Source organism: Pseudomonas sp. ZT5P21 (genome assembly GCF_054897785.1).
Window position 1 is genome coordinate 457,722 of sequence record NZ_CM142705.1, and the last position, 922,746, is coordinate 1,380,467.

Sequence of the window (922,746 nt, forward strand, 5' to 3'; positions counted from 1 at the left end):
ACAAGGAGCAGGTTGCGCTGCCGTCCGATCCGCGCACTCTGTATGCCGATGCTACCTATGAGCGTATTGCCGGTGACTTTGTCAATGGCATGTCCTCAGCCATGTGGACGACAGATGAGGGTGGCCGCATTTTCGGCGGGTACAGCATGAAGTCCGACACCGTTCCTGCGACTGTCGGCGGTCTGGTCAAACTGTTCGACAGTGGCCGGGTCGAGCGTGATCGGGTAGGTGAGTTTGGCAATGGCATTGCCTACGACCGCCGCTTCGGCATTCACATGTTGGCTCAGGAAGTCACGGTACGGTCGGCGCTCAACGATCCGTTGTTGCAAGGGCAAGGTTTCCTTCCACGTTTCCTGATGGCCGCTGCACCTTCACTGGCGGGTACTCGTTTGTTGACCATCGAAAAAATGAAGGCCAGCGCCTACCGCGAACCGGCAGTGAAAATCTATTGGAGTCGCTGCAAGGAAATCGCGCGGATGAAGTCGTTCACCGACCCAGATGGTGCAGTGAAACCACCTGTCATCGAGTTGACGCAAGAGGCTGAACTGGCTTGGATGGTGTTCTACAACCGTGTCGAGGCCGAGCAAGGGAGCATCGGTGAGTATGGTGGGCCACTTAAGCCGTTTGCCAGTCGCAGCGGTGAGCTGGCCCGTCGACTCGCCGCTGTCTTTGCGCTTTTCAAGGGGGAGCTGGAGATCAGCGAGCAGACCATGATCGCCGCTTGCGAGATTGTTGAGCATTCGCTGCAGGAGTGGTCGCGCTATCTCGGCCAAAACGCGGCAGAGTCCAACGGTAACCGCGAAGCATTGGAACTGCTCGAATGGCTGAAGATGCAGCCTACTGTGCGCACTGTGACGGGTATTACTAAGGTAGGGCCGCGCAAGTTTCGCCCTGTGGCCAAGGCTCGTGGTGCCCTGCTTACCTTGATCACAGCCGGGTGGGTGGTTTTCCCAAAAGGCGATAACCAAGCATTCGAGATCAATCCGCACCAGCACGCCGATGGAGTGGCGAATTTGGCGAATCCGGCGAAAACCAGCGTCAACGCAGACGTAGTGGTCGGCGAATTCATGGCGAACGATGGCGAATCTACGGCTGAGCAAGATCACAGCGTGAACGTGCCTGGTGAAATTCGCCACCATTCGCCGCTCTTTCGCCATGACAGCGCCCAGCAAGTTCAAGCACATTCGCCAGATTCGCCAGATTCGCCGCCTACGCTTGCAGAAGGCACCAGCGAATGGAGTATGACGCTTTGATCGCTGCCGACTTGATTCGTCGCGCCGCCGATGCTGGTGTGTCAATGACCCACTGCAATGGCGGACTGCAACTTCGTGCGGTGGGCCAGCCGCCCACCGAACTGCTGGCTGAACTGAGTGCGCATAAAATCGAGATCATCGCCGCACTCAGCGCCGCCAATGATCCGATGCTGTCGAGTGCCTGGCTTTCCCGTCTCGCACGCCTGCTTGACACCCGTCCAGCCGTACTGCTGGAAGAGGGGCATTTGGAGTCGCACGACCTTGTCGAGCTGGCTCATGCGGACGTCGTGCTGGTGGCCGACATCATCCGCGCTAGCCCGGCGTGGATCGACCGGCCGCAGCGGGTCGAGCAATCGGTCGAGGTCCACGCCGTGGAGGAAGTTAAGCCGCAGCGCATCATCCACACCGCCGCTACGGCGTCAAAGGCATGGCGAGAGGCCGCTGCGGCGTACAACAACCACTGGATGAGTTGCCCTGACTGTTATGCGGCAACCGGTCGTTACTGCGTGGCTGGCCTTGATCTGCGCCAGCGTTATAACAACACCCCGATGGAGGCGAGCAAATGAACGATGCCCCAGCAGTGGAGTTTGTCATTGAGGAGAATGAGGAAAAGGCCAATGCCCGCAATTACCTGACTCCGGAGTGCGTGAACGCCGCATTGCTTGTTAGCAGTAACCTGCTCGGCAAGACGCCGTTCCCCGAGGCTGTCCTCGAACTGGGTCGGCAGACGACTGCAATCAACCGCGGCGACATGACCCGAGCAGAAGACATGTTGGTATCGCAAGCGCACTCTCTGGATGCTCTATTCGTGCATCTTGCGAGTCGGGCACTGTCGTCTAAAAACATGGACGGGCTGGAGTCCTACATGCGTCTCGCACTCAAGGCCCAGAACCAGGCCCGGGCCACCTTGCAGACCCTGGGCGAACTCAAAACCCCCAAGCAGGTTGCTTTCGTGAAGCAGGCGAATATCGGCAATCAGGTCCAGGTCAACAACGGTATTCAAGAGAAGCCCGCGCGCACGCGGAAAACCAAAAAAGCGCAGAACGAACTATTGGAGGTTGAGCATGGCGAACGGCTGGACACCCGAGCGACGGGCACGGCAGGCGGAGCTGATCCGGCAATGGCGACCTTGGGAGCAAAGCACCGGGCCGCGAAGCGCTGAGGGTAAGGCCGCTTCATCGCGCAATGCCTGGACAGGTGGGATGAGGACGCTGTTGCGAGAGCTGGCCGAAGAGCTGCGAGAGCAGGACAAGATCCGTCGCGAGATCCTAGACTGAGCGAAACGCCACGGATGGCGATTACCAAGTGCTTACACGCCCCGAATTTGTTGACACGTATCACTTTGAGTTGTCCCGACAAAGTGCAACGAAAAATACCTTTCCTAAGCCCTGAAGTTAAGACTCGTCCGTTCCGTTTTGTCCGTTTATGTGTTGCACATGAGGTGCACATAAACTGATACGTAAGCACACCATGTTCATCCGTGCATACACACGCACCACTGGCGTGGCTCCACTTGGTGGTTCTGGAGTCCGGAGCGGTCGTGCAGCATTTCCTCGAGCAGACTACGGCAGAGGTCGAGCAGGATGCTATGCGGCGCCATGGTGCTCTCCTGCTATCCGTAGTGCCCGTGCCAGATATCGAACGAGCGCTGACCGACAAGGAAATCGCCAAGGCCCTTGCCGGCAAGTTGGCGAAGCAGCCGACGCCCGTCATGGATGGTGAGGACTGGTTAGGGCGCCTCGCTCGCGTACTTGCTGAAGCAAGGTTTTCTCGACAGGCATGACCTGGTGGAACAGCAACACCAATTGCTCAAGGCCGGCATGTCTGATCCGCAGCAATCCGGCCTGACATGCTCCTCCTGTGGCTGACTGATCGCCAAAACACTGCTGAGACCCCATGAAACCGCAGCACCCATCAGGCCAAAAATCATGAGCAAAAACAGGATATTCAAGGAAACACCCAAGACCCGGCTGATTGTGTCAGTTGAAACTGAAACCGTGGCCGCGATTGATCGGCTGATCCGTTATCCCAGCGCCAACCGCTCAGAGTTCGTGCGTCTGGCTATCGAAGAGAAGCTGGAGCGTGACGTGGTTCTGTTTCTGAACCGTGTTTCAGTAGCTCCCTAAGCGTTCTGAAACAGTTGGATTTTCGTCGGCCCTAAAGCGTGCGGATTTTGATGATTTTCAGACCAATACGTTCATGCGCGCGTGCGCGCGTTTATAAAGCAGAACACTCAAAAAAATCGTGGCTTTATGTACGTTGGATGGCGGTTTCTTGTCGATTTCCGCCGACTGAGATAGTCAGCAATCGACCAGGCTGTGTGAAAACGTATGCCCCGTTTTGAAGTCTGCGTTGCTACGTAAAATCTGCCAGCGTTTGGTTAATCAGCAGGCCGTAAATTTGCGTAGGAACGCGATTTTCGTTGCAGTCCTGACTGTCAAACCTGCTCCAAAACGTTTTCACACAGCCTGGGCCAAAAGCTGCCATTGGACGTGTTGAAAATATCCGGCGAACGAAAATGTCTCCAGGTACTCCAATGAGCGCAGGATCCGGCAGGAGCAGTTACTGCGCTTCACCGTCCTGAGACGTTGCCATCATTCTTGCCACTAAACGAGTGTGGAAGTGAGATAGCGCTTCGAAGCGCTGATGTGGGCTATCCTTCGAGGAGCCATGATCGCAGCGAGCATCCAAAGGCCTTTGAGTGATAAATGACAATGAGCACTCAAGCTGAACTAGCGGCGAACGAATCTCTTCGGATGGACATCGTTCGCAGATACGCCATCCTTGATACCCCTCCGGATGGCGCGTTTGATCGTGTGACCGCAATAGCAGCACGCCTCCTAGGAACGCCGATAGCAATCGTGAGTATCGTCGATACAGATCGGATCTGGTTCAAATCCCATCATGGGCTCGACGCACAACAAATTCCCCGCAACTCTGGGCTCTGCGCCTCTGCGATCTTACAGAGCGGGCCTTGGTTGGTGACGGACGCTAGGCATGATCCTCGAACGCTCGCCAATCCCCTCGTCGCAGGCGAATTTGGGCTTCAATTTTACCTTGGTGTGCCGCTGCATACGCACGACGGCTTCAATCTGGGTACCTTATGTGTGTTGGACACGCAGCCGCGCACGGTTACTCAAGAACAGATCGACACATTGGCGGATCTTGCAAGCATTGTGATGGATCAGCTTGAGCTGCGCCTTTCCGCCATGCGATCCATAGCTGAAAAGGAAGCTGCACTGAATCATTCCCATTTGATGGCCGAGGAAATTGACCATCGAGTCATGAACAGCCTCCACTTGATTGTGTCGATGTTGAGCATTCAAAGCGCTCAGTTGGGCGGCTCTGAAGCCGCTAAAGAGATTTCTAGAGCGGCCGCCAAAATATTTGCCGTAGCAAATGTGCATCAACATATTAACGTCGGCAAGGCTGCCACTAGTCTCGATAGCGCTGACTATCTGGTTCAACTGTGTGCTGGCTTATCTACAATGTTGGGTTGTGGGAGTCAGGTGGAGATTTCGGTCCACGCCGTCCCTCTCTCCTTGGCCAGCGAACAACTCAGCCGACTCGGCCTTATCGTAAACGAGTTGGTGACCAATGCTTTGAAATACGGAGCTTCCAAGGTCAATGTACAATTAGCACCTTATCGGCACCAATATTGCTTAACCGTAAGTGACAACGGCAGGGGACTTCCAGCAGACTTTGATGTCGATAAAATGTCGGGGCTGGGAATGAAAGTAATTACCTCGCTTGTAAAAAACCTAGGCGGTTCGCTAAGTCATGAGCGCAATGCAAACGTAAGCGGCACCGTGTTTAAGATAAATTTTTCTCCTATGATGAGTTCTCGCCCTCCTCATTGAGGCCGTGCTAAAGAAGCTGGATCACAAGCTGGAGGCCATCATCTTTGATCCGGCCGTATTCGCTAGTTTCGAGGCAGTAAGCAGGCAAACACCAAAGGTGATTGATACGCTCTTGGTTGGTTTGGCGGGCAACCGGGTACTCCACCCGCTTGCGGCCCCAAGCAGACACAACCCCCCGGAACTTGCCGCAGCAGCACGCCGTGCAGCGCGCGCACGCGATACCCCAATTTGAGAGAAGGGTTCTTTTACCCGCCTTCAAGCGTTTTGTTGACAGAAACTATCACCCAAGTCTGGATATAGACGCTTCTAAACTTTTGGCATGGAGAATGCTGAGCGTTTACTAGACCACTAATGAGAGTTGAAGTGGCTAAAAGTGGATTAGTAGCGCTATTCAGCCAGTTCCTAAGCACGCAACCGCTACATAAATAAAAACCTGAAGGCGAATTAGCCGCTCATGGTATTAGCCCAACTTGAGGAGCACCTTTATGCGGTATGAGCCTGTAATTCTTACGTTAGCGCTCATTCTGTTTATTGCCGTGATTGGAGTCGCCTGGAGTCTGATCAGTCTGTTCAGCGGCTAAGGTGAACAGACAATTTAAAATTTGTCTCTCTTGATGTCCGCCATGGGTCAATGCAGCCCTTCGCGTCAGGCAGCAAACGGCCAAAAGCAGTCAATCACAAAATGGGCTCTCTCATCAGACTGCTTCACCGTGATTCGCATTGCGGCGGCGATCCGGCTTACTTTCGAACTCAGAATAAACCGGACATATCTATTTAGCGCCGTAAGCGAATCTGAAAATTGGCAAGTGAACGGGCTAGCTCGTACAGAAAAGGACAATGGTTTTGACTAATGCCAGAAATAGATCGCAGCGCCGAGAGAACCCGGTGGAGTGTTACTTATCAGGACTTGACGGCGGACGATGAAATGTTAGCTTCTGCCTTGGACGTGGCCAAGTATTGGCTGCACCGTATGCAGCAAGTGAATTGGTTGAGATTAGAACGGTTTCCGGCAACTGCGTCCGCGCTACACCAGGCCATCGTTTCTGCGTGTCCCCAATGGGCTGGGGCTGAGCTGCTGACCTTGTTCCGTGCTAAGAGCTATAATATTTATGATATCCCTCTTACTGAAGATCGATACGTTCGAGCAGTTTTAGTAGTTGACTATCTAGCATTTCAAAATCACTCCGTTGACTATCGAACTGGTAGAGCACTTCGATTCTGTCCCCAAACAGACGATCACTTTGATAGGTCATCAATACGCGACTTACATAAACAGGTCGCCTATCTGTCCCCTCAAACTCGTAAACAGTACGATCTCGCAATTTATACTCGCTCCGACCAGCCGTTACAGACGTAGGATTCATTCCTTTCAAAACAGCTTGGTACCGGGGAGTCGGGTTTGCAACAGGTCTAATCCGTACAATCATATGCGAATACTTAATTATTTCAGGCTTCACAATTTTCATATCTGTTAACCGAACACTGAACGTTACAATTTCAGACCCGTGGGATTGTAATAATTTGCACTCTGACGGAGTCACAGAAAACGTAAAACCAGTGACTTCACATCGCTCACTTTGAAGATCCAATGCGACGGCCAAAGAAGTTACGCCTGACGAAAGCAGCAAAAAACCTATTGCTAACGCTATAGAGACCCCCTTACCGATTCGTTGTATAGCGACCATTACATTCAGTAGGACTGGCGAAAGATTTTCAGTTTCTGCATGCCGCCCCAGCAAATTTTGAGGGCAAGGCCATGTGCCAGAACCAAATTGAAGCTCTTTGAAGCGTAACTGTATCGATTTTCGCCCAACTGGAATCGTCGCGCCCGTATTCAAGAAATTGCTCCTATCAGATTATTTGGCTGAAGGTAACGAATATTCGTCAGAGTGTCACCGAAGGCCCCTGATTTGAGTAGTCCACCCTGCTATCGCCAAAGGATTTAGAACCGACCAGCCTTCATCCGACTACCTATCGACTACAGGATGATATAGGGATTCGAACTCACTCACTTGAAGACGGGTATATACCTGAAAAAAACAGCGCTTTCATGCTCTGTATAAGGCATTGCCAAAAGTAGCAGGCGAGTACCGGGAGGAATCGATGAAATATGCGCTAGAAAAGATGGCCCATCCACGTGGTCTCGACGTCATCAAAACTAATCCGAGTGGTGCTCATCGTATGCTATACCCCCTTCTGCGCGGGCTTTTGATTCTCTTGGTCGAATGGCTGAGCAGCCTGGGCCCCGTGGCGCAGAGAGTGGCAATAGGCGTGGGCGCAATCCAACTATCGGTTTGTTCGTATTGCTAGGTCGCCGGAACAAAGCTTGGACGCTCATATTTTACAGACTCCCAGGCCATTGTAGTTACCTTCAAGAACGCTTACCAATCAGTCAATCCTTCCTGGGCTTGACCGGCGGCTATGGGTCGATGACCGCCCTTCACGACCCTCAAAAACCGGCCAATAGCAGACGGTGGGTAAAGTACGACTACGGCCATATAAATAGGAACGAGTCTGAAACGCGCGGTGGGTAAAATACGGTTTTGAGTGTGCAAATAGGAAGTAATCTTATTTGCACGCCGCAAATCACTCTAGAATCAGCAAAACCGACCTTATATGAGAGATCCTCTCATTCAACCCGTACTTTACCCACCCGATTCCGTACTTTACCCACCACCATAAATTGCCCAACCGACAACCGGACAAGCTTGCCGAACAGCGTCTGTGAACAGGCGTTTGCTGACGACCGTGACAGCTGCAATCGGCCAATTGAAGTCACTCCGGAGTCATCATCACTGCGAGCGTTATCTTGATGAACTCTTCATTTTTATCGATGGCTTCTAGTGCGCCGCGTACGTTCTCAGCGACCTCAGCAGAGCCTCGCTGTTCGACCCAGTTCGAAAGCTCCATGATGGCGGCTTCAAGGGCAAGTTGGTTTTCATTGAGTTTGAACAGCAGGGAAGGGAGTAGATCCGAGTTTGGCATGAGGGTTCCTCCATGATGAGGAAAGGGTAGCAGCATGTTGGTCGGGAGAGTCAGAAGCGGGAGTCGGCATTACTTCGCGACATGGAGATTTTTTCGGCGTGAAACAAACGCTGGAGATTGCCCCACAGCGTGGTGAGGTGACGGTCAATAAGAGTGCCATCAGCTTCAATCAAATGAGAAGCTGTGACCAAAGCTGTGACCAAATTTGAAATAAAGCCCCAGAAACAAAGAAGGCCCACCTTTCGGTGAGCCTAAGTTGTTGATCTATATGGTGCCGGCACCAGGAGTCGAACCCGGGACCTACTGATTACAAGTCAGTTGCTCTACCAACTGAGCTATACCGGCGTGTTAGGGCGACGATTATAGCGATTGGGTTGGTTCTGTAAACCCCTGAATTCAGACTATTTTTACGCAGCCATCAGACCAGCCTCGCAGACGCTTCTGCGGGGCTGGCCGGTGAAGCGTTATACGCCGTTTTTCACCGCGTTGATCAGGTCCTGACTCAGCACCTGAGCAGGCGCCACTTGCACGCTTTGCGTGTAGAACGGCGGCAGGTTCTGGGCCAGTGTCGACAACGCTTGCGCGGTGGTGTTGCCCGGCAGCAGCACGTATTGCAGGTTCGACGGATAGCTCTGCGGTACGGGGCCTTCCATGGTTGAACCGTAGGCGCCGAAGGTCATGACGGCCTGCGGTGTTGTCGGGTCGGGGGCGTAGAGGAAGACGAAGGTGCCGTACTTCGGATGTGTCAGGTATTGCTCGGCCTCGGCGCGAACCGCCGGGTCGGGGTCGTTCATCAGAGTCCAGCGCATGACGGCGTAGTTGCGCGTCGTTTCCATGAACGCTGTACGAATTGGCGACTGGTTCTCGACGCCTCCCTGGCACACCAGCAGGTTGCCGAATGGGTCGATCAGCGCTACCGAATTGAACACAGTGCTTTGCTGCGCAGTTTTCAGCAGCGGTGGAGCGAGTTCAGCGCCGGGGTCACGTGGGTTCGTCGATTGCACGGTCAACGCAAACGGGCTGAGCGCGGTCAGCGCCTGGCGCACTTTGCTGTTGGCCGGCAGGGTGGCCGGGTTTTGCAGTTGATCCGGCGGCAGGCCGCTGTTATTGCTGGCATCGCGCACGGTGTTGACGCTGGCGGAGAAGATCGAGCTGCACAGGAAGTACGCCGCCGAGTCGATGGTCTGGCCGCCGAACACCGGATTGGTCGAGCCCTGCCAGGCGCGGCTGACCGGCGCTGCAATCGCGTAATAGCCCCACGTGTTTTGCGCCTGCTGGCGGATTTGCGGCGGCAGCGACGGAAAGGTGAACTGGCTGTTGTAGTTGATGCCCGCGTAGTCATCGATTGCACTGACGGCGACGTTGAATCCTGCAGTCAGTAGCGAGCCGGCGCACATGGCGCACGGGTCGAGCGTGGTGACGACGGTCAGTTGGTTGGGCGGTGGCAGGTTGAGCGGCGCGACGTTTTCGTAATACCAGTCCACCAGTTGTCGTTCACCGTGGGCGGTCGGGTCATGGGGTAGAAAGTAAGTCGTGCCGCTGCCAGGAAAAGGCATCAGCACATTGTTGTGCAATGCGGCGATGATCTCGCCCGTTGCGTTGTTGATGATGGCGCCGCCCACCGCGAAGGTTTGCTGCAGCGCGGCGTAGATGGCTTCGTTGGCGACGGTATCGACGGCTTCCTGCGCACTGTTCAATGTGCTCATGTTTTCCCAGCTCCTTGCTGTCCTTGACGTCAGAGAATTCTGACGCTTGAACAAGATAGTTGAGGATTCCCAGGTCGATTATGTTCTTTTGGCTTAACGCTTATGCACAACGGGGCGATCGACGCACGCGGTTAAGATCGAAAATGTGGATCCATTCTCATTTTCTTGCAAATGCCTGTTTTTCCGGTTTTTTATCCGAGTGTACGAAAATTGAACAGTTTAGTTTCAGCCCTGAAACAGGCATGGATATTGGATCCACGATATTTCATCAACAGAGTTATCCACAGGCTGCGGGTGTTTAGGCGCGTTCCGCCAGCAACAGGAAATTACGCGGCGTGAGTTGGGGTTCGCAGAAAGTGCCGAGGCGAACGGTATAACCCTGTTCGGCGAGGAATAGTGCTCGATCAAGTACCAACCAGAGCTCCAGCGGACGTCGGAAAAGTCCGCGCAGGAGCTCCAGGTTGCGCACTTCAGCCAGTCGCTGCCAGCCGGCGACTTCGCTGGCTGACCAGTCCAGCGGACCGATTGTGGATAACTCTTTAAGTGCGGCCAAATGATGGCAGTAATCGGCGAAGGATCTGTCCAGCCAGGCGCTGGGCAGGGAAGGCGTGGGCAAGTATTCATCAACACCGCGCAGTCGCCGTTGCAGCAGGTCGAACGCCAGGCGTCGGGCCATGGAGGTGTCGCGCTGGCGCCGGACGCGGGCGCCGGCGGTGACAGTTTCACTCGCCGGCAGCGAAAGATCGTCGAGGGACAACTGTAGGTCGGAGCGACGTGCAACCGAGGAAACCGGCACATATTCACTGAGATTGATCCGGTTGTAGCAACACGGCGCAACGGCCAGTTGTTTGCACCCTGCAGCGCTGGCGAGCTGGATCAACCGCACATGCAGATCGCCACAGGCATGCAGTGCGACAGGTGTGTGATCGGCGGTCAGCAAAGAGGCTGCGCCAGGCGTGAGCACATCCTGCTCGACATGCAGCGCATGCAGTTGATGACGCTGGCTGAGTGCCTGGCCGCTGAGGACCAGTGCTGGATCATGCTCAAGGCACGTGAGCTGCTGACCGATTTGCAGCAACCGTCGCCCCAAGTGGCCCTTGCCAGAACACCAATCCAGCCAATGCTTCGACGGCGCAGCAAACGACAACCGACTGGCAAACGCCTCGATTTGCTGCCACTTGCGCCCCGGAACGTCGACATTCAAGCGATGCCCAGCTGGCTCCAGCGCATGAGCCGGCAACTGATCCACAGTGCTCAGCTCAAGCGACAACGCCGCCAGCGAAGCAAACGGCTCGGGCGCATCCAGTAAACAAGGTTGGTTATGAGCCCTTTCTGCGTCTTCCAGCGATCGCCCACGTAGCCACGAAGCCATCTCAGGGTAGGACGCTTCCCAAGGAAGGGTCAGATGAGTAAACGGTCGAGGCTTCCACAGCGCCTGATGCTCGATCAGAAACGCATCCAGCGCCGTGAAGCGGGCGAGTAAGTCCTCGCCCGTCAGCACGTGGGAAGAATCAACGCCCTTGGCAGGCATCGACGCGCAACCAGCGCTCCAGCAGCTTGAAGCCGCGAACCAGCACGTAAGCCATCAGCAAGTAGAACATGCCCGCCGCGAAGAAGATCTCCACGGGCAGATACGTCCGGGCAATGATGGTGCGGGCCATGCCGGTCAGTTCCAGCAAGGTCACCGTACTGGCCAGCGCGCTGGCCTTGAGCATCAGAATCACTTCGTTGCTGTACGCCGGCAGGCCGATACGCGCAGCGCGGGGGAGGATGATGTAGAACAGCGCTTTCGCCCGAGACATGCCCAGCGCCCGTGCTGCTTCGATCTCGCCCGGTGGAATGGCCTGAATCGCGCCGCGCAGGATCTCGGCGATGTAGGCCGCCGTGTGCAAGGTCATGGTCGCAGTTGCGCACCAGAAAGGATCGCGCAGGTACGGCCACATCGAGCTATTACGCACCGCATCGAATTGCGCGAGCCCGTAGTAGACCAGGAACAGTTGAACCAGCAACGGTGTGCCACGGAAAAAGAAGATGTAGCCGTAGGGGAATGCGCGCACCCACCACAGGCGCGACGAGCGCGCGATGCCCAGCGGAATCGCCAGCAACAGGCCGGCAATCACGGCGATGGCCACCAGTTCCAGGGTCAGCGTCGCGCCCTGAGCCAGTTTCGGCAGCCACTTGATGATGACTTCCCAGTTCATTGGGTGCTCCTCGCGAAGCCGCGAGCGGCGCGTTTTTCCATGAAGTGCATGCCTGTCATGGCCAGAATCGTCAGGCCCAGGTACATGAACGCGGCCACCATATAAAAGGTGAACGGTTGCTTGGACACGGTCACGCCGATTTGCGCGTGGCGCATGATTTCTTCCAGGCCGATGACCGACACCAACGCGGTGTCTTTCATCAGGATCATGAACAGGTTGCCCAGGCCGGGCAGGGCGATGCGCCACATCTGCGGCATGATCAGCCTGGTGAATATGCGGAATTTCGACAGGCCCAATGCAACGCCCGCTTCACGGTGACCTTTGGGAATGGCGAGGATCGCACCGCGAAACACTTCCGTGGCGTAGGCGCCGAAGCACAGCCCCAACGCAATCACGCCGGCGGCAAAGGCATTGAGTTCGAGGTCGGGATTGCCGAAAAACTCGCCCAAGGCACGCATCAGATTGACGGTGCCGAAGTAGATCAACAGGACCCAGAGCAATTCCGGGATGCCACGAACCAGTGTCGAGTAAGTGCCGCCAAGCCATTGCAGCGGCTTGTACGGGGAAGTCTTGGCCAAGGCGCCGAGCAAACCGAGCACCAGTCCGAGACACAGGGCCGAGAGTGCCAGTTTCACAGTCATCAGCGCGCCAGCGGCGAGCGCCGGGCCGAATCCGTAGAGATCGATAGTCATGGATTTCTTTTCAAATCGCGGCAGGCAATGCCGGGGACTGGCGCCGTCAGAAAACGGCGCCGGTCCGGCAGGTCAGAATCAATAGATGCTGAACGGGAAGTACTTGTCGTTGATCTTTTTGTAGGTGCCGTCAGCAACGATCTCTTTCAGTGCGACGTTCAGCTTCTCGCGGATCGCGTCGCCTTTACGCACGGCGATACCGATTTTGTCGCTTTCTTCCACCGGGTCGCCTTTGAATTCGTAAGACTTGCCGGCGTCGCTTTTCAGCCATTCGTAGTTGACGTATTTGTCGGCCAGGATGCCGTCCAGGCGACCCGAGGTCAGGTCGAGGTAGGCGTTTTCCTGGGTGTCGTAGAGTTTGATTTCAACGCCTTCCATGTTGTCTTCAAGCCAGGTGCCGGCGAGGGTCGCACGTTGTGCGCCGATCACTTTGCCTTGCAGGGACGCCTTGTCGGTTTTGAAGTCGATGTCTTTCTTGGCGATGAATTGCAGCTTGTTCGAGTAGTACGGGTCGGTGAAGTCGACCGCTTGCTTGCGCTCGTCGGTGATCGACATAGAGGAAATCAGGAAGTCGAACTTCTTGGCGGTCAGAGCCGGGATGATGCCGTCCCAGTCGGACGTGACCACGGTGCATTCGACTTTCATCTTGGCGCACAGGGCGTCGCCGATTTCCTTGTCGAAGCCGACAACATTGCCACTGGCATCTTTGTTGTTGAACGGCGGGTAGGCCGCTTCGATGCCCATCTTCAAGGTCTCGGCGGCGGCACCGGCGCTGAACGCCAGAGTGACGGCGGCAGCCAGGAAGATTTTTTTGTAGTTCTGCATGCGGGTAGCTCCGTTAGCGGTTGCTGGACATGAATTGTTTGCAGCGCGCCGAAAGCGGGTTTTCGAACACCTGCTGTGGCGATCCTTGCTCCTCTACCAGACCCTGGTGGAGGAACACCACTTCGCTGGACACCTGACGGGCGAATCCCATTTCGTGGGTGACCAGCAGCATGGTGCGGCCTTCTTCGGCCAATGCGCGGATGACATTAAGTACTTCCTGGACCATTTCCGGGTCAAGGGCAGAGGTAGGTTCGTCGAACAGAATCACCTTGGGCTGCATCGCCAGCGTGCGGGCGATGGCTGCGCGTTGTTGTTGACCTCCGGACAGTTGCGCCGGGTAGGCGTGACGCTTGTCAGCGATGCCAACCTTGGCCAGTAAGGCTTCGGCGACTTCGGTGGCCTCGGCCTTGCTCTGACCGAGCACGCGGCGTGGGGCTTCTATGATGTTGTCGAGCACGCTCATGTGCGGCCACAGATTAAAGTTTTGAAACACAAAACCAATCTCGCTGCGCAGGCGGTTGATCTGCTTGCCGTCGGCTGCGACCAGTTCACCGTTCTTGGCGGCTTTGAGCTTGAGTTCTTCGCCAGCCACCAGGATCTGACCCTGGTGCGGGTTTTCCAACAAATTGATGCAACGCAGAAACGTGGACTTGCCGGAACCGGAGGAACCCAGGATCGAGATCACATCGCCGTCGCGGGCGGTCAGCGAGATGCCTTTGAGCACCTCAAGCTGTCCGTAGCGTTTGTGCAAGTTGCGGATTTCAAGCGCGGGCGTGGCCTCAGCCATGTGCGTTCCTCATATGTGTTGCGCTCCTGCTGTTGGCGGGCCTTCCTGGCGAGGCGGCCAACCTAGCATAGCGTCTGAATGGCAGCCAACAGCGCTACAGGCGGTAAACGGGTGGCATGTGGCAGGTTGTCGCATCGGTACAGCAGACTGTCGCCCTGCTATCAACCGAACAGCCGTTTGAACCAGATCTGGTCGGCTGTCCCTTAAAAAAGGGCGCGATGTTGCCAGCTTTGGCGGGGTGTTGGAAGCGCTGAGCGGCCAAACGTTCCTCATCCGCACTTTTATTGTGCGCTGAGCCTTTTTTGTGTGTGTTTCCGGTGCGCGCATTCGTTCCTGAAGTGAGTCGCAGGGTAACGTTCTGGCTAACTGCCATTATTTTCAATGACTTGCGATGACTGTCCGGTCAGGGCGAGATCGCCGTATTAGTGTGGTTGAAACATTTTGGCGCATTTATTGCGTGCAGATTCCGGAACGCCCCGTTGGTTTCTTTTTACAGAAGAGAATTCACAGCGGGATGCACGCATTCGCTATTCCTTACAAAGGTAGTTTCAATGAGCAGTATCCAAAGCTCTAATGGCCTCGAACAGGGGCTCAAACCGCGTCATGTGACCATGCTGTCGATCGCCGGGGTTATCGGTGCCGGCCTGTTCGTTGGCTCGGGCCACGCTATCGCTGCAGCAGGCCCGGCCGTGCTGTTGGCCTACGCCGCCGCCGGTATGCTGGTGGTGTTGGTGATGCGCATGCTGGGTGAAATGGCGGTTGCTTCGCCGGACACGGGCTCCTTCTCGACATACGCCGATCGGGCGATCGGTCACTGGGCCGGTTTTACCATCGGCTGGTTGTACTGGTGGTTCTGGGTGCTGGTCATCCCGCTGGAGGCCAACGCCGCCGCAACCATCCTGCACGCCTGGTTCCCTGGCGTGGACATCTGGGCTTTCGCCCTGGTCATCACGATGCTGCTGACAGTCACTAACCTGTTCAGCGTGAAGAACTACGGCGAGTTCGAGTTCTGGTTCGCCCTGCTCAAGGTCGTGGCGATCATTGGTTTCATTGTTCTCGGCGTTCTGGCGATTTTCGGCTTCCTGCCGAACAGCCAGGTCAGCGGTGTTTCGCACCTGTTCGACACTCAGGGCTTCCTGCCAAACGGCATGGGTGCCGTGTTGGGTGCCATCCTGACGACCATGTTTTCGTTCATGGGCACCGAGATTGTGACCATCGCGGCCGCGGAATCGAAAAACCCTGGCAAGCAAATCTCCAAGGCCACCAACTCGGTGATTTGGCGGATTGGTTTGTTCTACCTGGTATCGATCTTTATCGTCGTGGCCCTGGTGCCATGGAACGACCCGGTACTGGCCAGCGTCGGTTCCTACCAGACAGTGCTTGAACGCATGGGCATCCCGAATGCGAAAATGATCGTCGACATCGTGGTGCTGGTTGCGGTGACCAGTTGCCTTAACTCGGCGCTCTACACGTCGTCGCGCATGATGTTTTCCCTGGGCAAACGCGGTGATGCGCCGGCCGTGTCCACGCGCACCAACAAGAGCGGCACGCCGTACTGGGCGGTGATGCTGTCCACTGGTGCAGCGTTCCTGGCAACATTCGCCAACTATGTGGCTCCGACTGCGGTGTTCGAATTCCTGCTGGCCAGCTCCGGCGCCATTGCGTTGCTGGTGTATCTGGTGATTGCGATCTCGCAACTGCGTATGCGCAAACAGCGAATGGCTCGTGGTGAAAAAATCGCCTTTAGCATGTGGCTGTTCCCGGGCCTGACCTACGCGGTGATCATATTCATCGTCGCGGCCCTGACCATCATGTTGTTCCAGGACGCCCACCGCGTGGAAATCCTCGCGACCGGTTTGTTGAGCCTGTGTGTGGTGGTTACCGGGTTGTTTGTGGCTCGCCGTCGCAAGCTGCAAAAAATTGGAGCGGTTGTGCTGAGTTGATTTGCACCGTGTGATGAAAAACGGCCGCTGTCAGTGATGACAGGCGGCCGTTTTTGTTTCTGGGGTCGGTGCTTACTCGCCCTTTTCTTCCTGGGCGTCCAGCGACTGACGATAGCTGTCCAGCGCATCGCCGAAATCGGTGATGAACTGCGGATCGGTCAGCCAGGCCTGGGCGGCATCGCGGTCCATGCCGTCGGCCCACATGCGGTAGTCGATCAGCATGTCGGCGGCCAGGTGGGTGGCGGCCATGGCTTCGTTGTCGGCGTTTTCCATGTCCAGCAGTTCTGGATGGTCGCTGATGATTTCGGCTAGGTTCGTCAGCAGCATCAGCAGCATGCTGTTGCGGCTGATGGATTCCGCGTCGCGCATTTTGCTGAACATCGCCAGGGTGTATTCCGGGATCGGTTCGCCGATTTCGCCAAGGTCGTCATCCAGCGTGGCGGGCTTTCGGCCGTGGATATTGATTTGTCTGGCTTTGATCTTGGCGCGTTTGGCGCGTTTCTGTTGCTTGTTCAGGGATGCCATGGGAACTCAGTTCGGTTTCTGTTGGTTTTGGGCCGCGATGGCTTCGGAAGCCGCCACGTAATCAACCTGGAAGGCTGGGGATTCGATCCAGGCCAGGGCGCCGGCTTCGTCGACTTCGGTGGACCATTGGCTGTACTCGATTAGCGCCCCGATGATGAAGTCTGTGGCTGTTTCTTCGCCTTCCTGCTGCAGCACCAGCGCGAGCAGTGGGTGTTCAAGAAAGGCCGCGCACATGGCTTGTTGGCTGATCTTTTCCGCGTCGATCATTTCTTTGAACAGGTCGGTGAGGTCCACCGATTCAAAGTCGATTCGATCGTCGTTCGGATCCAGCTCGACCGGCGCGGCAGCCCTTTGGGTGCGGTTCTGCTTGGCCTTGGCTTTGGCGCGGGTGGCGCGTTTTTGCTGCTTGTTGGCGGAGGCCATGGGTTTTGATCCGTCGTGCGTTAAAAGGACTCGCTGCGTGGCACTGTCCGCCCGGGGGTATCGGGAGCCAATTCGCCGTTTTGCAGCCAGGACAATGCAATGGGCCATAGTGTGGCTTGGTATGCGCTACGAAAAAAGGCGAAATGTCCGACTTCTGCTTCGCCGATGTCTTCGGGGGCAATTCGCAAGTGGGTGTTCGTACCGCCGCTGAAGTAGCCCAGCAGACGTTCTATGGCCGGGATCGTGCCGTAAGGATCGTCGGTGATGCTGATGGCCAGGGTTTTGGCTGTCATCGTCGCGAAGGGTAGCGAGCCGGTTTTCGCGGAGATAATGCGACCGCTGGGGCGCGTTTCGTACCGGGCGGTGGGCGTGCTCCAGTCGCGGACCACACCGGCGGGTGTGTCTTCCAGCCAGCCAAGGCGCTTTCCGGGGAAATATCCGCAGATCATCGTGATCAGCGGCATCATCACATGCCATTTGCCGAACATCCGCCAGCGATGAGCAGGCGCATAGTCGCGCCAGTAAGCGAATTGCGCGCCGACGGTCACTAGGCGCCGGATCAGATGCCCTGAAGCTCCCAGGCCCGCCGCACAGCCTCCAAAGCTGTGGCCGACGACGTCGATGGGCTGATCGGGAAATTCACGTTGAGCGCGCTTGAGTATCGCCTCGAAATCCAGTGCACCCCAGTCGGACCATGAAGCGTCGAAATCTTTTAATGACGCGGGGCGCGATTCGCCGATGCCGCGGTAGTCATAGCTGATGACGTCGAAGCCGTTGGCAAACAGGTAGTCGGCGAAAAGCGAGTAATGCCGGCAGCGGACTGAGGTGGCAGCGTTGATGATGATGACCGGGCGCGCGATGTCTCGAGCGGCGTGCCGCCAAGTGAAACCGCCGAGGATGACGCCGTCTGCGGCGGGTTCCTTGAAGGGTTCGCCAGAAGCGAAGGCTGGCAGCGGCAACTCGATTTGAGTGGGTGCCAGTGGCGTGTCCTGCAAATTCATCGACTTCGGACCTTTGCGGGTAGCTGCCAACGATAGTCTTCACGCAGCGTGCTAACAATCCATCCGTGGTTATAGAGGGATCTGATCGAGCAGTCGCTCCTCGATTGCTGCGCGTTCCCGATCCAGTTCTGCACGCAGTTCCTCTTCGCTAGGAAGTATTAGCTTGTACTTGCTGGCGAATAGTTGTTCGTTACCCTGTAAAACCGAGTAGCGCACCACTGACTCGTTTTTTTGCGCGCAAAGAATGATGCCGACGGTCGGCCCGTCTTCATCGTTGCGCTTGAGGTCATCATACATTCGGACATACATGTCCATTTGCCCGACATCCTGATGGGTCAATTCGCCTCGCTTGAGATCAAAGATGACAAAGCACTTGAGCAGGTAGTTGTAGAACACCAGATCGACGTAGAAGTCTCTGCCTTCGGTGCTTATGCGTTGCTGGCGCGCTATGAAAGCGAAACCTTTGCCGAGCTCAAGCAGAAAGCCCTGAAGCTGCTCTATGAGTGCTTGTTCAAGTTCGGTTTCCAGAACAACTCCAGTACTGGGTAGGCCGAGAAATTCCAGCATCACGGGATCTCGAATGAATTCGCGCGGGCTGTCGTTCATTGAATGGATGTTCGTAGCGGCTTCCTCCATGACGGTAGTCTTGTCCCGACTCAGCAACAGGCGCTCGTAGTAGAGGGTACTGATCTGGCGCTCCAAGGCCCGGCTCGACCAGTTTTGGTTGGCAGCTTCGTCCATGTACCATTGACGTGCCGTGTCACTATCGACTCGCAGGAGTCTGCGGTAGTGGGTCCAGCTCAATTCGAGACGCAGTGCGTCTCGAATTGGAAACGCTTGATAAAACAGTCGCATTTTTCGCAAGTTGGTTTCGTCAAAGCCCTTCCCGAACTCCACTGTCAGTACCTTCGCCAGTGTTGCCAGCAACTGCTTCCCATAACCTGCACGACGCGCGCCCTCCTGCTCGAATTCCACAATATGCCTTCCGATCTGCCAGCACGTTTGCACCTGGACTGTATCGACTACCCGTAGCACCTTCTGCCGTGCCTCACGAATCAGTTCTCCAAGATTGCCAAGTAGCGAGGCGAGTTGTGGATCTTGAGTTTTATCGGGTCTGAGTGCGCTCATGGAAGTCTTCCGCCAATGGATGAACAGGCAGAAGAGGATTGCAGGGGAGGTGGGGGCTGCGATGCCGGGCGCGGCTGGTAAACCGGAAGGAAAGCCCGATTGGTTTTGCGGGATCGCTCCGACGGCAATCCATGCTGGGGGAATACAACGCGTAGTCCATTTCGCAGTGAGCCCAAGGCCGAATCAATCTAAAACCCGCCGCACACAGGGAAATCAAAAATAAGGTAACGAATGGATTCTGCGGAGCCCGGGAGTGCCCATCATGAAACACGTCCATGCGTTCATTCTGCCGCTCGCTGCCGTGGGGCTGTTGATGTTTCCCGTGATGTTACAGGCGGCCAGTCTGGAGCCAATCGACAGTTCAGGCGTGCACGTTCAGCGGCAAGAGCAAAACGGGATTATCTATCTTTCCGGTGGTGTCGGCGAGGATGAGGCGAAGGCTATCCAGCAGACCACGGGCTACAACTTGCACATGACCTTCGCCATAGGGCCGGAAAATAAATACATCCCCGATGTAGAGGTGGCCATTCAGAAAGCCCAAGGGCAAACCGTGCTCACCCTGAGTGAGGCTGGCCCGCTGGTGTACGTTCAATTGCCTCCCGGCAAGTACACCGTTGTCGCAACGCGCAATGGCGAGGAACGACGTGACACGGCTGATGTGGGAAGCGGTGCGGCCCGCAATCTGGTCTTTCATTGGAACAGCGCCGAATAGAGGCAAATGAAAGAGGCAAAAGCATCGCGCGGCTGGTGATGAAAACCGAGTCCATCAAATCCCAAGCATAAAAAGACCCTGAATCTTCCGATTCAGGGTCTTCGGTATTGGGTGCCAGAGACGGAATAAAACCACCGACACTGGGAGTTCGACGGCGCGCGACGTCAACGTTGATAGCCCTCGAAAGTCTATAAAAAGTAATGCGCAGGGAGGGTGGGCTGCGATCAAAGTTGAAGGCAAGAACTGGTCAGCGCCGCACCGGTAATCATAGCGAAGCCAACGATTCGAGGACCGCAACGCGCAAAGGATTGGTTTCTACGCTCAGCAGCTTGATGGCCAAGGCGCAGCAGACCACGATCAACATGGGTTTGATCAACCGTGGACCGACGCGAACAGCGGCTCGTGCACCCAATTGAGCGCCGATGAAGGCCGCCAAAGCCATGGCTATGGCAACCGGCCAAATAATCACACCTTTGGTAATGAAGACCGACAAGGAACCCAGGTTGCATGAGGCGTTGGCAAGTTTGGTAAAACTCATGGCCCGCATCATGCCCAAGCCGCAGAGGAGTACAAAACCGACAATAAAGAAAGAGCCCACACCGGGGCCAAATATACCGTCGTAAAAGCCCAGGATCGGCGCCACGGTAAATGAAAAAAGCAGAACGCCGATTCTCTTGCGTCGATCTTCATTGGCCAGCTTGGGAGAGAAAGCAAAATAGATGGCCACCAGAATCAGCATGACAGGCACGCAAACTTCCAGATATCGCTTATCAACATAGCTGACCAGCAAGGCGCCACTGGCGCCGCCAATAAATCCGCAGATCACGAGGAAACGGCCTTCGCGCCACTCGATCATTCCTTTGCGCGCAAAGGTTACAGTTGCCGAAATAGTTGCCGAAGCGGCCTGGAACTTGTTAGTTGCAATCGCACTGATGGGGTCTACCCCGGCCAAAAACAGTGCAGGCAACGTAATCAGTCCACCACCACCTGCAATAGCATCAAAAAAACCGGCGCAAAATGCGACGAGCGCCAACACACCAAGTACATCCCAAGACATTACATTCCCTCTTTTATAATTATTGGCCGATTATCCACAAAACCAGCAGTCTGGACGTGTGACAAAATCATCCCTGCAGCCGCAACGGATCCTCTGAAATAACAAGAGGGGTCGAAAATTTCGATAGACCGAAAATGCGGACCAGAACACGTCTGTTGTCTCTGATGACATCGCGGCAGTGCAGGGCTCGGACGTTATTGATGACCATGGCTGACTCTTGCGTCAACGTGTACTCGACTGGAGTTGCTTCGCTTACCCCCTGGCAAAGGGCGGCGTAGGCCGTTTTGACAAAATTCGAGACGTTGTCATTGACCGAAAAGCGATACGAGTTGAAGCGGGCTGCGAACCCGACCTTGTCGTCAAACTCCAGAATCGAAACGTTGCGACCATCTTCCCCTTTGCCACTGACAAAGGAGTCGCTACGAGTGAATTGGAAGTTACCCGTGGTCAATGCGAGGCAGTTGGTGACGCCGATTTTATCGAGTATGGGAGGCAGTGGAATGACCCGCGTAGGTTCCAGGCTCGGGTTCCAGAGGGCGGAAAGTATGAGCGACGACGGAGAGGGCGAGTGCCCGTCTTTAGCGTTCACGGCGCACCAGTAAGGCGCCTCGGTATGCGGGCCAAGCGCGAGGCCGGAATGGGAGCTCAGTTCTTTGATTTCCGGCTCGGCATTGATTTTGATGAGTCCTCCACCTTTGAAGTTGGCAACCAATCGAACCAGTTTCCCTTCGTTGTCCATGTCATAGGCAAAGGCACGGTTATCCACCAGGTTCAACAAGATCTGATTACGGGCGGCCAGGCAAAGGACGTCGCAACGATTTTCCAGGGATGTCAGGTCTGGTAGTTCATCTGGGGGGCTGACATCGGTGATTTTTTGCAGCCCTTCAAAGATCAATACGGAAATGAGGCCGTCGGAGTAGGCAGCCAGCGGTTCGCATTGGTCTGTCGAAAACGAAAGCTTTAGTTCGGTGGCTGCCCGAGAGGCTTTTGACTTGGCTCCTGTTGCCTGCGGCCCGCCGATGGCGGCCAGTTCTTCGGCGAACTTGTGAAGCAATGTTGACTGCCGAATATCAAAGTTGAAAGTTCTGATTTCTTGCTCAGTCAAAAACTCAGCGGTTTCGACGTCTTGTTTAATGGCGCCAGTCATTGTCTACGTCCCTGTTGTGTATCTGCTCCCGGCTATGCGGCAGCTCCTCCTCTGATTCTGCTCAATCCGATCATCAGCGTATGTCGTCCTTTTCCGTTAAAGCATACGGAGCGTTCCGACTTACCTGAGAGACTGCCAAAATGGTGCTTCATCAAATCCCAGGCATAAAAAAACCCTGAATCTTGCGATTCAGGGTTTTCGGTATTTGGTGCCCAGAGACGGAATCGAACCGCCGACACGGGGATTTTCAATCCCCTGCTCTACCGACTGAGCTATCTGGGCAACGGGGCGCATTAAACGGGTTTTTCAGGGGGTCGTCAAGCAAGTTTTCAAAAAAAATTTAACTATTACCGTCGCTTACGTTCCGCCCCCCGATAAAACGGGATTATTCAGCCGGTGGAACGTAGCCGTCAGCCTTGGCGTATTCCTCGCCGGAGAAGTACTTGTCCATCTCGCCCTGAAGGTATTTGCGGTCTTCGGCGTTCATCATGTTCAGGCGTTTTTCGTTGATCAGCAGGGTTTGGTGTTTCTGCCAATCGGCCCAGGCCTTGGCCGAGACGTGGTCAAAAATGTCCTGGCCTTTGGCGCCCGGAAACGGAGCGCGCTCCAGGGCGGGTAATTCTTCTTTGTACTTGCGGCACATGATGGTACGGGTCATGAAGACTCTCCTGCGTTCAATACGGCGGCCGCGCGTTCGAGCAAGGTTTTGACCGGGGCGGCAAGGCCCAGGCGCGGCGGGGTGGCGAGGTTATACCAGAGCCAGTCGGCCTCGGCCACGTGATTGCCGGCCTTCTGGACCTGAACAAGCCAGGGTTCTATGGACAGCTGAAAGTGGCTGAAGGTGTGCACCAGGCTCGGCAGCGCTTGTTGGCTACCCAGTTCCAGCGAGTGCTGTGAGGCCAAGTGTTGCAGATCGTCGAGGTCGTCGAGTTCCGGCAGGCTCCACAGACCGCCCCACAAGCCCGTGGAAGGGCGGCGGTAAAGCAGAATCGCGCCCTCGCCATTGGCGAACATCGGCATCAGCGTGCGTTTTTGTGGCACGGTTTTGCGCGGTTTGGGGATCGGGTAGCGGGTTTCCAGGCCGAGCATGTGTGCTTCACAGCCTTTTTCCAGCGGGCAGAGCAGGCAGCTCGGTTTGCTGCGGGTGCAGAGCGTGGCGCCCAGATCCATCATCGCCTGGGTGTAAGCGTTGACCCGATCATGGGGCGTGAAGCGTTCGGCGTTGGCCCACAGCTGTTTGGCGACCTTCGGTTCGCCCGGATAACCCTCCTGCGCGGTAAAGCGCGCCAGGACGCGTTTGACGTTGCCATCAAGGATCGGCGCCCGTAGGCCCATGCTCAGGCTGGCGATGGCACCCGCCGTGGACAGGCCAATGCCCGGCAGCTCAACCAGCTGTTCCACATCACGCGGAAATTCGCCGCCGTACTCGGCGACGACGATCTTCGCGGTCTTCTGCAAATTGCGCGCGCGGGTGTAGTAACCGAGGCCGGTCCACAGGTGCAGCACTTCGTCTTCCGGCGCGGCGGCCAGCGCTTCGACTGTTGGCAGCGAGGCCATGAAGCGGTCGAAGTAATTCAGTACGGTGCTGACCTGGGTCTGCTGCAACATGATTTCCGAAACCCACACCCGATACGGTGTGATGCCCTGCTGCCAGGGCAGATCGTGGCGGCCATGGCGGTCGTACCAATCCAGCACCGCCGATGAAAACTGCTCGGCTCTCATCGCTTGAACAGTCCCTTCAGCGCGTTTTTCAGTTCAGGGCTGACCTTGTCACCAAGCTTCTCGTCGATCTTTTCGCTGAGCTTGTCGCCGGCCAGTTTGCTGGCGACCTGGCCCATGCGTTCGTTGTCGAGGCGGCAAGCCTTGGCGCCGAGTTCCAGCGGGCCGCGGCAACGCAGCGGCCATTCAATGCCGACGAATTTGTCACCGACCTGACAGGCCGGATCCGGCATGGCGCTCGTATCGCCTTCGACGACGATGCCAACGCGGTAATCCATGCCCAACACCCGCAGGTCGACGTCGCCGTCACCTTTGACGGTCATGCCCGGAATACGGACTTTCAGGTCCGGGTTGCTGGCTACGCCGTTGCGGAACGTCAGGTTGCCTTTGAGCTCCTGGAACGGTGTGTCCTTGCCTCTTGGCTCGCCGCTGAGGGTTTTGCGGTTGAGCGTGGCGATGCCTTTGCACAGTTGCTGTTCGAGGTTGGCATTGAGCAGCACGCCGTCGCCGATGACGAAACTGGCGTTACCGTTGAGGGTTTCAATCAGCGCTTTCTGGCTGTTGCCATTACCGGTCAGGTTGCTGTCGAGCGTGACCAGACCTTTGACCGGCGGATTTTTACCCTGGCTTTCGATGATTTTTTCCACAGGCACTTTGCTGATGCGCGTCTGCATATTCAGCGCCGGTACCTGTTGACGCACGTCGAGGGTGCCCTTGGATTCGAAGGTGCCGTCGTACAGGTCGCCGCGCAGATTCTCAAGCGTCAGCAGGCCTTCCTTGCCGTTGGCCTTGAGCGCCGCGTTCTGGATTGGCAGTTTGTCGAGGGTCAATAAGCCAAAAGTCAGGTCGGCGTCCACATCGAGTTTGCTCAGGCGCTCCACCGGCAAAAGGCGCTCATTGCTCCACGCGTCTTTGGTGGGTTTGTCGGGTAGCGGTGTGCTGCCTGCACTGGCCATGGCATCGGCTTCGGTGCTGGCCACTTCGGCCTGACGCACTTGTGTCGCGCTGTTGGCTTCGGCGGATTTTGGCGGCAGGTAACGGTCGACGTTGAAGGTGTCAGCCTTGAGAACTGCTCGCAGCGATTGCCTGGCGAAATCCTCGATGGCGATGCGGCCGCTAAAGGTGCTGTCGTCGACTTTCAGGTTAATGTCGTCGAACGACACGCTGGTCGGCGTACCGGCAACGCGGCTGGCCAGTTCGACTTTGCTCAGGCTGCCCTCAGCCATGGTCGGGAGTTTCTGGCCGATGCTGTCGATGAATTTCGCCAGGTCGAACTGGGCAATCGAAATGGCGCCATTGATTTGCGGCGTCTTGTCCAGGTCGTTGACCTTAAGCTCACCCAGTGCGCGCAACTGGTTTGCAGAGATCTTGATGCCGGTCCATTCGGCGACGTTCGCAGCTTTATCCAGCAACAACTGGCCTTGGGCGGCGAAGGTCATGGTCTTGCCTTGCAGCGGGTCGCCGGCGACTTCACCGGACAGTTTCAGGTCTTCGAATTTGTAGCGTTGCAAGGCGCGCTCAAAACGCAGCTCGCCATTGAGCTCTGTACGCACCCGTAGAACGGGCTGATTGGTGGCGAGGAACGCGGTGAGTTTGACCGGAATGTTGGTGGAATCGTGGACCGGCCCGGTGCTCAGCTGGATGCTTTCGGCGCTGAACTGCTTGCCGGTTTTCTCGTCACTGTACTCAACACGGGCGTTGTTGACGGTCAGGCTGTCGATGTCCAGGCGAATCGGCTGTGCCGGTTTTTCAACCTGGACGGTGGTTTGGGGTGCAGGTTCGCCAGGAGTGACCGCAGGTGCCGTCGGATTGGCAGTCGCCGGCACCTTGCCGATGTCTTCCCAGTTGCCGTGGCCGTCCTTGTCGCGATTAAGACGCAGGTTCAGGCCTTCGACACGCACGTCGCTCATCTGCACTTCGCGGCGCAGCAGCGGCAGCACACGCACCGACAGACCAAGCATCTGCAAGTCAGCGAACGGCTCGGTGGGCTTGGCTAGGGTCGCGACGCTGGCTTCGTGCAACTCCAGGCCTAGCCAGGGGAACAGGCTCCAGCCGATGTCGCCATTGAGCGTCAGCTCGATGTGGGCCTTGTCGCGGGCGATCTGGCGGATCTCGTCTTTATAATCGTTGGGATCGAAGAGGTGGGTCAGGGCAAAGCCCAGCGCCACAATGATCAGCAACAGCCCGAGAAGTACCAGGCCCAGGATTTTGCCGAACGCTTTCATGGGCGAGTCCTTGTAGTTAGTCGAATTCGAATTTAGCCAGGGAGTATAGCGCTCCAAAGTGGACGACCGGTCAGCGATCAGCCCGGCAATACATCCAGCGGCACTTTCAGTTTGGCCGATAGCGCTTGTGCTTCAAGGTGCCCGGCAGGCGCCAGCAGGCGCAATGTCGCACCAGATCGCGACGCCATTTCCTGGGCTTCGTTCACCAGCCGTTCAGCAACCCCGCGACGTCGGGTGATTTTTCGCACACATAATTGGGACAGATGCCAGACGCTCTGGTGCCTTTGCAGGCGCGCGGCGCCCAACAGGCGATCATTGAATCGCCCGCCAATCAGCGAACCGTCCCGCAGACAACCTTCGATCAACTGCACATCACCGGCAAACGGGGCGAACAACCAGTCCGGCGCGTCGCGGTAGATCTTCTGCAGGTCCTGCTGATCCTGATAGGTGGTTTCGTTCAGCAGCTCGACGATGACAGGCATGGCGGTTCCTTAAGTGGTACGAGATCAGACGACTTGCATAAGGTGATATCAGTTTGGTTTTTCTGTCACGTGCAAATGGTAACCTCTGCCAGTTCGTCCGTCCTTCTGCGACTTGATGTCGCACCAAAATGGAGCTTCACCTAAAGAACAGTCATGCGTGCGCATAAAGGCTGGGGGTGAAGAATGGCTGGCGAACCCTACTAATAATTGGGGGATACACAATGACCACGAGCATCACGGCGGACGGCCTCATCGCCGACCAGCCCGCGTTCCTTTCCAAGGAGCGCATCATCGCCAAGCCCGGTTTCAACCGTTGGCTGGTACCTCCGGCCGCGTTGGCCATCCACCTCTGCATCGGCATGGCCTATGGTTTCTCGGTGTTCTGGCTACCGCTGTCCAAAGCGCTGGGCGTGACCAAGGCAGTGGCCTGCGCGCCGGACATGAGCTTCATCTCGCAAGTCTTCTCGTCCCAATGTGACTGGCCGATCTCGATGCTCGGCTGGATCTACACCCTGTTCTTCATATTCCTCGGCTGCTCGGCCGCGATCTGGGGTGGCTGGCTGGAACACGCAGGTCCGCGCAAGGCTGGCGTGGTATCGGCGCTGTGCTGGTGTGGCGGTCTGCTGATTTCTGCGCTGGGTGTGTATACGCACCAGATCTGGTTGATGTGGATCGGCTCCGGGGTTATTGGCGGTATCGGTCTGGGCCTGGGTTACATCTCGCCGGTTTCGACCCTGATCAAGTGGTTCCCGGACAAGCGCGGCATGGCGACCGGCATGGCGATCATGGGTTTCGGCGGTGGCGCGATGGTCGGTGCTCCGCTGGCCGCAGCCTTGATGGGGCACTTCGCTTCAGCAGACAGCGTGGGCGTGTGGCAGAGCTTCCTGGTGATGGCTGCGATCTACTTTGTGTTCATGATCGGTGGCGCACTGTCCTACCGCGTTCCGCCAACTGGCTGGAAGCCTGAAGGCTGGACCGCTCCGGCGAAAAAAGCCTCGAACGCGATGATCACCCATCGTCACGTGCACGTGAATGTGGCGTGGAAAACCCCGCAATTTCGTCTGGTGTGGCTGGTACTGTGCCTGAATGTGTCCGCCGGTATCGGCATCCTCGGCATGGCTTCGCCGCTGTTGCAGGAAGTGTTTGGCGGCAAACTGATCGGTGTTGACCTGCCATTCGGTCAGCTGGACGCCGGGCAACTGGCTTCGATCGCCGCAATTGCTGCCGGTTTCACCGGCTTGCTGAGTCTGTTCAACATCGGCGGCCGATTCTTCTGGGCGTCGTTCTCTGATTACCTGGGCCGTAAAAACACCTATTTCGTGTTTTTCGCGCTGGGTTTTGCACTGTACGCGCTGATCCCGAACCTCGGTCACTTGGGCAACGTTGCGCTATTCGTGGCGGCGTTCTGCATCATTCTGTCGATGTACGGTGGTGGTTTTGCGACTGTCCCGGCTTACCTTGCCGACCTGTTCGGTACGCAAATGGTCGGTGCGATCCACGGTCGCCTGCTGACCGCCTGGGCTGCAGCGGGCGTGCTGGGTCCGGTGTTGGTGAACTACCTGCGTGAGTATCAGTTAAGCATCGGCGTTGAGCGTGCCGCCGCTTACGACATCACGCTGTACATCCTCGCGGGCCTGCTGGTGCTGGGTTTCATCTGCAATCTGCTGGTGCGTCCGGTGGCCGACAAATATTTCATGACCGACGCCGAACTGGCTGCCGAACAGGCGCTGGGCCACGACAAGGGCGCTGACAGCAGCACCGTGCTGGAGTGGAAAGCGGCGCCGGGCACCAAGCCTTTGGCGATTGCTGCTTGGGCTGTGGTGGGGATTCCGTTGGCGTGGGGTATTTGGGTGACGCTGCAGAAAACGGCGGTTCTGTTCCACTAAGTCGATACCCGGACTGGCACAAGCCTGAGAGGCTTCAGGTCAGTCCGGCATGGCATCGAACCCTTGTGGGATCGAGCTTGCTCGCGATAGCGGTCTTGCAGTCAACATAGATGTTGAATGTCATGGCCACATCGCGAGCAAGCTCGCTCTCACATTTGTTTTTGTGTTCTGTCCAAATGGCTTGTATGGACATGTCTATCGCCGGCGGCACAGATTCACTCCGTCAGTCATATCACCTCTCGTGTTTCTGTTTCACGTCCGCGCCCCTATAATGGCTGCCTTTTTCGCCCAATGATTTTGCGGAGCTGGTGATGGCCGAACGTAAGGCGTCAGTCGAGCGCGACACTCTGGAAACCCAGATCAAAGCCTCGATCAACCTGGATGGCACCGGAAAGGCCCGATTTGATATCGGTGTTCCTTTTCTTGAGCACATGCTGGACCAGATCGCCCGTCACGGGCTGATCGACCTGGATATTGTCAGCAAAGGTGACTTGCATATCGACGACCACCACACCGTGGAAGACGTCGGAATCACCTTGGGTCAAGCCTTCGCCAAAGCCATCGGCGACAAAAAAGGCATCCGTCGCTACGGTCACGCCTACGTGCCGCTCGATGAAGCGCTGTCGCGCGTGGTGATCGACTTCTCCGGCCGTCCTGGCCTGCAGATGCATGTTCCCTACACCCGTGCCACCGTTGGCGGCTTCGACGTTGACCTGTTCCAGGAATTCTTCCAGGGCTTCGTCAACCATGCGCTGGTCAGCCTGCACATCGACAACCTGCGTGGCACCAACACTCACCACCAGATCGAAACCGTATTCAAGGCTTTCGGCCGCGCACTGCGCATGGCCGTAGAGCTGGATGACCGCATGGCCGGTCAGATGCCATCGACCAAGGGCGTACTGTAATGCAGACGGTCGCGGTTATCGATTACGGCATGGGCAACCTGCACTCGGTGGCCAAGGCCCTCGAGCACGTCGGTGCCGGCAAGGTCCTGATCACCAGCGATGCCGACGTGATTCGCGAAGCTGACCGGGTGGTTTTCCCCGGCGTTGGCGCGATTCGCGATTGCATGGCGGAGATTCGTCGCCTTGGCTTCGACTCGCTGGTGCGTGAAGTCAGTCAGGACCGTCCGTTTCTCGGCATCTGCGTTGGCATGCAAGCCTTGCTCGACAGCAGTGAAGAGAACGACGGCGTCGACTGCATCGGCCTGTTCCCGGGCGCGGTGAAGTTCTTCGGCAAAGACCTGCATGAAGACGGCGAACACCTGAAAGTCCCGCACATGGGCTGGAACGAAGTGAAGCAGACGGTCAAACACCCGCTCTGGCACGACATTCCGGACCTGGCTCGGTTTTATTTCGTGCACAGCTACTACATCGCCGCCGCCAATGCGCGCCAGGTGGTGGGTGGCGGTCACTACGGTGTCGATTTCGCTGCGGCGCTGGCCGATGGCTCACGCTTCGCCGTGCAGTTCCACCCGGAGAAGAGCCATACCCATGGCCTGCAATTGCTGCAGAACTTCGCCGCGTGGGATGGCCGCTGGTAAATGGCCGCCAAGAAGAAGCCGCCGATCCTGACCCTCACTCCCGAGCAAGAGAGTGAGGCCAGTCAAAAGATCAAACGCTTCATGGAAGATCGCTTCGAACTGGACCTGGGTTCGTTCGAAGCGGCCGAAATCCTTGAGCTGTTTACCCGTGAAATTGCGCCGCACTATTACAACAGGGCGATTTTCGATGTGCAGACGCACCTCAAAGAGAGGTTCGAAAGCATCGAAAGCGACTTGTGGGCGCTCGAGAAAAACTGATTTCCGAGCGAAGCTGAACACTCGAATTTGAAGGTTTGCCAGATGCTGATTATTCCCGCTATCGATCTCAAAGACGGTGCCTGTGTTCGTCTGCGCCAAGGCCGCATGGAAGATTCCACGGTGTTCTCTGATGACCCGGTGAGCATGGCTGCCAAGTGGGTGGAGGGCGGCTGCCGTCGTCTGCATCTGGTCGACCTGAACGGCGCCTTCGAAGGCCAACCGGTCAACGGCGAAGTCGTAACCGCCATCGCCAAGCGTTACCCGAACCTGCCGATCCAGATCGGCGGCGGTATCCGTTCCTTGGAAACCATTGAGCATTACGTGAAAGCGGGCGTGAGCTACGTGATCATCGGCACCAAAGCCGTGAAGGATCCAGCCTTTGTCGCTGAAGCCTGCCGCGCATTCCCGGGCAAGGTGATCGTCGGTCTGGATGCCAAGGACGGTTTCGTCGCCACCGACGGCTGGGCCGAAATCAGCACAGTTCAGGTCATCGACCTGGCCAGGCAGTTCGAAGCCGACGGCGTGTCCGCGATCGTTTATACCGACATCGCCAAAGACGGCATGATGCAGGGCTGCAACGTACCGTTCACCGCCGCGCTGGCTGCCGCGACGAAGATCCCGGTGATCGCTTCCGGCGGTATCCACAATCTGGGTGACATCAAGTCGCTGCTCGACGCCAAGGCGCCCGGCATCATCGGCGCTATCACCGGCCGGGCGATCTACGAAGGCACCCTCGACGTCGCTGAAGCGCAAGCTTTCTGCGATTCGTACAAAGGCTGAGGACAAACCATGGCGCTGGCCAAACGCATCATCCCTTGCCTGGACGTGGATAACGGCCGGGTGGTCAAGGGCGTCAAGTTCGAGAACATTCGTGATGCCGGTGACCCGGTGGAAATCGCCCGTCGTTACGACGAGCAGGGTGCTGACGAGATTACCTTTCTCGACATCACTGCCAGCGTCGATGGTCGCGACACCACGCTGCACACCGTCGAACGCATGGCCAGCCAGGTGTTTATCCCGCTGACCGTAGGCGGCGGCGTGCGCACCGTGCAGGACATTCGCAACCTGCTGAATGCCGGCGCGGACAAGGTCTCGATCAACACCGCCGCGGTGTTCAACCCGGAATTCGTCGGCGAGGCGGCGCAGCACTTCGGTTCGCAGTGCATCGTCGTCGCCATTGACGCGAAGAAGGTCTCCGGTCCGGGCGAAGCTCCGCGTTGGGAAATCTTCACTCACGGCGGGCGCAAGCCGACCGGTCTCGACGCCGTCGAATGGGCGAAGAAAATGGAAGGCCTCGGTGCCGGCGAAATCCTGCTGACCAGCATGGACCAGGACGGCATGAAAAACGGTTTCGACCTGGGCGTCACCCGCGCCATCAGCGATGCGCTGGGCATTCCGGTCATCGCTTCCGGCGGTGTTGGCAACCTGCAGCATCTGGCCGACGGCATCATCGAAGGCCACGCCAGCGCGGTATTGGCGGCGAGCATTTTCCACTTCGGCGAATACACCGTGCAAGAAGCCAAGGCCTATATGGCTCATCGCGGGATCGTGATGCGCTAAACAATCCAATGCAGGCCAGTGGACATCATGGCGGGCTCAGGGCACTCTTGGGTACGCCATGGATTTCGGTAGCCAGACATGATTAAAAGAGTTCTTCTCATCCTTGCCAGCGCTTCTCTGTTGTTGATCAACGGGGTGCATGCGCAAGACAGTCCCGATACCGACGTGGTGTTGCTGACGGAAAACTTTCCTCCGTACAACATGGCGAGGAACGGCAAGAATTTCGCACAGGACGAGAATATCAGTGGCATCGCCACCGACATCGTCCGTGAGATCTTCAAGCGCGCCGAAATTACCTACAGCCTGACGCTGCGTTTCCCGTGGGAGCGAATTTACAAACTCACCCTGGAAAAACCCGGATACGGTGTGTTCGTCATGGCACGGCTACCGGACCGCGAAAAGCTTTTCAAATGGGTCGGCCCGATTGGCCCGGATGACTGGATCATGCTGGCCAAGGCTGACAGCAAGATCACTCTCGAAACGTTGAATGACGCGCGCAAGTACAAGATCGGCGCCTACAAGGGCGATGCGATAGCCGAGACACTGGCCAAGCAGGGGCTCAATCCGATCGTCGTGCTGCGCGATCAGGACAACGCGAAAAAGCTGGTCAATGGTCAGATAGATCTGTGGGCCACAGGCGACCCGGCCGGCCGTTACCTGGCTCGACAGGACGGCGTGACCGGGCTCAAGACGGTTCTGCGCTTCAACAGCGCCGAGTTGTATCTGGCGTTGAACAAGGATGTGCCGGACGAGACCGTTGCCAAGCTGCAAGCGGCGCTTGATCAGTTACGCAAGGAAGGCGTGGTGGACGAGATCATGGCGCGGTATCTCTAAATCCAAACACCGAACCTGTGCCATGCACATACCGATGTGGGAGCGGGCTTGCTCGCGAATGCGGTTTAACAGTCAACGATGATGTTGAATGTTATGACCCCTTCGCGAGCAAGCCCGCTCCCACAGTGGTTTTGTGGTGGAGCAAAAATTAGCGGTACTTGCCATCCTTGCCGTGCGCAGCCGTTGCGCGGTTGCTGCGTACGCTGATCATCTGTTTGATATCGATCCAGTCGATGCCCTGAGCTTTCAGCTTTGGCAACTCGCGCTCCAACACCGCCAGCGTCTGCGGGTAGGGATGGCCGATCATTACCGCCGAACCCTGTTTGCGGGCCAGGCTAATCGCTGTCTGTAGTTGCGTGAAGATCGCCGCTTCAGTGCGCTCATCATCCAGAAACACATCCCGCGAGACGCTCGCCAATCCGATTTTCTGCGCTGCGGCCGCCGCGACGGTCTGCGCGCTGGTGCGGCTGTCGACGAAGAACTTTTGCCGACGCTGCAAATCCGCCATCAACCAGGCCATGGCGGCCGGCTGAGCGGTCATGCGACTGCCCATATGGTTGTTGATGCCAGCGGTGTGGGGCACGACCTTGAACGCCGCATTCAGGCGTTTCTCCAGTTCGTCGATGGGTAATTCGGGATGCCAGGCAAATGGTCCCGTGGCCGGGTCCATGGGCATGTGCAGGATGACGATTTTGCCGGCGCGATGGGCTTCGTGGGCGAATTCGGTGGCGTGGGGTGTGTCGGGCATGATCGCCGTGGTCACCGGGCCGGGCAGCGCGAGCACGCGGCGATCCCGAGGCAGGTTTTGCCCCAGGTCATCGATGATCAGCGTGATGTAGGCCTTTTGAGAGGCAGGCGCCGCGTGAGCCACACCCGCCAGACAGCACAACAGACCGAGGAGTAACCGCAGGCGCATCTCAGCGACCGGAGGTAATGCTCAACCCTTTGAGCAGGCTCAAGGCCTGGGCCAACTGGTAATCATCATCCTGCGGCATTGCCTTGGCTTTGCCGCTGGAGCCGGTCGGTTTGTCGGCGCCGCCGTTGCCATTGCCCAGGTGACCTTGCAGATCGGCTTCCTTGAAGTACTCGCTGTCCTGCTCGTTGGTGATCTTGGCCTTGCGCACTTCGATGTCCGGAACGATGCCCTGTGCCTGAATCGAGCGACCGTTCGGCGTGTAATACAGCGCCGTGGTGATCTTCAGTGCGCGCTCGTTATTCAGCGGCAGCACGGTTTGCACCGAGCCTTTGCCGAAACTTGTAGTGCCCATGACCACTGCGCGTTTCTGATCCTGCAGGGCGCCGGCGACAATTTCCGATGCCGAGGCGCTGCCGCCGTTGATCAGCGCAACCATTGGCACGGCTTCGCTTTCGTCTTTGCCGGTGGCGGAGAAGCGCAACTCGGAGTTGGCGATGCGGCCCTTGGTGTAAACGATCAGGCCTTTGGTGATGAAGTGGTCGACCACTTCCACCGCCGCCTGCAGCACGCCGCCAGGGTTGTTGCGCAGGTCGAGGATGATGCCGTTGAGCTTCTTGCCGTTGTCCTTGCGCAACTTGGCCAAGGCTTTGGAGACTTCTTCGCCGGTCTTGACCTGGAACTGGGTGATGCGGATGTAGCCGTAGCCGGACTCCAGCAACTGGCTCTTCACGCTCTTCACCTGAATGATGGCGCGGGCGAGGGTCACGTCGAACGGCGTTCCGCCGTCGCGGACCAGGGTCAGGGTGATTTTCTGGCCGATCTTGCCGCGCATCTTGTCCACGGCTTCGGTCATGCTCTGGCCGCGAGTCGGCTGGCCGTTGATCTTGACGATGAAGTCGCCCGCCTGAATGCCCGCCTTGGAAGCCGGGGTGTCATCGATGGGCGAAACCACTTTGATGAAACCGTCTTCGGCGCCGACTTCGATGCCCAGGCCGCCGAATTCGCCGCTGGTGCTTTCCTGCAACTCAGCGAAGTCTTCCGGGCCCAGGTAGGCAGAGTGCGGATCGAGGTTGCTGAGCATGCCTTTGATAGCGTTTTCCAGCAGGGTCTTGTCGTCCACCGGTTCGACATAGGCGGCCTTGATCCGATCCATGACCTCGGCAAAGGTGCGCAACTCTTCCAGCGGCAACGGCGCCTTGGTAGTTGCAGCAGTGCCGGCAGGCGCGATCGCTGGAGCCGGTTGAGCGGCGAACGCCAGAGGCGCGCCGATCACCAGGGCGATCGTCAGGGCCAGCGAGGTAAGACGGGACAAATGCAGCATGTCGAACGAACTCCTAATGTAGGTGACTCAACGCCTATCCTTGCGCGCGGCACCATTGCGCCGGATCACTCGGGTGACCCTGCTGACGAATAGCAAAATACAGTGCTGGCGTGTCCTGCCCGCCACTGTTACCGACAGTGGAGATGGACTCGCCGGCTTTTACCACGTCACCCGCAGACTTGAGCAGTGTCTGGTTGTGACCGTAAAGACTCAAAAAACCGTTGCCGTGGTCAAGGATCACCAGCAAACCCGCGCCGCGCAACCAGTCGGCAAACACCACGCGACCGCCATGCACGGCATGCACCTGGCTGCCGGCGGAGGCGCTGATCATCACGCCATCCCACTTGGTCCGGGGGTCATCGCCACGGGTTTCGCCAAAGCGTGCCAGCAGTCGACCATCAACCGGCCATGGAAGTTTGCCGCGAGTTGAACCAAAAGGGCCGCCGAAGGTTTCGCCTGAACTTGAAACCAGCGCGCCGGCTGTCGATTTAACGGGTTTGCGTGGGGCGTCGGTGGCATTTGCTTGAGCCTCGGCCTCACGTAAACGCTTTTTTTCGGCTTCCTGCTGGGCGATCAGCGCGTTTTGTCGCGCTTCTTCTGCCTCACGAGCCTGGCGGGCCAGGGTTTCTTCGATGGTTTTAAGGACTTTAGACAGGTCCGCCTGGTCCTGCTCGCGGGCTGCCAGTTTTTGATCGCGAGCCTTTACGTCGTCGCTAAGCTTGGCCAGGACTTGCTGGCGTTCCTGACGGACTTTGTCGAGTTCTTCGCGCTGGCTGTCGAGGCTGCTCTTCTGCACAAGCAATTGCGCTTGTTGCAAGGCGATGTCTTTTTCGACGTTGGCCAGTTGGCGCAGGGTTTCGTTGAAATTCTTCAGCTGCTCCAGGCGCGCCTGGCTCAGGTAGTCGTAATAGGTGAGGGTGCGGGCGAATTTTTCCGGATTTTGCTGGTTGAGCAACAGCTTCAAGTACTCCTGACGACCATTCTGATAGGCCGCGCGGGCCTGGATGGCGATCAGTCGTTGCTGTTCAGTGCGCGCGCTTTGGAGTTTTTTTTTCTCGGCATCGAGTCGCTGTAGCTCGGATTCGCTTTTCTTCAGCTCTTTTTGCAGGGCTTCGACCTGTTTCTCGAGCTTGCCCATCTCGGTCTCGGTGCCCTTGAGGTCTTTCTGCACACCGGATTTTTCTTCCTGGAGCTTACCCAGCAGTTTTTTTAGCTCGGCAATGTCCTGACGCGTGGCGTCCAACTGTTGTTGGGTTTGCGCGCGCTCGTCAGCGAAGGCCGGTTGGAGCAGGCAAGTCAGGGCAAGGGCTATCAGGACGCGAAGCATAGAGGCGGGCGACACCAGGGAAAGGGACGGCCTAGTATGCCCGCCATGCGCCGCAAAAAAAACGCCCAATTGGGGCTGTGTGATAACCGGAGCAAGTGACAGGGCGAATTCCATTTCGAAAACCCCACAAACCACTGTGGGAGCGAGCTTGCTCGTGATGGCGTCCTGACATTCAACATGGATGTTGGCTGTCAGATTGCTATCGCGAGCAAGCTCGCTCCCACAGGGTTTGGCTGTGTTTGTGCGACCCGGTTACACCAGGATCGAAGTCCCGGTCATTTCGGCTGGTTTTTCCAGGCCCAACAGCTTCAGCATGGTCGGCGCCACATCCGCCAGAACGCCACCCTCGCGAACCTTGAGGTCACGCTTGCCGACATAAATGAACGGCACCGGCTCGGTGGTGTGAGCGGTGTGAGCCTGGCCGGTGGATTCATCAGACATTTGCTCGACGTTGCCGTGGTCGGCGGTAATCAGCGCTTCGCCGCCGACTTTTTCCAGCGCATCGACGATGCGGCCAACGCACAGGTCCAGGCATTCAACGGCTTTGACCGCCGCTTCGAACACGCCGCTGTGACCAACCATGTCGCCGTTGGCGTAGTTGACCACGATCACGTCGTAACGCTGGTTTTCGATGGCATCGACGATGCGGTCAGTGACTTCCGGTGCGCTCATTTCCGGCTGCAAGTCATAGGTAGCGACTTTTGGCGACGGGATCAGGATGCGTTCTTCGCCCGGGAACGGTTCTTCGCGACCGCCGGAGAAGAAGAAAGTCACGTGGGCATACTTCTCGGTTTCGGCGATACGCAGCTGGGTCTTGCCGTTTTTCGCCAGGTAGTCGCCGAGCACGTTGTCCAGGCTGCCGGCGGCGAAGGCCGAGGGTGCAGGAATGCTGGCGGCGTATTGAGTCAGCATAACGAAGCCGGCCAGTTTTGGCTGGCGCGCACGTTCGAATTCCTTGAAACCGTCTTCGACGAACACGCGGGTCAGTTCACGAGCGCGGTCGGCGCGGAAGTTCATGAACACCACGGCGTCGCCGTCTTCGACTTTCACCGGCTCACCGATGGACGTGGCTTTGACGAATTCGTCGCTCTCGCCACGCTCGTACGCGGCTTGCAGGCCTTCCTGCGCGGTGGCGGCGTTGAATTCGCCGTTGCCATCGACGATCAGGTTGTAGGCCTGGGACACGCGGTCCCAACGGTTGTCGCGGTCCATGGCGAAGTAACGGCCGATAATGCTGGCGATCCGGCCTTTGCCCAGGGCCTGGAAAGATGCGTCGAGCAATTCGATGGACGACTGAGCACTTTTCGGCGGCGTGTCACGGCCATCGAGGAAGGCGTGCAGGTAGATTTTTTCGGCGCCGCGTTTGGCAGCCAGTTCCGCCATGGCAACCAGGTGATCCTGGTGGCTGTGTACCCCGCCATCGGACAGCAGGCCCATGAAGTGCACGGCTTTGCCGGCGGCAACGGCTTTATCCACCGCGGCGCAGATGGTCGGGTTCTCGAAGAACTCGTCGTCGCGGATCGATTTGGTCACGCGCGTAAAATCCTGATACACAACGCGGCCGGCACCAAGGTTCATGTGGCCGACTTCGGAATTGCCCATCTGGCCATCCGGCAGACCGACGTCCATGCCGCTGCCCGAGATCAGACCATTCGGCACGGTGGCCCACAGGCGGTCCAGGACGGGCTTCTTCGCCGCATAGATGGCGTTGGATTCAGGGCTCTCACTGTGACCGAAGCCGTCGAGAATAATCAGGACCAAAGGTTTAGTCGTGGTAGTCATGGATTCCGCTCGTGGCTGAATGAAAAGAGGGGCAATGAAAAAGGGAGTGGCAGTTTAATGCGAAGTTCCGACGGCGTCACCGCCGGACGGGGTTTGGCCCACCATAGTGGCTGTGTATACTGGCCGACATTTTAACGCCCTGGAACCTCCTTCGATGGTTGCTAACCTGATTCAATTCGCCACTAACCACTATCTGCTCGTCGGTATCTTCGTCGTACTGCTGGCGTTGCTGATCGCTTATCAGATGCAAGGCGGCGGCCGCAGCCTGAGCACCGGTGAACTGACCGGGCTGGTCAACAAGGACGCGGGCGTTGTGATCGACATCCGTTCGAACAAGGATTTCGCCGCCGGTCACATTGTTGGTGCGTTGAACATTCCTCACGACAAACTGGCTGCGCGCGTCGCCGAGCTGGAAAAGCACAAGGCCAAGACCATCATCCTGGTTGACGCCATGGGTCAAACCGCCGGCACGCATGCCCGCGAGCTGATGAAGTCCGGTTTCACCGCCGCCAAGCTGTCCGGCGGTATCTCCAGCTGGAAAGGCGACAACCTGCCGCTGGTGAAGTGATATGAGCAACGTCGTCGTCTACTCCAGCGATTACTGCGGTTATTGTTCCCGGGCCAAGCACCTGCTCGAAAACAAAGGCGTGGCCTTCGAAGAGATCAAGGTCGATGGCAAGCCGCAGGTGCGCGCCGCCATGGCTCAGAAGGCTGGGCGGACGTCCGTGCCGCAGATCTGGATCGGTGAGCGCCACATCGGTGGCTGTGATGATTTGTTTGCCCTTGAGCGCGCCGGCAAGCTCGACGCCATGCTCAAGGCCTGAATGCTTTCCCTCTAAGACCCCAAGATCAGAAAGGATCTGAGATGACTGACCAACAGAACACTGCAGCCAGCGAAGAAGAAACCGCACCGCAATTCTCCTTGCAGCGCATCTACGTACGTGACTTGTCCTTCGAAGCCCCGAAAAGCCCGGCAATTTTCCGCCAGCAGTGGGAGCCGAGCGTCGGTCTGGATCTGAACACTCGTCAAAAGGCGCTGGAAAGCGACTTCCACGAAGTCGTGCTGACCTTGTCCGTGACCGTGAAAAACGGTGACGAAGTGGCGTTCATCGCTGAAGTGCAACAGGCCGGGATCTTCCTGATCAAGAACCTGGATGACGCTTCGATGAGCCACACCCTCGGCGCGTTCTGCCCGAACATCCTGTTCCCGTACGCTCGCGAAACCCTGGACAGCCTGGTAACTCGCGGTTCGTTCCCGGCCCTGATGCTGGCTCCGGTGAACTTCGACGCGCTGTACGCCCAGGAGCTGCAACGCATGCAGGCGGCGGGCGAGACTCCAACCGTTCAATAAGCGGTCCAATGTGGGAGCGAGCTTGCTCGCGATGGGGTCGTCAGCTTCAACATTAATGTTGACTGACACACCGCCATCGCGAGTAAGCTCGCTCCCACATTTTTTTGCGTCTTATTTGAAGCCGTTCTGGCGCCACGCTTCGTAAACGGCAACCGCCACGGTGTTCGACAGGTTCAGACTGCGACAGCCTTCACGCATCGGTAGACGCAAGCGTTGTTCACCGGGCAGGGCGTCCAGCACTTCGGCCGGCAAACCACGGCTTTCCGGACCGAACAGGAAGGCATCGCCCTCGGCGAAGCTCGCATCGTGGAACGGCCGCGAGCCTTTGGTCGTGAAAGCGAACAACCGCGGATGGCCAAGGCTCTCCAGGCAGCTGGCGAGGTCTGCGTGGCGTTGCAGGGTGGCATACTCGTGGTAATCGAGGCCGGCCCGGCGCAGGCGCTTGTCGTCCATCTCGAAGCCCAGCGGTTCGATCAAATGCAGGTGGCAGCCACTGTTGGCGCACAGCCTGATAACGTTGCCGGTATTCGGCGGAATTTCTGGTTGGAAAAGGATGACGTGAAACATGCACGGCTCCGAAGGTAAAGATGACGGGCATTCTACGCCGCAAGCGGACTCGCGTTCGAAACTATTCCCGCGCGTGATGGGTTCGCTGGCGATTGTCGGGGTGATGGTGGGGCTGATGATCGGTCGCCTGACCACGCCCGACCCCAGTGAACTGCAGCAAGTCGACGTGACGGACGATGGGCTGGTGGTGTGGTTCAACAACGAACCGAAAACCCACGGCGAGTTCGTCGACGGCAGCCTGGCGTTGCTGTTCGAGGCTGAAGGCAAGGCGCAGAAAGGTCAGCTCAAGCTCAACGACAAGAGCGTGAACTGGCGGGTGCGTTTAAGTGATGGGGGGTTGTTGCTGTCGGTCGTGGCGGCCCGGCCACTGCAAGGCGAGTGGGCCGGTAGCGAGGTCGATGACCGCTGGCGGCTGGAGATCCATCTCCGAGAGCAATAAAAGAGGGAATCCCCGGCCTGCCTGTACCAAGGTTCCCAAAAGGGCAGGGCTCGCGCATTGCGTCGTGAGCCCGGTGTAAAGAAGGAACCCCTGACCTGCCTGTATCAAGGGCCCCAAAACGGTGTGGGCTCGTCGCTTGTGCGGTGTGAGCCCGATGTAAAGAGGGGAATCCCCGGCCTGCCTGTACCAAGGTCCCCGAAACCGGGTAGTGGACTGAACCACTGAATGGACTATTGCAGGGGGCGTGCCAGGTTTTGACAAGTTGAAACAGAAACCCTCTTTGAATCGCTGAAAGCCCCGTGCCCCGGGGCTTTCGTGTTTTTTTGACAGGGGTTCGATTGCGAACGCAGGCGGGATTTCGGATCGGTTGGTGTGCGCGATTGCGGTTCACGGTGCATTGCGGCGGTGCACTCGGGTCCCTAAAAGCATCGCGGGCAACCCCGCTCCCACAGGGTTCAGTGGTGTTCACTCGATAGTGAACACACTGAAAATCCACTGTGGGAGCGGGCTTGCCCGCGATTGGATCTAGCAGTCAGCGAGTATTCAGAGGTTGATTAACCCTCTTCCCCCTCATCATCATCCCCACCATCAACCTTCATCCCCAATTCCTTGATTTTGCGCGTCAGGGTATTACGCCCCCAACCCAGCAAAACCGCGGCATCGCGGCGACGGCCTGCGGTGTGTTTGAGGGCGGTTTCGATCATGATCCGCTCAAACGCCGGCACTGCGCTATCGAGCAGGCTCGACTGGCCGCGAGCCAACGCCTGATCAGCCCACTGGCGCAGCGCTTGCTCCCAGTTGGTGACCGGTGCCGAATCCTGCGGCAGGCTCAGCAACTCCGGCGGCAGGTCGCTGATGTGCACTTCGCGACCCGAAGCCATCACCGTGATCCAGCGGCAGGTGTTTTCCAGCTGACGCACGTTGCCGCCCCACGGCAGGTTCTTCAGGTATTCCTCTGTTTCACTTTTCAGCAGCTTCGGCTCCACTGCCAGCTCTTGCGCGGCGCGGCTGAGGAAGTGCTTGGCGAGCGTCGGGATGTCTTCGCGACGGTCGGACAATCGTGGAATATGGATACGGATCACATTGAGGCGATGGAACAAGTCCTCACGGAATTTCCCGGCGTGCACCAGGGTTTCCAGATTCTGGTGCGTCGCGGCGATGATTCGTACGTCGACCTTGACCGGCACATGACCGCCGACGCGGTAGAACTCGCCGTCGGCCAGCACGCGCAGCAAACGGGTTTGCGTGTCCGCCGGCATGTCGCCGATTTCATCCAGGAACAGCGTACCGCCGTCAGCCTGCTCGAAGCGTCCGCGACGCAGGTTGGCCGCGCCGGTGAACGCACCTTTTTCATGGCCGAACAGTTCGGACTCCATCAAATCCTTCGGGATCGCCGCCATGTTCAGCGCAATGAACGGCGACGTCGCCCGTGGGCTGTGACGGTGCAGGGCGTGAGCCACCAGCTCTTTGCCGGTCCCGGATTCCCCGTTGATCAACACGGTGATGTTGGAGTGGCTCAAGCGCCCGATGGCACGAAACACTTCCTGCATCGCCGGCGCTTCACCGATGATTTCCGGGGTGCGGGTCAGGGTTGGAACGACTTCCAGGCCTTGCTGTTCCTGAGCGTGCTGGTTCGCGCGCTTGACCAGCGACACCGCTTCGTCAACATCGAACGGCTTGGGCAGGTATTCAAACGCACCGCCCTGATAGGACGCGACAGCGCTGTCCAGATCGGAGTGCGCGGTCATGATGATCACTGGCAGCCGTGGGTGTTGCTCGCGAATCCGCGCCAGAAGGTCCAGACCGCTGGCGCCCGGCATGCGGATGTCGGAGATGATCACGTCCGGCTGCTGGCGCGCCAGACGGCTCATCACGCCATCGGCGCTGTCGAAGCTTTGCGTGGTCATGCCTTCTTGCTGCAAGGCTTTTTCAAGGACCCAACGGATAGAACGGTCGTCATCGACGATCCACACGGTTTCACTACGGCTCATGTCGATGTGGCTCCTTGTTCCAGTGGCAGAAAGATCGAGAAGGTGGTGTGGCCTGGATGGCTTTCACATTCGATCAGGCCCTGGTGCTGGCTGATGATGTTCTGGGTAATGGCCAGGCCGAGTCCGGTACCGTCCGGACGACCGCTGACCATGGGAAAGAAAATGGTTTCCTGCAGCTCCGCAGGAATGCCGGGACCGTTGTCGATGATTTCGATCTTGGTTACCAGGCGATGGCGCACGTGGCCAATGGTGAACTGGCGCATGGCGCGGGTGCGCAGGCTGATGCGGCCCAGGCGCAGTTCGTTCTGGCTGCTGATGGCTTGCATCGCGTTGCGCACAATGTTCAGGACGGCTTGAATCATTTGTTCGCGGTCGATCAATACGTCGGGAATACTCGGGTCGTAATCGCGCACCAAGGTGATGCAGCCCTGGCTTTCGGCTTCCACCAGATGAGAGACGCGCTCCAGCACTTCGTGGATGTTGCACATGGCCAGCGACGGCAGCTTGTTGGAGCCGAGCATGCGGTCCACCAGATTTCGCAGGCGGTCGGCTTCTTCAATGATGACGTTGGTGTAGTCGCGCAGGCTCTCTTCCGGCAGTTCGCGGGCGAGTAACTGGGCCGCGCCGCGAATCCCGCCCAGCGGATTCTTGATTTCGTGAGCGAGGCCGCGCACCAGCATCTTGCTGGTTTCCTGCTTCGACAGCTGCGCTTCTTCCTTGGTGATTCGCAGCAAGCGATCACGCGGGTGGACTTCCAGCAGCAGCAGGGTGGCGCCGTTGGACAGGATCGGTGTCACCGCGTAGTCGACGGTCAGCGTCTGGCCAGTGAGGGCGGTGAGTATCGCTTCGCGTTTGGTAAATGGATGCGCCTGCTCGACCGCCTGACGCAAGGAATTCAGCGCTTCGGTGGATTCGGTGAATAACTCACTGATGAACTGCCCATGGCTACGCTGACCACTGATGGCCAGAAGCATCTCCGCCGCCGGGTTCATGTACTCGAGGCGCAGTTCGGCGTCGAGCAGGATGGTGGCGGTGGTGAGGTTGTCGAGAAGCAAGCGGTGTAGCACGTCGCTAATGGTCATCAGGACCTCTTTTGGAGCAGGGCGCGCGCATGAATAAAGCGCTGATGCGAGGAAAATGCAAAAACCAAACCAAGGCTCTTAAAAGAAGCGTTTAAGGCTTGGAACGGGCGTTTGAAGCCCGTTTGCGTGGCGTTCCCCCAGTGTTCAAGGGTATTTTCGAACCAAAATGGGATGGCATGTGGGTATGGTGCAACTTGTTGCACCAATATAGTGCGCAAAGCGGAACGACGTTAGAAGAAACGCAGGAAGGGATTTTTTTCGTCTTCAGGTTTGTCTTTGAGCGGACATTCCGGTCGTTGGCCGTAGTCGGTCAGCGTGCAGGGTTTGACCTGGCGTTTCTGTGCGAGGGAGATACGCAGCATCTGGAAGGGTTGATTGGCCGTGCGCTCGACGGTGCGGCCATGCTTATCGAGAATCTCGACGGACAGATTATGGCTGCCGCGGACAATGTTGCTCAAAGCGAACACCGGACTTTGACCGGGTTCGGCGGTGGGTTGCCCGTCCAGCAACAAACGGTAGCGATGACCCCGCTGCAGGCCGGGTTCACTGGTGATGCTGACGATCAGCTCGCCAGCGCTGCTGCGGACCGTGGCGTCGGGTTCGGGCACCAGCACTCTGAGCATGTCATAGCGGAACAGGGTTTCGGTGTCGGTTTTTTTCTCGGCGACCACTGGCGCTGCGCCGGTCGGGTTGGCGGACATGCGGTTGCTCGTCGCCAGCGGCACGCGCTTTGCGTTGCCGGAGCCGGGATGGTCCGTGAAGACCCGATTGCCCTGGGCGTCGATGTAAGTGAAGACTTCGGCCGACACGGGCAGAACGATCAGGCAGGCGATCAGCAGCCACAACCTCACGGCTTATGCACCCGTTGGACCGTTAAGGTCACGGTCGGGCTCTGCTGGACGATGTCCTCCCCTTCGATCACCTGGACCGCGAGGCTGTGGGTGCCGCGATCAATGTTGACCAGTTGCAGGATCGGCACGTTGCTCGGCTGGCCGTAAGGCTGGTCGTCCAGCAACAGTCTGAACAAATGCGGACCTTGCAGGCGGGGTTTGATCAGCACGTTCACGGTGAAGGTGCCGTTGTTGGCACGCAGCGCCTCGGTGGTGGGCAAGTTGGTCAGCTCCAGCACCTCGTAGGCGCTGCGCGACTGTTCGCGGCTGTTAGCTTCGGCGGGTGGGGCAGGAGGTGACTGTCGCTCGACGCTATTGAGCGGCGGTAACTCGACCGGCTTTGCCCTCACGCCGTCGGGTGGCTGATTGCTGTAGGCGGTGTTGCCGGCGGCGTCGGTGTACTTATAGATCTGCGCTGCGGCGGGCAGGGTGATCAACAGCAGCATCAATAGAAAACCACGACCCATAATATCGACCAGAAACGAAAGCGTTGGGTTGCAGCATAGGCCAGTGGCGGCGGTTGGCCCAAGTGGTAAACATTTCGCCATGATTTACCGAAATCTCCCAAACACCAAAAAACCCCTTGTGGGAGCGAGCTTGCTCGCGATGGCGGCGGATCAGCCAACATCAATGTTGAATGAGCAAATGCCATCGCGAGCAAGCTCGCTCCCACAGGATTTTTTTTCGGCCGTTGAATTGCGCCCACAAAAAAGGCCTCCCGAAGGAGGCCTCTTTTTGTCACGCCGCTTTCGCAGGCGCTACCGGATCAGCAGCTGTAGTACAGCTCGTATTCCAGTGGGTGTACGAAGGTGCGAACCTTGATTTCTTCTTCGCTTTTCAGAGCGATGTAAGCGTCGATGAAGTCATCGGAGAACACGCCGCCTTTGGTCAGGAACGCACGACCTTTGTCCAGCTCTTCCAGAGCTTCTTTCAGGCTGCCGCAAACTTGTGGGATCTCTTTCGCCTCTTCAGGCGGCAGGTCGTACAGGTTTTTGTCAGCAGCGTCGCCTGGGTGGATCTTGTTCTGGATGCCGTCCAGGCCAGCCATCAACAGTGCGGCGAAGCCCAGGTACGGGTTGGCTGCCGGATCCGGGAAGCGGGCTTCGATACGGCGAGCGCGAGGGCTGGACACGTAAGGAATGCGGATCGAAGCGGAACGGTTGCGAGCCGAGTAGGCCAGCATTACTGGAGCTTCGAAGCCCGGGACCAGACGCTTGTAGGAGTTGGTCGACGGGTTGGTGAAGCCGTTCAGCGCCTTACCGTGCTTGATGATGCCGCCGATGAAGTACAAAGCGGTGTCGGACAGGCCGGCATAGCCTTCGCCAGCAAAGGTGTTCTTGCCATCTTTGGCGATGGACAGGTGGACGTGCATACCCGAACCGTTGTCGCCGTACAGAGGTTTAGGCATGAAGGTCGCGGTGCGGCCGTATGCGTCAGCAACGTTGTGTACGCAGTACTTCAGGGTCTGAACTTCGTCAGCCTTGGCGACCAGGGTGTTGAACTTGACGCCGATTTCGTTCTGGCCGGCAGTCGCCACTTCGTGGTGGTGAACTTCGATGACCAGGCCCATTTCTTCCATGGCGTTGCACATGGAGGTACGGATTTCGTGGTCGTGGTCGAACGGCGGAACAGGGAAGTAACCGCCTTTGACGCCTGGACGGTGGCCTTTGTTGCCGCCTTCCACGTCCTGGTCGGACATCCACGAACCTTGTTCGGAGAAGATTTTGAACATCGAGCCTGAGATGTCGGACTTGAACTTCACTTCGTCGAAGATGAAGAACTCTGGTTCCGGACCCACAAATACGGTGTCACCGATACCGGTCGACTTCAGGTATTCCTCGGCACGCTTGGCGATCGCACGTGGGTCGCGGTCGTAGCCTTGCATGGTCGAAGGCTCGATCACGTCGCAAACCAGGATCAGGGTCGGCTCTTCGGTGAACGGGTCGAGCACGGCAGTGCTGTCGTCCGGCATCAGGATCATGTCGGAGGCTTCGATGCCTTTCCAGCCGGCGATGGAGGAGCCGTCGAACATCTTGCCTTCTTCAAAGAAAGCTTCATCCAGCCCGTCGCGAGCCGGCATGGTCACGTGGTGCTGAGTGCCTTTGGTGTCCGTGAAGCGCAGATCAATCCACTTGACGTCATGATCTTTGATGAGTTGAACCGACTTCGACATAGTGTCCTCCGGGTGGATTAGGGCGAGTAGTGGATGCCCTTAAATGTTTGTGATGCCGGCGCGAATACTCTGCCAAGGCAACCTGCCTCACAAGGGAGCAAATTGCATGCCAGTGCCCCAGCATGGGTTTATTGCCCCAATATCACGCTTATAAAGGCACGCATTGCCGTTGTGCGCAAAATATCGCCCTACAATGTAGCGTCAAAATCCGCAAATGACCCGTTTTGGTGCACAGAAAACCTTCTGTACATTAACTGGTTAAACCTTGAGCAATTTCCGCTATAATCCGCGCCCCCCTTTTTCGGCTGGCCCAGCGCGCGCTGTTTTCATGAAACTAATCGTAAAAGTCTTCCCCGAGATCACCATCAAGAGCCGCCCGGTACGGATGCGTTTCATCCGCCAGTTGGCCAAAAACATCCGCACCGTGCTCCGCGATCTGGACCCGGCTGTGGTGGTGAACGGTGTGTGGGACAATCTCGAGCTGGAAACCCGCGTCCGCGAGCCCAAGGCCCTGAAGGAGATGACCGAGCGCCTGAGCTGCATGCCGGGCATCGCGCATTTCCTGCAGGTTGACGAGTACCCGTTGGGCGACTTCGATGACATCGTCGCCAAGTGCAAGCTGCACTTCGGTGATGCGCTGGCCGGGAAGATTTTTTCGGTGCGTTGCAAACGCGCCGGCAAGCATGAATTCAGTTCGATGGATGTCGAGAAATACGTCGGCAGCCAACTGCGTCGTCAGTGTGGTGCCGCCGGAATCTCGCTGAAAGAGCCGGAAATCGAAGTCCGCATCGAAATTCGCGACAAACGGTTGTTCGTGATCCACAACCAGCACAACAGCATCGGCGGGTACCCGCTGGGTGCCCTGGAACAGACGCTTGTGCTGATGTCCGGCGGCTTCGATTCCACTGTTGCTGCTTACCAGATCATGCGCCGCGGCCTGATGAGCCATTTCTGCTTCTTCAATCTGGGCGGGCGGGCCCACGAACTGGGCGTCATGGAAGTGGCGCACTTCATCTGGAAGAAGTACGGCAGCTCCCAGCGCGTGTTATTTGTCAGTGTGCCGTTCGAGGAAGTACTGGGAGAAATTCTCGGGAAAGTCGATAACAGTCATATGGGTGTAGTTTTGAAGCGTATGATGTTGCGCGCTGCTTCCCGTATTGCCGATCGGCTGGACATCGAAGCGCTGGTCACCGGCGAAGCGATTTCCCAGGTGTCGAGCCAGACGTTGCCGAACCTGTCTGTGATCGACTGCGTGACCGACAAGCTGGTCTTGCGTCCGCTGATCGCCAGTCACAAGCAGGACATCATCGACCTGGCCAACGAAATCGGCACGGCCGATTTCGCCAAGCATATGCCGGAGTACTGCGGGGTCATCTCGGTGAACCCCAAGACCCACGCCAAGCGTCCGCGCGTGGAGCATGAAGAGAAAGAATTCGACATGGCGGTCCTTGAGCGTGCGCTCGAGAACGCCAAGCTGGTGCCGATCGATCGCGTGATCGACGAATTGGGCCAGGACTTGCAAATCGAAGAAGTCAGCGAAGCACTGGCGGGCCAGATCATCATCGACATCCGACACCCGGACGCCGCTGAAGACGAGCCGCTGGAACTCGCTGGCATTGAGGTACAGACGATGCCGTTTTATGCATTGAACGCTCGTTTCAAGGAACTGGACCCTACTCGCCAGTACCTGCTGTATTGCGACAAAGGCGTGATGAGTCGCCTGCATGCCCACCATTTGCTCAGTGAGGGGCATGCCAATGTGCGCGTTTATCGACCGAGCTAAGAGCCCGGGGCTGTTTGCCTGTGGCCTGCGTCACCGGCCCCCCGACTCTGCCGTCAAGCTGTAACGGCAAGGCCTGACTCTACTGTAATCGCTGCCAAGACTTGTCAGCACACCGAATCCTCTGATCGAGATACACAAGTGATCGAAAATCTACGCAACATCGCCATCATTGCTCACGTTGACCATGGTAAAACCACCCTGGTAGACAAACTCTTGCGTCAATCCGGCACTCTGGAGCGCAACGAGCTCAACGACGAGCGCGTGATGGACTCCAACGACCAGGAGAAAGAGCGCGGTATTACCATTCTGGCGAAAAACACCGCCATCAACTGGAACGGCTTCCACATCAACATCGTGGACACCCCGGGCCACGCCGACTTCGGCGGCGAAGTTGAACGCGTAATGTCGATGGTTGACTCCGTTCTGCTGCTGGTTGACGCTCAAGACGGCCCTATGCCGCAAACCCGTTTCGTGACCAAGAAGGCTTTCGAAGCCGGCCTGCGTCCGATCGTGGTCATCAACAAGGTTGACCGTCCAGGCGCGCGTCCGGACTGGGTTCTGGACCAGATCTTCGACCTGTTCGACAACCTCGGTGCCACCGAAGAACAGTTGGACTTCAAAGTCGTCTACGCCTCGGCCCTGAACGGTATTGCCGGTCTGGAACACACCGCCATGGCTGAAGACATGACCCCGCTGTACCAGTCGATCGTCGACAACGTACCTGCGCCGAAAGTCGACCGTGACGGTCCGTTCCAGATGCAAATCTCCGCTCTTGACTACAACAGCTTCCTGGGTGTTATCGGCGTTGGCCGTATCGCTCGTGGTCGTATCAAGCCGAACACTCCGGTTGTCGCTATCGACGCCGACGGCAAGAAGCGTAACGGTCGTATCCTGAAGCTGATGGGTCACCACGGTCTGCACCGTATCGACGTTGAAGAAGCAGCTGCCGGCGACATCGTCTGCATCAGCGGCTTCGACCAGCTGTTCATCTCCGACACTCTGTGCGACCCACTGAACGTCGAAGCGATGAAGCCGCTGACCGTTGACGAACCAACCGTTTCCATGACCTTCCAGGTAAACGACTCGCCATTCTGCGGTAAAGAAGGCAAGTTCGTGACCAGCCGTAACATCAAGGAGCGTCTGGACAAAGAGCTGCTGTACAACGTTGCTCTGCGCGTTGAAGAAGGCGACTCGGCTGACAAGTTCAAAGTCTCCGGCCGTGGTGAGCTGCACCTCTCGGTACTGATCGAAACCATGCGTCGCGAAGGCTTCGAAATGGGTGTTGGTCGTCCGGAAGTGATCATCCGTATGGTTGACGGCGTGAAGCACGAACCGTACGAAAACGTGACCATCGACCTGCCGGAAGAATCGCAAGGTTCGATCATGGAACAGATCGGTATCCGTAAAGGCGACCTGACCAACATGGTTCCGGATGGCAAGGGCCGTGTGCGCCTTGAGTACAACATCCCGGCCCGTGGCCTGATCGGTTTCCGTAACGAGTTCCTGACCCTGACCTCCGGTGCAGGCATCCTGACCTCGATCTTCGACCGTTACGACGTGATGAAGTCCGGCGACATGTCCGGCCGTCAGAACGGCGTGCTGGTTTCGGTGGCTACCGGTAAGGCGCTGACTTACTCGCTGGAAACCCTGCAAGCTCGCGGCAAACTGTTCCTGGGTCACGGTGAAGACGTGTACGAAGGTCAAATCGTCGGCATCAACAGCCGCGACAACGACCTGGGCGTCAACCCAACCAAAGGCAAGAAGCTCGACAACATGCGTGCTTCGGGTAAAGACGAAACCATCGCTCTGGTTCCGCCAATCCGTTTCACTCTGGAGCAGGCTCTGGAATTCGTTCAAGAAGACGAACTGTGCGAAGTCACTCCTAAGTCCATCCGTCTTCGCAAGAAGATCCTGGGCGAAAGCGAGCGTACCCGCGCTGCCAAGAAGTCCGGTAACTGAGTCATTTAGTTAGCTGACAAAAAAACGCCCCCGGTCGAAAGGCCGGGGGCGTTTTTGTTTGTCTGGGGTTTGTGGGTGTTTGTGCCGGCCTCATCGCGAGCAAGCTCGCTCCCACAGGGTTAGGTGTCGAACACAGATTATGTGTACGACAAAAATCTACTGTGGGAGCGAGCTTGCTCGCGATGAGGCTCGGTCAGGCATCGAAATTTCGGATCAAAATTTCTCGAGCGGCCGCCGACTGCTGCTGGTCTCACGCGCCACTTCCTTCGGCTTGTAAGCGCAATACCCCGGCCGTGGCCCGATTTTCGGGTGGTTACGGCAAGTGTCCGGGCGCTTTTCATAAATAGTGCACAGACGGCTCTTACGATCCAGGTACAGGCAATCGTTGTTGCTCATGCGCTGAAGGGTGAAGATCTCGGACTTCTGGTTGTAGCGCTCGACGATCCCTTCCTTCTGCAAACGCTTGGCGATGTTCTTCGCCGGTTCGCCGCGCTCGAACTCGTCGACAATGCCGATGCGGATCAGATCCTTGATCTTGGCCTCGACCGGCAGGGTGCAGCAGCTGGACATACACGAGCCGCACATCGGCGCAGAATATTTGGCCCAGGTATCGAGGCGGTCGATCTCTGCGGCGGCGATCAGGTTAGGCTTCATCATCGGTTGTTACCAGCGTGTGCATCAGGGCGCGCGATCATACCGGGACTGGTGGATTTTTGAACAACCTTTCGCCAGATTTTTTCGCGGCTCGACCGAGGCACTCCGTGTTTCGGCACGAGCCCTGCATTCTTTCGTGCACGCGACAAGGTAATGTCGGGCTATTTCGCACTAACAGGGAAAACTGCCGAACCAGTGTTCCATCGGCCTGTCAGACCGTCTAGGCTCAACAACTCTACGCTCGCTCGAGGTCCTATCGATGACTCAAGAACCACTTGTTCGCGAAGCAGAGGTGGCCGCGTTTCGCGATGCCGTCTTGACCAAGCTCACCTACGCGGTGGGCAAAGACCCGGATCACGCCTTCGACCACGACTGGTTCGAAGCCATTGCGCTGGCAGCGCGCGATCACATGGTCGAGCACTGGATGGACCACACCCGGCAGATCTACCGCAAAGGTCAGAAGCGGGTTTACTACCTCTCCCTGGAATTTCTCATCGGCCGGCTGCTTTACGACAGCCTGAGCAACCTCGGCCTGCTCGACGTCGCCCGCGAAGCGCTGACCGAACTCGGCGTCGACCTCGAACGCATCCGTTTGCTGGAGCCCGATGCGGCGCTCGGCAACGGCGGCCTTGGTCGTCTGGCGGCGTGTTTCATGGAAAGCATGTCGACCCTCGGTATCGCCGGTCACGGCTACGGCATTCGCTATGAGCACGGCTTGTTCCGTCAGGCGATTGTCGATGGCTGGCAGCAGGAGCAAACCGAACACTGGCTGGATTTCGGCAACCCATGGGAATTCGAACGGCCAGAAGTCGTTTACCCGATCGGCTTCGGCGGCAGCGTGGAAACCGTCACCGACGAAAGCGGCAAGTCCAAACAAGTCTGGTCTCCCGTGGAAACCGTGCGCGCCATTGCTTACGACACTCCGGTGGTCGGTTGGCGCGGGGCGAGTGTCAATACGCTGCGCTTGTGGCGTGCGCGTGCGATGGAAGATTTGCACCTTGAGCGCTTCAACGCCGGCGACCACTTGGGCGCGGTCGCGGAAGTGGCCCGGGCCGAAAGTATTTCCCGTGTGCTTTACCCGGCGGACAGCACCGAAGCCGGCCAGGAACTGCGCCTGCGTCAGGAATACTTCTTTGTCGCTGCGTCGCTCCAGGATTTGCTGCGCCGCCACCGCAACATGCACACCTCGGTGCTGACCCTGGGTGATCACGCGGCGATTCAGCTCAACGACACTCACCCGTCCATTGCCGTGGCCGAGCTGATGCGTCAATTGGTCGATGTCTACGACGTGGCGTGGGACGCGGCGTGGCAGATCACCGTCGACACGCTCTCCTACACCAACCACACGCTGTTGCCGGAAGCACTGGAAACCTGGCCGGTCGGTTTGATGGAGCGGATGCTGCCACGGCACATGCAGATCATTTACCTGATCAACGCCCAGCACATCGACTCGCTGCGTGCTAAAGGCATTCACGATTTTGACGTGCTGCGCGCGGTATCGCTGATCGAAGAGGACAACGGACGCCGAGTGCGCATGGGCAACCTCGCGTTTCTCGGCTCCCACAGTGTCAACGGCGTGTCCGGGTTGCACACGCAGCTGATGCGCAAAACCGTGTTCTCCGAACTGCACAAACTCTACCCGGAGCGGATCAACAACAAGACCAACGGCATCACCTTCCGCCGCTGGTTGTATCAGGCCAACCCGGAATTGACCTCGATGATGGTCGACGCCCTTGGCGCGGATCTGTTGGACAACCCGGAAGAACGCCTGCTGGATCTGGAACCGTTCGCCGAGAAACCGGCCTTCCGCAAGGCCTTCGCCGAACAACGCCTGCACAGCAAAAAGGCCCTCGCGTACATCATCCACGAGCGCCTTGGCGTGGCGGTCAACCCGGCGGCCATGTTCGACGTGCAGGTCAAACGGATCCACGAATACAAACGCCAGTTACTCAACCTGATGCACACCGTCGCGCTGTATCAGGCGATTCGTGCCGAGCCGGAAATCGACTGGGTGCCGCGAGTGAAGATCTTCGCCGGCAAGGCCGCGGCCAGTTATCACCAGGCCAAGCTGATCATCAAACTCACCAACGACATCGCCCGGGTGGTGAACAACGACCCGACCGTGCGCGGCTTGCTCAAGGTGGTGTTTCTGCCCAACTACAACGTCAGCCTGGCGGAGAGCATTATTCCGGCGGCGGATTTGTCGGAGCAGATTTCCACCGCAGGCTTTGAAGCGTCCGGCACCAGCAACATGAAGTTCGGCCTCAACGGCGCGCTGACCATTGGCACCCTGGACGGCGCCAACGTGGAAATGTGCGAACGCATTGGCGCCGAACACATGTTCATTTTCGGTCTCAGCGCCCAGCAGGTTGAAGCGCGCAAGCAAAACCACGAGTTCAGCGCGGTGCCGGACATTGCCGCGTCCCATCGACTGAACGACGTGTTGCAAGCGATTCGCGGCGGGGTGTTCTCGCCGGATGATCCGGCCCGTTACACCGGCTTGATCGATTCGCTGATCGACTACGATCGCTTCCTGGTCTGCGCTGATTTCGATTCCTATTGGGATGCGCAGATGCGCGTTGAGGCCCATTGGCACAATTCGAACGAGTGGTGGCGTTCAGCGGTGTTGAGCACGTCACGGATGGGCTGGTTCTCTTCCGACCGGACCATTCGCGAGTACGCCACGGATATCTGGAAGGCGTTGGAGTAAGTCTTCTATCGGCTCGATATACTGGCGCGCCGGAAAAGATCGCAGCCTTCGGCAGCTCCTACAGTCGGCGTTCACCTAACATTGGGTAAACGCGGTCGGTGTAGGAGCTGCCGAAGGCTGCGATCTTTGCCGTACGGGCTGCGCTAATCTTCTCGGATTGGCCACTGTGCTTAGGGATATCGACCATGCAATGGATGTTCATGCTGATTGGGCTGGTGCTGGGCTGGATACTCGACGAGTCGTTCAGCGACGCGCTGTTGGGCGCGTTGCTCGGGTTGGGGATTGGCCAGGCGATTCGCATCGGCCGTCTGGATTCGCAGGCTGCCGAGCAGCGCGTTCTGCTGGAGCAGGCGCAGGTAGCGTTGAATGCGGTCCAGCAACGCCTGGCCTTGCTGGAGGCGTCTGGCGTCAACACACCTGAAAGCATCGTGCCGGTTGCTGAGAAACCGCTTCCGAGCGAACCGGCCGCTTCTCCTGTGTTCATTCTCGACGAAATTCCCGTCTCCACTCCGGAGATGATCTGGGAGCTTCCGCCCGAACTCGAATCGGTTACCGCCTCGACGACGCAAACCAGCCGCCCGCTGCCCGATGATGTCTGGAAAGCCGAGCCCGTCGCCCGTGCGCCGCTGCAACCTGCCACTCCGCGCGGTCCGAACTTCATCGAGCGAGCCATCGGTGGCGCGCGTAACTGGTTATTCGGTGGCAACACAGTGCTGCGGGTCGGTGTGGTGCTGCTGTTCCTCGGTCTGGCGTTTTTGCTGCGTTATGCCACCGAAGGCATGGTAGTGCCGGTCGAACTGCGTTACGCCGGGGTGGCGGCGGTTGCGTTGGGCCTGCTCGGTTTGGGCTGGTGGCTGCGTCATCGCAACCACAACTATGCATTGATGCTGCAAGGGACCGGGATTGCCGTGTTGTACCTGACGGTGTTCGCGGCCATGCGTTTGCATCCGCTGCTTGACCCGACGGCAGCGCTCGGTTTGCTGGTGGCGGTGACGGTGTTCTCGGCCATTCTGGCAATCACTCAGGATTCCCTGGCGTTGGCATGCGCGGCGGCACTGGGCGGTTTTGCTGCGCCGATCCTGACGTCCACCGGTGCCGGCAACCACGTCGCGCTGTTCAGCTACTTCGCCTTGCTCAATGCCGGCATCTTCGCCATCGCCTGGTTCAAGACCTGGCGGTTGCTCAACCTGATCGGCTTCGTCGGCACGTTCGGCATCGGTTTCGCCTGGGGCCTGCGTTCGTACACGCCGCAATTGCTGTGGAGCACGGAACCCTTTCTGATTCTGTTTTTCCTGATGTATCTGGCCATCGGCCTGCTGTTCGCGCGGCGCAAGTTGCTGGAAATGAGCGACGCCCCAGAGGATGACAGCCGGGAGGCACTGCTGCGCTGGTCGGCCCGCCAGGGCGATTACGTCGACGGCACGATGCTGTTCGGCCCGCCGCTGGTGGGCTTCGGACTGCAGTTCGCGCTGGTTCAACATCTGGAGTTCGCCGCCGCCTTCAGCACCCTCGCGCTGGGCATGATCTACATGGGCCTGGCCCGTCTGCTGATGGGCGGACGTGCGTTGCTGCTGGCGGAAACCTGTCTGGCTCTGGGCGTGATCTTCGCCAGCCTGGCGATTCCGTTGGGGCTCGATGCGCGCTGGACCTCCGCTGCCTGGTCCGTGGAAGGCGCCGGGATTTTCTGGCTCGGACTGCGTCAGCATCGACCACTGGCCCGCGCTTTTGCGTTGCTGCTGCAACTGGGTTCGGCGCTGGCGTTTCTCAGCGAACTGCGGGTCGGCGACGGCAGCCTGCTCGACGGCGCACCGCTGGGCGCGTTGATGCTCGGCGTAGCGTTGCTGTTCAGTTTCTACCAATTGCGCAAAGCCCTGCCCGAGCAAGCGTCGGAGTGGGAGCGCAAAGGGCTGCCGGTGTTGGCGTGCCTCGGCCTGACCTTTTTCTATCTATTGGCGCCGCTGTTCTTCTTGACCCACGGCACTGCGATCGCTTGGGCGCTGGCCGGTCTGGCGACGTTGTTTGTCGGCCTGCGTCTGCAATCGCGTACCTTCCTGTTCACCGCGTTTGCTGTGCAGTTGCTGGGTGGCGCGTTGTTCCTTTTGCGACTGCAAGGTTCCAGCAATGAGTCCGGCGCGGTGTTCAGCGCGGGCTGGAGCGGCTTGCTCAGCGCGTCTCTGATCGGTCTGGCGTTGATCGTCGGTATGTTGCTGGCCGCGCGGGATGACAGGGTGCGCAGCGACGTTCGGCTCTTGCGCGGTTTGTCGGTAGTGTTACTGGCCGGCCTGGTGCTGATCAATCTGGCGGTGCTGTTCGTGCTGCCATGGCAAACCGCGAGCGCAGTGTGGGCGGTCAGCGGTTTGTTCATTATCTGGCTGAGCCTGTACTTGAAGCAGCGCGTGAGTTTTGTCTTCGGACTGCTGCTGCAGGTAATTGGCGGTGCGGCGTTCCTGTTCGCCGGGCCGGATCTGCTGGGGGCGCTGGCCAGCGAAGGGTTGAAACCCCTCGCTCACAGCGGTTTCTGGACACCCTTGGTGCTGGGGTTGGCGGCGCTGATCGGGGCCTGGCGTCTGCAGCTTGGCAACCACGCTTCGGCTTTCGATGTGCTGAGCTTGCGGCGTTTGTCCGAAGTGCTGTTGCTGTGGGGCGCCGGTTGGTGGTCGCTGGCGTGGGTCAGTGAAGTGCTGCGTTTTGCCCCTGTGAATGTTCAAGCGACCGGGTTGCTGGCGGTCGCGGCGATAAGTGTCGCGATGTGGGGCGTATTGGCGTTGCGCCTGAAATGGCCGTCGCTGGGCTTACTCTGCACGTTGCTGATTCCGGTGGCCGGTATCGTATTGCTCGCAGCCTGGCACTTGCGTTACCACCCGGCGGCCAACTTCGCCTGGCTCGCCTGGACGGCGGTGTTCGTCGTGCATTTCATCACGCTGCGGCGTCTGGCGCCGATGTTGCCGGTGTGGGCCTTGAGCGCTGCTCATGTGCTCGGCGGCTGGCTGTTGATCGGTGTGCTGGCGCTGGAGCTGCGCTACGGCTTGCTGCTGCTTTCCGAGCAATACAACGCTTGGCGTTGGTTGGGTTGGGCGATTCTGCCGAGCCTGTATCTGGTGCTGATGGCTGCGCCACGCAACTGGTCATGGCCAGTGTCGGCGTACGCACGCGAATACCGGGTTTACGCGGCGGCACCTTTGGCGGTGCTGATGCTCGGTTGGTTCTGGCTGGCGAACATCGTCAGCGACGGCACCGCGGAACCGTTGCCTTACGTGCCGCTGATCAATCCGTTGGAGTTGGGCCTGCTGTTTGCATTGTTTGGGGTTTATGTCTGGGCTCGTAGCGCGGTGACGCAACTGGCGATCCGCAGGGATTATTTTGATCACGCCACGCAACTGATCGCCGGGGTCTCGCTGTTCGTGTTCTTTACCGCGCTGGTGATGCGCACGGCTCACCATTGGGGCGGCGTGCCGTATGAGCTCGATGCCTTGCTCGACTCCATGCTGGTACAGGCTGGTCTGTCGATCGTCTGGACCTTGATGGCCCTGAGTCTGATGATCGGTGGCCATTTGCGTCATCGTCGCGAAGTCTGGCTGATTGGAGCGGCGTTGATCGGCGTAGTGGTCGCGAAACTGTTCTTTGTCGAATTGAGTAACCGCGGCGGACTCGCCCGGATCGTCTCGTTTATCGGCGTGGGTGTGTTGCTGTTGGTCGTGGGCTATTTCGCCCCGTTGCCGCCCAAGCGCGCCGACGCTGCGCGCCAAGGCGGAGCCGATCCTGAAATACCGGCGCCGCAAACCGAAGGAGTGTCGTCTTGAGTCAGAAGCTGAACCTGATCTGGTTGGGCGCTGTTGCGTTGGGCGCGGCGTTGTCGGCCAATGCACAGGAAAAACCGGCGGATTTCGTTACGCAGGTGCCGTTGACCGTAAGTGGCGAGGGGCCTTGGTATCGCCTCGAATTGCCTTTGGCGGTGCAATTAAATGCGCGGCAAACCGACTTGAGCGACGTGCGCGTGTTCAACGCTGCAGGTGAGGTTCAGGCCTACGCCTTGGCGCGGGAAACAGCGCAGAACAGTGAACACCGCACCACGACCGAGGTGAAGTGGTTCCCGCTGTACGACTCGGCCGACGCAGCGGAACACGCGCCGAGTGTGCGGGTGCAGTCCAGCGCTAACGGCACACTGGTTGAAGTGCAGCCCTCCAGCCAACTGGAGGCGGGCGAAGAAGTGCTGCGCGGCTGGTTGCTCGACGCCAGCGGCATCAAGGCACCGCTACAGCAATTGATCCTTGACTGGACCAGCGAACGCGACGGCTTCCAGCGTTTCAGCATTGAAGCCAGCGACGATTTGCAGCACTGGCAGTCGTGGGGTGACGGGCAGGTGGCGCGGCTGACGTTTGCCGACGAGCGAGTCGAGCAGCATGATGTTGGCTTGCCAGGGCAATCGGCGCGCTATCTGCGTCTGCTGTGGAGCACACCGCAATCGGCGCCGACGCTGACCTCGGCGCAACTGGAAAGCGCCAGTGGTCGCAGCTTGCCGTTGCCGCTGGTCTGGTCGCAACCGTTGGCCGGCAGTAGCGTGAAGGCCGGTGAATACACCTGGCAATTGCCGATGGGGCTGAATGTCGAGCGCTTGCAAGTCGAGTTGAATCAACCCAACAGCCTCGCGCCGGTGACCTTGTCCGGTCGTCGGGACAGTAGCCTGCTGTGGCAACCAATGGGCAGCGGTTTGCTTTATCGCCTGACGCAGAGTGGCCAGGATGTGGTGCAGAACGAATTGCAGCTGCCGGGGCAAACGGTACAGCAGTTGAAGTTGACGGTGGATGAGCGCGGCGGCGGCTTGGGCGCCGAGGCGCCGACGGTGCGTTTCGCTGTGCGTTCGACCCAATTGGTGTTCCTGGCGCGAGGCGCCGGGCCTTATACGCTGATGGTGGGGAATGCGACGGTGAGGGCGGCGAACCTGCCGTTGTCGACACTGATTCCGGATTACAGCGCGGCGAAATGGGCGGCGTTGGGCCGGGCGACAGTGGCGGGCGGGGTGGTGGCGCCGGTTTCAACAGGGGTTGGAGTGGTGACACCTGACACGGATTGGAAGAAGTTCGGGTTGTGGGCGGTGTTGTTGCTGAGCGTTCTGTTCCTGGCGGCGATGGCGTTCAGCTTGTTGCGTAAACCTCCAGCCAACTCCTGAGGAAGCCGACTGTCAGGCGAAGCGAACATCAAAATTGGCACCTTTCTCCGGCCACATCTCATCCATTTCGAACTACGCTAAACCCGGCGCATGAACTCTATCGGGTGTATCACGTCTGATAGGAGGAAATGCGCCCCGACTCGCGTTAAACTGCGCGGGTTTTTAGCCCCCCATTCCACCGGAGCCTTCCATGTCCCGCGTTACCCTGAGTCGCTATTTGATTGAGCAGACCCGTAGCAACAACACTCCTGCCGATCTGCGCTTCCTGATCGAAGTGGTGGCGCGTGCCTGCAAGGAAATCAGCCACGCAGTGTCCAAAGGCGCCCTGGGTGGTGTTCTGGGCAGCATGGGCACCGAAAACGTCCAAGGTGAAGTGCAGAAGAAACTCGACGTGATCTCCAACGAGATCCTGCTCGAAGCCAACGAATGGGGCGGTCACCTGGCTGGCATGGCTTCCGAAGAAATGGACAATGCCTACCAGATCCCGGGCAAATACCCGAAAGGCGCGTACTTGCTGGTGTTCGACCCGCTGGACGGTTCGTCGAACATCGATATCAACGCACCGGTCGGTACTATCTTCTCGGTGCTGCGTTGCCCAAGCGAATACCTGAGCCAGAACGAAGCCTTGAACGAAAAGGCCTTCTTGCAGCCAGGCACCGAGCAGGTAGCCGCCGGTTATGCCATCTACGGCCCGCAGACCATGCTGGTGCTGACCCTGGGTGATGGCGTCAAAGGCTTTACCCTGGATCGCGAAATGGGCAGCTTCGTGCTGACCCATGAAGACATCACGATCCCGGAGTCCACTCAGGAATTCGCGGTCAACATGTCCAACCAGCGTCACTGGGAAGCCCCGGTACAACGCTACGTGAACGAATTGCTGGCTGGCGAAGAAGGCCCGCTGAAAAAGAACTACAACATGCGCTGGGTCGCCGCGATGGTTGCCGACGTGCACCGTATCCTGACCCGTGGCGGTCTGTTCATGTACCCACGCGATAGCCGTGAGCCGTCAAAGCCGGGCAAATTGCGTTTGATGTACGAAGCCAACCCGATGTCGTTCCTGGTGGAACAAGCTGGCGGCGCCTCCACCGATGGCCATCAACGCATCCTCGACATTCAGCCTGAAGGCTTGCACCAGCGCGTAGCGGTGTTCCTCGGCTCGAAAGAAGAAGTCGAACGCGCCACGGCTTACCATCAGGAATAAACCCATGACCGCGCCCTGGCAGCCGTTGCTCGAATGGTGGTTCGGAAACTCCGAATCGCCGGACGAAGTGGCGGTTGAGAAGGGCAAGTTATGGTTCGGCAAGCACGACAGCCAGGACCTCGAAGCGCAGACGCGTTTCGGGGACTGGGTCGAGCAGGCACTGGCCGGCGGATTGACCGAGTGGGCGCAACGCCCCGACGGTTGGCTGGCCCTGGTGCTGCTTCTCGACCAACTCCCGCGAATGATCTTTCGCGACACACCCAAATCCTTTGCAGGCGATCTCAGGGCTCAGGCTCTCGTGGCGCAAGGCATTGCTGCGGATTTCGATCGGCAGTTGCGACCGATTCAGCGGGTGTTTATCTACCTGGTGTTCGAGCATTGCGAGAATCTGGCGGTGCAGAATGAAGCCGTCTCGCGCTATATCGATCTTGTGGCGCAGCAGCCGGAGAGCGATCGAACACTGTTTATCGATTACCTGAACTATGCCGAGAAGCATCAGCAGGTGATTGCGCGGTTTGGGCGGTTTCCGCATCGCAATGCGGTGTTGGGAAGGGAATCTACGGCAGAGGAGTTGGCGTTTCTTTCGGGACCTGGGTCGCGGTTCTAAATCTTCGTTGTTGCTGATGCCGCCTTCGCGAGCAAGCCCGCTCCCACATGTGGGAGCGGGCTTGCTCGCGAAGAGGCCCGCAAGAGCGTCTTAGATCCTGAAGCTACCCACCAACTGCTTCAATCGCGCCGCCTGCTGTTCAAGGTCAGAACACGCGCGCAACGTTGCCTGCAAGTTCTCCACCCCTTCCTGATTCAGCGTGTTGATCTCAGTGATGTCGACGTTGATCGATTCCACCACGGCGGTCTGCTCTTCGGTAGCGGTCGCCACGGACTGGTTCATCCCGTCGATCTCGCCGATCCGCTGCGTCACGCTACCCAGGCGCTCGCCGGCCTGGTTCGCGATGCCAACGCTGCTTTCGCTCTGGCGCTGGCTATCCGTCATGGTGGTCACCGCTTCGCGAGCGCCGACTTGCAGTTCTTCGATCATCTTCTGCACTTGCTGCGCCGAATCCTGAGTGCGATGGGCGAGGTTGCGCACCTCGTCCGCGACCACGGCAAAACCGCGTCCGGCTTCACCGGCTCGGGCCGCTTCGATGGCGGCGTTCAACGCCAGCAGGTTGGTCTGCTGCGAGATGCTGGTGATCACCTCCAGAATCTGCCCGATGTTCACCGTGTTGCTGTTGAGCGTCTCGATGTTGCCGCACGAATCACTGATCTTCGCTGACAGCTGTTGCATCGCCGCGATGGTTTTATCCACCACCTGTTGACCGTCCTCGGCCAATGCGCGCGCGTCGCTCGAGTGCTGCGAGGCGAGGGCGGCGTTCTGAGCGATTTCCTGGGCGGCGGCGCCCAGTTCGTTGATCGCGGCGGCCACGCTGCTGGTGCGAGAAGCTTGCTGGTCCGAGTTGAACATCGACGAGTTGGAGGCGGCGACGACCCGCAGTGCGACTTCGTTGACCTGGCCGGTGGCCGAGGACACTTCGCGAATCGAAGTGTGGATACGCTCCACAAAACGGTTGAACGAGGTGCCCAGCGCACCGAATTCGTCATGGCCGTGAATGGTCAGGCGTTTGGTCAGGTCACCTTCGCCCTCGGCGATGTCATGCATGGCGCGGCCCATGGTCAGCAGCGGCTGCATCAGGAAACTGATCAGCATGCCCAGCAACGCGATGATGATCACCACGGCGATGACCATGGCAATGATCGCCGAGGTGCGGAATTCGCTAAGCATCGAGAACGCGGTGTCCTGATCCAGCACCAGCGCCACGTACCAGTCTGCCGACGGCACGCCGTTGACGCGGGTGAAGGAGATGAACTGACGCTTGCCGTCGATTTCGACTTCTTTCATGCCCGGGCTGACATTTGGCGCGCCGCTCGGGTAGGCCTCGGCCAGGTTCTTGAGCACCAGTTTGCTGTCCGGGTGAATCAGGATCTTGCCGTCGGCGCTGACGATAAACGCATGACCGTGACCGCCGAAGTTCAGCGAGTTGATGATGGCGCTGACGCTGGACAGGTCGATGTCGGCGCCGGCGACGCCGATCATCTGGTTTTGATGCTGCACCGGGGTGGCGACGGTGATCACCAGCTTGCCGGAAGACGCGGCAATGTAGGGCTCGGTGACGATGGTCCGTTGCGCGCTGTTGGCCGCTTTGTACCAGCCGCGTGCTCGAGGGTCGTAATCCGCGGCACGATTGCCGGCCGGGATCGAGAACATCACGCCGTCGGTGCCGCCGAAGTAGCTCAGCTGGAAGTTGCTGGTGTAGGCGGGCAGGTCGATCGCGCGCTTGAGATTGGCCGGGGCACTGCCATCCACCGTTATCTGCTGGGACAGCGACTGCAGCAACTGAATGCGGCTTTCCAGCCAGGTCTGGATGTTGCTGGTGGTCAGGCTGCCGAGTTCCTGCATCGAGGATTCGGTACTGCTGCGCAGGGTCTGCCGCTGGCGGTAGTCGTTGAACAGGATGAAACAGGCAAATGCGACGGCCACCACAAGGGCAGCAGCCAACAGGATTTTGTGGCTGAACTTCATGTTTCTGGTCATTAAATGAACTACCGCGAAGTGGCTGGTCAACAAGGGGCGCCAATTTGCCACAGGAACGGGGCTTGCGCAGCTTTTATGTCGGCAGATCTGCGTCAAAAGTTAAGCGTTTTTTTTGCCGAAGCCGACGAAATGCTCAGAGTCACTTGAAAGTTCCTGATATTTAAACAAAGCCTGACGAATGGTCCAGCAAATAGCCAGCCTGTCACGGAACCAGACAGGGGTTTCCTCTTCTAAGCTTCAGCTTGGCAGCCATGCCATTCCCTTCCCAGGAGCAACACCATGTCGCTGCGTTCCATCGCTTTGCTTTCGTTCTGCGTGTTGTTGGCCGCGTGCGGCAAGATCAATCAGGAAAATTATTCGAAGCTGTCGACAGGTATGCCCAAGGCCGAGGTTGAAACCCTGCTAGGCAAGCCCACCGACTGCTCGGGCGCGCTTGGCATGTCCAGTTGCACCTGGGGCGACAAGAACAGCTTTATCAGCGTGCAGTACGCCGGTGACAAAGTGTTGATGTTTTCCGGCCAAGGCCTGAAGTAAACCGGGGCGATGCGCCCGCGGGAGAAAAACAATGAAGCGGTTATTGATCCTCCTTTTTGCCGGCCTGGTATTGGCCGGCTGCGCCACTTCTGGCGAATATCCGTTGGCGCCGAAAACCGTCAACAACGTCAATCTGAAGAAGTACCAAGGGACCTGGTACGAATTGGCGCGTCTGCCGATGTATTTCCAGCGCAACTGTGCGCAATCCGAAGCCCATTACACGCTCAAGCCGGACGGTAACGTTCTGGTGCTGAACCGCTGCCTGACGGCGGATTGGCAATGGGAAGAGGCCAAGGGCACGGCTTATCCACAGGTGCCGGGCAAGACCGACAAGCTGTGGGTCGAGTTCGATAACTGGTTCTCGCGATTGCTGCCGGGTGTGGCGAAAGGCGAATACTGGGTGTTGTTCGTCAGCGAAGACTACAAGACCGCCATCGTTGGCGATCCGGGCCGCCGCTATCTGTGGCTGCTGTCGCGAACCCCGACGGTCAATGGTGTCGTGCGCGAAGAGCTGCTGAGCAAGGCGCGTCAGCAGGGTTACGACACCACGCGGTTGATCTGGCGTGCGACGGATACGCAGATGGCCAAGACCTCGAACTAATTACGCTGGACCCTGTGGGAGCGGACTTGCCCGCGATAGCGGACTGTCAGTCAACATAAATGTTGAATCTGATGGCCCCATCGCGGGCAAGCCCGCTCCCACAGATGTTTGTGTCAGCCTAAAAGTTCGCGCAGGACTTGCGTGAACGCGCGATTACTTTCTTCTTCGCCCGCATGATGACCATCCCGCACGACCCACTGGCCATTGACCAGCACATCCCGCACCTGACGATCGCCACCGGCAAACAACCAACGATTGAGAATCCCGTCGCCACTGGCTGTCGCCAGGTACGGATCGCTTCCGTCCAGCACCAGCCAATCCGCGCGTTTGCCAACTTCCAACGCACCAATCGGCTGGCCCAACGCCTGCGCACCGCCGTCCAGTGCCGCGTCGTACAGCGTTCGGCCGACCATCGGCTGATCCGCGCCATACATTCTGTTACGCCGCTGATCGCGTAAACGCTGGCCGTATTCCAGCCAACGCAATTCTTCCACCACGCTCAATGAAACGTGGCTGTCGGAACCGATGCCCATGCGCCCACCCTGGGCGAGGAAATCCACCGCCGGGAAAATCCCGTCGCCGAGGTTGGCTTCGGTGGTCAGGCACAGGCCGGCGATAGCACGACTCTTGGCCATCAGCGTGACTTCTTCTGGATTGGCATGGGTCGCGTGAACCAGGCACCAGCGCTGATCGACTTCGGTGTTTTCGTACAGCCATTGCAGAGGGCGACGACCGCTCCAGCTCAGGCAGTCATCGACTTCCTTCTGCTGTTCGGCAATGTGAATGTGCACCGGGCACTGCTTGTCGCTGGCCGCCAGTACTTCGCTGATCTGCTGGGGTGTTACCGCGCGCAATGAGTGGAAACACAAACCCAGCGACTGCGCTGGTTGCTGCGCCACGATCGGCTGCAAGCGCGATTGAAGCTTCAAGTAGTTTTCAGTGCTGTTGATAAAGCGCCGCTGGCCGTCGTTCGGCGTCTGGCCGCCAAAACCGGAATGGCTGTAAAGCACCGGCAACAGGGTCAAACCGATACCGGCGGAACTGGCCGCCTGGCTAATACGCAGCGCCAGTTCGGCAGGATCTGCGTAGGGCTGGCCGCTGGTGTCGTGGTGTACATAATGAAATTCCGCGACCGAGGTGTAACCGGCCTTGAGCATTTCGATGTACAGCTGACGGGCGATGACGCCGAGTTGGTCGGGGCTGATTTTTCCGACGAGGCGATACATCAGATCGCGCCAGGTCCAGAAACTGTCGTTCGGATTGCCGGCCACTTCGGCCAATCCCGCCATCGCTCGCTGGAACGCGTGGGAGTGCAAATTCGGCATCCCTGGCAGCAGCGGACCGCTTAGCCGTTCGGCGCCATCTGCGTGGGAATCGGCCTGGACATGGGTCAAAACGCCGTCGGCGCTGACCTCAAGACGTACATTGTTGGCCCATCCACTAGGCAGCAGCGCGCGTTCGGCAAAGAAGGCGGACATGGTTCAGCACCCCATCGTGTGTTATTTGTATATACATATACAGACGTTTGCCTGCCCGGTAAACTCCGGCAAGCTAGTCATCTCTTTTCAACGAACAAGGATTAACCGTGCCGACTCCGCCTGCAGTCTCTCCGTTGGCCGCACACATGGGCGACAGTCCGGCGCCCTTGTACGCCCGCGTCAAACAAATGATCACTCAGCAAATCGACAGTGGAAACTGGCCGCCGCACTACCGCGTTCCGTCGGAAAGCGAACTGGTCAGCCAACTCGGTTTCAGCCGCATGACCATCAACCGCGCGCTGCGCGAGATGACAGCCGACGGTCTGTTAGTGCGCATGCAGGGCGTCGGCACGTTCGTCGCCGAGCCGAAAAGCCAGTCTGCCTTGTTTGAAGTGCACAACATCGCCGACGAAATCGCCTCTCGTGGCCATCGCCATACGTGCCAGGTGATCACTCTTGAAGAAGAGGCGGCCGGTTCCGAGCGCGCCCTGGCCCTGGACATGCGTGAAGGCCAGAAGGTGTTCCACTCGTTGATCGTGCATTTCGAGAACGACATTCCAGTGCAAATCGAAGACCGTTTCGTCAACGCGCTGGTCGCCCCGGATTACCTCAAGCAGGATTTCACACTGCAAACGCCTTACGCCTATCTGAACCAGGTCGCGCCGCTGACCGAAGGTGAGCACGTGGTCGAGGCGATTCTGGCCGAGGCTTCCGAGTGCAAGCTATTGCAGATTGAAAAAGGCGAACCGTGCCTGCTGATTCGTCGCCGCACCTGGTCCGGCCGTCAGCCAGTGACCGCCGCCCGTTTGATTCACCCCGGTTCCCGCCATCGTCTGGAAGGACGGTTTCACAAATAGAGAGCCATCAATGAGTCAAGTAAAGGTTCTACGCGCAAAAGATTACCCGCGCATGCCGTGGAAAAACGGCGGCGGCAGCACTGAAGAGATCACCCGTGATTCAGGCACTGGCCTTGACGGTTTCGGTTGGCGTCTGTCGATTGCTGATATCGGTGAGTCTGGCGGATTTTCCACGTTCGCCGGTTACGAGCGGATCATCACGGTGTTGCAAGGCGACGGCATGACCTTGTCGGTCGACGGTCAGATGACGCGGGCGCTGTTACCGCTTGATCCGTTCGCCTTCAGCGGCGAGAGCCATGTTACTTGCACATTGCTCGGTGGGCCGATCCGTGATTTCAACCTGATTTATGCGCCGAAGCGCTACAGCACGCGGTTGCAGTGGCTGGACTGTGAGCAGCGGTTTTTCAGCGAGGCCGGGGCTGTGCTGGTGTTCAGTGTCAGCGAGGCGCTAGAAGTGAAGGTCGGTAACAACACCCTGCAATTGGGTCGCCATGATTGTCTGCAACTCGTCGGTAGCACCGGCCTGCTGGAAATTTCCAGTAACGGTCCATGTTGCGTCATCGAACTGACTGCACGCTGATCCCGTCCCGAGTCGTTCCATTCGCGGGCAAGCCCGCGAAGCTTTTTCCGCCGAGCAAATTCGTTCCCCATCGCGCACTAACTTGTTACCGAATGCCCCGGCGTGGCGCAAATACGCGTTCAAGTAACAAGACCTCACCTCTTCGAAAAAATCCCCCCGAAAAATTTCATCGCTCGCAGAACCCTTGATCTACAGGCTTTCCAGCCCTCTCCGGGTTTTTCTTGAGCATCCATTCAACAAGTTGGCCGCTTGATTGCATATGCTTGTATGTACAAGTAAAGACGTATGCGCATGAGTCGACCGAGACTCTCCGCAGCGTCCACTGATTCGCTTGTGGCGCAACGATGCGCACAGGCTGGCTTACCCACCGCCAGGGTTGGTTTGAATTGATCGCTGAGGAGTCTTTTTCGTGACTGACAATAAGCCCACTAAGTACCGTGACGTTGAAATTCGTGCCGCTCGCGGCAACAAGCTGACCGCCAAGAGCTGGCTGACCGAAGCGCCGCTGCGCATGTTGATGAACAACCTCGACCCGGAAGTTGCCGAGAACCCTAAAGAACTGGTGGTTTACGGTGGTATCGGTCGTGCGGCACGTAACTGGGAATGCTACGACAAGATCGTCGAAAGCCTGACCAACCTCAACGATGACGAGACCCTGCTGGTGCAATCCGGCAAGCCGGTCGGCGTGTTCAAGACCCACAGCAACGCCCCGCGCGTGCTGATCGCCAACTCTAACCTGGTACCACACTGGGCGAGTTGGGAACACTTCAACGAACTCGACGCCAAAGGCCTGGCCATGTACGGCCAGATGACCGCCGGCAGCTGGATCTATATCGGTAGCCAAGGCATTGTTCAAGGCACCTACGAAACCTTCGTCGAAGCCGGTCGCCAGCACTACAACGATGACCTGAAAGGTCGTTGGGTCCTGACCGCAGGCCTCGGCGGCATGGGCGGCGCTCAGCCTCTGGCTGCAACCCTGGCCGGCGCTTGCTCGCTGAACATCGAATGCCAGCAGGTCAGCATCGATTTCCGCTTGAACAGCCGTTATGTCGACGAGCAGGCCATCGACCTCGACGATGCGCTGGCCCGCATCGACAAATACACCAAGGAAGGCAAGGCGATTTCTATCGCTCTGCTGGGCAACGCGGCTGAAATCCTGCCAGAACTGGTCAAGCGCGGCGTGCGCCCGGACATGGTCACTGACCAGACCAGCGCCCACGACCCGCTCAACGGTTATCTGCCAGCCGGCTGGACCTGGGACGAATACCGCGCTCGCGCAAAAACCGAACCTGCTGCCGTGGTGAAGGCGGCCAAGCAATCGATGGCCGTGCACGTCAAAGCGATGTTGGATTTCCAGAAAATGGGCATCCCGACCTTCGACTACGGCAACAACATCCGCCAGATGGCGCAAGAAGAAGGCGTGGAAAACGCATTCGACTTCCCGGGCTTCGTACCGGCGTATATCCGCCCATTGTTCTGCCGGGGCATCGGTCCATTCCGTTGGGCTGCACTGTCGGGCAACGCTGAAGACATCTACAAAACCGACGCCAAGGTCAAAGAGCTGATCCCGGACGACGCGCACCTGCACAACTGGCTGGACATGGCGCGCGAGCGCATCAGCTTCCAGGGCCTGCCGGCCCGTATCTGCTGGGTTGGCCTGGGCCTGCGCGCCAAGCTGGGTCTGGCGTTCAACGAAATGGTTCGCAGCGGTGAATTGTCTGCGCCCATCGTGATCGGTCGCGACCACCTGGACTCCGGTTCGGTCGCCAGCCCGAACCGCGAAACCGAATCGATGCAGGACGGTTCCGACGCCGTGTCCGACTGGCCACTGCTCAACGCTCTGCTCAACACCGCGAGCGGCGCGACCTGGGTTTCCCTGCACCACGGCGGCGGCGTCGGCATGGGCTTCTCCCAGCACTCGGGCATGGTGATTGTCTGCGACGGTACTGACGAAGCGGCCGAGCGTATCGCTCGCGTTCTGCACAACGACCCGGCGACCGGTGTCATGCGTCACGCCGATGCGGGTTACCAGATCGCGATCGATTGCGCCAAGGAACAAGGCCTGAACCTGCCGATGATTACCGGCAAATAGGCGAAATTGCTTTGGGTGGGAGCGGGCTTGCTCGCGATTACGGTGGGTCAGTCGACATTGATGTTGGATGTGCCCACCTCTTCGCGAGCAAGTCGAATCGTCGCACCGCCGCTCCCACAAAAAGCAGTTACACAGTGAATCCCATAACAATCCACAGAGGTTGAATCATGGCTGTTAACAACGATCGTGCAGGCAGCAAACCGTTGATCGAAACGCGTTCGATCGACTACATCCCGGAAGCGGAGAGACACGGTCGCCTGTTAAGCCAGTTCACGCTGTGGCTGGGTGCCAACCTGCAAATCACCGCGATTGTGACGGGTGCGCTGGCGGTGGTGCTCGGTGGTGATGTGTTCTGGTCGTTGATCGGTCTGCTGATCGGGCAAGTGGTCGGCGGTGGCGTGATGGCGCTGCATGCCGCGCAAGGGCCAAAGCTTGGCCTCCCGCAGATGATCTCCAGCCGGGTACAATTCGGCGTTTATGGCGCGGCCATCCCGATCGTGCTGGTCTGTTTGATGTACCTCGGCTTCACCGCAACGGGAACCGTGCTTTCCGGCCAGGCGCTGGGCCAGTTGTTTGGCGTCAGCGACAGCATCGGCATCCTCATTTTCGCCAGTGTCATCGTGCTAGTCACGGTACTCGGTTATCGGGTGATCCATTTCATTGGCCGTGTCGCCAGCGTCATTGGTGTGATTGCCTTTGTGTACTTGTTCAGCCGTCTGATGAGCCAGGTTGATATCGGCGCACTGTTACAGATCCGCCACTTCAGCTGGAGCAGCTTCCTGCTCGCAGTGTCGCTCGCGGCGTCCTGGCAGATCGCCTTTGGTCCCTACGTGGCTGACTATTCACGCTACCTGCCAAGCAAGATTTCCTCGGTGAAAACCTTTTTCGCCGCTGGCGCGGGTTCGGTGATTGGCGCACAGGTGGCGATGATCCTCGGCGTGTTTGCCGCCGCCTCGGCCAACGGGCAATTCGCCGGCCACGAAGTGGCCTACATCGTTGGTCTGGGCGGTACCGGTGCCACTGCTGCGCTGCTGTACTTCAGCATCGCGTTCGGCAAGGTCACCATCTCCACGCTGAACTCCTACGGCAGCTTCATGTGCATTGCGACCATCATCAGCGGTTTCCGTGGTCACTTGCAGGTCACGCGCTTGCAGCGTCTGGTCTTCGTGCTGGTCATCGTCGGTGCTGCGACCCTGATCGCGTTGCTCGGTCAGCACTCGTTCCTCGGTGCGTTCAAGTCCTTCATCCTGTTCTTGCTGGCGTTCTTTACGCCATGGAGCGCGATCAACCTGGTGGACTACTACTGCATTACTCGCGAACGCTATGACGTGCCGGCGTTGGCCGATCCGAACGGTCGCTACGGCCGTTGGAACCCCCTCGGTATCAGCGTCTATGTCTTCGGTGTACTGGTGCAACTTCCGTTCATCTCCACCAAGTTCTATACCGGTCCGCTGGTAGACGCCCTGGGGGGAGTGGATATTTCCTGGATCATCGGTCTGGTGCTTCCCGCAGCCCTGTATTACGTGTGCGCAAAAAAATGGCATGGCGCCGTACCCGATCAACTGATTCTGCCGGTCGAGCAGGACAGCGTTGTACAACCTAAAACAAGCGAAGTCGGTCGCGCCGCGGCGCAGGCCTGATTGGACGTGGACAGGGCTGGATGCCTCTTGACTGCCGTAAGCCAATTCATGATTAGGAGCGTCACACAATGAAATCGAACAAGACCCTGCTGACCACGTTGCTTTCCATGGGCCTGCTGGCCAGCGCCGGCGCCACTCAGGCGGCGGGCTGGTGCGAGTCAGGCAAACCGGTGAAGTTCGCCGGCCTGAACTGGGAAAGCGGCATGCTGCTGACCGACGTGATGCAAATCGTGTTGGAGAAAGGCTACGACTGCAAGACCGACAGCCTGCCTGGCAACTCCATCACCATGGAAAACGCCCTGAGCAGCAACGACATTCAAGTGTTCGCCGAGGAATGGGTCGGCCGCAGCGAAGTCTGGAACAAGGCCGAGAAGGCCGGCAAAGTCGTCGGTGTCGGCGCTCCGGTGGTTGGCGCGATCGAAGGTTGGTACGTGCCGCGTTATGTGATTGAAGGCGATGCCAAGCGCAAACTGGAGCCAAAAGCCCCCGACCTGAAAGCGATCGCCGATCTGGGCAAATACGCCGCCGTGTTCAAGGATCAGGAAGAGCCATCCAAGGGACGTTTCTACAACTGCCCGGCCGGCTGGACCTGTGAGCTGGACAACAGCGAAATGCTGAAAAGCTACGGCCTGGAAAGCAGCTACACCAACTTCCGTCCGGGCACCGGCCCGGCGCTGGATGCTGCGGTGCTGTCGAGCTACAAGCGCGGCGAGCCGATCCTGTTCTACTACTGGTCGCCAACGCCGCTGATGGGCCAGGTCGATCTGGTCAAACTCGAAGAGAAGCCCGGCGTGGACAAGCGCGTGACCATCAAGGTTGGCCTGTCCAAGACCTTCCACGAGCAAGCCCCGGAACTGGTGGCCGTGTTGGAAAAGGTCAACCTGCCGATCGACCTGCTGAATCAGAACCTCGGGCGCATGGCCAAAGAGCGGATCGAATCGCCAAAACTGGCCAAGATCTTCTTGAAGGAACATCCTGAAGTCTGGCACGCATGGGTGAGCGAAGACGCAGCCAAAAAAATCGACGCGGCCTTGTAGGTTGAGCTTCTCCGACTGCTGGTAACGGCAGTCGGACGCTGAATCGCAACCCCTTGATTGAGAGTCTCTTATGTTTCCCGAAAGCTTTACCTTTTCCATCGCCGACTGGGTCAACAGTTGGGTCGATTCGCTGGTCACCAACTACGGCGATGTGTTCCGAAGCATCTCCGACACCCTGTTGTGGGCCATCGTCAATCTTGAAGGGCTGCTGCGTGCGGCGCCTTGGTGGCTGATGCTGGCGATCGTGGCGGGCGTGGCTTGGCACGCGACCCGTAAAGTCGTGACCACCTCCGTGATCGTCGGTTTGTTGTTCCTCGTGGGCGCGGTCGGCCTCTGGGACAAGCTGATGCAAACCCTCGCGCTGATGATGGTGGCGACGGTCATTTCGGTGCTGATCGGCATTCCGCTGGGCATTCTTTCGGCGCGCAGCAATCGCCTGCGTTCGGTGCTGATGCCGTTGCTGGACATCATGCAGACCATGCCAAGCTTTGTGTACCTGATCCCGGTGTTGATGCTGTTCGGCCTGGGCAAGGTTCCGGCGATTTTCGCCACGGTGATTTACGCGGCGCCACCGCTGATCCGCCTGACCGACCTGGGCATTCGCCAGGTCGACGGCGAAGTGATGGAAGCGATCAACGCCTTCGGTGCCAACCGCTGGCAGCAACTGTTCGGCGTGCAACTGCCGTTGGCCCTGCCGAGCATCATGGCCGGGATCAACCAGACCACCATGATGGCCCTGTCGATGGTCGTGATTGCCTCGATGATTGGTGCCCGTGGCCTGGGTGAAGATGTGTTGGTGGGGATTCAGACCCTCAACGTCGGACGTGGCCTTGAAGCCGGTCTGGCGATCGTGATTCTGGCAGTGGTCATCGACCGCATTACTCAGGCGTATGGTCGGCCACGGCATGAGGTGAGCAAATGAGCAACGAAGCCATCAGCAAGATCGAAGTCAAAAACGTCTTCAAGATTTTCGGCAACCGTTCCAAGGAAGCGCTGGGCATGATCGGCCAGGGTAAAACCAAGGATCAGGTGCTGGCCGAAACTGGCTGCGTGGTGGGCGTGAACGACCTGTCGTTGAGCATCGGCACCGGCGAGATCTTCGTGATCATGGGCCTGTCGGGTTCCGGCAAATCCACACTGGTGCGCCACTTCAACCGCCTGATCGACCCGACCAGCGGCGCGATCCTGGTGGACGGCGTGGACATCCTGCAATACGACATGGAAGCCCTGCGCGAATTTCGCCGGCACAAGATCAGCATGGTGTTCCAGAGCTTCGGCCTGCTGCCGCACAAGACCGTGGTGGATAACGTCGCTTACGGTCTGAAAGTGCGCGGCGAGAGCAAGCAGATGTGTTCCGAGCGCGCCCTGCACTGGATCAACACCGTGGGCCTCAAGGGCTACGAAAACAAATACCCGCATCAGCTCTCGGGCGGCATGCGTCAGCGTGTGGGCCTGGCCCGTGCGTTGGCGGCGGACACCGATATCATCCTGATGGATGAAGCCTTCAGTGCGCTCGATCCGCTGATCCGCGCGGAGATGCAGGATCAGTTGCTGGAGCTGCAAAAGACCCTGCACAAGACCATCGTCTTCATCACCCACGACCTCGACGAGGCCGTGCGTATCGGCAACCGCATCGCGATCCTCAAGGATGGCCGCCTGATTCAGGTCGGCACACCGCGAGAGATCCTGCATTCACCGGCGGATGAGTATGTCGACCGGTTCGTACAGCGGCGCGCGGCGGTGGTTTAGGAAGATTTGCGGTGAATTTACTGGCCCCATCGCGAGCAAGCTCGCTCCCACAGGATTTGTGAACACTGGAGATCCACTGTGGGAGCGAGCTTGCTCGCGACGGGGCCGGTGAAGCTGCATCAATATTCAGGTTGCACGCACGAGGTCAATGATGTCCCAGGCTGAAAAAATCGTAATCGCCGACGCTCCGTTGCGTTGGCAGGATGTGGTCGCTGTAGCCCGCCACGGCGCACAGCTCGAGCTGTCGGCCCAAGCCTGGGCGCGGATCGAGAACGCTCAGGCGATCGTCCAGCGCATCGTCACCAGCGGCGAACGCGCTTACGGCGTCAACACGGGCTTGGGCGCGTTGTGCAACGTCTCGCTCAAAGACGAACAACTCAGCCAACTGTCGCGCAACACCTTGCTCAGTCACGCCTGTGGCGTTGGCGCTCCACTGGCTGACGAACAAACTCGCGCGATCATGTGCGCCGCGATCACCAACTTCACCCAAGGCAAATCCGGCCTGCATCGCCGGGTGGTCGAAGCGCTGCTGGCGCTGCTCAATCGCGGCATCACCCCACAAGTGCCCTCCCAGGGCTCGGTGGGTTATCTGACCCACATGGCGCACATCGGCATCGCGCTGCTGGGTGTCGGCAATGTCAGCTATCGCGGGCAGATCGTTTCTGCGCAACAGGCCCTGGCTGAAGAAGAGTTGCAACCGGTTCAGCTCGGCGCCAAGGACGGCTTGTGCCTGGTCAACGGCACGCCGTGCATGACTGGCCTCAGCTGTCTGGCGATTGCCGATGCCACGCGCCTGCTGCAATGGGCCGACGTGATCGGCGCCATGAGCTTCGAAGCTCAGCGTGGCCAGATCGCGGCGTTCGATGCCGAGATCATCGCGCTCAAGCCGCACCCGGGCATGCAGCAGGTCGGCGTCAATCTTCGGGCATTGCTCGATGGCAGCGAAGTGATTGCTTCGAGCAAAGGCATCCGCACGCAGGATGCGCTGAGCATCCGTTCGATCCCGCAAGTCCACGGCGCTGCACGGGATCAACTGGCGCACGCGATTCAACAGATCGAAATCGAACTCAACGGCTGCACCGACAACCCGTTGCTGCTGGGCACGCCGGACAATTTCCGCATCATGTCGCAGGCCAACCCGCACGGTCAGTCCGTGGCCATGGCGGCTGATTTGCTGGCCATCGCCATGGCGGAAACCGGTTCCATCGCCGAGCGACGTCTCGACCGTTTGATCAACCCGCATGTCAGCGGTTTGCCGGCATTTCTGGTGGCCAATCCGGGGGTCAACTCCGGGATGATGATCGTGCAATACGTTGCCGCTTCGCTGTGTGCGGAAAACCGTCAACTGGCGCAACCGGCGGTGCTCGACAACTACGTCACGTCGGGCCTGCAGGAAGACCACCTGAGCATGGGCACCAACGCCGCACTGAAGCTGCATCGCGCGTTGGAGAACTGCACGCAGATCCTTGCGATCGAGTATTTGCTGGCGGCTCAAGCATTTGAATTTCTCAAAGAACAACGCTTCGGCGCCGGCACCGATACCGCATGGCGTCTGCTGCGGGAGCGGGTTGCGGCCTACGACCAGGACCGCTGGTTGGCGCCGGACATTGCTGCCGCCGCTGGCGTTCTGAAAGACCCGATTTTGTTGCACAAGGCTTTACCGAATTTGCACTGATTTCCATCACACCAGCGTGCCAAGGCGCGGCTCCCCAAAAGGCGAGACGCGACGGACAACGGACATTTCCGGAGCGTCTGGTGAGTCTTCTTTGTTTATGAAGAACAAAACTCTCAAAAGGAGAATAAAAGTGACTGCGCTAAACCTGATTCCCGGCCAACTGAGCCTTGCCCAATTGCGTGATATCTATCAGCAACCGGTGAAAATCACCCTCGATAACAGCGCCTCTGCCCAGATTGAAGCCAGCGTTGCCTGCGTGGAACAGATCCTCGCCGAGAACCGCACCGCCTACGGCATCAACACCGGTTTCGGCCTGCTGGCCTCGACTCGCATCGCCAGTGAAGACCTGGAAAACCTGCAGCGCTCGCTGGTGTTGTCCCATGCCGCCGGCGTCGGCCAGCCGATCAGTGACGCGCTGGTGCGACTGGTCATGGTGCTCAAGGTCAACAGCCTGAGCCGTGGTTTTTCGGGGATTCGTCGCGTGGTAATCGACGCCCTCATCGCCTTGATCAACGCCGAGGTTTACCCGCACATTCCATTGAAAGGTTCGGTCGGTGCCTCCGGTGATCTGGCGCCATTGGCCCACATGTCACTGGTGCTGCTGGGTGAAGGCAAGGCGCGCTACAAAGGCGAGTGGATGGAAGCGACCGAAGCGCTGAAAGTCGCCGGTCTGACGCCACTGACGCTGGCGGCGAAAGAAGGCCTGGCGCTGCTCAACGGCACTCAGGTGTCTACCGCTTACGCGCTTCGCGGTCTGTTTGAAGGTGAGGATCTGTTCGCGGGTGCCTTGGCCTTGGGCGGCCTGACCGTCGAAGCGGTATTGGGTTCGCGCTCGCCGTTCGACGCTCGCATTCACGCCGCGCGTGGCCAGAAGGGCCAGATCGACGCCGCTGCCGCTTACCGCGACTTGCTCGGGGAGCGCAGTGAAGTCTCGGATTCGCACCAGAACTGCGAAAAGGTTCAGGACCCGTATTCCCTGCGCTGCCAGCCACAAGTCATGGGCGCCTGCCTGACCCAGTTCCGTCAGGCCGCCGAAGTGCTCGCCGTCGAAGCCAACGCCGTTTCGGATAACCCGCTGGTGTTTGCCGCTGAAGGCGACGTGATTTCCGGCGGTAACTTCCACGCCGAACCGGTTGCGATGGCCGCCGACAACATGGCCCTGGCCATCGCCGAAATCGGCTCGCTGAGCGAACGCCGCATCTCGCTGATGATGGACAAGCACATGTCGCAACTGCCGCCGTTCCTGGTGGCCAATGGCGGCGTGAACTCCGGTTTCATGATTGCTCAGGTGACCGCTGCGGCACTTGCCAGCGAAAACAAGGCGCTGTCCCATCCGCATTCGGTGGACAGCCTGCCGACGTCGGCAAACCAGGAAGACCACGTGTCCATGGCCCCGGCGGCGGGCAAGCGTCTGTGGGAAATGGCCGAGAACACGCGCGGGATACTCGCGGTGGAATGGTTGGCGGCGGTCCAGGGGCTGGACCTGCGCGATGGTCTGAAGACCTCGCCGAAACTGGAGAAGGCTCGCGGGATTCTGCGTAAAGAAGTGCCGTTTTACGAGAAGGACCGTTTTTTTGCACCGGACATCAATGCGGCCACGGAACTGTTGGCTTCGCGTTGCCTGAATGAGCTGGTCACGACGAAAATTTTGCCGAGCCTGTGATGGCCTCTTCGCGAGCAAGCCCGCTCCCACATTGGATTGCGTAACCCCTGTGGGAGCGGGCTTGCTCGCGAATTTTTGAATACTGTGGAGATTATGGGATGAAAACTCTCTGGCAACACTGCCACGTCGCAACCATGGCGCAAGGCGTCTACTCGATCATCGAGGATGCGGCCATCGTGACGTCCGGTGCGCGCATTGAGTGGATAGGCCCCCGCGCTGAAGTGCCGTCCGGCGAATACCCGGCCGTCAACGATTTGAAAGAGGCCTGGGTAACACCGGGCCTTATCGACTGCCACACCCACACGGTGTTCGGCGGTAACCGCAGCGGTGAATTCGAACAGCGTCTGCAGGGCGTCAGCTATGCGGAAATTGCCGCAGCCGGTGGCGGCATCGCCAGCACCGTACGCGCCACCCGCGCGGCCAGCGAAGACGAGCTGTTCGCCAGCGCCGCCAAGCGCTTGAAGAGCCTGATGCGCGATGGCGTCACCACGGTCGAAATGAAATCCGGCTACGGTCTGGACCTGGCCAGCGAACGCAAAATCCTGCGAGTGATCCGCCGTCTCGGCGCCGAACTGCCGATCAGCGTGCGCAGCACCTGCTTGGCCGCCCACGCCTTGCCGCCGGAGTATGTGGACCGCGCCGACGACTACATCAATCATATCTGCGCCGAGATGCTCCCCGCGCTCGCCGCCGAAGGCCTGGTGGATGCGGTGGACGCGTTCTGCGAATACCTGGCGTTTTCGACGGCACAGGTCGAGCGCGTGTTCATCACCGCACAAGCACTCGGCTTGCCGGTGAAACTGCACGCCGAGCAACTGTCATCGCTGCACGGTTCGAGCCTGGCAGCGCGGTACCACGCACTGTCGGCGGATCACCTGGAGTTCATGACCGAAGACGACGCTATCGCCATGGCCAAGTCCGGCACCGTCGCCGTGTTGCTGCCCGGCGCGTTCTACTTCCTGCGTGAAATCCAATTGCCGCCGATGGACGCGTTGCGCAAGCACGGCGTGAAAATCGCCATCGCCAGCGACTTCAATCCCGGCACCTCGCCAGCGCTGTCACTGCGGCTGATGCTGAATATGGCCTGCACCTGTTTTCGCATGACCCCGGAAGAAGCCCTGGCGGGTGCGACGATTCATGCCGCCACCGCGTTGGGCATGGCCACGACGCACGGTTCGCTGGAAGTCGGCAAGTTCGCGGACTTCGTCGCCTGGCAAATCGATCGTCCCGCCGACTTGTCGTACTGGCTGGGCGGTGACCTGGAAAAACGCGTCGTGCGTCACGGCGTCGAAACGAGCGTTTAGGAGAGCAGTTGTGGATAAGGTTTTGAACTTTAAACAAGGCCGTGTGCCGCTGCTGATCAGCATGCCCCACGCCGGCCTGCGCCTGACCCCGGCAGTCGAAGCCGGGTTGATCCCCGACGCGAAAAGCCTGCCGGACACTGACTGGCACATACCGCAGCTGTATGAGTTCGCCGCCGAGCTGGGTGCCAGCACGTTGGCCGCTGAGTACTCGCGCTTTGTCATCGACCTGAACCGACCGTCCGACGACAAGCCTTTGTACGCAGGCGCGACCACTGGGCTGTACCCGGCCACCCTGTTTGATGGCATTCCGTTGTTCCGAGAGGGTATGGAGCCGTCGGCAACAGAGCGCGCGAACTATCTGGAACAGATCTGGACGCCCTATCACACCACACTGCAAAACGAGCTGGCACGACTCAAAGCCGAATTCGGCTATGCGCTATTGTTTGATGCGCATTCGATCCGCTCGATCATCCCGCACCTGTTTGATGGCAAGCTGCCGGATTTCAACCTCGGCACCTTCAATGGCGCCAGTTGCGACCCACAGTTGGCCACTCAGCTGGAAGCGATCTGCGCGCGGCACGGAAACTACAGCCATGTGCTCAACGGTCGTTTCAAGGGTGGCCACATCACCCGGCATTACGGTAACCCGGCGGAAAACATCCACGCCGTGCAACTGGAGTTGGGCCAGTGCACCTACATGGAAGAATTCGAGCCGTTCCGTTATCGCCCGGATTTGGCGGCGCCAACGCAAGTGGTGCTCAAGGAATTGCTGCAAGGGCTGCTGGCCTGGGGCCAAAAGCACTACAAACACTAGAACCTGTCGCATACCCCTGTGGGAGCGAGCTTGCTCGCGATGAGGCCATTACGTTCAACATTGAGGTTGCCTGTCAGTCCGCCATCGCGAGCAAGCTCGCTCCCACAGGTAAAGTTCATCGCCACAGATTTGTGTTCGCGCTTATGAGCGCATCACGACAGTCGCCTCCGTGCAAAACACAGTCGCCACAGTTCGCTTTTATCGTCTCGACGCTGCGTAATGTTCTGTGCACGGTGCATAAAGACACCGGGCCCATAATAATTCTGCCGCACGAGACCATCCCCATGAAAAGACCGTTTACCCGCTGTCTCTCAATCCTCTGCGGTACCGCTCTTCTGAACACCAGCGTCATGGCCAGTGACGACGCTTCCTGCAAGGCCGTGCGCATGGGGGTGGTCAACTGGACCGACGTGATCGCCACCAGCGGCATGGCCGATGTGTTGCTCAATGGCCTCGGCTACGAAAGCAAGCAAACCAGCGCCGTGCAGCAAATCATCTTCGCCGGCATTCGCGACAAGCGCCTGGACATCTTCCTCGGTTACTGGAAGCCGGCGATGGACAAGAATATCGGGCCGTTCGTGGCCGCTAATCAGCTCAAGATCATGGGCAAACCCAGCCTCGCCGACGCTCAGGCAACGCTCGCCGTACCTGAATATGTCGCCGACGCCGGGCTGAAAACCTTCGCTGACATTGCCAGATTCAAAGACCAACTCGGCGGCAAAATCTACGGCATCGAGCCGGGCAGCGGGGCCAACACCACGATCAAAACCATGATCGAGACCAATCACTTCGGTTTGAAGGATTTCAAACTGATCGAGTCCGGTGAAGCCGGCATGCTTGCCGCCGTTCAGCGGGCGGTGAATCGCAAGGAGTTCGTGGTGTTCGTTGGTTGGACCCCGCACCCGATGAACATCAATATGAAAATCGCCTACCTGACCGGGAGTGAAGATGTTTACGGGCCTAACGAAGGGGCGGCCACGGTCTCCACCGTGACGTCACCGGACTACGCCGAACGCTGCCCGAACGTGAACCGTTTGCTTGCGAACCTGACGTTCACCGCCGCTCAGGAAAGTCAGCTGATGGTGCCGATCATGGAGCGCAAGACGCCGCAGGACGTTGCTAGACAATGGCTGCGTGATCACCCGGAAGACCTTCAGCGTTGGCTGGCGGGCGTCAGCAGTTTTGACGGCAAGGACGGCGTGGCAACCGTGCAAGCCAGCCTGAAGAACTGAACTCAGGCGCAACCTTTGTGGGAGCGGGCTTGCTCGCGAAGACGGTGTATCAGTCAGAGCAGTGTTGCCTGACGCACCGCTTTTGCGAGCAAGCCCGCTCCCACAGGAGCGTGCCACTCTCCACAAAACCTCGGCAGCAGACCCATGGCTCCTTATCCCCTTTCTGACCAGATGACAGCGTTCGTCGAGAAGACGGTCACCTTCAACAGCACCGAAAGCAGCCTCGCCGGTTTGCGCCAGGCCTACAGCGAGATGTGTCGGGCGTTCACCCCTTCACGTCCCCCCGGGTTGTATGTGCTGGATTTTGAATTGGCCGGTGTGCCGGTGCGGTCCTATCAGCCGCCGGTGTCGTCAGCGGCCGGTGGTGATCCGTGCGTGGTGTATCTGCACGGCGGCGGTTGGGTGGTGGGCGACCTGGACTCCCATGACTTCATCTGCGCCGAACTGGCGTCGACGCTGGGTGTGTTGGTGATAGCCGTCGATTACCGTCTGGCGCCGGAGCATCCGTTTCCGGCGGCGTTCGAAGACTGCCTGAAGGTCTGGCGAGCCCTGCGCACCGGGCCGTTTCAGCTAGACCCCGCGCGTTCGCTGGTGGCCGGCGACAGTGCCGGCGGCAATCTAGCCGCCGCGCTGTGCCTGGCATTGCGCGATGCGGGCGAGCCACTTCCCGCGGCGCAAGTCCTGATCTATCCGGGACTCGGTGGCGATCAGCGGCTGCCGTCGCGCAGCGAATGTGTCGACGCGCCGTTGCTCAGCACCAGTGATCTGGATTGTTATCACGCGTTGTATTTGCGCGGCAGCCGAAAGCCGGGCGCCTATGCGATGCCGTTGCTCGCCGGGGATTTGCGCGGATTGCCGCCAGCGTTGATCGCGGCGGCGCAATTCGACCCGCTCCGCGATGACGGCGTGCTTTACGCCGAGCGACTGAACGCCGCAGGCGTGGCCGCGACACTTTATTTCGGTGAAGGGCTGGTTCACGGCTGTCTGCGAGCTCGTGGCCAGGTCGCCGAGGTCGATGCGCTCTATGAAACCCTGCTCGGCTATCTGGCTGAAAAAACGGGCAGCAAAACTCTGACTCTGCAAGGGCATGCTCATTGACGTAAATCGGGTTTATGATGCCCAACGGCAGAATAATTGAAGTCCCCCCAGGGATGACCTCGACCCCTTACGGAGCGCGCAATGCAGACTTTGTACCCGCAGATCAAACCCCACGCCCGGCACGATCTGGCCGTCGATGAAACCCACACCCTGTATGTTGACGAAAGCGGTTCACCGGAAGGTTTGCCGGTGGTGTTCATCCACGGCGGCCCCGGCGCCGGGTGTGATGCACAGAGTCGCTGTTTTTTTGATCCGAACCTGTATCGCATCGTCACCTTCGACCAGCGCGGTTGCGGTCGCTCCACCCCCCACGCCAGCCTGGAAAACAACACCACCTGGGATCTGGTTGCCGACCTCGAGCGGATTCGCCAACACCTGGGCATCGACAAATGGGTGCTGTTCGGCGGTTCGTGGGGCTCGACCCTCGCGCTGGCCTACGCGCAAACCCACCCGGAGCGTGTGCACGGTCTGATTCTGCGCGGGATTTTTCTCTGCCGTCCGCAGGAAATCGAATGGTTCTATCAGGCGGGCGCCAGCCGTCTGTTCCCCGATTACTGGCAGGACTACATCGCGCCGATCCCGCAGGATGAGCGCGAAGACCTGCTCAGCGCGTTCCACAAGCGCCTGACCGGTAACGACCAGATTGCCCAGATGCACGCGGCCAAGGCCTGGTCCACCTGGGAAGGCCGGACGGCGACCTTGCGCCCGAACCCGCTGGTGGTCGATCGTTTCTCCGAGCCACAACGCGCGTTGTCGATTGCCCGCATTGAATGTCATTACTTCACCCACAATGCGTTCCTGGAGCCGAACCAGCTGATCCGCGACATGGGCAAGATCGCCCATTTGCCAGGCGTGATCGTCCACGGTCGCTATGACGTGATCTGCCCGCTGGATAACGCTTGGGAATTGCATCAGAACTGGCCGAACAGTGAATTGCAGGTCATCCGTGACGCCGGGCATGCCGCTTCCGAGCCGGGCATTACCGATGCACTGGTGCGCGCCGCCAATCAGATGGCCCGGCGCTTGCTCGACCTGTCCCCTGAAGAAGCATGAAGGGCCTGTTGCAACGCGTGCGTGGCGCGCGAGTCGAGGTAGCGGGGGAGGTGGTCGGTGCAGTCGATCAGGGGTTGCTGGTGTTGGTAGCGGTCGAGCCCGAGGATACTCGGGCCAACGCCGACAAACTTCTGCATAAGCTGCTTAACTATCGTGTATTCAGTGACGCCGAGGGCAAGATGAATCTGTCCTTGGCGGATGTCGGTGGCGGGTTGCTGCTGGTCTCTCAGTTCACCCTGGCCGCCGACACCAGAAGCGGGTTGCGCCCGGGTTTTTCGACCGCTGCCCCTCCGGCGCTGGGCGAGGAGCTTTTCGACTATCTATTAGAGAAAGCGAAACACGTGCATGGCACTGTGGCATCAGGTAGATTCGGCGCGGATATGCAGGTGCACCTGGTAAATGATGGCCCGGTAACCTTCCTGTTACAGACTTGAAAGCGCTTGAAACAACTTTTTAAGGGCTTTTCGACTGAAAACAGGGGTTTTTCGCGATAAATACTTTGTTACGCCTGATGCGTTGTAACGCAGGCTACTAGATAATCGCGCGCTACGGGGATCAGCGTTCGTTGGTCCATTTTGACTTAGGTAGAGACTTGTCCTGAACCTGGTGGGGAATCATTTAGCCCCACAGGAGTCGGAACAATGCTCGCCAACCTGGCATATAGATAGCTGGCCGTTGGTTTTTTGATCTGTTTTCGGCGAGGGTTGCTCGTGATTGTTAGTCCCTGTATTGCACCAAAATTGTTTGCCAAACGGTTACGAAGCGCTCTGGTAGCGGGCTCTGCACTGCTCTGCCTGCTCAGCGCCGGCCAGCTTTGGGCATTCAGTCTGGATGACGTGTCGGCCAAGGCAAAAGAGCTGGCCGGGCAGAAATACGAAGCCCCGCGCAGTAACCTGCCGAACGAATTCCGTGAAATGAAATTTGCGGACTATCAGAAAATTCGCTTCCGCACCGAGAAAGCGGAGTGGGCTGATCAAAAAACCCCATTCAAGCTGTCGTTCTATCACCAGGGTATGCACTTCGATACGCCGGTGAAAATCAACGAAATCACGGCCAACACCGTCGAAGAGATCAAGTACGACGCCAGTCGTTTCGATTTCGGCGATGTGAAGTTCGATCCTAAAGCCACCGAACAGCTGGGTTATGCCGGCTTCCGTGTGCTGTACCCGATCAACAAGGCCGACAAGCAAGACGAAATCATGACCATGCTCGGCGCGAGTTACTTCCGCGTTATCGGCAAGGGGCACACTTATGGCTTGTCCGCTCGCGGCATGGCCATCGATACCGCGTTGCCGTCCGGCGAAGAATTCCCGCGTTTCACCGAGTTCTGGATTCAACAGCCGAAACCGGGTGACAAGCACCTCGTGATTTTCGCCCTGCTGGATTCGCCACGCGCCACCGGTGCCTATCGCCTGACTCTGCGCCCCGGCAGCGACACTGTTGTCGACGTCAAGGCCCAGATGTTCCTGCGTGACAAGGTCACCAAGCTCGGCGTTGCGCCGCTGACCAGCATGTTCCTGTTTGGCGCGAACCAGCCTTCCAAAGTGTTGAACTACCGTCGCGAACTGCATGACTCCAGCGGTCTGTCGATCCATGCCGGCAACGGCGAGTGGATCTGGCGCCCGCTGAACAACCCGAAACACCTGGCGGTGAGCAACTTCTCGATCGAGAACCCGCGCGGTTTCGGTTTGCTGCAACGTGGCCGTGACTTCAGTCACTACGAAGACCTCGACGACCGCTACGACAAGCGCCCGAGTGCCTGGATCGAGCCGAAAGGCGATTGGGGCAAGGGTTCTGTGGACCTGGTTGAAATTCCGACTGCCGATGAAACCAACGACAACATCGTTGCGTTCTGGAGCCCGGAAAAACTGCCAGAGCCTGGCCAGCCGCTGGAATTCGGCTACCGCATGCACTGGACCATCGACGAAGCCGCGCTTCACGCGCCGGACAGCGCTTGGGTCCAACAGACCCTGCGTTCCACGGGTGACGTCAAACAGTCCAACCTGATCCGCCAGCCGGACGGCAGCGTTGCCTACCTGGTGGACTTCGAAGGCCCGTCCCTGGCGGCCTTGTCCCCGGACGCGGACGTTCGCAGCCAGGTCAGCGTTGGCGACAACGCCGAGCTGGTCGAAAACAGCGTGCGTTACAACCCTGAAACCAAAGGCTGGCGCCTGACCCTGCGGATGAAGATCAAGGATCCGGGCAAGTCCACCGAGATGCGTGCAGCACTGGTTCAGAACATCGTGCATGCTGATCTCGCCAAATCTTCGGTTCCAGCGTCCAATTCTTCTGTCGCCAAGGCTGACAAGGTTGCTGCCAGACAAGCGGAGAAAGCGGACAAGGAAGCGAAGGCCGCCGAGGCCAAGCAGGCCGAAGTCAAGCCAGCCGTAGAGGCCAAGGACACGGACAACAAAGACGCCAAGCAGCCTGCTGCTGCGGACGCGGCCCCAGCCACACCGGAATCGGCACCGACTGAAGAAGTCCTGACCGAGACCTGGAGCTACCAGTTGCCTGCCGATGAGTAATTCTCAAGTTCAGCCAGAGACGCTTGCCGAGTATCTGGCGCATTTACCGATGACCGACGAGCAGCGCGCGGAACTCGCGGGCTGCCAGTCCTTCAGCGAGCTGCACCAGCGCCTGTCGTCCTCGACGTTCGACGCACCGACCGAGGCTGCTCAAGCCTCGGTTGGACGTCGTTTGACCCTGAACACTGCGCAAGAGCTGGAAGAAGCGGAAATGCTGGTGCTCGACGCCAGCGGTCGGGTTTGCCTCAAGGCAACTCCGCCGATCCGCCGTACCAAAGTCGTGCCCGAGCCGTGGCGCACCAACATTCTGGTGCGTGGCTGGCGGCGTCTGACCGGTCGCACCAATCCGCCGGCCCCGCCGAAGGATGAGAACGTGCTGCCGGCGGCGCGCTGGCGCACTGTAGGTTCGATCCGCCGTTACATCTTGCTGGTACTGATGCTCGGTCAGACCATCGTCGCCGGCTGGTACATGAAAGGCATCATGCCGTATCAGGGCTGGTCGTTCGTCGACCTGAACGAAGTCCTGCATCAACCCGTGATGCAAACCGTCACGCAGGTGCTGCCCTATGCGCTGCAAACCAGCATCCTGATTCTGTTCGGGATTCTGTTCTGCTGGGTGTCGGCCGGTTTCTGGACGGCGTTGATGGGCTTCCTCGAATTGCTCACCGGTCACGACAAATACCGCATCTCCGGTAAAAGTGCCGGCAACGAGCCGATCGCCAAGGACGCGCGCACCGCACTGGTGATGCCGATCTGTAACGAAGACGTGCCCCGGGTATTCGCCGGTTTGCGCGCGACGTTCGAGTCGGTTGCGGCCACGGGTGACCTGGATCGCTTTGACTTTTTCGTCCTCAGCGACAGTAACGATGCCGATATCTGTGTTGCCGAGCAACAGGCCTGGCTGGACGTCTGCCGCGAAGCCAAGGGCTTTGGCAAGATTTTCTATCGCCGCCGTCGCCGTCGGGTAAAACGCAAAAGCGGCAACCTCGACGACTTCTGCCGTCGCTGGGGTGGTGACTACAAGTATATGGTCGTGCTTGACGCTGACTCGGTGATGAGTGGCGACTGCCTGACCAGTCTGGTGCGCCTGATGGAAGCCACGCCGGACGCCGGGATCATCCAGACCGCGCCGCGTGCCTCGGGCATGGACACGCTGTATGCCCGCATGCAGCAGTTTGCGACCCGTGTGTACGGTCCGCTGTTTACCGCCGGTCTGCACTTCTGGCAACTGGGCGAATCCCACTACTGGGGCCACAACGCGATCATTCGCATGAAGCCGTTCATCGAGCATTGCGCCCTGGCGCCGTTGCCGGGTAAAGGCGCGTTCGCCGGTGCGATCCTGTCCCACGACTTCGTTGAAGCCGCACTGATGCGCCGTGCCGGTTGGGGCGTCTGGATTGCCTACGACTTGCCGGGCAGCTACGAAGAACTGCCGCCTAACCTGCTGGACGAACTCAAGCGTGACCGTCGCTGGTGCCACGGTAACCTGATGAACTTCCGCCTGTTCCTGGTCAAGGGCATGCACCCCGTTCACCGCGCGGTATTCCTGACTGGCGTGATGTCTTACCTGTCGGCACCTTTGTGGTTCTTCTTCCTCGTGCTGTCGACGGCGCTGCTGGCGGTCAACACGCTGATGGAGCCGCAGTACTTCCTCGAACCCCGTCAGCTCTATCCGCTGTGGCCTCAATGGCACCCGGACAAGGCCATCGCGTTGTTCTCGACCACCATCGTGCTGCTGTTCCTGCCGAAGTTGTTGAGCATCATCCTGATCTGGGCCAAGGGCGCGAAAGAGTTCGGCGGCAAGTTCAAGGTGACCCTGTCGATGCTGCTGGAGATGCTGTTCTCCGTGCTGCTGGCGCCGGTGCGGATGATTTTCCACACCCGTTTCGTGCTCGCCGCGTTCCTCGGCTGGGCCGCGACCTGGAACTCGCCACAGCGTGACGACGACTCCACGCCATGGAGCGAAGCGGTCAAGCGCCACGGTCCGCAAACCCTGTTGGGTTTCTTTTGGGCCCTGCTGGTGATCTGGCTGAACCCGAGCTTCCTCTGGTGGCTGGTGCCGATTGTCGGTTCGTTGATGCTGTCGATTCCGGTGTCGGTGATCTCCAGCCGCGTTGGCTTGGGCCTGAAGTCCCGTGACGAAAGCCTGTTCCTGATCCCTGAGGAATACAATCCGCCACAAGCGTTACTGTCGACTGACCAGTACACCCACGAAAACCGTTATCACGCGCTGAAAGACGGTTTCATCCGTTCGGTGGTCGATCCACAGCAGAACGCCTTGGCGTGCTCGCTGGCGACTTCGCGTCACCGTGATGCCGAGCCGATCGAGTGGCTGCGGGTCGAACGGGTACGCCATGCCATGAAAGTCGGGCCTGACGGTCTGACCAACAATGAGCGTGTGCAACTGTTGAGCGATCCGGTGGCACTGGCTCGTCTGCATGAGCAGATCTGGAACGAAAGTCACCCCGCGTGGCTTGAAGCGTGGCGCAAATCGGTGAAGTCCGATCCCCATGCTCCGCTGCTGCCACTCAAGCCAGTGAGTGCGCAACCGCAGTTGGCCTGATAAAAAAATGCCCCGCCCGATTGAGCGGGGCTTTTTTTTGCCTGAACGTCGCCAAACCCTTGTGCAAACGAGCGAGTGCGTTAGCATCCGTCCCCGAATTGGTGCGCCCGGATAATTTTTGTCCGCAGCGGTGCGTTCCCTGAGGGGAGCCGCCGTTTGCGCGCCTCATAACGCAATGGGTTTGGGGACATGATGATGAAGAAGTATCTCTCGATGCTGCTGGTCGGCGTCACGGCATTGGTTGCAGTCAGCGCGGCGCAGGCCGGTGCCATTGATGATGCGGTCAAGCGCGGCACGCTGAAAGTCGGCATGGATCCGACCTACATGCCGTTCGAGATGACCAACAAGCGCGGCGAGATCATCGGCTTCGAAGTCGACATCCTCAAAGCCATGGCCAAGGCCATGGGCGTCAAACTGGAGCTGGTGTCCACCGGCTACGACGGCATTATCCCGGCCCTGCTCACCGACAAATTCGACATGATCGGTAGCGGCATGACCCTGACCCAGGAGCGCAACCTGCGCCTGAACTTCAGCGAACCGTTCATCGTTGTCGGCCAGACCCTGCTGATCCGCAAGGAGCTGGAAGGCACCATCAAGTCCTACAAAGACCTGAACACCGCCGACTACCGCATCACCTCCAAGCTTGGCACCACCGGCGAAATGGTCGCCAAAAAGCTGATCTCCAAAGCCAAGTACCACGGCTACGACAACGAGCAGGAAGCCGTGCTCGATGTGGTCAACGGCAAGGCCGACGCCTTCATCTATGACGCGCCTTACAACGTTGTAGCTCTGAACAAGGTCGGCAATGGCAAACTGGTGTTCCTCGACAAGCCGTTTACCTACGAGCCGCTGGCCTTCGGTCTGAAGAAAGGTGACTACGACAGCATCAATTTCATCAACAACTTCCTGCACCAGATCCGCGAAGACGGCACCTACGATCGCATCCATGACAAGTGGTTCAAAGACACTGCCTGGCTGAAGGATATGGAATAAGGCTCGGTCAAATAGACCGCGTCGCCCCATTCGCGAGCAAGCCCGCTCCCACAGGAATACGCATTCCAATGTGGGAGCGGGCTTGCTCGCGAAGGCGGCCTCCCTGGCTACACATATTCCGGAACTTGCTGAAAGATGAAACAGAAAAAAGCCCAATGGCCCTGGCACGTTTTGACCGTGCTGGTACTGATCGGCCTGGCCGGCGCGTTGTATTACGCCACCTCGCTGATGTCCTACGAGTGGCGCTGGAACCGCGTGCCGCAGTACTTTGCCTACCACGCCGAAGAATCCCAACGCGCCGCCGACATCTCCACCGTCAGCGAGCTGGTGCGCAAGGGCGACAAGGCTGAAGTCACCCTGCGCAACGACGCGGGTGACGAGCAGCACCTGACCGTCGACGGCAACAGCCTGCAAGTCGCCCAGGGCGATGATGTGGCCGAAGGTGACGTGATTGGCGTGACTCGCCACTGGGCTGCCGGGCCGCTGATGTGGGGTCTTTGGACCACTTTGTGGCTGTCCGTGGTGTCTGGCGTGCTGGGTTTACTGATCGGCTTGACCACCGGCCTGTGCCGTCTGTCGAACAACCCGACCCTGCGCGACCTGTCGACGATTTACGTCGAACTGGTGCGCGGTACACCCTTGCTGGTACAGATTTTCATTTTCTACTTCTTCATCGGCACCGTGATGAACCTGTCGAGGGAATTCGCCGGGATCGCGGCCCTGTCGTTGTTCACGGGAGCGTATGTCGCGGAGATCATCCGCTCGGGTGTTCAGTCAATCGCTCGTGGTCAGAACGAAGCCGCGCGTTCCCTTGGCTTGAGCGCGGGGCAGTCGATGCGCCACGTGGTGCTGCCACAAGCTTTCAAACGCGTGCTGCCGCCGCTCGCCGGGCAATTCATCAGCCTGGTCAAGGACACCTCGCTGGTGTCGGTGATCGCGATTACCGAGCTGCTGAAAAGCGGTCGCGAAGTCATCACCACCTCGTTTTCGCCGTTCGAAATCCTGTTCTGCGTGGCCGGCCTGTATTTGTTGATCAACCTGCCGCTGTCGAAAATCGCCAGCCGGCTTGAGCGGAGGCTCGCGCAAAGTGATTGAAGTCCGCGATCTGGTAAAAGTTTTCGACACCCGCGGCCAGGTAGTGCGCGCGGTGGATAACGTCTCCACCCAAGTGGCGAAAGGCGAAGTGCTGGTGGTGATCGGCCCGTCCGGTTCCGGCAAGTCGACCTTCCTGCGTTGCCTTAATGGCCTGGAAGAATTCGATTCAGGCTCGGTGAGCATCGACGGTCTGCAACTGGCCGACCCGAAAACCGATGTGAATGCCTACCGCCGCGAAGTCGGTATGGTGTTCCAGCATTTCAACCTGTTCCCGCACATGACCGTGCTGGAAAACCTGTGCCTCGCCCAAAAGGTCGTGCGCAAGCGCGGCAAGAAGGAGCGTGAAACCAAGGCGTTGGCACTGCTGGAGAAGGTCGGTATTGCGCAGAAGGCCAACGAGTACCCGTCGCGCCTGTCCGGCGGTCAGCAACAACGCGTGGCGATTGCCCGGGCGCTGGCCATGGAGCCCAAGGTCATGCTGTTCGATGAGCCGACTTCGGCGCTCGACCCGGAAATGGTCGGCGAAGTGCTGGACGTGATGAAAACCCTGGCCGTGGAAGGCATGACCATGGTCTGCGTCACCCATGAAATGGGCTTTGCGCGGGAAGTGGCGGATCGGGTGCTGTTCTTCGATCACGGCAAATTGCTGGAAGACGCCTCGCCGTCCGCGTTCTTCGATGCGCCGAAGGATCCGCGGGCGCAGGCGTTCTTGCGGCAGGTTCTCTAACGGCGGCGGCTGTTAAGCCGCCATCGCGAGCAAGCTCGCTCCCACATTGGATTTGTGATCGACACACATCCCCTGTGGGAGCGAGCTTGCTCGCGATGGCCTCACCTCGGTCTCATGTGAACCGAGTCACTCGCACCACCTCAAACTTTGAACCTGCTCACCAGCATCTGCAAATGCGTCCCCAACCGCGCCAGCTCAATGCTGGACGCCGCCGTCTCTTCACTGGCTGCCGAGGTCTGCTCGGACACATCGCGCACGTTCAGCACGCTGCGGTTGATTTCTTCAGCCACCGCGCTCTGCTGTTCGGCTGCTGCGGCGATCTGCTGGTTCATCGACTGGATGGCCGACACTGTGCGAGTGATGCTTTCCAGCGAGCTTCCGGCACGGCGGGTCAGTTCGACGCTGCTGTCGGTCAAGGTGCGGCTGTTGTCCATGATGGTCGCGACTTGCTGGGTGCCACTTTGCAGGCCGACGATCAGCTCTTCGATTTCTTCGGTGGATTTCTGGGTGCGCTGGGCCAAGCTGCGGACTTCATCGGCGACCACTGCAAATCCACGCCCGGCCTCACCGGCGCGGGCGGCTTCAATTGCCGCGTTGAGCGCCAGCAGGTTGGTTTGCTGGGCGACGGATTTGATCACGTCGAGCACGCTGCCGATCTTGTCGCTTTCGCGTTTCAGGTGACCCATGGCCTCGGTTGAGTTACCGACTTCCTTGGCCAGGCGTTCGATTTGAGCGATGGCTTCGCCGACCACCTTGTCACCTTCGCGGGCCTGCTGGTCGGCGGCCACTGCCGCTTCAGAGGCTTCTTCGGCGTTGCGCGCGACTTCCTGCACGGTGGCGGTCATTTCGTTCATCGCGGTCGCCACCTGATCGGTCTCGACCTTCTGGCTGTTGACCCCGGCGCTGGTCTGCTCGGTCACGGCGGACAGTTCTTCAGCGGCACTGGCAATTTGTGTGACGCCGTCGCTGATGCCGCCGATCAATTCGCGCAGGCCCAAGGTCATGCGCTGCATGGAGCGTTGGAGTTGACCGAGTTCGTCCTGGCGTTCGGAAACGAGGTTCTGGGTCAAGTCGCCAGCGGCAATGCGCTCGGCCACTTTTAGTGTCTGGCTCAACGGAATGACGATCTGCCGAGTGATGGCCCACGCCGCAAACAAGCCAAAAACCAGCGCCAGGGCGGTGGCCAGCAACAGCATGTTCCTGGCGCGTGCGGCGTCGGTATCACGCACGATGGTTTGCGAGACGGTGAGTTTTTTGCTGACGTCGAGCAGGATGTCACCTTGCGTCGCCATGCGTTTAAGTGCGGCGGCGGTCGCAACCTGTGAGTCACGGAACTGGCTGACGGCGGCCCGATAGGCCTTCAGCGATTCGCTGGCTTGTTGCAGGATGGCCGTGTGCTGTTGCGGCAGTTTCGATGGCAGGGTGTCGAGGCTGGTCAAGGCGTTGGCGATGGCGTCCAGCGCCGGTTGTTCAGCGTCGGCCTTGCCACTGTAGGTGTATCCGCGAACCTGATAACGGGCTTGCTGAAGCAACTTGCTGACCTCAACCACGCTGTTGAAATCGGTAACGTTGTCACCTTGCAGCATGGCCTTCTGGACGTCGGTCACGCGCGCCACGGCGTTATCTGCATTGGCGCCGAGTTTGCTGCGAGCATCCTCGCGGTTGGCGCCGGCCTGGGTCATGGCGGCGAAGGCTTGCTTGTATTCACTGATGGCGGCCAGTTGCTGGTCGACCATGGCTGCGTCGGCAGGCTGCTCGATCAGCGTGCGCGCGGTTTTCAAACCGGTGTCGAGTTGGCCAAGCAGGTCGTTGACGGCGCCCGGACCTTGTTCGCCACGCCGCATTTCGTAGTCCAGGCGAGCCAAGCGCAAATCTTTGGTCAGGTCATTGAGGCTGGCAATGAACCCCAGCTTGTCGCCGCGATTGACTACGTCTCGCAGGCCTGTCCAGCCTGTAAACGTGGTCAACAGCGTCAGGAGCAGCACCAGACCGAAGCCGACACCCAGTTTGCGATTGACGCTGACGTTCCCCAGTTTCTCGGCTAGCCATCGGTACATGCTGCAACTCCCACGGACCACAAGTTGGTTTTATAGAAGATGTATCGGCTGGCGGGCTGCAATCTGTAGGCGCTGTCCTGATGTTTGTACGAATAATGACCTGCGAGTCGACTCGACCCAATGGAATGGCGGCGTGTTTAGAAGAGGCGTGCGAGCAACGCAGTGACGGCCGTCTCGACGCGCAGGATACGCTCGCCGAGCTGCACCGGTTGCAGGCCGGACTTGCCCAGCAGGTCGATTTCGTAGGGGATCCAGCCGCCTTCCGGGCCGATGGCCAAGGTAACCGGTTCGTCCAGGCCGCGGGGGCAGGGCGAGTAATTGCCGGGATGACCGACCAGGCCGAGGGTGCCCTCGGTGATCGCGGGCAGTCGATCTTCGACGAACGGTTTGAAACGCTTTTCGATGACGATGTCAGGCAACACACTGTCTCGGGCCTGTTCGAGGCCGAGGATCAGTTGTTCGCGAATGGCTTCGGGATCGAGAAACGGTGTCTGCCAGAAGCTCTTCTCGACGCGGTAGCTGTTGACCAGCACGATTCGTGGCACACCCATGGCTGCCACGGTCTGAAACACCCGGCGCAGCATTTTGGGTCGCGGAAGGGCCAATATCAGCGTCAGCGGCAACTTGGCGGGTGGCGGCTGGTCGAGGGTGACGCGCAGTTCGGCTTCATCGGCGTCCAGGCGCAGCACCTCAGCCGAACCCATCAGGCCGCCGATACGCCCGACGCGCAGGCTGTCACCTACTTCACAGCGGTGAACTTCCTGCATGTGCGTCAACCGGCGATCGCGCAGGATCACCCGGTCGGACGCAATGAAATCGGCCTCTTCGAGGAGCAGCAGGTTCACGGCTGGGTTGCTGGCGGCTGGTCGTTGTGATCGTCGACCGGTTGGTCGTCCGGGTGTTCGCCACGCTTGCTGATCAGGCCGCCGAAAAGGATGCCGATCTCGAAGAGCAGCCACATCGGTACGGCCAACAGCGTCTGCGAAAAGATGTCCGGTGGCGTCAGGATCATGCCGACCACGAAGCAGCCGATGATCACGTACGGGCGGATTTTCTTCAGGTATCTGACGTCGACCACGCCGATCCACACCAGCAGCACGACGGCCACCGGAATTTCGAACGCCACGCCGAAGGCGAAGAACAGCGTCATGACGAAATCGAGGTAACTGCTGATGTCGGTCATCATCTCCACGCCAGCCGGGGTAGCGGCGGCGAAGAATTTGAAGATCAGCGGGAACACCAGGTAATAGGCGAATGCCATGCCGGCGTAGAACAGCATGATGCTCGATACCAGCAAGGGCACCGCGATTCGTTTTTCATGCTTGTACAGGCCCGGCGCGATGAAACCCCAGATCTGATGCAGGATGACCGGGATCGCCAGGAACAGCGACACCATCATGGTCAGCTTCAGCGGTGTCAGGAAGGGTGACGACACGTCGGTGGCGATCATCGTCGCGCCGACCGGCAGGTACTGGCGCAACGGTGTGGAGACGAAGGTGTAGATCTGCTGGGTGAAGGCGAACAACCCGGCGAAGATAATGAAAGTCGCCGCTACGCAGCGCAGCAGGCGGGTGCGCAACTCGGTGAGGTGCGAAACCAGCGGCATGTGCTGGTCATTTTCAGGAAGATCGCTCATGGTGCTCGCGGCGCCAGTGTTGGGTCATGAGGGGCCGGCGCAACAGGCGCAGCCGCAGGCGTGGCAGGTTCAACCGGTGGCGCTGCAACGACGGGCGCAGGCTCTGTGGCCGCAGGTGCAGGCACGGCGACAGGAGCATGAATCGTCTGCTCCACCACCGGCTCAACCGGCTGAACCGGTGTGGCTTCCTGCTGGGTCGGCGTGAAGATCTTCCGCGCCTCCTGTTCCAGCGACAGAATGTGCTCGTTGTGCAGTTGCCGACGAATCTCGTCGGCACCGATTTCACGTTCAACTTCCTGTTTGATCGCGTTGAAGCTGCGCTTCAGACGCCCGACCCACAGGCCGGCGGTACGCGCAGCACCCGGCAGACGCTCGGGGCCCAGCACCAGCAGGGCTACGAGGCCGACGAGCAGCAGTTCAGAGAAGCTGATACCAAACATTAGTCAGTGCTCACACGTCTTTGCGGATCGGCTCTTCGACTTTCTGCGCCTGCACGTCGATGGTGTGCGGCTGGTTCACGGACTGTGTGGTCTGTGGCTGAACCGGTGGCGCCGGTTGGGCCGGAGTTACGGTCGGGTCAACGGTTTTGTCTTCATCATTCATGGCTTTGCGAAAGCCCTTGATCGACTCGCCCACGTCGGTGCCGAGGTTTTTCAGTTTCTTGGTGCCGAACACCAGTACGACAACAACCAGGATGACGATCCAGTGTTTCCAGTCAAAAATGCCCATGTTGCTGCTCCTCTTTAATAATTGTTCAGGCGGACGGGCGCGAGGCTTTCTCGGCGTGTCCGGACAGACCGAAACGACGGTCCAGTTCATCGAGTACAGCCTGTGGATGCTGCCCCAGTTGGGCGAGCATGACCATGCTGTGGAACCAAAGATCGGCGGTCTCGTAGATCACATCGCTGCAGTCACCGCTGATGGCGGCGTCCTTGGCGGCAATGATGGTTTCGACCGACTCTTCGCCGACTTTTTCCAGAATCTTGTTCAAGCCCTTGTGGTACAGGCTGGCGACATACGAGCTGTCGGCGGCGGCGCCTTTGCGCTCTTCCAGCACCTCGGCCAGACGGGTCAACGTGTCACTCATGGGTATGTCCTGCGGAGTAGATGGCGTGCGGGTCTTTCAGGACCGGGTCGACGGTTTTCCAGTCGCCGTTTTCGAAGACGCGGTAGAAGCAGCTCTGCCGACCGGTATGGCAGGCGATGTCGCCGATCTGCTCGACCATCAGGATGATCACGTCAGCGTCGCAGTCCAGGCGCATCTCATGCAAGGTCTGCACGTGGCCGGACTCTTCACCCTTGCGCCACAGCTTGCCACGGGAACGTGACCAGTAAATGGCGCGGTTTTCGGCAGCGGTCAGTTCCAGCGCTTCGCGGTTCATCCAGGCCATCATCAGGACACGCCCGGTCTTGTGATCCTGGGCAATCGCCGGCACCAGGCCATCGGCGTCCCACTTGATCTCGTCCAGCCAGTTTTTCATCTTCGACTCCGACAACGGGTTCCACACTTCATGAGTAGAACCCAAGCGTTGAAACAGTGTGCCAGTGCGCAACACAACTGGCTATCGGCGAACGACCAGATACAAACCCACGGCTACCATGATTCCGGCCGGCCAGTAAGCCAGTTCGTTCAGCGGCCCGCCTGCGGCGAGTATTGCGCCGCCGGCCAGATGGGCGGTGCCGAGCAGCCGCAGAAACCAGTCGTCCCGGCGTCGATGCCACGGTGGCGGCGGGTCGTAGGCGTGAGGCTGGGACATGCGTTCGAGCAAATCGCGGGCCATATTGGCCAGGTGCGGTAGCTGCTCGAACTGGCTCTGCACGTTGCCCAGCAATACTTTGGGGCTGACGCGTTCGCGCATCCAGCGTTCGAGGAACGGCTGGGCGGTGTTCCACAGATCGAGGTCCGGGTACAACTGACGGCCCAGGCCTTCGATGTTCAACAAGGTTTTTTGCAGCAGCACCAGCTGCGGCTGCACTTCCATGTTGAACCGTCGGGCGGTCTGGAACAGGCGCATCAGCACCTGGCCGAAGGAAATATCTTTTAACGGTTTTTCGAAGATCGGCTCGCACACGGTGCGAATCGCCGCCTCGAATTCGTTGAGTTTGGTTTCCGCCGGCACCCAGCCCGAATCGATGTGCAATTGCGCCACACGACGGTAATCACGCTTGAAGAACGCGAACAGGTTGCGCGCCAGATAATCCTGGTCTTCCGGGGTCAGGCTGCCGACGATGCCGCAGTCGATCGCAATGTACTGCGGGCTCCACGGGTTGACGGTGCTGACGAAGATGTTGCCCGGGTGCATGTCGGCGTGAAAGAAACTGTCGCGGAACACTTGGGTGAAGAAGATTTCCACCCCGCGTTCGGCGAGCATTTTCATGTCGGTGCGTTGATCGGCGAGGGTCGCCAGATCGGTCACCTGAATCCCGTAGATGCGCTCCATCACCAGCACTTTCGGCCGGCACCAGTCCCAGTAGACTTGCGGCACGTACAGCAGCGGCGAGCCGTCGAAGTTGCGCTTCAACTGGCTGGCGTTGGCCGCCTCGCGCAGCAGGTCGAGTTCGTCGTAAATGGTTTTTTCGTAGTCCTGCACCACGTCCACCGGGTGCAGCAGACGCGCGTCTGCGGACAGTCTTTCCGCGGTGCGGGCGAGGATGAACAGCCACGCCAAGTCCTGCGCGATGATCGGCTTGAGGCCGGGGCGGATCACTTTGACCACGACTTCTTCGCCGGTTTTCAGCTGCGCGGCATGCACCTGCGCCACCGAAGCGGAGGCCAGCGGTTCGACGTCGAAACGGCTGAACACTTCACTGATCTTTTTGCCGAGCTGTTCTTCGATAAGCTTGACCGACACTTGCGAATCGAACGGTGGCACACGGTCCTGCAGCTTCATCAGCTCATCGGCGATGTCTTCCGGCAGCAGGTCGCGGCGGGTGGACAGGATCTGTCCGAACTTGATGAAAATCGGCCCAAGGTCCTGCAGCGCCAGGCGCAATCGTGCGCCACGGCTCAGGTCCAGCGGCTTGCGCGGGAACCAGCGCCACGGCAAGGCGTAGCGCAGCGCCAGCAGGAACCACGGCAGCGGCAGGGCGAACAGCAGGTCATCGAGGCGATAGCGAATCACAACGCGCTGGATGCGCAACAAACGGCGGACGGCAAGCAGCTTCATGCGTTATCGCTTGGGTCGAGGGATCGGGAAAGGCGCTCGAATCGCGCCTCGAGACGTTCCAGATCGAGTTTGATCTGGTCCAGTTCACTGAAACGGGCTTCGGCTTCGCGCTGACCGACAAGGGTGCGCGATTCTTCGGCCAGGTATTCGCCCAGGTTCTGATTGAGGCTGGCGAACCCTTGCTGATACCAGCGTGTGCGACTGCGCAGGTGACCGCCAACCAGTTGCGTGGCGACCGGGCCGAGCCAGCGCGAAAGTTCGTACTCCCAGTCCAGCTCCAGGTCCTGAAGGATCGCCGCCAGTTCCAGCAGCACACCGCTGTCGCCGTCGAGCTCAACTTCAGGGTCATGCAGAACCGAAGTCTTGTCCTTGCTCATCGCCAATCTCAACAGGCTTGAGGCCGGTGCGCGCAAGGTGCAGTCGGCGCCGGTTTCCCATTGGGAAGCGAGCATCAAGCCTTCATCGCTGGGCAGGATGAACAGTTGCAGCGCCGGTCTGCGGCAATCGACGGCGATCACCTTGCCGCTCAAATGCGCCAGCCGCGGCAGCGCCGTGCTGTCGAGACGCAGCACCCGGTTCAGACCGAGTTCAACGCTGGCGAGCAGTCCGGCCAGCAACATCAGGGTTTGATGCCGCGGTGCAAGGCGACGATGCCTGCGGTCATGTTGTGATAGGTCACGCGGTCGAAACCGGCCTCGACCATCATCGACTTCAGGGTTTCCTGATTCGGGTGCATGCGGATCGATTCGGCCAGGTAGCGATAGCTTTCCGAGTCGTTGGTGATCAGCTTGCCCATCAACGGCATGAAGGCGAACGAGTAGGCGTCGTAAGCCTTGGACATCAGCGCGTTGGTCGGCTTGGAGAATTCCAGTACCAGCAGGCGACCGCCCGGTTTCAGCACGCGCAGCATCGAGCGCAGGGCGTCTTCCTTGTGTGTCACGTTGCGCAGGCCGAAGGCGATGGTCACGCAGTCGAAATGGTTGTCCGGGAATGGCAGCTTTTCAGCATCGGCCTGGACGAATTCGACGTTGCCGGCCACACCCAGATCCAGCAGGCGGTCGCGACCGACCTTGAGCATGGATTCGTTGATGTCGGCCAACACCACCTGGCCCGTCGGGCCCACGAGGTGCGAGAATTTTTTGGTCAGATCGCCGGTGCCACCGGCAATGTCCAGCACGCGGTTGCCGGTGCGCACGCCAGACAGCTCGATTGCGAAACGCTTCCACAGCCGGTGCATACCGCCCGACAGGAGGTCGTTCATCAAGTCGTACTTGGCGGCTACCGAGTGGAAAACTTCAGCGACTTTTTCCGCTTTTTGGCTTTCCGGAACGTTTTTGAAACCGAAGTGAGTGGTGGGTTCGGCATCGCTGCCTTTGCGCTGATCAGTCATATCGCTGTCACCAGAAGAGAATGCGGGACATTCTAATCCCGGTGGCCTGCTTTGTCTTGGCAAGGCTGAAGGTAAGATAGGTAACCGCCGGGACGTTTTGCCGCAGCAACGGTCAAGATGCTTCAGGAAAGTATCCATAAAGCAGGAGTCATTCGATGGCCCGTATTAGTGTTGAACGTGCCCACGGCCTGGGCAAGGAAGCGGCCCGCGAGAAGGCTGACAAGTTGGCGCAGAGGCTGTCCGATCAATATGGCCTGGAACCGCAGTGGTCCGGCGACACCCTGAACCTCAGGCGTTCCGGGGTAAAAGGCGCGGTGCATGTCAGCGAGGATTCGATCAGGGTCGATGTCGAACTGGGTATGTTGATGTCGGCCATGAGTGGCACGATCAAATCGGAAATCGAAAAGGCGCTGGATAAAGCGTTGGCTTGATCGGCGCCCGATTTGTGAATGCATTCCCTGAAGGAGCCGAGCTTGCTCGCGATGGCGGTGTGTCAGCCAACAGCCATTTTGAATGATGAACCGCTATCGCGAGCAAGCTCGGCTCCTACAGGTCGAGGTGTGTGGCACACATCGATTTATGTCAGTTGTTAGGGTGCCGTTTCTAATTTTTCTCCCTACTTTGTGCCTGAGCCCGACTCTTTCGCGGGCAGTTCCTCAAACCTTCTGCGCGTGAGGTGCACCATGGCCAAAGTTATTTTGAAGAAAAAAATCGACGCTTCGACAACGGCGCTCAGCGACGTTAAATCCTATGCCCGCAAGATCTGGCTGGCAGGCCTGGGTGCCTACACCAAGGTTGGCCACGAGGGCAGCGAGTACTTTCAAGAGTTGATCGAAGCTGGTCAACTTGTTGAAAAGAAAGGCAAAAAGGTAGTTGCCGAGAAACTTGAAGCGGCCAACTCCGAGATTGATGAAGCCAAGAGCGAAGTGAGCACATTCAAAGGCAAGGTCGAAGTGCAACTCGACAAGATCGAGAAGGCTTTCGACTCGCGTGTCGCAAGTGCCTTGAATCGTATCGGCATTCCGTCTAAACATGACGTTGAGACACTCTCTGCCAAGCTCGATGAGCTGACGGCATTGCTCGAACGCGTCGCGCGTAAATCTTAAGGAGAACGGGATGGCTGGTAAAAAGAACACCGAAAAAGAAGGCAGCTCCTGGATTGGGAAAGTCGAAGACTACTCCCGCAAAATCTGGCTGGCTGGTTTAGGCGTGTACTCGAAGATCGACACTGACGGCAGCAAGCTCTTCGATACATTGGTCAAAGATGGCGAGAAAGCCGAGAAGCTCACCAAGAGCGCTGTCGGCAAGAAAGTCGATGACGTAAAGGACTCTGCTACCTCTGCCAAATCACGCATCACTGGCGTGAAAGATCGTGCGCTGGGCAAGTGGGATGAGCTGGAAGGTGCTTTCGACAAGCGCCTGAACAGCGCCATTTCGCGCCTGGGTGTACCGAGCCGTAATGAAGTCAAAGCGCTGCACAGCAAGGTCGATACCCTGACCAAGCAGATCGAAAAACTCACCGGTGCCAAGGTTGCGCCTGTTGCGGTGAAAACTGCCGCGGCCAAACCTGCTGCTAAAACGGCGGCCAAGCCACTGGCAAAAGCAGCCGCTAAACCGGCTGCCAAACCAGCGACCAAAACTGCCGCAGCAAAACCTGCAGCGAAAACCGCAGCCGCCAAACCGGCAGCCAAGCCAGCGGCAAAACCTGCCGCAGCGAAGAAGCCAGCAGTGAAAAAACCGGCAGCCCCGAAAGCTGCTGCTTCGAAACCAGCAGTGGCTGCCGCCAAACCGGCCGCCTCGTCGACACCGGTCAGCACATCGAACTCTGCTACCGCGCCGACCGCTGCTGCTACCTCGACTGCCGCGTCAGCACCATCGACGCCAACCAGTCAGTCCTGATTTCAGGGCTCAAAAAACGCCCGGCCTGCGAAGGTCGGGCGTTTTTGTTTGTGCACGGTTCTGTCAACACCGCATTACGCCCTGTGGGAGCGGGCTTGAACGCGAATGCGGTGTGTCAGTGGACATCAACGTTGAATGACCTACCGTATTCGCGAGCAAGCCCGCTCCTACAGGGGTTATTCGTGTTCTTCGAGATATTGCATCGCCAGCTGCTCCGTCGCCACCTTGATCGGCGGCAGCAAATGCGGCGCCACCAGCATCATGATCTGATAAACCACCAGCTTCACTTCACCCTCACGGTCCAGAATCCGTTGATAGTCCAGCGAAAACAGTAGCGTCATGGTGATTTGCTCCACCAGTTGGCCCAACGCCTGCGTGTCGCTGACCAGTTGCCCCTGAGCCTTCAGTCGCGCCAGCAATGAAGCCAGCGTGCGCTTCAGCGCATTGAGCAGGTTGCGTATCCCTTTGGCCAGTTTCGGCAGGCGCCCGGCGAGGTTCGACAGGTCCTGGAACAGAAACCGGTAATGAGCCAGACGCTCGACGATCAAATGCAGAAACAGCCAATAATCTTCAGGTGCCAGCTCCACATCGGACGGCGGATCAAGCAGCGGCGCGAGCTCCGCCTGGAAACGCTCGAACAACCCGAGAATCAGCGGTTCCTTGCCGTGGAAGTGGTAGTAGAGGTTGCCCGGGCTGATGCCCATTTCGTTGGCAACTTCCATGGTGGAGACGTTCGGTTCGCCCTTATGGTTAAACAGCTGCAGGGCACATTCGAGGATCCGGTCGCGGGTTTTCATCCAGTCTTCTTAATGATCAGGTCAAGCCACGGCCGAAACCGGCCGTAGTGTGATGAGCGTCAGCGCACACGCACGTAAGTACCGGGTGCCGCCTCCAGCGGTGGATAATTCTGGTTGCCGAGCGCCATGTGGGTTTCTTTCTGCGCACCCGAACGTTCCTGAATCCAGCTCAGCCATTGCGTCCACCAGCTGCCGTCGACTTGCTTGGCGTCGTAATACCAGGCTCGTGGGTCGCTGCTCAGTTTTGTGCTTTCGATAAAGTTGGCTTTCGGGTTTGAGGGCGGGTTAAGAATGCTCTGCACATGACCGCTGTTGGACAGCACAAAACGCCGCTCGCCCCCCAGCAGCAGCGTCGAGCGATACACCGCATCCCACGGAGTGATGTGGTCGTTGATGCCGGCCACGCTGAAACTGTCGACGGTGACTTTCTGCAAGTCGATCGGCGTGCCGCACACTTCAAGACCGCCCGGATGACTCAGCGGGTTGTGCTTGAAGAAGTCGAGCAGGTCGCCGTGAAAGGCTGCCGGAAGACGCGTGTTGTCGTTGTTCCAGTAGAGAATGTCGAACGCCGGCGGTTCCTTGCCCAACAGGTAGTTGTTGACGAAGTAGCTCCAGATCAAATCGTTGGGGCGCATCCAGGCGAAGACCTTGGCCATGTCGCGGCCCTCCAGTACCCCTTTCTGATAGGAGCGACGCTTGGCCGCTTCCAGGGTCTGTTCATCGGCGAACAGCGTCGCCGGACTCTCCATCTGGCTGTCGAGCAGGCTCACCAGGTAGGTCGCGCTGGATACCCGACGCAACTGCCGCTTGGCTTGCAAATGGCCTTGCAGCGCGGCAATGGTCAGCCCTCCGGCGCAGGCGCCCATCAGGTTGACTTCGCGAGCGCCGGTGATCGCCCTACACACGTTCATTGCTTCTTCCACGGCTTCGACGTAGGTCGACAGGCCCCATTCGCGATGGCGCACATCCGGATTGCGCCAACTGATGATGAAGGTTTGCAGACCGTTTTTCAGAGCGAACTGGACAAAGCTATTGCTCGGGCTCAAGTCGAAAATGTAGTACTTGTTGATCTGTGGCGGCACCACCAGCAGTGGTTTGGAATACTGCTTCTCGCTCATCGGCCTGTACTGGATCAGTTCCAGCAGCTCATTGCGAAACACGACAGAGCCGGTGGTGGTGGCGACCGTTTTGCCGACCTCGAATGCCTGCTTGGTGACTTGCCTGGGCAGTCCGTCGTTGTGCAGGAAATCATCGACCAGATGACTGATGCCGCGCACCAGGCTGTTGCCGCCGGAGTTAAAGATTTCCTTGATCGCCAGCGGATTGAGCAGGGTGTTGGACGGTGACACCGCATCGTTGAGCAGGGCGAACGCGAAGTGGGCGCGAGCGCGATCGTCCGGGTTCATGTTGCTTTCGTCGATCCAGCTTTTGACCTGCTTCTGCCAACTCAGGTACGCCTGCAGGCTACGGCGATAAAACGGATTGAGGCTCCAGGCCGGGTCGGCAAAGCGACTGTCCTGCGGGTTGGTCGGGTGCAGGGTTTCGCCCAGCAACACTCGCCCCAGTTGACCGCCCAGCTTCAAGGCGTGGCGGGCGCTGTGCACCGGGTTGCGCAAACCATGGGCGGCAACACTGCGCAGGGTCGAAATCAGATCCCGACCACGCAGGCCGGTAATCGCACTCTGTGCGTTGATGAACGCGGCGGGAGTGGGCAAAAACTCCCTCGCTGGTTTCTCGCGCATGACTCAACACTCCTTCGTCTTCAGGCCAAAAACAAATACACCGAACCAGAACACCATAGACGCTGTAACGGGTTGTTGCGCGGCGCGCTTCCTGCCGACCCTTTTTTGTAACAAAAGTCGGGGTCTGTTAACCGCCGAATGGCGCCGGATGCGGATGCATCACGGCGCGCAGCCGTTCTTCCTCGAGGAACTTCATGATGATCGGCGCAACAGCCTCGGCGCGGGTGATCAGAAACAGATGCCCGTCATCGATGATGTGCAGTTGAGCATTAGGAATACGCCAGGCCAGCAACCGCATGTTGACCAGCGGGATCAGGGGATCGTCGTCACCGGCCAGCACCAGTGTCGGCTGGTGGATTTTGTGCAGCCAGTGAATGCTGGTCCAGCCGAGGCCTGCGAACAGCTGCCAGTAGTAACCAAGCTTGCCTGCCGAACGCACTTTTGCCGCATGGCTGGCGGCGAGGGTAGGATCGCGACGGAACGAGCCGCCGTAGATCATTGGCGCAATGCGAATCACATGAGACGGCTGGATGTAGCGTCGCGGGCTGGCCATCATCCACAGCACTTTCGGCTTGCCCGGCACCATCAAAGCACCGGCCGCGGTGGCCGCCAGCACCAGTTTCTTGCAGCGTTCGGGGTAGTCGTAGGCGAACTGCTGGGCGAGTGCGCCACCCCACGACACACCGATCACGTTGACTTTCCCGTAATCGAGATAGTCGAGCATTCGCGCGGTGAGTCTGGCCAGGCCCGGAAAACGATACGGCCGGTTCGGCGTCGACGAGCCGCCGACACCCGGGACATCGAAAGCGATGACTTCGAGGTCCGGGTCCAGCGCCGCGACGAACGGAAACACCAGCTCCAGGTTGGCGCCGATGCCATTGAAAATCAGCAAGGGCGTCAAGTGAGGCTTGCCGGGGCGTACCGCCGTGCGGAGGGTCTGGCCATCCAGGTCGACGGTACGAAAAATGAACGGTTGCGGCATGCTTCAAGCCCTGTGGGTTAATTCGTCCCCGGTCCCCCCTGTGGGAGCGGCTTGTGTGGCGAGGGGATTTATCCCCGTTCGACTGCGAAGCAGTCGTAAAACCAATGCACTCGGTGTAACTGATACACCGAGGTTGCAGGTTTTGGGGCGGCTTCGCCACCCAACGGGGATAAATCCCCTCACCACACAAGCCCGCTCCCACAGTGGGGCGAGGTGTGTCAGTTACCGCTCATGTACATAAGTGCCCGGCGCTGCTTCACCGGCGGTGTAGGTTTTGTTGCCCAGTTTCACCGGGGCCTTTTTCAGTTCGCCCGAGCGTTCGGCCTGCCAGGATTGCCAGTGCAGCCACCAGGAATCGGTGTGTTTGGTGGAGTTTTCCTGCCAGTCCTCGGCCTTGACCGGCATTTCGCTGCTGGTCATGTAACGTGACTTTGGGTTTCCCGGCGGGTTCAGAATGCTTTGGATATGTCCACTGCTGGACAGCACGAATTCGACCTTGCCGCCGAACAGTTGCGCCGATTTGTAGCAGGACTTCCATGGTGTGATGTGGTCGTTGGTGCCGGCCAGGGAAAAGATGTCCGCCGTGACCTTTTTCAGGTCGATCGGCGTACCGCACACTTCCAGTGCATCCGGACGGATCAGCGGGTTGTTTTTAAACAGCTCGATCAGGTCGCCGTGGAACGCGGCCGGCAATCGCGTGGTGTCGTTGTTCCAGAACAGGATGTCGAACACCGGCGGTTCGTTGCCGAGCAGGTAGTTGTTAACCCAGTAGTTCCAGATCAAGTCATTGGGGCGCATCCAGGCGAACACCTTCGCCATGTCACGACCTTCGAGCACACCGGCCTGATAGGAATGGCGCTTGGCGGCTTCGAGTGTCTGCTCGTCGACGAACAGGGCCACGTCGCTGTCCAGGGTCGTGTCCAGCACGCTCACCAGCAGCGTCAGGGCGTGGACCTTGTTCTCGCCGATCGCCGCGTAGTGGCCCAGCAGGGCGGTGCAGGTGATGCCGCCTGAGCAGGCACCGAGCATGTTTACGTCTTTGCTGCCGGTAATCGCGGTGACCACGTCGACCGCTTCCTTGAGCGCCTCGATGTAGGTCGACAGGCCCCACTCGCGTTGCTCCTTGGTCGGATTGCGCCAGCTGACGATAAAGGTCTGCACGTTGTTGCGCAGGCAGAAACGCGCCAGGCTTTTGTCCGGGCTCAGGTCGAAAACGTAGAACTTGTTGATTTGCGGCGGCACCACCACCAATGGGCGCTCGTGGACCTGCTCGGTGATTGGCCGGTACTGGATCAGTTCCAGCACATCGTTGCGAAACACCACCGCACCTTCGGTCACGCCCAGAGTCTTGCCGACTTCGAACGCGCCCATGTTGACCTGGCTCGGCATACCGCCGTTGTGCACCAGGTCCTTGGCCAGGTGTGAGAGACCGTCGAGCAGACTTTTTCCGCCGGTTTCGAAGAAGCGTTTGACCGCCGCCGGGTTGGCCGCGCTGTTGGTCGGGGCCATGGCTTCGGTCATGAGGTTGATCACGAAATGCCCCCGTGCCACATCCTTGGCCGTGAGGTTGCTGTCGCCGATCCAGTCGTGGAGTTCCTTGCGCCACGCCAGGTAAGTTTGCAAGTAACGTTTATAGAGCGGGTTCTGGCTCCAGGCCGGGTCGGCGAAGCGACGGTCGTCGCTGGTCGGATGCAACTCTGATTTACCGAACAGCACATTCTTGAGTTCAAGGCCGAAATGCGCAACATGCTTCGCGCTGTGAATCGGTTGCCTGATGGCCTGCCTGAGCACCATTCGAGCAGAAGCCAGTAGATCCTTTCCACGCAGCCCAACGACAGGATTCAGCCCCAAGGTGTTTTCCGAGGCCTGATACTTCAAGTCATCGTTATTCTGTTTACTCATCTACGACGCTCCATTGTCCTGAGACGAGTACCGGGATCCTGCTGTGTCAGTACACAGCCAATGCCAGGTACTACTGCTCGGGTGACCGTTAATTCTGCATTGATGCTTTTTGGTTCAGAGATGCACTGCAGGGAACTTGCCAGTTCCATTGGTTACCCGAGTTTAATTTTTTTCGCAAGCAGGCCAACGATCAGCCTCGCGGCCAAGCATTCAAACAGATGAAATTAGAAAATGCCCTCTAAAGCGCAAGAGGCTCGGGCTAGAGCATCAGCTTGACGACAGATTCGTTCGGATCACGGGTTTTGCCGGCAGCTTTCAGTTCGGCAAGATAATCGTTCCAGAGATCCTCCTGACGCACGCCCAACTGGTACAAATAGTCCCAGGTGAACAAGCCGCTGTCGTGGCCATCGTCGAAGGTCAATTTCAGTGCGTACTGACCGGCCGGTTCTACCTTGGTCAGGCCTACGCCGATCTTGCCAAATTGCAGGACAGGTTTGCCGTGGCCCTGGACCTCGGCGGAAGGAGAGTGCACGCGCAGGAATTCGGCGGGCAGGTGATGTTCCTCGCCGGACGCATATTTCAGCGACAGGGTTTTCGAGGCCTTGTGCAGTTTGATGTCAGTGGGGAGTTGGGTCATGACCTGAAGTCCGTCTGTGGGAAACCGCAGGCCAATGTGGGAGCGGGCTTGCTCGCGAATGCGGTGTCAGTCGACATCAATGCTGAATGACACACCGCATTCGCGAGCAAGCCCGCTCCCACAGGTTCCGCGTTCGCCTGTAAGTTTGGCTTACAGGATATAACGCGACAGGTCTTCGTTCTGCGCCAATTCGCCCAGGTGGCTGTTGACGTAGTCGGCGTCGATCAGGATCACCTTGCCGTCGTGGGCGCTGGCCAGGTCGCCGGCGCTGAACGACACCTCTTCGAGCAATCGTTCGAGCAAGGTGTGCAGGCGACGGGCACCGATGTTCTCGGTTTTCTCGTTGACCTGCCAAGCGATCTCGGCGATGCGCTTGATACCGTCCGGCTGGAACTCGATGGCCAGGCCTTCGGTTTTCAGCAGTGCGCAATATTGTTCGGTGAGCGATGCGTGCGGCTCGCTGAGAATGCGCTCGAAGTCTTCAGGCGTCAGCGCCTTGAGCTCGACACGAATCGGCAGACGACCTTGCAGCTCGGGCACCAGATCGCTTGGTTTGCTCAAGTGGAACGCACCGGAAGCGATGAACAGGATGTGGTCGGTCTTGACCATGCCCAGTTTGGTGTTGACGGTGCAGCCTTCGATCAGCGGCAGCAGGTCGCGCTGTACGCCTTCACGGGACACGTCGACGCCACCGGAGTTACCGCGCTTGGCAACCTTGTCGATTTCGTCGATGAACACGATGCCGTGCTGCTCGACCGCTTCCAGCGCCTTGGCTTTCAATTCTTCATCGTTGACCAGACGACCGGCTTCTTCGTCACGCACCAGTTTCAGCGCTTCCTTGACCTTGAGCTTGCGGCTCTTGCGTTTGCCCTTGCCCATGTTGGCGAACAGGCTCTGCAACTGATTGGTCATTTCTTCCATGCCCGGTGGCGCGGAGATATCGACGCCGGCCACTTCGGCGACTTCGATTTCGATCTCCTTGTCATCCAGCTGACCTTCGCGCAGGCGCTTGCGGAACAGCTGGCGGGTGTTGGAGTCGGCCGACGGGGCGTCGTCGTTGTTGAAGCCCATGCGGGCCGGTGGCAACAGGGCGTCGAGGATGCGCTCTTCGGCGGCATCTTCGGCGCGGTGGCGAACTTTGGTCATTTCCTGTTCGCGCAGCAGTTTGATCGCTGCATCGGCCAGGTCACGAATGATCGATTCGACGTCGCGACCGACGTAGCCGACTTCGGTGAACTTGGTGGCTTCGACTTTGATGAACGGCGCGTTGGCCAGTTTGGCCAGGCGACGTGCGATCTCGGTTTTACCGACACCGGTCGGGCCGATCATCAGGATGTTCTTAGGCGTTACTTCAACGCGCAGTTCTTCCGGTAACTGCATCCGGCGCCAGCGGTTACGCAACGCGATGGCGACGGCGCGCTTGGCATCGTCCTGGCCGATGATGTGGCGATTGAGTTCGTGGACGATTTCACGGGGAGTCATGGACATAGTAATTGGCGGTCCTCAAGCAAAAGTGAGCCGTGGCGCTAAGGCCGTAACAGGCTTACTCGGCGAGGTCCTGCTCCTCAATGGTAAAGGTGTGGTTGGTGAATACGCAGATGTCGCCGGCGATGCCGAGCGCGGTTTCGACGATTTCGCGGGCCGACAGATCGGTTTTCTTCAGCAGCGCGCTGGCGGCGGCCTGGGCGTAACCGCCACCGGAACCCATGGCGATCAGGCCTTCTTCGGGTTCGACCACATCGCCGTTGCCAGTGATGATCAGGGAAGCGTCTTTGTTGGCGACCGCGAGCATGGCTTCGAGGCGGCTGAGGGAGCGGTCGGTGCGCCATTCTTTGGCGAGTTCGACGGCGGCGCGAACCAGGTGACCCTGATGTTTCTCGAGCTGGCCTTCGAAGCGTTCGAAGAGGGTGAAGGCGTCAGCGGTGGCCCCGGCAAAACCGGCGATGACCTGACCGTGGTACAGGCGGCGAACTTTCTTCGCATTGCCTTTCATCACGGTATTGCCGAGCGAAACCTGGCCGTCGCCGCCCATGACGACTTTGCCGTGGCGGCGAACTGAAACGATGGTGGTCAAGGGAGAGTCTCCACGCAGCGGGGCGAAAATGCCTTATGCCCATTCATATGGGGGTGGTGGGGAGGATTTCAACTCGAAGACGCGGCGGGGGACGAATGGCGTGCGATGACTGTGGCGAGGGGATTTATCCCCGTTCGGCTGCGAAGCAGTCGCGAAACCGGTATTCGCGCTATATCTGATACTCCGCAGGTGGAGGTTTGAGGGCCGCTTCGCGACCCAACGGGGGCGGTGCGGCGGTCCGCTAATCCCCTCGCCACAGGTTTGTGGGCGACCTCAGATGAAGGTTGCCTACAAATAAAGATCAGCGATTCTGGCGTTGTTGTAACAACAGGTTGCTGAATCCCGCACCGGCCAGTTGCTTCTGGGCTGTGGTCAGTTGTTCACGATTGCTGAACGGCCCTACCAGCACCCGATACCAGGTCTCGTCTTTCACAGTACCGGATTCAACCGCTACGGCCTGGCCGAGCAAGATGATCTGCGCGCGAACCTTGTCCGCATCAGCCTCCTTGCGGAACGAACCGGCCTGCAGGAAGAACCGGGTCACGGGCGCAGCCTTGGCCACGGGCGGGGGCGGTGGCGGGGTGATGCCGGCCAATGCTGCTTGAGCGCGCGCGGTGTCGATCTTCGCTGCTTCCGCTGGCGTTACCGGCGTCGTCGGTACGGCCGGGGTTGGCGGCGTTTTTTCCGGCACGGCATCCGGCGGCACGATGACTTCCGATTCCGGCAGCAGAGTGTAGAAGTCGTACTTGGGCTTCACGGGTTGCGTCGGGCTCGGCGGGGTCTTGTTGGCCTCGGCGATCTTGCTGGCTTTCTGCTGCTCGATCTTCTCGCGCTTGACGCTCTCGCTGCCCTTGCCCGGTTCCAGCTTCATCAGGAACACAATGAACGCGCCGACCGTCAGGCCGATCGCCATCCACAGCCAGCCCGGAATCGGTTGCTTTGCAGGAGCTTGGTAACGACTGGCGCCACGCTTGGGTGCAGGTTTTTTCTTGGCAGCCAACTTACATGCGCTCCAGAGTTTCCAGACCCAAGAGTTCCAGGCCTTGCTTGAGAGTGCGACCGGTCAGCGCGGCGAGGCGCAGGCGGCTTTGCATTTGCGCCGGAGTTTCAGCGCTGAGGATCGGGCAGTTCTCGTAGAAACTGGAGAACAGGCCGGCAACGTCGTACAGGTAGGTGCAGAGGATGTGCGGCGTTCCCTTGTCGGAAACATTGTTCAGCACTTCGCCGAACTGCGCGAGTTTCGCTGCCAGCTCATGTTCGTGCGCCGCTTCGAGGACGATCTGCCCTTCGACTTCGCTGAAGTCCTTGCCGAGCTTGCGGAACACGCCGGCCACGCGGGTGTAGGCGTACAGCAGGTACGGCGCGGTATTGCCTTCGAAGTTCAGCATCAGATCGAAGTTGAAGCTGTAGTCGCTGGTGCGATGCTTGGACAGATCGGCGTATTTCACCGCGCCGATGCCCACGACCTTGGCGATGTTGCGCAGCTCGGCTTCGGTCAGCTCCGGGTTCTTGTCCTTCACCAAGGTGTAGGCGCGCTCCTGGGCTTCGGTCAGCAGGTCGATCAGCTTCACGGTGCCGCCATCACGGGTCTTGAATGGACGGCCATCTTTACCGTTCATGGTGCCGAAGCCCATGTGTTCCATTTCCATCGGGTGCGTCACGAAGCCGGCCTTGCGAGCCACGGCGAACACTTGCTGGAAGTGCAGGGCCTGACGCTGGTCGACGAAGTACAGCGCGCGATCAGCTTTCAGTTTGCCGCTGCGATAACGCACGGCTGCCAGGTCGGTGGTGGCGTAGAGGTAGCCGCCATCCGCCTTGACGATGATCACGGGCAGCGGGTCGCCGTCGGCGTTCTTGAATTCGTCGAGGAACACGCACTGCGCGCCGTTGCTCTCGACCAGCATGCCGGCGGCCTTGAGGTCGTTAACTACGTTGATCAGGTCGTCGTTGTAGGCGCTTTCGCCCATCACGTCGGCCATGGTCAGTTTGACGTTCAGCAGTTCGTAGATTTTCTGGCAGTGGGACAGCGAGATGTCCTTGAACTTGGTCCACAGCGCCAGGCAGTCGGCGTCGCCGGCCTGCAGCTTGACCACCAGGCCGCGGGCACGATCGGCGAATTCTTCGGATCCGTCGAAGCGTTGCTTGGCGGCGCGGTAGAAGTTTTCCAGGTCCGACAGCTCGTCGCTGGTGATCGGGGTTTCCTGCAGATAGGCCATCAACATGCCGAACTGGGTGCCCCAGTCGCCAACGTGGTTCTGACGGATCACGTCGTCGCCGAGGAACTCCAGCACGCGGGCCACGCCGTCGCCGATGATGGTTGAGCGCAAGTGGCCAACGTGCATTTCTTTGGCCAGGTTCGGAGCGGACAGGTCAACCACGGTGCGCTGCACCGGGCCGGCCTTGCGTACGCCGATGTGCTCGTCGGCCAAAGCGGCGTCGAGGCGAGTTGCCAGGGCCTGGGTGTTCTGGAAGAAGTTCAGGAAGCCAGGGCCGGCGATTTCGGTCTTGGTGACGTTTTCGTCAGCCGGCAGTGCGGCGATGATCTTTTCCGCCAGATCGCGCGGCTTCATGCCGGCCGGCTTGGCCAGCATCATCGCGATGTTGCTGGCGAAGTCGCCGTTCCTCTTGTCACGGGAGTTTTCCACCTGGATCGCCGGCGACAGGCCTTCAGGCAACACACCTTCGTTGACGAGTTGGGTGATGGCTTGTTGGATCAGCTGGCGAATGGTGTCTTTCATGGTCTTCTCTTTCGACCGCAAGCGCGGCGGCGCTTCAATGCGCTGGTGGAAAAACTGGGCATTATCCGTTGCGAAAGCGGGCTTGCCAACTATAGCGGGCAGGTTGTGGATATGTGGTGACTATTCGGGACTCTTCGCGAGCAAGCCCGCTCCCAAACTGGATCGGTGGTGGTTACCTATTATGTGCCTGACACAGAACCCCTGTGGGAGCGGGCTTGCTCGCGAAGGCGATCTTCCGATCAATACAAATCCACCGGATCAACATCCAAAGACCAACGAACCGCCCGCCCGCTCGGCATCTGCTCCAGCACCAACAACCAATTGCTCAACAGTCGGTGCAACGGCGCCCGAGCCGTCGCCTGCAATAACAACTGCGCGCGATAACGTCCGGCCCGACGTTCCATCGGTGCCGGCACCGGTCCGAGCAATTCGATCCCGGTCAGATTCTGTTCGGCCAGCAAACGTTCCGCCTCACTGCATGCTTCGTCCAGAAACCCTTCAGCCTGACCCGGTTTATGCGCTTCAGCCCGCAACAGCGCCAAATGCGCAAACGGCGGCAAGCCAGCGGAGCGCCGCTCGCTCAACGCCTGCTCGGCAAAGGCGAAGTAACCTTGTTCGGTCAGTTGCACCAGCAGCGGATGGTCCGCCAGATGCGTCTGGATGATTACCTTGCCCGGCTCTTCGGCTCGGCCCGCGCGGCCGGCGACCTGAACGATCAACTGCGCCATGCGCTCGCTGGCGCGGAAATCACCGGAGAACAATCCACCGTCGGCATCGAGAATCGACACCAGCGTCACCCGTGGAAAGTGGTGGCCTTTGGCGAGCATCTGTGTGCCCACCAGAATGCAGGGATGGCCCTTCTGAATGGTTGCGAACAGCTGATTCATTGCATCCTTGCGGGAGGTGCTGTCGCGATCGACCCTCAGCACCGGAACGTCCGGGAACAAAATTGCCAATCGTTCTTCGGCACGCTCAGTGCCGGCGCCTACCGGGCGCAAATCGACTTTGCCGCACTTCGGACAATGCCGGGGCACACGTTCGACGTAGCCGCAATGGTGGCAGCGCAGTTCGCCGGAGCGCTGGTGCACGGTCATTCGCGCATCGCAGCGCTGGCATTCGGACATCCAGCCGCAGTCATGACAAAGCAGGGTCGGGGCAAATCCTCGGCGGTTGAGAAAAACCAATACTTGCTGACCGGCAGCCAAAGTCTGACCGATAGCTTGCTGCATCGGCCCGGAAATGCCGCTGTCCAGCGGACGACTTTTCACATCCAGGCGCAGGAATCGCGGCTGTTTGGCGCCGCCGGCGCGCTCATTCAGGCGCAGCAGGCCATACCGGCCGGTGTAGGCGTTTTGCAGGCTTTCCAGGGACGGCGTGGCGGAGCCGAGCACGATCGGGATGTTTTCCTGGCGGGCGCGCACCAGTGCCAGGTCGCGGGCGTGATAGCGCAGACCTTCCTGCTGTTTATAGGAGCCGTCGTGTTCTTCGTCGATGATGATCAGTCCAGGATTCTTCATCGGCGTGAACAGTGCGGAACGGGTCCCGATAATAATGTCGGCATCGCCATCCCTGGCGGCGAGCCAGGCTTCAAGGCGCTCGCGGTCATTGACCGCCGAGTGGATCAGCGCAATGCGCGCATTGAAACGCTGCTCGAAGCGCGCCAGGGTTTGCGGACCGAGGTTGATCTCCGGGATCAGCACCAGTGCTTGCTTGCCGGCTTCGAGGGTTTCGCGGATCAACTGCAAATAGACTTCGGTCTTGCCACTGCCGGTGACGCCGGCCAACAGGAACGCGTGATAACTGTCGAACCCCGCGCGAATCGCTTCATAAGCGGCGCGCTGCTCGGGGTTGAGGGGCAGCTCCGGTTGTGCCAGCCAATGTTCGTGACGTGCGCCGGGGGCGTGCTTGCGGATTTCCACTTGCACCAGATCCTTGGCCAGCAGCAGGTCGAGGCTGTCCTTGCTCAACATCAGTTTGCTCAACAATTGATGAGGGACGCCGTGGGGATGCTGGGCCAGGGTCGCCAGCGCTTCACGCTGACGCGGGGCGCGGGCGATGCGCGGGTCATCAAGGCTGGCGCCGGGCGCGGCGGACCAGAAACGTTCCTGGCGTGCTTCGGCCAGCTCGCCCTGGCGCAGCAACACAGGCAGCGCCCAACTCAACGTGTCGCCGAGGCTGTGCTGATAATACTGGGAGGTCCACAGGCACAGCTTGAACAGCGCTGGCGGCAGCGGCGGCGTAGCATCGAGCAGAGCCAGGGCCGGTTTGAGTTTCTCTGCCGGCACTTCGCTGGTGTCGGCAACCTCCACCAGAATTCCGATCATCTCCCGCCGACCGAACGGCACTCGCAGGCGCATGCCCGGTTGCAACTGGGCTCGCAGGACCCCGGCCGGGGCACGGTAATCGAACAGGCGGCGCAGCGGCGAGGGCAGGGCGAGGCGCAAAATGGCGTCGGGCACGCGGGGGTATTCTCTATAGGCGGGTAATAAATGAGGCTGGACGCAATCTTTGTGGGAGCGGGCTTGCTCGCGAAAGCGGTGTGTCAGTCAGCATTCATGTCGTTTGACACACCGCTTTTGCGAGCAAGCCCGCTCCCACAGGCTCTGCATTCAGGTCGGGAGCCTAGCAGACGGTCGGTCTCAGCGACAGCTTGCGTGATTGCAAAGGTCTGGTAGAATCCGCGGCCTAATTACGTGCGGTATTCAACAATAGTGTTGGGTGGCGGCACGCAGCCCGAGGAAGACACCATGAAAGCTGATATCCATCCAGATTATCCAGTCATTGCTGTTACTTGCAGCTGTGGCAACAAGTTCGAAACTCGTTCGACCTTCGGCAAAGCTCTGCCGATCGACGTTTGCAACGAGTGCCACCCGTTCTACACCGGTAAGCAAAAGACTCTGGACACTGGCGGCCGCGTTCAGCGCTTCGCAGACCGTTTCGGTGCTTTCGGCAAGAAACCTGCTGCTGCAGCAGAGTAAGGTTCGAAAGCCCCATGGGCTTTACCTTGCTAATGAAAAAGGCGTCCCTTGTGGGCGCCTTTTTTGTGTCCGCGATTTGGCTCACGGGTGCCCAGGCCTTCTGCCCGGTGCCGAGTGGCCTGACGCCGGTCGCGGTGCAGCGGGTGGTGGATGGCGACACGTTACGCTTGAGCGATGGTCGCAGCGTGCGCATGATCGGCTTGAATACGCCCGAGTTGGGTAAGCAGGGCCGTTCCGACGAGCCGTTCGCCGTAGCGGCGCGCAAACGTCTGGAAGCATTGGTGGCCGCCAGTGACGGGCGGGTCGGTGTGCTCCCGGGTGAAGAGAGCAAGGATCATTATGGTCGCACTCTTGCACATCTCTATGGCACCGATGGCGTCAACCTCGAAGCGCAGATGCTCGCTGAGGGCCTTGGGTTTCAGGTCGCGGTCGCGCCGAATGTCGATCTGGTCACCTGTCAGCAAGCGGCGGAACGAAGTGCGCGGCAGGCCGGGCTCGGGGTGTGGCGTCAGTCACCTGTACTGAAAGCAGAGCAGATCAATACGTCCGGTTTCGCGGTGGTCAGTGGGCGTGTGAGCAAGGTTCAACGCAATCGCGGCGGCGTTTGGATCGAGTTGCAAGACGCGCTTGTATTGCGTATTGCACCCAATTTATCGGGTCATTTCGATGTTGCTGCTCTGGAGCGCCTGAAGGGCAAGCAAATCGAGGCGCGTGGCTGGGTCGTGGACCGTTCGCGCCGTGGCGGATTGAAATCGGGGCAGGCGCGCTGGCTCCTGCCACTGACTGATCCAGCGATGTTGCAAGCGGCGCCTTGATAAAAAATTGTAGACATTTTTTTCGTGGATTGTGAACAGTCTATCCCTTGTGTTCCGTGGCTTTTGGCCCAAAGTCGTAGAGCCGGGCGCTTGACAGGGGTGACTGGTCAGTCTTGTGGGGACTTTGCGAGGCGCGTATCCTCGCTGACCAGTCTGTCCAACAGTAAAAGCGGAATGCCCCCATGTCTGATCTGAAAACTGCCGCTCTCGAATATCACGCCCATCCTCGTCCAGGTAAGCTGAGTGTCGAGCTCACCAAGGCCACCGCTACCGCCCGCGATCTGTCGCTGGCCTACAGCCCCGGCGTAGCCGAACCAGTACGCGAAATCGCCCGCGATCCTGAACTGGCCTACAAATACACCGGCAAAGGCAACCTGGTTGCAGTCATTTCCGATGGCACCGCGATTCTCGGCCTGGGTAACCTCGGCCCATTGGCCTCCAAGCCTGTAATGGAAGGTAAAGGCGTGCTGTTCAAGCGCTTCGCCGGCATCGACGTGTTCGACATCGAAGTCGATTCCGAAAGCCCGCAAGCCTTCATCGACACCGTCAAGCGTATCTCCATCACCTTCGGTGGCATCAATCTGGAAGACATCAAGGCACCTGAGTGCTTTGAGATCGAACGTGCCCTGATCGAGCAGTGCGACATTCCGGTCTTCCACGATGACCAGCACGGCACCGCGATCGTGACCGCGGCCGGCATGATCAACGCCCTGGAAATCGCTGGCAAAACCCTGGCCGATGCCAAGATCGTCTGCCTGGGCGCCGGTGCGGCTGCCATCTCCTGCATGAAGTTGCTGGTGAGCATGGGCGCCAACATCGAAAACATCTACATGGTCGACCGTACCGGTGTGATCCACTCCGGCCGCGACGACCTGAACCAGTACAAGGCTGTCTTCGCTCACGCGACCGACAAGCGCACCCTGGCTGACGCCCTGACCGGTGCTGACGTGTTCGTTGGCCTGTCCGGCCCGAACCTGCTCAGCCCTGAAGGCCTGAAATCCATGGCGGCCAACCCGATCGTGTTCGCCTGCTCGAACCCGGATCCGGAAATCTCCCCGGAACTGGCTCACGCCACCCGTGACGACGTAATCATGGCGACCGGCCGTTCGGACTACCCGAATCAGGTCAATAACGTGCTGGGCTTCCCGTTCATCTTCCGTGGTGCCCTGGACGTTCGCGCCAAACGCATCAACGAAGAAATGAAAGTGGCGGCAGCCAACGCCTTGCGTGAACTGGCCAAGCTGCCGGTGCCTCAGGAAGTGTGCGACGCCTACGGCGGCATCAAACTGGAATTCGGTCGTGAGTACATCATCCCGAAACCAATGGATGCCCGCCTGATCACCCTGATCTCCGATGCCGTGGCCAAGGCTGCGATCGAGACCGGTGTGGCAACCCTGCCGTATCCGAAGAACTACCCGCTGAAAAGCGTGGATGACGTGTTTAACGGCTAAGAGCAGCACCTATAAAAAAACCCAGCCAGGTGCTGGGTTTTTTTATGGGCTTCAAGTGGCAAGCTACAAGCTGCAAGTTTAAAGCGAAGGGCGTTCCGCTTTTGCTCTTTCTTGTGGCTTGCAGCTTGAAACTGGCAGCTGCTTCCTTAGAACAAATCGATCGGCGCCGCTTCATCCGCTGGCAGCGGGCTGCCCGGCGCATTGCCGTTACCCAGTTCATTCACTGACGGTGGCGTGTCTTCGGCCTTGAACAGCTCGAAGTACGCGCCTGGCGTGCCCGGAGTGGCTGCCCGACCACTCACCGGGTCAACCCGCAGGCTGAGAATGCCTTCCGGCTCCGGTTGAGTGTGCGGCGGCTTGTCCTTGAGTGCGGCAGCCATGTAATTCATCCAGATCGGCAGCGCTACGGTGCCGCCGAACTCACGTTTGCCCAGGCTTTCCGGTTGGTCGAAACCGGTCCAGACGGTGGTCACGTAATCGGCGTTGTAACCCGAGAACCAGGCATCCTTGGATTCGTTGGTGGTACCGGTCTTGCCGGCGATGTCAGAGCGGCCCAAGGCCAGCGCGCGGCGGCCTGTGCCGAGTTTGATCACATCCTCGAGCATGCTGTTGAGGATGTAAGTGGTACGGCCATCGACAATGCGTTCGGCCACGGCCGGTGCTTGAGGCGCGGGCTGGCCCGGAATCTCGCCCGGCGTCGCGTTGACCGTGAAGGTATCGGCGGCCGGGGCGGCAATACCGTCCGGGGCAACATCACCTTTCGGCACGCTCGGCGGATTGGCGACGAACAGCGTGTCGCCATTTCGGCTTTCAATTTTGTCGATGATGTACGGACTGACCTTGTAGCCGCCGTTGGCAAACGTGCTCCAGCCGGTGGCGATTTCCATTGGCGTCAGGGTTGCTGTGCCCAAGGCCAGCGACAGGTTGCGCGGCAGGTCCTGTTTGTTGAATCCGAACTTGCTGATGTAGTCGATGGTGCGATCAACGCCCAGGGCCTGCACCAGACGGATCGACACCAGGTTGCGCGACTTGTACAGCCCTTCACGCAGACGGATCGGGCCGAGGAAGGTGTTGGTGTCGTTCTTCGGCCGCCAGACCTTGTCCAGGTATTCGTCGACAAACACGATTGGTGCGTCGTTCACCAGGCTGGCGGCGGTGTAGCCGTTATCCAGAGCAGCGCTGTAGACAAACGGTTTGAAGCTCGATCCGGGCTGGCGCTTGGCCTGCAGGGCGCGGTTGTAGTTACTTTGCTCGAAGGCGAAGCCGCCCACCAGCGAGCGAATGGCGCCGTTCTGCGGATCAAGGGAAACCAGCGCGCCTTGTGCCTGCGGGATCTGGCTGAACTTCAGCGAATTGTCCGGCTGGCGCTGAACACGAATCAGGTCGCCAACCTGCGCGACGTCCGACGGTTGTTTCGGGTTGGCGCCCATGCTGTTGGTGTTCAGAAACGGGCGCGCCCACTTCATGGTGTCCCAGCCAATGTGTTCGTCGCCGGTACGGGTCATCACTTGCAGGCCATTCTTGTCGACCTGGGTGACGATGGCCGGTTCAAGGCCGCTGATGGTGCGTTGCTTGGTCAGCTCGGTGGCCCAGGCTTCCTGCGTTTTGCCCGGCAAGCGCGACTCCGGGCCGCGATAGCCATGACGCTGGTCGTAGGTCATCAAACCTTCGTGAAGCGCGGTGTTGGCCATTTCCTGCAGGTTGCTCGGCACGGTGGTCGTAACGCGGAAACCTTCGGTGTAGGCATCACTGCCATAGCGGCCGACCATTTCAGCGCGAGCCATTTCAGCGATGTACGGAGCATTCACTTCCGGGGTCGGCACGTGATAGCTGGCGTTCAGCGGCTCGTTGATCGCGGCGGTGTAATCGGCTTCGGTGATTTTTCCAAGCTTATACATCCGCCCCAGGATCCAGTCGCGACGTTCCTTGCTGCGCGCCGGGTTGGCCAGCGGGTTGAAGCGCGACGGTGCTTTTGGCAGGCCGGCGATCATCGCCATCTGCGCCAGGCTGACGTCACGAATCGACTTGCCGTAATAAACCTGCGCTGCCGCCTCGATGCCGTATGCTCGGTTGCCGAGGTAGATCTTGTTCACGTACAACTCAAGGATCTCGTCCTTGGTCAGCTGCCGTTCGATCTGCAGGGCCAGGAGGATTTCAGTGGTCTTGCGCGAGAAGCTGCGTTCGCTGGTCAGGAAGAAGTTCTTCGCTACCTGCATGGTGATAGTGCTGCCACCGGACTGAATGTGTCCGCTTTTTACCAGTTGGGTCGCGGCGCGCATCAGGCTGCCGGGATCGACGCCGTAATGGTTGGCGAAATTGTCGTCTTCAGCACTTAGTAACGCATTGATGAAGTTGGGGGGAATGTCGGCGAAACGGATCGGAGTGCGGCGCATTTCGCCAAACTCTGCGATCAACTTGTTGTCGCTGCTGTAGACCCGCAATGGAATCTGCAACTGAATGCTTCTCAGCGCCTCCACAGACGGCAATCCAGGGCTAAGGTAAAGAAATGCGCCGCTCAGACCAAGAAGCAGTCCGCAGAAAACGGCGACGATGGACCAACCGAAAAACTTCAGCAGACGAATCAAGGCTTTGGGATATCCAGGGTAAAGAATGAATAAGGCATCAGGGTTCAGGATAAAAGGAGAACGACCCGCGCTTGACGTAAAAAGCGCAAAAAAACGCTGGGCATTATAAGCATTTTTCCGTCGAGGGCGTCATTTGCGCAGCTGTCAAGACGGGCGGATTGAACGCAATGGACATTACAGAGTCCGTAACTCACGGATAGTCATAGGGAATTGGTAGTGCTTGGACTCTTCAATAAAAAGGCTAAAACGCTGCTGGGGATAGACATCAGCTCCACGTCGGTAAAGCTTCTTGAGCTGAGCCGCCACGGCGACCGCTACCGGGTCGAGGCCTATGCGGTAGAGCCGCTGCCCGCCAGCGCGGTGGTCGAGAAAAACATCGCCGAGCTCGAAGGCGTGGGTCAGGCACTCACGCGCGTGTTGCTCAAGGCCAGAACCAGTCTCAGGAACGTCGCCGTGGCCGTGGCCGGTTCGGCGGTGATCACCAAGACCATCGAAATGGATGCCGGTCTTTCCGACGACGAGATGGAAAACCAGCTGAAAATCGAGGCTGATCAATACATCCCTTATCCGCTGGACGAAGTGGCCATCGACTTCGAAGTCCAGGGGGTGTCGGCGCGCAACCCCGAGCGGGTCAATGTGTTGCTGGCAGCCTGTCGCAAGGAAAACGTCGAAGTCCGTGAAGCGGCGCTCGCGCTGGCCGGTCTGACTGCTCGCGTGGTCGATGTCGAGGCCTACGCGCTCGAGCGATCCTTCGGGTTGCTGACCGGACAGTTGGTAACCACTGAGGAGCGCCTGACAGTTGCCGTGGTCGACATCGGTGCGACCATGACCACGCTCAGCGTTCTGCACAACGGACGCATCATCTACACCCGCGAACAATTGTTCGGCGGGCGTCAGCTCACGGAAGAAATCCAGCGTCGTTATGGCCTGACCCTCGAGCAAGCCGGGCTGGCAAAGAAGCAGGGCGGTTTGCCGGACGATTACGTCAGCGAGGTGCTGCAGCCGTTTCGTGAAGCGCTGGTGCAGCAGGTGTCGCGGTCATTGCAGTTTTTCTTCGCCTCCGGGCAGTACAACGCTGTCGATCACATCCTGCTGGCCGGCGGCACCGCTTCGGTTCCGGGGCTGGACCGGTTGATTGAGCAGCGATTGGGCACGCCGACGCAGGTGGCCAATCCCTTCTCGAGCATGACTCTGAGCAGCAAGGTCAACGCCGGTGCCCTGGCCAGCGATGCACCTGCGCTGATGATCGCTTGCGGGCTGGCCCTCAGGAGTTTCGACTGATGGCACGGATCAACCTTTTACCCTGGCGCGAAGAACTGCGGGAAGCGCGGCGCAAACGCTTCTTGCTGGCGCTGGTCGTTGTGTTGGTGGGGTCAGTGGGAGCGGTGCTGGTTGCGGATCAGGCCATCAGTGGTGCCATCGATCGACAAATCGCACGAAACGATTACATCGGGCAACAGATTGCCGTGGTCGACGAGCGGATCAAACAGATCAGTGACCTGAAAGCCCGTCGCCAACAACTGATCGAGCGCATGCGCATCATTCAGGACCTGCAAGGCAATCGTCCGATCAGCGGGCGAATCTTCGATCAGCTGGCGCGTACCTTGCCGGACGGGGTGTATTTCACCGAGGTGAAAATGGAAGGCAAAACCCTGTCCATAACCGGCGCGGCAGAATCCAATCACCGCGTGTCAGACCTGATGCGCAACCTGGATGCATCGGACTGGTTCGACGCCCCGACCCTGACGGAAGTCAAGGCGACGACCGCCGGCCAGCTGGATCAGGCCAATGTCTTTCAGTTGAGCGTTCGTCAGACCCAGCCTGCTGCTGCGGAGGCCGTTCAATGAGTCCGGCCGAATGGTTTGAAGGCTTGCGCAAGATCGACATCAACGATCTGGACACTAACAACATGGGTTCCTGGCCGCCCGCCATCAAGGCGCTGGCCGGGGTCCTGCTGATGATTCTGGTGTTTGCGCTGGGCTACAGCTTTTCAATCAGCGACCTTGAGAGTCAGCTTCAACTCAAGCGCGAAGAAGAGTCGACGCTCAAAGAGCAATTCGCCACCAAGGCACAGATGGCGGCGAATCTGGAGCTATACGTCCAGCAGATGAAGGAAATGGAGAATTCCTTTGGCGTGCTGTTACGGCAATTGCCCAGCGACACCGAGGTCCCCGGCCTGCTTGAGGACATCACTCGAACCGGCCTGGGCAGTGGCCTGGAATTCGAAGAGATCAAACTGCTGCCGGAGGTCACCCAGCAGTTCTACATCGAGTTGCCGATCCAGATCACCGTCACTGGCGCGTATCACGACCTTGCCACGTTCGTCAGTGGCGTGGCCGGGTTGCCTCGGATCGTCACCTTGCATGACTTCGACCTGGCGCCGGCCAATCCCGAGGGCGGTCCGAAATTGCGCATGAGCATTCTTGCCAAGACCTATCGGTACAACGACAAGGGGCAGGAGGAATGAACCCGAAGCGTTTATTTCCGATGGTCGGGCTATTGGCGCTGCTGGCCGGCTGCGGCGGCGACGCTGACTTCAGCGACCTGGATGCGTACATGAATGAAATGCGCCTGCGTGCGCCGGGCAGGATTGAACCTACGCCGACATTCCGGTCTTACCCAACGTTCACCTACAACGCCGCTAACCTGCGAAGCCCGTTTTCCCGGCAGCTCAGAGTTGACCTGGCTGGACAGAAGCATGGCTCGCGCAACGTCAAGCCTGACCCCAGCCGGGTCAAGCAGTACCTCGAAGGTTTCAACATCGAGCAGTTTGAAATGGTCGGCACGATTTCCAATGCGGCTGGCTCCTTTGCGCTCTTGCGCGGGGCGGGCGGTGTGCATCGGTTGAAGGTCGGCGATTACCTGGGACGTAACGATGGCCGGATCGTCGCCATCAGCGGCTCGCAAGTCGATGTGGTCGAAATCGTTCCCGACGGCGAAGGCGCCTGGCTGGAACGTCCGCGGACCATCCCTTTGAAAGAGCACTCATAGTGGAACTCGAATAATGAACAGGATTTTCGCAACCTTCGGAATTTCGCTATGGATAGCGATGCTGTCACCGATGGTACAGGCGGCCAACCTCAAAGCGCTCGATGTCGCGGCGCTGCCGGGAGACCGCGTCGAGTTGAAGTTGTCTTTTGATGGCGCCCCGCCGCAGCCGCAGGGTTATACGACGGAGCAACCCGCGCGGATTGCGCTGGACCTGCCTGGCGTTGTCAGCAAGCTAGCGAGCAAGACCCGCGATCTGGGCGGTGGCAATGCCCGCAGCGCCACAGTGGTGGAAGCCAAGGACCGCACGCGGCTGATCATCAACCTGACTCAACTGGCGCCGTACACCGCTCGGGTCGAGGGCAATACTCTGTTCGTGGTAGTCGGGCGCGGAGCCGGTAACGCAGCCTCCACCCCAACAGCCAAACCGTCACGTGTCGCCACGTCAATTCCGGCGCCCGCCAAGGTCTATGCGCCGGTGAGCAAGGCGATCCGCGGCGTGGATTTCCAGCGCGGCACCCAGGGTGAAGGCAATGTGGTCATCGACCTGTCGGATCCGTCCATCGCCCCGGACATCCAGGAGCGCGATGGCAAGATTGTCCTCGGTTTCGCCAAAACCCAATTGCCGGAACCGTTGCGGGTACGACTGGACGTCAAGGATTTCGCCACGCCCGTGCAATTCGTCAACGCCAGCGCCAGCGGTGACCGGGCAACCATCAGCATCGAGCCCAGTGGCGCTTTCGACTATTCGACCTATCAGACAGACAACAAACTGACCGTCAGCATCCGCCCCATGACCGTCGATGACCTGCAGAGACGCAACGCCGAGCGTTTTGCCTACACCGGTGAAAAGCTCTCGCTGAATTTCCAGGACATCGATGTGCGCTCGGTGCTGCAATTGATCGCCGACTTCACCAACCTCAATCTGGTGGCCAGCGACACGGTGCAGGGCGGCATTACCTTGCGCTTGCAGAATGTGCCGTGGGATCAGGCACTGGACCTGGTGCTGAAAACCAAGGGGTTGGACAAACGCAAGATCGGTAACGTGCTGCTGGTTGCGCCGGCGGATGAGATCGCCGCCCGGGAGCGCCAGGAATTGGAGTCGCAGAAGCAGATCGCCGACCTGGCGCCGCTGCGTCGCGAGCTGCTGCAGGTCAATTACGCCAAGGCCGCCGATATCGCCAAGCTGTTTCAGTCGGTGACCAGTGCCGAGGCGAAAGTCGACGAGCGGGGGTCGATCACCGTCGACGAACGCACCAATAACATCATTGCCTATCAGACCCAGGACCGCCTCGACGAACTTCGCCGTATCGTCGCGCAACTGGATATCCCGGTGCGCCAGGTGATGATCGAGGCGCGGATCGTCGAAGCCAACGTCGACTACGACAAAAGCCTCGGCGTGCGCTGGGGCGGTTCGATACAGAACAAGGGCAACTGGAACACGTCCGGTGTCAGCAACGGTGCCAACGCGTCGTCGACCATCGGCACGCCCGGCAGCACCAGCACCAACTCGCCGTTCGTCGACTTGGGTACCTCTGCCAACACCTCGGGACTCGGCATCGCATTCATCACCGACAATGTGCTGCTGGATCTTGAGCTGACCGCGATGGAGAAAACCGGCAACGGTGAAATCGTTTCGCAACCCAAGGTGGTCACGTCTGACAAGGAAACCGCGAAAATCCTCAAGGGCACCGAGATCCCTTACCAGGAAGCCAGCTCCAGCGGCGCCACCTCGGTGTCGTTCAAGGAGGCCTCGCTGTCGCTGGAAGTCACGCCGCAGATCACCCCGGACAACCGGATCATCATGGAGGTCAAAGTCACCAAGGATGAACCGGACTACCTGAACAAGGTGCAGGATGTGCCGCCGATCAAGAAAAACGAGGTCAATGCCAAGGTCCTGGTCAATGACGGAGAGACCATCGTGATCGGTGGGGTTTTCTCCAATACTCAGAGCAAGGTTGTAGATAAGGTGCCATTTCTCGGTGATGTGCCGTATCTTGGCCGCCTTTTCCGGCGTGACGTGGTTTCGGAGAAAAAATCCGAGCTGCTGGTATTTCTCACTCCGCGTATTATGAACAACCAGGCGATTGCTGTGAGTCATTGATTCTGTGCGAAATTTGATTCTTGTTGGACCGATGGGGGCTGGAAAAAGCACCATCGGCCGGTTGCTGGCCAAAGAGCTGCGCCTGCCATTCAAAGATTCCGATAAGGAAATTGAATTGCGCACGGGCGCCAATATCCCATGGATATTCGATAAGGAAGGCGAACCGGGCTTTCGTGACCGCGAGCAGGCGATGATTGCCGAGCTGTGCGGATGCGATGGCGTGGTGCTGGCGACCGGCGGTGGTGCAGTGATGCGCGAAGCGAATCGTCTCGCACTGCGTGCCGGTGGTCGGGTGGTTTATCTGCACGCTTCCGTCGAGCAGCAGGTCGGTCGCACCGCCCGTGACCGTAATCGGCCACTGCTGCGTACCGCCGATCCGGCCAAGACCCTTCGGGACCTGCTGGAACTACGCGATCCGTTGTATCGGGAAATCGCCGACCTGGTCGTGGAAACCGATGAGCGACCGCCGCGGATGGTGGTGCTCGACATTCTTGACCGCCTGCAGCGGCTGCCTCCCCGTTAAAGCGCAGCGCGAAATGCGCTATCCTCGGCGTCCTGTCATGACTGTTCAAGGTTGTGGCGGATGGCTACCGAACGGCGTAACACCAACAGATGCTCTGGATATTCGATAACTCAAGGCAGGACGCCTGATTCCATCTTCACTGTGGGGACACATGCAGACACTCAAGGTCGATCTAGGCGAGCGCAGCTACCCGATTCATATTGGCGAGGGTCTCTTGGATCAGCCTGAACTGCTGGTCCCGCACATTCGCGGACGGCAAGTGGCGATCATCTCCAACGAAACCGTTGCGCCGCTCTATCTCGAACGCCTGACCCGCAGCCTTGCGCCGTTCTCGGTGATTTCCGTGGTGTTGCCCGACGGCGAAGCTTTCAAGACCTGGGAAACCCTGCAACTGATTTTCGATGGTCTGCTGACCGCGCGCCATGATCGCCGCACCACCGTTATCGCTCTCGGCGGTGGTGTGATTGGTGACATGGCCGGTTTTGCTGCCGCCTGCTACCAGCGCGGTGTCGATTTCATCCAGGTTCCGACCACCCTGCTGTCGCAAGTCGACTCCTCGGTGGGTGGCAAGACCGGGATCAATCATCCATTGGGCAAAAACATGGTCGGCGCTTTCTATCAGCCGAACGTGGTGCTGATCGATACCGCCTCCCTCAATACCCTGCCGGCTCGCGAGTTGTCCGCCGGGCTTGCTGAAGTCATCAAATACGGGCTGATTTGCGACGAGCCGTTCCTCACTTGGCTCGAAGAAAACGTCGATCGCCTGCGCGCCCTGGACCAGGTCGCCCTGACTTATGCGATCGAACGTTCCTGCGCGGCCAAGGCGGCGGTGGTCGGCGCCGACGAGAAGGAAACCGGCGTTCGTGCCACCTTGAACCTGGGACACACCTTCGGCCATGCCATCGAAACCCACATGGGATATGGTGTGTGGCTACATGGTGAGGCGGTAGCTGCGGGCACTGTAATGGCCCTGGAGATGTCGGCGCGCCTGGGCTGGATCAGCGAACAGGAGCGTGATCGCGGCATTCGCCTGTTCCAGCGTGCCGGCCTGCCGGTCATCCCGCCTGAAGAGATGACGGAAGCCGATTTTCTCGAACACATGGCAATTGACAAGAAAGTGATCGACGGTCGTTTACGCCTGGTGCTGCTGCGCCACATGGGCGAAGCGGTGGTGACCGACGATTATCCGAAAGAGGTTCTACAGGCCACGCTGGGAGCGGACTACCGCGCCCTGGCTCAGCTTAAAGGTTGATAAGATCCCGATGACTAGTTTGCACGCCGACGAGGCTTTCCTCGGCCATTACCAGTTAAGCCATGACCCTTTCGCTCCGCGGGTGCCTGGCTTTAAATTCTTTCCGGCCCAGCGCAAACCGGTGCTGGGTCAGCTGCATCACCTGGCTCGCTACAGCCAGTTGCTGCTGGTGGTCACCGGCCCGCAAGGCAGTGGAAAGACCCTGTTGCGTCAGGCCCTGGTAGCCAGCACCAACAAACAGTCCGTTCAGAGCGTGGTGGTTTCCGCTCGTGGCGCCGGCGATGCCGCTGGCGTGTTGCGTCAGGTGGCTCAGGCGTTGAACGTCGCTCAGGCAGAGATTGGTCCAATCCTGGCTCAGGTCGTGCAGCTCGCGCTGACCGGTCAGGAAGTCTATTTGCTAGTGGACGACGCCGAGCAACTCGACGAGTCTGCGTTGGAAGCCTTGATGGAGTTGGCCGCTGGTGCACCGGAAGGTCGCCCGCATGTGTTCCTGTTCGGCGAGTCATCGCTGATCGCGCAACTCGAGGCGTTGAGCCTCGAAGAAGAGCGCTTTCACGTCATCGAATTGCAGCCTTACACCGAAGAAGAAACCCGCGAATATCTCGATCAGCGGCTTGAAGGTGCTGGGCGCGGTATCGAACTTTTCACCGCGGATCAGATCTCTGATATTCACGAAAGCTCCGACGGCTGGCCTGGCAACATCAACCAGGTTGCCCGCGATGCAATGATCGAAGCCATGATTGCCAGCCGCTCTGCGGTCAAGCGTCCAAGTATGGGGTTCAACATGCCGAAGAAACACGTATTGGCGATTTCCGCCGTCGTCGTGGTCGCGGTAGCCGCCGCCTGGTTGATGCCGGGTCGCAGCAAAGCACCGACCACAGGCGCACCTGCCAACGAACAGGCGCAACTGCCGCTCGGACAGGGCGCGCCACAACCTGGCGGCGGCGCACCGGCCGTGGAATTCGCCGGCAACTCGCAACCGATGCCTTTGCCGCTGGTCGGCAACTCGCAGCCGGTCATGCGTGGTCCGCTGGCCGAAGAGGCCGGCGGCATCACCGAAGGTGACGATGGCGTGCCTGTCGAAGGATCCAGCGATACGCCGCCGACCGTGACCACCACGGCGCCACCTGCGGGCATCCCGGCCGGTCCTGCGCCGACGCCAGCCGCCAAGCCGACACCTGCGCCAGCTCAGGTCGCGACTGCCAAGCCGGTCCCTGTGACGCCTGCGGTGAAGCCGGCTCCAGCGCCCGCCAAGCCAGCTGCCGTCGCAACCGCCAAGCCTGCCGAGAAACCAGCCGCCGGGGCCAAGGCAGCCGGCGGTACCTGGTACGCCGGGCAACCTGCGAGCAATTACGTGGTGCAGATCCTCGGCACCAGCTCTGAGACGTCCGCGCAAAGCTTCGTCAAGGAGCAGGGCGGCGAGTACCGATATTTCAAGAAAGTCCTCAACGGCAAACCGCTTTACGTCATCACCTACGGCAGCTTCGCCAACCGCGATGCAGCCCTTAGCGCCATCAAGGCCTTGCCAGCGAAGGTTCAGGCTGGTAAACCTTGGCCTCGCACTGTTGCCAGCGTCCAACAGGAACTGGCACCAACTCGCTGAAGATTCGGCGGCCTTACCCAGGCCGCCTCTCTCGGCACCTCAAAATTTCTGCAAGCGCATGCTGTCTCTACAGACCGCGTGCCTTGTGGTGTCTGCGTCACAGTAGTCTTTGAGTCGTTGCGGTCAGAATTAAAAAAATTTTGACTAGCACAGCAGATCGCTTTAAACCTTTCACAAATGCGACATAGATTTGCGACAGTTCGTCGTCAAATTTGTGGGCGTCTGTGTCGCTGTGTACAATGACCACCCTTTTGCCACCGCTAAGCCGGCGTACGTTCGGCGCGGAATGCAAGTGGTTGAATTGAAAAGAAATTTGCCTCGAAAAGAGGCAGCCTGGTGAGAAAGTGTCTATGAAAGCAGGTCTGTACCAACCAGATGAATTCAAGGATAACTGCGGTTTCGGCCTGATAGCCCATATGCAGGGCGAGCCCAGTCATACCCTTTTGCAAACGGCCATTGAGGCCCTGACCTGCATGACCCACCGCGGTGGGATCAACGCCGACGGCAAGACCGGTGACGGTTGCGGTCTGCTGATTCAAAAGCCAGATGTGTTCCTGCGCGCGATTGCCCAGGAAACCTTCGGTGTCGAACTGCCCAAGCAATACGCAGTGGGCATGGTCTTCTTCAACCAGGACCCGGTCAAAGCCGAAGCCGCTCGCGAGAACCTGAACCGCGAGATCCGGGCTGAAGGCCTGCAACTGGTCGGCTGGCGCAAAGTGCCGATCGACACCAGCGTCCTCGGCCGCCTGGCCCTTGAGCGCCTGCCGCAAATCGAACAGGTCTACATCGGCGGTGAAGGCTTCAGCGATCAGGACATGGCGATCAAGCTGTTCAGCGCCCGTCGTCGCTCGTCCGTGGCCAACGCCGCCGACGTTGATCACTACATCTGCAGCTTTTCCCACAAGACCATCATTTATAAAGGCCTGATGATGCCGGCGGATTTGACCGCCTTCTATCCAGACCTCAGCGACCAGCGCCTGCAAACCTCGATTTGCGTGTTCCACCAGCGCTTCTCTACCAATACACTGCCGAAATGGCCGCTGGCTCAGCCATTCCGCTTCCTCGCCCACAACGGCGAAATCAACACCATCACCGGCAACCGCAACTGGGCCCAGGCCCGTCGCACCAAGTTCACCAACGATCTGATGTATCTGGAGGAACTCGGCCCGCTGGTAAACCGCGTCGGTTCCGACTCCTCCAGCATGGATAACATGCTCGAGTTGATGGTCACCGGTGGCATCGACCTGTTCCGTGGCGTGCGGATGATCATTCCGCCTGCGTGGCAGAACGTCGAAACCATGGACCCGGATCTGCGCGCGTTCTACGAATACAACTCGATGCACATGGAGCCGTGGGACGGCCCGGCCGGCGTGGTAATGACCGACGGTCGTTACGCAGTGTGCCTGCTCGACCGTAACGGTCTGCGCCCGGCGCGTTGGGTTACCACCAAAAACGGCTTCATCACCCTGGCCTCGGAAATCGGTGTCTGGAACTACCAGCCTGAAGACGTGATCGCCAAGGGTCGCGTTGGCCCGGGGCAGATCTTTGCCGTGGACACCGAAACCGGTCAGATCCTCGACACCGACGCCATCGACAACCGCTTGAAGTCCCGTCATCCGTACAAGCAATGGCTGCGCAAGAATGCCCTGCGCATTCAGGCAACCATGGAAGACAACGACCACGGTTCGGCTTTCTATGATGTCGACCAACTCAAGCAATACATGAAGATGTACCAGGTCACGTTCGAAGAGCGCGACCAGGTGCTGCGTCCGCTCGGCGAGCAAGGCTATGAGGCCGTTGGTTCGATGGGCGACGATACGCCGATGGCCGTGCTGTCTCAGCGCGTGCGCACGCCGTACGACTATTTCCGTCAGCAGTTCGCGCAGGTCACCAACCCGCCGATCGACCCGCTGCGTGAAGCTATCGTCATGTCGCTGGAAATCTGCCTCGGTGCCGAGCGCAACATTTTCCAGGAGTCGCCGGAACACGCTTCGCGCGTGATCCTCAGCTCGCCGGTCATTTCCCCGGCCAAATGGCGCTCGCTGATGAACCTCGATCGTCCGGGCTTCGAACGCCAGATCATCGACCTCAACTACGACGAAAGCGTCGGCCTCGAAGCTGCCGTGCGTAACGTCGCCGATCAGGCTGAAGAAGCCGTTCGCGCCGGTCGCACCCAGATCGTCCTGAGTGACCGTCACATTGCCCCGGGCAAGTTGCCGATCCACGCCTCGCTGGCCACTGGCGCGGTGCACCACCGTCTGACCGAAAAAGGCCTGCGTTGCGACTCCAACATCCTCGTGGAAACCGCCACCGCTCGCGACCCGCACCACTTCGCAGTGTTGATCGGCTTCGGCGCCTCGGCGGTCTACCCGTTCCTGGCCTACGAAGTGTTGGGCGACTTGATCCGAACCGGTGAAGTGCTGGGCGACCTCTATGAGGTGTTCAAGAACTACCGCAAAGGCATCACCAAAGGCCTGTTGAAAATCCTGTCGAAGATGGGCATCTCGACCATCGCCTCCTACCGCGGGGCACAATTGTTCGAGGCCATCGGCCTGTCCGAAGAAGTCTGCGACCTGAGCTTCCGTGGCGTGCCAAGCCGCATCAAGGGCGCGCGTTTCGTCGACATCGAAGCTGAGCAGAAGGCCTTGGCCGCCGAAGCCTGGAGCCCGCGCAAGCCGATCCAGCAAGGTGGTTTGCTGAAGTTCGTTCACGGTGGCGAATATCACGCGTACAACCCGGACGTGGTCAACACCCTGCAAGCCGCTGTGCAGCAGGGCGACTACAGCAAGTTCAAGGAATACACGGCGCTGGTCGACAACCGTCCGGTGTCGATGATCCGCGACTTGTTCAAGGTCAAAACCCTGGAAACGCCGCTGGACATCAGCGAGATCGAACCGCTGGAATCGGTGCTCAAACGCTTCGACTCCGCCGGCATTTCGCTGGGCGCTTTGTCGCCGGAGGCTCACGAAGCCTTGGCCGAAGCCATGAACCGCCTCGGTGCGCGTTCCAACTCTGGCGAAGGCGGTGAAGATCCGGCGCGCTACGGCACCATCAAAAGCTCAAAAATCAAGCAGGTCGCGACCGGCCGTTTCGGTGTTACACCGGAATACCTGGTCAACGCTGAAGTCCTGCAGATCAAGGTCGCCCAGGGCGCCAAGCCCGGCGAAGGTGGTCAGCTGCCAGGCGGCAAGGTCAACGGTTTGATCGCCAAGCTGCGTTATGCCGTGCCGGGTGTGACGCTGATTTCGCCACCACCGCACCACGACATCTATTCCATCGAAGACTTGTCGCAGCTGATTTTCGATCTGAAACAAGTCAACCCGAAGGCGCTGGTCTCGGTGAAGCTTGTGGCAGAAGCGGGCGTCGGCACCATCGCTGCCGGTGTGGCCAAGGCCTACGCGGACTTGATCACCATCTCCGGCTATGACGGCGGCACCGGCGCATCGCCGCTGACCTCGATCAAATACGCGGGCGCGCCGTGGGAACTCGGCCTGGCTGAAACCCACCAGACGCTGCGCGGCAACGACCTGCGCGGCAAAGTCCGGGTGCAGACCGACGGCGGCCTGAAAACCGGCCTCGACGTGATCAAGGCCGCGATTCTCGGCGCTGAAAGCTTCGGCTTCGGCACCGCGCCAATGATCGCCCTGGGCTGCAAATACCTGCGTATCTGCCATCTGAACAACTGCGCCACTGGCGTCGCCACTCAGAACGAGAAGCTGCGCAAGGATCACTACATCGGCACCGTCGACATGGTGGTGAACTTCTTCACCTACGTCGCCGAAGAAACCCGTGAGTGGCTGGCCAAACTCGGCGTGCGCTCCCTCGAAGAGTTGATCGGCCGTACCGATCTGCTGGAAATCCTCGAAGGTCAGACCGCCAAGCAAAACCATCTGGACTTGACCCCGTTGCTCGGTAGCGATCACATCCCGGTAGACAAGCCGCAGTTCTGTCAGGTCGACCGCAACCCGCCGTTTGATAAAGGCCTGCTGGCGGAAAAAATGATCGACATGGCCACGTCGGCCATCAACGACAAGAGCGGCGCCGAATTTGCGCTGGATATCTGCAACTGCGACCGTTCGATCGGTGCGCGGATCTCTGGTGAAATCGCCCGCAAACACGGCAACCAGGGCATGGCGAATGCACCGATCACCTTCCGCTTCAAAGGGACGGCCGGTCAGAGCTTCGGTGTGTGGAACGCCGGTGGTCTGAACATGTACCTCGAAGGCGACGCCAACGATTACGTCGGTAAAGGCATGACCGGCGGCAAACTGGTCATCGTTCCGCCGAAGGGCAGCGTCTACAAGACTCAGGACAGTGCCATCATCGGCAACACCTGCCTGTACGGCGCCACTGGCGGCAAGCTGTTCGCCGCAGGCACCGCTGGCGAGCGTTTTGCGGTGCGTAACTCCGGTGCTCACACCGTGGTGGAAGGCACGGGCGATCACTGCTGCGAGTACATGACCGGTGGTTTCGTCTGCGTGCTGGGCAAGACCGGTTACAACTTCGGCTCAGGCATGACCGGCGGTTTCGCCTACGTGCTCGACCAGGACAACACCTTCGTTGACCGGGTCAACCACGAACTGGTGGAAATCCAGCGGATCAGCGGCGAAGCGATGGAAGCCTATCGCAGCCACCTGCAGCGCGTGCTGGACGAATACGTCGCGGAAACCGACAGCGAATGGGGTCGTAACCTCGCTGAAAACCTCGATGACTATCTGCGTCGTTTCTGGCTGGTCAAGCCCAAGGCTGCCAACCTGAAATCGTTGCTTTCCAGCACCCGTGCCAACCCGCAGTGATATGCGCCTGAAGAGTTTGATGAGGTTTTAACAATGGCTGAACGTCTGAATAACGACTTCCAGTTCATCGACGTCGGGCGCAAAGATCCGAAGAAGAAACTGTTGCGTCAACGTAAGAAAGAGTTCGTGGAGATCTACGAACCGTTCAAACCCCAGCATTCGGCCGATCAGGCCCACCGCTGTCTGGGTTGCGGTAACCCGTATTGCGAATGGAAGTGCCCGGTGCACAACTTCATTCCGAACTGGCTGAAGCTGGTGGCCGAGGGCAACATCCTCCAGGCCGCCGAGCTGTCGCACCAGACCAACACCCTGCCGGAAGTCTGCGGCCGGGTGTGCCCGCAGGACCGTCTGTGCGAGGGTGCCTGCACCCTCAACGACGGCTTCGGCGCGGTGACCATCGGTTCGGTGGAGAAGTACATCACCGACACCGCGTTCGCCATGGGCTGGCGCCCGGACATGTCCAAGGTCAAGCCGACCGGAAAACGGGTTGCGGTCATCGGCGCCGGCCCGGCCGGTCTCGGTTGTGCCGACGTCCTGGTACGCGGCGGTGTGACCCCGGTGGTGTTCGACAGGAACCCGGAAATCGGCGGTCTGCTGACCTTCGGCATACCCGAATTCAAGCTGGAAAAGACCGTGCTGAGCAATCGTCGCGAAGTCTTCACCGGCATGGGCATCGAGTTCCGCTTGAACACCGAAGTGGGCAAGGACGTGACCGTCGAGCAACTGCTCGAAGAATACGATGCCGTGTTCATGGGCATGGGCACCTACACCTACATGAAGGGCGGCTTTGCCGGTGAGGATTTGCCGGGCGTGCATGACGCCCTCGACTTCCTGATCGCCAACGTCAACCGCAACCTGGGCTTTGAAAAGTCGCCGGAAGATTTCGTCGACATGAAAGGCAAGAAGGTCGTGGTGCTGGGCGGCGGCGACACGGCGATGGACTGCAACCGTACCTCGATTCGACAGGGCGCCAAGTCGGTGACCTGCGCTTATCGTCGTGACGAAGCGAACATGCCGGGCTCGCGCAAAGAGGTGAAGAACGCCAAGGAAGAAGGCGTGAAATTCCTCTACAACCGCCAGCCGATCGCCATCGTCGGTGAAGACAAGGTCGAAGGTGTGAAAGTGGTCGAGACCCGTCTCGGCGAACCGGACGCCCGTGGCCGTCGCAGCCCCGAGCCGATTCCGGGTTCCGAAGAGATCATCCCGGCCGACGCCGTGGTCATCGCCTTCGGTTTCCGTCCAAGCCCTGCGCCGTGGTTCGAACAGTTCAGCATCCAGACCGACAGCCAGGGCCGCGTTGTAGCCCCGGAACAGGGTCAGTACAAGCACCAGACCAGCAACCCGAAAATCTTCGCCGGTGGCGACATGGTTCGTGGTTCTGACCTGGTGGTGACGGCGATCTTCGAAGGTCGTAATGCGGCTGAAGGGATTCTGGATTACCTGGGCGTCTAACCAAACGACGCAAAACCCTGTGGGAGCGAGCTTGCTCGCGATAGCGGAGGATCAATCAGCAGAGATGTTGAATGTGACGCCGCCATCGCGAGCAAGCTCACTCCCACAGTTGTTTCGCGTTGTGCCAAACACTGTATTCCACCGCGACAAATTGACCCGATAGACAAAAGGCTGACCTGCAACCGTGCCTTTTGCGTCGCGCTCTGAGAAAATGCCCGCACTTTTTTTCCGGATGCCGACATGACTGCCCTGAAGAACGACCGTTTCCTTCGCGCCCTGCTCAAGCAACCCGTAGACGTCACGCCGGTATGGATGATGCGTCAGGCCGGTCGCTACCTGCCGGAATACCGCGCCAGCCGTGCCAAGGCCGGTGACTTCATGAGCCTGTGCATGAACCCGGCGTTCGCGTGCGAAGTCACGATGCAGCCGCTCGACCGCTATCCGCAACTGGATGCGGCGATCCTGTTCTCCGACATCCTCACCATCCCCGATGCCATGGGCCAGGGCCTGTACTTCGAAACCGGTGAAGGTCCGCGCTTCAAGAAAGTCATCAGCACCCTGGCCGACATCGAAGCCCTGCCGATTCCTGATCCGCACAAAGACCTCGGCTACGTCATGGACGCGGTCAGCACCATCCGCCGCGAACTCAACGGCCGTGTGCCGCTGATCGGCTTCTCCGGCAGCCCTTGGACATTGGCCACTTACATGGTTGAAGGCGGTTCGTCGAAAGACTTCCGCAAGACCAAGGCCATGCTCTACGACAATCCGCAATCCATGCACCTGCTGCTGGATAAACTCGCGCAGTCGGTCACGTCCTACCTCAACGGCCAGATCATGGCCGGTGCGCAAGCGGTGCAGATCTTCGACACCTGGGGCGGCAACCTCTCGGCGGCGGCGTACCAGGAATTCTCCCTGGCTTACATGCGCAAAATCGTCAGCGGCCTGATCCGCGAGCACGAAGGTCGTAAAGTGCCGGTGATTCTATTCACCAAGAACGGCGGCCTGTGGCTGGAAAGTATCGCCGACGCTGGCGCCGATGCGCTGGGCCTGGACTGGACCTGTGACATCGGCAACGCCCGGGGCCGCGTCGGTAACAAAGTCGCCTTGCAAGGCAACATGGACCCGACGGTGCTCTACGCAAAACCAGAAGCGATTCGCACCGAAGTCGGCCGGATTCTCGCCAGCTATGGCAAGGGCAGCGGTCACGTGTTCAACCTCGGACATGGCATTACCCCGGAAGTCGATCCGGAACATGCGGGTGCATTCCTGCGCGCGGTGCATGAGTTGTCGGCGCAGTATCACGAATAGTTTTGACTGAAATTGTAGGAAGCCTGTCCGGCATAAGTCGGACAGGTTTTTTTTTATTTGTTGAATGGCGGTCAGCTTAAAAAAGTAATGGCTGTAAGAATGTTTTCTTTCTCTGTCAGATACGTGAAAAGAAAGATTAATCCTCATGCCAGTGATGACTTGTCCTACATAGATACTTCTTTCATCCCGGTAAGGTTTCAGACCTTCGTTCTGCGTCATGGCGAACGATATTACGAGCATCGGCGCCAGCACAGGCGCCGTCATTTCGATAAGCAGTCTGGAATACATATCATGAAAAAGACTATTTTTTATAAAGGAAGTGCCGCTAGCGCGTGCACCTCCTCAATGATCCTGTTATCGGCAATTTTGACAACTCAAAGTGTTTCCGCACATGGATTTCTGGAAGTACCACCGTCGCGTGCGCTGCTTTGCCAGAAAGGCTTGAACACCAACTGTGGTGGCGCGCAATACGAACCGCAAAGTGTCGGCGAAACCTTTAAAGGCTTCCCGGCCGGCGTTGGCGGTGCTCCGTTGCAAGGGCCGATTGACGGCAAGATCGCTAGTGGTGGTCACTCGTTGTTTTCCGCAATGGATGCGCAGTCCGCCACTCGCTGGCATCTGAATGAAATCATGAATCGCAACATTGATTTCCAGTGGCGCTACACGGCAGTGCACCCAGCCACCAAACACGAATACTTCATCACCCGTAACGGCTGGAACATGAACGAGTCGCTGAAACGCGCCACGTTCGAAAGCACGCCGTTCTGCACCATCGACGGCGGCAATCAGAAGCCTGTGTCCGGTGCCAAGCACAACTGCAACATCCCGGCAGACAAGTCCGGCCAACATGTCATTCTGGGAATCTGGACCGTCGGCGATACCGATGCAGCGTTTTACAACGCGACAGATGTGAACATCCTTGCCGAAGCGGAGCTTCCAGGTGGCTGGTCCTCCGTAGGCAGCATTGCACCTTCCACCCAGTTGCTGGAAGGCGACAAGGTCAAGGCTCGTGCGTTCTCGGCCAACGGCGAAAGTCCGGACTACAGCGTTGAAATCTCCATTGATTCCGCCGAGCAAGGTTCGCCAAACAACTGGTCGTTCAAGTTGGCAGAAGCCATCAACAAAGCCCATACCCTGATCCGCGCGGGCGTGCGTGATGAAAACGGCACGATCGAACCGGTCAAGGGCAACAACAGCCTGTACGCTCAAAAAGAAAGCGGCGTGATCCGTTACGAAGTTCAGCTGGACATGAAGGAAGACACCGCTGCGCGCATGTCGGTGGCCTCCCAGCAAGCCGAATACGTGCTGGAAAAAGGCCTGGCGAAGGTCGATTTCAGCATGATCTCCAATCGTAAAATGAACGTCGAAGCGACCTTGTTCGATGAGAGCAACAAGCCGGTCGGTTCCACCTCGGCGCAGGCGGAAAGCGGCGTGACAAACCTCGTCATCGACATTCGCAGCAATCCAGGCAAACACACCCTGACACTGGTCGGCACCACTCTGGATGGCCGTACGACCCGCCAGGACACCCAGACCACCAATGTCACCGGTGAAGGCGCTGGCGTAGAGCACGACTTCGTGTTCCCCGAAGGCCTCAGCGAGTACACCGCCGGCACCAAAGTGCTGCAACCGAAGACCAATGAAGTCTTCGAATGCAAGCCATTTCCGGCGTCCGGTTACTGCAAGCAGTACACCCCGACCGCCCATGGATTTGAACCTGGCGTCGGTGAGCACTGGCACATGGCCTGGGACAAAATTTAAGTCCTCCCCGTAACCCTTCAGGCGATCTGCAATAGATCGCCTGAAGGCTCATCTTCTGTTGGCAATTCGAGTCGAACATGACGGTTTTGGGTTACTCCGGGCAGCGCGTATGGCTGCACTGGCTGTCGGCGGCTGTGATCATCTGGACGCTGGCGTCAGGGTTCTATGTGGCCAGTGTCGAAGTGCCTGCCCGGATCAGTCAGTTGGTTGCTTTTATCAATGTGTCGCTGACAACGGTGTTCATCCCGTTTTTTGTCTGGCGCCTCGGTCTTTTTGTCGCTCACGTTCGGCACACGAACTTGAGCGCTTCATCGTTGGAAAAAAAAATCGTCTCCTTCGTCCACACGCTGATCTATCTCACGGTGACAGTCGTGCTGGGCACCGGAGTGTTGATGATGGACCGTCCGATTAACGTGTTCGCAGTGGCCGAAATCCCTCAGCCGCTGAGTGATCCAGCCCTCATCGGTTTATTTCTCACGATTCACGTCTGGTCGTGCCTGTTCCTTTCGCTGCTGATCGCGATGCATGTCGGCGCGGTCGTTGTCCATGAGTTGTGCGGTCACCGCGTGCTACGGCGGATGTCCTGGTGCAGCATTGTTCGAAGTGAATCAATCGAGTGAGCAAGCGCCTGTGCACGCTCTGCCTACTGCTGACAGCCGTCGGTTACACAGCGTTTGTGGCATGGCAGGAATGGGACTTTCGCGAAAGCCTCGCCTCGCCGTTGCCGCTCACTGCGACGGTGCCGACGCCACCGCCCCGGGCGCCCCTCAATACCACAGCGGTCGCAACGGTACTCGGTCTGACGGCTGACACCATGTTGCTACCGAGTGCCGAGCCACTGACCTTGCAGGCCAGTTTTGTCCTTGGCACAGGACTGTCCAAAGCATTGCTGGCAGACGCTCAAGGTTCTCGCATTTACCAGGTGGGGGACCCGTTGCCAGGTGGCAGCGTCCTGCGTCGCGTCGAGGTGAATCAAGCGGTGTTATGGAACAGGGGGCGAGAAGAGGTACTGACGTTGCAGACGTCTTCCGCGCGTCTACTGCGTCCACTCGACTCGCCATCCCCCCCACAGACGCCCATTAGTTCCGCGCGTTTTCTACGCCCTCTTTCCGGGCAGTCAGAGTGATCACACCCATGAACAGCTTCATCGGCGCGCATACCCTGCGCACCTTTCTTTTACTGGCCGCTTTGGCGACGGCGTTCTTTCATGACGCGTTGCGAGCCGAGGAAGAAAAATGGCAGTTGGCAATGAACAATGCCGAGTTGCGCGACATCGTTGAAGAAATCTCGACCATTCTCGGGACCACCGTGGTGCTCGACCCTAGAGTCTCCGGACGCATCACCGTCATGTCCCGCCAGGCCCTTGACCGCGAGGGTGTTCGCCGGTTGTTTTACTCGGTGCTCGACGCCCATAACTTTACGGTGATCGACGAAGGTGACCGCATTCTGATCACGCCAGTCACCGAAGCAAAAACTCGTGCAGGCCAAGGCAACGCAAAAAACATCACGGCGTCGCAGTTCGTCACTCAGGTCATTGAATTGAACACCAGCAGCGCCACCGATATGGCCGGGTTGATCCGGCCATTGGTGTCGGTCAATGGTTACGTCGGCCCGTCGGTGTCGGCCAATGCGCTGGTCGTCACCGATACGGCTGCCAACGTGGGTCGTATTGCCAAGGTCGTGCGTCAGCTGGATTCGGGGCAGAACAATCTGCATGCCGTGGTGCAACTGCGTCACGCCCAGGCCGCGGATGTGGCCACGATCATTGAATCTTCACTGGGCAAACGCACCGCCGATACGGCGATTCAGGTGCTGGCCGATACCCGAACCAACCGCCTGGTCTTCATCGGCCCGCCAGCTGTTCGCCAGCGCTTGCTCGACCTGGCGCGCGGCCTGGACACGCCTGCCACCGCGTCCCTCGACAATGCTCGGGTCATTCGTTTGCGCCACAGCGATGCCAAGCAGTTGGCCGAAGTTCTGGAAGTGATGGGGCAGGGTCGTAAACAGGGATCGTCCCTTGGCGGCGTGAAGGAAAATTCGCCCGGCGCGACGTTCATGATCAAGGCCGACGAGAGCCAGAATGCGCTGGTGCTGATCGCCGAGCCGGCGCAAATCCGCACCATCGAAAACATCGTGCGCCAGCTGGACCAGCCTCGGGCGCAAGTGCTGATCCATGCCGCCATCGTCGAAATCTCCGGGGACATCGCCCAAGCCGTCGGCGTCCAGTGGAGCATCAACAGCGGCGACGCAAAGGGCTTCATCAATTTCCCCGGCACCGACATTCCCATCGTCGGCGGGCTGAGCTTCAGCGATAAAAAATCCGCTCCGGAAGGCGCGATCCTGCAATTGGGCGGTGATCGTTTCGGCGCTTTGATTTCTGCATTGGCCAGCAACACCCACAGCAATCTGCTCTCAACGCCGAGCCTGTTGACCCTGGACAATCAGGAAGCGGAAATCATCGTCGGCCAGAACGTGCCGTTCAAGACAGGCTCCTACGCCACCAACAGCAGCGGCGCGGACAATCCGTTCACCACCGTCGAGCGCAAGGATGTCGGCATCAGCCTGAAGATCAAGCCGTACATCAACGAAGGTTCGACCTTGCGCCTGGAGGTGGAACAGGAAGTGTCGGACGTCGCGCCTTCAGTGTCCGGCATCGATTCTTCCGACCTGATCACCAACAAGCGTGCGCTCAAGAGCACCATCCTGGCCGACGATGGCGAGATCATCGTGATCGGTGGCCTGATCCGCGACAGTGTTCGCACCCAACAAAGCGGCGTGCCGCTGCTGCGCGACATTCCTTACCTGGGCGCGCTGTTTCGCTGGAAGCGGGACACGCAAACCAAAAGCAACCTGATGGTCTTTTTGCGGCCCACCATCGTGCGCAGCAAGGAAGACCTGGCCGACGTGAGCCAGCAGCGTTACAACGCACTGCGCAAGTTGAGTCAGCCAGGCGCGCACGAGAACAATTCGTTGCTGCTGCCGGCAGAATCACGTCAGTTGTTCGATCCGGCCACCGATGCGCCCGTGTTCGATTTGCGCAAGCAGACTCCGGTTACGCCATGAGCGAAAAAATCGAACAGCTGCCTTTTGGGTTCGCTCGGCGTTTCGGCGTTCTCCTGGAAGGCGAGGGGGCCGACATGAGCCTCGTGCTGCGAACCGATACGCCGATGACGGCGCTGTCGGAAGCACGCCGGGTATGCGCTCGGAACCTGCCGATCCGGGTGCTGGATGCCACGGTGTTCGCGGCGCGTCTGGCCGCCGCTTACCGTGAAGGTCAAAGCGCGGCGGAGCAGGTTGCCCAAGGGCTGGATGACGAACTGGACCTGCTCAGTCTGGTCGATCAAGTTCCGCAAACCGCCGACTTGCTGGAGCAGCAGGGCGATGCGCCAATCATCCGGCTGATCAACGCCCTGCTCAGCGAAGCCGTGCGCGAGCATGCCTCAGACGTGCATCTTGAAACCTTCGAGCACTCGCTGTCGGTACGCATGCGGGTCGAAGGGCAGTTGCGCGAAATGCTAAGGCCCCGGCGTGAATTGGCGACGTTGCTGGTGTCGCGGATCAAGGTCATGGCGCGCTTGGACATCGCGGAAAAACGTATTCCTCAGGACGGTCGAATGGCTCTGCGACTGGCCGGACATGAGGTCGATGTGCGCGTCTCGACGTTGCCGTCGGCACATGGCGAACGGGTAGTGCTGCGACTGCTCGATAAACAGGCCGGGCGCCTGGAGTTGCAGCGACTCGGCATGCCTCCCGACACGCTTGAAGCGTTGCGTCAGTTGCTCGGAAAACCTCACGGCATTCTGTTGGTGACCGGCCCCACCGGCTCTGGCAAGACCACCAGTCTGTACGCCGCGCTGAGCAGCCTGAATGACCAGACGCGCAACATTCTGACGGTCGAAGACCCCATCGAATATCACTTGCCGGGTGTGGGGCAGATGCCGGTCAATCCGAAAGTGGACATGACGTTCGCCCGGGGCTTGCGGGCGATTCTTCGTCAGGATCCGGATGTGGTGATGGTCGGCGAGATCCGCGATCGCGAGACGGCGGAAATCGCCGTTCAGGCCTCGCTGACCGGGCACCTGGTGCTCTCGACGTTGCACACCAACAGCGCGGTGGGCGCGGTGACGCGGCTGGTCGACATGGGGGTTGATGCCTACCTGCTGGCGTCATCGCTGGTGGGCATTCTGGCTCAACGTTTACTTCGCACGCTGTGCCTGCATTGCAAGGTGCCGTACCGCGCCGATGCCGCCACGTGTCAGCGCCTTGGGCTCGATGCGGTGGCGCCACCGCAGCTGTTCAGCGCCGTGGGATGTGATGAGTGTCAGCACGGGTATCGCGGGCGAATCGGCATCTACGAGCTGATCAGCGTGACGCCCGCCGTGTCGGCTTTGATTCATCAAGGTGCCGCTGAGCAGGCGTTGGTCGAGGAGGCGCGCAAGGTGTCCTGCAGCCTCTTTCAGGACGGTCGGCAACGGGTACTCGACGGCATGACCAGCCTCGACGAATTACTGCGTGTGACGCAGGAGGACTAACGAGTGCCGACGTTCAATTACCGCGCTGACGATGCCCGGGGCCGGCGCTGCAAGGGCCGACTGGAAGCCGACAGCCCGCGCCACGCCCGACAGCTGATGCGCGAGCGCGGTTTGTGGCCGCGTGAACTGGATGAGGTCAGCGCGGGTGGCGCCGCAGGAGCGCTACCTCGCAGCGGGCGTCTGGGCGCGGCTGAACTGGCGCTGTTGACGCTGCAGTTGTCCACGCTCGTTCAGGCAGGGCTGCCCGTGGAAGAAGCGCTGGAAGCGGTGACCAAACAGAGTGCCAGACGCAAGGTCGCGGGTCTGTTGTCGGCGGTCCGCGGCCGGGTGATGGAAGGGCATGCCCTTTCAACCGCGTTGGGGCAGTTTCCCAAAGCGTTCCCTGAACTGTTTCGCGCCACCGTCGCTGCCGGCGAGCGTTCCGGGCACTTGGGGCAAGTGCTGGAGCAACTGGCGGCTTATACCCAGGCGCGACAGGCATCGCGGCAGAAAATCCAGATGGCCTTGGTGTACCCCTTGATCCTGATGCTGGCCAGTGTGGCGATCGTGGGTTTTCTGCTCGGTTATGTGGTGCCGGACGTGGTGAAAATCTTCGTCGACAGCGGCCAGCCGTTGCCTTGGCTGACTCAGGCGCTGATCGGTTTGAGCGACGGTCTGCGCAACCATTTCCTGTTATTGATGGGCGTGCTGGTGACGCTGTTCGGTCTTTGGCGCTGGAGCTTGCGCCAGCCCATATGGCGCCGGCGTTGGCATCGTCTGGCCTTGAAACTGCCGGTAGCGGGCGACGTGTTGCGGGCGATGGAAGCCGCGAGATTTGCCAGTACCCTGGCGATCCTCGGCAGAAGTGGCGTGCCGCTGGTGGACGCGCTGGAAATTGCCGCCGCCGTCATCGGCAACCTGACCATTCGCGCGCGCATGGTCGATGTCGCCCGCTCCGTACGCGAAGGCGGAACCCTGACCCGGGGCCTGGAACTCAGCGGCGACATCCCGCCGATGATGCTGCACATGATCGCCAGCGGCGAACGCGCGGGCGAACTCGATCACATGCTGGTACGGGCCGCCGAGCAACAGGAAAACAGTCTGGCGGCGCGGATCGCGCTGGTCGTGAGCCTCTTCGAACCGGCCATGCTGGTGCTGATGGGCGGCGTTGTGCTGCTGATCGTCATGGCCATCCTTCTACCGATTCTCAGCCTCAACCAATTGGTGAATTGACCCATGCAACTTCTTCACAGCAACTCACGCCGCGCGCAACGCGGTTTTACCCTGATCGAAATCATGGTGGTGGTCGTGATCATCGGCGTGCTGGGGGCCATTGTGGTGCCGCAGTTCATGAGCCGGCCCGATCAGGCCAAAGTTACCGCGGCAAAAATTGATATCCAGGCCATCGCCACGGCCCTGGAAATGTACCGCCTCGACAACTTCCAATATCCCTCGACGCAACAAGGGTTGGAAGCCTTGAGCAATCGACCTTCGGGCCTGCCGACGGCGCGGAACTGGAACCCTCAGGGTTACCTGAAAAACCTGCCGGTCGACCCGTGGGGCACGCCCTATCAGTTTCTGAATCCCGGTGTACAGGCGATCGACGGCAGCTACGACTTGTATTCCCTGGGCTCCGATGGCGTGGTGGGCGGTGAAGGACATGCGGCCGATATCGGCAACCGGAGCGACTGATTCATGCGTCAGCGTTGCCGAGGATTTACCTTGCTCGAGTTGATGATCGTGATCGTTGTTATCGGCGTGCTGCTGGGCATGGTGAGTTTTGTCGTCGGGCCGAATCCGTTGCGTCAGGCCCGGCAGGAAGCGCTCGGGATGGCGGGCATGATTCAACAGTTGCGTGAGCGGGCGGTGCTGGATGGCGAGGAGTACGGCCTGCGGCTCAGTGACAGCGGTTACCGCGCAATGCGGCTCGATGCTCAAGGCTGGGAGCCGGTCGCTGCGATTTACAAGTGGCCCGAAACCTTGCGGCTAAGCCTTGAGCAGGATGGGCATTCCCTGATTCTGGGAGCCGATGAAGGACCGCCGCAACTGTTGATGCTCAGCAGCGATGAGACCAGCGCCTTCACGCTGACGTTCGCTACTCGAGACAGCACGCTCTTGAGTCTTTCGAGCGATGGTATTGGCGAGGCGGTAATTGATGGTTAAGGGCCTGTCGCGGACACGCATGCGCGGTTTCACTCTGCTGGAAATCATGGTGGCCCTGGCGGTCTTCTCGACGCTGGCGGCGGCCGTGCTGTCGGCGAGCCAATACGTGTTGAAGCAGACCGGCGCGGTCGAGGAACGACTCTTCGCCACCTGGTTGGCCGATAACCATTTGAATGAACTGCGCCTGCAGCCGGGGTTGACCCTCGGCCAACAGCAGCACGTGGTCCACATGGATCGCCGCGACTGGCTGCTGCGCCAGCACATCAACGCGTCGACTGACCCGCGGCTGCTTAGGGTCGACGTTGACGTCAGCCTTTCCGGTCGCGAGCACACCCTGCATCGCGCCAGTGGCTGGATACCCGATCGTCATGAATAGGCAAACCGGCTTCACCTTGCTGGAACTGGTGATCGCTCTGGCGATATTCGCCTTGCTCGGCCTGGCCAGTTGGGGCTTGTTCGATGGCGTCGTGCGCGCGCAGCAGGGTACGACGGCCCACGAACGTGAATTTCGTAGCCTGCAACGGGCGGTGGCGGTGATCGAGCGGGACTTGATGCAGGTCACCGAACAGCCTGTCGTCTTCCAGCAAACACTGCTGCAGTTGCAGCGCAGCCACTGGCGCAATCCTCTGGACCAACCCCGCAGCGAGCGTCAAACCCTGACGTACCGACTCGACAACGGTGTGCTGTGGCGTGAAAGCCAGGGTGAGGGCACGCCCTTCATGCAGCGGCAAAAACTGCTCGACGATGTTCGGGACTTGAGCTGGCGTTTGTTTGACCGTCAATCCGGCTGGCGTAGCGAGTGGCCGTCCGGGCGAGACGCGCCGACACCGCTGGCCGTGGAACTGCACGTGTCGGTGGGCCGTTTCGAGGCGATCCGTCGGGTGTTGCTGTTACCGGGCGCGTTGCCATGAGCGGGCATCAACGGGGTATTGCGTTGATCAGTGTGTTGCTGGTCATGAGCCTGGCGTTGTTGATTACGAACGGCATGCTGCGCAGTCATCGTCTGTCGTTGCAAAGCAGCGGGCAAGCGGTGCATCACGTTTACTTGCGCCAACTCGCGGTTGCCGGGGAAACCTGGGCGCTTTTGCAGCTACAAGACGCTGCGCGGGCTACGCAAAAAACGGTCGACCTGACCCAGGACTGGGCGCGGATGGCGCCCGACTTCGACATCGAGGGTGCACAACTACGCGTCGATATCGAAGACCTCGCCGGGCGGTTCAATCTCAATTCATTGTTGACCCAAGGCCAGATAGATCAGGTCACCCTCAATCGTTGGGGACGCTTGCTCGACTTGCTCGATCTTCCACCGCTGCCGCTGAGTCAGGTCGGCGCATTACAGGAACTGAGTCAGCTGCGCCTGCTGCCCGGTGTTGACGGTCAGCTGTTGCGTCAACTGGAGCCATGGGTCGCGCTGCTGCCTGCAGATGCCGCGCTGAACATCAACACTGCACCGGCGCAGGTATTGAGGATGCTCGATGGCGTGGAAGCGACGACGGCCGACGCATTGGTCCGTCAGCGTTCAATGACTGCGTGGGCGAGCGTTCAGGCCTTTACCCAGGACCCGCTGCTCTCCGGCGCAGGCCTGAGCAGCCATGGGCTGGGAACCGCAAGCCGCTGGTTCCGGATCACGGTGCAAGTCATTCAGGGGCAGAGCCGTTTGCGCCTGGCCACTGATGTCGAGCGCGACCCCGACACGCACCAATTCAAGATCCTGCAACGACGTCTTCTTCCTTCGAGTACCCATGAGATGCCGCGATGAACACCTGGCTTTATCTGACCGCCGAGGGCCTGGCCGAACCGTCGACCGACTGGCCGTGCTGCCTGTGGTCTTCGACCGGCCAACGCCAGCTCATGCCATTGAATCAAGCTGCGCAGGCGCTGAACGGGCAAACGGTCGATCTGCTATTGCCCATGGAATTGTGCAGTTGGGTCCGTAGTGATCCGTGGCCTTCCAGGCGCCACCCCGGCGCACACGCCATCGCGTTTGCTGTCGAAGATCAACTGAGTGACGCGCTGGAGAACCTGCATCTGGGCATTGGCGCTCGCGACCGGGAAGGGTGCTACCCGGTGATGGTGATTGGTCGAGAGCGATTCGCCGCTGTGCTCGCGCTGCTGGCTGAATCGGGCGTTGGCGTCCGTTCTGTCTTTGTCGATGCCGATGTGTTGCCCGGCGTTCAGGCGGTCGTCGTCCGGTGGTTCGGGCGATGGCTGATCGGCGGCGGGATGCCGGCCCGCGTGGCGGTGTCGGATGACGGACTGACCTCGCTCAGACCGGCATTGCCCCCGGATATCCGATGGATCGACGAGCGCCACGACGCGGTTGATGTCGACCAGTGCCGGACACTTCGGCACTCACAGGCCATCAATCTGCTGCAAGGCGCATTCGCCCCGCGTGGCGGAGGTCTACCCTGGCGTTTCGTTGGCTGGGCGTTACTGATGCTGTTGCTGCTGACCTGGGGCGCCAGCGCCACGCGAATCCATTTTCTCGAGGGTGAAACCCGTCGGCTCTACAGCCAGAACGAGCAGCGGTTCAAGGCGCTTTACCCTGACCAGAGCCGTATCGTAGACCTGGCGACGCAGCTCAAAGTGCTGCAAAGCCAGACCGCTGAACCGGAGAAAACACGTATTGCAGGTTTGGTGAGTTTGGTCGAGCAGGTCATCGGCGCGAGTCATGTCGAGGTCCGGCGTATTGAATTTCGTGCGGGCGACGGCTGGAAAGTCCAGCTGACCGCCAACAGTTTTGCCGAGCTTGAGCAACTGCGTGAACGCGGACGGCAGCAAGGTGTGCCGGTCAGGCTCGACAGTGCGAGCAAAGAGCGCAACCGCGTGCAGGCGACATTGGCCGTGGAGGACAACACATGACGCTTGTCTGGCAACGCCTGTCCATTCGTGAGCAACGACTGTTGCTGGTTGTTGGTGTGTTTTTGTTGGTCGTCGCGGTGTTCAGCCTGATCTGGCAACCGAGTCTTCAGCGTCTGGAAGCTGTCGAGCGCCGGTATCAACAGCAACTGGCTCTGGCTGCGCAGCTGCAACGGGCGCAACCTCGAAGCAGCGTTGCGGTCGTTGCTGAGCAGCCCTTGTCGTTGCGTATCAGTGAAAGCGTTGCGGCGGTGGGGCTTGAACTGCATCAGATGGAGGCTGACAACGATCTGTTGCGACTGACCCTCAGTGGTGAGGCGAAGACACTGTTGCAGTGGCTGGACCGGGTCGAGCGTGATGGGGCTGCGGTGCAATCGTTGACGCTGGAAAAGCGTGATGCGGTGCTTGAGGCGCGGGTGGTGCTCAGGTAGTTGCGCTTGGCAGGTTTTTTTTGGTGTACATATCCGTTTCTGCGGTAACGGCCGCTTAGGGTTGCGCCCTTACGGCGGGTCACTTGGAAGAGCCCCAAGTAACCAAGGGGCAAAAGCGCTTGGTTACTCGGCGCTTTTCCAAGTGACCCGCCGTAAGGGCGCAACCAATATCAGCCATCACCAAAAAACGGATATACACCCAATTCCACGCTAAACCGATGCAGCCCCAGGCAACAACGGCAACTTCGCCAGTTTCAACGCAATCAACAACGCCACCACCAGCAACGCGCCAATAAACAACCCGATCCCGTTCCACCCACCCAGGTGCCAGAACACCCCTCCCGCCGTGCCGGCAATGCTCGACCCGGCGTAATAGCTGAACAGGTAAAGCGACGATGCCTGCCCCTTGGCTTTGGTGGCACGGCGGCCGATCCAGCTACTTGCTACCGAGTGCGCACCGAAGAAGCCGAAGGTGAAAATCAGCATACCGATGATTACAACCGGCAGTGGCGTAAACATCGTCAGGGCGAGGCCGGCGAGCATCAGCACGATGGTGGCCCAGAGCACCCGGCGTCGGCCCAGTTTGTCCGCCAGTGCACCGATCTTCGCCGAGCTGTAGATACCCGACAGGTACACCACCGAAAGCAGCCCGACAAAGGCCTGGTCCATGTGATACGGCTCGGCGAGCAGGCGATAGCCGATGTAGTTGAACAGCGTGACGAACGCGCCCATCAGCACAAAGGCTTCGAGGAACAACAGCGGCAGGCCGGCATCGCGAAAGTGCATGGTGAAGCCATCGATCAAGCTGCGCGGGTGCAGCGAGCGTGCGCGGAAGTTGCGCGATTCGGGGAGGATTTTCCAGAACACCGCCGCTGCGATCAGCGCCAGTCCGCCGATCACCAGCATCGCCGTGTGCCAGCTGACGAAGTCGATCAACACCCCGGTAATCAAGCGTCCGCACATTCCGCCAATCGCGTTGCCGCCGATGTACAGACCCATCGCCAGGCCGATGTGTTGCGGATGGATCTCTTCGCTCAGGAACGTCATGGCGACCGCCGCCAGGCCACTCAACGACAAGCCAATCAGCGCGCGCATCACCAACACGCCGTGCCAGCTCGGCATCATGGAGCTGGCGATGGTGCACAGCGCCGCGGCAAACAGCGCCGTCACCATCACCGGTTTGCGTCCGACTCGGTCGGATATCGGGCCAGTGATTAGCAAGCCGATGGCGAGCATGCCGGTGGCCACCGAAAGAATCAGGCTGCTCTGCGCCGCGTTGATCGAATACTCGTTGGACAGCAGCGGCATCATTGGTTGTACGCAGTAGAGCAGTGCGAAGGTCGCGAAGCCGCCAGAGAACAAGGCCAGCACCGTGCGCATGAACATCGGCGTGCCTTTTTCGATGTAGATTTCCTTGAGCTCGGCGACAACTTCGTCCAGCGCGGCGGGCGGAACTTCATGGGCGAGTGGGGCGACAGCAGTTTTCACTTCAGACCTCGGGGCAGGCAGCCGGTCAGGCAATGAAAAAAGCATATAGCTGCCTAATGATTCAATCCAATATATTGTTCGACCTGTTTAAGAGGTTTTACGACCTAATGGAGTTTTCATGGAATTGCGTCATCTGCGCTACTTCATCGCCGTCGCCGAAGAACTGCACTTCGGCCGCGCCGCCCAGGTGCTGGGCATCTCGCAACCGCCGTTGAGTCAGCAGATTCAGGCGCTGGAGCAGGAGGTGGGTGCGCGGCTTTTCGAGCGAACCAATCGTCGGGTCGAGCTGAGTGAGGCCGGTCGGCTGTTTCTGGAAGAGGCGCGATTGGTGCTGGCGCAGGTTGATAAAGCGGCTGATGTGGCGCGACGGGCACAGCTCGGTGAACTGGGTGAATTGAAGATTGGCTTCACTTCGTCGGCACCTTTCAACTCGACCATTCCTCAGGCGATTTTTTCGTTTCGCCAGCGCTTTCCCGCGGTGCATTTGAACCTGCGGGAAATGAGCAGCACCCAAGTGGCCGATGCGCTGATGGACGAGTCGATCGAGGTCGGGATCATGCGGCCGTTGGGGTTACCGGACTCACTCAGCGTGGTGGAACTGATGCGTGAGCCGCTGGTGGCCGTGCTCAGCTCCAAGCATCCGTTGGTGCAGGACAGTGAAGCGGGATTGTTTCTGTCGGCATTGGCACTCGAACCGTTCGTGTTTTTCCCACGCAGTTATGGCAGTGGTCTGTATGCGCAATTGCTCAGCCTGGCGCGGGATGCCGGTTTCAGCCCGCACTTCGCGCAAGAGGCGGGGGAAGCGATGACCATCATCGGTCTGGTGGCGGCGGGGTTGGGGGTGTCGGTGCTGCCGGCGTCTTATCAGCGGATGCGGATTGATGGCGTGGTTTATCGGCCGTTGCTTGATCCTGACGCGGTTTCTGCGGTGTGGCTGGTGCAGCGTAAGGATCAGAAGTCGCCGATGGCCAAGGCGTTTGTGGAGTTGTTGACGCGCAAGGTTGAGCCATTGAAATCCTGACGGCTTCGCCGTCAATCGCGGGCAAGCCCGCTCCCACAGAGTTAAGCGGTGTGAACACGTTTGTTGCAACACTGCAAAACCCTGTGGGAGCGGGCTGACTCTGAGGACCTGGGTAATCAGCCATCGCAGAGCCAGACAGGAACGGGGCGATGCCAAACCGACCTGTTTGAGACAACGCTATTGTGGCGAGGGAGCTTGCTCCCGCTGAGTCGCGAAGCGGCCCCAAAAAAAGGACCGCTGCGCGGTCCAGCGGGAGCAAGCTCCCTCGCCACAGGTGACTCATCGCTCGCACTGTCCTCCATCCGACGAGCATTGCCTTGTTAAGACCAGCGCTTAAAAATCAGCGAAGTATTCACCCCCCCAAACGCAAAATTATTGTTCATCACATACTGATTACTCATCTTTCGGAACTCACCCCGCAAGTAATCAAGCTTGCCGCAATTCGGATCAACCTCATCAAGGTTGAAGGTGTGCGCGTACGTATCGCTGTTCATCATTTCAATGCTGAACCAGGATTCCAATGCACCGCAGGCGCCAAGGGTGTGGCCGAGGAAGCTTTTCTGCGAGCTGATCGGCATGTGTTCGCCGAACAGGCTGCTGGTCGCCAGTGTTTCGGCGATGTCACCCTGTTCGGTCGCGGTGCCGTGACCGTTGACGTAGCCGATGTCCGACGGCTGCAAACCGGCGTCTTCCAAGGCCAGTTCCATGGCCCTGCGCATGGTGGCCAGCTCCGGGCGCGTGGCGTGCTGACCGTCGGCGTTGCTGCCGAAGCCGACGAGTTCGGCGTGAATGTGCGCGCCGCGCGCCAGGGCGTGTTCGAGCTCTTCGAGCACCAGCATGCCGCCACCTTCACCGATCACCAGACCATCGCGGCCGCTGTCGTAGGGTCGTGGGGATGTCTGCGGGGCGTCGTTTTTCAGGCTGGTGGCGTAGAGCGCGTCGAAGACCATGGCTTCGGTGGGGCACAGTTCTTCGGCGCCGCCGGCGAGCATCAGTGGCAGACGCCCGAACTTGATCGATTCGTACGCATAACCGATGCCCTGACTGCCGCTGGTGCAAGCGCTGGAGGTCGGGATCAGCCGACCGGTGAGGCCGAAGAAAATGCTGATGTTCGCCGCCGTGGTGTGCGGCATCATGCGCACGTAGGAGTTGGCGTTCAGGCCTTCGGCCACGGAGTTGAGTAGCATGTTGCCGAACGCCTTGATCTCGTCGGTGCTGCCCGTGGAGGAGCCGCACGCGACGCCCATGCGTCCGTCCTTGATCGATTCGTCACCCAGCAAACCGGCATCGGCCAATGCCCGCTCTGCCGCGCCGACCGCCAGCCGCGACACCCGGCCCATGCTGCGCAATTGCTTGCGGGTCCAGTGGCTCGGCACCTTGAAGTCATCGATGGGACCTGCCAGGCGCGTGTTGAGTTCGGTAAAACGATCCCACTCGTCCATCCGGCGGATGCCGCTGCGATTGGCCGCGAAGTTGCCGGCGATGGTTTCCCAGTCGCTGCCCAGTGAGGTGATGCCGGCCATGCCGGTGACGACGACGCGCTTCATCAGCACAGGCCTCCGTTGACGGCCAGCACCTGCCGGGTGATGTACGACGCTTCCGCCGACATCAGGAAATTCACCGCGCCGGCCACCTCTTCAGGGGTGCCCATGCGTTGTGCAGGAATCATTTTCATCAGTTCTTCCACCGGCACGTTTTCGTCGAGCATGGCTGTGTCGATCAGGCCGGGTGCGACACAGTTGACGGTGATTTTGCGCTTGCCCAGTTCAATCGCCAACGCCTTCGCCGCGCCGATCAGACCGGCCTTGGAGGCACTGTAATTGACCTGCCCGCGATTGCCGATCAACCCCGAAACCGAGGTGATGCAAACAATTCGCCCGGCGGCGCGACGACGAATCATCGGCATCATCACCGGGTGCAGCACGTTGTAGAAACCGTCGAGGTTAGTGCGCATCACCACATCCCAATCATCCTCGCTCAGCGCCGGAAAAGCACCGTCGCGCGTCAGGCCGGCATTCAGTACCACGCCGTAATAGGCACCGTGGCTGTCCACGTCGGCTTCGAGAATGGCTTTGCAACTGGCGCGATCGGACACATCGAATTGCAGGACGCGCACATTGCGGCCAATCGCTTCGATCTCGGCTTTCACCGCGATAGCGTCAGCAAGGCCGCTGCGGCAATGCAGCACGATGTCATGCCCGGCCTGAGCCAGACGCAACGCAATAGCGCGGCCGATGCCACGGCTGGAACCGGTGACCAGTACGGATTCAGTCATGACTGGGCTCCTGGGGATTCATGAAGGTATTGAGCGGCCTGAGGCGGGCGAAACACGTTCAGGCGAGCGGTGGCGTGAATGCCGGGGGCGTTGATGTGGCATTCGAACACGCCCATGCCATTGTCGTCTTCCAGCGAGCGAATCCCGTGGATGGTCAGCTCGGTACCGGCGGGAAAATGTTCGACGTTGCATTCGAATTTACGCGTGCCCAGCAGGAAGCCCAGCTCCACCGCATCGCCCCGCTGGCGCGCGTGGCAACCGGCGTAGGCGGCTACACTCTGGGCCATCAGTTCGATACCGACCCACGCCGGCAGGCTGCCGTCAGGCCGGTTGAACAGACCATCGGGTTTGACGGTGAGGCGGGTGTGGATCTGCTCGTCATCGAACGCCAGGATCTGATCGATGAGGATCATGTCGCCGGCGTGCGGTATCAGTTCGGCGAGCGGCCAGTCAATCATGGGGCGTCTCCGATAATCAGGCTGACGTTATTGCCACCGAAGGCAAAGGAATTGCTCATCAGGTAGCGAGGTGCAATGGACGTCAGGCGGTCGGTCGGGGTCACCCAATTCAGGGCCGGCAGTTCGGGGTCGGGCTGGCCGTCCCAGACATGCGGCGGCAGCGCATGTTTTTGATTGTCAGCGCTCAGGCTCAACCAGCAGAACGCCGCTTCCAGTGCGCCGGCCGCACCGAGGGTGTGGCCGGTCATCGGTTTGGTCGACGAACAAGGTACACCGGAAGGGAACAGCGCCGTCACCGCCAGGCTTTCCATGGCGTCATTGTGTTGAGTGGCCGTGCCGTGCAGGTTCAGATAGGCGATTTGCTCGGGTTGCAGGTGCGCGCGGCTCAAGGCTTTGCGCATCGCTTGCAGGGCGCCACGGCCGGTCGGTTCCGGCGCGGAAATGTGGTGCGCATCGGAGCTGGCGCCACTGCCCAATAGAGCAATCGGTTGTGTGTCTCCAGCCACTTTAGTCATCAGGAACAGCACGGCAGCTTCGCCGATATTGATGCCGTCACGATTGACCGAGAAGGGATTGCAGCGCTGCTCGGAGACCGCTTCCAGCGCCGAGAATCCATTAAGGGTCAGCTTGCACAAACTGTCGACGCCGCCACACAGCACCGCGTCGCACAGGCCCAGATCCAGCAGGCGCTGGGCGCTCATCAGCGCCCGGGCGCTGGAGGTGCAGGCCGTGGAAATCACATAGGCCGGGCCGCTCAGTTGCAGCCAGTCGGCGAGAAAATTCGCCGGCGCGCCGAGTTCCTGTTGCTGATAGTCGTACTCGGCCGGGAACTGATGCTCGCGGATGTAATGGGCAAGGCCCTTACTGGCTTCGTCGATGCCGGAAGTGCTGGTGCCGAGGATCACGCCAATGCGGTCGCGGCCGTAAGTCTGGATCGCTTGATCGATGTCGTCGCGAATTTGCAGCGCCGCTTCCAGTAACAATTGGTTGTTACGGCTGCTCTGCTTCGCCAGTTTCGCCGGGATCGGCGCCAGTTCGCCATGCACCGCGGCCACCGGCAACGCGCGTTCCGGCACCCAGCCGGTCTCGCTGCGCATGCCGGAGCAATCGCCGGCAAACAGGTTGCGCGCGACTTCATGTTTGTCGCGACCCAGGGCGCAGATCACCCCGAGGGCGTTGAGGTAAGCGGTCATGGCGTCTCACCGGTCAGGGCCGTGACTAAATACTTCGGACCTTTAGGCAGGTTCAATTCAAAGCTCAACGGTTGTGAGTAACGGACTTCCCAGTGCGACGGCAGGGAACGTTGCGCGCCATGCTGCCAGGCATCGGGGTAGTTGCCGCGCAATTCATCCTTGGGCGTCAGTGCAAACAACAAGGCAGCGAACAACTCCCGTGCTTGCGGATTGGGCGGCAGCAGGCCGTCGGCCTGCCATTGGCCGTCGATCAGTTTCTGACGTGCCTGTGGAATGCCCAGCAAGTCCATCATCGACCAGCGAATGCCCGGGCCTTCACGCGCAATCACCAGCACCCAGTCCTGACGCTGGCCGTCCAGCAGACGCTGGATGTGCAGTTGCTGTGGTAACGGCAGGGTAGGGGATTGCTCGGGCAGTGGTGCCTGGCTGGCGCAGGCGCTCAGTAACAGGACCGCGCCGAGTAGCAAAAATCGCCATATGTGCGCTATCCCTGTGGGAGCGAGCTTGCTCGCGAATGCGGCGTTACATTCAACATTCATGTTGGTTGACCCACCGCTTTCGCGAGCAAGCTCGCTCCCACAGTTTTGATTTGCGCTAGACATCACACAGCACCTTCAAAAGGTTTGCGCGCCACCACATTGACCAGTGTTTCTTCCCGTTGGCCGAACGGTTTTGGCCGGCGCAGACCAAAACGTTCAAGCAGGCCGAAATCCTGGGAGCGACTCCACCACAAGTACGGATAAGACACGTTGTGCGGGCCGAACTCGAAACCCTGACGACGAATCATGTCGAGGTATTCGGCGGCGCTCTTTTGCACCTGCATCGGATGGCGGAACAACCAGCGAATCACCCAGGTATCAATGTAAGCCTCGGTGGATTCGGCGAACAGCAGATAACCGCCGGGTTTGAGCACACGGTAGAACTCGGCCAGTGCCTTCTCCTGTTCCACCAGATGGTGGAAGGTCTGGTGACAGAACAGCAGGTCGACACTGGCATCCGGCACGGCAAGCGTGGCGCAGTCGCTGCCGATCAATTCCACGTCCATACCTTGGCGCGCGGCTTCTTCACCGCTCAAATCGAGACTATGCGGGTCGGCGTCCAAACCGATCAGGCGCTGTGGCGCAAAGGTTTGTCGCAGGTACTGGAACGATTTGCCCTGCCCGCATCCGGCGTCCAGCAACACCGGGTTGCCTGGCAACGATTCGCTGAACAAGCTGCGCAAATCATTTATCGCGACGCGCAACACATGGTGCTGCCAGGTGTGGCTGCGCAGGAACCAGAAACCGAACCGGGTTTCTTCGACGTAATGTTCGCTCAGGTAGCTCAAGAGGCATCACTCGCGCAAATTTCCGAAAGCATGCGCAACCGGCGCTTGGCTTCACTGACGAACGGATTACGCTCGTCCCACGCATAACCGGCCAGGATCGAGCTGATCATGCGGCGAATATCCGCAGAGCCGCCCTCGTGATAAATCACGTCCTGGAAAGTCCCGGCGTACCAACCTTCGACATAGCAGCGGAAGGTGTCGACGCCGCGCTTGAGCGGTTCGGCGAACTCGGTTTGCCAGTCGACACTTTCCCCTTGCAACTGTCGGTGCAAAACCCCGGCGGCCATGCTCGCCGAACGCATGGCGATGGTCACGCCGGAGGAGAACACCGGGTCGAGGAATTCCGCCGCGTTGCCCAGCAGCGCAAAGCCGGGACCGTGCAACGTTTTGACGTTGGCCGAATACCCGCCGATGGTGCGCGCCGGCGTATCCCACACGGCGTTGTCGAGCACGCCGGCCAAGCTTGGCGTTTCGGCAATAAAGCCGCGCAGGCAGTCGTCCAGATTCTCGGTGCGACCCTGGAAATGTTCCGCCGCCGCGACCACGCCCACCGAGCAACGCCCGTTGCTGAACGGGATGGTCCAGAACCAGACATCGCGTTGGCTCGGATGAGTGGTGATGAGGATTTTCGTGCGGTCGAACGTCGAGTGGTCGATATGGTCTTCGACGTGGGTGAACACGGCCTGACGCACCGGGAAATTCGACGGCGCCTCAAGGTCGAGCAAGCGCGGCAAAACGCGGCCGTAGCCGCTGGCATCGAGCATGAAATCAGCCTCGATGCTGTACTGGCTGCCGTCCTCGCGTTGTACGCCGAGCAGCGGTTTTGACCGCTCGATGTTGACACTGAAGATGGCTTCCCCGTGACGGATTTCCACGCCTTGCAGCGCAGCCTGGTCTGCCAGCAGTTTGTCGAAGTCGGCGCGCAGGACTTGAAAGGTGGTCGGCTTGCCCTTGCTGAAGGTGTCGCCGAAATCGAAGGCGCTGTATCGCTCGCCCCAGGCGAACGCCGCACCGGTTTTCAGCTGGAAACCGGCCGCGTTCACCGCCTCGAGCATGCCGGCTTCTTCAACAAAATCCAGGCAGTGCGATAGCAGGCTTTCGCCGATGGAGAAACGGGGAAAATGCTGACGTTCGATCACCACAACGTCATGGCCTTTGCGTTTGAGCAACGCGGCGGCAATGGCGCCCGAAGGACCGGCGCCGATGATCACGACCTGACGACGTTCCATTTCAACGGTTGGCATGGGGGCTCCTTGCCGGGACGGCAGCTAGAGGGATTCGGTGCATGCCGACCAATGCCGGCAGCAATGTCGCGATCAGGCCCATCAGCATCAGCGCAAAGTACAGCGGCGGGCTGATCAGTTGTTGTTGCAGCAGCAGGTTGAGAAAGACGATCTCACTCAAGCCGCGAATATTCAGCAGCACACTTTCGCGCCAGCGGCTGGCGCCTGCAAACGAAGCGCCGGCCCAGCCAAGCCCCCACCAGTTGCCCAGCAGTTTGCTGGCAATCGGCAACAGCAACAGCGCGGCCAGTTGCAGCCAACTCAGGCTGTCCATGGCGCTGTGGACGTTGATTTGCACGATGCCGAACGTGAGGATCAGCGGGATCGCGATCCAGGTCTGCAAGCGATTCATCCAGAGCGCCGGCACCGGCAACACCAGTGGCACCTTGAGCGCGGCCATGCACAGCAGATAGCCGACGCCCATAATGAGTGCATTGAGTTTGTAGTGCTCGGCCACCACCAGCAGCGCGAAAAAACATCCGCTGTACAGCCGTGGCTGGCGCAAGCCGAGTACCCGCAACAGCAAGGGCACGCACGCGCAGGCCAAGGGCAGTAGTAAACTGCTCAGGTGCAGGCTGCCTTGGGCGATGGCGAACAGCGTCCAGCAGGTGAGGTCGATCAGGATCGCAGTCTGCACCAGTCGCCGGGTGGCGGTGGTCGGGTAACCGATATGCCGCAAATACAAATACAACACCGGGATTGCGGTGATGGCGAACAGCAGACCGACCGCCAGCGAACTGATCCACGGCTGTGGCGGCAGCAACCAGATGGCGGTGGCCAGGCCGCAGGCAAACGGCACGCAGAAACTCGGCAGGGCGATTTTCAGGCTCTGGCGGTCGAGTCGCAGATCGATCACGTCGCTGAGGATGTAGCCCAGCAACAGCGCGAAACTCAGGCTGTAGAGGTTTTTCAGCCAGATCGGCGCCACCAGCGTCGCGCCGCTCAATTGCCATTGGGGTTCGATCCAGAAATACATCAGCAACGGCAGTCCGATCGTGGCCAGCAACAATTGGCTGACGATCGGAATCAGGCCGAAATGACGACCGACACGCGTGGCCACGGCGAACAACGCCAGGGCCATGACCCAGAACAGAACCACCATCATGTTGCCGACTCCGCGACCGCAGTCGCATGTACTTGCCGCCCAGCCCATGGCGCCAGCAGGAAGCTGAACGCCAGGCCCAGGCTTACCGACAAACCAAAATTACTCACGGCCGGCGTGCTGGACACCGCCAGCAAGCCGAACGACAGCCAAGTAGTCAGTGCCGCCAGCAAGGTGCCCAGCAGGCTCACGGCGGCACCGCCGACCTGTTCGCGCATGAGGATGGCGTAGTCGACGCTGATCGCTGTCACCAGCAGCAGGCCGAACAGGCTGAACAACGTCAGCGGCTGCCCGAGCCAGCCGAGACTGGCGAGGCTGCACAACGCCGCCAGCAGCGGCAGCGCGACGATGCGCAACGCGCCGCCGAAGCCGAACGGCAAGATCAGCACCAGCACGATCAACACGCAGGAGGCGAGTTTCAATTCGGCGGCGCTGATCTGCGTCTCGGCAAACACCTTGTTCAATTCACCCAGGCGATCCACCAACTCCACGCCTGGCAAGTCCAGCGCCTGAACCCGCAGCAGCGCAGGGTTGTTCAGGCCTTGCAGGCTGACCATCGCCGCTACGCCGTCATCGGTCGGGCCCAGCCACAGGGCGCGATAGGGTTCGGCCAACGGGCCGATCAACGCGCTGTCGATGTCTTCAACAGGCAACGCTTGCAGCTTCGTCAGCTCGGCTTTCAGCGCTTCAAGCGGCACGCCAACATCGAGCAGCGGTTGCCAGAATGGCGGCAGCTTGTTCAGCGCTTCGCGCACTTGGTGTTGCTCGCTGGGACGGCTGACCAGTTGATTGAGCGACAGATAGCCCTGGAGTTTGCCCAGATTGACCAATTGATCCAGCCGCTCGCTCAACGCGGTTTGGCGTTCGAGCAGTTCTTGCTGATTGGCGGCCCGCACCAGGAAGAACTGGCTGGTGGGTTGGTAACCGGTGATGCGCGCAATGGTCCGGGCTTCGTCCGTCAATTGCTGCGGTGCGCCGACCCATTGGCGAATATCGTTCTTGGTATCGAGCTGCAACAGACCGCCGACGCAGAAGGCAATCAGCAGCGCCAGCAGCACCGGCGTTTTCGCGATCTTGAGCAGCGCTTCACGACGATCCAGCAAATACTCGGATACCCGCAGCGGCCATTGCGCCGGGCGCAAATCCGCCCCCTTGAGCAGCGCGGGCAACAGGCACACCGCTGACAGGTAAGCGCCGAGCAGGCCGGCAGCGGAGAACACGGCGATCTGGGTCAGGGCCGGGAACGGCGTCCAGGCCAGTGCGAGGTACCCGATGCAACTGGTGATCAGGCTCAGCGTCAGCCCCGGTAAAGTCAGGCGCAACGCCGGCCAGGCGTGCCAGGGTTTCAGGCTCCAGCTCTTGGACAAATAGTGCAGCGGATAATCGACCGCGACGCCGATCAGACTGGAGCCAAGCACCAGCGTCATCACATGCATATGGCCGAAAAGCGCCACACACGCCACCGCGCCGAACAGCATGCCCACCAGTACCGGGACGAACGCCAGCAACACGCGCCAGCGGCGGAAGGCCAGCAACAACAGCAACAGAATGCCGACGGTGGCACCTCCGCCGACCCAGGTCATTTCCCGGGTGGCTTGTTGTTGACCGGCTGCTGCGTAGAGCAAACCGCTGGCGGCCAGCAGTTGCACGTCGGTCTGAGCCGCTTCTTCGCGGCTTTGCTTGAGCAGATCGGCCACGTGCAGCGGCAGGTTCATGTCGAACGCATTGCCGCTGGTGCGAGCCCGCAGCAACACCCAGCTCTTGCCGTCGGCATCGGCGACCAGCGCACCACTGCCGGTGTCCAGTTGCACCGAACCGTGTTGCGGCTGGCTGTTCTGGATGCGCCCGGTCAGCCCCAGCCAGTCATCCTGGCTCGGCACCAGGCTGAAACCGGTGAACGGGTCGAACAGCGCCTGCACCCGTTGCTGGATAAAGGCGTCGGGGTGCTCGATCAGTTGCTGCCGATCCGTTGCCGACAGCATCGCCAGGCGACCTTGCAGCAACTGCGTACGCAACGACGGCAAGTCGGCTTGCAGGGTCCACTGGACCTTTTCGAACAAACCGCTGGCCTGCCATTGCTCGCCCAGCTTCTGTGCCATGGCGACGGCGTGCTGACGATCCGTGTGACCGACCAGCACCAGCATTTCGCGGTTCAGCGGTTCTTGCATGCGTTGTTCGGCGCGCAGTTCCAGCGCGTCCGGCGCCGTACCCGGCACCAGTTCCATCAGGTTGGCCGACAGCGGTGCGCCGTCACGCCATTGCCAACCGGCGAGCACAAGCACCGCCAGCAGCAGGATCAGAAACAGGCGGGGAAGCGTGCGTTCACTCGGCAAAGTCATGTTGCTCCGCGTCGCTCAACGGTTGGGCGCTGGTGCTGTCCTGCATACGCAACAAGGTGCTGTCGCCTTGGGTTTCCAGTAACTCGATGCTATGCACCAGTTCACCGCCGGTGATGTTGATCTGGTTGAACACCTGCTTGAGCAGCAGCGAGCGCGGAATCAGGGTCAGTGTCCAGTTCTGCGCATCGCCGCTCAGGGACAGTTCGAAGTCCCGTTGCAGCGCGCTGCTGTCACCTTGGAGCACGGCGAGGAACAAGCGGTTCTGCTCGGCACCGGCACTCTTGCTCGGCAATGTCTGCCAACCGTTGGCGTCACGCCGGGCAATGCCCTTGGCGGTGATGCGGTAATCCTGTTGCAGCGGAGTTTTCAGCAGCCAGAGCAGGCCGTGGTTTTTAGCGAGGACGAAGGTGCCCTTGCTGGTCAACGGCTGGGGCAGGGCGCGCAGGTGTTTTTCCTGGATGAAATTGCCGTGGATCACATCGGGTTTGGCCAGTTGATCACTGAGTTGTTGCAGATCGAAGGCGTTGGCCAGCCCTGGAATGCCCAGCAACACGCAGAACACTGTAGGAGCGAGCTTGCTCGCGAAAAACCTGAGAGCGCCGCGGGGTGTCAGGTGCCCAGCGTCATCGTTAACGACCATCGTCGGAACGCCGCCCGGAGACAAGCCCGCTCCCACAGGGGAGCGGCGGTGGCAGAAAATCATGGCAGGGCCCTCTCTACGGCGTCGGTGAAGATTTTGGGTGAGGCCAACTGCATTTCGCGGCTGCTCATGTCGACGGCCACCTGCACTGAACTGGCCCGGGTCAAACGTTCACCGGTTTCCAGATCGCTGATCAGGTAGTTGATCTTCAGACGGTTCTCCCACTCCACCAGGTTCGCCCGCACGTTCAGCTTCTGACCAAATACCGCGCCGCGCACGTAGCGCAATTGCAGGTCGATCACCGGCCAGGCGTAACCGGACTCGACCATGGCGGTGTAGTTATGGCCGATCCTGTCCAGCAACGCGCAACGGGCGATTTCCAGGTATTTGACGTAATGGCCGTGCCAGACGACGTTCATGGTGTCGACGTCAAAGAACGGCACGAGGATTTCCGTATCGGTGTGAAGCACTCCCTTGCTACGCATGCAGCCTCCAGTGTTGCTCGGCAATCCGTTTCAGGCACAAGCGCAATTCGCCTTCCAGCGCGCGGTCTTCGATGACTGGCGGGAAGTCCTTGGCCAGCTCTTCGTGCATGGCGGCGAGGGCCGGTGGCAGCGGGCGCGCGTCTTCGGCCTTGCTGCGCAACCAAACGCCCTGGTTGGCGGCAAGCAGGGTAGCGGCGGCGACCTGTTCGGTCAGCTCCAGCACGCGAATCGCATCGCGGGCGGCGATGGTGCCCATGCTCACTTTGTCCTGGTTGTGGCATTCGGTGGAGCGCGAGAACACGCTGGCCGGCATGGTGTTTTTCAGCGCTTCGGCGGTCCAGGCGCTGGTGCCGATCTGCACGGCTTTGAAGCCGTGATTGAGCATCGCGCGCTCCGTAGTGGCGCCGGACAAGTTGCTCGGCAAACCATGGTTGTAACGCTCGTCTACCAGCAACGCGAGTTGGCGGTCGAGCAGGTCGGCCACGTTGGCCACCAGGTTTTTCAGGCTGTCCATGGCAAACGCGATATGGCCGCCGTAGAAGTGCCCGCCGTGCAGCACGCGTTCGGCTTCGGCGTCGATGATCGGGTTGTCGTTTGCGCTGTTGAGCTCGATCTCGATGAACGAACGCAGCCAGTTCAGGCTGTCGGCCAATACGCCAAGCACATGGGGCGCGCAACGCAGGGAATAGCGGTCCTGCAGGCGATGCAGCGGCGCGGTCGGCGCGTCGATCGCCAGATCCTTGCGCAGCCACGCGGCGACTTGCATCTGCCCCGGATGCGGTTTGGCGGCGAACAGGCGTTCGTCGAAGTGCTCCGGATTGCCTTGCAGCGCGACCACGTTCAGCGCGGTGATGCGCGTGGCCAGTTGCAGCAGGTAATCGGCGCGGGCGTAGGCCAAACAGGCGAGGCCGGTCATCACGGCGGTGCCGTTCATCAGGGCCAACGCTTCCTTCGGGCGCAGAACCAGCGGCTCCCAACCGAGTTCGCGATGCACGTCCGCGGCTTGACGGCGTTCGCCACGGAACATCACTTCGCGCTCGCCGGACAAGGTCGCGGCGACATAGGACAGCGGCGTCAGATCACCGCTGGCGCCCACCGAACCCTCTTCCGGGATCAGCGGCAGGATGTCGTGTTCGAGGAACGCTTGCAGGCGCTCCAGCAGTTCCACGCGCACCCCGGACACGCCGTGGCACAGCGACTGCAAGCGCGCCGCGAGCACCGCGCGGGTGGCTTGGGCGTCGAGCAGTTTGCCCAACCCGCAGCCGTGGAACGTGTACAGATGACGGGGCAACGCCTCGACATGATGCAACGGCACCGCGACCACGCAGGAATCGCCGTAACCGGTGGTCACGCCATAAATCACGCCTTCCTTGTCCAGTAGCGAATCGAGGAATCGCGCACCCTTGGCGATACGCTCGCGGTACGCAGGGTCGCCCTGCAACTGCATGGGCACCTGACGGTTGGCCAGGGCCAGCACGTCTTCGATGCGCAAAGGGAGTTCGCCGAAGGTTACCGGCTCAAGCGTTGGCGTCGTCATCGGTCTTCCAGAAAGGGTAAAAGTTGAACCATTGTTGAGGCGCTTCCAGGCAATAGTGACCCAGGCGCTGGGCGTAGCGGGTCGCCCACTGATGAATGACCTGTTCGCGGTCGCTGCGCTTCCAGGTGATCGCGTCGGCAAACGGTTCGAGGGTCAGCCGATAATCGCCGTCGGGTTTCTTCAGGCACAGCAGCAGGTTGACCGGGCATTTCAGCAGACCTGCCAGCAGCCACGGACCTTGCGGGAATTTCGCCGGATGACCAAGGAAATCCACCGTCACGCTGCGCCCGCCGTGCAACGGCACGCGATCTCCGGCAATCGCCAGCCACTCGCCGCGCTCTAGGCGTTCGTGCAGTTGCAGCATGATCACCGGGTCGAGTTCGCTGACCTGGATCAGCCGCAGATTGGTCGCGCCGGCTTCGCCCAGCAAACGGTTGAACTGCTCGGCGTGCTTGGTGTGCACCAGCACATTCATCGTGACCTTTTCGCCGATTTCCGCCAACGCACGGCACACTTCGAGATTGCCCAAATGGGCGCCCACCAGCAATTGCCCGCGGCTGCCACGCAGCTGATTGCGCAGCAGCGCCGGGTCGATGATTTCGATCTGCTCGATGCTCAGTTTGCCGTTCCACACGTCGAGCTTGTCGAGCATCGAGTCGGCGAAGGCCATGAACTGGCCGAATACGCGCCAGTGGGTCGGGCGCAATTCGTCGCGACCGCTCCAGTCGGTGAGGCGTTGCTGGTATTGCCAGGCGCTGTGGCGGGCACTGCGACCGAACAGGAAAAAGTACAGCACGATGCCGTACAACAGCGGGCTCAACAGTCGGCGGCCGAGTACCTTGGCGCCGAACGCGGTGAGCTTCATCAGCCAGAAACTGCCACGCTCCTGGCGGTCGGCCCAATGCTCTTTGTCTGCGTTGCTGCTCATGCTCGCCACCGTCGCCAGAGGATCACCGGCGCCCGCAGCAGCATGCCGAGGAACAACCGCGTGTGCATGCTCGAAATCAGCACGTTGTCGTGAAACATACGGAAATGCGAGACACCGTCCAGCGGGTAATGCACCTTGGTGGGCAACCACTGCATCGGTTGATTGCGCCAGGCCAGGCGCACCAGAATGTCCGAGTCGAAGTCCATGCGCTTGCCGATCTTCGCCGCGTCGATCAGCGCCAGGGTCGGCGGCAATGGATAGACGCGAAAGCCGCACATGGAATCGCGAATCTGCAGCGACAGGGTGTTGATCCAGACCATCACGTGTGTCAGGTAACGGGCGTACAGGCGACCTTTCGGCACGCTCGCATCGTATTGCGGATAACCGCAGATCACCGCGTGCGGATGGGCGCGTGATTGTTTGATGAAGGTCGCGACGTCTTGCAGGTCGTGCTGACCGTCCGCATCTACCTGCAAGGCGTGGCTGAAGCCCAGACGCGAGGCTTCGCGCAGGCCGGTCATGACCGCGCCGCCCTTGCCCTGATTGGCGGCGAGGCGGATCAGGTAAACCATCTCGCGCCGGGCCAGTTGATCCAGCACCTTTGCGCAAGACTGATCGCTGGCATCGTCCACCAGAATGCACGGCAGGCCGTGGGCGATCAGTGCATCGACCACGGTGGTGATGGCGGCTTCGTGGTTGTAGACGGGGACGATGGCGCAGGGTTTATGCATGTCGGCGTACACCTGAGAATCCGAGGTGCCTGCATCGCGAGCAAGCTCGCTCCCACATTGGATGTGCGAACGACGCGACTCCCCTGTGGGAGCGGGCTTGCTCGCGAATGAGTGCGCAGCACTCACCAAACTTACTCATCACCCGAAGCCTCCAGCAAAATCCGCCCGCTGGAGCAGGTGGCGGTCTCGTTGCGATAGGCGAAGTACAGCTTGCCGCGTACCGGATCGAAGCGCAGGTGCAACTGGACTTCATCGCCCGGGCGCACCAGTTGCTGGAATTTCAGCACTTCCATGCCGGCGAATTTTTCCGGCAGGTTCATCAATTGCTGACCAAGGTGCAGAGCCCACTTCACTTGCACCACGCCGGGCAAAACCGGCGCCTGGGGGAAGTGGCCGCTGAAGTAAGCGAGGTCCGGTGGTATCGCCAGTTGCAGGCTCCACTCGCCATTGGCTTCGATGCGTTCAAGGATTTGCGGCGTTTTCGGGCGCGGCGCCAGCAGCAAGGCTTCCACGTCGGCCTGGGGCAGTTTGCCTTGAGTGTTGAGCGGCATTTGTCGCAGCAGGCGCCAGCGTCGTGGCAGGGCGAGGGCTTCGCAATGTTGGCTGAGGTGTTGGCGCAGTTCCTGGGTGAGGGTGCGTCGACCCTGATTGCGCAAGGCATGCAAACCCGATTCGCTGAGAACCAGCAACGCACCCAGCGAGGCGCGATTTTCCTGAACCACGCCGAGGCGCGCGTCGCAAACCCATTCGTGGGCCATTAGCGCCTGCTCCAGCATCGGCAGCGAGATGCGTTTTTCTTCCAGCTTGACGATCCGGTCCAGCCGACCGAGCAATTCGAAGCGGCCGTCGGCGGCGATTCGCGCAGCGTCCGCGGTGTGTTCGATGTGACCGGGCGGCAGATACGGCGATGCAATGAGCAACGCTCCGTCACTGTCCTGGCTCAATTCGACGTCGGCAAAGGCTTGCCAGAGATCGTTGCCCTGACGCCAGGCGATGCCACCGGTTTCCGAACTGCCGAGGATTTCCGTCGGCCACTGTTGCAGCCGTTGCTGCAGGCTTAGCGCCGCCTCGGCCGGCAACGCACCGCCCGAGGAAAACACCCGGCGAACCGCGCTCAGCGCCGGCCAGTCGAGATTGTCGCCCATGCGCTTGAGCAGTGCCGGGCTGGCGACCCAGGCGAAGGCCGGGTGTTCGCGGCTGGCGCGTTGCAAATCTTCCGGAAAAGCCAGTTGCTTGCGCACGAACGGGCGACCGGCACACAGCGGCCACAACACCCGAAACAGCAACCCGTAGATGTGCTGGGTGGCGACGCTGCCAATAAGGCACGCCTCGCCCAGATCGGCACCCCAGAGCTGCTCCAGCGCTTCGACTTCATTGGCCAGTTGACGCAGGGTTTTGTCGATGCGCTTGGGTTCGCCACTGGAACCGGAGGTGCACAGGCTCAGCGTGCAGCGATCCGGATCCAGCGCGTCGGCACTTAGCGGCACATGACGATAGTCGCTCAGATGTGCATCATCGGCCTGATCCGTCAGCCATAGATCAACTTCGCTCGACCAGCGCTGGCGCGTTTGAGGTTGCAGATCGGCCGGCAGCAGCACGCCGACCCCGGCACGCCAGGCGCCGAGCAGAGCAATCGCCAGGTCGGCGGCGTCTTCGAGGTGCACGGCGATACGCCGCACACCCTGCGATTGCAGGCCGGCGGCCAGGCTCAGGGCCTGTTCGCACAGTTGTGCGTGATTCAGCACCGGCCCGGCCGTCACGGCGCGTTCCGGTTGAGCCTTGAGCAACTGTTGCTCAAGTTTTATCCAATTCATGGGTGGCCTCGTACCCGTTGTCGTATGAGCCATTCAATGGCAAACATCAGGCCGATCAATCCATAGGAGATCAGGCCGGTGTACAACATCCACCAACTCAGCGGCGCCCAGAGGGTCAGGGCGGCGGCGCACAAACCGTTGCAGAGAAAAAACACACACCAGGCAATGGTGACCTGGCGGGTATAGCGAATCGCCTTGGCCGGCAAGCGTGGCTCACGCAGGCGGGCCAGGCGTTCGATCATGGGCGGGCCATATTTCAGGCTTAGCCCGAACAGTACCAGCATGAAGCCGCTGATCAGCACGGGATACCAGCGCAGCATGGCGGGGCTGTCGAACAGGGCGAGCAACAGGCAAAACACGATGGCGACGGTGGCCATCCACAGACTTCCTGGCCGGCGCAAGCCCGTCAGCGCTCGCGCCAGCCACAGGCTGCCCAACAGCAGACCGAACTGCCACGGGGCAAAATGTTCCATGCCGAAATACACCGCGAAGGGGTACAGCAGGCCCGCCAGCAGCAGGCCGAGGCCGATCACTCGGCTCATGCGGCCGGTTGAACCAGACGGTAGACCGCCTCGACGACGTCGCTGACGGTACGCACCGATTTGAATTCTTCGGCGGCGATTTTCTTGCCGGTCTGACGTTTGATGTGGTCGATCAGGTCGACCGCGTCAATGCTGTCGATTTCCAGGTCCTGGTACAGGTTGGAGTTGAGGCTCACACGTTTGGGGTCCAGCTCGAAGAGTTCGACCAAGGCATCGCGCAAGGTATTGAAAATGTCGTCACGAGTTTGCATGGTCCGGTCTCAAGCTGCCTGTTTTGCAGTGACGAACGCCGCAAGGCTCGCCACGTTGCTGAAGTGATTACGGTTGTCCTTGGCGTCGGCGTCGATTTTGATGCCGTACTTTTTCTGGATCGCCAGGCCGAGCTCCAGAGCGTCGACGGAGTCCAGGCCCAGGCCTTCGCCGAACAGCGTCTGGTCGTCGCCAATGTCCTGGGCACTGATGTCTTCAAGGCCCAGGGCATCGATGATCAGTTCTTTGATTTCGTGCTTGAGACTAAGAGTGTGCAGATCGCTCATCTTCGGCGAGCTCCTTAATAAAGTAGTGATGCAGGCAATCATTGAGCTTGCGCGAGGCTTGAGGCGCAGGCCCTTGCGCGGCAAAGGTCTGTGGGTCTATATCGGCCCCGACCCGAAAACTGAAGTGCACGCGCCGTTTGGGGATCCGGTACCAGGGTTCGGCCTTGGTCAATGTGGTCGGGCTGACCTTGATGATCACCGGGGTGAGGATTTTCGCACCACGCAGTGCGATCGACGCTGCACCCCGATGAAAGGAGGGGGCTGCGCCTGGCTGGGTGCGGGTGCCCTCGGGAAAAATGATCAGGGTCTGGCCGCTTTTCAGCGCGTCGGCAGCGGCGTCGAGCATGTCCATGCTGCCGTCGTTGCTGATGTATTCGGTGCGGCGTAATGGGCCACGGGTGAAGGGGTTCTCCCAGAGGCTGCTTTTAACCACGCAGTTGGAATGGCGCACCAAACCGATCAGAAACACCACGTCAATCAGCGACGGATGATTGGCGATGATCATCTGCCCCGGCCGGCCGAGTTTTTCCGCGCCTTGGATGTCGTAGGTCAGCACCCCGGTGCGGGCCATGAAGCGGACGAAAAACCAGAAACAGCGACTGACGGTTTGCCGCGCCCGAAGTCGGTGTTTTTGCGCATTGCCCGGCAGGCAGCCGAGCAGCGGGAAAACCAACAGGCGCAGGCAGAGTCCGCCCAGTCCGAAGAGGGTGAAGCTTGCGGCGGTGGCCAGCAAACGCCAGTAATAGGCGTCGCGGTTTTTTTCGGTTACAGGTTGCGTTGCCAGGTCCATACGCGATTTTTCCAGGCATGTTGGCAGGTGATCTGCTGGCCGAGCAGGGTACGCAAGAGATTCAGGGCATGGGGCCAGTGGGCTTTTGACAACTCATCCGAAGTGCTGTTCAAGGACAGCTGCCAGTCGCGGCCGGGCGTCAGCAGCAAACCCACCGCGTAAGGGAATGGCACATCATTGATCCAGGCCGAATAGGCCTCGGGTGGCTGTTCTTCGGTCACCACCAGCAGGACCGCGGGAGCCCCTTCGGCAAGCAGTGCCGCAGCCTCTAGCATGCCGTGCTCAAGGCCGTCGCCGGCCGCAGCCAGGGCGGTCATTTCGCTGGTTTCGCCGCGCATGATCGACCACAGACCGATGACGGCGTTATGCACAGACAGGCTGAATTGAGTCGGCGACAGTGGCTGATCAGCAGCCAGATCGCTGAGGATATCGAAGGTGCGCGGGGTTTCGCCGTGGCGTGAAATAAAGACCAGCGGTAGGTCAGGGCGACCATCGGCCAGCGGCCAGCCGACACTGAACGCCATCCGCGCAAGACGGCTGAGCCGCCGCCGCTGCATGGCCGGCAGAAATGAGACGTCGGGGGCGGCATCGCTGCTCAGGAGCGCGACCGGTTGTCGGCTCCAGGCCTGCCAATCGTCCACGCTTTCGAGCCCAGGGGCCCACGCGCGCCATTGGGCGATGTTGAAATTGATCACAGGCATTCATCCCGCCCCTGCGGGCTTTCTTGACGCGGCGAGTCGAAATAGACAGCGGTCACCTGACGTGACGCTGAGCGCCGAGTGGCGCGCATTATCCCGGTGCGGCGAGCGCGTAGCAAATGCTGGTTACATTTTGTCCAGCGAAATGTACCGATGGGTTCGTGACTGGATATCGTTTGGCCATTATCCACGTCGAGTCGCGTATGTCTGTCGGCTCCAGGAGCATTTTTCTGGACGAGTTTGCGGCTTTTTCAGTGAGCGTTCGTACCCGACCGTGTAGTCCGTGTGCCGGCGAGGTAGCTAAGCGACGCCGTGGACTACTACACTCGGTCATTCTTTGATACACGGAGGTTTTGACATGCGGCGCGTGGTATTCAATCAGAAAGGCGGCGTAGGCAAATCCAGCATCGCCTGCAATTTGGCGGCGGTTAGTGCCAGCGAGGGCTATCGCACCCTCTTGGTGGATCTCGACGCTCAGGCCAATTCTACCCAGTACCTCACCGGGCTTACCGGTAATGCCATTCCGATGGGCATTGCCGACTTCTTCAAGCAAACGCTGTCTTCGGGCCCGTTTTCGAAGAAAAATCAGGTCGATATCTACGAAACCCCTTTCGATAACCTACATCTCATCACCGCCACCGCCGAGCTGGCCGACTTGCAGCCCAAACTAGAGGCCAAACACAAGATCAACAAGTTGCGCAAACTGCTCGACGAGCTGGCTGAAGATTACGACCGGATCTACCTCGATACCCCGCCAGCGTTAAATTTCTATGCGGTTTCGGCCTTGATTGCCGCCGATCGGGTGTTGATTCCCTTCGATTGCGACAGCTTCTCGCGCCAAGCGCTCTACGGCCTGCTGGCGGAAATCGAAGAGTTGAAGGAAGACCACAACGAAGGCCTGGAGGTGGAGGGCATTGTCGTCAACCAGTTCCAGGCTCGCGCCAGCCTGCCTCAGCAAATCCTCGACGAATTGATCGCCGAAGGTCTGCCGGTATTGCCGGTGTACCTGGGCACCTCGGTGCGCATGCGCGAATCGCACCAGGCCAATACACCGCTGATCCATCTTGATCCACGGCACAAACTGACCCAGCAGTTCGTCGAGTTGCATAACCTGCTCGAAAACGCCTGAATACCAATGTGGGAGCGGCGGTGCGACGATTCGACTTGATCGCGAATGCGGTGTGACAGTCAATGTTGATGTCGACTGAAACTCCGCATTCGCGAGCAAGCCCGCTCCCACAGTGATTGGCGGTGTTCTTAAATCCCCTGGCTACGCAACCAGCTCATCAACTGCGGTAACGGAAACGCCCCGCTCTGTCGCGCCACTTCCCGGCCGTTCTTGAACAGTATCAGACTTGGAATCGAGCGAATCCCCAACTGCGCCGACAACTGCTGATTAGCCTCGCTGTCCAGCTTGGCCAGCCGACACTTGCCCGCCAATTGCCCCGCAGCCTGTTCGAACACCGGCGCAAACGACTTGCACGGCCCGCACCAGTCCGCCCATACGTCCACCAGCAACGGCAGATCGCCCTTGATTTGACTGGGGTAGTCACCTTGTTTCAACTCGAAAGGCTTGCTCAGCAAGACCTCGGCTTTGCATCGACCGCATTTTGGACGGTCGTTGAGGCGCTCGGCAGGAATGCGGTTGAGGCCGTTGCAATGGGCGCAGGGGATCAGGAGTGGGTCGGACATAATTGGACTCTGAACAAATGGGCAATCCATGACACTGATCTGGAGTCAAAGTCAGTGGTTATCAAGGTGACATTCTGCAGGCATACTCAAGACGAACAACTGATCTCCAAATGCTTGCCCCACTCCGGCGGCCGCTCGGCATAGCTCTCCATCCCCGGCTGCTTCTCGAACGGCTTGCTCAGCACCGCATGCAGCCGGCGAACCTCTGAATAGTCGCCGCTTTGCGCTGCATCGATGGCTTTCTGCGCCAGGTAGTTGCGCAGGATGTAGAGCGGATTGACCGCGTGCATCCGTTGGCGCCGCTGTTCCTGGTCGGCCTCGCTTTCGCGAGCAACCCGGGCGACATAACGCTCGGCCCAGGCATCGAAGCCTTTGATGTCGACGAAGTCGTCGCGCAATCGGGCAACGGCCACTTCCGGGGATTCATCGCCAAGGCGGCGGAAAAAAAGGCTGTAGTCGACGCCGCTGTTCTGCATCAGTTGCAGCAGCTGTTCCAGCAGTTTCTGGTCATCATCTTCAGCAGTGGTAAAGCCGAGGCGGCGGCGCATCAGGTCCAGGTAATGAGCCTGGAACAGCGGCAGGTACAGACCCAGGATTTCGCGCAGGGCCTCGACGCTGATGAACGGCGTCAGGGCCTGGGCTAGGGCGCTGAGGTTCCACTGGCCGATCGGCACCTGGTTACTAAAGGAATAGCGGCCCTGGTCATCGGAGTGGTTGCAGATGAAGTTGGCATCGAAGTCATCGAGGAAGGCGAACGGGCCGAAATCGAAGGTGATGCCGAGGATCGACATGTTGTCGGTGTTCATCACGCCGTGGCAGAAGCCATAAGCCTGCCATTTGGCGATCAGTTCGGCATTGCGCTCGACGATTTCGCGGAACATCGCCAGATAGGGTTCGGGCTGTTCGAGGCATTCGGGGAAGTGCATGGTCAGTACGTGATCGCCGAGTTCTTTCTGCTGCTCGGGGCGTTTGGTGTAGTAGAAATACTCGAAATGCCCGAAGCGCACATGGCTTGGCGCCAGGCGCAGGAGCATGGCTGCGCGTTCCTGTTTTTCGCGCCACACCGGCGTATCGGAGCCGATCACGCACAACGCGCGAGTGGTCGGGATGTTCAGCGCATGTAACGCTTCGGAGGCGAGAAACTCGCGGATCGAGGACCGCAGCACTGCGCGTCCATCGCCCATGCGCGAGAAAGGCGTCTGGCCAGCACCTTTGAGGTGCAGGTCCCAATGCTCGCCCGCCTCATTGTAGACCTCGCCCAGCAACAGGCCGCGACCATCGCCCAACTGTGGGTTGTAGGAACCGAACTGATGACCGGAATAGACCATCGCCCGCGGAACCGCATCGGCCCAGAGCTTGTGGCCGCTGAACAGCTCGGCGAACTCCGGAGTTTCGGCCACGGTCGGCTCAAGGTCGAGCAACGCCAAGGCGGCAGGGCTCACGACGACGAGGCGCGGATTGTCGATGGGTTCGGGCAGCACGTGGGCGGAAAACGTATCGCCCAGGCGATCGAAGCGATTATCGAAGGTCAGTTCGTCGAGGGCTTTCACCGGCCATCTCCAGCAGAATGTCTGAGCATTCTGCTGGGGATAGTGCGGTTAGTCGAGTTTGGCGGATGGCGGCGCTTGCGGTGGTTTGCCATCAACCAGTGGCACGATGGTTTTGGTTTTGGTTTTGGTTTCGGACTCGACGGGCACTATTTTGTATTCCTCGCCGTGAAGGTTCTTGAGGTAAACCTCCATCTGCCGGAACGAGATGTTGATGTGCTGCTTCTTGAACTCGCGGTTGATGAAGCGGTTGACCTCATCGAGCACTGGGTTGCGGTCGCCGAGGTCGCGCACGTGCATGCGCAACTCGTGGTCGAGGGTGCTTTCCCCGAAGTTCAGGAAGTAAACGAGTGGCTCGGGTTCCTTGAGCACCCGAGGGTTCTCGCGCGCGGCTTTCAGCAGCAGTTCTTTCACCAGGTCCAGGTCCGAGCCGTAATCGACCCCGAGTTTGAGCGTCACCCGGGTAATGGTGTCGGTCAGTGACCAGTTGATCAGCTGGCCGGTGATGAAGGTCTTGTTCGGGACGATGATGTCCTTGCGGTCGAAATCGGTGATGGTCGTGGCGCGGATGCGGATCTTGCTTACCGTGCCCGACAGGTTGCCGATGGTGATGGTGTCGCCGATCCGCACCGGGCGTTCGAACAGAATCATGATGCCTGAGATGAAGTTCGCGAAAATCTCCTGCATGCCGAAACCGAGACCGACCGAGAGCGCTGCGACCAGCCATTGCAACTTGTCCCAGCTCACCCCGAGGGTCGACAGGGTCGAGACGAAACCGACGCCTGCGATTACGTAGGACAGCAGCGTGGTGGTGGCGTACGCACTGCCCTGGGCCAGATTCAGCTTCGACAACACCAACACTTCCAGCAAGCCAGGCAAGTTGCGCGCGAGGGCAAAGGTGATGCCGATGATGATCAGCGCCCCGAGCATGTCGCCGATGCTGATCGGCACCATGCTCATGTTGGCGCCGGTGCCGCTGGTGTATTCGTAGAGGGTGATGTTGTCGAGGTACGAGAATACCGAAATCAGATCAGACCAGACCCAGTACAGCGCGGCAATGAAGCCGCCGAGCAGCGCCAGACGAATCAGGCGCAGGGACTGTTCGTTGACCTTCTCGATGTCCAGCGTCGGCTCTTCGATCACTGCCTCGCCGTCGCCGGCCTCTTTCGCGGCCTGACGTTTGGCCAGGGCTCGCTGATACGCCAGACGACGCGCCGCCACACTGAGGCCGCGTACGAAGGTGGCTTCGATCACCAGCCAGAACATCAGCAGGTAAAGGGTGTTGATCAACCGATCGCTGAGTTTCAGCGCGGTGTAGTAGTAGCCGAAGCAGACTGCCACGAACAACGCGACGGGCAGGATGGTGAACATGATCCCGACCGCTTTGCGGAACAGTGAAGCATTTTCGTGCGTCGGGCTGCTGATCAGCAATCGGCTCAGCAGCCAGGCCATCAAGGCGTAGCAGATCAGTACGACCGGCATGCCCAAAACGTCTTCGGCCAGCGCCGCCGGTTGCAGCTCGGCAACCGCCACCACCGCGACCAGCGCCATGACCACCAGTCCAAGTCGACGGACCCAGCCTTGCAGAAACTCGACCTGGGGTTTTTGCCAGCGGAAATGCAGTTCGGCCACGCCGCCCGGCGCGAGGATCCGATAGGCGGTGTAGAACACCAGCCAGGCCTGAGCCATTTGCAGCAACGCCGAGCCCATGTTGGCGTTTTGGCCGCGAGCGTCGATTTGCAAAGCCAGGCCGCACAAGGCCAGGCCCAGCGCAACTGGCATCGCCAACAGAATATTGATCAGGATTGCCTGCGGCGTGTGCAACTGGCTGTCACGCTTGAAGTGGCCGATGTCCTGGTGAACCTTGTTCAGTCGGGCATACAGGCTTTTGCGCCGCCACAGCAGGGCGCCGATCAGCAATACCAGCGGCAGAAACAGCAGCGGTCGCTGAGTCAGGCCGTCAATCAATTCGCTCACACTCGACTTCAGGGGCAGGGAAGCCACTTGGCGTTGCAAACGCTCCGGCGCGCCGCGCATCCATTCCGGATCGAGTGGTTTGTTGCTCGGAATCCAGAACATCTGCTCGTCGAGCGTCGCCCGCAGGCTTTGCGCGGTGCTGAGCAGTTGCTTTTGATTGAGTTGCAGGGTGATGGATTCGTTGAGCACCGCGCTCAGTTCGCGGTTCAGGCGTTCCAACAGGTCGGCGCGGGTGGTCGCGATTTCCAGCAGGTTCTTGCGCAGTTGCGGGGTGACTTGCTCGGGAGGCTGAGTCGACAGCAGGTTGTCGACGTAAGTTGTCGGGTTACTGAGCAATTCCCGTTGTTGGCTGACTTCAAACTGATACAGGCGAATGTCGGCGATCTGGTCCGCCAGGTCGCGGTCGAGCTGGAGACGCGGCAGCGCCTGTTTCTGTTTGTAGAGAATCTTCGAGAGCAGCAAGCTGCCCTTGAGCACGTTGATCTGCTCGTCGAGCGCTGAATCGCTCTGGGTCACGTTGTCGAGCTGCTGCTTGGTCTGCAGGTTTTGTTGGGTGACGACGTTCCGGCGGTCGGTGGTTTTGAGCAGATAATCGGAAAGCTTTAGATTCGCCGCGCTTTCGGTGGCCAATAGCGCGCTGCTGCCGGATTTCTGCGCCTCGATGGATTGTTGCGTCACCGTTTCCTGAGACTGGGCCAGACGCTTCTGGTTGATCAGGGTTTGCAGCTCCTGGATTTCCCGGTCCAGACGGTCGGTTTTTTCTGTCAGCAAGTCATGCTGGCTGTTGCCCAGGTCTTGCAGTTGGCTGTTGCCGGCTAGTTCCTGGCGACGCAGCGGGATCAGCGCGTTCAGTGCCGCCAGCTCGGCGTTGAGCAGGTCACGCTGTTCGCCGCTCAGGGTCTTGCCGTTGTCCTTGCCGAGCTTGAGTACGTTGTTGATTTGTTGGATGCGCGTCTGGCTGGTGGAAATTTCCGCCTGGGCGCGCTCGGGGCGGGTCTGAGCGGTAATGACTAGGCTGTTCGCCTCCGCGAGGGCTTTTTGCAGATCGCTTTGCTGGGTCGAGCGTTCGGTCAGCAGTTGCTCAAGCTGCTGAATCGACTCCTTGGCATAACGTTGCGCCACCGGGATGGTGCTGGTGCCTTTCAGGCGAGTCAGTTCGCGCTGGTTCTCGATGTTCTGCTTGGGTGCAGTAGCGAGTTGCTGCTTGAGATCGGCCAGCTTCTGCTCGTAGTCACGCTGGTTGTTGAGCTGTGTCAACGTGTTTTGCAGCAGGGTCTGCAGGGCTTTCTGATCGGCTTCCGGCAGTTTGCGCTCGGCGATCTTGTCCAGGTTTGCCTGCACGGCTTCGCTGGACGGCGGTTCGGCCGCTTTCAGACTACTGACAGAGAGACTCAAGCCCAGCAGGGCCATGATGAAAAAGGTGCGCAGAGATGACATAGAGACCGATCGAAAACGAGACGAAGTGTGGAGTTTAGAGGAAGAGTCCGGGACCTGGGCGACTTCCTTCGGGGAATCTGACGCCCACTTTGCCGATCTTGTTCCCTTCCATGACCGCAACGGTCCAGATGGTGTTGTTCCACTCCACCTGGTCACCGACTACTGGCGCGCCGCCCACTTTCTGCGCAATGAAATGGCCCAGGGACATGTCCGGATCGATGCCTTCGACTTTCAACCCGTACAGGGCAGCAACCGCGGCCAGCTGGGCATCTCCTTCGAGTACGAAGTCGCCGAAGAAGCGCAAATCCAGACCCCGCTGCGGCGCCTGGCTGAACAGTTTTCCAAGGGCCGGCAGGTTGTGTTCGTGGCCGATTACGCAGAGTAAATCATCGACTTCGAGCACCGTACTACCCGACGGATGGAGCAGTTGCTGGCCACGAAACAGGGCCGCGATGCGAGTGCCTTCGGGCATTTTCAGTTCACGGAGGGGCGAACCGATGCACCATTTTTCGGCGCCGAGGCGATAAACGAACAGCTCCCACTCGCTGGTGACATGCACTTCCAGCGCCGCGCGGGAGATCGGCGCCGGCTCTGGCGGAACGGTCACCTTCAGCAGCTTTGCCACCCATGGCAGGCTGGTGCCTTGCACCAGCAGCGAGACCAGCACGATAAAGAACGCGAGGTTGAAGTACAGCTGAGCGTTGGGCAGCCCTGCCATCAAAGGGAACACCGCCAGAATGATCGGGACCGCGCCCCGCAGGCCAACCCAGGAAATGAACGCCTTTTCGCGGCCATGGAAGGCCTTGAACGGCAGCAGGCCGACCATCACCGACAACGGCCTTGCAAACAGGATCATCCACAGCGCCAGGCCCAGTGCGGGCAGGGCAATCGGCAGCAAGTCATGTGGCGTGACCAGCAGACCCAGCACCAGGAACATGCCGATCTGCGCCAGCCAGGCCATGCCGTCGAGCATGTGCAAGATGCCGTGGCGGCTGCGCACCGGGCGGTTGCCTATCACCAGGCCGCACAGGTAAACCGCGAGGAAGCCGCTGCCGTGCAGGGCGTTGGTCAGGGCGAACACCACCAGCCCGCCGGCAATCACCAGGATGGGGTAGAGGCCGGTGGCCAGGTTGATGCGGTTGACCAGTTGCAGCATCAGCCAGCCGCCGCCCAGCCCGATCACGCCGCCGATGCCGAACTCACGCACCAGATGCCCCAACAGGTCCCAGTGCAGGCCGGTTTCGCCGCTGGCGAGCATGTCGATCAGCGTAACAGTAAGGAACACCGCCATCGGATCGTTGCTGCCGGATTCGATCTCGAGGCTGGCGGAGACCCGTTCATTCAGACCTTTGCCGCCAAGCAGTGAAAACACCGCTGCGGCATCGGTGGAGCCGACGATGGCGCCGATCAGCAACCCTTGAATCATGTTCAGATTGAACAGCCACGCCGCGGCCATGCCGGTCAGCCCGGTGGTAATCAACACACCGACCGTGGCCAGCGACAGCGCTGGCCATAACGCTACGCGGAAACTCGACACCCGTGTCCGCAAACCGCCGTCAAGCAGAATGACGGCCAGCGCGAGGTTGCCGACCAGATAAGCTGTGGGGTAGTTATCAAAAATAATACCAGCGCCATCGACGCCGGCCGCCATCCCCACGGCCAGGATAATCACCAGAATCGGGATGCCCAGGCGAGACGAAAGTGAGCTCACCAGAATGCTCGCACCTACCAGCAACGCGCCGATCAAGAACAGGCTGTTGATGGTCGTCGCATTCAAAGGCAGTACTCCAGAAAGCTGAAAGGCGGGCACAAACTGACCATGCAGTCTGCGTGCCAGCGATTCTAACCTGTTGAAATGTGATGCTGTCAAAAAGCTTTTGCGGCAATGACAACGTCGTCCGGTTGAGCTCCCTCGCTACAAGACATAGCTGACCTTGCGTGTTACAGGCTGAACCGCCCAACCATATTGTTCAGGTCCAGCGCCAATCGCGACAACTCATTACTCGCCGCGCTCGTCTGATTGGCCCCGGTCGCCGATTGCACCGACAAATCACGTATGTTCACCAGGTTGCGATCCACTTCCCGAGCCACCTGCGCCTGCTCTTCAGCCGCGCTGGCGATGACCAGGTTGCGTTCGTTGATTTCGACGATGGCGCTGTTGATGGTGTCCAACGACAGGCCGGCACCACGTGCGATGTTCAGGGTCGACTCGGCACGCTCGGTACTGTTGCGCATCGAATCCACAGCATGTTCGGTGCCGCTTTGAATGCTGCCAATCATGCGTTCGATTTCGCTGGTCGACTGTTGGGTGCGATGTGCCAGGGCGCGAACTTCATCCGCAACCACCGCAAAACCACGCCCGGCTTCACCCGCGCGAGCGGCTTCAATCGCTGCGTTCAAAGCCAGCAGATTGGTCTGGTCAGCCAAGCCACGGATCACGTCCAGCACCTTGCCAATGTCACGGGACTCATTCGCCAGGTCGCCAATCAGCGTGGCAGTGCTCTGCACATCGGCGCTCATGCGTTCGATGGCGCTGACCGTTTCCTGAACCAGATCACGGCCATCACCGGCCGACGTGGTGGCGTTCTTCGAAGCTTCGGATGTGCTCACCGCGTTGCGCGCTACTTCTTCCACGGCGCTGGTCATTTCGTTGACGGCGGTGGCGGCCTGTTCGATCTCGTTGTTCTGCTGGGTCAGGCCACGGGCGCTTTCGTCGGTGACGCTGTTGAGCTCTTCAGCTGCGGACGCGAGTTGCGTGGCCGAGCCGGAAATCCGCTGCAGTGTGTCGCGCAGCTTGTCCTGCATCTTCGCCATGGCCGCCAGCAGGCGGCCGGCTTCATCTTCACCATCAACGGTGATCGGGCGAGTCAGGTTGCCTTCGGCAATTGCTTCGGCGGCGCTCAAGGCGTTGGCGATCGGCTTGGTGATGCTGTTGGTCAACAGCCAGGCAAACAGCAGCGTCAGGCCGGAGGCGATGATCAGCAGGGTGATCACTAGATTGAAGGAGGTTGAATACTGCTCACCCGCCGTGCTGTCGGTTTTTTCGATTTGCCGGCTGTTGATCTCAAGCAACTTCGCGAGGGCCGCGTTGACTTCTTCGGAGTTGGCGAGCAGATCGGTGTTCAGCATCTTGCGCAGGTCGTCGACCTGATTGTTGCGCGAGAGCGTCTTCATCCGCTCTTCGAGCTGGCGATACTGCGCCAGCAACTGCACGTATTTATCATAAGCGCCGCGTTCTTCCGGGCCGTTGATCAGCGGTTCGTAGACTTTCTGCGCATCGCGGATCTGCTGGTTGCGCAGGTCGAACAGTTCCATGGTTTTCTGCTGAACATCGGGTTCGCGGTTCACCAGCAAACGGTACGACAACACCCGCAGACGCAAGGTTAACTGAGTGAACTCATCTAGGCTTTTGATGCTCGGCACGCTCATGGAGGCGATGTTCTCACCGGCACCGCGAATCTTGCTCATCTGGTTCAAGGCAAAGACCCCCAGGACCAGCATCAAACCGCCAATTAGAGCGAAGCCGAGGAACGCCCGTGGCGCGATATTCATATTACGAAGTGACATGGTGTTTACCGAAAAGAGCGCATCCGTGCGGCGCTGAGACTGACGTATGGATGACTTATCGGTCATACGACTAAAGTCTTGAGGGGCTGCGTGTATTTGTCGCAGCCAGACCGCCCCCTGTTGGCGACGAAGTGCAGGAACCAGATCCGCCAATCACAGTCTTTACAGTTCGCGAGAAAGGTTATCCGCCAGGAAAATCAAGGCTTTGCGCCCTAAGAATCCTGGCATCCGTGGTGACTTTTCTTTATCGTACGCGCCCTTTGAAATAGCCTGGAAATTCAAAATGTTGGAAGCATCCCTAAGTCAGTTGGAACAGTTGGTCAGCGACCTCGTTCAGCAGAACCAAACCCTGAGCGCAGAACTGGCCCAGGCCAAGGATGAAAACGAAAGCCTGCAACTGAGCCTGATGGAACAGGAAGAGAAACAAGGCGCCACCGCCGCTCGCATCCAGGCCTTGGTTGAACGCGTCAGCGCCAGCCCGGTCAGCGCATGAGTGTCGGCGCCGCAGGGGTAAAAGTCGTCTCGATCCTGGGGGAGGACTATTCGATCAAGGCGCCGGCCGGGGAAGAGCAAACCCTGCTGGACGCCGCCATGATGTTGAAGGCCGCTTTGGCCGACACCAAAAGAAAGTACCCGACGCTGATCGGTGACCGCCTGTTGGTGCTGGCTGCGATGAATCTGTGTTCTCAGCAGATCGAAATGCAAAAGCAGCACAAGCTCGACCTCGACCGTTACCAAGAGCAAGTCAGCGCCACGGTTGAAGTGATCTCCAAGACTATTAGTCAGGCGTAGTCATTTTTCTAACTTGAAGAAGATGCGCCCCTTTTGAGGCGCATTTTTTCTAGGCAGCACTCAGTCGAACCCAATAGCTGTTACTAGAAGAGGTATAAATGTATGTTTTTTTCTGAATCGTGTAAGTCTTTCCATTGAAGTCGAATTCGTCTCCCTTCGAGATATGTTTTTCAAGGTCCTCGATGCCGTTATCGCGAGGTAACACAGTAACTTGGCCGTTTAGTTCTAGTTCACATTTCATGATGTTGTCCTTAGTATTTGAATATTGATTTTGTCTACTGAATCTAAGTTTCACATCTTGGTAATCCCTAAATTCAAACACATGGTAGCGTCCGGATCTTGATCACGAACCTGTCAAATGTGACAGGGTTCATTATCTTTTTGGCGATAAGCAAATTGCGAGATCGTTATTAAAAACTCGTTCTTTCAGGTTTTGAATAGAATTCGAGAGAAAATTGTCGCATTGGTTGTATACAATCGGCACGCCAGTTGCAGTGTTTCAGCCTCTTATTCTTTGGGGGTGCTCCATGCAGTTCTGGCGACGCAGTATTCAATGGCAGTTAATCCTGAGCATGGGCACCGCCCTGCTGGTCAGTATCCTGATCGTGGTTGGCATTTATACCCTCTTGGTCAACCGTCTCGCTCAAGCCTATCTGGTCGAGCAAGCGCTGCCGTCGAGCATCGAAGCGATGCGCAACGACATCGAGCGTATCCTCGTCCAACCCCTGACCGCCGCCAAGGACATCGCCAGCAACAGCATGGTGCGCGACTGGCTGGCCGGGGGTGAAAACAGCGCCCAGACCGCCACGTTCGTGCAGTATCTGGAAGGCATCCGCGCCGAACATAAAGCCTTTACCGCGCTGATTGTCGGCACGGCTTCAAACCACTATTTCACTGAAAAAGGCCTGGACCGGATCCTCAGTCGCTCCAATCCCCAAGACGCCTGGTTTTACTCGTTCCTCGACAGCAACCAGCCGCGCACCCTCAATATCGACAATGACACCGCGACCGGAGAATTGGCGCTGTTCATCGACCTCAAGGTCGAACGGGCCGGCAAAGTCGTGGGCGTTGCCGGGCTTGGTCTGAGCATGAAAGAGCTGTCGGAGCTGATCCACAATTTCAACTTCGGCGAGCGTGGCAAGGTCTATCTCGTGCGTTCAGACGGTTTGATCCAGGTTCACCCTGAAGCGCAATTCAGCGGCAAACGCACCTTGGCCGAGCAGATCGGCGCGTCGGCAGCGCAGGCCTTCATGGGTCAACTCTCTACCTCCAGCGCTACCAACAGCAGCTTTGTGCGCGATGGCGAAGACTTCCTGGCGTTGAGCCTACCGTTGCGTGATTTGGGCTGGACGCTGGTGGCCGAAGTGCCACAGTCGCAGATCTACGCCGAAGCCCGCCGCGCCATGTTAATGAGCAGCAGCATCGGTCTGATGGTGGCGCTCGTGTGCCTGTTGCTGGTGGTGTTGCTGGCCCGTGGATTGGTTCGCCCGATTCGTCAGGTAACAGCTGCGCTAGTAGCCATCGGTAGCGGTGGTGGAGATTTGACCCACAGGTTAGATTCCAGCCGCGCCGATGAACTGGGTGACCTGGCGCGCGGTTTCAATCGATTCCTCGAAAGTCAGCGCGAGATGATTGGCGAAGTGCTGACCACCAGCGAGCGCTTGCGCACGGCCGTCGGCCAAGTGGCGCGGGTGGTGGACAACACCGCCGAACGATCCGGCCGTCAGCAGGAAATGACCGACATGGTCGCCACCGCTGTCCATGAAATGGGCCTGACTGTGCAGGAAATCGCACAGAACGCCGGCAACGCGGCGGTTGCTTCGCAGAATGCTCGTGATGAGGCGATGCAGGCGCGGGAAGCGGTCGGCGGCTCGATCCGGCATATCGAAAACATGTCCGATGAAATTGGCCTCGCCGCCAGTGCGGTGGGCGAACTGGCCGATCAGGTGGCGTCGATTGATCAGGTGTTGGCGGTCATTCGCGGGATATCCGAACAAACCAACTTGCTGGCGCTTAACGCGGCCATCGAAGCGGCGCGGGCCGGGGGCATGGGTCGTGGATTTGCGGTGGTTGCCGATGAAGTCCGGACCTTGGCTCGACGCACACAGTTGTCCACCGATGAGATTCAGCAGATGATCGGCAGCCTCAAGCAAGGCGCGGAGAACGCGGTGTCGTCGATGCACACCGGGCAAGCGGCGACGGGTACGGGTGTCGAATCGAGCCAGCGCACGGGGGCGTCGTTGACGGCGATCACTGGGCAGGTCGAGCGCATCAGCGACATGAACCATCAAGTGGCGACGGCCACGGAAGAGCAGTCGGCGGTGACGGAAGAGATCAACCGCAACGTGCAGGGGATTTCCGATCTGGCTCGGGCGACGGCGGTGGAAGTGAGGTCTTGCCGTGAAGACTGTCAGACGTTGCAGCGCTTGGCGGATGATTTAGCGCGGCAGATGGGTGGGTTCAAACTAATCTGATTTGCTGTCAGCGCGGGCCTCTTCGCGAGCAAGCCCGCTCCCACAGTGGAATGCATTCCAAAATGTGGGAGCGGGCTTGCTCGCGAATGGATTTCAGCACCACCACAAGCTCTGGTTAGAACCACTCATCCTGCATCCCAAGGCACACATCATCCCGCGCCTCAAGAATCGCCAGCTCATGGTGGCAACCCGGCACTTCCCACGTCAGGAAATACCGCGCCGCCTGCAGCTTGCCTTTATAGAAGGTCACATCCACCGCATTCCCTTTGGCCAGCCCTTCCTCGGCACGAATTGCCTGCTCCAGCCAGCGCCAGCCAATCACCGTGTGCCCGAACACTTTCAGGTAAAGCGCCGAGTTCGCCAGGCTGCTGTTGACCTTGCCTTGTCCCAGATCCGTCAGCAAACCAAGGGTCACCGTTTGCAGGCGGGCCACCAGTTTTTCCAATGGTTCACGCAGCGCAGTCAGCGATTCATGTGCCTGCGCGCGCTCGGCGGTGTCGGCGATCAGGCGGATCAGTTGCTTGAGCCCCGCGCCACCATTTTGCGCCAGTTTGCGTCCCAGCAAATCCAGCGACTGAATGCCGTGAGTGCCTTCGTGGATCGGGTTCAAACGGTTGTCGCGGTAATACTGCTCGACCGGGTATTCACGGGTGTAACCGTGACCGCCGAGAATCTGGATCGCCAGTTCATTGGCCTTCAGGCAAAACTCCGACGGCCAGGATTTGACAATCGGCGTCAGCAAATCCAGCAGCTCATGGGCGCGATGGCGCTCAGCTTCAGTCTCAAGCGTGGTGGTGTCGTCGAACAATCGCGCCGCGTACAACCCAAGGTCGAACGAACCTTCGACGTAGGCTTTTTGCGTCAGCAGCATACGTTTGACGTCAGCGTGCTGAATGATCGCCACCGGCGCGGTGTTCGGGTCCTTGCTGTCCGGCACGCGACCCTGCGGGCGCTCGCGGGCGTACTCCAGTGAATACAGATAGCCCGCGTAACCAAGCATCACCGCGCCCATGCCGACGCCAATCCGCGCCTCGTTCATCATCTGGAACATATAGCTCAAACCGTGGTGCGGCTTGCCCACCAGATAGCCGACACACTCACCGTTATCGCCGAAGTTCAGCGCCGTCGATGTGGTCCCACGCCAGCCCATCTTGTGGAACAGCCCGGCCAGCAGCACGTCGTTGCGCTGGCCGAGGCTGCCGTCATCGTTGACCAGGAACTTGGGCACGATAAACAGCGAAATGCCCTTCACCCCGGCCGGTGCGTCCGGCAGTTTGGCCAGCACCATGTGCACGATGTTTTCCGACAGCGGGTGATCGCCGCCGGAGATGAAGATCTTGTTGCCCTTGAGTCGATAAGTGCCGTCGGACGCAGGCTCGGCGCGGGTGCGAATATCCGACAGCGACGAACCGGCATGCGGCTCGGTCAGCGCCATGGTGCCGAAAAAGCGGCCGTCGATCATCGGCTGCAGGAAGCGTTGCTTCTGCTCCTCGGTGCCGAAGCTTTCGATCAGGTTCGCCGCGCCCATGGTCAGGAATGGGTACGAAGTCGATGCCGCGTTGGCCGATTGGAAATGCGCGAAGCAAGCCTGGGACAAGAGCGTAGGAAGCTGCATGCCGCCGGCGTCGAAACTGCGCGCAGCATTGAGGAAACCGGCCTCGAGGAAGGCATCCACCGCCGGTTTCACTTCCGGAATCAGAATTGCCTGGCCGTCTTCGTAGCGCGGCTCGTTTTCGTCGCCCTTGCGGTTGTGCGGGGCGAAGAACTTCTCGGCGATGCTGCGAGCGGTGCCGATGGCGGCATCGAAAGTCTCGCGATTGTGCTCGGCGAAACGCTCACGCTGGGTCAGACCTTCGGCATCGAGGACTTCATACAGCTCGAAAGCCAGATTTCGGGAACTGAGCAACGTCTCGGACATGGCGGCCTACCTTTTTTGGGAATGGACCCAGTCTAGGCGCGGGGAGGAGGGAGGAACAGGATGATTGATGAGCGTGATGGTGGAGCAGAGCACCGACTTAGCAGGCACCACAAAACAAATGTGGGAGAGAGCTTGCTCGCGATTGCGTCGGTACAGCCAACATTGATGTGACTAAAAGGACGCCATCGCGAGCAAGCTCGCTCCCACAGGAATTTGCCAACCAGGCTGCCATTGCGGCTGCCCGGTCTTACATTGGTTTAGCCAATGGTCATCAAACTGGCATTACCACCCGCCGCCGCAGTGTTAACGCTCAACGCCCGTTCAATCACCAGACGCTCCAGCGCAATGTTGGTTTCACCTTGCGACAAACCATGAACCCCGACAATCGCGCCGGCGCGTTTGGCAACCTGCTGGCACACCGTACGCAACTGATCGGAATGGCCATGGTGCAGAACCGCATCAAACACCACTTCGTCCTTGTTCCAGTCGGAAACCAGCTTGATGCGCGCCTGAACGTCCTTCGGCAGACGTGCGAACAACGCCTTGGTCAAGTCAGCTTCCGGCCATACTGCTGAACCGCCTACCGCGAGGACTGCAGCCAGTTGAGTCAGCAGATCGCCTTCGACTTCCGCCAGGCACAGCACGTGTTCGCGCGGCAAGATGGCGTAGCTGTTGCGTTCGCCGGTCGGGCCGGCCAGAACACGGGTGATCCCGCTTTGCGATTGCGCCGCGAACTGCACGCACAGGGCGCTCAGGTCAGCAAACTTGTTGCTGTCGGCCCAGGCTTGCAGGGCGGTCAGCGGTTTGCTCATGGCATCGCGCAGACGCACATCCGGTACAGCAACGGCGTCGCCGCGAGCGAAGGATTGTTCGATCGCATCGGTAGGACGAGTCGACAGCAGACGGTACAGGTACAAAGGACCACCGGCTTTCGGGCCAGTGCCCGACAGGCCTTCGCCACCGAACGGTTGCACGCCAACCACGGCACCCACAATGTTGCGGTTCACGTAGACGTTGCCGGCGTTGACGTTGTCGATCACCTTGGCGATGGTTTCGTCGATGCGTGTGTGCACGCCCAGCGTCAGGCCGTAGCCGGAAGCGTTGATCTGAGCGATCAGTTGATCGATGTCTTTGCGCTTGTAACGCACCACGTGCAGCACCGGGCCGAAGATCTCGCGCTGCAGTTCGTCGAAGCTTTCCAGCTCGATCAGTGTTGGCATCACGAAGGTGCCGCGTTTGACCTCGTCGGCGTCGGCGATGGCCACCTGGTACACGCTGCGGCCTTTGTCGCGCATGGCCTGGATGTGCTTCTCGATGCCCGCCTTGGCTTCGGCGTCGATCACCGGGCCGATGTCCACGGACAGGCGCTCCGGGTTGCCGAGTCGGCATTCCGCCATGGCGCCCTTGAGCATTTCGATGACACGGTCGGCGGAATCTTCCTGCAAGCAAAGTACACGCAGAGCCGAGCAACGTTGACCGGCGCTGTCGAAGGCCGACGACACCACGTCGATCACAACCTGTTCGGTCAGTGCAGAAGAGTCGACGATCATCGCATTCTGGCCACCGGTTTCGGCGATCAGTGGAATCGGCCGGCCCTGAGCATCCAGACGACCGGCGACATTGCGTTGCAGCAAGCGAGCGACTTCGGTGGAGCCGGTGAACATCACGCCTTTGACCCGGTCATCGCCGACCAGACGGGCGCCAACGGTTTCGCCACGGCCCGGCAGCAGTTGCAGCACGCCTTCCGGAATTCCGGCTTCGAGCAACAAGCGTACGGCTTGAGCGGCGACCAGCGGCGTTTGCTCTGCAGGCTTGGCCAATACCGGGTTGCCAGCGGCGAGGGCCGCAGCGACTTGACCACTGAAGATAGCCAGCGGGAAGTTCCACGGGCTGATGCACACCACGGGACCCAGCGGACGGTGAGCATCGTTGGTGAAATCATTGCGCGCCTGTACTGCGTAATAACGCAGGAAGTCCACGGCTTCACGCACTTCGGCGATGGCGTTGGCGAAGGTTTTGCCAGCTTCGCGAGCCAGCAGGCCCATCAGCGGCTGGATTTCGCCTTCCATCAAATCAGCGGCACGTTCCAGAATCGCCGCGCGTTCGGCCGGCGGGGTGGCCTGCCAGATGGGTGCAGCGTTCAAGGCGCACTGGATTGCGTTGTCAACGTCTTCGACGGTCGCTTCCTGGACATGGCCGACCACGTCACGCAGATCCGACGGGTTCAACACCGGCGCAGGGGTTTCGCTACTTGAGGCGCAACCGAGCATCGGTGCGGCTTTCCAGCTGTTGTGAGCGGTGGCCAGCAAAGCGCAGGACAGCGAAGCCAGGCGATGTTCGTTGGCCATGTCGATGCCGCTGGAGTTGGCGCGCTCGGCACCATAAAGGTCACGCGGCAGCGGGATACGCGGGTGCGGCAGACCGAAGCCGCCTTCCAGCGTCGCCATCTGCTCGATGCTGGCCACTGGATCGGCCACCAGCTCCTGGATCGAAATGGACTGGTCGGCGATGCGGTTGACGAACGAGGTGTTCGCACCGTTCTCCAGCAGACGACGCACCAGGTACGCCAGCAATGTTTCGTGTGTACCGACCGGTGCGTACACGCGGCACGGACGGTTCAGCTTGCCTTCGGAAACTTTGCCTACAACCTGTTCGTACAGCGGTTCACCCATGCCATGCAGGCACTGGAACTCGTACTGACCGGGGTAATAGTTCTGACCAGCGATGTGGTAAATGGCTGACAGGGTGTGGGCGTTGTGCGTGGCGAATTGCGGATAGATGACTTCCGGCACCGACAGCAGTTTGCGTGCGCACGCAATGTAGGAAACGTCGGTGTACACCTTGCGGGTGTAGACCGGATAGCCTTCCAGGCCTTCGACCTGGGCACGCTTGATTTCGCTGTCCCAGTACGCGCCTTTTACCAGGCGGATCATCAGGCGATGACGGCTGCGGCGAGCCAGGTCGATCACGTAGTCGATCACGTAAGGGCAACGTTTCTGATACGCCTGGATCACGAAACCGATGCCGTTCCAGCCAGTCAGTTGCGGCTCGAAGCACAGGCGCTCCAGCAGATCCAGCGACAGTTCGAGGCGGTCGGCTTCTTCGGCGTCGATGTTCAGGCCGATGTCGTATTGCTTGGCCAGCAAGGTCAGCGACAACAGGCGCGGGTACAACTCGTCCATCACACGCTCGTACTGCGCCCGGCTGTAACGCGGGTGCAGGGCCGACAGCTTGATGGAAATGCCCGGGCCTTCATAAATCCCACGACCGTGGGACGCTTTGCCGATCGAGTGAATGGCTTGTTCGTACGACGCCAGGTATTTCTGGGCGTCGTGCTCGGTGAGTGCGGCTTCACCTAGCATGTCGTAGGAGTAGCGGAAGCCTTTGGCTTCGAACTTGCTGGCGTTGGCCAAGGCTTCGGCGATGGTTTCGCCGGTGACGAACTGCTCGCCCATCAGGCGCATGGCCATGTCGACGCCCTTGCGGATCATCGGCTCGCCGCTCTTGCCGATGATGCGGCTCAGGGAGGATGTCAGGCCGGCTTCATTATGGGTGGCGACCAGTTTGCCGGTCAGCAGCAAGCCCCAGGTCGCGGCGTTGACGAACAGCGATGGGCTGTTGCCCAAATGCGGATGCCAATTGCCGGTGCTGATCTTGTCGCGGATCAGTGCATCACGAGTGCCTTTGTCCGGGATGCGCAGCAGCGCTTCGGCCAGGCACATCAGTGCCACGCCTTCCTGGGACGACAGGGAAAATTCCTGCAACAGGCCCTGAACAATCCCGGCACGGCCGCCGGCACTTTTCTGATTGCGCAGTTTTTCGGCAATCGAGGCCGCGAGCTTGTTGGTGGCTTCGGCCATGGCAGCCGGCAAACGAGCCTGTTCGATCAGCATCGGCACCACTTCCGGCTCAGGGCGACGGTAAGCGGCGGTGATCGAAGCGCGCAGCACCGATTGCGGCAGAATGCTTTCAGCGAACTCGAGGAAGCACTGGTGCGCATGGTCGCCATGGACTTCGCCACTGTCGTCGGCCTCTTTGGCGGTCAGTCCGTTCAGCTCGGTCAGGGTTGCACCACCCTCGAGTTTTTCCAGGTAATTGAAAATTGCCTGCTTGATCAGCCAGTGCGGCGTGCGATCAATCGAAGTCGCGGCGGCCTTGAGGCGCTCGCGGGTCGGGTCGTCAAGTTTGACCCCAAGGGTGGTGGTAGCCATATTTTTATCCTCATGTTTGCCACGACCGCGTGGCATCAGCTGGCCGCAAGATTAGCTGTGCAACCTTCGGGGTGCAACCGGGTGCAACCTTTTTTTGCCAGAATAATACGCAGCTCGTCAGGAATTAAATTCCCGTACGAACGTGCCGCTCCTGCTTGGTGCTTTTACTTCTAGGAAAGGTCGCTTACTGCGCTAAAAGGGAGCAAAAACCGTCTTTTTTCAGCTTTATAGAACTGGGTGCAACTTATTCTCGAGAAATGGGTTGCACCTTATTTGTGTTGTTGAATAGGATTCGCGCCCAAGGTGCAACCGGTAAAAAAAAAGGTGCACCGGCTGATGGCTTTCCTGGGGAAACATCAGTCCTAAATGCGCGGATCCGGAAATCGTCTGATCAAACATTGTCGTTTGTCGGCGTTTCACACTCTGCCGCTACATAAAAACAAAGCCAGGGCATCACTTAATGAGCGTAAGCAATCCAACCCTGATCACGTTCGTGATCTACATCGCAGCAATGGTGCTGATCGGCTTCATGGCCTATCGCTCCACCAACAACCTTTCTGACTACATTCTGGGCGGTCGCAGCCTGGGCAGCGTCGTGACTGCATTGTCCGCCGGCGCCTCCGACATGAGCGGCTGGTTGTTGATGGGCCTGCCGGGTGCCATCTACATGTCCGGGCTGTCCGAAAGCTGGATCGCCATCGGCCTGATCGTCGGTGCTTACCTGAACTGGCTGTTCGTCGCCGGCCGTCTGCGCGTGCAGACCGAGCACAACGGCGATGCACTGACCCTGCCGGACTACTTCTCCAGCCGTTTCGAAGACAAAAGCGGCCTGCTGCGGATCATCTCCGCGGTCGTGATCCTGGTGTTCTTCACCATTTACTGCGCATCCGGCATCGTGGCTGGCGCCCGTCTTTTCGAAAGCACCTTCGGCATGTCCTACGAGACAGCGCTGTGGGCCGGTGCTGCGGCGACGATTGCCTACACCTTCGTCGGCGGTTTCCTGGCGGTGAGCTGGACTGACACCGTACAAGCGACGCTGATGATCTTCGCCCTGTTGCTGACGCCGATCATCGTGCTGTTGGCCACCGGCGGCGTCGACACCACGTTCCTGGCCATCGAAGCGCAAGACGCCAGCAACTTCGACATGCTGAAAAATACCACCTTCATCGGCATCATCTCGCTGATGGGCTGGGGCCTGGGTTACTTCGGCCAACCGCACATCCTGGCGCGTTTCATGGCCGCGGATTCGGTGAAGTCGATCGCCAACGCTCGCCGTATCTCCATGACCTGGATGATCCTGTGCCTGGGCGGTACCGTTGCTGTTGGTTTCTTCGGTATTGCTTATTTCTCGGCGCACCCTGATGTGGCCGCTCCAGTGACCGAAAACCACGAGCGTGTGTTCATCGAACTGGCGAAAATCCTGTTCAACCCATGGCTCGCCGGTGTCCTGCTGTCGGCCATTCTGGCTGCTGTGATGAGCACCCTGAGCTGCCAGTTGCTGGTGTGCTCGAGCGCCCTGACCGAAGACTTCTACAAAACCTTCCTGCGTAAATCGGCATCCCAACTGGAGCTGGTTTGGGTCGGTCGCGCCATGGTGCTGCTGGTTGCCCTGATCGCCATCGCGATGGCCGCCAACCCGGAAAACCGCGTACTGGGTCTGGTCAGCTACGCCTGGGCTGGTTTCGGTGCTGCGTTCGGTCCGGTCGTCCTGATCTCCGTCATCTGGAAAGACATGACCCGCAACGGCGCACTGGCCGGCATCCTGGTTGGCGCGATCACCGTGATCGTGTGGAAACACTTCGAGCTGCTGGGTCTGTACGAAATTATCCCTGGTTTCATCTTCGCCAGCCTGGCGATCTACATCGTCAGCAAACTGGGCACGCCGACTCACGGCATGCTTCAGCGTTTCGCTGCTGCCGAGGCTGATTTCCGCTTGAACAAGTGATCGGGACGAGCTGAGGCTCTGACCTTTCGCCCGACATGAGAACGGCCCGCTTCCTTTAGGAGGCGGGCCGTTTTTTTGGGCCTGCACCAGGCCCGAGGTATTGAAGTTACCCTGTGGGAGCGAGCTTGCTCGCGATAGCGTCGGGTTAGTCGACATCAATGTTGAATGAACAACCGCAATCGCGAGCAAGCTCGCTCCCACAGGGGACATGGTGATTACGAAGGGAATGTATGTAGTTCTCTGTCCCAACTTTTGAAGGATAAATCTCTAAAAAAGTAGGGTAAATCTGATTTTCCTGTCCCTCCAGTAACACCCGTTTTCGCTCATGCAGAATCGCCCGCCTTCGTTCTGCAGAGACACATCGGATGTTCGCTCTTGCCAACCAATCGCGCTTCACACTGACTGTCGACGGCGACCGGAATGAACTCAAGGTGCTTGAGTTCACCGGCAAGGAAGCCATCAGCCAGCCCTACCGTTTTGAGCTGCAACTGGTCAGCGAGCGACCGGACATCGAACTCGAAAGCCTCCTGCATCGTCAGGCATTTCTGAGTTTCGACGCGCAAGGTTCCGGCATTCACGGTCAGATATTTCGGGTTGGCCAAGGCGATTCCGGCCAGCGTCTGACGCATTACCAGGTCAGCCTTGTCCCGCGTCTGACCTACCTTGACCAGCGCATCAATCAGCGAATCTTCCAGCACAAAAGCGTGCCGACGATCATCGCGCGGATCCTCGAGGACCATGGCATCCAGCGTGATGCGTTCGAATTTCAACTCGGCAGCGAATACCCCGAACGCGAGTACTGCGTGCAATACGCGGAAAGCGATCTCGTGTTCATCCAGCGCTTGTGCGCCGAGGTCGGCATTCACTACCACTTTCAGCACAGCCTCGACGGGCATTTGCTGGTGTTTGGTGATGATCAGACGGTTTTCCCTTTAATAGCGGGGCCGACGCTTTTCTTGCCTGACGCCGGAATGGCTGCCAACGCGCCTGCGGTCAATCGCTTCAATGTACGACTGGAAACCCGCACCACGGCGGTAGTGCGTCGCGATTACGAATTCCATAAACCTGGGCTGCAACTTGAAAGCCGAATCGACAATGGGCAACTGCCGACGCTTGAGGATTACCACTTTCCCGGACAATTCAATGATCGTGAACACGGCAAGGATCTCGCTCGACGAACACTTGAACGCCACAACGCGGATTATCGTCAGGCTGAAGGTCGGGGTGATGAATCTGCTTTGGTCAGTGGGCATTTCCTACACCTGACCGAGCATCCGCGTCAGGCATGGAATGATTTGTGGCTGATCACCGAGATCGAACACCGTGGCCGTCAGCCGCAAGTGCTGGAAGAGACGGCCAGCGGTAGCGGAACGGATGATTTCCAGGGCTATTGCAATACGTTTCTGGCAACGCCGTGGGATGTTTCGTTTCGTCCACCTCTGATCGGGAAGCCCTCTTTCACCGGTTATCAAACGGCTGTGGTAACAGGCCCGAGTGACAGCGAGATTCACTGTGACGAGTACGGCCGCGTCAAGGTTCAGCTCGCCTGGGATCGTGACGGAAAGCGTAATGAACATTCCAGTTGCTGGCTGCGCGTTGCCACGGGCTGGGCGCATGACGGCTACGGCACCGGGCTGATTCCACGGGTCGGCATGGAGGTGCTGGTGGGATTCGTCGATGCCGATGTGGACAAGCCGCTGGTCATGGGCTGCCTGCCCAATGGTGCCAACTCGACGCCGCTGAATCTGCCGGCTGACAAGACTCGCAGTATTTTCCGCAGTCAGAGTAGTCCGGGCGGCGGCGGTCACAGCGAATTGCGCATCGAGGATCGTAAAGGCGCCGAGGAAATCTACCTGCGGGCGCAGCGAAACTGGACTCAGCATGTGCTGAACGACATGCACGTTCAGGTCGAAAGCCAGCGCAGTGCTGTCATTGGTGCAAACGATAACCTGCACGTTCACGGTGACCGGCACATTCGCGTCAACAGCCAGACTCTCAAGGCCAGTGGGCAATTTCATGCCAGGGCCGGCCAGCAAATTGTCATCGACGGCGGTGCCAGCGCGACGATTCAGGCGGGCGGGCACTGGATCAACATCAGCCCCGCAGGAATTTTCAGCAGCGTGCCGATCCAGCTCGGTGGCGCACCCATGCCGGCAATGGGTGCAAAGAGCACTCAACGAAAACTCGCTGCACTTAGCGTCGCACAGTTTCTGACCCTCAAAGGCGATGCGCCGTTCTGCGAAGAATGCGAGCGCTGCAAGGACGGTGTCTGTGCAACCTGATTATCTGTCACCTCGCGAATGGCTGGAGCGCCAACCGCTGAATCCTTCCGAGCAGCTATTCGCGATTTTCAGCAATGCCAGCTCCGCTGCGCCGTTTAAAGCATGGCAAAGCTCCAATCCTCTGCATGCGCCAAGCCCGATCTGGGCGGACACCGTTTACGCCGAGTGGGAACCGGTCATGCCCTATGTCGGAATCGTCTCGGCTGGCAGTGAGTTTCTGGATTGGGTCGCGACGACCGAGTGTCGCGACTGGGGTTGGCTGGCGGTTTCTTCCTCGACTCAAGACGTACTGATCGAACATTTACGCAGCCTCACGCAAGTTCTTTTACCCAATGGCAACGCGGTGTTTTTTCGCTTTTGGGACGGGCGTTATTTGTTGCCGATTCTTCAGTCTGCCGAGGTCGATGTCGCTCAACTGCTGCCTGTAGTCGGGCGCTGCCTGATCAACGACCAGGCGATCGAAATCGGTGGTGACGCGCTTAAAACTAGCCGGGTTTTTCCATGGTGGGAAGTTCCCGTAGCGCTGCTGGATCAACTTGCCGAGCAATCAAACACCACTCGGTTGAATAACTTGCTCAAGTGGCTGAGCGAGGACCGTCCTGATCTGTTCGAGGCGTTTTCCGAAAACGTTATACGGAACAAGGTTGCGAACTTTCTTGAGGCGCCAGACCTGCCGCCAGCACCGAAATCAGCCTTGGTGGATTACCTGATAGCGGAGCTGGACTGATGGATCAGAGCGTTCGGATTGAGCAGGAGCTCGACGGTTTCAAGGACACGTTGGGTGTGTATCGCGAGCAACTTCGGGGATTTTTAAGTCGCACGGCGGACACGGTCAGTCGCGCATTAGACCTACCTTCCCTGATGGACATGGATCGGCAGGTCAAACTGGGCGATACCACCACCTCGGTGAGTAAAAGCGATGACGATTTTTTCTCCAGTGTTGCGCAGTGTCCGCAGAACGGAATTCTGGAAATTGAGAGCAAGTTCGAATCGGTTTATGACATTCCGCTGGGGAACATTGATGTTGATGTGATTGCCGTTGATGGGAGTGCAAGAAAGACGGTCGGGCTTGATAAAAACGGCAAAGGACAGTTCAAAGGTGAGCCCGGCAAGTTCTACCGCGTACATGTCCACAGCGAAGTGACCCCCGAACAAGTCAATGAGCTGTTTAAGTCTTACGATGGCCTGACTCAACAACTGGAAGATTGGCTGCGCAATGAGTGGAAGGCGTTCAGGCCGCAATGGTCACAATCGGCTTTTGCCGCAGCGGGTAACGGAATGCTCGCGGGAAGTTGGGCCGCGATCATAGGTGTGTGGGACAGCATCGGCCTGCTCTCGGAAATCCTCCAGGATCCCGGCAAATTTGTTGGTCGTTTAGGCAGCAGTGCTGACGAGCTGGTCAATCTCGCGAAATCAGCGCCAGCCATGATGGCGAAAGTCCAGCTGCTGGCCAGTGACGAAGCGGCGCTGTGTTTGCTGTTGCGAACCGCCAGCCTCTGGTTGGAAATGCTGCCGCCCAGCGAGATCGCCGGAAAAACCGCCGAAGCCATTTCCACGGTGGTAGTGCAACTGCTCCTCGACATGCTGATCGGGGTGGTCCTGACCTTCGCTGGCGCGGGGGCGGGGATTGCCTACTTGAGCATGCGGCTTGCCCACTACGGCGCTCGGTTCATCAGCGCTGTACTGGGTTTCGTCAAAGCTATCTCTACCGTTGTTAACGGCTTCATGACCTACGTCGACCGCTACAAAAAGGTCGCTGCACGGGGCGTTGCTGGCGGTCTCAAAAACGGTCATATGCAGCTGCGTTGGGATGCCAAAAGCAACACCACCTTCCTGCAAAAACAACACCACGAAGACGCCCCGACCCAAGCGAAAAACCCCAACGGCGACAGCGCCGACGCCGTCGATAATACCGCCACCAACAAATGCCCGGTGTCGATGGTCACCGGCGAAGAACTGCTGACCCTCACCGACGGTTCGCTGGACGGCGTCCTGACGTTCGACTTCACCCGGCTCTATCGCACCAGTGCCGTCGAAATCGATTGCGGCCTCGGTTTTGGTTGGAGCCACAGCCTCGCGCATCGCCTGGAAATCGACGGCGATTCGGTGATCTGGATCGACCACGAAAACCGTCGCACTGCTTTCCCGTTGCCGAATGCTGAACGCCCGGCGATCCACAACAGCCTCTCGCGTGCGGCGATTTTTCTGGGTGACAAACCTGAAGAACTGATCCTCGCCCAGGCGGGCGATGACGCGCGTTTCTATCACTTCATCAACGGTCGATTGACCGCGATCAGCGACGCTTACGACAACCGCTTGCGCATCACCCGCGACCGTCAGGAGCGCATCCAACGCCTCGACAACGGTGCCGGCCGCGCCTTGCTCTTGCGTTATGACCGCCGCCATCTGGTGGCCGTCGACTACCAGCGTTTTGTCCCGGCGGACACGTTGGGCGAGGCCTGGATCACCGAACAAACGCTGATCAGTTACCGCTACGACGAACGCGGGCAACTGATCGAAGCTACCAACGCCGCCGACGAAAGCGAGCGCTACGACTACGACGATCAGCACGTCATCCTGCAGCGGCAACTGGCCGGTGGGGCGAGTTTCTTCTGGGCGTGGGAAAGGTCCGGCAAGGCGGCGCGATGCGTCCGGCACTGGGCGTCGTTTGCGCAGATGGAGGCGCGGTATGTCTGGGATGATCAGGGCAGCGTCACCGTCCACAACAGCGATGGCAGCGAGGAGCTTTACCAGCACGACGACCGGGCGCGGCTGGTGCGCAAGGTCGGGCTGGATGGCGGCGAACAGCTCAAGGCCTATGACGAACAAGGCCGGCTGATTGCCGAGCAGGATCCGCTGGGTGCTGTCACCGAATACCACTACGACGAAGTCGGACGGCTGGTGGCGCTGATTCCGCCGAAAGATGAGCCAACGTCCTATGAATATCGCAATGGTTTCCTGCATGCGCGATATCGCGGCAAAGCCATCTGGAAATACCAGCGCAATGCCCAGGGCGATGTCACCGAGGCGACCGATCCTGACGGGCATGTCACCCACTATCACTACGATGAAAAAGGGCAGTTGCTGTCGATCCGGTATCCGGACAACAGCCGACATGTCTTTGTCTGGAATGCCTTGGGGCAGTTGCTCGAAGAGACGTTGCCGGACGGCGGCCAGCGGCGGTTTTCCTACGACGCACTGGGTCGGCGAATTACCGATCAGGACGAACACGGCGCCGTCACTCGTTACGCGTGGGACGCCGTCGGACGACTGATTCAGACGACACTTCCTACGGGCGCCACGCGCGCCTTCAGCTACAACGCCTACGGCAAGATCACCGCCGAACGCGATGAGCTGGGTCATGTCACGCGCTACGAATATCTCGACGATTTGCACCTGGTCAGTCGCCGGATCAATCCCGACGGCACCCGGCTGCGTTATCGCTACGACCACGCGCAGCTATTACTGACGGAAATCGAAAACGAATCCGGCGAAAAATATCTGCTGGATTACACGCCCAGCGGATTGATCCGACAGGAAACCGGCTTCGATGGTCAACGCACGGCGTATGCCTACGACCTCAACGGCCATCTGCTGGCGAAAACCGAATTTGGCGATGACGGCTCGCAACTGGTTACCGCTTATGAGCGAGACTCGGCAGGACGGTTGCTGGCCAAGACGCTGCCCGATGGCATCAAAGTCGAATACCGCTACGACAGCCTCGGCCGGCTGATCAGCGTCGACGACGGTCACGATCATCCGCTGGAGTTTGAGTACGACCAACAGGATCGCCTGATCACCGAACACCAAGGTTGGGGCACCTTGCGCTATGGCTACGACGCCTGCGGGCAGCTCAACCGGCTGCGCCTGCCGGACGGCAGCAAACTCGCCTACCACCACGAAAAGGGCGGCGCGCTAAGCGCCATCGACCTCAATGGCGCGCGACTCACCACTCACCAATTCACTGTTGGCCGCGAACAACAGCGCCAGCAAGGCCAGCTCACCAGCCACTACCACTACGACGACCAGGGCCGGTTGCAGGCCCACGCGATCAACCAGCAATCCCGACCGCTGTACCTGCGCCACTACACCTACGCGGTCAACGGCAACCTCGCGACCCTCGCCGACAGCCGCCACGGTCAGCGCAGCTATTACTACGACCCGCTCAACCGCCTGACTCGCGTACGGAACACCCGCGACGACCCACCGCAAACCTTCGCTCACGACCCGGCGGGCAATTTGCTAATGCAGGATCGTCCCGGCATCGCAACCGTAAAAGGCAACCGCCTGCTCATGCAAGGCGACCGCCACTACGACTACGACGCCTTCGGCAACCTCATCCGCGAACGTCGCGGCACCGGACAAAAACTCGTCACCGAATACGCCTACGATTGCCAGCATCGCCTGATCGGCATTACGACCCCGGACGGCCGCCACGCCAACTATCGTTACGATGCCTTCGGCCGCCGCATCGCCAAAACCGTCGACGGCAAAACCACACAATTCTTCTGGCAAGGCGACCACCTCGTCGCCGAAAGCTGTCGCGAACACTACCGCAGCTACGTCTACGAACCCGGTAGCTTCAGACCGTTAGCGATGCTCGACGGCAAAGGCCCGCGCAAGGCTTGTCCGTTTTACTACCAGCTCGATCATCTGGGTACGCCGCAGGAGCTGACGGACTACGGTGGCGAAATCGTCTGGTCAGCGAAGTACAACACCTACGGGAAAGTTACCCGCCTAACGTATGGCGGGGGAGAGCAGCTCGAACAGCCGCTGCGTTTTCAGGGCCAATACTTCGACCCCGAGAGCGGCCTGCACTACAACCGGCATCGGTACTATGATCCGGATGTCGGGCGGTACCTGACACCGGATCCCGTCAAGTTGGCGGGAGGGCTGAACCAGTACCGGTACGCGCTGAATCCGACGGGGTGGGTTGATCCGTTGGGGTTGAGCGGGAACTGTCCGCCGCCGAACAAGCCTGGGTGTGGGGCGCCGGATGATACGGCTGGCGCTAAGGTTGATGGGGGTGAGCCCGAGTTACCGAAGCCTAAGTTAAGTGCAGCAGAGCTTGCCGAGAACGAAATTAGACGGTTGGATAAAAGCCAGCGCATGCATATGGTGGGGAAACATAGTCCAGCGGTACCAGATGCCAAATGGAAGCAGCGAGCTATTGATGGTACGAATCCGATAACCGGTAGAAGACCCAGGCACCAACGTGGTAATCCAAGCTCAAGATTTAGCAGTTGGGAGTTGATGTTTGAGGCTTACACTCTTGCGACCACGAGGACGGAACGGGGGCTGCCTAAATTTACCGGGATAGACCTTGAGGGTAACAACATTGTCAGAATGGAACTTCCGGGCGCCGGGGAAGGGTACGTACCAAATGCTAAGTCAAAAGAAAATCCGAAGCTTATTAAGTTGAACGGCTTCGAGATGAAGTTTAATAGTAAAGATATACCGTTTACGTTGTATCCGGTTAAGTGAGGGGAGTTATGTTTATCGATCCTGGTACTGGGCAGCCATACATTCCGACGCCTTCATATTTTTTGGGGTGTTTCGATATTTATGATCGGGAAGAAACTCTTGGAGATGAGTTGGAGAAATTTAATCCGAATGATCCGTTGGATAGGGAGAAATTAATACTCAGGTATTGTCTGGTGAGAAATCGGACCTATCGACATCGCTTTTTGCTTTATAAGTGTTTGGAAGTAGCGCTTCAGGACACAAGCTACGATTTTCAGTCGCTTTTTAAGTATGATCCAGAGGCATATTCCTCATTCCCCTGTGGGTGGGATAAAATGGAAAACACAAGAGCTTTTTTTGAAGATATTTATCGATTGGCAACTATCGAGTGGAAAGAAGACCTTCAAAAGGCCAGTCTTGAAGATCCTACCAGTTGGTAAATAATTTAGGTGATTTTTAGCTTGATTGTCAGTGGCCCGTATTGACATTTTGGATAAAGGTGGCTTTATTTGTGTTGAGAATTATTGAAGAGGAAAAAACTGCATCATTGTATAAGCGAATGTATGACGCCGGATGCGTTTTCCAGTTTGTTGTTCTCGCGCCCGAATCTGCGATTGAAGTAGTTGAGGCCACGCATCGGCAAGCGTTGACTGCACTTCATGACGCGCTGATGAAGGAAGCGCTACAGTGGCACCAGAATCTCACAAAGGATCCAAAGTATGAGGATTTTCCAGAGCCGCTGATTAGTTGGGATTTAGAAGACGCCATAGCTACGCCATTAAGTAGGGATGAGATTCGAAATCTGACCTTGACTGATAGAGCCGATATTTTTGAGCGGTTGGCACTGTATGCCTGCTTTTTAAATCCACCATATCGTGCGAGATTTAAAAAAGGTAAAGCGGAGGCTCAGTCCGTCTTTAAAGAATGGTGCGAGCTCCTTGGTTTGAACGAGTCGAATGATGTCGCTGTAGTAAATTGGGTCGAGGGGTTTAGTACCGGTATGGATGCCAATGAAGATAAAGTTTCAAATGTAGAGCCGTGGAGCAATTATTTTTATGCGGGTTTGGAATGGTGGGGGGTGTGGTGCCTGACTATTTGGAATCCCAAGCGTCGAACTCTGAGCGCACTAATTGCCAGCACAACAGACTGAATCAGGTGGTGTTTAAAATTCTCGTGATGACTGCGAAAAGCCGGACGTCGTCATCAGAAGTTTCTTTCAACCTGCAGCGGACTTCATGAACTGGTTTGAAATGTGTTCCATCGATAGTCTTTGGCGGTCACTGAAAATTCAGTGGTGGGGTGTAGGAACCCTTCAAGACCGATGGGATGCTCATAGCGTCAATGCTTGGTTTGCGGCCGTTAACATGCGTCCGTAATATCAATTTGAGGCGGCTATGCGCGGGCACGCTTCGGCGTGGTCGAGTTTTCCCAAAGGTCTCGATATTCCTACCTCGCGCATAGCTGCCACCCTAGCCTGTAGGAAGGCTTATGGCAGCTCCATTATTCTTTGGGAGTTTCTAATGCCAACAATTAAACACGATCCACCCTACGAAAAACCAACCCCGCCCCCCGAAAACCGCTTCATGGCGCTTACCAGCAACTACGACGACATGCCTACGCTGTTCGTCGATACCCTTGCACCACTCGACGTTTTATACGACGCGGCCAACTATCGAATCCGCGCCGTCACCCAAGTAATGGAAAACCTGTCGATGCGTGGCTCGGTCGAATGTCAGTCTTTCATCCTTAGTGACTTTGCATTGCTCTGCGCCATTCCGTTGCGGGATGGGTGTGATGTGCTGGATGTGCTGGGGCGGCAGTTGAAAGCGCGGCGTTCGGAGTAGCGCCGGACGCTGTTGTGGCGAGGTAGCTTGCTCCCGCTGGGCAGCGTAGCGGCCCCAAAACGTGCAACCCGGTTCTGTCGGTTACACCGATGTGCTTGGTTTTGGGGCTGCTCCGCAGCCCAACGGGGGTAAACCCCCTCGCCACAGGGTTTGTGTGGTGTCACTGCCCGCTCGGCTGTGAGGCCCTGACGTTCGCCTCGGTACAAGGTAAACTTCCCGGCCTTCGCAGGAGCAATCATGAATTATCGTCACGCCTTCCATGCCGGCAATCACGCCGATGTGTTCAAACACCTGACTTTGACCCGCCTCATCGCCTTGATGTCGCGCAAGGAGCAGCCGTTTGCCTATCTCGACACTCACGCCGGCATTGGTCTGTATGACCTGCAGGGTGATCAGGCGAGCCGCACCGGGGAGTACCTGGAAGGCATCGCGCGGTTGTGGGATCAGCCGGATCTGCCGGAACTGACTGCCGATTACATGAAGGTGCTGCACGACATGAACCCGGATGGCCAGTTGCGCTATTACCCGGGCTCGCCGGAATTGGCGCGGCGGCTGACGCGGCCGCAGGATCGGGTGATGCTCAACGAGAAGCACCCGGAAGACGGTGTGCTGCTCAAGGACAATATGGCGGGCGACCGCCGGGTGAAGGTGCACTTGGGCGAAGGTTGGCATGTGCCGCGGGCGATGTTGCCGGTGCAGGAGAAGCGGGCGGTGATGTTGATTGATCCGCCGTTTGAGCAGCTGGATGAAATGCAGCGCTGTGCGGCGGCGTTGAAAGAGGCGGTTGGCCGGATGCGCCAAACGGTGGCGGCGATCTGGTACCCGGTGAAGGACCAGCGCATGTTGCGGCGTTTCTATCAGGATCTGGCTGGCACGGGCGCGCCGAAGTTGTTGCGGGTGGAGTTGCTGGTGCATCCGCTGGACACGCCGAACAGTCTGAACGGGTCCGGGTTGGCGATTGCGAATCCGCCGTGGGGGCTGGAAGAGGAATTGCGTGAGTTACTGCCGTGGTTGTCCAAGAAGCTTGGGCAGACCCAGGGTGGGTGGCAGATGGATTGGTTGATTGCCGAATAAGGCGAACCGACAAGCAAGATCAAAAGATCGTCCGAACGCGGCCCGAGCCTTCGGCAGCTCCTACGGGTTTACACAAAACCCTGTAGGAGCTGCCGAAGGCTGCGATCTTTTGCTTTGTGGGGTCAGATCGGGCAGGTCACGCCTGTGCCACCAATCCCGCAATACCCTTCAGGGTTCTTGGCCAGGTACTGCTGGTGATACGCCTCGGCGAAGTAGACCGTCGGCGCTTCGTCGATTTCGGTGGTGATGGTGCCTTTGCCAGCCTTGGTCAACTCAGCCTGGAACACTTGCGCGCTGTGCTTGGCGGCTGCCAGCTGGGTTGGGTTGGTGGCGTAGATCACCGAACGATACTGCGTGCCAATGTCGTTGCCCTGACGCATGCCCTGAGTGGGGTTGTGCAATTCCCAGAACATTTTCAGCAGCTCTTCATAGCTGACTTTCGCCGGCTCGTAGACCACCAATACCACTTCGCTGTGGCCGGTCAGGCCCGAGCAGACTTCTTCATACGTCGGGTTTGGCGTGAAGCCGCCGGCGTAACCCACCACCGTACTGACCACGCCTTCACGCTGCCAGAACTTGCGTTCTGCACCCCAGAAGCAGCCCAGGCCGAAGATAGCGAAATCCACATCGGTGACGAACGGACCCAGCAGCGGGGCGTCGTGGACGAAGTGTTTTTCCGGCAGGTTCATTGGCGTTTCGCGGCCAGGCAGAGCTTGTTCTTTAGTCGGGAGCACGTTTTTGTTCACCAGAATTTCCGAGCGCAGAACCATGATCAGTCCCCTCAGTCAGGTTGAAATGTCAGACACGCAGTTTGCCCGAGTGCAGCGCCGCTGTCAGGCGATTGGGCCGCGCGGGTAGCGCTTGAGCTTTTCTATCAGCTCTGAGCCCGGGATCGGTCGGTCGAACAGGTAGCCCTGGCCGACGTCGCAGCGGTGACGGCGCAGGAAAGCCAACTGCTCGGCCGTCTCGATGCCCTCAGCCACGACCTTGAGTTTCAGGTTGTGGGCCATGGCGATCACCGCGGAGGTGATTTCCATGTCGTCCTGGTTGTCCGGGATTTCGTGAATGAAGCTTCGATCAATCTTAATGATATCGATTGGGAATTTTTTCAAGTAACTGAGCGACGAGTAACCGGTGCCGAAGTCGTCCATGGCCAGGGTCAGGCCCAGGCGCTTGAGCTGGTCGAGCTGCAAGTGGGTGTCTTCGGTGGCTTCCAGCAGCAGGCCTTCGGTCAGTTCAAGCTCCAGCAGGTTCGCCGGCAGCGCTTCCTCCTTGAGGATGTTGGCGATCGACGACACCAGATCCGGGTCGGAGAACTGCTTGGGTGACAGGTTGATCGCCACCTGCAGTTTGCCCAGGCCCGCAGCCGTCAGCGCTTTGCTCATGCGACACGCCTGGCGCGCGATCCATTTGCCGATTGGAATGATCAGCCCGGTTTCTTCGGCGACGCTGATGAACTGGTCCGGACGGATCATGCCTTTTTCCGGATGGTTCCAGCGCAGCAGCGCTTCCATGCCCAGCAAGCGACCGCTGCGCAGACAGAGCTTGGGCTGATAGAACACGTCCAGCTCGTTTTGGGTCAGGGCGCGTCGCAGGTTGTTCTCGACGAACAGTTTGTAGCTGGCTTCGGCGTTCAGCGCTTCGGTGAACACCTGGACCTGATGTTTGCCGTTAGCCTTGGCCTTGTGCAGCGCGAGCCCGGCGTTACGCATCAGTGTTTGTGGATCGCGGCCATGCAGCGGCGCGCAGGCAAGGCCCACGGAGCCGGTGACGCTGATCAGCTGGTTGTCGACGAACATCGGTTTGTCGAGGGTTGTCAGCAGTTGATTGGCGACTTGCTGGCCCATCGCGAGGTCGGTGTTGTCCAGCAGCACGGCGAATTCGTTACTGGCGAAACGCGCCAGACTGCCGCTCGGGATCAGGCTGTTGCGCAGACGGCGGGCCAGGCTGATCAGCAACTTGTCACCGGTCTGGTGGCCGAGGCTGTCGTTGATCCGTTTGAAGTTGTCGATGTCCACCAACAGCAGGCTGATCGGCGTGTCGCTGTCCCGGGCGAAGCGTTCATCGAGGTTGCGAATGAACGCCGGGCGGTTGCCGAGGTTGGTCAGGTTGTCGGTGTAGGCCAGGCGCTCGATGCGCTGCTGAGCGAGCTTGGTCTGGGTGATGTCTTCGTAGATGCCGATGTAATGCGTCAGCTCGCGGTTGTCGCCGTAGACCTTGGAAATCGACAGCTGGCCCCAGTAGGGTTCGAGGTTTTTGCGGCGGCTTTTGAATTCGCCCTGCCAGCTATTGCTCTTGGCCAGCGCCGAAGGTGCGTCGAACAGCAGTTCGCTGAGGTTTTCCAGGGCGGGCAGTTCCGACAGCCGATGGCCGTGGACTTCTTCGGTGCTGTACTGGGTGATCGCAGTGAAGCTCGGGTTGACGTACTCCACCACGCCATCGCAGTTGACCAGCAAAAAGGCGTTGGCACTTTGCTCTACCGCGCGCTGGAACAGGTGCAGGGCGCTGGTGGCGGTGCGGCGGTTGTGATTGTTAATGACCTGGGCAAACTGGTCTGCCAGCTCGCCGGCGAAGGCGATCTCGTCAGACTGCCAGGCGCGGGTCGCCCCCGTTTGTTCCAGGCAGAGCACGCCGACCACCTGGCCATCGACACGAATGCTGGCGTCGAGCATCGCGTTCACGTCGCGCGGGCGCAGGCTCTCGGCCATTTCCCGGGTGCGTGGGTCGCGAATCGCATTATGGGCATCGATCGCACGGCTGCCGTGCAGCGCGTCCATGTAATCGGGGAAGCCGCTGATGTCGATCGGCTCCGGCAACGCGTATTCCTGAGTAGCGCGGTGGTACGCCGAGATCGGTACCAGCATTGAATCTTCGAGGTTCCACAGGCTGGCGCAGTCGATTTCGTAGATGTCACAGGCGCTGCGGGTGATCAGTTCGGCGGCTTCTTGCAGGGAATTGCCGCTGCTGTAACGCTGGCGGGTCAGCAGCAGGATCAAGTCTTGCTGCGCGCGCACGCGATCCAGATGCAGGAGCTGTTCCTGTTGGGCGCGCTGATTGAGTTCCAGGGCAATCTGCAAGCGCGAGTTCTGGGTTTCCAGGTCCAGCGCCGGGATCAGCGGTTCGCCCTCGAACAGACCGTCGACCACCAGCAGATAGCCGCGCAGCAAGTGTCTATTGTGTTGTTTGTAAGCTTCGCCCATTTCCAGCAGGCTCAAGGTGCCTGCGGCGGTGTGCAAGGTGTAGCGGATCAGGTAATGCGGACTATCGGCGAGTTGCTGCTGGACGGCGTCATGCAGCTGATAGCGCGCTTCGGGTTCCATCAAACTGGCGTAGGGCGAGCCGACCAGGGCACAGAGCTCCACCGCTGGCAGGCCGAACTGTCGCTCGCAATTGGGATCGAGAAACAGCAGTGCCCAGCTTGGTTCATTCAGCCGTTCGAAACGCAGCATGCCGAGCCGCGAGGGCACAGGCAACTGCGTCACTACCTCGGCCACCATACGGCTGGCGGCATCAGGTTGGCTTTTCATTGAGGGAAACTCGCTTCGAATGTGCTGATCGCGCCGGGCTCTCGCCCTCTTTACTGTTGCCTGCGGCAAGGTTGCATCATTGCGACACCGACTGACAAGAGACATGAAGGCCAAGTGCTATAAGAATGTGTCGGCAGAGGCGATTTTTTCTTCAGTCAGCCCCGAAAACTAATGCAGTTGGCCGTATCGGTCCTAACGCAACCTGATGTTCACCGTTTGCAGGGGCTTGCCGTCCCGATCGTGATAACTGACGCGAATCTGCTCGGGCCCGACAACCAGATGGGCAAAGTTGTCCTGGCTGATCACTTTGCTGGTCAGTTCATGCCGATAGTCTCCCGCGGCAGTTCGCTGCAGTGGCTGATCGAGGATGAAGGTGGAGGCCTTGGCATAGGGCAGCAGTTTGCTGTTGCACAGCGGCGAGGAGACGATGGTGTGAACCTCGAAGTCCGGTTCTTCGCTGTGGGTCAGTCGGCTGGTGAGGGAGCCGTGCACATCGCCGGACACGAAGAATACGTTCTTGATGCGGTGCGTGCGAATAGTCTCCAGCAACCGTAGGCGTTGTTCCGGAAAGGCTTTCCAGGCGTCATCGCCCAGGCGTTTTCGGTCGGGGTAGAACATGACGCTGGTGACGACGAATTTGACCCGCGCCGGGCTGTGAATCAGCCAGTCACATAAAGCACTTTCCTGCTCTTCATCGAGAATGCGCCGGTCGCTGGCCGCCAGATTGCGCCGGGTCCGGCTGTCGGTGACAAACCATTCGATATCACCGTTGGTGAATTGGTACCAATAGCGCTCCAGGGGGCGATAGATGTTTCCATCTTTAAGTAACTCATGGGCCGGGCTGTGGCTGGCTTGATATAACTCATAAGCGGCGATGGCATTGTTGTATAGATAGTCGTCGTTTTTGTTTTTATTGGCGGGCCAGTTGTCTTCGATTTCATGGTCGTCGAGGATCATGTAAGTCGGCGTGCCGGACATCAACTTTGCAATATGAGGTTGAGAAAAAGCTATGCGGTACTTGCTGAGTATTTCCTTGTATTCCCTATCAGGCGCGATGATGTTCAAGTCATCGATATAGACTTGGTCGCCGGTCATCAACAGGGCGCTGATGGGCGTTTCGGCGCGCTGCGCCAGATTCGTGATGGAGGCAAAGATCCGGTCGCCCAGATGTGGGAGCGATGGCATGCCGGCGGTCATTCGCAGGTAACGGCATGAGCCGACTATGTACGCCCGGGGCGCGGTAATTTCCCCGGGCTGCGTGTTGAAACGATAGATTTCCCTGGGCCATTGCAGCGGCAGTTCCTGAATCGTCTCCACGGTGTGAACAGGGCTCATGGGACTGAACCAGCCCGCTTGGTATTCGTACTCGGTATCGGCGTCGAGGTCGTTTAGCGCATAGACGTCGCACATGTCACGCGCACTTGTCAGTTGCGTGAAAATGCCTTTGGACCAAGGTGTGTCACCGCTGCGTCGATAACGAATTCCACCAAATACCAAAGTATATTTTTGTAGTTCGCCACGTAAAAAGATGCGTGCATGATGAGTTGTAGTGTGGCCAATAATCGGGCCGACGGTAGGTTTAAGCATGTTCGAATCCGTTCGAAGGGTATTAACTAAGCAAGTAAACTGACATAAGTTTTATGTCTGTCATTTGTGTAACTAAGCCTAGTGGGTGGCAGGCAAAAAAAATCGTGCCGAAGTGGATTCGAGTTGTGGCCGAATTCAGCCGCGAACGTAGGAAAGAGACTTTCTTCAAGGCAAAAAAAGCCCCGCCAAATTGGCGGGGTTGAGGTACGAGCGTGGCGCTCGGAAAGCGTAGAACGCGACAGGCCCTCCGGTGAAGGAGGGCCGGCCGGTGTTACAGCAGGATGGTGCGGATGTCCGCCAGCAGGCTGCTCAGACGCTGGGTGAAGCGTGCAGCAGCGGCGCCGTTGATCACGCGGTGATCGTAGGACAGCGACAGTGGCAGCATCAGTTTCGGCTGGAAAGCTTTGCCGTCCCAGACTGGCTGGATGGTTGCCTTGGAAACACCGAGGATCGCCACTTCCGGCGCGTTGACGATCGGCGTGAAGCCGGTGCCGCCAATGTGGCCGAGGCTGGAAATGGTGAAGCAGGCGCCTTGCATGTCGTCAGCAGTGAGCTTCTTGTCGCGGGCCTTGGCGGCCAGCGCAGCCGCCTCAGCCGCAAGCTGCAGAAGGCTTTTCTGGTCGACGTTCTTGATGACCGGTACCAGCAGGCCTTCAGGGGTGTCGACGGCGAAACCGATGTTCACGTACTTCTTGCGGATGATCGCCTTGCCGCTGGGTGCCAGCGAACTGTTGAAGTCCGGCAGTTCCTTGAGCAGGTGCGCGCAGGTTTTGAGCAGCAGCGGCAGGATGGTCAGCTTGACGCCGGCCTTTTCTGCAACCGCTTTCTGCGCGATACGGAACGCTTCCAGCTCGGTGATATCAGCCGAATCGAACTGAGTCACGTGCGGAATGTTCAGCCAGCTGCGATGCAGGCTCGACGCACCGATCTGCATCAGGCGAGTCATCGGCACTTCTTCGGTTTCACCGAAGCGGCTGAAGTCCACGACCGGAATCGGTGGAATGCCCGCGCCGCCGGTTGCGCCCGCGGCAGCGGCCGGTGCTTCCTTGGCCTTCTGCATCATCGCTTTGACGTAAACCTGCACGTCTTCTTTCAGCACACGACCGTGCGGGCCACTTGGGCTGACCGCGTTCAACTCGACACCGAATTCACGGGCCAGTTGGCGTACAGCCGGGCCAGCGTGAACCTTGGCGCCTGGCTTGGCCGGAGCCGCCGCAGGTGCTGGAGCCGCAGGAGCAGCGGCGGCTGGCGCCGGAGCGCTCGGTGCCACAGCGGCTGGAGCCGACGCCGGAGCCGGAGCCGTAACAGGTGCAGCGCCTTTGACTTTCAGCTTCAGGATCAGATCGCCGGTGCCGACTTCGTCATCAAGCTTGATGGAAACGCTTTCCACCACGCCCGCGGCAGGCGATGGAATTTCCATGCTGGCCTTGTCGGATTCCAGGGTGATCAGCGACTGGTCGGCGGTGACGGTGTCGCCTGCCTTGACCAGCACTTCGATGATCTTGGCCTTGCCCGCCGAGCCGATGTCCGGGACGTGAATGTCCTGAACGCTGTCGGCAACCGGTGCAGCCGGAGCGGCAGCGGCAGGCGCCGGAGCAGCGGCCGGATCTGCCGCCTGTGCTGGCGCGGCAGCAGCCGGTGCCGCAGCACCCGCCACTTCCAGATCCAGGATCAGGTCGCCGGTGCCGACTTCGTCGTTGAGCTTGACGCTGATGCTCTTGACCACGCCAGCGGCAGGCGATGGAATTTCCATGCTGGCCTTGTCGGATTCCAGGGTGATCAGCGATTGATCAGCCTGGACGGTGTCGCCGACCTTGACCTGGATCTCGATAATCTGGGCCTTGCCCGCCGAACCGATGTCCGGCACGTGCACTTGCTGGACCGAAGCGGCAGCCGGCGCAGCAGCCGGAGCGGCCGGGGCTGGAGCAGCGGCCGGTTTCTCTTCAGCTTTCGCGGCAGGTGCAGCGGCAGCCGCAGGGGCCGCAGCAGTGGCACCTTCGACTTCCAGTTCCAGCAGTTCGTCGCCTTCTTTCAGACGATCGCCCAGCTTCACTTTCAGGCTCTTGATAATGCCGGCCTTTGGCGCAGGCACTTCCATGCTCGCCTTGTCCGATTCCAGCGTCAGGATGCTCTGGTCGGCTTCGATACGGTCGCCGACCTTCACAAACAGTTCAATTACTTCACCTTCACCGCTGCCGATGTCAGGTACGCGAATGAGTTCGCTCACAGAGTGTCTCCTCAGCAGTCCAGTGGGTTGCGTTTTTCCGGGTCGATACCGAACTTGGCGATAGCCTCAGAGACCACCTTGGGTTCGATGTCGCCACGGTCAGCCAATGCTTCCAGGGCTGCCAACACCACGAAATGACGGTCCACTTCGAAGAAATGACGCAGTTTCTTGCGGCTGTCGCTGCGGCCGAAACCGTCGGTGCCCAGGACCTTGAATTCCTTGGACGGTACCCACTGACGAATTTGCTCTGCGAACAGCTTCATGTAGTCGGTAGAAGCGATGACCGGACCTTTACGGCCGTTCAGGCACTCTTCGACGTAGCTCAGTTTCGGCTTCTGGCCCGGGTGCAGACGGTTGGTGCGCTCGACGGCCAGGCCATCGCGACGCAGTTCGTTGAAGCTGGTCACGCTCCATACGTCAGCGCCGACGTTAAACTCCTCACGCAGAATCTTCGCCGCTTCGCGAACTTCACGCAGGATGGTGCCGGAGCCCATCAGCTGAACGTGGTGCGCCGCTTCGCGGGTGTCTTCTTCGAGCAGGTACATGCCCTTGATGATGCCTTCCTCGACACCGGCCGGCATGGCAGGCTGCTGGTAGGACTCGTTCATCACGGTGATGTAGTAGAAAACGTCCTGCTGCTCTTCGGTCATTTTCTTCATGCCGTCCTGAATGATCACCGCCAGCTCGTAGCCGTAGGTTGGATCAAAGGTGCGGCAGTTCGGGATGGTGCCGGCCAGGATATGGCTGTGACCGTCTTCGTGTTGCAGGCCTTCGCCATTCAGCGTGGTCCGGCCGGCGGTGCCGCCGATCAGGAAGCCACGGGTACGGCTGTCGCCGGCAGCCCAGGCCAGGTCGCCGATACGCTGGAAGCCGAACATCGAATAGAAGATGTAGAACGGCAGCATCGGCTGATTGTGGCTGGAGTACGAGGTACCGGCAGCGATGAAGGAGCTCATGGCGCCCGCTTCGTTGATGCCTTCTTCGAGAATCTGGCCCTTCTTGTCTTCCTTGTAGAACATCACCTGGTCTTTATCGACTGGCTCGTAGAGCTGGCCGACGGACGAGTAGATGCCCAACTGACGGAACATGCCTTCCATACCGAAGGTACGGGCTTCGTCCGGGATGATCGGGACGATGCGCGAACCGATTTCCTTGTCCTTGACCAGCTGCGCCAGGATCCGCACGAAGGCCATGGTGGTGGAGATTTCACGGTCGCCCGAGCCATCGAGGATAGCCTTGAGGGTATCGAGTGGCGGCGTCGGGATGTCGAAGCTCTTGGCGCGACGCTGTGGCACGAAACCGCCCAGTGCAGTGCGGCGCTCACTCAGGTAGCGAGCTTCTGCGCTGCCTTCTTCTGGCTTGAAGAACGGCAGGTTTTCCAGCTCATCATCCTTGACCGGGATATCGAAACGATCACGGAACAACTTAAGGCTGTCGACATCGACTTTCTTGGTGTTGTGCGCGGTGTTTTTCGCTTCACCGGCACCGGTGCCATAGCCCTTGATGGTCTTGGCCAGGATGACGGTCGGTTGTTCTTTGTGGTTGACCGCTTCGTGGTACGCCGCGTAGACCTTGTACGGGTCATGGCCGCCACGGTTGAGCTTCCAGATCTCGTCGTCGGACAAGTCTGCAACCATCGCCTTGAGTTCCGGCGAGTTGAAGAAGTGTTCACGCACGAACGCGCCGTCTTTGGCTTTGTAGTTCTGGTACTCGCCGTCGATGACTTCGTCCATGCGACGTTGCAGGATGCCGTCGACATCCTTGGCCAGCAGTGGGTCCCAGAAACGGCCCCAGATGACTTTGGTCACGTTCCACTGAGCACCGCGGAACACGCCTTCGAGTTCCTGGATGATCTTGCCATTGCCGCGAACCGGGCCGTCGAGGCGCTGCAGGTTGCAGTTGATGACGAAGATCAGGTTGTCGAGTTTCTCGCGGCCAGCCAGGGAGATTGCGCCCAGGGATTCCGGCTCGTCGCACTCGCCGTCACCCAGGAAGCACCAGACTTTCTGCTTGCCTTCCGGGATGAAGCCACGGGCTTCCAGGTACTTCATGAAGCGTGCCTGGTAGATCGCCTGGATCGGGCCCAGACCCATGGATACGGTCGGGAACTGCCAGAAGTCAGGCATCAGCCAAGGGTGCGGGTAGGACGACAGGCCCTGACCGTCCACTTCCTGGCGGAAGTTGTTCATCTGGTCTTCGGTGATGCGGCCTTCCATGAACGCACGGGCGTAAACGCCTGGCGAGGTGTGACCCTGGAAGTAGATCAGGTCGCCGCCGTGTTCGTCGGTCGGGGCCTGGAAGAAATAGTTGAAGCCGATGTCGTACAGGGTGGCGCTGGAGGCGAAGCTGGAGATGTGACCGCCCAGGTCAGAATCTTTCAGGTTCGTACGCATCACCATGGCCATCGCGTTCCAGCGTACCAGCGAGCGAATGCGGCGTTCCATGAACAGGTCGCCAGGCATGCGTGCTTCGTGGGTAACGGGAATGGTGTTGCGGTATGGCGTGGTGATGGCGTAAGGCAATTGCGAACCGCTGCGGGTTGCGAGTTCGCCCATACGGGTCATCAGATAGTGAGCACGGTCTTCGCCTTCTTTGTCGAGAACCGATTCCAGGGCGTCCAGCCATTCCTGGGTTTCGACGGGATCGAGGTCTTGCATGGCTTGCTCCAGGGCGGAAAGGCTTCCAGAATCGGTTGCCTGAGTTTGCGACTGGCCTTGTGGGCAGACGATATAAATTCTTGGATTGCCGAGAGGTAGGTTCCGGCGGCGTGTAGTTTTACTACAAATCATCGGGCATTTCAGCCTTTCGAATGTATAGACGAGTAGTAAAACTACAGATGAGCGGCTTGTGGTCTCCGGCTGCGTTGTGAGAATAATCGTTAAGGTTGGTCTTTTGCCAACCATGAAAGGTGAAGGCTTGATGCTGTCTGCCAAAAATATAGAAATTTCAGCTATTTCTAACCTTTGTTCGACAGTCGATCACGTAGTGCTTTTTGCCGAATCACTACATGCAGCCCTCTACACGCCGATCAAGGATAGACCATGAGCCTCCCTTCGCTTGCCGAACTGCCCGGCATTCTCCTGCCGTTTGTCACCCGTGCCGAGCAGTCGTTCCGTGCGGCCGTCGAGGCGCTCGATGATGATCATGGTCTGTCTGACTGGACGCCTGAACGTTGGGCGCAATTCGCCCGCGTCACTGCCGCCAGCGACTTCGTGATTGAACAGAGCGTCCGTGACCCTTTGATGTTGCTGGCGCTGGTGCAGTCCGGCGAACTGGATCGCGGTTTTGCCCCCGGCGAGTTGTGCGCGCAGATTGCGGCGGCGGTGCATGCGGCTGAAACGGAAGACGAACTCGGTCGCGCCCTGCGTCGCCAGCGCACCCGTCAGCAAGTGCGGATCATCTGGCGTGACCTGACCCGTCAGGCCGACCTGGTCCAGACCTGCCGCGACCTCTCGGACATGGCCGATGCCAGCATCGATCAGGCCTATCAATGGTTGTACTCACGGCATTGTCAGCAGTTCGGCGTGCCGACTGGCCGGCGCAGCGGCGAGCCGCAGCAGATGGTCATCCTCGGCATGGGCAAGCTCGGCGCGATGGAGCTCAACCTGTCGTCGGACATCGACCTGATCTTCGCCTACCCCGAGGGCGGCGAAACCGTCGGGGTGAAACGTTCGCTGGATAATCAGGAATTCTTCATCCGTCTCGGCCAGCGTCTGATCAAGGCGCTGGACCCGATGACCGTCGACGGTTTTGTGTTCCGCGTTGACATGCGCCTTCGCCCATACGGTTCGGCCGGTGCATTGGTGCTGAGCTTCAATGCGCTGGAGCAGTATTACCAGGATCAGGGGCGCGACTGGGAGCGCTACGCAATGATCAAGTCGCGGGTGGTGGCCGGCGATCAAGTGGCTGGCGCGCAGTTGCAAGAGATGCTGCGGCCGTTCGTTTACCGGCGATACCTGGACTTCTCCGCCATCGAAGCGCTGCGCACGATGAAGCAGTTGATCCAGCAGGAAGTCCGGCGCAAGGGCATGGCCGACAACATCAAGCTCGGCTCCGGCGGTATCCGCGAAGTCGAGTTTATCGCCCAGGCTTTTCAGCTGATCCACGGCGGCCGCGACCTGAGCCTGCAACAACGACCTCTACTAAAAGTACTGAGTATCCTGGAAGGTCAGGGTTATCTGCCACCGGCGGTGATCAACGAGTTGCGCGACGGTTACGAATTCCTCCGTTACACCGAACACGCAATCCAGGCGATTGCCGACCGCCAGACCCAGATGTTGCCGGACGGCGCACAGGACCAGGCGCGCATCGCCTTTATATTGGGTTTTGCCGATTGGGAGGCCTTTCATGAGCGGCTTATGTATTGGCGCGGTCGAGTGGCCTGGCACTTTGGCCAGGTGATCGCCGATCCCGATGAAGAGGAAGGCACCGAGAGCGAAGTGGTGGTTGGCGGTGAATGGCTGCCACTGTGGGAAGAAGCGCAGGACGAAGAGGCCGCTTGTCGTCAGTTGGAGGAAGGCGGTTTCGCCGACGCCACCAAAGCGTTGAAAGCCTTGTCCAGTCTGCGCAGCAGCCCGCAGTTGCGTGCGATGCAGCGCTTGGGTCGCGAACGTCTTGATGCCTTTATTCCGCGGTTGCTGGCTCAGGCCGTCGAACACGCCAATCCGGATCTGGTGCTGGAGCGCGTGCTGCCGCTGGTGGAGGCTGTGGCACGGCGCTCCGCGTATCTGGTGTTGCTGACGGAAAACCCTGGCGCGCTGCGACGATTGTTGACCTTGTGCGCCGCGAGCCCATGGATCGCCGAACAGATCACTCGCTTCCCGCTCTTGCTCGACGAGTTGCTCAATGAAGGCCGGCTGTTCAAGCCGCCCTTGGCGCCGGAGCTGGCCGCCGAACTGCGCGAGCGTCTGACGCGAATCCCCGAGGACGACCTCGAACAACAGATGGAAGCCCTGCGCCATTTCAAACTGGCGCACCGCTTGCGCGTCGCCGCATCGGAAATCGCCGGCAGCCTGCCGTTGATGAAAGTCAGCGATTACCTGACCTGGTTGGCCGAAGCGATCCTCGAACAAGTGCTGGCCCTGGCTTGGCGCCAGACCGTGGCCAAATACGGCACGCCGTTGCGCAGTGACGGTACGCTGTGCGATCCGGGCTTCATCATTGTCGGTTACGGGAAAGTCGGCGGGCTGGAATTGGGGCATGGTTCGGACCTGGACCTGGTGTTCATTCACGACGGTGACCCGCAAGCGGAAACCGACGGGCCGAAACCCATTGATGGTGCGCAATTCTTCACCCGGCTCGGGCAGCGGATCATTCACTTGCTCACGGCACAGACCAACTCCGGTCAGTTGTATGAAGTGGACATGCGCCTGCGACCTTCCGGTGCTTCCGGTCTTTTGGTGAGTTCGCTCGGAGCGTTTGCGCGTTATCAGGAAAACGAAGCCTGGACCTGGGAGCATCAGGCGCTGGTGCGGGCGCGGGTGCTGGTGGGCAGTCAGGACGTCGGCCAGGCGTTCGAGAAGGTTCGCGCGGCGATATTGGGCAAGGCCCGGGATTTACCGACTTTGCGCCAGGAGGTCAGCGAAATGCGCGCCAAGATGCGCGACAACCTCGGCAGCAAGAGCACCGCGGCCGGCACCGGGGCGAATGCCTTCGAGGCCACGGCGCCGTTCGATCTCAAGCAGGACGCCGGAGGTATCGTCGATATTGAATTTATGGTGCAATACGCCGCCTTGGCGTGGTCCGAAACACACCCGCCATTGCTGCGCTGGACCGACAACATCCGCATTCTGGAAGGGCTGGAACACGAAGGGCTGATGCCCGCCGAAGACGCCAGCCTGTTGCGCGAGGCCTATAAAGCCTACCGCTCCGCTGCGCACCGGCAGGCCCTGCAGAAGGACGCCGGGGTGATACCGGGGGACCAGTTCGTGGATGAACGACGTCAGGTATTGCGGATCTGGCACGAGTTGGGGTTAAGCTGAAACCGGATAGTCGAAACACCCGATACCCCCTGTGGGAGCGGGCTTGCTCGCGAACGCGGAGTGTCGGTCGACATTGATGTTGGATGTGATGGCCCTTTCGCGAGCAAGCCCGCTCCCACAGTGGATCTGCGTTGTTTTGTAGATTGAGGCAGCTAAGCTGCACCGCACTGGATGTGCACCAACACCCAATGTGGGAGCGAGCCTGCTCGCGAATGCGGAGTGACAGTCGACAGTCATGTTGAAGGTGATGACCCATCGCAAGCAGCCCCGCTCCCGCAGTGATTCTCGAAGCGGGGAGGCGTAAGGCCTCCCCGGTTCGTTTTTGGAAACCACATGAAAATTCTGATCGTTGGGCCCAGTTGGGTCGGTGACATGGTGATGGCGCAGACACTGTTTCAGTGTCTCAAGCAACGCCACCCGCAGTGCGAAATCGACGTTCTGGCCCCCGAGTGGAGTCGGCCGATTCTTGAGCGCATGCCCGAAGTTCGCCAGGCCTTGAGCTTTCCGCTCGGTCACGGCGCCCTGGAGCTGGCGACGCGTCGACGCATCGGCAAATCCCTGGCCGGCCACTACGATCAGGCGATCCTGCTGCCCAACTCCCTGAAGTCGGCGTTGGTACCGTTCTTCGCCGGCATCCCGAAACGCACCGGCTGGCGTGGCGAATTCCGCTACGGTCTGCTCAATGACGTGCGCACGTTGGACAAAGAACGTTACCCGCTGATGATCGAACGGTTCATGGCCCTGGCTTACGAGCCCGGCCTTGAACTGCCGAAACCGTATCCGCGCCCGACCTTGCAGATTGATCCAGTCACCCGCGAAGCGGCGCTGGCCAAATTCGGTCTGACCCTCGACCGTCCCGTGTTGGCGCTGTGCCCCGGTGCCGAGTTTGGCGAATCCAAGCGCTGGCCGTCCGAGCATTACGCCAAGGTCGCCGAAGCGAAGATTCGCGAAGGCTGGCAAGTCTGGCTGTTCGGTTCGAAAAACGATCACGCCGTGGGCGAAGACATCCGCGCGCGGCTGATTCCCGGCCTGCGTGAAGAGTCTGTGAACCTCAGCGGCGGCACGTCCCTGGCCGAGGCCATCGACCTGATGTCCTGCGCGGACTCGGTGGTGTCCAACGATTCCGGCCTGATGCACGTCGCCGCGGCGCTGAATCGCCCGTTGGTGGCCGTGTATGGTTCGACGTCGCCTGGTTTCACGCCGCCGCTGGCCGAGCACGTCGAGATCGTGCGCCTGGGCATCGAATGCAGCCCGTGCTTTGATCGCACGTGCCGCTTCGGTCATTACAACTGCCTGCGCCAGCTCATGCCGCAAGCGGTGAACGAAGCCTTGCAGCGGTTGCAGGGCACTGTGGTCGAGGTCAAATAGTTTGCGGGTTTTGCTGATCAAGACTTCTTCGCTGGGCGACGTGATTCATGCGTTACCGGCGCTGACCGACGCGGCCCGGGCGATTCCCGGCATCACGTTCGACTGGGTGGTGGAAGAAGGTTTCGCCGAGATCCCGACCTGGCACCCGGCCGTGGGCAAAGTGATTCCGGTGGCGATCCGTCGCTGGCGCAAGAACATCTGGCAGACCATCAAAAGTGGCGAGTGGAAGCGCTTCAAGCAAAGCGTTCGCGCCACGAAATATGATCTGGTGATTGACGCGCAGGGCCTGCTGAAAAGCGCCTTGCTGACCCGCTACGTCAAGGCGCCGGTGGCGGGCCTCGATAAAGGTTCGGCACGGGAGCCGATCGCCGCGCGTTTCTATGATCGGCGTCTGGCGGTAGCTCGTGGCCAGCACGCGGTGGAGCGAGTGCGTCAGTTGTTCGCCATCGCCTTGGGCTACGACCTGCCCAAAGGCCTGGGCGACTATGGCCTGAACGTCGAGCGTCTGGTGGAACTGCCGCGCAAGAATCCTTACGTGGTGTTCCTGCACGGCACTACGTGGGATACCAAACACTGGCCTGAAGCCTACTGGCGCGAGCTGGCCGAGCGTGTCGGCTATCTGGGCGTCGGCGTGAAGCTGGCCTGGGGCAATCCGGCCGAGAAAGCCCGTGCCGAGCGCATCGCCAAGGACATGCGGCACGTCGAAGTGTTGCCCAAACTGAATCTGGCGGGCGTCGGCAAAGTGCTGGCCGGCGCGCAGGCGTGCGTAGCGGTGGACACCGGTCTCGGTCACCTTGCCGCTGCACTCGACGTGCCGACCCTGTCGCTGTTCGGCCCGACCAACCCGGGACTGACCGGCGCCTACGGTAAAGCGCAAATCCACATCGCCAGCGATTTCCCCTGCGCACCGTGCCTGCAAAAGAAATGCACCTATCAACCGACGGCCGAAGATACCCGCCGGTTTGACCTGAAACGCGAGTGGCCGCTGTGCTTCACGCGTCTGAATCCCGAGCGTGTCGCGACCCGACTGAGCACGTTGTTACTGGCTGAGGAGCTGCGTTGATGCAGTTGGCATTCGTCTTGTACAAGTACTTTCCGTTTGGGGGCTTGCAGCGCGATTTCATGCGCATTGCCCTGGAGTGTCAGCGGCGCGGTCATCAGATTCGTGTCTACACGCTGATCTGGGAAGGCGACATTCCACCGGGGTTCGAAGTGCTGGTGGCGCCGGTCAAGGCGTTCTTCAACCACCGTCGCAACGAGAAGCTCAGCGAGTGGATGGAAGCCGACCTGGCCAAGCGTCCTGTGGACCGTCTGATCGGCTTCAACAAGATGCCAGGCCTGGATGTTTACTACGCCGCCGACGGTTGTTTCGAAGACAAGGCGCAGAACCTGCGCAACTCGCTGTACCGTCGTTGGGGCCGCTACCGGCACTTCGCCGAGTACGAGCGCGCGGTGTTCGCCAAAGATGCAAAAACGGAAGTGTTGATGATTTCCGAAGTCCAGCAGCCGCTGTTCATCAAGCATTACGACACGCCGCTGGAACGCTTCCATCTGCTGCCGCCGGGCATCTCCCAGGACCGTCGCGCACCGGCCAATGCCGCCGAGGTCCGTGCCGATTTCCGTCGGGAATTCAACTTGAAAGACGATGACCTGCTGCTGGTGCAGATCGGCTCCGGGTTCAAGACCAAAGGTGTGGATCGCAGCCTCAAGGCGCTGGCCGCGTTGCCCGCCGATCTGAAGAAACGCACCCGGCTATTTGTAATTGGCCAGGACGACCCCAAATTGTTCCAGATGCAGAGCGCTGCTTTGGGGCTCGGCGATAACGTGACGTTTCTCAAGGGCCGCAGCGATATCCCGCGTTTCCTGCTCGGGGCCGACCTGTTGATCCACCCGGCGTACAACGAAAACACCGGGACCGTGTTGCTCGAAGCCCTGGTGGCCGGGTTGCCGGTGCTGGTGAGCGCGGTGTGTGGATACGCTCATTACATCGCAGAGGCCGACGCTGGTCTGGTGCTGGATGAACCCTTCGATCAGGCGCAACTGACGCAATACCTGACCGGCATGTTGAACGACGCCAATGCACGAGCGGCCTGGAGCCGCAACGGTCTGGCCTTCGCCGAGACGGCCGACCTCTACAGCATGCCGCAACACGCGGCCGATGTGATTCTGGCGGAGCACGCTTAATGAAGTTAATGCTGGCTGAACCGTTCAAGAGCCTTTGGGCTGGACGCGATCCATTCGCCGAGGTCGAAGGGCTTCAGGGCGAGGTTTACCGTGAGCTCGAAGCCCGGCGCACGTTGCGCACCGAGGTGAACGGCAACGGGTTTTTCGTGAAGATCCACCGTGGCATCGGCTGGGGCGAGATCTTCAAGAACCTGCTCACCGCCAAGCTGCCGGTACTCGGCGCGGGCCAGGAATGGAAAGCCATTCAACGATTGCAGGAAGTCGGCGTGCCCACCATGACCGCCGTGGCTTATGGCGAAAAGGGCAGCAACCCCGCCGACCAACACTCGTTCATCGTCACCGAAGAGCTGGCGCCGACCGTCAGCCTCGAAGATTTCAGCATCGACTGGGTCAAGAACCCGCCGCAGCCAACACTCAAGCGCGCGCTGATCGCCGAAGTCGCGCGCATGACCGGCATGATGCACCGTGCCGGTGTGAACCACCGCGACTGCTATATCTGCCACTTTCTGCTGCACACCGACAAACCGGTGACGGCTGAAGACTTCAAGCTCTCGGTGATCGACCTGCACCGCGCCCAGACCCGCCGGGCGATCACCCAGCGCTGGCGCAACAAGGATCTGGCCGCGCTGTACTTCTCGGCCCTGGACATCGGCCTGACTCAACGTGACAAGCTGCGTTTCCTCAAGGGTTATTTCCAGCGGCCCCTGCGCCAGGTCCTGGGCGAGGAAGCCGGGTTGCTCGCCTGGCTCGAAGGCAAGGCCAACAAACTCTACGACCGTAAACAGCGATACGGGGATGCGCTCTGATGTCGGGCTGGAAACTGGAACCTGCTTACAGCGATCTGGTCGATGACTTCGGCAGCCTTGAGGCGGTGTTTGCCCTTCAAGGCGAGCAGTTGACCCGTGACCTGTTGTCCGAGGTCGTCCGCGTCCAGCGCAATGGCGTCAACTATTACGTCAAACGCTACGTGGGCGCCGGCAAGGGCTTGCGTCGTTACATTGGCAAGCCGCGCGTGAAAATGGAATGGCAAAACCTCAAGCGTTTTGCCAAGTGGGGCATTCCCACTGCAGAAGTGGTGGCCTGGGGACTTGAGCGGCGCGGTGCAACCTACGCTCGAGGGGCGATGATCACCCGAGAACTGCCGCATACCGAAGACCTGAATGTACTGGCTGAGCGGCGTGACCCGAAACTGAGGGATCGCGCCTGGGTCGATCACATCAGTCGACAACTGGCCGGTTATACCCGGACGATGCACGACAATCGCTTCACCCATAATGATTTGAAGTGGCGCAACCTGCTGGTCGACGATGAGGCACGACTGTTTCTGATCGACTGCCCCAACGGTGATTTCTGGAGCGGCTTCTGGCTCAAGTACCGCATCACCAAGGATCTGGCGTGTCTGGACAAGGTCGCCAAGTATCACTTGTCGGCCACCCAGCGCCTGCGCTTTTACCTGCAATACCGCCAACGGACGCGGCTCAATGCCGCCGATAAAAAACGGATCCGGCACGTGGTGAGATTTTTCGAGGGACGCGAATGACTGATTTTCTGGCCGCTGAAGACCGTGCGCTACTGGAGCGTCACGGCCTCGGCACTTTCGATGCACTGTGGGCCAGACAGCTCGAGGCTGTGGATGAGCCCAACACTGCGCGCGGTGGCTGGAGCAGCGTGTTTCGGCTGGATCTTGAAGGTCACGGCTTCTACCTCAAGCGTCAAAGCAACTACCAGATGCGCACCTTCCATGCGCCCTTCGGCGAACCCAGCTTTGCCCGGGAGTTTCGCAACATCAGCCGTTATGAAAAGCTCGGCATTCCGGCGCTGAAGGCGGTGTTCTTCGGTGAGCGCAAGGTCAACGGCGAAGTCCGGGCGGTGTTGCTGACCCGCGCGCTCGACGGTTGGGATGACCTGGATTCGCTGTTGCAACGCTGGTCGGATCTGGGCCCTGCGCAGCATTCGGCCATTTTGAAGGCGTGTGGACAATTGGCTCGTAGCCTGCACGGCGCGCGTCAGGTTCATGGATGCTTCTACCCCAAACACATTTTTCTCCAGGCCACCGGCGATGGTTACATGGCTCAGCTCATCGATCTGGAAAAAACCCGGCCGCTGCTGTTCGGTCAGCGAGACCGGGTCAAGGATCTGGAACCGCTGACGCGGCGGTCGCCGCAATGGAGTGACGCGCAGTTGCGCGAGTTGTTGGCCACCTACCTGGATCAACCGCAGGACAGTTCGCTGATCGACAGCTGGCTGACGCGATTGACCGCGCGACGCAGTTACAAGGGGGCGAACTGATGCGTTTGTCCGAACTGAAAAAGGCTGGTCGCCATCCGGATCTGCCGCTGAGCATTTCTCTGGCCGATGCCGCCGGGCCTGCCGAGTTGCAGCTTTTGAGTGTGTTGCGGGTGTTGCCAGGCCAGCGTTACGTTGGCGCCGGTGTCTGGCGTGGCCGACCCGTGTTGGCCAAGTTGCTGGTCGGTAGCAAGGCCGCTCGGCATTTTCAGCGTGAACTGGACGGTGTGCGTGTGCTCGCCGCCCAAGGGCTGACCACGCCGAAGCTATTGGTCGATGGCCTGAAGGATGGCGAGGGTGGCTGGCTGCTGTTCGATTTCCTTGAAGGAGCCGAAAGCCTGGGAGATACGTGGAAACAGGTGGAGCACCTGCCGATGTTGGCGGACGAGCAAACGGCGGTGATGGCCGATGCGCTGGGCGCGATTGGTCAAATGCATCGCAAGGGGCTGTGGCAGGAAGACCTGCATCTGGACAACCTGTTGCGCCAGGGTGGCCGACTGTATTTGATCGACGGCGCCGGGATTTGCAGCGAAACCCCGGGTCAACCGCTGTCGCGGCAGAAAGTCCTGGAAAACCTCGGGGTGTTTTTCGCTCAGTTGCCCAAGTCGCTGGAACCGTTCACCGAAGAACTGCTGGTGTATTACCTCCTGAGCAACGGCGAACATGCCTTGCCGATGGAAGCGTTACAGAAACAGGTCGACAAGGTGCGCAGTTGGCGCCTCAAGGATTTTCTGATCAAGGTCGGCCGCGAATGCACGCTGTTCAGCGTTCAGCGCGGAGCGTTCGGTCTGCGGGCGATTCGCCGCGAAGAAGAAGCAGCAATGTTGCCGGTGCTGGAACAGGCCGACGCGTTGCTCGATCAGGGGCATCTGTACAAGACCGGCGGCGCGGCGAGCGTCGGCAAGGTCGAAGTGGCCGGTCGTACGCTGGTGATCAAGCGCTACAACATCAAAGGGTTTGCCCACTGGCTAAAACGCTTCTGGCGCCCGAGCCGTGCCTGGCATTCCTGGCGCGAAGGCAATCGATTGGCGTTCCTCGGCATTGCCACGCCGAAACCGTTGGCGGTACTGGAAAAGCGCTTCCTCTGGTTGCGCAGCCGGGCATATCTGGTGACCGAGCACTTGCCGGGGCCGGACATCATCGAACGGTTCGCACCGTACGTTGACAGCGGTGACGCGCCCGAAGCCGAATTGGTGGCGCTGGACCATCTGTTTGCGGAGCTTATTCGCGAGCGGATCAGTCACGGTGACTTCAAGGGGCATAACCTGTTCTGGCAAGAGGATCGCTGGGCGCTGATCGATCTGGATGCGATGTGCCAGCATGGCTCACTCCCCAGTTTCGCTCAGGCCTATGCGCGGGACCGGGCTCGGTTCATGCGTAACTGGCCTGAAAGCAGTGCGCTTTATCAGGTGATTGATCAGCGGTTGCCCAAAGACATCCCCAGCGCAGCCTGAATCGGACCTTCGGTCCTTTCGCGAGCAAGCCCGATCCCACACTGATTCGGGGCGTACGCAGATTTTGCGGAAGGCCGGAAACTGTGGGAGCGGGCTTGCCCGCGATTGCGTCAGACCAGTCACCCGAGATTTAGGGACAAGTTCTTATGAAATGTCCTACATGATCTCCAGACCCCATGATCTGTCCCCTGAATAGTCACGATGCTAGTTTGCCTGACGAACCCGGAGGGCAGATTTTGACTATAAAAACGGCGGTTATGCTTGGCGTATGCTCATTGGCCCTGTCCGGTTGCGGCACCGCGGTCACGGTCCTGCAAAATGACGAAGACGCGGCGCGCAGCCTTCGAAAGCAAAAAACCTACTGCCAGTCCATCCCCCGCATTTACAGCGGCCTCGCCTACGATTTCTGCGTGCTGAACGCGCCGCCGGACCCTACGGGCATTCTTGTACCTTTGGTTCTGCTGGACCTGGCGCTGTCAGGTGCGCTGGATACCGTAGCCTTGCCCTACACGATTTACCGGCAAGGGATGGATGGCAATCTCAGGATCTACTGGCGGGCGAGTCGCGGATAACCCGGGGTTTCGTCATCGCGCGAGCCATCATTGCGCCGCTGATAACCGTAGGGTCATTCCTGCCATGTTTACGCTATAATCCCGCCCTTTAGCTGTCTCTCGCCCCTTGCGAGGGCACATCCATTTTGAGGCGCCTTGCGCCTGCATGCAGACTAAAGAGGCTAGACCCCTGTGGCATTGACGATTCTTGGCCTGTCCGGCGCCCTTAGCCATGATCCTTCCGCAGCCTTGTACATCGACGGCAAGCTGGTCGCGGCGGCTGAAGAAGAGCGCTTCGTGCGCGACAAACATGCAAAGAACCGCATGCCTTACGAATCGGCGAAGTTCTGCCTCGAGCAGGCCGGCATCAAGCCGTCCGACGTTGACGTGGTCGCCATTCCGTTCGCGCCGATCAGCCTGTTCGGCAAGGCGCGCTGGCACTACGCCAAGCGTTACTGGTACGCCCCGGACCGCGCCCTCGACGCGATCCTGATGGGCAACCGCCGCTACAAGCGCTACCGCAACAAGATCGTCTGGTGCCTCGAGCAACTGGGCTTCGATCCGAAGAAGATCAAGATCGAGCCGGTCGAACACCACCTGGCCCACGCCTCGAGTGCTTACCACTGCTCCGGTTTCAAAGAGAAAACCGCGATCCTCGGCATCGACGGCAAGGGTGAGTACGCCACGACCTTCTTCGGTTATGGCGAAAACGGCAAGATCCACAAGATCAAGGAATTCTTCGATCCGGACTCCCTCGGCGGCCTGTACGGCGCGATCACCGAGTTCCTCGGTTTCGAGATGCTCGATGGCGAGTTCAAGGTCATGGGCATGGCGCCTTACGGCGACGCCAGCAAATACGATTTCTCCCGTCTGGCCTCGTTCGAAAACGGCGAACTGGTGATCAACACCGACTACGCCAACGTTATCGGCCTGCGTCGTTATAAAGAGAAGGGCAAGGGTTTCTACTTCTCGCCAAAGCTGATCGAGTGGCTGGGTCCGAAGCGCGAAGGCGACATCGCCGACGAGCCGTACATCCATTACGCCGCGAGCATGCAGGCGCTGTTCGAGAAACTGGCGTTGCAGATGATCGACCACTACCTGGGCGATGTGCTCAAGGAAACCGGCAAGCTGGCCTTCGCCGGCGGCTGCGCGTTGAACGTCAAGCTAAACCAGAAAATCATCGCCCGTGACGACGTCAAGGAACTGTTCGTACAGCCTGCGTCCGGCGATGCCGGCACCGCGGTCGGCGCGGCGGCTTATGTGTCTCATGCCCGTGGCGTCCCGGTCGAGAAGATGGAACATGTCTACCTCGGCCCGTCGTACAGCAACGAAGACGTGCTCGCCGCGTGCGCCCGTCACCCGAGCAAACCGGTGTGGCGCAAGCTTGAGAACATGCCGGAAAACATCGCCAAAATCATGGTAGATGGCAACCCGGTGGCCTGGTTCCAGGGGCGTATGGAATTCGGTCCGCGTGCCTTGGGCGGTCGTTCGATCATCGGTTGCCCGAGCGCGACCGGCGTGGCTGACCGCATCAACCACCAGATCAAGTTCCGCGAGCGTTGGAGGCCTTTCTGCCCGTCGATGCTCGACACCGTTGCGCCGCAGATGATCAAGATCGATCACCCGGCGCCGTTCATGACCTTCACGTTCGAAGTGGCGGAAGAGTGGAAAGCCCGTGTGCCGGAAGTCGTCCATGAAGACGGTACGTCCCGGGCCCAGGTGCTCAAGCGCGAGTACAACCCGCGCTACTACGACATGATGAAGGCGCTGGAGGTACTGACCGGCAACGGCGTATCGCTGAACACCTCGCTCAACCGTCGTGGCGAACCGATGATCTGCTCACCGACGGATGCCCTGAACATGTTCTTCGGTTCCGACCTACAGTATCTGATCATGGAAGACATTCTAGTGGTCAAAGAGGGTGCGGACGCATATGACACGCTCGGCTGAACGCCACGTGCTGCAGTTCTGTCACGGCTATGACGGGCCGTTTCTTGACTGCGCCCGGCAATACGCCAGCCTGTTCGCGGGGACCGGTTATCGAGTGACCACGGTTTTTCTGACCGGGGTTGCCGATGCCGGAGTCGCCGCGGCCTGTGCCTCCGATGAAGTGCTGTTCATGGAATACAGCTCCAAGGCTATTCGTGGCCTGAAGCTGGGCGCCATCGGCGATCTGCGCAAGATCGCTGCTTCGCGCAATTTCAGTTTCTGCATTGCTCACCGCTTCAAGCCGGTCTACATCGCCTTGCTTGGCACATCGATGCCGGTGATCGGCGTACATCACGCGTTCGACGACTACAAACGCGGCACTCGAAAACTCTTTGTGAATTTTTTCCGCAAGCGTTTGAGTCTGCTCGGGGTCTCCGATGCCGTGCGCGACGACATGCGCAGTTGCCTGCCAAAATGGCCGGCTGCACGGATTCAGACGCTCTATAACCGCATCAATGTGCAAGCCTTGCAGGACAGTCACGTGCCGTTTCGCGAGGCTCGGGAAACCCTGGGTTTGTCCATGGATGCGTGGATTGTCGGCAACGTCGGCAGACTGCACCCGGACAAGGACCAGATCACGTTGCTGCACGGTTTTGCTGCGGCGTTACCGGGTTTGCCGGCTAACAGCCAGTTGGTGATTCTCGGTATCGGTCGGCTGGAACAGGAACTCAAGGCCATGGCCCGTGAACTGGGAATCGGCGACCGAGTGCTGTTCCTCGGTCAGGTGCCTGAAGCCCGTCGTTATTTCCGTGCTTTCGATGTGTTTGCCTTGAGCTCCGATCACGAACCGTTCGGCATGGTACTGCTGGAGGCCATGGCCGCTGGCGTGCCGTTGCTTGCGACGGCATGCGGCGGTGCGAAGGAAGTGGTCGAAGGCGTCGGCATCCTGTTCCCGTTGGGCGATGCCGAGCACTTGGCTCAAGGGCTGCAGCACCTGGCCGCGATGGATGATTTGCAACGCCGTCAGTGCGCCGAGTTGATGCTCGACCGCTTGCGTGAGCGTTTCTCCGACCGTGCGGTGCGCGATGCTTTCTGGCATTTGCCAAACGTCACCGAACTGGCGGCGAGGGGTTGATGCTCAACCGATTCCAAGGATGGCGCGAGCGTGGCTGGTCGGTGATCGACGCCTCGACGTACACTGAGGCCTGGAACCGTTATGGCGGCAGCGTCGCCACTCATCCAATGGTGGTCGAGCGACTGGCGCAGTTGGCCGATATTCCGGTGCGTTACCTGGCGTGGGCGCCGAATGGCGATGTCCAGGCTGCGATTCCGACCTGGGGTCGCGACCTTGCCTTGTCCAAGGACGTGCTCAAACGTCGCGGTAAGAAGGGCCTGTTCGACCTCGGCAATGCAGAATTCATCCTGCCTGCCGCCGCTGATACGCAAGCCCCCCTGCGCCATCGTGCACGTTACTTGTCCGCGCTGAATGAAGGCCGCTTCAGCGGGATCAGGCTGCAGGCGGAACAACTGGCTATGGCCCGCACTCCCGAAGAACTGTCGAAGAAGTTTCGCTATAACCAGCGTCGCGAATTGCGTTTGCTGGAAGAAGCGGGTGGCGTGGTGCGGCCGGTCAGCGAGTTTTCCAGCGGTGAGCTGGCGTCGATCTATTGCGACTTGTTCCAGCGTCGTTGGGGTTTTCCGGCAACCGGAGCCGGGCGCATGGCCGAAGTGATCGAGTTGTTGCGTGATTTGTTGATCGGCTCGGTGATTTTCCTCAACGATGCGCCGATCGCGATTCAACTGGTGTACCGCGTCGAAGCGCCGCAATGGATCAGCGTCGAGTACATCAATGGCGGCGTCGATCCCGAAACCCGCGAATTCAGCCCCGGTAGCGTCTTGAGTTTTCTCAATACCCAAAGTGCCTGGGAGCATGCACGTGCGCTGGACAAACCCCTGCGCTTTTCCTTCGGTCGCGCCGACCGTGAATACAAGGACCGCTGGTGTAATCCTGTGCCGGTCTTCACCGTATGAGCGAACCCGTGAGCCGTAAACAGCAATTGCTCAAGCGCCACCGGCGCAACAAACGCATCGGCCTGTTGATCGCCCTGGTGCTGTTGATTGTCGTCGGCGTGCTGGTGGCCTGGTGGCTGCCGCTTCTATTGGCGGTGCTGGGCTGGATCGCTCACGAAGCATGGTTCGCCGACCATTTGTTTTATTCGCCCAAGGACGATTACGCGTACAGCTTCCCGCCTTACACCCCGCAACCCAAGATTCACCTGGACGGTGAGCGTTTGCGCCTGGATGAGGGCGTCATGCTGGTGGACGACGCTACGCTGGTATTGGCCCTGCGGATCAAAAGCACCTGGCTGGGACGCTTTATCGACCCGGCGGTAGAACTGTCGGGTGGCGATACGCCCGATCGACAAACCTTCGAACGCGGTACCAACGGGCTGCGCTATCTCAACCTGAGTGGTCAGGCGCAATTGCTGTCGCGGGGCGAGTTGCGCGTGCGCGGGCGTTTTTGCAGAGTGCTAGGCGAACCCGTGCTTTGGGCGTTCGAACAACCGGATTACCGTCGTCAGCGGGTGATGGTCATCGCACCTCATGCCGACGACGCCGAATTGGCGGCCTACGGTCTGTACAGTCAGGCCGACGAAGCCTGGATCGTTACCCTCACTGCCGGCGAAATCGAAGCTGAGCATTATCAGCGGATCGGGCTGAGCAAGGTCGAAGCGGCGCGCCTCAAGGGGCGGTTGCGGGCCTGGGACAGCATCGCCGTGCCACGTTGGGCCGGCGTGCCCGAAGCCCATTGCGTGCAGTTGGGTTATTTCTGCCTGCGACTGACGGAGATGCAGGCAGCACCGTCCCGGCCAGTGGGTTCGCGGGAAGCGGAGATGGACGACACCCGCTTGTTCCGTCAATTGAATCCTTTTGCACTGCCGGGCGACGCCGATGGTGCGCCAACCTGGAACAACCTGTTGGCCGACCTGCGCGAATTGCTGTTGCGGGCCCGTCCTGAAGTCATCGTGTTACCGCACCCGACGCTCGATCCGCACCCGGACCACATTTGCGCCCGGCAAGCGATCCTTGAAGCACTGCGAGGCCTGGAGTGGCAGCCGACCACGTTGCTCGGTTATGCAAACCATTTGCATGACAACGATCGCTGGCCCATGGGGGATGCCGGCCAGGGTATCGCACTGCCGCCCGCCTTCGATTCGTCGGTGCCGATGCGGCCTTACTGCCTTCCGGTTTCCCCGGAACTTCAGCGTGATAAAGCCATGGCGCTGGGAATGATGCACGACCTCCAGCCCCGCATGCCCTTCAAGCGGCGACTGCGGCGGTTGATACAGTGGCTCTTGGCCAGTAGAGTGCCGCCCCTCCATGGCGAGAATGAATTCTTTCGCAAGGCGGTCAGACGCCAGGAATTGTTCTGGCTTCTGGAGCATGTCGGAACACCTGTGAAGCAGAACTGAAGTACAACTCTGCCTAGCATGGCGGCGTTTCCAGCAATGACAGTGAGTTTTCCCGTGATCAATCCATGCCCGCGTATTTTGTTTTTGATGCCTTATTTCGGTCGTTGGCCGTTCTGGATGCCGTTTTTTCTAGAAAGCTGCCGGCGCAATCCAGACATCGACTGGTTGTTCTTCACAGACTGTGGCGTTCCTGACAATCTGCCACCGAACGTGACGGTCGAATGCATGATGTTCAGCGATTACTGTGGTTTGGTGTCTGAGCGGCTGGGTATCGACTTTGCGCCAACCGAAGCTTACAAACTGTGCGACATCAGGCCCGCGTTTGGACTTATTCATGCCGACCGCCTGGAGGGCTATGATTTCTGGGCATTCGGCGATATTGACCTTGTGTATGGCGACCTGCGCAGCTACTTCACTGCGGATCGGCTTGCTTCATACGATCTGTACTCCACCCACGAGCGGCGAGTGGCAGGGCATCTTTGCCTGATCAGAAACACCGCTCGCAAGCGTGAGTTGTTCAGGCAGATCAAGGACTGGGAAGCGCGGTTCACTGACCAGAAACATCACGCCCTGGACGAAGGGGCGTTCAGTCGAATCTTCCTCTGGCGCAAAAATTTCCCCGAGCCCTTGTTCAAACTGGCAGGCAAGTTCAACCCATGGCGCCGACGCAGCGAGTTCACAGAGGCATTCAGCACACCAGGTGGCTGCATCAAATGGCATGACGGGACCGAGAATTTTCCGCACCAATGGCATTGGCGCGACGGCCACCTGACCAATGATCGCGATGGCGATCGCCGGTTTCCGTATTTCCATTTCGTTTGCTGGAAGCGCAACGAATGGCCACGGTTGCCTCAACCCGATCCGGCACAGGTCAGGCAGCTTGCCTCTGAGCCCGCCTGGGTCATCGATGCAACGGGTTTTCACCGGGGAGAGTTATGAGTCAACGGTCAAAGGTTCTGCAGTTGCAGCCTGACTACAATGTCAAAGCCCATGACTTTGCCGACCTGGCGGAGCAGATCGTCAAGGCTTTGCCGGGTGATCGCTATGAGGTGACCGCCGCGTTTCTGCGCGGCAAGCCAGGTCCGGGCGAGGCCGTGAGCCGTGCCGCGCGTTCCGTTTATTTCGAGTTTTCCGACAAATCGCTCAAGGGCATGCGCCTGCGTGCCATGTGGCGGCTGTATCAGTTTTGCCGCAAAGAAAAATTCGATGTGGTGATCTGCAATCGCTTCAAGCCGGTCAACATGATGCTGACGCTCAACCGCTGGTTGAAAGTGCCATTGTGCATCGGTATCTCCCACGGCTTTGGTGAGTACGACCGGTTCTACCGGCGTCGCCAGACCCGGAGCCTGATTGATCGTCACTGGCGTTTTGTCGGTGTGTCGCCGGCGGTCAAACAGTACCTGCTGGACTGTGATTGCGGTTTCACCGATCAAAACACCTATGCCATTACCAATGCGATCGACATCGAACAGGCCGAAGGCTTGCAGCACAACCGCGAACGCGCTCGTGAACTGCTCTGCATTGATCCATCGGTGCGGTTGATCGGCGCTTTGGGCCGATTGGTGCCGGTCAAGGGGCACACCTACCTGTTGCAGGCGTTTGCGGCGCTCAAGGACAAGTATCCGAACACCCAATTGGCGATCATCGGTGCCGGTCGCGAAGAGTCGCGCCTGGCCGCCGAGATCCAGCGTCTGGGCCTGAGCGGGCGTGCACACCTGCTGGGCTTCAAGGAAAACGCCTTGCAGTACGTTCGCGCCTTTGACATCTGGACCATGCCATCGCTGGCCGAAGGTCTCGGGCTGGCATTGCTCGAGGGCATGAGCGGTCATCTTCCGGTGATCGCCTCCAGCGTACCGGCGATGCTGCCGCTGATTCAGGGCGCGGGCGGTCTGGCGATTACGCCCAAGGATGTGCCGAGCCTGGTCGCGGCACTGGATACTTACCTCGGGCTCTCGGATGACGCGCTGAAGGCCAAAGGCGAACAGGCTTACCGTTATCTCCAGGAACAACACGACATTGAGGTGTTCCGTCAGGAGTACCTGAACCTGATCGACTCCGGCTTGAGCAAGGCCCGCAAGGAACAATCATGAGCGACGCACAACCCATCGTCACGGTCATCATCGCGTCGTATAACCACGGTCGTTATATTGAGGAGAGCATTCTCAGCGTCCTCAACCAGACCTATTCGAACATCGAACTACTGGTGGTCGATGATGGCTCCAGCGATGACAGTGTCGAGCGGATCAATGTCTTGCAGGCGCAACACGGCTTTGATTTCCGTGTGCAGCAGAACCAGGGACTGACCAATACCCTCAACGGTGCCATTGCGCGCGCAAAGGGCACTCTGATCGTGCCCTTCGGTTCCGATGACATCATGCTGCCCGAGCGCATCGCTACGCAGGTGGCGTACATGGATGGCAAACCCGAGGTCGGCATCTGCGCCGGCAACATCGAACTTATCGACGCTGACGGCGACCCGTACCCGGAGTCGCGTCAGCGTCGCGATGTGCCGTTTCGCCGCCTGGATTTCGATGACATGTTCCTGGAGCGCAAGCCCTATCCGCCAGCGCCGACCCTGATGATTCGTCGCGAGGCGCTGGACAAGGTCGGCGGGTTCGATCCGAACATTCGACTGGAAGATTTGTTGATCGAGCTGAAGGTGACCCACGCCGGTTACTTCATTGATGGCTTGAACGTGTTGATGGCGCGCTATCGCAAACACGCCACCAACTCCTACAAGAATCACCGCTTCATGATCGACAACATTCTGCGTTCCTACGCACTGTTCAGCGATCACCCGCTGTACGAGCACGTGCGCTACAAGTTTCTCAGTTCGATGTTCCTGAAAACCGCCAACCGCGACCGCAAGCTGGCGCGCGAACTGCTGGCGCAGATTCCGTTCAAAGCGTGGAACAAGAAGACCTGGCGTGGCTTGGGGCGGTTGTATTTCTCGCCGCTGGAAAAGGATTGAGCTGCCGACAACCCTGTAGGAGCGAGCTTGCTCGCGATGGACTTGTGAACGACGCGTGTATTCAGACAAAACGCGTCTTCGTTAACGTGCATCGCGAGCAAGCTCGCTCCTTGGTGAGGGGAGATCAGTGAACCTGAGCAGGCGGGCTGGTCGTCAGCACCTGTTTGTGCAGGGTATCCACAGCAGATTTCGATGCTGTCACGGCATAGCCTTGCAGCAGTGCCTGGAAATGATCCTCGAACAGCCAGCGTCGATCGACGGTGTATCGCTGCATATGGCGCAGATTGCGCTGGCGCAGAGACAGGCTCAGTGACGAAGGGTAGATGCGCAGGTCAGCCACATCGATCAGACCAAATTCGCCGTCCTCGAGCACCAGCACGTTACCCAGATGCAGGGAGCGGAAATACACGCCTTGTTCGTGCAGCTGCGCCATGAATTTTCCGAAGCGTTCCACCAGCGCATGGCGCACGTCCGGTGCCGTGATCCCTTGCAGAACCTGGCGCAGGGTATGGCCTGGCAGAGGCGTGTAGTGCACGGCGCTGCTGCCATCCGCGAGGCGGTAAAGATCCAGAATGTGCGGCGTCGGGAAACCCATCAGGCGCAATCGTTCACTGTTGGCGGCAAAGCGTTCGGAATACGGATCGAAGCTGCCCGAGGTGTACCAACGGCGACGGCGGAACAGCTTGAGGAAGCTGCCATCGATCAGGCGCAAGACCTTGGGTCCCAGACCATCTTCCTCGATCACTTGAGCGTTGGCGGTCAGTTTTTGCAGGGCTGTCTGCGCCAGTTGCTTGATCGGCATGGCCAGCAGGCGACCTGCGCGCTGGTTGATGCTCAGCGCGGCGATCAGCGCCAGTGGAATCCACAGCAGAAACCAGTGTTCCTTGGGGCGCGAAATGATCCCGCCGCCTTCGGTCAGGCCCGCACCGATGCCGAACACCAGCCAGGTCGAGGCGATGATGAACAGCGGTTGCACTCGATGGCGCCAGCTGCTCAGCAGGCCCCAGGCCTGGAAGAACAGCCACGGGATAAAACCGAAAATACCGACGTAGTAGAGAACGCCCAAGGCGAAACTGTGAGGTTCTGCCAGCATGTAGCCCAGGCCCAGATCGACGTCCAGACTGGCGTCGTAGCCATGGCCGATCCACGGGTGTTCAGCGATTCTTTGCCAGACCATCTGCCAGATTTCAAAACGATAGGAATTGCCTCGTCCGAAAATCATGTCCGAGAAAAGCGCAACCACCGACGCCCCGCCGACGAGCATGATCCCCAGCAATACGACGGACCGGCGGTTCCAGCAGATGCAGCCCAGCCACAGCGCCGCCAGTGTCAGGGCAACCAGCGGTGTCCGGGAGCCGGTGGCGATCACTGCACTGAACATGACCGCCATGGCCGGGATACTCAACCAGAGTATCTGCGGGCGCTTGCAGGTCATGCTCAGGCTCAGCCAATAGGCGCAGAAGAAACCGAACAAGTGCGAGCTCAGCAGTGGGTTGTCGAACGCGCCGCCACCGATCAGGCGCATGCCTGGCTCATAGATATGAGCAAACGTGTACAGGTTATAGATCGACGCGATCAGTCCGACTATCGCGGCGCTGAACAGCAGGGGCTGGACGATATCGCTGCGGAAGCGCACCAGAAGGTAGCACCCGGCGAACAGCATCAGCGTGTGGAGGGGTGGTTTGAGCTTGCCGGAAAATCCATCATCGCCCGGGCTCCAGCACAGACTCAACAGCGCCCAACCTGCGAACAGCAGCATTGCGATGAAGATCGGCTCGCGCAACAATTCTTTGAGCTCTCGAGGTCGCAAGCAAAGCGCGATCAATGCTGGAATGCTGAACAAGCCATAGTAGAGCTTATGAAGCAGACTGCGGTCCGGCAGGAAGAACAGCGAGCAGAGAAGCAAGAGGTAGCCGAGTGGAAGCATCCACAGGCAAATGAAATCGAAGACTCGATTGGATGTACTGTTGAAACCGCTGAGTTGCATGCTGAGAAATTCAATCCTGAGGTTGATCGGCCATTCCGGTGATGGCTATATGATACCGTTTGCGCCGTCTAACAATAACAGCCTTTATGCGATTGCCAGAACCCTGAGGAAGCTGTGCTAAAGTCAGCGTCCTTTTTATCGACATTCGCGTGATATGACCGACTCCAGTCTCTCCGCAAGCCCCTCGAGCTTGAAAATCTACTTCCGTCTGCTCGGTTATGTCCGGCCGTACATCAGCCTGTTCCTGATCAGCATCGTCGGTTTTCTGATTTTCGCTTCGACGCAGCCAATGCTCGGCTACATCCTCAAGTACTTCGTCGATGGCCTGTCCAATCCCGAAGCGGTGCTGTTTCCCAGCGTCCCCTATCTGCGCGACCTGCAACTGTTGCAAGCGGTGCCGTTGCTGATCATTCTGATCGCCGCCTGGCAGGGGTTGGGATCTTATCTGGGCAACTACTTCCTGGCCAAGGTTTCTCTTGGGCTCGTCCACGACCTGCGGGTACAGTTGTTCAATAACCTGCTTGTTTTGCCCAACCGGTATTTTGACAAGCATAACTCCGGCCACCTGATCTCCCGTATCACCTTTAACGTGACCATGGTCACCGGGGCGGCCACAGATGCGATCAAGGTCGTCATCCGTGAAGGCATGACGGTGATCTTCCTGTTTGCCTCGCTGCTTTTCATGAACTGGCGCCTGACCCTGGTCATGGTCGCGATCCTGCCACTGATCGCGTTGATGGTCCGTACCGCGAGCAAGAAATTCCGCAAGCAGAGCCAGAAGATCCAGGCGGCCATGGGCGACGTGACGCACGTGGCGTCGGAAACCATCCAGGGGTATCGCGTGGTGCGCAGCTTCGGCGGCGAAGGATACGAAGAGAAGCGGTTCTTCAATGCCAGCCAGGGCAACACCGACAAGCAATTGCGCATGACCCGTACCGGCGCCATCTACACGCCGTTGCTGCAGTTGGTGATCTACAGCGCCATGGCCGTGCTGATGTTCCTGGTACTTTTCCTGCGTGGCGATGCGTCTGCCGGTGATATGGTGGCCTACATCACCCTGGCAGGCCTGCTGCCCAAGCCTATCCGTCAACTGTCCGAAGTCAGCTCGACCATTCAAAAAGGCGTGGCCGGTGCCGAAAGTATCTTCGAGCAACTGGACGTTGAACCGGAAGTCGATACCGGCACTGTCGTGCGTGACGCCGTAACCGGGCGCCTGGATGTGCGGCATCTGAGCTTCACCTACCCTGGCACTGAACGTCAGGTACTCGACGACATCAGTTTCTCGGTCGAGCCTGGGCAAATGGTGGCGCTGGTAGGGCGTTCTGGCAGTGGCAAGTCGACCCTGGCCAACCTGATTCCGCGTTTCTATCACCACGACCAGGGTGAGATCCTGATTGATGGCGTCGAGGTGGAACAGTACAAACTGTTGAATCTGCGCAGGCACATCGCCCAGGTCACCCAGCACGTGACGTTGTTCAGCGATACCGTGGCCAACAACATTGCGTACGGCGATCTGGCTGGCGCGCCCCGTGAAGATATCGAAAAAGCGGCGAAAGACGCTTATGCGATGGACTTCATCGCACAACTCCCCGAAGGCCTGGACACCCAGGTCGGCGAGAACGGCGTATTGCTGTCCGGTGGCCAGCGTCAGCGTCTGGCAATTGCCCGGGCCCTGTTGAAGAATGCGCCGTTGCTGATTCTCGACGAAGCGACATCGGCCCTCGACACCGAATCGGAACGGCACATCCAGGCGGCTCTGGATCAGGTGATGAAAGGCCGGACGACCCTGGTGATTGCTCACCGTCTGTCGACCATCGAGAAGGCCGACCTGATTCTGGTCATGGATCAGGGCCGGATCGTCGAACGCGGCACACATGCCGAACTTTTGGCGCAAAACGGCTATTACGCCCGTCTGAACGCCATGGGCCTCGATGCCCCGGCTGAAGATATCGCCTGATTCCTGTCGACGTCATTCGTCGTGAGCGACCGAAAAAAATCGCAGTCTGAAGTTCCGAACTTGTACAGGCTGCGATTTTTTTTGCTTTTGGCACCCTCGTTCATGCCATGAGCAAGTCCCACGCCAACCCTGTGCTAATATCCCGCCCTTGTTCATTTTGTATGTGGGTTGCTCCATGAAGTTGTCCATGCCGCGATTCGATCAAGCCCCTGTATTGGTGGTCGGCGATGTCATGCTCGACCGTTACTGGCATGGTGGTACCTCACGGATTTCCCCTGAGGCGCCGGTCCCGGTGGTCAAGGTCGAGCAAATCGAGGACCGCCCGGGCGGTGCCGCTAACGTTGCCCTGAACATTGCCGCGCTCGGCGCACCGGCCTCGCTGGTTGGAGTGACCGGCGACGACGAAGCTGCCGACAGCTTGGCCAATAGCCTCAAGGGTGCTGGTGTGCGCGCATTGTTCCAGCGTATTGCGCACCAGCCGACCATCGTCAAGTTGCGGGTCATGAGTCGTCACCAGCAGTTGCTGCGTATCGACTTCGAAGAGCCCTTTGCCACCGACGCCCTGGCGCTGGGCGAACAAGTTGATGAGTTGCTTCAAGGCATCAAGGTGCTGGTGCTGTCCGACTACGGCAAAGGCGCGCTGAAAAATCATCAGGTACTGATCCAGGCTGCCCGTGCCCGTGGCATTCCGGTGTTGGCCGATCCCAAGGGCAAGGATTTTTCGATCTACCGGGGGGCGAGCCTGATTACCCCGAACCTCAGTGAATTCGAAACCATCGTCGGCGGTTGCGCCGATGAGCACGAACTGGTGAGCAAGGGCGCGCAACTGATGCACGACCTGGACCTTGGCGCTTTGCTGGTGACGCGTGGCGAGCATGGCATGACCTTGTTGCGCCCGGATCATCCTGCATTGCACTTGCCCGCCCGCGCGCGGGAAGTGTTCGACGTGACCGGCGCCGGCGACACGGTGATTTCCACCCTGGCCGCTGCGATCGCTGCTGGTGAAGAATTGCCTCACGCGGTGGCGTTGGCCAACCTGGCGGCCGGCATCGTGGTCGGCAAGCTCGGCACGGCGGCCATCAGCGCTCCGGAGCTGCGGCGTGCCATTCAGCGTGAAGAAGGCTCCGAGCGCGGTGTGTTGGGCCTTGAACAGTTGCTGCTGGCGGTTGACGATGCGCGTGCGCACAAAGAGAAGATCGTCTTCACTAACGGTTGTTTCGACATCCTGCATGCCGGCCATGTGACCTACCTCGAGCAGGCACGGGCCCAAGGGGACCGTTTGATCGTCGCGGTCAACGACGATGCATCGGTAAGCCGCCTGAAAGGGCCGGGACGTCCGATCAACAGTGTTGACCGTCGCATGGCTGTGCTGGCGGGGCTGGGGGCGGTGGATTGGGTGATCAGCTTCCCTGAAGGCACTCCTGAAAACCTGCTGCGCGAGGTCAAGCCGGACGTGCTGGTCAAGGGCGGCGACTACGGGATCGATCAAGTGGTCGGTGCAGATATCGTGACGGCTTACGGCGGTACCGTGAAGGTGCTGGGATTGGTGGAAAACAGCTCGACAACCGCGATTGTCGAGAAGATTCGCAGCCATTGATGAGATTAATGACGCCCGTTTCATACAGTGTATGTACGGGTTTATCGTGAGCTTATAACCGTCTCCGAGGATGTTGACGGGTATGACCCAAGGCTCTTGTCTGCTTTGTCTTGTGGTAAATGATTTATGAAAGTCATGCTCTTGGTGATGGACGAGCAACGCGTGATTCTGGATCGACTGTATGAAATCGTGCAGCACAACTGCGACGAGTGTGTCGTTTATCGTCTGAGCAAAAAGCAGCAAATGAAGTTGGGTCCGTTTCTCGCCTCCGTCCATTACCAGAACTTTGACCGGGTCGTGATCTTCTCCAGGGTCAAGCGTCTCGTCCCTCAACTAAGCGTCCTGAAATGTATTCCCGGCCTGGTTTTTCTCGAGCATGATGCTTATCAGAATTACATGCCGGAGAGTAAGTACCTGCGTGTCTACTCGCGTCTGTACAGCCGTCTGCCAAGTTCTCGCGTGCTGGTTTCCGGCGCTGTCGTAGCGCGTCGGATGCAAGCTGAAAACATTGACGCAGTGTTCGTTTCGAAGGGATATGACGAACAAATGCTGCAAAACACCGAGAGTGTTCGGGACATCCCGGTGGCCTTTCTGGGCAGTCTGAAAAGCACTGAATACGCGCAACGCAGGGCACTTCTGGAATCACTTTCCCGGCGTACCGGCATGATGGTGGGCCGCACCAAGTCAGGCGCGGAATACCTGGAAATGCTCAATCGCATCAAAATTTTTGTGAGTGCCGATATCGGCATGAATGAATTCATGATCAAGAACTTTGAAGCGATGGCGTGTGGCTGTGTATTGCTGGCCTGGAGTCAGGGTGAAGAAGACCAATTGCTGGGCTTCCGGGATATGCACAATACGGTTTTCTATCGCTCTGAAGATGAGGCCGTGGAAAAACTCCATTTGCTGCAGAGTGACCCCTTGCTGACTGCTCGTATTGCCAGTAACGGGCAGGCATTCGCCGAGAGCCAGTATTCCTTTGCTCGTGTGGGTCGCACACTCGCGGCCGAGATTCAGCGTGAAATGCGTCCGTGGCAACCACCTTCAGTGTTCACTCGCCTTTGGGTAAAGCTGCGATACGGTATGCAGGTTCCAGAGTAGATATGGAACATCGACAGCCTCAAGCGGATGAGCCGATGGCGTTGGATGCGTTGCCCGGTGGTCATCAATCTGTTCCGGACGGGCTGCCGCAGGCGCTGAAGGAGTGCTTGCGCGGCGCTTCCCGGGTTCTGCTTGTTGCCAACAATCCAGCCATTACCCGGGACGATTTCCAAGCGCTGAATATCGGCGCCGATGACGTCGTCGTCAGCTTCAACAACTGTGTCCTGGCGACGCTGCTTTGCCCACAAAGCGTTAATCTCTTCGTGCATGGTTTCAATGCGCCAGACGCCTACTTTTTTGGCCTCCCCTATGGGCCTGAAGTGCAGCGGCTTTTCGGTCAGACTGACTCGCGATGTTTCACGATGTTAGTGGGATGCACCGGGGCCATGTGCCCCTTGCCGGAGGTGGCGCTTTATTGGGAGCGAATCCCGTTGCCAGCATTGTGGAATTATCCGATCGATCGCCCGGGTGGTAAACGCTATGTCGGACCTACCACCGGCTTCAATGCGCTGGTGTTGTTTGACTGGCTGCGCGGTCAGGCGGGATACGACTACCAGCTCATGACGTTGGGTTTTTCCAACGAGGCCGGTAAACGCTGGGGCGGGCACGCCTGGGATTATGAACGGGACTGGTTGCAAAAATCAGACGTCATCGTGGTACCGCTGCGGCGTCGCCGTTGGTGGCAGAAGCTGTTCAGTCGCCAATGAATGAAGAGTTGTCATCGGTTGCCAGCGGGGCACCGAAGAACGAGCCGGATTATTTTTCGAGGGGTACTGTCGAGTGCTGAATATTGCGGTGGCTTTTTTTGGTATCCCGAGAAATTCGCAGATCTGTTTTCCTTCCATTCAAGAAAACGTCCTTGCGCTGCTACCTTCGGACAGCAACGTAAAGTGCTTTTATCACCTGTATAAAATCGACGAAGTGCAGAACTCGCGCTCGGGTGAACAGGGTCAGTTGAAGGCTGATAATTACCAGCCCTTCGAAACCATGACCGGGCTGCTGTCCTCGACCGAGGGTGTTCTCGATCGCTGGAACTTTGAGCAAGTGAAAGCGTTGGGCGATACCTGGGCTGATGATTACGCCTCGCTCAGAAACCTGATCTACCAGCTCAATTCGTTGCACACGGTCACGACCATGATGGAGTCGTTCAATCCCGATTTCGTCGTCTACGTGCGGCCGGACAACTTCTTTCACTCAGCGCTTCCCGCTTATGTGTTCAAGCATCCCGACGCCCGACGGCACAATACTTACATTCCCGACTGGCAGTGGTGGGGCGGGCTGAACGATCGTTTTGCCATTTGCGGTCGTGACACCTACGTCGCTTATGGCAAACGGATTGAGCGCATTTTCGATTTCAGCAAGGTGACGGGCAGGAAGTTGCACTCCGAGCGGCTGCTCAAATTTGCACTGCAACAGGCAGGAGCGAAGATCTGCACCATGGAGACGAAGGCGTCGCGCGTTCGTATCACCGGAGCCTTTGCCGAGGAATCGTTCTCACCCAAACGCGGCATGGGCAAGCGCGAGAATCGCTATTTCCATTTTTTTGCGCGGTTGCGCACCTTCATGGACAAGCAACGAGCAGGTTAGATCGAGCCTGACTTACTGGCGCAAACTTCCCCGAACCAACCGCACCAGGCGCAGGGCCTTGACGCTCAGTTTCTTCAGTGCCCGTCGCGGGGCTTTTGGTACTTCCAGCCCTTGTTGTGCAACCCAGTCCTTCCAGCGAATACGCTCCTCCCGGACTGTCCAGCCTTCCTGGATAGCAAAGCTCTCCGCCAGATAAAGTCCACGGGTACTGGCGGGTACTAACTTGTCGCGCTTGAGCGTGTACAGCTCAGGGCGCGGGACGCCTTCTACCAGAGGCATCAAGTACAAGTCCGGACGTTTACGATCCAGCCGGGCCACCAGTTGGTCGCCTTCCAGTCGCTCGTCGACATGAAACAGGCTCAGGGACTTGGCTTCCTTGGGCACGTCCAGGCGCAAGTCATAGATCAATTGCAGCGACGCTGTCGGCAGATGAACGTACGCCTGCGGACGCTCGATCAGCTGCAGGTTGGCGCAACGCACCGGCCGCGCCGCGCCGGATAACGGCGTCAGGCGAAACGGCAACGCCTCGCGATAATGCAGCGCAGACGAGTAGGGCGCCGGCAGCCAGGTGTCGTTGAAACGTCCCCCGAGCCAGCCTTCCGGGGTTTCCAGCAGGCATTCTTCGGCGATCTCCTGAATCGCCGTGTGCAGCGGCAGATTCAGCTCGTGGGCCGGCACGTAACCGGAGATCAGTTTGAGCACCACGTCGCCGCGGTCCTGGCGACGTTGGCGTACCAGCACCCAATAATCGCGATTCTGCCAATGCAGCGTCAGGCGAACCGAGACCCCGAGGTTGGCCAGCTCCAGCGCGAATCGCTCGTTGTCAGCCACTGTCACCGGGCGGCGACGTTGCAGGGTCTGGGAAAAATTGAGCGGCATCCCAACGCTCTGATAGCTCAAGCCTTCGGGAGTCGCTTCGACAAATAACGGCAGTGTCTTGAAATTGCTCGGGTTCTTTCTGATGAGCGTACGCGGCATGTCGGCTCCTGCTTAAGGCCGCGTGGGGCGGCATCAGTTGCTACGTAGGACCTGGGCAGCGGTCGCGACGTTGTGGGCGAGGTGCAGCGGATTGATGGTCCCGACAATAGCACTGGCCACACCCGGATGTTCAAACAACAACTCGAAGCTGGCGCGCACCGGGTCCACGCCCGGGCTCAGGCAGACGTGACCGCTGGCCAGAGCTTTTTTGACCAGGATGGCTTTGCCGTGAGCAGCAGCATAGTCAATGACCGGCTTCTCGTTCTGTTCGTTCAGATTGTAGGTGACCATCGCGCAATCGCCTTGCTCCAGAGCCTTCAAACCGCCTTCGACTGTTTTACCGGAGAAACCATAGCCGCGAATCTTGCCTTCGGCCTTGAGCGCGGCGAGGGTCGCGTAGACTTCGCTGTCGTTAAGGATCGCCAAATCGTTGCCGTCGGAATGCACCAGCACCAGATCGATGAAATCCGTTTCCAGACGTTGCAGGCTGCGCTCCACCGAGAGGCGAGTGTGCGCGGCACTGAAATCATGGCGAGATTGACCGTCGGCAAACTCTTCGCCGACCTTGCTGACGATCACCCAGTCCTGACGCTGGCCCCGCAGCAGCGGGCCAAGGCGTTCTTCGCTGCGGCCATAAGCCGGCGCGGTGTCGATCAGGTTGATGCCCAGGTCGCGCGCGAGTTTGAGCAACATGCGCGCTTCGTCATCGCCGGGGATCTGGAAACCATTGGGGTATTTGACGCCTTGGTCGCGGCCGAGTTTGACCGTGCCGAGACCCAGCGGCGAAACCATCAGGCCTGTGCTACCCAACGGGCGATGCAGATCGTGCAGGGTCGGTTGGCTCATGGCAGCAGTTGCTCCCAGGCCGGGACGCCCATGGGTGGTTTCGGCAATTCTGGCAATGGCGCCGGGTGGCCCGGATGGATGCCGTCACGTTGCAAGGCGTTGATCACGCGGTCGGCGAAGTCCGGAGCCAGGGCCAGTTTGGTTGGCCAGCCGACCAGCAGCCGGCCTTCTTCGGCGATGAATGCGTTGTCCGGACGGGTCAGGCCCGATTGCAGCGGCTCGGCGCGGTCCACGCGCAAGGTCGCCCATTGCACGGTGCTCAGGTCGATCCATGGCAGCAACTGGCCAAGTTCTTTCTGCGCGGTCGCAATTTGCTCGGCAGGTTCACGGGCGACACCTTCAGCTTCGGCGATGTCGCCACCCAGGTACCAGACCCATTGGCCATCGGCGGCCGGATGGGTAGTCACGGTGATCCGCGGTTTGGTGCCGCCGCCCAGGCAGTGGGCATACAGCGGTTTGAGGCTCGGGCCTTTGGCGATGATCATGTGCAACGGTCGGCGTTGCATGGCGGGCTGGCTCAGGCCCAGCGCTTCAAGCAGCGCCGCCGTGCCCGCACCGGCGCTCAGGACGATGCGCTGGGCGCGGATCTCGCGCTCGTCGACCTTCAGGCCCACCAGAACGCCACCTTCCAGCAGCGGTTCGATTGTCTGGCCGGCGAGCAAGCCATCACCCGCCAGATCGGCCAGTCGCTGGATCAGGCTTGGCACGTCGACCACCAGTTCCGCCAGGCGATAGACCTTGCCCTTGAAGCGCTTGTCTTGCAGGGCCGGCGGCAGTTGATCGCCCTTGACCTGATCGACGCGGCCGCGCACGGCTTTGCTGGCGAAGAAACTGGTGAGGTTGCCGGCGATCGTGCCGGGAGACCAGAGGTAGTGGGCTTCGGACAGCAGGCGCACGCCCGACAGGTCCAGCTCACCGTCGCCGGCCAGGGCTTCACGCCAGCGACGCGGCATGTCGGCGATGGCTTCTGAAGCGCCAGTCAGGGCGCCATGCAGCGCGTATTTGGCGCCGCCATGGATGATGCCCTGGGACTTGACACTCTGCCCGCCGCCAAGGCTGGTGCTTTCCACCAGCACGGTCGAAAAACCCTGGCGGCGCAGGCGCGCATTCAGCCAGAGGCCGGCGACACCAGCGCCGACAATCAGAACGTCGGTGGAAATAACGGATGGCATGCGGCGACCTCAGTGTTCAAGACGAGGGCGCAGTATACAGACTCGAAGATTGGAGGGGCTGCTGCACCTGTGGGAGCGGGCTTGCTCGCGAATAGGCCGTGTCAGGCAACAAAGATGTCGACTGACACGGCCTATTCGCGAGCAAGCCCGCTCCCACATGGATCGTGTTTCAGGTCTTAGTGGCCGGCGGTTTTGGAGAAGAGCTGGATCACTACGACGCCCAACACGATGAGTGCCATCCCCAGCATGGCCGGCACATCCAGCTTCTGCCCGTAGATAAACAGCGCCGCAACGCTGACCATCACAATCCCCATGCCGGCCCACACCGCGTAAGCCACGCCCACCGGAACGCTGCGCACCACCAGTGTCAACATCCAGAAGGCAATGCCATAGCCGACGATCACCAGAATCAGCGGCAGCGGCGTGCTGAAGCCTTTGATGGCTTTCATCGAAACAGTCGCGATCACTTCGGCGCAGATGGCAATGGCCAAGTAGTAGTAAGCGGTCATGGGTGAATCCTCGTGTGCAGTGTTGCTTTCTAAGGTCGGCATTCTAGAGACTCTTCAGATGCGGTAAAGTCATTACCTATCTATCCTGAAGATGGGTTTGCCCATGAATATGCAATGGAATCTGGAACAGCTGCGCTTGTTTGTCAGCGTTGCGGAGCAACGATCGTTTTCCGCTGTGGCGCGGGATCAGCGCAAGGCGCAGTCGGCGGTCAGCAGCTCGATTGCGTTGCTGGAAGAAGACTTGGGCGTGAGCCTGTTCGACCGCAGCAGCGGCCGTCAGCCAAAACTCACCGAAGCCGGAGGTGCCTTGCTGGAGGAGGCGCGGGAAGTGCTGCGCCAGTGCGAGCGCCTCAACGGCCGGGCGCTGGCGATGATGCGCGGGCAGGAGGCCCGACTGCGCGTGGCTCAGGATGAGGCGATGCCGTATCAGCCAATCATTGAAAGCTTCGAAGCGCTGGCGAAACAATTTCCCAGCCTTGAAGTGCAACTGACCAGCGCCGCCCAGGGGGATGTGGCGCGCAAGCTGGTGGAGCGCCGGGCCGATCTGGGTTTATTGTTTTATCACGATCAGATTCCCGAGGCGCTCGAGCGTCGAGTGTTGGGCAGCGTCGAAATGGTCACCGTGTGCGGCGTCGGGCATCCACTGGCAAATCAGGCTCAGGTCGATTGCCAGCAACTGGCGCAACATCGGCAGTTGCTGATGTCGACCCAATCCAGCGTGTATCCCGGCAGCGAGCCGGCCAGCCCGCAGGTCTGGCGTGCCGACAGTTTCTACGTGATGGCTGAATGGCTGGTTCGCGGGCTCGGTTGGGCCTGGCTGCCCCGGCACGTTGTGCAGTACCCGGCGTATCAGGGGCAGATGGTCGAACTGGTCAGCGAATGGACACCGCCAGCGCTGGTAGTGGAGCTGGTTTGGCGCCGCGACGAACCCCTTGGCCCGGCGGCCCGTTGGCTGGCGGAACGTTTTGCCGTGCACTTGCAGGCGATCGGCGAGAAAAGCCGATAAACTCCGCCGCCATGAATAGAACTCTCTACACCGCGCTGTTTTACCTGGGGCTGCCACTGGTAGCGATTCGGCTGTGGCTGCGCTCGCGCAAGGCGCCGGCGTATGCAAAACGCATCGGCGAGCGTTTCTCCCTCGGGCTGCCGGCGATGAAGCCGGGCGGCATCTGGGTGCATGCAGTGTCCGTGGGCGAAAGCATCGCGGCGGCGCCGATGATTCGCGCGTTATTGCAACGCTATCCGGCGCTGCCGATCACCGTGACCTGCATGACGCCGACCGGGTCCGAACGCATCCAGGCGCTGTTCGCCAATGAACCGCGCATTCAGCACTGTTATTTGCCTTATGACTTGCCATGCGCCGCGGCGCGATTTCTTGATCGGGTCCAGCCAACACTGGCGGTGATCATGGAAACCGAACTCTGGCCCAACCATATCCACCAATGTGCCAAGCGCGGGATTCCCGTAGCGCTGGCCAATGCGCGTCTGTCTGAACGTTCGGCCAGAGGCTACGGCCGTTTCGGCAAGTTGACCCAGCCAATGCTTGCCGAGATGAGCCTGTTCGCGGTGCAGACCGAAGCCGAGGCCCAGCGCTTCCGCGATTTGGGTGCCCGTGCAGAAACCGTTGAAGTGACCGGTTCGATCAAGTTCGACCTGACCATCGACCCGCAACTGCTCCAGCGTGCCGCCGAGTTGCGCGGGCAATGGCAGGCGCAGGAACGTCCGGTCTGGATCGCTGCCAGTACTCACGACGGGGAAGATGAAGTGGTGCTGGCGGCGCATCGCCAGTTGCTTGCCGGTCATCCCGATGCGTTGCTGATTCTGGTGCCGCGTCATCCGGAGCGATTCAATTCGGTATTCGACCTGTGCAAGCAACAGGGCTTTGCCACGGTGCGACGTTCGACGGGAGCGCCGGTGAGCGCGGGGACTTCTGTGTTGCTCGGCGACACCATGGGTGAGTTGCTGTTTCTGTACGCCCTGGCCGACAGCGCTTTTGTCGGCGGCAGTCTGGTGCCGAACGGTGGCCATAACTTGCTGGAACCCGCCGCCCTGGCGAAACCGGTACTGAGTGGACCGCACCTGTTCAACTTTCTGGAAATCGCCGCGCAGTTACGCAGCGCCGGAGCGTTGCAGGAAGTGGAGGACGCCGAAGGACTCGCGCTGGCGGTGCAGCGGCTGTTCGAATTGCCGCGAGATGCGCAGCGAATGGCGGAGGCGGGGTTGAAAGTGATGCGCAGCAATCAGGGCGCGTTGCAGCGATTGCTGGATGGGTTGGATCGGTTGGTCGACAAAACTTGATCTACCGCTGAGCAAACTGTGGGAGCGAGCTTGCTCGCGATAGCGGACTGACAGGCTACACAAGTGTTGAATGTACTACTGTCATCGCGAGCAAGTTCGCTCCCACAAGGATTGTGGCACCTGAAGTCTGGCGGTCAGGGCCGGGCTTTGAGTTGCTCGGCCGCAGCCTTGGCCAGATCCGGCGGCAGGAAATCCTTGTCGGGATTGTAGTCCGCCTTGAGATAGCGCTTCAGACCCTGCAAATCCCCCGGGTTCAACGTGCCGGCGACCTGCTTCAGGCGCAGGTTGTCGAGGATGTAGTCGTAGCGGGTGTTGTTGTAATTGCGCACCGAGGTGTACAGCTGACGCTGGGCATCGAGCACATCGACGATGTTTCGCGTGCCCACCTGATAACCGATTTCGGTGGCTTCCACCGCGCTCTGGTTGGAGATAATCGACTGCTTGCGCGCCTGCACCTGCTCCACATCGGTGTTCACCGCACGGTGCAGGTTGCGGGTGTTTTCCACCACTTGCCGACGCAGGCCTTCACGCTGTTGTTCAGTCTGGTCCAGGCGCGAGTATGACTCGCGAACCTGAGAGCTGGTCAGGCCGCCGCTGTAGATCGGTATGTTCAGTTGCAGGGCCAGCGTGCGTTGCTCGACGGGGCCACCATACGCCTGGCCGAAGCCGTTCGGGTTGCTGAAGCCCAAGGCGTCGTTGTCGCCTTTCTCGTACTTTGCCACCGCATCCACGGTGGGCGCGTGGCCGGCCTTGCGCTGCTTGAGCGTTTCCTCGGCGGCGCTGACCGCGTAGTTGCTGGCCAGCAGATTCAGGTTCTGTTTCGCGGCGGTGTCGACCCAGGATTTGGCGTCATTGGGCGCCGGCGGCAGGATCGGCAAGGTGTGGACGATGCCTTGAATCGAGTTGTACTGGCGGTTGGTCAGGGTGATCAACGCTTCAAACGCATCATCGACCTGACGCTGGGCAACGATCCGGTTGGCCCGTGCCGTATCGTAACTGGCCTGCGATTGCAGCACGTCGGTCTTGTCCGACAGGCCGACATCGAAGCGCTCGTTGGACTGATCGAGTTGGCGTTTGAATGCCGCTTCCTCAGCCTTGGTCGAAGCCAGATTGTCCTGGCTGCGCAGTACATTGAAGTAGCTTTCGGCGGTTTGCAGAATCAGGTTTTGCTCGGTCGCCGAGAGTTGCAACGCTGCCTGCTCATTGACGTCCTTGGCGGCCTGGTACTGGAACCAGCGATCGGCACGAAACAGCGGCTGAGCCAGCGTTGCCTGCCAGGAATTGGCGCTGCGGTTGGCAACGGCGGCCGGCTGATCGATGTCGGTGCGTACGTTGGCCACCTCGGCGCCACCCGAGATATTCGGCAGCAGACCGGCGCGGGCCTGGGGCACGACTTCTTTCTGCGCGCCGTACTGGGCGCGGGCGGCGGCCAGGTCGGCGTTGTTGTCTACCGCTTCCTGGTAAACGCTGACCAGATCGGTGTTGGTCGATAAGGGCGCTTCTGCTGCCCAGGCCATTCCGTTGGACGCACAAGACACGGCGAGGGCCAGTGAGAGTTTGCGCAGCATGAGGCGATCCCTTGAAATTACACTGATAATTTGAGCGCCAAGGCTACGGCGCGGCACATACAGCGTCAATGCGCGGCATGGCCGTTGCGAGTGTAGTTGCGCGCAGGTGCGGCAACAATCCTGCAATTACGCCATTCATCACGGTGTTTGCCGCGGTGTTGGCGTTCTTTGTCGGTTGTGTCTAGACTGGCCGGGTTCTTGTCGGGGTGCCTTGCTATGAGGCTGAGATCGAATAATTTCGGATCCCGTTGAACCTGATCAGGTTAGCGCCTGCGTAGGGAACAAGATTTCTCGTCCCCCGGCGAGTCCTCTTGTGCTTCGTCCGGGATGTTGTTCGACAATCGAACACCCCTCGAGCACTGAGCACAGCACGGCTGGTTTACCCAGCGCCCGTGCGTCCATTCGTTTGCAGGTTCGCTCCGACAAAAATCCACTGCCTGGATGTGTTCGGAGAGCCCGTGATGACGATAAAACCAAAAAACATAACGAACCTGAGTGATTCGGCCCAAGTCGATCAACAATCGGTTCAGCCGTTTACCCGCTCGCAAAAAATCTATGTTCAGGGCTCTCGTCCGGACATCCTCGTGCCGATGCGCGAAATCAGCCTCGATGTGACCCCGACCGACTTCGGCGGCGAGATCAACGCGCCTGTCGTGGTGTACGACACCTCGGGTCCGTACACCGATCCCAACGTCATCATCGATGTGCGCAAAGGCCTGTCCGACATTCGTTCGCCGTGGATCGAAGCCCGTGGTGACACCGAGCGTCTGCCGGGTCTGAGCTCGAACTTCGGCCAAGAACGTCTCGCCGATGCGGAGCTGACCAAGCTGCGTTTCGCTCACGTGAACAACCCTCGGCGCGCCAAGGCCGGGGCCAACGTCAGTCAGATGCACTACGCGCGCAAAGGCATCATCACCGCCGAGATGGAATACGTCGCCATCCGCGAAAACATGAAGCTCGAAGTCGCTCGTGCGGCAGGTCTGCTGGACCAGCAGCACGCCGGTCACAGCTTCGGCGCCAGCGTGCCGAAAATCATCACCCCCGAATTCGTTCGTGACGAGATTGCCCGTGGTCGCGCGATCATTCCGGCGAACATCAACCACACCGAACTGGAACCGATGATCATCGGCCGTAACTTCCTGGTGAAGATCAACGGCAACATCGGCAACAGTGCCTTGGGTTCGTCCATCGAAGAAGAAGTGGCGAAACTGACCTGGGGCATTCGCTGGGGGTCGGACACGGTTATGGACCTGTCCACCGGCAAGCACATTCACGAAACCCGCGAGTGGATCATCCGCAACTCGCCGGTGCCGATCGGTACCGTGCCGATCTATCAGGCGCTGGAAAAAGTCGGCGGCGCTGCCGAAGACCTGACCTGGGAACTGTTCCGCGACACGCTGATCGAGCAGGCCGAGCAGGGCGTCGACTACTTCACCATCCACGCCGGCGTGCTGCTGCGCTATGTGCCGCTGACCGCCAAGCGCGTGACCGGCATCGTCTCCCGTGGCGGCTCGATCATGGCCAAGTGGTGCCTGGCGCACCACAAAGAGAACTTCCTCTACACCCATTTCGAAGACATCTGCGAAATCATGAAGGCCTACGACGTCAGCTTCTCGCTCGGCGACGGCCTGCGTCCGGGTTCGATTGCCGACGCCAATGACGCCGCGCAATTCGGCGAACTGGAAACCCTCGGCGAGCTGACCAAAATCGCCTGGAAACACGACGTGCAGTGCATGATCGAAGGTCCCGGCCACGTGCCGATGCAGTTGATCAAAGAGAACATGGACAAGCAGCTCGAGTGCTGCGACGAGGCGCCCTTCTACACCCTCGGCCCGCTGACCACCGACATTGCGCCGGGTTACGACCACATCACCTCCGGTATCGGTGCGGCGATGATCGGCTGGTTCGGTTGCGCCATGCTTTGCTACGTGACGCCGAAAGAACACTTGGGCTTGCCGAACAAGGATGACGTGAAGACCGGGATCATCACTTACAAGATCGCCGCGCACGCCGCCGATCTGGCCAAAGGGCATCCCGGTGCGCAGATTCGCGACAATGCCTTGAGCAAGGCGCGTTTCGAATTCCGCTGGGAAGACCAGTTCAACCTGGGCCTTGATCCGGACACCGCGCGTTCGTACCACGATGAAACCCTGCCGAAGGATTCGGCCAAGGTCGCGCATTTCTGTTCGATGTGCGGACCGAAATTCTGCTCGATGAAGATCACCCAGGAAGTCCGTGAGTACGCGGCTAACCAGCGGATCGAAACCGTCGACGTCGAAGTCGCCCAGGGATTGGCGGAACAGGCTGAGCGGTTCAAGCAGGAAGGCAGTCAGCTGTACAAGAAGGTTTAATCTGATCCGAAAGGTCGGGGCCTGAGAGGGCCCCATCGCGAGCAAGCTCGCTCCCACATTTGATTTGTGTCGTATACACATCCCCTGTGGGAGCGAGCTTGCTCGCGATGACGATCATCAAAACAACAAATGTCCCTCTGAGATAACACCCTTGAGCATTCAACCCAGCACCTACTCCCCTGATATCGCGGTGCCGATCCACAAACGTGTCTTCGGCGGCCGCGATCTGTTTTCCCTGTGGTTTTCCCTCGGCATCGGCCTGATGGTGCTGCAGACCGGCGCATTGCTCGCGCCAGGTCTGGGCCTGTCCGGCTCGCTGCTGGCGATCTTTCTCGGCACGCTGGTCGGCGTTTTGCTGTTGGCCGCCGTCGGCGTGATCGGCAGCGACACCGGCCTGTCGTCGATGGCCGCGCTCAAGCTCAGCCTCGGCAAACGTGGCGCGAGCCTTCCGGCGGTGCTGAACCTGCTGCAACTCATCGGTTGGGGCTCGTTCGAAATCATCGTGATGCGTGACGCTGCCAGCCTGCTCGGTGCGCGTGCGTTCAGCGAAGGCAGTCTGTTCTCCAGTCCGCTACTCTGGACTTTATTCTTCGGTGCCTTGGCGACCTTGCTGGCCGTCAGCGGTCCGTTGACCTTCGTGCGGCAGATCCTGCGCAAGTGGGGCATCTGGTTGTTGCTGGCCGCGTGCATCTGGCTGACCTGGAACCTGTTCGCCAAAGCCGATCTGGCCGCGTTGTGGGCGCAGGCCGGTGACGGTTCGATGCCGTTCGCAGTGGGCTTCGACATTGCTATCGCAATGCCGCTGTCGTGGCTGCCGCTGATTGCCGATTACTCGCGTTTCGGCAAGCGTGCGAAAAACGTGTTCGGCGGAACGGCGATCGGCTTCTTTATCGGTAATTTCTGGCTGATGAGCCTGGGCGTGGCCTACACCCTGGCGTTTGCGCCGAGCGGTGATGTGAATGCCTTGCTGCTAGCATTGGCGGGCGCGGGGCTGGGGATTCCACTGCTGCTGATTCTGCTGGATGAGTCGGAAAACGCGTTTGCCGACATTCACTCGGCGGCCGTATCCAGCGGGATTCTGTTGCGCTTGAAAGTCGAGCACCTGGCATTGGCCATCGGCGTGGTCTGCACCCTGATCGCCTTGCTGGCGCCGTTGGCTCAGTACCAGAACTTCCTGTTGTTGATCGGTTCGGTATTTGCGCCGCTGTTCGGTGTAGTGCTGGTGGATCACTTCATCTTGCGCAGGCGCTCTGCTCAAGTGGCGTCAGCCGCATTGCGCTGGCCAGCGTTGCTCGCCTGGTTGGGCGGGGTGAGCACGTATCACTTGCTGGCCAATCTGTATCCGGACATCGGCGCAACCCTGCCGTCGTTGATTCTGGCAGGGCTGCTACAGCTTGTGCTGGGTCGGGCCTTCAGTTACGGCCGGGAAACAGCTCGGGCTTGAGAATGCCGTTAAGGCGCGGGTAAGGGATCTTCAGTTCGACGTGGCCCAGCGCATAAGGTGCGATGGTGCTCGTTTCGTACTTGAGGATCACCCCGCCGTAGGTCAGCGCCACGTTCTGGGTTTTCTGGAACGGCCAGCTCTTCACGAACTCCGGTTCCTGATCGAGTTTGGTGCTGATCAGCCAGCTGTTGTGCGCCACCTGCGCCGCTTTCCAGAATGCCTCTTCCTGCCCCGGCAGCAACATGTCGGACAGGGTCAGCACTTTATGTTGCTGGCGCGAATAGTTGATGAAGCTGCGGCCCGGCGTGCCATGGGCACTGCCGGTGTCCAGGTAGCTGGAAAATTCGATGATCACCAAGCCGTCATGCTGCTCACGTACTTTGGCTTGCAAGTAGCTGCTGTAGCGCGGGCCGGCGGTGCGCAAAAATTCATCACGATACGCCGCCAGCGTCGGTGCCGCCGGGGCGTCGGGCGAGGTACGGGTCATTTGCAGCAGGCGTTTTTCGATGATGCCGTCAAGCTGAGGCTCGGCGGGAAAGCGCAGCGTATCGATGTTCACCAACGGGCAATCGGGGGTCGTGCAGCCCGGCTTCAGCGTTTCTGCGGCATCGCGGGTGGTTTCCAGCGGCGCCCGGTAGTTGGGCTGGAACAGACTCTGGCAAGCGCCCAGGGTCAGGGCGATTGCGGCCACGGAGGCGATTTTAAAAAGCGACATGGGCGTCCTTCATAAAACAGGGAAAGGCGAAAAGTTATCCGCTTCGACTCTCAACGAAGCAGTCAGTTCGCCACTAAGCTAATTAGAGTTGGTTTAGCCCTCACCGTCTATCCCGCTGACGGGAAAGGGGCTGCATCAAACGTCACGGCCGCGTTAGGATGGCGCGAAGTCGAGGCAGGAGCCTCGGTGCAGATACGAGGATTGTCATGACTGATTTTGCCAACGCCATTCCGACCGCCGTTGATATCGTTCGGCGCGAAAAGTGCTACGAGGGCTTTTACAAGCTCGACCGTGTGCACTTGCGCCACGAGTTGTTCGCCGGTGGGATGAGCCGCGAAATCAATCGTGAAGTGTTTGTTCGCCACGATGCCGTCTGCGTACTGCCGTACGATCCGCAGCGCGACGAAGTGGTGCTGATCGAGCAGTTTCGCGTCGGTGCGATGGGCAAGACCGATAACCCGTGGCTGATCGAACTGGTCGCCGGTCTGATCGACAAGGATGAAGTGCCGGAAGATGTTGCTCACCGCGAAGCGCAGGAGGAAGCTGGGCTTGTATTCGGGGCGCTGTGGCCGATGACCAGATATTTCCCATCGCCGGGCGGCAGCAATGAATTCGTGCATTTGTACCTGGGGCGTTGCGAGACAACCGGGGTCGGCGGCCTGCATGGGCTGGAGGAAGAAGCAGAAGATATTCGCGTCACGGTGTGGGCGTTCGAAGATGCCTTGCAAGCCGTGCGCGACGGACAAATTGCCAACGCGGCCAGCATCATTGCCTTGCAATGGCTGGCATTGAACCGCGTTGAAGTGAGGGGGTTATGGTCGTAAACAAGCTGCGCGATCGCTACAGGGTCGACCTCGTCGGGCTGCAAGCCTCTTGCGAGGCCAACTACGCGCGCCTGATGCGACTGTTGCCGGACATGCGCAACGAACCGGCGGCGCGGCGCATTGCCGTGACCCACGGCGACCAGATGCTCGGCGTGCTGGCCCTCGAAGTGCTGCAGGTCTGTCCTTACACCACGACCCTGCAAGTGCGCCAGGAACACAGCCTGCCATGGCTACCGGTACCGCAACTGGAAGTCCAGGTCTATCACGACGCGTGCATGGCCGAAGTCGTCAGCGCCGAACATGCACGTCGTTTTCGCGGCATCTATCCTTACCCGAACGCCGCAATGCATCAGCCGGACGAAAAGGCCCAGTTGAATATGTTCCTGGGTGAGTGGCTGAGCCATTGCCTGGCGTGTGGGCATGAGTACGCCGTTGTGCGTTGAGCTCGCTAGATGTGAACTGCGTCAGGATCACAGGTTTCCCCTTTTGATCGTCCCCCAGCATAATTGCGGCACTCATCCAATCCCGTGATTCAGCCCTGGGAGAACGCCTTGCCGAGCGTATCCACATTGACCACCGCCGATTCGGCGCTGCTGGTGCAACTGTCCGACAGTCATCTGTTTGCCGAGGCCGACGGTACGTTGCTGGGCATGAATACGCGCGCCAGCCTGCAAAAGGTCATCGAACTGGTCAGGCGGCAACAGCCGCAGATCGATCTGATCATCGCCAGTGGCGATCTTTCCCAAGACGGGACGCTGGAGTCGTACCAGCAGTTCCGCGAACTGACCCGACAACTCGATGCGCCGGCGCGCTGGATTCCCGGTAACCATGATGAACCACAGATCATGGCCGAGGCTGCGGTGCAAAGCGCGCTGCTGGAGCCGGTGGTGGACATCGGCAACTGGCGCATTACCTTGCTCGACTCGGCTGTGCCCGGTTCGGTGCCGGGGTATTTGCAGGATGAGCAGTTGCAACTACTGGCTCGCTCGTTGAGCGAGGCGCCGGAGCGGCATCATCTGGTGTGTTTCCACCATCATCCGGTGTCGATTGGGTGTGCATGGATGGAGCCCATCGGGTTGCGCAATCCAGAGGCGTTGTTTTCCGTGCTGGATCGGTTTGCGCAAGTGCGTGCCGTGCTTTGGGGGCATGTGCATCAGGAAATCAATCAATGGCGTAACGACGTGCGCCTGATTGCATCGCCGTCGACCTGCATTCAATTCGAACCGGGTAGTGAGGATTTCAAGGTCAGTGATCAGGCGCCGGGGTATCGGTGGTTGCGGTTGCTGCCGGATGGACGGATTGAGACTGGTGTGGAGCGCGTGACCTGCTTCGACTTTCAGGTTGATTACGGTGCCGACGGCTACTGACACAACCCTTGTAGGAGCGAGCTTGCTCGCGATGGTCGTCAACGATAACGAGTGCTGTCTGAATGTACGCGTTGTCCGGACGTTTTTCGCGAGCAAGCTCGCTCCTACAGGGGATCATGCTAATTCCCGGCCCCCAATACTCCCCACACCTTGTAAACTCCGCCTTCTTTACCCGACGCACAGGGAGTTCAAATGTCCGGTTCGATCCTTTATATCCACGGTCTCAACAGCGCGCCTTCGTCGAAAAAGGCCACTCAGTTGATCCAGGTGATGGACCGTCTGGGTTTGAGCGATCACTTGCGTGTTCCGGCCTTGCATCACCACCCGCGCGAGGCCATCGGTCAGCTGGAGCAGGCGATTTCCGAGCTGGGGCGGCCACTGCTGGTCGGCAGCTCACTCGGCGGCTACTATGCGACTCACCTGGCCGAGCGCCATGGCCTCAAGGCCCTGTTGATCAACCCAGCCGTCAGTCCGCACCGGATGTTCGACGGGCACCTGGGGACGCAGAAAAACCTGTATACCGGTGAGGCCTGGGAATTGACCCACGACCACGTGACGGCCCTCGCCGAGCTGGAAGTGCCGGCGCCCCAGGATCCGCAGCGGTATCAGGTTTGGTTGCAGACCGGCGACGAAACGCTGGATTATCGCCTCGCCCAGCAGTATTACCGGGCCTGTGCCTTGCGCATCCAGGCCGGCGGCGACCATAGTTTCCAGGGTTTTGCCGGGCAATTGCCGGCAATGCTGAGTTTTGCCGGCATCGGCGCAGATTTGTATCAGGCGATTGATTTCACAGCACTGTGAGTCTTCGCCTCTATTTCACAGAACACTTTTTATAGAAGACGGACGACGAGACCCCATGGCCACTCCCAGCGCTAGCTCTTATAACGCAGACGCCATCGAAGTCCTCTCGGGCCTCGACCCGGTGCGCAAACGCCCCGGCATGTACACCGACACCAGTCGGCCGAACCACCTTGCCCAGGAAGTCATCGACAACAGTGTCGACGAAGCCTTGGCCGGGCACGCGACGTCGGTGCAGGTCATCCTGCACGCCGATCACTCCCTGGAAGTCAGCGATGACGGCCGCGGCATGCCGGTGGACATTCACCCGGAAGAAGGCGTTTCGGGCGTCGAGTTGATCCTCACCAAGCTCCACGCGGGCGGCAAGTTTTCCAACAAGAACTACCAGTTCTCCGGCGGTCTGCACGGGGTGGGTATTTCCGTGGTCAACGCCTTGTCGACCGAAGTCCGGGTGCGCGTGAAGCGCGACGGCAATGAATACCAGATGACCTTCGCCGACGGCTACAAGAAGACCGAGCTGGAAGTGGTCGGCACCGTCGGCAAGCGCAACACCGGCACCAGCGTGTTCTTCGCGCCGGACCCGAAATACTTCGATTCACCAAAATTCTCCATCAGCCGCCTCAAGCACGTGCTCAAGGCCAAGGCTGTTCTGTGCCCGGGGCTGCTGGTCAGTTTCGAAGACAAGGCCACCGGCGAGAAAGTCGAATGGCATTACGAAGATGGTCTGCGCTCCTATCTGGTCGACGCGGTCAGCGAATTCGAACGCCTGCCGGACGAGCCGTTCTGCGGCAGCCTGGCCGGTAACAAAGAAGCGGTCGACTGGGCGTTGCTGTGGTTGCCGGAAGGCGGCGACAGCGTGCAGGAAAGCTACGTCAACCTGATCCCGACGGCCCAGGGCGGTACTCACGTCAACGGCTTGCGTCAGGGCTTGCTCGATGCGATGCGCGAATTCTGTGAATTCCGCAGCCTGCTGCCGCGCGGTGTGAAGCTCGCGCCGGAAGACGTCTGGGAACGCATCGCCTTCGTCCTGTCGATGAAGATGCAGGAGCCGCAATTCTCCGGGCAGACCAAAGAACGCCTGTCGTCCCGCGAGGCTGCGGCATTTGTTTCCGGCGTGGTCAAGGACGCGTTCAGCCTGTGGCTCAATGCCCATCCGGAAACCGGCATGCTGCTGGCGGAACTGGCGATCAACAACGCCGGCCGTCGTCTGAAGGCCAGCAAAAAGGTTGAGCGCAAACGCATTACTGCCGGGCCGGCACTGCCGGGCAAACTCGCCGATTGCGCCGGGCAGGACCCGATGCGCTCCGAACTGTTCCTGGTGGAAGGTGATTCCGCCGGCGGTTCAGCCAAACAAGCGCGGGACAAAGAGTTTCAAGCGATCCTGCCGTTGCGCGGCAAGATCCTCAACACCTGGGAAGTCGACGGCAGCGAAGTGCTGGCCAGCCAGGAAGTGCACAACATTGCCGTGGCCATCGGTGTCGATCCAGGCTCGGCGGACATCGCCCAACTGCGCTACGGAAAAATCTGCATCCTCGCCGACGCCGACTCTGACGGTCTGCACATTGCCACCCTGTTGTGCGCGCTGTTCGTCCAGCATTTCCGCCCGTTGGTGGATGCCGGTCACGTCTACGTCGCCATGCCACCGCTGTACCGTATCGACCTGGGCAAAGAGATTTACTACGCCCTCGACGAAGCCGAGCGCGATGGCATCCTCGATCGTCTGGTGGCCGAGAAGAAGCGCGGCAAGCCGCAGGTCACCCGATTCAAAGGTCTGGGTGAAATGAACCCGCCGCAACTGCGCGAAACCACCATGGACCCGAACACGCGGCGTCTGGTGCAACTGACCCTGGACGATTTCGAAGCGACTTCGGAAATGATGGACATGTTGCTGGCGAAGAAACGCGCCGGCGACCGTAAATCCTGGCTCGAATCCAAAGGCAACCTGGCCGAGGTTCTTGGCTGATGCGGGTTGGCTTTGCCCTGGCGTGTGCGTTACTCCTGACTTCGGTTTCGGCATTGGCCGAACCGGCACCGGAGTTGCGCCTGTTGTCCGAGCATCCCGTCGAGGGTATGCGCGGTGGCAATCTGTCGGGGCTGGCCCAGTGTGGCAAGAATCTGTGGACCATTTCCGATCGCGACGACGATCAGATCTACCGACTCGAGACTCGCGACACGGTCTGGCAGGCTGAAGCCGTGCGCATCGGTATGCCGCCGGTGCAGGACAGCGATTTGCCCTGGGGCCTGCGTTCGCGAACCTGGGCGTCGTCGTTTGTACGTGGCGGGGACCTGGATTTCGAAGGCATCACCTGCGACAGCGCCGGTAATCGCTACATTGTCAGCGAATCCCATGCGGCGATTCTGCAAGTGCCGCCCGTTGGGCCAACGTCCTGGCTGAAAATTTCGCCAATGCTGGTTCGCGAAGCCCGGGCCAGCGGCATGTTGTTGCATTTCAATGCCTTGTTCGAAGGCCTGGCGATCAACCCTGCCGGTGATCAGTTGTGGTTGGCCGCCGAGCGTGAGCGCCGTGGTCTGCTGTTGATCAAGCGCCAGCAAACGGTCTGGGATTGTGATGGTGGTTGCGTGCTGCTCAGCGAAGCCGGGATGGAAATGCAGCCGGCGAAATTCCCGAGGGCCAGAGCGGTGTCGCGGGATTTTGCCGATCTGTCATTGTTCAACGGCAAGCTGTTTACCCTTGAGCGCAATGCATTCGAGATTTGCCGGCGTGACGCGGTGACGGCCAAGGTCGAGCGTTGCTGGTCGTATGCCGACGAGGCGTTGCAGGAGAATCGTCGTTATCCACAGGGTTATGGCCTGGCGGAAGCGCTGATCGTGGACGCCGAGGGCGCCTGGGTCGGCATCGACAACAACGACGGTGCCCGTGCTGATGGCGAATACCGCCCGATCGTCTGGCGCTTCGCCGCGCCGGAAGGTGGCTGGAGTGCCAAGCCGTGAAGCCGCAAACACCGGGAAAACGCGCCGGTCGGGTGTTTATGGTGTTGGCCTGGTGCGCGGCGCTGTTTCTGGCGACGCGGTTTTTCGGTCAATGGGAGGAGCGTCAGCAAAATCCTAATGTCGTTGTCACCTCGCAGCGGGGCGAAGGTTTTATCGAAGTGAAACTGTCCAGCAACACCCAGGGACACTTCGTCGCCAGCGGCCAGATCAACGGCCAGCCGGTGGATTTCCTGCTGGATACCGGGGCAACCGATGTGGCGATCCCGGCGGAAATGGCCAAACGGCTGAAACTTGAACAAGGCTTCGGGGTGACCCTGAGCACCGCCAACGGTCGTACCGAGGGTTATCGAACCCGCGTCGACCGCCTGCAACTGGGCGACATTGTGCTGCGTGATGTGCGCGCCATCGTCGTGCCAGGCCTGGATGGCAAGCAAGTGCTGCTCGGTATGAGCGCGCTGAACAAACTTGAATTTACCCAGCGCGGTGGCACCATGCTGCTGCGCCAGACAACGAACCGATGAGGCCCGCATGAGCGACTCCCTTGATCTCAGCCTGGACGGTGTAGAACGCCGGTCACTGGCTGACTTCACCGAAAATGCCTACCTCAACTACTCCATGTACGTGATCATGGACCGTGCCTTGCCGCATATCGGCGACGGCCTGAAACCGGTACAGCGGCGCATCATTTATGCGATGAGCGAGTTGGGGCTGGACGCCGATTCCAAGCACAAGAAATCGGCGCGTACCGTCGGTGACGTGCTCGGTAAATTCCACCCGCACGGTGATTCGGCCTGCTACGAAGCCATGGTCCTGATGGCACAGCCGTTCAGCTACCGCTACACGCTGGTCGACGGCCAGGGTAACTGGGGTGCACCGGATGATCCCAAGTCCTTCGCCGCCATGCGTTACACCGAAGCGCGGCTGTCGCGTTATTCCGAAGTGCTGCTCAGCGAGCTGGGTCAGGGCACTGCGGACTGGGGCCCGAACTTCGACGGCACCCTCGACGAACCGCTGGTATTGCCGGCGCGTTTGCCGAACATCCTGCTCAACGGCACCACCGGGATCGCCGTGGGCATGGCCACCGACGTACCGCCGCACAACCTGCGGGAAGTCGCGACCGCTTGCGTGCGTTTGCTCGATGAGCCCAAAGCCACGGTCGAACAGCTCTGCGAACACATTCAGGGCCCGGATTATCCAACCGAAGCGGAAATCATCACCCCCCGCGCCGACCTGCTGAAAATCTACGAAACCGGTCGCGGTTCGGTGCGCATGCGCGCCGTGTACCAGATCGAAGACGGCGACATCATCGTCACCGCGCTGCCGCATCAGGTGTCGGGCGCCAAGGTGCTGGAGCAGATCGCGGCCATGATGCAGGCCAAGCCATCCAAAGCCCCGCAGATCGCTGACCTGCGCGACGAATCCGACCACGAAAACCCGTGCCGGATCGTGATCATTCCGGGCGCACGGAAAAACTTTGACCACGACGCGCTGATGCAGCATTTGTTCGCCAGTACCGAGCTGGAGTCGAGCTACCGGGTCAACATCAACATCATTGGCCTGGACGGCAAGCCGCAGTTGAAAAACCTGCGGGCGCTGCTGGTCGAGTGGTTGGAGTTCCGCGTTCAAACCGTGCGACGTCGCCTGCAGTTCCGTCTCGACAAGGTCGAGCGTCGTCTGCACCTGTTGGACGGTTTGTTGATCGCTTACCTCAATCTGGATGAAGTGATTCACATCATCCGCACCGAGGAGCACCCGAAAGCCGCACTGATCGAGCGGTTTGCCCTGAGCGAAATCCAGGCCGACTACATTCTCGACACCCGATTGCGTCAGTTGGCGCGACTGGAAGAAATGAAGCTGCGTGCCGAGCAGGATGAACTGCTCAAGGAACAAGCCAAGCTGCAAGCCCTGTTGGGCAGCGAAGCCAAGTTGAAAAAACTGGTGCGCACCGAGCTGATCAAAGACGCCGAAACTTACGGCGATGACCGTCGTTCGCCCATTGTCGAGCGTGCCGAAGCCAAGGCCCTGACCGAACACGATCTGCTGCCGAACGAGAAAGTCAGCGTCGTGCTGTCGGAAAAAGGCTGGGTGCGCTCCGCCAAGGGGCATGAAATCGACGCAACCGGGCTTTCCTACAAGGCCGGGGACGGTTTCAAGGCCTTGGCCGCCGGGCGCTCCAACCAGTTTGCGGTGTTCATCGACTCCACCGGTCGCAGCTACTCGGTGGCCGCGCACACATTGCCGTCGGCTCGTGGCCAGGGCGAACCGCTGACCGGTCGTCTGACGCCGCCGCCAGGGGCGAGTTTCGAATGCGTGTTAATGCCGGAAGATGATTCGCTGTACGTGATCGCCTCCGACGCCGGTTATGGTTTCGTCGTCAAGGGCGAAGACTTCCAGGCCAAGAACAAGGCCGGTAAAGCGCTGCTGAGCCTGCCGAACAACTCGAAGGTCATTCTGCCGCGCCCGGTGGCTGATCGTGAGAACAACTGGCTGGCCTCGGTGACCACCGAAGGTCGCCTGCTGATCTTCAAAATCAGCGATCTGCCACAATTAGGTAAAGGTAAAGGTAATAAAATCATCGGGATTTCCGGCGAGCGTGTAGCCAGTCGCGAAGAATATGTCACGGACATCGCCGTTATACCGGATGGCGCCACGTTGGTGCTGCAGGCCGGAAAACGTACCTTGTCACTGAAAGCGGACGACCTTGAACACTACAAAGGTGAGCGGGGGCGTCGTGGTAACAAATTGCCACGTGGCTTTCAGAGAGTGGATGCGCTGCTCGTCGAAAACCTCAATTAAGCGTCCTAGAGCGCTCGATCTGCGATTTAACCCGTAGATCGACGCTTTGCCGCTGGAGTCGGAACGCATATTCACGGATGATATGGCCTTTCCAAGCGCCGGCGTGGCTGAGCGTTCTTCATATTTATTGAGTATTTTCACTTTGGTTAGCCTTGTGGCAACCACCTGGATGGGACGATGACTGCTCTGCGCCTTCCTTTTATTTTGATGCTCGCCGGCGTTCTTGGCCTGGCGGGTTGCAGCACTCACCAACCGGTGTCGCTGTATCAGCTGGACAGCGGGAGTCCGGCCCCGCCTGCGCAAAGCGCGGGCATGGCGGTATTGCTCGGCCCGGTAATCGTCGCCGACTACCTGCAACGTGAAACACTGCTGCAACGTCAGCCGGATGGCAGCCTGCAAGCTTCGACCGATGGTCGTTGGGCTGGAAGCCTTTCTTCCGACATTGATCAGCTGTTGCTGCGTCAGGTTGCGGGTCGTCTGGACAGTCAGCGCGTGGTGCTGGCACCGGCCACAACCGGCTTCACGCCGGATGTTCAGGTGCTATTGACCATTACGCGTCTGGACTCGGGTGAGTCGCAACCGGCGATCCTTGATGCGCAATGGCGTTTGATCGACCGTCGCGGTCAGGTTCGCGATAACCGCATCATTCATCTGCAAGAACAACACGCCGGCGGCACTGCCGCGCAGGTTCAGGCTCAGGGTGTGTTGTTGCAGAAACTCGCCGAACAGCTGTCGACCGCGCTCAAGCCTCTGGCCAACCAGCCACCGATTGCAGAAGCGCCAAAAAAACCGGCTGCCAAGCCTGCGGCACCTGCGGCCGAACAGGAAAAACAGCCGAAGATCCCGATGGCTTCGCCGATCCGCACCGATATGGAAGTGTTCAGGTTCTAAGCCTGGATTGATTTGAAACAGAGCCCGCATTGATGCGGGCTTTGTTGTTTCAGCAGGTTGGAATCTACATCGCCTGTTCCGGCCTCTTCGCGGGCAAGCCCGCTCCCACAGTGATCTCAGTAAACACAAAACTCATGTACGACTGAACTCCCTGTGGGAGCGGGCTTGCCCGCGAAGGGGCCGGTACAGGCAACAAAAAAGCCCGCAGACAATCACTTGTCTGCGGGCTTCGTCATATCAGCGCTAAAGCTTACGCCCGACGCTCATGCATCCGCGCCAATTGCCGCTCCAGCATCGATGGATAAGGCTCCATCAACCGCTCCACGCAGCACGCGCCTTCAGGGCTGGCAATCGGGCGGATCCGCGCGCGCTGGCGAATCAACGCGTCGTCGCTGATCTTGCGCTCCACCAGCAGCAGGTTGCGGCTGTGTTGCGACAGGGCCAGGGCGTCCAGTGCGGTTTCGGTCAGCAGCAGGTCGATCTGGCTCAGCCCGAACAACTCACCGCCAAGCGTGAGACCCAGCTGCAATTGCAGGGTGATACCGCTGTCCGCGACTTCGATCTGCAACTGATGGCCCAGCGCGCGCAACAACTCGCCGCAGCAAATGGCGTTGGTCAGGTAGTCGTCGCCGCTGTCCTCGGTGTGAAACACCATCAGCGTGCTGCCATCGTTCAGGCTATGCAGTTCGCCCTGATAGAGCGACGCAGCCTGGTCTAGGCAGCCGCGATAGCGTTTGAGCAATTCTTCCAGACGCGCACGTGGCAGGCGACGTAGCTGATCCTGGGCGCCCAGTTGCACGGCCAGTACCGCGCTGTGTTGAGGCACGTTCGATACCGGCGGTTTTACCAGCGGTTTCGTTGCGCTTGCCGCCGATTCGTCACGCAAATCGGCAAACGCATCATCGTCATCATCATCTTCTACGGTGCTGACGATGTGCCGTGGCGCAGGCTTGAGGCCAGCGACAGGCCTGGTTTCATCGAAGCTCGGGTCCCGCAGATTGCGCACTTCGAAGGACGGCTCGTCGGCGTCTTCGTATTCGCTATCGTCGTATTCGGGTTCCGGCGCAGGCTCAGGCTCGGCGGGTTCCGGCGCGAAGTTGGCGTGCAGCTGGCGAGCCAGGTCGCCAATCTCATCCTGACGATCGGTCGCCGGGGTGTATTCGTCGATATTGCGCAGCCACACACGCAATTGCAGCAGCGGCGTGGAGATGTGTCGACCCAGGCGCAGGCTCAAGGCCAGTGACAGGGCCAGCAGAATCGCGCTCAAAATGCCCATGCTTTGCAGGCTGATGGTCATCGGCTGCTGGAATTGATCCATGTCCAGGCTGATGCGCAGTTGCCCGGCGGTCACGTCCTGGAAGGTGATCTTGCTCTGGTACATGCCCTCGGCTTCGCCCAGCAGGCTGTGTTTTGGGCGCTGACCGGCTTCGGCGAGGATGCGGTTATCCACGCTATAGATAGCGGCGTGAGCCACCAGCTTGTTTTTGGTCAGGTTGTTGAGTAGGACGTTGAGGCTGAGGATGTCGTTGGACACCAGCAGCTCCGTGGCGGACGTGGCGGTCTGCGTGGTCAGGCTTTCGCCCAGGGCATCCGCCTGTTCGTGCATGGCCTGCTTGAACTGCAAACCCATCACGCAGGCGTAGATCACCAAGGCCAGAGCGACAAGGATCACGTTATGGCTGGCGATGCGCAATGCAATCGGTACACGGCGGTGGCGCAGTGCCCGGAAGATCAGCAGAAAGAAGTTATCGGTTTTTACTGGCGTGGGCCGGTTCACTTGAGCTCGGCTCTTTAGTCCGTGAAGTTGACGCGCAGTATAGCGACAGGCCCCGGACCGTCAAAGCGCTCGCGGTGCCCGATGGTCACTGAAAATAGGTAGAATGCGGTTTTTTTCCACCTGCGGGGGTGCGCCTTGCGCGAAATCGTCCTGATAAACATCACGGGAGTCGACCGTCCGGGTCTGACTGCGGCCATTACCGGCGTTCTGGCCCAGGGTGGTGTGAACATTCTCGACATTGGTCAGGCGGTGATCCACGACACCCTGTCGTTTGGCATCCTGGTTGAAATTCCTGACACCGGGCAAGGCAAGTCGGTACTCAAGGACATACTGTTCAAGGGCTATGAACTCGACCAACAGGTGCGTTTCACGCCGGTATCCGAAGAGGATTACCAGCAGTGGGTGGGCAATCAGGGTAAAAAACGCCACATCGTGACGCTATTGACCCGCAAAGTGACGGCCGGGCAATTGCAGGCCGTGAGCTCTATCACGGCCAAATATGGCCTGAACATCGATCACATCGATCGTCTGTCCGGGCGTATGCCTCTGGACACGCCGGCTGACAAGGGCAAAGGCTGCATCGAGTTTTCGGTGCGCGGCGAAGCGGCTGATCCGCAAGCACTGCGGGCTGAGTTCCTCAGCGTTGCCCAGGAATTGAACGTCGACATCGCCTTTCAGGAAGATTCGCTGTTCCGCCGTAACCGGCGCTTGGCAGTTTTCGACATGGACTCGACACTGATCGAAGCCGAAGTCATCGACGAATTGGCCAAGGCCGCCGGTGTGGGTGACAAAGTTTCGGAAATTACCGAGCGGGCGATGGCCGGCGAACTCGACTTCCGCGCCAGCTTCAAAGAGCGTCTTGCCTTGCTCAAAGGTCTGGACGTCAGCGTGCTGGATTCGATCGGTGCGTCCTTGCGTCTGACCGAAGGTGCCGAAACCCTTTTCGCCGAACTCAAGCGTCTGGGCTACAAGACCGCGATTTTGTCGGGTGGTTTTACTTACTTCGCCAAGCAATTGCAGGCCAGGCTGGGCATTGACTACGTGTTCGCCAACGAGCTGGAAGTGGTCGACGGCAAAGTGACCGGCGTGGCGGTCGAGCCGATTGTCGATGCTCAGCGCAAAGCGGATCTGCTGAAAGAGCTGGCGCATAAGGAAGGTTTGCGTCTGGAGCAGACCATTGCGGTCGGCGACGGCGCCAACGACTTGCCGATGCTGGCGATTGCCGGGCTGGGTGTGGCGTTCCGCGCCAAACCGCTGGTCAAGCAGTCGGCGAAACAGGCGATTTCCACGTTGGGGCTGGACGGGGTGTTGTATCTGTTGGGCTTTCGGGATCGTGACGGGCAGCTCTGAAATCTCGGTCGCCTGATCAGGCCCCTTCGCGAGCAAGCCCGCTCCCACATTAAGTGTGCGTTCTCCTGTGGGGGCGGGCTTGCTCGCGAAGGGCGCGCCGCGTTCTTACCAATTCACCTCAAAGCGTCTTCCACAACGAATCAAATTCTTCCTCTGAACTGACCATGCCGCTCCCCGCGGCGTTGTCGTTTCTGGCCGTCTCTAAAGAACGATAGGCAAACTGATTGAAGCTGTTGGTGCTTGCCAACTGCCGATCCAGTCCGGCCCGGCGTTCCTCGCCGTTGGTGTTGATCAGCACCTTGTTGCCTTCCTGAAAGGGCAATCGCGGGGCGAGCAATGTGGCCGGCAGGTCTATCGCGCTGATGGCTGGCAATAGCAGGCCGCGCAAGTATTGGCTGTGGTCGTCATGGGTGCGCACCAGTTGCAGGCCGCAAGGCTCGGCGTAGGGGGCGACTTGCTCGATACCCATTTGCGTACCGCCCCCGCGAACCTGGCGGATCCAGCGCACCACCGCGATGCTCCAGCCCTGGCCTGCCGTATCCCCAATGCCGACCATCTCGCCAGCCTGTAACTCGGCCGGCACTGCGCCGGGCCAGGCCAGGCAATAACCCCCCGGGCTGTGATTGACCACCGGCAGGGTGTACGTCGGAAAGTCGCGGTTGCGGTCGGAAGCTACGTGACTGTCATCGTTCTGAAGTTGCGGGTATTCGATTTCTTCGTAAGGCAGCAGCGAGTCGGCGGTGCCTTGCGGCGCCGCGTCGAAGGCGTGATGCCATTGGTCTTTATCCCGGGCGGCGGGCGAGGTTGCCGTGAACTGCGCGCGGCCGGCGCCGGGATTTTTCAGGATCTCATTGAAGGGGCGTTGCCCGCCCAGATAGAAGTGCAGTGCGCTCATTCCCACGCACAAGGTCAAGGTGCCTTGACTGGGCGTGCGCTGGAAACTGCGCTCGACCGCCTGGCCCCAGGCGGCATTCAGGTGTAATAGCGTATCCAGGCTCAGTCCGGCCGGTACGGGGAGTGGCGATGAGCTGTCTTTTTTTTGCAAATGGGCTTCGATGGCCGCGACCAGCGGCTGCGGATCGAGCCCCAGCAAACTCTCCTGTTGCTCGGGCCGAAACTTCGACCGGTAACGCGGCCCGATGTCGAGCTCCGGCGCGACGCCAAACAGCCCGTCAGCCGGCGTTTCCGGTTGCAGCTTGATCAATTTGCTCCACGGCTCCAGCACTTCGGCAAGCCGCGCGATCTGATTCTGGCGCAGTTGATTGCAACGTGCGGCACCCAGCAGCAGTGCGACCACGTAAGTCTGTTCGACGCTCAGGGTTTGCGTCTGGCTGGCCAACTCATCGCGCAGACTCAGGTGCTGCAGCCGATGGGAACAGGCGATCCGATACAGCTGATGCAGTTCCTGCCACACACCTTCCGGCACCGGGCAATAGAGCTGGGTGGCACGGATCAGTGGCCCGTTGAGGCAATGGATCGCCCGTTGCAACGCCTGAGCCAGTAGCGGCGCACGGTCCTTGCTGAAGCGCGGCAGGATGCGCACGATGATTTGTTTATAGCCAATCGCCAAATGACTTTGCAGCGCCTGGCAAAGGTTGGCGATCTTGCGCGAGCGCTCGTCGAGGACAATCGACTGGTGCAGGAAATGCCGCTCCAGGTGCTTGCAGACGTAATACACCTCGGGCCGCAGTAACTCGAGTAGCTGAAGACGATTGTCGCTGGGCGTCAGTAATTGGTTCAGTTCGCTCAAGCCCTGATAGAGCTGACGCGCGGTTTCGCCGATGTTTGCTTTGGGCAGGTTGGCGATCCATCGCTTGAGGTCGCGCGGGGTGGCCTCGCAGAACGACAGGCGCAACTGTGCAGGGATCGGGGCACGCAGCAGCAGGTGGGGGCTGGTCTCATTCATGCCGTGAACAAACTCCTGCCAGAAAAATGGGCAGTGAATGAACTGACTGTAGCAGTTCTGCTCGGCGACCGTTTGTCTGTCAGCCGAATGAGGTTCGGGCGTGCAACTAATCTGACAGACGTGCGACTGGAAACGCACGGTCGTACGGCCTGCTGCCTACGCAGGGCAGGTTTCTCGCAACTTCAAGGAGATGAAGTTTATGTCTAGATACGTAGTGGCAAATCAATGGGGCGGTAGTTCGGCACCCTGGCATCCGGGCGGAGACTGGGTGTTAGGCGGGCGGGACAACCAGAAGGTTGTCGCAATCGAGATCAAGTCGAGCGATGGCGGCAAGAGCTTCACCGGCACCATGACGTACTCGGGTGAAGGTCCCATTGGCTTCAAGGCTCAACGCACGGGCCAGAACCAGTACAACGTTGAAAATCAGTGGGGCGGCAACGATGCTCCATGGCATCCGGGTGGCAAATGGGTCATCGGAGGTCGGGATAATCAGAACGTTGTCGCGTTGAGCGTGACCTCTAATGACGCAGGCAAAAACCTCAGTGGCACCAATACCTACGCCAACGAAGGCCCCATCGGCTTTCGCGGGCAGATAGAGTAACGGCACCACCGAAATGTCCGACCTCACGAAGACGTTCGTGGGGTTCGGATCAGGGGATCAGGCCTTTGGCAAACCGATGCCCTGGCCCATTTGCACTGGCGAACCCGCCGCCAGTTCTTCAGTCCACTGGACTTGATCAGGGCCGAACAATACGACCGCCGTCGAACCCAGTTTGAAACGACCCAGTTCCGCGCCTTTTTCCAGATGGATCGGCGCGCGGGCAGCTTCGTCGTAACGGAAGGTTTTCAGTTCGCGCTTCGGGGGAGTTACCAGCCCCGCCCACACGGTTTCGATCGATGCCACGATCATCGCGCCCACCAGCACCACGGCCATTGGCCCGCGCTCGGTGTCGAAAATGCACGCCACACGCTCGTTGCGGGCAAACAGTTCCGGAACGTTTTCAGCGGTGGTTTGGTTGACCGAGAAAATTCGGCCCGGAATGTAGACCATCTCGCGCAAGGTGCCGGCCAGCGGCATGTGCACGCGGTGGTAGTCCTTGGGCGACAGGTAAATGGTCGCGAAATCACCGCCCATGAACGGCGCTGCGTTGGCGGCGTCACCGCCGAGCAATTCCAGCACGCTGAAACTGTGGCCCTTGGCCTGGAATACACGGCCGTGCTCGATTGGGCCGAGCTGGCTGACGGCGCCGTCGGCCGGGCTGAGGATCGCGCCCGGGGTTTCGTCCAGCGGACGGGCGCCGTCTTTCAATGCGCGGGTGAAGAACGCGTTGAAATGCTCGTAAGCCGTCAGGTCTTCGACCAGAGCCTGAGACATGTCCACCTGATAACGCTTGGCGAACCACGCAGTGAACGCATTCTTGAACCAGCGCACACGGCATTCGGCGATGCAGCCGGCCAGTCGCGAGAGCAAGTGGTGAGGCAGCAGGTATTGGCTGAGGATAAACAAACGCTTATTCATTAACTGTCCTTAAAAACCTTAAATCTCTACGGGCGTATCGGGATGGTTGCCCCATTCGCCCCAGGAGCCGGCGTAGCCTTTGACCCGCGGATAACCGAGGGACTTGGCCACCAGATAGGTGAAGCCAGAACGGTGGTGGGTCTGGCAGTGGGTAATCACTTCTTTGTCTTTGCTGATCCCGAGTCGTTCGAGGATCTGCGGCATGTCCTTGCGGATTCGCAGGTTGCGCGCCTGATCCATGCCCGCGGTCCATTCGAAATTGACCGCACCAGGAATGTGTCCGGCCTTGGCCGCCAGGACTTTTTCGCCGGAGTACTCCAGTGGTCCACGCGCGTCCCAGATGGCCAGGTCCGACGCGCCAAGACGGCTTTGCAGGTATTCGCGGGTAGCGGTGGGTTCGTCGTGCAGGGTCAACGCAACCGGGCCGCCGACCGCGGGCGGAATCTGGATCGACATGGGCATGCCTTCCGCCAGCCAGGCCGTCAGACCGCCGTCGACATAGTGATATTTGCTGTGGCCGATGACATCCAGCAGCCAGATAAAACGCCCGGCCCAACCGCCGCCTTCGTCGTCATACACGACGTAGACCGCATCGGGATTGTGGCCCAGTTCACCGAACAACGCTTCGAGTGCGTTTTGCGGCGGCATCAGGCCTGGCGCAGGCGGTTGGCCAAGTTGCGTACGTTTCGGATCGACAAAGCGCGCACCGGGAACATGCCCTTCGGTATAGCGGGCGCTGCTGGTCAGGTCCACCAGAATCAGATCGCGGGCATCGAGGCGAGGGAGCAAGTCGCTCGGTTCGATCACCAGCGGCAAGCCAGAGAAGTCAGACATGTGAGGTCTCCAGAGCACAAAGGGGTGGATTGTAGCGGGTCATTGGCCGCGATGGCTAAAGCTGTGCAGGGCTTTCTCGATGCACTGCGCGGTTTTGCCAAAGGCCTGCACGGTGATTTCAGAAAATGGTCCGCCGCCTTGATCTGCCGCCACGATCATGATCACGCGGTCGTTGTTGACCAGCGAGCGTAACAACAGGTGTTCGCCACCGAACTGCGACCGCAGGCTGGCCGGTAGCAGCGCCGAAAATTGTGCGTTGTTGGCCGGTGTCAGGCGCACTTGGGCTTGCTGCGAGAGCAGGCGTTGCAGCACGGTGCTTTGGCTGACCACGAAATTCAGACCCGCCGCTTCTTTCGGCAACCCGGCAATCTGGTGCACCCGCAGATTGGCGTGCGCGCGGTCGGCCATCAGGATCATCACCCGACGCATGCCGCACGCGACCAGCGCGTCACGGGCCGAGTTGGTCAAGTGCATGGCATTGGTGAAACGGCTCGGCTCCACCAGCAGCTCGGCGCATTGTGCGCGCCACTTCGCCAGGTCTTCGGCGGTCGGCGCCGGGGCCGGCAGCAGGCCTGCGTGAACGCGGTGCATGCCCCACGGCCAGAGCAGCGAAACGGCTGGGTGCCAGAGGTCTGGCATGGCGTGTTGGCGCGCACTGTTGGCGGCCTGCTGGTGCAATTGTTGTTGCACCTCGTCCATCGGCATTTGCAGGTAAAGGCTGGTCAGGTATTGCCAGCGTTCGCTGTGCGGACTGTCCCAGGCCTGTTGCGCCGACAGCGCCAGTCCGTTTGCCAGCAGCACCGTGTTGGCCGGTTGATTGAGCCAGCGGCGTAGCGTCGGATCGTCATCGAGACGGTTCTGTTGGCGCAATGGATGATCGTTGTCGCGCGCAATGCGCAGGACTTTCACCAGTTCCCGCTGTTCGTTGAGCAACGCTTTGTAACCCTGTTGCACCCAGATCGGAAGGTGCCAGATCTCTACCAGCGCCTGAGCGATTTCCAGCAGGCGGACGCCGAACAGTTGTTGCTCGACCTTGCGCGCCGACTCGCCTTTATGGATGACCCGCAACTCCCATTCTTCGAGCAGTTGCGGATGGGTCAGCGCCAGGGGCCACAGCGGCGAAAGAAACAGCAGGCTGCCCCAGTGGATGTCCTGCCACAGACGCGCCAGGCGAGCGGCGAAAAAACCGTTGGCCTGTTGCGTCGCGTGCTGGCTGATCATCTGCAACTGGCGCAGGGCCACGGGAATGTCCGATTCCGGTTCCGCGGGCAGCCGCGCAAGCAACTCTTCGGTGCGCTTCAAACCGAGGCGATTGATCGCCACCTCAAGGTTTTCCGCAGGCTCGGTCATGCTGCCGTGGGTGTGCCGGTTGGCTTCGCGGATCACGCTCAAGGCCAGGGCGGGGCTGTCTTGCATCAGCTCGGCGATGTCGCGCAGCGAGCTGCGGTCGTTGCGAATGGCCTTGCAGACCCGATCATGACTGGCCTGCGGAACCGGCAGGCGCACGCCATCGAGAAGCTTTACCCAGCCTTGGAGTGTGGTCGGTTTTGGAGTTGGAACGTTCGTTTCGTTAGCCATGGTTGGACGCGATCACCGTCTGCATTACCTATGCCCGGAGCGGGCCAAATTGGCTTTTCGCCTGAACTGCCTATAGTCTGGCGCAGTTTTGCCGATAAGTAGAAGAAGAGATTTTTTAACTTCCGAATATGACCTTGAACCCGACTCAGTAAGTGCTCTCCTACCTATGGCTAAAATAATCGGCATCATCGTCGTATTCGCGAGCGTGCTCGGCGGATACGTGCTCTCCCACGGCAAGATTGCCGCCCTGATCCAGCCTTTCGAGGTGATGATCATCGGTGGTGCTGCCCTTGGCGCCTTCTTGCAGGCCAACCCCGGCTACATGACGATGCACGTACTCAAGAAGTCCTTGAGCATGTTCGGTTCGCGCTTCACTCACACCTTCTATCTTGAAGTGTTGGGATTGATCTACGAGATCCTCAACAAGAGCCGCCGCGAAGGAATGATGGCCATCGAAGGCGACATCGAAGATGCCGCCGCGAGCCCCATCTTCGCCAAGTACCCGACAGTCCTCAAAGACGAACGCATGACCGCGTTCGTCTGTGATTACCTGCGCATCATGTCCTCTGGCAACATGGCTCCCCACGAGCTGGAGGGACTGTTCGACATGGAGCTGTACAGCCTCAAGGAAGACCTTGAGCATCCGTCACACGCCGTCAACGGCATCGCCGACGGCATGCCCGGTTTCGGTATTGTCGCTGCCGTTCTGGGTATCGTGGTGACCATGGCCTCCCTGGGCGAAGGCGACCAGGCCTCCATCGGTCTGCACGTGGGCGCGGCTCTGGTCGGTACCTTCTTCGGTATTCTCGCGGCGTACGGTTTCTTCGGTCCGCTGGCTCACTCCCTGGCTCACGATGCCAAGGAAGAACTGAACGTCTACGAAGCCATCAAGGCCTCGCTGGTGGCTTCGGCGTCCGGTATGCCGCCATCGCTCGCGGTGGAGTTCGGTCGCAAGGTTCTGTACCCGGCGCACCGTCCCAGCTTCGCTGAGCTGGAACAAGCGGTTCGTGGTCGCTAAGCAATGGAAAATAACCAGCCAATAATCATCAAGCGCGTCAAGCGCATCGCCGCCGGGCATCACGGGGGCGCCTGGAAAATCGCCTTCGCCGACTTCGCGACGGCGATGATGGCGTTCTTCCTGGTGTTGTGGCTGCTGTCCACCGCAACACCGGAACAGAAGATCGCCATCGCCGGTTACTTCAAGGACCCGGTCGGCTTTTCCGAAAGCGGCACGCCTTACATCATTGACTTGGGTGGCTCGCCGACCCTGGCGCCTGAAAACACCCTCAACCCCGAGGTGAAATCCCAGCCGCAGCCGGACAAGGTGACCGTCGACGCCGAACAGGTCGAAGGCATGGCCGAGATGGTAGAGAAGGAGCGCCTCGAACTGTTACTGCAAGAACTGCAGAACAAGGTCGAAGAGAACCCGCAGCTGAAGAAATTCAAGGACCAGATTCTGTTCGAGATCACGCCGGACGGTTTGCGCATCCAGATCGTGGACGCCGAAAACCGCCCGATGTTCGACTCCGGCAGTGCCCGTCTGAAACCGTATTTCGAAGACATCCTGCTGGCCATGGCCGACACCATCAAAGCGGTGCCGAACAAGATCAGCATCAGCGGTCATACCGACGCCAAGCCATACTCGGGCACCGGCGACTTCGGTAACTGGGAGCTTTCAGCCAACCGGGCCAACGCTGCACGTCGGGCGTTGGTGGCGGGCAGTTATCCGGAGAAGCAAGTGGCGCGCGTCGTCGGTTATGCCTCGTCAGCCTTGTTCGATCGCGAGAAACCGCTCAACCCGGTCAACCGCCGTATCGACATTATCGTGCTGACCAAGAAAGCCCAGCGTGCCATCGAAGGTTCGCAAGGCGCGGAGCCGGCTACAGAGCCGACGCAAGGGCAGGGCGGCCCGGGTGAAGTGCCTGCCGACCCGAACGCGTTGCCGGCGGATAAAGAACCATTGCCGGCCCATGAGCTTCGTGAGCGATTGAATCTGTTTGATGACCCGGCGCCGAAACCGGGTGAACCGCCGAAGCAGTGACCACAATAAAGCCGACAGCGATGTCGGCTTTTTTTTGTCTGTCGTTTGTGAGGTGGGAGATTGCGTCTTCATCCCGTGCCGATGCTTCCGAGGGCATTATTGATAGCTGTAGGAACGATCTGAAATTTCGTGCCGGGGTTCTCAGTCGTGCAAGCATCTGCCTATAGTTCCGCCGTTGCTGCCAATGTGGTGACCGATCTTAGCCGGTCGAATAAAGATGAAACCTCTTAAACGTATCTGGAGTTTTTGACCATGGCTAAGTACCACCCGCTCCAAGGCAACTTCAGCGTCGGCCCCACCCTGTACATCGACACCGAAGCCCGCGCTGCCGACCTCCTCGAAACCGCCGTCCACCGACTCAAAGCCGCGCGTAATCTGCTCAACAGCGTCACTTGCCTGTGCGTCAAAGAAGCCGAAGGTCACGACCTGGAGCATTTCGCCAATGCTGCACACATGTTAATTCAAGACGGCTGTGATGCCTTGGATGTGCTGGGCTGGACGCTGGAAAAAGCCGCACGCTGAAAACGAGAAAGCCGCGATATTCGCGGCTTTTTCGTTTCGAATTGAAGGTTGCTGATCATTTTCGCGGCGTCACGAAAATGATCAGGGCTGCTTAATAGCTGCTCTCCGGCAAACTCGCAATAATCGAGCGATAGCTGTTCATCCGTTGCTGCTGCACGCGGCCTTCTTCCAGGGCGATGAGCAATGCACAACCCGGTTCGCGGTCGTGCTTGCAATCGCGGAAGCGGCAAGTGCCGATCAAATCGTTGAACTCGATGAAACCGGCTTCGACGTCGGCGCGGCTGACGTGGCCCAGGCCGAATTCGCGGATGCCCGGGGAGTCGATCAACTCACCGCCACCGGGGAAGTGGAACAACCGCGCGGTGGTGGTGGTGTGAGTGCCCTGGCCGGACAGCTCGGACAGCGGGCCGACGCGGGTTTCGACTTCCGGCAGCAGACTGTTGACCAGCGATGACTTGCCGACACCGGACTGGCCGACGAACACGCTGATGCGCCCGTCCAGTTGTTCCTGAAGTTGCTCCATGCCGTTGCCGTGGTGCGCCGACACTTCCAGCACCGGATAACCCAGCGTGCGATAAACCGCGAGCAAGGCGTTCAGCGCCGGCGCGTTCTGCTCGTCGATCAGGTCGAATTTGTTCAACAGCAGCAGCGGCCGAATGCCGGCGTGCTCTGCAGCGACCAGATAGCGGTCGATCAGGTTGGCGTGAGGCTCGGGCAACGGCGCGAAGACAATGACGATCATATCGACGTTGGCCGCCACCGGCTTGAGCTGGCCACGGCTGTCCGGACGGCAGAGTTCGGTTTTACGCGGCAGTTGCGCCACGATCACCCCGATGCCCTGGTTGCCGGCACGCCAGACCACCTGATCGCCGGTCACCAGCGCCGGCAGGTTGGCGCGCAAGTGGCAGCGGAACACCTGGCCGGCCAGTTCACCTTCAAGGGCTTCGACTTCGACTTGAACGCCAAAGTGCGCAATCACCAGGCCCGTCTGTTCCGGGCCCAGGTCGCCACCTTCAAGTGCCTCGACAGCGGAGGACTCGCGTTTGGCGGCGCGGGCAGCGCGTTCGCCCTGAATTTTTTCGATGCGCCAGTTTTGACGACGATTGAGTTGGCGTTTGGCCATGGGTGTTCCGTATGAAGAATGCAGCGATTAGGTAAAACGGCCGCGAGTTTAGCACGCCCGGCCATCTGCCTAGGCTAAACTGCGCAGCATTGCCTAGGAGCCGACACATGCAAAACCCGCAGAATCTGATCTGGATCGACCTGGAAATGACCGGTCTGAACCCTGATACCGACGTCATCATCGAGATGGCCACCATCGTCACCGACAGTGATTTGAACACCTTGGCCGAAGGGCCGGTGATCGCCATCCACCACAGCGATGAAATCCTCGCTGGCATGGATGAGTGGAACACCCGTCAACACGGCGGTTCGGGCCTGACCCAGCGAGTTCGCGACAGCCGCATCAGCATGGCCGAAGCGGAAGCCGAGACCATTGCCTTCCTGGAGCAGTGGGTGCCGAAAGGCAAGTCGCCGATCTGTGGCAACAGCATCTGCCAGGACCGTCGCTTCCTTTATACGCACATGAAATCCCTGGAAAGCTTCTTCCACTACCGCAACCTCGACGTCTCGACCCTGAAAGAACTGGCAGCGCGCTGGGCACCGGACGTGCGCGACAGTTTCAAAAAGGGCAGCACCCACCTGGCGCTGGACGACATCCGCGAATCGATCGCCGAGCTGCAGCATTACCGCAAGCATTTCATCAAGTTCTGATGCTGCGAGGCTTTTGTGGCGAGGGAGCTCGCTCCCGCTCGGCTGCGAAGCAGTCGTAAATCGGCTGGCGCGGTCTATCTGAAGGTATGCGTTGTCAGGAAATGAGGCTGCTGCGCAGCCCAGCGGGAGCAAGCTCCCTCGCCACAGGTACTCAGAGTCTGTTCTTGCCCTCTTTTGGTGCTGCACCGAAATGGCTAGACTGCGCGCCTTCCTGCAAGGACCGCCACCATGTTGCTGATGCTGTACCTGATCGCCATTACCGCCGAAGCCATGACCGGCGCCCTGTCCGCCGGCCGTCGTGGCATGGACTGGTTTGGTGTGGTGTTGATCGCCTGCATCACGGCGTTGGGCGGCGGTTCGGTGCGCGACGTGTTGCTCGGCCATTACCCGCTGACTTGGGTGAAACACCCGGAATATCTGGTACTGACATCGATTGCGGCCATGTTCACGATCTTCGCTGCGCGCTGGATGCGTCACTTGCGCTCGCTGTTTCTGGTGCTCGACGCCGTAGGGCTGGTGGCATTCACCCTGATCGGTTGCATGACCGCTTTGGAAATGGGTCACGGCATGCTGGTGGCTTCGGTCAGTGGCGTGATCACCGGGGTATTCGGCGGCATCCTGCGCGACATCTTCTGCAACGACATCCCGCTGATCTTCCGCCGCGAACTCTACGCCAGCGTGTCCTTCGCCGCGGCGTGGTGCTACATGCTGTGCCTTTATCTGAATGTACCGGGAGAACAGGCAATTCTGATCACGCTGTTTGGAGGCTTTTTGCTGCGGCTGCTGGCGATCCGTTTCCACTGGGAAATGCCGAAATTTGTCTACAACGACGAAGCTTGACGCGGCACTTGTAGGAGCGAGCTTGCTCGCGATGGACGTAAACGATAACGCTGCGAACCTGACACCCCGAGGCGCTTTCTAGTCCATCGCGAGCAAGCTCGCTCCTACAGTTGACCGTGTTGTTTCAGGGCCCACTCTACGTGTTCGCGGACCAGTTCCGACGGATACTCGCGCCGCGCCTTCAGCGCTTCCAGCACCGGAATGCTCGACGGCGCGTTACCCAACCCCACCGCCAGATTGCGCAACCAGCGCTCGTAACCGGCGCGACGTAAAGGTGAGCCTTCGGTGCTGCTGAGGAACTTGTCCTCGTCCCACATGAACAATTCGGCCAGTTCGGCGTTGTCCAGGTTGTGCCGTGGCTTGAAGTCGGTTTCACCGGACGGGCGAGCGAAGCGGTTCCACGGGCAGACGATCTGGCAGTCATCGCAGCCGAATACCCGATTGCCGATCAATGGCCGCAAGTCTTCGGGAATCGCGTTTTTCAGTTCGATGGTCAGGTAGGAGATGCAGCGTCGGGCATCCAGAACATAAGGGCCGACAAAGGCGTTGGTCGGACAGACATCGAGGCATGCGGTGCAGCGGCCGCAATGTTCGGTGCTGTGGGGCGGGTCGACCGGCAGCGGCAGGTCGACAAACAGTTCGCTGAGGAAGAAGTAGCTGCCGGCCTTGCGATTCAAGACCAGCGTATTTTTGCCGATCCATCCAAGACCGGCCTGTTCGGCGATGGCTTTTTCCAGCACCGGCGCGCTGTCGACGAACGCGCGGTAGCCGAACGGGCCGATGACTGCCTGAATTTTTTCTGCCAGTTGTTGCACGCGTTTACGGATCAATTTGTGGTAATCGCGGCCCAAGGCATAACGCGAGACGTAGGCTTTTTCCGGTTGAGCCAGCAATTGCGCCATTTGGGTATCGCCGGGCAGGTAGTCCATGCGCAGGGAAACCACGCGTAAAGTACCGGGCACTAGCTCTTCCGGGTGTGAGCGTTTGCTGCCGTGGGCGCCCATGTAGTCCATTTCGCCGTGGTAGCCGGCTGCAAGCCAGCGCTCCAGGTGCTGCTCATGCTCGGCCAGATCCAGGCCGCTGATGCCGACTTGCTGGAAGCCCAACTCGCGGCCCCAGTCCTTGATGGATTGGGCGAGGGCGGGCAGGTCTGTGGTAATAGCGGGCATGAGGCGAGAGAAACCGGAGCTGAGGTGCGTATAATTCTGCCAGACATCGGAGCCCGAAGACGCATGCCGCACACTAAAGATGATTTACCCGACGCGCTGTACAGCGCCGCGCAAGTGCGAGCCCTCGATGCGAGCCTGATTGCGGCGGGAACGCCGGGCTTCGAATTGATGCAGCGTGCCGCGCGGGCGACCTGGCGGGCGTTGGTCCGGCAGTGGCCGGCGGCCAACGAACTGACGGTGGTCGCCGGTCACGGAAATAACGCCGGTGATGGTTATCTGGTCGCGGTCCTGGCCAAGCGTGCAGGCTGGCATGTGCGCGTGTTGGCGGCCGGTGATCCCCAGCGTTTGCAGGGTGATGCCAAGTCAGCCCATGCCGCCGCCCTGTCCGAAGGCGTTGCCATTCAAGACTGGAGCGCGCAGGCGGAATTGCGCGGTGTCGTGCTGGACGCCTTGCTGGGCACCGGTTTGACTGGCGAGGTGCGAGAGCCTTACGCCAGCGTCATCGCGTCGATCAATGCCAGCGGCCTGCCGGTTGCGGCGGTGGATATTCCTTCGGGGCTTTGTGCTGATACAGGGCTCGTGCTCGGTGCTGCGGTGCGGGCCAATCTGACCGTGACCTTCATTGGTTTAAAGCTGGGGCTGTTTACGGGCGACGCGGCGGATGTGGTTGGCGAACTGGTTTTCAATGATCTGCAAGCTACCCCTGAGGCGTTAAGCGGAGTCGCCTTCAGTGCGCGTCGGCTGACGGCCGGCAACTTGCCGCGTCTGGCGGGTCGTGCGCCGACTGCCCATAAAGGCAAGTTCGGCCACGTCTTGCTGATTGGCGGTGATCGCGGTTTCGGCGGAGCCATTCTGTTAAGCGCGCAAAGTGCCCTGCGCAGTGGCGCGGGCATGGTGTCGGTGGCCACTCGTAGCGAACATGTGCCCGCTGTGCTGGCCCGAATCCCCGAAGCCATGGTGCTTGGCACTTCCTCAGCCAATCAATTGATGGGATTGCTGCAAAAGGTTTCCGTGCTGGTCGTGGGGCCGGGCCTGGGGCAGGCTTCGTGGGGGCGCAGTCTGTTGTCGGTGGCGGCAAATGCGCCGTTGCCGCAAGTTTGGGACGCCGACGCGCTGAACCTGCTGGCCGAAGAACGTGTGAGTTTGCCCAAGGACTGCGTGATCACTCCGCATCCGGGGGAGGCGGCGCGGTTGCTCGGGATCAGTGCCTCAGAGGTTCAGGCCGACCGTCCGTCCGCTGCTCACGCATTGAGCAAAAAATATACAGCTGTAGTAATTCTGAAAGGCAGCGGCAGCCTGATCGCCAGTCCCGACGGGCGCCTGGCGTTGTGTCATCAAGGCCATCCGGCCATGGCCACTGCCGGACTTGGCGATGTGCTGGGCGGATTGGTTGGCGCCTTGCTGGCCCAAGGTGTGGAAGCGTTCGACGCGGCCTGCCTGGCGGTCTGGCTGCACGCCAACGCCGGCGCGCAACAAGGTAAATCGGGCCGTGGGCTGGCGGCCAGTGATCTGATTCCAGCCATTCGTCAGTTGTTGGAGGAGCAAGCACCGTGTCTGAAGTAACCCTGTACCTGGCCGATGAAGAGGCGATGACTGCGTTTGGCGCACGCATTGCACGAACCACCGAAGGGCATGGTCTGATTTTCCTTGAGGGGGATCTGGGCGCCGGGAAAACCACGCTGTCCAGGGGCATCATCCGTGGCTTGGGGCATGTGGGCGCAGTAAAAAGTCCGACCTTCACACTGGTGGAGCCCTACGAAATCGGTGAGATCCGCGCCTTCCATTTCGATCTCTACCGTTTGGTCGACCCTGAGGAACTGGAGTACCTGGGCATCCGCGACTACTTCGAAGACGACGCATTGTGCCTGATCGAATGGCCCCGCAAAGGTGCAGGCTTTTTGCCAAAGCCCGACCTGACCATTACCATTAGCCCGCAAGGCAGCGGGCGTTCGCTGAAAATTTTGTCCCAGGGCTCGCGTGGCGAGTCGTGGTGTGCCGCTTTGGCATTGGAATCCAATTAAATGATGGGGTCAGGTATGCGCTTTCGCGCGATGGTAGCTGCCGTAGGGATGTTGTTTTTGGCGGTAACCGTCAACGCTGTGGCCGAAACAAAGGTCAACAGCGTTCGCCTGTGGCGGGCGCCGGACAACACCCGGTTGGTGTTCGACCTGACCGGGCCGGTGCAACACAGCGTTTTCACCCTGACATCCCCGGATCGATTGGTTATCGACATCAATGGTGCGACCCTCGGAGCACCCCTGAACGTCAATGCTTCGAACACGCCAATCACCGCCATGCGCTCGGCCCAACGCACGCCGACCGATCTGCGCGTGGTCATCGACCTGAAAAAAGCCGTCACGCCCAAAAGCTTTACCCTGGCGCCGAACGCCCAATACGGCAATCGCCTGGTGGTCGATCTGTTCGATAACGCGGCCGACGCCGCGCCGATTCCTGCGCCGACCAACGTCGCGACTGTCGCCCCGGTCCCGGTCACCCCGATAGATCCCCCGGTCAAGCTGCCGCCCGCACCGGCTGGCAAGCGCGACATCGTCGTGGTCATCGATGCCGGCCACGGCGGTGAAGACCCGGGCGCCTCCGGCTCTCGCGGCCAACGTGAAAAAGACGTGGTACTGGCAATCGCGCGGGAATTGCAGCGTCAGGTCAACGGTATGAAAGGCTTCCGCGCCGAACTGACCCGCACCGGCGATTACTTCATCCCGTTGCGCGGCCGTACGGAAATCGCCCGCAAGAAGGGCGCCGACCTGTTCGTTTCAATCCACGCCGATGCCGCGCCTTCGACCGCTGCGTTCGGTGCGTCGGTGTTCGCCCTGTCCGATCGTGGGGCCACGTCCGAAACCGCCCGCTGGCTGGCCGACAGTGAAAACCGTTCCGACTTGATCGGCGGCGCCGGCAACGTCAGCCTCGACGACAAGGACCGCATGCTTGCAGGCGTTCTGCTCGACTTGTCGATGACCGCCTCCCTGACCTCCAGCCTGAACGTTGGCCAGAAGGTTCTGAGCAACATCGGTCGCGTCACGCCACTGCACAAACAGCGTGTGGAACAAGCCGGGTTCATGGTGCTGAAATCGCCGGACATCCCGTCGATCCTGGTGGAAACCGGATTCATCTCCAACGCCAACGAAGCGTCGAAACTTGCCGCAGCGAACCACCAGCAGGCGCTGGCACGTTCCATCAGCAGCGGCGTGCGTCAGTTCTTCCAGCAGAATCCGCCACCGGGCACTTACATTGCCTGGCTGCGTGACTCTGGCAAGATCGCCCAAGGTCCACGGGATCACCGGGTCAATCCGGGCGAAACCCTGGCGATGATTGCCGTGCGTTATCAAGTGTCCCCGGCTACCTTGCGCAGTGCCAACAACCTGAAAAGTGACGAGCTGAAAGTCGGTCAGACCCTGACCATTCCCGGCACCGAACTGGCGTCCAAAGAATGAATCAGGCCGTCATCAACAGCGCTCGCATCGAGCTGCTCAGCCCGCGACTGGCGAACCAGATTGCCGCCGGCGAGGTGGTCGAGCGCCCGGCTTCGGTGATCAAGGAGCTGCTGGAAAACAGCCTCGACTCCGGCGCCAAGCGTATCGATGTCGACGTGGAGCAGGGCGGCGTCAAGTTGCTGCGGGTGCGCGACGATGGCAGCGGTATTTCTGCCGATGACCTGCCGCTGGCCCTGGCACGTCACGCCACCAGCAAGATCCGCAACCTGGAAGATCTCGAACAGGTCATGAGTCTCGGGTTTCGCGGTGAAGCACTCGCCTCGATCAGTTCCGTGGCACGCCTGACCCTGACGTCGCGCACCCGCGATGCCGATCAGGCCTGGCAGGTTGAAACCGAAGGCCGGGACATGGCGCCCCGCGTACAACCGGCCGCCCACCCGGTGGGCACTTCGGTGGAAGTGCGCGACTTGTTTTTCAACACCCCGGCGCGGCGCAAATTCCTCAAGACCGAAAAAACCGAATTCGATCACTTGCAAGAAGTGATCAAGCGTCTGGCATTGGCGCGTTTCGATGTGGCGTTCCACTTGCGCCACAACGGCAAAACCATCCTCAGCCTGCACGAAGCCCACGATGATGCGGCCCGCGCCCGGCGTGTGGCAGCGATTTGCGGTTCGGGTTTCCTCGAGCAAGCGCTGCCGATCGAGATAGAGCGCAATGGTCTGCATTTATGGGGTTGGGTTGGCTTGCCGACGTTCAACCGCAGCCAGGCGGATTTGCAGTACTTCTTCGTGAATGGCCGTGCAGTGCGCGACAAACTGGTGGCCCACGCGGTGCGTCAGGCGTATCGCGATGTTCTGTTCAACGGCCGGCACCCGACGTTCGTGCTGTTTTTCGAAGTCGATCCGGCGGGCGTCGACGTCAACGTGCACCCGACCAAACACGAAGTGCGCTTCCGTGACGGACGCATGGTCCACGATTTTCTTTACGGCACGTTGCATCGCGCCCTGGGGGATGTGCGGCCGGATGATCATTTGGCTGCGCCGGTAGCAACGGCGACCGTGCGACCAACCGGCATCGACGCCGGCGAGTTCGGTCCCCAAGGCGAAATGCGTCTGGCGGCCAATGCGCTGCTTGAGCAGCCTCAGCCACAACCGTCGTTCAACACCGCGGCGGGTTCCGGCGCTGGCGCCGGTTATCAGTATCAATACACGCCGCGTCCTCAGTCGGGCGTGCCGGCGGCTGAAGCCCAGGCAGCGTATCGTGAATTTTTTGCGCCGTTGCCAGAAGCCAGCGCCGTCGCGCTGCCGGCCGGTCAGGACGATATTCCTCCGCTGGGTTATGCGCTGGCGCAGCTCAAAGGCATCTACATTCTTTCGGAAAACGCCCAGGGCCTGGTGTTGGTGGATATGCACGCCGCGCACGAGCGGATCATGTACGAACGCTTGAAAATCGCCATGGCCAGCGAAGGCCTGAGCGGTCAGCCGCTGTTGGTCCCGGAATCGTTGGCGGTGAGCGAGCGCGAAGGCGATTGCGCCGAAGAAAACGTGGCGTGGTTTCAGCGTCTGGGTTTCGAGTTGCAGCGTCTTGGTCCGGAAACATTGGCGATCCGGCAGATCCCGGCCTTGCTCAAGCAAGCAGAGGCCAATCGTCTGGTCAGCGACGTACTGGCGGACCTGATGGAGTACGGCACCAGCGACCGCATTCAGGCGCACCTGAACGAATTGCTCGGCACCATGGCCTGCCACGGCGCGATTCGCGCGAATCGGCGTCTGGCCCTGCCGGAAATGAACGGTCTGCTGCGTGATATGGAGAACACCGAACGCAGCGGTCAATGCAACCATGGCCGACCGACCTGGACCCAGCTGGGCCTGGACGATCTGGACAAACTGTTCCTGCGCGGTCGCTGATGAACCAGCTCCCTCCTGCGATTTTCCTGATGGGCCCGACCGCAGCGGGCAAGACCGACCTGGCCATCGAACTCACCAAAGTCTTGCCTTGCGAGCTGATCAGTGTCGATTCGGCGCTGGTCTATCGCGGCATGGACATCGGCACCGCCAAGCCCTCGAAAGAGATTCTGGCCGAATTCCCACACCGTCTGATCGACATTCTCGACCCGGCAGAGAGCTATTCCGCTGCTGATTTCCGGCGTGATGCCCTCGAAGCCATGGCCGACATCACCGCGCGCGGCAAAATTCCGCTGCTGGTGGGCGGCACAATGCTCTATTACAAGGCTTTGGTTGAAGGGCTGGCGGACATGCCTGCCGCCGATCCTGAAGTCCGCGCGCAGATCGAAGAAGAAGCTGCGCGCCTTGGCTGGCTAGCCCTGCATGACCAATTGGCGATTGTCGACCCGCAATCCGCAGCACGTATTCACCCGAACGATCCTCAGCGCCTGAGTCGAGCACTGGAAGTTTATCGCGTCAGCGGTCAGAGCATGACCGAGCTGAGACTGCGACAATCTGCGCAAAGTACTGAAGCAGCCGCTTCGGGACTGCAACAATTGCCCTATACTGTCGCGAACTTGGCCATTGCTCCGGCAAATCGTCAGGTATTGCACGAGCGAATTAAACAAAGATTCACGTTAATGTTGGAACAGGGATTCATTGACGAGGTCGTAGCCCTGCGTGAGCGAAGTGACCTGCATTCCGGGTTGCCGTCTATACGTGCGGTAGGCTACCGACAAGTCTGGGACTACCTGGATGGCAAGCTGACGCAAGCCGAGATGCGGGAGCGTGGAATCATTGCCACGCGCCAATTGGCAAAACGTCAGTTCACCTGGCTGCGCAGTTGGGCTGATTTACATTGGTTGGACAGCCTGGATTGCGACAATCTGCCGCGCGCCTTGAAATACCTGGGGACCATCTCCATATTGAGCTGAGTCCTTGCAATTGCCGTCTATCCTTGGGGGTGTGACGGCCCCAAGCCATCTGTTTACCTATTTTTATATTGAATCCTTAAAGGAGTGCGGCACATGTCAAAAGGGCATTCGCTACAAGACCCTTACTTGAATACTTTACGTAAAGAGAAAGTGGGGGTTTCCATCTACCTGGTCAACGGGATCAAACTGCAAGGCACGATCGAGTCTTTCGACCAGTTCGTAATCCTGCTGAAAAACACCGTCAGCCAGATGGTTTACAAACACGCTATCTCTACAGTGGTGCCGGTTCGTCCGATTCGTCTGCCTAGCGCAACCGAATCCGAGGCAGGCGACGCTGAGCCAGGTAACGCCTGATAGGAGTCTCCTTTGTTCTTTGAGCGCCACGGTGGTGGTGAGCGGGCAATTCTCGTTCACTTGGATGGTCAGGACCCTGAGGCGCGCGAAGATCCGCAGGAGTTTCAGGAGTTGGCAATGTCGGCAGGCGCCGAGACCGTCGCGTTTTTCAACGTGCCGCGTCATCGGCCAACCGCCAAATACCTGATTGGCAGCGGCAAGGTCGAGGAATTACGCGACCTGGTCAAAGCCGAACAGGTCGATCTGGTGATTTTCAATCACATCCTCACGCCCAGTCAGGAACGTAACCTCGAACGTGTTTTCGAGTGTCGCGTGATCGACCGCACGGGTCTGATTCTTGACATTTTCGCCCAACGCGCCCGCACCCATGAAGGCAAGCTCCAGGTCGAACTGGCCCAGCTTGAGCACATGAGTACGCGGCTGGTTCGTGGCTGGACTCACCTTGAGCGGCAGAAGGGTGGTATCGGTCTGCGCGGCCCGGGTGAAACCCAGCTCGAAACCGACCGGCGCCTGTTGCGGGTTCGCCTGCGCCAGATCAAGGGGCGCCTGGAAAAAGTCCGCAGCCAGCGCGAGCAGTCTCGTCGCGGGCGCAAACGGGCTGACATTCCGACGGTTTCACTGGTGGGTTACACCAACGCCGGCAAATCGACACTGTTCAACTCGGTGACCGATTCCGACGTTTTCGCCGCTGACCAGCTCTTCGCCACCCTCGACCCGACGCTACGCCGACTCGAACTCGACGACCTCGGACCGATCGTGCTGGCCGACACCGTGGGCTTCATTCGCCACCTGCCGCACAAACTGGTCGAGGCATTTCGGGCTACGCTCGAGGAGTCGAGCAACTCCGATCTGTTGCTGCACGTGATCGACGCCCATGAGCCCGAGCGTATGGCCCAGATTGAACAGGTCATGGTGGTGCTCGGGGAGATCGGGGCGCAAGACTTGCCGATCCTTGAGGTATACAACAAACTCGATCTGCTCGAGGGCGTAGAGCCGCAGATCCAGCGCGATGCCGATGGCAAGCCGCAGCGGGTCTGGTTGTCGGCCAAGGACGGTAGCGGCCTGGATTTGCTCAAGCAGGCTGTGGCCGAACTGCTCGGCGATGATTTGTTTGTGGGTACCTTGCGTTTGCCGCAACGATTTGCTCGACTGCGTGCGCAGTTTTTCGAACTCGGTGCAGTACAGAAAGAAGAGCACGACGAAGAAGGCATCTGCCTGCTGGCCGTTCGTTTGCCACGGATCGAGTTGAATCGTCTGGTGAGCCGCGAAGGATTGCAGCCGATGGATTTCATCGAACAACACACTTTGCAATAAAAGCCTGAGAAAGCGGTTGTGCCGTGGTGACAGGCATTCTGTAGCATTGGTCGGCGCGCCGTGGGTGCGTCTTTGCTTTATCAGATGGAGAGCGCTATGGCTTGGAATGAGCCGGGTGGCAACTCGAATAATCAGGATCCTTGGGGTGGCAAGCGCCGCAATAACGGCGACCGCAAGGGACCACCGGATCTCGACGAGGCCTTCCGAAAGCTGCAGGAAAGCCTGAACGGGTTGTTCGGTGGTGGTAAGAAACGCAGTGATGACGGCGGTGGTTCGGGCAGGAGTGGCGGCTTCGGCGGTCTGCTCGGCATCGGCCTGGTCGTGTTGGCGGCCGTGTGGCTGTACAGCGCGGTCTATGTCGTCGACGAGCAGGAGCAAGCCGTGGTGCTGCGCTTCGGCAAGTACTACGAAACCGTCGGCCCGGGTCTGAACATCTATTTCCCGCCGCTCGATCGCAAGTACCTGGAAAACGTCACGCGTGAGCGTGCCTATACCAAGCAGGGTCAAATGCTGACTGAAGACGAGAACATCGTCGAAGTGCCGCTGACCGTGCAGTACAAGATCAGCAACCTGCAGGACTTCGTGCTGAGCGTCGATCAGCCGGAAATCAGCCTGCAGCACGCGACCGAAAGTGCCTTGCGCCATGTGGTGGGTTCCACCGCGATGGACCAGGTGCTGACCGAAGGCCGTGAATTGATGGCCAGCGAGATCAAGGAGCGTCTGCAACGCTTCATGGACACCTATCGCACCGGTATCACTGTCACCCAGGTCAACGTACAGAGCGCAGCCGCACCGCGTGAAGTGCAGGAAGCCTTCGATGACGTGATCCGCGCCCGTGAAGACGAGCAACGTTCGCGCAACCAGGCTGAAACCTATGCCAACGGCGTCGTGCCGGAAGCCCGTGGTCAGGCCCAGCGCATCATCGAAGATGCCAACGGTTACCGTGACGAAACCGTCTCGCGCGCCAAGGGTGAGGCTGATCGCTTCACCAAACTGGTCAGCGAGTATCGCAAGGCCCCTGAAGTGACCCGTGAACGTCTATACCTGGACACCATGCAGGAAGTCTTCAGCAATACCAGCAAGGTACTCGTGACCGGCAACAAGAATGGCCAGAGCAATCTGCTCTACTTGCCGCTGGACAAGATGGTCGATAGTGGTCGCAACACCAGCACTCCGGTGACCGGTGCGGCAGCCACCAGCAATGAAGCGAATGCGCGTGCGGCAGCTGATCTGCAGCAACAGCCATCACGTACCAGGGAGAGTCGCTGATGAGCAATAAATCGCTGATCACCCTTATTGTGGTCGTCGTTGTGGCGATTGCAGCCTGGAACTGCTTCTACATCGTGGCTCAGACCGAGCGTGCGGTGCTGCTGCAATTTGGTCGTGTGGTTCAGGCCGACGTCCAGCCAGGCCTGCATGTGAAAGTGCCTTACGTTAACCAGGTGCGTAAATTCGACGCACGCCTGATGACCCTGGATGCACCGACACAACGCTTCCTGACGCTGGAAAAGAAAGCCGTCATGGTCGATGCCTACGCCAAATGGCGCGTCAAAGATGCCGAGCGCTTCTACACCGCGACCTCCGGCCTCAAGCAGATTGCTGACGAGCGTCTTTCCCGTCGTCTGGAATCGGGCCTGCGGGACCAGTTCGGTAAGCGCACGCTGCACGAAGTGGTGTCCGGTGAGCGCGATGCGCTGATGACCGATATCACCGCGTCACTGAACAAGATGGCGGAAAAAGAGCTGGGCATCGAAGTGGTCGATGTTCGGGTCAAGGCCATTGATCTGCCGAAAGAAGTGAACCGCAGCGTTTTCGAGCGCATGAGTTCCGAGCGTGAGCGTGAAGCTCGCGAGCATCGCGCCAAGGGTAACGAGCTGGCGGAAGGCATTCGTGCCGACGCCGATCGTCAACGCCGCGTGTTGCTGGCTGAAGCCTATCGTGAATCCGAAGAGGTTCGCGGTGATGGTGATGCCCAGGCCGCTGCGATTTACTCCAAGGCCTACGGCCAGGATCAGGAGTTCTACGGTTTCTACCGTAGCCTGCGAGCCTACCGTGAAAGTTTTGCGAACAAATCCGACGTCATGGTCCTCGACCCAAGCAGTGACTTCTTCCGTTACCTGGAAAAAGCCAAGCCTTGATACGACGTTGACCTGAATCACTCCCCCGCTTGGCGGCTAAAGCCTCGGGCGGGGTGATCCTTTGGGAAAACGTGTGTATGATGCGGCAGCCGGGAAATTCCCGGCTTTTTTGCGTCTGCACGTTTGATTGTTATTTTTATGCAGGCGCCCGAGTTGAATGACTCGACAGGTTTTTCGAGGAAAGTGGCAGGCGAAGCTTGTTTTAAGGCTTTTCGCCACGTTGTTTATGCGCGTGGTTTGCACATGAGCCGATCATTTTCTGCTTCACTCAAGGCTCGCCCACAGGCTGGCCGCCCGGACCATAGGGGAATGGCGTAATGGCAACGGTAGACCGCTGGCTGCTGCCAGATGGCATCGAAGAAGTACTGCCGCCGGAAGCGGCGCGCATTGAAGTTGCGCGTCGTCAGGTGTTGGATCTGTTCCAGAGCTGGGGTTACGAGTTTGTCGTGACTCCCCATATCGAGTACCTGGAATCCCTGCTGACCGGCGCGGGCCAGGACCTCGATCTGCGTACCTTCAAGGTCATCGACCCGCAATCGGGCCGGCAGATGGGTTTCCGTGCCGACATCACGCCGCAAGTGGCGCGCATCGATGCGCACACCCTGCGTCGCGAAGGTCCGAGCCGTCTGTGCTATGCCGGCAGCGTGCTGCACGCTCAGCCACGTGCCTTGTCGTCCTCGCGCAGCCCGATTCAACTGGGCGCCGAGTTGTACGGCGATGCCAGTCCGAGCAGCGACGTGGAAGTCATCAGCCTGATGCTGGCCATGTTGCAACTGGCCGATGTGCCGGAAGTGCACATGGACCTTGGTCATGTCGGCATCTACCGTGGCCTGGCCCGCGCGGCCGGCTTGTCCGGTGAAGTTGAACAACAGTTGTTCGATGCGTTGCAACGCAAGGCCATCGACGAGGTCATTACCTTGACCGAAGGTTTGCCTGCCGATCTGTCGGGCATGCTGCGAGCGTTGGTTGACCTGTGTGGCGGCCGTGAAGTGCTGGATGCTGCACGGGTACGTCTGGCGAATGCGCCGGCGCCAGTGCTGGCGGCGCTGGATGATTTGCTGGCGATTGCCGAGCGTCTGTCTACGCGTTTCCCGGAGCTGCCGCTGTATTTCGATCTGGGTGAGCTGCGCGGTTACCACTACCACACCGGTGTGGTGTTCGCGGTGTTCGTGCCGGGTGTCGGCCAGTCCATTGCCCAGGGCGGTCGTTACGACGACATCGGTGCTGACTTCGGTCGTGCTCGTCCGGCAACCGGTTTCTCTACCGATTTGAAAACCCTGGTGACCCTGGGGCGTGCTGAAATCGAGCTACCGTCTGGCGGTATCTGGATGCCTGACAGTACGGATGCGGCACTCTGGCAGCAGGTTTGCCAGTTGCGCAGTGAGGGTCAGCGTGTCGTTCAGGCATTGCCTGGACAACCTTTGGCCGCCGCCCGTGAAGCGGACTGCGACCGGCAATTGATTCAGCAGAACGGGCTGTGGCAAGTATCGCCACTGGCTTCTTGAGTTTTCCTGTCGGCCTGTGGCCGGCACCAAGTTTGCGCGAATGAGGACAAGTGTTATGGGTAAGAATGTCGTAGTCCTGGGCACCCAATGGGGTGATGAGGGCAAAGGCAAGATCGTTGATCTGCTGACCGAACATGCTGCCGCCGTAGTGCGCTACCAGGGTGGCCACAACGCGGGTCACACCCTGGTGATCGATGGCGAGAAAACCGTCTTGCACCTGATCCCGTCGGGCGTGCTGCGCGAAGGCGTGCAGTGCCTGATCGGCAACGGCGTGGTGGTTGCACCCGACGCACTGCTGCGGGAAATCATCAAGCTGGAAGAGAAAGGCGTACCGGTGCGTGAGCGCCTGCGTATCAGCCCGTCCTGCCCGCTGATCCTGTCCTACCACGTAGCGCTGGACCAGGCGCGTGAAAAGGCCCGTGGCGAGCTGAAGATCGGTACCACCGGTCGCGGCATCGGCCCGGCTTACGAAGACAAGGTTGCACGTCGTGGCCTGCGCATCGGTGACCTGTTCCACCGTGAGCGTTTCGCCGCCAAGCTGGGCGAGTTGCTGGATTATCACAACTTCGTCCTGGTCAATTACTACAAAGAGCCGGCGATCGACTTCCAGAAGACTCTGGACGAGTGCATGGAATACGCCGAGCTGTTGAAGCCGATGATGCTCGACGTCACCGCTGAGCTGCACGAACTGCGTCGCGCTGGCAAAGACATCATGTTCGAAGGCGCTCAGGGCTCCCTTCTGGACATCGACCACGGTACTTACCCGTATGTCACCAGCTCCAACACCACCGCGGGCGGCATCGCCACCGGTTCGGGTTTTGGTCCGATGTACCTGGATTACATTCTGGGCATCACCAAGGCCTACACCACCCGCGTCGGTTCGGGTCCATTCCCGACTGAGCTGTTCGACGACGTTGGCGCGTTCCTGGCCAAGCGTGGCCACGAGTTCGGTGCGACCACCGGCCGTGCCCGTCGTTGCGGCTGGTTTGACGCTGTCATCCTGCGTCGCGCTATCGACGTCAACAGCATTTCGGGCCTGTGCCTGACCAAGCTGGACGTGCTGGACGGTCTGGAAACCATCAACATCTGTGTTGGCTACAAGAACCAGGATGGTGCAGTGATCGACGCACCGACTGACGCCGACAGCTACATCGGCCTCGAGCCAGTGTACGAAGAGATGCCAGGCTGGACCGAATCCACCGTCGGCGCCAAGACCCTGGAAGAGCTGCCGCAAGCCGCTCGCAATTACATCAAGCGCGTCGAAGAGTTGGTTGGCGCGCCGATCGACATTATTTCGACGGGCCCGGACCGCAACGAGACCATCGTTTTGCGTCACCCGTTCGCTTAATAACTCGTTGATGTAAAACACAAAGGGCCCTTAATCGGGCCCTTTGTCGTATATGCCTGTTGGACGGCATGACCTTTGCTGTGATCTTCATTCAGGTGCATCGCTTCTGGCGTGCCATCAATTTAATGGCGTCAAAGCAGAGGGATATCAAGTGTCGGCAGTTCTCTCATTGTTACAAAGCCGTCTTCTACGGCCTGTGTTCGTTACCCTTGGTATCGCCCTTTTGGTGCAGGTGCTGGTGGCTGTTGCCCTGACTCGGAGCACAGTGACAGCACTGGAAGCCGATTTGGGTGTGCGCCTGGGTGCGGACAGTCAAAAACTCTCTGGCGAGCTGGAACAGGCGGGACGTGAAGTCACCTCGAGCCTGGATAATCTCTCCACCAGCACGCGTCAGCGCCTCACGGCCGGTTTGTCCTCGCGTCTGGAGGACGAGCAGGCGCAGCTGCGTGCCACGCTGGAAAAGGACCTGAAGGATTCCGCCAATGATATGGCGCAGCTCTTGGCCTCGGTGGCGCCCCGTGCCATGTGGGACAGCGACGTGCCAACCCTCTCTGAATTCGCCCGTCGGGCCCAGCGCAATCCCAATGTACTGTTCGTGGTCTATGACGACGCGACGGGTCAGCACCTGACGCGCTACCTCAACCGCGAAAACCCGATCAACAAGGCGCTTCTGGAGAAAGGCCAGGGCGAGCGCGCGCTGGATAAAGTGCTGGATGCGGCGAAGAATGATCCGTCGGTTTACTACCTCGAGGCGTCCATCAACCCTAACGGTGTGGAAATCGGCAAGGTCTTGATGGGCGTCTCCACCGCTTCTGTGGAAACCGATCTGGCGGCGCTGGACAAGCGCTTCACAGCGCTGATCGCCAGCAGTGATCAACTGGTCGGCGACAGCCTCAAAGGCGCGGCAGCTGACAGCGCCACCGCAATGCGCGCACGCCTGACGTCCGCTCAGTCCACCGCTTCTGAAATGAAAGCCAATACCACCAGCACCGTGCAGGAAGCCGCGGCGACCTTGCGCTGGCGCATTGGCATGGGCCTGGCCTTGGTGGGTTGCGGCGTGTTGCTGTTGCTGGCCGTGGTCTTGGGTCGTCGTGTGGTCAACCGCTTGAAGATGCTGATTGCCGCGATGGACGACCTGGCGGCAGGCGAGGGTGATTTGACCAAGCGCGTGCAAATCAACAGCAAGGATGAAATTGGCGACATGGCCTCGGCGGTCAATCGCTTTGTGGATAAGTTGCAACCGATCGTGCGTGAAGCGGGTGATGTGGCTCAGCGCACGGGCGTTGAAATCGGCGCCATGACCCTGCGTAACGCCGGCGCTGATGCGGCAGCGGGCATGCAGCGTGACGAGGTTGCCGAGAGCCTGCGTGCGTTGTCGCAAATGGCTGATGAGGCGCAGTCTGAAAGTCATGCGATGCAGGCGGCCTTGCAGCAGGTGGTGGACATTCGTTCGGCCACCGATGAAAACACTCGGACCTCGGCGAAAGTCGGCAGCCTGATCGAAGCGCTGGCCGGGCAGGTCGATACGGGTGCGAAAGTCATCGAGCGGCTGGCGCAGCAGAGTGAGCAGATTGAAGTGGTGTTGACCGTGATTCACGGGATCGCCGAGCAGACCAACCTGCTGGCGTTGAACGCTGCCATCGAAGCGGCGCGTGCCGGTGAAACGGGTCGTGGCTTTGCCGTGGTAGCGGACGAAGTGCGCGCGCTGGCGAGCAAGACCCAGAGTTCCACAGGCGACATTCAGGCGCACATCGTGGCCTTGCAACAAGGGGCGCGTGAGGCGGTGGCAGCGATTGGTCAGGCCGGGCGTCAGGCCAACGAAGGTCTACTGGTATTGCGTGACAGTGCGCGGTTGCAGCAATCCGTGCAGGTGTCGGTCGAACAGGTGCATGCGGCAATTGGTCTGGCGACGCAGGCAGCAGCGCATCAGGCTCAGGGCGCGCAGGCGGTGCGGGGTCGGGTTGAGACCATTCATGCGCAGGCTGAGAAAGCGGCTCAGGCGGTGGTAGAGACCACGGCGAGCGGCAAGGTGCTGGACGGGTTGGCGGCGCAGTTGAAGGCGAGCCTGGGGCAGTTCAGGGCTTGATGGGTTGTTTGGGTCGGCCTCTTCACGAGCAAGCCCGCTCCCACATTCGAACGCATTCCATCTGGAGTATCGCGGTCTAATGTGGGAGCGGGCTTGCTCGCGAAGAGGGAGAGTCAGTCAACATTGATGTAGCTGAGACACCGCTTTCGCGAGCAAGCCCGCTCCCACAGGGATTGCGCTTGACTGGAGATTTTTTAAAGGCCAGAAACGCAAAAACCCGCTTTCGCGGGTTTCTGTGAAATTCAAGATCGTGACCTTGAATTTGAATTGGTGCCCAGAAGAAGACTCGAACTTCCACGACCTTGCGGTCACCAGCACCTGAAGCTGGCGTGTCTACCAATTTCACCATCTGGGCATTATCTTCAGCGTTTCCGCCGTTGATGTGGCGCACTATACGGAGAGCGTTTTGATCTGTAAACCCCTGATTTGGTTTTAATAAATCAGATGCTGGAATGCAAAAAACCCGCTTTCGCGGGTTTTGTGTGAGCCTTGAAATTGTTCTAATCTCAAGCTCGAAATTGGTGCCCAGAAGAAGACTCGAACTTCCACGACCTTGCGGTCACCAGCACCTGAAGCTGGCGTGTCTACCAATTTCACCATCTGGGCAATATCGGCAACGTCTCCGTCGTCGATGGCGCGCACTATACGGAGCGTGTTTTTAACTGTAAACCCCTGGCATTAAAAAAACCTGAAAAATATTACCAGTGGCATTCAAGTAAGCTTTGCGGTGTCGATAAAGGGCTTTAGATGGGCTCTCACAGCCTGAAATTTCCCGTTTCATTAAGCCTATGCCAAACTAACCCGCATATAGACAAGGTGAAAACTCTCTAATGGCCGATTGGCAGTCCCTCGATCCCGAGGCCGCTCGTGAAGCGGAAAAATACGAAAACCCTATTCCTAGCCGCGAACTGATCCTTCAGCACCTTGCTGATCGGGGTTCGCCTGCTAACCGCGAGCAACTGGTCGAAGAGTTTGGTCTGACCACAGAGGACCAGATCGAAGCCCTGCGCCGCCGCCTGCGCGCCATGGAGCGCGATGCGCAGCTTATTTACACGCGTCGCGGCACGTATGCGCCGGTGGACAAGCTTGACTTGATCCTGGGCCGCATCAGCGGTCACCGTGACGGCTTCGGCTTCCTGGTCCCGGATGACGGCAGTGACGATTTGTTCATGAGCCCTGCGCAAATGCGACTGGTGTTCGATGGCGACCGAGCCCTGGCCCGTGTTTCCGGTCTTGACCGTCGCGGTCGCCGTGAAGGCATGATCGTCGAAGTGGTCTCCCGCGCTCACGAAACCATCGTCGGCCGTTACTTCGAAGAGGGCGGCATCGGCTTTGTCGTCGCGGACAATCCGAAAATCCAGCAGGAAGTGCTGGTCACGCCGGGTCGCAATGCCAACGCGAAGATCGGTCAGTTCGTCGAAGTGAAGATTACTCACTGGCCGACGCCACGCTTCCAGCCGCAAGGCGACGTGGTCGAAGTCGTGGGTAACTACATGGCGCCGGGCATGGAAATCGATATCGCCCTGCGCACTTACGATATCCCGCACGTCTGGCCTGAGGCCGTGCTGAAAGAAGCCGCCAAACTCAAGCCGGAAGTTGAAGAAAAAGACAAAGAGAAGCGCATTGACCTGCGTCATCTGCCGTTCGTCACCATCGACGGTGAAGATGCGCGCGACTTTGATGACGCGGTCTACTGCGAAGCCAAACCGGGCAAACTGCGCCTGTTCTCCGGCGGCTGGAAGTTGTACGTGGCGATTGCCGACGTCTCCAGCTACGTGAAGATCGGCTCGGCGCTGGACAACGAATCCCAGGTTCGCGGCAACTCCGTTTACTTCCCGGAGCGCGTGGTGCCGATGCTGCCTGAGCAGCTGTCCAACGGCCTGTGCTCGCTGAACCCGCACGTCGATCGCCTGGCGATGGTCTGCGAAATGACTATCTCCAAATCCGGCGAGATGACCGATTACTGCTTCTACGAAGCGGTGATCCACTCCCATGCCCGTCTGACCTACAACAAGGTCAGCTCGATGCTGGAGACGCCGAAACTCACCGAGGCGCGTCAGCTTCGCGGCGAGTACAACGACGTTCTGCCGCACCTCAAGCAGCTTTACGCACTGTACAAAGTGCTGTTGGCCGCTCGTCACGTGCGTGGCGCGATCGATTTCGAAACGCAGGAAACCCGAATCATCTTCGGGACCGAGCGCAAGATTGCCGAAATCCGTCCGACCGTGCGTAACGATGCGCACAAGCTGATCGAGGAATGCATGCTGGCGGCCAACGTAGCCACGGCGGAATTCCTGAAGAAACACGAAATCCCAGCGTTGTATCGCGTTCACGATGGTCCGCCGCCGGAGCGTCTGGAAAAGCTGCGCGCCTTCCTCGGCGAGCTCGGCCTGTCCCTGCACAAAGGCAAGGACGGCCCGTCGCCGAAGGATTACCAGGCTTTGCTGGCAAGCATCAAGGACCGTCCGGATTTTCATCTGATCCAGACTGTCATGCTGCGCTCGCTGAGCCAGGCGGTGTACAGCGCTGATAACCAGGGCCACTTCGGCCTGAATTACGAAGCCTATACCCACTTCACCTCACCGATCCGCCGCTACCCGGACTTGCTCACGCACCGGGCGATCCGCAGCGTCATCCACTCGAAAATGGACACCCCGCACGTTCGCCGTGCTGGCGCGATGACCATTCCGAAGGCGCGCATCTATCCTTACGACGAAGCGGCCCTGGAGCAGCTCGGCGAGCAGTGCTCGATGAGCGAGCGCCGTGCCGACGAAGCGACCCGCGACGTAGTGAACTGGCTCAAATGCGAGTTCATGAAAGATCGCGTGGGCGAGTCGTTCCCGGGTGTGATCACAGCCGTGACCGGTTTCGGCCTGTTCGTCGAGCTGACCGACATCTACGTCGAAGGCCTGGTGCACGTCACGGCGCTGCCGGGCGATTACTACCACTTCGATCCTGTGCATCACCGCTTGGCCGGTGAGCGTACCGGTCGCAGCTTCCGACTTGGCGACACCGTGGAAGTGCGCGTGATGCGCGTCGACCTCGATGAGCGCAAGATCGACTTCGAGATGGCTGAAAAAACCATCAGCGCGCCGATCGGTCGCAAGAAGCGTGGAACTGAAAAAGCTGAGCCGGCCGCCAAATCGGCTGCTAAAACCGCCGCAGAACCGGCACCGGCGAAAACCGGTCGTCGTCCTGCCAAGGAAAAGGCTGTCGAAGCTTATCGCCCGAGCGATGCCGCGGCAAAAAATGCCGAGCTGCGCAAAAGCCGTGAACTGAAGCAGGCGTTGCTGTCTGAAGCGAAAAGCGGTGGTAAAGCGGCGTCTGGGGGAAAGACCGGACGGTCGGCGCCTGACAAGGCTCCCGGCAGCAAACCGAGCAAGCACCGTAAAGGCCCGCCAAAAGCGGGTTCCGCTCCAGCCAAAAGCGGCGGGGCGCGTAAACCTAAGGCCAAGTCATGAGTCAGTTGGAGAAAATCTACGGCGTGCATGCGGTAGAAGCATTGCTGCGTCACCACCCGAAACGCGTCAAGCAGATCTGGCTGGCGGAAGGTCGCAGTGATCCGCGCGTTCAAACGCTGATCGAGCTGGCTGCCGAAAACCGCGTGGCCGTCGGCAATGCCGAGCGTCGCGAGCTGGATGCCTGGGTTGAAGGCGTGCACCAGGGCGTGGTGGCGGATGTGAGTCCGAGCCAGGTCTGGGGCGAAGCAATGCTCGACGAACTGCTCGATCGCACCGAAGGTGCACCGCTGCTGCTGGTGCTCGACGGCGTGACCGATCCGCACAACCTTGGTGCCTGCCTGCGCTCGGCCGATGCGGCCGGTGCGCTGGCGGTGATCGTGCCGAAAGACAAGTCCGCCACGCTGACCCCGACGGTACGAAAAGTCGCTTGTGGCGCGGCGGAAGTGATTCCGTTGGTCGCCGTGACTAACCTGGCGCGCACTTTGGAAAAACTCAAGCAGCGCGGCTTGTGGGTCGTCGGTACGGCGGGCGAGGCTGAGCAAAGTCTGTATCAGCAAGACATGACCGGCCCGACCATCCTGATCATGGGTGCGGAGGGCAGCGGCATGCGTCGTTTGACTCGCGATCTTTGCGACTACCTGGTGCACCTGCCGATGACCGGCAGCGTCAGCAGTCTCAACGTGTCCGTTGCGACGGGCGTTTGTCTGTTCGAGGCTCAGCGCCAGCGCAGCGTCAAAGCCGCCGGGGCCGCTAAAAAGTCTTAAGTTGGTTGTAATCCCTGTGGGAGCGAGCTTGCTCGCGATAGCGGAGTAACATTCAGCATCAGTGTTGAATGTTGCGCCCTCATCGCGAGCAAGCTCGCTCCCACAGTGGTTTGTGGCGGGGCGAAAATTTGTGGATGAACGAACTGTTCAAATAATCACCAATTGCCTTGCGCCTCTTCCGTCCCTTCTCTACAATTGCGCCCCTTGCTGTGACGGCAGGCACGCATGTGTCTATCGCAAGCAAGTCCATAAGTGTCATTCACTCCTTGTCTGACCGCTTTTGAGCGGCAGGCTACAACCCGTAAGGAGCATTCATGCGTCATTACGAAATCATCTTTTTGGTCCACCCGGATCAAAGCGAGCAAGTCGGCGGCATGGTTGAGCGTTACACCAAGCTGATCGAAGAAGACGGCGGCAAAATCCACCGTCTGGAAGATTGGGGCCGTCGTCAACTGGCCTACGCAATCAACAATGTTCACAAGGCTCACTACGTGATGCTGAACGTTGAGTGCACTGGCAAGGCCCTGGCCGAGCTGGAAGACAACTTCCGCTACAACGATGCAGTGATCCGTAACCTGGTCATCCGTCGCGAAGAAGCCGTTACCGGCCAATCCGAGATGCTCAAGGCTGAAGAAAACCGCAGTGAGCGCCGTGAGCGTCGCGACCGTCCTGAGCACGAAGGCGCTGAAAGCGCTGATAGTGATGACAGCGACAACAGCGATAACGCTGACGAGTAATCCACGGACCTTTTAAGGAGCCTATCAAATGGCACGTTTCTTCCGTCGTCGTAAATTCTGCCGCTTCACCGCTGAAGACGTGAAAGAGATCGATTACAAAGATCTCAACACTCTGAAAGCATACGTATCCGAGACCGGCAAAATCGTTCCAAGCCGCATCACCGGTACCAAAGCACGTTATCAGCGTCAGCTGGCCACCGCTATCAAGCGCGCCCGCTTCCTGGCCCTGCTGGCCTACACCGACAGCCACGGCCGCTGAGACCGGGCAGTCGACTCGTAGCAAAGGATTGAATGCATGCGCGCCATAGCTGAGTTCATCATGCGAGGCCGTATGCAGGCCACTCTCGTAGTGGCTGGATGCGCGGCATTGCCGTTGTTGTATTGGTTGGGTGCTGCCGCGGGATGCTTTGTGCTCCTGCGGCGCGGATTGAAGGACGCGTCGAGCGTTCTTGCTCTGGGATTGCTGCCGGCATTGATCTGGTGGCTTTACGCCGATGACCCACGCTCACTTCTGGTGTTGCTGGGGTCTTGGAGCCTTGCGTTGGTTTTGCGCGCAAGCGAGTCCTGGAACCGCGTGCTGCTGGTCAGCATAGCGATGGGAGTGGTGTTTTCAGTGGTGCTGGGGACGGTTTTTGCTCCCCAAATCGAGATGCTGGCGCAGGCTTTGATAAAAGTCATGCCGTCGCTCCTCGGTGATGTCTACCAGAAGTTGTCGGTAGATGAGCAAGCGCATTTTGCGTCTCTGATTGCACCGGTCCTGACCGGCCTGATTGCGGCTTTGTTGCAAATCGTCAGTGTGCTGAGCCTGATTGTCGGGCGCTACTGGCAGGCGTTGTTGTACAACCCGGGTGGTTTTGGTCGCGAGTTTCGCGCCATCCGCTTCCCGCTGGGGCTGGCGATGTTACTGCTGGCGTTCATGCTTCTGGGGCCGAACATCGGCCCGCAGATGGCCATGTTGACGCCGTTGTGCAGTGTACCGCTGGTGTTCGCCGGGCTGGCCCTGATTCATGGGCTGGTGGCGCAAAAGCGACTGGCCAGGTTCTGGCTGGTGGGGTTGTACGTCACGTTGTTGCTGTTCATGCAGCTGATCTATCCGTTGCTGGTGGTCTTGGCCATCGTCGACAGCCTGATTGATTTTCGCGGTCGTTCGGCGCCGAAAGACGTCGATAGCGCGAACGGTGAAGGTTAAAAGTTAAGAGGATTTTCACATGCAACTGATCCTTCTGGAAAAAGTCACCAACCTGGGCAACCTGGGTGACAAAGTGAACGTTAAGGCTGGTTACGGTCGTAACTACCTGCTGCCTTACGGCAAAGCTACCGCTGCGACCGCTGCCAACCTGGCTGCGTTCGAAGAGCGTCGCGCTGAGCTGGAAAAAGCCGCAGCAGACCGTAAAACTTCGGCTGAAAGCCGTGCCGCCCAACTGGCTGAGCTGGAAGTGACTATCACTGCCACCGCTGGTGACGAAGGCAAGCTGTTCGGTTCGATCGGTACTCACGACATCGCTGATGCACTGACCGCCTCTGGCGTCGAAGTTGCAAAAAGCGAAGTTCGTCTGCCGAACGGCACCATCCGCAACGTAGGCGAATTCGACGTAGCCGTGCACCTGCACGCCGAAGTTGAAGCCACCGTACGCGTTGTCGTGGTAGCAGCTTAAGCAGCACTTGTCGGCTGGCACCCTTGGGTGCTTGTCGGTAACATCGGGCACGATCCTGTTTACAGGTCGTGCCCTTTGTCTTTCTGAACCCCCTGCTTTTCCTAAATAAACCAAGTGGCCATGAACGATATCTCCGCTCCCGAGCAATATGATCTGCAAACCGCTTCCCTGAAGGTCCCTCCGCATTCCATCGAGGCCGAACAGGCCGTGCTCGGTGGTTTGATGCTGGACAACAACGCCTGGGAACGTGTGCTCGATCAAGTCTCCGACGGCGATTTTTATCGGCATGACCACCGCCTGATCTTCCGCGCGATTGCCAAGCTCGCCGAGCAGAACTCCCCGATCGACGTCGTGACCCTTGCCGAGCAATTGGACAAGGAAGGTCAGACGTCGCAGGTCGGTGGCCTTGGTTACCTCGGTGAGCTGGCGAAAAACACGCCGTCCGTCGCCAACATCAAGGCCTATGCGCAGATTGTCCGCGCACGGGCGACGCTGCGGCAGTTGATCGGCATCGCTACCGAGATTGCCGACAGCGCCTTCAACCCGGAAGGCCGCACCGCTGAAGAGATTCTCGACGAAGCCGAACGGCAGATCTTCCAGATCGCCGAGGCCCGGCCTAAAACCGGCGGCCCGGTGAGCGTGAATGACCTGCTGACCAAGGCTATTGACCGCATCGACACCTTGTTCAACACCGACAACGCCATCACTGGCTTGTCGACCGGTTACACCGACCTCGACGAGAAGACCAGTGGCTTGCAGCCAGCCGACCTGATAATCGTCGCCGGCCGTCCGTCCATGGGTAAAACCACCTTTGCGATGAACCTGGTGGAAAACGCCGTGTTGCGCAGCGACAAGTGCGTGCTGGTGTACTCGCTCGAGATGCCAGGTGAATCGCTGATCATGCGTATGTTGTCGTCCCTGGGTCGTATTGACCAGACCAAGGTCCGTGCCGGCCGCCTGGATGACGACGATTGGCCGCGCCTGACGTCGGCGGTCAACCTGCTGAACGATCGCAAGTTGTTCATCGACGATACGGCGGGCATCAGCCCTTCGGAAATGCGCGCGCGGACCCGGCGTCTGGTGCGTGAACACGGCGACGTCGCCTTGATCATGATCGACTACCTGCAATTGATGCAGATTCCGGGTTCCGGTGGTGACAACCGGACCAACGAGATTTCCGAGATCTCCCGTTCCTTGAAGGCCCTGGCCAAGGAATTCAACTGCCCGGTGGTGGCGTTGTCCCAGCTCAACCGCTCCCTGGAGCAACGACCGAACAAACGGCCGATCAACTCCGACCTCCGGGAATCCGGAGCGATCGAGCAGGACGCCGACGTCATCATGTTCGTGTACCGGGATGAGGTTTATCACCCGGAAACCGAGCACAAGGGCATCGCCGAGATCATTATCGGCAAGCAGCGGAACGGTCCGATCGGTACGTCGCGACTGGCGTTCATCGGCAAGTACACCCGTTTCGAAAACCTGGCGCCGGGTAGTTACAACTTCGACGACGAGTAAGCTATGCAGGGATTTTGTGGCGAGGGAGCTTGCTCCCGCTCGACTGCGCAGCAATCGCAAACCCAGAAACAGCGGTCTATCTGAAAAATATCGGTCGCAGTTTTTGGGGCCGCTTCGCAGCCCAGCGGGAGCAAGCTCCCTCGCCACAGGGGGTTGCATGTTTTCAGGAGCTTTGCGCCAAACAGCGTCCGTAATTTCCGACCATGGTCGTCGGAATTGGTCATTTTTTGTGCTATATTCCGCGCCCGCGATTTTTCATCTCAACACCGGTCACCGTCATGCAAACAGCCAAGCCGTTATTTGACTATCCCAAGTACTGGGCCGAATGTTTCGGCCCGGCGCCATTCCTGCCGATGAGCAGGGAGGAGATGGATCAGCTTGGCTGGGATTCCTGCGACATCATCATCGTCACCGGTGATGCCTACGTTGACCATCCGTCGTTCGGCATGGCGATCATCGGCCGGCTGCTGGAGGCTCAGGGCTTCCGCGTCGGGATCATTGCCCAGCCGAACTGGCAGTCCAAAGACGACTTCATGAAGCTCGGCGAGCCGAACCTGTTCTTCGGCGTCGCGGCCGGCAACATGGATTCGATGATCAACCGCTACACCGCCGACAAGAAAATCCGTTCGGACGACGCCTACACCCCCGGTGGCCTGGCGGGCAAACGTCCGGACCGCGCGAGTTTGGTCTATAGCCAGCGCTGTAAGGAAGCCTACAAAAATGTGCCGATCGTGCTTGGTGGCATCGAAGCTTCCCTGCGCCGCATCGCCCATTACGATTACTGGCAGGACCGGGTGCGCAACTCGATCCTGATCGACGCCTGCGCCGACATCCTGCTCTACGGCAACGCCGAGCGTGCGATCGTCGAAGTCGCCCAGCGTCTGTCCTACGGTCAAAAGATCGAAGACATCACCGATGTGCGTGGCACCGCGTTCATCCGTCGTGATACGCCGAAAGACTGGTATGAAGTCGATTCCACGCGTATCGATCGTCCGGGCAAGGTCGACAAGATCATCAACCCGTACGTCAACACTCAGGACACTCAGGCCTGCGCGATCGAGCAGGAAAAAGGTCCCGTTGAAGACCCGAGCGAAGCCAAGGTCGTGCAGATTCTGGCCAGCCCACGGATGACCCGCGACAAGACCGTCATTCGTCTGCCGTCGGTTGAAAAAGTTCGTGGCGACGCGGTGCTTTACGCTCACGCCAACCGCGTGCTGCACCTGGAAACCAACCCCGGCAACGCCCGCGCGTTGGTGCAGAAGCACGGCGAAGTCGATGTCTGGTTCAACCCGCCGCCGATTCCGATGACCACCGAAGAAATGGACTACGTGTTCGGCATGCCTTACGCACGTGTCCCGCACCCGGCGTACGGCAAGGAAAAAATCCCGGCCTACGACATGATCCGTTTCTCGGTGAACATCATGCGTGGCTGCTTTGGCGGCTGCACCTTCTGCTCGATTACCGAGCACGAAGGGCGGATCATCCAGAACCGGTCCGAAGAGTCGATCATTCGCGAGATCGAAGAGATTCGCGACAAGGTCCCAGGCTTCACCGGTGTCATCTCCGACCTCGGCGGCCCGACCGCGAACATGTACCGTATCGCCTGCAAGAGCCCGGAAATCGAATCCGCCTGCCGCAAGCCGTCGTGCGTGTTCCCTGGCATTTGCCCCAACCTGAACACTGACCACTCGTCGCTGATCCAGCTGTATCGCAGCGCCCGTGCGTTGCCGGGGGTGAAGAAAATCCTGATCGCTTCCGGTCTTCGCTACGACCTCGCGGTCGAGTCACCGGAATACGTCAAGGAACTGGTGACCCACCACGTCGGCGGTTACCTGAAGATCGCCCCGGAACACACCGAGGAAGGTCCGCTCAACCAGATGATGAAACCGGGCATCGGCAGCTATGACAAGTTCAAGCGCATGTTCGAGAAGTACACCAAGGAAGCCGGGAAAGAGCAGTACCTGATTCCGTACTTCATCGCTGCCCACCCGGGCACCACCGACGAAGACATGATGAACCTGGCCCTCTGGCTCAAGGCCAACGGTTTCCGCGCCGACCAGGTTCAGGCGTTCTACCCGTCGCCGATGGCCACCGCCACGGCGATGTACCACTCGGGCAAGAACCCGCTGCGCAAAGTCACTTACAAGAGCGACGGCGTGACCATCGTCAAGAGCGAAGAGCAGCGTCGTCTGCACAAGGCATTCTTGCGCTATCACGACCCGAAAGGCTGGCCGATGCTGCGCGAAGCGTTGACGCGCATGGGCCGCGCCGACCTGATCGGGCCGGGCAAGAGTCAGTTGATCCCGCTTCATCAGCCGGCGACCGACAGCTATCAGAGCGCCCGTCGCAAGAATTCGACACCCGCCGGTAGCCACAAAGTGGCCGGTGAGAAAACCACCAAGATCCTGACCCAGCACACCGGCCTGCCACCGCGCGCCAGCGATGGCGGTAATCCTTGGGACAAGCGCGAGCAGGCCAAGGCAGCGGCATTCGCCCGCAACCAGCAGGCGGCCAAGGAGCGCAAGGATGCAGCCAAAGGCAAAGGGCCAAAGCCGGCGCGCAAGCCGGTCGTGCCGCGCTAAGCCTGGCTTGAACTGAACAGAACGCCAACCCTCGGGTTGGCGTTTTGCGTTTCTGAACCAAAGAAAGCCGGGGGCTTGCTCGCGAAGAGGCCGGTAATGGCGGCGACTATTCAACTGAATGCCACAAATCCGTGCAACTCCCTCAAACCAAATTCCCGCATCGCCCGGATTTGGTGCTGTACTGCCCTAAGCAAACGATGAAAGCGTGAGCGCCACGGGATGGCATAAGTCTTGCGCGCTTTCTAATACGCTTAAGGCTCGCAGGAGGCACGCCGTGTCGATACATGTCGCATTGCACCACGTCACGCATTACCGCTACGACCGCGCCGTCGAGCTCGGGCCTCAGATCGTTCGCCTGCGCCCGGCCGCCCACAGTCGCACGCGGATACTGTCTTACGCGCTGAAAGTCTCGCCCGAGCAGCATTTCATCAACTGGCAGCAAGACCCCCAAGGCAATTACCTGGCGCGGTTGGTGTTCCCGGAGAAAACCGACGAACTGCGGATCGAGGTTGATCTGCTGGCAGAGATGGCGGTGTTCAATCCGTTCGACTTCTTCCTTGAGCCTTACGCGGAAAAGATCCCTTTCGCCTACGCGGCGGACGAGCGCAAGGAGCTGGCGCCGTACCTGGAAACCTTGCCCCTGACGCCGAAGTTCAAGGCCTATCTGGCCGGCATCGACCGCACGCCACTGCCGAGCGTGGATTTTCTGGTGGCGCTCAATCAGCGCCTGAGCGAAGACATTGGCTATCTGATCCGCATGGAACCGGGCGTGCAGACCCCCGAACATACCCTTGAACATGCCTCCGGTTCCTGCCGCGATTCCGCGTGGCTGCTGGTGCAACTGCTGCGCAACCTTGGGCTGGCGGCGCGTTTCGTCTCCGGTTATCTGATTCAACTGACTGCCGACGTTAAAAGTCTCGACGGACCTTCTGGCACCGAAGTGGACTTCACGGACCTACACGCCTGGTGCGAGGTTTATTTGCCCGGTGCGGGCTGGATCGGCCTGGACGCGACGTCGGGGCTGTTCGCCGGTGAAGGACACATTCCGTTGGCGTGTAGTCCCGATCCGGGCTCTGCGGCACCGATCAGTGGCCTGGTGGAACCGTGCGAGTGCGAATTCACCCACGTAATGTCCGTGGAGCGGATTTGGGAGGCGCCGCGAGTCACCAAGCCTTACACCGAAGATCAATGGCTGGCGATCCAGGCGCTGGGCCGGCAGATCGATGCCGACCTGCTGGAAGGCGACGTCCGCCTGACCATGGGCGGGGAGCCGACCTTCGTCTCCATCGACGATCCGGACGGCGCCGAGTGGAACACCGCCGCGCTCGGGCCGGACAAGCGTCGTCTGTCCGCCGAACTGTTCCAGCGCATGCGCAAACGTTACGCGCCCAAGGGCCTGGTGCATTTCGGTCAAGGCAAGTGGTACCCCGGCGAACAACTGCCACGCTGGTCGCTCAATTGCTACTGGCGGCGGGATGGCGTACCGATCTGGCACAACAGCGCGCTGATTGCCGATGAGCAAGAAGACTACGGCGCCGATGGCGAGTTGGCCGGGCGCTTTGTGGCGAGTGTCGCCGAACGCCTAAAAATTCCGACACGTTTTGTGTTTCCGGCCTACGAAGACAATTTCTATTACCTCTGGCGCGAAGGCACATTGCCGCAGAACGTCAGCGCCGAAGACTCACGCCTGGATGAGCCGCTGGAGCGTGCGCGCCTGCGCAAAGTCTTCAGTCAGGGGCTGGATAAAGTGATCGGCCAGGTCCTGCCGCTGGCGCGCACCGCCAAGGGGGATCAATGGCAGAGCGGTCGCTGGTACCTGCGTGACGATCACTGCCGATTGGTGCCGGGGGATTCGCCGCTGGGGTATCGCTTGCCACTGGGGTCGCAGCCTTGGGTGAAAGCTGCCGAGTATCCGTTCATCTACCCCAACGACCCCAACCAGGAATTCCCGGCACTTCCAGACACCCTTGCATTGAACAGTCCTGGAGCAGCGGCAGAAACGGTCGAGCGGGATCTGGAGGTCGACGAATCCGCCGACTGGCTGACCCGCACCGCGTTCTGCGCCGAGGCGCGGGAAGGGCGTTTGTATCTGTTCATGCCACCGTTGGAGCGAGTCGAAGACTATCTTGAACTGGTCACAGCGATCGAAGCCACGGCGCAGGAGTTGCATTGCCCGGTGTTGCTGGAAGGCTATGAGCCGCCGAGCGATCCGCGCCTGAGCAACTTCCGCATCACTCCGGACCCGGGCGTGATCGAAGTCAACGTGCAGCCGTCCGCCACGTGGGACGAACTGGTCGAACGCACCGAGTTTCTGTACGAAGAGGCGCGCCAGACGCGACTGACCACCGAGAAATTCATGATCGATGGTCGACACACCGGCACCGGTGGCGGTAACCATTTCGTACTGGGTGGCGCGACACCGGCTGACTCACCCTTTCTGCGCCGCCCCGATTTGCTGCGCAGCCTGATCAGTTACTGGCATAACCATCCGTCCTTGTCCTACCTGTTTTCCGGATTGTTCATCGGCCCGACGTCCCAGGCGCCGCGTGTGGACGAGGCGCGCAATGATTCGCTGTACGAGCTGGAGATCGCCTTTGCCCAAATGCCGGAACCGGGCGAAGAGTGCGCACCGTGGCGGGTGGATCGACTGTTGCGTAATCTGCTGATCGACGTGACGGGCAACACCCACCGTGCCGAGTTCTGCATCGACAAGCTGTATTCACCGGACGGCGCGACGGGGCGCCTTGGCTTGCTCGAGTTGCGTGCATTTGAAATGCCACCGCATGCGCGCATGAGCCTGGTCCAGCAGTTGTTGCTGCGAGCGCTGGTCGCGCGATTCTGGCGCGAGCCTTATGCGCCGCCGAAACTGGCGCGCTGGGGTACACAATTGCACGACCGGTTCCTGTTGCCGCATTTTATCGAGCAGGATTTCGCCGACGTCATCGTGGATCTCAACGCTTCGGGTTATCCGGTGCGGGCCGAGTGGTTTGCGGCGCACCTGGAGTTCCGTTTTCCCAAGGTTGGCGATTACGCGGTCAGCGGCATCGAGCTGGAAGTGCGTCAGGCGCTGGAGCCGTGGCATGTGCTGGGCGAGGAGGGCGCGGTTGGCGGTACGGTGCGGTATGTGGATTCGTCTCTGGAACGTCTACAGGTCAAACTCACCGGCCTGTCGCCGCAGCGTTATTTGCTGACGTGCAACGGCGTTCCGGTGCCTTTGCAGTCCACCGGACGGGTTGGCGAATTCGTGGCCGGCGTGCGTTTCCGCGCCTGGCAACCGGCGAACTGCCTGCAACCGACCATCCCGGTCCATGCGCCGCTGGTGTTTGATTTGCTTGATACCTGGATGCAGCGTTCGCTGGGAGGGTGTCAGTACCACGTCGCTCATCCGGGCGGGCGCAACTACGACAGTTTGCCGGTGAATGCCAATGAGGCTGAGAGCCGGCGAATGGCGCGTTTCTTCCGCATCGGACACAGCCCTGGGAAACTTCCTATACCGATTCTGGAAATCAACGACGAGCTGCCGTCGACTCTCGATTTGCGACGTTACTAAACCGTACGCGACGCTCGGATTTTTCGTCTATCCGGGCGTCATGAGCCTGCGTTAGTCTGACCGTTCTTTGCTGTCTGCCGAGCTTTCCATGCCTGACCTGCTAGACCGCTACCCGCTGACGGCGGGCCCTTATCACGAACTGCTCGACGACAGCGGCGCCGTGCGCCCGCACTGGCGTCGACTGTTCGACCAGTTGCAACGCAGCACGCCAGCGCAGTTGGTGCAGCGTCAGGCGCTGTTGACCCGGCAGATCCAGGAAAACGGCGTGACCTATAACGTCTACGCCGACCCCAAGGGGGCTGATCGGCCATGGGAACTGGACTTGCTGCCGCATGTGATCGCGGCGGATGAGTGGGCGCAGCTGTCAGCCGGGATCGCTCAGCGGGCGCGTCTGTTGAATGCCGTGCTGGCGGATCTGTACGGCCCGCAACGGTTGATCGCTGAAGGCCTGCTGCCGGCTGAACTGGTCTTCGGTCACAACAACTTCCTCTGGCCATGTCAGGGCATCACGCCGCCCGACGGGGCCTTCCTGCATCTGTTTGCCGTGGATCTGGCGCGCTCGCCCGACGGGCGCTGGTGGGTGACGGCGGACAGGACGCAGGCACCGTCCGGCGCCGGTTACGCGCTGGAAAACCGCACCATCGTGTCCCGGGCCTTTCCCGAGCTGTATCGGGATTTGAAGGTGCAGCATCTGGCGGGTTTTTTCCGCACGCTTCAGGAGACCCTGGCCCGTCAGGCACCCAGCGACAATGAAGTGCCATTGGTAGTGCTGCTGACGCCGGGGCGTTTCAACGAAAGCTATTTCGAACATTTGTATTTGGCGCGACAGCTCGGTTACCCATTGGTGGAGGGCGGCGACCTCACGGTGCGCGATGCCACGGTCTACCTGAAAACGTTGAGCGGCCTGCGCCGGGTTCACGCAATCATGCGGCGGCTCGACGATGATTTCTGTGACCCGCTGGAACTGCGTACGGATTCTGCGCTGGGTGTGCCGGGTCTGCTCGAAGCCGTGCGACAGGGAAGAGTGCTGGTGGCCAACGCACTCGGCAGCGGCGTACTGGAATCGCCGGGACTGCTCGGTTTCCTGCCGAAGATCAATCAGTTCCTGTTCGGCGAAGAGCTGATCCTGCCCTCCATCGCTACGTGGTGGTGCGGCGAAGCGCCAGTGCTGGCCCAAGCGTTGGAAAAGCTGCCGGAGTTGCTGATCAAACCGGCGTTTCCGTCGCAGAGCTTTGCTCCGGTGTTTGGCCGGGATTTGAGTGACAAACAGCGCCAGACCCTCGCCGAGCGCATGCGGGCGCGACCTTACGCTTATGTGGCGCAAGAACTGGCTCAGTTGTCTCAGGCGCCGATCTGGCAAGCCGAGGATGGTCAACTGCAACCCCGTGCCATTGGCATGCGCGTGTATGCGGTGGCCAGTCGCGACGGCTATCGGGTTCTCCCTGGTGGTTTGACCCGGGTTGCCGCCGAGGCCGACGCTGAAGTGGTGTCGATGCAGCGCGGCGGCGCGAGCAAGGACACCTGGGTGTTGGGAGATCGTCCGCCCAGCGGCGAGCAGTGGAAAGCCCAGCGCGCTATCGGCGTGCACGACCTGGTGCGACGCGATCCGTATCTGCCGTCGCGGGTGGTGGAAAACCTGTTCTGGTTTGGCCGTTACTGCGAGCGCTGCGATGACAGCGCGCGGTTGCTGCGGATCATGCTGGCGCGCTATGTCGATGGCGATGACCCACAAGCTCTGGAGGCAGCAGTCGATCTGGGTGAACGGCTGATGTTATTGCCCGATGAAGGTGAATTGCCTGAACGGTTACTGGCGGCGCTGCTCGGTGATGACTGGCCGTTCAGCCTGCGCTCCAACCTGCAGCGATTGCAGTGGGCCGCTTCGCAGGTGCGCGGCAAGCTCTCGCGGGAAAACTGGCAGGCGCTGGTGGAATTGCAGCGAGAAGCTATCGAACTGGAAACCGAAGAACCGGATTTTGGCGAGTTACTGGATTTTCTCAACCGTTTGGTAATGTCGCTGGCGGCGCTGTCCGGTTTCGCCCTTGACGACATGACCCGGGACGAAGGCTGGCGCTTCCTGATGATCGGCCGACGAATCGAGCGCCTGCAATTTTTCAGCGGCAGCCTCGCGGCGTTTCTGCGCGGCAGTGGTGCCTTCGATCAGGCCGGACTGGAATGGTTGCTGGAACTTGGCAACAGCAGCATCACCTACCGCTCGCGGTATCTGGCCGTGGCGCAATTGATTCCGGTGCTGGATCTGTTGCTGCTCGATGAGCAGAACCCGCACGCGGTGTTGTTCCAGCTGAAACTGGTGACCCGGACCGTTAAACGTTTAAACGATGATTTTGGCGCACCGCGCGAAGCCGCTCTGCCGCAATTGGTTGAGCGTCTGGCGCGGTTCGATCTGGGATGCCTGGAGAATTCGCTGTTCGGCGAAGCCAGCGTTCGCGCCGCCATCGATGGTCTGGCCGATCTGCTGCAGGAGATCGCCGATGCCAGCGGGCAAGTGTCGGATCGTCTGGCGTTGCGCCATTTCGCCCATGTCGATGATGTCAGCCAGCGCACGGTGTCCGTCTGATGAGCACCCGTTACCAGATTTTCCACGACACCCATTATCACTATGACAGCCCGGTGTCCCTCGCTCAGCAATTGGCGCACCTGTGGCCGCGATCGTGTGCCTGGCAGCGCTGCACCGAGCAGCAATTGCAGATAAGCCCGGACCCGACATCGCGCCGGGATGAGCTGGACGTGTTCGGTAACCCGCTGACCCGACTGGCCTTCGAGCGGCCGCACGATGAATTGTTGGTCAACGCCCGGCTCACCGTCGAGGTGCTGGCTCGGCCAACCTTGGACTTTAATCAATCCCCCGCGTGGGAAGAAACCCGCAATGCGCTGACCTACAGCAATCAGCCGCTTACGCCCGAATTGTTGGAAGCTTGCCGTTTCCGGTTCGAATCGCCCTATGTGCATTTGAAGCGCAACTTCGTCGAGTTCTCGGAAAGTTGTTTCCCCGTGGGCCGTCCGCTGTTGCTCGGCGTTCAGGCCCTGATGGAGAGAATCTTCAGCGAGTTCACCTTCGACGCTGAAGCGACCCAAGTGGCAACGCCACTGGTGGAAGTGCTGGAGCGTCGGCGCGGGGTGTGCCAGGACTTCGCCCACCTGCTGCTCGCGTGTGTGCGCTCCCGTGGGCTGGCGGCTCGTTACATCAGCGGTTACCTGCTGACTCAGCCGCCACCAGGTCAGCCGCGATTGATCGGCGCCGATGCGTCGCACGCCTGGGTTTCAGTGTTTTGCCCGGTGCTGGGCTGGGTGGATTTCGATCCCACCAACAATGTGCAACCGGCACTCGAACACATCACCCTGGCCTGGGGCAGGGATTTTTCTGATGTCTCGCCGTTGCGGGGGGTGATTCTGGGAGGCGGCAATCACGACCCGGAAGTCCGCGTCACCGTGATGCCATTGGAGCTGTAGGAGCGAGCTCGCTCGCGATGGACGTCAACGATGACGCGTCCTGTCTGGAAAAACGCGCTGTCTTCGTTATCTTCGCGAGCAAGCTCGCTCCTACACTGGACACAGATCCGGTGGGCCTGATCAGATCATCGGGCCCTGAGGGTCTCAGGCGTCGGGCGCCTGATCTTTCGGTGCTTCTACATCATTTTCTGCGGCCACTTCACCGTCTGTTTCCGGGTTCAGTGCGGCGGCTTCTTCTTCAGCTGTAGCTTTCTTGCGCTGAAGCTTTTCCTCTTTCTTCTGCTCCTTGGCCAAGTCTCTCTGACGTTTGGCGAAGGAATAATTAGGTTTAGCCATGGGCGATCCTCTGGGGTCGAAGGTGAGGTTGAGCGGCGCATATTCTGCCCTGTATCGGTGCCGAGCCGTTAGCTGGGTTTTTGCTCTGTCCACTTTGGCAGCACGGTCGGCTGCCAGGCATCCAGGGCATCGAGCAGGGTTTGCGGCGATTCGCTCACTTGCAGCATGTCACGGTGTGCTTCGCGAACGAAGCCTTCGCCGACGATATGATCAAGAAAACCGGTCAATTTGCTGTAGAAACCGTTCACTTCCAGCAGTCCCAGCGGTTTGCCGTGGTAGCCGAGCTGGCCCCAGGTCCAAACTTCGAACAGTTCTTCCAGGGTGCCCAGGCCACCGGGCAGCGCGATAAAGGCATCGCTGAGCTCGGCCATCCGCGCCTTGCGCGCATGCATGCCGTCGACCACTTCCAGGCGAGTCAGGCCGCTGTGGCCGATTTCCTTGTCTTTGAGACTTTGCGGGATGATCCCGATCACTTCACCGCCGGCGGCCAGCGCGGCATCGGCCACGATTCCCATCAGCCCAACGGCACCGCCGCCATAGACCAGGGTCAGCTTGCGCGCGGCCAATGCTTGCCCGAGGGCGACAGCCGCTTCACGATAAGCCGGATTGGTGCCGGTGCTGGCACCGCAAAATACACAAACGGATGCTAAAGACATGCCTTACTCCAGGGTCAGGATGGCCACAGAGTAATGGCAGAGGCGCGGTGCTCCAAGGTCTAAACTTCTCGCTGCGGCATCTCACAGGTGCCACAGGCGCCACAGGCGTAAGCGGCAAGCAAACTGCACAAAAAGCTGTTAATGGTCATGACAGACGCTCCGGCCAGGTGATGAGGAGCTGATGATAAGGCCGCCCTAGACATCTGGCTGGTAGATTGTTTCGATAGGTGTCATAGCTCGAAAGTTGTATACAATTTTTGATTCAGGTCATAGGAACTTGCGAAGTTTTCAGGCAGTCTTCTGTCCATTCGCACTTTTGTTAACCCTGCCTTGGAGATTCACCATGTTTGCCAAACTTGTTGCGGTATCCCTGCTGACACTGGCCAGCAGTCAACTGATGGCTGCCGAGTGCAAGACGACCATCGACTCCACTGACCAGATGTCCTTCAGCACCAAGGCCATCGAAATCGACAAAAGCTGCAAAACCTTCACCGTTGAACTGACCCACTCCGGCAATCTGCCGAAAAACGTCATGGGCCATAACTGGGTGCTGAGCAAAGAGGCTGACATGCAGCCGATCGCCACCGATGGCCTGGCGGCCGGTATCGACAAGAGCTACCTGAAAGAAGGTGATGCGCGCGTGATCGCTCACACCAAAATCATCGGCGCCAAGGAAACCGATTCGGTGACTTTCGATGTGGCGAAGCTGGCTGCTGGCGAAAAATACGGTTTCTTCTGCTCGTTCCCGGGCCACATTTCGATGATGAAAGGCACGGTTACGCTGAAGTAAGAAGGTTAACCGCGTCATCGTTCTTCGTCGGAACGCCGCCCGGAGCAAGCCCGCTCCCACAGTAGATCGCGTTTAGTCAGACAACGCGGTCAACCTGTGGGAGCCGGCTTGCTCGCGAAGGGCCCTCAGCATCGATAAATGCTTACGCCAAAGAAAAGCCCGCTGAAGATCAACGCTTCAGCGGGCTTTTTCATTCATTCACGAATCAAGGCGCAAACGGCATCACCCGCTTGTGATGGGTCTTTTTGTACGTATCGCAAATGATCTTGAACGCTTCTTCACGCACCGGCTCGCCGTGCAGAAACGCATCGATCTCGGCATAGGTCACGCCGTGGGACGCTTCGTCAGGTTTGCCTGGCGACAGGTCTTCGAGGTCGGCAGTCGGGATTTTTTCCACCAGCGATTCCGGTGCGCCGAAATGGCGGGCGATGGCTCGAACCTGATTTTTCACCAGGCCGCTCAACGGTGCCAGGTCGCAGGCGCCGTCACCGAACTTGGTAAAGAAACCCATCACCGCTTCCGCTGCGTGGTCGGTGCCGATCACCAGGCCATGAGCCGCGCCGGCGATGGTGTACTGGGCGACCATGCGCATCCGCGCCTTGGTGTTGCCGAGGACGAAATCCACCGAAACAGCGTGCTGGCCTTCAAAGGCTGCCACCTCATTGGCCAGGGCTTTGACTGCCGGGCCGATGTTCACGGTGTGGCGCTCGTCCGGGGCGATGAAATCCACCGAAGCCTGGGCGTCGTGTTCATCGAACTGGGTTTCGTACGGCAGGCGCACGGCGATGAACTTGTAGTTGTCATCACCGGTGCGCGTGCGCAGTTCACGCATGGCGCGCTGGGCCAGCAGGCCGGCGGTCAGGGAATCAACCCCGCCGCTGATGCCAAGCACCAGGGTTTTGAGCCCGGAATTGACCAGGCAATCCTGGATGAAGGTAACGCGCCGGGCGATTTCCGCTTCGAGAGCGGCCTTGTCGGCGAATGGCGGTTGAACCTTGAGCTGCTCAGCAATCTCACGCTGTACGGCTTGCATGAATTCACTCCTTGCTTGGTGTGCTGGAAAGGGCGGCAGGAACTTTGAAAACGTGTCGCAAGTAGGCGACGAAATTCGGATCTTTGCAGTGAGTCTTGCCAGGCTCGTCGGAGATTTTTGCCACCGGCTGGCCATTGCAGGCTGCCATTTTAAGCACGATGCTCATCGGTTCAACACCTGGAATATCGCACGTCAGGTTGGTGCCAATGCCGAAGCTGACATTGATCCGACCGCGTAATGCACGAAATATTTCCAGCGACTTGGGCAGCGTCAGACTGTCGGAGAACACCAGGGTCTTGCTCATCGGGTCGATGCCCAGCTTATGGTAGTGGGCGATGGCCTTCTCCGCCCAAATCACCGGATCTCCGGAGTCGTGGCGCAGGCCGTCGAAGAGCTTGGCAAAGTACAGGTCGAAATCATTGAGGAAAGCATCGGTGGTGATGCAGTCGGTCAGGGCGATCCCCAACAGGCCGCGGTATTCGCGGACCCAGCAATCGAGGGCGGCAATCTGGCTGTCGATCAGCCGCGGGCCGAGTTGCTGGTGCGCCATGATCCACTCGTGGGCCATGGTGCCCAGCGGTTTCATGTCGAGTTCCCGGGACAGATGCACGTTGCTGGTGCCGACGAAACGTCCGGGGAAATCGTGCTTGAGCACGTTCACCACTTCTTCCTGCACGCGGTAGGAAAAGCGACGACGGGTGCCGAAATCGGCTACCTGCAATTCGGACAATTCGTCGCTGCTGGCGTGGGCGGTCAGCCAGTCGAACTTGCGATAGAGCTGCTCACGCGCCTGCTCCAGAACGATGTCCCGGTATCGATAGCGGTTGCGCACTTCGCTGACAATGGACAGCAGTGGCACTTCAAACAGGATCACATGCAACCACGGCCCGCGCAGACGGATAAACAGCTCACCGTTTTCGATACCGGTGTGGACGTAGCGCAGGTTGAAGCGGAACAACCCGAGAAAGCGCAGAAAATCCGGCTTCATGAAACTGATGCGCTCCATGAAGCTCAACTGGTCAGCGCTCAGGCTCAACTCGGCCAGGCGCTCGATCTGGAAGCGGATTTCCGCCAGGTACGGGCGCAGATCTTCACTGTTCCGGCAACGAAACTCCCATTCGACTTCCACGTTCGGGTAGTTGTGCAGCACCGCCTGCATCATCGTCAGTTTGTAGAAGTCGGTGTCGAGCAGGTTCTGCACGATGCGATCGGCAAACACGCTCTCGCTCATAGCGGGGTTCTCCACATTGAATACGGACAGTGGCGCATATCGGTAGTGGTCATTGCCAGCGATTTTTAGATCGCTGCAGATCATTGTGGGAGCGGGCTTGGGTGAAATCCTAAACCGGTGCTGCATCCGGGCTATCGATCTGCTCCAGCATCCATTTCACAAAATCCCGCACCTTGGGCACTTCCGCCGAATGCTCCGGGTAGGCCAGGTAATACGCGTCGGAACTGGCCATCGCATGCTGCCAGGGAATGACCAGTTTGCCGTCGGCCAATTCCTCTTCCACCAGAAACCGTGGCAACAGCGCCACGCCGCAGCCGACCTGTGCGGCGCGAATGCACATGTAAAAGGTCTCGAAACGCGGGCCGTGATAGCTGTGTTCGGTGTGGTAACCCTGACTGTCGAACCAGTCGTGCCAGGCCTGCGGCCGGGAGGCGTTTTGCAGCAGGACCAGGTCGGTGAGTTGGGTTGGATCGGTGAACGGTGTGGCCGGCAGGCTGCCCGGTGCACACACGGGAACAAGCTCTTCGCCGAACAGCTTCAGGCATTCGGTGCGGGGCCGTGAACCCTGGCCGAAATAGAACGCCAGATCGCTGCGACCTTGCAGCAGATCGTCGGCTTCCTGCTCGCTGCACAGGTCCAGATGGATCGACGGATGACGCAGGCGCCAACCTTTCAAGCGGGGCACCAGCCAGCGGGCGCCGAAGGTCGGAGGGGTGGAGACGCGCAGGACTTCGGTTTCCCCGCCGTAGGAACGCAGGTAATGGGTCGACATCTCGACTTGCGTGAGGATTTTTCGTACTTCGACCAGGTACAAATCACCGGCCGGGGTCATTTGCAGGCGTCGACGCACCCGGCGGAACAGCAGGTGCTGCAACAACTCTTCCAGTTGCGCGACCTGTTTGCTGACCGCGCTCTGTGTCAGGTTCAGCTCTTCGGCGGCCCGTGTGAAGCTCAAATGCCGGGTCACGGCCTCGAAACACTGCAGCGCGGTGATCGACGGCAGGTAACGTTTATTCAGCATGGGTTGTCCTTTTTCTTGTTTCTTACTGACCAGCAATTCGCAGCATGAATAAACGGAATGATATCTCTCTTAAAGGTCGTTTGTTGGGTAACCTCCGGCGAGCTAAAACTACAGGTCTGATCAGTCGTGATTTCCGGCTGCACGTATTCTGTTATTTGTTTGAGGAGTGACCCATGGTTGCCGCATTGCTTGATCGTCTTGGTGTAAACCCGGCCCTGTACCAGAACGGCAAAGTGCCGGTGCATTCGCCGATCGATGGCAGCAAGATTGCCTCCGTGAACTGGGAAGGCGCCGCTGAAGTCGAGCAGCACATCAGTCGCGCAGATCATGCGTTCGAATTGTGGCGCAAGGTCCCGGCCCCGCGACGTGGCGAGCTGGTGCGTCAACTGGGCGACATTCTGCGCGAATACAAGGTCGATCTCGGCGAGCTGGTGTCCTGGGAAGCGGGCAAGATCACTCAGGAAGGCCTGGGTGAAGTTCAGGAAATGATCGACATCTGCGATTTCGCCGTCGGCCTGTCCCGTCAGCTGTATGGTTTGACCATCGCCTCCGAGCGCCCTGGTCACCACATGCGCGAAACCTGGCACCCGTTGGGCATCGTCGGTGTGATCAGCGCGTTCAACTTTCCGGTGGCGGTCTGGGCGTGGAACACTACGCTGGCGCTGGTCTGCGGTAACCCGGTGATCTGGAAACCGTCGGAGAAAACCCCGCTGACCGCACTGGCCTGCCAGGCGCTGTTCGATCGCGTCCTGAAAAACTTCAGCGACGCACCACCGCACCTGAGCCAAGTGATCATCGGTGGCCGCGACGCCGGGGAAGCGCTGGTCGACGACCCGCGTGTCGCGCTGATCAGCGCTACCGGCAGCACCCGGATGGGCCGCGAAGTGGCACCAAAAATCGCCGCACGTTTTGCGCGCAGCATTCTGGAACTGGGTGGCAACAACGCGATGATCCTCGGTCCAAGCGCTGATCTGGACATGGCGGTTCGCGCCATTCTGTTCAGCGCCGTCGGCACCGCCGGTCAGCGTTGCACTACTCTGCGTCGCCTGATCGCTCACGAATCGGTGAAAGAAGAAATCGTTAGCCGCCTGAAGGCCGCTTACTCGAAAGTGCGTATCGGCAATCCGCTGGAAGGCAACCTGATCGGCCCGCTGATCGACAAACACAGCTTCGACAACATGCAGGACGCGCTGGAACAGGCCTTGAGCGAGGGCGGCCGGGTCTTCGGCGGCAAGCGTCAATTGGAAGACAAATACCCGAACGCTTACTACGTCTCGCCGGCCATCGTCGAAATGCCGGAGCAAAGTGATGTGGTCCGCGACGAAACCTTTGCGCCGATCCTGTACGTGGTCGGTTACAAGGACTTCGAGGAGGCCCTGCGCCTGAACAACGCCGTGCCACAAGGCCTGTCCTCGTGCATCTTCACCACCGACGTGCGTGAAGCCGAGCAGTTCATGTCGGCGGTAGGCAGCGACTGCGGCATCGCCAACGTCAACATCGGCCCGAGCGGCGCGGAAATCGGCGGTGCGTTCGGTGGCGAGAAAGAAACGGGCGGTGGTCGAGAGTCGGGCTCCGATGCATGGCGCGGGTACATGCGTCGCCAGACCAATACCGTGAACTATTCGCTGGAGTTGCCGTTGGCGCAGGGGATTACGTTCGACTGAGACTTGAGTCGAACGAAATCCCCTGTGGGAGCGGGCTTACTCGCGAATGCAATCTGTCAGCCGACATTAATGGTGGATGACACACCGCTTTCGCGAGCAAGCCCGCTCCCACACTGATTTGTGTGGGTTGGTTAGGTTTCTGTTGGAGTCTGGCAATGCCGTTACGCGAAGAGTGTCTGTGGGAAAAACTGACGCCGCAAAGACCTGACAATGCGGCCCTCAAGGGCGAGGTCACGGTCGATGTCTGCGTCATCGGTGCCGGTTTCACCGGGCTGTCGGCGGCGGTGCATTTGCTGGAGCAGGGCAAAACGGTGTGTGTGCTGGAAGCCCATCGCGCCGGTCATGGCGGTTCGGGGCGCAACGTTGGGCTGGTCAATGCCGGCATGTGGATTCCACCGGATGAAATCGAAGCCGGATTCGGCGTAGCGGTAGGCAGTCAGCTCAATCGCATGCTGGGGGCGGCGCCTTCGCTGGTGTTCAGCCTTGTGGACAAATACAAGATCGATTGTCAGCTACGCCGCGAAGGCACGCTGCACATGGCGCACAACGCCCGTGGCGAAGCGGACTTGCGCAGTCGTGAAGAGCAATGGAAACGCCGCGGTGCACCGGTCGAGTTGCTAACGGGTCAAGCCTGCGAGCAGGCAACCGGCACCCAGAAAATCGCTGCCGCGTTGCTGGATCGGCGCGCGGGCACGATCAACCCGATGGCTTACACCACAGGGCTGGCCAAAGCAGCCATCGGCTTCGGCGGCCAGCTGTTCGATCATTCTCCCGTGACGCGACTCGAGCGTCAGGGCCAACGCTGGTCGGTGCAAACCGCGCAAGGTTCGGTGCTCGCCGAGCAGGTGGTCATCGCTTCCAATGCCTACACCGAAGGCGACTGGACGGAGCTTCGGCGTAACTTCTTCCCCGGTTATTACTATCAGGTGGCTTCGGTGCCGCTGACTGAAGATGCCGCACAGCAAATCCTTCCCGGTGGCCAGGGTTCCTGGGACACACGCCAGGTACTCAGCAGCATTCGTCGCGACAAAGACGGTCGCTTGTTGCTTGGCAGTCTGGGTAATGGCAACCAGAAGCCGACCTGGTTCCTCAAGGCTTGGGCCGATCGGGTTCAACAGCACTATTTTCCGTACCTCAAAGCGGTGGAATGGGAATGCACCTGGACCGGTTGCATCGCCTTCACCCCCGATCATTTGATGCGCTTGTTCGAACCGGCGCCGGGTCTGGTGGCGGTCACCGGCTACAACGGCCGGGGTGTGACGACGGGCACGGTGGTCGGCAAAGCGTTTGCCGATTATTTGTGCAATGGAAATCCTCAGGCACTGCCTATTCCCTTCGCCCCCATGCAACCGCTGACCGGGGTGGGACTTCGCAGCTGTCTGTATGAGGCCGGTTTTTCGCTGTATCACGCAGGCCAGTGCCTGCGCATCGTTATTTGATTGTTGAAATTTGTTGCTAAAAGCGGCGCTTTTCGGCGCAGCGACTAGCCTGTAATGGTGCGAGTTGTAGCAGTCCCGCACCGGCAGTGTGCACTTCGGTGACGCACGTTGTTACAGGCTGGTTGCACGTCGTTTGGCGCCGCGGTTGCAATGATGGCGCGTGCGGGTTGCGCCTATGCAATTAAACGGTTTCACCTTCCGCGGTTTAGACGGTTGCACGCCCAATGAAAATGGGATCAAAACAGTCGAAATAACAATAAAGCAGCGACTTTTTTCAGAATAAAAAACCGATGGCACGGCCCTTGCTCTGAGCTTTCAGAGAAGTCGAAGTGCCAACTAAAAAAAACCTTGGAGCACCACCTCATGTCCCAGACGTTTTACAAAAAAGGCTTTCTGGCCCTCGCAGTGGCAGCTGCGCTGGGTGTTTCTGCGTTTGCACAGGCTGACGTAAAAATCGGTGTGGCGGGTCCGATGACAGGCGCCAACGCAGCATTTGGCGAGCAGTACATGAAGGGTGCACAGGCAGCGGCCGATGCGGTCAACGCAGCGGGCGGCGTGAACGGGGAAAAGATCGTACTGGTCAAGGGCGATGACGCCTGCGAACCGAAACAGGCTGTGACGGTCGCCAAGGACCTGACCAACCAGAAAGTGGCGGGCGTGGTCGGTCACTTCTGCTCGTCGTCGACCATCCCGGCTTCGGAGATCTACGACGAAGCGGGCATCATCGCGATCACTCCGGGTTCCACCAACCCTGCGGTTACCGAGCGCGGCCTGAGTGCCATGTTCCGTATGTGCGGGCGTGACGACCAGCAAGGCATAGTGGCCGGTGACTATATCGTCGACGTGCTCAAGGGCAAGAAGGTTGTGGTGTTGCACGACAAGGACACCTACGGCCAAGGCCTGGCAGATGCCACCAAGGCCCAACTGGAAAAACGCGGCGTGAAGCCGGTGCTGTATGAAGGCCTGACCCGTGGCGAGAAAGACTTCAGCACTATCGTCACCAAAATCCGCGGCGCCGGCGCCGATGTCGTCTACTTCGGCGGTCTGCATCCGGAAGCCGGTCCTCTGGTTCGTCAACTGCGTGAGCAAGGCCTGAAAGACGTCAAGTTCATGTCCGATGACGGCATTGTGACCGACGAACTGGTGACCACCGCTGGCGGCCCGCAATTCGTTGATGGCGTGCTGATGACCTTCGGCGCTGACCCGCGCATGCTGCCAGACAGCAAGACCGTGGTAGACGCGTTCCGTAAAGCCGGTACCGAGCCTGAAGGCTACACCCTGTACGCCTACGCTTCGGTTCAGACCCTGGCCGCTGCGTTCAATGGCGCCAAGTCCAACAAGGGCGAAGAAGCTGCCAAATGGCTGAAAGCCAACACGGTCAAAACCGTGATGGGCGACAAGGCCTGGGATTCCAAGGGCGACCTGAAAGTTTCCGACTACGTTGTGTACCAGTGGGACAAGGATGGCAAATACCACCAACTGGAAAAACAGAAGTGATATGAGCTGCTGATCTGCCCTGTGGTGAGGGGGTTAATCCCCTCGCCACAGCGTGTTCACCTTCAGCAGACTGAAATCAGTCATGGCTCGTCTGTCTTTTCTCGTAGAGCTGCACACGACCGTGTTGCGCGGGTGGCTGAACCCCGGTCCGTCGCACCTGGCTTATGTGCAGTCTCTCAAATGCGTGAGATTGCGTTATGGATGGTATTTTCCTGCAGCAACTGGTCAACGGCCTGACCCTCGGGTCGGTCTATGGCCTGATCGCCATCGGCTACACAATGGTCTATGGCATCATCGGCATGATCAACTTCGCCCATGGCGAGGTTTACATGATTTCCGCTTACCTCGCGGCAATCAGTCTGGCTCTGCTGGCATACTTCGGTATTGAATCCTTCCCTCTGTTGATGCTTGGCACCCTGATTTTCACCATCGTGGTCACGGCAGTGTACGGTTGGGTCATCGAGCGTGTCGCATACAAACCTCTGCGTAACTCCACCCGACTGGCACCGCTGATCAGCGCCATCGGTATTTCGCTGATCCTGCAAAACTATGCACAGATCGCCCAGGGCGCGAAGCAACAAGGCGTTCCAACCTTGCTGACGGGTGCCTGGCGCGTCGAAGTCGGCACAGGGTTTGTGCAACTGACTTACACCAAAGTCTTTATTCTGGTCGCAGCGTTTGCCGGGATGGCCCTGCTGACCTATGTCATCAAGTACACCAAGCTCGGCCGCATGTGTCGCGCAACCCAGCAAGATCGCAAGATGGCCTCGATTCTGGGGATCAACACCGATCGGGTGATTTCCTACGTGTTCATCATTGGTGCTGCCATGGCCGCCCTGGCCGGTGTGCTGATCACCATGAACTACGGCACGTTCGACTTCTATGCCGGTTTCATCATCGGGATCAAGGCATTCACCGCCGCGGTACTCGGTGGCATCGGCTCGCTGCCTGGCGCGATGCTCGGCGGGATCATTCTCGGGATTTCCGAGTCGCTGTTCTCCGGCCTGGTCAATTCGGACTACAAAGACGTTTTCAGCTTCTCGCTGCTCGTTCTCGTTCTGGTCTTTCGGCCCCAAGGCCTGCTCGGCCGTCCTCTTGTGTCGAAGGTGTAAGCGATGTCTTCAACCACTAAAAAAACCATTGATTTCAAAAGAAGCCTGGTTGACGCGATTCTTGCCGGTCTGGTCGCCCTCATTGTGTTTGGCCCGATTGTTGGCGTAGTCCTCGACGGCTACGGCTTCAATCTGGAAACGACCCGCGTGGCGTGGATTGTTGCCATCGTCATGGCTGGCCGCTTTGCATTGAGCCTGTTTCTGCAAACACCCAAAGGCCTGAAAATTCTTGACGGCTTTGAGAGCACCGGCTCCGGGGTGCATGTTCTGCCGCCTGATTATAAAACCCGGTTGCGCTGGATCATCCCCCTGGTGATCGTCATCGCCGTGGTGTTCCCGTTTTTCTCCAACTCGTACTTGCTGGGCGTGGTCATCCTCGGGTTGATCTACGTGCTGCTGGGTCTGGGCCTGAACATCGTGGTCGGTCTGGCCGGCCTGCTCGACCTCGGTTACGTGGCGTTCTACGCCATCGGTGCCTATGGGCTCGCGCTGGGTTATCAATACCTCGGGCTGGGTTTCTGGACGGTGCTGCCACTGGCGGCGATCACAGCGGGGCTGGCCGGTTGCATCCTTGGTTTCCCGGTGTTGCGTCTGCACGGCGACTACCTGGCGATCGTGACCCTGGGCTTCGGTGAAATCATCCGTTTGATTCTCAATAACTGGCTGACCCTGACCGGTGGCCCGAACGGCATGGCTGCGCCGTTGCCCACCTTCTTCGGCATCGAATTCGGCAAAAGGGCGAAAGAGGGCGGGGTGCCATTCCATGAGTTCTTTGGCATCGCCTACAACCCGGACGTGAAGTACTACTTCATCTACGCGGTGTTGTTCCTGGTGGTATTGGCCGTGTTGCACATCAAGCACCGCCTGACCCGCATGCCGGTCGGTCGCGCTTGGGAAGCCTTGCGTGAAGATGAAATCGCCTGCCGTTCCATGGGGCTCAACCACGTGCTGGTCAAGCTTTCGGCGTTCACCATCGGTGCATCGACGGCCGGTCTCGCGGGCGTGTTCTTCGCCACTTATCAAGGGTTCGTCAACCCGACCTCGTTCACCTTCTTTGAATCGGCCCTGATCCTCGCCATTGTCGTACTCGGCGGCATGGGCTCGACCATCGGCGTGGTCATCGCAGCCTTCGTGCTGACCGTGGCCCCGGAGTTGCTGCGTGGCTTCGCGGAATATCGCGTGCTGCTGTTCGGCATCCTGATGGTGTTGATGATGATCTGGCGACCGCGCGGCCTGATTCGGATCAGCCGTACCGGTGTGACCCCGCGTAAAGGAGTAGCGCCATGAGCGAAGTCGTACTCTCGGTCGAGAAGCTGATGATGCACTTCGGCGGCATCAAGGCGTTGAACGATGTCAGTCTGAAGGTCAAGCGCAACTCGATCTTCGCCCTGATCGGTCCCAACGGCGCCGGCAAGACCACCGTGTTCAACTGCCTTACCGGGTTCTACAAGGCCTCGGGCGGCAAGATCGAACTCAACGTGCGTGGCGAGCGGACCGATGTCATCAAAATGCTGGGTGAACCGTTTAAGGCAACCGATTTCGTATCGCCGAAAAACTTCCTCAGCCGGCTCCATTACAAGATGTTCGGCGGTACTCACCTGGTGAACCGTGCCGGCCTGGCGCGGACCTTCCAGAACATTCGCCTGTTCAAGGAAATGTCGGTGCTGGAAAACCTGCTGGTGGCCCAACACATGTGGGTCAACCGCAGCATGTTGGCCGGCATCCTCAACACCAAGGGTTACCGCAAGGCCGAAAGCGATGCGCTGGACCACGCTTTCTACTGGCTGGAAGTGGTGGACCTGGTGGACTGCGCCAACCGTCTGGCGGGCGAACTGTCCTACGGTCAGCAACGCCGTCTGGAAATCGCCCGGGCCATGTGCACCCGGCCGCAGATCATCTGCCTCGACGAGCCGGCCGCCGGCCTCAACCCTCAGGAAACCGAAGCGCTGAGCGCGATGATCCGGCTGCTGCGCGACGAGCACGATCTGACCGTGGTGCTAATCGAACACGACATGGGCATGGTTATGAGCATTTCCGATCACATCGTGGTGCTGGACCACGGCATCGTCATCGCCGAGGGCGGGCCCGATGCGATTCGCAATGACCCGAAAGTGATTGCGGCCTACCTGGGCGCCGATGAAGAGGAGGTGGTATGACCCAACCCATCCTCGAACTCAAGGAACTTGACGTGTTCTATGGACCGATCCAGGCCCTGAAGAACGTCTCGCTGCACATCAACGAAGGTGAAACGGTCAGCCTGATCGGTTCCAACGGTGCCGGCAAGTCGACCCTGTTGATGTCGATCTTCGGTCAGCCAAGGGCGGCAGATGGGCAGATCATTTATCAGGGTGTGGACATTACCCATAAGTCGTCGCACTACATCGCCTCCAACGGTATCGCACAATCGCCGGAAGGCCGACGCGTATTCCCCGACATGACCGTCGAGGAAAACCTGCTGATGGGCACTATTCCGATCGGCGACAAATACGCCAAGGAAGACATGCAACGCATGTTCGAACTGTTTCCGCGGCTCGAAGAGCGGCGCACCCAGCGCGCCATGACCATGTCCGGTGGTGAGCAGCAAATGCTCGCCATCGCCCGTGCGCTGATGAGCCGGCCCAAGCTCCTGCTGCTCGACGAGCCGAGTCTGGGCCTGGCGCCGATCGTGGTGAAACAGATCTTTGCCACCCTGCGGGAGCTCGCCAAGACCGGCATGACCATTTTCCTGGTCGAGCAAAACGCCAACCATGCGCTCAAGCTGTCGGACCGGGCTTACGTAATGGTCAACGGCGAGATACGCCTCAGTGGCACCGGCAAGGAGTTGCTGGTGAACGAGGAGGTGCGCAACGCTTATCTCGGCGGGCACTGAGTCCTGTTGAAATATCCAAAGCCCCGACGAGCAATCGCCGGGGCTTTTTTACGCCTCCAAACACCTCCAATCCCTGTGGGAGCGAGCTTGCTCGCGAAAGCGACGGCACAGTCAGCATTGAGGTGACTGACCCACCGCTATCGCGAGCAAGCTCGCTCCCACAGGTGACTGGGGTGTGCTTTCGGTGAATTGTGGAAAACAAATTTGCCAAGCTCTCAAAGCGCGACATAAAGCCGCTGCAAATTGTTGTTTTGTCACGGTTTTGACTTGTCCCCGTTTACTGTGGAGCTGGCTGTGAATAACGTGGGAGTAGCTGGCTGGGGGCCTTTAGATACGTGGCTTGCAGAGGTGTGGTTGTTTTTTGATCAGGGGCGCTTACTGAGCCGAAGCTCAGCTTTGTCAATCTTTTTATTGGTCGCGAAATCAGTCTTAAACGGAGGGGTAGTTCCTGTGGATAAGTCTGTGGTTAAACTCTGGAAAGACTCGGCTGAGGGCCGTGGTTACTGGCTTGGCGCCATCGCTGATTTGTCGAGTCAATCGTGCAAAATGCCATGGGCTACACAGTGAACACTGCAGGGTCAAGCAAAAAACTTTGTAATCTGCCCGCAAAGCCGTGTGCTCAGCGGCTTTCAGCTTTTTCACTTGCCCCCGGAAACTGTGGAACGGCCTGTGGATAACGTGCGCGTACATGGCTGCAGGCCACGGGGGATATAGCGTCGCCGGTGCTGATCGTTTTTTGTACAGCTTTAGTGGTGGTTGCCGCTGTCGAAAAGGCCGGGCATGCTGCCAGCTGACTTTCTATTCCAATGGCTGCCGGTCGGCCAAAGCAAGGAGAACACGATGTCCAACACCCTGTTTATTACCGGCGCAACTGCCGGTTTTGGTGAAGCCTGTGCCCGTCGCTTTGCCGAGGCTGGCTGGAAACTGGTGCTGACGGGCCGTCGTGAAGAACGCCTCAATGCTCTGTGCGCCGAGTTGTCGAAACAGACCGAGGTTCATGGCCTTGTGCTTGACGTACGTGATCGCAAGGCCATGGAGGAGGCGATTGCCAACCTGCCACCCTCTTTCGCCAAGCTGCGCGGGCTGATCAACAATGCTGGTCTGGCGCTCGGTGTCGACCCTGCACCGAAGTGCAACCTTGATGATTGGGACACCATGGTCGACACCAACATCAAAGGCTTGATGTACAGCACTCGTCTGCTGTTGCCGCGCCTGATTGCCCACGGCCGTGGCGCCAGCATCGTCAACCTCGGATCCATCGCCGGTAACTATCCGTACCCGGGCAGCCATGTGTACGGCGCGAGCAAGGCGTTCGTCAAACAGTTCTCTCTGAACCTGCGCTGCGACCTTCAAGGCACGGGCGTGCGTGTCAGCAACATCGAGCCGGGTCTGTGCGAGAGCGAGTTCTCGCTGGTGCGCTTTGCCGGTGATCAGGAGCGGTACAACGCGACCTACGCCGGTGCCGAGCCGATCCAGCCGCAAGACATCGCCGACACCATTTTCTGGGTACTCAATGCACCGGCACACATCAACATCAACAGCCTCGAGCTGATGCCGGTGAGCCAGACGTGGAGCGGGTTTGCGATTGAGCGTAATGGTGGCAAGGCGTAATTGTGGCGAGGGAGCTTGCTCCCGCTGGGCCGCGAAGCGGCCCCACTTTTGCCAGAAAAAGGGGACTGCTGCGCAGTCCAGCGGGAGCAAGCTCCCTCGCCACAGAGGTATTAGTCGAGATAGTCGGCGAGCCCGCGATAGCAGGTCGCCAAATGATAAGGGGTGGTCGAAGGCATATCCCGGCGGCTCACTTCACCATTCTCATCGCGACACTCGTACCAGCCGTGCGCATGCAGAGAGCGCAGTTGCAGCGCCTGCAACTGGCGCAACACCGATGTCTCGCTGCCGGGACGTAGCGTCAACGCGCGCAGGTATTCAGCCTGAGCCCAGATGCGTTGGGTGCCATCCTTCGATTGCCCGTCTAGCGTGAGCATGGCCCGCACGGCGCCACTCGGTTGATCGACACCCAAATGCTCGGTGAATGCAAAGGCGCGGTCCAGAGAGGCGTGCAGTGCCGAACCGCGCAACAACGGTGAAGATTCCAGCAGGAAATACCACTCGAACTGATGCCCCGGTTCGAACCAGTTATCCACAGCGCCGAGCGGTTTTTCCATCAGCACACCGTGCTGCGGATCGATAAAGCGCTTCTGCATCGCTGTGCATAACGCAACGAGCGCGTCCTGCACAGCGGCGTCTTTGCGTACCGACAGCGTGGCGAGGAACGCTTCGGCCAGGTGCATCAGTGGGTTTTGCAGTGGCCCGGTGTTTAACGACGACCAGTCACGTTCGAGGCTGGCTTCGTACAGGCCGTCGCCCGTGGCAAAACGCTGCGCAACCACTTCAAGCACGGCATTGAGCACCGACTCCACCAGCGGCTCGCGAACCTTGTCCCAGTAATGGGCGCAGGCGAAGAGAATGAAGGCGTGGGTGTAAAGATCTTTGCGCTGGTCCAGCACAGCACCCTGCGGATCGATGCTGTAGAACCAGCCACCGTGTTCGGCGTCATGGAAATGCTGCTGCAACGAGCGGAACAACGCCGCGGCACGCTCTTCGGCGCCAGGCATCTGGCCGATGAGGCTGGCAAACAGATACAGCTGCCGCGCGCAGGCCATGGCCCGGTAGCGTTGAGGTGGCAAGGGTTGACACCCGGCGTCCAGCGCCTCGTAGGGCAGCGCCAACTCGGCATTCCAGCCGGGACCTTGCCAGAGGGGCACGATTACGTCCTGGAAATGCTGTTGCACCGAAGCGAACAGAGCGGTCAATTCAGGTTGGGAAGCGGAGCGGGAAACAGGTGGCATGGGCTGGCGTCGTCACGGCAGGTTTGATTGCGCGACATGTTATCAGGCCTGAGAGTTACGGTGTCTGTGAGTCCGCCTTCGCGAGCAAGCCCGCTCCCACATTGGAACGCGTACACCTGTGGGAGCGGGCTTGCTCGCGAAGAGGCCATCACAAGCAATACCAAATCAACCCGCCAACAACCAAACCCCGGTCGCCGCAGAAGCCGCACCCGCCAAACGAACCAAAGGCGCCGCTTGTGGCACCACACGAACCACCGCATAACCCGCCGCGTGCAATGTCGCCGTCGCCGCCACAAACCCTGCGGCATACGCCCACGGACTCGACATTTCCGGCAATTCCAGCCCATGCGCCACACCATGGAACAGCGCAAATAACGCGGTCGCGCCCACCGCCATGCTCAACGGCGGACGCACCGCCAGTGCCACCGCCAGGCCCAGCGCCAGCACTGACGCCGCAATTCCGCTTTCCAGCGCCGGTAGGTTCAGCCCCTCAAAACCCAGCAGTCCACCGATCAACAGGGTGCCGACAAACGTGCACGGCAGCGCCCAGCGTGCGGTGCCTTTTTGCTGCGCCGCCCACAAACCGACGGCTAGCATCGCCAGCAAGTGGTCCAGGCCGCCAATCGGGTGGCTGATGCCGGCAATCAAACCGTTGTCGCCGTGACCAGGATGGGCGAAGGCGATGGCCGGGGTCAGCAGTAGGGCCATGGCGCCCAGAATGCGTTCAAGTGTCATGGATAAGCTTCCTTGTTGATAAACGTTGGTCGGTATCAGGCTGCAGTCAGCAGGCCCTGGCGCTCGATGAACGCGATGATTTCTTCCAGGCCCAGCCCGGTTTTCTGGTTGCTGAAGACAAAAGGTTTGCCGTTGCGCATGCGCTGGGTGTCGCTGTCCATCATCTCCAGCGACGCGCCTACGAGCGGCGCGAGGTCGACCTTGTTGATCACCAGCAGGTCGGATTTGCAGATCCCCGGCCCGCCCTTGCGCGGCAGCTTGTCGCCGGCAGAGACGTCGATCACGTAGATCGTAAGGTCCGACAGTTCCGGGCTGAACGTGGCAGACAGATTGTCGCCACCTGACTCCACCAGGATCAGGTCCAGCCCCGGAAAGCGGCGGTTCAGTTGGTCCACGGCTTCGAGGTTGATCGAGGCGTCTTCGCGAATCGCCGTGTGCGGGCAGCCGCCGGTTTCCACGCCGATGATCCGCTCCGGCGCCAGGGCTTCGTTGCGCACCAGAAAATCAGCGTCTTCGCGGGTGTAGATATCATTGGTCACAACGGCCAGGTTGTAGCGGTCGCGCAGCGCCAGGCACAAAGCCAAAGTCAGGGCGGTTTTGCCGGAACCGACCGGGCCGCCGATGCCAACGCGCAGAGGTTGTGTGTTCATGTGATTCTCCAAAATAACAGACCCTAGGAACGGAACAGACGGCTGTACTGGCGCTCATGGGCCATGCACGCCAGGGACAGGCCGAAAGCGGCGCTGCCATAGTGTTCGGGGTTGATTCGAGTAGCGTTCTGTTGGGCTTCCTGCAGCAACGGCAGCAGTTCGCTGGTCAGGCGTTGCGCGGCTTGCTGGCCCAGGGGCAGGGTTTTCATCAGCACCGCCAATTGGTTTTCCATCCAGCTCCAGAGCCAGGCGGCCAACGCGTCCTGCGGACTGATGCGCCAGGCGCGCGCGGCCAGCGCCCAGCCAAGTGCCAGGTGCGGTTCGGGACGTTGTTCGAGAAAGGTGCGGGCCGGTGCATCGAGTTCCGGCAAACCGTCGAGCAGTTGCTGCAAGGAGTAACCCATCTGCCGGCTTTCCTGATGCAACTCGCGAGTTTCCCGGCTGGCGCGATGTTCTTCGCAGCGTTGCAGCAACCCGGCCCAGTTTTCTTCGGCGGCAGCTGTGCAATGGGCGAGTAGCAGCGGCGCTTCAAAGCGCGCCAGGTTCAGCAGCAATTGATCGCTGATCCAGCGCCGGGCGCTCTCGGAATCGTTCACCCGGCTGTTATCCACCGCCATTTCCAGCCCCTGGGAATAGCTGTAGCCGCCAATCGGCAATTGCGGACTGGCCAGGCGCAGCAGCGCCCAGGCCGGGTTCATAAACGTACGCCGAACTGGTGCAGTTTCGGCGGGTAGTTGAAGTCCTCGTCGCCATGCCGCGAATGGTGATGACCACCGCCATAAGCGCCGTGCTCCGGCTGGAACGGCGCTTCGATACTTTCGGTGGTGGCGCCGAGTTGTTCGAGCATGGCCTTGAGCACGTAATCATCGAGCAGGCGCAACCAGCCATCACCGACTTGCAGGGCAACGTGGCGATTGCCGAGGTGATACGCCGCACGGGTCAGTTCAAAAGCGTTGGCGCAGGAGACGTGCAGCAGTTGTTCGGGGCGGGCGTACACGCGGACGATGCGACCGTCGTCTGCTTCAAGGCATTCGCCGTCATACAACGGCGGCTGACCGCGCTCCAAAAACAACCCGACGTCTTCTCCCGCGGCACTGAAACAGCGCAAGCGGCTTTTGCTCCGGGCTTCGAAGGTCAGGTGCAATTCAGCGGCCCAGACGGGTTGAGGGTCGATTCTGCGATGAATCACCAGCATCGGAAGGCTTCCAGCAATGGACATTGCTGAGGCTAGAGCAAGGGGCTTGCCAATCGTGGGAAGTGTAGGAAATGCCTGTCCGAAGCGTAGGGCGAGGTGAGGTGGCGTGTGGGGTTTTGAGTGAAGTTGGTGCGAGACTTTGTCGTGCGCACCAAGTTGATGCAGCGAAGATTTCCCGTGGAGTCGCACCGCCGCTCCCACAGGGTTATTCGGTGCTACCAAGACCCTGCCAGTGTTTGAGGCCGATAAAGATAAAGCGTAGCTGCTGAGTGATCTTCGCCTGCGGCGTCAGATGATCGGGCAATGCTTCTGCCGGTGGATCAATAATGTCGGGCAAGGTGGCAAACACGCTTTTAACGATGAGATCGGCAATCACGCTTAGACCGGCGATGTCCAGATGTTGCAGTTTGGGCATCAACGACAAGTCGGCCGCCAGGTCCGAGGTGATGTCTTCGCGCAACCGCCCGATGGCCAGACGCACCTGCAGCGAACCGCCATACTGCTCGCGGGCGAGAAACAGGAATTGCGAACGATTGGCCGACACCACGTCGAGAAAGATCCGCACCGAGGCATCGATGATGCCGCCCATCACGAACTCGTTGTGGCGCACCAGGCGGATGGTTTCACGGAAGGTCTGACCGACTTCACTCACCAGCACCAGACCCAGTTCATCCATATCGGCAAAATGCCGGTAGAAACCGGTGGGCACGATGCCGGCGGTTTTCGCCACTTCGCGCAGGCTCAGGCTGCCGAATCCTCGGCCGCATTCCATCAAATGGCGAGCAGCGTCCATCAGGGCGTTACGGGTTTGTTGTTTCTGTTCGGCGCGGGGCAGCATCGCAAGGGTGTTTTTCTGGACAAGACTGCGGCGCACTCTAGCAAATCGGCTTTGCCGGCGTCGAACGAGTATTAAGAGGGATCAAGCGGGGAAGTGCTGCTTCTATAAAGTCAAAAGCCCAATCCGTGGATTGGGCTTTTTTTCAGAGCCGCCATGGGCTTAGCTCAAAGCGCTGTTGCGTTCGATCACGCGGTCACCTCCACCTTCAGCGAGGGTTTGACCTTGAGGAGTGCGATCGGAACCGTCAGCGGCCAGCGTTTGACCTTGAGGAGTGCGATCGGAACCGTCAGCGGCCAGCGTTTGACCTTGAGGAGTGCGATCGGAACCGTCAGCGGCCAGGGTTTGACCTTGTGGGGTGCGATCGGAACCGTCAGCGGCCAGGGTTTGACCTTGAGGAGTGCGATCGGAACCGTCAGCCGCTAGGGTTTGACCTTGTGGGGTACGGTCCGAGCCATCCTGAGTGATCAGGCCTTTTTCTTTCAGGCGATCATTACCACCTTCGGCAACAGTCTGGCTGAACACCGAGTGGCTCGATTTGACTTGCGGGGTTGCCTGATCAGCAGCGGGCAAAGCGAAAGCGGTGCTGGCCAGCATTGAGAGGGTAAGGCTTAGCAGCAATTGGCGTTTCATGATTGGGTGCTCCGTAGGAGGGCTTTAAAGTGGGTACGAGGGCAATGCTACTCTCGATAAGTCGATATAAAAGTTCATAAACGCAATGGTAATAATCAACGGAATTGATTGTTCCGTGCGGAGGCTCTAAAACGGGCCTTCCCGGCGAACGTTTTCGCACTGAAGTGGGTGATTTCGACCCACTTGTGCCGCGCAAAAGTGCGGGGTCGGTAACGCCGGATTGCGAGAGCAGGGTGACCCTGAGCGATTACTTGAGCGTTAAGCGCATTTCGGTTAAACCTGCGCGCCGTTTCCCAGTCCTAGCTTTCATGGCCGGCCGGTTCTGGCCTAACGTTTCACACGTGCGTCGCAGTCAGGACGCTCAGTCGTATTCAGGAGCCCTGTGCAATGATGCGCACCCCCAAGATCTTGACCTGGACCTTTGCCAGCCTGGTTGTTCTGCTGGCGATGCTGGTTCTGATCATCGCGTTCTTCGATTGGAACCGGATCAAACCGACCCTTAACAACAAAGTCTCCGAAGAACTGCATCGACCGTTTGCCATCAACGGCAACCTCGCAGTGATCTGGCAGCGCGAGCCCGACGAGGGCGGTTGGCGGGCGTGGGTACCGTGGCCGCATGTGGTGGCAGAGGACCTGAGCCTCGGCAATCCGGATTGGTCGAAGCAGCCGCAGATGGTCACGCTCAAACGCGTCGAACTGCGCATCTCGCCGCTGGCCTTGTTAGCTCAACGCGTGACGATCCCGCGCATTGACTTGACCGAGCCAACGGCAGACCTCCAGCGTCTGGCCGATGGCCGCGCGAACTGGACGTTCAGGTTCGACCCTAAAGACCCGAACGCCGAACCTTCTGACTGGGTGGTGGACATCGGCGCAATCGGCTTCGACAAGGGCCACGTCACCCTTGACGACCAGAGCCTGAAAACGCAGCTCGACCTGATCATCGACCCACTGGGCAAACCGATTCCATTCAGCGATATCGTTGGCGAGAAAGCGGCGAACAGTGCGCAGGAGAAGGGTGCCGCGCCCCAGGATTACGCGTTCGCGCTGAAGGTCAAAGGCCAGTACCACGGCCAGAAACTCAATGGCGAAGGCAAGATCGGCGGCCTGTTGGCCTTGCAGGATTCGGCTCGACCGTTTCCGCTTCAGGCCCAGTTGAAGATCGCTGACACCAGTGTCGAGCTGGCAGGCACGCTGACCGACCCGCTCAACCTCGGCGCGTTGGACCTGCGGCTGAAGCTGGCCGGCAGCAGCCTCGGCCATCTCTATCCGCTGACCGGCGTGACCCTGCCGGATACACCGCCTTACGCCACCGACGGCCATTTGATCGCCAAGCTGCAAGAGGCGGGCGGTGCAGTGTTCCGTTATGACGCGTTCAACGGCAAGATCGGCGAGAGCGACATTCATGGCAGCCTGGCCTACGTCGCCAGCCAGCCACGACCTACACTCAGCGGTTCGCTGATCTCCGATCAACTGTTGTTTTCTGACCTTGCACCCTTGATCGGCGCCGACTCCAACGTCAAGCAAAAGGCCCGTGGCGGTGAAAGCAAGCAGCCGACGGACAAGGTGCTGCCCGTCGAAGAGTTCAAGACCGAACGCTGGCGCGACATGGATGCGGATGTTGAATTCACCGGCAAACGCATCGTCCACAGTGAAAAACTGCCGTTCAATGACCTTTATACCCACTTGGTGTTGACCGATGGCGTGCTCAGCCTCGAACCCCTGCGCTTCGGCGTGGCCGGTGGCAAGCTGGAGGCGCAGATTCGCCTGAATGGTCGCACCGAGCCGTTGGAAGGCAGTGCCAGACTCACCGCGCGCGGGTTCAAACTCAAGCAATTGTTTCCGACCTTTGAACCGATGAAGACCAGTTTCGGCGAGCTCAATGGCGACGCCGAGATCAGCGGTCGCGGCAACTCGGTGGCCAGGCTGCTGGGCACTGCCAATGGCAACCTGAAGATGCTGATCAACGACGGCGCGATCAGTCGCGAGTTGATGGAACTGGCCGGACTCAACGTCGGCAACTATGTGGTCGGCAAGATCTTTGGTGACAAGGAAGTGAAGATCAATTGCGCGGCGGCCGACTTCGACATCAAGACGGGCCTTGCGACCACACGGCTGTTCGTTTTCGATACCGAGAACGCGATCATCTACATCGATGGCACGGCGAACATGGCGACCGAGCAGCTGGATCTGACGGTTACACCGGAATCCAAAGGCTGGCGCCTGATTTCGTTACGTTCGCCGCTGTACGTGCGGGGCAAGTTCATCAAGCCGGATGCCGGCGTGAAAGCCGTTCCGCTGATCCTGCGCGGTGCGGGGATGGTCGCGCTGGGTGTGATCGCTGCGCCCGCGGCGGGGTTGCTGGCGCTGATTGCACCGAGTGGGGGTGAGCCGAATCAGTGTGCGCCGTTGCTGCAGCAGATGAAGGCGGGCAAGGCGCCAGTGACCGTTAAACCCACACAATGAATCTTCGGCGTCTATGAAGACGCCTTCGCGGACAACGCTGCTTCTTCCTTTAGCCAGGAAAAGAATGCACGCACGGGCGGATGGCGTTCACGACCCGGTACGCAAAGTGCGCTGTAGCCGGCGCCATTCACCTGAACTTCACTCCGGTAAGCCACCAGCAAACCGCTGGCCACACTTTCCGACACCAGAATATTGCTCGCCAGCACCAGGCCTTGCCCGGCGATGGCGGCTTGCAGTGCGTAATGCTCCTCATCGTATTCCCGGACTGCCGGTTGCCCTGTCAGCCAGGTTTCGCCGGACTGCACGCACCACGCTTCCCAGCCATGGGCGTACAGCTTCGAGTTATGCCAGCGCACGCTGATCAGCGTCGGCGTGCGATTGGACGCGAGGGCAACCTGCTCGGGCGAGCCATAAACGCCGAACGATTCATCGAAGAGGCACAGCCCATAAAGGTTTGGATAGTTATCGAGGCTATAGCGCACCGCAAGGTCGACGCTGGCGTCCTGATGCAAATCGATCACTTCGCAATGGGCGTCCAGGCGCAGGCTGATGTTCGGATGCCGGGCGTAGAAGCGCCCGAGCCGAGGCACCAGCCACAACGCGGCAAATGCGGCGGTGGTGGAGATCGTCAGGCTCGCGCCGCTGCGTTGCGGGCGCAAGGTGTCAACGCTCTGGGCCACTTCCAGAAAAGCGCCGTGCAAGCTGCGAAAAAGACGCTCACCGCATTCGGTCAGGCGAACCTGCCGTGGCAGTCGCTCAAACAGCGGCACGCCTAGCCAGCTTTCCAGCGAACGAATCTGATGGGAAACCGCCGTTGGCGTTACGGACAGTTCTTCGGCGGCGGCCTTGAAGCTCGACAGGCGAGAGGCAGACTCGAAGGCGCGCAGGGCGGTCAGCGGCAGCGAGGCAAACATTTAACACTCCATGGGTGAAATGAACTCATCCAGACTGATTTCTGCTCATTTGAGACGAGGCGGCGGCGAGCTCAAGCTGCACACCACAAACCGTTCGAGTGTAGTCCTCAGGAGATTCAGATGAACAGAGTTCTTGCCATCCATGCCAGCCCACGGGGCGAACGTTCCCATTCTCGTCGCCTGGCCGAAGTTTTTCTTGGCGCCTGGCAGGCGCGCCATCCGCACTCGCGGTTGACCCGTCGTGAAGTCGGCCGGGCGTTAATTCCACCGGTCAACGAAGCCTTTGTGGCGGCCGCGTTCTACCCCGAGCCCGAGGCGCGATCGCTGTCGATGCAGGCCGATCTCGCGTTCAGCGATGAGCTGGTGAGTGAATTGCTGGGCCACGAGTTGCTGGTGATCTCCACGCCCATGCACAACTTCAGCGTGCCCAGCGGCCTCAAGGCGTGGATTGATCAGATCGTTCGGCTCGGCCTGACCTTCAATCACACGCTGGACAATGGCGTCGCGCAGTACGAGCCGCTGGTGCAGGGCAAGAGAGCGCTGATCGTCACCAGCCGTGGCGGTTTCGGTTTCGGGCCCGGGGGGGAACTCGAAGCCTTGAACCATGCCGACACACTACTGCGCACGGCGTTGGGTTTTATTGGCATCACCGATGTCACGGTGGTCGCCGCCGAGGGCGAAGAGTCCGCCGAGCGCACCTTCGAGATCTCCTGCGCCGAAGCCGAGCAGCGTTTGCTGACGCTGGCCAGGGAGTTCTAGATGGCCTGGGTGTTTTTACTGATCGCGGGTTGATTGTGGCGCAGTGGCGGGGCTCAAACAGGGTGGATGTCATAGACTGTCGTCGAGTTGTCATTTTTGATAACGATGCTTGGCGGATGTTTTGCATTCAGCCTTGCGTCACCTCACAGATCACAAGGATGTCCGCCCATGTCGCAAGGTTCTGCCACGCGTTATCCGTTGGTGCTGGTCCCGGGAATGCTCGGGTTTATCCGTCTGGTGCTTTATCCATACTGGTACGGGATCGTGGCGGCGTTGCGCCAAGGGGGGGCGACGGTGATTGCGGTGCAGGTCTCGCCGCTCCACTCGACCGAGGTGCGCGGGGAACAATTGCTGACGCGCATCGACGAGATCCTGCGGGAAACCGGCGCCGAGAAGGTCAACCTGATCGGCCACAGCCAGGGCTCGCTGACTGCCCGCTACGCTGCTGCGAAACGCCCGGATCGCGTGGCGTCTGTCACGTCGGTGGCAGGTCCCAATCACGGTTCCGAACTGGCGGATTACCTGCACAAACATTACCCGGCGGACAGCGCGAAAGGCCGGCTGCTCGCGTTTTTTCTTCGAATCATTGGCGCGTTGATGAGCCTGCTGGAAACCGGCTATCGCGGGCCAAAGCTGCCGGTGGATATTCACGCCTCCCATGAATCGCTGACGACGGCGGGAGTGACGTTGTTCAATCAGCGTTATCCACAGGGCTTGCCGCAAACCTGGGGCGGGCACGGGCCGGAAGAGGTCAATGGCGTGCGCTATTACTCATGGTCCGGCACGTTGCAGCCGGGCAAAACCGATCGTGGGCGCAATCTGTTCGACGGGACCAACCGCAGTTGTCGGCTGTTTGCCAAAACCTTTGTGCGCGAAGCCGGGCATTGCGACGGGATGGTCGGGCGTTACAGCTCGCATCTGGGCACGGTGATTGGCGATGAGTATCCGCTGGATCACTTCGACATCGTCAATCAGTCGCTGGGACTGGTGGGGAAGGGAGCCGAGCCGATCAGGTTGTTTGTCGAGCATGCGGCGCGTTTGAAAGCGGCAGGGGTTTAGACCGCGTTATCGTTCATCGCGAGCAAGCTCGCTCCCACAGGGGTATGCGTTCGGCCACGCAACACCGATCACTGTGGGAGCGAGCTTGCTCGCGATGGCGCCAGATCAGGCAATACTGACCTTTCGGCCTAACACTGTCGTCCAGCGCTCCGAAACGATCACCCCACCCAACGTCAACACCCCGCCCACCAAGTGATACAACGCCAATTGCTCATGCAGCACCACCGCGGCAATCAGCGCTGTCAGCAGCGGCAGCAGATTGAAAAACAGCGTGGTCCGGCTCGGCCCCAGGCGCAACACGGCCTGCATCCACGCCAGCGGAGCAACCATGGAAGCCAACAGGCAGGCATACAGCACCAACGGAATGTTCTGCAGCGTCGGGCCGGTTTTCGGCGACAGGGCGAACATCGGAAACAGCACCACCACTGCCACCAACACCTGCAGATACAACAACACCAGCGGGGGCAAACGCAGTTGCCACTTTTTCAGCAGCGTGCTGTAGATCGCATAAGCCAGCGTGGCGATCAGCATCATCGCGTCGCCCGGATTCACCCCGTGTTCGAGCAATGCACCGAGGCTGCCGGACGACACCACCACCCACACACCGGCAAACGACAACACGGCACCGGCCAGCGCTCCCGCCGTCAGGCGCTGACCGAGGCTGACCATGGCCATGGCCAGTGACATCAACGGCATCAGCGACAGGATGATCCCCATATTGGTGGCCGACGTCAGCGTCGCCGCGAAATACGCCAGGCTCTGATAAACCGCCATGCCCAGCACGCCAAGGATGAAAATCTTCCCCAGGTTCGGGCGAATGGCCGACCAATGGGCGATGACCGGTTTGAGCATGAACGGCGTGAACAGCAATCCAGCCAGCAGCCAGCGATAAAAACCGATCTCGGCGGGGAAGATCGCACCGGCCGACATTTTGGTGATCACGGTGTTGCCGGCCCAAATGAAAATGGCCAGCAGGGGATAAGCGTATTGCATCGGAAAAACCAGGACGATATTGAGGGGCGATTATCGCCTGTCTGGATAGAGCCTATACAGCGGTTCGGCGTTTATTGCGATGTTCCAGCGTCAGGCCGGGTGCGCGCCGGAACAGCATCGCCGCAGCCATCTCGAGAGCGGGAAGGTGTAACAGGCTTTGTCTACACTCCAGAGCGAGGCCGCGCCCCTTGGTGCGGCAACAAGGAGAAAACTCCATGAAGATGTTGCGTGTCCCTTTGTTGATGATCGGTTTGCTGATCTGTTCCCAGGGCTTCGCCGCCACTGCCCAACAGAACAAGATGACCACTTGCAATGCCGACGCTACCGCGAAGAGCCTCAAAGGCGATGAGCGCAAAGCCTTCATGAGCACTTGCCTTAAAGCCGAGCCCGCCGCCAATGACGCCAAAACCCTGACCCCACAGCAAGAGAAGATGAAAACCTGCAATGCCGATGCCGCGACCAAGGCGCTCAAGGGTGATGAGCGCAAGGCGTTCATGAGTGATTGCCTGAAGAAAAAATAAGCACTGGGCCGGGATGTGTGGGGGCTATGAGGGCCCCATCGCGAGCAAGCTCGCTCCCACAGTAGTTCTGGGTGCGCATGACAAATGTGGGAGCGAGCTTGCTCGCGATGGGGTCGGTAAGGGCACTGCAAAAAACCGACCGAGCCCCCGACCAAGGTCGCCCCACACAATCCCTAGTGCTGACACTCGAACGCTGGCAGACTGCCAATCCTTTTATGCCGTTCGTTTTGAGGCTGTATGCCGACGTTTTCTCAACGCCAAGTCTTGCTGCTGATCAGTTGGGTCATCATTTTTGGTGGTTTGTTACTAGTGCTTCCGCTGCGTTTGTTGCCAAGCCTGCTGGCTGGCCTGCTGGTGTTCGAACTGGTCAACATGCTCACCCCGCAATTGCAGCGCCTGATCGAAGGTCGGCGTGCGCGCTGGCTAGCGGTGGCGTTACTGGGGACGTTGGTGGTGAGTGCGCTGGCGCTGATCTTCGCCGGGGCCATCAGCTTTCTGCTGCACGAGGCGGAAAACCCGGGCGCTTCACTTGATAAGTTCATGGGTGTGGTCGATCGTGCGCGCGGGCAATTGCCGCCGTTCATCGACGCCTACCTGCCGGCCAGCGCCGCCGAGTTCCGCGTGGCCATTGGCGAGTGGGTGAGCAAGCACCTCAGCGACTTGCAACTGGTCGGCAAAGACGCGGCGCACATGTTCGTGACGTTGCTAATCGGCATGGTGCTTGGGGCGATCATCGCCTTGCAGCGGATACCGGACCTGACCAAGCGCAAGCCGCTGGCTGCCGCACTGTTTGATCGTCTGCACCTGTTGGTGCAGGCGTTCCGCAACATCGTGTTCGCCCAGATCAAGATTTCCCTGCTCAACACCTTCTTCACCGGGATTTTTCTGGCGTTGGTCCTGCCCATGTTCGGCATCCATCTGCCGCTGACTAAAACCTTGATCGTGCTGACCTTCCTGCTTGGTCTGCTGCCGGTGATCGGCAACCTGATGTCGAACACGCTGATCACCATCGTCGGTTTGTCACTGTCGATCTGGGTCGCGATGGCGGCGTTGGGTTATCTGATTGTTATTCACAAGCTCGAATACTTCCTCAACGCGCGCATCGTCGGCGGGCAGATCAGTGCCAAGTCGTGGGAGTTGCTGCTGGCGATGCTGGTGTTCGAGGCCGCATTCGGCCTGCCGGGGGTGGTGGCGGGGCCGATTTATTACGCGTATCTGAAGAGTGAGTTGAAGCAGGTGGGGATGGTTTGATCGGTTTTGATCAAACCTGTGGCGAGGGAGCTTGCTCCCGCTGGGCCGCGAAGCGGCCCCGCTTATCCTTAAAAAGAAGGGGACTGCTACGCAGTCCAGCGGGAGCAAGCTCCCTCGCCACAGGGTTTTTGATCAATCCATCGTGCCGTAACGCTTGGCCGCTTCGATGGCCAGGCCGCTGCCGATGCTGCCGAAGATGTTCCCTTCCACATGCCGCGCATTCGGCAACATCGCCGAAACGCTGTTGCGCAACGCCGGAATCCCGCTCGAACCACCGGTGAAGAACACCGTATCCACTTGATCAACCCGCACGTTAGCGTCGTTGAGCATCTGGGTCACGCTGTTGCGCACGCGCTCCAGCAGGTTGTCGATGGCCGATTCGAACAGCGCGCGGCTCAGTTCCACACTCAGTCCCGGCTCAATGCGGTCCAGCGGCACATGGCGGCTGTCGGCGTGGGTCAGCTGAATCTTGGTTTCTTCCACTTCCATCGCCAGCCAGTGACCAGCGCGCTGCTCGATCAGCTTGAACAGACGGTCGATGCCGCCGGTGTCTTCGATGTCGTAACGCATGCTGCCCAAGGCCAGGGTCGATTTCTGCGAGTACACCGAGTTGATGGTGTGCCAGGTCGCCAGGTTCATGTGGTGGCTGGTGGGCATGTAGGCGCCGCTCTTCATGCGGCTGCCGTAGCCGAACAACGGCATCAGGCCTTGCAGGCTGAGCTGCTTGTCGAAATCGGTCCCGCCAATGTGCACGCCACCGGTGGCGAGGATGTCGTCGTGTCGGTTGTCGTGGTTGCGGCGTTCAGGGGACAGACGCACCAGCGAGAAGTCCGATGTACCACCGCCGATGTCGACGATCAGTACGAGCTCTTCCTTTTCGATGGTCGACTCATAGTCGAACGCCGCCGCGATGGGCTCGTACTGGAACGACACGTCCTTGAAGCCGATGGCGCGGGCCACATCCACCAAGGTGTTTTCCGCTTCCTGGTCAGCCATTTCGTCGTCATCGACGAAGAACACCGGGCGACCCAGCACCACTTCGTCGAACTCGCGACCGGCCGCCGTTTCGGCGCGCTTCTTCAATTGGCCGATAAACAGCCCTAGCAGGTCCTTGAACGGCATCGCCGTGCCGAGCACGCTGGTGTCGTGCTTGATCAGCTTGGAACCCAGCAGGCTCTTGAGCGAGCGCATCAACCGGCCTTCGTAACCTTCCAGGTACTCGTGCAGCGCCAGCCGGCCGTACACCGGGCGGCGTTCTTCCATGTTGAAGAACACCACCGAGGGCAGGGTGATCTTGTCGTCCTCCAGCGCGATCAGCGTTTCCACGCCGGGGCGCAGCCAGCCGACGGTGGAGTTGGACGTGCCGAAGTCGATACCACAGGCACGGGCTGGAGATGCGTTTTTCATGTCTTTCAGGTTCCGGTTAAAAAACGGCCGCGCAGTGTATGCCAGTGCGACGCAGATTCGAAGGCCGACTATCCGCTAAATCGCAGCTAATAGCGCCTTGATAAGCTGGCCGGATGCCCCAAACTTGTCTGCATCGAGCCTGGCAGCCATCGGGCGGTCACAAGAACCGCCCACCGCTGCCGATAAACTTCTCATGCGCTACCCGGTCACAACCTTGAGATCGGTCAACCTGACGGCTGCCAATGAGCGCATGCTGCCGGTGGTGGCGCGATTTGATAACGGATGGTGATTCTTAGATGGACTTCAAAGACTATTACAAGATTCTCGGTGTGGAGCCGACCGCGGACGATAAGACGATCAAGGCGGCTTATCGCAAATTGGCGCGCAAATACCACCCCGACGTCAGCAAGGAAAAGGACGCCGAGTCCAAGTTCAAGGACGCCTCGGAAGCCTATGAAGCGCTGAAAAGCGCCGACAAGCGCGCCGAATACGACGACTTGCGCAAATACGGCCAGCACGGCCAACCGTTCCAGGGCCCGCCGGGCTGGCAGGGTCGTGGTGCCGGTGGATTTGGCGGTGGTCAGGACTCGGGCGATTTTTCGGACTTCTTCAGTTCGATCTTCGGCAACCGTGGTCCGGGTTTTGGTGGAGGACAGTCGGGCCGCAGCGCCGGACGTAGAGGGCAAGACGTGGAAATGGAATTAGCGATTTTCCTGGAAGAAACCCTGTCCAACGAGTCGAAGAAGGTCACCTTCCAGGTGCCGCAGTACAACGCGGCCGGCCAGCACGTCAGCAACACCAGTAAAAGCCTGAACGTGAAGATCCCCGCCGGCGTGACCGACGGCGAGCGCATCCGCCTCAAGGGGCAAGGCGCGCCGGGCATCGGTGGTGGGGCCAATGGCGACCTGTTCCTGATCATTCGCTTCGCGCCACATCCAAAGTTCGATGTCGAAGGCGAGAACCTGATCATCACCCTGCCGCTGGCACCGTGGGAATTGGCGCTCGGCACCGAAGTGGCAGTGCCTACACTGACAGGCAAGATCAACCTCAAGGTGCCGGCCGGCAGCCAGAACGGCCAGCGCATGCGCGCCAAGGGCCACGGCTTGCTGAACAAGGCTGGCGAGCGCGGTTACCTGTTTGTGCAGTTGAAGGCGGTCATGCCGAAGGCTTCGAGCGAAGAGGTCAAGGCGTTATGGCAGGAACTGGCAAAAAAAGCGGCGTTCGATCCAAGAGAAAACTTCTGATCCAAGAGACGGAGTAGCCCATCATGAGCAACCCCCTGATCGTTCAACTGGACATGGCAGAATTCTGTGAGGCGACCGACTTGTCGGACGTCTACGTGATCGAAATCGTCGAACTCGGCATCCTCGAACCTCAGGGCACACAGCCCGACGATTGGCGTTTCAACGATTACGAACTGGCTTTGGCCAAGCGTGCCGCCAAGCTGCGGCACGACCTGGAGCTGGAGTGGGAAGGCGTCGCCCTGGCGCTGGACCTGCTCGAAGAGGTCCAGCAACTACGGGCAGAGAATCGGATGCTCAAGCAGCGGCTGGGGCGGTTGGTGGTGGAGTAGTCGTTCTGATGTTTTTGTGCCGTCTGCCGGTGCGCTTTCGCGAGCAAGCCCGCTCCCACAATGGACCGGCCTGCTCCAGATGGAATACGGTCAAATGTGGGAGCGGGCTTGCTCGCGATTGAACGATAACGCGGCCTATCAGGTTCGCACTTTCCTGGGCAACACCACTGTAAACAGCGTCCCGTCAGTCTCATTCGAGCTGACCTCGATCGTCCCGCCGTGGGCATCGACCACTTCCTTGACGATAAACAATCCCAGCCCAAGGCTGGTAGATGGCTGGCCGAGTTCTTCGTCGGCACTGCGTACCAGCGGGTCGAAGATTGTGAGGATTGTGTCCTCTGGAATCGGGTTGCCAAAGTTATGCACCGCGACGCGAACCGCATCGGGCTCGCCCGTGAGCGTCACCGTCACGTCTCGTTTGTTCGAACCATGCTGCAATGCGTTGCCGATCAGGTTTCGCAGCAGTTGATCAAGCCGCCCCGCATCCCAGACGCCACGGGTATCACCCTGCACCTCCACCGTGGGATCGCATTCAGGGTTGCCCGCGCAAGCTTCGGCGATCGCGGCATGAGCCGCATCGGCCAGGTCCATGGGCGCCGGTTCGATCGGCAGGCTCTTGCCCAGGCGGCTGCGTACCAGCTCCAGCAAGTCGCTGACCATTACCGACATGTGCCGCGCACCGCGCTTGATGTTGATCGCGCACTTCAGCGCGTCGCCTTCGAGGGTGGTTTTGCGCATGAGCATTTCAGTCGACATGCTCACGGCTTGCAACGGCGCGCGCAGATCATGGCCGAGAATGGCCAGAAAGATGTCCCGCGAGCGATTGACCTGCTCGGCGTAGGCCTCCGTGGATTCGGCGAGCGCTTCGTCGATGGCTTCGTTGAAACGAATCATGTCCTGAAAGTAGGCAAGGGTCGGAGATTCCAGGCTGGCGACCCACAGACGAATTACACACGCCCGCAGATGGCGGAACTCGCTGGTCATCTGCACCAGATCGAAGCCCACGGTATGCCGCAGCTCGCCGTGGCTGGCACCCGCCTCATCCAGACTCGGGGTTTTTTCCGGACCTTCACCCTTGGCCTTTGCGAGCTGTTCGGCGGCGGTTTGCGCAGTGGTCATGTCCCGCGCTGCGGCCAGCAGTATTTCCTTGGCGTGATCACGCAAGGCTGCCCGATCCATATTCTCGGCCGCCGGGGTGATCGTTCTGGCGAACTGCTCCCATTCATCGACGATTCGGTCTACGTGTTGCCTGATGAATTCGGGTAGGCGCATGGCCGGATTCCTGGGGACTTTGAGGCGGGACGTTTCGCATAGTAGCGTCTTTGCGGTGGAAAAAAACCTCTTGGCGCGCGGCGGCATGCCGAGCATTTATCGGGGTGGTAAATATGTGTGTTTTCCGTCCTGTTTTTCGAACGATACGCGTACTCATTTCAGTTTAATGGGCAACAAATCGAGCTTTTTTTTTGTCTCTGCGTGATTAGTCTATGGGCTTCACTATTCATTTAAAGGTTTAAACCATGTCTGAATTGCAAGGAAGCAATCCGACGAACACTCACTCTGCAATCAGGGTTGCCGAAAGTGTTCACACGCAACGAATGACCGAGGTCATTCCTGCCGCCGTAAAAAAAGCATCACCGGCCTTGCTGGAATCAATGTTGCCGCTAAAGGCAACGATGCCGGATTGGTATATGAACGCGCGGGAAATGGATCGGCAATATCTGAAAGATCTGATTAACGAACGCTGGCGCTTGCAAGGCGAACTGGATGAACTTCTGGGGGATCTTCAGAGCGATATCGAGGCCTTCGGAAAACCTTTGCTAAATACAGTGTTGCAATCGAGTTTCAATACTGACGAAGATCCCGAAACACTGTCGCTGCATCTTTACATTCCGGACAAGATTATTTTCGGCATCGATAAAGGTGCCACCCGTATACGTCGCAGTTCGTTACTTGCCGCGGCGCTGCACAATTTTGAAGAAGCGGAAACTCAAGAAGGTGCATTCAGAATCGAGTCGGGCGTTTTCCGCGACGACTCTCAAGGTAATCCAAATCAACTCAAAATAATGACTTCGGCAAGATTCGCCACGCTGTGCCGCAGGCTGGACATTGGTGGTCAATACCAAACCCATATCAAAGCCAGACTGTTGCCAACGGACTCCGAGGCGAAACTCAGGCTTCAGAAGCGCTCTGTAGCCAGTGAAAAAGCAGCCTTCAGGTCATCGGCTTTCATTGCCCGTCTGAACGGTGATGTCAGCGCATATGCCTACGACCGGCTACGCGAAGTGATCGAACAAAAAGCCAAGGTCAGCTTCCACGGCTTGCCGCTGCGCAGTCATCGGTTGTCGCTGATGGGCTTTCGCCTGAAGTCTATCGTGCTGTTCAGCGCCGTGGGCGAGGCATCGGTGTTGAAGAAGGCTGTCGATGCCCTGACGCCCGATACCGTGAAATTCTGGCTGGACTGGTCGCGGCGTGTACCGTTTTTATCGGGCAACGAGTATGAGAAGTTCAAGCTGGTCCAGGCCTTTTTCGCCAACGGCCCGACCGGTGTCGCGGACGAAATGCTGCGCAACGATGCCATTTATCAACAGAGCCGGTTGACCGGCCCTTTGATCGCCTATGTCCCGGATGACCCCGACCATCCGCTGAAAGAATATGCCTCGCTGGCCGAGTTCATGAAGGCGTTGATCAGCCAGTTGCGTGATCCGGATTACCAGGCATTTTTCAGCCGGTTTGTGGCGCAGAAGGACAAAGGCCACTTTTTCACCCGGGTCAATGAGCGCCTCAAGACCATGACCTGGAAACAGCGAGAGCCCCTGGACATGGGGCCCTGGTGGCGCGAAACCGCGATCGAGAATCCCGACGCAGAACCCATCACCAATCTGATCGCCGATGACCTGTGGAACACGCTGTTCCAGGAGCGACGGAACAAGGTCATCAGCGATGCGCGCTTCATTGCCGTACCGACCGGCGACGAAGACGCGACCAGCCGCTGGAAGCGCTTGACCAGCTATCTGGACATCGGCTGGAACGTGTTCAGCTTCGGCGCGATGTTGGTGCCCGGGTTGAACGAGGCCGTGCTGGGCATCATGGTTGCGCAGATGTTGGCGGAGGTGGCGGAAGGGGTCGAGGACTGGAGCAAAGGGGATACAGAGGAGGCCGCCGCCAGTATTAACGGCGTATTGATCAACTTTGCGCAGTTGGCGCTGATGGGTGCGACGCACGTGATACCGAAAGTGCCCGTCTCTGTTTCGCCCTTCGTCGAAAATCTCAAGGTCGTGCGCGTCAATGGCAAAGAGCGTCTGTGGAATCCGGACCTGTCGCCTTACGAACACACGGTGACATTGCCGCCAGCCTCTTCTCCCAACGAGCTGGGCCTTTACCCGCATGAGGGCAAGGAGGTGCTGCGCCTCGATGACAAGCATTACGTGGTGGCGCAGGATCCGGAGACCGGATTGCACCGCCTCCAGCACCCGCAGCGGCCTGACGCATACCAGCCGCCGGTGAAGCATAACGGCGCGGGCAGCTGGAAGACTGAATTTGAACGCCCGTTGGAATGGGACAAAAATCGCGTGTTAAGGCGAGCGGGTGGTGTAACGGATGCGCTGTCCGATGAATCCCTGGAGCAGGTTCTGACCGTCAGTGGCATCAAGGAAGACGCATTGCGCAGGATGCATGTCGAGCACGAACCGCCTCAAGCCATGCTGGTGGACTCCCTTGAGCGCTTTAAGCTTTACGCCGAGGCCGGTGAGCTGGCCAATCAAATACTGGCCGGACGGATTCCCGAAGCGCTGGAAAATTCGGTCGCCGCCTTCATGATCGATCTGCCGCGTTGGCCTGAATCCCGGGGCATCGCGCTGTTCGACGGGCCAAATCTAAATGGGGCTTCCTACGATTTCGGTAACGTCGCGGTTACGCCTGAACGACAGATCAAATTGACCCGTGCCGAACTGCGCGCCGGGCAGTTGCCGCAACGGGTGATTGAACACTTCAGTGAACCGGACATTCATGAATTGCTGGGCCGGGATATTTCCAGCGACAAGCAAGTCCGCATAAACGAACTGCGAAAACGCCTTGCCGGACAGGCCGAAAAAAATCGCCGCAGCACATTCGAAACCCTCTACAAAAAACATGACGTGGCCGACGATTCCTGGGTGCGGTTACTGCGTAAGGATTCTCCTCAATTGCCAGTGGTGGTCGCCGAGGAACTGTTGCGCGATGCCAGCCCCGAGGAGCTGCAACATCTGCTGGCGAAACGCAGTGTCCCTCTGAGCCTGCGCGAACGGGCGCGAACAGCACAAGCTCGGGTGCGATCGAGCCGCGCTTTTGAAGGGCTTTATCTGGAGGCCTTGGAAAACGCTGATACGCGCCGATTGGAACTGGCCTCGCTGTCCGCGCTGCCCGGCTGGTCGGCTGAGGTGCGCATCGAGATTCGTGCTTATTCATTCACCGGTGAATTGCAAGCCAGCGTTGGTGCCGAAGAGGCGCCGATACGCAAAGTCTTGTTTTTCGATGAAAAAGGTCTCTATCACGCCCGTGACGAGCAAGGGTTGCATCTGCACGGTGGCGACGACTTTTATGCGTCCGTATTACGTGCGTTACCCGACCGCGAGCGCAAAGCCTTGGGGTTCGAGATCCATCAGGGCGACAAGCTCAAACTGACTCTTCAGCGCGCACCGCTGAGCCACGAATATTTTGCCCCGACGCTGGAAGCGCACCCGGTGCGCAAACCGGCCTACGATCCACGCAACATGCGCCTTCGTGGCGGCATGCCAGGATATCGGTTGCAAACGAAAGTCAACTCGATCCGCAAACGCCTTGGCTGGCTGTATCCGGGATTCTCCGAAGCGGAAGTGGGGGAGTTGATGAGCAGTTTTGGCGCCGCGGCGCCTGAGCGTTTGAAGGCATTGGAGAATGAGTTCGACCAGTTGGTGCTGTCTCTGGATCGATGGGCGAAGTCGCCGTTGATTACCTCGAACATTCGCACGGCGGTGGCGGAAAGTGGAGCCAGGCAGGAGCTCAGTGCGATCATCAAGCGATGCTGGCAACGGGCCGGCCCGAGGGGCATCGAAGTGCCAGGTATTGCCCATCCGCAGGCGCTCATTCTGGATGGGCAAGCTATGGGCCGGTACCTTGAGAGCATGCCGCAGCTGACCGCCAATTTCGACCATGTCACTTTCTTGAGCATGCGGCAGGCGAATATGCTTTCGAGCCAAGCGCACTTCCTCGAGCCCTTCCGTCAACTGCGCTCGATGGACCTCACGGGGAACTTGCTGAACCGATTGCCACCGGCCATTGGTGAAGCGCATTACCTTGAAAATCTGGGGTTAAGCGACAACCGGATCGAACTGACCCATCAAGCGGTGGCTCATTTGAAAAGCTTGGTCCGTCTGCAGGTCCTGGGGTTGAGGGGTAATCCGTTGAAACTGCTGCCCGACATCAGCCGGATGCCGGATCTGCATATGCTGAATCTTCAAAACACAGGCATAGATAGCTGGCCAACAGGCCTGTTTTCCCAGGCTCGTCCGCGCAATATTTACCTGGATCTTCGGAGCAATCCGATCAGCCGGATACCCGAGGTTGCACCGGGTTCGTTTCGGGCCGAGTTACTGGCGCGCACCTTGCTGAGTCGAGACCCCGAATGGATGTCGGCGGAAAACCTGGACACGCTCAGAATGTATACCGAATCGGTCGGCCTGGACCCCGAGCGGCCCTATCCGCCCCGAGGAACCCTGGACAGCGCCGAATGGGGCGAGGGAATGCCCAAGGACTGGCAAACCCGGCAAACGATCTGGGATGCGGTCGAGGATGAACACAACTCCGAGCATTTTTTCAACGAACTCAGACGGCTCACGCAATCAGCCGATTTCAAGGCCGGTGGCCCGTATCGGCAAGAACTGACCGCCAAGGTCTGGCGCATGCTGGAGGCCATGGAAGCCAACAGCGAATTATGCACGACCATTTTTGCCGAGGCCGTGGCGCGAACCCAGTGTGTGGATGGGGCTACGCAGCTGTTTAATGTTCTGGGCATGAAAGTGCTGGTGGAAGAAGCGTATGAACTGGCGAGCCCGGGATTGATCGAAGCAGAGTTGGTCGAACTGGCCAAGGGCAAGTCGCGGCTCGACGAACTTGAACGGATTGCCGAGCGCCATATCGCCGAGCGCGTTGCGCAAGGTGAGGAAATTCGTCGCGTAGAGGTCGACGGTGACGTGAGGGGAACCATTGATATCGTGGAGGTTCACCTGGCGTACACGACAGAGCTGGCAAAGCCGGAATCGCTCAATGGTCTCGACTTGCCCTGGCAGTCACGCACCATGCAATTTCGCACTATCGCGGGAGTCAGCCTGCAGGATATTGAAAATGCCCGGCTCAGGGTTCTGGAGTTGGAGGAAGGGGATCTGCTGCGCGATTCGATTGCCGAACAACCCTTCTGGAAATCCTACGTGCAGGGGGCCAACCGGGCGCGCTTCCGGCAGATTGACCGGCGAATGAATGCGCTTTACGAGTTCAAGGTGGCGCTGGATGAACGAGCGGACGGTGCGGCCCTCTCAGCTGAGGCAAAGGACCGTTTGAAAACGCAAATCAGAGTGCTGGCTTTCGAGCTGGAAATTCCCGAGAGCGATTTTGCTCCAGGCAAGGTCATGACCGATGACGAGTTCGCAGAGCAATACAATGCGCTAAGGACCGAGGAGGGCAACCTGCTCAAGGAGTTGACGCAACAAGCCATGGATCGGGCGAAGGTGCAAAGGGTCGACATCCCTTTTGCCGTTGAATCGACCCACTGACCAAACTGTGAAAAAAGCGATGGATTAGGGGCCATCGTTTTTTTCTGGGCGCAGGTAACGCGCTTCTTATCGAAAAGGCGGTACATATTTAAGCTTTTTTTCCGTTGTCGTTCATTAGGCTGATGACTTTCACTCAGTCATGGATGACCGGTTATGACCCACTCACAAACACAACCTTCCACCTCCCCCGGCACGGTCAATAGCGACCTTCGCGGCGTACATTACGACTTCCTGAAAGACCGCCTGCCCAGCTGGTTTACCGATTCCGACGCTAAGCGACAGAGGGAACTCGCAGAGCACCCACTGGAAATTCCCGCCTGGTACCGCAAAGCCACGTCTGAGCAAAAAAAGGCGCTGGCAGAGACCCACAAGCGCTATCGCGAGACCTTGAATCGGATCGACACCACGCTCGGCAGTATCAAGGATGTTCTGGCGTTTGCCGAGCAACCGCTCAAGGACGCGATCAAGGCGAAGTTCAATCTCGAACTGGACGTTAAAAATGTCTATTTCGCCCGTAAATTCGCCCCTAAAGGCCGGGATGATCTATTGGGTGCCTTTGTTTTCGATCAGCAAAAAGACCCACGCCTGACCTACGAATATCGGGGCACCTCGCTGCTTGAGGCTGCCCTGGCCAACTTCGAACCCGACGAAGAAAAGCCTCTAGCCTGCGACGATTGCCACATCATTACCGACTGGAATCGCTACGACGGCGAGGTCATTCCGAGCTTCGAAACGCTCAAGGCCGACGCCAGGCCCATCCCCACCCATGAATTTGCCAGGCTTTGTCGCACGCTGGATCTGGGGGCTCTTTATCAGAAACACATCAAGGAGGTCGTACAGCCAGAAGACGCCAGCGAGCGCGAGGTGCTGGAAAAACAGCTGGAAGAGCATCAGCGGCAAAAGCTCGCGGTGTGTATCGAACTCGCGCGGCACTCATTCGAATTGAAGCCGGGCAGCAGCCAGATCAAATCGGGCATCAGTGCCGACGTCTACCAGATGCTCAAGCAAGTGCTTGTCAGCGACAAAGCACCAAAACTGGATGATAAGCCGGTGACGTTCGCGGCATTGAGAGTGTTCGGCATCGAGCTGACGGGCCCCCTGCTTATTGGGCCGGAGCGCCAGAGCTCCGATAGGGTCGAGCGTCTGGTGGTCTATTTGCCCGATGATCCGGAGCAACCGCTGAAAGAATATGCGTCCAGCGCCGAGTTCATGGTGGAGTTGCGGGCCCGTTTGCACAAAAGCGATTACCGGCGTTTTTTCAGCCAGTTTGTTCCCATGCGGCAACAGGGCATTTTTTTCGCCAAGCTTAATCAGGCGTACAAGCCTTCCGATGTCGGCCCCCAGGCGGATTATCCACTGAAGCCAAAACCGGCCAAGCTGCCGATGGATGAAGCACCGATCAAGGGCGATCCGTGGCAGCAACTGCGCCAGAGGACGATCTACAAGATTTTCAACGACGCGAGAGCGGTCGTTGTGCCTACCGGCGATGAGGACCGCAAGGCTCGTGTTGCCCGGCTTGAAAGCTATCTGGATGCCGTGAACAGCGTGTTCAACCTCGCCGCCTTTGTCGTGCCGGGGCTGGGTTGGATCATGCTGGCGGTGGGGGCTACGCAAATGTTCGACGAGGCGTTCGAGGGCATCGAAGCGGCTGAAGAGCGCGAATGGAAGGAAATGTGGGCGCATTTTTCCAGCGTTGCGTTGAATGTGGCGTTCCTCGCCACCGGGGCGAAGGTGGTGCCCCGGATCAACGCCTCGCCGACGGTCGACCATTTAAAACCCGTGACCCTGCCCAACGGCAAGCAAAAACTCTGGAAGCCGGATATCTCGCCGTACAAGGCCGGCGTCACATTACCGCCCGAGGCCACCCCCGACGCGCTGGGCCTGTACGCGCACAATGGACAGACGGTCCTGCCTCTGGAGGGTGACTACTATGTGGTCGAGCCGGATGTGGCGGGTGAGCAGTATCGTATTCAGCATCCGACCCGCCCCGAGGCGTATACCCCTGAGCTTGTGAGTAACGGCGAAGGGGCATGGCACCATGAACTGGAGCACCCGCTCACCTGGAAAGGCGCGAAGCTGATGCGAAGACTCGGGCACCTGGTCGACGGCTTAAGCGATGCCGAGCTGGAGCAGGTCTGGCGGGTCAGTGGGGTCGATGCCGGTGTACTGCGCCGTTTGCATGTCGAGGGTGAAAAAGTCCCTGCGATCTTGCTCGAAACGCTCAAGAAGTTCAGGGCCTACAGCGATGCGAAACGGGTCGCCCGAGGTATCCGTTCGGGCGCGCTCTCGAGCGCGCTGTGCAGCTATGCCGCTTCGCTGGCGGTGGAATTGCCGGGGTGGCCGGCAGGCAGGGCGATTGAGGCATTTACAGGTGACCGCTTGAGCGGACCTTCGACCAAGTACGGTAACGCGAATGCCTTGCCGCAAGACACCCTCCCGATCACCCGTTCGGACTTGATGAACGGACGCTTGCCCCAGCAGATCATCGAGTCCTCGAGCGAGGCGGAGGTCAAGTCACTCCTGCCCCAGTACACCCCCAGTACCGCGCAAGAACGTATTCGCGCCCTGCAAAAAAAGCTCGCGGAGCAGGCAGACAGCGCCAGGGCGAGATTGACGCGCAGCCTCTATGCCGAAAAACAACCGTCAGCCAACGCGGCGGTCGCTGTCGTCCAGCGGGATTTCACGGGCTTGTCCACGGCGATGGTTGAGGAGCTGCTGGCCGATGCAACGCCCGCCGAGCTCGAAACCCTGACCACCGCCAAACGTGTTCCATTGCGCCTGGCGGAAGGCGCACGGCGATTACAGCAACACATGCGCCTGACCCATGCTTATGAAGGGCTGTACCTCGAAGCGCTGGTCGACAGCGACACCGAAATCCTCGTGCTTAATTCTTTAAAAGCCTTGCCGGGATGGACGGACGATATCCGTTTGGAAGTCCGCGTTGGTCATATCGAGGGTGAACTGCGCGCCAGTGTCGGGCCGGACGATGCCATGGAGCGCAAGGTGTTGCTGTGGAAGGATGATGGGCGGTACGAGGCGCGAAATGAGCGCGATGAACATTTGCACGGCGCCGATGACCTCTATTCGTCGATCCAGCACGCCTTGCCCGACCGACAGCGCCAGGCCATCGGGTTGCCCCATGTGGGGCAGGGCTCGCAGCTGAGGGCGAAGATCATTGAACATCAGTTGCCTCGCGATCAGCTCCGTCCATTGCTGAAGATGCGACCGCGCCAACACCCTTTCTTCAAACCGCCTGTGCGGCTGCCCGGTGATCGCATCGGCTACCCGTTGAGCGATCACCCCGACGTCCGTCAGTGGGAGCGAACGATCGAGGAGCGGCTTCGTGCGCTGTATCCCGCCATGCCACCGGAGGAGGTCAATTCGTTTATCGAGGGTATGGACGAGGCGCGGGAGAGGAGCTTGAGGAACCGGGAACTCGAGTACGAGTCATTCAAAAGCACGTTGACCAACTGGTACCTGGCGCAAGCGCAAGGCGTGTCGGAAGAAGAGCGTTCGACCGTTGCCTTTCGTCAACGTCGGGAGGCTCGGGTGGAGATCATGAGAGCCCTCAAACAGGCCTGGCAACGCACGGGAGAGGTGGACATTGACAATACCGGCTACCCGCAGGGCCAGCGCATTGATTTGTCCGACGTTGCCCTTCATGGACAACTCGATGAGCTGCCGCCGCTGACGGCGAATTTCGACCACGTCACTTATCTGGATTTATCGGGTACTGGCCTTGAAGGTAACGTGAACGGGTTTCTGCGCCATTTCAAACGTCTGCGCACGTTGAATCTCGGTAATAACAACCTGGTTGGGCTCCCGGAAAATCTGGGGAAGATGACCCAACTGTCCTCACTGGATCTGGCCGACAACCTGATTGAACTTGACGCAACCGCTGTTGCACAGTTGCGCCGACTCAAGCGCCTGCGATTCCTGGAGCTTGAGGGCAACCCGCTGGGGTTACCTCCGGACATCGGACAGATGCCGGATTTGCAGTTCCTGTTACTGGCCGAGACCGGCATTAATACCTGGCCCGTGGGGTTATTCGATCAGGTGCGGCCACGCACGTTCTATCTGGATATGAAGTCCAATTCTCTTGAAATCATTCCAGACGTTGAGCCTGGATCGGTGCAGGCGGAGCTCGTCGCGCGCACGCTCATCAGTCACGAACCTGCCAATATTTCCGCGCAAAATCTGCAACGGATCAGAGACTATGGCCACTCGGTAGGCTTTGAACCAAATCGCCCGGTGCACGCCCGCGGTGCCGCCGACAGTGTACTTTGGGCAGAGGGACTGACCGAGGAGCAATGGACAGGTAAGCAGGATCTGTGGGCCGATCTTGAAAACGAACACGGATCGGAGCCGTTTTTCAATGAACTCAGGAAGCTCGCGGAGTCCGCGGATGCGGTAGCGCCAGACAAAGCGGCCAAGGTCGAGTTGTGCCGTAAGGTCTGGTCAATGATCGAAGCCACTGCCGGTAACACCGCCTTGCGGGAAAAGCTGTTTCGCATGGCGGCTGCCCCTACGACCTGCGTGGATGCCGGCGCGCAATTGTTCAATGCCATGGGCCTGGAAGTCTTGATTGTTCAGGCGTATGAACTGGGCGCACACGACCTGATCGAGCCGGAGTTGCTGACGCTGGCACGGGGCAAGTCGCGACTGGACGAGTTGGGCCGGATCGCCCGCGAACGGATCGGCGAGCTGGTTGAGGAGGGGCATCAGTTTTCCGAATTCGATGAGGATGGGCATTTAATCCCCCATCTTGATGCGCAAGGGCAACCGGTCACGGACATCGACGAGGTAGAGATTCATATGATCTACCCCACAGCGTTGGCGAAGCGGCTGGAGTTGCCTTGGCAATCCCGGGAAATGATGTTCAGCGCTCCCGATGTATCGACCGCGATGCTGGAAACTGCCTATGTTCGGGTGCTGGAGAAGGAGCAAGGTCCTATGTTGCAGGAGCGGCTGATCGAACAGCCATTCTGGGTTGACTACCTCAAGCGAAACTATCCGGAGCCTTTCAGGGCCTTGCACGCAAAGGGCGAGCCTCTGCTGGACCTGCAGGCCGCGCAACAAGCCTGGCTCGACAGCACTTCATCGGTGCAGAAAATTCACTGGCGCTCGGAAATTATCCGATTGGCGAAAGTGGTGGGAAAACCGGAAACGGAGGTCAAACCTGGCACGGTGATGAGCGATGCGCAGTATTACGCCGAGATGGAAAACATCGCGGCGCAAGAAAAAGCACTGATCGGCAAACTGACCGGCGAAGCAATGAAGCGTGCCAGACTGCCGCGTGATGAAGCTGCGATTCAGCGTCAGGCAAATACCACCCCTCGAACCTGATCGAAACCCAGGCCTCCACCGCTGTGCGCGGCGGTGGAGGCTGGCATGTCCTCAGAACAGAAAGTAACGCTGCGCCATCGGCAACGTTTCTGCCGGTTCGCACCACAACAACATACCGTCAGCCTTGACCTGATACGTCTGCGGATCGACGTCGATGTTCGGCAGGTAATCGTTGTGGATCAAGTCGGTTTTCTGCACCTCGCGGCAACCTTTGACCACGGCGATTTTTTTCTTCAGCCCCAACTTTTCGGGCAATCCTTCGGTCTGCGCCGCCTGGCTGATAAACGTCAGGCTGGTGGCGTGCAGCGAGCCGCCGTAACTGGCGAACATCGGACGGTAATGCACCGGTTGCGGTGTCGGGATTGAGGCATTGGCGTCGCCCATCAGGCTGGCTGCGATGGCGCCGCCCTTGAGGATCAGCGTCGGTTTGACGCCGAAAAATGCCGGACGCCAGAGCACCAGATCCGCCCATTTCCCGACTTCGACCGAACCGACTTCGTGGCTGATGCCATGGGTAATCGCCGGGTTGATCGTGTACTTGGCGATGTAGCGTTTGGCGCGGAAGTTATCGTTGCCGGCGCCATCACCGGGCAACGGTCCGCGCTGTCTTTTCATCTTGTCGGCGGTCTGCCAGGTGCGCGTGATCACTTCACCGACCCGGCCCATGGCCTGGCTGTCGGAGCTGATCATCGAGAACGCGCCGAGGTCGTGGAGGATGTCTTCGGCGGCGATCGTCTCGCGGCGGATGCGGCTTTCGGCGAAGGCCACGTCTTCGGCAATGCTCGGGTCAAGGTGGTGGCAGACCATCAGCATGTCGAGGTGTTCGTCGATGGTGTTGCGGGTGAAGGGCCGGGTCGGGTTGGTGGAACTCGGCAGCACGTTGGCAAAGCCGCAGGCCTTGATGATGTCCGGCGCATGACCGCCGCCCGCGCCTTCGGTGTGATAGGTGTGGATGGTGCGGCCCTTGAACGCGGCGAGGGTGGTTTCGACGAAGCCGGACTCGTTGAGGGTGTCGGTGTGGATGGCGACCTGCACGTCAAACCGGTCAGCGACGCTCAGGCAATTGTCGATGCTCGCAGGGGTGGTGCCCCAGTCCTCGTGCAACTTCAGACCGATGGCGCCGGCCTTGACCTGTTCGATCAACGGCTCCGGCAGGCTGGCGTTGCCCTTGCCAGTCAGGCCGATGTTCATTGGGAACGCGTCCGCCGCTTGAAGCATCCGCGCCAGATGCCACGGTCCTGAAGTGCAGGTGGTGGCGTTGGTGCCGGTGGCCGGCCCGGTGCCGCCGCCGATCATGGTGGTGACGCCGCTCATCAGGGCTTCTTCGATCTGCTGCGGGCAAATGAAATGGATGTGCGTGTCGATGCCGCCGGCGGTGAGGATCATGCCTTCGCCCGCAATCACTTCGGTGCTGGCGCCGATGGCGATGGTCACGTTCGGTTGCACGTCCGGGTTGCCCGCCTTGCCGATACCGGCGACGCGCCCATCCTTGAGGCCAACGTCGGCCTTGACGATGCCCCAGTGGTCGATGATCAGCGCGTTGGTGATCACCGTGTCGACCACTTCCGCAGCCAGTAACTGGCTCTGGCCCTGGCCGTCACGAATGACTTTGCCACCGCCGAATTTCACTTCTTCGCCGTAGGTGGTGAAGTCTTTTTCCACCTCGATCCACAGCTCGGTGTCGGCCAGGCGGACCTTGTCGCCGACGGTAGGGCCGAACATGTCGGCGTAGGCCTGACGGGAGATCTTCATCGCAATTCCTTGCACAAATTTATTGTGGCGAGGGGATTTATCCCCGTTCGGGTGCGAAGCACCCGCCATCCAGCCAATGAGTTATTGCAAATAAAACCGAGGTGGCAGGTTTACGACCGCTACGCGGCCGAACGGGGATAAATCCCCTCGCCACAGGGGTGGTGTCAGTCGAGATCGCCCATGATCCTGCCGGCAAACCCGAACACCCGACGATGCCCGGCCAAATCCACCAGCTCGACCTCGCGGCTCTGCCCCGGTTCGAAGCGCACGGCGGTGCCGGCGGGGATGTTCAGGCGCATGCCGCGGCTGGCGGTGCGGTCGAAGGTGAGGGCGTCGTTGGTTTCGAAAAAGTGGTAGTGCGATCCGACCTGAATCGGCCGGTCGCCGCTGTTGGCCACTTTCAGGCTGACGGTGCGGCGGCCGACGTTGAGTTCGATGTCGCCGGGCTGTATCTGAAATTCACCGGGAATCATCAATGAGCTCCCTGGAGAATCTTGTAGTAGAGGGCGGTCGGTTTGTACCGGCCGCTCGGGTCGCAGGCGTAGTCGGGGATTTCACCGGCGCGGGTGTAACCCAGCGCCTTGTAGAAATCCTCGGCTGGGGAGCCGGCTTCGGTGTCGAGGTAAAGCATGCCGCGCTTGTGCTGGAGCGCGGCTTGTTCCAGAGCGTTCATCAACTGCTGACCCAGCCCTCGGCGGCGCGCGTGTTCACGCACCAGCAGTTTCTGCACTTCGGCGCGGTTCAGCCCATTGGCTTTCTGGCACAGGGTCAGTTGCACGCTGGCCTGCACCTGTTCGTCCTTGACCACCACCCACAGCAGCACGTTGCCCTTGTTCAGGTTGTCCTGGACTTCATCGAAATGGGCGCGTGCCTGAGTCGCATCCAGGTCAGCCATGAAGCCGACGCTGGCGCCATAGCCGACGGCGTCGAGCAGCAGATCAATCAAACCCTGACGATAGTGCGCAAAGCTTTCAACATTGACGCGGCGCAATTGGGCTGCATTCATCGGGCGTTACTCCTTGCTGGCGGGCGGCGGTTCGACGCCAGGATTGAGGGTCAGTTGCATAAAGGTCAGGTCCAGCCAGCGGCCGAACTTGGTGCCCACCTGAGGCATTTGCCCGGTGGTCACGAAACCGGCCCGTTCATGCAGGCGGATGGAAGCTGCATTGCCGCTTTCGATGGCAGCAACCATCACATGCTTGTCGCAGCCTTTGGCGCGCTCGATGAGTTCGTCCATCAATTGCGGCCCCAGACCATTGCCGCGCTGGTCGCTGCGCACGTAGACCGAATGCTCCACGGTATGACGGAAACCATCGAATGGTCGCCAGTCACCAAATGAAGCGTAGCCGAGTACGCTGTTATCACCGTCGACGATCACCAGGATCGGATAGCCCTGGACCTGTCGGGTGCTAAACCAGGCCTGGCGGTTGCCCAGGTCCACGGCCTGTTCGTTCCAGATCGCCGTGGTGTTGAGCACGGCGTCGTTGTAGATGTCGCGGATCGCCGGCAGGTCAGCAGGCACCGCATCGCGAATGTGATAAGTCATGGCGTGGCCTCAGGCGATCGGTTGGTGGACGGTGACCAGTTTGGTGCCGTCGGGAAACGTGGCTTCGACCTGGATCTCCGGAATCATCTCCGGGATGCCTTCCATCACTTGTTCGCGGCTGAGCAGGGTGGTGCCGAAGTGCATCAGCTCGGCCACAGTCCGACCGTCCCGCGCACCTTCAAGCAGCGCCGCGGAGATGTAGGCCATGGCTTCCGGGTAATTGAGTTTCACGCCGCGCGCCAAACGCCGTTCGGCCACGAGGCCGGCGGTGAAGATCAGCAGCTTGTCTTTTTCGCGTGGGGTCAGGTCCATCGTAGAAATCCATCTGGGCAGATTAAAAATTCGAATCTTGCGAACGCATTCCCTGTGGGAGCGAGCAAACCCGCTCCCACATGTAAATCGCGTTTCAGGTGCTCCATATTCTCGGTGGGACGGCTTCCCGGCCTAATAACGCTGGCCTGAGCAACCGCCACAACTCAATCAGCCAGCCCCGCGCCAACAGCGCTTCAGTGGCCAGGCAACGGGCGACGAGCAATCCCGGCAACTGCGTCAGATCCCCGCGTACCTCATTGCTCAACGAGCGGCATTTTTCCAGCAAATCACTATCAATCTGTCCGGTCACCAACAACGTCGCAAACACCGGTTGCCCGTCCAGCCCGATCGGCGAATCGAGCAACCCGTCATTCCCGACAATGCGCTGGCGTTCGTGCCAGAGCAACTGGCCGTCGCGGCGGATATCCAGCTGCGCCTGAAAATGCCCGAGGTCAAAACGCTCGCCACTGGCCGGGCGACCGAGTGCTACGACATCCCAGTAGAACAGCCGCGCATCGCCTTCCAGATCAATGGAGGTGCTGAGCTCGGCCTGGGCGGCGCTGAAGATAATCGTCTCTTGCGGCAGCCACTCCAGTGTCCCGCCGGCGGCCACGTGCAGCTCAAGTTTCTGATACGCCGGACCTGCGGCGCGATACCACTTGGCAGCGCCGGGGCTGGTAATTTGCGCCCATGCCTCGCGACCAACACTGGCCGAGATATCCAGCCGATCACCGCCCGCAATACCGCCGGGCGGGTGCACGATGATGTGCTGGCAGACCTCGGGGCCTTCGGCGTACAAATGCTTTTGCACCCGCAACGGACCTTTGTGTCGCCGTTGAACCGGGCGCGTGCTGTCACCAAATCGGGCATAACCCAGTTCCAGCTCGGCGTGCCAGCTGGGAGTAAACAGCGCAGTTGAAAGTGGTAAATTCATATCTTCTAATTATCGTCAGGACGCTACAGATTAGATTGTAACCAGACCGCGTACACCCTCGGCTTCCATGTTTTCTCCGCGACCCTGCTGCACGATCTCGCCGCGTGACATCACCAGGTATTGATCGGCCAGTTCGGCGGCAAAATCATAGAACTGCTCCACCAGCAAAATCGCCATGTCACCGCGCGCCGCGAGTTTTTTGATCACCGCGCCGATCTCCTTGATCACCGACGGCTGGATGCCTTCCGTGGGTTCGTCGAGAATCAGCAACCGTGGACGACTCGCCAGGGCGCGGCCAATTGCCAACTGCTGTTGCTGACCACCGGACAGGTCACCGCCACGGCGTTGCTTCATTTGCAGTAACACCGGAAACAGCTCGTAGATGAACGCCGGGACTTCCTTTGCTTCACTGCCGGGAAATCGCGACAGGCCCATCAGCAGATTTTCTTCCACGGTCAGCCGCCCGAAGATCTCGCGACCCTGAGGTACGTAAGCGATCCCGGCATGCACCCGCTGGTGTGGCTTGAACGTGGTGATCGGCTTGCCTTCCCAGTTCACCGCGCCTTCTTTGGCCGGCAGCAAACCCATCAGGCATTTGAGCAGGGTGGTTTTGCCCACGCCATTGCGCCCGAGCAAGCAGGTGACTTCACCGACCTTCACGTCAAACGTCAGGCCCCGCAGGATGTGGCTACCGCCGTAGTACTGGTGCAGCTTGTCGACGTGCAGCATTCTAAAATTCCCCTCAAATCCACTGTAGGAGCGAGCTTGCTCGCGAAGAGCCTGAGATCGACGCGTTCGTTCAGGCAGCCCGCGTCATCGTTAACTTCCATCGCGAGCAAGCTCGCTCCTACAAAGAGCAATCATCGTCCCAGATAAACCTCAATCACCCGCTCGTTATCCTGCACCTGCTCCAGCGACCCTTCGGCCAGCACGCTGCCCTGATGCAACACGGTGACGTGGTCGGCGATGGAGCCGACAAAACCCATGTCGTGCTCCACCACCATCAGCGAATGCTTGCCCGCCAGGCTTTTGAACAGCTCGGCGGTGAATTCGGTTTCGGCGTCGGTCATGCCCGCCACCGGTTCGTCGAGCAGTAGCAGTTGCGGGTCTTGCATCAGCAACATGCCGATCTCCAGAAACTGCTTCTGACCGTGGGAAAGCAAGCCTGCCGGGCGATTGACCGAGGTGGTCAGGCGGATGGTCTCCAGCACTTCGCTGATGCGATCTTTCTGTTCGCCCGTCAGACGAGCCCGCAGGCTGGCCCACACCGACTTGTCGGTTTTCTGCGCCAGTTCCAGGTTTTCGAAAACGCTCAGCGCTTCGAACACCGTTGGCTTCTGGAACTTGCGTCCGATGCCAGCCTGAGCGATCTGCACTTCGCTCATCTGTGTCAGATCAAGGGTTTCACCGAACCAGGCCATGCCGTGACTCGGGCGCGTCTTGCCGGTGATCACGTCCATCAGCGTGGTCTTGCCCGCGCCGTTGGGGCCGATGATGCAGCGCAATTCGCCGACGCCGATGTACAGATTCAGATCGTTCAGCGCCTTGAAGCCATCGAAGCTGACGCTGATGTCTTCCAGGGTCAGGATGGTGCCGTGGCGAGTGTTCAGGCCGGGGCCGACCCGTTGGCCGAGGCCAATGGCGTCGCGGCTGCTGCCGGCGTCCTTGTTGGGCTGCGGTGGATAGAAGGCCGGCTCGAGCATGAATTCAGCCGTGGCAGTCACTCTCATTGGTCACCCCTTTTCTTCAGCAGGCCGATCACGCCTTTGGGCAGGTACAAGGTCACGACGATGAACAACGCGCCAAGGAAGAACAGCCAGTATTCCGGGAACGCCACGGTGAACCAGCTCTTCATGCCGTTGACCACACCGGCGCCGAGCAGCGGCCCGATCAGCGTGCCGCGACCACCCAGCGCTACCCAGACCGCGGCTTCGATGGAGTTGGTCGGCGACATTTCGCTCGGGTTGATGATCCCGACTTGCGGCACATACAGCGCGCCAGCGAGACCGCACAACACCGCGCTCAAGACCCAGACAAACAGCTTGAAACCCCGAGGGTCGTAGCCGCAGAACATCAGCCGGTTTTCCGCATCGCGCAGCGCTGTCAGCACACGGCCGAATTTGCTTTGCGCCAGGCGCCAGCCGATGAACAGACTCGTTAGCAGCAACAGCACCGTGGCGAAAAACAGCACTGCACGTGTCCCCGGCTCAGTGATGCCAAATCCGAGAATGGTGCGGAAGTTGGTGAAGCCGTTATTGCCGCCAAACCCGGTTTCGTTGCGAAAGAACAGGAGCATCCCGGCGAAAGTCAGGGCCTGGGTCATGATCGAGAAATACACGCCTTTGATTCGCGAACGAAAGGCGAAAAACCCGAATACCAGCGCCAGCAATCCAGGCGCCAATACCACCAGACACATCGACCAAAGAAAGCTGCTGGTACCGGTCCAGTACCACGGCAACTCGGTCCACGACAGGAAGGTCATGAACGCCGGCAAGCCGTCACCCGAGGCCTGGCGCATCAGGTACATGCCCATCGCATAACCGCCGAGGGCGAAGAACAGGCCGTGTCCCAGAGACAACAGGCCGGCGTAACCCCAAACCAGATCCAGCGCGAGGGCGACGATGGCATAGCAAAGAATCTTGCCCACCAGGGTCAGCGTGTAAGCCGAGACGTGAAACGCGCTGTCCGGAGATAACAACGACAACAGCGGCAACGCCAGCAGCAGAACGAGGATCACCGCGCCGACAGCAAGGGTGATTGTCGGTCCGGCCTTTTGCGTGGCCTTGAGCATCAGGGGCTGGTTCATCAGTCGATCACCCGTCCTTTCAGTGCGAAGAGACCTTGCGGACGTTTCTGGATGAACAGAATGATCAGCGCGAGGATCAGGATCTTGCCGAGCACCGCACCGATCTGCGGCTCGAGAATCTTGTTGGCGATGCCCAGACCGAACGCGGCGAACACGCTACCGGCCAACTGACCGACACCACCGAGCACCACCACCAGGAAGGAGTCGATGATGTAGCTCTGACCGAGGTCCGGGCCGACGTTGCCAATTTGGCTGAGCGCCACGCCGCCGAGACCGGCAATGCCCGAGCCGAGGCCGAACGCGAGCATGTCGACACGGCCGGTCGGCACGCCGCAGCAGGCCGCCATGTTGCGATTCTGAGTGACGGCACGCACGTTCAGGCCCAGGCGCGTTTTGTTCAGCAGAAGCCAGGTCAGCACCACCACAAACAGAGCGAACGCGATGATGACGATGCGGTTGTAGGGCAGCACCAGATTCGGCAGCACCTGAATCCCGCCCGATAGCCACGCGGGGTTGGCCACTTCAACGTTCTGCGCACCGAACACCAGGCGCACCAGCTGAATCAACATCAGGCTGATGCCCCACGTTGCGAGCAGGGTTTCCAGCGGGCGGCCGTAGAGGTGGCGAATCACCGTGCGCTCCAGTGCCATGCCGATCGCGGCGGTGACAAAAAACGCCACGGGTAATGCGATCAGCGGATAGAACTCGATGGCCTGTGGCGCGAAGCGCTGGACCATCAACTGCACCACATACGTCGAGTAGGCACCGAGCATCAGCATCTCGCCGTGGGCCATGTTGATCACGCCGAGCAGGCCGAAAGTGATCGCAAGTCCCAATGCTGCGAGTAGCAAAATCGAGCCCAGCGACATGCCGCTGAAGGCCTGACCGAGCATCTCGCCAATCAACAGCTTGCGTTTGACTTGAGCGAGGCTGGTTTCGGCGGCGGTGCGCACGGCGGCGTCGGCTTCGACACCCGGTTGCAACAGGCTTTCGAGGCGTGTGCGCGCCAGTGGATCGCCGGTTTCACCGAGCAGACGCACAGCGGCGAGGCGCACGGCCGGGTCGGTGTCCACCAGTTGCAGATTGGCCAGCGCCAGGCTCAACGCCCCATGAACGCTTTCGTCTTGTTCACCCGCCAACTGCTGGTCGAGGAATTTCAGCTGTGCCGGTTTGGCGCTTTTCTGCAGTTGCTGCGCGGCGGCCAGACGGAGGTTGGCGTCGGTGGCGAGCAATTGGTGGCTGGCCAGCGCGGTGTCAATCAGACCCCGCAGGCGGTTGTTCAGGCGCAGGGTTTTGGGTTGGCCATCGACGGTCAACTCGCCTTGTTGCAGGGCGTTGATCAGTTCGATGCGGGCTGGGTCGGGCTGCGCGGCCCAGGATTCGAGAAGCTTGGCTTGCTGTACGGGATTGGCGGCGACGAAGTCTTCGGCGTCGCCGGCGTGCGCGGCTATCGGCAGCACTAGCAGGCACACGAGAATCCAACGGTAAAGGGCAGTGGACATAGAGAGTCGCCTTGCACGGACTAATGTGGGAGCGGGCTTGCTCGCGAAAGCGGTGTGTCAGCCACATTGATTGTTGATGTGCCGCCGTCTTCGCGAGCAAGCCCGCTCCCACAGGAATTTGTGCCGGCCTCAGGTACTGAGGCCGGCACCCAGTGGCTTAGTTGCTCTTCACCGCATAATCCGGCTTCTTGTCGTTACCCGAGATGTATGGGCTCCACGGCTGGGCACGGATCGGGCCTTCGGTCTGCCACACCACGTTGAACTGACCGTCCGCTTGAATCTCGCCGATCATCACCGGTTTGTGCAGGTGGTGGTTGGTCTTGTCCATGGTCAGGGTGTAGCCGGACGGCGCGGCAAAGGTCTGGCCAGCGAGGGCTTCGCGGACTTTGTCGACGTCGGTGGACTTGGCTTTCTCCGCCGCTTGCGCCCACATGTGGATGCCGACATACGTGGCTTCCATCGGGTCATTGGTCACGGCTTTATCGGCGCCTGGCAGGTTGTGTTTCTTGGCATAGGCTTTCCAGTCGGCGACGAATTTCTTGTTCGCCGGGTTCTCCACCGACTCAAAGTAGTTCCACGCCGCGAGGTTGCCCACCAGCGGCTTGGTATCGATGCCGCGCAGTTCTTCTTCACCGACCGAGAACGCCACGACCGGAACGTCGGTGGCTTTCAGGCCTTGGTTGGCCAGCTCTTTATAGAACGGCACGTTGGAATCGCCATTGACGGTGGAGATAACCGCTGTCTTGCCACCGGCGGAGAATTTTTTGATGTTGGCCACGATGGTTTGATAGTCGCTGTGGCCGAACGGGGTGTAGACCTCCTCGATGTCCTTGTCTGCCACACCTTTGGCGTGCAGGAACGAGCGCAGGATTTTGTTGGTGGTGCGCGGGTAGACATAGTCGGTGCCGAGCAGGAAGTAACGCTTGGCGCTGCCGCCTTCTTCGCTCATCAGGTATTCCACCGCCGGGATCGCCTGCTGGTTCGGCGCGGCGCCAGTGTAGAACACGTTCGGCGACATCTCCTCGCCCTCGTACTGCACCGGGTAGAACAGCAGTCCATTGAGCTCTTCGAACACCGGCAATACCGATTTACGCGACACCGACGTCCAGCAACCGAACACCACGGCAACCTTGTCCTGAGTCAGCAACTGACGGCCCTTTTCCGCGAACAGCGGCCAGTTCGACGCCGGGTCGACCACCACCGGTTCCAGCAGCTTGCCGTTCACGCCGCCCTTGGCGTTGATCTCGTCGATGGTCATCAACGCCATGTCCTTGAGCGACGTTTCGGAGATCGCCATGGTGCCGGACAACGAATGCAGAATCCCGACCTTGATGGTCTCGGCGGCCTGGACCGTCCAGGTCATGCCCATCGCGGCAATGCTTGCCGAAAGTGTAAAAGCCTTGATCAAGCTGCGACGCTTCATTGTGCGATCTCCATGAACTTATGAATTTTCTTGGTTGGCAGATGCGGACTACTGAAGGCTGTTTTGCAAGGGCTGTGCCCAGTCGGAAAAAGGCAGGGAAATGTCGTATCAGAGCGGTTGTGTGGTTGGTGGTGCGCACCATGAGGGATCGCGAAGGATGCGCTGGTGCGGCGAGGTGCGCCACATTGGGGCGAAGACAGGCTGCCCATTTCTAACACTTGGCACCCGTTACTGTAGGAGCGAGCTTGCTCGCGATGGTGTGTCAGCCAATGTGATGTCGACTGATACACCATCGCGAGCAAGCTCGCTCCTACAGGGATCAGCGGCGGCGCATCAGGCCGATGAAGAACAGGCCGCCGATTGCGGCGGTGGCGACGCCGATGGGCAAATCTTCGGGAGCGATCAGCGTGCGCGCCGCGACATCGACCCAGACGAGAAAAACGCTGCCCAACAGTACGCAAACGGGAAGAAGCCGGCGGTGTTCAGCTCCAACCAACCGTCGTGCAATGTGCGGCACCATCAACCCGACGAAACCAATTGACCCGCTGATGGACACCAGCACCCCAGTCATCAGCGACGCAATCAAAAACACCTGCAGGCGCACGGTGCGAGCGTTCAAGCCAAGCGTCACCGCTGTCTGTTCACCCGCCATCAATGCATTCAACGGTCGCGCCATGCCGGAAAGCAAAACCAGCCCGAGCAACACGCTGGCAGCGGGCACCGCGAGCAATTCCCAGCGTGCCAGTCCGAGCCCGCCAAGCATCCAGAACATCACCGCCGAACTGGCGCGGTGATCACCGAGAAACAGCAACAGGTTAGCGATCGCCATCATCACGAACGACACCGCCACACCGCACAACAGCAGTCGATCACTGTCCAGTCGACCGTTGCGGTTGGCGATCATCAGCACGATCAGCATGCTCAGCAACGCGCCGATAAATGCCGCGATTGGCAACGTCAGCAGGCCGACGATTTCACCGAGATGCAGCACCACGATCACTGCGCCAAGCGTTGCGCCGGACGTCACCCCGAGCAAATGCGGATCAGCCAACGGATTGCGCGTCACCGCTTGCAGCACCGCGCCGATCAATGCAAGGCCAGCGCCCACCAGCGCGCCGAGCACCATGCGCGGCATGCGGATCAACCATACGATATGTTCCTGTCCCGCCGTCCAGCTCACGTCGCCGATACCGAACGCCTTGTGCAGCAGAATCCTCCACACCACGTCCACTGGCACCCGCGCCGGGCCGAAGCCCAGCGACACCACGCACGACACCAGCAACAGCGCGCCGAGGGCGATCAGCAACAATGCGTAGCGACGATTAATCATTCGCCGTGGAAACCCTTGGCCAGGGTTTCGACTGCCAGCACGTTATCGATGCCCGGCGTGGCCTGCACATACGGGATCACAATGAAGCGCTGATTTTTGATCGCGTCCACTGATTGCAGCGCCTTGTTGTTCAGCAGGAATTGCTCCTTCTGTTCGGCGGTGACTTCGCCGTAATCGACGATCACGATCACCTGTGGATTGCGTTCGACCACGTTTTCCCAGTTCACGCGGGTCCAGCTCGCGTCGATGTCATCCAGGATGTTGCGCCCACCCGCCGCGGCGATCAGCGCTTGCGGCATGCCGAGGCGGCCGGAGGTCATGGCGCGGTCTTCACCACTGTCATAAAGGAACACACGAGGTTTATGGGCGGGCAGATCCTTGCGCACTTCGGCGACTTGCGCCTGCATCTGCGCGATCAAGGCATTGGCACGGTCCTGCACGTCGAAGATTTTGCCGAGGTTGCGCAGGTCGTTGTAGGTGTCTTCCAGGCTGGCCGGTGGACGCTTCATGACGAAGGCGCAGGACTCGGTGAGCTCGTAGACGTTGATGCCCAGCGGCTGCAGCGTCTGCGGCGTAAGATCACCCCCCACGCGCATGCCGTAATCCCAGCCGGCGAAGAAGAAATCGACATTGGCATTGAGCAGGGATTCAACTGATGGGTACTTGGCCGCCAGTTCCGGCAAGCCGTCGAGGAGGGTCTGCATGTCGGGCGTGACCGACTTCCACCCGGTGACGCCGCTGTAGCCCGCCATACTCGTTTTGAGTCCGAGGGCGAGCATCATTTGGGTCATGTTGATGTCGTGACTGACCGCGTGTGTCGGTGCTCGCTTGAACGTTACTTCGCGGTTGCAACTCTGGATTTTCAGCGGATATTTCGTGGGCTCGGCAAACGCTTGGGCACTGCCCAGCAACAGCGCGACGCACAGCAGGGAACGCAAAGTCATGGTTGGGTTATCCAGGTGATTCGTGGGTAGCCGTGCAAAGGGTGTTCATCGATCAGCGCTTGGACGCCGAACACATCGTGCAGCAGTGAGGCGGTCAGGACTTCTTTTGCTGTGCCGCTGGCGACGATTCGGCCGTGATTGAGCACGTACAGCCGGTCGCAGAAAGCGGCGGCAAGATTAAGGTCATGGATGCTGGCCAGTGTGCCGATCTTCAGGCGCTTGACCCGTTGCAGCAACTCCAGCTGGTAGCGTGGATCAAGGTGATTGGTGGGCTCGTCGAGGATCAGCACTTGCGGTTGCTGAGCCAAGGCGCGGGCGAGAATTACCCGTTGCTTTTCACCGCCGGAGAGGGTGGCGAAAGCGTGGTCTTCGAAGCCTTTCAATCCGACCGATTCCAATGCATGTGTCGCAAGGGTTCGGTCCTCCTGCGTGTCGCCGTCGAACAGACCTTTGTGCGGTGTGCGACCCATGGCGACCACTTCGTCGACGGTCAGGCCGAAGGCATCGGGGAATTCCTGCAACACCACGGCGATGCGTTGCGCGCACCAGCGGGAGGATTGGTTCCAGACGTTATGGTGGTCGAGACGGACCTCACCGTTCTGCGGTTTGCTGAAGCGATAAGCACACCTCAGCAGGCTGGTCTTGCCACTGCCGTTGGGGCCGATCAACCCGACGAACTCACCGGCGGCCACGTACAGGGAGGCATCACGCAGCTGGAACTGGTGATGACAGTGGCCGTGGCCCAGAGGTGTCCACGCGAGGTGTGTGAGGTTCAGCGAGGTCATGCATGTGCTCTGAGATGTGCGGGGATGCTGATAGCGCCTTCGCTCCCACAGGGATTGCGCAAAACCTGTGGGAGCGGGCTTGCTCGCGAAGGGGCCCTGAGCAGCCTGAAGAGTTCGTTTAAAGGCGCGAAGTTTACAGAACCCTCTGCCTCGCGCATCTCGCCCGTTTCATTATGAAGATGAGGACAATTCAGTTTTTTTGTTTAACAGGTTTTTAATCGCCAGACGGTATAGCGAACTATCACTTCTGACAGTAGATCGAAAAATCTGGCGGTTTTAGTTTCGGACCTTGTCGAGATTAAAAAGGGAGCGCCCACCGTGCGGGTATCAAACGCCACCAGAACGATTGGCTCTTTAGTTTTCTGGTACTGCGCAGCGCTCATGGCAGAACAGGATTGCCTCAGCATCTGGCAGCAGAATCCGGTCAGCCAAAGCTGTAAAGCCTACGTCCGTGCGGCCGCGCCGGAGCAGATCACACCGATGCTCGTCGATCTTCAGAACGGCGAGTGTCGAATCACGCTCACTTGCAAAAACTGGTACGGGGGCGGTACGCCTAATCTGTCCCGGGATATCGAGAAAGCCGAGTTGTTAAACCTCCGCAACTGTGACGGCGAGTTACAGATCGGGCCCTGTTGAGTCGATCAACCTGAACAGGGTCAGCGAAAACACTGACCCTGAGTCAGGTCATCATTCAAGCCGCCGAATCAGGCTCAGCTTGCCGGTTCAGGCGTGTCAGCAGCACTCGATCCAGCAGCCAGACCACCACCAACGAAGCGCCCACCAACGGAAACGCCACTGCCAGCACCAGCATGATCGTCACGCCGGTTTTCCATGTCGGCAAGTCATGGCGCAGCGGTGGAACACCGAACTTGCCTTGCGGGCGACGCTTCCACCAGATCACCACGCCGCTGACGGCACTGAGCAGAATCATCAGGCAGATCAGCAGCACGATGATCTGGTTGACCACACCGAACATCTTGCCTTCGTGCAACATCACGCCGATTTCCGTGGCGCGGGCGACGGTGCCGTATTGCTCGAAGCGCACATCGGCGAGGACGTTTGCGGTGTACTGATCGACATGCAGGGTGGCGTCGTTGCGCGGGTCGTCGGCGAACACTGCGATGGTGAAAACGCCGGTGGCCGTGGTCGGGAACGTAATGCTGTAACCCGGCTCGACCTTGCGCTGTTCGGCGATGTTCTGCACGTCTTGCAGGCTGATGGTCGGTGCTGCAGGGCCGGCTTGCGGGGCGCCGTGGGTCATGTGTTCGGCGTGGTCACCGGACATCGGCATCGGTGTGTTTTCCATCGCCCAAGGCACGGTCTGGCGGGTGGCAGTGTTGAGGCTGCGGGCCTCGACGTCAGAGGTCGGCACGTTGTCCCACATCGCAGCCGGGAACACGTTCCAGACGCCGGCGTATTGCTTGCCCCAGAACCCGGTCCAGGTCATGCCGCTCAGCAGCATCACCAGCAGAAGCGCGGCACCCCAAAAGCCGGTGACGGCATGCAGGTCGCGCCACAGCACGCGACCGCGACTGCTCAGGCGCGGCCACAAGATGCCGGCGGCCTGGCCGCGTGGCCACCACAAAAACACGCCCGAGACCACCAGCACAATGCCCCAACCGGCGGCCAGTTCGATCAGCCGATCTCCGACCGTGCCGATCATCAATTCACCGTGAATCGCACGGGCAACGGCTTGCAGATTCTTCTTCGCGTCTTGCTCGCCGAGGATGTCGCCGTGAAAGGGATCGACGAATACATTCAGCTCATTGCCGGCAATGAGCACGACAAACTGCGCGCTGCGTTCAGCGTTGATCGGCGGCAGGTATTGCTTGATCGTGGCGTGTGGATAAGCCTCTTTTACCCGCTTGAGCAGGTCGTCGGCCGGGACGCTGTGGTGACCGGCCGGGACGTTCATCAGGCTGCCATACATCAACGGATCGAGTTGCGGTTTGAACAGGTAGATGACGCCGGTTATCGCCAGCATCACCATAAATGGCGCGACGAACAGACCGGCATAGAAATGCCAGCGCCAGGCCAGGTTGTAGAAATTCGGTTTGGGCTGTTTCATTGGTTGTGCTCCGCTTGGCTTGGGTCTTTGTTGTTGTCTGGTTCCTTGTAGGAGCGCGCTTGCTCCGGGCGGCGTTCCGACGAAGAACTCGAAGACACCGCGTTCATTCAGGCTGGTCGCGTTATCGTTAACGACCATCGCGAGCAAGCTCGCTCCTACAGGGCTAAGTTTTTAAAAGCTCATATCCACCTTGGTCCAGAGCGTGCGCCCCGGTTCCTTAATGGCCTGCGGGTCATTGGCCGGGTAGCCAAAACCGGCGTTGCCGGCCAGGTTCAAGTGCTCGGCGTAAGCCTTGCCAAACAGGTTGTCGACGCCGCTGCTGACCTTCCAGTTCTTGTTGATCCGGTACGCACCATTAAGCGAGAAAACGCCAAACCCCGAGGTCTTGTCGAAGTCCTTGCCGACCACGTTGCCCTTGTTCTGGTCGATGCGGTTTTGCGCCGCGACCACCCGCCACAAGGCACCGGCGCTCCACATGTCTGTGCTGTAGGTCAGGCCGAAACGTGCGTCCAGCGGCGGCATTTGCGGCAATGCGTTGCCTTCGCTGCTGTTCTTGCCCCAGGCATAGGCCAGGGTCGCATCGGCTTTCCAGTTCGACGTCAGCTTGTAAGCCGCACCGAGTTCACCGCCCATGATCCGCGCGTCGATGTTCTCGGCCTGCGAGCTCATGCCCATCATTCCGGTCGTGTAGTTGAACAGGATGTAATCGCGCACCTGCCCGACGTAACCCGAGGCCCAGGCTTCGAGGTCCGCGGTCTTGTATTGCAGGCCGAAGTCGAACTGGGTGGTTTTCTCGGGCTTGATCGAATCGAAGGCGTTCACCGAGCCGACGGGGCCCGAGTCGGGCGAGAACAGTTCCCAGTAATCGGGGAACCGCTGGGTATGCCCGAGGCCTGCATACAACGTGGTCGGGCTGTCCTCCAGGTCGTGCTCGTAGCGGATGAAGCCGCTTGGCAGGGTGTCGGCGCGGGTATCGTCGGCGGTCGGGTTAGGGCTGGTCATCATTCCCGAGCCGGTGGTTTGCCGGAAGTCTTTGGCCGAAGCGCGGTCCAGTCGCGCACCGGTGATCAGCCGGTCACGGTCGGCGGCGTACCAGGTCAGTTCGCTGAACACACCGTAGTTATGGAAATCGGCGTCCTTGGTGTATGGCAGGTTCTTGTAGGTGTCGATGCCCATGCTGCTGCGTTCGCGATGTTCGTTGGTCTGCGCGTCGATGCCGCTGATCAACTGCACATCGGCCCAGCGCCAGGTGGCTTTGATCCGTGCACCGAGGGTGCGGCGGTCAACGTTGGACGCCATCGGGCCGGCCATCATCCCGGTGCCGGACGGCGTGCGCAGCGTGTAGTTGTCCATCACGTGATCGGCGTAGTTGTAGTAGATCTGTGCTTCGATCTTGTCCAGCACGTCGCCGATGCTGGATTTTTCGAAGCGCAGGCCCAGGCTTTCGCGCAAGAACTGTGAACCGTCCATGCCGCGTCCTGCGTAACGGGCTTCGCCATCGCCTTTGCCCGCAGTGAGTTCCAGAAGCGTGTCGGCATCCGGGGTCCAGCCAACGGCGACGTCACCGTTCCACTTTTCGTAGCGCGACGCCACGGTGTCGTTGTTGCCGTCGCGGTAGTCGTCGGAATGCGCGGTGTTGCCGATCACGCGTACGTAACCCGACGGGCCACCCGCGGCAGCATCCACCACTTTGTCGAAACGGCCGTTGGAACCAACCAACACGCTGGCATTCACTCGTGTCCCGAGTTCGCCAAAACTTTCCGGCTCACGGTCGAACAAGATGGTGCCGGCCGATGCACCCGGTCCCCACAGCACGGATTGCGGGCCTTTGATGACGGTGAGCCTGTCGTAGGTTTCCGGAGAGATGTAGGAGGTCGGTGCGTCCATCCGGCCAGGGCAGGCGCCTAGCATCATGCCGCCGTTGGTGAGGATGTTCAGCCGTGAGCCGAACATGCCGCGCAGGACCGGATCACCGTTGGTGCCGCCGTTACGCACCAGGGCGAAGCCGGGAATGGTCTTCAGGTAATCGCCACCGTCACTGGCCGGCACCGGTTGGCGCGGGTCCTTCGGGTTGGTGACGATGGTCAGCGGTGAACTCGGCGCGATGGCAGTGATCACCGTCGGGCTCAGTTCTTCAGTGTGGCCGGCATGTTCGTCGGCCAACACCATAGGGGTCAGCAGTGCGCCGCAAAGAACGGCAGTGGCGTGCCTGAAACGAACGCGCGTTTCGTTCAGGGCAAAAGTAGCCTGGGCAGCGCTCAAGCGTGTGTCAGCAGAAAACCTGGACATGACAATTTCCATCGAACAGTCGTAAACGACACGGCCGGCAGCCTGCGTATTCCCTGTGGGAGCGGGCTTGCTCGCGAATGCGGTGTATCAGTCGACATTAATGCTGAATGACACACCGCTTTCGCGAGCAAGCCCGCTCCCACACAGGTTGCGGTAGCAGTTCCAAGACCGTGTGAGATCGGGTGGTGTTTACGCGACGATGGGCGGTGCGCGGGTGCGGGCGCCGGGAAAGAAGGTTTGCCGGGCGTGGCCCAGGCGTGTGGGAGGGGTGCTGAAGGTGCTGGTTTTTGGTGGATCGAATGCTACGAAGGACTGGCCACCCGTCAGCGCCGGGCAATTGAACAGCAGGCTGCAATACCCGCATTTTTCCCAAATTGCGTGATGAGACGCCTTGGGTGGGCAGTGTTCGGCGGCGGCTTGCGCGCCATGGTCGCCGTGCTCCATGGCCGGCATGTCCATGGGCATGTCCATCGACATGCCCATGGAAACTTTTATCGCGGAGGCGCGCTGATCCATCGGCATTGACTGAGAAATCAGCGGGCCGATGAAGATCATCAACATGGCGAACAGGCTGATCCAGCTACCGCGGTTCAGGCTCAAGGGCTGACGGCGGGAGGCGGATGACCTGGTGCTAAGCGGGCGCATGGGCGTATTCAGCTCTGGCGATTACGGTGTGTGCGCATGTGCTTGCATGCCGTCCGGCGCCGTTTTCTGCACCGTGACCTCGACGGTCACGTTACCGGACTTCTCGAAATGCATCGTCAGCGGGAAACGATTGCCATCGTTCAGCAGGTTGCGGTCTTTCAGTTCCAGCAGCATGACGTGATAGGCCATCGGTGCGAACGTAACGTCGCCACCGGCCGGGATTTCGACGCTCGGCACCTGGTGCATTTTCATCAAATCGTTCTGCATCACGTGCTCATGCAATTGAGCAATGCCGGCAATCGGCGAGTCGACGCTGAGCAACTTGTCAGCCGTTTTACCGCTGTTGTGAATCACGAAATACGCCGCGACCGTCGGTGCGTTAGGCGGTAATTCTTGCGACCACGGATGAGCGATCTCCAGCTCCCCAGCCTTGTATTCATGGGCATTGGCAAAGCAGGCAGGCAGCAGCAACGCAGCCAGAACGATAAGTTTGTTCAACATGGCAGTTCTCCGGAACGATTCAAAACGCAGGTCAATTGCGAGAAGGAATCACACCAGAGGGGAAGCACGGGGGTTGAGACTCGGCCATTGCTGATGCGGAGTGGGGGTGTCGAGAGAGGCGGCGGGCAGGCTTCGATTGGCTTCGAAACGCGCGAAATACAACTGCGGCACATGCCCGGGCAACGCCACCAGTGGTGCTGAGCCGGAACAGCACCAGCAATGCTGCATGTTGGAATGATCGTGGTTCTGTGGAGCTTTCTGTTCAAGCGCCCCCAGAGAAATCGCCACCATTTTCGTGCCAGTGGACGAACAGAAACTGCCCCACAATAGCTGTTCTGCCGGCGATTTCGCCGTCTGCGCCATCGCTCCGGTCATCGGCATGGCGAGCATGTTGAACAGCACTGCGAAGCAGGCTATCCAGGCAATTGCGAGCCGTTGTCGGGACATGGGAGAGATCCGGTTGAGTGGGCGATCAGGCGCGGCTATTTAGCCTGATCAGTGCCGATAAGTAAAAAGACCGCATGCGGTGTGGTGTCGCAGCGCATCAGATCGCAGTGGCATGTAAACGCAGGCCCAAGGCTTTCATAACCTTCATGATAGTCGCGAATTCCGGATTGCCAGTGCTGCTCAATGCTTTATACAGGCTCTCGCGACCCAGGCACGCATCACGTGCAACCTGCGTCATTCCCTGTGCTCTGGCGATGTCGTTGAGCGCCGCGCGTATCAGAACGCCGTCGCCGGAATCTTCTTCAAAGCAAGCGTCCAGATAAGCGGCCATTTCTTCTGGGGTTTTGAGAAACTCGGCGGCATCGAAACGGGTGAATTGTTCGGCCATAATCTACTCCTCATTACCCGTGTTTTGCGCCATTTGAATAGCGCGTTTGATATCTCGTTTTTGAGTCGATTTGTCCCCTCCCACCAGAAGCAGATAAACCTTCTCACCTCGATGAGTGAAGTACACGTTGTAGCCCGGACCGTGATGAACAGGCATTTCATGGACAGATTCACCTACAGGTTCGCAATCGCCAAAATTTCCATGTCCGGCTGCAGTTGGTCTGGCGATGATCCGAGCTTTTCCAATGGTGTCTCTCAGCGAATCGAGCCGGACCGAAATATAGAATTGAAGCTATTGACGTTACAGCCGGCTCTTTCCTAGAGTTTTGCGGGCAAAGTCGCAGGGCTCTCCAGGTTTCAGGAAAGGTCCGACACAGACAGGGCCGTCAGAAGGTTACCCACATCCCCAAACTGCCGATCAACCCCCGGCAACACCGGCCTTTTCAACACCAGCACCGGTACCCCCCGTTCCCGCGCCACCTCCAGTTTCGGCTCGGTGGCGGTGCTGCCGCTGTTTTTGCTGATCAGCACATCGATCTGCCGACGTTCAAACAGCTCGCGTTCATCGTCGATCAGAAACGGCCCGCGTGCGCCAATCACTTCGCAGCGTTCGTTGCCCGGATAAACATCCAGTGCGCGCAACGTCCAGAATTGCTCCGGCGGGATTTCTCGCAGATGTTGCAAGGGTTCGCGGCCGAGGGTGAACAGTGGTCGCTGGAACGGTTTCATCGCTTCGATCAACTCGGCCCAGTCGCTGACTTCGCGCCAGTCGTCCCCGGCTTGCGGCTGCCAGGCCGGACGCCTGAGTGCCCAGCAGGGAATGCCGGCCAGCTGCGCGGCAGTCGCCGAGTTCTGGCTGATTTGTGCCGCGTACGGATGCGTCGCGTCCAGCAGCAGATCAATGGATTCATCGCGCAGGAACTGCGCCAGGCCCTCAGCACCGCCATAGCCGCCGACGCGCACCCGGCAATTCAGATCGGTCGGTACTCGACCGACGCCGGCCAGGCTGTAAATGTGCGTGGGTCCAAGCGTACGAGCGATCGCCAGTGCTTCTGTCACGCCGCCGAGCAGCAAAATGCGCTTCATTGAAAAGCTCCCGCATGGCCAACAATCGCGCCCTGGCGATCGATGGCAAACACTTCGACCTGAACCTGCGCCGGCACCACACTGCGCGCAAATGCCAGCGCGCGCTGACAGACCGCGTCGCCGAGCGCGATGCCCGCCGCGCTGGCCATCGCCATGGCTTGCTGACTGGTGTTGGCTTCGCGGATCGCCTGCTGCAACGTTTCATCAGCGCCAACGTCCGCGGCCCATTCGGCCAGTTGCGGCAGGTCGATGCTCGAATGCCGACTGTGCAAATCCATGTGCCCGGCTGCCAATTTGCTGATTTTGCCAAAGCCGCCGCACAGGCTGAGTTTATCCACAGGCACTTTGCGCAGATGCTTGAAGACGGCGCCGACGAAATCGCCCATCTCGATCAGGGCAATTTCCGGCAAGTCGTAGACTCGGCGCATGGTGTCTTCGCTGGCGTTGCCGGTACATGCGGCGATGTGCAGGTAACCATTGGTTTTCGCCACATCGATGCCCTGATGGATCGAGGCAATGTAAGCCGCGCAGGAAAACGGCCGGACGATGCCGCTGGTACCCAGGATCGACAAGCCACCGATAATGCCCAGCCGTGGGTTCATGGTTTTCAACGCCAGCGCCTCGCCGCCCTCGACGTTTACCGTGACCTCGAAACCGCCGTGATAGCCAAGCTCTTCAGCGAGCAAGGTCAGGTGGTCGGTGATCATCTTGCGTGGCACCGGGTTGATCGCCGGTTCGCCAACACCCAACACCAGCCCTGGCCGAGTGACTGTGCCCACACCATGGCCAGCACTGAAGCGAATACCCGGTTCCGCGTTCAATCGCACCTGGGAAAAGAGCAGCGCGCCGTGAGTCACGTCCGGATCATCGCCGGCATCTTTGATAGTGCCGGCTTCGGCGCCGTCAGCCACTAGCCGACAAAACTCCAGGCGCATCTGCACATGCTTGCCTTTGGGCAGGACGATGTCCACTGCATCCGCGCGCTCGCCACCGAGTAGCAAGCGAGCGGCCGCAAGGCTGGTTGCGGTGGCGCAACTGCCCGTCGTGAGGCCGCTGCGTAGCGGTGCGGGTTGTTCGGCGGTTTCATCACGCATCGAAAGGTTTGACCACGTCCAGCAAGGTAATCGGCAGCGCCTGGCGCCAGGTGTCGAAGTCGCCCAGCGGTTGCGCCTGGGCAATGTGAATGCGCGTCAGCTCGCCGCCGTGCTGCTCGCGCCAGGCCATGAGAGTCATTTCACTTTGCAGCGTGACGGCGTTGGCGATCAGGCGGCCACCGGGTTTCAGCTGGGCCCAGCAGGTGTCCAGCACGCCCTCGCGAGTGATGCCGCCACCAATGAAAATCGCATCCGGGCGCTCAAGTCCGGCGAGGGCTTGCGGTGCTTTGCCGCGTATCAGTTGCAAACCGGGTACGCCCAGCGCGTCGCGGTTTTGCTCAATCAACAGTTGCCGTCCTTCATCGGTTTCGATGGCCAGTGCCCGGCAACTCGGGTGGGCCCGCATCCATTCGATGCCGATCGAGCCGCTGCCGGCGCCGACATCCCACAGCAGTTCACTGGGCACCGGGGCCAGTCGAGCGAGGGTGATTGCGCGCACATCGCGTTTGGTCAGTTGACCGTCATGCTTGAACGCCGAGTCCGGGAGGCCGGCCAATCGCGACAGACGAGGCGCATCGGCTTCGGCGATGCATTCGATGGCGACCAGGTTAAGGTCGGCAATCACCGGGTCGGCCCAATCGTGGGCGACGCCGTCGATGCGCCGTTCGGCTGCGCCGCCCACATGTTCCAGCACGGTAAGACGGCTCGGCCCGAATCCGCGCTCGCGTAACAGCGCAGCGATCGCCGCAGGGCTTTGGCCGTCGTTGCTGAGCGCCAGCAGACGAACGCCGCTGAATAACTGCGCGTTCAGCGCCGAAATCGGGCGGGCGACGATCGACAGCGTGACCACCTCCTGCAATGGCCAGCCCATTCGCGCGGCGGCCAGCGAGCAGGATGAGGGCGCCGGCAAGATTAGCATTTCGTCGCTGGGCAGTTGCCGGGCGAGGCTGGCGCCGACGCCGAAGAACATCGGGTCGCCACTGGCCAAGACGCAGACCGGTTCCCCGCGCAGGGCCAGCAATGCATCGAGGGAAAACGGGCTTGGCCACAATTGGCGTTCACCAGGGATGCACGCCGGGAGCAGATCCAATTGTCGTTGGTTGCCGAAGATCTTCGACGCAGCCAACAACGCATGACGGGCGTTTTTGCCCAAACCTTTGAAGCCATCCTCACCAATGCCTGTCACGGTCAGCCAGCGTGCCATGTGTGTGCTCTGTTCATCTGTATAAAGCGGCACATGATACGCGCCGGCAGTGAATGCGAGTAATAGAATGTTTTAAGTTGGCTGTTTCGGGCGGTGGATGGTGGTTTGAAAGTTGTATAGCCTGAACTTTCTTGGATTAACTATTTAATGGTTTAAAAGGAATTGACTATGGATATCAAGAAAGCAGGATGCCTGGACTTGACGGCTTATTCCGAAACATTCGAACGTGACTTCGGGCCGAGACAGACAACGGTCATTCCGCGTTTTGTCACGGTTGATCAACCAGGCGCCGCGGGATCTTTGTTGGGAGGAAATCTGGTCAGCACGGCAAGGGGCGTGTCCCGTCAGGACAAACGAGACGTCAACGCCAGCGTGCGGTATGCGCAGTGGTTTGCGAGTCAGGAGCGCGATCGTCAAACAGATCCCCAAGGTTGGTTTTCCCTGTTTGCCATCACGCTGTGGAGCATGGGCTGGGAGTACGAAGATGGCAGCGTTGTCGAGAAATATTACAGAAACTTCTCTGGTCAACTAAATCAGGCTTATTGGGATGTGATCTCTGCTGTTAACAGTCCAATGGCGAAAGTTACAAAAGATATGTTTGATGCGTTATTGACTAATTCATCAGCCCTTTGGTCATTGTCCAAAGGAAGCCTGCGTGGCAAGGAGTTTGCAATTGCGCCCGCTGAATATGACAGCCAGGGGCGATTGTCATTGGGTTTGAATGATTACTCGCTGAGGGCGCGAGTCCAGCGCGAAGAGTTTCTGTTTTGGGACTGGAACGAGAGCAACGTAACGCTCACGCATCGAGCTGTGCCATTCACGCTGAACAGAGCAAGGTTTGATGAGGTCCGTCCAACGTTAAACGACCGGCTCGACATTGTCGCTGACGCGATATTCGAGTTTTATTCAGAGCGTCTGTGAGGGGCGTCGTTGATTGATTGAGGGGCGAAGCGTTTGCGACACGCGGTCTTAGGATGCCGTACGGCAAAGCAGGCATAATACCGCTCGCTTCCATCCGGAGGCGCTTCCACTTCTGATCGGTCGTCCTTTTGAACAAACTCCCTTTGCCCCTCGCGTTGCGCCCCTCGGCTTGTCCGGGGTTGCTGCGTATCGTGCAGGCCAGGGATGGGGGTATCTGCCGGATAAAACTCGCCGGCGGCGCCATCAGTGCTGTGCAGGCCAACGCCATTGCCGATGGTGCACAGCGTTACGGCAGTTCAGTGATCGAGGCGACGAACCGGTCTAACCTGCAGATTCGTGGCATCGCACATGAACAGGCTGCGTTGATCGCAAGTCTGTTCGCCGCGGGCCTCGGCCCTTCGAATGCGGCGGGCGACGATGTACGCAATCTGATGCTAAGCCCGGGCGCAGGAATTGACCGGCAGATGCTGTTCGACACCCGCGATTTGGCTCAGCAGATCCTCGCTACCCTGCAAGAGCACGAACCCTTTCACAACCTCAGTGCCAAATTCGCCGTGCAGCTTGATGGTGGTGAAGGGGTCGCGATGCTCGAACACCCCCATGATCTGTGGTTGTCCGCCGTCGAGCGAGCGGGCGAGCGGCGATTGGCATTCGGTTTGGCGGGGTGTCCCACCGACTGGCCGGCAGGTTCGGTTGCGCTGGAAGATGGCCATGCGTTGGTGGTCGCCGTGCTGGAGTTGTTCCTGGAACTGGCGCAGCCCGATCAAACGCGAATGCGCCATTTGCTAAGCGAAATCACTGCCTCCGGGTTTCTCGCCCGCCTGGCCGAACGTGTGCCATTCAAATCCGTTGTAGCCTGGCAGCGTTCATTGACCTCAAACATTCTGCACATTGGCGCCCATCCGCAGGCGCAAGCCGAGTATGTCTATATTGGCGCCGTACCGCCGCTGGGGCGACTCGATTGCGCGATGCTGCGGGGTGTCGCTCGATTGGCGCAGGAGTACGGCGACGCAACGCTGCGGTTCACGCCATGGCAAAGCCTGCTGTTGCCGAACATTCGCCAGGAACATGCAGATGACGTCATCGGGCGCCTGCATCGGTTGGGCCTGTTGTGCGACGCGGATCAGCCCTTGTCCCGGTTGATTGCCTGCACCGGTTCCAGTGGCTGCGGCAAAGGCCTGGCCGACACCAAAGGCGACGCTCGACAACTGGCCGCGCTGCTGCGGCGTCATGGCCAGTTACTGAACGTGCATCTGACCGGCTGCTTGCGTTCTTGCGCCGCCGCGCATACCGCACCAGTCACTTTACTGGCTGTCAGCCCCGGTCATTACGACCTCTACTTTCGCGAAGCGGGGCAGCCGGGTTTCGGCGCCCTGCACGCACGCAACCTTACTATTGAAGCGGTCGACGCCTTGCTCGCCGCCCGTTCACGGAGCCCCCTTGATGCTTGATTACATTCGCGACGGTCAGGAGATCTATCGCAACTCCTTCGCGATCATTCGCGCCGAGGCCAACCTCAAGCGAATCCCTGCCGATCTGGAAAAACTCGCGGTCCGTGTGATTCACGCCTGCGGCATGGTCGATGCGATTGATGGGCTGCAATTTTCTGAAGGTGCGGGCAAGGCTGGTCGCGATGCGCTGGCCGCTGGCGCGCCGATTCTGTGCGATGCGCGGATGGTGTCCGAAGGCGTGACCCGCACGCGCTTGCCGGCGAACAATGAAGTGATCTGTACCCTGCGTGACGAAAGCGTTCCGGATCTGGCTCGCGAGTTGGGCAACACTCGCTCTGCCGCCGCGCTGGAGCTGTGGCGTCCGCACCTGGAAGGCAGCGTGGTGGTGATCGGCAACGCGCCGACCGCACTGTTCTATCTGTTGGAAATGCTCGACGCCGGCGCCCCGAAACCGGCGCTCATTCTCGGCTTCCCGGTGGGCTTCGTCGGCGCCGCCGAATCCAAGGCAGCGCTTGCGGCGGACAGTCGCGGCGTGCCTTTCGTCATCATGCAAGGCAGGCTGGGCGGCAGCGCCATGGCCGCCGCCGCCGTCAATGCCCTCGCCACGGAGATCGAATGATGCAGCAACCTGGACGTTTGATCGGCCTCGGCGTCGGCCCCGGTGATCCGGAACTGATTACCGTCAAGGCCTTGCGCCTGCTGCGCGAATCGCCGGTGGTGGCGTACTTCGTCGCCAAAGGCAAAAAGGGCAACGCCTTCGGCATCATCGAAGCGCATTTGCAGGATGCACAAACCTTGCTGCCGCTGGTGTATCCAGTCACCACCGAAGCGTTGCCGGCGCCGCTGTCCTATGAACAGGTGATCAGTGATTTCTACGATGCAGCCGGCGACGAACTCGCTGCTCATCTCGATGCCGGACGTGACGTTGCGGTGATCTGCGAAGGTGATCCGTTCTTCTACGGTTCCTACATGTACCTGCACGATCGTCTGGCCGAACGCTATGAGGCCGAAGTCGTGCCCGGTGTCTGCTCGATGCTCGGCGGCGCTTCGGTACTCGGTGCGCCGCTCGTGTACCGCAATCAGAGCTTGTCGGTGTTGTCCGGCGTGTTGCCTCACGACGATCTCAAGCGCCGGTTGGCCGATGCCGACGCGGCGGTGATCATGAAGCTGGGGCGTAACTTTCCCAAGGTCCGTCAGGTGCTCGAAGAGCTCGGTCTGGCGAAGCGTGCGCTGTACGTTGAACGCGCAACCATGGCCAATCAGAAGATCGTGCCGCTGGGCGAGGTGGAGCCGATGTCCTCGCCATACTTCTCGCTGATCATCGTTCCGGGTGAAAGGTGGCAAGGCTGATGACTCGTCCAGTTCCGGCGATTGTCATTCTCGGCAATGGCAGCCTCGCGACCGCGCGCAAGATTCAGCAGGTGTACACCGGGGCCTTGATCCACGGTCTGGCCGAGCGGGTTGAGGGCGCGGACCGTGTCTATCACGAATTCGGCGCCACCTTACGCGAGTTGTATCAGCAGGACACGCCGATCATTGCCCTGTGCGCGGCCGGTATCGTGATCCGCACACTGGCGCCATTGCTGCTGGAAAAAGGCGCTGAGCCGCCGGTGCTGGCCGTTGCCGAAGACGGCAGCGCGGTGGTGCCGCTGCTCGGTGGTCTGGGTGGCGTGAACGTGCTGGCGCGAGAAATCGCGGCTGCACTGAACGTGGCGGCGGCGATCACCACCAGTGGTGAGTTGCGATTCGGCACGTGCCTGCTTAATCCACCCAGTGGTTATGCCCTCGGCGACCTGGAGCTTGGCAAGCGCTTTGTTTCTGACTTGCTGGCCGGTGAAACAGTGCGCATCGAAGGCGAGGCGCCGTGGTTGGCGCAGGCGCAGTTGCCCGAAAACCCGCAAGCGCGGCTGGCCGTTCATGTGGGCTATGCCGAGCGTACGCCTGCGGCGAACGAACTTTTGATTTATCCGCGCAACGTGTTGGTGGCGGTCGGCGCCAGCGTGGGCAACTTGCCGACGTCGATTCGTGATGCATTGCATCAGGCAAAAATCGCTGTGCAATCCGTGGCGTTGCTGTTGGCTGCCGACAGTGAAATGGCCAGCCCGACGTTGCGTGAAGCGGCACTTGAGTTGGGCGTGCCGTTGCGCTTTGTCAACGATGCTGGTGCGCTCAGCGAACTGGTGTGCAATGCCGCCGGCCAGCCTGTTTCGATTTTTGGCGACGACGCCATTGCCATCGCGGTTGCGGAACAGCCTTTGGACCCAATGTCGATTGGCCGTGCTCGCGGCCGTCTGGCGGTGATCGGTCTGGGCCCTGGCGCTGCCGAGTTGATGGTGCCGGCGGTAAAGGCTGAACTGGCGCGCGCCAACGATGTGCTGGGCTACGAAACCTATGTGCGCATGGCGGGCCCGTTCCGCGCCGATCAAACGATGCATTGCACCGACAACCGCGAAGAGATGCAGCGCGCGCGTCACGCTTTCGAGCTGGCGGCGCAAGGGCGTTCGGTGGTGGTGGTTTCCTCGGGCGATCCGGGCGTTTTCGCCATGGCCGCTGCAGTGCTGGAAGCGCTTCACGAGTCTATCGATGTGTCGTGGCACAACGTCGAGCTGGAAATCCTGCCGGGTGTCTCTGCCTCACTGGCAACAGCCGCCCAGGCCGGTGCGCCGTTGGGGCATGACTTCTGCGTGTTGTCGCTGTCGGACAACCTCAAGCCTTGGGACATTATCGAGAAGCGCCTCGACCTGGCGTCGCAGGCCGATCTCGCTCTGGCGTTCTACAACCCGATCTCACGCTCCCGTCCCTGGCAGCTTGGGCGAGCGCTGGAAATCGTCGCTCGGCACCGTACGCCGCAGACGCCCGTCGTTTTGGGGCGCGACATCGGCCGCCCAGGTCAGACGTTGCGAGTGACAACCCTCGGACAGTTGACTCCGGACCAGGTGGATATGCGCACCATGGTCCTGGTGGGATCGTCCACGACCTGCGTGTTTACGCGTGCGGGTGGTGGTGATTGGGTGTACACCCCGCGCTGGTACGGAGAAAAACCCTCCTCCTGAAGATTTGCTCTTCGTTGAAAGGCCATGGCAGTCGAGTGATCGCTCGAAGTGTCGTGGCTTTTTTCATTTTAGTCGGTAAAAAAAGCGTTGGAGAATGTAGGTTAACTCCTGTCCGAGTAGCGAAACGTTACTTGCGAATGAACTTGGTGAGTGGGATTATTTACTTTTTTGTATAGGTCAGGTTCTCGCTTTATTGGCGCGAGGCGCTGAAGTGTGCGTATTCATTTGCTTGAAGCTAGCCTGGTTCTATTTGTTCTGATGTGAGTTTTGTGGTGGGGTTGTTATTTGTTAGTTCCGGTTTTCTTTTTTTGTATTTTTAAGGGTGTTGAAAGACTTTGTTTGGTGCGATAGGTTTTAGTGAGTGGCCTGATTGGGTCGCTTTATATTTACAATTAAATGGATTTGGAAATGAATAAAAAGAATGAAGTTGAGTTGAGTGCCTATTTTGATCAGTGCCTTGAAGAGTGTCAGGCTAAACTAAAGCTGATCGGTCCAAAGATTCAGTCGCGCTCGGCAGCGGTAGTGCAATTACCGATTGATCGGGATGAATTGAACGCCGCGATCATGGGCAGCGGTATCGTTGGCTTCCTGGAAGGGATGACACGGCGTAACAAGCGCATCGTAAAAAATACATACGCTTATGCCGATATTGCTTCCAAACTTCTTTATCCTGATAAAGCACAGAAGGTCGACCGCTACGACTGCTTCAATAAACTGATGTTCGCCATGGGCTGGACCCGCTATAACAGTGCCTTTACTCAATACAAGTCCACTACCGCCAAATTGATGATGGATAATGTAGCGCTGGATATTGTTTACTCTGTTGCCGGCGGCGTGGCGGGCCCCGCTGGGAGTGCATTGAAAGTTGTAGCAGAAAAAACCATTGAGGCACTAAAGAAACAACCCGATGCTGTCAAACTGTTCGAGCGTCATGCAATGGAAGGCAGTGGTGCAAATTTCGGCGTTTCCGTTTGCAAGCAAGACGCCGACGCTGAAGTCACTATGGTCGTAGGCACGGTGCGCTACGACTCATCGACCAACAATACAAAAGTTATTTTTGTTGAGTGGAACAGCTCTGACGTTGAGATCTATCAAGGTAAAGCACACTTTACTATCCACGAGGAGGACTTGAGGAAAGAGGCTGAGTGCATCAAGTATCTCGACGCTCTCAGAGAAGCAGTTTTCATGGAGTTTTCACCGGTTTAAATCATTCCGGTTGCCAGAGGCTTCGCGCCTCTGGCTTCCAGTCGTCGCTGCGGTTATGGCACCAGATATCCCTTGACCCCCGTGAAAATGATCTGCGCCGCCAGTGCACACACAAATAACCCCATCAACCGACTGACAATCTGCAGCCCTTGGTCGCCAAGAATCCGCTCGATGCGGTTCGACAGATAAAGCACAACCCCTACCGTGAAACTGGCCAGGGCGATGCTGAGGATGGCGGTGAGTTTGTCGTCCCAGTGTGGCTGGCTCACACCCATCACCAGCAGCGCGCCGATGGTGCCGGGGCCGACGGTCAGGGGGATGGTCAGCGGCACGATGGTGACGTCCTGCTGCACGTTGTCGGTCTGGACCGCCGACTTGCCTTGTGCCATGCCCAGCGCCGAGATGAACAGCACGCTGCCGGCGCCGATGCGGAACGCGTCCACGGTGATGCCGAACACGTTGAAAATGACCCGGCCGAACAGGTACAGCAAGACGCTGGATACCAGCGTGGCAGTCGCCACTTTCCACGCCAGCCGACGTTGTTCCTTGCGTGAGTAACCGCGGGTCAGGCTGATGAAGCAGGACAATACGAAGAACGGGCTATAGAGCACCAGCATCTTCAGATAAACGCTGAACAACACATGGAGCATGGTGCAAGCTCACTGGCGAGGGAAGTCGTGGGGGAGTCTATCAGGCGTTGCCGGGTCTGTCGGCTCAGGACGTTTGAGCTGTCGCCCGGATCTGCTGATCGCGCTGGGCCACCCAATGCTCGATCAGTTCGCGCAACTGCGACAACTCGACCGGTTTGGCCATGTGCCCGTCCATGCCGGCCTGACGTGCACGCTCTTTATGTTCGGCGAGGATGTGCGCGGTCAACGCCACGACAGGGGTGCGAACCCGCTGGTTGCCGACTTCCCAGGCGCGCAATTGCTGGGTGGCCGAAAAACCGTCGAGGATCGGCATTTCGCAATCCATCAATACCAGGTCGTAACGCTGCGCTTTCATTGCCTGCAAGGCCTCTTCCCCATTGCTGGCGGTGTCCGGTTGCAGGTTGAGTTTGCCCAGCATGCCGCGAATGACCTTGGTCGAAATGCTGTTGTCTTCGGCGACCAGAATGCGGAAATCACTGGGCACCTTGACCGGCAGGGTCGGGCCTGTAGGCTGGTGCGGCGAAACGGCAAGGCCCTTGTTGCGCTGGTTCAGTTCGTCCGCCAACGTGGTCTTGAGGGTGTAGCCGGCCACCGGTTTGGCGAGGATGCGCTTGATCCCGGAGTTGCGCGCGATGATCTTGCTCGGCGCATTGCTGATGCCGGTGAGCATGATCAGCAGGATGTCGTGGTTCAGGCTCGGGTCTTCCTTGATCTTGGCCGCCAGTTGCATGCCGGTCATGCCGGGCATGTTCTGGTCCAGCAGGACCACGTCGAAGTAATCACGCAGGTGCGCCTTGGTACGCAACAGTGCCAACGCTTCCTTGCCGGACGGCACGGCACTGACATTCAGCCCCCAGGCGCTGCACTGTTGCACCAGCACTTTGCGGCAGGTGTCGTTGTCGTCCACCACCAGCACCCGTGCACCCTGCAGCGGGCCATCGAGGTCGGAAGTCGGGTGTTCGAGGCGGTCAGGGTCCAAGGGCAAGGTCAGCCACAAGGTACTGCCCTGGTTGGCGCCGCTCTTGACGCCGAATTCGCCTTGCATCAAACGAATCAACTGGCGGGCAATCACCAGCCCGAGGTTGCCGCCCAGTCGGGTGGCCGAGAGGAAGTTCTTGCTGTGCAGTTCGGCGTGCATCAGCGCGTCGCGCTCTTCGGCATCCATAGGCTCGCCGCTGTCCTGCACGGCAATGCGCAAGCGTGGTTTGGCGCTGCGCTCGTCGAGGGCGACGACGATCAGGATTTCGCCTTCGTCGGTTTTCTTCAGGGCGTTTTCCAGCAGGCTCAACAGGGTCTGGCGCAGGCGTGTCGGGTCGCCGCTGATAACCCGCGGCACCTGCGGCTGGATAAAGCTGATCAGTTCGACGTTCTGCTGTTCGGCCTTGGCGCGGAAGATGCTCAGGCAATCTTCGATCAGCGCGTTGAGATCGAACTGCACGTCGTCCAGTTCGATCTGCCCGGATTCGAGTTTGGAGATGTCGAGAATCTCGTTGATCAGGGTCAGCAGTTCATTGCCGGCACTGTGGATGGTCTGCACATAGTCGCGCTGTTTGACCGAGAGTGGTGTGCCCAGCAACAGCTCGGTCATGCCCAGCACGCCATTCATCGGGGTGCGGATTTCGTGGCTGATTTTCGCCAGGAATTCAGCCTTGGCGTTGATCTCGGCGTTGCTGGCAGCGAGGTCGCGGCTGACACTGAAACGGTCTTCGGTGATGCTGCGCTGGCGTTCACTCAGGGCAATACTCATCAGCAGGCCGCTGATGCAGATGAATACCAGAAGGGCGGTGATCAGGCCTTGCGGTTCAATCAGTGTCAGCCCCAGCAGAGCCGGCAGGATAATCAGCGTGCCGACGTTGAACACCGCCATGGCTGCCACGAACAGCCGCGCCGGGCGATAGCCTTTTTGCCAGTGCCAGGCGCTGACGAACAACATCGTCAGGCCCGCCAGGGCGACCAGCGTATAGGTGATGATGTTCAGCGGCAGCGTATTGACGAACAACAGCAGCAGGCCGCAGACGGTGATGAGCAGAATATCGCCGAGCAGCAGTTTGTTCAGCGGATGCGGGCCGAGCGGGGCAAAGAAGCGGTAGGCAAACATCAGCCCGCACGGAGCGGTCAATAGCAAGGCGAGGTAGGCGCCCGGTGTTTGCACCGCGCGCCAGTCCGGTAACCACGGTCCCGCGAGGTTCAGCAGCAGCGCCAGGCTGAGCATCAGCAACGCTTCACACCCCGCCAGCCACAGGCTACTGCGCGACCGGGTGTACGCGTATCGAATCAGGTTGTGCAGAACCAGCATGCCGATGCAGCCGAACAGCAGGCCGTAAATCAGTGTCTGACTCTGATTGGCTGCGGTCATGATTGCTGATTGCAGGGTGATGTAAGGCCGCAACTGGTGTTCGGAAACCAGGCGCAGGTAAACATCAAGGGGTTTGTCGCTTTGCGGCAACGGCAACATGAAGTCGCTGTTGGGTAATGGCCGTTCAACCTGAGGCTGTTCGGTGCCGGTGTTCAGCTGATCGATCAGCTTGTCACCGTCCAGCACATAAAGATTGAGGTGCGACAGGTCGGGCGCAAACACCCGTAGTAGCTGCTCGTGCTTGCCAGGTGACAGCCTGAAGCGCAGCCAAAGCGCACCGCCGGGCTCGGCCGCGGTGAGGCGTTCAAGTTCGGTGGGGCTGAATTGGTTGGTGTAGCGAGCGGAACGGATATCGCTCAGCTGCAGGTCGCCCTGTTCGTCGAGCAATACCGCCCAACCACTGCCTTGCGCGGCCTGGGCCGGGAGCATGCAGAGCAACGTCAGCAACGTGACAGTGAAACCTATGGCAATCCTGAGCCAGCGCACGGCGAAATCCCTTCGTAGGTTAATGCCAGAATATAACTATGCGCGGCGGCGGAATAGTCCGGCAAGGGTCTGAAACCCTTGCCCGACCGAATGGAACGCTTATTCCTGATTTTCGCCACGCTCGCGGGCAATGGCACGATAGCCAATGTCCTTGCGATAGAAACAGCCTTCCCAGTCAATCTTCGCCGCCAGCTTGTAAGCCTGCTGCTGAGCAGCATCGACGCTGGCGCCCATGGCGGTGGCGCAGAGCACCCGACCGCCGGCCGTCACCACTTGACCGTCTTTGAGCGCAGTACCGGCGTGGAAGACCTTGCCTTCCAGTGCCGCCGCTGCATCCAGACCGCTGATGGCGACGCCTTTAGCGTAGTCGCCAGGATAGCCGCCTGCAGCCAACACAATACCGACGCTCGGACGTGGATCCCATTGGGCTTCGACCTTGTCCAACGCTTGCGCCAGGGCCGCTTCGACCAGCAACACCAGGCTCGACTGCAAACGCAGCATAACCGGTTGGGTCTCAGGGTCGCCGAAACGGCAGTTGAATTCGATGACTTTTGGGTTACCAGCCTTGTCGATCATCAGGCCGGCGTATAGGAAACCGGTGTAGACATTGCCTTCCTCGGCCATGCCACGCACGGTCGGCCAGATCACCAGGTCCATGACGCGCTTGTGCACTTCGCTGGTGACGACTGGAGCAGGGGAGTAAGCACCCATGCCACCGGTGTTCGGGCCGGTGTCGCCGTCGCCGACCCGTTTGTGGTCCTGGCTGGTGGCCATCGGCAGTACGTTCTTGCCGTCGACCATGACGATGAAGCTGGCTTCTTCGCCGTCCAGGAACTCTTCGATGACCACGCGCGAACCGGCATCGCCGAACGCATTGCCGGCGAGCATGTCGCGCACGGCGTCTTCGGCTTCGGTCAGGGTCATGGCAACAATCACGCCTTTGCCGGCAGCCAGGCCGTCAGCCTTGATCACGATCGGCGCGCCTTTTTCACGCAGATAAGCCAGGGCTGGCTCGATCTCGGTGAAGTTCTGGTAGTCGGCAGTCGGGATCTTGTGACGTGCCAGGAAATCCTTGGTGAACGCTTTCGAGCCTTCCAGCTGGGCAGCGCCCGCGGTCGGGCCGAAGCAGTCCAGGCCACGGGAGCGGAACAGATCAACGACGCCAGCCACCAATGGCACTTCCGGGCCAACGATGGTCAGGGAAACGTTCTTCTCGGCAAAATCAGCCAGTTGCTCAAGCGCCAATACGTCGATAGCGACGTTTTCGCACTTGGCTTCAATGGCGGTGCCGGCGTTGCCTGGCGCCACGAAAACCTTCTGTACGCGCGGATCCTGAGCCACTTTCCAGGCCAGGGCGTGTTCACGGCCACCGCTGCCAATGATCAAAACATTCATTTCAAAAACCTCGGATGACGCTAATTTTTGATAGCACCGCAGGGGAGCTTTTATGTGGGAGCGGCGGTGCGACGATTCGACTTGCTCGCGAAAGCGGTGTGTCAGTCACTACTATTGTCGCTGACAGATTGCATTCGCGAGCAAGCCCGCTCCCACAGTTGATCGAGTTAATCAGTGACGGAAATGGCGCATGCCGGTGAATACCATGGCAATACCGGCTTCGTCTGCCGCTGCGATGACTTCTGCATCACGCATCGAACCACCCGGTTGGATCACTGCCGTAACGCCTGCCTTGGCCGCATTGTCCAGCCCGTCGCGGAACGGGAAGAAGGCATCGGATGCCATGACCGAACCGACGACCTGCAAACCAGCATGCTCGGCCTTGATCGCAGCAATACGAGCAGAATTCACACGGCTCATCTGGCCAGCACCGACACCGATGGTCTGACGGTTCTTGGCGTAGACGATGGCGTTGGACTTGACGTACTTGGCGACTTTCCAGGCGAAGATAAGGTCGTGGATTTCCTGTTCGGTCGGAGCACGCTGGGTCACGACCTTCAGGTCATCGGCGCCGATCATGCCAATGTCGCGGCTCTGCACCAGCAGGCCACCGTTGACGCGTTTGTAGTCCCAGGCAGCCGCGCGGTCAGCCGACCACTCGCCGCAAGCCAGCAGGCGCACGTTGGCTTTTGCCGCGACGATGGCGCGAGCTTCTTCGCTGACGCTTGGGGCGATGATCACTTCGACGAACTGACGCTCGACGATGGCCTTGGCGGTTTCAGCATCCAGTTCGCGGTTGAAGGCGATGATGCCGCCGAACGCGGATTCGGTGTCGGTAGCGTAGGCCAGTTCGTAAGCCTGACGGATGCCGCCTTCGGCGTCCGGGCTCACGGCAACGCCGCACGGGTTGGCGTGCTTGACGATCACGCAGGCCGGTTTGACGAAGCTCTTCACGCATTCCAGCGCAGCGTCGGTGTCGGCCACGTTGTTGTACGACAGCTCTTTGCCTTGCAGTTGGGTCGCGGTGGCGATGCCGACTTCGGCAGGTTTGGCTTCAACGTAGAACGCCGCGCTCTGGTGCGGGTTCTCGCCGTAGCGCATTTCCTGAGCCTTGATGAACTGGCTATTGAAGGTGCGCGGGAATTCGCTGCGACCTTCTGTGCTGAGGGTGTCAGCGGCCTGGTTCACAGTGCCCATGTAGTTGGCGATCATGCCGTCGTAAGCCGCAGTGTGTTCGAACGCCTTGAGCATCAGGTCGAAACGCTGAGCGTAGGTCAGGCCGCCGGCCTTGAGGCCTTCAAGAACACTGGCGTAGTCGCTGGCATTCACCACGATGGCCACGTCTTTGTGGTTCTTGGCTGCGGAGCGGACCATGGTCGGACCACCAATGTCGATGTTCTCGATGGCGGTCGGCAGGTCGCAGCCTGGCTTGTTGATGGTGGCTTCGAACGGGTAGAGGTTAACGGCCACCAGGTCGATCGGCTTGATGCCGTGCTCGTTCATGATGGCGTCATCGATACCGCGACGACCGAGGATCCCGCCGTGGATTTTCGGGTGCAGGGTTTTGACCCGACCGTCCATCATTTCCGCGAAACCGGTGTAATCCGCGACTTCCACTGCGGCGACGCCGTTGTCCTGCAGCAGCTTGAACGTTCCGCCGGTGGAGAGGATCTCGACGCCCAGGGCTTCAAGCTCTTTGGCGAATTCGAGGATCCCGGTCTTGTCGGAAACGCTGATCAAGGCGCGGCGGATCGGCAGGCGGGTAGTCTGGTCGGTCATTTCAATTTCCATCAAAAGCAAAGGAGTCAGCAAAAAAGGCGACCGTTTTTACGCGGGCGCCTTTCTGGTTTGATTGAATGCTTACAGCAAATCGTACTGCTTGAGTTTTTTGCGAAGGGTGCCTCGGTTCAGTCCGAGCAGCTCACTGGCCTTGGTCTGGTTACCCTTGACGTAGTTCATCACGCACTCGAGCAGAGGCGCCTCGACTTCGGAGAGCACCAGGTTGTACACATCCGTGACGGCAGCGCCCTCAAGGTGGGCGAAATAATTGTGCAGCGCCTTCTCGACATTGCCGCGAAGGGTCTGACCTTCTTCGCTCGGCGTGTTGAGGTGCTGTTTCAAATTCACGTTGTCGCTCACGGGTGTTGTTCCACTCACTAAAGTCTCGGTCATCATCGTCATGCGGCCACCTCGTCTCCGTCCCCTGTCAGGCTCTTGTAACGTTCGGCGAAGAAGCCCTGAACGTTGGCGCATTGTGCTTCCGTATCTTCCAAACGATTGAAGTGGGCGCGGAACTCCCTGGCGCCCGGCAAGGTTGCGAGATACCAGCCCACATGCTTTCGAGCAATGCGTACGCCCATGACATCTCCATAGAAGACGTGCAGCGCAGCCAGATGCTCTAGCAGAATGCGTTCCACCTCGATCAGTTCCAGCGCCGGGAGTTTCTCGCCGGTACGCAGGTAATGGTCGATCTCGCGAAAAATCCATGGCCGCCCCTGGGCAGCCCGTCCAACCAGCAGTCCATCGGCACCGGTCGCGTCGAGCACGTATCGGGCCTTCTCCGGCGAATCGATGTCGCCATTGGCGAAGACCGGAATCGACACCGCCTGCTTGATCGCGGCAATGGTGTCGTACTCGGCTTCACCGGTGTACAGATCGGCACGGGTGCGGCCATGAACCGCCAACGCCGTAATGCCTGCCTGCTCGGCGATCTTCGCTACCGTCAGACCGTTCTTGTTGTCCCGGTCCCAGCCGGTACGGATCTTCAGGGTGACCGGCACATCAACCGCAGCCACCACGGCCTGCAGGATTTCGGTCACCAGTGCTTCATCCTTCAACAGTGCTGAACCGGCAGCCTTGTTGCAGACCTTCTTCGCCGGACAACCCATGTTGATATCAATAATCTGTGCGCCCAGTTCGACGTTGGCCCGGGCCGCATCCGCCAGCATCTGCGCATCACCACCGGCGATCTGTACCGAGCGTGGCTCGGGATCGCCCTCGTGGATCATGCGCATGCGCGATTTGCGGGTGTTCCACAAACTCATGTCGCTGGTGACCATTTCTGAGACTACAAGTCCTGCGCCCAGTCGCTTGCACAGCTGACGAAAGGGTTGGTCGGTGACACCCGCCATAGGGGCGAGAATCAAGCCGTTGTGTAATGTGTATGGACCGATGCGTACCGCCGACATAGGACTTCCCTGTTGTGGGGCCGGATCATGAGAGTTCGAAAAAGGGTTGGCATGATACCCGCTCTCGATGACTGGATAAAGGCTGAATTGAACAAAATCTGAACAGTTATTCTGTTATCGCCAGCAGTTCGGTATGAGCGGTCTCTGTCAGAAATGTGCCGTCAAACGCGTAGCACTGAAGCGTTTCACTCGGGTGAATGAAAACTCAGGCTGTAGTTCACGGCTTTGGCGCCTGGGTCGAGAATATCCAGGGCGATGTGGATCGGCGTTTGCGGTGGCATTTCCACCATGCCTTCGAGATCGCCGTTGAGGTACTCGCCGGGCTTGAAGCGACGGCTGGCGATCAGGTGACCGTTGAGGTCGGCAAAGCGTAGCTCCAGCAGCGGGAACGGCTGGGAGAAGGGCGCGCGGTTATAGATGATTGCGTCGACCACCAGTGCGCCGTTGAAATCCGGGTGGCTGCGCACCACCAGGTTGCTGCTCTTGATTTTCGCGATGTCGACTTTGGACGGCACGGTGCAACCGATTTGCGGGCACAGTTGTTGGAACCATGGACGGTACTGATCCTGGCGCGCCAGTTCATCGAAATGGTAAGCGACGTACTGGCCGACGAGCGCACCGGCACCGAGCAAAATCAGCAGCAACCAGAGAAACCGCCGCCCCCAGGGTGATCGGCGTTTCTGCCAGTCGAGTTGCAGCGGATCGTCGGTCAGGTCTTGCAGGAGTTCGGCACGCACCGCCGGCTCGCTGCGTTCGCGACGCTTGCGCAAGGGTTCGATCGAAGGCAGGTCGTCGAGCTCGTCAATGGTGTCAGCCGCTGACAGGCGTTCGCGATGAAGCGGGGCGTCGAGTGGATCGTTGAGGCGCAGCTGTGGGGGCTCTTCGTCGTCCAGGCCTGCCGGATCGAGGGAAAGCGAAGGTTCGGTGCGCGCGAGTATGCCCGTCTCGACCAGCGGTTCTGGTGTGACAGGGGGAGCGATCGTCTGCGCGCGATCGGCGGCCGATTCGCTGAACAGACTGTCGGGCCATGGCTCTTCATTGTGCTCGGTGTTATCGCGGCGGGCGCTCAGGCTGTCTTCGCGGTGCCGGCCGAATTCCGTGGTCGGCTGGATTTCCCGTTGTTCGAGACGGGCGAGTTCTTCGTCCAGGTCGAGGCTGTCCAGATCCAGTTCGGCGGCGGACCATTGCTTTTGGCTGATAGCTCGTGGTTCCGGTTCCGGCGACGCGGCGAAGGCCGGCGCAACCGGCGTGACCGGCGTGACCGCTTCCTTGCCTGCCTGCGCAAGCAACTGCTTGGCGGCGTTGAACACCTGCAGGCACGAGCCGCAACGAACCACCCCGCGGGCTACGCTCAATTGAGCATGGCTGACGCGGAAGCTGGTTTGGCAATGCGGGCACTGAGTGACGAAGCTGTCGGTCATGCGGCGATCCGGAATATGCAGGCGTTCATTCTAGCGCCGACGGCCAGTGATGCGCACCCAGCCATCGCGATTGGCGATCGGGTCCAGATCGAAGTCCTTCGCGTAGGCTTTGGCAACCTCTTCGCCTTGTTCGGCAAGGATGCCGGACAGTGCCAGACGGCCACCCGGCTTTACTAGACTGGACAATTGCGGTGCCAGGGACACCAGCGGGCCGGCGAGAATGTTGGCCACCAGCACATCGGCCTGAACCTGCGGCAGGTCCTCCGGCAGATACAACGGAAAGAGCTCTTCAGCGATGTTGTTGCGACCGGCGTTGTCGCGAGAGGCTTCCAGAGCCTGCACGTCGATGTCGGTGCCGACGGCTTCCCTGGCGCCCAGCAGCAGCGCGGCAATCGCCAGTATCCCCGAGCCGCAACCGAAGTCCAGCACGTTGCAATCCTTCAGGTCTTGACCGTCGAGCCATTCCAGGCACAGCGCGGTGGTCGGGTGTGTGCCGGTGCCGAACGCCAGGCCCGGATCCAGCAGCAGGTTCACGGCCTCCGGTTCAGGCGCGGCGTGCCAGCTCGGCACGATCCACAGGCGCTGGCCGAAACGCATCGGCTGGAAGCCGTCCATCCAGCTGCGCTCCCAGTCCTGGTCTTCGATGACTTCGCTGTGATGCTCGGGCAGCGGGCTGCCGGTCAACAGTTCCAGATGCGCCAATACGCTGGTGGCTTCGGTGCCACCTTCGAACAGGGCCAGCAGGTGCGTGTGTGACCACAGCGGAGTGGTATTGAGTTCCGGCTCGAAGATCGGCTGATCTTCGGCGTCCATGAAGGTTACCGACACAGCGCCCACTTCGAGGAAAGCGTCTTCGTAGGTTTCGGCTTGTTCCGGGCTGATGGCGAGACGGACTTGCAGCCAAGGCATGGCAGGCACCTTTGAAAAATATTGATTGCAGCCTAGCGGGCTGCGAGAAGCGCGCAAGTTTACGCGAGCGCGGAGGGTTTGTGGGAGTCCGCTCCCACAGGAGTACGTGTATTGCTTGATGAAACCTTCAGAAACAACAAAGCCGCTCGAAAGCGGCCTTGTTGGTCCGGATCACAGACTAGTGCTTTTCGCCAGCCAGCTTGTGTTCCAGGTAGTGGATGTTGATACCACCTTTGCAGAAGCCTTCATCGCGGACCAGATCGCGGTGCAGCGGGATGTTGGTCTTGATCCCGTCGACAACGATTTCTTCCAGCGCATTGCGCATGCGCGCCAGGGCTTCGTCACGGGTTGCGCCGTAGGTGATCAGCTTGCCGATCAACGAATCGTAGTTCGGCGGAACGGCATAACCGCTGTACAGGTGCGAATCGACGCGAACGCCGTTGCCGCCCGGGGCATGGAAATGCTTGACCGTTCCCGGGCTGGGCATGAAGGTTTTCGGGTCTTCGGCGTTGATGCGGCATTCCAGCGCGTGACCGCGGATGACGACGTCATCTTGGGTGAACGACAGCTTGTTGCCGGCGGCGATGCTGAGCATCTCCTTGACGATGTCGATGCCGGTGACCATTTCCGAAACCGGGTGCTCTACCTGGACGCGAGTGTTCATCTCGATGAAGTAGAAGTGACCGTTTTCGTAAAGGAACTCAAAGGTGCCGGCGCCGCGGTAGCCGATGTCGATGCACGCCTTAACGCAGCGAGCGAGGACTTCAGCGCGTGCTTTCTCGTCGATGCCCGGTGCCGGCGCTTCTTCGAGAACCTTCTGGTGACGACGTTGCAGCGAGCAATCGCGGTCGCCCAGATGGATGGCGTGGCCCTGGCCGTCGGAAAGCACCTGGACTTCCACGTGGCGTGGGTTGGTCAGGAATTTTTCCAGATAGACCATCGGGTTGCCGAACGCTGCGCCCGCTTCGGTGCGGGTCAGTTTGGCGAAGGAGATCAGGTCTTCTTCTTTATGCACAACGCGCATGCCGCGACCACCGCCGCCGCCAGCGGCTTTGATGATCACCGGGTAACCGACTTCGCGACCGATGCGCAGCGCGGTTTCTTCGTCTTCCGGCAGTGGGCCGTCGGACCCCGGAACGGTTGGAACGCCAGCAGCAATCATGGCGTGCTTGGCCGAAACCTTGTCGCCCATCAGGCGAATGGTGTCGGCTTTCGGACCAATGAAGGCGAAGCCGGAGTTCTCTACCTGTTCAGCGAAATCAGCGTTTTCCGCAAGGAAACCGTAGCCTGGGTGAATGGCGGTAGCGCCGGTCACTTCAGCTGCGGCAATGATGGCCGGAATGTGCAGGTAAGAGTGGGCGGCCGAGGCCGGACCGATGCAGACGGATTCGTCTGCCAGGCCCAGGTGCATCAGCTCTTTGTCGGCCTTGGAGTAAACGGCGACAGTCTTGATGCCCATCTCTTTGCAGGCGCGCAGAATCCGCAGTGCGATCTCACCGCGGTTGGCGATCAGAACTTTTTCCAACTTCGCAGTCATCAAAGTTTCTCCGCGGTTCAAACGATGGTGAACAGCGGTTGGTCGTACTCAACCGGCTGGCCGTCTTCGACGAGGATGGATTCGATCACACCGCTGGTTTCAGCTTCGATGTGGTTCATCATCTTCATGGCTTCGACGATGCACAGGGTGTCGCCTTTCTTCACGGTCTGACCGACTTCAACGAAGGACGGTGAGCTCGGCGAAGACTTGCGATAGAAGGTGCCCACCATTGGCGAACGGGCAACGGTGCCGTTCAGGACAGGGGCGGCCGGAGCGGCAGGCGCAGCGGCTGCAACCGGGGCAGCAGCCACAGGCGCTGGAGCCGGAGCATGCATTGGAGCCGGTGCGTAGTACTGCTGAGCCGGGGTCTTGCTATGGCGGCTGATGCGTACGGACTCTTCGCCTTCCTTGATCTCGAGCTCGTCGATGCCGGACTCTTCCAGCAATTCGATCAGTTTCTTAACTTTACGGATATCCATGAATCATCAACTCCCAAGGGTCGGTCAGGGGCGTTTACGCTTGTTGTTCAAGCTGTTGCCTGTTTTTCAAGCTGCTCTAGGGCGGCCTCCAGGGCCAGTCGATAACCGCTGGCGCCAAGGCCGCAGATCACTCCCACCGCAACGTCGGAGAAGTAAGAGTGATGGCGGAAAGGTTCGCGTTTGTGCACGTTAGACAAATGCACTTCGATGAATGGGATGCTCACCGCCAGCAGCGCGTCACGTAATGCGACACTTGTGTGCGTAAAAGCTGCTGGGTTGATCAGAATGAAGTCCACACCTTCACTGCGGGCAGCGTGGATGCGGTCGATCAATTCGTACTCGGCGTTGCTTTGCAGGTGCAGCAAATGATGGCCGGCTTCGCGAGCGCGGCGTTCCAGGTCCTGGTTGATCTGCGCCAGCGTCGTAGCGCCGTAAGTGCCCGGTTCGCGGGTGCCGAGCATGTTCAGGTTGGGGCCGTGCAGAACCAATAGGGTCGCCATCTGCTGTTCCTTGTTATCCGTGTGCATTTGTCAGAACCCGGCGACTATGCCGCAAAGGCTTTGTGACTGTCCAGTTCTATGCAATAGCCAGCACGATGGCCGATGTTTGCGCGAAATATGTGACCGGCTGATTAAATCCGGTCATTTGCTTTGGCCGCGCGCTTGCGCAACACGTTCGGCGAAGTCCGCGGCGTTGATCTCGCCGATCACCCGCACATCGGCGCGTTCGACGCCGTCCTTGCCGAAAAACATCAGCGCCGGAGGGCCGAACAGTTTGTAGCGGTCGAGCAACGCACGTTGCTCGGCGTTGCTGGCGGTGATGTCGAAGCGGATCAGCCGATAGCCCTTGAGGCGTTCGACGACAGTGGCGTCGTTGAGCACTTTATGCTCGATGACTTTGCAGCTGATGCACCAATCTGCGTACCAGTCGAGCAGCAGCGGGGTGCCGGAGGATTTGGCTTCGCTGAGAACGCGATCAAGCTCCGCCTGGGTGGTGATAGTTTGCCAGTCGCTGGTGCTTTGCGGCGGCTCGTTACCGCTCATTATGCGCGGCTGGCCGATTGGATTGAGCGGATCAGTCTGGCCACTGAAGGCGCCGTACCAACATGCCAGCGCGTAAAACAGCAGGAACACTCCGAGCAACTGACCGACACGTTTTCGAGGAGGTTTGTAGATGAACTCCAGTGCGCCCATGAACAGGCCAACGCCACCGGCGAGCAAGCCGATCAGCAGCAAAGTGATCGGCCCCGGCAAAACCCGACTGAGCAGACCGATCGCCAGCCCCAGCAACAACACGCCAATCGCGTTTTTCACGTAGACCAGCCATGGCCCGCTTTTCGGCAGCCAGGCTGCGCCGCCCGTGGCCACCAACAATAGCGGGGCGCCCATGCCGAGGCCGAGCATGAACAACTTCAGTCCGCCGCCCAGCGCATCGCCGCTGGCGCTAATGTACAGCAGCGCGCCGGCCAGTGGTGCCGAGACGCAGGGCGAAACCAAAAGACTGGAAACCACGCCCAGTACTGCAGCCCCCCACAACGAACCGCCTTCGGTGCGACCCGCGATGCGGTCCAGTCGGCTGCTGATCGCCTGCGGCAGCTTAAGTTCGAAGACGCCGAACATCGCCAATGCGAACAGCGCAAAAAACATCGCGAACGGCACCAGCACCCATGCCGATTGCAGCCGCGCCTGTAGATTGAGCTGCGCGCCGAACATCCCCATCAGCGCGCCGAGCAGGGCGAAACAGACGGCCATCGGCAGCACATAAGCGAGAGACAGATTGAAGCCGCGCAAGCCACCGACCTGGCCGCGCAACACCACACCGGACAGGATCGGCAACATGGGCAGCACGCAAGGAGTGAACGTCAGGCCTAAACCGGCGAGGAAGAACAGCGCCAGCTCCCGCCAGCTCCAACTCGTGGTGGCGCCGCCAGTGCCATCGATACTCAGGCGTTCGGTTTCAGGCGGATAACACAGGCCTTTGTCGGCGCAACCCTGATACGTCACGGCCAGCGTAAAGGCACGTTCATCGGTGCGCGGCAGTTCTACATCGAGAATGCCGTGGTAAACCTCGACATCGCCAAAGTATTCATCGTGCTTTTGTTCGCCCTTGGGCAATTGCGTCGTGCCGAGCGCAACATCGGCCGGATCGGCGCGAAATTGAAAGCGATGGCGGTAGAGGTAGTAACCCTCGGCGGCGACAAAGCGCAGCTTGATTGACTGTGGTGTGCTTTCCACCAGGCTGAGTTGAAAGGCTTCGCGCACCGGCAGGAAATCGGCGCTGTTGTTGATCGAGCCCAGCGTGGCGCTTGGCCGACTCTCCAGCAACCCGGCGGCGTAGGCCGGCAGGGCGAGGACCAGGAACAGTAGGCAGAGCAAGCGGCGCATGACAATCTCGCGTATCGAAAGTGAGGGCATGATAGCGGACGGCGGGCGGGCGGGTGTGCAGGGCGGGGAATTTTGTGGTGATTGTTCTGACGCCATCGCGAGCAAGCTCGCTCCCACAGTGAAACCGTCGCTCACAAAACCCCTGTGGGAGCGAGCTTGCTCGCGATGGCGGTAGGTCAGACGCGGAAAGCTTGAACGGCCGTATGCAAACGTCCACCCAACACCAACAAATGCTCGCCTTGCTCACGTCCTTCACCAATGCGCAGCAAGTTATCACCTCCCAGTTGATGAATCCGCTCACTGTGATTACGGATTTCACTCACGGCCCCACTCTGCTGAGCAGTGACATCGGCAATGCGTACGGCGGTGTCGGAAATCGTCTGGATCGCCCCGACGATTTTATCCAGTGCGCCGTCAGCGGCCTGGGCCTGATTGGCGGTCGCTTCAGCATGCTCAACCTGCGCGCGCATACCTTCCACCGATTGCTGCGCCGCCGTTTGCAATCCGGCGATCAAGGTCTGAATTTCGGCCGTGGCACCCGCGGTGCGTTGCGCCAGTGAGCGAACCTCTTCGGCCACGACGGCAAAACCGCGCCCCATTTCTCCGGCACGGGCCGCTTCAATGGCGGCGTTCAGGGCCAGCAGGTTGGTCTGGTCGGCAATCGAGCGGATCACCGTCAGTACACCGCCGATGGTGGCCGATTCCGAGGCCAGGTGTTCGATCATCTGTGCATTGCCTTGCACTTCATCGACCAGCGCGTGCAGCCCGGTGAGGCTCAGCCCGATGACTTTTTGCCCATGCTCCACCGCCAGTCCGGCATGGCGGCTGGCGTCAGCGGCCTGGCTGGCGTCGCCGGCGACTTGTTGAATGGTCGCTTCCAGTTCACCGAGAGAATCACGGATGAGCGCCGTGTCACCTGCCTGATGCTCGGCGCCGCTGTGCAGGTCATTGCTCAATTCGGCCAGGGTCCGGCTGCTGCCTGCAACCTGTTCGGCATTGAGGCGAATGGTCCCTACCAGATCGACGAGATAGGCGCGCAAGCGGTTGAGCGAGGCTTGAATGTCATGCAGCTCGCGATTGGTCTTGCCCAATTCTATGTCCTGGCTGAAGTCACCCTCGGCCCAGGTCGACAGCGCCGGCGCGAGGTTGGTCAGGGTTCGGGCCAGACGCCGTTGCAAGGTGTCGATGAGCAGCGCTATCAGCAGAATCAGGCCGATCATTACACCTTGCATGAGCCGCACTTCGCTCTGGATGTGCCCGTGCTGGGCGCGGACCACCGGTTCCAGTCCGGCGATGGCCTGCTGCACCGCAGCGATCTTCAGATGCGTCGCGGCGCTGAGATCAGCGCGTTTGCGGATTTGGTCGCGGGTACGTGCAAGCTCTGCGGGATAGCGGGTCAGCAGGCTGTTGAGTTCGCGCTTGAGTCCGACGCCAGCATCTTCGGCCGCAGCTTTTTCGGTGTTCTCCAGGCCCATCATCGCGGCGAAGTCGTCAGTGCTCGATTCACTTTTGCTGGCCACGCCCAAGAGCGGCAAGGCGTTCAGCAATTCGGCCTGGGCGCGGATGTTAGTGACTTCACGTTCAACGTCGGCCGCCAGCTCGCTGCGACCGCTGCTGACCAGTTTGTCTCGGGCCAGCGACAGTTTGCCCAGATGCTGAGAGGCGGTCAGTAAAGGCGTCAGGTAAGTCGCGTTGCCGCTGGCGTACTGGCTGAGCTGATCGAGGCTGGCACCGAGCTCGCGTTCGGCTTGCAACAACAGGGCTTGCGGGTCGCCCGCGAGTTTACCGGCGGCCAACAGGTCGGTTTTGCTGAATTCATCCAGGTTCGACAGGCTCGGGCGCAAGGTGTCGGCCAAGGCCGGCGGCAATTCACCGAGTTCCTTTTGCAATGCATCGATGGCCTGGCCGGCACTGCTCAGGCGCAAGGCATCACCGCTGGCGAGGTAATCCTCGACGTTGCGCGCCACTTCATTCTGAAATTGCTGAGACAACCCCAGGTAACGCTCCATCAACAAATATGGGCGTTCCAGGGCTTTTTGCGACCACCAGAGCGTGGCGCCGAGGGCCACGCACACGGCGACTAAAAGGAGGGTGTTGAGATTGGTCAGCAGCTTCAGGCGCATCGCGGGACTACCAACGGAAGAATGGTAAGTGCCTGAAGTTATTGCGTTTCTGTTACAAGGTTGTGACGGAATGGCTAGATTCCGATGAAAAGGTGGCACTTTGCTTTGATGTCCGCGCCGCCTGTACGCGGTTGCGCCCGGCGTGCTTGGCTCGATACAGCGCCTCGTCAGCCTGGCTGGCCATCATCAGACCGTCGGAGTCTTCGCACAGCTCGACCACCCCGGCGCTGAAGGTGCACCAGAGGTCCTGAGGCTGAGCGGGGTAATGAATTTCCGCAAAGCGCTGACGAATTTCATCGAGAACGTTGTAGGCCGCTTCGATATCGGTATCCGGCATGACGATGGCGAACTCTTCGCCGCCGTAACGGCCGATGAAGTCAGTCTTGCGCAGGCGCTGCTTGAGGAACAGCGCCAGGCTCTTGATCACACGGTCACCCATCGGGTGCCCGTGAGTGTCGTTGACCCGCTTGAAATGATCGATGTCGAGCATTGCAAAGCTCAACGGCTTGCACTCGCGGCGGGCGCGAAACGAGCAGTCTTCGAGCAATTGCAGGATGTGCGTGTGGTTGTACAACCCGGTGAGGCTGTCGCGGACCATCCGCGCTTTCAGATTGCGTGCGCGCGCCGCGCGGTTGCGTACGGTGGTGATCAGGTGGCGCGGCTTGATCGGTTTGGTCAGGAAGTCGTCGCCGCCCTCGCTCATGGCGTCGAGCTGTTTGTCCAGATCGTCTTCGGCTGACAGGTAAATGATCGGCACGCTAACGTAGCGGTCGTTATGGCGAATCACCTTGGCCAGTTCCGTGCCGGTGCAGGTCGGCATGTACATGTCGAGGATGATCAGGTCGGGCTGGAAGTCCGCCAGTTCGGCCATGGCCTGGATCGGCTCGATCAAGGTCCGCGTGACGATCCCGGCGCTGTTGAGCAGGCGCTCGGTGTGCAAGGCCTGGGCGCGGGAGTCGTCGATGATCAGCACTTTATAGGGTTCGTATTGGGCGACGCAGGTCAGGACTTCGATCTTTTCCAGCAGGCTCGAGGCTTCGAGGGTGCCGGTGAGAAATTCCTGACCTCCTGCACGCACCGCCGCGAGGCGAGTCGGGGTGTCGGTTTCGAGCAGGCTGAAAAACAACAGTGGCAACGGTTCATCCAGACCGATCTGAGCCTCTGCGGCGAGTTTCAGGCCGATGCCGGGACCGCTGAAGTCCACGTCCATGACGATCGCGGCGGGCAATCGTTCGACCATCGCCGTGCGGAACGCGGCCACGCTGTCGAGGGATTGGGCGCTGAGCCCGAAGAATTCCAGCTGCTTGGCCAGGCGCTCGGCACGGTCGTGATCCTGCAGCATCACATAGATCGGCTTGCGCAACGGTGGCAGGAAGGTCTGTTCGAGTTGATCGCCATGGCGCAGGCCAGTGCGTGACAAGCGCTGCATCAGGCGATTGAGATCGGTGATCAGGTCGCTGCTCAGGCGTCCGCGATTGGCGTCGACAGCTTCCAGCGACTGACCGATGTGGCGCGCCAGCTGGATGTGTTCCGGTTGTTCGAAACGCTCGGCGAAACGCAGCAGGCGCAGGTTGGCCTCGCTCAGTTCCGATAAATCGGTGGCGGACCACTCACTGCGTTGCAGGCGCTGCCAGATCTCTAGAATTTGACGCGCCTGATGAATTACCCGCTGGGCAAAATGGTGCTTGAGGCGCTCACGGCTGGGGTCTTCTGGCTCGGTCATATCCTGACTACTAGTTAGGGTGCATGCTGAGATCGACTGGTGGCTCTATGCTAGCACCTCTTTTCGATTGGATGAGTGTCGTACGTCAATAATCTGCTGAGCGAGGTCATTCAGTTTGTGACTGGTCGGTCTTAAAACAAGACGTTCTTGATTTTGAAAGGCCCGGGGTTCGGGTTCCACAGAGCATCTACTGAGTATTTGTACGAAATATCTGTAACCCGTAGGCGCGTTACTTGTGAGCTGATTCTGATTTTTCGACAGCGGGATTCAGGGGTGATTTGTGGCTGATAGGGTTCAGGGATTCCCCTAGACGCAGTTCCAGCCATGACCGAGTGTTTCAAAGTACAGCCTTGCGACAAACAGCTTCTGAACCAGAACACCACCCCCGTGGCTGACTGTGAATGCAAAGAAGAGACGCTTTATGGCGAGCGGACGCTGGTGACCGAGGTGCCGATTCTTACGTGCGCCTGCCTATGGCGTCATTACCAACGCGCGGCGGAAGAAATCGTTGCTCCCGGCGGGGTTCTGATCGTTGATCCAGTGGCGCGCAATCGTGCGATCAATGCGGCTTACGCTCGGCTGTGGCTGCACGATCGGAGGTTCCAGTGGGCGGGGTTGGCTGCATTTGCTTCGAAACAGGTGGGATGCGGGTTGCTGCATGCGGCGGACAGTATCGAACTTATCCGCGAAGAGCACGAGGCGCGGGAGCGCATGCGCGATAGTCGTCGTGAGTCCGGACTGTTGACTGCGGGCAGGATGGCTGAGCAGGCGCAAGAGGTGCGTGACTATAAGGAAGCGGATGCGCGCAATCCGGTGCCTTCGTTGGATTTTCGTTCTGGAGGAGAGGAACTATCCCTGGTGCAGCAGCAGTTCCGGCATGTGCACGACATGATGGCGCTGGGGAATACACGCTGTTTCTGGATGTTTTTCCGTTGCATGAGTTTTATGCGAAGCGTGGGTGGCAGGAGTTCAAGAAATGCCTGGGCGCCCGGGAAGAAATTTATGGGCATTCGAAGTTTCCGGTGTTGTGGCCCGTGGGGGAGAGAAAGCTTCCTTTCGGCCAGAGTTACTTTGAAATACTTGACGCTTTCGAGGCGATAGAGTCGGGAAGTATCGCCGCGAGCGTCAGGTATCTAGCCTGGCATGAGCAGCTCAATATTCTCCAGCCAACCATTTATGACGACCGGCAACTGGTGACGTTGCTGCGCGGCAACCACGCATCCTACGGGACTGGTTTTCCTTCCGGTGTCGCTCAGGCTATCGAGTTGACCCTCACCAGCCAATGCCAGCGTGTCGAAGATGATCGCACCATCGAGTTTGACAACAGCCCGCTCGCAGATCTGTCGGACATCAACCAAAGAATGGCGTTCGTACTAAGGGCTGCAGCACGCTTTGATCAAATGCTCCACGATGACAACCGTCCTGCACTCGTGCAATCGATTAACGAAATCGCAGCGGGCGGCGTAAATCTGTGACCCTGTGGCAGTGGCGTTCCTACTTGCGTCATGGCGCAGGCCTGCTATTTCTGGCTGTTTTGATGGCCGCCGCCATACGTCACTTACAGCAGCCTCTTTGGGACGACCCGGAAATAGTTTTGGAAATCGGCGGGACATATGAAGAGATGAGCAAAAACTCGACGGCCCCGTTCAGTCCCCTGATACGCGGACACGTCTGGGGCGGAATTCCCAAGACCGATGCTCGCATGCGATTTATCGACCCGCAATATGGTTTCGATACCCCTTTGGCGCGTTTTTTTGCCGTTACATTCAACGACAACGTCATTGAAGGCGTTCGTATGTCGCCACAGATCGAACCATTACTGATCGACGACGCCCTGAAAGTCGTTCTCGACCTGCAAGACCAGTTTCGCGCCCAAGGCTGGGAGGCAAAAGGGTTGCGAAAGAACCCGACGATCACCGATACGCCTGAATGGCGGGCTTATCTGAGAAAAGGAATTCTGCGCGGGCATTCCAATTGGCAAGCGGGTGACAAGTATCAGGTCACGCTGGCTGTGGGACGCTTCGAGGACTACAGAAACCCCACCGAAGAGCGCTACCTCATCACCCTCGCACTCGCCAAACCCTGGATTCCCTTCGACGAAATCGAAGACATGTACGACGAACCTTCTCACTTTCCCGCCCCACAACCCAAGTAAAAGTAGGTTCACCCTGGGCTATTAGCTGATCCAGATTCACGTCAGTGTCGGCAACGTTTCGGTGCTTTTGGGCTGGTTTGTACGAAATATCTGTAACCCCTCGGAAGAATGCCTATCAGGAAATTCTGATTTGCTACTGGCTGGATTCGCCCGGGTTCAGTGGCTGTTAGGGTTCACGAATTCTCTTTAACGCTATCCGCCGATTATGACTCAGTGTTTCAAAAATCAGCCTTGTGACAAGCAGCCTCTGAACCAGAACACCACTCCCGTGGCCGACTGTGAATGTAAAGAAGAGAGGCTTTACGGCGAACGGACGCTGGTGACCGAGGTGCCGATTCTGACGTGCGCCTGTTTATGGCGGCACTACCAGCGGGCGGCAGAGGAGATTGTCGCCCCCGGCGGCGTTTTGATCGCGGATCCGGTGGAACGCAACCGTGCGATCAATGCGGCTTACGCCCGATTGTGGCTGCACGACTCGCGGTTCCAGTGGGCGGGGCTGGCGGCGTTTGCCTCCAAGCAAGTGGGCTGCGGATTGCTTCATGCCGCAGACAGTATCGAACTCATCCGCGACGAGCGGGAAGCGCGGGAGCGCGTGCGTGAAAGTCGCCGCGAGTCCGGGCTGTTCACGCCGGACAGAATGGCCGAGCAGGCGCAAGAGGTGCGTGACTATAAGGAAGCAGATGCGCGCAATCCTGTGCCTTCGGTGGATTTTCGTTCACAAAGCGAGGAATTGTCCTTGGTGCAGCAGCAGTTCCAGCATGTGCACGACATGATGGCGCTGGGGAATACCACGCTGTTTCTCGATGTTTTTCCGTTGCATGAGTTTTATGCGAAGCGTGGGTGGCGGGAGTTTAAGAAATGCTTGGAAGCCCGGATGGGAATTTATGGGCATTTGAAGTTTCCGGTGTTGTGGCCCGTGGGGCAGGAAAAGCTCCGTTTCGGCAAGAGTTACTTTGAAATACTTGACGCTTTCGAGGCAATAGAAGCCGGAAGTATCACCTCGAGCGTCGAGCATTTAGCTTGGCACGAGCAGCGCAACATCCTCCAACCAACTATTTATGAGGATCGGCAATTGGTGTCCTTGCTGCGCGGCAACCATGCATCTTACGTGACTGGTTTCCCTTCCGGTGTCGCTCAGGCCATCGAGTTGACCCTCACCAGCCAGTGCCAGCGTGTCGAAGATGATCGCACCATCGAGTTTGACAACAGCCCGCTCGCGGATTTGTCGGACATCAACCAGAGGATGGCATTCGTACTTCGGGCAGCAGCACGCTTCGACCACATGCTCAACGATGACAACCGTAGTGCATTGGTGCAGTCGATTAACGAAATCGCAGCGGGCGGCGTAAATCTGTGAATCTGTGGCAGCGTTGTCCCTATTTGCGTCATGGCGCAGGCTTGCTGTTTCTGGCTGTTTTGATGGTGGCCGCGATACGTCATTTACAGCAGCCTCTTTGGGACGACCCGGAGATTGTTTTGGAAATCGGCGGCACATACGAAGAGATGAGCAAAAACTCGACGGCCCCCTTTAGTCCACTCATACGCGGACATGTCTGGGGCGGAATTCCCAAGACCGATGCTCGCTTGCGATTTATTGATCCGCAATATGGATTTGAGACGCCGTTGGCGCGTTTTTTTGCGGTTACGTTCAACGACAACGTCATTGAAGACGTTCGTATGTCGCCGCAGATCGAACCCTTACTGATTGACGACACCCTGAAAGTCGTTCTCGACCTGCAAGACCAGTTTCGCGCTAAAGGCTGGGTCGCGAAGGGGCTACGAAACAACCCCACAATCGACGACACCCCCGAGTGGCGGGACTACTTGAGGAAAGGAATTCTTGCCGGGCGATCCTTTTGGCAAGCGGATGACAAGTATCAGGTCTCGCTGGTTGTGGGCCGCTTCAGGGACTACAGAAACCCCACCGAAGAGCGCTACCTCATCACCCTCGCACTCGCCAAACCCTGGATTCCCTTCGACGAAATCGAAGACATGTACGACGAACCTTCTCACTTTCCCGCCCCACAACCCAAATAAAAAAGGAGCCTCCGTATGCCAACGCCCGCCTTCATGACTCTCCACGGGGTAAGCCAAGGCCTGATCAGCGCCGGCGCCTTCACCGAGGCGTCCGTCGGCAACGTCTACCAACTGGGTCGGGAGGACAAAATCATGATTCAGGCCCTGAGCCACGGCATCTTCGTACCTAAAGGGTCAGGCGCCGGACGACGGATGCATAAGCCCCTGATCATTACCAAGACCCTCGACAAAGCGTCGCCGCTGATAAATAACGCTTTGTGTTCGGGAGAATTGCTTACCCAGTGCCGCGTCGAGTGGTACCGCACCTCGGCTCGGGGCATTCAAGAACATTTCTATACGATGGAGCTGGAAGATGCGGTGATCGTCGGTTCGGAAGTGCTTATGCCACATTGCCAGGATCCCGGCACTGCGTACGTCACTCAACTTGAGAAGGTCCACTTCAGTTATCGGCGAATTAACTGGCGGCATGAAATCAGCCGCACCCTGGGTTGCGATGAATGGAACAGCGGGGTGCAGGAGTGAAATTGGTCAGCGAGAACCTTCTGTCCGACTGGCAGCGACAACATGCGTGGGCCTGCGAACAGGCGCGGGACCTGGTGCGCCAGGCAATGCTGGATCGCCAATCGGTCGAAGGCCTGGACGAGTTGCGGGCAGGCCTGCCAACCAATCTCGACAGCGAAGTGCTTGACCGGATCGAGCGGGGAGAGTGGTGGTTGGTAAAGCCCGAAGCCGACTACGTGGAGTGGACAATGCCGGAGGGGGCCTTTGATCCAAAAATCATCGAGCTGCTGCACAATCCGCCCGCGCAGCCCAAGCGATCGCCAAGACTCTTTCGGCTCGTAGACAGCGTCACGGGCGAGCGGCTGGCACAGCGCGATTACCTCGCGACGGTGAAGGGTGACACGGCGCCGCGCAGAACCGACGGCAAGGGCATCGCACATCTGTTTATCGCGGCTGAGGTGCAGCAGATTTCCATGAAGATCATTGGCGTTTAATCCGGGCAGTACGACTAGAGTTCAACGGTAATTTCCCCCCATAACCCGACGACGGGTGCCGGGCAAAGGCACGTTGTTGTATGGTTGTGGTCGAAACCGATGAACTCAAGTGATTGAAAGGATATCGCCATGCTGGACTGGAAGAACCGCGCGGGCAGCGCGCCTGAACGTGCCGCTGAACCGAAATCGGCCACCCGCAGTTACATCGGCGGCCTGTTGTTCAGCCGCGCGCTGGCCACGTTGATCGGCCTTTACCTGATTGTGACCATTGCGCTTGGCTGGTACTGGAGCCAGGAGCCGGCGCTGTTTCCGGTTCAGCAGAATGCCCAGGTGGCTGCCGAGAAAGAAGGCAAGCAGATGGTCATCGGCTACACCACGGTGGAAACCCTCAAGACCGTTGCCGACACCTTGCTCACCAAACCGGGCGGCTACATCTCCAACGACCGTTTGCCGCCGGGCCTGTGGATGGATAACACGCCGAGCTGGGAATATGGCGTGCTGGTCCAGGTCCGCGACCTGACGCGTGCGCTACGCAAAGACTTCGCCCGTTCGCAATCGCAATCGGCCGAAGACTCTGATCTGGCAAAGGCCGAACCGCGTTTCAACTTCGACAATAAAAGCTGGGTGCTGCCATCCAGTGAGTCCGAGTATCAGGAAGGCATCAATTCTCTTAACCGCTACCAGGCGCGTCTGTCCGACCCTTCGCAGAAGAATGCGTTGTTCTACGCTCGCGCCGACAACCTGAACAACTGGCTGGGCGATGTGGGCACTCGTCTGGGTTCGCTGTCGCAACGGCTGTCGGCCAGCGTTGGTCGGGTCAAATTGAACACCGCGCTGAAAACCGAAGTGGTCGCGCCGGGTCAGGTGCCACAGGTTGACGAAGAGATCGTCGAAACCCCGTGGATGCAGATCGACAACGTGTTCTACGAGGCACGCGGTCAGGCGTGGGCGCTGTCCCACCTGCTGCGCGCCATCGAGGTCGACTTCGCCGATGTACTGGCGAAGAAGAACGCGACGGTCAGTGTGCGCCAGATCATTCGTGAGCTGGAAGCCTCGCAAGAGCCGGTCTGGAGCCCGATGATCCTCAACGGCAGCGGCTTTGGCGTGCTGGCCAACCACTCGCTGGTGATGGCCAACTACATCTCCCGCGCCAACGCCGCAGTGATCGATCTGCGTCAGCTGCTCAATCAGGGCTAAGTCATGGACGATAGCGCCAAAGAGGCCGCCCATCGCGCGGCCTCGGATGCCGAACAGATCGCCTGGGTCGACGAGCAGGACAACCTGCTCGGCGCCCTGGTCCGCTCCGACTTGCGCGGGCGCGGGCTGATCGGGCGCGGTACGTACATCATGCTGTTCAATTCCGCCGGCGAACTCTGCGTGCATCGGCGCACCTTGAGCAAGGCGATTTATCCCGGTTACTGGGACGTCGCGGCAGGGGGGATGGTGCTGGCCACCGAAACCTACGCCGAATCGGCAGCCCGTGAACTGGAAGAAGAGCTCGGTGTGAGCGGCGTTGAACTGACCGCCCATGACCATTTTTTCTTCGAAGACACCGGCAATCGCCTCTGGTGTTCGGCGTTTTCGGCGGTGTGGGACGGGCCGTTGATCCTTCAACCGGAGGAAGTGCTGGAAGCGCGCTTTATTCCGATCGATCAGGTCATGCGGGAAATCCAGCAAAAGCCTTATTGCCCGGACTCTCTGGCCGCATTGAAGCGCTATCTCCGGGCTCGCGGGGAAGGCGTCGCAAAAGAGGCATGAATTGGCGTCGATTGGCTCTTAGCAATCGGCGTTTTTGCCGTTACACTGCGCGACCTTTTCAAACTGAACCGGCATTGCTTTTTGTAGGAGCGAAGCTTGCTCGCGATGGACGTTAACGATAACGCGTGCATCCAGATTGTACGCATCGTCCTTGCGTTCTTCGCGAGCAAGCATCGCTCCTACAATGTTGTACCGTTTCAGTAGCGCTGCCCCTGCCTGAGTGGGGCTTCGCGGTCGATGGCAACCAGTGCCGCGACCAGTCTTTGTCCTCCCAAGAGGATTGCCGGTGGCCAAAAAAGCCGCATCCTTCGCCGCCCTTGGTGGCCTGGTATTTTCCACCGACGCAGGTCGTCATTGCCCGGAATGCAGTAAACCGGTGGACGCCTGCATCTGCAAACAGACCGTTATCCCGGCCGGCGACGGCATCGCTCGCGTGCGTCGCGAAAGCAAGGGCCGTGGCGGCAAGACGGTGACCACCATCACCGGCGTGCCGTTGGCTGAAGACGCACTCAAGGACCTGGCCACCACGTTGAAGAAACGCTGTGGCACCGGTGGGGCGTTGAAAGACGGAATCATTGAGATCCAGGGCGATCATGTCGAGCTGCTGTTGGGCGAGCTGATCAAACTCGGTTTCAAGGCAAAGAAGTCCGGCGGCTAGCAGCCTCTGTGAAAACCACGCCCGGCTTGATCCGGCCCTGATTCAACCCGGGTCCGGCGTCGCCTACATGGTTTTCACAGAGGCTGTTCTGATCGGTTTCTAAACTCACTGCGGTCAGCGAGGTCTATCCCCTCGTTGACGAACCGTCATTTTCATCCTTTAGACTGCGCCGGCCTGAACCCAGGCGACGCTCTATGACTTCTTTATAGGGGACTTCAATGTCCGTACGACGCACACGCAAAGACGATGGCAGCCAATGGACAGTTGCGGACAGCCGCAGTGTTTACGGGATCCGCCATTGGGGGGCCGGGTATTTCGCGATCAATGACGCCGGTCGCGTCGAGGTTCGTCCGAACGGTCCGAACAGTTCGCCTATCGACCTCTTCGAGCAAGTCGACCAGCTGCGCAAAAGCGGCCTGTCCTTGCCGTTGCTGGTGCGTTTTCCTGACATTCTGCAAGATCGCGTCCGCCAGTTGACCGGTGCCTTCGATTCCAACATCGAGCGCCTTGAATACCAGAGCAAGTACACCGCGCTGTACCCGATCAAGGTCAACCAGCAAGAAGCGGTGATCGAGAACATCATCGCTACCCAGGACGTGTCCATCGGTCTGGAAGCCGGCTCCAAGCCGGAGCTGCTGGCCGTACTGGCGCTGGCGCCGAAGGGCGGCACCATCGTTTGCAATGGTTACAAGGATCGCGAGTTCATTCGTCTGGCACTGATGGGCCAGAAGCTTGGCCACAACGTGTTCATCGTGATCGAGAAAGAATCCGAAGTAGAGCTGGTGATCGAAGAAGCCGCTTCGCTGAAGGTCAAGCCTCAGGTCGGTTTGCGCGTGCGCCTGTCGTCCCTGGCATCGAGCAAGTGGGCAGACACCGGCGGCGAGAAATCCAAGTTCGGTCTGTCGGCAGCGCAACTGCTGTCGGTGGTCGAGCGTTTCCGCGCGGCCGGCCTGGATCAGGGCATCCGCCTGCTGCACTTCCACATGGGCTCGCAGATCGCCAACCTGGCGGACTACCAGCACGGCTTCAAGGAAGCGATTCGTTACTACGGCGAACTGCGCAACCTCGGCCTGCCGGTGGACCATATCGATGTCGGTGGCGGTCTTGGCGTCGATTACGACGGCACGCACTCGCGCAACGCCAGTTCGATCAACTACGACATGGACGATTACGCCGGTGTCGTGGTCGGGATGCTCAAGGAATTCTGCGACGCGCAGAGCCTGCCGCACCCGAACATCTTTTCCGAAAGCGGCCGCTCCCTGACCGCGCACCACGCCATGCTGGTGGTACAGGTCACCGACGTCGAGAAACACAACGACGACGTACCGCAGATCGAAAACAAGGAAGCGCTGCCGGAAACCGTGCAATGGCTGGTTGACCTGCTTGGCCCGACCGACATCGAAATGGTCACCGAAACCTACTGGCGCGCCACCCACTACATGAGCGACGTGGCCACCCAGTACGCCGACGGCAAGCTGACCCTGGCCGAAAAAGCCCTGGCCGAGCAATGCTACTTCGCCGTGTGCCGTCGCCTGCACAACTCGTTGAAAGCGCGTCAGCGTTCGCACCGCCAGGTGCTCGACGAACTCAACGACAAGCTGGCCGACAAGTACATCTGCAACTTCTCGGTGTTCCAGAGCCTGCCGGACACTTGGGCCATCGGCCAGGTTCTGCCGATCCTGCCGTTGCACCGTCTCGACGAAGAGCCGCTGCGCCGCGCTGTGCTGCAGGATCTGACCTGTGACTCCGACGGCAAGATCAAGCAGTACGTCGACGAGCAGAGCATCGAAACCAGTCTGCCGGTGCACGGACTGAACGAAGGTGAAGACTACTTGCTGGGCATCTTCCTGGTCGGTGCCTACCAGGAAATTCTTGGCGACATGCACAACCTGTTCGGTGACACCGACTCGGTGAACATCTACCAGAATGCCGATGGCAGCGTGTACCACGCGGGTATCGAAACCCACGACACCATCGAAGACATGCTGCGTTACGTGCATTTGTCGCCGGAAGAACTGATGACCCACTACCGCGACAAGTGCGCCAGTGCGCGTATCACTGCCGCCGAGCGCACCCAGTTCCTCGACGCATTGCGTCTGGGCCTGACCCGTTCGTCTTACCTGTCTTCTTGAGGTAAGTCGCCGTTCTCATCAGGTTGTCTGAAAATGTTCCGTACGCTGCGGAAATTTCAGATGACCTGGTGCGGCGGTTCTTCTTTTTTCAGCGAAACATCCTACCTTCCCGGCTAACCAAGCCAAATCGTCCTCTTTTCGCGTAGGTCATTTCCTAAGTTGTACTTCGGCACTCTACTCGGGCATGTCTCTCGGCGAGAATCCCCGACCGCCCCTCCTGTAGAGAATCGCCGATGTTCGATCCAGTCAACGAACCTTCATTTCGTCTGGATGTAGCCGGTTTGCCCGACCCTTTCGAAGTCCTGGCCTTTACCGGTAGAGAAGCGATCAGCGAGCCTTTTGTGTTCGACTTGGATCTGCTGATCGATGATCCGACGCTCGACCTGGCAAGCCTGCTGTACCGTCCGGCCGTTTTGCATTTCGCGCCTGAGGGCAACGCATTGCATGGCCTGTTGCACGAACTCGTCCAGCGTGACCATGGCCCTGCCGTCAGGCTTTGTCATGTGCGTCTGAGGCCGAGGCTGGCTTGCCTTTCCCAGCGCTTCAGTCGGCGAATTTTCAGCGACCTCTCGGTGCCCGAGATTATCAGCCAGGTGCTCAGGGAACACGGCATCACGGGCAAGGATCGACGCTTCGAGCTGAATGGCGATTACCCGCTTCGTGATTTCTGCACGCAGTATCGAGAATCGGATTTGCAGTTTCTCCAGCGCCTGTGCGCGCAGGAATGCCTGCATTACCACTTCGAGCACAACGCGCGCGGTCACTGCGTGGTGTTTGGTGACGGCCGCGTCCATTTTCGTCTCGGCGCGAGCGCGCAATTTCAGGTCGATAACGCGCAGCCGGCGGTGCGGCAGTTTCACCTTCAGGCGGGGCCGCGTGCCGCCCCAAGTGCCGAAGGTCGTACAGACCTGACGACGTTGCGCAGTGGTCAGTTGATGCCGTTGTCCGGCCACCCGGTCACCGAGTGGAATCATCTGTGGCTGCTGACCCACGTCGAACATCAGGGCAGCCAGGACCCACTGGCCCCCTACAGCAATCAGATCCGCGCGATTCATTGGGAGGCACCCTTCGTCCCGCCCGCTTGCGCGCTGAAACCGCGGATGCACAGCCTGCAACGCGCCTGGGTGGTCGATGTCGATGAGCCTGGGCCGGATCCCTCCCGGCCGGTGGCCGTGCAGTTTGACTGGCTCTATCAGGGCGAAGGCGCAATACCCAGCCATTGCTGGTTACCGCTGGCCGCTGAGCTGGAAGATCCGAGCGTCTCGCCGCTGAGCGCGGGCACCGAAGTGGTGGTGAGCTTCATCGAGGGCGATCCGGATCAGCCCTTGATTTGCGGGTTTCTGCCCACACCCTCGACGGTCGAAGACGCCGACGTCGCCAGGCCGACAGAAAACAGTTCGCCCGAGGCTGGGTTGCTGGAACTCCTGCGCTCGGGCGAGCCTTTAGTGCTGCTGTGTCTGTTGCCTGGCGGCGGCAGTTTCATTCATTGCCCACAGGCGCTGTGCACCTGTCGGGCGGTGACCGGGTTTGGCCAGAGCGGTGCGGCATGATCGGCGCGACCCCGCAATGGCTGTTGCTGGATGTGCCGAGTGCACCTCAGGCGACGGCACGGCTGCAACAGACGGTCGCGCAGGCCCAATGGTTCTGGTTGTTCGAGGACACAGAATTGCACGCGCTGCGCAAAGACGGACCGGTCCTGATTGACCTTCGGAACTGCCCGGCGCTGGCCGAGTCGTGCTACAGCGAAACGCAGGTCTGGCGTGGCCTGCTGGTGGTCAGCGAGGCGTCGTCTTCGCCGTTGCTGGAACATCTGCGGCGCATGCTCTTTGTCACCTTCGGACTGCATCACCGGGCCCTGTTGAGTTATTACAACCCCAACACGGCCAGCTACTTTTTTGATGCCTGCGATGCCTTGGAACTGAGTCGCTGGCTGGGTCCCATCAGCCAGTTGCACTGGTTCGGCGGCACCTGGGCCGACCGCGCAATCGGCAGTCAGGGCTGGCAGCAGTTACTCAATCCGGAGCTCGTCGTCAGCCCGTTGGCGGTCGAAGAAAGCCTCAGCCCTCGTCAGCGGGAAAAGCTGCAGACCTGCCTGCTGGAACAGCATGCCTGGCACTGGAGCCAATCCAGCGGCACCGATTACCAGCGCTTGTGGGCTCATGTGCAGGAAGGCCTGGCGCTGGGTTTCAGCGAGCGACCGGTACTCGATGGCTGGTTATGGCTACGCTTGCAGTACCCCCGTGCTTTGCTGGTGCCGCCGCTGTCGGGGCTGACGCAGCAGGAACGTCTCGACTGCTTGCGTCAACGGTGGCAAAACGATCAATCCTGAACACGAGGTTCGACCTGCATGGCGAGCACTTTCCAGCGACTGTTCAACCTGGCAATCGGCGGATTTCTGCTTTTCGCGATGACGGCGTGCTCGCCGTTGAAATTGCTGAATGCACTGACCCCTGACGGCAGTTTCGACAAGACCGAGGGCATTGCCTACGGTGATGATCCACGACAAAAACTTGATGTGTATGTACCGCGCCATCCCGCGGAAAACGCTCCGGTAGTCGTATTTTTTTATGGCGGCAGCTGGAACAGCGGCTCACGCGGCGATTATGGTTTTGTCGGCGAGGCGCTGGCTTCGCGAGGGATTGTTGCAGTGCTGGCGGACTATCGGTTGTATCCGCAGGTGCGTTATCCGCTGTTTCTGGAGGATGGGGCGCAAGCAGTGGCCTGGACGTATGCACACATTCGGCAGTTTTCCGGGAGTCCGCAACGGTTGTACCTGATGGGCCACAGTTCAGGGGCGTACAACGCGGCGATGCTGGCGTTGGACCCCGGCTTGCTGGGCGGCGTGGGCCTGTCGCCGCACAACCTCAGTGGCTGGATCGGCCTGGCCGGCCCTTACGACTTCTTGCCGATCAAAAATCCGGACGTGCGCCCGGTGTTTTATTGGCCGGATTCACCACCGAAGTCGCAACCGATCAATCATGTCAGTCGCGGCGCGCCGCCTGCTTTGCTGATGGCCGCGACGGACGATGATCTGGTCGACCCGGTGCGCAACACGGGCGGTCTCGCGCGCAAGTTGCGGGAGGCGGGCGTGCCGGTGCATGACTTGTATTTTTCGCGTCCCGGGCACGCCACGCTGGTGGCGACGATGTCACGACCGATGCGCGGTCTGGCGCCGGTGCTGGACCAGATCGTGGCGTTCGTGAAGGCGACGCCCGGTCAGTGAGTTCTACCGCTGAACCAGCCATCGTTATTGCGCAAAAACCAGGCAATCGCCCCCAGGGTCAGGCTGCGCAACACCATGAACAGCAGGAAGGTTATCCACAGCCCGTGGTTGCCCAAACCTTGCAACGCCCAGCCAAACGGCAACAGCAGAAGCACCGTCAGCACCATACCGTTGCGCATTTCCCGGGCGCGGGTCGCACCGATGAACAGCCCGTCGAGCAAGTAACTCCAAACCGCGATCAACGGCAGGGTGGCGAGATAGGGCAGGTAGATGAACGCCGTGTCGCGCACGCTCTGAATGTCGGTCTGCATTTCGATGAACAAGTGCCCGGCGAACAGAAACAGCACGGCAAACCCGAGGCTCGCCAACAACGACCAGCCACAGGCAACGACCAATGAGCGGCGCAGCGCATCTCGGTCGCGAGCGCCAATCGCATGTCCGCACAACGCTTCCACCGCGTGGGCCAGGCCATCGAGCGCATGGGCGGTCAACAGCAAACCGTTGAGCAGCAAAGCGTTGGCCGCGACGGTGGCATCACCCAGACGCGCGCCTTGCACGGTAATCAGGAAAAACATCGATTGCAGCAACAGGCTGCGGATGAAAATGTCGCGGTTGACCGCCAACAACGGTCGCCAACTCTGCCACAGCGCCAACGCGGCCCAGGCAATGTGGCCGGGGTAGGCGCGCAGGGCTTTGCGGGTCATCAGCAGACCGATCAGCGCGCCGGTCCATTCGGCGATTACCGAGGCCCGGGCTGAGCCGACCACGCCCCACTCCAGACCGAGGACAAACCACAGGTTCAGCGCAATGTTGACCAGATTGGTGCTCAATAAAATCGCCAGTGGCGCCCGGGCGTTTTGCGTGCCGAGGAACCAGCCGACCAGCGCGTAACTGGCCAGCGCGGCCGGCAGGCCGAACAGTCGTGTGTGGAAAAAATCGCGGGTCAGTTGATCCAGTTCTGCGGAGGGTTGCATGAAGTGCAACGCGACTCCGCTCAACGGGATACCCAGCGCGCCCAATGCAATGGCCAGTCCCATCGCCAGCAACAGACCTTGCAACAAAATCTGCCGCAACGCCGCGCCATCCCCGCGTCCGGCGGCCTGGGCGGCAAACCCGGTGGAACCCATGCGCAGAAAGCCCATGGCCCAGGCGAGAAAGGTATACAGGCTGGCCCCTACCGCGACGGCGCCCAGTTGATGGGCATGAGGCAAGTGGCCGATAACGGTACTGTCGACCAGCGCCACCAGCGGTACCGAAATATTCGAGAGGATCATGGGCGCGGCCAGCGCCCAGACCCGGCGATGGGTCTGGTGGTCGCGCCAGTCGGCAATCAGGTTGGACATGCAGGCTCCTTGGGGAGCGGGCATTGTAGCGGGCGGTGAGCACAATCTATAAAGGACCGCCGATTTAATGTGGGAGCGAGCTTGCTCGCGATAGCGGTCTGTCTGTCACATCAACAATAACTGGACGGCCGCCATCGCGAGCAAGCTCGCTCCCACAGGGTTTGGTGGTGTCAGTGAATAATCCAGCTCAACAACCACAACCCCAGCAGCAACCAGATGATCCCCATGATGATCGACGCATTCATGAACGCCCGGATCGCCGACCACAACAGCATCAGGCCCAGGATCAACGCGATGATGCTGATGATCGACGTGTCCATGCCCAGCGCGCGGGACAACCCTTCGACAAAATTGCTGCCGGCGTTGCTCAACAGTTTGAACAGGCCGCTGAGGCCGTCAACGATAAAGCGGATGACCGAGCCGAGCGCCTGGCCGAGCCATTCGAAAAAACTTTCTACCTGCATGTCGTTAACGTCCTGATGTAAGTGGTTGAGCCTTGGGCCATTGAACGCACTGGCGAGTTCCCTGTAGGAGCCGAGCTTGCTCGGATGGCGGTGGTACATCCTACATAAAATGGCGCCTGGTACACCGCTATCGCGAGCAAGCTCGGCTCCTGCGAGGGAATCCCACTTGCCTTCACTCTCCATCCCCCCGAAGCTATACGCCTTCAGGAGAGCCCGATGAACCTTGTTGAACTGACCGAACGCCTGCACGCCATCCGTGACCGCAATGACTGGCGGCAATTTCACAGCCCGAAAAATCTGGCCATGGCCGCGAGCGTGGAAATGTCCGAACTGGTGGAAATCTTCCAGTGGTTGACCGAAGACCAGTCGCGCCGGTTACCGGCGGAAAAACTGGCCCATGTCGGGCAGGAAGTCGGCGACATCGTGCTCTACCTGCTGCTGCTGTGCAGCGAGTTGGGGTTGGACATGAATGAAGTGGTGCGCAGCAAACTCGCGGACAGTGAACGGAGGTTCAGCTGATGAGCGACCGTCATTTCGACCAACTGGCGACTCGCTTCGCCGAAAAGATCTACGGCGGCGCCAAAGGCGCGATCCGTCTGGCGGTGCTTCAGGCCGACCTGGCCGAAACCCTGCCGGACCGCCCGCTGCGTGTACTCGACATCGGCGCCGGCCTGGGCCACATGTCGTTGTGGCTGGCCCAGCGCGGTCATGACGTGACACTGGCCGAACCTGCCGAGCCGATGCTTGAAGGCGCTCGTCAGCGCTTTGCCGAAGCCGGGCAGACCGCGACGTTCATTCAGTCACCGTGGCAGGACCTGCTCGGTCAGCTCACCGAGCCTTATGATCTGGTGCTGTGCCACGCGGTGCTGGAATGGCTGGCTGAGCCCCATGCAATCCTGCCGGTGCTGCATCAACTGACAAAACAGGACGGCTGGTTGTCCCTGGCCTTCTACAACCGCGATGCGCTGATCTACCGCAACCTGCTCAAGGGCCACTTCCGCAAAATGCGCAAGAATGACATGGCCGGTGAAAAGCAGAGCCTGACCCCGCAGCAGCCGCTTGATCCGCGTGAATTGGCGGCGCAACTTGAAGGCCTGTGGCAGGTCGAAACCCAGAGCGGGGTGCGTGTTTTTCACGACTACATGCCGGTGGAATTCCAGGCCCGCGCCGAACTGGTGGACTTGCTGGAAATGGAGCTGGCCCACCGGCGCCACCCAAGCTTTGCCGGACTTGGGCGTTACTTGCACTGGATCTGTCGGCCGGTCTGATCGGAGCGTGAAATGAAAAGTCGTTCAGGGTTACTGGTGATCTGTCTGGGGTTGGCGGCCTGCCAGGGCACCAATCCTTATGTGGCAAGTTCCAAGCCCTTGCCACCGGCACCGCCGCAAGCAGCCACCACGTTTGATCGCAGCGCTTACCCGGCGCCGCCGCGTGACTACGGACGCTATCGCAGCTGGGCCTGGCTCGACGGGCGTCTGCCACCGGGCACGGCGTGGGCGGATTCGGCGCAAGTCGCCGAGGCCGTGAGCAACGCTCTGGATCAGCGCGGCTTGCGTCCGCTGCATGACAATCGCCCGGCGGACCTGTTCGTCAGCGCCAACGTGCATCTGGAAACCCGCTTGCGACAGGAGCGCGACGATTACGGTTACTACGGCGGTGGTTATGGCGGTTACAACCGTTACGGCAGCGGTTATGGCAGCGGTTACGGTATGTACAACACGGTGCCGATCATCCGGACTTATTCAGAGCAGGTCGTGGTGGTGCAGGTGGACATGTTCGACGCTCAAAGTGGTCAGCCCGTCTGGAGTTCAAGCGGTGAAACCAGCAACAAGAGCAGCCAAAGCGCGCGCGCCGATGCGATTCGGGAGGCTGTGGAAAAGGCCATGTCGGCGTATCCTCCCAGTTAACTTCTATAGTCAAGAAACGTTCCGCAGGTTCATGTCTTCGACTGGAGAATCCTCATGTTCCGCCGTATCGCTCTACTTGCCGTGGTTGCGCTCATCAGTGCCTGCGCCCACCAGGTCAATCAAGACTTCGACGCCAGTCGCGACTTCGCCGCCTATCGCAGCTGGAGCTGGAAAGACCCCGCCCTGCAATATCGCCCCGATGACCCACGAATCAAGAGCGACCTGACCGAACAGCGCATCCGCCAATCGGTGGAGGATCAACTGGATCAGCGCGGCCTGCGCCCGGCCGCCGCTGGCAGCCAGGGCAATGTGTTGGTGCAAACCTACCTGATCGTCGAAGACCGTCAGCAACAAGTGAGCACCAACTACGGCGGCGGTTGGGGTAACCCATGGAATGGCTACTGGGGCGGGCCGATGTACACCGAAACCCGCAACGTCAGCTACAAAGTGGCGATCATCCAGATCGACATGCTCGACGGCAAGGACGGCAAGCTGGTGTGGCGCGGCAGTGATGAACAAATCCTCAGCCGCTCGACGAACCCGTCGGATCGCAGCACGGCAATACGCGAAACGGTCGGCAGAATATTGGCCAACTACCCACCCCGATAAACACCACAAAACCCTGTAGGAGCAAGCAAGCTCGCTCCTACAGGGTTTTTTGTTGTCTGGGCTGGCGAGTTGCCAGCAGGCTCGCCCGGCCTTGTCTACACTGCTTTTCACCCATGGAGGTAGCGCTCGGCAGTGCGCCGGCAAAGGAGTGCGCGATGTTTCCCCGCTGGCAGTTTCAAGGCCCGGCCCGGCAACGGGGGGGCGATCGGTATGATGGCGGCGTTGACCCTGGCCGTGGCTCTGGGGTTCACCGTGCTGGTCGTCGACAGTGGACGTCTCTATCTGGAACAACGCAAATTGCCAAATTGTCTAAGGGGTTCTACCGTCAGCGCTTAGTCCATTTCAGGTGTTGCCCATGAATGCTCCCGCGCTTTCTCGTCAACAACTTCTCCTGGTCGATGATGAGGAGGATGCCTTGTTGGAGTTGGCGGAGTGGCTGGAGAGCGAGGGCTTTCATTGTTTGACGGCCACCTCGGTGAAACTCGCACTGCAGCACCTGACCCGGCACCCTGATATCGGATTGGTGATCACGGATCTGCGCATGCCGGAAGAAAGTGGCATGTCGTTGATCAGGCGGTTGCGAGAGCACACGTCACGCCAGCATCTGCCAGTGATTGTGATGTCGGGGCATGCCGACATGGAGGATGTCAGTGACTGCTGCGCCTGCAGGTGCTCGGCCTGTTTCGCAAGCCGATTTATCACGTACGGTTACTGGAAACGCTGAGTAACCAGTTTCCGCAGCCTCTGGTCAACCGGGATCCTTGATGCCGTCAAGGTAAACGCCAGCTCATTCACGACCGGATAGCTGCGGGTGCGACTGAAAACTGAAACTCAGGCAACCGGTCGCCAATGCCCGACCATATGCTCCAGATCCCCGGCCCCCGCCAGCTGAAAATCGCCACTGGAACCTGCCACACTGGCGAGCAACGCCACGTCGCTGGGTAACCGCACCGGCTTGCGAAACTGCACAGCAATTTCGACATTGGCGGTCGGTAATTGATCGTTCAGCGCTGCGAGTGTCCGCGCCTTGTTCCACAACCCATGGGCGATGGCGGTGGGGAAGCCGAACAGTTTGGCGCTCGCTGCACTCAGGTGGATGGGGTTGTAATCGCCGGACACTTTGGCGTATTGCCGGCCAATGTCCGCCGGCGCTTTCCAGCGGGTGACTTCGATCAGCGGCAATGTCGAAGTCAGCACTTCCTCGACCGGTTCGCCCTCGAGTTTCACCCCGCGACAGAGCATCTGGCTTTCTGCTTCCCATAGTGGCCCCAACTGATCGTCGAGTGTCGTCACCAGATCGAAGGTCGCCCCCTTGGCGTGAGGTTGCAGGTTCTGCACCTGCACACTGACCCGCACGCGATTCACCCCGCCCATGGGCCTGAAGACCCGAATGCGGTTGCTCAGGTGAATCAGCCCCAGCAGCGGAAACGGAAATTCTTTGGCGGTCAGCAATTGCATCTGCAACGCAAACGCCAGGATGTGTGGATAAGTGGGCGGCAACAGACCGTTGTCGGCAAACCCGCAGACCTCGCGGTAGGCTCCCAAACGTCTTGGATCGACATCGACCCAGCAACGCAAACCCGCATGGGGCAGCGTGGTGCCGGTGATCTTGCGGCGCGTCGCGGCCTGTACGTACAACCTTGGCAGGTGGGGTTCGCGGTTGAGTGTTTGCCAATCGGTGATCATCATTAAGCCCCCAAAACACTTTGTCCACAGACCCGCAGCGCTTGCCCGGTGAACGCGCCGGTGCCCGGTTGTGCCAACCAGGCCACCGCTTCGGCGACGTCCTGCGGCAGGCCGCCCTGCCCCAGCGAACTCATACGCCGGCCGGCTTCACGCAAACCGAGGGGAAGGTGCGCAGTCATTTGAGTCTCGATGAACCCCGGCGCCACCGCGTTGATACTGATGCCGCGTTCATTGAGCAGTGGCGCCCAGGCCTGGGCGAGGCCGATCAATCCGGCCTTGCTCGCCGCGTAATTGGTTTGCCCGCGATTGCCGGCGATGCCGCTGATGGACGCCAGCAGAATCACTCGCCCGTTGTCGTGCAAAGTACCGCTGTCGAGCAGTGCCTTGGTCAGCACTTGTGGGGCATTGAGGTTGACCGCGAGCACCGCGTCCCAGAATTCCGGGGTCATGTTGGCGAGGGTCTTGTCCCGCGTGATGCCAGCGTTGTGCACCACGATGTCGATTCCGTCGGGCAGCAGTTCGATCAATTGCGCGGCGGCGTCTTCGGCGCAAATATCCAGCGTTATGCTGCGCCCGCCAAGGCGTGCGGCAAGGGCTTCGAGGTCGGTTTTGGCCGGGGGCACATCGAGCAGAATCACCTCGGCACCGTCCCGGGCCAGAGTTTCGGCGATCGATGCACCAATGCCGCGCGCCGCGCCGGTGACCAGCGCCTTGCGCCCCGACAGTGGGCGCGTCCAGTCCGTCACCGGCGTGTCGCAGGCGTTCAAACCGATCACTTGCCCGGACACGAATGCGCTTTTTGGCGAAAGAAAAAAACGCAGCGGGCCTTCCAGTTGATCCTCGGCGCCCTCGCCGATATGGATCAGTTGCAAGGTGCCGCCGCTGCGCAGTTCCTTGGCGAGCGAACGACTGAAACCTTCGATGGCGCGTTGAGCGCTGGCGGCAAACGGGTCGCTCAAGGTCTGCGGCGCGCGCCCGAGAATCACAAGGTGTGCACAGTGATCGAGGTTTTTCATCAGCGGCTGGAAGAATTCGCGCAACTGTTTGAGCTGATCGGTGTGCACCAGATCGCTGGCGTCGAAAACCACCGCTTTGAGTTTGGGGCCGTGGTCGGGAATCCACGCCGTGGCTGTCGAAGGCTCGGTGCCGTAGCTGTAGATCGCATCGGTCAGGCGATTGGCGAAAGCGCTGACTTTTTCCGCCAGCGGCCCGCCGCCGACCAGCAGCGCGCCTTCGACCGGGCGAAGCCGGCCCGCTTGCCAGCGCTCAAGCCGCACCGGCTGCGGTAGACCCAGGGCCCCAACCAGTCGATGGCCGATGGACGAATTGGCGAAGTCGATATAGCGGTCAGACATGGAACGCGCTCCAGCAGCTGGGGTTCAAAGTGTGGACCACGAATGGCAATCAGTCGTTCGATCCACGAGATAAGGCCTACGCTTGGACAATTGCAGATAGAACTTGCAGGGGAAAGCGGAACCTGTGGGAGCGGGCCTGTGGCGAGGGGATTTATCCCCGTTCGACTGCGTAGCAGTCGTAAAACCATCGCACACAATGTACCTGGTACCGATGGAGCCGATTTTTGGGGCGGCTTCGCCACCCAACGGGGATAAATCCCCTCGCCACAGGCCTGCTCCCACATGGGTTGGTGTTGGTATTTGAATTTTACAGGGAGCTTTTCATGACTCAGCTGCGCCGCGTCGCGATTATCGGCGGTAACCGGATTCCCTTCGCCCGCTCCAACGGGCCGTACGCCACCGCGAGTAACCAGGCGATGCTCACCGCCGCGCTCGAAGGCCTGATCGAGCGATTCAATCTGCACGGTTTGCGCATCGGCGAAGTGGCGGCGGGCGCGGTGCTCAAGCATTCCCGGGATTTCAACCTGACCCGCGAATGCGTGCTCGGCTCGCGGTTGTCGCCGACCACCCCGGCGTATGACATTCAACAGGCTTGCGGCACCGGCCTGGAAGCGGCCTTGCTGGTGGCCAATAAAATCGCCTTGGGCCAGATCGAGTGCGGCATCGCCGGCGGCGTCGACACCACGTCCGACGCGCCGATCGGTATCAACGAGGGCCTGCGCAAAATCCTTTTGCAAGCCAATCGTGCGAAGACCACCGCCGATAAGTTGAAAACGTTTTTGCAACTTCGACCGGGGCATCTGATCCCTGAGTTCCCACGCAATGGCGAGCCGCGCACCGGCCTGTCGATGGGTGAACACTGCGAGTTGATGGCTCAGACCTGGAGCATTCCGCGCTCGGAGCAGGATCAATTGGCGCTGGAAAGTCATCAGAAAATGGCGGCGTCGTATTCCGAAGGCTGGCACAACGACCTGATGACGCCGTTCCTCGGCCTGACCCGCGACAACAACCTGCGTCCGGACCTGACCCTGGAGAAACTCGCCTCGCTCAAACCCGCCTTCGAAAAAAGCGCCAAAGGTACCCTGACCGCAGGCAACTCGACCCCGCTCACCGACGGCGCGTCGCTGGTGCTGCTGGGCAGTGAAGAATGGGCGAAGGAACGCGGCTTGCCGATTCTTGCGTATTTGCGCGATTGCGAGGCGGCGGCGGTGGATTTCGTCAACGGCGCCGAAGGGCTGTTGATGGCGCCGGTCTACGCGGTGCCCCGTCTGCTGGCGCGCAATGGCCTGACCTTGCAGGATTTCGATTACTACGAAATCCACGAAGCGTTCGCCGCGCAAGTGCTCTGCACCTTGAAGGCCTGGGAAGACCCGGAGTACTGCAAAACCCGCCTCGGCCTCGACGCGCCACTGGGCTCCATCGACAGCACCCGGCTTAACGTCAAAGGCAGTTCACTGGCGGCCGGGCATCCGTTTGCCGCCACCGGCGGGCGCATTCTAGCGAGCCTGGCCAAGTTGCTCGATGCCGCTGGAAAGGGGCGGGGGTTGATCTCGATTTGTGCGGCGGGCGGTCAGGGTGTCACCGCAATAGTCGAACGTTAATCGAAAGCTGTGGGACCGGGCTTGCTCGCGAAGGCGGTGTGTCAGTTGACATGTCGTTGACTGACACATCGCCTTCGCGAACAAGCCCGCTCCCACATTGTTTTGCTGTGCGTTCGGGATCAGGTTCTGAACCGACGAACCAACCCGTCCAGCTCATTCGACAGACCTGCCAGGCTCTGTGAATCCAGGCGCGCCGAGTTCGCCAGTTCCGCCACCAACTGCGCATCGCCATGAATCTGGCTGATGTGCCGGTTGATGTCTTCCGCCACCTGATGCTGTTGCTCCGCCGCCGTGGCGATCTGCGTGTTCATGTCGCGGATCACGTCCACCGATTCACGAATCTGCCCGAAGCTGCTGCGCGCCTCACCGATGCGGGTCACCGACTGCTGGGACACTTCCAGGCTCGCGTGCATCTGCTGAGTCACCTGGCTGGTGCGCTTGGCAAGGTTGCCGAGCAGGCCATCGATTTCCGCGGTGGAATCTGCCGTGCGTTTGGCCAGCGCCCGCACTTCGTCCGCTACCACCGCAAAACCGCGACCTTGTTCACCGGCCCGTGCCGCTTCGATGGCCGCGTTCAGCGCCAGCAGGTTGGTCTGTTCGGCGATGGAACGGATAGTCCCGAGAATCGATTGAATGTCATTGCTGTCGCGTTCCAGCTGTTGCATCGACTGCGCCGACTGTTCGATTTCCTGGCTCAGTCGGTCGACGCTGGTCACCGCCGCGTCAATCTGCTGCTGACCTTCACGCGCCTGACGCTGGCCACTGTCGGCCGATTCGGCGGCCTGGCTGCAAGAACGCGCGACTTCGTTGGCGGTGGCGACCATTTCGTGGAACGCGGTGGAGACCATGTCCACGGCTTCACGCTGACGGCCGGCCGCTTCAGCCATGTCGCTGGATACCTGGGTCGAGCTCTTGGAGGTGGCGAGAATTTTGGTCGCGGCGCCGCCAATGCTTTGAATCAGGTTGCGAATCGCCGTCAGGAACTGGTTGAACCAGTTGGCCAGTTGTGCGGTTTCATCGCTGCCACGGATCTGCAGGTTTTTGGTCAGATCGCCTTCACCCTGGGCGATGCCTTCCAGACCGCTGGCCACGCTGCGGATCGGTCGCACGATGACGCTGGCGAAACTGGCGCCGACGACGGCGAAGAGCACGCCCAGCACGGCGGCGATAATCGCGATCAGCCAGGTCAGTTGAGTGGCGGAACTCATCACGTCGCTTTGTTTGATCAGGCCGATAAAGGTCCAGCCCAACTGCTCGGACGGCCAGACGTTGGCCATGTAGCGCTCGCCGTTCAGCTCGACTTCCACCAGCCCTTTACCGGCCTTGGCCAGCTGCGCGTAGCCCTCGCCGAGGCTACTCAAGGCCTTGAAGTTATGCTCCGGTCGCTTCGGATCGACCAGCACGGTGCCGGAGTTTTCAAGCAGCATCAGGTAGCCGGTTTCGCCCAGCTTGATCTGTTTGACAATTTCGGTGAGCTGCTTGAGCGTCACGTCGATACTGACCACACCGCCGTTGGTGCCCAGTTTGTTGTCGATAGTGCGTACGGTACTGACGTAGGTCGCATCGTCCTGAGCCCAGTAGTAAGCCTCGGTGCGGAAGGGCTTGCCCGGCTTGGCCTGGGCGGCCTTGTACCACGGGCGCTGACGCGGGTCGTAATTGTTCAGCTTGGCATCGTCGGGCCACGACACATAACCGCCCGCGGCGGTGCCGAGAATGGCATAAGCATAGGACGGGTGACTGTTACCCAGGTTTTGGAGGAGGGCGAAGACTTTTTTGTCCGCCTCGCCCTGGGGAATGCTTTCCGCATTGGCGCTCATGTAGGTCTTGAGGCTGTCGTCGGAGTCTTTGATCAATGGCTGGCTCGCCAGGTAATCGACGTTCTGGCTGATGCCGTCAAAAAACAGCTGCATGGCATTGCTGACCTGACGAATTTCCCCGCCACTGCTGTTGACGAAATTGTCCTTGGCATCACTGCGCAAGTTCAGCACCACGAGAATGGCGACCAGCACCACGGGCAAGCAGGCGATGATTGCAAACGCCCACGTCAACTTCTGTTTGATGTTCATCCGCGCTCCAGTTTTTTTTTGTAGGCCCACGCAGTGCAGATGACTCGCGGAATTGTAGGCAGCCGTAAATGGTTTGTTGGATCCGATCCCTTGGGTGCGCCATCGTCTTCTGTCGGAACGATCGTCGGACAATTCACTTTGTTACTGATGACTTCGGCTGCCGGAGGAGGAAATTGAGGGCTGTTGAGAAAAATCCTGCCAAGGGTTTGGACCGGTATGTCGGATTCTGTCGCAAATCCCCTCGCATCCCTGCTCCAACAAGTGCTGTCGGCTCGGCTATGATCCTTGGCGACCGATGAACATCGGCAGGTTTGACGGGTTTTTTCGGCACATTGTGTGCTTCCATAACGTTCATAGGTCGGCAACCCCTCCCCCGAACGAGTGGATTGCCGTATAACGAATGACTTTCGCGTGTTTGGTAATAAAGGACCCCCAATAAAAGCTGATGAAGACTCCAAAACGCATTGAACCCCTGATCGAGGACGGTCTGGTCGACGAGGTGCTGCGCCCACTCATGAGTGGTAAAGAAGCAGCTGTTTATGTGGTGCGCTGCGGCAACCAGTTACGTTGCGCGAAAGTCTACAAGGAGGCGAATAAACGCAGTTTCCGTCAGGCAGCCGAGTATCAGGAAGGCCGCAAGGTGCGCAACAGCCGTCAGGCCCGTGCGATGGCCAAAGGCTCCAAGTTCGGCAAGAAAGAAACCGAAGACGCCTGGCAGAACGCCGAAGTGGCGGCGTTGTTCCGTCTGGCCGGCGCGGGTGTTCGGGTTCCACAGCCTTACGACTTCCTTGAAGGCGTGCTGTTGATGGAGCTGGTGGCCGACGAGTACGGCGATGCCGCGCCGCGTCTGAACGACGTGGTGCTGGAGCCGGACCAGGCGCGTGAATATCACGCGTTCCTGATTTCGCAGATCGTGCTGATGTTGTGTACCGGTCTGGTGCACGGTGACCTGTCCGAGTTCAACGTACTGTTGACCCCGACCGGCCCGGTCATCATCGACTTGCCGCAAGCGGTGGACGCGGCAGGCAACAACCACGCGTTCAGCATGCTGGAGCGGGACGTGGGCAACATGGCGTCCTACTTCGGGCGGTTTGCCCCGGAGTTGAAAAAGACCAAATACGCCAAGGAAATGTGGGCGCTGTACGAAGCCGGCACCTTGCACCCGGCCAGTGTCTTGACCGGCGAGTTCGACGAGCCGGAAGAATTGGCCGACGTCGGCGGGATCATGCGCGAAATCGAGGCCGCACGCCTGGATGAAGAGCGCAAGCAAGCGGTCCGCGCGGCAGATGACGCGCCACCGAACAAGACCGAAGAGCCGCCTCCGCCGTGGATGCAGTGATCGGTTAACGAAAAACCCGGCTTCGGCCGGGTTTTTTGTGGGTGCGCCGCCGAAATCCTTGGACGCCGGGGAACTACTGTAGGAGCGAGCTTTGCTCGCGAAGGACCAGAGGCCACCGCGGGGTATCAGGCATGCAGCGTTATCGTTGACCACCATCGCGAGCAAGCTCGCTCCTACGTGGGTTATTGACGGACAGGTTCGGCGCAGCACCCCGATTCAAGGTTCTTGAGAATCGGACAATCCGGCCGGTGATCGCCGTGGCAATGCTCGACCAGATCCTGCAGCGTGTCGCGCAACTGGCCGAGTTCGAGAATTTTCCGGTTGAGCTCGTCAATGTGCTGACGCGCCAGCGCCTTCACGTCAGCACTGGCGCGCTGGCGGTCCTGCCAGAGGGTCAGCAGTTTGCCGACCTCTTCCAGTGAAAACCCCAGGTCCCGTGACCGCTTGATAAACGCCAGCGTGTGCAAGTCGTCATCGCCGTACACGCGATAACCGCTGTCGGTGCGATGGGCCGCCTTGAGCAAACCGATGGTCTCGTAATAACGGATCATCTTCGCGCTCAGGCCGCTTTCGCGGGCTGCTTGGCCGATGTTCATCGGTTGTCCTCCAGTTCCTTGGGTTTCCAGGTTTTCAACAGTAGCGCATTGCTCACCACGCTGACGCTCGACAACGCCATCGCCGCGCCGGCCAGCACCGGGTTGAGGAAACCGAAGGCGGCCAACGGAATGCCGATCAGGTTATAGACGAAGGCCCAGAATAGATTCTGACGAATTTTCGCGTAGGTCTTGCGGCTGATTTCCAGCGCTGCCGGCACCAGTCGTGGATCGCCGCGCATCAGGGTGATGCCGGCCGCGTGCATGGCGACGTCGGTGCCGCCACCCATGGCGATGCCGATGTCGGCGGCGGCCAGGGCCGGGGCGTCGTTGATGCCGTCGCCGACCATCGCCACTACGCCAGTTTTCTTTAATTCGGCGATGGTGGCCGCTTTGTCGGCCGGTAGCACTTCGGCGTGGACATCCTTAATGCCGAGCGCCTCGGCGACCACTTTGGCGCTGCCGCGATTGTCGCCGGTCAGCAGATGGCTGCTGATGCGGCGGTCGCTGAGCTGTTGCACCGCTTGCAATGCGCCGGGTTTGAGGGTGTCGCCGAAGGCGAACAGGCCCAGCACCGTCGGTTCAGGACTTTGCTCAATTAGCCAGGACAAGGTCCGACCTTGGATTTCCCATGCAGTTGCCGAGTCAGCCAAAGAACCGCCGCTTAATCCGCTTTCTTCCAGCAAGCGACGATTACCCAGCGCCAACCGCCGACCCTCGAGCGTGCCCGCGATGCCACGCCCCGTCAGCGATTGACTGCCGCTGACATCCGCCACGGTCAAACCGCGCTCGACGCACGCATCCAGCACCGCCTTGGCCAGTGGATGCTCGCTGCCGCGTTGCAGGGATCCGGCCAATTTCAACAGGGTGGCTTCATCACCGTCGATGGCACTCAAATGAGCGATGCGAGGCGCACCCGAAGTCAGCGTGCCGGTTTTGTCGAAGACCACGACGCTGACTTCATGGGCACGTTCCAGTGCCTCGGCGTCCTTGATCAGAATCCCATAGCGCGCCGCCACGCCGGTGCCGGCCATGATTGCCGTTGGCGTTGCGAGCCCAAGGGCGCAAGGGCAGGCGATCACCAGCACCGCGACGGCGTTGATCAACGCGGTTTCGATGGGCGCGCCGTACAGCCACCAACCGATCAGGGTTGCCAATGCAATCAGCAGAACCGTTGGCACAAATACCTGGCTGACTTTATCCACCAGTTTCTGGATCGGCGCTTTCGCGGCTTGCGCGTCTTCCACCAGACGGATGATTCGCGCCAACACGGTTTCTGCGCCCAAGGCCTGGGTGCGGACCAGTAGCCGGCCTTCACCATTGATTGCGCCGCCAGTGACCTTGTCGCCGGGCTGTTTCGGCACGGGCAGGCTCTCGCCACTGATCAGGGCTTCGTCAGCGTGGCTCTGGCCTTCGACCACTTCGCCGTCCACCGGAAATCGTTCACCGGGTTTGACCAGCACCCGATCATTGAGGCGCAAGACGCTGATGGCGACGTCCAGTTCGCGGCCGTCGATCACCTGAACCGCCCGCTCCGGGCGCAGCGCTTGGAGGGCGCGGATAGCGCTGGCGGTCTGGCGTTTGGCGCGGCTTTCGAGGTATTTGCCCAACAGAACCAAGGCGATCACGACGGCCGAGGCTTCGAAATACAGGTGCGGCATGCGCCCGGCGGCGGTGGCCCATTCGTAGAGGCTCAAGCCATAACCGGCGCTGGTGCCGAGGGCGACCAGCAGGTCCATGTTGCCGGCGCCGGCGCGTACCGCTTTCCATGCTGCTACATAAAAGCGTGCTCCGAAGATGAATTGCACCGGCGTGGCCAACGCAAATTGCGCCCACACCGGGAGCATCCAGTGCACGCCGAACGGTTGCAGCAGCATCGGCAACACCAGCGGCAAGGCGAGGGTGATTGCCATGATCAGCATCCAGCGTTCACGGAGCAAACGCTGTGGCTGAGTGTCGGTTGTTGGATGTTCCACTTCCCGGACGCTGGCGTTGTAGCCCGCCTTGGTCACTGCGCCGATCAGGGTGTGCGGATCGATCTGCCCGAGCAGTTCGAGGTGGGCGCGTTCGTTGGCCAGGTTGACGCTGACGCTTTTGACGCCCGGCACTTTGGCCAGCGCTCTCTCGACCCGACCGACGCAGGACGCGCAGGTCATGCCGTCAATGCTCAACTCCAGACTTTGCTGCGGCACGCTGTAACCGGCCTGCTGCACCGCGTCCATCAACGCCGGCAAACTGTCGCTGGGCGCTTGAACGCGAGCCTGCTCGGTGGCGAGGTTGACGCTGACAGCGGAGGCGCCGATCACTTTGCTCAAGGCACGCTCGACACGCCCGGCGCAGCTGGCGCAGGTCATGCCGGCAATCGGCAGGTCGAAATTGGTGGATTCGGACATCGGTCACGCTCCCTGTAGAAGATGCCTACAGGATCAACCTTGCCATGCTGGCAAGGTCAAGCGCCAGTTTTGAACTCGCCGCTCCCACAGGTATTTCGTCAATAATCGAGGGCCGTAGGCTTCAGATACATCCCTTCCTGCGTCATCGCAATCCGGAACTTCAATACATCCCCGGCCTTGAGCGTGATGTTCTGCGACCCGGGGGCCAGCATCCCTGGATTGCAGCCTGGCGCCTGCCCCGGCAGCAGTTTCAGGCGCAGGGAAACATTGCCCGGCGGCAGATTGAACGAGGTGCTTTGCTCCTGAAACAGCCGCGCCGACAGTTGATCCTGGATGTACACGCCGATTTCGCAGTTGGTCGACACTTCCAGACGCTCGCGGGAAATGATCAGCACGCCGTAATCCTCCCCGGCAGCGTTGACCGAGGGCGCGGCGGCGAAAAGGCTGAGGAAGCTAAACAGGCTGAGAGCTGACCAGCGCATGGCTGTATCTCCTGAGATCGAATCATAGATGCACGCAGCTTGGCCGAGCGCGACACCGATTGCCAGCCCGGCAGATCACTTCAGAACTTGACCTTGCCACGGTGACAAGCTCGAGACTGCTCCCAATCTCACTAAAGGAGTCATTCCATGCAAGTGTTCAACGTTCAAGGCATGTCCTGCGGTCACTGTGTCAAAGCAATCACTCAAGCGCTGCAGGCAAGGGATCCCGCGGCCAGCGTGCGGGTTGATCTGGCGGCCAAGGAAGTTGGCGTCGAGAGTGCATTGACAATGGATGAAGTGATCGCCGCGATCACCGAAGAAGGCTACGAAGCGAAAATCGCCTGAAGCCACACACAAATCCCTTGTGGGAGCGAGCTTGCTCGCGATAGCGGTCTAACAGTCACTGAGATGTTGAATGTTCCACCGCCATCGCGAGCAAGCTCGCTCCCACACGTTCTGCGTTTCAGCTGATAGGCATCAATTGACAGTGGGTATTTAATAGTTAGCGACCTATCGGAATGTTCAAGGCAGCCTTGCGCGGCTAGACTGTGGGGCTGCCGACCTCAGTCCCACTGGATGCCTGATGAACCTCCGTACCATTTTGATACTTGGCGCCCTTAGCGCTTTTGGGCCGCTTGCGATCGATTTCTATCTGCCGGCGTTCCCGGCCATGGCGCTGGCGTTCGGCACCGATGAACAACACGTTCAGCTGACGCTGGCGGCGTATTTTCTGGGATTGTCCATTGGCCAGCTGCTGTATGGCCCAGTGGCGGATCGGTTTGGCCGGCGTGTGCCGTTGCTGACGGGCGTCGGCCTGTTCACTGCTGCTTCTTTGGCGTGCGCCTATGCGCCGAACCTTGAATGGCTGCTCGGCGCGCGTTTTGTCCAGGCGCTGGGTGGTTGCGCGGGGATGGTGATTTCCCGGGCGATCGTCAGTGATAAATGCGATGCGGTGGGCTCGGCCAAAGTCTTTTCGCAGTTGATGCTGGTCATGGGGCTGGCGCCGATTCTCGCACCAATGCTTGGTGGCTTGCTGGTCAACACCACGGGCTGGCAGTCGATCTTCCTGGTGCTGACCGGTTTCAGTGCCCTGGCGGCGCTGGCCGTGGCGCTCGGACTGCCGGAAAGCATGCCTGCGCATGTGCCCCGGCAACCGCTGTCGGGCGCGCTGCGTCAGTACGGTCGCCTGTTGTCGGACCCGATTTACCTCGGCCACGCGCTCACCGGTGGCATCGCCATCGCCGGGATGTTTGCCTATATCGCCGGTTCCCCATTCGTCTTCATCAAACTCTACGGCGTACCGGCCGAGCATTTCGGCTGGTTGTTCGGCACCAATGCGGCGGGTTTCATTCTGGTGGCGCAGGTCAACGCGCGGCTGCTGGCCAAGCGTGGCCCCGGGTTTTTACTGGCGCGTACTGTGTGGATTTACCTGGTGGCCGGCCTTGCGCTGCTGGCCGTCAGTTCGCTGCACACCGAGCAGTTGTGGCCACTGCTGATTCCGTTGTTCATCTGCATCGCCAGCCTCGGTTGCATCCTCCCCAACGCTTCGGCCTGTGCCATGAACGGGCAGGGGGCCCGTGCCGGGAGTGCGTCGGCGATGCTCGGGTGCCTGCAATTCAGCGTCGCCGCCGGGGCTGCCTCGTTGGTGGGTATTTTGTACGACGGCAGCGCCATGCCGATGGCCATGGTCATCAGCTTGTGCGGAGTTATGGTGGTGAGCGTCGCGATGCTCACCCGGCGTTTGCAAAATGCCCGGGCATTGACGCACGCCCAGGTCTGAAGAGGGCCTCAGCCAGCAGCGCGTTGCTGATGGTCGGGAAACTGATGAGGGGCGTGCAATCGTGCTTCAAGAACACGGGTGAAAGCGCGAGCTTCCGCTTCGCTACGGAACGTCACAACGTGCTGGTCCAGGCGGACTTGCCACTGTGATTTTGCCAATTCTTTTATCAGGATCTTCATTGCTGACCTCCTCGGTTAAAAGATTGCATCGTAGAGTTCAAGATTGTAGACCCGAATACGATCGCAATTATGACAAGGGTCAACCATCGGACTGACGGTGTCGTCTATTCGGACGACACCTGTTTCAATGTGTTTCAAAAGCCTTCCAGCACAATCTTGCCCTTGGCCTTGCCGATCTCTAGCAGCTCATGCGCACGCCGCAAATTCCTGATCGACAACGAGGCGCATTAGGCAATGGCTTTCAGCTGGACGAGTTCCAGCGTGAGCATCCGAAACTCACGGTGCGCCTGCTGTTGGGCGACCCGCCGGGTAGCCGGGTGAGCGCGCACCGCTGAATTTGCTGTGCGCCCATCGCGCACAATTGAGTAAGCCGGTGAACCTTTTGCGGGAAATGCTTGCCAGCCGATGTACTCGATCAGGCAGTCAATTTCCCGTGTTGGCGGGTGTCGATCATTAGTCGCAGGCAAATAGCGAAATTTCTCTCAGGATCAATCACCACCAATGGTTTCCGGGGGGCAGGAACCGGCGATCAACGCGCTTATACTAGCGCCCGCCTCTTGTGCGCACCGTCGCTCTCGCCATGGCGAGACCGCGTTCGAGTCGGTCAGGCTCCACCGTCAATCGCCGGCCTTTGCAAGGTCATCGAAGCAATGGCTTGTGTGAGTGGATGCATTGCCCGGTTTATGGCGGTTTCCACGTCTTGGCCGACGACACATTACTGGTCAAGATGTCTCCGAGCAGTAGACGAAACGATTCAACAGGGAGTGAATACATGGAACATGCACCTTGCATCAGCCAGATTGCCACGTTGCTGGCTGACCCAAAGCGCAGCGCAATGATGTGGGCCTTGATGGACGGCGCTGCGCGGCAGACCGAAGAGCTGGCTTTGCTGGCCCGCCTGTCACCGTCTTCAGCCAGTGCACACCTGGGGCGTTTGTCCGCCGGAGGTCTGTTGAAAGTCGAAACCCGCGGCCGCAAGCGATTCTTCCGACTGGCCGCACCCGAAATCGGGGCCGCGATAGAAGCGCTCGCCAGTGCGACGATTGCCAGCACACCTCGGGACATTCCCGATATTTTCAAACGCAACCCCCCTATCCCCAAACGTCAGGCCGCGCCCTCATCTTTGTTGCGCGCCCGGCTCTGTGACGATCATTTAGGCGGCACGCTGGCCGCCGATCTTTACCAGCGCTTGCTGGATGCAGACTGGATCGAACAGTTCGATCACCGGGTATCGATCACGCACAAGGGCGCCACGCAACTGGCGACACGTGGCGTGTTTGTCCAGGCGCTGGCACACACCACCAGCCGAGCCGCGTGTGCCTGTCCCGACTGGAGCGAAAGACGTCCGCACATGGGCGGTTCATTGGGCGCGGCATTGCTGCAATTGTTCATGCAGTCCGGCTGGTTGAGCTTGCCGAGCGATTCGCGAGCCTTGCACGTCACCGCGACGGGTCAGCGTGAAATCCAGCGCTTCGCCAAGGAAAACGAATTGGAGAGGGTGTTGTAGACACATCTTAGGGAGATGGAGAGCACTGTCCAATGTGGGAGCGGGCTTGCTCGCGAAGGCGGAGTGTCAGTCAACATAAATATCGACTGACACTCCGCCTTCGCGAGCAAGCCCGCTCCGACAGGGGGGGTGGTGTGGCTCAGGGTTTGACCAACCGCGCATCCAGGCTGTTTTGCGCCAGGCGTCTGGCCTGATCCTGGGTCATGCCCAGATCGGTGTAGAGCGCGTGGAAGTTCTCGGTCACATACCCGCCGAAGTACGCCGGGTCATCCGAGTTCACTGTGACTTTCACGCCGCGTTCAAGCATGTCGAGAATGTTGTGCTTTGACATGTGATCGAACACGCAGAGCTTGGTGTTGGACAACGGGCACACGGTCAACGGGATCTGCTCGTCAATGATTCGCTGCATCAAACGCTCGTCTTCGATGGCGCGCACGCCATGGTCGATACGCTGGATTTTCAGCAGATCGAGGGCTTCCCAGATGTACTCCGGCGGGCCTTCTTCACCGGCGTGGGCAACGGTCAGGAAACCTTCGTCACGGGCACGGTCAAACACCCGCTGGAACTTGCTCGGCGGGTGACCCATCTCCGAACTGTCCAGGCCGACGGCCACAAACGCATCGCGGAATGGCAGCGCTTGATCGAGGGTCTTTTGCGCTTCGTCTTCGCTCAAGTGACGCAGGAAACTCAGGATCAAACCGCTGGTGATGCCCAGTTGCTGCTCGCCGTCCTTCAATGCGGCGGCGATGCCGTTGAGCACTACTTCGAAAGGGATGCCACGGTCGGTGTGGGTCTGCGGGTCGAAGAACGGTTCGGTGTGAATCACGTTCTGCGCCTTGCAGCGCAACAGGTACGCCCAGGTCAGGTCGTAGAAATCCTGGGAGGTGCGCAGCACATCGGCGCCCTGGTAATACAGGTCGAGAAACTCTTGCAGGTTGTTGAAGGCATACGCCTTGCGCAGGGTTTCAACATCGCTCCACGGCAGGGCGATTTTGTTGCGTTCGGCCAGGGCGAACAGCAGCTCGGGCTCCAGCGAACCCTCGAGGTGCAGGTGCAGTTCTGCCTTGGGCAGGGCGTTCAGCCAATCGTACATTGTTGAAATCTCATCAGGTGCAATGACGGCATTCTACAGATGCTCGCTGCAACAATTGGTAAAACCTGACCAAGCGGTTCAACTAATCGCTTCCTGCTCTCGCCGATATGCATACGTATCGGCAAAGCGCGAAAGCAGGAACTCGGCGCAGGTGGTGGCCGGGTATTTCGCCGGGTGTAATGCATCCTGGCAACCAGGCAGGCATTCGATGCGCGTGTCGGGATGCGGCTCGGCGAAGAACGGCATCGAGTATCGATCGACACCCAGCGGGCTGATCACCCGGTGCGGCGTCGACCGGTAACGATCGTTGCTCCAGCGCGCCATCATGTCGCCGAGGTTAACCACGAAAGTGCCTTCGATCGGCGGCGCCTCAATCCATCCGCCTTGCACATTGCGTACTTGCAAACCGCCAGCGGAGTCTTGATACAACAACGTGATGCAACCGTAATCGGTGTGAGCACCGGCACCTTGTTGCTCTTCTGAACTGGCGGTATGGCGCGGCGGGTAGTGGATCATTCGCAGCACGCTGACCGGGTCTTTGAAGCGCTTGTCGAAGAAGTCGCGCTCGATGTTCAACGCCATCGTCATCGCGCGCAACAGGGTTTGGGCGAGAGCCTGCATGCCGCCATAGTGCTGCTCCATCAGCGTTTCCCAGCCAGGCATTGACGGATGACGGTTGGGGCCACGCAACGGCTTTTCCGCGAGCACTTCAGGGTGATCGGCCGGCAGGTGCAGGCCCATGTCGAAGGTTTCTTTGAGATCGCCGGGTTTGCTTGGGTCCAGTTGTTCGGTGGCAATGGCGCCGTAGCCGCGATGGTGTCGGGTCTGGGTGATGTCGATCTTGAGTTTTTCCGCGGCGGGCAGGGCGAAGAAACGCTGGGCGTGGTCGAGCACGGCGCTGATGCGCTCGGTCGAAATCGGATGACCTTTGATGTAGAAAAAGCCCCAATCGCGGCAGGCGCGGTCGATTTGCGTGGCGACTGATTGCCAGGCGGTCTGGTCTTCAGTGTAGAGCGGGGCGATGTCGATGATCGGAAGGCTGTTCATCCGCAGTCCTCAAGAACGCTGAAAATCTAATGTGGGAGCGAGCTTGCTCGCGATTGCTGACTGACAGTCAACATCGATGCTGAATGTCAGGGCCTCATCGCGAGCAAGCTCGCTCCCACAGGTGCAGTGGTTTTTTCTGGAATGATCTACTTCGGAATATCGGCCTTCATTCCTTCAACGTAGTAATTCATCGAGGCCAACTCCCCGTTGCTCGCTGTTGCGCCCGCCGGGATTTTCTCGATACCCGCCTGATCCTTGATCGGCCCGGTGAACGGATGCAGCGCACCGCTCTTGATGTCCGCAATGATCTGCTCGGCCTCGGCTTTCACCGGCGCGGGCACCAGATCGCTGATCGGCAGTTCAACCGTGCCTTCCTTCAAACCGCCCCAGTAGTCCTGCGACTTCCACGCGTGGTCGATCACACTTTGGGTCGCCTGAATGTAGTGCGGTGCCCAATCGTTGACGATTGAAGTCAACACCGCTTTCGGCCCGAAGTGCTTCATGTCCGAAGCGTAGCCGACGGCATAGACGCCGCGACGCTCGGCGGCCTGAATCGGCGCCGGGCTGTCGGTGTGCTGGAACACCACGTCAACGCCTTGGTCGATCAGCGCGTTGGCGGCATCGGCTTCCTTGCCCGGATCAAACCAGGAATTGACCCAAACGACTTTTATCTCGGTACCGGGGTTGTACTTGTTCAGGGCCAATTGGATGGCGTTGATATCGCGGATCACTTCCGGGATCGGGAACGAGGCGACATAGCCGATCTTCTTCGTCCTGGTCATCTTCGCCGCGAGGAAGCCGCCGACATAGCGACCTTCATACGTACGCGCCAGATAGGTGCCGAGGTTCTTGTCCTGCTTGTAGCCGGTGGCGTGTTCGAAGGTCACTTTGGGAAATTGCTTCGCAACTTTCAGGGTGGGGTTCATATAGCCGAAGGACGTGGTGAAGATCAGGTCGTACTTGTCCTTGGCCATGTTGCGGATCACCCGCTCGGCGTCAGCACCTTCGGCGACGTTCTCCACGTAGTTGGTCGTGAGCTGATCGCCGAATTTTTCGGCCAGCGCTTTGCGTCCTTGTTCATGCTGATACGTCCAGCCGTGGTCGCCGATCGGGCCGATGTAGACGAAGCCGACTTTCAGCGGGGCGTTGGCACTGGCGGTCAGGCTGGCGCTCAGACCGATGGCCGCGACGACGGCGCACAGCAGCTTCTTCAACGGACGTTTATGCATGAATTCCAACTCCATTTTGTTTTGAGGTTGGAGGGGTAATGCAAATTGCTGACCAACAGGACAACAAATAATCCGGAACCGTGGTGAGGCCTTCGTCGGAACGCCGCCCGGAGCAAGCCCGCTCCCACATGACCTGCGCAAATCCTGTGGGAGCGGGCTTGCTCGCGAAGAGGCCCGTAAGACCGATAAAAGTGCATTTGCCTTGCCAGGCTGCATGCCACTGGTGCGCTAAGGTGTAACGAAACGTTAGCGCCGCCCTGGAGTCAGTAGCTCACCACACTGATTTCGCTTCATTCGGCAAATAGGCCTGCAATGCTCACACTTCTCAAGCAAGAAAAGTTTCTGCTGCTGGCCCTGATCGCTGCCTTCATCGCTTACCCGATGGAACACGGGATGCTCCACAGCGGCCAGCCCATCGCCCTGACCGCCGGCCTTGTGCTGATCGCTTTCATCGTCGCCGCGTCCATGCGCGTCGCCCATCACGCCGAACTGCTGGCGGAAAAAGTCGGCGACCCCTACGGCACGATGATCCTGACCCTCGCCGCCGTGCTGGTGGAAGTGGTGATCCTGGCGATCATGATGAGCAACGAAGCGTCGCCGACACTGGTACGCGACACGATTTATTCGGCCGTGATTTTCTAGACACACCCCTCTTTGGTGTCAAAGCCCTTAGGCTTTGATCTGCTCCTGCTCCTGCTCCTGCTCCTGCTCCTGCTCCTGCTCCTGCTCCTGCTCCTGCTCCTGCTCCTGCTCCTGCTCCTGCACTTGATCTTGATCAGGTAGAGAAGAATGCTTGTGCTAGATGCTGGCCCCGCCGTGTGCCCTGATAATCAAAACGACACACATTTAAAGCCATGTGCCATGGTTGGGGGGGGGGGCGGCGCGATTCTTTAGGGTGATGGCCATTTGGCGCTTTTCGAGTCATGATCTATTTCTGTGTTCGCGCAAGCGTAGTGAACAGTGTCAGCCTATGTCGTAGGCCAAACCAGGGATCGGATCAGTGTCATCATCTGCAGATAGTGCGCCGTCGCTCAGTAGTGTCATCCAGAAGCTGTTGGATAAATCACCTCTGGATCGTTTCGTGAAGTGTACGGTGGACATAGCTACCGTACCTCCATATAAGGCTCCACGAGTCGCGCTACTGCATGTCCGATTCAAAGAAGATATTCCCAGTATCAGGGCGTTTGCAGATTTCCTTGGTAACCAAGCAGCGAACTATGCGTTGAGCCGGCGGCGCCGAGATGCGTACCAGGCCCGGATAGCTTCTGCAGAAAACGGAGATGTTTCAGCTGCACAAGAGCTTAGTCGGGCTGTAAGGAATGCATTCATCGAGTTTCGAAAGGCTCACCCCTCCAGGGCTAGCGAAGTGGGGGAGGTGCTGGCTTACTGCGTCGCCGTTCACCATCTACAGGCGTCCCAGCTGATCGCCAAGATGGCCTTGAAGACCAGCAATAACATGCCGGTCTACGGCCTTGATGGTATCCACGCCTCGGTGATCAACGGTGAATTAAATGTATTTTTCCTAGAGTCGAAGCTTGCAGGTACTGCCGCCAGCGGCACAGCTGATTACGCGGAATCTGTCTCAGGCTTCCTCAAAGATGATGGGCAATATGAGCATGAGTACGGGCTGGTTACTAGCCTGGGGAATCTTGATGCGCTCGACCCAGCTGATAAAAATTTGATGATGGACTATCTCGATGTATTCAGTAATCCAAATGCCCCCAGGCGTGAGCGATCTGTGGGAGTAGTGTGTTACTCAGAGGTCAAGCATTTTGCGAACAAGCTTGAAGTCGATGAAGGGTCAATATCCAAGCATGAGGATCATTTCGGTGAACTCTATAGCAGCGATTTCAACAGACACCATACCAATCTGAGCAATCAGCTGGGTGTTAAGAAAGTTGATCCGAATAAATGCATGGTTTATTTGATAGCGGTTCCCGATGTCGACGAGCTTAGAGAGATGTTTTACGACTCGATAGGCCTTACAGGCTTGGAATCAGATGTTCCTCTTACTCCGCCTTCCGTCATCGAGGGGGACGCGCCATGAGCACTTTCGCGGCGGAGCTATCCTCACGTTTTGTCCAGAATGAAAAATTCAGACGTTCGCTAGGTCACCTCCAGGCTTGCGGTGCCGCCAGTGCGCTGCCTGGCTCGGTCGTGCAGCCGCATGGAATACCCGATCAGAATGCGATAGGAAAAATGCTGTATTGCGCATCAGTGTTTGCACAATCTGGCTCTGAGTTGCATATCAGTCTGGCTCAAACGATTGCGTTTAATGCAATGTTGATCTCGCAGGAATCGAGCGTACTTGAACGGTGCGCAACGATATTGACAGAGATCGGAAATTTTCCAAGTTTGACTTATGCGGAGAAGCGGCACTCTACAAAGCCTTCAACATTGCTAGGGATGATTCAGAGGAATATTGTTGAGCAGCTGAATACTGTTGAGGTGGCAGGGTCGGCGATTACTCTCACCGATTATCAGCGTAAGGTGTGGGACTCTCTTCAGGAGGGGCGCTCTTTAGCGATATCTGCACCTACGTCCGCTGGAAAGTCATTCCTAGTAATCGAACACTTGTGTAGAGATGCGCTGGCGCTTCCACATTTTGTGTTTGTGTACATCGCACCTACGCGAGCACTGTTGTCCGAAGTTCATTTGAAAATAAAGGAGCGTCTTGCAAGTGACGTGACTATTCGCGTCACCGATATCCCCACTTTTGAGGACGTGCCTCGACAAATTTTTGTGCTGACTCAAGAGCGATTTAAAGTTCTTCTTTCGATAACCTCATCTCCGATAAAATTCGTGGTTGTTGACGAGGCTCAAAACTTGTCTGATGGCGCCCGGGGGATGATACTGCAGGACTGTATTGAGCAATGCTATGCCCGAGATCATAAAACCCACGTGGTGATGCTCGCACCCGGCGCTCAAGGTTTTGCGAATGCACTGGAAAGCCTAGGTATGCCTGGAATTCCAGAGGTCAGCACCACTGTCTCACCTGTGCTGCAAAACCGCATCGTGGTATCTAAAACTCCGGCCCTCAATCAGCTGGAATTCAAGCTGCTCAATGCCCATGGATACTCTTTTATTGGCACGATGCCCTGCAAAGTCGGTCTTGACTTGGTTGAAAGCAAGCTTGCCGCTGTCGCATTGGAATTGGGGAGCGGTGGTGCATCCCTGGTCTATGCAAAGACGCCTACCGAGGCGGCAAGTCTCGCCGGTTCAATTGCTCTAGGTTTAGATGATGTGGCAGATGCTGGAGCCAATGAGCTGGTAGAGTTCATTAAAGATCATATACACCATGAGTATCACTTGATCGGGATGGTTAAGAAGGGAGTCGCCTTCCACTATGGACAAATGCCATCCCTACTTCGTGAAGCTATTGAGGCAGCATTTCGTGCTGGTATCATAAAATTCCTGGTGTGCACTACAACCCTGTTTCAGGGTATCAATCTTCCTGCTCGTAATGTTTTTATAAATACCCCGGCCAGGGGACGGGGAGAAAAGGTAATGTTGGATCCTGCCCTGCTTTGGAATTTTGCCGGTCGAGCAGGGCGCATGGCTAAAGACATAGTCGGGAACGTATTCCTCATCGATTACGACGCCTGGAGTACGCAGCCAATGGATACGTTCTACAAATTCACCATTCGATCCGCACTTTCTGAGTTTGTCACTGAGAATGCTATGGATGTCCTGACGGTGTTAAATAAAGGGAAGCTTGATTCCAGGCCAGGGGATGAGCGTTCTCGGAATGCAACTGCATCAGCCGGCATGCTCGTGAATAAAGCTCGGCAGGGCGACGTTACGGATTATCTGATCCGGGTCGCCCCGACGCTAGATTATTTTGAATTCCGGGATATCCAAGAGGCGGCTAATAGGGCCTCTGAAGAGCTACTGCTGCCCCAGCATGTAATAGAAGGAAACTGGACATTAGATTTGTTCGCACTGGACAGGTTGATGGCTCACCTCGTTGAGCGCCTCAACAATGGAACCTTAGACAGCGTCGTACCTAAAAGCCCTTCGGATTTAGGTAGAGCGGCCTTCAGTCACTACCAAGAAATTTTTAATATCTTGTTCAGGTATATAAAAGGTTTTGATAAAAATTTTGGGGCCTACGTTGCCCGTATTGCAGTGAAATGGATGGAAGGTAAACCCTACCCCTTTATTTTGAGTTACGAGATCAGATCCGAAAAGCTTCGTATCACGAAGAAACGTAATCAAGAAAAGCTCAATCTCATGGCTGATTCTAATTACAGGGTTAAACGTATCGCTGAGGCAGATCCGAGTAAGGTGATCAAAAAGACGTTTGATACCATAGAAGATGTCGTTCGTTTTCAATTAGTGCAGATGGGTAAGGCTTATAACGATATATTGATACATATTTTCAATGATAATGGTCTCACGCACAAGGTGCCCGAAATTTTTGATTTTGCGTTGGCCTTGGAGCTTGGAGTTAGCACAAATACTGGGCGCGCGTTTTTGGAGTTGGGTCTCTCTCGAATTGCTGCTTCCGAACTTCAGAAGTTAATTCCTAATAGCGATCTTGATATTTCAAGTGCCAGGCAGAAGCTGTTAAGTTTTGATTCGTCGCCGCACAAGCTGAGCTCGGTCATCTTGGCTGAGATAGATAAGGTGAGATCTACTATCGCACCTGTTGATACCTCAGTTTCGGGTTGACCCACCCGTAAATCGTTTCTGACGGCTTACAGGTCAAATGTCCTTGACACGGGAATGAAGTGAATCATCTCGTTGCGCAGTCAAGGGCGTGAATATTCACTGCATCCATGTATGAACGGGCTGGTAAGTCAATTGTCTAGTAAAGGTGCTTTCCGTCTCACATGACGGGATTCATCTCTGAGCCTACGGAGAGCGTATGTAAAGCATTGGCCCCGGAATGCCTGAAGTGGCCGGGAGCAAAATACCGGAAGGAGCCTTAGATGGCTGGCAGTAGCTTGTTCGCACTATTGGATGACATCGCCACACTGCTAGACGACATCTCGCTTATGAGTAAAGTCGCCGCAAAGAAATCGGCTAGCGTCATGAGCGACGACCTTGCTGTGAATGCTGAGCAGGTTACCGGCATGAAAGCTGACCGAGAGCTGCCGGTGGTATGGGCTGTATTCAAGGGGTCGCTGAGAAACAAGGCAATCTTGGTGCCCTGTGCCTTGGTGTTGAACGCGCTGTTGCCTGCGGCGGTTCACTGGCTGCTAATGATTGGGGGCGCATATCTCTGTTACGAGGGATTTGAGGCCATCAAGGACAAGCTCACGGCTAGTCCAGACGATGGCACCGGGCAGCCAAGGAAACCGAAGCCCAAGACACCAGAAGAGCTCGCGGCTTATGAAAAGCGGAAGATTGCTGGGGCTGTACGAACGGACTTCATCCTGAGTGCCGAAATCATCGTTATCACCCTGAATATTGTTACTGATGCCCCGATGCTCCAGCAGGTATTGACGTTAGCACTGATCGCGCTGGTCATGACAGTGGGCGTTTACGGCTTGGTTGCGGGGATCGTCCGCTTGGATGATGCCGGCCTTATTCTGCAGAAGTCCGAAGCTACCGGTACATGGGGTTCTGTGGTGAGAACTGTCGGAGGATGGCTGCTGTCGGCTGCTCCGAAGCTTATGAAAGCATTGTCCTGGATTGGGACTGTTGCGATGTTTCTAGTCGGCGGGGCGTTCATTACAGAAGGCATTGGGCCTGTACAGCGCTTTGCCGAAACGCTCTTTGCAGGGGCAGGGGCGTGGGAAACCGTCGCAACACTAGGCATTCACTGCCTGGTAGGTGCACTTGTCGGCTTGGTTACGGTACTTGTCGTTAAAGGCATTACGACTCTCTTTGGCAAAGGATCAGCGTAGGCCACGCGAGCTGAACTGGTGCACTCGCTCCCGCGCTTTTTCAGCCGACATTCGAAGGGCTTTGTGCACCGCAGAAGCTTAGGCAACCCTTGAGAGAAAAATCCGCTGGCCTTCACGAGAGCGTCAGCGCAACGAACAATCCTGGCTGCTCGGAAGACGGTACACTCTAGGCATTCTGCCAGTATGACTACCAGCTTTCGTCACGGACAAACCATGGATTACAGACGCATTAGGGGCAAGGATTCAGGACAACGCCTCGCTTTCGAAGAACTCGTTTGCCAGCTTGCACGGCGCGAACCACCAGCCGCTGATGCGGAATTTAGACGAATTGAAGGTGCGGGTGGTGACGGTGGCATAAGGGATTCGGCGCTTGGGATTATAGAGTTGGCCCAATTCAAAAATTGCTTACCCGCGACCGTCGACATCCATAAGGCGCGTCCACCCTACACCTCGAAGGTGATTCGCCTGTCCGTCACAGAGGAAGCACTTGATAGAATTGCTAAGCGGGCTTGTGATTCTCAAATCAAAGTCTCTTGCACAGGATGGGGCGGCGATTTTGCCAGCTATGAAATACAACCGAGAGTCAGTTCATTCCTCAAAATTTCGTTGACCTCTCCCGAGCCACTTACTATATCAGAGAAGTATGAGCTGTTTGAGCAAGAAGTAATTGACCATTGCCCCGTAAGAGCTCAGCTACTCAAGCTAATGCATAGCTTCAGCTACAATCCTTTCCGCAATATTAGGGATCGCCATAAAGACAAAGAGCCCACAGATAATTCCGAGGATTTCAAGGAGTGTGAAAAGTTACTGCTTGAAATGCTAAGTGATGATGAAAAAACCAGATATACCAAGGAGTATAAAGAGCGGTTTGTATTCTCAATGAGCAGTCCCGGACAACTCCCGCATATCGATATAAAAGCGGCGCAGCGATGGATTGCCAAGCGAGCCTATGTATTAGGGTGGACAAAAAAGCTGTTTCCGGATGACCGAAGCCGCAGGCATGACTACAGTCGTGATCGGCCATTAGTTGAGCGCATCGGTAAGAAATACCAATGGCTGGCTCTAGATGAGCTTCTCTGCAGCCTTGCTGATAACAAATGGATGTCGGAGCGAGCCCCCCATGGTTCGCGTCAGTACGCGGGGCCTCTCGACATCGGATTCCACCGGGACATTGACCCTACCATTTTGCTTACCGATGAGACCGGTGGAGCCTCGCCCCAAGAGTTCTTGATTGAAAAATTCGAGATCTGCATGCGGGAGACCACGGAAGACGAGGTGGGAAAATGGCCGTTCGAGGAAGATCCGACGACACGTATGGCAGACCTTCTCTGCAGGAGCGGCTCTTCAGAAGGGAAGTGGGTAGTCATGCACGAACATCGCTCCCTATCAGAGCGTTACGATGACAAAGCAAATCGAGAGCATGGTTTGCGTAAACAGGAATGGCGTTTCTTGCTGCCTGTGATCGTGCGGACAGAAGACGAGCAGCTCCTGCTCGAATACATCCAGAAGCAAGAAAGCATCAATGTTGATTCTTGGACTACCCGTGACTCGACGGACAATGGTTTCCTGAAAGAGGCGCCTTGGCGCTCTACATGGGATCAAGAGCAGTGGTTATCCCAATATTTTCACGATTTGGGGGAAATCGAGATCGCGTACCCTTGCTTCCGTTATCAATGGGAATCACATCTGGATGCGTCATTATCCGAAGGTGCCCACTCACTAATGCCAGCGCCTTGGCTAGCCCATCGGCTTGACTTGAAGCCCCACAGCGAAGACCCAAATCTTTACGTGGATGGCACCGGCAACACTCGTTTTGTAAGCGGTCGGAGCCCATCTGACGGCTCGCATGCCTATATTGACCAGGAGCTATTTGAATCTTTCCTAAAGCAGGATGAGCTCGCATGTGTATGGGTCTTCGTAGCAGAGCGTGGCGCTTGGCCTGGTGGTGAAAATGAAAATGCATCCCGACGCCGCTCAGAGGGCGTTATATGGCATGAGCGCGGCAAACCAAAAATGGCTTGCTGGAATGACGATTGGGGCAGGGGCAACTCAAAACGGTATGTTTCTGCAAAGGTGTAGCTGACAGGGCCATTTCAACACCTTGAGGCCGGGCGGTACTGAAACGCCGCCTGAGGCCTACTATCTACATCTATCCCCCAGCCTAATCCCAGCGCCTCCCCGCGCTCCAAAGGTGGCTGCTTTCAACAAAGAGTCCTGCTAGACACCTCGAACAGTTTCCTATTCATTCACTGCCTCACGCTCTACCAAAGCAGCGGAATCTTCATCCCTTTCAGCTGGAACCGCCAGTCCACTGCCAGAACTGCAGCACCGCTTGAATCCCAAACAGCGCTCGGCATAAGGTGCCCTAATCGGCACATTAAGCCTAAAAAGTAGGGTTAATGTGCCGTTTGGGGATCATTACACCTACCCTCTGGTTGCTGGACATCTGCCATGGTGAACTGCGCTCCCGAGGGGATAGCTTGGAGCTCATGCCCGTTCTGCTTTTACATGCCAGCTACCTGAGCCCTCTGGCACCCTCTGGCCAGCTTTCATAGAGCCAGAGTGTGAAGCTCTCGAAACAGCGGGCACAAAAAAACCGCCTTTGGGGGGCGGTTTCTTTGAACATATTACTTTCACAGGAGACGGTATTAGCCGTGTCGCCGAGGTGGAGTCCTGCACTCTTAGCTCGACCATGTGAGGCTGATTTTAGAGGCTAAGTGATATCGTTGTCAACCCGATTGACAGAAACACTCAGCGGCCTCACTAGGCTTGAGCACCATCTAGCTCTCGCTGAATCTCGAGATCTTGGTCAAAATCCAGCTCCCATTCGAATGCCCACCGTTTCGCCATGCTCTCGACTGTCGTCAGCACTTCCAGGGCAGCACGAGATGTCTCGAGTTCTCGATTCAGACGCACCACGTCCTGCTCAAGCTGATCGGCCTTGAGCTTTTCCTGTAGGTAATCGTTGTGAGGGACGTAGTTAGTAACCCCGACCGCGTGTAACAGCGCCGCCTTGAATAGCCTATCCTCACCTCTCGAGAGCATAACCGTATAGTTGACATTACGGTGAGAGTTGCGGGGGCCGTAACTCAAGGGGGGTAGTAATCGCTGGATGGAAACAGACTCTGTCCTACCGCAAAGCACATAACTGGATTTACCGCCAAGTTTGTAGCGCGGCATCTTATCCAACGTCGCCTGGGATATCTGGAATACCGATTTATCCCCTGCGGGCGGGACAACGGAAGTAACTGGAGCGACCTGAACCAGATTGCCCGATACCACCTTCACCACGACAGCCAACCGACGCTTATACATTTCTCCGGCGAGGAGCATGTCGCAGTGGCGCTTATTCGTCTTCATGCTCGCATCCATGCGGCCCGAGTGCTGGACGAAGCCGTAATCGACCTCAACCAGCGTGCCAGGCCACAGCAACCTTTGCAGCCTCTGGTTTTTGTCTTTCTTCAGCGTTTGATAGAGGAACACCTCATTGGAAACGTCAACCGCCTCGAGGAAGATCGAAAAAACAGCAGGCTCTGTGACGGTAGCTGGTGTAGCCGCGACGGAGACCAGCTCCCAACGATGGGACTGGGAGGTGGAGAAGCATTTAGTGAGGAAGACTGGTGGCGGTGTCTTTCCTGCCTTTGCCGGAGGTAAGCCTGGGATAAGCGCCTCACGAATGTCTTCGTAGGACTCACTGCCAAGCTGCCTAGGAACCGCTTTCCCCGACGCCTGATCGATCACGGTCTCGAAGTACCGAACAATGATCGTCTGCATTAAACATCCCGTAGTTGTATGTCTATGGCGTGCCCGACTAATCCAAATTTAATGGCTTAGAAGCGGGCTCCTGTCCGCCACCGATGGCGAAGCGGTGCCATCATATTCCACTTCCAGCAATATTAAAATGCTTCCATTTTGCCATCAAATAGTGAAGTAGTGATTCCATTATAATATTAAAATGACATCAACTTTTTGAGTTCGAAAAGTTGGTCAGCTTCCTTGAAAGCTTCGTCCGTAGTATCGAAAAATATTAATAAACTTAAGGGCAAAACGCTTTTTCCAATTCGCCAGACTGTCGCAGATCCATCAGCAAAACTTCCGCTTTGCCGTACTTGAAGCCTGGTCGGAAAATACGATTGACGGCTTCGGTTGATCGTTCACTTCACTCAGTCATTATTTGAATAAATCATCCAATGGCACGAATGCAGCACCTGTTTCTGCGGCTGCCCTCACCTTGCGGTCGATGACTTCAGCGATGGGTATCCGCTGGCCTAGGGCCTTGTAGATGTCCTCGCCGGACATGCAAATCACTTTCCGGCCTTTTCCAAACGCGTAAAGGCCCTCTTGCGTAAACCCGCCGTAACTGATGAACACCCCACGTGCCCAGGCAGCTTTTTGATCCAGTTTGCCGTGAAACGTATGTAGTTCAGCTACCCAATCGATCTCTGACCCATTTGGCTTCGATCAAATACGTTTCATGGCCGAGCTGGAAGCTACCATCGATTTGCTCGCCAACCAGGCTGAATGGCGAACGCGCCTGGAGCTTGGAGGAGTCAAAGAGCTCTTTGAGAAATCCTTCGAACTCGTAGCCACGCTTCTGGGGTGGTAGATCCCGCAGATCGTATAGCCGCTGCCTTAAAGCATCGAGGACTTGGCCCTGATCAATGACCGCTGCCGTAGCGAAAGGATTTCGTACAACTTCTGCATGCTGCCCAGGCGATCTTATTGACTCGAGCAGGGAAAGGAATCGGCCCTCGGCGTTCACTACAGCCTCTTCGGCCTTTGTCTCTTCCTGCCTGGTCTGCCGGTACTTCCAAAGAGCTTCGAGCACTCGGGTTACCGTGGGGTGATCTGCGTTTTGAAGAAGACATCTGAGTCGCCTGGCCTTCGAGGTGCCATCCTTGGAAAACATCTCGTGGGAGATGTCGATCTCAAGCTCCTCCATGAAGAACTCGTCCATCGTGCGGTTGGAGAAGTCGAGAACGTATCCGCCGCCCATGTCGAAGATCGAATCAAGGAACCGCATCTCAGTCGATTTGAAATTCGCCACGCCTGTCCTCAGTCTTTCAGTTGCCCGACATCAGATGCCAAGCCAAGATCGTTGAAAAAGTCAGTTAATAATATGCCGCAAACCGAGCCAATGCGCATTCCAGCAACTCTACTGGCCCAGTTTCATATTTTGAAAACCTATCGTAGACGCTCTGTAGATTGGCATGCTAATTTCGCCGCCTCTGATCTCCCTGGATCAAACGGTCGGCTCGTGAAGGCTCAAATGCCACAGGTTTCAACACCCCTTTATCGCACGCATTTCGACGATAGTCAGCGGGCAGCCGACACCCTGGCGACCGGAGAATTGCTATGCGCGTCCCAGTCTATCCAAAAGACCTGATCCGTAATCGTGGCTTCAAAAGCCTGGCCAAGCAGTTGCAAAAGCAATGGTGTGGCCTAACCCCGATCTCGCTTGCAGATGCTCAAAAAGCGCTCGCGCAAGGGTTGGGTTACCAGAACTTTCACGACCTCGACAAAGCCTCAAAGGCTTGCCCACCAGATGAGCCTGTGCCGCCAGAAGCAATTGTCAGGCAGGCAATTCATTCTGCCCTCCAAGCTACTCTGCAGCGGGAAGCAGGGCTGCCTACAGATCAACTCGATCTGGAACGCCTTGTAAACGATCTTCCCCTGACAAACCTTGTGGCCTTCAAACATGTGCAGGTTTCTCCCGATGCTGGTCAAAGCCCGTTACTAAAACTGGTTAGCGGGGCTCAGTCAGGATTGACCAAAGAACACGTTCAGGCCTTGGAAAGGATCTTGAAGGAGTCGGGGAGCTTGAGGGATCGAGCGCTGTTCGCATGCATGCTGGGTGCACTGCGGAAAAATGAGTTCCTATCGGCGAAGATGCAAGGTGGCGCTGCGGTATATGGGGTGAAGACCGTTGATACCGATATCAACGTACAAGAAGCAATTCCCCCTAGCCACAGATCGACTTTTAAGCAGTACGTGAAAGCATCAAGGTTGTCGGAGGGGGAATACCTTTTCCGTGCTGCTAATGCCCCTGGTCGTCCATTATCGTCTGACGCACTGAGAAGGATCTGTATCTCCTGGGCTCGCAAAGCGGATATCGATGTGGGTCTGCTTACTCCCCATGGCATCCGCAAAACCACGGATAAGTACGCGGACTTGATGCGCCTTATGGGCGAGAAAATGGGGCATCGCTCGCCAAACTCGACCCTGGCATATGTGGCTGGACTGACGACAGACATCAGCTAAAACGACTGGGTGCGAATGGGTCGCTGAGTCCATTTGCACCGGTAAACCAGCCTCAATACGCGAACCTACCTTCCTGCCTCATAGTTCGATGGCGACTCACGGTATATCCGCTTTGGGCTTGCCCCCTTCGGGCTACGGCTGTCGTGAACCAAACCCGGCTGCGCCAGGTTTTGGCCCTCCGGGCGTCCATCCTCAAGCCTCTGGCCCATCGTGGGCCGGCGCGCTCCGCTTGCGCTCGACGTACGCGTGACAAACGGGTGGCTCAGTCTGCCGCCTAGCCAGGCCAGCGGGAGCGTCTACATCGATTTGACCGATACCACTTCCACATACTTGTACTTCTTCCTGGCAGCCTTCACAGCCTCTTGCTCGGCAAGCAACGAGCTCAAAGTATCGGCCTCGTGAGTCAACTCCTGCATCTTCCCTTCAAATTCGTTCCCGACCCGGAGCGTGACCCTAAGCCTGGGCGTAAACGCTTTCGCCGCTTTCTTCTTCGCTACGGGAGCAGCTACCGGCTTCGTAATGACAACCTCTGGCACAGGCTCCTCTACTACAGGAGCAGAAACCTGCTCTTCAGGCTCAGGCGTACCGAACAGGGCACGACGCATTTCTTCTTCAGTTAATTCAGAGTTCATACAACATCTCAAAGGGCGGAGCTTAGCTCGACAATTTCTAATAGGATTGAAGCACACCCTCTAAGCCCAGATGCTCGAGAGCCATCTCTCATGGGTAACCTTCCTGCGCCATATGTAGGCGAACCCTAGTCATCACGGAGTGCTAACAGCATGAGGCTCTTTCTTGATTGCGAGTTTACCCGGCTCTCAGCGTCAGCGAAGCTTATATCGCTCGCATTGGTGGCCGAGGATGGACGCGAGTTCTACGTGGAATTACTCAACACATGGCGGGAATCAGATTGCAGCGACTTCGTCGTAAAGATCGTCCTTCCGCAGCTCTGGGGCGGAAGCTATGCACTACCGATCATTGGGGCAAGATCAGCGTTGTTGGAGTTTCTTGCGTCGTTCGACGAAGCCTTGGCAATTGTCACAGACGCTCCACAGTATGACTGGGAGCTTTTCTGCGAGCTCGCATATGCCGATGGGAAATGGCCAAAAAATGTTCGGATTTACCCCACCGATGCAACCACTCTAGATGCCATAAACGACGGGATTCCACTTCCACATCACGCTCTCCTGGATGCCCGTATCATTGCCAGCATGTTCGCCCCAGAGAGTCCAACGTAAGGGCTAAATTCTAACTTGCATTCGACCCACGGGCAGTCAAGAATTCTACGATTCGATGGGTTCATGGCGAGCCCAGCGCAACGTAGCTATCGACATGAATTGCCTAATGGCCAATGCTCCCCGTTCATTTCTGGATTTCGACCCTGGCAAGGTCAGCGCTGCCTCCACCTTTGCGCGACCCGCCTCGTACATTGCAAAGGCATTGAATTCCGAATCAAGCAGCACTAACAGCACGGAATCGAAAGGTTGCCTCAAATCAATCGAGCCCACGCGCCCAGTGATCTTTAGCGGATTCAGGATGCATCGGCCTTTGATCTGAATTCTTGCGACGCCATCGTCTTTGCTTTCTGTAGCGTCATAACCAGCCTGTCTGGCAGGGTGCAGTTCGAGTCCAAGTTTCGTAGCCGCTTCGTACTCGGCCACCTCGCCAGTAATCCCCAGCGGTTTACCGGTCAGTCGATAGAACCTCCGTGCGAGCACCTTGGCCTCACTCAGCACCTCCAGGACTTCTTTTTGGATCATTTCAGCGTCCGGCGACGCGTTGGTACGGCTGCATAGCTCAGTCATCTGCAAACGCCTCAAGCGCGGTGAGAAGTTTGGCTAGCTCAGTAAGGTTGGCCGCAGTGACGATGTCGTATTCTCCTCGACTGCTCAGCCGATAAACCTCGCGTGCCTTTTTAACGCGCTCGAGAAGAGGGACGACGATGCCCGATGCTCGCTGCAGGAAGTCGTTAATGTCCGCACGCGTTTGGGGAATCTTGTAACCCTTGACCGCGCTGGAGATGATTACCCCTGCATCGCGAAGCTTGGCAATGCCGCTGGAGCGAATTCTCTGGCCGTCAACCACTCCGAACCCACTCTCTTTTAGATGGGCGATGATTTCGGTAGTCAGCACGTAGTCCTTGGTGACGAATTCGCTTTGAAATCTCAAGAACCGCAAGATGCCTAGCTGCAGGCGCTCATCCTCATCAGAGTGCTTACCAACCCGCTCGCTAAAACTGTCAGCCTGGCGAAGAGCTTCCTGGTGTATTTGGTAGTCTGCATAGCCAGACTCATTCGTCGGCGGCGGCAGAAGAGACTGGTACTTGGATGGCCACTCCAGCATGCCGAGAGTCTGGCTGCGAAGGATCTTCTTGTAGGCGAGAACTGCTTCTTCCGATGCTTTCTCTTCGTAGATCTGAGCCACCGAGCCGGCGAAAAAATCTGCAACCTGAACCAAAACGTTGTCCTTACTGGACTTCGTCTGAAAGGCATCCTCATCGCCAAACAGGTCGTCAACGAATCGCTCTACAACGTAGCTTTTGAGGCTCTCCTGAAATTCCTGTCCACCATGCTCGTCTACGATCATCCGGAGGTCAGGGTGTGCCCTGAAAAGACGTTCATAGAGCAACCCGTTCACGTATTTAACGAACGAGGTCTTGATACGGAGGCCGCCATCTTTGCGGATTTGGGACTTATCAACGACGGTGAAATAGAGCTTGAATGGCAGCTCGGTCAGCTCGGTCAAGATCCGGGCACGACGATCTGAATCTTTGGGCTTCAGGTTGCTGGATTTGATCTCGCCTGTTTGAAAATGACGCTTCCTGATTGCTTCAGCTTGGGCGTAGGCAGAATCCAAATCTTTCTCTGCCACCAGAATGGAACAAACGATGAAGAAGCCCGAGCTTCCACTCTTTGACGTATCAAGGTCGGAATTTCCGGACTCATCCACGAAGGCATACGTTCTGTCCATGTGGCATGCTCCATCAGCATCTGACTGAGCGCGATAAATCGCCCAGTAGCTAGGTGGTGATTTTAGTTCGTAGCAGTGGTTGTGCCGGGCGCTGGGCCTTCGCTGAATGTGTAGTTGATGACCACATCATTGCGGATCAGGACGTCGAGCGTTTTCTGAGTGCCAGTAGTCGTTACCTTCATGGTGACGACATAACTTTGGGCGTGGGCTGAGCCGTTGGTGTATGTGTAGACCCACTTCTCGTCAGTCTCGGTGACGGCGCTCTTGGCGTAGGGCTCACCGAACAGCGACTTCAACTCAGTAGTCGTGGTTTTACCTTTGGTGATGCTCGCTACACTGGCCGAAGGAAAGTCTCGGCCTGCGGTGAAGTGCGAAGTTGCGCAACCGCCCAGTGCGACACACATCCCCATAATTGCGATGAGCTTTCTCATATCCGTCCTTGATCGTAGAAAGCACCAAATCTAGCTGGCATCGAAGCTAAAAGCCATCACGAGGTAAATCATCTGCTTTCGCGCTTTCACAGGAATCAGAACATCTTAGGAATAGCCATCTAGCCCCTGCTTATCGACCTTGATTAGGTCTCCCTTTACGATGTGCTCCTGTTCAGAGAGACCACTTCCTAGCCGCTTCAGGCTGAGACGTTGGCACTCACCTTCAGCTTCTACTCGGGTCTGATAGGTAGCCTTCAGGCGCAATTTTTCCTCGTTGTCATAAATGTTGAAACCTACAGGCGCGGTTTCGCAGTAGAAGCGCGTTCCGTTTCGCATGGATCCCGTTTCCGTAGGGATTGCAGGAACAACAACAAATCTCGAAATCATCTTCACGCCCTCTTCAAGCACCTTTTCACTAATAGCGGCTATAAGCCACCACAGCAAGCAATCCTCCTCAGTTTCCGATGAGAAGCATGGTTGGCGCAGTGGTGCTGGTTTGTTACTTGGACTTTGTGAGCTGTCATTCTGAAAAAAGCTCTACACCCGAGGTCGGCATCCGGAAATTTGTATGTAAACGCACGCCGTCTGTTACGGCATTTGAATCACTGCAAGGTCAGAGGGTCATCTGTGTGGAAGGTTGATTTCACAAAACCGTTATAGGCACGAAGCCCGAATAAAAAGAGGCCTTGGGGCGGGACGTACATCTCTCATAGCCAACCATGTTCTAGGCGTGAATGGCCCCAGAGCGAAAATGGCGTTAGCATTCCATTTACTCGGCTTTAACAGCCTGTTTTTCAGATCAGGGTCGCATTGTGGAAAAGCTAAAACGCCTCCAAAGTGGAATCGAAGGGCTCGACGCTCTGCTTAAGGGAGGGCTGGTCGCAGGCGCGTCATACATAATCCAAGGGCGCCCAGGGTCTGGAAAAACGATCCTCGCCAACCAGCTTGGTTTCCATCATGCGAGCAATGGAGGCCGGGTTCTGGTCGCCACGCTGCTGGCCGAGTCACACGACCGTCTTTTTCAGTTCCTTTCTACTCTGAGCTTTTTCGACTCTTCCAAGGTGGGCGCCGAAATTCAGTTTGTCAGCGCGTTTGACACTCTGGAAAACGAAGGACTGGACGAGGTGGTGAAACTGCTTCGGCGCGAGATAAGCCGCCAAAAAGCCACAGTGATGGTGGTGGACGGCTTGCTCAATGCCCGCTCAAAAGCCGAATCGCACATCGACACCAAGAAATTCATTTCCGAGTTGCAAGGGCACGCTGCTTTCGCTGGTTGCACGGTGCTGTTTCTCACCAGCTCCCGTCTCGACGACGGCAGCCCTGAGCACACCATGGTTGACGGAGTAATAGAGATGGGCGAGGAGCTATATGGAACTCGCTCAGTACGTCGTATTCAACTGCGTAAAACTCGCGGCAGCGGAGCAATGACCGGTCTTCATGAGTGTGAAATTACCGAAAATGGCTTGGTGGTTTATCCGCGACTCGAAAGTCTCTACAGCCACCCGTCCTCTCCTGACAGCGCCGACATGACGCGTATCGCCAGTGGCATCGAATCACTGGACGACATATTCGGCGGAGGTCTGCACAGTTCCAGTGTGTCTCTGGTCATTGGCCCATCAGGAATTGGCAAAACGACGCTGGGTCTCAAATTCCTGGCCGAATCGACGGTGGAAGCTCCGGGCCTTCATTTTGGCTTCTACGAAAGTCCGCAACGGTTAAGGCTCAAAGGCCTGTCACTGGGTATCGATATCAAAGGGATGGAGGATAGTGGCGCACTTAGCATTGCTTGGCAGCCTACTACTGAAGGCCTGCTGGACGGATTGGGCGCACGACTGCTGAGTATCGTTGAAGAAAAGGGTATCAAGCGCCTGTTCATCGATAGCCTTAGCGGTATGACACGAGTCTCTACAAATCCGGCGCGGATTACTGACTTCTTCAGTGCTTTGATGAACGAGCTGCGATCCAGGGGCGTTACGGTATTTGCATCTTGGGAAATGCGCGATCTGTTTGGCTCTGAGGTCAGCGCGCCAAACTCTGACCTGTCCAGCATCGTCGACAACCTGATGCTGATGCGGTTCTCTGAGAATCACTCTGAACTAAGCAGGACGCTATCCATTCTTAAAGTAAGAGATAGCTCTTACGATCCCTCTCGATTTGAGGTCGTCATCCGTGATCAAGATGTTTTCCTGAAAAAGGCTTCAAGACATGAACCATCAGTCCCCACTGAGTCATCGCCCGGTTCAATTTCTTAAGCTTTTGAGTGGGTTGAATTAACATGACCACCATCCTGGTCGTCGACGACGAGTATTTGATCGCTGACATCCTCAGCTTCGCGCTGGAGGATGAGGGGTTCATGGTAGTGACGGCCAGCAATGGTCGAAAAGGACTCGAGGTTCTTAATAGAGAACAGCCAGCCTTGATCATCACCGACTTTATGATGCCGGTTATGGACGGCCTGGAATTCGCCACCGCCGTCCGAGCCCTCCCTTCCGCTAATCATTTGCCGATCATCTTGATGAGCGGTGCTCAGGCACATATCGGTATGCAGAGATCGGATTTGTTTGATGTTGTATTGGCAAAGCCATTCAACATCGACTTGATCATCGCCGAAGTTAAAAAGCTCTTGGCTGCTGATTAGTCAGCTGTTTTGCAAGGCATATTTGAGGGACAGATCGACGCCGATCTGCCTATGGAGCAGGCTGAAGATGCCTGCTTGGTTCAGATCTACATGCCCATATCAATCTCAAGCCTGGCCCCCTTCAAGCTGGTTGGCAGCTTTTCGACTGGCATGGCCCGCAACAACTTGTCGGCAAGATGCTCGGCGTGAGCGGAATAGATCGCGATTCTGCCTGACTCAACCGGCCTGTAAGGCACAACCGCACCTACAGCGATTTGAGCAATTCTCAGTAAATTCAGCACGTCACCGCAAACGTGGTCGCTGTCCAGGTACTCGACAGTTGGACGAGCTGCAGGCCGGGTGCTAGCCCAGATCTCCACCACAAATTGATGGAGATCTTTCGGGCCAAGGTGTTCCAGAGCAGTCTTCCACAGCAGTCCTTCCTGTGACATTTTCAGTCGGGTGCTGGTCATTTACAGGTCATTCAGAAATCACGGGTGTTCGAATGTGGTTGTTTTCAGGTATCTACGGACAGTAGCTTCAGACAGCCCTAATTTTTCCGCGATCTCGACAACGGGCATTCCTTCCTTCTTCAATCGAATGGCCTCAAGCGCATTAGCCGCCGCCGCAGATCGGGCTGGTCGACCAGGAGGTAGCTTCCCAGCCCGAACCAGTGACTCAATTTCAAGATCGATCCCAGCCTTCTTGATTCTGTTTAGCTGCTTCGAGAGACGTTTTAGACCGTCCTTGAAAGACTCGTGAGCTTGCAGCGAGGTTGCCATCAGAATCAGCGCAGCCGGTTCGAGATCTAAGATCCCGGCAAGCCGCACCAGGACGTCAAGCGTGATGCTTAATTCCCCCCGCTCGATCCGACTGAGATGAGAGCGCGCGATGCTATTGACGTCCTCTTGAGACAGGCCTTGTCCTCTGCGAATCCCACGAACCACGACAGCCAGCGCTTCTGCCGCATCCATCGGTATTTTCCCCAAGTAAATTTGAGGATAAGGCCACACACCAATCCGTCATAACACGCCTTAAAAGTGTCATTATGATTGCCTATCGGCTTTCGTAACGGTTTAATGGCCTTACCCATGAGGCCAAGACATCGCTGGCGTGGGTCAGCCCGGCCACCGTGAACGGCGCCAAGAAGGGTCGTATTGTCAATTTAATGAAAATTAGTGAAAGGAAATTCTATGGTTAGCGTCGAAGAGTCCGACGTTGCAGGTGGGCCACGTACCCCGCGTATTGGTCTACCAAGCAGTTCAGAAGCTCGAGCTCTTGTCTCCGAAAAATTCTCTGGCAGGGCGTACTGCCTGGTTGAAGACTGGACAGTTTTTCGCATCGATATCACGCCCGAAGAGCTCACCACAGTTCATGCCGCCGGCCAGCTCCCACTGATCGTGTTTGCCCACAATGTAATTGAGGACAGCCAAGGGCGTTTCCAACGAGGCGACTGGGTTCGTTCAAGCATGTGCACCAGTTTCGATGACGGGGCCGTATTCGAAACCAGAAATACGATTTACATCTTGATTGGCCCAGGGCATGAACAAACCGCGAGCCTGAAGACCATTTTTTCCTTCTTTTAACCTTGGTTCCCACGTAGAACCCGTTGAGCTTCAGAGACACAGAATGTTCAGAACCCATGACAACGAGATGATTGGCCTCCCTGGTATGTTCGGCGAAGGCCAATGCCATTGGCAGAAGGTATCCAGAGTGCTACGAACCCATTGGTATCACGTGACCGTCCAAGCAAAGTACCAGGACAAAATCACCGAAGCGGCGCTGATGGTCGACAACGAAAACCGGCTACAGCAAATTTTGATTGCCCAAGACGCCGAGACAATCGTCACCGATGTTCAGGTAGTCACGCCCGCCCACATGAATGGCACAAAAGGTTGGCGCATGGAAACTCTGACCAAGGTGACACTTGGTGAAGACGAAAACGAGTGCGTGGTGTGTCTAGTAGAAGTAGAGACGGGCTCCACATACCACAGCTCCCACAACCCTGCTTTCCAAAGCAACTTGCTGACCAATCTCAGCCCGATTTTTCAAGTGGGCATGATCCGCGCAGCCTGAAATCCATCAGGTTTTCGTCACAGCATCAGCGTGGATGATTCCGTGTCGAATTCCTGGTCTCCATACGAGCGGTCAAAGGTACGCAATTATGCTGAATACGATTGAGGTAAGTTTTCACGTAAAGCGCCACACAGATTTCGAACTTCTGCGAATCATCAAAGCTCAGAAGCAAGGATTTGAGGAGCCAGTCACCGCCTACCTTTGTGGAGTCGCCATCTGGGCGCGCACTGGCATAGGCGTAGTTTTTGGCCACAAGCGCGAAGACCAGTACGGTCGGTTCGGCGATGGTCATTTAATCCGAACTTCAGACGTTATTAAGGCTGAACGCGAGGGACGATTTTGGGTGCTGACAACGGTGAATTCACGGTACGTGATCGCAACTTTTCAGAGAGAGAACGGACGCTTTAGCCTCCGTGAGTACCTGAGTCTTTCACAGAAGCACCACCATTTGACCCCTCACGTGCTGCAGTGATGGTCGTGTTTTTCTTCGCCATAGGTGAAGCCTCCTGAGTACCTCCAAGGTGGTGTCATGATCGTCAAGGCTGGCGAAATCATCTGCATAGCCTCGGGCATTTTCGAAGGGTACGACCGCGCCGGGCCATTTGTCGCTACGCAGGACTTCGACCTCGATTCATTCGTTGCAGAGGTAATAAAGCCGCTGACCGAGAGATGGGAGGTGTCGAGCTTATTATCGGAAATACCAAGGATGCTTTTCGAATGCGGATTCATCACCAAGTTACCTTGTCGGAACATTCACCTCGGAGCGATGGGCGAAGTCGACATTCGGGAGGTGCAGGAAGACTTCTGATGACGACGCTTCAAGCATCTGACTAAAGCGTCATGATGGTAGCGATAGAGCTGAGATGGTTCGCACTACGCCAGTGGTTTTGAGAGCGCTGAAAAAGCAGGTGATTTCAGCGGATGCATCGGCCTCCAGGCTAAGGCGGCTCAGGACTATCAGACGCTGGCAGGGTTGGTTGCGTAGTCGTCAATTGCTAGGATAATCGGCGACTACTTGATCGGTACCCGTTAGGGTCTGACCTATCACCTGATACGGCTGTTTGGTTTGGCCGTACTCCATTCCAGGCGAACCAGCGGGCATACCCGGCACCGCAACTCCGACGAGGTCGGGGTGATTCTTCAGGTCGAGAATCTGTGCTACCGGTACATGGCCTTCGACAAATTTTCCGTCAATCATCGCGGTATGACAGGAGGCCAAGCGCGGAGCGACGCCGAGGCGCTGTTTGACTTCGCTCATGTTGGGCTCGACATGGTCGCGCACGCTGAAGCCATTAACTTCAAGATACTTTATCCAGTCCTTGCAGCAGCCGCAGTTAGGATCGCGGTAAACGTCGATGACTTCAGCGGCTTGTGCCGCTCCGGTCATGAGTAGTGTCGTGAACGCAACAATTCGCAGACTGGCATTCATGGGAGTTCTCCTGTTTATAAAAAATGCTTACCGGCAGCAGCAACCGCCGCCGTTCCCGCCACAGCCCGAGGTTTTCTTACTCGCTACGCTTTCCACTGTCGCCAGCTGTGCTGGATAGCCCGCGTTCTCCAGGGCTGCAAGCAGCGCATGGCTGTCCGAATCGCCGCTGACCTTCACCCGTCCGGCTTGTAAATCCACCGCTACGTCACTCACGCCTTCAACTGGGCGCAGCGCTTCGGTGACATGTTTGACACATGAACCACAGCTCATGCCTTGGACTTGCAGTTCAACAGTTTTCATTGGTGACTCCTCACAACAAAGTTGATCATGTAAAGACTGACGCATGAGGCTTTTCTGCGGCGTTGGCTTATCCTCAACCTTGCTGCCATGGCAAGGTCAAGCGGTCGTTTCACTCAATCAATGGAAGCCTGGCGCAGACGCAAGGCGTTGAATACCACTGACGCCGAGCTCACGCTCATGGCCAGGGCGGCAATGAGCGGTGACAGAAGGTGACCGGTAAGTGGAAAGAACAAGCCGGCAGCCAGTGGGATACCCATGGCGTTGTAAAGGAAGGCGAAGGTCAGGTTCTGGTGCATATTTCTCACCGTTGCGACTGACAGGCTGCGAGCACGCAGGATACCGAGCAGATCCCCCTTGACCAGGGTGACCTGAGCGCTGTTCATCGCCACGTCAGTGCCAGTGCCCATGGCGATACCTACATCAGCGCGAGCCAGCGCGGGGGCATCATTAATGCCGTCGCCGGCCATCGCCACCCGGTGTCCGGCTTGTTGCAGAGATGCCACCAGACGTTCTTTATCTTGCGGTTTGACCTCGCCGTGAACCTGCTCGATGCCCAACTGGCGAGCTACCGAGCGAGCAGTCGTAAGGCCATCGCCAGTGGCCATGATGACCTTGACGCCATCCGCCTGCAGACGCTCGACGGCCAGCTTCGTGGTGGGTTTGATGGGGTCGGCAACAGCCAGCAAACCCGCCAGGGCGCCATCGACTGCCAGGTACATGATGCTGGTACCGTCGCCGCGTAGCGTCTCGGCATGTACTTGCAAGCTCTCGGTGGAAACGCCCGCCTCCTGCATCAACGCGGTATTGCCTAGCATCAGGCGGCGACCCTCCACCTGACCGCTTACACCGATACCTGAGGCTGACTCGAAGGTTTCAGGTGTCACCAGTTTCAGCCCTGCGGCACGAGCCTGCTCGACGATGGCGTGGGCCAATGGATGCTCACTGCCCTGATCGAGACTTGCGGCCAGGCGCAACACTTCATCCTGAGTAAATCCGGGTACGGCCTCGACGCTATGGAACGCTGGTCGACCTTCAGTGAGGGTGCCAGTTTTGTCGACTATCAAGATGTCTATCTTGCGCAGGTTTTCGATGGCGGCGGCATCGCGAAACAATACGCCGCTGCCAGCAGCCTTGCCGGTGGCAACCATGACTGACATCGGTGTCGCTAGGCCAAGGGCACAGGGACAGGCGATGATCATGACCGCGACAGCGTTGATCAGTCCGAACACCCAACTTGGCTCGGGCCCCCACAGCCCCCAGCCGAGTAGAGTCAGCGCGGCGATAGCAATCACAACGATCACGAAGTAACTGGCAATCACGTCTGCCAGCCGTTGCATCGGCGCTTTTGAGCGTTGTGCCTGCACAACCATCTGCACAATCTGTGCGAGCAGGGTCGCCGACCCTATCTTCTGCGCCTGCATCACCAGACTGCCGTAGATGTTGAGAGTGGCGCCAATCAGCGCGTCGCCGGCTCTCTTCATGATCGGTATCGGTTCGCCGGTGAGCATCGATTCATCTACAGCGCTTTCGCCTTGCAACACCTGACCGTCGACAGGCACTTTTTCGCCCGGTCGCACACGTAACGTGTCGCCGCTGTGTACGTGTGTCAGAGGGATGTCTTCTTCCGTGCCATCGGCATTGATCCGTCGGGCTGTTTTGGGTGCCAGTCCAAGCAGCGACTTGATGGCAGCCGAGGTTTGCGAGCGAGCCTTGAGTTCAAGCATCTGGCCGAGAAGGGTCAGTGAAATGATCACAGCCGCCGCTTCGAAGTACACCCCGATGCGGCCCTCCATCATGAAGTTGCTGGGGAATACATCGGGGGCCAGGGTGGCCACGACGCTGTAGAGGAAGGCCGCCGCCGTGCCGAGGCCGATCAGCGTCCACATGTTCGGACTTCGCTGAATCACCGAACGCACACCACGCACATAAAACGGCCAGCCAGCCCACAGCACGACGGGTGTAGCCAATCCCAGCTCGACCCAATTTTGCGTGGTGCCATGGAACAGCACCAGGGCATGGCCACCCATAGCCAGCACGGTTACGATCACTGTCAGTGGCAATGTCCACCAGAAGCGCCGGGTGAAGTCCTTAAGTTCGGGATTCTCATCCTCCTCTAATTCGGGAATCACCGGCTCTAAGGTCATACCGCACTTAGGGCAGACGCCGGGGCCGATCTGGCGAATTTCCGGATGCATGGGACATGTGTATTCAGCGGCACCCGTTACCGGTTCTGCTGTTGTCTGATGGACTTGTTCGATTTTCAGTTGAGATATTCGATAACGCTCGGGTGCTGCCCTGAAGGTCGTTTGGCATTTCTGGCTGCAGAACCGGTAGTTTTGCCCCTCATACTCCGTGCTGAACTGGCTGTCGTTACTGACGGTCATGCCACATACCGGATCATGGGAGCCGGTGGGTTGAGGTTCAGACTTCTGTATTACATCGTGCTCTTGACGAAGCTCAGGGGTGTGCATGAGCTAACTCCTGTTCGCATCCTTGGTTGAGGCTGAGGTTTCGCCGTGATGACTGTGACCACCGTGGTGGTGCCCGAAAAAATGCATCAGCGGGCACAACAGCAAAATCATGTAAGGCAGTAAGCCCAGCATATGGCCGTAGTGTTCTCTTGCTAGATAGAACAGCACGATCACCAGCAGCATGCCCAGCGCTATGCCGGGTTTGCTCCTCCAAAATGTTGGAGAGGTGTTAGCGGAATGTGGTGAATTCATCATGGTTCTGTACTCCTGAGGGAGTGCTGTTTAGTGATACGTCGTAAAGGTGCAACGGGCGGCAGTTTTACCCTTGGCATATTGGCTAAAGTAAAACCGTCGCTGCATTGCCTACAGGCTTGTGCGCGTCACTTGCTCATCGGCATGTTCATCATGCTCGTTTGCTGATCCATCATTTTCATCATCATGTTCATCATTCCCATCTCCATGCCGTCTTTGTTGCCGTCCATGCCCATGCCCTTGCCATGACAGTTCTTATGCATCATGGCCATGCTGTCCTTCATCGTCTTCATGCTCTCCTGCATGGCGGCGTGTCGCTCGGCAGGGGTCTTGGCGGCGGCAGCCTTGTCGTGTGCAGCCTGCATTTTTTGCATTTGCTCGGTCATGACATTGTTTTGCATCGGTGTAGCTGCTTCGCTTGTCTTGGCGGGCGCGGTCTGCCCCTCCGGGTGATGCTCATCGACTGCCGAGGCGATAAGTGGGCTGCTCACGAGCAGGGTGGCGAGGATAAATTTCAATGTGGCATGCATGGCAATCTCCAAAGGGTCAGGACAACTCAGGTAATACCAAGCCGCGCCAGGTTGGCGCAGTCAGACAGTGCGCCGAAGATCGGCGCGCAGAAGGTCGGATTAATCGTTGAAACGGACGAAAATCAGGCGGGCAGGAGGTCTGACCGGTACAGGGCGCCGTAATGCAAGAAAGGCAAAAGCGGAGGGGTTGGCGGGATACAAAATCAGCAACGCTGGGATAAGGAGCAGAAACGTCCAACTGAACAGTTCAAATATTTGAAGATGGAGCGAAGGACTCACAGCTATTGCCGCATCGGCGCAGTGCTGAAGGCAACCGAGGGCATGGGCGTCGTGGCTATCGTGATCTTGCGCGGTGATCAGCGAGACATGAGTTGTAGCCGGATTGTGGCTGGGCTGTGCCAGACATCCCTGGGTCGCTGCCAGACCAAACGCTAACACCCACAGCACGATGGCGAGGCGTATGAACGTTGGTTGACGATGGCGAAACCAGAACATGGAGAATCTCCGGTACTGATTAGCGGATTTTGATTTTTCAACATACGCCACATTGAAGTGCCACGGTTGATCTACATCAATTTATGCAGCCGGCTGTCGGTTCTGTGGTGCGGGCAAATTTTATGACGCCCGTCGATCATTCAGATGTTGAGTTTCTCCGTGTGCTGTCAAAAGTGTAATCACCGGCTAAGCGTGCTGACAGGTGCGTCCCCTCATCATCCTCATCGAGCTGACGCTCAAACTCTCTAGTTTCATCGAGAGTCAATTCCTTGAAGGAGATGCACTATGAAAGCAACCAACGTTGTGATTCTTACACTCAGTTTGGCTATATCGTCCCTGGCCTTTGCCGAAGGTGGCGGCGACCGTGCGGTTGAGCGCATGGAACGAGCTCGCGAGACGGCAATGGCCACCACCAAACCCGTCCCACAAGCGCAAGTGCAAGTGCAAGTGCAAGTGCAAGTGCAAGTGCAAGTGCAAGTGCAAGTGCAAGTGCAAGTGCAAGAGGATATTGCACAGGAAAAGCCCACGGCTGAAGAGCAGAAGCATCAATGCTGAGCCGCCCAGCTTACGCAAATGTAATCACCCCGTTTGCTTGCTTATGGCATCTTCCAATGTATCAAGCGCACTAGCTATCCAAAGCGTGAACCCTCGGGAACACGCTAACGTGCGTGCACCTGACATCCGACTGACGGGACATGAATCGGTATGCATTCCAAAACTTCTCGGCGCACCTTTGTGAAAGGTCTCACCGCAGGCGGGATTCTCGGTGGCTTAGGCCTCTGGCATACCCCTATATGGGCGGCCCGTAGCTTGGGCGAGACTAATGTCCTGTCAGGTACAGAGTTCGACCTCTTTATCGGAGAAACACCGGTAAATATCACTGGGAATGCCCGGACTGCCATGACAATCAATGGCGGGATTCCGGGGCCTCAGCTGCGCTGGCGTGAGGGCGATACCGTGACCTTGCGGGTCAAGAACCGCCTCAAGGATATGACATCAATCCACTGGCACGGGATTATCCTCCCCGCGAATATGGACGGTGTGCCGGGCCTTAGCTTCCATGGGATCGAGCCTAACGGCACGTATGTCTATCAATTCAAGGTCAAGCAAAACGGAACGTACTGGTATCACAGTCACTCCGGCTTCCAAGAACAGGTAGGTGTATACGGCCCATTGGTAATCGACGCGAAAGAGCCCGAGCCATTTGAGTATGACCGTGACTACGTGGTGATGCTTACTGACTGGACGGATGAAGATCCTGCTTCGCTGATGAAAACATTGAAGAAACAGTCTGACTACTACAACACCCACAAACGCACAGTCAGTGATTTCATACATGACGTAGCTGACAAAGGTTGGTCAGCTACCGTCGCTGACCGCAAGATGTGGGCAGAAATGAAGATGAATCCCACTGACATTGCAGACGTCAGTGGCGCGACATACACCTACTTGATGAACGGCCACGCGCCGAACTCCAACTGGACGGGCACCTTCAAACCTGGCGAAAAGATTAGGTTGAGGTTCATCAATGGTTCGGCCATGAGCTACTTTGATGTCCGTATTCCGGGTTTGAAGATGACTGTCGTGGCTGCCGATGGCCAGTATGTCAAACATGTGAGCGTGGATGAGTTCAGGATCGCCACTGCCGAGACTTTCGATGTGATCGTCGAACCAACTCAGGACGCCTACACACTGTTTGCGCAGTCGATGGATCGGTCGGGGTTCGCAAGAGGCACCTTGGCCGTCCGGTCTGGCTTGGCCGCTCCGGTACCTAAGCTAGACCCACGTCCTCTCGTCACCATGGCCGACATGGGTATGGCCGGTATGGATCATGGCGCGATGGCTGGTATGGGCGATATGGCTGGAATGGATCACAGCAAGATGGCCGGTATGGGGGACAGCTCAATGGAGGGCATGTCAGGCATGGACGGCGGCGCCATGAAAGGTATGAACCATGGCGCTACGCAAGACATGTCCGGCATGGACAGCATGGCTGGGATGGATCACAGCAAAATGTCTATGGGCGGCATGAGTGGTATGGGAGAAATGCAGTCGCACCCAGCCACAGAATCCAACAATCCTCTCGTCGACATGCAGGCAATGTCGACGTCGCCAAAGCTTGATGATCCTGGCATGGGCCTTCGCGAGAATGGTCGAAAGGTGCTGACGTATTCCGACCTAAAGAGCACGTTTGAGGATCCAGATGGCCGTGAGCCAAGTCGAACTATCGAACTGCACTTGACCGGGCATATGGAGAAGTTTTCCTGGTCTTTCAACGGCGTGAAGTTTTCGGACGCCGAGCCTTTAAAACTGAAATACGGCGAGCGAGTCCGGATCGTTCTCGTCAACGACACCATGATGACTCATCCCATCCACTTGCATGGCATGTGGAGCGACCTTGAAGACGAGAATGGCCAATTCCTTGTTCGCAAACACACCATTGATATGCCGCCTGGATCAAAGCGCAGCTACCGAGTGACAGCCGATGCACTAGGACGCTGGGCCTATCACTGTCATCTCCTGTACCACATGGAAATGGGGATGTTCCGCGAAGTGCGTGTAGAGGAATAAGGAGTCGACTATGAGCAATTATTTTTGCGGGACTCGCATGCACTCAGCTGTGTTTACGGTCGCTCTGACCGCTGGTTTTGTCTTCCCCGCAGCCGCTGAAACAAGCCAGGGTACCGAAGACGGGCAGATGCAGACTATGGATCACGGCCAGATGCAGGGTATGGATCACAGCCAGATGCAAGGTATGGATCATAGCCAGATGCAGGGTATGGATCACAGCCAGATGCAAGGTATGGATCACAGCCAGATGCAGGGTATGGATCACAGCAAAATGGAGGGTATGCAGCCCGCCAAGCAACAACCGCAGACCCAAAGCCGGACGCCGATACCGCAATTGACTGATGCCGACAGAGCCGCAGTCTATAAGTCCCCAGGTGGTCACGCGGTTCATGACACAGCCCTCAACTCATTTTTTATATTTGAGAAATTGGAATGGCAGGATGCTGACGATGGAAGCGCACTGAACTGGGAAGCCCAAGGTTGGATAGGGGGAGATGTTGATCGTCTATGGTTACGTTCTGAAGGCGAGCGCACCAATGGGAAGACTGAAAAAGCTGAAGTTCAAGCATTGTGGGGGCACTCAATCAGCCCCTGGTGGGATCTAGTCGGCGGTGTTCGTCAAGACTTCAAACCAGAAGATCCTCAAACGTGGGCGGCTTTCGGTGTCCAGGGTTTGGCGCTCTACAATTTCGAGGCCCAGGCCACAGCTTATCTAGGTGAAGGTGGCCAGACCGCAGCGCGTTTAGAAGGGAACTACGACATTCTTCTAACCAATAAGCTGATTTTGCAACCAACGGCAGAATTCAATTTCTATGGCAAAAACGATCCCAAACGTGGAGTCGGTTCAGGGTTGTCTGAGAGTGAAGTCGGTTTGCGGCTCCGATACGAAATCCGTCCAGAGTTCGCACCTTACGTAGGTGTGACTTGGAATCGGTCTTATGGAAAAACCGCTGACTATGCCAGCGAGGAAGGCGAAGACCGCAGCGAAGCACGTCTAGTGCTTGGCGTCCGGGTGTGGTTCTAAATCACGGTAAGCGGCACCAAATAATTACTTAACCTCATTACAACAGCTACGCGCTGTGAGGAGCCTTGCATGTCTGTATTTAAATCCTGTGTTGTGGCCGTCGCTATTTCATCCAGCCTTCTGCTCACCGCAGTGGCCCAGGCTCACCCGAAGCTGGTGTCTTCAACTCCAGCTGAAGGCGCGAACGGCCCAGCCCCAGCAAAGATTGAGCTGCACTTTTCTGAAAACCTGGTTACCCAGTTTTCCGGAGCCAAGTTGATCATGACCGACATGCCCGGCATGCCAAACTCTCCTATGGGTGTGAAAGCCAGCGTGGCCGGCAGTAACGACCCTAAAACCATGGTCTTGACCCCGGCCTCTCCTCTCACAACTGGCACCTACAAAGTGGAATGGCGAGCGGTTTCGTCCGATACCCATCCGATTACTGGCAGCGTCACCTTCAAAGTGAAATAAGTATGAGCGACCCAATTAACGTGGCGCTGCGCCTCGCGCTGTATTTGGATCTGATGCTCCTCTTCGGTCTTGCCGTCTTTGGGCTATACAGCTTTCGGGGAAAAGAGCGTGTATCGGGAACGCTGTTGCATTTTGGGTCGCTACTACCTGGCACTGCTGTTATAGGTATGCTTTTGTCCATAGCAGCTTTTGTAGTTATGACAAAAAATATGAGCGGCGCATCCGACTGGGCGGAGCTGCGACCTCACATGGAAATGATGCTGTATGAGACTGAGGTCGGCTACAGCTGGGTGACACGCATGATCTCGCTAGCAGTGGTGATTTTTGCTGGAAGCCAGAACAGGCGATGGCCGACGGGCAGTCTCTGGGTCGCTACCATTGCGGGCAGCATTGCCTTAGCGACAATCCCATGGACAGGTCACGGGGCGATGGATGAAGGCGCCCTGCGATTCTGGCACTTTGTCGCTGATATTCTGCACCTACTTGCCGCTGGCGGATGGATCGGAGCTCTCGCGGCGTTTGGTCTGATGTTGAGTATTAGGGGGGCTAATTCGGAGCAACTGGTACGAGTGCTATCGCGAGCGCTCAAGGGATTCGAAACAGCGGGCGCATTCATTGTTGGTACGATCATAGTTACTGGCGTCGCTAATTATCTCTTCATTGTCGGGCCGACAGTAATCGAAGTCGTAACCAGTACCTATGGCATTCTCCTGCTCGTGAAGATCCTACTTTTCGTGGGCATGATCGGGCTAGCTACCCTCAATCGTTTCTACCTGAGCCCTTCACTAGAGCGATCTGTGGTGGCCGGTGATTTTTCTCTAGCGGCAACTGCTTTGAAAAAAAGTGTGGTGATCGAATCGACCTGTGCTGTCGTCATCGTTTGCTTGGTGGCTTGGCTAGGAACATTGAGCCCCTCAATCGAGATGGCTCAAGGGTGATCCAGGAGCTAGATCCGAGCGGCCCCAAGGGCGCTCAGATCTGAGCAACGACTATCGGCTGATGGGGTAGTCAGCGACCACTTCTTGCGCACCTGCCTTGGTGAGCCCCAGGACTTGGTAAGGTTGATGATTCTGGCCGTAGTCCATACCAGGAGAACCTGCGGGCATGCCTGGCACTGCAATTCCTGCGAGGTCTGAACGACCATTCAGCTTCTTGATTTCATCGGCTGGGACATGACCCTCTACGAATTTGCCGTCAATCACAGCCGTATGGCATGAAGCGAGTCCCTGTGGCACGCCCAGGTTCTGCTTGATAGCGCTCATGTTGGTTTCCACGTGGTCGACCACCTTGAATCCATTCGATTCGAGGTGCTTGACCCATTCCTTGCAGCACCCGCAGTTCGCGTCCCGATGCACATCGATTGTGAGGGGCTCACCTGCCTGCACAACCCCACAAATCAGCAATCCCACAGCAAGCGATAGCTTTCGTTTGAACATTCGATGCACCTCGTCACGTTTTAGTGTGCGGTTGCGCTGTATGCACTGGCCGTAGGCCAGGAGTCGTGCTTCCGCACTGGATGGAAGGTAGGTTAAGCGCAAAAAGCTCAGGTTCCCGATTACATTTTTGTAAGCCGCGTCTTCGCTGCCCCCGCTGAATTGCCCCCAAGCCTGTCGTGACTGCGTGCTTTCTGTTTGCTGTTGGGGCAATTACATTTGCGTAAGCTTCCGCACAGTCGTCAGATTGGTAGCACACTAGAACATCGCAAAACCGGAGCCCCTGCATGAAAATCTTGGTTGCAGAAGACGAACCCAAAATTGGAATGTACCTACAGCAAGGCCTCCTGGAAGCTGGCTTCAGTGTCGACCGGGTTGTGACGGGAACAGAGGCGCTGCGCCAGGCGCAAAATGAGGCCTACGATCTTCTAATCCTGGACGTAATGATGCCGGGCTTGGATGGCTGGGAGGTCATTCGCTCTGTCCGCACAGCCGGGAGCTCAGTTCCTGTGCTGTTTCTGACGGCAAGGGACGGAGTTGATGACCGGGTCAAAGGCTTGGAATTAGGTGCGGACGATTATCTAGTCAAACCCTTCGCATTTTCCGAGTTGCTTGCTCGCGTTAGAAGCTTGCTTCGCCGTGGTGCCGCCGTACCCAACCAGACATCTATTAAAATCGGAGATTTGGAGGTCGATCTTCTGAAGCGTCGGGCTTCGCGCTCAGGTCGACGCATTGACCTTACCGCCAAGGAATTTTCACTGTTAGAGCTGCTGATGCGCCGTCGGGGGGAAGTCTTGCCGAAATCACTGATCGCATCGCAGGTTTGGGACATGAATTTCGACAGTGATACCAATGTGATCGAAGTCGCGATTCGTCGGCTCCGGGCCAAAATCGATGACGATTTCGACACCAAGATGATTCAGACCGCGAGGGGAATGGGGTACATGCTAGATGCTCCGGATACAGAATGAAGCGCGCATCTCTTACCCTCCGTTTAAGCATGATGTTTGTCTGTGCCGTGGTGGCCGTGTTGGTAGTAGCAGGCTTTACCTTTGATGGGTTCAGTCAGCATCACTTTAAGGCCATCGACCGTCAAGCGATGACGGAAAAGCTCGAATCCATTCGGCAAATAATGGATGGCGAAGCTGGCTCCGCAGACCCTTCAGAAGTTGTGTTGCAACTACAAGCACTCCTTGGTGCTCACCAGGAACTTTCAGCCTCAATTATCGCGATGGGCGGGAAGACGTTCTTCGCGACTTCAAATGCAGTTGGACATCCTTCTTCCTCCTCTGGTGACCCGAGGGAAGATATGTGGGAGTGGACAGCTGGAAGCCATATGTACCGAGGCATGAAAGCTCAAGTTCATTTGGCGAATGAAGCTGAGCCAATGACCGCGTGGCTGAGTCTAGACATCACAAGCCATATGCATTTCGTTGAAACTCTGCGCTGGTGGTTAGTGATCGGGCTGGCGATTAGCGCCTTGGTCAGCGCAGGTTTAGGGTGGTTGGTCGCGCTCAGCGGGCTGAAGCCGGTCGCACAAGTAACGAAAGTCGCGGCCTCGATGTCAGCCGGATCGCTGAAGGAGCGTATTCCGATGGATTCTGTGCCTCGCGAGCTTGAGCTCCTTGTCACTTCGTTCAACGCTATGCTGGCTCGCCTTGAAGAGTCATTTGCTCGGTTGTCTAACTTTTCAGCCGATATCGCGCACGAGCTACGTACCCCTATCAGCAATCTGCGCACACATACCGAAGTCATCCTCACAAAGAAACGTGCACCAGAGGATTATGAAGAGAATCTCTATTCCAACCTGGAAGATCTGAACCGACTTTCCAGCATTATTGACGGCATGCTTTTCTTAGCAAAGTCGGACAACGGTCTGGTTCTCCCTGCCAAAGAGAAAATTGAGTTGCGTTCGGTCGTCGAGAAACTATTCGAGTATTACCAGCTTTTGGCAGACGACACAGGGGTAAAGCTACAGGTAGTCGGGCACGGCGCGGTGAATGGTGACAGGACGATGCTGGATCGGACGATCTCAAATTTGCTGTCCAATGCACTCAGGTATACCCCACCTGACTGTACGATCTCCGTGAAAATCGAGCCCCTTGGCGACATGATCAGCTTGTCAGTGGAAAACCCCGGCGAGGAGATAGCGGTAGAGCATCTGCCCCGGCTGTTTGACCGTTTTTACCGAGTCGATCCCGCACGGAGAGAGAGCGCTACGAACCATGCGGGGTTAGGGCTGGCAATCGTCAAATCACTGGTTGACGCCCATGACGGCAACGTTGGATGTGTCTCCAGAGCAGGTCATACGACCTTTATGATCAGCCTACCCGCGTGGCCTGCTGACCACGAGTGAAAGCAAAGAGATCGCCCGGCCCCGTCCACAAACATGGCAAGAACAAACGCGAGTACCACCGTCATTGTGAGTGTTCTGCTGAACATGGCGTTCGGGTTTAAACTCGTCTTATCGGGTTTTGATACGTTTGACCTATCCCCCTGGGGGGGATAGGATGCCGGCGTAATTCATTGAGGCCCGAGGCTCAAGCCATGAGTGAGCAAGAACACCAACATAGCCATCCGCACACCCACCAAAGTCACGACGCGATCATCAAGCGTCTCAAGCGAGCGGATGGCCATTTACGCGGCATCATCACGATGATCGAAGAGGGCCGCGAGTGCGTGGACATCGCACAGCAGCTGCATGCTGTTGAAAAAGCGGTCTGCCAGGCGAAGCGCACGCTCATCCAGGATCACATCGATCACTGCCTTGAGGACACCGTTTCGGCGCTAGGCAATGGCGAGCGCGCACCGCTGGAAGCCTTTAAGCAAATCACCAAATACCTCTAGGTCTGACATGCCCAACTTCGCTGAACTGCTACAACAGGGCGGGGCTCACGCCTGGCTGTATTTCCCTAGCGCCATTCTGCTCGGTGCCTTGCATGGCTTGGAGCCCGGCCATTCAAAGACCATGATGGCAGCGTTCATCGTGGCCATTCGTGGCTCGGTTAAACAGGCCGTGTTGCTGGGCTTGGCCGCTACGCTTTCGCACACTGCCGTAGTGTGGCTAGTCGCTATCGGCGGGATGTATCTGGGCAAAGGCTTGGACGCACAAACCACTGAGCCATACTTCCAGCTCGCGTCCTCTGCACTGATCATCGCAATTGCGCTTTGGATGCTGTGGCGTACCTGGCGCGGTGAGCAGATGTTCAAGTTCGAGCAAGGTGATGACCACCATCACGGCGAGCATGACCATGGACATCATGATGAAACCCACCGAATCGATACCGGCCACGGGCGCATCGAACTGTCGATTTTTGAAGTAGGTATGCCACCGCATTGGCGCCTAAAGACATTGACCGGACATGCCTGGGCTGCCTCAGATGTTCGCCTGATGATTACCCGTCCAGACGGCAGCACCCAATCGTTCTCTTTCGTCGAGCGCGAAGGCTTCCTGGAGTCGACGGTCGATATTCCCGAGCCACATGAGTTCAGTGCCCGCCTGAGTCTGGGCCATGCCGGCCATTCCCATGATTACGACCTGGAATACCAAGAACATGAACACCATCACGCGCATTCCGAACTGGAAGGGTTGGAATTGTCGATTGACGGTTATCAGGATGCGCATGAGCGTGCCCATGCCAACGATATCCGCAAGCGCTTCACCAACCGCGAGGTCACCACGGGCCAGATCGTCGTGTTCGGTTTGACGGGCGGTTTGATTCCTTGTCCGGCTGCCATCACCGTTCTGTTGCTGTGTCTTCAGGTTAAAGAAGTGGCGCTGGGTGGCATGCTCGTCCTGTGCTTCAGCATCGGCTTGGCCCTTACCCTAGTCACGGTCGGTGCTGCGGCAGCCATCGGTGCTAAACAGGCCTCCAATCGCTGGCCGTGGCTGGGAACCGTGGCTCGTCGTGCACCGTATTTATCCAGCGTGTTGATCATTGGTGTTGGTCTGTACGTAGGGTTTCATGGCTGGATCGGCCTGAACGCATAAGGCGATGTCCGAATGTTCGAACTCACCAGCTACGTTGGTCTGTTTCTGGCGGCATTCGGTGCCGCCACGTTATTGCCAATGCAATCTGAAGCCGTGCTGGTCTCAATGTTACTCTCAGACCGGTACATCGCTTCGACGTTATTCCACTTAAGAATGTCCTTGCGTCCTTGCGTCCTTGCACTCTTTGCAACGCATCGGTGTCCCCTGCGGCAACCCGCAGGACATCATCTCGTTCGAACTGTCGCATGGCGTCGATTAAACGTCCTCTCTCGTCGCAGTTCCGGTCAGAATGGAAAATCCAGTTTTTTCTGCACTGCAAATTCGCCTGGTGCTTTACCTCGTTCGAAAGCAATTAAATACGACATCTGGACAGTCAAGGGCTTCGCTTCTGACTGCTCGCCAGACACCTTCAGATGTACCTTGCGAGTAGCATATTGAATCGATACTTCAAGCCCTTGTAGTTCATCGATCAGCTCCTGCATCTCGTCGTACACAGCAAATTTGGCGCTTTCTGAGTAATCGCTGGCACAGTCCCTATAGTCGCGAAAATAGTCCACGAGCGACGCAAAGACCTCGTGGGCATCACGTTGCATTTCAAATCCAGGCTGGGAAATATCCACTGTGGAGCTTTCTGCAAGCTTAGCGAGCTGGTGTCCAGTCGAGAGAGGCAGTGCCGGTAAGGTGATGTAGTCGCGCTCAATACGGGCTTTCTCTACTCTCAATGCCTCTTCCGTGGGGATGTCGAAGGGCTTGTTGAAGGCGTCGATGTCTTCGATCTCGAAAGCAGCTGCGAGCGCACGTCGAGTATGAGTACTTGCTGACTTGGCATTCTCAACGCGTTGTACAGTCCGTACGTTCAAGCCTGCAAGCTCGGCCAGAGTCTCCTGTGACCACTGAAACACCTCCCGCATTTTGCGGATGAGAGCGGCGAATTCTTCGAGACTCAACACGCGAGGTTGGCCAGACGAGGTATTCGTATTCATTTTTAAGCTCCATGAGATGGTTAGTGCGACTCATGATGAAGAAGCTGCTGATGACACAACACGACAGGAACCCGACAGAGAACCGACAAGTCCTGAGGCTCTGCTGAGGTTACGAGGAATTGAAGCTGGCTGCAGACACTTGCACCTCTCCGCCCAGCGTAGTCGTGATAACGTCGTCCGAGCCCGTGATCATAGTGCGGGCCCGGAAATGACAATCACCTACCAGGACAACGAAATGGACATTCGGCACTTCCTTGAACAGCGGCTGGCTTTTATCAAGCAGCTCTATCTAAATGGGGTCAGCCCGTTTGAAGATCGCAAAAGGAAAATTGAGAATGAGGAAGCCCCCTTCATCCCGCCCTATAGCGAAGATGGGGAGCCTGCATATTTGAATGAATGGCTAGAAGCTGATTCGTCAATGCAGGTGCTGGGTAGCGCATGCTTATCAATGATTGCTGCGTCGCTACACTTATACTTCAAAGAATGGGAGCGTCAGCTTGGGCCTGCTCCTGGGCCTTCACTCAAATCAGAATTCAAAAATGGCGGATGGCCAAATGGCTACAGGGCATTCTACTTGGCCCATGGTTCAGAACGGTTTGAGGATGGCCCATTCGATTTCGCTTTGATTGAAGAACTCGTGCTGGCGAGGAATAGCATCCAACATCCCGACTCACTGATCTTCGAGACATCTCGATACTCTGACGATGCGCTCCAAAAGCTGCCAAGCCCTTTTTTTGTAAGTGATCGAGAGAGAAGTTTGATTGAGGAGGCCGATGGAGAGAGCCGGCAATGGCTCTATCGCCCCCATATCTACATCACTACCGAGAAATTTCTGCATGCTGTTTCTCAGGTATCTGCATTCGTGAAGTGGCTGGAGGATCAAGGGGAGACCATGATGCATACGCGTTATCTTGAGCGAAAACGTCAACGCGAGATAGGCGCTGGCTCCAATCCGTTCTAGCCCCCGCCAGAGGCTTCTTTCCCCATTTAAATCTGAAGCAATGGTTGGTCAGAACGAATGCAAATGACCGGCAAGGTCGAATAAATGCCCAAGGGATCCTTTGTGCCTTCAACTCTAGTAGACATTATTATCCGCGACCGTGGCGCGGAGGCCTATTCCGATTACGCAGAGTTTCAGATTACCGATCCCGATGTAATCGTTAGCGCCGCTAGGCAAACGCTCGATTCGATCCCTCCATCATTTGGTTCTTGCGTCATGGTCAGTGCTGGCTTCACTGCCATTCTCAAATCTCAAGGGATACCCGCAGTTGTCGTCCTCGGAGACCTACTGATTAACGGCCAGTATGCTTTCGAATGCCGGGGGAACATTCCAGGGGCAACCTATGAGGGAGAGTTTGTGGAAGCCAAGTGGGACGGTCACGCCTGGGTAATGCTCGCAGGTGTGCTCTGCGACCTGTCGATCTTCCGAAGCGCCTACGCCACTCAAACGCCAAGCAACCTCAAAACTTTCATCAGCGAGCAGTTCGGTGAGGGCAAGGGAGCACTGATGTGTCCCCACGATAGCTTGCCGGTCGGCATGGAATTTGTGCCCAAATTTGCTCTCAGTGACGCTCAGATTCTGGGGATTCTGGATGGTTTGTCCAGACAAACACTTGAAAACTAAGTGACGAAATTCTACGTGGCATTCCCAGTTGAGCTGGGAGCTGAAGACGGCTAGAACCTAAGAGCGGCGCTGACTTCACTGCGATTTTTAGCCAGGCCTTCTTTTTTTGCAGTCTGCCCATTTCGAGAAGCTTCGGTTTTCCTAAACCTAACTACATTAGGAGCTCTTGCCTGTCCCCAGGTGAGGGAAACCAATCAGCCACTTCAACATAGCAGTGGACGGCCTCGCTCAGTGCCCACCTCACAATGATATCCGCTGCTGCTCGATAGTTATCTGCCATGAAGAGCCGTCGATCCTCTGCAAACTAACCACGCTTATCGGGAGCAGTGGATCAGCCAAGGGCAAATTCAGCTAGGCTTCTCGCATCGGTTACTCACGGACGATACCCATGCTAAATAACTCAGACGCCAACATAGCCACAGCGGACGCCCTCACACTGCTCCTGCACAATCAGCATGCCTTAGCAGCGGCCATAGAAGAAGTTACCAAGTGGCTTTCAGAGAATGGAGTGGGGAGTGTCGCCGACAATGCGGTTGCTGCCATGGACACGCTGGACACAAATGCCCGTGGCATCACGGACGCCATCATGCGACTACGCCAGTTGTAGGCATCCTCACACTGTAAGATGGAGCACAAGAGCACATAGACGGAGGGCCAGAGATGGAGTGTACTTTTTCTCTGAAATACCAATTGCCGACAGACGACATTGATATAGATGCGGTAATAGATCGCTTGGCGGAAGAAGGCTGCGATGATGCGTTGGTAGGCGTCGGACTGCCCAGTTACCTGGCGTTGGAGTTTGTCCGTGAAGCCCCCTCATCACATCACGCAATTGAGGGCGCCATCGAAGACGTGCGCCGAGCCGTACCCACCGCACGCTTGATCGAGGTAGCAAACCGACCCAGCGAACGTAGCATTTAGGATGTTAGAAATCATGGCGTACACGTTCAAAGATTACTCAGCGCGCGAGTGCCTGAATCAGCAAAAGCTGTTCACAGCTCCTGCTGGTGCGTACGGCACCACGTTTGTTTGATGCTGTCGTTCATTGAAGAGTACAAATCCGGCGCGCCTTCCCCTGCTGGCATCTGGGCACAACTAGGAATACCTAACCGGGGCTCTGCGCTTCATGAGCGCATTCGTGAAGGACTACCTTTTTCGTTCCTGGAACAGCTAGCAAAGCTGGTTCAGATCGAGATGAGGTTGCTCAGTGAGGGAGTTGGCATATCAAGGTCTTTGCTGGGCCGCAGGATGAAGACGGGACGTCTCACACTGTCCGAGAGTGACCGCCTTATCTCATTTATGACTGTGTACGAGCGCGACATTGCGCTGTTCGAAAGCGATTCAGTCGCTACATCAAAATGGATGATCACGCCGCTTCGTGCGCTGGGCTCGAGACGCCCACTCGACATGCTAGGAACGAGAGCGGAAGCGAATGCGGTCTTAGATCTTATCGGTCGATTAGAGATGGGAGTGCTGGTGTAGTTCACAAGGCGGTAGTCGAGCACAATCCAGTCCTGGCCTGCCATCGCTCCTTCGAGCCGACGGCTCGGCTCAGTACGCCAGCAAGATCGCAGATGGTCATCGCACGAATCGCTTGAGTGATCGTCGACTCGCTATTACTTGCTCTCGTATCTCGTCTGGGTCAATCGACATGCCGCCATTAGGTGTCACGCGAAGCGACTGCAGTTTATTGAGGGCAGCAATGAAGGCGCGATCTCTCGCTTGCTCTGAGCCAGATCTTTTGTCACGCCAAACGAATTCGATGCATCGCCATAAAAAAATCATACCGCTCTCCATTGCTGTCGAAACATGGAACGCATTTTCATTGGGGGGATACCGTGGCATTTCGTTCTGCTCATCGCAGCGCTTCAGCAAACGATATCTGGGTTCTCCTACCCTCAGCGACGGGCACTGATATGCCGAGCCATAAAACTCAAAGGGCTCGGGTTATTCGTTCCACATCGACCACCTGGCGCTTAACCGGGCGTATCAAAAGAGGGAGCGATTAGCCGCGAGATATTGGACAACTTGCTCGAGACCCGCTCTGCATTTGATGAGGCCACGAGGTCGACTACACAGACTACGATTCTCGCTGCTGAGCCAGTTTCTTGCATTTTGCTCGTTACCTACGGCTGCGAGCAACGCCTGATACACCTCAACTAAAAGTAAGGCCCGGCTCCACGATTCCGTGCTTGGTCGAAGCAGTTCATGTCCTTGGCGTAGAAGCAGCACCGTGGAAACATGCTCGTCCAAGACAGCCGCTAAATCAGTGTCATCAAGCCCCAGCCCTTCGCCGGCGCGGATAAAAGCTGTGCCAAGTACTGCGCTTTCAGCGCTCGATGTGGATCTCATGTTCCACCATATGGTTGGTGATGACTGGTCTGTAACGTAATTCTATGCTCTGTAACGCTGCTTACGTTACAAGTCAAAAGTTACGTTACAGTCTGTGGTTAAACTCATAAGGCAAGCGGAGCGCGCAGGCGTGCAGGATGTCAGCCCGAAGGGCCGAGACGTGGCTTGCTACGGCTCGGTTCACGACAGCCCTCCGCCAACGGCGGCACGCCACTATCGAATCCCAGCTTCAACCAACCTGAAAGAGGCTGAAATGACCCACGATGAACTCCGGAAGCTGGAAGGCACCAGGCGAAGAGCTCTTTGGGAGATTGCCAGATTCCTTCCAGGTGATTCGGAGGCAGCCGATGCCTTAGCCATCCTTGATGACCTCGACGACAAAGAGCGAAACGGCAATCCCTTTACCGATAAGCCACTTGAACTCAACGACGTTCGTAACTCTGTCCCTGTGCAGCCTCACCAATGCGGCATCGACATAGTGTTGGAAATGAATATCCCCCAGCCATGGAGAGAGCGCTTCCTTCAGGCGAGCATCGGATCAACGCGACTACCCGAAGCGCCATATGCTGGCGACTGGGAGAAGTTTCTGAGGAAGTGGGAATCCGAGATGGCCCACCTTGAGAGGCATAGAGCGCTCAGGGCGAAGGTGGATAGCTCTAGCTAAAACAAGGAGGCCGTATGGGGCCTACCGAGGATTGCACCGTACGAATGCCGCGCTCTCGGTGCTTGAGGCTACTTATCCAGCTCTGCATCCTGCCAGCAATCTCGAATGCCCCATCTGTGTACGATTAAGCGTTCTACGGCCTCGGTGGCTGATAAACCTTCACGCTCACGTGCGAGTAAAAAATCCTGGTCAAGCATTGCCTGGTTTTCAGCTATCAAGTCCTGGAATGGAGTATCAACATCTGGAGGCGGGCGACGGTCAGAAGGGGCACGCGCAAGCCATAGCACCTTTCCGTCAAAAGCTTATCAATAACCATTGACCTGCCGCGACTCGAGATGTCTGTCCATGCATCATGTACTCCACAAAATAACTACGTTTAGCCTCACATACGCGACGGGTCATCACTGGGATGTGTTGGCTTGAGGAGGGCAAGCTCAGCGATGACTTATTGGTGCTCATTCCGAGAGATGAGTGCTTCGCAGATGGTTACGAACGATTGGTCATTGCCATGCTCGTGGTGCCAATTAGCAAGCTCCTGGTAAATCCCACGGTGACGGCTATCGAAGCCTCCCCAACAGTCGTCCTTACGAAGACGAAATCTTCTAGGGTCATAAAAACCGAGCACCAACTCCCCAAGTCGATATGCAGTGCCGTACTTCTCATGCAGCAGAATATTCTCGTACTTCAGGTATGGTGACTGTTCCATAGATGAAATCTCGGTTGATGTGAGGTTTTACTTATTATGCCGATAGCGCTCTGATCGTAGACTCTTGATTTAAAAAAACAAGAAAATTGCTGGTGCAAATCTTTTGGTAGCCGTTGCCTTAATGTGCCCTAAAAGGGACATTAAGGCAGGATTCGGCACTTAATGTCCCTCATAGCGGCCACTAGCGATGAAGCGTAAAATAGAAATAATTTCAATGGTGGTGGGCTACTTGGTGTCGTTGGCTCAATCCTACGAGAATTCAACAGCCGGAAGACTTGGTGTCAGTGAGCATCCCCACGGCCATAGAGCACTGCATCCACGGATCAGTGGCTGCTACCGTCATGAACCGATGGCTCTAATAGTCTCATACGGAATGAGCAACTTGCTCGAATGTGTTAGCGTCGACCCACGGCAGGAGACTATCCGTGCCGCCTCCGAGCAGGCCATCCCTCGCGATATCGAATCGACCCTAGTTCGTAGACTGGAGGCACGCATAACGTAAACCGACGCTGCAGGAAAGACGACGCCAAGTAACGATCTGAAACAGTCCAGGCTAAATGCTAGAGCCTCTACGGTTGAACTGACGTCATATTCCACCTGTAGATCTTCCGTAGCCTTGAATGGCTTGCTAGGCACTTATGGGTCGTCGACCAGATGGTTCAACTGATCACGTAAGGCGACTATCTGTTCGCGAAGCTTTTCGAGGTGGATAGACATGCACCCCGGTCGATAGTCGAAATATTCAAGGCTGCTAACTGCGACGATGAAATCGCGCTCTTATATGTCTTGCCTTTTCGTGCGGCGGGCAGGGACAAAAGATTCCATATCGTGTGAATTATCCATATCTGATTCCGCCCTTGGAGATGTTTTGTAACCACTCCGTGAGATGATTTGTATCGTTATACACCCAAGCTTAGCTTCTGTCAGTCCGACGTGTTACTCCGGCAGCTCTGAATTGCTTAGCCGCATTTCCAGCTTCTCGGCCATGGCTTTGATGTTCTGGATTTCGGTCGTGAGGTCGATCCTTTGGAACTTAGATTTGTGTTCAAGAGAAGTGAGTGTGTCCTTTATAGAGTCCAGCTCATCTTGAGCCTCAAGCAGCGAGCTGTAACTTGAGCTTGAAGTGAGAGCTTTGAATTCTGCATGAAAATAGTGGAAGAGGGATGCTGGATCAGAATGACCGGTTAGACGAGCCACCTCTCCACATATGTCGTCACGCAGTGTTGGAGTCCATCCCTCTCTGAGGCGTGGATTTTTGTTGAATTTCGCTTCCAGCCTGATGTTGATCTGACGGGTTATAAAACGGTGTCTGAACATGGATAGGCAAACACGGATATTAGTTAACCCGGCACCTTTGCACAGCCGATCAAACTCCTTAGTTATTGACTCTTTCTTCAAGCTACCCCCGTGCTCACCTATAAAGATGTTAGTAGGTTGGATGCAGAAAATTCCTCGAATATGTAGGAGGTCGATGTACGCCTGCCTATTGTCGACGTACACCTTGAACTGTCTAGCAGCTGCGGCATTGACTTTGAAGCGGCGGATAGGCGCTGGGGTTCCCCGCTTTTTAGTGGGGATCACAATTTCTAGAGTGTCTGAAACGTTTCGGTTCAGCAAAAGGTCTAGGTCGAATAGCTCTTCTGGGCGCAATCCAGTGAGCTTCATCATTCTTATTGTAAACATTCGTCTTTCATACAAATACACACTGGTAGCATCATAGAGCTCAAGGTCACTGATCGATTTCAACTTGGATTGGACGGGCAGTTCATCCCACTCACGCTTGCGAAAAATTTCGTTCTGAATTTTTTGTATTGTGTGCTCGTCTATGGCTACCTTGTCATCATTATAGGGAACTGGGGCTACGAGCGATGGATGATCCATGTAAGAACGCTTGGTCTTGGGGTTTATCTCAAAAGATACGATAATGTTAGCTCCGCTATGCACGGTTCCTACCAACGGTCTCTCTGGTATTGATGGGTGTTTTGTGGTGACCCAGTACAAAAAATTAAGTGTGGTGTGTTGGATCAGTCGGGTGCGGTTGTTATTCCTTTTGGGCCTTACACCCGTAAGCGTTGAAACAGTTTCTTGCACTAGCTGCTCAGTGAATTCATCGAAGTGAGATTCGCTGAAGTCCTTGAAATGGACAGGCTTAACAAAGCAGTAGCGTATGAAGTGTGTAATCAGTGCGGCCATTACCTGCGCAGAGTCCCTGGCGCCTGTTGAAGCACAAAATTCTGCAATCCAAAAGTTTACAAGGTTGCATGGCCTACCGTTGGGCCAACGAATCAGTACGTAGTTCGTGACAATACGCGGCTTTCCTACAAATCCGCCCGTTTGTTGGATCGGAATAGGATGGCCTGGAACGCTTACCGACTCGTACTCTGAGTAGAGTTGTTTAGCCATTCTTTTTGCCGCCATCAATAATCTTTATATTTTGAGATGTAATCAACTGGTCGCTTGTCAGAAAAGTATGGTACTTGGCTCTGGATGTTTTTACTTTTAGCGCGATAGTCGCCCGAATTTCTTCGGCGCTGTGTGAGCTTTGAGGGTCGATTCGTTCCAGGAAGGTAAGGACGTCAAAGTAGGCCATCGAAGCGATGTGAGCCTCGAGTAGCGCGATACGTGCTTGCTCGTTAAGTGAGGGTAGGCTGGGAGCGGTCGCTTCGATCACCCTAGGAGTCGATAGGGCGAATGCCTTGGCTCTCATATCTAGCATCTCGCTCCAAATACTCAACCTGGAACTACCTAACATTGAGGACTTTGCCGCTTGTTTCAGCGAGTTCAGAGAAATGCGCTTGAAGCGATCCGAGACCTCAAGTGCGCAGAAGCTCTTCATGGTAGACAAAGCCAGAAATTCCTCCATAGAAGGCGAAATTTCACGGGAAAGCACCTTCGTTAACCATGTATGCCTAGAACAGAAATTTTTATTTGTTGTAGTTCGCATCTTTTTTATTTCCCAGACAAATTGCAAAGTCAATTGCGTAGATCTCGTCTTCAAATGTCTCGAGTCTAACCTTGTAGGTGGTCATTTTAAACTCAGGTTGTTGAAGTGCTTTGTCGAGATATTTGAGGAACTCCGGGTTGCTAATTGTGGCAATGCTTGTAACTTTGAAGTCTTTCAGCGCTTTTATATAAAGAGCTAGAAGTCCTTGGTTTTGATCTTCGGCCAATAGACCATTTTCAAGAGCAATCAGCTTGTCATCGATACATTCGGACTCATAGCGAATGGCTTCAGAGTCCGAAGGATCATACGCGATGTAATCGTCAATGTTATCCCTGTCAGAGTGCCCGGCCATATATCTTAGTAATTCTTTTCCTGAATCACCTACGTGTCTGTGTGTTAGAAGTAAGAAAAATTTTCTCATCTCATGAATGCGTACATACCAGCGGCGACCTAGTTTATCAGTGGGCATCTTAATGAAGTCGCAAAACGTATCGATACATTGGTTAACCTTCCAGTCGGCTTTTTTGCCGCTAGGGCATTTGAATCCCCTTCCTGGAATGTAAAATAGGCTCTTGGCGTACTTTGAATTGTCTCCATATATGGCGGTCAGAGAATTGCCAAGCACTTGAAGCAATTGAATAGCGTGAGCCGCTACGTAAGGAATAGGACGTTCAATAATTTTATTAACCCCCAAAGCCCCTGTTTTACCTATCATGTGCCTAATAAAAGCGCCATTATTGCCAGTATCGGTAGATAAGCAGTTTCGTTCGAGGGTGCTCAGTTCAGCGTTGCGAATCGGTTTCACCATCCCGATTATGATGGCGCATGCGCCAAAGAAAGACTCCATTACCATCTTGTAGTTCGACTGATCGACAGGAAAGTTTTTCTTCACTTTGGTTTGAAGCCTGCTTATGTTGAGGGCTTGCGATAATGGTTGGGATGGTAGGTTTGGCATCCCCTTTGTGATCCACAGATGCTTGGTCTCTTGAAAGAAATCATTCTTCTTTTTGGATTGGCGTGGTAAAGGGTAATGTTCATCAAATTTGACGAAGTGCTCAGTATAAAAAATCAACGAATCAACAATTGCCTGGCCATATACTACTATCCATTTGCTAGCTTGGTTCAAGAACTTGAATCCGATGTCCAGAGGTAATAGCTTGGTGTGACCTCCGGGTTTTAAACGCTGGGAATACTCATGGACTAGCTCATTGACATTAATATCAATTTCTGGGATGTCCTCTGGTAAAGCGTCATGTCCCTGAAAGAAAATCTTCAGCATTACCATGTTGTCCTTAAAAGATCCAATGCCTACTTCTCCTCTAGACACTTCTTCGATTGTTTTGGTGTTTTGAGTATTATGAATATTCTTTCGCACGCTTTTCTGCAGCAACTGTTCGTGGAAAAGATCTGGTTCGAATTGCCTGATAAATAGCCGAAAATTTGCGTTATGAAGGCTGTATGGGGAGCTGCCGAGGATAGATCCAATATAGTCTCTGGAAAGCAGCCCATTTTCATAGGTGCTGGTTTGCGCGCTAGCAACATAAAGGTTATTTTCGGTGAAGTATGCAATCGCCTCACTTGTTAACTCAACCGGAAGGGTGTCTGGATCTAATATTAGATCCTGAAGTGAAAACGACACAGGCAAGACATCGATCAGGTGAGCGATGAAACGCTCTTTCAACAACAAGGCAGCAGGCCACCCTCCTTGGCTCAATTCCTCGGCGATAGACTTGCAAGCATCTTTGTCGAATAGCTTAAAGCCATATTCGCTAGGTTTATATATGTCTTGGTAAAGGTTGGCTCGCGCCGCCAGATTCATTGCGAAGTTAAAGTACACAATCCATCGATTTCGCGCGACTGGCTTACCAGTGATGGTGCCCATGCGACAGTGGAACAACCATTTTTGTAATAACTGTAGGATTTTGTCGTTAACTTCGTCAGTTAGCTTGGTTCCATCCGGCATTAAACGTTCAAAACTCATGCTATGAAGCTGTGCTGACCCTGGAAAGCTTACCATCCATTCCGAGCTTCCGATCCCTCCTTGTACAAGCCAGTCAGCCTGATAGTTATGGGTCTGCTTGTAAATTTTGCTTTGTTGTTCGGCATGTTCGATCATCGCCTTGATGCGGCTGTTATCGAATGATGAGTCTTTAGTCATCATGCCCTCGCGTTTTGAATTGAGACTAGCGGACGGAGGTCTTTCTTAAGAATGGTCGCACGGAGGTGCGATTTTCGGAGCTCATTCATGGAGTCTCCTGATACGCGGTCTGCTATAGCCATCTCAGCGTTGGATGCGCTATCAAAGTCCAGGCTAATTGTTTCTGCGACTAAATCCCTGATCGTTGGGAACACCCACAGTGGTACGTTCGTGCCTTCATCAAACAGCAAACGATCTTCCGGTTGAAGCGCATCAACTGCTTCCGCGTATGCATAGATTGCTGCCAAGCTATTAGGACTGCGATCAAACAACAGTTCGTGCTCTACGAACATTTCAACGATAGAGCTTGGATCGGGCGAATAGCGACCAAGCTTATCCCGTATCGCTTGACTCAACGGATCACCGTTTGTCAATCCTAACAATACGCGCCGGATAAAAATTTGAAGCTCTTGTCGGCTTGTAAAGTCGGATGCAGCCAACTGCCATGGTTCGCCTTCAGTGGCAACCAGCATAATTTTTTGATGTAATACTCTGAAGAACCTAACCGCCCAGCGATGAGTCATCCAAGGTGGAATATAGTTCGTTCTGACAACCTGCAGGGAGTTTCCCAATAAGTCCGCCACGGCTTGGAGGCTACCGCTACGCAAGAATTCCAGTATGCCTTGAGTGCATCGAATTCTGTGAAGATTCATCATTTCCGGAGCGACACCGACGGCCTCGAACTCTTCCTTGTGAATGTCATAGAAAGAGAGACCCGTATTAGTAGTCAAAGCTTTTGCAAAATCAGGATTAGACCCTATTTGGCTGTTGCTTGAGATAAGAAACAGCTTTCTCCAGCCACTTTTTCCCTCCGACATAAGGCGTCGCCTTGGCATGCTTGTGCATCGAATTACGTCCATGACGATTTTGGTGCTCAACGGTGGAAGTACAGATAGCTTGCGTGACCGGGCCCGAGGTTTGCTGACGCTTATTGTAATTCGTTTAGTATCGCCATTCCCACGAAGATAAAATTTCCCATCATGTCGATATAGTCGTATTTTGGTTAATGATGTTGGATTAAAATTAGGGTTTTCCGAAGCAATAATGGCGCTGGCTACCGCGCAGTCCCTCGGAGAGAGGTACCCTAACAATCGGTTGAAAGTTTCGTTGACCTTGTTGTTGGCGATGCCGTCGTCCCCAGCAGCCTCCCATACCCTTGCCACAAGTTTTGGCTTGCTATGGCAGTTGTAAATGACCGGTTTGAAGAAAGGCAGCTTTTGAAGTTCGCTAAAAGTTACTGATTTAAGCTCGTCAGTCTGCTCGGCGTAATAACGAGTAACAGCTAGAAACCAGTTTAGACCTGTTGGCGAGTCAGGGTGTGCGAGATGTATCCCATCCTTGTAGAAACATTTGCTCTTAAGCATAGTCTCAATTTGATCTACCGAAATATCTTTGCAAAGCTCATCACCTCGTGCGTGACACCTCAGCATTAGATCCCAGTAGTCCACCGAACATTCAACAATTGCGCCAGCTCGCGTCTCGAGAGTGTTTTTGAGATTAATAAGATATACATCATCTTCAAGACTTAAACCTTCTTCCACAAGATATTTTTTGGGAAGAAGGAATTCCGACGATTCAGGGATAGGTGTGTGCACAGTACCGTAGCCGTGCGGTTGAGCCATGGATTCAGGCTGACTCACGCCTTTGGCTGATGCATCTGGAATGAATGTATTAATGGGGATGAAACCCACGCGCCTAAGCGCTTTATAAAGGTTCGCTAAGTTAGTCCACTGAGCGAAACGGGTTTCGGGCTTGTTAGTTATATCTGTCAGATGAATCGCGTAATGCGTAACGATAAAGTTGTTCCAGCCATCGTCCGCAGGTGGGAATCTGAGGCGAAGCTTTACTACATGGTCGAAGATGTGTTTGCCAGATCTGAAATGCGATCTATAGCTTGTTTGAGCTCCGGGAATGCACAGCAGTTTGATAGCCTCAGCTATGGCCTTAAGTGCTGGGTCTTCGATCCATTTAGGTGTGTGCAAGTTATGGGTTCGGTAGCCGCTAATGGTTTCATCGTCATCCCACCTGAAGGTGATTTCACCATCCACAACTTGGTAGTTAAGCATCAGGGGCTCTCCGCGAAAAGTGCCATTAGAGATTCGCTTTTATGTCCGAGTCAAGAGTTTTCTATCAGGTTTTTTTCTCGATTAGTATGCTAACAATATACCGTTAGTTTGATTTTAATGGTGTGTTTTCTAGATACCGTTACTTTATGTTTGTTGGATTTTGCATTAGGGCGGTAATAATCATCAAGGGTAGGCAATGAGTATTCACGTGCTATTGGTATGCTTTCCTATTAATTGATTAAGCAGTTACGTATTGTCTCGGATTTTAGCAGTGGCAGCTTAGCCTAGCGTAATCCTGATTTTCGTTCGCTTCCATCTCCATTCTCCTGCAACAAGGTGCCGTACCCCTCTAGGCTTGCCGTATAACCGACTAAATGAATAGCATTATGGTGCGCTGGTTCCGGCGTTCTGACCATTCGATCCTCGAGGACGAAATTTTGGGTTGCCCATATGATAAGCCCAACTTTAACCAATATTGACATAGTGTTTAGTCGCCTTCACAAGGTGAAGCGGCATTCTCTGTGGGACAATGTCAATGTTATATAAGATGTTTTATCTGGCTGATCTGCAATATGTTGCTCGGAGCGCCGTGGCGTTTATGTTGCTCCAGATAGGATAGCTCCAGGCTCTGAAGTCAGTTTGTTTTATGTAGTAACCAGCCCTACGGCGATTGTCCTAACCCATTTTGAGCAGAGTATCTGCTCCCAGGCGCTGAGAATGGTCAGTCGGAAAATCGAATTTTGGTAGAGTTAATCTCCAGCCCCGAGGTCAGGTCTAGCCAGTCTGACGTGAGGCAAAACCGCTGCTGTTCCTTCGCGCTCACAGGCCAGGAAGGCACCACTCTGCCGATCAACTCGGTGCGTGGCGCTTTTCTGCCCGCTTGGAGTCGTTCGCCGTAGTTCAATGTCGCTGTCAAATTCTCAGTGTCAGATCAGTAGCTAACTTATTGATGTCCAATAGGTTTACTGCTTTTAGGCATTCATGTGTCTAGAAAACAGTGATGCTCGACATCAACGGCATCCTCGGCCTCGCCGCATTAATGGGCGGGATCAAGCACGGCGAACAGTCCTACAACGATGATTCGGCGCGCAGCTACAGCGTGATGATCCTCACCGCGATGGGCGTATCCATGGTGGTGCCGGAGTTCATTCCCGAAGCGAACTGGAAGATGTATTCCGCGTTCACCATTGGCGCGATGGTCGTGCTTTACACCCTGTTCCTGCGCATGCAGGTCGGGCCGCACAGCTATTTTTTCAGCTACAGCTACCCGGAAAAACGCCGCAAGAGAATCCCGGAGGAAGAACCTGAGCCGGTCAACCTCGCATTGAGTATCGGGACGCTGGTGTTTGGCGTGGTGGTGATCGGCGCATTGGCCGAGGTGATGTCCAAGACCCTCGACCTGGGCCTGGAAGGGACGGGCGCGCCGCCGGTGATCACGGCAATTCTGGTGGCGGCGATTTCCGCGGCGCCAGAGATTTTGACGGCGCTGCGCGCGGCGCTGGCCAACCGCATGCAGTCGGTGGTCAACATCGCCATGGGCGCATCGCTGTCGACGGTAATTCTGACGGTGCCGGCGATGGAAGCGATGGCGCTCTACACCGGCCAACCGTTTCAGATGGCGATGACGCCGGTGCAGACGGTGATGATTTTTCTTACGCTGATCGTCAGCGCGATCAACCTCAACGACGGCGAAACGAATGCCATCGAAGGCATGACTCACTTTGTGCTGTTTGCGACGTTCATCATGTTGTCGGTGCTCGGTCTCTAATCCCACACAAAACCAATGTGGGAGCGGGCTTGCTCGCTACCACCTTAGATCTCCGTCGACTTAGACGCCAGCGATCAACTGCCGAGCCGCCTGGCTGTGATCGGCGATCAGACCTTTGAGATCCAACCCCTCAACCTGACCATCAACCACTCGCCACTTGCCACCGACCATCACCCGATCCGCCCGGTCCGCACCGCACAGCAGCAGCGCCGACACCGGATCATGACTCCCGGAAAAACGCAGCTCATCCAGCTTGAACAGCGCCAGATCCGCCTGCTTGCCCACCGCCAGCTCACCGATATCGCTGCGCCCCAGCAAACTCGCCGAACCCTTGGTCGCCCAACCCAGCACCCGTTCCGGGGTGATCTTCTCGGCGCCATAACGCAGCCGCTGGATGTAGAGCGCCTGCCGGGTTTCGAGCATCATGTTCGACGCATCGTTGGACGCCGAGCCGTCCACGCCCAGCCCCAGCAACGCCCCGGCGGCGGTCAGGTCCAGTGTCGGGCAAATGCCGGACGCCAGACGCATGTTCGAGCTCGGGCAATGGCAAATGCCGGTGCCCGCCGCGCCGAGGCGGGCGATTTCCTCGGGGTTGAAATGGATGCCATGCGCCAGCCAGGTGCGCGGGCCGAGCCAGCCGACACTGTCCAGATAATCCACGGTGCGCAGGCCAAAGCGTTGCAGGCAGAAGTCTTCTTCGTCGAGGGTTTCCGCCAAATGAGTGTGCAGGCGCACGTCGAGTTTATTTGCCAGTTCGGCGCTGGCCGACATGATTTCCGGGGTCACTGAAAACGGTGAGCATGGCGCCAAAGCGATCTGGATTTGCGCGCCGTCGCCGCGCTCGTGGTATTCGGCGATCAGGCGCTGACTGTCAGCGAGAATGACCTCACCTTCCTGCACAGTCTGTTGCGGAGGCAGGCCGCCGTCCTTTTCGCCGAGGCTCATGGAGCCGCGGGTCAGCATGGCGCGCATGCCCAGATCGCGGACGCTTTCGACTTGCACGTCGATCGCATTCTCCAAGCCTTCGGGAAACAGGTAATGGTGATCGGCCGCCGTGGTACAGCCAGACAGCAGCAACTCGGCCAGCGCGACTTTGCTGGCGAGGGCGAGTTTTTCAGGCGTGAGGCGCGCCCAGACCGGGTACAGGGTTTTCAGCCACGGGAACAGCGGCTGATTGACCACCGGCGCCCAGGCGCGGGTCAGGGTTTGATAGAAGTGGTGATGGGTGTTGATCAGCCCAGGCAGGATCACATGCTCGCGGGCATCGAAGATGTGTTCACAGGGCGAAGAAGGTCGCTGGCCGACGGCGAGCACTTCAACGATCAGACCGTCTTGCACAACCAGGCCGCCACGGCCATCGAGGCCATTGGCAGTGAAGATTGCCAGGGGATTTTTTAACCAGGTACGGGTCGCAGGCATGTTGGCCGGCTCCTCTGAAAGTGGGGTTCAGGTTAGCCAGCTCAGTGATTACCCTGTCTGCTGATCCAGGGACGTCGCGTGGGACGAGGTGCGGAGTTTACTCAGTTTGTGCGCCGCAGATCTACTGTGGGAGCGAGCTTGCTCGCGATAGCGGACTAATGGTCAACATTGATGTTGAATGTGTAATCGCCATCGCGAACAAGCTCGCTCCCACCTTGGACAGTGGTGTTTACCAGGGAATGGTCTCACCCTTGTAATTCACAAAATGATGCCCGCCCTTACCGGTGTAAGCATTCACCTGATCAACCAGCCCACGGGTACTGGTTTCCACATCGATATCAGCACCTTCGCCGCCCATGTCGGTTTTCACCCAGCCCGGGTGCAGCGATAGCACAGTCAGTTTCCGATCACCCAATTGCGTCACAAAGCTGTTGGTCATCGAGTTCAGTGCCGCCTTGCTCGCCTTGTACAGCGCCAGCTCCGGTGCGTCCGGCATGGTCACGCTACCGAGCACCGAACTCATGAACGCCAGCACGCCGCTGTCCGGGCGAATCTGCCCGACAAAACGCTGTGCCAGGTTGATCGGCGCCACGGCGTTGGTGAAGAACAACTGGCCCACTTCGGCCAGCGTTGCGCCGCCCGGCGTCTGCACTTCCGGCCCCTTGACCCCCGCATTCACGAACAACAGATCGAACACTTCCCCCCTCAGCTGCTGACTCAAAGCGATGACCGCCTGCTGATCATCCATGTCGAGTTTTTCGATCCGCACCTTGCCCAGCGCTTGCAGGGCGTCGGCATTCTGCGGGTTACGCACGGTGGCGGTGACTTGCCAGCCGTCGGCCAGCAGGGTTTGCACCAGGCCGAGGCCCAAGCCCCGGGAGGCGCCGATGATGAGTGCGGTTTTTGCCGTAGACATGAGTGGCTTCCTTGATTAATGAGGATCACGGAGTTAAGGGACAACGTTGCCCGAGCCGTTGTTGCAACTCGTGTCGCAGCGCGCCGAGTTCGTCGATTCGGGTTTCGATCAGTTTGAGTTTGTCTTGCAGCAGTTGCGTGACGGCGCTGTCGGGGTCGGGCGACTGCCACAACGAGGCGACGCTTTTGCCGATTTCGCCAAGGGTAAAGCCTAGCCGTTGAGCGGTCTTGATGTAGAGCACCAGTTGCACCACGTCCGGTGGATAATCGCGATAACCGTTGGCGCTGCGTTGCGCGGCGATCAATCCGCGTTGCTCGTAGAAGCGTAGCGTGTCACGACTCACAGCGCTGGCCAGGGCTAATTCACCAATGCGCATTCTGATGTCTCGAGAAGGGCTTGACCCTGGAGCATACTCCAGGCTTTAGCTTGGTTGCTCCCTGAATTTATGGAGCAATGCCGATGTGGACTTCAATGCAATATCGCCGGTTGGTGCGTGGTAGCGCCTGGTATGACTTGGTCGTGATGGCAGCGTTTGTCACGCCTTGGAGTTTTGCTGCGTTGCATGGGATTTTGTCGAGCGTGAGTCAGTTCTTTAGCCTGTCTGGCGAGCTTCCGGCGTTCGAACCGATGCACATGTTGATGGCGAATCTGCTGGGCTCGATTGTTTGCATTTGGGCGGTGCTGCGGATTCGTGATCCGCAGCAGGTTTATGGCCGTTATGACGCAGCGGGGCGGTTTCTGTTTTCGGCCTGGCAGCTGTATGCCTTGCTGCATGGCGCCAGTTCGCTGCTGGTGATTTTCCTGTTCTTTGAATTGGCGTGGGGCATTGCTCAGGTGTTGCCAGTGCGGGCCTCATCGCGAGCAAGCTCGCTCCCACATTTTCCGAGTTGACCTCGGAATTTTTGGCCGACACACAACCCTGTGGGAGCGAGCTTGCTCGCGATGAGGCCAGTCTGGTCACCACTAATGCCCGCCCTGCCAAGGCTGCCCCAACGACACCGGCGCATACAACCGCGTGCGCAGCGCATCCCGCGACAACAGCACCAACACCACAATCGTCGCGACATACGGCAGCATCGCCAGCAGATTCGACGGAATCGCCAGCCCCAATCCCTGCGCCACCAGGTGCAAGATGCTGGCGAGCCCGAACAGGTACGCGCCGAGCAGCAACCGCCAGACCCGCCAACTGGCAAACACCACCAGCGCCAAGGCAATCCAGCCACGCCCGGCGCTCATGTTCTCTGCCCACATCGGTGTGTAGGCCAGCGACAGATACGCCCCGGCCAATCCCGCCATCGCCCCGCCAGACAACACCGCCAGCGTACGCACGCCCAACACCGGCAAACCCATTGCACTGGCGGCATCCGGGTTTTCGCCGACGGCCTGAATGATCAAACCGATGCGACTTTTCAAAATCACCCACGCCACCAGCGCGAACAACGCAAACGACAGATACACCAGTAGATCCTGCGCAAACAGCATCCGCCCGATCAGCGGGATCTCACTCAAATAAGGAATCGCAACCGGCTCAAACCCCGCCAGCGGTTTACCCACCCACGCCGCGCCAACAAAAGTCGAAAGGCCCACGCCGAAGATCGTTAGCGCCAACCCGGTGGCCACCTGGTTAGCGTTGAACACGAGCGCTACCAACGCAAACAGCGACGACAGCAACATCCCGGCGAGCATCGCCAGCAGCACGCCGAGCCACAGGTTGCCACTGTTCAGTGCGACGATAAAACCGATCACCGCACCAAACAGCATCATGCCTTCCTGGCCCAGGTTGAGCACGCCGCTCTTCTCGCAGATCAGTTCACCCAGCGCCACCAACAGCAACGGCGTACCGCAGCGAACCATGGCGTAGAAAATATTACTCAACAGATCGATATCCATCACAGCGCTCCAGCGTGAACGGCGGTGGCTGGTGCGCGGCGGGCCCAGCGCAGATTCAAACGCGGTCGATAGAGAATCAGCACATCACTGGCCAGCAGGAAAAACAGCATCATGCCCTGGAACAATTGCGTAATCGCTTGCGGCAGATTCAGGCTCATCTGCGCACTTTCGCCGCCGATGTACAGCAGCGCCATCAACAGGCTGGAAAACAGAATCCCGATCGGATTGAGCCGCCCCAGAAACGCCACGGTGATCGCGGCATAGCCATACCCCGGTGAGACTTGCGGCACCAGTTGGCCAATCGGCCCGGTGACTTCGCACACACCGGCCAGCCCAGCCAATCCGCCGCTGATCAGCAGCGCCAACCAGATCAGCCGCTTTTCGCGAAAGCCGACGAAACCCGCCGCCCGCTTGTCCAGCCCTAGCACTTTGATCTGGAACCCGACAAAACTTTTCTGCAACAACACCCACACGGCGACCAACGCCAGCAAAGCGAAATACACCCCGGCATGAACCCGACCGTCTTCCAGCAACAGCGGTAAGCGGCTGGCATCACCAAACATCGCCGACTCCGGGAAGTTGAACCCGGCCGGATCTTTCAACGGCCCATGCACGCAGAACAGCAACAAGTTGAGCGCGATGTAATTGAGCATGATGCTGGTGAGGATTTCGTTGGCATTGAAGCGCGTGCGCAACCACGCCGTCAGCCCGGCCCATGCCGCGCCCGCGAAAGTTCCGGTGAACAGGATCAATGCCAGAGCCCAGCGGCTTTGCAGATCGATGGTGTTCACTGCCAACGCACTGCCGGCGAGCGCGCCGAGCAACAGTTGGCCTTCGGCGCCGATGTTCCAGATTCGTGCTTGATACGCCACGGCCAGACCCAACGCGCAGAGCAGAATCGGCAGCGCCTTGACCAGTAATTCGGAGACGCCGTAGAGGTCGCTGACCGGTGCGATCAGCAACGTATGCAAGGTCAACAACGGGTCATGGCCCAGCGCGATAAACAGCAGCGAGCCGCAGCCCAATGTCAGGACCGCCGCCAGCAGCGGCGAGCACCACAGCATCAGGCGCGATTGCTGGCCACGGGGTTCGAGAGAAAGCAGCATGTGAAGCTCCGTTAAACCGTTGCGGGTGCGGGTGATTGAGGCGTGTCGAACTGGCCGGCCATCCAGCCGCCGACATCGATCGGACGCGTGTCGCCCGTGGCCCTGAGCGGCGACAAGCGACCGCTGCACAAGGCGCCGAGACGGTCGCTGATCTGGAACAGCTCATCGAGGTCTTCGGAGATCACCAGGATCGCCGCGCCGGCGTCACGCAAGGCAATCAGCGCACGGTGAATGGTCGCGGCGGCACCGACGTCCACGCCCCAGGTCGGGTGCGCGGCCACCAGCAATTTCGGTTGCTGGAGGATTTCCCGGCCGAGGATGAATTTCTGCAGGTTGCCGCCCGACAGACTGCGGGCCGGCGTTTGCGAGTCGGGCGTCTTAACGCCGAAGCGGCGAATGATTTCATCGGCCAGCGCTGCGACCTTGCCGCGCTGGATCAGCCCGTTGCTGACCAGACCTTGTTGAAATGCGGTGAGCAGGGCGTTGTCCGCCAGGCTCAATTCCGGCACCGCGCCGTGGCCCAGACGCTCGGCGGGCACGAACGCCAGTCCGAGTTTGCGGCGCGCATCCGGCCGCAAATGGGCGACCGCTTGCCCACTGAAACGGATCGTTTTGCCTTCATCACGAAGAAGGCGTTCTTCGCCGCTGAGCAACGCCAGCAACTCATCCTGCCCATTGCCTGCAACCCCCGCGATGCCGACGATTTCGCCGCTGCGCACTTCGAGCTCGATACTCTCAAGCGAGCAACCGAATGGGTCCGGGTTGTGCCACGACAATCCGTTCACGCTCAAAAATGCATCACCGCCCGACACCTTCGGGTAGTCGGTCATCAGTCCGGCTGTTTCACCGACCATCAATGTCGCCAGTTGTTGATCCGAGCACTCGGCGGGTATGCAATGGCCGGCCACCCGACCGCCGCGCAGCACCGTGGCGCTGTGGCACAAGGCGCGAACCTCACCGAGCTTGTGGCTGATAAACAGAATGCTGCAACCCTCGACTGCCAGTCGGCGCAGAGTGATGAACAATTCGTCGGCCTCCTGCGGCGTCAGCACCGACGTCGGTTCATCAAGAATCAACAGGCGGATGTCCTGCATCAGGCAGCGAATGATTTCCACCCGCTGCCGCTCGCCGATGGACAGGCTGTGGACAAGTCGCTCCGGTTCCAGCGCCATGCCGTAGCGCCGGGACACTTCACGGATTTTTGGCTCAAGCTGTTTCGGCGTACCGGCGGCCACGCCCATCGCCAATGCAATGTTCTGCGCAACGCTGAGGGTTTCGAACAGCGAGAAGTGCTGGAACACCATACCGATCCCGAGGCCACGGGCCTGAGCCGGATTGCGCATGCTGACGCGCTGACCCTGCCAGATCATCTCCCCGGAATCGGCGTGGGTCACGCCGTAGATGATCTTCATCAGCGTACTTTTGCCCGCGCCGTTTTCGCCGAGCAGCGCATGAATTTCACCCGGTGCAATGCTCAAGTCGATGGCATCGTTGGCCAGGCAACCCGGGTAGAGCTTGCTGATTCTGCGCAGTTGCAAGCGGGGTGTTTGATCGGGGATCGGCACTGGGTTGGGCATGACAGGCTCGGGTCGATTGAAGTGATGCCTGTGGATAAAGCAATTTCCTGGCCATTGAGTCAGGAAAAATGAAAAACCATGGCGACCAAGGTGTTGAGGACGCGCCTCGCCACATTTCGGCTGCCAATCCGGCACCACTTGAGGGCGAAGCCGTTGATCAGGCTCCGTTTTTGCTCATCGAGTTTTGGTTAAAAAACGAGCAACCCATTGCAAGCCATGCCGGATATGGGGCCGCGACAGGCATGAACGGGTTATCCACAGATTGCTCCACAGTATTTGTGCGCAAGCGTGAAGTTGGGGCATAAGCACTGAGCGGCTTTCTTCTAAAGGTGCTAAACCCCGCTAACTGATTGTTTATACGTAGATTTAGTCGTTGTGATGGCAAAGTGGGCGAAAAATGAGCAATGCCCGCAAAGCCGCATGACAGAAGGGTTGCAGCGGTATGTGCTCAGGTTATCCACAGCCGGGTGCACAGTAGATGTGGGCAACTACGACGGTTCGACGAGAGAGTTGTGTGCGTTGTTGGTGCGATCAGCGCTGTAACAGGATGCGCCCGCGACTCAAATCCGCGAGCTGGGTTTGCAGGGTTTCGATCTGCGCTTCGCCCATCGCCAATTTCAGCTCTACACCGTTAGCCGTGAACGTTTCTTCTACAACCAGTCCGCCAAGCTCCGCCACCCGAAGCTTCACCAGCGTCAGTTCAGCAAACCCGCAGGCACAACGCACCGGCACTCGGCTGATCAGCTCAATTTTCGGCGCTGCTTGCAGGCACTTGTTGGCGCCACCGCCATACGCCCGGGCGAGGCCGCCGGTGCCCAGTTGAATGCCGCCATACCAACGGATCACCAGCACCGCGACCTGATCGCAATCCTGTGCGTCGATTGCCGCCAGAATCGGACGGCCAGCGGTGCCGCCCGGCTCACCGTCATCGGTGCTGCGGTATTGAGCGCCGAGCTTCCACGCCCAGCAATTGTGCGTGGCGTTCAGATCGCTGTGCTGCTCGATGAACGCCTGGGCTTGCGCAGGACTGCTGATCGGCGCGGCGAAGGTGATGAAGCGGCTTTTGCGAATCTCTTCGCGGTATTCGCAAAGGCCGCTGAGGGTGAAAGGCATAGGCGTCTTATAGAGTTGGTGTCAGGCCGCAGCCCTTGAGAATGATGCGGATCAGGTTGTTAGAGGCGTCTTCCATGTCTTGCTTGGTCAGCTTGGTACGGCCGCTGACGCGGCAAATTTGCGTGGCGAAATCCGCGTAATGCTGGGTGCTGCCCCACAACAGGAAGATCAGGTTGACCGGGTCGACCGGGTCCATTTTGCCTGCGTCGATCCACGCCTGGAACACCGCTGCCCGGCCCTGGAACCAGGCGCGATAGTCCTGGTTGAAATATTCGGTCAGGCATTCGCCGCCGCTTATGACTTCCATCGCGAAGATCCGCGAAGCCTGCGGCTGGCGACGGGAGAACTCCATCTTGGCGCGGATGTACCGCGTCAGCGCTTCGGCCGGATCATCCTCGGCCGTGAGGGTGTTGAAGGTGCTGTCCCACAACTGAAGGATGTTGCTCAGCACCGCCACGTACAACCCCAGTTTGTTGGTGAAGTAGTAATGCAGGTTTGCCTTGGGCAATCCGGCATTCAGGGCGATGGTGTTCATGCTGGTGCCTTTGAACCCGTGTCGGGCGAACTCGTCTTCGGCGGCTTTGATGATGGTCTCTTCGTTCTTCTGACGAATGCGGCTGGCGGGTTTGTCGCCATGAGCAGGGACTTCAAAGGTCATAGGCACTTCCGGACAGGTGAGTGGGTGCAACCATTGCGTTGATAGCGCACCCATGGGGGATCCGACAAGTCCTGACGCAATAAAAGCCCCGCGACTATCTATCTTGTCGCGGCCAGGCTCTCCAAAAAGCTTTCCAGCACCAAATGCGGGCGACGTCCCTTGCGTGTGACCGATGCGAGGCTGAGGTCATAGAAGCGCGCTTTAGGTTTAAGCGCGCGTAAGCGACCTTGTTGAACCCAGAGGCTGGCGTAGTGATCGGGCAGATAGCCGATATAGCGTCCGGTAAGAATCAGGAATGCCATGCCTTCGCGGTCCGACGCACTGGCGGTGCAGTTGAGTGCCTGGTAATGCGCCTGAATTTCGGCCGGCAACCGGAAGGTTGGGGCAATGGCGTCCTGACTGTTCAGACGCTCGTCGTCCAGTTGTTTGTCGTCGACATAAAACAATGGATGCCCGACCGCGCAGTACAGCAGCGAACGTTCACTGTAGAGCGGCTGATATTCCAGACCTGACAATGCGCTGGCCTGCGGCACCACGCCGACATGCAAGCGGCCGTCGAGCACACCTTGTTCGACTTCGTTAGGCGCGATCATGCGGATCTGAATCTGCACGTCCGGCCCACGCTCCTTCAATTGCGCCAGGGCGTGGGTGATGCGCATGTGGGGCAGGGTGACGAGGTTGTCGGTCAGGCCGATGGTCAACTCGCCGCGCAGATGTTGGTGCAGACCGTTGACCTCGGTGCGGAAACTTTCCAGTGCACTTAATAGCTGCAACGCGGACTGGTAGACCTCGCGACCTTCCTCGGTCAGGGAAAAACCGGCACGACCGCGTTGGCACAGGCGCAAACCGAGACGCTGTTCCAGGTCGCTCATCTGCTGACTGATCGCCGAGCGCCCAATGCCGAGCACCGATTCCGCTGCAGAGAAACCGCCGCATTCCACCACGCTGCGAAAAATCCGTAGCAGGCGAATATCAAAGTCACTGACTTGTGCCAGCGGATCGGGGCGGCGATTGCTCATAGTTTAGTGGCGGCCTGACTGAAGGTCTGAAAAATTGGATTTCAACGACTTTATCCCCGTGGCAATTTAGCTGCAAGAACGCTTTTTATCTCCACGCCGCTTATTGCCCTGCGAGGTTTGCTCATGAACTTGCCTGAAAACGCCCCGACTTCCCTGGCCAGCCAGCTCAAGCTTGATGCTCACTGGATGCCCTACACCGCGAATCGAAATTTCCATCGCGATCCGCGACTGATTGTGGCGGCTGAAGGCAGTTGGCTGACGGACGACAAAGGCCGCAAGGTCTACGATTCGCTCTCGGGTCTGTGGACCTGTGGTGCCGGGCACACTCGCAAGGAAATCCAGGAAGCGGTCGCCAAGCAGTTGGGCACCCTCGATTACTCGCCGGGCTTCCAGTACGGTCACCCGTTGTCGTTCCAACTGGCCGAGAAAATCACCGACCTGACGCCTGGCAATTTGAATCACGTGTTCTTCACTGACTCGGGTTCCGAGTGCGCGGACACTGCGGTGAAGATGGTCCGCGCTTACTGGCGACTGAAGGGCCAGGCGACCAAGACCAAAATGATCGGTCGTGCCCGTGGCTACCACGGTGTAAATATTGCCGGCACCAGCCTCGGCGGCGTGAACGGCAACCGCAAAATCTTCGGTCAGGCGATGATGGATGTCGATCACCTGCCGCACACCTTGCTGGCGAGCAATGCCTATTCCCGCGGCATGCCTAAAGAGGGTGGTATCGCCCTGGCCGATGAACTGCTCAAGCTGATCGAGTTGCATGACGCTTCGAACATCGCCGCGGTATTCGTCGAACCAATGGCTGGTTCCGCTGGCGTGCTGGTTCCGCCTGAAGGCTACCTTAAGCGTCTGCGTGAGATCTGCGATCAGCACAACATCCTGCTGGTGTTCGACGAAGTGATCACCGGTTTTGGCCGTACCGGCTCGATGTTCGGCGCCGACAGCTTCGGCGTGACTCCGGACCTGATGTGCATCGCCAAGCAAGTCACCAACGGCGCGATCCCGATGGGCGCGGTGATTGCCAGCTCCGAGATCTATCAGACCTTCATGAATCAGGCGACGCCTGAGTACGCGGTGGAATTCCCGCACGGCTACACCTACTCCGCGCACCCGGTGGCTTGCGCCGCAGGCCTGGCCGCACTAGACCTGCTGCAAAAGGAACACCTGGTGCAGAGCGTGGCCGAAGTCGCACCGCATTTCGAAAATGCGCTGCATGGTTTGAAGGGCTCGAAAAACATCATCGACATTCGTAACTACGGTCTGGCCGGCGCGATCCAGATTGCCCCGCGTGACGGCGACGCCATTGTGCGGCCGTTCGAAGCGGGCATGGCGCTGTGGAAAGCCGGGTTCTACGTTCGCTTTGGCGGCGACACCCTTCAGTTCGGCCCAACCTTCAACAGCAAGCCGCAAGACCTTGATCGGCTGTTCGACGCGGTCGGCGAAGTGCTGAACAAAATCGACTGATTTTCCCTTCTATATAGAGGCGCCCAGTCCAGGGCGCCCGTGGACAACTTTTCAGGAGCCCTGCATGAGCCTTATCCCGCATTTGATCAACGGCGAACTGGTGACCGAAGACGGTCGCACGGCCGACGTGTTCAACCCGTCCACCGGCCAGGCGATCCACAAGCTGCCTTTGGCCAGCCGCGAAACTATCCAGAAAGCCATCGATTCGGCCAAGGCTGCGTTCCCGGCCTGGCGTAACACGCCACCGGCCAAGCGCGCTCAGGTGATGTTCCGCTTCAAGCAATTGCTGGAACAGAACGAGGCACGTATCGCCCAATTGATCAGCGAAGAACACGGCAAGACCCTGGAAGACGCGGCGGGTGAACTGAAACGCGGTATCGAGAACGTCGAATTCGCTTGCGCGGCGCCGGAAATCCTCAAGGGTGAATACAGCCGTAACGTCGGCCCGAACATTGATGCCTGGTCGGACTTTCAGCCGTTGGGCGTGGTAGCAGGAATCACGCCATTCAACTTCCCGGCAATGGTGCCGCTGTGGATGTATCCGCTGGCGATCGTCTGCGGCAACTGCTTCATTCTCAAGCCGTCCGAGCGTGATCCTAGCTCGACGCTGTTGATCGCTCAGTTGTTGCTGGAAGCGGGTTTGCCCAAAGGCGTATTGAGCGTCGTGCACGGCGACAAGGCGGCGGTGGATGCGCTGATCGAAGCACCGGAAGTCAAAGCGTTGAGTTTCGTCGGCTCGACACCGATTGCCGAATACATCTATGCCGAAGGTACCAAACGCGGCAAACGTGTTCAGGCACTGGGCGGCGCGAAGAACCACGCGGTGCTGATGCCGGATGCAGATCTGGATAACGCCGTCAGCGCACTGATGGGCGCGGCTTACGGTTCTTGCGGTGAGCGTTGCATGGCTATTTCGGTGGCCGTGTGTGTTGGCGACCAGGTGGCGGATGCGCTGGTGGCCAAGTTGGTGCCGCAGGTCAAGGCGTTGAAAATCGGCGCGGGTACTTCTTGTGGGTTGGACATGGGGCCGCTAGTTTCCGGTCAGGCTCGCGACAAAGTCAGTGGCTATATAGAAGACGGCGTTTCTTCGGGTGCTTCATTGGTGGTGGATGGTCGTGGCCTGAGTGTGGCCGGTCATGAGGAAGGGTTCTTCCTGGGTGGTTGCCTGTTCGATAACGTAACTCCCGAAATGCGCATCTATAAAGAAGAGATCTTCGGGCCAGTGCTGTGCGTCGTTCGGGTGGACAGCCTGGAAGAGGCGATGCAGCTGATCAATGATCACGAATATGGCAACGGCACCTGCATCTTTACCCGTGATGGGGAAGCAGCGCGGTTGTTCTGCGATGAGATTGAGGTCGGCATGGTCGGCGTCAACGTGCCGTTGCCGGTGCCGGTGGCTTATCACAGCTTTGGTGGCTGGAAGCGTTCGCTGTTCGGCGATCTGCATGCGTATGGCCCGGATGGTGTGCGTTTCTACACCCGCCGCAAGGCCGTAACCCAGCGTTGGCCGCAGCGTGCGAGCCATGAAGCGTCGCAATTTGCGTTCCCTAGCTTGTAACTAGAAGGGAAAAAGGCCGAGCCCTTGGGGCTCGGCCTTCATGTTTTCGCGCTTTTTTGCCCTATATGACAGAAGTGTGAAAATAAGGGTTGACGGCAGATTCTGGAAGTCTATAATTCGCCCCACTTCCGGCGCAGTCGAAACGGAAAACTCCTTGGTAAACAAAGAGTTACGCAGTTTTCGGCAGCGAGTTGCTTCAGCTCATCGAAGCCCAGAAGGAGTTGGTAAGGCAGTGTGTTTTCGCCTTATTGACGTTTCGATCCCCTCGGTCGAAAGCGGAGAAAAAGAGGTGTTGACAGCAGCGAACAACGCTGTAGAATTCGCCTCCCGCTAACGAGAGATCGGAAGCGCAAGTGGTTGAAGTTGCAAAGGAAACTTTGAAAACTTCTGAAAATAACCGCTTGACAGATACAGAGGACGCTGTAGAATGCGCGCCTCGGTTGAGACGAAAGATCTTAACCAACCGCTCTTTAACAACTGAATCAAGCAATTCGTGTGGGTGCTTGTGGAGTCAGACTGATAGTCAACAAGATTATCAGCATCACAAGTTACTCCGCGAGAAATCAAAGATGTAACCAACGATTGCTGAGCCAAGTTTAGGGTTTCTTAAAAACCCAAAGATGTTTGAACTGAAGAGTTTGATCATGGCTCAGATTGAACGCTGGCGGCAGGCCTAACACATGCAAGTCGAGCGGTAGAGAGAAGCTTGCTTCTCTTGAGAGCGGCGGACGGGTGAGTAATGCCTAGGAATCTGCCTGGTAGTGGGGGATAACGCTCGGAAACGGACGCTAATACCGCATACGTCCTACGGGAGAAAGCAGGGGACCTTCGGGCCTTGCGCTATCAGATGAGCCTAGGTCGGATTAGCTAGTTGGTGAGGTAATGGCTCACCAAGGCGACGATCCGTAACTGGTCTGAGAGGATGATCAGTCACACTGGAACTGAGACACGGTCCAGACTCCTACGGGAGGCAGCAGTGGGGAATATTGGACAATGGGCGAAAGCCTGATCCAGCCATGCCGCGTGTGTGAAGAAGGTCTTCGGATTGTAAAGCACTTTAAGTTGGGAGGAAGGGCAGTACATTAATACTGTGTTGTTTTGACGTTACCGACAGAATAAGCACCGGCTAACTCTGTGCCAGCAGCCGCGGTAATACAGAGGGTGCAAGCGTTAATCGGAATTACTGGGCGTAAAGCGCGCGTAGGTGGTTTGTTAAGTTGGATGTGAAAGCCCCGGGCTCAACCTGGGAACTGCATTCAAAACTGACAAGCTAGAGTATGGTAGAGGGTGGTGGAATTTCCTGTGTAGCGGTGAAATGCGTAGATATAGGAAGGAACACCAGTGGCGAAGGCGACCACCTGGACTGATACTGACACTGAGGTGCGAAAGCGTGGGGAGCAAACAGGATTAGATACCCTGGTAGTCCACGCCGTAAACGATGTCAACTAGCCGTTGGGAGCCTTGAGCTCTTAGTGGCGCAGCTAACGCATTAAGTTGACCGCCTGGGGAGTACGGCCGCAAGGTTAAAACTCAAATGAATTGACGGGGGCCCGCACAAGCGGTGGAGCATGTGGTTTAATTCGAAGCAACGCGAAGAACCTTACCAGGCCTTGACATCCAATGAACTTTCCAGAGATGGATGGGTGCCTTCGGGAACATTGAGACAGGTGCTGCATGGCTGTCGTCAGCTCGTGTCGTGAGATGTTGGGTTAAGTCCCGTAACGAGCGCAACCCTTGTCCTTAGTTACCAGCACGTGATGGTGGGCACTCTAAGGAGACTGCCGGTGACAAACCGGAGGAAGGTGGGGATGACGTCAAGTCATCATGGCCCTTACGGCCTGGGCTACACACGTGCTACAATGGTCGGTACAGAGGGTTGCCAAGCCGCGAGGTGGAGCTAATCCCAGAAAACCGATCGTAGTCCGGATCGCAGTCTGCAACTCGACTGCGTGAAGTCGGAATCGCTAGTAATCGCGAATCAGAATGTCGCGGTGAATACGTTCCCGGGCCTTGTACACACCGCCCGTCACACCATGGGAGTGGGTTGCACCAGAAGTAGCTAGTCTAACCTTCGGGAGGACGGTTACCACGGTGTGATTCATGACTGGGGTGAAGTCGTAACAAGGTAGCCGTAGGGGAACCTGCGGCTGGATCACCTCCTTAATCGACGACATCAGCTGCTCCATAAGTTCCCACACGAATTGCTTGATTCATTGAAGAAGACGATAAGAAGCAGCCCGAAATTGGGTCTGTAGCTCAGTTGGTTAGAGCGCACCCCTGATAAGGGTGAGGTCGGCAGTTCGAATCTGCCCAGACCCACCAATTTTTGTGTGGGAACCTGTAGCAATACGGGGCCATAGCTCAGCTGGGAGAGCGCCTGCCTTGCACGCAGGAGGTCAACGGTTCGATCCCGTTTGGCTCCACCACTACTGCTTCTGTTTGTTGAAAGCTTAGAAATGAGCATTCCATTGTGATGATGGTGAATGTTGATTTCTAGTCTTTGGCTAGATCGTTCTTTAAAAATTTGGGTATGTGATAGAAAGATAGACTGGACGTTACTTTCACTGGTAACGGATCAGGCTAAGGTAAAATTTGTGAGTTTAATCGCGAATTTTCGGCGAATGTCGTCTTCACAGTATAACCAGATTGCTTGGGGTTATATGGTCAAGTGAAGAAGCGCATACGGTGGATGCCTTGGCAGTCAGAGGCGATGAAAGACGTGGTAGCCTGCGAAAAGCTTCGGGGAGTCGGCAAACAGACTTTGATCCGGAGATGTCTGAATGGGGGAACCCACCTAACACAAGTTAGGTATCTTAAGCTGAATACATAGGCTTAAGAAGCGAACCAGGGGAACTGAAACATCTAAGTACCCTGAGGAAAAGAAATCAACCGAGATTCCCTTAGTAGTGGCGAGCGAACGGGGACTAGCCCTTAAGTGGCTTTGAGATTAGCGGAACGCTCTGGAAAGTGCGGCCATAGTGGGTGATAGCCCTGTACGCGAAAATCTCTTGGCCATGAAATCGAGTAGGACGGAGCACGAGAAACTTTGTCTGAATATGGGGGGACCATCCTCCAAGGCTAAATACTACTGACTGACCGATAGTGAACTAGTACCGTGAGGGAAAGGCGAAAAGAACCCCGGAGAGGGGAGTGAAATAGATCCTGAAACCGTATGCGTACAAGCAGTGGGAGCCCACTTTGTTGGGTGACTGCGTACCTTTTGTATAATGGGTCAGCGACTTATTTTCAGTGGCGAGCTTAACCGAATAGGGGAGGCGTAGCGAAAGCGAGTCTTAATAGGGCGTCTAGTCGCTGGGAATAGACCCGAAACCGGGCGATCTATCCATGGGCAGGTTGAAGGTTGGGTAACACTAACTGGAGGACCGAACCGACTACCGTTGAAAAGTTAGCGGATGACCTGTGGATCGGAGTGAAAGGCTAATCAAGCTCGGAGATAGCTGGTTCTCCTCGAAAGCTATTTAGGTAGCGCCTCATGTATCACTGTAGGGGGTAGAGCACTGTTTCGGCTAGGGGGTCATCCCGACTTACCAAACCGATGCAAACTCCGAATACCTACAAGTGCCGAGCATGGGAGACACACGGCGGGTGCTAACGTCCGTCGTGAAAAGGGAAACAACCCAGACCGTCAGCTAAGGTCCCAAAGTTATGGTTAAGTGGGAAACGATGTGGGAAGGCTTAGACAGCTAGGAGGTTGGCTTAGAAGCAGCCACCCTTTAAAGAAAGCGTAATAGCTCACTAGTCGAGTCGGCCTGCGCGGAAGATGTAACGGGGCTCAAACCATACACCGAAGCTACGGGTATCACTTAGGTGATGCGGTAGAGGAGCGTTCTGTAAGCCTGTGAAGGTGAGTTGAGAAGCTTGCTGGAGGTATCAGAAGTGCGAATGCTGACATGAGTAACGACAATGGGTGTGAAAAACACCCACGCCGAAAGACCAAGGTTTCCTGCGCAACGTTAATCGACGCAGGGTTAGTCGGTCCCTAAGGCGAGGCTGAAAAGCGTAGTCGATGGAAAACAGGTTAATATTCCTGTACTTCTGGTTATTGCGATGGAGGGACGGAGAAGGCTAGGCCAGCTTGGCGTTGGTTGTCCAAGTTTAAGGTGGTAGGCTGGACTCTTAGGTAAATCCGGGGGTCTAAGGCCGAGAGCTGATGACGAGTTACCCTTTGGGTGACGAAGTGGTTGATGCCATGCTTCCAAGAAAAGCTTCTAAGCTTCAGGTAACCAGGAACCGTACCCCAAACCGACACAGGTGGTTGGGTAGAGAATACCAAGGCGCTTGAGAGAACTCGGGTGAAGGAACTAGGCAAAATGGCACCGTAACTTCGGGAGAAGGTGCGCCGGTGAGGGTGAAGCATTTACTGCGTAAGCCCATGCCGGTCGAAGATACCAGGCCGCTGCGACTGTTTATTAAAAACACAGCACTCTGCAAACACGAAAGTGGACGTATAGGGTGTGACGCCTGCCCGGTGCCGGAAGGTTAATTGATGGGGTTAGCTAACGCGAAGCTCTTGATCGAAGCCCCGGTAAACGGCGGCCGTAACTATAACGGTCCTAAGGTAGCGAAATTCCTTGTCGGGTAAGTTCCGACCTGCACGAATGGCGTAACGATGGCGGCGCTGTCTCCACCCGAGACTCAGTGAAATTGAAATCGCTGTGAAGATGCAGTGTATCCGCGGCTAGACGGAAAGACCCCGTGAACCTTTACTATAGCTTTGCACTGGACTTTGAATTTGCTTGTGTAGGATAGGTGGGAGGCTTTGAAGCGTGGACGCCAGTTCGCGTGGAGCCAACCTTGAAATACCACCCTGGCAACTTTGAGGTTCTAACTCAGGTCCGTTATCCGGATCGAGGACAGTGTATGGTGGGTAGTTTGACTGGGGCGGTCTCCTCCTAAAGAGTAACGGAGGAGTACGAAGGTGCGCTCAGACCGGTCGGAAATCGGTCGTAGAGTATAAAGGCAAAAGCGCGCTTGACTGCGAGACAGACACGTCGAGCAGGTACGAAAGTAGGTCTTAGTGATCCGGTGGTTCTGTATGGAAGGGCCATCGCTCAACGGATAAAAGGTACTCCGGGGATAACAGGCTGATACCGCCCAAGAGTTCATATCGACGGCGGTGTTTGGCACCTCGATGTCGGCTCATCACATCCTGGGGCTGAAGCCGGTCCCAAGGGTATGGCTGTTCGCCATTTAAAGTGGTACGCGAGCTGGGTTTAGAACGTCGTGAGACAGTTCGGTCCCTATCTGCCGTGGACGTTTGAGATTTGAGAGGGGCTGCTCCTAGTACGAGAGGACCGGAGTGGACGAACCTCTGGTGTTCCGGTTGTCACGCCAGTGGCATTGCCGGGTAGCTATGTTCGGAATAGATAACCGCTGAAAGCATCTAAGCGGGAAACTAGCCTCAAGATGAGATCTCACTGGGACCTTGAGTCCCCTGAAGGGCCGTCGAAGACTACGACGTTGATAGGTTGGGTGTGTAAGCGCTGTGAGGCGTTGAGCTAACCAATACTAATTGCCCGTGAGGCTTGACCATATAACACCCAAGCAATTTGTGAACTCGAAAGAGGCCAGATTGCGGTGTGTGAAGACGACACGAACCGAAAGTTCGAGAGACTCGCAAAACACCAAACTATCGCATACCCATTCGCTGGAGCGTGAACCTGCAAAGGCCCACGACCTGGCTACCGAATTTCTTGACGACCATAGAGCATTGGAACCACCTGATCCCATCCCGAACTCAGCAGTGAAACGATGCATCGCCGATGGTAGTGTGGGGTTTCCCCATGTGAGAGTAGGTCATCGTCAAGATTAAATTCCGAAACCCCAATTGCGAAAGCAGTTGGGGTTTTGTTTTGCCCGCAGGAAAGTTCATACCGCAACACCGGACGGCTTCCGGCTGTCACAGTCTCCCGACAATGCTAAGGTTCGGCCCCTAGCTTTTGTATTTTTCCAAGGAAGCCTTTATGCCGGACGCGACGTCCCTCAGTGCTGGTTTTATGGTGGTTCACGGCAACCGCCTGGACGAGTTGCGCAGCCTGGTGGTCAGCTGGATGCGGCGCTACCCGCTGGCACCCTTGGAAAATGAAATCGCTTTAGTACAGAGCAATGGCATCGCCCAGTGGTTGAAACTGGCGCTGGCTGAGGATCCGAAAGAGGACGACATGGGCGGCTGCGGTATCGCCGCAGCGATCGATGTGCAGTTACCGGGCAGCTTCATGTGGCAGCTCTATCGCATGGTCCTTGGACGAGATGAAATCCCGGTCAAATCCCTGCTCGATAAAGCTCCGCTGACCTGGCGCCTCATGCGCCTGCTTCCGCAGTTGATCGATCAGCCACACTTTGAGCCGCTGCAACGCTTCCTTACCCATGACACCGATTTGCGCAAACGCTATCAATTGGCCGAGCGACTGGCTGACCTGTTTGACCAATACCAAGTGTACCGAGCCGACTGGCTCGAAGACTGGGCAGAAGGTCGTCATCAATTACGCAACGGTCGGGGTGAAGCAAAAGCCCTGCCCCCGGCCAATTGCTGGCAGGCAGAATTATGGCGTGCATTGTTGCTGGATGTCGGTGAACAAGGCATGGCGCAAAGCCGCGCCGGCGTCCATCAACGGTTTATCGAACGCATCAATAGCCTCGACGTTGCGCCTGATGGACTTCCTTCACGAGTGATCGTTTTCGGTATTTCTTCACTTCCCGCTCAGGCTCTGGAAGCGCTCGCCGGGCTGGCCCGTTTCAGTCAGGTTTTGCTGTGTGTTCATAATCCGTGTCGCCACCATTGGGCGGACATCGTCGCCGATAAAGACCTGCTAAGACATCAATACAAACGTCAGGCTCGCAAGAGCGGCATGCCGGTTGTTCTGGATCCGCAAACCCTGCATCAGCATGCCCATCCCCTGCTGGCTGCGTGGGGCAAGCAGGGGCGGGACTACATCAATCTGCTCGATAGCTACGACGATCCCAATAGTTATCGCTCGGCGTTTCGTGACGGGAGAATCGACCTGTTCAGTGACAGCCAGCCGCTGAACATGCTCAGTCAGTTGCAGGACGACATTCTTGAATTACGTCCTCTGAATGAAACGCGTGAGCGCTGGCCGGCAGTCGATCTAAAAGCGGATCAGTCAATCCGTTTTCACATCGCCCATAGCCCTCAGCGCGAGGTGGAGATCCTTCACGATCAGTTGCTCGCCCGCTTCAGTGCAGATCCTGAATTAAGGCCTCGCGACGTCATCGTGATGGTTCCTGATATCGACAGCTACGCACCGCATATTCGTGCAGTATTTGGTCAGCTTGAACGCAATGACCCGCGCTTCATTCCCTTCACGCTTGCGGATCAGGGGCAACGTGGCCGCGATCCGCTGCTGATCGCAGTCGAACATCTGCTCAAACTGCCGGACAGTCGATTCCCCGTCAGCGAAATCCTCGACCTGCTGGACGTTCCTGCGCTACGCGCTCGATTTGGCGTGGAGGAGCGAGACCTGCCCACCCTGCATCGCTGGATTGAAGGCGCCGGCATCCGCTGGGGCATGAACGCCGGACAACGAGCGGGTTTGGGCCTGCCTCAGAAACTGGAACAAAACAGTTGGCGTTTCGGCCTGCGACGGATGCTGCTCGGCTATGCCGTGGGAAGTGGCAGTGCCTGCGAAGGCATCGAGCCCTACGATGAGATCGGAGGTCTGGATGCCGCGCTCATTGGTCCTCTGGTTGCGTTGCTGGACGCGCTGGAGATTGCCCATCAGGAACTCTCTCAATCGGCTCCTCCCAAGCGATGGGGCATGCGGTTGCAGGCGCTGATGCAGTTGTTCTTCCGGGCTAGTAATGAACATGACGACTACTTGCTGGCCCAGCTCGAAGAGCTGCGCGAAACCTGGCTTGAGACCTGTGAGTCCGTCGGTTTGCACGACGAATTACCGTTGACTGTCGTTCGCGAAGCCTGGCTCGCCGGCCTCGATCAAGGTCGCTTGTCCCAGCGCTTTCTCGCCGGCGCAGTCAATTTCTGCACATTGATGCCGATGCGCGCGATTCCCTTCAAACTGGTCTGTATGCTGGGCATGAATGACGGCGATTACCCGCGCGCTCAACCGCCCTTGGACTTCGACCTGATGGGCAGCGATTACCGACCGGGTGACCGCTCGCGCCGCGAAGATGATCGCTATTTGCTGTTGGAAGCGCTGCTGTCGGCATGTGACCAGCTTTATATCAGTTGGGTCGGCCGTAGCATTCGCGATAACAGCGAGCGTCCCGCATCAGTATTGATCGGCCAGTTGCGCGACCATCTTGCCAGCGGCTGGCGATTGCACAATGCAGATGAAGATCTGCTTGAGGCCATGACTCAGGAACATCCGTTGCAACCATTCAGCGCCCGTTACTTTCATGAAGGCGATACCCTGTTCAGCTACGCCAACGAATGGCAGGTGCTTCACAAAGCTATTGAGCCATTCACCGATAACAACATCCTGGACCGTTACGTTCAGGAAGAGCCGCTGAGCCTCGGTCAGTTGCAGGATTTCCTGCGCAATCCGGTGCGACATTTCTTCAGCCAGCGGCTGAAGGTGTTCTTCGAAGCCGCTGAAGTGCCGCTGGCGGATGAGGAACCCTTTGTACTTGATGCACTGCAACGCTATAGCCTCAGCGATAGTTTGCTCGCAGCTGCGCTGCAACAGATGGATCTCGCAGAAGAGGTGCTGGAATCGCAGGCAAAACGCCTGCAAAACAGCGGGCTGCTGCCCATGGCCGGTTTCGGAGAATGTCTGCAACGCGAGTTGATCGAGCCATTGCCGGATCTGCTGCAACGCTATCAACAACTTCTGGCGTTATGGCCTACACCGCTCACCAGCGCGCTGCCGGTCAATCTCGAACTCCAAGGTTTGCGCCTGGAAGGTTGGCTCAGCGGCTTGCAGCAACGTTCGGACGGTGGCTTGCTGTCTATCACCACGATTCCAAACAGCATTGGTTCGGTCAAGTCTCGCAAATGGCATCGCCTCACTCGACCATGGGTCAATCATCTGGTTGCCTGCGCCAGTGGCAGGACGATGACCACTGCGCTTGTGGCCAGTGACGACAGCTTGCTGTTGGGACCGATGGAAGAGGATGCCGCATTGCGGATTCTTGGCGACCTGTTGATGGCCTGGCAAACGGGCATGCGCCAGCCTCTGCCCATTGCAGTGAAAACAGGGTTTGCCTGGCTCACTCAGACCGATCCGGCCAAAGCCGATGCCGCTGCCCGCAACGCCTATGAGGGTGACGGCATGACCACTGATGGCGAGCGTCGGGAGAGTCCCGCACTTGCCCGACAGTTCACCGACTACGACGCGCTGATAGCCGACGAGACCTTCCCCGATTGGTGCACCGCCTTATACAAGCCAATGCTTGAAGCGCCGTGGCGCTCATTGACCAGCGAGGAGGCGCGCTCATGACCGCGAAAACACCGCTGGCCCTGGCATTCCCGTTGCGCGGCAGTCAACTGATCGAAGCCAGTGCCGGGACCGGGAAGACCTTCACTATTTCCGCGCTGTATCTGCGCCTGGTCCTCGGCCACGGTGGCGAATCGAGCGGCTTCGGGCGTGAATTGTTGCCACCGCAAATCCTCGTCGTGACCTTCACTGACGCCGCGACCAAAGAGCTGCGCGAACGCATTCGAACGCGCCTGGCAGAAGCCGCGCGGTTTTTCCGCGATGAAACACCGCCGCCGGATGCCCTGATCGCGGAGTTGCGTGATCAGTACCTTCCGGAGCAGTGGCCCGGATGCGCGAACCGTCTGGACATCGCTGCGCAGTGGATGGATGAAGCGGCTGTCTCGACTATCCACAGTTGGTGTCAGCGAATGTTGCGCGAGCACGCATTCGACAGTGGCAGTCTGTTTACCCAGACGCTGGAAACCGATCACAGCGATTTGCTCGGCGAGGTTCTGCGCGATTACTGGCGATTGTTTTGCTACCCGATGCAAGGCGACGCACTGAACTGGGTGCGCGGCAACTGGGGCGGTCCGGCGGCCTTGTTGCCACGAGTCCGTGGATTGTTCGCCAGTGAACGCAACAGCGTCGAAGGCAAAGCGCCTGCCGAACTGATCGTCGAATGTTTACAGGAGCGACGTGCAGCCTTGATCGAACTCAAAATGCCCTGGCGTCAGTGGGCAGACGAGTTGCTTGCGATCTGTCACGAGGGTGTTGCGAGCAAAAGCGTTGATGGTCGCAAAATGCAGGCGCGTTACTTCGAACCTTGGTTCGAAAAGTTAAAGGCGTGGGCTGAAGACGAATTGCTTGAGCAGTTGGATATTGGCACCGGTTTCACCCGCCTGACCCCCGATGGCATGGCTGAAGCGTGGAAAAAGGGCGAGGTCCCCGATCATCCCGGGCTGGACGCGATGCCCGGCCTCAAGGTCAGTCTCGATCGCTTGCCGACTCCCGATGCGATTGTTCTGCAACACGCCGCTCAGTGGGTGGGGGCACGGTTCGAGGCAGAAAAGCGGCGCCGCGCGGAAATGGGTTTTGATGACATGCTGCTGCGCCTCGATGCCGCGTTGCAGTCCGAAGGTGGCGAACGCCTGGCGACCTTGATCCGCGAACAGTTTCCGGTGGCGTTGATCGACGAGTTCCAGGACACCGACCCGGTGCAGTACCGGATCTTCGAAAGCATCTATCGCATCGAAGACAACAATCCCGAATGCGGGCTGTTCCTGATCGGCGATCCGAAGCAGGCGATCTATGCCTTCCGTGGTGCCGATATCTACACCTACCTGCGCGCCCGCCAAGCCACTGCTGGCCGACTGCATACTCTGGGCACTAACTTCCGTTCCAGCCACGGCATGATCGGTGCGGTAAACCATGTATTCGAGCGCGCCGAGTCGCGCGAGGCCGGACGGGGCGCGTTCCTGTTTCGCGAAAAGAATGGCGAAAACCCCGTGCCGTTTCTGCCGGTCGCCTCTCAGGGACGCAAAGAAATTCTGAGCATCGAGGGGCAGGTTTTACCGGCGCTGAACATCTGGCAACTGTCCGCCGATCAACCCCTGTCCGGCGCGGTTTACCGAAAAAAACTGGCCGCTGCTTGCGCCAGTGAAATCACCGCGTTGCTGAACGGCGGACAGCAAGGCAAGGCAGGTTTCATCCAGGACGGCAAGGATTTCAGGGGCTTGTTGCCGGCGGATATCGCGATTCTGGTGCGCGACGGTAAAGAAGCTCAGGCCGTCCGCGCCGAACTCTCCGCCCGTGGTGTGCGCAGCGTTTATCTTTCGGACAAGGACTCGGTGTTTGCCGCCCAGGAAGCTCACGATCTGCTGACCTGGCTCAAGGCCTGCGCCGAGCCGGATGTCGAACGCCCGTTGCGGGCAGCGTTAGCGAGCATCACGTTGAACCTGTCGCTGGCAGAACTTGAGCGGTTGAATCAGGACGAGCTGGCCTGGGAAGCGCGCGTCATGCAGTTCCGTGGTTATCGCGAGCTCTGGCGCAAGCAGGGCGTGTTGCCGATGCTGCGACGCTTGCTGCATGACTTCCAGCTGCCTCAGGCATTGATTGCGCGCAACGACGGCGAGCGGGTGCTGACCAATCTGCTGCACCTGTCCGAGCTGCTGCAACAGGCTGCCGCTGAACTTGATGGTGAGCAAGCGTTGATCCGGCATTTGTCCGAACATCTGGCGCTTTCCGGTCAGGCGGGTGAGGAACAGATCCTGCGTCTTGAGAGTGACGAGCAACTGGTCAAGGTCGTGACCATTCACAAGTCCAAGGGGCTTGAGTATCCCCTGGTGTTTCTGCCGTTCGTGTGTTCGGCAAAACCTGTAGACGGTAGCCGTTTGCCGCTGCATTACCACGACGAAGCGGGAAATGCTCAGGTGACCCTGAAGCCCACGCCCGAGTTGATCGCACTGGCGGATGATGAACGGCTGGCCGAGGATCTGCGTTTGCTTTATGTGGCGCTGACCCGGGCTCAACACGCCTGCTGGCTCGGCGTCGCAGACCTCAAGCGCGGCAATAACAACAACTCGGTGTTGCATCTCTCTGCGTTGGGTTATCTGTTGGGCGGCGGTGCTCCATTAGCGCAGTCGCAAGGTTTGAAGCGTTGGCTGGAAGACCTGCAGCAGGATTGTCCCGCGCTCAATTTCAGTGAAATGCCTGAAAAGACCGACGAGCAATATCATCCACCGCAAAACGATGCGACCTTGCTCGCTCCGCTGATTCCCAAGCGCAAGGCCAGCGAAAACTGGTGGATTGCTTCCTACAGCGCCCTGCGCATCGGCGAAAGTCTGAGCGTGGGCAGTGACGAAGCCCCTGAAAACCCGCAAGCGCAAAAGCTGTTCGATGACGAGCGCCTCGATCCTGAATCGCCGCGCGAGGTGATCGCCGGCGGTGCCGATATCCATCGATTCCCTCGCGGTCCGAATCCCGGCACCTTTCTCCATGGTTTGCTGGAGTGGGCCGGTGACGAAGGTTTTGCCGCCACGCCGAAAGCGTTGGAAGACGCCATTGCCCGTCGCTGCAATCGACGCGGCTGGGAAGGCTGGATCACCACGCTGAGTGAATGGCTACAGCACTTGCTCAAGTCCCCGATGCGCATCGGCGCCGGGCGGGCGCCCGTGACCCTGGAGCAATTGAAACACTACCGTGTCGAGATGGAGTTCTGGTTCGCCAGTCATAAGGTCGATGTGCTCAAGCTCGACGAACTGGTTCGCCAATACACCCACAACGGCGTTGCCCGGGTCGCGGCAGAGCCGGTGCTGCTCAATGGCATGTTCAAAGGCTTCATCGACCTGACGTTCGAGCACGATGGTCGCTATTACGTCGCCGATTACAAATCCAACTGGCTGGGCGTCGATGACATGGCCTACACCGAGCAGGCCATGGAACAGGCTATCCTGGACAATCGCTACGACCTGCAATATGTGCTGTACCTGTTGGCCCTGCATCGCCAGCTCAAGGCGCGGCTTGCCGATTACGATTACGACCGGCATGTCGGGGGGGCGTTGTATCTATTCCTGCGCGGTACGCGAGCGTCCAGTCAGGGCGTGTATTTTGCCCGTCCGCCAAGAGAACTGATCGAGCGTCTGGACCGGTTGTTTCAGGGTAAACCGGAACCCAAGGCCGAACCGGCCTGGGAGCAGGGAGTATTGCTATGAGCCGCACCTTCGCCGATTTGTTGCCCACCCCGTTGGCAGCCGAAAGTCTTGCGAGTCTGGCGCCGTTGAGTCGCGCCGATGATTTGCTGTTGTTGCTCACGCGCTGGGTCGAGCGCGGCTGGTTGCGAGCGCTGGACAAAGCCTTCGTTACCTTTTTGCACGAGCTTGCCCCCGATGATGATCCGCTGGTGCTGATGGCGGCCGCGTTGACCAGTCATCAACTGGGTCACGGCCATGTCTGCCTGGATCTGTTCGAGACTCTCAAGGAGCCGGACTTCGCCCTGTCGTTACCACCGGAAGGCGATCTGCAAAGTGGCGCCATGCTGCTGCCTTCGCAATTGCTTGAGACGCTGGACGGCGCCCATTGGTGCAAGGTCCTGGCCTCCAGCCGTCTGGTTGCATTGGCGGCCGATAGCAGCGAAAAGGCGCAGCAAAGGCCGTTGGTGTTATCGGGAAAGCGCTTGTACCTGCGCCGTTACTGGGCATACGAGCGACGTATTGATAACGCGCTGCGCTTGCGTCTGGCGGAACACGAATCCACACCAAAGGACTTGCTCCAACGCCTCACCGGTTTGTTCGGCCCGGCCAGGCCCGGCGAGGTGATCGACTGGCAGAAACTCGCGTGTGCCTTGGCGACCCGCAGCGCGTTCAGCATCGTCACCGGCGGTCCCGGGACCGGCAAGACCACCACGGTCGTGCGGTTGCTGGCATTGCTCCAGGCACCGGCGGTGGAGGCTGGCAAACCACTGCGCATCCGCCTCGCCGCTCCCACCGGCAAAGCGGCGGCACGGCTGACGGAGTCCATCAGTCAGCAAGTCCGGACACTGGAAGTTGCTGAGGCCGTACGAGAAAAAATTCCGTCGGACGTCACCACTGTGCACCGCCTGCTCGGCAGCCGTCCCGGTACCCGCCATTTCCGCCACAACGCCGGTAACCGCTTGCCGCTGGATGTTTTGGTCGTCGACGAAGCGTCGATGATCGACCTGGAGATGATGGCCAATCTCCTCGACGCCATGCCGGCCCATGCCCGACTGGTGCTGCTCGGTGACAAGGATCAACTGGCATCGGTGGAAGCCGGCGCCGTACTGGGCGATTTGTGTCGCGACGCCGAGGCGGGTTGGTACACCTCGCAGACGCGCCAGTGGCTGGAAATGGTCAGTGGTGAAAATCTCGGCACCAGCGGTTTGCAGGAAGACACCCACGGCACTCATCCGCTGGCCCAGCAGGTGGTGATGTTGCGACACTCGCGCCGGTTCGGCGAGGGCAGCGGTATTGGCCTGCTGGCGCGCTGGGTCAATCAGCAACAACCCGAAGAAGCTCGCAAGTTGTTAGCGGCTGGAAGCCATGAAGATGTGTTTTCCCTGTCCCTCAAGGGGGAACAGGACAGGGCGCTGGAGCGCTTGTTACTCGAAGGCCATGGCGATGGACCGCAAGGTTATCGGCATTATCTGAGCCTGCTGCGCAACCGGCGGCCACCGCTCGACAGCGCCCTCGATGATCCACGCTGGATCAATTGGGCGCGCGAAGTGCTGCAAGCCTTCGATGCCTTCCAGTTACTGTGCGCCGTACGCAAAGGGCCTTGGGGAGTGGAAGGCCTGAATCAGCAAGTGACAGAAGCGCTGCTCAAGGCCCGACTGATCGACAGCAATCAGCAGTGGTACGAAGGTCGGCCGGTACTGATGACCCGCAACGACTATGGCCTGGGCTTAATGAACGGCGACATCGGCATTGCTCTCAAGCTGCCGGAACGCGAGGGTCCCGACGCTGGGCGTCACGTGCTTCGCGTGGCCTTTCCGCGCAACGACGGCCAGGGTGGTGTGCGCTTTGTCCTGCCGAGCAGGCTGAATGATGTCGAAACCGTGTACGCCATGACCGTGCACAAATCCCAAGGCTCCGAGTTCGCCCACACGGCGTTGATTTTGCCGGACGCCCTGAATCCGGTTCTGACCAAGGAACTGATCTATACCGGCATCACCCGCGCCAAACACTGGTTCACGTTGATCGAACCTCGAAACGGCGTGTTTGAAGAGGCGGTGCGACGCAAGGTCAAACGCTTGAGCGGGTTGATGCTGGCGTTGGAAGAGGCTGTGCCACCGCGGGATTGAGGAAGCAGCGCCCGAGTACGGAAACTGTAAGAGGCGCCGCCTTGCGCAACCTCGCGGGCGTTTCGGCGCTATGCTATCGTTGCGGCATCATCCTGTTACGATCGAAGAGAATCCCTGCATGAAGGTGGCTGTCTGGACGACAGAGCGCATTGTTGTCTGCAAGCAAGTCATGCTGGCAGGCATTCTCTGTTTGCTCAGCGGCCTCGTTTTCGCGCAAGCAAAAACGCCATCCGGCACGGCCGATCAGCGCGCCCAAGCCGTCACGCAGGTTGTGCTCGGCATACTCAGTTATGCCCGTTGGCCTGTTGAGCCAGCACACCTGCACTTATGCGTAATCGGTCCCACCGAATACACCGACAATCTGGTCAAAGGCACGACCCAGGCCACCGGTCGGCCTGTCACCGTGAGCCGGTTGCTGGCCGACAACCCGTCCATTGTCGGTGAGTGCGACGCGGTGTACATCGGCAAACTGACCAGCGAGGAACGCAGCCGGCTATTCGCTTCGCTCGCGGGGCGGCCGGTGCTGAGCATCAGCGAAAGCGACGACCCATGCACCGTCGGCAGCCTGTTTTGCCTACGAGTCAGCGATGAACAAGTGTCCTTTGAGGTCAATCTGGACTCTGTCGCCCGCAGTGGCGTGCGAATTCACCCCAGTGTGCTGCAACTGTCCCGCCGCAAGCCGGCGGCACCATGAAGCTATTCAAACCGGGTAGCCGCCCGACCTTGCGCTCGGTCATCGGGCGCGGTCATTTGATCGTTGCACTGGTGGCTGTGGCAATGGCCAGTGTCTCGCTGACGTTGCTCGGTGTTCTGGCTTTGCGGGTCTATGCCGACCACAACCTGCACCTGATTGCACGCTCCATCAACTACACCGTGGAAGCGGCGGTGGTGTTCAACGACAAGGTGGCCGCCACCGAAGCGCTGGCATTGATCGCGTCCACCGAAGAAGTGGCCGATGCCCAGGTGCTGGACGAGCAAGGCACGTTGTTGGCGCGTTGGCAGCGGCCGGAAACCGGATTGTTCTCGGACCTTGAAGTGCAAATGGCAAAAGCGTTTCTGGAAAAACCGATCAGCATGCCGATTGTCTATCAGGGCCAGAAAATCGGCAGCATCCAGCTCACCGGCCACGGTGGCAGCCTGATGCGCTTTCTGCTCAGTGGTCTGGTGGGTATCGTGCTGTGCACTGCCATCAGTGCCTGGGTAGCGCTTTATCTGGCGCGCCGACAACTTCGGGGGATCACCGGCCCGCTGCGCAACCTGGCTTGCGTGGCTCACGCCGCACGCAGCGATCGTGCCTTCGACCGGCGCGTACCCCCCGCCCGCATTGCCGAACTCGACAGCCTGGGCAACGACTTCAACGCATTGCTCGATGAGCTCGAATCCTGGCAAACCCACCTGCAAATCGAAAACGAAACACTGGTCCACAAGGCCAGCCATGACAGCCTCACCGGGTTGCCGAATCGTGCGTTTTTCGAAGGCCGGTTGATTCGTTCACTGCGTAACGCCAACAAGCTTAACGAGCGGGTAGCGGTGCTGTTTCTCGACAGTGACCGGTTCAAGGAGATCAACGATAATTTCGGGCACGCCGCTGGCGATGCAGTGCTGGTGGCGGTAGCCAGCCGCGTTCGCGCGCAGCTGCGCGAAGAAGATCTGGTGGCACGTTTGGGGGGCGACGAATTTGCCGTCCTGCTGAGCCCGCTGCACAAGACCGAAGACGCCGAGCGGATCGCCGATAAAATCCTTGCGAGCATGGAAGTGCCGATCCCGTTGCCGGGGACGACGCACGTGTTGACGTCTCTGAGCATCGGCATCGCCGTGTACCCCGATCATGGGACGACGCCTAGCGCTCTGCTCAATGCCGCCGATGCAGCCATGTACCAAGCCAAACGCCTCGCCCGAGGCGCTCAGCACACGTCAGGCGCGGAGCGCCCTGTCGCCGATGTTCAAACCAGGAGCTAATGCACGTGTTTTCTCTCACCTTGCGATTTTTCACGATCACCCTGTTCATGGCAGTGTTGGCCTTGACCGGCTGCCAGACGGCACCGCAAAAAGGCCTGACCCCGGCCCAGGTCGCAGTGCTCAAACAGCAAGGTTTCGAATTGACCGATGAGGGCTGGGCGTTCGGCCTGTCCGGCAAAGTGTTGTTTGGCAGTGATGTCGAACGTCTGAATTCGCAGAGCACCGTGATCGTTCAGCGCATTGGCAAGGCGTTGCTGGGCGTCGGGATCGAGCAGGTGCGGGTCGATGGTCACACCGACACGTCGGGCAAAGAACCGTATAACGAACAGCTGTCCCTGCGCCGTGCGAAAAGTGTCGGCAACGTTCTGACCGCAGTGGGCATGAAAGAACAAAACATCCAGCTGCGCGGCCTCGGCAGCAGCCAGCCCGTTGCCTCCAACGACACCGCAGGCGGCCGAACCGAGAACCGCCGGGTGTCGATCGTGGTCAGCGCTGATTAGTCGGCGAATACCATGCCCCGCGTTTCCGCCATCAACAGCCCCCGATTCTGCTCAGTGACTTCCCTGATGTAATCCCACAACAAAGTGATTCGCTTGAGCTTCCTCAGGTCCTCGCGGCAGTACATCCAGAACTTCAAGGAACTCAGGTTACTCCTTATCACTCTTGGAGTTAGCCAAAGTGGGACTTTGGGCGAAGCCTTTGGGAATGTCGTCTGTATTCTACTCGGTGGCTGTACTGAGTGACCTTGCCGTGGTGCTGGTAGGACGCCTCAGGGGCGGAAAGGGTCAGGTTCGCCTGCACACTGTTTCAAACGACTAATAACGTCAGGGGCAGTTATAGCAGTGTCGATTCGACCTGTAGCATCAAGGTAAATGTCTATCATCCTTCCCCATTTCGGCGTTACATAGAAACACCTCTGAGCCCCCTTGTCGGTCCACCAATCGAACCTCATGAAGAAATCCTTATCAGGAAAAATATGGCCCCACTCAACGGATGCGCCGCCACCTATGGGCATTTCACCCTTATAGATTCGATGCTGAGTGTTCCAGATGTATCGAAACTCTTCCTTTCCTTCATGTGAAAAATTGACTGCTACGACTGGAGACGCCAAGTACCAAAATGCAATCGGGAAGACTAATAGGACGACAAGCGCCCAACGGCCATACCTGGTTTTAGTTTTGCTTGCATTTGTGTTCACGGATGCCTGCCCCCCATGCTTCTGGTGCTACTGCAAGTACTTCGTTCATTACCATTTTTGCCGTAACCCCCCCATTCGGATGTTGGCTGAATAGCTTAATCCCAATGCTGATCGAAGTCCGGTCCGGGGCGTCGTCCCATGCACGTAGCCCGTCAATGTCGGCCGAGCGATTCGGCCCCGGAAGTTTTCTTTCCTCTTTAGGTTTCTTCAGGACCTCGCCCACTTTTCTGAGTGAGTCTGAAACGATCTGCTCGGCGCCTGCACCATCCAAAAGGACGCTTTCGGACAGTCCACCAGCTCGCCCAACGTATCCATAGTGGATGTTCGACCAAATATCATAGAAGTAATCGTAATCACCCTGTTTGTGGTAGACGACGCCATTGTATTTCGCGGCGAGTATCGGCTTGTGGTCCCACGGGCGATCTTGACCCACACGCTCAGTAAAAAGAGCCATAGCAGCCGCGCCATTTGAAGCACCAATAGCTTGGGGGCTGGTTGCACCAATCTGGGCATATCAAGGCAGCGCCATTTGCTTGCGTGTCTCCTCCGCTACGTCGTAGCTGAGCAGCGCCTTCATCTTCAAGACTGATGGATGGTTAATGTTGGTGTTCATCTCTCCAGCGATGTAAGTCGCAAGTTCTTCCATCATGTCAGGGTCTTTACAGACGGCAGGTTCCGCTTTTGCCTCAGGCTTCTCAGCGGCTGCTTTAGGTTCAACCAATGCGTTCGCCGCTTTGGCCTTCTCTGTGAGCTTAGGGTCGGCCAACAAGGAAGCCATCTTCTCGTCGTCCACAGAGCCATCAGGCCGGAACGCTCCAAGGGCCATGAAGTTGATGATGGTTGCGCCACCAGCGTCCCCCATGACAAAGCCACCACCGACATCCCCAGACCCCGTTATGATCGTCCCGCCATGGCTGGTAGGACTCCCTAAGTGGGCCATAGGACGGCCATTCACCTGAATGGAAGGAAAGCCTGTAGTGATGACCGCCCCACACCCGCAGGTATCACCAACACGAGCGGAGCCCATAAAGTTAATGTTGACGTCACCGCTGGCAGAGGCAATAGGGGTAGTGCCGTGACCCGGCAATGGGCAGACGTGTTTGTCACCCAATCGAGCAGAAGAAATCATTGCGTGTCGTCCTTGCGTCTTTCATTCCATGGGACCGTAACCGGTCTTTAAGCTGGCTCGCGGAAGGCTACCGGAAACTGATGGAGGAGTCAGTAAGACAAGTCCTAATACTGACCGGAGCGGCCCTATGAGAATCTGACAGAAAAATCTGCATGACCACCTCAGTACGGGGTGTGCAGGCGTCCCACCATGGGAGCCCTCGCGTGGCCTTTATCCCATGCCTGTTCGTCTCTGCATTTCGTTATCGAGGTGTTACAAGTTGAGTACCAACTCCTCTTACAAACCGTTGGAAAAGGCCTTCTGACCTCGTTACGATGCCGCCACCTGATTCCTTGAAAAACTGTCAATCGGCGAACACCATGCCCCGCGTTTCACCCATCAACAGTCCCCGATTCTGCTCAGTCACCTCCCTGATGTAATCCCACAACAGGGTAATCCGCTTGAGCTTCCTCAGGTCCTCGCGGCAGTACATCCAGAATTGCCGCGTGATGTTGATCTCTTCCGGCAACACCGGCAGCAGACGCGGATCCTGCGCCGCCAGGAAGCACGGCAGAATCGCCAGCGACCGCCCTTGCTGCGCCGCCACGAACTGCGCAATCACGCTGGTACTGCGTAAGTTGGCACTGGCGCCGGGCAGCACGTTTGCCAGGTACAACAGCTCGGAGCTGAAGGCCAGATCGTCGACATAACTGATGAATGAATGCTTGCCCAAGTCTGCCGGGCGGCGGATGGGCGGGTGTTTGTCCAGATAGTCCTGGGTCGCATATAGCTGCAGCTTGTAGTCGCAAAGTTTGCAGCAGACATACGGGCCATGTTCCGGGCGTTCCAGGGCGATGACGATGTCCGCCTCGCGCTTGGACAGGCTGATGAAGTGCGGTAGCGGCAGGATGTCCACCGAGATCGCCGGGTAAGCATCGACGAAATGGCTGAGCTGCGGGGTGATGAAAAAGCTGCCGAACCCTTCCGTGCAGCCCATCCGTGCGTGACCGGATAGCGCCACACCGGAACCTGATACCTGTTCGCAGGCCATGTGCAGAGTGCTTTCAATCGACTCGGCATAACCGAGCAATCGCTGACCTTCGGCGGTCAGGACGAAACCGCTGGTCCGGGATTTCTCGAACAGCAGTGTGCCCAATGCTGCTTCCAGCGAACTGATGCGCCGGGACACGGTGGTGTAATCCACTGCCAGGCGCTTGGCCGCGGTGCTGGCCTTGCGGGTGCGGGCGACTTCGAGGAAAAACTTGAGGTCATCCCAGTTCAGCGAACCTAACGACGTGATGTTTTTTTGCATGATGGACCGGCTTTTATGTGCGTTCTTATTAGAAGTTTGCACATCTATACTCCAAAAACAGTCCGACAACCATTCGCGACACACGCCTCATCTCAAGGCGACTTTCTCGCCTTGGCTCCCTAGATAGCTCTCTAAATAAGAACAAAGTCCCGGAGACCAACATGAACGCATCGCTCACGCCAAACGAAACCACTGTGCAGAAGGTCAAGCTGTTGATCGACGGCGAGTGGGTCGAGTCCCAGACCACCGAATGGCACGACATCGTCAACCCGGCGACCCAACAAGTGCTGGCCAAGGTTCCGTTTGCCACGGCGCAGGAAGTCGACGCCGCGATCAGCGCCGCCCATCGCGCCTTCCAGACCTGGAAGCTGACGCCGATCGGCGCGCGGATGCGCATCATGCTTAAGCTCCAGGCGTTGATCCGCGAGCACTCCAAGCGCATCGCCGTGGTGCTCAGCAACGAGCAGGGCAAAACCATTGCCGACGCTGAAGGCGATATTTTCCGTGGCCTGGAAGTGGTCGAACACGCCTGTTCCATCGGCAGCCTGCAAATGGGCGAATTCGCCGAGAACGTCGCGGGCGGTGTCGATACTTACACCCTGCGTCAGCCAATCGGCGTGTGCGCCGGCATCACCCCGTTCAACTTCCCGGCCATGATTCCGCTGTGGATGTTCCCGATGGCCATCGCCTGCGGCAACACCTTCGTGCTCAAGCCGTCCGAACAGGACCCGATGTCGACCATGCTGCTGGTGGAACTGGCGATCGAGGCCGGCGTTCCGGCGGGCGTGCTTAACGTCGTTCATGGCGGCAAGGACGTGGTGGACGCGCTCTGCACTCATAAAGACATCAAGGCTGTTTCCTTCGTCGGTTCGACGGCGGTCGGCACTCACGTCTACGACCTGGCCGGCAAGCACGGCAAGCGCGTGCAATCGATGATGGGCGCGAAGAACCACGCCGTGGTGCTGCCGGATGCCAACCGCGAACAAGCGCTGAATGCACTGGTCGGTGCCGGTTTCGGCGCTGCTGGTCAACGTTGCATGGCCACGTCTGTGGTGGTGTTGGTGGGCGCGGCCAAGCAATGGCTGCCCGACCTGAAAGCGCTGGCACAGAAACTCAAAGTGAATGCCGGCAGCGAGCCGGGCACTGATGTCGGCCCCGTGATTTCCAAACGGGCCAAGGCGCGGATTCTCGATTTGATCGAGAGCGGCATCAAGGAAGGCGCCAAACTGGAGCTGGACGGTCGCGACATCACCGTTCCTGGCTTCGAGAAGGGCAACTTTGTCGGCCCGACCCTGTTCTCCGGCGTGACCACAGAGATGCAGATATACACCCAGGAAATCTTCGGCCCGGTGCTGGTGGTACTTGAAGTAGATACGCTCGACGAGGCCATCGCACTGGTCAACGCCAACCCGTTCGGCAACGGCACGGGGCTGTTCACCCAGAGCGGTGCGGCGGCGCGTAAATTCCAGAACGAAATCGACGTCGGCCAGGTCGGGATCAACATTCCGATTCCGGTACCGGTCCCGTTCTTCAGCTTCACCGGTTCGCGCGGTTCGAAACTCGGTGACTTAGGCCCGTATGGCAAGCAAGTGGTGCAGTTCTACACTCAGACCAAGACCGTCACCAGTCGCTGGTTCGATGACGACAGCGTCAACGACGGTGTGAACACCACCATCCACTTGCGTTAAGGAGCCGGACATGAAAATCGCTTTTATCGGTCTCGGCAACATGGGCGCGCCGATGGCGCGCAACCTGATCAGGGCCGGCCACTCGCTGCGGCTGGTCGACCTGAACAAAACCGTTCTGGCCGAGCTGGAGCAATTGGGCGGCAGTATCGGCGCCACCGCCCGTGAAGCGGCTCAAGGTGCGGAACTGGTGATCACCATGCTGCCCGCCGCTGTGCATGTGCGCAGCGTGTGGCTGGGTGAAGACGGCGTGCTGGCGGGGATCGCCAAAGGCGTGCCGGCCGTGGATTGCAGCACCATCGATCCGCAGACGGCGCGTGATGTGGCGGCTGCGGCAGCCAAACAAGGCGTGGCCATGGCGGATGCGCCGGTGTCTGGTGGCACTGGCGGTGCAGCGGCCGGGACGCTGACCTTCATGGTCGGCGCCACGCCGGAACTGTTCGCCACCCTGCAACCGGTGCTGGCGCAGATGGGCCGCAACATCGTCCATTGTGGCGAAGTCGGCACCGGGCAAATCGCCAAGATCTGCAACAACCTGCTGCTGGCGATCTCCATGGTTGGCGTCAGCGAAGCCATGGCGCTCGGTGATGCACTGGGGATCGACACCGGCGTGCTGGCCGGCATCATCAACAGTTCTACAGGGCGTTGCTGGAGTTCGGAAATGTACAACCCGTGGCCAGGCATCGTCGAAACGGCGCCGGCCTCGCGCGGTTACACCGGCGGGTTTGGTGCCGAACTGATGCTCAAGGATCTGGGGCTGGCCACGGAAGCGGCACGTCAGGCGCACCAACCGGTGGTGCTCGGCGCAGTGGCTCAGCAGTTGTATCAGGCGATGAGCCAGCGTGGGGAAGGTGGCAAGGACTTCTCGGCGATCATCAACAGCTACCGCAAACCGCAGTAACAACCGTTTTCAATCTGTGGGAGCGGGCTTGCTCGCGAAGAGGGAGTGTCAGTCAACATCAATGCTGTCTGACACTCCCTCTTCGCGAGCAAGCCCGCTCCCACAGTTATCGCACGCACCTCTCGGCATTTACCGGGACATCACGTCGGGTGATCTCCCGGTTTTTTTGCATCAGGCAAACACGAAATACTTGCGCACGGTTTCAACCACTTCCCACGTGCCTTTCATGCCCGGCTCGATGACGAAAATATCCCCCGCACGCAGATGGATCGGGTCTTTTCCTTCCGGGGTGATGATGCAATACCCCTCGCGGAAATCGCAGTATTCCCACTTCACGTATTCCACATACCACTTGCCCGGCGTGCAGATCCAGGTGCCCATGATCTTGCTGCCGTCTTCGCTGGTGTAGGCGTTGAGGTTGACGGTGTGCGGATCGCCTTCGAGTTTTTCCCATTTGCAGGCGTCGAGCACTGGCAGCGGGTGGGTGTCGCGAAGAACGGTAATCGGTGCGGACATGATGACTCCGGGCGTGAGGGAGAACTGAAGTCGCACCCTATAGGGCCTGATGCGGCAACAGTTGTCTGTGCTCGACATCGAGGTGTCCAGAAACGCTCGGTGCATCCAAAAAAAACGCCCCGGTATTCATGAAATGCCGGGGCGTTTTTATAGGCGTGGCTATTGAGCCACTGGCAGATCTCTATGTCGGGCCATGCGCAACCGGTAGCAACCGTAGATCACCAACACCCACACCGGCATGGCATACACCGAGGCACGCACCGGCGGAATCATCCAGATGACGCAGATGATCACGGCCATGAACGCCAGGCAGAGGTAATTGGTGTACGGCGACCAGAAGGCCTTGAAGCCTGGCACGATGCCGCGCTGGACCATGGCCTTGCGAAACTTCAGGTGCGTCAGGCTAATCAGCGCCCAGTTGATCATCAGTGAAGCGACCACCAAGGCAAACAGCAACTCAAGCGCTTCTTGCGGAGCGACGTAGTTGACCAGTACCGCCAGCATCGTGATCAGCGCCGATACGCCCAGCGCCAGTAACGGGACGCCTTGTTTGTTCAGCTTCATCAGAACCTTGGGTGCGTCACCTTGTTCGGCCAGGCCGAAGAGCATGCGGCTGTTGCAGTAGACACCGCTGTTGTAAACCGACAGCGCCGCGGTGAGCACCACGAAGTTGAGGATCTGCGCGGCGGTGTCGCTGCCGATCAGGGCGAAGATCTGCACGAACGGACTGCCGCTGTAGGGATCGCCCGAGGCGCCCAGGGTCTGCAGCAGTTGATCCCAGGGATACAGCGACAGCAACACGGTGAGCGCGCCAACGTAGAAAATGAGCACCCGGTAAACCACCTGATTGATGGCCTTGGGAATGACCTTTCTCGGCTCGCTGGCTTCAGCCGCAGTGATGCCGACCAGTTCCAGACCGCCGAAGGAAAACAGGATGAACGCCATCGCCATCAGCAGACCGCTGTAGCCGTTGGGGAAGAAACCGCCGTGGCTCCACAGGTTACTCACCGACGCTTGCGGGCCACCGGTGCCGCTGAACAGCATGTAGCAGCCCAGCAGGATCATGCCGATGATGGCCACGACCTTGATGATCGCGAACCAGAACTCCATCTCGCCGAAGACTTTGACGTTCAGCGTATTGATCAGGTTGACCAGCACAAAGAACACCGCCGCGCTGACCCAGGAGGGCACCTCCGGCCACCAGAACTGCACGTATTTGCCGACGGCTGTGAGCTCGGCCATGCCCACCAGTACATACAGCACCCAGTAGTTCCAGCCGGACAGGAAGCCGGCAAAGCCGCCCCAGTAGTTGTGAGCGAAGTGGCTGAACGAGCCGGCCACCGGTTCTTCGACAATCATCTCACCCAGTTGGCGCATGATCAGGAAAGCGATGAAACCGGCAATCGCATAGCCGAGGATCATCGACGGTCCGGCGGACTTGAGCACTCCCGCGGAGCCCAGGAACAGCCCCGTACCAATGGCGCCGCCCAAAGCAATCAGTTGAATGTGGCGATTTTTCAATCCGCGCTTGAGCGTTGTCTGTTGCAAAATTTCATCCGCCATCTGCTTCCCTTATTGTTGATTGTGTCCAGCCTGATTGGAAAGGGCAGATATTACTCTGAGCACACATTCTGTAATACAGGCGTCAGCGGATCAGCGCCGTGCTGTTCAAGCGCATGTTCTTCATCGGCCTCGGTGTGCTCGGCGGCCACTTGCTCATCAGCGGGTAGCGGACGACGGGCTGAGCATCTCGATGGCCCGAATATCGAAATCCCGTTCCAGGTAGTCCTCGCGCTGATCGAGGAACTGCTTCATATGCGGCAGGTTCGAGTGCACGTCGAGGTGCGCCTGAGATTTCCAGATTTCGAAGAAGATAAACAACGTCGGATCCTGTTTGTCGCGCAGCATGTGGTACTCGATGCAGCCGGGCTCGGCGCGGCTTGCTTGCACATAGCCACGGAAAAACGCTTCGAAGGTGTCGGATTTTTCCGGGCGGGTCTTCGCGTGCAGGATGAAGCCTTGCATTTCACTCATCAGAAGTCTCCTCAAGTTCAGAATCGGCGCGAGTGTATGGCAACAATCGCTTAGTGATTCGTGCGTATAGGTCAAATGAGTTTTGCTAATTCAGGGCTTACTCCGCGCGAGGCTGATCGATAACCTGCCGCGATTCCCATTTCTCAACCTTCCGAGATTTCTCATGAAAAAAGTTCTGTTGCTCAATGGCGGCAAAAAGTTCGCTCACTCCGATGGCCGCTACAACACCACCTTGCATGAAGCCGCATTGAGCGTGCTGGACCGCGGCGGTGTTGATGTGAAAACCACCTTCATCGACGAGGGTTACGACGTCGCCGAAGAAGTTGCCAAATTCCTCTGGGCCGACGTGATCATTTATCAAATGCCGGGCTGGTGGATGGGCGCGCCGTGGACCGTGAAAAAGTACATCGATGAAGTCTTCACTGAAGGCCACGGCAGCCTTTACGCCAGCGACGGTCGCACCCGTTCCGATGCGTCGCAAAAGTACGGCAGCGGTGGGTTAGTGCAAGGCAAGCAATACATGTTGTCGCTGACCTGGAATGCGCCGCAGCAAGCCTTCGACGACCCAAGCGACTTCTTCGAAGCCAAGGGCGTGGACGCGGTGTACTTCCCGTTCCACAAGGCCAACGAGTTTCTTGGTATGACGGGTTTGCCGACCTTCCTGTGCGTTGATGTGATGAAACGTCCGAATATCGACGCGGATGTGGCGCGCTATGAACAGCATCTGGCCGAGGTGTTTGGCCTCAAGGTTTAAGGCTCGGCTACTATCGATGTCTTGAGCGGACGCTGATTTGTGGCGAGGGGATTTATCCCCGTTGGTGCGCGAAGCGGACCCAAAACCAGCAAGCTCGGTGGTTCAGGTCATCCGCGTTGGCTGATTTGCGACGGCTGCTCCGCCGAACGGGGATAAATCCCCTCGCCACATTGGTCCCCTTCACCAGAGTCGAATGGCGCAGGACTATCGATAAGGGACACACGTGAAAGCCAGATCCGATGAGTTGCACATTTTCGTCTGCGTGATTGAGTGCGGGTCGATTTCGGCTGCGGCCGAGCAGGTCGGGCAGACGCCTTCGGCGGTCAGCCGTACGCTGTCGCGGCTGGAGGCGAAACTCGATACCACGCTGATCAACCGCACCACGCGACGCATGGACCTGACCGAAGAGGGCAAGTATTTCTTCGAGCACGCCAAGCTGATTCTCGATCAGATGGACCAGCTCGAAGAGCGCCTGTCCTCACGCCAGCAGACCCCGTCCGGGCGCTTGCGGATCAACGCTGCCGCACCGTTCATGCTGCACGCCATCGTGCCGTACATCGACGAGTTCCGCCGGCTTTACCCGGACATTCAACTGGAACTCAACAGCAACGACCTGATCATCGATCTGCTCGAACAGAGCACCGACATCGCCATCCGCATCGGCGCGCTGGCCGACTCGACATTGCACGCCCGTTCGCTGGGTTGCAGCCCGCTGCACATCGTTGCCAGTCCGGCCTACCTTGAGCGACACGGCACACCGCTGGTCGTCGAGGATCTGACCGGGCACGCACTGTTGGGCTTCACTCACAATGAAGGCCTCAACCAATGGCCGCTGCGCTATGTGCAGGGTGATCGCTGGCCGATTCAGGCGTCGATCAGCGCGTCCAGCGGCGAGACGATCAGGCACCTGGCGCTGGAAGGTCAGGGCATTGCCAGCCTGTCGCATTTCATGACCATCGAAGACATCCGCGCCGGGCGCTTGAAGGTGCTGCTGGCGGATTTCAACAGCGGCTATCGCCAACCGATCAACGCGGTGTACTACCGCAACTCGCAACTGGCCCTGCGGATTCAGTGCTTCCTGGACTTTATCCAGGGCAAGTTGGCGGTGTACGCGAATTCGGATTTCAAGGGCTGACAACCCATACCCCCGGTTTCATTAACGATTCCGAGTATTGCTTCGCAGTAGTGGCACATCGCAGTTAAAGAAAGCCATCACCAAGCCGAAGCGCTGACACTAGCCCGGCTACACTCTGGGCCTTTCCAGTCTGGGAGCAACTTCATGAGCTTCGGCAAAACCACCCCGATCCTGCGGATTTTCGACGAACACAAGGCCGTGGAGTTCTACGTCGAGTTTCTGGGTTTCAAGATCGACTGGCAGCATCGTTTCGAGCCGAACTTTCCGCTGTACCTGCAGGTCTCGCGCGGTGAATGCGTGCTGCACTTGTCCGAGCATCATGGCGATAGCACGCCGGGTTCGGCATTGCGCATCGAGACGGATGAGCTGGAGGCGTTTCAGCAGCAATTGCTGGCCAAGGAATACAAGTTCTCGCACCCGCAGATTCAGGCCATGCCGTGGGGCAGCCAGGACATGACGATTGCCGATCCGTTCGGGAATCGGTTGGTGTTTACCAATGCGATTAGTGTTTAGGCAGGTAGGTTAGTTAATTGATCGTTCCCACGCGGGAGCGTGGGAACGATCATGGGTGCGACTTAAACCCTGAAGTGACTCACCATCATCTGCAACTGATTCCCCAACCGCGCCAGTTCAACACTGGACTTGGCCGTTTCGTCGCTGGCGGCGGCGGTCTGTTCGGAGACGTCGCGCACGTTGATGATGCTGCGGCTGATTTCTTCAGCCACGGCGCTTTGCTGTTCGGCAGCGGCGGCGATCTGCTGGTTCATCGACTGGATGTTGGACACTGTGCGGGTGATGTTTTCCAGTGACACACCGGCCTTGCGGGTCAGGGCGACGCTGCTGTCGGTGAGGGCGCGGCTGTTTTTCATCACCGCCGATACTTGTTGCGTGCCGTTTTGCAGACCCGCCACCAGGCCTTCGATTTCCTCGGTGGATTTCTGTGTGCGCTGGGCCAGGCCACGGACTTCATCGGCGACCACGGCAAAACCACGACCGGCTTCACCGGCACGGGCCGCTTCAATTGCTGCGTTGAGCGCCAGCAGGTTGGTCTGTTCGGCGACGGCCTTGATCACGTCCATGACGCTGCCGATCTTGTCGCTTTCCTGTTGCAGCACGCTCATGGCTTCGGTGGAGCGCGCCACTTCGCTGGCCAGACGTTCGATCTGGGCGATGGCTTCGTTGACCACTTTGTCGCCTTCGCGAGCTTCGCCATCAGCGGCGGCGGCGGCTTGCGAGGCTTCTTCGGCATTGCGCGCGACTTCCTGCACGGTGGCAGTCATTTCGTGCATGGCGGTGGCCACCTGATCGGTCTCGATCTTCTGGCTGTTCACACCGGCGCTGGTCTGCCCGGTCACCGCCGAGAGTTCTTCGGCAGCGCTGGCGATCTGGGTAACGCCGTCGCGGATGCCGCTGATCAAGTCACGCAGGGTCACGCCCATGCGCGCGATGCCTTGCTGCAACACACCGAGTTCGTCGCGGCGGGTCACCTTGACGTCCTGGGACAGGTCGCCGCTGGCGATGCGCTCGACCACGGCCAATGTGTCGCGAAGCGGGCCGGTGATCTGGCGGGTGATGAGCACGGCGGCAATGATGCCCACCAGCAGTGCCAGCAAGGTGCTGATCAGTTGCAAGGTGCGGGCTTGTGCGCTTTCGGCGTCACGGCGGTCGAGCTGGATCTGATACAGCTGCTCGCTGAGGGTCACGATGGCGGTGCCCTGGTCAGTCATTTCCTTGCGTGCCTGCACCGCATCGCTACTCGCGGTTTTATAGGCCTGCAAGGCACTGCGGTAACTGCTCAACGCCGTTTCCAGCTGACGCAGGGCGTCCAGCTGAGTGTCGGCGAAATACACATTCAGCTGTCTCAGGCTGGCGATGGCCGTGTCCAGTTGGCCGACGGCTTTCTGCTCGGTCTCTTCGTTGCTGGTCGCGGTGTAGCCGCGCACTTCGTAGCGCGCCAGCAGGAACGCTTCCTTGGCCGCCGTGATGGCCTGGAACTGTTCGAAGCGCTGGTCACTCAATGGCATTTGCTGCACGTGGGTACTGATGGCGTTGATCAGCGTATTGGCGGTTTCCGCGTTGGCACCCATGGCAACGCGGACACTGTTGCCGGTGCGGTAGGCGCTGCGCATTTTGTTCAGGGACGTCTTGTAGGCCTCGATGACAGCGCCTTGCTCTTTGAGCAGCTTGACGTTTTCCGGGCTTTTGAATTTCACCAGTAACGCTTGCTGCTGGGCAGAGAACGCGTCGAGGGTGGTCTGTACGTTCTGTGCGGCGGTTTCGTCGCCGTTGGTCAGCATGTATTGCAGGCGAACCACGCGCAGTTTGGTCAGGCCGGCATTGAGCTGGGTGATGTCGCTCATCCAGTTGCTGCGGTCAATCAAACTGCCCAGGCTTGTCCAGCCGGTCAGGGCGAGGACGCAGGTCAGTGCCAGGACCAGGCCAAATCCCAGGCCCAGTTTCATGTTCACGCTGATGTTGCCGAACCAGCTATTCATCAAATTCCTCCAGGAACGTTGCGCTTTTGGTCGTCGGTTGGCTGGAAGATTGTTTTTTTTTGGTAGCCAAGGATGTGTAACAGGACTGTATCGGCAGCAATCACGAGAGCTGAAAGGATTTTGTCGGGGCGATGTGTAACAAGGTTGTTGCGGGCGGATTAAGCTTTTTTTCACATCGGTTTCACCGCTCGCCGACGCCAGGCTCTCTACCCTCGCGGCATCGAATCAAGTGATGCATGCCGGTGAGGCGGCCTGATGTGGAGTTGAGAGTGAGTCTGTTCGGGGTAACGCGCTCGATTGACCTGAGCCGTTTTGCCCGCTATCGAAATACTGCGGTAGTTTTGGCCTCGGTGCTGCTGATGATTCCGCTGGCCGTCTGGCTGCTGCGGCCTGCTGCTGTGCCAGACCTGGCTCATGGAAATGTCGCCGGCGCCCAGGCGTTGTCCTCTGGTTGGGCAAGGGGCGACATAATTGTGCTGGTGCGTCATGTCGAACGCTGCGATCACTCCAAAGCCGCGTGCCTGGTTGGCAATGACGGCATTACCGATCGCTCGCGCAGCGTCGCCGTGAGTGTTGGTGCGCAGTTCGAACAGCTGGGGCTGGACAATGCAGACATCTACAACAGCCCGATGATGCGTACCGCACAGACTGCCAGTTATATGTTCAACAAGGTTGGCGTCAATGAAGACTGGTTGATCAGTTGCAAGGGCACGATGCTTCGCGATGCCCTTGCGCACAAAGTGGTGGGTCGCAATCTGATTCTGGTGACGCACAGCGAATGCATGGCGCAGATTGAGAAAGACCTCAAGTTGCCGACTGCCACTCTCGGCTATGGCGCCTCTTTGTTTGTCTCCGCAGCAACACCAAAGGCACCGCAAATGCTCGGTTTTATCGAAGCTTCCGACTGGCGCACGGTGACCCGCCAATGAGTACGGCCATGCGCTTTTACTGCATCAACTTCGGCATTCCCCTGGCCTGCGCGGCCGTGGTGTTCCTGTTGTTCGACATGACCAGAATCGACATCGCGTTCAGCAATCTTTTTTTTGATCCGGTGACCCACACCTTTCCGCTCGACCAGCTTCACTTCTTCGAAAAACTCACCCACAAGTGGGCACGCATCATTCCGAACTGGACCGCTGAACTCGCTTTGATCGGCGCGATGCTGTCGTTTATCGGACCGCTGATCAACCCGCAGAAGCATCCGCGCCTTGGCCGTTTTCTGACGCGTAGCAAAGCCGCTCCGGTACTGAGGTTTGCCAACGACCATCGTCGGGATTTTCTGTTTGTGGTGTTCGCGTTTGCCATTTGCACCGGCGTGATCCACTTCCTCAAGTCGCACACCAGCGTGTATTGCCCGATTGAAACGACCCTCTACGGCGGGAAAATGGCCCACATGGAGTGGTACAACAATTTCCAATTGTTCAAGGAAGCCGGTGATGGCCGCTGCTGGCCGGGCGGGCATGCTTCCGGTGGGTTCACCATGCTCGCGCTGTACTTTGTCGCGCGCCGTTACCGCTGGCGCTATTCGAAAGCGCTGATGTACGGCTCGCTGTTACTCGGTTTCGTCTACGGCACGACACGGGTTCTGCAAGGCTGGCACTACATGTCCCACACCTTCTGGGCCGGAATCTTCGTGTGGCTGGCGTGTTTGTTGACCGCGTTGGCGTTTTACGGGCGAGCGCACCTGGACATGCCGATGCTGCAAAAACAGGAAGAATCGGTAGTTTCAATACAGTCGACCAGACTTTCCTGAAGGCAAAAAAAAGCCCGCGGGAGGGCGGGCAAATCTTGGTTTCTTGAATGAGCGAGGGCAATGTACCGGTTGGCGAGGCGCCTTGGGGTGAAGATAAATTCATGTAGCTGAAGCTCGACTCAAGTACGACTACGGCAAATGAGCCTTTGTGAAATCGGCCTGTGATCAGCGCTCTCAATTTGATATCGCAATAATGTTCCATATACAGTACATTTTGATTTAAATGTTACGGTAACTGAACATGGACTACGCTCTGCTGATTTCACGTCTTGGTCGGCAAATACGCGAGAAGCGTATATACCGTGGCCATACCCAAGCAAAACTTGCCGAACTTGCGGGGCTGACTCGGCAGAAAGTCATCGCTATCGAGAGGGGGGCGCCGTCTGTGAGCATAATGGCTTACGCGCGGGTATTAAGTGCTCTGGATTGTGAGATTGCGGTCATTCCAGCGGCGATGCCGACCCTGGAAGAGCTGGGGGAACTGTTTTAAATGAAAATGACTTCGCTCATGGTCAATACCCCGGAAGGCTACAGTGGACGGATCCTCACCAGCGCGGACGATTTCATTTTCCGTTATGACGAAGATGCACTGCCCAACAGGGCGATCAGCCTGTCGATGCCCGTGCGACTGGATGAGTTCCGTCGGCGAGATCTGCACCCTGTCTTTCAGATGAACTTGCCAGAAGGGTATGTGCTGGAGCAGTTACGTAATCGCTTGGCCAAGACCGTCAATGTCGATCCGATGCTACTGCTTGCGCTTTCCGGTAGCAGCTCACCCATTGGTAGAGTCCGGATACGTTCGGAAACAGTTGATGCCCTGCTTGGGGAGCAGACATTTCCCGGAGAAAGACTTGAAGAGATTCTCACGTGGGATGGGGCGGAAGATATCTTTGCAGATCTGCTTGATCGCTACATTCTGCGGGCGGGTATTTCCGGTGTTCAACCCAAGGTGCTGGTGCCTGAACAGCAGGAAGCCGACTTGCCACGCGTCACATCAAAGACCTCGGATTTGATCATCAAAAGCGGCCGTGACGAGTTCCCGGGGCTGGCGATTAACGAATTCCTTTGCATGTCGATTGCAAAAGAGGCAGGCATTCCCGTGCCGGAGTTTTACCTGTCGGACAATACCAAGCTGTTTGTCATGCGCCGGTTTGATCGCGACGCCCAGCTAAATCCGATTGGCTTCGAGGACATGGCAGCGCTTATGGGGTTATCCGCCGACCAGAAATACAGCAAAAGCTACGCGGCCATCGCCAAGGCCATTCGCTTGTTTTGCCCTGCGCAACATGTGAGATCTTCCCTTGATCAACTCTTCGACAGCGTCGCCTTGAGCTGCATCGTCGGAAATGGCGATGCGCATTTGAAAAACTATGGCTTGCTCTACTCGGAGCCGACGCAACGCGATGCGCGCCTGGCGCCGGCGTATGACATTGTCAATACAACCGCCTATATCCCGGAGGACGTTCTGGCACTGGATCTGGCGGGTAACAAGTCAATGTTTGCCTCGCGTCAGGGCTTGCTGGAGTTCGCGCAGACAAGTGAAATTGAAAAGCCGGAACTGCGTCTCCAAAAAATCCTTGTAGCGCTTGAAGTCGTACTGGACCGTTATCCGCAGCATCGTGAGAACGCACCTCATGTAGTGGCGGCGATTCAAAGAGCAGCAGCGCCTTTTGTTCTGACTTTTGGGTAGCGTCAGCTACTTTCGAAGCGGGGATGTTGATACCTGGAAGTTGCACCGTGCGCTTGAAATGATGCTCCAAAAACTCACCCTCAATTTCCCCGACCGACCCAGCGATGGTCCCTGCGGACAGGCCCGGATCAACGTCGGTTGCGACCCTGCGTCCAACAACGCAAAAACTGCCATCAGTCCGTCGATCAGCTATTGAGGTGGCGCGAAGCCGGGCTGAATGTCAAAAAACATCGGTTTGATAAGGCGGTGTCGCACGGCGCCTTATCATGTCGAGATGTAAATATTATGCATCGTCAAATAAGTGGCGCTTTTTTTGCGGGTGGCACCGTATGGCGGCAGCGCAGACAAACTATTGACAGTATCGTTTCGATCTCACATTATCGGCGGCGGTTTAGTGGCCTAGCGCCATAAACTCGGCGTTGGCAGTACAATACCGACCTACGAAGTTGACCCTTCGAGATTGGGGCAATGCCGCAGACAAAGGGCTATGGGCTAAAGGCCATTGGTCTGATTCAATGATCCACCGCGCCACCGTATGGCGGACGTTACATTCGAAGTGTCCGTTTGAATCCTCAGGAATAAACTTCATGCTCGATGGGCGAATACTGGTTACCGGCGGTGCAGGATTTATTGGGTCGCACCTTGTGGAAGCTTTGCTTGGCAAAGGCTACAAGGTTCGCGTACTGGACAATTTGTCGACCGGAAAGGTCGGAAATCTGCCAGTCGGTAATGCCCACCTGAACCTTGTCGTTGGCGATGTAGCGGACAGTGCAGCTGTAGAGCAAGCCATGCGCGATTGCACCGCAGTCGTGCACCTGGCGGCGGTGGCCTCGGTACAAGCGTCGGTAGATGATCCGGTCGGCACCCATCAAAGCAACTTTGTCGGCACGCTCAACGTTTGTGAACACCTGTTGAAAGCCGGGATCAAGCGCGTGGTGTTCGCGTCCAGCGCGGCCATCTACGGCAACAATGGCGAAGGCTCGGCTATAGACGAGGACACCCCCAAGTCACCGCTTACCCCTTATGCCAGCGACAAACTGGCCAGCGAGTATTACCTGGACTTCTATCGCCGTGAACATGGCCTGGAGCCGGTGATCCTGAGGTTTTTCAATATCTTCGGCCCGCGCCAGGACCCTTCGTCGCCGTACTCCGGAGTGATCAGCATCTTCACTGAACGGGCCATGTCCGGTAAGCCTGTGGCGATTTTTGGCGACGGCGAACAAACCCGTGACTTTGTCTACATCAAGGACTTGGTGAGTATTCTCGTACAGGCCGTGGAAGCGAGTGAGCCGCGCCCCGGCGCGGTGAATGTCGGGCTCGGTCGTTCCACCAGCCTCAACGATCTGATCACCGAGTTGGGGAACGCTACCGGCAATCCTTTGACGGTGAATTATCAGGCTCCGCGTCAAGGCGACATACGCCATTCACGCGCCAATAACGCTCGCCTGCTTGAGCGTTTTACGCTTCCGGCACCGACCTCGATAGGCAACGGTTTAGCGCAGCTTTTGCGCAGTTTATAACCGGCCCGCTCCTCATGTCCGACGTTCGAGTAGTATCGGTTCAGTCATTTCAAGAGTGAATTATGGAAATCGTTTTTCGCAGGACGCGTGTCCGCGCGATAGCCAAGCGGCTGTTAGCGGCCCTGGCACTTTTCGTAAGCGGGCCGACCGTCCAGGCTGCAGCCTTGCCACAACCCTATAGCGTGGGTTTTTGGTACGCAGACCAACCGCCCATTCCCGAGTTGGCGCAATTCGACTGGTCGGTGGTCGAGCCGGGGCACCTGACTGACAGCGACGTCAAAACCCTGCGCAAGCTCGGTAGCCAGCCATTCGCGTACCTGTCGATCGGTGAGTTCAGCGGCACCAAGGCTGAAATCGAACAGGCCGGCCTGAGAAAGGCCGTCAGTCCTGTGCGAAATGACGCCTGGGACAGTCAGGTCATGGATCTTTCGGCAGCGGCCTGGCGCGAGCATCTGTTCGGTGCCGCCAAGGCCCTCCAGGCGCAAGGCTATGCCGGTCTGTTTCTCGATACGCTCGACAGTTTCCAGTTATTGCCAGAAGCCTCGCGTGAGGCGCAGCGTGTCGCTCTTGTCAGTTTCCTGCGTGAATTGCACCAGCGCGAGCCAAAGCTGAAGCTGTTTTTCAACCGGGGCTTTGAAGTGCTGCCGGACCTGGACGGTGTAGCGGCGGCGGTCGCTGTCGAGTCGATCTACGCCGGCTGGGATGCGTCCGCCAAGCGTTACCGTCCGGTGTCCGAATCCGATCGCCAATGGCTCGAAACGCACCTGCAACCGTTGCGCGCCAAAGGCATTCCTCTGGTGGCCATCGACTACTTGCCACCGGAGCGTCGCGAAGAAGCGCGCAAACTGGCCAAGCGTCTACGCGATGAGGGTTTCATTCCGTTCATCGGCACCCCTGATCTGGACTCGATGGGCATCAGCAACATCGAAGTGCAACCACGCCGGGTCGCCATGGTTTACGACCCGCGCGAGGGTGATCTGGCCAACAACGCCGGGCACAGCTATCTGGGCGGCTTGCTCGAGTACCTCGGCTATCGCGTCGATTACCTGCCTGCCACCAGCAACATGCCGGATTACCGTTTCAATGGTTTGTATGCCGGCGTCTATACCTGGATGACCAGTGGCCCGCCGCAGGACAGCCCGGCGTTCAACCGCTGGATCAGCAAACGCCTGGACGAACACGTGCCGGTGGTTTTCTTCGCCGGGTTGCCGATTGAAGACAAGCTCCTGCTCAAGCGCATGGGCCTCAAGCGCGAAGCCCCTCCGGGCACGCAAACACTGACCATTACCCATCAGGACAAGGCGCTGCTCGGAGCGTTCGAAGCACCGGTGCAGCCCCGATCCCGTGACCTGACCGCTGTTTCGGTACTGCCCAACGGGCCGAAAGCGGCGTTGACGCTGACCAATGCCGGCGGCGAGGTATTCAATCCGGTGGTGGTTGGTGAGTGGGGCGGTCTTGCGCTCGCGCCTTATATTCTTGAAGTAAACAACGAACGCAGTCGCTGGATTCTCGATCCGTTCGCGTTCCTTCAAGCCAGTCTGCGTCTGCCGGTGCAACCACGTCCGGATACCACCACGGAAAACGGCCGTCGTATCGCTACCGTGCACCTCGATGGCGATGGTTTCCCCTCCCGCGCGGAAGTGCGTGGCACGCCTTATGCCGGTCGACACACGCTGGAAGAGTACATCAAGCCCAATCCGTTTTTGACCTCGGTATCGATCGTCGAAGGCGAGATTTCACCGCGCGGGATGTTCCCGTTCCTGGCGCGTGAACTGGAGCCGATCGCCCGTGAGATTTTCGCCAACCCGAAAGTCGAAGTGGCTACCCACACCTTCAGTCACCCGTTCTTCATGCAGCCGGACAAAGCCAGAAAACGCGAAAACTTCAAACCGGAATACGGCTTGAACATGGCGATTCCGGGCTACGACAAAATTGATTTCCGCCGGGAGATTTTTGGCTCGCGCGACTACATCAACCAGAACCTCACCACCCCGGAAAAACCGGTGAAGATGGTGTTCTGGCCGGGCGATGCGTTGCCGTCGCCGGAGACCCTGAAGCTGGCCTACGATGCCGGGCTGAAAAACGTCAACGGCGCCGAAACCATTATGACCAAGGCCAATCCGTCGCTGACCGGATTGAACCCGTTGCTGCGCCCCACCGAAGGTGGCTTGCAGTATTACGCGCCGATCATCAACGAGAACCTCTTCACCAACTTGTGGAAGGGGCCGTATTACGGCTTCCGCGATGTGATCGACACTTTTGAGCTGACCGACAGCCCACGGCGTTTGCGTGGCCTGCACCTGTACTACCACTTTTATTCGAGCACCAAGCAGGCCTCGATCAAGGCGATGCACGAGATCTACGGCTACATGGGCGAACAACAGCCGATGTCGCTGTGGATGAGCGATTACATCGATCGTCTGCACGGCTTGTATCAGGCCAGCCTGGCGCGTACCGCCGACGGTGCGTGGCAGGTTCGCGGGATGGATGCGTTGCGTACGGTGCGACTCGACCCGCAAATGGGCTGGCCGGATTTGCTGCGTTCGCAAGGCATTGCCGGCGTGCGCGACTTGCCTCAAGGGCGCTATGTGCATTTGAGCAGCGATCGGGCGTTACTGGTTCTGCGGCCCGATCGAGATGACAGACCGGCGCTGGAGGAGGCCAATCTGCCGCTGCTGGACTGGCGCTACCTGGATGATCGACGTGTGAACTTTTCCTTTGCCGGGCAGTTCGGTCTGACCTTCTCGGTACGCTCGGCAACTGCTTGCCGGGTCGAAGTGGATGGACAGCGTTTTGCGGGCAAGGCCTCGGCCGGTCTGTGGAGTTTTCAGTTACCAATGAAGCAGGTGAGTAATGCTCAACTCATCTGCAACTAAGGCCTCAGCAACAAAAAGCAGCCGCCTGCTCAATCCCGGGGCATTGGCGGTGGTGGCGGTCGCCGTGGGCGGCCTGCTATGGGCGACCTTTCAGCGCGAAGAAGTGTTTCAGCCCGATGGACGCGAGCCAGATGCGGTCTCGGCCAATTACGCCGAGTTGCTGCTGACAGCCCACCCGGATGACGATCGCTTGCGCATCCAACTGGTCGATCTGTTGATCCGTCTCGGTGACTACACCAAGGCGCGACAACATCTGGAAGCGTGGCCCAGGCCGGAGCCGGAAATTCAGGCGTACTACCGTCTTGAACTGGATGCACGGGTCGCGGCGAACAGCAACGATCTGATCGCGCAGCAAGCGTTGGTGGAGCGCCTGAAAAGCTTCGATCATCGCAAACTGCCGGTGCCGTTGTTGCAGAGCCTGGCGAAGCTGGCGTTGACGTTGCAAGCCCCGGCCTTCGCGGCCAGTGTCTTCGAAGAAATTGCCGGTCGTGATCCTCAGTTGCGCAACGAGTCGCTCAAAGCCGCCGCTCAGTGGTACATGGCGGGTGAGCAGCCGGGCCATGCAGCGGACATTTACCAGCAACTCAAAAAGGACGCTCAGGCAGCCGAGCGGCGGGATTACGCGCAGCTGGCGTTCAACAGCCTGTTGTCCGCCGGTCGAGGCGACGAGGCTGCACAAGTGCTGTCCGACGAATTGCCGCACCTGGACAACCCGCAAACCGATGCGCCGTGGCTGGAGCAGGGCGTCGATGTCGCGGTGGCGAGCAAGCGTTTCGATCTGGCGCAGCGTGTGCTCAAGCAATGGCAAGTGCTGCAACCGGACAATCAGCAAATCCCGCTGAAGGATTTCCACATGCGCCTGGCCATCAACGACCTCGCCGGAGCCTGGGAAACCGGCCAGCAATTGGTCGTCGATCATCCAGACGATGCGGCGCTGCTCGAGCAAATGGCGCACCTCGGCGAGTGGCGTGGCGATACCCAGGCGGCACTGGCTTACTGGATTCGCCTGCTCGCACTGAAGGAAGATCCGGCGACCCGCGAACACGCGTGGCGCCTGGCGAGTCAGCAGTTCGACTTTCACCGATCGATCCCGCTGTTGGCCGACATCATGAAGCAACGCGCGCTCACTGACGTCGAGCTCGACGCGCTGATCTACAGTCACGAATCACGAGGTACGCCGAACGAGGCCGAGGCCTGGTTGCATGCGTACTTGCGCAAGTACCCCACGCATCGTCTGGCCTGGACGCGGCTGCTGCAGAATCTGGAAAACACCGGGCAATTTGCGGCCAAGGCCAAGGTCTACAAGACCTATTCAAAACGCTTCAAGTTGAACACCACCGAGCAGGTCGACTGGGCCAACACCTACCTGAAATTGTTTGATAACCAGTCGGCGTGGAACGTGGTGAAGGCCGATGACACGAGGATCACTGACTCGAATTATTGGCGAATCCGGGCCTCGCTGGCGTGGGACCTGGAACGCGATGAGGACTTGCGGGTTTCCCTGGAAAAAATGCTCGCCCTGGATGGCAAGCTGACCAGCGGCGACGAGAGCCAGTTGATCACGCTTTATCGCACCAGCGACCCGCAGCGTGCGCTGAAATTGATGGTTGCCAGCTGGCGGCGCGGAAGGGATCCGCAACGTCTGGTCGAAGCCTTGCAGCAAGCGCAAGATCTTCAGGATTGGCCGCAAGTGGTTGCGTTGCTCAAGGATGCCGAGCAATTCCCCGACGCCTATGGACATGCGCAAGTGTTGGCGGCGCGTGGAGCGTTGGCGGTGCAGCAGGGACAAAGCGACGAGGCAGAGCGCCTGTACTTGCAGGGCCTGTCGCGATTCCCCGAAGACAATTTGTTCCGCGAACGACTGGTCTGGCTGTATGTCGATCAGGGCAACACAACAAAACTCAAGCCACTGCTGACCCAATGGCGTGCGCAGGCACGGGGAGACCGTCTGCTGTGGCTGCCGTTCGCCAGTGCCAGCCAGATGCTGGGTCGCGACAGCGAAGCGTTGGCCTGGTACCGGATGTATCTCAAAACCGGTCCGAACGATTGGCTGGTGCAGGCAGCCTACGCTGATGCCCTGGACAGCGCCGGTTATCAGGACGCTGCCCAGCGTCTGCGTCTGAAGTTGCTGCGCAGCCCGGAAGGGGAAAATATCCAACCGTCGTCCCAGCGTTACGCCATCTGGTTGCGCCTGATGGCGAGCAGCTATTCGCCACGCAAGGCTCAACAGGAAGTGTTGAAGTGGAAGGACGGTTCGCCAGCGATGCTGCAGTTGTGGTTCGAGCGGTTGCTGGCGCGTCTCGACGCGACGAACCAGGAATCGCAGAAAGACCAGTGGCTGGATTGGGCGCGCGGTCAGGGCTTGAAAGTCGATCGTTATGAGCAGATTCAGCAGGCGCTGCGCAGCCGTAACAAGGCCCAGGTCGAAACGCTGTTGGCGAGTAGTGATCTGAACCCGGCACAACGGGCTCAGGCCCTCAGTCGTCTTGGGCGTCTGGGTGAAGCACTCGACACCAGCCTGTCCGCGCTTGGCGACGAGCAGCCGATGGCGGTGCGCGAACAACTGCGACGGCAGGCCGTGGAAATCCACGAGGTGACGCCACAAGGCGCTCTGCTGTCCTGGCATGAGCAGGACTTCGGTGGGCTGGAGTTCAATGCGCCACGTTTGCAGATTGCGCACAACCTGGGCGACAACTGGTACGCCGATCTGACGCTGGAGCAAGGGCATTACAACGGCGACCAGATTCAATCGTCACGTCTGGGCGAAGAGCGTAACGCCGCCCTGACCCTTCAACGTCCGGTGGAAAACGGCAGCTACAAGCTGTTCGCCGACACCAGCCAGCGCAGCGACGATGACCGCAATGGCCTGGGCCTTTCGCGCACCTGGCAGCTGGGTGCCAGCGACGAGCTGGAAACCGGCGTCGACTGGCATCGCAAGAGCGAAGACAGCGGCTTGATGCGCGCTTACGGCCAGCACGACAGCGTGTGGGTTGGTGGTCGACATGGGCTGACCGCCCGCGATCAGATCAGTTGGGAAGTGGCGCAAAAGTCATTCTCCACCCGTACCGGCGACAACCTGGGCAACGGCCAGGCACTGAAGATGGAATACAACCACACGCTGGAATTCGCCGGGCCTAACTGGACCGTGCGCAGCGGTGTCGATTATCAGCACAACAACGTGAAGGACCGCACGCTGGACGACTTGTCCGTCGACGATGGCGGCGCGGTGAAGAACGTTGATGATTCCGATGATCCCGTCACCGTGGTAGGCAGCGATCTGCTGCAAAGCACCTACGGTCAACTGTATGTCGGCAGCTCCTGGCGTCGCGGGATTCCCGGCGCACTGGTGCGCACCAAGCCGCAATACACCTGGCTGGTGGACGTGACGGCGGGCTGGCAATGGCTGGATCAGACTTTTAACTACGGCATCAACACCGGGATCGGCGTCGAAGTGTTGGGTGATGACGAACTGGCCCTGACCTTTGGCTACCAATCCGCGCCACAGGGCGGGGATGGTCAGTCCGGCGGAACACTGGGTGTGAGCTACGGCGTGCGGTTTGGACGCTGATCATGGAATGTATACGGAGAAAAACTATGCAAGCAATTCGTAATCTGGGCCTCGCCCTCGCCGTCCTGTTCGTTGCCGGCTGCGCCAGCTTCACCGATGAAGCCAGCCCGAACCTGCCGCGCAACGCGCAGTGGGGCATCGTGCCGATGGTCAACTATTCGCAGACGCCGCAAGCCGGTGAGCGTAGCGAGCAGATCCTGCTCAGTGTGCTCAGCAGCCACGGCCTGCAACCGCGGGTTTATCCGGCCAGCACCCAGGGTGAGCAAGCGCTGATGGATGACAACGAGCGTCTCGCCGGCGCGCTGGAATGGGCGCGCGAGCAGAAACTCGATTACGTGATCGCCGGTAGCGTTGAAGAGTGGCAGTACAAGAACGGCCTGGACGGCGAGCCAGCGGTCGGTATCAGCCTGCGCGTACTCGAAGGCAGCAGCGGTCGCGTACTCTGGAGCAAGAGTGGCGCGCGTGCGGGCTGGTCCCGTGAAAGCCTCGCAGGCACCGCTCAAACGGTGCTCGACAAACTTGTCGGCGCCCTTCGGTTCGAGTGATCGCAATGAATTCTCCCCACATGGATTACAGCCTGGCGCCTCAAGCCAGCGGCCCGGTGTCTTGGCTGGAAACGTTTCTGGTGACCGGCGCGGCGATTGGCCTGGGCTTGTGGTTGACCCCAGAAGACCCGCTGCAGATAAACGGCGGGTTCCCCTGGTCGATTCTCGCGCCGCTGTTGTTGGGCGTGCGTTACGGTTTTGTGCGCGGCCTGTTCAGCGCCAGCCTGCTGGTGCTGGCGATGTTTGCGCTGCGCCACGCCGGTTACGAAGGCTACGCCCGGATCGATCCGTCATTCATTGTCGGCGTGCTGGTGTGCGGGATGCTGGTGGGAGAGGTTCGCGATCTGTGGATGCGGCGCCTGGAGCGGCTGCAGATGGCCAACGAATATCGTCAGTATCGTCTCGACGAATTCACCCGGGCACACCAGATTTTGCGGGTCTCCCACGACCTGCTGGAGCAGCGTGTGGCCGGTAGCGACCAGAGCCTGCGCAGCTCCCTGCTGGGCTTGCGTGAAAAATTGCGGGTGATGCCGGACGCAGGCGATGCGCTGAGCGCGCTGGCAGATCCGATCGTGGCGATGCTTGGACAGTACGGCGCGTTGCGAGTGGCCGGTCTGTACCGCGTGGACGAGCGCGAAAAAAATGTCCTCCCTGAAGCGTTGGCAACCATCGGCGTCATGGGGCCGTTGGGCACCGAGGACGGTCTGGTCAAGCTGTGCCTGGAGCGTGGCGAACTGGTCAGCGTGCGTCAGGACCTGATTGATTCCGGCACCTCGGCGCAGTTTTCATCGCTGCAGGCGTGCATTCCTTTGATCGATGCCGAAGGTCGTCTGCTGGCGATTCTGGCGGTTCGGCAGATGCCGTTCTTTGCTTTCCAGGATCGGACCCTGAGCCTGTTGGCGCTGCTCGCCGGGCACATCGCCGACCTGTTGCGCCGGGACCCACAAGTGCTGCAATTGCCTGACGCCGATGCGCAGCAGTTCACCCTGCAGCTCAAGCGCTCGCTGGTGGATGTCGAGAAACACAAATTACCGGCCGGGCTGTTTGCCTTTGAAATGACCCGACCCAACGAAGAGCTGACGCGCTTGCTGGAACGCAGCCAGCGCGGTCTTGACTTGCACTTGCCGGTGCGCAACAACCGTGATCATCAGCTGTTGCTGGTGCTCTTGCCGTTGACCAGTCCGCAAGGCACCGAAGGTTATCTGGCGCGGATCAGCCTGTTGTTGCATGAGCACTTTGGTATTGAAAGTGACATGGACAGCCTGGGTGTGCGGGTGATGCCTTTCAATCTGGAGCCTGGATGTGATCGCAACGGGCTGCGTAACTTCCTGTTCAACGAGTGTGGCCTGAATGATCAGCAAGTGGCTGTTTAGCGGAGCCTTGTTGTTAGAGGCGGGCAGTTGGGCCAGTTTGTGGCTCGCGGCGCCCGAGTGGCAACAATTGCTGGTATTCACCTTCAGTCATGGTCTGGCGTGCGTGATGTTGTGCGCTGCGGTGTGGTTGTTGTTACCGGCACGCTACCGTGCACCGTTGCCGTGGAGCCCGCTGTTCATTTTCAGCCTGGCGTTCTTCGTGCCGGTGATCGGGGCGGTCGGTGTGGTCGCGGCAATCTTTCCGGCGTTGTACCTGCCGCGCAAACGCGACAAGCAGGCCTGGCAAGCCGTCGGTATTCCGAGCCTGCCGTTTCGCGCGCAAACACAGCATCATTCGCCGATTTTCGCCGATGGCGGATTGCAGGATGTCTTGCGTCATGCACCTGATCCGGATCAGCGCCTGGCCGCGTTGCTGGCTACGCGCCGGATGCCCGGCAAGGAAGCGGTGCCGATCCTTAAACTGGCGCTCGGTGATCCGAGCGATGACGTGCGGCTGCTGGCATACTCGATGCTCGACAAACAGGAAAGCGACATCAACCTGCGCATCCAGATTGCGCTTGGGCAACTGGTCGGCGCCAATGCCAAAACCGCGGGTGCGCTGCATGGCACGCTGGCGCGCTGGTATTGGGAGCTGGCGTACCTCGGCCTGGCGCAGGGCAGCGTGCTCGAACACGTGCTCAACCAAGCCAGCGAACACGCCGAGCAAGGCCTGCAAGCGGGCGAGGGGGGGGAACTGTTCTTGCTGGCGGGACGCATTGCGCTGGAAAGAGGTGATATCGAGCGCGCCGAAGTGCTCTTGCATCAGGCCCAGGACAACGGCATGGGCGCTGCGCAAGTGTTGCCGTTCCACGCCGAACTGGCGTTCGAGGCCGGTCGTTATCACGAAATCCCCGGGTTGCTCGAGAAACTCCCCGAGAAAACCCGTCAGCGACCACCCTTCGCTGAACTGGTGAGGAGCTGGACATGAATCCCAAGGACGAGGCGCCGGCCGCTGACATCTGCCTGCTGCTCGAAGGCACCTGGCCCTACGTGCGCGGCGGCGTGTCGAGCTGGATTCATCAGATGATTCTCGGTTTGCCGGAGCTGACCTTCTCGGTGATGTTCATCGGTGGCCAACGTTCGGCCTACCCGTCGCGACGCTATGAAATCCCGTCGAATGTGCTGCACATCGAAGAGGTGTTTATCGAGGACGCGACGCGTCCGACCAACACCCATGGAACGCCGCGAGAGGCCGACCCGCAGCAGTTGCTGGATCTGTATCGTTTTCTGCACCACCCGGACGCGCCGGAGCCCGAGCTGGGCGAGCGCCTGCTCGACTGCATCGCCCAGGGCCGCATGACCCTCGACGACGTACTGCGCAGCCGCGCCAGTTGGGAGGCATTGAGCGAAGGGTATCGGCTGCATTGCGCCGACCCGTCCTTCGTCAATTATTTCTGGACCCTGCGTTCGATGCAGTCGCCGTTACTGATGCTGGCCGAAGCGTCGCGCAAAATGCCGCGAGCGCGGATGCTGCATTCGATTTCCACCGGTTACGCCGGGCTGCTGGGGTGCATTCTCAAGCAGCGCTGGAACTGCACCTACCTGCTCAGCGAGCACGGGATTTACACCAAGGAACGCAAGATCGACCTGGCCCAGGCCAGCTGGATCGCCGAGAGCTCTGGCCAGGCGCTCAATCGCAGCCTCGACTCTGGCTCGGGTTACATCCGTACGCTGTGGGTGCGTTTCTTCGAGCGCATCGGTCAGCTGACCTACAACAGCGCCGACAACATCATCGCGTTGTATGACGGCAATCGTCAGCGGCAGATCAAGGACGGCGCCGACGCAGCCCGCACCCAGGTCATTCCCAACGGCATCGACCTGCCGCAGTGGACCGCTGCACTGCAATCCCGTACCCCCGGTATTGCGCCAGTGGTGGGCTTGATCGGGCGTGTGGTGCCGATCAAGGATGTGAAAACCTTCCTGCGGGCCATGCGCGGTGTGATCAGCGCCATGCCGGAGGCCGAAGGCTGGATCGTCGGTCCCGAAGAGGAAGATCCGGAATACGTCAGCGAATGCCGCAGCCTGATGGCCAGTTTGGGTTTGGAGGGCAAGGTGCATTTCCTTGGTTTCCAGCGAATCCAGGACATCCTGCCGAAACTCGGCCTGATGGTGCTGACCTCGATCAGCGAGGCACAACCACTGGTGATCCTCGAAGCCTGGGCCGCCGGTACGCCGGTGGTTTCGAGCGACGTGGGCTCGTGCCGCGAATTGATCGAAGGCGGCAGTGCCGAAGACCGCGACCTCGGGCTCGCCGGCAAAGTGGTGGCGATTGCCGATCCACAAGCCACCTGCGCCGCGATCCTCGAACTGCTGCGCAATCCGCAACGCTGGCAGGCCGCTCAGGCCAGCGGCCTGTTGCGGGTCAATCGTTATTACACCGAAGCCTTGATGCTGCAGCGTTATCGCGACTTGTATCAAGCAGCCATGGAGAACAGTTGAATGGCCGGCATTGGCTTCGAACTGCGCAAGATCCTTTCGCGCGACTCTTACACGGCGACCTTGCACGCTTACGTGTATGCAGGTCTGATCAGCTCCGGGCCCTGGGTATTATCGATCATCAGCGTGATGCTGGTGGGCATCATCAGTTTGGGCCTTGTGATACCCAATTCGTTGGTGGGTCAGTTTCTGGTGACGGTGACCTACCTGATGGCCACCTCGTTGATTCTCACGGGTGGCTTGCAGCTGTTCTTTACCCGGTTCGTGTCCGACCGGTTGTTCGAGCACAAGTACGAACAGATTCTGCCCAACTTGCTGGGCATCCTGTTACTGGTCACGGTCGCTGCCGGAGTGTTGGGCATCATCGTGCTGGGTTTGCTCTTCGACCAGCCGCTGATCTACCGGGTGCTGGTGCTGTCGAATTTCGTGGTGCTGTGCAACTTGTGGCTGGTGATCATCTTCCTGTCGGGGATGAAGGCCTATAACCGCATTCTGCTGGTTATGCTGGCGGGCTACACGCTGATGGTCGCCAGCGCCTATGTGCTGACCTTCCTGAAGCTACCCGGCTTGCTGTTGGCGCTGTTGATCGGACACAGCGCACTGCTGTTTCTGTTTCTTTACGACATCCTGCGCGAGTACCGGGCGGAAAAGCTGATCGCCTTCGATTTCCTCGATCGGCGCCAGGTATTCCTCAGTTTGCTCGCCACCGGTTTCTTCTACAACTTCGGCATCTGGATCGACAAGTTCCTGTTCTGGTTCAACCCCGGCACCTCGAACATCGTCATCGGTCCGCTGCGCGCGTCGATCCTGTATGACCTGCCGATCTTCATCGCCTACCTGGCGATCATCCCGGGGATGGCGGTGTTTCTGGTGCGCATCGAAACCGATTTTGCCGAATGGTATGACCGTCTGTTCCGGGCGATCCGCGAGGGCGAAACGTTGCAACACATCGGTTCGCTGAAAACCGAGATGATCTTGTCGATCCGTCAGGGGCTGCTGGAAATCTGCAAGGTGCAGGGGCTGACGGCGGTGCTGTTGTTCCTGTTCGCACCACGTTTGCTGGATTGGTTGGGCATCTCCAGCTATTACCTGCCGCTGTTCTATATCGACCTGATCGGCGTGAGTATCCAAGTGGTGTTCATGGCCTTGCTTAACGTGTTTTTCTACCTGGACAAGCGCACTGTGGTCCTGGAGTTGTGCGTGCTGTTTGCGGTGTTGAACGGGGCGTTGACGCTGCTCAGCATGTACCTTGGGCCAAGCTTCTTTGGCTACGGATTTACCCTGTCGTTGCTGGTTTGTGTGTTGCTGGGGCTGCATCGACTGTCCACGGCGCTGGAAGACCTGGAGTACGACACGTTTATGTTGTCATCGCGCTAACGGTTATTGCGGATGTGAAAAAGGCACTGGCGATCATCGTCCAGTGCCTTTTTTTTGCTTGATGGTTTCCGACTGACGTCGCTTGAAAGCCGATTTGGCGCTGCTAGGCTTGGACGGACGGATTCACCCCGTAAAACAGTTCAGGAGTTACCGTCATGAGTACTTCCTTGGAAACCGTTCTATACACAGCAAAAACCCACACCGTCGGCGGCCGCACGGGCACCGGAAAATCCAGCGATGGCGAATTGGACGTGAAATTCAGCTCACCCGGCTCGGGGAAGCCGGGTACCAATCCAGAACAACTGTTTGCTCTCGGGTATTCAGCCTGTTTTATCGGTGCGATACAGGTCGCCGCTGGCAAAATGAAGATCAAACTGCCGGAGGACACGTCGGTGGATGCCGAGGTGGATTTGGGCAAAACCAAAGCCGGGGACTTCCAGTTGGCGGTCCGCTTGAACGTCAATATTCCGGGTCTGGAGGAGGGCGTGAAACGCGAATTGGCTGAGGCCGCCCATCAGATGTGTCCGTATTCGCGGATGACGCGGGGGCATGTGGAGGTGGAGTTGAAAATCGTTTGAAGTTCGGAAAGTCCCGGAAAAAAGCCGTGAAGCCCCGATTTCTCAAAGCTTCACGGTCCCTGTAGGAGCAGCCGGTCGACGTTCGATTGCTCGCAATGATCTCCAGCGCCACGCTCAACCAGACAACACGCAGTGCACGCCTCTCCCACACCAGATTACTTGGCCTTCGCGCTCTTGATGTCGCTGATAATCTGCTGTGCAATTGCCTGAACCTGCCTTTTGGTCATGGCAGACATCACACCTTCCCAGGCCGACGACGACGTATCGTAGGTTCGGCTACCGATCAGGCTCCCCGATTTCAGGTCTGAAAAGTCTGCGCTCGAGTTGACCCAGGCATTACCCACCATAATGCCAGCGCCATAGCGCGCACCCGGCGTCAGGTAGCGGAAGTTGCTGACGTTGATGGTAATGCCGACGCCATCCTTGGTGCCTGAGCTTAGGGTCTTGCTCTCTGAAATGCCGTAGCCAGCACGGATGGCCTCTGCCTGCAGGGCTTCTTTCCAGTCACGCTGCAGGAGTGGCCAGTCCTCATTCTGCTGGACCTTGTCGTTCCCTTTGAAATTCACCACGAGGTTTTGCTTGGCGGATTCCTGGATGGCTAGCGTGTCACTACCGCCGCTTTTAACGGACGCCGCGCAACCGCTCAGAAGTGATAGAGCCAGAACGCATGAGGGGAGTAAAAACTTGCTGATTTTCATTGAATTTCCATATCCAGGACGATTGGTTTGGCAGTGATGGTGGGTAGTGGCTAGATGATGGCTGGCGCTGGGGTCGCGCGCAATACTGGGGTGGATCATTTGAAGTCTTCAAGTGACCCGCAAGGAGGCGAGGCTTGAATGACTAATTCCCAGACGCAACAAATCCGCACTTGGCGGGTTTTGTCTGCTTCGTACTTGGTTCGTTGACTAAGCCGCTTCACTGGATTTCAGGCACAAAAAAAGACGTCCGTGGACGTCTTTAGATGATGAAGTGGTGGAGCCGGGGGGATTTGAACCCCCGTCCGCCAGTACTCCGCTGTCGGTACTACATGCGTAGCCGTGTCTATTAAGTTAACCCTCAGCGACCCGACGGGCAGGGTGCTTTGGGCGAGTTGTGTAAGTTTTAGCCGCTTCGTCCACAACGTACTGCACGGCGATTCTGTTCTATATGACAATCACTTTGGGTTTACAGACATCCCCTGATGATTGCTGGACCCGAAGGTACCAGGAGGGAAGGGCTAAGGCTGCTTACGCAGCGAGAGCGTATTCCCCGTAGGTTTCGTCATTGGCAACTATAAGAAGTTGCAACAGTGGATTTACGAGTTCTGTTACCAACTCGGCATGCACCTAAAGTTTCGCAACCGGCGTCGAATCCTAAACGGCCCCGAGCCTGCTGCTCTGTGAATCAAGGTGAGCAACAAGCCTGCGCAGTGTACGCCAACGCGGCCAGAAGGCCAACCCGAAGGTTGGACTCCACAGATTATGGGTTGGGATCGCTGCGCAGTTTGTCAGTAAGTGCCGATGCCTGAGTGGCCTCGGTGACGCATTTTTTGTCGTCCCCGGAAGCTTGCGAAGCTTCGGCGCTGGATATCAGTCTTTTGATCTCCATTGCGGTGTTGCTGGCGCTCGCGGGCAGTGAATTCACTTTGCTTTTGAGCTCTTGCAGCTTGCTTGTACAAAGGTTGTTGTCCGCAGCAAATACGGGCGAGGCCAACATGGCAGCAGAGATAAACAGACCAGCGATTGCGGTACATTTCATGGATATCTCCTTGAACTGATGGTTTCGGTGCTGCCGTAGGAGCGGGCGCTCAGCCGAGGTCGGAAAATAAGCCACGATTTGATGGGCCTACTTAAAAGACTGCGATATTGCGCAAGAATTCGTTTTCTGCAGAAGAGGCTATGAAATTGCCCCCACCCAGATGCAACAAAACCCGCAAATTGGCGGGTTTTGTTTTGCTTCGTTCAGGTGGCGCTGGGGGAGCCAAAAGGCCAACCCGAAGGTTGGCATTGTATTGGGGCTATTGTTTGCCGCCGTCACCTGTTTTCTGAATGGCTTGAATAGTTTGGGTGGTCTCGGCGATGCAATCATCAGTCCCTTGCTTGGTGCCTCTTGCATGATCCGCTTTGGCTTTCTCGACGCTGTCCATTACCTGTTCAGTCATATCCGGAGGAATCTGTGCCTTGGCATTTTCGATGGTTTTCAGGTTGACCGCACAGAGGTCTTCGACGGCAAACGAGGGGGACGCCATCAGCGAGACAGTAACGAACAGACCTAACAGTACAGAACGTTTCATGTGTATCTCCTTGAACTGAGGGGCCAGGCTTCGCTGGCCGTCAGGATGGGCTGCCATTTGGGGAAGCCCCACATTTATGGGGCTTGATCAGTGGACTACGGCAGCGCATGAGGGTTCTATTTTTCTTGCATATCCCTCGCTCGAGTAACCCGGTCCACCAGATAGACCAGCCCGTGATAGTCAATTCCACCGTGTTGCGTCAGACCGATCTCACAGGTGCGACTGGTCGATATGCCCTCGCTGCACTGTTGCACCGCATCCTTGAGCGTGCGTAGCGAATGGGCATTCAGTTCCGGGGTGGTAAAGCCCTTGTCGCCGGCAAATCCACAGCAGTGAATACCTTCGGGAATAACCACGTTTTTGCTGCACTTGCGCGCCAGATCGATCAACGCCTGACTTTCTCCCAAATGTTGGGTGCTGCACGTGACGTGCACGGCGATTGGCGCTTCCTGCGGCGTGAATTCGAGCCTGTCCATCAAATGCGTACGGATGAAACGCACCGGATCGTACAGGTCCAGTCGAACATCACCGATGTCCTGAACCAGGCGCAAGGTGCAGGGGCTGGTGTCGCAGTAGATCGGATCGAGGCCGCCACGGCTGGCGTGCAGCAACGCGCCTATCAATTCCTGGCGTTTGTGTTCGGCCTGTTCGGCGTAGCCCTTGGACGCGAAGGGCTGACCGCAGCAGAGGTTGTCCTGATTGTCCGGAAAGACTACCTGGTAACCGGCTTTTTCCAGCAAGCCACGGGTTTTGTCGTACAGCGACATTTGCTCTTTATCACCGGCTGCGGGACCCATCACCCGCGAGACGCAGGCCGCCAGGTACACCACTCGCGGACGCGCATCCATCACGGTCGGGCTAAAGCGAATGGCCTTTTCCGGCTGCGGCATGGCATGGGTCCATTGCGGGACCTGACCTTTGGATAACTTCGTCAGCGTTGCCGAAAGTTTCGCCAGGCGTGGCGCTCCCAGCAGCATCCGCGCACCGTTGGCCACGTGCAGGGTGAAACGGGCGCCTTGCAGCGCGGTTGCGAAATTGCCTTCCAGCCAGTTAGCGGTTTTCGTATGCGTCGCCTGACGGCTGCGCAGCTTTTTCACCAGTTCGCCGGTATTGATTCCTACGGGACAACGCTGGGCGCACAAACCGGTGGCGGCGCAGGTCTCGATGCCCTGGTATTCGTAAGCAGCTTCCAGTTCGGTGGTGTCCACGCCTGCGCGTTTCTTTGCCTGAATGTCACGCCAGATCACGATGCGCTGGCGCGGGCTCAGGGTCAGGCCTTTCGACGGGCAAACTGGTTCACAAAAACCGCACTCGATGCACTTGTCCACAATCTCGTCGGCGGCCGGCAGCGGTTTCAGATGCTTCAGGTGGATCTGCGGATCAACGCTGAGTACCACGTCCGGATTGAGAATGCCGTTGGGATCGAGCAAGCGTTTGAGCTGCCACATCAACTGATAGGCATCGCTGCCCCATTCCAGTTCGACGAAGGGCGCCATGTTGCGACCGGTGCCGTGCTCGGCCTTCAGCGAGCCGCCGAACTCCACGGCGACCAAGTGCGCGACGTCGTCCATGAACGCCTGGTAGCGTGCGACTTCTTCCGGGTTGTTGAAGCCCTGGGTGAAGACAAAGTGCAGATTGCCTTCCAGGGCGTGTCCGAAAAGAATCGCTTCGTCGTAGTGATGTTTTTCGAACAACTCGATCAGACGGTTTACGCCGATGGCCAGTTTTTCCACCGGGAAGGTCACGTCTTCGATGATCACCGTGGTGCCGGTTTTACGCACCGCGCCGACGGCGGGGAAGGTGTCCTTGCGGATGGCCCAGAGGCGGGCGTTTTCGACCGGGTCTTCGGTGAAGTCGACCTGTTTCTCCACCGGGAATGAGGTCAGCGACGCCATGATCTGCGCCAGTTGTTCGTGCAGCAAAGTGGGCGACGCCGCGCGGGATTCAATCAGCAATGCGCAGGCATTGTTCGACAGGTGCTGTACGAAAGCCGGCATTCCGGGCTTGTCCTGCACCGAACGCAGGCTGCGTCGGTCGAGCAGTTCCACGGCTGACACTGGTTGGCTTTTCAGCACGGTGACGGCATTGCAGCAGGTTTCCACATTCGGGAACACGATCAGCGCCGACGCCTTGTTCGGGTGGTCGATCACGGTGTCGTAAGTCACCGCACTGATAAATCCGAGGGTACCTTCGGAGCCCACCAGCAAGTGGCTCAAGATATCCACAGGCTCATCGAAATCCACCAGGGCGTTGAGTGACAGGCCGGTGGTGTTTTTCAGGCGATATTTGTGGCGGATTTTTGCGGCTAAACCGGAATTGGCGCGGGTCTCGCGACCCAGTGTCGCCAGACGTTCAAGCAGCGTTGCGTGGCTCTCACGAAACGCCGCGACACTCGCCGCATCTTCGGTATCGAGGCGGCTGCCGTCGGCGAGCACCAGGCGAATACCGGCCAGCGTGTGATAGGTGTTTTGCGCCGTACCGCAGCACATGCCGCTGGCGTTGTTGGCGACGATACCGCCGATTTTGCAGGCGTTGATCGAGGCCGGGTCCGGACCGATCTTGCGTCCGAACGGTGCCAGCCACGCGTTGGCCTGCGCGCCGATCACGCCGGGTTGCAAGCGGATTTGCGTGCCTTGCCCGCGGATCTCGCGACCGTTCCAGTTATCCCCAAGCACGATCAGCACAGAATCGCTGATGGCCTGGCCGGAAAGGCTGGTGCCGGCGGCGCGGAAGGTCACCGGGACCTGATCCCGTTGCGCTAGTTCGAGCAGTGCCACCACTTCATCTTCGGATTCGACGCGGATCACCAGTTTCGGAACCAGTCGGTAGAAACTGGCGTCGGTGCCGAAGGCCAATGTCGACAGCGGGTCGTCAAACCGTCGCTCTTGGGGGATCAGTTGCTGCGCATCTCGCAGGAAAGCCGCCGGTAGACTCATTGGTCCTCCAGGATCAAAACCACGAGGTCTTTCGGACCATGAGCGCCGTAGGCCAGGACCTGCTCAATGTCGGCGGTCTTCGACGGGCCGGAGACCAGCAGGGCGTTGGTCGGCATGCCTTGCGCCCAGCTGAATTCCTGTTGCACCTGATAGAAGTTGTCGCGGATTTCACTGGCCTTGAGCAAGGCGAAATGCACCGGCGGCACCAGGCTCATCAGGCGCGGCTCTTCCCGCGTCGGCCAGAGAATCAGACTACCCGTCGCGGCGATTGCGCCGAGGGTGGTAGTCAGGCTGGCCGGGGTGTCGTTAAACAGCTCTGCTTTCCATTCTTCGACCCGACGGTCGTAGGACTTAAGCGTGGGCAGCTCGGGATTGTTCGCCCAGTGCTGAGTGACACGCTGACCGTGAGGCGTAGTCGGCGCGATCAACAAGCTGGGTAGTTGGCGATCGCGTAGCAATTGCGCCAGCAGCTCTGGCCAACTGTCCGCTGATGTCAGATGGATCTCCGTGTGTACCGCTTCCATCAGTTTGCGCAACTGCGGAATACGTTGCTCGGGCGCGTAGGTATAGGGCGCGGTCACCAGTTCGACATCGAACTCGTCAGGCACGGGCGTGGTGCCGGTCAGACTTTTCCGTAGTTTGGCGAGGATATTCTGCTTGGCGCTCATCAGCGGCCTCCGTGTTTGGCCAAATGCTCGCGGGCCATGTCATGCAATGAGCGTGCAGCGGGTTTCGGTGCGCTGTGGTTTTGCGTCCATGGGCCGACGTTGCTTGGTACGAGGGCGCGCAGTCGCGTGGCAAAAAAACCGAACAGACGATACAGCGTCGGTGAGCTGTTGAGCTTCGCCCAGGCGTTCCAGATAAAGCGCTCCTTGCGCGAGTACTTGCTGCCCTGACCGCGCATGACTGGGTGCGGGCTGTCCGGGGCTTTGACGTTCTCTTCCCGTAGGCGGCGCAGCAATGCCGGGATAGGAATTTTTACCGGGCACACTTCACCACACGCGCCACACAGCGACGACGCGCTTGGGTGGTCCGGGACATTCGCCAGGCCGACCATGTGCGGGGTGATGATTTTTCCGATAGGCCCTGGGTAAACCTCCCCATAGGCGTGGCCGCCGATTCGAGTGTAGACAGGGCAATGATTCATACAGGCGCCGCAGCGGATGCAGTTCAGGGTCTGGCGCAATTCGCTGTCCGCAAAGGCCTGGCTGCGACCGTTGTCCAGCAGCACCAGATGCACTTCTTGCGGGCCGTCGAGTTCATGGGCCTTGCGCGGGCCGGAGATCATGTTGACGTAGGTGGTGATCGGCTGGCCAAGGGCGGAGCGGGTCAGCAACGACAACAGAGGCACCACGTCGCGCAGGTTTTCAACCACTTTTTCGATGCCGGTGACGGCAATGTGCACCGGCGGAACTGTGGTGGTCATGCGGCCGTTGCCTTCGTTTTCCACCAGCAGCAAGGTGCCGGTTTCGGCCACGGCGAAGTTGACGCCGGAGACGCCGATGTCTGCTTCAAAGAATTTCTGCCGCAAGACTTTGCGGCCGATCTGAATGAGTTGGTCAACGTCCTTGGTGTACTCCACGCCAAGTTTGTCGTGGAACAAGGACGCGACCTGACCGGCATTCTTGTGGATCGCCGGCATAATGATGTGTGAAGGCTTCTCGTGGTCGAGCTGGACGATGTACTCGCCCATGTCCGATTCCAGGCATTCAATGCCCCGATCAGCGAGGAAGTGGTTCATCTCCATCTCTTCGCTGACCATCGATTTGCCCTTGATCACTTGCCGCCCCTCGTGAGCGCGGATGATCGAGAGGACGATGCCATTGGCTTCGTCCACCGTTTCCGCCCAGTGCACTGTCACACCGTTGCGGGTCAGGTTCTGTTCAAGCTGCTCAAGCAGGTCGGGCAACTTCGATAACGCACGGGCGCGGACGGCATTGCCCAGCGCTCGCAAATGTTCTCTTTCGTGGGCATCGCTGAAGGACGACGCCCGCTTTGTCATCAGTGAATCCATCGCAGTGCGAAAGTTGTTTCGCAGTTGCTTGTCACCCAACGCCGTGTGAGCACGGGTGCGGAAATCTTCTTCTACGGCAACCGTAGGAATAATCGCGGAAGCGTTCATTGGCCACCTCCGGTTCGCTGCCAGAGGAAACTGGCCAGATGCTGACCGCGCAACGCTTCCTTCTGTTTCTCCAGCGAGCCATTGATGTTCATCAGGCAACCGCAGTCGGCACTGAGTACCTGGTGCGCGCCGGATTCCTTCAACGACCGGGTCTTGTCCGTCACCATCGCGCCGGAAATGTCTGGCATACGGACGCTGAAAGTCCCACCGAAGCCACAGCATTCGCTTTCATGGCTGTGGTCGACACGTTCCACATTACCCAACTGCGCCAACAACTCGCGGCCGTGCAGGTGGGTGTTCATCTCACGACGTGCCGAGCATGAGGTGTGCAAAGCCACTTTTACCGGATCGCCACTGTCCTTGAGCTGCACCTTGCAGACGAACAGCAAAAACTCGGCCAATTCGTAAGTCCGGGCCGCCAGGGCCTGAACCTTTTTCAGTGTCTCCGGATCGTCCTTGAACAAGTCGGCGTAGTGTTCGCGCAACATACCGGCACACGATCCCGACGGCACCACCACCGGATAATCCCCAGCGAACAGCGCCAGTTGCGAGCGTGCCACGGTCCGGGCCTGGTCGGTGTAACCGGAGGTGTAGGCCGGTTGCCCGCAGCAGCTTTGCCCCTGCGGGTACTCGACACGAATACCTTCGCGTTCCAGCAGATGAATCGCGTCCATCCCGGCTTCCGGGTAGAACAAATCCACCACGCAAGTCCCGAACAAGTAGACCCGTGACGGTTTCTCGCTGGGATATTGCCGCGGCTCGGGCAGTGGCGGGGCGACGCGGGTCGCGTTCGGCACGGCATTGTAAAAAAGCTCGCTCATCAGGCGTGTCTCTCGGCCGGTTATCCGTCCGCTGAGGCTGCTGAAATATAGAGAGTGATTCTTTCAGCAGCCTTACAGACCGGGTTGTGGATAGCTGACGCCGGAATCGTGGTCAGGCGTCGGTTTTTGCGTTCAGTCTTGTAGTACTTAGTGGACCAGCATGCCGGTGAACCAGTAGGCCTGAGACAGGGTGATCAGGCCGACAATGGTTGCAAAGAACAGGCTGTGCTTGAGGGTGAAACGGAACAGATCCGATTCCTTGCCCACCAGGCCGGTAGCGGCGCAGGCCACGGCGATCGATTGTGGCGAGATCATCTTGCCGGTCACGCCGCCGCTGGTGTTTGCCGCCACCAAAAGGGTGTCGCTTACGCCGATCTGGTGCGCGGTGGTCGCTTGCAACGAACTGAACAGTGCGTTGGACGACGTATCGGAACCGGTCAGGAACACCCCCAGCCAGCCGAGGAATGGCGAGAAGAACGGGAATGCCGCGCCCGTGCCTGCCAGTACAAGCGCCATGGTTGAGGACATGCCCGAATAGTTGGTGACAAAAGCAAACGCCAGCACCATGCCGATGGACAGAATCGGCCAACGTAGCTCGTAAAAAGTCTCTCTCAAAGTGGTCAGACCAGTTTTGATATTGATCTTCAGTACCAGCATCGAGATCAGTGCGGAGAAGAATATCGCCGTGCCGGTCGCGGAAATCGGATCGAGCTTGAACACGGCCGGAATGGCCGTCGGGTTGGTCACGATCGGTGCAACCTTGATCACCATTTGATCCAGGTGCGGAATGGCGAAGTTGAACACCCAGCTATACATCGATCCGCCGGCAGCGAACATCGCCTTGAACGGTTTCAAGGTCCAAATGGTGACCAGCACTGTAAGGATCAGGAACGGCGACCAGGCTTTGATAATTTCACCCAGGCTGTAAGGCGATGCCACGGTGCTGCGCGGCAGACCAAAACCACCGGTACTGGCGGTCACCACGGAGGCCGAGACGGCGCCGGTGATGTGTTGGCCTGCGGCGCGTTTTGGCTGCCAGACTTTCAGGAACAGCGTCAGGGAAATCAGGCTGGCCAGGGCCGAGGTGATGTCCGGCAGTTCCGGGCCGATGAAGTTCGACGTGAAGTATTGAGTGATCGCGAAGCTCAAGCCGGCCACCAGCGCTGCGGGCCAGGTTTCACAAACGCCGCGCAGGCCGTCCATCATGAATACCAGCCAGAATGGCACGAATAACGACAGCAGCGGCAGTTGGCGGCCGGTCATGGCGCCGATCTTGAACGCGTCGATACCGGTCACTTGTCCGGCCACGATGATCGGAATCCCCAGCGCGCCGAACGCCACCGGCGCGGTGTTGGCGATCAGGCACAGGCCTGCGGCGTACAGCGGGTTGAAACCCAGTCCTACAAGCAGTGCGGCAGTAATCGCTACCGGCGCACCGAAACCGGCTGCACCTTCAAGGAACGCACCGAAGCAGAATCCGATCAGCAGCACCTGCAGGCGCTGGTCGTCGGTGATCGACAGCACGGAGCTGCGAATCACCTCGAACTGACCACTTTTTACCGTCAGTTTGTAAAGGAAAACCGCTGCCACGATGATCCACGCAATCGGCCACAGACCGTAGGCGAAACCATAACCGGCGGCGGCGAATGCCATATCGACCGGCATCTGGAAGGCGAAGATGGCGACCGCAATGGACAAGGCCAGCGTGATGCTGCCGGCGACATGTCCCTTGAGCCGGAATACGGCCAGCGCCAGAAAGAAAAACACGATGGGAATTACGGCCGCGAGCGCGGAAAGGCCGAGGCTGCCGAGTGGGGTATAGAGCTGTTGCCAGGTTTGCATATGGGGTGGCCCCTAATTGTTGTTGGTCAGGCACTGTTCAGCGTTCTTGGATAATTGGTAATACCAATTTACAATCGCTGTTCGCTAGGGTAAAAGCCTTGTAGGCGGTGTGTCAATTTGCCGCCCTGAATCTTTTGTCGAATAAGCGCAGTGGCGCCCGAGTGATCCGTTCGAACAAATGCCGTCTGGTAGGTGCTGGCACAGCACCGATAGGCCAGAATAGAGAGCCCGCCAACCGTCGGGATCGTGGAGAACTGAGTTATGGGGTTTGATCAAATTCGTCAGCGCCGTCTGTCTGACGATATTGTCGAGCAGCTCGAGGGGATGATCCTCGAGGGCACGTTGAAGGCGGGTGAGCGCTTACCGGCAGAACGCGCGCTGGCCGAGCAGTTCGGCGTGTCACGCCCTTCGTTACGCGAAGCGATTCAGAAACTGGCGGCCAAGGGCTTGCTGGTCAGTCGCCAGGGCGGCGGCAACTATGTGGTGGAATCACTGGGCACGACCTTCAGCGATCCGCTTCTTCACCTGCTGGAAAGCAATCCTGAGGCCCAGCGTGATCTGCTGGAGTTTCGCCACACCTTGGAAGCGTCCTGTGCTTATTACGCAGCACTGCGTGCTACAGATGTCGATCGCGAGCGACTGACTGCGGCCTTCAATGAATTGCAGGATTGCTACACGCGTCACGATGAGGTGAGCCGCGCGGAAGAGGGCGCGGCGGATGCGAAATTTCATTTGGCAATCGCCGAAGCCAGTCACAACGCGGTGTTGCTGCATACCATTCGCGGGTTGTTCGATCTGCTAAAGCGCAACGTGGTGACCAACATCGGTGGTATGTACAAACAGCGCACGGAAACCCGCGACATGCTGATCACGCAGCACCGGGAGTTGTACATGGCGATTATCGAAGGAAGGGCAGAACAGGCGCGAGAAGTCTCCAGTCGACACATTTTGTATGTGCAGGAAGTGCTGGAAGAGGTGCGTCAGGAAGTGCAGCGCGTGGCCCGGGCGGAGCGGCGCAAGGGGATGTAGTGGGAGTCTGTGGCGAGGGAGCTTGCTCCCGTTCGGCTGCGCAGCAGTCGCCAGCAGGTGTGATGATGGTTGCAGCCAAGCGAGGGGCCGCTTCGCGCCCCAGCGGGAGCAAGCTCCCTCGCCACAAGATCGCGCAGGGCAGGAGAATTACTCTTCCTTGCCCTTGTTGCGCACCGCTCGCTGCAACTCGCGACCGGCGTCGCGTTCGCGTTCGGTGTCGCGCTTGTCGTATTCCTTCTTGCCCTTGCCCAGCGCGATCTCGCACTTGACCATGTGCTTGCTCCAGTACCAGGACAGGCACACGCAGGCGTAACCCTTTTGCTGCACGGCAGCGGCCAGCTTTTCCAGTTCGCGCCGGTTGAGCAGCAGTTTTCGGGTGCGGGTCGGATCAGCGATGACGTGGGTACTGGCAGTCGTCAGGGGCGTAATGTGGCTGCCGAGCAGCCAGGCTTCGCCATCCTTGAGCAGCACATAACTGTCGACCAGTTGCAGCTTGCTTGCTCGCAGACTTTTTACTTCCCAGCCGGCCAGGACCAGACCAGCCTCGAACCGATGTTCGATGAAGTAATCGTGTCGCGCCTTTTTATTTTGCGCGATGGTCCCTGTTGGGTGTTTCTTCTGTTTAGCCATAGGGGCGGCATTATAGGGAGTTGCACGCGAGTCGGCTACGGTGATGCTGTGTGCTTGAGCAGGTTGATTGAATCCCGGACAATGCGCCCTCTTTTTCAATGCTTGGACGTGGTAACGATGTCGACAGACAAGGTTTCTGTCCACGGCAGTTGGGCTAGCCGCTGGGTCTTCATACTCGCCGCGACCGGTTCGGCCGTGGGGCTGGGTAGCATCTGGAAGTTCCCGTACATGGTCGGGTTCTACGGCGGCGGCGCGTTTGTCTTGGTTTTCCTGGCGTGTATCGCACTGATCGGCGTGCCAGTCATGCTGGCGGAAACCCTGATCGGCCGGCGTGCCCGGCAAAGTCCGGCCAACGCCTTGAAAGTACTGGCGCTCGAGGCGGGCCATTCGGGCAAGTGGTCCTGGGGCGCGTTCGCCGGAATGATCACGGCACTGCTGATCCTGTCCTTCTATAGCGTTGTCGGCGGCTGGTCGCTGGATTACATCATCGACATGGGGCGCGGCGATTTCCAGGGTATAACGCCTGAGCAGGTCGGCGCGTACTTTGGCAAGGTGATCGCCGATCCGTGGCGCCTGACACTTTGGCACACTATTTTTATGCTGCTGTCCGCCATTGTGATCGCCAAAGGTGTCGTCGCCGGGCTTGAACGCAGCCTGCGCATCATGATGCCGTTGCTCTTTGTGATGATTCTGGTGCTGCTGGGCTACAGCATGACCACCGGCCATTTCATGGAGGGCGTGCATTTCATGTTCGACTTCCAACCGGAAAAAGTCCTCGACGGATTGCTGCCCGCCATGGGGCACGCGTTCTTCTCTTTGAGTGTGGGCGTGGGCTCGATCATGATCTACGGCGCTTACATGCCGAGAGACTCATCGATATCCGGCACCGTCGTCGGTGTCGCGTTGCTCGATACCTTTGTTTCTCTCGTGGCCGGCCTGGCATTGTTTCCGATTGTGTTCGCCGCAGGCCTGAACCCGAGTGAAGGCCCTGGCCTGATGTTCGTCAGCCTGCCATTTGCCTTTGGTAACGTAGCGTTCGGCCAGTTGATGGGCGTAGTGTTCTTCGTGCTGGTAGCGATTGCGGCCTGGAGTTCGGCGATTTCGTTGCTGGAGCCGATGGTGGCTTACCTGGTTGAACGTACTAAAGTCAGTCGCGCCTGGGTGACGTTCTGGCTGGCGTTCACTTGCTGGTTCGTTGGTCTGGGCACGGTGTTTTCCTTCAATATCTGGAAGGAAGCCAAATTTTTCGTGAACGATGGCGGGAAGTTTCATCTCTATCAATGGGGTGCTGCCGGCGGCCTGGATTTCTTTGGTGTTATCGACTTCTTCACCTCGCGGATCATGTTGCCACTCGGTGGTTTGTGTTTCGTGGTGTTCGCGGGTTGGGTGATGGGGCGTGAAGCAGTGCGCGACGAGTTGTCGATGCGCAGTCCCAAGTTGTTCACGCTGTCCCTGTTTTTGATGCGCTATGTGGCGCCCATCGGCATTCTCGTAGTGTTTGCCGCCCAGCTGTGGAAGTGACGCTGACATGACGACACACATTCAACGTTCGGCTCTGCTGCCGTATCCGGCGCAAGCGCTGTACGACCTGGTCAATGACGTGGCGCGTTACCCGGAGTTTCTGCCGTGGTGTTCGACGGCTGAAGTCCTGGAAAGCTCTGCCGGGCATATGCGCGCCAGCGTCGGCGTGGCCAAGGGCGGCCTCAGTCAACATTTCGTGACGCGCAATACGCTGGTCCCCGGGCAATCGATCGAAATGAATCTCGAGGAGGGTCCATTCACTCAGTTGCACGGTGTTTGGGAATTCAAGGCGTTGACCGATAAAGCTTGCAAGATCAGCCTGGACCTTTCGTTCGATTACGCCGGTCCGATTGTTCGTGCGACCTTGGGGCCATTGTTCAATCAGGCAGCGAATACGCTGATGGACGCGTTTTGCCAGCGCGCCAAGCAGATGCATGGTTGACGCCGTGATCGAGATTGAGGTGGTGTATGCCGCGGTGGATCGTCAGGTGCTTCTCTGTGAAACGGTGCCTGCGGGCACGACAGTGCGGATGGCTTTGCTGAAGTCGAGGGTGGCCGAGGAGTTTCCGGAGCTGGATCTGACTCATTGTCCGGTTGGGATATTCGGCAAGGTAGTCGCGGATCCGGACATTCGTCAGGTTCGGGCGGGGGATCGCATCGAGATTTATCGGTCGCTACTGGCAGATCCGAAAGAGGTTCGCCGGCTTCGCGCCGCCAAGGCTGCCGAGGCCAAAGTGCGGAACCAGTGATGTGCCAAACGCCAGGCAATAAAAAACCCGGGAATCCGGGTTTTTTATTGCGTCGCAAATTATTGCGGCGAGGTTTCCAGCGGTTCTGGCGTCGGGACTGGAACGGTTTCTACACCGTCGACGTCCTTCTGGATCTGATCCAGCAACGAACCTGGCTTCGCCGGTTTTTCCGGCTTCGGCTTCTCGGCGTTTTCAGCAGGTGCGGTCACGCTAGTGCCGCTGTCCTTGCCGAGAATGGCTTCGTCCCGGCTAACGCCTGGCATGAAATCACCAGAGAGGCTGACAAGTTGGTCATTTGGGTTGAAGATAACGCTGATGCGTTCCTGTTGGCGTTCACCGCCACCCGGTTGCAGACTGTACAGATAATCCCAGCGATCGGCATGGAACGTGTCGGTCAGCAGTGGGTTGCCCATGATAAACCGTACTTGCCGACGGGTCATTCCCGGGCGTAACTGGTCTATCATGTCCTGCGTGACGACATTGCCCTGCTGGATGTCGATTTTGTAAACCCCGGGGAATGAACAACCGGCGAGTGCGAGCAGTCCCACAAAGGTGAAACTGGTTAGCAAGAGCTTGGTGTTTTGCATCGGTGGGCGACTTCCACTATCTTGGCTGGGACAACGTAAACGCCGATCATACCCGCATTAAGAGAAGCTGCGAAGCAGCATCGCGAGAAAGCTGACCATGGTTGAAAATAGCGAACTACGCAAAGCCGGCCTCAAAGTGACCCTTCCACGGGTCAAAATTCTGCAAATGCTCGATTCCGCCGAGCAGCGCCACATGAGTGCCGAGGATGTATACAAGGCGCTGATGGAGGCTGGTGAGGACGTCGGTCTGGCCACGGTTTACCGTGTACTGACCCAGTTCGAGGCAGCTGGCCTTGTGGTGCGGCACAACTTCGACGGAGGCCATGCGGTCTTCGAGCTGGACGACGGCAAGCACCACGACCATATGGTCAACGTCGAGACCAGTGAAGTGATCGAATTCTTCGACGAAGAAATCGAGCGCCTGCAGAAAGCCATTGTCGACAAATATGGCTTTGAGATGGTTGATCACAACCTTGTACTGTACGTGCGCAAGAAAAAGTAAGCATGTCGCGCGAACTTCGGGTTCGCGAAACGAGCGAAGGCGACCCCTGGGTCGCCTTCGTGCTTTCTGCCATTCCTAAATTTTTGCGGTAACGACCATTTTTTTCGCGTGAGCCAAGGATTCCTTGGTCAGGTCGATGCCACCCAGCATCCTTGCGACTTCTTCGACACGATCATTTTTGCTCAGCTTGGAAACTGCCGTGTGGGTCGCATCCTCGCCGCGAACCTTGTGCACAAATAGATGTTGATGACCTTGTGCCGCCACTTGTGGCAAGTGAGTCACCGTCAGCACCTGTCCGCGTTCACCGAGGCGGCGCAGTAGCTGGCCAACAATCTCTGCGGTCGGCCCGCCGATACCCACGTCCACTTCGTCGAACACCAGGGTCGGTACGCGAGAAGTCTGCGCAGTGATCACCTGAATCGCGAGGCTGATCCGCGACAGTTCGCCGCCCGAGGCTACCTTGGCCAACGCTTTCAGAGGCTGGCCGGGGTTGGCGCTCACCAGCAACTCGACTTGCTCCAGCCCGTTGGGCAGTAATTCATCACTGCCGTTGGGGCGCAACTCGATGGTGAAACGACCGCCGGGCATACCCAGTCGATGGATCTCCTGCTCCACGGCGCTGGCCAGGCTAGTGGACGCTTGATGGCGCAGATCGCTCAATTCCCGAGCCTTCTCCTGATAATGGCGGGCATAGGCGGCCAGCTCATCACTCAGCCGCTCAATGGATTCGTCATTGGCATTCAAGGTTTCGATTTCATCCAGCAACCGCTGCTGCATCTCGGCGACCTCGGTGGGCTGGATGCGGTGTTTGCGCGCCATGGTGTAGATCGCATCGAGGCGTTCTTCCAGGTATTGAAGGCGCGCCGGGTCGGCGTCGAAGCTATCGAGGAAGCGATTCAGCTCGCCCACGGCTTCTTCTACCTGGATTTGTGCACTGGTCAGCAAGCTGCTGGCTTCCCCCAGCGCTCCGATTGAGTTGTTCACGCTAGACAGACGATTGAGGCTGGCGGTCAGGGCATTCAGCACATTGCCGGAATCACTTTCGCTGCATTGCTCGACCACTTGCCGGCAGATCCCCAGCAGGGTTTCAGCGTTGGTCAGGTTCTTGTGTTCCTGTTCCAGCTGCTCCAGTTCATTGTCGCCGAGGCCGAGGTTTTCCAGTTCTTCGAGCTGGTAGCTGAGCAGTTGATGGCGAGCGCGCTGCTCATCGCCGGAATTGGAAAGGCGCTCCAGCTCCTGACGGGTCTGGCGCCAGCGTTGTGCAGCCAGTTGCACTTGGCGGGCAAGGTCGGTGGCATCGGCATACTCGTCGAGCAGGCGGCGGTGAGTATCGGTCTTGAGTAGGGATTGGTGTTCGTGCTGGCTGTGGATATCAATGAGCAGTTCACCCAAGGCCTTGAGATCGCCAAGCGGGCAGGGCGTGCCGTTGATGTAGCCGCGCGAGCGCCCTTCGGCGGTGATTACCCGGCGCAGGATGCACGGGGCCTCGCTCTCGAGGTCGCGCTCCGCCAGCCAGGCGCTGGCTTCCGGAATGTCGATCAGGTCGAAGGTGGCCAGGATGTCGGCCTTGTCGGCGCCGGGGCGGACCACACCGCTGTCGGCTCGATCGCCAAGGGTCAGGCCGAGGGCGTCGAGCATGATTGACTTGCCAGCGCCGGTTTCCCCTGTGATCACACTCATCCCACGATCGAGTTCGAGATCGAGATGTTCAACGATGGCGTAGTTGTGTACGGACAGGTGCACCAGCATATAGGCCGCTCCCAAGCTTTAGGTCTGGTTATTTATACAGTGTTTTATTTGTACCTGACAATGCCCCCGCCTAGCTCGATTTGCTTGATCCGACGAAATCGTCAGCGCATCAAGGAATCACAATGCAGCTGTTTTTTGTGGGGTTAATCACAACAGGCCCCTTGAAGCTGATTTTTGCGGCCCCATATACCGGGACAGAAGCGCGAGTTGAGCTCGCGGACGATATTGAAAGGAGAGATCTATGGCTGACGAACAGACAGTGGATACGCAAAATCTAGACGCCGATCAGGCTGCCCAGGATTCGGGTAATGACCTGGCGGCTCGTGTACAAGTGCTCGAAGAGCAACTGGCTGGCGCCCAGGATCAGGCCTTGCGTGTAGCAGCTGATCTGCAGAACGTCCGCCGCCGCGCCGAGCAGGATGTAGAAAAAGCGCACAAATTCGCCCTGGAAAAATTCGCTGGCGATTTGCTGCCGATCATCGACAGCCTGGAGCGTGGTCTGGAGCTGTCCAACCCGGACGACGAAAGCATCCGTCCAATGCGCGAAGGCATCGAGCTGACCCTGAAAATGTTCCAGGACACCCTGAAGCGTTATCAGCTGGAAACAATCGATCCGCATGGGGAGCCGTTCAACGCCATTCAGCATCAGGCAATGGCCATGCAAGAAAGCGCCGACGTCGAGCCGAACAGCGTGCTCAAGGTGTTCCAGAAGGGCTATCAGCTCAACGGTCGTCTGCTACGCCCGGCCATGGTCGTGGTCAGCAAGGCCCCTGCGCCAGTTTCGCCTTCTATTGACGAGCAGGCTTGAAATTAGCCGCAAGGCCCCCATTTAGAAGTCAAGCGTTTAAGTGCTACCGCAGTTAGCCACCACTGCTGCGGCAACCAAATCCAAAGTTTCGGGAGAGTGAACATGGGCAAAATTATCGGTATCGACCTAGGGACTACCAACTCCTGCGTCTCCGTGATGGAAAACGGCAAAGCAAAAGTTATCGAAAACGCAGAAGGCGCGCGTACTACGCCTTCGATCATCGCGTATGCCAACGATGGCGAGATCCTCGTTGGTCAGTCGGCCAAGCGTCAGGCTGTGACCAATCCGCACAACACTCTGTATGCGGTGAAGCGTCTGATCGGTCGTAAGTTCGACGAAGAAGTCGTACAGAAAGACATCAAGATGGTCCCCTACAAAATCGCCAAGGCTGACAACGGCGACGCGTGGGTAGAAGTGAACGGCCAGAAAATGTCGCCGCCACAAATCTCGGCTGAAATTCTGAAGAAAATGAAGAAGACCGCCGAAGACTACCTCGGTGAGCCAGTGACCGAAGCGGTGATCACCGTTCCAGCCTACTTCAACGACAGCCAGCGCCAGGCGACGAAAGACGCCGGCCGCATCGCGGGCCTGGACGTAAAACGTATCATCAACGAACCTACCGCAGCCGCTCTGGCTTACGGTATGGACAAGGCGAAAGGCGATCACACCGTAATCGTTTACGACCTGGGCGGCGGTACTTTCGACGTTTCCGTGATCGAAATCGCTGAAGTCGATGGCGAGCACCAGTTCGAAGTATTGGCCACCAACGGTGATACGTTCCTGGGCGGTGAAGACTTTGACATTCGTCTGATCGACTACCTCGTTGACGAATTCAAGAAAGAAAGCGGCATGAACCTTAAGGGTGACCCGCTGGCCATGCAGCGCCTGAAAGAAGCCGCTGAAAAAGCCAAGATCGAACTGTCTTCGAGCATGTCGACCGACGTGAACCTGCCGTACATCACAGCAGACGCCACCGGTCCCAAGCACTTGAACGTGAAGATCTCCCGCGCCAAGCTGGAAGCACTGGTTGAAGACCTGGTTCAGCGCACCATCGAACCTTGCCGCATCGCTCTGAAAGACTCCGGCATCGACGTTGGCGCCATCAACGACGTGATCCTGGTGGGCGGTCAGACCCGTATGCCACTGGTTCAAAAGCTGGTGACCGAATTCTTCGGTAAAGAAGCACGTAAAGACGTGAACCCGGACGAAGCCGTTGCCATGGGTGCCGCAATCCAGGGCGCCGTATTGGCCGGTGACGTGAAAGACGTTCTGCTGCTCGACGTCAGCCCGCTGACCCTGGGTATCGAAACGATGGGTGGCGTGATGACCGCGCTGATCGAGAAAAACACCACGATTCCTACCAAGAAATCGCAAGTGTTCTCGACCGCCGATGACAACCAGGGCGCCGTGACCATTCACGTGCTACAAGGCGAGCGTAAGCAAGCCGCCCAGAATAAGTCCCTGGGCAAGTTCGACCTGGCCGAGATTCCACCAGCACCACGTGGCGTGCCACAAATCGAAGTAACCTTCGACATCGACGCCAACGGCATCCTGCACGTAGGCGCCAAAGACAAGGCTACCGGCAAGACTCAGTCGATCGTGATCAAGGCCAACTCCGGTCTGTCCGAGGAAGAGATTCAGCAGATGATTCGCGATGCTGAAACCAACGCCGACGAAGACCGCAAGTTCGAAGAACTGGCCGCTGCCCGTAACCAAGGCGATGCACTGGTCCACTCGACGCGCAAAATGGTCGCAGACGCTGGCGATAAAGTGACTGCTGAAGAGAAGACTGCAATCGAAGCTGCCGTGGTTGCTCTGGAAGCCGCCATTAAAGGTGACGACAAGGCTGCTATCGAAGCCAAGGTTGAAGAGTTGTCGAAAGTCTCCGCTCCAGTGGCGCAGAAGATGTACGCCGAACAGGCTCAGCCTGCTGAAGGCGCTGCACCGCAAGGCGAATCGGCCGAGAAAGCTGACGACGTTGTCGATGCCGAGTTCGAAGAAGTCAAAGACCACAAGTAAGTTAGTGGTCGCCCGGTTGACTGCCTCAAGGCGGTGACTGGTAGGATGTCGCCGCGCGGGAGCCTGCTCCCGCGTTGGCGTGTCTGGAGTACACGAATTTTTACAGCGTGCGACAACGCTCGCGCTGGCGGTATGGCCGGGAATGCTCCTGCTTTTCGAGCCGAAAGTACTGCAATGAACCAAAGACCAGGATCGTTGAATTGACGTGAGTTGGGTCCGGGCCTGTATTGGGGCTCAACGAGTTTGGCGAGGCTCAGGAGAGGTTTGCCGAACGTCCTTAAGAGTGCAAAGACTTATGGCAAAGCGTGACTATTACGAAGTATTGGGTGTTGAGCGTGGCTCGAGCGAAGCGGACCTGAAAAAGGCTTACCGTCGCCTGGCGATGAAGCACCACCCGGACCGTAATCCCGATGACAAAGCGTCGGAAGAGATGTTCAAGGAGGCCAACGAGGCCTACGAAGTGCTGTCCGATTCCAGCAAACGCGCGGCGTACGACCAGTACGGTCATGCCGGTGTCGACCCAAGCATGGGTGGCGGCGGTGCCGGGTTTGGTGGGCAGAACTTCTCCGACATCTTTGGTGATGTCTTCAGTGACTTCTTCGGTGGCGGTCGCGGCGGTGCTCGTGGCGGTGCCCAGCGCGGCAGCGACCTGCGTTACACCCTGGAACTGAATCTGGAAGAAGCAGTGCGCGGCACCACCGTGAACATCCGCGTTCCGACGCTGGTGAACTGCAAGCCGTGCGATGGTTCGGGTGCGAAGAAAGGCTCCTCGCCAGTGACCTGCCCAACCTGTGGCGGCATCGGTCAGGTCCGCATGCAGCAAGGCTTCTTCTCGGTACAGCAGACCTGTCCGCGCTGCCATGGCCAGGGCAAGATCATTTCCGATCCGTGCAGCTCCTGTAACGGTGACGGTCGCGTCGAAGAGTACAAAACTCTTTCCGTGAAAGTGCCGGCCGGTGTGGACACCGGTGACCGCATTCGTCTGTCCGGCGAAGGCGAGGCGGGCGCTCAGGGTGGGCCTACTGGTGACCTGTACGTAGTAATCAATGTGCGAGAGCACGCGATCTTCCAGCGCGACGGCAAGCACCTGTTCTGCGAAGTGCCGATCAGTTTCGTTGACGCGGCATTGGGCGGCGAACTGGAGATTCCGACCCTTGATGGTCGGGTCAAACTGAAAATCCCTGAAGGGACTCAGACCGGCAAGCAGTTCCGCGTTCGCGGCAAAGGCGTAGCGCCCGTGCGTGGCGGTGGTGCCGGTGACCTGATGTGCCGTGTGGCGGTGGAAACACCGGTCAACCTGGGTCGTCGTCAGCGCGAATTGCTGGAAGAGTTCCGCAGTTCGCTGGCGGACGACAACAGCCATTCGCCGAAAACGACCGGCTGGTTCGAAGGTGTGAAGCGCTTCTTCGGCGATCTGTAAGGAGTGAGCATGCGACGTATAGCTGTGATGGGCGCTGCTGGCCGAATGGGCAAAATCCTGGTCGAAGCCGTGCAGCAGCGCGCACCGCTGACCGGCCTGACAGCAGCCATCGTGCGCCCTGGCAGCACGCTGATTGGCGTGGATGCCGGTGAGCTGGCCTCGCTGGGGCGTATCGGTGTGCCGTTGTCCGGTCATGTCGAGGCGGTGGCGGATGAGTTCGATGTGTTGATCGACTTCACGCTCCCCGAAGTCATGCTGAAAAACCTGGCGTTCTGCCGCAAGGCGGGCAAAGCCATGGTCATCGGCACGACGGGGCTCGATGCTGCGCAGAAGCAGTTGCTGGTCGAGGCGGGCAAGGACATTCCTATCGTGTTCGCCGCCAATTTCAGCGTCGGCGTGAACTTGTCATTGAAGCTGCTCGACATGGCCGCGCGTGTGCTCGGTGATGATGCGGACATCGAAATCATCGAAGCTCACCATCGGCACAAGATCGATGCGCCTTCAGGGACCGCTCTGCGCATGGGTGAGGTAATTGCCGGTGCGCTGGATCGTGACCTGCAGAAGGTCGCAGTCTACGGGCGTGAAGGACACACTGGTGCGCGTGAGCGTGAAACGATCGGTTTTGCCACCGTTCGCGGCGGCGATGTGGTCGGTGATCACACGGTGCTGTTTGCTTGTGAGGGCGAGCGCCTCGAAATCACGCACAAGGCGTCCAGTCGCATGACCTTCGCAAAGGGCGCCGTGCGTGCGGCGTTGTGGCTGGACAGTCGCGAGGCTGGACTCTACGACATGCAAGACGTGCTCGACCTGCGTTAAGATGCACCCGAAACCGGGTTCCAGCCCAGCGTTGGGGCCCGGTTTTATTACGCCAAGCGACGTCCTGTCGCATTCTCCAGCCTTTAGGGCTCATTGGCGGTAGACCAAAAATGCCTTTTTCTGTAAGCTACAGCTTTAGTGTGTCCACTAAAAGCGCGCAGAATAATTCGGTGAAGAAGCGGGGTGACGTGTCCATACGTCACTCCGCTTTTTTACAACCTGCGATCGCCCTTTCAGGCTTTATTTACGGGAGGTCTTCTTGACTAAGCCAGCCATACTCGCCCTTGCTGATGGCAGCATTTTTCGCGGCGAAGCCATTGGAGCCGACGGTCAAACCGTTGGTGAGGTGGTGTTCAACACCGCAATGACCGGCTATCAGGAAATTCTTACCGATCCTTCCTACGCCCAACAGATCGTTACCCTGACTTACCCGCACATCGGCAACACCGGCACCACGCCGGAAGATGCAGAGTCCGACCGCGTCTGGTCCGCTGGCCTGGTCATCCGTGACTTGCCGCTGGTTGCGAGCAACTGGCGTAACACGATGTCCCTGTCCGATTACCTGAAAGCCAACAACGTTGTGGCCATCGCCGGTATCGACACCCGTCGCCTGACGCGCATCCTGCGTGAAAAAGGCGCGCAGAACGGCTGCATCATGGCCGGTGACAACATCTCCGAGGAAGCCGCCATCGCCGCCGCTCAGGGTTTCCCTGGCCTAAAGGGCATGGACCTGGCGAAAGTCGTAAGCACCAAAGAGCAATACGAATGGCGCTCGACTGTCTGGGACCTGAAAACCGACAGCCATGCGACCATCAACGCGTCCGAACTGCCGTACCACGTGGTTGCCTACGACTACGGCGTCAAGCTGAACATCCTGCGCATGCTGGTCGAGCGCGGTTGCCGCGTGACCGTGGTGCCGGCTCAAACACCTGCCGCTGATGTGCTGGCGATGAAGCCGGATGGCGTGTTCCTGTCCAACGGCCCGGGTGATCCGGAGCCTTGCGACTACGCGATCCAGGCGATCAAGGACGTGCTGGAAACCGAGATTCCGGTGTTTGGCATCTGCCTCGGTCACCAACTGCTGGCCCTGGCCTCCGGCGCCAAGACCCTGAAAATGGGCCACGGCCACCACGGTGCCAACCACCCGGTTCAGGATCTGGACAGCGGTGTTGTGATGATCACCAGCCAGAACCACGGTTTTGCGGTCGACGAAGCGACCTTGCCGGCCAACGTGCGCGCGATTCACAAATCGCTGTTCGACGGCACCCTGCAAGGCATCGAACGTACCGACAAGAGCGCCTTCAGCTTCCAGGGTCACCCGGAAGCCAGCCCTGGCCCGAACGACGTAGCGCCATTGTTTGATCGCTTCATCAACGAAATGGCCAAGCGACGCTGATCGCTCGCCTTGATGCAGCGAAGCTTGAGGGCGGTCCCGTAGCCGGCGGCCCCCTCAAGGCTTCAAAGATTGAACAAGACGGCTTGCCGACTGACCTGCGGACTTGAGTGACAAACCCATGCCAAAACGTACAGACATTAAAAGCATCCTGATTCTCGGCGCTGGCCCGATCGTTATCGGCCAGGCCTGCGAATTCGACTACTCCGGCGCCCAGGCCTGCAAAGCCCTGCGCGAGGAGGGTTACCGCGTCATCCTGGTGAATTCCAACCCAGCGACCATCATGACCGACCCGGACATGGCTGACGCCACGTACATCGAGCCGATCAAGTGGCAGACCGTTGCCAAGATCATCGAGAAAGAGCGTCCGGACGCGCTGCTGCCAACCATGGGCGGCCAGACTGCTCTGAACTGCGCACTGGACCTGGAGCGCGAAGGCGTTCTGGAGAAGTTCGGCGTAGAGATGATCGGCGCGAACGCTGACACCATCGACAAGGCTGAAGACCGTTCGCGCTTCGACAAGGCAATGAAGTCCATCGGTCTGGACTGCCCGCGCTCGGGTATCGCCCACAGCATGGAAGAGGCTAACGCAGTGCTCGAGAAGCTGGGCTTCCCGTGCATCATCCGTCCTTCCTTCACCATGGGCGGCACCGGTGGCGGTATCGCCTACAACCGTGAAGAGTTCGAAGAAATCTGCGCCCGTGGTCTGGACCTGTCGCCGACAAAAGAGCTGCTGATCGACGAATCCCTGATCGGCTGGAAAGAGTACGAGATGGAGGTTGTCCGCGATAAGAAGGACAACTGCATCATTGTCTGCTCCATCGAAAACTTTGACCCGATGGGCGTGCACACCGGTGACTCGATCACTGTTGCGCCGGCACAGACCCTGACGGACAAGGAATACCAGATCATGCGTAACGCCTCCTTGGCAGTACTGCGCGAGATCGGCGTGGAAACCGGTGGCTCCAACGTCCAGTTCGGCATCTGCCCGGACACCGGTCGCATGGTCGTCATCGAGATGAACCCGCGTGTTTCCCGTTCCTCGGCGCTGGCGTCGAAAGCTACTGGTTTCCCGATCGCCAAGGTCGCAGCCAAACTGGCTGTCGGCTACACCCTCGACGAGCTGTCGAACGACATCACTGGCGGTAAAACCCCAGCGTCCTTCGAGCCGTCGATCGACTACGTCGTCACCAAGCTGCCACGTTTTGCTTTCGAAAAATTCCCGAAAGCCGACGCACGCCTGACCACTCAAATGAAGTCGGTCGGTGAAGTCATGGCCATCGGCCGGACCTTCCAGGAATCCCTGCAGAAAGCCCTGCGTGGTCTGGAAGTGGGCGTTTGCGGTCTCGACGAGAAGCTCGACCTGAGCAACCCGGAAAGCATGAGCGTGCTCAAGCGCGAACTGACTGTGCCGGGCGCCGAGCGCATCTGGTACGTGGCTGACGCCTTCCGCGCCGGCCTGTCGGTCGAAGACATCTTCGGCATGAACATGATCGACCCGTGGTTCCTGGTGCAGATCGAAGACCTGATCAAGGACGAAGAGAAGGTCAAGACCCTGGGTCTGGCCAGCATCGACCGCGACTTGATGTTTAAGCTCAAGCGCAAAGGCTTCTCCGACATGCGTCTGGCCAAGCTGCTGGGCGTCACCGAGAAGGCTCTGCGTCGCCACCGTCACAAGCTGGAAATCTTCCCGGTCTACAAGCGCGTTGACACTTGCGCAGCCGAGTTCGCCACCGACACCGCTTACCTCTACTCGACGTACGAAGAAGAGTGCGAAGCCGCACCGTCGGGCCGCGACAAGATCATGATCCTCGGCGGCGGTCCAAACCGTATTGGCCAGGGCATCGAGTTCGACTATTGCTGCGTACACGCCGCGCTCGCTCTGCGCGCCGACGGTTACGAGACCATCATGGTCAACTGCAACCCGGAAACCGTATCCACCGACTACGACACCTCCGACCGCCTGTACTTCGAACCAGTCACCTTGGAAGACGTACTGGAAATCGTCCGCGTCGAGAAGCCGAAAGGCGTGATCGTCCAGTACGGCGGCCAGACTCCGCTGAAACTGGCTCGCGCCCTGGAAGAAGCAGGCGTACCGATCATCGGCACCAGCCCTGACGCCATCGACCGTGCCGAAGACCGTGAGCGCTTCCAGCAGATGGTTGAGCGCCTGAACCTGCGTCAGCCGCCAAACGCCACCGTGCGCAGCGAAGACGAAGCGATTCGTGCCGCCGCCAAGATCGGTTACCCGCTGGTGGTGCGCCCATCCTACGTATTGGGCGGTCGCGCGATGGAAATCGTCTACGAAGAAGAAGAGCTCAAGCGCTACCTGCGTGACGCGGTGAAAGTGTCCAACGACAGCCCGGTGCTGCTCGACCACTTCCTCAACTGCGCCATCGAAATGGACGTGGATGCGGTCTGCGACGGCACCGACGTGGTGATCGGCGCGATCATGCAACACATCGAGCAGGCCGGTGTTCACTCCGGTGACTCCGCTTGCTCCCTGCCGCCGTACTCGCTGCCTGCCCACATCCAGGACGAGATGCGCGAACAGGTCAAGAAAATGGCCCTGGAACTGGGCGTGGTCGGCCTGATGAACGTTCAGTTGGCGCTGCAAGGCGAAGACATCTACGTCATCGAAGTCAACCCGCGAGCTTCCCGTACCGTGCCGTTCGTGTCCAAGTGCATCGGTGTTTCCCTGGCAATGATCGCGGCACGCGTGATGGCCGGTAAAACCCTGAAAGAAATCGGCTTCACCAAAGAAATCATTCCGAACTTCTACAGTGTGAAAGAGGCGGTGTTCCCGTTCGCCAAATTCCCAGGCGTGGACCCGATCCTCGGCCCAGAGATGAAGTCCACCGGTGAAGTGATGGGTGTGGGCGACACCTTCGGCGAAGCGTTTGCCAAAGCTCAGATGGGCGCCAGCGAAGTGCTGCCGACCGGCGGTACCGCGTTCATCAGCGTGCGTGACGACGACAAGCCACTGGTTGCAGGCGTGGCCCGTGATCTGATCAACTTGGGCTTCGAAGTGGTCGCCACTGCCGGTACTGCCAAGCTGATCGAAGCCGCAGGCCTGAAAGTGCGCCGTGTGAACAAGGTGACCGAAGGCCGTCCGCACGTGGTCGACATGATCAAGAATGACGAAGTTACCCTGATCATCAACACCACCGAAGGTCGTCAGTCGATCGCTGACTCGTACTCCATTCGTCGTAATGCCTTGCAGCACAAAATCTACTGCACCACCACCATTGCTGCTGGCGAAGCCATCTGCGAAGCGCTGAAGTTTGGTCCCGAGAAGACCGTACGCCGCTTGCAGGATCTACACGCAGGATTGAAGGCATGATCAAATACCCAATGACCGTCCAGGGCGCGAAAGCCCTGGAAGAAGAACACGCTCACTTGACCAAGGTCGTCCGTCCGAAGCTCAGCCAGGACATCGGTACGGCTCGCGAGTTGGGTGACTTGAAGGAAAACGCCGAATACCACGCTGCTCGCGAGCAGCAAGGTATGGTCGAGGCGCGGATTCGTGATATCGAAGGCCGGATTCAGAATCAGGTCATCATCGACGTCACGACCATTCCTCACACCGGCAAAGTGATTTTTGGCACCACTGTTGAAATCGCCAACGTCGAGACGGATGAGCGCGTCACTTACCACATCGTGGGGGAGGACGAGGCTGACTTCAAACTCGGCAAGATTTCGGTGGGCTCGCCGCTCGCTCGCGCCTTGATTGCCAAGGAGGAAGGTGATGTGGTTGCCGTGAAGACGCCGGGTGGCGTTATCGAGTACGAGATTGTCGAGGTTCGCCACATTTGAATGCAGGCGCCCGCTTCGCGCGGGCGCGATGCTTTGGCTGCTGGCTCAGATGTCGTGGGTCGGCGGTACGTGGCTGTTATTTATTGATTGGTTACCGGTGCCGGACCGTTTTGGTCGGGCGCCGACTGCAATCGATGTCAGGGCAGAGCGGCAGGGTGCGCGAAGCACACCCTTGACCCTTGTCATCACTTGAAGCGATGGACGTTCGACAGCTGCTTGTTGACGCTGAAGTTCTTGCGGTAAATCAGTGCCATCTTGCCGATGACTTGAACCAGATCCGCTTTACCGGCCTTGCAGAGCTCTGCAATGGACGCCAGGCGCGATTCGCGATCGAGGATGTTGAGCTTGATTTTGATCAGCTCATGATCCGCCAAAGCGCGTTCAAATTCGGCTAACACACCTTCAGTCAAACCGTTGTCAGCCACAATCAAAACTGGTTTCAGATGGTGGCCAATGGATTTGTACTGTTTCTTCTGCTCTTGAGTGAGCGGCATAATCTGACCCTTTAGTCTGGATTCTGTAAAATGGCGGCCATTTTACCCGAGGGTTCGTGGATCCGCCCAATTAATCACGACCCTATCATCGAGGTGCCCAATGGCGCGTTCCAAGACAAGCCTTGGTTGGCTGAAAAGACATGTCAATGATCCCTATGTGAAGCAGGCGCAGAAGGATGGTTACCGCTCGCGTGCGAGTTACAAGCTTCTGGAGGTCCAGGAAAAATACAAGCTGATCCGTCCGGGTATGAGCGTTGTCGACCTGGGTGCGGCGCCCGGCGGCTGGTCGCAGGTCACTAGTAGGCTGATCGGTGGTCAGGGGCGTCTGATCGCCTCGGACATCCTGGAAATGGACAGCATTCCGGACGTGACTTTCATCCAGGGTGACTTCACCCAGGACGAAGTGCTCGTTCAGATCCTTGAAGCCGTGGGTAATTCGCAGGTGGACCTTGTGATTTCCGATATGGCCCCCAATATGAGTGGTACGCCTGAGGTGGACATGCCAAAAGCCATGTTTCTATGTGAGCTGGCTCTTGATCTGGCGGCTCGGATACTTAAGCCGGGTGGTAATTTCGTGATCAAGGTGTTTCAGGGCGAAGGGTTTGATGCTTACGTGAAGGACGCTCGTCAGAAATTCGACAAGGTCCAGATGATCAAACCGGACTCTTCTCGTGGCAGTTCCCGCGAGCAATACATGCTGGCTTGGGGCTACCGCGGTCGTAGTGAGTAAATCGAGGTTTTTTTGCGGGTCGATAGGATTTTCGTATTTCGCCCTGTGGGAAATAGCGAATATTGTGTAGAAAGTGTTTCACAAAGGGTTACAGACGGCGCCTGCCAGAGCCGTAAGTAATGTAGTAAGTTAGGCCGGTGAATATCATGCGAAGCGCGCGCCATTAGCGGAGCTTGCTTCAGAGGGTAGTTAATTGAACGATATGGCAAAGAATCTGATCCTGTGGTTGATCATCGCGGCTGTCCTGGTGACAGTGATGAACAACTTCTCCAGTCCTAACGAGCCGCAGACCCTCAACTATTCCGACTTCATCCAGCAGGTCAAGGATGGCAAGGTCGAGCGCGTAGCCGTTGATGGCTATGTGATTACCGGTAAGCGCAACGATGGCGACAGCTTCAAGACCATCCGTCCCGCTATCCAGGACAACGGTCTGATCGGCGACCTCGTGGATAACCACGTTGTGGTCGAAGGAAAGCAGCCTGAACAGCAAAGCATCTGGACTCAGCTCCTGGTCGCAAGCTTCCCGATCCTCGTGATCATTGCCGTATTCATGTTCTTCATGCGGCAGATGCAGGGTGGCGCGGGTGGCAAGGGCGGGCCGATGAGCTTCGGCAAGAGCAAGGCGCGCCTTCTCTCTGAAGATCAGGTGAAAACTACCCTGGCTGACGTTGCAGGTTGCGACGAAGCCAAGGAAGAAGTTGGCGAGCTGGTCGAGTTCCTGCGTGATCCGGGCAAGTTTCAGCGCCTGGGCGGCCGCATTCCTCGTGGCGTGCTGATGGTAGGTCCTCCGGGTACTGGTAAAACCCTGATCGCAAAGGCGATTGCCGGCGAAGCCAAGGTGCCGTTCTTCACCATTTCCGGCTCCGATTTCGTCGAAATGTTCGTCGGCGTTGGTGCCAGCCGTGTTCGCGACATGTTCGAGCAGGCCAAGAAGCACGCACCATGCATCATCTTCATCGATGAAATCGACGCCGTCGGTCGCCACCGTGGCGCTGGCATGGGCGGTGGTCACGACGAGCGTGAGCAGACTCTCAACCAGTTGCTGGTGGAGATGGATGGCTTCGAAATGAATGACGGCATCATCGTCATCGCCGCAACCAACCGTCCGGACGTATTGGACCCGGCGTTGCTGCGTCCGGGCCGTTTCGACCGTCAGGTCGTGGTCGGTCTGCCGGACATCCGCGGTCGTGAGCAGATTCTCAAGGTCCACATGCGCAAAGTGCCAATGGGTGACGACGTCGCTCCGGCCGTGATCGCTCGTGGTACGCCCGGCTTCTCCGGTGCCGATCTGGCTAACCTGGTGAACGAAGCGTCGTTGTTCGCGGCCCGTACCGGCAAGCGCATCGTCGAAATGAAAGAGTTCGAGCTAGCCAAAGACAAGATCATGATGGGTGCTGAACGCAAATCCATGGTCATGTCCGAGAAAGAGAAGCAGAACACCGCTTATCACGAAGCAGGCCATGCCATTGTGGGTCGCGTCGTGCCTGAGCATGACCCGGTTTACAAGGTGTCGATCATTCCGCGCGGTCGTGCGCTGGGTGTGACCATGTTCCTGCCGGAAGAAGATCGCTACAGCCTGTCCAAGCGTGCGTTGATCAGCCAGATCTGCTCGCTGTACGGCGGTCGTATCGCTGAAGAAATGACTCTCGGCTTCGACGGTGTAACCACGGGTGCGTCCAACGACATCATGCGAGCCAGTCAGATTGCACGCAACATGGTGACCAAGTGGGGCCTGTCGGAAAAACTCGGTCCGTTGATGTACGCCGAAGAAGAGAGTGAAGTGTTCCTCGGTCGCGGCGGTGGTGGTCAGGGTGCGAGCTTCTCCGGTGAGACAGCCAAGCTGATTGACTCCGAAGTGCGCAGCATCATTGATCAGTGCTACGGCACGGCAAAGCAGATCCTCACGGATAACCGTGACAAGCTCGACGCCATGGCCGATGCCCTGATGAAGTACGAAACGATCGATGCCGATCAGATTGACGACATCATGGCGGGTCGTACGCCTCGCGAACCTCGTGACTGGTCGGGTGGCACCGGTACTTCCGGAACTCCTCCGGCAGTGCAGGATCCGCGTCCGGAAACACCGATCGGCGGTCCGGCTGCTGACGTTTAAGGTTTGAAATGACTTTTGTTCAGTCCTCGACCCGGTTGCCTTGCGGCAACCGGGTTCTTGATTTGGCCCAGACGCATGTCATGGGCATTCTCAATGTCACTCCCGATTCCTTCTCCGATGGCGGCAAATACAGCCAGCTCGATGCGGCCTTGCGCCACGCCGAAACCATGGTGTTGGCGGGTGCGACACTCATTGATGTCGGCGGTGAGTCGACCCGGCCCGGTGCCAGGGTAGTTTCACCCCTCGAAGAGCTGGAGCGCGTAGCGCCAATCGTCGAGCGCATCAATCGCGAGCTGGATGTGATTATCTCGGTCGATACTTCCACGCCAGCCGTCATGCGCGAAACTGCGCGGCTGGGGGCAGGCTTGATCAATGACGTCCGCTCGTTGCGCCGTGAAGGCGCCTTGGACGCAGCGGCGGAGACCGGTTTGCCGGTTTGTCTGATGCATATGCTCGGCGAACCGGGTGACATGCAGGACAATCCGCATTATCAGGACGTGACCAGGGAAGTGCGCGAGTTTCTCGCCGAGCGCATGGCGCAGTGTGCATCTGTCGGAATCCCGGCTGATCGGATCATCCTGGATCCGGGTTTCGGCTTCGCCAAAACCTTGCAGCACAATCTAAGCTTGTTCAAACATATGGAAGCCCTGCATGTCTTCGGGCGCCCCCTGTTGGTCGGGGTTTCGCGAAAGAGCATGATAGGTCAGGCCTTGAATCGCCCGGTCGGAGAGCGATTGTATGGTGGCCTTGCGCTCGCGGCGCTGGCTTCATCCAAGGGTGCGCGTATATTGCGCGTCCATGATGTGGCCGAAACCGTCGATGTGGTGCGGATGATCGCCGCTGTTGAATCTGCCGAATAAGAATGATGGAGCACTTATGACTAAGAAATATTTTGGCACCGACGGCATTCGCGGTCGGGTCGGCGTATACCCGATTACTCCTGAATTCATGCTCAAGCTCGGTTGGGCTGCGGGCATGGCGTTCCGTAAAATGGGCGCCTGCAAGGTTCTGGTTGGTAAAGACACCCGCATCTCCGGGTACATGTTCGAGTCGGCGCTCGAGGCCGGGCTGACTTCGGCGGGTGCTGATGTGATGCTCCTGGGGCCGATGCCGACTCCCGCCATCGCTTACCTGACGCGTACGTTCCATGCTGAAGCCGGAATCGTGATCAGTGCCTCGCATAATCCTCACGATGACAACGGCATCAAGTTTTTTTCCGGAAAGGGCACCAAGCTGCCGGATGAAGTCGAGCATATGATTGAAGAGTTGCTCGACACCCCGATGACTGTGGTTGAGTCAAGCAAGATCGGTAAAGTGTCGCGAATCAACGATGCTTCGGGCCGTTATATCGAATTCTGCAAGAGCAGCGTGCCGACTGGCACCAGCTTTTCGGGCCTGAAGATCGTGATCGATTGCGCTCACGGTGCGACATACAAAGTGGCGCCTAGTGTGTTCCGTGAGCTGGGGGCCGATGTTGTTGTGCTTTCGGCTCATCCTAATGGCCTGAACATCAATGAAAATTGCGGTTCGACCCATATGGAACCGTTGCAGGCTGCTGTATTGGCTGAACATGCTGATTTGGGTATTGCCTTTGATGGTGATGGTGATCGAGTCCAGATGGTCGATCACACAGGCGCCGTCGTCGATGGTGACGAACTGTTGTTCATCATTGCTCGTGATCTGCACGAGCGTGGAAAGTTGAACGGCGGTGTAGTCGGGACATTGATGAGCAATCTGGGCCTGGAACTGGCGCTTGCGGATTTGTCGATTCCGTTCGTGCGTGCCAACGTCGGCGACCGTTATGTCATCGCGGATCTGCTGGAGCGCAACTGGCTGGTGGGTGGAGAGAACTCGGGTCATATCGTTTGCTTCAATCACACCACCACCGGTGATGCGATCATTGCAGCGTTGCAGGTGCTGATGGCGCTGAAGACGCGTTCCGAAGGTCTGGCTCAATCTCGCCAGTCGCTACGCAAATGCCCTCAGGTGCTGATCAATGTGCGGTTTGGCGGCGGCGCGAGCCCCTTGGATCATCCGGCGGTCAAAGAGGCCAGCGAGCGCGTGACCCAAGCCATGGCGGGTCGGGGGCGCGTGCTGTTGCGCAAGTCCGGCACGGAGCCGTTGGTGCGTGTCATGGTCGAAGGCGAGGACGAAACACAGGTTCGCGGCTACGCCGAAGAGTTGGCAAAACTGGTTACTGAAGTTTCTGCCTGAATTCGGCTTGCCAGCCATGATTGTGTTGGGTAACATCTGCGCCCACTTTGACCGACGAGGTACAGCATGCGTCGCCCTATGGTAGCTGGTAACTGGAAGATGCACGGTACCCGCGCCAGCGTCGCTGAGCTGATCAACGGCCTACGTCATTTGGCCTTGCCGAGCGGTGTTGATATTGCGGTATTCCCGCCTTGCTTGCATATCAATCAAGTGATTGATGGCTTGAAAGGCAAGTCGATTTCGGTCGGTGCGCAGAACTCTGCGGTGGAATCCATGCAAGGCGCATTGACCGGTGAAATTGCACCGAGTCAGTTGGTGGATGCAGGTTGTTCCTTTGTGCTTGTCGGGCACTCCGAGCGCCGCCAGATTATGGGTGAGCGAGACGGTATGCTGAATCGCAAGTTCGCAGCGGCACAGGCATGTGGCTTGATTCCAGTGTTGTGCATAGGGGAAACCCTGGAACAGCGCGAAGCTGGAAAAACTCTTGAGGTTGTCGGGCGTCAGCTGGGCAGTATCATTGAGGAGCTGGGTGTTGGTGCCTTTGCAAAGGCAGTAATCGCTTACGAGCCGGTCTGGGCCATTGGCACCGGGCTGACTGCTTCGCCGCAACAGGCGCAGGATGTGCATGCAGCCATTCGCGCTCAGTTGGCGGCAGAGAATTCTGAGGTTGCACGAGGTGTGCGGCTTCTATACGGCGGCAGCGTGAAGGCGGCCAATGCGGTCGAACTGTTCGGCATGCCGGATATCGATGGGGGGCTCATTGGTGGAGCTTCCCTGAATGCAGATGAGTTCGGTGCGATCTGTCGCGCCGCGGGAAACTGAAAAAATGCTGGAAACAGTCGTAGTCGTTTTTCATCTGCTGGGTGCATTGGGCGTAGTTGCTCTGGTATTGCTGCAGCAGGGTAAAGGTGCGGATGCTGGTGCGTCTTTCGGAGCAGGTGCTTCAAATACTGTGTTCGGAAGCCAAGGTTCCTCTACCTTTCTTAGTAAGTTTACTGCTATACTTGCCGCCGGTTTCTTCATAACCAGCTTGGGGTTAGGTTACTTTGCTAAAGAGAAAGCTCACCAGCTGACTCAGGTAGGTTTGCCAAACCCGGCAGTGTTGGAAGTTCCAAAGCAACAACCGGCTTCTGATGATGTCCCGGTGCTTCAAGAGCAAAAGTCGGCTACCCCAGCGACTGACGTGCCTCCAGCTCAAGAGCAGAAGTAAGAAGGGTTTCAAACGTAGTATTGCCGAGGTGGTGGAATTGGTAGACACGCAACCTTGAGGTGGTTGTGCCCATAGGGTGTAGGGGTTCGAGTCCCCTTCTCGGTACCAATTATCAGGAGAGCCCGCTGTTGCGGGCTTTCTTGTAGGTGGAAGGTTACATTGACCCTGTCAGGGATCGGTCGTATACTTCCGCCCCAGCTTTGTCGCGGGGTGGAGCAGTCTGGTAGCTCGTCGGGCTCATAACCCGAAGGTCGTCGGTTCAAATCCGGCCCCCGCAACCAGTTTAAGGAGCCCCTTTTAAGGGGCTTTTTGTTAGCTGGACACTTTCTACGCCGCTGTTCGACGGCGTTTCAAGGATGGGCGTTTCGCCCATTTTTTTATTTTGCATAGCATGCACATACATGCACGAGGGGGTTCAGGTGTCGAGCAAGCTAGAAGAGTTGCAGGCCTTGCTGGCCCCGGTGGTCGTGGCCCTAGGCTATGAATGCTGGGGTATTGAGTTCTCGGCTCAAGGTCGCCACTCAATGTTGCGCGTTTATATTGATAAGGAAGGCGGCGTGCTGGTGGACGATTGCGCCATCGTCAGCCGTCAAATCAGCGGTGTCCTGGATGTTGAAGATCCAATCGCCGTTGAGTACACCCTTGAAGTTTCCTCGCCTGGCATGGAACGCCCACTGTTCACTATTGAGCAGTTTGCAAAATTTGCCGGTGAACAAGTGAAGATCAAGCTGCGCTCGCCTTTTGAAGGGCGACGCAACTTTCAGGGCCTTCTGCGCGGTGTAGAAGAGCAGGACGTCGTGGTGCAGGTTGAAGACCATGAGTTCCTGTTGCCGATCGATATGATCGACAAGGCCAACATTATTCCCAGTTTTGACTGAGACGCGGATCCCGCGGATCCAATGGCTTGCGAAAGGCGAGGCGTACGATGAGCAAAGAAGTACTGCTGGTTGTTGAGTCGGTATCCAATGAAAAGGGCGTACCGGCAAACGTAATTTTTGAAGCGCTGGAGCTGGCTCTGGCCACTGCTACCAAAAAGCGGTTTGAGGACGAAGTCGATCTGCGTGTGGAAATCAATCGCCACACGGGTGCTTACGAGACATTCCGTCGCTGGACGGTTGTCGAAGAAGCAGACCTGGACGATCCGGCCATCGAAACCTGGCCGAGCAAGGTTGCAGAAACGCATCCTGGCGCCAAGGTTGGCGATGTAGTCGAAGAAAAAATCGAATCCATCGAGTTCGGCCGTATCGCGGCACAGACTGCCAAGCAAGTCATTGTGCAGAAAGTTCGCGAAGCAGAACGTGCTCAAGTCGTTGATGCCTATCGCGAGCGCCTGGGGGAAATTATCTCGGGCACCGTGAAGAAAGTGACCCGCGACAACGTGATCGTCGACCTGGGCAACAACGCTGAAGCGTTGCTGGCTCGTGAAGATATCATCTCTCGCGAAACCTTCCGGGTTGGCGTGCGTTTGCGTGCGCTGCTCAAGGAAATCCGTACCGAGAACCGCGGTCCGCAGCTGATCCTGTCGCGTACCGCGCCGGAAATGCTGATCGAGTTGTTCCGCATCGAAGTGCCGGAAATCGCTGAAGGCCTGATCGAAGTAATGGCTGCCTCCCGTGACCCGGGTTCGCGTGCCAAGATCGCGGTCCGTTCCAAAGACAAACGCATCGACCCACAAGGCGCTTGCATCGGTATGCGCGGTTCGCGCGTCCAGGCAGTGTCGGGTGAGTTGGGCGGTGAGCGTGTGGACATCGTCCTGTGGGACGATAACCCGGCTCAGTTCGTAATCAACGCCATGTCCCCGGCTGAGGTTGCGGCAATTATCGTCGACGAAGATGCCCATGCAATGGACATCGCCGTTGGCGCAGACAATCTCGCTCAGGCCATCGGTCGTGGTGGTCAGAACGTGCGTCTGGCCAGCCAATTGACTGGCTGGACCCTGAACGTGATGACCGAATCGGACATCCAGGCTAAGCAGCAAGCAGAAACCGGCGACATCCTGCGCAACTTTATCGACGAGCTGGAAGTCGACGAAGACCTGGCGCAGGTGCTGGTAGATGAAGGCTTCACCAGCCTGGAAGAGATTGCCTACGTACCGGTGGAAGAAATGCTCAACATCGACGGCTTTGACGAGGAAACCGTCAACGAGCTTCGCGCTCGTGCCAAGGATCGTTTGTTGACTAAAGCTATCGCTACTGAGGAAAAGCTGGCAGACGCCCATCCGGCCGAAGACCTGCTCTCGCTTGAGGGTATGGACAAGGATTTGGCGATGGAACTGGCGGTGCGCGGCGTAATTACCCGCGAAGACCTGGCCGAGCAGTCTATTGACGATCTGCTCGACATCGACGGCATTGACGATGATCGTGCCGGCAAGTTGATCATGGCCGCCCGAGCCCACTGGTTCGAGTAATTAGGCGCGGCCTGAGGAGAGAAGTGCATGACGCAAGTCACGGTGAAACAACTGGCCGATGAGGTCAAAACACCGGTAGAGCGCCTGTTGCAGCAGATGCGTGAGGCAGGTCTGCCGCACACCGCCGCCGAAGAACATGTGACTGACAGTGAGAAGCAATCTTTGCTGACTCACTTGAAAAGCAGCCACAAGGCGAAAGTGGAAGAACCACGCAAGATCACACTGCAGCGTAAAACCACCAGCACCTTGCGTGTTGCTGGCAGCAAAAGCATCAGTGTTGAGGTACGCAAGAAGAAAGTTTTCGTACAGCGCAGCCCGGAAGAAATCGAAGCCGAGCGCAAACGCGAACTGGAAGAACGTCGCGCAGTAGAAAATGCTGCTCGTCAGAAGGCTGAAGAAGAAGCCAAGCGTCGCGCCGAAGAAGAAGCGCGTCGCCAGCCTGCTGCTGCGCAAACCGCTTCCAACGACGCCGTTGCAGCGCCGGTTGCAGTTGCCGAACTTGTACGTGAAAGCGCACCGGTTGTTGCAGCAGCACCCGCTCCGTCTGCTGACGTTCGCAACAAGCAGAACGAACAACGTCGTCCGGACAAACCACGTGCCGACGATAACAATCGTCGTGGCAGTGGCGATGGCGAGCGCAAAAACGCTCCGCATCGTGCTTCGGTCAAAGAAAAAGCGCCTGCTCCACGTGTTGCGCCACGTACTACCGACGAAGAAAGCGATGGCTTCCGTCGCGGTGGTCGCGGCAAAGCCAAGCTGAAGAAACGCAACGCTCACGGTTTCCAGAGCCCAACCGGCCCTGTAGTGCGCGAAGTGAAGATCGGCGAGACCATCACTGTTGGCGATCTCGCCCAGCAGATGTCGGTCAAGGCTGCTGAAATCATCAAGTTCATGTTCAAACTGGGTACTCCAGCGACCATCAACCAGGTGCTGGATCAGGAAACTGCTCAGCTTGTGGCTGAGGAATTGGGCCACAAAGTGACCCTGGTCAGCGATACAGCCCTGGAAGATTCCCTGGCCGAGTCCCTGAAGTTTGAAGGTGAAGCGTTCTCCCGTGCTCCAGTCGTGACCGTAATGGGCCACGTTGACCACGGTAAGACCTCGCTGCTCGACTACATCCGTCGTGCCAAGGTAGCTGCTGGCGAAGCCGGCGGTATCACCCAGCACATCGGTGCGTACCACGTTGAAACCGAACGCGGCATGGTTACCTTCTTGGACACCCCGGGTCACGCCGCGTTTACCGCCATGCGTGCTCGTGGCGCCAAGGCGACCGACATCGTGATCCTGGTGGTTGCAGCGGACGACGGCGTAATGCCGCAGACCGTTGAAGCAGTTCAGCACGCCAAGGCTGCCGGTGTTCCGCTGGTTGTAGCTGTGAACAAAATCGACAAGCCGGGCGCCGATCTCGATCGCATCCGTAGCGAACTGTCGGTTCACGGCGTGACCTCGGAAGAGTGGGGCGGCGACACCCCGTTCGTATCGGTTTCGGCGAAAGTCGGTACTGGCGTGGACGAGTTGCTCGAAGCTGTTCTGCTGCAAGCCGAAGTTCTGGAACTCAAAGCAACTCCGTCGGCTCCAGGCCGTGGCGTTGTGGTCGAATCGCGTCTCGACAAAGGTCGTGGCCCGGTTGCAACCGTCCTGGTTCAAGACGGTACCCTGCGCCAAGGCGACATGGTGCTGGTCGGTTCGAACTATGGCCGTGTACGTGCCATGCTCGACGAGAACGGCAAGCCAATCAAAGAAGCCGGTCCTTCCATCCCTGTCGAGATCCTCGGCCTGGACGGTACTCCGGATGCTGGCGACGAGATGAGCGTGGTTGCCGACGAGAAGAAAGCCCGTGAAGTGGCTCTATTCCGTCAAGGCAAGTTCCGCGAAGTCAAACTGGCCCGTGCTCACGCCGGCAAGCTTGAAAACATCTTCGAGAACATGGGTCAGGAAGAGAAGAAGACGCTCAACATCGTCCTCAAATCCGACGTCCGTGGTTCGCTGGAAGCGTTGAACGGCGCCTTGAACGGCCTGGGTAACGACGAAGTGCAAGTGCGTGTGGTCGGTGGCGGTGTCGGTGGTATTACCGAATCCGACGCCAACCTGGCACTGGCCTCCAACGCTGTACTGTTCGGCTTCAACGTGCGTGCCGATGCCGGTGCTCGCAAGATCGTCGAGCAGGAAGGTCTGGATATGCGTTACTACAACGTGATCTACGACATCATCGAAGACGTCAAGAAAGCCCTCACCGGTATGCTGGGCAGCGATGTTCGCGAGAACATCCTCGGTACCGCTGAAGTTCGTGACGTGTTCCGTTCGCCGAAGTTTGGCGCGATCGCCGGTTGCATGGTTATCGAAGGTGTTGTTCACCGTAACCGTCCAATCCGTGTACTGCGTGAAGACATCGTTATCTTCGAAGGCGAGCTGGAATCCCTGCGCCGCTTCAAGGATGACGCTTCCGAAGTACGTGCCGGCATGGAATGCGGTATCGGCGTGAAGAGCTACAACGACGTCAAAGTCGGTGACAAGATCGAAGTCTTCGAGAAGGTTCAGGTTGCTCGCAGCCTCTAACTCGCGCACTTCAAGGGCCACGTCGAGCCGCCGCATGCAGATGCGCGGCACAGCGTCAGGACTCTAAACGCAACGCCCGGTCTGGCTTTTGTCAGGCCGGGCGTTTGCCGCTTTCAGACCCTTCGGGTTTCACCGTGGGGCAGTAACAGGTAACAAGACATGGCAAAAGAATACAGCCGTACCCAACGTATCGGCGATCAGATGCAGCGTGAGCTGGCACAGCTGATCCGTCGTGAAGTCAAAGACCCGCGCGTCGGCCTGGTCACCATTACCGCTGTTGAAGTCAGCCGTGACGTCGGTCACGCCAAGATTTTCATCACTGTAATGGGTCAGGACACCGCCGAAGACATCGCGCAAAGCATCAAGGTGCTCAACTCCGCCGCCGGTTTCCTGCGTATGCAGTTGGCTCGCGAAATGAAGTTGCGCAGCGTTCCCCAGTTGCATTTCCACTACGACGAAAGCGTCGTGCGTGGCGCGCACCTGTCGGCACTGATCGAGCGTGCGGTGGCTGAAGACAATCAGCACCCGGTTGCGGCAGAAGCCGAAGACACCAAGGAGTAATCGGTGGCTCAGGTCAAACGTATCCGTCGTAACGTCAGCGGCATCATCCTGCTCGACAAACCGCTGGGGTTCACCTCCAACGCGGCGCTGCAGAAGGTTCGCTGGTTGCTGAATGCCGAGAAGGCCGGGCACACCGGCAGTCTCGATCCGCTGGCTACCGGCGTGTTGCCGTTGTGCTTCGGTGAGGCCACCAAGTTCTCGCAATACTTGCTCGATTCCGACAAGGCTTACGAGACACTGGCGCAACTGGGCAAAACCACCACCACGGCGGATGCCGAGGGTGAAGTTTTGCAGGAACGCCCGGTGACCGTTGGTCGCTCCGATATCGAAGCGGTACTGCCGAATTTTCGTGGGCAAATCAGTCAGATACCGCCTATGTACTCGGCGCTCAAGCGTGATGGTCAGCCGCTGTACAAGCTGGCGCGCGCAGGCGAAGTAGTGGAGCGCGAACCGCGTTCTGTTACTATTGCGCGCTTGGAATTGCTGGCCTTTGAAGGTGATACTGCGCGGCTGGCGGTGGATTGCAGCAAAGGCACCTATATCCGCACCCTGGTGGAGGATATTGGTGAGCAACTCGGTTGTGGTGCTTACGTTGCTGAATTGCGACGTACCCAGGCCGGGCCTTTCACGCTGGCGCAGACGGTCACGCTTGAAGAGTTGGAAGCGGTACATGCCGAAGGCGGCAACGAAGCGGTCGACCGCTTCCTGATGCCATCGGACAGCGGCCTGCTGGATTGGCCACTGCTGCAGTTCTCGGAGCACAGCTCGTTCTACTGGCTTAACGGCCAACCGGTACGAGCCCCGGACGCACCGAAATTCGGCATGGTACGGGTACAGGATCACAACGGTCGCTTCATCGGTATCGGTGAAGTGAGCGAAGACGGGCGCATCGCGCCGCGTCGACTGATTCGGTCAGAATGACCGGAACCAGTCTGTGTAACAGCAGGCTGGCGAGGGTGGCTGTTAACAGGCACGGTCACTACTCATTTTTAGATACAGGGATTTGTCCCTGGCCTGTTGAAGCTGTTTCTTTGAAACAGTTTCCTGATAAAAGGATTGCCTCATGGCTCTCGACGTTCAAGAAAAAGCTCAAATCGTTGCTGACTACCAGCAAGCTGTTGGTGACACTGGTTCGCCAGAAGTGCAAGTTGCACTGCTGACCCACAACATCAACAAGCTGCAAGGTCACTTCAAGGCCAACGGTAAAGATCACCACTCCCGTCGTGGTCTGATCCGCATGGTAAACCAGCGCCGTAAGCTGCTGGACTACCTGAAAGGTAAAGATCTGGGCCGTTACCAGGCTCTGATCGGTCGCCTGGGTCTGCGTCGCTAATCAGCGATTGCGCTAGAGGTTGGTTGTCTGTCGTACGTCAGTGGGTTTCCCGCTGGCGCATGGCAGGCTCCCAGCCTCAAGTTTTATATGGATACACGCTTTCCCCCTGGACAGGCGTTGGGCCGATTCCCGACATTGCCCAAGAATTTCGCAAGAAGACAAGTTCCCCAAGAGCCACAAAAGAAGGTAGGACACCGTGAACCCGGTAATCAAAAAATTCCAGTTCGGTCAGTCGACCGTTACCCTCGAGACTGGCCGTATCGCCCGTCAGGCCTCCGGCGCAGTATTGGTCACCGTTGACGACGACGTCAGCGTATTGGTGACCGTAGTCGGTGCCAAGCAAGCCGATCCAGGCAAGGGCTTCTTCCCTCTGTCCGTTCACTACCAGGAAAAGACTTACGCTGCCGGTAAGATCCCTGGCGGTTTCTTCAAGCGCGAAGGCCGTCCTTCCGAGAAAGAAACCCTGACTTCCCGACTGATCGACCGTCCGATCCGTCCGCTGTTCCCAGAAGGCTTCATGAACGAAGTGCAGGTTGTCTGCACCGTCGTTTCCACCAGCAAGAAGACCGATCCGGACATCGCTGCGATGATCGGTACCTCGGCTGCGCTGGCCATCTCCGGCATTCCTTTCGATGGCCCGATCGGCGCTGCCCGCGTCGCGTTCCACGAAAGCACCGGCTACCTGCTGAACCCGACTTACGAACAACTGAAAGCATCGAGCCTGGACATGGTCGTTGCCGGTACTTCGGAAGCCGTTCTGATGGTTGAATCGGAAGCCAAAGAGCTGACCGAAGATCAGATGCTGGGCGCGGTACTGTTCGCCCACGACGAGTTCCAGGTGGTGATCAACGCTGTCAAAGAACTGGCCGCCGAAGCTGCCAAGCCGACCTGGACCTGGGCTCCACAACCAGAAGCCACTGCTCTGCTGGGCGCTATCCGTGCCGAGTTCGGCGACGCGATCTCCCAGGCTTACACCATCACCATCAAGGCCGATCGTTACGCTCGCCTGGGTGAGCTGAAAGACCAGGTGGTTGCCAAGCTGTCCGGTGAAGAAGGCCAGCCTTCTTCCAGCGAAGTCAAAGCGGCTTTCGGCGAAATCGAATACCGCACCGTTCGTGAAAACATCGTTAACGGCAAACCACGTATCGACGGTCGCGACACCAAGACCGTACGTCCTTTGAACATCGAAGTTGGGGTTCTGCCAAAGACCCACGGTTCGGCACTGTTCACCCGTGGCGAAACCCAGGCTCTGGTCGTTGCAACACTGGGCACCGCCCGTGACGCACAACTGCTGGACACGCTGGAAGGCGAGAAAAAAGACCCGTTCATGCTGCACTACAACTTCCCTCCGTTCTCGGTAGGTGAGTGTGGTCGCATGGGCGGTGCCGGTCGCCGCGAAATCGGCCACGGCCGTCTGGCTCGTCGTTCGGTTCAGGCCATGCTGCCTGCCGCCGACGTGTTCCCGTACACCATTCGTGTGGTGTCGGAAATCACCGAGTCCAACGGTTCCAGCTCCATGGCTTCGGTCTGCGGCGCTTCCCTGGCTCTGATGGACGCTGGCGTTCCGATGAAGGCACCGGTTGCCGGTATCGCCATGGGTCTGGTTAAAGAAGGCGAGAAGTTCGCCGTCCTGACGGACATCCTGGGTGACGAAGACCACCTGGGCGACATGGACTTCAAAGTAGCCGGTACCGCCAAAGGCGTTACTGCGCTGCAGATGGACATCAAGATCAAAGGCATCACCGAAGAAATCATGGAGATCGCCCTGGGCCAAGCACTGGAAGCGCGCCTTAACATTCTCGGTCAGATGAACCAGATCATTGGCCAGTCGCGTACCGAACTGTCGGAAAACGCTCCGACCATGATCGCGATGAAAATCGACACCGACAAAATCCGTGATGTCATCGGTAAAGGCGGCGCGACCATTCGTGCGATCTGTGAAGAGACCAAGGCTTCGATCGACATCGAAGATGACGGCTCGATCAAGATCTTCGGCGAAACCAAGGAAGCGGCTGAAGCAGCACGTCAGCGCGTTCTGGGTATCACCGCAGAAGCTGAAATCGGCAAGATCTACGTCGGTAAGGTTGAGCGCATCGTCGACTTCGGCGCATTCGTTAACATCCTGCCGGGCAAGGACGGTCTGGTTCACATCTCGATGCTGAGCGACGCTCGCGTCGAGAAAGTGACCGACATCCTGAAAGAAGGCCAGGAAGTGGAAGTGCTGGTACTGGACGTGGACAACCGCGGCCGTATCAAGCTGTCCATCAAAGACGTAGCAGCAGCCAAGGCTTCGGGCGTTTAATTACCCCCGCGCCTGACCGCTTCAACGTTATGAAAAATGCCCCGCAGTGAACGCTGCGGGGCATTTTTTTGTCTGCATGAAATGAGACGAATCGTGAAGTTGCCTGACCTGAAGGTCAGTGCTAGGTTTAGCCCACTGCCCGTGTAGCTCAGTTGGTAGAGCAGCGCACTCGTAACGCGAAGGTCGCAGGTTCAATTCCTGTCTCGGGCACCAAGCAAGGCTTTGTTTTCAAATGATCCACGAATGGTTCTGAAGGCCAGACAAACCGGGCTTCAACACGGTTTTTCTGCGTCAGAGAGATCCTTGATGATCCAGATCCATCTTCCATTCCCCCGATCAGCGAGAACGACATGACTATTAAAGAATTGACCCAGGAAGCCAGGCACGAAGAAGCGCTGAAAAAGTACGTGCTTGAGTCGCCCCAGTTAGCCGAAGAGATCAAGGACTTGCCCTCCGACGATCAGAGAGACCAGATCCAGTGGGCGTTCGAGGATGAGGCGGAATCCCAGGGCTTGCAGCCCTGGGAACTGACGCTCAAGTACACCTCGAGCCCGGAAGAATTCGAGGCGGCGCGTCTGGCGCTGCACAAGGAGGCGGCCGAGGTATTGGGCGTCGAGTGGGAAGAGTACTGCGAGATGAACAATCTGGTCGTCTGACAAAACATGTAGGAGCGAGCTTGCTCGCGATGGACTCAAGAGCTCCGCGTTTAGCCAGTTAACACGCGTTATCGTTAACGACCATCGCGAGCAAGCTCGCTCCTACACTTTTTCATTCTCAGTCAGAGACTGAGGCGCATCGACAGATCGACAGCCTTCACATCCTTGGTCATCGCGCCGATCGAAATGTAATCCACCCCGGTTTCGGCGATCGGCAGCAATGTGCTTTCGTTGATACCGCCGCTGGCCTCCAGTTTTGCCTTGCCGCCATTCAGGCGCACGGCTTCGCGCATATCATCCAGGCTCAACTCGTCGAGCATAATGATATCGGCCCCGGCTGCCAGGGCTTCCTTGAGCTCCGCCAGGCTTTCCACTTCGATCTCCACCGGTTTGCCCGGGGCGATCTTGTGCGCGGCGTTGATTGCTTCAGGGATGCCACCGCAGGCGGCGATGTGGTTTTCCTTGATCAGGAACGCGTCGTACAGGCCGATGCGGTGGTTGTGGCAACCGCCGCAGGTCACGGCATATTTTTGCGCCAGACGCAGCCCCGGCAGGGTTTTGCGTGTATCGAGCAGCTTTACTTGAGTCTCGGCAACGAAATCCGCCAGATATTGCGCGCGTGTGGCCACGCCGGAAAGCAACTGCAGGAAATTCAGTGCGCAGCGTTCGCCTGTGAGCAGCGAGCGCGCAGGGCCTTCGAGGTGGAACAGTGCCTGATTAGGCTGCACACGTTCGCCATCACGCACCTGCCAATGAACAGCCACTCGCGGGTCCAGCTGCCGGAAAACTGCTTCGACCCAGGCGGTGCCGGCGATGACAGCGGCGTCACGCGTGATAATGGTGGCTTTGGCCAGGCGTTCGGCCGGGATCAGCTGCGCGGTGATGTCGCCGCTGCCGATGTCCTCGAGCAACGCACGGCGCACGTTGGCTTCGATTTCGGCGGTCAAATCGGCGAGACGTAGATTCGGCATAACGGACTCCAGAAACAAAGTGGCCCGATTATAGGGCCATGGTACGGGGCAACCCAAGGCGTGAGAGATCTTCCGGTCGCGCTGAAACCTGCATTTGGTCGATTTGCCCGAGCAATTAGCGTTCAGCGGCGGTCAATCTGACACGTCTATTTTAATAAGGCGCACAGAGTCCGCTGGCACACGGGACATCTTTTGCAAGATAATGCGCCTTTCATTTGACGTCATAGCTTTGACGTGTCGGCGCGCCGATCTACCGCCGCATCACCGTTTCAGGAGGCCAGGATGCACAACGACGGGAATGTAGTGCCTTTGCACAGGGTGGCTACTGCTCAGGCAATACCTGCACCGCTCGCCCGTGTGCCTGTGACGCTGCTTCAGGTTCGCGACAAGGCCGCGCTACAGCTCCGGCATTGTTTGCAGGAGCTGTTCGATAACGCCGACGACACGCTGTTCGAAATGGCTGACCGCGCCAGAAACGATGTCGAGCAGAACATCTTCTTCGAAGCCATGCGCGACTTGCGCCTGAAGCGCAAAAGTATCGAACGGGTTTTTCTCGATCAATTTCTTGAGGCTTTCCTGCGCCTCAGCGATAGCGTCAAGACAGCACTACCGCAGGCACTGGACCTGGAAGCTTCGACGGCGCAGCCAAGCGATGACCTGGAGCGTCGCGTGGCGGTGGACGCGATGATCAATAAAGTACTGAACCGCGACGGTTTTGCACTTGACCAACTGACCGCCCGACTCAGCACCTTGATGGGCAAGAAACTGGTGACTCAGCACAATCCGCTGGGACCGGCGATGCTCTGTGAGTATTTCATGCAGGCCGGGCGCAACCTCGGGGTGGAGATCAAGGTAAAGCTGATCATCCTGAAACTTTTCGAACGCTATGTGCTCAGCGATGCCGATGAGATCTACGCTGAAGCCAACCAACTGCTGATCGCCACCGGTATCTTGCCCGACCTTAAGCCGGCCCGGGCGCGGCGCGCTACTGATCTTGCTCAGGCCAGTGTCGATGCAGACTCTGCAGAAGTCGCTACCCTGATCAACGGCACGCCGGCCGACGAGGGCGTGCGGGAAGTTTTCGCCGCGCTGCAGGAGCTGCTGTTCCACGTACGCGGCAGTGTCGCGCCGACGTTGGAAGTCAGCGCCCCGGCGCAGCCGATTTCGACCCGCGATCTGTTGCGCCTGCTATCGCACTTGCAGCAATACGTGCCGCTCCCGGCCGTCAGGGACGACTTCGACTTGCGCAGTCAGCTTGAACAGTTGCTCACCCGGAGCAGCGTGAAAAGCGGCAAGTCGCGCGTAGTCGGCGTGGCCGATGAGGACGTGATCAACCTGATCGCCATGCTGTTCGAATGCATCCTCGATGACCGCAACCTGCCGGATTCTCTCAAGGCGCTGATCGGTCGCTTGCAGATCCCGATGCTGAAAGTGGCCGTGCTCGACAAGAGTTTTTTCAGTCGAAGCAGCCATCCGGCTCGTCGTCTGCTCAACGAAATCGCCGCTGCCGCCATGGGCTGGGGCGAGTGCGATGACCATCAGCGCGACAGTCTGTACCTGCGTATCGAACAAGTCGTTCAGCGTTTGTTGAACGATTTTGTCGACGATCCGGCGATTTTTTCCGAACTGCTGGCGGACTTTCTCGCGTTCACCAGCGACGAGCGACGTCGCAGCGAGTTGCTGGAACAACGCACCCGCGACGCCGAGGAAGGCCGCGCCAAAACCCAACTGGCCCGTCAGCGCGTCGAGCAGGCCTTGAATCAGGTGCTGTTGGGCAAAACGTTGCCACAACGGGTGATAGCGTTTCTCCAGGAGGCCTGGAGCCAAGTGCTGCTGCTGACCTGCCTCAAGCATGGCGATCAATCGGCCGAATGGCATGCCGATGTGCAAACTGTGGAGCAACTGGTCTGGAGCGTGCAGCGCCATGACGAACCTGATACGAATTTGCGTCTGTTGGCATTGGTACCGGGGTTGCTCAAGTCCTTGCGTGACGGGTTGAGCCGTTCAGCGTTTGATCCGTTCGCCACCGGGGAGTTTTTCAGTGAGCTGGAAAGCCTGCACGTTCAACGGTTTGAACGCCGGGATCAGACACTTGCACCCACCCACGAGGCCGATTCGCCGGTGATGGTGCAAGTGCAAGAAGAAATTGTCCTGCGTACCGCCGATGAAGGAACGGTGGTGTCGACCTCAGTACGCTTGCCGACGGACGATGCGGGCCTGGTTCAGGTCGATCAACTTCACGTGGGTTGCTGGGTCGAGTTTCAGGAGGATGAGGATCACAACCTGCGCTGCAAGCTGGCGGCGATCATCGAGGCCACGGGCAACTACATTTTCGTCGACCGCACCGGGATGAAAGTACTGGAGCGCAGCCGTACCGGCCTGGCGCTGGATTTTCGCCGTGGCGCGGTGCGAGCCCTGGACGACACCTTGCTCTTCGACCGGGCTCTGGAGTCGGTGATCGGCAACCTGCGGCGTCTCGATCGCGGCAAGTGATCGCGCGCCGAGGGGCTATCACGGCATACTGGGCGCCCACACAGTCGACGTTGAAGGAACCTGTATGCAGTTGGACCCCGCGAGCGGTTGGTGCCAGGGCGTGAATATCTGCCCTTCACCCAACTTCAATGCGCGCCCCACGGGCGAAGTATCCCTGCTGGTGATCCACAACATCAGTCTGCCGCCGGCGCAGTTCGCCACCGGCAAGGTGCAGGAATTTTTCCAGAATCGGCTGGATGTCACAGAACATCCTTACTTTGAAGGGATCGCAAACCTGCGGGTATCTGCGCACTTTCTGATTGAGCGTGACGGCACCGTGACTCAGTTTGTCTCTTGTCTTGAGCGTGCGTGGCATGCGGGCGTGTCATGTTTCGATGGTCGGGAAACCTGTAACGATTTTTCCGTGGGCATCGAGCTCGAAGGCACGGATGATCTGCCGTTCACCGACGCTCAGTATGATGCGTTGACGACCCTGACCTTGCAGTTGCAAAGCAACTTCACGGCCATTACCGCACAGCGCATCTGCGGGCATAGCGACATCGCGCCGGGGCGCAAGACCGATCCGGGACCGGCGTTCGATTGGGCGCGATATCGCGCTGCCCTGGCTAAAGAGGAACAATAATGAGTTTTCTGGTGTTGCTGTTGGCGGTGTGGATCGAGAAATTCTCGGCCCTGCGCCATCGGATTCAACGTGACGGCGGCTGGGTGCGCGAGCTGCACAAGCTTGAAGTCAGTCCGCGCCTAGTCAATCGTCCGTGGTTGATATTGGTGATTCTGGTGTTGCTGCCGGTGGCGCTGCTGGGCCTGCTCCTGGTGGTTCTGGAACCGGTTGCTTACGGTCTGTTGGCGTTGCCGGTGCATTTGCTGGTGGTTATCTACAGCCTGGGTCGCGGTGATTTGCTAGCCGGTCTCGGGCCGTTTCGCGATGCCTGGCGCCGGGAAGACCTGCAAGCTGCCGCTCACGTGGCAGAACGCGATCTGAATATCTGCGCCGACAGCGGCGAGCAACTGCTGGAACGGGTTGAAGGGCATCTGCTCTGGGAGGCGTACCAGAGCTTTTTTGCGGTGATTTTCTGGTACTTCCTGTTGGGCCCGGTGGCGGCGCTGAGCTATCGACTGCTGGCACTTGCCGAAGAACATGGGCAGAACCTCGCTGTCGTCGAGCGCGCCGCACAATTGCGCCATGCGTTCGATTGGGTGCCGGTGCGTCTGCTGGCGGCCAGCTTCGCGTTGGTTGGCAACTTTGTGGCGGTCAGCCGGGTGATGCTGCACGAACTGCTGAACTGGAACATCAGCGCCGCACGGTTGATCGAGAAGGTCGGGCTGGTGGCGGGTGAAATTCCTGCGCCGGTGGTTGGGCCGGACGGCATCAACAGTCTCGACCGGATCTGGGAATTGCTGCTGCGGGCGGCGGTGCTCTGGTACGCCGGTTTTGCCTTGTGGACCGTCCTTCCCTAAATACACCGACCTCTGTCGGAGCAGAGCTTGCTCGCGAAGACGGTATGTCATTCAACAGTTAAGTTGCCTGACACAACGTCTTCGCAAGCAAGCTCTGCTCCTACAAGGACCGTGCCCTCTCTCACGTTAACCTTAAGTTACAAACCCCCCCGCCGATTTGAGCTATACAGAGATAGCACTGAATAGTGGCTATCTGCTGTCTGTCAGTGCGTGCCAATAAAAATAAGAATTCAAAAGGGAGACTTCCAGTGAAGAGCTTGCTCTATCCCGCCGTCGCGCTAATGAATCGCCTGAGCTTCGGCATGAAGTTCAGCCTGATCAGCGTTCTGTTCCTAGTGCCGATGCTGGTGACCAATTTTTACCTGGTACGCGATTCCTATCGTGAATTCCAGGGCACTCAGGTCGAACTGCAGAGCCTGGATTTGCTGGGCAGCAGCCTGGCCCTGCGACGCGATCTGGAAACCCTGAATAACCTGGTGCAGATCAACGTCATCCTCGGCCAATCCGGCAAGGCCGGCAATCTCGAACCCAAGATCACTGCCCTGGAACAAAGCGTTCTGGTCCGCCTGCAAGGGCTGACGGCGATGACCACCGATTCGGAACAGATCACGGTTTTCGATGGCAAACGCGATGAAATGATCACCGCGTTCAAGGCCCAGCAAGCGGAAAACTCCCTGCAGAGCAAAAGTGCGCTGATCGGCAAGTTGCTCGGCAACGCACAGATTTTCAGCCAGATCATCGCCAGTCAGGCGGGTTTGAGCCGTGACAATCAGAGCGACATGCGTCAGCTCACCGAGCTCGTCACCAACGTCACGCCGCCCGTCACCCAGATCTTGGGCGATGGCCGCGCAATGGGCTCTTACTCGCTGGGGCAAGGGTTTCTCAATTCGTCGTCGAGCACCCGTTTCGACGAGTTGCTGGCTCAGATCGAAAAGTTGCAGGCCGAATACAGCCTGAAGTTGCAGGACGCGCTGGGCTCGAGCAAAGCGGCGCGCGAAACGCTGGCGGCCCAGGCCGAGAGCAGTAAGGCGTCGCTGAAAAAGGCCAGTGAACTGTTTGAAGAACACGTAGTGATGGCCGACACCCTCGATGCGCCGTGGCAGGCCTTTTACGATCAGGTCACCGGCCTGATGGACCAGACTTACCAACTCAACGAAGCCACCCTGAAATTTCTCGATACCCAATTGCAGCAGCGACTGACCGAGAACCGCACGCATATGGTCCTGCAGGCCGTCGCGTTGTCGGTGGTGTTTGTATTGATCTTCTACCTCTATGGCGGCTTTTACGCCTCGACCCGCACCACCCTCAAGCGTCTTGGCGCGATGATGGACAAAGTGGCGGCCGGTGACATGACCGTGACCTTCAATGCCAATAGCCGCGATGAGCTGGGCGAGTTGGGAGAGGTGTTCAACGGCACCGTGAAGAAGATCCATGACTTGATCGAGCGTGTCGGCCACACCGTCGGTGAAGTCGAGCGTCAGGCCGGTCAGGTCGAAAATGTGTCAGCCCAGAGTAACCAGGCCGTAGCGGGGCAGCGCACCCAGATCGAACAGGTTGCCACGGCCATGAATCAGATGTCGGCCACGTCGCTGGAGGTGGCACGCAGTGCCGCGGCGGCGGTCAGCAGCGCCCACAGCGTCAACGACGAGACCATCAGCGGGCGCGGTCTGGTGCAATCGCAACAGGGCAGCATTGCCGCACTGGCCAGCGAGATCGATCAATCGGTGCTGGTGATCAATCAACTGGCCAGCGACAGCCAGTCCATCAGCCGCGTGCTGGAAGTGATCAAAAGCATCGCTGAGCAGACCAACCTGCTGGCGCTCAACGCGGCCATCGAGGCGGCGAGGGCGGGCGAGCAGGGTCGAGGTTTTGCGGTGGTGGCGGACGAGGTCCGGACCCTGGCCAAACGCACTCAGCAATCCACCGAGGAAATCGAGCAGATGATCGCCAAACTGCATAGCGGTGTCGGTGCGGCGGTGAAGGCCATGGGCACCAGCCATCAAATGGCCAATGGCACGGTGGGGCAGTCGGAAAAGGTCCAGCAGGCGCTGGAAAATATCCTTGGGGCGGTGGGAATGATCGTCGACCAGAACCAGCAGATCGCCGCCGCAGTGGAACAACAGACTGCCGTGGCGCACGACATCGACCAGAACATCGTCGAGATCAACCGTGCCGGCGAGCGCACCGCTGAAGGTGCGCATCAGACCGAAGACGCCAGTCGGGCGTTGTCGGCTCAGGTGGTGGAGCTCAAACAGCTGATCAGCGCGTTCCGGGTTTGATGCTGGAACCGGTTCCCTGTGGGAGCGAGCTTGCTCGCGATAGCGGTGTGTCAGGCAACATCAATGCGGATGTTAGACCGCCATCGCGAGCAAGCTCGCTCCCACAGGTATTGTGTAACGACTACCAGTTAAACAACTCACAGGCATTGGCGGTGCTGACGGCCGCCAATTGATCCGGACTGACCGCCATGATCCCCGCCAGCGCCTCGCAAATCGCCGGCAAATGCGTCGGACTATTACGTTGGCCGGCAAACATGGCGGGCGCCATGTCCGGTGAGTCAGTTTCCAGCACCACCGATTCCAGCGGCAGCTCGGCCAGCACGCGGTGCATGCGCAAGGCCTGCGGCCAGGTCGCCGCGCCGCCAAGGCCCAGTTTGAAACCGAGCTTGATGTACTCGCGAGCCTCTTCCTTGCTGCCGGCGAAGGCGTGAATGATGCCCGCGCGTTTTAACTTGAAGCGCTTGAGCGTGGCAATCACCGCCGCATGGCTACGCCGCACGTGAATCAACGCCGGCAGGTTAAAGTCCGCCGCCAGTTGCAGTTGCGCGTCGAACAGCGCCTGCTGGCGCTCACGGTCGAGGGTTTCGATGAAGTAATCCAGGCCTATTTCGCCCACTGCACATAGCTGGCGGTGACCGGCCAGACGGGTCAGCCAGTCACCCAGTTCGTGCAAGTCTTCAGGGCGGTGATCATCCAGATACACAGGGTGCAAACCGAACGCGGCATACAGATCGGGATCGCGTTGCACCATATCCCAGACCCTCCGCCAATTGGCCTGATAAACCCCCAACACCACCATCCGCCGTACGCCGAGGGCGCGGCTCTCGGCGAGCAGCGCCTGACGATCCTCGTCGAAGTCCGGAAAATCCAGATGAGTGTGGCTGTCGATCAGCTCCACGGTTCAGTCCTGGCGAATACGCTGCTTGAAGGTCCGCGCGATGGCTTGCACGCCGGGCTGGTAATCAGACTGCTCGATGGCGGCGAGGGCCAGTTGCAGCGCTTTGTCGGCGATCAACTGATGCTGCTGCGCCATGGCGTTGACTGGCAGCGGCAGGAAGTCCAGCAACTGCGTGTCGCCGAACGTGCCGAGGCGCAGCGGACGGGTCTTCAGCGGGAAGTCATGCAATGCGTCGAATACGCCCTGAAGCAACACGTAGGACGTGGTCACCAACGCATCCGGAAAATGACCCAGACGCTGCAGCATTTCTTCCATCAACTGCTTGCCGCACTCGCGGCTGAACGATTCGCCGTGTTCGATCAGGACTTCGCCTTTGAAACCGGCCAGCGCTTCTTTGAAACCGGCCGCCCGCTCCTGGCTGATGCTCAGTTCAGGGCGCGCGCCGATCAGGGCGATCTGCTTGGGCAGCGGATCAAGCAGGCTGCGCGTCAGTTGCAGGCTGGCTTCGCGATCATCGCTGATCACCGAGCAGAAATGCTCAGGCTCCATGACCCGGTCGATGGCGATAATCGGAATACCCTTGGCTTGCAACTGACGGTAACTGTCGTCACCGGCGGGCAGGCAACTGGCGACGATCAACGCGTCGCAACGCCGGGCGCGGAACAGTTGCAGCAATTGCCGTTCGCTGTCCGGCGCATCGTCGGAGCTGGCGATCAGCAACTGATAACCGCGGGCTCGGGCACCTTGCTCCAGCAGTTTGGCGATTCGCGCGTAACTGGGGTTTTCGAGGTCTGGCAGAATGAATCCCAATGTGCGGGTGTGTCGACTGCGCAACCCGGCCGCTTGGGGATTGGGCGTAAAGCCATGCTGCTCGACGACCGCGCGCACGCGCTCGACGGTGGCGCTGCTGATGCGTTGCTGTTCGGCCTTGCCATTGATGACATAACTGGCGGTGGTCACCGACACACCGGCCAGTTGGGCGATATCACTGAGTTTCAACTCGGGTTTCCTTGTTTGTCGGCCGACATTTTCGTCAATCCTACTCGATTCAGGCCGGCAGCTATTGTCGCAACGTATCCGACAAGTTGGACTTCAAGGATGGAACATTATCGAGTAACGTGCCAATCATTCTAGATTAAACGTTTCAGCAAGCGTATTTTCTACGCTTTAGGTTCATTTGGCCGGTTCTGCCGCGAAACCGCCAAAAGTGATCACCAACGGCCTAAGCTGATTCATTCAAAACAATACCTGGCGCCTGAAGGTGCCAAAAAGGAGAAAGCATGCTCGAGCTCACGATAGAGCAGATTTCCATGGGCCAGTCGGCCGTGGACAAATCCGCAGCGTTGCATTTACTGGCTCAGCATCTGGTCGCCGATGGTCTTGTGGCCGAGGGTTATCTCGCTGGTTTGCAAGCGCGCGAGGCCCAGGGCTCGACCTTTCTCGGTCAAGGTATTGCCATCCCCCACGGTACGCCGGAAACCCGCGACCAAGTGTTTTCCACCGGCGTGCGGCTGATGCAGTTTCCCGAAGGTGTGGACTGGGGCGACGGTCAGATTGTCTACCTGGCGATCGGTATCGCCGCTAAATCCGATGAACACTTGCGACTTCTCCAGTTGCTGACCCGCGCCCTCGGCGAGACCGATCTGGGCCAGGCCCTGCGTCGCGCCAGTTCTGCCGAGGCGTTGCTGAAACTGCTGCAAGGCGCTCCACAGGAACTGGCGCTGGATGCACAGATGATTGGCCTGGGTGTGTCGGCCGATGACTTTGAAGAACTGGTCTGGCGCGGTGCCCGTTTGCTGCGTCAGGCGGATTGTGTGAGCAATGGTTTCTCTGCTGTCTTGCAACAGGTCGAAGCGCTGCCACTCGGCGATGGCTTGTGGTGGTTGCACAGCGAACAAACGGTCAAGCGCCCGGGCCTGGCCTTTGTGACCCCGGATAAACCGATTCGTTATCTCGGTCAGCCGCTCAGCGGTCTGTTCTGCCTGGCCAGCCTTGGCGAGGCCCATCAGGCCTTGCTCGAACGCCTTTGTGCGTTGCTGATCGAAGGCCGTGGCCATGAACTGGGCCGCGCCACCAGCAGCCGTAAAGTCCTCGAAGTGCTCGGCGGTGAACTGCCGGCGGACTGGCCGAGCGCGCGCATTGCGCTGGCCAATGCCCACGGTTTGCACGCGCGGCCGGCGAAAATCCTCGCGCAATTGGCGAAAAGTTTTGAAGGCGAAATCCGCGTGCGCATCGTCGACGGTCAGGACAGCGCCGTGTCGGTGAAGAGCTTGAGCAAGTTGCTCAGCCTTGGCGCCCGTCGCGGTCAGGTGCTGGAATTTGTCGCCGAGCCAAGCATCGCCGCCGACGCTTTGCCAGCCTTGTTGGCGGCCATCGAAGAAGGTCTCGGTGAAGAAGTCGAGCCGCTGCCGGCGGTGAGCCAACAGCGCGAAGTGCTCACTGACGTGGCCGAAGTCCTGCTCGCGCCGGCGTCCGGCAGTCTGGTTCAGGCCATCCCCGCTGCGCCGGGCATCGCCATTGGCCCGGCGCATATTCAAGTGCTGCAAACCATCGATTACCCCATGCGTGGTGAGTCTGCCGCCATCGAGCGCGAACGTCTCAAGCAAGCGCTCGCGGACGTGCGTCGCGACATCGAAGGCTTGATCGAACGCAGCAAATCCAAAGCCATTCGCGAAATCTTCGTCACCCATCAGGAAATGCTCGACGACCCGGACTTGACCGATGAAGTCGAGACCCGCCTCAAGCAGGGCGAAAGCGCTGAAGCGGCGTGGATGGCGGTGATCGAAGCGGCGGCGAAACAACAGGAATCGCTGCAGGATGCTTTGCTCGCCGAACGTGCGGCAGATTTGCGCGACATCGGCAGACGAGTGCTGGCGCAACTGAGCGGGGTCGAAACCCCGAGTGAACCCGATCAACCCTACATTCTGGTGATGGACGAAGTCGGCCCTTCCGACGTGGCGCGTCTTGATCCAACCCGTGTCGCCGGGATCCTCACCGCCCGTGGCGGCGCCACCGCGCACAGCGCCATCGTCGCCCGAGCACTGGGCATTCCGGCCCTGGTCGGTGCGGGTGCGGCGGTGTTGCTGCTGGCGCCGGGCACGCCGTTGCTGCTCGATGGCCAGCGCGGTCGCTTGCATGTAAACGCCGATGCGGCGACCTTGCAGCGCGCCACCGAAGAGCGCGACACCCGCGAGCAACGCTTGAAAGCGGCGGCCGAACAACGTCATCAACCGGCGCTGACCACCGACGGACATGCGGTGGAAGTGTTCGCCAACATCGGTGAAAGCGCCGGCGTCACCAGCGCCGTGGAGCAGGGCGCCGAAGGCATTGGACTGCTGCGCACCGAACTGATTTTCATGGCCCACTCGCAGGCGCCGGACGAAGCGACTCAGGAAGTCGAATACCGCCGTGTGCTCGATGGCCTCGCCGGTCGGCCACTGGTGGTGCGCACCCTCGACGTCGGCGGTGACAAGCCGTTGCCCTATTGGCCGATCGCGAAAGAAGAAAACCCGTTCCTCGGCGTACGCGGCATTCGCCTGACCTTGCAGCGTCCGCAGATCATGGAAGCGCAATTGCGCGCCCTGCTGCGTGCGGCTGACAACCGTCCGCTGCGCATCATGTTCCCGATGGTCGGCAGCGTTGACGAGTGGCGTCAGGCGCGAGACATGACCGAGCGGCTGCGTCTGGAAATTCCGGTGGCCGATCTGCAACTGGGCATCATGATCGAAGTGCCCTCGGCGGCATTGCTCGCGCCGGTGTTGGCCAAGGAAGTCGACTTCTTCAGCGTCGGCACCAACGACCTCACGCAATACACCTTGGCCATCGACCGTGGTCACCCGACCTTGTCGGCCCAGGCTGACGGCTTGCACCCGGCGGTGCTGCAACTGATCGACATCACCGTGCGTGCGGCCCATGCCCATGGCAAATGGGTCGGCGTGTGCGGCGAACTGGCGGCTGATCCGCTGGCCGTGCCGGTGCTGGTCGGCCTGGGCGTGGATGAGTTGAGCGTGTCGGGCCGCAGCATTGCCGAGGTCAAGGCGCGCATCCGCGAACTCAGCCTGACCCAGACTGAAACCCTTGCCCAACAGGCGCTGGCCGTGGGCAGCGCGAATGAAGTGCGCGCATTAGTGGAGGCTCTGTAATGGCCCGGATTCTCACCTTGACCCTCAACCCGGCGCTGGATTTGACAGTGCAGTTGCCGCGCCTTGAACCCGGTCAGGTCAATCGCAGCGACGACATGCACACCCACGCTGCCGGTAAAGGCGTGAACGTGGCGCAGGTGCTGGCGGACCTCGGGCATCAGCTCACCGTCAGCGGTTTTCTCGGCGAAGACAATCTTCAAGCGTTCGAAACCCTGTTCGCCAAACGCGGTTTTGTCGACGCGTTTATCCGCGTCCCCGGGGAAACCCGCAGCAATATCAAACTGGCGGAAAGCGACGGGCGCATTACCGACATCAACGGCCCGGGACCGATGGTCAGCGAGGCGGCGCAGCAGGCGTTGCTGGATCGACTGGAGCAGATTGCGCCCGGGCACGACGCGGTCGTCGTCGCCGGCAGCTTGCCGCAAGGCATCAGTCCTGAGTGGTTGCAGGCGTTGGTTCAGCGCTTGAAAAACCTCGGGCTGAACGTCGCCCTGGACACCAGTGGTGAAGCGTTGCGCGCGGCGCTCAAGGCGGGTCCGTGGCTGATCAAACCGAACACGGAAGAACTGGCCGAAGTGCTCGGCTGCGAGGTGGTTTCGGTCGCGGCCCAAGCCGAAGCAGCGAGCCGCTTGCACGCGCAAGGCATCGAGCACGTGGTGATTTCCCACGGGGCCGACGGCGTGAACTGGTTCAGTGTCGGCTCGGCGATGCATGCCTCGCCGCCCAAGGTTCGCGTCGCCAGCACAGTGGGCGCAGGGGATTCGTTGCTGGCCGGCATGCTTCACGGTCTGCTCAGCGCCGACACGCCGGAACAGACCCTGCGCACCGCCACGGCGATTGCCGCGATGGCGGTGACCCAGATCGGTTTCGGAATCGGCGACGCGGCTCAATTGGCGCGGCTTGAACAGGGTGTGCGCGTGCGTCCCCTGACAGAACAATAAGAGGGTTTGTCATGAAGTTAGCCATTGTTACGGCCTGTCCGAACGGCATGGTCACCAGTGTGCTGTGCGCCCGTTTGCTCGATGCCGCAGCGCAGCGGCAGGGCTGGAGCACCAGCGTCGAAGTCACTGATGCGGCGCATCCAGAGCGCCAGTTATCGGCCGCCACCCTTGAGGGCGCCGAGTGGGTCTTGCTGGTGACCAGCGCGCCGGTGGACATGTCGCGGTTCGTCGGCAAACGGGTTTTCCAGAGTACCCCGGCGCAAGCCCTGCAAGATGTCGAAGCCGTGCTGCGGCGCGGTGCTGAAGAAGCGCAGGTTTACGTCGCGCCCGAAGCCGCTATCGACTCCGCTGCCGTCACTAAAAACGCCCCGCGCCTGGTCGCGATTACCGCATGCCCGACCGGCGTTGCGCATACCTTCATGGCCGCTGAAGCCTTGCAGCAAGCGGCCAAACGTCTGGGTTATGACTTGCAGATCGAAACCCAGGGCTCGGTCGGCGCGCGCAATCCCTTGAGTGCGGCAGCGATTGCCGAGGCTGATGTGGTGTTGCTGGCCTGCGACATCGAAGTCGCCACCGAGCGTTTTGCCGGCAAGAAAATCTATCGTTGTGGCACCGGCATCGCGCTGAAACAAGCCGAGGCGACGCTGAATAAAGCGCTGGCTGAAGGCACGCAGGAAAGTGCTGCGACGGGTGCCAAGGGGCCGGCCAAACAGGAGAAGTCCGGCGTCTACAAACACCTGCTGACCGGTGTGTCGTTCATGCTGCCGATGGTGGTGGCGGGCGGTCTGATGATTGCGTTGTCGTTCGTGTTCGGCATCACCGCGTTCAAGGAGGAGGGCACGCTTGCCGCCGCACTGATGCAGATCGGCGGCGAGACCGCGTTCAAGCTGATGGTGCCGCTGCTGGCGGGTTACATCGCCTACTCGATCGCCGACCGCCCGGGCCTCGCGCCGGGGATGATTGGTGGCTTGTTGGCGAGCACGTTGGGGGCCGGTTTCATCGGCGGGATCATTGCCGGTTTCATCGCCGGTTACGCGGCGCAGGCGATCAATCGATATGCACGATTGCCGCAAAGTCTTGAAGCGCTGAAACCGATTCTGATCATCCCGTTGCTGGCGAGTTTGTTCACCGGTCTGGTGATGATCTACGTGGTTGGCAAACCGGTGGCCGGGATGCTCACCGGGCTGACCCAGTTTCTTGACAGCATGGGCACCACCAACGCGATTCTGCTCGGTGTGTTGCTGGGCGGGATGATGTGCGTCGACCTTGGCGGGCCGATCAACAAGGCGGCCTATGCGTTCTCGGTGGGGTTGCTGGCCTCGCAGAGTTATGCGCCGATGGCCGCGACCATGGCGGCCGGCATGGTGCCGCCGATTGGCCTGGGCATCGCCACCTTTATTGCTCGACGCAAGTTTGCCCAGGCTGAGCGCGAAGCCGGTAAAGCGGCATTGGTGCTGGGGCTGTGCTTCATCTCTGAAGGCGCGATTCCGTTTGCCGCCAAGGACCCATTGCGGGTGATTCCGGCGAGCATTGCCGGTGGTGCGCTGACGGGTGCGTTGTCGATGTACTTCGGCTGCAAACTGATGGCGCCGCACGGCGGGTTGTTCGTGTTGGCGATCCCGAATGCGATCAACCATGCGCTGCTGTATTTGCTGGCGATTGTGGCGGGGAGTCTGGTGACAGCTGTGGCGTATGCGCTGCTCAAGCGACCGGAAGCGGTGGAGGTAGCAGCAGAACCCGTCAACGCCTGACCCCAATCCAATGTGGGAGCGGGCTTGCTCGCGGATGCGATTTTTCATTCAGCAATTATGTTGGCTGGAAGTCCGCTTTCGCGAGCAAGCCCGCTCCCACAGGGTATCTCCAGCGGACGCAAAGTCTGTGTACGACACTGATCCCCTGTGTGCGAGCCTGCTCGCGATGACGTCAGTGGCTACACCGCTAAATCGTGGTTTTGTACTCATTCTCCCGCTGCAACGCCCGCGCCTGAACCACGTTTAGTACCGCACAGCCCTCACGCATGAGCAGATGCACGGCGCGGGTGATGCGGGTCAGGTCGCAGTCGGAAGTGTTTTTTAGATTGAGGCTGGTCAGCGTATCCGCCAAATCGCGAACCACGGTGAAGCGATGCATGGCGCAGGCGGTGAGTTCACTGAGTTCTTTGTGGGTGTTGACGAAGAGCACTGGTGTTTCGGCGTCGTAGGTGTCGATTGGGAGGTAACGGGGCATGACTTGGAACATAGGTGTAACTCCAAATAGAGCTACCACCGTTTGCGGCCAAGCGAAAAAGGTGGCAGCTGTGTGCGGGTTGGCCGACCGGCACACCCAACCCCGGCACACCCTAAGGTGTCCCGCGCACAGCTGCCATAACACGACATCCAGACATGAAAATGTCTAAACAATGACGCTGATGCGTTTGGTGTGGTCGACCGGCCAAGGTCGTTCGCGGATTTTTCCGCGAGCCCGAACTATGGAGTCGATACCGAAACGCGGCAACAAGATACGTTGTAGGAAACGTCTTGAAAAGTTGTGTGCCTCACGATGATCATTTCCACCCGTGTGGGAGATCAGACGCAGACCCTGTAGGCAGGTGCTGTGTCATGTCCGGGGTCACACGGCCATGTTTTAGTTTTCCTTTTTCAGGGAGAGCACTATGAGCGAATTCGACCTCGGTCGCCGTCGTGTCATGCAAGCGGTCGGCGCCGGGCTGTTGTTGCCCGGCCTCGCGCCGGCGGTGATCGCTTCGGTCAAGGATCGACCGCAACTCACCGATGGCGTGCAATCGGGCGACGTGCTGGGTGACCGGGCGATGGTCTGGAGCCGCAGCGACCGTCCGGCGCGGATGGTGGTGGAGTGGGACACGCGCAGTGTGTTCAGCAACCCGCGCCGATTCGTCTCGCCCCTGGCCGATGCTCGCAGCGATTTCACCGCGCGGGTGGAGCTGACCGGCCTGCCCGCCGATCAGGCGATTTTCTATCGCGTGCACTTCGAAGACGCCCAGACCGGCGTCGCCAGCGAACCCTGGTTTGGTCACTTGCGCAGCGTACCGCAGACCCAGCGCGACATCCGTTTCGTCTGGAGCGGCGACACCGCCGGCCAGGGTTTCGGCATCAACCCGGACATCGGCGGCATGCGCATCTACCAAGCCATGCGATTACGCCTGCCGGACTTCTTTATCCACAGCGGCGACGGCATCTACGCGGACGGCCCGATACCGGCGCAACTCACCACCGAAAGCGGCCGCGTGTGGCGCAACATCACAAGCGAAGCCAAGAGCAAAGTCGCCGAAACCCTCGACGAGTATCGCGGCAATTACCGCTACAACCTGATGGACGAAAACGTCCGCCGCTTCAACGCCGAAGTGCCGCAGATCTGGCAGTGGGACGACCATGAAGTGGTGAACAACTGGTCGCCCGGCAAGCAACTCGATGAACGATACAAGAGCAAGGACATCCATGGCCTGGTGGGGCGCGGGCGTCAGGCCTGGCTCGAATATGCACCGATGCGTCTGCAGAGCGCCGATAGCGGCGGGCGGATTTATCGCAAGCTCGGTTACGGGCCAATGCTCGATGTGTTTGTGCTCGACATGCGCAGTTATCGCGAAGCCAATGACGACAACCTGGGCGCCGCAAAACCTTTTCTCGGGCGCGAGCAACTGGACTGGCTCAAGCGTGAATTGAAAGGCTCTCAGGCCCAGTGGAAAGTCATCGCCACCGACATGCCCATCGGCCTGGGTGTACCCGACGGCGAAGTCAGCCCCGGCGTGGCGCGCTGGGACGCGGTGGCCAATGGTAATCCGGGACCTGCCCAGGGGCGCGAACTGGAAATCGCTGAATTGCTCGGTTTTCTGCGGGCACAACACGTGCGTAATTTCGTTTTCCTGACGGCGGATGTGCATTACTGCGCGGCGCATCATTACCATCCGGATCGTGCGGCGTTTCAGGACTTCGAACCGTTCTGGGAGTTTGTCGCCGGGCCCTTGAATGCGGGGAGCTTCGGGCCTGATCCGCTGGATAAAACCTTTGGTCCGGAAGTGGTGTTCGAAAAGGCACCACCGGCACAGAACATGTCGCCGTTTGCCGGGTTTCAGTTTTTTGGCGAGGTGAATATTGAGGGGCAGACGGGGGAGATGAGTGTGGTGTTGCGGGATCTGGACGGGGTCAGTGTGTTTGAACAGAAATTGCAGCCGGTAGAAGGTTAATGGACGACACTCGGCCCCTGTGGGAGCGGGCTTGCTCGCGATGTCGGCTTCACATTCAACAATTTTGTTGGCTGTTGGACCGCCATCGCGAGCAAGCTCGCTCCCACAGGGGTTGGTGTGTGTCAGTAAACGTCGCGGCGGTAGCGGCCTTGTTCGATCAGGCGTTCGACCTCTTCGATGCCCAGCAATTCGTTGAGCACGTGATCCACACCCGAAGCCATGCCTTGCAAGCTGCCGCAGATATAAATGACAGCGCCGTCGGCCAGCCATTGCTTAAGCAGATCACCTGATTCACGCAGGCGATCCTGGACGTAAATCTTCTCGGCCTGATCCCGTGAGAAGGCCAGATCCAACCGCTCGATATCTCCGGACATCAGCCACTCTTCCAGCTCGGCGCGGCACAGGTAGTCGTGCTCGCGATTGCGCTCGCCGAACAGCAGCCAATGACGTTGCTGCCCATCGGCAATCCGCGCCTTGAGCAAACTGCGCAGCCCGGCCAGGCCGGTGCCGTTGCCCAGCAGGATCATCGGCACCGGTTCGACCGGCAGATGGAAACCGCTGTTGCGTCGTACCCGCAAGCTGATGGTACTGCCCACCGGCGCATGTTCGGTCAGCCATCCGGAAGCAATGCCCAGACTGCCGTCGGGATGCAGTTCCTGGCGCACGATCAGTTCCAGCACGCCGTCGGCGGCAATCGAGGCGATGGAGTATTCGCGCATGGCCAACGGCACCAGCGCGTCCACCAGCGCTTGCGCGTGCAAGCCGACCAGATGGGCGCGGTTCTCGGGCAGTTGTCGAGAGGCGAGGGCGTGGTCCAGAGGTTGCGACAGGCCCTCAAGGATCACCGTAGCCCGACCATCAATGCCCAGGCCATCGAGGAAATGCTCGATCGCCCACGGGCAGTGGCGCGGCAAGACTTCCACCAGGTCACCGGCCAGCCAGCTACTGGTCGTCGGGGCTCTCAGGCCCAGCAAGTACACCGGCGAGCCGCTGCTGTCAGGGTTTATCAATTCGCGGCGGGTGAGTGTCCAATTGTCGTAGCTCGGCGCTTGCCAGGTGTCCACCGGCGCCTGTCCGGTCAGCAGACCGAGTTGCTGCTGCCAGTGACGCAAAGCGTAAGGGTCGCCGCAATCGACTTCCACAGGCGCGAACAGGTGCTTGCCGCCGTGCTCGCCGAGCCAGGTGTGCAAGCGGCGGGCGAAACCGCAGAAGTGCTGATACTGGCGATCACCGAGTCCGAGCACCGCGTAATTCAGGCTCTCCAGGGTCGACGCGCGGCCCAGCACTTTGCGTTCGAAACCGCGGGCGCTGTCCGGCGCTTCGCCGTCGCCGAAGGTACTGACCACGAACAACGCGTTGCTGGAATCACGCAGGTCCTGTTCGCTGAGTTTCGCCAGCGGCTGAACCTTCACCGGCAAGCCGGCGGCCTGCAATTGCCCGGCGGTCTGCCACGCCAGTTGTTCGGCAAACCCGCTCTGGCTGGCGAAACCGATCAGCCACGCCGGTATGTCGTTGCCCGGTTGTGCGAAACCTTTGCGGGCGTCCTTGATCTGCTTTTTCTTGCGTCGACGATCGAGGTACAGCAACCAGCCGGTGATGAAAAACAGCGGCATGGTCAGCGCGCTGATCGTCAGGATGATCCGTCCGACCATCCCGAAGTAACTGCCGACGTGCAGCGCGTAGATGCTGGTCAGCAGTTGCGCCTTGAGGCTCTTGTCGCTGTAACGGTCGTGGCGCTTGACGAGGCCGGTGGCTGGATCGAGGCTGATCTGGTTCAGCGCGCGGTCGTGCGGCGAGGAGTTCAACAGGTAAAACACGGTCGCCGGTTGCCCGGCCACTGGCGGCATGCGAATGTTGTAAGCACTCAATGCCGGGCCGGCAGCGCTGTAGATGCTGCTCCATATCAGGGCGTAATCGGCTGTCGGTGCCGGACCTGCAGGCGCCGGGCCACGACCGGCGCGAACCCGCTCGGTCTGCGGCGAATCGGACAGCAATCGGGTCAGGCCTTTGTTGTACCACTCGTAAGACCACGACAACCCGGTCAACGCTGCCAGGAGGTAAAACACCAGGCACCAGGTACCCGCCACCGAGTGCAAATCCCAGTTGAAGCTGCGGCCCTTTTTCTTCCAGTCGAGCGTTAGCCAGGCGCGCCAGCTTTTCCACTGGCGCGGCCAGCGCAGGTAAAGACCGGACAGGCAGAAAAACACCAGGATCAGCGTGCAGGCACCGGTGATTTGCCGACCGGTATCGCCCATGGCGAGGAAACGGTGCAGTTGCAGCATCAGGCCGAAGAAGTCTTGCCCGGTGGCATCGCCCATGAACTCGGCGGTGTACGGATCGAAGTAACGCATCTGCCCGCGACGTTCGCCCGGCGGCGGCGTGAAGATCACCCGCGCGGCGTTGCCGCTGTCGGTCTCGACCCAGAGCATCGAGACTTTCTTGCCCGACGCACCTTCGATTTTTTCCACCAGTTCGGCGGGCGGCAGCACGCCGGCGACCTGCTTCTCGACCTGCAACACAGAAGGGTTGAGCGCGCGCAGGATTTCATCCTGAAACGACACCGTCGCCCCGGTGATGCCCATCAGGGCCAGGACCAGCCCGGCACTGATGCCGAAAAACCAGTGCAACTGGAACAGGGTTTTCTTCAACACGTTGCTCGCCTTGTCCGTTCGAAAATTGTGATCACGGCGCGCATTATGCCGTGAGTTGTCGAGAAGCATTCTTTTTTACGCACAAAAACCCCGTTCATGTGGATGAACGGGGCCAAGTCCTTTGTAGGAGCTCGCTCCTACAGGGTGCTAACTATCAAAAGTGGAAATTGGTGCTCAGCAATGCGGTACGACCGGCGGCCTGATTGGCAAAGTGGTTCGAGAAGGCTTTGTCGTAATAGGTTTCGTCGGTCAGGTTCTGCACGTTCAATTGCAGGTCGATGTTTTTGGTCAGCTTGTAGGCGGCCATTGCATCGTAGCGAACGTAGGAGTCAACCATGGTGGTATTGGCGGTGCTGCCGAACACTTCATCGACGTAGAACGCACCGCCACCGATGGTCAGCTTCGGCGTGACTTGATAAGTCGTCCACAGGCTAGCGCTGTTTTCCGGCGTGTTGGGTAGCTGGTTGCCGTTGTTGGCTCTGTTGGCCGGCATGTCACCACCATCGATTTGCTCGCTGTCCATGAAGGCGTAACCGGCGAAGACTTGCCATTTGTCAGTGAGCTTCCCGGTGGCCGACAGCTCGAAGCCTTGAACGCGGGTCTTGCCGACGTTTTCATAAGACGTGGTATTGACCTGTACCCGGGCGTTTTCTTTCTCGGTGCGGAAGATGTCGGCAGTCAGGGACAGACGATCATTCAGGAAGTCCCACTTGGTGCCGATTTCGTAGTTTTTGGTGGTTTCCGGCTCCATGTCGCTGCTCAGCAGGTTGCCGTTGCGATCCGGTGTGCCGCCCAACGGGTTGCCGTCCACGCCTTCGCCGAGGGTTGCGCCCGGTGGCGTGGCCGAGGTTGCGTAAGATGCATAGATGCTGCCGTTTTCCGCCGGCTTGTAGACCACGCCGAACTGACCGGTGACGAACTCGCTGATGTCGTCGCCTTTGGAGGTCGTCGTGCCGGCAGCGTTGTAGGTTTTGTAGTCAGTGTCGAAATGATCGTAGCGCAGGCCCATGTTCACCAGCCACTGCTCGGACAATTCCAGGGTGTCGAACACGTATAGCGCGTAGGTGTTGGCCTTGGTGTCCGTGCCGGCGTAGTTGCGTGAAATCGCACCGCTCCATGGATCGTTCGGGTTCGGATTCGACAACGAAGTGCAGTTGTAGCCACTGGGTGCGCCGATGATCGCAGGGCGGCAGTTGTTGCTCGCTGCAGGAACGGTGGTCAGCGGCGTAGTGTCAGTGTTGACGTTGTACGAAGATTTCTGGCTTTCCTCACGGCTGAATTCGATGCCGGTGGAAAAGCTGTTCTTGAAGCCGGCGATGTAGACATCACCAAACAGGTCGGTCTGGTTGGTGGTGGTTTCAGTGTTGCTGACACGGGTGTTGGCCCGGCGCCAGACGCTGCCGTTGTTGACGTTGCCCTTGCTGTCATCCGGTTGGGTCAGGATGTAATCCTGCATGCTGCTACCGTGGCGCAGGGTGTTCTTGATGGCCAGCGCGTCGTTCAGGTCATGCTCGATGGCGAAGGTCGCGGTATCGGTACGGCCCTTGCGGAAATCGCGGTCCAGGCCGTAGAAGTTGCTGCTGTCACCACCGTCGTTTGGTTTGTCCGGGTTGGACTTGGTGCGAGCAGCCGCGAGACCGGTCGGGATGGAGTACGGAATCCCGGAGTCCGGCGTGTCGTTGCTTTCCAGATGGTAGTAATCGAGGTTCACCCGGGTGTCAGTGCCCAGGCCGAACACCAGGGATGGCGCGATACCCCAACGGTCGTAGTCGACTTTGTCACGACCGGCAACATTGCTCTCGTGGCTCATCAAATTCAGGCGACCGGCAGCGCTGTCGCTGAACTGATAGTTGCCATCCATCGTGTAACGCTGGGTGTGGTCCGAGCCCCAGGTAAAACCACCATCGAAGGAGTTGCCTACGTGAGCTTTTTTGCTGACCAGGTTGATGGTACCGCCGGCAGCGCCACGGCCACCGATCGCCGAGTTCGGGCCTTTGCTGACTTCGATCGATTCAACGGCAAAGATTTCACGGCTCTGCGAGCCCGTATCGCGTACGCCATCGAGGTAAGTGTCACCCTGGGCATCAAAACCGCGAATGAATGGGCGATCGCCCTGTGGATTGCCACCTTCACCGGCACCGAAGGTAATGCCGGGAATGGTGCGCAGCGCGTCCTGCATATTCAGTGCGCCGGTGTCCTTGAGAACCTGTTGCGGAATGACCGTGACCGAGCGCGGCGTGTCTACGAGTGGCGCGGTGTACTTGGGCGAGGAAGCTTTTTCCACGTTGTAGGAAGTCTGGTCCTGGGCTTCGCCGGTGATGGCCGTGGCATCCAGGGAAATCGCTCCGTTCGGCACTTTTTCATCAGTCTTCTCAGCGGCGAACACCATATGGCCAGCAGAGCCGGCAGTGATCGCCACGCCTATTGCAGAGGCGAGTAAACGCGGTGAACTGACCTGTAATTGTGGTTGTTGGCGTGACATGTGAATTCCCCTCCCCAAGGATTTGAGGTCGCGGAATATAGGGTAGACGCGTATTTGTATCAATTGCGAAACGTTACTATTCGCACTGAATTTACATTCTTTACAATTTATCCTTACGGTTTTTGATGTTTCATCCGTCGTGGGGGTTTTACACGGGCAATAAGAATCAATACCATTGCCACCCCTTCGCCTTCAGGTCTTTTCCCCATGCTGCTGCATATCCCCGGCGTGTTCGCTAAAGAAGAAGTGCAGCGCATCCGCGAGGTTCTGGAACAGGCGGATTGGGCGGATGGAAAAATAACTGCCGGCTACCAGTCGGCCAAAGCCAAGCACAATCTGCAACTGCCGGAAGGCCATGCGCTGGCCAAGGAAGTCGGCGCGGCGATGCTGGAGCGGTTGTGGAAAAATCCGCTGTTCATGTCCGCGGCATTGCCGCACAAGGTTTTTCCTCCGTTGCTGAACTGTTACACGGCGGGTGGCAGTTTCGACTTTCATATCGACAACGCCGTGCGTCAGCCCAAAGGCAGCATCGAGCGCGTGCGCACGGACTTGTCGGCGACGCTGTTTTTCAGCGAGCCTGAGGATTACGACGGCGGTGAACTGGAAATCCAGGACACCTACGGCACTCAGCGCGTGAAGTTGCCCGCCGGCGACATGGTCCTGTACCCCGGCACCAGCCTGCACAAGGTCAATGCCGTCACCCGTGGCACTCGCTATGCCTCATTCTTCTGGACCCAGAGCCTGGTCCGCGAAGACAGCCAGCGCGCGCTGCTGTTCGAGATGGACGGGGCGATCCAGCAACTGACGCAGGACATGCCCGACCACCCATCGCTGATCCGCCTGACCGGTACGTATCACAACCTGTTGCGGCGCTGGGTCGAGGTATGAGTTTTCAACTGCGCCGCGAAGAAGTGCTCGACGGCGATCAGCTCAAAGCCATGCTCAATGAAAGTCCCGCTCGCGCGGCTCAGGCGATTCTGATCGCGGCCCGCGAAGGTGTGCTCGATGCTCAAGCCTTGCTTGGGCAGATCCTGTTGGACGGGCAGGGCATCGCGCGGGATCAACCGCTAGCGCTGCGCTGGTTCGAGATAGCCGCTCAGCGCGGGCACCTGATGGCGCACAACATGCTCGGCCGTTGTCATGAACATGGCTGGGGCTGCGAGGCCGACGCTTCTGTCGCTGCGGTGCATTATCGCGTCGCCGCCGAAGCCGGACTGGATTGGGCGATGTACAACTACGCCAACCTGCTGGCGACCGGGCGCGGTGTGATCGAAGATCAGTTGCAAGCGCTAAATCTCTATCGCCGCGCCGCTGAACTGGGCCATGCAAAGTCGATGAATCTGTTGGGCCGTTATCTGGAAGACGGACGCGTTTGTCTGGCAGATCCGCAAGCTGCGCGTGATTGGTATCGACGTTCGGCAGTTGGCGGGGATTTTCGTGGGCAGTTCAGTTATGCAGCCGTGCTGGCGGATGAGGGCAAGATCGATGAGGCGCTGGGTTGGCTGCACAAGGCGCTGGACGGTGGGAATCTGAATTTTCTGCGGGTGGCGAGCAAGGCGCTGTTGAGTGCCGCACATCCGCAAGTTCGTGAATTGGCGGCCCTCTATCATAAACGCGTCGTTCAGATGAGCGATGAGCGGAGCGTATCAGGGGTTGTTGAGCTGATTTAAATCACTATGATTGGAAACTAATCACATCTCATCAAATTGTCACCTGGAGACGAAATCATGGCTGCAACCAAAGTGCTGACTGCCCATGTACCCCTGGAGCTGGCTGATAAAGTCGATCAGATGGCTGCGAAGATGGAGCGTTCACGGGGCTGGATCGTGAAGCAAGCGCTTGCCGACTGGGTCGATATGGAAGAGGAACGCAGCCGACTTACTCGTGAAGCAATGGCTGACGTTGACGCCGGACGGGTGATTGATCATCAGTCTGTCCAGGCCTGGGCAGAAAGTTTGGGGACTGATAAGCCGTTGCCGGTGCCGTACTAATGGAGTTGAAGTGGACGAGCAAGGCGTTATCGGATCTCGCTCGACTTTTTGATTTTCTTGCGGTGGTCAATCGTCCTGCGGCAGCCCGCACCGTGCAATCTCTCGTTCAGGCCCCCACGGCCTTACTGAGCAATCCGCGAATTGGAGAGCGGGTCGACGAGTTTGAACCGCGAGATGTGCGACGACTTTTGGTCGGCCATTACGAAATGCGGTATGAGATTCAAGGCTCCACGCTCTACATCCTTCGTCTGTGGCATGTGCGGGAAGACCGATAAAAGCTGCTCCGACAGCCTGGAACATCAGACACAAAAAAGCCCATGACACGTCATGGGCTTTTTGATTTCTACCTGCAGCGTTTTACACGTAGAACGATTTCAGCGGCGGGAAGCCATTGAATTCAACAGCGCTGTAACTGGTGGTGTAAGCACCGGTCGACAACCAGTACAAACGATCGCCAATCGCCAGGTTCAGCGGCAGGCCGTATTTGTAGTTTTCGTACATGATGTCGGCGCTGTCGCAGGTCGGGCCGGCGATGACCACTTCTTCCATTTCGCCTTTCTTTTCGGTCCAGATCGGGAACTTGATGGCTTCGTCCATGGTTTCGATCAGGCCGGAGAATTTGCCCACATCCGTGTACACCCAGCGCTCGACCGCAGTACGCGATTTACGCGCAACCAGCACCACTTCGCTGACCAGGATGCCGGCGTTGGCGATCAACGAACGGCCTGGCTCCAGGATGATTTCCGGCAGCTCGTCGCCGAAGTCTTCCTTGAGAAAGCGGATGATTTCTTCGGCGTAGGTTTCCAGGCTGTTGGTGCGGGTGATGTAGTTGGCCGGGAAGCCGCCGCCCATGTTGATCAGCTTCAGGTGGATGCCGTCTTCTTCTTTCAGACGCTCGAAAATCACTTTGACCTTGGCGATCGCCGCGTCCCAGACGCTGATGTCGCGCTGTTGCGAGCCGACGTGGAACGAGATGCCGTAAGGCACCAGGCCCAGGTCACGGGCGAGGATCAGCAGGTCCATGGCCATGTCGGTCTGGCAGCCGAACTTGCGCGACAGCGGCCAGTCAGCCGTGGTCGAACCTTCGGTGAGGATGCGCACGTAGACTTTCGAACCCGGTGCGGCCTTGGCGATGTTGCGCAGGTCGGCTTCGGAGTCGGTGGCATACAGACGCACGCCCTTCTCGTAGAAGTAGCGGATGTCCTTGGATTTCTTGATGGTGTTGCCGTAGCTGATGCGATCCGGGCCGACACCCTGGTTCATCACTTTGTCGAGCTCGTAGATCGAGGCGATGTCGAAGTTCGAGCCTTTCTCTTTGAGCAGATCGATGATCTCGACGGCCGGGTTGGCCTTGACCGCGTAGTAGACCTTGGCGAACTCGAAACCGGCGCGCAGGTCGTCATAGGCCTGACTGATCATGGCGGTGTCGATCACCACGAACGGGGTTTCTTGTTTGTCGGCGAAGGCCTTCATCTTCTGGAAGGTATCGCGCGCGAAATAGTCTTCGACGTTGATCGACATACTTGGGAGCTCCTACTGGCAAACGTTAGTAATCAATGGGTGCAAATGAACGTCCTCCGTATCCCCACTTTGGTTCGCCTACTTCCCAAGGCATGTCGCCGAAAGCAAAAAGGCCACGGGAGGCGGTGCTTCCCTTGGCCTTGCTGTCTCGTCGTCAGTACTTGAGCCGGATGGATCGTTTCCAGCATGGACGTTCGGCGCGAACTTTAGGGCGTGAGGGGATTGAGATCAACAAAAAATGTCGCGTTTTTGCACGCTTCCGTCGTGCGGTCCCGGACAGTTACTGATGTAACCGACCTGCATGACAGTGTGATGTTGCCCGGTTGGGCATTTTTTGAAGGGGGCTGCATTGCCTTTGTGGCGAGGGGATTTATCCCCGTTGGGTTGCGGAGCAGCCCCAAAACCTGCAACCACGGTGTACCTGGTGCACCGCATGCATTGGTTTACGACTGCTACGCAGCCGGACGGGGATAAATCCCCTCGCCACAGGTTTCATTCATGCCTCAGGGATCAGGCCAACGCCGTCTCCGCAGGCGAAACAATGCTGGTCTTGCCGCCACGAGACTTGCCGGAGCTCAAATACTCGGCAATCGACTCCTGCGTCACTTCACCCAGGAAAACCCGCTCCGCATCCATCACCGGCAACCACGAGCGATTGAACTCGTACATGCGCGACAACAGGATCCGCAAATGTTCGTCGTACGCCGCCGTGGCATTGAACTCACGCAGGTACTGCGCGCACGTGCCAGTCTGACGGAGCAAGTCGCGACGTCTTACATAACCCAGCGCCTTGTTTTCACTATCCGTGACCACGAAGTAACGACGGTCATGTTCATCCATCAACTCCAGCGCATCGGCCACCGTTGTTTCCGGGCTGACCGACGGTGCGTTGTCCGCGGCGTCTTCGGCCTTCACCAGCAACAGACGCTTGAGCGTGCTGTCCTGACCAACGAAGTTGCTGACAAATTCGTCCGCCGGGTGCGCGAGCAGGGTGTCCGGGTGATCGATCTGCAACAGTTTGCCGGCACGGAAGATCGCAATCTTGTCGCCCAGCTTGATCGCTTCGTCGATGTCGTGGCTGACCATGATCACGGTCTTGTTCAGCGCGCGTTGCATCTCGAAGAACTCGTTCTGGATTATTTCGCGGTTGATCGGGTCGACCGCACCGAACGGTTCATCCATCAACAGCAACGGCGCATCCGCCGCCAGTGCGCGAATCACGCCGATCCGTTGCTGCTGGCCGCCGGACAATTCACGCGGGTAGCGTGTCAAGTACTGCTTGGGCTCGAGCTTGATCATGCTCATCAACTCGCGGGCGCGGTCGTGGCATTTCTGTTTGTCCCAGCCCAGCAGGCGCGGAACGATGGTGATGTTTTCCTCGATGGTCATGTTCGGGAACAGACCGATCTGCTGGATCACATAACCGATGTTGCGGCGCAGGGTCACGGCGTCGAGGTCGGTGGTGTCTTCGCCGTTGATCAGAATCTTGCCGGAGGTCGGCTTGATCAGGCGGTTGATCATCTTCAGCGTGGTGCTTTTGCCACAGCCCGAGGGCCCGAGGAACACGCAGATCTCGCCTTCGTTGACGGTCAGGCTGACCGAGTCCACGGCTTTCACGTCTTTGCCGTTGCTTTGGAAGGTCTTGCAGAGGTTTTGAAGTTCGATCATTTGAGCAGTCCTTTTGGAGTCAGCGTGCGTTGCAGCCATTGCAGAAGCAGGTCGGCGAAGATGGCCAGGAGACTGACTAGCACGGCGCCGACGATCAGCATCGACATGTCGCTGCGGCTGATGGAAGCGAGAATGAGTACACCGAGGCCACCGGCACCGATGGTCGCGGCGATGGTCATGACACCAATGTTCATGACCACGGCGGTGCGCACGCCGGCGAGGATCACCGGCACGGCGATCGGCAGTTCGACCATGCGCAGGCGTTGGCCGAAGGTCATTCCAATGCCGCGGGCGGCTTCGCGAATGCCCGGTTCGACGCCGGTCAGGGCGAGGTAGGTGTTACGCATGATCGGCAGCAGCGAGTACAGAAACACCGCGGTGATCGCCGGCATCGGACCGAGGCCCTGGCCGAATTTCGAGTAGAACGGCAGCAGCAGGCCGAACAGCGCAATCGACGGCACGGTCAGCAGCACCGTGGCGCTCGCTTGCAACGGGCCGGCGAGCGTCGGGAAACGCGTCATCAGGATGCCGAGCGGCACGCCGACCAGAATCGCCAGGGTTACGGCGATGCCGACCAAGGTGATGTGCTGCCAGGTCAGGTGCATGACCTGCGGCCAGTCGAGATGGGAAAAGGCGTTGAGAAAGTCCATGTCTTTTCCTCTTAGTTGATTGGATGCTGGCGCAGGAAATCAGCGGCAACGGAGGAGGGGCTTTCGTGATCGACATCGACCCGCGCATTGAGCTGGCGCATGGTTTCGTCATCGAACAGCTCGGCCAGTGGTTTCATCTCTTCCGCCAGTTTCGGGTGGGCGTCGAGGTAAACCTGACGCACCACCGGCGCGGCGGTGTAGTCCGGGAAGTAGTGCTTGTCGTCTTCCAGCAACTTGAGCTTGAAGGCGTTCAAACGCCCGTCGGTGGTGTAGACCAGACCGGCGAACACCTGGCCATTGCGCAGCGCGGTGTAGACCAGACCGGCGTCCATCTGGCGGATGTTTTTGCGGGTCAGGTTCATGCCGTAGAGGTCGACCATGCCATCCAGACCGTCGGAACGGTTGGCGAACTCGGTGTCCAGCGCGACCAGGTGATTGGTTTTCGCCTCAGCCTGCAGCACCGCGTTCAGTTCGCTGATGGTGTTGATCTGCGGGTAGGCCTTCGCGGTTTTTTCCGGCAGGGCCAGGGCGTAGGTGTTGCTGAATTTCGACGGGGTCAGCCAGATCAGGCCCTTTTGCGCGTCGAGTTCTTTCACCTTGGCGTAGGACTGAGCGCTGTCGAGTTTCTCGGTGACATGGTTGTAGGCCACCAGCGACACGCCGGTGTATTCCCACATCAAGTCCAGTTGTCCGCTTTCGTGGGCGCTGCGGGCCAGATTGCTGCCCAGACCGCCGGTCACTTGGGTGTCATAACCCTTGGTGCGCAGGTACTGGGAGGTGATTTCCGCGAGCAGGGTTTGCTCGGTAAACACCCGGGCGCCGATGCGGATTACCGGTTTTTCAGCGGCTTGGGCGAACCCTGCGAACAGCAGAACGCAGCCCATGATTAAGGTTAGCTTCTTCATAAATTTTCCTTTGCCGAGGCTTAAGACGGGCGCAAGCCGCGTTCGAGCCAGAGGCGGCTGGCGAGTGTCACCAGACCGTCGAGCAGCAAGGCCAGCAGCGCAGTGCAGGCTGCGCCGAGCAGCAATTGCGGCTGATTGTTCAAGGCGATGCCAGGGAAAATCAGGCTGCCCAGGCTGTTAGCGCCGATCAGGAACGCCAGCGGCGCGGTACCGACGTTGATCGCCAGCGCCACCCGCACGCCACCGATGATGATCGGCACGGCATTCGGCAGTTCGACCCGCCACAGCACTTGAGTCGGCGTCATGCCGATGCCGACGGCGGCTTCCTTCAGCGAACCCTGAACATTCTTCAGCCCTTCATAGGTGTTGCGCACGATCGGTAACAGCGAGGCGAGGAACAGGGCGAAGATCGCGGGGCCGCTGCCGATGCCGAGGATGCCCAGGGCGATGGCGAGTACGGCGAGTGGCGGCACGGTATTGCCGATGTTGAAGATCTGCATGAAGCGTTCAGCACGGCCCACCATGGTCGGGCGGCTGAGGAAGATGCCGGCGGGGATGCCCACAACGAGGGCGGCCAGCATGGATACGAGGACGAGAATCAGGTGAGCTTGCAGGTAAAACAACAAGTCGTCGCGGTAATGTTCGATCGTGTTGATGCCAATCCAGTGGACCAGCAGGGCCAGAAGGGCGACGACAACCGCACCTCCTATCAGCCCTTTGCCATAGCGAATAGCCACAGGCGGACTCCTTTTTTCTTTCTTTGTCGGCGAACGCAGTCCGATGTCGCATGCCACTTCTGGCTGCCGGGATCATCGTTCGCGAGAAGCAGCTCGTCATTCGCCGAACGCGCTCCCCAGTAGGAGCGAGCTTGCTCGCGAAGATCGTCAACGATGACGCGTACCGTCTGGATGAACGCGTTGTCTGGACGTTTTTCGCGAGCAAGCTCGCTCCTACAGGGGAGGTGTACAGCCAGATAGAGCCATAAGCGCAGCCTCGTCAGGCTGATTGGCTGATTTTCAGCCCCTGACGAAAGCCGTAACAGGGAAGTGGACGTCTGCACCTTTTAAAAGGTTCCATCTTTATCAGCAGACAGCGTTCGCGAAAGTCCCCGCGTCCGGGCGGGTGGTGGTCCGTGATGGTCGGTTTGCGCTATACTCGCCGCCCTTTTTTGAATCACCGCCAGGCGATTTCCCATGACCAAACAGGCCGCCGAAGTCGCGAAACGCCGCACTTTCGCCATCATTTCCCACCCCGATGCCGGTAAAACCACCATCACCGAGAAGCTCCTGCTGATGGGCAAGGCGATTGCGATTGCCGGTACGGTGAAGTCGCGCAAGTCCGACCGCCATGCCACGTCCGACTGGATGGAAATGGAAAAACAACGGGGTATCTCGATTACCACGTCGGTCATGCAGTTCCCGTATCGCGAGCACATGATCAATCTGCTCGACACCCCGGGCCACGAAGACTTCTCCGAAGACACCTACCGCACCCTAACCGCGGTCGACTCGGCATTGATGGTCCTCGACGGCGGTAAGGGTGTAGAGCCACGGACCATCGCGTTGATGGACGTTTGCCGTCTGCGTGACACGCCGATTGTCAGCTTCATCAACAAACTCGACCGTGATATCCGCGACCCGATCGAACTGCTCGACGAAATCGAGGCGGTCCTGAAGATCAAGGCCGCGCCGATCACCTGGCCGATCGGTTGCTACCGCGACTTCAAGGGCGTTTATCACCTCGCCGACGACTACATCATTGTTTACACCGCCGGCCATGGCCACGAGCGCACCGATGTGAAAATCATCGAGAAGCTCGACTCCGACGAAGCCCGCGCTCACTTGGGCGACGAGTACGATCGCTTCGTCGATCAGCTGGAACTGGTGCAGGGCGCCTGCCACGAATTCAACCAGCAGGAATTCCTCGACGGCCAACTGACGCCGGTGTTCTTCGGTACTGCACTGGGCAACTTCGGTGTCGATCACGTGCTCGACGCCGTGGTCAACTGGGCGCCGAAACCGCTGGCCCGTGTTGCCAACGAGCGCACCGTGGAACCGGTTGAAGAGAAATTCGCCGGTTTCGTGTTCAAGATCCAGGCGAACATGGACCCGAAACACCGCGACCGCATCGCCTTCATGCGCATTTGCTCCGGCAAGTACGAAAAAGGCATGAAGATGCGCCACGTGCGTACCGGCAAAGACGTGCGGATCGGCGATGCCCTTACATTCTTCTCCTCCGAGCGTGAGCAACTGGAAGAAGCGTTTGCCGGCGACATCATCGGCCTGCACAACCACGGCACCATCCAGATTGGCGACACCTTCACCGAAGGCGAAGTCCTGGGCTTCACCGGCATCCCGCACTTCGCCCCGGAACTGTTCCGTCGCGTGCGTCTGCGTGACCCGCTGAAATCCAAACAACTGCGCCAAGGTTTGCAGCAGCTGGCCGAAGAAGGCGCCACCCAGGTGTTCTTCCCGGAGCGCAGTAACGACATCATTCTCGGCGCCGTCGGTGTGCTGCAGTTCGATGTGGTCGCCAGCCGCTTGAAAGAGGAATACAAGGTCGAGTGCTCGTACGAACCGATCACCGTGTATTCCGCGCGCTGGATCGATTGCGACGATAAGAAAAAGCTTGAGGAATTCCGCATCAAAGCCGTGGAAAACCTCGCGGTCGACGGCGGCGGTCACCTGACTTACCTGGCCCCGACCCGGGTCAACCTGGCGCTGATGGAAGAGCGCTGGCCGGACGTGAAATTCCGCGCGACGCGTGAGCATCACTAAAAGCAGGGTTGAACAATCCAAGACCCCGGTCGCGAAAGCACCGGGGTTTTTTATTGCTAACTCGGTCCAATGTGGGAGCAAGCCCGCTCCCACTGGGGATCACCATTGTTAGGTGGTTCGGTGATAACGCTTATGCCAAACCAATCTCCCCACCCATGGCATTTCCCGCGCATCGTTAGGGTCCTATCTGGAGAACCCGCCCCATCGGAACCGGATGTCTATCAGTTCCGTCGGGCTTCCACGTTTCACCTGGGAAAGGAAGGAATCGGTTATGAGCATTTTTCTACGCATTGTGTTGTTACTGAAGGTTTTGGTGATGCTGTCCGTTGGCATGTCGACGGCGGCGTGGGCGCAATGCCCTGATCATGATGAGCAGGCGTCGAGCGGGCAGGTTTCGCACACGACTTTGATGATCGCCCAGTCTAAATCGGAGCCCTATGATCAGGAGCAGGGTGGTAGTGCGGACGATGATGATTCGACTACCGAGGATCCCGATGCCGATACCGACGAGGATGAAGGGGCCTGATTCACAGGCAAAAGAAAACCCCTTCTTCCCGACTGTGCGCAGTCGAAGTAGAAGAGGTTTCTGAAAAGGCCGCCTATCTCATGTGGGAGCGGGCTTGCTCGCGAAAGCGGTGTGTCATTCAACAGTGAGGTCGATTGACACGCCCTCTTCGCGAGCAAGCCCGCTCCCACATTTTGTTTACGCCGCGCCGTCGAGGAATTGCTCGGCGTAGTGGCAGGCCACCTGACGGTTATCGAGCAGACGCAACGCCGGCTCTTCCGTGCGGCAACGCTCGGTCGCGTACGGGCAGCGCTTGTGGAACGCGCAGCCCGATGGCGGGTTCAGCGGGTTGGGCAACTCGCCGACGATCTTGATTTTCGGCTTGTTCGGGTCCGGGTGAATGGTCGGGGTGGCCGACAGCAACGCCTGGGTGTACGGGTGCAGCGGGCGTTCGTAGATGTCGTTCTTCGGGCCCATTTCCACCGGGCGGCCGAGGTACATCACCATCACGTCATCGGCAACGTGTTGCACCACCGCGAGATTGTGCGAGATGAACACGTAAGCGGTGTTGAACTCTTGCTGCAAATCCATGAACAGGTTCAACACCTGCGCCTGAATCGACACGTCCAGCGCCGACGTCGGCTCATCCGCTACCAGCACTTTCGGTTGCAGCATCATCGCCCGAGCGAGGGCGATCCGCTGGCGTTGACCGCCGGAGAACATGTGCGGGTAACGCTGATAATGCTCGGGGCGCAAACCCACCTGCTTCATCATCGCCTGCACTTTCTCGCGACGTTCGGCGGCTGACAGGTTGGTGTTGATCAGCAGCGGTTCGGCTAGCTGATCACCGACTTTCTGCCGCGGGTTCAACGAGGCGTAGGGACTCTGGAACACCATCTGCACGTCTTTACGCAATTGCTTGCGTTGCGACTTGTCGGCGCCGGCAACTTCCTGCCCGGCGATTTTCAGCGAACCGGAGGACGGCTCTTCGATCAACGTCAGGGCGCGGGCCAGGGTGGATTTGCCGCAGCCCGATTCGCCTACAACGGCGAGGGTTTTGCCGGCTTCCAGTTCGAACGACACACCGTTCAGGGCGCGGACGGTCGCATGCCCCTTGAACAGGCCTCGGGACACTTCATAGTGACGGGTGAGGTCGCGGGCGGTAAGTACGACGGCCATTACGCCACCTCCTGGTTCAGCGGGTAGAAGCAGCGGGCGAGGCTGTTGCTTTTCGGGTCAAGGGCCGGACGTTGCGCGCGGCAGTTGTCCTGCACATACGGGCAGCGCGGCGACAGCAGACAGCCTTGCGGGCGGTCATAACGACCGGGAACGATGCCCGGCAATGTCGACAGGCGTGAGGCGCCGAGGCTGTGTTCCGGAATCGCCTTGAGCAGTGCTTCGCTGTACGGGTGCGCCGGAATGTCGAACAGTTGTGGCACCTGACCGACTTCGACCGCCTGGCCGGCGTACATCACGCACACACGCTGGGCGGTTTCGGCCACGACCGCGAGGTCGTGAGTGATCAGTACCAGGCCCATGTTCTGCTCTTTCTGCAACGCCAGCAGCAGGTCCATGATCTGCGCCTGAATCGTCACGTCCAGTGCCGTGGTCGGTTCGTCGGCGATCAGCAGTTTCGGCTCGCCGGCAATCGCCATGGCGATCGCCACGCGTTGGCTCATACCGCCAGACAATTGATGCGGGTAAGCGTCCATACGGCTCGCGGCGCCGGGGATTTCAACTTTCTGCAACAGTTCGATGGCGCGTGCGCGAGCCTGCTTGCCGGACATCTTCAGGTGCAGTCGCAGCACTTCTTCGATCTGGAAACCGACGGTGTAGCTCGGGTTCAGCGCGGTCATCGGGTCCTGGAAGACCATGGCCAGGTCTTTGCCGACGATTTGCCGACGCTGACGGTTGCTGAGCTTGAGCATGTCCTTGCCGTCGAAATTCAGGGCGTCGGCAGTGACGATCCCCGGATGCTCGATCAGGCCCATCAGCGCCATCATGGTCACGGATTTACCCGAGCCCGACTCGCCAACGATCGCTAGCACTTCGCCCTTGTCCACGGAAATGTCGAGGCCATCGACCACCGGAACGGCGTTCTTGTCGCCGAAGCGAACGTTGAGATTCTTGATTTCTAACAGTGACATTTGAATCTCCTCAGGCGGCGTTCTTGAGTTTCGGGTCCAGCGCATCGCGCAGGCCGTCGCCCATCAAGTTGATTGCCAGCACGCTGAGCAAAATGGTCAAACCAGGCAGACTGACCACCCACCAGGCGCGTTCGATGTAGTCGCGAGCCGAAGCCAGCATGGTGCCCCACTCGGGGGTTGGCGGTTGTACGCCAAGGCCGAGGAAGCCCAGTGCGGCGGCATCGAGAATCGCCGAGGAGAAGCTCAGGGTCGCCTGAACGATCAGCGGCGCCATGCAGTTGGGCAGCACGGTGATGAACATCAGGCGCGGCAGGGTGGCACCGGCCAGGCGCGCGGCGGTCACGTAGTCGCGGTTCAGCTCGCCCATCACCGCAGCGCGGGTCAGACGAACATAGGACGGCAGGGACACCACGGCAATCGCGATCACGGTGTTGATCAGGCCAGGGCCGAGGATGGCGACAATCGCCACGGCCAGCAGCAGCGACGGCAGGGCCAGCATGATGTCCATCAGACGCATGATGGTCGGGCCAAGCAAGCGCGGGAAGAACCCGGCGAACAGTCCTAAAAGGATGCCGGGTATCAATGACATCACCACCGACGACAAACCGATCAGCAAGGACAGGCGCGAACCCTGGATCAGGCGCGACAGCAGGTCGCGACCCAATTCATCGGTGCCGAGCAGGAACTGGATCTGCCCACCTTCCAGCCAGGCTGGCGGGGTCAGCAGGAAGTCGCGGTATTGCTCGCTCGGGTCATGTGGGGCGACCCACGGCGCGAAGATCGCGCAGAAAATCACCAACAGCATGAACATCAGGCCGGCGACGGCGCCTTTGTTGCGCGAGAACGCGTGCCAGAATTCTTTGTACGGAGACGGGTAAAGCAGGCTTTGATCGACTGCTACCGCTGGAATTGGAGTGGTCATGGTCATGATCTCAGCGCTGATGACGGATGCGTGGGTTGGCGAAGCCGTAGAGGATGTCCACCACGAAGTTCACCAGAATCACCAGGCAGGCGATTAACAGGATGCCGTTCTGCACCACGGGATAATCCCGTGCGCCAATGGCTTCGATCAGCCATTTGCCGATGCCGGGCCAGGAGAAGATGGTTTCCGTCAGGACCGCACCGGCCAGCAATGTGCCGACTTGCAGGCCGACCACGGTCAGCACAGGAATCAGTGCGTTGCGCAGGCCGTGCACAAACACCACGCGCGACGGCGACAGGCCTTTGGCGCGGGCAGTACGGATGTAGTCCTCACGCAGCACTTCGAGCATCGAAGAGCGGGTCATCCGCGCAATAACAGCCAGCGGGATGGTGCCGAGCACGATGGCCGGCAGGATCAGGTGATGCAGGGCATCGAAAAACGCACCGACGTCATCGGCCAGTAGCGTGTCGATGAGCATGAAACCGGTGCGCGGCTCGATGTCGTAGAGCAGGTCGATGCGCCCGGACACCGGGGTCCAGCCCAGGGACACCGAGAAGAACATGATCAGGATCAGGCCCCACCAGAAGATCGGCATCGAATATCCCGCCAGGGAGATGCCCATCACCCCGTGGTCGAACAGGGATCCTCGCTTGAGTGCCGCGATCACCCCGGCCAGAAGGCCCAGGATGCCGGCGAACAACAGGGCGGCCATGGACAGTTCCAGGGTCGCGGGGAATAGAGAGCTGAATTCGGTCCAGACACTTTCGCGGGTACGCAGGGATTCGCCGAGATCGCCGTGGGCCAGTTTGCCAATGTAATCCAGGTATTGGGCATACAGCGGTTTGTTCAGACCTAGGCGTTCCATTGCCTGAGCATGCATTTCGGGGTCGACTCGACGTTCGCCCATCATGACTTCCACGGGGTCGCCTGGAATCATGCGAATCAGCGCGAAAGTCAGCAAGGTGATGCCGAAGAACGTGGGAATCAATAACCCCAATCGGCGGGCAATAAAACTAAACATCTTCTGGTGTACCTCATCAGCCGGTTAGGCGTGCCTGGTGTCCCTGGAGTCAGGGACACCGGGAGTTTTCTTATCTACTTCACCTGGGTGGTGGCGAAGTTGTTAGTGGTGAGAGGGCTAATGTGATAGCCCTCTACGTTGTTGCGCATTGCGGTGAACATTCTAGTGTGTGCGAGGCTGATCCACGGTTGATCCTGGTTAAAAATAACCTGGGCCTGTTCGTAGAGCGCCGCACGTTCGGCCGGATCGACTTTCGCGCGCGCCTCGTCGAGCAGTGCCTGGAACTTGTCATTGCACCAGCGCGCGTAGTTTTCGCCGTTCTTCGCCGCTTCGCAACTGAGCATAGGCGTCAGGAAGTTGTCCGGGTCGCCGTTATCGCCCGCCCATCCGGCAGAAACCATGTCGTGCTCGCCGTTTTTCGCGCGCTTGAGCATTTCGCCCCATTCCATCACGCGAATGTCGATTTTGATCCCGACCTTGGCAAGGTCGGCCTGCATCATTTGCGCGCCAAGCATCGGATTCGGGTTGGTCGCGCCACCGCCGTTGCGGGTGAACAGCGTAAACACGGTGCCTTCCGGAACGCCTGCCTCTTTCAACAGCGCGCGGGCCTTGTCGAGGTCGCGGGCCGGGTTTTTCAGGCTGTGATTGTAGCCGAGCAAGGTGTCCGGGTACGGATTGACCGCTGCCGTCGCATTGCCTTTGCCAAACAACGCGTTAACCGTTGCTTCCTTGTCGAAGGCGATGTCGATGGCTTTACGCACGCGAACATCACTCAAATATTTGTGAGTGGTGTTTATGGCGATATAGGCGACGGTCATCGCGTTCAGTTCGTCAACCTTCAGGTTGGTGTCTTTCTTGATGCTCGGAATGTCATCCGGCTTTGGATACAGCGCGACCTGACACTCATTGGCCTTGAGCTTTTGCAGGCGCACATTGTTGTCGGTGGCGATGGCCAGGATCAGTGCGTCAGCCGGTGGCTTGCCACGGAAGTAATCCGGGTTGGCCTTGAAGCGAACCTGTGCGTCCTTGTTATACCGCTGGAAAACAAACGGGCCGGTGCCGACCGGTTTGTTGTTGAGGTCGCCGGTCTTGTTCGCCTTGAGCAGCTGGTCGGCGTACTCGGCGGGGTAGATCGACGAGAAGGCCATGGCGATGTTGGCCAGGAATGGCGCTTCGCGGCGGGTCAGGGTGAATGTGACGGTGTTGTCGTCAATCTTCTCGACGCTTTTCAGCAGTTCCTTGAAGCCCATGCTTTCAAAGTACGGGAAGCCCACGCTCGACAGTTTGTGCCACGGGTGATTCGGGTCCAGCTGGCGCTGGAAGCTCCAGACCACGTCGTCGGCGTTCATGTCGCGGGTCGGCTTGAAGTAGTCGGTGGTGTGAAACTTGACGCCTTTGCGCAGGTGGAACGTGTAGGTCAGGCCGTCCTCGCTGATGTCCCAGGAATCGGCCAGCGCCGGAATCACCTCCGTGGTGCCGGGCTTGAAGTCCGCCAGACGGTTGAAGATGGTTTCGGCCACCGCATCGGCTGTGACTGCAGTCGTGTACTGGACCATGTCGAAGCCTTCCGGACTGGCTTCGGTACAAACCACCAGGGGTTTGGCCGAGACGCCAACGGCAACACTCAGCAACGCGGCAGCGATGGCCGCACGTAGGGGAAGCATTTTCATCAAGAACCCTCTGCAATCGGTTAAAGGACAAAGCCGAACGGCCGATTCATCGCTGAATCAGCCGTTCGGCAGGTGTATTACAGAATATTGAACGGGATGGTGGTCACGAGACGGAACTCGTTGAGGCTGCCATCCGCCTGGTTTTCACTGGCACGGTGAGCGGTGTAGGTCGCGCGGATCGCAGTGGCTTTGAGTGGGCCGCTCTGCACAGCGTACGAAGCACCGATGCCGTATTCGTAGTGGTGCTCGCCGTCCATCTCCTTCACATCGGTGTAGCCGGTGCTGTTGTAGTGAGTACCGTCGATGCCCCAGCCGCGAGCCTGGTAGATGTTGAACTTCAGACCTGGAACGCCGTACTCGGCCATGTTCAAGCCGTAGGCGACCTGGAAGGATTTCTCGTTCGGGCCGTTGAAGTCCGACAGCAGGGAGTTGGCCAGGTAGATGCCGTTGGTTTCGTGCAGGTAGTCGAAGTACTCGTTACCGTTCACTTCCTGGTACGAGAAGGTCAGGCTGTGGGCTTGGTGAGTCAGGCCGAACGACAGGGAGTAGGTGTCGTTGTCGATCTGGCCAAGCTTGGCCTTACCTTCGTCAACGGTCTTGTAGTAGTTCAGGCCGGTGGTCAGGCTCAGAATCGAGCTGTCGCCCAGTACGTGGCTGGCGCCGAAGTAGTACTGGTTCCACAGGTCTTCGGCCTGGGTGCCCCACAGGCTGGTGGTCAGGCTGGCGAATGGCTGGTAGGTGATACCGGCGGTGTGGACGTGATCGGCCTCGGCCGTGCCGTCGCCGTATTCGGAACGGAACTTGCGCTGGCTCTGTTCGGTACGCGGCGAATTGCGGTCGAAGGTGCCGAGGTCGAACGACAGGTTTTCCAGTTCTTCGCTGTGCAGGGTCACACCTTCGAAGCTCGAAGGCAGAGGGCGGTTGCCGATGACATCCACTTGCGGGCTGCTGAAGTTCTGGCGCCCGGCCGTCAATGTGGTGTTGGAGAAGCGTGCCTTGACGTTGGCCAGTCCCAGTTTGCTCCACTGATCAACAGCGTCACCGCCATTTTCGGTCAGGGTACGGTTGTTACCCCGGCCACCACGGCCTGGTTCAGGAGCGCCGCCATTGTTGGACGCGAGATCTTTGCGGTCCCGGTCCAGGGCGATAGCGTTGTACGCCGCCAGTTCAGTGCTGAAACCCACGGTGCCTTCAGTGAAGCCCGAGTTGTACTTGATGATCGTGCCTTGCACCCAGTTGATACGACGATCAGTCGTGCGAGTTTCGCCATTTTTACGATAGTTGAGCGTCGCACCCCGCTTGAAATGCTCGTTCGCATACCAGTTACGCGTGGAACCGGTGATCGATTGGCCTTCAACAAAGCCGGTGGCTTCGCTTTGGGCGCTCTTTTCCTTGACGGTAACCGGGGTAAAAGCCTGGCTCTGAGATTCTGCGTACGCCGTGGCGGTAACGCTGCTGATGGCCAAGGCCAATAACGCGGTGCTGCTCAGTTTCATGGGTGACGCTCCTTTCTTTCTTTTTTTAATGCCGGTCTTTTTTGGTTATCCGGCTATTTGATTTAAAACTCACTCAGGTCATCGCAAACGTTTGCTTAAGGCCGGACAGGCGAATTTCGGCAATACGCTTGCGAGGGGGCGGAATCCGCCCCCAGCGTTTTGGCTAATCGGTTATTGGTCGATACTGACGCCCGAGAACACATTGCGGCCGAATGGACTCACCTTGAATCCTTCGACTTTGACGCTCAACGGCTGGTTGACCGTCGAGTGGGCGACAGGCGTGATCGGCACTTGCTGCTTGAGCAATTGCTGAGCCTGTTTGTAGAGCACGGTTCGCTGGTCACGATCGGTGACGACCTTGGCCTGCTTGATCAGCTTGTCGTAAGCCGGATCACACCATTGGGAGTAGTTGTTGCCGCCAATGGCGTCGCAGCTGTAAAGCGTGCCGAGCCAGTTGTCCGGGTCCCCGTTGTCACCGGTCCAGCCAATCAGGCTGACATCATGCTCGCCATTCTTGGTGCGCTTGATGTACTCGCCCCATTCGTAGCTGACGATCTTCACCTTGAGACCGATCTTCGCCCAGTCAGCCTGGAGCATCTCGGCCATCAACTTGGCGTTGGGGTTATACGGGCGCTGAACCGGCATCGCCCACAACGTGATTTCGGTGCCTTCCTTCACGCCGGCAGCCTTGAGCAGTTCCTTGGCTTTTTCCGGGTTGTAGGCGACGTCCTTGATGGTCTCGTCGTAGGACCATTGGGTCGGCGGCATGGCGTTTTGCGCAAGTTGCCCGGCGCCTTGGTAAACGGCGTTGAGAATGCCTTGCTTGTTCACCGCCATGTCCAGCGCCTGGCGCACTTCGAGCTGATCAAACGGTTTGTGGCGCACGTTGTAGGCGATGTAACCGAGGTTGAAACCGGGCTTCTCGATAAGGTTGAGTTTTGCGTCGTTCTTCAACGCATCGACGTCGGCAGGGCGCGGGTGCAGGGTGATCTGGCACTCGTTGGCCTTGAGCTTCTGCACCCGCACCGAAGCATCGGTGTTGATCGCGAAAATCAGGTTGTCGAGCTTGACCCGGCTCGGGTCCCAGTACTGCTTGTTGCCGCTATAACGAATGTTGGAGTCTTTCTGGTAGCTCTTGAACACGAACGGCCCGGTGCCGATCGGCTTCTGGTTGATGTCACTCGGCTTGCCTTCAGCCAGCAGCTTGTCAGCGTACTCGGCGGACAGGATGGCGGCGAAGCTCATGGCGATGTTCTGGATGAACGCGGCATCTACGCTGTTGAGCGTCATGACCACGGTCAGCGGCCCGGTCTTCTCGACCTTGGCGATGTTCTTGTTCAGGCTCATCCCGTTGAAGTACGGGAATTCGGTTGGATAAGCCTTACGGAAAGGTTGCTGCGGATCGAGCATGCGATTGAAGGTAAACAGCACGTCGTCGGCATTGAAATCACGGGTCGGCGTGAAATACTTGGTCGTGTGAAATTTCACCCCTTCGCGCAGGTGGAAGGTGTACTTGAGGCCGTCTTCGGAAATATCCCAGCTTGTTGCCAGGCCTGGTACGACGTTGGTGGCGCCTTTTTCGAACTCTGCCAGTCGGTTGTACAAGGGCTCGGCGGCGTCGTTATCGGTCGCGGTCGTGTACTGCGCGGTGTCGAAGCCAGCCGGGCTGCCCTCGGAGCAGAACACCAGGCTGTTATTGGCGGCCTGGCTGATGGAAGTGGCGGCCAACAGGCCGGTGCCCAGCAATGCGGATAAAACCAAGGTATGGCGCATGACGCTCCCTTTTCTCTTTCGCTAAGTGTTTTCAATGAACCACCGTCTCGTCCGGGAACGTGGGGGCATCACTGATCTCAAGCCATGACGTGCAGCAATAACCGAGAGCCCACGGATGAACTGGTCAGATCCCGACGGTATGAGCGACGGGTCTGGCAGTAAATGCGTAAAGTCCTAAAGACTCGTAGGAAAGGTCAACGCGTCCGACTCCACTGTTGTCATACTCAGCGGAAATGGATGTAGGTTGTTTCCTACTTTCTCGGCAGAAAAAACAACGGCGACGTCAAGGACGTCGCCGTTGCAGGGTCTTATTTGCTGACGCTGACGCCGTAGAAGGAGTTCAAGCCAAACGGGCTGATCTTGAAATCCTGCACTTCGTTGCGCATGGGTTGGAACACCGTCGAGTGAGCGATAGGTGTCATTGGAACGGCGTCTTTAAGGACGTGTTGCGCCTGCTTGTACAGTTCGGTGCGCTTGGCCTGATCGGTCGTGCGCTTGGCTTCTTTCACGATGCCATCAAACTTCTTGTCGCACCACTTGGAGAAGTTGTTGCCTTGCAGGGAGTCGCAGCCGAACAGCACGTTCAGCCAGTTGTCCGGGTCACCGTTGTCGCCGCTCCAGCCAATCAGCATTGCGCCGTTTTCGCCACCTTTGGAACGCTTGATGTACTCGCCCCACTCGTAGGTCACGATCTTGGCTTTGATGCCGACCTTGGCCCAATCGGACTGCAGCATTTCAGCCATCAGCTTGGCGTTCGGGTTGTAAGGACGTTGTACCGGCATCGCCCACAGGTTGATCTCGGTGCCTTCCTTGATGCCGGCTTCCTTGAGCAGCTCTTTGGCTTTCTCAGGGTTGTACGGCGCATCCTGGATGGTGGTGTCATAAGACCATTGGGTTGGCGGCATGGCGTTGACGGCCTTTTGGCCAGCGCCCTGGTAAACCGAGTCGATGATCTGCTGCTTGTTGACGGCCATGTCCAGTGCCTGACGCACTTTCAATTGAGCCATCGGGTTTGGCTGGTCGCTGCCCTTGATCTTGTCCATCACGTTGTAGGCGATGTAACCCAGGTTGAAACCGGCCTGGTCAGGCACCTTCAGGGTCTTGTCTTCTTTCAGCGCCTTCAGGTCCGCCGGACGCGGGAACAGAGTGATCTGGCACTCGCCTTTCTTCAGCTTCTGGATACGCACCGACGGGTCGGTGGTGATGGCGAAGATCAGGTTGTCGATCTTGACGTCTTCAGGCTTCCAGTAGTCCTTGTTCCCGGTGTAGCGGATGTTGGAATCTTTCTGGTAGCTCTTGAACACGAATGGGCCAGTGCCGACCGGCTTCTGATTGATGTCAGCGGCTTTGCCTTCTTTCAGCAGTTGAGCGGCGTACTCGGCGGACTGCACGGACGCGAAGCTCATGGCCATGTTCTGGATGAACGCGGCATCAACTTCCTTCAGGGTGAACTTGACGGTCTTGTCGTCGACTTTGTCGATCTTGGCGATGTTGGTGTCCATCGCCATGTCGGTGAAGTACGGGAATTCGGTCGGGTACGCCTTACGGAACGGATCATCCTTGTTAATCATGCGATTAAAGGTGAACAGCACGTCGTCGGCGTTGAACTCACGAGTCGGCTTGAAGTACGGAGTGGTGTGGAACTTGACGCCTTCACGCAGGTGGAAGGTGTAAGTCAGACCGTCCGGGGTAATGTCCCAGCTAGTCGCCAGGCCAGGAACTACGGCGGTGCCGCCGCGCTCGAACTGGGTCAGGCGGTTGAACATGGTTTCTGCAGAGGCGTCGAAGTCGGTTCCGGTGGTGTACTGACCAGGATCAAAACCGGCCGGGCTCCCTTCGGAGCAAAACACCAGGTTAGTCGCCGCTTGGGCGAAAGGTGCGGCAGCTAACAAGCTGGCGCCGACTAAAAACGGAATGACCGCGTGTTTAAGCATGTTGGCCTCATGATTTGTTGTCATTTTTGGAATTGAGGACGACCTCGTGAGCCGTGCCTGCGGATACTTATGCAGGGGCCATACCCAATGCAAGATCCTGAATGGCTGCAAGCCTTAAACAGTGGCACGAACGTACCTTAATGTCGCATATGTATAAATTGACGCGCATTTGACCGTTTGCGCAGGTTTTTTCCGGTGCAAGTAACGCACCGACCGGGGGCGATCGTGGCATCTGGCGCACCCCATTGGAGCGTGGTGTTACTTATTTATACCCACCCCGTAGGCTACATTTTGACTCATTGCTGTTTGTCCGTGGACACCTTGGCGGCCTTCGGGCCGACCAGGTTCTTGCTGTCGGTGTGCATATCCATTCCTGTGGTAACGGCGGCTTAAGGTTTCGCCCTTACAGCGACTCACTTTTTTTTCAAACGCAAAAAAAAAGTAAGCAAAAAAAGGCTCGCCCCGAGCGTCCGGCCCCTCGCTAAGGCTCGGCGTTCCTTCGCTCCGGTATCCATCCGGGGACACTGCCCTCCGGTCTGCTTCGCGACGACCTACATGCAGCGTGTTCGACTGCGTCGAACGGCGCTGCGCGCCACTCCCCGGATGAACACCTCCACTCAGCCTCCCGAAGGGGCGGGTGGATCAAGATCAAAAGCGCAAGGCGAGCTAACGCTCGGCCTTGTGGTTTGGTGGGGTGTACGCGGATCTGCCTTTTTAGGGGCCGGTTTGCTGGCGAAGGCGGCCTGACAGCCGACCGATCTCTCTCAGATGTTCGCTGACTCAATGTGGGCGCGAGCTTGCTCGCGATGGCAGTGGTGCAATCTCCCCAAATTAGACAGTTCCACCACAGACTATTTTTCAGGCAATAAAAACGGCGATCACTTGGTGATCGCCGTTTTTTTGAATGAATTACGAGATCAAGGCATCAACACTTCAATCGCCCCATCCGCCGTCATGCTGACCTGGCTGGTGCCGGCTTCAACTTCCGGTGTCACCGGTGCGGCGTCCATGCTCGCCGCTTTCATCATCATCGGTCCGCGCATGTACGGTTGTGGATAACCGTTGCTGTTGAGGTTCAGGTTAACGATTTTGTAACCCTTGCCGCCCAGTGCATCGGTGGCCAGTTGCGCGCGGGCTTTGAAGGCCGTTACAGCATCTTTGAGCAGCGCGTCTTCGCTGGCCTTGCGGGTCGGCGTGGCGATCGCGAAGTCCATGCCGCCCATTTTCAGGTCGGTGAGCAGTTCGCCGGTCAGCTTCGACAGCGCGGCGAAGTCGGCGCTTTCCAGGCGCAGTTCGGAACGTTCACGCCAGCCTGTGATTTTCTGACCCTTGGTGTCGTAGATCGGATAGCTGTTGCGGCTGCCCTGGCGCAGGGTGATGTCTTTGACTTGCTTGGCCTGGGCCAGCGCCTTGTTCATGGTGGTGCTGACGTCGGCGGCGAGTTTGGCCGGGTCGGTGTTTTGTTCTTCGGTGTAGAGGGTCACGATCATCAGGTCGCGGGCGACTTCCTGACTGACTTCGGCGCGCAGGGAAATCTGGTTGTAATGCAGCTCGTCGACGGCCAGGGCCGGTAGGCTGGCGGCGGTGCCAACACTGAAGGCAAGAAGGGCGGCGCTGCGGCGGAAAGTGTGCATGAAAACTCCTTGGACGATGCGCAGGGGTTAGGTCCGAGCCTGCGTGAAACCATCAGACTCTAGCTTTAATGATCCGGTTCGCACAGTTACAACTTCTATACAGATGCCTTAACTGGCGAGCGAGGCATTGTGGCGAGGGAGCTTGCTCCCGCTGGACTGCGAAGCAGTCCCAAAAGATTTCCGACTGCTGCGCAGCCGAGCGGGAGCAGGCTCCCTCGCCACAAAGGGCATCCTCCACCGATATACGGACTGTGGCCGTTTGCCGCACTTTTGCCTGCCAACCCCTGCGCTTGGTTATACTCCGTGCGATCCGCCTGGAGCGCTCATCAGGAGAGCTCATGCTCGCCCCCGTTCAAATCACTTCTGCAACCCGCCAGAATCTCTGGCGGCTGACGTTCATCCGCACCTTGGTACTGGCTGCCCAGGCCGGTTCCGTTTTTCTGGCCTACTGGCTCGACTTGCTACCGCTGCCCTGGTTTCAACTGGCCGCGACGCTCGGTTGCTCGATGTTGCTGTGTGCGTTCACGGCGATTCGCCTGCGCACCTCATGGCCCGTCACTGAACTCGAATACGCCGTGCAACTGGCCTGCGACCTGTTTATCCACAGTGCATTGCTGTATTTCTCCGGCGGCTCGACCAACCCTTTCGTCTCGTATTACCTGGTGCCGTTGACCATCGCCGCCGTGACGCTGCCGTGGCGGTATTCGGTCATCCTGTCGGGCATCGCGCTGACGATGTACACCTTGCTGCTGGCGCGTTTCTATCCGCTGCAAACCTTCCCGATTGCCCGGGAAAACCTGCAGGTGTACGGGATGTGGCTCAGTTTCGCCCTTGCCGCGGCGGTGATTACTTTCTTCGCCGCGCGCATGGCTGAAGAGCTGCGCCGTCAGGAAGAGCTGCGCGCTATCCGACGCGAAGAGGGCTTGCGCGATCAACAGCTGCTGGCCGTCGCAACCCAGGCCGCCGGGGCCGCCCATGAATTGGGCACACCGCTGGCGACCATGAGCGTGCTGCTCAAGGAAATGCGCCAGGACCATCACGATCCGATGTTGCAGGAAGACCTGAGCGTGCTGCAGGATCAGGTCAAACTCTGCAAAGAGACCCTGCAGCAACTGGTGCGCGCGGCCGAAGCCAATCGTCGTTTGGCGGTAGAGATGCAGGACGTTACCGACTGGCTTGACGAAGCGCTGAATCGTTGGCACCTGATGCGACCGGAAGCCAGCTATCGCTTCCAGCGTTTGGGCCAGGGCACCGTGCCGCGAATGGCGCCGCCGCCGGACCTGACCCAGGCACTGCTGAATTTGCTGAACAACGCCGCTGATGCGTGCCCCGAAGGACTGCAAGTGACGCTGGACTGGAATGCCGAGGATTTGACCATCAGCATTCGCGACCACGGCGCCGGTGTGCCGCTGGCTATTGCCGAACAGATCGGCAAGCCGTTTTTTACCACCAAGGGCAAAGGTTTCGGCCTGGGCCTGTTTTTGAGCAAGGCCAGCGTGACACGCGCCGGCGGCTCAGTGAAACTCTACAGTCATGAGGAAGGCGGCACGCTCACCGAGCTGCGCCTGCCCCGTGTCGCCCGAGGAGACGAACATGAGTGACGAGATCCAAGTCGAAGGCGAGGAACTGCCGCATTTGCTGCTGGTAGATGACGACGCCACGTTCACCCGCGTGATGGCGCGCGCCATGGCCCGCCGTGGTTTTCGCGTCAGCACGGCCGGTTCCGCCGAAGAGGGCCTGACCATCGCCCAGGCCGACATCCCGGATTACGCCGCGCTGGACCTGAAAATGGACGGCGATTCGGGCTTGGTGCTGCTGCCCAAACTGCTCGAACTCGACCCGGACATGCGCGTGGTGATCCTCACCGGTTACTCGAGCATTGCCACCGCCGTCGAGGCGATCAAGCGCGGTGCTTGCAACTATCTGTGCAAACCGGCGGATGCCGATGACGTTTTGGCCGCGCTGCTGTCCGAGCACGCCGACCTCGATACCTTGGTGCCGGAAAACCCGATGTCGGTGGACCGCCTGCAGTGGGAGCACATCCAGCGCGTGTTGACCGAGCACGAAGGCAACATCTCCGCCACTGCCCGCGCCCTGGGCATGCACCGCCGCACGCTGCAGCGCAAACTGCAGAAGCGGCCGGTCCGTCGCTGAACCTGCGCTGAACGAATGCCGGCCGCGCCTCGCGATAAACCGAACCGATCATTTATGATCGGTTTGTGTGTGTTCTTTTCTTTATCGAGCCTTTTCCATGAATCAGAACGCTGAATATTCCGCGGTCAACGATGCGGTGCGCGGGCAGTTTTTTCGCAAAGTCTGGGCGATGATCACGCCTTACTGGCGCAGTGAAGAGAAGGTCAAGGCCTGGACATTGCTGATCGCCGTGATCGCGCTCTCGCTGTTCAGCGTGGGAATCTCGGTGTGGTTCAACACGTGGTACAAGGATTTCTACAACGCCCTGCAACAAAAGGACGAAGCGGCGTTCTGGCGGCTGATTCTGTATTTCTGCGCGATTGCGGCGGTGGCGATTATCGGTGCCGTGTACCGGCTCTATCTGACCCAAATGCTGACCATTCGCTGGCGTGCCTGGCTCACGGAAAAGCACTTCACCCGCTGGCTCGGCAACAAGAATTACTACCAGATGGAACAGGGCGGTTACACCGATAACCCGGACCAGCGGATTTCCGAAGACCTTAACAACTTCACCTCGAACACACTGGAACTGGGCATTGGTTTGCTTCGCAACATTGTCAGCCTGGTGTCGTTCTCGATCATTCTATGGGGCGTGTCGGGCAGTATCGAAGTGTACGGTTTTACCATTCCCGGCTACATGTTCTGGTGTGTGCTGGTCTATGCCGTGATCGGTAGCTGGCTGACGCATTTGATCGGTCGCCGATTGATCGGCCTGAACAACCGGCAACAACGTTTCGAAGCCGACCTGCGTTTCTCCATGGTGCGGATTCGCGAAAATGCCGAGAGCATTGCGCTGTACAACGGCGAGCCCAATGAAAACCGTCGTTTGAGCAATCGCTTCGGGCTGGTGTGGCACAACTTCTGGGACATCATGAAGGTGTCCAAGCGTCTGACGTTCTTTACCTCCGGTTACACCCAGGCCGCCATCATCTTTCCGTTCATGGTCGCCGCGCCACGTTATTTCACGGGCAAGATCGAACTCGGTGAGCTGATGCAAATCAGTTCGGCGTTCGGCAACGTGCAGGAAAGTTTCAGCTGGTTTATCAGTGCGTACCAGAACCTCGCGTCGTGGCGCGCCACCTGTGATCGTCTGCTCAGTTTCCGTCAGGCCATGACCGACAATGAAGAGCGCGCGCCTGCCATCGACGTGCAGAATCAAGGTGATGCGTTGAAGGTACACAACCTTGGCCTCGATCTGGCGGACGGTCGGCATTTGCTGACCAATGCCGACATGACCGTGGAGGAGGGCGAACGCGTGATGCTCAGCGGCCGTTCCGGCAGTGGCAAGTCCACATTGCTGCGGGCGATGGGGCATCTGTGGCCGATGGGCCATGGCAGTATTCGTCTGCCGGCGGCACGTTATCTGTTCCTCCCGCAAAAGCCATACCTGCCGATTGGCACGTTGCGCGAGGCGTTGAGTTATCCACAGGCCGGCGACACCTATCCGCACGAGCGTTACGTTCACGTGCTCGAAACCTGTCGTTTGCCGCACCTGGTTTCGCGTCTGGATGAAGCCAATCACTGGCAACGCATGCTCTCTCCGGGTGAACAGCAACGTCTGGCCTTTGCCCGTGCGCTGCTTTATGCGCCGCAATGGCTGTACATGGACGAAGCGACATCGGCGATGGACGAGGAGGATGAGGCGTCGCTGTACCAGGCGCTGATTGATGAGATTCCGGGGTTGAGCATCGTCAGTGTCGGGCATCGCAGCAGCTTGAAGCGCTTCCACCCGCGACATGTGCGCATCGACAACGGCCATCTGGTGGATCAAGCCGTAACCGCGTAGCTCCAAAAAACTGTTGTGGGGCGGAATTTTGTGGTGAAGGGATTAATCCCCGTTCGGCGGCGTAGCCGTCGCAAACCCACCTGCACTCGGTGTATCTGAATGTACCGAGACGGCAGGTTTTGGGATCGCTTCGCCATCCAATGGGGATAAATCCCCTCGCCACAGCCCGCTCCCACAGGGGCGGGGTGATCGTACAACCGCGTTGAGCTATGATGCGGTTTCAGCCGAATTTTTCGAGACAGACGTTCACCATGGAAAACCCGATCGACACACCACGCCTCCCTCGCAAGCGCCGCAGCCTCGCACAGGAACTGGTGACGGTGCTGTCCGAGCAGATTCGTGACGGTCACCTCAAGCGGGGCGACAAGTTGCCCACAGAGTCGGCGATCATGGATGTCCATGGCGTCAGCCGCACCGTGGTGCGCGAGGCGATTTCCCGTTTGCAGGCGGCCGGGCAGGTGGAAACCCGCCATGGCATCGGCACCTTCGTGCTTGATACTCCAAGCCCGAGCGGTTTCCGCATCGACCCGGCCACCGTTGTGACGCTACGTGATGTGCTGGCGATTCTGGAACTACGCATCAGCCTCGAAGTGGAGTCCGCCGGCCTCGCCGCACAACGCCGCAGCCCTGAACAGTTGGCGTTGATGCGCGCCGCGCTGGACGCCTTGAATGAAAGCGCGGCCCACGCCAGTGATGCCGTAGCCTCGGACTTTCAATTCCACCTGCAAATCGCGCTGTCGACCGGCAACCGCTATTTCACCGACATCATGACCCACCTGGGCACCAGCATCATTCCCCGTACGCGCCTCAACTCGGCGCGCCTGGCCCATGATGACCAGCAGCACTACATGAGCCGTCTGAGCCGTGAACACGAAGAAATCTACGATGCGATTGCCCGGCAGGATTCCGATGCGGCGCGGGCGGCGATGCGCCTGCATTTGACGAACAGCCGCGAGCGGTTGCGCCACGCGCATGAAGAGGCCGAGGCGCAGCGGGGGCAGGCATTTTGAATGCTCGGAGACTGAAGCGCTTGACTACGCCACTACGTCTGCGATTGCATCGTCAGATTTGACTTTGTTTGGATCGTTCAGGCGCTTCACTGTGTAGTAAGCGCTGACTTTTTTGCCTATCTCATTTGCGAAGACAGCGTGGATGATTCTACTGTCAACATAACCTGGATTGTTATTCCCGATAGTATGGTCTTCGCTACCCCATTGCTTACTCATGAACACTGACACTACATCGCCAACTGCCATACCATTGGTCGCGACGCGAACATAAATGTCTCCCGGATTATCAGCTACCGAAATCCTGTTTCCAAGATCTGTATGGTTGATATTTTGAAAGTTTGGAGCAGGATAATTTTTGGGTTGCGTAACCATGCTGAAATTTCCTTCTTCAAGAATTGAGATAGCCTAGAATCGCTTGAACCGTTCGAATCCGGCTCAAGCCAGACACTACTCAGACGAAAATAAGTAATCTACTGTCAGAAATAACAGTCCCGATGAGTGGAAAATCTGCCCATTCAAGTGTCGTTTCTCAAGGCTCGACACGAATCAGCAACGGTTCCGAGCAGGGCTCAAGGCTCGACTCATCCGCAAATTTGTAGCGTAATTCGACTTTTCTACCCGAATACCTTTCCAAGTCCGCTTTCGGGATTTTCATTTCGATCCCGCTCCGTTTCACCATGTCTTCAATGGCATCGTCCCAAAGCCCTGTGGGCTCCTCGGCACCGCGCCAGTCAGGCTCTTCCGGATCCAGCCCAAGAATCGGATACACGTCCCAGTTCGGCGGAATATCGTTGGGCTTCGGCACCCGGACGATCAAATAATCCCTCAGCTCCGAAAGCGTAATGACGGCAGTCTGGTCGGCGTCGCGGTGTGGAAACAGGGGAAGTATCGGTGAGGGGAAATTCATATCAGAGCGCTCCGTGCGAGGTCCGCCACGATCCATTCGCGGCAATGGCAGAACTCTAGGTGATGAATTCATGTTGTGCCGACCGCGACTTTTTCCGGGCATTTCCGTCGCGGACCCAGACCGGCCGAAAAGGGCCGCGGAGAGCGGAAAACCTTGGCAGAACGTTGTTTGCCTTGACTCACGCACTACGGTCTGTGCCACCAATTTCAGGTATGGCGATGAAATGCAGTTGACGGTTGTTTTTTAAGTTGTACGATGACCTACAACTTCGGCGCAGGCTGAACGATTTCTTCACACACATACGTGCTACCCAGGGTGTTCGAATAATGAATCCACAAGAACTGAAGTCCATCCTCTCTTCCGGTCTGCTGTCTTTCCCGGTTACCGATTTCAATGCTCAGGGCGACTTCCATCGCGCGGGCTATATCAAGCGTCTCGAATGGCTGGCCCCATACGGCGCCACGGCGTTGTTCGCCGCGGGCGGCACCGGTGAGTTTTTCTCTCTGGCGGCCAGCGAATATTCGGAAATTATCAAGACTGCCGTCGACACCTGCGAAACCAGCGTGCCGATTCTGGCAGGCGTGGGCGGTTCGACCCGTCAGGCCATCGAATACGCACAAGAAGCCGAGCGTCTGGGCGCCAAAGGTCTGTTACTGCTGCCGCACTACCTGACCGAAGCCAGCCAGGACGGCGTTGCCGCCCACGTTGAAGCCGTGTGCAAGTCGGTAAAAATCGGCGTTGTGGTCTACAACCGTAACGTCTGCCGCCTGACTGCTCCGCTGCTGGAACGTCTGGCCGAGCGTTGCCCGAACCTGATCGGTTACAAGGATGGCCTGGGCGATATCGAGTTGATGGTGTCGATCCGTCGCCGTCTCGGTGATCGCTTCAGCTACCTGGGCGGTTTGCCGACCGCTGAAGTCTACGCAGCGGCCTACAAGGCCTTGGGCGTACCGGTCTACTCCTCGGCGGTGTTCAACTTCATCCCGAAGACCGCGATGGATTTCTACCACGCCATTGCTCGTGAAGATCACGCCACTGTTGGCAAGATCATCGACGACTTCTTCCTGCCGTACCTGGATATCCGTAACCGCAAAGCTGGCTACGCAGTGAGCATCGTCAAGGCCGGGGCAAAAATTGCCGGCTATGACGCAGGTCCTGTGCGCGCGCCACTGACCGATCTGCTGCCAGAAGAGTACGAAGCGCTGGCCGCGCTGATCGACAAGCAAGGTGCGCAATAACACACCCGATTAAACAAGGCCGCTGAGTGATCAGCGGCCTTTTGCGTGAGGAGACGTTCCCGTGGCAGATGCAAAGCGTTTTGATAACTACATCAATGGTGAATGGGTGGCTGGCAGTGATTACTGCGCCAACATCAACCCGTCCGAACTGACGGATACCATCGGCAACTACGCCAAGGCTGACCTGGCTCAGGTCCACGCCTCCATCGACGCCGCTCGCGCTGCGTTCCCGGCCTGGTCCACCTCTGGCATTCAGGCCCGTCACGATGCGCTGGATAAAGTCGGTACTGAAATCCTCGCCCGTCGCGAAGAGCTCGGCACTTTGCTTGCCCGTGAGGAAGGCAAAACCTTGCCTGAAGCCATCGGCGAAGTGACCCGAGCCGGTAACATCTTCAAGTTTTTCGCCGGTGAAACCCTGCGTCTGTCCGGCGACTACCTGCCGTCGGTGCGTCCGGGCGTCAACGTCGAAGTCACTCGCGAAGCGTTGGGCGTGGTCGGCCTGATCACCCCATGGAACTTCCCGATCGCGATCCCGGCGTGGAAAATCGCCCCAGCCCTGGCCTATGGCAACTGTGTCGTGCTGAAACCGGCGGATCTGGTACCGGGTTGCGCCTGGGCGCTGGCTGAAATCATCTCTCGCGCAGGCTTCCCGGCTGGAGTGTTCAACCTGGTGATGGGCAGCGGTCGCGTAGTTGGCGATGCACTGGTGCAGAGCCCGAAAGTCGACGGCATCAGCTTCACCGGTTCCGTCGGTGTGGGTCGTCAGATCGCGGTCAGCTGCGTCTCGCGCCAAGCCAAGGTTCAGCTGGAAATGGGCGGCAAGAACCCGCAGATCATTCTGGACGACGCCGACCTAAAGCAAGCGGTCGAGCTGTCGGTGCAGAGCGCGTTCTACTCCACCGGCCAGCGTTGCACCGCGTCGAGCCGTTTCATCGTCACCGCCGGCATTCACGACACGTTCGTCGAAGCCATGGCAGAGCGCATGAAGTCGATCAAGGTCGGTCATGCGTTGAAAACCGGCACCGACATCGGCCCCGTCGTCTCGCAAGCCCAGCTTGAACAGGACATGAAGTACATCGACATCGGCCAGTCCGAAGGTGCGCGTCTGGTCAGCGGCGGTGGTTTGGTGACGTGCGATACCGAAGGCTACTACCTCGCGCCAACCCTGTTTGCCGACAGTGAAGCTGCGATGCGCATCAGCCGTGAAGAGATCTTTGGCCCGGTGGCGAACGTGGTTCGCGTGGCCGATTACGACGCCGCGCTGGCCATGGCCAACGACACCGAATTCGGTCTGTCGGCAGGCATCGCCACCACGTCGCTGAAGTACGCCAACCACTTCAAGCGCCACTCCCAGGCCGGGATGGTGATGGTCAACCTGCCGACAGCGGGCGTGGATTACCACGTTCCGTTCGGTGGGCGTAAAGGGTCGTCCTATGGATCGCGTGAGCAAGGTCGTTACGCGCAAGAGTTCTACACCGTGGTGAAAACCAGCTACATCGGTTCGTAAACGCAATACCCCTGTAGGAGCGAGCTTGCTCGCGATGGTCTCGAGGCCGCGGCGGTTAACCTGATGCCCCGCGTCATCGTTGACGACCATCGCGAGCAAGCTGCTCCTACAAAAAACATCGTTATTACCCGCATAAAAATAATCAGTGGGAGTACATCTACATGCAATCGACCCAGAAGCCGACTCACGTCCGCTATTTGATCCTGCTCATGCTTTTCCTGGTGACCACGATCAACTACGCCGACCGGGCCACTATCGCTATCGCGGGCTCCAGCCTGCAAAAAGACCTCGGCATCGACGCGGTCACCCTCGGTTATATCTTTTCCGCATTCGGTTGGGCGTACGTGGCCGGGCAAATTCCCGGTGGCTGGCTGCTGGACCGTTTCGGCTCGAAAAAAATCTATGCGATGAGCATTTTCACCTGGTCGCTGTTCACCGTGCTGCAGGGTTATGTCGGCGAGTTCGGCATGTCCACGGCAGTGGTGGCGCTATTCATGCTGCGCTTCCTGGTGGGTCTGGCCGAAGCGCCATCCTTCCCCGGCAACGCACGCATTGTGGCGGCCTGGTTTCCGACCGCTGAACGCGGCACCGCTTCGGCGATTTTCAACTCGGCGCAATACTTTGCCACCGTGTTGTTTGCTCCGCTGATGGGCTGGATCGTCTACAGCTTCGGCTGGCAGCACGTATTTATCGTCATGGGCGTGATCGGCATCGTCTTCTCGGGTATCTGGCTCAAGGTGATCTACAGCCCGCGCCAACACCCGATGATCAACGACGCCGAGTTCAAGCACATCGCCGACAACGGCGGCATGGTCGACATGGACCAGGACAAAGGCAAAGGCGCCAAGGCCGATGGTCCGAAATGGGACTACATCCGCCAGTTGCTGACCAACCGCATGATGCTCGGTGTGTACCTGGGCCAGTACTGCATCAACGGCATCACCTACTTCTTCCTGACCTGGTTCCCGGTGTACCTGGTGCAAGAGCGTGGGATGACCATTCTCAAGGCCGGTTTCATCGCCTCGTTGCCGGCGATCTGCGGCTTCATTGGTGGTGTGCTGGGCGGGGTGATTTCCGATTATCTGTTGCGCAAGGGCCATTCCCTGACCTTTGCCCGCAAGGCGCCGATCATTGCGGGTTTGCTGGTCTCCAGCAGCATCGTGGCGTGTAACTATGTCGATGTTGAATGGATGGTCGTCGGCTTCATGGCCCTGGCATTTTTCGGCAAAGGCGTCGGTGCGCTTGGCTGGGCGGTGGTGTCCGACACCTCGCCGAAACAGATCGCCGGTCTCAGCGGTGGTCTGTTCAACACCTTTGGCAACATCGCTTCGATCACCACCCCGATTGTGATTGGCTACATCATCAGCTCCACCGGTTCGTTCAAATGGGCCCTGGTGTTTGTCGGTTGCAACGCACTGGTCGCGGTGTTCAGCTACCTGGTGATCGTCGGTCCGATCAAACGTGTGGTGCTCAAAGAGCCACCGGTCAGCGGTCCTGAAGCACATAAATTGTCACAAGCGCATTCCTGAGGAGCGGCGTCATGCAGTTGATTGAACATTCCGACTCGCCGCGCTACATCCGCCTGCACGAGCGGGACAACGTCGTGGTCGTGGTCAACGATCAGGGCGTACCGGCGGGCACCGAGTTTGCGGATGGCCTGGTCACCGTGGACTTCGTGCCACAGAGCCACAAGGTCACGCTCGAGGACATCCCCGCGGGCGGCCAGGTGATTCGTTACGGCCAGACCATCGGCTACGCGCTGCAACCAATTCCGCGCGGCAGTTGGGTCAAGGAAGATCAACTGCGCATGCCCACCGCGCCACCGCTGGACAGCTTGCCGCTGTCCACCGAAGTGCCAGCCGCGCAGGCACCGCTGGAAGGTTTCACATTCGAGGGTTATCGCAACGCCGACGGCACCGTCGGCACGCGCAACATTCTCGGGATTACCACGACGGTTCAATGCGTCACTGGCGTTCTGGATCATGCCGTCAAGCGCATCAAGGATGAGTTGCTGCCCACGTACCCGAACGTCGATGACGTGGTGGCGCTCACCCACAGCTACGGCTGTGGCGTGGCGATTACGGCCACCGACGCGTACATCCCGATCCGCACCGTGCGCAACCTGGCGCGCAACCCGAATCTGGGCGGCGAAGCGTTGGTGATTAGCCTGGGCTGCGAGAAATTGCAGGCCGGGCAGGTGATGCACGAGGGCGACAGCTCGGTGGATTTGAGCGATCCGTGGCTGTACCGCTTGCAGGATTCGAGTCACGGCTTCACCGAGATGATCGAACAGATCATGGCGTTGGCCGAGACCCGTTTGAAGAAGCTCGATCAACGTCGCCGGGAAACCGTGCCGGCGTCCGAACTGATTCTTGGCATGCAGTGCGGCGGCAGTGATGCGTTTTCCGGCATCACCGCCAACCCGGCACTGGGTTATGCCTCGGACCTGTTGCTGCGCGCTGGTGCGACAGTGATGTTTTCCGAAGTCACCGAAGTGCGCGATGCGATTTATCTGCTGACGTCTCGTGCGGAGACTGAGGAAGTCGCTCAGGAGCTGGTGCGGGAAATGGACTGGTACGACCGTTATCTGGCCAAGGGCGAAGCGGATCGCAGCGCCAACACCACGCCGGGCAACAAAAAGGGCGGGTTGTCCAACATCGTCGAGAAGTCCCTCGGGTCGATCGTCAAATCAGGCAGCAGCGCGATCAACGGTGTGCTGGGTCCTGGCGAGCGCTTCAAGCGCAAAGGCCTGATCTTCTGCGCGACCCCGGCCAGTGATTTTGTCTGCGGGACGTTGCAACTGGCGGCGGGGATGAACTTGCATGTGTTCACCACCGGGCGCGGTACGCCCTATGGGTTGGCGATGGCTCCGGTGGTGAAGGTGTCGACCCGGACTGAACTTGCGCAGCGCTGGCCGGACCTGATCGACATTGATGCCGGGCGGATTGCGACCGGACGGGCCTCGATCGAGGATCTTGGCTGGGAGTTGTTTCACTACTATCTGGACGTGGCCAGCGGCAAGAAGCACACGTGGGCGGAGCGGCACCAGCTGCATAACGACATCTCCCTGTTCAACCCCGCGCCGATCACCTGATACGGCGTCACCTGCATCGCGAGCAAGCTCGCTCCCACACTGATCGCATTAGCACTGGAGATCAAATGTGGGAGCGAGCTTGCTCGCGATGGCGGCTTAACAGACGACAGGGGACTTGGTGGCTTATCATTAGCCCCCTAACGACGCCCACCCAAGGTAACTCCCGGCATGCTGGCAATCTTCCTCGAAACCCTGAACATCACCGCGCCGGTGTTTGCCATGCTATTTCTGGGTGTGCTGCTCAAGCGCATCGACTGGATCAACGACAACTTCATCCACACCGCGTCGGCGCTGGCGTTCAACGTCACCATGCCGGCGTTGCTTTTTCTGGGCATCCTGCATGCCGACCTGCACGCTGCGCTGCAGCCGGCGCTGTTGATCTATTTCTCGAGTGCGACCCTGGTGGGTTTCGCCATCGCCTGGGGCTGGGCGATCTGGAAGTGTCCGCGTGAAGACCGGGGGATTTACACCCAGGGCGCCTTTCGCGGCAACAATGGCGTCATCGGCCTCGCACTGGCGGCGAGCATGTACGGCGATTACGGGATATCCCTCGGGGCGATTCTCGCGGCGCTGGTGATCCTGTTCTACAACACGCTGTCGACCATTGTGTTGGCGGTGTACAGCCCGGTGATCAAGTCCGATCCGTGGAGCATCTGCAAAAGCGTGATGATCAATCCGCTGATCATCAGCGTGTTCGCGGCGGCGCCGTTTGCGTATTTCAAGATTGGTTTGCCGGGGTGGCTGGAAACGTCCGGTCAGTACCTGGCGCAAACCACGTTGCCACTGGCGTTGATCTGCATCGGCGGCACGCTGTCGCTGGCGGCAATGCGCAAGAGCGGTTCGATGGCGCTGAGTTCAAGCCTGGTGAAGATGATCGGTTTGCCGGTGCTGGCGACGCTGGGCGCGTGGCTCTGGGGCTTTCGCGGGGCGGAGTTGGGGATTTTGTTCCTATACTTCGGCAGCCCGACCGCGGCGGCCAGTTTTGTCATGGCCCGGGCGGCCAATGGTAACCATGAGTTGGCGGCAGCGATCATTGTGATCACCACGTTGATGGCGGCGGTGACCACCAATCTCGGGATTTTTTTGCTGCAGTGGGGTGGGTGGATCTAACCTCGGGATTTTTGCTGTTCTCCAGGGCCTCCTCGCGAGCATGCTCGCTCCCACATTTGTAATGCATTCCCCTGTGGGAGCGAGCTTGCTCGCGATGGCGGCAGACCTGTCACTACAACGTCTGAATACTTACTCTGGCTTCTGATAGCTATCAATCACTTCCTGCGCTGCCCGAAACGCATCGATCGCCGCCGGCACGCCGGCATATACCGCGCAATGCAACAGCGCTTCGCGAATCTCTTCCACCGTGCAGCCGTTGTTCAACGCACCGCGCACGTGGCCTTTCAACTCCTGCGGGCACTTCAACGCAGTCAGCGCGGCGAGGGTAATCAGGCTGCGGGTTTTCAGCGGCAGACCTTCGCGATTCCACACGGCGCCCCACGCGTGTTCATTGACGAAGTCTTGCAGCGGCTGGGTGAACTCAGTGGCATTGCCCAATGCGCGATCTACGAAAGCGTCGCCCATCACTTGGCGGCGGACTTCGACGCCGGGTCTTTTATCGTCGGTCATGGCAATTCCTTCTTGTGGTGTTGGCGACGCCAGGCGCGAAGCGAGGTGAACAACAGAAACGCCCCTAGAGCCGGCAGGACGAAAAACAGCATCAAGTGTTCAAGCTTACCGGCCAATGGCATGCCAGTAGTGAATGACACCACGTGCAGACCGTAGGCCAGGTACAAACCCAAGAACAGCAGACCTTCGGCGCGAGTCACCCGGTAGCCGGAATAGAACACCGGCAGACACAGCGTCGCGACGCCGAGCATCACCGGCAAGTCGAAATCCAGCGCGTTGGGCGAGACCGACAACGGCGACGGCGCGATCAGTGCGGTCACGCCCAGCACGCCCAAAAGGTTAAACAGGTTGCTGCCGATCACGTTGCCTACGGCGATGTCGCGCTGACCACGCAAGGCAGCGATCAACGAAGTGGCCAGCTCCGGCAGGGACGTGCAGACGGCGACGATGGTCAGGCCGATGATCCTTTCCGACAACCCCAGGTCAGTGGCGACCGACACCGCGGCGCCCAATAGCAAGTGCCCGGCGTACACCAGCATCGCGAGGCCGGCGACGATCATCAGCAAGCTGGTGAACCACGGGACTTCAGGGCCTTCGTGGGAAGTCGATTGCGGACGGACCGAGTGCCGCGACTGTCGCAGCAATAAACCCAGATACAGCGCCAGCGCCATCAGCAGCATTACGCCATCGATCCGGGTCAATTCTTCATTCCAAGCCAGAACGAACACCAGCAGGCTGGCGCCGATCATCAACGGAATGTCCAGACGCACCAGTTGCCGCGAAACCCGCAGCGGGATGATCAGCGCCGAGAGCCCAAGGGTGACGAGGATGTTGAAAATGCTGCTGCCGATCACACTGCCGACGGCGATGTCGGGGGTTTGCGCCAGGGTGGCTTGCAGGCTGACTGCCATCTGCGGCGCGCTGCTGCCGAGGGCGACGATGGTCAGACCGATGATCAGTGGGCGAACGTGCAGTCGCGCGGCCACGCGCACGGCGGCGCGCACCATCAGCTCGGCGCCGGCGATCAGTAAAATCAGGCCGCTGAGCAGTTCAATCACGCTGAGCAGGGGTAAGTCGGCAAGTCCGAAAATGGTCGGCGCTCCGTGGGTCAGTCGAGTGCTTGTACGCGAACTCGCGCAGTGCCGCTGCGGAGCATGCCCAGTTGCTCGGCGGCTTCGTGAGACAAGTCGATCAAACGTCCGCGCGTGTGCGGCCCGCGATCGTTGATGCGGACGACGCAGGACTCGTTGTTTTTCAGATTGGTGACCTTCACCCGCGTGCCAAAGGGTAGCTGGCGGTGGGCGGCGGTCAGGGAATTCTTGTTGAAACGTTCACCGCTGGCGGTGCGTTTGCCCTGGTGTCTGGCGCCGTAATAGGACGCCACGCCTGTCTGGTCGTAGCCGTGCGGGTCGACAACATCGGTGCTGGCGCAACCGGCCAGCAGAAAGAGCAGGGCGCAAGTGCCAAGTAGACGCTTCATTTGAGAGGCTTCCGGAATGAATGTGGCGAGGGAGCTTGCTCCCGCTCGGCCGCGAAGCGGTCGCAAGATCGGCTGATACATTCTTACTGGAGGAATGCGATAACCGATTTGGGTCTGCTTCGCAGACCAGCGGGAGCAAGCTCCCTCGCCACAGGGAACAGAGCCAGTCTTTGGAGCTGGCTCCATTTTCATCAGCCTTCGAGCTTGCTTTTCAGCAGTTCGTTGACCTGTTGCGGGTTGGCCTTGCCTTTGGAGGCTTTCATGGCCTGGCCGACGAAGAAGCCGAACATCTTGCCGCGTTTGGCTTCGTCTGCCGCGCGGTATTGTTCGACCTGCTCGGCGTTGGCCGCGAGCATTTCGTCCAGCACCGCCGAGATCGCGCCGCTGTCGGTCACCTGCTTGAGGCCGCGCTTGTCGATGATTTCATCGGCGCTGCCTTCGCCGTTGGCCATGGCTTCAAACACCACTTTGGCGATCTTGCCGGAGATGGTGTTGTCCTTGATGCGCAGCAGCATGCCGCCCAGTTGCTCGGCCGAAACCGGCGACTGCTCGATGTCCAGGCCCTGTTTGTTCAACAGGCTGCCCAGTTCAACCATCACCCAGTTGGCCGCCAGCTTCGCGTCGCCGCTGATGCTTACGGCTTTCTCGAAGTAATCGGCTTGCTCGCGACTGGTCGCCAGCACACTGGCGTCGTAGACCGACAGGCCAAACTGCTCCTGGAAGCGTTCACGTTTTTGCGGTGGCAATTCCGGCAGGGTCGCGCGCACGTCATTGAGGAACGAATCTTCAATGACCACCGGCAGCAGGTCCGGATCGGGGAAGTAACGGTAGTCGTTGGCTTCCTCTTTGCTGCGCATCGGACGGGTTTCGTCCTTGTTCGGATCGTACAGACGGGTCTGCTGGATCACCTTGCCGCCGTCTTCGATCAGCTCGATCTGACGGCGCACTTCGCTGTTGATCGCCTTCTCGATGAAGCGGAACGAGTTGACGTTCTTGATCTCGCAGCGGGTGCCGTATTCAGCCTGGCCCTTCGGACGGATCGACACGTTGCAGTCGCAACGCAGCGAACCTTCGGCCATGTTGCCGTCGCAGATGCCCAGGTAACGGACCAGTGCGTGGATCGTCTTGACGTAGGCCACGGCTTCCTTGGCACTGCGCATGTCCGGCTCGGAGACGATCTCCAGCAGCGGCGTGCCGGCACGGTTCAGGTCGATGCCGGTGGCGCCGTTGAACTCTTCGTGCAGGCTCTTGCCGGCGTCTTCTTCGAGGTGCGCACGGGTCACGCCGACACGTTTGATCGTGCCGTCGTCCAGTGCGATATCCAGGTGGCCCTTGCCAACGATCGGCAATTCCATCTGGCTGATCTGGTAACCCTTTGGCAGGTCCGGGTAGAAATAGTTTTTACGGGCGAATACGTTGTGCTGGCCGATTTCGGCATCGATAGCGAGGCCGAACATCACGGCCATGCGCACCGCTTCCTGGTTCAGCACCGGCAGTACGCCGGGCATGCCGAGGTCAACCAGGCTGGCCTGGGTGTTCGGCTCGGAACCGAAAGTGGTGGAGCTACCGGAAAAGATTTTCGACCGGGTGGTGAGCTGGGTGTGAATCTCCAGCCCGATCACGACTTCCCATTGCATGTGTTTCTCCTCAGAAGCCGGTTGGGGTGCGGGTGTGCCAGTCAGTGTTTTGCTGATACTGGTGCGCAACGTTGAGCAAGCGGCCTTCCTGGAAATACGGGGCGAGCAATTGCACGCCGACCGGCAGACCGTCGACAAAACCGGCTGGCATGGACAAGCCCGGCAGACCGGCGAGGTTGGCGGTGATGGTGTAGACGTCTTCCAGGTACGCAGCGACCGGGTCGCTGTTCTTGGCGCCGAGCTTCCAGGCCGGGTTCGGCGTGGTCGGGCCGAGGATGATGTCGACCTCGTTGAAGGCGGTCATGAAGTCGTTCTTGATCAAGCGACGAATCTTCTGTGCCTTCAGGTAGTAGGCGTCGTAGTAACCGGCGGACAGGGCGTAAGCACCGACCATGATCCGGCGCTGTACTTCCGGACCGAAGCCTTCGCCACGGGAGCGCTTGTACAGGTCTTCCAGATTTTTCGGATCTTCGCAGCGATGGCCAAAACGCACGCCGTCGAAACGCGACAGGTTGGACGAGGCTTCCGCCGGAGCGATCACGTAGTACGCAGGAATCGCGTGCTGCATGTTCGGCAGGCTGATTTCCTTGATCACGGCGCCGAGTTTTTTCAGCTCTTCGACACTGGCCAAGACCAGGTCAGCGATGCGCGGGTCCAGGCCGGCGCTGAAGTATTCCTTCGGCACGCCGATGCGCAGGCCTTGCAGCGAACCGTTGAGGCTGGCGCTGTAATCAGGCACGGGCTCGTCGATGCTGGTGGAATCCTGCGGGTCGAAACCGGCCATGCCTTGCAGCAGGATCGCGCAGTCTTCGGCCGTGCGCGCCAGAGGACCGCCCTGATCGAGGCTGGACGCATAAGCGATCATGCCCCAGCGCGAAACGCGACCGTACGTCGGTTTCAGGCCGGTGAGGTTGGTCAGGGCCGCGGGCTGACGAATCGAGCCGCCCGTGTCCGTGCCGGTCGCCGCAGGCAGCAGTCGCGCCGCAACCGCAGCCGCCGAACCGCCGGACGAACCGCCCGGAACGTGTTCCAGGTTCCACGGGTTCTTCACGGCGCCGTAGTAGCTCGACTCGTTGGCCGACCCCATGGCGAATTCGTCCATGTTGGTCTTGCCCAGCGTCACAGCGCCAGCGGCCGCCAGTTTGGCAACCACGGTGGCGTCGTACGGTGCTTTAAAGTTGTCGAGCATCTTCGAGCCGCAGCTGGTGCGGATGCCCTGAGTGCAGAACAGGTCTTTATGGGCGATCGGCGCGCCGAGCAGAGCGCCGCTCTCGCCATTGGCCCGGCGTGCGTCGGCGGCTTTCGCCTGCTGGAGCGCCAGGTCTTCGGTGAGGCTGATGAAGCTGTTGAGTTGAGGATCGAGCTGGGCGATACGCGCCAGCAAGGTTTTGGTCAGCTCTTCGGAAGAAAACTTTTTATCGGCGAGTCCGCGGGCGATCTCGGCCAGAGTCAATTGATGCATTGCAGGCTCTTTCCCTTTAGTCGATGACTTTCGGAACCAGGTACAGGCCGTTTTCGACCGCTGGTGCGATGGACTGATAGGCCTCGCGATGATTGGTCTCGGTGACGACGTCTGCACGCAGGCGCTGACTGGCTTCCAGTGGGTGGGCCAGCGGCTCGATACCGTCGGTATTGACCGCCTGCATTTCGTCGACCAGCCCCAGAATGCTGTTCAGGGCCGAAGTTATGTGTGGAAGATCGGCATCATTGAGGCCAAGGCAGGCCAAATGAGCGATTTTTTCCACGTCGGAGCGTTCAAGCGCCATTGCGATTCTCCAGCGGAAAACAGAACGGACGGCGTCCGTGTGTTAGATTGTCGGAACACTACCGCATTTCTACGGTCATAAGGCCGCGATTGTGGGGGTTGGTGCACAGAAAAGCGGCCAATTTAACATATTGGCGCCTTGCCCAAAATCCCTGTCGTTGTTAGAGTTTGCCGCACTTTTTTACCCACGCGTTGCCTAGGGTCCCTTTCCCATGTTCAAGAAACTGCGTGGCATGTTTTCCAGCGATCTCTCCATTGACCTGGGCACTGCCAACACCCTTATTTACGTGCGCGAGCGCGGCATCGTCCTGAATGAGCCATCGGTTGTGGCTATTCGGACACACGGTAACCAGAAAAGTGTCGTTGCTGTCGGCACCGAGGCCAAGCGCATGCTCGGCCGTACGCCGGGCAACATCGCGGCCATTCGTCCGATGAAGGATGGCGTCATTGCCGACTTCAGCGTTTGCGAAAAGATGCTGCAATACTTTATCAACAAGGTTCACGAAAACAGCTTCCTGCAGCCTAGTCCTCGTGTGCTGATCTGCGTTCCGTGCAAATCCACTCAGGTCGAGCGTCGAGCCATCCGTGAATCAGCCCTTGGTGCCGGCGCACGCGAAGTGTTCCTGATCGAAGAGCCAATGGCTGCTGCGATCGGTGCCGGCCTGCCGGTTGAAGAAGCCCGCGGTTCGATGGTCGTCGATATCGGTGGCGGTACCACTGAAATCGCGCTGATCTCCCTGAACGGTGTGGTTTACGCTGAATCCGTACGGGTTGGCGGCGACCGCTTCGACGAAGCGATCATCACCTACGTGCGTCGCAACTACGGCAGCCTGATCGGCGAATCCACCGCCGAGCGCATCAAGCAGGAAATCGGTACAGCCTACCCGGGCGGTGAGGTTCGTGAAGTCGACGTTCGTGGCCGTAACCTGGCCGAAGGCGTTCCACGTGCATTCACCCTGAACTCCAATGAAGTGCTGGAAGCTCTGCAAGAGTCCCTGGCTACCATCGTTCAGGCGGTGAAAAGTGCGCTGGAGCAATCGCCTCCGGAACTGGCTTCCGATATCGCCGAGCGTGGTCTGGTACTGACCGGTGGTGGCGCCTTGCTGCGTGACCTCGACAAGTTGCTGGCCCAGGAAACCGGTCTGCCGGTGATCGTCGCCGAAGACCCGCTGACCTGCGTTGCTCGCGGCGGTGGCCGTGCATTGGAAATGATGGATAAACACACCATGGACCTGCTGTCGAGCGAGTGATCTCGCCCGATGCATCTATGCTGTTGAGCGCGCAGGCGGCACTTTGCAGTGCTGCCTGTTGGCGTTTATCTTCTGTCAGTCTGCATCCACGCCGGTCTGCCGTATGAATAAACAAAACATTTGCCTGGGAGGAGCGGCTCATTAAACCGCTTTTCACCAAAGGGCCTTCACTGGGCGTGCGCTTGTTGGTGCTGGTCGTGCTATCGGTCGCGCTGATGGTGGTCGATGCCCGCTTCACACTGCTCAAGCCAGTGCGTAGCCAGATGTCGCTGGTGCTGATGCAGTCATACTGGATCACCGACCTGCCGCAGCGGCTATGGCAAGGTGTGGCCAGCCAGTTTGGCAGCCGTACCGAGCTGGTCGCCGAAAACGAAAAACTCAAGACTGAAAACCTGCTGTTGCAGGGGCGCATGCAAAAGCTTGCCGCCCTCACCGAGCAGAACGTTCGGCTGCGCGAGTTGCTCAATTCCTCCGCGCTGGTCAACGAGAAGGTCGAAGTGGCCGAGTTGATCGGCATGGACCCCAACCCCTTCACCCATCGCATCATCATCAATAAAGGTGAGCGCGATGGTGTGGTCCTTGGTCAGCCGGTGCTCGATGCCCGCGGCCTGATGGGGCAGGTGGTCGAGTTGATGCCGTACACCTCCCGTGTGCTACTGCTGACCGACACCACCCACAGCATTCCAGTGCAAGTGAACCGTAACGGTCTGCGGGCAATTGCCAGCGGCACCGGCAACCCGGAACGCCTGGAATTGCGTCACGTTGCCGACACGGCGGATATCAAGGAAGGCGATCTGCTGGTCAGTTCCGGCCTTGGTCAGCGGTTCCCGGCGGGTTACCCGGTGGCAACGGTCAGAGAGGTGATTCACGATTCGGGTCAGCCGTTTGCCATCGTTCGCGCCGTGCCGACGGCCGCATTGAACCGCAGTCGTTACTTGCTGCTGGTGTTCAGCGACACCCGTACACCGGAAGAGCGCGCCAATGATGCTGCTCAGGCCCAGGAAAACCTGGACGCACAGGGCGGCGGGCCCATCATTCCCGCCACTGTGCCGAAACCTGCCGCCCTGATGGTTCCTGCTGCTGCCCCGGCCGTTCCTGCTGTTGCCCCTGCGCCTGCGACTCCGGCCAAACCAGTCGTGGCACATCCCGCCGCCGCCAAGCCGCCCGCGACGGCACCGGCCGCCAAACCACCGGCGACGCAACCCGCGGTCGTAAAGCCTGCTGCTAAACCGCCTGTCTCCGCGCCGGCGACCACTGGGGGAAGAGAATAATGGTGGGTGCTACTGCTTCCCGAAACGACTGGATGGTCTGGCTGACATTCGCTATCGGCATGTTGCTCAGCGTTTCGCCGCTGCCGCAGTTCATGGAAATTCTCCGCCCGTTGTGGCTGGCGTTGCTGCTGGCGTTCTGGGCGTTGGCCTTGCCGCAGAAAGTCGGCATGGTCACCGCGTGGTGCCTGGGCCTGGCCGAAGATGTGCTCTACGGCACGTTGCTGGGTCAGAATGCGCTGATCCTGACCCTCATTACCTTCTTGGTGCTGTCGCTGCAACAGCGGCTGCGGATGTTCCCGATGTGGCAGCAAAGCCTGGTGATCCTGGTGATCTTCGGCCTCGCGCAGCTCGTTCAGTTGTGGCTTAGCGCCCTGACCGGCAATCGTCAACCGACGCTGGCGCTGGTCTTGCCGGCACTGGTCAGTGCGTTGCTCTGGCCGTGGATCAGCTTCGGTTTGCGCGGTTTGCGCCGACGCTACAAAATCAATTAATTCGGTCAGGCATTTGCCCTTGATCGGTGCCCGCCGCCAAAAAGGAACAGTATTTGTGAGGCAGGGCACTAAACAGGGAGATGTCTTGATGAAACAGCTCTATCTGGCCTCAGGCTCGCCGCGTCGGCGTGAACTGCTCACGCAGATCGGCGTGCCGTTCTCCGTCATCAGCGCTGACATCGATGAAACCCCTTTGACTCATGAATCGCCGTCGGCCTACGTCGAACGCCTTGCACGCGGCAAAGCCGAAGCCGGGCGCGGCGCGGTCGTGTCCGACGCAGCATTCTGCGTGTTGGGCGCCGATACCGCCGTGGTGCTGAACGGGAAAATTCTCGGTAAACCGTTGGACGAAGCCGAGGCGTGCGCCATGCTTATGATGCTGGCCGGTCAAGAGCACGAAGTGCTGACCGCCATTGCCGTGCTTGACGGTGAGCGTTGCGAGTCGCGGGTTGTGCGCAGCCTGGTGCGTTTTCGCCCCATCGATCTCAATGAAGCGGTGGCCTACTGGACCAGCGGTGAACCTCGGGACAAGGCCGGTGGCTATGGCATTCAAGGACTGGGCGCGGTGTTTGTCGCCGGACTCAATGGCAGCTACTCGGCGGTGGTCGGACTGCCGTTGTGCGAAACCGCTGAGCTGCTCGGCCATTTCGGCATACCCTGTTGGCAAACCCTTAACGCGCGCTGAGCGTCGTACTGACAAGATGCGGCCACAATCGTGAACATGCCTGAACGAGACCCTGCCATGAGTGAAGAGATCCTGATCAACATCACGCCGATGGAATCGCGCGTGGCGGTGGTTGAAAACGGTGTCCTGCAAGAGGTCCACGTCGAACGCACGCAAAAACGCGGAATCGTCGGCAACATATACAAGGGCAAAGTCGTACGGGTATTGCCGGGCATGCAGGCGGCCTTCGTCGACATCGGCCTGGACCGTGCCGCATTCATTCATGCTTCCGAAATTTCCCTGCGCGAAGGCCCCGCGGTCGAAAGCATCAGCGCGCTGGTTCACGAAGGCCAGAGCCTGGTGGTGCAAGTCACCAAAGACCCGATTGGTTCCAAAGGCGCACGCCTGACCACGCAACTTTCCATCCCTTCGCGTTATCTGGTGTACATGCCGCGCACCGCGCATGTTGGCATCTCGCTGAAAATCGAAGACGAAGCCGAGCGCGAGCGCCTCAAGCAAGTGGTGACCGATTGCGTGGCCAAGGAAGGCATCAAGGAGTCCGGTGGTTTCATCCTGCGTACCGCCGCCGAAGGGGCCGGGGCCGATGAAATCCTTATGGACATCCGCTACCTGCGCAGGCTCTGGGATCAGATCAACGAACAGATCAAAACCATCAGCGCGCCGAGCGTGATCTACGAAGACCTCGGCCTGGCGCTGCGCACCTTGCGCGATCTGGTGAGCCCGAAGATCGAGAAAATTCGCATCGACTCCCGGGAAACCTTCCAGAAAACCACGCAGTTCGTCGCCGAACTGATGCCGGAAATAGCCGATCGTCTGGAGCATTACCCGGGCGAGCGGCCGATCTTCGACCTCTACGGCGTCGAAGACGAAATCCAGAAAGCCCTCGAACGCAAAGTTCCGCTGAAGTCCGGCGGTTACCTGGTGGTGGACCCGGCGGAAGCCATGAGCACCATCGACGTCAACACCGGGGCGTTCGTCGGCCATCGCAACCTTGAAGAAACCATCTTCAAGACCAACCTCGAAGCCGCGACCGCCATCGCTCGCCAACTGCGCCTGCGCAACCTGGGCGGGATCATCATCATCGACTTCATCGACATGGAAGACGAAGAGCACCAGCGTCAGGTGCTGCGCACGCTCGAGAAACAACTGGAGCGCGATCACGCCAAGACCAACATCATCGGCATCACCGAGTTGGGCCTGGTGCAAATGACCCGCAAGCGCACCCGCGAAAGCCTCGAGCAAGTGCTGTGCGAGCCGTGCAGCAGCTGCCAGGGTCGCGGCAAGCTCAAGACTCCGGAAACCGTTTGCTACGAAATCTTCCGCGAAATTCTTCGCGAGGCTCGCGCCTATCAGGCGGAGGGCTATCGTGTATTGGCGAACCAAAAAGTCGTCGACCGCCTGTTGGATGAAGAGTCAGGCAACGTCGCCGAGCTCGAAGGTTTTATCGGACGCACCATTCGGTTCCAGGTGGAAACCATGTATTCCCAGGAACAATACGACGTGGTGCTGCTCTGAATCGCTGTGTTTCAACCCCACTAGAACGGCTGGCCTCAGCTTTTTGCAGCTTTTTTGCCTTGGGAGCCAACTGACATGGAGCGTCTGACACGCCTTTTGGCCGCACTGACCCGCTGGGGTCTGGGCCTGTGCGCGTTGGCTTTGGTGCTGATGGCGCTTTACGTCAGTCTTGGCCGCGAATTGACGCCGCTGGTGGCCGAGTATCGGGCCGAAGTCGAAGCCAAAGCCGGCGCTGCCTTGGGTATGCCGCTGCACATCGGTGAACTGGAAGGTAACTGGCGCGGTTTCGCGCCGATTTTGCTGGCTCACGACGTGATGGTCGGGGAGGGCGCCAATGCTTTGCGCCTGGATCAGGTACGGGCGGTTCCGGATCTGTGGGCCAGTCTGCTGGCTCGTGAAGTGCGCATCGCTCACCTCGAACTCAACGGTTTGAAGATCAGCCTCAAGGAAGGCGAGGACGGTCATTGGGCGCTGGAAGGCTTACCGGTTCAGCAGGATCAGCCGCTGGACCCGGAACAGTTACTGAATCGCCTGCAAATGGTCCAGCAACTGTCGGTGCTCGACAGCCAGGTGACCTTGCAGCCGCTGGGCCAGCCGCCGCTGACCTTGACCTACGTTGGCCTGAATCTGAAAACCGGCGTCTCCCGTCAAAGACTCGACGCGCGGTTGACCCTGCCCGACGGTCAGCCGGTAGCCCTGAGCCTGCGGACACGCATTCGCGCCAGCCGGTGGAAAGAAGGAAAGGCGGAAGCTTACGTGAGCCTGCCGCAAAGCGACTGGTCCGAATGGCTGCCCGAACGCCTGACTCGGCAATGGCATTTTTCCGAGATCAAGGCCGGTGGCGAGCTTTGGATCAACTGGAACAAAGGCGCGCTGCAAAGCGCCGCGATCCGCTTGAATGCGCCGCAGCTCAAGGGCGCCTACGCTGAACGCAAGCCGATCCAGATCAACAATCTGGCGCTCAACAGCTATTTCCAGCGCAGTGCCGAAGGCCTTCTGGTGACGGTGGACTCACTGTCCATGAACCTCGGCGAAACCCGCTGGGCATCGCGCCTGCAACTCACGCAAAGCCTGGCCACCGACACGGCCGAAGAGCGCTGGCATCTGCAAGCCGACCGCCTCGACCTTACCCCGCTGACACCGCTGCTCAATGCCTTGGGGCCATTGCCCGAAGGCGTCGCCACTGCCGTGGAGCGGCTCAAGGTGACCGGTGGTTTGCGCAACGTGCTGGTCGACTTCCGTCCCAACGCCACCGACGACACCAAGCTCAGTTTTGCCGCCAACCTCGATCAGGTCGGCTTTGATGCCTATCGCGGCGCCCCTGCCGCGCGAAATGTCAGCGGCAGCATCAGCGGTGACCTTGGCCATGGCGAGCTGCGAATGGACAGCAAGGATTTTGTCCTGCACCTCGACCCGATTTTCGCCAAGCCGTGGCAATACCTTCAGGCCAATGCCCGGCTGACCTGGAAGCTTGATAAAGAAGGCTTCACCCTCATCGCGCCGTACCTGAAAGTGTTGGGCGAGGAGGGCAAGATTGCTGGCGACTTCTTCATCCGCCTGCATTTCGATCAAGCCCAGGAAGACTACATGGACCTGCGGGTCGGCCTGGTGGACGGCGACGGCAAGTACACCGCCAAGTACCTGCCACAAGTGCTTAGCCCTGCGCTGGACGAATGGCTGCGCACGGCCATTCTCAAGGGCGCGGTGGACGAGGGCTTCTTCCAGTATCAGGGCTCGCTGAATCATGGCGCCGCCGATACTGCGCGCAGCATCAGCCTGTTCTTCAAGGTTCACGATGCCGAGCTGGCGTTCCAGCCGGGTTGGCCGCCTGTCAGCAAGGTCAGCGGCGATGTCTTCATCGAGGACAGTGGCGTGCGTATTCTGGCCAGCCAAGGCCAGTTACTCGACACACAAGTCAGAGACATTTACGTCAATATTCCCCACGCGCCCGCCGGGCAAAATCCTCACCTGTTGCTCGATGGCGATTTCGCCGGCGGGTTGGGTGATGGCCTGAAAATTTTGCAGGAAGCGCCGATCGGCACCGCCGACACTTTCGCCGGCTGGGAAGGCGAGGGCGATCTGAAGGGCAAGCTGAAGCTGGATGTTCCGCTGGCCAGAGGCGAGCTGCCGAAAATTCTCGTCGACTTCAAGACCGCCAAGGCGCGCTTGAAACTTGCCGAACCAGCCCTTGAGCTGACCCAGCTGAAGGGCGATTTCCGCTTCGACAGCACCAAGGGGTTGAGCGGGCAGAACATCACCGCTCGCGCCTTTGACAAACCCGTCACTGCGCAGATTTTCGCCGACGGCAGCCCGGGCAATCTCAAAACACGTGTCAACGCCTCGGGCCAGGTCGAGGTGAAGAAACTCACCGACTGGCTGAGCGTGACCCAGCCGTTGCCGGTGTCCGGCCTGATCCCTTATCAGTTGCAACTGAACCTGGATGGCCCCGACAGCCAGTTAATGGTTAATTCCAGCCTAAAAGGCGTGGCCGTCGATTTGCCTGCGCCGTTCGGTATGGCTGCCGATGTCGGGCGCGACACGATGTTCCGCATGACCCTGCAAGGACAGGAGCGGCGTTACTGGGTCAGGTACGGCGAGCTGGCGAACTTCACGTTTGCAGCGCCGCCCGGCAATTTTGCCGACGGTCGCGGCGAATTGTTCCTCGGTGGCGGCGAGGCCGTGTTGCCCGGTGCCAAAGGCCTGCGGGTGCGTGGGGTGCTGTCGGAACTCGATGTCGGCCCGTGGAAAGATCTGGTGGACAAGTATGCCGGCCAGGATCCGGGTGGCAACGCCAAGCAGTTGCTCAGTAGCGCGGACTTCAAGGTCGGCAAGCTCAGCGGCATCGGCACCACCCTCGATCAGGCATCGGTGCAGTTGAACCGCAAGCCGACTGCGTGGGCCTTGCAGCTCGACAGCCAGCAGGTCAAGGGCAGCGCCGCTATCCCGGATGCGAAAGGCGCGCCGATCGCGATCAATCTGCAATACGTGCGCCTGCCGGCGCCGGACCCGACGGTCCTGGCCGATGAAAACTCCCCGGATCCGTTGGCCACGGTGGATCCGACAAAAATCCCGGCGCTGGATATCACCATCAATCAGCTGTTCCAAGGGCGGGATCTGGTCGGGGGCTGGTCGCTGAAAGTGCGTCCGACCGCCAAGGGCATCGCGCTCAATGCGCTGGATCTGGGCCTCAAGGGCATTCTGTTGCAGGGCAGCGGTGGCTGGGAAGGCGCGCCCGGTGCTTCCACCAGTTGGTACAAGGGCCGGGTCAGCGGCAAGAACCTTGCGGATGTGCTGAAAGGCTGGGGCTTTGCGCCCAGTGTCACCAGTCAAGAGTTTCATATGGATGTCGACGGTCGCTGGCCTGGCTCACCGGCCTGGCTGGCCACCAAGCGTTTCTCGGGCACCCTTGATGCATCGCTGAACAAAGGCCAGTTCGTTGAAGTCGAGGGCGGCGCCCAGGCGTTGCGGGTGTTTGGCCTGCTCAATTTCAACTCCATCGGCCGGCGCCTGCGCCTGGACTTCTCCGACCTGTTCGGCAAAGGCCTGAGTTACGACAGGGTCAAAGGCCTGCTGGTGGCGACCAACGGGGTTTATGTGACCCGCGAGCCGATCGTGATGACAGGCCCGTCGAGCAATGTTGAACTCAATGGAACCCTGAATCTGGTGGGCGATCAGATCGACGCCCAACTGCTGGTGACCTTGCCGGTGACCAACAACCTGCCGATTGCTGCGCTGATCGTTGGTGCACCGGCCATCGGTGGCGCGTTGTTTCTGATCGACAAGCTGATCGGTGACCGCGTGGCGCGATTCGCCAGTGTGAGATACACCGTCAAAGGCCCATGGAAAGATCCGAAAATCACTTTCGACAAACCTTTTTGATGCGGCCAATGGAGTAGCATGGCCGTAAGCTCCCATCCTGTAGGAGCGAGCTTGCTCGCGAAAAACGTAAGAGCGACGCGTTTATTCAGATAAAACGCATCATCGTAACGTTCATCGCGAGCAAGCTCGCTCCTACAAGGGATGTGTTGATTTCAATCAGGGATAAAGCCATGTCTTTTGCGGTGATTCAAATGGTCAGCCAGAGCGATGTGCTGGTTAATCTCGCCCAGGCCCGTCGGCTGCTCGAACAGGCAGCGGCCGGTGGCGCGAAGCTGGCTGTGCTGCCGGAGAACTTCGCCGCCATGGGCCGTCGCGACATTGCCGACATTGGCCGCGCCGAGGCGTCGGGCGAAGGTCCGATCCTGCCCTGGTTGAAACAGGCCGCCCGCGACCTCAAGTTATGGATAGTGGCCGGCACATTGCCGTTGCCGCCGGTGAATCAACCGACGGCCAAAGTGCACGCCTGCTCGTTGCTGGTCAACGATCAGGGCGAAACGGTGGCGCGATATGACAAGCTGCACCTGTTTGACGTGGACGTAGCGGACAGCCGCGGTCGTTATCGTGAATCCGATGACTATGCTTATGGCAGTGGTGTAGTGGTCGCGGACACGCCCGTCGGTCGGGTTGGACTGACGGTGTGTTACGACCTGCGCTTCCCCGAGTTGTACAGCGAATTGCGTGCTGCTGGTGCGCAGTTGATTACCGCACCATCAGCCTTCACGGCGGTGACCGGCGCGGCGCATTGGGATGTGCTGATTCGTGCGCGGGCCATCGAGACTCAGTGTTATGTGCTCGCGGCTGCCCAGGGTGGAACGCATCCGGGGCCGCGAGAAACCTGGGGCCATGCCGCCATTGTCGACCCTTGGGGTCGTGTGCTGGCGCAGCAGGATCAAGGCGAGGCCGTGCTGCTGGCCGAACGCGATAGCAGCGAACAGGCGTCCATTCGGGCGCGGATGCCGGTGTCCAGTCACCGGCGCTTTTTCTCGCGGGGCGCGCAGCGACCTGCCTCGGAACGATGAATTTAAGGCGTAAAGCATATGAGCGAGTTGTTGTCCTCCGTCAGTGAACACCTCCTGGCGCCCGGCGGCGTCACCATCGAGAGTCTGCAAGGTGTGCTCGGCGATCTGGCCGGCCCGGGCATCGATGCAGCCGACCTGTATTTCCAGGGGCAGATCTCCGAGTCCTGGGCGCTGGAGGACGGGATCGTCAAGGAAGGCAGCTTCAACCTCGACCAAGGCGTCGGCGTGCGGGCGCAATCGGGTGAAAAAACCGGTTTTGCCTATAGCAATGCCATCACCCTGGAAGCCCTGGGTGCCGCCGCTCGCGCCGCGCGTTCGATCTCCCGCGCGGGGCAGAATGGCACAGTGCAGGCGTTCACCACTCAGGATGTCGCCCAGTTGTACGGGCCGGATAACCCATTGGAAGTAATGACCCGCGCCGAGAAAGTCGAGCTGCTCAAGCGCATCGACGTCGCAACGCGCGCCCTCGACCCGCGTATCCAGCAAGTGACCGTGAGCATGGCCGGTGTCTGGGAGCGCATTCTTGTCGCGTCGACCGACGGTAGCCTGGCGGCGGATGTGCGGCCGTTGGTGCGCTTCAATGTCAGCGTGATCGTTGAGCAGAACGGTCGCCGTGAGCGCGGCGGTCATGGCGGCGGCGGTCGTACCGATTACCGTTATTTCCTTGGCGAAGACCGTGCGATGAGTTACGCCCGTGAGGCGTTGCGTCAGGCGCTGGTCAACCTTGAAGCCATTCCGGCGCCGGCCGGCACGTTGCCCGTGGTATTGGGGTCGGGCTGGTCTGGTGTGCTGCTGCACGAAGCGGTCGGCCACGGTCTGGAAGGTGATTTCAACCGCAAGGGCAGCTCCGCTTACAGCGGTCGGATGGGCGAAATGGTTGCGTCCAAACTCTGCACTATCGTCGATGACGGCACGCTGGCCGGTCGCCGTGGCTCGTTGAGCGTCGACGACGAAGGCACCCCGACCGAGTGCACCACGCTGATCGAAAACGGCGTACTCAAAGGCTATATGCAGGACAAGCTCAACGCACGGCTGATGGGCGTGGCCCGTACCGGCAACGGTCGCCGCGAATCCTACGCGCACCTGCCGATGCCGCGCATGACCAACACCTACATGCTGGCGGGCGAAAGCGATCCGGCGGAAATCATCGCGTCGGTGAAGCGCGGCATCTACTGCGCCAACCTTGGCGGCGGTCAGGTGGACATCACCAGCGGCAAATTCGTGTTCTCCACCAGCGAGGCGTACCTGATCGAAGACGGCAAGATTACGGCGCCGGTCAAAGGCGCGACATTGATCGGCAACGGGCCTGAAGCGATGAGCAAGGTGTCGATGGTCGGCAACGATCTGGCGCTGGACAGCGGTGTGGGAACGTGTGGCAAGGATGGGCAGTCGGTGCCGGTGGGTGTCGGCCAGCCAACGCTGAAAATCGACGCGATTACCGTGGGTGGCACGGGCGCGTAAGAAATGGAGCTTCGGGTGAGTTGCGAGGCAACCCACCCGATTCGGGAATCAACGCAGACCGCGTTGAGTCTCGTCCAGCTCACGGATGTACTTGAAGATTTTACGGCTCGATGCCGGTGGCTTGTTGGTCGCCAGTTCGTGCTGGGCCTGACGGATCAGGGAGCGCAGTTGCTGACGATCAGCCTCCGGGTAGTCGAGCACGAACTTCTCCAGGACTGCATCGTCGCCCGCGATCAAGCGATCGCGCCAGCGTTCCAGGCCATGAAAACGTTCGTTGTACTGCCGTGTGGAGGCATCGAGTTGATCGAGCAAAGTCAGAATGGCGTCAGTGTCCTGATCGCGCATCAGTTTGCCGATGAACATGAGGTGCCGTTTACGCGCGATATTCGCGGTGTGCTTGGGCGCATCGGCCAGAGCCCGGCGCATAGCGTCGGTCAACGGCAGTTTTGCCAGCAAGTCAGGCTTGAGCGTTGTAAGGCGTTCGCCGAGGTCAACCAGAGCATGCAGCTCGCGTTTAACCTGGGATTTGCTTTTTTCTCCCGTATCGAGGGAGTCGTCGTAAGAATCAACCATGGTGGCCGTCCGCAAAGAAACGCCGCCATGATAACCAGTCGGGGGCCGCTTGTCCGGCCCGGTCGCTCGAAGGCCTTTACCGAAAGCAGATTTTGAGTGGAGAACAGCATGAGTGCAGTTGAAAGCGTCGGCCCACAAGCGTTGCCGGCACTGCAGGAACAAGTCGAGCAGATCATCGCTGAAGCCAAGCGCCAGGGCGCCAGTGCCTGTGAAGTGGCGGTGTCGCTGGAACAGGGCCTGTCGACCTCGGTGCGCCAGCGTGAGGTCGAAACCGTCGAATTCAACCGCGATCAGGGCTTTGGCATCACCTTGTATGTGGGCCAGCGCAAGGGTTCGGCCAGCACCTCGGCCAGTGGGCCTGAAGCCATCCGCGAAACCGTCGCGGCGGCCTTGGCCATCGCCAAACACACCTCGGAAGACGAAGCCGCCGGCCTGGCGGACGCCGCGCTGATGGCCAAGGATCTGCAGGATTTCGACCTGTTCCACCAATGGGACATCACGCCTGAGCAAGCCATCGAGATGGCTTTGACCTGTGAGGCCGCAGCGTTTGCCACCGACAGCCGGATCAAGAACGCCGATGGCACCACACTCAGCACTCACCAGGGCTGCCGCGTTTACGGTAACAGCCACGGTTTTATCGGCGGGTACGCCTCGACCCGCCATAGCCTCAGCTGCGTAATGATCGCCGAAGCCGACGGCCAGATGCAGCGCGATTATTGGTACGACGTGAACCGGCAGGGCAGTTTGCTGACTGACCCGGTGAGCATCGGCCAGCGTGCTGCGCAGCGGGCGGCCAGCCGACTGGGCGCGCGTCCGGTGCCGACCTGTGAAGTGCCTGTATTGTTTTCCGCTGAACTGGCTGGGGGCTTGTTCGGCAGTTTCCTTTCGGCGATTTCCGGCGGCAGCCTGTATCGCAAATCGTCATTCCTGGAAGGTACCCTTGGGCAGAAGTTGTTCCCGGAATGGTTGACCATCGATGAGCGCCCGCACCTGATGCGCGCCATGGGCAGTTCGGCGTTCGATGGCGATGGTCTCGCGACATACGCCAAACCGTTCGTCGAAAAGGGTGAGCTGGTGTCCTACATCCTCGGCACCTATTCCGGTCGTAAACTCGGTATGCCAAGTACCGCCAACGCCGGCGGCGTGCACAACTTGTTCGTGACCCACGGCGATGAAGATCAGGCGGCCTTGCTGCGGCGCATGGGCCGTGGCTTGCTGGTCACCGAGCTGATGGGCCAGGGCATGAACATGGTCACCGGCGATTATTCTCGCGGCGCGGCGGGCTACTGGGTCGAGAACGGCGAGATCCAGTTCGCGGTCCAGGAAGTCACCATCGCCGGCAACATGCGCGACATGTTCAAGCAGATCGTTGCGGTGGGTAATGACCTGGAGTTGCGCAGCAACATTCGTACGGGTTCGGTGCTGATCGAGCGGATGACAGTCGCCGGTAGCTGATCTTTACAGCTATAAAAAAGGCACGCCACCCATTGGGTGGCGCGCCTTTTTTATGCGCCTTGCACGGAGCCAATGTGGGAGCGGGCTTGCTCGCGAAAGCGGCATGTCAGTCAACGAAGATGTTGAACATAATGGCCTCTTCGCGAGCAAGCCCGCTCCCACAAAGGACGCTGTATACCTTCGGGATTGTTTTGTTTCTCATTAGCGAGCAGGGTTACTCGCCTTCGTCGAAGTAGTTGTTGATCAACGCCACCAGCGCATCCAGCGCTTCGTGTTCCTGCTCACCTTCCGTACTCAAATGGATTTTGGTGCCCTTGCCGGCCGCGAGCATCATCATGGCCATGATGCTTTTGCCGTCGACCATGGACTCAGGCGTGCGCCCGGCTCTGATCTGACAAGGGAACTGACCCGCCACCCCAACGAATTTGGCGGAAGCGCGGGCATGCAAACCCAGCTTGTTGATGATTTCGATTTCCAGAGCAGGCATCGCGATGTGAATCCTTTAGCTGAGGTCGCGGTGGCGAACCTGGACGTTCTTCAGGGATTTTTGCAGGACCTGGCCCAGACGTTCGGTCAGGTAGACGGAGCGGTGATGCCCGCCGGTGCAGCCAATGGCAATGGTGACATACGCACGGTTGCTGGCGGCAAAGCGGGGCAGCCATTTGAGCAGGTACGTGGAAATGTCCAGGAACATCTCCTCGACGTCCGGCTGGGCCGCCAGGTATTCGGCAACCGGTTGATCAAGCCCGGACTGCTCGCGCAGTTCCGGCTTCCAATAGGGGTTCGGCAGGCATCGCACGTCGAACACCAGGTCGGCGTCTACCGGCATGCCACGCTTGAATCCGAAAGACTCCACCAAAAACGCAGTGCCGGGCTCCGGCTGATTCAGCAGGCGCAGTTTGATGGTATCGCGCAATTGATACAGGTTAAGGTTGGTGGTGTTGACCTTGAGATCGGCGAGGTCGGCAATCGGCCCGAGCAGGTTGGATTCATCGTTGATTGCCTCCGCCAGCGAGCGATTGGCACTGCTCAGCGGATGACGACGACGGGTTTCCGAAAAGCGTTTGAGCAAGGTTTCTTCGTCGGCATCCAGATACAATACATCGCACTGGATATGTCGGCTGCGGACTTCTTCGAGCAGTTCCGGAAACCGGCTCAGGTGGCTCGGCAGGTTGCGCGCGTCAATGGAGACGGCAACCAGTGGCTGAGTAAGCTCAGTGTGAATCAACGCACGCTCGGCCAGTTCGGGCAGCAACCCGGCGGGCAGGTTGTCGATGCAGTAATAGCCGTTGTCCTCGAGAACATCGAGTGCGGTACTTTTACCTGAGCCGGAACGGCCACTGACGATGATCAAGCGCATGATTAGTGCTCGTTTTGCTCGTCCAGGACAACCTGATACAAGGCTTCATTGCTCGGGGCGCTACGCAGGCGATCACGGACTTCCTTGCGATCAAGCATGCTGGCGATCTGGCGGAGCAATTCAAGGTGCGCATCGGTAGCGGCTTCCGGGACCAGCAGAAGGAACAGCAGGTCAACCGGAGCACCGTCGATGGCGTCGAAATCGATGGGGGCATCCAGGTGCATCAAGGCACTGATGGGCGAGGTGCAACCTTTCAGCCGACAGTGGGGGATAGCGATGCCGTTACCAAAACCGGTCGAGCCAAGTTTTTCACGGGCAATCAAAGCCTCGAAGACATCTTGCATCTCCAGAGCCGGCACTTCGCGGGCGATCAGGTTGGCAATTTGCTCGAGGGCTTTCTTTTTACTGCCGCCCGGCACGTTCACGAGAGAACGGCCGGGGGTCAGGATGCTTTCAAGTCGGATCATGGGTTGGGAGTGTTAACGACCGGTCGCGCCCTGGAGGAGGCTTTGGGTCTTTTCCTTATGCTTTTTGAGTTGTTTATCCAGCTTGTCGGTCAGCGCGTCGATCGCGGCGTACATGTCGGTATGTTCCGCGTTTGCGACCACTTCATTGCCGGGAATATGCAGCGTGGCTTCGATTTTCTGTTTCAGCTTTTCGACCGTCATCGTGACTTGCACGTTGGTGATCTTGTCGAAATGCCGCTCTAATCGTTCGAGTTTTTCGCCGATGTAGGTGCGAAGAGGTTCGGTCACTTCCAGTTGGTGTCCACTGATGTTGACTTGCATACAGCTTCTCCTTCGTTGCCAGTGCATAAAGCGGTAGATCAGATGATCTACCACTGGAACGCTGTGGCGTGGCTCTACATCAACCGCTTGCGTTCGCTCGAAGGCGCGATCCCGAGGGATTCGCGGTACTTGGCGACGGTGCGGCGAGCCACCTGAATGCCTTGTGCCTCCAGTAAACCAGCGATCTTGCTGTCACTCAACGGCTTTTTCTGATTTTCGGCAGCAACCAGTTTTTTGATGATAGCGCGGATCGCCGTGGACGAGCATTCGCCGCCTTCCGAGGTGCTGACGTGGCTGGAGAAAAAGTATTTCAGCTCATATATGCCCCGAGGGGTATGCATGAATTTCTGCGTGGTCACCCGGGAAATCGTCGATTCGTGCATGCCCACCGCTTCGGCGATGTCATGCAGCACCAATGGTTTCATCGCTTCGTCGCCGTACTCCAGAAAACCGCGCTGATGCTCGACGATCTGGGTAGCCACTTTCATCAGCGTTTCGTTGCGGCTTTGCAAGCTCTTGATGAACCATCGGGCCTCTTGCAACTGATTGCGCATGAAGGTGTTGTCGGCGCTGGTGTCGGCACGGCGCACGAAGCCGGCGTATTGGGCGTTGACCCGCAGCCGCGGCACCGACTCCTGGTTCAGTTCTACCAGCCAGCGCTCGTTATCCTTGCGCACGATCACGTCGGGAACGACATATTCGGCTTCACTGGACTCGATCTGCGAGCCCGGACGCGGGTTGAGGCTCTGTACCAGTTCGATGACCTGGCGCAGTTCATCTTCCTTGAGCTTCATGCGGCGCATCAGCTGGCTGTAATCGCGGCTGCCGAGCAAATCGATGTAGTCGGTGACCAGGCGCTTGGCCTCGGCCAGCCAGGGTGTCTTGGCGGGCAGCTGGCGCAATTGCAGTAGCAGGCACTCTCCAAGGTTGCGGGCGCCGATGCCGGCCGGTTCGAATTGCTGGATTCGATGCAGAACGGCTTCGATCTCGTCCAGTTCGATGTCGAGTTCCGGGTCGAAGGCCTCGAGGATTTCCTCGAGGGTTTCGTCCAGGTAGCCCTGATTGTTGATGCAATCGATCAGGGTCACGGCAATCAGACGGTCGGTGTCGGACATCGGCGCCAGGTTCAGTTGCCACAACAGGTGGCTTTGCAGGCTTTCACCGGCCGATGTGCGGGTGGTGAAATCCCACTCGTCGTCATCATTGCTCGGCAGGCTGCTGGCGCTGGTCTGGTAGACATCTTCCCATGCGGTGTCGACGGGCAGTTCGTTGGGAATGCGCTCGTTCCAGTCGCCTTCCTCGAGGTTGTCCACCGTCGGGGCGGTTTCCTGATAGGAAGGTTCCGAAACATCGGCGTTGGGTTGCTGTTCGGCTTTGTCGGCCAAGGGGTCGGCGTTATCGAAGTCGTCGCCTTCTTCCTGGCGTTCGAGCATCGGGTTGGACTCCAGGGCCTCCTGGATTTCCTGTTGCAGGTCCAGGGTCGACAATTGGAGCAGACGGATGGCCTGTTGCAGCTGCGGTGTCATCGTCAGCTGCTGGCCCATTCTCAAGACTAGCGATGGTTTCATGGCAGGGGCTAAACACCTTATTCGCCGGCGCACATGCGCCATCCACTACAGGGCGCCGGAGCGCCAAACATAAGCAAATTATATGCCCGAAACTGCAACGTTTGCCTAGAGCGCTGTAACAATAAAAAAGTATTGATTTTTTATCGAAACAAGCGCTCGTGGCGACTAGCCAGACACCTCAGCGCTTACAGGCGGAACTCGTGGCCCAAATACACTTCCTTGACCAGGTCGTTGGCCAGGATGGTGGCAGAGTCACCTTCGGCAATCAGTTGGCCATCGTTGACGATATAGGCGGTTTCGCAGATATCCAGGGTTTCACGGACGTTGTGGTCAGTGATCAGCACGCCAATGCCCTTGGCCTTGAGGTGGTAGATGATCTGCTTGATGTCGCCCACCGAAATCGGGTCCACGCCGGCGAACGGTTCGTCGAGGAGGATGAATTTCGGGTTCGTCGCCAGTGCCCGGGCGATTTCCACGCGGCGGCGTTCACCACCGGACAGGCTCATACCGAGGTTGTCGCGGATGTGGCTGATGTGGAATTCCTGCAGCAGGCTTTCCAGCTCTTTGCGACGACCAGCCTTGTCGAGTTCCTTGCGGGTCTCGAGGATTGCCATGATGTTGTCGGCGACCGAGAGTTTTCGGAAGATCGACGCTTCTTGCGGAAGATACCCGATGCCGGCTTTCGCGCGACCGTGCATCGGCTGGTGGCTGACGTCCAGATCATCGATCAGGACGCGGCCCTGATCGGCCTGAACCAGGCCGACGATCATGTAGAAGCAGGTTGTCTTGCCGGCGCCGTTAGGGCCCAGCAGGCCCACGATCTGACCGCTGTCGATGGACAGGCTGACGTCGCGCACGACCTGACGGCTCTTGTAGCTCTTGGCCAGATGCTGAGCTTTCAGAGTTGCCATTACTGGGCCTTTTGCTCGTCGGTTTTCTTTTTCGGCTGGATCACCATGTCGATGCGCGGGCGCGACTCTGTGACCTTGGAGCCTGTTGCGCGACCGGCACTGGCGAGCTTTTTGTTGGTGTCGTAGACGATTTTCTCGCCTTGGGTGACGTTACCGTCTTTATCGACAACTTTGGCGCGATCGATCAGCACGACGCGGTCTTGCGACGCGTGATACTGGATGGTGACACCCCAGCCCTGAACCGGCTTGGTGTCGCCCGCCGTTTGCAGTTGTTCGAAATAGGCGAGGTTGCCCACCGAAGTCACCACGTCGATGTCTCCGTTCGGGGTGCGGGTCATGGTCACGGTATTGCCGGTAACCTTCATCGAGCCCTGGGTGATGATCACGTCACCTTTATAAGTAGCGATACCGTTCTTGTCGTCCAGTTGGGCGTCGTCGGCCTGGATGCGGATAGGCTGCTGTTGATCGTCCGGCAGAGCCCAGGCGCTCACGCTTCCCAGTGCTGCGCCCAGACCGAGCAAAATAGGGAGAGTTTTAACGAGCCTCATACTGTCCTCTTACGTTCGATAGCAGGTGTATCCTGCTTTCTTTCAAATACGCTTTCATTCCCTTGCCAGTCGAGACACCACCAGCGCCGTCGATTCTAACGGGTTGATCGGTCTGCGCATATTGCTGCTGCGGGAACACTGTCATGCGGGTGGTGGTAATCAGGGTCTTGCGGTTTTTCTCGTCGAAACGCGTGATGCGCACCGAGTCGATCAATTCGACCTGCGTGCCATCCGGGTTGACCTCGCCATGCTCGCTCTGGACGTGCCAGGGGAATTGGGTGCCGCGGAACAGGTTCAGGTCCGGATTTGTCAACAGCGTCACTTCGGTCGCTTTCAGGTGTTCAACCTTGTCGGACGTCATTTCGTACTGCAGTTTGCCGTCCGGCAGGTACTGGACGCTGTGTGCGTTGAGTGCGTAATAGTCGATTGCGGTTTCATCGACCTTTGCCGCCGGTTTGTCAAGGAAGCGTTCCGGGCTGATGTTCCAGTAGCCGACCGCAGCAAAAATCGCCGCGATACAACCGAACACCAGGATGTTGCGAAATTTCTTGCTCAGCATAGTTGGCTCACAGGTACGCGGCGTTGGCCGCATCGAGGCGGCCCTGGGCGCGCAGGATCAATTCGCAGAATTCGCGGGCGGCACCCTCACCACCACGGGCCTTGGTAATGCCATGTGCGTGTTCACGCACGAAGCTGGCGGCGTTGGCCACCGCCATGCCCAGGCCGACGCGGCGAATCACCGGCAAGTCTGGCAGGTCGTCACCGAGGTAGGCGACTTGTTCATAGCTCAGGTTGAGCTGGGCGAGAAGTTCGTCCAGCACCACCAGTTTGTCTTCGCGGCCCTGATACAGGTGGGGAATGCCGAGGTTTTTCGCCCGTCGCTCGACCACGGGGGTTTTGCGACCGCTGATGATAGCGGTCTGTACGCCGGCTGCCATCAACATCTTGATGCCCTGGCCGTCGAGCGTGTTGAAGGTCTTGAATTCGCTGCCATCTTCAAGGAAGTAAAGGCGCCCGTCGGTCAGGACGCCGTCGACGTCGAATACTGCCAGCTTGATCTGTTTGCCGCGTTGCAGCAGGTCCGTGCTCATTACATTACTCCTGCACGCAACAAATCGTGCATGTTCAAGGCACCGACCGGACGGTCTTCGCTGTCGACCACGACCAGCGCGTTGATTTTATGGTCTTCCATGATTTTCAGGGCCTCGGCGGCAAGCATCTCGGCACGGGCAGTCTTGCCGTGGGCGGTCATGACCTGGTCGATCGTGGCGCTATGGATGTCGATGCTGCGATCAAGGGTGCGGCGCAAATCGCCGTCAGTGAAGATCCCGGCGAGTTTGCCGTCGGCTTCCAGAATAACGGTCATGCCCAGGCCCTTGCGGGTCATTTCCATCAGCGCGTCCTTGAGCAGCGTCCCGCGCTGTACTTGTGGCAGCTCTTGCCCGGCATGCATGACGTTTTCCACTTTCAGCAGCAGGCGTCGTCCCAGCGCGCCACCGGGGTGGGAAAAGGCGAAGTCTTCAGCGGTAAAGCCGCGGGCTTCGAGCAACGCAACGGCCAGAGCATCGCCCATGACCAGGGCGGCGGTGGTCGACGACGTAGGTGCCAGGTTCAACGGGCAGGCTTCGTGTTCGACATGCACGTTGAGATTGACTTCGGCAGCCTTGGCCAGCGGTGAGTCGGGGTTGCCGGTTACGCTGATCAATTTGATGCCCAGACGTTTGATCAACGGCAGCAGGGTGACGATTTCATTGGTGGAACCGGAATTCGACAAGGCCAGGATGATGTCGTCCCGAGTGATCATGCCCATGTCGCCATGGCTGGCTTCGGCCGGGTGCACAAAGAAAGCCGTGGTGCCGGTGCTGGCCAGGGTGGCGGCAATCTTGTTGCCGATATGCCCCGATTTGCCCATTCCGACCACGACCACGCGGCCTTTACTGTCCAGAATCATCTCGCAAGCGCGTACGAAATCTGCGTCGATATGGGGCAGCAAGCCTTGTACGGCTTCCAGTTCGAGGCGGATGGTGCGTTGTGCTGATTGAATCAGGTCGCTGGATTGGCTCATGTCAAAAATCGTATAGCCTGATGAAAAGGCGGCGATTATAGCGGTAATGATCGAAACCCTCACGCAAGTTCGTCGCGCTTTGACATTCCCTGTTACCGAATCCTTCCAAATATAGCTTTTAGACCGTCATGTTGCGGAACATGGACGGGCTTGGCCCTTGGGCGCTTGACCTTTGCAGTGATATAGTTCGCCGCCAGTTCGGCCTGCCCGGGAGGTATGTGCTTTCGTCAGAAAGCCAGGCGTCCGAGTGAGAGGCTGCATCGCAAGGAGTTTAGATGAGTGCCGATAACGCCTACGCGGTCGAGCTGAAGGGACTGACCTTCAAGCGCGGTGCGCGCAGCATTTTCAATAACGTCGATATCCGTATTCCGCGCGGCAAGGTCACCGGCATCATGGGGCCTTCCGGGTGTGGCAAGACCACACTGTTGCGTTTGATGGGCGCCCAATTGCGTCCCACCAAGGGCGAAGTCTGGGTCAACGGTCAGAACCTGCCGAAACTGTCGCGCAGTGATCTGTTCGATGCGCGTAAACATATGGGTGTGCTGTTTCAGAGTGGCGCGCTGTTTACCGATCTCGACGTGTTCGAGAACGTCGCCTTTCCGCTACGCGTTCATACCGAGCTTCCGGAAGAAATGATCCGGGACATCGTGCTGCTCAAATTACAGGCTGTGGGCCTGCGTGGCGCCATCGACCTGATGCCTGACGAGTTGTCCGGTGGCATGAAGCGCCGTGTCGCGCTAGCCCGAGCGATTGCCCTTGATCCGCAGATCCTCATGTATGACGAACCCTTCGTCGGTCAGGACCCGATCGCCATGGGCGTATTGGTGCGCCTGATCCGTCTGCTCAACGATGCCTTGGGTATCACCAGCATTGTGGTCTCCCACGACCTGGCGGAGACCGCGAGCATTGCTGACTACATCTATGTGGTTGGCGAAGGCCAGGTGTTGGGGCAGGGCACGCCCGAGGAGCTGATGAACTCGCAAGAGCCAAGGATTCGCCAATTCATGACCGGCGAACCCGACGGCCCGGTCGCATACCACTTTCCAGCGACGGATTACCGCGCAGATCTTCTGGGGAAGCGTTGATGCGCAAGATTTCACTCATAGAACGCGTGCGCCGGTTCGGTCACGCCGGCATCGACGTACTGGCGGTGTTTGGCCGTTCGACGATATTCCTGTTTCATGCCTTGCTGGGCCGAGGCGGCATCGGCGGCGGTTTCGGTCTGCTGATCAAGCAACTGCATTCGGTGGGCGTGATGTCCTTGGTGATCATTGTGGTCTCCGGGGTGTTCATCGGCATGGTGCTGGCGCTGCAGGGGTTCAACATCCTCTCCAGCTACGGTTCCGAACAGGCGGTCGGGCAGATGGTTGCCCTGACCTTGCTGCGCGAACTGGGCCCTGTGGTTACGGCATTGCTGTTCGCCGGACGTGCCGGTTCGGCCCTGACGGCCGAAATCGGCAACATGAAATCCACCGAGCAGCTGTCCAGTCTGGAAATGATTGGTGTCGACCCGCTCAAGTACATCATTGCCCCGCGCCTGTGGGCCGGCTTCATTTCCCTGCCGGTGCTGGCGATGATTTTCAGCGTGGTGGGTATCTGGGGCGGTTCGTGGGTGGCCGTCGACTGGCTGGGTGTGTATGAAGGTTCCTACTGGTCCAACATGCAGAACAGCGTGACGTTCACTGACGATGTGCTCAACGGCATCATCAAAAGTATCGTTTTCGCCTTTGTCGTGACCTGGATCGCCGTATTCCAAGGCTATGACTGCGAGCCCACCTCCGAGGGGATCAGTCGTGCCACTACCAAGACCGTGGTGTATGCCTCGTTGGCTGTACTCGGCCTGGACTTTATTCTGACCGCCTTGATGTTTGGAGATTTCTGATGCAAAACCGCACCCTGGAAATCGGTGTCGGCCTTTTCTTGCTGGCTGGCATCCTGGCTTTGCTGTTGCTGGCGTTGCGGGTGAGTGGCCTGTCCCCGAGCGCAGCCACCGATAGTTATAAACTTTATGCCTATTTCGACAATATCGCCGGTTTGACGGTCAGAGCTAAAGTGACCATGGCCGGTGTGACCATCGGCAAGGTTACGGCGATCGATCTGGACCGCGACAGTTTCACCGGTCGGGTGACGATGCAGCTGGAAAAGCGCGTGGATAATCTGCCGAATGATTCCACTGCATCTATTCTGACGGCTGGCCTGTTGGGCGAGAAATACATCGGTATCAGCGTGGGCGGCGAAGAAGCGCTGCTCAAGGATGGTTCAACCATCCACGACACCCAGTCGTCGCTGGTGCTCGAGGACCTGATCGGTAAATTCCTGCTCAACACCGTTAGCAAAGAAGCCAAATGAGGAGTTTTTGAATGATCTCTACCTTGCGACGTGGCCTGTTGGTATTACTCGCGGCCCTGCCGTTGATGGCTAACGCCGTGGCGGCGCCTTCCGCGCACGAACTGGTACAGGACACCACGACCCGATTGTTGGCGGACTTGTCAGCCAATAAAGAGAAGTACAAGCAGGACCCGCAGGACTTTTATACGGCGCTCAATACTATCGTCGGCCCTGTGGTGGATGCCGAGGGCATTTCCAAGAGCATCATGACGGTCAAATATTCGCGCAAGGCCACGCCTGCGCAAATGAAGACCTTTGAAGAAAACTTCAAAAAGGGCTTGTTCCAGTTCTATGGCAACGCCTTGCTCGAGTACAACAACCAGGGGATTATCGTAGACCCTGCCAAGGACGAGTCGGGAGACCGCACGAGCGTTGGCATGACGGTCAAGGGCAGCAACGGCGCGATCTATCCTGTGTCCTACACGCTCGAAAAGATCAATGGCGAGTGGAAGCTACGCAACGTGATCATCAATGGCATCAACATCGGCAAGCTGTTCCGTGATCAGTTCGCTGATGCGATGCAGCGCAATGGCAACGACCTGGACAAGACCATCAATGGTTGGGCCGGTGAAGTCGCCAAAGCCAAGGAAGCCAGCGAGAAGCAATCCACCGAGACGCAGTCCCAATGAGTGTATCGGCCATTCGCATGAGCGAATTCGGCGAGCTGATGCTTAGCGGCATGCTGGACTACCGCACCGGTCCTGGCCTGCGCAAGCAGGGTCAGGCGCTGATCAAGGCCAGCAAGGCCGCCGCACTGGTGGTGGATTGTTCGGCGGTGTTGAAGTCCAGCAGTGTCGGCTTGTCGCTACTGCTGTGTTTCATGCGTGATGCTCAGGAGGCCGGCAAGCCGCTGAGTATCCGTGCAATGCCCGATGACATGCGTGAAATTGCTCAGGTCAGCGAATTGACCGAGCTGTTGGCGCATCCCTAACCGCATCGATAAGAAAGCCCCCCGTCAGAGTCCTGCTTCGCGGGGTTCGCAGGCGCGGGGCTTTTTTGTATGATGTCCGACCCGCGCGCACAGGGCGCCGATTGAGGTTGAGCATGCAGGCCGTAGAAGTGAAGAGCTTCCTTGAAGGAAAGCTGCCAAACACAAAGGTGGAAGTTGAAGGCGAAGGCTGCAACTTTCAGCTGAATGTGATTAGCGATGAACTGGCGGCGTTGAGCCCGGTGAAGCGTCAGCAGCAGGTCTATGCCCATTTGAACCCATGGATCACCGATGGCAGCATCCATGCGGTCACTATGAAATTTTTCAGCAGCGCGGCCTGGGCCGAGCGCACCTGAGCCCAAGGGCGTCGAGATTCTTATGGATAAATTGATTATTACCGGTGGCGCTCGTCTTGATGGCGAGATCCGCATTTCCGGGGCAAAGAACTCTGCCCTGCCGATCCTGGCTGCAACCTTGCTGTGCGATGGCCCGGTTACCGTTGCCAACCTGCCGCACCTGCACGACATCACCACCATGATCGAGCTGTTCGGTCGCATGGGCATCGAGCCGGTGATCGACGAGAAACTCAGCGTCGAAATCGACCCGCGCACGATCAAGACCCTGATCGCACCGTACGAACTGGTGAAAACCATGCGTGCGTCGATCCTGGTGCTGGGCCCGATGGTTGCCCGCTTTGGTGAAGCCGAAGTCGCACTGCCTGGCGGTTGCGCCATCGGTTCGCGTCCGGTGGACCTGCACATTCGTGGTCTTGAAGCCATGGGCGCGGTCATCGACGTCGAAGGCGGTTACATCAAGGCCAAGGCCCCTGAAGGCGGTCTGCGCGGTGCGCACTTCTTCTTCGACACCGTCAGCGTGACCGGTACCGAGAACATCATGATGGCGGCCGCTCTGGCCAAGGGCCGCAGCGTTCTGGCCAACGCCGCACGCGAGCCTGAAGTGGTGGACCTGGCGAACTTCCTGATCGCCATGGGCGCCAAGATCTCTGGCGCCGGCACCGACACCATCACCATCGATGGCGTCGAGCGTCTGCACACTACCACTTACAAAGTGATGCCTGACCGTATCGAAACCGGCACCTACCTGGTTGCCGCTGCCGTGACCGGCGGTCGTGTGAAGGTCAAGGACACCGATCCGACCATCCTCGAAGCCGTCCTGGAAAAACTCCGTGAGTCGGGTGCCGAAATTACCTGCGGCGAAGACTGGATCGAGCTGAACATGCATGGCAAGCGGCCCAAGGCCGTCAACGTGCGGACCGCTCCGTACCCGGCGTTCCCGACCGACATGCAGGCGCAGTTCATCTCGCTCAACGCCATTGCCGAAGGCACCGGTGCCGTGATCGAGACGATCTTCGAAAACCGCTTCATGCACGTCTACGAACTGCACCGCATGGGCGCCAAGATCCAGGTCGAAGGCAATACCGCCATCGTCACCGGCACCGAGAAGCTGAAAGGCGCGCCAGTGATGGCTACCGATCTGCGTGCTTCGGCCAGCCTGGTGATCTCGGCGTTGATCGCCGAAGGCGACACTCTGATCGACCGGATCTACCACATCGACCGTGGTTACGAGTGCATCGAAGAGAAACTGCAGATGCTCGGCGCGAAGATCCGCCGCGTACCGGGCTAGTTTCTGCTTCATGGGCGCAAGGATGTGCCCGTTGGTTTCGTTTCAAGTCGAGGGTGTCTTTTCATTATTGAGAAAGCCCTCGATGTGTGTCCGGCGTCATTTGCGACCGGGCATCAGTAGCCTGATAAGGACCGACGTTTCCCATGTTGACCATCGCACTGTCCAAGGGCCGCATCCTTGACGACACCCTGCCGCTTCTGGCTGAAGCGGGCATCGTGCCGACCGAGAATCCGGACAAGAGCCGCAAGCTGATCATCCCCACGACCCAGGCCGATGTGCGTCTGCTGATCGTGCGTGCCACCGATGTGCCGACTTACGTCGAGCATGGTGCCGCTGACCTGGGCGTCGCCGGTAAAGATGTGCTGATGGAATACGGTGGCCAGGGCCTGTACGAGCCTTTGGACCTGCGAATTGCCCTCTGCAAGCTGATGACCGCTGGCCGTGTCGGCGATGTCGAACCCAAGGGCCGCCTGCGCGTGGCAACCAAATTCGTCAACGTTGCCAAACGCTATTACGCCGAACAGGGCCGTCAGGTCGACATCATCAAGCTCTACGGCTCGATGGAGCTGGCACCGTTGATCGGTCTGGCGGACAAGATCATCGACGTGGTCGACACCGGCAACACTCTGCGCGCCAATGGCCTGGAACCTCAGGATTTCATTGCCGACATCAGCTCCCGGCTGATCGTCAACAAAGCTTCGATGAAAATGCAGCACGCCCGTATCCAGGCGTTGATCGACACCCTGCGCAAGGCAGTGGAGTCTCGACACCGCGGCTGATTCACCTGCGCGACCTTGAGTCGCGCCCGTCTATCCGCCTCATAGCCAGAATTCTCAGGTGCCCAAGCGGAAACGACTGCTAAGTTAGGGCGCCTGAGTTTTTGCCAATCCTATGAGGCTCTCGCTATGACCGCACTGACTGCAATTCGCCGACTCAACGCTGCTGACCCGGATTTCGCACATCATCTGGATCATCTGCTGAGCTGGGAAAGTGTGTCTGACGATTCGGTCAATCAGCGAGTGCTGGACATCATCAAAGCCGTGCGTGAGCGCGGCGATGCGGCGCTGGTGGAATTCACCCGACAGTTCGACGGCCTGGACGTCGCCTCGATGGCCGACTTGATTCTGCCGCGCGAACGGCTGGAACTGGCCCTGACCCGAATCACCGTGCCTCAGCGTGAAGCGCTGGAAAAAGCCGCGGCCCGCGTGCGCAGTTACCACGAAAAACAGAAGCAGGATTCCTGGAGCTACACCGAAGCCGACGGCACCGTGCTGGGCCAGAAGGTTACGCCGCTGGATCGCGCCGGCCTTTACGTACCCGGCGGCAAGGCGTCGTACCCGTCGTCGGTGTTGATGAACGCGATTCCGGCCAAGGTTGCCGGCGTGACCGAGGTGGTCATGGTGGTACCGACCCCGCGTGGTGATATAAATGAGCTGGTGCTGGCCGCCGCCTGCATCGCCGGCGTTGACCGCGTGTTCACCATCGGTGGCGCACAAGCCGTTGCCGCGCTGGCTTATGGCACTGAAAGCGTGCCGAAGGTCGACAAGGTTGTCGGTCCGGGCAACATCTATGTCGCCACCGCCAAGCGCCACGTGTTTGGTCAGGTCGGCATCGACATGATCGCCGGTCCGTCGGAAATCCTCGTGGTGTGCGACGGCAAGACGGATCCGGACTGGATCGCCATGGACCTGTTCTCTCAGGCTGAGCACGACGAAGACGCCCAGGCGATTCTGGTCAGCCCGGACGCCGAGTTCCTCGACAAGGTCGCCGAGAGCATCGCCAAGTTGCTGCCGACCATGGAGCGTGCGCAGATTATCGAAACTTCGATCAACGGCCGTGGCGCGCTGATCAAGGTGCGCGACATGGAACAGGCCATCGAAGTGGCCAACCGCATCGCGCCGGAGCATTTGGAGTTGTCGGTCGCTGACCCGCAAGCCTGGTTGCCGCAGATCCGCCACGCGGGCGCGATCTTCATGGGCCGTCACACGTCCGAAGCCTTGGGCGATTACTGCGCCGGCCCGAATCACGTGTTGCCGACCTCCGGCACTGCACGCTTCTCGTCGCCGCTGGGTGTGTACGACTTCCAGAAACGCTCGTCGATCATCTTCTGCTCCGAGCAGGGTGCGTCCGATCTGGGCAAGACCGCTTCCGTGCTGGCCCGTGGCGAGTCGCTGACCGCCCACGCCCGTAGCGCCGAATATCGCATCGTCGATGAACAGCAGGGGAACTGAACATGAGTAAATTCTGGAGCCCGTTCGTCAAGAATCTGGTGCCTTACGTGCCGGGCGAGCAGCCGAAACTGGCGAAACTGGTGAAGCTCAACACCAACGAAAACCCTTACGGTCCGTCGCCCAAAGCCTTGGCGGCGATGCAGACCGAACTCAACGACAACCTGCGTCTGTACCCGGATCCGAACAGTGATTTGCTGAAGAACGCAGTTGCCAGGTATTACGGCGTGCAGAGCAATCAGGTGTTCCTCGGCAACGGATCCGATGAAGTGCTCGCGCACATTTTCCACGGTTTGTTGCAGCACGATAAACCGCTGCTGTTCCCGGACATCAGCTACAGCTTTTACCCGGTTTACTGTGGGTTGTATGGCATCACGTTCGACGCGGTGCCGCTGGACGCGCAGTTCCAGATCAACCCGGCGGACTACGCCAAGCCGAACGGCGGGATCATTTTCCCTAACCCGAACGCACCGACCGGTTGCCTGCTGGCGCTGGATGCCATTGAGCAAATCCTCAAGGCCAGCCCGGATTCGGTGGTCGTGGTGGATGAGGCTTACATCGACTTTGGTGGCGAAACGGCGATCACGCTGGTGGACCGATATCCTAACCTGCTGGTGACCCAAACCTTGTCCAAGTCCCGTTCGTTGGCCGGCCTGCGCGTGGGGCTGGCGGTCGGGCACCCGGATTTGATCGAGGCGCTGGAGCGGATAAAGAACAGCTTCAACTCTTACCCGCTAGATCGCATGGCCAATGTCGGCGCTGCGGCTGCGTTCGAGGACCGTGAGTACTTCGACAAGACATGCCGTCTGGTGATCGAACACCGTGAATGGGTGATCTCGCAGTTGCTGGCCTTGGGCTTTGAAGTGCTGCCGTCGGCGGCGAACTTCATCTTCACCCGTCATCCGCAGCACGATGCGGCGGGGTTGGCGGCGAAGCTGCGTGAGCAGGGTGTGATCGTCCGGCACTTCAAGCAGGAGCGGATTGCCCAGTTCCTGCGGATTTCGATTGGCACGCCGGAGCAGAATCAGGCGCTGATTGACGGCCTCGGCGACCTCTAAACCGTCTTCGTCGGAACGCCGCCCGGAGCAAGCCCGCTCCCACATTGGATTTATGTGGTTCACACATCCAATGTGGGAGCGGGCTTGCTCGCGAATGAAGCACCACCGACTTCAAGCCTTATTCGTGATGCGGCTTGCCGAGGAACGTCAGCGAACTGAACAGCCCCCGGCTGCTCACCTCGGTGCTGTCCTTCACCGGCACTTCCATGTGCGCCGCAATTACATTTAACCCCTCATTGCGCACCAATACCTGCGCCCGTCCCTGGGCATCGGTCTCGGTACTCAGCGTGTTGGGCGCACTGCGATAGTCGCCCATCAACTTCACTCCCGCCGCCGGTTTGCCGTCCAGTAGAACGCGTACCGGCAACGACTTGCCCGGCCCGACCATCAGCGGATCCACTTCCGGCAAAATCAGCAGTTTCATCTGATCAAGCGCCGGTAACTTCGCCCCTGGTTGATAAATAGCCAGGCTGTACTTGAAGGTCTGGGTCGACTCGATCGCTCCCGGCACTTTGCTGCGTCCTTCGTTGACCCACTTTTTATCAGCCTTCTGCGACCACATGCCGTTATTCAATGCCACGGCCATGACCGCAGGCGGTTTCAGCGGTTGCAGGCGGGCATGGTCGGCCAGTCGTTGCACGGTCACCGGGATCATGTTGCCGTTGCCGTCATAGGCCCAGGCGCCGCTGATTTTCTGCGGCTTGAAGGCGTTGTCCTCCGCACCGTGGCCGTAAACGACTTCGATATTGCCGCGGCGTTGTTCGGTCCAGAGGCCATGAGCCGAGGCCTCGGTGGCCAGGGACAAACCCGCCAGCGCCAGATATTTGAGGGATTGCATGGTGACGTCCTTTTACAGAGTGAGTGTCAGGTTGACGGTGAAATTGCGCGGCTCGCCGGGGGTGACCCAGTAACTGCTGTACGAACGCTCGAAGTATTTCTCATCGAACAGATTGTTCAGGTTCAGGCCCACGGTGAGGTTTTCACTGGCCTTGTAATGGGCCAGGAGGTCGACGGTGTGGTAAGCCGGCAGTTCAAATTCGCCGCCGGCTTCAACCGAGCGATCACCGACATACGTGAATGCCGCGCCCACATCTGAACCGCGTAGATGACCATCTTGAAACTCATAAACCCCCAGCAGACTGCCGCTGCGTTTAGCCACGCCGAGGATGCGACTACCGGTGGGAATGACTTTGTCACCCTCAGTGACTTCAGCATCGATGTAGGCCAACGCGCCGATGACCCGCACCGCGTCGGTCAATTGGCCGGTGACTTGCAGGTCGAAGCCCTGACTGCGAGCCTTGCCCATGGCCCGGCTGGTGTCGGTGCCCGGATCGAGCGCCAGAACGTTTTCCTTCTCGATGCGGAACGCGGCGAGGGTGCCACTAAGGCGGTCGTCGAACAGCTCACTTTTGATCCCGACTTCGTAACCGACGCCTTCTTCCGGGTCGAACGATTTTCCGCTGGCGTCCATTCCGTTGTTTGGCTTGAACGAGGTGGAGGCGTTGGCGAACAGACCGACTTCAGGGGTGAGTTGGTAGAGCAAGCCGGCTCTTTGGGTCAGTGCGTCGTGGCGCTGGCGGCTGCTGGTAACGCGCGCGTGATCGTCGATGCGTTGCTCAAAGTGTTCGACGCGTGCACCGAGCACCCCGCGCAGTTTTTCGGTGAAGATGATTTGGTCCTGCACATTCAACGCCTGACTTTCTACGTGTTCGAAGAAGTCGGTGCCTGAGCGGGCGCCGTTGGGTTTCGGCTGGCCGTAGACCGGCTGATAAAGGTCGATGGCGTAGGCGCTGCCGGCAATCGTCGTGACCCGTTCGTTCTTGCGGTAGTTCTCGTATTCAGTGCCGATCAACACTTCGTGCTGCCAACTGCCGAGGTCGAACTGACCACGCAATTCGAGTTGGGTAATGCTGTCGTGCCAATCGTTGTCGCGCTCGCGGTAGCGTCGATTGATCGTGTGGCCGTCGGCGTTCAACGGACGGGATTCGGAGGCGAAGCCCCAGAGTTTGCCTTCTTTGTAATGGCTGGCGAGGCGCAGTTTCCAGCGGTCGTCGAGCTGATGTTCTAGGGCTGCTTGCAGCATGTTGTTGTGGTTATCGATGTCGCCATCGTTGGGCTCGCCGAGGAAGGTGGAGCGCGAGACGTCGCTCCATTTATTGTTCGGCGCCACGATGCCGCGGTCGAACGTCGAGCTGTGGCGGACGAATTCGCTTTCCACCATCAGGCTGGTGGCCGGGTTCAACTGCCAACTGAAGGAAGGGGCGACGAACACGCGCTGGCTGTCGACGTGATCGCGAAAGCTGTGGTTGTCTTCGACCGCCAGGTTGACTCGTGACAGCAGGTTGCGGTCGTCGTCCAACGGTGTATTGACGTCCAGAGCGGTGCGATAGCGATCCCGATTGCCGACACCGGTCTGCAATGTGGTGAAGGCTTCGGGTTGCGGTTTCTTGGTGACGATATTCACTGTGCCGCCCGGATCGCCACGGCCATAGAGACTGGCGGCCGGACCTTTGAGCACCTCGATGCGTTCGATGTTGGCCACGTCCGGTGTGCTCGGATATCCCCGGTTGGCGCTGAAACCGTCTTTGTAAAACTCGGAGGTGGTGAAGCCGCGCACGCTGTATTCGTAGAGCGTCAGGCCGCCAAAATTGTTTTGCTTCGACACGCCACCGGCAAAGTCCAGCGCGCGCTCCACGCTGGTGCTGCCCAGGTCCTGGAGGACGCTGGCAGGAATCACGCTGATCGATTGCGGGATGTCGCGAAGGGCGGTATCGGTTTTGGTTGCGCTGGAGGAGCGAGTGGCGCGGTAGCCTTTCACCGGGCCTGTCGGGGAATCGTACTCAGTGGTGACGCTGATGGCGTCCAGTTCGAGGGGCGCGGACGGTTCGGCGAAGACCGGATCCCCCAGCAAGCCAAGGGCGAGACTGGCCACGGAAACCATTGTTCGAGACGACATGTTATGTTGTTCCAATTGTGATATTGAAACAATATAACATGCCTAATGAGAATGTATGCTGTTAGCCCGGACTGCTTGGGCTAATGCTTACTGCCCTTCTTTTTCCTTCATTGGCGCGGGCGGCGGACGCAAACCGATTTCTGCGGTTAGCTTGAGCTCCTTGCCGTTACGTATCACCTGAATCGTGACTTTGTCGGTCGGCTTGATTCGCGCGACCTGATTCATCGACCGACGACCATCACCGGCCGGTTCACCATCGATGGCCAGAATCACGTCGCCCAATTGCAGGCCAGCCTTCTGCGCCGGCCCGTCACGGAAAATCCCTGCGACCACAATGCCTGGACGCCCCGACAGACCAAACGATTCCGCCAGCTCCTGGGACAACGGCTGCACTTCAATCCCGAGCCAGCCGCGAATTACCTGACCGTGTTCGATGATCGATTTCATCACTTCCATCGCCAGTTTCACCGGGATCGCGAAACCGATGCCTTGCGAGCCGCCGGACTTGGAGAAGATCGCCGTGTTGATGCCGGTCAGGTTGCCGTTGGCGTCCACCAGTGCACCACCGGAGTTGCCGGGGTTGATCGCGGCGTCGGTCTGGATGAAGTCTTCGTAGTTGTTCAGGCCCAGCTGGTTGCGGCCGGTGGCGCTGATGATGCCCATGGTCACGGTCTGACCGACGCCGAACGGGTTGCCGATGGCCAGGGCCACGTCGCCGATGCGGATGTTGTCGGAGCGGCCGACGGTGATCGACGGCAGGTTTTTCAGATCGATCTTCAGGACCGCGAGGTCGGTTTCCGGGTCGCTGCCGATGACGCGTGCCAGGGTTTCACGACCGTCCTTCAACGCGACCACAATCTGGTCGGCGCCGCTGGTCACATGGTTGTTGGTCAGTAAATAACCTTCCGGGCTCATGATCACGCCGGAGCCGAGGCTCGACTCCATGCGCTTCTGCTTGGGCGAGTTGTCACCGAAGAAGCGGCGGAATTGCGGGTCTTCGAACAGCGGATGGTTCGGTTTGTTAATGACTTTGGTGGTGTACAGGTTTACCACCGATGGCGCGGCGGTGGTCACCGCGTCGGCATATGACACAGGACCTTGCTGCATCGTGGTGGTTTGCGGGGCTTGCTGCAGGTTGACGTCAAGGCTCGGGAGCCCGACCCATTCCGGATAACGCTGGATAATCAACAGAGCGATAAGCACGCCGGCCAACAGCGGCCAGCCGGAAAAACGCAGCGCCTTGAGCATTAAGCACGTCCTGAGAGGTTGCAGGCGGTATGAGACCGCCCATAATGTCGCGCATTATACGAGGCCGCGCGCGCCTCTGAACGGGATATTTAGGAGTCTTTTATGGCCGTCGCCCTGAGCACCCTGGTCGAAGAAGCCGACCGTTATCTAAACAGTGTAAAGATTGCCGATTATTGCCCCAACGGGTTACAGGTCGAAGGTCGGCCGCAGGTGATGCGCATCGTCAGCGGCGTCACCGCCAGTCAGGCGTTGCTGGACGCTGCAGTCGAAGCCCAGGCTGATCTGGTGCTGGTGCATCACGGTTATTTCTGGAAGGGCGAGAACCCGTGCATCACCGGCATGAAGCAGCGTAGGTTGAAAACCCTGCTCAAGCACGACATCAGCCTGCTGTCCTACCACTTGCCGTTGGATCTGCATCCGGAAGTCGGCAACAACGTGCAGCTCGCGCGTCAGCTGGACATCACCGTCGAAGGTCCGCTCGACCCGGATAACCTTAAAGTTGTCGGTCTGGTGGGCTCTCTGAACGAGCCGATGACACCGCGTGATTTCGCCCGCCGCGTGCAGGAAGTCATGGGTCGCGAGCCTTTGCTGATCGAAGGCAGTGAGATGATCCGTCGGGTCGGCTGGTGCACCGGTGGCGGCCAGGGTTACATTGACCAGGCCGTACTGGCCGGGGTCGATCTGTACCTCAGCGGTGAAGCGTCCGAGCAAACGTTTCATAGCGCCCGGGAAAACGACATCAGCTTCATCGCCGCCGGCCACCACGCCACCGAGCGCTACGGTGTGCAGGCGCTGGGCGATTACTTGGCGAGACGGTTTGCGCTGGAGCACATCTTCATTGATTGCCCGAATCCGATCTGAAACGCCCCTGTAACTGTAGGAGCGAGCTTGCTCGCGAAAAACCCGAGAGCGCATCGGTGTGTCAGGTTTCGCGCGTTTTCGTAGACGACCATCGCGAGCAAGCTCGCTCCTACAGTGAGTCGCATTGCCCGAACGAGGGGGTATATTCATATACCCTTTCGATCTAGTAGGCGTCCTGATTAGAAGAGGTCGCTGTGCTAGGATTCCTCGCTCGAACACGGCCCGCTGGCCGTCCATAAGATCGTTTTCGTGAGTAGCCATGGTCGACAAACTGACGCATCTGAAACAGCTGGAGGCCGAAAGCATCCACATCATCCGCGAGGTCGCCGCCGAGTTCGATAACCCGGTGATGCTGTACTCCGTCGGTAAAGATTCCGCCGTGATGCTGCACCTTGCGCGCAAGGCATTCTTCCCGGGCAAACTGCCGTTCCCGGTGATGCACGTCGACACCCGGTGGAAGTTCAAGGAAATGTACGCGTTCCGCGATCAGATGGTCGAGGAGCTCGGTCTTGACCTGATCGTGCACGTGAACCCCGATGGCGTCGCGCAGGGCATCAACCCGCTGACCCACGGCAGCGCCAAGCACACAGACATCATGAAAACCGAAGGCCTCAAACAGGCCCTCGACAAGTACGGCTTCGACGCCGCGTTCGGTGGCGCTCGTCGCGACGAAGAGAAATCCCGTGCCAAAGAGCGCGTGTATTCCTTCCGCGACACCAAGCACCGTTGGGACCCGAAAAACCAGCGTCCTGAGCTGTGGAACGTCTACAACGGCAACGTCAACAAGGGCGAATCCATTCGTGTTTTCCCGTTGTCGAACTGGACCGAACTGGACATCTGGCAGTACATCTACCTCGAAGGCATCCCGATCGTGCCGTTGTATTTCGCCGCCGAGCGCGACGTCATCGAGATGAATGGCACCTGGATCATGATCGACGACGAACGCCTGCTCAATCACCTGAGCGACGAAGACAAGGCGCGCATCGTCAAGAAGAAAGTCCGTTTCCGCACACTGGGTGACTACCCGTTGACCGGTGCGGTCGAGTCCGAGGCCACCAGCCTGACCGACATCATTCAGGAAATGCTCCTGACGCGAACTTCCGAACGCCAGGGCCGGGTCATCGACCACGATGGCGCAGGCTCGATGGAAGAAAAGAAACGTCAGGGTTATTTCTAAGGGGTTGTCATGTCGCACGCATCTGATTTGATCAGCGAGGACATCCTCGCCTACCTGGGCCAGCACGAACGCAAGGAAATGCTGCGCTTTCTGACCTGTGGCAACGTCGACGACGGCAAGAGCACCCTGATCGGGCGCCTGCTGCACGACTCCAAGATGATCTACGAAGATCACCTGGAAGCCATTACCCGCGACTCGAAAAAAGTCGGCACCACCGGTGAAGACATCGACCTCGCATTGCTGGTCGATGGCCTGCAGGCCGAGCGTGAGCAAGGCATCACCATCGATGTCGCTTACCGCTACTTCTCCACCGCCAAGCGCAAATTCATCATCGCCGACACCCCTGGCCATGAGCAGTACACCCGCAACATGGCCACCGGTGCTTCCACCTGTGACCTGGCGATCATCCTGGTCGACGCCCGTTACGGCGTGCAGACCCAGACCCGTCGCCACAGCTTCATCGCCTCGTTGCTTGGCATCAAACACATCGTTGTCGCCATCAACAAGATGGACCTTAACGGCTTCGACGAAAGCGTATTCGAGTCGATCAAGGCCGATTACCTGAAGTTCGCCGAAGGCATCGCGTTCAAGCCGACCACCATGGCCTTCGTGCCGATGTCGGCGTTGAAAGGCGACAACGTGGTGAACAAGTCAGAGCGCTCGCCTTGGTACACCGGCCAGTCGCTGATGGAAATTCTCGAGACTGTCGAGATCGCCAGCGACCGCAACTACACCGACCTGCGTTTCCCGGTGCAGTACGTCAACCGTCCGAACCTGAACTTCCGTGGTTTCGCCGGCACTCTGGCCAGCGGCGTCGTGCACAAGGGCGATGAAGTCGTTGTCCTGCCGTCGGGCAAGAGCAGTCGCGTGAAATCCATCGTCACCTTCGAAGGTGAGCTGGAGCACGCCGGCCCGGGTCAGGCTGTCACGCTGACCATGGAAGACGAAATCGATATTTCTCGCGGCGACTTGCTGGTGCACGCCGACAACCAGCCGCAGGTGACTGACGCTTTCGACGCCATGCTGGTGTGGATGGCCGAGGAGCCGATGCTGCCAGGCAAAAAATACGACATCAAGCGCGCCACGAGTTACGTGCCGGGTTCGATCACCAGCATCGTCAACCGCGTTGACGTGAACACCCTGGAAGAAGGTCCGGCCAGTGCGTTGCAACTGAACGAAATCGGTCGGGTCAAGGTCAGCCTCGACGCCGCCATCGCGCTGGACGGTTACGCGAGTAACCGCACCACCGGTTCGTTCATCGTCATTGATCGTTTGACCAATGGCACCGTCGCCGCCGGCATGATCATCGCTCAGCCGCTGAGCCATGGCAGCAGCACGCACCACGGCAAACTGGCGCACGTGGCTACCGAAGAACGCGCTCAGCGTTTCGGCCAGCAACCGGCCACCGTGTTGTTCAGCGGCTTGTCGGGCGCGGGCAAAAGCACCCTGGCTTACGCGGTTGAGCGCAAGCTGTTCGACATGGGGCGTGCGGTATTCGTGCTCGATGGCCAGAATCTGCGTCACGACCTGAACAAAGGTCTGCCACAGGATCGCGCCGGGCGTACTGAGAACTGGCGTCGTGCGGCGCACGTGGCGCGTCAGTTCAACGAAGCCGGTCTGCTGACGCTGGCAGCCTTCGTTGCACCGAGTGCCGAAGGGCGTGAGCAGGCCCGAGACCTGATCGGCAAGGAGCGTCTGCTGACGGTCTACGTCCAGGCCTCGCCAACGGTCTGTGCCGAGCGTGACCCGCAAGGGTTGTACGCAGCGGCCGGTGACAACATCCCGGGCGATTCCTTCCCGTACGACGTGCCGCTGGACGCTGACCTCGTGGTCGACACCCAGTCGCTGTCGCTGGAAGAAAGCGTCAAGCAAGTGCTGGATCTGCTGCGCAAGCGTGGCGCGATCTAAGCGTTAGCCGTTAATAAAAAACCCGCCGATGAGTGATCATCGGCGGGTTTTTTGTGTCTGGTGATTTCCAAATGTGGGAGCGAGCTTGCTCGCGAAAGCGGTGGGTCAGTCGATATCAATATTGAATGTCAGTCCGCTTTCGGGAGCAAGCCCGCTTCCACAGGGGATCAATGTTTGGCTGGATACTCGCGGTGCATCTGATCAAGCAGCGCATCCTTGTCTTCCCACAACTGATTGATCCACCCCTGAAACTGCAATCGATACTCGCCATCCTGGTCGTAGTTCTTGCCGATAAACTGCGGCGGAATCTTCAGCTCCTGAAAATGCACCACCACGTCAGCAACGTTGCCGCAGAGCAAATCCCAGTACCCCGGACGCCCGCCCGGGTAGTGAATGGTCACGTTGACGATCGACTCCAACTGCTCACCCATCGCATCCAGCACAAACGCAATGCCGCCGGCCTTGGGCTTGAGCAGATATTTGAACGGTGATTTCTGCTGCGCATGCTTGCCTTCAGTGAATCGCGTGCCTTCGACGAAATTGAAAATGCCCACCGGGTTATTGCGAAACTTCGCGCAGGTCTTGCGGGTGGTTTCCAGATCCTTGCCTTTCTTCTCCGGGTACTTTTCCAGATAAGCCTTGGAGTAGCGCTTCATGAACGGAAAGCCCAACGTCCACCAGGCCAGACCAATCACCGGCACCCAGATCAGCTCTTGCTTGAGAAAAAACTTCAGTGGCTGGATGCGCCGGTTGAGCACGTATTGCAACACCATGATGTCGACCCAGCTCTGATGATTGCTGGTGATCAAGTACGAGTGTTGATAGTCCAGCCCTTCGAGCCCGCTGAGGTGCCAGCGGGTGCGGCAGACCAGATTCATCCAGGCCTTGTTGTTACTGATCCAGGCTTCATGGGTATGGCTCATCAGCCACAGCGAGAAGCGCTGGGTGAGGGCGAAGGGCAATACCTTGAAAATCGCTACGCAGAACAGAAACGAGCAAAGCAGAATCGTATTCAGTGCCAGCAACAACGATGCAATCACGCCGCGTACGGCGGCAGGCAGGAAATCCAGCATTTAAAGGTCCAAAGGTCGGTTGGCAGCTTGAATCGCGGTCAACGCGATGGTGTAGACGATGTCATCGACTTGCGCGCCGCGCGGCAGGTCATTCACCGGTTTACGCAGGCCTTGCAACATCGGCCCGAGGCTGACGCAATCGGCGCTGCGTTGTACGGCTTTGTACGTGGTGTTGCCGGTGTTCAGATCGGGGAACACGAACACCGTGGCGCGACCAGCCACCTGACTGTTCGGCGCCAGTTGCCGGGCGACGTTTTCGTTGGCGGCGGCATCGTATTGCAACGGGCCGTCGATCAGCAGTGAGTTCTGCTGTTCATGGGCAAGCAACGTCGCTTCGCGCACTTTCTCGACTTCTTCGCCGCTGGCCGATTCTCCGCTGGAGTAACTGATCATCGCCACGCGCGGTGTGATGCCGAAGGCCGCCGCCGAGTCAGCGCTTTGCAGAGCGATCTCGGCCAGTTCGCTGGCGCTCGGGTGTGGGTTCATCACGCAGTCGCCGTAGACCAGCACTTCTTCGGGAAACAGCATGAAGAATACCGACGACACCAAGGTGCAGCCCGGCGCGGTCTTGATCAACTGCAGGGCCGGGCGGATGGTGTTGGCGGTGGAATGAATGACGCCGGACACGAGGCCGTCGACTTCATCCAGCGCCAGCATCATCGTGCCTATGACCACGGTGTCTTCCAGTTGCTGCTCGGCCATCGGCGCATTGAGGCTTTTGCTTTTGCGCAGGGCAACCATCGGCTCGACGTAGCGTTCGCGAATCAGGTCCGGATCGAGAATTTCCAGGCCCGGTGGCAACTCGATGCCTTGGGCGCGCGCAACGGCTTCGACGTCTTCCGGTTTCGCCAGCAAGACGCAACGGGCGATGCCGCGCGCCTGACAGATCGCCGCCGCCTGTACGGTCAACGGCTCGCTGCCTTCGGGCAAGACGATACGTTTGTTGGCGGCCTGGGCGCGCTGGATCAATTGATAGCGGAACACCGCAGGCGACAAGCGCATTTCCCTGGGCGTGCCGCAACGTTGGTGCAGCCAGTTGGCGTCGAGGTGGCTGGCGACGAAGTCGGTGATGATCTCCGCACGCTCGCGGTCGTCAATCGGGATTTCCTTGTTCAGGCCATTCAACTGGTTGGCGGTGTCGTAGGACCCGGTGCTCACCGACAACACCGGCAAACCGGCCTGCAACGCGCCACGGCACAGGTCCATGATGCGCGGGTCGGGCAGGGTGTCGCTGGTCAGCAGCAGGCCAGCCAACGGCACACCGTTCATGGCGGCGAGGCTGACGGCGAGGATGATGTCGTCGCGGTCGCCGGGCGTCACCACCAGTACGCCGGGCTTGAGCAGCTCCACGGTGTTGCGCATGGTGCGGGCGCAGATGATGATTTTGGTCATGCGCCGGGTTTCGTAATCACCGGCATTGAGGATTTGCGCACCCATCAGATCAGCCACGTCGCGGGTGCGTGGCGCGTTCAGTTCCGGCTGGAACGGGATGCAACCGAGCAAGCGGAAATCACCGCTGCGCAGCAACGGCGAATGCTCCTTCAGGCGAGAGGCGAAGGCCTCCATGCTCTCGTCGGTCTTGACCTTGTTGAGGATCACGCCGAGGACTTTCGGATCCTTTGGACCGCCAAACAATTGCGCCTGCAACTCCACGCGGCCGGAGAGCTCGGTCAGCACTTCGTTTTCCGGCGCCGAGACCAGGATCACGTCGGCGTCGAGGCTCTTGGCCAAATGCAGATTGACCCGCGCGGCGTAGCTGGCGCTGCGGGTCGGGACCATGCCTTCGACGATCAGCACATCCTTGCCGATGGCCGCTTCCTGATAGAGCGTGATGATTTCTTCGAGCAGCTCGTCAAGTTGGCCGTCGCCCAGCATGCGCTCGACGTGGGCCAGGCCCAGCGGCTGAGGCGGTTTCAAACCGTGAGTGCGCGCCACCAGCTCGGTGGAGCGTTCAGGCCCGGTGTCACCCGGATGGGGCTGGGCGATCGGTTTGAAGAAACCGACTTTGAGGCCGGCTCGCTCAAGCGTACGTACCAGCCCGAGGCTGATGGAGGTCAGACCCACACCAAAATCGGTGGGCGCGATAAAAAAAGTTTGCATGCGGATTCTCTGGAGGTGCATGGCAATGGTGACGACCTATGGCTGGTCGACTACCGAAATTCAGTCGCCAAGGTTATCGCTAACCGAGCCTTGTGCGCACCAACCACATTCAAAGGGTCGGCCTATTTTTTCAATACGTTGCGCGGGGTCAAGGACCCAGGCGCGCGATTGCCAGGGTGGCTGGTGCCGCAAGTGTTGCGTGTGGCCGCAGGACAGCTCGGCCACCCAATGCCCGTCCTCGTCCTGATGGAAACCGGTGACTGTCGAGCCTTTGGCCGCAATCCGTCTGTCCGGGTTGTGTTCGCTTTCGGACGATTGCTTCGCTAAACTTGGCCTTTCTAAATTCTTATGCAAAAGGTCTCGCCCCATGCTGATCGCCGCCAATAAGGCTGTCTCCATCGACTATACCCTGACCAACGACGCTGGTGAGGTCATCGACAGCTCCGCCGGCGGCGCGCCGCTGGTCTACCTGCAAGGTGCTGGCAACATCATCCCGGGCCTGGAAAAGGCCCTGGACGGCAAAGCAGTCGGCGACGAGCTGACCGTAGCCGTTGAACCTGAAGATGCCTACGGCGAATACGCTGCCGAACTGGTCAGCACCCTGAGCCGCAGCATGTTCGAAGGCGTCGACGAACTGGAAGTGGGCATGCAGTTCCATGCTTCCGCTCCGGACGGCCAGATGCAGATCGTCACCATTCGCGATTTGGATGGCGACGATGTCACCGTCGACGGCAACCACCCGTTGGCCGGTCAGCGCTTGAATTTCCAGGTCAAGATCATCGACATCCGTGACGCCAGCCAGGAAGAAATCGCTCATGGCCATGTCCATGGCGAAGGTGGCCATCACCACTGATTTTCTGCGCTAAGCTTTCGATAACTGGAGAGGCGCCCGAGGGCGCCTTTTTAGTCCGCGGCTGTCCCGGGTGACGCCGCCAAGAGGCTGTTTCGAGAAGAACACAGGAATTTTGGAGTTCGTCATGAGTGCTTTTCACGACCTTAAATTGACAGCCCTGGATGGTCAGGAGCTTCCGCTGGCGCCCTTCAAGGGGAACGTCGTGCTGGTGGTCAACGTTGCCTCCAAATGTGGCTTGACCCCACAGTACGCGGCGCTGGAAAACCTCTACCAGCAATACAAAGGCAAAGGCTTCAGCGTGCTGGGCCTGCCGTGCAACCAGTTTGCCGGACAGGAGCCGGGCACCGAGCAAGAGATTCAGGAGTTCTGCAGCCTCAACTATGGCGTGACTTTCCCGTTGTCCAGCAAACTGGAAGTCAACGGTCATGAACGTCATCAGCTGTATCGCCTGCTGGCAGGCGAGGGTGCCGAGTTCCCGGGCGACATTACCTGGAACTTCGAAAAATTCCTGCTGGGCAAGGATGGTCGTGTACTGGCGCGGTTTTCGCCGCGTACGGCGCCGGATGATCCCTCTGTCATCCAGGCGATTGAAAAAGCGCTGAGCTGAATCCTCCTTTGTAGGCGCGAGGCTTGCCCTCGAAGACGGTCTGTCAGTTGACATCATTGCTGACTGGCTTGACGCCTTCGCGGGCAAGCCTCGCTCCTACAATACGCTGTGTCTTTTAATCTTTAATCACCCAAATCAATAGTGCTGTTCAACGCATTGCGCAGTCCATATTATCGCCGTCATAAAGTCTATTCCCGTGGAGCGTCCCATGCCTGTAAAAGCCCTGTTCAAACCGTTCCACCTCGGCACCCTTGAACTGCCGACCCGCGTCGTCATGGCGCCGATGACTCGCTCCTTCTCGCCGGGCGGCGTACCCAATTCCAAAGTGATCGAGTACTACCGTCGACGCGCCGCCGCCGGCGTGGGGTTGATCATCACCGAAGGCACCACCGTCGACCACAAGGCCTCCAACGGCTACCCGAACGTGCCGCATTTCTACGGTGAAGCCGCGCTGGCCGGCTGGAAGAAAGTTGTCGACGCAGTGCACGCCGAAGGCGGCAAAATCGTTCCGCAACTGTGGCATGTCGGCAGCGTGCGTCGTATCGGCACCGAGCCAAATGCGAGCGTGCCGGGTTACGGCCCGTCGGAAAAATTGAAGGATGGTCAGGTCGTGGTTCACGGCATGACCCAACAGGATATTCAGGACGTGATCGCCGCGTTCGCCCAAGCCGCCAAAGATGCCCAGAGCATCGGCATGGACGGCGTGGAAATCCACGGTGCCCACGGCTACCTCGTGGACCAGTTCTTCTGGGAAGGCACCAATCAGCGTACCGACGAATACGGTGGCAGCCTCGCCAACCGTTCGCGCTTCGCCATCGAGCTGATTCAGGCGGTGCGTGCAGCGGTTGGCGAAGGTTTCCCGATCATCTTCCGTTTCTCCCAGTGGAAGCAGCAGGATTACACCGCTCGTCTGGTTCAAACCCCGGAGGCGCTGGGTGAATTCCTCAAGCCGTTGTCCGACGCCGGCGTGGACATTTTCCACTGCTCGACGCGCCGTTTCTGGGAGCCGGAATTCGACGGTTCCGAGCTGAACCTGGCGGGCTGGACGCGCAAGCTGACCGGCAAGCCGACCATCACCGTGGGCAGCGTCGGCCTGGATGGCGAGTTCCTGCAGTTCATGGTCAACACCGACAAGATCGCGCAGCCGGCCAGCCTGGAAAAACTGCTGGAGCGTTTGAACAATGATGAGTTTGATCTGGTGGCGGTAGGGCGTGCGCTGCTGGTGGACCCGGACTGGGCGCAGAAAGTGCGGGACGGCCGGGAGGAAGAGATTCTGCCGTTCAGTCGTGAGGCGTTGATGACGCTGGTTTAAGCAGCGTCTGCACTGACGCTATCGCGGGCAAGCCCGCTCCGACAGGATTTGCGAACGACGCAGGTCCACTGTGGGAGCGAGCTTGCTCGCGATGACGGATTCAATGTCAGCAAAGATTCAGGGCACGGTCGGTGCATTCGGCACCACCTGCTCCCCAACACAAGCCCCGCGCAACTGCCCTTCAAACTGCTCGATAATCGCCGCCCAACCCTGACGACTCGCATGCTGACGCGCATTGAGCCTTATGCAACGCAGGGTTTCTCGCTCTTCCAGCAACCACGCCGCGGCATCGCTGAAAGCCTCTTCATCCCCCGGCATCGCCAGCACGCCGTTATAGCCGTGGCGGATGTGCTGCGCCGCCGCCGCCTGATCATAAGCCACCACACCCAGCCCCGAAGCGAGCGCCTCAAGCACCACATTGCCGAAGGTTTCGGTCATGCTCGGAAACAGAAACACATCCCCTGACGCATAGTGGCTGGCCAAGGCTTCGCCCCGTTGCGAGCCGCAGAAAATCGCCTCGGGCAGTTCCCGCTCCATCGACGCTCGTTGCGGGCCGTCGCCGACGATGATCAGCTTTATTTTTCGCTGTGGATAAGTCGCTGTCAGGTTGTTGAAACAGCGCTTGAGCAAACCAGGATTTTTTTCCGGCGCGAGGCGTCCTACGTGGATGAGCGCGATGTCCTCCTCACCCAGGCCCCATTGTTCACGCAACGATGGCAGGCGTTTTATCGGATGAAACAATTGACTGTCGACCCCGCGAGACAGCAATGCCAGGCGTTCGAAATGCCGGCGCTCCAGTTCAAGTCGCTGGCTGACACTCGGTACCAGGGTCAGGGTCGAACGATTGTGAAACCAGCGCAGGTAGTGGGTCAGCAGGCGGGTGAGCAAGCCGAGCCCGTACTGGTTGGAATATTGCTGGAAATTGGTGTGAAAGCCACTGACCACCGAAATCCCCAAACGCCGCGCCGCGCGCAGCGCCGATAAGCCCAGCGGCCCTTCCGTGGCGATGTACAGCACGTCCGGGCGCTGACGTTTCCAGCGCCGCAGCAGCTTATGCATCGACGACTGACCCCATTGCAATCCCGGATACCCCGGCAGCGGCCAGCCCCGGCACAGCAGCAATTCATCGTCGCTGCCCAGTTGCTGATCGCAACCCTGCCGCGGTCGTACCAATTCCACTTGATGCCCGCGCGCGCGCAAACCGTCGCACAAGCGGCCAAGGGTATTGGCCACGCCGTTGATTTCGGGAGGGAAGGTTTCGGTGATCAGGGTGATATGCAGAGCTGTCGTCATGACCTCAGTGTCGGCTGAGGCCATGTCTTCGTTGTGGCGTTTTAATGATGGATTTATGACAGGCTCAGCGTTGGGTCGATAGCCGCCCGGCCCGGCAGCTATAAGAAGCACGCGAAAAAAAGTTTGATCGGGCGCATGCAACGCAAGATTGAATACGCGAAAGCGCAGGTACGGGCCAAGGTTGAACATCCGTTTCGCGTGATCAAGCGCCAGTCTGGCTATACGAAAGTGCGCTTTCGTGGCTTGTCGAAAAACATCGCTCAACAGACAACCTTGTTCGCTTTGTAGCCTTAAGTAGCGAGGGCATGAAAAATCGGTGGGTACTTCAAGCCTTCCCTATAGGCCGGCCCTGGTCTCGATTTTCAGAAAATCTATAAATGCCCGAAGGGGCGAAGGCACGTGCCTGCGGTCATTGTAGTATAGATAAGGGCCGTCGAATGCCTGCCACCAGTTTTCCAGTACCGGTAATAACCTGCCCTGCTTGATCAACGGCCCAAGGTATTCCTCGAAGGTATAGATAATACCGACACCGCCTAACGCAGCGCCCACCTCCAGGTCCTGGGATGAGCTGAGCAGCGGTCCGTGAGGCGGTACGCGTATGGTGGTGCCGTCTTTTTCAAATTCCCACACCCCCAGCTTGCCGCTCTCGAAGCGATGACCGATCAGGCGGTGGTTAAGAAGGTCGCGGGGATGCAGCGGTGTGCCGCTCTTCTCCAGATAACCAGGCGATGCAGCGGCCAAGAAGCGCTGTCGACGCGGGCCGATGGGTACGGCAATCATGTCCTTGGCCAAGCTTTCCTCGTAGCGCACGCCCGCGTCGTAGCCTGCTGCGATGACATCGATAAGGGTGTTATCCATTGTCACTTCAATGCTCACCCCAGGGTAACGTTCTAGAAACCCGGGGATCAGCTTAGGCAGTACGAAACGAGCGACGGGCACCGGGACGTTAAGGCGTAAGGTGCCTACCGGCCTCAGCGTATTGTCATCGAGGTCGCCAAAGGCTGCGCCTATTTGCTCAAGAGCCGGGCGTAGCCGCTCCAGCAGGCGTGCACCGACTTCCGTCGGGATTACGCTACGGGTCGTGCGATTGAGCAGCCTGACGCCCAGGTCGCTTTCCAGCCGGCGTACACCATCGCTGATGGATGAAGCCGACATGCCACGTTTCTGCGCCGCTACCCGGAAACCGCCAGCCTCCACAACTGCAGCAAAGAGTGCGACATCGGTCAGGTTGGGCTGGCGCATGGCCGCTCTCCAAAAGAGGAAGGCCAGATTGTACGTCTGGGCGTACACAGCGTCCATTTCAATACGGCTTATCGGCAGCAATCCACGGATGAACAATGCCTCACGTCGACGTACCGATTTGAAGTGGTACATCAGGTCACTACCCGCGAGAGGATTTAACAATGACGAATACGCTGCAGGTACAACCCCTACGTGCTGCCCGCTCGGCGTGGCGCAATATCCTGATGACGCTTGGCTTGGTCTTAAGCTGTGTGCTTGAAGCAGGAAGTGCCGTGGCGCAAAGCTTGCCCAAGCCGGATTGGAGCTTGGCGGACATGCCCTCGCAGAGCGGGCGTATTTTTCTGGTTACTGGCGGTACCAGCGGCATGGGCTACGAGGATGCCAAAGCCCTGGCAGCGGCTGGCGCTCGGGTAGTGATCGCCGCACGCAATCTGCAGCGCGGCGAGGAAGCAATTGCCCGTATCAAGCAGGAGGTTGCTGGCGCCCAAGTGCAGTTCGAAGCGGTGGACCTGGCCAATCTGGCATCGGTTCAGGCGTTGGGCGAACGCCTCAACGCCACCTTGCCGCACCTCAATGGGCTGATCAATAACGCAGCGATCATGTCCCCCGCACAACGTGGCACCTCGTCCGATGGCTTCGAGTTGCAACTGGCCACCAACTACCTGGGCCACTTTGCTTTGACCGCCCATCTACTGCCGCTACTGCGCAAAAGCGACGGCGCACGGGTGGTGACGGTGTCCAGCATCGCGGCCGCGCGCGGCAGCATCAATTTCGAGGATCTGCAGGCCGAACAGGCCTTTAACCCATTTCGGTCCTATGCCCAGTCGAAACTGGCCGGTCTGATATTTGCCTTCGAGCTGCAACGCCGCAGCGAGGCGCAAGGCTGGGGGATTCAGAGCATTGCGGCGCACCCTGGTGTGGCTGTGACCGAGCTGATCAAGCGCGGCCCAGGCCTGGATAGCGAATTCGGAGGCAACTGGGCCAAGGACCGCGAACGCTACCACTCCGCCGCTCAGGGTGCGCTGCCGACTCTTTACGCAGCCACCGCGCCCGATGCTCAGCCAGGCGCCTATTACGGCCCGATTGGCGAAGAGGAAAAGCGTGGTCCACTGGGGTTGGCCAGCGTACCGGCAGCTGCCAAAGACGCTGTGGCTACCGCTCGCCTGTGGACAGTAAGCGAACAGTTGACCGGTGTCAGCTACCGTTGAGTCCCGCACCAGGAGAGTCTTCATGCTGTCAGCAACTCTGGTGCAGCGCCTCGGCGTCGCCATCAACGCCGAACGTCACGAGCTGAATCCCGCGCTCGCGGGGGTAGGTTTGTTTTTCTGCCTGTTCTGCGGCTATTTCATGTTGCGGCCGATTCGCGAGTCGATGGGCATCATGGCCGGTATCGAGAACCTGCAATGGCTGTTCACCGCCACCTTCGTGGTCATGCTGGTGGCCGTGCCGTTGTTCGCCTGGCTCAGCTCCCGGGTACCGCGTATTCACTTCGTGGACTGGGTCTACGGATTCTTCTTTCTGAACCTGCTTGCGTTCGCCGGGCTGTTTCAATTCAGCGCTGACAACGTCTGGCTGGCCAGGGTGTTTTACGTGTGGATCTCGGTCTATAACCTGTGCGTGGTCTCGGTGGCCTGGAGCCTGATGGCCGATGTCTTCGACGGGCGTCAGGCCGAGCGGTTGTTCGCCTTCATCGCTGCTGGCGCCAGTGTCGGTGGCCTGGTCGGGCCGGCAATGAGTGCGCTGCTGGTCGGGATCATTGGCCAGTCCGGGCTAGTGCTGCTGGCGGCCGTGCTTTTGGGCGTCGCCCTTGCACTGAAAGCGCCGCTGATGCGCTGGCGGGAAATCGGTGGCGTCGGCAGACCGGGCGCGCCTCTCACCGAGAGCACCAGCATGCCGGTAAGGGGCAACCCGTTCAGTGGCCTGACACGCGTCTTGAAATCACCTTACCTGATGGCAATTGCCGGTTTTGTCGTGCTGCTCGCCACCGTGACGACCTTTCTGTATTTCGAACAGGCACGCCTGGTGGCCGAGCGTTTTCCTGATCGCGAATCGCAGATCAGGGTGTTCGGCATCATTGATGTGATCGTCCAGACCGGTGCCTTGCTGTCGCAGTTGTTTATAACCGGGCGCATCGCTCAGAAGCTGGGTGTGCGTATGCTGCTGGCGATCGTACCGATGCTGGTCTGCGTGGGCTTTATCAGCCTCGCCCTGGCCCCCACGTTCGCCATGTTGGCAGCACTGATGATCGTCAGGCGCATCGGTGAGTACGCCTTCGTCAAGCCTGGGCGGGAAATGCTCTTCGCACCGCTGGACGCCGAGAGCAAATACAAGGCGAAAGGCTTTATCGATACTGTCGTCTACCGGGCCGGCGATGCGCTCAGTGGGTGGGTGAAGGGTGGCCTGGACATGTTTAGTCAGGGCGCAGTACTGGTGGCGTTGGTAGGCGCAGCCTGCGCATTGCTCTGGGGCGCGCTTGGCTGGTACTTGGGCAGGCATGCTGACGAGCTGAGCAAACGCTCGAAGCCTGGTCAATTGGTTGATGCGAATGCCTTACATCATCAGACCAGCGAACTGTCATTTGTCAGGCAGGGAGCGGCTGACTGAGTGCTGTTGAAAAGGCCCAGAGCTTCTGGCTCTGGGGTAACAGCTGGGTGTGGTCAGGCGAACCCGGCACCCTGCGTCGGAGGTAGTAGATGCCCGAGTCGGGGTGCCGGAGTGGTTGCGCTATCAATGCCATGTGTACCAGCCTTGTGTATCAGTGGGCTGGGAAAGGGCGTGTTCAAGCGAGCATGCGAAAGGGGTTGTCCGATGGATTTGTGACCGGCTCAGCGTTGCGTCACCAGACTCTCCGCGCCACGCTCACGCACCCAAAACAACGTCGCCCCTGCCACAGCTGCCGGCATCATCAGAATATTGACCACCGGAATCAGCAACACCAGATAAACACTCCCGCCAAAACCCATGCTCTGCCAGCGCTTCTCGCGCAGCCAGGCGAGCATTTCGTTCCAGCCGAGTTTGTGGTTGTCCGCCGGGTAGTCGATGTATTGGATCGCCATCATCCACACCCCGAACAACAGCCACAGCGGTGCGGCGATGATGTTCACCACAGGGATGAACGAGAGAATGAACAGCCCGATCGCCCGCGGCAGGAAGTAGCCGAGTTTGCGCATTTCCCGAGCCAGTGTGCGCGGGATCATGGCGATCAGTTCGCCCCAGCTGAAGGCCGGGAAGTCGTCGGTGCCGCGTACTACCACTTCGACCTTCTCCGCGAGAAAGCCGTTGAACGGCGCGGCGATGATGTTAGCGAGCATGGTGAAGGTGAAAAACACCATCAACACCACCAGCACTACAAAAATCGGCCAGAGGACGTAGTTGAGAAAACTCAGCCAGTCGGGCAGGGACGGCATCAGCGTATCCACCCAGAGACTGAATTGATGGCCGGCCAGATAGATCAATCCGACGAACAGCACCAGATTGATTGCCAGCGGCAACAACACGAACAAGCGCAGGCTGGGGCTCAGGACCAGCTTGAGGCCTTCGCGCAGGTATTGCGGGCCGGACAGAACAGGTGCGGGCATATCGTGCTCCGAGCAGAGGGGAAACGCGCCGACCTTACCGGCTTTGCATTGCGGGCGAAAGCGCGGTCGCAGCATCGACATCAACTGTAACAAAGGCGTCCTCACATAGACGGAAACAGGATAGAGACCGCCTATGAGCTGGATTGTTAAACCGTATTTCCTTAATCTTCGCCCCCTCGATACGCTGCACCCATCCTTTTTACAGGACTGTCGAGCTCAAGCCTTCCCCAAGTGCTTTCAACAGTCCTTTTTTTATTCCCGCCGGTAAACCGGCGTTCCGCGCCAGGTGTTTCGGGCCGGTCAACAGGAGCAGGTCATGTCTGAAGTCCGTCATTCGCGAGTGATTATTCTCGGTTCCGGCCCTGCCGGTTACAGCGCCGCTGTCTATGCCGCCCGTGCCAACCTCAAGCCACTGCTGATCACCGGCATGCAGGCCGGCGGTCAACTGACCACCACCACCGAAGTCGACAACTGGCCGGGCGACGTCCACGGTCTGACCGGCCCGGCGTTGATGGAACGCATGAAAGAGCACGCCGAGCGCTTTGAAACCGAGATCGTTTTCGATCACATCAATGCCGTGGACTTCGCTGCCAAGCCTTACACCTTGACCGGCGACAGCGCGACGTACACCTGCGACGCGTTGATCATCGCCACCGGCGCCAGCGCCCGTTACTTGGGTCTGCCATCGGAAGAAGCGTTCATGGGCAAAGGCGTTTCGGCCTGCGCGACCTGCGACGGTTTCTTCTACCGCAACAAGCCAGTGGCCGTGGTCGGTGGCGGGAACACCGCTGTCGAAGAAGCGTTGTACCTGGCCAACATCGCCAGCACGGTGACCCTGATCCACCGTCGCGAAACCTTCCGCGCCGAGAAGATCCTGATCGACAAGCTCAATGCCCGCGTGGCCGAAGGCAAAATCATCCTGAAGCTGAACGCGAACCTGGACGAAGTCCTGGGCGACAACATGGGCGTGACCGGCGCGCGCCTGAAGAACAACGACGGCAGCTTCGACGAGCTGAAAGTCGACGGCGTGTTCATTGCCATCGGCCACACCCCGAACACCTCGTTGTTCGAAGGTCAGCTGACGTTGAAAGACGGCTACCTGGTGGTGCACGGCGGTCGTGAAGGCAATGCGACTGCGACCAACGTCGAAGGTATCTTCGCGGCCGGTGACGTGGCTGACCACGTTTACCGTCAGGCGATCACTTCGGCTGGCGCCGGCTGCATGGCCGCACTGGACACCGAGCGTTACCTTGACGGTCTGCAGAACGCTTCGTTCTGATTCCGTTGAAATGAAAAACCGGCCTCGGCCGGTTTTTTCGGGTCCCGATAAACGCGGCCAACCCTGTGGGAGCGGGCTTGCTCGCGAAAGCGGCATGACAGTCGATATAAATGTTGCCTGAAACGACGCCTTCGCGAGCAAGCCCGCTCTCACATGAATCGCAGGGTCAGGCCAATTTCTTCAAACACGCCTCGAGGATGTCCAGGCCCTCTTCCAGTATGGCTGCCTCCGTGGTCAGTGGCGCCAGCAATCGTATGATGTGGCGCGACTTGCCACTGGGCATCAGCAGCAAGCCCGCTTCGCGTGCCAGGGCCAGCAGTTGCGTCAGCTGCGCCGAGGCCGGTGCGCCGGCGGCATCGATCAGTTCGATGCCGCGCATGGCGCCGACGCCGGTCAGTCGCCCGAGACAGGAGGAAATCTTGTTGGCGCGCCAGGATTCGTAGCGGCTGACGATCGCTTCTTCCTGCTGCGTGCCCCAGGCTTGCAGGTTGGCATGGGTCATCTCATCGAGCGTCGCCAACGCGGCGGCGCAGGCGATGGGATTGCCTGAGTATGTGCCGCCCAGTCCGCCCTTGGGCAAGGTGTCGAGCAGCGACTTGCGCCCGACCACCGCACCCAGCGGCACGCCGCCGGCGATACTTTTGCCGAGCAGGATCAGATCCGGCTCGATGCCCAGCCGCGAAAACGCAAAGCGCTGACCGGTACGGCCGAACCCGGACTGGATTTCATCGGCGATCAGCAGGATGCCTTTCTCGTCACAGAAGCGGCGCAATGCCTGGGCGAATTCCACGTCCAGCGCCAGGAAGCCCGCTTCGCCCTGCACCGGTTCGACGATAAAACAGGCGACATCGTCAACATCGATTTCGACGCTGAACAGTCGATCCATCGCCTTCAACGCCTCAGCACAGGTCACGCCGTTGTCTTTGCTCGGGTAGGGCAAGTGAAACACAGGACCGGGCAGCACGCCGACTTTCTGTTTGTAGGGCGCGACTTTGCCGTTGAGGTTCAGCGTAGCGAGTGTGCGACCGTGAAAGGCACCGTCGAAGGCAATGACGGCCGTGCGACCGGTCGCGCCACGGACGATCTTCAATGCGTTTTCCGCCGCTTCCGCGCCGCTGTTGGTGAGCATGCCGCTGACCGGGTAATCCACCGGGATGAACTCGGCCAAGCGATCCATGAAGGCGAGGTAAGGCGCGTGCGGAGCTGCATTGAACGCGTAATGTGTCAGCCGGGTGGCTTGTTCGCGAATGGCCTCGACGATGCGCGGGTGGCAATGGCCGAGGTTTAAAACGCCGATGCCGCCGACAAAGTCGATGTAGCGTTTGCCGTCGGTATCCCACACCTCGGCGTTTTTACCGTGGCTGAGGGTAACGGGATGAACGATGTTGATCGACCGGCTGATGGATTCGCTGCTCATGGATGACCGACTCTGAAGAAGGGAGACTTCTTTTTATCTAAGCCGTGAGCAGCGATGCCCGGCAAACGAAATAAAGTGGTCGGGTCAATCTTAAAAGTCGGGATGTGTGGTCACACCTCTGTAGGAGCGAGCTTGCACGCGATGGTCGTAAACGAACCCGCGTAAAACCAGATGCCCAGAGGCGTCCTTAAGTTTTTCGCGAGCAAGCTCGCTCCTACAGTTTTAGCGGCGGGTCAGTGGCTGCTGAGTGAACCTCACACCGGCCAGACCATGCGCAATCAACGCACGAATATTGCCGTGATCACTGCCTTCAGGCGTCGCCATCACCGAGCGGTAATGCTCGCCGAATGCCAACAGCGCTTCTTCATCGCTCAAGCCTTCCAGCAATGCCAGGCCTAAGGTCTTGCACGAGCCTTCGTTCTGCCCGGCGGCATTTTCCACTCCGCCGTTGTTGAAAGCCTGAGACTGATAGTCGTAGCCTGCGGCGATGAACGCCAGGGTCTCGGCAAAAATGTGTTCTCCGCTGTTGAGGCTGGCGCGCAGGGTGTTCAAATCACTCATGGGGTTTTCCTTTGGCGAACGCCGCTTGTTGTTCGGCGCTGGCTTCTTGCTGGTATTGGGCTTTCCACTCGGCGTACGGCATGCCGTAGACCACTTCACGGGCGTCATCGAGGCTGACCTCGATCTGGCGTTCGTCAGCCGCGGCCTTGTACCACTTGGACAGGCAGTTGCGGCAGAAACCCGAGAGGTTCATCAGATCGATGTTCTGCACATCCTTGCGGCTGTCCAGGTGCGCGACCAGCCGGCGAAAAGCGGCGGCTTCAAGTTCGAGGCGTTGTTGGTCTGTCATGGAGGTCTCTGCGAGACAGCTACAAGCTTCAAGCCGAGCTGCAAGAATGGATGGAGGTGGCCGGCAGTTTACAGCGTGAAGCTTGAGGCTTGAAGCTAGCGGCTCGCTGCAAGGGTAATCGACACCGACTCGGCGAAACGCAGGGCATGGGGTTTGTCGACTTCGACCTCAGCGTACAGCACCGACGCATTGATCATGACCAGGTCGAGAATTTCCTGGGTCAGGCGCTCGAGCAGGGCGAAGCGATGACCCTCCACGTGAGCAATGATCGCCTTGGTGATGGTGCGGTAATTGAGCGCGTGATCGATGTCGTTGTCACGCACCGCTTCCTGGGCTGCGTACAGGATGGTCAGGTTGATCAGCACATCCTGCTTGTTGAGGATTTCATCCTCGTTGATCCCGATGAACGTGCGCAGGCACAGGTCTTTGACCCGGATACGTGCCATTCCTGGTTGAAGTTGTGGCATTGCTACTTGCTCCGTCCAATCAATTGCAGAAACTCCTGACGGGTGTTGCTCGACTCGCGGAAGGCGCCGAGCATCACCGAGGTGTTCATGGTCGAATTCTGTTTCTCGACGCCGCGCATCATCATGCACATGTGTCGGGCTTCGATGACCACCGCGACACCCGCGGCACCGGTCACCTGTTGCACCGCGTCGGCGATTTGCCGGGTAAGGTTTTCCTGTATTTGCAGGCGACGGGCGAACATGTCCACCAGCCGTGCAATCTTCGACAGGCCCAGCACTTTACCCGTTGGAATATAAGCCACATGCGCCTTGCCGATGAAGGGCAACAGGTGATGCTCACAGAGCGAGTACAGCTCGATGTTGTCGACAATGATCATTTCATCGTTGTCGGACGCGAACAACGCGCCGTTGACGATTTCTTCCACACTCTGCCCATAACCGTGACACAGGTACTGCATGGCTTTGGCCGCGCGCGCAGGCGTATCGAGCAAGCCTTCGCGGTCAGGGTTTTCACCGAGGCCGATGAGGATCTCGCGATAGTTCTGGGACAGGGATAAGGTCATGGAACATCCTCGCGGGGTAACCTATTTGAGGTGCCGCCCGCCGTTGACGGTCAGCGTCGTGCCGGTGACATAAGGGTTGTCGAGCAAATAGCGCAGGCTCTGGTAGATCACTTCGCTGCCGGGTTCGATGCCCAGCGCAGACTTGGCCAGGGTCTTGGCACGGTAGGCCGCATCGTCGTCCGGATTAAACATTAGCAGGGCCGGGGCGATGCCGTTGACCTTGATGCCTGGCGCGTACTTCGCGGCAAAGGACAGCGTGAGACTGTCGAGCCCGGCTTTGCTGGCGCAGTAGCCGATGTGCTTGCTGCTGCCTTTGCGGGTGACATCATCGCTGATGTGCACGATGTCGGCCGGCCTCGAGCGTTGCAGCAAGTCGGCGCAGTGCAGGTTGATCAGGTAGGGCGCCAGCATGTGCACGCTGAACAGGCGGGTGAAGGCTGCTGCGTCGGTGTCCGGCGTTTCGGTCAGCCATTCGGAGGCGTTATGGATGATTGCGCGCAGGCTGTCGGTGTGGGTTTTCAGTTTGCTGATGAAGGCGAAAATTCCGGCTTCGGTAGAAAGGTCCGCGAATACCGCCGTCGCACCCAGGTCGCGCAACGCCTGTACACCGGGGCGTTCAGTGCGATAGCTGAAGATTACGGCATGGCCGTCTTCGAGCAGACGCTGCGCGCAGTGCAGGCCGACACGCTGGCCGGCACCGGTAATGAGGATCGGGGCGGATGAAGAAGTCATGAACGGCTCGCGTCGCGGTGAGTGCAAAACTATACCAGCGACGGGAGTTGCACACCTCTGTCCCGTAAGAGCAAAGCTTGCTCGCGATGAACGATGACGCGGTTCAACCGACAGACCGAGGCGTCTTCATCGCGAGCAAGCTTTGCTCCTACAGGGGATCAGCGGCTTTGCGAGGACGGCTCGGCAGGCAACGGACGTGCTGGTGCGCTGTTCAGCCAGCTTGCCAGCAGACGCGTCGACAACGGAATAAAGAAGTAGACCATCAACGGCGTCAGGCATAGCGTGCTGATCAACACCCGAGGCAGCAGGCTCATTTCGCCGATTAGCGGCCCCAGTACAAAGTTGAACAACAACGACACCGGGAAAAACGCCACCCAGATCGCCACGGCCTGCTTCCAGCGTGGTGGACGCTGGCCGGCGGCGCCGAACCAGCCTTCGATGCCGCTTACGCGATGTTCTGTCTTATGCGCAAACAGGTCGCTGCCGCGTGCGAGCCAGGCGGTACGCGAGGCGGAATGCTCCCAGGCGTGCATGGTCTGCTCGTTGGCGAAACGGAAAATAATCTGGAATTCGTCATCGTCGGGCGGCGGGGCGAGCACGCCAGAGCCGAGATAACCCTGGAAGTCGGTGGCCAGTTGCTCGCCTTCGCGCAACCAGGCCATCAGGTCCTGATAACGCCCATGGGCGACGCGGCGCGCAACCATCAGCGTGACGGGTGAAGTAGACATTTTGTATCTCCATATTACGAACGCGCCACTCCGGGTAGGAGTTTTGCCAGACGCAACGCCGGGGTGATGGGCTGCGTCTCGGATCAAGCAAGGATTGTTCCGGATTCTACAGGTTATGCCCCCGACATTCGTCGTTCATCTATGTCTTGATTGATGACAAGGCAAGAGCGTTAAATGGGATCCAATTTGCACGCGGACGTAAACTGCCATATGCCTGTCTTGTCTGACAATGTCACTGGTACTCAGACCGCTGTTCCGCTTGAACAGGAAGAGCTGTACCCGATTCGCGAGGTATCTCGGCTCACTGGCGTCAACCCGGTCACGCTACGAGCATGGGAGCGCCGTTATGGTCTGATCCAGCCTATGCGCACCGAAAGCGGGCATCGGTTGTATGCGATGGCCGATATCGAGCGGGTCCACAGCATTCTTGGCTGGATCGACCGTGGCGTCGCCGTCAGCAAGGTCGGCAAGATCCTGGCCAGGGCCGCTCCGCTCCAGGCGCTGTCGCACCTCATCCCCAATGAACTGGTGCAAGCGGACTACACGCAGTGGCAGCAACAGGTCAAAGCAGCCGTCAGTGAGTTTGACGAGGTCCAACTCGAGCTGGTCTATGGACAGATCTTTTCCAGTTACCCCCTGACGGTGGCGTTCCAGGACATTCTGATTCCGCTCTGGAAGCAATTGCTGCAACACCGCGAAGGCTTCGGTCAGGCCAGCGAATGGATTTTCCTGGATGGCTTTCTGCGTGCTCGCGTGTTGCAGCGCCTGCTGCTGGTGCGAGTCATGCAGCCACGCCGTGTGATTGTCTGCGCCCTGAACGATCAATGTCGTGAGCTTGAAGTGTTACTCACGGCGTTGTTTCTCAGCAGTGTCGATTCGGCTATTCAATTGCTGGCGATCGGTCAGCCCTTCGACGAATTGACCCTGATCTGCGAAAGAGTCAAACCACAGGCGTTGGTGCTGGTGTCCAATCATGCTCCTGCCCCTGAGTTGCCGCGGCGTTTGAACCGGCTGGCCATGAGCCTGGATTGCCAGGTGATGCTGGCAGGCGATGCGTCCGATCTGGCGCAGGAGAGCCTGACCGGATCGTCCATTGGATGTCTGGGGAACGAGGGAATGGTGATGCGTCAGCGTCTGAAGCAGTTCCTGGCAGGCAACCTGGATACCTGAATCAGAGGTGCAGGGCGGGATGCGTCAGCCGGTGCTGTTGAAGGATGTACTGGCGCAGGCGCTCGGTTTCGTCCGTGTCGCTCTGGCTCAGGTGATACGCATAGAAACCGTTCCTGGTTTCCTTCTCGAAGGTGCCGCGCATCGCGATTCGTTCATAGCCTGAAGGACTGAACCACAACGCGAAATGTTTGGGCGGTTTGGTCTTGTTGCGAACTTCCAGCAGGACGCCTTTGAACGACACCTCGTGCACCCACATCGTACCGGGCTGGCCACTGGCATTTTCCAGGGCGACCGGCTCTTCGAGTACCAAGCGCCATGGTCGGACCATCGGCCCGTCTTCATAGATGCTCGGGACGCCCAGGCGTAAATGCAGCGCATGAAACTCGTCTTCCACCAGGTGCAGCGGAAAGGTCATTTGCTGGTTTTCGAAGTTGGCCTGGATCGTGACTTGCTCGTGCGCGGCGAGGCGCGTGAGCAAGTCACGGATTTGCGAACCACCGTTGACGAGCAGGCTCGACGTCGCATCCCGCACATTGAGCTGCGGGTTGTGTTGCATTTTCTGGATGAAATCCAGTTCATCCTGAGTCAGGAGTGCGTCACGCTGCATGATCTGCTCGAAAAAAATAGTTACAAAGACATTGGTGATTCTAGTTAATGACAATTAATTCAGTGTTTTGTTTTTGCCGTTGGTCGCTTTTAGCTCGGCAAGCTCTTTTTGCAGGTCGGCGACTTGCTGCTCCAATTGCGTCACCCGCTGCTGCGCCTTGACTTGAACGGTGACGTCTTTTTGCACACCGACAAAATAAGTCTGACCATCGCTCGGGTTTTTCACCGTCGAAAGCGACAGCTCGTTCCAGAACGGCGTGCCGTCCTTGCGGTAATTGCGAAGGATTTCCCTACAGGAACCGCCACTACTCATTGCCTCGCGAATCAAGGCCAGCGCCTGTTGATCGCGGTCTCCTGACTGCAGAAAGCGGCAGTCCTGGTAGAGGATTTCTTCGCTGGTGTAACCGGTCAGGCGTTCGAACGCCGGGTTGACGTAAATCAGAATGTTGTCGTGTTCACCTTCTTTTTCAGCAATCACGATGCCGTCGTTGGACGCATTAATCACCATTTGCAGCAGATGGGCGTTGATCATAGAAGAGTCCCTTCCTGTTTGATTGACGACCTGCATTCTAAAAGAACATTGAGGACTGCTGTTAAGATCCGGGTCTTTAATTCCGCTTCAGGATCAGATTGATGAAAGTCGCCATTCTTTCCGGCTCGGTGTACGGCACGGCTGAAGAAGTAGCCCGTCACGCTGCGAACATTTTGAGAACCGCGGGTTTCGACACCTTCCACAACCCGCGCGCGAGCCTCGCCGATGTTCAGGCCTTCGGCCCCGAAGCCTTTCTGGCGGTGACCTCAACCACCGGCATGGGTGAACTGCCGGACAACCTGCAGCCCTTATATTTTGCCATTCGCGATCAGTTGCCGGCGGCCTGGCGGGGTTTGCCGGGTGCCGTGATCGGTCTGGGCGATGCGAGCTACGGCGACACGTTTTGCGGCGGTGGCGAGCTGATGCGTGAACTGTTTGGCGAACTGGGCATCCGCGATGTGCTGCCAATGCTGCGTCTGGACGCCAGCGAAAGCGTTACGCCGGAAACCGATGCCGAGCCCTGGCTGGCGGAACTGGTCACGGCCCTGCGGGGTTGACCGGCCGTTAGTCTGATCGTGAAAGCTGAGCGACTTTTGGCGGCGAGGAACGTCCGGTGGCCAGGTGGGTCAGGGTTCTGACGCGGCTGTTGAACGGGGGCGCTGCGCCCTTGCTGGCGTCGGTACTTTGACATGGATCCAGGCTTGCTTGGGCACTGACTCGCTGAGCCATCAAGCTGGCTGCCAATGCAACTACACGAACCTCGGGGGCTGACTAGACTCGGTAGTCATTGGAAACACTCCATAATAAAAACGAGGTTCCTTGCCGTGAGCGTAACCCCCCTGCAATCGCCCCACAGCGTCAAAGACCAGGTCAGTGCTGCCGAATGGCAGACTCGCGTCGATCTGGCGGCCTGTTACCGTCTGGTCGCTCTGCATGGCTGGGATGACCTGATTTTCACCCACATTTCCGCCAAGGTGCCCGGCACCGAAGACTTCCTGATCAACCCGTTCGGATTGATGTTTCACGAAATTACAGCGTCAAGTCTGGTCAAGGTCGATCAGGCCGGCAACAAGCTGATGGACAGTCCTTACGAGATCAACCCGGCGGGTTACACCATCCACAGCGCCGTGCATGAAGTACGTCACGATGTGGTCTGCGTGCTGCATACCCATACGGCGTCGGGCGTTGCGGTGTCGGCGCAGAAACAAGGCATTCTGCCGATCAGTCAGCAATCGTTGTTTGTCCTTTCCAGCCTGGCTTACCACGCCTACGAAGGCGTTGCGCTGAACCATGAAGAGAAGGCGCGGCTGCAAGCCGACCTCGGTGAAAGCAATTTCCTGATGCTACACAACCACGGTCTGCTGACCTGTGGCGGCACCATCGCCGACACGTTCCTGATGATGTTCACCTTTCAGCGCGCTTGCGATATCCAGGTGATGGCGCAGAACGGTGGCGCGGAACTGATCGTTATCGAACCGCAAATTCTGGCGGGCGCCAAGGCGATGATTGCCGGCGTCACCAAAAGTGCACAAGGGATGGGCGGCACACTGGCCTGGCCGGCGCTGCTGCGCAAACTCGATCAACAAGACCCGGGGTTTAAACTCTAATGCCTCTCACCGAGATCCCCCTATGCGTCTGGCGCAAACGCGGCCAGACGTTCGTATTCCGTGGCCAGACGATCCGTTATTGGACTTCGGGGCAAGGTGAGCCGCTGCTGCTCATCCATGGCTTCCCGACGGCCAGTTGGGACTGGCATTACCTGTGGCAGCCGCTGGCCCAGCGCTATCGGTTGATCGCCTGCGACATGTTGGGCTTCGGTGATTCCGCCAAACCGGTGGACCACGAATACAGCCTGCTGGACCAAGCCGATCTGCAACAGGCATTACTGGAGCATTTGAATGTCGAACAGCCAGTGCACGTGCTGGCCCACGATTATGGCGACAGCGTGGCTCAGGAACTGCTGGCCCGGCATTACGAGTCGCGTATTCATCTGGCCAGTTGCGTGTTCCTTAATGGCGGCCTGTTTCCGGAAACCCATCGCCCGATACTGATGCAGAAGCTATTGCTCAGCCCGTTGGGCTGGGTGATCGGCCGGGCGTTTTCCCGGGATGCGTTGGTCAGGAGTTTCCGGCAGATCTTCGGACCGCAGAGCCGTCCTACCGAGAGTGAGATGGATGATTTCTGGAGCCTGATCGACAGCAATCACGGGCCCCGGGTCATGCACAAACTTATTGCGTACATTCCCGAACGACGTGTCCAGCGCGAACGTTGGGTCGGTGCGATGCAGCGCCGTGGGGTGCCGCTGCGGGTGATCGATGGCGAGGACGATCCGATCTCCGGCGCGCACATGGTTGCACGCTATCGGGAATTGATCCCTGAACCGGATACGGTGTTGCTGCCTGGCATTGGCCACTACCCACAGACGGAAGCGCCGGCGCAGGTGCTGAAACACTATCTGGCGTTCCGCGATCGGCTTGTTTCAGCGCCGCTGAAGGCGGCCTGCTCCTGATTATCCCTCAGCCTTATCGAGCACCATTCAGCCTCACCGGTGTTCATTGTGACCAGCAACGCCTTGCCTGAAACTCGGGCTCATTGTCCCTTGGCCTGCTGGAGTCCCCCAATGAATGAGCCTGTGCGCTTCGAAGATAAAGTCGTGATCATCACGGGAGCCGGCGGCGGCCTCGGGCGCGGCCATGCGCTGTTGTTCGCGAAACAGGGCGCCAGGGTGCTGGTCAACGATCTCGGCGGCTCGGCTCAGGGCGAAGGCGCAAACGCTTCTGCCGCTGACCGTGTAGTGGCGGAAATTCGCGAGGCCGGCGGCACCGCCGAGGCCAACCATGACTCCGTCACCGATGGCGACAAACTGGTGCAACACGCCCTCGACGCCTTCGGCCGTGTCGACGTGGTGGTCAACAACGCCGGGATTCTGCGGGACAAGACCTTCCACAAAATGGACGACGCCGATTGGGACGTGGTTTACCGCGTCCACGTCGAAGGCGCCTACAAAGTCACCCGCGCCGCGTGGCCGCACCTGCGCGACCAAAACTACGGCCGCGTGATCTTCACCGCGTCGACCTCGGGCATCTACGGCAACTTCGGTCAGTCCAACTACGGCATGGCCAAGCTCGGCCTCTATGGCCTGACCCGCACGCTGGCCATCGAAGGCCGCAAAAACAACATCCTGGTCAATGCCATCGCGCCCACCGGCGGCACCCGCATGACCGAAGGCCTGATTCCGCCGCAAGTCTTCGAACAACTCAAACCCGAACTGGTCAGCCCGCTGGTGGTGTATCTCGCCAGCGAGAACTGCCAGGAAACCTCCGGGTTGTTTGAAGTCGGTGGCGGCTGGATGGGCAAGGTGCGCTGGGAGCGCAGTCTGGGCGCCGGGTTCGATCCACGGGTCGGGTTTTCACCGGAAGATGTGGCGGCGCACTGGCAGCAGATCTGCGATTTTGAAGGCGCGGCGCATCCGAAGGACAACATTGAAGCGTTGAAGGAAATGATGGCGAATTTGCAGAAGTACGCCCTCTGATTCCATCGCTTTCGGCAGGGCTCGCCTGAGACCTGCCGTCCCTCAAAAAACCATCGCCCATAAAAAAGGCCGCTGCAAACGCAGCGGCCAAAGTAAGACGTTGGATCAAGGAGCTACAAATCAACGTCAGTGAACACGGGGCGATGAGTCGAAACCTTCGATTCATCTGAAATCTGTCGCGAATGGCATGGACTGATCACACGTTATCGTTGAGCGCTGTCAGGCGGTTTGCCGTGAAAGCCCGGCAAGAATAAGCGTTTGAGTCGAAAGGAAAAATAGCGATTCCGGACATGCAGTGTTGCAGTCTGAACAACAGTGGCGCGCTACGGATAATTCGTTATCGATTCCGAATAGCTGTCTGTTGTAGGTAGCGCTTGTCATCCCGTTCAACATCTCAAGAGAGTGCTTTTTAAACGCCAGACCTTCGCCGTCGCGCATCGCCAAAGGGCGGAAGGTGCCCGACTCTTAGATGTAACTGCGATTGAGATTTTGCCGCTTTCTGCGATTAGGCGTTCGTCTTGCCACAGGAATTACGTGGTGTGACCATCGACGGTTTTGGCGATTCGGCGGTCGAAGGCGCAATGAAATCTCTTTTAATTAGTATCGACAAATGTCTAGCGGGCCAACCTTGGCTGTCAACTCCAGGACAAATGCATCCTCGGACGTCAACCTCGACATTTCCTTGAAGGCAATAAACCACTCCACGTCCAGTGCCGCGAATATCTGCAGCCAGACAGCCTTTTTGGCTTCGCAAGCCGGAATTGCTGTCCCTCCTAACCCATGTCCCTTGCCTTCAAAAAACAAGTAGTAGTCATCTGCGTAGCAATAGCCGATCAATTTAGGCCAGTCAGAGCTATGAGGTTGCTCCGGCACAAGATCCTTTTCGGCAATCACGTAAAAACTTCGGACTTTATGCGCCTGTGGGGCTGGATGGTCGCCAGAAAGCCAGATCAGGCATTGGCTTGCCTTGTCGGCGTCATCCATCATGGCCGATTTTTTCTTATCCAGCTCACTAAAGGTCCCGGCCACATCTCGGCGATAGTACATTAGCCAACCATCTCGTCCTTCGTTGACGATCAAGTAGGTGTGTCCATAACCTTCGACGGTCAGCGACCAACAACCGAAGTACGTTCGCTGATCCAAAAACTCGGTGACGGTAAACCCGGCACGTTGTATAGCGTTTTGCAGATCAAGATATGGCAAATGACAGACTCCTTCTCTAAAGGTGTTCTATGTCTTTAGGGCCGCCATCACTGATGAGCTTATTGCGTCGATTGTAAAGGTCGATGTCCTGCGCGTCGGTGGCCTTGCTAAGCTCTTTACGCAGAAACTCCATTGTTTCGGATATCTTTCTCTTTTTTGCACTATCCAAATCGTTAATAAGATCGAAGCCGTTTTCAGATAAGGCGGGAACCTTTTTGCGCATGTAGTAATAACAGCCTATGTTCTCGAGGAGGTCATTTGCTTCCGGTACGCTAGTTTTTATAGTGTTTACATATTTTTCGAATGCGTTTTTCAATATTGCATCTGGTTTTTTTTGTGTTTTAAGAAACCCGCAAAGTCCTTGCCAGTTAATAACGTGTAACTGGGTTCCCCAGTCAGGGTCCTTCGTGAAATAAATACCATTTCCTCTGAAATGGTCAGGGAATTCATCTCTGTTTGAGGTGTGCTTTCTACTCTTTACTCTCTCGGTCAAGCAGTGTGGCATCGGGCGCATGAGGCTATTCGGATAATATTAAAGGTTGATGAGCGTTCTACGGTGGGATGAAAAGGGAACCGGTATTGTAAATAGACTGATCCTCTTTCATCTTGATCTGTTTTTTGTGTACTTTATCGAAAGGAGTAGGGCATTTAGGTAGCGACGCCGCGATCTGCTCCAGGTTTAAAAATCAACAATTCATCTTCCTGTCTGTTTCTGCATCGCCTAACAAAGTCCAATGCTGCAGTTGGATTGTTTAGATAAAGCTCATAGGAATTGCGATCTATTTGATAGTGCTCGTCGTAATCTACCAGCCGATTGCTCACCGGTATGGAGACATAATATTTTTCTGTGCTCTCTTCTATGCCAATAGTGAAGCGCTCATTTGTATTTATAAGTGTGTCGTTGAATTTCATTCTTGACCCTGGAGGTCATATTTTGTTGGTTCAAGTTTTTGTTTGTTTGCATCAATGGAATTGATAATGGGCTCGTTATTTTTGTTTGGTGATTTCCACAACTAAGGGGTGTGATTAATTCATTTTGTGTAAGTGCATAAATATATTTCGTGATTTAAAACTCTATAGTTTCAGGTTGGTCGATTAGTTTTGTGATCTTGTCGATGAAGTCGTGTTCATCAACGAAGTTTGTATTGTCAATCAGGTCTATGAACCATAGCAGGTCTAAGGCTATAAATAGTCCAAGCCACTCCGAACTTTTAGCTTTGGTTTCAGGCATGTCGCTTGCGGCGAATCCATGCCCTTTACCTTCGGCCAAGTAGAAGCAGTTATCCTTATATGAGTAGCCTATTAATTTTGGCCATGCAGCGCTATGGGGCAGAGTTGGCTCCATATCTTTTTGGGCGATTACATAGAAAGTTCTCATTACTTATCCGGAAGTATATCGATTTGGTCGAACTTTACCTTCTGATCGTCCCAGGTCGCCAGTGGATAGCTGAGCAAATGCTAATTTGCTCATGGTTCGAGGTAAACTCGAGTCTGCAATATTTTATTTATATTTTTATTTTTTGCACTGTCATTTGTCACGGGTAATAAAATACTTATGAGGGGCCGTCCAGCTGATCATTGTAAAATTTCCGATTAAAAGCCCCTTGTCTCTTAGGTACTCAAATACCTCGGCAGGGCACCACTCTCTACCATCGGAAAAATAAACTTCAAGCTCCCTGAGCTGGTTAAATATTCCAGCTTTATTTTCATCGTTTGGTGTGATGATTTTGTATTCATTAAGATCAATGTCATTTGTGAAGCCAATGCCAATAAGCTTTTCTATTATTTTTGCATCAAGAACTTTTACTCTAACAAAATCGCTGTCGGATTTTGTAACATAGGCTTGGGCTGTATTCATTTAACTAGTACCTCTGTCATGGTAGATACACCAAGTGCATCGGTAGTAGGGGTGGAATCTAAGCTAAAGGGAGCAGAATTATTTCATTGGTATGCGTTCGTAGAAAATAAATCTGTCCCCTTTTTAAGCTCGAAACGTACTTATTGGTATGTTTTCTTTGTCGAGCGCTTTGATGAAATCATTTAGTGTGGAGGCATTTGATTTCTTTAAAAAGTCTAATATCCAGAGTGCGTTTAGTTCGATAAATAAAGGTGTCCAGTCGGGGTCGGAAGCTTCAGCCTCCGGTAACTCGAATCCCGATAGTCCATGGCCCTTTCCTGCTGAAAACAACAAGCATTTATGCTCGTAGGAGTATGCAATAAATTTTGGCCAGTCCGGATCGTGAGGGCTGTCTGACGGAATGTCTTTCTTTGCTAAAATAAAGTAGTCTTTCATTATTCTTCCGGTAGGACCTCAACTTTGTCGAAATGTATAACTCTGCTATTTGTGTGAATCTGTTGTGCACCACCTTCTCCATATTCTGGATATGCGTCAGCAAATGGCTCCAGCTTGGTTTTATCTTCGTCACCTTTCCAGAATGGCGTTCGAGCATCAGGCTTCCCATCGACGTAGAGTTGTAATGTGTCAAACTCTCCTCTCAGGCGTGCATCGCTCCATGAGCCTTTACCGTTAATGTCAGGACCTACCTCAGGCCCTTTAACCTGGAATGCTTTCCTCGCTTCAGAACCAGTATCAAACTTCTCAAAGCCAGCGTAGGTCACTGGCGCAGATTTCGTTTTCAACGTACCGAGTGCTCTGGTATCGACAGTCCCGTCATCATGTTGATATCGCATGTATCTATAGCCTGTAGACGGCATCGTCGAATCGGGGCCAGAAGGGCCGACATAAAAATCTGGTTTGGCTTGCGCAATCTCGGGAACCTTTTGACCGTCGTCCACACTGGCTTTGGCCGCCGGATCTTCCACCACATTCGATGGCGTGCAGTTCGGTCCTCCGGGGCAATTGTCCAACCCCAACGGATCCACCCACCCCGTAGGGTTAGGCACGTACTGGTAGTTGTTCAACCCACCCGCAAGCTTGATCGGATCCGGCGTCAGAAACCGTCCAGTGCCCGGATTGTAGTAGCGATGCCGGTTGTAATGTAAGCCCGTTTCCGCGTCGAAGTACTGCCCCTGAAAGCGCAGCGGGTTGTCGATTTCGGCAATGTCGAGGGCGGCGAGGTTGCCGTAGGCGCGGTATTTGGCTGACCACATGATTTCACCGCTGTAGTCGGTGAGTTCCTGGGGGGTGCCGAGATGATCGAGCTGGTAATAGAACGGTTCAGCTTTGAGCGGACCTTCGCCATCGAGCATCGCCAAGGGACGGAAACTGCCCGGTTCGTAGATGTAGCTGCGATAACGGTTGTCGGCGCTTTCGGCGATGAGACGTTCGCCTTGCCACAGGAATTCGGTGATGTGGCCATCGACGGTTTTGGCGATGCGGCGCCCGAAGGCGTCGTACTGGTAGCTTGCGATGCTGCCGCCGGGGAGGCTAACGCCGATCAAGCGATGTTGGCAGTCGTAACGATACTCTGTGACGAGTTTCTGCCCGGTGCCGCGACGTTCGCGAATCAGGTTGCCGTGGGCGTCGTAGTCGTAGTGGCGGTCGCCCTGCATCAGCAGGCGATTACCTTTGACGTTGGCCAGGTTCGCGGTCGGCTGGTCGCCTTGGCCCAGGAGGTTGCCCGCCGGGTCGTGGGCGAAGCTTTCCGGGGTAGTGCCACGGACGTTGATCAGGCGATCGAGCGGATCATAGTGATAGCTGCGGTTGCCTTTGCGGCTGTCGTCGATGCCCGCGAGGTTGCCGTTGGCATCGTAGGCGTAGCGGCGACGGAACAGGTTGCGGTCTTGCTGGCTGACGCTGTGGGCTTGCAGTCGGCCTTGTTCGTCGTACTGGTATTGGCTGAGCAGCAGGCCTTGTTGGCGCTGCTGTTCGCGACCGGCACTGAACTGGTGCGTGGTGAGACGCGAGCCGTTGAGGTCGATGCTGCTCAGGCGACCGCCGGCCTGGTGACGGTAGTCGAGTTTGCTGCCGTCGGGGAGACGGCAGTGACTCAGTTGGCCGAGATTGTCGTATTCGTAACGCGTGGTGCCCCAGCCTTGGTGTTCGGTGATCAGGCGATCTTGCAGGTCATATTCGTAGGCAAGGGGCCAGTGGCCGTCGTCGACGTTGACGAGGCGGCCGAGAGCATCGTAGCTGTAGTGAATTTCCTCGCCGTCGGCCAGGGTTTTCACCAGCAAACGGCCTGCGGCGTCGCGTTGGTACTCCGTGACCAGCTCACTGCCGTCGTCGCCGAATTCGGTTTTCTTCAGCAGCTGGCCGTTGAGGTCGTATTCGTAGGCAGTCCGGCGACCGTCGAAACCGGTTTCCTGCTGGATCAGGCCGTTCGGGTAGTAGTCGAGGTGGTACTGCTCGCCACGTTCGTTTTCGATGTCGCTGAGCAACAGGCGCGAGTTGTCGTAGCGGTAGCGAAGCTGGCTGCCATCCGGGTTGAGGCGACGGCTGACCAGGTGCAGGCCATCGGCGTATTCGTAGCGGGTGACGCGGCCTAACTCATCACGCTCAGCGGTGACTTTGCCGTAGGCGTTATAGGTGAACGCGCGGGTTGCACCGCCGGGCAGGGTGATTTGCGCGAGGCGGTTGGCGGCGTCCCATCGGTATTGAGTGGTCGCACCGCTTTCGTCCTGACGAGTGATCTGCCGACCCAACGCGTCATAACGGTATTTGCGCTGGCCACCGTTCGGTAGCTGTTCTTCGAGCAGTTGGCCGAGGTTGTTCCAGCCCAGTTGATGACGGCTGCCATCCGGGTGACGGATTTCCAGCAGACGGCCTTGGCGGTTGTAGCTGTAGTGGGTCGAGTTGCCGTCCGGGTCGACTTGTTCGGTGATGTCGCCCTGATCGTTGCGCCAGTAGGTCCACTTTGCCGGGCCACGGTTCACCACACGGACGTAGCCGTGGTAGTACTCGTAAGTGGTGGGGGCGTCTTCTGGCGGAATCACCGCAACCAGTCGACCGGCTTCGTTGTACTGGTATTCGGTGACTGCGCCGAGTGGGTCTTTTTCGGCGATCAGGCGGCCCTTGTCATCGTAGGCCTTGAGGTGTTCAGCTCCATCCGGATCGACTTTGGCGACCAGTCGAGCCTGATCGTCGTGGGTGTAGACCTCTTCGCTGCCGTCAGCGTTGGTCACCGTCACGCTACCCTTGTCATCCCAGGTGTAGTGCGCGTCCATCTGCGAGAAGCTTGCCCAGTGATGGATGCAGCGTGCCGACTTGCCTTCCTTTTCCCATTCCCAAAAGAAACTCGCACCGCCAGCCAGTTGCCGCTCAAGAATCACGTTCTGATGGTTGTAGGCGTAGCGCTCGGTTTCGCCGGCGGCGTTCTTCGCCTCGATCAGGCGTTGCTGTGCGTCGTAGCGGTAGGTGACCAGGGTCTGGACAGTGCTCCAGGCATCTTCCAGGTTGTCCGCCGGGCTGAACTGCTGGTACTCGATGGCGACGATGTGTTTGCGATCGTAACGCACGAGGAGGGCGCGACCGGTGCCGTTATCGACACGTTTGATTCGTCCGTGAATGTCACGGGTGATGTGCAGGCGGTTGTCGTAGTTGTCGCTGATGGCGATCAGCGTCGCACCTTTGCTGTTGTAGCGGAAATGGTAGAACTGCTTGCGCTCGCCGGCCTGCGTGAGGACCAGCTCGGAAGGGTCATCACCGATGAAAATGGCCGCTTCCGAGAGGCTGTTGGTGATCGCCGGACGCTGCACGCTTGGCAGTGGGAACGTGGTGACGCGGTTCTCGTGGTCGGTCCAGATGACTTCGTCTTCGTTGATGTCAACGCGTTGCGCCAAGGCATGGCTCCAGCCGTAGCCGAGGCCGCAATCGATTTCTGCGGCGCTGGTGCGATAGAGTCGCGTCCAGCTGAAGGGCAACAAACCACCGAGCTCGCCATCGGTCAGGGTCAGCAGTTCTTCGCCCGTGACCATCGATACGGGGCAACCATTGGTGCAGGTTTTCTTGGCGCAGGTAGCACTTTTATCGTCAGGCGTCTTCGACTGCGTCGAAACGTCGTCGACCTTTTCCTTTGGGGTCAGGGTGGTCTGTTTTTCTTTCTTGCCACGCGGAAACGAAGAAGCATCTTTGACTTCTTGTTTCGGCGTATCCGTGGTTTTCGGTACCTGACTTTTAGACCCGTTGGCGGCAGCCTCGTCGATTTTGATCGCCGCCGTTTTGGTCGGCTTCATCGGCACATTCCTGGCGCTGGCAATCAACGGTTTCGACACTTCAGCGTGTGCCGGCAGGCTGTGTTTGCCGCTCAACGTCATCAGTTTCGCGGCCAGCTCTTCAAGGTACTTGATGGCTGTGCCGGACTTGACGGTAGACAGGGCTTTGGTGCCCACCCGCACCGCGATCCCCGCACCACCCGTCAGGCAAATGCCCAGCACCACGTTGATCAGAAACTCCGCTGCAATTGCCGTCACCACGTCAACAATGACCTGCGGAGGCAGCATGCCGACCCAGGCGACAATTGCCGAAACATAGATGAACATCAGGGGTTCATCACTGAGGATAAACAGGCCTGAAGCAATGGATTCCTTGGAGGCTGCGTAGAGCTTGTCGATCTCGACATCCGACAGGTATTTACGCAGTTTTTCGAGGTTTTCCTTCGGATGTGCGAGCAGTTCGAACAGGCTTTTGATGTCGTCCCACAGCCTGAGCAACGCTTTTTCCAGGCCATCCATCGCTTGTTTCAGCAGGATGACCGAACGGCCCATGCGGTCGGCCGCCGAGTAGCTGGCCCACTGTGGCTGAAACTTGCTCGACCACTCACTTTGCAGCCAGCCTTCGAGATTGCCGATTACGCCCTGATAAGAGTCGTAGAGCGCTTTGACGTTGCTCTGGGAAACGTTGGGGAAAAAGGTGATGCGGTACATCTGGCCTTTTTTGCAGCCGTCGATCACCTTGATGCCGCTGGGGCCGATGGTTGTTTCAATGGCAGGGCCGGTGACGTCGTCGTAGAGCGTGCCTTTGGTGACGGGCTCCAGTTTCACCGGCGTATTGCCTATGGGGACGAAGCGCGCCGATTCGAACATGTGGATCAGGGTGAAGTCGCCCGCCAGGGGGCAGGTCGCGTAGGTCTCGACCTTGCCGGTTTTGGTCTTGCGTTTGGTCACGCTGACTTCATTGCCGACCTTGAAGGTTTGATCGACATCCAGTGCCCAACCGGTGAGAAAACCATCTGCCCACTCCTTGTAATCGCTCAGGCAGTTCTTGAAGTCTTTGAGAATCAGATTCACGTCAGGCGTTTTGGCGTCCAGCACGCGCAGGACCAAGGTACCAATCGGGGTATTCATGACGTGACTTCCTTTGTCAGCTGAGCAGCAAGACGCTCTGCCATATCTTCTGTGTTGGGTTGTTGGCGAACGAAGCGCTCGACCTTGTGGCGCAAGTTACTCTCGGGGAAGGCGAAGTACGGTTCCGGGCAGTCCTCCCCCAGCCACTGCATCAGGTTGTCGACGACGGTGGAGTGGTCTTTTTCGGTCAGCGTATCGAGCAGCTTCTGTGGAACTTCCCACCACGGCCATTCCTTCGCCGGAGGTACGGACCTTGGTCCCACGGTCAGGCTCTGCCCGTTGATCAAGTAACGGTCGAACACGGGCAGCACTTCGCCAGCGCTGGCACCCAGATCTTCAAGAATCGGGTAAATATGCCGCCCGTCCCAGAACCTGAAAAACACCTCGGTACCATCGGGTGTACGTACTTGAGTCAGGCTGCGCAGATGTTCAAACACCACGTCCGCCGTGCTGGTGGACACCGCCAGCCAACCCCAATCCCGAGCATCGGTTTCGGTGATCCACTGCAGAAACCCAGTGTTGGGTTTCAGCTCGGCGAGATAGGGCATGACTGGTAGCCAATCGGCGTAAGGCGTGCCGTTCCAGATAGGCATCAGTTCCGGTGCCATGTCTTGCTGGTAGAGGGCCTTGAGCGGCTCTGCATCGCTGGCATTGCTGATAACGGCGTAAAGACGTTCACCCGAGAGCAACGGGGTTTCCGATAGCCAGACCTGCGGAATGATATTTTCAGATGTCACAACAGCCGTCCTTGATGAGTGAATCTAAAAACTCATATCAGCTTCAATATTTTCTTTATAAGTAGAGAGCAACTTCTCAACGCTTTCGTTTCCGGAGTATTTTTCTTTCAACTGCTTCAGCTGCTGGTCTGTACCCTTGCAGTATTTATTTATATCGCTGATGACACGATCGAGATTTCCCGGGTCGGCGGGGTCTGGCTCAGGAATATTTCCACGCAGAGAATCACAGTTGTCTCTGCTTTTGATGTAGCTGGAGACGTCTGTCGGTATGGACTCATGATTTTCTGTTTCGCAAAAATTAGATGTTGGCTCTACATCGTATCCGAGGCTTAAATACAGGTGACCATTCAAGGTCCCATTTTTTCTTGAGAAAAGATGAACGCCTTCTTGACTTAAGCAGGTGCTGATAGTTGTAGTTTGATCCTTGACTTCAACGGCTGAGGCGCCGTTTTCGGTTGCATTTTTACCAACTACAGCTATGCCAATGAAAGGCTCTTTGTATTGAATGTCAAGCCCATAGATGTGCATGTCGGATTCGTTGAGCAGGTCCATTGCATCGCCCGGTTGCTGTTTTTCCCCAGTTGTCTTCGTTAACTTGCAGCAAGCAACGGATCCCTTATCTTTAGGGAACTGGACTGAAATGGCTTCGTTACTTGAAATTTTCTGGGTCGTATATAAATAAGTCTTCCCGTCTGGATTGTTTTTAACGAATCCAAATCCAATGTCTTGTGCAGATACTGACCCTGAAAAAATAGTCAGAATGATGGAAAGGGCATGTTTAATGTCCATCGGTTGACCAATGCGGAGGGTCGGAAACAAGCTTTTTAACTCCATATGTAGTACCTACTGGATTCAAGTCGCTTAAGTGAGTGATCAAAACGGAGGCGCCAGAAGCATTTACAATTGTTCTCCCGGACATGTTGGATATTGTCATGTCTATAGCTTTTCGCTGTGTGTGGCGACTTGTCAGTGCGGGCGGATACACAATTCCGTAGCCCGACGCCATGCTGGTCGCGGCGCTAATTGATTGCGCTAACGTGCTATGAACCCATTCAATGTTTACACCGTCCATTTCAGGTACGTCTTCTGGTGCAATAATTCCTTTAGATATAGCTGAGGAATAGTGCATCAAATACGCACGCTCTTTAGGCCGATAAGTTGCAGAAATTGCCACGCTGCCTCCGGCTTCTTTTATGGCTGCAATGAATTTGTTCACACTGGCTTCGAATTCAGTCGTGAGATCGCCCGCACTTGTACTGGTGGGGAATCGTGCAACCCATTGCGTGCCGCTTAGCTCCTTGGTCGGGATGCTAACAGTTACAGGTGTCTGATCCGTGGTTGGGGTGAGCGTCGCTTGTTGTGTTGCCATAATACGGGGCCTCGATAGTGGCTTTTTCAGCTTTGTTAGATGAGACTTTTTGGGTCATCCCCTTATCGTCAGTGACACCATCAACAATAATCCCGGATTCAAGCGTTATTCGATATAGGATGTTCTGCTTTGGTTTACCCGTTTTTTCATCATTGACTAAAAAGACTAAGTCGTGGCTGGTTTTTTCAGCATCTTGGGCAGGTATTGCTATATCGCATATACCCGCCTTGCACCTTTCGCACTCTTCACAAAACGGCGCATTACGTTTCAGCGTATTGATTTGCGCCGGTGTCAACATGGCACCAGCCTTGTCCGCGTCCGCCTGTTTCAACACACCCGGCATCAGAGGTGCCGCGTCAGTGCCATTGCCGGGACTACCCCCGGAGTTCATATTGATCACCGGCCCGCTCAGCGTGACACCGCTGCCGTCGATCTTGATGAAGCTGCCGCCGCCCTTGAGGGTCAGTTCGCTGCCGGCTTCGAGCACGACTTTCATGCCGCTGCTCAGGTGGATTTCCTGGCCCGCATCGATGAATTGCCCGGTGCCGATCTTGATGTGCTGGTTAACCCCCACGGTCGGGTGGTCGTTGGCGCGGGCTTCGACTTTGCGGTCTTCGTAAACGGTGTGGTGTTCTTCGGCCTTGAATTCGCTATAGCTGTTCTTCTCCACGGTGTCGTGGCGTTCGTGGCCGACGCGGATTTTCTGGTCGTGTTCGACGTTTTCGTCCCAGTCGCGCTGGGCGTGCAGGAAGATTTGTTCCTGGCCTTTTTTGTCTTCGATGCGCAGTTCGTTGTAACCGCCGCCACCGGGGGAGCTCAGGGTCTTGAAGGTGCTGCGGGTTTTGTTCGCCGGCAGGTCGTAGGGGACGACGTTTTCCTTGTGGTAGAGGCAGCCGCTGATCAGCGGTTGATCCGGGTCGCCTTCAAGGAAGCTGACCAGCACTTCCATTCCGATTCGTGGGATGGCGATGCCGCCGTAGTGGGCGCCGGCCCAGGCGGAGGAGACGCGCAGCCAGCAGCTGGTTTTGTCGTCGGCCTGGCCTTCGCGGTCCCAGTGAAATTGCACTTTGACGCGGCCATATTGGTCGCAGTGGATCTCTTCACCTTTGGGCCCGGTGACCACGGCGCTTTGGCTGCCGAGGATCCGCGGTTTGGGGTGGTTCAGCGGCGGGCGGTTCGGCACGTCCCAGGGAGTGGCCTGGAAGCGGTTGCGGTAACCCTGATGGAAATCATCCTTGAGCTGGGTCGTGTTGCTGGTGACCGATTCTTCCAGCACTTGCGGCTGTTTGCCTTCGTGCAGGATTTCGGTCAGCAGCCAGAGGTCATTCCACTTGGCTTTCGGGTGCTCGGTGAGGGCCAGAAAATGGCCGCTGACGAGGATCGGCTGATCGCTTCTGCCTTCGGCCAACTGGAAGTCGCTGCGGTGACGTTCGAGGGCACGTTTGGCCAGGTGCTTGCCGCGTTCGCGGTCGATGAAACGACCGGGGTAGTCGTAGTCTTCGAGATCGGGCAGGGCGTCGCCACGGTTTTCCGCTTCGAGGGTCAGGCGCGGCTTTTCGAAGTCGTAGTCGCGGCGGGTGGTGCGGCTGGTGCGGGTTTCCAGGCGCAGGTCGAAGCGCTTGATCACTGGGTTGGTCGCGACCATGCCGGAGTCTTGCTGGTAGGCCACGGGGGCGAGTTTCGGGAACACCGTCTGGTCATCGCCGAACACCAGTTTGTGGGCCGTGGCACTGTGCTGGAAGTGGTAGTGAATACCTTCTTCCTCGCACAGGCGCTGGACGAACCGCAGGTCCGATTCATCGTACTGAACGCAGTAAATGCGTTCCGGATAAATCGCCCCGACGTTGAATGCGTAGGCATTGCTTTGGATGCCGTGCTCTTCGAGGACACTGCCGATGATTTTCGGCACGGTGAGGTTCTGGAAGATGCGTTGGTTGATGCGGTGCGCCAGGTAGGACAGTTGCGGACGCAGGGTCACCGCGTAGCGGGTCAGGCGTTTGCCGGAATCACCCTGGGCGGCGCGATAGAGCTGGCCATGAATGCCGCTGCCGTCGGGGGAGAGCTGCAAAAAGGCCGGTTTGTGCAGCAGGCTTTCGAGGTCCAGGGACGGCTTTTCGCTGACCAGTTCCACCTCAAACACAAACGGCTGGCTGATGGCTTCCCGACCTTGCAGGGACAACACCTGGAAGTCACTGGAAAGACCTTCGATGGTCAGGGCAAAGTGAGTCTGATTGGCCGGCGCGAACATCCCTTGTTCCTCGTGCAGTGCTGCGGCGTAAACGAATACCCGATCAAAGGATCAGCAGACGCAAAATTCTGGAAAGGCGTAAACAACATCGACCAGCAGAGCTGGCCGATGCGTGAAGCGGTCAGCCGCGATTAAGCGACTGGCTGACGCCAGTCATCGGAACCCGAAGTACCGGATACTTCGTGGGTCCAGGTGATTTTGCGGTAGGTGAATTGCACTTCTTCCAGGTGCGTGAAGTGGGAGTTCGACGGATCCTGGCAGTTGTGCATTTTGTTGTTGATGGCGACGATGATCGCGTCTTCCAGTTTGGTGGTGTAGTAGTGCTCTTGGGTACCCTGAGCAGAAGTACGGAACCACTGGATAACGATTTCGCTCATGCGCTCGCCGGAAGTCAGCGCCGCTTGCAGCAGTGGCGAAGCCTTGTCGTAGACCTTGGTGATCACGACTGGCTTGTGCACGCGCTGACCGGTTGGCTGGCCGGACTGCGGGTCACGCGGGATGATCACGTCGTGGCTGAACGCCTGAACCATGACCTGGTCTTCGTGACCTTCCTGGTAGGTGTTGCCAACGGAGTCGGCGGTGAAGGCGCCGGCAGTGATCAGACCTTGTTTTTCGCCAGTGACGGACATGTACGCTGGTGTTGCCATGGATGCTCTCCTTGCTGAATAAGTGAGGGTGCCCGGGAGGCGATATCGCCCGGTGGGTGCCTGACGGTTATCAAGGTCCGTGCCAGAAATGTTTATCGCTATATAAATCAAGTTGTTGAGAAGATTTTTCCAGCGCCGAAAGGGTCCTCGGCAAGGATCACCTGAAAAAGTGCGCAAGAAGTTGCGCAGCACTGCGCAACTTCTTGCGCACTTGGCTGGAAGGCCTGCTAAACGGGGCGTTCAGCGCTGAAGCAGCGTGTTTCGCCAGATCGATTGCGCAACTTTTGCGCACAGTGGCAATAAGGCAACGGTCCCCGTGCATCCTGGCTTTTGAACATCATGCATCTGACTGATAGACCCCCATCCACTCCATCCATACCCCACCCAAACCCGTGCCTCGCAAGCCCCTTCATCCTTTAGAGCGACACGACGAATACCTCCTTCGTGCGCTTATCGCCCCCGACCTGCGGCAGTAGGGTGTGGCCTTCTGTCACTCACCGGGGAAGACGCATGACAAAAACAACAATGCGCGCCATCTTCACACCGCAGGCGCTCGCCGCTGCGGTGGCCTTGGGCAGTTGTGCCCAGGCGCAGGCTGTTTCATTCAACATTGGCGAAATCGAGGGGACCTTCGATTCTTCGTTGTCCGTTGGCGCGAGCTGGGGCATGCGCGATGCCGAAAAATCGCTGGTGGGCACGGTCAACGGCGGGACGGGGCAGGCGTCTACCGGTGACGACGGGCGACTGAATTTCAAGAAGGGCGAGACCTTCTCCAAGATCTTCAAGGGCATTCACGACCTTGAACTGAAGTACGGCGACACCGGCGTATTCGTCCGTGGCAAGTACTGGTACGACTTCGAACTGAAGGATGAAGACCGCGAGTTCAAGCCGATCAGCGACCACAATCGCAAGGAAGGCTCCAAGTCGTCCGGCGCGCAGATTCTCGATGCCTTCGTCTACCACAACTACTCCATCGCCGATCTGCCGGGCACCGCGCGCGCCGGCAAGCAAGTGGTCAGCTGGGGCGAAAGTACCTTCATCGGCAACTCGATCAACAGCATCAACCCGGTCGACGTTTCAGCCTTCCGCCGTCCAGGCGCGGAGATCAAGGAAGGCCTGATTCCGGTGAACATGTTGTTCGCCTCTCAGGGTCTGACCGACAAGCTCACCGTGGAAGGTTTCTATCAACTGGAGTGGGACCAGACCGTACTCGACAACTGCGGAACCTTCTTCGGTGGTGACGTAGCGGCCGACGGTTGCACCACGGGATACACGGTCGCCAGCCCGGCTATCGCGCCGTTGCAGCCGATCGCCGCCGCCTTTGGTCAAGGCTTCCAGGTCGGCAGGGAAGGGGTGATCGTTCCCCGTGGCGGCGACCGCGATGCCCGCGATTCCGGGCAATGGGGCACGGCGCTGCGCTGGCTGGGCGACGACACCGAGTACGGCCTCTACTTCATGAACTACCACAGCCGCACGCCGAATGTCGGCACCACCACCGCCGGGCCGGGCACGCTGGCGCGGATTCCGGCGATTGTCGGTACCGCCAACGCCATTGCACCTGGCACCGGGGCGGCACTGGCCCAGAGCGTGATGCTCGGTCGCGGTCAGTACTACCTCGAATACCCGGAAGATATTCGCCTCTACGGCGCGAGCTTCTCCACCACCTTGCCTACCGGCACGGCATGGACCGGCGAGATCAGCTATCGCCCCAATGCACCTGTACAGGTCAACAGCACCGACCTGACCCTGGCCTTGCTCAACCCGATCGCTGGCGGCGCAGCTTCGCCTATCGCCACCCGGCCCGGCGCTGACAACAAAGGCTATCGCCGCAAGGAAGTGACGCAGGTCCAAAGCACCCTCACGCACTTCATCGATCAGGTGGCGGGCGCGGATCGTCTGACCCTGGTGGGTGAAGCGGCGGTTGTTCACGTCGGTGGGCTGGAGGACAAGAGCAAGCTGCGTTACGGCCGTGACTCGGTGTTCGGCCAGTACGGTTTCCGCGGTGACACCGACGGTTTCGTGACCTCGACCTCCTGGGGCTACCGCGCCCGCGCCATCCTTGATTACAACAACGTGATCGCCGGGATCAATTTCAAACCCAACCTGTCGTGGTCCCACGACGTCGCCGGATACGGCCCCAACGGGCTGTTCAACGAAGGCGCCAAGGCGATCAGCGTCGGCGTCGATGCCGAATATCGCAACACTTACACCGCGAGCTTGAGTTACACCGATTTCTTCGGTGGTGACTACAACACCCTGGAAGATCGTGACTTCCTGGCGTTGAGCTTTGGCGTGAACTTCTGATCTGGCTGAGAAGGATGATTTCAATGCGCAAGATGATTCTGCAATGCGGCGTTCTGGCCCTGAACCTGTTGGCTGCCAATGTGATGGCCGCGGTGTCGCCGGAAGAAGCGAACACACTCGGCGCCAGCCTCACGCCGTTGGGCGGCGAGAAGGCCGGCAACGCCGACGGCTCGATTCCGGCCTGGACCGGCGGCCTGCCCAAAAACGCCGGTGCGGTGGACAGCAAAGGTTTCCTGGCGGATCCGTTCGCCAATGAAAAACCTCTGTTCACCATCACCGCGGCCACCGTCGACAAATACAAGGACAAACTCTCCGACGGTCAGATCGCGATGTTCAAGCGCTATCCCGAGACCTACAAGATTCCGGTTTATCCGACCCATCGCACGGCGGCCTTGCCGGCGGACATCTACGAATCGGCCAAGCGCAGTGCCCTGAATGTGACGCCGATCAACGACGGCAATGGCCTGGCCAATTTCACCGGCAATCGCTACTACGCGTTTCCGATTCCGAAGAACGGCGTCGAGGTGATCTGGAACCACGTCACCCGTTATCACGGCGGCAATTTGCGTCGCACCATCACCCAGGCCACACCGCAGTCCAATGGCGATTTCACGGTGATCCGCTTCAAGGATGAAGTCGCGGTGCCTTCGCTGCTGGGGGATTTGAAGCCGGGTAACGATGAGAACGTCCTCAGCTATTTCAAGCAGGAAGTGACGGCGCCGGCGCGGCTGGCGGGTAACGTGCTGTTGGTTCACGAGACCCTCGATCAGGTCAAGGAGCCGCGCAAGGCCTGGATTTACAACGCCGGCCAGCGCCGCGTGCGGCGCGCACCGCAAGTGGCCTATGACGGCGTCGGCACGTCGTCCGACGGGCTGCGCACCACCGACAACTTCGACATGTTTTCCGGCGCGCCGGATCGCTACGACTGGAAGCTGATCGGCAAGAAGGAAATGTACATTCCGTACAACAGCTACAAGCTCGACTCGCCCAACCTCAAGTACACCGATGTGATCAAGGCCGGGCATATCAATCAGGACCTGACGCGTTACGAGTTGCACCGGGTCTGGGAGGTCGTCGCCACGGTCAAGCCCAACGAGCGGCATGTGTACGCCAAGCGTCACATGTACATCGACGAAGACACCTGGCAAGTGGCGCTGGCGGATCACTACGACGGTCGTGGTCAACTCTGGCGTGTGGCCGAAGGGCACGCCCAGTTCTACTACGATCACCAGGTGCCAGCGTATACCGTCGAAGCGTTGTATGACCTGATTGCCGGTCGCTACATCGCATTGGGTATGAAGAACGAAGAGAAGCGCAGCTTCGAATTCGGTATCGATGCCAAAGCAGGTGACTACACGCCAGCAGCGCTGCGGAGTACAGGGGTGAGGTAATCATTCCTACAGGGTCTACCGAAAAAGGTGACTTTATGGTCACCTTTTTTATAGGTGTCGATCAGTGTGTTGAATACTTCTTCAACAAGCTGTGTGGAGAGGGCTAGGGTGGCGCCACAATTATAAAAAGGCGCACCACTATGACCGCCATGACCCCGTGTCTGGAGCGTCCTGGACTCCTGCCCCGTTTGTCCTCTCATCACCTGTCTCGCGACCGGTTGATCGAGCCGTTGCTGGCCTCGACAGCGCGGGTGAAACTGCTTTGTGCGCCGGCTGGCAGTGGCAAGAGTGCGCTGCTCATCGAATGCCTGTTGCGGGCGCCCCAACAGTGTCACGTCTGTTGGCTGCCGCTGGCAGGTGCGTTGTTGAGTGCCGGCGAATTTCGCCAGCGGCTGGCCCAGGCGTTGGGATCGGACTCAGCGGACGAAACCGGATTGCTGGCGTATCTGGCGCAATTGCAAGCGCCGACCTGGCTGTGTCTCGATGACTATTGCCGCACGCCCAACCCGGAGCTGGATAGTTTGCTCGACCGGCTATTGGCGATCAGTAGCCCGATGGTCACCTGGTGGCTGAGTGGTCGTCGCCGTCCGCCCTGCAACTGGCCACGCCTGTTATTGGCAGATGAGCTATACGACTGTGAACGTTCCACGCTGGCGTTCACCCCATCGGAAATCGCCCGACTGTTGCATCACCTGGAACCGGAGCAGGCCGCCAAACGTGCCAGCCGGGTTGTCGAACAGAGTGGCGGCTGGTGCGCGGGCGTGAGGATTGCGCTGCTGCAAAAATGTGACTGGTCGCGCAACGAGCACCTGCACGGTCGACCCGACACGCTGCACGATTACCTTGAGCACGAACTGTTCAGCAATCTGACCCCGGAGCTCGCGGAAGCCTGGCGGGTGCTCGCCCACCTGCCGCGTTTCAATGCACGGCTGTGCGACCACTTGTTCGGTGCGGGAGAGGGCGCCCAGTGCCTGAGCACATTGCAGGCGCTGGGATGTTTTATCGAGCCTTGGCAAGACTCGACAGACTGGCTGCAGATTTTCGCGCCTCTGACTCAGTTGGTGCGTGAAGAACAATGGCCGGAGGGACGCTCCTGGCATCGTCGGGCCTGTCAGTGGTTCGCCGCCGAACTGGACTGGAAAGCCGCGTTTGAACAGGCCTTGCTGGCGCAAGAGTTCGAGGTCGCGGTCAGCCTGTTGCAGCATTTCAGTTTCGAGCATCTGTTAGAGGCGCAGACGGTGGTGCTGTTGTTGCGTTTGCATGAGCGGCAAGGCGAGGAACTGATGCTGGGCTCGCCGCAATTGGTGGGGCTGATCACCGCAGCGTTGCTATTTGCCGGACGATTCGAGCAGGCGGGCGAATGCATCGAACATCTATCGCGCTTCATGCCTCAACCGTCGGCACTCGACCAAGGGCAGCTGATTGCACGGTGGCAGGCATTGCAAGGTTGGCTCCTGCATTTGCAGGGGCGGATGGAGCCTTCGAGGGCGCATTTGCTGGAGGCGCTCAGCGAGCTCGGTCCGCAACTGTGGAGCGCCCGGCTGATGTGCCTGTCCGGCCTGACCCAGCAAGCGCTGCTGCGCGGTGAGCTTGACGTGGCGCAGGCTCTCAACCGTGACGCGTTGTGCCTGGCGCGAGCGCAAGGCTCGTTGGTGTTTGAAGGGCTGCTGGAACTCGACCACGCGCAGTTGCTCGAGCAGCGGGGAGCGTGCGGCAGGGCCGAGCACTTGCTGGCGAACATGCAAGGTTTGCTTGCCCGACGGCAACCGGTGGCCGAACCGTTACTCGGACGGATTGCCTTGCGCCGTGGGCGTTTGAGCCTGTCTCAGGGACACGATGTACAGGCGGCCGAGTACTTCGAGAGCGGACTGCAGATGTGCCTGCGCAGTCAGGACAAGCGCGTGCTTTACGGTTTTCTCGGACTCGCGCAACTCGCCGCCAATCGCCTGGACTACGCCCAGGCGTTTGTCCATCTACGTGACGCCGAACGGTTGATGCAGCAACGGCGAATTCCCGACACCGTTTACCGGGGAGTCTTGCTGCACATCAGCAGTCATTTCTGGCTGCAACAGGGACGCCCTGAATTGGCCCACGAAGCCCTGACGCGGGTGCTGCGCCACTATCATTGCCCCCATGCACGTCAGGCTCCGCCAGCCACGCTGGAACTGATCCCCAGTCTCGAATATCTGCTGGTACTGACCGACGTTTATCTAGGGCAGGCATCAAGCCCTTTGGACCGACTTGAGTGTCAGTTGCAGTGGGCGCGGCAGCGGGGCATGTCGGGGTTACAAGCGCAATTGCACCTGGCGCTGGCCGAAGTCGCCTGGCTGACGGGCGAGACGCTTATCGCTCGCCAGGCGATGCAGGATGGACGGGGGCTGATCGAGCGCTGCAACCTGCAACAGACCCTGCGTGAACTTCAGTTGCGCCAGCCACGGTTGCCGGACGCTATCGGGCATGCCGGTTCAGGTAACCCTTCCGAGCCGATGGCTCTACTTAAGAGCAGGTTGAGCCAGCGAGAAATAGAAGTTCTTGAATTAGTGGCTTTGGGTAACTCCAATCAGCAAATAGCCGATCAACTGTTTATATCGTTACATACGGTAAAAACCCATGCGCGGCGAATCAATGGAAAGTTGGGCGTAGAACGTAGGACACAGGCTGTTGCCAAGGCGAAAGTATTGGGTCTGGTTATTTAAAGTGGCAGCGTTTTTAGAAGGGGGTTTTATCGTTTACGAATACATACAAGTCTTGGGATGTACTTGACGTGCTCGGGCGCTTATAAGTTTTCGTCGAGGCGATCATATTTAATACTGTCTGAAATAATCGATGGCCTGTAAGTTTGGCAGCGCCATCATGGTTGCATTGCCAGGCATCTCAATTTTGAAGTGTGCAAAAGGAATGGCGCATGATTACTCATGTTTTAACAAATCAGGAAGAACTTCAATGGCCTTCCAGGCAGCTAATGGCCCAACAACCGCAGCCGATACCCGATTGGTTGCAACGCGCCAGTGAAGAGGATCGCCAGTATTACTTCGATGCGGAAGAAGCATTGGCAAAAAATGAACAAACGCTGGATGAATTGCTGAAGGAGACCAAGTCCCTGAAGGCATTTGCACATTTTTATGCGGCCAGTTTCGTCAGTATTCTCAGCGGCGAAGTCATCGATCCACAGCAGATCTTCGTCAACGCCCGGCACACGTTTTATGTTGGAAAGCAAAAAGTCGTTCAGCGCAATCGCCTGACGCTTCCCGAGTTCATGCTCAACGGTTTGTATGACCCGGCCACTGTTCCACTGGATATTACCCTCGAAGGCGAAACGCTGCCTTCCGGCGTGACTGAAGAAGACCTGCTGGATGTGCTGGGTGGCACCGCAAGCATGCGTTCGCTGTACGTGGAAAAGTTTGAAGAGAAGTTCGCCAGCGAGGACGTGCTTCATGCCCTGCAAGCTCGCCTGGACAGTCGCACCGACTTGAGTTTGTTCAGTGCGAAATTGCAGGGGTACATCAGTGATCAAAGTCTGACAATGGTTTATCTGGCAACCAACCACGCTGAAGGTTATTCGCTGGGAGCACTTTCGTTCGACGGTTGGGAAAAACCTTTCCAGGGGATCATCGTTTATTGCGGGCCGCAAGGCGAAGAGGGTCCTTGCGTGATCTATGCGCCGGAGGCACCGGGGGGTAGAACGTGGTACGAGTTTGCAAGCTTCAGGCAATTGAACATTCATGTGGTTGACTGGGTGGGATCGCCGGAAGGACGCAGTTACCTGAGTCGCCAGACTCATGCCAGCAAGCGAGGAAGCATTGAATCGTATATGCGGCGGGTATTTGACTTGCCAAGTCAGTGGAACGGCATCAGTCGTCATCCCTGGTCTTCGGCCGGGGCTGGTGCGTTACGTCCCGGTGTGTTGCTCAATATCGATTGGCTGCGGGGCGAGTTGGAGGCGGTTACCCCGGCGGGTTATCGGTCCGCATCGTCTTATCATCGGAAATATTTCGCCCGATTGAACACCGAGCTAAAAGCACTTACCCAACTCGCCAATCGGGAAGCGGGGTTGATCAGCTACGAAAAGTTTGCATTCAACCTCATCAAAAAGAGGGCTGACGATCTGCTCGCGGACAACGGTGAATCCGTATCCGTGAATCCCGACCTCATCATGGTCGAGCTGGACAGCTCACGTGAGATGACACTGACGCAACTCATCATTAAAGAGCATCACATCACCGAAGAAAGTGGTCCGGAGCATAATCCCGGTCTCTATCCAAGGATCAGGCTTTTGCCCGGTCACCCACCGGTATCAGACCTATTGATCAAATACATTCCCGGTTGGTCGAGGACGCTACGCCCGGGTGAAAAATACATCGATATGTTGTATTCGGATTATCTGGATAAAGAGTCGCCCGGTTATGACTTCAGACGCGATGTGTATCTAAACCTGCAACTGCACGAGATGCAGCGAGGCGCACTGGCGGAGTTGTTCAGCGGTGTGCTGGGGCGTATTCACTATGAGCGTATCGAACAAACCATTGACCGATTGCGCGTAGCGGAACCCACCGATCCAATCGAGGTGGATTACCCTGATGCTCCCAAGCGCGACGGTGTCTATGAATTTCACCTGGCCTCTCGCAAGATACAGGGTGTGTATGTCTTCCGCACCATGGACGACGGTATCGCCGAGGATTGGTTGTATACCCCGCATGCGCCTGATGGCACGTGGTTTCGGCCGCTGGCCGCGTTTTCAACCTCGATAAAAAAAGTCGGCCTGGGCGACTATTACTGGAAACGCGCCAGGTTTACCGATCAGCGAGTGGTAAAGGCGTACGTCGACGAGGTGAAGCGAAGTAGCGACGATGTCGAGCCACCGGCGCTGCACGTCAATAGCCGCGTCTTCAACTTCTCGCATTGCTATCGGGACATGATCACTCAGATCATCAACGGGGTGGATGCCCAGACCTCCAGCCTCATCGAGATTATGGCCAAGCTGTCCTACGACGCTGCGGTGGCGGCAGTCGCTGTCATAGGCTGTGTTTTTCCACCGATCGGTCTCGGATTGAGCGGTGTAGTGATGGCGAAAGCTGTGTTTGAGGGCGGGTTGGCCTATCACGAGGGTGATTACAAAAAAGTGCTTTCCAGCTACCTGGATTGCATGCTGGAACTGACCGTTCTGCGCATTGCCAAGGTAGGGTTTTCCCAGGCGCAGAAATTGATCGCCAGGCAGTTGGGCGACGTGAATACCTGCCTGAGCGCGATCTCCGCTTGCACGGGTAAAACGGCCGATCTGGCGGTCATCACCGAACTCATGAAGCAGGCATTGGCCGAGCCAGATTCCAGCGAGCAGACGCTGCTGGAATAAACCCGACTAACCGGGGATGACAGTCGGCTCATAGCCCATCCGCCAACTCACGGCCCGCGTCGCCGCCAGCAACCGCTGCGCAGCCGGGCCGTTTTCATCGGCGTGGAACAGCGACGTTGGGCCAACAATGGTCATGACCGCCGCCACGTTGCCGGCGGCGTTGAAAACAGGCGCCGACAAGGCATCGACGCCTGGCATCAACAATCCATGCACATGATGCAGACCGCGCTCGCGAATCTGTTCGCACAGTGCGGCATAAACCTGATCGTCCGCCAGCGCATGGGTATTAGCGTTGTGCAGTTCCTGCTCACGCAGGTCCACGGTTTCTCGCTTCGGCAAATAGGCGCCGAACACCAGCCCGGTCGACGAACTGAGCAACGGCAACACCGAGCCCAGTTGCGTCACCACCGTCACTGCGCGCACCGCCGGTTCAATATGCACCACGGTCGCGCCTTGATTGCCCCACACCGCCAGAAAGCAGGTTTCGTTCAGTTCATCGCGCAATTCGGCCAAGGGCAGGGCGCCAACTTTGAGCACGTCCATACTGTTGAGTGCCGCTAACCCCACCCGCAAGGCTTCGCGACCCAGGCCGTAGTGGTTAGTGGCCGCGTTCTGCTCAGCAAAACCGCTGGCAATCAAGGCCTGCAAATAGCGATGGACCTTGCTCGCCGGCATCTGCACGTGCTCGGCCAGGCGCGACAAGGAAGTCGACGGCGATAACTCGGCCAGTGCCTTGAGAATGTCCGTGCCAACCTCGGCCGAGCGGACTTTCTGTTTGTCGTTGTTGCGCGGCGTTTCCATGGAGGCGGTCTGATCCCGGGACGAATGGGCGTCTTTATAGCTTGACGGTCAATACCAATCAAATTACGTTGTGCGTAATTGAATTACGATAAAAATAACCCAGGCACGCCAGGACCTCTGAAACAGAGTGACAGGCCATTGCCTACTCCCTGTTCAGGAGGCTCCATGAACCTCGATTCAACGGCGCCAGCGCTGGCTTATCAGTCCGGCTTCGGCAATGAATTCAGCAGCGAAGCGTTGCCCGGCGCACTGCCCATTGGCCAGAACTCCCCGCAAAAAGCGCCTTACGGCCTCTACACCGAACTGTTCTCCGGTACCGCGTTCACCATGGCCCGCAGCGAAGCGCGGCGCACGTGGATGTACCGCATTCAGCCATCGGCGAATCACCCGGCGTTCGTCAAACTGGACCGACAACTGGCCGGCGGGCCGCTGGGTGAAGTGACCCCCAATCGCTTGCGCTGGAACCCGTTGGACATCCCGACCGAGCCCACCGATTTCGTCGACGGACTGGTGAGCATGGCGGCCAATTCGGCGGCGGATAAACCGGCCGGGATCAGTATCTACAGCTACCGCGCCAACCGCTCCATGGAACGTGTGTTTTTCAACGCGGACGGCGAAATGCTGTTGGTGCCAGAGCAGGGTCGCCTGCGCATCGCCACCGAGCTGGGCGTGCTGGAACTTGAGCCGCTGGAAATCGCCGTGTTGCCACGCGGTCTGAAATTCCGCGTCGAACTGCTCGACCTGCAGGCGCGCGGCTACGTCGCCGAGAACCACGGTGCTCCGCTGCGTCTGCCGGACCTTGGGCCAATTGGCAGCAACGGCCTGGCCAACCCACGAGACTTCCTGACCCCGGTCGCCCATTACGAAAACCTCAAGCTACCGACCACCCTGGTGCAGAAGTTCCTCGGTCAGCTGTGGGGCTGCGAGCTCGATCATTCGCCGCTCAACGTGGTCGCCTGGCACGGCAACAACGTGCCGTACAAATATGACCTGCGCCGATTCAACACCATTGGCACGGTCAGTTTCGATCACCCGGATCCTTCGATTTTCACCGTTCTGACGTCGCCTACCAGCGTCCACGGTCTGGCCAATCTCGACTTCGTGATCTTCCCGCCACGCTGGATGGTGGCCGAGAAAACCTTCCGTCCACCCTGGTTCCACCGCAACCTGATGAACGAATTCATGGGCCTGATAAAGGGCGAGTACGACGCCAAGGCCGAAGGCTTCGTGCCCGGTGGCGCGTCGCTGCACAGCTGCATGAGCGCCCACGGCCCGGACGGCGAAACCTGCACCAAAGCGATCAGCGCCGAGCTGGCACCTGCGAAAATCGACAACACCATGGCGTTCATGTTCGAGACGAGCCAGGTGCTGCGCCCAAGTCGATTCGCCCTCGATTGCCCGCAACTGCAAACCCACTACGACGCCTGTTGGGCCACGCTGCCCGCTACTTTCGACCCGACCCGGAGATAACCCATGACTCAGACTTCCATCACTCGTAGCTGGGTTGCCTCCGCCAACGGCCATGCGGATTTCCCCCTGCAAAACCTTCCGTTGGGCGTGTTCAGCGTTAAGGGTTCTGCTCCGCGCAGCGGCGTGGCGATTGGCGAACACATCTTTGATCTGGAAGCAGCACTGGAGGCCGGCCTGTTCGACGGCGTGGCAAAAGCTGCCGTCGAAGCCACCCGTGGCGGCCAGCTCAATGCGTTTTTCGAACTCGGCCGCGAGGCTCGCGTTGCCCTGCGTGAACGCTTGATCGAACTGTTCGAGGAAGGCAGCACTCTGCACGGCAAGATCGAAGCCCAAGGTGCAAAACTGCTGCCGCTGGCGGCGAATTGCGAGATGCACCTGCCAGCAAAAATCAACGATTACACCGATTTTTACGTCGGCATCGAACACGCGCAGAACGTTGGCAAACTGTTCCGCCCCGACAATCCTTTGCTACCGAACTACAAGTACGTGCCGATCGGTTACCACGGTCGCGCGTCAACCATTCGTCCATCCGGCACCGACGTTCGCCGTCCGAAAGGCCAGACCTTGCCGGCCGGTCAGACCGAGCCGACCTTCGGCCCGTGTGCACGGCTGGATTACGAACTGGAACTGGGTATCTGGATCGGCCAGGGCAACGAGATGGGCGACTCGATCGCCATCGGCGACGCCGCCGATCACATCGCCGGTTTCTGCTTGCTCAATGACTGGTCGGCGCGGGATATCCAGGCGTGGGAATACCAGCCGCTGGGGCCGTTCCTGTCGAAGAGTTTTATCACCAGCATCTCGCCGTGGGTCGTGACCGCCGAAGCGCTGGAGCCGTTCCGTCGCGCGCAACCGGCGCGCACTGAAGGCGATCCACTGCCACTGCCGTACCTGTCCGACAAACGCGATCAAGCCGCCGGCGCTTTCGACATCGAGCTGGAAGTGCTGCTCACCACCGAGGCCATGCGCGAGCAGAACCTGCCGGCCCACCGTTTGACCCTGAGTAATACTCAGCACATGTATTGGACCGTGGCGCAGCTGGTTGCGCATCACAGCGTCAACGGCTGCCAGTTGCAGGCCGGTGACCTGTTCGGTTCGGGCACGTTGTCGGGGCCGCAAAGCGGTCAATTCGGCAGTCTGCTGGAAATTACCGAAGGCGGGAAAAAACCGATCGAACTGGCGTCGGGCGAAGTGCGTAGATTCCTTGAGGACGGCGACGAAATCATTCTGCGTGCCCGATGCAGCCGCGAAGGTTTTGCCTCCATCGGATTCGGCGAATGCCGCGGCAAAGTGCTGCCGGCGCGTTAAGAGGAACGGGTCATGGAACTCTATACCTATTATCGTTCGACCTCGTCTTATCGAGTGCGCATCGCGTTGGTATTGAAGGGGCTGGATTACCAGGCGCTGCCGGTCAACCTGATCGCGCCGCCGGGTGGCGAGCATCGCCAACCTGCGTATCTGGGCATCAACCCGCAAGGCCGGGTGCCGGCCTTGCGCACCGATGAAGGCGAGTTGCTGATCCAGTCACCCGCGATCATCGAGTTCCTGGAGGAGCGTTATCCACAGGTGCCGCTGCTGTCCAAAGACCTCGCTGCTCGTGCTCATGAACGGGGTGTGGCGGCGGTGATTGGCTGCGATGTTCACCCGCTGCACAACGTCAGTGTGCTCAACCGGCTGCGGCAGTTGGGGCACGATGAAGCGCAGGTGGTCGAGTGGATAGGGCACTGGATCGGTCAGGGCCTGGCAACGGTCGAGCAGTTGATTGGCGATGAAGATTTTTGCTTTGGTCATGATCCGGGATTGGCGGACGTGTATTTGATCCCGCAGCTGTACGCGGCTGAGCGGTTCAACATTGCGCTTGAGGCGTACCCGCGGATTCGTCGAGTTGCAGCACTCGCCGCGACACACCCGGCATTCATCAAGGCGCACCCGGCGAACCAGCCCGACACTCCTTGACGATTCACCTCGAACCAATGTGGGAGCGGGCTTGCTCGCGAATGCGGTTTATCAGTTGCCTTTATGCTGCTGACACACCGCCTTCGCGAGCAAGCCCGCTCCCACAGGGTTTTGCTATCAGTGAACGATTGAGTTCGGTGGCAGGTGCCCTAGTCGTTCAGTCAGGCGAATCCGCTGGATCGGGTCGTCGCTGAGCAGTAGCGCATGCTCCAGATCGAAACGCTCGGCGTTCGGGCAGTCCAGCCGTTGGTAGAGGCTGGCCCGGGCCAGGTAGTCGGAGGCGTTCGCGTTGCCCATCTCCAGCACTCGCTCGGCGTCGATCAGAGCGCCGATGTAATCATCGTGAGCAAGGTGCAACTGGCGCAGGTTGCGCGACAGCCGCTGCAGCATCTGCCCCGGTTCGGCAGTAAGTAAATGCTCGGCGCTGAGCTTCACATTCGGGCCGTACTGGCGTTGCAGCAGTTCACGGCAATCGTTGGGGTACAACCGGCGTCCACCGCAAGGGTCGAGCAAATGATCGGCCCCCGGAACCCGCAGCAGAAAATGCCCTGGGAAGTTGACCCCGACCATGGGGATTTCCAGGCCTCTGGCCAGTTCCAGCGCAATCAGCCCCAGTGCCAGCGGTTGTCCGCGCCGGCGTTCCAGCACTTTGTCGAGCAAGGCCGCTTGCGGGCGCAAGGGTGTGTAGTCGTCTTGGGCGTACCCCAAGTCATTGAGACGTCGCAACAGCGGCTGGGCCAGTTCGCTAACCGGCAGCATCGGCAGGCCATAACTGACGCGTTGTTGCAGGTCCTTGAAGTGGGTCAGGACAGCCGCTGGATTCACTTCCTTGTCATGCTCGACGGACATCCACAGCGCTGCCTCGAACAGCGCCGGCGGTGATCGTTGCAGACAGTCGAAGAAGCGTTGGCGGGGCGTCATCAAAATCTCCGGGGAATGCCTCGTTTTAGCCTCGTCTGCGGCGTTCGTCCAGTGGCACGCCAGGTTATGTCCGAAACCGCTGAATAGCTGCGATGCTTATTCCGGTGCGCTTCTGCAATTTTTGGGCGCGAGCCTATACTGGCGACTACAAGAAGTGATTCGGGAGCCCCTACGATGTTCGCTCTCATGCAAAGCACTCGCCTTGAATCGCTGCATCTGAGTGTCGACTCGGTCACCGGGTTGAAGGCGGTCATTGCCATTCATAACAGCCGTCTGGGGCCTGCCCTGGGAGGTTGTCGTTACCTTGCCTATCCCGACGACGAGTCCGCGGTCGAGGATGCCATTCGCCTCGCCCAAGGCATGAGTTACAAAGCGGCGCTCGCCGGTCTTGCGCAGGGTGGTGGCGTAGCGGTGATTGTGCGACCGGTCCATGTGGAAAACCGCGCGGCACTGTTCGAAGCGTTCGGCCGCTGTATCAATCAACTCGATGGCCGCTACATCACTGCCATCGACAGCGGCACCTCGGTGGCGGACATGGATTGCATCGCCCAACAGACCCAACACGTCACCAGTACAACCTCGGCGGGCGACCCGGCGCCTCACGCGGCGATGGGAGTGTTCACCGGCATTCGTGCCACCGCCATGGCCCGTTTGGGCAGCGATAACCTCGAAGGCTTGCGCGTGGCCATCCAAGGCCTGGGCAACGTGGGTTTTGCCCTGGCTGAACAGTTGCACGCCGCTGGCGCTGAACTGCTGGTCAGCGACATCGATAACGGCAAGGTGCAGCTGGCCATGGAGCAACTCGGCGCTCACCCGATTGCTAACGAGGCGTTGCTCAGCACACCTTGCGATATTCTCGCGCCGTGCGGCCTGGGTGGCGTGCTCAACAGCAATACCGTTACACAACTGCGATGCTCGGCAGTGGCCGGTTCGGCGAATAACCAACTGACTCATCTGGACGTCGCGGATCAACTGGAACGCCGAGGCATTCTTTACGCGCCGGATTATGTGATCAATGCCGGCGGGCTGATCTACGTCTCGCTCAAACACCGCGGCGAAGAGCTGACGACCATCACCGCGCACCTGTCGAAAATCAGCTCGAGGCTGACGGAAATCTTCGCCCATGCCCAGGCGGAGAAACGTTCCCCGGCGCGGGTGGCAGACGAGTTGGCGGAGAAAGTGTTGTACCGCTGAGCAACGCTTTAATTCCAGACATGAAAAAGGCCCTGAGTCATTTGACTCAGGGCCTATTCAATTCGGGCATGTCTTACTTGGGTGTCTTGGCTGCTTTGGCTGGCTTGGCAGTCTCAGCAGTCTCAGCGGCCTCGACTGCTTCAACAACGGGTTCAGCTATTTCAGCCGGCGCATTCAGCAGCTCGGACAACGCATCCGGCTGGCTCTTGAACGCCTTGGCGAACACATCACGATTCTTCGCCATGTAAATCCCGGCTTCTTCCACTTGCTGCTCGGTCAGGGACGGAACGGCTTTTTGCAACACTTCAGCCAGCAATTCTGCCAGTTCGAGCATTTTGTCATGACGGTCAGCTTCGGCTTTATCCATGAACAAGCGCTCCAGATCTCGGCTGCTGCGGTATACCACTTCGACGGCCATTCACCACCTCACATGCCTTCACGATAGTTGTCTGTTTCGACACTGTATTTATATACAGCGAAAAGGATAAGCGAATCCCTGCGCTTTGGGTAGTGGCTTTTTAATGTAGACCGAAATCAGCGTTTGTCAGGTAGACCGTGTCGCCCCCTTCGCGAGCAAGCCGGCTCCCACAAGGGATCTGCGGCGTTCACAAAACCAGTGTGGGGGGCTTGCTCGCGAAGGGTGCGACTAAACGCCACGGAGCGCGATTTAGAGCACCTCGCCATCATGTCACGGACGCCTCTGGCCTTTTTTCTGCATGCAGAACAACCGTCACGTCCAACCCGCATCATCCGCTCGAACCGAGCTAAGGAAGAATCATCGTGAAAATCAACTGGGCCGAGAACCTGCGGCAGAACGTGCACCAATTGGCCGAATCCCTGGGCAATCTGTTCGTCGAGACCTTCCACTACCTGGCGCTGTTCGCTATTGGTGCGGTGACCGCATGGGCGGCGGTGATGGAGTTTCTGGGGATGCTCGAACAGGGGCACATCAAGATCGATGACATCTTGCTGCTGTTCATCTACCTGGAATTGGGGGCAATGGTCGGGATTTACTTCAAGACCAATCACATGCCAGTGCGTTTCCTGATCTACGTGGCGATCACGGCGCTGACGCGGCTGTTGATCTCCAACGTCTCGCATCACAACCCGCCGGATCTCGGCATCATTTACCTGTGCGGCGGGATTCTGTTGCTGGCGTTTGCAATTCTGGTGGTGCGTTACGCTTCGTCGCAATTCCCTTCCGTGAAGATCGAACACCCGCAACGCAAGGTCGGCACGGGCTCAGGCGAGCATCCCGAAGTCGAGAAAGGTGAAATCTAAAGCCGCAGGCCTGGCCGCGGCTGGTTTTTGATGGCCGGCGGCGGCGGCAGGTTGCGGTTGTCGCCATCGGTCATGGCTTCGAGGATCGTCAAGGCGCTATGGCCCTGCTCGATGGCGATGCCGAACTGGATACTTTGCACTAAACGTTTGAGGCGCTTGGGGTCATTGCGTTGTTCAGCGCTGATCATCCGTTTCGCCACGACACGGCCGCTGGTGGATAGGGTCAGCATGATGCTGCCGTCCAGACCCTGAATGCTCAGGTTGATCTGGTAATCCGGTGCAAAGGCATCGGTAATGAGCTGAAAAGGGTTGTCCATGATGCGTCACCGCCTGATTGAACGTGCAGTTGTTGACCGGCCATGATCGGGTTGGTTCGCCACACCAGACCATCGGCATGTCGCTCGCAGTTTCATGAGGGAAGAAGCAAGGGGCATGCCGAAAGATTGTCAACGTCTGTAGGAGCGGGCTCGCTCGCGATGGACGTCAACGATAACGCGTGTTCACGGGATAAACGCGGTGCTCTGAAGCCCTTCGCGAGCAAGCTCGCTCCTACGAAGTTCCTTGCCCGTTTCAGGGCATGAATGCGTAGATGATCACTGACAGTGCAATCAGGCCGATCAGCACCATGAACACGCTCGACATCTGTCCCGAATACTGGCGCAAGGCCTGCACGCGGTGGATGGCTTATATCGGCATCACCCGCTGGGGAGCGGCAGATGTGAGTAATTATGACAAAGAAGTGAAGCGACCCAACTCCCGACCTTAACAGCGCTTTTGCCGGTTGTCCGGCTTTTTTTGCGTATGAAAATTTATCTTTTTACAGGGGTTGAAATGTTCAGCGCACAGACCGATTGTGTAAGTAAGAGGTCACGGTGACGACGCCCAAGGGCCAGCCGAAAGGCCTCTCGCGAGCTAGCTGAAATAAGGGATGAACTATGCAAATCCAAGTCAACAGCGATAACCATATTCAAAGCAGCATCCGACTGGAGGAGTGGGTACGTACTACCATTGAGAGCACGCTCGAACGTTATGAAGAGGACCTGACACGCGTCGAGGTCCACCTGCGGGACGAGAACGGCGACAAGCCCGGTCCCCATGATTTGCGCTGCCAACTGGAAGCGCGGCCCAAAGGCCACCAACCGATTTCTGTCACCCATAAGGCCGAGAACCTGGAACTGGCGATCGACGGTGCGGCTGAAAAACTCGAACATGCGCTGGAACATCTGTTCGGCAAACTGCGGGGCAAACCACGGGCCGCGGTAGTGCCGTTCGAAAGAACGGCGGCCGACGCGCTGCTGGAAGACGAGTTCCTCGAGAACGAACAGGCAGCACTGAACGGCTGACGCCTGATTCACTTTCCTTCCCCACTCAAAACGGGCCTGCATTGCAGGCCCGTTTTCGTTGGTGTTGCTCACTGTAGGAACAAGCTCGCTCCTACAAAAGCGAAAACGGATTGGGAACATTCGTCAAAGTCAGGTCGAAGGTCAGGCCGCCCTCGCGAGCAAGCTTTGCTCCTGCAGAAGCGGATTGCAGGCAGCCGCGACAATCAATGGAGCGTCCCCCGTTCTCACCGAATATCCCGGGACTGGCGCAAAAACGCCTGTCGATATTCCCCGGGCGTTCCCCCCAGAACCTGACGAAACCGGTTAGTGAAATGACTCGCACTGGCAAACCCGCACGCCAGCGCAATCTCCCCCAACGGCTGGGATGTCGTACGCAAGAATTCCCGCGCCCGGTTCAGCCGGCGCGCCAACACATACTGATGCGGCGGCAAACCAAAGCTCTCACGAAACATCCGCGCGAAGTGATACTCCGACAGCGTACACAACCCCGCCAACTGCCCCAGACTAACGGCTTCGGCCAGTTGACTGTCGATGAACTCGACCAATTGCCGTCGCTGGTGCGCCGCCAATCCGCCCTTGAGCCGCAAACCGTCGCGCAGGCCGACTTGACTGAGCAATGCGTGGCTGAGCATTTCATGGGCCAGGCTGCTGGTGAGGAGCCGTTCGCCGGGTTCCTCCCAATTGAGCGTGAGCATCTGGCGAAAACGCCGGGCCTGCTGCGGGTCATCGAGAAAGGTCCTTTCGCGCAACTGCAGCTCGCGAGGTTCGCGGTCCAGCAGCGTGACGCAACCGAGGGCGAATTGTTCGGGGCTGAAATACAGATGGGCCAGGCGAATGTCGCCGTTGATCACCCACCTGACTGATGGTCGGCGGGCAGAATGCAGAGTTTGTCCGGGCCGCCCTTGTTGTCGGGCTGGTCGCGGCGAAAGGTGCCGGTGCCGCCCGCGATGTAACAGGACAAGGTGTGGTGGCTCGGCGCTTCGTAGTCCTGGGCGTCGTGATGGTTGCTCCACAAGGCTGCAGCCATGCCGTCACCGAGCTCGGCGCTGTGCTCGAGGCGAGCATTAGGCGAGCGGTTGAGGGCTTGAAAGACTTGCAGGGATTCCAGTGCGGGCATGTTTGATTCTCCAACGCCTTGCATCCTACGCCGCAGGCATTGCGCTGCCAGCCCCGGCCTGAAAAAAGCGCAAGTTTATGCAAGTGGAAAAGGTATTGGCGCAGGACACTGAGCACCTATCGAGGAGTCTTCGCCATGAACCTTTCGTTGTATCTGCTGACCGTACTGATCTGGGGAACCACCTGGATTGCCCTGAAATGGCAACTGGGCGTGGTGGCCATTCCGGTGTCGATCGTTTATCGCTTCGGCCTCGCAGCGCTGGTGCTGTTCATGATGCTGTTGCTCAGCCGCAAGCTGCAAGTGATGAACCGTCGCGGGCACCTGATCTGCCTGGCGCAAGGCCTGTGTCTGTTTTGCATCAACTTCATGTGCTTCCTGACGGCCAGCCAATGGATCCCCAGTGGCCTGGTGGCCGTGGTGTTTTCCACTGCCACGCTGTGGAATGCCCTGAATGCGCGGGTGTTCTTCGGCCGGAAAATCGCCCGCAACGTCCTGTTGGGCGGCGCGCTCGGTTTGTCCGGGCTGGGCTTGCTGTTCTGGCCGGAGCTGGCCGGTCACACCGCCAGTCCGCAAACCTTGCTTGGCCTGGGCCTGGCGCTGCTCGGCACACTATGTTTCTCGGCGGGCAACCTGTTGTCGAGCCTGCAACAGAAGGCCGGTCTCAAACCGCTGACCACCAACGCCTGGGGCATGGCCTACGGTGCGGCGATGCTGTCGGTGTGGTGCCTGGTCAAGGGCATTCCATTCGACATGGAATGGAATGCCCGTTACATCGGGTCGTTGTTGTACCTGGTCATTCCGGGCTCGGTGATCGGTTTCACCGCCTACCTGACGCTGGTCGGGCGCATGGGACCTGAGCGTGCAGCCTATTGCACAGTGTTGTTCCCGGTGGTGGCGCTCAATGTGTCGGCCTTTGTCGAAGGTTACCAATGGACCAAGCCGGCGTTGGCCGGGCTGGTGTTGGTAATGCTGGGCAACGTGCTGGTGTTTCGTAAACCCGATTTGCCGATGGTGCAGGGAAACGGCAAGCTGGCTTGAAATCGCTTCGGGTCGAGTGCATGTTTACTTATCGCTCGATCCGGAGGGTCAGATAGATCAATAGTGGCATGATGAAGTCGACGACATATCCAGCCCATTCTTTGTAACTCCAGTGTGGTGAATCATCCATGTTAAACCATTCTGTGCCGATCACTTGAAAGCAGACGTAATAGATGAAGATAGCGATCGTCAATCCAATAAGTGCAAACTTTTTCGCCTCATGAAATTTTTTTGCGCTTGTGTTTATGTTTTTGTACAACTGGTATGTGCCCACTAGGCAAAAGACCGTAAAGAGCACCTCGAGTGTAATGATTAACCAGTAAATCCTGTGGTGAACCATTGGCGAAGTAATGGCGCGATAGCTGTATCTGGCGCCTCCGCGAGTCGTGTCCATGCTGAGAATACGTGCGACGTATTCATAATTGGTGGGGTAGTCGGTGAAGTTGCTATACAAAACCAGAATACCCAAAAAGCTTATAAACAGCATCAGCGTGGCTTTGCTGATTTTAATGGTTTGATTGATTGTCAGGCGGTTCAAGATAGTTCTCCGAATTTGTTTTTCCGTATGGGGTCGGACAAGTAAGGAGAGTCTATAACTTAGTTTGTTTGTTGCGTGACGGACTAAATTGCAAAGTGTGTACTGCTGATTTTATGTTTGTAAGTTTTGGGGGTTTATCGGCAGGCGTTACAAACGCCTGCCCGATTCCATCAGCCTTTCCAGACTTGCGGGTTGACCAGATCCTGCGGTCTTGCACCGAGCAAGGCGCTACGCAAATTAGCCAAGGCACGGTTGGCCATCGCTTCACGGGTTTCGTGGGTCGCCGAGCCGATGTGCGGCAAGGTCACTGCGTTTTTCAGTTGATACAGCGGTGATTCTGCCAGCGGTTCTTTCTCGTAGACATCCAGCCCGGCGCCGCGGATCCGGTTGTTTTGCAGCGCTTCGATCAGTGCCGGTTCGTCCACCACCGGGCCGCGGGCGATGTTGATCAGAATCGCACCGGGCTTCATCAGCGCCAGCTCGCGGCGGCTGATCAGGTGTTTGGTCTTTTCACTGAGCGGCACCACCAGGCAGACAAAATCGGCCTCGGCCAATAGCTCATCCAGGCTGCGGAACTGCGCTCCGAGTTCTTGTTCCATTGCGGTTTTGCGGCTGTTGCCACTGTAGAGGACCGGCATGTTGAAACCGAGTCGACCGCGACGGGCGATGGCTGCACCGATGTTGCCCATACCGACGATGCCGAGGGTTTTGCCGTAAACGTCGGTGCCGAATAGCGGAGCGCCGACAGTCGCTTGCCATTGGCCGGCCTTGGTCCATGCGTCGAGCTCGGCAACGCGGCGGGCGCTGCTCATCAGCAGGGCGAAGGCCAGGTCGGCGGTGCTTTCGGTGAGGACATCCGGCGTGTTGGTCAGCATGATCCCGCGTTCGTTGAAGTAGGCGACGTCGTAGTTGTCGTAGCCGACCGACACGCTGGACACCACTTCCAGTTTGCCCGCGTTTTCCAGTTGGGCCCGGCCGAGCTTGCGACCCACGCCGATCAGGCCATGGGCGTGAGGCAGGGCTTCGTTGAATTGAGCGTTGATGTCGCCGTTTTTCGGGTTCGGCACGATGACGTCGAAGTCCTGCTTGAGGCGGTCGATCATGTCAGGCGTGATGCGGCTGAAGGCAAGGACGGTCTTTTTCATGAGATGAGGGCTCGTCGGGCGTAAAGAATGCCAAGCACGCTAACATTCTTCCCCGCTTTTATGCGAGTGCTCAGGCTTGCCGGCTGTACACCGTTCAACACTGTGGGAGCGAGCTTGCTCGCGATGGCGGATTAACATTCAACATTGATGTCGGATAACACACCGCTATCGCGAGCAAGCTCGCTCCCACAGGTCATGTGCTCGCGAATCAGTTTGCCAACCGCGCGCCAGCCAGACTCCCGCTCAACTCATACGCCGCCAATTCCGCCTGATGCGCCGCCAGAATCTCTGGCAGCGATCCGCGCAAATATTCGACCCAGGTCTTGATCTTCGCATCCAGGTACTGCCGGGATGGGTAGATCGCGTACAGGTTCAGTTCCTGCGACCGGTAGTTCGGCATCACCCGCACCAGCGAGCCGTTACGCAACCCTTCAATCGCCGCATACACCGGCAACACGCCAACGCCCATGCCGCTGATGATTGCGGTTTTCATTGCGTCGGCGGAGTTCACCAGAAACGGCGAACTGTTGATCGTGACCATCTCCTGACCTTCCGGGCCGTTGAAGGTCCATTTCTCCAGTGGAATCACCGGGCTCACCAGGCGCAGGCACGCATGGTTCAGCAAATCGCTGGGCTTCTGCGCGCAGCCGTTGGCTTTCACATACGCCGGCGAAGCACAGACGATGCTGTAGGTGATGCCCAGACGCTGGGAGACAAAACCCGAATCCGGCAGTTCGCTGGCGAGGACGATCGACACGTCATAGCCCTCGTCGAGCAAGTCCGGCACGCGGTTGGCCATGGTCAAGTCGAAGGTCACGTCAGGGTGAGTCTTGCGATAGCGGGCGATGGCGTCGATCACGAAGTGCTGACCGATGCCGGTCATGGTGTGCACCTTGAGCTGGCCGGCGGGCCGCGCGTGGGCGTCGCTGGCCTCGGCTTCAGCTTCTTCGACGTAGGCCAGAATCTGCTCGCAGCGCAACAGGTAGCGCTTGCCGGCCTCGGTCAGGGCGATGCGACGGGTCGTGCGGTTGAGCAGGCGGGTTTGCAGGTGGGCTTCCAGGTTGGAGACCGCGCGCGAAACGTTGGCCGTCGTGGTGTCGAGTTGCACGGCGGCGGCGGTGAAGCTGCCAGCCTCGGCCACGTGACTGAAGGCGCGCATGTTTTGCAAAGTGTCCATGGGGTGCTCTCGGGTGCGATGGCAAATTGTTACACGGAGTTGCCGATTTTTTACAGGCGACTAAAGATGGACCAAGGATTATCGCGTTAACGGTAACAAAGATTCACAGGAATCCCAGCTTATCGCCATTCCTGTGGCCCTCTAGAATTGCGCCGCTCCTACAGATCTCCCCCTCCTCAGGATTTTCAGCAGTGCCGCGTCGCATCAACAGAGCGCTTCAGACGCTCAGTGTTTTGGCTTTAACCCTGGCAATCAGCGGCTGCATCGGAACCGCAGGTATTGCCCCGAAAGGCAAGGCACTGGAAGCCAATTCACTGGCCACCGACGAAGCCATCCAGAGCGCCGTGCAGGACGCTCACTGGCCCACTGCGCAATGGTGGCGAGCCTACGGCGACCCGCAACTGAACCGCTGGATCGACCTTGCGCTGCAAGGCAGCCCGACCATGGCCATGGCGGCGGCGCGAGTGCGTCAGGCCAAATTCATGGCCGGCATTGCCGAGTCCGCCGAGTCACTGCAGATCAACGGCCAATCCACCCTCACGCGCCACAACTGGCCTACCGATCAGTTCTATGGGCCGGGTGAACTGGCCAATTCGACGACCTGGGACAACAACGCCGCACTAGGCTTCAGCTACGACCTCGACCTCTGGGGCCGCGAAAGCAATGCCACCGAGCGGGCCGTGGACATGGCGCACATGAGCGCCGCTGAAGCGCGCCTGGCCCAGCTCGAATTGCAGAACAACATCGTGCGCGCCTACATCGAACTCTCACTGCATTACGCACAACGGGACATCGTCGCCGCGACCCTGAAACAGCAACAGCAAATACTCGAACTCGCCCAGAAACGTCTGAACGGCGGCATTGGCACCCATTTCGAAGTCAGCCAGGCCGAAACGCCGCTGCCGGAAACCCACCGTCAGCTCGATGCGCTGGACGAGGAAATCGCCCTGAGCCGCAATCAACTCGCGGCCCTGGCAGGCGTTGGCCCGGGCGACGGCGCGCAGTTGCGACGACCGAGGCTGGCGTTGGGCGCGGCGTTGAAACTGCCGTCATCGCTGCCGGCGCAATTGCTCGGCCAACGCCCGGACGTGGTCGCCAGTCGCTGGCAAGTGGCGGCTCAAGCGCGGGGTATCGATGTCGCACATGCCGGTTTCTACCCCAATGTCGATCTGGTCGGCAGCCTCGGTTACATGGCCACCGGCGGCGGAGCGCTGGAGTTCCTGACCGGCAAGAAACTGAATTACAGCGTCGGCCCGGCGATCTCATTACCGATTTTCGACGGCGGCCGCTTGCGTGCCGAGTTGGGGGAAGCCTCGGCCGGTTATGACATCGCCGTGGCGAAGTACAACCAGTCGCTGGTCAATGCGCTGAAGAATATCTCCGACCAGTTGATCCGCCGCGAGTCCATGGACAAGCAGCAAACCTTTGCCGCCGAGTCCGTCGCGACTGCGCAGAAGACCTACGACATCTCGATGATCGCCTGGCAGCGCGGGCTCACCGATTACCTCAACGTGCTCAACGCTCAGACCTTGCTGTTCAAACAGCAACAGGTCCAGCAGCAAGTCCAGGCCGCGCGCCTCAGTGCTCATGCGGAACTGGTAACGGCGCTCGGCGGTGGACTGGGTGCGGGCGACGATGTGCCGAAAGACAGCCAGACAGCTGCACCGAAAACCCCGGCCAGCTTGACGAGTCTGCTGAATTGAACACCAAACCTGTGGGAGCGGGCTTGCTCGCGAAAGCGGTGTGTCAGCCAGTATTAATGTCGCCTGACACACCGCATTCGCGAGCAAGCCCGCTCTCACAGGTCCCGCATCGACCAATGAGCAAAATTTCATGACTCCCTTGCCCGCACCTTTGCGCTGGCTGTATTCCCTTGATTGGCGCCGGGGTTTCTTTGACTGGGCACGCAGCGATGGCGTGACCTGGGTCTACATTTTCAAGGTGTTGTTCGCGGGCTTCCTGACCCTGTGGCTGGCGATGCGTCTGGAGTTGCCGCAGCCGCGCACAGCGATGATCACTGTGTTCATCGTCATGCAGCCGCAAAGCGGTCAGGTGTTTGCCAAGAGTTTCTACCGCTTTCTCGGCACGTTGACCGGGTCGGCAGTGATGGTCGCGCTGATCGCCTTGTTCGCGCAGAACACGGAACTGTTCCTCGGCTCGCTGGCGATCTGGGTAGGCATCTGTTCGGCGGGCGCGGCGCGGTATCGCAACTTCCGGGCGTATGGTTTTGTACTGGCCGGCTACACGGCGGCGATGGTCGGGCTACCCGCTTTAGCGCATCCGGACGGCGCATTCATGGCGGCGGTCTGGCGCGTGTTGGAAATCTCCCTGGGGATTCTTTGCGCCACGCTGGTCAGCGCCGCGATCCTGCCGCAAACCGCCAGCGCCGCGATGCGCAACGCCTTGTATCAGCGCTTCGGCGTGTTCGCGCTGTTCGTCACCGATGGTTTGCGCGGTCGTAGCAAACGGGACGGGTTCGAAGCGAGCAACGTGCGCTTCATCGCCGAAGCGGTCGGCCTCGAAGGCCTGCGCAGCGTCACCGTGTTCGAAGACCCGCACATGCGCCGGCGCAACGGTCGGCTGAGTCGCCTGAACAGCGAGTTCATGGGCATCACCACGCGCTTCAACGCTTTGCACCAGTTGCTGGAGCGGTTGCGCGAGAGTGCTGCGAATCATGTGGTGGCCGCCATCAAACCGGGTTTGCAGGACCTTGCCGAAGTGCTCGACGGGTTCAGTGGTCGTGCGTTGACCAGCCCTGATGCGGCACGTCTGGTGATTGCTCTGAGCGCTTACAAGGAAGGGCTGCCGGCAAGGGTTCGCAGCTTGCGGGGGCGCTTTCAGGAAAGCGATCCGAGCGACGCCGAGCAGCTCGATTTTCATACCGCGTATGAGTTGCTCTATCGCTTCGTCGACGACCTGCACGGTTATGCACAGACCCACGCATCTCTGGCCGATCACAGTCATGAACGGGAGCAATGGGATGAGCCGTTCACCCCACAAACCAACTGGATGGCGTCCGCCGCTTCGGGGATTCGCGCGGCGTTTATTCAGCTGCAGGTCACCGAATATTCGATAGTGGTCGGCAGTCAGCGCCAGTCCACACAGCAACCGATCCCGGTGACGTCTCCGCTGCTGATCCGCCTCAAGGGCAAATCCTTGAACAAGGGCGCGACCATCAGTCAGGTGCTGGTCAACTTCGATGGCGAAAGCAAAAGCCTGAAAAAGCCGATCTACGACGACAAGAGTAAAACCCTGACGCTGTTTTATCCGATGGCGCAGTACCGCGTGGTGATCGACTTGTTGCGCAATGACACGGTGTACTGCCAGTTTCTCAGCTACGCCAACGGCCATGTCTGGGCTGACCTGCACACCGGGGCCGTTCGTCCGCGTTGAGCCCGTCGGCCAGTGAGAGGTAAACTGCCCGCCCGTGAAATGTCTGCGAGCTGGAGTCGGCAATGCGTAAAGATAAGAAGCAAGTGATTGGTGACGAGATCGGCGATGAGCAGATCAAATTGTTTCTCGATTTCGAACCGGTCGACGCCACTTCGCCGTCCCTGCACAAACTGATCAAGGCTTACCGTGGCCTGCGCATCGACGACTTCGAGCGTTTTCTGACGTTCTTTGTTGAAGCCGGTCTGGATTTGAATGGCAAGGATGAGCACGGCAATGACTTCGTCGCGTTGATCAAGGATCAGCGCAACGCGGCCGAGTACATCGAGCTGATCGACAAGGCTCGCGGCTAGCATCAGGCACACATACACCGGTTATTGGCCCGACTTGGTTGGTGTTTGTGCCGGCCCCTTCGCGAGCAAGCCCGCTCCCACATTAGATCGCGGTTTAATGTGGGAGCGGGCTTGCTCGCGAAAGCGGTGTAACCAACACCGAATATCTTGGGGCTAACTGTTTCACCGGCCAAAAAAAAACGCCCCGCTCTCAGTGAGAACGGGGCGTTTTTATGCGCGACGATCAAGCGTAGCTTGGGGTCTCGCTGCTTTCTTCAACCAGTTCCAGCGCGATGTTGTTCTGCGTGTTGATCTTGCGATACAGCGCAGCATCGGTTTCCAGGACCTTTTCCCGAGCCGGGAAGATTTCCGCCAGTTTGCCAGCCCACTCGCCGGACGCTTTGGCCGGGAAGCATTTCTCGATCAGCTCCAGCATGATCGAAACGGTCACCGAAGCGCCTGGCGAAGCGCCGAGCAGTGCAGCAAGGGAACCGTCTTTGGCCGCGACCAGTTCGGTGCCGAACTGCAGAACGCCGCCCTTTTTCGGGTCTTTCTTGATGATCTGCACCCGTTGGCCGGCCACTTCCAGGCGCCAGTCTTCGGCTTTCGCTTCAGGGTAGAAACGACGCAGGGAATCCAGGCGTTGCTCCATCGACTGCATCACTTCGCTGACCAGGTATTTGGTCAGGTCCATGTTGTTTTTCGCCACCGCCAGCATCGGGCCGATGTTGCCGGCGCGAACCGACATCGGCAGGTCCATGAAGGAGCCGTGCTTGAGGAACTTGGTGGTGAAGCCGGCGTAAGGTCCGAACAGCAGGGACTTCTTGCCATCGACCACGCGGGTGTCCAGGTGCGGCACGGACATCGGCGGCGAACCCACGGCAGCCTGGCTGTACACCTTGGCCTGGTGATGCTTGACCACTTCAGGGTTGTCGCAACGCAACCACTGGCCACTGATCGGGAAACCACCGAAGCCTTTGCTTTCTTCAATGCCCGACGCTTGCAGCAACGGCAATGCCGCGCCGCCCGCCCCGAGGAAGACGAACTTGGCGTCGACTTCACGGGAGTTGCCGCTGTTGACGTCCTTGATGCTGACGGTCCAGCCGCCATTGTTACGCTTCAGGCCGGTCACGCGCTTGCAGTACTTGACCTGGGCATCGGGTGCGCTGGTCAAGTGCTTGAGCAACTGGTTGGTCAGGGCGCCGAAGTTGACGTCGGTGCCGTTCATCACGCGGGTCGCGGCGATGACTTCGTCAGCGGGACGACCAGGCATCATCAACGGCATCCAGTCAGCCATTTTTGCCTTGTCTTCGGTGTATTCCATGTCGGAGAAGGCGTGGTGCTTGCTCAGCACGTTGAAGCGTTCCTTCAGGAAGGAGACTCCGCTGTCGCCCTGCACGAAACTCAGGTGTGGCACCGGGCTGATGAAGGTCTTGCACGAGCCGAAGGTGCCTTTTTTGGTCAGGTACGACCAGAACTGCTTCGACACCTCGAACTGGGTGTTGATGTGCACGGCTTTCTTGATGTCGACGGTGCCGTCGGCGGCCTGTGGCGTGTAATTGAGCTCACACAGCCCGGCGTGACCGGTACCGGCGTTGTTCCACGGGTTGGAACTCTCCGCGGCACCGGAATCCATCAGCTCGACGACTTCCAGCTTGATCGCGGGGTCGAGCTCTTTGAGCAGTACCGCCAGGGTGGCACTCATGATGCCGGCCCCAACCAGTACTACGTCGACTGCTTCGTTATGCGCCATTTAACGCGTCTCCAAAATCTGCAGCACCAAATTGTCGGCATGGCTGCCAGGCGTTCCGGGGCGAGTCAGTGATGCCCCAGGTACCCATGGCAGTGTCGCCATGTCCGAATCTTCGCAATTTATCGCAACTTCGACGGACGCTACCGGCCGGGTCAATGAGGTCTATGAACTCATTTCAACGCGCGACTGGCAATTCGACTTATGGTCGAGACATCCGTTTGTGCAACCAAATCCGTAGCGGACAGGCTTCAGGCTCCGGTGTTCGAGGAATACTCGGTCCTGTGTCGTTGGGCTGTTTCAGACGCTAATGGTGCATGTTCAGACGCAAAACTATTCATTTGCTCGCCACACTCTTGTGAAGTTGTGAAAACCCGTTTTTTTCACGCTCTTTTGAAGACGTGAACCTCAAAAAAGGGCTGCCCCAGCCTGGCACCGTGCCCGGAAGGATTGCCGTCATGGGGTACATGACAGGCAAAACGGGCAAACAACTCAGTGACCGAGCGTAATGACAGCTCTGCAGATTCGCGAAAAGTGGGGGTTTTGCTCAGGGAACAGCAAGCGCGCCAGCTTCACTCGATCTGTGTGGGCGGCTCTCTGTGGGCGGTGCGGGGTGCCAATACCGAAGCATTGACGATGCTGCGAGGCCCGATCAGGAGACGTCCTTATAATCGGGGGGAGATTGTATCTAAGAAATGCAGGGAAAAGGACGTGTTTAATGACTTTTATTAGGCGTCTGGTCAGGTGGCCAACAGCTGTTGCGCCCGCGCGCGCGGTTGGGGCTGGCTGACACGGGCACTGGCGGGCAAGGGATGGTGCAGCCAGTTGAGGCGGATTTCTTCGATTTCGACCCAGCCATCGCCCATCGGCTGCAGGCTGCACTGCTTGAACGCCTGGCAATGACCGTTGCGGTCGAGCAAGGCGAAGCAGCGATGCAATGGGCGTGGCGCGAACAGCGAGATCAGGTGGCGCATGGCAAAGTACCTTGAAGGGGTGACTGCCGTGAAGGATGTCAGAGCGCCGTGACATACAAGTGTATGGGCGGTGACATCTGTGTGACAGGAACCGGTTTCCCAAGGGTTTGTCAGACATTTCAGTATTCACTGCGAGGTGCTAGTTCGCGACGATGGCGCACCGCTATACTGCCGGCCTGTTTGTGCCTGATTCTGGAGAGAAGAGCATGTTGCAACGCCTGTTGTTCGGTTTGATCACTGTGACCAGTTTGACCCTGGTTGGTTGCGCCCACAGCCCGCAGCAACTGAACCCGGAGCCGAAGCTGACGACTCAGCTGGCGCCGGTCGGCCATGGTCAGCCAGTGGTGGTGCGTGTGGTGGACGGTCGTCGGTCGCCAACCCTGGGTACCCGTGGCGGTCTGTATCCGGAGACCAGTGCGATCACGGTGCAGGGCGCGCAGATCCTGCCGAAGTTGCAGGCCCAGGCCGAAGCGGCCGTGCGCCTGCTGGGCTTTACCCCGACGTCCAATGCGCTGAATGCACCGCAATTGACCGTGACCCTGGACGAGCTGAAGTACCAGTCGCCCAAAGAGGGCATGTACGTGACTGAAGCGACCATCGGCGCGACCTTCCGCTCCGACGTACAGAACGCCAATCGCCGCTACAGCGGCCGTTACGGTGCGTCGCTTGATCAGCGTTTCGGCATGGCGCCGAATCAGGAAACCAACACCAAGCTGGTCAGCGATGTGTTGAGCGACGCGTTGACGCGTCTGTTCAAGGACCCGACGATTGGTCAGATCCTCGGCGAATAATGCGAGCCCTGTAGGAGCGAGCTTGCTCGCGAAGGACGTGAACGATGACGCGTGCAACCTGAATAAACGCGGTGCCTTTACGTTTTTCGCGAGCGAGCTCGCTCCTACAGGGTGTGGGTGTCAGGCGGCTTCGGAATAAAACTCAAGCACACTCACACCCGTCAGCAAATCCGCCTCCGGCAAATCCGCATGTTGATGCCCGCCCAGTGCGCAATACACCAGCCAATGACGATCCTGGACGTTGAAGGCAAGACTGCCAACCAAGGCTTGTTGTTCGTCGCTTTGCGCGATGAGGTAGAGGCGATCCTGGTTTTCGGCGTGAAGCATGACGGTTTCCGTGTCTGTTTTGATGGGGCGAGAGACTGGCGTATTCAGATGACGAAGCCGTGACGCAAGACAGGAATCTGCCAAATGGTGAGTTATTTGTTGTAAAGCGGCGGGTAGGGGTTTCGGGCGCGCAGCCCAGTCTGGCAGCGCAGCGACAGAGCCGTCCCAGTGAAGAGCCCGTGCTGGATTGGGAAACCTTGCGTATGAACCGGTTTTTCTATCGTCTCGGTTCTGCTTGCCTGGGATTGGCATTGCTGGTGTCGTGGATCAGCACTCGCGTTTGAACCTCTAATGTAAAACCTGTGGCGAGGGAGCTTGCTCCCGCTGGGCCGCGAAGCGGCCCCCTTTTTGTCAATAAGAAAGGGGACTGCTGCGCAGTCCAGCGGGAGCAAGCTCCCTCGCCACAAGGCGCCGTTGTCGTATCCAGCCAAAAAACTTTACAGCGGCAATCGCGCCTTCACCCGGTACTGATTGCGAACCGGCGTGGCGTATTGCAGCACCAGAAACGGACGATGCTCTTCAGGGCATGCGTCCAGACGCTGTTGCCATTCTTCCTGGGCCTTGGCCAGTTCGTCAGCCGCAAACACTTCAGCCGCTTTGGGCACCTGCAGCTGCGGATCGGCGTCTTTCCACTGCGCATACGCCAGGTAGTGCACCGGGAACAAGCGGTAACCGCCGAGGATCTGCCTGTCCATCTCGATCGCCAATTGCTTGGTGTCTTCGAACAGCTGGGTGATCGGCGCGGCGAAGTTCACGTGGACGCGGCCCTTGTAGCCGGTGATGCCCTTGGCGATGCTCACATCGTCCTCGCCCGGCACTTTGGTGTAGCTGCCGGTGGTGGCACGAATGTAGAGCTCGCGTGCCTTGGCCTGGTCGCACGGATCGTACTCGTAGCTGATCGATACCGGGGTGACGTTCAGCGAGCGGATGACTTCGCCGAATGGCTCGTCCTTGCGGCTCATGTGGAACATCTTGAGGATCGCCGACTCGGTGCGGTCGTCGCCGTCCTTCGCCCGGCCTTCGGCCTGAGCGATCCAGATCGAGGCGCAATCGTTGCGGATCGAGTGGTTGATGTAGGCCGACAACAGTTGATAAGCCGCCATTTTTTCCCGGCGACCGGTAATCGAGCGGTGCACGATGAAGCTTTTGTTCAGGCGCATCAGGTCGCTGACGAAGGGTTTCTGCAGCAGGTTGTCACCAATCGCGATGCGCGGTGTCGGCAGGCCGGCGTGGTACACGGCATAGTTGACGAAGGCCGGGTCCATTACGATGTCGCGGTGGTTGGCGATGAACAGGTAGGCGCTGCCGGACTTGAACTGCTCGACGCCGGTGTACGTCACACCGTCCGTGGCGCGTTCGATGGTGTGGTCGACGTAATACTCGACTTTGTCCTGCAGCGTGGCCACCGAATTGATACCGGCGAACTCACGGCGCAACCGATGAGCTATAAGAGGTTTAAGCATCCAGCCGAAGGCACCGGCGAAACGCGGGAAGCGGAAGTGGGTGAGGATATCTAGAAACGCCTTGTCGCCGAGCAAGCGTGCCAGCACCGCTGGGACTTCGCTGTCGTCGTAAGGTCGGATGGCATCGAATTCGCCCATCATGCTCTCTTGTTGGAAACGGCTAGGGTAAGTAAAGGTTTTGATCGAAAACCAACGGGGCACGGTCTGAAAAGTCCGCCAGACAAAAATAGCCCTGCAAATAGACCGGCGATTATACGCACAAGTCACCCTGGAGACCGCGATGCTGGAAACTGCGCAGTATGAATGTCCGTATTGTGGGGAAGAGGTTGAGACGTCTGTCGATCTGTCAGGGGGTGATCAGACCTATATCGAGGACTGTCAGGTGTGTTGTCGGCCGATTACCTTCGTGTTGCAGGTCCATGGAGAGGAATGGCATCTCGAAGTTTTCAGTGAAAACGAGTGAGGGGCATCTATGCAGCGAATCTACGAACCGGAAAACCTGATGGAAGGCGAGCTGCTGCAAGGCATGCTCGCCAGCGAGGGCATCGAGGCGCATCTGGTCGGGCGTGATTTACTTGGCGGCACTGGCGAATTGCCGATCTTCGGCCTGCTTGGCTTGTCGGTGGATAACGACCAGGCCGAATACGCCCGGGAGTTGATCAACGCGTACAATGCCGCGCTGCCGTTGCCCGGTGATGAACCGGAAAGCTTTCCCGGCACGCTGGTCTGTTAGGCTGACGTTCGTTTTATCAAGAGTCGTGTTGCCCCATGTGTGGACGTTATGCCCTGTTTCGCTGGAACCCCGCCTTCGCGGCCTTGCCTGGCTTTCCCGTCGATCAGCAGGCCCAGTGGAATATTTCCCCGAACGATTCGGTATTGATGCTGCGTGCCGGCGTTGACGGCCAGCGTGAACTGGCCCGCGCACGTTGGGGTTTGACGCCGCCGTGGCTGACCGATCTGTCCCGCACGCCGGCCCATGCCCGGGCCGAAACCGTGGCCGAGCAACCGATGTTCCGTCAGGCACTGCGCGAGCGCCGGTGCCTGCTGCCGGCCAACGGTTTTTACGAATGGCGCGGCACCACCCGCAAGCGACCGTATTGGCTGACGCCGGGGGAGGGCTCGACGCTGTTTTTTGCGGCGATCTGGGAAGCCTATCCGGTGCAGGAACAGGTGTGGTTGAGCACGGCAGTGATTACCCAGCCGGCGGCGAGCCAGCGTCGGCCGTTGATACTGGATGCGGCGGGGCAGGCGGCGTGGCTTGATCCCGAGACGCCGTTGCATGTGTTGCAGGGGTTGCTGGCCAGTGAGCCCGCGGCGCTGCGCGAGCGGGTGTTGGCGAATCTGGTGAATGATCCGAAGCTCAATGGACCGGAGTGTTTGACCCCGGGTTGATGTGCTGCCTGGATTGACGCCATCGCGAGCAAGCTCGCTCCCACAGGGATTTGCGGCGTTCACAATACCTGTGGGAGCGAGCTTGCTCGCGATAAGGTCCGCAAGACCTTCCGGCAATCCTTAAACCTTGAACTGATTGATCAACCGCCGCTGCTGCTCGGCCAGCTTGGTTAGATCCGCACTCGCCGCGCTCGACTCATCTGCCCCACCCGCCACCTCATTGGCCACTTGCCCGATGTTGATCACGTTACGGTTGATGTCATCCGCCACCGCGCTCTGTTCCTCGGCCGCACTGGCAATCTGGGTGTTCATGTCATTGATCACCGACACTGCCTGAGTGATCGCATCCAGCGCTTCGGCCGCTTTCGCCGCCTGTTGCACGCTTTCATCGGTACGGCTCTGGCTGTCCTCCATCACCCGCACCACATCGCGCGTGCCTTGTTGCAGATGCTGGATCATGGTCTGGATTTCTTCAGTGGCCTTCTGGGTCTTCTGCGCCAGGTTACGCACTTCATCGGCTACCACCGCAAAACCACGGCCCTGTTCACCGGCGCGTGCCGCTTCAATCGCGGCGTTCAAGGCCAGCAGGTTGGTCTGTTCCGCGATACCGCGAATGGCGGTGAGGATCGCGTTGATGTTCTCGCTGTCCTTGGCCAGGGTTTGCACAACGCTCACCGCCTTGCCGATTTCCACTGCCAGTACACCGATCGAATTCGACGTATCCCGCACGATCTGTTTGCCCTGAGCCGCCGCCTGATCCGCATGGCTGGCCGCTTGCGCCGCCTGGGTCGCGTTGCGCGCCACGTCCTGGGCGGTGGCGGTCATTTCATGCACCGCCGTGGCGACCTGATCGATCTCGACCATTTGCTTCTGCACGCCAATGTTGGTGCGAATCGCGATATCAGCGGTGTGTTCCGACGAATCGCTGACGCTCTGCACCGACGTCACGACCTGAGTGATCATCGCCTGCAACTTGGCCAGGAAGGTGTTGAACCCTTTGGCGATCGAGCCCAGTTCGTCGGCGCGATCGCTGGTCAGGCGGCGAGTCAGGTCGCCTTCACCTTTGGCAATGTCGTCGAGCATGGCGACCATCTGCTTGAGCGGCCGGGCAATGCCGTGGCCCACCAGCCAGATCACCAGCAAGCCGATACCGGCGATCAGCAAACCGACCATGGCCATGCCGAAGGTGTCGGATTTGCGTTGCGCATCGAGATCGCCCTGAAGTTTTTGCAGGTCGGCCATCACTGCGTTCAGCGGCAGCTGCAGCATCAGTGTCCAGCGAGCGTCGGTCTGGCCGATGCCGAACGGCAGGTACAACTCGATCCGGCCCTTGGCCTTGTCGACGGTGTAGGTCACTTCGCCGCGCTTGAGATTGGCCATGTTGGCGATCTGTTGGCTGTCGAGGATGTCACTGACCTTCTCGCCGAATTTGCTCGGGTCCTTGGTATAGGCCACGATCCGGCCATTTCCGCCAATCAGGGCCATGACGCCCGAGCCGCTGTACAACTTCTGGTTCGCGCCCAGGAGCATTTCCTGAATGAAGTTCACCGACAGGTCCGCGCCGACGATGCCCTGGAAGGCGCCGTCGAGCATGATCGGTTCAATAAAGGAGGCGAGCATGACGATCTTGTCGCCGACCTTGTAGGGGGCCGGATCGATCACGCAGGATTTTTTGGTTTCTTTCGAGCACAAGTAGTATTCGCTGGCGCGCACTCCGGTGGACAGGGTTTTCTGGTCGTCGACGTCCACCAGTTTGTCCAGGCCCAGGCTGCCGTCCTCATTGCGGAACCACCACGGCAGGAAGCGCCCGTTGCTGGCGTCGATGCCCGCCACCTGAGTGTCGACGTAGGCCGCGTCGTTGTGGTCGAGGGCGTTTTTTTCCCAGCCGATGTAGGTGCCGAGGATCTTCGGGTTCTTGGCGACGTTTTCCTTGATCAGGCTGATCAATTGCTCACGGCTCAAGCTCAGTTGCGGCTGACCGTCGGCGCCCGGCGTGCCGATCAAGGCGTTGACCCGCACCAGTCCGCCGGCAATCAGCAGGGGTGCTTCAAGTTCGCGCTGGATCTGACTGACCTGGGTTTGCGCCAGAGACGTGAGGCGCTGTTCGATGACTTGCTCGAATTGCGCCTGCGTCCGCTCTTGAACCATGTCTTGAGTGCGTGCACCGGAAAACAGCGCGTACAGCACCAGCGCCGCCACGACGCTTAAAACAATGGCACCGGCCAGGGCCGCCACGGAAAACTGGATCGACTTGAATTTCATGGGTGCTCCGCACGCAAGAGGACATCTGCGGTGGTGTATCGGCAGAGGGGGTGATGGGCATGAGCGGGGTGGTGCGAAATGGCTGTTTTGGAGTGTTCGATGTCGCAAATGAATCATTGCGGGCGGATACCGGCCGTGGCGGGGGAAGTTATGTGAATTTTTTTCTATGGCAATGAGAGCTTTGTCCGAAATATGCGTCTGAATGTCTGTTGTATCTGGCGCCGATACATTTCCCCGCCTAGGATACCCGGCATGTTTTCAGGGAGTTTTTTGATGAGCAAGCGATTGGTTTTGTGTGCACTGAGCGCGGGTCTGTTACTCGCCGGTTGTCAATCGGTCAACACCACCAGCGGCGGCGCCGTGGGCGTGGAGCGCAAACAGTACATGTTCAGCATGTTATCCACGGACGAAGTCAACCAGATGTATGCCCAGTCTTATCAAAAGACGGTTGGCGAGGCGACCAGCAAAGGCGTGCTGGACAAGACCAGCAACGATGCCAAGCGCGTCCAGACGATCGCTAATCGACTGATTGCCCAGGCGCCGATTTTTCGTCCTGATTCGGCCCAGTGGAAATGGGAAGTCAACCTGATCAAGAGTGACGAGCTCAACGCCAACTGCGGGCCTGGCGGCAAGATCATTTTCTACACCGGACTGATTGACAGCCTGAAACTCACCGACGATGAAATCGCCGCGATCATGGGTCATGAAATTGCCCACGCCCTGCGCGAGCACGGTCGTGAAGCGATGTCCAAGGCGTACGGTATCGAAATGGCCAAGCAGGGCGCCGGTGCCTTGTTCGGTCTGGGCCAGGACAGCCTCGCCCTGGCGGACACCGTGGCCAACTATGGCATGACCCTGCCGAACAGCCGCGCCAACGAAAACGAGGCTGACCTGATCGGCCTGGAGCTGGCGGCCCGCGCCGGGTACAACCCGAACGCCGCGATCACCTTGTGGAACAAGATGAGTAAGGCCTCGGAAGGTTCGCCGCCGGAGTTCATGAGCACTCACCCTGCGTCGAGCAGTCGGATTGCTTCGTTGCAGGCGGCGATTCCGAAGGTGATGCCGTTGTACGAGAAAGCGCCGAAATCCTGATTGTCATGTGTTGAGGCTAATGACGCCTTCGCGAGCAAGCCCGCTCCCACATTGAAATGCGGTCAAAATGTGGGAGCGGGCTTGCTCGCGAAGAACGATTACACGGTATTACTGACTAACCGCGTCAAACCCACCCGCTGCTCTGCATCGCCTTGTACACCGCGACAATCGCCAGGACGAAGAACGCCGATGCTGCGAGGCGACGGATCAACGTCAGGGGCAGTTTGTCCGCCGCAAAGTTACCCGCCAACACCACCGGCACGTTGGCAATCAACATGCCCACGGTGGTGCCGATGATCACCAGCCACAGTTCCGGGTATTGCGCAGCAAGCATTACTGTCGCGATCTGGGTCTTGTCGCCGATTTCCGCGAGGAAGAACGCGATCAGCGTGGTCAGGAACGGCCCGAACTTGCGGGCGGTGCTGGCTTCGTCGTCATCCATCTTGTCCGGCACCAGGGTCCACAACGCCGTCGCGGCGAAGCTCGCGGCGAGAATCCAGTGTAACGTCGTATCCGAGAAGAAACTGCCGACCCAGGCGCCTACCGCACCGGCTGCCGCATGGTTGGCCAGGGTTGCGGCGACGATGCCGGCGATGATCGGCCATGGTTTGCGAAAACGGGCAGCGAGAATGAGCGCGAGCAATTGCGTCTTGTCGCCGATTTCGGCCAAGGCAACGATTGCGGTGGGAACGAGAAGTGAATCCAGCATCAGGGTTTTCCTAAGGGGCGGGTCGACACGGCTATGACACGTACAGCCTTCCCGCCCCGGGTAAGGTGTTCGTGTCATAGGTCTTGTCAAACCCTGGCGATCCGTCTGATGCGGTCGCGTGGGTCGCATACGCCATGGTCTGAGGACCAAGTATGTTGACGTATGCCGGACGAGCATGGCGCTCGTGGGAGACTACTCCCCTAGGACGGAGCGGATTCTGCCTAAGCAAATCCGATTGGGCAAGCCTCTTTTTTAAAAGAAGTTTCAGCCGCGCTTGGCCCGGTAGATCCTGAAACCCTGCCCTTCAGCCTTGATCGCGCACACCCCGAGGTGCTCTTCGATCAACGGCTGGTACTTCAGGAAGCTGTTCGCGACCAGACGTAGTTCGCCGCCGTTTTTCAGATGTTTGGCTGCTTTTCGCAGCAAGTTCTCCGTGGCGAAATAGTCTGTGTGTACACCGACATGGAACGGCGGGTTGCTCAGAATCGCACTCAAACCCATCGGCGCCGCATCGATGCCGTCACCGGTAATCACGTCTGCTTCCAGGCCGTTGGCGGCCAGGGTCAAGCGACTGCTGGCGGCCGCAAAAGCATCCACGTCGAGCAGTGTGACCTGATTGTGCGGATAACGACGCTTGACCGCGGCGCCCAACACGCCCGCGCCGCAGCCGAAGTCCAGCAAATGACCGCTCGGCAGTTTGTCCAGATGCTCAAGCAGCAACGCACTGCCGCGATCCAGGCGACCGTGGCTGAACACACCGGGCAGGCTGATGACTTTCAGCGGACCTTCGGCCAGTGGCAATTCGTAGGTCTGGGCCAGGCTTTCCAGCGACTTGGCTTCGGGTGCATTGGCCACGGTGACCAGCCAGAGCTGGCAGTGACGCGCGCTGTCGAGCTTGCGCGGTTTGCCGAACGGGTTGAGCTGCTTGGCCGCGCCTTCGATGCCGCTGCGTTTTTCACCCACCAGATACAGTTCACGACCAGCCAGTCGCGAGGCGAGGGCGTTGAGGATGTAGTCGGTGAGGTCCTTGGACTTGGGCAGAAAAACCACAGCGGTATCGAACTCGCGCTCGGGCGCGGTCACGCCGAAATGGCTGCGCTCGGCGAAGCGAGCGTCCAGCGCGGCCTGGTCGCCGGCGTGCCAGCACCAGCCATGGGCGTCGGGCAGACGCCCCAGCAAATCATCGGCGGGCAAACCGGCCAGCAGCACCGAACCCTGGAACAACTCGGCCTGACGAAGCAGTACTTCACTGCGCGGATCCATACTCTGCTCCCTGAAAAAAAGTGCCGCAGTCTATCAACTGACGACCCGCTGCGCTTTACCGCTGAAGTAGCCCTGAGCGTTTTCGGTCAATTGGCCAACGATCCGCTGCCGCGCCTCGCGACTGCCCCACGCGTTGTGCGGCGTGACGATCAATCGTGGAATGTCGGCGGCGAGTAACGGGTTGCCGCCGGTCGGCGGTTCGACGCTCAGCACATCGGTGGCGGCGCCACCCAGGTGGCCGTTGCGCAAGTCCTCGGCCAGCGCCTGTTCGTCGATCAAGCCACCACGGGCGGTGTTAACCACGAAGGCGCCCGGTTTCATCGACGCCAGTTCGCGGGCACCGATGAAGTGACGAGTATGTTCGTTGAGCGGGCAATGCAGGGTCAGCGCATCGATCTGCGGCAGCAACTCATGTAGCGGCATACGGTCCGGCCGGGCAGGACGTCCCGGAATCTGCCCGAGCAGCACGCGCATGCCGAAGGCTTCCGCCAGTCGTGCAACCGCGCCCCCCAACTCGCCGTGACCGAGCAAGCCCAGGGTTTTGCCTTCCAGTTCGACGATCGGGTAGTCCAGCAGGCAGAACTGTTTCGCTTGTTGCCAGCGACCTTCGCCGACGGCTTTCTGATAATCGGCGAGGCGCGTCGCCAGGTTGAGCAGCAACATGATCGTGTGCTGCGCCACCGATGGCGTGCCATAACCCTGGCAGTTGCACACAGTAATGCCATGGGCGCGGGCGGCGGCGAGGTCGACGTTGTTGGTGCCGGTGGCGGTGATCAGGATTAGCTTCAGCTCGGGGCTGGCGGCAATGGCCGCGGCGTCGATCAGGATTTTGTTGGTGATGGCGACGGTGGCGCCCTTGAGACGGTCGATGACCTGTTCGGGCGTGGTCTGCGCGAATAGCTGCAAATCGTCGAAGCAAGCACGCAAGGGGCTGAGGTCGAGATCGCCAAGGTCCAGCGATGGATGGTCGAGGAAAACGGCGCGGCGAGGGGTCGTCATCAACTGTACCTTTTGTGCATTGAATGGAAGGCGTAATCTGCGGAGCCTACCAGATGAAACAAATCGTTACTTACGGCCAGGCCAGACGCCGAACCTGTGGGAGCGGGCTTGCTCGCGAAAGCGGTTTAACATTCAACATTTCCGTTGTCTGACACACCGCCTTCGCGAGCAAGCCCGCTCCCACAGGGGAGATGCAGCCTTTAATTCGACTGATCAGCCCCAGAGGAGCCCCCATGTACTGGACAGAGTTCTTGACCGTCGCCTTCATTCATTTGCTGGCCGTCGCCAGCCCCGGCCCGGACTTTGCGGTGGTGGTGCGTGAGAGCGTGACCCACGGTCGTCGCGCTGGCACCTGGACCGCGCTGGGCGTCGGTACGGCGATTTTCCTGCACGTCGGCTATTCGCTGCTCGGCATCGGCCTGATCGTGTCCCAGTCGATCGTGCTGTTCAACGCCTTGAAGTGGGCCGCCGCCGCTTACCTGCTGTACATCGGCTTCAAGGCCCTGCGTGCGCAACCGGTCCCACCTGCGGCTGACGATCTGCACAAGGTAGCCGGCGAGCGCACCGCTCGAGGCGCCTTCACCTCGGGTTTCGTGACTAACGGTCTGAACCCGAAAGCCACGCTGTTCTTCCTGTCGTTGTTTACCGTGGTGATTAATCCGCACACACCGCTGGCAGTGCAGGCGGGTTACGGGATTTACCTCGCAGCGGCTACCGCCGTCTGGTTCTGCCTGGTGGCGATGCTGTTCAGTCAGCAGCGTGTGCGCGCCGGTTTCGCCCGCATGGGCCACTGGTTCGACCGGACCATGGGCGCCGTGCTGATCGCCATCGGCGTAAAACTCGCATTCACCGAAATGCATTGATCGAGGTAGGAGCTGCCGCAGGCTGCGATCTTTTGGCGTTCTCAGTCGAGCCAGGATCAAAGATCGCAGTCTGCGGCAGTCCCTACGAATGCTGGCGCAACGCTAGCATTTGCTGAATGTTGCAAATCATCCCTTTGGCTGATTTGGCTGGCGTTGAAGGTCACTAGAGTGCTTACTTTCAGTCACGACCGTGCAGTCAGAAAAGGGATTCTTATGTTGCAGACTCGCGTTATCCCCCCAGCCGAAGGCGCTTATCAGTACCCGCTGTTGATCAAACGGCTGCTGATGTCCGGCGCGCGCTATGAGAAAACCCGCGAGATCATCTACCGTGATCAGTTGCGATACAGCTATCCAACCCTGATCGAGAGGGTCGCACGCCTGGCCAACGTACTCACGGCGGCGGGCGTCAAGGCCGGCGATACCGTGGCGGTGATGGACTGGGACAGCCATCGTTATCTGGAATGCATGTTCGCCATCCCGATGATCGGCGCGGTGATCCACACCATCAACGTGCGCCTGTCGCCGGAACAGATTCTCTACACCATGAACCACGCCGAGGACCGCTTCGTGCTGGTCAACAGCGAGTTCGTCGGGCTGTACAACGCGATTTCCGGGCACCTGACCTCAGTGGAGAAAACCCTGCTGCTGACCGACCTGCCGGAAAAAACCGCCGACTTGCCGAACCTCGTCGGCGAGTACGAGCAGTTGCTGGCGGCCGCGAGTACGCAATACGACTTCCAGGACTTTGACGAGAATTCGGTCGCGACCACGTTCTACACCACCGGCACCACCGGCAATCCCAAAGGCGTGTATTTCACCCACCGGCAACTGGTGCTGCACACCATGGGCGTGTCGACGATCATGGGCGCCATCGACAGCGTGCGACTGCTGGGCACCAACGACGTGTACATGCCGATCACTCCGATGTTCCATGTGCACGCCTGGGGCTTGCCGTATGTGGCCACCATGCTCGGGCTCAAGCAGGTCTATCCCGGTCGCTACGACCCGGAATATCTGGTGGAGCTGTGGCGCAAGGAAAAGGTCACCTTTTCACACTGCGTGCCGACGATCCTGCAAATGGTCCTCAACGCCAAGGCTGCGCAAGGCACGGACTTCGGTGGCTGGAAAATTGTCATTGGCGGCAGTGCGTTGAACCGTTCGTTGTACGAAGCCGCCAAAGCCAATGGCATTCAGCTGACGGCCGCCTACGGCATGTCGGAAACCGGGCCACTGATCTCGTGTGCGCACCTCAACGATGAGTTGATGGCGGGCACCGAAGACGAACGCACCACGTATCGAATCAAGGCCGGCGTGCCGGGGCCGCTGGTGGAAGCGGCGATTGTCGACACCGACGGCAATTTCCTGCCCGCCGATGGCGAGACCCAGGGCGAGCTGGTGTTGCGTGCGCCGTGGCTCACCGAAGGTTATTTCAATGAGCCGCAGAAGGGCGCCGAGCTCTGGGCCGGCGGCTGGTTGCACACCGGTGACGTGGCGACACTGGACAGCATGGGCGTGATCGACATTCGCGACCGGATCAAGGACGTGATCAAGACTGGCGGCGAGTGGATTTCCTCCCTGGACCTCGAAGACCTGATCAGCCGCCACCCTGCGGTACGCGAAGTAGCAGTGGTGGGCATCGCCGATCCGCAATGGGGCGAGCGGCCATTTGCACTGCTGGTAATCCGCGAGGGCCATGTAATCGGGGCCAAGGAACTCAAGGAACACCTCAAGCCGTTTGTCGAGCTGGGGCACCTGAGCAAGTGGGCCATCCCCAGCCAGATCGCCCTTGTTACTGAAATTCCCAAGACCAGTGTCGGCAAGCTCGACAAGAAGCGGATTCGCGTCGACATCACCGAGTGGCAAGCCAACAACAGCACCTTCCTCTCGACGCTTTAAGTGTCTTGCGGCGTGCCTGAAAAGGCACGCCAGCCCCACCAAGCAAGCGCTTGGCTTGTCAAATCCGAATTTTCAGCCATCCTTCCCGTGCCGACAGGTGTCGGCTTGGCGAAAGGACTGTTCCAGAGTGGCTGGCAGCTGCAAATCACACTTTAGAGGGATCAAGCAGTACTACCTGCTGGCTATAGTCCGCTCAAGGATTTTTAAGAACGGGGCAAACGCACAAAACGGGGCGATGCAACTTTGGCGTGACTTCGGGAAGCCTTGGCTCTCAGTCAACCACAGCGTTTTTAAAAGGACTCACTGCCATAACAATAATGCACATGGAGTAGCGTCGATGACATCAGTAAACCAGTTCTGGCGCCGGGCAAAACTGCCTCTGGCCGTCAGTCTTGCCTCTACGCTCGCCGGGCCCGCATTCGGCGTCAGTTTCAACGTTGGTGAAATCGAAGGTCAGTTCGATTCATCCCTGTCGATCGGTGCCAGTTGGTCCACTGAGAGTGCCAACAAGAACCTCATCGGCGTCAACAACGGTGGCCGCGGTCTGTCCCAGACCTCTGATGACGGCCACTTGAACTTCAAGAGCGGGGAAACCTTCTCGAAGATCTTCAAGGGCATCCATGACCTTGAATTGAAATACGGCGACACCGGCATCTTCGTCCGGGGCAAATACTGGTATGACTTCGAACTCAAGGACGAAGACCGTCTGTTCAAGGACATCAGCGACAGCAACCGCAAGGAAGGCGCCAAGTCCTCCGGCGGGCAGATCCTCGACGCCTTCGTCTACCACAACTACGCGATTGCCGATCAGCCGGGTTCCGTGCGTCTGGGCAAGCAAGTGGTCAGCTGGGGCGAGAGTACATTCATCGGCGGCGGCATCAACTCGATCAACCCGATCGACGTTTCCGCGTTTCGTCGTCCAGGTGCCGAGATCAAGGAAGGCCTGATCCCGGTCAACATGTTCTACGTGTCCCAGAGCCTCACCGAGAACCTCTCGACGGAAGCCTTCTATCAATTGGAATGGGACCAGACCGTTACCGACAACTGCGGCACGTTCTTCTCGCAACCGGACGTGATCTCGGATGGCTGCGACAACAACCTGGCCGTGCTGCGTACCCGTAACGGCCTCAACAGCGCGCTGGCGGGCGCTGGACTGCCGGCCGCGCTGCGAACCAGGGCGATCAACACCCTGGCTGCTCGGGGCGTAAGCTGGGGCGACCCGGACGAAGGCGTCATCGTTCGTCGCGGACCGGATCGCGATGCACGTGACAGCGGCCAGTTTGGCGTGTCCTTCAAGTACATGTTCGAACCGCTGGACACCGAATTCGGTGGCTATTTCATGAACTACCATAGCCGTGCGCCAATCTTCAGCGGCAAGGGTGGTCCGGCGAGCGCCTACAGCGCGGCGGGCCTGGTGGGCTCCCTGATAGGCGCTGGTATTCCGGCCGGTGTCGCGGCGGGCCTGGCTCCGACGTTGCTGCCGTTGCAGGTGGCGGGTAACTCCAGCTACTTCGTCGAGTACCCGGAAGATATCCGCCTGTATGGCCTGAGTTTCTCCACCACATTGCCAACCGGTACCGCGTGGAGCGGTGAAGTCAGCTACCGTCCGAATGCGCCGGTACAACTCAACACCACCGACATCCTTTTCTCTGGCCTGACGCCGCTGAACCCTAACGTTTCCGTACTTCAAGGACGTCCGGGGGCGGATCAACATGGCTATCGCCGCAAGGAAGTGACGCAGCTGCAGACGACCCTCACTCACTTCTTCGACCAAGTGATGGGCGCGGAGCGACTGACCCTGGTTGGCGAGGTGGGCTGGACCCATGTTGGCGGGCTGGAAAGTACGTCGAAAGCGCGTTACGGTCGTGACCCGAGCTACGGCCCTGGTCCATTGCCAGGTGGTCAGTGCCAGACATTGAACAGCGGCACCCTGGCGGGTGGACCACAAAACAACGTCAATCGCTACTGCGAAGACGAAGGTTTCACTACGGCCAACTCCTGGGGTTATCGCGGTCGTGCCATCTGGGAATACAACGACGTGTTCGCCGGCGTGAACCTCAAGCCGAACGTAGCCTGGTCCCATGACGTTGAAGGTTATTCGCCTGGCCCTGGCGGCAACTTCGAGGAAGGTCGCAAAGCGGTCAGCCTGGGTGTCGATGCCGAGTACCAGAACACCTACACAGCGTCCTTGGCGTACACCAACTTCTTCGACGGCAAGTACACAACCGTGGATGATCGCGATTTCGTTGCGCTCAGCTTCGGCGTGAACTTCTAAGCACTGCATATTCAGGACGAACACACCTATGAAAACAACCAAGAGTCTGTTCCACGCTGGATTTCTGGGGCTTACGCTGCTGGCAACCAGCGTCATGGCGGCGGTCCCTGCGGCCGAAGCGGACAAGCTGGGCAAGAGCCTGACGCCAATGGGCGCCGAGATGGCGGGCAATGCTGACGGTTCGATTCCGGCCTGGAAGCCAATCGCAAAAAACGCCGGCAACGTCGACGGCAAAGGTTTCCTGTCCGACCCGTACGCCAGTGAAAAACCGCTGTTCACCATCACGGCGCAGAACGTCGACCAGTACAAGGACAAGCTTGCTCCGGGCCAGTACGCGATGTTCAAGCGCTACCCGGAAACCTTCAAGATGCCGGTTTACCCCTCCCATCGCGGCGCTACCGTGCCGGATGCGGTGTTCGCCTCCATCAAGAAGAACGCCACCAGCACTAACCTGGTGTCCGGCGGCAACGGTCTGGAAAACTTCGAAACCGCCGTTCCGTTCCCGATTCCAAAAACCGGCGTCGAAGTCATCTGGAACCACATCACCCGCTATCGCGGTGGTAGCGTGACCCGTCTTATCACCCAGGCCACGCCGCAGCCGAACGGCTCGTACAGCCTGGTGTACTTCCAGGACCAGTTCGTGTTCCGCGACAAGATGAAGGATTACGATCCGGCGAACCCGGGCAATATCCTGTTCTACTTCAAGCAGAAAGTGACCGCGCCGGCACGTCTGGCCGGTGGTGTGCTGCTGGTGCACGAAACCCTCGACCAGGTGAAGGAGCCGCGTTCGGCGTGGGTCTACAACGCCGGTCAGCGTCGTGTGCGTCGTGCACCGCAAGTGTCCTATGACGGGCCGGGTACCGCTGCCGATGGCCTGCGTACCTCCGACAACCTGGACATGTACAACGGTGCACCGGATCGCTACGACTGGAAGCTCGAAGGCAAGAAAGAGATCTACATCGCTGCCAACAGCTACCAGCTCGACTCGCCGCAAAAGAAGTACGACGACATCATCAAGGCAGGTCACATCAACCAGGACCTGGCTCGCTATGAACTGCGTCGGGTCTGGCATGTGGTCGCAACCCTGAAAGAAGGTCAGCGTCACATCTACGCCAAACGTGATTTCTACATCGACGAAGACACCTGGCAAGCGGCTGTGATCGATCACTATGACGGTCGCAATCAACTGTGGCGTGTGGCGGAAGCTCACTCCCAGAATTACTACAACGTTCAAGTGCCGTGGTACACCCTGGAAGCCTTGTACGACCTGCAATCGGGTCGTTACCTGGCGCTGGGGATGAAGAACGAAGAAAAATCGGCGTATGACTTCGGCTTCACTGCTAGCACGAGCGACTTTACCCCGGCTGCGTTGCGTCAGGAGGGGGTTCGTTAACCTGCACGGAACAGAGGCCGCATCCTCAAAAACGCCCCGACTGGTTCGGGGCGTTTTTTTGTTCGTAGACTTTTTGTAGCCATTTGTAGCAATAACCTTCATTACCTCTTCGTTTACCGCTAGTCTGCGGACATCTGCAACGCCGCCAACAGCAATTCAAACAAGAGCCGGCCATGACTGATCTGTCCCCACTCCCGGGCCCTGCAAACATTGCCGTCGCGACACTGGACGGTCGTTTCTTTCGGCCACCGCTGCCCGACGGACACGTACTGCGGCCTCGTTTATGCGAGCGCTTGAGTGCCGGTCTCGGGGGCAGGCTGTTGCTGGTCAGCGCGCCAGCGGGGTTCGGCAAGAGTTCGCTGGCAGTGGAGTTCTGTCAGGGGCTGCCGGCTCACTGGCAAAGTCTGTGGCTGGGGCTGAGTCCGCGAGACAACGACCCCGGCCGTTTTCTCGAGCGGTTGCTCGAAGGCCTTCAGGATTTTTTTCCGCAGTTGGGCAGGCAGTCACTGGGCCTGTTGAAAATGCGTCAGCGGCATCAGCCGTTTGCCTTCGAAGAATGGCTGGACGGCTTGCTCGACGAACTGGCCGTGCATGTGTTGCCGACGGCGCCACTGCTGCTGGTACTCGATGACTACCATCTGGCCCAGGGCCCGGTGCTCGATCGTTGCCTGCAATTCTTCCTCAATCATCTTCCCGACGGCTTGCTGGTGATGGTCACCAGTCGCCAGCGTCCGGACTGGCATCTGGCACGTCTGCGCCTGTCACGGCAATTGCTCGAGTTGCATGAGCAGGATCTGCGCCTGACCCACGACGAAGCCTTGACGCTGCTCGATCGACACAGCACGTCCTTGCGTGGAGAAGCGCTGGAGAGCCTGATCCAGCGCAGCGAAGGCTGGGTCGCCGGCCTGCGTTTCTGGCTGTTGGCGGCTTCCGAAGCCGGCTCCGAAGGCGCATTGCCCCAGTCCCTGCACGGCGGGGAAGGGCTGATTCGCGATTACCTGCTCGAAGAAGTCATCGATTGCCTGCCTGCCGAGGTGCAGTCATTTCTGTATGACACAGCGCCTCAGGACCGTTTTTGCAGCGAGCTGTGCGACGCCGTTCGCGAGGCGCATGACAGTGCCGAGATCCTGGGGTTTCTGCTCGCGCATCAAGTGTTCCTGGTGCCGCTGGACGAACACGGCCACTGGTATCGTTATCACCATCTGTTTTCCGACCTGCTGCGCACCCGGCCTACCCGTCAGGTGATAGTGCCAACGGCCAGCCTGCACCTGCGCGCCTGTCGCTGGTTCAATGCTCAGGGCCTGCTCGATGAAGCGGTGGAGCAGGCGTTGCGCGCCGGGCACCTGGACGTGGCGGCGAACCTGGTACAGAACCTTTCCGAAGAACAACTGCTGGCCGAACAGAACATCGGCATGTTGCTGCGCTGGAAAATGGACTTGCCCGACAGCCTGCTGATCAGCACGCCACGGTTGATCGTGCTCTACAGCTGGGCGTTGGGACTGGCCTGTCAGCTGGATGCCGCCGAGGAGCTGGCCAGTCACCTGAGCCGCTTCCTGCCGGCGCCGTCGGCCACCGCGCAGAAGTCCATGCTCGCGCAATGGCTGGCCTTGAGCGGCATCATCGCCCGCGGTCGCGGCAATCGCGAGTTGACGCTGCTGTATTGCACTGAAGCGCTGGAGAGTCTTCCGTCCAAGCGTTACGGCCAGCGGTTGATGTGCCTTTCAACCCTGTCCAACCTGGCCATTGCCGACGGCGACTTATGGCGGGCTCGCGGCCTGAACCGTGATTCTCTGGAGCTGGCGCAACGGGTGGGCAATCCATTGTTCGAAGCGTTGGCTCATTACGACCGAGCACGAGTGTTGCAGGCGCGAGGAGAGATCCTGCGCTCACTGGATGAAGTCCGCCAGGGGCTGCAACGGCTGCACGGATTGTCGCCGCAACGGCTCTATGCCGTACGCGCCCGGCTGACCTTGTACGAGGGATTCCTGCTGGCCCTGCGTCTGCAGCCGCAGGCGGCGCGGGTGCGCTTGCAGGCGGGATTGACTGAAGCCCGCGCCTGTCGCGACATCAGCGTACTGATCGGCCATTGCGTGATCGCCAGGCTTGAAGGCAGCAGCGGCGAATTCGCCAAGGCCTTCGCCGAACTCGCTGAAGCCGAGCGACTGATGCACATCTGGGACGTACCGCCGATCTACTATCTGGCGATGATCACCCTGGTCAAATGCGAACTCTGGCTGGCTCAGGGGCGTACCGATCTGGCGGAAGCCTGGCTCGCGCGACTGGGCCAGACCTACAACGGCGAACAGCCGGCAGCGCCCCCGGAATTTCATCCGCAACTGCCGCTGCATATTGAGTTGCAACAGGCCTTGCTGGAGGTCATTCAAGTGCAGCCGATGCGGGCCGAGGGGCGATTGAATGCGTTACTTGAGCATGGTCAGCAAACCGGTCGGCAGTTGCTCAGTGTGATGGCTCTGACGCAGAAAACAGAATTGCTCCTTGCACACAACCGTGAGCCTGAAGCCCGGAAAGCCTTCGCTCAGTCCCTGGAAGTGGCCAGCGGCGGCGTGCTGCAGCCTTTTGATGGCTTGTTGAGCAAGTACCCCGACTGGCTTCGCGAGCAACTGCAGAACTGTGCGAAAGCGGCGGTTTCGCAGAGCCTTTCAGAACGGCTCCCCATTGTCGCAGCGCGTATTGCTCCAGAGCCCTCGCAAGCCTGCGAACAGCTCAGCTCCCGCGAACTGTCGGTTCTGAAACTCATTGCCCAAGGCTGCTCAAACCAAGAAATCAGCGATCAGCTGTTCATTTCCCTGCACACGGTTAAAACCCATGCCAGTCATATCAACAGCAAGCTTGGGGTTGAGCGGCGTACACAGGCGGTGGCGCGGGCGAAGGCGTTGGGGGTTTTGGGCTGACGTTGTTTGTCGAAACACATGGCGGTAAAGGGCGGGATCCCAATGTGTGCGAAAATACGCCGTCCCTGTTTATCGAGCGTGCCCCGATGTCCCAGAAACCGACCCTCATCCGCGAAACCTTCCCCGTCGGCCCTTTGCAGTGCAACTGCACGATCATCGGCGATCCCGTCACGAAAAAGGCCATCGTGGTCGATCCGGGCGGCAATCACGAGCTGATCCTCGCTCGGCTCGATGCCTTGGGCCTGAAGGTCGTCAGCATCATTCACACTCACGCGCACCTGGATCATTTCCTGGCCTCGGGTCAGTTGAAGGAAAAAACCGGCGCAACCTTGCACCTGCACAAGGAAGATCAGTTTCTCTGGGACAATCTGGAGATGCAATGCCAGATGTTTGGTGTGCCTTATACCCCGGTTCCATCCCCTGATCGCTGGTTGGCCGATGATGAAGAATTGGACTGTGGCTGCGGCGTGGCATTGCACACTCCAGGTCATACACCGGGCTCCATGAGCTTTTGGTTTTCAGAGGCCAAGCTGCTGATCGCCGGTGACACGCTGTTTCGTCGCGGGGTGGGGCGCACGGATTTGTGGGGTGGCGATCAGGCGACCATCGTGCGTTCGATCAAGCAGCGCCTGTACACCCTTGATGAAGACGCGACAGTGGTGACCGGGCATGGTCCGGATACGCGTCTGGGCGATGAGATGCGCGACAACCCTTTTGTGCGGGCTTAAAACGGTTGTCGATGGAATTTTCGTCGCCCGGAATGATCCAACGCCCGCTAAGGCCGATGCCTTGTTCCGTTGCACCACAGAATGCAATAAAAGTAGGAGCTCTTCATGTTCACCAAGCAGCGTTTGATTATTGTCGCTACGGCTGTCGCCTTGCTGTCTGGCTGCGCCTCGCCTAACCCTTACGACAACCAGGGTCAGGCCGACAGTGGTTCCGAGGGCATGAGCAAAACCGCGAAGTACGGTGGCCTTGGCGCACTGGCCGGCGCCCTTGCAGGTGCCGCTATCGGCCACGATAACCGGGGCAAGGGTGCGCTGATCGGCGCGGCTGTGGTGGGGGCTTCCGCTGCCGGTTACGGTTACTACGCCGACCAGCAAGAGAAAAAACTGCGCGCCAGCATGGCCAATACCGGCGTCGAGGTGCAGCGCCAAGGCGATCAGATCAAGTTGATCATGCCGGGCAACATCACGTTTGCCACCGATTCGGCGAATATCGCTTCAAGTTTCTATCAACCGCTGAACAACCTGGCAGGCTCGCTCAAGGAGTTCAGCCAGAACCAGATCGAGATTGTCGGCTACACCGACAGCACCGGCAGTCGTCAGCACAACATGGACCTGTCCCAGCGTCGCGCTCAGAGCGTGGCGACTTACCTGACATCCCAGGGTGTGAGCGGTGCCAACCTGTCGGCGCGCGGTGCCGGTCCGGATAGCCCGGTTGCCAGCAACGGTGACGTCAATGGCCGGGCGCAGAATCGTCGGGTCGAGGTCAACCTCAAGGCGATCCCGGGACAGCAGTATGGTGGTCAGCAGCAGGGTACGGTTCAGCAGTATCCTTGATCGTCTGATTGAACCCCAGGCGTAAAAAAGCCCGCCCGATCCTCAACAGATCGGGCGGGTTTTTTGTGACTACAGTTCGGGCCTCATCGCGAGCAAGCTCGCTCCCACAGGGATTTGTGTATGAACTCTATCTTGTGATCGACACAGAACACTGTGGGAGCGAGCTTGCTCGCGATGGGGCCAGAACAGACACCCAACCAATCAGCGACAAAAAAAGCCCCCGAACAATCACTGTCGAGGGCTTTTTGTGTCGCGCGAAACCTGATTACTTCTTCAGGCCATAGTGCTCATCGAGCATGCCCGGCGCATTCGGGGCTTTTGGGGCGTAATCGCGAGGCGGTTCCTGATTGCGCGGTGGCGTCAGGCGTTCCCGTGGGGCCGCTGCCGTGTCGGCGTGCAGCGAGGCCAGCAGTCGTTGGCGGGTCTGCTCGTCCAAGGCCAGACGGTTGGCACCCTCGGCGAGATGATCCTGCACTTCCTGATAGCTCTGAGTCAGTTTCTTGACCAGGGTTGCAGTGCTGTTGAAGTGAGTAACCACCTCGTTCTGATAACTGTCGAAACGTTCCTGAATGTCATCCAGCTGACGTTGTGTGCTGCTCGGCGCGGCGTTCGGCACCAGACGAGCAATCAGGAATCCAATGGCGACACCCACAACCAGGGCAAGAGTCGGCAACAACCAAACTAAGAGCGAGTGTTCCACGAGTCCTTCCTCTATAAACGGCTTTGCTTTACGTTAACGGCTCGAACCTGCGCTGTATACCGCGATTCGCTCGCAATACACTCGCACAGACAATTTGCTAGACGAGTCGACCCGATTCGAGGTCACGGAGTTCCTTCCTTGCTAATGCGCGAAACCCCTGTAGTCATTGATGGCCCGGTCGGTCAACTGGAAGCACTGTATCTGGATAACGAAGTGCCTCGCGGCATCGCGTTGATCTGCCATCCGAACCCGGTGCAGGGCGGCACCATGCTCAACAAAGTCGTCTCGACCCTGCAACGCACCGCGCGCGACGCCGGTTTGATCACCTTGCGTTTCAATTACCGTGGCGTTGGTGCCAGCGAAGGCACTCACGACATGGGCACCGGCGAAGTCGACGATGCGCAGGCCGTCGCCGAATGGCTGCGGGCCAGACATCCGGAATTGCCATTGACCCTGTTCGGTTTCTCGTTCGGTGGTTTTGTTGCAGCAAGTCTCGGCGGGCGTCTTGAAGCCAAGGGCGAGCAGCTCAAGCATTTGTTCATGGTCGCGCCTGCAGTCATGCGCCTGGGCGATCAGGATCAACTGCCACATCAAGGCGAGCTGACCCTGATTCAGCCGGAAACCGACGAGGTCATCGATCCGCAAGCCGTCTACGACTGGTCTTCGAAACTCGAGCGCCCCCATGAGCTGCTGAAAGTGGCAGAATGCGGACACTTTTTTCATGGCAAGCTGACCGATCTCAAGGATCTGATCCTGCCGCGTCTTTCGAATTGATTGCAGTCTGACAAGCGATTACCCATGACGACTCGTACCCGTATTCTCACCGGCATCACCACCACCGGCACGCCGCACCTTGGCAATTACGCCGGCGCCATCCGCCCGGCGATCCTGGCCAGCCGGGACAGCAATGCCGATTCGTTCTACTTTCTGGCCGACTACCACGCCCTGATCAAATGCGATGACCCGCTGCGCATCCAGCGCTCGCGTCTGGAAATCGCCGCGACCTGGCTGGCCGGTGGTCTGGATGTGGACCGCGTGACGTTCTATCGCCAGTCCGACATTCCGGAAATTCCCGAGCTGACCTGGCTGCTGACCTGCGTTGCCGCCAAGGGCCTGCTCAACCGCGCCCACGCCTACAAGGCCTCGGTGGACAAGAACGTCGAAACCGGCGAAGACCCGGATGCTGGCATCACCATGGGCCTGTACAGCTACCCGGTGCTGATGGCGGCGGACATTCTGATGTTCAACGCGCACAAGGTCCCGGTCGGTCGTGACCAGATCCAGCACGTGGAAATGGCCCGCGACATCGGCCAGCGCTTCAACCACCTGTTTGGCCAAGGCAAAGAATTCTTCACCATGCCCGAGGCGCTGATCGAAGAAAGCGTCGCGACGCTGCCAGGCCTCGACGGTCGCAAGATGTCGAAAAGCTACGACAACACCATTCCGTTGTTCAGCAGCGCCAAAGAGATGAAAGACGCCATCTCGCGGATCGTCACCGACTCCCGTGCGCCGGGCGAAGCCAAAGATCCGGACAATTCGCACCTGTTCACCCTGTTCCAGGCCTTCGCCACCCCGGCGCAGTCCGACGAGTTCCGTAGCGAACTGTTGCAGGGCCTGGGGTGGGGCGAGGCGAAGAACCGACTGTTTCAACTGCTCGACAGCGAGTTGGGCGAATCCCGCGAGCGTTACCTCCAACTGATTGAGCGCCCGGCTGATCTGGAAGACATCCTGCAAATCGGCGCTAAAAAGGCGCGTGCCGTGGCGACGCCGTTTCTCAACGAATTGCGTGAAGCGGTGGGCCTGCGTTCTTTCGTGGCCCAGACTCAAGTCGCGGCGACCATCAAGAAGAAAGCCGCAAAAGCTGCGCGTTTTGTCAGCTTCCGCGAGGACGACGGCAGTTTCCGTTTCCGTCTGCTGGCGGCCGATGGCGAGCAATTGCTGCTGTCGCGCAATTTCGCCGACGGTAAAACCGCCGGGCAGGTGACCAAGCAACTGCAAGCGGGCCAGCCATTGGACGTGCGCAGCGAAGCCCTGAGCTTCAGCGTCTGGCTGGAAGGCGAGTGTGTTGCCGATAGCCCGGCCTTCGGCGACAGTGCTGCTCGCGACTTCGCGATCGACTCCTTGCGGGTTGCGCTGACGCCGGTTCAGGAATAATCAACGGCTCGGCCCGACCAAGGGCCGATTGCCATTCCCACGGGCCGTCGCTACAGTGACGGCCCGTTTTTGTTGCCTTGCTAACGAATTATGACGCCCCTAGAACGATATCAAGCTGATCTGAAACGCCCGGAATTCTTCCATGACGCCGCGCAGGAAACCGCCGTGCGCCATTTGCAGCGACTGTACGACGATCTGGTTGCAGCCTCGCAGAACAAACCGGGCCTGCTCGGCAAGCTGTTTGGCAAGAAAGAGCAAGCGCCGGTAAAGGGTCTGTACTTCTGGGGTGGCGTAGGTCGCGGCAAGACTTATCTGGTCGACACCTTCTTCGAAGCGCTGCCGTTCAAGGAAAAGACCCGCACTCACTTTCACCGCTTCATGAAGCGCGTGCACGAAGAAATGAAAACCCTCGGCGGCGAGAAAAACCCGCTGACAATCATCGCCAAGCGTTTCTCCGACGAGTCGCGGGTGATCTGTTTCGATGAGTTCTTCGTCTCCGACATTACCGACGCGATGATCCTCGGCACGTTGATGGAAGAGCTGTTCAAGAATGGCGTGACCCTGGTCGCCACCTCGAACATCGTGCCGGACGGCCTGTACAAGGACGGCCTGCAACGTGCGCGTTTTCTGCCGGCCATCGCCCTAATCAAGCAGAACACCGAGATCGTCAACGTCGACAGCGGCGTCGATTATCGTCTGCGTCACCTCGAACAAGCGGAGCTGTTCCACTTCCCGCTCGACGAAGCGTCCCACGAAAGCCTGCGCAAAAGCTTCCGCGCGCTGACGCCGGAGTGCACGGCAGCCATCGAGAACGATGTGCTGATGATCGAAAACCGCGAAATTCGCGCGTTGCGCACCTGTGATGATGTGGCCTGGTTCGACTTCCGCGAACTGTGCGACGGCCCGCGCAGCCAGAACGATTACATCGAACTGGGCAAAATCTTCCACGCCGTCCTGCTCAGCGGTGTCGAACAGATGAGCGTCACCACCGACGACATTGCCCGGCGCTTTATCAACATGGTCGACGAGTTCTACGACCGTAACGTGAAGCTGATCATTTCGGCTGAAGTCGAGCTCAAGGATCTCTATACCGGCGGTCGCCTGAACTTCGAATTCCAGCGCACCCTCAGCCGTTTGCTCGAAATGCAGTCCCACGAATTCCTGTCGCGGGCGCATAAGCCGTAGGCGAATTCTGAGTACAAAAAAGGGCCTGCCAAATGCAGGCCTTTTTTGTGCGCCGAAGATCCTTTGTGGTGTGTGAATTTTATAAAATATAACTCGCCAGGTCATCCTGCCGCTGGCAGCCCACCAGCAGCCACAGCAAAATTCTGGCTTTGCGCGGGCACAGAAAACCAGCCATTACCGCGCCTCTGCGCGCCAGATCGATCTCGCCGCCCTTGAAGCCATACGTCGAGTGAGCCGTGGAACCGGAACCGGTTCTGGTGGCAATGATGACGGGAATTTTACTGGCGATTGTTTCGATCCTGTCAGCCCAGCTCGCTGACACATGTCCAGCCCCAAAACCGGCAATTACCAGGCCGTCGTAGCCCAAAGCAAGGGTGTTTTCCAGTAACAGACTGTCCGCAGACAACGACGCTTCCAACAGAACAATTCTTTGCGTGGTCTGTATCGGCAGTGGCAGTACGTTGCGCCGGGACGGCGGGCGTAGATAGCGAACGTTGTCTTCGACCAGCAGGCCTGCGGGCCCGACGATGGGCGAGGAGAACGCCTGCAACGCCAATGAGTCGGTTTTGCGCACGGCACTCGCCGAGTGAATCTGTCCGTTCATGGCCACCTGGACACCTCGATGACGGCTGCTTGATGTCAGTACCACCCTGCACGCATCCATCAGGTTCGCCGGGCCATCAGCCCCCGCCTGAGATGCCGAACGCATGGCACCTGTCAGGATCAGCGGTTCGTCGTGAGCCCACAAGAAGTCAAAAAAGGTGGCGGTTTCTTCCAGGGTGTCGGTGCCCTGGATGATGACGACACCCGCAGCGCCTTGCTTGATCTGGAAGTTCGCCCAGGAAAGTACGCTCAGCAAAAACTCGAAATCCAGTGAGGCACTGGGCAGCAGTCCGAGGGTTTCAATCGTCACCCGGGCCAGCGTCGTCAATTCCGGCACGCACGCCAGAAGGGTTTCGCCACTGACGGTCGGAATAACACCTCCACCCGCAGGACTGGCTTGCATGCTCACGGTGCCGCCAAGTGCGGCGATGGCCAGTTTGGGCAAGTCCATGTGATTACCTCGCTTGAGTGTGATGAAGTCGGCTGCACCCGTCAGTGGTGCAGCCGAATGGCGACGTGGGTCAGTTGGCGATCAGGAAACCGATAAACGGAATGATCAGCAGCGTACTGATGGCCATGGACAGCACATTGCCGATGAAGCCATGCATGTCGGGCGGCAGTCGTTTCGCGATTGCGCACGCCAGAGGCGGTGCAATCAGGGCCCCCAGCAATGCGCTCATGACGATGACTTGCCAGCTACCGCCGTACGTCAGAATCGCCGCCGGCACCACGGATACAAGCGGAACGTAGGTGGGATACCAACCGAGCGTCATCCAGTGCCGGCGCCAGATCACCACACCCAATGCCGAGGTCAGCGCCTGTGCGCCGATCAGTTGTGGCAACAAGTTCGAGCCGTAAGCCGGACTCAAAGGGTTCAGCGTGAACGCCAGCAGCGCGCCCAGTATCAGGCCGAGGCTGGCCCATTCGTTGCCATAGAACGGGGCTTCGGAAAAGTCAGCCAGGACCCGGCGAAGGCTCCAGATGACGCCGTAGTCAGGCACTTTGGTAATGGCTGTTTCCGGCGCTGGGTCGGACGGTCTGTCGCAGGGACCGGATTTCACCAGGCCGGGCACGTAACGACACAGCAAAAACGCCGCCACGCTGGCAACCGCCATGCCCGAGACATTGCCGATCACCACGGGCAAACCCAGTGGGTTGCACACGTAGTTGACGATCAGTAAACACATCGGGGTAACGAGTATGGCGCCCATGATTGCGCCGTTGATCGTGACCTTCCAGCCGCCACCAAACATCAGCACCATCGCGGCCGGCAGGGAAACGAATGCGGCAAACGTGGGTTGCCAGCTGTTGGCAGTTACCGTCCAGCCCCACAGCAGGTTGCTCAGCAGCAGTCCCAGCAACGAGCTGGTCACCAGCCATGGCCACAATCCGCTGCCGTATGAGATGGCGAAGCCTTGCCAGGATTTTCCGGTGCGGTTCGCCCAGTAGGCCAGATAGGCACCCGCCAACAACCCGATGGAGGCGAACTCGTGTTTGTAGAACGCAACCTCGCTGATGTCCCCCAGTACCCAGCGCAACCACGAACTTGGTTCGGGGAGGTTCGAGAGCAGATGACGATAGTCGGGCCAATGGGCAGCCCAAGTAGAACGGTGAGTGAATGACAGCCAGAGGATCAGCACTGCCGTGCCGAGAATCAGCAAGAGGATGGCGATGTCCAGTGATGATCTGGCGGCGAGACGGTTTGGCAGGTTTTTTTCAGTTGTGGATTCCATCAGTCATGGCCCCTTATCAGCGCGGCAGACAAGGGTGTTGGGTATATCCAAGCATCTGATCGTAGAGATCGGCTCGACGATCACGATGCAGATCGTTCAAGTCGTTCCAGATCGGCGCACTGCGGGAACTGGTCAGGTCGATGTCAGCGAACAGGATCTCCTGTTTGTCTGCCGAAGCCACCGGGCCAATCGGCCAGCCATTGGTGCCGGCGATCAGCGAGCAACCCAAGTAACGCGCGCCTCGTTCTTCGCCGATCCGGCTGGCCGCCGCGATAAACACATTGTTTACGTGGGCCGCCGTCATCGTCAGGTATGACGCCATGCACTTGCCGGCCTCGTCAAAGAGCGGCGGTGGCGTCCAGACCCAGTTGTTCAGGCTGCAAATGATATCTGCACCTTGCTGGCTGAGGATTCGTGGCACTTCCGGAAACCAGATGTCCCAGCAAATCAGCAAGCCAATGCGGCCGATCGGCGTATCGAATACCGGAAAGCCCAGATCGCCGGGGGTGAACCAGAGTTTTTCCAGGTTCCACAAATGAGCTTTTCGATACTTGCCGATAAAGCCGTCGGGCCCTACCAGTACGCCGGTGTTGAACAGACGCATGCCGTCGCGCTCGGTCAAGCCGGCCACAAGGTAAACCTTGTGTTTACGCGCGAAGTCCAGCCAGAGCTGCACGCTCGGCCCGTCGGGCACGGACTCCGCATGGGCAAAGGCATCCTGGCGATTGCTGAAGAAATAGCCGGTATTGGAAAGCTCTGGCAGGACGATGAGATTCGCACCGCCGTTTACCGCTTCCTCGGCTAATTTCAGGCTACAGCGCAGGTTGTTTGCACATTTCTCGATACCGACCTGGGGGTCGAATTGCACGACTGCTACACGAACAGGGCTTGTTGGATCGCTCATTGCCGATGACCTCTTTTTTATTGTTATTCACGCTGTTTAATTGCGTGTTTATAAGAGTCGAAAACGGTAGAGGGGCGTAAGTCGGCGGCTTCCGGTACGGCTGTAGTCCGTTTCCGAAGATGGGGTGAGTGAGGGTTGAATCGGTTTCCAGGGGAGGCACAGGGTGAGAGCCAATGCACCGGGTGCATGGCTCTGGAATGGGCGTGTCAGGCCTTCAGTCGGTAGTGCGGATAGTCATTCATGGAGAAACCACCATTGAAGGTCGCGGCGGTTTTGTTGCAAATATGAATGACGGCATCGACGGCACCCCGAAAACAGGGCTCCGTCCAACCAGCATCGACAGAAAATGATTCACCGGAAAAATAAAGGCCGGACATATGCGCGAAATCCCGGTTGTACTTCATCAGGCTCACGGCATCGTAGTAGGTGCCCGGCCGGTATAACTTTGCACAACCCAGCGCATTTTTATCGGTCATCCAGCGTTGGACGACGGCTTGGTCAAGACCAATGTACGGTGAGATTTTCTGCTGAATATTGGTGCAGTTCATGAGGATGCGATCCAGTTCCTCGGCGCACTTGGCCACCAGTTCCTTGTCGCTGTAGGAGGCAAGCTTGGTGGCATCGTCCTCCCATGTGTAACTCAGCAAAATGCAGTCGAAACTGTAGTGATCGTTGTAGCGGTAGGTGTAGACGTCATGGATAAAACTGTCGGTGACGATGGCTTGCGGGATGCTGAAATTCTCCGAAAGAAATGATTTTTTCAACGGTGCGAAGACCTTGCAACTGGTTTCCCAGTGCGCGGTTTTATAGGCATTGATGGTGTCGAAGGGCAGCATTTCCTGGGTGAAGTTTTCGAGCTTGATGCGCGTTTCGATCAGCCAGGAGGGAAGGGTCATGATGACTGAGTCAAAGTCTTCAAAGTGCTCCTGGGTGTGCTCGGGTTGGCTGCATTTCCAATTGAAATAAACGCGGATTTTCTGATTGGTCAGTTTTTTGAGTCCGGTCACTGAAGAGTCGGTCAGGAGGCCGGTATTTGTTTCGCGGCTGTGTTCGTAGACGGATTTTCCGGTTTCCTCAGTCTTCATGAACATCAGGCATTCGTTCAAAGCGGCGAGCCCGATGTAGCGAGGTCTGTCGAAGCAGAGTCCAGCGCAATCATAAACAGCTTCGCTGTGCAGGTAGGGTGAGACCAGCGGATCGCCCTTTGCATCGACCCGACCGTGGATCAGTTGCAACCGGCTACTGAATCCGAAGATGGCTGTGCGCAACGGGTAAAGGCTGCAGACATCGTAGAACGCGCCCCAGCTACCGTCACCGATGCCAATCGCATAGAAAATCGCAGATTCTTCTGCGGACATTCCCAAGCCACCGAAGTCCCCAGGCGAGCGTTCATCCAAGGCTTCCAGTGCCGGCATGCGGACCAGATCGCGGAACGAAACGCTCTCGTATTTTTCGACGATGGCGCCCCATATGGCTTCCCATTCCCGGCTGGCATACACCTGTGCAACATGCCGGGTCATGCGATCGGAAAAGGTTTTCCACTTGGCGTAGACCTTTTGCAGATCTTCGCCCGGAGGTGGCGTCACGCCATCGACGTTGGTCCATATCAACATGTGCGGCGTCGGCCCGCCGCCCATGCGTCCCTCTCGAAGATAAATACCGGTCGAGCGGACCCATTGGCTTCCGGGGTTGGGGAAATCCGAAAACGCCAGATCAAATGCCTTGGTGTAATAGGCCATCAGCGACCGGCCCTCAGTCGGTGCCTCGTCCGCCCGGTTGAAGAAGGGCATGCGCATGGCGCCCATTTCAAAAGGTGTATGGCTTTGCGTGGAGTGTCGGCTTCCAGCAACGGTCAGGTGCCTGCCGCCGATGCGCGTGGATTGTTCGATTAGGGATATATGGGTGAAGCCGCAGCGATACAGTTCTCTGGCCGCAGTCAGTCCGGTGACTCCGGCGCCGATGATACAAATCCTGTGCTGTGGATCAGTTGCCTTGGCGATGCCGCTTGCCTGCTCGACAAGTGCTCGATAGTCGAAGCACAAATCTGGTGGGTTGGGGAAACGAGCGGCCCACTTGCTTTTCGCCGAGTGCTTTTTTGGGGCACTTTCCCGGGGCAGGTATGGAGGGTAGTCGTAGCTTGATCCGATAGTCACTGATGATCTTCCCTGATGGTGTTTGCAGGGAAGATGTTGAGGTCTCAGGCGATCAGCGTATAGCCGTCAAACTGGGCTCGCGGGTACTCTTCATTCGTTTTTTTTCGTGGGAAAAGACCTGCATGGCAGGTCTTGTTTTGCGGCAAGAAGCCCTTCTGGATCCAGGCCTACGCCGCTTGTTGAAACTGCTGCCGATACTGGTTTGGCGACAACTCCGTGTGCTGGCGGAACAGTCGCGCAAAGAAGCTCGCGTCGTCGTAACCGACCTCATAGCTGATGGTCTTGATGCTTTTACGGCTGCCGGACAACAGGCCCTTTGCCGTTTCGATGCGCAGGCGTTGCAGGTAATGCAATGGCTTGTCGCCGGTGGCGGTCTGGAAGCGGCGCATGAAATTGCGGATGCTCATGCCGTGCTCGCGCGCGACGTCTTCGAAGCGGAACTTGTCGGCGAAATGTTCTTCGAGCCAGTGCTGTATCTGCAGAATGATCACGTCCTGATGCATTTTCTGACCGCCGAAACCGATCCGTCCCGGCGCGTAGCTGCGCTGCACTTCATAGAGAATGTCGCGGGCCACGGCCTGGGCGACGTTGGCGCCGCAGAAGCGCTCGATCAGGTAGATGTAGAGATCGCACGCCGAGGTGGTGCCGCCGGCGCAATACAGGTTGTCGGCGTCGGTGAGGTGCTTGTCCTGATTGAGATGAACCCTCGGGAAGCGCTCGGCAAACGCATTGAAGAAGCGCCAGTAAGTGGTCGCTTCCTTGCCATTGAGCAGCCCGGCTTCGGCGAGCCAGAACACCCCCGTGGCCTCGCCGCAGAGTACTGCACCGCGAGCATGTTGCTGGCGCAGCCACGGCAGGACCTGTGGATAACGTTGGCAAAGGGTTTCGAAATCGTCCCAGAACGCCGGGAGGATGATGACGTCGGCGTTTTCCAGGCCGCCGTCCACCGGCATGATCACATCGCTGAAGCTGTTCACCGGTTTACCGTCGGGGCTGACCAGCCGCGTTTCGAACGCCGGTGTCAGGCCCTGGCCCAGTTGTTTGCCGTAACGCAAGCTGGCCAAGTGGAAGAAATCCTTGGCTTGCATGAGAGTGGAAGCGAAAACCCGGTCGATTGCCAGGATGCTGACGCGCCGCAAGGGCGTGGAGACTTGGTTAGACATAATTCAACTTTATTCTTATAGGGGAAAGTGGTCACCAGACGGCTGGATCGTCTTATTTTTTGTCTGATGTGTCCAGTGTCCTGTATCGGATGCGCGGCTTAGTCTCTGAAGGTCAATTTCTTCTAACAATAACGACAGGTGTCGCATGATTCCCAGAACCTTGTTCAGTCCCGAGCACGAACTTTTCCGCGACAGCGTGCGAACGTTCCTTGAAAAAGAGGCCATGCCGTTTCATGGTCAATGGGAAAAGCAAGGCTATATCGACCGCCAACTCTGGAACAAGGCGGGGGAGGCGGGAATGCTCTGTTCGCACCTGCCGGAGGAATACGGTGGGTTGGGTACAGACTTTCTCTACAGTGCGGTGGTCATCGAAGAGATCGGTCGGATCGGCCTGACCGGCATCGGCTTTTCCCTTCATTCCGACATCGTCGCGCCGTACATCCTGCATTACGGCAGTGAAACGCTGAAACACAAATACCTGCCAAAACTGGTGTCTGGCGAGATGGTCACTGCGATTGCCATGACCGAGCCGGGCGCCGGTTCCGACCTGCAAGGGGTGAAAACCACCGCAGTGCTCGATGGCGACGAATACGTGATCAATGGTTCAAAGACCTTTATCACCAACGGCTATCTTGCGGATCTGGTGATAGTCGTGGCCAAGACCGATCCGAAGGCGGGCGCGAAGGGCACCAGTCTCTTTCTGGTCGAGGCCGACACACCTGGCTTCGCCAAGGGCAAACGCCTGGAAAAAGTCGGCATGAAGGCGCAGGACACGTCGGAGCTGTTCTTTCAGGATGTTCGCGTGCCGAAAGAAAACCTGCTGGGGCAGGCCGGGATGGGGTTTGCGTATCTGATGCAGGAATTGCCGCAGGAGCGTCTGACTGTCGCTGTTGGCGGACTGGCGTCGGCTGAGGCTGCGCTGCAATGGACGTTGGAATATACCCGCGAGCGCAAGGCGTTCGGCAAGGCGATTGCCGACTTCCAGAACACCCGTTTCAAGCTGGCGGAAATGGCGACTGAAATTCAGATTGGCCGGGTGTTCGTCGACCGCTGCCTGGAGTTGCACCTGCAAGGGAAACTCGATGTGCCGACGGCGGCGATGGCCAAGTATTGGGGCACCGACCTGCAATGCAGGGTGCTCGACGAGTGCGTGCAGTTGCATGGCGGCTACGGGTTCATGTGGGAATACCCGATCGCCCGGGCGTGGGCGGATGCGCGGGTGCAGCGGATTTATGCCGGCACCAATGAAATCATGAAGGAGATAATTGCGCGGTCGCTCTGATTTTGCGGCAATTGGGCTGACGCCTTCGCGAGCAAGTCCGCTCCCACAGGGATTGCGCTGAACCTGTGGGAGCGGGCTTGCTCGCGAATTGGTCTATGAATCCATCAAGGTGCCGGGTTTGGGTGATCTTTATGGATCGCCTCGATCCCCGCCAGCACTTCATCGGAAAGTTTCAGCTCGAAGCTGGCAATGTTGCTGTCCAGCTGTTCCAGCGTCGTCGCGCCAATGATGTTGCTGGTCACGAACGGCTGCTGCGTCACGAACGCCAACGCCATTTGCGCCGGATCCAGGTCGTGCTCACGGGCCAGAGCCACATAGCGGCTGCACGCTGCTTCCGACTGTGGATTGAAGTAGCGGCTGAAGCGGCTGTAAAGACTCAGGCGACCCTTCGGCGGACGCGCGCCACCTTCGTACTTGCCCGACAGAAAGCCGAACGCCAACGGCGAATAGGCAAGCAGGCCGCACTGTTCGCGGATGGCGATTTCCGCCAGGCCGACTTCGAAGCTGCGGTTGAGCAGGTTGTACGGGTTCTGGATCGACACCGCGCGCGGCCAGCCACGGGCTTCGGCCAGCGCCAGGAAACGCATGGTGCCCCACGGCGTTTCGTTGGACAGGCCGATGTGGCGGATCTTGCCGGCCTTGACCTGTTCGTCCAGTGCTTCGAGGGTGTCCTCCAGCGGCGTCAGGTTGGCCTCGATCTTGTGTTTGTAGCCCAACTGACCGAAGAAGTTGGTGCTGCGCTCCGGCCAGTGCAACTGATAGAGATCGATGTAATCGGTTTGCAGGCGCTTGAGGCTCGCATCCACCGCTTCGGAGATGTGCTGGCGGTTGTGGCGCAGGTTTTTGTCGCGGATGTAGTCGATGGTGTTGCCGGGGCCGGCGATCTTGCTGGCCAGGATCCAGTCGGCGCGATCACCGCGGCTTTTGAAGTAATTGCCGATGTAGCGTTCGGTGGTGGCGTAGGTTTCGGCCTTCGGCGGCACCGGGTACATCTCGGCGGTATCGATGAAATTGATCCCGGCGTTCTTGGCCCGTTCAATCTGGGCGAAGGCCTCAGCTTCGCTGTTTTGCTCGCCCCAGGTCATGGTTCCGAGGCAGATTGCACTCACGTTCAGATTGGTTCGGCCTAGCTGGCGATAGTCCATCGGGTGCTCCTTGGGCAAAACAATCATAAAAGCAGGTTGAAATATTTTTCGCAATCTGCATAATTGCGCACCTCTTTCTGCAGTGGAAGTGATGCGCCGCCGCCGAAGAATCTTGCCGTTGAACGGACGCGCCGACCCGAGCCCCCGAAAGCGTCTGTATCCGGCTGCCTTTGACTTGTCAAAGTACGCACTATTCAGTAAGATCCGCCGTCTAATTTACAGGGCGGCCCCTGAGGCTATAAAGAATGAAAACTTTTACTGCTAAACCGGAAACAGTACAGCGCGACTGGTTTGTCGTCGACGCTGCAGGTCAGACCCTGGGTCGTCTGGCCACCGAAATCGCGAGCCGTCTGCGTGGCAAGCATAAAGCTGAGTACACTCCTCACGTTGACACCGGCGATTACATCGTTGTTATCAATGCCGAGCAGATTCGTGTAACCGGTGCTAAAACCACCGACAAAATCTACTACTCCCACTCCGGTTTCCCGGGCGGCATCAAGTCGATCAACTTTGAAAAGCTGATCGCCAAAGCCCCTGAGCGCGTGATCGAGACCGCGGTCAAAGGCATGCTGCCTAAGAACCCGCTGGGTCGCGACATGTATCGTAAGCTGAAAGTCTATGCGGGCGCTGTACACCCTCATACTGCTCAGCAGCCCCAAGAACTGAAGTTTTAACGGAATAGTTCATTATGTCGGCGACTCAAAATTACGGCACTGGCCGTCGCAAGACCGCAACCGCACGCGTTTTCCTGCGTCCGGGTACTGGTAACATCTCCATCAACAACCGTTCGCTGGATAATTTCTTCGGCCGCGAAACTGCCCGCATGGTAGTTCGTCAGCCGCTGGAATTGACTGAGACTGTCGAGAAGTTCGACATCTACGTCACCGTGATCGGCGGTGGTGTAAGTGGTCAAGCTGGCGCAATCCGCCACGGTATCACTCGCGCACTGATGCAGTACGACGAAACCCTGCGTGGCGCTCTGCGCAAAGCTGGCTTCGTTACTCGCGATGCTCGTGAAGTTGAACGTAAGAAAGTCGGTCTGCGTAAAGCGCGTAAGCGTCCGCAGTACTCGAAGCGTTAATTCGCTTTCGCGTTCAAAAAGAACGCCCAGTTTCCTCGCGAAGCTGGGCGTTTTTTTATGGGCGCGATTTATCAAAGAATTGCTCTGTGACAACTTGCCACAGCCGTGGAGCCCCTATACTGCAAGGCTTGGCAGTGGAGCCCCTCGGTAATTACCTTGTCAGGATTGGGGCTTTTCATTACCATTCGGCAAAATTTTTATAAGTACATAGTTTTACTTAGTAGATGCCTGATTTAACAGGCCACAAAGCTGATGGGAGAGGACTGAATGAGCAATGACGGCGTGAATGCAGGCCGGCGTCGCTTCTTGGTAGCAGCCACATCCGTGGTGGGTGCTGCAGGAGCGGTGGGGGCTGCGGTCCCGTTCGTGGGGTCATGGTTTCCCAGTGCCAAGGCGAAAGCCGCAGGTGCACCGGTGAAAGTGAATGTCAGCAAAATCGAGCCAGGCCAGCAGATGATTGCTGAGTGGCGCGGTCAGCCGGTGTTCATCGTCCGCCGTACCGAGGAAATCCTGGGGAATCTGAAAAAGATCGAGGGCCAGCTGTCTGACCCGACCTCCAAGAACTCGACACAACCGACCTATGTCGACCCGGAAACGCGTTCGATCAAGCCGGAGGTTCTGCTGCTGATTGGTATCTGCACACACCTCGGTTGCTCGCCGACCTTCCGTCCAGAAGTGGCACCTGCGGATCTGGGCAAGGATTGGGTAGGTGGTTATTTTTGCCCTTGCCACGGTTCCCACTACGATCTGGCTGGCCGCGTCTACAAGTCGCAACCTGCGCCTTTGAACCTGCCAGTTCCCCCGCATTCCTATGAGACCGATGAGATTATTGTCATCGGCGTCGATACGGAGAAAGCGTGATGAGCAAGTTCATGGATTGGGTTGATGCGCGCTTTCCCGCCACCAAAATGTGGGAAGACCATCTCAGCAAGTACTACGCCCCGAAGAACTTCAACTTCTTCTACTTCTTTGGTTCCCTCGCACTGCTCGTTCTGGTCAACCAGATCGTCACCGGTGTCTGGCTGACCATGAGCTATACCCCCTCGGCAGAAGAGGCCTTTGCCTCTGTCGAATACATCATGCGCGACGTCGAGTACGGCTCGATCCTGCGTCTGTTGCACGCAGTCGGTGCTTCGATGTTCTTCATTGTGGTTTATCTGCACATGTTCCGTGGCTTGCTCTACGGTTCGTACCAGAAGCCACGTGAGCTGGTGTGGGTCTTCGGCATGCTGATTTACCTGGCGCTGATGGCGGAAGCCTTCATGGGTTACCTGCTGCCGTGGGGCCAGATGTCCTACTGGGGCGCCCAGGTGATCATCTCGCTGTTCGGTGCGATCCCGGTCATCGGTAACGACCTGACCCAGTGGATCCGTGGTGACTACCTGATTTCCGGTATTACCCTGAACCGCTTCTTCGCCTTGCACGTTGTTGCCCTGCCGATCGTGATCCTCGGTCTGGTGGTGCTGCACGTTCTGGCGTTGCACGAAGTCGGCTCGAACAACCCGGACGGCGTGGACATCAAGAAACACAAAGACGAAAACGGCGTACCGCTGGACGGCATTGCTTTCCACCCGTACTACACCGTGAAAGATATCGTCGGCGTGGTGGTGTTCCTGTTCATCTTCTGCTCGATCGTGTTCTTCTTCCCGGAAATGGGGGGCTACTTCCTCGAAAAGCCGAACTTTGAAGTGGCGAACGCCTTCAAGACCCCAGAGCACATCGCTCCGGTCTGGTACTTCACGCCGTTCTACGCGATTTTGCGCGCGGTTCCGGACAAGCTCCTTGGCGTTATCGCCATGGGCGCGGCCATTGCGGTGCTGTTCGTCCTGCCGTGGCTGGATCGTAGCCCGGTCAAGTCGATGCGCTACAAAGGCTGGCTAAGCAAAATCTGGCTGGTGGTGTTCTGCGTATCGTTCGTGATCCTCGGCATTCTGGGTGTTCTGGCTCCGACTCCAGGTCGTACGTTGCTGTCGCAGGTGTGTACCTTCCTGTACTTCGCCTACTTCATTCTGATGCCGTTCTACACCAGGCTCGAGAAGACCAAACCGGTTCCGGAAAGGGTGACTGGCTGATGAAAAAGCTATTTGCTGTACTGATTCTTGCTGCTATGCCTGTGTTTTCGTCCGCGTCGACAGCGGGTGCTCCTGAGCTGGAAAAGGTCGACATCGACGTTTCCGACAAGGCTGCAATGCAGGATGGCGCACGTACGTTTGCCAACTACTGCATGGGCTGCCACAGCGCCAAGTTCCAGCGCTACGAGCGTGTGGCCGATGATCTGGGGATTCCTCACGATCTGATGCTGTCGAAGCTCGTGTTCACCGGCGCCAAGATCGGCGATCACATGAGCATCGGCATGCAGCCGGCTGACGCCAAGACCTGGTTCGGTGCTGCGCCGCCTGATCTGACTCTGGTGGCTCGTGTTCGGGGCACCGACTGGCTTTACGGTTACCTCAAGTCGTTCTACGAAGACCCGTCGCGCCCTTGGGGTGTGAACAACACAGTCTTCCCGAACGTCGGCATGCCTAACGTCCTGGCTCCATTGCAAGGTCGTCAGGTCGTCGGTTGCAAGCAGGTCCAGATCGTCGAAGATGGCAAGAAGCAATTCGATCCGCTGACCGGTACCGCGCTGACTCATGAAGCGTGCGATCAACTGACCATCGTGCCGAAGAGCGGTGCTCTGACTGAAGAGCAGTTCGATGAGAAGGTCAAGAATCTGGTAACCTTCCTCGCTTACTCGGCTAACCCGGTTAAGCTGCAGCATCAGCGCATCGGTACCTACGTCTTGCTGTACCTGGCGTTCTTCTTCGTATTCGCCTACTTGCTCAAGCGCGAATACTGGAAAGATGTGCACTGATAAAGTTTCAAGCAATTGCTGTTAATCGCGCGCGCCCAAGGGCGTCTCTGAAGGTGTAACGAGCCTGGTGATCCAGGCGTTACGGGAGGCGCCCTCTGGGCGCGCGCGTTTTTCCGCTTCCGATAATTTCAACAAGCGAGGAGGACCGCCATGGGCGTGACCAATCGGTTGGCCTGTTACTCCGACCCCGCCGACCACTATTCCCACCGAGTGCGCATCGTACTTGCAGAGAAGGGTGTCAGCGCCGAGATCATTTACGTGGAAGCTGGCCGCCAGCCGCCTAAACTGATTGAAGTGAACCCTTACGGAAGCCTGCCCACCCTGGTCGATCGTGACTTGGCGTTGTGGGAGTCGACCGTGGTGATGGAGTATCTGGATGAGCGTTACCCGCATCCGCCGTTACTGCCGGTTTATCCAGTGGCGCGTGCCAACAGCCGTCTGCTGATTCATCGTATTCAGCGCGACTGGTGTGGTCTGGTGGATCTGATCCTGGATTCGAAGACCAAGGAAGCAGCCCGTGTCGTCGCTCGTAAAGAGCTGCGCGAAAGCCTGACCGGCGTGTCGCCGCTGTTCGCCGACAAGCCGTTTTTCCTCAGTGAGGAACAAAGTCTGGTGGATTGCTGCCTACTGCCAATACTCTGGCGCTTGCCGATTCTGGGTATTGAACTGCCGCGGCCAGCCAAGCCGCTGCTTGATTATATGGAGCGCTCGTTTGCGCGTGAGGCTTTCCAGGCGAGTCTGTCTGGTGTCGAACGCGATATGCGCTAAGGCTTAAGGAGCCGCTATGAACTCCAGTCGACCTTATCTGGTCCGCGCGCTCTACGAGTGGATTGTGGATAACGATTGCACCCCGCACATGCTGGTCAATTCCGAATACCCGTCGGTGCAGGTGCCCCAAGGTTTCGCCAGTGACGGACAGATTGTCCTGAACGTATCGCCGGCCGCCGTGCGTCATTTGCACATGGACAACGAAGCGGTCAGCTTCGAAGGGCGCTTCGGTGGCGTGCCACATACCTTGTACGTGCCTATCGCATCGATCCTGGGCATTTACGCCCGGGAGAACGGTCAGGGCATGGTGTTCGATCTGGAATCGCCTATGGAAGACGAGGAAGAGATCGAGCCGGATGATGATATTCCGCCACCGGACAGTGAACCACCGCGTCCCAGCGGTCGACCCAGTTTGAAAGTGGTGAAGTAATAAAAAAGGCGATCCGAAAGGATCGCCTTTTTTATTACTTGTAGGAGCACAGCTTGCTGGCGATGGCGATCTCAAGTACGCCATCGCCGACATGCGTTTATCAGTCGATGTACTCAAACAACTTCACAATCTTCTGCACGCCGGAAACACCCTGCACCAGATTGGTCGCCTGAGCCGCTTCCTGTTTGGTCAGCAAGCCCAGCAGATAAACGATGCCGTTCTCGGTGACAACCTTGATGCGCGAGCCCGGTATGTTCGGATCGGTGAGCATCTGGGTCTTGATCTTGGAGGTCAGCCAAGTGTCGTTCTGGCGGGCGAGGAAGCCAGAGGGTGGCAGCACCTGCAGTTCGTTATGGACCTTCTTCACGCGCTGGACCGCAGCGGCGGCCTGTTCGGCCTTGGCCTTGAGGTCTGCGCGTGGGGTTTGGCCGGCGAGCAGCACGACACCATTGAAGCTGGTGACGACGATGTGCGAATCGTTGTCCAGGGCAGGATCGGCCTTGGCGATGTTCACACCCACCTTGGTGTCGATCAGAGAGTCGTCGATCTTGCTGCCTAGGGTGCGCGTGCCGCGGTCATCATCGATCGGCGCTTCACGGCTGGCATTCACCACCGAGGTGCAGCCGCTGATGCCGAGGCACAGGGTCAAGGCCAGAAGGCCTAGGCGATTAGGGGTCATTCTTCACTCCCGAACAGTTGGCTGTCGATTAAGTCGCAAAGGCAATGGATCGCCAGCAGGTGGACTTCCTGAATACGTGCGGTGACGTTGGCCGGTACGCGAATTTCGACGTCCTCGGGCAATAGCAGCGAGGCCATGCCACCGCCATCACGACCGGTCAATGCTACGACAATCATTTCGCGATCATGTGCGGCCTGTATCGCTTGAATAATGTTCGCCGAGTTGCCGCTGGTGGAAATCGCCAGCAGTACGTCGCCCGGCTGGCCGAGCGCGCGGATCTGCTTGGAGAAGATTTCGTTGTAGCTGTAGTCGTTGGCGATAGAGGTGATCGTCGAGCTGTCGGTAGTCAGCGCGATGGCTGGCAGGCTCGGACGCTCGCGTTCGAAACGATTGAGCAGCTCGGAGGAAAAGTGCTGGGCGTCGCCGGCGGAACCGCCGTTTCCGCAGGAAAGCATTTTGCCCTCGTTGAGCAGGGCGTTGACCATCACCTGGCTGGCTTGCTCGATGTGCGGTGCAAGTACGTCCATCGCCATTTGCTTGGTGTCGATACTGGCCTGAAAAAGCTGGCGAATTCGGGATTGCATGTCCATCTGTGTGACCTTAATTAGCGCGGCTACTCGGCACATGAATGTGCAGCCCGCAAAGCAAAGAGCAAAATTGTTGGGTGAAAGTGTCCGTTTCGGGGCGCTCGCGATCAGCTGTCGAAGGCATTCTGCAGCCAGTTCAACTGATCGTGGTTGCTGTCGATGGCAACCACGTCGAAACGGCAAGGGGAATTGGCCCAACGCGACTCGCGCTGAAGAAAATACTGCGCGGCAAAAATCAGTTTCTGCCGTTTGCGCCCATCGATGCTGTCGAGCGCGCCACCCCATTGAGTGTTTTTTCTGTAGCGAACTTCAACGAATACTACTGTATCGCCATCAAGCATGACCAGATCAAGCTCGCCGCGTTTACACAACCAGTTCTGCGCCAGCAGGCGCAGACCTTGTTGCTGGAGATGCTCGAGCGCATGGCGCTCGGCATCTTTACCGCTTTGCTGGCGTGACTTGTCCGGCATCAGCGCGGGGTGTCCGGCAGCCGTTGAACCTGGCCGCTGACGAACTGTGCCCACGGCAACTGACGCACGACGCGTTGGTTCTGAGTCATGCCCAGGCTGCCCGATTGACCTTCGATGCGGCTGTCCGGCAGGGCTTTGAGTTGACCCAGGCGTGGAGCCAGGCGATAGGCATCGACGCCCATCGCATACAGGCGACCCAGGCTACCGCCGGCCTGTGGCCATTGTGCGGTCACTTGCTTGCGCAGTGGATCGTTGGCATCCAGCAACCATGGGGTTTCGCAAAAGCGAATGCCGTTCATGTCGTTGTACTGGTTCACGTCACCGCTGGCGCTGAACACGTGGGACGTGGCGTAAACCGGCACGTCACCCGCGTACTGGAAGTTCAGGGTCGGTTTGATCTGCTGGGCCTGCTGAGGCGTTGCGGCCAGAAAGATGAATTCGATGTCCTGGCGACGCGACGGCTGGGCAGCTACTTGCGAGCCAACCGTGCTTTGCAGGCTCTTGGCGCGACCTTCGCTCTGGCGCAGCTGGAACATGTCGGCAATCTGCTGGGCCAGTTGCACCGGCTGATCAACCCGTTCGGTGGCAACAATGCTGCCGCCGTTGGCTTGCCAGTCCTGGCTGAACGCTCTGAGTACGCGGTCGCCCCATTCGCCTTTAGGCACCATGATCGCGGCGCGATGCAGGCCGTCGGCGCGAGCGCGACGGGACACTTCGCGGGCTTCGTCCTCAGCAGCCAGACCAAACTGGAACAGCTGCGCCGGGCCTTGTTCGCCTTCGCTGTAATTCAGCGCCAGGGTCGTGATCGGCAGTTGAGGGCGTGCGCTGAGCTGTTTGACCAGCGGCTTTTCCAGCGGGCCGATGACCAGTTGCACGCCATCAGCCTGAGCCTTGCGGTAGAACTCGTCGAGGGAGGTCAGGCGCGAGCTGTCATAAAACTCGATGGCTGGCGGCTTCTGGCCGGCTTGTTGAGCCTGGTAGTGAGCGGCCATGAAACCTTCGCGAAGCGCTTTGCCGACGGATGCCAATGGACCGTCCTGCGGCAGCAACAGCGCGATCTTGCTCAGGGGTTGGCTGGCCAGTTCCTTGAGTTTGGTCAGTGGCAGCGGCAACTGGAGGGCTGCCGGGTGTTTCGGGTTCTGGGTGCGCCAGTTGTCGATCGCGGTTTGCTGCTGCTCCAGGGTGCCGGCCGTTTTTACTGCCAGCGCCAGGCCGAGCCAGCCACCGAGGTCGTCGTTGGTAGTCGGCTGCAACTGGTCGGTTGGCAGCGAAGCGATCAGGGTCCAGATCGCTTCGTGGTTTTTGCCTGCCGCTTCACCGCTCAGCATCGGCGCGATGAAAATGCGTTCCCGTGCAGCGGCGAGGGTCTGGCCATCGGCCTCAAGAGCACGGGCGCGCACGGTGCCGGTGCGAACCTGTTGCTCGACTGGCAGTTCGCTCAAGCGTTGCAGGCTCGGGTGGCTCAACGCGGTCAGCGCTGCTTTCGGCTGATTACGGACCATGGCCAGTTCAGCCGCCAGGGTGCTGGCGAACACCTGTTGGCCGGGCTTGAGTTGCTCGACTGGCACTTGCTGAAGGATTTGCGCGGACTGACCGGCATTGCCCTGGCGATAAGCGAGGTCTGCCGCACTCAGGCGTAGCAGCGCGGCTTGTTCCGGGGTTTTGCTTTTGGCAGCCTGGTCGAGCAGTTGCTCGATGCTGGCATCCGGGGTCCGTGGAAGTTCGCCAAGGCTGGAGGAGGGCGAGCTGGCGCAAGCCGCCAGCAAGGCAGCAAGGCAGAGGGCAGTGAACAGCCGCAGGCAAGCGATCATGTAGTGTTCCTGATACTCGATCAAATTAGCGTGGAATTGTACCCAAGCACTGGCCGGGGCGCGATGTTACTGGCGTGAATCGATCAATTTAGCTCGTGCAAATGTTGCAGCACCGCACAAAAGACTGAAAAAACCGCGCTTGCTTGCGCGTATCGAAAACATCGCTACGCGCTACAATGGCGGCTTTTACCGATCATGAGGTGTGCGCTTTGACTGCTCCAGGTGCTTTGAATTCCGCTGCTGGCTCGCTTTATGTGGTGGCGACGCCCATCGGCAACCTGGACGACATCAGTGCGCGCGCGCTGAAGATCTTGCGCGAGGTGGCATTGATCGCCGCCGAGGACACGCGTCATTCCCAGCGGTTGATGCAGCACTTCGGCATCCCCACGCCGCTGGCGGCTTGCCACGAACACAACGAGCGGGATGAAGGTAGCCGCTTTATTACCCGCCTGCTGGCCGGCGACGATGTGGCGCTGATCTCCGATGCCGGCACGCCGCTGATTTCCGATCCGGGTTATCACCTGGTACGTCAGGCCCGCGCGGCGGGGATCAATGTGGTGCCGGTTCCGGGCGCCTGTGCATTGATCGCTGCATTGTCGGCAGCGGGTCTGCCGTCGGACCGTTTTATCTTCGAAGGATTCTTGCCCGCCAAGGCCGTCGGGCGGCGTGCTCGTCTGGAGCAGGTTAAGGAAGAGCCGCGCACGCTGATCTTCTATGAAGCACCGCACCGAATCCTTGAATGCCTGCAAGACATGGAGTTGGTGTTCGGCGGCGAACGCCCGGCGTTGCTGGCCCGTGAAATCACTAAAACCTTCGAAACCCTCAAGGGTTTGCCCCTGGCCGAGCTTCGCGAGTTCGTTGAGTCGGACAGCAATCAGCAGCGCGGCGAGTGCGTGGTATTGGTGGCAGGCTGGTCAGTCCCTGAAACTGAAGACGCGGTCAGCAGTGAAGCCATGCGCATCCTGAACCTTTTGCTCGAAGAAATGCCGCTCAAGCGTGCCGCAGCATTGGCGGCGCAAATTACCGGCGAGCGCAAGAATGTTCTGTATCAGGTCGCGCTGGATAAACAGAAGGGTGAGTAAAACCCGACGTGCTGGAGTGGCTTCAGGCGTTTAGCGCTTGTTCTTCGGGCTCTCTGCCGTTAACCTTCGCGGCGGAGAGTCGATCGGACAGTCGCTGCCCTCTATGAAAATTAGGGGGGGGAGGAAAGTCCGGGCTCCATAGGGCGAAGTGCCAGGTAATGCCTGGGAGGCGTGAGCCTACGGAAAGTGCCACAGAAAATAACCGCCTAAGCGCTTCGGCGCCGGTAAGGGTGAAAAGGTGCGGTAAGAGCGCACCGCACGTCTGGCAACAGTTCGTGGCTAGGTAAACCCCACTTGGAGCAAGACCAAATAGGGTCCCAAGGCGTGGCCCGCGCTGGGACCGGGTAGGTTGCTAAAGATGTCCAGTGATGGCCATCGTAGACGAATGACTGTTCAAGACAGAACCCGGCTTACAGATCGACTCTCCACCTTTTTCCCCTCCCTGTTCGAATGATTGAGCAGGGCGCTCGTAACGGCAGTTCCCTCCTTGCACAATCGATCGCATATCCTCTTTTGTAATACCGAAAAAATCTTACTCTTAACAAACTACTTTAACTTCTGAGTGCAGCCTTCAGTGCTCATTCAAGTTATTGAACGAATTCATCCGCCAGATTCTCATTGCCCCTCCTAATACGCTCCTAAATCTCAGTTCTGTAAGGGTTTTCCTTCAATCCGCGCCTTGACGGTGCAGTGGCCGCATTCCTATAGTGTGCGCAAGTGGCGGAAAGTGGCATGAAGTGGGTTTTTTGAACGCAAAACGCTAATATTTGGAGAAACGCTGACGTGTTTCGCGGAGCTAACGCTATCAGTCTCGACGCAAAGGGCCGTCTCGCCATGCCGAGCCGGTACCGTGACGAGCTCGTTTCGCGTAGTTCCGGTCAGTTAATCGTCACAATTGATGCCGTTGATCCGTGTTTGTGTGTTTACCCCCTCGATGAGTGGGAAATTATTGAAACCAAACTGCGCGCACTGCCTTCGCTTCGCGAAGAGAACCGTCGCCTGCAACGATTGCTGATCGGTAATGCCGTCGACCTCGAGCTCGATGGCAGTGGTCGTTTTCTGGTTCCGCCGCGTCTGCGTGAATATGCCCGCCTGGATAAGCGCGCGATGCTGGTAGGCCAACTGAACAAGTTCCAATTGTGGGACGAGGATGCCTGGGATGCGGTTTCTGCCGCCGACCTGGCTGCTATTCAACAACCGGGCGCCATGCCTGATGAACTGCGTGATTTGATCCTGTGACTATTGATAGCGGCTTTAACCACATCACCGTACTGCTTGACGAAGCCGTCGAGGCTCTCGCCGTACGTCCTGATGGCTGCTATCTGGACGGCACGTTCGGGCGCGGTGGGCACAGCCGGCTGATCCTTAGCCAGCTCGGTCCCGAGGGTCGGTTGCTCGGATTCGACAAGGATCCTCAAGCGATTGCCACCGGGCAGACGCTAGCGGCCGAAGACGGCCGCTTTGTCGTTGTGCAGCGAAGCTTTGCCGAGCTCGGTTCGGAAGTGACCGAGCGTGGTCTGGCCGGCAAGGTCAGCGGCGTTTTGCTCGACCTGGGCGTGTCTTCGCCACAGCTCGACGACCCTGAGCGCGGTTTCAGCTTTCTCAACGATGGTCCGCTGGACATGCGCATGGACCCGTCCCGCGGGATCAGCGCTGCCGAATTCGTCAACACCGCGCCGGTGGAAGAAATCGCCCGGGTGTTCAAGGAATACGGCGAAGAACGTTTTTCCGGCCGCATGGCCCGTGCCGTGGCCGAGCGTCGCGACATCAAGCCGTTCGAGCGCACCGGCGACCTCGCTGAAGTCCTGAAAGTCGCCAACCCCGCATGGGAAAAAGGCAAGAACCCGGCGACCCGCGCGTTCCAGGGCCTGCGCATCCACGTCAACAACGAACTTGGCGATCTGGAAGCGGGTCTCGAAGCCGCGCTGGAATGCCTGGAAATCGGTGGCCGTCTGGTGGTCATCAGCTTCCATTCGCTGGAAGACCGCATCGTCAAACTGTTCATGCGCAAGCTGGTGAAAGGCGAAGCCGACAACCTGCCGCGCAACCTGCCGGTCCGTCACGTCGCGTTCGAACCGAAAATCAAAGTCCATGGCAAAGCGCAGTCCGCCTCCGAGGCCGAACTCAAAGCCAACCCACGTTCCCGTAGCGCCGTCATGCGCGTGGCGGAGAAGCTGCGGTGAGCAAGCTTTTCGCCAAGCCACTTCCCGGCGGAAGCTTTTTCATGCTGCTGCTGTTCGTTGGCGTGCTTGTGTCGGCCATCGGCGTGTCGTACAGCGCCCACTGGAACCGTCAGCTGTTGAACTCGCTCTACAACGAGTTGAGCGTGCGCGACAAGGCGCAGGCGGAATGGGGCCGGTTGATTCTCGAACAGAGCACCTGGACCGCGCACAGCCGTATCGAAGTCCTGGCCACCGAGCAACTGAAGATGCGCATTCCTGGCGCCGCTGAAGTGCAGATGGTGGCGCCATGATGAAACTCGAAGGCGCAATGTTCCCATGGCGTTTTCGCCTGGTGCTGGGTTTGCTCGGCGTCATGGTCGCGGCCATTTGCTGGCGCATCATCGATCTGCAAGTAGTCGACCGTGCCTTCCTCAAAGGTCAGGGCGATGCGCGCAGCGTTCGTCACATTCCGATTCCGGCTCACCGTGGTCTGATTACCGATCGAAACGGCGAGCCTTTGGCCGTCAGTACACCGGTCACCACCCTGTGGGCCAACGCCAAGGAAATGCAACTGGCCAAAGAGAAGTGGCCTGCATTGGCGGCCGCGTTGGGACAAGATCCAAAAGCCCTGGCCGAGCGTCTCGAAGCCCAGGCCAACAAAGAATTCATTTACCTGGTGCGCGGGCTGACGCCTGAGCAAGGCCAGTCCGTGCTCGACCTGAAAGTACCAGGCGTTTACGGTATCGAAGAGTTTCGGCGCTTTTACCCGGCCGGCGAAGTGACGGCGCACATGGTCGGCTTTACCGACATCGATGACCACGGTCGTGAAGGTGTCGAACTGGCTTATGACGAATGGCTGGCCGGTGTGCCTGGCAAGCGGCAGGTCATCAAGGACCGGCGCGGTCGACTTATCAAAGATGTGCAGGTGACTAAAAACGCCAAGGCCGGCAAGCCCTTGGCGTTGTCCATTGACCTGCGTCTGCAATACCTGGCCAACCGCGAGCTGCGCAACGCGATCATCGAGAACGGCGCCAAGGCCGGCAGCCTGGTGATCATGGACGTGAAGACCGGCGAGATCCTCGCCATGGTCAACCAGCCGACCTACAACCCGAACAACCGTCGCAACCTGCAGCCGGCGATGATGCGTAACCGCGCAATGATCGACGTCTTCGAGCCGGGCTCGACCATGAAAGCGATTTCCATGAGCGCCGCGATCGAAACCGGTCGCTGGAAACCGACCGATACCGTCGAGGTGTATCCAGGCACATTGCAGATCGGTAAATACACCATCAAGGACGTCTCCAAGACCGAAGGGCCGGTGCTAGACCTGACCGGCATTCTGATCAACTCCAGTAACGTCGGCATGAGCAAGGTCGCGTTCGATATCGGCGGCGAAACCATTTTCCGCCTGGCGCAGAAAGTCGGCCTCGGCCAGGACACCGGCCTCGGCTTCCCGGGCGAGCGCGTGGGCAACCTGCCGAACTACCGCGAATGGCGCAAGGCTGAGACCGCCACATTGTCCTACGGCTACGGTATTTCCGTGACCGCGATCCAGTTGGTCCACGCCTTCTCGGCACTGGCCAACAATGGTCGCCTGGCCCCGCTGACCCTGATCAAAACCGACAAGGCACCGCAAACCACGCAAGTGCTGCCGGAAGCCGTGGCAAAAACCATGCAGACCATGTTGCAACAAGTGATCGAGGCCCCGCGCGGCGTGTTCCGGGCACAGGTGCCGGCTTATCACGTAGGCGGGAAGTCCGGTACGGCGCGTAAAACGTCGGTCGGCACCAAAGGCTATGCCGAGAATTCCTACCGCTCGCTGTTCGCCGGTTTCGGCCCGATGAGCGATCCCCGTTACGCCATGGTGGTGGTGATCGATGAACCGACCAAGGCCGGTTACTACGGTGGCCTGGTATCGGCGCCGGTGTTCAGCAAAGTGATGTCCGGGACCTTGCGCCTGATGAACGTCACGCCGGACAACCTGCCGCCGGTGCAACAGGCCAACGCAACACCTGTCGTTCCGCTGAAAGCCAATGGAGGGCGCGGCTGATGTCTCTGAGTCTGAACAAGATTTTCGCCCATGCCGGCCACGATTTGTTGATCCGTGAACTGGCGCTGGACAGCCGCAATGTGCGGGCAGGTGACCTGTTTCTCGCCGTTCCTGGCGGAAAATTCGACGGTCGCACGCACATCACCGACGCCTTGCAGCGCGGTGCTGCCGCCGTGGCGTATGAAGTCGAAGGCGCCTCTGTATTGCCGATCACCGATGTGCCGATGATTCCGGTCAAAGGCCTGGCAGCGCAACTGTCCGACATCGCCGGGCGTTTTTACGGTGACCCGAGCCGCCACCTGAATCTGGTGGGCGTGACCGGCACCAACGGCAAAACCAGCGTGACCCAGCTGGTGGCGCAAGCATTGGATCTGCTCGGCCAACACTGTGGCATCGTCGGCACATTGGGCTCCGGTTTCTACGGCGCGCTGGAAAGCGGCCTGCACACCACGCCGAACCCCATCGCCGTACAAGCGACGCTGGCTGACCTGAAAAAGGCCGGCGCCAAAGCCGTCGCCATGGAAGTGTCGTCCCACGGTCTGGATCAGGACCGCGTCACCGCATTGGCGTTCGATGTCGCGGTGATGACCAATTTGTCCCGCGACCATCTGGATTACCACGGCACCATGCAAGCCTATGGCGAAGCCAAGGCCAAGCTGTTCGCCTGGAACGATTTGAAATGCCGGGTGGTTAACCTCGACGACGATTTCGGCCGACATCTGGCGGCGGAAAAACGTGAATCGCGCCTGATCACCTACAGTCTGGAAGATTCCAGCGCCTACCTGTATTGCCGCGAGGCAAAATTCGGCGACGAAGGCGTGCGCGCGACGTTGGTTACGCCGCAGGGCGAGCACCATCTGCGCAGCACCCTGCTCGGGCGCTTCAACCTGAGTAACGTGCTGGCGGCGGTCGGCGCCTTGCTCGGTCTGGACTATGCGCTGGACGAAATCCTCAAGGTCCTGCCGAAACTCGAAGGCCCGGCCGGACGCATGCAGCGGCTCGGCGGTGGTACTCAGCCGTTGGTGGTGGTCGATTACGCCCACACCCCGGACGCGTTGGAAAAAGTACTGATGGCTCTGCGCCCGCACGCCAAAGGGCGGTTGCTGTGCCTGTTCGGTTGCGGCGGTGATCGCGATCGCGGCAAGCGTCCGCTAATGGCTGAAGTGGTCGAACGTCTGGCCGATGGCGTGCTGGTCACCGATGACAACCCGCGTACCGAAGACCCGGCCGTGATCTTCGACGACATCCGCGCCGGTTTCACCGATGTGGATAAGGTGACCTTCGTCGCCGGTCGTGGTCGGGCGATTGCCCAATTGATCGCCAGCGCTTCAGTGGATGACGTGATTGTCCTGGCCGGTAAAGGTCACGAGGACTACCAGGAAATCAACGGCCAGCGCCATGAGTTCTCTGATCTGGTCGAGGCTGATCACGCCTTGACCGCGTGGGAGGTGGCCCATGCTTAAGCACCTGAAACTGAGCGAACTGGCCGGCGCACTGAATGGCCGATTGCTCGTCGCCGATGCCACGTTCGAGGGCGTCAGCATCGACAGCCGTGCGATCAAACCGGGCCAGCTGTTTATTGCCCTGACCGGTCCGCGCTTCGACGGCCATGACTATCTGAACGATGTGGCCAGCAAAGGCGCCGTGGGTGCCCTGGTCGAGCGCGAAGTTGCCGACAGCGCGCTGCCGCAATTGCTGGTCAAGGACACCCGTCAGGCACTGGGTCAACTGGGCGCGATGAATCGTGCGGCGTTTATTCATCCGGTCGCGGCGATCACCGGTTCCAGCGGCAAGACCACGGTCAAGGAAATGCTCGCAAGCATCCTGCGCACGCGCGGTCCGGTGCTGGCGACCCGTGGCAACCTGAACAATGACCTCGGCGTGCCACTGACCTTGCTCGAACTCGCGCCGGAACACACCGCTGCCGTGATCGAACTGGGTGCTTCGCGTCTTGGCGAAATCGCCTACACCGTGGGCATGACCAAACCTCATGTGGCCGTACTCAACAACGCCGGAACCGCCCACGTGGGCGAGTTCGGCGGGCCGGAAAAAATCGTTGAAGCCAAAGGCGAAATTATTGAAGGGCTGGCGGCCGACGGCGTCGCGGTGCTCAATCTTGACGACAAGGCATTCGGGATCTGGAAGACCCGTGCCGCCGGTCGCAAAGTGCTGACCTTCGCCTTGAGCAACGTCAGCGCCGACTTCTACGCCAGCGATCTCGACCGCGATGCGCGCGGGTGCCCGGCCTTCAATTTGCACAGTCCTGACGGTGTCGAGCGCGTTCAACTGAACCTGCTCGGCACCCATAACGTCGCCAATGCCATGGCCGCTGCCGCTGCCGCGCATGCCTTGGGTGTGTCGCTGTTCGGCATCACCACCGGCCTCGGCGCGGTGCAACCGGTCAAGGGGCGCACCGTCGCGCAACTGGCCAGCAATGGCATGCTCATCATTGACGACACGTACAACGCGAACCCCACCTCCATGTGCGCCGCCGTTGATATACTCGCCGGCTTTTCCGGTCGCACCGTTCTGGTGCTCGGAGATATCGGCGAGTTGGGCGATTGGGCGGAGCAGGGGCACCGCGACGTGGGCGAGTACGCCCGTGGCAAGGTTTCTGCGCTTTACGCGGTTGGTCCAATGATGACCCACGCCGTGAAGGCTTTCGGCGAGCAGGCTTTTCACTTCAGTACCCAAGCTGAATTGATCAAGGCCCTCGGCGCCGAGCAAGACACAAACACCACCATTTTGATCAAGGGCTCGCGCAGCGCTGCGATGGAAAACATCGTCGCCGCTTTGTGCGGGTCCAGTCTGGAGAAACATTAATGCTGCTGCTGCTAGCGGAGTATCTGCAACAGTTCTACAAAGGCTTCGCGGTCTTCCAGTACCTGACCCTGCGCGGGATTCTCGGTGTGCTGACCGCGCTGGTCCTGTCGCTGTGCTACGGCCCGTGGATGATCCGCACGTTGCAGAACCGTCAGATCGGTCAGTCCGTTCGTAACGATGGCCCACAATCGCACCTGTCCAAATCCGGCACGCCGACCATGGGTGGCGCGCTGATCCTGTCGTCCATCGGCGTAAGCACTTTGTTGTGGGCTGACCTGAGCAACCGCTATGTGTGGACCGTGTTACTGGTGACGTTGCTGTTCGGTGCCATCGGCTGGGTCGATGACTATCGCAAGGTGATCGAGAAAAATTCCAAAGGCCTGCCGAGCCGCTGGAAGTACTTCTGGCAGTCGGTGTTCGGCCTGGGCGCGGCGATCTTCCTTTATATGACCGCTGCGACACCGGTCGAAACCACCCTGATCCTGCCAATGCTCAAGGACTACAGTATTCCGCTGGGTGCTGGCTTCATCGTCCTGACCTATTTCGTGATCGTCGGCTCTAGCAATGCGGTCAACCTGACCGACGGCCTAGACGGCCTGGCGATCATGCCAACCGTGATGGTCGGCGGCGGCCTGGGGATTTTCTGCTACCTGTCGGGTAACGTGAAATTCGCTGAATACCTGCTGATCCCTTATGTACCGGGCGCGGGCGAACTGATCGTATTCTGCGGTGCGTTGATCGGTGCGGGTCTTGGGTTCCTCTGGTTCAACACGTATCCGGCACAGGTTTTCATGGGCGATGTCGGCGCACTGGCGCTGGGCGCGGCCCTGGGCACCATCGCGGTGATCGTCCGTCAGGAAATCGTCCTGTTCATCATGGGCGGTGTGTTCGTGATGGAAACCCTGTCGGTCGTCATTCAGGTCGCGTCCTTCAAGCTGACCGGTCGCCGTGTGTTCCGCATGGCGCCGATTCACCACCACTTTGAACTCAAGGGCTGGCCCGAGCCGCGCGTGATCGTCCGTTTCTGGATCATCACCGTGATTCTCGTATTGGTCGGCCTTGCCACCCTGAAGCTGAGGTAGAACGAGTGTCTCTGATCGCTTCTGACCACTTCCGCATCGTTGTCGGCCTCGGCAAGAGCGGCATGTCCCTGGTTCGCTTCCTGGCGAACCGGGGCACGTCGTTTGCCGTCGCCGATACGCGGGACAATCCACCGGAACTGGCCACGCTCAAGCGTGACTATCCGCACGTGGAAGTGCGTTGTGGCGAGCTGGACGTTGAATTCCTGTGCCGTGCCGACGAGCTCTACGTGAGCCCCGGCCTGGCGCTGGCGACCCCGGCCCTGCAGGCCGCTGCTGCGCGTGGCGTGAAATTGTCCGGCGATATCGAACTGTTCGCGCGTAACGCGAAGGCACCGATTGTCGCCATCAGCGGTTCCAATGCGAAAAGTACCGTGACCACGCTGGTGGGCGAAATGGCGGCAGCGGCGGGCAAGCGGGTTGCCGTCGGCGGCAACCTGGGCACCCCGGCGCTGGACCTGCTTCGCGACGACGTCGAGCTGTACGTGATGGAGTTGTCGAGCTTCCAGCTCGAAACCACCGACCAACTCAACGCTGAAGTGGCGACCGTGCTCAACGTCAGCGAAGACCACATGGACCGCTACAGCGGTCTGCCGGCCTATCACTTGGCCAAGCACCGGATTTTCCGTGGCGCCAAGCAGTTTGTGGTCAACCGTCAGGATGCCCTGAGCCGTCCTTTGATGGGCGAGGGCCAGCCCTGCTGGACCTTCGGTTTGAGCAAACCCGATTTCAAGGCGTTTGGTATCCGGGAAGAGGACGGTGAGAAATACCTGGCCTTCGAATTCCAGAACCTGATGCCGGTACGCGAGTTGAAAATTCGCGGCGCCCATAACCAGTCCAACGCCCTGGCGGCATTGGCCCTGGGGCACGCGGTCGGCCTGCCGTTCGACGCCATGCTGTCGAGCTTGCGCACGTTTGCAGGGCTTGAGCATCGCTGCCAGTGGGTTCGTGACCTCGATGGCGTGGGCTATTACAACGATTCCAAAGCCACCAACGTTGGCGCCGCACTGGCCGCCATCGAAGGCCTGGGGGCGGACATCGACGGCAAGGTTGTGCTGATCGCCGGTGGCGACGGCAAGGGTGCCGAGTTCAATGACTTGCGTGACCCCGTGGCGGCCAACTGCCGCGCCGTGATCCTGATGGGCCGCGACTCCGACAAGATCGGCGAGGCCATTGGCGATGCCGTGCCGCTGATCCGCGTTGGTTCGCTGGTGGAAGCGGTGGGGCGATGCCGCGCCGCTGCGCAACCGGGCGACGTGGTGTTGCTGTCGCCAGCCTGCGCCAGTTTCGACATGTTCAAGAATTACGAAGACCGTGGTCACCAGTTCGTCCGCGCCGTGGAGGATCTGGCATGAGCCTGCTTAACATCATCAAGCCGTATCCTTCGCCGATCATCACCGGACGCGGCATCGACCTCGACTTTCCGATGCTCGCTGGCTGTCTGGCACTGCTTGGCCTCGGGCTGGTGATGATTGCATCCGCCTCGACCGAAGTGGGCGCGGTGCAGTCGGGTAGCGCGCTTTATTACATGATTCGCCACCTCATCTACGTGGTGCTGGGGCTGGGCGCCTGCATCGTCACCATGATGATTCCGATCGCCACCTGGCAACGCCTGGGCTGGCTGATGCTGATCGGTGCGTTCGGTTTGCTGGTGATGGTGATCATTCCGGGGATCGGCCGTGAAGTGAACGGTTCGATGCGCTGGATCGGTTTCAGTTTTTTCAACGTTCAGCCTTCAGAGATTGCCAAGGTTTTTGTGGTGATCTACCTCGCCGGTTATCTGGTGCGCCGCCAGAAAGAAGTGCGTGAAAGCTGGATGGGCTTCTTCAAGCCGTTCATCGTGCTGCTGCCGATGGCGGGCCTGTTGCTGATGGAACCGGACTTCGGCGCCACTGTCGTGATGATGGGCGCGGCTGCGGCGATGCTGTTTCTCGGCGGGGTCGGGCTGTTCCGTTTTTCCTTGATGGTAATCCTCGCGGTGGCGGCGGTGGTGCTGTTGATTCAGGTGCAGCCGTATCGAATGGCGCGTCTGACCAACTTTGCCGATCCGTGGGCTGACCAGTTCGGTGCGGGCTACCAGTTGTCCCAGGCATTGATCGCATTTGGTCGAGGCGAGTGGCTGGGCGTTGGCCTGGGCAACAGCGTGCAGAAGCAGTTCTACCTGCCGGAAGCTCACACCGACTTCGTGTTCTCGGTCCTGGCTGAAGAGCTGGGTGCCGTGGGTTCCTTGTGCACGGTCGCGCTGTTCGTCTTTGTCTGTGTGCGTGGCATGTACATCGGTTATTGGGCCGAGAAAGCCAAGCAGTTCTTCGCGGCCTACATCGCGTACGGCCTGTCATTCCTGTGGATTGGTCAGTTCCTGATCAATATCGGGGTGAACGTCGGCCTGCTGCCAACCAAGGGGCTGACCCTGCCGTTCCTCAGTTATGGCGGCAGTTCGTTGGTGATCTGCTGTGCCTGTCTCGGCTTGTTGCTGCGCATTGAGTGGGAGAGTCGAACCCACCTCGGCAGCGAAGAGATGGAGTTTCATGAGAGCGACTTCGCCGAGGAGTCGACCCATGGGCGCTAACGTTTTGATCATGGCGGGCGGCACCGGCGGCCACGTGTTCCCGGCGCTGGCTTGCGCTCGCGAGTTCCAGACGCGCGGTTACACCGTGCATTGGCTCGGGACGCCGCGTGGCATCGAAAACGATCTGGTGCCGATGGCCGGTATCGAACTGCACCGGATCAACGCCAGCGGTCTGCGCGGCAAGGGCAAATTGTCCCTGCTCAAGGCGCCGCTGATGTTGCTCAAATCCGTCTGGCAGGCGCGGGCGATCATTCGCCAGCTGCGGCCGGTGTGCGTGGTTGGCTTCGGTGGTTACGTGACCGGCCCTGGCGGCGTTGCAGCGAAACTGGCCGGCGTGCCAGTGATCGTTCATGAGCAGAACGCCGTGGCCGGTACCGCCAATCGGTTGCTGGTGCCGTTGGCCGCCCGAGTCTGTGAAGCGTTCCCCGACACCTTTACCCTGTCGGACAGCCGACGGACCACCGGTAACCCGGTGCGCACCGAGCTGTTCCTCGACACACCGCGACCAGCCTTGGCCGGTCGCAAGGCGCGTTTGCTGATCCTGGGCGGAAGCCTGGGCGCAGAACCGTTGAACAAGTTGCTGCCTGAAGCCCTGTCGCACGTCGCCCCCGACCTGCGCCCGGAAGTGCTCCATCAGGCCGGCAAAAACCACGATGAAGTGACTGCAGAGCGCTATCGCGCGGCTGGCGTCGAGGCGCAAGTGCAGCCTTTCATCAAAGACATGGCCCATGCCTATGGCTGGGCTGACCTGGTGGTGTGCCGTGCAGGCGCGTTGACCATCAGTGAACTGGCCGCCGCCGGTCTGCCCTCGATGCTGGTGCCCTTGCCCCACGCGATTGACGATCACCAGACTCGCAACGCCGATTATTTGGCCCGTGAAGGCGCTGCCTTCCTGATGCCGCAAAGAACGACTGGCGCAGCGGATCTTGCCGCACGCCTGACAGAGGTCCTGATGCAACCACAACGACTCACCGACATGGCCACGGCGGCACGCCGTCTGGCCAAACCCGATGCGACCCGTAACGTGGTCGATACCTGCCTGGAGGTGGCCCATGGTTGAGAATCAGAAAGCCATGCCGCAACCGGAAATGCGCCGCATCCGTCGCATCCACTTCGTCGGTATTGGTGGAGTGGGCATGTGCGGTATCGCCGAAGTGTTGCTGAACCTGGGTTATGACGTGTCCGGTTCCGACCTGAAAGCTTCGCCGGTGACCGAGCGTCTCGAATCATTCGGCGCCCACATTTTCATTGGCCACCGCGCCGAAAACGCTGCTACCGCCGATGTGCTGGTGGTGTCGAGCGCCGTGAACACCTCCAACCCGGAAGTCGCCACCGCTCTTGAACGGCGTATTCCAGTGGTGCCGCGTGCGGAAATGCTCGCTGAACTGATGCGCTATCGCCACGGCATCGCCGTCGCCGGTACGCACGGCAAAACCACCACCACCAGCCTGATCGCTTCGGTGTTCGCCGCCGGTGGTCTGGACCCGACGTTCGTCATCGGCGGCCGTCTGAATGCCGCGGGCACCAATGCCCAGCTCGGCACCAGCCGTTACCTGATCGCCGAAGCTGACGAAAGCGATGCCAGTTTTCTGCACTTGCAGCCGCTGGTGGCCGTGGTCACCAACATCGACGCCGATCACATGGCGACCTACGACGGCGACTTCAACAAGCTGAAGAAAACCTTCGTCGAGTTCCTGCACAACCTGCCGTTCTACGGTCTGGCCGTGGTGTGCCTGGACGACCCGGTGGTGCGTGAAATCCTGCCGCAGGTCAAACGTCCGGCCGTCACTTACGGTTTCGGCGATGACTGCGACGTGCGCGCGATCAATGTGCGTCAGCAGGGCATGCAGACCTTCTTCACCGTGCTGCGTCCTGATCGCGAACCGCTGGATGTCTCGGTGAACATGCCGGGCAACCACAACGTGCTGAACGCGCTGGCCACCATCTGCATCGCTACCGACGAGGGCGTCAGTGATGAAGCCATCGTCCAGGGCCTGTCCGGATTCCAGGGCGTCGGTCGACGCTTTCAGGTCTACGGCGAACTGCCGGTCGAAGACGGCAGCGTGATGCTGGTCGACGACTACGGTCACCACCCGACCGAAGTCGCTGCCGTGATCAAAGCCGTGCGCGGTGGCTGGCCGGAGCGCCGTCTGGTGATGGTTTACCAGCCGCACCGTTACAGCCGCACTCGCGACCTGTACGACGATTTCGTCAATGTACTGGCCGACGCCAACGTCCTGCTGCTGATGGAAGTGTATCCGGCCGGCGAAGAGCCGATCCCGGGCGCCGACAGCCGCAAGCTGTGCAACAGCATCCGTCAGCGCGGTCAGCTCGACCCGATCTACATCGAGCGTGGTGTTGACCTCGCGCCGGTGGTCAAGCCGCTGCTGCGTGCCGGTGACATCCTGCTGTGCCAGGGCGCCGGTGATATCGGGGGCCTCGCGCCAAAACTGTTGAAGAGTCCGTTGTTCGCTGGCGCCGTTGCCGCGCCGAGCGTGGGGAAGTTGAAATGACTGCTGCTTACGCCAACCTCGTCTCCACTGTCGCGCCGAAAGATTTCGGCCGTGTCGCCGTGCTGTTCGGCGGCAAGAGTGCCGAGCGTGAAGTGTCCCTGAAGTCCGGCAACGCCGTTCTCGAAGCGCTGCAAAGCGCCGGTGTGGATGCGTTCGGTCTCGATGTGGGCGATGACCTTTTGCAGCGTTTGCTGAACGAAAAAATCGACCGTGCTTTCATTATTCTTCACGGCCGTGGCGGTGAAGACGGCAGCATGCAAGGCCTGCTGGAATGCCTGGGCATTCCGTACACCGGCAGCGGCATTCTGGCCTCGGCACTGGCCATGGACAAACTGCGGACCAAGCAGGTCTGGCACAGCCTCGGCATTCCGACGCCACGCCACGCGGTACTGACTTGCGAGGCTGATTGTATTTCGGCGGCGACGGAACTGGGCTTCCCTTTGATCGTCAAACCGGCCCATGAAGGTTCAAGTATCGGGATGGCCAAAGTGACGTCCGCGTCGGAGTTGATCGACGCCTGGAAAGCGGCCAGTACCTACGATTCACAAGTGTTGGTCGAGCAATGGATTCAAGGTCCGGAGTTCACCATCGCCACCCTGCGTGACCAGGTGTTGCCACCGATTGCCCTGGGCACGACACACAGTTTCTACGACTACGACGCCAAGTACGTGGCCTCCGATACCCAGTACCGGATTCCATGCGGCCTCGACAGCACCAAGGAAAAAGAACTGATGGACCTCACGGCGAAAGCCTGTGAGGCGCTGGGCATCGCCGGTTGGGGCAGGGCAGACGTGATGCAGGACGCCGACGGGCAGTTCTGGTTCCTCGAAGTCAATACCGCACCGGGCATGACCGACCACAGTCTGGTGCCGATGGCGGCCCGTGCTGCGGGTCTGGATTTCCAGCAATTGGTCCTGGCGATTCTGGCCGCAAGCATAGAGGCCCGAGGGTAAGACCATGCAAGGCGCACATTTAAGACATCAGCCCCCTCCAGCACCCGGCCGCAAGCCGGTGCCACGGGGTGCCAGCCGAATGGTGGCCAAAGAGCCGATGTCCGCGCGCCTGCCGAAAGCCAATTTTGGTTTTCTGAAAGCTTTGTTCTGGCCGGTGCTGTTGGTCGGGCTGGGGTTCGGTACTTATGAAGGCGCGCAACGCTTGCTGCCGTACGCCGACCGGCCGATTTCCAAAGTCGCGGTGCAGGGCGACCTGAGCTACATCAGCCAGCAAGCGGTGCAGCAGCGGATCGCGCCGTATGTGGCGTCGAGCTTCTTCACCATCGACCTGGCGAGCATGCGCACCGAGCTGGAACAGATGCCATGGATTGCCCACGCCGAAGTGCGCCGGGTGTGGCCGGATCAAGTAGTGATCCGCCTGGAAGAACAACTGCCGGTGGCCCGTTGGGGCGATGAATCGCTGTTGAACAACCAGGGTCAGGCGTTCACTCCACGCGAGCTGGCGAACTACGAACACTTGCCACAGTTGTTCGGCCCACAACGGGCCCAGCAGCAAGTGATGCAGCAATACCAGGTACTGAGCCAGATGCTCAGGCCGCTGGGCTTCTCGATTGCACGCCTGGAGTTGCGTGAACGGGGCAGCTGGTTTCTGACCACCGGTGCCGGTAGCTCGGGCCCGGGGATCGAACTGCTGCTGGGCCGCGGAAAACTGGTGGAAAGGATGCGCCGCTTCATTGCCATCTATGACAAGACACTTAAAGAACAGATTACGAACATTGCGCGCATCGATCTGCGCTACGCCAACGGCCTCGCTGTTGGCTGGCGGGAACCTGTAGCGCCCACGACAGCCCAACCCGCTGTCGCGAAGAATTAAGAAGAGGCAGGACCCATGGCAAACGTGCAAAGCGGCAAAATGATCGTCGGTCTCGATATCGGCACCTCCAAGGTGGTGGCGCTGGTAGGCGAAGTTTCGGACGACGGCACGCTGGAAATCGTCGGGATCGGCACTCATCCGTCCCGCGGCCTGAAGAAAGGCGTGGTGGTGAACATCGAGTCCACCGTGCAGTCGATTCAGCGCGCCATCGAAGAAGCGCAGCTGATGGCCGGTTGCCGGATCCACTCGGCGTTCGTCGGCGTGGCGGGCAATCACATCCGCAGCCTGAACTCCCACGGCATCGTGGCGATTCGTGATCGCGAAGTCAGCTCCGCCGACCTTGAGCGCGTTCTCGACGCCGCCCAGGCCGTGGCGATCCCGGCTGACCAGCGTGTGCTGCATACCCTGCCGCAAGATTATGTCATCGACAACCAGGAGGGCGTTCGTGAACCCCTGGGCATGTCCGGCGTGCGTCTGGAAGCCAAGGTTCACGTGGTCACCTGCGCCGTCAACGCCGCACAGAACATTGAAAAATGCGTGCGTCGCTGCGGTCTGGAGATCGACGACATCATTCTCGAGCAACTGGCGTCCGCGTACTCGGTGCTGACCGACGACGAAAAAGAACTGGGCGTGTGCCTGGTGGACATCGGTGGTGGCACCACCGACATCGCAATCTTCACCGAAGGCGCGATCCGTCACACCGCGGTGATCCCGATTGCGGGCGATCAGGTGACCAACGACATCGCCATGGCGTTGCGCACCCCGACCCAGTACGCCGAAGAAATCAAGATCCGCTACGCCTGCGCCCTGGCCAAACTGGCCGGTGCCGGTGAAACCATCAAGGTGCCAAGCGTTGGCGACCGTCCACCGCGCGAGCTGTCCCGCCAGGCCCTGGCCGAAGTGGTCGAGCCGCGTTATGACGAGCTGTTCACGCTGATCCAGGCCGAACTGCGTCGCAGCGGCTACGAAGACCTGATCCCGGCCGGCATCGTGCTGACCGGTGGTACTTCGAAGATGGAAGGTGCGGTCGAACTGGCCGAAGAGATCTTCCACATGCCAGTCCGTCTGGGCGTGCCCCATGGCGTCAAGGGCCTCGACGACGTGGTGCGCAACCCGATTTATTCCACTGGCGTTGGCCTGTTGATGTACGGCCTGCAAAAGCAGTCCGACGGGATTTCGTTCTCGGGCATCGGCAGCCGTGACAGCTACAGCAATGAAGAGCCGAAAGCCGCCTTGATCGATCGCATCAAGAGCTGGGTACAAGGCAACTTCTGAAGAATTACCGCAGCACCGTTGTAGATACAGGCAGTAGGCGAAAAAACTAGAGAATCAAAGGAGAGGGAAAATGTTCGAACTCGTAGACAACATCCCCGCAAGCCCGGTCATTAAAGTTATCGGTGTTGGCGGAGGCGGCGGCAACGCTGTCAATCACATGGTCAAGAGCAACATTGAAGGCGTTGAGTTCATCTGCGCCAACACTGATGCCCAGGCGCTCAAGAGCATTGGCGCGCGGACCATCCTGCAACTGGGCACCGGCGTGACCAAAGGTCTCGGCGCTGGCGCCAACCCTGAAGTAGGTCGTCAGGCCGCTCTCGAAGACCGTGAGCGCATTGCCGAAGTCCTGCAGGGCACCAACATGGTGTTCATCACCACCGGCATGGGCGGTGGCACCGGTACCGGTGCTGCGCCGATCATTGCTGAAGTGGCCAAGGAAATGGGGATCCTCACCGTTGCGGTGGTGACCCGTCCGTTCCCGTTCGAAGGTCGCAAGCGCATGCAGATCGCCGACGAAGGTATTCGTCTGCTGTCCGAAAGCGTCGACTCGTTGATCACCATTCCCAACGAGAAGCTGCTGACCATTCTCGGTAAAGACGCCAGCCTGCTGTCGGCTTTCGCCAAGGCAGACGATGTACTGGCCGGTGCCGTTCGCGGTATCTCCGACATCATCAAGCGTCCGGGTATGATCAACGTCGACTTTGCCGACGTGCGTACCGTGATGAGCGAGATGGGCATGGCGATGATGGGCACTGGCTGTGCCAGCGGTCCGAACCGTGCACGCGAGGCCACCGAAGCGGCCATTCGCAACCCGTTGCTGGAAGACGTGAACCTGCAAGGTGCACGCGGCATCCTGGTGAACATCACCGCCGGTCCTGACCTGTCCCTGGGTGAGTACTCCGACGTGGGTAGCATCATCGAAGCCTTCGCTTCCGAGCACGCGATGGTCAAGGTCGGTACCGTTATCGATCCGGACATGCGCGACGAGCTGCACGTGACTGTCGTTGCTACCGGTTTGGGCGCTAAAATCGAGAAGCCTGTGAAGGTCATCGACAACACCGTTCACACCTCCATGGCATCGCAGCCGCAACAATCGGCTCCCGCTCGTCAGGAAGCGCCAGCGGTCAACTACCGTGATCTGGACCGTCCGACCGTCATGCGCAACCAGGCTCAGGCCGGTGCAGCGACTGCCGCGAAGATGAATCCGCAAGATGACCTGGACTACCTGGACATCCCGGCTTTCCTGCGTCGTCAGGCCGATTAATGGAATGTATCAGGGCTATGAAGGTGATTGGTGTTCAGCAAAGGTCTGGTCTGCTATCATCGCCAGCCTTTGTTGATACCAGTTCGCAATTTGCGCTGAAGCGGCCCAAGCCATGATTAAACAACGCACACTGAAAAATATTATCCGTGCCACAGGTGTCGGCCTGCACTCGGGGGAGAAGGTATACCTGACCCTCAAGCCCGCACCTATCGACACCGGCATTGTGTTTTGTCGTGCTGACCTCGACCCTGTGGTGCAGATTCCTGCCCGTGCGGAAAACGTTGGCGAAACCACGATGTCGACTACGTTGGTCAACGGTGACGTCAAAGTGGATACGGTGGAGCACTTGCTCTCGGCCATGGCTGGCCTGGGCATCGATAACGCCTACGTCGAGCTCTCCGCGTCCGAAGTCCCGATCATGGATGGTAGCGCTGGACCTTTCGTATTCCTGATTCAATCGGCCGGCCTGGAAGAACAGGACGCACCGAAGAAATTCATCCGGATCCTGCGGGAAGTGACAGTGGAAGACGGCGACAAGCGCGCCACTTTCGTCCCTTTCGAAGGCTTCAAGGTGAGTTTCGAGATCGATTTCGATCACCCGGTTTTCCGTAACCGCACACAAAGTGCAAGCGTGGATTTTTCCAGCACTTCGTTCGTAAAAGAAGTCAGCCGCGCCCGTACCTTTGGTTTCATGAGTGATATCGAGTACCTGCGCAAGCACAACCTCGCACTCGGCGGCAGCGTTGAAAACGCTATTGTGGTCGACGCGGATGGTGTACTGAACGAAGACGGCCTTCGCTATGAAGACGAATTCGTGAAGCACAAGATCCTCGATGCAATTGGTGATCTCTACCTGCTGGGCAATAGCCTGATCGGTGAGTTCAAGGGCTTCAAGTCCGGACATGCATTGAACAACCAGCTGCTGCGCAAGTTGATTGAGCAGACAGATGCTTGGGAAGTCGTGACTTTCGAAGACGCCAGCACTGCACCGATCTCTTACATGCGTCCGGTTGCGGCGGTGTAAGTAAAAAACCTCTCTAGTTTTTAAAGGCTGCCTTCGGGTGGCCTTTTTTTATACCTGTTTTTTGTGGAGTCTGGGCCGGCCCCTTCGCGAGCAAGCCCGCTCCCACATTGGAATGCATTTCAAATGTGGGAGCGGGCTTGCTCGCGAAGGGGCCAGGGCCACCACGCAAAAACATCAGACAGAAGCCACCACCCGATTCCGCCCGCTTTCCTTCGCCTGATACAGCGCCTTGTCAGCTGCAAACAGCAACTGATCAAGGCCGCCATCGGTAGTCGTGGTCCAGGTGCTGATGCCGATACTGACAGTAATCGGCGATTCTACGCCCGCCACAAACGGCAGTTGCTCCACTGCAATGCGGATATGTTCGGCAATCTGCTGCGCCCCCGCCCTGTCCGTCTCCGCCAGGACCACCGAAAATTCCTCTCCTCCGTACCGGGCGACCAGATCCGCCGGTCGCCGCACGTTTTCGCCGATTACCTTGGCCAGCGCGCGTAGCGCATTGTCGCCGGCCTGATGGCCATGTTGATCGTTGAACGCCTTGAAGTGATCGGCGTCGATCATCAGCACCGACAGCGGTTTGCCCGTCCGTTGTGCGCGAAACCATTCGTGGCGCAGGGTCTGATCCAGCGTTCGGCGATTGGCCACTCCGGTCAAGTCGTCGGTAGCGGCCAGTTGCGCCAGTTCTTGCTCGGCAGTATGGCGCAGGCGCAGTTCCCGGCACAGCAACCAGGTCAGCCACAGCAGGCCAATGCACAACACGCCGGTGGCGCCGCTGATTGCGACCGCTGTGCGTTTCCAGGCGGCGAACACATCATTGCCGGAGAGCGCGACGATCACCGTCAAAGGCAGGTTGCCAACCCTGGAAAAGGTATACAGGCGTTGCTCATGGTCGATGCTCGATACGCTGTCGAAACTGCCGTTGCGTTCGCGCAGGATGCGCATGACATTGGGGCGGTTGGCGAAGCTTTTACCGATCGAGTCATTTTCCAGGTGAGGCTTGCGCGCCAGCAGAATGCCGTCGTCGTTAATGATGGACAGCGTGCTGTCGCTACCGATGTTCAAGGTGTTGAACAACTGATCGAAATAGCTCAGGCGCATCGAAGCGACGGCAACCCCCAGGAACTCACCCGTGGTCGATGAGATGCGGCGGCTGAAGCTGATTCGCCATTCGTTGCTGTCATCGCAATCGCAACGGGGTTTGAACGGTCGGCTGATGAACATGCCGGTGTCACGGTTGAAGGCATGTGCGAGGAAATAATCGCGATCGGCAAAATTACCGGGCTTGGGTTCGACCAGTGAGGAGTCCGCTAGCACCTCGCCATGCTTGTCCAACAGCAGAATGTCGCCCTTGAAGCGTGTCGTGGTGGAGCGGTCGAACAGCACCAGATGGCGGATCTGCGGCGAAACCTGCTTCAGGTCATCGCGTTGCGAGGCGGCAATCAAGCCTTGCAGGGTCAGGTCGTAAAGTTCGACCGTGCGCAGCACGTCGGCGTCGATCAGTTGCGCAATCGTTGTGGCGCTGCGGGTAGCGGCCTCTTGGGCGTTGGCGTGTTCGCGGATCAACAGGAAAGTGACGATGCTGATGATCGCGATGACGGTCAGGGAGCTGCCGAGGATCACCATGAGTTCCGGGCGGCCAGTCTTGCCTGAAGGGTGTGGGGGGCGGCTCGCGGGCATGGGGATGATGTCTGCTTGAGGAGCAAAAAAAAGGCCAGCAAAACGCGCTGGCCTCTACTCATTCAAGCTTAGAAGACATTGAGCGGGTAGTCGACGATCACCCGGTATTCATCGGTGTCCTCGTCCAGCGCGCCGAAAGCCAACGCAAGATCCTGTGGCGAGTGGGGTCACACGGGCAGGTGGATGCCGAACGTGTTCATGCCGTGGTCACTGCGTACAAACACATCGCCGCCGTGCATCAGCGCAATCGCTTTGACGATCGCCAGCCCCAAGCCGTGGTTGTTGCCACTGTTGCTGCGCGACGCATCGACCCGGTAGAAACGTTCGAACAGCCGTGGCAGGTGCTCGCTGGCAATCGGCGATCCGGGATTGGCGACGCCGATGCTGACCTGGTGCGCCTCGACCTCGATCCGCACCTGAATCACCTGTCCGGGCTCAGTGTGTTGCACTGCGTTGCTGAGCAAATTGATCAACGCACGGCGCAAATGAGCGATTTCGATCCGCACTTGCGCATCGCCACTGACGTGCACCTGAACCTGCGCGTCCTCGAGGATGAAATCCAGATACTCAAGCGTCGTTGCCACTTCATCGGCCAGCGAGGTGGACGTCAGTTTGGTGGCCTTGCTGCCCTGATCGGCACTGGCCAGGAACAGCATGTCGTTGATAATCGAACGTAACCGCTCCAGCTCTTCCAGGTTCGATTGCAGTACTTCGAAGTAGTGTTCGGCCGAGCGTCCGCGCGTCAGTGCCACCTGTGTCTGGCCGATCAGGTTGGTCAGCGGCGAGCGCAATTCGTGAGCGACGTCGGCATTGAATGACTCCAGTCGCGAGTAGGCCTGCTCGACCCGCTCCAGCGTGGAGTTGAACGAGTTGACGAACTGATTCAGTTCCGGCGGCAGCGACGACAGGCGCAAGCGCCCGGAGCGCAGCGGCGGCGCCAGTCGCTGGGCTTCCTGAGACAGCTTGATCAGCGGCTTGAGACCGATCCGCGCCACCCAGTAACCGAGTGCCGAGGCCAGCAGCACACCGACAATCGCCAGGCTGATCAGGGCAATCAGCAAATGATGCTGGGTCTGGAAAAACGTCTCGGTGTCGATACCGATCAGGAAACGCAACGGCGGTCGTTGATCCTTGGCCGGGAACTGGCTGACCAGCACTTTGAGCGGATAAGGCTGATCCGGTAGCTGCAAGTCGCGCATGCCCAGCGGTCCTTCGGCGAAGGCGCGGATCTGTGGCGTCAGGTTGCCGTATTCGTAGTGCGGATCGCCGCTGATGATCCAGAAACTGATGCGCTTGTCTTCTTCACCCAGCAGCTTGAGCTTGTTGTTGATCTTCACCCAATGCTCGGGCGTGCCGTAACGGCCGACGGTGGATTCGAGCACGCTGTACCGCGCCTCCAGTTCGGCTTCGGGCAGTAAGCCCAAGCCTTTGTCGACCTGTTGATACAGCGCCCAGCCGATCAGCAGGAACACCAAAAGCGCCACCAGCGTGAACATTCCACTGAGGCGCAGCGCAATCGAATTACTGGACACCACGGCTCTCCAGCACATAACCCATGCCACGGATCGTGTGCAGCAGTTTCTCGTCGAACGGCCCGTCGAGTTTGGCGCGCAGGCGTTTGATCGCGACTTCGACGACGTTGGCGTCACTGTCGAAATTGATGTCCCAGACCATTTCCGCGATGGCGGTTTTCGACAAGATTTCACCTTGTCGCCGGGCCAGTACGCTGAGTAGCGAGAACTCTTTGGCGGTCAGGTCCAGACGTGTGCCGGCGCGGGTGGCTTTGCGGCTGATCAGATCGATCCACAGGTCGGCGATGCTCACTTGCACCGGTTCATGGCCGCCGCTGCGCCGGGTCAGTGCTTGCAGGCGCGCCACCAGTTCAAGGAAGGAAAACGGTTTGCCGAGGTAATCGTCGGCACCGTCACGCAGGCCTTTGATGCGGTCTTCGACACGCTCGCGGGCGGTGAGCATGATCACCGGGGTTTGCTTGCGCGCACGCAACGCGCGCAGTACGCCGAAGCCGTCGAGGCCGGGCAGCATGACGTCGAGGACGATCACTGCGTAGTCGTTTTCCAGCGCCAGGTGCAGTCCTTCAACGCCGTCCCGCGCCAGGTCCACGGTGTAACCCTGTTCCGTCAGACCACGGTGCAGATAATCCGCGGTTTTTTCCTCGTCTTCGATAATTAGAACGCGCATGACCTCGCCTCAGTCTGTGGTCGCCAGCGCCGGTACAGGTGCTGGTTCTTTTGGCCGATGGAAAAGCCGCTCAAGCCACAAGTATATGACCGGCGTGGTGAACAGCGTCAGCGCCTGGCTCACCAGCAAGCCGCCGACGACCGCGATGCCCAATGGCTGGCGCAACTCGGCGCCGGTGCCATAGCCGAGCATCAGCGGCAGCGCGCCGAGCAGGGCGGCGAGGGTGGTCATGATGATCGGCCGGAACCGCGTAATACAGGCCTGGTAAATCGCTTCTTCCGGTGGCAGGCCACCCTTGCGCTGTGCTTCCAGGGCAAAATCGATCATCAGGATGCCGTTCTTCTTCACGATCCCGATCAACAACACCAGCCCGATCAGCGCCATGATCGAAAAATCCTGCCCGCAAATCCACAGCATGATCACCGCCCCGAGCCCCGCCGATGGCAGCGTCGATATGATCGTCAGCGGATGCACGAAGCTCTCGTAGAGCACGCCGAGAATGATGTACACCGCCACCAGCGCCGCCAGAATCAGCCACGGTTGACTCGCCAATGAACTCTGGAACGCCTGGGCCGCGCCCTGGAAGTTGCCGCTCATAGCGGCCGGCATGCCGATGTCGGCCTTGGCCTGGTCAAGCATGATCACCGCATCGCCGAGCGCTACGCCGGGCGCCAGGTTGAACGACAGGTTGGCGGCCGGGAACATGCCGTTATGGGCGATGGACAATGGACCCACCGTCGGCGCATCGAACCTGGCCAGCGCCGACAGGGGCACCATTTCCCCGCTCAACGGCGATCGCAGGTAGAAATAATTGAGGCTTTCAGCCTTGCCGCGTTGCCGGGTGTCCAGTTCCAGAATCACGTTGTACTGGTTGATCTGGGTCTGGAATTCATTGATCTGCCGCTGCCCGAACGCGTCGTACAGCGCTTCGTCGACATCGCTGGCAGTCAGGCCGAAACGCGCGGCGGCGCTGCGGTCGATGCTGATGTGGGTGATGCTGCCGCCCAGTTGCAGGTCGTTGGAAATGTCGCGGAACGCCGGGTTGGCGCGCAGTTTTTCCGTGAGGCGTTGGGTCCAGGTGCTGAGGGTTGCGCCGTCGTTGCTCTTGAGCACGTATTGGTACTGCGCGCGGCTCGGGCCGGAGCTGAGGTTGATGTCCTGGCCAGCGCGCAGATAGAGCACGATGCCGGGAACTTTCATCAGTTGCGGGCGGATACGGTCGATGAACTGGCTGGCCGAGACGTCGCGGTCGCCGCGTTTTTTCAATGAAATCCAGAAGCGGCCGTTGGCGATTGTCTGGTTACTACCGGAGACACCCACGGAGTGGGAAAACGCTGCAACCGCCGGATCTGCGGCGACGATTTCCGCCATTGCCAGGTGTTTTTTCACCATGTCGCCGTAGGAAATGTCGGCGGCGGCTTCTGTAGTACCGAGGACGAAACCGGTGTCCTGTACCGGGAAGAAACCTTTCGGAATGAAGATGTAACCGGCGATCGCCAAGGCCAGGGATAAACCGAACACCCCGATCATTAATTTCTGATGGGCGAGGGCGCGACGCAGGCCTTTTTCGTACCACGCCAGCAAGCGTTCGCCGAACGTGGCTTTGCTGTGGGCGTAGTGCACCGGCGCACGCATGAACAGCGCCGCGAGGGTCGGCGCCAACGTCAGCGACACCACTACCGAAATCATGATGGTCGAAGTGGCGGTCAGGGCGAACTCCTTGAACAGCCGTCCGACCACGCCGCCCATGAACAGCAGCGGAATGAACGCCGCCACCAGCGAGAAACTGATCGAGACCACGGTAAAACCAATCTCGCCGGCGCCCTTGATCGCCGCTTCGCGCATGCCGTCACCGGCCTCAAGGTGACGGTGAATGTTTTCCACCACCACAATCGCATCGTCGACCACAAACCCCACGGCTACCACGATCGCCACCAGCGTCAGGTTGTTCAGGCTGAAACCCATGACGTACATCAGGGCGAAACTGGCAATCAGTGATACGCCCAGCACCGCAGACACAATCAGCGTCGCCGACCATTGGCGCAGGAACAGCGCCATCACTGCCACCACCAGCAGGATCGCAATCAGCAAGGTGATTTCCACTTCATGCAACGAGGCGCGGATGGTCTGGGTGCGGTCCACCAGCACTTTGACCTGAACCGACGCCGGCAGCATCGCTTCGAGGGCGGGCAGGGCGGCTTGAATGCGGTCCACGGTCTCGACGATGTTGGCCCCCGGCTGCCGGGAAATCACCAGGTTCACCCCTGGCTTGTCACCGGCCCAGGCTTGTACGTAGGCATCTTCCGAACCGTTGACGACTTTCGCTACATCCTTCAGGTGAACCGGCGCACCGTCCTTGTAGGAAACGATGAGTTGGCTGTATTCCTCGGGATGAAACAACTGATCGTTGGTGGACAGCGTCGAGATGCTCGACTCGCCGTACAACGCACCTTTGGCCAGGTTGAGACTGGTTTGCTGAATTGCCAGACGAATGTCCGCCAGCGTCAGGCCGATAGCCGCGAGTTTGTCCGCAGAGACCTGAACGCGAATCGCGGGACGTTGCTGGCCGGTGATGTTGATTTGGCCTACGCCGTCGATCTGGCTGATCTGACGCGACAGCAGCGTTTCCACCAGGTCACTGAGTTCGGGGCCGGGCATCAGGGTTGAGTTGATGCTGAGAATCAGCACAGGGCTATCGGCCGGGTTGACCTTGCGCCAGGTCGGCAGGTTCGGCATGTCCTTGGGCAGTTTGCCGGCGGCGGTATTGATCGCGGCCTGCACTTCCTGGGCGGCGGTGTCGATGCTTTTGTCGAGGTTGAATTGCAGGGTCAGGTTGGTCGAGCCGAGGGCGCTGCTCGAAGTCATCTGGGTCACGCCGGGGATGGCGCTGAATTGCACTTCAAGCGGTGTGGCCACCGACGATGCCATGGTCTCCGGACTGGCGCCGGGTAGTTGGGCGGCGACCTGGATAGTCGGGAATTCGGCTTCCGGCAGTGGCGCGATCGGAAGTCGCGGGAACGCGATAACGCCGAGCAATACCAGGGCAAAGGTCAGCAGGATCGTCGCCACCGGGTGATCGATGCACCATGCTGAAACCGAGCCATGGCCCTTCATGGCTTCGACTCCGACTGGACCACTTGCGGTGGCTCGGTCAGCACCTGCACGGTCGAGCCGGGTTTGAGTCTTGATTGGCCGTCGCTGACCAGCACGTCGCCCGGTTTCACACCTTTAATGATGTCCTGGCCGCTGCCTTGATAGACCATCTGCACCTGAACCGTTTCGACTTTGTCACCGTTGACCCGGTAGACGAAGTGTTGATCAAGACCGCGTTGTACGACTGTGGGCGGCACCACCAGCGCATCTTTATCCAGCGCTGTCTGAATCTTTACCGTCACCAGCAGCCCCGGCCAGAGTTTCTGCCCGGGGTTGTTGAATTCGGCCTTGGCGCGGATGGTGCCGGTGCTGGCGTTGATCTGGTTGTCGATCAGGGTCAGGTGACCCTCGCCCAGCAGGTTGCCGGTTTCGCCGTCGGTGTCGGCGCCAATGTAGGCCTTCACCTGAGCGTGCTGCGGATCGTTGATCAGGCCTTGCAGGGTCGGCAGCATTTGCTGCGGCAGGGAAAACTCCACGGCGATCGGGTCGATCTGAGTCACCGTGAACAAGCCTTGCGTGTCGGTCATGCGCAGGAAGTTGCCTTCGTCCACCGTGCGAATGCCGACGCGACCTGTCACGGGGGAGCGAATCTGTGTGTAGGAAAGCTGTACTTGCGCGGCATCAATTGAAGCCTGATTGCCTTGGGCGGTGGCCTTGAGCTGGTTGACCAGCGCTTGTTGTTGATCGTAGGTCTGCTTGGACACGCCATCGTCGACGCTCAGCAACTTGTAACGTTTGAGATTCACCAGCGCCACTTGCAACTGCGCCTGGCTTTCGCCGAGCTGTGCGCGGGCCTGATCGAGGCTGGCGCGGATCGAGCGGTCATCGATGGTGGCGAGCAAGTCACCTCTGCTGACCAGTTGCCCCTCCTTGACCAGGATTCTGGTGAGGATGCCGTCGATCTGCGGGCGCACCACCACGCTGTGCAGGGACAGCACCGAGCCGATACCGCTGATGTAGCGCGGGACGTCTTTTTCGGTGACGTTCACTACCCGAACCGGAATCGCCGCAGGCGCGGCGAGTTTGGCCGTCACGGGTTTGGTGGCGTACCACACGCCCAGCGCTGCCAGGACAATCAGAAGGGCGGCGATCAAGGCTGGTTTTTTCTGAATTCGCATGCGAGTGGTGCGCCGGGGCTGGGTTGGACGGAGTTGTGTCAGGTTATACCTCCCTTTATAAACCTGTTCGCCGGTCAGGAAGGTGACCGCTAACTGACGGCGTTGTCAGTTTGGACGGATGATGAATACAAAGGGAGCATTCCTTGGATATGGCCAGCTCGCGAAGGCGTCGGGTCCATCACCACAAAACCCGACAGACTCGTGTGCGGTTAGAAGCCTGCCGCCCCCGACACAGGTATACTGCCGCCTTTCGCGGCTCGCTGACCGGGCCCGACTCTTTTGCATCACCCGGAGCTTTCATGACTTCCCCGACACAACCGCCGGTTGCAGACGCCTTGAGCGACGACCAGGCAGACCTGCCAGACAGCGTCGACTCCAGCGCAGACAGCGAAATCAAAGCCGCGATCCCGGCGTTCAAGTTCCCGTTCAAACCGGGTGAACTGGCGGCCGCGAAAACCGCCAGCCAGCCGTGGTACAAGAACGGCGCCAAGAACGGCCACACCAAGACCCCCGGCGCAGCGCCTCCCGGCACCCGTCGTTCGATGGGTAAGCGCTGAGTTTTCACCCCCCGCCATTGGCCATTGGCCGCGGTTTTCAATCGCGGTGATGGCTAAGTGCTCATACCCTGAGCCAGATCAACGTTTGTGGAATCAGTGCGCTTAGAGTCAGCAGCCCTGCCGACTCTTTCCCTACAACGAGCGCGCTTTCCATGAAGATCAACCTCCCGGTGACCGGCCGTAATGTCGACGTTGCGGCTGATGCGAACATCCTCTCGACCACTGATCTAACCAGCGCCATCACCTACGCCAACGACGACTTCATCAACATCTGCGGATACAGCCGTGAGGAGTTGCTGGGTTCCACGCACAATCTGCTGCGTCACCCGGACATGCCCTCAGCCGCTTTCGCGCACATGTGGCAGACCCTCAAAAGTGGCCGTTCGTGGATGGGGCTGGTGAAGAATCGCTGCAAGAATGGCGATCACTATTGGGTGAGCGCCTTTGCCACGCCGGTGACGCAGAACGGTCGGGCCGTGGAATATCAGTCGGTCCGGACACGGCCCTCGGCGCGGCAGATCGAAGCCGCGGGAAAAGCCTACACACACCTTCGCGACGGTCGGGTGCCGCTGCTGCAGCGCCTGCCTGTGCTCGCACCAGGTCTCAAAGTCGCGGCACTGTTCAGCGGGACGCTGGCCTGTGTGGTGGGTGTCGAGTCGTGGCTGAATCCTTCATCAGCGGTGTCCGGGATGCTCGCGTTTGTCATCGGCAGCGGTGTGGCGGCGGTCGGAACCGGGGTGATGTTGCGCCCGCTGACGGCATTGGCCGAACGCTCCCGGCAGATTGCCGACAATCCGTTGAGCCAAGCCATTTTCACTGGTCGCCGAGATCAGTTCGGTCAGATCGAGTTTGCCTTTCAAATGCTCGAAGCCCAGATCGGCGCAGTGGTGGGGCGAATTGGCGATGCCTCGCAACGCCTGGCCGGGCACGCGGTGGAGCTGGTCGAGCACTTGCAGAGCAGTCACAGCAGCACGCTGGCTCAGCAGTCTGAAACCGATCAGGTGGCGGCGGCGATTCATCAGATGGCCGCCAGCGTGGCCCAGGTTGCCAGCCATGCGCAGCAAGCCTCCCAGGCAGCCGATCTGGCCGGCAGCGAAACCCGCGAAGGCCATCAACTGGTGAGCGAGAGTCGCCATGCGGTGCTGCGTCTGGCCGAGGAACTGGCGCACGCCACCGAGGTGATTCATCAGCTGGAGGGGCACAGCAGCGAGATTACCGGGGTGCTTGAAGTGATTCGCAGCATCGCCGAGCAAACCAATCTGCTGGCCCTCAACGCGGCCATCGAGGCCGCGCGCGCCGGGGATGCCGGGCGCGGTTTTGCGGTGGTGGCCGACGAAGTGCGGGGCCTGGCCCAGCGCACGCAGCAATCGACCAACGAGATTCAGCGCATGATCAGCACCCTGCAAAACGGCACGCAGGACGCAGTGCTGGTGATGCAGCAAAGCAGTGAGCAGGTGCAAAGCAGTGTGGAACAGGCCCAACGCGCCGCCGATGCGCTGGACGCGATCAGTCGGCGGGTCAATCAGATCACCGAAATGAGTCTGCAAATCGCCTCGGCGGTGGAAGAGCAGAGCACCGTCAGCGAAGACATCAACCGCAACATCAGCAGCATTCGCTCCGCCTGCGAAGTCACGGTGAGCGAGGGGCGGCAAATCCAGGCCAACTCTGAGGACGTGGCGGGGCTGGCGGAGGATTTGCAGCAGTTGGCGCAAGAGTTCTGGCGAGAACGCCGTTAAGCTGTGCGCAACGAAATGAACGCGTAGTCGAGCGGCGTCTCGGTGGTCACTTGCGCGCCGGCCGCCAGCACTTGCCCGGCGATGTCGTCGCCCGACACGTGGAACCGCCAGTCGCTGCTCGAGCCCGTCAGCGGTTGTTGCGTCACCTGGTCGATGACCGTGGCAAACGCGGTCATGTCCGGCAGATAAGCGGTGAATCCATCGCCCTTGAGCGCTGTCGTCCGAATCCCCAGTAATGCGCAAATCGCATCCTTGGTGCGGATGTCATCGCGATCAGCCTGACGGGAGCGCTGAATAAGTCCTGCGAGTTCCTGATCGACCAGTTCACCGCCTACGATCAGATCCGGTCCTTTCTCCCACGATTCGGGCGGGCATTCCTTGATCGCCAGGTTGAGGGGAATGTGCGGATTGATTTCCATCGGATAGATACGGCACACCAGCGGCCGGCGTGCGTAGATGCGGCAGAGGTTGTCCTCGTCAAGATTTCGACAGGGACCGATGTTGTAAGCGGCAAACGTGATGGCCACGTACGCTTCGGACGCGCCGCTTTGAACCACCACCGAACGGCGTTCGGCATGTTCGCGTTGCTGCACCGGCAGGCCCAGGCCATTTCCCAGGAACCCTTCCACCAGCACGATCACCTGGCCACCGTCGGCCGCCCACATCCGGGCTTCTGTCAGGGTAAGGGGCACGTGATGGTCATTGCAGCATTTGCCACAACCTACGCAGGAAAACGTTGTATTCATCGAAGGATCAGTCGCTTGTCGGGGCCGAAAACGGCGACAGAATGCCACCGCGAAGGTCTGTGTCGAAGCAAGTTATGCGCCATTCATTGCGATTTGGCGGGTATGCGAATGGAGTCCCATTCGGTCACGTAGGCGGTTTTGCTTTTCTTGTTGTAGAGGCACAGCTCGGTGCCCTGTTGGCCTTTCATGTGTTTTTGCGGGTATTGACCTTGCAGTAGCACGGCGGTGTAGTCCACACGGTCATCGAACTGTGCGGCTTTGCCAATGGGGCTGGCGTTTTTCAAGCCGCTGGCCTTGGTGCAACTGGCGAGCATGGCTTTGTCGAAGGCGGCCCAGGCGTCGGGGCTGGAGGCGTGTGCTTGAGTGGCGAGGGCGGTGAGGCAGAGGTAGGCGAGGGTGGTGGATTTCATTGATCAGGCATCCTTGGGCAGTTGGTTGGCCTGGGTTTGGAGTATGCCTGACGGTTTTAGTTTGAATGTGTCGGCCCCATCGCGATGGCGATCTGTCAGGCTGGAACCGCTTCCCGGCGGACCACATACATCCCGGCACTTTCATACAACTGCTGCGCCCGAACGTTGTCCTCCAATACCTTCAAATCCACAAATCCTTCACGGCGCTGCTGAAACACCTTGAATGCATTCAACAGCAATGCCCGACCCAGCCCCTGACGCTGAGCGCGCGGGTGTACCACCAGATTCTTGATGTAGGCGCTGGTCCAGCACTGGCACACGCCGACGATGCCGTCGGCATCCAGAGCGATGAAGCACAGGGAAGGATCGTACTCGGGATCGGTTTCGAATCGCTGTTGCCAGATATCCAGCATCGGCACACGTCCACCCCCCTCTTGGGAGCCCAGTTCCATCAAACGATGAACGGCTTCTGCCAGTTCGGGCCGGTAATCGTGCAGGACAATGCCCTGAGGCCAGGTGATTGCCGGCGCAACCTCAGCCAGATTGCGCCGCATCAACAAACAAAAGGCCTTGGCCAAACTCAATGACCTTGTTCGGCGACCGCCTTGGCCGCTTCGATCAGGCATTTGGTCAGTTCCGGCGAGGAGAACTTGGTCAACACGGCGTTGGCGCCCGCAAGACGTGCCTTTTCGCTGTTCATCGCGCTGTCCAGCGAGGTGTGCAGGAGCACGTAAAGGTGCGAGAAATCCGGGGTTTCGCGCAGGGTGCGGGTGAAGGCATAGCCGTCCATCTCCGACATTTCGATGTCCGAGACGATCAGGTTGATTTGCTGTGCCGTGCCTTGCAGGTCCAGCAGGCAGTCGATGGCTTCCTTGGCACTGCGCGCGGTGTGGCATTGCAGGCCGAGATTGCGCAGGGTGTGCACCGACTGCTGCAAGGCTACCTGGCTGTCGTCGACTACCAGGATGCGCGCGTTTCCCAAGACTTCGGCGTCTTCCATGCTCAATTCGGTCGGGGCCATTTCGATCTGTGCCGGGGCGATGCCGTGGATGACTTTTTCGATGTCCAGCACCTGCACCAGCGTGCCGTCGACCGAGGTCACACCGGTGATGTACGAACGCACGCCGCCAGAGCCGAAGGGCGGCGGACGGATGTCGGTGGTCAGGCAGTGGACGATCTTGCTCACGGCCTGAACGTGCAGGCCTTGCTTGGAGCGGCTGACGTCGGTGACGATCAGACAACCACCGTTCGGGTCTTCCAGCGGCCGCTCGCCGATGGCGCGGCTGAGGTCGATCACCGACAGCGACGCGCCGCGCAGGGTGGCGATGCCTTTAACGTGGGGGTGCGACTCCGGCAGCTTGGTCAGCGGCGGGCAGGGGATGATTTCACTGACTTTGAGCAGGTTGATCGCCATCAGCTTGCCACTGCGCAAGGTAAACAGCAGAAGCGAAAGTGAGTCTGCGCGGGCTTTGGTGGAGGACATAAAAACCTTCTGTGGAAAAAGGTGATGGGCGAATGGACAGTCGCCAAAAGCTATCGATGCCGGGTTATCGACTTGAGGGGGGCAGGCTTTAGAAAATCCGGTGAATGGTATGACGCCATCGCGAGCAAGCTCGCTCCCACAGGGGATTTGTGAACGACACAAATCAAATGTGGGAGCGAGCTTGCTCGCGAAGGGACCGTCACTTCATGCCCAGTCTTTTGGCCATCCGCCCAAGATTTGCCCGATCCAAGCCTAGCTCACGCGCCGCGCTCGCCCAGTTATTGTGGTGCCGCTCCAGGCACGCGCCGATCAACTGGCGCTGATAACTTTCAGTCGCCTCGCGCAAATCCCCAGACACCAACGCCACCGTAGCCGCGACCGGATGCTCGGCGGCCATCTCAACGCTGCCAGTGGGCAGGTCCAGATCCGCCGCACTCAGGCTGAGAATCTTCGGCCGTTCCTTGCAATTACCCAGCGCTTTCAGCGCGCTTCGACCAATCAAGTGCTCCAGCTCTCGCACATTGCCCGGCCAGTCATACGCCAGCAATGCCGCTTGAGCATCACTGTCCAGGCGCAGGCTGTTGAGGCCCATGCGCGAGCGGTTCTGCTCCAGGAAGAAACCGCTGAGCAGCAGCACATCTCGCCCTCGAGCGCGCAGGGCCGGCACCAGCAACGGATAAACGCTTAAACGGTGATAGAAATCGGCACGGTAACGGCCCGCGCGCACTTCTTCGGCCAGGTCGCGATTGGTCGCTGCGATGAGCCGCACGTCGACCTGATGTTCCTTGTCCGACCCGAGTCGCTGCAGTTGGCCGCTTTGCAGCACGCGCAGCAATTTGGCTTGCACGGTCAGCGACAGTTCGCCGACTTCATCGAGAAACAGCGTGCCACCATTGGCCAGTTCGAACTTGCCTCGGCGGTCGCTGGTCGCCCCGGTAAAGGCCCCGCGCACATGGCCGAACAGTTCGCTTTCCACCAAGGTGTCCGGCAGCGCGGCACAGTTCAGGCTGATGATCGGCTTGTCGGCCCGCAGCGACGCAGCGTGAATGGCCTGGGCCACCAGCTCCTTGCCGACCCCGGTTTCGCCGGTGATCAGCACGGTCAGGTCACTGCCGCCCACCAGGCTGATCTCTTCCACCAGCCGTTTATGGGCCTTGCTCTGGCCGATCATCTCGCGGTTTTGCTGACCGCTGGCCTGACGGTACACCTCGGCGCGCTGGTGTTCGTCTTCGACACGATTGGCCAGTCGTTCGATGCGCTCAGCTGCATTGACTGTGGCGGCGGCGAGGCTGGCGAAGGCTTCCAGAGCGTCCAGTTCGATCGGTTCGAAACGCTCCGGGTCGAGCGCATCGAGGGTCAGCAAACCCCACGGGCGCTCGTCGATAAACAAGGGGCAGCCCATGCAGTCGTGGACTTCCAGATGTTGATGGAGGCCATCGACCAGCCCGTCGTAAGGATCAGGCAGGTTGCTGTCGGCGGCGAAGCGGGTCGGACCGGGGTTACTGAGCAGGGCTTCGAAGCGCGGGTGTTCGCTGACCTTGAAACGTCGGCCGAGGGTGTCGGTGCTCAAGCCGTCGACGGCCAGTGGCACCAGCCATTCGCCATCGAGGCGCAACAGTGCGGCGGCGTCGCAGGGGAGCAGGGCGCGCATGGCTTCGAGCAGGCGTCGATAGCGCTCGCCTTCGGGGAGTTCGCGGGACAGGTCGGAGACCAGAGGCAATAGAGCGGTTAGCAGGGATTTTGCAGTCATAGTGACTCCGTGTAGTCCAGATGACTATAAGTCAGGCTATGTCATTATGACTATTATGTTCTTAACCTATTGATTTTTAACGATTAAATACTTGGCATGGAAACTGATAAACATAGGGCAATCAGTTAGAAACCCAAGTAGCTCAGGAGTCACCTTATGCTTAGCGTTCAAGACCGTGCAATTGTCAAATCCACTGTGCCGTTGCTGGAGAGCGGTGGGGAAGCATTGATCACGCATTTCTACCGCATGATGCTCTCCGAATACCCGGAAGTCCGCCCGCTGTTCAACCAGGCCCACCAGGCCAGCGGTGATCAACCCCGCGCCCTGGCCAATGGCGTGTTGATGTATGCGCGGCACATCGATCAGCTCGACCAGTTGGGCGACCTGGTGGCCAAGATCATCAATAAGCACGTGGCCCTGCAAATTCTCCCGGAACACTATCCGATCGTCGGCAGCTGCCTGCTGCGTGCGATTTCCGAAGTGCTGGGCGACGAGATTGCCACGCCGCAAGTGATGAGCGCCTGGGGTGCGGCGTACGGTCAACTGGCCGAGATTCTGATCGGCGCTGAAACCAGCATTTACGACCAGAAAGAGCAGGCTCCGGGCGGCTGGCGCGGGGCGCGGGAATTCATCGTCACGGCCAAGGTCGAGGAAAGCGCAGAAATCATTTCGTTCTACTTCGAACCGGCTGACAAAGGTCAGATCCTCGCCGCAGAGCCCGGCCAGTACATCGGCATGAAACTGATCCTCGATGGCGAAGAGATCCGTCGTAACTATTCGCTGTCGGCCCTGGCGAACAAAGGCCAGTACCGCATCAGCGTCAAGCGTGAAAACGGTGGCCGCGCCTCGAACCATCTGCACGATCAACTGCATGTCGGCGCCAGCATTCAACTGTTCCCGCCATCGGGTGAGTTCACCCTGACCGACAGCGACAAACCGCTTGTGCTGATCAGCGGCGGTGTCGGTATCACTCCGACACTGGCCATGCTCGAGGCGGCGCTGGAAACCGAGCGGCCGGTGCATTTTATTCACTGCGCACGCAACGGCAGCGTTCATGCGTTTCGCGACTGGATTGATGGGTTGGCCGAGCGTCACCCGCAACTCAAGCGATTCTATTGCTACGACGAAGATGACGGCGTCAGCCCGGCGGCGCACAAGGTCGGGTTGTTGAGTCAGGAACAACTGGGCGAGTGGTTGCCGCAGCAGCGTGATTTGGATGCGTATTTCCTGGGGCCTAAAGGCTTCATGGCGGCGGTGAAGCGTCATCTGAAAGCGTTGGGTGTGCCGGAGAAGCAAAGCCGATACGAGTTCTTCGGGCCGGCTTCGGCATTGGAGTAACCGCTAAAGCGGGTGAACCTGTGGCGAGGGAGCTTGCTCCCGCTGGGCTGCGCAGCAGTCCCATCTTTGGGGCCGCTTCGCGACCCAGCGGGAGCAAGCTCCCTCGCCACAAAATTACTTAGCGTCCTTCAGCCCTTCAATTCCTTCAAATGCTTGTACACCGTCGCCCTTCCCATGTTCAGCACGTTCGCCACATAGTTGGAGGCGCTTTTGCCTTTGAAGGCGCCTTCGGCGTGCAGGGCCAGCACCAGTTCGCGTTTGTGGTCGCGGGTCAGCAGGTTCAGGCTCAGCTGACGTTCGCGCAGCCAGCCGTGGAGGAAGGTGTTGATCCGCTCCTGCCAGTCATCGCGAAACAGAGCATCCGGTTGCGGAATCAACTTGCTCGGCGACAGAAACAGGTCCAGTGCTGCCTTGGCAGTTTCGAACAGCGAAATATTCAGATTGATGCACAGCACAGCCAGCGGATGACCGTTGCTGTCGCGCAGGACGCTGCTCAGGCTGCGAATCTTCTGACCATCCCAATTGAGCTTTTCGTACGGACCGATGTTTCGTTCGCTGATGTCCTCGCTGAGCATGTCCTCCAGCGCCGAGTCGTCACCGACTTCCCGTTTCGACAGGTTGTTGGCGATGTAGTCGACCTTTTGTGTGCGCAGATCGTGCAGCACCACCTCGGCGTGGGGAAAGAACAACGTGGCGATGGCATCGGCGATCGCTCTAAAGTTGTCCAGAGCCGGGTCTTTTACAGGTGCGTTCATACAATGGAACTCCAGGCAGCGTCAGCGCCCTGCAAAAAGGGCGCTGGAAGTTTGCCGCAATCGTGTCGGCACGTCACCTGAGCGCGAAGGTCAGCCCAGGCGAGACGGGGAGAGCATCCCGGCATCCAGGCCGAAACGCGTGAGTTGCTCGGGCAAGGGTTCGCCACGCACCAGTGCGGCGCTGGCCTGGCCCATGGCGGGCGACGTCTGGATGCCATAACCGCCTTGCGCTGCCACCCAGAACAAGCCTGGCACCTGCAGATCGAAACCGGACAGCAAGTCGCCGTCGGCCACGAAGCTGCGCAGGCCGGCCCAGGTGCGGGTCGGACGGCGGATGGTCAGGGTGGTGGCTTCTTCGATCTGGTAAATGCCCATGGCGATGTCCAGTTCTTCGGGCTGCACGTCGTGCGGTTCCACCGGGTCGGCGTTGGCCGGCGAACCGAGGAACATGCCGGCGTCGGGCTTCATGTAGAACGATTCGTCGAGGCTGACCAGCATCGGCCAATGGTGGATGTCCACGCCTTCCAGTCCGGCGAAGATGAATGCGGCGCGACGCTTCGGTTGCAGGCCCAGCGGTCTGGCGCCGGCGAGTTCGCCGATCTTGTCGGCCCAGGCGCCGGCGGCGTTTATGATGACCGGGGCGCTGAAGGTCTGGCCATTGGTTTGAACGTGCCACACACCTTCGGCATCGCGGGTCAGGCTCAGGACTTCGCTGTCGGTGCGCACTTCACCTTTATTGCGCCGGATGCCGCGCAGATAACCCTGGTGCAAGGCGTCGGTGTCGATGTCGCTGGCGGTCGGGTCGTAGATCGCGCCGTGGACTTTTTCCCGGCGCAGGATCGGCAGACGCGCGCAGGCTTCGTCGGCGCTGAGCCGTTGCATTTCGGGCACCGTGGCTTTGGCACTGAGGTATTGATTGTTCAACTCGGCCGGGTCGCCGATGAAATCCACGGTCATCTCGCCGCGCGGGGTCAGCAGCGGGTGTTCGCAGAAACCGGCGGGCGGGGCGTCGAAGAAATCACGGCTGGCCTGGGTCAGTGCCCGGACTTGCGCAGTGCCATAAGCCGCGGTGAATAGCGCGGCCGAACGTCCGGTGGAGTGATAGGCCGGATGGGATTCGCGTTCGAGCACAATCACCCGGGCGTGCTGCGACAGCCAGAAGCCGGTGGAAGCGCCGGCAATCCCGCCGCCAATGATGATGAAGTCTGCCTGGCTCATGAATGTCTCCTGTCGAGCGCAAATGCCAATGGTGTCGGTGCCCCCCGTAGGAGCTGTCGAGTGATGTCAGGGGTGTAGTCGGTAAATGGCATTCGCCAGCGCGATGTCTTCCAGGCCCAGGCCGATTGAGCGGAAGAACACGTGACGGTCATAACGGGGGCGCCGGACTTTTTCGCTGAGCAGATCGGGCAGGTCGCCCACGATGGCGCTTTTGTCCCAGCCATGCTGTTCGCCGGCAATCAGCATTTCACCCGCCGAGCCCGGAGTGGTCAGACAATAGTCGCAGAACACCTGCATGTCATTGAGGCGCTGCGGGGGCACTTCGTGGGCGCGCGGGGCGTTGGTGCTGATGGAGGTGATCAACGCCGGTTTGCTCAGGCTGGCCGGGTCGATCACAGGTCCCGCGGAGGAAGTGCAGAGCATGATCACGTCAGCGTCCTCAACGGCCGCTTCGCGACTGTCGACGAGGGTCAGGCGTGGATGGAGGCTTTTGAGCTGTTTCAGTTCTTCCGCATTTTTACCGCTCAGACTCGGCGAATAGAGGTTGATGCTCTGCCAGTCACGCAGGCCCTTGACGTAGTGCAAGTGCGCTTGGGCAACCTTGCCACTGCCGATGATCGCCAGGCGTTGTGCCTTGAGCGGAGCGAGGGCATCGACCGCCACCGCCGTCGTTGCCGCAGTGCGGGCCGTAGTCAGTTCGTCGGCATCGCAGAGCAACAGCGGCTGACCGGTTTGCATCGACATCAGCAAGGTCCATGCGGTCACCAGCGGGCCGTGTTCGCGCACGATGTAGGGCGACGTCTTCACGCCGTAGACTCCGTCTTCGGCGAGCACACCCAGATAGTTGATGAAGTCACCGGCACCCTTGGGGAACTCCACCCGTTGCTGCGCCGGTTGCACCGCCTGCCCCGCAGCGAGATCGCGGAACAGTTTGCGCAGGATCTGCGGTACGTCGACCTGCGCCAACAGTTCGCGGGCCTGGGGTTGGGTGATCACGTACGGCGTGCTGGACATGGGCGGCTCCGGGAGCTGGGAGTAAACTAATTTGTCTATTATGGACTTTTAGTTATGGCGAGCAAGCACCTGATGTAAAAAAGCCGGGCGAAAAAAAAGCGCAGTCCGTTGCCGGCTGCGCCTCTTTATTGCGACCCGGTGCTACGGACGCTTGCGCTCAACGGCCCGCAGCAGATGCGTCGGTGGCGTTTCACAGCTGATTTTGCGGCCCAGCAGCGCTTCGATGGACGGTAGCTGGTAGGAGTCGTCTTCCCCGGCAAAACTGATGGACACACCGTCGGCACCGGCGCGACCGGTTCGGCCGATGCGGTGCACGTAGTCGTCCGGCACTTCCGGCAGGGTGAAGTTGATCACGTGGCTGATGCCGTCGATGTGAATACCGCGACCGGCCACATCGGTGGCCACCAACACGCGGATCTTGCCTTCGCGGAAACCTTCCAGTGTTTTGATGCGCTTGTGCTGGGGCACGTCGCCGGACAGTTGCGCGGCATTGACGCCATCGCGCACCAGGCGCTCTTCGATGCGCCGCACTTCATCCTTGCGGTTGGCGAAGACCATCACCCGCTCCCAACCGTTGTCGTTGATCAGGTTGTAGAGCAGTTTGTACTTGTCTGCACCGGCCACCGCATAGATGTGCTGCTCGACGTTTTCGCTGGCCACGTTCTGCGATTCGATCTCGACGATCGACGGGTCGGTGGTCCATTGCTTGGCGAGGTTCATCACGTCTTCGGTGAAGGTTGCGGAGAACAGCAGCGTCTGGCGCTCGTTCTTCGGCGGTGTCTGGCGAATGATCTGACGCACTTGCGGGATGAAACCCATGTCGAGCATGCGGTCGGCTTCGTCCAGAACCATGACTTCGACCATGTCCAGGTGCACGTCGCCGCGCTGGTTGAAATCGAGCAAGCGGCCCGGGGTCGCGACGAGGATGTCGCAATGACGTGCTTCGAGGTGCTTGAGCTGCTTGTCGAAGTCCATGCCGCCGACGAAGGTCATGACGTTGAGGCCGGTGTACTTGGTCAGGTCGGCGGCGTCCTTGGCGATCTGCACCACCAGCTCCCGGGTCGGCGCGATGATCAGTGCCCGTGGCTCACCCATGTAGCGCTCTTTCGGCGGCGGGGTTTGCAGCAACTGGGTGATGATTGAAATCAGGAACGCGGCGGTCTTGCCGGTGCCGGTCTGAGCGCGACCGATGGCGTCTTTGCCCGCGAGGGTAAAGCCCAGCACCTGAGCCTGGATCGGCGTGCAATAAGGGAAGCCGAGGTCCTGGATGGCGTGCATCAGTTCCGGGGCGAGTTTGAAATCATGGAACCGGGTTTTGCCTTCCTGGGGCTCGACGACGAAATCTTCGAGTTTCCACGGGATGACCGGCGCCTTTGGCTTGGGCTCGCGACGCGGCCGGACAGGTTTGGCCACTTCGCTTTTGGGGGCTTCGGCGGCAACAACCTCGACAGCGGGGATGGCTGGTGCGGGCTTAGGCGCGTGTTTCGGTGCCGCTACGGGTGCGGTCCGGCCAGGCTGCTTACCGTCGGTGCGGTGGCTGGGGGTGTGAGACGGAGCGCTGGAGACTGGCGCGAGCTGCTCAGTCTCGCTTTTACCGAACATTTTCTTGAGTGCTTTGAGCACGGTCATCTCATCAATAGGTTAAGTGCCGGCCAGTGTAATGCAAGAAACGGGCGCGGCGTAGTGGGAGGGATCAATGGGCTGTTTTTCGCCTGAACCGTTAACGCAAGCGTTCGGCGAGCCACACGCCGATGTCGCGAATCTCCTCGGGTAACACTTCGTGGCCCATTGGGTATTCCTGCCATGTCACGGTGACACCATGCTGCTTTAGATACTCGTAGGCGGTGCGACCCATGGCGTTTTGCACTACGTCATCGTACTGGCCGTGCAGCGACAGCACCGGAATGCGCTGTTGACTGGCGGAAAGCTCCAGTTCGTCACTGAAAGTCGGTGCATAAGTAGAGAGGGCAAGTACGCCACCCAACGGCCCCTGCCATTTCAGAAACGCGGTGTGTAACACCACGGCACCGCCTTGGGAAAAACCTGCCAGATAGATGCGCGAGGCGTCTATTCCGCCAGTCTTCTGCTCTTCAATCAAATCAATAACCCGCTGCGCCGAGGCATCCAGCTGCTCACGGCTGATCGCCCGCGCGGGGCTCATGGCCAATATGTCGTACCAGCTCGGCATTTCGTAACCGCCGTTGATGGTCACGGCGCGGGTCGGTGCTTGTGGCAGAACGAAGCGGGTGGTGAGCAGGCTTTCCTGCAAGGCTTCGGCCACAGGCAAGAAGTCATAGCGATCAGCGCCCAGGCCGTGCAGCCAGATAACGCAGGCGTCTGCGGGCTTGACGGGTTGAAGAATCAAGGGCTCGGTCATGGGTGCTCCAAATGTGTGCATGCGCTCTCATTGAGTGCGTGATCTGAGTGCGCGTCAGGTTGATCCGTTACGAAGATGTCGCAAGGCTACAAGTTTTGCTATTGACGTGTCGCCGAAAGGCTTTGGCGAGCGGTCTGGTACGGGCTTTGCTATAGGAATGCCTGTACGAAAATCCCACGCCTGTCGGTAACACTATCAGGCCATTGTTCGTGGTGGGATAGCAAAAAAATCCGGTGATGGATGTTCGCCAGTGGCCGCTACGGGCTTCGCGAACGTGAAAGGGCTACAGCCCGTTCGGCCGATTGGTGAGAAGTGAGTGGTCCATGATGTGGATTTTCTCCTACTAGACTCATAGCGCAGGTCCTACGTCGGTTGACCCTAAAAAAAGCCAACACGGGTCGACTACGCCTCATAAGGGTGCGACTGGACTCAAGCTCCGACACAACAAGAGCAAAACTGGAGGTTTGAATGAAGATGTTGAAATCCACCCTGGCCATCGTGACTGCAGCCGCAGTACTCGGTGTCAGCGGGTTCGCTCAGGCGGGTGCAACCCTGGATGCAGTGCAGAAGAAAGGTTTCGTACAGTGCGGCGTCAGTGATGGCCTGCCGGGTTTTTCGGTTCCGGACTCCACTGGCAAGATCATCGGCATCGATGCTGACGTCTGCCGCGCTGTGGCCGCTGCCGTATTCGGCGACGCGACCAAGGTCAAGTTCAGCCAGTTGAACGCCAAAGAGCGCTTCACCGCGCTGCAGTCCGGCGAAATCGACGTGCTGTCGCGTAACACCACCTGGACCAGCTCCCGCGATTCGGGCATGGGCCTGGTGTTTGCCGGCGTGACTTACTACGACGGCATCGGCTTCCTGGTGAACAACAAGCTGGGCGTGAAAAGCGCTAAAGAGCTCGACGGCGCCACCATCTGCATTCAAGCCGGTACCACCACCGAGCTGAACGTTTCCGACTACTTCCGTGGCAACGGTCTGAAATACACCCCGATCACTTTCGACACCTCCGATGAAAGCGCCAAGTCGCTGGAATCCGGTCGTTGCGACGTGCTGACCTCCGACAAATCCCAGCTCTACGCACAACGCAGCAAGCTGGCGACCCCGACCGACTACGTCGTTCTGCCGGAAACCATCTCCAAGGAGCCTCTGGGCCCGGTCGTGCGTAAAGGCGACGAAGAGTGGTTCAGCATCGTGAAGTGGACCTTGTTCGCCATGGTCAACGCTGAAGAAATGGGTATCACCCAGAAGAACGTTGAAGCGGAAGCCAAAGCCACCAAGAACCCGGACGTCGCTCGTCTGCTGGGCGCTGATGGTGAATACGGCAAAGACCTGAAAGTGAAGAAAGACTGGGTCGTGCAGATCGTCAAGCAAGTAGGCAACTACGGTGAAGTGTTCGAGAAAAACCTCGGCAAGAGCACTCCGCTGGCCATCGACCGCGGGCTGAACGCTCTGTGGAATAACGGCGGCATTCAATACGCACCACCAGTGCGCTGATGGTTCTATCACCCGGTGGGCCAACCGCCGGGTGATGTTCTGTTCCATTACATCCGGGGCACTTCATGCAAAATTCAATCGGCGCACCAAAGCAGAGGCTCAGCCTCAGCGATCCCAAAGTGCGTGCGTGGCTATTTCAGATCATCACCATTGTGGCGGTGGTCTCGATGGGCTGGTACCTGTTCGACAACACGCAGACCAACCTTCAACACCGGGGCATCACCTCCGGTTTCAGCTTTCTGGAGCGCAGTGCCGGTTTCGGTATCGCTCAACACCTGATCGACTACACCGAATCGGACAGCTATGCCCGGGTGTTTGTCATCGGCCTGCTCAACACGCTGCTGGTGACCTTCATCGGCGTGATCCTGGCGACCATCCTCGGGTTCATCGTCGGCGTGTCACGGCTGTCGAAAAACTGGATCATCGCCAAGTTGGCGACTGTTTATGTGGAAGTCTTCCGCAACATTCCGCCACTGCTGCAAATCCTGTTCTGGTACTTCGCGGTGTTCCTGACCATGCCGGGGCCACGCAACAGCCATAACTTCGGCGACACCTTCTTCGTCAGCAGCCGCGGCCTGAACATGCCGGCCGCGTTGACGGCGGACGGTTTCTGGCCGTTTGTGGCCAGCGTCGTCGTGGCCATCGTCGCCATCGTGCTGATGTGCCGCTGGGCCAACAAGCGTTTCGAAGCCACTGGCGTTCCGTTCCGCAAGTTCTGGACCGGCCTGGCGATGTTCCTGGTGATCCCTGCGCTGTGCGCGCTGATCTTCGGCACGCCCGTGCACTGGGAAATGCCCAAGCTGCAAGGCTTCAACTTTGTTGGCGGTTGGGTGCTGATTCCGGAATTGCTGGCGCTGACCCTGGCCCTGACCGTGTACACCGCGGCGTTCATCGCCGAGATCGTGCGTTCGGGCATCAAGTCGGTCAGCCACGGCCAGACCGAAGCGGCGCACTCCCTCGGCCTGCGCAACGGTCCGACCCTGCGCAAGGTGATCATCCCGCAAGCCCTGCGCGTGATCATTCCACCGTTGACCAGCCAGTACCTGAACCTGGCGAAAAACTCTTCGCTGGCGGCCGGTATCGGTTATCCGGAAATGGTCTCGTTGTTTGCCGGTACGGTGCTGAACCAGACCGGGCAGGCGATCGAGGTGATTGCGATCACCATGAGCGTGTACCTGGCGATCAGTATCAGCATTTCCCTGCTGATGAACTGGTACAACAAGCGCATTGCGCTGATCGAGCGGTAAGGAAAAGCGCATGAGTACTCATACTTTCAAACCTGACATGCCGCCACCGAGCAAAGTCTTCGGGCCGGTGGCGTGGATGCGCGCGAACATGTTCTCCAGCTGGCTCAACACCCTGTTGACGCTGTTCGCGTTCTATCTGATTTACCTGGTGGTTCCGCCGATTCTGGAATGGGCGATCATTGACGCCAACTGGGTCGGCACCAGCCAGGCCGACTGCACCAAGGAAGGCGCCTGCTGGGTCTTCATCCAGCAGCGCTTCGGCCAGTTCATGTATGGCTACTACCCGGTGGATCTGCGCTGGCGCGTGGACCTGACCGTGTGGCTGGCGGTCATTGGCGTGGCGCCGTTGTTCATTTCGCGCTTCCCGCGTAAAGCGGTGTACGGGCTGAGCTTCCTGGTGGTGTATCCGATCGTTGCCTGGTGCCTGCTGCACGGCGGTGTTTTCGGCTTGACCCAAGTGGCGACCAGTCAATGGGGCGGTCTGATGCTGACCCTGGTGATCGCCACCGTCGGTATTGCCGGTGCGTTGCCGCTGGGTATCGTCCTGGCGCTGGGCCGTCGTTCGAACATGCCGGCGATTCGGGTGGTCTGCGTGACCTTCATCGAGTTCTGGCGCGGCGTGCCGTTGATCACGGTGCTGTTCATGTCTTCGGTGATGCTGCCGTTGTTCCTGCCTGAAGGCATGAACTTCGACAAACTGCTGCGAGCGCTGATCGGCGTGATCCTGTTCCAGTCGGCCTACGTCGCCGAAGTGGTGCGCGGTGGTCTGCAAGCGATTCCCAAAGGTCAGTACGAAGCGGCTGCCGCGATGGGCCTCGGTTACTGGCGCAGCATGGGCCTGGTGATTCTGCCGCAAGCCCTGAAAATGGTAATCCCCGGCATCGTCAACACCTTTATTGCGCTGTTCAAGGATACGAGCCTGGTGATCATCATCGGCCTGTTCGACTTGCTCAACAGCGTCAAACAAGCCGCCGCCGACCCGAAATGGTTGGGCATGGCCACTGAAGGCTATGTATTCGCGGCCCTGGTGTTCTGGATTTTCTGTTTTGGTATGTCCCGCTATTCCATGCATTTGGAACGTAAGCTGGACACTGGCCACAAGCGTTAGGAGTTGAGTCATGAGCGAAGCGATCAAACAGCCTGTGAGCCCTGAAGGCATTATTCAAATGCAGGGCGTCAACAAGTGGTACGGCCAGTTCCATGTATTGAAAGACATCAACCTGAATGTCAAACAGGGCGAGCGTATCGTCCTGTGCGGTCCGTCGGGTTCCGGCAAATCGACCACCATCCGTTGCCTCAACCGTCTGGAAGAACACCAGCAGGGCCGCATCGTGGTCGATGGCGTGGAGCTGACCAACGACCTCAAACAGATCGAAACGGTCCGTCGTGAAGTCGGCATGGTGTTCCAGCACTTCAACCTGTTCCCGCACCTGACCATCCTGCAGAATTGCACACTGGCGCCGATGTGGGTGCGCAAGATGCCGAAACGCCAGGCTGAAGAAATCGCTATGCATTATCTGGAGCGCGTACGCATTCCGGAGCAGGCGCATAAATTCCCGGGGCAACTGTCCGGCGGTCAGCAGCAGCGTGTGGCGATTGCCCGTGCACTGTGCATGAAACCGAAAATCATGCTGTTCGACGAACCGACTTCGGCACTCGACCCCGAGATGGTGAAAGAGGTGTTGGACACCATGATCGGCCTGGCTGAAGACGGCATGACCATGCTCTGCGTGACCCACGAAATGGGCTTCGCCCGCACCGTGGCCAACCGCGTGATCTTCATGGACAAAGGCGAAATCGTCGAACAGGCTGCGCCGAACGACTTCTTTGATAATCCGCAGAATGAGCGGACCAAGTTGTTCTTGAGCCAGATTCTGCATTGATCCAAGCCAGGCAATGAAATAAACCCGGACAATGTTCCGGGTTTATTTTTGCCCGAAGAAATACACCACCCTTGTAGGATTGCGGTGTATCAGTCGATATCTCTGTTGAATGTGAGACTGCCATCGCCAGCCAGCTGGCTCCTACTCGCTGAGTGTCAGGGGTTGTCCTGTCGGACGAAGCTGACTAACATGTCAGAAAATTCATCCTATGATTGGATGAAAGGGCGAGTTCTATGTCAGACATTTCTCCACTAATTAAGCGATCCTTGGTCGATCAGGCCCTTGAGCAGTTACGTCAGCGCATCAATCAAGGGGTGTGGAAGGTCGGTCAACGCCTGCCCACCGAGCCCGAGTTGTCCGCCGAGCTGGGCATCAGCCGCAACACCGTGCGCGAAGCTATGCGCGTATTGGCGTTTTCCGGGTTGATCGAAATCCGTCAGGGCGACGGCAGTTATTTGCGGGCGGTGATTGATCCGCTGGACACCCTGAAAGCGTTGTCCCGCTGTTCGCTGGAGCAGGCGCGGGAGACGCGGCACATCCTTGAAGTCGAAGCGATCGGTCTTGCTGCGTTACGGCGGACCGACGAGGACCTGGTGGCATTGCGCGAAGCGCTTAACGTCAGTGGCGGTCACTACCACGGTGATCTCGACACTTACATCGCCTGCGACCTGGTGTTCCACCGTCGTTTGGTCGACGCGGCACACAACCCGACGCTCAGCGAGCTGTATCGCTATTTCTCCAGCGTCATCGGCGCGCAATTGCGCCAAACGCTGAACATCACCCCGCGCCGCCAGGAAGTGTTCGACCTGCACATCGAACTGCTCGATGCCGTCGAACAACGCGACCCGGAACGGGCCAAAGCCTTGTCGAGACAATTGATCAATGAACCTTGAAACCGAAAACGCCGTGTCCAGTCACAAGCGCACAGCAGAGCTTGAAGAGCTGCTGATCGACGCCGAGGCCGATGACGAACAGGTCCAGCAAAGTCACCCGATCCTGCGTCGCCCGTGGTTGCTGTTACTCGGCTTGATCCTGGTCGCACTGAACCTGCGCCCGGCGCTGTCGAGCATGGCGCCGATGCTCAGCGAGGTCTCGAAAAGCCTCGGATTATCGGCGGCGCACGCCGGTTTGCTGACCACATTGCCGGTGCTGTGCCTCGGCCTGTTCGCGCCACTGGCACCGATTCTGGCACGACGTTTTGGCGCTGAACGCGTGGTGCTGGGCATCCTCCTGACGCTGGCTGGCGGGATCATTCTGCGCAGTTCGTTCGGTGAAATCGGCCTGTTTGCCGGCAGCGTGCTGGCAGGCGCGAGTATCGGCGTGATCGGCGTGTTGTTGCCCGGCATCGTCAAACGCGACTTCGCCAAGCACGCCGGCGCCATGACCGGCGTCTACACCATGGCGCTGTGCCTGGGCGCAGCGATGGCGGCCGGCGCGACGGTGCCGTTGAGCGAACACTTCGACAAAAGCTGGGCCCTGGGCCTCGGTTTCTGGGTCATTCCGGCACTGGTCGCGGCCATGTTCTGGTTGCCGCAAGTCGGCCAGAAACACGGTGCACACAACGTTGCCTACCGGGTTCGCGGGCTGCTGCGTGATCCACTGGCCTGGCAAGTGACCTTGTACATGGGCCTGCAATCGTCCTTGGCGTACATCGTGTTCGGCTGGTTGCCGTCGATCCTTATCGGTCGCGGGTTGACACCAACCCAGGCCGGTCTGGTGCTCTCGGGCTCAGTGATCATCCAACTCGCCAGCTCACTCGCGGCACCGTGGCTGGCCACGCGCGGCAAGGATCAGCGCCTGGCGATCGTGATCGTCATGGCGCTGACGCTCGGCGGCCTGTTCGGCTGCCTTTATGCACCGATAGAAGGCCTGTGGGGTTGGGCGATTCTGCTCGGTCTGGGGCAGGGCGGTACGTTCAGCCTGGCATTGACTCTCATCGTTCTACGCTCGCGGGACTCGCACGTCGCGGCGAACCTTTCGAGCATGGCCCAAGGCTTCGGTTACACCCTGGCATCCATGGGGCCGTTCGCGGTCGGCATCGTGCACGACTGGACCGGCGGCTGGAACGCCGTTGGCTGGATCTTCGCCGTGATCGGTCTTGGCGCGATCATCGCCGGCCTCGGTGCCGGGCGAGCCCAGTACGTACAGGTGCAAAGCGAAAAAATCTGAAACGCTGCATCACTGGTATTCGGCCCACGAATGCCAGTGGTCCTGCGTGCATTTGCAGACTATCGTGCAGACAATCGTTTGATGCCATTTTGCACAACAGGGAGTCTGCCCGTGAGTGAAGCCCATAACGCCTTGATCACCCGTTTCTACCAGGCCTTCCAGCGCCTGGATGCCGAGACCATGAGCGCCTGCTACACCGACGACGTGGTGTTCAGTGACCCGGCATTCGGCGAACTGCGCGGGCGTGATGCCGGCGACATGTGGCGCATGCTCACCACCCGCGCCAAGGATTTTTCCCTGACGTTCGACAACGTGCGCAGCGATGAACGCAGCGGCGGCGCGCATTGGGTGGCGACCTACTTGTTCAGCCAGACCGGCAACACCGTGGTCAATGACATTCAGGCACGCTTCGTTTTCCGTGACGGCAAGATTTGCGAGCATCACGACAGCTTTGATCTGTGGACCTGGTCCCGGCAGGCGCTGGGCTTCAAGGGCCTGCTGCTGGGTTGGACGCCAGTGGTGAGAAACGCGATCCGCGCTCAGGCCTTGAAGGGGCTGAAGGCATTTCAGGCCGGTCGCTGATAAGATCGCGGCTTGTTCCCTTTCAAGCCTTGATCGTTACGTGAACACACCCAGCGAATCTACCGTTATTGCCGCCGAACCGTTGCCGGTCAGCAAACCCTGGTTCGTCTACCTCGTGCGCGCGGCCAATGGTTCGCTCTACTGCGGGATCAGCGACGATCCTGCGCGCCGCTTTGCCAAACACCAAAGCGGCAAAGGCGCCCGCTTCTTTCTCTCCAGTCCGGCCATGGCCCTGGTTTACACCGAAGTCTGCCGCGACAAGAGCGAAGCGTTGCGCCAGGAACGGCTGATCAAAAAACTCAGGAAGAGTGCCAAGGAATGTCTGGTGGCGACCTTTGCCGCGGCCTTATCAATCTGACTGATCATTTCCCATCAGGCAGATCGGTAGGCTGCTCGCGGATTGCGCGATAAGCTGCGGTTTCCTTTCCCTGCGGCGGAGCCGACATGTCCGAGTTGATTCTTCATCATTACCCGACGTCCCCATTTGCCGAAAAGGCCCGCCTTTTGCTGGGCTTCAAGGGGTTGTCCTGGCGCTCGGTGAAGATCTCGCCGGTGATGCCGAAACCCGATCTGACGGCGTTGACCGGCGGTTACCGCAAGACCCCGGTGTTGCAAATTGGCGCGGACATCTATTGCGACACCTCATTGATCGCCCGTCGACTGGAACAGGAAAAAGCCTTGCCGGCGTTCTTCCCGGAAGGTCAGGAAATGATCGCCGCGACCTTCGCTGCCTGGGCTGATTCGGTGGTGTTCCAGCACGCTGTGAGCCTGGTGTTTCAGCCGGAATCGATCGCCGTGCGTTTCGGCAGTTTGCCGCCGGAAGCGATCAAGGCATTCCTGGCGGATCGCGCCGGGTTGTTCAGTGGAGGCAGCGCTACAAAGTTGTCAGCTGAGCAAGCAAGGCATCAATGGCCGACGATCATGGCGCGTCTGGAGCAGCAGCTTCAGCGCGAGCAGGGCGACTTCCTGTTTGGCGAGCCGTCGATTGCCGATTTTGCATTGGCCCATTGTTTGTGGTTCCTGAAGGCGACGCCGGTGACCGCGCGGTTGGTTGATGCCTACCCGGCGGTGGCTGCCTGGCATGCGCGGGTGTTGGGTTTTGGTCATGGCGCATCCAGCGAGATGACATCGATAGAGGCGCTGGAAGTGGCGCGCAATGCCACGCCTGCAACATTGCCGGACGAGCAGTTCGATGAGCCGAATGGTTTTGAGGAAGGTCAGCAGGTGGTCATCGCCGCGACCGATTACGGCGTTGATCCGGTGGCCGGGGAGTTGCTGTTTGCCGGGCGTGAGGAGTTGATTCTGCGCCGAGAAGACGAGCGGAGCGGCGTGGTGCATGTGCACTTTCCGCGGTTTGGTTTCCGGATCGAGAAGCGCTGATGCACCCACCTGTGGCGAGGGAGCAAGCTCCCTCGCCACAGGGATTGTGTGAGCTTGATCAGTTATTTCAGGGCAGCGAGGATCGCATCCGGGTCATACCCGCGAATCAGCGTCCCGTTCACATCGATGATCGGAATCCCGCCGCCACCCAGCGCTTCATAAGCCTTGCGCGCTTCGGCATCGTTCTCGATATCGAATTCCTGGTACGGAATGCCTTTCTGATCGAGAAAGCGCCGCGTCAATTTGCAGTAACCACACCACTCGGTGGCGTAGAGCACGACATTGGCTTTGGCCTGGGTCTGCCCGGACACCACCTGCGAAGGGTTAAACACCCGCTCGATCTTGCCCCAGTTCTGATAGACCACGACCACCAGCACGACCAGCAGGCATTTCTTCAGCACGCTGCCGAGCATCAGTTGCGCCGCTTGAGCTGATCGGTCAGCTGCGTCGGCAGGCCTTTGATGATCAGCGTGCCGGCCTCTTCGTCGTATTCGATTTTCGAGCCCAGCAGGTGCGCTTCGAAGCTGATGGACAAGCCTTCAGCGCGACCGGTGAAGCGGCGGAACTGGTTCAGCGTTCGTTTATCTGCCGGAATCTCCGGCGACAGGCCGTAGTCCTTGTTGCGGATGTGATCGTAGAAGGCCTTCGGGCGTTCTTCATCGATCAGCTCCGAGAGTTCTTCCAGGCCCATGGGTTCGCCCATTTTTGCCTGGCTGCTGGCGTAATCCACCAAGGTCTTGGTTTTCTCGCGGGCGGACTCTTCCGGCAGGTCTTCGCTTTCGACGAAGTCACTGAACGCCTTGAGCAGCGTGCGGGTTTCGCCCGGGCCGTCGACGCCTTCCTGACAGCCGATGAAGTCGCGGAAATACTCCGAAACCTTCTTCCCGTTCTTGCCTTTGATGAACGAAATGTACTGCTTGGATTGTTTGTTGTTTTGCCACTCGGAGACGTTGATCCGCGTTGCGAGGTGCAATTGGCCGAGGTCGAGGTGGCGGGACGGCGTCACGTCCAGCTGATCGGTCACGGCAACGCCTTCGCTGTGGTGCAGCAGCGCGATGGCCAGGTAATCGGTCATGCCCTGCTGATAATGGGCAAACAGCACGTGGCCGCCCACAGAGAGGTTCGACTCTTCCATCAGTTTTTGCAGGTGTTCCACCGCCACGCGGCTGAACGCGGTGAAATCCTTGCCGCCATCGAGGTATTCCTTCAGCCAGCCGCTGAACGGGTGTGCCCCGGACTCGGCATGGAAGAAACCCCAGGCCTTGCCTTGTTTGGCGTTGTAGCTCTCGTTGAGGTCGGCCAGCATGTTCTCGATGGCGCTCGACTCGGCCAGTTCCGAGTCGCGAGCATGAAGAACTGCGGGCGTGCCGTCGGGTTTTTTGTCGATCAGGTGGACGATGCAATGACGGATCGGCATGGGCTTCTCGGCTGATTGATGAGAGGAGGGCGTGCTCCCCCAAAAAGTGCCAAGTGTACCGCAACCACTGGTTTTGGCGTGGTGCGAAGGGCTATTCGCAGGCGTCCTGAAGCGCTTATGCAGTTTTTTCCTGTTTTAGAGCAATAAAGCTGACCAAATGGGTAGCTAGAGGCGGATATTTCCCCGTCTCTGTGCTAGTTTTGCCCGGTCTTACGCGAAGTCACTGCGTTAAGCGTGCATTCAGCATTTGTCAGGTCGAACCAAACCCTGATTTCGGTATCTATAACCCCGATCCCGTGGTTATTGGCCGAGGGTGCCAGATCCAGAAGATCGGGCTCGATGGCTGACACTGCACTCTGCAATCCATATGAATTTGATAGGGAAGGAACACTACATGGCTCTTACTAAAGACCAACTGATCGCCGACATCGCTGAAGCTATCGACGCGCCAAAAACCACCGCGCGTAATGCTCTGGACCAACTGGGCCAAATCGTTGCCGATCAGCTGGAAAACGGCGGCGAAATCACTCTGCCAGGTATCGGCAAACTGAAAGTGACTGAGCGTCCTGCCCGTACCGGCCGTAACCCTTCGACTGGCGCTGCCATCGAAATCGCTGCCAAGAAAGTTATCAAGCTGGTTGTGGCCAAAGGCCTGACCGACGCTGTTAACAAGTAAGACGCAGTAAAAAAGCCGTGCTCCGGAGCGATCCGGGCACGGCTTTTTTGTGCGTGCGATTCAACGACTGACCCGCAAACACCGCCGAACCCAAGTGGGAGCGAGCTTGCTCGCGATGAGGTCATAACATTCAGCAGAAGTGTTGACTGACAGGCCGCCATCGCGAGCAAGCTCGCTCCCACAGGGTCCGTAAATCAGCTTTTACGCGCCCAGCGCTCGCGCCATACCTGCTGCTCGGATTTGGTCTGGAAGGTCCAGGCGACGAAGCGGCTTTGCTTCTGACCCTGAGACATTTCCACCACCTGGCTTTCCAGTACGCCGGCCTTTTTCAGCGCCGTCTGGATCGCTGGCAGGTTCGAGGCTTTCGAGACCAAGGTGCTGAACCACAGCACTTTGTGCTGAAAGTGCGCGCTCTCGGCGATCAGCTGCGTCACGAATCTTGCTTCGCCACCTTCACACCACAGTTCAGCCGACTGGCCGCCAAAGTTCAGCACCGGCAGTTTGCGTTTCGGGTCGGCGCGGCCCAGCGCGCGCCATTTGCGCTCGCTGCCTTTGGTCGCTTCGTCCATCGAAGCGTGGAACGGCGGGTTGCACATAGTCAGGTCGAAGCGTTCGCCGGGCTCAAGCAAGCCCAGCAAGATGTGTTTTGGATTGCTTTGCTGGCGCAACTGAATGGCTTTGTTCAGCCCGTTGGACTGGACGATGGCTTTGGCGGCGGCCACGGCCGTCGGGTCGATTTCCGAACCGAGGAAGTGCCAGCGGTAGTCGCTGTAACCGATCAACGGATAGACGCAGTTCGCGCCCATGCCGATATCGAGCACCTTGACCGGCGCGCCGCGCGGGATTTCGCCGTCGTTGACGCTGGCTAGCAGGTCAGCGAGGAAGTGCACGTAATCGGCACGGCCCGGCACCGGCGGGCAGAGGTAGTCGGCCGGAATGTCCCAATGGGCGATGCCATAGAACGACTTGAGCAGCGCCCGGTTGAATACCCGCACCGCGTCCGGGCTGGCGAAGTCGATGCTTTCCTTGCCGTACGGGTTGATGATCACGAACTTGGCCAGTTCCGGCGTGGTTTTGATCAGCGCCGGGAAGTCGTAACGACCCTGATGGCGATTGCGCGGGTGCAGGCTGGCCTTTTCGCGCGGTTCCACGGCTTTGGCCGGGGTGGCGGAGTCGGGCTTCTTGCGCGCAGGTTTGGGTGTGCGGGGGGCGGTCATGGGCGTGGTCGATTCGGGTATGGCTGAAAGTGGCGGGCATTGTCCCACATCCTGGCCTTGTGAACCCAATACCTGTGGGAGCGGGCTTGCTCGCGAAAGCGGTGTGTCAGTCAACTTCAATGCTGACTGACACGCCGCTCTCGCGAGCAAGCCCGCTCCCACAAGGGGATTTTTGGTGTTTGGGGGAAAGTGGCGGGCACAAAAAAGGGAGGCCGTTTGGCCTCCCTCTTTCATTGCGATCTGCCGTTACAAACTGGCAATCCGCGCATGCTGCTCGGCCAGCTTGCCCAACGCCTGTTCGGCTTCGGCTAGCTTGGCGCGTTCCTTCTCGATGACTTCGGCCGGGGCCTTGTCAACGAAACCGGCGTTGGACAATTTACCGCCCACGCGCTGGACTTCGCCCTGCAGACGCAGGATTTCCTTGTCCAGGCGCGCCAGTTCGGCGTCCTTGTCGATCAGGCCGGCCATCGGCACCAGCACTTCCATCTCACCCACCAGCGCGGTGGCGGACAGCGGTGCTTCTTCGCCGGCAGCCAGAACGGTGATCGATTCAAGACGAGCCAGTTTCTTCAGCAGCGCTTCGTTCTCGGTGAGACGACGCTGATCTTCGGCGCTGACGTTTTTCAGGAACAGGTTCAGTGGCTTGCCCGGACCGATGTTCATTTCGCCACGAATGTTGCGCGTACCGAGCATCAGCTCCTTGAGCCACTCGATATCGTTCTCGGCGGCCGGATCGATGCGCTCTTCATTGGCCACTGGCCAAGGTTGCAGCATGATCGTCTTGCCTTCGATGCCGGCCAGCGGCGCGATGCGCTGCCAGATCTCTTCAGTGATGAACGGCATGAACGGGTGCGCCAGACGCAGCGCGACTTCCAGTACGCGAACCAGCGTGCGACGGGTACCGCGCTGACGTTCAACCGGCGCGTTTTCGTCCCACAGCACAGGCTTGGACAGTTCCAGGTACCAGTCGCAATACTGGTTCCAGATGAACTCGTACAAGGCTTGCGCCGCGAGGTCGAAGCGGAACTGATCGAGTTGACGGGTCACTTCGGCTTCGGTGCGTTGCAGCTGCGAGATGATCCAGCGATCGGCCAGGGAAAGTTCGTAGGCTTCACCGTTCTGGCCGCAGTCTTCGCCCTTGTCCAGCACATAACGCGCGGCGTTCCAGATTTTGTTGCAGAAGTTGCGATAGCCTTCGACGCGGCCCATGTCGAACTTGATGTCGCGACCGGTGGACGCCAGCGAGCAGAAGGTGAAGCGCAGGGCGTCGGTGCCGTAGCTGGCGATGCCATCGGCGAATTCGTCGCGAGTCTGCTTTTCGATCTTCTTCGCCAGTTTCGGCTGCATCATGCCGGAAGTGCGTTTCTGTACCAGATCTTCCAGCTCGATGCCGTCGATGATGTCCAGCGGGTCCAGGACGTTGCCCTTGGACTTGGACATCTTCTGGCCTTGGCCATCGCGTACCAGACCGTGCACATAAACAGTCTTGAACGGAACCTGCGGCGTGCCGTCTTCGTTTTTCACCAAATGCATGGTGAGCATGATCATCCGGGCAACCCAGAAGAAAATGATGTCGAAGCCGGTGACCAGCACGTCGGTGGAGTGGAATTTCTTCAGGAATTCGGTTTGCTCAGGCCAGCCAAGGGTGGAGAAGGTCCACAGACCTGAACTGAACCACGTGTCGAGAACATCGTTGTCCTGTTGCAGCGCAACGTCCGGACCGAGGTTGTTTTTGGCACGTACTTCGGCTTCGTCGCGACCGACGTAGACTTTGCCCGACTCGTCGTACCAGGCCGGAATCCGGTGGCCCCACCACAACTGACGGCTGATGCACCAATCCTGGATGTCTCGCATCCACGAGAAGTACATGTTTTCGTATTGTTTCGGCACGAACTGGATACGGCCGTCTTCAACGGCGGCAATCGCAGGCTCGGCCAACGGCTTGGTGGACACGTACCACTGGTCGGTCAGCCACGGCTCGATGATGGTGCCGGAACGGTCGCCTTTCGGCACTTTCAAGGCGTGATCGTTGACGCTGACCAGCAGGTCGGCAGCATCGAATGCAGCAACGATCTGCTTGCGCGCTTCGAAGCGATCAAGCCCGACGTATTCAGCCGGTATCTTGCCGTCGATGCTTTCGTTGAGCGTGCCGTCAAGGTTGAACACCTGACAGGCCGGCAACACGGCGGCGTTTTTGTCAAAGATGTTCAGCAGCGGCAGGTTGTGGCGCTTGCCGACTTCGTAGTCGTTGAAATCGTGGGCCGGGGTGATTTTCACGCAACCGGTGCCGAATTCAGGATCGCAGTAATCGTCAGCGATGATCGGGATGCGGCGGCCGACCAGCGGCAGCTCGACAAATTTGCCGATCAGGGCCTGGTAGCGTTCATCGTTCGGGTTAACGGCCACGGCGGCGTCGCCGAGCATGGTTTCCGGGCGAGTAGTCGCGACGATCAGGTAATCATTGCCTTCGGCGGTCTTGGCGCCGTCGGCCAGCGGGTATTTCAGGTTCCACAGGAAACCTTTTTCGTCGTGGTTTTCCACTTCGAGGTCGGAAATCGCCGTGTGCAACTTGGTGTCCCAGTTGACCAGACGCTTGCCGCGATAGATCAGACCGTCTTCGTGCAGGCGCACGAACGCTTCTTTAACGGCTTCCGAGAGGCCGTCGTCCATGGTGAAGCGCTCGCGGCCCCAGTCCACGGACGAGCCGAGGCGGCGGATCTGACGGCTGATGTTGCCGCCGGACTGATCCTTCCATTCCCAGACTTTCTCGAGGAATTTTTCACGGCCCAGATCGTGACGATTCTGACCCAGAGCTTCGAGTTGACGCTCCACCAGCATTTGCGTGGCGATACCGGCGTGGTCGGTGCCCGGTTGCCATAAGGTGTTGCGACCCTGCATGCGGCGGAAACGGATCAGGGCGTCCATGATCGCATTGTTGAAGCCGTGACCCATGTGCAGGCTGCCGGTGACGTTCGGCGGCGGGATCATGATGGTGTAGGACTCGCCCGCGCCTTGCGGGGCGAAGTAATTCTCAGACTCCCAAGTGTTGTACCAGGAAGTTTCAATGGCGTGCGGCTGGTAGGTCTTATCCATGCGCGGCGGGACCCTATTGGCATTAATTCAGGAAAAGCCGACGAGTATAGCGGGGCATGGGGCGCAGGGCGAGCGGGGGCGGACAGGGCGCAGGGCAAATTGTGGGGGTGGGGTTTTGTGGGGCTGGGCTTTTGTGGTGAGGGGATTTATCCCCGTTCGGCTGCGCAGCAGGCGTCAACCCTGTAAATGCATATCGCGAATGAAATGCTGGGGCCGCTTCGCGACCCAACGGTGCGGTGCGGCGTTCCGATAAATCCCCTCGCCACAAAAGCCCGCACTCACAGTCGTTCAGTCGTTGTACTGACTCAACAACCGTTCCAGTCGCGCGCTGAGGCGGCGTTTGATTTCGGTTTCGATGTGCGGGGCGAAGTCGTCGATCACGTCTTGCATGATCAATTGCGCGGCGGCGCGCAGTTCGCTGTCCAGGTGCAACAGGTCGTCGGGATTGTTGCCGGGGGTGGCTGCTGGCGGGGTGGCCGCGGCGGGTGGAGTCGGTTCGACGGTTGGCTGAGACGCGCTAACCGTGTCGAACAACATCGGAATCTGTTCCTGGTCACCGTCCTCGACCGTGTCGGTCAGCAGCGGTGGTTGCAGGTTGTCATCGCCGAGCAATTGGCGGATCGACTCAAGGTCATCCAGCAGGTGCGCGGACTTTTGCAGCGGTTTTGGAGTGTCCATCGTAAGGCTCAGAGTCGCTGTAAACGGTGATCTTGCAGAGGATAGCCCTGTTCGCGGTAGAAACGGAAACTCTCCCGCGCCGCCGCGCGTATCGCCGGATCTTCCACCACCACTTCCGCCACCCGGGCGAATTGGTTGGCAAAGGCCGGGACTTTCAGGTCCAGGTTGACCAGCAAATCCTGGTGCTGACCGCAGTCAATGCCAAGGCCCAGGACAATCAAGCTTTCCGGTTCGCTTTCAGCGGGGCCGTGGGGCACGAAACTTTCGCCCTTGAACGCCCACAGGCGCGCATCGAGATCGTCACGCTGCGCGGCATCGCTGCAATGCAGGTAAATGCGGTGGCCCATGCGCCAGGCTTTCTCGGTGAGCTTGCAGGCGAAATCCAGCCGCGCCGAAGGATCGGCGCTGGGCAGGATATAGAAATCGACTTTGGTCATTGCGTTTCCTGAGCCTGGAGCGGCGTCACCCGAAAGTGACGACGCCCGAGGTCATCGGTTTCAGGCTTTGGCGCGGTCCAGCAGGTATTGGGTCAGCAGCGGAACCGGACGGCCAGTGGCGCCCTTGTCCTTGCCGCCACTGGTCCACGCCGTGCCGGCGATGTCCAGATGCGCCCAGTTCAGGTTCTTGGTGAAGCGCGACAGGAAGCAGGCGGCGGTGATGGTGCCGGCTTTCGGGCCGCCGATGTTGGCGATGTCGGCGAACGGGCTGTCCAGCTGCTCCTGATACTCATCGAACAGCGGCAGTTGCCAGGCGCGGTCGTCGGCAGCTTTGCCGGCGCTCAGCAGTTGGCCGATCAGTTCGTCGTTGTTGCCGAGCAGGCCTGAAGTGTGGGACCCCAGTGCAACCACGCAGGCGCCGGTCAGGGTCGCGATGTCGATCACGGCTTGTGGCTTGAAGCGCTCGGAGTAGGTCAGGGCGTCGCACAACACCAGACGGCCTTCGGCGTCAGTGTTGAGGATTTCCACGGTCTGGCCGCTCATGGTGGTGACGATGTCGCCCGGGCGCGAAGCGTTGCCGCTCGGCATGTTCTCGGCGCAGGCGAGGATGCACACCAGATTGATCGGCAGTTTCAGTTCGAGCACGGCGCGCAAGGTACCGAACACACTGGCTGCGCCGCCCATGTCGTACTTCATTTCGTCCATGCCGGCGCCGGGCTTCAGGCTGATGCCGCCGGTGTCGAAGGTGATGCCTTTGCCGACCAGCGCGTACGGCTTCTCGGTTTTCTTGCCGCCGTTGTACTGCATGACGATCAGGCGCGGCGGCTGGGCGCTGCCCTGACCGACGGCGTAGAACGAGCCCATGCCCAATTCCTTGATCTTCTTCTCATCAAGGACTTCGACTTTCAGGGTTTTGAATTCTTTACCGAGGTTCTTTGCTTGTTCGCCGAGGAACGTCGGGTGGCAGATGTTCGGCGGCAGATTGCCCAGGTCGCGGGTAAACGCCATGCCGTTGGCAATCGCGGTGGCGTGGGCAACGGCGCGCTCGACTTCAGCCTGGGCGGCCTTGATGGTCACCAGGGTGACTTTCTTCAGCGCGCGAGGCTCGGCTTTCTGGCTCTTGAACTGATCGAAGGAATATTCGCCGTCCACCAGGGTTTCCGCCAGCAGACGGGTTTTGCCGTAGCTGTCGCGACCTTTGATCACGACTTCGTCCAGCGCCAGCACGGCATCGCTGCCGCCCAGGCCTTTAAGGGTGTTGAGGATGCCAGTGATGATTTTACGGAACGGGCGGTCGCCCAGTTCTTCGTCCTTGCCCACGCCCACGAGCAGCACGCGTTCGGCTTTCAGGTTCGGCAGGCTGTGCAGCAGCAGGCTCTGCCCGACTTTGCCGGCCAGGTCGCCGCGCTTGAGCACCGCGCTGATCGCGCCGCCGCTCAGATCGTCGAGTTGTTTGGCCACGGCACCGAGCTTGCGGCCTTCGCCGACGGCGACCACCAACGTGCCGGTCTTCAACGTTTCCGGGTTAACGCTCTTTACAACCAGTTCCATGTCCGGGTCCCTGAATGATGGGTCAGCACGCGAGTGCTTATAGATAGGAGGACGCAAGTCACGGCTTGCGACAAAGGCCGCAGTTTGAACCTCGGGCCCCGAGCCTGACAACCCTGGACTGAACGATTGTAGGAGCGAGCTTGCTCGCGAAGAACCGGAGACCGCCGCGGGTGTCTGGCTCCCCGCGTTCTCGTTAACGACCATCGCGAGCAATCGAGCGTCGACCGGCTACTCCTACGCCGCATTGCGCAGTGACAGGCGCACCCAATCACAGGATAATGCGCCAACTTTTTCGGCGGCTCTGTCCTACAGCGCTGCCTGATACGTTTGCTTGTTTGGCCGCCTTAGCCTGACAAACCTGGAGTGTCTGGTTTGATTGTCTTCCGTTATCTGTCCCGCGAAGTCCTGTTGACCTTGAGCGCCGTCAGCGCCGTGCTGCTGGTCATCATCATGAGCGGACGCTTCATCAAATACCTCGCCCAGGCGGCTGCCGGCCTTCTGGATCCGGGTTCGCTGTTCCTGATCATGGGCTTTCGCCTGCCGGGCTTCCTGCAACTGATCCTGCCGCTGGGTCTGTTCCTCGGGATTCTGCTGGCCTACGGTCGCCTGTACCTTGAAAGCGAAATGACTGTGCTGTCGGCCACCGGCATGAGCCAGCAACGTCTGTTCACCATGACGCTGTTTCCGGCCACGCTGGTTGCGCTCGTAGTGGCCTGGCTGAGCCTGAGCCTGGCGCCCCAAGGGGCCAATCAGTTCCAGTTGCTGCTGAACAAACAGGACGCCCTGACCGAGTTCGATACCCTGGAGCCGGGTCGCTTCCAGGCGCTGCGTGACGGAACCCGGGTGACCTACACCGAAACGTTGTCGGATGACCGTATCCACCTCGGTGGCGTGTTCATTTCGCAAAAGAACATCTCGTCCGACAAGAAGGACCGCGGGATTTCCGTACTGGTGGCCGAGACGGGCCGTCAGGAAATCCGCCCGGACGGTAACCGCTACCTGATTCTCGACAATGGCTATCGCTACGACGGTAATCCCGGGCAGGCTGACTACCGTGCTATCAAGTACGAAGAGTACGGCGTGTTGCTGCCCAAGCCGGATGTCAGCGACGAAGTCACCGACCGTGACGCGATGACCACGAGTTCCTTGTTCGGCAGCGACGACCTCCGTTCCCGCACCGAACTGCAATGGCGTCTGTCGTTACCGTTGCTGGTCTTCATCGTGACCTTGATGGCGGTGCCGCTGTCGCGGGTCAATCCGCGCCAGGGCCGTTTCCTCAAGTTGCTGCCGGCGATTCTTCTTTATATGGCTTACCTGAGCATCCTGATTGCCGCTCGTGGCGCCCTCGAAAAGGGCAAGATCCCGCCCGCGCTGGGCCTGTGGTGGGTTCATGGGATTTTCCTGGCCATCGGCCTGGGCTTGCTCTATTGGGAACCCTTGCAGTTGAAGCGGGCAAGCCGCCGTAGCGCGCTGGAGGTGGCCCGTGGTTAAGCTCGATCGCTACATCGGCAGCAGCGTATTCGTCGCGATCCTGGCGGTACTGGGGATTATCCTCGGTCTGGCCACACTGTTTGCCTTCATCGACGAAATGGGTGATGTCACTGATACCTACACCTTGGTCGATGTGTTGAGCTACGTCCTGCTGACGGCGCCGCGTCGTCTCTACGACATGCTGCCGATGGCGGCGCTGATCGGCTGCTTGATCGGCCTCGGCAGTCTGGCCAGCCACAGCGAACTGACCATCATGCGTGCTGCGGGCGTGTCGGTCGGTCGAATTGTCTGGGCAGTGATGAAGCCGATGCTGATCCTGATGGTGGTGGGTGTGCTGATTGGCGAGTACGTAGCGCCGGCAACCGAAAGCACGGCACAGGCCAATCGCTCGCTGGCCCAGGGCAGCGGCGATGCGCAGAGTGCCAAGCATGGCCTGTGGCACCGTCAGGGTGACGAGTTCATCCACGTCAACTCGGTGCAGCCCAATGGTCTGCTGTACGGCGTGACCCGTTATCGCTTCGACGATCAGCGGCACATCCTGTCCTCGAGCTTCGCCAAGCGCGCGGAGTTCGATAAGGATCACTGGCAGTTGAGCGATGTCACGACCACGCTGTTCCATGACAAGAGCACCGAAGTGGTGACAGCGCCGGTCGAGCGCTGGGACGTGGCGCTGAGCCCGCAATTGCTCAGCACTGTGGTGATGTCGCCCGATTCGCTGTCGATCACTGGTCTGTGGGGTTACATCCATTACCTGGCGGATCAGGGGCTGAACAATGGCCGGTACTGGCTGGCATTTTGGGTCAAAGTGTTGCAACCGCTGGTCACTGCCGCCCTGGTACTGATGGCGATTTCCTTCATTTTTGGTCCGCTGCGTTCGGTCACCCTCGGTCAGCGGGTATTCACCGGCGTGCTGGTGGGCTTCACCTTCCGCATCGTCCAGGATCTGCTGGGGCCTTCGAGCCTGGTGTTCGGTTTCTCGCCGTTGTTTGCGGTGCTGGTGCCGGCGGGTGTGTGCGCCCTGGCCGGGGTCTGGTTACTGCGCCGCGCCGGTTGATATCGGGTATTTCCCGACGTCGTAGCGGATAAAAAACGCCCCTGTCGCAAGACCGGGGCGTTTTTTGTAGGTGCCGTCTGACCTGCGAACGTGACGCTCGCGCCGTGGATCAGGTACAATTCCCGGCTATTTTTCGGCGGGCTATGCCTGCAGCCTTTTTGAGTGTTGATCCGTGAGTGATTTGAGTCATATCCGCAATTTCTCCATCATCGCCCACATTGACCATGGCAAGTCGACGCTGGCCGACCGCTTCATCCAGATGTGCGGCGGCCTTGCCGAGCGCGAAATGGAAGCCCAGGTGCTGGACTCCATGGACCTGGAACGTGAGCGCGGGATCACCATCAAGGCCCACAGCGTCACCCTGTATTACACCGCTCGCGACGGCATCAAATACCAGTTGAACTTCATTGACACCCCGGGCCACGTTGACTTCACCTACGAAGTCAGCCGGTCGCTGGCGGCCTGTGAAGGTGCGTTGCTGGTAGTCGATGCCGGTCAGGGCGTGGAAGCGCAATCGGTCGCCAACTGCTACACAGCGATCGAGCAGGGCCTGGAAGTCATGCCGGTCCTGAACAAGATCGACCTGCCGCAGGCCGATCCGGAGCGCGTCAAGGAAGAAATCGAAAAAATCATCGGTATCGATGCCACCGACGCAGTCGAGTGCTCGGCCAAGACCGGCCTGGGCGTCGACGAAGTGCTCGAGCGTCTGGTTCATACCATTCCTGCGCCGACCGGCAACATCGAGGATCCGCTGCAAGCGTTGATCATCGACTCCTGGTTTGACAACTACCTGGGCGTTGTTTCCCTGGTACGCGTGCGCCACGGTCGCGTGAAGAAGGGCGACAAGATCCTGGTCAAATCCACCGGCAAGATCCACCTGGTGGACAGCGTCGGTGTATTCAACCCGAAACACACCGCCACCGTTGACCTGAAGGCCGGCGAAGTGGGCTTCATCATTGCCGGCATCAAGGACATTCACGGTGCACCGGTCGGTGACACCCTGACCTTGAGTTCCACGCCGGACGTTGACGTGCTGCCCGGCTTCAAACGCATTCAGCCGCAGGTCTACGCCGGTCTGTTCCCGGTCAGCTCCGACGATTTCGAAGATTTCCGTGAAGCCCTGCAAAAGCTCACGCTCAACGATTCGTCCCTGCAGTACACCCCGGAAAGCTCCGACGCCTTGGGCTTCGGCTTCCGTTGCGGGTTCCTCGGCATGCTGCACATGGAAATCATCCAGGAGCGCCTGGAGCGTGAGTACGACCTGGACCTGATCACCACGGCACCGACGGTCATTTTCGAGCTGTTGCTGAAAACCGGTGAAACGATTTACGTCGATAACCCGTCGAAGCTTCCCGACCTGTCTTCGATCGAAGACATGCGTGAACCGATCGTGCGGGCCAATATCCTTGTGCCGCAAGAGCATCTGGGCAACGTTATTACCCTGTGTATCGAGAAGCGTGGCGTGCAGCACGACATGCTGTTCCTCGGTACTCAGGTCCAGGTGACCTACGATTTGCCGATGAACGAAGTGGTCCTGGACTTCTTCGACCGACTGAAATCCACCAGCCGCGGCTATGCTTCGCTGGATTACCATTTCGATCGTTATCAATCGGCTAATCTGGTGAAACTGGATGTGCTGATCAACGGTGACAAGGTCGACGCCCTGGCGCTGATCGTGCACCGCGACAATGCGCATTACAAAGGTCGCCAGTTGACCGAGAAGATGAAAGAACTGATTCCACGGCAGATGTTCGACGTTGCGATCCAGGCCGCCATCGGCGGGCAGATCATTGCGCGGACTTCGGTCAAGGCACTCAGAAAGAACGTATTGGCCAAATGCTACGGCGGTGACGTTAGCCGTAAGCGCAAGCTGTTGGAAAAGCAAAAGGCCGGTAAGAAACGCATGAAGCAAGTCGGCAACGTGGAAATTCCACAAGAAGCCTTCCTTGCAGTGCTCAGGTTGGATAGCTAGGTCCTATGTCACTAAATTTCCCGCTGTTGCTGGTCATCGCCGTGTTCGTCTGCGGCCTGTTGGCGTTGCTCGATCTGGTTTTCCTGGCGCCACGTCGGCGTGCCGCCATCGCCTCCTATCAGGGCAGCGTCAGCCAGCCTGACGGGGTGGTGGTCGAAAAACTGAACAAAGAGCCGTTGCTGGTCGAATACGGCAAGTCGTTCTTCCCGGTGTTGTTCATCGTGCTGGTGCTGCGTTCGTTCCTGGTGGAACCGTTCCAGATTCCTTCCGGCTCGATGAAACCGACCCTGGATGTCGGCGACTTCATTCTGGTGAACAAATTTTCTTACGGGATCCGCCTGCCGGTGATCGACAAGAAAGTCATCGAAGTCGGTGATCCGCAACGCGGCGACGTGATGGTCTTCCGCTACCCAAGCGATCCGAACGTCAACTACATCAAGCGTGTGGTCGGCCTGCCGGGCGACCAGATTCGCTACACCGCGGACAAGCGTCTGTTCGTCAACGGTGCTTCGATTGCCGAGCAGTTGGTCGGTTCCGAGCCGGGCACGCTGGGCAGCGCCGAGCTCTACAAGGAAAAACTCGGCGCCGCCGAACACCTGATCCGCAAGGAAATGAGCCGCTATCGCGCCTCGCCGGACCATACGTGGACCGTGCCGGCCGGGCACTACTTCATGATGGGCGACAACCGCGACAACTCGAACGACAGTCGCTACTGGGATGATCCGAGCATTCCCAAGGATCTGCTGGGCATGGTTCCCGACAAGAACATCGTCGGCAAGGCCTTCGCAGTCTGGATGAGCTGGCCGGAACCCAAACTCAGTCACCTGCCGAATTTCTCGCGGGTTGGCCTGATCAAGTAATCACACACGGCGCTGTTGAACACAGCGCCGAATGCATTTCTGGAACCGCCACAATCGGCACCAGACGCATGAAAACATGATATCCAGGACGTAATTTTTGAACACAGCGTTAATTGTCCCAAGCCTGCGCCGCACCAAGGCGATGGCAGTGGAATCCAGCCACGAACTCAGCGTGGGTAAACCGTGAGCGTCTCCTTAAGCCGTCTAGAGCGTCAGCTCGGCTACACCTTCAAGGATCAGGAACTGATGGTCCTGGCCCTGACTCACCGCAGCTTTGCCGGGCGCAACAACGAACGCCTGGAATTCCTCGGTGATGCCATCCTCAACTTCGTCGCTGGCGAGGCATTGTTTGATCGCTTTCCGCTGGCCCGCGAAGGCCAGCTGTCGCGATTGCGTGCACGCCTGGTAAAAGGTGAGACCCTGGCCGTACTGGCCCGCGGTTTCGATCTGGGCGAGTACTTGCGTCTGGGTTCCGGCGAGTTGAAAAGCGGCGGTTTTCGTCGCGAATCGATTCTGGCCGATGCCCTGGAAGCGCTGATCGGAGCGATCTACCTGGACGCCGGCATGGACGTTGCCCGTGAGCGCGTGCTGGCCTGGCTGGCCGGAGAGTTCGAAGGCCTGACGCTGGTCGATACCAACAAAGATCCAAAAACCCGCTTGCAGGAATTTCTGCAATCGCGTGGTTGTGAGCTGCCGCGTTACGAAGTGGTGGATATCCAGGGTGAGCCGCATTGCCGGACGTTTTTCGTCGAATGTGAAATCACCTTACTGAATGAAAAAAGCCGAGGTCAGGGTGTGAGTCGTCGTATTGCCGAACAGGTAGCGGCCGCCGCAGCACTGATTGCCCTGGGTGTGGAGAATGGCAATGACTGATTCAACCGCAACACGCTGTGGCTATGTTGCCATCGTCGGCCGTCCCAACGTGGGCAAGTCCACGCTGCTGAACCACATCCTCGGTCAGAAGCTGGCGATCACTTCGCGCAAGCCGCAGACCACCCGCCACAACATGCTGGGCATCAAGACCGAAGGCGCCGTCCAGGCGATCTACGTCGACACCCCGGGCATGCACAAGGGCGGCGAAAAGGCCTTGAACCGCTACATGAACAAGACTGCGTCGGCGGCGTTGAAAGACGTCGACGTGGTGATCTTCGTGGTCGACCGCACCAAATGGACCGACGAAGACCAGATGGTCCTCGAGCGCGTCCAGTATGTGACCGGCCCACTGATCGTGGCGCTGAACAAGACTGACCGCATCGAAGACAAAGCCGAGCTGATGCCGCACCTCACCTGGTTGCAGGAACAGCTGCCGAACGCGCAAATCATGCCGATCTCGGCGCAGCACGGGCACAACCTCGAAGCGCTGGAGCGCGTGATTGCCGGTTACCTGCCGGAAAACGATCACTTCTTCCCGGAAGACCAGATCACCGACCGCAGCAGTCGTTTCCTCGCCGCCGAACTGGTGCGCGAGAAAATCATGCGTCAGATGGGCGCCGAGCTGCCGTACCAGATCACCGTGGAAATCGAAGAGTTCAAGCAGCAGGGCAAAACCCTGCACATCCATGCCTTGATCCTCGTCGAGCGCGATGGCCAGAAGAAAATCATCATTGGCGACAAGGGTGAGCGCATCAAGCGCATCGGCACCGAGGCGCGCAAGGATATGGAGCTGCTGTTCGACTCCAAGATCATGCTCAACCTTTGGGTGAAAGTGAAAGGCGGCTGGTCCGACGATGAGCGCGCGCTGCGTTCATTGGGTTACGGCGACTTGTAAGTCTCGGTTCCTGATACACCAGAGAACCCCTGTGGGAGCGAGCTTGCTCGCGATGGCGGTCTGTCATTCAATGTTGAATGTCAGGACCTCATCGCGAGCAAGCTCGCTCCCACATTAGTTTTTGTTGTTGGTAAAGCTGCATTCATTCATTTGAGAAAGCTGACTTTCATGTCTCAAGCTCCCCCCGGCCAACCCGCCTACGTCCTCCACTCCCGCGCCTACCGCGAAACCAGCGCGCTGGTGGATTTCCTCACGCCGCAAGGTCGGCTGCGGGCGGTGTTGCGCAGTGCGCGGGGCAAGGCGGGGACGCTGGCGCGGCCGTTTGTGCCGCTGGAAGTCGAATTCCGGGGACGTGGGGAGTTGAAGAATGTCGGGCGTATGGAAAGCGCCGGCGTTTCGACCTGGCTCAACGGCGAAGCGCTGTTCAGCGGTCTCTATCTCAACGAGTTGCTGATTCGCCTGTTGCCATCCGAAGATCCCCATCCCGCTGTCTTCGATCACTACGCCGCAACTTTGCTTGCGCTGGCCGAAGGTCGTCCGCTGGAACCCTTGCTACGTTCTTTCGAATGGCGTTTGCTCGACGATCTCGGTTACGGCTTCGCATTGAGCAGCGACATCCACGGCGAACCCATTGCCCCGAACGGTCTCTACCGTTTGCAAGTGGACGCCGGTCTGGAGCAGGTCTACCTGCTGCAGCCCGGTCTGTTCCATGGCACAGAGTTGCTGGCCATGGCCGACGCCGACTGGTCTGCGCCCGGTGCACTGTCCGCCGCCAAGCGTTTGATGCGTCAGGCACTGGCCGTGCATCTGGGCGGGCGACCGCTGGTTTCCCGAGAGTTGTTTCGAAAGCCGTAAATTCTCCCTGTATGCTGTGCACCGAACTTTCCCCTCTTCAGGAGCGCTTCCGTGACCACCAGCAATCGCATTCTTCTTGGCGTGAACATCGACCACGTTGCCACCCTGCGTCAGGCCCGGGGCACTCGCTATCCCGATCCGGTCAAGGCCGCACTGGACGCGGAAGAGGCGGGCGCTGATGGCATCACCGTGCACCTTCGCGAAGACCGTCGACACATTCAGGAGCGTGACGTGCTGCTGCTCAAGGATGTGCTGCAAACCCGCATGAACTTCGAAATGGGCGTCACTGAAGAAATGATGGCGTTCGCCGAGCGCATCCGTCCGGCGCACATTTGCCTGGTCCCGGAAACCCGTCAGGAACTGACCACCGAAGGCGGCCTGGACGTGGCAGGGCAGGAGGCGCGGATCAAGGCCGCCGTGGATCGCCTGGCGAAGATCGGTTGCGAAGTGTCGCTGTTCATCGATGCGGATGAGCGGCAGATCGAAGCGTCCCGCCGCGTAGGTGCCCCAGCGATTGAATTGCACACCGGCCGTTATGCGGACGCCGAGACGCCAACGGACGTGGCTGAAGAGCTCAAGCGAGTGGCGGATGGCGTGGCGTTTGGTCTGGCCCAGGGGCTGATCGTCAATGCCGGCCACGGTTTGCACTATCACAACGTTGAAGCGGTCGCTGCGATCAAGGGCATCAACGAACTGAACATCGGCCATGCGCTGGTGGCGCATGCGTTGTTTGTCGGGTTCAAGTCGGCGGTGTCTGAAATGAAAGCATTGATTCTGGCCTCCGCAAAAGCCTAAGCCGCACACAAAAAATTTGTGGGAGCGAGCTTGCTCGCGATGAGGTCATTACAATTCAGCAGAGATGTTGACTGTCAGGCCGCTATCGCGAGCAAGCTCGCTCCCACATTTGTTTTGTCTGATGTCAGAGCTGCGGGGATTCCTGGTTCGACTTGGTCTTGTCGACCCCCGGTACATGCAGATTGCCTTCGGCCACCTGATTGCCTTCGAGCTGCGGTTGCGTCACCCACGTCAGGATGTCGTAGTAGCGACGGATGTTCGCTACAAAATGCACGGGCTCGCCGCCACGGGCGTAGCCGTAGCGCGTCTTGCTGTACCACTGTTTCTGCGACAGGCGCGGCAGGATCTTTTTCACGTCCAGCCACTTGTCCGGGTTCAGCCCTTCCTTCGCCGCCAGTTTGCGCGCGTCATCCAGGTGACCGCCGCCGACGTTGTAGGCCGCGAGTGCAAACCAGGTGCGATCCGGTTCCTGGATCGATTCGTCCAACTGATCCTTTATGTACGCCAGGTACTTGGCGCCGCCCATGATGCTTTGTTTGGGGTCCAGTCGATTGGACACACCCATGGCCTGCGCGGTGTTCTGGGTCAGCATCATCAAGCCGCGTACGCCGGTCTTAGACGTGACAGCGGGCTGCCAAAGGGATTCCTGATAGCCGATGGCCGCCAGCAGGCGCCAGTCGACTTTCTCTTTCTTGGCGTAGGCCTTGAAGTGTTGCTCGTACTTGGGCAGTCGTTGCTGCAAGTGCTGGGCGAAGGTGGTGGCGCCCATGTAGCCGAGCACATCGACGTGACCGTAGTACCGGTCTTTCAGGCGTTGCAACGTGCCGTTTTTCTGCACCTTGTCGAGATAATCGTTGATCTCGTTGAGCAAGCTGTTGTCGTCGCCGGCGGCCACGGCCCAGCTCTGGTTGCTGGCGTCACCCAGGTCAAAGGCGACCCGAATGTTGGTGAAATAGACCTGGTTCATCGCCACTTCGTTGGAGTCGACCAGGGTCAGATCGATCTGGCCTTCATCCACCATGCGTAGCAGGTCGACGACTTCAACGGCGTCGGACTCTTCGTATTCAATGCCGGGAAATTTCTGTTTCAGCGCCGCCAGTTGCCCGGCGTGGGTGCTGCCCTTGAGCACCGTGATCTTCTTGCCGACCAGATCTTTTGCATCAGTCGGCCGCGACTGGCCGTTGCGATAGATGACTTGCGGGGTGACTTCCAGATAGGTGTGGGAGAACCGCACCTGCTTCTTGCGCGCTTCACTGCTGACCAGACCGGCCGCAGCGATCACCGGCCCGTTGGGCTTGCCCACCTGATTGAACAGGTCGTCGAGGTTGTCAGCGGTTTCGATCTTGAGTTCCACCCCCAGATCTTCGGCGAAGCGCTTCACCAGCTCGTATTCGAAGCCGGTTTCACCGTTGCGATCCTGAAAGTAGGTGGCGGGGCTGTTTCGGGTAACCACCCGCAGCACGCCATCCTCCTTTACGCGCTCGAGCGTGTTGGGTTTATCAACACAGCCACTGAGCACCAGGAAGAGTCCGGTTGCGATCAGCCATTTGGCGTACCGCGGACGCAAAGCCGTAGGGGAAAACATCTGCGCAGTATACGCAAAGGACCACGAGCGCCATATCTCGACAGCGAAGGGCTTGTCTGCTAGGGAGCTAAAAACCAGGCTGAAGCCCGCAGGAATGGGCTCGAACGGTATTTGGTGACACAAAAAATAACACTTGGCGGACCTCTGTTTCAGGCCCGAATTCCCGGCCCGACGTTCGGGTGCGGCCGTGCGTACCGTTTCGGGTGATGTCGCGGGCGGTTTAGGCTAGAATGCACGGCCTCAAAGCACACCCCTTCCCGAGGCTGTCCCGAAGATGTTGATCCTGCGCGGCGCTCCTGCCCTTTCTGCCTTTCGCCACAGCAAACTCCTTGAGCAACTGAGCCAGAAGGTCCCGGCTGTCAGCGGCCTGTATGCTGAATTCGCTCACTTCGCCGAAGTGACCGGCGTCCTGACCGGCGACGAACAGCAGGTGCTCGCGCGCCTTCTGAAGTACGGTCCAAGCGTTCCGGTACAAGAGCCGACCGGTCGCCTGTTCCTGGTGTTGCCGCGTTTCGGCACCATCTCGCCGTGGTCCAGTAAAGCCAGCGACATCGCTCGCAATTGCGGCCTGAGCAAGATCCAGCGCCTGGAGCGCGGCATCGCGTTCTATGTGGCCGGTCAGTTCAGCGACGCCGACGCGCAGCTGATCTCCGATGCGCTGCACGATCGCATGACTCAGATCGTACTCGGCAACCTCGAACAGGCCGCCGGCCTGTTCAGCCACGCCGAGCCGAAACCGCTGACCGCGATCGACGTGCTGGGCGGCGGTCGCGCCGCGCTGGAAAAAGCCAACACCGAGCTGGGCCTGGCCCTTGCCGAAGACGAGATCGACTACCTGGTCAATGCCTTCCTCGGCTTGAAGCGCAACCCCCACGACATCGAACTGATGATGTTCGCCCAGGCGAACTCCGAGCACTGCCGTCACAAGATCTTCAACGCCAGTTGGGACATCGACGGTCAGAGCCAGGAAAAAAGCCTGTTCGGCATGATCAAGAACACTTACCAGATGCACAGCGAAGGCGTTTTGTCCGCTTACAAGGACAACGCCTCGGTGATCGTCGGTAACGTTGCCGGCCGTTTCTTCCCGGACCCTGAAACCCGTCAGTACGGCGCGGTGCAGGAACCGGTGCACATCCTGATGAAAGTCGAAACCCATAACCACCCGACCGCGATTGCCCCGTTCCCGGGTGCGTCCACCGGTTCCGGTGGCGAGATTCGCGACGAGGGCGCAACCGGTCGTGGTGCCAAGCCAAAGGCCGGCCTGACCGGTTTCACCGTATCGAATCTGCAGATCCCGGGCTTCGAACAGCCGTGGGAAGTGCCGTACGGCAAGCCTGAGCGCATTGTTACCGCGCTGGACATCATGATTGAAGGCCCACTGGGTGGCGCCGCGTTCAACAACGAATTCGGTCGTCCGGCCCTGACCGGTTACTTCCGTACCTTCGAACAATCGATCACCACCCCGCGTGGCGACGAAGTTCGCGGTTACCACAAGCCGATCATGCTGGCTGGCGGCATGGGTAACATCCGTGCCGAACACGTACAGAAAGGCGAGATCACTGTCGGCTCCAAGCTGATCGTGCTCGGCGGCCCGGCGATGTTGATCGGTCTGGGCGGCGGCGCGGCTTCCTCCATGGCCACCGGCACCAGCTCGGCTGACCTGGATTTCGCTTCTGTTCAGCGTGAAAACCCTGAGATGGAACGTCGCTGTCAGGAAGTCATCGACCGTTGCTGGCAACTGGGCGACAAAAACCCGATCAGCTTCATCCACGATGTGGGGGCGGGCGGTCTGTCCAACGCCTTCCCGGAACTGGTCAATGACGGCAACCGTGGCGGCCGCTTCGAACTGCGCAACATTCCAAACGACGAGCCGGGCATGGCCCCGCACGAAATCTGGAGTAATGAATCCCAGGAACGCTATGTTCTGGCGGTGGGGCCTGCGGACTTCGAACGCTTCCAGGCGATCTGCGAACGCGAGCGTTGCCCGTTCGCCGTGGTCGGTGAAGCCACTGCCGAGCCGCAGCTTACTGTTACGGACAGCCACTTCGGCAACAGCCCGGTAGACATGCCGCTGGAAGTGCTGCTGGGTAAAGCCCCGCGTATGCACCGTTCGGCTGTTCGTGAAAATGAACTGGGCGACGATTTCGATCCGAGCACGCTGGACATTGCTGACTGCGTCGAACGTGTTCTGCATCACCCGGCCGTGGCGAGCAAAAGCTTCCTGATCACCATCGGCGACCGCACCATCACCGGCCTCGTGGCCCGTGACCAGATGGTCGGCCCGTGGCAGGTTCCGGTGGCCGACGTTGCCGTCACCGCCACCAGCTTCGACGTCTACACCGGCGAAGCCATGGCCATGGGCGAGCGTACTCCGCTGGCACTGCTGGACGCTCCGGCGTCGGGCCGCATGGCCATCGGCGAAACCCTGACCAACATCGCTGCGTCGCGCATCAACAAGATCTCCGACATCAAACTGTCGGCGAACTGGATGTCCGCCGCCGGTCACCCGGGTGAAGACGCGCGCCTGTACGACACCGTGAAAGCAGTCGGCATGGAACTGTGCCCTGATCTGGGCATTACCATTCCGGTGGGCAAGGACTCCATGTCCATGGCCACGCGCTGGAACGACAACGGTGAAGACAAGACCGTCACCTCGCCAATGTCCCTGATCGTGACCGGTTTCGCGCCAGTGGCTGACATTCGTCAGACCCTGACGCCGGAATTGCGCATGGACAAGGGCACCACCGACCTGATCCTGATCGATCTGGGCCGTGGCCAGAACCGCATGGGCGCCTCGATCCTGGCCCAGGTTCACGGCAAGCTCGGCTCGCAAGCGCCGGACGTCGATGATGCCGAAGACCTCAAGGCCTTCTTCGCCGTGATCCAGGGCCTCAACGCCGACGGTCACCTGCTGGCTTACCACGACCGTTCCGACGGTGGTCTGTTGACCAGCGTTGTGGAAATGGCCTTCGCCGGCCACTGCGGTCTGAGCTTGAACCTCGACGGTCTGGCGGAAACTTCTGCCGACATCGCCGCGATCCTGTTCAACGAAGAACTGGGCGCCGTGATTCAGGTTCGTCAGGACGCCACCCCGGACATCCTCGCGCAGTTCAGCGCTGCAGGCCTGGGCGACTGCGTGTCGGTGGTCGGTCAGCCGATGAACAACGGCGAGATCAACATCACCTTTAATGGCGACACCGTCTTCGAAGGTCAGCGTCGTCTGCTGCAACGTCAGTGGGCCGAGACCAGCTACCAGATCCAGCGTCTGCGCGATAACGCCGACTGCGCCGAACAAGAGTTCGACGTGCTGCTGGAAGAAGACAACCCGGGCCTGAGCGTCAAGCTGAGCTACGACGTCAACCAGGATGTCGCCGCGCCTTACATCAAGAAAGGCATCCGCCCACAGGTTGCCGTGCTGCGTGAGCAGGGCGTCAACGGTCAGGTGGAAATGGCGGCCGCGTTCGACCGCGCCGGTTTCAACGCGATCGACGTGCACATGAGCGACATTCTGGCCGGCCGTGTCGACCTGAACGAGTTCAAAGGTCTGGTGGCGTGCGGCGGTTTCTCCTATGGCGACGTGCTGGGTGCCGGCGAAGGCTGGGCCAAGTCCGCGCTGTTCAACAGTCGTGCTCGCGATGCTTTCCAAGGCTTCTTCGAACGCAACGACAGCTTCACCCTCGGCGTGTGCAACGGTTGCCAGATGATGTCCAACCTGCACGAGCTGATCCCGGGCAGCGAGTTCTGGCCGCACTTCGTGCGTAACCGTTCCGAGCAGTTCGAAGCCCGCGTGGCAATGGTTCAGGTCCAGGAGTCGAACTCGATCTTCCTGCAGGGCATGGCCGGTTCGCGCATGCCGATCGCCATCGCACACGGTGAGGGCCATGCCGAGTTCGAAAGCGAAGAGGCACTTCTGGAAGCCGATCTGTCGGGTTGCGTGGCGCTGCGTTTCGTCGACAACCACGGCAAGGTCACCGAAAACTACCCGGCCAACCCGAACGGCTCGCCGCGCGGGATCACCGGCTTGACCAGCCGCGACGGTCGCGTGACGATCATGATGCCGCACCCGGAGCGCGTGTTCCGCGCCGTGCAGAACTCGTGGCGTTCGGAAGACTGGAACGAAGACGCACCGTGGATGCGTATGTTCCGTAATGCTCGCGTGTGGGTGAACTAAGCGTCGTGTACAAGCTCGGATTTTTTGTTCCCGACAGCCATGTCGAAATGGTCAAAAGCGCCGTATTCGCTGCCGGTGGCGGGCGGATCGGCGCTTATGATCACTGTTCATGGCAGGTGTTGGGCCAGGGCCAGTTTCGCCCACTGGACGGCAGTCAGCCGTTCATTGGCGAAGCGGGGCAGGTCGAACAGGTCGAGGAATGGAAGGTTGAGCTGGTGGTGGCGGATGAGTTGATCGTGGCCGTGGTGGCCGCGTTGAAACTCAGCCATCCCTATGAGACGCCGGCTTATGAGGTGTGGCGGCTGGAGGATTTTTGATCTTTCCAGGCTGCTGAAATGAAAAAACCCGCTGATTTCGTCAGCGGGTTTTTTATTGCCTGGGCGGGCCTCTTCGCGAGCAAGCCCGCTCCCACACTGGTTCTGTGTCGTACACGGATCAAATGTGGGAGCGGGCTTGCTCGCGAAGGCGGACTATCCGACGCCAACGTTTCAACCTTTGCGGGCTACGGTCGGATTTCGATCATCGTGCCGTCCGGCACCAGGTTCCAGATTTCACGCATGTCCCTATTGCGCATGGCGATGCAGCCGTCGGTCCAGTCCAGGGTGTGGAACAGGTCTTCAGGGGTCTCTTCAGTGTCCGGCGTACCGTGGATCATGATCATGCCGCCGGGCGCGACGCCTTCGCGGCGTGCGCGAGCGGAATCGGTGATGTTCGGGTAGGAGATATGCATCGACAGATTGAAACGATCGCTGGTCTTGCGCCAGTCGATCCAGTAGAAGCCTTCCGGCGTGCGTTTGTCGCCTTCCATCAGTTTCGGCCCCTTGGGGCGTTTACCCAGGGAAATGCGATAGGTCTTGAGCGGCTTGCCGTCGGTGATCAATTGCAGTTGGTGGGTCGATTTTAGAACCAGGATTTTTTCGATGACTTTGCCATCCAGGGTTTCCGCAACGGAAGCCTGTGACAGGGCAACGAACGACAAGCAAAACACGGCAAGCAACCAGCGCATTGAAACGATATCCCTAAAAGGTGTCGCGGCTATTTTATTTATAGAAGTTTTTTTAAGTAATGGCAGGCTGAGCAAGCGGCGGGATCGACTCGGACCGCACGGGGTAGACCTCGGTCCGCCGGTCAGCGAAGAAGCATTCTAAGGTACGGCCCACCGTGCGGAAAGCCAGGTCGGACCACGGGATGTCGGCTTCGTCGAAAAGAGCCACTTCCAGGCTCTCGGGGCCTGCGGAAAAATCCAGGTCCACCAGCTCCGCGCGAAAGAACACATGCACCTGACTGATGTGCGGCACGTCGATCAACGTATAGATGCTCAGGTTGCGCACCCGCGCACAGGCTTCTTCAGCCGTTTCACGAATGGCCGCTTGCTCGATGGTTTCGCCGTTCTCCATGAAGCCGGCGGGCAGGGTCCAGTAGCCGAGCCGTGGCTCGATGGCACGTCGGCATAGCAACACTTTCGAGCCCCAGGTCGCCACGCAGCCGGCGACGATATTGGGGTTCTGGTAGTGAATCGCGTGACAGCTGTCACAGACAAAACGCAGACGGGAATCGCCTTCCGGAATGCGTTGGTTCACCGGGTTGCCGCACTGGCTGCAAAATTTCATGCTTGGGTTCCTGAATGCTGCGCCTATCTTGGCGTGCGGCGGTGTCTGTCGGCAAGTTGTCGTTTAGCGACACGTGGCAGTTCGGGGGTTGGGTGGTCGATGTGATTGGTGCATGATGCAAAGTAGAGAACAAATCGAGAAGACTCATGCTGGACGAGCTACTGCATCGAGTAAGCAACCACACTCCACGCACACTGGAAACCGACAAGCGTTTCCCTGAGGCTGCGGTACTGGTGCCCATCACTCGCAGTGATGAACCGGAACTGGTTCTGACCCTGCGCGCCAGTGGGCTCTCGACCCATGGCGGTGAAGTCGCCTTCCCTGGCGGACGACGGGATCCTGACGACCCGGACCTGATTTTCACCGCGCTGCGTGAGGCCGAAGAAGAAATCGGCCTGCCGCCCGGGCTGGTCGAAGTCATCGGCCCGCTGAGCCCGCTGATTTCCTTGCACGGCATCAAGGTCACGCCTTATGTCGGTGTGATTCCGGATTTCGTCGAGTACCGGGCCAACGATGCCGAGATCGCAGCCGTGTTCAGCGTGCCCCTGGAGTTCTTCCGCAAGGACCCGCGCGAACATACCCATCGCATCGATTATCAGGGGCGCAGTTGGTACGTGCCGAGTTATCGGTATGGCGAATACAAGATCTGGGGCCTGACGGCGATCATGATCGTCGAGTTGATCAACCTCCTCTATGACGCCAAGATCAGCCTGCATCAGCCTCCCAAGAGTTTTATCAATACCTGAAGCCATCGCTCGATGGCGTGAGATTGCGGCTGCCTGAGCCTGAGGACAACACGATGAAATACCGCCTGGGCGACGCCCGCGTCGACACTCATCCGCAGAGTTGGGTCGCCCCCAACGCCGTGCTGGTGGGCAAGGTCAAACTGGAAGAGGGCGCCAACGTCTGGTTCAACGCGGTGCTGCGTGGCGACAATGAATTGATCCTGATCGGCAGGAACAGCAATGTCCAGGACGGCACCGTGATGCACACCGACATGGGCTACCCGCTGACCATCGGCACCGGCGTGACCATCGGCCACAACGCCATGCTTCACGGCTGCACCGTCGGCGATTACAGCCTGATCGGCATTAACGCGGTGATCCTCAACGGCGCGAAGATTGGCAAGAACTGCATCATCGGCGCCAACTCGCTGATCGGTGAAGGCAAGGAAATTCCGGACGGTTCGCTGGTCATGGGTTCGCCCGGCAAGGTTGTTCGTGAGCTGACCGAGCCGCAGAAAAAAATGCTCGAGGCCAGCGCCGCGCACTATGTGCATAACGCCCAGCGTTATGCACGCGATCTGGCAGAGCAGGAAGAATGAGCACGCCCGAACGCCCGGTACGCTCGCCCTGCGTGAATATCTGTGCGCTGGACGACGATGACATTTGCACCGGGTGTCAGCGCACGGTGGAAGAGATCACGCGCTGGAGCCGGATGGACAACGCAGAGCGCCGTCTGGTGTTGGGGTTGTGCCACGAGCGGGCGAAATCGAGCGGGTTGCTCTGGATGATCGGCAACAAATCCAACAGTTGATCGCTCCTACAGCCAAACCCTCGGGTTCATGTAAAATGCCGCGCTTTCTCCCCATGGGAAGCGCGCATGGCGCTGCGCCCCTAGATGATCCGCTCCTTCGAGGACCTGAGATGACCCGTATCGGAACTCCATTGTCGCCAACCGCGACCCGCGTATTGATGTGTGGCTGTGGCGAGTTGGGCAAGGAAGTGGTGATCGAGTTGCAACGCCTGGGCGTTGAAGTGATTGCCGTGGATCGCTATGCCAACGCGCCGGCGATGCAAGTCGCCCATCGCAGCCACGTGATCAACATGCTCGACGGCGCCGCCCTGCGTGCAGTGATCGAAGCCGAGAAGCCGCATTTCATCGTGCCGGAAATCGAAGCCATCGCCACGGCGACCCTGGTCGAACTGGAAGCTGAAGGCTTCACCGTGATCCCGACCGCGCGCGCCGCGCAGTTGACCATGAACCGTGAAGGCATCCGTCGCCTGGCCGCTGAAGAGCTGGACCTGCCGACCTCGCCGTACCACTTCGCCGACACGTTCGAGGATTACAGCAAGGCCGTTCAGGACCTGGGTTTCCCCTGTGTGGTCAAACCCGTGATGAGTTCGTCGGGCAAAGGCCAGAGCCTGCTGCGCAGCGCAGACGATGTTAAAACCGCGTGGGATTACGCCCAGGAAGGCGGCCGCGCCGGTAAAGGTCGGGTCATCATCGAAGGCTTTATCGACTTCGACTACGAGATCACCCTGCTGACCGTGCGTCACGTCGGCGGCACCACGTTCTGTGCGCCGGTCGGTCACCGTCAGGAGAAGGGCGACTATCAGGAATCCTGGCAGCCGCAAGCCATGAGCCCGGTTGCCCTGGCGGAATCCGAGCGCGTGGCCAAAGCGGTCACTGAAGCCTTGGGCGGTCGTGGTCTGTTTGGTGTCGAGTTGTTCATCAAGGGCGATCAGGTGTGGTTCAGCGAAGTCTCGCCGCGCCCGCATGACACCGGTCTGGTGACCCTGATTTCTCAGGACCTGTCGCAATTCGCGCTGCACGCGCGGGCTATTCTGGGCCTGCCGATTCCATTGATCCGTCAGTTCGGGCCTTCGGCATCGGCGGTGATTCTGGTGGAAGGGCAATCGACTCAGACTGCATTTGCTAACCTGGGGGCTGCGTTGAGCGAGCCGGATACGGCGTTGCGCCTGTTCGGCAAGCCGGAGGTGAATGGTCAGCGGCGGATGGGTGTGGCGCTGGCGCGGGATGAGTCGATCGAAGCTGCTCGTGCCAAGGCGACCCGTGCTGCTCAGGCTGTTGTAGTCGAGTTGTAAACGAGGCGCGCCCTTCGCGGGCAAGCCTCGCTCCTACAGATCCAGTGTGATCTCCTGTAGGAGTGAGGCTTGCCCGCGAAGCTTTATCCCCGTTGGGCAGCGAGGCACGCCCCATGACTTCAAGTGAGGTTTTCCAGGCAACCCGGTTGCAGAGATTTTGGCGCTGCTTCGCAACGCAACCGGGATAAATCCCCTCGCCACAGGGGAATTTGTCCGGCTTTAGATAATGGCTGGAACAGTGCTGGTATGCCAGATCAACACACGGCTGACACGATTGTCTTCCGTCTCCAGAATCTCCAGCCGATAACGCCCGATCTTCAGGCACACCGCGCTGTCCGGAATTGTCTCCAGTGCCTCGGTCACCAGTCCGCTGAGGGTTTTCGGGCCATCGCTGGGCAAGTGCCAGCCGAGGCTTTTGTTCAGGTCGCGTATCGATGCCGCCCCATCGATTACCAGTCGTCCATCGGCCTGCGGATGGATGTGCGGGTTGTCCAGGCTGTGCTGGCTTTCGAATTCGCCGACGATTTCTTCGAGAATGTCTTCCAGGGTGACGATGCCGAGCACTTCGCCGTACTCGTCGACCACCATGCCCAGTCGTCGCTGCTGCTTGTGGAAGTTCAGCAGTTGCAGTTGCAGCGGGGTGCTTTCCGGCACGAAGTACGGATCGTGACAGGCAGCCAGCAGCGCTTCGCGAGTCAGGTGCCCGTCGGGCAGCAGGTGGCGGATCTGTCGGGTGTTGAGCACCGCTTCGACCTGATTGATGTCACTGTGGAAAACCGGCAGGCGCGTGCGCCGATTGGTACGAAGCTGCTCGAGGATTTCTTCGATCGAGTCGTCCAGGTTGATCCCGTCGACATCACTGCGCGGCACCAGAATGTCGTTGACCGTGATGTTGTCCAGCGCGTGGATGCCCGACACAGGGTGCGGACGACAGACAGGGTGTTCAAGGTCGTCGGGCCGCTCATTCGTCGTTTCGTCTTCGCTCTGCTGCACCACGTTGGCCTTGCGGGCAAACGGGCGCATCAGCAACTGGCTGATGCCGTTAAGCAGCCAGGCGGCCGGGTAGATGATTTTCAGTGGTGCGCCAAGCAAGATGTTGCCCAGGGCCAAAATCGCGTCCGGGTAGCGGGCGGCGAGGGTGCGCGGCAGGTAGTCGGCGAATACCAGTAATATCGCGCCAGCGCCGATGCAGGCCACCCATGGGCCATTTTCGGACCACGTGAAAATCGCCAGCAAGGTGCTGATGACTGCCACGAGCGCGCGGCACAGGGTGTTACAGAAAATCAGGCTGTCGAGCGGAAAACTCAGCTTCGCCACCGGCTTGTCGCTGGCGCGTGTGGCCGTGCGCTGTGCCAGCAAATGCTGTTGCGCAGCCTCGATGGCAGTAAACAGCCCCGACCATAAAATCAGCAAGGCCACCACTGCGAGCATCGGCCCTATGGGCAAGTCGTCCATTTATGCCGCCCGTCAGATGTGCAGGATGTATTCACGGACCAGCTTGCTGCCGAAATACGCCAGCATCAGCAGGCAGAAACCGGCGAGGGTCCAGCGAATGGCCTTGTGTCCGCGCCAGCCGAGGCGGTTACGACCCCAGAGCAGCACGCTGAAGACGATCCAGGCCAGGCACGCCAGCAGGGTTTTGTGCACCAGGTGCTGGGCGAACAGGTTTTCGACGAACAGCCAGCCAGAGATCAGTGACAGTGACAACAACGTCCAGCCCGCCCAGAGGAAACCGAACAGCAGGCTTTCCATGGTTTGCAGTGGCGGGAAGTTCTTGATCAGCCCGGACGGGTGCTTGTGCTTGAGTTGATGGTCCTGAACCAGCAACAGCAGGGCCTGGAACACCGCGATGGTGAACATGCCATACGCGAGGATCGACAGCAGGATGTGCGCGAGGATGCCCGGCGCTTCATCGATGATCTGCACCGTACCGGCCGGGGCAAACTGCGCCAGCAGCACGGTGGCGGCACCCAGCGGGAACAGCAATATCAGCAGGTTTTCCACCGGAATCCGTGAGCAGGCCAGCAGCGTCAGGGCGATGACCGCCGCGGCAATCAGGCTGGCGGCGCTGAAGAAGTCCAGGCCCAGGCCGATTGGCGTCAGCAGATGGGTAAACAGGCTGGCGCTGTGAGCCAGCACGGCCAATACGCCGAGCGTGACGAGCAGGCGTTTGTTCGCCTTGGCGCCAGTGGCCAGGCGAGTGCCCTGATAGATTGTCGCAGCGGCATATAAGCAGGCGGCGGCGAGAGTGGTCAGCAAACTGGGTGACAAGGGGAGCATAAATCCTGTTAGGCAAGCCCGAAAGGCGCTGAGTTTGGCATAGAACCCACATCGCACGAAAGTGCGAGGTGTCCGCCAGTCGCAGTCTTCGCTATAATCCGCGACCTGCCCACGCCGCAGGCTCGCCGAGCACATGTTGATTCCGGTCTGGGCCGCCATTATCCCGGTCTACACAGGGCCTGAAAGGATCGCGCAATGTTTGAAAACTTAACCGACCGTCTCTCGCAGACGCTGCGCCATGTCACCGGCAAGGCCAAGCTGACCGAGGACAACATCAAAGACACCCTGCGCGAAGTGCGCATGGCGTTGCTCGAAGCCGACGTCGCCTTGCCGGTGGTGAAGGACTTCGTCAATTCGGTCAAGGAACGCGCCGTCGGCACCGAGGTGTCGCGCAGCCTGACGCCGGGCCAGGCCTTCGTGAAGATCGTCCAGGCCGAACTTGAAAGCCTGATGGGCGCGGCCAACGAAGACCTGAACCTGAGCGCCGTTCCACCAGCCGTCGTATTGATGGCCGGTTTGCAGGGCGCGGGTAAAACCACCACCGCCGGCAAACTTGCGCGCTTCCTTAAAGAGCGCAAGAAGAAGTCGGTCATGGTCGTTTCCGCGGACGTCTACCGTCCGGCGGCGATCAAGCAGCTGGAAATGCTCGCGGGTGAAGTTGGTGTGACCTTCTTCCCGTCCGACCTGAGCCAGAAGCCGGTCGAGATCGCGCAAGCGGCTATTAAAGAAGCCAAGCTGAAATTCATCGACGTGGTCATCGTCGATACCGCCGGTCGTCTGCACATCGATGAAGAGATGATGGGCGAGATCAAGGCGCTGCACGCCGCGATCAACCCGGTCGAAACGCTGTTCGTGGTTGACGCCATGACCGGTCAGGACGCCGCCAACACGGCCAAGGCCTTCGGCGATGCACTGCCGTTGACCGGTGTGATCCTGACCAAGGTCGACGGCGATGCCCGTGGCGGTGCCGCGCTGTCGGTGCGCGCCATCACCGGCAAGCCGATCAAGTTTATCGGTATGGGCGAGAAGAGCGAAGCGCTCGAACCGTTCCACCCTGAGCGTATCGCGTCGCGCATCCTCGGCATGGGCGACGTGCTCAGCCTGATCGAACAGGCCGAAGCGACCCTCGACAAGGACAAAGCCGACAAGCTTGCTAAAAAATTGAAGAAGGGCAAGGGCTTCGACCTTGAAGACTTCCGCGATCAGTTGCAACAGATGAAGAACATGGGCGGCCTGGGCGGCCTGATGGACAAGCTGCCGAACATCGGCGGTGTGAATCTGGCGCAGATGGGCAACGCCCAGGGCGCAGCCGAGAAACAGTTCAAGCAGATGGAAGCCATCATCAATTCCATGACGCCGGCCGAGCGCCGCGACCCTGAGCTTATCAGCGGTTCGCGCAAACGCCGGATCGCTATGGGTTCCGGTACCCAGGTGCAGGACATCGGTCGCTTGATCAAGCAGCACAAGCAGATGCAGAAGATGATGAAGAAATTCTCCGCGAAAGGCGGAATGGCCAAAATGATGCGCGGCATGGGCGGTATGTTGCCCGGCGGCGGCATGCCGAAAATGTAAAGAATCTGCGCAGGGGCTTGCTCCTGCGTCGCCCACAGCAATGTGGGATCCCCAGCAAACCCGCACTTGGCGGGAGCTGACTGGCCGTTTTCAACGACGGCTCTATAGCAAATCTGGATGGCGTCCGATAGGCCGCCGGAAAAAGTCATTTGCAAAAGTCCGGATATTCCTTAGAATATGCGGCCTTTCGGGCACCTATGCCCGCTGTGCCTTTAGATTTGCAGCACCGACTACAGGAACGATGTTCACATGCTAACAATCCGTCTTGCCCTTGGCGGCTCCAAAAAGCGCCCGTTTTACCACTTGACCGTAACCGACAGCCGCAACCCGCGCGACGGTTCGCACAAGGAACAGGTTGGTTTCTTCAACCCTGTTGCTCGTGGTCAAGAAGTCCGTCTGTCCGTGAACCAAGAGCGCGTAGCCTACTGGCTGAGCGTTGGTGCACAACCTTCTGAGCGTGTTGCTCAGTTGTTGAAGGACGCTGCTAAGGCTGCGGCCTGAGCAATATGAACGCGACGCCAGCTGTTGCTGATGATTTGATCGTTATCGGCAAAATTTATTCTGTTCATGGCGTTCGCGGCGAAGTGAAGGTGTATTCCTTTACTGATCCAACTGAAAACCTGTTGCAGTACAAAACCTGGACGCTCAAGCGCGAAGGTAATGTGAAACAGGTCGAGCTGGTCAGCGGACGTGGGAACGACAAGTTCCTGGTCGCAAAGCTCAAGGGTCTTGATGATCGTGAAGAAGCGCGTCTTCTGGCTGGTTATGAGATCTGCGTGCCACGCAACCTGTTCCCTGAACTGACCGACGGCGAGTACTACTGGTACCAACTGGAAGGTCTGAAGGTTATTGATCAACTTGGGCAATTGCTCGGGAAAATCGATCATCTTCTGGAAACCGGCGCCAATGATGTGATGGTGGTCAAGCCTTGCGCTGGCAGCCTGGATGATCGCGAACGCCTGTTGCCCTATACGGAACAATGCGTGTTGGCCGTTGACCTTGCGGCAGGCGAGATGAAGGTGGATTGGGACGCGGACTTCTAAGCGTGGCTAACTTGCGCGTAGAAGTGATCAGTTTGTTTCCCGAGATGTTCTCCGCCATCAGCGAGTACGGCATCACCAGTCGGGCGGTGAAACAGGGGCTCTTGCAGCTCACCTGTTGGAACCCGCGAGACTACACGACGGATCGGCATCACACTGTGGATGATCGCCCATTTGGCGGTGGTCCGGGCATGGTGATGAAGATCAAGCCCCTGGAAGATGCTCTGGTTCAGGCCAAGGCAGCAGCCGGGGAGGCGGCGAAGGTGATTTACCTGTCCCCCCAAGGCCGTCAACTGACTCAGTCGGCGGTACGCGAGTTGGCGAATCTGGATGCATTGATCCTGATTGCCGGCCGTTATGAAGGCATTGACGAGCGTTTTATTGATGCTCATGTCGATGAAGAGTGGTCGATTGGCGACTATGTACTGTCTGGCGGCGAGCTGCCGGCGATGGTCCTGATCGATGCGGTTACACGACTGCTGCCTGGAGCTTTAGGGCATGCGGACTCCGCCGAGGAAGATTCCTTTACGGATGGTTTGCTGGATTGCCCGCACTACACCCGACCGGAGGTGTATGCGGATCAGCGTGTTCCCGACGTGTTGCTAAGTGGCAATCACGCGCATATCCGGCGTTGGCGTTTACAGCAGTCCCTTGGTAGGACCTTTGAACGACGCGCCGATCTTCTGGAAAGCCGCTCGCTTTCTGGAGAAGAGAAGAAGCTGCTCGAGGAATACATCCGCGAGCGGGACGATAGTTAACAACGTATCGATGGTAAATCCGACGATTTACCTTAGGAGCACAGCATGACTAACAAAATCATCCTTGCACTCGAAGCAGAGCAGATGACCAAAGAAATCCCTACCTTTGCCCCGGGCGACACCATTGTCGTTCAGGTGAAAGTGAAGGAAGGCGACCGTTCGCGTCTGCAAGCGTTCGAAGGTGTTGTTATCGCCAAGCGTAACCGCGGCGTCAACAGTGCTTTCACCGTTCGTAAAATCTCCAACGGTGTTGGCGTAGAGCGTACTTTCCAGACCTACAGCCCGCAAATCGACAGCATGGCCGTTAAACGTCGCGGTGACGTACGTAAAGCCAAGCTGTACTACCTGCGTGACCTGTCCGGTAAAGCAGCTCGCATCAAGGAAAAACTGGCTTAAGTCCAGCTTCCGATGCAGAAAAAAGCAGCCTACGGGCTGCTTTTTTGTTGCCTGCGATTTATCTTCCTTGGCCGTACTGTCGGTCTTGCCTGAGTTTTTATGCCCGCCATCGATCATCCTTTGATAGACCAGTTTCTCGACGCGCTGTGGCTGGAGAAAGGTCTTTCCGATAACACCCGCGATGCCTACCGCAGCGACCTGGCCTTGTTCAACGGGTGGCTGCAGGAAAAGGGGCTGGAGTTGATCAACGCCGGGCGTGATTTGATCCTCGATCACCTGGCCTGGCGTCTGGAGCAGAACTACAAGCCCCGTTCCACTGCAAGATTTCTCTCCGGCGTGCGCGGCTTTTATCGCTATCTGCTGCGGGAAAAATTGATCGCGGTCGATCCGACGTTACGAGTCGATATGCCTCAGCTCGGTAGGCCGTTACCGAAATCCTTGTCAGAAGCCGATGTGGAAGCGCTGCTGAAAGCGCCCGACTTGAGCGAAGCCATCGGCCAGCGTGACCGCGCCATGCTCGAAGTGCTTTACGCCTGCGGCCTGCGGGTGACGGAGCTGATCAGCCTGACCCTGGAGCAGGTCAACCTGCGCCAGGGCGTGCTGCGGGTGATGGGCAAGGGCAGCAAGGAGCGGCTGGTGCCAATGGGCGAGGAAGCGATTGTCTGGGTCGAGCGTTACATGCGCGACGCGCGGGGCGAACTGCTCGGCGGGCGTCCCAGCGATGTGCTGTTTCCCAGTCAACGCGGCGAGCAGATGACTCGCCAGACGTTCTGGCATCGCATCAAGCATCAGGCCAAAGTCGCGGGGATCGGCAAATCGCTGTCGCCGCACACCTTGCGCCACGCCTTCGCTACGCACCTGCTCAACCACGGTGCCGACTTGCGGGTGGTGCAAATGCTCCTCGGCCACAGCGACCTGTCGACCACCCAGATCTATACTCACGTCGCCCGCGCACGTTTGCAGGACTTGCACGCCAAACATCACCCTAGAGGCTGACCAGTTCCTGTAGGAGCGAGCTTGCTCGCGAAAAACGTCTGGATAACACGTTCATTCAGGCAGCACGCGTTATCGTTGGCGACCATCGCGAGCAAGCTCGCTCCTACAGAAAAACGATCGCACAACCCTTGTATCACCCGCATTCGGCCACACAGCCCTTATGTGGTAGGCTTTGCCGGTTTGCACGATGGGCGGTTATGACCCGGTGTTTCGGCACTGGCGTTCTGATCGTCCCATTTGTCCGCCTTCAGGAGTTCTCATGCGTCTGACCCAGATTTTCGCCGCCGCAGCCATTGCGTTGGTCAGCACCTTTGCCGTCGCCGATGACGCGGCCGACAAAGCCATTCGTAAAAGCCTGGAAAACCTCCAGCTCGAAGTGCCGGTAGAAAGCATTTCCGCCAGCCCATTGCCTGGCCTGTACGAAGTCAAACTCAAGGGCAGCCGTGTGCTTTATGCGAGCGCCGACGGCCAGTACGTGGTTCAGGGCTACATGTTCCAGCTCAAGGACGGCAAACCGGTCAACCTGACCGAGAAGACCGAACGCCTTGGCATTTCCAAACTGGTCAACGAAATTCCGGTCGCGGAAACCGTGGTGTACCCGGCCATCGGCGAAACCAAATCGCACATCACCGTGTTCACCGACACCACCTGCCCGTACTGCCACAAACTGCACGCCGAAGTGCCTGAGCTGAACAAGCGCGGCATCGAAGTGCGTTACGTTGCGTTCCCGCGCCAGGGCCTGGGTTCGCCGGGTGACGAACAGCTGCAAGCGGTCTGGTGCTCGAAAGACAAGAAAGCGGCCATGGACAAAATGGTCGACGGCAAGGAAATCAAGGCCGCCAAATGCGATAACCCGGTTTCCAAACAGTTCGCCCTCGGTCAGTCGATCGGCGTGAACGGCACACCGGCCATCGTTTTGGCTGACGGTCAGGTCATTCCGGGCTACCAGCCTGCGCCGCAAGTCGCCAAACTGGCGCTGGGCGCGAAGTAAATTCGCATCGTCACGGCCAGCCTTTGACGATCATGGTCCGGTGGCAACATTTACCGGGCCACTAATAGAGAGCCGCGAGCATGCGGTTGTTTTCACGGCCGGCCTTGAGTCGGCCGTTTCATGGGGAGTTCACAGTGAAACCGGTCAAAGTAGGCATCTGTGGGTTAGGGACCGTCGGTGGCGGTACCTTCAACGTACTTCAGCGCAACGCCGAGGAAATTGCTCGTCGTGCCGGGCGTGGAATCGAAGTGGCACAAATTGCCATGCGCACGCCAAAGCCTCAGTTCCATACGACCGGTATTGCGATTACCAACGATGTCTTCGAAGTGGCCACGAACCCTGAGATCGACATCGTAATAGAGCTGATGGGCGGCTACACCGTTGCCCGCGAGCTGGTACTCAAGGCCATCGAGAATGGCAAGCATGTCGTCACCGCGAACAAGGCACTGATTGCCGTTCACGGTAATGAAATTTTCGCCAAGGCTCGCGAGAAGGGCGTGATCGTTGCGTTCGAAGCGGCCGTGGCCGGCGGCATTCCGGTCATCAAGGCGATTCGTGAAGGCCTGTCGGCCAATCGTATCAACTGGGTCGCCGGCATCATCAACGGCACCGGTAACTTCATCCTCACCGAAATGCGCGAGAAGGGTCGCACCTTCGAAGACGTACTCGCCGAGGCGCAAGCACTGGGTTACGCCGAAGCCGATCCGACCTTCGACGTTGAAGGCATCGACGCAGCCCACAAGCTGACGATCCTGGCGTCCATCGCGTTCGGCATCCCGCTGCAATTCGACAAGGCTTACACCGAAGGCATCACCAAGCTGACCACCGCTGACGTGAACTACGCCGAAGCGCTGGGCTATCGCATCAAGCACCTCGGTGTCGCTCGCAGCACGGCGGCCGGCATCGAACTGCGCGTACACCCGACGCTGATCCCGGCCGATCGTCTGATCGCCAACGTCAACGGCGTGATGAACGCGGTGATGGTCAACGGTGACGCTGCCGGTTCGACCTTGTTCTACGGTGCTGGCGCCGGCATGGAGCCGACCGCTTCGTCGGTGATCGCCGACCTGGTGGACGTGGTTCGCGCCATGACCTCCGACCCGGAAAACCGCGTGCCGCACCTGGCCTTCCAGCCGGATTCGCTGTCGGCGCATCCGATCCTTCCGATCGAAGCCTGCGAAAGCGCTTACTACTTGCGCATTCAGGCCAAGGACCATCCGGGCGTGCTGGCTCAGGTCGCGAGCATCCTGTCGGAGCGCGGCATCAACATCGAATCGATCATGCAGAAAGAAGTCGAAGAGCATGACGGCCTGGTGCCAATGATCCTGCTGACTCACCGTGTGCTGGAACAGCACATGAACGACGCGATCGCCGCCCTCGAAGCCCTGACAGGCGTGGTCGGTCCGGTCGTACGAATCCGCGTCGAGCACCTGAACTAAGCCGTCATCGTTCACCGGGCCTGCGTGCGGGCCCGGGTATGTGAACACTGTCTATTGGAGCCAGTCATGCGTTATATCAGTACCCGCGGCCAGGCACCGGCCCTGAACTTCGAAGATGTCCTGCTGGCCGGTCTCGCCACCGACGGCGGTTTGTACGTCCCGGAAAACCTGCCACGTTTCACTCAGGAAGAAATCGCTTCCTGGGCCGGCCTGCCGTATCACGAGCTGGCTTTCCGGGTGATGCGCCCGTTCGTCACCGGCAGCATTCCTGACGCCGATTTCAAAAAGATTCTGGAAGAGACTTACGGCGTGTTTTCGCACAACGCCGTCGCACCGCTGCGTCAGTTGAACGGCAACGAATGGGTGCTGGAGCTGTTTCACGGCCCGACCCTGGCGTTCAAGGACTTTGCCCTGCAACTGCTTGGTCGGCTGCTCGACTACGTGCTGGAAAAGCGCGGTGAGCGCGTAGTGATCGTCGGCGCTACTTCCGGCGACACTGGTTCGGCCGCCATCGAAGGCTGCAAGCATTGCGAAAACGTCGACATCTTCATCCTGCACCCGCACAACCGTGTGTCAGAAGTGCAGCGTCGGCAGATGACCACCATTTTCGGCGAGAACATCCACAACATCGCCATCGAAGGCAACTTCGATGACTGCCAGGAAATGGTCAAGGCCAGCTTCGCCGACCAAAGCTTCCTCAAGGGCACGCGCCTAGTGGCGGTGAACTCGATCAACTGGGCGCGGATCATGGCCCAGATCGTTTACTACTTCCACGCGGCCCTGCAGCTGGGCGGCCCGGCGCGCTCGGTGTCGTTCTCGGTGCCGACCGGCAACTTCGGCGATATCTTCGCCGGTTACCTGGCGCGCAACATGGGCTTGCCGATCAACCAGTTGATCGTCGCCACCAACCGCAACGACATCCTGCACCGCTTCATGAGCGGCAACCAATACGTCAAGGAAACCCTGCACGCTACGTTGTCGCCGTCGATGGACATCATGGTGTCGTCGAACTTCGAGCGTCTGTTGTTCGATCTGCACGGTCGCAATGGGGCGGCGATTGCCGGTTTGATGGATTCGTTCAAGCAGGGCGGTGGTTTCAGCGTTGAACAGGAGCGTTGGACCGAAGCGCGCAAGCTGTTCGATTCGTTGGCTGTGGATGATGCGCAAACCTGCGAAACCATTGCTGAAGTCTACGAGCAGACCGGCGAGGTGCTGGATCCGCACACGGCCATTGGCGTGAAGGCAGCACGTGAATGCCGTCGCAGTCTGGATATTCCGATGGTGATTCTCGGGACTGCCCATCCGGTTAAATTCCCGGACGCGGTAGAGAAGGCTGGCGTTGGCAAAGCGCTGGAGTTGCCTGTGCACCTGGCTGATCTGTTTGAGCGGGATGAGCGTTGCACCGTGTTGCCGAATGACCTCAAGGCTGTGCAAGCGTTTGTCAGTCAGCATGGGAATCGTGGCAAGCCGCTGTGATCGGGTAGTTTGGTTTACATTTCCGTTTCTGCGGTAACGACGGCTATTGGTTCCGCCCTTACGGCGGGTCACTTTGGAAAAGCCCCAAAGTAACCAAAGGGGCGCAGGCGCTTGGTTACTTGGCGCTTTTCCAAGTAACCCGCCGTAAGGGCGGAACCATTAGCAGCCGTTACCAAAGTAATGGATATTCACCCAATCCCAATCCCAATCCCATCTCCAATCCAAATTCCCACTGCCGCATAAGCCCATACACAAACCTGTCATCTGCGCCATGCATGCTGTATCAACCAGAGACGCCGACGCGTCTGCGACACAAACCCAGAACTTTCTTCTCGGGCGGATGGTCATCTAAAGTAGACCTGCCCTAGGCACTTTGTTTTCGGACTATTGAGTGGTGATCGAGATGGAAAGTATCAGTCTATTGCTCGGTGAGGCTCTGAGCCCGTACCAGGTGACGTTGACCCCGTCGGGCACCCATGGCGAATGCCTGGTGACATTGAAAAGCGCGACTGGCGCTATCGTGGTCGAACGGGAATTCAATCAGGCTCAATTGACCGACAAACGTCTGCTCACGGATGTGGTCGACGGCTTGCATCGCGATCTGATGATTGCAGAAGGACGCCTGGAACCCTGCGTTATCGCGGCGTTGCGCAATGCAGCACAGGACAAGGTCCTGGGCCGGCCGTAATTGAATTGGATTGTGTGGGAACCTTCCTGGGTGAAGGTCAGTCAGAGCATGTAACAGCAGGATCAAACATTGTGCTCCGGTGTTTGTAGTCGTGCTGTTACTGGTCTTTATGTAGACCACGTTTAACCCCGAGTCGTCTCCCCACTTCTCGGGGTTTCTTTTTGCCAGCGATTTGTCATTGCCCAGACTGATGCTCAAAAAATGCCTTGGTTTCCTTCAGGTAATCGCTGCGGCGTGCCGGGTCCAGCCAGTCTGCATAAAGTGAATCCAGGTGGTCGCGGGACAGGTTGCGCAGCAACTGGTTGATCTCGTCGGTCGCCTGCCGTCCTTGAGGCGTATTCGAACAACCGATGTGCCCGGACAGGTACTTGCCGGTGCCCTTCACCGGATAAAACTCCAGTTGGTCGGCAGCGATAAGTTTTTGACTGGCCTGATAGCGGATCTCTGGCCAGTAACCCAAGACCACCTGCAACCGGCCCAGGCGCTGCATCTGCAGCAAGCTGCCAAGGGCATCGTTGCCGTAATGAGGCGTCAGGGCGCCTTCCGGTGCCCGCCGCAGAAGGGCGTCGACCACTTCACCGTAACTGCGCTCGGCAACCACACCGACTTTATTCGTGCCGCTTTTCAGCAGCGCCGCCAGATCGACTTCTCCTTCAATCAGAAAAGGTTCCAGTACCGGTCGATCCTCCTGGCGGACGACGAGGCCATTGCTGACAGCGCGGAACGCTGGAACAGAAAACGAAATCCACTGTTCGCGCTCCTTGGTCCTGAGCAAGGAGGGGTCGCACGTCAAAGATTCTTCGTGGAGCATTTGCAGGGCACGTGCCCGGTTCACACGCATCAGCGTGTGGTGGTATTGCGGCATACCGGCGATCAGTTGAGGCAAAATTTGATCGATGATCCCCTGACCTTTTTTCGGCCCCTCGAAGATCATCGTGGGTGGTAGATCTCGCAGCAGCCAGATTAGAGTTTCCTTCGGTTGTGCCCAGATGGTCGATGCCGGCCCTGCCAATAGCGCGAAAGCCGCCGCTGCCCGCCAGACACGGGAGTGGTTGAGTGCTGTTGAAAGCAGGCCCTTCAGCTTAGATGGCCCCGTCTTCACGCAGCTTTGCGATCTGTTCCTTGTCATAGCCAAGTTCGTTGAGTACCTGCGTATTGTGCTCGCCCAACTGCGGCCCGACCCATTCCGAACTGCCGGGTGTCTCTGAGAGTTTCGGCACGATTCCCGGCATCTTGAAATCTTTGCCGTCCGGCAGCTTTGCTTGCAGGAACATTTCCCGCGCCAGGTACTGCGGATCATTGAACATGTCTTCGGCACTGAAGATCCGGCTGGCGGGAACGTCCGCCTCATTCAACTGCTCGATGATGGCGTCCAGCGGCAGCGAATTGACCCAGCGATCAATCACCCCATAAATCTCGTCGCGACGGCTGTCACGCCCGTCGTTACTGGCCAGAGCCGGGTCGTTGGCCAGGTCTTCACGGCCGATGATCAGCATGAACCGTTTGAAAATCGCATCGCCGTTGGCGCCGATCTGCACATGTTTGCCATCAGCGCTGGTGTGGATCGAAGAGGGCGTTATGCCCGGCATGATGTTGCCGGTACGTTCGCGAATAAAGCCGAACACGTCGAACTCCGGGACCATGCTTTCCATCATGGCGAAGATCGCTTCGTACAGCGCCACATCCACCACTTGACCCAGACCACCGTTGACTTCGCGATGACGCAAGGCCATCAGCGCACCGATCACGCCCCAGAGCGCGGCAATCGAGTCGCCGATGGAAATCCCGGTGCGCACCGGTGGTCGATCCTCGAAGCCGGTGATGTAGCGCAGGCCGCCCATTGATTCACCGACAGCGCCAAAGCCTGGTTGATCTTTCATCGGGCCGGTTTGACCGAACCCGGAGAGTCGCACCATCACCAGTTTCGGGTTCAGTGCGTGCAAGACTTCCCAGCCCAGACCGAGCTTTTCCAACACGCCGGGGCGAAAATTCTCGATCAGGATGTCCGCTTCACCGAGTAGTTTTTTCAGGATCGCCAGGCCGTCCGGGTGTTTCAGGTTCAGGGTCAGGGACTTCTTGTTGCGCGCCTGAACGAACCACCACAACGAAGTGCCTTCATACATTTTGCGCCATTTGCGTAACGGGTCGCCGCCGTCCGGGGATTCGATCTTGATCACTTCAGCACCGAATTCGCCACAGATGCGCGAGGCAAATGGCCCGGCTATCAAGGTGCCCAATTCAATGACTTTCAGACCTGAGAGTGGTTTGGCGGTGAACGGCATGCTGGATCCTGTAGGACAAAGGCTTGGCTGATAGACCGTTTTAGCACAGCCCGCAGTCAGTCGCTCAAGGTTGATGGTCGCGAATTCGTTGATTGCCTGCCGCATCGGTTAGACTTGCCGCCTTTCCACGTATCAAGAAGCCCGTTCATGGCCCAGCCGTCCACGACCTACAAGTTTGAACTGAACCTCACCGACCTCGACCGTAGCGTTTACGAGACGGTGAAGCAGACCATCGCCCGTCACCCGTCGGAAACCGAAGAGCGCATGACCGTGCGGTTGCTGGCCTACGCCTTCTGGTACAACGAGCAGCTGTCGTTTGGCCGTGGTCTGTCAGATGTGGATGAACCCGCCCTGTGGGAAAAGAGCCTGGACGACCGCGTCCTGCACTGGATCGAAGTCGGTCAGCCAGACGCCGATCGCCTGACCTGGTGCTCGCGTCGCACCGAGCGCACCAGTCTGCTGGCCTACGGCAGCTTGCGCGTTTGGGAAACCAAAGTGATCCCGGCGATCAAGAACCTGAAAAACGTGCACATCGCCGCGGTTCCTCAGGAAGTCCTGGAAACCCTGGCCAAAGATATGCCGCGCGTTATCAAGTGGGACGTGATGATCAGCGAAGGGACGATTTTCGTCACCGACGACCGTGGTCAGCACGAAGTCCAGTTGCAGTGGTTGAGCGGCGAACGCGGCTGATTTCTTACCGCATCATCCGGTTTTATCCTACGTATTCCAGAGAAGCACCTGTCACCCCATGCGCATCGAACCTCGCCTGTTGCCCGACACCCTGCCATTCCTCGGTGATCTGCCACCACTGCTGACCCGCCTGTATGCGGCGCGGGGCGTGCAGTCCGAGGCTGAACTGGACAAGAGCCTGGCGCGGCTGATTCCGTTCCAGCAGCTCAAAGGCATCGATGCGGCGGTGGACTTGTTGGTGACGGCGCTGGAACAGCGCCAGCGAATTCTGATCGTCGGCGATTTCGACGCTGACGGCGCGACGGCCAGTGCCGTCGGCATGCTGGGCTTGCGCCTGTTGGGCGCGGCGCATGTCGACTATCTGGTGCCGAACCGTTTCGAGTACGGCTACGGCCTGACACCGGAAATCGTCGAAGTGGCGCTGACCCGTACGCCGCAGTTGTTGATCACCGTGGATAACGGCATCTCCAGCGTCGAAGGCGTGGCGGCGGCGAAAAAAGCGGGCCTCAATGTGCTGGTCACCGACCACCACTTGCCCGGCGATGAACTGCCATTGGCCGATGCCATCGTCAATCCCAACCAGCCGGGTTGCGGGTTTTCGAGCAAGGCGTTGGCCGGCGTCGGGGTGATTTTCTACGTGCTGATGGCCTTGCGCGCGCGTTTGCGCAGCCTCGGTTGGTACGAGAACACGTCGCAGCCGAACATCGGCGAACTACTTGACCTGGTGGCGCTGGGCAGCGTCGCCGACGTGGTGCCGCTCGACGCCAACAACCGGATTCTGGTGCACCAGGGCCTGGAGCGAATTCGCGCCGGACGCGCGCGGCCGGGGGTCAAGGCGATCCTCGAAGTCGCCAAGCGTGACCACACGCGCATTACCTCAACCGACCTGGGGTTCATTGTCGGTCCGCGCCTGAACGCGGCAGGGCGGCTGGATGACATGAGCCTGGGCATCGAATGCCTGCTCACCGACGATGCCGGCCTCGCCCGGGAAATGGCCATCCAGCTCGACGGCATGAACCAGGACCGCAAATCCATCGAGCAAGGCATGCAGCGCGAGGCGCTGGCCCAGCTCAAGGACTTGCCGGTTGAGTCGATGCCGTTTGGCTTGTGCCTGTTCGATCCCGAATGGCACCAGGGCGTCATTGGCATCCTCGCCTCGCGTATGAAAGAGCGCTATTTCCGTCCGACGATTGCCTTTGCCGATGCGGGCGATGGCATGCTCAAGGGCTCGGGCCGTTCGGTTCAGGGCTTCCACATTCGCGACGCCTTGAGCGTGGTAGCAGCGCAGCATCCAAACCTGATCAGCAAGTACGGCGGCCACGCCATGGCGGCCGGTTTGACCTTGCCAGAAGCGAATTTTTCGTTGTTCGCCGAAGCCTTTGACGCTGAAGTGCGCAGGCAATTGCGTGAAGAAGACCTGACCGGGCGTTTGCTGTCGGACGGGACATTGGCGGTCGAGGAGTTTCACCTCGAACTGGCCCGTGCGCTGCGTCATGCCGGCCCTTGGGGGCAACACTTCCCGGAGCCGTTGTTTCACGGGGTGTTCCAGTTGGTCGAGCAACGAGTTGTTGGCGAACGGCACCTCAAAGTGGTGCTGAGAAGCGAATGCGGCTCGGTGAAACTGGACGGCATCGCTTTTGGAATCGACCGTGATATCTGGCCGAACCCGACGATCAAATGGGTGGAACTGGCCTACAAACTCGACCTCAACGAGTTTCGCGGGAATGAGACGGTGCAACTGATGATTGCTCACATCGAACCGCGTTGACGCCTTCGCGGTGCAAGCCCGCTCCCACACGGTACGCGAACCCTGTGGGAGCGAGCTTGCTCGCGAAGCTATTTCCCTCACACCGAATCTCTCGGAACCCTACTTTATCCCCTGATGTCGACTAGGCTCTAAGCACTGCTTGATTGGCCTTGTGACGTCTTGTCGAATTTTTTGCCCGCGGGGGCGGGTGCTGCACCTTTATGTCCTGTCACTCGTCGACTTTTCAAACAGAACCCTGGAGCCTGCCCACTGATTCGAGAGGTGCCCCATGAGTCTGCTGCTTGAACCCTATACCCTTCGCCAATTGACCCTGCTCAACCGCATCGCGGTGTCCCCGATGTGCCAGTATTCCAGCGTCGATGGCCTGGCCAATGACTGGCACCTGGTCCACCTTGGCAGCCGTGCCGTTGGCGGGGCCGGTTTGATTTTTACTGAAGCCACGGCCGTCACTGCCGATGGACGCATCACCGCTGAAGACCTCGGTTTGTGGAATGACGAACAGATCGAGCCCCTGCAACGCATCACCCGCTTCATCGCAGCCCAAGGGGCTGTCGCCGGCATACAGTTGGCCCATGCCGGGCGCAAGGCCAGCACCCATCGGCCGTGGATTGGCAAGCACGGCAGCGTCAAACCTGAAGATGGCGGCTGGACACCAGTCGGTCCGTCGCCAATTGCCTTCGACCCGCAGCACACACCACCGAAACAGCTCGATGAGGGCGAGATCGTCGAGGTCATTCAGGCTTTCGTCGACTCGGCGAAACGGGCACTGACCGCCGGTTTCAAGGTCGTCGAAGTCCACGCTGCCCACGGTTATCTGTTGCACCAGTTTCTATCGCCCTTGAGCAATCAGCGCCGCGATCAATATGGTGGCTCGTTCGAAAACCGGATTCGGCTGGTGTTGCAAGTCACCGAAGCGGTACGCGCGGTGTGGCCAGAAGAGTTACCGGTGTTTGTTCGCGTATCGGCTACCGATTGGGTCGAGGACGGCTGGAACCCTGATGAAACCGTCGAGCTGGCGCGACGCCTCAAAGATTTGGGCGTGGACCTGATTGACGTCTCCTCGGGCGGAACGGCGGCCAACGCGGAGATTCCTACGGGTCCCGGTTATCAGACCCGGTTCGCTGAGCGTGTGCGCAAGGAGTCAGGTATTGCCACGGGCACAGTAGGAATGATTACCGAGCCGGCGCAGGCCGAGCACATTCTGCGCACATGTCAGGCGGACATTATTTTTCTCGCCCGTGAGTTGTTGCGTGATCCGTACTGGCCGTTGCATGCGGATGATGATCTGGGAGGGCGTAAGGCGATCTGGCCGGCGCAGTATCAGCGTGCTACGCATCGGGATCAGCCGATTCATGAGTCGGATTTGCGGGATTGAAGCGATCCTGCCAAAGGTGTGCGCATTTCCCTGTAGGAGCAGCCGGCCGTCGCTCGATTGCTCGCGAAGGACGTTAACGATAACGCGTACTTTCTGGTTTAACGCGGTGCCCTGACGTTTTCGCGAGCAATCGAGCGACGGCCGGCTGCTCCTACAGGGGAAACGTACTTTGGCTTTTGGTCGTGCATCAAGCGCTTGTTGAAATCCAGCCAGAGCCCCAGCAGTGCCATCAACCCGGCCCCCACCAACGCGGTGAATATCTGCATGGCAAAGGCATCGTCGGTCATTGCATTGACCATATCGGCCAAGGGTGCCAACAGCACGCCGAGGCAGAAAATCTCCAGTGAGTAACGCCCCATTCGACAGCATTGCTGCGCCAGCCAGTTTTGCGTCCAGCCAGTGTCCGGCAACAGTTTTGCGGTGACGTACGCCAGCGCCAGGAAGTGCAGTAGCCGCACCGGTGACAGGTCAGTCTTGCTGATCGGGTACAACAGGTTGCTCAGCCAGCCCGGCATCATCGCGTCATGTATTTTCGGCCACCTCCACGAGACGGTAATCACGCCGGTAATGACCACATACACCAACGCACTGACGAACAATGGCTGATACCACAGCGGACGAGTTTCGGCTAACCGTGGCCGCTGCCTGTAAGTCGCAGCAGCACCGCCGAGCACAAACAACAGCTGCCAGACGACCGGGTTGAAATACCACACACCGTCTTTGATCGCCGCCAGGTTCCAGCCGAACCATGGCGCCAGCAGGTACACCGTCAACGACACCGTCACCACCGCCCAGGCCTTGCGCACCAACATCGGCAACACCAGCGGCAATCCGGCCAGCAGTACGATGTACAGCGGCAGCGGGTCCATGAGGTTTGGTTTGAAGCGCAGCAGCAGTTCATCCACCAAAGCTTGCTGAGGGTTGGTGATGAAATGGTGCATGCCCATTTCTTCCACCAGGTCCCGGGTTTCCACGTGACTGTTAGCGAAGAACACGATGCCCATCAGCATCGCCAGCAGGAAAATATGCACCACGTAGAGCACCCAGGCGCGGCGCAGGATTTTCACGCAGGCAATCAGATAGCCATCGCGCTGAAGGATTTTTCCGTAGGCCAGGACGGCCGCGTAACCAGCCAGAAACACGAAGATTTCGGCGGCATCGCTGAAACCGAAATTACGCGGGGTGAGTTGACCGAGGGGATTGTGTGGAACGTGATCCCAGAAGATGAAGATCAGCGCCAGGCCTCGAAAAAAGTCGATTCGGTGATCGCGTTCAAACGTCATGACAGCGGGCTCGTGAACGGGTGTTTAATTAAGAAGTGGACGGAAACGCCAAGGGTTGCGCACCGCACATCGGCGGCGCGCAGGGTGGCGTGATTTATCGGGAAATGCAAAAACGGGGATGTTGCTTGATGTCTCAGACAACCCGCAATGGCTGTAGCAGCAGGTCGGGACCCTTTCGCGAGCAAGCCCACTCCCACATTGGGATTTGTTCAGGTGACTGGTTTGCTTTGGCGAACGGGTAATTCGATCCTGAACGTGCTGCCCATCCCGACTTCACTCACGACCGAAATATCCCCCCGGTGTTTCTTCACGATGCCATAGGACAGGGACAACCCCAGCCCTGTCCCCTGGCCCACCGGTTTGGTGGTGAAGAACGGATCGAAGATTTTCTGCAGGCTGCCCGGCGGGATGCCGGCGCCGGTGTCGGCGACTTCGATCCATACGGTTTCCCCTTCAGACCCGGTGCGCAGGGTGAGGGTGCCGCGTTCCGGGCCGATGGCCTGCGACGCGTTGACGATCAGGTTCATGATCACCTGGTTGATCTGCGAAGGCAGGCATTCGATATCGGGCAGGTCCTGATAGTCCTTCACCACATCGGCCTTGTACTTCAGTTCATTGGCCACGATGTTCAACGTCGATTCGATGCCTTGTTGCAGATTCGCCCATTGCCATTCCTGATTGGAGTCCACCCGCGAGAAGTCCTTCAGGTCTTTGACGATCTGCCCGACGCGGCTGATGCCGTCCTTGGATTCCTTGATCAGCAGCGGTATGTCGTCGCGCAGAAATTCGAGTTCGACCCGGTCACGAAGTTGTTCCAAACGCTCGACCAGCTCGCTGGAAGCAATCGCCTCTTCCGTGTCACGATAGGCGTCGAGCATTTCCTGCAGCTGTTTGAAATAGCCTTCGAGGGTGCCGAGGTTGGAGGAAATGAAGCCGATGGGGTTGTTGATTTCATGGGCGACGCCCGCCGCCAGTTGCCCCAGTGAAGCGAGTTTTTCCGATTGCACCAGTTGCGATTCCAGCTGTTTGCGCTCGTCGATTTCGCGTTGCAACGCCTCGCTGGCCTGTTTGAACTGGGTCGTGCGTTGATCCACCAGATGTTCCAGCTGGCTCATCTGCACAAAGGCCCGTTCGGTCATGTCCCACTTGGTCAGCAGGGTGTTGGCCATCTGCTGGACTTCAATGTTGTCGAACGGTTTTTTCAGAATCAGCAACCGATCATGGGCCTGTAACCGGTCCAGCAGTTCATCCCACGAATAGTCGGAGTATGCGGTGCACACCACCACTTGCAGGCGCGGGTCTTCCTGCCACAAATGCTCGATGGTTTGCGCGCCGTCCCAGCCGTCGGGCATGCGCATGTCGACGAAGGCCAGCGCGTAGGGACATTTTTCCTGCAAGGCTTCCTTGAGCTTGCCCAGGCCTTCTTGCCCGCCATACGCCGAATCCAGCTCGAACAGGGCGCGGGTCGATTTTACTTCACTGCCGAACAGCGCCGCTTCCATCGCGTCCAGCTCGACGGTCGGCACCGGCGTCGGCGTGAGGATCTTGCGGAAATCCTCATGAATGGACGGTGTGTCGTCGATCAGCAAAATACGACGGTTCGACAGTTCGCTCATGCGTCCTCCGTGACGGCTTTCAGCGGAATCTGCAGGGTGAACTGTGCGCCTTTGCCCGGCCCGTCGCTGTGGGCGGTGAGGTGGCCGTTCATTTCGATGGCAGCCAGGGCGCAGCTATGCAGGCCGAAGCCATGACCTTCCTTGCGCGTGGTAAAACCGTGGGCAAAGATGCGCGTCATGTTTTCCGGGGCGATGCCTTCACCGTCATCCTTGACGCTGACTTGCAGCGTCGTATCGTCGACGATTTTCACTCCGAGGGTCATTTGCCGCTGGCGATTGCTGAGGTCGGACATGGCGTATTTGGCGTTGCTGATCAGGTTGATCAGGATCAGCAGCAAGCGGTGTTTATCGCCCATGACCTGCGGCACTTCGCCGTACTCCTTGACCACCGTGACGTGATGCCGGGTCAGCGCGCCGGCGTTCATGCGCAAAGCGTCCTCGAGTAATTCGCTGATGTGCAGCGGTTCCATCAGGTTGTTGGCGCCCGCGTAGGATTGCTGGGTGGCGACGATGTCCTTGATGTGATCGACACTCTTGCTCAACTGCGCGAGTTCGTCGGACATGCCTTGTTGTTCGAGGGCGATGGCCTCCACCAGTTGATTGAGGTAACCGGGCAGCAGCTTGCCTTTCTCGTCCTGGGTCAGGAAGGTGCCGAGGTCGCCGGGGTGTTCGTTGATCAATTGCATCGCCTTGCCCAGCCCCTGGGCCTTGCTGGCGCGCAGTTTGCGGCTGACCAGATCGGCCGAGATGTTGACGCTGTTGAGCACGTTGCCGACGTTGTGTAACACATTGGTGGCGATCTCGGCCATGCCCGCCAGGCGCGCGGTGTCGAGCAGTTCGCTCTGGGTGTCCTTGAGTTCACGGGTGCGTTCTTCCACCCGCAACTCCAGGTCGTCATTGGCGGTTTTGAGGGCTTTGTTGACGCGGTTGATGACGGTGAAACTGCGCATGAGATGGATCGCCAGGTACACCAACAACAGGACCAGCAACACTGAAAACACCAACATGTAGAAGTGATAGCGCTGATCGGTCGCCTCGGCCTGTTGCTGATCCTTGTTCAGCAGGCTGGTAATGTCGTCCAGGCGTTCGGCCACGGGAATCGCTTCGATATTTTCCAGCAAGCGGTTGACCACCGGTTGTTCCCGCAGAATCAGTGAAATGTGGTTGCTCAGAATATCGATCGGGCTGTGAAACTGCTCGGGCAATCGCCCCTTGTTCACCCCCAGTTTGTTCAGTCCGACCAGAATGTCAGCCGCCTTGTCGTCGGAAGTGACTTGAGCGAATTCCATGCTGCTGAGCAACAAATCGTAAGTGTCAGTAGCGATGTTCTGCAGTTGCAGTTTGTCGCGATCAACCACCTGAGCCAGTTGCTCCTGAATATCGTCCTCGGCAGTAGGCAGGAACGCCAGTGAGTTGCGCAGCACGGCGTTGTGCGACTTGAACTGCTCCACCAGTCGGGTCTTTTCCAGAATGGCGACCAGGTACGCATCATGGTTGGTGCGCCAGATCGGCGAGTCGTTGCGACCGTGGTTCGATTCCATGGTGGCGAACCGCTCCCACAGCTGCGCCATCTCGATCAGCGGCGTGACCAGCGGATCATAGTTGTGGTTGGTAGCGATCCTGGCCTTGAGGATCTCGGTTTCCCATTGCGCGTTCAGCTGTTTGATCCGACCGATCAGGTCCCGGGATTCGGCGTAGGTCGACGTCTGGCTCGCATTCGATTTGAGGTAGAGAAACAGCAACGTCGAGGCCAGTATCACAGCGACGATGCCCAGCAGCGCCAGGTTGCGACGGTGAGATATTCTCATAAGGGTTTGCCTTCCCATTCACCCGTCAGGGTCTTGAGGAATTTGATAATCAGGGTTTTGTCCTCGGTGGAAGGAACGCGACCGAGCTGGAACTTGAACATCACGTCCACCGCCTCTTCGAGGCTGCTGGCAGAACCGTCGTGAAAGTACGGCGCGGTCACCGCGACATTGCGCAGGCTCGGCACTTTGAACACGTTGCGATCCTCTTCATCCCTGGTTACCAGATAGCGTCCGAGGTCGGTGTCGGTCGGATTGCCGCGAACCTTGAAGTAATCGCCCATGACGCCGAACTTCTGGAACATGTTGCCGCCGATGTTCACGCCTTGATGGCAGGCGATGCAGCCGTAGTCCTTGAAGCGCTGATAACCGTATTTCTCCTCCCGAGTGAGTATTTCGGTGTTACCCAGCAGGTACTGATCGAAACGCGAGTTGGTACTGATCAACGTGCGCTCAAAGCTGGCAAGGGCATTCTGTACATTGTTCATGGTCACGCCGTCCGGGTAGGCGTTGCCAAATGCGCTGCGGTACGCCGGATCGGCGGCCAACACCTTCACCACGTGATTCCAGTTACTGCCCATTTCACTGGGGCTCTTGACCACCTCATGGATCTGGGTTTCGAGGGTGTCGGCACGGCCATTCCAGAACTGCCTGAAATTCAGGCCGGCGTTGAACACGCTGGGGGTGTTGACCGTCAATGGCACACCGTTGAAGCCGATGGAAAACGCCTGGGTGTCGGCACCACCGTTTTCCAGCCGGTGACAACTGGCGCAGGACAGCGTGTTGTTGACCGACAGACGCGGCTCATTGAACAACTGGCGGCCGAGTTCGACCCGCAGCGGGTTTTGCTTTGGCACCGGGGGCAGCGGTTTGAGCGGTTCATCCAGCGGCGCGGCGCCCACGCTCAGACAGAATCCGAGCAGCGGCACCAGGAGCAGGTAGTGAAGAGATGACGACATTTGATGATTCCCTGGCGGATAGCCTGTGTGTCGCTGGTTCACTTGGCGGTAGATGCGGCAGTTCTCACAGACTCAAGGTAGCGGGCAAAGGCGTCCGGTTCGACGGCTTTGCTGAAGTAGTAACCCTGGCCTTCTTCACATTGATGAGCCTTGAGGAAATTCAGTTGTTCAAGGGTTTCCACGCCTTCGGCGATGATGGTCAGCTTGAGGCTGCGGCCCAGGCTGATAATGGCGCTGACCAGGGCGGCGTCATTGCTGTCGGTGCTTAATCCGCGAATGAACGACTGGTCGATTTTCAGCACGTCGATGGGAAAGCGCTGCAAATAACTCAGGCTGGAATAACCGGTGCCGAAGTCATCAATGGCCAGACGTACGCCCAGTGCCTTGAGCCGATTCAGGGCAGCAACGGTGGTCTCGATGTTCTGCATTAACACGCTTTCGGTGATTTCCAGTTCCAGCAAGGCCGGTTCGAGGCCGGTTGGTTTGAGGATCTGTTCGATACTGTCGACAAAGTCTCGCTGACGGAAATCGATGGCCGACATGTTCACCGACATACAGATCTTCGGTAGCCCGGCGGCCTGCCAGGCGCACGCTTGCCGACAAGCTTCGGCCAGCACCCATTTACTCAACGGTACGATCAGGCCGCTGTCTTCAGCGACGCCGATGAACTCCGATGGGTAGACCAACCCCTGCCCGGGTTTTTGCCAGCGGATCAATGCCTCGGCGCCGACCACCTGGCCGCTGCGCAGATCCAGTTTGGGTTGGTAATGCAGGATAAATTCATTGCGCTCCAGCGCCAGGCGAATGCCGGTTTCGATACTTTGCTGATCCCGGGCGCGCTGGTTCATTTCGTCGATGAAAAAACTGAAATCGTTCGGGCCGCTTTCCTTGATGTTGCGCATCGCGGTTTCGGCTTTCTTGATCAGCTCGATGGCGTCGAAACCGTCATCGGGATAAATGCTGATGCCCAGGCTCGCGGTCACGCTCAGGTCGTGGCCGGCTATGTGCTGGGGTGCGCGGATGGCGTTCAAGAGTTTTTCGGCAATGCCCATGGTTTGCTGGGGGTGGCGGATGTCGGCGAGGATCACCACGAATTCGTCGGAGCCGTAGCGAAACACCGAATCGGACTCGCGCACTGTGGCCACCAGATTGCGGCCTACCTGTTTGAGCATCTCGTCACCGGCCGGATGGCCGAGGGCATTGTTGATGCGCTTGAAGCGATCAAGACCCAAAAACATCACCGCCAGTTGCTTGTCATGGCGTCGGGACAAGGCCAGCGACTGGTTCAACCGGTCACCCAGCAACGTGCTGTTGGGCAACTCGGTCAACACGTCGTACTGCAACAAATGAGACACCTTGAGCAATTCGTGAACTCGCGCTTCGATGGTTTGCTCCAGGCTCAGCACCTTCATCGCCGCGTCCTGAGCCATCTGCCATTTCCAGGTCAGGGCGCTGGCCATCTGGCGGATCTCCAGGCTGTCGAAAGGTTTTTTCAGCACTAGCAGTTGGTCGCCAAATTCGAGCCGTTCGGCCATGGCCTCCCAAGTGTAATCCGAGAAAGCGGTGCATAGTGCGATTTGCAGGTGCGGATCGGCCTTCCATAGTTGTTCGATGGTTTCCAGGCCGTCCCAGCCGGGCGGCATGCGCATGTCGGTGAACACCATGGCGTAAGGGCGGCCTTCGGCCAAGGCGAGTTTGACCCGCTCGAGGGCTTCCTGACCCTGATAAGCCGAGTCGAGCTGAAACGTCAGTCGATCAATCTGCGGCGTGCCGAACAGTGCTGCTTCGGTTCCGGCCAGGCGCTGCTCGTCTGCTGATTCGGCACCGAGGATCTTGCGAAAATCCTCATGAATCGAAGGTGTGTCGTCGACGATCAGGACGCGCCGGTTGGTCCGCACGAAAGCCGCTTTCATCCTTTGTCCTCCGTGGACCGTTGCGGGTTGTCGTGGATCGGCCCGATGCCATGGCTCGGCGGCACGATGCTCCCGGCTTTCAGCAACTCGGCGGCCTGCTGGCTGCTGACGGCCTTGCTGAAGAAATAACCCTGGGCGTTCATCGGTGACCCGGTGGCCATCAGTGAACTGCGTTGCTCCTGGGTTTCGACACCCTCGGCGATGATGCCGATGCCGACGTCCCGAGCAAAATTGATGATGGCGCGTAAGGTGTTGGCACTGGCCGGGTCGCGGGCGGCGGTGTCGAGGAAGGGTTGAGCGAGCTTGAGGTGATTGACCTGGTACGTCTTGAGGTAATCGAACGAGGAATACTCGGTGCCGAAGTCGTCGATGGCGACTTTCACTCCCAGCTCACGCAAGCGTGGCAGCACGTCGTTGTGGGTCCATTTGGTCTGGGCCAGCGTCGCTTCAGTGACGTCGAACCGCAGGTCTCCGGCGCAGAGCTCCCAACGCGCGGTGGTGCGCAGCACGTCATAGATCAGCTCCGGGCCACTCTTCAGCTGGGCCAGTGACAGCTTGATCGCAATCACCGGTGGCGCGACACCTTCATCACGCCACTGGCGCATCTGCCTGCAGGCTCGATCCAGTACCCAATGACCGAGGGCGATGATCGTACCGGTCTTTTCCGCGGCGGGCAGGAACGCGGGGGCTTCCAGTAAACCGCGCTCGGGGTGATTCCAGATGACCTGCGCTTCCATCCCGAGGATCCTGCCGCTGCTCAGGTCCACTTCCGGCCAGTAACGCAGTTCGAGTTCATCGTGTTCGATGGCCGTTCTCAAGTCGCTGGCGATGGTCATACGCTCGACCACCTCCTGATTGATCTCCTCGGAGTGGAAGTGGTACTGGTTACGGCCCTTTTCCTTGGAGCGATAGAGCGCCATGTCAGCCTGGGTCAGCAGGCCGTCGGCACTGGTGATGGCCGGGCCGTAACTGCTGATGCCGATGCTGACCGACACCCGCACATCGTTGCCGGCCAGGGAGTAGGGCACCACCAGCGCATCTCGGACCTTGGTGGCGAGGGCGGCAGAGTGGGTCGGGTCGCTGACGTCCAGCTGCAGGATCGCGAACTCGTCGCCACCGAGGCGGGCGACCACATCGTTTTCCCGCACGCAGGCCTTGATGCGCCGGGAAACTTCTTGCAGCAACAAGTCGCCCACCGGGTGGCCGAGGGTGTCATTGATGCGTTTGAAGTGGTCCAGGTCCAGGTAAAACATGGCGAACGGTGTCGCGCCGCGACGTGCGGCAGCGAAGGCCTGGTGCAGCCGCTCGATCAGCGTGGCGCGGTTGGCCAGCCCGGTCAGTCCGTCGGTGCGTGCCAGCAGAGAGATTTTCTCCTCGGCCAGTTTGCGTTCGGTGACGTCGATGATGATGCCTTCGACTTCCAGGAGGCGGCCTTCGTCGTCGCGTACCGGGATATAGCGGTTTTCCACCCAGCGCCAGTCACCGTTGCCGGTACGCATCCGAAACTCGATGGAAGCGCCTGCGGCATGGCGGTCCAATACCCGCGCCATGGCGATGTCGACCTTCGATTGATCGTCGGGATGGATCAACTCCTGGGCCCAACTGGGCGAGGCGACCAGTTTCGCCGCGACATGACCGTATTTGGTGATGTTGTGGGAGATGTACATCAACGGAAACGACGGCTCACCCCGCAGTCGATACAGAATGGTCGGGCTGTTCTGCACAATGATGTTGGCATCGGACAGTTCCCGTGTGCGCTCCTCGACGGCTTGTTCCAGCAGCGACATCTTAAGCGCCGCGTCTTCGGTCATCTGCCACTTGGCGGTCAGCGCGCTGGCCATCTGGCGGATTTCGATGGCATCGAAGGGTTTTTTGAGTATCAGCAGGCGGTCGCCGAGTTCCAGGCGTTCGTCGATGTCTTCCCAGGAATAGTCGGAGAAGGCCGTGCACAGCGCCACTTGCAGCTTGGGGTCGACTTGCCACAACCGTTCAATGGTTTCCAGGCCGTCCCAGCCCGGTGGCATGCGCATGTCAATAAACGCCATTGCGTAGGGGAGGTCGTTGGCCAGGGCGGTCTCGACCTTGGCCAACGCTTCGAGGCCCTGGAACGCCGAATCGAGCACGAAATGTTGGAGTTTGGCCGTCACCGCAGTGCCGAACAGGGCTTGTTCAGCACGGGTCAGGCTGTCGTCATCGGACGATGGCGGGCTGAGGATCTTGATGAAGTCCCCATGGATCGAAGCGGTGTCGTCGACAATAAGAATCCGCCGGTTGGTCCGCGCCAGTAGCGTATTCATCGCCAGGTCCCTGGAGCGACAGCGGTTTGGTGCGCAGTGTTCATAAGGGGCATCCTTTTCCCTGATCACTTGGCCGAACGTACAGATGATGGATCCGAGTGAAGTGAGCATAGTCGCCCGGATCAGACTTCGCGCAACTGACTGAAACGAATCATTGCGGCGACGGGGCGAAAATCATCTAGCCTTTAGGTCAGGATCAGGCAATAGGGGATGTTTGCCCGGATCCGACATGACTGTGTGCCCGTTTGAGCCTGAGGTAATGCCATGGAAGAGCAAATCCCCACGACGTATGCCGTTAAACCCAAGGTACTGCTGGTCGATGATGAGGAATCCATCCTCAACAGCTTGCGTCGCCTGCTACGCGGCCAGCCCTACGAGGTGCTGCTGGCCACCAGCGGCGCCCAGGCCCTGGAAATCATGGCGCGACAGCCGGTCGATCTGGTGATGAGCGATGCACGCATGCCCAACATGGACGGTGCCACGCTGCTGGCCCACATCCACCATCGTTATCCCGATACCGTCCGGATCATGCTGACCGGTTATGCCGATCCGTCAGCCATTATCAAAGCCATCAATGACGGGCAGATTCACCGTTACATCAGTAAGCCCTGGCACGATGAAGAGATGTTGCTGACGTTGCGGCAATCACTCGCGTATCAGCATTCCGAGCGTGAACGGTTGCGTCTGGTACAGGAAGCGTGGGATCAGAACGAGAAATTGAAGCTGCTCAACACCACTTTGGAAAAACACGTCGCGGCCCGCACTGCCGAACTGCAGCAGACTGCGGATATGCTCGACCTGGCTTACGAAGAGCTCAAGCACAGTTATGTCACCGGGACCGAGGTGTTCTCGTTGCTGGCCAACCTGCGCCTGCCGCCGGCCAAACAGACCAACCGCCAGATCATCGAGCTGGTGCGGGTCTACTGCAAACTGCATGGTCTGGATGAAGGCTCCACCCGCGACCTGACCATGGCCGCCGCGCTCTACAACATCGGCAAGTTGAGCTGGACCGACAGCATGATGACCGCACCGGCGGATCTGCTGCATCACAACGATCGGGAACGTTATCGCGGGTATCCGAAGCAGAGCGAATCGCTGTTGATGACGCTCGACCCGATGAAGGATGCCGCCCGTCTGATACTTCACCATCAGGAGCGCTGGGACGGCAGCGGTTTCCCCGACCGGCTCAAGGGTGAGGCGATACCGTTCGGTTCCCGGCTGTTGAAACTGGCGGTGGATTTCATTGAGTTGCAGCGTGGGTTGATCCTGGAACGGCAGATGAACAGTGATGAGGCGCTGGTTTATATCCGCAGCTATGCCGGAAAACTCTACGACCCCGAGATGGTGGAGGATTTCATTCGGGTGTGTGCCGCCTACTTGAGCGATGTTTCTCTGGCCGATCCGACAGTCAAGGTCATGACCACCCGGGAATTGGCAGCTGGAATGATCCTGGCGCGCAATCTCAATGCCGACAACGGCATGCTGTTGCTCAATGCCGGCAAGGTGTTGAACGGTCCGCTGGTGGAGAAGTTGATCGCCTTCGAAGCTATGGAGGGTGCGAAATACAGTATTTTTGTGAAGGTGCCGGAGGAAGGGAGCGGCGCGATTCTGGAGGCAGGCCAGCTTTCTCAGGCCTAGCACTGATCCCCTGTAGGAGCTGCCGCAGGCTGCGATCTTTTGATTCTGATTTTTGCAAGATCAAAAGATCGCAGCCTGCGGCAGCTCCTACAGGGGCCGTGTTTCACAGAGATTTTTTCGGCGTGACGACATCCCAACACTCATGTGATCCTTGCGCCTTTTAACCAAGGCCACGCCTCACCCATGACGCTTACATCCACCGCTTCACCCCGACTCATCCATATCGCCGCCGCCCTGTTGATCGGTCCCGACGGTCGTACCCTGCTGGTTCGCAAGCGCGGCACCGAGGCCTTCATGCAACCGGGCGGCAAGATCGAGGCCCATGAACAACCGGTCGGCGCGCTGGCTCGTGAGTTGGATGAAGAGCTGGGGCTGGTCATCGATCCGGCGCACGCCATTTATCTGGGGCAATTCTCGGCACCTGCCGCCAATGAGCCGGGATTTATCGTACAAGCCGAACTCTTCCAGCTGACGATCGATTCAGACGTGTTCCCGGCAGCGGAGATTGAAGAGGTGCGTTGGATCGACCCGGCCACCGACGGTGATGTCACGCTGGCGCCATTGACACGGGACCTGATCTTGCCGTTTTATCGAGCCTCGCTCACCGCGATCGCCTGATCAATCACGGACCAAGGATTGCCCATGATTCCGCTTCAAGACTGGCTGATTTTCGCCGCTGCCGCGCTGCTGATGGTACTGACGCCGGGTCCGAACATGATTTATCTGATCTCCCGCTCGATCTGCCAGGGCCGAAAGGCCGGGGTGACCTCGTTGCTCGGCGTAGTCGCCGGATTCTTCGTGCACCTGTTCGCCGCGGCGGCGGGTTTGACGGCGGTGTTCCTGGCAGTGCCGATGGGCTATGAAGTGTTGAAATGGGCCGGCGCGCTGTACCTGTTGTGGCTGGCCTGGCAGGCGGTCAAACCGGGTGCCCGTTCGCCGTTCGAGGCGCAGCAGTTGCCGCCGGACTCGTCGCGCAAACTGATCACCATGGGTTTTCTGACCAGTGCCCTGAACCCGAAAATCGCCGTGTTTTACCTGTCGGTGTTTCCGCAGTTCATCACGCCTGAGCATGGCTCTGTGTTCACCCAGAGCGTCGTTCTCGGTTTGACCCAGATCAGCGTCAGTTTCTGTGTCAACTTGTTGATCGCGGTGTTTGCGGCAGGCATCGCGTCCTGGTTCGTCAACAATCCGGCCTGGCTGGCGGTGCAACGCTATTTCATGGGGTTCGTGCTGTCGGCGCTGGCGGTGCGACTGATGCTTGAGCAACGAAGGGCGGCGTGAACATGTGGATTGAGCGTCTTGATGCCAGCCATGCTCTGGACTATCGGGCGCTGATGCTCGAAGCCTATGACCGGCATCCTCAGGCGTTCACTTCCAGTGTGCGCGAGCGCGCCACGATGCCGCTGAGCTGGTGGGAGTCGCGCCTGACCAGCAAGCTGGATGTCGTGCTCGGCGCATTCGCGGATGGACAGTTGGCAGGTATCGTCGGCCTCGCCTTCGAACCTCGGGAAAAGGCCCGGCACAAGGCGACGTTGTTTGGCATGTATGTGTCCGGCCAGGCCCGTCAGCAAGGACTCGGTTATCTACTGGTGCAGGCAGCGTTGGCGGAGGCGCAAACTCATCCGGGCCTGAGGCTGATCCAGCTGACCGTCACCGCCGGCAACGCAGCGGCGTTTAACCTGTACCAGCGATGCGGCTTCATCCAGTTCGGCCTGGAGCCGATGGCGCTGCGGGTCGGTGAAGACTACTTCGACAAGATTCATATGTGGCGCGAGATCTAAGGATCACCGCGATCAATGTGGGAGCGGGCTTGCTCGCGAATGCGGTCTGACATTCGACATTGATGTTGGCTGATCCACCGCATTCGCGAGCAAGTCGGACCACCGCACCGCCGCTCCCACATTTGATCAGCGTACGGCACTCACGCCATCCAACGTCGAAAACGACGTGTCCTTGGCCGTCAGCAGGAAGTCGCGCATATACGGCGCATCCAGCATGTCTGCGCGAATCCCCGCGTACAACGTCGCAAACAATCCCTTCTCGCCCAACCGCTTGGCCTTCACGTAACCCCGTGAACTGTATTCATGCAGCGCCCAGTGCGGCATGCCGCACACGCCGCGGCCGCTGGCCACCAGTTGCATCATCATCACCGTCAGTTCCGAAGTGCGGACCTGGGCCGGTTCGATGTCGGCGGGTTCAAGGAAGCGGGTGAAGATGTCCAGCCGATCACGCTCCACCGGGTAAGTGATCAAGGTCTCGGTCAGCAAATCTTCCGGCACGATGTACGCCTTGCCCGACAAACGATGCTGGTTAGCCACCGCGAGCATCGCTTCATAAGTGAATAGGGGCACATACGTGATGCCGGCGATTTCCAGCGGATCGGAGGTCACGACCAGATCCAGATCGCCACGGGCCAGGGCCGGCAGCGGTGCGAAGGAGAAACCCGACGCCAGATCCAGTTCGACTTCCGGCCAGGCATCGCGGAACTGGTCGATGGTCGGCATCAGCCACTGGAAGCAACTGTGGCATTCGATCGCCATGTGCAAACGCCCTGCGGTGCCACCGGCCAGCCGCGCGATATCGCGCTCAGCGCCGCGCAGCAACGGCAGGGTGGCGTCGGCCAGTTGCAGCAGGCGCAACCCGGCGCTGGTGAAACGCACCGGTTTGGTCTTGCGCACGAACAACGGCATCCCTAGCCGTTCCTCAAGTTCCTTGAACTGGTGGGACAGGGCCGATTGCGTCAGGTGCAGACGGTCGGCGGCATCGACCAGGCTGTCAGCTTCGCGCAAGGCGTGCAGGGTCTTCAGGTGACGGATTTCAAGCACCGGGGGCTCCATGAGGAAAACTTGTGATCAGCGCGAAAAAGTTGAGTTTGTCTCATGTTTGGTTGGCTGTCGACAATAGGCCATCTTTTACAGGGAGAAACTCACCATGGCTCTGGCCCACACACTTGGTTTTCCGCGCATCGGCGCTGACCGTGAACTGAAAAAAGCCCTCGAATCCTACTGGAAGGGCGATCTCGATCAGGACACGCTGAAAAGCGTCGGTCGCCAACTGCGCGCCACCCACTGGCAATTGCAAAAAGACGCCGGCATCGACTTGCTGCCGGTCGGCGACTTTGCCTGGTACGACCAGGTGCTGACCCATTCCCTGACCTTCGGTGTGATCCCGGAGCGTTTCGACAGCGCCAAAAACGCCCGCGGCCTGCCAACCCTCGACACCCTGTTCGCCATGGCCCGTGGTGCTACTGCAGCCTGCTGCGGCGGCGAACACACCCAAGCGCAACACGCGCAGGAACTGACCAAGTGGTTCGACACCAATTACCACTATCTGGTCCCGGAGTTCACCGCTGGCCAGCCGTTCAAACTGAGCTGGGAACAGCTGTTCGACGAAGTCGATGAAGCCAAGGCCCTGGGACACAACGTCAAACCGGTGATCATCGGTCCGCTGACTTACCTATGGCTGGGCAAGGCCAAAGGCAATGACTTCGACAAACTCGACCTGCTGGAACGCCTGCTGCCCATCTACGGCGAAATCCTCGGTCGCCTCGCCGCGCAAGGCGTTGAGTGGGTGCAAATCGACGAGCCGATCCTGACCCTCGACCTGCCACAAGCCTGGAAGAATGCCTTCGAACGCGCCTATCACATCCTTCAATACTCGCCGCTGAAAAAACTGGTGGCGACCTACTTCAGTGGCCTGGAAGACAACCTCGGTCTGGCGGTCGGCCTGCCGGTACAAGGCCTGCACATCGACGCGGTGCGGGCGCCGGACCAGCTCGGCCAGGTGCTCGATCGACTGCCGACTTACAAGATTCTGTCCGTGGGCCTGGTCAACGGCCGCAATGTCTGGCGCTGCGAACTGGAGCCCGTGCTCGCCCAACTGCAATTCGCCCAGGAACGCTTTGGCGACAATCTGTGGGTCAGCAGTTCCTGTTCGCTGCTGCACAGCCCCGTGGATTTGGAGCGTGAAGACAAGCTCGACCCGGAACTGAAAAGCTGGCTGGCGTTTGCCGTGCAAAAGTGCTGCGAAATTGCGGTGCTGCGTGATGCGCTTAACGACCCGCAATCGCCCAAGGTGCAAGCCGCCCTAGCCGAGAGCCGTGCGATTCAGATCAGCCGCGCCGAGTCGCCACGCATTCACAAAGCTGCCGTGCAGACACGTATCGCGGCCATCAGTGCAGCGGACAGCCAACGCCATTCGCCGTTTGCCAAACGCATCGAGCTACAACGTGCGCGGTTGAAACTGCCGGCGTTCCCGACCACCACCATCGGCTCCTTCCCGCAGACCGGTTCAATCCGTCTGGCGCGTCAGGCGTTCAAGCAGGGCAAGCTGTCGGCCAACGATTACACCGACGCCATGCACAGCGAAATACGTCACGCCGTGCAAGTCCAGGAACGCCTGGGCCTGGACGTGCTGGTACACGGGGAGGCCGAGCGCAACGACATGGTCGAGTACTTCGCCGAGCAGTTGGATGGTTATGTCTTCACCCGGTTTGGCTGGGTGCAGAGCTACGGTTCGCGTTGCGTCAAACCGGCGATCATCTACGGTGACCTCAGCCGTCCGAACGCCATGACCGTCGACTGGATCACCTACGCACAGAGCCTGACCGACAAGGTCATGAAAGGCATGCTCACCGGTCCCGTGACCATGCTGATGTGGTCGTTCCCGCGCGAGGACGTGCCGCGCAAAGTCCAGGCGCAGCAACTGGCCCTGGCGCTGCGCGACGAAGTGGTCGATCTGGAAAACGCCGGTATCAAAATCGTGCAGATCGACGAAGCGGCGTTCCGCGAAGGTTTGCCGCTACGTCGGGCGCAATGGCAGGAATACCTGGACTGGGCGGTGGAGGCGTTTCGCTTGAGTGCGTCCGGTGTGCAGGATGAAACCCAGATCCATACCCACATGTGCTACAGCGAATTCAACGATGTGATCGAGGCCATCGCGGCCATGGACGCTGACGTGATCACCATCGAAACCTCGCGTTCGGACATGGAATTGCTGGAAGCCTTCGAAGCCTTCGACTACCCGAACGACATCGGCCCGGGCGTCTATGACATCCACTCGCCACGGGTGCCGGACACGGCGGAAATGGTCAAATTGATGAGCAAAGCGGTGAAGCGGATTCCGGCGCAGCGGTTGTGGGTCAATCCGGACTGCGGTTTGAAAACCCGCGCGTGGCCGGAGACTGAGGCAGCGTTGGTCAACATGGTGGCGGCGGCGCGGCAATTGCGCAGTCTGTTAGCCTAAAGTCCGGCGGCGCCCTTTCGGGCGCCATCGCGAGCAAGCTCGCTCCCACAGGATTGATGCCGCACTCAAAATTCATGATCGACATAAATCCAATGTGGGAGCGGGCTTGCTCGCGAAGCAGGCGACGCGGTCTCGAATACGACCGTTCAGCATTCTTCATCAAACTGTCACGGAAGTGTGGCAGCGCGATTGAACAAACTTCATCAGACTCGCGCTCTACTGGGGTTCTGCGTTTCGGTGTTTTTTCATGCGTGCACGATTTTTCTCGACAGCGGTTTTTCTGGCCGCGTTGTTGTTCGGCCTGCCGTCCTTTGCGGCGTCTCGATGCGATATTAATGTTCCGACCGAACACGTTGACCTGGCGCAGGTAAGCCTGGCGTACCAGAGCATCGGCCGTGCCTCGGATCCGGCACTGCTGTTGGTGATGGGCTTGGGCGGGCAGTTGATTCACTGGCCGGACGAGGTGGTGGTCGCGTTGTGTCAGCAAGGCTTTCGGGTGATTCGTTATGACAATCGCGACGTCGGCCTGTCCACCTGGCGGCAGGCGCCTGTCGATGCCAATCTGACCTTCGAGGTGCTGCGCTACAAACTCGGTTTGCCGGTGGCGGCGCCGTATTCGCTCACGGACATGGCCGATGATGCGCTGGGTTTGATGGATGCCTTGCGCGTCGAGCAATTCCACGTGCTGGGCGCAAGCATGGGCGGGATGATCGCCCAGCATATGGCGGCCATGGCGCCGCAGCGGGTCGAAAGCCTTACGCTGATCATGACCACCTCGGGTGCCGAAGGCTTGCCGGCGCCGAGCGCGGCACTGGTGCAGTTGCTTTCGCGCCGGGGAGCACCGAATCGCGCAGTGGCACTCGAGCAACAAGCCGACTTGCTCGCGGCGCTGGGCAGCCCGACGGTGAGCGATGATCGGCAGGCGCTGCTGCATCAGGCGGCGCTGTCCTATGACCGGGCGTTCAACCCTGAGGGCGTGAAGCGCCAGATTATGGCGATCCTCGCGGAGCCGAGTCGGGTGGGATTGCTCAACCAGTTGCGCGTGCCGACGCTGGTGGTGCACGGCACTGCCGATCCGCTGTTACCGGTGATGCATGGGGTGCATTTGGCGGCGCATATCCGTGGCAGTCAGTTGAAACTGATTCCGGGTTTGGCTCATCGTTTTCAGGAGGCGTTCAAGGCGCCGTTGCTGGCGGCGGTGTTGCCGTACTTGCAGTCGCATCGCGAAGACACTTCGCACTGGGCGCAGATCGATCCGCTGCCGACGCCTAACCTGCTGTAGGCACTGGCTCGCTCGCAGTAAGCGGTTGGGCCATGAGCAAAGCGAAGGGCGGTACGGTCAACTGATTTTTGTCAGTTGAAAAGAAATATATCAATGTGCCACTATGGTTTTAGCCGTTGCTGCCGACATAGACAGCGACGATTTCAATCATAGGGATTTGATCCATGACACTTCACGCTTTTCGCACGTGGGCAGTGCTCACCTTGCTCGCCTGCCTGACCCTTACCGGCTGCGCACACGTTCAACCACCTGTTCCGCTGGATAAACAATTCTGGGATGCCAAAGAGCCGACCATCGGCGTGGCGATCACTGTGGTGCCGGCGCCGGTGCTGGCGTTGACCGGTCAACAGGGGATGCTCGATTACGCGATCAATAGAGGCGTCAACAGCAAGCTCATTGACAGCGTCGAAAAATGGCAAGTGCGCGACCTGAACACCTTGCCGGATGTCATCGTCGCCAAGCTGCAGGCCAAGGGCTACAAGGTCAAGCGGATCAACGAGCCGGTTGACCTGAACGTCTACAAGCAAACCAGTTTCCGTGAAGGCTACATGGGCCGTGACTTGGCGCCGATCAAGGCCACCTACGGCGTCGATCGTCTGCTGCTGGTGAATGTCTTCGCCACCGGCGCCACTCGCAGCTATTACGGATTTGTGCCGACCAGCGTACCGATGGCGCAGGTAAGCGGGCAGGGCATGGTGGTCGACCTGGCCGACAACAAACTGCTGTGGTTCAAACCCTTTGCCACGGTGCAAGCCGCTCAAGGCGAGTGGGATGAGCCGACCTATACCAACCTCTCCAATGCCTTCTATCAGGCCATGGATACGAGCCGTCAGCAAATGATCACGCCGTTCGAGCAATGAGACCCACAATCCTGGGCGCCAGTGCGCTGGCCCTGTTGATGCTGACCGGTTGCGCGCAGAAACCGGCGCCCGAGGCCGGTTTCAAGTCGCAGAGTGCTGCGTCCTACGTCCAGGCTCATGGGCTGAAAGTAGACATGCAGCTACCGCAGGCGTTTGTTGGCGCCAGCACGGTGATTGACGCCGAGGCGGCGCAGAAGGCGGCATCGTCGAGTCATAATCTGGTGGCCAGTTCCAATGCAGCAGGACTGGCCGGACTGCTCGTGGCCAGTCTGGTCAACACTCAAATGGGCAGTGGCAGCCTGCAACGCGATGCGGAAAAGACGGCGCTCAAGGATTCGCGTCCGATGGCCGACCTGCTCGCCGGCGTGCCGTTGCAGGAACGTCTGCAGCAGCGCTATCAACAGGCGTCGCAAGGGGCCGGGCTCAAGCAAGGGGAGGGGCAAGTCACCGCACGGCTGGTGATCGAACCGAAACTGATGCTCACCCCCGATCGCGGCAGCTTTGTGCTGGTCAATCAGGTGCAGGTCCAGGACATTGCCGGTTCGGCGCTGTACCGCATGCGCATCGAAGTGGCGAGTCAGCCGATTCGGCGCTGCGGCAAGCAATGCATTGACGACGGCAGTCTGGACTTGGCGAAGGTCACGGCCGTCCTCGACGAGTGCATCGACGAGTCCATGCGCGTGCTGGCCGCCGACCTGATGCAACCGGCACCGCCGGAAGCCGCCCAGGAAACCTTGCGCTATGTGCTCGATGGCCAGCGCGTGGTCGAGCGCGGTTACCAGTTGGCCAACAACGGCAGCTACTGGCGTTACCGCAACCTCTACGGCGCAGTGAAATCAGTGCCAGTGCCGTTTGAAGACGCACTGACGCAGGCGCAGTTGCAGAAGGTTTATGGGCAGTAACACACCCAACCTTGTGGGAGCGGGCTTGCTCGCGAAGACGGCGGCACAGTCAGCATTGATGTGACTGACACACCGCCTTCGCGAGCAAGGGATCTCGGTCAGGCTTGAATGCGCACCCACACCGTCACCAGCACGGTAGCCGCCATCAACCAGGCCACCGCCGCCACGGCGAGTGAAGCCTCCAGCCGCATCCGGTCTACCATCACGTACAACGTCGCCAGGTAGATGAAGTACGGAATGATCGACCACATGCCAAACACGATAGTGGTCTTCAAATCGTCCAGCGAGCGCCCCTTGCCGACGATGTAATGCGCGATCAGCGCAAAGGTCGGAAACAGCGGCACCAGGCCGGCGATGTAATAGTTTTTGGTCCTGGCCAGCGCAGCGAGGATCACCACCACTGCTGCGCCCAAGGTTGCCTTGAGCATCAAGTCCATCAGTGGCTCAGCCCGTACTTCTTCACTTTGTCGAACAGGGTGGTCTTGGCCATGCCCAGTTCAAGGCTGGCCTGGGTCAGGTTGCCGCCGCTGCGTTGCAAGGCGTCGCTGAGCAGGTTGCGCTCGAAGGCTTCCACCGCTTCGGCGAAGGCCAGGCCTTGGTTGCTGCCGCTGGTGCCGGACTTTTTGAAGGCCGGCAAACCGAGGGCATACCGCTCGGCAACGTTGCGCAATTCGCGCACGTTACCCGGCCAGTCGTGGCTCATCAGGTTCGACAGGGTCTGGTTGTCCAGTTCCGGAACGGCGCGGTCGAAGCGCAAGGACGACTGCTGCAGGAAGTGCTCGAACAGTTGCAGGATGTCTTCGCGACGTTCACGCAGAGGCGGCAGCTCCAAGGTCACCACGTTCAGGCGGTAATACAAATCGCTGCGGAATTCGCCGGCCTTGCTCGATTCATCCAGGTCGGATTTGGTCGCCGCGATCACCCGGCAATCCACCGCGACACTCTGGTTCGAGCCAAGGCGTTCGAGGGTGCGCTCCTGCAACACCCGCAGCAGTTTGATCTGCAACGGCAGCGGCATGCTTTCCACTTCGTCGAGGAACAGTGTGCCGCCGTCGGCGTGTTCGATCTTGCCGATCCGCCGCTTGCCGGCACCTGTGAAGGCGTTGGCTTCGTGGCCGAAGATTTCGCTTTCGAACAGATTTTCCGGCAGACCGCCACAGTTCAGCGCAACGAACTGCTTGGTGTGCCGCCGACTGAAATCGTGCAGGCAGCGCGCAACCAATTCTTTACCGGTGCCGGTCTCGCCTTCGATCAGCACATTGGCCGAGGTGTCGGCGACGTTGGCGATCAGTTCTCGCAGATTCTGCATCGCTGGCGAGCGGCCGATAATCCGGCCTTCCAGAGAATCCCGCTCCGCCAGTTGCCGGCGCAGCGAAGAAACTTCACGCGCCAGGCTGCGTTGCTCCAGCGCGCGACGAGCCACGTCCACCAGGCGTTCCGGGGAGAAGGGTTTCTCCATGAAGTCATAGGCGCCTTTTTGCATCGCGCCGACCGCCATGGAAATGTCGCCATGACCGGTAATCAGCACCACGGGCAGGCTGCGATCGCGAGCCTTGAGCCGCGTCAGCAGTTCGAGGCCATCGATGCCCGGCAGACGGATATCGCTGATGACGATGCCGGCAAAGTTGTCGCCCACCCGCTCCAGCGCTTCTTCGGCGCTGCCCACACCGACGCAGGGAATGTCTTCCAGGGTCAGCGCCTGTTGGCAGCCGAGCAGGACATGGGGGTCGTCTTCGACAATCAGCACACTGAGGTCGTTGTTCATATTGGCTCGGCGTAAGTGGGGCTTACCAACGGTAAACTGAGGACGAAGGTGGTACCACCGCTGGCCGGGTGTTCGACACCCAAATGACCACCCGTCGCGGCAGCCAGACTGGCGGAAAGGGTCAGGCCGAGGCCCAGGCCCTGCTCACCGGGTTTAGTGGTGAAGAACGGTTCGAACAGATGCTTGCGCGCTTCGGCGTCGATGCCGTGGCCGTTGTCGCGTACGCGCAGACGATATTTGCCATCGAACTCCTCGCCTTCGAGCCACAACTCCGGCAATGGTTGTGCCTGCATGGCATCGAGCGCGTTGCCGATCAGGTTGACCAGAATCTGCTCCAGGCGAGTCTGGTCGATCAGCACCTGCACATCGGCGAACTCGCGATGCACTTGCAGATGGACACTTTCGACTCGTCCTCCAAGCAGTTGCAGAGCGGCGTCTACGGCTTTGCCGAGGCAGGCCTGACCTTTGTCGTCACCCCGTCGGGCGAAGGAGCGCAGGCTGGCGGTGATCCGGCCCATGCGGTCGATCAGTTCGTTGATGGTCTTGAGGTTGGTGCTGGCCACGTCCAGCTGACCGCGCTCCAGAAAGCGCACAGTGTTGCCGGACAACGTGCGAAGCGCGGCCAGTGGCTGGTTCAATTCGTGGGCGATGCTGGTGGACATCTGGCCGATGGCTGCAAGTTTTCCGGCCTGGACCAGTTCATCCTGGGCCCGACGCAAGGTCTCTTCGGCCTGGCGCCGTTCGCGGATCTGGCCTTTGAGCCGTTCGTTGCTGGCGCGCAGGTCGGTGGTGCGTTCGGTAATCCGACGCTCCAGTTGATTGTTGGCTTCCTGCAAGGCTTCCCGGGCGGCGAGGCGAGTGGCGATCACTTTGCGCCGCTCGTTCCAGGCGATCAGCAGGAACGCCACGAGGGCAAACGCCACGGCGACCAGAATCCCCTGATTGATCGCTTCGCGACGCAAATCCTGCAGAGGTGTGAGCAGCGTAAAATTCCACGGCGTGTCGCTTAACGGGCGGGTTTGCGAGAGGTAGCTGATGTCTTCTTGGTCGGACTCCACTTCGCTGTTGGCAGGGAAGGTCAGCTTTTCCTCGCCTTCGGCCAGTTTTTCCCGGGCCAGCGGTTGCAGTTCGTTCAGTGGGAACCAGTAGTACTGAAGGCTGCGGGCGAGTTTTTCTTTGGTTTCGTCACTCAACGGCACGACTGATTTCAATCGCCGCGCCGGATCGCTGGAGAGAATGATAATGCCGTTTTCGTCGCTGACGAAGGCTTCGAGACGCGCGCGCTGCCAGCGTTCTTCCATGGCTTCAAGGCGCACTTTGACCACGGCGACGCCGATGATCTTGCCTCGCTCTTCCAGGCCGTGGGCCAGGTAATATCCGGGTTCGCCGCTGGTGCTGCCGATGCCATAAAAGCGGCCTGGTTGGCCGCGAACAGCATTCTGGAAGTAGGCGCGAAAGGACAGGTCTTCACCCAGGTAACTGTCGACGTCGCGCCAGTTGCTGCTGGCCATGACGCGGCCGGTAGTGTCCATCACGTAGATGGCCCGACTGCGGCTGCGCCGGTTCAGGCCTTCGAGGTACTCATTGACCGTTTGCCGGTGTTCCGGCGACGAATCGGCCAACAGCCTAGACACACTGGATTCGAGTTCCAGCAGGCTGGGCAGGTAGGTGTATTTGCTGATCTCGCTCTCGACGGCGCGTGCGTGCAGTTCGAGCTGACGCTGGCCGTTCTCGCTGAGACCGCGGATCCCGTAGTGCTCACTGACCCAAAAGCCGACGTAGCCCAATCCGATCATCATGGCGATGATCAGCGGCGGCAGGAACAGATGACGAATCAGACGGGGTTTCACGGCGAGTGATGGCGGCGCAGCGCGATAGAGAGTGGGGTCGCATTTCATCACAGATGCCTTGGGTCAACCACAACACTTGATCGCGAGCCACCATCGTCCCCTGTGGGAGCGAGCTTGCTCGCGATGAGGCCATTACAGTCAACATTGATGTTGAATGTCAGTCCGATATCGCGAGCAAGCTCGCTCCCACAGGGTATTGATGTGGCTTCGAGTAAGCGTCCGGTGCTTAGTGCTGCAGAATCTTCTCGAGAAAATGCTGCGCACGTTCGGAACGGGCGCTGATGTCGCCGAAGAATTCTTCTTTCTGGCAGTCTTCGATGATTTTGCCCTGGTCCATGAATATCACCCGATCCGCCACTTTACGGGCAAAGCCCATTTCGTGGGTTACGCACATCATGGTCATGCCTTCGTGGGCCAGTTGCACCATCACGTCGAGCACTTCGTTGACCATCTCGGGGTCGAGTGCCGAGGTCGGTTCGTCGAAGAGCATGACGATCGGGTCCATCGCCAGCGCACGGGCAATCGCCACGCGCTGTTGCTGACCGCCGGAGAGTTGACCCGGATGCTTGTGAGCGTGCGCCGAAAGACCGACGCGCTCCAGCAGTTGCAGGCCCTTCTTGGTGGCTTCTTCCTTGCTGCGGCCCAACACCTTGATCTGCGCGATGGTCAGGTTTTCGGTGATGGTCAGGTGCGGGAACAGTTCGAAATGCTGGAACACCATGCCAACACGCGAGCGCAGTTTCGGCAGGTCGGTCTTCGGGTCGGCGATGGACGTTCCATCGACTACCACGTCACCCTTCTGGAACGGTTCCAGCGCGTTGACGCATTTGATCAGGGTGGATTTGCCGGAGCCGGACGGGCCGCAAACCACGATCACTTCGCCTTTTTTGACCTCGGTGCTGCAGTCAGTCAGTACCTGGAAGTCGCCATACCACTTGTTGACATTCTTGATAGAGATCATACGGCAAACCTTTTTTGCAGACGCTTGACCAGCAGCGAGGCGGCAAAGCTGATTGTGAAGTACACGAGACCTGCGAAGATCAGGAACTCATTCGAGCGGCCAATGATGTCGCCACTGGCACGCGAAGCATTGAGGAAGTCCACCAGGCCGACGGCGTAGACCAGCGAGGTGTCCTGAAACAGGATGATGCTCTGTTGCAGCAGCAGCGGGGTCATCTTGCGAAACGCTTGCGGCAGGATGATCAAGCGCATCATCTGGCCGTAAGACATGCCCAGGGCCTGGGCCGCGCCCATCTGGCCCTTGGGAATCGACTGCACACCCGCGCGGACGATTTCGCAGAAGTACGCGGCTTCGAACATCATGAAAGCCACGATGCAGGAGGCGAATGCCCCGATAGGCGTGTCTTCTCCGGTGATCCAGCGCAGCACGAACGGCACCGCCAGGTAGAACCAGGTAATGACCAGCAGCAGCGGGATCGAACGGAAGTAGTTAACGTAGGCGCCGGCGATGTTCGACAGCAGTTTGCTGTGAGACAGGCGCATCAGCGCGAGAATCGTGCCGAGGATGATCCCGCCGACGACGCCCAGCGCCATCAGTTGCAGGGTCATGACCATGCCGTTCCACAAACCCGGCAGGGACGGGATGATGCCCGAGAAATCGAATTCCATCATTTACCCCCTACGGAGATCAGGCCCGGTACGGCGACTTTCTTCTCGACCAGACGCATCAGTAGCATCAGGCTCATGTTCAGGGTGAAATAAATCAGGGTCGCCAGGGTGAACGCTTCAAACAGGTTCGCGGAGAACTCGGCGGTCTGTTTGGTCTGTGCGAGCAACTCCATCAGGCCGATCAGCGAGGCGACGGAGGTGTTCTTGAACACGTTCAAGAATTCTGAGGTAAGCGGCGGAATGATGATCCGGTAGGCCTGGGGCAGCAGCACGTTCCAGTAGATCTGCGGCAGCTTGAAGCCCATGGCGCGAGCGGCGGATTCCTGACCACGCGGCAACGCCTGAATGCCGGTGCGCACCTGTTCGCAAACGCGAGCGGTGGTGAACAGGCCCAGGCAGACAACAACGCTGAGGAAAGCCGAGGTGGTCGGGTTCAGGTCCTGTTTGTACCAGTCCTGCAGGTTTTGCGGCAGCAGATCGGGCACCAGGAAGTACCAGATGAACAGCTGAACCAGCAGCGGCACGTTACGGAAGAGTTCAACGTAGCAGGTCGCGATGCCCGATACGATGCGATTCGGTACGGTGCGCATGACCCCCAGAATCGAGCCCAGTGTCAGGGCGATGATCCAGGCCACGATGGCGATGGCGATGGTCCAGCCCAAACCGGAGAGGTACCAGTCGAAATAAATCTCGCTGCCCACGCCGGTGGACTTGAAGAACACGCCCCAGTCCCAGTTGTAATTCATTAGGGTCTCCCCTCGGATTCGATCGATGTACAAGTGCCCGCTTGGGGAAACTCCGTTCCCGCCCCGATCTTGAAGATCAGGCACACACGAGCGGCTCGACAGCTACCGGTTCGAGTGTTTCCAGAAATGCCAGCAGGGAGTGACAACCTCCTGAAAGGGCAGTGGCCCTTTCAGGAAGTAAGGTTAGTCAGAAATCAGGATTTCTTGTCGTCAGCCGCTTTATCGGTCGGATTGGCGATCAGGGCCTTGAGCTCGTCGCTCATCGGGAACATCAGGTTCAGGCCTTTAGGCGGGATTGGTTGCATGAACCATTTTTCGTAGATCTTGTTGATCTCACCGGATTTGTAGGTGGCGACAATCGCGTCATCCACAACCTTCTTGAACGGCTCGTCACCCTTGCGGACCATGCAGCCGTAGATTTCGTAGGACTGTGCAGTACCCGTTACGGCCCAGGCAGTCGGCTGCTTGGCCTTGGCCATTTCACCGGCCAGCAAGGCATCGTCCATCATGAAGGCCACGGCGCGACCCGATTCCAGCATGTTGAAAGACTCGCCATGGTCTTTGGCAGAGATAACGTTCATGCCCATCTGCTTGTCGGCGTTCATCGACTTGAGGATGCGCTCGGACGTGGTGCCGGCGGTGGTCACGACGTTTTTGCCTTTCAGATCGGCAAAGTCTTTGTACGGCGAATCTTTCTTGGCCAGCAGCTTGGTGCCGATCTCGAAGATGCCGACGGAGAAGTCAACTTGCTGCTGACGTTCCACGTTGTTGGTGGTGGAGCCGCACTCGACATCCACGGTGCCGTTTTGCACCAGCGGGATACGGGTTTGCGAGGTGACCAGGTTGTATTTGACCTGGAGGTTCGGCAGGTCCAGGTCTTTCTTGATCGCTTCAACGATTTTCAGCTGGATATCGTGGGAGTAGCCAACCGGTTTGCCGGAAGCGTCCGCGATATAGGAAAACGGAATGGAAGCATCACGATGCCCGAGGGTGATGACACCGGACTC

At 58.8% G+C, this 922,746-nt stretch carries 792 protein-coding genes, 9 tRNA genes, 3 rRNA genes, 2 other RNA genes, 24 pseudogenes and 2 riboswitches (2 of these 832 running past the window's edge); of the genes and pseudogenes, 462 read left to right on the forward strand and 368 right to left on the reverse strand.

Translation table 11 applies throughout. The annotated features are described in order from the left end of the window. The 6 genes from ACYZT9_RS02165 to ACYZT9_RS02190 all read left to right on the forward strand — a co-directional run. Positions 1-1,253: the 3' portion of a DUF3987 domain-containing protein gene (locus ACYZT9_RS02165; protein ID WP_462008359.1), read on the forward strand. The gene continues 433 nt to the left of window position 1, outside the view; only the last 1,253 of its 1,686 coding nucleotides appear in the window; its start codon lies beyond the left edge, outside the window; its stop codon occupies positions 1,251-1,253. After that, on the forward strand, positions 1,235-1,819 hold the full coding sequence (locus tag ACYZT9_RS02170; protein WP_462008360.1) for a hypothetical protein: 585 nt from the start codon (positions 1,235-1,237) through the stop codon (positions 1,817-1,819). Before ACYZT9_RS02165 ends, ACYZT9_RS02170 begins: the two co-directional genes overlap by 19 nt. Continuing rightward, on the forward strand, positions 1,816-2,415 hold the full coding sequence (locus ACYZT9_RS02175; RefSeq protein WP_462008361.1) for a hypothetical protein: 600 nt from the start codon (positions 1,816-1,818) through the stop codon (positions 2,413-2,415). Before ACYZT9_RS02170 ends, ACYZT9_RS02175 begins: the two co-directional genes overlap by 4 nt. Before the next feature lie 378 nt (positions 2,416-2,793). Further along, a complete protein-coding gene (locus ACYZT9_RS02180; RefSeq protein WP_462008362.1) occupies positions 2,794-3,036 on the forward strand; it encodes a hypothetical protein in 243 nt (80 codons plus the stop codon). A gap of 145 nt (positions 3,037-3,181) precedes the next feature. Then, positions 3,182-3,379 (forward strand): ribbon-helix-helix protein, CopG family, encoded by a 198-nt coding sequence (locus tag ACYZT9_RS02185; RefSeq protein WP_462008363.1) that lies wholly within the window; start codon positions 3,182-3,184, stop codon positions 3,377-3,379. Between the two features lie 630 nt (positions 3,380-4,009). Continuing rightward, positions 4,010-5,113 carry a sensor histidine kinase gene (locus ACYZT9_RS02190; protein ID WP_462008364.1) on the forward strand — a complete coding sequence of 368 codons (1,104 nt, stop codon included), beginning with the start codon at positions 4,010-4,012 and terminating at the stop codon, positions 5,111-5,113. Between the two features lie 1,121 nt (positions 5,114-6,234). Here ACYZT9_RS02190 and ACYZT9_RS02195 read toward each other — a convergent pair. The 9 genes from ACYZT9_RS02195 to ACYZT9_RS02235 all read right to left on the reverse strand — a co-directional run bounded on the left by ACYZT9_RS02195 (position 6,235) and on the right by ACYZT9_RS02235 (position 14,309). Next, positions 6,235-6,951, reverse strand: coding sequence for a hypothetical protein (locus ACYZT9_RS02195; RefSeq protein WP_462008365.1), 717 nt, complete (start codon positions 6,949-6,951; stop codon positions 6,235-6,237). A 937-nt stretch (positions 6,952-7,888) separates the two neighbouring features. Beyond that, positions 7,889-8,098, reverse strand: coding sequence for a hypothetical protein (locus tag ACYZT9_RS02200; RefSeq protein ID WP_462008366.1), 210 nt, complete (start codon positions 8,096-8,098; stop codon positions 7,889-7,891). Between the two features lie 269 nt (positions 8,099-8,367). Then, positions 8,368-8,443, reverse strand: a tRNA-Thr gene (locus ACYZT9_RS02205). Positions 8,444-8,562: 119 nt separating this feature from the next. Further along, entirely contained in the window at positions 8,563-9,804 is a 1,242-nt protein-coding gene (locus tag ACYZT9_RS02210) for a nucleoside deaminase (RefSeq protein ID WP_462008367.1), read from the reverse strand. A gap of 298 nt (positions 9,805-10,102) precedes the next feature. Continuing rightward, positions 10,103-11,335, reverse strand: a complete 1,233-nt coding sequence (locus ACYZT9_RS02215; RefSeq protein ID WP_462008368.1) for a methyltransferase — start codon at positions 11,333-11,335, stop codon at positions 10,103-10,105. Continuing rightward, positions 11,316-12,005 carry an ABC transporter permease gene (locus ACYZT9_RS02220; RefSeq protein WP_008024975.1) on the reverse strand — a complete coding sequence of 230 codons (690 nt, stop codon included), beginning with the start codon at positions 12,003-12,005 and terminating at the stop codon, positions 11,316-11,318. Before ACYZT9_RS02220 ends, ACYZT9_RS02215 begins: the two co-directional genes overlap by 20 nt. Next, on the reverse strand, positions 12,002-12,697 hold the full coding sequence (locus tag ACYZT9_RS02225; protein ID WP_059406395.1) for an ABC transporter permease: 696 nt from the start codon (positions 12,695-12,697) through the stop codon (positions 12,002-12,004). Before ACYZT9_RS02225 ends, ACYZT9_RS02220 begins: the two co-directional genes overlap by 4 nt. A 78-nt stretch (positions 12,698-12,775) precedes the next feature. Next, on the reverse strand, positions 12,776-13,522 hold the full coding sequence (locus tag ACYZT9_RS02230; RefSeq protein WP_462008369.1) for an ABC transporter substrate-binding protein: 747 nt from the start codon (positions 13,520-13,522) through the stop codon (positions 12,776-12,778). 13 nt (positions 13,523-13,535) lie between these two features. Then, on the reverse strand, positions 13,536-14,309 hold the full coding sequence (locus tag ACYZT9_RS02235) for an ABC transporter ATP-binding protein (RefSeq protein ID WP_462008370.1): 774 nt from the start codon (positions 14,307-14,309) through the stop codon (positions 13,536-13,538). 551 nt (positions 14,310-14,860) lie between these two features. Here ACYZT9_RS02235 and gabP point away from each other — a divergent pair. Continuing rightward, positions 14,861-16,252, forward strand: a complete 1,392-nt coding sequence (gene gabP, locus ACYZT9_RS02240; RefSeq protein WP_462008371.1) for a GABA permease — start codon at positions 14,861-14,863, stop codon at positions 16,250-16,252. Between the two features lie 72 nt (positions 16,253-16,324). On the opposite strand, the gene ACYZT9_RS02245 is transcribed toward gabP, so the two are convergent. The 4 genes from ACYZT9_RS02245 to ACYZT9_RS02260 all read right to left on the reverse strand — a co-directional run bounded on the left by ACYZT9_RS02245 (position 16,325) and on the right by ACYZT9_RS02260 (position 19,329). Then, positions 16,325-16,777, reverse strand: a complete 453-nt coding sequence (locus ACYZT9_RS02245; protein ID WP_462008372.1) for a hypothetical protein — start codon at positions 16,775-16,777, stop codon at positions 16,325-16,327. A 6-nt stretch (positions 16,778-16,783) separates the two neighbouring features. Then, positions 16,784-17,200 carry a hypothetical protein gene (locus tag ACYZT9_RS02250; protein WP_462008373.1) on the reverse strand — a complete coding sequence of 139 codons (417 nt, stop codon included), beginning with the start codon at positions 17,198-17,200 and terminating at the stop codon, positions 16,784-16,786. A 20-nt stretch (positions 17,201-17,220) separates the two neighbouring features. Further along, positions 17,221-18,201, reverse strand: a complete 981-nt coding sequence (locus ACYZT9_RS02255; protein ID WP_462008374.1) for an alpha/beta hydrolase family protein — start codon at positions 18,199-18,201, stop codon at positions 17,221-17,223. Positions 18,202-18,270: 69 nt separating this feature from the next. Then, complete coding sequence (locus ACYZT9_RS02260; RefSeq protein ID WP_462008375.1) at positions 18,271-19,329, reverse strand: PDDEXK nuclease domain-containing protein; 1,059 nt, start codon at positions 19,327-19,329, stop codon at positions 18,271-18,273. Positions 19,330-19,591: 262 nt separating this feature from the next. On the opposite strand from ACYZT9_RS02260, the gene ACYZT9_RS02265 reads away from it, so the two are divergent. Then, positions 19,592-20,041: a carboxypeptidase regulatory-like domain-containing protein gene (locus ACYZT9_RS02265; protein WP_462008376.1), complete on the forward strand. Its 450-nt coding sequence runs from the start codon at positions 19,592-19,594 to the stop codon at positions 20,039-20,041. A 265-nt stretch (positions 20,042-20,306) separates the two neighbouring features. On the opposite strand, the gene ACYZT9_RS02270 is transcribed toward ACYZT9_RS02265, so the two are convergent. The 7 genes from ACYZT9_RS02270 to ACYZT9_RS02300 all read right to left on the reverse strand — a co-directional run bounded on the left by ACYZT9_RS02270 (position 20,307) and on the right by ACYZT9_RS02300 (position 26,671). Continuing rightward, entirely contained in the window at positions 20,307-21,098 is a 792-nt protein-coding gene (locus ACYZT9_RS02270) for a TSUP family transporter (protein WP_462008377.1), read from the reverse strand. Positions 21,099-21,165: 67 nt separating this feature from the next. Beyond that, positions 21,166-22,245: a hypothetical protein gene (locus tag ACYZT9_RS02275; RefSeq protein WP_462008378.1), complete on the reverse strand. Its 1,080-nt coding sequence runs from the start codon at positions 22,243-22,245 to the stop codon at positions 21,166-21,168. A gap of 206 nt (positions 22,246-22,451) precedes the next feature. After that, positions 22,452-22,527: transfer RNA gene (locus ACYZT9_RS02280), tRNA-Phe, on the reverse strand. Positions 22,528-22,630: 103 nt separating this feature from the next. Then, positions 22,631-22,903 carry an oxidative damage protection protein gene (locus ACYZT9_RS02285; RefSeq protein ID WP_010464608.1) on the reverse strand — a complete coding sequence of 91 codons (273 nt, stop codon included), beginning with the start codon at positions 22,901-22,903 and terminating at the stop codon, positions 22,631-22,633. After that, a complete protein-coding gene (gene mutY, locus ACYZT9_RS02290) occupies positions 22,900-23,967 on the reverse strand; it encodes an A/G-specific adenine glycosylase (RefSeq protein ID WP_462008379.1) in 1,068 nt (355 codons plus the stop codon). Before mutY ends, ACYZT9_RS02285 begins: the two co-directional genes overlap by 4 nt. Continuing rightward, the gene (locus tag ACYZT9_RS02295; protein WP_462008380.1) at positions 23,964-26,189 is read right to left on the reverse strand and encodes an AsmA family protein; all 2,226 of its coding nucleotides are present in this window, start codon (positions 26,187-26,189) and stop codon (positions 23,964-23,966) included. Before ACYZT9_RS02295 ends, mutY begins: the two co-directional genes overlap by 4 nt. Positions 26,190-26,266: 77 nt before the next feature. After that, positions 26,267-26,671 (reverse strand): acetyl-CoA sensor PanZ family protein, encoded by a 405-nt coding sequence (locus ACYZT9_RS02300; protein ID WP_462008381.1) that lies wholly within the window; start codon positions 26,669-26,671, stop codon positions 26,267-26,269. A 221-nt stretch (positions 26,672-26,892) separates the two neighbouring features. Here ACYZT9_RS02300 and ACYZT9_RS02305 point away from each other — a divergent pair, with 221 nt between their 5' ends. The 7 genes from ACYZT9_RS02305 (at position 26,893) to ACYZT9_RS02335 (ending at position 32,752) form a co-directional block, all read left to right on the forward strand. Then, entirely contained in the window at positions 26,893-28,557 is a 1,665-nt protein-coding gene (locus tag ACYZT9_RS02305; RefSeq protein WP_462008382.1) for an OFA family MFS transporter, read from the forward strand. 311 nt (positions 28,558-28,868) lie between these two features. Next, the gene (gene hisB / locus ACYZT9_RS02310) at positions 28,869-29,462 is read left to right on the forward strand and encodes an imidazoleglycerol-phosphate dehydratase HisB (protein ID WP_003218037.1); all 594 of its coding nucleotides are present in this window, start codon (positions 28,869-28,871) and stop codon (positions 29,460-29,462) included. After that, positions 29,462-30,100 carry an imidazole glycerol phosphate synthase subunit HisH gene (hisH, locus tag ACYZT9_RS02315; protein ID WP_462008383.1) on the forward strand — a complete coding sequence of 213 codons (639 nt, stop codon included), beginning with the start codon at positions 29,462-29,464 and terminating at the stop codon, positions 30,098-30,100. The genes hisB and hisH overlap by 1 nt, the downstream gene beginning before the upstream one ends. Continuing rightward, positions 30,101-30,358, forward strand: coding sequence for a DUF2164 domain-containing protein (locus tag ACYZT9_RS02320; RefSeq protein WP_462008384.1), 258 nt, complete (start codon positions 30,101-30,103; stop codon positions 30,356-30,358). A 42-nt stretch (positions 30,359-30,400) separates the two neighbouring features. Beyond that, positions 30,401-31,138 (forward strand): 1-(5-phosphoribosyl)-5-[(5-phosphoribosylamino)methylideneamino]imidazole-4-carboxamide isomerase, encoded by a 738-nt coding sequence (gene hisA / locus ACYZT9_RS02325; RefSeq protein ID WP_262165418.1) that lies wholly within the window; start codon positions 30,401-30,403, stop codon positions 31,136-31,138. Positions 31,139-31,147: 9 nt separating this feature from the next. Beyond that, positions 31,148-31,918 (forward strand): imidazole glycerol phosphate synthase subunit HisF, encoded by a 771-nt coding sequence (hisF, locus tag ACYZT9_RS02330; protein ID WP_095127562.1) that lies wholly within the window; start codon positions 31,148-31,150, stop codon positions 31,916-31,918. Between the two features lie 78 nt (positions 31,919-31,996). Then, positions 31,997-32,752 carry a substrate-binding periplasmic protein gene (locus ACYZT9_RS02335; protein ID WP_462008385.1) on the forward strand — a complete coding sequence of 252 codons (756 nt, stop codon included), beginning with the start codon at positions 31,997-31,999 and terminating at the stop codon, positions 32,750-32,752. Between the two features lie 148 nt (positions 32,753-32,900). Here ACYZT9_RS02335 and ACYZT9_RS02340 read toward each other — a convergent pair whose 3' ends face one another. The 4 genes from ACYZT9_RS02340 to gpmI all read right to left on the reverse strand — a co-directional run bounded on the left by ACYZT9_RS02340 (position 32,901) and on the right by gpmI (position 38,098). Further along, positions 32,901-33,668, reverse strand: coding sequence for a divergent polysaccharide deacetylase family protein (locus ACYZT9_RS02340; protein WP_462008386.1), 768 nt, complete (start codon positions 33,666-33,668; stop codon positions 32,901-32,903). 1 nt (position 33,669) lies between these two features. Then, positions 33,670-34,989, reverse strand: a complete 1,320-nt coding sequence (locus tag ACYZT9_RS02345; protein WP_462008387.1) for a S41 family peptidase — start codon at positions 34,987-34,989, stop codon at positions 33,670-33,672. A gap of 34 nt (positions 34,990-35,023) precedes the next feature. Then, positions 35,024-36,316: a murein hydrolase activator EnvC family protein gene (locus tag ACYZT9_RS02350; protein ID WP_462008388.1), complete on the reverse strand. Its 1,293-nt coding sequence runs from the start codon at positions 36,314-36,316 to the stop codon at positions 35,024-35,026. 252 nt (positions 36,317-36,568) lie between these two features. Then, positions 36,569-38,098, reverse strand: a complete 1,530-nt coding sequence (gene gpmI / locus ACYZT9_RS02355; protein ID WP_462008389.1) for a 2,3-bisphosphoglycerate-independent phosphoglycerate mutase — start codon at positions 38,096-38,098, stop codon at positions 36,569-36,571. Positions 38,099-38,252: 154 nt separating this feature from the next. On the opposite strand from gpmI, the gene ACYZT9_RS02360 reads away from it, so the two are divergent. Genes ACYZT9_RS02360 through secB form a run of 3 tightly spaced genes read left to right on the forward strand, consistent with a single transcriptional unit; the run spans position 38,253 to position 39,449 of the window. Further along, on the forward strand, positions 38,253-38,666 hold the full coding sequence (locus ACYZT9_RS02360; protein ID WP_461952280.1) for a rhodanese-like domain-containing protein: 414 nt from the start codon (positions 38,253-38,255) through the stop codon (positions 38,664-38,666). Between the two features lies 1 nt (position 38,667). Then, positions 38,668-38,922 (forward strand): glutaredoxin 3, encoded by a 255-nt coding sequence (gene grxC / locus ACYZT9_RS02365; RefSeq protein ID WP_462008390.1) that lies wholly within the window; start codon positions 38,668-38,670, stop codon positions 38,920-38,922. Between the two features lie 41 nt (positions 38,923-38,963). After that, on the forward strand, positions 38,964-39,449 hold the full coding sequence (gene secB / locus ACYZT9_RS02370) for a protein-export chaperone SecB (RefSeq protein WP_150702707.1): 486 nt from the start codon (positions 38,964-38,966) through the stop codon (positions 39,447-39,449). A gap of 111 nt (positions 39,450-39,560) precedes the next feature. On the opposite strand, the gene trmL is transcribed toward secB, so the two are convergent. After that, on the reverse strand, positions 39,561-40,016 hold the full coding sequence (gene trmL / locus ACYZT9_RS02375) for a tRNA (uridine(34)/cytosine(34)/5-carboxymethylaminomethyluridine(34)-2'-O)-methyltransferase TrmL (protein WP_008149431.1): 456 nt from the start codon (positions 40,014-40,016) through the stop codon (positions 39,561-39,563). Between trmL and ACYZT9_RS02380 the strand changes: the two genes are divergently transcribed. Continuing rightward, positions 40,015-40,455 (forward strand): hypothetical protein, encoded by a 441-nt coding sequence (locus ACYZT9_RS02380; RefSeq protein WP_462008391.1) that lies wholly within the window; start codon positions 40,015-40,017, stop codon positions 40,453-40,455. The two genes, trmL and ACYZT9_RS02380, sit on opposite strands and share 2 nt — an antisense overlap. A 554-nt stretch (positions 40,456-41,009) precedes the next feature. Here ACYZT9_RS02380 and ntrC read toward each other — a convergent pair. The 5 genes from ntrC to glnA all read right to left on the reverse strand — a co-directional run bounded on the left by ntrC (position 41,010) and on the right by glnA (position 46,591). Continuing rightward, complete coding sequence (ntrC, locus tag ACYZT9_RS02385) at positions 41,010-42,446, reverse strand: nitrogen regulation protein NR(I) (protein ID WP_462008392.1); 1,437 nt, start codon at positions 42,444-42,446, stop codon at positions 41,010-41,012. Beyond that, entirely contained in the window at positions 42,443-43,528 is a 1,086-nt protein-coding gene (gene glnL / locus ACYZT9_RS02390; protein ID WP_462008393.1) for a nitrogen regulation protein NR(II), read from the reverse strand. Before glnL ends, ntrC begins: the two co-directional genes overlap by 4 nt. A gap of 230 nt (positions 43,529-43,758) precedes the next feature. Then, positions 43,759-44,379 (reverse strand): DUF4124 domain-containing protein, encoded by a 621-nt coding sequence (locus tag ACYZT9_RS02395; RefSeq protein WP_462008394.1) that lies wholly within the window; start codon positions 44,377-44,379, stop codon positions 43,759-43,761. Beyond that, a complete protein-coding gene (locus ACYZT9_RS02400; protein WP_462008395.1) occupies positions 44,376-44,885 on the reverse strand; it encodes a DUF4124 domain-containing protein in 510 nt (169 codons plus the stop codon). Before ACYZT9_RS02400 ends, ACYZT9_RS02395 begins: the two co-directional genes overlap by 4 nt. Positions 44,886-45,184: 299 nt before the next feature. Next, entirely contained in the window at positions 45,185-46,591 is a 1,407-nt protein-coding gene (glnA, locus tag ACYZT9_RS02405) for a glutamate--ammonia ligase (protein ID WP_007907861.1), read from the reverse strand. Between the two features lie 328 nt (positions 46,592-46,919). On the opposite strand from glnA, the gene thiI reads away from it, so the two are divergent. Further along, positions 46,920-48,374, forward strand: a complete 1,455-nt coding sequence (gene thiI / locus ACYZT9_RS02410) for a tRNA uracil 4-sulfurtransferase ThiI (RefSeq protein WP_462008396.1) — start codon at positions 46,920-46,922, stop codon at positions 48,372-48,374. Between the two features lie 138 nt (positions 48,375-48,512). Continuing rightward, positions 48,513-50,333: a translational GTPase TypA gene (gene typA / locus ACYZT9_RS02415; RefSeq protein WP_462008397.1), complete on the forward strand. Its 1,821-nt coding sequence runs from the start codon at positions 48,513-48,515 to the stop codon at positions 50,331-50,333. A 213-nt stretch (positions 50,334-50,546) separates the two neighbouring features. On the opposite strand, the gene ACYZT9_RS02420 is transcribed toward typA, so the two are convergent. Beyond that, entirely contained in the window at positions 50,547-50,987 is a 441-nt protein-coding gene (locus ACYZT9_RS02420; RefSeq protein WP_462010140.1) for a YkgJ family cysteine cluster protein, read from the reverse strand. Positions 50,988-51,246: 259 nt separating this feature from the next. On the opposite strand from ACYZT9_RS02420, the gene ACYZT9_RS02425 reads away from it, so the two are divergent. The 5 genes from ACYZT9_RS02425 (at position 51,247) to ACYZT9_RS02445 (ending at position 60,672) form a co-directional block, all read left to right on the forward strand. Next, the gene (locus ACYZT9_RS02425; RefSeq protein WP_462008398.1) at positions 51,247-53,697 is read left to right on the forward strand and encodes a glycogen/starch/alpha-glucan phosphorylase; all 2,451 of its coding nucleotides are present in this window, start codon (positions 51,247-51,249) and stop codon (positions 53,695-53,697) included. 185 nt (positions 53,698-53,882) lie between these two features. Continuing rightward, entirely contained in the window at positions 53,883-57,497 is a 3,615-nt protein-coding gene (locus ACYZT9_RS02430) for a DUF2339 domain-containing protein (protein ID WP_462008399.1), read from the forward strand. Then, positions 57,494-58,864: a DUF3999 domain-containing protein gene (locus ACYZT9_RS02435; protein ID WP_462008400.1), complete on the forward strand. Its 1,371-nt coding sequence runs from the start codon at positions 57,494-57,496 to the stop codon at positions 58,862-58,864. The genes ACYZT9_RS02430 and ACYZT9_RS02435 overlap by 4 nt, the downstream gene beginning before the upstream one ends. Positions 58,865-59,054: 190 nt before the next feature. Then, positions 59,055-60,065 carry a class 1 fructose-bisphosphatase gene (locus ACYZT9_RS02440; RefSeq protein WP_462008401.1) on the forward strand — a complete coding sequence of 337 codons (1,011 nt, stop codon included), beginning with the start codon at positions 59,055-59,057 and terminating at the stop codon, positions 60,063-60,065. A gap of 4 nt (positions 60,066-60,069) precedes the next feature. Then, on the forward strand, positions 60,070-60,672 hold the full coding sequence (locus tag ACYZT9_RS02445) for a DUF924 family protein (protein ID WP_462008402.1): 603 nt from the start codon (positions 60,070-60,072) through the stop codon (positions 60,670-60,672). 90 nt (positions 60,673-60,762) lie between these two features. Here the strand turns inward: ACYZT9_RS02445 and ACYZT9_RS02450 are convergent, their stop codons facing one another. Further along, positions 60,763-61,527, reverse strand: a complete 765-nt coding sequence (locus tag ACYZT9_RS02450; protein WP_462010141.1) for a methyl-accepting chemotaxis protein — start codon at positions 61,525-61,527, stop codon at positions 60,763-60,765. A gap of 93 nt (positions 61,528-61,620) precedes the next feature. After that, positions 61,621-62,655 (reverse strand): annotated as a pseudogene (locus ACYZT9_RS02455) (HAMP domain-containing protein); the annotation flags it as partial. A gap of 279 nt (positions 62,656-62,934) precedes the next feature. Between ACYZT9_RS02455 and ACYZT9_RS02460 the strand changes: the two are divergent. After that, positions 62,935-63,189 carry a hypothetical protein gene (locus ACYZT9_RS02460; protein ID WP_007907841.1) on the forward strand — a complete coding sequence of 85 codons (255 nt, stop codon included), beginning with the start codon at positions 62,935-62,937 and terminating at the stop codon, positions 63,187-63,189. A gap of 31 nt (positions 63,190-63,220) precedes the next feature. Next, positions 63,221-63,790 (forward strand): lipocalin family protein, encoded by a 570-nt coding sequence (locus ACYZT9_RS02465; protein ID WP_462008403.1) that lies wholly within the window; start codon positions 63,221-63,223, stop codon positions 63,788-63,790. A gap of 113 nt (positions 63,791-63,903) precedes the next feature. Here the strand turns inward: ACYZT9_RS02465 and ACYZT9_RS02470 are convergent, their stop codons facing one another. Beyond that, positions 63,904-65,268: a formimidoylglutamate deiminase gene (locus ACYZT9_RS02470; RefSeq protein ID WP_462008404.1), complete on the reverse strand. Its 1,365-nt coding sequence runs from the start codon at positions 65,266-65,268 to the stop codon at positions 63,904-63,906. 146 nt (positions 65,269-65,414) lie between these two features. On the opposite strand from ACYZT9_RS02470, the gene hutC reads away from it, so the two are divergent. The 20 genes from hutC to ACYZT9_RS02570 all read left to right on the forward strand — a co-directional run bounded on the left by hutC (position 65,415) and on the right by ACYZT9_RS02570 (position 89,965). Beyond that, the gene (gene hutC, locus ACYZT9_RS02475) at positions 65,415-66,125 is read left to right on the forward strand and encodes a histidine utilization repressor (RefSeq protein WP_174602685.1); all 711 of its coding nucleotides are present in this window, start codon (positions 65,415-65,417) and stop codon (positions 66,123-66,125) included. Positions 66,126-66,135: 10 nt separating this feature from the next. Then, positions 66,136-66,705 carry a HutD/Ves family protein gene (locus tag ACYZT9_RS02480; protein ID WP_462008405.1) on the forward strand — a complete coding sequence of 190 codons (570 nt, stop codon included), beginning with the start codon at positions 66,136-66,138 and terminating at the stop codon, positions 66,703-66,705. 409 nt (positions 66,706-67,114) lie between these two features. Further along, entirely contained in the window at positions 67,115-68,797 is a 1,683-nt protein-coding gene (gene hutU / locus ACYZT9_RS02485; RefSeq protein ID WP_462008406.1) for a urocanate hydratase, read from the forward strand. Positions 68,798-68,964: 167 nt separating this feature from the next. Further along, positions 68,965-70,437 (forward strand): purine-cytosine permease family protein, encoded by a 1,473-nt coding sequence (locus ACYZT9_RS02490; RefSeq protein ID WP_462008407.1) that lies wholly within the window; start codon positions 68,965-68,967, stop codon positions 70,435-70,437. A 68-nt stretch (positions 70,438-70,505) separates the two neighbouring features. Beyond that, the gene (locus tag ACYZT9_RS02495) at positions 70,506-71,474 is read left to right on the forward strand and encodes an ABC transporter substrate-binding protein (RefSeq protein ID WP_462008408.1); all 969 of its coding nucleotides are present in this window, start codon (positions 70,506-70,508) and stop codon (positions 71,472-71,474) included. A gap of 70 nt (positions 71,475-71,544) precedes the next feature. After that, positions 71,545-72,396, forward strand: a complete 852-nt coding sequence (locus ACYZT9_RS02500) for an ABC transporter permease (protein ID WP_030129253.1) — start codon at positions 71,545-71,547, stop codon at positions 72,394-72,396. Continuing rightward, a complete protein-coding gene (locus ACYZT9_RS02505; RefSeq protein ID WP_462008409.1) occupies positions 72,393-73,223 on the forward strand; it encodes a quaternary amine ABC transporter ATP-binding protein in 831 nt (276 codons plus the stop codon). Before ACYZT9_RS02500 ends, ACYZT9_RS02505 begins: the two co-directional genes overlap by 4 nt. Before the next feature lie 151 nt (positions 73,224-73,374). Further along, positions 73,375-74,898 carry a histidine ammonia-lyase gene (gene hutH / locus ACYZT9_RS02510; RefSeq protein WP_462008410.1) on the forward strand — a complete coding sequence of 508 codons (1,524 nt, stop codon included), beginning with the start codon at positions 73,375-73,377 and terminating at the stop codon, positions 74,896-74,898. A gap of 97 nt (positions 74,899-74,995) precedes the next feature. Continuing rightward, positions 74,996-76,561, forward strand: coding sequence for a histidine ammonia-lyase (gene hutH / locus ACYZT9_RS02515; RefSeq protein ID WP_462008411.1), 1,566 nt, complete (start codon positions 74,996-74,998; stop codon positions 76,559-76,561). 98 nt (positions 76,562-76,659) lie between these two features. After that, a complete protein-coding gene (gene hutI / locus ACYZT9_RS02520) occupies positions 76,660-77,865 on the forward strand; it encodes an imidazolonepropionase (RefSeq protein WP_462008412.1) in 1,206 nt (401 codons plus the stop codon). Positions 77,866-77,875: 10 nt separating this feature from the next. Next, the gene (gene hutG / locus ACYZT9_RS02525) at positions 77,876-78,679 is read left to right on the forward strand and encodes an N-formylglutamate deformylase (protein WP_462008413.1); all 804 of its coding nucleotides are present in this window, start codon (positions 77,876-77,878) and stop codon (positions 78,677-78,679) included. A 284-nt stretch (positions 78,680-78,963) separates the two neighbouring features. Next, complete coding sequence (locus ACYZT9_RS02530; protein ID WP_462008414.1) at positions 78,964-79,911, forward strand: choline ABC transporter substrate-binding protein; 948 nt, start codon at positions 78,964-78,966, stop codon at positions 79,909-79,911. A 144-nt stretch (positions 79,912-80,055) separates the two neighbouring features. After that, the gene (locus ACYZT9_RS02535; protein WP_462008415.1) at positions 80,056-81,009 is read left to right on the forward strand and encodes an alpha/beta hydrolase; all 954 of its coding nucleotides are present in this window, start codon (positions 80,056-80,058) and stop codon (positions 81,007-81,009) included. An 81-nt stretch (positions 81,010-81,090) separates the two neighbouring features. Next, on the forward strand, positions 81,091-82,062 hold the full coding sequence (pip, locus tag ACYZT9_RS02540) for a prolyl aminopeptidase (protein ID WP_462008416.1): 972 nt from the start codon (positions 81,091-81,093) through the stop codon (positions 82,060-82,062). Next, positions 82,059-82,496 (forward strand): D-aminoacyl-tRNA deacylase, encoded by a 438-nt coding sequence (gene dtd / locus ACYZT9_RS02545; protein ID WP_462008417.1) that lies wholly within the window; start codon positions 82,059-82,061, stop codon positions 82,494-82,496. The genes pip and dtd overlap by 4 nt, the downstream gene beginning before the upstream one ends. Positions 82,497-82,772: 276 nt before the next feature. Then, on the forward strand, positions 82,773-84,587 hold the full coding sequence (locus tag ACYZT9_RS02550) for a glucan biosynthesis protein G (RefSeq protein ID WP_462008418.1): 1,815 nt from the start codon (positions 82,773-82,775) through the stop codon (positions 84,585-84,587). Further along, positions 84,580-87,150: a glucans biosynthesis glucosyltransferase MdoH gene (gene mdoH, locus ACYZT9_RS02555; RefSeq protein ID WP_462008419.1), complete on the forward strand. Its 2,571-nt coding sequence runs from the start codon at positions 84,580-84,582 to the stop codon at positions 87,148-87,150. Before ACYZT9_RS02550 ends, mdoH begins: the two co-directional genes overlap by 8 nt. 195 nt (positions 87,151-87,345) lie before the next feature. Continuing rightward, positions 87,346-88,143, forward strand: coding sequence for a transporter substrate-binding domain-containing protein (locus ACYZT9_RS02560; RefSeq protein WP_462008420.1), 798 nt, complete (start codon positions 87,346-87,348; stop codon positions 88,141-88,143). 135 nt (positions 88,144-88,278) lie between these two features. Further along, positions 88,279-89,238: an amino acid ABC transporter permease gene (locus ACYZT9_RS02565; RefSeq protein WP_462008421.1), complete on the forward strand. Its 960-nt coding sequence runs from the start codon at positions 88,279-88,281 to the stop codon at positions 89,236-89,238. Then, complete coding sequence (locus ACYZT9_RS02570; protein ID WP_462008422.1) at positions 89,231-89,965, forward strand: amino acid ABC transporter ATP-binding protein; 735 nt, start codon at positions 89,231-89,233, stop codon at positions 89,963-89,965. Before ACYZT9_RS02565 ends, ACYZT9_RS02570 begins: the two co-directional genes overlap by 8 nt. Before the next feature lie 140 nt (positions 89,966-90,105). Here the strand turns inward: ACYZT9_RS02570 and ACYZT9_RS02575 are convergent, their stop codons facing one another. The 11 genes and pseudogenes from ACYZT9_RS02575 to ubiE form a co-directional block, all read right to left on the reverse strand. Next, entirely contained in the window at positions 90,106-90,978 is an 873-nt protein-coding gene (locus ACYZT9_RS02575; RefSeq protein ID WP_462010142.1) for a methyl-accepting chemotaxis protein, read from the reverse strand. Beyond that, positions 90,964-92,022, reverse strand: a pseudogene (locus ACYZT9_RS02580) (methyl-accepting chemotaxis protein); the annotation flags it as partial. The pseudogene ACYZT9_RS02580 and the gene ACYZT9_RS02575, both read right to left, overlap by 15 nt. A gap of 137 nt (positions 92,023-92,159) precedes the next feature. Continuing rightward, on the reverse strand, positions 92,160-92,867 hold the full coding sequence (locus ACYZT9_RS02585; RefSeq protein WP_462008423.1) for a 16S rRNA (uracil(1498)-N(3))-methyltransferase: 708 nt from the start codon (positions 92,865-92,867) through the stop codon (positions 92,160-92,162). Beyond that, the gene (gene tatC, locus ACYZT9_RS02590; RefSeq protein WP_462008424.1) at positions 92,864-93,658 is read right to left on the reverse strand and encodes a twin-arginine translocase subunit TatC; all 795 of its coding nucleotides are present in this window, start codon (positions 93,656-93,658) and stop codon (positions 92,864-92,866) included. The genes ACYZT9_RS02585 and tatC overlap by 4 nt, the downstream gene beginning before the upstream one ends. Next, on the reverse strand, positions 93,655-94,098 hold the full coding sequence (gene tatB, locus ACYZT9_RS02595; protein WP_462008425.1) for a Sec-independent protein translocase protein TatB: 444 nt from the start codon (positions 94,096-94,098) through the stop codon (positions 93,655-93,657). Before tatB ends, tatC begins: the two co-directional genes overlap by 4 nt. Positions 94,099-94,108: 10 nt before the next feature. Further along, the gene (locus ACYZT9_RS02600) at positions 94,109-94,387 is read right to left on the reverse strand and encodes a twin-arginine translocase TatA/TatE family subunit (RefSeq protein ID WP_462008426.1); all 279 of its coding nucleotides are present in this window, start codon (positions 94,385-94,387) and stop codon (positions 94,109-94,111) included. Positions 94,388-94,412: 25 nt separating this feature from the next. Beyond that, on the reverse strand, positions 94,413-94,745 hold the full coding sequence (locus ACYZT9_RS02605) for a phosphoribosyl-ATP diphosphatase (protein ID WP_008047820.1): 333 nt from the start codon (positions 94,743-94,745) through the stop codon (positions 94,413-94,415). After that, positions 94,738-95,139, reverse strand: a complete 402-nt coding sequence (gene hisI / locus ACYZT9_RS02610; protein ID WP_007899278.1) for a phosphoribosyl-AMP cyclohydrolase — start codon at positions 95,137-95,139, stop codon at positions 94,738-94,740. Before hisI ends, ACYZT9_RS02605 begins: the two co-directional genes overlap by 8 nt. An 81-nt stretch (positions 95,140-95,220) precedes the next feature. Continuing rightward, entirely contained in the window at positions 95,221-96,825 is a 1,605-nt protein-coding gene (gene ubiB, locus ACYZT9_RS02615; RefSeq protein ID WP_462008427.1) for a ubiquinone biosynthesis regulatory protein kinase UbiB, read from the reverse strand. Further along, positions 96,822-97,445 (reverse strand): ubiquinone biosynthesis accessory factor UbiJ, encoded by a 624-nt coding sequence (locus ACYZT9_RS02620; RefSeq protein WP_462008428.1) that lies wholly within the window; start codon positions 97,443-97,445, stop codon positions 96,822-96,824. Before ACYZT9_RS02620 ends, ubiB begins: the two co-directional genes overlap by 4 nt. Continuing rightward, positions 97,445-98,215 (reverse strand): bifunctional demethylmenaquinone methyltransferase/2-methoxy-6-polyprenyl-1,4-benzoquinol methylase UbiE, encoded by a 771-nt coding sequence (ubiE, locus tag ACYZT9_RS02625; protein WP_007948968.1) that lies wholly within the window; start codon positions 98,213-98,215, stop codon positions 97,445-97,447. Before ubiE ends, ACYZT9_RS02620 begins: the two co-directional genes overlap by 1 nt. 155 nt (positions 98,216-98,370) lie before the next feature. On the opposite strand from ubiE, the gene ACYZT9_RS02630 reads away from it, so the two are divergent. From ACYZT9_RS02630 to ACYZT9_RS02640, 3 genes are all read left to right on the forward strand, one after another. After that, positions 98,371-98,646: a polyhydroxyalkanoic acid system family protein gene (locus ACYZT9_RS02630; RefSeq protein ID WP_462008429.1), complete on the forward strand. Its 276-nt coding sequence runs from the start codon at positions 98,371-98,373 to the stop codon at positions 98,644-98,646. Positions 98,647-98,898: 252 nt separating this feature from the next. Further along, the gene (locus tag ACYZT9_RS02635) at positions 98,899-99,321 is read left to right on the forward strand and encodes a phasin family protein (protein ID WP_462008430.1); all 423 of its coding nucleotides are present in this window, start codon (positions 98,899-98,901) and stop codon (positions 99,319-99,321) included. Positions 99,322-99,331: 10 nt separating this feature from the next. Further along, complete coding sequence (locus tag ACYZT9_RS02640) at positions 99,332-100,114, forward strand: phasin family protein (RefSeq protein WP_462008431.1); 783 nt, start codon at positions 99,332-99,334, stop codon at positions 100,112-100,114. Between the two features lie 176 nt (positions 100,115-100,290). Here ACYZT9_RS02640 and ACYZT9_RS02645 read toward each other — a convergent pair whose 3' ends face one another. The 10 genes from ACYZT9_RS02645 to ACYZT9_RS02690 form a co-directional block, all read right to left on the reverse strand. Next, positions 100,291-100,911 (reverse strand): TetR/AcrR family transcriptional regulator, encoded by a 621-nt coding sequence (locus tag ACYZT9_RS02645; protein ID WP_462008432.1) that lies wholly within the window; start codon positions 100,909-100,911, stop codon positions 100,291-100,293. A 59-nt stretch (positions 100,912-100,970) separates the two neighbouring features. Continuing rightward, positions 100,971-102,653: a class II poly(R)-hydroxyalkanoic acid synthase gene (gene phaC, locus ACYZT9_RS02650; RefSeq protein ID WP_462008433.1), complete on the reverse strand. Its 1,683-nt coding sequence runs from the start codon at positions 102,651-102,653 to the stop codon at positions 100,971-100,973. A 127-nt stretch (positions 102,654-102,780) separates the two neighbouring features. After that, positions 102,781-103,635, reverse strand: coding sequence for a poly(3-hydroxyalkanoate) depolymerase (gene phaZ / locus ACYZT9_RS02655; RefSeq protein WP_462008434.1), 855 nt, complete (start codon positions 103,633-103,635; stop codon positions 102,781-102,783). A 222-nt stretch (positions 103,636-103,857) separates the two neighbouring features. Then, the gene (gene phaC / locus ACYZT9_RS02660; protein WP_462008435.1) at positions 103,858-105,537 is read right to left on the reverse strand and encodes a class II poly(R)-hydroxyalkanoic acid synthase; all 1,680 of its coding nucleotides are present in this window, start codon (positions 105,535-105,537) and stop codon (positions 103,858-103,860) included. A gap of 259 nt (positions 105,538-105,796) precedes the next feature. Beyond that, positions 105,797-106,174 carry a gamma-butyrobetaine hydroxylase family protein gene (locus tag ACYZT9_RS02665; RefSeq protein ID WP_462008436.1) on the reverse strand — a complete coding sequence of 126 codons (378 nt, stop codon included), beginning with the start codon at positions 106,172-106,174 and terminating at the stop codon, positions 105,797-105,799. Positions 106,175-106,324: 150 nt separating this feature from the next. Continuing rightward, positions 106,325-107,662 carry an ATP-dependent protease ATPase subunit HslU gene (gene hslU, locus ACYZT9_RS02670; protein ID WP_462008437.1) on the reverse strand — a complete coding sequence of 446 codons (1,338 nt, stop codon included), beginning with the start codon at positions 107,660-107,662 and terminating at the stop codon, positions 106,325-106,327. A gap of 55 nt (positions 107,663-107,717) precedes the next feature. Continuing rightward, entirely contained in the window at positions 107,718-108,248 is a 531-nt protein-coding gene (gene hslV / locus ACYZT9_RS02675; protein WP_007899242.1) for an ATP-dependent protease subunit HslV, read from the reverse strand. 301 nt (positions 108,249-108,549) lie between these two features. Then, a complete protein-coding gene (locus ACYZT9_RS02680) occupies positions 108,550-109,248 on the reverse strand; it encodes an SPOR domain-containing protein (RefSeq protein ID WP_462008438.1) in 699 nt (232 codons plus the stop codon). 1 nt (position 109,249) lies between these two features. Beyond that, positions 109,250-110,986, reverse strand: a complete 1,737-nt coding sequence (gene argS / locus ACYZT9_RS02685; RefSeq protein WP_462008439.1) for an arginine--tRNA ligase — start codon at positions 110,984-110,986, stop codon at positions 109,250-109,252. Positions 110,987-111,225: 239 nt separating this feature from the next. After that, positions 111,226-113,445 carry a primosomal protein N' gene (locus tag ACYZT9_RS02690; protein WP_462008440.1) on the reverse strand — a complete coding sequence of 740 codons (2,220 nt, stop codon included), beginning with the start codon at positions 113,443-113,445 and terminating at the stop codon, positions 111,226-111,228. A gap of 288 nt (positions 113,446-113,733) precedes the next feature. Here ACYZT9_RS02690 and rpmE point away from each other — a divergent pair, with 288 nt between their 5' ends. The 3 genes from rpmE (at position 113,734) to ACYZT9_RS02705 (ending at position 116,230) form a co-directional block, all read left to right on the forward strand. After that, complete coding sequence (rpmE, locus tag ACYZT9_RS02695) at positions 113,734-113,964, forward strand: 50S ribosomal protein L31 (RefSeq protein ID WP_253435226.1); 231 nt, start codon at positions 113,734-113,736, stop codon at positions 113,962-113,964. A gap of 14 nt (positions 113,965-113,978) precedes the next feature. Then, the gene (locus ACYZT9_RS02700; RefSeq protein WP_462008441.1) at positions 113,979-114,779 is read left to right on the forward strand and encodes a thermonuclease family protein; all 801 of its coding nucleotides are present in this window, start codon (positions 113,979-113,981) and stop codon (positions 114,777-114,779) included. A gap of 182 nt (positions 114,780-114,961) precedes the next feature. Then, entirely contained in the window at positions 114,962-116,230 is a 1,269-nt protein-coding gene (locus tag ACYZT9_RS02705) for a malic enzyme-like NAD(P)-binding protein (RefSeq protein ID WP_461952229.1), read from the forward strand. A 146-nt stretch (positions 116,231-116,376) separates the two neighbouring features. Here the strand turns inward: ACYZT9_RS02705 and ACYZT9_RS02710 are convergent, their stop codons facing one another. Then, on the reverse strand, positions 116,377-118,812 hold the full coding sequence (locus ACYZT9_RS02710; RefSeq protein ID WP_462010143.1) for a penicillin-binding protein 1A: 2,436 nt from the start codon (positions 118,810-118,812) through the stop codon (positions 116,377-116,379). A gap of 219 nt (positions 118,813-119,031) precedes the next feature. Here ACYZT9_RS02710 and ACYZT9_RS02715 point away from each other — a divergent pair, with 219 nt between their 5' ends. From ACYZT9_RS02715 to gspM, 24 genes are all read left to right on the forward strand, one after another. Further along, positions 119,032-120,096, forward strand: coding sequence for a pilus assembly protein PilM (locus tag ACYZT9_RS02715; protein ID WP_462008442.1), 1,065 nt, complete (start codon positions 119,032-119,034; stop codon positions 120,094-120,096). Next, positions 120,096-120,662 carry a PilN domain-containing protein gene (locus ACYZT9_RS02720; RefSeq protein WP_462008443.1) on the forward strand — a complete coding sequence of 189 codons (567 nt, stop codon included), beginning with the start codon at positions 120,096-120,098 and terminating at the stop codon, positions 120,660-120,662. The genes ACYZT9_RS02715 and ACYZT9_RS02720 overlap by 1 nt, the downstream gene beginning before the upstream one ends. Continuing rightward, the gene (gene pilO, locus ACYZT9_RS02725) at positions 120,659-121,282 is read left to right on the forward strand and encodes a type 4a pilus biogenesis protein PilO (protein ID WP_462008444.1); all 624 of its coding nucleotides are present in this window, start codon (positions 120,659-120,661) and stop codon (positions 121,280-121,282) included. The genes ACYZT9_RS02720 and pilO overlap by 4 nt, the downstream gene beginning before the upstream one ends. Next, the gene (locus ACYZT9_RS02730; protein WP_462008445.1) at positions 121,279-121,806 is read left to right on the forward strand and encodes a pilus assembly protein PilP; all 528 of its coding nucleotides are present in this window, start codon (positions 121,279-121,281) and stop codon (positions 121,804-121,806) included. The genes pilO and ACYZT9_RS02730 overlap by 4 nt, the downstream gene beginning before the upstream one ends. 13 nt (positions 121,807-121,819) lie before the next feature. Continuing rightward, the gene (pilQ, locus tag ACYZT9_RS02735) at positions 121,820-123,907 is read left to right on the forward strand and encodes a type IV pilus secretin PilQ (RefSeq protein ID WP_462008446.1); all 2,088 of its coding nucleotides are present in this window, start codon (positions 121,820-121,822) and stop codon (positions 123,905-123,907) included. Between the two features lie 4 nt (positions 123,908-123,911). After that, positions 123,912-124,430, forward strand: a complete 519-nt coding sequence (gene aroK / locus ACYZT9_RS02740; protein WP_462008447.1) for a shikimate kinase AroK — start codon at positions 123,912-123,914, stop codon at positions 124,428-124,430. A 151-nt stretch (positions 124,431-124,581) separates the two neighbouring features. Beyond that, entirely contained in the window at positions 124,582-125,682 is a 1,101-nt protein-coding gene (gene aroB, locus ACYZT9_RS02745; protein WP_462008448.1) for a 3-dehydroquinate synthase, read from the forward strand. Positions 125,683-125,692: 10 nt separating this feature from the next. After that, entirely contained in the window at positions 125,693-127,285 is a 1,593-nt protein-coding gene (locus ACYZT9_RS02750; protein WP_462008449.1) for an AAA family ATPase, read from the forward strand. Positions 127,286-127,635: 350 nt separating this feature from the next. Continuing rightward, complete coding sequence (gene gltB, locus ACYZT9_RS02755) at positions 127,636-132,081, forward strand: glutamate synthase large subunit (protein WP_462008450.1); 4,446 nt, start codon at positions 127,636-127,638, stop codon at positions 132,079-132,081. 33 nt (positions 132,082-132,114) lie between these two features. Further along, positions 132,115-133,533: an FAD-dependent oxidoreductase gene (locus ACYZT9_RS02760; protein WP_462008451.1), complete on the forward strand. Its 1,419-nt coding sequence runs from the start codon at positions 132,115-132,117 to the stop codon at positions 133,531-133,533. Positions 133,534-133,773: 240 nt separating this feature from the next. Beyond that, entirely contained in the window at positions 133,774-134,841 is a 1,068-nt protein-coding gene (hemE, locus tag ACYZT9_RS02765; RefSeq protein ID WP_462008452.1) for a uroporphyrinogen decarboxylase, read from the forward strand. A 291-nt stretch (positions 134,842-135,132) separates the two neighbouring features. Continuing rightward, on the forward strand, positions 135,133-136,602 hold the full coding sequence (gene gbpA, locus ACYZT9_RS02770) for an N-acetylglucosamine-binding protein GbpA (protein WP_462008453.1): 1,470 nt from the start codon (positions 135,133-135,135) through the stop codon (positions 136,600-136,602). Between the two features lie 77 nt (positions 136,603-136,679). Beyond that, complete coding sequence (locus tag ACYZT9_RS02775) at positions 136,680-137,222, forward strand: cytochrome b (protein ID WP_462008454.1); 543 nt, start codon at positions 136,680-136,682, stop codon at positions 137,220-137,222. Further along, positions 137,219-137,728, forward strand: coding sequence for a hypothetical protein (locus ACYZT9_RS02780; protein WP_462008455.1), 510 nt, complete (start codon positions 137,219-137,221; stop codon positions 137,726-137,728). The genes ACYZT9_RS02775 and ACYZT9_RS02780 overlap by 4 nt, the downstream gene beginning before the upstream one ends. Positions 137,729-137,736: 8 nt before the next feature. Next, entirely contained in the window at positions 137,737-139,665 is a 1,929-nt protein-coding gene (gspD, locus tag ACYZT9_RS02785; protein WP_462008456.1) for a type II secretion system secretin GspD, read from the forward strand. Continuing rightward, positions 139,662-141,134: a type II secretion system ATPase GspE gene (gene gspE, locus ACYZT9_RS02790; RefSeq protein ID WP_462008457.1), complete on the forward strand. Its 1,473-nt coding sequence runs from the start codon at positions 139,662-139,664 to the stop codon at positions 141,132-141,134. Before gspD ends, gspE begins: the two co-directional genes overlap by 4 nt. Positions 141,135-141,137: 3 nt before the next feature. Continuing rightward, a complete protein-coding gene (gene gspF, locus ACYZT9_RS02795) occupies positions 141,138-142,346 on the forward strand; it encodes a type II secretion system inner membrane protein GspF (RefSeq protein WP_462008458.1) in 1,209 nt (402 codons plus the stop codon). A 3-nt stretch (positions 142,347-142,349) separates the two neighbouring features. Continuing rightward, positions 142,350-142,805: a type II secretion system major pseudopilin GspG gene (gspG, locus tag ACYZT9_RS02800; protein WP_462008459.1), complete on the forward strand. Its 456-nt coding sequence runs from the start codon at positions 142,350-142,352 to the stop codon at positions 142,803-142,805. Positions 142,806-142,808: 3 nt separating this feature from the next. Then, complete coding sequence (gene gspH / locus ACYZT9_RS02805) at positions 142,809-143,276, forward strand: type II secretion system minor pseudopilin GspH (protein ID WP_462008460.1); 468 nt, start codon at positions 142,809-142,811, stop codon at positions 143,274-143,276. Further along, complete coding sequence (gene gspI, locus ACYZT9_RS02810; RefSeq protein ID WP_462008461.1) at positions 143,269-143,652, forward strand: type II secretion system minor pseudopilin GspI; 384 nt, start codon at positions 143,269-143,271, stop codon at positions 143,650-143,652. Before gspH ends, gspI begins: the two co-directional genes overlap by 8 nt. Then, on the forward strand, positions 143,645-144,187 hold the full coding sequence (locus tag ACYZT9_RS02815; protein ID WP_462008462.1) for a type II secretion system protein GspJ: 543 nt from the start codon (positions 143,645-143,647) through the stop codon (positions 144,185-144,187). Before gspI ends, ACYZT9_RS02815 begins: the two co-directional genes overlap by 8 nt. Next, on the forward strand, positions 144,184-145,035 hold the full coding sequence (locus tag ACYZT9_RS02820; protein ID WP_462008463.1) for a type II secretion system protein GspK: 852 nt from the start codon (positions 144,184-144,186) through the stop codon (positions 145,033-145,035). The genes ACYZT9_RS02815 and ACYZT9_RS02820 overlap by 4 nt, the downstream gene beginning before the upstream one ends. Continuing rightward, on the forward strand, positions 145,032-146,138 hold the full coding sequence (gene gspL, locus ACYZT9_RS02825) for a type II secretion system protein GspL (protein WP_462008464.1): 1,107 nt from the start codon (positions 145,032-145,034) through the stop codon (positions 146,136-146,138). Before ACYZT9_RS02820 ends, gspL begins: the two co-directional genes overlap by 4 nt. Next, positions 146,135-146,566 (forward strand): type II secretion system protein GspM, encoded by a 432-nt coding sequence (gspM, locus tag ACYZT9_RS02830; protein ID WP_462008465.1) that lies wholly within the window; start codon positions 146,135-146,137, stop codon positions 146,564-146,566. Before gspL ends, gspM begins: the two co-directional genes overlap by 4 nt. Positions 146,567-146,776: 210 nt before the next feature. On the opposite strand, the gene ACYZT9_RS02835 is transcribed toward gspM, so the two are convergent. Beyond that, positions 146,777-148,054 (reverse strand): MFS transporter, encoded by a 1,278-nt coding sequence (locus tag ACYZT9_RS02835; protein WP_462008466.1) that lies wholly within the window; start codon positions 148,052-148,054, stop codon positions 146,777-146,779. A gap of 118 nt (positions 148,055-148,172) precedes the next feature. On the opposite strand from ACYZT9_RS02835, the gene ACYZT9_RS02840 reads away from it, so the two are divergent. Continuing rightward, the gene (locus ACYZT9_RS02840) at positions 148,173-149,075 is read left to right on the forward strand and encodes a LysR family transcriptional regulator (protein ID WP_462008467.1); all 903 of its coding nucleotides are present in this window, start codon (positions 148,173-148,175) and stop codon (positions 149,073-149,075) included. 320 nt (positions 149,076-149,395) lie between these two features. Here the strand turns inward: ACYZT9_RS02840 and ACYZT9_RS02845 are convergent, their stop codons facing one another. From ACYZT9_RS02845 to ACYZT9_RS02940, 20 genes are all read right to left on the reverse strand, one after another. Continuing rightward, positions 149,396-150,622: a beta-ketoacyl-ACP synthase gene (locus ACYZT9_RS02845; protein ID WP_462008468.1), complete on the reverse strand. Its 1,227-nt coding sequence runs from the start codon at positions 150,620-150,622 to the stop codon at positions 149,396-149,398. Further along, the gene (gene fabG / locus ACYZT9_RS02850) at positions 150,622-151,350 is read right to left on the reverse strand and encodes a 3-oxoacyl-ACP reductase FabG (RefSeq protein WP_462008469.1); all 729 of its coding nucleotides are present in this window, start codon (positions 151,348-151,350) and stop codon (positions 150,622-150,624) included. The genes ACYZT9_RS02845 and fabG overlap by 1 nt, the downstream gene beginning before the upstream one ends. Then, on the reverse strand, positions 151,347-151,808 hold the full coding sequence (locus ACYZT9_RS02855; RefSeq protein WP_462008470.1) for a hotdog family protein: 462 nt from the start codon (positions 151,806-151,808) through the stop codon (positions 151,347-151,349). Before ACYZT9_RS02855 ends, fabG begins: the two co-directional genes overlap by 4 nt. Then, on the reverse strand, positions 151,805-153,001 hold the full coding sequence (locus ACYZT9_RS02860; protein ID WP_462008471.1) for a beta-ketoacyl-[acyl-carrier-protein] synthase family protein: 1,197 nt from the start codon (positions 152,999-153,001) through the stop codon (positions 151,805-151,807). The genes ACYZT9_RS02855 and ACYZT9_RS02860 overlap by 4 nt, the downstream gene beginning before the upstream one ends. Continuing rightward, on the reverse strand, positions 152,998-153,603 hold the full coding sequence (locus tag ACYZT9_RS02865; RefSeq protein WP_462008472.1) for a hypothetical protein: 606 nt from the start codon (positions 153,601-153,603) through the stop codon (positions 152,998-153,000). The genes ACYZT9_RS02860 and ACYZT9_RS02865 overlap by 4 nt, the downstream gene beginning before the upstream one ends. Next, entirely contained in the window at positions 153,603-154,328 is a 726-nt protein-coding gene (locus tag ACYZT9_RS02870) for a class I SAM-dependent methyltransferase (RefSeq protein ID WP_462008473.1), read from the reverse strand. The genes ACYZT9_RS02865 and ACYZT9_RS02870 overlap by 1 nt, the downstream gene beginning before the upstream one ends. Further along, positions 154,325-155,572 carry an NAD(P)/FAD-dependent oxidoreductase gene (locus ACYZT9_RS02875; protein WP_462008474.1) on the reverse strand — a complete coding sequence of 416 codons (1,248 nt, stop codon included), beginning with the start codon at positions 155,570-155,572 and terminating at the stop codon, positions 154,325-154,327. Before ACYZT9_RS02875 ends, ACYZT9_RS02870 begins: the two co-directional genes overlap by 4 nt. Beyond that, entirely contained in the window at positions 155,559-156,716 is a 1,158-nt protein-coding gene (locus ACYZT9_RS02880; RefSeq protein ID WP_462008475.1) for a sodium:proton antiporter, read from the reverse strand. Before ACYZT9_RS02880 ends, ACYZT9_RS02875 begins: the two co-directional genes overlap by 14 nt. Continuing rightward, positions 156,713-159,052 (reverse strand): MMPL family transporter, encoded by a 2,340-nt coding sequence (locus ACYZT9_RS02885; protein ID WP_462008476.1) that lies wholly within the window; start codon positions 159,050-159,052, stop codon positions 156,713-156,715. The genes ACYZT9_RS02880 and ACYZT9_RS02885 overlap by 4 nt, the downstream gene beginning before the upstream one ends. Further along, a complete protein-coding gene (locus ACYZT9_RS02890) occupies positions 159,036-159,755 on the reverse strand; it encodes an outer membrane lipoprotein carrier protein LolA (RefSeq protein WP_462008477.1) in 720 nt (239 codons plus the stop codon). Before ACYZT9_RS02890 ends, ACYZT9_RS02885 begins: the two co-directional genes overlap by 17 nt. Then, entirely contained in the window at positions 159,752-160,177 is a 426-nt protein-coding gene (locus ACYZT9_RS02895) for an acyl-CoA thioesterase (protein WP_462008478.1), read from the reverse strand. Before ACYZT9_RS02895 ends, ACYZT9_RS02890 begins: the two co-directional genes overlap by 4 nt. Beyond that, on the reverse strand, positions 160,170-161,714 hold the full coding sequence (locus tag ACYZT9_RS02900) for an HAL/PAL/TAL family ammonia-lyase (RefSeq protein ID WP_462008479.1): 1,545 nt from the start codon (positions 161,712-161,714) through the stop codon (positions 160,170-160,172). Before ACYZT9_RS02900 ends, ACYZT9_RS02895 begins: the two co-directional genes overlap by 8 nt. Then, positions 161,695-162,642: an LpxL/LpxP family acyltransferase gene (locus ACYZT9_RS02905; protein WP_462008480.1), complete on the reverse strand. Its 948-nt coding sequence runs from the start codon at positions 162,640-162,642 to the stop codon at positions 161,695-161,697. Before ACYZT9_RS02905 ends, ACYZT9_RS02900 begins: the two co-directional genes overlap by 20 nt. Next, positions 162,639-163,373, reverse strand: a complete 735-nt coding sequence (locus ACYZT9_RS02910; RefSeq protein ID WP_462008481.1) for a glycosyltransferase family 2 protein — start codon at positions 163,371-163,373, stop codon at positions 162,639-162,641. The genes ACYZT9_RS02905 and ACYZT9_RS02910 overlap by 4 nt, the downstream gene beginning before the upstream one ends. A gap of 131 nt (positions 163,374-163,504) precedes the next feature. Then, entirely contained in the window at positions 163,505-165,187 is a 1,683-nt protein-coding gene (locus tag ACYZT9_RS02915) for an AMP-binding protein (RefSeq protein ID WP_462008482.1), read from the reverse strand. Next, a complete protein-coding gene (locus ACYZT9_RS02920; protein WP_462008483.1) occupies positions 165,184-165,729 on the reverse strand; it encodes a COG4648 family protein in 546 nt (181 codons plus the stop codon). Before ACYZT9_RS02920 ends, ACYZT9_RS02915 begins: the two co-directional genes overlap by 4 nt. Then, positions 165,726-165,980: an acyl carrier protein gene (locus ACYZT9_RS02925; RefSeq protein ID WP_462008484.1), complete on the reverse strand. Its 255-nt coding sequence runs from the start codon at positions 165,978-165,980 to the stop codon at positions 165,726-165,728. The genes ACYZT9_RS02920 and ACYZT9_RS02925 overlap by 4 nt, the downstream gene beginning before the upstream one ends. Positions 165,981-165,989: 9 nt before the next feature. Then, positions 165,990-166,265, reverse strand: coding sequence for a phosphopantetheine-binding protein (locus ACYZT9_RS02930; protein WP_462008485.1), 276 nt, complete (start codon positions 166,263-166,265; stop codon positions 165,990-165,992). Beyond that, positions 166,243-167,055 (reverse strand): lysophospholipid acyltransferase family protein, encoded by an 813-nt coding sequence (locus tag ACYZT9_RS02935; RefSeq protein WP_462008486.1) that lies wholly within the window; start codon positions 167,053-167,055, stop codon positions 166,243-166,245. Before ACYZT9_RS02935 ends, ACYZT9_RS02930 begins: the two co-directional genes overlap by 23 nt. Further along, entirely contained in the window at positions 167,031-167,756 is a 726-nt protein-coding gene (locus ACYZT9_RS02940; RefSeq protein ID WP_462008487.1) for a beta-ketoacyl synthase chain length factor, read from the reverse strand. The genes ACYZT9_RS02935 and ACYZT9_RS02940 overlap by 25 nt, the downstream gene beginning before the upstream one ends. 355 nt (positions 167,757-168,111) lie before the next feature. On the opposite strand from ACYZT9_RS02940, the gene ACYZT9_RS02945 reads away from it, so the two are divergent. Next, positions 168,112-168,882: a ParA family protein gene (locus ACYZT9_RS02945; RefSeq protein WP_462008488.1), complete on the forward strand. Its 771-nt coding sequence runs from the start codon at positions 168,112-168,114 to the stop codon at positions 168,880-168,882. A 128-nt stretch (positions 168,883-169,010) separates the two neighbouring features. Here ACYZT9_RS02945 and trxC read toward each other — a convergent pair whose 3' ends face one another. The 5 genes from trxC to ACYZT9_RS02970 form a co-directional block, all read right to left on the reverse strand. Beyond that, entirely contained in the window at positions 169,011-169,445 is a 435-nt protein-coding gene (trxC, locus tag ACYZT9_RS02950; protein ID WP_462008489.1) for a thioredoxin TrxC, read from the reverse strand. A gap of 86 nt (positions 169,446-169,531) precedes the next feature. Continuing rightward, the gene (gene selO, locus ACYZT9_RS02955; protein WP_462008490.1) at positions 169,532-170,995 is read right to left on the reverse strand and encodes a protein adenylyltransferase SelO; all 1,464 of its coding nucleotides are present in this window, start codon (positions 170,993-170,995) and stop codon (positions 169,532-169,534) included. A 48-nt stretch (positions 170,996-171,043) separates the two neighbouring features. Continuing rightward, positions 171,044-174,406 (reverse strand): mechanosensitive channel MscK, encoded by a 3,363-nt coding sequence (gene mscK, locus ACYZT9_RS02960; RefSeq protein WP_462008491.1) that lies wholly within the window; start codon positions 174,404-174,406, stop codon positions 171,044-171,046. Positions 174,407-174,440: 34 nt separating this feature from the next. Next, positions 174,441-176,183 (reverse strand): potassium/proton antiporter, encoded by a 1,743-nt coding sequence (locus tag ACYZT9_RS02965; protein ID WP_462008492.1) that lies wholly within the window; start codon positions 176,181-176,183, stop codon positions 174,441-174,443. 164 nt (positions 176,184-176,347) lie between these two features. After that, positions 176,348-177,973, reverse strand: coding sequence for a methyl-accepting chemotaxis protein (locus tag ACYZT9_RS02970; RefSeq protein WP_462008493.1), 1,626 nt, complete (start codon positions 177,971-177,973; stop codon positions 176,348-176,350). 283 nt (positions 177,974-178,256) lie between these two features. On the opposite strand from ACYZT9_RS02970, the gene ACYZT9_RS02975 reads away from it, so the two are divergent. From ACYZT9_RS02975 to ACYZT9_RS02985, 3 genes are all read left to right on the forward strand, one after another. Continuing rightward, positions 178,257-178,466, forward strand: a complete 210-nt coding sequence (locus ACYZT9_RS02975) for a hypothetical protein (protein WP_462008494.1) — start codon at positions 178,257-178,259, stop codon at positions 178,464-178,466. Continuing rightward, positions 178,463-178,765: a cell division protein ZapA gene (locus tag ACYZT9_RS02980; protein ID WP_462008495.1), complete on the forward strand. Its 303-nt coding sequence runs from the start codon at positions 178,463-178,465 to the stop codon at positions 178,763-178,765. The genes ACYZT9_RS02975 and ACYZT9_RS02980 overlap by 4 nt, the downstream gene beginning before the upstream one ends. A 527-nt stretch (positions 178,766-179,292) precedes the next feature. Then, positions 179,293-181,239 (forward strand): methyl-accepting chemotaxis protein, encoded by a 1,947-nt coding sequence (locus ACYZT9_RS02985; protein ID WP_462008496.1) that lies wholly within the window; start codon positions 179,293-179,295, stop codon positions 181,237-181,239. 115 nt (positions 181,240-181,354) lie between these two features. Here ACYZT9_RS02985 and ACYZT9_RS02990 read toward each other — a convergent pair whose 3' ends face one another. Together ACYZT9_RS02990 and putA are read right to left on the reverse strand one after the other, a co-directional pair. Next, positions 181,355-183,157 carry an acyl-CoA dehydrogenase gene (locus tag ACYZT9_RS02990; RefSeq protein ID WP_462008497.1) on the reverse strand — a complete coding sequence of 601 codons (1,803 nt, stop codon included), beginning with the start codon at positions 183,155-183,157 and terminating at the stop codon, positions 181,355-181,357. Between the two features lie 257 nt (positions 183,158-183,414). Next, positions 183,415-187,368: a trifunctional transcriptional regulator/proline dehydrogenase/L-glutamate gamma-semialdehyde dehydrogenase gene (gene putA, locus ACYZT9_RS02995; RefSeq protein WP_462008498.1), complete on the reverse strand. Its 3,954-nt coding sequence runs from the start codon at positions 187,366-187,368 to the stop codon at positions 183,415-183,417. 460 nt (positions 187,369-187,828) lie between these two features. Between putA and putP the strand changes: the two genes are divergently transcribed. From putP to ACYZT9_RS03035, 8 genes are all read left to right on the forward strand, one after another. Then, entirely contained in the window at positions 187,829-189,313 is a 1,485-nt protein-coding gene (gene putP, locus ACYZT9_RS03000; protein WP_462008499.1) for a sodium/proline symporter PutP, read from the forward strand. A gap of 365 nt (positions 189,314-189,678) precedes the next feature. Further along, positions 189,679-191,595, forward strand: coding sequence for a type VI secretion system Vgr family protein (locus ACYZT9_RS03005; RefSeq protein ID WP_462008500.1), 1,917 nt, complete (start codon positions 189,679-189,681; stop codon positions 191,593-191,595). Next, entirely contained in the window at positions 191,585-192,322 is a 738-nt protein-coding gene (locus ACYZT9_RS03010; protein ID WP_462008501.1) for a DUF4123 domain-containing protein, read from the forward strand. Before ACYZT9_RS03005 ends, ACYZT9_RS03010 begins: the two co-directional genes overlap by 11 nt. Continuing rightward, complete coding sequence (locus ACYZT9_RS03015) at positions 192,322-197,079, forward strand: RHS repeat-associated core domain-containing protein (RefSeq protein WP_462008502.1); 4,758 nt, start codon at positions 192,322-192,324, stop codon at positions 197,077-197,079. The genes ACYZT9_RS03010 and ACYZT9_RS03015 overlap by 1 nt, the downstream gene beginning before the upstream one ends. Positions 197,080-197,087: 8 nt before the next feature. Next, entirely contained in the window at positions 197,088-197,498 is a 411-nt protein-coding gene (locus tag ACYZT9_RS03020) for a hypothetical protein (protein WP_462008503.1), read from the forward strand. A gap of 71 nt (positions 197,499-197,569) precedes the next feature. Then, entirely contained in the window at positions 197,570-198,208 is a 639-nt protein-coding gene (locus ACYZT9_RS03025; protein ID WP_462008504.1) for a hypothetical protein, read from the forward strand. A gap of 370 nt (positions 198,209-198,578) precedes the next feature. Further along, positions 198,579-198,902, forward strand: a complete 324-nt coding sequence (locus tag ACYZT9_RS03030; protein ID WP_462008505.1) for a hypothetical protein — start codon at positions 198,579-198,581, stop codon at positions 198,900-198,902. A 237-nt stretch (positions 198,903-199,139) separates the two neighbouring features. Beyond that, entirely contained in the window at positions 199,140-199,976 is an 837-nt protein-coding gene (locus tag ACYZT9_RS03035) for a 23S rRNA (adenine(2030)-N(6))-methyltransferase RlmJ (RefSeq protein WP_462008506.1), read from the forward strand. Between the two features lie 122 nt (positions 199,977-200,098). Here the strand turns inward: ACYZT9_RS03035 and msrA are convergent, their stop codons facing one another. The 5 genes from msrA to aceE form a co-directional block, all read right to left on the reverse strand. Next, complete coding sequence (gene msrA, locus ACYZT9_RS03040) at positions 200,099-200,746, reverse strand: peptide-methionine (S)-S-oxide reductase MsrA (protein WP_462008507.1); 648 nt, start codon at positions 200,744-200,746, stop codon at positions 200,099-200,101. Positions 200,747-200,809: 63 nt separating this feature from the next. Continuing rightward, complete coding sequence (locus ACYZT9_RS03045; protein ID WP_462008508.1) at positions 200,810-203,503, reverse strand: sensor domain-containing phosphodiesterase; 2,694 nt, start codon at positions 203,501-203,503, stop codon at positions 200,810-200,812. A gap of 192 nt (positions 203,504-203,695) precedes the next feature. After that, entirely contained in the window at positions 203,696-205,090 is a 1,395-nt protein-coding gene (locus tag ACYZT9_RS03050; protein WP_462008509.1) for an alkaline phosphatase D family protein, read from the reverse strand. Positions 205,091-205,361: 271 nt separating this feature from the next. Further along, positions 205,362-207,317: a dihydrolipoyllysine-residue acetyltransferase gene (gene aceF, locus ACYZT9_RS03055; protein WP_462008510.1), complete on the reverse strand. Its 1,956-nt coding sequence runs from the start codon at positions 207,315-207,317 to the stop codon at positions 205,362-205,364. An 11-nt stretch (positions 207,318-207,328) separates the two neighbouring features. Further along, positions 207,329-209,974, reverse strand: a complete 2,646-nt coding sequence (gene aceE / locus ACYZT9_RS03060) for a pyruvate dehydrogenase (acetyl-transferring), homodimeric type (RefSeq protein WP_462008511.1) — start codon at positions 209,972-209,974, stop codon at positions 207,329-207,331. Between the two features lie 384 nt (positions 209,975-210,358). Here aceE and glnE point away from each other — a divergent pair, with 384 nt between their 5' ends. From glnE to ACYZT9_RS03140, 16 genes are all read left to right on the forward strand, one after another. Next, positions 210,359-213,298 (forward strand): bifunctional [glutamate--ammonia ligase]-adenylyl-L-tyrosine phosphorylase/[glutamate--ammonia-ligase] adenylyltransferase, encoded by a 2,940-nt coding sequence (glnE, locus tag ACYZT9_RS03065; protein ID WP_462008512.1) that lies wholly within the window; start codon positions 210,359-210,361, stop codon positions 213,296-213,298. Between the two features lie 333 nt (positions 213,299-213,631). Beyond that, a complete protein-coding gene (gene waaF / locus ACYZT9_RS03070; protein ID WP_462008513.1) occupies positions 213,632-214,666 on the forward strand; it encodes a lipopolysaccharide heptosyltransferase II in 1,035 nt (344 codons plus the stop codon). A gap of 1 nt (position 214,667) precedes the next feature. Next, positions 214,668-215,729 carry a lipopolysaccharide heptosyltransferase I gene (waaC, locus tag ACYZT9_RS03075; RefSeq protein ID WP_462008514.1) on the forward strand — a complete coding sequence of 354 codons (1,062 nt, stop codon included), beginning with the start codon at positions 214,668-214,670 and terminating at the stop codon, positions 215,727-215,729. Beyond that, on the forward strand, positions 215,729-216,850 hold the full coding sequence (locus tag ACYZT9_RS03080; protein ID WP_462008515.1) for a glycosyltransferase family 4 protein: 1,122 nt from the start codon (positions 215,729-215,731) through the stop codon (positions 216,848-216,850). Before waaC ends, ACYZT9_RS03080 begins: the two co-directional genes overlap by 1 nt. Next, on the forward strand, positions 216,850-217,656 hold the full coding sequence (gene rfaP / locus ACYZT9_RS03085; protein ID WP_462008516.1) for a lipopolysaccharide core heptose(I) kinase RfaP: 807 nt from the start codon (positions 216,850-216,852) through the stop codon (positions 217,654-217,656). Before ACYZT9_RS03080 ends, rfaP begins: the two co-directional genes overlap by 1 nt. Then, positions 217,656-218,390, forward strand: coding sequence for a lipopolysaccharide kinase InaA family protein (locus tag ACYZT9_RS03090; RefSeq protein ID WP_462008517.1), 735 nt, complete (start codon positions 217,656-217,658; stop codon positions 218,388-218,390). Before rfaP ends, ACYZT9_RS03090 begins: the two co-directional genes overlap by 1 nt. Further along, complete coding sequence (locus tag ACYZT9_RS03095; RefSeq protein ID WP_462008518.1) at positions 218,387-219,139, forward strand: lipopolysaccharide kinase InaA family protein; 753 nt, start codon at positions 218,387-218,389, stop codon at positions 219,137-219,139. Before ACYZT9_RS03090 ends, ACYZT9_RS03095 begins: the two co-directional genes overlap by 4 nt. Beyond that, positions 219,139-220,590, forward strand: coding sequence for a lipopolysaccharide kinase InaA family protein (locus ACYZT9_RS03100; protein ID WP_462008519.1), 1,452 nt, complete (start codon positions 219,139-219,141; stop codon positions 220,588-220,590). Before ACYZT9_RS03095 ends, ACYZT9_RS03100 begins: the two co-directional genes overlap by 1 nt. Before the next feature lie 236 nt (positions 220,591-220,826). Continuing rightward, the gene (locus ACYZT9_RS03105) at positions 220,827-221,162 is read left to right on the forward strand and encodes a YceK/YidQ family lipoprotein (RefSeq protein WP_462010144.1); all 336 of its coding nucleotides are present in this window, start codon (positions 220,827-220,829) and stop codon (positions 221,160-221,162) included. A 171-nt stretch (positions 221,163-221,333) separates the two neighbouring features. Then, complete coding sequence (locus tag ACYZT9_RS03110) at positions 221,334-223,091, forward strand: carbamoyltransferase family protein (protein ID WP_462008520.1); 1,758 nt, start codon at positions 221,334-221,336, stop codon at positions 223,089-223,091. Beyond that, a complete protein-coding gene (locus ACYZT9_RS03115; protein ID WP_462008521.1) occupies positions 223,075-224,205 on the forward strand; it encodes a glycosyltransferase in 1,131 nt (376 codons plus the stop codon). Before ACYZT9_RS03110 ends, ACYZT9_RS03115 begins: the two co-directional genes overlap by 17 nt. Next, the gene (locus tag ACYZT9_RS03120; RefSeq protein ID WP_462008522.1) at positions 224,205-225,101 is read left to right on the forward strand and encodes an antimicrobial resistance protein Mig-14; all 897 of its coding nucleotides are present in this window, start codon (positions 224,205-224,207) and stop codon (positions 225,099-225,101) included. The genes ACYZT9_RS03115 and ACYZT9_RS03120 overlap by 1 nt, the downstream gene beginning before the upstream one ends. Positions 225,102-225,109: 8 nt before the next feature. Continuing rightward, positions 225,110-226,543: a PIG-L deacetylase family protein gene (locus ACYZT9_RS03125; protein ID WP_462008523.1), complete on the forward strand. Its 1,434-nt coding sequence runs from the start codon at positions 225,110-225,112 to the stop codon at positions 226,541-226,543. A gap of 54 nt (positions 226,544-226,597) precedes the next feature. Further along, positions 226,598-227,482 carry a DUF6625 family protein gene (locus tag ACYZT9_RS03130; RefSeq protein ID WP_462010145.1) on the forward strand — a complete coding sequence of 295 codons (885 nt, stop codon included), beginning with the start codon at positions 226,598-226,600 and terminating at the stop codon, positions 227,480-227,482. Continuing rightward, positions 227,479-228,633: a glycosyltransferase family 4 protein gene (locus ACYZT9_RS03135; protein ID WP_462008524.1), complete on the forward strand. Its 1,155-nt coding sequence runs from the start codon at positions 227,479-227,481 to the stop codon at positions 228,631-228,633. Before ACYZT9_RS03130 ends, ACYZT9_RS03135 begins: the two co-directional genes overlap by 4 nt. Beyond that, positions 228,630-229,514, forward strand: a complete 885-nt coding sequence (locus ACYZT9_RS03140; RefSeq protein ID WP_462008525.1) for a glycosyltransferase — start codon at positions 228,630-228,632, stop codon at positions 229,512-229,514. The genes ACYZT9_RS03135 and ACYZT9_RS03140 overlap by 4 nt, the downstream gene beginning before the upstream one ends. A 124-nt stretch (positions 229,515-229,638) precedes the next feature. Here the strand turns inward: ACYZT9_RS03140 and ACYZT9_RS03145 are convergent, their stop codons facing one another. Then, positions 229,639-231,501: an O-antigen ligase family protein gene (locus tag ACYZT9_RS03145; RefSeq protein ID WP_462008526.1), complete on the reverse strand. Its 1,863-nt coding sequence runs from the start codon at positions 231,499-231,501 to the stop codon at positions 229,639-229,641. A 154-nt stretch (positions 231,502-231,655) separates the two neighbouring features. Between ACYZT9_RS03145 and msbA the strand changes: the two genes are divergently transcribed. From msbA to ACYZT9_RS03170, 5 genes are all read left to right on the forward strand, one after another. Further along, entirely contained in the window at positions 231,656-233,458 is a 1,803-nt protein-coding gene (gene msbA, locus ACYZT9_RS03150; protein ID WP_462008527.1) for a lipid A export permease/ATP-binding protein MsbA, read from the forward strand. Between the two features lie 175 nt (positions 233,459-233,633). Beyond that, positions 233,634-235,055, forward strand: a complete 1,422-nt coding sequence (hldE, locus tag ACYZT9_RS03155; protein WP_462008528.1) for a bifunctional D-glycero-beta-D-manno-heptose-7-phosphate kinase/D-glycero-beta-D-manno-heptose 1-phosphate adenylyltransferase HldE — start codon at positions 233,634-233,636, stop codon at positions 235,053-235,055. Between the two features lie 126 nt (positions 235,056-235,181). Beyond that, positions 235,182-236,156 (forward strand): glycosyltransferase family protein, encoded by a 975-nt coding sequence (locus tag ACYZT9_RS03160; RefSeq protein WP_462008529.1) that lies wholly within the window; start codon positions 235,182-235,184, stop codon positions 236,154-236,156. Between the two features lie 2 nt (positions 236,157-236,158). Then, a complete protein-coding gene (locus ACYZT9_RS03165) occupies positions 236,159-236,863 on the forward strand; it encodes a hypothetical protein (protein ID WP_462008530.1) in 705 nt (234 codons plus the stop codon). A 73-nt stretch (positions 236,864-236,936) separates the two neighbouring features. Beyond that, positions 236,937-237,743: a hypothetical protein gene (locus ACYZT9_RS03170; protein WP_462008531.1), complete on the forward strand. Its 807-nt coding sequence runs from the start codon at positions 236,937-236,939 to the stop codon at positions 237,741-237,743. A gap of 12 nt (positions 237,744-237,755) precedes the next feature. Here the strand turns inward: ACYZT9_RS03170 and ACYZT9_RS03175 are convergent, their stop codons facing one another. From ACYZT9_RS03175 to ACYZT9_RS03190, 4 genes are all read right to left on the reverse strand, one after another. After that, the gene (locus ACYZT9_RS03175) at positions 237,756-238,721 is read right to left on the reverse strand and encodes a metal ABC transporter ATPase (protein ID WP_462008532.1); all 966 of its coding nucleotides are present in this window, start codon (positions 238,719-238,721) and stop codon (positions 237,756-237,758) included. A gap of 33 nt (positions 238,722-238,754) precedes the next feature. Then, complete coding sequence (locus ACYZT9_RS03180) at positions 238,755-239,567, reverse strand: aldo/keto reductase (RefSeq protein ID WP_462008533.1); 813 nt, start codon at positions 239,565-239,567, stop codon at positions 238,755-238,757. Beyond that, positions 239,564-240,739: an NAD(P)/FAD-dependent oxidoreductase gene (locus ACYZT9_RS03185; RefSeq protein ID WP_462008534.1), complete on the reverse strand. Its 1,176-nt coding sequence runs from the start codon at positions 240,737-240,739 to the stop codon at positions 239,564-239,566. Before ACYZT9_RS03185 ends, ACYZT9_RS03180 begins: the two co-directional genes overlap by 4 nt. A 176-nt stretch (positions 240,740-240,915) precedes the next feature. Continuing rightward, on the reverse strand, positions 240,916-241,248 hold the full coding sequence (locus ACYZT9_RS03190; protein ID WP_462008535.1) for a DMT family transporter: 333 nt from the start codon (positions 241,246-241,248) through the stop codon (positions 240,916-240,918). Positions 241,249-241,351: 103 nt separating this feature from the next. On the opposite strand from ACYZT9_RS03190, the gene ACYZT9_RS03195 reads away from it, so the two are divergent. Together ACYZT9_RS03195 and waaA are read left to right on the forward strand one after the other, a co-directional pair. Beyond that, entirely contained in the window at positions 241,352-242,254 is a 903-nt protein-coding gene (locus ACYZT9_RS03195) for a LysR family transcriptional regulator (protein WP_462008536.1), read from the forward strand. 11 nt (positions 242,255-242,265) lie between these two features. Next, the gene (gene waaA, locus ACYZT9_RS03200; RefSeq protein WP_462008537.1) at positions 242,266-243,546 is read left to right on the forward strand and encodes a lipid IV(A) 3-deoxy-D-manno-octulosonic acid transferase; all 1,281 of its coding nucleotides are present in this window, start codon (positions 242,266-242,268) and stop codon (positions 243,544-243,546) included. Between the two features lie 134 nt (positions 243,547-243,680). On the opposite strand, the gene ACYZT9_RS03205 is transcribed toward waaA, so the two are convergent. Then, a complete protein-coding gene (locus tag ACYZT9_RS03205) occupies positions 243,681-245,114 on the reverse strand; it encodes a TolC family outer membrane protein (RefSeq protein WP_462008538.1) in 1,434 nt (477 codons plus the stop codon). A 192-nt stretch (positions 245,115-245,306) separates the two neighbouring features. Further along, a riboswitch (TPP riboswitch) is annotated at positions 245,307-245,412 on the forward strand. 163 nt (positions 245,413-245,575) lie between these two features. Here ACYZT9_RS03205 and thiC point away from each other — a divergent pair. Both thiC and cytX read left to right on the forward strand, forming a co-directional pair. Then, on the forward strand, positions 245,576-247,465 hold the full coding sequence (thiC, locus tag ACYZT9_RS03210) for a phosphomethylpyrimidine synthase ThiC (protein ID WP_462008539.1): 1,890 nt from the start codon (positions 245,576-245,578) through the stop codon (positions 247,463-247,465). Positions 247,466-247,616: 151 nt separating this feature from the next. Next, positions 247,617-248,909, forward strand: coding sequence for a putative hydroxymethylpyrimidine transporter CytX (gene cytX, locus ACYZT9_RS03215; RefSeq protein ID WP_462008540.1), 1,293 nt, complete (start codon positions 247,617-247,619; stop codon positions 248,907-248,909). On the opposite strand, the gene ACYZT9_RS03220 is transcribed toward cytX, so the two are convergent. Further along, on the reverse strand, positions 248,878-249,624 hold the full coding sequence (locus ACYZT9_RS03220; protein ID WP_462008541.1) for an RsiV family protein: 747 nt from the start codon (positions 249,622-249,624) through the stop codon (positions 248,878-248,880). The genes cytX and ACYZT9_RS03220 overlap by 32 nt on opposite strands. 206 nt (positions 249,625-249,830) lie before the next feature. Between ACYZT9_RS03220 and ACYZT9_RS03225 the strand changes: the two genes are divergently transcribed. The 9 genes from ACYZT9_RS03225 to ACYZT9_RS03265 all read left to right on the forward strand — a co-directional run bounded on the left by ACYZT9_RS03225 (position 249,831) and on the right by ACYZT9_RS03265 (position 259,252). Beyond that, a complete protein-coding gene (locus ACYZT9_RS03225; protein WP_462008542.1) occupies positions 249,831-250,448 on the forward strand; it encodes an NUDIX domain-containing protein in 618 nt (205 codons plus the stop codon). Then, positions 250,439-250,891 (forward strand): DUF1249 domain-containing protein, encoded by a 453-nt coding sequence (locus tag ACYZT9_RS03230; RefSeq protein ID WP_064675587.1) that lies wholly within the window; start codon positions 250,439-250,441, stop codon positions 250,889-250,891. Before ACYZT9_RS03225 ends, ACYZT9_RS03230 begins: the two co-directional genes overlap by 10 nt. 108 nt (positions 250,892-250,999) lie before the next feature. Continuing rightward, positions 251,000-251,815, forward strand: coding sequence for a 3',5'-cyclic-AMP phosphodiesterase (gene cpdA, locus ACYZT9_RS03235; RefSeq protein WP_462008543.1), 816 nt, complete (start codon positions 251,000-251,002; stop codon positions 251,813-251,815). 192 nt (positions 251,816-252,007) lie between these two features. Beyond that, complete coding sequence (locus ACYZT9_RS03240) at positions 252,008-252,616, forward strand: YqiA/YcfP family alpha/beta fold hydrolase (RefSeq protein ID WP_462008544.1); 609 nt, start codon at positions 252,008-252,010, stop codon at positions 252,614-252,616. A gap of 55 nt (positions 252,617-252,671) precedes the next feature. Further along, on the forward strand, positions 252,672-254,576 hold the full coding sequence (parE, locus tag ACYZT9_RS03245; RefSeq protein WP_462008545.1) for a DNA topoisomerase IV subunit B: 1,905 nt from the start codon (positions 252,672-252,674) through the stop codon (positions 254,574-254,576). Then, positions 254,576-255,565, forward strand: coding sequence for an esterase-like activity of phytase family protein (locus tag ACYZT9_RS03250; protein WP_462008546.1), 990 nt, complete (start codon positions 254,576-254,578; stop codon positions 255,563-255,565). Before parE ends, ACYZT9_RS03250 begins: the two co-directional genes overlap by 1 nt. Further along, the gene (locus tag ACYZT9_RS03255; RefSeq protein WP_462008547.1) at positions 255,562-256,086 is read left to right on the forward strand and encodes a retropepsin-like aspartic protease family protein; all 525 of its coding nucleotides are present in this window, start codon (positions 255,562-255,564) and stop codon (positions 256,084-256,086) included. The genes ACYZT9_RS03250 and ACYZT9_RS03255 overlap by 4 nt, the downstream gene beginning before the upstream one ends. A gap of 7 nt (positions 256,087-256,093) precedes the next feature. Beyond that, on the forward strand, positions 256,094-258,361 hold the full coding sequence (parC, locus tag ACYZT9_RS03260) for a DNA topoisomerase IV subunit A (protein WP_462008548.1): 2,268 nt from the start codon (positions 256,094-256,096) through the stop codon (positions 258,359-258,361). A 177-nt stretch (positions 258,362-258,538) separates the two neighbouring features. Next, positions 258,539-259,252 (forward strand): PqiC family protein, encoded by a 714-nt coding sequence (locus ACYZT9_RS03265; RefSeq protein WP_462008549.1) that lies wholly within the window; start codon positions 258,539-258,541, stop codon positions 259,250-259,252. A gap of 250 nt (positions 259,253-259,502) precedes the next feature. Here ACYZT9_RS03265 and ACYZT9_RS03270 read toward each other — a convergent pair whose 3' ends face one another. Further along, a complete protein-coding gene (locus ACYZT9_RS03270; protein WP_462008550.1) occupies positions 259,503-261,029 on the reverse strand; it encodes an AhpA/YtjB family protein in 1,527 nt (508 codons plus the stop codon). Positions 261,030-261,164: 135 nt separating this feature from the next. On the opposite strand from ACYZT9_RS03270, the gene serB reads away from it, so the two are divergent. After that, a complete protein-coding gene (gene serB / locus ACYZT9_RS03275) occupies positions 261,165-262,379 on the forward strand; it encodes a phosphoserine phosphatase SerB (protein ID WP_462008551.1) in 1,215 nt (404 codons plus the stop codon). Between the two features lie 118 nt (positions 262,380-262,497). Here the strand turns inward: serB and ACYZT9_RS03280 are convergent, their stop codons facing one another. Next, a complete protein-coding gene (locus ACYZT9_RS03280; RefSeq protein ID WP_462008552.1) occupies positions 262,498-264,285 on the reverse strand; it encodes a molecular chaperone in 1,788 nt (595 codons plus the stop codon). Between the two features lie 199 nt (positions 264,286-264,484). On the opposite strand from ACYZT9_RS03280, the gene ACYZT9_RS03285 reads away from it, so the two are divergent. Next, entirely contained in the window at positions 264,485-264,886 is a 402-nt protein-coding gene (locus ACYZT9_RS03285; protein ID WP_462008553.1) for a lectin OAA family protein, read from the forward strand. Positions 264,887-264,943: 57 nt separating this feature from the next. Here ACYZT9_RS03285 and asd read toward each other — a convergent pair whose 3' ends face one another. From asd to ACYZT9_RS03300, 3 genes are read right to left on the reverse strand one after another with little or no spacing between them, the layout of a single operon-like run. Further along, positions 264,944-265,804: an archaetidylserine decarboxylase gene (gene asd / locus ACYZT9_RS03290; RefSeq protein ID WP_462008554.1), complete on the reverse strand. Its 861-nt coding sequence runs from the start codon at positions 265,802-265,804 to the stop codon at positions 264,944-264,946. Between the two features lie 18 nt (positions 265,805-265,822). Next, positions 265,823-266,638: a rhodanese-like domain-containing protein gene (locus tag ACYZT9_RS03295; RefSeq protein ID WP_462008555.1), complete on the reverse strand. Its 816-nt coding sequence runs from the start codon at positions 266,636-266,638 to the stop codon at positions 265,823-265,825. 39 nt (positions 266,639-266,677) lie between these two features. Beyond that, positions 266,678-268,216 carry an HDOD domain-containing protein gene (locus ACYZT9_RS03300; RefSeq protein ID WP_462008556.1) on the reverse strand — a complete coding sequence of 513 codons (1,539 nt, stop codon included), beginning with the start codon at positions 268,214-268,216 and terminating at the stop codon, positions 266,678-266,680. Between the two features lie 166 nt (positions 268,217-268,382). On the opposite strand from ACYZT9_RS03300, the gene motA reads away from it, so the two are divergent. From motA to ACYZT9_RS03315, 3 genes are all read left to right on the forward strand, one after another. Next, on the forward strand, positions 268,383-269,234 hold the full coding sequence (motA, locus tag ACYZT9_RS03305) for a flagellar motor stator protein MotA (protein WP_462008557.1): 852 nt from the start codon (positions 268,383-268,385) through the stop codon (positions 269,232-269,234). Positions 269,235-269,237: 3 nt separating this feature from the next. Further along, positions 269,238-270,257, forward strand: a complete 1,020-nt coding sequence (gene motB, locus ACYZT9_RS03310; RefSeq protein ID WP_462008558.1) for a flagellar motor protein MotB — start codon at positions 269,238-269,240, stop codon at positions 270,255-270,257. 252 nt (positions 270,258-270,509) lie between these two features. Then, the gene (locus tag ACYZT9_RS03315; RefSeq protein WP_462008559.1) at positions 270,510-270,779 is read left to right on the forward strand and encodes a hypothetical protein; all 270 of its coding nucleotides are present in this window, start codon (positions 270,510-270,512) and stop codon (positions 270,777-270,779) included. Positions 270,780-270,870: 91 nt separating this feature from the next. Here the strand turns inward: ACYZT9_RS03315 and rsgA are convergent, their stop codons facing one another. Further along, positions 270,871-271,902 carry a small ribosomal subunit biogenesis GTPase RsgA gene (rsgA, locus tag ACYZT9_RS03320; protein WP_462008560.1) on the reverse strand — a complete coding sequence of 344 codons (1,032 nt, stop codon included), beginning with the start codon at positions 271,900-271,902 and terminating at the stop codon, positions 270,871-270,873. Positions 271,903-272,009: 107 nt separating this feature from the next. Between rsgA and orn the strand changes: the two genes are divergently transcribed. Both orn and ACYZT9_RS03330 read left to right on the forward strand, forming a co-directional pair. Then, positions 272,010-272,552, forward strand: coding sequence for an oligoribonuclease (gene orn / locus ACYZT9_RS03325; RefSeq protein ID WP_056746367.1), 543 nt, complete (start codon positions 272,010-272,012; stop codon positions 272,550-272,552). A 228-nt stretch (positions 272,553-272,780) separates the two neighbouring features. Next, on the forward strand, positions 272,781-273,392 hold the full coding sequence (locus ACYZT9_RS03330) for a trimeric intracellular cation channel family protein (protein WP_462008561.1): 612 nt from the start codon (positions 272,781-272,783) through the stop codon (positions 273,390-273,392). Between the two features lie 104 nt (positions 273,393-273,496). On the opposite strand, the gene queG is transcribed toward ACYZT9_RS03330, so the two are convergent. Continuing rightward, positions 273,497-274,561 (reverse strand): tRNA epoxyqueuosine(34) reductase QueG, encoded by a 1,065-nt coding sequence (gene queG / locus ACYZT9_RS03335; RefSeq protein WP_462008562.1) that lies wholly within the window; start codon positions 274,559-274,561, stop codon positions 273,497-273,499. 63 nt (positions 274,562-274,624) lie between these two features. Here queG and ACYZT9_RS03340 point away from each other — a divergent pair, with 63 nt between their 5' ends. The 12 genes from ACYZT9_RS03340 (at position 274,625) to ACYZT9_RS03395 (ending at position 289,633) form a co-directional block, all read left to right on the forward strand. Further along, positions 274,625-276,124 (forward strand): NAD(P)H-hydrate dehydratase, encoded by a 1,500-nt coding sequence (locus ACYZT9_RS03340; RefSeq protein WP_462008563.1) that lies wholly within the window; start codon positions 274,625-274,627, stop codon positions 276,122-276,124. After that, on the forward strand, positions 276,112-276,582 hold the full coding sequence (gene tsaE / locus ACYZT9_RS03345) for a tRNA (adenosine(37)-N6)-threonylcarbamoyltransferase complex ATPase subunit type 1 TsaE (RefSeq protein ID WP_462008564.1): 471 nt from the start codon (positions 276,112-276,114) through the stop codon (positions 276,580-276,582). Before ACYZT9_RS03340 ends, tsaE begins: the two co-directional genes overlap by 13 nt. A gap of 48 nt (positions 276,583-276,630) precedes the next feature. Beyond that, the gene (locus ACYZT9_RS03350) at positions 276,631-278,010 is read left to right on the forward strand and encodes an N-acetylmuramoyl-L-alanine amidase (RefSeq protein ID WP_462010146.1); all 1,380 of its coding nucleotides are present in this window, start codon (positions 276,631-276,633) and stop codon (positions 278,008-278,010) included. After that, on the forward strand, positions 278,007-279,917 hold the full coding sequence (gene mutL / locus ACYZT9_RS03355; protein WP_462008565.1) for a DNA mismatch repair endonuclease MutL: 1,911 nt from the start codon (positions 278,007-278,009) through the stop codon (positions 279,915-279,917). The genes ACYZT9_RS03350 and mutL overlap by 4 nt, the downstream gene beginning before the upstream one ends. After that, on the forward strand, positions 279,917-280,888 hold the full coding sequence (gene miaA, locus ACYZT9_RS03360) for a tRNA (adenosine(37)-N6)-dimethylallyltransferase MiaA (RefSeq protein WP_462008566.1): 972 nt from the start codon (positions 279,917-279,919) through the stop codon (positions 280,886-280,888). The genes mutL and miaA overlap by 1 nt, the downstream gene beginning before the upstream one ends. 93 nt (positions 280,889-280,981) lie before the next feature. After that, positions 280,982-281,242: an RNA chaperone Hfq gene (gene hfq / locus ACYZT9_RS03365; protein ID WP_007902656.1), complete on the forward strand. Its 261-nt coding sequence runs from the start codon at positions 280,982-280,984 to the stop codon at positions 281,240-281,242. 12 nt (positions 281,243-281,254) lie between these two features. Beyond that, the gene (gene hflX, locus ACYZT9_RS03370; protein ID WP_462008567.1) at positions 281,255-282,556 is read left to right on the forward strand and encodes a ribosome rescue GTPase HflX; all 1,302 of its coding nucleotides are present in this window, start codon (positions 281,255-281,257) and stop codon (positions 282,554-282,556) included. A gap of 96 nt (positions 282,557-282,652) precedes the next feature. Then, positions 282,653-283,825, forward strand: coding sequence for an FtsH protease activity modulator HflK (hflK, locus tag ACYZT9_RS03375; protein WP_462008568.1), 1,173 nt, complete (start codon positions 282,653-282,655; stop codon positions 283,823-283,825). Continuing rightward, on the forward strand, positions 283,825-284,694 hold the full coding sequence (hflC, locus tag ACYZT9_RS03380) for a protease modulator HflC (protein WP_462008569.1): 870 nt from the start codon (positions 283,825-283,827) through the stop codon (positions 284,692-284,694). The genes hflK and hflC overlap by 1 nt, the downstream gene beginning before the upstream one ends. A gap of 317 nt (positions 284,695-285,011) precedes the next feature. After that, positions 285,012-286,199, forward strand: coding sequence for an ATP phosphoribosyltransferase regulatory subunit (locus tag ACYZT9_RS03385; protein ID WP_462008570.1), 1,188 nt, complete (start codon positions 285,012-285,014; stop codon positions 286,197-286,199). Positions 286,200-286,254: 55 nt separating this feature from the next. Further along, a complete protein-coding gene (locus tag ACYZT9_RS03390) occupies positions 286,255-287,547 on the forward strand; it encodes an adenylosuccinate synthase (RefSeq protein ID WP_010464193.1) in 1,293 nt (430 codons plus the stop codon). A gap of 151 nt (positions 287,548-287,698) precedes the next feature. Next, a complete protein-coding gene (locus tag ACYZT9_RS03395) occupies positions 287,699-289,633 on the forward strand; it encodes a methyl-accepting chemotaxis protein (RefSeq protein WP_462008571.1) in 1,935 nt (644 codons plus the stop codon). 268 nt (positions 289,634-289,901) lie between these two features. On the opposite strand, the gene ACYZT9_RS03400 is transcribed toward ACYZT9_RS03395, so the two are convergent. Then, positions 289,902-289,988: transfer RNA gene (locus ACYZT9_RS03400), tRNA-Leu, on the reverse strand. A 164-nt stretch (positions 289,989-290,152) separates the two neighbouring features. Continuing rightward, positions 290,153-290,239, reverse strand: a tRNA-Leu gene (locus tag ACYZT9_RS03405). A gap of 224 nt (positions 290,240-290,463) precedes the next feature. Between ACYZT9_RS03405 and rnr the strand changes: the two genes are divergently transcribed. From rnr to ACYZT9_RS03460, 11 genes are all read left to right on the forward strand, one after another. Continuing rightward, positions 290,464-293,094, forward strand: coding sequence for a ribonuclease R (gene rnr, locus ACYZT9_RS03410; protein WP_462008572.1), 2,631 nt, complete (start codon positions 290,464-290,466; stop codon positions 293,092-293,094). Continuing rightward, the gene (gene rlmB, locus ACYZT9_RS03415; RefSeq protein WP_462008573.1) at positions 293,091-293,858 is read left to right on the forward strand and encodes a 23S rRNA (guanosine(2251)-2'-O)-methyltransferase RlmB; all 768 of its coding nucleotides are present in this window, start codon (positions 293,091-293,093) and stop codon (positions 293,856-293,858) included. The genes rnr and rlmB overlap by 4 nt, the downstream gene beginning before the upstream one ends. A gap of 314 nt (positions 293,859-294,172) precedes the next feature. Beyond that, a complete protein-coding gene (gene rpsF, locus ACYZT9_RS03420; RefSeq protein WP_003217491.1) occupies positions 294,173-294,595 on the forward strand; it encodes a 30S ribosomal protein S6 in 423 nt (140 codons plus the stop codon). 28 nt (positions 294,596-294,623) lie between these two features. Next, positions 294,624-294,854, forward strand: a complete 231-nt coding sequence (gene rpsR / locus ACYZT9_RS03425; RefSeq protein ID WP_002551829.1) for a 30S ribosomal protein S18 — start codon at positions 294,624-294,626, stop codon at positions 294,852-294,854. Between the two features lie 36 nt (positions 294,855-294,890). Further along, on the forward strand, positions 294,891-295,784 hold the full coding sequence (locus tag ACYZT9_RS03430) for a hypothetical protein (RefSeq protein WP_462008574.1): 894 nt from the start codon (positions 294,891-294,893) through the stop codon (positions 295,782-295,784). A 19-nt stretch (positions 295,785-295,803) separates the two neighbouring features. Continuing rightward, positions 295,804-296,250: a 50S ribosomal protein L9 gene (rplI, locus tag ACYZT9_RS03435; protein ID WP_003197251.1), complete on the forward strand. Its 447-nt coding sequence runs from the start codon at positions 295,804-295,806 to the stop codon at positions 296,248-296,250. A 120-nt stretch (positions 296,251-296,370) separates the two neighbouring features. Then, positions 296,371-297,765 (forward strand): replicative DNA helicase, encoded by a 1,395-nt coding sequence (dnaB, locus tag ACYZT9_RS03440; protein ID WP_462008575.1) that lies wholly within the window; start codon positions 296,371-296,373, stop codon positions 297,763-297,765. A gap of 278 nt (positions 297,766-298,043) precedes the next feature. Next, the gene (locus ACYZT9_RS03445) at positions 298,044-300,347 is read left to right on the forward strand and encodes a YgiQ family radical SAM protein (RefSeq protein ID WP_462008576.1); all 2,304 of its coding nucleotides are present in this window, start codon (positions 298,044-298,046) and stop codon (positions 300,345-300,347) included. Positions 300,348-300,621: 274 nt separating this feature from the next. After that, a complete protein-coding gene (locus ACYZT9_RS03450; RefSeq protein WP_462008577.1) occupies positions 300,622-303,897 on the forward strand; it encodes a transglutaminase family protein in 3,276 nt (1,091 codons plus the stop codon). A gap of 88 nt (positions 303,898-303,985) precedes the next feature. After that, entirely contained in the window at positions 303,986-306,472 is a 2,487-nt protein-coding gene (locus ACYZT9_RS03455) for a circularly permuted type 2 ATP-grasp protein (protein WP_462008578.1), read from the forward strand. After that, positions 306,472-307,365 (forward strand): transglutaminase family protein, encoded by an 894-nt coding sequence (locus ACYZT9_RS03460; RefSeq protein ID WP_462008579.1) that lies wholly within the window; start codon positions 306,472-306,474, stop codon positions 307,363-307,365. The genes ACYZT9_RS03455 and ACYZT9_RS03460 overlap by 1 nt, the downstream gene beginning before the upstream one ends. A gap of 144 nt (positions 307,366-307,509) precedes the next feature. Here ACYZT9_RS03460 and ACYZT9_RS03465 read toward each other — a convergent pair whose 3' ends face one another. Together ACYZT9_RS03465 and ACYZT9_RS03470 are read right to left on the reverse strand one after the other, a co-directional pair. Beyond that, entirely contained in the window at positions 307,510-307,701 is a 192-nt protein-coding gene (locus ACYZT9_RS03465; RefSeq protein WP_462008580.1) for a hypothetical protein, read from the reverse strand. Between the two features lie 68 nt (positions 307,702-307,769). Further along, on the reverse strand, positions 307,770-308,357 hold the full coding sequence (locus ACYZT9_RS03470; RefSeq protein ID WP_462008581.1) for an LOG family protein: 588 nt from the start codon (positions 308,355-308,357) through the stop codon (positions 307,770-307,772). 343 nt (positions 308,358-308,700) lie between these two features. On the opposite strand from ACYZT9_RS03470, the gene azu reads away from it, so the two are divergent. Beyond that, a complete protein-coding gene (azu, locus tag ACYZT9_RS03475; RefSeq protein ID WP_462008582.1) occupies positions 308,701-309,147 on the forward strand; it encodes an azurin in 447 nt (148 codons plus the stop codon). Between the two features lie 205 nt (positions 309,148-309,352). Here the strand turns inward: azu and nadE are convergent, their stop codons facing one another. The 3 genes from nadE to ACYZT9_RS03490 all read right to left on the reverse strand — a co-directional run bounded on the left by nadE (position 309,353) and on the right by ACYZT9_RS03490 (position 312,432). After that, on the reverse strand, positions 309,353-310,180 hold the full coding sequence (gene nadE / locus ACYZT9_RS03480; RefSeq protein ID WP_462008583.1) for an ammonia-dependent NAD(+) synthetase: 828 nt from the start codon (positions 310,178-310,180) through the stop codon (positions 309,353-309,355). Positions 310,181-310,184: 4 nt separating this feature from the next. Beyond that, the gene (pncB, locus tag ACYZT9_RS03485) at positions 310,185-311,411 is read right to left on the reverse strand and encodes a nicotinate phosphoribosyltransferase (protein WP_462008584.1); all 1,227 of its coding nucleotides are present in this window, start codon (positions 311,409-311,411) and stop codon (positions 310,185-310,187) included. A 109-nt stretch (positions 311,412-311,520) separates the two neighbouring features. Beyond that, positions 311,521-312,432 (reverse strand): LysR family transcriptional regulator, encoded by a 912-nt coding sequence (locus ACYZT9_RS03490; RefSeq protein WP_462008585.1) that lies wholly within the window; start codon positions 312,430-312,432, stop codon positions 311,521-311,523. A 173-nt stretch (positions 312,433-312,605) separates the two neighbouring features. Between ACYZT9_RS03490 and amaB the strand changes: the two genes are divergently transcribed. The 8 genes from amaB to ACYZT9_RS03530 all read left to right on the forward strand — a co-directional run bounded on the left by amaB (position 312,606) and on the right by ACYZT9_RS03530 (position 322,624). Beyond that, positions 312,606-314,096, forward strand: a complete 1,491-nt coding sequence (gene amaB, locus ACYZT9_RS03495) for an L-piperidine-6-carboxylate dehydrogenase (RefSeq protein ID WP_462008586.1) — start codon at positions 312,606-312,608, stop codon at positions 314,094-314,096. Positions 314,097-314,251: 155 nt separating this feature from the next. Then, positions 314,252-315,535, forward strand: a complete 1,284-nt coding sequence (gene amaA / locus ACYZT9_RS03500) for an L-pipecolate oxidase (protein WP_462008587.1) — start codon at positions 314,252-314,254, stop codon at positions 315,533-315,535. 363 nt (positions 315,536-315,898) lie between these two features. Beyond that, a complete protein-coding gene (locus ACYZT9_RS03505; RefSeq protein WP_462008588.1) occupies positions 315,899-317,032 on the forward strand; it encodes a branched-chain amino acid ABC transporter substrate-binding protein in 1,134 nt (377 codons plus the stop codon). A gap of 197 nt (positions 317,033-317,229) precedes the next feature. Continuing rightward, positions 317,230-318,144, forward strand: coding sequence for an ABC transporter permease subunit (locus ACYZT9_RS03510; protein WP_135843448.1), 915 nt, complete (start codon positions 317,230-317,232; stop codon positions 318,142-318,144). A gap of 3 nt (positions 318,145-318,147) precedes the next feature. Beyond that, positions 318,148-319,431, forward strand: a complete 1,284-nt coding sequence (gene livM / locus ACYZT9_RS03515; protein ID WP_462008589.1) for a high-affinity branched-chain amino acid ABC transporter permease LivM — start codon at positions 318,148-318,150, stop codon at positions 319,429-319,431. After that, positions 319,428-320,300 (forward strand): ABC transporter ATP-binding protein, encoded by an 873-nt coding sequence (locus ACYZT9_RS03520; protein WP_462008590.1) that lies wholly within the window; start codon positions 319,428-319,430, stop codon positions 320,298-320,300. Before livM ends, ACYZT9_RS03520 begins: the two co-directional genes overlap by 4 nt. Next, a complete protein-coding gene (locus ACYZT9_RS03525) occupies positions 320,297-321,013 on the forward strand; it encodes an ABC transporter ATP-binding protein (protein WP_462008591.1) in 717 nt (238 codons plus the stop codon). The genes ACYZT9_RS03520 and ACYZT9_RS03525 overlap by 4 nt, the downstream gene beginning before the upstream one ends. An 840-nt stretch (positions 321,014-321,853) precedes the next feature. Then, positions 321,854-322,624 carry an SDR family oxidoreductase gene (locus tag ACYZT9_RS03530; protein ID WP_462008592.1) on the forward strand — a complete coding sequence of 257 codons (771 nt, stop codon included), beginning with the start codon at positions 321,854-321,856 and terminating at the stop codon, positions 322,622-322,624. 110 nt (positions 322,625-322,734) lie between these two features. On the opposite strand, the gene ACYZT9_RS03535 is transcribed toward ACYZT9_RS03530, so the two are convergent. From ACYZT9_RS03535 to ACYZT9_RS03565, 7 genes are all read right to left on the reverse strand, one after another. Then, the gene (locus tag ACYZT9_RS03535) at positions 322,735-323,862 is read right to left on the reverse strand and encodes an AGE family epimerase/isomerase (protein WP_462008593.1); all 1,128 of its coding nucleotides are present in this window, start codon (positions 323,860-323,862) and stop codon (positions 322,735-322,737) included. Positions 323,863-324,027: 165 nt separating this feature from the next. Next, complete coding sequence (locus tag ACYZT9_RS03540; protein ID WP_462008594.1) at positions 324,028-324,597, reverse strand: HupE/UreJ family protein; 570 nt, start codon at positions 324,595-324,597, stop codon at positions 324,028-324,030. A gap of 35 nt (positions 324,598-324,632) precedes the next feature. Beyond that, positions 324,633-325,247, reverse strand: coding sequence for an urease accessory protein UreG (gene ureG, locus ACYZT9_RS03545; protein WP_059405780.1), 615 nt, complete (start codon positions 325,245-325,247; stop codon positions 324,633-324,635). A gap of 23 nt (positions 325,248-325,270) precedes the next feature. Continuing rightward, positions 325,271-325,945, reverse strand: coding sequence for an urease accessory protein UreF (locus ACYZT9_RS03550; protein ID WP_462008595.1), 675 nt, complete (start codon positions 325,943-325,945; stop codon positions 325,271-325,273). After that, positions 325,942-326,442, reverse strand: coding sequence for an urease accessory protein UreE (ureE, locus tag ACYZT9_RS03555; RefSeq protein ID WP_462008596.1), 501 nt, complete (start codon positions 326,440-326,442; stop codon positions 325,942-325,944). Before ureE ends, ACYZT9_RS03550 begins: the two co-directional genes overlap by 4 nt. Positions 326,443-326,647: 205 nt before the next feature. Further along, positions 326,648-327,280, reverse strand: coding sequence for a TetR family transcriptional regulator (locus ACYZT9_RS03560; protein WP_462010147.1), 633 nt, complete (start codon positions 327,278-327,280; stop codon positions 326,648-326,650). A 159-nt stretch (positions 327,281-327,439) separates the two neighbouring features. Continuing rightward, entirely contained in the window at positions 327,440-327,910 is a 471-nt protein-coding gene (locus ACYZT9_RS03565) for a hypothetical protein (RefSeq protein WP_150763622.1), read from the reverse strand. A gap of 387 nt (positions 327,911-328,297) precedes the next feature. Here ACYZT9_RS03565 and ACYZT9_RS03570 point away from each other — a divergent pair, with 387 nt between their 5' ends. Beyond that, positions 328,298-330,373 (forward strand): AsmA family protein, encoded by a 2,076-nt coding sequence (locus ACYZT9_RS03570; RefSeq protein ID WP_462008597.1) that lies wholly within the window; start codon positions 328,298-328,300, stop codon positions 330,371-330,373. Between the two features lie 11 nt (positions 330,374-330,384). Here ACYZT9_RS03570 and ACYZT9_RS03575 read toward each other — a convergent pair whose 3' ends face one another. Next, positions 330,385-331,287, reverse strand: coding sequence for a LysR substrate-binding domain-containing protein (locus tag ACYZT9_RS03575; protein ID WP_462008598.1), 903 nt, complete (start codon positions 331,285-331,287; stop codon positions 330,385-330,387). 120 nt (positions 331,288-331,407) lie between these two features. On the opposite strand from ACYZT9_RS03575, the gene ACYZT9_RS03580 reads away from it, so the two are divergent. Together ACYZT9_RS03580 and ACYZT9_RS03585 are read left to right on the forward strand one after the other, a co-directional pair. After that, positions 331,408-332,046 carry an FMN-dependent NADH-azoreductase gene (locus tag ACYZT9_RS03580; protein WP_462008599.1) on the forward strand — a complete coding sequence of 213 codons (639 nt, stop codon included), beginning with the start codon at positions 331,408-331,410 and terminating at the stop codon, positions 332,044-332,046. Positions 332,047-332,214: 168 nt separating this feature from the next. Continuing rightward, positions 332,215-333,105, forward strand: coding sequence for an alpha/beta fold hydrolase (locus tag ACYZT9_RS03585; RefSeq protein WP_462008600.1), 891 nt, complete (start codon positions 332,215-332,217; stop codon positions 333,103-333,105). Positions 333,106-333,210: 105 nt separating this feature from the next. On the opposite strand, the gene ACYZT9_RS03590 is transcribed toward ACYZT9_RS03585, so the two are convergent. Beyond that, entirely contained in the window at positions 333,211-334,098 is an 888-nt protein-coding gene (locus ACYZT9_RS03590; protein ID WP_462008601.1) for a DMT family transporter, read from the reverse strand. A 58-nt stretch (positions 334,099-334,156) separates the two neighbouring features. Between ACYZT9_RS03590 and ACYZT9_RS03595 the strand changes: the two are divergent. The 3 genes and pseudogenes from ACYZT9_RS03595 to ACYZT9_RS03605 form a co-directional block, all read left to right on the forward strand. Further along, positions 334,157-334,249, forward strand: a pseudogene (locus ACYZT9_RS03595) (AraC family transcriptional regulator); the annotation flags it as partial. A 64-nt stretch (positions 334,250-334,313) separates the two neighbouring features. Continuing rightward, on the forward strand, positions 334,314-334,619 hold the full coding sequence (locus ACYZT9_RS03600; RefSeq protein WP_462008602.1) for a PsiF family protein: 306 nt from the start codon (positions 334,314-334,316) through the stop codon (positions 334,617-334,619). Positions 334,620-334,856: 237 nt separating this feature from the next. Beyond that, a complete protein-coding gene (locus ACYZT9_RS03605) occupies positions 334,857-335,870 on the forward strand; it encodes an AI-2E family transporter (protein WP_462008603.1) in 1,014 nt (337 codons plus the stop codon). Between the two features lie 132 nt (positions 335,871-336,002). Here ACYZT9_RS03605 and ACYZT9_RS03610 read toward each other — a convergent pair whose 3' ends face one another. Next, on the reverse strand, positions 336,003-337,277 hold the full coding sequence (locus ACYZT9_RS03610) for an Hsp70 family protein (RefSeq protein ID WP_462008604.1): 1,275 nt from the start codon (positions 337,275-337,277) through the stop codon (positions 336,003-336,005). 296 nt (positions 337,278-337,573) lie between these two features. On the opposite strand from ACYZT9_RS03610, the gene ACYZT9_RS03615 reads away from it, so the two are divergent. After that, positions 337,574-338,521, forward strand: coding sequence for a DnaJ C-terminal domain-containing protein (locus ACYZT9_RS03615; RefSeq protein ID WP_462008605.1), 948 nt, complete (start codon positions 337,574-337,576; stop codon positions 338,519-338,521). A 23-nt stretch (positions 338,522-338,544) separates the two neighbouring features. Further along, positions 338,545-338,850 carry a chaperone modulator CbpM gene (locus ACYZT9_RS03620; RefSeq protein WP_462008606.1) on the forward strand — a complete coding sequence of 102 codons (306 nt, stop codon included), beginning with the start codon at positions 338,545-338,547 and terminating at the stop codon, positions 338,848-338,850. Between the two features lie 138 nt (positions 338,851-338,988). Here ACYZT9_RS03620 and ACYZT9_RS03625 read toward each other — a convergent pair whose 3' ends face one another. Next, positions 338,989-340,122 (reverse strand): ATP-binding protein, encoded by a 1,134-nt coding sequence (locus tag ACYZT9_RS03625; RefSeq protein WP_462008607.1) that lies wholly within the window; start codon positions 340,120-340,122, stop codon positions 338,989-338,991. A gap of 245 nt (positions 340,123-340,367) precedes the next feature. Here ACYZT9_RS03625 and ACYZT9_RS03630 point away from each other — a divergent pair, with 245 nt between their 5' ends. Together ACYZT9_RS03630 and ACYZT9_RS03635 are read left to right on the forward strand one after the other, a co-directional pair. Continuing rightward, on the forward strand, positions 340,368-345,632 hold the full coding sequence (locus ACYZT9_RS03630; RefSeq protein WP_462008608.1) for a dermonecrotic toxin domain-containing protein: 5,265 nt from the start codon (positions 340,368-340,370) through the stop codon (positions 345,630-345,632). Between the two features lie 153 nt (positions 345,633-345,785). Beyond that, positions 345,786-350,978 carry an NEL-type E3 ubiquitin ligase domain-containing protein gene (locus tag ACYZT9_RS03635; protein WP_462008609.1) on the forward strand — a complete coding sequence of 1,731 codons (5,193 nt, stop codon included), beginning with the start codon at positions 345,786-345,788 and terminating at the stop codon, positions 350,976-350,978. A 51-nt stretch (positions 350,979-351,029) separates the two neighbouring features. On the opposite strand, the gene ureC is transcribed toward ACYZT9_RS03635, so the two are convergent. The 14 genes from ureC to ACYZT9_RS03705 form a co-directional block, all read right to left on the reverse strand. After that, positions 351,030-352,730, reverse strand: coding sequence for an urease subunit alpha (gene ureC, locus ACYZT9_RS03640; protein WP_462008610.1), 1,701 nt, complete (start codon positions 352,728-352,730; stop codon positions 351,030-351,032). A 164-nt stretch (positions 352,731-352,894) separates the two neighbouring features. Beyond that, positions 352,895-353,203 (reverse strand): urease subunit beta, encoded by a 309-nt coding sequence (locus ACYZT9_RS03645; RefSeq protein ID WP_462008611.1) that lies wholly within the window; start codon positions 353,201-353,203, stop codon positions 352,895-352,897. After that, the gene (locus ACYZT9_RS03650; RefSeq protein ID WP_462008612.1) at positions 353,203-353,736 is read right to left on the reverse strand and encodes a GNAT family N-acetyltransferase; all 534 of its coding nucleotides are present in this window, start codon (positions 353,734-353,736) and stop codon (positions 353,203-353,205) included. Before ACYZT9_RS03650 ends, ACYZT9_RS03645 begins: the two co-directional genes overlap by 1 nt. A 6-nt stretch (positions 353,737-353,742) precedes the next feature. After that, positions 353,743-354,276 (reverse strand): GNAT family N-acetyltransferase, encoded by a 534-nt coding sequence (locus ACYZT9_RS03655; RefSeq protein WP_462008613.1) that lies wholly within the window; start codon positions 354,274-354,276, stop codon positions 353,743-353,745. Between the two features lie 9 nt (positions 354,277-354,285). Continuing rightward, positions 354,286-354,588, reverse strand: coding sequence for an urease subunit gamma (ureA, locus tag ACYZT9_RS03660; RefSeq protein ID WP_033055605.1), 303 nt, complete (start codon positions 354,586-354,588; stop codon positions 354,286-354,288). A gap of 94 nt (positions 354,589-354,682) precedes the next feature. Beyond that, entirely contained in the window at positions 354,683-355,522 is an 840-nt protein-coding gene (locus tag ACYZT9_RS03665) for an urease accessory protein UreD (protein WP_462008614.1), read from the reverse strand. 30 nt (positions 355,523-355,552) lie between these two features. After that, the gene (gene urtE, locus ACYZT9_RS03670; RefSeq protein WP_462008615.1) at positions 355,553-356,251 is read right to left on the reverse strand and encodes an urea ABC transporter ATP-binding subunit UrtE; all 699 of its coding nucleotides are present in this window, start codon (positions 356,249-356,251) and stop codon (positions 355,553-355,555) included. Between the two features lie 131 nt (positions 356,252-356,382). Further along, positions 356,383-357,252: an urea ABC transporter ATP-binding protein UrtD gene (gene urtD, locus ACYZT9_RS03675; protein ID WP_462008616.1), complete on the reverse strand. Its 870-nt coding sequence runs from the start codon at positions 357,250-357,252 to the stop codon at positions 356,383-356,385. Continuing rightward, positions 357,249-358,328: an urea ABC transporter permease subunit UrtC gene (gene urtC / locus ACYZT9_RS03680; RefSeq protein ID WP_462008617.1), complete on the reverse strand. Its 1,080-nt coding sequence runs from the start codon at positions 358,326-358,328 to the stop codon at positions 357,249-357,251. The genes urtD and urtC overlap by 4 nt, the downstream gene beginning before the upstream one ends. After that, positions 358,328-359,830, reverse strand: a complete 1,503-nt coding sequence (urtB, locus tag ACYZT9_RS03685) for an urea ABC transporter permease subunit UrtB (protein ID WP_462008618.1) — start codon at positions 359,828-359,830, stop codon at positions 358,328-358,330. Before urtB ends, urtC begins: the two co-directional genes overlap by 1 nt. Before the next feature lie 157 nt (positions 359,831-359,987). Continuing rightward, entirely contained in the window at positions 359,988-361,253 is a 1,266-nt protein-coding gene (gene urtA / locus ACYZT9_RS03690) for an urea ABC transporter substrate-binding protein (protein WP_462008619.1), read from the reverse strand. Positions 361,254-361,572: 319 nt separating this feature from the next. Beyond that, positions 361,573-362,583, reverse strand: coding sequence for a FecCD family ABC transporter permease (locus tag ACYZT9_RS03695; RefSeq protein ID WP_462008620.1), 1,011 nt, complete (start codon positions 362,581-362,583; stop codon positions 361,573-361,575). Continuing rightward, the gene (locus tag ACYZT9_RS03700) at positions 362,580-363,527 is read right to left on the reverse strand and encodes an ABC transporter substrate-binding protein (protein WP_462008621.1); all 948 of its coding nucleotides are present in this window, start codon (positions 363,525-363,527) and stop codon (positions 362,580-362,582) included. The genes ACYZT9_RS03695 and ACYZT9_RS03700 overlap by 4 nt, the downstream gene beginning before the upstream one ends. After that, positions 363,524-364,312 (reverse strand): ABC transporter ATP-binding protein, encoded by a 789-nt coding sequence (locus tag ACYZT9_RS03705; protein ID WP_462008622.1) that lies wholly within the window; start codon positions 364,310-364,312, stop codon positions 363,524-363,526. Before ACYZT9_RS03705 ends, ACYZT9_RS03700 begins: the two co-directional genes overlap by 4 nt. A 381-nt stretch (positions 364,313-364,693) precedes the next feature. On the opposite strand from ACYZT9_RS03705, the gene ACYZT9_RS03710 reads away from it, so the two are divergent. Then, positions 364,694-364,948, forward strand: a complete 255-nt coding sequence (locus ACYZT9_RS03710) for a hypothetical protein (protein ID WP_462008623.1) — start codon at positions 364,694-364,696, stop codon at positions 364,946-364,948. Between the two features lie 55 nt (positions 364,949-365,003). On the opposite strand, the gene ACYZT9_RS03715 is transcribed toward ACYZT9_RS03710, so the two are convergent. The 10 genes from ACYZT9_RS03715 to cbiE all read right to left on the reverse strand — a co-directional run bounded on the left by ACYZT9_RS03715 (position 365,004) and on the right by cbiE (position 374,033). After that, on the reverse strand, positions 365,004-366,380 hold the full coding sequence (locus ACYZT9_RS03715; RefSeq protein WP_462008624.1) for a PepSY-associated TM helix domain-containing protein: 1,377 nt from the start codon (positions 366,378-366,380) through the stop codon (positions 365,004-365,006). Between the two features lie 171 nt (positions 366,381-366,551). Next, a complete protein-coding gene (locus tag ACYZT9_RS03720) occupies positions 366,552-368,669 on the reverse strand; it encodes a TonB-dependent copper receptor (RefSeq protein WP_462008625.1) in 2,118 nt (705 codons plus the stop codon). A gap of 189 nt (positions 368,670-368,858) precedes the next feature. Next, a complete protein-coding gene (locus ACYZT9_RS03725; protein ID WP_462008626.1) occupies positions 368,859-369,314 on the reverse strand; it encodes a DUF2946 domain-containing protein in 456 nt (151 codons plus the stop codon). 21 nt (positions 369,315-369,335) lie between these two features. Then, complete coding sequence (locus ACYZT9_RS03730; protein WP_462008627.1) at positions 369,336-369,815, reverse strand: copper chaperone PCu(A)C; 480 nt, start codon at positions 369,813-369,815, stop codon at positions 369,336-369,338. 48 nt (positions 369,816-369,863) lie between these two features. Continuing rightward, positions 369,864-370,262: a DUF2946 domain-containing protein gene (locus tag ACYZT9_RS03735; protein ID WP_462008628.1), complete on the reverse strand. Its 399-nt coding sequence runs from the start codon at positions 370,260-370,262 to the stop codon at positions 369,864-369,866. 97 nt (positions 370,263-370,359) lie between these two features. Beyond that, the gene (locus ACYZT9_RS03740) at positions 370,360-370,650 is read right to left on the reverse strand and encodes an addiction module antidote protein (RefSeq protein ID WP_462008629.1); all 291 of its coding nucleotides are present in this window, start codon (positions 370,648-370,650) and stop codon (positions 370,360-370,362) included. A 3-nt stretch (positions 370,651-370,653) separates the two neighbouring features. Next, positions 370,654-370,929 carry a type II toxin-antitoxin system RelE/ParE family toxin gene (locus ACYZT9_RS03745; protein WP_462010148.1) on the reverse strand — a complete coding sequence of 92 codons (276 nt, stop codon included), beginning with the start codon at positions 370,927-370,929 and terminating at the stop codon, positions 370,654-370,656. Between the two features lie 77 nt (positions 370,930-371,006). Then, on the reverse strand, positions 371,007-371,735 hold the full coding sequence (locus tag ACYZT9_RS03750) for a cobalt-precorrin-6A reductase (protein ID WP_462008630.1): 729 nt from the start codon (positions 371,733-371,735) through the stop codon (positions 371,007-371,009). Continuing rightward, a complete protein-coding gene (locus ACYZT9_RS03755) occupies positions 371,732-372,829 on the reverse strand; it encodes a cobalt-precorrin-5B (C(1))-methyltransferase (protein ID WP_462008631.1) in 1,098 nt (365 codons plus the stop codon). The genes ACYZT9_RS03750 and ACYZT9_RS03755 overlap by 4 nt, the downstream gene beginning before the upstream one ends. Next, positions 372,822-374,033 (reverse strand): precorrin-6y C5,15-methyltransferase (decarboxylating) subunit CbiE, encoded by a 1,212-nt coding sequence (cbiE, locus tag ACYZT9_RS03760; RefSeq protein ID WP_462008632.1) that lies wholly within the window; start codon positions 374,031-374,033, stop codon positions 372,822-372,824. Before cbiE ends, ACYZT9_RS03755 begins: the two co-directional genes overlap by 8 nt. Positions 374,034-374,201: 168 nt before the next feature. Between cbiE and ACYZT9_RS03765 the strand changes: the two genes are divergently transcribed. The 6 genes from ACYZT9_RS03765 (at position 374,202) to ACYZT9_RS03790 (ending at position 380,664) form a co-directional block, all read left to right on the forward strand. Continuing rightward, positions 374,202-374,954 (forward strand): hypothetical protein, encoded by a 753-nt coding sequence (locus ACYZT9_RS03765; RefSeq protein ID WP_462008633.1) that lies wholly within the window; start codon positions 374,202-374,204, stop codon positions 374,952-374,954. A gap of 143 nt (positions 374,955-375,097) precedes the next feature. After that, positions 375,098-376,405 (forward strand): precorrin-3B synthase, encoded by a 1,308-nt coding sequence (cobG, locus tag ACYZT9_RS03770; protein WP_462010149.1) that lies wholly within the window; start codon positions 375,098-375,100, stop codon positions 376,403-376,405. Further along, on the forward strand, positions 376,398-377,024 hold the full coding sequence (locus ACYZT9_RS03775) for a precorrin-8X methylmutase (protein ID WP_462008634.1): 627 nt from the start codon (positions 376,398-376,400) through the stop codon (positions 377,022-377,024). Before cobG ends, ACYZT9_RS03775 begins: the two co-directional genes overlap by 8 nt. Next, positions 377,024-377,755, forward strand: coding sequence for a precorrin-2 C(20)-methyltransferase (locus ACYZT9_RS03780; RefSeq protein WP_462010150.1), 732 nt, complete (start codon positions 377,024-377,026; stop codon positions 377,753-377,755). Before ACYZT9_RS03775 ends, ACYZT9_RS03780 begins: the two co-directional genes overlap by 1 nt. Next, complete coding sequence (cobJ, locus tag ACYZT9_RS03785; protein WP_462008635.1) at positions 377,755-379,458, forward strand: precorrin-3B C(17)-methyltransferase; 1,704 nt, start codon at positions 377,755-377,757, stop codon at positions 379,456-379,458. Before ACYZT9_RS03780 ends, cobJ begins: the two co-directional genes overlap by 1 nt. 408 nt (positions 379,459-379,866) lie before the next feature. Continuing rightward, a complete protein-coding gene (locus ACYZT9_RS03790; protein ID WP_462008636.1) occupies positions 379,867-380,664 on the forward strand; it encodes a hypothetical protein in 798 nt (265 codons plus the stop codon). A 53-nt stretch (positions 380,665-380,717) separates the two neighbouring features. On the opposite strand, the gene ACYZT9_RS03795 is transcribed toward ACYZT9_RS03790, so the two are convergent. The 14 genes from ACYZT9_RS03795 to ACYZT9_RS03860 all read right to left on the reverse strand — a co-directional run bounded on the left by ACYZT9_RS03795 (position 380,718) and on the right by ACYZT9_RS03860 (position 399,315). Next, entirely contained in the window at positions 380,718-381,314 is a 597-nt protein-coding gene (locus ACYZT9_RS03795; protein ID WP_017336334.1) for a MarC family protein, read from the reverse strand. Between the two features lie 64 nt (positions 381,315-381,378). Next, positions 381,379-384,156, reverse strand: a complete 2,778-nt coding sequence (locus tag ACYZT9_RS03800; protein ID WP_462008637.1) for a hybrid sensor histidine kinase/response regulator — start codon at positions 384,154-384,156, stop codon at positions 381,379-381,381. A gap of 99 nt (positions 384,157-384,255) precedes the next feature. Continuing rightward, positions 384,256-385,551, reverse strand: coding sequence for a phosphoribosylamine--glycine ligase (purD, locus tag ACYZT9_RS03805; RefSeq protein WP_462008638.1), 1,296 nt, complete (start codon positions 385,549-385,551; stop codon positions 384,256-384,258). A gap of 171 nt (positions 385,552-385,722) precedes the next feature. Continuing rightward, complete coding sequence (gene purH / locus ACYZT9_RS03810; RefSeq protein WP_462008639.1) at positions 385,723-387,330, reverse strand: bifunctional phosphoribosylaminoimidazolecarboxamide formyltransferase/IMP cyclohydrolase; 1,608 nt, start codon at positions 387,328-387,330, stop codon at positions 385,723-385,725. 81 nt (positions 387,331-387,411) lie between these two features. After that, positions 387,412-387,732 (reverse strand): DNA-binding transcriptional regulator Fis, encoded by a 321-nt coding sequence (gene fis, locus ACYZT9_RS03815; protein ID WP_030128251.1) that lies wholly within the window; start codon positions 387,730-387,732, stop codon positions 387,412-387,414. Then, the gene (gene dusB, locus ACYZT9_RS03820) at positions 387,729-388,739 is read right to left on the reverse strand and encodes a tRNA dihydrouridine synthase DusB (RefSeq protein WP_462008640.1); all 1,011 of its coding nucleotides are present in this window, start codon (positions 388,737-388,739) and stop codon (positions 387,729-387,731) included. The genes fis and dusB overlap by 4 nt, the downstream gene beginning before the upstream one ends. 185 nt (positions 388,740-388,924) lie before the next feature. After that, entirely contained in the window at positions 388,925-390,160 is a 1,236-nt protein-coding gene (locus ACYZT9_RS03825) for a DUF3426 domain-containing protein (protein WP_462008641.1), read from the reverse strand. Positions 390,161-390,190: 30 nt separating this feature from the next. Beyond that, the gene (gene prmA / locus ACYZT9_RS03830) at positions 390,191-391,069 is read right to left on the reverse strand and encodes a 50S ribosomal protein L11 methyltransferase (RefSeq protein ID WP_462008642.1); all 879 of its coding nucleotides are present in this window, start codon (positions 391,067-391,069) and stop codon (positions 390,191-390,193) included. A 178-nt stretch (positions 391,070-391,247) separates the two neighbouring features. Next, positions 391,248-392,606: an acetyl-CoA carboxylase biotin carboxylase subunit gene (gene accC / locus ACYZT9_RS03835; RefSeq protein WP_462008643.1), complete on the reverse strand. Its 1,359-nt coding sequence runs from the start codon at positions 392,604-392,606 to the stop codon at positions 391,248-391,250. A gap of 17 nt (positions 392,607-392,623) precedes the next feature. Beyond that, positions 392,624-393,085 carry an acetyl-CoA carboxylase biotin carboxyl carrier protein gene (accB, locus tag ACYZT9_RS03840; RefSeq protein WP_054044024.1) on the reverse strand — a complete coding sequence of 154 codons (462 nt, stop codon included), beginning with the start codon at positions 393,083-393,085 and terminating at the stop codon, positions 392,624-392,626. A gap of 47 nt (positions 393,086-393,132) precedes the next feature. Further along, positions 393,133-393,585 (reverse strand): type II 3-dehydroquinate dehydratase, encoded by a 453-nt coding sequence (gene aroQ / locus ACYZT9_RS03845; protein ID WP_462008644.1) that lies wholly within the window; start codon positions 393,583-393,585, stop codon positions 393,133-393,135. Positions 393,586-393,726: 141 nt separating this feature from the next. After that, positions 393,727-395,469 (reverse strand): protein-disulfide reductase DsbD, encoded by a 1,743-nt coding sequence (locus ACYZT9_RS03850; RefSeq protein ID WP_462008645.1) that lies wholly within the window; start codon positions 395,467-395,469, stop codon positions 393,727-393,729. A gap of 176 nt (positions 395,470-395,645) precedes the next feature. Beyond that, positions 395,646-397,592 (reverse strand): methyl-accepting chemotaxis protein, encoded by a 1,947-nt coding sequence (locus tag ACYZT9_RS03855; protein ID WP_462008646.1) that lies wholly within the window; start codon positions 397,590-397,592, stop codon positions 395,646-395,648. 52 nt (positions 397,593-397,644) lie between these two features. Further along, on the reverse strand, positions 397,645-399,315 hold the full coding sequence (locus ACYZT9_RS03860; protein WP_462008647.1) for a diguanylate cyclase: 1,671 nt from the start codon (positions 399,313-399,315) through the stop codon (positions 397,645-397,647). 324 nt (positions 399,316-399,639) lie between these two features. On the opposite strand from ACYZT9_RS03860, the pseudogene ACYZT9_RS03865 reads away from it, so the two are divergent. From ACYZT9_RS03865 to ACYZT9_RS03925, 13 genes and pseudogenes are all read left to right on the forward strand, one after another. Further along, positions 399,640-400,790, forward strand: a pseudogene (locus ACYZT9_RS03865) (DUF2515 family protein). Next, on the forward strand, positions 400,787-401,470 hold the full coding sequence (locus tag ACYZT9_RS03870) for a hypothetical protein (protein ID WP_462008648.1): 684 nt from the start codon (positions 400,787-400,789) through the stop codon (positions 401,468-401,470). Before ACYZT9_RS03865 ends, ACYZT9_RS03870 begins: the two are co-directional and overlap by 4 nt. A gap of 205 nt (positions 401,471-401,675) precedes the next feature. After that, a complete protein-coding gene (locus ACYZT9_RS03875; RefSeq protein WP_462008649.1) occupies positions 401,676-402,827 on the forward strand; it encodes a DUF2515 family protein in 1,152 nt (383 codons plus the stop codon). Continuing rightward, the gene (locus ACYZT9_RS03880; protein WP_462008650.1) at positions 402,824-403,507 is read left to right on the forward strand and encodes a hypothetical protein; all 684 of its coding nucleotides are present in this window, start codon (positions 402,824-402,826) and stop codon (positions 403,505-403,507) included. Before ACYZT9_RS03875 ends, ACYZT9_RS03880 begins: the two co-directional genes overlap by 4 nt. 15 nt (positions 403,508-403,522) lie before the next feature. Further along, complete coding sequence (locus ACYZT9_RS03885) at positions 403,523-404,029, forward strand: Hcp family type VI secretion system effector (RefSeq protein WP_462008651.1); 507 nt, start codon at positions 403,523-403,525, stop codon at positions 404,027-404,029. Next, complete coding sequence (locus tag ACYZT9_RS03890) at positions 404,026-404,502, forward strand: hypothetical protein (RefSeq protein ID WP_462008652.1); 477 nt, start codon at positions 404,026-404,028, stop codon at positions 404,500-404,502. Before ACYZT9_RS03885 ends, ACYZT9_RS03890 begins: the two co-directional genes overlap by 4 nt. A gap of 129 nt (positions 404,503-404,631) precedes the next feature. Then, positions 404,632-405,699, forward strand: coding sequence for a DUF2333 family protein (locus ACYZT9_RS03895; RefSeq protein ID WP_462008653.1), 1,068 nt, complete (start codon positions 404,632-404,634; stop codon positions 405,697-405,699). A 3-nt stretch (positions 405,700-405,702) separates the two neighbouring features. Then, positions 405,703-406,260, forward strand: coding sequence for an NUDIX hydrolase (locus ACYZT9_RS03900; RefSeq protein ID WP_462008654.1), 558 nt, complete (start codon positions 405,703-405,705; stop codon positions 406,258-406,260). 286 nt (positions 406,261-406,546) lie between these two features. Beyond that, positions 406,547-406,918 carry a translation initiation factor Sui1 gene (locus ACYZT9_RS03905; RefSeq protein WP_007947660.1) on the forward strand — a complete coding sequence of 124 codons (372 nt, stop codon included), beginning with the start codon at positions 406,547-406,549 and terminating at the stop codon, positions 406,916-406,918. A gap of 218 nt (positions 406,919-407,136) precedes the next feature. After that, positions 407,137-409,050, forward strand: coding sequence for an arginine decarboxylase (gene speA / locus ACYZT9_RS03910; protein WP_462008655.1), 1,914 nt, complete (start codon positions 407,137-407,139; stop codon positions 409,048-409,050). A 233-nt stretch (positions 409,051-409,283) separates the two neighbouring features. Next, positions 409,284-410,600: a type VI secretion system Vgr family protein gene (locus tag ACYZT9_RS03915; RefSeq protein ID WP_462008656.1), complete on the forward strand. Its 1,317-nt coding sequence runs from the start codon at positions 409,284-409,286 to the stop codon at positions 410,598-410,600. Continuing rightward, positions 410,597-411,379, forward strand: a complete 783-nt coding sequence (locus tag ACYZT9_RS03920) for a DUF4123 domain-containing protein (protein WP_462008657.1) — start codon at positions 410,597-410,599, stop codon at positions 411,377-411,379. The genes ACYZT9_RS03915 and ACYZT9_RS03920 overlap by 4 nt, the downstream gene beginning before the upstream one ends. An 18-nt stretch (positions 411,380-411,397) precedes the next feature. Beyond that, a complete protein-coding gene (locus ACYZT9_RS03925) occupies positions 411,398-412,273 on the forward strand; it encodes an alpha/beta hydrolase (RefSeq protein ID WP_462008658.1) in 876 nt (291 codons plus the stop codon). Here the strand turns inward: ACYZT9_RS03925 and ACYZT9_RS03930 are convergent. Continuing rightward, positions 412,267-413,616 carry an MATE family efflux transporter gene (locus ACYZT9_RS03930; protein WP_462008659.1) on the reverse strand — a complete coding sequence of 450 codons (1,350 nt, stop codon included), beginning with the start codon at positions 413,614-413,616 and terminating at the stop codon, positions 412,267-412,269. The genes ACYZT9_RS03925 and ACYZT9_RS03930 overlap by 7 nt on opposite strands. 170 nt (positions 413,617-413,786) lie before the next feature. Next, positions 413,787-414,080, reverse strand: a complete 294-nt coding sequence (locus ACYZT9_RS03935; protein ID WP_462008660.1) for a hypothetical protein — start codon at positions 414,078-414,080, stop codon at positions 413,787-413,789. 216 nt (positions 414,081-414,296) lie between these two features. Here ACYZT9_RS03935 and ACYZT9_RS03940 point away from each other — a divergent pair, with 216 nt between their 5' ends. From ACYZT9_RS03940 to ACYZT9_RS03965, 6 genes and pseudogenes are all read left to right on the forward strand, one after another. Then, complete coding sequence (locus tag ACYZT9_RS03940) at positions 414,297-414,599, forward strand: MazG-like family protein (protein ID WP_462008661.1); 303 nt, start codon at positions 414,297-414,299, stop codon at positions 414,597-414,599. Beyond that, positions 414,599-415,348 (forward strand): methyltransferase domain-containing protein, encoded by a 750-nt coding sequence (locus ACYZT9_RS03945; RefSeq protein WP_462008662.1) that lies wholly within the window; start codon positions 414,599-414,601, stop codon positions 415,346-415,348. The genes ACYZT9_RS03940 and ACYZT9_RS03945 overlap by 1 nt, the downstream gene beginning before the upstream one ends. 12 nt (positions 415,349-415,360) lie before the next feature. Beyond that, positions 415,361-415,987 carry a DUF4136 domain-containing protein gene (locus ACYZT9_RS03950; RefSeq protein ID WP_462008663.1) on the forward strand — a complete coding sequence of 209 codons (627 nt, stop codon included), beginning with the start codon at positions 415,361-415,363 and terminating at the stop codon, positions 415,985-415,987. Positions 415,988-416,041: 54 nt separating this feature from the next. Beyond that, a complete protein-coding gene (locus tag ACYZT9_RS03955; RefSeq protein WP_462008664.1) occupies positions 416,042-416,596 on the forward strand; it encodes a DUF4136 domain-containing protein in 555 nt (184 codons plus the stop codon). Between the two features lie 155 nt (positions 416,597-416,751). Beyond that, positions 416,752-416,896 (forward strand): annotated as a pseudogene (locus ACYZT9_RS03960) (hypothetical protein); the annotation flags it as partial. Between the two features lie 55 nt (positions 416,897-416,951). Next, positions 416,952-417,361 (forward strand): annotated as a pseudogene (locus tag ACYZT9_RS03965) (response regulator). Between the two features lie 66 nt (positions 417,362-417,427). On the opposite strand, the gene ACYZT9_RS03970 reads toward ACYZT9_RS03965, so the two are convergent. After that, positions 417,428-418,282, reverse strand: a complete 855-nt coding sequence (locus tag ACYZT9_RS03970; RefSeq protein ID WP_462010151.1) for a MaoC/PaaZ C-terminal domain-containing protein — start codon at positions 418,280-418,282, stop codon at positions 417,428-417,430. Positions 418,283-418,284: 2 nt separating this feature from the next. Beyond that, complete coding sequence (locus ACYZT9_RS03975; RefSeq protein WP_462008665.1) at positions 418,285-419,637, reverse strand: 3-oxoacyl-ACP reductase; 1,353 nt, start codon at positions 419,635-419,637, stop codon at positions 418,285-418,287. Between the two features lie 323 nt (positions 419,638-419,960). On the opposite strand from ACYZT9_RS03975, the gene ACYZT9_RS03980 reads away from it, so the two are divergent. Further along, the gene (locus ACYZT9_RS03980) at positions 419,961-421,238 is read left to right on the forward strand and encodes an acetyl-CoA C-acetyltransferase (protein WP_462008666.1); all 1,278 of its coding nucleotides are present in this window, start codon (positions 419,961-419,963) and stop codon (positions 421,236-421,238) included. Between the two features lie 119 nt (positions 421,239-421,357). Here ACYZT9_RS03980 and ACYZT9_RS03985 read toward each other — a convergent pair whose 3' ends face one another. Next, entirely contained in the window at positions 421,358-422,125 is a 768-nt protein-coding gene (locus ACYZT9_RS03985) for a methyl-accepting chemotaxis protein (RefSeq protein WP_390959830.1), read from the reverse strand. A gap of 90 nt (positions 422,126-422,215) precedes the next feature. Beyond that, positions 422,216-423,304 (reverse strand): annotated as a pseudogene (locus ACYZT9_RS03990) (cache domain-containing protein); the annotation flags it as partial. A 445-nt stretch (positions 423,305-423,749) separates the two neighbouring features. Between ACYZT9_RS03990 and ACYZT9_RS03995 the strand changes: the two are divergent. Next, positions 423,750-424,643 (forward strand): PA4780 family RIO1-like protein kinase, encoded by an 894-nt coding sequence (locus tag ACYZT9_RS03995; RefSeq protein WP_462008667.1) that lies wholly within the window; start codon positions 423,750-423,752, stop codon positions 424,641-424,643. A 182-nt stretch (positions 424,644-424,825) separates the two neighbouring features. On the opposite strand, the gene cueR is transcribed toward ACYZT9_RS03995, so the two are convergent. From cueR to ACYZT9_RS04010, 3 genes are all read right to left on the reverse strand, one after another. After that, entirely contained in the window at positions 424,826-425,239 is a 414-nt protein-coding gene (cueR, locus tag ACYZT9_RS04000; RefSeq protein ID WP_462008668.1) for a Cu(I)-responsive transcriptional regulator, read from the reverse strand. Then, entirely contained in the window at positions 425,236-427,629 is a 2,394-nt protein-coding gene (locus tag ACYZT9_RS04005; RefSeq protein WP_462008669.1) for a heavy metal translocating P-type ATPase, read from the reverse strand. The genes cueR and ACYZT9_RS04005 overlap by 4 nt, the downstream gene beginning before the upstream one ends. Positions 427,630-427,727: 98 nt before the next feature. Then, a complete protein-coding gene (locus tag ACYZT9_RS04010; RefSeq protein ID WP_462008670.1) occupies positions 427,728-428,111 on the reverse strand; it encodes a hypothetical protein in 384 nt (127 codons plus the stop codon). Positions 428,112-428,258: 147 nt separating this feature from the next. Between ACYZT9_RS04010 and ACYZT9_RS04015 the strand changes: the two genes are divergently transcribed. Further along, positions 428,259-428,456 (forward strand): heavy-metal-associated domain-containing protein, encoded by a 198-nt coding sequence (locus tag ACYZT9_RS04015; RefSeq protein WP_462008671.1) that lies wholly within the window; start codon positions 428,259-428,261, stop codon positions 428,454-428,456. Positions 428,457-428,694: 238 nt separating this feature from the next. After that, positions 428,695-429,891: a multidrug effflux MFS transporter gene (locus ACYZT9_RS04020; RefSeq protein ID WP_462008672.1), complete on the forward strand. Its 1,197-nt coding sequence runs from the start codon at positions 428,695-428,697 to the stop codon at positions 429,889-429,891. Between the two features lie 8 nt (positions 429,892-429,899). Here the strand turns inward: ACYZT9_RS04020 and ACYZT9_RS04025 are convergent, their stop codons facing one another. Together ACYZT9_RS04025 and ACYZT9_RS04030 are read right to left on the reverse strand one after the other, a co-directional pair. Further along, on the reverse strand, positions 429,900-430,070 hold the full coding sequence (locus ACYZT9_RS04025; protein ID WP_462008673.1) for a hypothetical protein: 171 nt from the start codon (positions 430,068-430,070) through the stop codon (positions 429,900-429,902). 134 nt (positions 430,071-430,204) lie between these two features. Further along, a pseudogene (locus ACYZT9_RS04030) lies at positions 430,205-430,276 on the reverse strand (hypothetical protein); the annotation flags it as partial. On the opposite strand from ACYZT9_RS04030, the gene ACYZT9_RS04035 reads away from it, so the two are divergent. The 3 genes and pseudogenes from ACYZT9_RS04035 to ACYZT9_RS04045 all read left to right on the forward strand — a co-directional run bounded on the left by ACYZT9_RS04035 (position 430,259) and on the right by ACYZT9_RS04045 (position 431,577). Further along, on the forward strand, positions 430,259-430,405 hold the full coding sequence (locus ACYZT9_RS04035) for a hypothetical protein (protein WP_462008674.1): 147 nt from the start codon (positions 430,259-430,261) through the stop codon (positions 430,403-430,405). The pseudogene ACYZT9_RS04030 and the gene ACYZT9_RS04035 overlap by 18 nt on opposite strands. Next, positions 430,390-430,527 (forward strand): annotated as a pseudogene (locus tag ACYZT9_RS04040) (LysR family transcriptional regulator); the annotation flags it as partial. The gene ACYZT9_RS04035 and the pseudogene ACYZT9_RS04040, both read left to right, overlap by 16 nt. A gap of 315 nt (positions 430,528-430,842) precedes the next feature. Next, the gene (locus ACYZT9_RS04045) at positions 430,843-431,577 is read left to right on the forward strand and encodes an ArsR/SmtB family transcription factor (RefSeq protein WP_462008675.1); all 735 of its coding nucleotides are present in this window, start codon (positions 430,843-430,845) and stop codon (positions 431,575-431,577) included. Positions 431,578-431,716: 139 nt separating this feature from the next. Here ACYZT9_RS04045 and ACYZT9_RS04050 read toward each other — a convergent pair whose 3' ends face one another. From ACYZT9_RS04050 to ACYZT9_RS04060, 3 genes are all read right to left on the reverse strand, one after another. Next, positions 431,717-432,670 (reverse strand): adenosine deaminase, encoded by a 954-nt coding sequence (locus tag ACYZT9_RS04050; protein ID WP_462008676.1) that lies wholly within the window; start codon positions 432,668-432,670, stop codon positions 431,717-431,719. 78 nt (positions 432,671-432,748) lie between these two features. Next, positions 432,749-433,717, reverse strand: coding sequence for an isopenicillin N synthase family dioxygenase (locus ACYZT9_RS04055; RefSeq protein ID WP_462008677.1), 969 nt, complete (start codon positions 433,715-433,717; stop codon positions 432,749-432,751). Positions 433,718-433,863: 146 nt separating this feature from the next. After that, positions 433,864-434,946, reverse strand: a complete 1,083-nt coding sequence (locus ACYZT9_RS04060) for a BMP family ABC transporter substrate-binding protein (protein WP_462008678.1) — start codon at positions 434,944-434,946, stop codon at positions 433,864-433,866. 312 nt (positions 434,947-435,258) lie between these two features. On the opposite strand from ACYZT9_RS04060, the pseudogene ACYZT9_RS04065 reads away from it, so the two are divergent. The 5 genes and pseudogenes from ACYZT9_RS04065 to ACYZT9_RS04085 form a co-directional block, all read left to right on the forward strand. Next, positions 435,259-435,582, forward strand: a pseudogene (locus tag ACYZT9_RS04065) (calcium:proton antiporter); the annotation flags it as partial. A gap of 364 nt (positions 435,583-435,946) precedes the next feature. Continuing rightward, a complete protein-coding gene (locus ACYZT9_RS04070) occupies positions 435,947-436,993 on the forward strand; it encodes a HamA C-terminal domain-containing protein (RefSeq protein ID WP_462008679.1) in 1,047 nt (348 codons plus the stop codon). Further along, positions 436,990-439,620 carry a DEAD/DEAH box helicase gene (locus ACYZT9_RS04075; RefSeq protein WP_462008680.1) on the forward strand — a complete coding sequence of 877 codons (2,631 nt, stop codon included), beginning with the start codon at positions 436,990-436,992 and terminating at the stop codon, positions 439,618-439,620. The genes ACYZT9_RS04070 and ACYZT9_RS04075 overlap by 4 nt, the downstream gene beginning before the upstream one ends. Before the next feature lie 260 nt (positions 439,621-439,880). Then, positions 439,881-440,801 carry a DUF808 domain-containing protein gene (locus ACYZT9_RS04080; protein ID WP_462008681.1) on the forward strand — a complete coding sequence of 307 codons (921 nt, stop codon included), beginning with the start codon at positions 439,881-439,883 and terminating at the stop codon, positions 440,799-440,801. Positions 440,802-441,014: 213 nt separating this feature from the next. After that, a complete protein-coding gene (locus ACYZT9_RS04085) occupies positions 441,015-442,880 on the forward strand; it encodes a hypothetical protein (RefSeq protein ID WP_462008682.1) in 1,866 nt (621 codons plus the stop codon). A 684-nt stretch (positions 442,881-443,564) separates the two neighbouring features. Here the strand turns inward: ACYZT9_RS04085 and ACYZT9_RS04090 are convergent. From ACYZT9_RS04090 to ACYZT9_RS04105, 4 genes and pseudogenes are all read right to left on the reverse strand, one after another. Beyond that, on the reverse strand, positions 443,565-444,575 hold the full coding sequence (locus ACYZT9_RS04090) for a hypothetical protein (protein WP_462008683.1): 1,011 nt from the start codon (positions 444,573-444,575) through the stop codon (positions 443,565-443,567). Between the two features lie 286 nt (positions 444,576-444,861). Beyond that, positions 444,862-444,951: pseudogene (locus tag ACYZT9_RS04095) on the reverse strand (DUF4113 domain-containing protein); the annotation flags it as partial. 20 nt (positions 444,952-444,971) lie between these two features. After that, a complete protein-coding gene (locus tag ACYZT9_RS04100; RefSeq protein WP_462008684.1) occupies positions 444,972-445,100 on the reverse strand; it encodes a hypothetical protein in 129 nt (42 codons plus the stop codon). Positions 445,101-445,224: 124 nt separating this feature from the next. Then, the gene (locus ACYZT9_RS04105) at positions 445,225-445,848 is read right to left on the reverse strand and encodes a restriction endonuclease (RefSeq protein ID WP_462008685.1); all 624 of its coding nucleotides are present in this window, start codon (positions 445,846-445,848) and stop codon (positions 445,225-445,227) included. Positions 445,849-446,156: 308 nt separating this feature from the next. On the opposite strand from ACYZT9_RS04105, the gene ACYZT9_RS04110 reads away from it, so the two are divergent. Next, the gene (locus ACYZT9_RS04110) at positions 446,157-447,062 is read left to right on the forward strand and encodes a tyrosine-type recombinase/integrase (protein ID WP_462008686.1); all 906 of its coding nucleotides are present in this window, start codon (positions 446,157-446,159) and stop codon (positions 447,060-447,062) included. 296 nt (positions 447,063-447,358) lie between these two features. On the opposite strand, the gene ACYZT9_RS04115 is transcribed toward ACYZT9_RS04110, so the two are convergent. Continuing rightward, entirely contained in the window at positions 447,359-447,694 is a 336-nt protein-coding gene (locus ACYZT9_RS04115; protein ID WP_462008687.1) for a hypothetical protein, read from the reverse strand. Between the two features lie 150 nt (positions 447,695-447,844). On the opposite strand from ACYZT9_RS04115, the gene ACYZT9_RS04120 reads away from it, so the two are divergent. Next, the gene (locus ACYZT9_RS04120; RefSeq protein ID WP_462008688.1) at positions 447,845-448,300 is read left to right on the forward strand and encodes a hypothetical protein; all 456 of its coding nucleotides are present in this window, start codon (positions 447,845-447,847) and stop codon (positions 448,298-448,300) included. Positions 448,301-448,345: 45 nt separating this feature from the next. Here ACYZT9_RS04120 and ACYZT9_RS04125 read toward each other — a convergent pair whose 3' ends face one another. The 4 genes from ACYZT9_RS04125 to ACYZT9_RS04140 all read right to left on the reverse strand — a co-directional run bounded on the left by ACYZT9_RS04125 (position 448,346) and on the right by ACYZT9_RS04140 (position 450,907). Beyond that, on the reverse strand, positions 448,346-448,822 hold the full coding sequence (locus ACYZT9_RS04125; protein ID WP_462008689.1) for a hypothetical protein: 477 nt from the start codon (positions 448,820-448,822) through the stop codon (positions 448,346-448,348). 37 nt (positions 448,823-448,859) lie between these two features. Then, positions 448,860-450,032: a DUF3800 domain-containing protein gene (locus ACYZT9_RS04130; RefSeq protein ID WP_462008690.1), complete on the reverse strand. Its 1,173-nt coding sequence runs from the start codon at positions 450,030-450,032 to the stop codon at positions 448,860-448,862. Positions 450,033-450,094: 62 nt separating this feature from the next. Next, a complete protein-coding gene (locus tag ACYZT9_RS04135; RefSeq protein WP_462008691.1) occupies positions 450,095-450,463 on the reverse strand; it encodes a hypothetical protein in 369 nt (122 codons plus the stop codon). Between the two features lie 105 nt (positions 450,464-450,568). Next, positions 450,569-450,907 (reverse strand): hypothetical protein, encoded by a 339-nt coding sequence (locus ACYZT9_RS04140; protein ID WP_462008692.1) that lies wholly within the window; start codon positions 450,905-450,907, stop codon positions 450,569-450,571. A 365-nt stretch (positions 450,908-451,272) separates the two neighbouring features. On the opposite strand from ACYZT9_RS04140, the gene ACYZT9_RS04145 reads away from it, so the two are divergent. Then, complete coding sequence (locus ACYZT9_RS04145) at positions 451,273-452,715, forward strand: ATPase domain-containing protein (protein ID WP_462010152.1); 1,443 nt, start codon at positions 451,273-451,275, stop codon at positions 452,713-452,715. A gap of 23 nt (positions 452,716-452,738) precedes the next feature. Next, complete coding sequence (locus tag ACYZT9_RS04150) at positions 452,739-453,101, forward strand: response regulator (protein ID WP_462008693.1); 363 nt, start codon at positions 452,739-452,741, stop codon at positions 453,099-453,101. Positions 453,102-453,187: 86 nt separating this feature from the next. Here the strand turns inward: ACYZT9_RS04150 and ACYZT9_RS04155 are convergent, their stop codons facing one another. Both ACYZT9_RS04155 and ACYZT9_RS04160 read right to left on the reverse strand, forming a co-directional pair. Next, positions 453,188-453,553: a hypothetical protein gene (locus tag ACYZT9_RS04155; RefSeq protein WP_462008694.1), complete on the reverse strand. Its 366-nt coding sequence runs from the start codon at positions 453,551-453,553 to the stop codon at positions 453,188-453,190. Positions 453,554-453,571: 18 nt separating this feature from the next. Beyond that, positions 453,572-454,054: a helix-turn-helix domain-containing protein gene (locus tag ACYZT9_RS04160; RefSeq protein ID WP_462008695.1), complete on the reverse strand. Its 483-nt coding sequence runs from the start codon at positions 454,052-454,054 to the stop codon at positions 453,572-453,574. 219 nt (positions 454,055-454,273) lie between these two features. On the opposite strand from ACYZT9_RS04160, the gene ACYZT9_RS04165 reads away from it, so the two are divergent. From ACYZT9_RS04165 to ACYZT9_RS04180, 4 genes are all read left to right on the forward strand, one after another. Then, positions 454,274-454,666 carry a DUF6957 family protein gene (locus ACYZT9_RS04165; RefSeq protein WP_462008696.1) on the forward strand — a complete coding sequence of 131 codons (393 nt, stop codon included), beginning with the start codon at positions 454,274-454,276 and terminating at the stop codon, positions 454,664-454,666. A gap of 43 nt (positions 454,667-454,709) precedes the next feature. Beyond that, positions 454,710-455,156 carry a hypothetical protein gene (locus ACYZT9_RS04170; RefSeq protein WP_462008697.1) on the forward strand — a complete coding sequence of 149 codons (447 nt, stop codon included), beginning with the start codon at positions 454,710-454,712 and terminating at the stop codon, positions 455,154-455,156. 88 nt (positions 455,157-455,244) lie between these two features. Beyond that, entirely contained in the window at positions 455,245-455,628 is a 384-nt protein-coding gene (locus tag ACYZT9_RS04175) for a hypothetical protein (protein WP_462008698.1), read from the forward strand. Positions 455,629-455,685: 57 nt separating this feature from the next. Then, complete coding sequence (locus tag ACYZT9_RS04180; protein WP_462008699.1) at positions 455,686-455,964, forward strand: hypothetical protein; 279 nt, start codon at positions 455,686-455,688, stop codon at positions 455,962-455,964. A 180-nt stretch (positions 455,965-456,144) separates the two neighbouring features. Here the strand turns inward: ACYZT9_RS04180 and ACYZT9_RS04185 are convergent, their stop codons facing one another. The 6 genes from ACYZT9_RS04185 to ACYZT9_RS04210 form a co-directional block, all read right to left on the reverse strand. Beyond that, a complete protein-coding gene (locus tag ACYZT9_RS04185) occupies positions 456,145-456,585 on the reverse strand; it encodes a DUF411 domain-containing protein (RefSeq protein ID WP_462008700.1) in 441 nt (146 codons plus the stop codon). A 27-nt stretch (positions 456,586-456,612) separates the two neighbouring features. Beyond that, positions 456,613-456,885, reverse strand: coding sequence for a heavy-metal-associated domain-containing protein (locus tag ACYZT9_RS04190; protein WP_105753659.1), 273 nt, complete (start codon positions 456,883-456,885; stop codon positions 456,613-456,615). A gap of 113 nt (positions 456,886-456,998) precedes the next feature. Beyond that, a complete protein-coding gene (locus ACYZT9_RS04195; RefSeq protein ID WP_462008701.1) occupies positions 456,999-459,269 on the reverse strand; it encodes a heavy metal translocating P-type ATPase in 2,271 nt (756 codons plus the stop codon). 90 nt (positions 459,270-459,359) lie between these two features. Next, positions 459,360-459,611, reverse strand: coding sequence for a DUF2933 domain-containing protein (locus ACYZT9_RS04200; protein WP_101209380.1), 252 nt, complete (start codon positions 459,609-459,611; stop codon positions 459,360-459,362). Positions 459,612-459,736: 125 nt separating this feature from the next. Next, entirely contained in the window at positions 459,737-460,138 is a 402-nt protein-coding gene (locus ACYZT9_RS04205) for a hypothetical protein (protein ID WP_274116606.1), read from the reverse strand. Between the two features lie 99 nt (positions 460,139-460,237). Continuing rightward, positions 460,238-460,633, reverse strand: coding sequence for a hypothetical protein (locus ACYZT9_RS04210; RefSeq protein ID WP_462008702.1), 396 nt, complete (start codon positions 460,631-460,633; stop codon positions 460,238-460,240). A 285-nt stretch (positions 460,634-460,918) separates the two neighbouring features. Here ACYZT9_RS04210 and ACYZT9_RS04215 point away from each other — a divergent pair, with 285 nt between their 5' ends. The 5 genes from ACYZT9_RS04215 to copD all read left to right on the forward strand — a co-directional run bounded on the left by ACYZT9_RS04215 (position 460,919) and on the right by copD (position 465,619). Further along, a complete protein-coding gene (locus tag ACYZT9_RS04215) occupies positions 460,919-461,188 on the forward strand; it encodes a co-regulatory protein PtrA N-terminal domain-containing protein (RefSeq protein WP_462008703.1) in 270 nt (89 codons plus the stop codon). 150 nt (positions 461,189-461,338) lie between these two features. Next, complete coding sequence (locus ACYZT9_RS04220) at positions 461,339-463,204, forward strand: copper resistance system multicopper oxidase (protein ID WP_462008704.1); 1,866 nt, start codon at positions 461,339-461,341, stop codon at positions 463,202-463,204. A 10-nt stretch (positions 463,205-463,214) separates the two neighbouring features. Beyond that, on the forward strand, positions 463,215-464,228 hold the full coding sequence (locus tag ACYZT9_RS04225) for a copper resistance protein B (protein ID WP_462008705.1): 1,014 nt from the start codon (positions 463,215-463,217) through the stop codon (positions 464,226-464,228). Between the two features lie 69 nt (positions 464,229-464,297). Next, positions 464,298-464,681 carry a copper homeostasis periplasmic binding protein CopC gene (copC, locus tag ACYZT9_RS04230; RefSeq protein WP_462008706.1) on the forward strand — a complete coding sequence of 128 codons (384 nt, stop codon included), beginning with the start codon at positions 464,298-464,300 and terminating at the stop codon, positions 464,679-464,681. A gap of 2 nt (positions 464,682-464,683) precedes the next feature. Continuing rightward, positions 464,684-465,619: a copper homeostasis membrane protein CopD gene (gene copD / locus ACYZT9_RS04235; RefSeq protein WP_462008707.1), complete on the forward strand. Its 936-nt coding sequence runs from the start codon at positions 464,684-464,686 to the stop codon at positions 465,617-465,619. 51 nt (positions 465,620-465,670) lie between these two features. Here copD and ACYZT9_RS04240 read toward each other — a convergent pair whose 3' ends face one another. Beyond that, a complete protein-coding gene (locus ACYZT9_RS04240) occupies positions 465,671-466,117 on the reverse strand; it encodes a DUF411 domain-containing protein (RefSeq protein ID WP_462008708.1) in 447 nt (148 codons plus the stop codon). A gap of 284 nt (positions 466,118-466,401) precedes the next feature. On the opposite strand from ACYZT9_RS04240, the gene ACYZT9_RS04245 reads away from it, so the two are divergent. The 5 genes and pseudogenes from ACYZT9_RS04245 to ACYZT9_RS04265 form a co-directional block, all read left to right on the forward strand. Further along, on the forward strand, positions 466,402-467,085 hold the full coding sequence (locus ACYZT9_RS04245; protein ID WP_462008709.1) for a heavy metal response regulator transcription factor: 684 nt from the start codon (positions 466,402-466,404) through the stop codon (positions 467,083-467,085). Beyond that, on the forward strand, positions 467,082-468,470 hold the full coding sequence (locus tag ACYZT9_RS04250; protein WP_462008710.1) for a heavy metal sensor histidine kinase: 1,389 nt from the start codon (positions 467,082-467,084) through the stop codon (positions 468,468-468,470). The genes ACYZT9_RS04245 and ACYZT9_RS04250 overlap by 4 nt, the downstream gene beginning before the upstream one ends. A 191-nt stretch (positions 468,471-468,661) precedes the next feature. Beyond that, positions 468,662-468,961, forward strand: coding sequence for a metal-sensing transcriptional repressor (locus ACYZT9_RS04255; RefSeq protein WP_462008711.1), 300 nt, complete (start codon positions 468,662-468,664; stop codon positions 468,959-468,961). A gap of 7 nt (positions 468,962-468,968) precedes the next feature. After that, on the forward strand, positions 468,969-470,105 hold the full coding sequence (locus tag ACYZT9_RS04260) for a nickel/cobalt efflux transporter (RefSeq protein ID WP_462008712.1): 1,137 nt from the start codon (positions 468,969-468,971) through the stop codon (positions 470,103-470,105). A gap of 12 nt (positions 470,106-470,117) precedes the next feature. After that, positions 470,118-470,246: pseudogene (locus ACYZT9_RS04265) on the forward strand (DedA family protein); the annotation flags it as partial. A gap of 143 nt (positions 470,247-470,389) precedes the next feature. Here ACYZT9_RS04265 and ACYZT9_RS04270 read toward each other — a convergent pair. Beyond that, entirely contained in the window at positions 470,390-471,088 is a 699-nt protein-coding gene (locus ACYZT9_RS04270) for a helix-turn-helix domain-containing protein (protein WP_462008713.1), read from the reverse strand. 208 nt (positions 471,089-471,296) lie between these two features. On the opposite strand from ACYZT9_RS04270, the gene ACYZT9_RS04275 reads away from it, so the two are divergent. From ACYZT9_RS04275 to ACYZT9_RS04290, 4 genes are all read left to right on the forward strand, one after another. Next, complete coding sequence (locus ACYZT9_RS04275) at positions 471,297-472,049, forward strand: hypothetical protein (protein ID WP_462008714.1); 753 nt, start codon at positions 471,297-471,299, stop codon at positions 472,047-472,049. A gap of 84 nt (positions 472,050-472,133) precedes the next feature. Further along, a complete protein-coding gene (locus ACYZT9_RS04280; RefSeq protein WP_462008715.1) occupies positions 472,134-472,712 on the forward strand; it encodes a transglutaminase-like domain-containing protein in 579 nt (192 codons plus the stop codon). Between the two features lie 388 nt (positions 472,713-473,100). Beyond that, complete coding sequence (locus ACYZT9_RS04285) at positions 473,101-473,319, forward strand: hypothetical protein (RefSeq protein ID WP_462008716.1); 219 nt, start codon at positions 473,101-473,103, stop codon at positions 473,317-473,319. A gap of 425 nt (positions 473,320-473,744) precedes the next feature. Then, a complete protein-coding gene (locus tag ACYZT9_RS04290) occupies positions 473,745-474,194 on the forward strand; it encodes an antitoxin Xre/MbcA/ParS toxin-binding domain-containing protein (RefSeq protein WP_462008717.1) in 450 nt (149 codons plus the stop codon). 507 nt (positions 474,195-474,701) lie between these two features. Here ACYZT9_RS04290 and ACYZT9_RS04295 read toward each other — a convergent pair. Next, positions 474,702-475,064, reverse strand: coding sequence for an antitoxin Xre/MbcA/ParS toxin-binding domain-containing protein (locus ACYZT9_RS04295; protein ID WP_462008718.1), 363 nt, complete (start codon positions 475,062-475,064; stop codon positions 474,702-474,704). Between the two features lie 253 nt (positions 475,065-475,317). Between ACYZT9_RS04295 and ACYZT9_RS04300 the strand changes: the two genes are divergently transcribed. Further along, positions 475,318-475,728 (forward strand): hypothetical protein, encoded by a 411-nt coding sequence (locus tag ACYZT9_RS04300; RefSeq protein ID WP_462008719.1) that lies wholly within the window; start codon positions 475,318-475,320, stop codon positions 475,726-475,728. A gap of 1,642 nt (positions 475,729-477,370) precedes the next feature. On the opposite strand, the gene ACYZT9_RS04305 is transcribed toward ACYZT9_RS04300, so the two are convergent. The 4 genes from ACYZT9_RS04305 to ACYZT9_RS04320 are packed head-to-tail and all read right to left on the reverse strand — an operon-like array spanning position 477,371 to position 483,641. Continuing rightward, on the reverse strand, positions 477,371-478,837 hold the full coding sequence (locus tag ACYZT9_RS04305; RefSeq protein WP_462008720.1) for a hypothetical protein: 1,467 nt from the start codon (positions 478,835-478,837) through the stop codon (positions 477,371-477,373). Then, on the reverse strand, positions 478,830-479,324 hold the full coding sequence (locus ACYZT9_RS04310; RefSeq protein ID WP_462008721.1) for a hypothetical protein: 495 nt from the start codon (positions 479,322-479,324) through the stop codon (positions 478,830-478,832). The genes ACYZT9_RS04305 and ACYZT9_RS04310 overlap by 8 nt, the downstream gene beginning before the upstream one ends. Positions 479,325-479,358: 34 nt before the next feature. Continuing rightward, positions 479,359-481,539 carry a hypothetical protein gene (locus ACYZT9_RS04315; RefSeq protein ID WP_462008722.1) on the reverse strand — a complete coding sequence of 727 codons (2,181 nt, stop codon included), beginning with the start codon at positions 481,537-481,539 and terminating at the stop codon, positions 479,359-479,361. Further along, a complete protein-coding gene (locus tag ACYZT9_RS04320) occupies positions 481,536-483,641 on the reverse strand; it encodes a hypothetical protein (protein WP_462008723.1) in 2,106 nt (701 codons plus the stop codon). Before ACYZT9_RS04320 ends, ACYZT9_RS04315 begins: the two co-directional genes overlap by 4 nt. A 997-nt stretch (positions 483,642-484,638) precedes the next feature. Between ACYZT9_RS04320 and ACYZT9_RS04325 the strand changes: the two are divergent. Further along, positions 484,639-485,409 (forward strand): annotated as a pseudogene (locus ACYZT9_RS04325) (calcium:cation antiporter); the annotation flags it as partial. 60 nt (positions 485,410-485,469) lie between these two features. Here the strand turns inward: ACYZT9_RS04325 and ACYZT9_RS04330 are convergent. The 3 genes from ACYZT9_RS04330 to ACYZT9_RS04340 form a co-directional block, all read right to left on the reverse strand. Continuing rightward, complete coding sequence (locus ACYZT9_RS04330) at positions 485,470-486,828, reverse strand: 8-oxoguanine deaminase (protein ID WP_462008724.1); 1,359 nt, start codon at positions 486,826-486,828, stop codon at positions 485,470-485,472. Positions 486,829-487,057: 229 nt separating this feature from the next. After that, a complete protein-coding gene (locus ACYZT9_RS04335) occupies positions 487,058-487,744 on the reverse strand; it encodes an SDR family oxidoreductase (protein WP_462008725.1) in 687 nt (228 codons plus the stop codon). Positions 487,745-487,769: 25 nt separating this feature from the next. Continuing rightward, positions 487,770-488,120: a MerR family transcriptional regulator gene (locus ACYZT9_RS04340; protein WP_462008726.1), complete on the reverse strand. Its 351-nt coding sequence runs from the start codon at positions 488,118-488,120 to the stop codon at positions 487,770-487,772. 83 nt (positions 488,121-488,203) lie between these two features. Between ACYZT9_RS04340 and ACYZT9_RS04345 the strand changes: the two genes are divergently transcribed. Beyond that, positions 488,204-488,635 (forward strand): hypothetical protein, encoded by a 432-nt coding sequence (locus ACYZT9_RS04345; protein WP_462008727.1) that lies wholly within the window; start codon positions 488,204-488,206, stop codon positions 488,633-488,635. A 72-nt stretch (positions 488,636-488,707) separates the two neighbouring features. Here the strand turns inward: ACYZT9_RS04345 and ACYZT9_RS04350 are convergent, their stop codons facing one another. Genes ACYZT9_RS04350 through ACYZT9_RS04360 form a run of 3 tightly spaced genes read right to left on the reverse strand, consistent with a single transcriptional unit; the run spans position 488,708 to position 492,317 of the window. Beyond that, positions 488,708-489,634 (reverse strand): ABC transporter permease, encoded by a 927-nt coding sequence (locus ACYZT9_RS04350; RefSeq protein WP_462008728.1) that lies wholly within the window; start codon positions 489,632-489,634, stop codon positions 488,708-488,710. Then, a complete protein-coding gene (locus tag ACYZT9_RS04355) occupies positions 489,634-490,740 on the reverse strand; it encodes an ABC transporter permease (RefSeq protein ID WP_462008729.1) in 1,107 nt (368 codons plus the stop codon). Before ACYZT9_RS04355 ends, ACYZT9_RS04350 begins: the two co-directional genes overlap by 1 nt. 11 nt (positions 490,741-490,751) lie before the next feature. Beyond that, entirely contained in the window at positions 490,752-492,317 is a 1,566-nt protein-coding gene (locus ACYZT9_RS04360) for an ABC transporter ATP-binding protein (protein WP_462008730.1), read from the reverse strand. Between the two features lie 68 nt (positions 492,318-492,385). Between ACYZT9_RS04360 and ACYZT9_RS04365 the strand changes: the two genes are divergently transcribed. Continuing rightward, complete coding sequence (locus ACYZT9_RS04365) at positions 492,386-492,622, forward strand: hypothetical protein (RefSeq protein WP_462008731.1); 237 nt, start codon at positions 492,386-492,388, stop codon at positions 492,620-492,622. Positions 492,623-492,848: 226 nt separating this feature from the next. Here ACYZT9_RS04365 and ACYZT9_RS04370 read toward each other — a convergent pair whose 3' ends face one another. The 3 genes from ACYZT9_RS04370 to ACYZT9_RS04380 form a co-directional block, all read right to left on the reverse strand. After that, positions 492,849-493,430 (reverse strand): IMPACT family protein, encoded by a 582-nt coding sequence (locus ACYZT9_RS04370; protein WP_462008732.1) that lies wholly within the window; start codon positions 493,428-493,430, stop codon positions 492,849-492,851. A gap of 7 nt (positions 493,431-493,437) precedes the next feature. After that, positions 493,438-494,088, reverse strand: coding sequence for a TetR/AcrR family transcriptional regulator (locus tag ACYZT9_RS04375; RefSeq protein ID WP_462008733.1), 651 nt, complete (start codon positions 494,086-494,088; stop codon positions 493,438-493,440). Positions 494,089-494,186: 98 nt separating this feature from the next. After that, positions 494,187-495,107, reverse strand: coding sequence for a LysR family transcriptional regulator (locus tag ACYZT9_RS04380; protein ID WP_462008734.1), 921 nt, complete (start codon positions 495,105-495,107; stop codon positions 494,187-494,189). A gap of 123 nt (positions 495,108-495,230) precedes the next feature. Here ACYZT9_RS04380 and aptA point away from each other — a divergent pair, with 123 nt between their 5' ends. The 13 genes from aptA (at position 495,231) to ACYZT9_RS04445 (ending at position 515,828) form a co-directional block, all read left to right on the forward strand. Then, positions 495,231-496,580: an omega-aminotransferase AptA gene (aptA, locus tag ACYZT9_RS04385; RefSeq protein WP_462008735.1), complete on the forward strand. Its 1,350-nt coding sequence runs from the start codon at positions 495,231-495,233 to the stop codon at positions 496,578-496,580. A 64-nt stretch (positions 496,581-496,644) separates the two neighbouring features. Then, entirely contained in the window at positions 496,645-498,138 is a 1,494-nt protein-coding gene (locus ACYZT9_RS04390) for a CoA-acylating methylmalonate-semialdehyde dehydrogenase (protein WP_462008736.1), read from the forward strand. 626 nt (positions 498,139-498,764) lie between these two features. Continuing rightward, a 16S ribosomal RNA gene (locus ACYZT9_RS04395) occupies positions 498,765-500,301 on the forward strand. 82 nt (positions 500,302-500,383) lie between these two features. Then, positions 500,384-500,460 (forward strand) — tRNA-Ile (locus tag ACYZT9_RS04400). A gap of 28 nt (positions 500,461-500,488) precedes the next feature. Beyond that, positions 500,489-500,564, forward strand: a tRNA-Ala gene (locus ACYZT9_RS04405). Between the two features lie 236 nt (positions 500,565-500,800). Next, a 23S ribosomal RNA gene (locus ACYZT9_RS04410) occupies positions 500,801-503,692 on the forward strand. Positions 503,693-503,851: 159 nt separating this feature from the next. After that, positions 503,852-503,967 (forward strand): 5S ribosomal RNA (gene rrf, locus ACYZT9_RS04415). Together the 16S, 23S and 5S rRNA genes with 2 tRNA genes alongside form the textbook arrangement of a ribosomal RNA operon. Before the next feature lie 155 nt (positions 503,968-504,122). Next, on the forward strand, positions 504,123-507,575 hold the full coding sequence (gene recC / locus ACYZT9_RS04420) for an exodeoxyribonuclease V subunit gamma (RefSeq protein ID WP_462008737.1): 3,453 nt from the start codon (positions 504,123-504,125) through the stop codon (positions 507,573-507,575). Beyond that, entirely contained in the window at positions 507,572-511,264 is a 3,693-nt protein-coding gene (recB, locus tag ACYZT9_RS04425) for an exodeoxyribonuclease V subunit beta (RefSeq protein WP_462008738.1), read from the forward strand. The genes recC and recB overlap by 4 nt, the downstream gene beginning before the upstream one ends. Next, on the forward strand, positions 511,261-513,369 hold the full coding sequence (gene recD / locus ACYZT9_RS04430) for an exodeoxyribonuclease V subunit alpha (protein ID WP_462008739.1): 2,109 nt from the start codon (positions 511,261-511,263) through the stop codon (positions 513,367-513,369). Before recB ends, recD begins: the two co-directional genes overlap by 4 nt. A 118-nt stretch (positions 513,370-513,487) precedes the next feature. Beyond that, positions 513,488-514,063 (forward strand): YfiR family protein, encoded by a 576-nt coding sequence (locus ACYZT9_RS04435; protein ID WP_462008740.1) that lies wholly within the window; start codon positions 513,488-513,490, stop codon positions 514,061-514,063. Further along, entirely contained in the window at positions 514,060-515,328 is a 1,269-nt protein-coding gene (locus tag ACYZT9_RS04440) for a diguanylate cyclase domain-containing protein (RefSeq protein ID WP_462008741.1), read from the forward strand. The genes ACYZT9_RS04435 and ACYZT9_RS04440 overlap by 4 nt, the downstream gene beginning before the upstream one ends. Next, positions 515,328-515,828, forward strand: coding sequence for an OmpA family protein (locus ACYZT9_RS04445; RefSeq protein WP_462008742.1), 501 nt, complete (start codon positions 515,328-515,330; stop codon positions 515,826-515,828). The genes ACYZT9_RS04440 and ACYZT9_RS04445 overlap by 1 nt, the downstream gene beginning before the upstream one ends. On the opposite strand, the pseudogene ACYZT9_RS04450 reads toward ACYZT9_RS04445, so the two are convergent. The 4 genes and pseudogenes from ACYZT9_RS04450 to ACYZT9_RS04465 all read right to left on the reverse strand — a co-directional run. Further along, positions 515,825-515,962: pseudogene (locus ACYZT9_RS04450) on the reverse strand (LysR family transcriptional regulator); the annotation flags it as partial. The gene ACYZT9_RS04445 and the pseudogene ACYZT9_RS04450 sit on opposite strands and share 4 nt — an antisense overlap. Before the next feature lie 135 nt (positions 515,963-516,097). Beyond that, complete coding sequence (locus ACYZT9_RS04455) at positions 516,098-516,454, reverse strand: hypothetical protein (RefSeq protein WP_462010153.1); 357 nt, start codon at positions 516,452-516,454, stop codon at positions 516,098-516,100. A 46-nt stretch (positions 516,455-516,500) separates the two neighbouring features. Further along, positions 516,501-517,655: pseudogene (locus ACYZT9_RS04460) on the reverse strand (polymorphic toxin type 44 domain-containing protein). Between the two features lie 343 nt (positions 517,656-517,998). Next, positions 517,999-518,946, reverse strand: coding sequence for a LysR family transcriptional regulator (locus tag ACYZT9_RS04465; RefSeq protein WP_462008743.1), 948 nt, complete (start codon positions 518,944-518,946; stop codon positions 517,999-518,001). A 161-nt stretch (positions 518,947-519,107) separates the two neighbouring features. Here ACYZT9_RS04465 and ACYZT9_RS04470 point away from each other — a divergent pair, with 161 nt between their 5' ends. Beyond that, positions 519,108-520,634 carry a CoA-acylating methylmalonate-semialdehyde dehydrogenase gene (locus ACYZT9_RS04470; protein WP_462008744.1) on the forward strand — a complete coding sequence of 509 codons (1,527 nt, stop codon included), beginning with the start codon at positions 519,108-519,110 and terminating at the stop codon, positions 520,632-520,634. 10 nt (positions 520,635-520,644) lie between these two features. Then, a complete protein-coding gene (mmsB, locus tag ACYZT9_RS04475; RefSeq protein WP_462008745.1) occupies positions 520,645-521,532 on the forward strand; it encodes a 3-hydroxyisobutyrate dehydrogenase in 888 nt (295 codons plus the stop codon). 171 nt (positions 521,533-521,703) lie between these two features. Here the strand turns inward: mmsB and ACYZT9_RS04480 are convergent, their stop codons facing one another. Together ACYZT9_RS04480 and ACYZT9_RS04485 are read right to left on the reverse strand one after the other, a co-directional pair. Then, a complete protein-coding gene (locus ACYZT9_RS04480; RefSeq protein ID WP_462008746.1) occupies positions 521,704-522,048 on the reverse strand; it encodes a cupin domain-containing protein in 345 nt (114 codons plus the stop codon). 159 nt (positions 522,049-522,207) lie between these two features. After that, positions 522,208-523,611: an amino acid permease gene (locus tag ACYZT9_RS04485; protein ID WP_462008747.1), complete on the reverse strand. Its 1,404-nt coding sequence runs from the start codon at positions 523,609-523,611 to the stop codon at positions 522,208-522,210. Between the two features lie 80 nt (positions 523,612-523,691). Here ACYZT9_RS04485 and ACYZT9_RS04490 point away from each other — a divergent pair. Beyond that, positions 523,692-523,778 (forward strand): annotated as a pseudogene (locus ACYZT9_RS04490) (sulfite exporter TauE/SafE family protein); the annotation flags it as partial. On the opposite strand, the gene ACYZT9_RS04495 reads toward ACYZT9_RS04490, so the two are convergent. Continuing rightward, the gene (locus tag ACYZT9_RS04495) at positions 523,768-524,082 is read right to left on the reverse strand and encodes a putative quinol monooxygenase (RefSeq protein ID WP_462008748.1); all 315 of its coding nucleotides are present in this window, start codon (positions 524,080-524,082) and stop codon (positions 523,768-523,770) included. The pseudogene ACYZT9_RS04490 and the gene ACYZT9_RS04495 overlap by 11 nt on opposite strands. A 163-nt stretch (positions 524,083-524,245) precedes the next feature. On the opposite strand from ACYZT9_RS04495, the gene ACYZT9_RS04500 reads away from it, so the two are divergent. From ACYZT9_RS04500 to ACYZT9_RS04510, 3 genes are all read left to right on the forward strand, one after another. Further along, positions 524,246-524,836 (forward strand): NAD(P)H-dependent oxidoreductase, encoded by a 591-nt coding sequence (locus ACYZT9_RS04500; RefSeq protein ID WP_462008749.1) that lies wholly within the window; start codon positions 524,246-524,248, stop codon positions 524,834-524,836. 223 nt (positions 524,837-525,059) lie between these two features. Then, entirely contained in the window at positions 525,060-525,971 is a 912-nt protein-coding gene (locus ACYZT9_RS04505; RefSeq protein ID WP_462008750.1) for a LysR family transcriptional regulator, read from the forward strand. Positions 525,972-526,115: 144 nt separating this feature from the next. Continuing rightward, on the forward strand, positions 526,116-526,484 hold the full coding sequence (locus tag ACYZT9_RS04510) for a glyoxalase superfamily protein (RefSeq protein ID WP_462008751.1): 369 nt from the start codon (positions 526,116-526,118) through the stop codon (positions 526,482-526,484). Between the two features lie 62 nt (positions 526,485-526,546). Here the strand turns inward: ACYZT9_RS04510 and ACYZT9_RS04515 are convergent, their stop codons facing one another. Both ACYZT9_RS04515 and ACYZT9_RS04520 read right to left on the reverse strand, forming a co-directional pair. Further along, positions 526,547-527,410, reverse strand: a complete 864-nt coding sequence (locus tag ACYZT9_RS04515; protein WP_462010154.1) for a methyl-accepting chemotaxis protein — start codon at positions 527,408-527,410, stop codon at positions 526,547-526,549. Next, a pseudogene (locus tag ACYZT9_RS04520) lies at positions 527,405-528,466 on the reverse strand (methyl-accepting chemotaxis protein); the annotation flags it as partial. The pseudogene ACYZT9_RS04520 and the gene ACYZT9_RS04515, both read right to left, overlap by 6 nt. Positions 528,467-528,723: 257 nt before the next feature. Between ACYZT9_RS04520 and pmrG the strand changes: the two are divergent. The 13 genes from pmrG (at position 528,724) to ACYZT9_RS04585 (ending at position 546,221) form a co-directional block, all read left to right on the forward strand. After that, positions 528,724-529,395: a lipopolysaccharide core heptose(II)-phosphate phosphatase PmrG gene (pmrG, locus tag ACYZT9_RS04525; protein WP_462008752.1), complete on the forward strand. Its 672-nt coding sequence runs from the start codon at positions 528,724-528,726 to the stop codon at positions 529,393-529,395. A gap of 8 nt (positions 529,396-529,403) precedes the next feature. Beyond that, positions 529,404-530,219, forward strand: coding sequence for a phosphatase PAP2 family protein (locus ACYZT9_RS04530; RefSeq protein ID WP_462008753.1), 816 nt, complete (start codon positions 529,404-529,406; stop codon positions 530,217-530,219). A gap of 241 nt (positions 530,220-530,460) precedes the next feature. Continuing rightward, complete coding sequence (locus ACYZT9_RS04535) at positions 530,461-530,709, forward strand: helix-turn-helix transcriptional regulator (protein WP_462008754.1); 249 nt, start codon at positions 530,461-530,463, stop codon at positions 530,707-530,709. Continuing rightward, complete coding sequence (locus ACYZT9_RS04540) at positions 530,710-531,909, forward strand: type II toxin-antitoxin system HipA family toxin (RefSeq protein WP_462008755.1); 1,200 nt, start codon at positions 530,710-530,712, stop codon at positions 531,907-531,909. Positions 531,910-532,496: 587 nt separating this feature from the next. Then, a complete protein-coding gene (locus ACYZT9_RS04545) occupies positions 532,497-533,429 on the forward strand; it encodes an NAD-dependent epimerase/dehydratase family protein (protein WP_462008756.1) in 933 nt (310 codons plus the stop codon). A 62-nt stretch (positions 533,430-533,491) separates the two neighbouring features. Beyond that, positions 533,492-536,305, forward strand: a complete 2,814-nt coding sequence (locus ACYZT9_RS04550; RefSeq protein WP_462008757.1) for an endo alpha-1,4 polygalactosaminidase — start codon at positions 533,492-533,494, stop codon at positions 536,303-536,305. Continuing rightward, entirely contained in the window at positions 536,283-539,873 is a 3,591-nt protein-coding gene (locus ACYZT9_RS04555) for a tetratricopeptide repeat protein (protein ID WP_462008758.1), read from the forward strand. Before ACYZT9_RS04550 ends, ACYZT9_RS04555 begins: the two co-directional genes overlap by 23 nt. Positions 539,874-539,899: 26 nt before the next feature. Then, on the forward strand, positions 539,900-540,418 hold the full coding sequence (locus tag ACYZT9_RS04560; RefSeq protein ID WP_462008759.1) for a penicillin-binding protein activator LpoB: 519 nt from the start codon (positions 539,900-539,902) through the stop codon (positions 540,416-540,418). 5 nt (positions 540,419-540,423) lie between these two features. Then, the gene (locus ACYZT9_RS04565; RefSeq protein ID WP_462008760.1) at positions 540,424-541,791 is read left to right on the forward strand and encodes a PelD GGDEF domain-containing protein; all 1,368 of its coding nucleotides are present in this window, start codon (positions 540,424-540,426) and stop codon (positions 541,789-541,791) included. Next, positions 541,769-542,758 (forward strand): tetratricopeptide repeat protein, encoded by a 990-nt coding sequence (locus ACYZT9_RS04570; protein WP_462008761.1) that lies wholly within the window; start codon positions 541,769-541,771, stop codon positions 542,756-542,758. Before ACYZT9_RS04565 ends, ACYZT9_RS04570 begins: the two co-directional genes overlap by 23 nt. Continuing rightward, a complete protein-coding gene (gene pelF, locus ACYZT9_RS04575; protein ID WP_462008762.1) occupies positions 542,755-544,269 on the forward strand; it encodes a GT4 family glycosyltransferase PelF in 1,515 nt (504 codons plus the stop codon). The genes ACYZT9_RS04570 and pelF overlap by 4 nt, the downstream gene beginning before the upstream one ends. Continuing rightward, positions 544,270-545,643 (forward strand): exopolysaccharide Pel transporter PelG, encoded by a 1,374-nt coding sequence (pelG, locus tag ACYZT9_RS04580; RefSeq protein WP_462008763.1) that lies wholly within the window; start codon positions 544,270-544,272, stop codon positions 545,641-545,643. A 155-nt stretch (positions 545,644-545,798) separates the two neighbouring features. Beyond that, positions 545,799-546,221 carry an organic hydroperoxide resistance protein gene (locus tag ACYZT9_RS04585; RefSeq protein ID WP_462008764.1) on the forward strand — a complete coding sequence of 141 codons (423 nt, stop codon included), beginning with the start codon at positions 545,799-545,801 and terminating at the stop codon, positions 546,219-546,221. A gap of 155 nt (positions 546,222-546,376) precedes the next feature. Here the strand turns inward: ACYZT9_RS04585 and ACYZT9_RS04590 are convergent, their stop codons facing one another. The 9 genes from ACYZT9_RS04590 to ACYZT9_RS04630 form a co-directional block, all read right to left on the reverse strand. Continuing rightward, positions 546,377-546,919 carry a hypothetical protein gene (locus ACYZT9_RS04590; RefSeq protein WP_462008765.1) on the reverse strand — a complete coding sequence of 181 codons (543 nt, stop codon included), beginning with the start codon at positions 546,917-546,919 and terminating at the stop codon, positions 546,377-546,379. 272 nt (positions 546,920-547,191) lie between these two features. Further along, positions 547,192-547,585, reverse strand: a transfer-messenger RNA (tmRNA) gene (gene ssrA / locus ACYZT9_RS04595). Positions 547,586-547,679: 94 nt separating this feature from the next. Continuing rightward, positions 547,680-547,958: a hypothetical protein gene (locus ACYZT9_RS04600; protein ID WP_462008766.1), complete on the reverse strand. Its 279-nt coding sequence runs from the start codon at positions 547,956-547,958 to the stop codon at positions 547,680-547,682. Between the two features lie 259 nt (positions 547,959-548,217). Next, the gene (locus ACYZT9_RS04605; RefSeq protein WP_462008767.1) at positions 548,218-548,493 is read right to left on the reverse strand and encodes a hypothetical protein; all 276 of its coding nucleotides are present in this window, start codon (positions 548,491-548,493) and stop codon (positions 548,218-548,220) included. A 116-nt stretch (positions 548,494-548,609) separates the two neighbouring features. Further along, a complete protein-coding gene (locus tag ACYZT9_RS04610; protein ID WP_462008768.1) occupies positions 548,610-551,429 on the reverse strand; it encodes an FAD-binding and (Fe-S)-binding domain-containing protein in 2,820 nt (939 codons plus the stop codon). Continuing rightward, positions 551,426-552,097: a LutC/YkgG family protein gene (locus tag ACYZT9_RS04615; RefSeq protein WP_462008769.1), complete on the reverse strand. Its 672-nt coding sequence runs from the start codon at positions 552,095-552,097 to the stop codon at positions 551,426-551,428. Before ACYZT9_RS04615 ends, ACYZT9_RS04610 begins: the two co-directional genes overlap by 4 nt. Further along, entirely contained in the window at positions 552,097-553,551 is a 1,455-nt protein-coding gene (locus tag ACYZT9_RS04620; protein WP_462008770.1) for a LutB/LldF family L-lactate oxidation iron-sulfur protein, read from the reverse strand. Before ACYZT9_RS04620 ends, ACYZT9_RS04615 begins: the two co-directional genes overlap by 1 nt. Beyond that, the gene (locus tag ACYZT9_RS04625; RefSeq protein WP_462008771.1) at positions 553,548-554,372 is read right to left on the reverse strand and encodes a (Fe-S)-binding protein; all 825 of its coding nucleotides are present in this window, start codon (positions 554,370-554,372) and stop codon (positions 553,548-553,550) included. The genes ACYZT9_RS04620 and ACYZT9_RS04625 overlap by 4 nt, the downstream gene beginning before the upstream one ends. Positions 554,373-554,519: 147 nt before the next feature. Further along, on the reverse strand, positions 554,520-556,214 hold the full coding sequence (locus ACYZT9_RS04630; protein WP_462008772.1) for a lactate permease LctP family transporter: 1,695 nt from the start codon (positions 556,212-556,214) through the stop codon (positions 554,520-554,522). 261 nt (positions 556,215-556,475) lie between these two features. Between ACYZT9_RS04630 and ACYZT9_RS04635 the strand changes: the two genes are divergently transcribed. After that, positions 556,476-557,243, forward strand: coding sequence for a GntR family transcriptional regulator (locus tag ACYZT9_RS04635; protein ID WP_253436151.1), 768 nt, complete (start codon positions 556,476-556,478; stop codon positions 557,241-557,243). 147 nt (positions 557,244-557,390) lie between these two features. Here ACYZT9_RS04635 and smpB read toward each other — a convergent pair whose 3' ends face one another. Further along, positions 557,391-557,873 (reverse strand): SsrA-binding protein SmpB, encoded by a 483-nt coding sequence (gene smpB / locus ACYZT9_RS04640; protein WP_008029800.1) that lies wholly within the window; start codon positions 557,871-557,873, stop codon positions 557,391-557,393. A 117-nt stretch (positions 557,874-557,990) separates the two neighbouring features. Here smpB and ACYZT9_RS04645 point away from each other — a divergent pair, with 117 nt between their 5' ends. Genes ACYZT9_RS04645 through ACYZT9_RS04655 form a run of 3 tightly spaced genes read left to right on the forward strand, consistent with a single transcriptional unit; the run spans position 557,991 to position 560,143 of the window. Continuing rightward, positions 557,991-559,394, forward strand: coding sequence for a sodium-dependent transporter (locus ACYZT9_RS04645; RefSeq protein ID WP_462008773.1), 1,404 nt, complete (start codon positions 557,991-557,993; stop codon positions 559,392-559,394). A gap of 7 nt (positions 559,395-559,401) precedes the next feature. Beyond that, a complete protein-coding gene (locus ACYZT9_RS04650) occupies positions 559,402-559,836 on the forward strand; it encodes a type II toxin-antitoxin system RatA family toxin (protein ID WP_462008774.1) in 435 nt (144 codons plus the stop codon). Beyond that, positions 559,829-560,143 (forward strand): RnfH family protein, encoded by a 315-nt coding sequence (locus tag ACYZT9_RS04655; RefSeq protein WP_462008775.1) that lies wholly within the window; start codon positions 559,829-559,831, stop codon positions 560,141-560,143. Before ACYZT9_RS04650 ends, ACYZT9_RS04655 begins: the two co-directional genes overlap by 8 nt. 59 nt (positions 560,144-560,202) lie before the next feature. Here ACYZT9_RS04655 and ACYZT9_RS04660 read toward each other — a convergent pair whose 3' ends face one another. Continuing rightward, positions 560,203-560,730, reverse strand: coding sequence for an outer membrane protein assembly factor BamE (locus ACYZT9_RS04660; RefSeq protein WP_462008776.1), 528 nt, complete (start codon positions 560,728-560,730; stop codon positions 560,203-560,205). Positions 560,731-560,827: 97 nt separating this feature from the next. Between ACYZT9_RS04660 and fur the strand changes: the two genes are divergently transcribed. Then, entirely contained in the window at positions 560,828-561,232 is a 405-nt protein-coding gene (gene fur / locus ACYZT9_RS04665; protein WP_003197684.1) for a ferric iron uptake transcriptional regulator, read from the forward strand. Positions 561,233-561,307: 75 nt separating this feature from the next. Here fur and recN read toward each other — a convergent pair whose 3' ends face one another. Next, on the reverse strand, positions 561,308-562,981 hold the full coding sequence (gene recN, locus ACYZT9_RS04670; protein ID WP_462008777.1) for a DNA repair protein RecN: 1,674 nt from the start codon (positions 562,979-562,981) through the stop codon (positions 561,308-561,310). Between the two features lie 241 nt (positions 562,982-563,222). Here recN and grpE point away from each other — a divergent pair, with 241 nt between their 5' ends. The 7 genes from grpE to greA all read left to right on the forward strand — a co-directional run bounded on the left by grpE (position 563,223) and on the right by greA (position 573,253). Then, the gene (gene grpE, locus ACYZT9_RS04675; RefSeq protein WP_462008778.1) at positions 563,223-563,789 is read left to right on the forward strand and encodes a nucleotide exchange factor GrpE; all 567 of its coding nucleotides are present in this window, start codon (positions 563,223-563,225) and stop codon (positions 563,787-563,789) included. A gap of 102 nt (positions 563,790-563,891) precedes the next feature. Continuing rightward, a complete protein-coding gene (gene dnaK / locus ACYZT9_RS04680) occupies positions 563,892-565,808 on the forward strand; it encodes a molecular chaperone DnaK (protein WP_462008779.1) in 1,917 nt (638 codons plus the stop codon). Positions 565,809-566,103: 295 nt separating this feature from the next. Beyond that, positions 566,104-567,228 carry a molecular chaperone DnaJ gene (gene dnaJ / locus ACYZT9_RS04685; RefSeq protein WP_214380584.1) on the forward strand — a complete coding sequence of 375 codons (1,125 nt, stop codon included), beginning with the start codon at positions 566,104-566,106 and terminating at the stop codon, positions 567,226-567,228. Positions 567,229-567,237: 9 nt separating this feature from the next. Further along, on the forward strand, positions 567,238-568,044 hold the full coding sequence (gene dapB, locus ACYZT9_RS04690; protein WP_462008780.1) for a 4-hydroxy-tetrahydrodipicolinate reductase: 807 nt from the start codon (positions 567,238-567,240) through the stop codon (positions 568,042-568,044). A gap of 259 nt (positions 568,045-568,303) precedes the next feature. Next, positions 568,304-569,440: a glutamine-hydrolyzing carbamoyl-phosphate synthase small subunit gene (gene carA / locus ACYZT9_RS04695; RefSeq protein ID WP_462008781.1), complete on the forward strand. Its 1,137-nt coding sequence runs from the start codon at positions 568,304-568,306 to the stop codon at positions 569,438-569,440. A 118-nt stretch (positions 569,441-569,558) separates the two neighbouring features. Next, positions 569,559-572,780 carry a carbamoyl-phosphate synthase large subunit gene (gene carB, locus ACYZT9_RS04700; RefSeq protein WP_462008782.1) on the forward strand — a complete coding sequence of 1,074 codons (3,222 nt, stop codon included), beginning with the start codon at positions 569,559-569,561 and terminating at the stop codon, positions 572,778-572,780. Next, a complete protein-coding gene (gene greA / locus ACYZT9_RS04705; RefSeq protein ID WP_150633542.1) occupies positions 572,777-573,253 on the forward strand; it encodes a transcription elongation factor GreA in 477 nt (158 codons plus the stop codon). The genes carB and greA overlap by 4 nt, the downstream gene beginning before the upstream one ends. 185 nt (positions 573,254-573,438) lie before the next feature. Here the strand turns inward: greA and ACYZT9_RS04710 are convergent, their stop codons facing one another. Then, positions 573,439-573,747 carry a YhbY family RNA-binding protein gene (locus tag ACYZT9_RS04710; protein ID WP_462008783.1) on the reverse strand — a complete coding sequence of 103 codons (309 nt, stop codon included), beginning with the start codon at positions 573,745-573,747 and terminating at the stop codon, positions 573,439-573,441. Between the two features lie 100 nt (positions 573,748-573,847). Here ACYZT9_RS04710 and rlmE point away from each other — a divergent pair, with 100 nt between their 5' ends. The 17 genes from rlmE to ACYZT9_RS04795 all read left to right on the forward strand — a co-directional run bounded on the left by rlmE (position 573,848) and on the right by ACYZT9_RS04795 (position 589,829). After that, positions 573,848-574,477: a 23S rRNA (uridine(2552)-2'-O)-methyltransferase RlmE gene (rlmE, locus tag ACYZT9_RS04715; protein ID WP_462008784.1), complete on the forward strand. Its 630-nt coding sequence runs from the start codon at positions 573,848-573,850 to the stop codon at positions 574,475-574,477. A gap of 202 nt (positions 574,478-574,679) precedes the next feature. Beyond that, positions 574,680-576,590, forward strand: a complete 1,911-nt coding sequence (gene ftsH / locus ACYZT9_RS04720; RefSeq protein WP_462008785.1) for an ATP-dependent zinc metalloprotease FtsH — start codon at positions 574,680-574,682, stop codon at positions 576,588-576,590. 8 nt (positions 576,591-576,598) lie between these two features. Beyond that, positions 576,599-577,450 carry a dihydropteroate synthase gene (folP, locus tag ACYZT9_RS04725; protein ID WP_462008786.1) on the forward strand — a complete coding sequence of 284 codons (852 nt, stop codon included), beginning with the start codon at positions 576,599-576,601 and terminating at the stop codon, positions 577,448-577,450. Between the two features lie 16 nt (positions 577,451-577,466). Then, positions 577,467-578,804 carry a phosphoglucosamine mutase gene (gene glmM / locus ACYZT9_RS04730; protein ID WP_462008787.1) on the forward strand — a complete coding sequence of 446 codons (1,338 nt, stop codon included), beginning with the start codon at positions 577,467-577,469 and terminating at the stop codon, positions 578,802-578,804. A gap of 66 nt (positions 578,805-578,870) precedes the next feature. Next, a complete protein-coding gene (gene tpiA / locus ACYZT9_RS04735) occupies positions 578,871-579,626 on the forward strand; it encodes a triose-phosphate isomerase (protein ID WP_462008788.1) in 756 nt (251 codons plus the stop codon). A gap of 4 nt (positions 579,627-579,630) precedes the next feature. Next, positions 579,631-580,014 (forward strand): preprotein translocase subunit SecG, encoded by a 384-nt coding sequence (secG, locus tag ACYZT9_RS04740; protein ID WP_017336473.1) that lies wholly within the window; start codon positions 579,631-579,633, stop codon positions 580,012-580,014. A gap of 22 nt (positions 580,015-580,036) precedes the next feature. Continuing rightward, a tRNA-Leu gene (locus ACYZT9_RS04745) sits at positions 580,037-580,122 on the forward strand. Positions 580,123-580,218: 96 nt separating this feature from the next. Then, positions 580,219-580,295: transfer RNA gene (locus tag ACYZT9_RS04750), tRNA-Met, on the forward strand. Positions 580,296-580,433: 138 nt separating this feature from the next. Continuing rightward, positions 580,434-580,892 (forward strand): ribosome maturation factor RimP, encoded by a 459-nt coding sequence (gene rimP, locus ACYZT9_RS04755; protein ID WP_010463487.1) that lies wholly within the window; start codon positions 580,434-580,436, stop codon positions 580,890-580,892. A gap of 47 nt (positions 580,893-580,939) precedes the next feature. Further along, positions 580,940-582,421 (forward strand): transcription termination factor NusA, encoded by a 1,482-nt coding sequence (nusA, locus tag ACYZT9_RS04760; protein ID WP_093426212.1) that lies wholly within the window; start codon positions 580,940-580,942, stop codon positions 582,419-582,421. Positions 582,422-582,448: 27 nt separating this feature from the next. Then, positions 582,449-584,977 (forward strand): translation initiation factor IF-2, encoded by a 2,529-nt coding sequence (gene infB, locus ACYZT9_RS04765; RefSeq protein WP_462008789.1) that lies wholly within the window; start codon positions 582,449-582,451, stop codon positions 584,975-584,977. Between the two features lie 159 nt (positions 584,978-585,136). Further along, positions 585,137-585,538 (forward strand): 30S ribosome-binding factor RbfA, encoded by a 402-nt coding sequence (gene rbfA, locus ACYZT9_RS04770; RefSeq protein WP_462008790.1) that lies wholly within the window; start codon positions 585,137-585,139, stop codon positions 585,536-585,538. 3 nt (positions 585,539-585,541) lie between these two features. Next, positions 585,542-586,459 (forward strand): tRNA pseudouridine(55) synthase TruB, encoded by a 918-nt coding sequence (gene truB / locus ACYZT9_RS04775; RefSeq protein ID WP_462008791.1) that lies wholly within the window; start codon positions 585,542-585,544, stop codon positions 586,457-586,459. Between the two features lie 142 nt (positions 586,460-586,601). Continuing rightward, positions 586,602-586,871: a 30S ribosomal protein S15 gene (rpsO, locus tag ACYZT9_RS04780; protein ID WP_003176135.1), complete on the forward strand. Its 270-nt coding sequence runs from the start codon at positions 586,602-586,604 to the stop codon at positions 586,869-586,871. 196 nt (positions 586,872-587,067) lie between these two features. Continuing rightward, positions 587,068-589,173, forward strand: coding sequence for a polyribonucleotide nucleotidyltransferase (gene pnp / locus ACYZT9_RS04785; protein WP_008024453.1), 2,106 nt, complete (start codon positions 587,068-587,070; stop codon positions 589,171-589,173). Between the two features lie 137 nt (positions 589,174-589,310). Next, positions 589,311-589,386: transfer RNA gene (locus ACYZT9_RS04790), tRNA-Thr, on the forward strand. A 137-nt stretch (positions 589,387-589,523) separates the two neighbouring features. Further along, a complete protein-coding gene (locus tag ACYZT9_RS04795; protein WP_462008792.1) occupies positions 589,524-589,829 on the forward strand; it encodes a DUF6388 family protein in 306 nt (101 codons plus the stop codon). A gap of 122 nt (positions 589,830-589,951) precedes the next feature. On the opposite strand, the gene nadC is transcribed toward ACYZT9_RS04795, so the two are convergent. Next, positions 589,952-590,800 (reverse strand): carboxylating nicotinate-nucleotide diphosphorylase, encoded by an 849-nt coding sequence (gene nadC, locus ACYZT9_RS04800; protein WP_462008793.1) that lies wholly within the window; start codon positions 590,798-590,800, stop codon positions 589,952-589,954. Between the two features lie 282 nt (positions 590,801-591,082). Here nadC and ACYZT9_RS04805 point away from each other — a divergent pair, with 282 nt between their 5' ends. The 4 genes from ACYZT9_RS04805 to ACYZT9_RS04820 all read left to right on the forward strand — a co-directional run bounded on the left by ACYZT9_RS04805 (position 591,083) and on the right by ACYZT9_RS04820 (position 597,030). Beyond that, complete coding sequence (locus ACYZT9_RS04805; RefSeq protein ID WP_462008794.1) at positions 591,083-593,293, forward strand: DUF1631 domain-containing protein; 2,211 nt, start codon at positions 591,083-591,085, stop codon at positions 593,291-593,293. 64 nt (positions 593,294-593,357) lie between these two features. Then, a complete protein-coding gene (ampD, locus tag ACYZT9_RS04810; RefSeq protein ID WP_462008795.1) occupies positions 593,358-593,915 on the forward strand; it encodes a 1,6-anhydro-N-acetylmuramyl-L-alanine amidase AmpD in 558 nt (185 codons plus the stop codon). Beyond that, positions 593,915-594,751 carry a regulatory signaling modulator protein AmpE gene (gene ampE / locus ACYZT9_RS04815; protein ID WP_462008796.1) on the forward strand — a complete coding sequence of 279 codons (837 nt, stop codon included), beginning with the start codon at positions 593,915-593,917 and terminating at the stop codon, positions 594,749-594,751. The genes ampD and ampE overlap by 1 nt, the downstream gene beginning before the upstream one ends. Before the next feature lie 248 nt (positions 594,752-594,999). Then, the gene (locus ACYZT9_RS04820; protein ID WP_462008797.1) at positions 595,000-597,030 is read left to right on the forward strand and encodes a methyl-accepting chemotaxis protein; all 2,031 of its coding nucleotides are present in this window, start codon (positions 595,000-595,002) and stop codon (positions 597,028-597,030) included. A gap of 121 nt (positions 597,031-597,151) precedes the next feature. Here ACYZT9_RS04820 and ACYZT9_RS04825 read toward each other — a convergent pair whose 3' ends face one another. Further along, positions 597,152-597,928, reverse strand: a complete 777-nt coding sequence (locus ACYZT9_RS04825) for a TatD family hydrolase (RefSeq protein WP_462008798.1) — start codon at positions 597,926-597,928, stop codon at positions 597,152-597,154. A gap of 3 nt (positions 597,929-597,931) precedes the next feature. After that, the gene (cra, locus tag ACYZT9_RS04830; protein WP_462008799.1) at positions 597,932-598,927 is read right to left on the reverse strand and encodes a catabolite repressor/activator; all 996 of its coding nucleotides are present in this window, start codon (positions 598,925-598,927) and stop codon (positions 597,932-597,934) included. Between the two features lie 281 nt (positions 598,928-599,208). Here cra and ptsP point away from each other — a divergent pair, with 281 nt between their 5' ends. Genes ptsP through ACYZT9_RS04845 form a run of 3 tightly spaced genes read left to right on the forward strand, consistent with a single transcriptional unit; the run spans position 599,209 to position 604,762 of the window. Then, positions 599,209-602,070, forward strand: a complete 2,862-nt coding sequence (gene ptsP / locus ACYZT9_RS04835) for a phosphoenolpyruvate--protein phosphotransferase (RefSeq protein WP_462008800.1) — start codon at positions 599,209-599,211, stop codon at positions 602,068-602,070. Beyond that, the gene (gene pfkB / locus ACYZT9_RS04840) at positions 602,070-603,011 is read left to right on the forward strand and encodes a 1-phosphofructokinase (RefSeq protein ID WP_462008801.1); all 942 of its coding nucleotides are present in this window, start codon (positions 602,070-602,072) and stop codon (positions 603,009-603,011) included. The genes ptsP and pfkB overlap by 1 nt, the downstream gene beginning before the upstream one ends. A gap of 11 nt (positions 603,012-603,022) precedes the next feature. After that, complete coding sequence (locus ACYZT9_RS04845) at positions 603,023-604,762, forward strand: PTS fructose-like transporter subunit IIB (protein WP_462008802.1); 1,740 nt, start codon at positions 603,023-603,025, stop codon at positions 604,760-604,762. Between the two features lie 187 nt (positions 604,763-604,949). On the opposite strand, the gene ACYZT9_RS04850 is transcribed toward ACYZT9_RS04845, so the two are convergent. Next, positions 604,950-605,249: a hypothetical protein gene (locus tag ACYZT9_RS04850; RefSeq protein WP_462008803.1), complete on the reverse strand. Its 300-nt coding sequence runs from the start codon at positions 605,247-605,249 to the stop codon at positions 604,950-604,952. A gap of 412 nt (positions 605,250-605,661) precedes the next feature. Between ACYZT9_RS04850 and ACYZT9_RS04855 the strand changes: the two genes are divergently transcribed. Continuing rightward, positions 605,662-607,209, forward strand: coding sequence for an alkaline phosphatase D family protein (locus tag ACYZT9_RS04855; protein ID WP_462008804.1), 1,548 nt, complete (start codon positions 605,662-605,664; stop codon positions 607,207-607,209). Positions 607,210-607,331: 122 nt separating this feature from the next. Here ACYZT9_RS04855 and ACYZT9_RS04860 read toward each other — a convergent pair whose 3' ends face one another. Then, positions 607,332-609,860, reverse strand: a complete 2,529-nt coding sequence (locus ACYZT9_RS04860) for a PepSY domain-containing protein (RefSeq protein WP_462008805.1) — start codon at positions 609,858-609,860, stop codon at positions 607,332-607,334. A gap of 154 nt (positions 609,861-610,014) precedes the next feature. Next, on the reverse strand, positions 610,015-612,342 hold the full coding sequence (locus ACYZT9_RS04865) for a TonB-dependent receptor (protein WP_462008806.1): 2,328 nt from the start codon (positions 612,340-612,342) through the stop codon (positions 610,015-610,017). Positions 612,343-612,549: 207 nt separating this feature from the next. On the opposite strand from ACYZT9_RS04865, the gene ACYZT9_RS04870 reads away from it, so the two are divergent. Genes ACYZT9_RS04870 through ACYZT9_RS04885 form a run of 4 tightly spaced genes read left to right on the forward strand, consistent with a single transcriptional unit; the run spans position 612,550 to position 614,608 of the window. Continuing rightward, positions 612,550-613,230 (forward strand): Fe2+-dependent dioxygenase, encoded by a 681-nt coding sequence (locus ACYZT9_RS04870; protein WP_462008807.1) that lies wholly within the window; start codon positions 612,550-612,552, stop codon positions 613,228-613,230. Next, entirely contained in the window at positions 613,227-614,012 is a 786-nt protein-coding gene (locus ACYZT9_RS04875; protein WP_462008808.1) for a tetratricopeptide repeat protein, read from the forward strand. Before ACYZT9_RS04870 ends, ACYZT9_RS04875 begins: the two co-directional genes overlap by 4 nt. 57 nt (positions 614,013-614,069) lie before the next feature. Beyond that, a complete protein-coding gene (locus ACYZT9_RS04880) occupies positions 614,070-614,333 on the forward strand; it encodes a CopG family ribbon-helix-helix protein (RefSeq protein ID WP_462008809.1) in 264 nt (87 codons plus the stop codon). After that, entirely contained in the window at positions 614,333-614,608 is a 276-nt protein-coding gene (locus ACYZT9_RS04885) for a type II toxin-antitoxin system RelE/ParE family toxin (protein WP_462008810.1), read from the forward strand. Before ACYZT9_RS04880 ends, ACYZT9_RS04885 begins: the two co-directional genes overlap by 1 nt. An 82-nt stretch (positions 614,609-614,690) precedes the next feature. Here the strand turns inward: ACYZT9_RS04885 and ACYZT9_RS04890 are convergent, their stop codons facing one another. The 5 genes from ACYZT9_RS04890 to ACYZT9_RS04910 form a co-directional block, all read right to left on the reverse strand. Continuing rightward, entirely contained in the window at positions 614,691-615,854 is a 1,164-nt protein-coding gene (locus ACYZT9_RS04890) for a type III PLP-dependent enzyme (protein WP_052965627.1), read from the reverse strand. Positions 615,855-616,364: 510 nt separating this feature from the next. Continuing rightward, on the reverse strand, positions 616,365-617,522 hold the full coding sequence (locus ACYZT9_RS04895) for an osmoprotectant ABC transporter ATP-binding protein OsmV (protein ID WP_462008811.1): 1,158 nt from the start codon (positions 617,520-617,522) through the stop codon (positions 616,365-616,367). After that, complete coding sequence (locus tag ACYZT9_RS04900; RefSeq protein WP_462008812.1) at positions 617,519-618,172, reverse strand: ABC transporter permease; 654 nt, start codon at positions 618,170-618,172, stop codon at positions 617,519-617,521. Before ACYZT9_RS04900 ends, ACYZT9_RS04895 begins: the two co-directional genes overlap by 4 nt. A gap of 11 nt (positions 618,173-618,183) precedes the next feature. Further along, positions 618,184-619,077 (reverse strand): glycine betaine ABC transporter substrate-binding protein, encoded by an 894-nt coding sequence (locus ACYZT9_RS04905; protein ID WP_462008813.1) that lies wholly within the window; start codon positions 619,075-619,077, stop codon positions 618,184-618,186. A 20-nt stretch (positions 619,078-619,097) separates the two neighbouring features. After that, positions 619,098-619,814 carry an ABC transporter permease gene (locus tag ACYZT9_RS04910; RefSeq protein WP_054049992.1) on the reverse strand — a complete coding sequence of 239 codons (717 nt, stop codon included), beginning with the start codon at positions 619,812-619,814 and terminating at the stop codon, positions 619,098-619,100. Between the two features lie 456 nt (positions 619,815-620,270). Between ACYZT9_RS04910 and ACYZT9_RS04915 the strand changes: the two genes are divergently transcribed. Both ACYZT9_RS04915 and ACYZT9_RS04920 read left to right on the forward strand, forming a co-directional pair. Beyond that, the gene (locus tag ACYZT9_RS04915; protein ID WP_462008814.1) at positions 620,271-621,854 is read left to right on the forward strand and encodes a peptide chain release factor 3; all 1,584 of its coding nucleotides are present in this window, start codon (positions 620,271-620,273) and stop codon (positions 621,852-621,854) included. 271 nt (positions 621,855-622,125) lie between these two features. Next, on the forward strand, positions 622,126-622,380 hold the full coding sequence (locus tag ACYZT9_RS04920; protein WP_462008815.1) for a hypothetical protein: 255 nt from the start codon (positions 622,126-622,128) through the stop codon (positions 622,378-622,380). A 177-nt stretch (positions 622,381-622,557) separates the two neighbouring features. Here ACYZT9_RS04920 and ACYZT9_RS04925 read toward each other — a convergent pair whose 3' ends face one another. The 9 genes from ACYZT9_RS04925 to ACYZT9_RS04965 form a co-directional block, all read right to left on the reverse strand. Beyond that, positions 622,558-623,538, reverse strand: coding sequence for a peptide ABC transporter ATP-binding protein (locus ACYZT9_RS04925; protein ID WP_462008816.1), 981 nt, complete (start codon positions 623,536-623,538; stop codon positions 622,558-622,560). After that, a complete protein-coding gene (locus ACYZT9_RS04930; protein ID WP_462008817.1) occupies positions 623,538-624,506 on the reverse strand; it encodes an ABC transporter ATP-binding protein in 969 nt (322 codons plus the stop codon). The genes ACYZT9_RS04925 and ACYZT9_RS04930 overlap by 1 nt, the downstream gene beginning before the upstream one ends. A gap of 10 nt (positions 624,507-624,516) precedes the next feature. Further along, entirely contained in the window at positions 624,517-625,428 is a 912-nt protein-coding gene (locus ACYZT9_RS04935) for an ABC transporter permease subunit (protein ID WP_462008818.1), read from the reverse strand. A 10-nt stretch (positions 625,429-625,438) separates the two neighbouring features. Beyond that, a complete protein-coding gene (locus ACYZT9_RS04940) occupies positions 625,439-626,449 on the reverse strand; it encodes an ABC transporter permease subunit (protein WP_007900379.1) in 1,011 nt (336 codons plus the stop codon). A 74-nt stretch (positions 626,450-626,523) separates the two neighbouring features. Then, a complete protein-coding gene (locus tag ACYZT9_RS04945) occupies positions 626,524-628,119 on the reverse strand; it encodes an ABC transporter substrate-binding protein (RefSeq protein ID WP_462008819.1) in 1,596 nt (531 codons plus the stop codon). A gap of 77 nt (positions 628,120-628,196) precedes the next feature. Beyond that, the gene (locus ACYZT9_RS04950) at positions 628,197-629,615 is read right to left on the reverse strand and encodes an OprD family porin (protein ID WP_462008820.1); all 1,419 of its coding nucleotides are present in this window, start codon (positions 629,613-629,615) and stop codon (positions 628,197-628,199) included. 171 nt (positions 629,616-629,786) lie between these two features. After that, on the reverse strand, positions 629,787-631,388 hold the full coding sequence (locus ACYZT9_RS04955) for an ABC transporter substrate-binding protein (protein ID WP_462008821.1): 1,602 nt from the start codon (positions 631,386-631,388) through the stop codon (positions 629,787-629,789). 308 nt (positions 631,389-631,696) lie between these two features. Continuing rightward, positions 631,697-633,322: an ABC transporter substrate-binding protein gene (locus ACYZT9_RS04960; protein WP_462008822.1), complete on the reverse strand. Its 1,626-nt coding sequence runs from the start codon at positions 633,320-633,322 to the stop codon at positions 631,697-631,699. Positions 633,323-634,239: 917 nt separating this feature from the next. Then, on the reverse strand, positions 634,240-634,956 hold the full coding sequence (locus ACYZT9_RS04965) for an SIMPL domain-containing protein (RefSeq protein ID WP_462008823.1): 717 nt from the start codon (positions 634,954-634,956) through the stop codon (positions 634,240-634,242). 338 nt (positions 634,957-635,294) lie between these two features. Here ACYZT9_RS04965 and ACYZT9_RS04970 point away from each other — a divergent pair, with 338 nt between their 5' ends. The 4 genes from ACYZT9_RS04970 to ACYZT9_RS04985 all read left to right on the forward strand — a co-directional run bounded on the left by ACYZT9_RS04970 (position 635,295) and on the right by ACYZT9_RS04985 (position 639,945). After that, entirely contained in the window at positions 635,295-636,557 is a 1,263-nt protein-coding gene (locus ACYZT9_RS04970; protein ID WP_462008824.1) for an ATP-binding protein, read from the forward strand. Further along, positions 636,550-637,110, forward strand: a complete 561-nt coding sequence (locus tag ACYZT9_RS04975; RefSeq protein WP_017336511.1) for a response regulator transcription factor — start codon at positions 636,550-636,552, stop codon at positions 637,108-637,110. Before ACYZT9_RS04970 ends, ACYZT9_RS04975 begins: the two co-directional genes overlap by 8 nt. 97 nt (positions 637,111-637,207) lie before the next feature. Continuing rightward, the gene (locus tag ACYZT9_RS04980; RefSeq protein ID WP_462008825.1) at positions 637,208-638,935 is read left to right on the forward strand and encodes an ABC transporter ATP-binding protein/permease; all 1,728 of its coding nucleotides are present in this window, start codon (positions 637,208-637,210) and stop codon (positions 638,933-638,935) included. 251 nt (positions 638,936-639,186) lie between these two features. Further along, positions 639,187-639,945, forward strand: coding sequence for a FadR/GntR family transcriptional regulator (locus ACYZT9_RS04985; RefSeq protein WP_462008826.1), 759 nt, complete (start codon positions 639,187-639,189; stop codon positions 639,943-639,945). Positions 639,946-639,969: 24 nt separating this feature from the next. Here the strand turns inward: ACYZT9_RS04985 and ACYZT9_RS04990 are convergent, their stop codons facing one another. Together ACYZT9_RS04990 and ACYZT9_RS04995 are read right to left on the reverse strand one after the other, a co-directional pair. Then, positions 639,970-640,317, reverse strand: coding sequence for a hypothetical protein (locus ACYZT9_RS04990; RefSeq protein WP_462008827.1), 348 nt, complete (start codon positions 640,315-640,317; stop codon positions 639,970-639,972). A 157-nt stretch (positions 640,318-640,474) separates the two neighbouring features. Then, positions 640,475-640,852, reverse strand: a complete 378-nt coding sequence (locus ACYZT9_RS04995) for a hypothetical protein (RefSeq protein WP_462008828.1) — start codon at positions 640,850-640,852, stop codon at positions 640,475-640,477. Between the two features lie 326 nt (positions 640,853-641,178). Here ACYZT9_RS04995 and kdgD point away from each other — a divergent pair, with 326 nt between their 5' ends. The 5 genes from kdgD (at position 641,179) to ACYZT9_RS05020 (ending at position 647,801) form a co-directional block, all read left to right on the forward strand. Further along, on the forward strand, positions 641,179-642,090 hold the full coding sequence (gene kdgD / locus ACYZT9_RS05000) for a 5-dehydro-4-deoxyglucarate dehydratase (protein ID WP_046052865.1): 912 nt from the start codon (positions 641,179-641,181) through the stop codon (positions 642,088-642,090). 61 nt (positions 642,091-642,151) lie between these two features. Further along, the gene (locus tag ACYZT9_RS05005) at positions 642,152-643,597 is read left to right on the forward strand and encodes an aldehyde dehydrogenase family protein (RefSeq protein ID WP_462008829.1); all 1,446 of its coding nucleotides are present in this window, start codon (positions 642,152-642,154) and stop codon (positions 643,595-643,597) included. 161 nt (positions 643,598-643,758) lie between these two features. After that, positions 643,759-645,126 carry an MFS transporter gene (locus tag ACYZT9_RS05010; RefSeq protein WP_462008830.1) on the forward strand — a complete coding sequence of 456 codons (1,368 nt, stop codon included), beginning with the start codon at positions 643,759-643,761 and terminating at the stop codon, positions 645,124-645,126. Between the two features lie 11 nt (positions 645,127-645,137). Then, complete coding sequence (gene garD / locus ACYZT9_RS05015) at positions 645,138-646,691, forward strand: galactarate dehydratase (RefSeq protein WP_462008831.1); 1,554 nt, start codon at positions 645,138-645,140, stop codon at positions 646,689-646,691. A 168-nt stretch (positions 646,692-646,859) separates the two neighbouring features. Beyond that, entirely contained in the window at positions 646,860-647,801 is a 942-nt protein-coding gene (locus tag ACYZT9_RS05020; RefSeq protein ID WP_462008832.1) for an AEC family transporter, read from the forward strand. 129 nt (positions 647,802-647,930) lie between these two features. Here the strand turns inward: ACYZT9_RS05020 and ACYZT9_RS05025 are convergent, their stop codons facing one another. The 6 genes from ACYZT9_RS05025 to gatC all read right to left on the reverse strand — a co-directional run bounded on the left by ACYZT9_RS05025 (position 647,931) and on the right by gatC (position 653,194). Next, positions 647,931-648,311 carry a carboxymuconolactone decarboxylase family protein gene (locus tag ACYZT9_RS05025; protein WP_462008833.1) on the reverse strand — a complete coding sequence of 127 codons (381 nt, stop codon included), beginning with the start codon at positions 648,309-648,311 and terminating at the stop codon, positions 647,931-647,933. Then, a complete protein-coding gene (locus ACYZT9_RS05030) occupies positions 648,308-649,369 on the reverse strand; it encodes a calcium/sodium antiporter (RefSeq protein ID WP_462008834.1) in 1,062 nt (353 codons plus the stop codon). The genes ACYZT9_RS05025 and ACYZT9_RS05030 overlap by 4 nt, the downstream gene beginning before the upstream one ends. Before the next feature lie 50 nt (positions 649,370-649,419). Further along, positions 649,420-649,791, reverse strand: coding sequence for a septal ring lytic transglycosylase RlpA family protein (locus ACYZT9_RS05035; RefSeq protein ID WP_462008835.1), 372 nt, complete (start codon positions 649,789-649,791; stop codon positions 649,420-649,422). A 191-nt stretch (positions 649,792-649,982) separates the two neighbouring features. Continuing rightward, complete coding sequence (gatB, locus tag ACYZT9_RS05040; RefSeq protein ID WP_462008836.1) at positions 649,983-651,428, reverse strand: Asp-tRNA(Asn)/Glu-tRNA(Gln) amidotransferase subunit GatB; 1,446 nt, start codon at positions 651,426-651,428, stop codon at positions 649,983-649,985. A 10-nt stretch (positions 651,429-651,438) separates the two neighbouring features. Then, positions 651,439-652,890 (reverse strand): Asp-tRNA(Asn)/Glu-tRNA(Gln) amidotransferase subunit GatA, encoded by a 1,452-nt coding sequence (gene gatA / locus ACYZT9_RS05045; protein WP_462008837.1) that lies wholly within the window; start codon positions 652,888-652,890, stop codon positions 651,439-651,441. 16 nt (positions 652,891-652,906) lie between these two features. Further along, positions 652,907-653,194, reverse strand: coding sequence for an Asp-tRNA(Asn)/Glu-tRNA(Gln) amidotransferase subunit GatC (gene gatC / locus ACYZT9_RS05050; protein ID WP_007901429.1), 288 nt, complete (start codon positions 653,192-653,194; stop codon positions 652,907-652,909). 211 nt (positions 653,195-653,405) lie between these two features. Here gatC and mreB point away from each other — a divergent pair, with 211 nt between their 5' ends. The 8 genes from mreB to tldD all read left to right on the forward strand — a co-directional run bounded on the left by mreB (position 653,406) and on the right by tldD (position 664,764). Further along, entirely contained in the window at positions 653,406-654,443 is a 1,038-nt protein-coding gene (gene mreB / locus ACYZT9_RS05055) for a rod shape-determining protein MreB (RefSeq protein ID WP_002555108.1), read from the forward strand. 140 nt (positions 654,444-654,583) lie between these two features. Next, a complete protein-coding gene (mreC, locus tag ACYZT9_RS05060; protein ID WP_462010155.1) occupies positions 654,584-655,714 on the forward strand; it encodes a rod shape-determining protein MreC in 1,131 nt (376 codons plus the stop codon). Next, positions 655,714-656,205: a rod shape-determining protein MreD gene (gene mreD, locus ACYZT9_RS05065; RefSeq protein WP_084318098.1), complete on the forward strand. Its 492-nt coding sequence runs from the start codon at positions 655,714-655,716 to the stop codon at positions 656,203-656,205. Before mreC ends, mreD begins: the two co-directional genes overlap by 1 nt. Positions 656,206-656,293: 88 nt before the next feature. Continuing rightward, complete coding sequence (locus ACYZT9_RS05070) at positions 656,294-656,890, forward strand: Maf family protein (protein ID WP_462008838.1); 597 nt, start codon at positions 656,294-656,296, stop codon at positions 656,888-656,890. Between the two features lie 57 nt (positions 656,891-656,947). Next, positions 656,948-658,405 carry a ribonuclease G gene (rng, locus tag ACYZT9_RS05075; RefSeq protein WP_462008839.1) on the forward strand — a complete coding sequence of 486 codons (1,458 nt, stop codon included), beginning with the start codon at positions 656,948-656,950 and terminating at the stop codon, positions 658,403-658,405. 75 nt (positions 658,406-658,480) lie between these two features. Continuing rightward, the gene (locus ACYZT9_RS05080; RefSeq protein ID WP_462008840.1) at positions 658,481-662,284 is read left to right on the forward strand and encodes a YhdP family protein; all 3,804 of its coding nucleotides are present in this window, start codon (positions 658,481-658,483) and stop codon (positions 662,282-662,284) included. 170 nt (positions 662,285-662,454) lie between these two features. Next, positions 662,455-663,303 carry a carbon-nitrogen hydrolase family protein gene (locus tag ACYZT9_RS05085; RefSeq protein ID WP_462008841.1) on the forward strand — a complete coding sequence of 283 codons (849 nt, stop codon included), beginning with the start codon at positions 662,455-662,457 and terminating at the stop codon, positions 663,301-663,303. A gap of 18 nt (positions 663,304-663,321) precedes the next feature. Then, complete coding sequence (tldD, locus tag ACYZT9_RS05090) at positions 663,322-664,764, forward strand: metalloprotease TldD (protein ID WP_462008842.1); 1,443 nt, start codon at positions 663,322-663,324, stop codon at positions 664,762-664,764. Between the two features lie 48 nt (positions 664,765-664,812). On the opposite strand, the gene yjgA is transcribed toward tldD, so the two are convergent. After that, positions 664,813-665,337 (reverse strand): ribosome biogenesis factor YjgA, encoded by a 525-nt coding sequence (gene yjgA, locus ACYZT9_RS05095; RefSeq protein ID WP_007901505.1) that lies wholly within the window; start codon positions 665,335-665,337, stop codon positions 664,813-664,815. Positions 665,338-665,445: 108 nt separating this feature from the next. On the opposite strand from yjgA, the gene pmbA reads away from it, so the two are divergent. Further along, entirely contained in the window at positions 665,446-666,792 is a 1,347-nt protein-coding gene (gene pmbA / locus ACYZT9_RS05100; RefSeq protein ID WP_462008843.1) for a metalloprotease PmbA, read from the forward strand. A gap of 214 nt (positions 666,793-667,006) precedes the next feature. Here pmbA and ACYZT9_RS05105 read toward each other — a convergent pair whose 3' ends face one another. From ACYZT9_RS05105 to ACYZT9_RS05150, 10 genes are all read right to left on the reverse strand, one after another. Next, positions 667,007-667,279 carry an HPr family phosphocarrier protein gene (locus tag ACYZT9_RS05105; RefSeq protein ID WP_462008844.1) on the reverse strand — a complete coding sequence of 91 codons (273 nt, stop codon included), beginning with the start codon at positions 667,277-667,279 and terminating at the stop codon, positions 667,007-667,009. 15 nt (positions 667,280-667,294) lie between these two features. Then, positions 667,295-668,152: an RNase adapter RapZ gene (gene rapZ / locus ACYZT9_RS05110; RefSeq protein ID WP_462008845.1), complete on the reverse strand. Its 858-nt coding sequence runs from the start codon at positions 668,150-668,152 to the stop codon at positions 667,295-667,297. Between the two features lie 2 nt (positions 668,153-668,154). Further along, entirely contained in the window at positions 668,155-668,619 is a 465-nt protein-coding gene (gene ptsN / locus ACYZT9_RS05115; protein ID WP_462008846.1) for a PTS IIA-like nitrogen regulatory protein PtsN, read from the reverse strand. A 12-nt stretch (positions 668,620-668,631) separates the two neighbouring features. After that, a complete protein-coding gene (gene hpf, locus ACYZT9_RS05120; RefSeq protein ID WP_007941242.1) occupies positions 668,632-668,940 on the reverse strand; it encodes a ribosome hibernation-promoting factor, HPF/YfiA family in 309 nt (102 codons plus the stop codon). A gap of 74 nt (positions 668,941-669,014) precedes the next feature. Beyond that, complete coding sequence (locus ACYZT9_RS05125) at positions 669,015-670,508, reverse strand: RNA polymerase factor sigma-54 (protein ID WP_032828652.1); 1,494 nt, start codon at positions 670,506-670,508, stop codon at positions 669,015-669,017. Positions 670,509-670,693: 185 nt separating this feature from the next. Beyond that, positions 670,694-671,419, reverse strand: coding sequence for an LPS export ABC transporter ATP-binding protein (gene lptB / locus ACYZT9_RS05130; RefSeq protein ID WP_027924532.1), 726 nt, complete (start codon positions 671,417-671,419; stop codon positions 670,694-670,696). Next, complete coding sequence (gene lptA, locus ACYZT9_RS05135) at positions 671,419-671,967, reverse strand: lipopolysaccharide transport periplasmic protein LptA (protein ID WP_462008847.1); 549 nt, start codon at positions 671,965-671,967, stop codon at positions 671,419-671,421. The genes lptB and lptA overlap by 1 nt, the downstream gene beginning before the upstream one ends. After that, positions 671,954-672,526 (reverse strand): LPS export ABC transporter periplasmic protein LptC, encoded by a 573-nt coding sequence (gene lptC, locus ACYZT9_RS05140; RefSeq protein ID WP_462008848.1) that lies wholly within the window; start codon positions 672,524-672,526, stop codon positions 671,954-671,956. Before lptC ends, lptA begins: the two co-directional genes overlap by 14 nt. Positions 672,527-672,533: 7 nt before the next feature. After that, positions 672,534-673,058 (reverse strand): KdsC family phosphatase, encoded by a 525-nt coding sequence (locus ACYZT9_RS05145; RefSeq protein WP_462008849.1) that lies wholly within the window; start codon positions 673,056-673,058, stop codon positions 672,534-672,536. Beyond that, complete coding sequence (locus ACYZT9_RS05150) at positions 673,058-674,032, reverse strand: KpsF/GutQ family sugar-phosphate isomerase (RefSeq protein ID WP_010463314.1); 975 nt, start codon at positions 674,030-674,032, stop codon at positions 673,058-673,060. Before ACYZT9_RS05150 ends, ACYZT9_RS05145 begins: the two co-directional genes overlap by 1 nt. A gap of 275 nt (positions 674,033-674,307) precedes the next feature. Between ACYZT9_RS05150 and ACYZT9_RS05155 the strand changes: the two genes are divergently transcribed. The 10 genes from ACYZT9_RS05155 to hisC all read left to right on the forward strand — a co-directional run bounded on the left by ACYZT9_RS05155 (position 674,308) and on the right by hisC (position 682,278). After that, positions 674,308-675,117 carry an ATP-binding cassette domain-containing protein gene (locus ACYZT9_RS05155; protein ID WP_028623782.1) on the forward strand — a complete coding sequence of 270 codons (810 nt, stop codon included), beginning with the start codon at positions 674,308-674,310 and terminating at the stop codon, positions 675,115-675,117. Continuing rightward, entirely contained in the window at positions 675,117-675,914 is a 798-nt protein-coding gene (mlaE, locus tag ACYZT9_RS05160) for a lipid asymmetry maintenance ABC transporter permease subunit MlaE (protein ID WP_084318116.1), read from the forward strand. The genes ACYZT9_RS05155 and mlaE overlap by 1 nt, the downstream gene beginning before the upstream one ends. Next, positions 675,914-676,381 carry an outer membrane lipid asymmetry maintenance protein MlaD gene (gene mlaD, locus ACYZT9_RS05165; protein ID WP_462008850.1) on the forward strand — a complete coding sequence of 156 codons (468 nt, stop codon included), beginning with the start codon at positions 675,914-675,916 and terminating at the stop codon, positions 676,379-676,381. The genes mlaE and mlaD overlap by 1 nt, the downstream gene beginning before the upstream one ends. Positions 676,382-676,392: 11 nt before the next feature. Continuing rightward, positions 676,393-677,049, forward strand: coding sequence for an MlaC/ttg2D family ABC transporter substrate-binding protein (locus tag ACYZT9_RS05170; RefSeq protein WP_462008851.1), 657 nt, complete (start codon positions 676,393-676,395; stop codon positions 677,047-677,049). Beyond that, complete coding sequence (locus ACYZT9_RS05175; RefSeq protein WP_462008852.1) at positions 677,046-677,351, forward strand: STAS domain-containing protein; 306 nt, start codon at positions 677,046-677,048, stop codon at positions 677,349-677,351. The genes ACYZT9_RS05170 and ACYZT9_RS05175 overlap by 4 nt, the downstream gene beginning before the upstream one ends. Positions 677,352-677,464: 113 nt before the next feature. Beyond that, positions 677,465-677,704: a BolA family protein gene (locus tag ACYZT9_RS05180; protein ID WP_007901566.1), complete on the forward strand. Its 240-nt coding sequence runs from the start codon at positions 677,465-677,467 to the stop codon at positions 677,702-677,704. Positions 677,705-677,726: 22 nt separating this feature from the next. Further along, complete coding sequence (gene murA, locus ACYZT9_RS05185; RefSeq protein WP_223450704.1) at positions 677,727-678,992, forward strand: UDP-N-acetylglucosamine 1-carboxyvinyltransferase; 1,266 nt, start codon at positions 677,727-677,729, stop codon at positions 678,990-678,992. 143 nt (positions 678,993-679,135) lie between these two features. Then, complete coding sequence (gene hisG / locus ACYZT9_RS05190) at positions 679,136-679,771, forward strand: ATP phosphoribosyltransferase (RefSeq protein ID WP_007901570.1); 636 nt, start codon at positions 679,136-679,138, stop codon at positions 679,769-679,771. 126 nt (positions 679,772-679,897) lie between these two features. Continuing rightward, complete coding sequence (gene hisD / locus ACYZT9_RS05195; RefSeq protein ID WP_462008853.1) at positions 679,898-681,223, forward strand: histidinol dehydrogenase; 1,326 nt, start codon at positions 679,898-679,900, stop codon at positions 681,221-681,223. A gap of 2 nt (positions 681,224-681,225) precedes the next feature. After that, positions 681,226-682,278: a histidinol-phosphate transaminase gene (gene hisC, locus ACYZT9_RS05200; RefSeq protein WP_462008854.1), complete on the forward strand. Its 1,053-nt coding sequence runs from the start codon at positions 681,226-681,228 to the stop codon at positions 682,276-682,278. Positions 682,279-682,396: 118 nt separating this feature from the next. On the opposite strand, the gene ACYZT9_RS05205 is transcribed toward hisC, so the two are convergent. The 3 genes from ACYZT9_RS05205 to algW form a co-directional block, all read right to left on the reverse strand. Beyond that, a complete protein-coding gene (locus tag ACYZT9_RS05205; protein ID WP_462008855.1) occupies positions 682,397-683,116 on the reverse strand; it encodes a DUF4198 domain-containing protein in 720 nt (239 codons plus the stop codon). Between the two features lie 12 nt (positions 683,117-683,128). Beyond that, positions 683,129-685,234, reverse strand: a complete 2,106-nt coding sequence (locus ACYZT9_RS05210) for a TonB-dependent siderophore receptor (protein ID WP_462008856.1) — start codon at positions 685,232-685,234, stop codon at positions 683,129-683,131. 87 nt (positions 685,235-685,321) lie between these two features. Beyond that, a complete protein-coding gene (gene algW / locus ACYZT9_RS05215; protein ID WP_462008857.1) occupies positions 685,322-686,482 on the reverse strand; it encodes a Do family serine endopeptidase AlgW in 1,161 nt (386 codons plus the stop codon). A gap of 102 nt (positions 686,483-686,584) precedes the next feature. Here algW and ACYZT9_RS05220 point away from each other — a divergent pair, with 102 nt between their 5' ends. The 3 genes from ACYZT9_RS05220 to cysN all read left to right on the forward strand — a co-directional run bounded on the left by ACYZT9_RS05220 (position 686,585) and on the right by cysN (position 690,428). Next, positions 686,585-687,343 carry a Nif3-like dinuclear metal center hexameric protein gene (locus ACYZT9_RS05220; protein ID WP_462008858.1) on the forward strand — a complete coding sequence of 253 codons (759 nt, stop codon included), beginning with the start codon at positions 686,585-686,587 and terminating at the stop codon, positions 687,341-687,343. Between the two features lie 259 nt (positions 687,344-687,602). After that, on the forward strand, positions 687,603-688,520 hold the full coding sequence (gene cysD / locus ACYZT9_RS05225; protein ID WP_462008859.1) for a sulfate adenylyltransferase subunit CysD: 918 nt from the start codon (positions 687,603-687,605) through the stop codon (positions 688,518-688,520). Between the two features lie 9 nt (positions 688,521-688,529). After that, complete coding sequence (gene cysN, locus ACYZT9_RS05230; RefSeq protein ID WP_462008860.1) at positions 688,530-690,428, forward strand: sulfate adenylyltransferase subunit CysN; 1,899 nt, start codon at positions 688,530-688,532, stop codon at positions 690,426-690,428. Between the two features lie 167 nt (positions 690,429-690,595). Here the strand turns inward: cysN and ACYZT9_RS05235 are convergent, their stop codons facing one another. From ACYZT9_RS05235 to ACYZT9_RS05245, 3 genes are read right to left on the reverse strand one after another with little or no spacing between them, the layout of a single operon-like run. Further along, positions 690,596-691,501 (reverse strand): acyltransferase, encoded by a 906-nt coding sequence (locus ACYZT9_RS05235; RefSeq protein ID WP_462008861.1) that lies wholly within the window; start codon positions 691,499-691,501, stop codon positions 690,596-690,598. After that, a complete protein-coding gene (gene pta, locus ACYZT9_RS05240; protein ID WP_462008862.1) occupies positions 691,502-693,601 on the reverse strand; it encodes a phosphate acetyltransferase in 2,100 nt (699 codons plus the stop codon). 60 nt (positions 693,602-693,661) lie between these two features. Continuing rightward, positions 693,662-694,000: a DUF3565 domain-containing protein gene (locus ACYZT9_RS05245; RefSeq protein WP_462008863.1), complete on the reverse strand. Its 339-nt coding sequence runs from the start codon at positions 693,998-694,000 to the stop codon at positions 693,662-693,664. Here ACYZT9_RS05245 and ACYZT9_RS05250 point away from each other — a divergent pair. From ACYZT9_RS05250 to ACYZT9_RS05260, 3 genes are all read left to right on the forward strand, one after another. After that, positions 693,969-694,454 carry an FKBP-type peptidyl-prolyl cis-trans isomerase gene (locus ACYZT9_RS05250; protein WP_462008864.1) on the forward strand — a complete coding sequence of 162 codons (486 nt, stop codon included), beginning with the start codon at positions 693,969-693,971 and terminating at the stop codon, positions 694,452-694,454. The genes ACYZT9_RS05245 and ACYZT9_RS05250 overlap by 32 nt on opposite strands. A gap of 124 nt (positions 694,455-694,578) precedes the next feature. After that, entirely contained in the window at positions 694,579-695,061 is a 483-nt protein-coding gene (locus ACYZT9_RS05255) for a glutathione peroxidase (RefSeq protein WP_462008865.1), read from the forward strand. A gap of 208 nt (positions 695,062-695,269) precedes the next feature. Then, positions 695,270-696,373, forward strand: a complete 1,104-nt coding sequence (locus ACYZT9_RS05260) for an NADH:flavin oxidoreductase (RefSeq protein WP_462008866.1) — start codon at positions 695,270-695,272, stop codon at positions 696,371-696,373. Between the two features lie 117 nt (positions 696,374-696,490). On the opposite strand, the gene ACYZT9_RS05265 is transcribed toward ACYZT9_RS05260, so the two are convergent. Next, positions 696,491-697,690: a glycosyltransferase family 4 protein gene (locus tag ACYZT9_RS05265; protein ID WP_462008867.1), complete on the reverse strand. Its 1,200-nt coding sequence runs from the start codon at positions 697,688-697,690 to the stop codon at positions 696,491-696,493. 51 nt (positions 697,691-697,741) lie between these two features. Here ACYZT9_RS05265 and ACYZT9_RS05270 point away from each other — a divergent pair. Next, positions 697,742-697,954, forward strand: a pseudogene (locus tag ACYZT9_RS05270) (transposase); the annotation flags it as partial. A gap of 48 nt (positions 697,955-698,002) precedes the next feature. Here the strand turns inward: ACYZT9_RS05270 and ACYZT9_RS05275 are convergent. Further along, positions 698,003-698,908 (reverse strand): LysR family transcriptional regulator, encoded by a 906-nt coding sequence (locus tag ACYZT9_RS05275; protein WP_462010156.1) that lies wholly within the window; start codon positions 698,906-698,908, stop codon positions 698,003-698,005. Between the two features lie 224 nt (positions 698,909-699,132). On the opposite strand from ACYZT9_RS05275, the gene ACYZT9_RS05280 reads away from it, so the two are divergent. Together ACYZT9_RS05280 and ACYZT9_RS05285 are read left to right on the forward strand one after the other, a co-directional pair. Next, the gene (locus ACYZT9_RS05280) at positions 699,133-700,116 is read left to right on the forward strand and encodes an SDR family oxidoreductase (protein ID WP_462010157.1); all 984 of its coding nucleotides are present in this window, start codon (positions 699,133-699,135) and stop codon (positions 700,114-700,116) included. Positions 700,117-700,138: 22 nt separating this feature from the next. After that, positions 700,139-701,512: an NTP/NDP exchange transporter gene (locus ACYZT9_RS05285; RefSeq protein WP_462008868.1), complete on the forward strand. Its 1,374-nt coding sequence runs from the start codon at positions 700,139-700,141 to the stop codon at positions 701,510-701,512. 221 nt (positions 701,513-701,733) lie between these two features. Here ACYZT9_RS05285 and cysZ read toward each other — a convergent pair whose 3' ends face one another. Next, the gene (gene cysZ, locus ACYZT9_RS05290) at positions 701,734-702,486 is read right to left on the reverse strand and encodes a sulfate transporter CysZ (RefSeq protein ID WP_462008869.1); all 753 of its coding nucleotides are present in this window, start codon (positions 702,484-702,486) and stop codon (positions 701,734-701,736) included. Positions 702,487-702,802: 316 nt separating this feature from the next. Here cysZ and trxB point away from each other — a divergent pair, with 316 nt between their 5' ends. After that, entirely contained in the window at positions 702,803-703,765 is a 963-nt protein-coding gene (gene trxB, locus ACYZT9_RS05295) for a thioredoxin-disulfide reductase (protein ID WP_462008870.1), read from the forward strand. A gap of 166 nt (positions 703,766-703,931) precedes the next feature. On the opposite strand, the gene ACYZT9_RS05300 is transcribed toward trxB, so the two are convergent. From ACYZT9_RS05300 to ACYZT9_RS05330, 7 genes are all read right to left on the reverse strand, one after another. Then, complete coding sequence (locus ACYZT9_RS05300; protein WP_462008871.1) at positions 703,932-705,182, reverse strand: 2-aminoadipate transaminase; 1,251 nt, start codon at positions 705,180-705,182, stop codon at positions 703,932-703,934. 222 nt (positions 705,183-705,404) lie between these two features. After that, positions 705,405-705,743, reverse strand: a complete 339-nt coding sequence (locus tag ACYZT9_RS05305; protein WP_462008872.1) for a HopJ type III effector protein — start codon at positions 705,741-705,743, stop codon at positions 705,405-705,407. Then, entirely contained in the window at positions 705,736-706,032 is a 297-nt protein-coding gene (locus ACYZT9_RS05310; protein WP_462008873.1) for a DUF1244 domain-containing protein, read from the reverse strand. Before ACYZT9_RS05310 ends, ACYZT9_RS05305 begins: the two co-directional genes overlap by 8 nt. 95 nt (positions 706,033-706,127) lie before the next feature. After that, entirely contained in the window at positions 706,128-706,499 is a 372-nt protein-coding gene (gene folX / locus ACYZT9_RS05315) for a dihydroneopterin triphosphate 2'-epimerase (protein ID WP_462008874.1), read from the reverse strand. Between the two features lie 2 nt (positions 706,500-706,501). Then, entirely contained in the window at positions 706,502-707,062 is a 561-nt protein-coding gene (gene folE, locus ACYZT9_RS05320) for a GTP cyclohydrolase I FolE (protein ID WP_462008875.1), read from the reverse strand. Positions 707,063-707,083: 21 nt separating this feature from the next. Then, complete coding sequence (gene folM, locus ACYZT9_RS05325; protein WP_462008876.1) at positions 707,084-707,794, reverse strand: dihydromonapterin reductase; 711 nt, start codon at positions 707,792-707,794, stop codon at positions 707,084-707,086. A gap of 158 nt (positions 707,795-707,952) precedes the next feature. Beyond that, positions 707,953-708,522: an antibiotic biosynthesis monooxygenase gene (locus tag ACYZT9_RS05330; protein WP_462008877.1), complete on the reverse strand. Its 570-nt coding sequence runs from the start codon at positions 708,520-708,522 to the stop codon at positions 707,953-707,955. A 210-nt stretch (positions 708,523-708,732) separates the two neighbouring features. Here ACYZT9_RS05330 and ACYZT9_RS05335 point away from each other — a divergent pair, with 210 nt between their 5' ends. After that, on the forward strand, positions 708,733-709,692 hold the full coding sequence (locus ACYZT9_RS05335) for a MerR family transcriptional regulator (protein WP_462008878.1): 960 nt from the start codon (positions 708,733-708,735) through the stop codon (positions 709,690-709,692). A gap of 1 nt (position 709,693) precedes the next feature. On the opposite strand, the gene ACYZT9_RS05340 is transcribed toward ACYZT9_RS05335, so the two are convergent. Both ACYZT9_RS05340 and ACYZT9_RS05345 read right to left on the reverse strand, forming a co-directional pair. Continuing rightward, positions 709,694-710,299 (reverse strand): hypothetical protein, encoded by a 606-nt coding sequence (locus ACYZT9_RS05340; RefSeq protein ID WP_462008879.1) that lies wholly within the window; start codon positions 710,297-710,299, stop codon positions 709,694-709,696. Positions 710,300-710,353: 54 nt separating this feature from the next. Beyond that, a complete protein-coding gene (locus tag ACYZT9_RS05345; protein ID WP_462008880.1) occupies positions 710,354-710,830 on the reverse strand; it encodes a PAS domain-containing protein in 477 nt (158 codons plus the stop codon). A 101-nt stretch (positions 710,831-710,931) separates the two neighbouring features. On the opposite strand from ACYZT9_RS05345, the gene ACYZT9_RS05350 reads away from it, so the two are divergent. The 4 genes from ACYZT9_RS05350 to ACYZT9_RS05365 all read left to right on the forward strand — a co-directional run bounded on the left by ACYZT9_RS05350 (position 710,932) and on the right by ACYZT9_RS05365 (position 714,362). Next, positions 710,932-711,387, forward strand: coding sequence for a flavodoxin (locus ACYZT9_RS05350; protein ID WP_462008881.1), 456 nt, complete (start codon positions 710,932-710,934; stop codon positions 711,385-711,387). Positions 711,388-711,654: 267 nt separating this feature from the next. Beyond that, complete coding sequence (locus tag ACYZT9_RS05355; RefSeq protein ID WP_462008882.1) at positions 711,655-712,437, forward strand: class II aldolase/adducin family protein; 783 nt, start codon at positions 711,655-711,657, stop codon at positions 712,435-712,437. After that, a complete protein-coding gene (locus ACYZT9_RS05360; RefSeq protein ID WP_462008883.1) occupies positions 712,437-713,339 on the forward strand; it encodes an alpha/beta fold hydrolase in 903 nt (300 codons plus the stop codon). The genes ACYZT9_RS05355 and ACYZT9_RS05360 overlap by 1 nt, the downstream gene beginning before the upstream one ends. 111 nt (positions 713,340-713,450) lie before the next feature. Further along, positions 713,451-714,362 carry an SDR family oxidoreductase gene (locus ACYZT9_RS05365; protein ID WP_462008884.1) on the forward strand — a complete coding sequence of 304 codons (912 nt, stop codon included), beginning with the start codon at positions 713,451-713,453 and terminating at the stop codon, positions 714,360-714,362. 597 nt (positions 714,363-714,959) lie between these two features. Here the strand turns inward: ACYZT9_RS05365 and ACYZT9_RS05370 are convergent. From ACYZT9_RS05370 to ACYZT9_RS05425, 12 genes are all read right to left on the reverse strand, one after another. Beyond that, complete coding sequence (locus ACYZT9_RS05370) at positions 714,960-715,565, reverse strand: hypothetical protein (protein ID WP_462008885.1); 606 nt, start codon at positions 715,563-715,565, stop codon at positions 714,960-714,962. A gap of 16 nt (positions 715,566-715,581) precedes the next feature. Next, positions 715,582-716,079, reverse strand: coding sequence for a hypothetical protein (locus ACYZT9_RS05375; protein WP_462008886.1), 498 nt, complete (start codon positions 716,077-716,079; stop codon positions 715,582-715,584). Between the two features lie 134 nt (positions 716,080-716,213). Next, complete coding sequence (locus tag ACYZT9_RS05380) at positions 716,214-716,477, reverse strand: hypothetical protein (RefSeq protein ID WP_462008887.1); 264 nt, start codon at positions 716,475-716,477, stop codon at positions 716,214-716,216. 154 nt (positions 716,478-716,631) lie between these two features. Further along, positions 716,632-716,943, reverse strand: a complete 312-nt coding sequence (locus tag ACYZT9_RS05385) for a hypothetical protein (RefSeq protein ID WP_462008888.1) — start codon at positions 716,941-716,943, stop codon at positions 716,632-716,634. A 150-nt stretch (positions 716,944-717,093) separates the two neighbouring features. Continuing rightward, entirely contained in the window at positions 717,094-717,423 is a 330-nt protein-coding gene (locus tag ACYZT9_RS05390; RefSeq protein WP_462008889.1) for a hypothetical protein, read from the reverse strand. 123 nt (positions 717,424-717,546) lie between these two features. Next, positions 717,547-717,858 (reverse strand): hypothetical protein, encoded by a 312-nt coding sequence (locus ACYZT9_RS05395; RefSeq protein ID WP_462008890.1) that lies wholly within the window; start codon positions 717,856-717,858, stop codon positions 717,547-717,549. Beyond that, a complete protein-coding gene (locus ACYZT9_RS05400) occupies positions 717,858-722,810 on the reverse strand; it encodes an RHS repeat-associated core domain-containing protein (RefSeq protein ID WP_462008891.1) in 4,953 nt (1,650 codons plus the stop codon). Before ACYZT9_RS05400 ends, ACYZT9_RS05395 begins: the two co-directional genes overlap by 1 nt. After that, positions 722,807-723,547 (reverse strand): DUF4123 domain-containing protein, encoded by a 741-nt coding sequence (locus ACYZT9_RS05405; RefSeq protein ID WP_462008892.1) that lies wholly within the window; start codon positions 723,545-723,547, stop codon positions 722,807-722,809. The genes ACYZT9_RS05400 and ACYZT9_RS05405 overlap by 4 nt, the downstream gene beginning before the upstream one ends. A 24-nt stretch (positions 723,548-723,571) precedes the next feature. Continuing rightward, the gene (locus tag ACYZT9_RS05410; protein ID WP_462008893.1) at positions 723,572-724,366 is read right to left on the reverse strand and encodes a hypothetical protein; all 795 of its coding nucleotides are present in this window, start codon (positions 724,364-724,366) and stop codon (positions 723,572-723,574) included. Then, positions 724,326-724,916, reverse strand: coding sequence for a hypothetical protein (locus ACYZT9_RS05415; protein ID WP_462008894.1), 591 nt, complete (start codon positions 724,914-724,916; stop codon positions 724,326-724,328). Before ACYZT9_RS05415 ends, ACYZT9_RS05410 begins: the two co-directional genes overlap by 41 nt. Further along, positions 724,858-727,164, reverse strand: coding sequence for a type VI secretion system Vgr family protein (locus ACYZT9_RS05420; RefSeq protein ID WP_462008895.1), 2,307 nt, complete (start codon positions 727,162-727,164; stop codon positions 724,858-724,860). Before ACYZT9_RS05420 ends, ACYZT9_RS05415 begins: the two co-directional genes overlap by 59 nt. A 131-nt stretch (positions 727,165-727,295) precedes the next feature. After that, positions 727,296-727,811: an Hcp family type VI secretion system effector gene (locus ACYZT9_RS05425; RefSeq protein WP_054048129.1), complete on the reverse strand. Its 516-nt coding sequence runs from the start codon at positions 727,809-727,811 to the stop codon at positions 727,296-727,298. 510 nt (positions 727,812-728,321) lie between these two features. On the opposite strand from ACYZT9_RS05425, the gene ACYZT9_RS05430 reads away from it, so the two are divergent. The 4 genes from ACYZT9_RS05430 (at position 728,322) to ACYZT9_RS05445 (ending at position 736,856) form a co-directional block, all read left to right on the forward strand. Further along, a complete protein-coding gene (locus ACYZT9_RS05430; RefSeq protein WP_462008896.1) occupies positions 728,322-730,115 on the forward strand; it encodes a DUF1302 domain-containing protein in 1,794 nt (597 codons plus the stop codon). Positions 730,116-730,138: 23 nt separating this feature from the next. After that, on the forward strand, positions 730,139-731,506 hold the full coding sequence (locus tag ACYZT9_RS05435; protein WP_462008897.1) for a DUF1329 domain-containing protein: 1,368 nt from the start codon (positions 730,139-730,141) through the stop codon (positions 731,504-731,506). A 140-nt stretch (positions 731,507-731,646) separates the two neighbouring features. Then, positions 731,647-734,202, forward strand: coding sequence for a LuxR C-terminal-related transcriptional regulator (locus ACYZT9_RS05440; protein ID WP_462008898.1), 2,556 nt, complete (start codon positions 731,647-731,649; stop codon positions 734,200-734,202). 209 nt (positions 734,203-734,411) lie between these two features. Continuing rightward, positions 734,412-736,856 (forward strand): dermonecrotic toxin domain-containing protein, encoded by a 2,445-nt coding sequence (locus ACYZT9_RS05445; protein WP_462008899.1) that lies wholly within the window; start codon positions 734,412-734,414, stop codon positions 736,854-736,856. A gap of 6 nt (positions 736,857-736,862) precedes the next feature. On the opposite strand, the gene ACYZT9_RS05450 is transcribed toward ACYZT9_RS05445, so the two are convergent. Then, positions 736,863-737,657: an IclR family transcriptional regulator gene (locus tag ACYZT9_RS05450; RefSeq protein ID WP_462008900.1), complete on the reverse strand. Its 795-nt coding sequence runs from the start codon at positions 737,655-737,657 to the stop codon at positions 736,863-736,865. 165 nt (positions 737,658-737,822) lie between these two features. Between ACYZT9_RS05450 and hmgA the strand changes: the two genes are divergently transcribed. From hmgA to maiA, 3 genes are read left to right on the forward strand one after another with little or no spacing between them, the layout of a single operon-like run. Further along, a complete protein-coding gene (gene hmgA, locus ACYZT9_RS05455) occupies positions 737,823-739,127 on the forward strand; it encodes a homogentisate 1,2-dioxygenase (protein WP_462008901.1) in 1,305 nt (434 codons plus the stop codon). 3 nt (positions 739,128-739,130) lie between these two features. Further along, complete coding sequence (gene fahA / locus ACYZT9_RS05460) at positions 739,131-740,435, forward strand: fumarylacetoacetase (RefSeq protein WP_462008902.1); 1,305 nt, start codon at positions 739,131-739,133, stop codon at positions 740,433-740,435. 12 nt (positions 740,436-740,447) lie between these two features. Then, complete coding sequence (gene maiA / locus ACYZT9_RS05465) at positions 740,448-741,083, forward strand: maleylacetoacetate isomerase (protein WP_462008903.1); 636 nt, start codon at positions 740,448-740,450, stop codon at positions 741,081-741,083. Between the two features lie 117 nt (positions 741,084-741,200). Here maiA and ACYZT9_RS05470 read toward each other — a convergent pair whose 3' ends face one another. Continuing rightward, the gene (locus ACYZT9_RS05470; protein ID WP_462008904.1) at positions 741,201-742,004 is read right to left on the reverse strand and encodes a SirB1 family protein; all 804 of its coding nucleotides are present in this window, start codon (positions 742,002-742,004) and stop codon (positions 741,201-741,203) included. Positions 742,005-742,178: 174 nt separating this feature from the next. On the opposite strand from ACYZT9_RS05470, the gene ACYZT9_RS05475 reads away from it, so the two are divergent. After that, on the forward strand, positions 742,179-743,198 hold the full coding sequence (locus ACYZT9_RS05475; RefSeq protein ID WP_462008905.1) for a Glu/Leu/Phe/Val dehydrogenase family protein: 1,020 nt from the start codon (positions 742,179-742,181) through the stop codon (positions 743,196-743,198). A 163-nt stretch (positions 743,199-743,361) separates the two neighbouring features. Here ACYZT9_RS05475 and ACYZT9_RS05480 read toward each other — a convergent pair. Then, positions 743,362-743,616 (reverse strand): annotated as a pseudogene (locus ACYZT9_RS05480) (YebG family protein); the annotation flags it as partial. Positions 743,617-743,978: 362 nt separating this feature from the next. Between ACYZT9_RS05480 and ACYZT9_RS05485 the strand changes: the two are divergent. After that, the gene (locus ACYZT9_RS05485; protein WP_462008906.1) at positions 743,979-744,479 is read left to right on the forward strand and encodes a phosphate-starvation-inducible protein PsiE; all 501 of its coding nucleotides are present in this window, start codon (positions 743,979-743,981) and stop codon (positions 744,477-744,479) included. Here the strand turns inward: ACYZT9_RS05485 and ACYZT9_RS05490 are convergent. Then, positions 744,476-744,796 (reverse strand): DUF3509 domain-containing protein, encoded by a 321-nt coding sequence (locus tag ACYZT9_RS05490; protein ID WP_462008907.1) that lies wholly within the window; start codon positions 744,794-744,796, stop codon positions 744,476-744,478. The genes ACYZT9_RS05485 and ACYZT9_RS05490 overlap by 4 nt on opposite strands. A 272-nt stretch (positions 744,797-745,068) precedes the next feature. Between ACYZT9_RS05490 and ACYZT9_RS05495 the strand changes: the two genes are divergently transcribed. Continuing rightward, positions 745,069-745,245 (forward strand): hypothetical protein, encoded by a 177-nt coding sequence (locus tag ACYZT9_RS05495; protein ID WP_462008908.1) that lies wholly within the window; start codon positions 745,069-745,071, stop codon positions 745,243-745,245. Positions 745,246-745,414: 169 nt separating this feature from the next. Beyond that, entirely contained in the window at positions 745,415-745,822 is a 408-nt protein-coding gene (locus ACYZT9_RS05500; protein ID WP_462008909.1) for an HPF/RaiA family ribosome-associated protein, read from the forward strand. 224 nt (positions 745,823-746,046) lie between these two features. Here the strand turns inward: ACYZT9_RS05500 and ACYZT9_RS05505 are convergent. After that, a pseudogene (locus tag ACYZT9_RS05505) lies at positions 746,047-746,939 on the reverse strand (helix-turn-helix domain-containing protein). 135 nt (positions 746,940-747,074) lie between these two features. Between ACYZT9_RS05505 and ACYZT9_RS05510 the strand changes: the two are divergent. Further along, entirely contained in the window at positions 747,075-747,977 is a 903-nt protein-coding gene (locus ACYZT9_RS05510) for a DMT family transporter (RefSeq protein WP_462008910.1), read from the forward strand. Between the two features lie 28 nt (positions 747,978-748,005). Here the strand turns inward: ACYZT9_RS05510 and ACYZT9_RS05515 are convergent, their stop codons facing one another. The 3 genes from ACYZT9_RS05515 to ACYZT9_RS05525 form a co-directional block, all read right to left on the reverse strand. Continuing rightward, positions 748,006-748,515, reverse strand: a complete 510-nt coding sequence (locus tag ACYZT9_RS05515) for a DUF2165 family protein (RefSeq protein WP_462008911.1) — start codon at positions 748,513-748,515, stop codon at positions 748,006-748,008. A gap of 170 nt (positions 748,516-748,685) precedes the next feature. Then, positions 748,686-749,660 carry a 2-hydroxyacid dehydrogenase gene (locus tag ACYZT9_RS05520; protein WP_462008912.1) on the reverse strand — a complete coding sequence of 325 codons (975 nt, stop codon included), beginning with the start codon at positions 749,658-749,660 and terminating at the stop codon, positions 748,686-748,688. Positions 749,661-749,868: 208 nt separating this feature from the next. Beyond that, the gene (locus ACYZT9_RS05525; protein ID WP_462008913.1) at positions 749,869-750,837 is read right to left on the reverse strand and encodes a LysR family transcriptional regulator; all 969 of its coding nucleotides are present in this window, start codon (positions 750,835-750,837) and stop codon (positions 749,869-749,871) included. Between the two features lie 191 nt (positions 750,838-751,028). Here ACYZT9_RS05525 and ACYZT9_RS05530 point away from each other — a divergent pair, with 191 nt between their 5' ends. The 3 genes and pseudogenes from ACYZT9_RS05530 to ACYZT9_RS05540 all read left to right on the forward strand — a co-directional run bounded on the left by ACYZT9_RS05530 (position 751,029) and on the right by ACYZT9_RS05540 (position 754,580). After that, a complete protein-coding gene (locus ACYZT9_RS05530) occupies positions 751,029-752,540 on the forward strand; it encodes an efflux transporter outer membrane subunit (RefSeq protein ID WP_462008914.1) in 1,512 nt (503 codons plus the stop codon). A gap of 130 nt (positions 752,541-752,670) precedes the next feature. After that, a pseudogene (locus ACYZT9_RS05535) lies at positions 752,671-753,972 on the forward strand (FUSC family protein); the annotation flags it as partial. Positions 753,973-754,292: 320 nt separating this feature from the next. Beyond that, entirely contained in the window at positions 754,293-754,580 is a 288-nt protein-coding gene (locus tag ACYZT9_RS05540; RefSeq protein ID WP_462008915.1) for a PA4642 family protein, read from the forward strand. Between the two features lie 223 nt (positions 754,581-754,803). Here the strand turns inward: ACYZT9_RS05540 and mqo are convergent, their stop codons facing one another. Together mqo and ACYZT9_RS05550 are read right to left on the reverse strand one after the other, a co-directional pair. Further along, positions 754,804-756,312: a malate dehydrogenase (quinone) gene (gene mqo / locus ACYZT9_RS05545; protein ID WP_462008916.1), complete on the reverse strand. Its 1,509-nt coding sequence runs from the start codon at positions 756,310-756,312 to the stop codon at positions 754,804-754,806. 737 nt (positions 756,313-757,049) lie between these two features. Continuing rightward, positions 757,050-757,283, reverse strand: coding sequence for a hypothetical protein (locus ACYZT9_RS05550; RefSeq protein WP_462008917.1), 234 nt, complete (start codon positions 757,281-757,283; stop codon positions 757,050-757,052). 206 nt (positions 757,284-757,489) lie between these two features. Here ACYZT9_RS05550 and ACYZT9_RS05555 point away from each other — a divergent pair, with 206 nt between their 5' ends. After that, positions 757,490-758,074: a YajG family lipoprotein gene (locus tag ACYZT9_RS05555; protein ID WP_462008918.1), complete on the forward strand. Its 585-nt coding sequence runs from the start codon at positions 757,490-757,492 to the stop codon at positions 758,072-758,074. A 120-nt stretch (positions 758,075-758,194) separates the two neighbouring features. On the opposite strand, the gene ACYZT9_RS05560 is transcribed toward ACYZT9_RS05555, so the two are convergent. After that, entirely contained in the window at positions 758,195-758,401 is a 207-nt protein-coding gene (locus ACYZT9_RS05560) for a hypothetical protein (protein WP_462008919.1), read from the reverse strand. Between the two features lie 128 nt (positions 758,402-758,529). Between ACYZT9_RS05560 and ACYZT9_RS05565 the strand changes: the two are divergent. Then, a pseudogene (locus ACYZT9_RS05565) lies at positions 758,530-758,685 on the forward strand (hypothetical protein); the annotation flags it as partial. Positions 758,686-758,838: 153 nt separating this feature from the next. Here ACYZT9_RS05565 and ACYZT9_RS05570 read toward each other — a convergent pair. Further along, complete coding sequence (locus ACYZT9_RS05570) at positions 758,839-760,005, reverse strand: 1-acyl-sn-glycerol-3-phosphate acyltransferase (RefSeq protein WP_462008920.1); 1,167 nt, start codon at positions 760,003-760,005, stop codon at positions 758,839-758,841. 139 nt (positions 760,006-760,144) lie between these two features. Between ACYZT9_RS05570 and ACYZT9_RS05575 the strand changes: the two genes are divergently transcribed. The 3 genes from ACYZT9_RS05575 to ACYZT9_RS05585 are packed head-to-tail and all read left to right on the forward strand — an operon-like array spanning position 760,145 to position 761,256. Next, positions 760,145-760,327 (forward strand): CPXCG motif-containing cysteine-rich protein, encoded by a 183-nt coding sequence (locus tag ACYZT9_RS05575; protein ID WP_283181630.1) that lies wholly within the window; start codon positions 760,145-760,147, stop codon positions 760,325-760,327. Between the two features lie 9 nt (positions 760,328-760,336). Continuing rightward, complete coding sequence (locus ACYZT9_RS05580) at positions 760,337-760,597, forward strand: putative signal transducing protein (protein WP_462008921.1); 261 nt, start codon at positions 760,337-760,339, stop codon at positions 760,595-760,597. Between the two features lie 35 nt (positions 760,598-760,632). Continuing rightward, the gene (locus ACYZT9_RS05585; protein WP_462008922.1) at positions 760,633-761,256 is read left to right on the forward strand and encodes an SOS response-associated peptidase; all 624 of its coding nucleotides are present in this window, start codon (positions 760,633-760,635) and stop codon (positions 761,254-761,256) included. A gap of 120 nt (positions 761,257-761,376) precedes the next feature. Here the strand turns inward: ACYZT9_RS05585 and ACYZT9_RS05590 are convergent, their stop codons facing one another. Beyond that, positions 761,377-762,219, reverse strand: coding sequence for a methyl-accepting chemotaxis protein (locus ACYZT9_RS05590; RefSeq protein WP_462010158.1), 843 nt, complete (start codon positions 762,217-762,219; stop codon positions 761,377-761,379). 12 nt (positions 762,220-762,231) lie between these two features. Then, positions 762,232-763,635, reverse strand: a pseudogene (locus ACYZT9_RS05595) (methyl-accepting chemotaxis protein); the annotation flags it as partial. A 156-nt stretch (positions 763,636-763,791) separates the two neighbouring features. Between ACYZT9_RS05595 and ACYZT9_RS05600 the strand changes: the two are divergent. After that, complete coding sequence (locus tag ACYZT9_RS05600; RefSeq protein ID WP_462008923.1) at positions 763,792-764,610, forward strand: M48 family metallopeptidase; 819 nt, start codon at positions 763,792-763,794, stop codon at positions 764,608-764,610. A 124-nt stretch (positions 764,611-764,734) separates the two neighbouring features. On the opposite strand, the gene ACYZT9_RS05605 is transcribed toward ACYZT9_RS05600, so the two are convergent. The 3 genes from ACYZT9_RS05605 to ACYZT9_RS05615 form a co-directional block, all read right to left on the reverse strand. After that, positions 764,735-765,319: a TMEM165/GDT1 family protein gene (locus ACYZT9_RS05605; RefSeq protein WP_462008924.1), complete on the reverse strand. Its 585-nt coding sequence runs from the start codon at positions 765,317-765,319 to the stop codon at positions 764,735-764,737. A gap of 88 nt (positions 765,320-765,407) precedes the next feature. Continuing rightward, a riboswitch (yybP-ykoY riboswitch) is annotated at positions 765,408-765,533 on the reverse strand. 50 nt (positions 765,534-765,583) lie between these two features. Continuing rightward, positions 765,584-766,582 carry a methyltransferase gene (locus ACYZT9_RS05610; protein ID WP_462008925.1) on the reverse strand — a complete coding sequence of 333 codons (999 nt, stop codon included), beginning with the start codon at positions 766,580-766,582 and terminating at the stop codon, positions 765,584-765,586. Between the two features lie 33 nt (positions 766,583-766,615). Next, on the reverse strand, positions 766,616-767,581 hold the full coding sequence (locus ACYZT9_RS05615; RefSeq protein WP_462008926.1) for a 2-hydroxyacid dehydrogenase: 966 nt from the start codon (positions 767,579-767,581) through the stop codon (positions 766,616-766,618). A gap of 233 nt (positions 767,582-767,814) precedes the next feature. Between ACYZT9_RS05615 and ACYZT9_RS05620 the strand changes: the two genes are divergently transcribed. From ACYZT9_RS05620 to ACYZT9_RS05650, 7 genes are all read left to right on the forward strand, one after another. Beyond that, positions 767,815-768,444: a LysE family translocator gene (locus ACYZT9_RS05620; RefSeq protein ID WP_462008927.1), complete on the forward strand. Its 630-nt coding sequence runs from the start codon at positions 767,815-767,817 to the stop codon at positions 768,442-768,444. 213 nt (positions 768,445-768,657) lie between these two features. Continuing rightward, positions 768,658-770,340, forward strand: a complete 1,683-nt coding sequence (locus ACYZT9_RS05625; protein WP_462008928.1) for a fatty acid--CoA ligase — start codon at positions 768,658-768,660, stop codon at positions 770,338-770,340. Positions 770,341-770,677: 337 nt separating this feature from the next. Further along, entirely contained in the window at positions 770,678-772,615 is a 1,938-nt protein-coding gene (locus ACYZT9_RS05630; RefSeq protein WP_462008929.1) for a DUF1302 domain-containing protein, read from the forward strand. A gap of 28 nt (positions 772,616-772,643) precedes the next feature. After that, on the forward strand, positions 772,644-774,008 hold the full coding sequence (locus ACYZT9_RS05635; RefSeq protein ID WP_462008930.1) for a DUF1329 domain-containing protein: 1,365 nt from the start codon (positions 772,644-772,646) through the stop codon (positions 774,006-774,008). Between the two features lie 173 nt (positions 774,009-774,181). Further along, positions 774,182-776,920 carry a LuxR C-terminal-related transcriptional regulator gene (locus ACYZT9_RS05640; protein WP_462008931.1) on the forward strand — a complete coding sequence of 913 codons (2,739 nt, stop codon included), beginning with the start codon at positions 774,182-774,184 and terminating at the stop codon, positions 776,918-776,920. Positions 776,921-777,006: 86 nt separating this feature from the next. Next, positions 777,007-777,648: an MBL fold metallo-hydrolase gene (locus ACYZT9_RS05645; RefSeq protein ID WP_462008932.1), complete on the forward strand. Its 642-nt coding sequence runs from the start codon at positions 777,007-777,009 to the stop codon at positions 777,646-777,648. A gap of 105 nt (positions 777,649-777,753) precedes the next feature. Next, entirely contained in the window at positions 777,754-778,482 is a 729-nt protein-coding gene (locus tag ACYZT9_RS05650; RefSeq protein ID WP_462008933.1) for an OmpA family protein, read from the forward strand. A 265-nt stretch (positions 778,483-778,747) separates the two neighbouring features. On the opposite strand, the gene ACYZT9_RS05655 is transcribed toward ACYZT9_RS05650, so the two are convergent. After that, positions 778,748-779,182: a Z-ring associated ZapG family protein gene (locus ACYZT9_RS05655; protein WP_462008934.1), complete on the reverse strand. Its 435-nt coding sequence runs from the start codon at positions 779,180-779,182 to the stop codon at positions 778,748-778,750. 144 nt (positions 779,183-779,326) lie between these two features. Here ACYZT9_RS05655 and ACYZT9_RS05660 point away from each other — a divergent pair, with 144 nt between their 5' ends. The 3 genes from ACYZT9_RS05660 (at position 779,327) to zapE (ending at position 782,521) form a co-directional block, all read left to right on the forward strand. Continuing rightward, positions 779,327-779,956 carry an alpha/beta hydrolase gene (locus ACYZT9_RS05660; RefSeq protein ID WP_462008935.1) on the forward strand — a complete coding sequence of 210 codons (630 nt, stop codon included), beginning with the start codon at positions 779,327-779,329 and terminating at the stop codon, positions 779,954-779,956. A gap of 24 nt (positions 779,957-779,980) precedes the next feature. Further along, positions 779,981-781,336: a tryptophan--tRNA ligase gene (locus tag ACYZT9_RS05665; RefSeq protein WP_462008936.1), complete on the forward strand. Its 1,356-nt coding sequence runs from the start codon at positions 779,981-779,983 to the stop codon at positions 781,334-781,336. Between the two features lie 90 nt (positions 781,337-781,426). Further along, a complete protein-coding gene (gene zapE / locus ACYZT9_RS05670) occupies positions 781,427-782,521 on the forward strand; it encodes a cell division protein ZapE (RefSeq protein ID WP_084320460.1) in 1,095 nt (364 codons plus the stop codon). Between the two features lie 79 nt (positions 782,522-782,600). On the opposite strand, the gene ACYZT9_RS05675 is transcribed toward zapE, so the two are convergent. From ACYZT9_RS05675 to ACYZT9_RS05695, 5 genes are all read right to left on the reverse strand, one after another. After that, positions 782,601-783,575 (reverse strand): asparaginase, encoded by a 975-nt coding sequence (locus ACYZT9_RS05675; protein ID WP_462008937.1) that lies wholly within the window; start codon positions 783,573-783,575, stop codon positions 782,601-782,603. 70 nt (positions 783,576-783,645) lie between these two features. Next, positions 783,646-784,857 (reverse strand): hypothetical protein, encoded by a 1,212-nt coding sequence (locus ACYZT9_RS05680; protein WP_462008938.1) that lies wholly within the window; start codon positions 784,855-784,857, stop codon positions 783,646-783,648. A 16-nt stretch (positions 784,858-784,873) separates the two neighbouring features. After that, positions 784,874-785,761, reverse strand: a complete 888-nt coding sequence (locus ACYZT9_RS05685) for a nitrilase family protein (protein ID WP_462008939.1) — start codon at positions 785,759-785,761, stop codon at positions 784,874-784,876. A 206-nt stretch (positions 785,762-785,967) separates the two neighbouring features. Beyond that, positions 785,968-787,914, reverse strand: a complete 1,947-nt coding sequence (locus ACYZT9_RS05690) for a flavin monoamine oxidase family protein (protein WP_462008940.1) — start codon at positions 787,912-787,914, stop codon at positions 785,968-785,970. 167 nt (positions 787,915-788,081) lie between these two features. Next, a complete protein-coding gene (locus ACYZT9_RS05695; RefSeq protein ID WP_462010159.1) occupies positions 788,082-788,978 on the reverse strand; it encodes a GlxA family transcriptional regulator in 897 nt (298 codons plus the stop codon). 244 nt (positions 788,979-789,222) lie between these two features. Here ACYZT9_RS05695 and ACYZT9_RS05700 point away from each other — a divergent pair, with 244 nt between their 5' ends. After that, entirely contained in the window at positions 789,223-790,359 is a 1,137-nt protein-coding gene (locus ACYZT9_RS05700; protein ID WP_462008941.1) for an acyl-CoA dehydrogenase family protein, read from the forward strand. A 104-nt stretch (positions 790,360-790,463) separates the two neighbouring features. Here the strand turns inward: ACYZT9_RS05700 and ACYZT9_RS05705 are convergent, their stop codons facing one another. After that, complete coding sequence (locus ACYZT9_RS05705; RefSeq protein ID WP_462008942.1) at positions 790,464-791,504, reverse strand: NADP(H)-dependent aldo-keto reductase; 1,041 nt, start codon at positions 791,502-791,504, stop codon at positions 790,464-790,466. A gap of 245 nt (positions 791,505-791,749) precedes the next feature. Here ACYZT9_RS05705 and rplM point away from each other — a divergent pair, with 245 nt between their 5' ends. From rplM to ACYZT9_RS05740, 7 genes are all read left to right on the forward strand, one after another. Continuing rightward, positions 791,750-792,178 carry a 50S ribosomal protein L13 gene (rplM, locus tag ACYZT9_RS05710; protein WP_007905295.1) on the forward strand — a complete coding sequence of 143 codons (429 nt, stop codon included), beginning with the start codon at positions 791,750-791,752 and terminating at the stop codon, positions 792,176-792,178. 14 nt (positions 792,179-792,192) lie between these two features. Then, a complete protein-coding gene (rpsI, locus tag ACYZT9_RS05715) occupies positions 792,193-792,585 on the forward strand; it encodes a 30S ribosomal protein S9 (RefSeq protein ID WP_002555064.1) in 393 nt (130 codons plus the stop codon). A 267-nt stretch (positions 792,586-792,852) separates the two neighbouring features. Next, entirely contained in the window at positions 792,853-793,446 is a 594-nt protein-coding gene (gene petA / locus ACYZT9_RS05720; RefSeq protein ID WP_150633468.1) for a ubiquinol-cytochrome c reductase iron-sulfur subunit, read from the forward strand. Beyond that, the gene (locus ACYZT9_RS05725; protein WP_138964339.1) at positions 793,446-794,657 is read left to right on the forward strand and encodes a cytochrome b; all 1,212 of its coding nucleotides are present in this window, start codon (positions 793,446-793,448) and stop codon (positions 794,655-794,657) included. The genes petA and ACYZT9_RS05725 overlap by 1 nt, the downstream gene beginning before the upstream one ends. Further along, positions 794,657-795,439: a cytochrome c1 gene (locus tag ACYZT9_RS05730; RefSeq protein WP_462008943.1), complete on the forward strand. Its 783-nt coding sequence runs from the start codon at positions 794,657-794,659 to the stop codon at positions 795,437-795,439. Before ACYZT9_RS05725 ends, ACYZT9_RS05730 begins: the two co-directional genes overlap by 1 nt. 150 nt (positions 795,440-795,589) lie before the next feature. Beyond that, the gene (locus ACYZT9_RS05735; RefSeq protein WP_027922678.1) at positions 795,590-796,207 is read left to right on the forward strand and encodes a glutathione S-transferase N-terminal domain-containing protein; all 618 of its coding nucleotides are present in this window, start codon (positions 795,590-795,592) and stop codon (positions 796,205-796,207) included. A gap of 16 nt (positions 796,208-796,223) precedes the next feature. Continuing rightward, the gene (locus tag ACYZT9_RS05740) at positions 796,224-796,637 is read left to right on the forward strand and encodes a ClpXP protease specificity-enhancing factor (protein WP_008155980.1); all 414 of its coding nucleotides are present in this window, start codon (positions 796,224-796,226) and stop codon (positions 796,635-796,637) included. A 100-nt stretch (positions 796,638-796,737) separates the two neighbouring features. On the opposite strand, the gene ACYZT9_RS05745 is transcribed toward ACYZT9_RS05740, so the two are convergent. The 4 genes from ACYZT9_RS05745 to ACYZT9_RS05760 all read right to left on the reverse strand — a co-directional run bounded on the left by ACYZT9_RS05745 (position 796,738) and on the right by ACYZT9_RS05760 (position 800,184). Further along, on the reverse strand, positions 796,738-797,316 hold the full coding sequence (locus ACYZT9_RS05745) for a BON domain-containing protein (RefSeq protein ID WP_462008944.1): 579 nt from the start codon (positions 797,314-797,316) through the stop codon (positions 796,738-796,740). Further along, positions 797,313-797,906 carry a phosphoheptose isomerase gene (locus ACYZT9_RS05750; RefSeq protein WP_008025961.1) on the reverse strand — a complete coding sequence of 198 codons (594 nt, stop codon included), beginning with the start codon at positions 797,904-797,906 and terminating at the stop codon, positions 797,313-797,315. Before ACYZT9_RS05750 ends, ACYZT9_RS05745 begins: the two co-directional genes overlap by 4 nt. Before the next feature lie 104 nt (positions 797,907-798,010). After that, a complete protein-coding gene (locus ACYZT9_RS05755; RefSeq protein ID WP_462008945.1) occupies positions 798,011-798,373 on the reverse strand; it encodes a YraN family protein in 363 nt (120 codons plus the stop codon). Then, positions 798,373-800,184 carry a penicillin-binding protein activator gene (locus ACYZT9_RS05760; protein ID WP_462008946.1) on the reverse strand — a complete coding sequence of 604 codons (1,812 nt, stop codon included), beginning with the start codon at positions 800,182-800,184 and terminating at the stop codon, positions 798,373-798,375. The genes ACYZT9_RS05755 and ACYZT9_RS05760 overlap by 1 nt, the downstream gene beginning before the upstream one ends. A gap of 176 nt (positions 800,185-800,360) precedes the next feature. On the opposite strand from ACYZT9_RS05760, the gene rsmI reads away from it, so the two are divergent. The 18 genes from rsmI to lpxC all read left to right on the forward strand — a co-directional run bounded on the left by rsmI (position 800,361) and on the right by lpxC (position 819,852). Next, complete coding sequence (gene rsmI, locus ACYZT9_RS05765) at positions 800,361-801,266, forward strand: 16S rRNA (cytidine(1402)-2'-O)-methyltransferase (RefSeq protein ID WP_462008947.1); 906 nt, start codon at positions 800,361-800,363, stop codon at positions 801,264-801,266. 75 nt (positions 801,267-801,341) lie between these two features. Continuing rightward, positions 801,342-801,695: RNase P RNA component class A (gene rnpB, locus ACYZT9_RS05770), an RNA gene on the forward strand. 354 nt (positions 801,696-802,049) lie between these two features. Then, the gene (gene mraZ / locus ACYZT9_RS05775) at positions 802,050-802,505 is read left to right on the forward strand and encodes a division/cell wall cluster transcriptional repressor MraZ (RefSeq protein WP_008025967.1); all 456 of its coding nucleotides are present in this window, start codon (positions 802,050-802,052) and stop codon (positions 802,503-802,505) included. Next, complete coding sequence (gene rsmH, locus ACYZT9_RS05780; RefSeq protein WP_462008948.1) at positions 802,502-803,449, forward strand: 16S rRNA (cytosine(1402)-N(4))-methyltransferase RsmH; 948 nt, start codon at positions 802,502-802,504, stop codon at positions 803,447-803,449. Before mraZ ends, rsmH begins: the two co-directional genes overlap by 4 nt. Beyond that, positions 803,446-803,739: a cell division protein FtsL gene (gene ftsL / locus ACYZT9_RS05785; protein WP_030129814.1), complete on the forward strand. Its 294-nt coding sequence runs from the start codon at positions 803,446-803,448 to the stop codon at positions 803,737-803,739. Before rsmH ends, ftsL begins: the two co-directional genes overlap by 4 nt. Beyond that, entirely contained in the window at positions 803,739-805,478 is a 1,740-nt protein-coding gene (locus ACYZT9_RS05790) for a peptidoglycan D,D-transpeptidase FtsI family protein (RefSeq protein WP_462010160.1), read from the forward strand. The genes ftsL and ACYZT9_RS05790 overlap by 1 nt, the downstream gene beginning before the upstream one ends. Beyond that, complete coding sequence (locus ACYZT9_RS05795) at positions 805,478-806,941, forward strand: UDP-N-acetylmuramoyl-L-alanyl-D-glutamate--2,6-diaminopimelate ligase (RefSeq protein WP_462008949.1); 1,464 nt, start codon at positions 805,478-805,480, stop codon at positions 806,939-806,941. Before ACYZT9_RS05790 ends, ACYZT9_RS05795 begins: the two co-directional genes overlap by 1 nt. Further along, complete coding sequence (locus ACYZT9_RS05800; protein ID WP_462008950.1) at positions 806,934-808,301, forward strand: UDP-N-acetylmuramoyl-tripeptide--D-alanyl-D-alanine ligase; 1,368 nt, start codon at positions 806,934-806,936, stop codon at positions 808,299-808,301. Before ACYZT9_RS05795 ends, ACYZT9_RS05800 begins: the two co-directional genes overlap by 8 nt. Beyond that, entirely contained in the window at positions 808,301-809,383 is a 1,083-nt protein-coding gene (mraY, locus tag ACYZT9_RS05805; protein ID WP_008037292.1) for a phospho-N-acetylmuramoyl-pentapeptide-transferase, read from the forward strand. The genes ACYZT9_RS05800 and mraY overlap by 1 nt, the downstream gene beginning before the upstream one ends. A gap of 5 nt (positions 809,384-809,388) precedes the next feature. Next, positions 809,389-810,735: a UDP-N-acetylmuramoyl-L-alanine--D-glutamate ligase gene (murD, locus tag ACYZT9_RS05810; RefSeq protein WP_462008951.1), complete on the forward strand. Its 1,347-nt coding sequence runs from the start codon at positions 809,389-809,391 to the stop codon at positions 810,733-810,735. Further along, positions 810,732-811,949: a putative lipid II flippase FtsW gene (gene ftsW, locus ACYZT9_RS05815; protein WP_462008952.1), complete on the forward strand. Its 1,218-nt coding sequence runs from the start codon at positions 810,732-810,734 to the stop codon at positions 811,947-811,949. The genes murD and ftsW overlap by 4 nt, the downstream gene beginning before the upstream one ends. After that, entirely contained in the window at positions 811,939-813,009 is a 1,071-nt protein-coding gene (gene murG / locus ACYZT9_RS05820; RefSeq protein ID WP_462008953.1) for an undecaprenyldiphospho-muramoylpentapeptide beta-N-acetylglucosaminyltransferase, read from the forward strand. Before ftsW ends, murG begins: the two co-directional genes overlap by 11 nt. Further along, entirely contained in the window at positions 813,002-814,462 is a 1,461-nt protein-coding gene (gene murC / locus ACYZT9_RS05825) for a UDP-N-acetylmuramate--L-alanine ligase (protein ID WP_462008954.1), read from the forward strand. Before murG ends, murC begins: the two co-directional genes overlap by 8 nt. Beyond that, complete coding sequence (locus ACYZT9_RS05830) at positions 814,459-815,415, forward strand: D-alanine--D-alanine ligase (protein ID WP_462008955.1); 957 nt, start codon at positions 814,459-814,461, stop codon at positions 815,413-815,415. Before murC ends, ACYZT9_RS05830 begins: the two co-directional genes overlap by 4 nt. 4 nt (positions 815,416-815,419) lie before the next feature. Continuing rightward, positions 815,420-816,289: a cell division protein FtsQ/DivIB gene (locus ACYZT9_RS05835; RefSeq protein WP_462008956.1), complete on the forward strand. Its 870-nt coding sequence runs from the start codon at positions 815,420-815,422 to the stop codon at positions 816,287-816,289. Between the two features lie 15 nt (positions 816,290-816,304). Further along, entirely contained in the window at positions 816,305-817,564 is a 1,260-nt protein-coding gene (ftsA, locus tag ACYZT9_RS05840; RefSeq protein WP_462008957.1) for a cell division protein FtsA, read from the forward strand. 70 nt (positions 817,565-817,634) lie between these two features. After that, positions 817,635-818,828, forward strand: coding sequence for a cell division protein FtsZ (gene ftsZ, locus ACYZT9_RS05845; protein ID WP_017340680.1), 1,194 nt, complete (start codon positions 817,635-817,637; stop codon positions 818,826-818,828). Positions 818,829-818,940: 112 nt separating this feature from the next. Further along, positions 818,941-819,852 (forward strand): UDP-3-O-acyl-N-acetylglucosamine deacetylase, encoded by a 912-nt coding sequence (gene lpxC / locus ACYZT9_RS05850; protein ID WP_007943488.1) that lies wholly within the window; start codon positions 818,941-818,943, stop codon positions 819,850-819,852. A 174-nt stretch (positions 819,853-820,026) separates the two neighbouring features. On the opposite strand, the gene ACYZT9_RS05855 is transcribed toward lpxC, so the two are convergent. The 5 genes from ACYZT9_RS05855 to ACYZT9_RS05875 all read right to left on the reverse strand — a co-directional run bounded on the left by ACYZT9_RS05855 (position 820,027) and on the right by ACYZT9_RS05875 (position 827,999). Then, entirely contained in the window at positions 820,027-821,529 is a 1,503-nt protein-coding gene (locus ACYZT9_RS05855) for a sensor domain-containing diguanylate cyclase (RefSeq protein WP_462008958.1), read from the reverse strand. 167 nt (positions 821,530-821,696) lie between these two features. Further along, positions 821,697-823,061 carry a heavy metal sensor histidine kinase gene (locus tag ACYZT9_RS05860; protein ID WP_462008959.1) on the reverse strand — a complete coding sequence of 455 codons (1,365 nt, stop codon included), beginning with the start codon at positions 823,059-823,061 and terminating at the stop codon, positions 821,697-821,699. Then, positions 823,051-823,728 carry a heavy metal response regulator transcription factor gene (locus ACYZT9_RS05865; protein ID WP_095193005.1) on the reverse strand — a complete coding sequence of 226 codons (678 nt, stop codon included), beginning with the start codon at positions 823,726-823,728 and terminating at the stop codon, positions 823,051-823,053. Before ACYZT9_RS05865 ends, ACYZT9_RS05860 begins: the two co-directional genes overlap by 11 nt. 9 nt (positions 823,729-823,737) lie before the next feature. Further along, on the reverse strand, positions 823,738-826,842 hold the full coding sequence (locus tag ACYZT9_RS05870) for a multidrug efflux RND transporter permease subunit (RefSeq protein ID WP_462008960.1): 3,105 nt from the start codon (positions 826,840-826,842) through the stop codon (positions 823,738-823,740). Further along, the gene (locus tag ACYZT9_RS05875) at positions 826,839-827,999 is read right to left on the reverse strand and encodes an efflux RND transporter periplasmic adaptor subunit (RefSeq protein ID WP_462008961.1); all 1,161 of its coding nucleotides are present in this window, start codon (positions 827,997-827,999) and stop codon (positions 826,839-826,841) included. Before ACYZT9_RS05875 ends, ACYZT9_RS05870 begins: the two co-directional genes overlap by 4 nt. Positions 828,000-828,298: 299 nt before the next feature. Here ACYZT9_RS05875 and ACYZT9_RS05880 point away from each other — a divergent pair, with 299 nt between their 5' ends. The 3 genes and pseudogenes from ACYZT9_RS05880 to ACYZT9_RS05890 all read left to right on the forward strand — a co-directional run bounded on the left by ACYZT9_RS05880 (position 828,299) and on the right by ACYZT9_RS05890 (position 830,292). Then, the gene (locus ACYZT9_RS05880; protein WP_462008962.1) at positions 828,299-828,556 is read left to right on the forward strand and encodes a hypothetical protein; all 258 of its coding nucleotides are present in this window, start codon (positions 828,299-828,301) and stop codon (positions 828,554-828,556) included. 152 nt (positions 828,557-828,708) lie between these two features. Then, a pseudogene (locus tag ACYZT9_RS05885) lies at positions 828,709-828,990 on the forward strand (PAS domain-containing protein); the annotation flags it as partial. A gap of 255 nt (positions 828,991-829,245) precedes the next feature. Next, positions 829,246-830,292: a methyl-accepting chemotaxis protein gene (locus ACYZT9_RS05890; RefSeq protein WP_462010161.1), complete on the forward strand. Its 1,047-nt coding sequence runs from the start codon at positions 829,246-829,248 to the stop codon at positions 830,290-830,292. Here ACYZT9_RS05890 and ACYZT9_RS05895 read toward each other — a convergent pair. The 5 genes from ACYZT9_RS05895 to norR form a co-directional block, all read right to left on the reverse strand. Beyond that, complete coding sequence (locus ACYZT9_RS05895) at positions 830,289-831,038, reverse strand: YkgJ family cysteine cluster protein (RefSeq protein WP_462008963.1); 750 nt, start codon at positions 831,036-831,038, stop codon at positions 830,289-830,291. The two genes, ACYZT9_RS05890 and ACYZT9_RS05895, sit on opposite strands and share 4 nt — an antisense overlap. Positions 831,039-831,121: 83 nt before the next feature. Further along, complete coding sequence (locus ACYZT9_RS05900; RefSeq protein ID WP_462008964.1) at positions 831,122-831,448, reverse strand: hypothetical protein; 327 nt, start codon at positions 831,446-831,448, stop codon at positions 831,122-831,124. Between the two features lie 95 nt (positions 831,449-831,543). Further along, positions 831,544-832,002, reverse strand: a complete 459-nt coding sequence (locus ACYZT9_RS05905; protein WP_462010162.1) for a GNAT family N-acetyltransferase — start codon at positions 832,000-832,002, stop codon at positions 831,544-831,546. A gap of 26 nt (positions 832,003-832,028) precedes the next feature. After that, the gene (locus ACYZT9_RS05910) at positions 832,029-832,931 is read right to left on the reverse strand and encodes a chemotaxis protein CheV (protein WP_145316602.1); all 903 of its coding nucleotides are present in this window, start codon (positions 832,929-832,931) and stop codon (positions 832,029-832,031) included. Between the two features lie 199 nt (positions 832,932-833,130). Continuing rightward, positions 833,131-834,681: a nitric oxide reductase transcriptional regulator NorR gene (norR, locus tag ACYZT9_RS05915; protein ID WP_462008965.1), complete on the reverse strand. Its 1,551-nt coding sequence runs from the start codon at positions 834,679-834,681 to the stop codon at positions 833,131-833,133. Between the two features lie 156 nt (positions 834,682-834,837). Between norR and hmpA the strand changes: the two genes are divergently transcribed. Beyond that, the gene (gene hmpA, locus ACYZT9_RS05920; protein WP_462008966.1) at positions 834,838-836,019 is read left to right on the forward strand and encodes an NO-inducible flavohemoprotein; all 1,182 of its coding nucleotides are present in this window, start codon (positions 834,838-834,840) and stop codon (positions 836,017-836,019) included. Between the two features lie 128 nt (positions 836,020-836,147). On the opposite strand, the gene ACYZT9_RS05925 is transcribed toward hmpA, so the two are convergent. From ACYZT9_RS05925 to ACYZT9_RS05945, 5 genes are all read right to left on the reverse strand, one after another. Further along, positions 836,148-836,774, reverse strand: a complete 627-nt coding sequence (locus ACYZT9_RS05925) for a helix-turn-helix transcriptional regulator (protein WP_462008967.1) — start codon at positions 836,772-836,774, stop codon at positions 836,148-836,150. A 90-nt stretch (positions 836,775-836,864) separates the two neighbouring features. Next, positions 836,865-837,992 (reverse strand): NAD(P)/FAD-dependent oxidoreductase, encoded by a 1,128-nt coding sequence (locus ACYZT9_RS05930; protein WP_462008968.1) that lies wholly within the window; start codon positions 837,990-837,992, stop codon positions 836,865-836,867. A 66-nt stretch (positions 837,993-838,058) separates the two neighbouring features. Continuing rightward, a complete protein-coding gene (locus tag ACYZT9_RS05935) occupies positions 838,059-839,006 on the reverse strand; it encodes an ornithine cyclodeaminase family protein (RefSeq protein ID WP_462008969.1) in 948 nt (315 codons plus the stop codon). 141 nt (positions 839,007-839,147) lie between these two features. Continuing rightward, positions 839,148-840,635 carry an ATP-dependent RNA helicase RhlB gene (gene rhlB, locus ACYZT9_RS05940; RefSeq protein ID WP_462008970.1) on the reverse strand — a complete coding sequence of 496 codons (1,488 nt, stop codon included), beginning with the start codon at positions 840,633-840,635 and terminating at the stop codon, positions 839,148-839,150. Positions 840,636-840,726: 91 nt separating this feature from the next. Then, complete coding sequence (locus ACYZT9_RS05945) at positions 840,727-841,383, reverse strand: alpha/beta hydrolase (RefSeq protein WP_462008971.1); 657 nt, start codon at positions 841,381-841,383, stop codon at positions 840,727-840,729. Between the two features lie 468 nt (positions 841,384-841,851). Here ACYZT9_RS05945 and ACYZT9_RS05950 point away from each other — a divergent pair, with 468 nt between their 5' ends. From ACYZT9_RS05950 to ACYZT9_RS05990, 9 genes are all read left to right on the forward strand, one after another. Continuing rightward, positions 841,852-842,880 carry an amino acid ABC transporter substrate-binding protein gene (locus ACYZT9_RS05950; protein WP_462008972.1) on the forward strand — a complete coding sequence of 343 codons (1,029 nt, stop codon included), beginning with the start codon at positions 841,852-841,854 and terminating at the stop codon, positions 842,878-842,880. Positions 842,881-842,945: 65 nt separating this feature from the next. After that, on the forward strand, positions 842,946-844,127 hold the full coding sequence (locus ACYZT9_RS05955; RefSeq protein ID WP_462008973.1) for an amino acid ABC transporter permease: 1,182 nt from the start codon (positions 842,946-842,948) through the stop codon (positions 844,125-844,127). A 10-nt stretch (positions 844,128-844,137) separates the two neighbouring features. Further along, the gene (locus tag ACYZT9_RS05960; RefSeq protein ID WP_462008974.1) at positions 844,138-845,235 is read left to right on the forward strand and encodes an amino acid ABC transporter permease; all 1,098 of its coding nucleotides are present in this window, start codon (positions 844,138-844,140) and stop codon (positions 845,233-845,235) included. A gap of 10 nt (positions 845,236-845,245) precedes the next feature. After that, the gene (locus ACYZT9_RS05965; RefSeq protein WP_462008975.1) at positions 845,246-846,010 is read left to right on the forward strand and encodes an amino acid ABC transporter ATP-binding protein; all 765 of its coding nucleotides are present in this window, start codon (positions 845,246-845,248) and stop codon (positions 846,008-846,010) included. Positions 846,011-846,243: 233 nt separating this feature from the next. Then, positions 846,244-846,903, forward strand: coding sequence for a FadR/GntR family transcriptional regulator (locus tag ACYZT9_RS05970; RefSeq protein ID WP_462008976.1), 660 nt, complete (start codon positions 846,244-846,246; stop codon positions 846,901-846,903). Continuing rightward, entirely contained in the window at positions 846,893-848,179 is a 1,287-nt protein-coding gene (locus ACYZT9_RS05975) for a CynX/NimT family MFS transporter (RefSeq protein ID WP_462008977.1), read from the forward strand. The genes ACYZT9_RS05970 and ACYZT9_RS05975 overlap by 11 nt, the downstream gene beginning before the upstream one ends. Positions 848,180-848,290: 111 nt before the next feature. Beyond that, on the forward strand, positions 848,291-848,761 hold the full coding sequence (locus ACYZT9_RS05980; protein WP_462008978.1) for a nuclear transport factor 2 family protein: 471 nt from the start codon (positions 848,291-848,293) through the stop codon (positions 848,759-848,761). 40 nt (positions 848,762-848,801) lie between these two features. Next, entirely contained in the window at positions 848,802-849,119 is a 318-nt protein-coding gene (locus tag ACYZT9_RS05985; RefSeq protein WP_462008979.1) for a GIY-YIG nuclease family protein, read from the forward strand. 86 nt (positions 849,120-849,205) lie between these two features. Next, positions 849,206-850,141 (forward strand): glutathione S-transferase family protein, encoded by a 936-nt coding sequence (locus tag ACYZT9_RS05990; RefSeq protein ID WP_462008980.1) that lies wholly within the window; start codon positions 849,206-849,208, stop codon positions 850,139-850,141. A 62-nt stretch (positions 850,142-850,203) separates the two neighbouring features. Here the strand turns inward: ACYZT9_RS05990 and ACYZT9_RS05995 are convergent, their stop codons facing one another. Continuing rightward, positions 850,204-850,554 (reverse strand): glutaredoxin family protein, encoded by a 351-nt coding sequence (locus ACYZT9_RS05995; RefSeq protein WP_462008981.1) that lies wholly within the window; start codon positions 850,552-850,554, stop codon positions 850,204-850,206. After that, positions 850,554-851,558 carry a nucleoid-associated protein YejK gene (gene yejK, locus ACYZT9_RS06000; protein WP_462008982.1) on the reverse strand — a complete coding sequence of 335 codons (1,005 nt, stop codon included), beginning with the start codon at positions 851,556-851,558 and terminating at the stop codon, positions 850,554-850,556. Before yejK ends, ACYZT9_RS05995 begins: the two co-directional genes overlap by 1 nt. A gap of 394 nt (positions 851,559-851,952) precedes the next feature. On the opposite strand from yejK, the gene ACYZT9_RS06005 reads away from it, so the two are divergent. After that, positions 851,953-852,234, forward strand: coding sequence for an HU family DNA-binding protein (locus ACYZT9_RS06005; protein WP_007905514.1), 282 nt, complete (start codon positions 851,953-851,955; stop codon positions 852,232-852,234). Between the two features lie 194 nt (positions 852,235-852,428). Here the strand turns inward: ACYZT9_RS06005 and rlmF are convergent, their stop codons facing one another. The 5 genes from rlmF to ACYZT9_RS06030 form a co-directional block, all read right to left on the reverse strand. After that, positions 852,429-853,451 carry a 23S rRNA (adenine(1618)-N(6))-methyltransferase RlmF gene (rlmF, locus tag ACYZT9_RS06010; RefSeq protein WP_461953346.1) on the reverse strand — a complete coding sequence of 341 codons (1,023 nt, stop codon included), beginning with the start codon at positions 853,449-853,451 and terminating at the stop codon, positions 852,429-852,431. A 246-nt stretch (positions 853,452-853,697) separates the two neighbouring features. Continuing rightward, positions 853,698-856,544 carry a valine--tRNA ligase gene (locus ACYZT9_RS06015; RefSeq protein WP_462008983.1) on the reverse strand — a complete coding sequence of 949 codons (2,847 nt, stop codon included), beginning with the start codon at positions 856,542-856,544 and terminating at the stop codon, positions 853,698-853,700. A 288-nt stretch (positions 856,545-856,832) separates the two neighbouring features. Continuing rightward, positions 856,833-857,222, reverse strand: a complete 390-nt coding sequence (locus ACYZT9_RS06020; RefSeq protein ID WP_462008984.1) for a DNA polymerase III subunit chi — start codon at positions 857,220-857,222, stop codon at positions 856,833-856,835. A gap of 8 nt (positions 857,223-857,230) precedes the next feature. Next, positions 857,231-857,659 (reverse strand): DNA polymerase III subunit chi, encoded by a 429-nt coding sequence (locus ACYZT9_RS06025; protein ID WP_462008985.1) that lies wholly within the window; start codon positions 857,657-857,659, stop codon positions 857,231-857,233. A 60-nt stretch (positions 857,660-857,719) separates the two neighbouring features. After that, positions 857,720-859,210 (reverse strand): leucyl aminopeptidase, encoded by a 1,491-nt coding sequence (locus tag ACYZT9_RS06030; protein ID WP_462008986.1) that lies wholly within the window; start codon positions 859,208-859,210, stop codon positions 857,720-857,722. Between the two features lie 372 nt (positions 859,211-859,582). Here ACYZT9_RS06030 and lptF point away from each other — a divergent pair, with 372 nt between their 5' ends. The 8 genes from lptF to pdxJ all read left to right on the forward strand — a co-directional run bounded on the left by lptF (position 859,583) and on the right by pdxJ (position 868,005). Beyond that, entirely contained in the window at positions 859,583-860,701 is a 1,119-nt protein-coding gene (gene lptF, locus ACYZT9_RS06035; protein ID WP_462008987.1) for an LPS export ABC transporter permease LptF, read from the forward strand. After that, complete coding sequence (gene lptG / locus ACYZT9_RS06040) at positions 860,694-861,755, forward strand: LPS export ABC transporter permease LptG (protein ID WP_462008988.1); 1,062 nt, start codon at positions 860,694-860,696, stop codon at positions 861,753-861,755. Before lptF ends, lptG begins: the two co-directional genes overlap by 8 nt. A gap of 172 nt (positions 861,756-861,927) precedes the next feature. After that, positions 861,928-863,727, forward strand: a complete 1,800-nt coding sequence (gene lepA, locus ACYZT9_RS06045) for a translation elongation factor 4 (RefSeq protein WP_462008989.1) — start codon at positions 861,928-861,930, stop codon at positions 863,725-863,727. Between the two features lie 5 nt (positions 863,728-863,732). Continuing rightward, positions 863,733-864,587, forward strand: coding sequence for a signal peptidase I (gene lepB, locus ACYZT9_RS06050; protein WP_462008990.1), 855 nt, complete (start codon positions 863,733-863,735; stop codon positions 864,585-864,587). A 183-nt stretch (positions 864,588-864,770) separates the two neighbouring features. Continuing rightward, positions 864,771-865,460 (forward strand): ribonuclease III, encoded by a 690-nt coding sequence (gene rnc, locus ACYZT9_RS06055; RefSeq protein ID WP_017340629.1) that lies wholly within the window; start codon positions 864,771-864,773, stop codon positions 865,458-865,460. Further along, positions 865,453-866,355, forward strand: a complete 903-nt coding sequence (era, locus tag ACYZT9_RS06060) for a GTPase Era (protein WP_007944847.1) — start codon at positions 865,453-865,455, stop codon at positions 866,353-866,355. The genes rnc and era overlap by 8 nt, the downstream gene beginning before the upstream one ends. Positions 866,356-866,523: 168 nt before the next feature. After that, positions 866,524-867,210: a DNA repair protein RecO gene (recO, locus tag ACYZT9_RS06065; RefSeq protein WP_462008991.1), complete on the forward strand. Its 687-nt coding sequence runs from the start codon at positions 866,524-866,526 to the stop codon at positions 867,208-867,210. Positions 867,211-867,261: 51 nt separating this feature from the next. Continuing rightward, complete coding sequence (gene pdxJ, locus ACYZT9_RS06070) at positions 867,262-868,005, forward strand: pyridoxine 5'-phosphate synthase (RefSeq protein ID WP_462008992.1); 744 nt, start codon at positions 867,262-867,264, stop codon at positions 868,003-868,005. 124 nt (positions 868,006-868,129) lie between these two features. Here the strand turns inward: pdxJ and mltF are convergent, their stop codons facing one another. Continuing rightward, positions 868,130-869,590 carry a membrane-bound lytic murein transglycosylase MltF gene (gene mltF, locus ACYZT9_RS06075; protein ID WP_462008993.1) on the reverse strand — a complete coding sequence of 487 codons (1,461 nt, stop codon included), beginning with the start codon at positions 869,588-869,590 and terminating at the stop codon, positions 868,130-868,132. 274 nt (positions 869,591-869,864) lie between these two features. Between mltF and purL the strand changes: the two genes are divergently transcribed. Next, positions 869,865-873,761 carry a phosphoribosylformylglycinamidine synthase gene (gene purL, locus ACYZT9_RS06080; protein ID WP_462008994.1) on the forward strand — a complete coding sequence of 1,299 codons (3,897 nt, stop codon included), beginning with the start codon at positions 869,865-869,867 and terminating at the stop codon, positions 873,759-873,761. A gap of 5 nt (positions 873,762-873,766) precedes the next feature. Beyond that, positions 873,767-874,078 (forward strand): NGG1p interacting factor NIF3, encoded by a 312-nt coding sequence (locus ACYZT9_RS06085; protein WP_462008995.1) that lies wholly within the window; start codon positions 873,767-873,769, stop codon positions 874,076-874,078. Between the two features lie 185 nt (positions 874,079-874,263). On the opposite strand, the gene ACYZT9_RS06090 is transcribed toward ACYZT9_RS06085, so the two are convergent. Together ACYZT9_RS06090 and ACYZT9_RS06095 are read right to left on the reverse strand one after the other, a co-directional pair. Next, the gene (locus ACYZT9_RS06090; protein WP_462008996.1) at positions 874,264-874,767 is read right to left on the reverse strand and encodes a L,D-transpeptidase family protein; all 504 of its coding nucleotides are present in this window, start codon (positions 874,765-874,767) and stop codon (positions 874,264-874,266) included. A gap of 52 nt (positions 874,768-874,819) precedes the next feature. Continuing rightward, entirely contained in the window at positions 874,820-875,371 is a 552-nt protein-coding gene (locus ACYZT9_RS06095; RefSeq protein ID WP_462008997.1) for an NUDIX hydrolase, read from the reverse strand. A 146-nt stretch (positions 875,372-875,517) separates the two neighbouring features. Here ACYZT9_RS06095 and ACYZT9_RS06100 point away from each other — a divergent pair, with 146 nt between their 5' ends. From ACYZT9_RS06100 to purT, 4 genes are all read left to right on the forward strand, one after another. After that, positions 875,518-876,117 carry a CoA pyrophosphatase gene (locus ACYZT9_RS06100; RefSeq protein WP_462008998.1) on the forward strand — a complete coding sequence of 200 codons (600 nt, stop codon included), beginning with the start codon at positions 875,518-875,520 and terminating at the stop codon, positions 876,115-876,117. A 53-nt stretch (positions 876,118-876,170) separates the two neighbouring features. Then, a complete protein-coding gene (locus tag ACYZT9_RS06105; protein WP_462008999.1) occupies positions 876,171-876,695 on the forward strand; it encodes a gamma carbonic anhydrase family protein in 525 nt (174 codons plus the stop codon). Next, positions 876,692-876,907, forward strand: a complete 216-nt coding sequence (locus ACYZT9_RS06110; RefSeq protein ID WP_462009000.1) for a DUF1289 domain-containing protein — start codon at positions 876,692-876,694, stop codon at positions 876,905-876,907. Before ACYZT9_RS06105 ends, ACYZT9_RS06110 begins: the two co-directional genes overlap by 4 nt. A gap of 110 nt (positions 876,908-877,017) precedes the next feature. After that, a complete protein-coding gene (gene purT, locus ACYZT9_RS06115) occupies positions 877,018-878,199 on the forward strand; it encodes a formate-dependent phosphoribosylglycinamide formyltransferase (protein WP_462009001.1) in 1,182 nt (393 codons plus the stop codon). A 219-nt stretch (positions 878,200-878,418) separates the two neighbouring features. Here purT and ACYZT9_RS06120 read toward each other — a convergent pair whose 3' ends face one another. Then, positions 878,419-879,654 carry a transporter associated domain-containing protein gene (locus ACYZT9_RS06120; protein ID WP_462009002.1) on the reverse strand — a complete coding sequence of 412 codons (1,236 nt, stop codon included), beginning with the start codon at positions 879,652-879,654 and terminating at the stop codon, positions 878,419-878,421. 12 nt (positions 879,655-879,666) lie between these two features. Further along, positions 879,667-880,479 (reverse strand): cytochrome C assembly family protein, encoded by an 813-nt coding sequence (locus ACYZT9_RS06125; RefSeq protein WP_462009003.1) that lies wholly within the window; start codon positions 880,477-880,479, stop codon positions 879,667-879,669. A gap of 195 nt (positions 880,480-880,674) precedes the next feature. On the opposite strand from ACYZT9_RS06125, the gene ffh reads away from it, so the two are divergent. The 10 genes from ffh (at position 880,675) to ACYZT9_RS06175 (ending at position 889,835) form a co-directional block, all read left to right on the forward strand. Next, entirely contained in the window at positions 880,675-882,051 is a 1,377-nt protein-coding gene (ffh, locus tag ACYZT9_RS06130) for a signal recognition particle protein (protein WP_017340267.1), read from the forward strand. Between the two features lie 249 nt (positions 882,052-882,300). After that, positions 882,301-882,552 carry a 30S ribosomal protein S16 gene (rpsP, locus tag ACYZT9_RS06135; protein ID WP_007944872.1) on the forward strand — a complete coding sequence of 84 codons (252 nt, stop codon included), beginning with the start codon at positions 882,301-882,303 and terminating at the stop codon, positions 882,550-882,552. A 5-nt stretch (positions 882,553-882,557) separates the two neighbouring features. Next, positions 882,558-883,094: a ribosome maturation factor RimM gene (rimM, locus tag ACYZT9_RS06140; RefSeq protein WP_007944873.1), complete on the forward strand. Its 537-nt coding sequence runs from the start codon at positions 882,558-882,560 to the stop codon at positions 883,092-883,094. A gap of 2 nt (positions 883,095-883,096) precedes the next feature. Then, positions 883,097-883,849 (forward strand): tRNA (guanosine(37)-N1)-methyltransferase TrmD, encoded by a 753-nt coding sequence (gene trmD, locus ACYZT9_RS06145; protein ID WP_007897583.1) that lies wholly within the window; start codon positions 883,097-883,099, stop codon positions 883,847-883,849. Between the two features lie 45 nt (positions 883,850-883,894). Further along, the gene (gene rplS, locus ACYZT9_RS06150) at positions 883,895-884,245 is read left to right on the forward strand and encodes a 50S ribosomal protein L19 (protein ID WP_003175895.1); all 351 of its coding nucleotides are present in this window, start codon (positions 883,895-883,897) and stop codon (positions 884,243-884,245) included. Between the two features lie 99 nt (positions 884,246-884,344). After that, positions 884,345-885,241, forward strand: a complete 897-nt coding sequence (gene xerD / locus ACYZT9_RS06155) for a site-specific tyrosine recombinase XerD (protein WP_214380867.1) — start codon at positions 884,345-884,347, stop codon at positions 885,239-885,241. 259 nt (positions 885,242-885,500) lie between these two features. Continuing rightward, positions 885,501-886,232 carry a bifunctional protein-disulfide isomerase/oxidoreductase DsbC gene (gene dsbC / locus ACYZT9_RS06160; protein WP_462009004.1) on the forward strand — a complete coding sequence of 244 codons (732 nt, stop codon included), beginning with the start codon at positions 885,501-885,503 and terminating at the stop codon, positions 886,230-886,232. Positions 886,233-886,366: 134 nt separating this feature from the next. Beyond that, positions 886,367-887,671, forward strand: a complete 1,305-nt coding sequence (locus ACYZT9_RS06165) for a homoserine dehydrogenase (RefSeq protein ID WP_462010163.1) — start codon at positions 886,367-886,369, stop codon at positions 887,669-887,671. A gap of 66 nt (positions 887,672-887,737) precedes the next feature. Next, positions 887,738-889,147, forward strand: coding sequence for a threonine synthase (gene thrC, locus ACYZT9_RS06170; RefSeq protein WP_462009005.1), 1,410 nt, complete (start codon positions 887,738-887,740; stop codon positions 889,145-889,147). Positions 889,148-889,550: 403 nt separating this feature from the next. Further along, positions 889,551-889,835, forward strand: a complete 285-nt coding sequence (locus ACYZT9_RS06175) for a DUF3509 domain-containing protein (protein WP_462009006.1) — start codon at positions 889,551-889,553, stop codon at positions 889,833-889,835. Between the two features lie 175 nt (positions 889,836-890,010). Here the strand turns inward: ACYZT9_RS06175 and ACYZT9_RS06180 are convergent, their stop codons facing one another. Continuing rightward, complete coding sequence (locus tag ACYZT9_RS06180; protein ID WP_462009007.1) at positions 890,011-890,937, reverse strand: TIGR02285 family protein; 927 nt, start codon at positions 890,935-890,937, stop codon at positions 890,011-890,013. Continuing rightward, positions 890,918-892,117 (reverse strand): CaiB/BaiF CoA transferase family protein, encoded by a 1,200-nt coding sequence (locus tag ACYZT9_RS06185; protein ID WP_462009008.1) that lies wholly within the window; start codon positions 892,115-892,117, stop codon positions 890,918-890,920. The genes ACYZT9_RS06180 and ACYZT9_RS06185 overlap by 20 nt, the downstream gene beginning before the upstream one ends. A gap of 147 nt (positions 892,118-892,264) precedes the next feature. Between ACYZT9_RS06185 and ACYZT9_RS06190 the strand changes: the two genes are divergently transcribed. The 3 genes from ACYZT9_RS06190 to ACYZT9_RS06200 all read left to right on the forward strand — a co-directional run bounded on the left by ACYZT9_RS06190 (position 892,265) and on the right by ACYZT9_RS06200 (position 895,950). Further along, positions 892,265-892,807: a YaeQ family protein gene (locus ACYZT9_RS06190; protein WP_007944886.1), complete on the forward strand. Its 543-nt coding sequence runs from the start codon at positions 892,265-892,267 to the stop codon at positions 892,805-892,807. A 58-nt stretch (positions 892,808-892,865) separates the two neighbouring features. Next, positions 892,866-894,575: a single-stranded-DNA-specific exonuclease RecJ gene (recJ, locus tag ACYZT9_RS06195; RefSeq protein ID WP_462009009.1), complete on the forward strand. Its 1,710-nt coding sequence runs from the start codon at positions 892,866-892,868 to the stop codon at positions 894,573-894,575. Between the two features lie 268 nt (positions 894,576-894,843). Next, complete coding sequence (locus ACYZT9_RS06200) at positions 894,844-895,950, forward strand: NADH:flavin oxidoreductase/NADH oxidase (protein ID WP_462009010.1); 1,107 nt, start codon at positions 894,844-894,846, stop codon at positions 895,948-895,950. 98 nt (positions 895,951-896,048) lie between these two features. Here the strand turns inward: ACYZT9_RS06200 and ACYZT9_RS06205 are convergent, their stop codons facing one another. From ACYZT9_RS06205 to ACYZT9_RS06230, 6 genes are all read right to left on the reverse strand, one after another. Next, positions 896,049-897,233, reverse strand: coding sequence for an OpgC family protein (locus ACYZT9_RS06205; RefSeq protein ID WP_462009011.1), 1,185 nt, complete (start codon positions 897,231-897,233; stop codon positions 896,049-896,051). A gap of 209 nt (positions 897,234-897,442) precedes the next feature. After that, the gene (locus tag ACYZT9_RS06210; protein WP_462009012.1) at positions 897,443-898,849 is read right to left on the reverse strand and encodes an ATP-binding protein; all 1,407 of its coding nucleotides are present in this window, start codon (positions 898,847-898,849) and stop codon (positions 897,443-897,445) included. Continuing rightward, positions 898,846-900,657, reverse strand: a complete 1,812-nt coding sequence (locus ACYZT9_RS06215) for a DAHL domain-containing protein (protein ID WP_462009013.1) — start codon at positions 900,655-900,657, stop codon at positions 898,846-898,848. The genes ACYZT9_RS06210 and ACYZT9_RS06215 overlap by 4 nt, the downstream gene beginning before the upstream one ends. Next, a complete protein-coding gene (locus ACYZT9_RS06220; protein ID WP_462009014.1) occupies positions 900,654-901,613 on the reverse strand; it encodes a cytochrome-c peroxidase in 960 nt (319 codons plus the stop codon). The genes ACYZT9_RS06215 and ACYZT9_RS06220 overlap by 4 nt, the downstream gene beginning before the upstream one ends. A 38-nt stretch (positions 901,614-901,651) precedes the next feature. Beyond that, complete coding sequence (locus tag ACYZT9_RS06225) at positions 901,652-903,526, reverse strand: putative bifunctional diguanylate cyclase/phosphodiesterase (RefSeq protein WP_462009015.1); 1,875 nt, start codon at positions 903,524-903,526, stop codon at positions 901,652-901,654. Then, positions 903,523-905,829: a putative bifunctional diguanylate cyclase/phosphodiesterase gene (locus ACYZT9_RS06230; RefSeq protein ID WP_462010164.1), complete on the reverse strand. Its 2,307-nt coding sequence runs from the start codon at positions 905,827-905,829 to the stop codon at positions 903,523-903,525. The genes ACYZT9_RS06225 and ACYZT9_RS06230 overlap by 4 nt, the downstream gene beginning before the upstream one ends. A 258-nt stretch (positions 905,830-906,087) precedes the next feature. Here ACYZT9_RS06230 and ACYZT9_RS06235 point away from each other — a divergent pair, with 258 nt between their 5' ends. The 4 genes from ACYZT9_RS06235 (at position 906,088) to ACYZT9_RS06250 (ending at position 909,242) form a co-directional block, all read left to right on the forward strand. Beyond that, a complete protein-coding gene (locus ACYZT9_RS06235) occupies positions 906,088-907,461 on the forward strand; it encodes an HD domain-containing phosphohydrolase (protein WP_462009016.1) in 1,374 nt (457 codons plus the stop codon). A 183-nt stretch (positions 907,462-907,644) separates the two neighbouring features. Continuing rightward, positions 907,645-908,079, forward strand: a complete 435-nt coding sequence (locus tag ACYZT9_RS06240) for an NUDIX hydrolase (protein WP_462009017.1) — start codon at positions 907,645-907,647, stop codon at positions 908,077-908,079. Between the two features lie 24 nt (positions 908,080-908,103). Next, positions 908,104-908,742 carry a LysE family translocator gene (locus tag ACYZT9_RS06245; protein ID WP_462009018.1) on the forward strand — a complete coding sequence of 213 codons (639 nt, stop codon included), beginning with the start codon at positions 908,104-908,106 and terminating at the stop codon, positions 908,740-908,742. A 2-nt stretch (positions 908,743-908,744) separates the two neighbouring features. Beyond that, entirely contained in the window at positions 908,745-909,242 is a 498-nt protein-coding gene (locus tag ACYZT9_RS06250) for a GNAT family N-acetyltransferase (RefSeq protein ID WP_462010165.1), read from the forward strand. Between the two features lie 126 nt (positions 909,243-909,368). Here ACYZT9_RS06250 and metR read toward each other — a convergent pair whose 3' ends face one another. Beyond that, a complete protein-coding gene (gene metR, locus ACYZT9_RS06255) occupies positions 909,369-910,286 on the reverse strand; it encodes a transcriptional regulator MetR (protein ID WP_462009019.1) in 918 nt (305 codons plus the stop codon). 106 nt (positions 910,287-910,392) lie between these two features. Here metR and metE point away from each other — a divergent pair, with 106 nt between their 5' ends. The 4 genes from metE (at position 910,393) to ACYZT9_RS06275 (ending at position 915,749) form a co-directional block, all read left to right on the forward strand. Next, the gene (gene metE, locus ACYZT9_RS06260) at positions 910,393-912,705 is read left to right on the forward strand and encodes a 5-methyltetrahydropteroyltriglutamate--homocysteine S-methyltransferase (RefSeq protein ID WP_462009020.1); all 2,313 of its coding nucleotides are present in this window, start codon (positions 910,393-910,395) and stop codon (positions 912,703-912,705) included. Positions 912,706-912,952: 247 nt separating this feature from the next. Further along, complete coding sequence (locus ACYZT9_RS06265; protein WP_462009021.1) at positions 912,953-913,987, forward strand: alpha/beta fold hydrolase; 1,035 nt, start codon at positions 912,953-912,955, stop codon at positions 913,985-913,987. A 164-nt stretch (positions 913,988-914,151) separates the two neighbouring features. Beyond that, positions 914,152-914,847, forward strand: a complete 696-nt coding sequence (locus ACYZT9_RS06270; RefSeq protein WP_462009022.1) for a hypothetical protein — start codon at positions 914,152-914,154, stop codon at positions 914,845-914,847. After that, positions 914,844-915,749 (forward strand): hypothetical protein, encoded by a 906-nt coding sequence (locus ACYZT9_RS06275; protein WP_462009023.1) that lies wholly within the window; start codon positions 914,844-914,846, stop codon positions 915,747-915,749. The genes ACYZT9_RS06270 and ACYZT9_RS06275 overlap by 4 nt, the downstream gene beginning before the upstream one ends. Positions 915,750-915,847: 98 nt before the next feature. Here ACYZT9_RS06275 and ACYZT9_RS06280 read toward each other — a convergent pair whose 3' ends face one another. The 7 genes from ACYZT9_RS06280 to ACYZT9_RS06310 all read right to left on the reverse strand — a co-directional run. After that, a complete protein-coding gene (locus ACYZT9_RS06280; protein WP_462010166.1) occupies positions 915,848-916,177 on the reverse strand; it encodes a GlpM family protein in 330 nt (109 codons plus the stop codon). Between the two features lie 8 nt (positions 916,178-916,185). Then, positions 916,186-917,514 (reverse strand): two-component response regulator AauR, encoded by a 1,329-nt coding sequence (aauR, locus tag ACYZT9_RS06285; RefSeq protein WP_462009024.1) that lies wholly within the window; start codon positions 917,512-917,514, stop codon positions 916,186-916,188. Beyond that, positions 917,511-919,412, reverse strand: a complete 1,902-nt coding sequence (gene aauS / locus ACYZT9_RS06290; protein WP_462009025.1) for a two-component sensor histidine kinase AauS — start codon at positions 919,410-919,412, stop codon at positions 917,511-917,513. The genes aauR and aauS overlap by 4 nt, the downstream gene beginning before the upstream one ends. 178 nt (positions 919,413-919,590) lie before the next feature. Continuing rightward, positions 919,591-920,325: an amino acid ABC transporter ATP-binding protein gene (locus ACYZT9_RS06295; RefSeq protein WP_150709842.1), complete on the reverse strand. Its 735-nt coding sequence runs from the start codon at positions 920,323-920,325 to the stop codon at positions 919,591-919,593. After that, positions 920,322-920,993, reverse strand: a complete 672-nt coding sequence (locus ACYZT9_RS06300) for an amino acid ABC transporter permease (protein ID WP_253405805.1) — start codon at positions 920,991-920,993, stop codon at positions 920,322-920,324. Before ACYZT9_RS06300 ends, ACYZT9_RS06295 begins: the two co-directional genes overlap by 4 nt. Further along, positions 920,993-921,739, reverse strand: coding sequence for an amino acid ABC transporter permease (locus ACYZT9_RS06305; protein WP_462009026.1), 747 nt, complete (start codon positions 921,737-921,739; stop codon positions 920,993-920,995). The genes ACYZT9_RS06300 and ACYZT9_RS06305 overlap by 1 nt, the downstream gene beginning before the upstream one ends. Positions 921,740-921,933: 194 nt before the next feature. After that, positions 921,934-922,746, reverse strand: the 3' portion of a protein-coding gene (locus ACYZT9_RS06310) for a glutamate/aspartate ABC transporter substrate-binding protein (protein WP_462009027.1). It continues 102 nt past the right edge of the window; 813 of the gene's 915 nt are visible here — the last part of the coding sequence; its start codon lies beyond the right edge, outside the window — the gene reads right to left on this strand; it ends in the stop codon at positions 921,934-921,936.

Coding starts and splice junctions, on each gene's coding strand:
- ACYZT9_RS03280 (WP_462008552.1), bottom strand. CDS start 264,285: ATGAATGAGACCAGCCCCCACCTGCTGCTGCGTGCCCCGATCCCTGCA.
- ACYZT9_RS05725 (WP_138964339.1), top strand. CDS start 793,446: ATGAGCAAGTTCATGGATTGGGTTGATGCGCGCTTTCCCGCCACCAAA.
- aroB (WP_462008448.1), top strand. CDS start 124,582: ATGCAGACACTCAAGGTCGATCTAGGCGAGCGCAGCTACCCGATTCAT.
- ACYZT9_RS05395 (WP_462008890.1), bottom strand. CDS start 717,858: ATGAAAGACTACTTTATTTTAGCAAAGAAAGACATTCCGTCAGACAGC.
- ACYZT9_RS03855 (WP_462008646.1), bottom strand. CDS start 397,592: ATGCGCCTGAAGCTGCTGACCAATCTCAACACCCTCCTTTTAGTCGCC.
- rlmE (WP_462008784.1), top strand. CDS start 573,848: ATGGCGCGTTCCAAGACAAGCCTTGGTTGGCTGAAAAGACATGTCAAT.
- ACYZT9_RS04645 (WP_462008773.1), top strand. CDS start 557,991: ATGTCGACAGACAAGGTTTCTGTCCACGGCAGTTGGGCTAGCCGCTGG.
- hisC (WP_462008854.1), top strand. CDS start 681,226: ATGAGTAAATTCTGGAGCCCGTTCGTCAAGAATCTGGTGCCTTACGTG.
- ACYZT9_RS02210 (WP_462008367.1), bottom strand. CDS start 9,804: ATGAGCACATTGAACAGTGCGCAGGAAGCCGTCGATACCGTCGCCAAC.
- ACYZT9_RS03100 (WP_462008519.1), top strand. CDS start 219,139: ATGCGTTTGTCCGAACTGAAAAAGGCTGGTCGCCATCCGGATCTGCCG.
- ACYZT9_RS03730 (WP_462008627.1), bottom strand. CDS start 369,815: ATGTTGAACAAACTTATCGTTCTGGCTGCGTTGCTGCTGCCTGCCTGC.
- ACYZT9_RS02920 (WP_462008483.1), bottom strand. CDS start 165,729: ATGAGCCGAGTGATCGGCCTCGGCCTGCTGCTGGCGGGCCTGCTGTAC.
- ACYZT9_RS02855 (WP_462008470.1), bottom strand. CDS start 151,808: ATGATTGACTGGCCGCTCGCCGAACTGATACCGCACGCCGGCGACATG.
- ACYZT9_RS03600 (WP_462008602.1), top strand. CDS start 334,314: ATGAAGATGTTGCGTGTCCCTTTGTTGATGATCGGTTTGCTGATCTGT.
- speA (WP_462008655.1), top strand. CDS start 407,137: ATGTCCGTACGACGCACACGCAAAGACGATGGCAGCCAATGGACAGTT.
- ACYZT9_RS02565 (WP_462008421.1), top strand. CDS start 88,279: ATGAAACAGAAAAAAGCCCAATGGCCCTGGCACGTTTTGACCGTGCTG.
- ACYZT9_RS05945 (WP_462008971.1), bottom strand. CDS start 841,383: ATGACCGAGCCCTTGATTCTTCAACCCGTCAAGCCCGCAGACGCCTGC.
- ACYZT9_RS03230 (WP_064675587.1), top strand. CDS start 250,439: ATGGTCGTAAACAAGCTGCGCGATCGCTACAGGGTCGACCTCGTCGGG.
- ACYZT9_RS02245 (WP_462008372.1), bottom strand. CDS start 16,777: ATGGCATCCCTGAACAAGCAACAGAAACGCGCCAAACGCGCCAAGATC.
- ACYZT9_RS05790 (WP_462010160.1), top strand. CDS start 803,739: ATGAAACTCGAAGGCGCAATGTTCCCATGGCGTTTTCGCCTGGTGCTG.
- ACYZT9_RS03980 (WP_462008666.1), top strand. CDS start 419,961: ATGACTCAGCTGCGCCGCGTCGCGATTATCGGCGGTAACCGGATTCCC.
- rhlB (WP_462008970.1), bottom strand. CDS start 840,635: ATGACCGTGCTCAAAGCACTCAAGAAAATGTTCGGTAAAAGCGAGACT.
- ACYZT9_RS05180 (WP_007901566.1), top strand. CDS start 677,465: ATGCAGGCCGTAGAAGTGAAGAGCTTCCTTGAAGGAAAGCTGCCAAAC.
- ACYZT9_RS04180 (WP_462008699.1), top strand. CDS start 455,686: ATGATCGTCAAGGCTGGCGAAATCATCTGCATAGCCTCGGGCATTTTC.
- ACYZT9_RS03780 (WP_462010150.1), top strand. CDS start 377,024: ATGCAGCAACCTGGACGTTTGATCGGCCTCGGCGTCGGCCCCGGTGAT.
- ACYZT9_RS05960 (WP_462008974.1), top strand. CDS start 844,138: ATGAGTACTCATACTTTCAAACCTGACATGCCGCCACCGAGCAAAGTC.
- ACYZT9_RS02530 (WP_462008414.1), top strand. CDS start 78,964: ATGAAAAGACCGTTTACCCGCTGTCTCTCAATCCTCTGCGGTACCGCT.
- ACYZT9_RS04320 (WP_462008723.1), bottom strand. CDS start 483,641: ATGCTTAACTACCAAGTTGTGGATGGTGAAATCACCTTCAGGTGGGAT.
- ACYZT9_RS05835 (WP_462008956.1), top strand. CDS start 815,420: ATGCAAGGCGCACATTTAAGACATCAGCCCCCTCCAGCACCCGGCCGC.
- nadC (WP_462008793.1), bottom strand. CDS start 590,800: ATGCCGAATCTACGTCTCGCCGATTTGACCGCCGAAATCGAAGCCAAC.
- glnL (WP_462008393.1), bottom strand. CDS start 43,528: ATGACCATTAGCGACGTGCTACACCGCTTGCTTCTCGACAACCTCACC.
- ACYZT9_RS04115 (WP_462008687.1), bottom strand. CDS start 447,694: ATGAACTCTGAATTAACTGAAGAAGAAATGCGTCGTGCCCTGTTCGGT.
- ACYZT9_RS04965 (WP_462008823.1), bottom strand. CDS start 634,956: ATGCACACTTTCCGCCGCAGCGCCGCCCTTCTTGCCTTCAGTGTTGGC.
- ACYZT9_RS02505 (WP_462008409.1), top strand. CDS start 72,393: ATGAGCAACGAAGCCATCAGCAAGATCGAAGTCAAAAACGTCTTCAAG.
- ACYZT9_RS04245 (WP_462008709.1), top strand. CDS start 466,402: ATGAAAATCTTGGTTGCAGAAGACGAACCCAAAATTGGAATGTACCTA.
- ACYZT9_RS05605 (WP_462008924.1), bottom strand. CDS start 765,319: ATGCTGGATTCACTTCTCGTTCCCACCGCAATCGTTGCCTTGGCCGAA.
- ACYZT9_RS05025 (WP_462008833.1), bottom strand. CDS start 648,311: ATGACCGACGATAAAAGACCCGGCGTCGAAGTCCGCCGCCAAGTGATG.
- ACYZT9_RS03565 (WP_150763622.1), bottom strand. CDS start 327,910: ATGAAACGCCAATTGCTGCTAAGCCTTACCCTCTCAATGCTGGCCAGC.
- ACYZT9_RS05245 (WP_462008863.1), bottom strand. CDS start 694,000: ATGGAGACAGCCTTATTGGCGGCGATCAGCATGGGGCGAGACCTTTTG.
- ACYZT9_RS05555 (WP_462008918.1), top strand. CDS start 757,490: ATGTTGCAACGCCTGTTGTTCGGTTTGATCACTGTGACCAGTTTGACC.
- trxC (WP_462008489.1), bottom strand. CDS start 169,445: ATGTCCGACCCACTCCTGATCCCCTGCGCCCATTGCAACGGCCTCAAC.
- ureC (WP_462008610.1), bottom strand. CDS start 352,730: ATGAAGATCTCCCGTCAGGCCTACGCCGACATGTTCGGCCCTACCGTC.
- smpB (WP_008029800.1), bottom strand. CDS start 557,873: ATGGCTAAACAGAAGAAACACCCAACAGGGACCATCGCGCAAAATAAA.
- glnE (WP_462008512.1), top strand. CDS start 210,359: ATGAGCCTCCCTTCGCTTGCCGAACTGCCCGGCATTCTCCTGCCGTTT.
- ACYZT9_RS06245 (WP_462009018.1), top strand. CDS start 908,104: ATGATTCCGCTTCAAGACTGGCTGATTTTCGCCGCTGCCGCGCTGCTG.
- hpf (WP_007941242.1), bottom strand. CDS start 668,940: ATGCAAGTCAACATCAGTGGACACCAACTGGAAGTGACCGAACCTCTT.
- ACYZT9_RS02185 (WP_462008363.1), top strand. CDS start 3,182: ATGAGCAAAAACAGGATATTCAAGGAAACACCCAAGACCCGGCTGATT.
- ACYZT9_RS03790 (WP_462008636.1), top strand. CDS start 379,867: ATGAATAAAAAGAATGAAGTTGAGTTGAGTGCCTATTTTGATCAGTGC.
- ACYZT9_RS02305 (WP_462008382.1), top strand. CDS start 26,893: ATGACCACGAGCATCACGGCGGACGGCCTCATCGCCGACCAGCCCGCG.
- ACYZT9_RS04340 (WP_462008726.1), bottom strand. CDS start 488,120: ATGCGCATTGGTGAATTAGCCCTGGCCAGCGCTGTGAGTCGTGACACG.
- pfkB (WP_462008801.1), top strand. CDS start 602,070: ATGGCCCGGATTCTCACCTTGACCCTCAACCCGGCGCTGGATTTGACA.
- ACYZT9_RS04885 (WP_462008810.1), top strand. CDS start 614,333: ATGGAGTTGAAGTGGACGAGCAAGGCGTTATCGGATCTCGCTCGACTT.
- ACYZT9_RS02865 (WP_462008472.1), bottom strand. CDS start 153,603: ATGTCTAGCGCAAATCAAAACTGTGGGAGCGAGCTTGCTCGCGAAAGC.
- ACYZT9_RS06015 (WP_462008983.1), bottom strand. CDS start 856,544: ATGGATAAGACCTACCAGCCGCACGCCATTGAAACTTCCTGGTACAAC.
- ACYZT9_RS05450 (WP_462008900.1), bottom strand. CDS start 737,657: ATGGAAACGCCGCGCAACAACGACAAACAGAAAGTCCGCTCGGCCGAG.
- ACYZT9_RS03550 (WP_462008595.1), bottom strand. CDS start 325,945: ATGAACCCGGCCTGGGCGCTGCTGCGCCTGGCCAGTCCGCAATTGCCG.
- ACYZT9_RS05430 (WP_462008896.1), top strand. CDS start 728,322: ATGACAAAAACAACAATGCGCGCCATCTTCACACCGCAGGCGCTCGCC.
- ACYZT9_RS03970 (WP_462010151.1), bottom strand. CDS start 418,282: ATGATCACCGATTGGCAAACACTCAACCGCGAACCCCACCTGCCAAGG.
- ACYZT9_RS05415 (WP_462008894.1), bottom strand. CDS start 724,916: ATGGCAACACAACAAGCGACGCTCACCCCAACCACGGATCAGACACCT.
- ACYZT9_RS04805 (WP_462008794.1), top strand. CDS start 591,083: ATGCACAACGACGGGAATGTAGTGCCTTTGCACAGGGTGGCTACTGCT.
- ACYZT9_RS02250 (WP_462008373.1), bottom strand. CDS start 17,200: ATGGCCTCCGCCAACAAGCAGCAAAAACGCGCCACCCGCGCCAAAGCC.
- ACYZT9_RS05585 (WP_462008922.1), top strand. CDS start 760,633: ATGTGTGGACGTTATGCCCTGTTTCGCTGGAACCCCGCCTTCGCGGCC.
- ACYZT9_RS06275 (WP_462009023.1), top strand. CDS start 914,844: ATGAGACCCACAATCCTGGGCGCCAGTGCGCTGGCCCTGTTGATGCTG.
- ACYZT9_RS02860 (WP_462008471.1), bottom strand. CDS start 153,001: ATGACCGCTTACCTCAACGCCCTCGGGGTGATCTGCGCCCTGGGTCGC.
- ACYZT9_RS05745 (WP_462008944.1), bottom strand. CDS start 797,316: ATGACCCCTAATCGCCTAGGCCTTCTGGCCTTGACCCTGTGCCTCGGC.
- hflK (WP_462008568.1), top strand. CDS start 282,653: ATGGCTTGGAATGAGCCGGGTGGCAACTCGAATAATCAGGATCCTTGG.
- ACYZT9_RS03540 (WP_462008594.1), bottom strand. CDS start 324,597: ATGACACTTGAACGCATTCTGGGCGCCATGGCCCTACTGCTGACCCCG.
- ACYZT9_RS02930 (WP_462008485.1), bottom strand. CDS start 166,265: ATGAGCGATCTGCACACTCTTAGTCTCAAGCACGAAATCAAAGAACTG.
- ACYZT9_RS03180 (WP_462008533.1), bottom strand. CDS start 239,567: ATGAGCCAACCGACCCTGCACGATCTGCATCGCCCGTTGGGTAGCACA.
- ACYZT9_RS02170 (WP_462008360.1), top strand. CDS start 1,235: ATGGAGTATGACGCTTTGATCGCTGCCGACTTGATTCGTCGCGCCGCC.
- ACYZT9_RS04175 (WP_462008698.1), top strand. CDS start 455,245: ATGCTGAATACGATTGAGGTAAGTTTTCACGTAAAGCGCCACACAGAT.
- ACYZT9_RS04945 (WP_462008819.1), bottom strand. CDS start 628,119: ATGAAAATGCTTCCCCTACGTGCGGCCATCGCTGCCGCGTTGCTGAGT.
- ACYZT9_RS05385 (WP_462008888.1), bottom strand. CDS start 716,943: ATGAGAACTTTCTATGTAATCGCCCAAAAAGATATGGAGCCAACTCTG.
- ureG (WP_059405780.1), bottom strand. CDS start 325,247: ATGAACACACAACCTCTGCGCGTTGGCATCGGCGGCCCGGTCGGTTCC.
- ACYZT9_RS05660 (WP_462008935.1), top strand. CDS start 779,327: ATGCGCGAAACCCCTGTAGTCATTGATGGCCCGGTCGGTCAACTGGAA.
- ACYZT9_RS04710 (WP_462008783.1), bottom strand. CDS start 573,747: ATGCCGCTCACTCAAGAGCAGAAGAAACAGTACAAATCCATTGGCCAC.
- ACYZT9_RS02275 (WP_462008378.1), bottom strand. CDS start 22,245: ATGACTGGCGCCATTAAACAAGACGTCGAAACCGCTGAGTTTTTGACT.
- ACYZT9_RS04540 (WP_462008755.1), top strand. CDS start 530,710: ATGAAAATGACTTCGCTCATGGTCAATACCCCGGAAGGCTACAGTGGA.
- ACYZT9_RS05600 (WP_462008923.1), top strand. CDS start 763,792: ATGAGCAAGCGATTGGTTTTGTGTGCACTGAGCGCGGGTCTGTTACTC.
- ACYZT9_RS05795 (WP_462008949.1), top strand. CDS start 805,478: ATGTCTCTGAGTCTGAACAAGATTTTCGCCCATGCCGGCCACGATTTG.
- ACYZT9_RS02985 (WP_462008496.1), top strand. CDS start 179,293: ATGCAGTTCTGGCGACGCAGTATTCAATGGCAGTTAATCCTGAGCATG.
- ACYZT9_RS03710 (WP_462008623.1), top strand. CDS start 364,694: ATGGCAGAACAGGATTGCCTCAGCATCTGGCAGCAGAATCCGGTCAGC.
- ACYZT9_RS05155 (WP_028623782.1), top strand. CDS start 674,308: ATGAGTGCCGATAACGCCTACGCGGTCGAGCTGAAGGGACTGACCTTC.
- ACYZT9_RS03205 (WP_462008538.1), bottom strand. CDS start 245,114: ATGCTGCGCAAACTCTCACTGGCCCTCGCCGTGTCTTGTGCGTCCAAC.
- ACYZT9_RS05310 (WP_462008873.1), bottom strand. CDS start 706,032: ATGACAGACCAACAACGCCTCGAACTTGAAGCCGCCGCTTTTCGCCGG.
- ACYZT9_RS06200 (WP_462009010.1), top strand. CDS start 894,844: ATGAGTCTGCTGCTTGAACCCTATACCCTTCGCCAATTGACCCTGCTC.
- ACYZT9_RS02975 (WP_462008494.1), top strand. CDS start 178,257: ATGTTGGAAGCATCCCTAAGTCAGTTGGAACAGTTGGTCAGCGACCTC.
- ACYZT9_RS02970 (WP_462008493.1), bottom strand. CDS start 177,973: ATGTCACTTCGTAATATGAATATCGCGCCACGGGCGTTCCTCGGCTTC.
- ACYZT9_RS02720 (WP_462008443.1), top strand. CDS start 120,096: ATGGCACGGATCAACCTTTTACCCTGGCGCGAAGAACTGCGGGAAGCG.
- accC (WP_462008643.1), bottom strand. CDS start 392,606: ATGACTGCGAAGTTGGAAAAAGTTCTGATCGCCAACCGCGGTGAGATC.
- gltB (WP_462008450.1), top strand. CDS start 127,636: ATGAAAGCAGGTCTGTACCAACCAGATGAATTCAAGGATAACTGCGGT.
- ffh (WP_017340267.1), top strand. CDS start 880,675: ATGTTTGAAAACTTAACCGACCGTCTCTCGCAGACGCTGCGCCATGTC.
- ACYZT9_RS04975 (WP_017336511.1), top strand. CDS start 636,550: ATGAGTGACGAGATCCAAGTCGAAGGCGAGGAACTGCCGCATTTGCTG.
- phaC (WP_462008435.1), bottom strand. CDS start 105,537: ATGAGTAAACAGAATAACGATGACTTGAAGTATCAGGCCTCGGAAAAC.
- tldD (WP_462008842.1), top strand. CDS start 663,322: ATGAGCGAGTTGTTGTCCTCCGTCAGTGAACACCTCCTGGCGCCCGGC.
- ACYZT9_RS03875 (WP_462008649.1), top strand. CDS start 401,676: ATGACTCAGTGTTTCAAAAATCAGCCTTGTGACAAGCAGCCTCTGAAC.
- ACYZT9_RS05420 (WP_462008895.1), bottom strand. CDS start 727,164: ATGTTCGCGCCGGCCAATCAGACTCACTTTGCCCTGACCATCGAAGGT.
- fahA (WP_462008902.1), top strand. CDS start 739,131: ATGACTCAGACTTCCATCACTCGTAGCTGGGTTGCCTCCGCCAACGGC.
- glnA (WP_007907861.1), bottom strand. CDS start 46,591: ATGTCGAAGTCGGTTCAACTCATCAAAGATCATGACGTCAAGTGGATT.
- ACYZT9_RS04900 (WP_462008812.1), bottom strand. CDS start 618,172: ATGGACTTTCTCAACGCCTTTTCCCATCTCGACTGGCCGCAGGTCATG.
- ACYZT9_RS03935 (WP_462008660.1), bottom strand. CDS start 414,080: ATGCAGGTAGAAAGTTTTTTCGAATGGCTCGGCCAGGCGCTCGGCTCG.
- trxB (WP_462008870.1), top strand. CDS start 702,803: ATGTCTGAAGTCCGTCATTCGCGAGTGATTATTCTCGGTTCCGGCCCT.
- ACYZT9_RS03665 (WP_462008614.1), bottom strand. CDS start 355,522: ATGAATTTACCACTTTCAACTGCGCTGTTTACTCCCAGCTGGCACGCC.
- dapB (WP_462008780.1), top strand. CDS start 567,238: ATGCGACGTATAGCTGTGATGGGCGCTGCTGGCCGAATGGGCAAAATC.
- ACYZT9_RS02490 (WP_462008407.1), top strand. CDS start 68,965: ATGGCTGTTAACAACGATCGTGCAGGCAGCAAACCGTTGATCGAAACG.
- ACYZT9_RS03505 (WP_462008588.1), top strand. CDS start 315,899: ATGTCCCAGACGTTTTACAAAAAAGGCTTTCTGGCCCTCGCAGTGGCA.
- ACYZT9_RS04255 (WP_462008711.1), top strand. CDS start 468,662: ATGAGTGAGCAAGAACACCAACATAGCCATCCGCACACCCACCAAAGT.
- ACYZT9_RS05085 (WP_462008841.1), top strand. CDS start 662,455: ATGTCTTTTGCGGTGATTCAAATGGTCAGCCAGAGCGATGTGCTGGTT.
- hldE (WP_462008528.1), top strand. CDS start 233,634: ATGAAGTTGTCCATGCCGCGATTCGATCAAGCCCCTGTATTGGTGGTC.
- ACYZT9_RS02915 (WP_462008482.1), bottom strand. CDS start 165,187: ATGAATTGGATAAAACTTGAGCAACAGTTGCTCAAGGCTCAACCGGAA.
- ACYZT9_RS02350 (WP_462008388.1), bottom strand. CDS start 36,316: ATGCTTCGCGTCCTGATAGCCCTTGCCCTGACTTGCCTGCTCCAACCG.
- ACYZT9_RS04220 (WP_462008704.1), top strand. CDS start 461,339: ATGCATTCCAAAACTTCTCGGCGCACCTTTGTGAAAGGTCTCACCGCA.
- aauR (WP_462009024.1), bottom strand. CDS start 917,514: ATGAACAACGACCTCAGTGTGCTGATTGTCGAAGACGACCCCCATGTC.
- ACYZT9_RS03315 (WP_462008559.1), top strand. CDS start 270,510: ATGGCTAAGTACCACCCGCTCCAAGGCAACTTCAGCGTCGGCCCCACC.
- ACYZT9_RS02225 (WP_059406395.1), bottom strand. CDS start 12,697: ATGACTATCGATCTCTACGGATTCGGCCCGGCGCTCGCCGCTGGCGCG.
- ACYZT9_RS02495 (WP_462008408.1), top strand. CDS start 70,506: ATGAAATCGAACAAGACCCTGCTGACCACGTTGCTTTCCATGGGCCTG.
- ACYZT9_RS05435 (WP_462008897.1), top strand. CDS start 730,139: ATGCGCAAGATGATTCTGCAATGCGGCGTTCTGGCCCTGAACCTGTTG.
- ACYZT9_RS05950 (WP_462008972.1), top strand. CDS start 841,852: ATGAAGATGTTGAAATCCACCCTGGCCATCGTGACTGCAGCCGCAGTA.
- ACYZT9_RS03945 (WP_462008662.1), top strand. CDS start 414,599: ATGAGCGACCGTCATTTCGACCAACTGGCGACTCGCTTCGCCGAAAAG.
- grpE (WP_462008778.1), top strand. CDS start 563,223: ATGGCTGACGAACAGACAGTGGATACGCAAAATCTAGACGCCGATCAG.
- mutL (WP_462008565.1), top strand. CDS start 278,007: ATGAATCAGGCCGTCATCAACAGCGCTCGCATCGAGCTGCTCAGCCCG.
- ACYZT9_RS02260 (WP_462008375.1), bottom strand. CDS start 19,329: ATGAGCGCACTCAGACCCGATAAAACTCAAGATCCACAACTCGCCTCG.
- pilQ (WP_462008446.1), top strand. CDS start 121,820: ATGAACAGGATTTTCGCAACCTTCGGAATTTCGCTATGGATAGCGATG.
- ACYZT9_RS03750 (WP_462008630.1), bottom strand. CDS start 371,735: ATGAAGCGCATTTTGCTGCTCGGCGGCGTGACAGAAGCACTGGCGATC.
- ACYZT9_RS03455 (WP_462008578.1), top strand. CDS start 303,986: ATGCCTGACCTGCTAGACCGCTACCCGCTGACGGCGGGCCCTTATCAC.
- ACYZT9_RS03190 (WP_462008535.1), bottom strand. CDS start 241,248: ATGACCGCTTACTACTACTTGGCCATTGCCATCTGCGCCGAAGTGATC.
- ACYZT9_RS03185 (WP_462008534.1), bottom strand. CDS start 240,739: ATGCCATCCGTTATTTCCACCGACGTTCTGATTGTCGGCGCTGGTGTC.
- algW (WP_462008857.1), bottom strand. CDS start 686,482: ATGCTCAAGGCGCTGCGTTTTTCCGGCTGGCCGCTGTTGGCCGGCGTG.
- ACYZT9_RS04015 (WP_462008671.1), top strand. CDS start 428,259: ATGCAAGTGTTCAACGTTCAAGGCATGTCCTGCGGTCACTGTGTCAAA.
- ACYZT9_RS04560 (WP_462008759.1), top strand. CDS start 539,900: ATGCAAGCAATTCGTAATCTGGGCCTCGCCCTCGCCGTCCTGTTCGTT.
- amaB (WP_462008586.1), top strand. CDS start 312,606: ATGGTTGCCGCATTGCTTGATCGTCTTGGTGTAAACCCGGCCCTGTAC.
- ACYZT9_RS06225 (WP_462009015.1), bottom strand. CDS start 903,526: ATGAAAGCGGCTTTCGTGCGGACCAACCGGCGCGTCCTGATCGTCGAC.
- ACYZT9_RS03635 (WP_462008609.1), top strand. CDS start 345,786: ATGACCCACTCACAAACACAACCTTCCACCTCCCCCGGCACGGTCAAT.
- ACYZT9_RS03735 (WP_462008628.1), bottom strand. CDS start 370,262: ATGTCCCGACAACGGCTCGCAATTGCCTGGATAGCCTGCTTCGCAGTG.
- ACYZT9_RS02450 (WP_462010141.1), bottom strand. CDS start 61,527: ATGTTCAACTCGGACCAGCAAGCTTCTCGCACCAGCAGCGTGGCCGCC.
- ampE (WP_462008796.1), top strand. CDS start 593,915: ATGAGTTTTCTGGTGTTGCTGTTGGCGGTGTGGATCGAGAAATTCTCG.
- ACYZT9_RS03095 (WP_462008518.1), top strand. CDS start 218,387: ATGACTGATTTTCTGGCCGCTGAAGACCGTGCGCTACTGGAGCGTCAC.
- ACYZT9_RS03620 (WP_462008606.1), top strand. CDS start 338,545: ATGAGCAACCCCCTGATCGTTCAACTGGACATGGCAGAATTCTGTGAG.
- ACYZT9_RS02430 (WP_462008399.1), top strand. CDS start 53,883: ATGCAATGGATGTTCATGCTGATTGGGCTGGTGCTGGGCTGGATACTC.
- ACYZT9_RS04170 (WP_462008697.1), top strand. CDS start 454,710: ATGTTCAGAACCCATGACAACGAGATGATTGGCCTCCCTGGTATGTTC.
- ACYZT9_RS04605 (WP_462008767.1), bottom strand. CDS start 548,493: ATGAAACGTTCTGTACTGTTAGGTCTGTTCGTTACTGTCTCGCTGATG.
- ACYZT9_RS02880 (WP_462008475.1), bottom strand. CDS start 156,716: ATGATGGTGGTTCTGTTCTGGGTCATGGCCCTGGCGTTGTTCGCCGTG.
- ACYZT9_RS04445 (WP_462008742.1), top strand. CDS start 515,328: ATGCACGTGTTTTCTCTCACCTTGCGATTTTTCACGATCACCCTGTTC.
- ACYZT9_RS02300 (WP_462008381.1), bottom strand. CDS start 26,671: ATGCCTGTCATCGTCGAGCTGCTGAACGAAACCACCTATCAGGATCAG.
- ACYZT9_RS03715 (WP_462008624.1), bottom strand. CDS start 366,380: ATGAAACAGCCCAAACCGAATTTCTACAACCTGGCCTGGCGCTGGCAT.
- ACYZT9_RS02470 (WP_462008404.1), bottom strand. CDS start 65,268: ATGTCCGCCTTCTTTGCCGAACGCGCGCTGCTGCCTAGTGGATGGGCC.
- ACYZT9_RS03590 (WP_462008601.1), bottom strand. CDS start 334,098: ATGCAATACGCTTATCCCCTGCTGGCCATTTTCATTTGGGCCGGCAAC.
- ACYZT9_RS04050 (WP_462008676.1), bottom strand. CDS start 432,670: ATGTACGATTGGCTGAACGCCCTGCCCAAGGCAGAACTGCACCTGCAC.
- ACYZT9_RS03300 (WP_462008556.1), bottom strand. CDS start 268,216: ATGGCTAACGAAACGAACGTTCCAACTCCAAAACCGACCACACTCCAA.
- rbfA (WP_462008790.1), top strand. CDS start 585,137: ATGGCAAAAGAATACAGCCGTACCCAACGTATCGGCGATCAGATGCAG.
- ftsZ (WP_017340680.1), top strand. CDS start 817,635: ATGTTCGAACTCGTAGACAACATCCCCGCAAGCCCGGTCATTAAAGTT.
- msbA (WP_462008527.1), top strand. CDS start 231,656: ATGACCGACTCCAGTCTCTCCGCAAGCCCCTCGAGCTTGAAAATCTAC.
- ACYZT9_RS04345 (WP_462008727.1), top strand. CDS start 488,204: ATGTGGACTTCAATGCAATATCGCCGGTTGGTGCGTGGTAGCGCCTGG.
- lepB (WP_462008990.1), top strand. CDS start 863,733: ATGTCACTAAATTTCCCGCTGTTGCTGGTCATCGCCGTGTTCGTCTGC.
- ACYZT9_RS05615 (WP_462008926.1), bottom strand. CDS start 767,581: ATGACGACCCCTCGCCGCGCCGTTTTCCTCGACCATCCATCGCTGGAC.
- ACYZT9_RS04480 (WP_462008746.1), bottom strand. CDS start 522,048: ATGTCCGCACCGATTACCGTTCTTCGCGACACCCACCCGCTGCCAGTG.
- ACYZT9_RS05755 (WP_462008945.1), bottom strand. CDS start 798,373: ATGCCGGACAAGTCACGCCAGCAAAGCGGTAAAGATGCCGAGCGCCAT.
- ACYZT9_RS04150 (WP_462008693.1), top strand. CDS start 452,739: ATGACCACCATCCTGGTCGTCGACGACGAGTATTTGATCGCTGACATC.
- gatC (WP_007901429.1), bottom strand. CDS start 653,194: ATGGCGCTTGAACGCTCCGACGTGGAAAAAATCGCTCATTTGGCCTGC.
- ACYZT9_RS04795 (WP_462008792.1), top strand. CDS start 589,524: ATGACTATTAAAGAATTGACCCAGGAAGCCAGGCACGAAGAAGCGCTG.
- maiA (WP_462008903.1), top strand. CDS start 740,448: ATGGAACTCTATACCTATTATCGTTCGACCTCGTCTTATCGAGTGCGC.
- ACYZT9_RS02425 (WP_462008398.1), top strand. CDS start 51,247: ATGACTCAAGAACCACTTGTTCGCGAAGCAGAGGTGGCCGCGTTTCGC.
- ureE (WP_462008596.1), bottom strand. CDS start 326,442: ATGCTGGTGATTCATCGCAGAATCGACCCTCAACCCGTCTGGGCCGCT.
- cysN (WP_462008860.1), top strand. CDS start 688,530: ATGTCGCACGCATCTGATTTGATCAGCGAGGACATCCTCGCCTACCTG.
- hfq (WP_007902656.1), top strand. CDS start 280,982: ATGTCAAAAGGGCATTCGCTACAAGACCCTTACTTGAATACTTTACGT.
- ACYZT9_RS05705 (WP_462008942.1), bottom strand. CDS start 791,504: ATGGACTATCGCCAGCTAGGCCGAACCAATCTGAACGTGAGTGCAATC.
- ACYZT9_RS05350 (WP_462008881.1), top strand. CDS start 710,932: ATGAAAGTCGCCATTCTTTCCGGCTCGGTGTACGGCACGGCTGAAGAA.
- ACYZT9_RS04545 (WP_462008756.1), top strand. CDS start 532,497: ATGCTCGATGGGCGAATACTGGTTACCGGCGGTGCAGGATTTATTGGG.
- ACYZT9_RS05340 (WP_462008879.1), bottom strand. CDS start 710,299: ATGCAGCGTGACGCACTCCTGACTCAGGATGAACTGGATTTCATCCAG.
- ACYZT9_RS03340 (WP_462008563.1), top strand. CDS start 274,625: ATGCCGCACACTAAAGATGATTTACCCGACGCGCTGTACAGCGCCGCG.
- parC (WP_462008548.1), top strand. CDS start 256,094: ATGAGCGACTCCCTTGATCTCAGCCTGGACGGTGTAGAACGCCGGTCA.
- ACYZT9_RS03285 (WP_462008553.1), top strand. CDS start 264,485: ATGTCTAGATACGTAGTGGCAAATCAATGGGGCGGTAGTTCGGCACCC.
- ACYZT9_RS03950 (WP_462008663.1), top strand. CDS start 415,361: ATGAAAAGTCGTTCAGGGTTACTGGTGATCTGTCTGGGGTTGGCGGCC.
- rfaP (WP_462008516.1), top strand. CDS start 216,850: ATGAAGTTAATGCTGGCTGAACCGTTCAAGAGCCTTTGGGCTGGACGC.
- recJ (WP_462009009.1), top strand. CDS start 892,866: ATGCGCATCGAACCTCGCCTGTTGCCCGACACCCTGCCATTCCTCGGT.
- ACYZT9_RS04285 (WP_462008716.1), top strand. CDS start 473,101: ATGCTAAATAACTCAGACGCCAACATAGCCACAGCGGACGCCCTCACA.
- yjgA (WP_007901505.1), bottom strand. CDS start 665,337: ATGGTTGATTCTTACGACGACTCCCTCGATACGGGAGAAAAAAGCAAA.
- ACYZT9_RS02605 (WP_008047820.1), bottom strand. CDS start 94,745: ATGAGTGACACGTTGACCCGTCTGGCCGAGGTGCTGGAAGAGCGCAAA.
- ACYZT9_RS05730 (WP_462008943.1), top strand. CDS start 794,657: ATGAAAAAGCTATTTGCTGTACTGATTCTTGCTGCTATGCCTGTGTTT.
- ACYZT9_RS03225 (WP_462008542.1), top strand. CDS start 249,831: ATGACTGATTTTGCCAACGCCATTCCGACCGCCGTTGATATCGTTCGG.
- glmM (WP_462008787.1), top strand. CDS start 577,467: ATGACTAAGAAATATTTTGGCACCGACGGCATTCGCGGTCGGGTCGGC.
- ACYZT9_RS05855 (WP_462008958.1), bottom strand. CDS start 821,529: ATGCCCGCGAGCCGCCCCCCACACCCTTCAGGCAAGACTGGCCGCCCG.
- ACYZT9_RS04060 (WP_462008678.1), bottom strand. CDS start 434,946: ATGCATAAACGTCCGTTGAAGAAGCTGCTGTGCGCCGTCGTCGCGGCC.
- mqo (WP_462008916.1), bottom strand. CDS start 756,312: ATGGCGCATAACGAAGCAGTCGACGTAGTACTGGTTGGGGCCGGCATC.
- ACYZT9_RS02270 (WP_462008377.1), bottom strand. CDS start 21,098: ATGTCTTGGGATGTACTTGGTGTGTTGGCGCTCGTCGCATTTTGCGCC.
- ACYZT9_RS05335 (WP_462008878.1), top strand. CDS start 708,733: ATGCCTGTCTTGTCTGACAATGTCACTGGTACTCAGACCGCTGTTCCG.
- ACYZT9_RS06090 (WP_462008996.1), bottom strand. CDS start 874,767: ATGCGCTGGTTGCTTGCCGTGTTTTGCTTGTCGTTCGTTGCCCTGTCA.
- ACYZT9_RS05990 (WP_462008980.1), top strand. CDS start 849,206: ATGTCCGAGTTGATTCTTCATCATTACCCGACGTCCCCATTTGCCGAA.
- tatB (WP_462008425.1), bottom strand. CDS start 94,098: ATGTTTGGTATCAGCTTCTCTGAACTGCTGCTCGTCGGCCTCGTAGCC.
- ACYZT9_RS03605 (WP_462008603.1), top strand. CDS start 334,857: ATGCCGACGTTTTCTCAACGCCAAGTCTTGCTGCTGATCAGTTGGGTC.
- ACYZT9_RS05590 (WP_462010158.1), bottom strand. CDS start 762,219: ATGATCACTCAGGTCGTGACGTCGGTGCAGAGCGTCAGCGATTCGTCG.
- pmbA (WP_462008843.1), top strand. CDS start 665,446: ATGAGTGCAGTTGAAAGCGTCGGCCCACAAGCGTTGCCGGCACTGCAG.
- ACYZT9_RS04365 (WP_462008731.1), top strand. CDS start 492,386: ATGAAAAACCATGGCGACCAAGGTGTTGAGGACGCGCCTCGCCACATT.
- ACYZT9_RS02560 (WP_462008420.1), top strand. CDS start 87,346: ATGAAGAAGTATCTCTCGATGCTGCTGGTCGGCGTCACGGCATTGGTT.
- purT (WP_462009001.1), top strand. CDS start 877,018: ATGACCCGTATCGGAACTCCATTGTCGCCAACCGCGACCCGCGTATTG.
- urtC (WP_462008617.1), bottom strand. CDS start 358,328: ATGAACCAGCCCCTGATGCTCAAGGCCACGCAAAAGGCCGGACCGACA.
- ACYZT9_RS03795 (WP_017336334.1), bottom strand. CDS start 381,314: ATGCTCCATGTGTTGTTCAGCGTTTATCTGAAGATGCTGGTGCTCTAT.
- ACYZT9_RS05490 (WP_462008907.1), bottom strand. CDS start 744,796: ATGGACAACCCTTTTCAGCTCATTACCGATGCCTTTGCACCGGATTAC.
- ACYZT9_RS02265 (WP_462008376.1), top strand. CDS start 19,592: ATGAAACACGTCCATGCGTTCATTCTGCCGCTCGCTGCCGTGGGGCTG.
- ACYZT9_RS02440 (WP_462008401.1), top strand. CDS start 59,055: ATGTCCCGCGTTACCCTGAGTCGCTATTTGATTGAGCAGACCCGTAGC.
- hutC (WP_174602685.1), top strand. CDS start 65,415: ATGGGCGACAGTCCGGCGCCCTTGTACGCCCGCGTCAAACAAATGATC.
- ACYZT9_RS02705 (WP_461952229.1), top strand. CDS start 114,962: ATGTCTGATCTGAAAACTGCCGCTCTCGAATATCACGCCCATCCTCGT.
- pelG (WP_462008763.1), top strand. CDS start 544,270: ATGGCCGGCATTGGCTTCGAACTGCGCAAGATCCTTTCGCGCGACTCT.
- garD (WP_462008831.1), top strand. CDS start 645,138: ATGCAGTTGATTGAACATTCCGACTCGCCGCGCTACATCCGCCTGCAC.
- ACYZT9_RS03045 (WP_462008508.1), bottom strand. CDS start 203,503: ATGAAAAGCCAACCTGATGCCGCCAGCCGTATGGTGGCCGAGGTAGTG.
- ACYZT9_RS03900 (WP_462008654.1), top strand. CDS start 405,703: ATGGACGATAGCGCCAAAGAGGCCGCCCATCGCGCGGCCTCGGATGCC.
- ACYZT9_RS04205 (WP_274116606.1), bottom strand. CDS start 460,138: ATGCATGCCACATTGAAATTTATCCTCGCCACCCTGCTCGTGAGCAGC.
- ACYZT9_RS04295 (WP_462008718.1), bottom strand. CDS start 475,064: ATGAGATCCACATCGAGCGCTGAAAGCGCAGTACTTGGCACAGCTTTT.
- gbpA (WP_462008453.1), top strand. CDS start 135,133: ATGAAAAAGACTATTTTTTATAAAGGAAGTGCCGCTAGCGCGTGCACC.
- ACYZT9_RS05625 (WP_462008928.1), top strand. CDS start 768,658: ATGTTGCAGACTCGCGTTATCCCCCCAGCCGAAGGCGCTTATCAGTAC.
- ACYZT9_RS05870 (WP_462008960.1), bottom strand. CDS start 826,842: ATGAAGGGCCATGGCTCGGTTTCAGCATGGTGCATCGATCACCCGGTG.
- cbiE (WP_462008632.1), bottom strand. CDS start 374,033: ATGGCACGCTGGCTGACCGTGACAGGCATTGGTGAGGATGGCTTCAAA.
- mreB (WP_002555108.1), top strand. CDS start 653,406: ATGTTCAAGAAACTGCGTGGCATGTTTTCCAGCGATCTCTCCATTGAC.
- ACYZT9_RS05510 (WP_462008910.1), top strand. CDS start 747,075: ATGAACCTTTCGTTGTATCTGCTGACCGTACTGATCTGGGGAACCACC.
- hflC (WP_462008569.1), top strand. CDS start 283,825: ATGAGCAATAAATCGCTGATCACCCTTATTGTGGTCGTCGTTGTGGCG.
- ACYZT9_RS03140 (WP_462008525.1), top strand. CDS start 228,630: ATGAGCGACGCACAACCCATCGTCACGGTCATCATCGCGTCGTATAAC.
- ACYZT9_RS03995 (WP_462008667.1), top strand. CDS start 423,750: ATGAAGACTCCAAAACGCATTGAACCCCTGATCGAGGACGGTCTGGTC.
- ACYZT9_RS04055 (WP_462008677.1), bottom strand. CDS start 433,717: ATGAACAGCCTTCCGATCATCGACATCGCCCCGCTCTACACTGAAGAC.
- ACYZT9_RS04995 (WP_462008828.1), bottom strand. CDS start 640,852: ATGAATTTCCCCTCACCGATACTTCCCCTGTTTCCACACCGCGACGCC.
- ACYZT9_RS06185 (WP_462009008.1), bottom strand. CDS start 892,117: ATGCCGTTCACCGCCAAACCACTCTCAGGTCTGAAAGTCATTGAATTG.
- ACYZT9_RS02535 (WP_462008415.1), top strand. CDS start 80,056: ATGGCTCCTTATCCCCTTTCTGACCAGATGACAGCGTTCGTCGAGAAG.
- putP (WP_462008499.1), top strand. CDS start 187,829: ATGAGCGTAAGCAATCCAACCCTGATCACGTTCGTGATCTACATCGCA.
- ACYZT9_RS04160 (WP_462008695.1), bottom strand. CDS start 454,054: ATGGATGCGGCAGAAGCGCTGGCTGTCGTGGTTCGTGGGATTCGCAGA.
- accB (WP_054044024.1), bottom strand. CDS start 393,085: ATGGATATCCGTAAAGTTAAGAAACTGATCGAATTGCTGGAAGAGTCC.
- ACYZT9_RS02190 (WP_462008364.1), top strand. CDS start 4,010: ATGGACATCGTTCGCAGATACGCCATCCTTGATACCCCTCCGGATGGC.
- ACYZT9_RS03050 (WP_462008509.1), bottom strand. CDS start 205,090: ATGCTTAAACCTACCGTCGGCCCGATTATTGGCCACACTACAACTCAT.
- ACYZT9_RS05865 (WP_095193005.1), bottom strand. CDS start 823,728: ATGCGCGTTCTAATTATCGAAGACGAGGAAAAAACCGCGGATTATCTG.
- purD (WP_462008638.1), bottom strand. CDS start 385,551: ATGAATGTTTTGATCATTGGCAGCGGTGGCCGTGAACACGCCCTGGCC.
- folM (WP_462008876.1), bottom strand. CDS start 707,794: ATGACTTCTTCATCCGCCCCGATCCTCATTACCGGTGCCGGCCAGCGT.
- ACYZT9_RS02815 (WP_462008462.1), top strand. CDS start 143,645: ATGAATAGGCAAACCGGCTTCACCTTGCTGGAACTGGTGATCGCTCTG.
- ACYZT9_RS04660 (WP_462008776.1), bottom strand. CDS start 560,730: ATGCAAAACACCAAGCTCTTGCTAACCAGTTTCACCTTTGTGGGACTG.
- gspH (WP_462008460.1), top strand. CDS start 142,809: ATGCGTCAGCGTTGCCGAGGATTTACCTTGCTCGAGTTGATGATCGTG.
- ACYZT9_RS06210 (WP_462009012.1), bottom strand. CDS start 898,849: ATGAGCGAACTGTCGAACCGTCGTATTTTGCTGATCGACGACACACCG.
- ACYZT9_RS05265 (WP_462008867.1), bottom strand. CDS start 697,690: ATGGCCTCAGCCGACACTGAGGTCATGACGACAGCTCTGCATATCACC.
- ACYZT9_RS03570 (WP_462008597.1), top strand. CDS start 328,298: ATGATGCGCACCCCCAAGATCTTGACCTGGACCTTTGCCAGCCTGGTT.
- purL (WP_462008994.1), top strand. CDS start 869,865: ATGTTGATCCTGCGCGGCGCTCCTGCCCTTTCTGCCTTTCGCCACAGC.
- ACYZT9_RS06095 (WP_462008997.1), bottom strand. CDS start 875,371: ATGAAATTTTGCAGCCAGTGCGGCAACCCGGTGAACCAACGCATTCCG.
- ubiB (WP_462008427.1), bottom strand. CDS start 96,825: ATGAAGCTGCTTGCCGTCCGCCGTTTGTTGCGCATCCAGCGCGTTGTG.
- ACYZT9_RS03615 (WP_462008605.1), top strand. CDS start 337,574: ATGGACTTCAAAGACTATTACAAGATTCTCGGTGTGGAGCCGACCGCG.
- secB (WP_150702707.1), top strand. CDS start 38,964: ATGACTGACCAACAGAACACTGCAGCCAGCGAAGAAGAAACCGCACCG.
- orn (WP_056746367.1), top strand. CDS start 272,010: ATGCAAAACCCGCAGAATCTGATCTGGATCGACCTGGAAATGACCGGT.
- murC (WP_462008954.1), top strand. CDS start 813,002: ATGGTTGAGAATCAGAAAGCCATGCCGCAACCGGAAATGCGCCGCATC.
- ACYZT9_RS02600 (WP_462008426.1), bottom strand. CDS start 94,387: ATGGGCATTTTTGACTGGAAACACTGGATCGTCATCCTGGTTGTTGTC.
- ACYZT9_RS02620 (WP_462008428.1), bottom strand. CDS start 97,445: ATGTTGCTGGCCGGACTGCTCGCCAGCGTTGAACTCGGTCTGAACCGG.
- ACYZT9_RS03165 (WP_462008530.1), top strand. CDS start 236,159: ATGGAACATCGACAGCCTCAAGCGGATGAGCCGATGGCGTTGGATGCG.
- ACYZT9_RS06020 (WP_462008984.1), bottom strand. CDS start 857,222: ATGGACACTCCAAAACCGCTGCAAAAGTCCGCGCACCTGCTGGATGAC.
- ACYZT9_RS02940 (WP_462008487.1), bottom strand. CDS start 167,756: ATGCCTGTGATCAATTTCAACATCGCCCAATGGCGCGCGTGGGCCCCT.
- ACYZT9_RS05640 (WP_462008931.1), top strand. CDS start 774,182: ATGACTGATCTGTCCCCACTCCCGGGCCCTGCAAACATTGCCGTCGCG.
- ACYZT9_RS04915 (WP_462008814.1), top strand. CDS start 620,271: ATGACCAAACAGGCCGCCGAAGTCGCGAAACGCCGCACTTTCGCCATC.
- ACYZT9_RS02445 (WP_462008402.1), top strand. CDS start 60,070: ATGACCGCGCCCTGGCAGCCGTTGCTCGAATGGTGGTTCGGAAACTCC.
- ACYZT9_RS04200 (WP_101209380.1), bottom strand. CDS start 459,611: ATGATGAATTCACCACATTCCGCTAACACCTCTCCAACATTTTGGAGG.
- ACYZT9_RS03930 (WP_462008659.1), bottom strand. CDS start 413,616: ATGTCCAACCTGATTGCCGACTGGCGCGACCACCAGACCCATCGCCGG.
- ACYZT9_RS05520 (WP_462008912.1), bottom strand. CDS start 749,660: ATGAAAAAGACCGTCCTTGCCTTCAGCCGCATCACGCCTGACATGATC.
- ACYZT9_RS02380 (WP_462008391.1), top strand. CDS start 40,015: ATGCACGGCTCCGAAGGTAAAGATGACGGGCATTCTACGCCGCAAGCG.
- rplM (WP_007905295.1), top strand. CDS start 791,750: ATGAAAACTTTTACTGCTAAACCGGAAACAGTACAGCGCGACTGGTTT.
- ACYZT9_RS05525 (WP_462008913.1), bottom strand. CDS start 750,837: ATGGACACTTTGCAAAACATGCGCGCCTTCAGTCACGTGGCCGAGGCT.
- tatC (WP_462008424.1), bottom strand. CDS start 93,658: ATGAGCGATCTTCCTGAAAATGACCAGCACATGCCGCTGGTTTCGCAC.
- ACYZT9_RS03580 (WP_462008599.1), top strand. CDS start 331,408: ATGAACAGAGTTCTTGCCATCCATGCCAGCCCACGGGGCGAACGTTCC.
- cueR (WP_462008668.1), bottom strand. CDS start 425,239: ATGAACATCGGCCAAGCAGCCCGCGAAAGCGGCCTGAGCGCGAAGATG.
- ACYZT9_RS03120 (WP_462008522.1), top strand. CDS start 224,205: ATGCTCAACCGATTCCAAGGATGGCGCGAGCGTGGCTGGTCGGTGATC.
- ACYZT9_RS02420 (WP_462010140.1), bottom strand. CDS start 50,987: ATGAAGCCTAACCTGATCGCCGCCGCAGAGATCGACCGCCTCGATACC.
- ACYZT9_RS06235 (WP_462009016.1), top strand. CDS start 906,088: ATGGAAGAGCAAATCCCCACGACGTATGCCGTTAAACCCAAGGTACTG.
- hisG (WP_007901570.1), top strand. CDS start 679,136: ATGTTGACCATCGCACTGTCCAAGGGCCGCATCCTTGACGACACCCTG.
- ACYZT9_RS02895 (WP_462008478.1), bottom strand. CDS start 160,177: ATGCGTAGCAAGGGAGTGCTTCACACCGATACGGAAATCCTCGTGCCG.
- ACYZT9_RS04865 (WP_462008806.1), bottom strand. CDS start 612,342: ATGTCACGCCAACAACCACAATTACAGGTCAGTTCACCGCGTTTACTC.
- gspG (WP_462008459.1), top strand. CDS start 142,350: ATGCAACTTCTTCACAGCAACTCACGCCGCGCGCAACGCGGTTTTACC.
- dusB (WP_462008640.1), bottom strand. CDS start 388,739: ATGTCGGCGGTACGCATCGGTCCATACACATTACACAACGGCTTGATT.
- ACYZT9_RS05010 (WP_462008830.1), top strand. CDS start 643,759: ATGCAATCGACCCAGAAGCCGACTCACGTCCGCTATTTGATCCTGCTC.
- ACYZT9_RS04955 (WP_462008821.1), bottom strand. CDS start 631,388: ATGCGCCATACCTTGGTTTTATCCGCATTGCTGGGCACCGGCCTGTTG.
- ACYZT9_RS02910 (WP_462008481.1), bottom strand. CDS start 163,373: ATGCATAAACCCTGCGCCATCGTCCCCGTCTACAACCACGAAGCCGCC.
- ACYZT9_RS06110 (WP_462009000.1), top strand. CDS start 876,692: ATGAGCACGCCCGAACGCCCGGTACGCTCGCCCTGCGTGAATATCTGT.
- ACYZT9_RS05080 (WP_462008840.1), top strand. CDS start 658,481: ATGGAGCGTCTGACACGCCTTTTGGCCGCACTGACCCGCTGGGGTCTG.
- hmpA (WP_462008966.1), top strand. CDS start 834,838: ATGCTTAGCGTTCAAGACCGTGCAATTGTCAAATCCACTGTGCCGTTG.
- era (WP_007944847.1), top strand. CDS start 865,453: ATGACTGATTCAACCGCAACACGCTGTGGCTATGTTGCCATCGTCGGC.
- folX (WP_462008874.1), bottom strand. CDS start 706,499: ATGCCACAACTTCAACCAGGAATGGCACGTATCCGGGTCAAAGACCTG.
- aroQ (WP_462008644.1), bottom strand. CDS start 393,585: ATGGCGACCCTATTGGTTCTGCACGGCCCCAACCTGAACATGCTCGGC.
- urtB (WP_462008618.1), bottom strand. CDS start 359,830: ATGTCCACTGCCCTTTACCGTTGGATTCTCGTGTGCCTGCTAGTGCTG.
- ACYZT9_RS03765 (WP_462008633.1), top strand. CDS start 374,202: ATGGATATCAAGAAAGCAGGATGCCTGGACTTGACGGCTTATTCCGAA.
- ACYZT9_RS03740 (WP_462008629.1), bottom strand. CDS start 370,650: ATGGCCGAACAATTCACCCGTTTCGATGCCGCCGAGTTTCTCAAAACC.
- ACYZT9_RS04470 (WP_462008744.1), top strand. CDS start 519,108: ATGAACGCATCGCTCACGCCAAACGAAACCACTGTGCAGAAGGTCAAG.
- ACYZT9_RS05125 (WP_032828652.1), bottom strand. CDS start 670,508: ATGAAACCATCGCTAGTCTTGAGAATGGGCCAGCAGCTGACGATGACA.
- ACYZT9_RS05300 (WP_462008871.1), bottom strand. CDS start 705,182: ATGAGCAGCGAATCCATCAGCCGGTCGATCAACATCGTTCATCCCGTT.
- ACYZT9_RS06005 (WP_007905514.1), top strand. CDS start 851,953: ATGGCTCTTACTAAAGACCAACTGATCGCCGACATCGCTGAAGCTATC.
- ACYZT9_RS03825 (WP_462008641.1), bottom strand. CDS start 390,160: ATGACCGACAGCTTCGTCACTCAGTGCCCGCATTGCCAAACCAGCTTC.
- recD (WP_462008739.1), top strand. CDS start 511,261: ATGAGCCGCACCTTCGCCGATTTGTTGCCCACCCCGTTGGCAGCCGAA.
- ACYZT9_RS04375 (WP_462008733.1), bottom strand. CDS start 494,088: ATGACCTTTGAAGTCCCTGCTCATGGCGACAAACCCGCCAGCCGCATT.
- nadE (WP_462008583.1), bottom strand. CDS start 310,180: ATGCAAGCCGTACAGCGTGAGATTGCTGAGCAGCTCAAGGTTCAACCG.
- copD (WP_462008707.1), top strand. CDS start 464,684: ATGAGCGACCCAATTAACGTGGCGCTGCGCCTCGCGCTGTATTTGGAT.
- xerD (WP_214380867.1), top strand. CDS start 884,345: ATGCCCGCCATCGATCATCCTTTGATAGACCAGTTTCTCGACGCGCTG.
- ACYZT9_RS05105 (WP_462008844.1), bottom strand. CDS start 667,279: ATGCCTGCTCTGGAAATCGAAATCATCAACAAGCTGGGTTTGCATGCC.
- ACYZT9_RS03755 (WP_462008631.1), bottom strand. CDS start 372,829: ATGCGTGATGAAACCGCCGAACAACCCGCACCGCTACGCAGCGGCCTC.
- ACYZT9_RS04260 (WP_462008712.1), top strand. CDS start 468,969: ATGCCCAACTTCGCTGAACTGCTACAACAGGGCGGGGCTCACGCCTGG.
- ACYZT9_RS02285 (WP_010464608.1), bottom strand. CDS start 22,903: ATGACCCGTACCATCATGTGCCGCAAGTACAAAGAAGAATTACCCGCC.
- ACYZT9_RS04270 (WP_462008713.1), bottom strand. CDS start 471,088: ATGAATACGAATACCTCGTCTGGCCAACCTCGCGTGTTGAGTCTCGAA.
- ACYZT9_RS04990 (WP_462008827.1), bottom strand. CDS start 640,317: ATGGTTACGCAACCCAAAAATTATCCTGCTCCAAACTTTCAAAATATC.
- motB (WP_462008558.1), top strand. CDS start 269,238: ATGGAAAATAACCAGCCAATAATCATCAAGCGCGTCAAGCGCATCGCC.
- ACYZT9_RS02990 (WP_462008497.1), bottom strand. CDS start 183,157: ATGTCCGAGACGTTGCTCAGTTCCCGAAATCTGGCTTTCGAGCTGTAT.
- recB (WP_462008738.1), top strand. CDS start 507,572: ATGACCGCGAAAACACCGCTGGCCCTGGCATTCCCGTTGCGCGGCAGT.
- urtD (WP_462008616.1), bottom strand. CDS start 357,252: ATGAGAGTGACTGCCACGGCTGAATTCATGCTCGAGCCGGCCTTCTAT.
- ACYZT9_RS03115 (WP_462008521.1), top strand. CDS start 223,075: ATGACACGCTCGGCTGAACGCCACGTGCTGCAGTTCTGTCACGGCTAT.
- yejK (WP_462008982.1), bottom strand. CDS start 851,558: ATGCCGATCCGTCATTGCATCGTCCACCTGATCGACAAAAAACCCGAC.
- ACYZT9_RS04335 (WP_462008725.1), bottom strand. CDS start 487,744: ATGTCTACGGCAAAAACCGCACTCATCATCGGCGCCTCCCGGGGCTTG.
- ACYZT9_RS03490 (WP_462008585.1), bottom strand. CDS start 312,432: ATGCTGAATAAACGTTACCTGCCGTCGATCACCGCGCTGCAGTGTTTC.
- ACYZT9_RS06175 (WP_462009006.1), top strand. CDS start 889,551: ATGGAAAGTATCAGTCTATTGCTCGGTGAGGCTCTGAGCCCGTACCAG.
- ACYZT9_RS02775 (WP_462008454.1), top strand. CDS start 136,680: ATGACGGTTTTGGGTTACTCCGGGCAGCGCGTATGGCTGCACTGGCTG.
- ACYZT9_RS04950 (WP_462008820.1), bottom strand. CDS start 629,615: ATGAAACTGAGCAGCACCGCGTTATTGGCCTTGGCCATCAGCAGCGTT.
- ACYZT9_RS03705 (WP_462008622.1), bottom strand. CDS start 364,312: ATGACCTCGCTGAACCTCACACACCTCGCGTGGACACCTCTGGGCCAC.
- rlmF (WP_461953346.1), bottom strand. CDS start 853,451: ATGACCGCCCCCCGCACACCCAAACCTGCGCGCAAGAAGCCCGACTCC.
- hutH (WP_462008411.1), top strand. CDS start 74,996: ATGAAGAACAAAACTCTCAAAAGGAGAATAAAAGTGACTGCGCTAAAC.
- ACYZT9_RS06215 (WP_462009013.1), bottom strand. CDS start 900,657: ATGAGAATATCTCACCGTCGCAACCTGGCGCTGCTGGGCATCGTCGCT.
- ACYZT9_RS06265 (WP_462009021.1), top strand. CDS start 912,953: ATGCGTGCACGATTTTTCTCGACAGCGGTTTTTCTGGCCGCGTTGTTG.
- ACYZT9_RS04530 (WP_462008753.1), top strand. CDS start 529,404: ATGCGCTTTTACTGCATCAACTTCGGCATTCCCCTGGCCTGCGCGGCC.
- aceE (WP_462008511.1), bottom strand. CDS start 209,974: ATGCAAGACCTCGATCCCGTCGAAACCCAGGAATGGCTGGACGCCCTG.
- ACYZT9_RS02335 (WP_462008385.1), top strand. CDS start 31,997: ATGATTAAAAGAGTTCTTCTCATCCTTGCCAGCGCTTCTCTGTTGTTG.
- mraY (WP_008037292.1), top strand. CDS start 808,301: ATGCTGCTGCTGCTAGCGGAGTATCTGCAACAGTTCTACAAAGGCTTC.
- gspL (WP_462008464.1), top strand. CDS start 145,032: ATGAACACCTGGCTTTATCTGACCGCCGAGGGCCTGGCCGAACCGTCG.
- ACYZT9_RS03465 (WP_462008580.1), bottom strand. CDS start 307,701: ATGGCTAAACCTAATTATTCCTTCGCCAAACGTCAGAGAGACTTGGCC.
- ACYZT9_RS05675 (WP_462008937.1), bottom strand. CDS start 783,575: ATGGACTTGCCCAAACTGGCCATCGCCGCACTTGGCGGCACCGTGAGC.
- phaZ (WP_462008434.1), bottom strand. CDS start 103,635: ATGCCGCAACCGTTCATTTTTCGTACCGTCGACCTGGATGGCCAGACC.
- rplI (WP_003197251.1), top strand. CDS start 295,804: ATGCAACTGATCCTTCTGGAAAAAGTCACCAACCTGGGCAACCTGGGT.
- ACYZT9_RS04500 (WP_462008749.1), top strand. CDS start 524,246: ATGAAAAAAGTTCTGTTGCTCAATGGCGGCAAAAAGTTCGCTCACTCC.
- ACYZT9_RS02630 (WP_462008429.1), top strand. CDS start 98,371: ATGGCCCGTATTAGTGTTGAACGTGCCCACGGCCTGGGCAAGGAAGCG.
- ACYZT9_RS05210 (WP_462008856.1), bottom strand. CDS start 685,234: ATGTCGTCTCGAACAATGGTTTCCGTGGCCAGTCTCGCCCTTGGCTTG.
- ACYZT9_RS03585 (WP_462008600.1), top strand. CDS start 332,215: ATGTCGCAAGGTTCTGCCACGCGTTATCCGTTGGTGCTGGTCCCGGGA.
- ACYZT9_RS05880 (WP_462008962.1), top strand. CDS start 828,299: ATGACTTCCCCGACACAACCGCCGGTTGCAGACGCCTTGAGCGACGAC.
- ACYZT9_RS03195 (WP_462008536.1), top strand. CDS start 241,352: ATGAATATGCAATGGAATCTGGAACAGCTGCGCTTGTTTGTCAGCGTT.
- ACYZT9_RS04370 (WP_462008732.1), bottom strand. CDS start 493,430: ATGCCTTTCACCCTCAGCGGCCTTTGCGAATACCGCGAAGAGATTCGC.
- ACYZT9_RS05170 (WP_462008851.1), top strand. CDS start 676,393: ATGATCTCTACCTTGCGACGTGGCCTGTTGGTATTACTCGCGGCCCTG.
- ACYZT9_RS03535 (WP_462008593.1), bottom strand. CDS start 323,862: ATGCCACCTGTTTCCCGCTCCGCTTCCCAACCTGAATTGACCGCTCTG.
- ACYZT9_RS02905 (WP_462008480.1), bottom strand. CDS start 162,642: ATGAGCAGCAACGCAGACAAAGAGCATTGGGCCGACCGCCAGGAGCGT.
- recC (WP_462008737.1), top strand. CDS start 504,123: ATGCCGGACGCGACGTCCCTCAGTGCTGGTTTTATGGTGGTTCACGGC.
- rsmI (WP_462008947.1), top strand. CDS start 800,361: ATGGCGGCTTTTACCGATCATGAGGTGTGCGCTTTGACTGCTCCAGGT.
- ACYZT9_RS04600 (WP_462008766.1), bottom strand. CDS start 547,958: ATGAAATGTACCGCAATCGCTGGTCTGTTTATCTCTGCTGCCATGTTG.
- aptA (WP_462008735.1), top strand. CDS start 495,231: ATGAACTTGCCTGAAAACGCCCCGACTTCCCTGGCCAGCCAGCTCAAG.
- murA (WP_223450704.1), top strand. CDS start 677,727: ATGGATAAATTGATTATTACCGGTGGCGCTCGTCTTGATGGCGAGATC.
- aauS (WP_462009025.1), bottom strand. CDS start 919,412: ATGAAATGCGACCCCACTCTCTATCGCGCTGCGCCGCCATCACTCGCC.
- ACYZT9_RS04010 (WP_462008670.1), bottom strand. CDS start 428,111: ATGCGCTGGTCAGCTCTCAGCCTGTTTAGCTTCCTCAGCCTTTTCGCC.
- ACYZT9_RS02845 (WP_462008468.1), bottom strand. CDS start 150,622: ATGAAGCGCGTCGTCGTCACCGGCATGGCCGGCATCACCTCACTGGGC.
- ACYZT9_RS04280 (WP_462008715.1), top strand. CDS start 472,134: ATGCCCAAGGGATCCTTTGTGCCTTCAACTCTAGTAGACATTATTATC.
- ACYZT9_RS05400 (WP_462008891.1), bottom strand. CDS start 722,810: ATGAATACCCCGATTGGTACCTTGGTCCTGCGCGTGCTGGACGCCAAA.
- ACYZT9_RS06300 (WP_253405805.1), bottom strand. CDS start 920,993: ATGGAATTCGATTTCTCGGGCATCATCCCGTCCCTGCCGGGTTTGTGG.
- asd (WP_462008554.1), bottom strand. CDS start 265,804: ATGAATAAGCGTTTGTTTATCCTCAGCCAATACCTGCTGCCTCACCAC.
- ACYZT9_RS04565 (WP_462008760.1), top strand. CDS start 540,424: ATGAATTCTCCCCACATGGATTACAGCCTGGCGCCTCAAGCCAGCGGC.
- greA (WP_150633542.1), top strand. CDS start 572,777: ATGATCAAATACCCAATGACCGTCCAGGGCGCGAAAGCCCTGGAAGAA.
- ACYZT9_RS03080 (WP_462008515.1), top strand. CDS start 215,729: ATGCAGTTGGCATTCGTCTTGTACAAGTACTTTCCGTTTGGGGGCTTG.
- ACYZT9_RS05740 (WP_008155980.1), top strand. CDS start 796,224: ATGAACTCCAGTCGACCTTATCTGGTCCGCGCGCTCTACGAGTGGATT.
- ACYZT9_RS03775 (WP_462008634.1), top strand. CDS start 376,398: ATGCTTGATTACATTCGCGACGGTCAGGAGATCTATCGCAACTCCTTC.
- ACYZT9_RS03295 (WP_462008555.1), bottom strand. CDS start 266,638: ATGTCTGACTTCTCTGGCTTGCCGCTGGTGATCGAACCGAGCGACTTG.
- ACYZT9_RS05345 (WP_462008880.1), bottom strand. CDS start 710,830: ATGATCAACGCCCATCTGCTGCAAATGGTGATTAATGCGTCCAACGAC.
- ACYZT9_RS03610 (WP_462008604.1), bottom strand. CDS start 337,277: ATGAAAAACGCATCTCCAGCCCGTGCCTGTGGTATCGACTTCGGCACG.
- ACYZT9_RS02480 (WP_462008405.1), top strand. CDS start 66,136: ATGAGTCAAGTAAAGGTTCTACGCGCAAAAGATTACCCGCGCATGCCG.
- ACYZT9_RS05475 (WP_462008905.1), top strand. CDS start 742,179: ATGTTCGCTCTCATGCAAAGCACTCGCCTTGAATCGCTGCATCTGAGT.
- ACYZT9_RS02820 (WP_462008463.1), top strand. CDS start 144,184: ATGAGCGGGCATCAACGGGGTATTGCGTTGATCAGTGTGTTGCTGGTC.
- ACYZT9_RS05970 (WP_462008976.1), top strand. CDS start 846,244: ATGTCAGACATTTCTCCACTAATTAAGCGATCCTTGGTCGATCAGGCC.
- pelF (WP_462008762.1), top strand. CDS start 542,755: ATGAATCCCAAGGACGAGGCGCCGGCCGCTGACATCTGCCTGCTGCTC.
- ACYZT9_RS04085 (WP_462008682.1), top strand. CDS start 441,015: ATGGATTACAGACGCATTAGGGGCAAGGATTCAGGACAACGCCTCGCT.
- ACYZT9_RS04535 (WP_462008754.1), top strand. CDS start 530,461: ATGGACTACGCTCTGCTGATTTCACGTCTTGGTCGGCAAATACGCGAG.
- ACYZT9_RS05935 (WP_462008969.1), bottom strand. CDS start 839,006: ATGTCCAGCACGCCGTACGTGATCACCCAACCCCAGGCCCGCGAACTG.
- recO (WP_462008991.1), top strand. CDS start 866,524: ATGTCTCAAGCTCCCCCCGGCCAACCCGCCTACGTCCTCCACTCCCGC.
- ACYZT9_RS02200 (WP_462008366.1), bottom strand. CDS start 8,098: ATGCCAAACTCGGATCTACTCCCTTCCCTGCTGTTCAAACTCAATGAA.
- ACYZT9_RS03885 (WP_462008651.1), top strand. CDS start 403,523: ATGCCAACGCCCGCCTTCATGACTCTCCACGGGGTAAGCCAAGGCCTG.
- fis (WP_030128251.1), bottom strand. CDS start 387,732: ATGACGATGATGACCGAGACTTTAGTGAGTGGAACAACACCCGTGAGC.
- miaA (WP_462008566.1), top strand. CDS start 279,917: ATGAACCAGCTCCCTCCTGCGATTTTCCTGATGGGCCCGACCGCAGCG.
- cysZ (WP_462008869.1), bottom strand. CDS start 702,486: ATGCCCGCACCTGTTCTGTCCGGCCCGCAATACCTGCGCGAAGGCCTC.
- ACYZT9_RS05035 (WP_462008835.1), bottom strand. CDS start 649,791: ATGAAGCGTCTACTTGGCACTTGCGCCCTGCTCTTTCTGCTGGCCGGT.
- gabP (WP_462008371.1), top strand. CDS start 14,861: ATGAGCAGTATCCAAAGCTCTAATGGCCTCGAACAGGGGCTCAAACCG.
- ACYZT9_RS04930 (WP_462008817.1), bottom strand. CDS start 624,506: ATGTCACTGTTAGAAATCAAGAATCTCAACGTTCGCTTCGGCGACAAG.
- ACYZT9_RS03015 (WP_462008502.1), top strand. CDS start 192,322: ATGGATCAGAGCGTTCGGATTGAGCAGGAGCTCGACGGTTTCAAGGAC.
- ACYZT9_RS03005 (WP_462008500.1), top strand. CDS start 189,679: ATGTTCGCTCTTGCCAACCAATCGCGCTTCACACTGACTGTCGACGGC.
- ACYZT9_RS05800 (WP_462008950.1), top strand. CDS start 806,934: ATGCTTAAGCACCTGAAACTGAGCGAACTGGCCGGCGCACTGAATGGC.
- ACYZT9_RS04920 (WP_462008815.1), top strand. CDS start 622,126: ATGAGCATTTTTCTACGCATTGTGTTGTTACTGAAGGTTTTGGTGATG.
- ACYZT9_RS04435 (WP_462008740.1), top strand. CDS start 513,488: ATGAAGGTGGCTGTCTGGACGACAGAGCGCATTGTTGTCTGCAAGCAA.
- mutY (WP_462008379.1), bottom strand. CDS start 23,967: ATGAGAGCCGAGCAGTTTTCATCGGCGGTGCTGGATTGGTACGACCGC.
- ACYZT9_RS04005 (WP_462008669.1), bottom strand. CDS start 427,629: ATGTCCGAATCCACCAATTTCGACCTGCCGATTGCCGGCATGACCTGC.
- ACYZT9_RS03430 (WP_462008574.1), top strand. CDS start 294,891: ATGCGCGCCATAGCTGAGTTCATCATGCGAGGCCGTATGCAGGCCACT.
- mltF (WP_462008993.1), bottom strand. CDS start 869,590: ATGTTTTCCCCTACGGCTTTGCGTCCGCGGTACGCCAAATGGCTGATC.
- ACYZT9_RS02730 (WP_462008445.1), top strand. CDS start 121,279: ATGAACCCGAAGCGTTTATTTCCGATGGTCGGGCTATTGGCGCTGCTG.
- azu (WP_462008582.1), top strand. CDS start 308,701: ATGTTTGCCAAACTTGTTGCGGTATCCCTGCTGACACTGGCCAGCAGT.
- ACYZT9_RS05260 (WP_462008866.1), top strand. CDS start 695,270: ATGCCTGTAAAAGCCCTGTTCAAACCGTTCCACCTCGGCACCCTTGAA.
- ACYZT9_RS05610 (WP_462008925.1), bottom strand. CDS start 766,582: ATGGATCCGCGCAGTGAAGTACTGCTTCGTCAGGCCGAGTTGTTCCAG.
- gspE (WP_462008457.1), top strand. CDS start 139,662: ATGAGCGAAAAAATCGAACAGCTGCCTTTTGGGTTCGCTCGGCGTTTC.
- ACYZT9_RS04850 (WP_462008803.1), bottom strand. CDS start 605,249: ATGTTCCAAGTCATGCCCCGTTACCTCCCAATCGACACCTACGACGCC.
- ACYZT9_RS03460 (WP_462008579.1), top strand. CDS start 306,472: ATGAGCACCCGTTACCAGATTTTCCACGACACCCATTATCACTATGAC.
- ACYZT9_RS02980 (WP_462008495.1), top strand. CDS start 178,463: ATGAGTGTCGGCGCCGCAGGGGTAAAAGTCGTCTCGATCCTGGGGGAG.
- ACYZT9_RS05285 (WP_462008868.1), top strand. CDS start 700,139: ATGCTGTCAGCAACTCTGGTGCAGCGCCTCGGCGTCGCCATCAACGCC.
- hisI (WP_007899278.1), bottom strand. CDS start 95,139: ATGAAAAACTGGCTGGACGAGATCAAGTGGGACGCCGATGGCCTGGTG.
- motA (WP_462008557.1), top strand. CDS start 268,383: ATGGCTAAAATAATCGGCATCATCGTCGTATTCGCGAGCGTGCTCGGC.
- mscK (WP_462008491.1), bottom strand. CDS start 174,406: ATGTCATCTCTGCGCACCTTTTTCATCATGGCCCTGCTGGGCTTGAGT.
- ACYZT9_RS03135 (WP_462008524.1), top strand. CDS start 227,479: ATGAGTCAACGGTCAAAGGTTCTGCAGTTGCAGCCTGACTACAATGTC.
- ACYZT9_RS05905 (WP_462010162.1), bottom strand. CDS start 832,002: ATGCGGCGCAATCTGGCTGAGGTTGCGCCGGCAATCACCTGGCCTCAG.
- ACYZT9_RS03265 (WP_462008549.1), top strand. CDS start 258,539: ATGACTGCTCTGCGCCTTCCTTTTATTTTGATGCTCGCCGGCGTTCTT.
- urtA (WP_462008619.1), bottom strand. CDS start 361,253: ATGAAGCGTCGCAGCTTGATCAAGGCTTTTACACTTTCGGCAAGCATT.
- ACYZT9_RS04985 (WP_462008826.1), top strand. CDS start 639,187: ATGGAAAACCCGATCGACACACCACGCCTCCCTCGCAAGCGCCGCAGC.
- ACYZT9_RS04970 (WP_462008824.1), top strand. CDS start 635,295: ATGCTCGCCCCCGTTCAAATCACTTCTGCAACCCGCCAGAATCTCTGG.
- ACYZT9_RS02460 (WP_007907841.1), top strand. CDS start 62,935: ATGTCGCTGCGTTCCATCGCTTTGCTTTCGTTCTGCGTGTTGTTGGCC.
- ACYZT9_RS04025 (WP_462008673.1), bottom strand. CDS start 430,070: ATGAAGATCCTGATAAAAGAATTGGCAAAATCACAGTGGCAAGTCCGC.
- ACYZT9_RS02945 (WP_462008488.1), top strand. CDS start 168,112: ATGCGGCGCGTGGTATTCAATCAGAAAGGCGGCGTAGGCAAATCCAGC.
- ftsW (WP_462008952.1), top strand. CDS start 810,732: ATGAGCCTGCTTAACATCATCAAGCCGTATCCTTCGCCGATCATCACC.
- ACYZT9_RS02700 (WP_462008441.1), top strand. CDS start 113,979: ATGGGCTTTACCTTGCTAATGAAAAAGGCGTCCCTTGTGGGCGCCTTT.
- ACYZT9_RS03145 (WP_462008526.1), bottom strand. CDS start 231,501: ATGCAACTCAGCGGTTTCAACAGTACATCCAATCGAGTCTTCGATTTC.
- ACYZT9_RS02645 (WP_462008432.1), bottom strand. CDS start 100,911: ATGAAAACCCGCGACCGGATCCTCGAATGTGCCCTGCAGCTGTTTAAC.
- metE (WP_462009020.1), top strand. CDS start 910,393: ATGGCTCTGGCCCACACACTTGGTTTTCCGCGCATCGGCGCTGACCGT.
- ACYZT9_RS05020 (WP_462008832.1), top strand. CDS start 646,860: ATGCTGGCAATCTTCCTCGAAACCCTGAACATCACCGCGCCGGTGTTT.
- ACYZT9_RS02885 (WP_462008476.1), bottom strand. CDS start 159,052: ATGACTTTGCCGAGTGAACGCACGCTTCCCCGCCTGTTTCTGATCCTG.
- ACYZT9_RS04035 (WP_462008674.1), top strand. CDS start 430,259: ATGCGCACGCCGCAAATTCCTGATCGACAACGAGGCGCATTAGGCAAT.
- purH (WP_462008639.1), bottom strand. CDS start 387,330: ATGACCGACCAGACTACCCGCCTGCCGATCCGCCGCGCCTTGATCAGC.
- ACYZT9_RS05930 (WP_462008968.1), bottom strand. CDS start 837,992: ATGAGCCAGGCAGACTTCATCATCATTGGCGGCGGGATTGCCGGCGCT.
- ACYZT9_RS03030 (WP_462008505.1), top strand. CDS start 198,579: ATGCCAACAATTAAACACGATCCACCCTACGAAAAACCAACCCCGCCC.
- ACYZT9_RS04555 (WP_462008758.1), top strand. CDS start 536,283: ATGCTCAACTCATCTGCAACTAAGGCCTCAGCAACAAAAAGCAGCCGC.
- folE (WP_462008875.1), bottom strand. CDS start 707,062: ATGACCTTATCCCTGTCCCAGAACTATCGCGAGATCCTCATCGGCCTC.
- ACYZT9_RS03625 (WP_462008607.1), bottom strand. CDS start 340,122: ATGCGCCTACCCGAATTCATCAGGCAACACGTAGACCGAATCGTCGAT.
- ACYZT9_RS05975 (WP_462008977.1), top strand. CDS start 846,893: ATGAACCTTGAAACCGAAAACGCCGTGTCCAGTCACAAGCGCACAGCA.
- ACYZT9_RS03175 (WP_462008532.1), bottom strand. CDS start 238,721: ATGCCGCGTACGCTCATCAGAAAGAACCCGAGCAATTTCAAGACACTG.
- ACYZT9_RS03940 (WP_462008661.1), top strand. CDS start 414,297: ATGAACCTTGTTGAACTGACCGAACGCCTGCACGCCATCCGTGACCGC.
- ACYZT9_RS05375 (WP_462008886.1), bottom strand. CDS start 716,079: ATGCGCCCGATGCCACACTGCTTGACCGAGAGAGTAAAGAGTAGAAAG.
- ACYZT9_RS06295 (WP_150709842.1), bottom strand. CDS start 920,325: ATGATCTCTATCAAGAATGTCAACAAGTGGTATGGCGACTTCCAGGTA.
- ACYZT9_RS03220 (WP_462008541.1), bottom strand. CDS start 249,624: ATGTCGCTTTTTAAAATCGCCTCCGTGGCCGCAATCGCCCTGACCCTG.
- ACYZT9_RS06025 (WP_462008985.1), bottom strand. CDS start 857,659: ATGACCAAAGTCGATTTCTATATCCTGCCCAGCGCCGATCCTTCGGCG.
- lptB (WP_027924532.1), bottom strand. CDS start 671,419: ATGGCAACTCTGAAAGCTCAGCATCTGGCCAAGAGCTACAAGAGCCGT.
- kdgD (WP_046052865.1), top strand. CDS start 641,179: ATGAATCCACAAGAACTGAAGTCCATCCTCTCTTCCGGTCTGCTGTCT.
- ACYZT9_RS04875 (WP_462008808.1), top strand. CDS start 613,227: ATGAGTTTTCAACTGCGCCGCGAAGAAGTGCTCGACGGCGATCAGCTC.
- rnr (WP_462008572.1), top strand. CDS start 290,464: ATGGCCGATTGGCAGTCCCTCGATCCCGAGGCCGCTCGTGAAGCGGAA.
- ACYZT9_RS05360 (WP_462008883.1), top strand. CDS start 712,437: ATGCCTCTCACCGAGATCCCCCTATGCGTCTGGCGCAAACGCGGCCAG.
- infB (WP_462008789.1), top strand. CDS start 582,449: ATGACGCAAGTCACGGTGAAACAACTGGCCGATGAGGTCAAAACACCG.
- ureA (WP_033055605.1), bottom strand. CDS start 354,588: ATGGACCTGACCCCACGCGAAAAAGACAAGCTGCTGATCTTCACCGCC.
- thrC (WP_462009005.1), top strand. CDS start 887,738: ATGCGTTATATCAGTACCCGCGGCCAGGCACCGGCCCTGAACTTCGAA.
- ACYZT9_RS04380 (WP_462008734.1), bottom strand. CDS start 495,107: ATGAGCAATCGCCGCCCCGATCCGCTGGCACAAGTCAGTGACTTTGAT.
- ACYZT9_RS04225 (WP_462008705.1), top strand. CDS start 463,215: ATGAGCAATTATTTTTGCGGGACTCGCATGCACTCAGCTGTGTTTACG.
- ACYZT9_RS04620 (WP_462008770.1), bottom strand. CDS start 553,551: ATGAACGCTTCCGCGATTATTCCTACGGTTGCCGTAGAAGAAGATTTC.
- ACYZT9_RS04165 (WP_462008696.1), top strand. CDS start 454,274: ATGGTTAGCGTCGAAGAGTCCGACGTTGCAGGTGGGCCACGTACCCCG.
- ACYZT9_RS05390 (WP_462008889.1), bottom strand. CDS start 717,423: ATGAATACAGCCCAAGCCTATGTTACAAAATCCGACAGCGATTTTGTT.
- ACYZT9_RS03920 (WP_462008657.1), top strand. CDS start 410,597: ATGATCGGCGCGACCCCGCAATGGCTGTTGCTGGATGTGCCGAGTGCA.
- rlmB (WP_462008573.1), top strand. CDS start 293,091: ATGAGTCAGTTGGAGAAAATCTACGGCGTGCATGCGGTAGAAGCATTG.
- argS (WP_462008439.1), bottom strand. CDS start 110,986: ATGAAAGACACCATTCGCCAGCTGATCCAACAAGCCATCACCCAACTC.
- putA (WP_462008498.1), bottom strand. CDS start 187,368: ATGGCTACCACCACCCTTGGGGTCAAACTTGACGACCCGACCCGCGAG.
- ACYZT9_RS02875 (WP_462008474.1), bottom strand. CDS start 155,572: ATGCCAACCGTTGAAATGGAACGTCGTCAGGTCGTGATCATCGGCGCC.
- ACYZT9_RS05750 (WP_008025961.1), bottom strand. CDS start 797,906: ATGGACATGCAATCCCGAATTCGCCAGCTTTTTCAGGCCAGTATCGAC.
- ACYZT9_RS04550 (WP_462008757.1), top strand. CDS start 533,492: ATGGAAATCGTTTTTCGCAGGACGCGTGTCCGCGCGATAGCCAAGCGG.
- hisF (WP_095127562.1), top strand. CDS start 31,148: ATGGCGCTGGCCAAACGCATCATCCCTTGCCTGGACGTGGATAACGGC.
- ACYZT9_RS04080 (WP_462008681.1), top strand. CDS start 439,881: ATGGCTGGCAGTAGCTTGTTCGCACTATTGGATGACATCGCCACACTG.
- ACYZT9_RS05830 (WP_462008955.1), top strand. CDS start 814,459: ATGACTGCTGCTTACGCCAACCTCGTCTCCACTGTCGCGCCGAAAGAT.
- ntrC (WP_462008392.1), bottom strand. CDS start 42,446: ATGAGCCGTAGTGAAACCGTGTGGATCGTCGATGACGACCGTTCTATC.
- ACYZT9_RS04655 (WP_462008775.1), top strand. CDS start 559,829: ATGGTTGACGCCGTGATCGAGATTGAGGTGGTGTATGCCGCGGTGGAT.
- ACYZT9_RS04315 (WP_462008722.1), bottom strand. CDS start 481,539: ATGATGACTAAAGACTCATCATTCGATAACAGCCGCATCAAGGCGATG.
- hisA (WP_262165418.1), top strand. CDS start 30,401: ATGCTGATTATTCCCGCTATCGATCTCAAAGACGGTGCCTGTGTTCGT.
- rpsO (WP_003176135.1), top strand. CDS start 586,602: ATGGCTCTCGACGTTCAAGAAAAAGCTCAAATCGTTGCTGACTACCAG.
- ACYZT9_RS03240 (WP_462008544.1), top strand. CDS start 252,008: ATGTCCGGTTCGATCCTTTATATCCACGGTCTCAACAGCGCGCCTTCG.
- ACYZT9_RS04895 (WP_462008811.1), bottom strand. CDS start 617,522: ATGATCGAACTTCAAAACCTCTGCAAGACCTTCCAAAGCAACGGCAAA.
- cobJ (WP_462008635.1), top strand. CDS start 377,755: ATGACTCGTCCAGTTCCGGCGATTGTCATTCTCGGCAATGGCAGCCTC.
- ACYZT9_RS05235 (WP_462008861.1), bottom strand. CDS start 691,501: ATGCTGGATTTCCTGCCTGCCGCCGTACGCGGCGTGATTGCATCGTTG.
- ACYZT9_RS04630 (WP_462008772.1), bottom strand. CDS start 556,214: ATGCAAACCTGGCAACAGCTCTATACCCCACTCGGCAGCCTCGGCCTT.
- ACYZT9_RS03560 (WP_462010147.1), bottom strand. CDS start 327,280: ATGCTGCCCCGCGCCGAACAGAAACAACAAACCCGTAACGCCCTGATG.
- carB (WP_462008782.1), top strand. CDS start 569,559: ATGCCAAAACGTACAGACATTAAAAGCATCCTGATTCTCGGCGCTGGC.
- ACYZT9_RS06305 (WP_462009026.1), bottom strand. CDS start 921,739: ATGAATTACAACTGGGACTGGGGCGTGTTCTTCAAGTCCACCGGCGTG.
- ACYZT9_RS05685 (WP_462008939.1), bottom strand. CDS start 785,761: ATGAGCGATCCAACAAGCCCTGTTCGTGTAGCAGTCGTGCAATTCGAC.
- ACYZT9_RS04390 (WP_462008736.1), top strand. CDS start 496,645: ATGAGCCTTATCCCGCATTTGATCAACGGCGAACTGGTGACCGAAGAC.
- ACYZT9_RS02320 (WP_462008384.1), top strand. CDS start 30,101: ATGGCCGCCAAGAAGAAGCCGCCGATCCTGACCCTCACTCCCGAGCAA.
- ACYZT9_RS04465 (WP_462008743.1), bottom strand. CDS start 518,946: ATGCAAAAAAACATCACGTCGTTAGGTTCGCTGAACTGGGATGACCTC.
- mdoH (WP_462008419.1), top strand. CDS start 84,580: ATGAGTAATTCTCAAGTTCAGCCAGAGACGCTTGCCGAGTATCTGGCG.
- ACYZT9_RS04440 (WP_462008741.1), top strand. CDS start 514,060: ATGAAGCTATTCAAACCGGGTAGCCGCCCGACCTTGCGCTCGGTCATC.
- dnaB (WP_462008575.1), top strand. CDS start 296,371: ATGAACGATATCTCCGCTCCCGAGCAATATGATCTGCAAACCGCTTCC.
- ACYZT9_RS02665 (WP_462008436.1), bottom strand. CDS start 106,174: ATGACCCAACTCCCCACTGACATCAAACTGCACAAGGCCTCGAAAACC.
- pip (WP_462008416.1), top strand. CDS start 81,091: ATGCAGACTTTGTACCCGCAGATCAAACCCCACGCCCGGCACGATCTG.
- ACYZT9_RS02340 (WP_462008386.1), bottom strand. CDS start 33,668: ATGCGCCTGCGGTTACTCCTCGGTCTGTTGTGCTGTCTGGCGGGTGTG.
- ftsH (WP_462008785.1), top strand. CDS start 574,680: ATGGCAAAGAATCTGATCCTGTGGTTGATCATCGCGGCTGTCCTGGTG.
- ACYZT9_RS06120 (WP_462009002.1), bottom strand. CDS start 879,654: ATGGACGACTTGCCCATAGGGCCGATGCTCGCAGTGGTGGCCTTGCTG.
- ACYZT9_RS05440 (WP_462008898.1), top strand. CDS start 731,647: ATGACCGCCATGACCCCGTGTCTGGAGCGTCCTGGACTCCTGCCCCGT.
- ACYZT9_RS04615 (WP_462008769.1), bottom strand. CDS start 552,097: ATGAGCGCCAAGCAGAATATCCTCGCCAAACTACGGAAAAGTCTGACC.
- waaF (WP_462008513.1), top strand. CDS start 213,632: ATGAAAATTCTGATCGTTGGGCCCAGTTGGGTCGGTGACATGGTGATG.
- ACYZT9_RS03985 (WP_390959830.1), bottom strand. CDS start 422,125: ATGGCTGAAGCGGCCGGCCGTCAGCGTGAAGCCGTGGACATGGTCTCC.
- ACYZT9_RS04960 (WP_462008822.1), bottom strand. CDS start 633,322: ATGCTTAAACACGCGGTCATTCCGTTTTTAGTCGGCGCCAGCTTGTTA.
- pilO (WP_462008444.1), top strand. CDS start 120,659: ATGAGTCCGGCCGAATGGTTTGAAGGCTTGCGCAAGATCGACATCAAC.
- ACYZT9_RS05330 (WP_462008877.1), bottom strand. CDS start 708,522: ATGTCTACTTCACCCGTCACGCTGATGGTTGCGCGCCGCGTCGCCCAT.
- ACYZT9_RS03915 (WP_462008656.1), top strand. CDS start 409,284: ATGTTCGATCCAGTCAACGAACCTTCATTTCGTCTGGATGTAGCCGGT.
- hmgA (WP_462008901.1), top strand. CDS start 737,823: ATGAACCTCGATTCAACGGCGCCAGCGCTGGCTTATCAGTCCGGCTTC.
- hisB (WP_003218037.1), top strand. CDS start 28,869: ATGGCCGAACGTAAGGCGTCAGTCGAGCGCGACACTCTGGAAACCCAG.
- ACYZT9_RS04135 (WP_462008691.1), bottom strand. CDS start 450,463: ATGAGAAAGCTCATCGCAATTATGGGGATGTGTGTCGCACTGGGCGGT.
- ACYZT9_RS04100 (WP_462008684.1), bottom strand. CDS start 445,100: ATGTCCGGCGAGGACATCTACAAGGCCCTAGGCCAGCGGATACCCATC.
- ACYZT9_RS05665 (WP_462008936.1), top strand. CDS start 779,981: ATGACGACTCGTACCCGTATTCTCACCGGCATCACCACCACCGGCACG.
- rplS (WP_003175895.1), top strand. CDS start 883,895: ATGACTAACAAAATCATCCTTGCACTCGAAGCAGAGCAGATGACCAAA.
- ACYZT9_RS04635 (WP_253436151.1), top strand. CDS start 556,476: ATGGGGTTTGATCAAATTCGTCAGCGCCGTCTGTCTGACGATATTGTC.
- secG (WP_017336473.1), top strand. CDS start 579,631: ATGCTGGAAACAGTCGTAGTCGTTTTTCATCTGCTGGGTGCATTGGGC.
- ACYZT9_RS05965 (WP_462008975.1), top strand. CDS start 845,246: ATGAGCGAAGCGATCAAACAGCCTGTGAGCCCTGAAGGCATTATTCAA.
- ACYZT9_RS05890 (WP_462010161.1), top strand. CDS start 829,246: ATGCTCGCGTTTGTCATCGGCAGCGGTGTGGCGGCGGTCGGAACCGGG.
- ACYZT9_RS04330 (WP_462008724.1), bottom strand. CDS start 486,828: ATGCCTGCGACCCGTACCTGGTTAAAAAATCCCCTGGCAATCTTCACT.
- ACYZT9_RS02840 (WP_462008467.1), top strand. CDS start 148,173: ATGGAATTGCGTCATCTGCGCTACTTCATCGCCGTCGCCGAAGAACTG.
- rpsP (WP_007944872.1), top strand. CDS start 882,301: ATGCTAACAATCCGTCTTGCCCTTGGCGGCTCCAAAAAGCGCCCGTTT.
- ubiE (WP_007948968.1), bottom strand. CDS start 98,215: ATGACTGATCAGCGCAAAGGCAGCGATGCCGAACCCACCACTCACTTC.
- ACYZT9_RS06270 (WP_462009022.1), top strand. CDS start 914,152: ATGACACTTCACGCTTTTCGCACGTGGGCAGTGCTCACCTTGCTCGCC.
- thiC (WP_462008539.1), top strand. CDS start 245,576: ATGACGATAAAACCAAAAAACATAACGAACCTGAGTGATTCGGCCCAA.
- ACYZT9_RS03385 (WP_462008570.1), top strand. CDS start 285,012: ATGGCAACGGTAGACCGCTGGCTGCTGCCAGATGGCATCGAAGAAGTA.
- ACYZT9_RS05280 (WP_462010157.1), top strand. CDS start 699,133: ATGACGCTTGGCTTGGTCTTAAGCTGTGTGCTTGAAGCAGGAAGTGCC.
- ACYZT9_RS05500 (WP_462008909.1), top strand. CDS start 745,415: ATGCAAATCCAAGTCAACAGCGATAACCATATTCAAAGCAGCATCCGA.
- ACYZT9_RS03955 (WP_462008664.1), top strand. CDS start 416,042: ATGTTCCGCCGTATCGCTCTACTTGCCGTGGTTGCGCTCATCAGTGCC.
- ACYZT9_RS02925 (WP_462008484.1), bottom strand. CDS start 165,980: ATGCAAACTCGTGACGACATTTTCAATACCTTGCGCGATGCCTTGGTC.
- ACYZT9_RS04570 (WP_462008761.1), top strand. CDS start 541,769: ATGATCAGCAAGTGGCTGTTTAGCGGAGCCTTGTTGTTAGAGGCGGGC.
- mreD (WP_084318098.1), top strand. CDS start 655,714: ATGGTGGGTGCTACTGCTTCCCGAAACGACTGGATGGTCTGGCTGACA.
- ACYZT9_RS05220 (WP_462008858.1), top strand. CDS start 686,585: ATGGCCGTCGCCCTGAGCACCCTGGTCGAAGAAGCCGACCGTTATCTA.
- dnaJ (WP_214380584.1), top strand. CDS start 566,104: ATGGCAAAGCGTGACTATTACGAAGTATTGGGTGTTGAGCGTGGCTCG.
- gspM (WP_462008465.1), top strand. CDS start 146,135: ATGACGCTTGTCTGGCAACGCCTGTCCATTCGTGAGCAACGACTGTTG.
- ACYZT9_RS02890 (WP_462008477.1), bottom strand. CDS start 159,755: ATGATTTTCTGCCACCGCCGCTCCCCTGTGGGAGCGGGCTTGTCTCCG.
- ACYZT9_RS05495 (WP_462008908.1), top strand. CDS start 745,069: ATGATCACTGACAGTGCAATCAGGCCGATCAGCACCATGAACACGCTC.
- ACYZT9_RS04590 (WP_462008765.1), bottom strand. CDS start 546,919: ATGAAAATCAGCAAGTTTTTACTCCCCTCATGCGTTCTGGCTCTATCA.
- ACYZT9_RS03650 (WP_462008612.1), bottom strand. CDS start 353,736: ATGAATGCAGCCCAATTGCGCCGCGTCAATGTTGAAAGCTTTGCGCAC.
- ACYZT9_RS02500 (WP_030129253.1), top strand. CDS start 71,545: ATGTTTCCCGAAAGCTTTACCTTTTCCATCGCCGACTGGGTCAACAGT.
- ACYZT9_RS04515 (WP_462010154.1), bottom strand. CDS start 527,410: ATGGGCGTGACCCTGCGTGACTTGATCAGCGGCATCCGCGACGGCGTT.
- tpiA (WP_462008788.1), top strand. CDS start 578,871: ATGCGTCGCCCTATGGTAGCTGGTAACTGGAAGATGCACGGTACCCGC.
- ACYZT9_RS05305 (WP_462008872.1), bottom strand. CDS start 705,743: ATGAGTGATTTGAACACCCTGCGCGCCAGCCTCAACAGCGGAGAACAC.
- ACYZT9_RS03700 (WP_462008621.1), bottom strand. CDS start 363,527: ATGACTTTGCGTTCCCTGCTGTGCGTCGCGCTGTTGCTGGGCAGTGCC.
- ACYZT9_RS04020 (WP_462008672.1), top strand. CDS start 428,695: ATGAACCTCCGTACCATTTTGATACTTGGCGCCCTTAGCGCTTTTGGG.
- ACYZT9_RS05895 (WP_462008963.1), bottom strand. CDS start 831,038: ATGAATACAACGTTTTCCTGCGTAGGTTGTGGCAAATGCTGCAATGAC.
- ptsN (WP_462008846.1), bottom strand. CDS start 668,619: ATGATCCGACTTGAAAGCATCCTGACCCCCGGCCGTTCTCTCGTGAAC.
- ACYZT9_RS06280 (WP_462010166.1), bottom strand. CDS start 916,177: ATGCTCAAGGCAACCTTGGGCGCAGCAGTGGTGGTGATCCTCGCTGCG.
- queG (WP_462008562.1), bottom strand. CDS start 274,561: ATGCCCGCTATTACCACAGACCTGCCCGCCCTCGCCCAATCCATCAAG.
- ACYZT9_RS02230 (WP_462008369.1), bottom strand. CDS start 13,522: ATGCAGAACTACAAAAAAATCTTCCTGGCTGCCGCCGTCACTCTGGCG.
- msrA (WP_462008507.1), bottom strand. CDS start 200,746: ATGGTTCTGCGCTCGGAAATTCTGGTGAACAAAAACGTGCTCCCGACT.
- ACYZT9_RS05620 (WP_462008927.1), top strand. CDS start 767,815: ATGTACTGGACAGAGTTCTTGACCGTCGCCTTCATTCATTTGCTGGCC.
- ACYZT9_RS05470 (WP_462008904.1), bottom strand. CDS start 742,004: ATGACGCCCCGCCAACGCTTCTTCGACTGTCTGCAACGATCACCGCCG.
- pncB (WP_462008584.1), bottom strand. CDS start 311,411: ATGAGCGAGAGCGTGTTTGCCGATCGCATCGTGCAGAACCTGCTCGAC.
- ACYZT9_RS06100 (WP_462008998.1), top strand. CDS start 875,518: ATGCTGGACGAGCTACTGCATCGAGTAAGCAACCACACTCCACGCACA.
- ACYZT9_RS04610 (WP_462008768.1), bottom strand. CDS start 551,429: ATGAGTCTACCGGCGGCTTTCCTGCGAGATGCGCAGCAACTGATCCCC.
- ACYZT9_RS05575 (WP_283181630.1), top strand. CDS start 760,145: ATGCTGGAAACTGCGCAGTATGAATGTCCGTATTGTGGGGAAGAGGTT.
- ACYZT9_RS05070 (WP_462008838.1), top strand. CDS start 656,294: ATGAAACAGCTCTATCTGGCCTCAGGCTCGCCGCGTCGGCGTGAACTG.
- ACYZT9_RS05955 (WP_462008973.1), top strand. CDS start 842,946: ATGCAAAATTCAATCGGCGCACCAAAGCAGAGGCTCAGCCTCAGCGAT.
- ACYZT9_RS03645 (WP_462008611.1), bottom strand. CDS start 353,203: ATGATTCCCGGTGAATTTCAGATACAGCCCGGCGACATCGAACTCAAC.
- ACYZT9_RS05650 (WP_462008933.1), top strand. CDS start 777,754: ATGTTCACCAAGCAGCGTTTGATTATTGTCGCTACGGCTGTCGCCTTG.
- rsgA (WP_462008560.1), bottom strand. CDS start 271,902: ATGGCCAAACGCCAACTCAATCGTCGTCAAAACTGGCGCATCGAAAAA.
- ACYZT9_RS04360 (WP_462008730.1), bottom strand. CDS start 492,317: ATGCCCAACCCAGTGCCGATCCCCGATCAAACACCCCGCTTGCAACTG.
- ACYZT9_RS04350 (WP_462008728.1), bottom strand. CDS start 489,634: ATGGATATCGATCTGTTGAGTAATATTTTCTACGCCATGGTTCGCTGC.
- ACYZT9_RS04585 (WP_462008764.1), top strand. CDS start 545,799: ATGAGTACTTCCTTGGAAACCGTTCTATACACAGCAAAAACCCACACC.
- rimM (WP_007944873.1), top strand. CDS start 882,558: ATGAACGCGACGCCAGCTGTTGCTGATGATTTGATCGTTATCGGCAAA.
- ACYZT9_RS04075 (WP_462008680.1), top strand. CDS start 436,990: ATGAGCACTTTCGCGGCGGAGCTATCCTCACGTTTTGTCCAGAATGAA.
- recN (WP_462008777.1), bottom strand. CDS start 562,981: ATGCTGGTGCACCTGTCCGTACACAACTACGCCATCGTTGAACATCTC.
- ACYZT9_RS04215 (WP_462008703.1), top strand. CDS start 460,919: ATGAAAGCAACCAACGTTGTGATTCTTACACTCAGTTTGGCTATATCG.
- ACYZT9_RS03530 (WP_462008592.1), top strand. CDS start 321,854: ATGTCCAACACCCTGTTTATTACCGGCGCAACTGCCGGTTTTGGTGAA.
- ACYZT9_RS05365 (WP_462008884.1), top strand. CDS start 713,451: ATGAATGAGCCTGTGCGCTTCGAAGATAAAGTCGTGATCATCACGGGA.
- ACYZT9_RS03575 (WP_462008598.1), bottom strand. CDS start 331,287: ATGTTTGCCTCGCTGCCGCTGACCGCCCTGCGCGCCTTCGAGTCTGCC.
- ACYZT9_RS05630 (WP_462008929.1), top strand. CDS start 770,678: ATGACATCAGTAAACCAGTTCTGGCGCCGGGCAAAACTGCCTCTGGCC.
- ACYZT9_RS05560 (WP_462008919.1), bottom strand. CDS start 758,401: ATGCTTCACGCCGAAAACCAGGATCGCCTCTACCTCATCGCGCAAAGC.
- ptsP (WP_462008800.1), top strand. CDS start 599,209: ATGCTCGAGCTCACGATAGAGCAGATTTCCATGGGCCAGTCGGCCGTG.
- ACYZT9_RS05635 (WP_462008930.1), top strand. CDS start 772,644: ATGAAAACAACCAAGAGTCTGTTCCACGCTGGATTTCTGGGGCTTACG.
- ACYZT9_RS03250 (WP_462008546.1), top strand. CDS start 254,576: ATGCGGGTTGGCTTTGCCCTGGCGTGTGCGTTACTCCTGACTTCGGTT.
- ACYZT9_RS06125 (WP_462009003.1), bottom strand. CDS start 880,479: ATGCTCCCCTTGTCACCCAGTTTGCTGACCACTCTCGCCGCCGCCTGC.
- ACYZT9_RS02220 (WP_008024975.1), bottom strand. CDS start 12,005: ATGAACTGGGAAGTCATCATCAAGTGGCTGCCGAAACTGGCTCAGGGC.
- ACYZT9_RS04905 (WP_462008813.1), bottom strand. CDS start 619,077: ATGAAGAAGCTAACCTTAATCATGGGCTGCGTTCTGCTGTTCGCAGGG.
- copC (WP_462008706.1), top strand. CDS start 464,298: ATGTCTGTATTTAAATCCTGTGTTGTGGCCGTCGCTATTTCATCCAGC.
- ACYZT9_RS03895 (WP_462008653.1), top strand. CDS start 404,632: ATGCTGGACTGGAAGAACCGCGCGGGCAGCGCGCCTGAACGTGCCGCT.
- ACYZT9_RS03470 (WP_462008581.1), bottom strand. CDS start 308,357: ATGTCTTTAGCATCCGTTTGTGTATTTTGCGGTGCCAGCACCGGCACC.
- ACYZT9_RS04250 (WP_462008710.1), top strand. CDS start 467,082: ATGAAGCGCGCATCTCTTACCCTCCGTTTAAGCATGATGTTTGTCTGT.
- gatA (WP_462008837.1), bottom strand. CDS start 652,890: ATGCATCAATTGACTCTGGCCGAGATCGCCCGCGGACTCGCCGATAAA.
- trmL (WP_008149431.1), bottom strand. CDS start 40,016: ATGTTTCACGTCATCCTTTTCCAACCAGAAATTCCGCCGAATACCGGC.
- ACYZT9_RS05275 (WP_462010156.1), bottom strand. CDS start 698,908: ATGCGCCAGCCCAACCTGACCGATGTCGCACTCTTTGCTGCAGTTGTG.
- lptC (WP_462008848.1), bottom strand. CDS start 672,526: ATGCTGAGCAAGAAATTTCGCAACATCCTGGTGTTCGGTTGTATCGCG.
- prmA (WP_462008642.1), bottom strand. CDS start 391,069: ATGCCTTGGCTGCAAGTCCGTCTCGCCATCAGCCCGGAACAAGCCGAA.
- ACYZT9_RS05900 (WP_462008964.1), bottom strand. CDS start 831,448: ATGAAATCCACCACCCTCGCCTACCTCTGCCTCACCGCCCTCGCCACT.
- mlaD (WP_462008850.1), top strand. CDS start 675,914: ATGCAAAACCGCACCCTGGAAATCGGTGTCGGCCTTTTCTTGCTGGCT.
- dsbC (WP_462009004.1), top strand. CDS start 885,501: ATGCGTCTGACCCAGATTTTCGCCGCCGCAGCCATTGCGTTGGTCAGC.
- rng (WP_462008839.1), top strand. CDS start 656,948: ATGAGTGAAGAGATCCTGATCAACATCACGCCGATGGAATCGCGCGTG.
- mlaE (WP_084318116.1), top strand. CDS start 675,117: ATGCGCAAGATTTCACTCATAGAACGCGTGCGCCGGTTCGGTCACGCC.
- ACYZT9_RS03720 (WP_462008625.1), bottom strand. CDS start 368,669: ATGTCCAGGTTTTCTGCTGACACACGCTTGAGCGCTGCCCAGGCTACT.
- ACYZT9_RS04355 (WP_462008729.1), bottom strand. CDS start 490,740: ATGCTGCTTTCTCTCGAACCCCGTGGCCAGCAATCGCGCCTGATGCTG.
- ACYZT9_RS04625 (WP_462008771.1), bottom strand. CDS start 554,372: ATGAGCGAGCTTTTTTACAATGCCGTGCCGAACGCGACCCGCGTCGCC.
- mmsB (WP_462008745.1), top strand. CDS start 520,645: ATGAAAATCGCTTTTATCGGTCTCGGCAACATGGGCGCGCCGATGGCG.
- folP (WP_462008786.1), top strand. CDS start 576,599: ATGACTTTTGTTCAGTCCTCGACCCGGTTGCCTTGCGGCAACCGGGTT.
- rpmE (WP_253435226.1), top strand. CDS start 113,734: ATGAAAGCTGATATCCATCCAGATTATCCAGTCATTGCTGTTACTTGC.
- ACYZT9_RS05925 (WP_462008967.1), bottom strand. CDS start 836,774: ATGAACGCACCTGTAAAAGACCCGGCTCTGGACAACTTTAGAGCGATC.
- ACYZT9_RS05445 (WP_462008899.1), top strand. CDS start 734,412: ATGATTACTCATGTTTTAACAAATCAGGAAGAACTTCAATGGCCTTCC.
- ACYZT9_RS05760 (WP_462008946.1), bottom strand. CDS start 800,184: ATGATCGCTTGCCTGCGGCTGTTCACTGCCCTCTGCCTTGCTGCCTTG.
- dnaK (WP_462008779.1), top strand. CDS start 563,892: ATGGGCAAAATTATCGGTATCGACCTAGGGACTACCAACTCCTGCGTC.
- ACYZT9_RS05145 (WP_462008849.1), bottom strand. CDS start 673,058: ATGAGCACGGACCTGCTGCAACGCGGCAAACAGATCAAGCTGGCAGTA.
- dtd (WP_462008417.1), top strand. CDS start 82,059: ATGAAGGGCCTGTTGCAACGCGTGCGTGGCGCGCGAGTCGAGGTAGCG.
- lptA (WP_462008847.1), bottom strand. CDS start 671,967: ATGAGGCTCGTTAAAACTCTCCCTATTTTGCTCGGTCTGGGCGCAGCA.
- gspI (WP_462008461.1), top strand. CDS start 143,269: ATGGTTAAGGGCCTGTCGCGGACACGCATGCGCGGTTTCACTCTGCTG.
- nusA (WP_093426212.1), top strand. CDS start 580,940: ATGAGCAAAGAAGTACTGCTGGTTGTTGAGTCGGTATCCAATGAAAAG.
- ACYZT9_RS04890 (WP_052965627.1), bottom strand. CDS start 615,854: ATGTCGATCAACGTCGAAGACTATTTCGCGCGCGATACCTTCCAGAAG.
- pta (WP_462008862.1), bottom strand. CDS start 693,601: ATGCAAACTTTTTTTATCGCGCCCACCGATTTTGGTGTGGGTCTGACC.
- ACYZT9_RS03160 (WP_462008529.1), top strand. CDS start 235,182: ATGAAAGTCATGCTCTTGGTGATGGACGAGCAACGCGTGATTCTGGAT.
- ACYZT9_RS03655 (WP_462008613.1), bottom strand. CDS start 354,276: ATGACTTATCACATTCGCGATGCGGTGCCTGCTGACCTGCCGGCGATC.
- gpmI (WP_462008389.1), bottom strand. CDS start 38,098: ATGACTACCACGACTAAACCTTTGGTCCTGATTATTCTCGACGGCTTC.
- ACYZT9_RS05700 (WP_462008941.1), top strand. CDS start 789,223: ATGATTCCCAGAACCTTGTTCAGTCCCGAGCACGAACTTTTCCGCGAC.
- amaA (WP_462008587.1), top strand. CDS start 314,252: ATGCCGTTACGCGAAGAGTGTCTGTGGGAAAAACTGACGCCGCAAAGA.
- ACYZT9_RS04940 (WP_007900379.1), bottom strand. CDS start 626,449: ATGTTTAGTTTTATTGCCCGCCGATTGGGGTTATTGATTCCCACGTTC.
- ACYZT9_RS02400 (WP_462008395.1), bottom strand. CDS start 44,885: ATGGGTCGTGGTTTTCTATTGATGCTGCTGTTGATCACCCTGCCCGCC.
- ACYZT9_RS05995 (WP_462008981.1), bottom strand. CDS start 850,554: ATGCTCGGCAGCGTGCTGAAGAAATGCCTGCTGGTCGTGCTGGTGGTC.
- cysD (WP_462008859.1), top strand. CDS start 687,603: ATGGTCGACAAACTGACGCATCTGAAACAGCTGGAGGCCGAAAGCATC.
- livM (WP_462008589.1), top strand. CDS start 318,148: ATGTCTTCAACCACTAAAAAAACCATTGATTTCAAAAGAAGCCTGGTT.
- ACYZT9_RS03035 (WP_462008506.1), top strand. CDS start 199,140: ATGAATTATCGTCACGCCTTCCATGCCGGCAATCACGCCGATGTGTTC.
- rpsF (WP_003217491.1), top strand. CDS start 294,173: ATGCGTCATTACGAAATCATCTTTTTGGTCCACCCGGATCAAAGCGAG.
- zapE (WP_084320460.1), top strand. CDS start 781,427: ATGACGCCCCTAGAACGATATCAAGCTGATCTGAAACGCCCGGAATTC.
- ACYZT9_RS04155 (WP_462008694.1), bottom strand. CDS start 453,553: ATGACCAGCACCCGACTGAAAATGTCACAGGAAGGACTGCTGTGGAAG.
- ACYZT9_RS03725 (WP_462008626.1), bottom strand. CDS start 369,314: ATGCGCCCGCTTAGCACCAGGTCATCCGCCTCCCGCCGTCAGCCCTTG.
- ACYZT9_RS03445 (WP_462008576.1), top strand. CDS start 298,044: ATGCAAACAGCCAAGCCGTTATTTGACTATCCCAAGTACTGGGCCGAA.
- ACYZT9_RS05380 (WP_462008887.1), bottom strand. CDS start 716,477: ATGAAATTCAACGACACACTTATAAATACAAATGAGCGCTTCACTATT.
- ftsA (WP_462008957.1), top strand. CDS start 816,305: ATGGCAAACGTGCAAAGCGGCAAAATGATCGTCGGTCTCGATATCGGC.
- ACYZT9_RS03925 (WP_462008658.1), top strand. CDS start 411,398: ATGGCGAGCACTTTCCAGCGACTGTTCAACCTGGCAATCGGCGGATTT.
- ACYZT9_RS04510 (WP_462008751.1), top strand. CDS start 526,116: ATGAGCTTCGGCAAAACCACCCCGATCCTGCGGATTTTCGACGAACAC.
- ACYZT9_RS04125 (WP_462008689.1), bottom strand. CDS start 448,822: ATGATCCAAAAAGAAGTCCTGGAGGTGCTGAGTGAGGCCAAGGTGCTC.
- ACYZT9_RS02235 (WP_462008370.1), bottom strand. CDS start 14,309: ATGGCTGAGGCCACGCCCGCGCTTGAAATCCGCAACTTGCACAAACGC.
- phaC (WP_462008433.1), bottom strand. CDS start 102,653: ATGCGCGAGAAACCAGCGAGGGAGTTTTTGCCCACTCCCGCCGCGTTC.
- ACYZT9_RS02640 (WP_462008431.1), top strand. CDS start 99,332: ATGGCTGGTAAAAAGAACACCGAAAAAGAAGGCAGCTCCTGGATTGGG.
- murG (WP_462008953.1), top strand. CDS start 811,939: ATGGGCGCTAACGTTTTGATCATGGCGGGCGGCACCGGCGGCCACGTG.
- rpsI (WP_002555064.1), top strand. CDS start 792,193: ATGTCGGCGACTCAAAATTACGGCACTGGCCGTCGCAAGACCGCAACC.
- ACYZT9_RS03630 (WP_462008608.1), top strand. CDS start 340,368: ATGTCTGAATTGCAAGGAAGCAATCCGACGAACACTCACTCTGCAATC.
- ACYZT9_RS03525 (WP_462008591.1), top strand. CDS start 320,297: ATGACCCAACCCATCCTCGAACTCAAGGAACTTGACGTGTTCTATGGA.
- ACYZT9_RS05735 (WP_027922678.1), top strand. CDS start 795,590: ATGGGCGTGACCAATCGGTTGGCCTGTTACTCCGACCCCGCCGACCAC.
- ACYZT9_RS04210 (WP_462008702.1), bottom strand. CDS start 460,633: ATGTTCTGGTTTCGCCATCGTCAACCAACGTTCATACGCCTCGCCATC.
- ACYZT9_RS04980 (WP_462008825.1), top strand. CDS start 637,208: ATGAATCAGAACGCTGAATATTCCGCGGTCAACGATGCGGTGCGCGGG.
- ACYZT9_RS03520 (WP_462008590.1), top strand. CDS start 319,428: ATGAGCGAAGTCGTACTCTCGGTCGAGAAGCTGATGATGCACTTCGGC.
- hisH (WP_462008383.1), top strand. CDS start 29,462: ATGCAGACGGTCGCGGTTATCGATTACGGCATGGGCAACCTGCACTCG.
- ACYZT9_RS02465 (WP_462008403.1), top strand. CDS start 63,221: ATGAAGCGGTTATTGATCCTCCTTTTTGCCGGCCTGGTATTGGCCGGC.
- ACYZT9_RS02295 (WP_462008380.1), bottom strand. CDS start 26,189: ATGAAAGCGTTCGGCAAAATCCTGGGCCTGGTACTTCTCGGGCTGTTG.
- hisD (WP_462008853.1), top strand. CDS start 679,898: ATGACCGCACTGACTGCAATTCGCCGACTCAACGCTGCTGACCCGGAT.
- ACYZT9_RS03695 (WP_462008620.1), bottom strand. CDS start 362,583: ATGATTAATCGTCGCTACGCATTGTTGCTGATCGCCCTCGGCGCGCTG.
- ACYZT9_RS03510 (WP_135843448.1), top strand. CDS start 317,230: ATGGATGGTATTTTCCTGCAGCAACTGGTCAACGGCCTGACCCTCGGG.
- ACYZT9_RS03390 (WP_010464193.1), top strand. CDS start 286,255: ATGGGTAAGAATGTCGTAGTCCTGGGCACCCAATGGGGTGATGAGGGC.
- ACYZT9_RS04120 (WP_462008688.1), top strand. CDS start 447,845: ATGAGGCTCTTTCTTGATTGCGAGTTTACCCGGCTCTCAGCGTCAGCG.
- ACYZT9_RS05875 (WP_462008961.1), bottom strand. CDS start 827,999: ATGCGAATTCAGAAAAAACCAGCCTTGATCGCCGCCCTTCTGATTGTC.
- norR (WP_462008965.1), bottom strand. CDS start 834,681: ATGACTGCAAAATCCCTGCTAACCGCTCTATTGCCTCTGGTCTCCGAC.
- ACYZT9_RS06240 (WP_462009017.1), top strand. CDS start 907,645: ATGACGCTTACATCCACCGCTTCACCCCGACTCATCCATATCGCCGCC.
- ACYZT9_RS06105 (WP_462008999.1), top strand. CDS start 876,171: ATGAAATACCGCCTGGGCGACGCCCGCGTCGACACTCATCCGCAGAGT.
- waaA (WP_462008537.1), top strand. CDS start 242,266: ATGAATAGAACTCTCTACACCGCGCTGTTTTACCTGGGGCTGCCACTG.
- ACYZT9_RS04495 (WP_462008748.1), bottom strand. CDS start 524,082: ATGAGTGAAATGCAAGGCTTCATCCTGCACGCGAAGACCCGCCCGGAA.
- ACYZT9_RS04845 (WP_462008802.1), top strand. CDS start 603,023: ATGAAGTTAGCCATTGTTACGGCCTGTCCGAACGGCATGGTCACCAGT.
- ACYZT9_RS05550 (WP_462008917.1), bottom strand. CDS start 757,283: ATGCGCCACCTGATCTCGCTGTTCGCGCCACGCCCATTGCATCGCTGC.
- ACYZT9_RS03350 (WP_462010146.1), top strand. CDS start 276,631: ATGTTGTTTTTGGCGGTAACCGTCAACGCTGTGGCCGAAACAAAGGTC.
- ACYZT9_RS02215 (WP_462008368.1), bottom strand. CDS start 11,335: ATGCCTGCCAAGGGCGTTGATTCTTCCCACGTGCTGACGGGCGAGGAC.
- ACYZT9_RS02175 (WP_462008361.1), top strand. CDS start 1,816: ATGAACGATGCCCCAGCAGTGGAGTTTGTCATTGAGGAGAATGAGGAA.
- ACYZT9_RS02255 (WP_462008374.1), bottom strand. CDS start 18,201: ATGAATTTGCAGGACACGCCACTGGCACCCACTCAAATCGAGTTGCCG.
- ACYZT9_RS02635 (WP_462008430.1), top strand. CDS start 98,899: ATGGCCAAAGTTATTTTGAAGAAAAAAATCGACGCTTCGACAACGGCG.
- ACYZT9_RS04880 (WP_462008809.1), top strand. CDS start 614,070: ATGGCTGCAACCAAAGTGCTGACTGCCCATGTACCCCTGGAGCTGGCT.
- hutI (WP_462008412.1), top strand. CDS start 76,660: ATGAAAACTCTCTGGCAACACTGCCACGTCGCAACCATGGCGCAAGGC.
- ACYZT9_RS04190 (WP_105753659.1), bottom strand. CDS start 456,885: ATGAAAACTGTTGAACTGCAAGTCCAAGGCATGAGCTGTGGTTCATGT.
- ACYZT9_RS05255 (WP_462008865.1), top strand. CDS start 694,579: ATGAGTGCTTTTCACGACCTTAAATTGACAGCCCTGGATGGTCAGGAG.
- rpsR (WP_002551829.1), top strand. CDS start 294,624: ATGGCACGTTTCTTCCGTCGTCGTAAATTCTGCCGCTTCACCGCTGAA.
- ACYZT9_RS05175 (WP_462008852.1), top strand. CDS start 677,046: ATGAGTGTATCGGCCATTCGCATGAGCGAATTCGGCGAGCTGATGCTT.
- ACYZT9_RS05580 (WP_462008921.1), top strand. CDS start 760,337: ATGCAGCGAATCTACGAACCGGAAAACCTGATGGAAGGCGAGCTGCTG.
- ACYZT9_RS02760 (WP_462008451.1), top strand. CDS start 132,115: ATGGCTGAACGTCTGAATAACGACTTCCAGTTCATCGACGTCGGGCGC.
- ACYZT9_RS03975 (WP_462008665.1), bottom strand. CDS start 419,637: ATGTCTGACCGCTATATCGACTTCGCCAATTCGTCCATCGGCCATCGA.
- ACYZT9_RS05150 (WP_010463314.1), bottom strand. CDS start 674,032: ATGAGCCAATCCAGCGACCTGATTCAATCAGCACAACGCACCATCCGC.
- rapZ (WP_462008845.1), bottom strand. CDS start 668,152: ATGCGCTTGATCATCGTCAGTGGCCGTTCCGGCTCAGGTAAAAGTACC.
- ACYZT9_RS04290 (WP_462008717.1), top strand. CDS start 473,745: ATGCTGTCGTTCATTGAAGAGTACAAATCCGGCGCGCCTTCCCCTGCT.
- ACYZT9_RS06250 (WP_462010165.1), top strand. CDS start 908,745: ATGTGGATTGAGCGTCTTGATGCCAGCCATGCTCTGGACTATCGGGCG.
- ACYZT9_RS05645 (WP_462008932.1), top strand. CDS start 777,007: ATGTCCCAGAAACCGACCCTCATCCGCGAAACCTTCCCCGTCGGCCCT.
- ACYZT9_RS05910 (WP_145316602.1), bottom strand. CDS start 832,931: ATGTCCTCCACCAAAGCCCGCGCAGACTCACTTTCGCTTCTGCTGTTT.
- ACYZT9_RS04485 (WP_462008747.1), bottom strand. CDS start 523,611: ATGGCGGATGAAATTTTGCAACAGACAACGCTCAAGCGCGGATTGAAA.
- ACYZT9_RS05680 (WP_462008938.1), bottom strand. CDS start 784,857: ATGGAATCCACAACTGAAAAAAACCTGCCAAACCGTCTCGCCGCCAGA.
- ACYZT9_RS05570 (WP_462008920.1), bottom strand. CDS start 760,005: ATGATGGGCGAATTCGATGCCATCCGACCTTACGACGACAGCGAAGTC.
- thiI (WP_462008396.1), top strand. CDS start 46,920: ATGAAACTAATCGTAAAAGTCTTCCCCGAGATCACCATCAAGAGCCGC.
- ACYZT9_RS04855 (WP_462008804.1), top strand. CDS start 605,662: ATGAGCGAATTCGACCTCGGTCGCCGTCGTGTCATGCAAGCGGTCGGC.
- ACYZT9_RS04130 (WP_462008690.1), bottom strand. CDS start 450,032: ATGGACAGAACGTATGCCTTCGTGGATGAGTCCGGAAATTCCGACCTT.
- ACYZT9_RS04090 (WP_462008683.1), bottom strand. CDS start 444,575: ATGCAGACGATCATTGTTCGGTACTTCGAGACCGTGATCGATCAGGCG.
- ACYZT9_RS05250 (WP_462008864.1), top strand. CDS start 693,969: ATGCTGATCGCCGCCAATAAGGCTGTCTCCATCGACTATACCCTGACC.
- ACYZT9_RS02935 (WP_462008486.1), bottom strand. CDS start 167,055: ATGGACCTGGCAACGCAACCTGTAACCGAAAAAAACCGCGACGCCTAT.
- petA (WP_150633468.1), top strand. CDS start 792,853: ATGAGCAATGACGGCGTGAATGCAGGCCGGCGTCGCTTCTTGGTAGCA.
- ACYZT9_RS02575 (WP_462010142.1), bottom strand. CDS start 90,978: ATGCAGCGCATGACCTTGGGCCTGCGCGAATTGATCGGCGGCATCAGC.
- ACYZT9_RS04045 (WP_462008675.1), top strand. CDS start 430,843: ATGGAACATGCACCTTGCATCAGCCAGATTGCCACGTTGCTGGCTGAC.
- ACYZT9_RS04650 (WP_462008774.1), top strand. CDS start 559,402: ATGACGACACACATTCAACGTTCGGCTCTGCTGCCGTATCCGGCGCAA.
- ACYZT9_RS06205 (WP_462009011.1), bottom strand. CDS start 897,233: ATGACGTTTGAACGCGATCACCGAATCGACTTTTTTCGAGGCCTGGCG.
- fur (WP_003197684.1), top strand. CDS start 560,828: ATGGTTGAAAATAGCGAACTACGCAAAGCCGGCCTCAAAGTGACCCTT.
- ACYZT9_RS06220 (WP_462009014.1), bottom strand. CDS start 901,613: ATGTCGTCATCTCTTCACTACCTGCTCCTGGTGCCGCTGCTCGGATTC.
- ACYZT9_RS04935 (WP_462008818.1), bottom strand. CDS start 625,428: ATGACCACTCCAATTCCAGCGGTAGCAGTCGATCAAAGCCTGCTTTAC.
- parE (WP_462008545.1), top strand. CDS start 252,672: ATGGCCACTCCCAGCGCTAGCTCTTATAACGCAGACGCCATCGAAGTC.
- fabG (WP_462008469.1), bottom strand. CDS start 151,350: ATGACTGAATCCGTACTGGTCACCGGTTCCAGCCGTGGCATCGGCCGC.
- ACYZT9_RS02750 (WP_462008449.1), top strand. CDS start 125,693: ATGACTAGTTTGCACGCCGACGAGGCTTTCCTCGGCCATTACCAGTTA.
- ACYZT9_RS04185 (WP_462008700.1), bottom strand. CDS start 456,585: ATGAATGCCAGTCTGCGAATTGTTGCGTTCACGACACTACTCATGACC.
- ACYZT9_RS02360 (WP_461952280.1), top strand. CDS start 38,253: ATGGTTGCTAACCTGATTCAATTCGCCACTAACCACTATCTGCTCGTC.
- ACYZT9_RS04195 (WP_462008701.1), bottom strand. CDS start 459,269: ATGACCGTCAGTAACGACAGCCAGTTCAGCACGGAGTATGAGGGGCAA.
- ACYZT9_RS04925 (WP_462008816.1), bottom strand. CDS start 623,538: ATGGCCGTCGTACTTACCGCCCGCGACCTCACCCGTCACTATGAAGTG.
- ACYZT9_RS03860 (WP_462008647.1), bottom strand. CDS start 399,315: ATGACCGAGCCAGAAGACCCCAGCCGTGAGCGCCTCAAGCACCATTTT.
- ACYZT9_RS04300 (WP_462008719.1), top strand. CDS start 475,318: ATGACCCACGATGAACTCCGGAAGCTGGAAGGCACCAGGCGAAGAGCT.
- ACYZT9_RS06190 (WP_007944886.1), top strand. CDS start 892,265: ATGGCCCAGCCGTCCACGACCTACAAGTTTGAACTGAACCTCACCGAC.
- ACYZT9_RS03330 (WP_462008561.1), top strand. CDS start 272,781: ATGTTGCTGATGCTGTACCTGATCGCCATTACCGCCGAAGCCATGACC.
- ampD (WP_462008795.1), top strand. CDS start 593,358: ATGCAGTTGGACCCCGCGAGCGGTTGGTGCCAGGGCGTGAATATCTGC.
- ACYZT9_RS04110 (WP_462008686.1), top strand. CDS start 446,157: ATGCGCGTCCCAGTCTATCCAAAAGACCTGATCCGTAATCGTGGCTTC.
- hutH (WP_462008410.1), top strand. CDS start 73,375: ATGTCCCAGGCTGAAAAAATCGTAATCGCCGACGCTCCGTTGCGTTGG.
- urtE (WP_462008615.1), bottom strand. CDS start 356,251: ATGCTGCACGTCGACAAGCTGCACCAGTACTACGGCGGTAGCCACATC.
- ACYZT9_RS03020 (WP_462008503.1), top strand. CDS start 197,088: ATGTTTATCGATCCTGGTACTGGGCAGCCATACATTCCGACGCCTTCA.
- ACYZT9_RS04305 (WP_462008720.1), bottom strand. CDS start 478,837: ATGGCTAAACAACTCTACTCAGAGTACGAGTCGGTAAGCGTTCCAGGC.
- ACYZT9_RS04240 (WP_462008708.1), bottom strand. CDS start 466,117: ATGTTCAAACGAAAGCTATCGCTTGCTGTGGGATTGCTGATTTGTGGG.
- ACYZT9_RS05425 (WP_054048129.1), bottom strand. CDS start 727,811: ATGGCAACACCAGCGTACATGTCCGTCACTGGCGAAAAACAAGGTCTG.
- ACYZT9_RS04275 (WP_462008714.1), top strand. CDS start 471,297: ATGACAATCACCTACCAGGACAACGAAATGGACATTCGGCACTTCCTT.
- ACYZT9_RS05205 (WP_462008855.1), bottom strand. CDS start 683,116: ATGCAATCCCTCAAATATCTGGCGCTGGCGGGTTTGTCCCTGGCCACC.
- lpxC (WP_007943488.1), top strand. CDS start 818,941: ATGATTAAACAACGCACACTGAAAAATATTATCCGTGCCACAGGTGTC.
- ACYZT9_RS03090 (WP_462008517.1), top strand. CDS start 217,656: ATGTCGGGCTGGAAACTGGAACCTGCTTACAGCGATCTGGTCGATGAC.
- ACYZT9_RS05540 (WP_462008915.1), top strand. CDS start 754,293: ATGCGTAAAGATAAGAAGCAAGTGATTGGTGACGAGATCGGCGATGAG.
- gatB (WP_462008836.1), bottom strand. CDS start 651,428: ATGCAATGGGAAGTCGTGATCGGGCTGGAGATTCACACCCAGCTCACC.
- hemE (WP_462008452.1), top strand. CDS start 133,774: ATGACTGCCCTGAAGAACGACCGTTTCCTTCGCGCCCTGCTCAAGCAA.
- ACYZT9_RS06030 (WP_462008986.1), bottom strand. CDS start 859,210: ATGGAACTGGTTGTAAAGAGCGTTAACCCGGAAACGTTGAAGACCGGC.
- hslU (WP_462008437.1), bottom strand. CDS start 107,662: ATGTCCATGACTCCCCGTGAAATCGTCCACGAACTCAATCGCCACATC.
- ACYZT9_RS02345 (WP_462008387.1), bottom strand. CDS start 34,989: ATGCTGCATTTGTCCCGTCTTACCTCGCTGGCCCTGACGATCGCCCTG.
- ACYZT9_RS02900 (WP_462008479.1), bottom strand. CDS start 161,714: ATGACGACGCCAACGCTTGAGCCGGTAACCTTCGGCGAACTCCCTTTG.
- gspD (WP_462008456.1), top strand. CDS start 137,737: ATGAACAGCTTCATCGGCGCGCATACCCTGCGCACCTTTCTTTTACTG.
- ACYZT9_RS04870 (WP_462008807.1), top strand. CDS start 612,550: ATGCTGCTGCATATCCCCGGCGTGTTCGCTAAAGAAGAAGTGCAGCGC.
- grxC (WP_462008390.1), top strand. CDS start 38,668: ATGAGCAACGTCGTCGTCTACTCCAGCGATTACTGCGGTTATTGTTCC.
- ACYZT9_RS03850 (WP_462008645.1), bottom strand. CDS start 395,469: ATGCGCCGCTTGCTCTGCCTACTGTTCCTGGTCCTCGCCCTGCCGGCC.